A 902548-nucleotide genomic window follows, 5' to 3' on the forward strand; every position below is an offset into this window, starting at 1 on the left:
GCCTTGTCGGGTGTTTTTGGCGGCGCGTGCGTGGGATCGGGGTCCGCAGTCAGGACGCCGACACCGCCGCCAACGGCGGGGTTCACCCGAGGCTCGGGCTTGGGGACGTCGTGACCAGGGTCCTTCCTGCTGCCGGTCAGGTCGCCGATGCCGCTGCTGTGGCCGGCGGCTTTCACACATTGGAAGGTGCGGGCGGCAAAGGCATGGTCCAGCGGATCTCCCGGCGACACCGTCCGCAGCGTGCAACCGGCCTCGATCGTGTCGGTGATGTCGAAATTGATCAGTGTCGCGGTGCGATAGTGGCTGCTGGCGACCTGCTCGGGCTGGAGAACGCCGGAGAAGTTGCCGAGCGCCCCGCAGTCCAGCGAGTAATGGATATTGTCCGCCTTGGGCGCGTCGAACCAGACCAGCGCCTTGGCATCGCGCGGGCACGTGTGGCTCTGGGCGAGCGGGCCGTTGTCGACGAACTGGAAATTGCCCTGGAACGAGGTGATCTTGGGCGTGTTGTCGTCGTCGTCCGTGCCGCTCGGCGATGCCAAGCCGCTACCGCCCGCCCCGGTGCAGTGCAGGGTGGTGTTTTTCCAGCCGGTCTCCTGGTTGAAGGTCTCGTTGACCAGATCCCGCGCGTTGAACTGGACGTTCGTCGTCCCGTCGACCTCGACCCAGCGCTCGTGGACAGCCCTGAAATACCCGCCCTCGTGTTGGGCCTGCGCGTCGATATCCTCGCTCGTGACCTCGCCGTCGTCGCGCTGTTCCCACAGCCTGAAGGACACCGGTCCTTCCTGGTTGGTCTCCATGGTCACCCGCAGCTTTGCCTTCTTGCAGCGGGTGCCGGACGTCGGCTCGGTATAGGCGTTGGAATAGGTGGTCAGCGTCAGGCGGATGTCGTTGACCGTCATCGGGCCCTGGTCGAAGGCGAGGTCCTGGTTGTCCGGGGTCTTGGGCGTATCCGTGCCGCTTGTTCGCGGAATGCCGCCGGAATCGCTCGGGGGCTTTGAATCGGGGGCGGGGGGCTTCGAATTCTGGCCGAGACATTCGATCTTGAGGCCCACGAAGCCGAAGGCGGTGGCCCGGCCGAAGTCGCCATAGCCCTCGTATTCATTCAGATAATAGGGAAAGCGCTTGCGACGGTTCTCCCTGGCATCGGCATGTATGGCCAGCGGCAGCGGGTAGCTGAAGCTGTGCCCTTGCTCGGTTTCGGTCCAGTTGGCATTGCAGCGATTGACGATTGCCTGCTCGTCTGTGGCATTCAGCCTGGTGAATTCGTCGATGAGGATGTTCACCGGGCCGGAAACCGATGTTCTGGAGTCGATGATGGCTTCTATGGGGTTGGGCTGGTTGCCGTAGGCTGTCTTGATGTAGGTCGAGAAGACATCGCGGACCGCTCCATCGGTCAGATTGCGTCCGACGCGATAGAACTCGATATAGCCGCGCGACATCTGGATTGTGACATGGATGGGGATCGTTCGCGGATGGTCGCTGATCCGGGTCCACATGCCGTTTTCTTGTTCGACGAGGATCGTCTCGACATCGAAACCGCCGCCGATCTCGATGTTGTTGAATCTCGGCGCCTCCGCCGTTGCTGGCGTCGCCAGCGCGCCTGCCGCGAACAGGAACAGTGCCGCGGGCGACATCTTCCGGAGTACCTTTGAGGCCAACGGGCTTTCAGCAGACATCGGCTCGTCCTCGCTATCCAGCGTTGCTGCGCGAGGATATTGCGTTGCGAATGCCCGGGCTTGGGGGATGCGGCAGGGGTGAGAGCCGCGCCGCGCGATGTCAGGCGGAGGAGGCTGCCAGTCTGGACCTGCGCACGTCCGACGGCGTCATCTTGTAGCGACGGCGGAAGGCCTGATTGAACCAGGACAGATCGCCAAAGCCGGATTGGTAGGCAATGGCGGTGATGCTGTGGTGGTTGAGGCGAAGGTCGGAAAGCAGTTCGTGGGCTCGCTCCAGCCTTGCCGCGAGCACGTAGTCGGTGAAATTCGCGCCGGAAGCGTAGAACAGGTTGCGAATGCCGCGCGGCGAGAAGCCATGCCGGCCGGCAATCCACTCCAGGGAGAGATCGGGGTGGGAGAGATTTGCCCAGATGTCATCCTTGATGCGGGCCAGCCTTACCGCCCGCGCGCTGTCCTTCGTTGCCTCCACGGCATCCCGGGTGGGGTCGACGGCCAGAATGAACAGATCCGTCAGCGTTTTCCTGGCCTGGAGGAGCGTCTCGCCGTCGAGCGGCCCGATATCGCTGGCGAGCGTCCTTGCATAGCCGCACAGGAGGTCGAGCGCGGCAGACTGCGGCACGCCGTGATCGAGGGCATGGTCGAGACTGCCGACGGCCGCGGCAATCTGTGCGCGGGAGACGCAAATGACCTGGCTATGGCTCGTCAGAGACCAGGCGCTGTATCTCTCGTCGTTGCCCCTGAGATGCGCCGGCCCTCCCGGCCCCACGGTAACTTCATCGCGTCCATGGCGACGGTCGTGCAGTCGCATCTGGATCGGGTGTCCCCCGCGGTGGACCAGCAGGCACAGGTCGTCGTTTCCGTCGAGTGCGACATGGGTTTTCTGGCGCATGTTCGACATGCCGGACATCGTCTGGAAGCTTGCATAGGCGTTCGGCATGATGCGGAGCGAAAAGTCGAACGCCATTCGCTCGTCGTTATGGCGATCCATGAAAAAGCTGATGCTCGGCTCGAGAGCTTCCAGCAGCTTGGCTATTTCGCACGGGCCAGCTTCCGTGAATGACAGTCGATGAAAGTTGCCTTCGGTCAAATCCGCTCACTCCATTTAGAGTGCTGCCATGCTGGCATGGCCGTCACCAGACGAGACGAACCGAGTGAACCGGCGGAGCTTGGTTGCCGTCGACAGCAAGGAGGATGACTTTGTCGCCTCCTGCGCCGCGCGGTGCATGCTTTCCCCTTGCGTCTGCAAGAGCGCCCTCAGGGTAACGCAGGGGCGTCCATCGGGGCAATGCTCGCATGAGTTGCCGGGGCGCGCGGTCATGCGGCCCCGTAACGTCGTTCATCGGGATGGTGAAGATCATCGCCTGCCGTGAGGGCAAGGACACCTGCGATCAGAAGCGTATGTTCAGCTTGAGGCTGGCCGTGTGATCCTGAAGTCCGGAGCCGAAGAGCGCCCCGTAGGCGAGGCCCATTGTGGTGTTTTGCGTGAGGTTCACATCCAGGCCCGTGTCGAACACGAACGTGTCCTGCGCCAGCGGAACGCCCGCGATGACGAAGGGAGCGCCGCCCGAAGCGAAGGTGAACTGCGATGTCGGGGTGTTGCCGAACGCATGCCGCCAGCCCACCGTGCCGCGCAGGGTTGCATCCGTCCCTCCCAGGCTGACATCGGTCTCCGCACGAAGGCCGACCGTGGTGAAGGTCGCATCGACAGCGCTCGAGGCGGCGGTCAGGGCGGCTGCGCCACCGGTTTCGGTGAAGCCGTCGGTAGACAGGTGCGCAAAGGCGAGATTGGCGAAGGGCTCGAAGCGCGCTGCGCCTGCCTCGAAACGGTAGCTCGCCTCGCCCCAGGCTTGCAGGGTTCGCGCGCTGTACGATGCACCGAGATTGTCCGTGAAGCCGGTGAAGGCTACCGAGCGGGACGTGTCGATCTGGTGCCAGCTATGGGCGAGACCGCCGGTCAGCGCGAAGGCGTTCCACTCGCCGCCGCCATACAGTCCGAGCGTGTAGCTATCTGCGGTTGCCGAGGAGGATCGGCCGTCGACGCTGAAGCTCGACCGGGAGTATCCGCCGAGCACACCGAGGCGCACACCGTCCCAGACCTGCGCGTCGCCGCCCATCAGGAACCCGCCGATCGTGCGGTCCATTGTGGCGGCATTCCCGTCGCCGTCCCACTGGCTCCAGGAGCCGAAGCCCTGCCCCCAAAGGCCGAAACTCCCGGAGATGCGATCCTCGATCCGGGCGTTCCTGCCGGAGCCGACACCGCCACGCGCTGAACGCAGGCGGTCCATCGCCGCTTCGCGCGGGAAGCGGCTGTCCTCGAGGAACGCTGTGTGCGCTGAGGCATGCACCTCGCCCGAAAGCAGGTCGAGGGCGATGGGGGCCTCCGCGACGGCCAGTGCCAGGACGGCGTTGAACACGCTGTTTCCCGCACCGAGCGAGTAGGCGCCGCTTCCGGCTGCGCATTGATTGGCGGTCATGCCGGCGAGGCAGAAGCTGGTTGCCGCCGCCGAGGTCAGATAGACGTTGCTTGGATCGTAGGAGAGCGTGAAACCGAGGAAGGCGTAGGTGTCGGTGACGGCGTCGAAAGCGCCGCTGACGCCGGCGCCCGTCGTAAGGATGGTGTAGGTGCCCGGCAGGTAGGTCGAGCCGTCGTCGGTGCCGTTCTCCGGCGTGACATGTACCGTACCGCCATTGATGGTTGCCGCCCCGCTGACATTGAGCACGTCGTTGTTGAGGCCGGCAACGAAGCCGGCATCGTCGAGCTCGATCGCGAAGACCGATCCCGTATCGAAACTGGCAGAGGCGGCGGTCATCACGCCGATGGAGTTGCCTGGTGCCAGGGTGCCGCCGGAATTGACGGTGACGGCGCCTGCCGTGCCGTCGCCGCCGAAGGTGCCCCCGGTGACCAGCACGTCGCCGACCACGCCCATGTTGCGCAGCGTGCCGCTGGAGACGGTCGTGCCTCCGGTATGGCTGTTGATGCCGCGCAGGGTCGTCATGCCGGAGCCGATGTGGTTGACCGCGGCGGAGCCGGTGATGGCGACGTTCGTGCCCGCCACCGTGCCGTCACTGGTGAAGTAATAGTCGGCATCGCTGTGATTGAAATTGATCACCGCCGTGCCGGCCCCGCCATCGACCGTGATGGCGTCGACCACGCCCGCCGCGCCGCCCGTCCCGATGTTGAGCGTGCCGGTGGTGGGAACGGCATTGGCCAGCGACAGCTGGCCGGAGCCGACCACGACCCGCCCGCCATTGGTGAGGGTGAGGGTGCCGTCGCCCTGCCAGCCGATGAAATTCGCACCCGTGGTGGTCCAGCTGGAGCCGGCCCCGTCGATGGTGACCGTGCCGACGCCGCCCGCCGCCGCGGCAACGAAGCCGGCCGCACTGCCGACCGAGCCGCCGCCGGAGATCTCCAGCGTGCCGCTGCCGCGACTGCCGACGCGCAGGTTGCTGGAGTTGTTCCACGTTGCGCCGTTGACGGTGACGGTCCCGACGCCGTCGCTCTCCGAGCCGATCGTGCCCACGGTGCTGTTGACCGTGCCGCCATTGGCGACATGCACTTCGCCGGTGCCGGACTCGCCGACGACCAGGGTGGCGCTGCTCCAGACGGACCCGAGGTCGCTCACGGTGACCACGCCGCTGCTTGTGGCGGCGCTGCCGACATTCGCATTGCCGTTGGTGACCGCGCCGACGCCGGAAATGTCCAGCCGGCCCGTGCCGTCGTTGCCGACATCGAGCGTGTTGGCGATGGTCCAGGTCCCGCGATCCACCGTCACGGTGCCCTCGCCGCCGCCTGAAACCCCGATCACGCCGGTGTTGCTGCTGACCACGCCCTGATTGGTGATGTTCAGGAAGCCCTGCCCGTGATCGCCGACATAGAGGCTGGCCGAATTCGCCCAGGTCGACCCCGCGCCGTCGACATTCACGTTGCCGATGCTGCCCGCGACATCGCCGACACGCGCCGAGCTGTTGCTCACATCGCCGGTGTTGGAGATGTTCAGCGTGGCCTCGCCGCTGCCCCCGACGATCAGGCCTGCGGCATTGACCCAGGCCGCGTTCGCGCCGTTGACGTTGACCACCGCCTCGCTGCCGACCCCGTCGGCCATGTAGGCCGAGCCGTTCTCCACCACGGCGCCATCGGTGATGTTCAGGTTGCCCGCGCCGGCGCTGCCGACATAGAGCGCGGCATTCTGCAGATCCCAGGTCGAGCCGAGGTCATCGACCGTCACGGTGCCGGTGCTGCCATTGCCGATCCGTCCGACGCCGCTGCCAACGCCGCCGCCATTGGTGATGGTCAGCGTGCCCGAGCCGGCCTGGCCGATCGTGAGCGGGGCACCGACGATCCAGGGGTCCGGCCGCGTACCGTCGCCTCCGCCGATGACGGTTTCGCTCGCCCCGCCTTCGATGACCTGCTGCGCATGGGCCGGATGGCTGACAAGGGCGCTCAACGCGGTCGAACCCAGCAGCGCCCCGAGCACCGTTCCCAGCAGCTTTCCGCTTGCGTTGACAAATGAACTTCCACCGATCATCGGCATTCACCCTTGGCATCTTGCTTTGCGACGCGAGGATAAGTGCATCGCGAAGGCAGGTGCTTGGGGAATCAGGCAGGGGCGAGAGCCGTTTTCAGGGTGGCTGACGTCATTTCGGCGGCGGGCTTGCGTATTCCGCCCATGACCTGTGCGCCCTGCTCGCCGTGAGTTGGCCGGGCGAGGCTTTCCCCGCCCGGCCCTCCGCTAGGTCGTGAACTCATAATTCTGGCGAGAAACGGTCTGCGCGAGCCTGTCTGGATACAAGGAGCAAGTCCGCAGGAAACCGTCCGGTTTTCAAGGTCTTGCGACGCTGTTGCCGGCAGGTTCGCCCAGACCCGAAGGGCGTCGGCCCGACTTCGATCTGCGGCGTCGGACCGCTCGGCCGGGGGACCTGCCCCGGCCATCACGCTCCTCCTGGCATATCATTGCCGGGCCAGACGCCGTTTCCGGCACAATTATGAGTCCACGACCTAGCCGATCAGGTGCAGGCGGGCATTTTCGAACGCGTTGCCGTCATCGTCGACGTCGCGGCGCGAGATCTCCTGGAACCCCAGCCGCTTGTAGAAGGCCATTGCCTGTCGATTGGCGGTGTAGACCTCAAGCGTCAGCTCGCCCTTGAGGGCCACGGCGTGGGCAATCAGTCGACGCCCAAGACCGGACCCTTGCCGATCGGGCGACACGAAAATCCCCCCGACAAACGTGCCGAGCAGGCTGATGAAGCCGCAGGGATGACCGCCCATGCAGGCGACCCAGGTCTCGGATTGCGGGAGATATCGGTCTTCGATAAGCGCTCTTTGCCCGCGCAAGCGCTGCTCCCCGATAAACGGGTGGGCCAGCAGCGAGGCTTCGAGCCAGATATGCGACAGTTTTTTCGTATCCGTTGCCGGGTCATAGGGCCGGATGACGACGTCATGGGTTGTCATGACAACTCCGAAGGATGGTTATGCCGAGAGGTACGGCGACTTTTCCAAGTGCCGGCAAGACCGCCGGGAGCGGTTGCGTTGGCTGCCTCTGTGCATAAATCTTCTTCTACTGCTGCGCACCATCGGTCATGTGCGCCGCATTGCCGTCACGCTGCCGCATTGGGCAAATGCGCCGCGGCTGATCCAGGGCATGGATCTCATCCTGACCGTCGCGCGCGTCTCGATGTCCCTCTAGCGTTCAGCCGTTCGACCGCACCGCGCCCCCTGCAACGGGGCGAGCATCAAAAGCGCACGGCGGAAGTCCGGCTCGCTGAGGACCACTTCGCCGGCGCCGAGCGCGCGGGCGTGGCTCAGGGCGCGGGAGGTGAGGCGCTGCGCAAGCTCCACCGCACGTGGCAGGTCCAGCCCGCGCGCCAGCCCCGCGACGACCAATCCGCAAAACAGGTCCCCCGTTCCGGGAAGGGCGATGGGCAGATGTGCCACCGGATGGCGGCTCGGACCTTCGGGACCGAGAACGACGCTCTCGATGTGGCCGGCGGGGCTGTCTTCCAGCGCGCAGCCCGTCGCGATCAGATGGGCGCCAGGCGCCATGCGGAGGCGGGCTTGGGCTGCTTCGAGGTCGGCGAGGCTGGCGATTTTCTGCCCTGTCAGCCAGCTCAGCTCGAACGGGTTCGGCGTTGCGAGGTCGGCCAGCGGCAGCAGGCGGTCGCGCATCACGTCCGCGATGGTTTCCGGCACATAGAGGCCGGGACCGGCATCGCCCATCACCGGGTCGCAGACATATCTGAGGCGAGGATTGATCGCCTTGGCTTCCGCAACGAAATCCGCCGCCATCAGCGCCACATCGAGCGAGCCGATATAGCCGGTCAGGATGAAGTCCGCCCGTTCCGGCAGGCCGCGTTCGCGCGCGCCCTGCAACAGGTCGCAGAAGAAGTCCGGCGGCAAGGCGCGGCCGCGCAGCGTCGGATAGTCGGGCGTGTTGGAGAAGATCACCGTCGGGATCGCCGCCACTTCCAGCCCGGCCGCTTGCATCGGGAACAGGGCTGCGGAATTGCCCACATGGCCGAAGACGACCTGGCTCTGGATCGAGATCACGAAAGGCGGCGGGGTCATGCCGGCAGCTCCTGCAACCACGCCTTGAGCATGGACCGGCCGGCGCGCTTCAGGGAGGGGCCATGCGCCAACGCATCGCGGCGCAGGCCGGCCGGGTCGATCCCGGCCTGAGCCAGTTCCACGCTGTGGCCGATCAGCCAGCGCTCGAAGGCAGGCAGCTCCCCGGCTTCTGGGTGGAATTGCAGCCCCAGAAGCGCAGGGCCCATCGCAAAGGCCTGGGCCGCGCAGGCCGCGGTGCCGGCGAGATTGTCCGCGCCGGCAGGCGTCTCGAAGGCCTCGCCATGCCAGTGCAGCACCGGCACGCCCTCAAGCGCCGAGAGCGGTCCCTCACGTCCGGCGCCCGTCAGCGCCAAGGGAGCAAAGCCGATCTCCTTGCGCGGCATCTTGGCGACTCTGGCGCCAAGGGCCGAGGCCATCAGCTGCGCCCCAAGGCAGATACCGAGCGTCGGCCGGCGTGCGGCAAGCCGCGGGATCAGCCAATCCCGTTCGGCGTCCATGCAAGGATAGGCCTTGCCGTCGTTGACGCCGACCGGGCCGCCGAGCACCATCACGAGATCTGCGCCGAGCGGATCCGGCAACGGATCGATGCCGGCCTCGACAGGGATGAGCCGGTACCCTTCTTCCTCGAGCACGGCGCCGAAGCTGCCGAGATCTTCGAAGGCGAGATGGCGCAGGACCAGGGCGGATTTCGACATGACGGGCCTCTTGCGGTTTTGCGCAGGTCTGGCGAATATCCGGCCTATGTAAAAGAGCCGGTTTTCGAAATCTGGATAGGCCGGATGCAATGATCCTCGACCCGCTGGCGCTGGATATCGAGAAAGACCTGCGCGGCCCGCTGTTCCTGGCGATTGCCGAGGCGATCACTCGCGACATCATGCGGGGCCGCCTGAAACCGGGCGCCCGACTGCCGGGAACGCGCGCGCTGGCGCGAGAACTCGGCGTTCACCGCAACACGGTCGATGCGGCCTATCAGGAATTGTCGACGCAGGGCTGGCTCAAGGCCGAGCCGGCGCGCGGCACCTTCGTCGCGCAGGATTTTCCGGAAGGAATGGCGGAACCGGTTGCCGTCCCCGTTTCTGCAGAGCCGATGGCGCTCCGCCCGGCGCTGGCGTTCAGCGATGGTGCGCCCGATCCCAGGCTGGTGCCGGACAAGGCGCTGGCGCGCGCATTTCGCCGTGCGGTCTTGTCGCCGGCCTTTCGCAGCGGCGCGGATTATGGCGATGCCAGGGGCACGCCCGTCCTGCGCCACGCGCTTGCCGCCTATCTGGCCTCGGACCGGGGCGTGGTGGCGGATCCGGCGCGGCTGCTCATGACGCGCGGCAGCCAGATGGCGCTGTTCCTTGCGGCGAAGGCGGCCTTGAACCCGGGCGAGGTCATGGCCGTGGAAGAGCCCGGCTATCCGCTTGCCTGGGAGGCGTTCCGGGCGGCAGGTGCCGCCGTGCAGGGTGTCCCGGTCGATGCGGGCGGCCTGTCGGTCGCCGCGCTGGAGCATGCGCTGGCCAGCGACCCGCGCATCAGGGCCATCTATGTCACGCCTCACCACCAGTATCCGACCACGGTGACGATGGGGGCGGCGCGGCGGTTGCAGCTGCTGGAGCTGGTCGAGCGGCACGGGCTCACGCTTGTCGAGGACGACTACGACCACGAATACCGTTTCGAGGGCCGCCCGGTCCTGCCGCTTGCAGCCCGCGCTCCTGCGGATCTGCCGCTTATCTATGTCGGTTCGCTGTCCAAGCTGCTCTCGCCGGGTATTCGGCTGGGCTATGCCATGGCCCCGGAACCTCTGCTCGGCCGGATGGCCGCAGCGCGCGCGGCCATCGACCGGCAGGGCGATGCGCCGCTCGAAGCTGCATTGGCGGAACTGATCCGCGACGGAGATCTCGGCCGCCATGCGCGAAAGGCGCGCCGCATCTATCGCGCGCGCCGCGATGTCCTGGCCGCCGCCTTGTCGGAGCATCTGGAGGGGCGGATCGTCTTCGACACACCGGCGGGCGGGCTGGCGCTGTGGCTGCGCTGCGAAGGCGCCTCGGCGGACGCCTGGGCGGTGCGGGCCGGAGAGGCCGGGCTGGCTCTGCTCCCCGGCACCCGCTTCACCCTGGACGGCACGGCGCCGCAAGCCTTTCGTCTCGGCTACGCGGCGCTGGGCGAGGTCCAGATCGCCAGGGCGGTGGAGATCCTAGCCCAAAGCTGGTCCGGCTGACCCTATTCCGCCGCGGCCGGCGGCCGGGATCGGGCCGGCGCGACATGCATGCCGAGCCGCACCAGCAGATCCCGGTCCTTCCAGGCGGCCGGGTTGCCGGTGGTCAGCAACTGGTCGCCGACGAAGATGGAATTCGCCCCGGCAAGGAAGCAGAGCGCCTGCAACTCGTCGCTCATTCCCGTGCGGCCGGCGGACAGGCGCACCACGGAGGCCGGCATCAGGAGGCGCGCCAGCGCCACCAGGCGGACGAGCGCCAACGGGTCGACCGGCCTTGCCGTTGCCTGAACCGGCACGCCCTCGATCTCGTTCCACAGGTTGATCGGCACGCTGTCGGGATGCGCCGGCAATGTCGCCAGCGTCACCAGCATGGCGATGCGGCCCTCCTCCGTCTCGCCCATGCCGACGATGCCGCCGCAACAGACCCTGATCCCGCCCTTGCGGACGTGGCCGACAGTCTCCAGCCGGTCGTCCATCGTCCGCGTCGAGGCGATCTTGCGGTAATGATTCGGCGAGGTGTCGATGTTGTGGTTGTAGAAATCGAGCCCGGCCGCCTTCAGCCGCGCCACCTGGCCGGGCTCCAGCATTCCGAGCGTCATGCAGGTTTCCAGCCCGAGCTCCGACACGCCGCGCACCATGGCGCACAGCTTGTCCATGTCGCGATCCTTCGGGCTGCGCCACGCGGCGCCCATGCAGAAGCGCTGCGCGCCGGAAGCCTTGGCGCGCCGGGCGGCGGCCAGCACCTCGTCGGTCTCCATCAGCTTGGTTGCCTTCACGCCGGTCTCGTGATGGGCCGATTGCGAGCAATAGCCGCAATCCTCCGGACAGCCGCCGGTCTTGATGCTGATGAGGCTCGCCGTCTCGATCGCCGCCGGGTCGAAATGCGCCCGGTGCAGGGTCTGCGCCCGGTATAGCAGGTCCGGAAAGGGCAGGGCGTGGATCGCCCGTGCCTCTTCCAGCGTCCAGTCGGTCCTGATCTCGATCTCGGCGCCGGTCATTCCACGCGCCCTTTCAGCCGGCCGAGGCCTGTCGCCAGGGCTGCCGCCAGCGCGATCTTGACCAGGTCGCCGAGGATGAACGGGGCGAAGCCGGCGGAGATCAGGCCGGATGCCGGTACGAAGAGTGCGAGCCACATCAGGCCGAATGCATAGACCACGGCAAGGCCGGCCAGCATCGCCAGTGCCTGGCCCGTCATGCGGCGCCCTGCGGCCAGCCGGCCGATCGCATAGGTCGCGAGCAGGTAGCCGAGCAGATAGCCGCCGGTCGGTCCCGCCATATAGGCAAGCCCGATCCCGCGCTCCGGCGAGCCGGAAAACACCGGCAGGCCCATCGCTCCGGCGCTCAGATAAGCGGCCATGGCCGCAAAGCCGAGCCGCGGTCCGAGGACGGCTGCCAGGAAAAACACCGCCAGCGTATGCAGCGTCATCGGCACGGGCCAGAACGGGATCTGCACCTTGGCGCCGATCGTGATCAGGGCCGCGCCGCAAAGCGTGACGGCAACACCGCGCCAGAGCGGCAGCGCATGTGTCGAAGAGGGATTGAGCAGTGCCATGAGGCTGTCCTTCGGAGATAGGGAGTGGTTCCTATCTATAATTCCGGAGACGCCTTCGACCGATCAATGCAGATTATAGATAATTATCCAGGAATCTCGTAAGTCTCTCTGGGGTCGGCATTTTTCGATGTCGGCTTGCGCTTGCCAATCCAGCCGACATGGCGTGCCAGCGTCGAGCAGGCGAAGTCGGTCCGCCCCTCCCGGAGGGCATTCAGGATGGTGCGGTGGTCGTGGTCCGTGCGTGCTTCCCAGTCGCTGCGCCACGCGGCGAACAGGAACCTTGCGCTGGCGGCCTGCAGGTCGTCGATCGTTCGCAGCAGGCGCGGCATGCGACACGGCGCGAGGATCAGCCGATGAAACCTGCGATTCGCAGCCTCCCAGTCGCGGACATTGACGGCGCGGTCGCCGTTCCGGGTAACCTCTTCTGCTTCATCGAGAATCGCCCGCGTCAGGTTCGGCGCTGCGTGCCGCAAGGCCAGCGATTCGAGGCTGGCCCGCATCTCGGCAACCTCGCGCAGCTCGGCGACGTCGAACTCGGTGACGCGGAAGCCCCGCCAGGGTTCGCTCTCCGCCAGGCCCTGGGTCTGCAGGGCGCGAAAGGCCTCGCGCACCGGGACATGGCTCGTGCCGAACTCGGTTGCGACATGGTCCTGTCGCAGCCGCACGCCCGGCCGGATCTCGCCCGAGATGATCCGATCCGCAAGGACGCGCGCGATGCGGTCGGAAATGGTTTCGTCTGTCGGTGTCGCCATGGATTATAGATAATCTGCGGCGTGCATCGTGTCGATCCCGATGTCCGCCGCGGGGCGACCCGAGGGGCCGTCTCAGGTGCTGCCGCGGGTGACGAGCTCGTAGCCGACGTCCCGCAGGGGAATGTCCGCATCCGGCTGCAGGATCCTTTGCACGAGCATTTCCGCCGCATTCCAGCCGATCTGGTAGCCGTTCGTGCGGATTGTCGTCAGGCCGGGATGCACTTCCGAGGCGATCTCGAAATCGCCGAAACCCGCCACGGCCATCTGGCCGGGAACAGCGATCCCCTGCCGCTGGCATTCGAAAAGCGCGCCGACGGCCAGAATGTCCGATGCGCACAGGACGGCGTCGATGTCGTATTTGCCCTGAAGCATCTGGAGACCGACGGCGCCGCCCCTGAAACTGGAGGCATCCTGATAGAGGTCCTGCGCCTCGAGCGGCGACACGATCTGGTTGCTCGGCAGTCCGGCGGCCTCGAGCTCGTCCTTCAGGCCGGCGAGGCGCTCGATATAGCGCGTCAGGCCGATTGCCGGATAGTCGATATAGCCGATCTTGCGATAGCCGCGCCCGATCAGATGCGCGGTAATGTCCCGCGCGGCTTCGTAGTTGCGAAACCCGGTCGCCATGTCCAGGAACGGGCCTTTCGTCTCCCACGTCTCGACGACGGGCACGCCGGCCGCCTTCAGCAGGTCGACTGTTTCCTGTCCGTGACGGGTGCCGGTGAGGACGATCCCGTCCGGGCGGCGCTGGATGAAGGCCTTGACGACGGCCGTCTCGTCCTCGAGCGAATAGCCGGTATTGGCGATCATGAAGTGATAGGACGCCTGGCGCAGGTAGTCGGCCATGCCCTGGATGCTCGTGGCGTTGTTCGAGTTCCGCAGCGACGGCACGACGATGCCGATCATGTTGGTCTTTCCGGACGCGAGGTTTCCAGCAACGCTGTTGGGCAGGAAACCGAGGCGCGCGCCCGCCTTGAGCACGTTTTCGCGCGTGCGCGGCGAGACCGATTCCGGCCGCTTGTAAACCCGCGAAACGGTCATGAGGGATACGCCGGCCTCCCTGGCCACATCGGCCATGGTCGCCCAGCCCATCCCTCTGCGGATTGAATTGTCAGCCATTTGGCCTCCGTCGAATCTTCTCGCGCAACCTACTTGACAACGGGATCGGTTTGAAGGGAAATGTGAACGCTAACGTTAGCGCTAACATAACTTCACGAAGAGAGGGGGCGTGATGCAGACGGCGGATGAGCTGGCGCGGCAGGTCGGCGACCGGATCGACCGGGACCGGGACGAGATCGTTGCATTCCTGAGCGAATTCCTGCGGGCCAAATCCCCGAACCCGCCGGGCGACACCCGCGAGGCGAGCGCGTGCGTCGAGCGGTTTCTCGCAGCCGGCGACCTGCCCTATCGGGTTCTGTCCGGTCAGGATCACCTCCCCAACATCGTCGGCACGCTGGACAGTGGCCGGCCGGGCCGGCACCTCGTGCTCAACGGGCACATGGACGTGTTTCCCGCGATCGAAGACATTCCCGGCGAGCGCAGCCAGTGGAGCGGCGAAGTGGTCGACGGCCGTGTCTATGGGCGCGGGGCGGCCGACATGAAGTGCGGAACCACCGCCGCGCTCTTCGCCTATCGGTACGTCTCCCGCCTGCTTGGCCAGCTTTCGGGCCGCCTGACGCTGACCGTCGTGTCGGATGAGGAAACCGGAGGGCGCTGGGGCACGGGATATCTCATGCAGACCATTCCCGACGAGGTTCTCGGCGACTGCTGCCTCGACGGCGAGCCGAGCGGACTTGCCACGCTGCGCTTCGGCGAGAAGGGCGCGCTGCGGGCGGTCCTGACGACGAAAACCCGGGGCGGCCACGGCGCCTATCCCCACATGAGCGACAGCGCCATCAAGATTGCGGCTGAACTGGTGCGCGAGCTGGAAACGTTGGCGGACCTCACGCCGGACCTGCCGGAGCATATCGTCGAGATTCTTTCCCGGCCCGAGATCCAGGCGGCGACCGACAAGAGCCTGGGAACGGGGGCTTCCGGCGTCGTTGGCAAGGCGACGGTGAACATCGGCGTCATTCGCGGCGGCCTCAAGGTCAACATGCTGCCGGACGAATGCGTTCTCGAGGTCGAGATCAGGATGCCTCCGGGATTGCAGCGCTCGCTCGTGGAGCGGGACCTGCTGTCGATCGTCGCGAAATATCCGACGACGACCTGCGAGATCCGAGATCATCACAGCTACGATTCCAGCTGGTGCGACCCGCACCACGAGATGGTCTCGATCCTTCAGCAATCGGCCGAGGCGGTCACCGGTCGCAAGCCTCTGCCCATCATCAGTCTGGGCGGTTCCGATACCCGGTATTGGCGGCATCGCGGCATCCCGGCCTACCTCTACGGACCGTCTCCCAAGACGATGGGCCGTCGAGACGAGCATGTCACCATCGAAGAGCTGATCACTGTGGTGAAGGTCCACGCGATGAGCGCGGTCCGCTACCTCAATCAGGCGCAATAGTCGAAAAAAGAGGGGAACGAAATGAAGAAAATCGGCCTGTTTACACTGGGGTTGACCGCCTCGGTCCTTGCACTGGCGACCGGTGCTCTCGCGGAAAATTCGGTCACGGTGCTCGTCCGCAACGACTCCGTCGGCTTCGACCCTCACAAGGTCACCGGACGAGGTGCTGCGGAAGTCCTGTTCATGATGACCGACACGCTGGTGTCGGTCGAAGACGACCAGAAGACGCTGCACCCGCTGCTGGCGAAGTCGTGGGACGTCTCCGAGGACGGGCTCGAATATACCTTTCACCTGCGCGACGACGTTGCCTTCTGCAACGGCAAGAAGCTGACGGCCGCCGACGTCGTCTATTCCTTCAACCGCCTGCTCGATCCTGCGACGCGGTCTCCGACGGCGTGGCGCCTCGGCGAGGTCAAGGAGATCGTGGCGGCCGACGACCATACGGTGCGCTACACGCTCGAGCGCCCGCACAATGAGCTGCTGCTGCACCTTGCGCAGAGCTTCGGCGCCATCATCGACAAGGACGACGTCGAGAAACTGGGCGCGGACTTCGGCGTCAAGGGCCTGAATGGCACGGGGCCGTTCTGCTGGTCGGCATGGATGCCGCGCGATCACTTCAAGCTGACGCGCCACGATGCCTATACCTGGGGGCCGGAATTCTACGACAATACCGGCCCTGCGCTGGTCGAGTCCGTGATCTGGAAGGTCGTTCCGGAAGAGGGCGCGATCCTGGCGTCCCTGCAGACCGGTGCCGGCGACATCTCCTATGTGATGCCCGAATGGGCCATCGAGCAGTTGCGGGCAGCGCCCAATCTGACGATCGCCGAGCCGCGCGTTTCCAACTACTCCGCCTATCTCGGCTTGCGTCCGTTCCGCGAGATGACCAGCGACCGCCGCGTCCGCCAGGCCATGAACCATGCCGTCGACCGGGACGCGCTGGCGGCCAGCATGTGGTTCGGCCAGGCAACCCCTGCGACAACGCTGATCAGCCCGAAGACGATCGACTATTCGGGCGAGCATCAGGCGTCCTACGATCCCGACAAGGCCCGCGCGCTGCTGGACGAAGCCGGCTGGACACTGGCGGATGACGGCTTCCGCTACAAGGACGGCAAGCGTCTGGCTCCCGGCATTCTTGCGGCCGGAACATCGGGCTGGCGCTCGCGCCTCGAGGCCATCCAGGGCTACATGAAGCAGGTTGGCATCGACCTGCAGCTGCAGCTGGTCGAGCCCGCCGCGGCGATGGCGCAGATCAACAGCTCCCCGGACTTCGACGGATATGCGCTTTTTGCGCCCTACGCGACGGCCGGCGAAGCGCTGATGGTCTTCCAGTCGGACAATATCCCCGCTCCGAACCGGTTCCACTGGGACAGCGCGGAAACCGACGCTCAGCTGGAAAAGGGCCAGACCGCGCTGTCGGCCAAAGAAAAGAGCGCCGCCTATGCGGCCGTCCAGAAGACCATCGTCGAGGAGGCCCTCGTGATCCCGCTGGTTCACGAGAAGCTGTTCCTGTTCTCCACCGACAGGGTCAAGGGCGTCCGGGTGCACGGCATCTACAACAGCGCGCTCTACAAGGGCCTCGACATCGAGGTCGTGAAATGAGCGATGCGCTGTCGGCTGATTTCAAGCCGGAGCCATACTGGTGGGAAGATGTTCCGCGGCACGCTGCCGCGGAACATCCCCTCCCCGACGAAGCAGATGTCGTCGTTGTCGGGTCTGGTTATGCCGGGTTGTCATGCGCCATCGAACTTGCGCGGCAGGGGCGGTCCGTCACCGTCCTGGAGGCGAGAAGTCTCGGCTTCGGCGCCAGCAGCCGCAGCGTGGGCATGATCGGCGGCCGGTTGCGCCAGTCTTTCCCGGTGCTGTCGAAACGGTTCGGATCCGCGAAGGCGCGGGACCTCCTCGAAGAGACGAGCAAGGCCTACGACTGGTTCCTGAACTTCGTTCCCGGCGAAGGCATCCAGTGCGACCTCAGGCAGTCGGGGCGGCTGATCTGCGCCTGGACCGAAAAGGACCTGGCCGGCATTCGCCGGCAGAGCGAAACGCTGGCGACCTTCGACATCCGTTCGCAGGTGCTCGGAAAGGCCGAGCTGCGAGAACATGTCAGGACGCCGCTCTATCACGGCGCGCTTCTTCTGCCCGATGACGGCGGCGTCCACCCGGCCCGGTATCATGAAGGGCTGCTTGCCGCCGCGGCCCGGCATGGCGTGGCGCTGATCGCGCACACGCCGGTCGTCGGCATCGACAGGACGGGTCCCCGCTTCGTCGTGCGCACGGCGCGCGGGCACATCGCGGCCGCGACCGTCGTCCTGGCCACGAACGCCTATACCGACGCGGCCTTCTCCTGGTTTCGCAAGCGGGTGATTCCGGTCGGCAGCCACATGATGTCGACGCAGCCGCTCGAGGCCTCCGTCCTCGATGCCCTGCTGCCGACGGAAAGCCTGGTGAACGATACGCGCAGCCTTGCCTATGCCATCCGCAAGAGCCCCGACGGTCGCCGGCTCCTGGTCGGCGGCAGGGCCCTGTCGAGAAACAGTTTCGATGCACGCCACGTCGCCATGCGGCTGATGGCCATACTCCGCGAGGTCCTGCCCGACCTGCCGCCCCTGCAGGCGAGCCATGCCTGGGAAGGAAACGTCGCCTTCACAATGGACCGCGTCCCGCATATCGGCGTCCACGACGGTGTTCACTACGTCACCGGCTGCAATGGCTCCGGCGTCGTCATGGCCTCCTATCTGGGCACGCGGATTGCGAAACTGGCCAGTGGCGACGACACGCCGAGCGCCTTCAACGGCAACGCCTTCAAGGCCCCTCCCTTCTACCGCGGCAATGCCTGGTTCATGCCCGTGATCGCCACCGCCATGGGTGTCGACGACCGGCTGCGCGCCCTCCTCAACAGATAGACCGACCATACAGGAAGTGACGAAATGACATTTTCTCTCATCGCCCGGGACGAAGCGACAGGCATGTTCGGGATCGGGATCACCACATCCTCGATCGCGGTTGGCAATCGTTGCCCGTGGGCGCGCGCCAGGGTGGGGGCCGTGACGTCCCAGCACCGCAGCGACATCCGGCTCGGGCCGAAGGGGCTCGACCTGCTGGAGCAGGGCCTCAGCGCCGAGGAGACCGTCAAGCGCCTCATCGACGAGAGCGAGTTTCCCGACCAGCGCCAGGTCGCAGCCATCGACAGGAATGGCGGAACGGCGTTCTACTGCGGTCCGAAAATCCCGTCCATCAATTCGGGGTATCAGGGCAGGAACTGCGTCTCGACCGGAAATGTCATCGCCAATGCCGATGTGCCGAAGGCCATGGTGAAAGCCTATGAGGCGTCGCTGGACCTTGAGTTCGCGGAGCGGCTTCTGGCGGCCATCGACGCAGGGCTCGCCGCCGGCGGCGAGACGCAGCCGCTCTATTCGGCAGCGCTTCTCATCGTCGACGAGCAGGACTGGCCGCTGGTCGACCTGCGTGTCGACTACGAGGCGAGCCCTGAAAAGAAGCTGCGCGCGCTGTGGGAGACCTACAAGCCGCAGACCCAGCATTTCATTACTCAGGTGCTGCGGCCGAACGACGTGAAGCCGTCGGTCCGCGCGACCGAGCCGAGCTGAGCGGGCTCCGTCTTCACAGAGTGTCCGGGAGACCAAACGCATGCTGAGATACGCTCTTCAACGCCTGTTGCTGGCTGTCCCGGTCACCCTCGGGGTGTTGGTGATAGGCTTCATATTGCTGAACCTCGTGCCTTCGGACCCTGCGACGGTGCGCGCAGGGCCCGCGGCCAGCGCCGAAGTCATCGCCCAGATCCGTACGGAGATGGGCCTCGACCGCCCCTTGTGGGAGCAATTCCTGCGATATGTCGGCAACGTCCTGACCGGCGACCTCGGCACCTCGCTCGTCAACAACATGTCGGTCGCGGAAGAGCTGTCCAGGGCATTCGGCGCCACGCTCGAACTCGTCGTCCTGTGCCTGGTCTGGGCCTTGCCGACGGCGATCCTGCTCGGCGTTTTCGCGGCCTCGCGGCGCGGAACGATCTGGGACCGGGTGATCATGGGCGGGTCGGTCGCCGGCGTTTCTCTGCCGGTCTTCCTGATCGGCATGATCCTGCTGTGGGTGTTCGGCTACAAGCTGCAGCTGCTGCCGTTCACGGGCCGGGGCGGCCCCCTCTGGACGCTGGACGGGTTCCGCCACGCGGTTCTTCCATCCGTCTGCCTGGGGCTGATCTTCATCGGTCCCGTGGCGCGCATGACCCGCACGTCGATGCTGGAAACGCTGAAAGCCGACCATGTGCGAACGGCCCGCGCCAAGGGCTTGAGCGAACGCGTCGTGACGTTTCGCCATGGCTTGCGCAATGCCCTGATCCCCGTGACGACGCTTGTCGGCCTGCAGATCGGCTATCTGCTCGGGGGCGCCATCGTCACCGAGACGATCTTCTCCTGGCCGGGCGTCGGACGGCTGGCGGTCGGCGCCATCGTCGCCAACGACATACCCGTCGCGCAGGGCGCCATCATTGCGCTCTCCCTCGGCTTCATCGCCATGAACCTTATCGTTGATCTGCTCTACGCAGTGCTCGACCCAAGGGTGCAAGCGAAATGACTTCTCCCATTTCTTCCCCCGCAGAGGCGGGGTTCCCGGGACGCCACCTGATGGTGTCGCTCGGCCGCGACCCGGTATCGTGCATTGCCCTGGCCATGCTGTCGGCGCTGTTCCTGGGTGCGCTTCTGGCGCCGTGGATCGCACCGTACGATCCCCTCGCAATCGACATGATGAAGGTTCTCAAGGCGCCCTCCTTCGAGCACCTCTTCGGGACCGACGGCCAGGGCCGCGACATCTTCAGCCGCAGCCTTTACGGGCTGAGGGTGACGATCCTGCTGGGCTTCTCGGCAGTTTTCGTAGGCGGAACCGTCGGCACGGTGATCGGCCTGGTCGCCGGCTTCTACCCGAAGTCGGATACGATCCTGATGCGCCTGATGGATGTTATCCTCTCGTTTCCGGCAATCCTGTTCGGCCTCGCCATCGCCGCGATCATCGGTTCGGGAACCACTGCCGTCGTCATCGCGCTTTCGGTGTCGACGACGCCGCTGGTCGCGCGCATCGCGCGCGGTGCCGCGCTGATGGCGCTGGCCCACGACTACGTCAGCAGCGGCCGCGCCATCGGGCTGAACGACTGGGCCCTGCTTTGGCGCTACGTGCTGCCGAACTGCATCTCCACCATCGTGGTGTTCCTGACCCTGCGGCTCGGCCAGGCGATCCTGCTGGGCGCATCCTTGAGCTTTCTCGGCCTCGGGACGCAGCCTCCGCAACCGGAGCTCGGCACCATGGCGGCACAGGGCATCGGGTTCTTCTTCTTTGCCCCCCACGTGACGCTGATCCCGAGCTTCGTGATCTTCTTCCTTGTCCTGTCGATGAACATTCTCGGTGATTCATTGCGCGACATCCTCGATCCGCGCCTGCGAAGCTGAGGGACGACCATGACCAACCATGCAGATATCCCCGCAGCCGCGGCCGCGGCAGGCCCCGTTCTCGACATCCGGGATTTCACCATCGAGCTCGCGACGGGCAAGATGATCTCCCCGATCGTCGAAGGGGCCAGCTTTCAGGTCCATGAAGGCAGGACGCTAGGCATCGTGGGCGAGTCCGGCTGCGGCAAAAGCATGCTCTCGCTCGGGATCATGAAGCTTATCCCCACCCCGCCTGCGAAGATCGCCGGGGGGCAGGTCCTGCTCGACGGAAGCGATCTGGTCCCGCTGTCCGACAAGCAGATGGAGCAGGTGCGCGGCAACCGCATCTCGATGATCTTTCAGGAGCCGATGACGAGCCTGAACCCGGTCTACACGGTGGGCTACCAGATCGGCGAAGCGCTGCGGGCCCATTCCTCGCTCGGTTCCGCCGCGGCGCGCCGGAAGGCCGTCGAGCTGCTGCGCAAGGTCGGCATCCCGAACCCGGAGAAGCGGGTCGACGAATATCCCCACAGTCTTTCGGGCGGAATGCGCCAGCGGGTGATGATCGCGATCGCGCTTGCCTGCGAGCCGCGTGTCCTCATCGCCGACGAGCCGACCACCGCGCTCGACGTGACGATCCAGGCCCAGATCCTCGACCTGATGCGCTCGCTGAAGACGGAGTCGGGCACGGCGATCATGCTCATTTCCCATGACCTCGGCGTCATTGCCGAGATGGCCGACGACGTGATCGTCATGTATGCGGGACGCATCATCGAGCAGGCGCCGGTTCACAGCCTGTTTGCCGCGCCGTCCCATCCCTACACGCAGGGGCTTCTTGCATCCATCCCCGCCGTGGAGGGCGAGCAGCACCGCCTCCAGCCGGTTCCCGGCACCGTGCCGCCGCCGCACGACCGGCCGAAAGGATGCGCTTTCCATCCGCGCTGCAGGTTCAGCGACGACAAATGCCGTGCGGAAAGGCCGCCGCTCGAAGAAAAACGGGCCGGCCACAAGGTTGCGTGCTGGAACGCCGGACCGGGAGCGAGCGCATGACCAAACAGAACGAAACGCCCTTGCTTGAAGTTCGCAACCTGACCAAGCATTTCAACGTCGGCGGGCGCGGCCTGTTCCGCCGCGATACGCAGACGGTGAAGGCGCTCGACGATGTCAGCTTCACGGTCGGCAAGGGCAAGACCTTCGCCATCGTCGGCGAAAGCGGCTGCGGGAAATCCACGCTCGGCCGGAGCCTGCTGAGGCTGGAGCAGCCGACCGCGGGCGAGGTCCGGCTCGACGGGTTGGACGTGACGACGGCGTCGGCGGCAACCCTGCGTGCCATGCGACGCAAGATGCAGATCGTCTTCCAGGACCCGTTTTCCTCGCTGCATCCCAAGATGACCGCCGGTCAGCTGGTCGCCGAGCCGATGCTGCTCCACAGGATCGCGACCCGAAAGGACGTGCGCGAGCGCGTTGCGCGGCTGTTCGACCTCGTCGGGCTGGCGCCCTACCAGATGGACCGTTATCCCCACCAGTTCAGCGGCGGACAGCGCCAGCGCATCGCCATTGCCCGCGCGCTGGCCGTGGACCCGAGCCTGATCGTGTGCGACGAGCCGGTTTCGGCGCTCGACGTCTCGATCCAGGCCCAGATCATCAATCTTCTGACGGATCTTCAGGAAAAGCTCGGGGTCAGCTACGTCTTCATCTCCCACGATCTTGGCGTGGTGCGCTACATCAGCCACGAGATCGCGGTGATGTATCTCGGCAGGATCATCGAGCAGGGGCCGAAGGACGAGCTTTTTGCTTCGCCCAAACACCCCTACACGAAAGCGCTCCTGTCCGCCGTTCCCCGGCCCGACCCTTCGTACCGCTCGCGCCGCATCGTGCTGAAGGGCGATCTGCCGAACCCGCTCGACCCGCCGCCGGGCTGCAGCTTTTCCAGCCGCTGCGCCCATGTCCGCGAGATGTGCCGCGAGGTCGGGCCCGAACTGGAGACGGTCTCCCCGCAGCACCGCGCGGCATGCCATTTCTGGCGCGAAGTGTAGTCTATCCCCGCGCGTGGGGCTGTGAGAAATTCGAGACGGATTTTGCAAAATTCCGTCTCGAAATCGCGAAATTTCGAGACGGGCCTCTCAATCCCGGCACATCGCGTCTCTTCGCCCGAAAAGCTCCGGTCCTGTTGCCGGGACCGGAGAAGGGGCCGGAAACAGGACCGGAGAAAACGGGGATAGAGGAGAAACGCCGCGCGCCGCGCGAGCGGGGATAAGCCGGGCTCAGCCCTGCCAGGTCCACGTCGCCCCGGTGCGCGAGGTGCAGGCGCCGCTGCCGCCGCCGCCGAGAGCGGCCATCAACGGCGCCGGAAGCTGCATCGAGAAATGGTTGACCTCGTGCAGCTCGGTCTCCGACACGACGGTCAGCTCAAGGCGCACGTCGATCTGGCCGGTCGGCCCCATCGACTGCCCGACCAGCGTCGCCTGCCAGCTGCCGGGTCCGGTGCGCGACCACCCGACCTGCATCGGCGCATCGGCCATCAGCGGGCCGGGATGGAACGGATCGGAAAAGGTCATCTCGCGGGTGCCCGAGCGACGTTCGAGGCCCGCACCGCGGATCTGCTCGGCGATCATCGCCGGGCAGCCCTCGACGACGGTCCGGCCGAGCGTCACCGTCCAGCGGCCGTTGCGCGGCTGGATATCCCCGCCCCGACTGGAACCTGTCCCCGCGCCGGCACTCGCGCCTGCGCCAGCACTCGCGCCTGCGCCTGCCGCCGAGGCGGTGCTGCGCGGTGCCGCGGACGGATCCGGCGCGGCGCTGGCCGCCGCGATCCGCAGCGAGGAGCGCACCACCTCGAAGGCGCCGAGATAGGCGACGTCGGTGCTGGTCGCCCGGCACAGCTCGCCCGCCGGCGTGTCGGTGCAGGGGCCGCTGGAGGTCATCCACTGGCGCGGGTTCAGCATGATCTGCTGCATGTCGCCGCCAATGGTGCGCGACAGCGTCGCGGAGGGCAGGCCGGCTCTCGCCCCGCCCGCCGTCTCGTAGAAGAAGGGCGGGTCGATGTCCCAGCCCTGCGGCAGGATCAACGCCAGCCCCGTCACCGGGTCGTGATAGGCGCAGCCCGTCGGGCTGCGGCAGGCCATGCCCTGGCTCTCCCCGGCCAGGGTGCTGCCGCCCGAGGAGCCCGCATCGCCGCGCTGTCCGGGCGGGTTCTGCTCAGCCTCGCCGCCGCCGACCAGCGGGATGACGAAGTCGTTGGGCTGCCCCGGCACGATCTCGACCACGCCGCGGAACTCGGTCTCGCCCGGTCCCATGGTCGAGACCTCGTAGCGGCCCGGCTCGAACTCGCCCTCGCCGACCACCATGTCCGACTGCGGCGCCCAGGCTTCCGGGCTCATGTCCGGGTCGAGCGGCACGGCAGACCAGGACAGCGGCGTCGGCGGAAAGCCGTCCGGCAGGCGGAAGGTGGCGGGCACCATCGGCAGCGGGTCCTGTCCAGGCGCGGCCTGCGTCGCGGCCAGGGCGCGTTCCGCCAGCTCCGCGCTGGTCGTCAGATCGGCATCCTCGTAAGGCACCCCGACGCCGAAGGTGCGGGAGAACAGGATCTCCTTGCGGCTGGCCGACAGGTAGCGCAGTTCGTAAAGGCCGGGCTCGGCGGGTGCCCGCAGGCCCATGCGCCCGTTCTTGTGCAGCGCATAGCCCCAGTCGCCTTCATAGGTTCCGGCAGGATCGCCCGGCCGTGCGATGACGACGCGCTGCTCGACCCGGTCCGGCCCGCGCCAGGTGAAGCGGAACCGCTTGCCCGGCTCCACCGAGCCGATGGGGTCGAACCCGTTGGACGAGGACACCACCTCGATCGCCTGGCGGGCGATGACGCCCTGACCCGCGACGGAGAGGATGAGGTCGTAGTCGCCCGGCTCCGGCGGCGCCTGTTTCGTGAACGGGTTGTTGCCGGTTTTGCCGCTGCCGCCGATCACGCCGTAGGACGGGCTGACATCGGGCTCTGCCTCGCCGCGCCGGGTGAAGCCCGCATAGTCGACGGGCCGCGCCGTTCCCTTGTAGGAGATGCGGTAGGTATGGCCGGCCTCGGCCTTCGGCCCGATGTCGAAGAAGTTTTCCTGAACAGTCGGTTCGGGCTCTGGTTCTGGCATCGGCTCGGCCGCCGCGATCTGGTTGAGCGCATCGGTGAGTTCGGCGCCGGACTGCGGGCGCAGCAGCTGGCCGCCGGTCTGGTCGGGCACGCAGGCGAGCGCATTCGCCTGCTGCTCGCTCAGGCCGAAGCCGACCACATGGGCGCGGATCTTGATGCCTTCCTGCGCCAGCTGGGCGGCGACCGCGCAAGGATCCGCATCGCAGGTCTCCAGCCCGTCGGTGACCAGGATGATGTCGGCCTCCTCGGCCGTCGGCGGGATCTCTCGGGCCGCGATCCGCAGGCTCTCGGAAATCGGCGTCATGCCGCGCGGGTTGATGCGGTTGAGCCGCTGCGACAGGGCGCCGGGGTTCTGGCTGCCCGCGCGGGCGATGATCTCGATGTCGGAGCAGTCGCCGCGCCGGTTGTGGCCATAGGCGATGACGCCGAGCGGGATGGTCGCATCGCGCGTGGCGAAGAACTGCCCCATCACCTCGCGCGCCACCTCGATCTTGGTGATGCCGCCGTCGAGCTGGCCCCACATCGAGCCGGAAGCATCGAGAATGAGGATGGCCGCCTTGCCGGATTGCGGCGTTGTCGGCTGTGGGGGCGATGACTGGGCGTTCGCCTGTGCGGCGGCAAACGCGCAGAGCGTTGCGGCGGCGAGCGCCGCCCGGATGCCGGACTGTGTCATGATCTTCCTCCTCATGCGGCCGCTCAGTCGCGGGCGAGCCTCAGGGCCGGACGCAGGACGTTTTCGGCGCGCGGGATGGCGATGCGGGCCGAAAAGGGTACGGCCTCGTCGGTGGGCAGCTGCCGATAGCTGCCCTCGAGGGTGACCGACCCGTCGACGAGAAACCCCTCGCGCAGGTCGAAGGAGACGGAGCCGCTCTCCACCGTGCCGGTGGCCAGGGTGACGGGCACGTCCGCATCGTTGCGCTGCACCAGCTTGAAGACGCCGAGGAAGGCGCCGTCGGGAGCGCTGCCCAGCCCGTCCTCGCCGACGATGGCGCCCGATGTGGCATCGCTGTCGCCGAGGCGGACCAGCACCATGCACAGCATGGTCAGGGCCGGCGCGTCGTCGAACACCATGCCCTGGACGCCGACGACGAGGCCGCCGCCCTCGTCCGTGCCGTAGAGCCCGCCGCCCGCAAAGCCGGCAGCGATCCCGCCGGCAATCTCGCCCCTGGTGACGGGGGCGTCCGGCTTGGTCTCCACAAAGTTGCGGAACTGCGAGATGTCGAAGCCGGGCGGCGGCATTTCGCAGGCAGCCGGCCCGAGCGTGTCGAACACGAAGTCGGCTTGTGGCGCGACCTGGGGGGCGGGCTGTGCCTGGGCGGCGGTCGCCGCAAGCAGGGCGAGGGCTGCGATGCCGCCGCAGGCAAGACGTGATCTGGAAATCATTTCATGGATCCTTCGGGTGGGATGAAGCGCCCCCGTCTGCGGTCCGGTTCCGACAGTTGCGTCCCTGCTTTGCCAACCTAAAAGGCAAATGCCGGATTGAGCCGGACCAAAAGCGATGTTCGATAGCGATTGCCGCGGCGTTCAGGCCTGCTGCTGCGCTCCGGCCTGCGGTGCAGGCTCGGCGGGCGAGGGGGCCGGCGACCACAACCCGCTCCTCTGCTTGATCGTGTCGAACTTCTTCGAGACCTGCGACAGCTTGGCGTCCCAGGCGGGATCGGGCGTCTGGCCGGCAGTGACCTTGAAGAAGACCTGCATCATGCAGGCGATGGCGAAGGGCTCGATCAGCGCTGCCTTGACCGCCCAGGCGAAGATCAGCGCGAAGACGATGCCGCCGGCCGACCAGGCGCCGGGGATCAGGTAGACCACCGCCGCCGCCGGAGCCAGCATGACGAGGAACACCAGGAACGACAGGCCGTAGACGATGAAGGTCAGCACGGCGGCGTTCTTCATCATCCGCCCGGCATTCTGGCCGTAGAGCACCAGGGCGGTGCGGGCCGAGGCCCAGGGATTGTCGCTGCGGGTGCGGATCGCGTGGGCCAGGATCACCTCGTCGACGAGGCCGATGGCGATGCGCAGGAAGGCGCGCACCAGCCCCATGATCTGCTGGACGCCGGGAATGGGCAGGAAGGAGGCGATGCCCTGGATCAGCCCGGTCACGGCGGCGAGCACGCCCTTGATCAGCTGGTCGATGGCGAAGAGCACGCTCGCCTCGGCGAAGCGGGCCGTCACCACCTGCCGGGCATGGGCGATCTGGCCCTTGCCGTCCGGCATCTGCTTGCCGTCGATGAGCTCCACCAGCACGGCGATGTGGCCGGCCTTGACCACATAGAGAATGTATTCGCGCAGCAGGTAGAGGACGCCGGCCGTCAGGCCGAAGCCGGCAATGCCGCCCCACATGGTGGAACTGGCGCGGAAGCCCTCGTCGCCGAAGCCGCCGATGCCCCAGCCGATGCCGGCGCCGGTGCCGGTGACGATCACATAGGCGCAGGCGATGCCGAAATAGACCACCATCCGCAAGACGATGAAGGGGGCGGTCTTCGCCATCAGGCCGAGCGACCGGCCAATACTGAAATCCCACATTCAAGGGTCTCCCGCAGCAGATGTGGTCATGAATCGCGCCATCCCGTGCGGGATGCGAGGCGAGCGTAGTCGCTTCGCAGGTCCCGCTCTTGGGGGCAGCGGTAGCGACTGCGGGCCGGGCGGCACAGATCCGGCCCGCTCGCGGCTTCGTGATCCGCGCGCCGGGCCGGGCGGCCGGGCGCTGCGCTCACTTCGCGGCGAAGGCGGCGGCGAGCGCTGCGGCGCGCACCTCCCTGGGCGTCTTGCCGAAGGCGCGGCGGAAGCTGGCGTTGAACCAGGACAGGTCGCTGAAGCCGGACGACAGCGCGATCTCGCTGATGCCGAGCGCGCTCTCGGCCGGATCGCACAGGCGCCGGTGGGCCAGCAGCAGCCGGCGCTGGGCGACATAGTCGCGAAAGCTCGTCTCCTCGCCGGCGAACAGCGAGCGGATGTAGCGCGGCGAGATGGCATGGCGCGCGGCGATCCACTCGCTGGCGAGCTGCGGCGAGACGAGGTTCTGCTCGATGTCGGCCTTGATCGCCTTGAGCCTTGCGGCGCGCACGCCGCGCCCCTTGGCGATCTCCTCGGCCTCGCGCGAGGCGCCCATCGCCATGATCGTCAGGTCGTGGATGTGGCTGGAGCAGGTGGCGATCTCTTCGGCCGGCAGCAGGGCCAGTTCCTCGTGCAGCGAGCGGGCGTAGCGCAGCAGCAGGCGCCATTGCGGCGTCACCGGCTGCACCTCGCGCAGGGCGCCGTTGAGGCTGGTGCCGGCGGAGGCGAGAAGGGCGCGCGGGATCGACAGGTAGAAGGCGTCGTTGCGCTCGCCGTGGAACTCGGCCGAGCCGGGCATCTCGTTGGGGTCGAGATAGACCGAGCCGGGCGTGCACACGACATTGCTGCCGCCCTGCTGGTACATGGAAAAGCCGCCGGACAGCGGCACATGCACCATGACGTTGTCGCCGGTTTCCGCCGCCAGCGCCCTGGTGCGCACCACGTCGCACCGGGAATGCATGGTCTGGCCGGTCATCAGGCCGGGCAGCAGGCCGATGGTCGTCTCCGACCGGAAGCTGGCGCTGTCGTCGGGAGTGATCTCGAGCCGGCACATGGAGGCGACGGCATCCTGAAAGGCTGCCACCCTGACATCCGGATCGAAATCGCTGGCGGAGAGGGTCAGGACCGTCATGCTCTAGCAATAGTTGTGCCCGGAGGCGCTGTCCAGCGCCGGCCCGACGTCGGGGAGCGTGGGGCGCGGTACGGCGCGGCGGGCACGAAAAAAGGCAGGCGCCCGCGATCTGCAGGCGCCTGCCAGGCCGAGGGAGGCGGCGGGAGGACAGGTGGGAGGCTGCCGCGCCCTCAGTTCATCAGCCGGGGCAGCCAGAGCACGATGTCCGGCCACAGGGTGATCAGCGTCAGCAGCCCCATCAGCAGCAGGAAGAACGGGAAGGTCGCCTTCGCCACGGTGAGGATGTTGGCGCCCGTCACGCTCTGCATCACGAACAGGTTGAAGCCGACCGGCGGGGTGATCTGCGCCGCCTCGATCAGGATCGTGATGAAGATGCCGAACCAGATCAGGTCGACGCCCGCCGTCTGCACCATCGGCAGCATCACCGAGGAGGTGAGCACGATGATCGAGATCCCTTCCAGGAAGCAGCCGAGGACGAGGATCAGCAGGCCGAGCACCGCCAGCAGCGCGTAGGGCGACAGGTTCAGCGCATCGACCCAGCCGGCGAGCTGGCGCGGCAGGTCGACGAAGGCGACGGCGATGGACAGGCACGCGGCGCAGGCGATGATGAAGGAGATCATGCAGGACGTGCGCACGGCCGCCATGACGCCGTCCATGAAGGTCGCCCGCGTCAAGGTGCCGCTCAGCGCCGACAGGGCCAGCGCGCCGATGACGCCGATCACCGCCGCCTCGGTCGGGGTGGCGAAGCCGCCGTAGATCGAGCCGATCACCAGCGCGATCAGGCCGACCGCGGGGGCGAGGTTGCGCAGGCCCGCCAGCTTGGCGCGCCAGCTCGGCGCGGTTTCCGGCTCCGGCATCTTGTCGCGGTTGAGGAGGCTCCAGATCGCCGTGTAGCCCATGAACAGGGCGATCAGCAGCAGGCCGGGCACCACGCCGGCGATGAACAGGCGGCCGATCGACTGTTCCGCCGTCACGCCGTAGACGATCATGATGATCGAGGGCGGGATCAGCAGGCCGAGCGTGCCGGAGCCCGCCAGCGTGCCGATCGTCATGTTGTCGGGATACTTGCGCTCCGACAGTTCCGGCACCGTCATGCGGCCGATGGTGGCGCAGGTGACCGCCGAGGAGCCGGTGATCGCGGCGAGCACGCCGCAGCCCAGGATGTTGACGTGGAGCAGGCCGCCGGGCAGGCGCCCGACCAGCGGCGCCAGGCCGCGGAACATCCTGACCGACAGGTTCGAGCGGAAGAGGATCTCCCCCATCCACACGAACAGCGGCAGCGAGGTCAGCGCCCAGCCCCAGCTGCTGTCCCACAGGGTCGAGGCGATCAGCGAGCCGGTCGGGGCGGAGGTGAACAGCCCCATCATCGCCATGCCGACGGCCAGCAGCGTGACGGACACCCACACGCCGGCGGCCAGCAGCCCGAAGATGAGGACCGCCAGGGTGATGGCGGAGACGAAGATCATGTCCATGAGGGCCTACTCCGCGTGGCTGTCTTCGGGATGGGTATCGCGGTCGTAGCTCGGCTCGCGGCCGAGCAGCACCTGCACCAGGTCGTCGAGGATCGCGACGGCGAAGAGCACGACGCCGACCGAGACGCCGGCCTGCGGGATCCAGAAGGGCATGGCCAAGAGGCCCGGGCTGACGTCGTTGTAGTCGTAGGACTGGAAGGTCAGCTCGATGACGTGCCAGGCGAGAAAGCACACGGCGGCGCCGGCGACGAGACAGTTGAAGATCTCGAAGACCCGCTTCGGCCCGGCGGGCAGGTGGCTGACCACCAGCGTGATGCGCACATGCGCCCCGTGCCGGAACGTATGCGCCAGGCCGAAGAAGGTGGCGGCGGCCAGACACAGTCCGGCCGCCTCGGTGGAATCGACGGTGACCGACAGGGTGCGGGCCACCACCTGCACGACGATCGTCACGCCGATGCCGATCAGGAACAAGGCTGCCAGATAGCCGGCCGCCTCATAGAGGCTGTCGAGGACGCGTCGGATCATGAGCCGATCCCTCCCTCCTTGGCTGTTGCCGGATCAGTCGAGCGATGCCTGGTAGGCCTCGTAGACCGCCTTTTCCGCGTCGGAGGCGCGGGTCATCCAGTCGGCGACCATCTCCTTGCCGATCGCGTCGATGCGGTCGAGCACGTCCTGCGGCGCCTGGTTGATGGTGATGCCGTGCTCCTTGAGGACGTTCTCGCGCTCCTCGCTGGCGGCCTTGGCCAGCTCCCAGCCGCGCGCGGTCGCCGCCTCGCCCTCTTCCAGGACGATCTTGCGGATGTCGTCGGGCAGGGCGCGAAGGGCGCGCTCGTTGACGATCACGGCGTTCTTGTTGTGCATCGTGCCGGTATAGGTGAACACGTCGAGATAGTCCCACACCTGCACGTCGGTGCCCGACTGGGCACTGGTCCACAGCGCCTCGATCATGCCGGTGGCGAAGGCCTGCGGCACTTCGGCGAAGGGCAGGATGATCGCCTGGGTGCCGAGCTTCTCGCCCATGACCTGGGTCTGCTGCGAGTAGATGCGCAGCTTCACGTCCTTCAGGTCGTCGAGCGAGGCGATCGGCGCGGCGGTGAAGAAGCCCTGGCCCGGCCAGGCCACATAGGTGATGACGCGCATGCCGTTGCGGCCGAACCACTCGTCGTAGAAGGGCTTTTGCGCCTCCATCAGCTTCCACGACTTGTCGAAGGTCGGCACGACGCCGGGAATGTTGTCGAGATTGAACATCTCCTGCTCGTTGCCGTAGACGCCCATGCGGATCTCGCCGATCTGCACCTGGCCCGACTGCACGGCGCGCTTGATGTTGTCGAGCTTGATGAGGCTGTCATGGGAGCGCAGGTCGATCTTCAGCTCGCCCTTGGTCCTCTCCTCCACCGCCGCGATGAACTGGCGGATGTTCTTGGTGAAAAAGCTGGTTTCGGGATAGCCCGAGGCCATCGTCCACTGGGTGGCCGCAAGGGCCGGGCCGGCGAAGGCGAGCGTCGCCGAGGCCAGGGCGAACGCGCGAAGCAGGGACTTCAGGGACATTCTTGTTCTCCGTCTGTTGGGTCGATGGGGCGCCGGCGGGTTTCCTGGCGCGTGGGCAATTGGCTTGCCTCTCGCTTTAGGTATGCAGACTGTCATATGTTGTCATATGTGTCAAAACCGTAAAACGCGGTTTCGGCGATTCCGGCAAATTTTGTCGAGGGGGCAGTCGAGCGGGCGCGCGCGGCCGCGCAGCCGGCCGGGAGTGGCCGGATGCCTCACGGGCTGGAGCGATGCGGGCGAAACGGGTGCGTGCTGCCGGCGGGCGCCGGCAGGGGCAGCGTCAGACGGCGGACTGGCGGTAGCGCATCAGGCTGCCCGACAGGTGGCGGCGCATGGCGTCGCGCGCGGCGGCCGGGTCCTCGGCCTCGATCGCGTCGAGGATGGCGCGGTGCTCGTCCTGCAGCTTGTCGTTATAGGCCCCGGTGCGGGCCGTGCCGGCGATGGCATTGACGCGCAGGCGCGGAATGATCTGCGGCCCGAGAAAGGTCAGGAACTTCTCGAAATACGGGTTGTTGGTGGCCCGGGCGATGGCGAGATGGAACTCGAAATCCATCGGCCCGCTCTGGCCGGCGCCTTCCGCCGACAGCCGCTCCAGCGCGGTGCGGATCTCGGCCAGCTGCTTCTTGCTGCGCCGCTCGGCCGCCATGGCCGCGGCCTCCAGCTCGACGCTGAGGCGCAGCTCCAGGATCTGCAGGATCTCCTGCACCGCCGCATCGGGCAGCGGCGAGATCTCGAAGGGCTGCAGGCGCGGGGCGTCGTCGACGAAGACGCCGATGCCCTGGCGCGACTTCAGCACGCCGTCGGCCCGCAGCGAGGCCACCGCCTCGCGCACCACGGTGCGGCTGACGCCGAATTCGGCGCACAGGTCGCTTTCGGAAGGGATGCGCTCGCCGGGAAGATAAACCTTGTCGTCGATCTTCTGCAGGATCTGCTTCTTGAGCTGCGATGAAAGGCTTTCCCGTCTCCCGAGCATTCTTGTTCCTTTTTGCGTCCCGCTGTGCCTGTTGGGCATCATATAACAGACCACATGGTCGTTCCAGAGCGGCAGCCGCGCCCGTGCTGCTACGATAGTCGATGTCGGGACCGGTTTCCCCTCAGTCATCCACCAGCAAAATGGCCTCGACCTCGACGCTCATGTCGTGCGGCAGCGAGGCGACGCCGACCGCGCTGCGCGCATGGCGCCCAGCCTCGCCCAGTACCTGCAGGAAGAGGTCGGAGCAACCGTCGATCACCTTCGGATGGTCGCGGTAGCCGGGAACCGCATTGACCATCCCCAGAAGCTTGACCACGGCGCGGATGCGGCCGAGATCGCCGAGCTCCGCCTGCGCGGCGGCCAGCAGCTGCAGCCCGGCCGAGCGGGCATGGGCCTGCGCCTCGTCCGTCGTCACGCTCTCGCCGACGCGGCCCGAGGCGACCTGCCCGTCGGCGCCTGCCCCGCCCCGTCCCGACAGGAACAGGAGGGGGCCTGCCCGCCGGGTGGGAACATAAGAGCCCGCGGCCCCGCGCACCGGCGGCAGTTCCAGCCCCAGCTCGCGCAGCCGCTCCAGCGGGCTCATGCCGCCTCTCCAAGGGCTGCGACCGCCGCGCGGATGCGCGTGCAGGCGGCGGCGAGCAGGGGACGTGCGGCGGCGAAGGACAGACGCACATAGGGCGACAGGCCGAAGGCGGCGCCCGGCACGGTGGCGACGCCCGCCGCCTCCAGCAGGTACTCGCACACGTCCGCATCGTTGGTCAGCAGGGCGCCGTCCGGCCGGCGCCGGCCGATCAGGCCCTTGCACTCGACGAAGGCGTAGAACGCGCCCTCGGGCTTGCGCAGGCGGAGGCCGGGAATGCCGGACAGCCCCTCCATCACCAGGTCGCGCCGGGCGGTGTATTCGCGGCCCGCCTCGGCCACGAAGTCCTGCGGCCCGTTCAGCGCGGCGATGGCCGCCGCCTGCGCGACCGAGCAGGGGTTGGAGGTGCTCTGCGACTGGATCTTGGCCATCACCTTGATCAGGCCGGCAGGTCCGGCCGCATAGCCGATCCGCCAGCCGGTCATCGCATAGGCCTTGGAGACGCCGTTGACCGTCACCGTGCGGTCGCGCAACTGCGGGCAGGCGGCAAGGAAGGGCGTCGCCTCGACCCCGTCATGCAGGATGTGCTCGTAGATCTCGTCCGACAGGACCAGCACCCGCGGGTGCCGCTCGAGCATCGCTCCCAGCGCTTCGAGCTCGGCGCGGGAGAAGGCGGCGCCCGACGGATTGCCCGGCGAGTTGAGGAACAGCCAGCGCGTTTTCGGGGTGATCGCCGCTTCCAGCTGCTCCGGCGTCGGCTTGAAATCCGCCTCGATCGGGCACTCGACGACCTTCGGCACGCCGCCGAGCAGCACGGCCATGTCCGTATAGGAGACCCAGTAGGGCGTCGGCACCAGCACCTCGTCGCCCGGCTCCAGCGTCGCCATCAGGGCATTGAAGATGACCTGCTTGGCGCCGTTGCCGGCCGAGACCTCCTGGCGCGAGACCTCCAGCCCGTTCTCGCGCGCGAACTTGGCGACGATGGCGTCCTTCAGCTCTGCCGTGCCGTCGGCGGCGGTGTAATGAGTCTCGCCGGCCCGCATCGCCGCCTCGGCCGCGTCCAGCACATGGGCGGGCGTGTCGAAGTCCGGCTCGCCGACGCTGAGGTCGACGATGTCGGCGCCGCCGGCGCGCAATTCGCGCGCCCGCACCGAGATCGCCATGGCCGGCGACAGCTTGATGCGGCTGGCGCGCTCGGCCTCATAGCTCATGGCGACCCCGCTCATTTGGCCACCACATATTCGAAGGCCTCGTCGCGGGCCGCCGCATCCGGGTCCCGCTTGTCCGGGGCGCCGAAGCCGCCGCCGCCGGGAAGCGAGAGGATCAGCCGCCGGTCGGCCGGCACGTGCTGGCGTCCCTTGGAGGCAAGGCGGGTGCCGTCGTCCAGCGTCACCGAGCCGGGCTCGCCGTCATGGCCGCCGTCGCGCCCGCGCGCGGGATGGTCGATGCGGTCGAACATGGCGTTGAAGTGGAACTCGTGGCCGGCCGCCGCGCCGATCTCGACCACCTGGCCGAGGCCGCCGCGATACTGGCCGGCGCCGCCCGACCCGTCGCGCAGCTCCTTGCGCCAGAAGATCACCGGGCCGACATGCTCGGTCGCCTCGATCGACATGGAATGGACGCCGCTGGGGAAGGCGGTGGCGCTGAGGCCGTCGAGGCTCGCCCGCGCACCCGCGCCGCCGCTGTTGAACAGCAGCACCTCGGCCCGCCGGCCGCCGTCGGCCGGAGCCTCGGCGCCCTGCAGCGGACGCGCGCTGACATGCAGGTTCCACAGCGCGCCGGAGCCTTCCGCCGGCACCCGGCCGGGCAGCATCTTGTGCACCGCGCCGAGCACCGCGTCGGGGATGAAATGCCCGAGCACATGGCGCACCGCCACCGGGGCGGGATGCTGCGCGTTGAGAATGCAGCCCGTCGGCGCGGAGAAGTGGAACGGGGCGAGCGAGCCGTGATTGTTGGGAATGTCCGGGGCCAGCGCGCATTTCAGCCCGTAGCAGGCATAGGCCTTGGAATAGATCATCGGCACGTTGATGCCGAGGGGGCTCGGACCGGAGGTGCCGTCGAAATCCGCAAGGATGTGGTCGTCGTGCACGTCGATGCGCACGGCCAGGTCGACCGGGCTGCCATAGCCGTCGACGCGCATGACATTGTCGTAGGAGCCCTTCGGCAGCGCCGCAATCCGCTCCAGCGTCGCGGTGTAGCTGCGCTCGAAGACGAAATCGGCGAGCTCCTCCAGGTCGGCGAGGCCGAACTCGCCCATCATGTCCATCAGCCGCCGGTGGCCGGTCTCGTTGCAGGCCGCCAGCGAGAAGATGTCGCCGACCACCTGGTCCGCCTCGCGCACATTGTGGCGCAGGATGTTGACGAGGTCCCGGTTGACGGTGCCGCGCTCGACGAACTTCATGATCGGGATGAAGATGCCTTCCTCGTAGACCTCGTTGGCGTCGGGGCCGAAGCCGCGGCCGCCCACGTCCACCACATGCGCGGTGCAGGCGAAGAAGCCGACCAGCGCGCCATTGCGGAACGACGGGGTCACCATGGTGATGTCGAGGAGGTGGCCGGTGCCCTTCCACGGATCGTTGGTGATGTAGACGTCGCCTTCGAAGATGTTCTCCCGGCCGATGTCGTTGATGAAATGGCCGACCGCCTCGGCCATCGCGTTGACGTGGCCCGGCGTGCCGGTGACCGCCTGGGCGATCATCTTGCCGCCGCGGTTGAAGACGCCGGCGGACAGGTCGCCGGACTCGCGCACGCTGGTGCTGAAGGCGGTGCGGATGAGCGTGACGGCCTGTTCCTCGACCACCGAGATGAGGCGGTTCCACATGACCTGCATGCGGACGTCGGAGAGCGAATTTCCGGTCATGGCTTGTGTTTCCTTCACGCTTTCGAGCGGACGAGCAGACATCCGTCCGCCTGGAAGACCGCTTCCTGTCCATCCGTGATGATCGTGGTGGTCTCGTTCTCGGTGATGACGGCGGGGCCGGCGATGCAGTCGCCCGGCGCAAGCTCTGAGCGGGCGACGACCGCGGCGGTGACGAAGCCGGCGGTGCGGGCCTCGAACATCTGCCGCGTCGCGGGCGCCTCCAGCCGGCGCTTCGCCTCGACGCGCGGCACGCGCGGGGCCGGATAGGCCTCGGAGCTCGCCCGCAGCGACCAGCTGACGATCTCGATGTCGAGCTTGTCGATCAGCCGGCCGAACAGCTGCTCGTAGACCTCCTCGAAGCCCTTGCGGAAGACGTCGACCTCGCCGGCGGCGTAGTCGCGCACATCCACGGCCACCGGCACTTCCCAGCCCTGGCCGGCATAGCGCATGTAGGCGGTGCATTCGAGGCTCGGCACCGCGTCCGGCGCGCCGGAGCGCACGAAGGCGGTCGCCTCCTCGGCCAGCTCCTTCAGCACGGCGTTGACCTTGCCGGCGTCGAAGGCGCTGAGGCGCAGGAAGGCGCTGCGCACGGATTCGAAGCCGAAGGGCGCGCGCAGGAAGCCGATGGCCGATCCGACGCCCGCGCCCGGCGGCACCAGCAACTCGCTGATGCCGAGCTTCTCGCACAGCCGGCCGGCATGCAGGGGCGCTGCGCCGCCGAAGGCGATCATCGTGTAGTCGGCCAGTTCCATGCCGTTCTCGACGGCGTGCATCCGCGCCGCGTTGCTCATGTTCTCGTCGACGACCTCGCACAGGCCGAAGGCGGCCGTGGTGCCGTCGATGTCGAGCGGGCGGGCGAGATCGCGCTCGATGGCGCCCGTTGCCGCACCCGTGTCCAGCGTCATCGAGCCGCCGGCAAAGCCCTCAGCCGCCAGCTTGCCGAGCAGCAGGTCGGCATCGGTGACCGTCGGCTTGTCGCCGCCGCGGCCGTAGCAGGCGGGGCCCGGCTCGGAACCCGCGCTGTGCGGGCCGACGCGGATCTGGCGCATGGCGTCGACCGCGGCGATGGAGCCGCCGCCGGCGCCGATCTCGACCATCTCGATCACCGGGATCGAGATCGGCATGCCGCTGCCCTTCTTGAAGCGGTAGGTGCGGGCGACCTCGAAGGTCTTGGCGGTCTTCGGCACCTGGTTGTCGATCAGGCAGATCTTGGCGGTGGTGCCGCCCATGTCGTAGGAGAGCACGCGCTCCAGCCCGTGCTGGCGGGCGATGTGCGCTGCGAAGATGGCGCCGCCTGCCGGGCCCGATTCCAGCAGCCGGACGGGGAACTCGATGGCGCTCTCGACGCTGATGATGCCGCCGCCCGAATGGATCATGAAGACCGGGCAGGTGGTGCCGGCGGCCTTCAGGCTGTCGGTCAGCCGGCGCAGGTAGGAGGCCATCAGCGGCTTCACATAGGCATTGGCGCAGACCGTATTGAAGCGCTGGAACTCGCGCATCTGCGGCGAGACTTCGCTCGAGATCGAGACGAAGAGGTCCGGCCGGCGGGCGAGCAGCGCATCGCGGACGCGCCGCTCGTGCGCGCCGTTGACATAGGAGTGGATGAGGCCGACGGCGATGCTCTCGAAGCCGCCCGCCAGCACGGTCTCGACCAGCGCGTCGAGCTCGGCCTCGTCGATCTCCTTCAGCACGTTGCCGTGTGCGTCGATGCGCTCATTGAGGACGAAGCGCTCGTCGCGCGGCACCAGGGGCGCCGGCAGCACGATGTCGAGATCGTACTGCTCGAAGCGGTTCTCGGTCCGCATCTCGATGACGTCCCGGAAGCCCTTGGTGGTGATGAAGGCGGTGCGCGCGCCGCGCCGCTCGATCAGGGCGTTGGTGGCCAGCGTGGTGCCGTGGATGAGCGTGTCGATCTGGTCGAGCGAGACGCCGGCGCGTTCCGCGACCAGCCGCACGCCGTCGACGATGCCCTGCTCGGGCGCCGTGTAGTTGGTCAGCACCTTGGCGGAGTGCATGGCATCGCCAACTTCCATGGCAACATCGGTGAAGGTTCCGCCGATGTCGGCCCCTATCCGGATCTGCTTGCCGTCCTTCGTCATGTTCGCCGCGTCTCCCGCTTGCCTTAAAGCCGCGCCGGCCCCTCCCGGAGCCGGCCATGTCACTTGTATGACAACATACTACATGAAAATGTCAAGACGTCTGATGTGTGATTGCATCAGTTTTGCGCCCCCGCCCGCGCATCCGTCCGCGCATCCTCCGGCAGCAGCTCGGCCGGCATGTTCTGGTAGCAGACCGGGCGCAGGAACCGCCGGATCGCCATCGAGCCGACGCTGGTCGCGCCGAAATTGGTGGAGGCCGGATAGGGCCCGCCATGCACCATCGCGTCGCAGACCTCGACGCCGGTCGGATAGCCGTTGACCAGCAGCCGGCCGGCCTTGCGCTCCAGCACCGGCACCAGGGCGCGCGCCTTGGGCATGTCGCCCGGCTCCAGCTGCAGGGTGCAGGTGAGCTGGCCGGCGAGCCCTTGCGCGACCTGCGCCATTTCCTCGGCCGAGGCGACGGTCACCACCAGCCCGAGCGGGCCGAACACTTCCTCGGCAAGATGCGGTTCAGTGAGGAACCGGGCGCCTTGCGTGCGCAGCAGCACGGGCGAGGCCTCGCGCGAGCCGCAGGACGGCCCGAGATGCACCGGCTTGCCGCCGGCCGCTTCCAGATCGCCCGCACCCTTGCGGAACGAGGCGGCGATCTCGGCCGTCAGCATCGGCTGCGGCGCCACCTGCGACAGGGCCCGCGCCGCCTCGGCGATGAAGGCCTCGGCCGCCTCGCCCGCGCGCAGCACCAGGACGCCGGGATTGGTGCAGAACTGGCCGGCGCCCATCACCAGCGAGGCGGTCCATTCGCGGGCGATGTTCGCCCCGCGGGTCCGCAGCGCCTCGTCCAGCACGAAGACCGGATTGACCGAACCGAGCTCGCCGAAGAACGGGATCGGCTCCGCGCGCTGGGCGCAAAGGTCGAACAGCGCCCGCCCGCCGGCAAGGCTGCCGGTGAAGCCGACCGCCCGGATCAGCGGATGGGTGACGAGGGCCTCTCCGGCCGCCCGGTCGGCGCTCTGCACCAGCGAGAAGGTGCCGGCCGGCAGCTGGCAGGCGATGCGCGCCGCCTCGATGGCCTCCGCGACGATCTCGCCGGTCGCCGGATGGGCGGGATGGCCCTTCACCACCACCGGGCAGCCGGCGGCAAGGGCGGCTGCCGTGTCGCCGCCGGCGGTGGAAAAGGCGAGGGGGAAGTTCGACGCGCCGAACACGGCGACGGGCCCGAGCGGGCGCATGCACAGGCGCAGCTCCGGGCGCGGCGGCGTGCGGCCTGCCAAAGCCTCGTCGACGCACAGGTCGAGATGGCGCCCGGCGCGGATATGGCCGGCGAACATGCGCAACTGGCCGGTGGTGCGGCCGCGCTCGCCCTCGACCCGCGCCTGCGGCAGGCCGGTCTCGGCCATCACCGCCGGGGTGAGATCTTCGGCGCGCGCCTCGATGGCCTCGGCAATGGCCTCCAGGAAGGCTGCGCGCTGTTCGCGCGAGGTGTGGGCGTAGCTCGCGAAGGCGGCTTCCGCGGCGCGCACCGCCGTGTCGATCTCGCCTGCCCCGCCATTGGCGAAGGCATGGGAGGGGCCGCTGACCGGCCGGCTGTCGAAACGGGCGCTGCTGTCGACGCGCGCACCGGCGATGAGATGGGCGCCGTGGGGACGATAGGCCATGTCGGGATGCTCCTTGCCGCATGTGAACGTTCGGTCCGCGCAACCCATCATAAAATAAGACATCATACAACTGTTGACTTTCATCTGATGCTCGGTAGAAGCTCAGGAAACCAGACAAGCCAACGAGGAGCGCTTCCATGGACCCGATCGAACTCAAGGAAAGGCTCGCTTTGAGCCTCCTGTCGTTCCCTGTCACGCATTTCACAGAAGGCGGCGGCTTCAACGCCGAGAGCTATCGCCGGCATGTGGAGTGGCTGTCCGGCTTCGAGGCCGCCGGCCTCTTCGCCGCCGGCGGCACGGGCGAGTTCTTCTCGCTGGCGCCGGACGAGATCCCGCATGTGGTGCGCGCGGCCAAGGAAGCGGCCGGCGACACGCCCATCGTCGCCGGTTGCGGCTACGGCACCGCGCTGGCCGTCTCCATCGCGAAGCAGGCCGAGGCCGCCGGCGCGGACGGCCTGCTGCTGCTGCCGCATTACCTGATCGACGCCTCGCAGGAGGGCCTCTACGCCCATGCCAAGGCCGTGTGCGATGCCGTCGGCATCGGCGTGATGATCTACAATCGCGACAACGCCATCTACAAGGCGGACACGGTCGCCCGCCTGTGCGAAGCCTGCCCCAACATGATCGGCTTCAAGGACGGCAGCGGCGAAATGGGCCTGGTGCGTGAGGTCACGGCAACCGTCGGCGACCGGCTCACCTATCTCGGCGGCATGCCGACGGCCGAGCTCTTCGCCGAGGCCTATCTCGCCGCCGGCTTCACCACCTATTCCTCGGCCGTCTTCAACTTCGTGCCGGGCATGGCGGTGGAGTTCTACAAGGCGCTGCGCGCCGGCGAGACCGCCACCTGCGAGACCCTGCTGAAGGGCTTCTTCTTCCCCTTCATGAAGCTGCGCGCGCGCGCCCCCGGCTATGCCGTGTCGCTGATCAAGGCGGGCGTGCGGCTCAAGGGCTTCGAGGCCGGCCCGGTGCGCACGCCGCTGACCGATCCGACGGCAGAAGAGGAGCGCCTGCTCGGCGAACTGATCTCCTTCGCGGAACGCCGCGCCAGCTGACGCGCTGTCATCGGGCAGCCGGAGAACAAAGGCCCGCGGGAGAGGCTCTCCCGCGGGCCTTTTTCGTGCGCGGTCGCGACGGAGCGCGCGCCCTCCGGTCTCAGTCCTGCGGTTCTGCGCGCTGCAGCCGCTCCACCAGCGAGACCGAGCCGCGCATGATGTGGTCCTTCAGGAAGGCCTGTGCCTCGGCCACATTGCCCTCGCGGCACAGTTTCAGGATGCGGCGGTGCTCGGCATCCATCGCCTCGCTGCCGATGGTGAAGCGCATCGGCACGGGAAAGTGCCGATAGGTGTTGATGTAGAGCTTTTCGAGAATGTCGAGGGTCTGCGGCCGGTCCGCCGCCGTGTAGAGCGCGTGGTGGAACGCCCAGTTCAGCCGCGTCCAGTGGGTCTGGGTGGACTTGTCGAGCATCTGGTCGAGGATCGCCTCGGCCGCGGCGAAGTCGTCCGGCTGCATGGCCGGGATAGCGATTCCGATCAGCCACGGCTCGAGCAGCGCCCGCAGCTCGTACATCTCGCGCAGCGCCTCGATGGAGACGCCGCTGACCACCGCGCCCTTGTGCGCCTCCACCTTCACCAGGCCTTCCGCCTCGAGCTGGTTCAGCGCCTCGCGCACCGGCACCCGGCTCACCCCCAGCCGCGCGGCGAGCTTTTCCTGCTTCAGCTTCTCGCCGCTCGCCAGCTCGCCGGAAAGGATCATCGAGCGTATCCGCTCGGTGACCTGCATGGTGACGGTCTTGCGGGCGATCAGGTGTGTCGCGTCATCCATGAACGGGCTCCAGGCTCTTCTCACCGTTGCACCAATATCCCAAGCCGGGCCGCTTCGCACCAGCTGCAGGCCCTGTCGGGTCGGCTTTCATATGGGACTTTATTTTGTATCCAATATTCATTATACACAAAATCCGGATGTGCCGAAAACCCCGGATCGAAGGGTGCGAGACCTTGTGCACCGTCTTGAGCAACAACGAGGGAGCCTGCGGCATCGAGGCCGCGGCCGAGCTGCTGGCAGGCGGTGCCCTGGCCCTTGATGCGCTGGAGGCCGGCGTGCGCCTGGTCGAGGCGGACCCTTCGGTGTGGACCGTCGGGCGCGGCGGCTGGCCCAATCTCCTCGGTATCGTCGAGCTGGACGCCTCGGTGATGGACGGCGACACGCTGCGCAGCGGCGCGGTCGGGGCCGTCACCGGCTTCCTGCACCCGGTCTCCATCGCCCGCCGCCTGCTGGAGGAGCTGCCGCACGAATTCCTCGTCGGCGAGGGCGCCATGCGGTTTGCCCGCGAGATCGGCGCCGAGCAGGGCGAGCTGCTGGCCGACCATGCCCGCGTCGCCTGGAGTGCCTGGTTCCAGGAAAGCTTGCGGGACGACGAGCGCGCAGCCTGGCCGGGCACGGACCTGCGCAAGCTGTGCTGGCAGTCGATGGACCCGGAGATCGGCAAGGACACCACGGTGTTTCTCGGCCTCGACGGCCGCGGCAGCCTTGCCACCGCCACCAGCACGTCCGGCTGGGGCTGGAAATATCCGGGGCGCCTGGGCGACAGCCCGGTTATCGGCGCCGGCTCCTATGCGGACAGCCGCTTCGGCGCCTGCGCCTGCACCGGCGTCGGCGAGATGACCATCCGCTGCGGCACCGCCCGCGCGGTGGTGCTCTACATGAAGATGGGCATGACCGTCGGAGAGGCGGTGGATGCCGCCGTCGACGACATGCGCGCCCTCAAGGGCGGGCTGATCGGCCGCGTCACCATCCACGCCATCGACAGGACCGGCGAGCATGCGGTCGTCGCCGTCAACGGCGAGCCCGGCAACCATTACTGGCTGTGGCGCGAGGGATTTGCGCGCCCCGAGCGCCGCGAGGCGCGCATCGCAACCCTTCATGCCGATACCGGCTCTGCGGCGACCACGCACGCACGGGCCGAGAGACACGCCCGGGCGGCCGCGGCGGCCCTCAGGGCGCTGGGCGGGACGGCCGCGTCCGCCGACCCGCAATTCTCAGGAGACCCCGAATGACTGTCATCGACCAGGCGCCCGTCAACCCGCTGTTCGCCGAGGATCCGGACGGGATCGCCGGCACCACGCTGGCCGATGTCGGCCGCCTGTTCCCGATCAAGCAGAAGCGCACCTATCTCAACAATGCCTCCATCGGCGCGCTGAGCCTGCCGGTGGTCGCCGCCGTCGAGCGCTTCCTCGGCAATTGCCGGGACAATGGCCGCAACGACTATCCCCGCTGGTGCAGCCATGCGGACGAGATGATCAAGTCGCGGGTGGGCCAGCTCATCGGCGCCCGCCACAGCGAGATCGCCTTCGTCAAGAACACCACGGAAGGCCTCGTCAACGTCGCCAACGGCCTGGCCTGGAAGGAGGGCGACAATGTCGTCCTGCCGGATATCGAATACCCCTCCAACGTCTATTGCTGGATGAAGCTGGCGACCCGGGGCGTCAACATCCGCTGGGTGAAGAACCGCGGCGGGCGCATCCTCGTCGACGACATCCGCGAGGCGATGGATGCCCGCACGCGCCTCGTCTCGCTGAGCTCGGTGCAGTTCTCCAACGGCTTCCGCCAGGACCTGGAGGCGACGGCGACGCTCTGCCGCGAAAAGGGCGTGCTGCTCAACCTCGACGCCATCCAGTGGGTCGGCGCGCTGGAGATGGATGTCGAGCGCTACGGCATCGACTTCATGTCCTTCGGCGGCCACAAATGGATGCTGGCCCCCGTCGGCACCGGCATCTTCTATTGCCGCGACGCGGTGCTCGACCAGCTCGAGCCGACTTCCGTCGGCTACCACACGGTCGACCGCGGCGAGGCGCATATGGACTATGTGCTGGACTATCGTCCCGGCGCCGGCCGCTTCGAGGAGGCCTTGGTCAACTTCCCCGGCATCTGGGGCCTGGATGCGGCGGTGCGCATGCAGCTGGCGCTCACCCCGCGCGCCATCGAGGCGCATATCCTGTCGCTGACCGCCCGCGCCGCCGAAGGCCTGCGCGCCAAGGACTACGAGATCCACAGCCCGTTCGGCGCCGGCGAGCGCTCGGGAAATCTCTCCTTCAGCCATCCGGCCTTCGGGCCGGAAGAGCTCGACAGACGACTGGGCGAGGCCGGTGTCGACCTTGCCCAGCGGGGCGGCCGCCTGCGGATCTCGCCCAGCTACTACAACGACGCCGACGAGATCGACCGTCTCGTCGACGTGTTGCCGTGACCCCATCAAAGATAAAAAGAACCAGCCAGAAGGAAGCCTCATCATGGAAATGACACGTCGCAGCTTCGCCCTGACGGGCCTGACGGCCCTCACGGGTCTCGCCCTCGGCGGCACCTCGCTCAGCGCCTTTGCCGCCGGCAAGGCGGGAACCCTGCGCTACGGCACGGTGACCGAGGTCACCAACATCGACCCGCACATCTATGCCGGCAATTCCTGGAAGGTGCTGATCGGCGTGCTCTATTCGCCCCTCGTCACCTTCGACACCAAGGGCGAGATCGTGCCGGCGGTGGCCGAAAGCTGGGAGCAGCCGGATGCGGCGACCATCGTCTTCCGCCTGCGCGAGGGCGTGACCTTCCATGACGGCAGCGCGCTCACCGCGGACGACGTCGTCTTCTCGCTGGAGCGCATCCGCAATGAGGCGACCGGCGCGACGCTGCGCGGCTACCTGGTCGACTGCACCATCGCCAAGATCGACGAGCGCACGGTGGAGGTGAAGAAGTCGGAGCCCGACGCCTCGCTCCTCTCCGTCCTGGCGCTGCCCGAGGCGGCGATGGTGTCGAAGGCCTGGGTCGAGTCCGGCGTCAACATCAAGTCGCAGGCCAACGGCACCGGTCCCTTCACGCTGGCCGAATACGAGTCCGGCGTGCGCGCGCGCCTCGCCGCCAACCCCTCCTACTTCGTCGAGGGCGAGCCGAAGCTCGAGACGGTCGACTTCCGCATGATCAAGAGCGACGACGCCCGCGTCTCGGCCCTGCGCTCGGGCCAGCTCGACATGATCGACTTCGTGCCGTGGAAGGACATCGACATGCTGGCGCGCATGCCGAACTTCGAGGTGGACTCCGCCTCCGGCGCCTTCATGAGCGTGTGGTTCAACGCCACCCGTGCGCCGTTCGACGATCCGCGGGTGCGCCGGGCGATGGCCTTCGCCGTCGACCGCGAGGCGATTTCGCGCGCCGCCTTCTTCGGCCACGGCACGCCGATCTTCTCGGTGCCGACGCCGCCGGACTCGCCCTATTTCAATGCGGACCTGAAGGGCGCCGTCTCCCTCGACCTCGAAAAGGCCAGGGCGCTTTTGGCCGAGGCCGGCCACGGCGAGGGCCTCGACATGGAGCTGATCGTCTACCAGGGCCTCGGCATCTACACCACGACCGCCCAGATCCTGCAGGCCAATCTCAAGGAGATCGGCGTCAACGTCTCGATCCGCCTGGTGGAATGGTCCGACCTCGTCTCGCGCAAGAACGGCGCGGACTACGACGCGATGATCTACGGCGTCTCCATGAAGCTGAACGACCCGGACGCCTACAGCTACTATCTCGGATCGGAATCCGCCTACTGGGCCAAGCCCATCGGCTACCGCGACGAGGACCTGGAGGCGCTGCTCGACAAGGGCCGGCAGCTCACCGACCAGGCCGAGCGCAAGGCCGTCTATGCCAAGGCGGAGGAGCGGATCCTGGAGACGATGCCGTGGATCTTCATCAACTACCGCGAACAGGCGCAGGCCTATACGCGCAAGGTGAAGGGCTATGTGCATCTCGGCGGCGCGCTGAGCGAGGCGGCCCCGGCCATCTCGCTGCCGAAGATCGCCCTCGACTGAGGAGCGTCCTCGCCTGACCGGCTCGCCCGGCATCGCAGATCCGCCCGCCGCGCCCCCGCCCTTACCCGGCTGTCGCGGCGGGCTCCGTTCAACGGGAGCGTTCCATGCTGAGGTTCCTCGGCCACCGGCTTTCCTCCGCCCTGCTGACGCTGGCCATCGCCGCCGTGGCGGTGTTCCTCGTCGCCCGCATGATCCCCGGCGATCCGGTGATGATCATGCTGGGCGAGGCCACCGGCGGCGATCCGGCGGCGGTTGCGCGCATGCGCAACGAACTGGGCCTCGACCGGTCGCTGTTCGTCCAGTTCGGCAACTGGGCGATGCGCCTGCTGCAGGGCGATTTCGGCGTCTCGATCCGCTCCGGCCAGCCGGTGCTCGACGACCTGCTGCTGCGCATTCCCCGCAGCCTGGAACTCATCGCCGGCGGATTGCTGGTCGCGGTGCTGCTCGGCCTGCCGCTCGGCATCGTCTCGGCGCGCAACCGCGGCCGCCTGTCCGGCGCGATCAGCTCCATCGTCTCGGTGATCGGCTTTTCCGCGCCCGTCTTCGTCTCGGGCGTCATCCTCGTGGTCGTCTTCGGCGTCTGGTTGCAGGTGCTGCCCTCCTCCGGCTACGTGCCCTTCGCCGACGATCCGCTGCTGCACCTGTCCTGCCTCGTCCTGCCCTCGCTGGCCATCGGGCTGAACTTCATGGGCGTCGTCGCCCGCGTCACCCGCGCCAGCCTGATCGACACGATGGACAACGACTATGTGGCGCTCGCCCGCGCCAAGGGCCTGTCGCGGGGGCGGGCGATGATCCGCCATGCGCTGCCCAACGCCATGGTGCCGGTGATCGCCATCGTCGGCATCCGCGCCGGCAACCTGCTCGGCGGCACGGTGATCGTCGAGGCGCTGTTCGACTGGCCGGGCCTCAGCTCGCTGCTGGTCAGCGCCTCCTTCTCGCGCGACTACCCGGTGATCCAGGGCAGCCTGATCGCCATCTTCGCGATCTTCATCCTCATCAGCCTGCTGATCGACCTGGCGCAGAGCTTCTTCGACCCGCGCGTGAGGGCCGCCGCATGACGACCACCTTCCTCTCGACCCTGCTGCGCGAGCTGACGAGCCGGCGGAACCTTGCCGCCTCTGCCGCCTTGCTGTTCCTTCTGGTCGTCGCGGTGCTCTCCGCCGCCGCGCCCCTGCTGCCGATCCAGGACCCGCTGGCCATCGACACGCTGAACATCCTCTCCGGCCCCTCGCAGGCGCACTGGCTGGGCACCGACGAGCTCGGCCGGGACATCCTGTCGCGCATCATCCATGGCGGGCGCGTCTCGCTCGGCGTCGCCCTGTCGGCGGTGCTGCTCGCCGGCGTGCTCGGCACCTTCCTCGGCGTGCTGATCGGCTTTTGCGGTCCCCGCGTCGAGGCGGTCGCCATGCGGCTGATCGACGTCTTCGTGTCGCTGCCGGAGATCTTCGTCGCCCTGATCGCGCTGGCGCTGCTGGGCGGGGGGCTGGGCACGCTGATCGGCACGATCGGGCTGATCTACTGCCCGCAATTCGCCCGCGTCGTCTACAACATGACCCGCTCGATCCGCGCCCGCGAGCATGTGCTGGCGGCCCGCTCGCTCGGCGCCGGCCGGCTCTGGCTGATCCGCCACGAGGCGCTGCCCAACCTTTATTCGATCATCGCCGTGCAGGCCTCGGTCACCTTCTCCTTCGCGCTGCTGATGGAGGCGGGGCTCAGCTTCCTCGGCCTCGGCGTGCAGCCGCCGACCCCGTCCTGGGGCCAGATGGTCGGTATTCTCAAGAACTACATCTACATCAACCCCTGGGCCGCCGTGTTCCCCGGCCTTGCCCTGTTCTTCGTGGTGCTCGCGGTCAATCTCGTCGGCGACCTGCTGCAGGACGTGCTCAATCCGGAGCTGCGCAAATGACCGCCGCCCCGCTTCTGTCCGTCCGCGACCTGTCTGTCCGCTTCGGCGATTTCCTGGCGGTCGACGGCGTCGGCTTCGACGTGGCGCCCGGCGAGGTCGTGTGCATCGTCGGCGAATCGGGCTCGGGCAAGTCGGTCACCGGCCGCGCCATCATGGGCCTGCTCGACGGCTCGGTCCGGCGCGGCGGCGAGATCCTGCTGCGCGGCGAAGCGCTGCAGGAGGCGTCCGAAAAGCGCATGAACGCGGTGCGCGGCAAGGAGATCTCGATGATCTTCCAGGAGCCGATGACCGCGCTCAATCCCGGCATGCGGGTCGGCGCCCAGATCGCCGAGGTCCTGCTGCTGCATTTCCCCGTCACCCGCGCCGAGGCCATGCGCCGGGCGGTGGCGCTGCTGGAGCGGGTCGGCATCCGCGATGCGAAGACGCGCGCCCGCGCCTTCCCGCACGAGCTGTCCGGCGGCATGCGCCAGCGGGTGATGATCGCCATCGCCTGCGCCGCCGATCCGGCGCTGATCATCGCCGACGAGCCCACCACCGCGCTGGACGTCACCGTGCAGGCGCAGGTGCTGGAGCTGCTGTTCGAGATGCAGCGCGAGCTCGGCTCGGCCGTCGTCTTCGTCACCCACGACCTCGGCGTGGTCGCCGGCATCGCCGACCGCGTGGTGGTGCTCTATCGCGGCAAGGTGGTGGAAGAGGGCACGGTCACGGAGATCTTCACCCGGGCGCGGCATCCCTATACCCGCGCGCTGATCGCCGCCGCTCCCGACGTGGAGCTGCCGCGCACGCCGGGCCTGCGCTTTCCCACCGTCGACACGGACGCGATCTTCGGCCGGCCGGGCAGCGCCCCCGCTCCTCAGGCTCCGGCCCCGGTTCCCGCCGCGCCCGCCTCTTTGGCCGGAAGCGAGGACGATGCGGCAGTGCCGGCGCTGGAGCTGCGCAACCTGCGCCGCACCTTCCGCCTCAGTGGCGGCATCCTGCCCTTCGGCGGAAAAGTCCTGCACGCGGTCGACGGCGTCAGCCTGACCATCGCGCCGGGCACCACCACGGCGCTGATCGGCGAATCCGGCTCGGGCAAGAGCACGCTGGGGCGCTGCGTCGCCCGGCTCGACCGGCCGACCTCCGGCGATATCCTCTATCGCGGCCGCGATGTGGTCTCCCTGCGCGGCGACGAGCTGATGGCCTTCCGCCGCCAGGTGCAGACGATCTTCCAGGACCCGTTCGCCTCGCTCAATCCGCGCCGCACCGTCGGCGATGCCGTCACCGACGGGCTCGCCATCCACGGACTTGCCGGCCGCGAGGAGCGGCACGAGCGGGCGCGTGCGCTGCTCGCCCGCGTCGGCCTCGACCCGGATTACGTCTCGCGCTATCCGCACCAGTTCTCCGGCGGCCAGCGCCAGCGCATCGCCATCGCGCGGGCGCTGGCCCTCGACCCGCGCTTCATCGTCGCCGACGAGGCGGTGTCGGCGCTGGACGTCTCCGTGCGGGCGCAGGTGCTGAACCTGCTCTCCGATCTGCAGGACGAGCACCGCCTGTCCTTCCTCTTCATCACCCACGACCTGTCGACCGTGCGCCAGTTCGCCGACCGGGTGGCGATCATGCAGGCCGGGGAAATCGTCGAGGAAGGCGAGACGGAAGCGATCTTCACCGATCCGCAGCACGCCTATACGCGCGCCCTGCTCGCTGCGGTGCCGCGCATCCACCTGGAGAGCGCCCGGCGCCTGCGGCCACTGCCGGCCTGAGCGGGCAGGCGTCTTCCCGCGCGACATTCGGGCGCAAGCCGCAGCGTCGGTCGGCGCTCGACGGGCGGGCCGGCTTGCGCAATGATGCCGGGCATTGGACGACTTGTGCCGCGGGCGTTTTGCCCGCCCTGCCGGGATCTGCGTGTGACCAAGACGAAACGGCCGGCCCGTGCGGGTCTCTGGCGATGGCTGCGGCGCGGGGCGTTGACCCTTGCCGCCGTCCTTGTCCTGTGCGTCGGCCATGCGGTCCTGCTGCAGCTGACGGGCAACCTCCACACGGTCGTCGCCGGCGAGCTCTACCGCTCCGCCCAGCCGTCCGGCGAGGACATCGCCAGTCAGCGCGAGCGTTTCGGCATCCGCACCATCCTCAACCTGCGCGGCGCCAGCCCCGGTGCCCCCTGGTACGAGGGCGAACGCGCGGCGGCCGAGCAGCTCGGCATCGGCCATCTCGACTTCGCCATGTCCGAAAGCCTGGTTCTGTCGCGGAGCGAAGCGGAGCAGCTGGTGACCTTGATGCGCGAGGCGCCCAAGCCGCTGCTCATCCATTGCCGCGCCGGCTCGGACCGCACGGGCCTTGCCGCCTCCCTCTACATGGCCGCCATCGCGGGGGCGGACGAGGAGGAGGCCGAGGCGCAGCTGTCCTTCCGCTTCGGCCACGTGCCGCTGCCCTGGCTGTCGCGGGCCTGGCCGATGGACGAGAGCTTCGAGCAGCTGGAGCACTGGCTGGGCTTCACCGCCTCCTGAGTCGTGCGCCGGCCGCGTTAGCCCGCCTCATCTTCTCCTGACGAAAACTCAGCAGCCGACGGCCTTCGTCCGTGCTCAACTGTCCCCGGCGGTCCGCATCCAGGCGGGCCGCCGACAAGGACGATTGCGCATATGGATCCCACCTCGCTGACGGCGCTTGCCATCTATGCCTTCGTGATGTCGATCACGCCGGGCCCCAACAATCTGATGCTGACCACCTCCGGCCTCGTCTTCGGCATGGCCCGCACCTGGCCGCATATCCTCGGCATTCCCTTCGGCGTCGCGGTGCAGCTGAGCGCGGTCGGTGCCGGCCTCGGCGCCGTTTTCGCGGTGGAGCCGCGGCTGCAGGTGGTGCTGAAGGTCGTGGGCACGCTCTATCTGCTGTGGCTGGCGGCCAAGCTCTGGCGCGCCGGCGAATTGCGCGATGCCTCCATGGTCCGCCCCATCGGCTTCTTCCAGGCCGCCGCCTTCCAGTTCGTCAATCCCAAGGCCTGGCTGATCGCCGGCACGGTGATCGCCGCCTTCGTCGCGCCGGGCGAGGGCTATGCCGGCCGGCTGGCGCTGGTCTGCCTCGTCTTCGCGGTGGTCGGCGTGCCCTGCATGTCGGTCTGGGCCGCCTTCGGGGCGGGGCTGCGGCAAGTGCTCAAGGACCGGCGCAAGCTGCTGCTGGTCAACCGGACGATGGCCGCGCTCGCCGCCCTGACCGCCGTGCTGTTCTGGCTGTGAGACGAGAGAGCCCGATGCCCCGTGAAACCGGAACCGCCGTCGCCGTCGCCGCCGCCATCGCCCTCACCGAGGCGGGCGCCGACAATCTCTACGCCTGGGGCGAGGGGTGCCTCGGCTGGCGCCTGCTGGAGCAGGAGGGCCTGCAACTACGCCAGGAGCTGATGCAGCCTGGCACCAGCGAGACCCCGCATCTGCATCGCCATGCCCGCCAGGTCTTCTATGTGCTGGAGGGCGAGATGACCCTGCGCATGCCGGAGGGAACGCTGCGCGCCCGCCCGCGCCAGGCGATCCACGTTCCGCCCGGCCGGCCGCACTGGGTGCGCAACGACGGGGCCGGCGATCTGGTCTTCGTTCTCGTCTCTTCCCCTTCGACCGCCGGCGACCGCATCGAGGTCGAGACGGACGGCTGGACGCCTCTTACCTCCCGCGATGCAAACGAGAGAGATGACCGATGACCTCCCCGATCGTGCGGCCCCCGATCGTGCGGCCCGACGCCCTGCGGCTCCAGACCCAGCGCCATGGCGAGAGCTTCGAGGCCGGCACCGCGCCGATTGCCGCGCCGCTCGGCGCCCGCCATCTCGGCGCGCGCTATGTGGAGGTGCCGGCCGGCAAGAAGGCCTGGCCGTTCCATTGCCACCACGCCAATGACGAGATGTTCGTGATCCTCGCCGGCTCCGGCCGGCTGCGCTACGGGGGCGATGAACACCCGGTCAGTGCCGGCGATGTCGTCGTCTGCCCGGCCGGCGGCCCGCAGACCGCGCACCAGCTGATCGCCGGGCCGGAGGCGCCGCTGCGCTATCTCGCCATCAGCAGCATGCGCGAGCCGGACGTGATGGAATATCCCGACAGCGGCAAGCTGGCGGTCTTTGCCGGCTCCGCCCCCGGCGGCGACAAGGCGGCGCGGCGGCTGGACCTGGTGCTGCGCGGCGATGCGACCGCCGGTTACTGGGACGGCGAGGACTGAGCCGCCTCGGCCAGCAGCCAGGCGCGCACGTTGCGGATCCGCCGGTCGCGCTCCAGCGCCGGCGGATAGCACAGATAGTAGCCGGCGTCGGCCGGCACCTGGTGGCCGAACAGCGGCTTGAGCCGCCCGGCGGCAATGTCCTGTCCGGCGATCTCGATCCCGGCCAGCGTCACGCCGGCCCCGTCGATGGCGGCCTTGAGGCCGAGCCCGGCGGAATCGACGATGGTCACCGCCGCCGGCTGCAGCGGCCCGCCCGGCAGCGAGGCGTTCCAGCGGGCGAAGTTCTCCCGCCGGTTCTGCGACAGGAAGAGGTTCGTGCGGCCGACAAGGGCGCGCAGCCCATCCTCGCCGCCGGCCGCGACCAGCGACGGCGCGCCGAGCAGCCCGACCGTCTCCTCGAACAATCGCTCCGCGATGACGCCCGGCCACTGGCCGTCGCCATGCCGCACGGCCGCATCCGCCGCCCCGGCCGAAATATCCGCCCGGTCCTGGCCGGTCGAGATCAGCAGCTCGAAGCCGGCCCGGGCGAAAGGATAGCGGCTCAGCCGCGGCGACAGCCAATGCGCGGCGAAGGTCGGCAGCATCGACAGGCGCAAGGGGCCGAGCTTGCGCTCGCTCCTGACCAGCCCCACCGCCCCGGCGATCCGGCCGAAGCCCGCCGTCAGCTCCGGCGACAGCATGCGCCCGGTTTCCGTCAGCTCCAGCCGCGGCCCGACCCGCCGCATCAGCTCCACGCCCAGCACCGTTTCCAGCACGCGCAGCTGGTGGCTCACCGCCGACGGCGTCACGCCGATCTCGCCCGCCGCCTCCTTGATCGACAGATGGCGGGCCGCCGCCTCGAAGGCGCGCAGCGCCGTCAAGGGCACGCCGAGCCGCATGGCGCGGCCGCTCTCCTGCGGCGGCGAGGGGGCGGATGAGGGGGCGGGTGAGAGGCAAGGAGCATGCTGGAGCATCTGGGGTCCGATCCGGTCAGGCAGGACTTTCACGATCCGGGATGCTATTGGCTGTGACACTTTGTTAAAACAGGAAAAGTGTCACGTTACACTTGAGGAGATTTCGCATGCGCCTGCGCTCGCCCTGGCAGCCCCGCCTGGCGGAAGGGTCCGGCCCGCCCGGCGAACGGCTCGCCGCCGCCCTGTCGCAGGACATCCTGTCGGGGGAGCTTGCCGTCGGCGCGCGCCTTCCCGCGCAGCGCGATCTTGCCTGGCGCCTCGGCATCGGCCTTGGCACCGTGACCAAGGCCTATGCGCTGCTGGAGCGGCGCGGGTTGCTGCGCTCGGTGCGCGGCTCGGGCAGCTTCGTCGCCGCGACGGAGGCGCGCAAGGGGCCGCTCGTCGACCTGTCGCGCAACGCCCCGCCCTCCGGCGTCAGCGAGCGGCTGCTTGCCCGCACCCTGGCCGCCGTTTCCCGCAGGCTCGATGCGGATGTGTTCAACACCTACCCGCCGGTCGCCGGCCATGCCCGCTACCGCAACGAGATGGCCCGCTGGTTCCGCCGGCTCGGCATGGAGGCCGATCCCGAATGCCTGCTGCTGGCGGGCGGGGCCCAGCATGCGCTCGCCGTCGCGCTCTCGGTCCTTTGCGGTCCGGGCGGCACGCTGCTGGTCGAGGCGCAGACCTATCCCGGCGTGCTGACGCTCGCCCGGCATATGGGCCTGCGCGTCGTCGGCGTCGCCATGGACGGCGAAGGCATGCTGCCCGATGCCCTGGACAGGACCTTGCACGACCTTCAAGGGCAGTCGGGCGGCATCGCGGTCTACCTGACCCCGACCATGCAGAACCCGACCACCGGCTCGATGGGGCGCGGCCGGCGCGAGGCGATCGTCGCGGTCTGCCGGGCGCGCGACGCAATGCTGGTGGAGGACGACGTCTACACGCTGGCGCCGGAGGCGGAGTTTCCCCCGCTTGCCGGCCTTGCGCCCGAGCGCGTCGTCTACATCAACAGCCTGTCGAAGACCTTGAACCCCTCCTTGCGCGTCGGCGCGCTCGTCGTTCCTCCGGCCCTTGTCGCCCGTACGGAAGCTGCGCTCCATGCCAGCGGGCTGATGATCTCGCCGCTCGGCTGCGTGGTGATGGAGCAATGGGTGCTGGACGGTACGGCCGAGGCCATCGGCACCGCCATCCGCGAGGAGGCGCAGCGACGCCGGGCGCTTGCCGGTGCGATCCTCGGCTCCGCGACGCGCGACGCGCGCCATGTCGGCTATCACGTCTGGTTGCCTCTCCAGGCCGGACAGGCCGCAGCGCTGGAGACCGCTGCCCGGGCGCTGGGCATCCTCGTCACGCCGCCCGCCTCCACCGCCGCTGCGCCCGGCACGCCGGGGGACGATGCCTCTAGCGGCGTGCGGCTTTGCCTCGGTGCCCCCGCCATCGACGAGCTGGAGACGGCCCTTCGCGCCATTGCCGGCCTTGTCGAAAATCTCGGGGTCGGTGCGTCGGCGCCGTCCGTTCTCGCCTGAGGCAGGCGGCTCAGAAATAGGACCAGGTCAGCAGCAGACCGAAGGCGATCACCACCGCCCGCAGCACGGACGGCTTCACCCAGCGCGCCAGCCGCGCGCCGAGATAGCCGCCGGCAATCGCCCCGGCCAGCACGACAAGTCCCGGCAGCCAGGCGATGATGCCGGTGGCGACGAACACGGCGACGGCGACGCTGGTGACCACGGTCGCCAGCGCGTTCTTCAGGGCATTCGCCTCGTTGACGTCGTCGATCCCGATCAAGGTCAGCACCGCCATCAGCAGGATGCCGAGCCCGGCGCCGAAATAGCCGCCATAGACGGCGACCGCGAAATCGATGGCGAGCAGCGCCGCCCTCGGCAGTTCCCCGCCGCGATGCGCGCTCACCCAGGCACGCAGCCACGGCCCGGCGGCGAAGAGCAGCGTTGCCGCCAGCAGCAGCCAGGGGATCAGCTGGCGGAAGATCGCGTTGCCGGTCGCCGCCAGCAGCGCCGCGCCGACGATGCCGCCGAGGATGAAGACCGGGGCGCTGGCCTTCAGCCGCGCCGACTGGCGGCGGAGCTCCTCGCGATATCCCAGCAGGCTGGTGGCATGGCCCGGCCAGATCGAGATCGCGCTGGTGGCATTGGCGGCGACCGGCGGCACGCCGACATGCAGCAGCGCGGGAAAGGTGAAGAAGGTGCCCCCGCCGGCGATGGCGTTGCAGGCGCCGCCGACGAGCCCGGCGGCCAGCAGCAGGAGCAGCTCGGCAAGGCCGATCTCGGCGCCCCCCATTTCAGCCCCGCACCCCGGCGGCGAAGGCGTCGAACAGCCTCCGCCCCTCGCGCCAATCCCCGACGCCGCTCGCCCCGTTGATGTGGCCCCTGGCGCCGATCTCGACGAGCCCGGCTCCCCAGTCCTGCGCCCGCCGCCGGGCATGCTCGCGCGTGCCGTAGGGATCGTCGCTGCTGGCGATGATCAGCGCCGGGAACGGCAGCGCCTGCGCCGGCAGGTCGCGAAAGCTCGCCGCCTCGCCCGGAAAGGCCGGCCCGTCCGGGTCCGGCACCGCCACCAGGAACGCCCCGCGCACGCGGCCCGCAATGCTCTCCGCCGCATGGGCGACCAGCAGGCAGGCGAGGCTGTGGGCGATCAGCAGCGGCGGACGGGAAAAGCCGGCGAGCGCCCGCTCCAGTGCGCCCGTCCACTCGGCAAGATCCGGCCGGTCCCAGTCGGCCGGGGCAAAGCGCGTCAGCCCGGCATCCTCCGCCTCCCACAGGGTCTGCCAATGCGCCTCGCCCGATCCGCCGATGCCGGGAAGAACCAGTCCATAGCTCATTGCGCGCCCCTGTCGTGTTCGCCAGCCCGGCAGGAAGACTACAGGGCGAACCGCCATGGAGGAAACTGAAGCGATCTCAGCCGGCATGGAGCATTTCTCACGCTTCTGGGGCGTCAGTTTTGGCGCGAATTGTCCCTCATCCGTCCGGCCCGCGCATTTCGCTCCTTGGGATCTGCGCTATTTTTCAGATACTGTCCGCCACAAGGAGACGCCTCGAAATGTCCGCAGAGACCGCCCTCATCGTCATCGATGCCCAGGAATCCTTCCGCCACCGGCCCTACTTCCGCGAGGACGGGCTCAGCCTCTATCTGGAGCGCCAGCAGGCGCTGATCGACGGCGCCTCCGCCGCCGGCATCCCGATGGTGCAGATCTTCCATGTGGAAGAGACCGGCCCGTTTTCGGAAGGCTCCGGCTTCGTCGTGCCGCTGTCCCCGCTGCGCCTTGCTGCCGACGCGGTCTTCCGCAAGCGCCGCCACAGCGCGCTGGTCGGCAGCGGCCTCGATGTCTGGCTGACCCAGCGCGGCATCCGCCGGCTGATCGTCTCGGGCATCCGCACCGAGCAGTGCTGCGAGACGACGACGCGCCACGCCTCGGATCTCGGATACGAGGTCGATTTCGTCGGCGAGGCGACGCTGACCTTCCCGATGGTCGATGCGGCGGGGCGCGAGTGGAGCGCCGCGGAAATCCGCGCCCGCAGCGAACTGGTGCTCGCCGGCCGTTTCGCCCGCATCGCCACGGTGGAGGAGGCGCTGGCCGCCGCCAAGGCCGACCGGCTCGCCGCATGAGCGAGGCAGCGCGCGTGCGGATGATACCCGTTTTCGTGCCCGTTTTCGTGGTGGTTCCGCCGCGCGCGCTGCTGCTCGATATCGCCGGCCCGGTCGAGGTGCTGCGCAAGGCCAACATGGAGCAGGCGCAGCTATGCTTCGACGTCGCCTATGTCGGCCCGGCGGCGGATGTCACCAGCTCCGTCGGCCTTGCGGTTACCGGCATCGCGCCGCTGCCCGATACCTTGCCCGACGGGGCGATGGTGGTGGTCTCGGGCGCCGCCGACAGGCCGCTCGGCAGCGAGGTCGACACGCGCAAGGACGACGCGCCGCTGGAAGCGGAGATCGCCGACTGGCTGCGCCGGGTGGTGCGCCCCGGCATCCGGCTGGTGACGATCTGTTCCGGCGCGCTGCTTGCCGCCCGCGCCGGCCTGCTGGAAGGGTGCGAATGCACCACCCATCACGCGGCGATCGAGGACCTGCGCCGCGCCGCGCCCACCGCGCGGGTGCGCGACAACCGCCTGTTCGTCGAGGACGGCGAGCGGCTGACCAGCGCCGGCATCACCGCCGGCATCGACCTCATGCTGGCCATCGTCGCGCGCGAGGCCGGCCACGACGTGGCGCTGGCGGTCGCGCGCTATCTCGTCGTCTACCTGCGGCGCGGCGGCGCCGACCCGCAGCTTTCGCCCTGGCTGGAAGGGCGCAACCACATCCACCCCGCCATCCACCGGGTGCAGGACGCGGTCGCCGGCGATCCGGCGCGCGCCTGGACCGTCACGGCGCTCGCCCGCCTTGCCGCCACCAGCCCGCGCAACCTCTCGCGCCTGTTCAACGAGCATACCGGGCTCAGCGTCACCGATTTCGTCAATCGCATGCGCATCGCGCTGGCGCGCGAGATGGTGCTCGGCTCGCGGCTCGACATGGAGGAGATCGCCGCCAGAGCCGGCTTTTCCTCCGCCCGCCAGTTCCGCCGGGCCTGGAACCGGCTGCATCCTGCCTCGCCGACCAGCCTGCGCGCCGCTGCCTCCTGAGGGCGGAGCGGCCTAGGTCGTGGACTCATAATTGTGCCGGAAACGGCGTCTGGCCCGGCAATGATATGCCAGGAGGAGCGTGATGGCCGGGGCAGGTCCCCCGGCCGAGCGGTCCGACGCCGCAGATCGAAGTCGGGCCGACGCCCTTCGGGTCTGGGCGAACCTGCCGGCAACAGCGTCGCAAGACCTTGAAAACCGGACGGTTTCCTGCGGACTTGCTCCTTGTATCCAGACAGGCTCGCGCAGACCGTTTCTCGCCAGAATTATGAGTCCACGACCTAAAGTGCGTGCGGCCGCCCTTCGGCGATCTCCAGCGCCCTGAGCGCGAAGCGCTCGGCGAGCGGGGCCAGCTTCGCGGCCTCCGGATCGGAGGCATTGCCGAGCCGTGCCCGCTCCGCGATGCCGACGAAGATGACGGCGAAGCGGTAGAGCGCAAAGGCCTTGTGAAAGGGCAGCAGCGGGGGTGCGCCGGGCGCCGCCTGCATGTAGCGGGCGACGAACTCGTCTTCGCGCGGCAGCTGCATCGCGGCAAGGTCGAGGCCCAGCAGCCCGCCATATTCCTCCGGCGCGGTGTGCCAGGGCATGCAGCAGAAGCCGAGATCGGCCAGCGGATGGCCGAGCGTCGACAGCTCCCAGTCGAGGATCGCCACCACCTTGGGCTGGCTCGGGTGGAACATCAGGTTGCCGAGCCGGAAATCGCCATGGCACAGCGACACGCGCCCGTCATCCGCCGGCCGGTTGGCGCTCAGCCAGTCGAACAGCGCCTCGATCGGGGGGATGGGCGCCAGCTCCGACTGGCGATACTGCCGGTCCCAGCGGCTGATCTGCCGCTCGAAATAGGTGCCCGGCTTGCCGTAGTCGCCAAGGCCGACCTCCTCCGGCACGATGGCGTGCATCGCCGCCATCGCCTCGGCCGCCGCCATCCAGATGGCGCGGCGCTCGCCGGCGGGAAGGTCCTCAAGCGAAGTGTCGGTGAAGACGCGCCCCTCGACCCGCTCCATCAGGTAGAACGGCGTGCCGATCACCTCGGCGTCCTCGCAATAGAGCACCGGACGCGGCACCGGCACGCCGGTCGGCGCCAGCGCCTGCAGCACCCGGTATTCCCGGTCGATGGCATGGGCCCCGCGCAGGATCGGCCCGCCCGGCTGCTTGCGCAGCACGTAGCGCTCCGGCCCCCGGTCGAGGAAGAAGGAGGGGTTGGACTGGCCGCCGCCGATCCGCTCCAGCACTATCTCGCCCGTCGTGGCGCCGAGCTCTGCATCGAGCCGCGCGGCAAGCCTCCCTGCGTCGAAGCCGGGCCCGCTCACTCTCCGGTCTCCCAGCCTGCCGTCTCCCAGCGCCAGGCGTCGCGCCCGTCCTTTTCCAGGTGCCGGTAGAGCACCATCTTGTGCACCTCGTCGGCGCCGTCGACCAGCCGCGCCTGGCGGGCGTAGCGGTAGATCCATTCCAGCACGGTGTCCTTGGAATAGCCGCGGGCGCCGTTGATCTGGATCGCCGTGTCGGCCGCCTTGTGCAGCAGGTTGGCGACATGCACCTTGGCCATCGAGACTTCCTTCTGGGCATAGCCGCCCCGGTCGATCTCCCAGGCGGCCTTCATCACCAGCATGCGGCCGATCTCGATCTGCATCGCCAACTCGCCGAGCATCACCTGCACGCTCTCCCGGTCGGCCAGCCGCACGCCGAAGCCCATCCGCTTGGAGGCATATTCGCGGGCGATCTCGACGCAGCGCTTCGACAGGCCGAGCCAGCGCATGCAGTGGGTCAGCCGCGCCGGCCCGAGCCGCGTCTGCGTCGCCTTGAGGCCCCGCCCCTCGCCGATCAGCACGTTCTCCGCCGGGATGCGAAGTCCGTCGAAGCGCAGCTCGCAATGCCCGCCATGCTCTTCCGGTCCCATGATCGGGATGCGCCGGACGATCTCCCAGCCCGGCTGGTCGCGGTGGAACAGGAAGGCGGTGTGGCCGGCGCGCGCATCGTCCGAGGTGCGGGCGATGAGCACGAAATGCGCCGCCTCCTCCGCGCCGGTGATGAACCACTTGTGCCCCGTGACCACATAGTCGTCGCCCTCGCGCACGGCGCGGGTCTGCATCATGCCGGGATCGGAGCCGCCGCCCGGATGCGGCTCGGTCATCACGAAGGCGGAGCGCACCTTGCCCTGCGCGATGGGCGCCAGCCACCGCTCTTTCTGCTCCGGCGTGCCGAGCGCCTCCAGCATCATCATGTTGCCGTCGTCGGGCGCGGCGGAGTTGAAGACGACCGGCCCGAAAATCGAGCGGTTCATCTCCTCGTAGCACACCGCCATGCCCATCTTGCCGACGCCGCGCCCGCCGTTCTCGGGCGACAGCTGCAGGCACCACAGGCCCTGCTCGCGGGCCTTGGCGCGCATCGTCTCCAGCACGCCTGGTGCGATGTTCTCATGCGCGTCGTAGGATGCCGGATCGCTCTCCAGCGGGATCAGGTGCTCCTCGACGAAGGCGGCGATCTCGGCGCGCAGGCCGGCGATCTCGGGGGATAGGGTGAAATCCATGAATGCCCTCACAATCCTGAAACCAGATGTCCGCCGTCCACCGCGATGACCGAGCCCGTCATGTAGGCGGACCGGTCGCTGGCCAGCAGCAGCAGCGGCGCGTCGAGATCGCTTTGCGATCCCAGCCGCCGCTGCGGGATGCGGCCGATCAGCGCCTTGCCCGCCTCGGTGGCGAAGAATTCGGCATTGATCGGCGTTTCTATATAGCCCGGGCACAGCGCGTTGACGCGAATGCCGTAGCGCGCCCATTCCAGCGCCAGCGTCTTGGTCAGCTGCACCAGCCCCGCCTTGGAGGCGGCATAGGCGGCAAGATGGCCGGAAACGCGAAGGCCCAGGATCGAGGCGATGTTGACGATGGAGCCGCCGCCGGCCTCGCGCATGCCGGCCGCTGCCGCCCGCGCCACCGCGAAGGCGCCGGTGAGATTGGTGTCGATGACGCCGGAAAACTCCTCCGCCGTCATGGAAAGCGCGGCGCCCGCCCCGGCAACGCCCGCATTGTTGATGAGGATGTCGAAGGGTGCGCGCCCGGCGAACAGCGCCGCGACGCTGTCCGCATCGGCGACATTCATCTCCGCCGCCTCCGCCTCGTGCCCTGCCGCGCGCAAGGCGGCGGCATTCGCCTCCACCTTGTCGAGACGCCGCGCCGCCAGCGTCACGCTGGCGCCGGCCTCCGCCAGCACCTTGGCGAAATGCTCGCCGAGCCCGCTCGAGGCGCCGGTGACCAGCGCCCGCTTTCCGTCAACCCGCAAATCCATGTCCGCCCCTCACGCCTCGCCGCGCCGCTTGCGCTCGGCATCGTCCCAGGCGGTCAGCGCCTGGTAGTCCGGCACGAAGCCGAGCCCCTTGCGCGCGTCGGAGGAGACCGCGTCTTGCGAGGTCACCACGTCGATCACCGCCGGCGCGTTGGCCAGACCCCGGCGGATGGCGTCTGCCAGGTCGTCCGGGTTCTCCACCCGCTCGCCATGCGCGCCGAGCGCGCGGGCCATCGCCGCATAGTCGGAATGGCGCAGCACCGTGCCGATCACCCGGCCGCCGTAGTTGTACTCCTGGTCGTAGCGCTCGATGTTCCAGGCCGCGTTGTTGGAGACGATGACGACGATCTTCGCCCCGTGCCGCACGGCGGTGTCGATCTCCATGGCGTTGATGCCGTAGGCGCCGTCGCCCGTCACGGCGATCACCTGCCGGTCCGGGCAGGCAAGGGCGGCTGCGACCGCGAAGGGCACGCCGACGCCCAGGCACCCGAAGGCGCCGGCATCGAAATAGGTCGAGGCGGACAGCCCGACGCGGGCGAAGCTCAGGAGGTCGCCGCCGTCGGCAACGGCGATGTAGTCCGGCTCGGCCGCGTCCTTCAGCGCCTCGAAGATCGCCATCGGGTGGATCTTGCCGTCCTTGCCGGTGCGCGGCGCCGGGGTCTTGTCGCCGGCCTCGATCCGGGCGCGGTGCTTGGCGCGCAGGCCGTCCAGCCAGGCGTCGTCGCGGCTGCCCGCGTCATTGCCGAGCGCCTCGCTCAGCGCGTCGAGCGCCAGATCCACCGAGGCGAGCAGCTCCGGATCGCCGCGCCGGTTGTCCAGCAGCTCGCCGTCCGTGTCGGCGATGCGGATGAAGCGGGCGTGCGGGAAGACCGCAGGCGAGCCGAAGCCGAGCTGGTAGTCGAGCTTGCGGCCGAGCGTGATGACGAGGTCGGCCTCGCTCATCGCCGCCGCGCGCACCGCGCCCACCACCGAGGGATGACCGGCCGGCACCAGTCCGCGGCTTTCCTGCGTGTCGAGATAGAGCGCGTCCGCCGCATCGAGGAAGCGCACCAGCGCCTCGCCGGCATCGCGCGCGCCCCGGCCGCTGATCACCAGCGGGCGCCTGGCCGCGCGGATCGCCTCGGCGGCTTGCCTGACGCGCTCGGGATGCGGCACGAGACGGCGCGGGGTAAGCGGGCGCAGCCAGTCGTCCGGCACCAGATTGGCGGCGACGCGGGTGCGCAGCACGTCGGTCGGCACCTCGATATAGGCCGGTCCCGGCTCGCCGGCCGCGCCGAAGGCCCGTGCCATCGCCTCGTCCAGCTCGCGCAGCACCTGGTCGGCGACGCGCGCGGTGCGGGCGTAGCGGGTGACCGGGCGCAGGATGTCGACATGCGGGATGTCCTGCAGCGGGCCCATGTTGGCCTGCGGCCGCGAGGTGCAGCCGCCGATCAGCAGCACCGGCGTGCGCGCCAGCGAGGCATTGGCCATGCCGGTCACGCAATTGGTGACGCCGGGCCCGGCGGTGGCCATCGCCACGCCTAGCCCGCCGGTCAGCTCGGCATGGGCCTGCGCCATGTGGATGGCCGCACCCTCGTCGCGCACGTCGATGATCTCGACGCCGCGCCGGCCGAGGTGATCCCAGATCGGCTGGATATGCCCGCCCTGCAGGCCGAAGACGCGGGCAACGCCGCGCCGTTGCAGCGCCTCCGCGATCCAGGCGGCGACGCTGTCCTCGTCGCGGTTGAGGTCCTGCTGCTGCTCGCTCACTGTCTCTCTCCCTGATCTTGTCGTGTCTTGTCGCGTGTCGCGCCGGCGCCTCCCGCGCCGGCGGCGGTCAGTTGTTGTCCTCGCCCAGCATGTCGCGCAGCACCCGGTGCAGGATCTTGCCCGTCGCCGTGCGCGGCATCTCGTCCTGGTCCAGCACCACGATCTTGCGCGGGCGCTTGTAGCCGGCGAGCTTGCCGCGCGACCATTCGATGATCTCGTCCGGAGTGACGGCAGGATCGCGCAGCACCACCGCGGCGGCGACCCGCTCGCCCCATGTGTCGTCCGGGCAGCCGACCACGGCCACGTCGCTGATCGCCGGATGGCCGGCCAGCACCGCCTCCACCTCGGACGGGTAGACGTTCTCGCCGCCGGAAATGATCATGTTCTTCTTGCGGTCGATCAGGCGGATGTAGCCCTCGGCATCGCGCAGGGCCATGTCGCCGACCGAAAGGTACGGCCCGCGCAGCGCCTCGGCGGTCTTGTCCGGCAGGTTCCAGTAGCCGTCGAAGGCATAAGGCCCGCAGGAGAACAGCTCGCCCGGCTCGCCGTCCGGCACCTCGTTGCCGGTCTCGTCGAGCAGGCGGATCGGCGCGGAGCCGACCACCTCGCGGCCGACGGTGCCCAGATGGTCGAACTGCTCATCCGGGTGCAGCATGGTCACCCAGCCGGCTTCGGTCGAGCCGTAGAGCTCGAACAGCCCGGAATTGGGGAACATCTCCATCACCTGGCGCTTGGTCTCGGCGCGCGCCGGGGCGGAGGAGATCATCAGCTTCTCCACCCGCTCGAAGCCGGCCGTGCCGCGCTGGGCCGCCGGCACCTCCAGCATCAGCGAGAAGTGCGTCGGCACCAGCGAGGTGAAGGTGACACCGGTCTCGCCGATGGTGCGCAGGCACAGCGCCGGGTCGAAGCTCTGGCGCGAGAACACGGTCACCGCCGCGCCGATATAGAGGAAGGAGGTGAAGAAGTTCAGCGAGTTGGCATGGCACATCGGCATGACCAGCAGCGCGTCGTCGCCGCGCTTCAGGCTCAGCTCGATCTGCGTCATCAGCGCCAGCATCGCCATGCCGCGATGGCCGCGGATCGCGCCCTTCGGCTTGCCGGTGGTGCCGGACGTGTACATCAGGCACCAGGGATCGTCGATTTCGGCCGGCGCCTGCGGCTCGTCGGCGGAGGCCGCCGCGATCAGGTCCTCATAGCCGGTCCAGCCGGCCGGCGTCGTTCCGCCGCCCGCCGCGGCGATATGGATGTGCCGGCGCTCTTCCAGCGACAGCGCCTCGCGCATCTCGCCGGCGATACCGATCAAGGCCTCCTCGGCGATCAGCGCCGACACGCCGCTGTCCTGGCAGATATAGAGCGCTTCGGGCGCGGTCAGGCGGAAGTTGATCGGCACGGCGACGAGGCCGGCCTTGGCCACGGCTGCGTAGATCTCCGCCCACTCCACCCGGTTATAGGCCAGCACCGCGACCCGCGCGCCCCTGGCAAGGTCGAGGCCCAGCAGGCCGTTGGCCAGCCGGCAGGCCCGCTCGTTCCATTGGCGAAAGGTCATCGCCCGTTCCAGGTCGCGCGCGCCGATGCGTTCGGGCTGCAACCGCGCCTGGGCGCTCAGCATCTGTCCGACGGTCAGCATGGGATGCATGCCGGTGGTCCTCCCGTTAGGTCGTTTTCGTTCCGATCCCTTCCTTCCGTTCCCGAAAGCCCTTGCCCGCCGTCCTCCCGCGGCGTGCAGCAAGCAGCTCGCCCGGTTACGGTGTCTTCTTGCCCTGCAGCGCCCCGTCCGGGCCCTTGCGCAGGGCAGTCTCCAGCGCCTCGGCCGCGTCGAGGTCGTGGCGCATCATCAGCTCCTCCGCCTGCTCGGGCCGGCCTGCGGTCACGGCCTGGAGGATTTCCGCATGCTGGCGCCAGATCTCGTCCGGCAGCTGGGCATGGCGCAGCACGTCGCCCATCGCCCTTCGCAGGAAGCGCCAATGCGGCTCGGCAGCCCTGTCGAGCAGCGGATTGCCCGAGCCCTCGTATATCAGCCCGTGAAATTCTGCGTCATGGCGCACCTGGTCTCCCACAGCACCATTTCGCACCGCCGTCTCGCCGAGCTTCAGGATCTTCCCCCCGCGCTCCGCAAGCGCGTCCGCCGCTGCCGCATCGTCGCGGCAGCGCAGCGCCGCATTGCGCGCGGCCAGCCCGTCGAGCACGGCGCGGATGTCGTAGTGGTGGCGCATCAGGTCGAGATCGAGCGGGGTGACCTGCAGCCCGCGCCGGCCGATCTCGGCGACCATGCCGTCGGCCTTCAGCAGCGCCATCGCCTGCTGGATCGGCTGGCGCGACACGCCGAAGCGCTCGGCGAGCTGCTCCTGGACGAGATGCGCGCCGGCGGGCAGGGCGCCGTCGAAGATCTCGTTGGCGATCGCGTCGTAGACCTGCTGGGTCAGGCTCGGGCTGGTGCGGATCTGGCTCATCGTTGAACTCCGAATTCTGAATTCAGAATGTAGTGGCGGCGCGGCCCTGTCAAGCGGCAGGCCCCGCGAACCGGGCTGGTGCGGGCACGGGGCCCGCAGGGAAACGCGGCGCAACCGGTATCAAGCTCATGTGGCAAAAACAAAAACGCGCGCGAGCCGGGGGGCTCGCGCGCGTCGTTTTCGCTTCCGGCTCACGCCGGGGATGGTCGTTCAGGCGGCTCAGGTCTCGCTCAGGATCATTGCCTGGATGTCCTCGCGCGTGCCGAAGCCGAGTTCCACGGCGGTCTCGGTGACGCTTCTGTCCCGCGCCAGCGCGGTCTTGGCGATCTTCGCCGCATTGGCATAGCCCAGATGCGGCACCAGCATCGTCGCCAGCACCAGGCTGTTCTCCAGCGCGCCCTCGCATTGCGCCGCGTTGGCCTCGATCCCGGCGACGCAGCGCTCCGCCAGCGTGTCCATCGCCTGCATCAGGATGCGCATCGACTGCAGCACGTTGAGCAGGATGATCGGCTCCATGGCGTTGAGCTGCAGCTGGCCGGCCTCCGCCGCCATGGTCACGGTCAGATCGTTGCCGACCACCTGGAACGCCACCTGGTTGACCACTTCCGGGATCACCGGGTTGATCTTGCCGGGCATGATCGAGGAGCCAGCCTGCACCGGCGGCAGGCGGATCTCGTTGAAGCCCGAGCGCGGGCCCGACGACAGCAGCCGCAGGTCGTTGCAGATCTTCGACAGTTTCACCGCAATGCGCTTCAGCACGCTCGAGAAGGTCACATAGGCGCCGGTGTCGGAGGAGGCCTCGATCAGGTCGATGGCGAGCTTCGCCTGCATGCCGGTGATCCGCGACAGCTCCGCCACCGCCTTTTCCGGATAGCCGGCCGGGGCGTTGACCCTCGTGCCGATGGCGGTGCCGCCGAGATTGACCTCCAGCAGCAGGCGCGACAGCTGGCCGATGATCGCCACGTCCTCGTCGATGGTGGCGGCAAAGCCGGCGAACTCCTGGCCGAGCGTCATCGGCACCGCGTCCTGCAGCTGGGTGCGGCCGATCTTGCGCACCGTTGCGAAGGCCCGCGCCCGCTCGGCGAAGGCGGCGGACAGGCGCCGCTGCGCGTCCTGCAACGGGCTGCACTGGCTGACGATGGCCAGCCGCATGGCGGTCGGGTAGACGTCGTTGGTCGACTGCGAGCGGTTGACGTCGTCGTTGGGATGCAGCCTGGCATACTCGCCGGGCCGATGGCCCATGCGCAGCAGGGCGAGGTTGGCGATCACCTCGTTGGCGTTCATGTTGGTCGAGGTGCCGGCCCCGCCCTGGATCATGTCGACCCGGAAATGCGCCATGTGGTGCCCGGCGACGATCTCCTCGCACACCGCCGCGATGGCCGCATGCTTGCCTTCCGCCAGCACGCCGAGCTCCAGGTTGGCGTTGGCGGCGGCAAGCTTGACCCAGGCGAGCGCCCGCACGAATTCGGGAAAATGCGACAACGGCATCCCCGAGATGGGGAAATTGGCGATGGCACGCTGCGTGTGGATGCCCCACAGGCAATCGTGCGGCAGGTCCATCTGGCCGAGGCTGTCTTCCTCGCGCCGCATCTGCACAGTCATTCCGGTCTCCATTGCGCGGGTCTTGCGCCCGCGTCTTTTTGGGCTCAGTCGAAAAGGAAAACGGGCCGCCTTGCGGCGGCCCGTCGCTCATCTCGTTGCGGCTTACTTCCAGCGCGCGGGGTCCCAGGCCTCTCGGTCGAGATCGAGGTCGGGGAATTTCGCCGGATCGAAGATCGGGCGGGCGACGCCGGCCTTCAGCTGGGCGCGGAAGTCGTTGACCACGCGCATCGCCGTCGGGAACAGCATCAGGATGGCCACCAGGTTGACCAGCGCCAGCACGCCCATCATCGGGTCGGAGAAGAAGAACACGGCCGTCGCGGACGGCGCCGCCGCGCCCATGAAGACGAGGCCGAGGATCAGCAGCCGCAACCCGTTCAGCGCCATCTTGGAGTCGGTCATCGCCGCCAGCGCGTTCTCGCCCAGATAGACGTTGTAGATGATCGAGGAGAAGGCGAAAAGCAGGATCGCCAGCGTCAGCGCATAGCGCGACCACTCGCCGAAATGGCTCGCCAGCGACTGCTGGGTCAGCACCACGCCGTCGATGCCTTCCGCGCCCGGCGTGTAGACGTCGCCGAGCAGGATCAGGAAGGCGGTGCAGGAGCAGATGACGATGGTGTCGATGAACACCGAGAAGGCCTGGGTGACGCCCTGGCTGACCGGGTGGCGCACCAATGCGGTGGCCGCCACGTTCGGGGCCGAGCCGAGGCCGGCCTCGTTGGAGAACAGGCCGCGGCGCAGCCCTTGCGCGATCGCAGCGCCCATGCCGCCGGCAATCGCTTCCTCGTAGCCGAAGGCGCTGGAGACGATGCGGGCGATCACGGACGGGATCTCCTGGATGTTGAGCACGATGGCGACAAGGGCGAGACCCAGATAGCCGACGGCCATGATCGGCACCACCACGTCCGCCGCCTTGGCGATGCGCTTGATGCCGCCGAAGATCACGAAGCCGGTGACGACGGTCAGCAGCGCGCCGGTGATCATCCGATCGATGCCGAGCGAATCCTGCACCGCGCCGGCGACCGTGTTGCCCTGGAAGGCGTTGAAGCCGAGGCCGAAGGCGGCCAGCAGGCAGATGGCGTAGACGATGGCCAGCCAGTTGTACTCGCGGCCGAGGCCCCGGCGGATGTAGTCGGCCGGTCCGCCGCGGAAGGAGTGATCGCCGTCCTTGCGCTTGTAGACCTGGGCCAGCGTGCATTCGACCAGGCTGGTGGCCATGCCGACCAGCGCGATGCACCACATCCAGAACACCGCGCCCGGCCCGCCGAGCGTGATCGCCACGGCGACGCCGGCGATGTTGCCGCCGCCAACGCGCCCGCCGACCGACACCAGCAGCGCCTCGCGGGCGCTGATCGCATTGGGATCGTTGTTCTGGTTGCGGCCCGACAGCACGCGGAACATCCGGCCGAAGAACTCGACCTGGACGAAGCCGGACATGATGGTGATGAACACGCCGAACACGACCAGGATCGGGATCAGCGCCCAGCCCCAGGTCAGCGCGTCAATGTACCCGAACAGCGTATGCAGGAACTCCATGTGACCCTCCCATTCACGACGAGCCCCGCTCGTCTCAAAATTCCCTCAACGTCCGGATCTCCCGTCAAGGATCCGGCGGGCCCTCCCGGCCCGTGCCGCAACAATAGGCTGCAGGCGGATCTGCCCCAATTGCGCGAAATGGATCGGATTGGTGCAATCTGGTGCATTTTGCGCGACATCTTGCGCCTGATGGCCTGAATGCGCGCGCTCCCTCAGTCCGACAGCTCCAGCCACAGCCGCGCCAGCGCCGCCTCCGCCGTTTCCGGGCCGCCGTTCTCCACCCCTGCGCGCCACAGCGCAGCGCCTGCGGCATAGGAGCCGGGCGACAAGCCGCCTTCCTCGCACTGGCTGACCGCGCGGATGCGGCAGCCGCGCTGCACCGCCTGCGCCAGCGCCGTCTCCAGCTCCGGGTCGGCCATCGCCGTGCCGGCGCCGTAGACCCGCAGCACCGCGCCGTCGAGCGCGGCCAGCGCCCCGGCAATCGCGCCGGCCGGCAGGCCCGGCGACAGGGTCAGGATCGCCAGCCGCTTGCCTGCGAAGCGGCGGCGGCGATAGGGGCCGGACAGCGGCGCCTGCGGCACCGAGCGGAAGGCGTCGGCCTCCTGCGAATTGTGCTTCACCAGTCCTGCGGCGGCCATGATCTCGCCGTTGAAGGCGAGCCGCACCCCGGCCGGCCCCTCGCGCACCGCATCCAGCGCCAGCTTCAGGTTGCCTTCCGCGTCGCCCTCGGCGCCGAGCGGCTGCATCGACCCGCACAGCAGGACGGGCAGCGGCAGGCCGGCCAGCGCCTGCGCCAGCGCCGCACCGGTGAAGGCCATCGTGTCGGTGCCGTGGGTGATGATGACGCCGGCCCGCCCCGGCATGTCCGCGCAGCGGGCGGCGAACGTGTCGACCGCCTCCAGCATCGCGTTCCAGTGCTGCGGGCCGATGGCCGAACTGTCGACCAGCGGGTCGAAGACATGCAGCGTCAGCCGGGCGTCGGCCGGGGCCAGCCGGCGCGCTGCCGCCTCGACCAGGCCTTTGGCCGGCGCCAGCCCATTCGGGCCGGGCGCCATGCCGATGGTGCCGCCGGTATGGATCAGCAGGATCTCGGCCATCGTCAGCCCGCCTGCTGCAGGAGGGCCGGCGCCGGCAGCGCCCGCCGCGCCAGCGCGTCGGCGACCAGATCCGTCACGTCGACCAGCTGCTTGTCCGTCTCGATGTCGGCGATCAGCGGCAGCTCGGTGCAGGCCAGCAGCACCGTGTCGGCGTCGAGCCCGGCCACCAGCTCGGCAAGGCGCGGGCGCAGGGCCGCGTCCCGGCTGCCCAGCCGCTTCACGTCCTCGATCAGCCGGTGCAGCGCGGCCGCATCGCCCGGCAGTTCCACCTCGACCAGCTGCGGCAGGTCGCGATAGGCCGACCATGCGTCCATCGCCGTCACCGGCCCGGCGCCGAGCAGCGCCAGCTTGCGCGTGCCGCTGCGGGCGATCCAGTCGGCCAGGACGTCCTGGAACGAGACCAGCTGCGCGGCAAGGCCGAGCTTTTCGATGCGCGGCGCGTACCAGTTCAGCGTGTTGCAGGCGATGGCATAGGCCTCGACCTGCGGCGCCAGGATGTCGAGCGTCTCGCGCATCGCCGCCCACACGGCGGCATCGTTTCCGGCCAGATCCATCGACAGGCCGAGCCGCGGCTCGGACACGACGACGACGCGCGGCGCGTCGAGATCGCCGCGAAACGCCTCGCCCATCAGCTGCTGGTTGCGCGTCAGCACCTTGGCCCACAGGTCGAGCCCGGCCTCCGGTCCCGAGCCGGCGATGATGCCGAGGCTCGCCCGCGCGCGCGCCGGCGGCGCCTCGCTGCTGGCCGTTCGGCCGGTGTCGTTCTGCATCCCTCGTCTCCGCGATGGTTCGGTGCCCAACTTGTCCCGCAAGGTGATTGACCGTGCAGGCCTCCGGCAATTATGCAATTGAGTGAGAACCGGCGCTTTCGGGCGCGAAAAATGCACCAAAGCGCGCCATGCACCCTTTCGGCACCAATCTCCGCCTCTTGTGCGGTTACCGGCCCTCCATCGCCCGCGTGGCGCAGGACCTGAAGATCAATCGCAGCCAGCTCAACCGCTATCTTGCGGGAAGCTCCTTCCCGCGCAACGCCTTGATGCGGAAGATCTGCGATTATTTCGGCGTCGAGCCGCACGAGATGCTGCTGCCGGAGGAGGAGTTCGCCCGACTGGTGAAGCTGCGCGGCCTTGCCTCCGACACGCTGACCCGCACCTTCCGCCAGCATTTCGACCAGATCTTCGCCCATGGCGACCCGCGCATCTTCAACCTGGTCGGCACCTTCTTCGAATATTACTATTCCATGTCCTCGCGCGGCCAGATCGTGCGGGCGCTGGTCTCCTTCTCCATCGAGGGCGAGCACGTCTTCTACCGCCGGCTGGAGCGCATGGGCCCGTTCGACCGGACCTGCCGGCGCCACTACCGCTACCAGGGTTCGGCGCTGCTGACCGGCGACCGGGTGTTCCTCAACGACTACGAATACAGCGCCGGCATCGAGATCACCCAGACCGTGCTCTATCCCGACTACGCCCATCGCTGGACGCGGCTGCACGGGGTCAAGGTCGGCGTCTCGGCCAACCGCGACCACGTGCCCTGCGCCGTGCGCACCTATCTGGAGCGCACCCTGCCGCGCATGCCGCTGGCCGGGGCGCTGCGCCGCTGCGGCCTGTTCGATCCGGACAGCCCGGAAATGCCGGCCTATGTGCTGCCGATGATCGACAATGCCCGCTCCGGCAACCACGTCTTCGAGGCCTATGCCGACGAGCGCGGCTGAGCGCGCCCGGCTCCCGCCCCCTGATCAGGCAAGCAGCGCGTCGAGGCTCTCGCCGAGCAGGCGCACCATCTCGGCCAGCTCCGCGCGCGTCGCCGTATAGGGCGGGGCCAGCAGCACGTGGTCGCCGGCCTCCCCGTCCGCCGTGCCGGCGCCGGGATAGCACAGGAGCCCGCGCGCCTGCGCCTCGCGCTTGATCCTTGCCGCAAGCTGCCGCTCCGGCGCGAACGGCGCCTTGCTCTCGCGGTCGGCGACCAGCTCCAGCGCGAAGAAGAAGCCGCGCCCGCGAATGTCGCCGACATGCGGATGCTGGCCGAAGCGCTCCTCCAGCAGCGCCCGCACCAGCCGCTCCTCGGCATGGACCTTCTCCACCAGCTTCTCGCGGCGGACGATCTTCTGCGTCGCCAGCGCCCCGGCACAGGCGACCGGATGGCCGACGAACGTGTGCCCGTGCTGGAACGCGCCCGAGCCGCCTTCGAAGGCGGCATGGACATGCCCGCCGACCAGCACCGCGCCGAGCGGCAGGAACCCCGCCCCCAGCCCCTTGGCGACCGTCATCAGGTCCGGCGCGATGCCTTCGGCAAGACAGGCATGTGCGTGGCCGGTGCGGCCCATGCCGCACATCACCTCGTCGAGGATCAGCAGCACGCCGTACCGGTCGCAGATCTCGCGGATCCGGCGGAAATAGCCGGGCGCCGGCGGCACGGCGCCGAGCGTTGCCCCCGAGACGGTCTCGGCGATGAAGGCCGAGACGGTCTGCGGCCCCAGCTCCAGGATCTTCGCCTCCAGCTCGTCGGCGGCGCGCAAGCCGTAGTCCTCCTCGCTCTCGCCCTCCTGCCGGCCGCGATAGGCGTGGCAGGGCGAGATGTGATGCATGTCGATCAGGAGATCCGCATAGGCGGCACGGCGCGCCCGGTTGCCGCCGGCCGACAGGGCGCCCAGCGTGTTGCCGTGATAGCTCTGCCAGCGGCTGATAACGTGCCGGCGCGCCGGCTCGCCGCGCTCGCGGTGATACTGGTGCGCCATCTTCAGCGCGGTCTCCACCGCCTCCGAGCCGCTCAGCACGAAATAGACCTTCTCCAGCCCGCCAGGCGCGCCGTCGACCAGCAACTCGGCCAGCTCTTCCGCCGGCTCGCTGGTGAAGAAGCCGGTATGCGCATAGGCGAGCCGCCCGGCCTGCGCCGCGATGGCATCCGCCACTTCCTGCTGACTGTGGCCGAGGCAGGAGACGGCGGCGCCGCCGCAGGCATCGAGATAACGCCGCCCGTCGCTGCAAAGGATGTAGCTGCCCTCGCCGGCGACGGCGAGCGGCGGAGTGGCGCGGGCGGAGCGGTGGAAGACGTGGCTCATCGCGGGACCTTTCGGAAAAAGCAAAGCCGGGCAGGCGGGGAGGGAGGGGGGGGTGAGAAAGAGGAGAGAGAGGAGAGAGCGTGGACAGGTGCGTCGGTCGATTGACAGCGATCCGGGTTCGCTTCTAGGATCATCCGCATAGTGAACACAAATTCGCTGAACGGACAAGTCACGGAAAGGGCGGCCCCCGCGCCCCCTCCCGCCTCGTCCCCGGTGGAGCAGAAAGAGAGCGTGATGCGGCGTCTGGCGATTGCGCGGCTGTGGCACGAGGCCAATGCCTTTTCCCCCGTTCCCACGGGCCTTGAGAGCTTTCGCCGGCGCGAATGGCAGGCGGGACCTCAAGCGCACGAGGCCTATCGCGGCACGGCGACGGAGATGGGCGGGACGGTCGCCTTTCTCGACGCCCGACCCGACTGGCAGGGGGTGTTCCTGCGCTGCACCTCGGCCCCGCCCGGCGGCCTTGTCGAGCAGGCGGCGCTCGATGCCATCCACGACGAGATCGTCGAGGGCCTTGCCCGCGAGGCGAAGGAAGCCCCGTTCGATGCGGTCTATGTCTCCCTGCACGGCGCCATTGCCGGCACGCGGGACCTCGGCCCCGACCGCACGCTGCTTGCCCGCATCCGCGCGGTGCTCGGGCCGCATGTGCCGCTCGCCGTCACGTTCGACATGCACGCCTGCCTCGATCCGCGCATTGCCGAGAGCGCCGACATCCTTGTCGGCTACAAGACCTATCCCCATGTCGACATGGCCGAGACGGCGGAGAAAGCGCTCGGCCTCGTCGAGCGCATGGCGGAGGGGGAGCGTTTCCGCTCGCTGATCCTGCCGGTGCCGATGCTTCCCCCCAGCCATTCCATGCGCACCGACGGCCGGCCGATGGGCGACCTTGTCCGCCTGGCGGGCGAGCGCGAGGCGGAGGCCGGCCTTGCCGACATCACCGTCTTCGGCGGCTTCGCCTATGCCGACACGCCCTGGACCTCAGCCTCCGTCACCGTCTGCCACCGTGACGATGGCAAGGGCGAGGGGGAGGGCGCCCGCGCCCGTGCGGTGGCGGAAGGAATGGCGGACGATCTGCTTCGCAGCCATGGCGCGTTCCTGCCCGATCTGCCGGGAGCGGCCGAAGGCCTGGCGCGCGCCGTCCGCCTGCTGGAGGGCGGCACCCGCTGGCCGGTCGCGGTGCTGGAAAACTCCGACAATCCGCTGTCGGGCGGCGCCGGCGACACGCCGGGCCTCTTCCGCGCCCTTGTCGAGGCGGCCCCGCCCTGGCCGGCCCTGTTCGCCAGCTTCTGCGATCCCGATCTCGTTGCCCGCGCCCATGAGCTGGGCGCCGGTGCCCGGCTGGAGAGCCATCTTGGGGGTCGTCTCGGCACGGCATTCGGCCCGCCGGTGCCGTTCTCGGGCGAGATCGTCCGCCTCACCGACGGGCGTTTCGTCAACACCGGGCCGATGGAGCGCGGCCGGCAGGAGGCGGTCGGCCGCACCGTGCTGCTGCGTGCCGGCGCCCTCTCGGTGGTGATCGCCGAGACCGCGCAGAGCGTCAACGATCCGGCCTGGGCCGCCCTGCACGGCATCGACCTTGGAGAGATCGCCCTGTTCTGCACCAAGGCCAAGAACCATTTCCGCGCCGCCTTCGGCACGTTTTGCGGCGCCATCATCGATGTCGATACGCCCGGCCCGGCCCCGGCCGATCTGACCAGCCTGCCCTATCGCCACGTGCCTGCGAGCTTCCTCCGCCCCGCGCAATAACTCCGCCCCGACGCCCCTCCTGAGTGCTGGACCCTGTCATGAGTGCTTCGTCTTCCTTCGACGCCGTCATCGTCGGCGGCGGCCACAACGGCCTCACCTGCGCCGGGTATCTTGCCCGCGCCGGCCTGCGGGTCGCGGTGGTCGAGCGCCGCTCCATTGTCGGCGGCGCCTGCGTCACCGAGGAGTTCCATCCCGGTTTCCGCAATTCCTCCTGTTCCTATCTGGTCGGCCTGCTGGCGCCGGAGGTGATCGCCGACCTGGAGCTGCACCGGCACGGGCTGGAGATCCTGGAGCGCGAGGGCGGCACCTTGAGCGTGCTGCCCGACGGGCGCTCCATCGAGCTGCTCGGCGACAAGTCGGCGGTGATGGCGCAGCTTGCCGCCGAAAGCCCGTCCGACGCCAAGGCCTATGCGGAACTGTCCGCCTTGCTCGACGTCTCGGCGACGGTGATGCGGGCAATCGCCCGCGAGCGGCCGCCCGAAATGACCGGCGGCTGGGGCGAACTGCTGCAGACCGGCCGGGTCGGCTGGCACCTGCGGCATTTGAGCCGCGACCAGCGCGCCGGCTTCGCCGACCTGATGCTGAAGAGCCTTGCCGATTTCCTGAACGAGCGCTTCGACAACGAGGCGTTCAAGGGCATCTACGGCTTCAAGGGGCTGGTCGGCAACATGGTCAGCCCCTCCGCGCTCGGCTCGGCCTATGTGCTGCTTCACCACGTCTTCGGCGAGGTCAACGGCAAGCGCGGCAAATGGGGCCAGCCGCGCGGCGGCATGGGCGGCATCACGCAGGCGATGCAGGTGTCGCTGGAAGCGCGCGGCGGCGTCGTCCATCTGGGGCGCGGCGTGCGCGAGGTGATCGTCGAGAAGGGCCGCGCCGCCGGCGTCGCGCTGGACGATGGCACCGTGCTGCGCGCGCCCATCATTGCCTCCAGCGTCAATCCGCGGCTGCTGTTCCTGAAGATGCTGGACAGCAGCCTCCTCGACAGCGCCTTCCTGCGCCGGCTGCGCAACTGGCGCTGCCGCTCGGGCACCTTCCGCATGAACGTGGCGCTGTCCGAACTGCCGGACTTCATCGCCCGCCCGGGGCGCGAGATGCAGCGCCATCACGCCGGCACCATCGCCATCGCACCTTCGCTCGGCTATCTGGAGACCGCCTATGACGAGGCCCGCCATCGCGGCTGGTCGCGCAAGCCGGTCGTTTCCATGTGCATCCCGACCGCCGTCGAACCGGAGCTGGCGCCGAAGGGGCAGCACATTGCCGGCCTGTTCTGCCAGCATTTCAGCCCGGACTTGCCCGACGGCGCCTCCTGGGACGATCACCGCGACGAGGTGGCGAAGCTGGTGATCGATACGATCGGCGACTATGCGCCGAACTTTCCCGCCTCGGTGCTTGGCTACAGCGCGCTGACGCCGCTCGACCTGGAGACCGAATACGGCCTTGTCGGCGGCGACATCTTCCACGGCGAGATGCATCTCGACCAGCTGTTCAGCCTGCGCCCGGCCGCCGGCCATGCCGCCTATGGCAGCCCGATCAAGGGCCTGTTCCAGTGCGGCTCCGGCACCCATCCCGGCGGCGGCGTCACCGGCCTGCCCGGGCGCAACGCGGCGCGGGAGATCCTCAAGCGTCGCCGGGAGTTCGTCTAGCGAACACCCGTGCGTCATGGTAACGAGGATCGGACGGGATGATTCTTGGAAAGGGCCGCCATGGCGCAGGACGATGTCGACGACGTTGCGGACGCGCAGGCGGACAACAGCTCCGATTTCGTGCGCTCGCTGGCCCGCGGCCTGGCCGTCATCAAGGCGTTCGACCGCTTCACCCCGGCAATGACCTTGAGCGACGTGGCGCGCAAGACCGGCCTGCCGCGCGCGGCCGCCGGTCGCTTCCTCAAGACGCTGGTCACGCTCGAATATGCCAGCTTCGACGGGCGCGAATACCGCCTGCGGCCGCGGGTGCTGGAGCTGGGCATGGCCTATTTCAGCTCCTTCTCCTTCATCGAGATCGCCAACCCGATCCTCGAGGCGGCGGCCAGGCAGGTCGAGGAGCCGTGCTCCATGGGTGTGCTCGACGGCGCCGAGGTGGTCTATGTCGCCCGCCACACCGCCAACCGGATGATGTCGATCAGCATCGCGCTGGGCAATCGCTACCCGGCCACCTCCACCTCGCTCGGCCGGGTGCTGCTCGGCGGCCTGCCCGATGCGGAGCTCGACGCGCTGCTCGACCGCTCTGAGATCCGCCAGGTCACGCCGCTCACCGTCACCGACCGGCATGCGCTGCGCGAGATGATCCTCAAGGGCCGTTCCGACGGCTATTGCACCGCCGAGGGCCAGCTCGAGGTCGGCATCCGCTCCATCGCCGTGCCGGTGCGCGGGCGCGACGGACGCTTCATCGCGGCGATCAACATGGGCGTTCCGGCGACCCGCCACACCATGGAAAGCCTCGTCTCGCAGCTCCTGCCGGTGTTGCGCTCGGCCGCCTCCGAGATCGAGTTCGCGATTCGCTCGCGGCCCTGAGCCGCCCCTTCCGTCTCCTCGTTGCCTGACGGCGCGCCGGCCCCGGCCGGCGCTTGCCCGCCCTTGCTCATCTGCCTGCATGTGTTCGCCTGCCGCCCGGCTGTCCGGAAGCTTGACAGCTTCCCCGTTCCTTCCTAACGTGTGCGCACAGTGAACGTATGGCCGCTAAGCGAACAAACTGGATCGCAAGGGCGGTCGCATCGGGAGGGGCTGCATGACCGACGGGACGCCGATCGTCGTTGACGACCTGCACAAGCGCTTCAACCAGCTGGAGGTGCTCAAGGGCATTTCGCTGCGGGCGGAAAAGGGCGACGTCATCTCGATCATCGGCTCGAGCGGCTCGGGCAAGAGCACGTTCCTGCGCTGCATCAACCTTTTGGAGCGCTACGACAGCGGCTCGATCCGCGTCTTCGGCGAGGAGCTGAAGGTCGGACGGAAGGGCCGCGTCGACAACCGCCAGGCGGATCGGGTCCGCCGCCGCGTCGGCATGGTGTTCCAGGACTTCAACCTGTGGAGCCACCGCACCATCCTGGAAAACCTCATCGAGGGTCCGGTGCATGTGCTCGGCCGGCCGCGCGCCGAGGCGGTGGAGCAGGCGGAAGCCCTGCTCGACAAGGTCGGCATCCACGACAAGCGCGGCCACTATCCCGCGCATCTGTCCGGCGGCCAGCAGCAGCGGGCGGCCATCGCCCGCGCCCTCGCCATGGATCCGGACGTGCTGCTGTTCGACGAGCCCACCTCGGCGCTCGATCCCGAGCTCGTCGGCGAGGTGCTGCGCGTCATGCGCGCGCTCGCCGAGGAGAACCGGACGATGATCATCGTCACCCACGAGATGCGCTTCGCGCGCGACGTCTCCTCGAAGGTCGTGTTCCTGCACCAGGGCCGCGTCGAGGAGGAGGGAACCCCGGCACAGGTCTTCGGCGATCCCGCCTCCGACCGTTGTCGGCAATTCGTCCGGCAGTCCTTCGAGGCCGCCTGACCTTACATCCACGGCTGCCCATCGACCGACCAACCAGAGGAAGAAAAAGACAATGACAACGCTGCGCATGAAACTCGCCACGCTGCTCGCCGCCTGCGGCCTCGGCCTCGGCCTTGCCTCGGCGGCGCAGGGCGAAACCCTCCGCATCGCCACCGAGGGCGCCTATCCCCCGTTCAACTTCGTCGACGCCAAGGGCGAGCTGCAGGGCTTCGACGTGGAGATCGCCAAGGCGCTCTGCACTGAGATGAAGGTCGAATGCACCATCTCGGCCCAGGCCTGGGACGGCATCATCCCCGGCCTCAATGCCGGCCAGTACGACGCCGTCGTCGCCAGCATGTCGATCACCCCGGCGCGGCTCGAGGCGGTGAACTTCACCAAGCCCTACTACCAGGCTGGTGCCGTGCTGGTCGCGCCGAAGCAGGCCGACCTTGCCCCGACCGCCGAGAGCCTTGCCGGCAAGTCGCTCGGCGTGCAGCGCGCCAGCACCTATGCCGCGCTGATCGCCGCCCGCTTCCCGGATGCGGACGTGCGCCTCTACGACAAGGTCGAGAACCACAATCTCGACCTGGTGACCGGCCGCATCGACGGTGTCGTCGCGCAGCGCATCGCCATGTCGAACTGGCTGAAGTCCGAGGACGGCGCCACCTTCGAGATCAAGGGCGAGGCGATGCTCGACCCTGAAATCCTCGGCCTTGGCGCCGGCATCGCCGTGCGCAAGTCGGACACCGACCTGCTCGCCCGCCTCGATGCGGCGCTCGCCGCCATCAAGCAGAACGGCGTCTATGACGAGATCAACGACCGCTTCTTCCCGTTCAGCATGAAGCCGGCCGACTGATCGCGCCTGCGACGTCGCGGCGCGGCCGGGCCCGGACCCCGGCCGCGTCCATGCTTTCCGCCTCCTTGAGCCAATCGCAGGACCTCGCCTGATGCCCGACTTGCAAGGCTTCGGCCCGATGCTGGCCGAGGGCACGCTGATGACCGTCCAGGTCGCCCTTCTCAGCACGCTCTTCGGCATTCTCATCGGCATCGCCGTCGCCATGATGAAACTGTCGTCGAGCCGCACGGCCCGCATCGCCGGCGACGTCTACACCACCATCGTGCGCGGCGTGCCGGCCCTGGTGCTGATCCTGCTGATCTATTTCGGCGGCGTGCGCGCGGTGAACGGCCTTGCCCGCTGGCTCGGCCATACTGAGCATGTCGACATCAACGCCTTCGTCGCCGGCGTCTTCGCCCTGTCGCTCGCCTTCGGCGCCTATGCGACCGAGGTCTTCCGCGGCGCCTTCCAGTCGATCCCCAAGGGCCAGATCGAGGCAGCGCGCGCGCTCGGCATGGGGCGCCTGCTGACCTTCCGCCGGGTGTCGCTGCCGCAGGTCTGGCGCATCGCGCTGCCGGGTCTCGGCAACATCTTCCTCGTCATCCTCAAGGAGACGGCGCTCGTCTCCGTCATCGGACTGGAGGAGCTGATGCGCAAGACCGAATACGCGGTCGGTTTCACCCGCCAGCCCTTCACCTTCTTTCTTGCCGCCGCCTTCATCTATCTCGCCCTGACCATCGTCAGCATGCTCGCCATCCAGGTGCTGGAGCGCCGGGCCTCGCGCGGCCTCGAACCTGTGGGTGCGGCATGAACCTCCAGGTGATGATCGACAGCTTTCCCGCGCTGCTCAGTGGCGCCGGCCTGACGCTGCAGCTGGTCGGCCTTGCCCTTGTCGCCGGCTTCGTCATGGCGCTCGCCGTCGCGCTTGCCCGCCTGTCGCGCAGCCCGTTCGCGTGGATGCCGGCCTACGGCTTCGTCTTCTTCTTCCGCGGCACGCCGCTCTTGGTGCAGATCTTCCTCGTCTATTACGGCCTGTCGCAATTCGCCGCCGTGCGCGCCAGCCCGTTCTGGGTGATCCTGCGCGAGCCGTTCTGGTGCGCGCTGATCGCCTTCTCGCTGAACACCGCCGCCTACACGGCGGAGATCGTGCGCGGCGCCATCCAGGCGGTGCCGCGCGGCCAGATCGAGGCGGCCAAGGCCATCGGCATGTCGCGGCTGACCCGCATGCGCCGCATCGTGCTGCCGCAGGCGCTGCGCATCGGCCTGCCGGCCTATGGCAACGAGGTGATCCTCCTGATCAAGGCGAGCTCGCTCGCCAGCACCGTCACCTTGCTCGACCTCACCGGCGTTGCCCGCACCATCAGCTCGGTCAACTACATGCCGGTCGAGCTGCTTTCCATGGCCGCGCTGATCTACCTGACGATGACCTTCGTCATCACCCGCGCCTTCAAGCTGGCCGAGCATCTTCTGTCCGGCGACCGCCGCCAGCCGCCCTCCCTCGCGGCCCGCCCCGTTGCCGGTTCCGGCGCCGTCTCCCCTGGTGAAGCGAAATGACCGTGTCCCCCACTCCTGCCCCCGCTCCCGTCCCCGCTCCAGTCAAGGACTGGCACGCCGCCGCCCGCGCCCTGTCGCCGGAGGCGCAGGCCTTCATCGACGGCCGCTATCGCCCGGCGCTGTCCGGCGCCACCTTCGCCACGCTCAACCCGGCGACCGGCCGCACCCTTGCCGATGTCGCCGCCTGCGGCGAGGCCGATGCGGATGCGGCGGTCGCGGCCGCCGCCCGCGCCTTCGAGACGGGCAGCTGGTCACGCGCCGCCCCGGGCGCGCGCAAGGCGGTGCTGCTGCACCTTGCCGATCTCATCGAGGCGGATGCGGACGCCTTCGCCCTCCTCGAGACGCTCGACATGGGCAAGCCGATCCGCGACAGCCTGACGATCGACGTGCCGGCGGCGGTGCGCTGCTTGCGCTGGTTCGCGGAAGCTGCCGACAAGCTCTACGACGAGATCGCCCCCACGAGGGGTGACGTGCTCGCCATGATCCGCCGGGTGCCGGTCGGCGTCGTCGCCGCCATCGTCCCCTGGAACTTCCCGCTGGTCACCGCGATGACCAAGATCGCCCCGGCGCTCGCCGCCGGCAACAGCGTGGTCCTGAAGCCCTCCGAACTGTCGCCGCTCTCGGCCCTGCGGCTCGGCCGGCTCGCCGCCGAGGCGGGGCTTCCCGACGGCGTCTTCAACGTGCTGCCGGGCATCGGCGCGGAGGCCGGACGCGCGCTCGCCCTGCATGACGGCGTCGCCTCGCTCGCCTTCACCGGCTCCACCGCCGTCGGCAAGCTGCTGATGACCTATGCCGGCCAGTCCAACATGAAGAAGGTGGGCCTCGAATGCGGCGGCAAGTCCGCCAACATCGTGCTCGCGGACTGCCCGGACATCGACCGGGCGGTGGAAGCCGCCGCCATGGGCGTCTTCCAGAACCAGGGCCAGATCTGCAATGCCGGCACCCGGCTGATCCTGGAACGTCCCATCCGCGACGAGTTCCTGGAAAAGCTGGTGGCGCTGGTCCGCGACTGGGTACCGGGCGATCCCCTGCTGCCGGAAACCCGTTTCGGCGCGCTGGTCTCGCCCGCCCATGCCGAGCGCGTGCGCGGCCATATCGCCAGGGGGCTTGCGGAAGGCGCGACCCGCCTCACCGGCGAGGGGCCGCCCGCCCCCGGCCTTGCGCCGGAAACCTGCGTCCGCGCCACGATCTTTTCCGGCGTCGACAACAGCATGGCCATCGCCCGCGAGGAGATCTTCGGACCGGTCCTTTCCGTCATCGATGCCGGCAGCCTCGACGAGGCCGTCGCCATCGCCAACGACAGTCCCTACGGGCTGGCGGCGGCGGTGTGGACCGGCAGCCTTGCCCGGGCGCTGGAGGCCGAACGCCGCCTCGACACCGGCTTCGTGTGGATCAACACCCTGCGCGTCGGCGACATCACCGTCCCCTTCGGCGGGGTGAAGGCCTCGGGCAGCGGCCGCGACAAGTCCTTCCACGCCTTCGACAGCGTCACCCATCGCAAGAGCGTCTGGGTCGACCTCTCGGCGAGTTCGTGAGCGCCATGACGAAGCGCGTCCTCGTCGGTGCGATCCTGCACGAGACCAACACGTTCAATGCCGTGCCGACCCGGCTCGCCGATTTCGCCGGCCGCTATCTCGTCTTCGGCGAGGAGCAGGCCCGCGCCCGGCTCGCCGGCACCGGCACGGAAGTCGGCGGCTTCCTGGAGGCCGCCGCCGCCCATGGCTGGGAGATCGTGCTGCCCGTTGCCGCCGCCTGCGGTCCCTCCGGCCCGCTCGCCGCTGCCGACTGGGCCGCCCTCAGACAAGCGATGCTGTCGGCGACGGGTCGCTTCGACGGGGTGCTGCTCGCCCTGCACGGGGCGATGGTCAGCGAAGACTGCCTCGATCCGGAGGGCGAGCTGCTCGCCGCCCTGCGCGCCCGCCACGGCGAGCGGGTGCCCATCGCCGCGACGCTCGACATGCATGCCAATGTCTCGGCCCGCATGGTCGCCGCCGCCGATGCCTTCTTCCCCTATCGCACCTATCCCCATGTCGATCATTTCGACTGCGCGGTCGAGGCCGCCGGCGCGCTGGCGCTGCTGATGCAAGAGGCGGACAGAGACTGGGCCGACAGAGGCGGAACCGGCCGGCTCACCCGCACCGTGCTCGCCCGTCCGCCGATGATCGATGCCGCCGACCATGGCCGCACCGGCCCGCCGGGGCCGATGAACGCGCTGCTCGGCCATGCGGCTGCCCTCGCCGCGCGGCCGGGCGTCGTCTCGGCCGGGCTCACCATCGGCTTTCCCTGGGCCGATGTGCCCGATGTCGGGCCGGCCGCGCTGGTCTCGGTGCTTGCCGCCCCCAGCAGCAGCACCGCCGACCCTCGCGCGCTGGCGCTCGATCTCGGCCGCCGCCTGTGGGAGAGCCGGGCCGAGACCCAGCTCGACTTTGCCGACATCGAGACGGCGATCGCCGCCGCGCGGGCGCCGGGCGCCGATCCCCGCCCGCTGGTTCTGGCCGATTTCGCCGACAATCCGGCCGGCGGCGCCTATGGCGATTCGCCCAACCTGCTGCGCGCCATGCTGGAGGCGGGGCTGGAAAACGCCGCCTTCGCGACGATCTGCGATCCCGCCGCCGTCGCCCTTGCCGGCGAGGCGGGGGAGGGGGCCATGCTCGAGCTGGCGCTGGGCGGCCGCCTTGCGCCGGAGATCACCCCGCCGCTGGCGCTCAGGGCCCGCGTCCTGCGGCTGCATCCCGGCACCTTCCGCTGCGAAGGTCCGGTGCTGCGCGGGCTCGACGTCGACATGGGGCCGATGGCGTTGCTGGAGGCGGCGGGCCTGCGTATCGTCGTGGCCAGCCGGGCGCTCGCCGTCACCGACCTCAACCTGTTCCGCGCGCTCGGCATCGAGCCCGCCACGCTTTCCGTCATCGGCCTGAAGAGCCGCAACCACCTGCGCGCCGCCTTCGCGCCGATTTCCCGCGACATCCTGCTGGTCGATGCCGGCGGCATCGCCACCATGCGCCTGTCGCAGATCCCCTATAGTCGTATCAGGCGGCCGCTCTGGCCGCTCGATCCCCTGGCCGAGACCCCCAACCTGGAACACATCCATGTCTTCGACACCGCATCCGGACCTGAGGAACGATCCCTCCCCGTCGACGGCCACGCTCAAGGCCGCTGACCTTGCCCATCACCTGCATCCCTTCACCGATCACGCCGAACTGGCCGGCGAGGGCGGCGCGCGCGTCATCGCCTCTGCGCAGGGGTGCTACCTGACCGACACCGACGGTGACCGCCTGCTCGACGGCATGGGCGGGCTGTGGTGCGTCAATATCGGCTACGGCCGGCCGGAACTGGCCGACGTGGCGGCGCGGCAGATGCGCGAGCTGCCCTACTACAACACCTTCTTCAAGACGACGACGCCGGTCGTAGCCCTGCTCGCCGAGGACCTGGCCGAGCTCGCGCCCGAGGGGCTCAACCGCGTCTTCTTCTCCGGTTCCGGGTCGGAGGCGAACGACACCAACATCCGCATCGTGCGCAGCTACTGGCAAAAGCGCGGCGAGCCGCAGCGCATGGCCATCATCTCGCGCAAACTCGCCTATCACGGCAGCACCATCGCGGCGGCGAGCCTCACCGGCCTTGCCAGCATGCACGACATTCCCGGCATCCCGATCCCCGACATCCACCATGCGCCGGCCCCCAACTGGTGGGGCGAGGGCGGCGACATGACCCAGGACGAGTTCGGCCTGAAGGCGGCGCGCGGGCTGGAGGAGACGATCCTCGCCGTCGGGCCGGAGCGCGTTGCCGCCTTCATCGGCGAGCCGGTGCAGGGCGCCGGCGGCGTCCTCGTGCCGCCGTCCAGCTACTGGCCGGAAGTCCAGCGGATCTGCCGCAAATACGGCATCCTGCTGATCGCCGACGAGGTGATCTGCGGCTTCGGGCGCACCGGCGAGTGGTTCGGCAGCCAGACCTTCGGCATCGCCCCGGACATCATGACGGTGGCCAAGGGCATGTCCTCCGGCTACCAGCCGATCTCGGCCAGCATCGTCCATGACCGGGTCGCCGAGGTGGTGTTCGACACGCCGGGCCGCTTCCCGCACGGCTACACCTATTCCGGCCATCCGGTCGCCGCCGCCGTTGCCCGCGAGAACCTTGCGATCCTGCGCCGGGAAGGCATCGTTGAGCGGGTCGGCGCCGATATCGGCCCCTATTTCCAGCAGCAGCTTGCCACCCTTCGCGACCATCCGTTGGTCGGCGAGGTGCGCGGCGTCGGCCTGATGGCGGCGGTGGAGCTGACCCGCGACAAGGCCGGCCGGTCGGAGGTCCTGCCGGTCGGATCGATGTCGACGCCGGTGCGCAATGCCTGTTTCGCCAACGGGCTCGTCACCCGCGCGGTGCGCGACTGCCTGGTCTTCTCCCCGCCGCTGGTGATCTCGCATGCCGAGGTCGACGAGCTGGTGGCGATCCTGCGCCGCAGCATCGACGAGGCGCTCGGCTGAGGCGCTGAAGGCGGCTCCGGCCCCCCATCTTCGAAAAATCCACATGAAAAAACCCGCCGGGACGGCCGTCCCGGCGGGTTTTGCGTTTCGTCGCTGCGGGCTCGTATCAGGCCGCGACCAGCTCTTCCAGCTTGCGCTCGGCCTCGCCGATCGAGGCTTCGCGGGCCTCCGGGCCGAAGGCCAGCTTCTCGGCATAGACGAAGCTGATGTCGGTGATGCCGATGAAGCCCAGCATCGTGCGCAGGTGCGGTTCCTGCGAATCCATCGGCTTGGCCGGGCCTTCGCTGTACAGTCCGCCGCGGGTCGCAACGACGATGGCGCGCTTGCCGGTCATCAGGCCTTCCGGGCCTGCCTCGGTGTAGCGGAACGTCACGCCGGCGCGCAGCACGTAGTCGAACCAGGACTTCAGCGTCGAGGGAATGCCGAAATTGTACATCGGCGCGCCGATGACCAGCACGTCGGCGGCCTTGACCTCGGCGATCAGCTCGTCGGACAATTTCTGTGCGGCGGCCTGGGCCGCGTTCGCCGGCTCGCCGCCGCGAATGGCGGTGGCGCCGTCGAGGTCGAGATGCGGCACCTGGCCGGCGCCGAGATCGCGCACGGTCAGCTGCAGGTCGGCGTTGCGGGACTTGAGCTGGTCGATCGTATCGTTGACCAGCTTGTTGGATGCGGACGCATCGCCCAGCGCGCTGCTGGTGATGGCGAGAACCTTCAAAGTCGAGGGCATGCCTCTGTTCCTTCCGATAATGTTGTACCCCACAGGTAGTCGCCATTGTGCGGTGCCAGAATTCCCGAAATCCGCACCACACTGTTGCGCCAGCAGGAACGCCGGATGATCGAACTGGAAGACATGCGCTATTTCGTCGAGGTCGCGGAGAGCGGCGGCTTCAGCCGGGCCGCCGCCCGCCTCGGCGTTTCCAAATCCATCGTCAGCCGGCGAATCGCCCGCATCGAGGAGCATCTGGGCGCGCGCCTGCTCAACCGCACGACGCGCGGCGTCACCGCCAGCGATGCCGGACTGGAGTTCAAGGCGCGGGCCGAACGGCTCCTTGCCGACTACGACGAGGCGCTCGACGCGGTCGCCGTCCATGGCGGCGAGGTGGTCGGCCGGCTGCGCATCTCCGCGCCGCTCTCCTTCGGCATCCACCACCTGGCGCCGGTGCTGGCCGAGCTCGCCGCCGCCCATCCGCGCCTGGAGCTCGACGTCTCGCTCTCCGACCGGCTGGTCGACCTGATCGGCGAGCGGCTCGACGCCGCGATCCGCATCGGCAAGCTGGAAGATTCCAGCCATGTCGCCCGCCGCATCGCGCCGATCCGCTCCCTCGTCGTCGCCAGCCCCGCCTATCTCGCCCGCAAGGGCCGGCCGGCGCGGCCCGAGGACCTTGCCACCGATCACGACTGCCTGATCTACACCGGCAGCCGCTCGTCCGAATGGGTCTTCACCCGCGGCAACGAGACCGTCTCGGTGCGCCCGCGCGGCCGGCTGCGCAGCGACAGCGGCGAGACGCTGGTCGCCTGGGCCCTTGCCGGCCTCGGCATCGTCCAGCTGCCCTCCTTCCTGATCGGCGACACGGTCGACACCGGCGCCCTGGTGCCCCTGCTGCTCGACCATCCGACCCCCGAATTCGGCATGTATGTCGTCCGCCCGCCCGGCCCGCACACGCCCGGCAAGGTCCGGGCGCTGACCGAGGCCCTGCTGCGCCATTTCGGCGGCACCCCGGCCTGGGACCGCTGCGTCCGCCATGTGGCAGAGGCGGATGCCGCCGCACGGCAGGCGAAGAAGGCGGAAGAACGGGGATAGACGGAAAAGGTCGGCGCGCGCGTGGGCGGGGATAACCGCCGGCCCGTGCCGTCAGTCGCGGTTTTTCGCCGGTAAGGGCCGCGATTTGCCGGTTTTGCGCGCGCCGTCTCGAAAATCGCGCTTATTGAGACGGAATTTTGCAAAATCCGTCTCGAAATTTTCCAAGCGGCCTGCGGCGTTTTCTCCCCGCTCGCCTCACGCGTTCATGCGGGCCGGAAAACCGTGCTAACCTTTGGCTCCTGTTGGGCTTTGCGCCATGGCGCGCACGCGTTGGGAAAGAGCTGGATGACCGTTGTACCCAGGCTGACATTTCACGGCGCGGCCGGCGGCGTGACCGGATCGTGCCACCGCCTCGAGACGGCCGGCGGCACCGTCCTGCTCGACTGCGGCATGTTCCAGGGCTCCAAGACCGAGAAGGAGCTGAACTACCGGCCCTTCCCGTTTTCCGTCGGCGACGTCGACGCGGTCGTCCTCAGCCACGCTCACATCGACCATTCCGGCCTGCTCCCGAAGCTTGTCCGCGACGGCTATTCCGGGCCGATCTACGCCACCGGCGCGACGTTCGAGCTGTGCAGCGTCATGCTTCCCGACAGCGCCCACATCCAGGAGTACGAGGTCGAGCAGCTGAACCGCCGCAACCGCCGGCGCCAGCGCCGCGATGCGGTCGAGCCGATCTATACCGGGGCGGACGCGCAGGCGACGCTGGCACTTTTCCACCCCTATGCCTATGGCCACTGGTTCCAGGTCCTGCCCGGCCTGCGCGCGCGGTTCTGGAATGCCGGCCACCTGCTCGGCTCCGCCTCGGTCGAGCTGGAAATCGCCGAACCTCCAATGAAACTGCTGTTTTCCGGCGATATCGGCCCGGACTACAAGCTGATGCATCCGGACCCGGAAGGCCCCAGCGGCATCGACTACCTGATCTGCGAGAGCACCTATGGCGACACCGACCGGGAGGACGCTACCCCCGCCCACCGGCGCGGCCAGCTGCGCGCCGAGGTGAAGGCGGCGATGCATCCGGACGGCGCGCTGCTGATTCCGTCCTTCGCGGTCGAGCGGGCCCAGGAGTTGATCAGCGACCTGTGCCAGCTGATGGCGGAAGGGGCCTTGCCGGAGATCCCGATCTATGTCGATTCGCCGCTGGCGGCGGCCGCGACCCGCGTCTTCGCCCGCCATGCCCGCGAGCTGGAAGGCGGCGAGGTGCTGCTCAAGGGCCTGGCCGCCCGCAACCTGCACATGACCGAGACGGTCGAGCAGAGCAAGGCACTCGACCGGGTCCGCGGTTTCCACATCGTCATCGCGGCCAGCGGCATGTGCGAGGCCGGCCGCATCCGCCACCGGCTGAAAAACTGGCTCTGGCGCGACGAGGGGACGGTCCTCTTGGTCGGCTACCAGGCGACCGGCACGCTCGGCCGCATCCTCCAGGACGGCGCCCCTTCCGTCCGCATCCAGGGCGAAGAGTTCTCCGTGCGCGCCCGCATCCGCTCCATCGACCTGTATTCCGGCCATGCGGACGGCCCGGAGCTGGCGAGCTGGGTCGAAAAGCGCCTGCCGCTGGCGCACGACATCTTCCTCGTCCATGGCGAGCGCGAGGCGATCGACGGTATGGCCGACCGGCTGTCCGGCCTGATCGAGGCCGATCATGTGCTGAAGCCCGGCCTCGACGAGAGTTTCGAGCTGACGCCGGCCGGGGCGGTCCGTCTTGCCGGCGAGGCGCCGCCGCGCCTGCCGCGCGAGGAGGTGGGCCGTCTCGATTGGCACAACGACGTCACCCGCCTGCTGCTCGACATCAGCGACCAGCTTGCGGCGGAAACGGATGAGAAGAGCCGGAACGTCGTGATTCGCCGCCTGCGCCGGGCGCTTGCCGGCGACGAAAACGGTCGTTAGGTCGCTCGCGAACGCAGGTCAGGCTTGCCTCGGCGCCGCGCCTTGGGCACTTTCTCTGGCCTTGCGGACGGCTGACGCGGCGGAACCCTTGCGGGTGTCGGCCGGGAAGCCTTCGCGACCCTGCGAAGCCCGGCGAAGACCGCCGATGACGACCGGTTGACCATGACGAAGGAAGCCCCCGCCGCCCCGCGCCCGCGCAACGCCACCTTGCGCGATGTGGCAAGAGAAGCCGGCGTCGACGTCTCCACGGTCTCGCGGGTTCTGAAGAACGACAAGGACGTGCGCACCAGCGCCGAGACCCGCCAGCGCATCATCGATGCGGCGGAGCGGCTGCAATACCGCGCCAATCCGCTGGCCCGCGCGTTGAAGATGGCGCGCTCGCGCACGCTGCTGATCGTCGTGCCGCAGATCGAGAACCCGGTCTTCGCCTCGGCGATCCTGGGCGCGGAGGCCGAGGCGCGGGCGAAAGGCTACGTGCTGCTCGTCGCCTACGACCAGAACGGCTCGGCCGCCAGCGTGCTGGAACGGGTGTCGCAGTCCAGCCTGATCGAGGGCGTCATCATCGCCAGTTTCGATGAGGACGACAGCCTGCGCCAGAGCATCGCGGCCATCAACCGCCCCTATGTGGTGATCAACCGCGTGTTGCCCGGCGACGTGCACTGCGTTGCCGTCGACACCTGCGCCGCCGCCGCCATCGGCGTCGGCCATCTGATCGCCCTCGGCCACCGGCGCATCGGCCATCTTGCCGGCCGGCTCGGCCGTTTCAACGGCAATGCCCGCCGCCAGGGCTGGCAGCAGGCGATGCGCGCCGCCGGACTGGAGCCGGATCCGGAGCTGGTCGCGGAGGCCGGCTACGATCCGGCGCGGGTGCCGGGCGCCGTCGATGCGCTGCTGGCGCGCGGGGTGACGGCGATCCACGCCGCGACTCTGCTGACCGGGGCGGCGACGATCGCCCATCTGCACAAGCGCGGCCTCGACGTGCCGGGCGACATGTCCGTCGTCACCATGCATGACGACCTGCTGGCGCGGGTGGTGCATCCCGAGATCACCACTGTCGGCCTGCCCACTTCGGAGATGGGCCGCGAGGCGGTGCGCGCGCTGCTGGTGCAGCTCGAGCCGGCACCGGCGGGCGGGGTGGCCGAGGCCTCCCGCGTGTTGCTGCTGCCGCCGGGCGATCTGGTCGTCCGGGGCTCCGCCGCCGCCCCGAAGGCCGGCGTGCCGGCGGCCTGACCCTGCCGCGCCGGAACCGTTCGCCGGTCTGCCGCGTCGGGGCCGGTTGACGGGCGCGCGCATCGGTCCTTATTCTGCCTGTGTCTGAAACAGGTTAGGTTCGGGAAGGTTGGCCCGGCCCCCGCTTCGCGGGTCCTTCCGTCGCCAAGGCGACGGCCCAAGACTGTCGCGGCGTGCGCATGGTGCGGCCGCCGATAGGATGGGTATGGACATGATGAAGCCGCGAATTTCCGTTCTCACGCTTGCCGTCTCCGATCTCGAAAACGCGCTGTCCTTCTATCGCGATGGCCTCGGCTTGCCGACCGAGGGCATCGTCGGGCGCGAATTCGAACATGGCGCGGTCGCCTTCTTCGACCTCTCGGGCGGGCTGAAGCTCGCCATCTGGGCGCAGGACGATCTCGTCCACGACACCGGCCTGCCCAAGACCCCGATTTGTACCACCGCCGCCAGCATCGGGCATAACGTTCTGCGCCGCGAGGATGTCGACGACGTCATGCGCAAGGCATTGAGCGTCGGGGCGAAGCTCGTCAAGGAGCCGCAGGACACGTTCTACGGCGGATATGCGGGCTATTTCACCGATCCCGACGGGCATCTTTGAGAAATCGTCTGGAACCCGGCGATGTTGCCGGACGACTGACGCCGCCTCAGGCTTGCGCCCGTGCCGCGTGGATAACATCCGCCGGCACGGGTTCGCCGGCGCGCAGGGTCAGCACGCAAACGCCGGAGGAGGTGACGGCGACCGTGTGCTCGAACTGGGCGGAGAGCGAACCGTCGCGGGTGACCACGGTCCAGCCGTCGTCTTGCGTGCGCACGCTGCGCCGGCCCCGGTTGAGCATCGGCTCGATGGTGAAGACCATCCCCTCGCGCAGCGCCAGGCCGGTGCCCGGCTTGCCGTAATGCAGGATCTGCGGCTCCTCGTGCATCTCCCGGCCTATGCCGTGGCCGCAATACTCGCGCACCACCGAGTAGCCGTTGCGCTTGGCATGTCGCTCGATCGCCCAGCCGATATCGCCGAGCCTTGCGCCCGGACGCACCGCGCCGATGCCCTTCCACAGGGCCTCGAAGGTGGTGCGCACCAGGCGCCTTGCCGCCGGATTGACCTCGCCGACCAGGTAGGTCTTGCTGCTGTCGGCGATGTAGCCGTTCTTCTCCAGCGTAATGTCGAAATTGACGATGTCGCCTTCGCGCAGCACCGCCTCGCGCGACGGGATGCCGTGGCAGACGACCTCGTTGACCGAGGCGTTCAGCACGAACGCGTAGCCGTACTGGCCCGTGCTGGCCGGCCGCGCGGCAAGGTCGCGGACGATGAAGCGCTCGACCATGTCGTTGACCTCGAGCGTCGACAGGCCGGCAAGCGGGATGCGGTCCAGCATCTCGAAGACGCGCGCCAGCAGCCGGCCGGATTCGGCGAGCAGCGCCAGTTCGCCAGGGTCCTTGGTCATGCGCCCGCCGGCGCCGCGACGGCGTCCGGAGCGGCAACGCCGGCAGCGGCGAGCTCGCGCTGCATGATCTGCGAAAAGCTCAGCGCCGGATTGGTCTCGCATAGCATGCCGATGCGGATCCAGTAGGCGGCCTGCGCGTTGATCGAGCGGTACGAGACCTTGCTCGCCCGCCGCAACTGGTCGTGCAGGTCCTCGTCGATGCTCACGATGCCCATACCGCACCTCCATATGCTTCGTATATGGTTCGTATATATGGCGCAGTGCCCGCTGCCAAGCCCGGAGCAGCGCGGTGCGCAGGGTGCGGAAGTGCGATTCGCTGCTGCGCCTCCATGCCTCGCCCCCGTGCCGGGCCTCGCCGGAGACCTCCGTCGATCAGGCCGCGAGCGCCGGTTTCCGCCGTCCCGGGAGCCCTTCGCGATGGATCGCAAATTTTGCTGTTGACCTCGAAGGGCTCTTCGCGTTCTATCTGAACAAACGTTTGTTCAAACAGGTTGTGCGAACGTTTCGTCAAGGTTTCACCGCAGCCGGCACACAACCAGCAGCCGCGGCGGTCGAACAGGGAGGTTCAGGGTGAGCAGTGAAACGCGGCTAGCGGAATTTGCGGAGATCGTCGGGGCCGGCAACGTCCTGACGGCTGAGGACGATCGCCGGCGATATGCCCATGACAAGCTCCCTTACGCCAATTTCCGGGCCCGGGCCGGCGCGCTGGTCGGTACGCTGCCCGGCGTCGTGGTGCGTCCCGGCACGGCCGACGAGGTGCAGCAGGTGGTGAAGCTGGCGGCCGAGGCCGGCCTGCCCGTCATCCCCTATGGCAGCGGCTCCGGCGTGCTCGGCGGCACCATCCCGCTCAGTGAGGAAGTGCTCATCGACATGCAGCGCATGGACCGGATCCTCAATGTCGATCCGGAGAATGCGCTGGTGACCGTCGAGGCCGGCATGAACGGCGAGCTGTTCGAGGCCGCGCTCAACGACAAGGGCTATACGGTCGGGCACCTGCCGCAGTCGCTCACCATCTCCACCGTCGGCGGCTGGGCCGCCTGCCGCGGCGGCGGCCAGGAATCGAGCCGCTACGGCAAGATCGAGGACATCGTCGTCGGCCTCAAGGCGATCCTGCCCGACGGCCGGATGCTCGAGGTCCGCCCGCTGCCCAAGCGCGCAACCGGCCCCTCGATCCGCGACCTGATCGTCGGCAACGAGGGCACGCTCGCCATCATCACCGAGCTGACGCTGCGCCTGTGGAAGCTGCCGGAGACCGAGGAGGTGCTGGCCTTCGCGCTGCCCGACCGCCCGGCGGCGCTGGGCCTTGCCCGCCGCATCATGCAGGCCGGCCTGCATCCGCGCATCGTCCGCCTCTACGACGAGAAGGAGACGGCCTCGCGCACCGAAGGCATCGATGCCTATCGCGAGCGTCCGGTGATGGCCAATATCGTCCTGTGCGGCGAGCCGGGGGTGGTTGCGGCCGAGGCCGCGCTGGTGCGCGCCTTCGCGGCCGAAGCCGGGGCGGTGGAAACCGAGACGCGGCCGTTCGACGAATGGCGCGCGCACCGCTACAAGTCGATCAGCCAGCAATGGCAGGAGAAGGGCTTCTACAACGACACGATCGAGGTGACGGTCAACTGGTCGCGGGCGGCCGCCCTGTACGATGCGATCCGCGCGGCGGTGCCGGCGATCCATCCCGACGCCCATTTCAGCGCCCACTGGTCGCATGTCTATCCGGAAGGCGTCTGCCAGTACATGACGATCCGCCTGCCGCAGATGCCCCAGGACGAGGCGCTGCCGCTCCATGCAAGGCTCTGGGAACTGCTGGAAGGCGAGACGCTCGCCCATGGCGGCTCCATCGCCCACCATCACGGGACCGGCCTGTTCCGCGGCCCCTGGATGGACGGCGAGCTCGGCGTCGGCATGGACGTGCTGCGGGCCGTGAAGGACGCCCTCGATCCGCAGAACATCTTCAATCCCGGCAAGCTCGGCCTGCCGCCGCGCGCCGGGGCCATCGACCCCTATCGCGACAGGATGGACCATGCCTGATCCGTTGCTGCTGGGCATAGACCTCGGCGCCGGTTCGCTCAAATCGACCGTGATCGACGGGACCGGCAAGGTCCATGGCGCGGCTTCGGCCGCCGTCGAGACCCTGGCGCCGCATCCCGGCTTCAGCGAGCAGGACCCGCTCGGCTGGCGCGCGGCGATGATCGACACCCTGGCGCAGTTGTGGCGCCAGGGCATCGACCCGGCGCGGATCAAGGGCATCGCCTTTACCGCCGGCGCCCATACCCATGTGCTGGAGGAGGCGGATGGCACGATCCTGCGCCCGGCCATCATGTGGAACGACCAGCGCTCGGGCCGCCAGGCGGCGGCGCTGCGCGAGAGCGACGGCGCTCGGATCCTGGAGCTTTCGGGCAATCAGGCGAGCCCCACCTGGACGCTGCCGCAGCTGGTCTGGGTGCGCGAGAACGAGCCGGAGCTGTTCGCCCGCATCCGCCGGATCCGGCCGGCCAAGGACTGGCTGCGCCGCCAGATCGACGGGAGCGATGCCACCGACATCACCGACGCGTGGGGCATGATGCTGGCCGATGCCCGCTCCCCCGAAGGCGCCTGGTCGCACGAGCTCTGCCGCATCGCCGGGATCGATCCTTCCGTGCTGCCGCCGCTCGTCGGCTCATCCGCCGTCACCGGCGCGGTGACGGCGGACGCCGCTGCCGCGACGGGGCTCGTTGCCGGAACGCCGGTCATCTGCGGCACGTCGGACACCAATGCCGAGACCTTTTGCGGCGGCATGACCCGTCCCGGCCTCGGGGCGCTGAAGCTTGCCACCGCCGGCACCGTCTCCTCGCTGACGGCGTCCCCGTCCTTCTCGGCCAAGGTGATCCATTATCCGCATCTGGTGCCCGGCCACTGCTACACGATCCTCGGCACCAACTCCTGCGCCTCCGCCCATCGCTGGCTGCGCGACACGCTGTTCGCCGGGCTCGGCTTCGAGGGCATGGACAAGGCCGCGCAGGCCGTTGCACCCGGCAGCGACGGGCTGCTCTTCCACCCCTATCTCAACGGCGAACGCAGCCCCTACTGGGACCCGGACCTGCGGGCTTCCTATGTCGGCCTCGGCTTTGCCCACGGGCCGGGCCACTTCGTGCGCGCGCTCTACGAGGGCATCGCCTACAGCCTGCGCGACTGCCTGGAGGTGCTGCGCGGGCTCGATATGGGCTTTTCGACGGCGCGCCTCGTCGGCGGCGGCACCCGCAGCGAGCTGTGGCAGCAGATCATCGCCGATGTCACCGGCCTGACGATCGAGATCCCCCGCGAGGGCGACGCCTCCTTCGGCGCCGCGCTCATTGCCGGCATGGGCGCCGGCGTGTTTGCCGACACGAAGGCCGCCGCGGCGGTGATCGGGGTGGCGGCGACCCGGCATCCGGATCGCAAGGCGATGCAGCGCTACGAGGAGGTGTTCGCGCTCTACCGCGACACCAAGGAGGCGCTGACGCCCGTCAATCACCGCATCGTCGCAGCCGGCAGGGGAGGAAACTGATGGCCGAAGTGAGCCTGCGCAAGCTGCGCAAGACCTATGGCGGAGTGGTCGCCGTCGAGGGCGTCAGCCTCGACATCGCCCGCGGCGAGCTGATCGTGCTGCTCGGCCCTTCGGGCTGCGGCAAGTCGACGACGCTGCGCATGGTCGCCGGGCTGGAGAGCATTTCCGGCGGCGAATTGTTCATCGGCGAGCGCAACGTGACCCAGCTGGAGCCGAAGGATCGCGACATCGCGATGGTGTTCCAGAACTATGCGCTCTACCCGCACAAGACCATCCGCGCCAATCTCGGCTTCGGCCTGAAGATGCGCGGCATCGATGCCGCCGAAACGGTGCGGCGGGTGGACGAGGTCGCCGAGATGCTGGCGATCACCCATCTGCTCGAGCGCAAGCCGCGCCAGCTTTCCGGCGGCCAGATGCAGCGCGTCGCGCTCGGCCGGGCGCTGGTGCGCGACCCGGCGGTGTTCTTGCTCGACGAGCCGCTGTCCAATCTCGACGCCAAGCTGCGCGTGCGCATGCGCGAGGAGATCGCCCTGCTGCAGAAGCGCATCGGCAAGGCGATGATCTACGTCACCCACGACCAGACCGAGGCGATGACGCTCGCAGACCGCATCGTGATCATGCGCGACGGCCATGTGCAGCAGATCGGCGCGCCGCTGGAGGTCTACGACCGGCCGCAGAACGTCTTCGTCGCCGGCTTCATCGGCTCGCCGGAGATGAACCTCTTCCCGGCCGAGATCACCAGTGGACGCCTGCGCATGGGCCCGTCCGCCGACATGAGCCTGCCGGCCCCGGCCGGCGCGCCCGATGGTCCGGTGACCGCCGGTCTTCGGCCGGAGGCGATGCATGTGGCGCCGGACGGCCTGCCCTTCGCGGTGCGGGCGGTCGAGCAGCTGGGGTCTCAGACCCTGCTGATCGGCTCCATCGGCAATCTGTCGCTGCGCGTCATGGAGGGGCGGCGCGACGACATTCGGGCGGGCGACACGGTGGCGGTCTCCGCCGACCCGTCGGCCATCCACCTGTTCGACCGGGAGACGGAACAGCGGCTGGCGACAACCGCCTCTGCGGCGCCGGCGCACGCGTGAACTGAACCACCGCGGCAAAGCGCGGGGAACCTTGGGAGGAAACCATGAAGGACACTGGAAAGAACTCGGGAAAGAACTCTGGGCCGTCTCGCCTCATCACCCGTCGCCAGACGCTGCAGGGCGCCGGCGTGCTGGGCCTCGGCCTTGCGCTGTCGGGCCTCGCGGCCCCGGCCATCCGGGCGCAGGGGCGCAAGGAAATCCGCTTCCTGAACTGCGAGACGGGCAAGGACACGCTCGCCTTCTTCGACAGGATCGCGAAAGAGTACCAGGAGAAGACCGGCATCGAGGTGCGGGTGGATTCCGTGCCGCTCGGCGAGGCCTTCACCAAGATCACCAACGGCATCCGCAGCGGCACGCCCTATGACGTCGCCAATGTCGGCTTCATCGGCCATGTGCTGCTGCTGGCCGACCAGGACCTGATCGTGCCGCTGAACGAGCTGACCGACCCGTACGAGTGGGGCAACAACATCCTCTTCCCGATGGATGACAAGGTCTACTGGTACCCGTTCGACTACAACCTCTCGGTGATCTACTACCGCAAGGACCTGTACGAGAAGCTGGGTCTGTCGCTGCCCGACACCTGGGACCAGTTCGTCTCCAACTGCCAGGCCACCATCGAGGGCCGGCGCAAGGGCTGCATTTTCCCGATCGGCTCGAACGGCGCTACCAACTGGATGTCGGTCGCCTTCATGTGGGCGGAAGGGGTGAAGCTCTTCGACGACCAGTGGAACGTGACGCTCGATGCCGAAGGCATGAAGTCGAAGGCGGCGGCCTATCTCGACTTCATGGAGAAGCTCTACCCGACCATGCCCCCGGGGGCGATCCAGGCCGACTACGCGACCGTGCTGTCCAACGTCGTCGGCGGCACCGTGGCGCACGGTCCCTATGCCGGCCGCGTGCTGGAAGCGGCGGAGCGCGACAACCCGCAGGTGGCGGAAAACCTCGGCATCATGCCGTACATGGACAGCGCCGGCAAAGCCAAGGCAGTCAGCCACGGCTATGACGGCTGGGTGGTGCTGAAGACCGACAATACCGGCCCGGCCATGGAGTTCATGCGCTGGATGACGACCGACCGCCTGGTCGACTTCCTGCACACCGCGCCGGTGCATTTCCAGCCGGCCCGCCTCGACATCTACGACAATGACCAGTGGCGCTCGAACCCCTTGATCACGAAGTATGCCGACCAGATCGAGACCATGCGCCAGATGGTCACCGACGACGACCTGCTGGTGACCTCGATCGACACGCAGGGCCCGGCCCCGGACATCCGCCCGGGCAAGGTCTTCGAGGGCTTCGTCATGCCGGAGATGCTGCAGGACAAGCTGATCAAGGGCATGTCCTCGACGGAAGCGGTGGAAAAGGCCGCGGCCCGCATGCGCGAGCTGATCAAGTAGGGCGATCCCGACACCGACAGATCCGGAGGCGGCCATACGGGCCGCCTTCGCCTCGACAGGCCCGCAGGCGGTGCGAAACCCCGCCTGCGGGCTCCCCGACCGGACAAAGGGTGCCAAGAATGACCCGCTGGATGTTGCCCGCCTTCCTTGCCGTGGGCGTGCTCGTGACACTGCTGCTGATCGTCGGCCCGGCCCTTTACGCCGTGTCGCTCAGCTTCTTCGACATGCCGTCCCTGACCTCCGATCCGATCTGGGTCGGCCTTGCGAAATACCAGGCGGTGCTGGCGAGCGCGGAGTTCTGGCGCGCGCTGTGGAACGGCATCGTCTATGCGGGCCTTGCCATCGTTCTGCAGGTGGTGCTCGGCATCGGCTTCGCGCTCATCCTGCACCAGCCCTTCCGCGGCCGCGCCCTGGTGCGCGGGCTCGCCTTCCTGCCCTATCTCCTGCCCACCGTGATCGCCGTGCTGACCTTCAAGTGGATGGTCGACGGGTCGCTCGGCATCGTCACAATCCTGATGGACGAGTGGGGCTTGCCGCCGATCTACTGGTTCGAGACCGAGCAGGCGGCGATGATATCGGTGATCCTGGTCTCGGTCTGGCTGTGGACGCCCTTCGTCACCACCACGTTCCTCGCCGGCCTGCAGACCGTTCCGACCCAGCTTTACGAGGCCGCGCGCGTCGACGGCGCCGGGCCGATCCGCCGCTTCTTCCACATCACCCTGCCGATGCTGCGGCCGATCCTGACCGTCATCATCCTGCTGCGCGGGGTGTGGATGTTCAACAAGTTCGACGTGATCTGGCTGACCACCGGCGGCGGCCCCGTCGGGGCGACGGAACACCTGCCGATCCTCTCCTATCGCACTGCCTTCACGCTCTACGACATCGGCACGGGCGCGGCGATCGCCACGATCTCCTTCCTGTTCCTGTCGCTGGCCGTCTTCCTGTATTTCCGCGTGTTCCCGATGGAGGACGACGCATGACACCCGCAATCCGGCGGCCGGCAGCGCGTGTCGGCCTGTATTTCGCCGCCTTCGCCATCGCGCTCTACAGCGCCTTCCCGATCTACTGGATGGTGTCGTCGTCGCTGCGCCCGACGCAGGAGATGCTGCTCAATCCCTCGCTGATCCCCAGCGAGCTGACGCTGCAATACTATTACAGCCTGCTGGCCCAGACCGACTATCCGCGGCAGTTCCTCAACAGCCTGATCGTTGCCGTCGCCACGGTGGCGCTGACCATGGTCCTGTCGGTGATGATCGCCTATGGCGTCACCCGCCAGCGGATCCGCGGCAAGAAGGCGATCATCGCCGGCATGCTCTATGCCTACATGTTCCCGCCCCTGCTGCTGGCGATCCCGCTCTATGCGATGTTCACGAAAGTCGGCCTCAACGACACGCTGTTCTCGCTGGTGATCTCGCACCTGACCATGACCATGCCGCTCGGCGTCTGGTTCCTGTGGGGCTTCTTCAAGGCGATGCCCTTCGAGCTGGAAGAGGCGGCGATGGTCGACGGCTGCACCCGGCTCGGCGCCTTCCTGCGGGTGGTGCTGCCGCTCTCCGTGCCGGGGCTGGTGACGGTGGCGATCTTCGCCTTCCTGCTGTCCTGGACGGACTACACCTTCGCGCTGGTGATGATCGGCTCCGACGTCAACAAGACCGTGCCGCTCGGCCTTGCCTCGATGATCGGTGCGTTCGACCTGCGCTGGGGCGATGTGATGGCCGGCTCGACGCTGATCGCCCTGCCGCTCTTCGTCGCCTTCATCCTGCTCTCCCGCTATTTCGTGCAAGGCCTGACGGCCGGCGCGGTGAAAGGATAATCGAAGATGGCCCTGCGCATTCTCGGCGCGCCCCAGCGCTACGTCCAGGGACCCGGTGCGATCGACACGCTGGCGGAGGAGGTCGCGCGGCTCGGCGGCGGGCCGGTGGCGGTCGTCATCGACCCGGTCGCCCGCGAGCTGCTGGGCGAGCGGATCGCCCGCGCGCTGCCGGATGCCAGGCTGCTCGCCTTCGGCGGCGAGTGCACCGGTGCCGAGATCGAGGCGCGGGCCGCCGAGATCGGCGAGGCGCGGCTCATCCTCGGCATCGGCGGCGGCAAGGCCATCGACACGGCCAAGGGCGCGGCGATCCTGCGGGACCTGCCGGTCGGCATCGTCCCGACGATCGCCTCCAACGACAGCCCGACCAGCCATATCGCCGTCGTCTACACTGCCGACCATGCGGTCGAGGGCGTGCGCCACATGCGGGCCAATCCCTCGCTGGTTCTTGTCGACACGGCGGTGATCGCCTCGGCGCCGCGCCGGTTCCTGGCCGCCGGCATCGGCGACGCCATGTCCAAGCCCTACGAGCTTGCCGGCGCCCTTGCCGGGGCCCGTTTTTCCGGGGGAGGCCTCAACTTCTTCGGCGGCACGCCGACCGAACTGACCAAGGCCATCGTCGGCCGGGCGCGGGAAATCCTGCTCGCCGATGGCGAGGCAGCGATGACGGCGCGCGAGCCGGATGCCGCCTTCGAGCGGGTGGTGGAGGCCTCGATCCTTCTCAGCGGTCTCGCCTTCGAAAGCGGCGGCCTGTCCATCGCCCATTCCATGGTGCGCGGCTTCTCGGTGATGCCGCAGCTCGCCCACCTGCTGCATGGCGAGATGGTTGCGCTCGGCACGCTGACCCAGCTGGCCGCGGGCCAGGGCAGCGCGCAGGAGATCGCCGAGCTTGCCGGCTTCTTCCGCCGGATCAACCTGCCGGTGTCCTTTGCCGCCTTCGGATTGAGCGAAGAGGCGGACCTCCGGCGGATGGCGGAGGTGTCGCTGACGGCGCCTTACGCGGGCAACTACATGCGCCGGCTGGGGCCGGACGATCTGGTCGAGGCCATGCGCAGCCTCGACCGGATGTGAGGCGAACAGCGCGGCTTCGGGGCAGGATCATGCGCAAGGCGATCGTGACGGGCGGGGGAACCGGGATCGGGCGGGCAACGGCCGAATATCTGGCGCAGCGCGACTGGCAGGTAACGGCGGCCGGGCTGGAGCGCGATGCGGATCTTCCCGCCGACATCGGCTTTGCCGACTGCGACATCACCGATGCAGGCGCGCGGGCCGCGCTGTTTTCGGAGGTGGGAGAGCTGCACGGCCTCGTCAACTGCGCCGGCGTCATCCGCTTCGACGACGAGTGGACCGATGACGGGTTTCGCAAGGTGATGGAGATCAATGTCGGCGGCAGTTTCGCTGTCGCCAATGCCGCCCTGCCGGCGCTGGAACGGGCCGGCGGCGCGGTGGTCAACATCGCCTCCATGTGGAGCTGGTTCGGCAATTCGGCCGCGCCCGCCTATTCGGCGAGCAAGGGCGCGGTGTCCTCCATGACCCGCTCGCTGGCCGTCGCCTGGGGCGGGCGCGGGGTTCGCGTCAACGCGGTCGCGCCGGGCTGGGTCGATACCAGGCTCTCGGCCCGGGCCAAGGCCGATCCGGTGCGCGGCCCGCGCATTGCCGCGCGCATTCCGCTCGCGCGCTGGGCGGACCCGGCCGAGATCGCGGCGGTGATCGCCTTCCTGCTGTCGCCGGAGGCGTCCTATGTGCACGGCGCCATCATTCCGGTTGATGGCGGCTATCTCGCCGCCTGACGCCCGTGCCCGGTCGGAAGGTCAGAAGATCAGCATGAGGATGCCGATCACGACCACGAGGCCGACGAGAAAGATGAAGCCGACGGTTCCGCCAATGAACTTGAGCATGGTGCCTCTCTGTGGCTGGTGTCACGGGTGTTGCCATGTCAACGCGCCAGGGGCCGGATCGTTTCGAAGAAATCCGGCATGGTTCGCCGCTCGCATCAGTGGGCGCTGAAGCCTGAGTTCAATCGCCGGATGTGGACGGGGCTGGAAACCCGGCCAGGGATTGCCGATACTGACCCGGTGCCCAAGGGACGCCGGAACCGCGCATGGACCTTTTCTCGCCGCTTGCCGCCATCGTTGCCGTCAATCTCGCCGCCTGGATCACGCCGGGCCCGAACATGCTTGCGGTGATCGCCGCCTCGCTTGCCGGTGGCCGCGTCCAGGGCATCGCCACCGGTACCGGGCTGGCGGCCGCGGCCACGCTCTGGGCGCTGGCGGCGGTTCTCGGCGTTGCGACGATGTTCGAGCTGTTCCCGCAGGTCGCGGTCGCGCTGAAGCTGGCAGGGGCTGCCTACCTGGTCTGGCTCGGGGCGAGGTCGTTGCGGACCGCCCTCCGGCAGGGCGCGAGCATGGAGACCGCCCGCCTTCCCTCTTCGTCCCTTCTCCGTGCCTTCCGCACCGGCTTTCTCGTCAGCATGACCAATCCGAAGGCGGCGCTGTTCTTCGGCTCGGTGATGACGGCCTTCGTTCCCGTGGCCGCGCCGGGCTGGTTCCTGGTCGCCGTCGTCGCGCTGTGCGGGGTGCTCGCCGTCCTTCTGCACGCGATCACGGCGACGGTCTTTTCCACGGGTGTGGCGCTGCGTGCCTTCGCGCGCGGCAGGCGCTGGATTTCCGGCCTGTTCGGCATCGCCTTCCTTGCCATGGGCGCGATGGTGGCGCATGCGGCGCTGCGCCGGGGCTGAACAGGGCCGCGCTTGCCGCCGGGGGCCAAAGCGGCGATAAGCGGCGTCTTGCCGTCACGCCGCACCGGAAAGGGCCGCTCATGTCCGTGTTTTTCGAGGAACTGGACTATCGCCCGACGGCGATTGGGGCGGTGTCCCTGCGCCGCCGCCGCGACATGCGGCTGGGCGGCGACGTCTACGAGATCAAGCTCGGCGACGAGTTCCTGATGTCGAGCTTCTTCACCGTCTCGGAGATTGCGCTCGCACGGCTCGGCCTCGATGCGGTGTCCGGTGCGCGCCCGGACGTGGTGGTCGGCGGGCTGGGCCTCGGCTACACGGCAAGGACCGTGCTGGAGCGGCCGGAGACGGGCTCGCTCGTCGTCGTCGAGATGCTCGAGCCGGTGATCGACTGGCATCGCGACGGCTTGCTGCCGCTTGGAGCCGGGATCGTCGCCGATCCGCGCTGCCGTCTGGTGCAGGGCGACTTCTTTGCCATGGCCGCCGGCGAGGCGGGTTTCGATCCGCAAGCCCCGGGGCGGCGATTCGACGCGATCCTGCTCGACATCGACCATTCTCCGGAGGCGCTGCTCGACGCGCGCAGCACCAGCTTCTATCGCCCGGAAGGTCTTGAGGCGATGGCACGCTGGCTGAAGCCGGGAGGCATTTTCGGCCTGTGGTCCAACGAGGCGCCCGACGCCGCCTTCACCGCGCGGCTTGCCTCGGTCTTCGCCGAGGCCTGGGCGGAACCCGTCACCTTCGCCAACCCCTTGCAGGACGAGCCGTTCACCCAGACGGTCTATCTCGCCCGGGTCTAGTCGGGCAGCGGGAGATCGGGCAGCGGGAGACGGCGCAGCGGGGCGCCGGAAGGTGGCTGACGCGACGTCGGGGGGTGAGGGGGCTGGTGGTCCGGGGCAGCCTGAATTGATTCACGTTTTTGAATCAATGCGATGGCCGAAAACCGCCTGACAGCCTGCAGACTCATGTTGCGTTTGTTCTTATTTTGTTCTTTCATTCGGGCATGCAATACACGTTGCCGCTCGTTGCCGATACCCGCCTTGCGCGGGTCCACGGACTGTTGCTTGCCCGGTTCGGTCCGGTGCCGGAGTGCTACCGGCTCGACCCGGTGAGCCAGCTCGTCTTCGCGATGCTGAGCGGCCGGACACGGGATGCGGTCGCCATGGAGGTCTTTGCAGCACTGGCCCGCCGGATGGGCGCATGGGAGCGGCTGGCGGAAACGGCGGCGAGCGAGCTGCAAGGCATCATCGCCGGGGTGACCTTCGCCGAGCGCAAGGCGCGGCAGATCCCGGCGGCCTTGCGCGAGATCGCGGCCCGGCGCGGACGGCTGGAGCTGGAGTTCCTGGCCCGGTGGCCGGTGGAGGAGGGGCGGGTCTGGCTGGAAGGCCTGACCGGGGTCGGCCCCAAGACCAGCATGGCGGTGCTCGGCCTCAGCACGCTGAACCGCCGGGTGCTGATGGTCGACACCGCTCACAACCGGGTCGCCTGCCGGCTGGGCCTCGTGCCGGCGCGGGCCGATATTGCCCGCGCCACGCGGCTGCTCAATCGCCAGCTGCCTGCCGCATGGACTGCCAATGATACGGAAACCCACCATTTCCTGATGCAGGGGCTGGGCCGCAGCCATTGCGTCTACAGGGAGCCGCTTTGCCCGGATTGCCCGTTGTGCCGTCTCTGCCGGTCGGTGCCGGAGGGGCGGGCATGAGGACCGGCGAGACGCTGGCGGCGCTGCGCGCCCGCATCAAGGCGGGCGGACTGGACGAGGCCCCGGCCTGGCCGGCGGTCGAACTGGAGGGGGAGGCGGGACCGCAAGGCACGGTGCTGCCCGGCGGGCTGGCGAGCGGGGCGCTGCATGAGCTGCAGCCGGCGACGCCGGCCGATATCGGGGCGGCGACCGGGTTTGCCCTGGGGCTGGCCTCGCGATTGCTGGCGCGCCGTCCCGGCCCGCTCCTGTGGGGGCTGCCGTCGACGCGGGGCTGGCGGGAAGGGCAGCTTTATCCGGTCGGGCTTGGCGCCTTCGGCATCGATCCGGACCGGGTGATCCAGGTCGAGGTGAGGAAGACCGCCGACCTCCTGTGGAGCCTGGAGGAGGCGCTGGACCATCCCTCGCTCGCCGTCGTCGTCGGCCTGCTGCCCGAAGGCGACCGGCTCTACGACTTTACGGCAAGCCGAAGGCTGGCGATGCGCGCCGCCCGCCACGGGGCGACGGTGCTGCTGCTGGGGGCGGCACCGGTCTTCGACATGGCAACGGCCGCCTCTACCCGCTGGTCGCTGGCGGCGCTGGCCAGTCGGCCCGTGCCCCATACCGGTCATGCGGTGCCGGGCCTCGGCCCGCCGCGCTGGCAGGCCCGGCTGGTGAAATCGCGCAAGGGTCTCCTGGATGCCTGGGATCTCGAGTGGAACCATGAAACGCTGTCTTTCCGTCTGGCTGCCCCGCTGGCCGACAGAGCGCCGCTCCGCCGGTCCGGCCGGCTCTCGCGGCGGCCGACTGCCGCCTGACGAGGCCGGACCTCTCGTGCTCTCCGTGCTGGAGCAGAACGGGGCAAGGGTCAGCGCGGTCAACGCGCCCGCCGCTGCGCTCGGCCTTGTGCCGGGCATGCCGCTGGCGGATGCGCGGGCGATCCATCCCGCCCTCGGCGTCGCGCCGGCGGACCCGGACGGCGATGCGCAAGGGCTGCGCCGGCTCGCCCTGTGGTGCCAGCGCTACAGCCCGCTCACCCGCATCGATGCGCCGGACGGGGTGTCCATCGACATTGCCGGCTGCGCCCATCTGTTCGGCGGCGAAGAGGCGCTGATGGCGGATCTCGCCGACCGGCTGCACGGCTTCGGGCTGACCGCCAGGCTTGCCCTCGCGCCGACGCTCGGGGCCGCCTGGGCGCTCTCCCGCTATGGCACGCCGATGGTGCAGGTGGCGCCCGGCGAGGTAGGCGAGGTTCTGGCACCGCTGCCCGTTGCGGCCCTGCGCATCGAGGCGGAGACGGCGCGCGCGCTGACGCGGCTCGGTCTCGACCGGATCGGCCTTCTCGTCGGCAAGCCGCGCGCGCCGCTCGCCGGCCGCTTCGGCCCGCTCCTGGTCCTGCGGCTCGACCAGGCCTTGGGGCGCGAGGGCGAGCGGTTCGATCCCGTCGAGGCCGCGCCCGTCTACCGGATCGCTCGCAACTTCGCCGAGCCGGTCGTCACGCTGGAGGCCATCGGCGAGGTGGCCGCGCGGCTGACCGGAGAGCTTGCCGGGATGCTGCAGGGCCTCGGCAAGGCGGCGCGGCGGCTGGAACTGGCGCTCTATCGCGTCGACGGCTGGCGCGAGGCGCTGGAGCTGCGCATCACCCGGCCGAGCAACGATGCCGCGCATCTTTTGCGCCTGCTCGGCGAGCGGCTCGACCGGCTGCGCGACCATGCCGGCTTCGGCTTCGAGGCAGCCGTGCTCTCCGCCTTCGAGGTGGAGCGCACTGAGGCGGTGCAGGCGGCGCTGTCGGGGCGCGAGCACAGCCCTCCGCCGATGGACGATCTCGACCGGCTGCTCGACCGGCTGGTCAACCGCTTCGGGCCCGAGCGGGTCTCCCGCTTCGCGCCGCGCGAGAGCCATGTGCCGGAGCGTTCCTGCCATCCGGTTTCCGCGCTTGTGCAAGTGGCCCGCCACGACTGGGCCGCCCATGGCCAGGCCCTGCACGGCGGTGTCACGCTGGCCCGCCCGCCGCTGCTGTTCGCCCGGCCTGAGCCGGTGGAGGTGCTGGTGGAGATGCCGGACAAACCGCCGGCGCGCTTCGAGTGGCGGCGCACCGCGCACCGGATCGTGCGGGCGGAAGGGCCGGAGCGGATCGCGCCGGAATGGTGGGCCGGCGGCGAGGCCAACCGGCTGACCCGCGACTATTACCGCGTCGAGGACACGGAAGGGCGACGCTTCTGGCTGTTCCGCGAAGGTCTCTACGACCGATCCGGCGACACGGTGCGCTGGTTCGTGCATGGGCTGTTCGCATGACGGCGGCCTTCGCGGAACTGGTGGCGACCAGCAATTTCAGCTTCCTGCGTGGTGCCTCGCATGCGGCGGAGCTGGTGGAGACGGCAGCCCGGCTGGGGCTCGCCGCCATCGGCATCGCCGACCGCAACACGCTGGCCGGCGTCGTGCGGGCGCATGTGGCCGCGCGCGAGCACGGCGTACGCCTGATCGTCGGGGCGCGGCTGGTGCTGCGCGACGGGTTCCAGCTGGTCGTCCATCCGCAGGACCGGGAGGCCTATGGCCGGCTGAGCCGCCTGCTCACCCTCGGCAACCGGCGAGCGCCGAAGGGGGAATGTCATCTCGATTTCGCCGATCTCGGCGGGCTCGGGGAGGGGCAGCAGCTGATCGTCCTGCCGCCGCGCTGGCCCGGTGCCGCCTTTGCCGCCCGCCTTGAGGAACTGGGGCGCGGTTTCCCCGGCGCCGTCTCGCTGGCCCTGTCGCCCGCCCATCGCGGCGACGACCGGACCCGCTTCGACCGCCTGGCCGGTCTGGCCGAGACCTGTCGCACGCCGCTGGTCGCCACCAACGACGTGCTCTATCACGTGCCCGAGCGCCGCCCCTTGCAGGACGTGCTCACCTGTATCCGCGAGCACGTCACCATCGATGCGGCGGGTTTTCTGCTCGAGCCGAATGCGGAGCGGCACCTGAAGCCGCCGCAGGAAATGGCGCGGCTCCTGTCCGGCTATGAACAGGCGCTGCAGCGCAGCCTGGAGATCGCCGCGCGCTGCCGGTTTAACCTCGACGAACTGAAGCCGCATTATCCGGACGAGCCGGCGGGCGAGAGCGCGACGCCGCAGGAGGAGCTGGAGCGGCTGGCCTGGCTGGGCGCCGACAACCGGTTTCCGCAAGGCATCCCGGGCGATGTACATGCGAATATCGCGCGCGAGCTGCGGCTGATCGGCGAGCTCGGCTACGCCTCCTATTTTCTCACCGTCTACGACATTGTCCGCTTCGCCCGCAGCCAGGATCCGCCGATCCTGTGCCAGGGGCGCGGGTCCTCGGCCAATTCCGTCGTCTGCTATTGCCTCGGCATCACCTCGGTCAATCCGACCGAGATCGACCTGTTGTTCGAGCGCTTCGTGTCGGCGGCGCGGGGCGAGCCGCCGGACATCGACGTCGATTTCGAGCACGAGCGGCGCGAGGAAGTGATCCAGTACATATATGCGCGCTATGGCCGCGAACGCGCCGGCCTTGCCGCCACGGTGATCCGCTACCGCGCCCGCAGCGCCGTCAACGACGTCGGCAAGGCGATGGGCCTGTCGACCGACGTGGTCGGCGCCATGTCCGGCCTGATCTGGGGCTGGTCGGGGAACGCGCCGGCGGAAGGCGAGATCCGCCAGGCCGGGCTCGATGCGCGCGATCCCCGCCTGACGCAGACGGTCCGCCTCGTCCGCCAGCTGATCGACTTCCCGCGGCACCTGTCGCAGCATGTCGGCGGTTTCGTCATCACCCGCGAGCGCCTCGACGAGGTGGTCCCCATCGCCAATGCGGCGATGGAAGACCGCACCGTGGTGGAATGGGACAAGGACGATCTCGACGCGCTCGGCATCCTCAAGGTCGACGTGCTGGCGCTCGGCATGCTGACCTGCCTGCGCAAATGCTTCGATCTGCTGCGCGGCCATTACGGGCGCGATATGGGGCTGGCCAGGGTGCCGCGCGACGATCCGGCGACCTATGCGATGATCCAGAAGGCCGACACGGTCGGCGTCTTCCAGATCGAAAGCCGGGCGCAGATGTCGATGCTGCCGCGCCTCAGGCCTGCAAACTTCTACGATCTCGTCATCCAGATCGCCATCGTCCGGCCCGGCCCGATCCAGGGCAACATGGTCAATCCCTACCTGCAGCGGCGCAAGCACCCGGAGCTGGTCGCCTATCCCTCGCCCGAGCTCGAAACCGTGCTGAAGAAGACGCTGGGCGTGCCGCTGTTCCAGGAACAGGCGATGAAGATCGCCATCGTCGGGGCCGGGTTTTCGCCGGACGATGCCGACCGGCTGCGCCGGGCGATGGCCTCCTTCCGCAACATCGGCACGATCGAGCAGTTCCGCGAGAAGTTCATCGCTGGGATGATCGCGAACAGGTACCAGCCCGATTTCGCCGACCGCTGCTTCGAGCAGATCAAGGGCTTCAGCGATTACGGGTTTCCCGAAAGCCATTCGGCAAGCTTCGCCCTGCTCGCCTATGCCTCGTCCTGGCTCAAGTGCCATTATCCGGAGGTCTTCGCCTGCGCGCTGCTGAACTCGCAGCCGATGGGTTTTTATTCCTCTGCCTCCATCGTGCGGGACCTGCGCGCCCATGGCGGGCGCGTGCTGCCGGTCGATGTCAACCACAGCGACTGGGACCACACGCTGGAGGCCGATGAGCCTCCCGCTCGCAAGAAAGGGAGCGAGGGCGGCAGTGCCTTCGCCCTGCGGCTCGGCCTGCGCCAGGTCGACGGCTTGAGCGAGGAGGCGGGAGAGGCGCTGGTTGCCGCCCGCGGCATGGGCTTTGCGGATCTGGCCGACCTGCATGGCCGGGCCGGCCTCGACAGCCGGGCGCTGGTGGCGCTCGCCAATGCGGATGCCTTCCGCTCGTTCGGCCTCGACCGGCGGCAGGCCTTGTGGGAAATCAAGGGACTGGCCGGCCGGCTCGGGCGCGCGGGCCGTCAGGACGACCTGCCGCTGTTCGGCGGCCGAAAGGGGCTGGCCTCGCTTGCCGCGAGGGAAGAGCAGGTGGAACTGCCGCGCATGCGCCCGGGCGAGCATGTGGTGGAGGACTACGCAAGCCTGCACCTGTCGCTGAAGGCGCATCCCTTCATCTTCCTGCGCGGACGGCTCGATGCCCGCCGCAGCTTGCGCGCGTCCGATCTCGAGACGCAGGGCAACGGCCGGTTCGTGCGGGTCGCCGGCCTCGTGCTGGTGCGCCAGCGCCCGCAGACGGCCAAGAGCGTCACCTTCCTGACGCTGGAGGACGAGACGGGCATCGCCAATATCGTGGTTTGGAGCCGGATCTTCGAGCGCAGCCGCCGCATCGTCATGGGCGCGCGTGCCGTCCTGGTGGATGGCGCGATCCAGAAGGAGGACGGCGTCATCCATGTGGTGGCGCGGCAGCTCACAGACATCACGCCGGAGCTGATGGCCTCGCTGTCGAAGGACGCGCCGTCGCAGGAGGGGCCGAAGCTTTCGGGAGCGAGCCTGTGGCGGCACCCGCGCGACACGAGGGTGCTGCCGAAGGGGAGGAACTTTCACTGAGAACGGAGGCGTTCTGGCCGCCGGCTCAGGCGGCTGCGCGCCGGAGCGTGTAATGCGCGATGCCGTGCTCGCCCGCAGTGACAGTCACGCTGCCGAGGCCGCAGGCCGGAAGATCGAGCCCCTGCAGCAGGTTTTCGCCCTTGCCCATCACCACGGGCGCGACCGCAAGATGCATCTCGTCGATGAGGCCGGCCTCAAGATACTGGCGCAAGGTCGAGACGCCGCCGCCGACCCGCACGTCGCGGCCGCCGGCCGCAGCCCTTGCACGCTCCAGCGCCGCAGGGATGCCGTCGGTGACGAAATGGAACACCGTCCCGCCCTCCATCTCGAAGCTGGCGCGCGGGTGGCGGGTCAGGACGAAAACGTCGCAGTGAAAGGGCGGAGTAGTGCCCCACCACCCTTTCCAGCTGTCGTCCGGCCAGGGGCCGCGCACGGGTCCGAACATGTTCCGTCCGATGATCCAGGCGCCGACAGTCTCGAAGCTGCGGGCGACGAAATCCTCGTTGATGCCCGTCCGGCCGCCGCCTTCGCCCAGCACCCGTCGACGGAAGCTCGGTGTGTCGAACATCCACTGGTGCAGGCCTTCGGCGCCGACGCCGACTGGGGCCTCCGGTCCCTGGTCGGGGCCGGCGCCGTAGCCGTCGAGCGACAGGGTGAAGCAGTTGACGCGAACTTTCGGCATGGCGCCCTCTAAACTGATTGCAAATTGAAACTGGTTGTTTTGTCGCATGACCGATCCTACTTTGCAACCGGTTTTGGTGAGGGATGCATGCAAGGAATCGAGCGACGGTCGGGCTGCCCGATCAATCTGGCGATGGAAGTGCTGGGGGACCGCTGGAGCCTGGTCGTCATCCGCGACATGATGTTCGGCAATCGCCGGCATTTCCGCGAGCTGCTGGCCCGTTCGGAAGAAGGCATCGCCTCCAACATCCTGGCCGCCCGGCTGAAGCGGCTGGTTGCACTCGGTCTCATCACGAAGCGGGAGGATCCGAGCCACAGCCAGAAGGCGATCTACAGCTTGGCCGAACCGGCGATTCAGCTGGTGCCGGTGCTGGCGGTGCTCGGCGCCTGGGGGTGCAGGCACCTGCCGGTCAGCGAGGAGCTGTCGATCCGCGCGCAGCTGCTGGAAGAGGGCCGCGAGCCAATGTGGAACGCCTTCATGGACGACCTGCGCCGTCTGCATGTGAACGATCCCGTCGCCGGTGCGAACGGGGCCATCGTCTCGCCGGTTCTGGTCGCGCTCACCAAGGCCTTTGACGCCGTGCGGGCGCGAACGGCGCCTGCCGGATAGGCTCCTCTCGGGTGCCATCCGTGGGGCTATCCTTGGGCGCCTCGCCGTGGCCCTACCCTCTGCCTGCGATTCCCTCAAGATGTCGGCCGGGCCGATTGCCGGGGCACGAGCCCCTGCAGGAAGGCTGCATATCCGCCTTCGCTCTGCTGCGGGCGGCGGGTCGAACATTTAGCCGGATCTCCTGTCTTTGGCGTTCTTGACAACGTTATCATTCAGATGATAGTGCCGATGATAACGTTGTCATGAAGGCTGAAATCGCCGCTGAAATGAAGGGCGGTGCAGCGTTCAGCCAGGGCTGCAGGCGACAACCGGATCTGGGAGATGCGGCGAAAGCCGTGCGAGGGATGGAATGATGCGGGAAGACGGGATCCAAACAGCAAGCGCTGAACAGGGCGTCGGCAGTCCGGACCTCGGCCTGTCGCCGGAGCGCGGAGAGCTCGCCCTGCCGGTCCTCACCATGGACGAGGCGGCTTTCGACGCGAATGTCGAGGCGATGTTCGATTATGTTGCCAAGGCCGGCGTCTCCATCGCCCCGCATGCCAAGACGCCGATGTCCCCCGAATTGTCGCGGCGCCTGCTGGATCGCGGTGCCTGGGGCCTTTCCGTCGCCAACCTGCAGCAGGCACGCGTCTTCCTCGAGAATGGCGCCCGCCGCCTGCTCGTCGCCAACCAGATCGGCGGCCGCCGCTCGGCCGAGCGGTTCGCCGCGCTCCTGCAGCGCTTTCCCGACGCGGTGCTCGTCTTCTTCGCCGATTCGCCCGAGAGCCTGGAGACGGTCGATCATGTCGGCTGCACCGCCGGCCGAACCGTGCCGGTGTTGGTGGAAGTGGGGGCGGGCCGCGCCGGCGCGCGCAGTCTCGACGCCGCTTGCGCCGTGATCGAGGCCGCATCCCGCCTGTCCCATGTCGAGCTTGCCGGCGTCGCCGCCTATGAGGGGGCTGCCGCAACCGCCGATCCGCAGGAGACGGTCAAGGCGATTTCCGCGCTCAATGCGCTGGCCGGCGAGGTGCATGCCCTGCTGCGTTCCGCCGCGCCGGACCGCCCTCTGATCCTCAGCGCCGGCGGGTCCTCCTTCTTCGATCTCGTCGTCGGCGATCTCAAGCCGCTGGCGAGCCGGGACGGCAACACGGAACTGGTGCTGCGCAGCGGTGCGATCTTCTTTCACGATCACGGTGTCTACGAGCGCTCGCTCGGCGCGATGGATGCGCGCGGCGGCTTTGCGGCGGTGACGGGTGTTGCCGCGCGCGATGCCTTCCGCCCGGCGCTGACCGTCTGGGCCGAGGTGCTGTCGCGGCCCGAGCCGGGGCTCGCGATCTGCGGCATGGGCATGCGCGACGTCTCCTACGACCAGGATCTGCCGGTACCGCTTGCGGCCTGGCGCGATGGCGTGCAAACAGCAAACCGCGATGCCCTGGGCAAGGTGGTGAAGCTCAACGACCAGCACGCCTTCCTGAGGCTGCCGGAGGGCAGCGATCTGGGCGTCGGCGACATCGTCGCCTTCGGCATCTCGCACCCCTGCACCTGTCTCGACCGCTGGCGCGTGATCCTCGGGCGCGGCGCGGACGGGCGCATCGCCGCCGCCTATCCCACCCACTTCAGCTAAGTCGCCGGAAGGCTCATGGTTCAGCTCAACTTCAACCAGCTCTGGCGCTATCAGGACGAGTTCCTGCACGGCGTGTCGCTGACCCTGCTGCTCACCCTCGTGGCGACGGTGGCGGGTCTGGCGATCGGCCTTGTCTGCGCCTCCGCCGCCGGCAGCCGCTTCGCCGCGCTGCGGCTGCTCGTGCGCAGCTATGTCGAGGTGATCCGCAACACCCCGGCGCTGATCCAGCTGTTCCTGATCTTCTTCGTGCTGCCCTATGCGGGTCTGCGCCTGCCGCCGGTCTATGCCGCGGCCACGGCGCTTTCCATCTATATGGGCGCCTATGCGACGGAGATCATCCGCGGCGGTCTCGCCTCGATCCCGCGCAGCCAGATCGAGGCCGGCCAGTGCCTCGGGCTGACCCGCTGGCAGGTGTTCCGCCACGTGATCCTGCCGCCGGCGCTGCGCAACATCTATCCCTCGATCACCAGCCAGATCGTCCTGCTGCTGCTCGGCACCTCGCTCGCCTCGCAGGTCTCCGCGTCGGAACTGTTCCACGCCGCCGCCTTCGTCGAGAGCCGCACGTTCCGCAGCTTCGAGGTCTATGCGGTCGTCTGCGCGATCTACTTCACCCTGGTCCTGGCATTCCGGCTGGCCTTCGCGGGCGTCGGCCGGATCGCCTTCCGCTGGCCGACCGGTCGATAGGAGGCGAGACGATGCGCGGTTTCACGATCTCCGACTTCCTCACCATGCTTGCCGCTGTGCAGTGGACGGCGACGCTGGTGGTCCTGGCGCTGGCTTTCGGCGCGCCGCTGGCGCTGCTGCTCGCCCGCATGTGTACGGGCCGCAGCCTCATCGCGCGGCTCGTCGCCACCGGCATCCTGCAGCTCGTGCAGGGCGTGCCGGTGCTCGGCCTGCTGATGTTCTTCTACTTCGGCATGCCGGTCTTCCTCGGCATCAAGGTCCCGGCGCTGGTCTCGGTAGGCGCGGCCTTCACCATCTTCACCGCGGCCTTTCTCGGCGAGATCTGGCGCGGCGGCATCCAGGCGGTGCATGTGGCGCAAGGCGAGGCCGCAGCCTGCCTCGGCCTGACCCGCTGGCAGACCTTCCGCTATGTGATCGCGCCGCAGGCGTTCCGCATTGCGCTGCCGGCGACGGTCGGCTTCCTGGTCCAGCTCATCAAGAACACGTCGCTCGCCTCGGTGGTCGGCTTCGTCGAGCTGGCCCGTGCCGGGCAGCTCGCCAGCGCGGCGACGTTCCAGCCGCTTCTTTCCTATGCCTGCGTGGCGGCGATCTACTTCGCCCTGTGCTTCCCGCTCACGCTCTGGTCCCGTTCCCTGGAGGACAAGCTCAATGGCGCTCGTTGAGATCAGCAACGTCCACAAGTCCTTCGGCGAGGTGGAGGTCCTGCGCGGCATCGACCTGACCGTCGAGAAGGGCGAGATCGTCACCATCATCGGTCGCAGCGGCTCCGGCAAGTCGACGCTTCTGCGCTGCATCAACGGTCTGGAGCAGATCAACGGCGGCGAGATCAAGGTGGCCGGAGAAGTGGTCCATTCCCGCTCCACCGACCTTCGCAAGCTGCGCGAGCATGTCGGCATCGTCTTCCAGCAGTTCAATCTGTTTCCGCACATGACGGTGGAGCGCAACATCACCCTGGCGCCGGTGCTGACCGGAAAGATCGCCAAGGGCGATGCGGCGCGCGAGCTGGCGCGCAAGGTCCTCGCTCAGGTCGGGCTGGAGGAGAAGATCGACGCCTATCCCGGCCAGCTCTCCGGCGGCCAGCAGCAGCGCGTGGCCATCGCCCGTTGCCTGGCCATGTCGCCCTACCTGATGCTGTTCGACGAGGTCACCTCGGCGCTCGACCCGGAGCTGGTCGGCGAAGTGCTGAAGGTGATGGAAGACCTCGCCACCCAGGGCATGACGATGATCCTCGTCACCCACGAGATGAACTTCGCGCGCAACGTCGCCTCGAAGCTCGTCTTCATGCATGCGGGCATGGTCCATGAAGAAGGCCGGCCCGCAGATCTCTTCGCCAATCCCGCAACGCCGGAACTGGCGAATTTCATAAGCTCGGTCCGCTGACGGCCGGCTTCTTCCAAAGGAAAGGGGAACCCCGATGAATTTCTTCAGGACGGCTCTTGCGGCGGCAGCCATCGCTGCCGTCTCGCTCACCTCCGGCTCGGCCTTCGCCGACAAGCTGCAGGACATCCTCAACGCCGGCAAGGTGCGCATCGGCGTGCTCGCCGACTCCGCCCCCTGGGGCTTCCGCGACGGCGAGGGCAAGCTCACCGGCTTCGACGTGGAACTGGCCAATATCGTTGCCGCTGATCTCGGCGTTGATCTGGAGATCGTCGAGGTGACGGGCGCGGCCCGCCTGCCGAGCCTCCTGTCCGACCAGATCGACGTGCTCGTCGCCGCCGCCGGCGCCACCCCTGAGCGCGCGCAGCAGGTGATGTTCACCTCGCCCTATGTCGCCGTGCAGCTCGGCGTCTACGGCAAGGCCGGCACCCCCGCCTATTCGACGCCCGCCGAGCTTTCCGGCAAGTCGATCGCGGTTGCCCGCGGCACCACGCTCGACGTCTGGCTGACCGACAACGTGCCGGATGCCAACCTCGTCCGCTTCGAGGACGCAGCCAGCGCGCTTGCCGCCTTCTTCGCCGGCCAGACCGAGTACTTCGCCGAGAACAGCGCCATCGCGCTCAACGCGTCCGGCTCTGCCGATGTGGAGCTGAAGTACCTGATCCGCCAGTCGCCGGCCCACGCCGCCGTCCGCCACGGCGAGCACAACCTGCTGCAGTGGCTGAACACGGACCTGTTCTTCAACCGCCTGAACGGCAAGCTCGAGGCTCTGCAGGTCAAGTGGTTCAAGGAAGCGACGCCGCTTCCCAACATGTGAGTTCCTCCCGGACGGGCGGGATCGCGTCCCCAGTGGCGTGGTCTCGTCCGTCCGGGCGTTCCAGCGTTTTCGACAGTCACGGAGTAAAGTCGATGATCAAGCGTTTCCAGGTTGGCCCGCGCATGTCCCAGGCCGTCGTCTCGGGCGGGCATGTCCATATCGCCGGCCAGGTGGCCGACAACCGCAAGGGCAGCCTTCAGGAGCAGACCCGCGAGGTCCTGGCCAAGATCGACGCGCTTCTGGCCGAGGCCGGCAGCGACCGCTCGCGCCTCGTCGCGGTGACCGTCCTGCTGCCGCATATCATCGACTTCGATGCGATGAACGCCGTCTACGACGCCTGGATCGATCCGGCCAATCCGCCGGCACGGGCCTGCTACGAGGCGCGTCTCGCCGATCCGGACCTTCGCGTCGAGATGACCGCGATCGCCGCCCTTTGATCCTTCCCTCCCAGGCCGGGCGACCATGCACACTGGCGTTTTCCACGATCTCGACCTGACGGCGCAGGGCCGGCGGATTGCCCGCCTGTCCGTGCCGTTCTCGATCGACCGCTCGCCCTACTTCCAGGCGAAGATCCCCGTCGTCCGCCTTCGCAACGGCGAGGGACCGCGCATCCTTCTGATGGCCGGCAACCACGGCGATGAGTACGAAGGCGAGATCCTGCTGGCGCGGCTGGCGCGCGAGCTGGCGCCCGAGCGCATGCGCGGCGAGGTCACCATCATTCCTTTCGCCAATGCACCCGCCGTCATGGCGGCGCGGCGGCGCTCGCCGCTCGACGAGGGCAATCTCAACCGCTCCTTTCCGGGCGACCCGCAGGGCACGCCGACGGCCCGCATTGCGCATTTTCTCGAGCACGAGCTGTTCCCCGTCCACGACGTGGTCTTCGACCTGCATTCGGGCGGCACCTCGATGGAGCACCTGCACTGCGCGCTGATCGAGCGCCAGGGACCGCCGGAACGCTTCGCTGCCGCCATGCGGCTGATGCGGGCGACCGGGCTCCCCTACGGCTTCGTCGCGGAGAACGGCGCGGCGGCGCCCACGTCGATGGCGGCGGCCGCGCGGGCAGGGGCCATCGGCCTCAGCGGCGAGTTCGGCGGCGGCGGCACGGTGACGGCCGAGTCCATGCAGGCGACGGCCTGCGCCATCGACAACGTGCTGATCGAGCTGGGCGTCATCGATGCTCCGCTGCTGTCCCGTAAGCCCTTGGCGCGCAAGGAAATGACCGTGCTGGCCCTTGAAAGCCACGCACAGGCGATCTATGCGGTTCGGCGGGGCTGGTTCGAACCTGCGGTGGCGCTCGGAGACAGGGTCGAGGCCGGCGATCTGGCCGGCTGGTACCATGATTTCGAACGGCTCGACCTGCCGGAGGAGGAGCTGCGCTTCGCTCGGCCGGGCATCGTGCTGTCGCGGCGATTGCATTGCGACAGCCAGGCCGGCGATTGTCTCGTGCAGGCGGCGCGTCCCCTGCGGGAGGACGAAGTGACCTGAAGCGCGGGAGAGCGGGGCAGCATGGCGAAAGCGACCGATCTGACGGCACATACCCATGATGCCGTTCTGCGCCTTTCGCCCGACAGGCCGGAGGGCGTTGCCGCCCGCCCGGCCCGCCCGCCGCGCATCGAGGACGTCGCCCGAAAGGCCGGCGTCTCGCCGATCACGGTTTCCCGCGCCCTGCGCACGCCCGACATGGTCTCGCCGAAGACCCGCGACCGCATCCTGCAGGTGGTCGAGGCGACCGGCTACTGGTCCAACCCGCATGCCTCGGCGCTGCGTTCGGGCCGCTCCAGCATCGTCGCGGCCTTCGTGTCCAACCTGCTCAGCCAGCAATATAGCCAGGCGGTGCGCGCCTGCGCCCGGGTGGTGGAGCAGCACGGCTATCAGCTGATGGTCGGGCAGACGTCCTACTCTTATTCGCGCGAACTGAGCGCCATCCAGTCGCTGCGCTCGCTGCGGCCTGCCGCGGTCTTCTTCACCGGTGTCATCGAGCTGGAGGAAAACCGCGACCTGCTGCGCGAGCTCGATATTCCCATCGTCGAAAGCTGGGCCTATCCGCGCGATCCGCTCGACATGCTGGTCGGCTTTTCCAACACCGATGCCGGCCGGCTGGCGGCAAGCCACCTGGTCGAACGCGGCTACCGGCGGCTCGCCTTCATGGGCCGCAGCGGCGGCCGCGGCGCGCTGCGCCTTTCCGGCTTTGCCGAGCGGGCGGCGGAGCTGGGGGCGGAGATCGTCGAGACGATCCGGGTGGAGCAGGTGGACAGCGTCATCGACGGGCGCCGCGCCTACCGGACCCTGCTGGAGGGCGGGCGCAGCTTCGATGCGATCTTCTGCGCCAACGACCTGCTCGGCCTCGGCGCCCTGCTGGAAGCGCGGCAGCAGGGGCGGCGCATTCCCGACGATCTGGCCCTGCTGACCTTCGGCGACAACGATCTTGCCGGAGAGTTGTCGCCGCGCCTGTCGACCATCTCCTTCGACAGCCATGCCATGGGTACCCGGGCGGGCGAGATGATCGTCGACCGGCTGGATCCGCGCAGCGACGGCACCCTCGCCTCCAGCCTCTGTCTCGACCTGGAGCTCATTCCCGGCGAGACGACCTGACCGGAAGTGAAACCTAAACGGTGAGCGTGCCGTCGCGCAGGCGCACGAAATAGTCGTCCTTGCCGATCTGGCCGCCCTTGAGGATCAGTTCGACCCCCGGCTCCCCGTCGGCGCCATGGGCGTTGCAGACCGGCGAGCCCGGGCTGTCGGAGATCGGATGGCGCAGGGTGAGGGCGTGAATGTCGAGCGCCCCGAGCGCATGGCTCGACGTGTCGCCGCCGGCCACCGCCACGCGGGCAAGGCCGTGGCGCGCGAGCAGCGCGGCCAGCAGCCGGCCGAGCGCCTCGCCCACCGCATCGTCGCCGCCCTGGTTCTGGCCGGAGGCCACCACGCTGGACTGGCCGAGCGCGGTGTAGACGAGCGGACTGCCGCCGGAAGACAGCACACCTTCAGCGCGGGCCAGCACCGTCTCGAACGCCGCCTCGCGCCCCTGGCCGGAGGCAAGAGCGGCATAGTCGATCTCGATCCCGGTAAAGCCGGCGCCGAGCGCCGTGCGGATCTGGCGCTCCGTCGTCGGCGAGCAGCTCCCCGAGACGACCGCCATCCGCTCCTGCGGCACCAAGGGTTCGAACCGCATGGGGCGCACTCCGGCCTCGCTCTGCCGCCACGCCTCCAGCAGCGCGTACTCGATGCCGGAGGAGCCGAAGACCAGCGGTCCGTTTTGCCGGGCGGCGTCTTCGAGAGAGGTGCCGGCGGCGGCCTGCGAGGCCTTGTCGAAGACATCGATCAGCACGATGCGGGCTTCGTCCGGCAGCGCCTGTCCCAGAGCCGGATCGGTCGGGCCGACAAGGGCGGACGGCAGAGAGGTCTGGGCGGCGAGATGCAGCAGCAGGTCGGCTTCGCCCATCGGCGTTGCCGGATGGGACGCCATCACCGGGTGCCGGTCGATGCGGTGCAGCGTGTCGCGCCAGGCGGCGAAGAGATGGCCGGCGAAGGTATAGCGGCGTAGCTGCGGCGCGCCGACCACGAGGGCCAGACGGTGCTGGTCGAAGGCGGCAAGGCCGATTTCCATCGCCCGGCCGATGGAGCCGCGATGGGGCGCGCTGTCGAAGGTCGAGCAGACCTTGTAATGGCAAAAGCGCGCGCCGAGCGACTTCAGCCAGGTGAACACCTGCGGCAGCTCGGCATCCATCCAGTCCGGCGACCGGCTGCGGCTGGTGCCGGCAAGGCCCATGGCGCGGCAACCGGCAAAGCGCGCCAGCAGGGCCTCGCCCGGCTTGCGGGTGAACAGCACGGTCTCGACACCGTTGGAGGTCAGCGCCTCCATCACGTCGGTCGAGCCTGTGAAGTCGTCGCCGTAATAGGAGAGCAGCAGATCGCCGGCCATCATCGCTTGTCCTTGAACAGGGAAAGCGCGGCGGCGAGCTCGGGATGGGTCAGCGCGTGGGTGTCGATGTCGATGCCGGCCATCGCCGCATCCGCCGCCTGACGCAGGCTCGCCACGCCGCCGGCAATGCCATGCGGATGGCCCATGATGCCGCCGCCGGCACAGTAGAGAAAGTCGGGCGAGCCAACCGCCGCATGGGTGCCGGCGACCTGTGCCGCCGTCTGCCCGGAGGAAAAGACCGGCAGCGCCTCGAAGCCCGGCAGGCCGGTGCCGAACAGCGGCGTACCGACGGCCTTCGCCGAGGCGATCACGGAGGCGTCGCTCTCGGAGAACTTGTTGGCCAGTCCGTTGACATGCAGATGATCGGCGCCGGCAATGCGCCAGAACTTCTGCCAGGCCTCGTAGGCGATGCCGATGTCGGGCGAGCGGGAGAACAGGCCCCAGCCGTTGCGGTGGCAGTGCAGCGGCAGGCTGGCATGACGGCGAATGGCGCCGAGACCGGCAAGCCCGATCGAGTGCAGGCTGACCATAATGCAGGTGCCGCCGCGCGCTGCCACGTGGTCGGCCCGCCGCTTCATCTCGTCGATCTCGCCGGTGATGTTGAAGGCAACCATCGCCTTGCGGCCGTTGCGCTGCGCATAGTCCTCGACCACCCGCATCACCGCGTCGACGCGTGCCTCGAACGGGCAATGCGGGCCGTCGGCCTGCAACTCGTCGTCCTTGATGAAGTCGATGCCGCCGGCAACCAGCTGTTCGACCATCGCCGCCGTCTCGTCGGGTCCAAGCCCGACGCTTGGCTTGATGATCGTGCCGATCATCGGGCGGCCTGCAACGCCGGCAAGGCGCCGGGTTCCCTCGACGCCGAAGGCCGGGCCCGGATAGGCGGCGGCAAAGCTCGGCGGGAAGGTGATGTCGAGAAGACGCAGCGCCGAGACCTCCGCCAGCTCGAACAGGTTGCCGGCGACCGTCGCCAGCACGTTGGTGAGCGAGGGGCCGAAATTCTCCAGCGGCCAGGACAGCATCATCTCGCCGCGCCGGTAGCGGTCCGAGCGGATCCGACAGGGCAGGGCCGGGGCCGGCGAACTTCCCGTTTCCACGACGCTCTCGATGCGCGCGCCGGAGCGCTCGCGCAGCTCGTCGGTCTCGCCCGGCAGGCGCAAGAAGGTGCCGCAGGACTGCTCTCCGGCGATCACCGCCGCGGCATCCTCCAGCGGCAGCGGGCTCTCCAGTTCGTAGCGTGCGTAAAGCCGTTCCATCTGCCGCGTCCCCTCTTGCATCCCTGCCGTGCGCCGGCATTCGTTGACAGGTTCGATATCATCTCATCATACCAGTTGACAACATGATGTTTGACGGGTTTCATCCCCGCCAAACAGGAGGTCGACTGATGAAGATTGCTTTGCTTGGTGCCGGCGGAAAGATGGGTGTGCGTCTCGCCACCAACCTCAAGGGCTCGCGCTACGAGGTCGCGCATGTGGAAATCGGCGAGGCCGGGCGCGCCCGCCTGCGCGAGACCCTCGGCGTCGACTGCGTCGACATGGATGCCGCCCTTGCCGGGGCCGGTGCCGTCATCCTCGCCGTACCGGACACGGCGATCCAGGCCGTCGCGGCAACCGTCGTGCCGAAGCTCGATCCCGGCACGCTGGTGATGGCGCTGGACGCTGCCGCCCCCTTCGCCGGCCATTTCCCGGAGCGCGCGGACGTCACCTATTTCGTCTCGCATCCCTGCCATCCGCCGATCTTCAACGACGAGACCGAGATGGCCGCCAAGCGCGACTATTTCGGCGGTGTCGCCGCCAAGCAGGCCATCGTCAGCGCCCTGATGCAGGGACCGGAAGAGCACTACGCGATCGGCGAGGAGATCGCCCGCACCATCTACGGTCCGATCCTGCGCTCGCACCGGGTCACGGTGGAGCAGATGGCGCTGCTCGAGCCGGGCCTGTCGGAGACGGTCTGCGCCACGCTGCTCGTCGTCATGAAGGAAGCGATGGACGAGGTCGTCGCGCGCGGCGTCGATCCGGTTGCGGCCCGCGACTTCCTGCTCGGCCATCTCAACATCCTCGGCGCCGTCGTCATGGGCGAGGTGCAGGGCGCGTTCTCCGATGCCTGCAACAAGGCCATCGCCAACGGCAAGCCGCGCCTGATGCGCGACGACTGGCGCGGCGTCTTCGATCCGCAGGAAATCACCGAGAGCATCCGCGCCATCACCTGATGGCGTTCGGGACCACGTTTGCGGCTGCCATATAGGCAGCCGCACTCCCGCATTGCTATAGGAGGTGGATGGCCTGGGCGAGGGAGCTGGAATGCGCAAGCGCGGCACGAAAACGGACGAGGGCGACAAGATCGTCAGGCGGAAGCTGTCGGACCAGGTGCTGGAACGGCTGCTGGAGATGATCACCCGCCGCGAGGTCCTGCCCGGCGAGCTGATGCCGTCCGAACGCGATCTGATGGAGCGCTTCGGCGTCGGCCGGCCGGCGGTGCGCGAGGCGCTGCAGTCCCTCGATACGATGGGCCTGATCAGCATCTCGCACGGCGAGCGGGCCCGCGTCAGCGCGCTCACCGCCGACACGGTGATCCGGCAGATCGACGGGGTGGCGCGGCTGATGCTGTCCGCCTCGCCGGACAATCTGGAACACCTGAAGCAGGCGCGCCGCTTCTTCGAGATGGGCATGGTGCGCCTTGCCGCGGCCAATGCCACGGCGAACGACATCGCCGAGTTGCGCCGGCTCGTCGACCGCCAGCGCGAGGCGCTCGGCGATGCCGAGGCCTTCATCGCCGCCGACATCGCCTTCCACCGCAAGATCGCCTCCTTGTCGGGCAATCCGATCTTCGCCGCCGTCGGCGATGCCATGCTGAGCTGGTTGTTCAACTATCACTCGGAACTGCTGCTGTGGTCCGGCGGCGAGACGAAGACCCTCGCCGAGCATGCGGTGATCGTCGACCGGCTCGCCACCGGCGACGAGGACGGAGCCGCCGCGGCGATGGGCATCCATCTCGACCGCAGCGACCTGCTCTATCAGCATCGCGAGGATGCCTGAGGCGCTTTCGCGGAGTTGTAAACTCAATTGACTCATCTGGCGCTTTGCCTCATGTTCGCCGCCGGAAATAAAGACGTCTCGGGAGGTGCTCCATGGGCAGGAATTACGATATCGCGGTGATTGCGGGCGATGGCATCGGCAAGGAGGTCGTGCCGGAGGGCCAGCGGGTGGTGGAGGCGGCCGCGCGGCGCTTCGGCTTCTCGGTCGCCTGGAAAGAGCATGACTGGAGCTGCGACTACTATGCCCGCCACGGGCGGATGATGCCGGAGGACGGTGTCGAGCAGGTGCGCGGCGCCGATGCGATCTTCCTCGGCGCGGTCGGCTGGCCGAACGTGCCGGACCACATCTCCACCTGGGACCTGATCCTGCGCCTGCGCCGCGAGCTCAACCTCTATGTCGCCCTGCGCCCGGCGCGTCTGCTCAAGGGCATCACCTCGCCGCTCGCCGGCCGCGGCGCCAAGGACATCGACTTCGTCATCGTCCGCGAGAATTCGGAAGGCGAATATTCCTCCGCCGGCGGCATTCTCTATCAGGGCACGCCGGAAGAACTGGTGATCCAGGAATCGGTGTTCTCCCGCCGCGCCACCGACCGGATCCTGCGCTATGCGTTCGAGCTGGCGCGCACCCGCCGCAACAAGGTCTCGCTGGCCACCAAGTCGAACGGCATCAAGATCGCCATGCCTTATTGGGACGAGCGGTTCGCGGCGGTCGCGGCCGAGTATCCCGACGTCGAGGCGAACAAGTTCCACATCGATATCCTGACGGCGCATTTCGTCAACCACCCGGACTGGTTCGACGTCGTCGTCGGCTCCAACCTGTTCGGCGATATTCTCTCCGATCTCGGCCCGGCGGTCGCCGGCAGCATCGGCATCGCGCCGTCCGGCAACATCGATCCGACCCGCACCAATCCCTCGATGTTCGAGCCGGTGCACGGGTCTGCGCCGGACATCGCCGGCCAGGGCATCGCCAATCCCATCGGCCAGATCTGGGCCGGCGCCATGATGCTGGAGCACCTCGGCGAGCTGGAGGCTGCCCGCGCCATCGAGACCGCGATCGAGACGGTGCTCTCGCAGGGCGGTCCGCGCACTCGCGATCTCGGCGGCAGCGCCGGCACCAATGAGGCCGGCAAGGCCATCGCCGACGCGCTCGCCTGAGCTTTCGACCGAACCGGCCGGCGATCTCCGCCGGCCGGCCCATTACCCGTTTCCAGTCACTTTCAGGAGCAAAGAGATGCTCGACAGGACATCCATCACGGCCTTCGGCCACATCATCAACGGCAAGGTCGTCGACCGCGCGGAGAAAGACGGCATCGACGTCGTGGATCCGGCGGACGGCCGGGTCTTCGCCCGCCTGCCGCGCGGCGGCGCGGCCGAGGTCGACCGGGCCGTCGAAGCGGCGCGCGCCGCCTTCGAGGGCGAATGGGGCGCCAAGAGCGCCCTTGAGCGCGGCCGCATCCTCATGCGCTTTGCCGCGCTGATCCTCGATCATGCCGAGGAACTCGCCGAGCTGGAATGCCTCGACACCGGCAAACCGCTGACCCAGGCGCGCAACGACATCACCGCGACGGCCCGCTACTTCGAATATTACGGCTCGGCCGCCGACAAGCATCACGGCGAAACCATCCCCTATTCCAAGGGCATGACCGTTCTGGCGCTGCGCGTGCCCCATGGCGTCACCGGCCACATCATCCCGTGGAATTACCCCTCGCAGATCTTCGGCCGTTCGGTCGGCGGCGCGCTCGCGGCCGGCAATGCCTGCGTGGTCAAGCCGGCCGAAGATGCCTGCCTGACGCCGCTGCGCCTCGGCGAGCTGGCGCTCGAGGCAGGCCTTCCGGCCGGTGCGCTCAACATCGTCTGCGGCTTCGGCATGGAGGCGGGCGCCGCGCTCGCCGGCCATACGGGCATCAACCACATCTCCTTCACCGGCTCGCCCCAGACGGGCACGGCCGTGGCGAAGGCGGCGGCGGAAAACCATGTTCCGGTGACGCTGGAACTCGGCGGAAAGTCGCCGCAGGTCCTGTTCGCCGATGCGAATCTCGACGAGGCGCTGCCGGTCGTCGTCAACGCCATCGTGCAGAATGCCGGCCAGACCTGCGCGGCCGGCAGCCGGGTGCTCATCGAGCGGTCGATCTATCCGGAGGTGATGAAGCGGCTCGCCGAGCGCTTCGCCGCGCTGAAGGTCGGCCCGGGCATCGACGATCCGGACTGCGGTCCCATCGTCAGCGCCCGCCAGTTGCGCCGGGTCACCGAGCTCGTCGAGGCGGCGCTTGCCGACGGCGCGCGCGTTGTCGCTGAGGCGCAGAAGAACCCGGACGCCCCGGAGGGCGGCTACTACTTCCCGCCGATGCTGCTGGACGGTGCGGCGCCCGACAGCCGCCTTGCCTGCGACGAGATCTTCGGTCCCGTCCTGGCGGCCTTCCCGTTCGACGACGAGGCCGAGGCGATCCGCCTTGCCAACGGCACGCCCTACGGGCTGACTGCCTCGGTCTGGACCCAGGATGGCGGCCGGCAGATGCGCTGCGCCCACGCCATCGAGGCGGGCCAGGTCTTCATCAACAACTACGGCGCCGGCGGCGGCATCGAGCTGCCCTTCGGCGGCATGAAGCGCTCGGGCTACGGCCGCGAGAAGGCGTTCGAGGGCATGGTCAGCTTCACCACCATCAAGACGGTGGTTCTCAAGCACGGCTGAGCCGCGGACATCGCAACGAGATCGTGCGGGCGGGACCTTCGGGTTCCGCCCGTTTCGTTTTGCGGGCCGGGTTCGGGCAATCAGAAGAGGGCTAGAAGCCGGGGCGGCTGTTCATCATCCGCGTGCGAGCGTGCTCGATGTGATTGCGCATCGCGCGCTTGGCCTTGGTGGCCGCGCCCGCCTCGATATGGCGGAAAATCTCCTCGTGCTCGGCCTGCACCGCCTCGGCGCGCACGAGCGGCTGGAACTTCACCAGGAAGCGCATCAGGGTCACCGAGCGGGTAACGTCGTATTCCAGCGATTTCAATGTCTTGACGATGCGCGGGTTGCAGGTGGCGATCGCCACCGCCTCGTGGAACGCATAGTCGTGGTAATGCATGATCGCGTTGGTGTGCATCGCCTCGGCAAAGCGGTCCAGCGCTTCGCGCAGCCGCTCGATATCCGCCGGGCCGCGCCGCTTGGCGGCGAGATAGGCCGCCTGCGGCTCGACGATCAGGCGCAGCTCGATGCCGTTGAGCATGTCGCCGATGCGCTCCAGCGCATCCCGGTCGTCGTCGTCCCCCACCGCCCGTTCGCGGCTGGCGCCGAGCGCGTTCTGGACATAGTTGCCGGAGCCGCGCACAGAGGAGATCAGCCCGTCCTCGCGCAGCTTGTCCAGCGCCTCGCGCAGCACGGGCCGCGACACGTCGAACTCGCCGGCGAGCACGTTTTCCGGCGGCAGCTTGGTGCCGGCCGTGATCATGCCGGTGACGATGGCGTGGAACAGGTTCTCGTAGACCCGGTCGGCCAGCCGCTCGGCTTTGCTCTGCTGAAGGTCGGCGAAGGAGAACTCCCCCGACCGCGGTGTCGATGCGGCCTTGTCCATGTCTCGACTTATTGGTCAAACCTGCCGTTTGGTCAACATCGCGGGGTGCCGATGCTCCCATTGCGGCAATTGCCAGGTCCTGCCTTGCTGGTGATCATCATACCAGTTACAGTTAAGTTGTAAAACGTGTTGACTGGATTGCCGATCGCCGCCAAACTCCGCGACCGGTGCAGGAGACACCAGGGAGGATATCGTTATGTTTCGTTTCCGCAGTTTGACAGTCGCGTCCGTGCTCGCCCTTTCGGTGGCGATGGGGGGAACCGCCACGGCGCAGACCGTCCTCAACTTCGCGCATTCCACGGCGCAGAATTCCCACTACAGCATGGGCGTCCAGGCCTTCGGCAAGAAGCTCTCCGAGCTCAGCGGCGGCAAGTTCGAGATCCGCGAGCAGGCCGCCGGCGCGCTCGGCGGTGAGCGCGACGTGATCGAGGGCCTGCAGATCGGCTCGGTCGAGCTGACCGTGTCCTCGACCGGCCCGCTCGGCAACTTCGTGCCCGAGGCGCTCGTGCTCGACCTGCCGTTCCTGTTCAAGGACTATGCGGCCGCTCGCGGCATCCTCGACGGCGAGATCGGCCAGGAACTGCTCGCCAAGGTCAGCGAGAACAACCTCGTGGCGCTCGCCTGGACCGAGAACGGCTTCCGCCATGTCACCAACTCCAACCGTCCGATCAACACTCCGGCCGACCTCGAGGGCCTGAAGATCCGCACCATGGAGAACCCGGTGCACATGGAAGCCTTCCGGGCCGCCGGCGCTTCGCCGACGCCGATGGCCTTCCCGGAGGTCTTCGCCGCGCTCCAGCAGAACGTCATCGACGGCCAGGAAAACCCGATCCCGGTGATCACCGCCTCGAAGTTCTGGGAAGTGCAGAGCAACCTGACCCTGACCGGCCACGTCTACTCGCCGGCCATCATTCTCGCTTCGCCGAGCCTGTGGGACGGCCTCTCAGACGAGGAGAAGGGCTGGTTCCGCGAGGCTGCCAAGGTTGCCGTCGAGGCGACCCGCGCCAAGGTCGAGTCGGATGAAGCCAACGGTGTCGAGCTGCTGCGCAAGAACGGCATGAACGTCGTGGAGAACGTCGACAAGGCCGCCTTCCAGAAGGCCGTCGCCCCCGCCTACGACACCTTCAAGGCGAAGTATGGCGACGAGATGCTGAAGCGCATCCAGGCCGCCCAGCAGTAAGGTCCTCCCAAGGCCTCGCCCTCCGGCGTCCCCGGGGTGGCCGTACGCGGCCGCCCCGGCAGGAGTTCGATCATGCAATGGTTCTTCGCTGCCGAGCGCCGGGTGACCCGCGTCGCTCTAGAGCTGTCCATCGTCGCCCTGGCGGTGATCGTCGCTCTCACCTTCTATCAGGTCGTGACGCGCTTCGTGTTCGGGCATCCTTCCGCGTGGTCGGAAGTGGCGGCCCGCTCGGCGATGATGTGGATGGTCTTCCTCGGTCTTGCCGCCGCGTTCCGCCAGGGCGCGATGATCGCCGTCGATTTCCTGATCGACGTCGGGCCGAAGCCGCTGCGGCAGGTCCTCACCATCGTCATCGCGCTCGCCTCGCTGACGTTTCTCGCCCTGCTGATCTGGTACGGCACGGCCATGGCGTTCCGCGTTCAGCGGCAGAACCTTGCAGGCCTCGAAGTCAGCATCGCCTGGGTCTATGCGGCCTTGCCCGCCGGTGCCTTGCTGGCCGTGCCCGGGGTCATCGCCCGCACCATCGTCAGCCTCACCGGTCAGGACGACCTGCGGTCCGGCGAACTGAAGGATGTGGAGGGCCAGGTATGAACGCGGCTCTGGCCTTTTCGCTGCTGATCCTCTTTGCCGCCGCCGTCCCCATCGGCGTGTCGCTGGTCCTTGCCAGCGCCTTCGGCATCCAGTTCTTCTCGACCGTGCCGCTGCTGCTCGCCGTGCAGCGCATCTTCGCCAGCCTCGACTCCTTCCCGCTGCTCGCCGTCCCGCTGTTCATCCTGTCGGGCAACCTTATGGCGGCCGCGGGCATATCCGAGCGGCTTGTGGAGCTGGCCAAGTCGATGGTCGGCGGCATCCAGGGCGGCCTTGCCTGCACCTGCGTCGTCACCTGCATGATCTTCGCCTCGGTCTCAGGCTCCTCGGTCGCCACGACCTTCGCGATCGGCGTCATTCTCATTCCGGCCATGGTGCGCCATGGCTATCCGGTCGGCACCGCCGCCGCCATCCAGGCCTCCTCGGCAGAGCTCGGCGTGCTGATCCCGCCGTCGATCCCGCTCATTCTCTACGGCGTTGCGACGGAAACCTCCATCGGCCAGCTGTTCCTGGCCGGCATCGGCCCCGGCATCCTGGTCGCCAGCGCCCTGTTCATCTACCTGATCATCCTGTGCCGGGTGAAAGGCTACGGAAAGATGGACGGCGACGGGCGCAAGCCCTTCGTCGAGGCCGTGGTGCATGCACTGTGGGCGCTGCTCATGCCGGTGATCGTGCTCGGCGGCATCTACGGCGGCATCTTCACGCCGACAGAGGCGTCCTCCATCGCGGTCGTCTACGCGCTGTTCGTCGGCCTCTTCGTCTATCGCTCGCTGACCTTCGCCAAGATCTACGCGGCGCTGCGCACCTCGGCGATCTCCAGCACGGTGATCATGGTCATCATCGCCGGCGCAGGGCTGTTCTCCTTCCTCGTGACCCGCTCGGGCCTGCCGGCGATCATCGCCGAATGGGTGCAGCAGGTGTTCACCGACCGCATCAGCTTCCTGATGGCGGTGAACGTCTTCCTCTTCATCGTCGGCATGTTCGTCGAGACCTCGGCGGCCATCCTGGTGCTGGCGCCCCTGCTGGCGCCCATCGCCGTCGCCTATGGCGTCGATCCGGTGCATTTCGGCCTGATCATCGTGGTGAACCTTGCACTCGGCATGTTCACGCCGCCGGTCGGCGTCAATCTCTTCGCCGCCTGCGCGGTGGCGAAGATATCCATCCAGAAGATCATTCCGGCCCTGGTGCCGATGGTGCTGGTGGTGATGGGCTGCGTGCTGCTGGTGACCTACGTGCCGTTCATCTCGCTCGGCCTTGTCGAGCTGTTCTACAGGTAGCGGTGGCGCTGCCTTTTTTCGGGAGACTGCAATGAAACTGAAGGACAAGGTGGCCATCGTCACCGGTGCTGGCGGCGGCTATGGCGAGGGCATTGCCCACTACTTCGCCGAGCAGGGCGCCAAGGTCGTCGTCGCCGACATTCGCGGCGATGCGGCGGAAAAGGTCGCCGGCGACATCGGCGCTGCCGCCGTGGCCTGCACCGCAGACGTCACCAGCAGCGAGTCCACCAAGGCGATGGTGCAGGCCGCGCTCGACGCGTTCGGCAAGCTCGACATCCTCGTCAACAATGCCGGCACCACCCACAAGAACCAGTCGATGCTGCTGGTCGACGAGGCGACTTTCGACAAGGTCTATGCGGTCAACGTCAAGTCGATCTACCACGCGGCGATCCATGCGGTGCCGGTGCTGGAAAAGAACGGCGGCGGCGTCATCATCAACATCGCCTCCACCGCCGGCGTGCGTCCGCGCCCGGGCCTGACCTGGTACAACGGCTCCAAGGGCGCGGCCATTGCCATCACCCGCTCGATGGCCGTGGAACTCGCCGACCGCAAGATCCGCGTCTGCGGCATCAACCCGGTGATGGGCGAGACCGGCCTGACCGGCCAGTTCCTGCCGGGCGACGACACGCCGGAGACCCGTGCGAAGATCGTTGCCGGCATCCCGCTCGGCCGCATGTCGCGTCCGCTCGACATCGCCAAGGCCTGCGGCTTCCTCGCCTCCGACGAGGCCGAGTTCATCACCGGCGTCCTGCTGGAAGTCGACGGCGGCCGCTGCATCTAGGCTCCCATGAACGACACCCGGCGCCGGCCCGTATCGGGTGGGGCGCCGGGTGTCGCGCCCGGCCCCGCCGCCCGCAAGGAGAGAGTGACAATGACGACCTGCCTCATCATCGGTGGCGGCGGCATGCTCGGCCAGGGGCTGGCCGGGGCGCTGACCGCGCGGGGAACCCTCGCCGGTGCCGCCCTTTCGCACCTGACCCTTTTCGATGTCGTCCCGGCCCGCGCGCCGGAGGGCGGCATTCCCGTCTCGGTCGAGACCGGCGACCTGTGCGCGCCCGGCGAGGCGGAGCGGCTCGTCTCCTCCCGCCCCGACGTCATCTACCACCTGGCCGCCATCGTCTCCGGCGAGGCCGAGCGCGACTTCGAGAAGGGCTACCGGATCAATCTCGACGGCACCCGCAACCTGTTCGAGGCGATCCGCGCCGAGAACGGGCGTTCGGGCTACTGCCCCCGTGTCGTGTTCACCTCTTCGCTGGCGGTGTTCGGCATTCCGCTGCCCGATGTGATCGGCGACGACTACGTGGTCACGCCGCTGTCGAGCTACGGCACGCAGAAGGCCATCGGCGAGTTGCTGCTTGCCGACTACAGCCGCCGCGGCTTCTTCGACGGCATCGGCCTGCGCCTGCCGACCATCGTGATCCGGCCGGGCAAGCCCAATGCGGCGGCCTCCGGCTTCTTCTCCTCCATCCTGCGCGAGCCGCTCGCCGGCAAGGAAGCCGTGCTGCCGGTCGGCACCGACGTGCGCCACTGGCTGGCCAGCCCGCGGGCGGCCGTCGGCTATCTCGTCCATGCCGGCGATCTCGACAGTGGCGCCATGGGCGGGCGTCGCAATATCACGCTGCCGGGCGTCTCCGTGACCGTCGGCGAGCAGATCGAGGCGCTGCGCAAGGTGGCGGGCGATGAGGCCGTCGCCCTGATCCGCCACCAGCCTGATCCCGCCATCGAGGCGATCATCTCCACCTGGCCGAAAGCCTTCGACACACGCCGCGCGCTCGATCTCGGCTTTGCCGGCGATGCCTCCATCGAGGCGATCATCACCGCCTATCTCGAGGACCACGCGGGAGCTGCCGCATGAGCGAGACCGGTCCGCTCGTCCTCATCGGCCTCGGCGCCATGGGGCTCGGCATGGCGCGCTCGCTGCTGCGCGCCGGCCTCGATGTCACCGGCATCGACCGGGAGCAGGCGGCCATGGCTGCCTTCGAGGCGGATGGCGGACGCATCGCCGCTGATCGCGCCGCGCGCGATGCCGCGCTTCGCGAGGCCTCGGCCGTCGTGCTCGTCGTCGTCAACGCGGCCCAGACCGAGGCCGTGCTTTTCGGCGAGGACGGCATCGCGCCGCATCTTGCCCCCGGCACCGTGGTCGTCTCCTGCGCCACCTTCGCCCCCGAACATGCCGTGCGTTTCGAGGCGAAGCTCGCCGAAACCGGCCTGCTCTATCTCGATGCGCCGATCTCCGGCGGCGCGGTCCGTGCCGCCGAGGGGCGCCTGTCGATCATGGCCTCGGGCACAGCCGAGGCCTTCTCAGCGGCCCGCCCCGCGCTTGACGCGATGGCCGAGACGGTGTTCGAACTCGGCGACCGCGCCGGTCCGGGTTCGGCCATGAAGGTGGTCAACCAGCTGCTTGCCGGCGTCCACATCGCCGCCACTGCCGAGGCGCTGACCTTCGGCGTTGGTCAGGGCATCGAGGTGGCGCGCATGGTGGAGGTGATCTCCCGCTGCGCCGGCTCGTCCTGGATGTTCGAGAACCGCGGCCCCTTCATCGCCGATGGCGACTATCGCCCGCATTCGGCGGTCGATATCTTCGTCAAGGATCTCGGCATCGTCGCCGAGGCGGCGACGGCCGGTGGGCTCTCCGTTCCGCTGACGGAAACGGCGCTCGCCCGCTTCCGGTCCGCCCATGACGCAGGTCTCGGCCGCGAGGGCGACGTGGCGGTCGCCAAGATCTATGCCCGCGAGGGCAACATCGCCCTGCCGGGCGTCCCGGCACCGGGCGCGGACGTTTTGGGCGGGACTTCCAGCGACAAGGATTGACCATGCTGCTCGGCTGCATCGGCGACGACTTCACCGGCTCCTCGGACCTTGCCAACACGCTCGTCAAGGGCGGCATGGCGGTCACGCAATATTGCGGCCTGCCGGACGGCCCGGCCGCACCCGGCGTCGAGGCCGGCGTCGTTGCGCTGAAGACCCGCAGCGTGCCGGTGGCGGAGGCGGTGGAACAGTCGCTGGCGGCACTCGACTGGCTGCTGGCGCAGGGCTGCCGGCAGATCTTCTTCAAATACTGCTCGACCTTCGATTCGACGCCGCAGGGCAATATCGGCCCGGTGATCGATGCCCTGATGGACCGGCTCGGCGCAAAGACCGCCATCGTCTGTCCGGCCTTTCCCGGCACGGGCCGCACGCTCTACCAGGGGCACCTTTTCGTCGGCGACCGGCTGCTCAGCGAGTCCGGCATGCAGGATCACCCGCTGACGCCGATGACCGACCCGGACATCCGCCGCTGGCTCTCCCTGCAGACGCCGCGCAAGGTCGGCCATGTCGCCCATGCAGACGTCGCCAAGGGCGCCGAAGCCATCGCCAGGGGGCTTGCCCGCGAGCTTGCAGACGGGGCCGGCCCGGTGGTCGTCGATGCGATCGCGGATGCGGATCTTCACGCCATCGGCGCGGCGGCGGAAGGCTTGGTGCTGATCACCGGCGGCTCCGGCGTTGCGCTCGGCCTGCCGGAGAACTTCCGCCGTGCGGGAGGGCTTGCCGGCGGCAGCGACAGCTTTGCCGGGGTCGAGGGGCCGGGCGTCGTGCTGTCGGGCTCCTGCTCGCGCGCAACCCGCGCGCAGGTAGCGCGCTACAAGGCGAACCACCCTGCGCTGGAAGTCACGGCCGACGATGTCATGTCCGGCAAGACCACCGTCGCGACCCTGCGCGCGTTCGTGCTGGAGCACCAGGACGCCGCGCCGCTCGTCTATTCCTCCGCCGATCCGGAGGAGGTGCGCCGCGCTCAGGGCATCTACGGAATGGAGACGCTGGCGGGCGCCATCGAGACGCTGTTCGCCGATCTTGCCGGCGAGCTGGCGCGCTCCGGCATCCGCCGCATCGTGTCGGCCGGCGGCGAGACTTCGGGCGCGGTCGTGCGCGGCCTTGGCTGCGAGGCGCTGCGCATCGGACCCGAGATCGATCCCGGCGTCCCGGCCTTGCGCGTGGAAGGGGCCGAGCTGGCGCTGGCGCTGAAGTCCGGCAATTTCGGCGGCGAGGACTTCTTCGAGCGCGCGCTGGCGATCCTGTCCGAAAAGGGCGCGGCATGAGCGAGGAAGCGAGGCTGCGCGAGCTTCTGTGCACGCTCGCCCGCTCCATGTTCGACCGCGGCCTGACGGGCGGCGCCTCGGGAAACATCTCGCTGCGCCTCTCCGACGGCGGGCTGCTGGTCACGCCCACCGGCACCTCGCTCGGCCGCCTCGACCCCGGCCGCCTGTCGCGCTTCGATGCAGGGGGGCGGCATGTCGACGGCGATGCGCCGACCAAGGAAATGCCGCTGCATTCGGCCTTTTACGAGACGCGCGGTGCCAAGGCCGGGGCCATCGTTCACCTGCATTCCAGCCATTCGGTGGCTCTCTCCATGCTGCCGGAAGTCGATCCGGACAATGTGCTGCCGCCGCTCACGCCCTATTCGATCATGCGGCTCGGCAAGGTGAAGCTGCTGCCCTTTTTCCGTCCGGGCGATGCCGCGATGGGCGAGGCGATCCGCGGGCTTGCCGGTCGCCGCAGCGCGGTGCTGCTGGCCAACCACGGTCCGGTGGTGGCGGCCAAGGACCTGGAGGCGGCGGTCTACGCCATGGAGGAGCTGGAGGAGACCGCCCGTCTCGCCCTCTTGCTGCGCGGGATGAACCCGCGCCTCCTGAGCGAGGGCGAGATCCGCTCGATTGTCGATCACTTCGATGTGGAATGGGACTGAGGCGAGATGACCGTGAACAAGACCTCCCTGCCGCTTTCGGCCAATCTCGGCTTCTTGTGGACCGATCTTGCGCTGCCGCAAGCGGTGCATGCGGCGGCGGCTGCCGGCTTCGGCGCGGTCGAGCTGCACTGGCCCTATGAGGTGCCGGCGGCCGAGCTTGCCGCCGCCCTCAAAGAGACCGGCCTGCCGGTGCTCGGGCTCAACACGGTGCGCGGCGACGTGGCGAAGGGCGAGTTCGGTCTCGCCGCCCTTGCCGGGCGCGAGGACGAGGCGCTCGCCGCCTTCACGCAGGCGCTCGACTATGCGGTGGCCATCGGCGCCGGCAATATCCATGTCATGGCCGGAAAGGCGGACGGGGAGGCCGCGCGCCGCACCTTCGTCGCCAACCTGCGCCGTTTCCGCGACCTCGCTGCCCCCAGGGGCGTGAGCCTGCTGCTGGAGCCGATCAACACCCGCGATGTGCCGGGCTACTTCCTGTCGGACTGCGAGAGCGCCGCTTCGATCATTTCGGAATGCGGCGGCGAGGGCATCCGCATCATGTATGACTGCTACCACATGCAGATCATGCGCGGCGACCTGCTGCGCCAGGCCGAGCGCTGGATGGACTTGATCGGCCACGTCCAGTTCGCCGCCGTCCCCGACCGGGGCGAGCCGGGCCGGGGCGAGGTCGACTATGGCTGGTTGCTGCCGGCCTTGCGCGATGCCGGTTATCGGGGCCATTTCGGCGCGGAATACCGGCCACGCGGCGCGACCGGCGAGGGTCTCGGCTGGATGAAGGCTTTCGCGGGCGCCTGAGGCCCCGCGCCGCTCAGCCGAGCTCCAGCGTCGTCGTCGCAAGCACGCGGGACGCATCGCCCGCCGGTACGCCGTTGCGGTACATGCGCGCGGTGGCGAACCCTTGCGTGAAGCCGGCCTGCTCCAGCCACTCACCGAAGCCGTGCCCCGTATCGGGCACGTCGAGATGCAGCTCCTCGCCGCCCGTTGCCTCACCGAGTGCGGCAAGGAGCGCAGTTCCATCCGCCAATGTGTCCGCAAAGAGCGGGCCGATCTTCCAGCCCTGAAGGCATTTTCGCGCGGTGCCGTAGCCGACGATGCGTTCGCCCCTGACCGCCATGCGCGTGATGCGTGGGCCGGAAACCCAGGCGGAGAGGAAAGCCTCGCGCGGGGCCGGGAAGACTGCCGCATCATAGGCGGCAAGGCCGGCGTCGCCGGGATCGGCCGGGACGATGCGGGTGCCGGCCGACGGAGCCGCCTCCGGCGCGTGCCCCGAAAAGCGCAAGGTGCGATAGGCGACGGCAAAGCCCATGCGGCGGTAATTGTCTTCCTGCGCCGGCACGCCGTCGAGGCCGATGCAGCGCTCGCCGAGCCTTGCCATGCCGGCATCCCAGACCTGGCGCCCCAGCCCCTTGCCGCGCAGATCCGGCCGGCAGATGTAGAGCCCGACGAAGCCGAAGTGCGGCCCATAGGCAACGGCGGAAATCCCTGCCGCCATTTCGGTGCCGAGGAAGAGCCCGAGAAAGCCGCCGGGATCGGCGGCATGGAAGGCCGGGGCGTCGTCGAGGCCGGGATTCCAGCCCTCGCTGGCGGCCCAGTCGATCAGCTGGGGAAGCTCGCCGGGGGCAAGCGCGCGCAGTGTCGGTTCGGTCATTCGGTCCCTGCCGGCATCGGAGCGAAGGAGGCCATCGCGCCGCTGTAGCGCTTGGGCGAGGGGGCAGCATAGGCGCCGCGCTTGGAGGTGAACAGTCCCAGCGCTGCCAGCGCCTCCGCCTGTTTGACCGCGGCGCTCACCCCGTCGATCACCGGCACGCCGAATTCGTCCGAGAGCTGCCGGGCAAGGTCCGCCATGCCGGCGCAGCCGAGCACGATCGCCTCCGCGTGGTCGCAGGTCAGCGCCGCGCGGATCTCAGCTCGCAGCAGTTCGCCGGATCCGGAGGCCGGGTCCTCCAGCGACAGCACGGACATGCCGGCCGCCCGCACCCTCGCCCGGCCCGTCATGCCGTAGCGCGCGACCAGATCCTCGACCGGCACGCGCGCGGCCTCCGCCGTCGTCACCACGGTGAAGCGGCGGGCAACGAAGGCGGCAAGCGACAGCGCCGCCTCGCAGATGCCGAGCACCGGGATGCGCGCCATCGCCCGTGCCGCGTCCAGCCCGGTATCGTCGAAACAGGCGATCACCGCCGCTCTCGCGCCGGCCCGCTCGCCCTCGCGAATTTCGGCGAGCAACCCCGGCACGGAGAGCGCCTCGTCGTAATAGCCCTCGATGGAGGCGGGCCCGGCCTGCGAGGTGGCGGCGACGATCCGCGTACCGGGCGCTGCGACGGCCGTTGCTGCGGCCTCGATGGTGCGGGTCATCGAGGCCGTGCTGTTCGGGTTGACGATCAGGAGGTCCATTGTCTGCCGTCCGTCACGCGGTGCCCTGGCCGCGGGCGCGGCGGCGGCCGAGCCAGAGGATGGCGCCCAGCGTTGCCACGATCACGAGGAAGGAGAACAGTGTCGTCACCGTGCCGAGCGCGTAGAGCACCGGCGTCGTGACATTGGTGGTCATGCCGTAGATCTCCAGCGGCAGGGTGTTGTAGGTGCCCGAGGTCATCAGCGAGCGCGCGAACTCGTCATAGGACAGGGTGAAGCCGAACAGGCCGACGCCGACCAGCATCGGCGCGATCATCGGCAGCAGCACATGCAGGAAGGTCTGCCAGGCGCTGGCGCCAAGGTCCCGGGCCGCCTCCTCGTAGGCAGGCGAGAAGCGGTTGAACACGGCGAACATGATCAGCACGCCGAAGGGCAGCGTCCAGGTCAGGTGCGCGCCGAAGGCGGAGCTGTACCAGGCCGGCCGCAGGCCCACCTGCTGGAACATCACGCCGATGCCGAGCGAGACGATGATCGAGGGCACCACGAGGCTGGCGACCGAGAGATAGAACAGCGGCGTCGCGCCGAGGAAGCGGCGGCGGAAGGCGAGCCCCGCCAGCAGCGACACCACGACGGTGACCAGCATGACGCCGATGCCCAGCGTCAGCGAGCGGCGGAAGCTGCCGCCGAAATCGCCGACCGCCTGGCGCTCCGTCAGGTTGCGGAACCAGTGCAGCGAGGTGCCGTTGAGCGGGAAGGTCAGCCCGCCGTCCGGTCCCTGGAAGGACAGGATGACGATGGCCGACAGCGGCCCATAGAGGAACACCACGAACAGCGCGAAGAACAGCGCCAGGATCCAGAACTCGAGGCCGCGGGTCTCGCTCATCTCACAGCTCCTTGCGGATGTCGACGACGCGCAGGATCGCGGCGACGAGCAGGAGGACGATGGCCAGCAGCACCACCGCATTGGCGGCGGCGGCCGGATATTGCAGCAAGGACATCTGGTTGCGCATCATCAGGGCGACCGAGGCGCTCTGCCCGCCCGACATCACCTGGACGGTGATGAAGTCGGCCATCACCAGCGTCACGACGAAGATCGTGCCGATTGCCATGCCGGGCTTGGCCAGCGGCAGGATCACGTTGGTCAAAACCTGGAAGCTGGAGGCGCCGGCATCGCGTGCCGCCTCCACCAGGGCGCGGTCGATGCGCATCAAGGTGTTGAAGATCGGCGTCACCATGAACAGCGTGTAGAGATGCACCATGGCCAGCACCACGGCGAAGTCGGAATAGAGCAGCCATTCGATCGGGGCCGGCACGATGCCGAGGTCGACGAGCGCCGTGTTGACCAGCCCGTTGCGCCCCAGCACCGGGATCCACGAGATCATGCGGATGATGTTGGAGGTCAGGAACGGCACCGTGCAGACCAGGAACAGCACCATCTGCATGGTCTGGCTGCGCACGTGGAAGGCGAGGAAATAGGCGACCCAGAAGCCGATGACGAGGGTCAGGACCCAGACGATCGCGGCATATTTGAGCGTGTTGAGATAGATCCGCCAGGTCACCGCCGAACCCAGCGTCTCGATGTAGTTGGTCAGCACGAAGTCGGGATAGAGCCGCGCGAAGTCGTAATCCCAGAAGCTCACCGCGACGATCATCGCCAGCGGCGCCAGCAGGAAGGCGCCGAGGATCAGCGCCAGCGGGGCCGCCTGCAGATAGGCGGCGGCAGCCGTGCCGATGCGGGCAAGACGGCGGGCGGGCGGCGTTCCGTCCGGCGCGGCCTCGTGTGCGGCAGGCGGATTGGCGGCGGCGGTCATGCCTCGGCTCCTTGCGGATCTTCAGAAAGGGGCGGGGAACCGCTCTCCCGGGCGACTGGCCTTTCCCGGGAGAGCGGAGCGGCGCGCGTCAGGCGGCGATGAACTCGTTCCAGCGGCGGACCATGTAGCGGTCCTCGTCCATCACCGAGTTCCAGCAGGCGACCTTGCCCATGCGCTCAGTGAAGGAGCCGCCGTCGCGCACGGCGCCGGCCTTTTCCATCACCTTGCCGTCCGGCGACAGGATGTCGCCCGCCGCCGGCTTGCCCTCGACCCAGAAGCCCCACTCGTCCTCGGACATGTGCTGCTTCGCCGTCTCCATGGCGGCGGAGTAGTAGCCCTGGCGGTTGAGATAGGCGCCGACCCAGCCGGACAGGTACCAGTCGATATACTCGTACGCCGCGTCGAGCTTGGCGCCGGAAAGATGCTTGGCAAGGCCGATGCCGCCGCCCCAGGCGCGGTAGCCTTCCTTGAGCGGCTGGTAGACGCAAGGGATGCCGCGCGAACGCACGGCGGCGACCGCCGGCGACCACATCGACTGGATCACCACCTCGCCCGAGGCCATCAGGTTGACGCTCTCGTCGAAGGACTTCCAGAAGGCGCGGAACTGGCCGTCCTTCTTGGCCTTGATGAGGAAATCGATGGTCTTGTCGATCTCCTCCTGGGTCATGTTGCCCTTGTCGGCATATTCGATCTCGCCCAACGCCTCCATGATCATGGCTGCGTCCATGATGCCGATGGAAGGGATGTTGAGGATCGAGGTCTTGCCCTTGAAGGCCGGGTCCATGATGTCGGCCCAGCTGGTGATCTCGCGGCCGACCAGATCCGGGCGGATGCCCAGCGTGTCGGCGTTGTAGATCGTCGGCACCATGGTCAGCCAGTCGGTCGGGGCGCTGGCGAAGGTGGTGGAGTCCTTGCCGTCGACGAAGCCGACCGTGTGCGGTGCCGTGCCTTGCGCGATGACGCTGTCCGGGGCCAGCTTGCCGTCGATGAACAGCGGCACGATCTTGTCGTAATACTTCAGCCGCGAGACCTCCATCGGCTGCATGACGCCGGCCGGGAACACCTTCTTGGCGATCCAGTACTCGATATCGGCAATGTCGTAGCTGTCCGGCTGGGTGACGGCGCGCTGGGCGGCGGCGTCGGAATCGGTCGCCGTCATTTCCAGCGTGATGCCGAGGTCTTCCTTGCACTTCTCGGCGATGGCGTTGAGGTTCGACACGCCGGTGCCGAACTGGCGCAGGGTGATCGGGTTCTGCGCCCAGATGGTCGGAAAGCCGGTGATGGCCCCGCTGCCGGCGGCAAGGCCTGCGGCGGCCGCGCCGGACTTCAGCAGCGTGCGGCGGGAGAGCCCGCCGGTTCCGGCGGCGGTCTTGCTGGTCGGTGTCGTCGTCATTTCAGTTCCCCTCTCTTGTGATGGTCGGCCTTGGTTTTTCAGGAAGCGAGACGGCCGAGGACGATCGCGTCCTCCCGGTCCCACGCGAGCGGCGCCGCATCGCCGACCTTCACGGGCGCGGCGAAGAAGTCGGTGTCGCTGACGATTGCTGTGAAGTCGTCCACCCCGGCTCCGGCGACGGTGAGCTTCACCGACGAGCCGCGATACTCGATGTTCTCGACGACGCCGGTGAAGCCGAGGCCGGGCGCGGAGGCCGGCCCGATCCGCACCCGGTCGGTGCGCACGGCGATGTCGATGGGCGCGTCCGCGTCCTGCGGGGTGCCGATGGCGGAAAACAGCCCGCCGCCGGCCGGGGCGATGCTGACCCCGCGCTCGTCGTGGTCCGCAAGGCGCCCGGAGATCACGTTGTGGTCGCCCATGAAGCGCGCGACGAAGGCGGTGGCGGGCCGCTCGAACACCTCGCGCGGCGCCGCCGCCTGCTCGATCCGCCCGGCATTCATCACCACGATCACGTCGGCGAGCGCCATCGCCTCTTCCTGGGAGTGGGTGACATGCACGAAGGTGATGCCGAGCGAGGCCTGCAGCCGCTTCAACTCGGCGCGCATCTTCACCTTCAGGAACGGGTCGAGCGCCGACAGCGGCTCGTCGAGCAGCAGGGCCTGCGGATCGGTGATCAAGGCGCGGGCGAGCGCCACGCGCTGCTGCTGGCCGCCGGACAGCTGCGCCGGCCGGCGCGCGGCATAGGGCTCCATATGCACCAGCTGCAGCATGTCCAGAGCCCGGCGCCGCCGTTCTTCTCTGGCCACGCCCTTCATCTTCAGGCTGAAGGCGACATTGTCGGTGACGTCGAGATGCGGAAACAGCGCGTAGGACTGGAACATCATCGAGGTGCCGCGCCGCGCCGGCGGCAGGTCGGTCACCACCTGGTTGCCGAGCCGCACATCGCCTCCCGAGATGCTTTCGTGGCCGGCGATCATCCGCAGCGTCGTGCTCTTGCCGCAGCCCGACGGTCCCAGCAGGCAGCAATAGCTCCCGGCCGGGATCTTCAGGCTGATCGCATGCACGGCCGTGGTCGACCCGTAGACCTTGGTGACGGAGGCAATGTCGATGGCGGCAGCCTTGCTCATATGCGTTCCCCTCTGACGTGCATGCTGCAATGCATCATGCGTGCCAGTCGCAGCGCGTGGACGCTCCGTCAGGAATCCCAAGGGGTTCGGCAAAGACCGCAGCAGCCCGCAAAAGCGGCATCGTGCTGCGCTGCACAGTTTCTGTGCGATTGTCTGCAAAGCGTGAAAAGATTGTATGCAATCTATTCAGAGGATCGTGTGCGGTCCCTGTGCGCGGCGCGTGAAACGCGCTACAACGGCGACAGGGAATCATATGCCATGACTGTCCACGATCATGCCGCCGCCGGCGGCCCGCTTTCCGACGACCGTGCCGGTGCCATCCGCGACCGGCTGCGGCTGGCCATTGTCGGCCGCAAGCTGGCACCCGGTACCAAGCTGTCGGAGGCCGAGGTCGGCGCCCTGTTCGAGGTCAGCCGCACGGTCGTGCGCGCGGCGCTGCAGATGCTGGCCTTCGAGGGGCTGGTGCGCAGCGAGCGCAATCGCGGGGCCTTCGTCGCCAATCCCTCGCCCGACGAGGCGCGGCAGATCTTCGCCTCCCGCCGCCTGATCGAGCCGGGCATCGCCCGCGAGGCCTGCGCCCGCGTCGATGCGGCCGCGCTGGAGCGCTTCGCCGCGCTGATCGCCGAGGAGGCGAGCCAGATCGCCGCTGCCGGACCGCAGGCCCGCCAGGCCGAGATCAAGGCGTCCGGCGATTTTCACCTGTTGCTGGCCGAGGTGGCGGGCAACGCCATCCTGCACCGCTTCATGGAGGAGCTGGTGGCCCGCTCCTCGCTGGTCATCGCGCTCTATGGCCGCTCGGATGCCTCCAGCTGCGCCCATGCCGAGCATCGCGGCATTCTCGACGCGCTGGCCGCGGGCGACGCGGACCGGCTTGCCCGGCTGGTCGGCGAGCACATCGACCATATCGAGGCCGACCTCGACCTTGCTCCGCAGGGCCGCGCCCCGGCGCTGAAGGATGCGCTCGGGCTCTAGGACGTCTGCTTGAGCTTCGTCTCGCGCGCCTCGGCCGCCCGCTCCGCCTCGAACATGTAATCCCGGGTGATCGGCACCGTGTCGATCCGCTTTGCCAGCTGCAACTGGAACACCATGTTGGTGCGTCGCCGGAAACCGACCTCGCACAGCGCCAGATAGAACTCCCACATCCTGAGGAAACACGCGTCGTAGATCTTCAGAACCTCGTCGCTGCGGGCCAGGAACCGCTCGCGCCAGTGGCGCAGCGTCTCCGCATAATGCAGCCGCAGGATCTCCAGATCGGTGGCATAAAGCCCGGTCTTCTCCACTTCGGTGAATACTTCCGACATCGCCGGCAGGTCGGCGCCGGGGAAAATATACTTGCGGATGAAGGGGTTGATCGGGGCCGGCACGTCCGAGTAGCCGATGGCGTGGATCAGCGCGACACCGTCCTCGGTGAGGAGTTCACGGAGCTTGGAGAAATATTCCAGGTAATGCCGCTTGCCGACATGCTCGAACATGCCGACCGAGACGATCCGGTCGAACGGGCCCTGCTGCTCGCGGTAGTCCCGCAAGTGGAACGAGACCTGCGCGCCCGCCGGCGAGCGGGCAGCGCGCGCGCTCGCATGGGCATACTGCTCCTCGCTCAGCGTCACGCCGGTCACCTCGGCGCCGTGCTCCTCGGCAAGATAGAGCGCCAGCCCGCCCCAGCCCGAGCCGATGTCGAGGACCTTCAGGCCCGGCCGGTCGAGCATCAGCTTGGCCGCGATATGCCGCTTCTTGTTGAGCTGCGCCTCTTCCAGCGTGTCGTCGGGCGAGCGGAAATAGGCGCAGGAATACTGCCGGTCGCTGTCGAGAAAGAGATCGTAGAGTGCCGGCGACAGGTCGTAGTGATGGGCGACGTTGCGCCGGGCTCGGCCCATCGGATTGGACTGCTTGAGTCGCGCGGTCGCCCGCTCCAGCAGCGACATCCAGGGATGGCCGGCCTCGGTGCCGTAGTTGCGGGCAAGCAGGTCCAGAAACTCGTAAAGCCGTCCATCGTCGACCGTGAGGCTGCCGTCCATATAGGCTTCGCCGATGCCGAGCACCGGGTTGCGGACCAACTGCCAGTCGGAGGCTTGCGGCGACAGGCGGACGGTTGCGACCGGCTTTGAGCCGTCGCCGAGAAGATGGCGGCGGCCGGCCCTGTCGATCACGGCAAGGCTGCCGCGGCGAAGGATGGTACGAAGGATGCGCAGGAAGATCATGGGTGGGGCTCGCGCTCATGTGGGTCCGGTCGGGCCGCCGGGGAGGCGGTCCACATGTACAGGCGAGCGGCGGGAGCACCCGCCGCAGGGCGAGCCTAACACGCTATCGTTGCAGAGCGAAAGGCGGCCTTTGACGCCCTAGAAACTGGGCGGCGTGCAGGCGCTGACCACGATGCAGGGCTCCGGCCCGACGGCGCGAAAGCGGTGCGGCTCGGTGCTGTCGAAGGCATAGGCATCGCCCGGCCCCAGGATCTTGCGCTGGTCGCCGACCGTGACCTCCAGCCGGCCGGAGATGACCACGCCGCCTTCCTCGCCGTCATGCGACAGCGGCGCGCGCCCGGTATCGGCGCCGGGCTCGTAGCGCTCGTGCAGGATCTGTAGCCGCCGGCCGAACAGGTTACCCCCGACCTGGCGATAGGATATCCTCCCCTTACCGATTTCCTTGAGCTCCTCGGCCTGGAAGAACACCTGCCGCTCGGCGCCGGGCTCATAGGCGAAGAAGTCGGTGAGGCTGACCGGGATGCCGTCGAGCACCCGTTTCAGCGCGCCGACGGATGGGTTCATGCGCCCGGACTCGATCAGCGAGATCGTCGCGTTGGTGACGCCGGCCCGCTTGGCCAGGGTGCGCTGGGAAAGCCCGTGCCCGGCGCGCAGCGCTCGCAGCCGGCCGCCGATATCGAGTTCCGCATCGCCGCCGTTAGACATGTTTACGATCCCGAACGTTTTTCTGCTCGGGCTAGTAAAAACAAAGGCTTGCGAAAATCAAGAAACAGACTGTTTCAGGATGGAAAAAGAGCGCAGGCTACAGGCTGATAAAAATCCGCCAGAGAGGCCGCCATGGACATGCTGGACGACACGCCCCGGGGCAAGAGCAATCGCAAGCTCGACGCCTACTGGATGCCCTTTACCGCCAACCGCCAGTTCAAGGCGTCGCCGCGCATGCTGGTCGGTGCCAAGGGGCTGCACTACACCAGCGACGACGGGCGCGAGATCCTCGACGGCACCGCCGGTCTGTGGTGCTGCAATGCCGGCCACGGCCACACCGAGATCGCCGATGCGGTGCATCGCCAGCTGCTCGAGATGGACTACGCGCCGTCCTTCCAGATGGGCCACCCGCTGGCGTTCGAGTTCGCCGAGCGGCTCAAGGACCTGGCGCCGGACGGCTTCGAGCATGTCTTCTTCACCGGTTCGGGTTCCGAATCCGTCGACACGGCGCTGAAGATCGCGCTGGCCTGGCACCGGGCCCGCGGCGAGGGCTCGCGCACCCGCCTGATCGGCCGCGAGCGCGGCTATCATGGCGTCGGCTTCGGCGGCATCTCCGTCGGCGGCCTCGTCAACAACCGCCGCCATTTCGGCACGCTGCTGACCGGCGTCGACCACCTGCCGCACACCCATGCGCCGGAGCACAACGCCTTCTCGCGCGGTCAGCCGGAATGGGGCGCGCATCTCGCCGACGAGCTGGAGCGTCTCGTCGGCCTGCACGGTGCGGAGACCATCGCCGCGGTGATCGTCGAGCCGGTCGCCGGCTCCACCGGCGTGCTGGTGCCGCCGAAGGGCTACCTGCAGCGCCTGCGCGAGATCTGCGACAAGCACGGCATCCTGCTGATCTTCGACGAGGTGATCACCGGGTTCGGCCGTCTCGGCACGCCCTTCGCGTCGCAGTTCTTCGGCGTCATGCCGGATATCTTCACCACCGCCAAGGGCCTGACCAACGGCGCGGTGCCGATGGGCGCGGTCTTCACGACCGACCGCATCCACGATGCCTTCATGAACGGGCCGGAAGGCACGATCGAGCTGTTCCACGGCTACACCTATTCGGGGCACCCGATCGCCTGCGCCGCCGGCCTTGCCACGCTCGACATCTACGAGCGCGACGGCCTGCTGACCCGCGCCGCCTCCATCGCCCCGGTCTGGGAAGAGGCGCTGCACGGGCTGAAGGATGCGCCGCATGTTGTCGACATCCGCAATCTCGGCCTGATCGGCGGCATCGAGCTCGCCTCGCGCCCCGGCGCGCCGGGCGCCCGCGCCTATGACGTGTTCACCGCCTGCTTCCAGGAAGGTTGCATGATCCGCGTCACCGGCGATGTCATCGCCATGTCGCCGCCGCTCTCCATCGGCGAGGCGGAGATCGCCCAGCTGATCGGCACGCTGCGCAAGGTGCTCGAGCGCACGCAGTAAGGCCGGTCGAGGCCTCTCGCTTCGAGGTGCTAGGTCGTGGACTCATAATTGTGCCGGAAACGGCGTCCGGTCGGGCAAAGATATGCCAGGAGGATCGCGAGGGCCGGGGCAGTTCCCCCGTCCGAGCGGTCCGACGCCGCAGATCGCAGCCGGGTCGACGCCGTTCGGGTATGCCGGAACCCGCCGGCAACAGCGTCGCAAGCTCTTGAAAACCTGATGGTTTCCTGCGGTCTTGCTTCTTGTATCCGATCGGGTTCGGGCATACCGTTTCTCGTCAGAATTATGAGTTCACGACCTAAGGCCTGTGGGGATTCATCGTGAGTTGATGACGGCGGCGGTGAGGTAGATCATGGCCTCGAAGCTCTGATCGGTTTTGCAGGCGCGCATGGCGATGCGTTTGAACTCCTTGAGTTTGCAGAAGAAGTTTTCGATCAGATGGCGCCATTTGTACATCTCGACGTCGAGCGGGATGGGCTTGGCGCGGCGTGGGTGCTGCGAGATGACGATCTTCGCGCCGCGTTCATTGAGGTTGGCGACAATGTCGTTGCTATCGAAAGCCTTGTCAGCGAGCAGAGCTCCGAACTCGACGCCGTCGATGAGCGGGGCAACGCCAACGGTGTCGAAGCGGTGGCCGGGCATCAGGCGGAAGCGGACAAGGTTCCCGAGCCCATCAGTCAGGGCCAGAACCTTGGTCGTCATGCCGCCTTTGGAGCGGCCTATGGCCTGGCTCTGAGTCCCCCTTTTGCGCCCTGACCGTGCCGGTGAACCTTGACGATGGTGGCATCAATCATGGCGTATTCCATGTCCGGCTCATCCGACAGAGCATCGAAAATCCGCTTGAAAACGTCGGCTTTGCGCCAGTCGCTGAACCGCCGGAACGCCGTACTCCAGTTGCCGAACATGGCAGGCAGATCACGCCACGGACTACCCGTGCGAGCAATCCACAGCACCGCCTCCATGAACAGTCGGTTGTTACCCCCGCTGCGTCCAGGGTCCGTCGGCTTGCCCAAACAGTGCGGTTCCATCTTCGCCCATTGGGCGTCGGTCAGTACGAAGCGTTCCATCCGGAGTGTGAATCACATCTCCGGCAAAATGGGAATCCTGAATCCCCACAGGCCTTAGAGCAGCGCCTCGAAGCACCGTTCGCCCTCTCGTGTGAAAGCGACGATCCGGGTCTTGCGGTCGGTCCGCGCCCAGCCGAGCGCCTCCATGTGGGCAAGCAGGGCGCGGCCGAGGCTGCCGGCAAGGTGCGAGCGCCGTTCGCTCCAGTCGAGACAGTCGCGACACAGTGCAGCCCGGCCGCTGCGCAAGGCCTGGGTGTCTATGCCGAGGCCCGCGAAGAACGTCTCGCCGTCTGCCGTCAGCTCCAGCGTCTCGCCGTTGCGCGCAAGACGTCCGCGTTCCAGCAGGGCGTCGAGCAGCCGGGTGCCCATCTGTCCGGCGAGATGGTTGTAGCACACGCGTGCCTTGCGCAGCGCGGCGTCCTTCGGCCCCGTGCGGGCGCGCAGGTGGCCGGCCCCGGCGGCGATGCCCATCAATCCCTCCAGCACTGCCGCAACGCTCTCGTCCGCCAGCGCGAAATATCTATGCCGGCCCTGGCGCCGCACAGTGACGAGGCCGCCCTGTTCCAGCTTGGCGAGATGCGAACTCGTGGTCGGCAGGGTCACGCCGGCCTCCTGGGCAAGCTCGGACGCCGTCAGGGCCTTGCCGCTCATCAGGGCGGTCAGCATGTTGGCGCGGGCCGGCTCTCCCATCAGGGCGGCGATCCGGGAAATGTCGGGTCCTTCCTTCATACTTAGATCATGGCCGAAGCATGAAGGGGGCGCAAGAGGCTAGAATGGGTGGGCAACGCACAAGGAGAACCCATGCTCACCTGCATCATCCGCTACCATATCGATCCGGCCAGGAAGGAGCAGTTCGAGCGCTACTGCCGCAACTGGGGGGAGGCAATCCCGCGCTGCGGCGCAGATCTGATCGGCTACTTCGCCCCTCACGAAGGCTCCAGCACCCTGGCCTACGGCATCTACAACATCGAGAGCCTGGCCGCCTACGAGGCCTATCGCGCGCGCCTCGCCGCCGATCCGCTGGGCCGGGAGAACTACGAGTTCGCGCAGAAGGAGCGCTTCCTGTTGCGCGAGGACCGGACCTGGCTGAGGCTTGCCTCGGCTCCGCACGGACGCGCGTCGTGATCGTCGTGATCTTCGAGCTGGAGCCGTTGGAGGGGCGCCAGGACACCTATCTCGACATCGCCGCCGAGTTGCTGCCTCTCGCAGAGCAGGTGGAGGGCTTCGTCTCGGTGGAGCGGTTTCGCAGCCTCAAGCATCCCGAGAAGCTGCTGTCGCTCTCTGTCTTCGAGGACGAGGCGGCGGTGCGACGGTGGCGCACGCTCCTTGCCCACCGGGCCGCGCAGCGTCGCGGCCGGGACGGCATCTTCCGCGACTACCGGCTGCGCGTTGCGAAGGTGCTGCGCGACTACGGGATGCACGCGCGTGACGAGGCGCCCGCCGACAGCCGCGCCGTTCACGACGTATGAGCCGGCCCGGGCGCCTCGTCCGGGCCGCCGGCCTCGGCCCACAGCCGCGCCAGCTTGTCCGGGTTGCGGAGCACGTAGACCGCTTGCACCCGGCCGTCGGCGACCTCCACGGCCGTCGCTTGCCGGGTGCCGTCGGCCTCCAGCGTCAACTCGCCGGGCAGGCCGCCCAGCTGCACCCGGCATCGCCAGGCGGGCGGGCGGCCGAACTTGCGCGCGACGCCGGCAAAGAACCGGGCAACGCGCAGGGCGCCGCTGATCAGGTTGCGCGCGGCGATCTTCTGGCCGCCGCCGTCCGAATGCAGCACGGCGCCCTCGGCCAGCAGCCGGCTCAGCCCCTCCACATCGTTCTGCCGGGCCGCGCTCAGGAAGGCGGACGCCACGGCTTCGTGCTCCTGTTGATCGACGGAAAAACGCGGCCGTGCCTTGCGGATGTTGTCGCGGGCGCGGCTGGCGAGCTGCCGGCAGGCGGCCTCGCTCCGGCCCAGCATTTCGGCGATCTCGCCAAAGCCCATGTCGAAGACGTCGTGCAGCAGGAAAGCCGCCCGTTCCAGCGGCGACAGCCGCTCCAGCGCCAGCATCAGGGCGAAGGAAATGTCGGAGGCGAAGATCTCTTCCGCCGGTTCGGCAGACGCGCCGCCGGCCGCGCCGAGCAGCGGCTCGGGCAGCCAGGGGCCGTCATAGGCCGCCTGTTCGCGCCGGCGCCGGCGCAGCCGGTCGAGGCACAGGCGAGTGACCACGGTGGAGAGGAACGCCTCCGGCTCCTCCACCTTGCTGCGATCCGTGCGTTGCCAGCGCAGCCAGGCGTCCTGGACCGCGTCCTCGGCATCGGCGCGAAGGCCCGTCATCCGGTAGGCGAGGCCGGTCAGCCGGCCCCGCACCTTCTCGAACGTGTCTACCGCGTCGCTCGCGGCGTCATGCTGCATCGGCCTTGCCCGTTCCCTTTTCCGGCGCCTTCGGATGCTCGCTGCGAAAGCCCACCGCCAGCCGGTTCCAGGCGTTGATGGTGCAGATCAGCATCGACAGTTGTACCCGCTCCGCCTCGTCGAAATGCTCGGCGATGCCGGCGTAATCCTCGTCCGGCGCGCCGGTCTGCGCAAGCAGGGTCAGCGCCTCGGTCCAGGCAAGCGCGGCGCGCTCGCGCGGCGAGTAGAGCGAAGATTCGCGCCATGCCGGCAGCAGGTCGAGCCGGGTCTGGTCCATGCCGCCGGCCCGCGCGTCGCGCGAATGCATGTGGAGGCAGTAGGCGCAGCCGTTGATCTGCGAGGCGCGCAGCTTCACCAGCTCGACGAGCTCGCGTTCCAGCGCCCCGCCGCGCACCGCGGCCTCCAGCGCCAGCATCGGCTTCAGCATGTCGGGGGCGATATTGTAATAGTCGAGACGGGCAGTCATGGAGGTCTCCGTTGCGTTGGTGTCACTCCCTAGACGCTCGAGCCTTGCCTGCTGTGACATGGACGCGCAAAAAATCTGTCCCCGCGTGCGGGCGCAGGTTCCCGCCGCTTCCGCGCGCCCTGTCCCCGCCTCTTGCGGTTTGCAGAAATTGAGACGGATTTTGCAAAATTCCGTCTCGAAATCGCGAAATTTCGGCGCGCGCCTCTCGAAATCGCCAAACCATCACCTGCTGGCCGTCGATCCGAATTCGGGCTTGGGCGAGGGCCGGTTCTCGCGTCCGCGCGAGTGCGGCACGGGCCAGGCCATCAAAAAATATGATGTCAGACAAGCGTAGATCTCAGTCGCTCGGGAAGGGAGGCGGGGCCGGACGGGGGAGGCGGGCTTGGCGGGGAGGTGGGGGCGAGATGGTCCGCCGACCTGGAAAGTGGCAGCGGCTCCGTGGAGGGCAGAGAGCCTCTAGAGGGGCGGCGCACTCGTGAAGGGGTGGCGGACTTTGGAGAAGCGAAGAGGAGGCAGCAGACCAGGTGAGGGCAGCGGGCCTGAAGAGGGGCACCTAAGCGCACACCGAGCGGTGATGAGCTTGGCAAGCCGGTGGATGGAGGCGCCGCGTGGGCTGCTGCTTATGTGATGCATCCTTGGAGGGGCACCGCACTCTGACATCAGACGAGACTCTGCCAGCGACCGGCGATGAAAACGCACTGCATGAGCGCGCCTGGCCTCAGAGCAATAAAGCCTCAAAAAAGGCGAAGGACTGCGGAGCGGAATGCTGTGTTTGTGGTGTTGCTTAGCTGTGCGCGCTGATTGACGAGCGTGTCGTCAGGCTGCAATCTCGCAGGATGGCTATACTCGATGAATTTGCCGCCCTCGAAGAAATTCGCACGATACTGGCTTCGACAGATCGCGCGAAACTGGCTGTTGCTTTCTGGGGGGATGGGGCGATCAAACGCTTGGGGCTGGTTGGCTCTGGAGTTCAGCTCCAAATCCTCTGCAACCTAGAATCCGGGGCTTGTAACCCAAATGAGTTGCGCAAGTTGCTTGGCCTATCGAATGTAGTGCTCAAGTCGCACTCAGCACTCCACGCCAAAGTCTGGTGGACGCCGAATGCCGCGGTGCTTGGCTCGTCCAACGCTTCGACCAATGGCCTTGCGCTCGAGCACGAGACCGGAAGCGGTTGGCATGAGGCCAATGTCCGGATCGACGATGCCACAACGCTCAACAGCATTTCCAAGTGGTTCGAGAAACTGTTCAACGAGGGGCACCGCATCGAGGAAGCAGATCTCGCACGGGCGGAAGAGCTTTGGAAGGCGCGTAAGCGCCTTGTTCTCTCTGGTGTGATGTCGGCTAGTACTCTGTTTGCGGCTTTTGAGAAAGCGCCCCAGAATTCAGCATGGAGTCGTGTGAAAATCGCATATTCCAGTGAATATATCAGCAAAAATATAAGTGATTGGCTTAAAAATAAGCAAAAACAAGGCTTTTATTCTGAAGGTATATTTATTTATGAAGGTTGGAATAAGTGTATGTTTCCGGGCGATTTCATATTGGATTATGATTTTTCCAAAAATTTTGCAAAATATGGAGGCATATGGAAGGTCATTGATGAAGACGTTCATCCTGAAGGCGTGCGTCTCGTGGTGAAATTAGAACGGTTGCCAGTCGGTCCGGTTCATCAGTTCGAGGTATCTGCTGAGGAGCAGGCAGAGTTGGCCGGCATCGCCCCTGCAGCAATCAAGCAGTATGGTGAGGATAGTGGCAGTGCTCTGCTCACACTTGCGCAAGCAATGGAACTGATTGGCGCGCGTGCCTCAGTCGCGACCGACAAGGCCTTCCATCGCGCAATGCTCGGCATCTACGAAGAGACCATGAGCTTTGGCTACAAGCCGACGACTTTCAGAAGAATGGTCGCCGATCACGGCGGGGTTGAGGCTGCGCGGCGGTTGATTCGGGGGACGGCTACGAGTGGCTTCGAGAAGCTTTGGGAAAATGGACGCTTAGATATTTCGGTGGAGGCCCTCATTCTGCGCCCGGAATGGCATTCGCTATTCACTGACGAGGATCGTGAAATCGCACGTAAGAGATTGAAGCAATATAATTTTCAGGTTGCAGACTGACGCTGACTAAGCAGCGATAAGGATTACGGGCGGTACGATGGCGGGCTTGCGGAACCCTCTTGTCCCGCCCGGGCCATGTCCGTGCGCATCCGGCTGGAATCGCCCCAGGTCGAAAGCCAGATCATCAGGTCGGTCAGGCCACTGACGAGCGGCAGCAGCAGCGCGTGGGCGAGGCCCCGCCCCTGCTGGCGGCTTTCGGCCTCGCGCAGGTGCGCCAGTTCCTGTTGCTGGATCGAGGCGATGAGGGCGTGCAGCTGCGGATCGCGGTCGGCGAGGAAGGCGAGCTGGTCCTCCAGGTGGCGGTGGACGGCGCTTTCCACGGCCTCGGTGCAGATCCAGACCGTGTTGCGCCCGCCGAGCGCGGTCAGGGCGCCGAGCACATAGCCGCCAAGGCTCCACAGCGACATGATGCGGCAGGGCCGGGCGCCTCTTGCGGGCATCGCCTCGCGGAACAGGCGGCAATGGTCGATCTCGTCGGCGCGCATCTCTTCCAGAACCGGCACGATGTCCGGAAAAAGGTGCCGGGCGACCGTGATCTGGGCACCATAGATCCGGATGGCGCCGAACTCGCCCGCGTGGTTGACCTTGAGAATACGGCGGACGGTGAGCTGCGGGTCACGGCCGCGGGTGTCGGGCGCGGCTGGCGGACTGGTCGTCATCGATGTCGCTCGCCCCTTATCGCCGATACATCCGCAAACCCATACAGAAAGCGCGCGGGCGCGTCATCAAGAGGGGAGGCGCAGGCGTTCGGATGCAAGAGCTCTCTCCCCGCAACAAGACACAACAATACCCGGTATCGCAGGCGGACCTGCGATACCGGGTACCGTAGCGGCGATGGGGCGCCGTGTGCTGGCCTCCCGGTCCGGCATGTGAGCCCCGGCTTCCGGGCGCGGGGGTCTTCCTGCAGGTTTTCGGGCGGCCAGTTTCCTGTTCTGCCTTCCGGACGGCCGGCCTCAGCCGGCTGTCCGGAAAGCCGTTGTTCAGGCCAGCATCTTGGCGATGACGCGCTCGACCTCGGCAGCGATGCGCAGCAGCTGCTCGTCGCTGCCGAAGGCGCCGGCAAGCTGCACGCCGATGGGCAGGCCGGCCGAGTTGACGCCGCAGGGCAGGGTGATCGCCGGCAGGCCGGACTGGTTGAACGGCGTGGTGAAGCGGGTCAGCGCCGGGTGCAGCGGCCGCTCGGCACCGTCGATGATCACGCTGGTCGCGCCGATCGTCGGGGCGGTGGTCGCAATCGTCGGGGTGATCAGCACGTCGACATCGGCGAAGGCGGCCTGCAGCGCATCGCGCTGCACCGTGCGCAGGCGCTGCGCCTTGACATAGTCGACGGCGGCGAGGAACTGCCCGACCTCGAGCCGCACCCGCACGTCCTCGCCGAGCAGCTCGGGATGCTCCGCCAGCGCTTGCCAATAGGCCTGCGAGGCCTCGGCACTGACCGTCTGGACATGGATCGGCAGGCAGTTTTCGACTGCGCTCAAGGGCGTGGGAACGATGGCATGGCCTTCGCCGGCGAGCAGGGTGATCAGGCTCTCCAGGCGGGCAAGGATCTCGCCGTCGACCTCGTCGTAGAAATGGTTGGTCGGCTTGCCGAAGCGCAGGCGTCCGATCTTCAGGTCGGACGGGGGAACGCAGGTTTCCGGCGTGCGCCCGGCCATCACGGCGAAGAGTAGCGCGGCATCGCGCACGTTGCCGGCAATCGGCCCGACATGGTCGAGCGACCAGGCCAGCGGCATCACGCCCTCGCGGCTGATGCTCTCGTAGCTCGGCTTGAAGCCGGTCGCCCCGCACAGCGCGGACGGCAGGCGGATCGAGCCGGACGTGTCGGTGCCGACCGCAACCGGCGCAAGGCCGGCCGCGATCGCGCCGGCCGAGCCGGAACTGGAGCCGCCGATGATGTGGCCGGGATGGCCGGGATTGGCGACGGCGCCGAAATGCGGGTTGATGCCGGTCGCGCCATAGGCGAGCTCGTGCAGGTTGGTCATGCCGCCGATCAGGGCGCCGGCCGCCCGCAGGTTGGCGACGACCGGCGCATCGTCGTGGTCGAGGCTCGCGGGCAACGCCCTGGTGCCGCCGGTGCGCGGATAGCCGCGCACGAACATGTAGTCCTTGACCGGAACCGGCACACCGGCGAGCGGGCCGAGATCCTCGCCCTTCGCCGCACGCTCGTCGAGGGCGCGGGCCTCCTTGCGCACCAGATCGGCGTCGAAGGCGGTGAAGAGGTTCATGTCGGCGGCGGCTTCCGCGCGGGCGATATAGGCCTCGGCGATCTCCGACACGGAGGCCTCGCCCCGCCGCACGCTGGCGGCAATGGCAAGGGCGGTGCCGGGCGCGCCTTCGCTCAAGGGAGCGGCGGCGGGCTTTTCGGCGGCCGCGGGCAGGCCGGCGGCGAACTGCGGCTGGGCCTCCTCATGCGGCAGGGCGGCGAACTGGCGCAGCTCCAGCTCGTTGACGCGCAGGCGCTCCTCCCACTGCGGAATGCGGTCGAGGTGCCCGTAGTCGCGATAGTCGGCGACGGTGCGAAGCAGTTCCGGCAGTTCCTTGCTCTTCCACATGGGCCTGCTCCTATTGACTGGCGGCTGCGATGGGGGAGGTCGCCCGGCCTGCGACCAGGAAGTCGTGCAGGTGGCGATGGTAGAGGTCCGGCTGGGTCTGCGGGCAGAAATGCCCGCCGGTCGGCAGCGTGGTCAGCACCGCGTTCGGAATGTTCTGCGCCAGCTCGTTCCACAGGTATCGCGGGGTGATCGCGTCGTCCTCGGCGCCGATCACCAGGGTGCGCGAGGAGATGCGCGGCAGCTCGGCGCGGGAATCGAAGTCGAGCAGTACGCCGATGCGGCTGGCGATGATCTCCTCGCTGCCGCTTTCGCCGACCGTCGGGGTCAGGGCCTCGGGCTCCTCGCCGAAATACCAGGGCGGATAGCGGAACAGCCGGCCGAACTGCTCGTAGGCCTCGAGCCCGAGCCCCTTGAGGACGGCGAGACGAAGGCCGAACAGGCTGCGGAAATAGGCATCGCCATGCGCCCAGGAGGCGCTGAGCACCAGGTCGTCGACCCGCCCGGGATGGGCGATCGCCAGGGTCTGGGCGATGATGCCGCCGGTCGAGTGGCCGACGAAGGAGGCCCGCTCGATGCCGAGATGGTCCATCAGGGCCAGCACGTCGCCGGCCATCAGCTCGACCGTGTAGTCGCAGGTCTGCGTCTCGCTCTGCCCCGTCCCGCGGTGGTCGTGCAGGACGACGCGAAAGTCGCGCGCCAGACGCTCGGCCTGGGCGCGCCAGAACTCGCCGACGCCGCCGAGACCGGAGACGAGAAACAGGGGGCGTCCCTGCCCGAGCACCTCGTAGTGGAGGCGCCCGTTTTCGATATCTGCAAAGGCCAATACACACTTCCCGGTCTTGAGATGCCGGGAGCAGCCCGGCGCAATGCTTGCAAGGAAAGGCAGCCCGCGGCCGGAGGCCTACCGAAGCAGGTTCGGCAGGAACAGGACGAGCGAGGGGAACAGGATCATCACGGCGATGCGGAGGATGTCGGCGACGATGAACGGCGCGACGCCCTTGTAGATTTCCCAGATGTCGGTGTTCTTCGATATGCCCTTGATGACGAAGACGTTCAGGCCGAAGGGCGGACTGATCATGCCGATCTCGACGGTCATGGTGACGATCACGCCGAACCAGATCGGGTCGAAGCCGAGCTGGGTGATGATCGGATAGACGATCGGCACGGTGAGGATGACGACCGCGGCCGAGTCCATCACGCAGCCCAGCACCAGCATCACGGCAAGGATCACCAGCAGCGTGCCATAGGCGCCGAGATCGGCATCCAGCAGCACCTGCGCCACCTTCTGCGGCGTCTGGGTGATCGTCAGGAAGTAGCCGAACAGCAGGGCGCCGGCGAGGATCGTCAGGATCGCGGCGGCCGTGCGCACGCTCTCGGTCAGCGAGATGAACAGGCGCTCGAAGGAAAAGCGCCGCGAGGCGAAGGCGATGACGATGGCGCCGGTGGCGCCGACGGCGCCCGCCTCTGTCGGCGTGAAGATGCCGCCATAAATGCCGCCGATCACGGTGAGGCAGAGCAGAATGATCGGGCTGAGCCGGGTGAGGCTGACGACGCGCTCGCGCAAGGGCGGCACGATGCCGGCCGGCGCATCCTGGGGGCGGCGCATCAGCCACAGCCGTGCGGTCAGCATGTAGAAGCCGATGGCGATGATGCCCGGCACCACGCCGGCCATGAACAGCAGGCCGATGCTCTGCTGGGTCAGGAGCCCGTAGATGGCGAGCGCGATGGAGGGCGGGATGAGCACGCCGAGCGTGCCGCCGGCGGCGATGACGCCGGTGGCCAGGCGCTCGGAATAGCCGTAGCGGGTCATCTCCGGCAGGGCGAGGCGGGTCATGGTTGCAGCGGTCGCAGCCGACGAGCCGCAGATCGCGGCAAAGCCGCCGCAGGAGGCGATGGTCGCCGCCGCGAGCCCGCCGCGGAAGCCGCCGAACCACAGCTGGGCGGCGCGGAACAGGTCGGCGCTGATGCCCGAGGCGACCGCGACCGCACCCATCAGGATGAACAGCGGGATCAGGCCCATCGTGTAGTCGGAAAAGGTCGAGATGACCGAATGGGAGACCAGGCGGAAGGCGGGCTCGAACCCGGTCAGCAGGCCGAAGCCGAGGATGCCCGAGCTGCCCATGGCAAGGCCGATGGGCACGCGCAGCGCGCACAGCACCAAGGTCAGACCGAACCCGAGGAACATCACGAGGTTGGTGTCCAGCATGTCTTGTCTCTCAGGGTCTGAAGTCGGGGTCTCGAAACGGGGGCGGCAGGTGGGCGCGCGGCAGCCGGATTACAGCGCCGGGTCGATGGGCTGTTCGTCGACGAGATGCGCGGGCGGCCAGATGGTCTGGGCGAGCAGCACGGCGACGGAGGCAAGCGTCCCGAGCCAGGCGGCGAACTGGAACCCCCAGACCGACAGGCCGAGGTCGATGGTCAGCAGGCCGGCCTTCATCGTGTCGAGCACCTTGAAGAGCAGCGCCACCGAATAGATGCCGACGATGACGAGGCTGAGAACGGTGCCGGTGCGCGACAGGATCCTGCGGGCGAGCGGGCCGGCGCGGCCCCAGAACACGTCCAGGCGGATATGGTCGTTGTAGTGGAAGGCGGCGGCCATGCCCCAGCAGACGACGATGCTGAGCAGCATGCGCGAGATCTCGAATTCGTCGGGAACCGGCGTGTTGATCAGGTAGCGCGTCGCGGCCGACACGGAGGTGAGAAGCGCCATGGCGAGCAGCAGAACCGCTGGCACAGCTTCCAGAATGGTCTTCAGAGTTCGCATGGCGCTTCTCGTTTTTCAGGTGCGGCCCCGGAGGGCAGGCATCAGTAGGCGGCGTCGTACTTTTCGAGCAGCGTCTTCAGGTCGCCGAACACCTTCTCGCCGTCGACACCCTTGCCCGCGACATCGGCGGCCCACTTGGCCTGGACGCCCTTGGCAAGCTCCTTCCACTCGCCGAGCTGTTCGTCGGTGAGCTTGTAGACGTCATGCTCCGGCTTGCCGAGCAGGACCTCGCGGCCCTCGTTCTCGAAGTTTGTCCAGGCGACGGGCAGCTTTTCCGACCAGTCGGCGCTGCAATGGCTGTCGATCACGGCCTTCTGCGCATCGGACAGGCGCTCGTAGGAGCCCTTGTTGATCAGGATCGCGGTGGCCAGCGAGTAGAGCGTCGTGTCCATGTGGTAGTGCAGGGTGCGGTCGGCGCCGAGCGCCTGGAGCAGCTTCCACGGGAAGGAGATCGCGTCGACGACGCCGCGCTCTACGGCCTCGGCCGCATCGTTCGCCGACATCTGGATCGGCGAGGCGCCGCCGAGGCGATAGAGCTCGGCCGCCATCACGTTGGGAGAGCGGATCTTCAGGCCGGCGAGATCGGCCGGACGCTCGATCTTCTTCTTGGCGTGGACGGTGCCGCCGCCGTCATAGAAGGTGTTGCAGACCTTGACGTCGGCCATCTCGGTCTCGGCATAGGGCATGTACCATTCGTACAGCGCCCGCGAGCCGCGGTCGTTGGCCGAGACGAGGAACGGGATCTCCGCCGCCGAAACGATGGGGAAACGGCCCGGCTCGATGCCGACCAGGTAGAAGGCGATGTCGACGATGCCGTCGCGCGCCATGTTGTAGTGGTCCTTGGCCGGACCCATCTGCTGCGCCGGGAAAATGTCGATGGCGATCGAGCCGTTCGACGCCTCGCCGATGGACTTCGCCCAGGGCTCCAGCACGCCGTAATGCAGCGCATTGTTGGTCGGCAGGTTGTGCGACAGGCGCAGGCGGACCTGCGCGTCTTCCGCCATGCTCGCCGTCGTCAGGGCGCAGGCCCCCATCAGCGCGACGCCGAGCGCACCGGTGAACTTCTTGAACTTCCTCATAAGACCCACTTCCCTCTGGTTTGTTGGAAAGGCACTCGAACCCTGGTCGTTCCACCCTTTGGTTCCGCTTGGCGGAGGTTCCGTTTGGCGAAACAAGTTCCGTTTAGTGGAACTTTTGTATTGCAATATGGAACAAACTTGTGATGATGACAGTGCGGACGTCAAGCGCTTTTTGAACGGCGCCAAGCGAGGGGGAGAAGCAGGTGTCGGAGAAGACAACCGAAAGTCGCGATCTTCTGGAGCGCCAGCTGCAGCTGCTGGAACTGGTGGCGCGCAATCCCGACGGGCTGGGCTTCAGCGGCTTGCAGACGGCGCTGGACCTGCCGAAGGCCTCCATCCACCGGCTGATCGCCGGGCTGGTCAAGGCCGACTGCATCGCCGTCGGCGGCGCCGATGCGGACGGCGAGCCGGGCGAGGGCACGGGGCGCGGGCGCAAGGTCTACATGCTCGGCAACCGCATCCGCCGGTTGCTCGGCAGCGCCGTCGACCCGCAGCAGATCGTCGCCCTGTCGCAGACGGTGCTGCATCGCCTGGCGGAGGAGTTCAAGGAATCCGCCTTCCTGTCGGTGCTGCGCGGCGACCGCGTCGAGACCGCGGTGCTGGTGACCCCGGCCAAGGACGCGCACGGCTTCGTCAATCCCGGACGGATCATGCCGGCCCATGCCGCCGCCTCCGCCAAGGCGATCTTCGCCTTTCGCGACGAGGCCGAATGGGACCGCATCCTCAAGCAGGAGCTCACCGCCCTGACCGACCTGACGCTGACCTCGCCGGCGGCGGTGAAGAAGGAATACCGGGCGGTGCGCGAGAGCGGCATCGCCTATTGCCGCGAGGAGATCGACCGCGGGCTGATGGGCATCGCCGCCCCGCTGCACCTGCCGCAGATCGGCGTGATCTACGCCGTCTCCATCGTCGGCCCGAGCAACCGCATCCGCGAACACGACGAAAAGCAGCTGGAAGCCTCGCTGATCAAGGCGGCCGGCGAGCTGTCGGAAATTTTCACCGCCAATTTGAGGATCGACAGGGCGTGACGGCAAACATCGCGATCATCGGCTTCGGCAGCATCACCCGGACGCTGCTCGCCTCGCTCGCCGGCAACGGGGCCGTGCGCGTCAAGAACATCGTCGTTCGCCCCGAGCGCATCGGCGCGCCGGACCACAGCTGGCAGGACGCCCGTTTCGTTAGTTCCATCGGGGAGCTGGAAGCGGATGTCGACACGGTGATCGAAGCGGCCGGCCATGCGGCGCTGAGGCAGCATGCCGGCGATGTGGTGGCGAGCGGCCGCCGTCTGGTGCTCGCCTCCTCCGGCGCGCTGGCGGACGATGCGTTCCGAAAGGGGCTGGAGAAGACGGCGCGCGAAACCGGCGCGGAGATCCACGTGGTCAGCGGCGCCATCGGCGCGCTCGATGCGCTGGCGACGGCGCAGATCGCCGGCCGGCAGGCGGTGCACTATACCGGCATCAAGCCGAGCCGCGCCTGGCGCGGCACGCCGGCCGAACACTGCGTCGATCTCGATGCGCTGGAAGCCCCGACGACCTTCTTCACCGGCTCGGCGCGCGAGGTGGCCCGGCTCTACCCGGCCAATGCCAATGTCGCCGCGACCGTCGCCCTGGCCGGCCCCGGCTTCGACGCGACGACCGTCTCGCTGATCGCGGATCCCGATGCGGCGCTCAACCGCCACGTGGTGGAAGCGGACGGCGTGCTCGGCAGCTTCCGCTTCGAGACGACCGCAACCCCCTTGAGCATCAACCCGCGCACCTCCGGCACGACGGTCTTCAGCATCCTGTCGTTCCTGAACAGCGGCTCGAATTCGGTGAGGCTGGTGTAGGGGGGGCTTGCGTCCCCTCTGCCCAACAAGACATCCAGTTCGGCAAAAGGATGGTCAGTTCGCGGAACATCTCGACGGCTGCGCTCGTGAAAGCTCTGCTTTGGCACGACAGGCGGAATGCTCCGCCCGGTGATTACACGCGGGACGTGCCGTCTAAGTCTTCTTTAAGCTAGGTTGAGGTAGGGAGATCTCCGACAACCTTGCCGGGAGAAAGCAATGAAACCACTGGGGCGGCCCTTCCTCCTCTTCGTCTCCATGGCGACAATTACGGTTCACTTCGGCACCGGTCTGCTCGCAAGTTTCACCGAGCAGGTCCCGCCTGCGGTCGCAGCCATGGACACGGTGCTAGGCGTTGGCTTGGTGTCCTGGCTCGGCCATTTCGGCACCTTGGCATTCCTGGCGTTCCTGACAGTTCTCTTGCCGATTTTGGCATATCGTCAGAACCTGCATGAGAAGCGGTTGGCTCAACCTCCGCATCGGATCATCAAGCCGGCGCGTACGCAGCGCATGGTCGGTAAAGCGCCCAAAGCCGGCATCAGCCCGGAAGACAAGAAGTTTGTGTCGGAATTGTTTATGGGCGCGGCTGAAGCAGTTCGGCGCGGCAGGGAGATGGCGGCGGCGAACGAGCGGCCGAGCCTTTTCGTGCGTCTGGTACCACGGGTCCCGATAGTCTCCGGTGTGCCGGCATGCAGTTGGTTGGGTGGCAATCCATCGCTTCCGGCTGGCACGAGCTGGCCGCTCTGTGAGGGGCAGCCGGCGGCATTCTTGGCGCAGATTGACTGTTCCAGTCTTCCTCCCGGCTTGTGGGAAGGCGCTGGACCGCGCACCGGCTGGCTGTCCTTTTTCTTTGGCGTCGAAAACGACCGTATCGTGGCGAAGGTACTCCACACCCTGGATCTCGGTCGTCCGGTGGAGCCGCCCTCGGCGGTTGGCTTTCAGTTTTTCCTCTCCCACCAGACATGGGAAACGGACGTGGATTGGCCGATCCCAAAGGGAACTCCGCAATGGCCTGTCGATGTGGTCCAGGTGTCCAGGCAGGAAGAGGACCCCTGGATCTGGCGGTATGGTGCCTCCGACAAAGACGACAATCCGCGCTCTATTCGCTACCGAACAGGGGCCAGTCTCAATGATCCCGGTTTGAAGCCGTTCGACTGGACGACGACCTTGTTGATGCTCGACACCGCGGCCGCCCACGCGCAGTCGCATGTGAAACGATCGGAAAAAAGCCTCGCCAGCGTACAAAAAGCCCTGGACCACGTTTCTGCTAATCCTGAGCGCTATGGCGATTTAGACGCCGCACGCGCGCGAATAAAATCTCACGCCTTAGGCGACGATCATCGCGCATCCGTCTGGAAGGCATGTGAACTCAAGGTGAGGGCGTTGCGCGCAAGAGTGGCAGAAGATGCGGCGCGTCTTCCGTTTTCGGAGGCGCTGCTTGACGATGTGATCGTCGAGCTCTCAACCATAGAGCTGCAACGGCGCGACGGGGAACCTGCCGCAAGAGCTTTTCGGATGGAGCGTCCGCCAAACTCAGGATTGGGATATTGGCTGTATAGCTGGGAATCGATCGCACAGAGCCATGCAAAGCATCTGTATGTGTCGGACCCTCAAATGTTGCCGCCCGCGTGGCGTGAAAATCTGGAAGCGCAGGCCGCATTTGATGCTCAGCGCGAAATGGGAATAATGTGTGAGGTGCCTTACGGGTATGTGCATGAGTTTACGATCGGTAGAGAAGTGACGCTTTTGGAGCTGCCCACAAGTGATCTTTTGAATTGGAAGTGGGGTGACGTTGATAATCTCGTGCTGACTATTCAGAAATCGGATCTCGTTCGTAATAACTTCAGTAGAATAAACGCTCAAATCACAAATTGATCTATGTTTGATATAGATGATTATATTTTCTGGAGTTTATTGTATTAATTATCGAAATATATTTTATGTATATTGGTTTTCGTTCAAGGTTTTTTGAAAATGCAGCATGTAACCCCCTTTGACCTAGAAATCGATGGTGACCGAGGGCACGTTGCGCTGGGCCTCGCCCTGGTAGACCGCCTCGATATTGTTCCCGTCCGGGTCGAGCAGGAAGGCTGCATAGTAGCCCGGGTGATAGGCCCGCAGGCCGGGGGCGCCGTTGTCGCGGCCGCCATTTTCCAGCCCGGTGCGGTGGAAGGCGTCGACGCTCTCGCGGTCCTTCGCCTGGAGGGCGATGTGGTGCCGCCCGGTCAGGCTGCCCGATGCCGTGACGCTGTCGGGAGAGGAGACGACGAGTTCGTCTGCCATGAAGTAGCCGTTGCCCGTGCTGACGACGGGGATATCCAGCACCGACAGGACCGCCGTGTAGAAGGTCTCGCTCGCCTTCAGATCGCGCACCACAAGCTGGATGTGATCGATCAGGCGGCCGCGATGCAGTCGGGTGGTTTCCATGGGCGTTCCTTCTGTGGCGGTGGGCCGGGCGGTGCTGTGCCCGTCGCCGGATTTCGAGGAAACACCAGAGCGCGGCCCGGACGCAATGGCTCGCAACGTCGCGGGCAGGCCGGATGGGCGCGTCTCTACCCGGCCCTCTGTCCGGCCGCTCAGCGATACGCGGTTGCCAGCTTGCGGACCGCGGTCTCGATCTCGGCCGGCGTGTAGGCGGCAAAGCCCATCAGGACCCCCGTTTCGGGTTTGCCGAGGGCATGCAGGGCGGACAGTCCCAGAAGCTCGATCCCGACATGCCGCGCCGCGTCGATGGCGGCGCGCTCCGACAGGGTGCCGGTCAGGGCGCAGGGCATCTGCAACCCGCCGATGGGAACCCGCGGTTCGACGAAATCCCCCAGATGCGTGCGCACGAGGCGCGCCAGAATGTCGAGCCGCTCGGCATAGATGCCGCGCATGGTGCGGACATGGGCGCCGAAATGCCCGCCTTCCATGAAACGGGCGAGCGTCAGCTGCGGCAGCGGCGCGGAATGCCCGTCGAGCAGCGTGCGCGCCGTCGTCATCGGTTTCACCAGCTGCGGCGGCAGCACCACATAACCGATCCGCAGGCCCGGAAAGAGCGACTTGGTGAAGGTGCCGATATAGATGGTGCGATCATGGGGATCGAGACCCTGCACGCAGGCCGTCGGCTTGCCGGCATAGTGGAACTCGCTGTCGTAATCGTCCTCGATGATCCACGCCTGCTGCCGGGCGGCCCATTCGATCAGCGCCAGGCGGCGATCCAGCGCCAGCGTCGCGCCGGTCGGGAACTGATGCGATGGCGTCAGGTACACGGCCTTGACCTCGCGTGCCTCCGCTGCGATCTGCTCGACGGCAATGCCCTGCCGGTCCACGCGCACGGGCACGCAGTCGAGCCCGGCCGCGTCGAACGCCTTGCGCGCGCCGTAATAGGCGGGGTCCTCGATGAAGATGGGATCGCCGGGATCGAGCAGCATGGTGGCGCACAGCGACATGGCCTGCTGCGAGCTGGTGAGGACCAGCACCCGGTCGGCGGTGGCGCGCGCCCCGCGCTCCAGGTTCACATAGTCGGCGATGGCTCGGCGCAGCGGCTCGGTTCCCTGCGGATCGCCATGAGCCAGCGCCTGGGTACCGACCTCCTTGACGACCTGCCGTTCCAGCCGTTCCCACAGCGCCAGGGGAAAGGTGCGGGTTTCCGGCACGCCGGGCGCGAACGGGCGCGGGTCCAGCATCTCGCGCACCCCGCCGCCGCGGAACACGGCCGCCCCGCGCCGGCTGAGGGCCGGCGCCCGATGGCGTGCGAGCGCGTCGCGGCGGGACTGCCGGTGTCCCGGCGTGAACTCGCTCATCTGCGAGACGAAGCTGCCGCTGCCGACCCGGCGCTCGATGAAGCCCTCCGCATGAAGCTGTCCGTAGGCCGCCTCCACCGTATCGCGAGACACGCTGAGCGATGCGGCAAGCGCCCGCGAGGCCGGCAGCGGCTTGCCCGGCCCCAGCGCGCCATCGACGATCAACTGGCGGATAGCCCGCTGGATCCGCGCATGAAGCGGCATCGCCGCATGGGCGGGATGGGCGATCCACGCCTTCACCGATTCCAGTTGGGAGTGCTTGAACAAATGGTCTGGTCCATTGACGAAAAGTGGAGGGGCGTATCAGGCCATTGGCCGGATACTTGTCAAGCCGGCCAATGGCCGCCCCTCCCAACGTCCGGAGACCATCGCAGATCATGTCGTCCCGCACCTCCCCGTCCTCCCTCCGCCCGAGCGACCTGACGCATCCTGTCGTGGCGGGCCTGATCTCCGTCATCGTCAACTATGGCGGCACCTTCATCCTGGTGTTCCAGGCCGCCAAGGTTGCCGGGCTCAGCCCGGAGCTCACGGCCTCCTGGGTCTGGTCGGTCTCCATCGGCGTCGGGCTGACGGGGCTGTTCCTGAGCTGGCGCTACCGCGAGCCGATCATCACCGCCTGGTCCACGCCGGCAGCGGCGTTCCTGGTCGCGGCACTGACGACGACGCCCTATCCGCAAGCCATCGGCGCCTACATGATCTCGGCGGCGGCATTTGTCGCGCTCGGGCTTTCGGGCTGCTTCGAGAAGGTCATCCGGCTGATCCCGCCGGGCATCGCCTCGGGGCTGCTTGCCGGCATCCTGCTGCAATTCGGCATCGGCGCGTTCGGCGGGGCGAATGTCGATCCGCTGCTGGTGGGTCTGCTGGTCATCGCCTATGTGGTGCTGAAGCGCTTTTCCGCCCGCTATGCGGTCGTCGGCATCCTCGGCCTCGGGCTGGTCTTCCTGCTGACGCAGGACCGGGTCGACCTGTCGGGGCTGACGCTGGAGCTTGCCGCTCCCGTCTTCACCATGCCGGAATTCTCGCTGAACGCGCTGCTTTCCGTCGCGCTGCCGCTGTTCCTCATCACCCTGACCGGCCAGTACATGCCGGGGATGCTGGTGCTGCGCAACGACGGCTTCAAGACCAGCGCCAATCCGATCGTCACCGTGACCGGGCTCGGCTCGCTTCTCATGGCCCCGTTCGGGTCGCATGCCTTCAACATCGCGGCGATCACGGCGGCCATCGCCACCGGCCGGGAAGCGCATGAGGACCCGGCCAAGCGCTGGATCGCCGGTATCGCGGCCGGTTGCTTCTATGTGCTGGTCGGCGTGTTCGGCGTGACGCTCGCCGCCGTCTTCATGGCCTTTCCGGCGAGTTTCATCACGACGCTGGCCGGTCTGGCGCTGCTCGGCACCATCGGCGGCAGCCTGGCCGGCGCGATGGCCGACCCGGCCTCGCGCGAGGCGGCGCTGATCACGTTCCTCGCCTCGGCGGCGAACATCACGCTGCTCGGCATCGGCGGTGCGTTCTGGGGGCTGGTGATCGGCCTTGTCGCCCATCTCGTGCTCAATGGCCGCCTGCCACGCTACAAAACCCGCAGCCGGGTGGTATAAGGCCGGATCTCGCGCAGGTGCGCGGCGGCTCGGCCGACAGGCGCGGGCCGGCGATTCGGGTCGAACATGGTCAATCTCACCGCCTGCCGCTATTTCCTGGAAGTCGTGCATCTGGGGTCGATCCGCCTGGCGGCGGACCGGCTGCACGTCTCGCCCTCGGCGATCAGCCGCCAGATCGCCAAGCTGGAGCGGGAGTTCGGCGAGCCGCTGCTCGACCGGCGGGCGAACGGCGTGCAGCTGACCGAGGCGGGCACGCTGGCGGCCGAGCATTTCGCCTCGATCCTCGGCCAGATCGACCTGATCCGCGGGGAAATGTCCGACCTGCGCAAGCTGAAGTCGGGCAGCGTCTCCATCGCGACGGTCGACGGGGTGACCGATCCCTACCTGTCGGAACAGATCCTGGCGTTCCGCAAGCGGTTTCCGGCGGTCGACTTCCGCATGCGGATCCGGGGGCGCGAGCGCGTGCTGGAGGCGCTGGAAAAGCGCATCTGCCAGGTCGGCTTCGTCTACGACCACTTCTCCCATCCGATGATGGAAATCGTCGGGCAATGGCGCCAGCCGCTGCTCGCCCTCGTCCCGCCCTCGCACCCCTTTGCCGACGGGCGGGCGGTGAAGCTGCCGGACATCGCCGACTGCGACTGCGTGCTGCCGGACGACAGCTACGGCATCCATCACTTGGTCCACAGGGCGTTTCGCAAGTTCGGCGGCAAGCCGAAGGCGATCATGGTCGCGGACCAGCTGCACTTCCTGATCCGCCACGCGATCCGGTCGAACGCGATCGTCTATGTGCCGCTGCAGGCGGCCCTGCGCGAGGTCGAGGCGGGCGAACTCGTGCCGCTCAGCCTCGCCTGCGGCGACTTCGAGCACCGCTTCATCTACGCGATCGTGCGGCGGGACCAGCGGCGATCACCGGCCTGCGACGCGTTCATCGCCATGCTGACGTCGAACTTCCCGAAACACGAGAAGGCCGACGCCGCCATGCTGAAGCGGTTGAGAGCTGCCCAGGCTGAGGGGAAGGCGTGACGCTCAGGCCTGAAGATCAGGCGTGCAGCTCGACCGTCAGGTCGGCCTCGACCGGCGCGTTGAGGCCCAGCTCGTGCTGGGTGAGCGCGGCGCGCGCGTGCTTGCCGCTTTCCTCGCCCCACAGCTCGACGAAGAGATCCGAGGCGCCGTTCAGCACCAGGTGCGGCTCGGTGAAGCCCGGCGCGCAGGTGACGTAGCCGATCATCTTGACGATCCGCTTGACCCGGTCGAGATCGCCCAGCACCGCCTTCATCATGGCCAGGTGGTTGATCGCCATCAGGCGGGCCGAGGCGTAGCCTTCCTCGATGGTGAGATCCGAGCCGACCTTGCCGACATAGGGCAGGACATCGTTGTCGTTCTCGTCGGGCCGGGTGCCCAGCGTGCCGGACGTGAAGAGGAGGTTCCCGACGACGACGCCGGGCAGGTAGTTGCCGATGGGCTTGGGCCTGCGGGGCAGGACGATTCCCATTTCCTTCAGACGTGCTTCGGTCGCATGCGGCATGAACGTGCTCCAGGATTAGGCGTTGACCGATGGCAAACTAGGCAAAACCGGTGCGGCTGCGTGTGCGTTGACGGCAACGCAGTGTTGCCATTTCGGCAACTTATGACCTAGGGTAAGGTTCGGTTTGAGGCTGAATTAATATTATAATACATATATTTAATCGAATGTGCGCCGCCGCGATCCCGCGCGGCGGTGCTGCGTTGCAGCGAAGAGGCGAGTGGTCGCGCATCCGTTTTCTCGTAATGTCCCGGCTTGGGTTTCACACCAGCAGGGGCCAACAGGTGCAGTCTCAATCTCTGGCAGCAATCGCGGCGGACCTTCGCGCCGGCAAGGTGCGGTCTTCGGATCTCGTGGCCCTGGCCGTGGAGCGCCATGCGGCGAGCGAGCCGGTGCTGAAGGCCTACCGGACCTGGGCCGGCGACCGGGCCAAGGCCCAGGCGGCAGCGCTCGACACGCTCATCGCCTCCGGCATCGATCTCGGGCCGCTGATGGGCATTCCCGTCTCGGTCAAGGACCTGTTCGGCGTTCCCGGCCTGCCGACCCATGCGGGCACCAATGCCGCCTTCCCGAAAGAGTGGCAGGCCGCCGGTCCGGTGGTGAAGGCGCTGCTGGCGCAGATGGGCGTGGTGACCGGCAAGACGCATACGGTCGAGTTTGCGTTCGGCGGGCTGGGCACCAACCCGCATGCCGGAACGCCGGTCAATCCGTGGTCGTCGCGCGAGACCCCTCGCGTGCCGGGCGGATCGAGCTCGGGCGCTGGCGTGTCGCTGGCGCAAGGTTCGGCGCTGCTGGCGCTGGGCACCGACACGGCCGGGTCGGTCCGTATCCCCGCCTCCTTCACCGGACAGACGGCGCTGAAGATCACCCATGGCCGCTGGTCGCTGGAGGGCATCGTCCCGCTGTCGCCCTCGCTCGATACGCCCGGCCTGCTGGCCCGCACGGTTGCGGACCTGGCCTATGCCTTCGCCGCGCTGGACCCGGAAGCGGCAGCGCCGGTTGCAGCAAGCGACCTTGCCGGCCTGCGCATCGGCGTCGTCCGCAACACGGTCTGGGACGATATCGAGCCGTCGATTGCCGAGAACACCGGCCAGGCGCTGCGGGTACTGGAAAAGGCCGGCGCGCATGTGAGCGACGTGACGCTGGCCTGCACGGAGGAGGCGCTCGCCATCTTCCGCGCCGGCGGCCTGGCGGCGGCGGAGCTGCGGGCGTTCCTCGAGCGCAATTTCCCCGAGCGGATCGGCCAGCTCGATCCGGCGGTGATGGCGCGCGTCGAAGCCGTCAACGACCTGACCGCGTCCGGCTACCTGCAGCGCGCGGCGAACCTTGCGCAGTACGGCCGGACCGCGGCGCGGGCTTTCGAGACCGTCGACGTGCTGGTCTCGCCGACCATTCCGGTCACCGCGCCGACCATCGCCGAGGTGGCGGATCCCGAAACCTATCGAAAGGCCAACATGCTGGCCCTTCGCAACACCGCGCTCGCCAACCTGTTCGGCTGGTGCGCGGCGACACTGCCGACCGGGCTGGATGCCAACGGCATTCCGTCCGGCCTTCAGATCATGGCGCCGCCGATGGCGGAACGCCGCCTGCTGGCGGCGGCCCTGGCCATCGAGACTGCCATCGGATCCGGGCCCGAAATGCTCGGGAAAGCACCGCTGGCCTGACCCCTGTTTACATTGCCAGCCCCTTGGAGGAGAGACCTATGAAAAACCTGAGCAGAGCGATCATTCTCGCCGTCGGCGCCACGTTCGCCGGCGCGGCCCATGCCGCCGACTTCACCTTCACCTTCGCCCACGTCCTGACCGAGGACACGCCGAACGCCCGCGCGGCGGTGGTCTTCAAGGAAGAGGTCGAGAAGAACTCCAACGGCCGGATCGAGATCAACATCCGCCCGGCCGCGCAGCTCGGCGGCGACGTCGAGATCATCGAGCAGACGCAGATGGGCCTCGTCCACATCGCGATCCCGCCGACCGGCAACCTCGCCAACTTCAACGAGCAGATGTACCTGTTCGACCTGCCGTTCCTGCTGAACGACAACGCCGCGATGATGCGCGTTCTCGACGGCGAGGTCGGCACCGAGCTGCTGGCGACGCTCGACGGCAACAATCTGCACGGCATCGCCATGTGGGGCGCCGGCTTCCGCCACATGACCAACAACATCCGCCCGATCAACGGCCCGGCCGATCTCGCCGGCATCAAGATGCGCACCCTGCAGGCGCCGACCATCCTGTCGACCTACCGCGCCTATGGCGCGAACCCGACCGCGATGGCCTATGTCGAGGTCTATAACGGGTTGCAGCAGGGCGTCATCGAGGGCCAGGAGAACCCGCTCGCCAACATCGCCTCGATGAAGTTCTACGAGGTGCAGAAGTACATGACCCTGACCGGCCATGCCTACCACACCTATGCGGCCGTGATGAACAAGCAGGCCTGGGAAAGCCTGCCGGAAGACCTGCAGACCGTGATCGCGGACGCCATGATCGTCGGTCGCGACGCTGCCCGCCAGTTCACCAACGAGGACGAGGCCAAGACCCTCGACGCGATCAAGGACCAGATCGAGATCCAGTCGCTGTCCGACGAAGGCCGCGCGGCGTTCATCGAGGCTTCCAAGCCGATCTACGACGAGTTCCGCGACAAGGTCACGCCGGCCCTGATGGACAAGGCGATCGCGCTCGCCAAGGGCGAGTAAACCACGAAGAAGAGGGTCGCGGCATGATCACCTGGTTGAACAAGCTGGTTGACGTCATCGAGAACACGCTGGTCAGCGGGTTGATATTGACCGCGACCCTCGTCGCCATCGCGCAGGTCATCGCGCGCTACGTCTTCAACAATTCGCTCTACTGGTCGGAGGAGGTGGTTCTCTACTCCTTCATCACCATGAGCTTCCTGACGATGGGCATGGGCGTGCGCTACGCCTCCCATATCAGCGTCGAGGCGATCTACGCCTTCGTGCCGGAAAAGATGGTCCGGCCGCTGCAGATCGGCGCCGCCTGCCTCGGCCTGATCTTTGCCGGCGTGGTGCTGTGGTACGGCAGCAAGCTGGTCATCAACACCTCGCGCATGGGCCAGCTCTCGCCGGCCCTGCGCATCCCCGTCGGCTACATCTATTCCGTCATCCCCTTTGCGGCGGGACTGATGATCACCCGTTATCTCCTGGTCCTGCAGGAGCTCGTATCCGGGCGCGCCTATACGCCGCCCGCCGTCGACATCAAAACGAGCTGAGGAGCCCCATCCATGGTCGGCGCACTCGTCCCCGTCTTCTTCGGCCTGCTCGTTTTCGGCCTGCCCATCTTTGCCGCCCTGGCGCTGTCGGTGGCAGCCGCGCTCTATTTCTGGGGCGGCCTCGATCCCGTGCTCGTGCCGATGCGCATGTTCTCGGGCATGAACAACTTCTCGCTGATGTCGATCCCGTTCTTCATCCTGGCGGCCGAGCTGATGCGCATCGGCGGCCTGTCGGAACGGCTGATCAACCTGGCGCGCGCCATCGTCGGATGGCTGCCGGGCGGCCTTGCGGCCGCCGCCGTCGTCGCCTGCCTGATGTTCGGATCGATCTCCGGCTCCAGCCCGGCGACGGTGATCGCCATCGGCTCGATCCTCTACCCGGCGATGGTCAAGGCAGGCTACGACAAGTACTTCTCCATCGGCCTGATCACCACCGCCGGCACGCTCGGCCCCATCGTGCCGCCGTCCATCGCGCTGATCATCTACGGCTCGGTCACCGGCACCTCGGTCGGCAAGCTGTTCGCAGCCGGCCTGCTGCCGGCGCTGCTGATCGGCGGCATCCTGATCGCCTATGCCAGCTGGTATTCGGCGCGCAAGGGATACCCGCGCGACGCGATGCCGACCATCGCCAGCATCTGGGCGGCCTTGACGCAGGCGGCCTGGGGCCTCGGCCTGCCGTTCATCCTGCTCGGCGGCATCTATTCGGGCGTCTTCACGCCGACCGAGGCGGCGGCCGCGGCCTGCCTCTACGGCTGGCTGGTCGGCGCGGTGGTCTACCGGACCATCTCGCTCAAGGACACGCTGGTGGTGCTGCGCAACACCGGCCTGATCTCCGGCCCGCTGCTGCTGATCACCGCGGGCGCCTCGGCCTTCTCCTGGCTGCTGGCGAGCTCCGGCACCCCGGCGCAGCTGGCGAGCTTCATCCTCAGCGACACCAGCAATTCCATCGTGGTGATGCTGCTGTTCAACCTGATCCTGCTGGTGGCCGGCTGCTTCCTCGACAGCGCCTCGGCGATCATCATCCTCGGCCCGCTGATGATGCCCATCGCGGCGCAGGTCGGCGTTGACCCGATCCATTTCGGCATCATCATGCTGGTCAACCTGTCGGTCGGCATGCTGACCCCGCCCGTCGGGCTCAACCTGTTCGTCGCCATGGGCGTCGCCAACATGAAGCTGGGTGAGATCTTCCGCGCCGCCCTGCCGACGATCGTCCTGATGCTGGTGGCGCTGGTGATCCTGACCTACGTGCCGTTCTTCAGCATGCTGCTGCCGAACACGTTCTTCTAGGCAGACACGTTTCCAGGCATACCCGCGCGGGCCCGCGCACCGGCGAAGCTACCGCCCCGATCACCGACCAGCGCGCATGGGCTCATGTGCGCTGGTTTTGTTTTTTTTGGGGGGGGGCGAGGGGGCGTGATGGCGCGAGCGAGATGGCTCTCTCTTGGGAGTGCGTGAAACGCAGAGTGACGTCCACGCCATAGCCCTTCTGATTGAGGAAGGAGAGCCGGCCGCGATGGGGTGGGAACCGGAAGGGCAGCTTCTGGGCGGCGAAGCTGGGATAGCGGCCGTTCACGTAGCCGCCGCACTTCGGCGGCAACGCGCCTTCATCTCGGTCGTTCGAGCTCCGCTTCCCTCTCCCTGATAGCTGTCGTTCGCTGCGACCCCGACTAATGACCGGATTCCTCAGAAAGCTGACCGGGCTGCAACAAACAGAATCTGCTTATTTTGCTGCTTTCTTCTGAGCGTGGTCGAACATATCTGCTGTCGAAGGGACGCCAAGTATCATTGCTTTGACCCGATGATCGGCCTTCCCAAGCTGCCGAACAATCACGCCGTGGTAGTCGGCGACCTGTTTCGCAATGTAATCGTCGAGATGCTCGAAGGGTTGACGTTGATTGCAGAAGGAGAAAGATTTTTGCCACCCATAGATGCGCTTACCCAGGGAGTCCAACGTGGCGCTCTGTGAATGCTTGGAGTTCAGGGGAGTGCCCTTCGTTAGAGCTTCCTTGATCGCTGCCTTTGAAGATGCAAGCGTCTCTCGGACGCCTTCCTTCATGTTATCGATGGATTTCGCGCTGGGGACGCATCGCTTCGGCTGAAGAGTACAGCCAAGGAAGTTGATGGACTTGCTACACTCCCCTTGCGCGGCCTTGTCTGGGCCGTCTGCGGGATTGTAGAGGCCAAAGCCAAAGTCTGTCAGGGTTTTCTCAGCATGAGTTTTGGCAGCGTCGATGGATGCTTGGTCGGCACCGACCATGAGAATGTCATCTATGTATCTCACCGCCGTCACGCCCATAGTGTTCAGCTTCTGATCCATGTCGTAAAGCAACACATTCCCCGCGAAGGCCGAGAGAGAAGATCCTTGGGCAACGCCGATGCCGCCCTTAGGAAACAGGTGTGTGTAGCCAACAAGCTCATCTTCATTTCCCAAGTGAACTTCAAGGGCCTTAGAAAACAGTGCAACGAATGCTTCGTCTCCGGTTTCACGCTGAACGAAGCTGACCACCTTGTCTGTGGGTATCTTGGTGAAGAAAGCCCGGATGTCGGACTGAAAGTAGAGGCCTGCGCCACCGTCAATCGCGGTCATGATTGTCTCGATGGCGGGGCGAACACCGCCATGAGGGTAGATCAGCCCACCAACGCCATACTTCGATCGGTTGACGTCGTTGATGCGCCCCAGCCGGTCGTCGCGAACAGTCTCATATCGTGTGTTCGGGTCGCGCAGGTTACGCGCCTGCCGTGGCTGTAGAACCTGTAGGATCGCCCGCTGCACAACACGGTTCTGGATGGTGGATATTGCGATGGGGCGTGGGTCTTTACCTGCTGCAAGACGCTTGCGCTTGTCCTTCAAGACGCCCTCGACAGGATCAAAGGAGAGTTTGCCGGTACGCAGTTGGCCGATAATGCGCCTAAGGTGGCGCTGATGAGCGTGCTCGAACTCGGAGGCTTTGCCGCGAATGTCCGCGTTGCCTGAGGTCAAAGCGCTGCGCTTTACGTGTCGCCAAGCTGAGAAGATGTTTTGTTCGCTTCTGACCTCTTCGAATAGTGTCTTCGCCATGGTCTTCGCTCGGGTCCTCCGCTCATACAAACCCGACCGTTGACGGACACCCATCCTCTGCGCACGGCATGGCCGCTACGACAGACACCTCAGCGGCAACTGCCACCTTGGCGAGGTCTACCTGGCGCACGATCCGCATGGACAGGTCCAGCTTCACGTCGGACGCCATGGCGACCATGAACGCTGCAGCGAGCGCGACCAGAGTTCTGCGCACGCCGGTAAGCCAGCTCAGGCGAGCCGGTTTTTCGGGGCAAGTTCACACATTTCTCCGCCTTCTACCTTAGCAGGTTTTTGGCAATGTCAAGCGCGTTTCGCCCCGGCCACGCCCGCCGCTTTGAATGCTTATCTGCTGCTTGGAGGCCGTCGGAAGACGGTGCATTCACAGCTTCAAAGCCAACGGTCAGGCCTAGCCCATCCTCTGCGCACGGCATGGCCGCTACGACAGACACCTCAGCGGCAACTGCCACCTTGGCGAGGTCTACCTGGCGCACGATCCGCATGTACAGGTCCAGCTTCACGTCGGACGCCATGGCGACCATGGACATGCGTGTTATTGTGGTAACGCGGGGCCACCCGTTCAAGAGGGCAGAAAACACTATTCCCCGAGATTCATGAATGTGGTCGACATCCGAGGTTAGGATCTGCCGTTTACTGCTAGGGTCATCAAAGACTACTAAGGGCCGGAAGCGCCGGTGCATTCAGCACCAACGGATGCCAGCTAACCGCACTCGGAGCACGCTGACCGCAAGTTTCCTTACGCCCCCGATTAAGTCGATAGATGGGTACGCTGGGAACGACAGCTTTCGGGAAGCCGTCAATGATCATGGGATGACAGAGATGGCGTCGAAAGCCACCGCTACCGACCTTCCAGAACTATCGTCCGGAGTTTAGATCCTGCGATGTGGTATGCCAGTCGACGCTCGCCGCTCGCTAGCACTACCGCATTATAGAAAATAGGGGGAAATGGCGGAGAGAGAGGGATTCGAGCCCTCGATACGGTTTTCCGTATACAGGCGTTCCAGGCGTGCGCCTTAAACCGCTCGGCCACCTCTCCGCAGCCGGCCCGTCCAGCTGGCTCCGGGCGTGCCAGCCGTGACGGCGGTCGAGGAGGCCGGTTTCGTCTCCGCGTTTCTTCAGAAGCGCCAATCGCTCATTGCGGCCGGAGCTCACGAGGAAAGGGACCCTGACCCCATCTTCTCGACCAATCTTGGCGTGGGGTCAATTGCGCGCAGCGCCAGCGGCTGCCGGATACTCTCCGGTCTTCAAATCGAGACGAGGCCGGGCCGCGAGCCGCTTTTCAACTCTTTCAGCGGTGAGGAAACGGGATGCTCGCCGCCGCGCTGAGCCAATCGGCGACTGCCAGCCTGATGCTCGCCCGCAAGGCCGGTGAGCTGTTCTTCCGCGAGCCGTGACCGCTTCATTGCCCGCCTCCTTTTTTGAGGAACAGGCAAACCGAAGATCGGGGATATCTCGGGGAGAACGTCATCCTCTACGGCAAGGGCATGCCGCACCTGCGAGTCTCCAAAGACCTGCAGGCGTCTTTATCCGGTGGAACGCGCGGAGGGAGCGCCCTCGGCAGATTTCGCCGCTTGCCGATACTCCTGTTGCAACAGGCGCTTCAGCAGCTTGCCATTGGGCTCGCGTGGCAGACGGAGGCGGAAATCCACCGTTCGCGGGCATTTGATGGGGGACAGCCGCGTCCGGCAAAAGGCGATCAACTCTTCAGCCAGTGCCGGTGACGGCTGCGCTCCATCCACGAGTTCGACGACCGCTTTCACCTCTTCTCCGAAGTCGGCGTTGGGCACGCCGAACACTGCAGCGTCGGCCACCGCCGGATGCGTGACAAGAATGTTCTCGGTCTCCTGAGGATAGATGTTCACGCCGCCGGAGATGATTACAAAGGACTTGCGGTCGGTCAGGTAGAGATAGCCGTCTGCATCGACCCGCCCGATATCGCCCAGCGTCGTCCAGCCCAGACGGTTGCGTGCCTTGCGGGTCTTGTCCGGATCGTTGTGATACTCGAAGGGAACGCCGTTGGCGAAGTAGACCTCGCCTTCGCTGCCGAGCGGCAGTTCTTCCCCTCCGTCATTGCAGATGTGCAGCCTGCCCAGCTTGGCACGACCCACCGACCCGGGATGGGCCAGCCATTCTCCAGTGTCGAGAGCGCAGAAACCGTTGTTCTCCGTACCCGCGTAATATTCCATCAGGATCGGACCCCACCAGTCGATCATCTGCCGCTTGACCTCGATGGGGCAGGGAGCAGCGGCATGGACCGCCATCTGCAGGGAAGACAGATCGTAGCGGCGGCGCACCTCGTCCGACAGCTTCAGCATCCGCACGAACATCGTCGGCACCCACTGGCTGTGCGTGATCCGATGCGCCTCGATGAGAGCCAGGGCTTCTTCCGCGTCGAACTTCGGCATGATGACCGCCGATCCCCCGCGCTTCAGCGTCGTCATGGTGTGCCGCAACGGCGCAGCATGGTAGAGCGGCGCCGGATTGAGATAGCGGGTCTGCGCGCCATACCCGAACAGATCGCACAGGAGCTCGATCAGAAAGGTCATCCGGCCGGGAGGCTGCGCCGGCAGCGGCCATTTCACGCCCTTGGGTCGGCCCGTGGTCCCCGACGAATACAACATGTCGAGCCCCTGCGCCGGATCGGCAATCTCATGCGTGGGCATGTCGCGGCACATATCGTCCCAGCAGGCTGCGCCCGCGCAGGGCTCTCCCACCATGAAGATCGGGACCTCCGGCGGCAGCTGGGCACGCAACATGCCGGCGACCTCGGCAAATCGCCCGGAGGTGATCACCAGCTTCGCGCCGCAATCGCGCGCGATGTAGAGCACTTCGTCTGCGGAAAGCTGGGTGCTGGCCGTCGTGTAGTAGAGCCCCGACCGGTCGGCAGCGAAACAGGTTTCCAGAAACTCGCGGCGGTTCTCCATCAGGATGAGAATGTGGTCGCCGACGACAAGACCTTGCGCGCGCAGAAGATGCGCCCCCTGGTTGGACCGCCGGTCGAGGTCTGCGAAGGTAACGGTCTCTCCCGTGTCCGCCATGACATAGGCGAGCCGGTTCGGGTCGCGCCTGGCAACCTGATCGATGTACAACATGTTCGTGCTTTCGCTGGCTGGAGCCCGTCGGCCGGTCACACCCGGCCGGGATCTTTCTCGATAGACGGAGGCCGCTCGGCGCCCGGACCCGGAGCGCGCCGACTTTTCACTGAACCGCTCTAGAACTCGATGACTGTCTTGCCGAAGCGATCGGCCTGCGCGAAATGGGCCATTGCCTCCTTCAATCCCTCGAAGGGGAAGGAGCTGCCGACGAGCGGACGCACCCGATGCGCTGCCATCGCTCTCAACATGGCCTCGAAGTCGTCGCGATGGCCTACCGTCACCCCCTGAAGGCGGATCTGCCGGGTCACGATCGGACCCAGCGACAGGCTCAGGTCCAGACCACTCAAGACGCCGATCATTGCAATCGTACCGCCGGGCCGGATCGCCCTGAGCGACTGGCCCAGTGTCTGAGCCCCGCCCAGTTCCACGATCGCATCATACCCGCCCCGCTCGGCCACCAGCGCCCGGGTCGCACGGGCCCAGTCGGCGTGCTCCCGGTAATTGACGAGATGGTCCGCGCCCATCTCGCGAACGCGCGCCAGTTTCTCGTCGCTGGAGGACAGCACCGTGACGGTCGCACCGTGCAGCTTGGCGAACTGCAATGCGAAGAGCGCCACCCCGCCCGTACCCTGAAGGAGCACGTGATCGCCGGGGCGCAGCCGGGCTTCTCCGGACACCGCACTCCAGGCGGTCAGTGCCGCGCACGGCAGGCTCGCGGCTTCCGCATCGTCCAGATACTCCGGTACTTTCACCACCCCCTCTTCGGACAGGCACACATATTCGGCCATCACGCCATCCAGAGGCCCGCCCAACGCCGATGCGAAGGCTGCTGCCGAAGGAGACCCGGCCACCCAGTTCTGGAAGAAGGTCGGACAGACCCGGTCGCCCAGCGCCACGCGGGTCACGTCGGCACCGACCTCCACCACCTCTCCCACGCCATCGGACAGCGGGATCAGCGGCAACTCGCCCGTCGCTCGGCCGTATCCACGCTCCGGCACGATCAGATCGCGGGCATTTAACGCGGCACGGCGCATCTTCAGCAGCACCTGCCCCCGCCCGGCTCGCGGCACTTCGCGCTGGCCCGGACGCAGATTGTCCAGCCCCCAGTCATCCCTGATTTCAAATACACGCAAGGTTCATCCCTCCCGAAAAAGCTCGGTTTTCCGGCGCCCGGTCAGCGCCGCCACCCGCTCCAGCAGCATCTCGGTCGAACCGTCCACCAGCCCCACCACCTGGGCCGCTGCCAGATGCGCCTTCATCGGCGTTTGTCCCGACAGTCCCGCCGCTCCCAGCGCATGGAGAAGCTCCGGCATCCAGCGCCCCAGCGCCTGCGTTGCCGCGATTTTCGCCTGGGCCGCCAGAAGCTGGGCCGATGCCGCCTCTTCGGCGACGGCTTCCACCGCCGCCGCAGTCAGAGCCCGCGCCGCGGCAAGCGCAACCTCGCCCTCCGCCACCCGCAAGCGCCAATGCTGATGGGCTTGCAACGGTTGACCGAAGCTCCTGCGTTCGCGACCGAAGCCGTGCGCACTCTCCAGCGCGGCGGCCAACATCCCGCAGCACATGGCCGCCACATAGGCGCGCGCGCCGTTTATCTCGTTCAGGATTGCGCGGAATGCCCCACCCGGCGGCAACAGCATCTCACCCTCGGGCACCCGATAGGCGTCCAGCGTGAAACCACCCGTAGGCGCCGGCACAAAGGCATCGACCGAACACGCCGTGCGGCTCACCGCCGGATCGTCAAGTCTCACGAGGAAGGCTGCGATTCCGTCCCGCTCGCCGACCGTCCCGGTCTGGGCGTAGACAATCGACAGGCCCGCGACCGCGCCATTGGCGATCCACGCCTTCTCGCCGTGGAGGCACCAGCCGTCCGCGGTACGCTGTGCCATCGTGGAAATCGCAAAGAAGTCCGATCCGGCATGAGGCTCGGTCAGCGCGGTGCAGGCATGGTGCCGCCCTGCCAGAAGGTCCGGCAGGAGGCGCGCCGCCAGCTCGGGCGGGGCCGTGACAGCCAGCCTGGCCGCCACGTTGTGCGTATTGACCAGCGACAACGCAAAGCCGAAATCGACGCCTGCCAGGATCTCGCAGGCCTTGGCCTTTTCACGAAAGCCCAATCCAAGCCCGCCGGCTGACCGGGGTACCTCGATGCCGGTCAGCCCCAGATCGGCAGCCCGTCGCAGAAGCTGCGCATTCCTTGCCGCGTCGAGCGGTCCCGCCGCCGCCTGTTCCGCCAGTTCCCCGGCAGCGAAGGCGCGGACCTGATCCAGGAAACCCCGGTCGCACTCCCAGTCGAGGCCGGTCATCGCGCACGCCTCTTCTTCAGGAGGCCGAGCGCATCACTGGCCAACCCGACGATCCCGCGCGGCATGAAGATCGTCGCCAGGATGAGAATCAGGCCATAGATCACCAGGCGGAAGCTGTCGGCAAACCGTAGATATTCCGGCAGGAAAACGATGGCGAAGGCGCCGATGATCGGCCCCGTGATCGTCCCGCTGCCCCCCAGGATCACGGCCAGAACCGCATCCATGGATTGTGCGATGGTGAAGATCTCGGGATTGATGAAGCTCTGGTAGTGGGCATAGAGCGCCCCGGCAAAACCGGCAAACATCGCGCTGACGACAAAGGCAAAGAGCTTGTACTTCCAGGCAGCCAGTCCGGCGGCTCCGACCAGTGTTTCGTTCTGGCGGATCGCGACCAGGACCCGGCCCAGCCGGGAATTGACGATCAGGGCCGTCAGCGCGGTCACGCCCGTCGCTGCGATCAGCACAAAATAATAATAGGTCGTGCGGTCGGCGAAATTGATCGCCCCGTCCTTGCCGGCGCCGGGCTTGGGAATCCCCATCAGGCCGGCCTCGCCATTGGTCAGGTCGGTCAGATTCAGCAAGACGATGAAAATGACCATGTTGAAGGCGAGCGTGACGATGGCGAAATAATGCCCCTTCACACGCAGGCTCGGATACCCCGCGACGAGCGCGAAAAGAGCCGTGATCAGCGGCGCAGACAGGATCGTCAACCAGACAGGAAGGCCGAAGTTCAGCCCCAGAAGGGCCGTTCCATAGGCCCCGATCCCCATGAACCCGGCCTGGGCAATCGATACATAGCCGGTGAAGCCCTGTATCAGGTTCTGCCCCTGCGCAACAATCACCCAGATCAGCGCAAGGACCGACAGGTGGATGTAGTACTTGGTCGAAATAAAGGAGGGAAGGACGATCAGTCCGGCCAGAATTGCCAGATAAAGCAACCCGTTTTTCCTGGTGAGCGTCATTTCGTGCCTCCGAGCAATCCTTGCGGCCGGAACAACAGGACGACAATCATCACGACGAAGGCAATGACGTCCTTGTAGGCTGAGGACAGAAAGCCGGCCGCCAGCGCCTCTGTGACGCCCAGCACGAGGCCGCCGATGATTGCCCCGGGAATAGAGCCGAGCCCCCCCAGGATCAGCACGGCAAAGCCCTTCACGACCATCGCCTCGCCGACGCCCGGCGCGATGGCGAAGAGGGAGCCGACCATGACGCCTGCCGCAACGCCGAGCATGGTGGACATCGCGAAGACAATCAGCGGGATGCTGCGGACATTCACGCCCATCAGGATCGCCGCATCGCGGTTCTGCGCCACCGCCCGGATCGCCTGGCCGGTCTTGGTTCCCTCCACGAAGGCGGTCATGGCGATGACCAGCACCGTCGCGGCCAGGATGACGTAGAGCCGCGTCTCGGGAATGGTCACCCCCGCGATCTCGAACACCCGGTCGAAGCCGGTCGGGATCACCACCTGATCGGCCCCGAAAAGCTGGAGATTGATCCCTTCGACCATCATGGTCAGCCCGAGCGCGATGATGAAAGCATTGATGTGATTGGCGTTTCTGACCGGCCGATAGGCAAGAAACTCAATGAGCCCGCCCACCCCCATGCCCACGACCAACGCGACCGGAATGGCAAGCCAGAGCGAAACGCCCTGGGAAGCCACGAGCACATAGACCAGATACCCGCCGAACATCGACACCGACCCGTGTGCGAAATGCGCGATGCCGAGGATGCCGAACACCGTGGTCAGGCCGAGGGCGATCAGCACATAGACACTGCCGATCGCCACGCCATTCGTGATCTGCTGAACAAGCTCCAGCATGGTCTCAACCGTCGATGGAGCTGAGGAAGCGGGAATAGTCCTCGGCAACCGAAGGCAACTCCTGCACGAACACCCATGCACCGTCCTGCCACTGGAATGCGCCGTTGGTGGTGTAGGCCTGTCCGTTGCCATCGAACATGCGTCCGTCGATGGGGATGTATTGCATCACCGCCTCCTTCGGCACCGGCAGGTCCCGCAGGGCCTTGGCCACGGCCGCGGCATCCTCGACCGTCCCGGCCTTCAGGATCGCATCGCGCAGCGCATAGAGTTGGTCATAGGCATAGGGCGAGCTCGGCGAGGGCTGGACACCAAACCGCGCCGTGAAATTCTCGTGGTAGGCACGGCCGGTCTCCCCCGTCGACTGCAGGGTCAGTTCGGTCGGCCGCAGGTCCCACACGCCTTCCATCTGCTCGGAGGAGGCGACGCGCAGGAACTGTTCCTCGCTGCCGCTGGTAAAGCCGTAGCGCGGCACATCGAGCCCCAGTTCCACCGACTGACGGTAGACGAAGGCCGCTGGCTCGACATACCCGACCACCAGCAACGCATCCGGCTCCAGCGCCCGGATCTTGGTCAGTTGCGGGCTCATGTCGCGATCTTTCAGGCCAAAGGCCTCGCGCGTGACGATCTCACCGCCGCCTTTGACGAACTCGCGCTCGAAAGCGTCGACATACATGGCGTAGAACGAGGTTTCGAGGGCCCCGATCACAGCAACCCGCTTGTGGCCCTTCGAGGCGACGAAGGTTCCGGCTGCCGCCCCCGTGTAGTCGGCGGGCGGGCGGGTGCGCACCAGATTGTCTATCCCGCGCGTGGTGATCGAGCGTTCGGCGGCATTGCCGACCAGCATCACCGCATCTTCATTCTGGATGAAGGAGGCCACCGCGCCGGTCGCACCGGAACAGCAGAAGCCCAGCAGGAACCGCGCGCCATCCCGGTCGATGAGCTTGCGCACGCTGTTCGAGGCCTCGGTCGGATTGGCCTTGTCGTCATAGGACAGGACCGTGATCTTGTAGGTATCCTCGCCGAGGCGGATGCCGCCGGCTGCATTGACCTCTTCCGCGGCCAGTTCCACCGCCCGTGCCTGCGGCACGCCATAAACGGCGGCGGGCCCGGTCAGCGCATCGCTGACGCCGACCACCAGGTCCTTTTCCGCCGCGCTGGCCAGAGACGTGGAGGCTGCGAGCACGGCAGCAGCAAGCCCCGCGCCGATCGTGGATCTGCGTTTCATGAGTTCCTCCCTAGTGTTGTTGTTCACGCCCGGTTCCGCCGGACGATTTCGGTCTCCCGCGCCCTGTTCAATCGCCGAGATAGGCGCGGGCGACGTCCGGGTTCTGCTGCAACGCCTCGCCGGTTCCCTCCAGAACCACCTTGCCGACCTCGAAGAGGTAAGCGCGGTCCGCCAGCTTCAGCGCCATCAGCGAATTCTGTTCGACAAGCAGGATGGTCATGCCCCTCGCCTTGATCCGGGCGATGGTCTCGGCCACTTCCGCGACGATTTTCGGGGCCAGGCCGAGCGACGGCTCATCGAAGATGCACACTTTCGGTCGCGCCATCAGGGCACGGGCAATGGCCAGCATCTCCTGCTCGCCGCCCGACAGGGTGCCCGCGGCCTGACGCGCCCGTTTCCGCAGGATCGGAAACATCTGCATCATTTCATCGAGATCGTCGGCCTGCTCCGCATCGCGGCGGGTATAGGCCCCGAGCTTCAGATTCTGGAGCACCGTCATTTCAGGAAAGACCTGACGCCCCTCCGGACACATGGTGATGCCCGCCCGCACGATCTCGTGTCCGCTCGCTCCGGTGATGTCGCGGCCCTGAAACCGGACCGTTCCGCCGCGCGGCTTTACCAGACCGCAAACGGTTTTCAGCGCCGTGCTCTTTCCCGCGCCATTGGCGCCGATCAGCGCAACGCATTCCCCCTGGTTGACGTGAAAGTCGATGCCGTGCAGCACCTCGATCTGGCCATAGCCAGCCTTCAGTCCGCTGACCTCCAGCATCACGCGGCCTCCCCGAGATAGGCGTCGACGACCCTTTGGTCGGACCGGATTTCCCGCGGCGTCCCTTCGGCGATCTTCTCTCCGAAATTGAGCACGGTGATGCGGTCGCACACTTTCATGATCAGGGACATGTGATGCTCGATCACCAGCACCGCGTGCCCGCGCGCCCCGAGCGCCAGAATGAGATGGCTCAACCGGTCCCGCTCGTGCGAAACCATGCCGGCCGCCGGTTCATCGAGAAGAATGACCGCCGGATCGGCGGCCAGCGCCGTGGCGATCATCAGGAACCTCTGATCAGCGGCAGAGACTTCCTCGATCCGGGTATCGGCGAGATCGGCAAGCCCGGTCAGTTGCAGGATCTCGTCGAGCCGGCCCCGCAATTCCGGTTCCATGCGCGCCCCGGAGCGGAGCATCGACCAGACGCCGCGCCTGGTCCTCGCCGGCTCCGCGCCCAGCAGAACCTGCTCGCGAACCGTGAATTCGGGAAAGACGCTGGCTGTCTGGAAGGTCCGCGTCAGGCCGGCCTGCACCCGGGCATATTCCGGCAGATGGTGCACCGGCTTGCCGCGCAAGCGGATCTCGCCCGAGGTTGCGGGAAACACCCCGGCCAGCGTGTTCACCGTGGTCGACTTGCCGCTGCCATTGGGCCCGATCAGTCCCATCACCTCTCCCCGGGCGATGCCGAAGGACAGGCCGTCGAGCGCCTTCACGCCGCCAAACGTCTTTCCGAGATCGCGAACGTCTAGTGCAAGGTCCACCGCATCCTCCCTGCCTGCGTCTCCTCCACGCAGGCCTCCATCCATCGGCACCTTAGTCAGCCGCCCTCCGGCGCGGAATTTCAAAAAACTGTCAAACTATCCAAAAATTCGATAGCCTGACGAGAAGACGCGGCACCTCAATTCAGAATTGCAGAACGGAAGCCGACACTTGGACCAGATCAGAAACCTGAATTCTCTTCAGATTTTCTTTGCCGTTTCGGAGCTGAAGAGCGTCAGTGCGGCAGCGCGGGCCCTGACGACCAGCCAAAGCGCGGTCAGCTATCATATCAAGAAATTAGAGGATGACCTCGGCGTACCGCTGTTCGACAGGCGCTTCGACGGGCTGGAGCCGACGGCGTTCGGCAGCCTGCTCGCCAGCCATGTCGGCAAGGGATTTGCCGAGATCCGCGCAGGGCTGAAGAACATCGCCAGCCTGCGCAACGGACGCGAGGTCTGCGTGGCCATGGTTCCGATGTTCGCCAGCCGCTGGCTGGCCCCGCGCATTGCCCATTTCTGGGAGGCGCATTCCGATGTCCAGCTGAGCTTCGTTCACCACGGCAACAATTACACCGAGCTGCCGCGCGGCACCCTGAATGCGGACATGGGCGTGCAATGGGGCCTCGGCAGATGGCCGGGTTTTACCGCGCAGGAGATTTTCGCCGACGACCTGGTCGTTGTCTGCAGCCCCGTCTATCTGGAGCGGACCTGCATCCGGACGGAGGCGGACCTTGCCCATTGCCGGCTGCTGCATGTCAACGATCACGACCTGTGGGGCGAATGGTTCGGGGAGGTGCTCGGTTTCCCGCCCGACCCCCGGAACCGGATGCTGCTGGAGGACCGGAGTTTTCAGCTCAGTTCCACTCTCAACGGCGTCGGCGTCTCGCTGATGGTCAAAAGCTTCGTGCAGGACGAACTGGCCGCCGGAACCCTGGTCAACCCGCTGGGCCGCACCTATCCGACGCAGTGCCGCTATTATCTGGTCCAGCCGGAGAATTTCGCCCTGTCCGGGCCGGCCCGGAAATTCCGGTCCTGGCTGTTGCAGGCGACCAAGGGGCAGGCCGGTCGGCCGATCCACGCCATGCCCGGTGCAACGCCGGCACACTAGCCGGCGGCGCTGCGCAGCGCCCCGATCACCCACCAGCGCGCATGGGCTCATGTGCGCTGGTTTTGTTTTGGGGGGGGGCTTGCTGCTGCGGCCTGTCCGACGGCGCGCCCAATCACCGCGATATCGACTGGACCTTGGAACTGCCTTCTGAGAGCCACTGCATGCCTCAGTCTTACAGAGGCTCGAGCTCCCACGCCATAGCCCCCTGATTGAGGAAGGAGAGTGGCGGCGATGGGGAGGGAGGGGAACTGGCACCCCTTGGCGTTGGCGATTGGGATACCGGCCATCGATTGTCTGTATGGTTGGGCAGGAGTTCGTTGGCTGCACCGTCGACGGCATCTAAGGCTTGGAGTTATGCACTAGAGAGGTAATAAGCCGATGCAGCCCGGCACATGGATGAACAGGCGGCTCGCCGCTTACCGAAACCTGACCATCCAGGAGAAGCGTGCCATACGGGATTTTGCGCTGCTATGGAGCTTCTTCGAGGAAATGTGGCTCGGAAATCGGGGAGATGTTCCCCGCATTCGGCTGGAAGTGGAAGCCCGCTTAGCGCCCGATGCCTCGATGGCTGCATTTGAGGGAGCCCTCACCTACTTTAGCAACCGATACGTCCATGCGGGCAATCCCAGCCCGGCGTTTGCTCACCTTCGCGTCAGCGCCAACGACCGCCAGTATGTTCTCGACGTTCTGAGCGGCCAGAACAATGAGCCGAGGCGGGTTTTAGCCGCCCTCCTCATCATTGCTTACCGGCTACGGAACAACTTTTTCCATGGCGAGAAGGCCGCTTACGGCTACCAAGGCCAGCTCGAAAACTTCCGACATGCAAATGCCGTGCTGATGCAAACGATGGACTTGTGATCACATGGCCGAGGATATCTACAACATCTACCTGGTTATGGAGAATGACGTCTGCCGGTCAGCCCGCTACGTCGTTCACAGGTTATCTTTTGATACGGATGACGAGGCTGTTGCGTTTCTTAGAGCGCGCGTTGAAGGCGACCTGGTTGACTCAGTGGTCTTTCCGATCGCCCGTCAGTTTACCCTGTCGGAGTATTACTCTCACATTCGCCTGGGGCAGGGCATGGCGCTATATGACGATCTGCTTCAGGCTTTGAAAGCCTCTGTCTCCCCCCTTTGCGTAACGACGCTGGTGGTCGATGACCGGGTACGCGTTGACCATGCGAGTGAACATGGCGACCCGGACATTTACCTCAACCCGCAGGTCCTAGGGGGCACGAAAATGGATGATTGGCTGTTGAAATATACCAGCGACACAAGCATCGACCTAACCCAGCTCATCCACGATGACTACTTCACCGCCATCAAGCTTACCTACAACGCCAAGCTCTATGTCTCGGCTATGAAGCTGCTCCTGTCCTGCTTGGACAGCGTTTCCTATATCGAGTACGGCGACAAGGGCACGCCGTTCGTCCGGTGGCTGGATGATTTCGCTGATTTGTCACGCTTGGGCGTGACGTCCAAGGAACTGTGGGAGCTGCGAAACGGCTTGCTCCACATGACAAATCTCCAGTCCCGTCAAGTCCGCAACCAGAAAACACGGCGTATTTCGTTCCGCATAGGAGGCAAGCCCGGCGAAGCGGACAGCATCTACTATTTCGTCTTTTCAGATCTAATCGACGCTTACGGGAAGGCTATCGGTCGGTGGCTTGGGAGCTACAATACCGACCGGGCAAAATTCGTAAAGTTTGTTGAGCGGTACGACGAAACCATCTCCGACAGCCGATTTGCAGTATCACCTGCCGTGTCGCCATGACCAAAAATCGGGACCTTGGATATCGCTTGGCCCAATTGTTCTTAGAAGTCACAACCGATGCACGGATTGAGGCCTCATGACTGCAAGCAATCCTAACCACGAACGAACGGACCAAGTGCGCGCATTTTCAGAAATGGCAGTTCTTGAGTTATTGCGCCGACTAAGGACATGATCGCTACACGACGTGCACTTCAATGGCGAATGGCTGCTTTCGGAACTTCGCCAATCGGCCACGAATGTCTTAATGGGGGCCGGAAGCTGCCGTTGCGGCTTCACGATATCATCAGGCTGTAGCGTAAAGCTGGGATTATGCGCGCCAATCGACGTACGACGCTCGGCGGCACTATCGCATTATAGGAAATCGGGGAAAATGGCGGAGAGAGAGGGATTCGAACCCTCGATACGGTTTCCCGTATACACGCGTTCCAGGCGTGCGCCTTAAACCACTCGGCCACCTCTCCGCAGCCGGCCCGTCCGGTGGGCCTGCATGGCAGGCCTTATCGTCGGTCCTCGTGCGGGAAGGCGATGGGTCCGGCAGCGCACCAAGGCGGCGCGAAGCCGGGCCGACCCGGCCCGCAAGTCGCGCAATATACTGACGATGCGGCCAAGTTCAAGCACTCATCCATGCCCTGCGGCGCTTTTCAACACGGGCGCTGAAACACAGCCGGCAACGGGTGAGAAAGCCGGCGGAAACATTGGGTTCCGGTCGGTGAGGCCAGAGGACGGGCGCTTGCGCGGGCGCTTGGCGCACGCAGCTGAGAGGCGCCGGCCTGCGGCCGGAACAGCGGGCGGCGGTCGTCCCGCGTGCTCACGGGTCGCTCCCGTGCTCTCACGCCTCGGGGAGACGCCTTTCGTCCATCTTGCGCTTTTGCGAAAGCAAGCCTATCTGATGCGCCCGGCGAGAGAGGCAAGGCGATGGCGCGCCGTGCCCATTCTCGCCGTTTTCTCGCGTTTTGCTGTCGCCCGGAAGGTCGAGGCGGGCTATGGTCCGGCCCGCGGCCGCCCGCGTATGCAATTTCGAGTGAACGAATTCCGCCGTGCGGAGTTCAGGAAGTTGCAGATGTCTGCCAGCAGACGTCTTGCTGTCGATGTTTGCACTCTGGCGCGGGCCGGCCCGATGCCTTCAGGCTTGGTGTTGGGTGGATCCGGAACGGAACGATGTTCAGACTTGTCCTGCGGCTTCTCGGTCTCTGGTTCGTGGCACTGGCGCTGGTGGCGCTGGTGATCGACGCCACGTCGACGATCGCTGCCGGCAGCTGGTCGACCACATCCTTCGGCCAGTACTGGTTCGACTTCGCACCTGGCAGTCTCGCCGCCGCCCAGGCCTTCGTCCAGGCCGAGGTCAACCCGGTCCTGTGGGATCCGGTCGCCCTCAAGCTCCTGGTGCAGCCGGCTTGGGCGATCGTCGGACCGCTCGGCTTCCTGCTCCTGTGGATCGGCGATCTCGGCCGCGGCCGTCGCCGTCGCAGGCTCGCCGAAACCGTCTGAGTTCCCTGCCCGCCGGCCTCCCCCGGCGCGCATCCCTTTGGAGGCATCCATGTCGTTCATGACCATGCTCAGCAACAAGTTCTCCCTGGTCGACCCGGCCATGGCGCTGCCCGGCCGCAGCGAGCCGATCATGACCCCGGGCATCCACACGGTGCTCGGCCGCCCGCTCGATCTTGCCCCCGGCGCGGGCGAGGAAGAGGTGCTGTTCGGCCTCGGCTGTTTCTGGGGCGCCGAGCGGCTGTTCTGGACCATGCCGGGCGTTCTCGTCACCGCGGTCGGCTATGCCGGCGGCCACACGCCGAACCCGACCTATCACGAGGTCTGCACGGGCCGCACCGGCCATACCGAGGTGGTGCGGGTGGTCTTCGACACCGCGCGCCTGCCGCGCGAGGAGCTGCTCAAGGCGTTCTGGGAAGGCCACGACCCGACGCAAGGCATGCGCCAGGGCAACGACACCGGCACCCAGTACCGCTCGGCGATCTACTTCCACCCGGACAGCGAGATGGCGGCGGCGGTGGAGGCCTCGCGCGCGAGTTATGCGGCAGCGCTGAAGGCGGCCGGCCACTCGCGCACCATCACCACCGAGACCAAGCCGATGGGCGCGTTCTACTTCGCCGAGGACTATCATCAGCAGTATCTCGACAAGAACCCCGGCGGCTATTGCGGCCTCGGCGGCACGGGCGTCGCCTGCCCGGCCGGGCTCGCCGTCTGACGCAAGCACGAAGCACTGACTGAATGAGGCGCGCGGGACGGCGGTTCCGCGCGCCTTTTCGTGCGCGCAGGCGCTGCCGCGCTGCGGCGGTCGAGAATGCCGCAGGTCCGCAGGCCGCCTTGCCGCTTTGCAAGCGGTGCGGCGGCGGCCCATATTCAGGCCATGTATCCTGAAGCCATCAGACCGGCCATCACCATCGATCCCGCCGTGCGCGCCAGATACCGCCGGCGCAACCGGTTGCACACGCTCGTGCTCGCGGCCGGGGCGGTGCTGCTGCTGTCGCTGACCGCGTGGACCCTGGCGGGGCCGCAAGGCGTCTTGTGGGCGGCCGTCGGCGGCTCGCTGTCGGTGATGCTGGCGGCGCGGTTTTCCTCCGCGCTGGTGCTGCAGCTCTACGGCGCGCGCGAGGTGACGCCCGCCGCCTTTCCGCAAGCGCATTCGATCGTGCGGCTGCTGGCGCAGCGCGCCGGCCTGCCGCGCATGCCGAGGCTCTATCTGGTGCCAAGCCGGATGGTGAACGCCTTTTCCACCGGCACCCGCGAGGACAGCGCCGTCTGCATCACCGAGGGGCTGCTCGCCCGCCTGACCCCGCGCGAGTTCGTCGGCGTGATGGCGCACGAGCTCGCCCATGTGGCGCACGGCGACATCCACGTGATGGCGATGGCCGACGTGGTGGCGCGGATGACCGGCATCATGTCGGTGTTCGGCCTGGTGCTGATGATGATCAGCCTGCCGGAGGCGCTGGCCGGCGGGGCCTCGGTGCCCTGGGCCGCGGTGCTGCTGCTGATCGTGGCGCCGACGCTGGGCTCGGCGGTGCAACTGGCCCTGTCGCGCACGCGCGAGTTCGAGGCGGATCTGGGCGCCGCCTCGCTGACCGGCGATCCGGAAGGCCTTGCCAGCGCGCTGATGAAGCTGGAGCGCATCCAGGGGCGCATGTGGGAGGCGGCGCTGCCGCAGGGCGCGCGCATCCCCGACCCGTCCGTGCTGCGCAGCCATCCGCAGACGGGCGAGCGGGTGCGGCGGCTGCGCGCGCTGCGGGCCGCGCCCGAGCACTGGCTGGACACGGCCGCAATGCCGCATGTCGCGGGCCGCTCGCCCGTGCCCGATGCCGGCGCCCCGCGCCGCCGGCTGAGCCGCTTCGGGACCTGGTACTGACGCGCCCTATTCGGGCAGGCCGAGGAAGCGGAAGGGCTCGGCCTCGACGAAGGACGCGGTCGCATTGCCGGAATAGATGTGATCCTGGTCCGGCCCCAGGTCGAGCTTGCGCACCGGCGCGCCCTTCGAGAGGTCGAGCTGGTTCAGGTCCACCCAGAACGTGTTGGGGGTGAGGGCGGATTCGAAGAAATACAGCAGTCGCTGGTGGTCGACGACCGTGCGCCAGCGGGTGGAGGAGATGTTCGGCTGGTCCGGCGTGGTGATGCCGAAGGGCACGGACACGTTGCGGATGACGCTGAAGACGCTGGCGATGGCGCGGTTGGGGTCCTCGGGCCGCGGGATCGCCTCCACATAGAAGCTCGCCCGCGTGAAGCGGTCGGCGGCGCGGTTGGTGCCGGGCAGGAACACGGTGCCGCCGATGCCGCGCCAGTATTCGGCCAGCGCCAGCTGCTCGTCGAAGGTCGGCGAGTTGGTCATCACCGTGAAGCGGCGGTTGTGATGGATGACCTGGCGGCCGCCGATGTATTCGACGATGGCGCTGTCGCCGCTGGCATCGGACATGGACAGGTGCAGCGTCGCCAGCCGGTCCTCGCCGGGCACATTGTCGGTGACGATGGTGAAGGGCTCGGTCTCCAGCGCCGCGACCGCTTCGGCGACGCTGGCGAAATTGTCGAGCACATACTGGCCCCAGGCGGCGATGGTCAGGCCCGGACGGTCGCCTTTCATCTCGGGATATTCGGACTCGGCCAGCCACAGAAGGTTGACGGCAAGGCCCTCCTCGTTGACCCCGTCCGTGGTCGACACGTCATAGCCCGAGGCGATGACGCTGCCGTATTTCGACGTCCATTTCAGCGAGTTCGGCCCGGCCTCGCCGCTGCGCTCCATGCCGCGCGGCATCGCCCACAGGTTGGTGGCGATCTCGGTCCTCCAGTCCATGGAACGGGCGGTGATCACCGTGTCGCCGGCGCCGTGATAGACGAGGCGGGTGCAGGCCTCTGCAAGGGCGACACCGCCGGTGGCGATGAGCGCTGCGAGCGCGATACGCGCGCTCATGCGCGTGCCGAGGCGGCGGGCGCGGGCGGAAAACGGCGTGCGGGGCATCGGGGGACCTTTCGGCGAGCCTTGTGGGGGGCGAATATGCCGCCCGGAAACGGACGGCCGCCGCCATGGTAGATGGCGGCGGCGAAGTCCGGCAAGCCGGTAAAAGCTGCGGCGCGGAAATGGCGCGTCCGTCAGGGGGGCGGTCAGGGGGCAGTCAGGGGGCGACGCAGGTCGCGGTGAGGCCGCCATCCACCACCAGCTCCTGCGCGGTGATGTAGCGCGCTTCGTCCGAGGCGAGGAACAGCGCCGCGTTGGCGGTGTCCCAGGCATCGCCCATGCGGCCCATCGGGCACTGCGCATCGCGCCGGGCGATCATCGCCTCCTCCCCGCCATAGGCGGCGGCGAGCGGCTTGCGGATCATCGGGGTGTTCATCAGCCCCGGCGAGACGCAATTGGCGCGGATGCCGAGCGGCGCATATTGCAGGGCGATGTTGCGGGTGAGCCCGACGATCGCGGCCTTGGAGGCCGAATAGGCGGCATAGGGAAAGCCGATATAGCGGGAGGCGGCGATCGAGGCGACGTTGACGATGGCGCCACTTTTCTGGCGCTCCATCACCGGCAGCACATGCTTGCAGGTGAGGAAGACGCTGGTCTGGTTGATGGCGATCACCCGGTTCCAGCTCTCCTCGGAGGCCTCCACCGGCCCGCCGGTTTCCGAGATGCCGACATTGTTGTGCAGGATGTCGATGCGGCCGAAATGGGAAAGGCAGGCCTCGACCATCGCCGCGACCTCGGCGGAGTTTGCAACGTCGGCCCGCGCCGTCTCGCAGGTGCCGCCCTCGGAGCGGATGATGTCGCGGGTCTCGGCCGCCGCGCGCTCATTGCGGTCGACGGCGAGGATGCGCGCGCCGCTGCGCGCGAAAAGAACCGCCGCCGCCTTGCCGTTGCCCCAGCCTTCTCCCGAGGAGCCGGCGCCGACGACGAGGGCGATCTTGCCGGCCAGTCGGCCCGCTGAAGTCTCTGTCATGTGGGAACTGTCCGTTCTGCTGCCTTGACGTGCAAAGACCGGGACGGGTGGGCCCATCCCGGATCGCAAGGAAGGGCCGGAGCGGACGGGTCGCCCGCTCCGGCCTGCCGCGTTCGGCGGTTACTCGGCCGCTTCGCGCATGGACAGGGCGTAGCGCTGCAGCGCGTCGTCCTCGACCGGCTCGATCGGCGTGAAATCGCGATGGGCGATGTATTCCGGCCGGGTCGGCTTGCGGATCGCGTTGGAGACGGTGGAGAGCGTCAGGTAGACGATCTTGCGCGGGTAGGGCGTGATGTTGCCCGACGAGCCGTGCACCAGGTTGCCGTGGTGGATGAGCAACCCGCCCGCCTTGCCGGTCGGGGCGACGATGCCGCCCTTGGCGGCAAGCTCGGTCACCACCTGGTTGTCGAGCGTCCACAGCCCGTAGCTGGTGGTCGTGGTGTCGTATTCCGACTTGAGCTGGCCGTGGGTGTGCGAGCCGGCGATCAGCATGAGCGGACCGTTGATCGGCAGCACGTCGTCGAGGAACACGGAGATGTTCATCGCCCGCGGCTCGGGCATGCCGTCGTCCTTGTGCCAGGTCGGGAAATCCTGGTGCCACTGCCAGACGTCGCCGGTGAAGGCGGCCTTCGCGTTCACCTTGAACTGGTGCATGTACAGCTCTTCGCCGAAGATCTGGCGCACCGGCTCGATGAGGCGGGGATGGCGGCCGAGCAGGCGGAACGCCTCGTTGTAGGTGTGGCAGGCAAAGGCCGTGCGCGGGGTGCCGTCCTTCTCGCGCCAGATCTCCTTGCGGTCCTCGTCGAAGATGCCGGACGCTGCCTCCCGCAGCACCTCGATCTCTTCCGGCGAGAAGGCCTCGGGCAGGAAGAGATAGCCCTGGCGGTTGAATTCGTCCTGTTGTTCCTGCGTCAGCTTCATGTGGCGTTCCTCCTCTTGGCCACGGCCTTCAGGCCGTGTTCTTCAAAACCTGCATGGCGGTGAGGCGGGCCTCCGTCTCCTTGCCGGCATTTTCCGCGTGGGCCCTGGCGGCGCCTTCCGCGGCTGCGTCGCCGGCCGCGATGAGCCGGGCGATCTCGGTATGGTGGTCCCAGGCGGTTTCGCGAAAACCCCCGATGTCGAGCACCAGCCGCATCGACCGCATCATGTGCGAGAACTGCGGCTCGAGCGTTTCGGCGATCCGGCGGTTGCCGGACATGACGATGACCTGGTTGTGGAAGTCGACGTCGAGCGCGATCCGCTCCGTGACGGGGGTGTCGTCGCCGAAGCTCTCGGCCTGGCGCAGGATCCCGGCGAGCGTCTTCAGCTCCGCCTCCGGCATGCGGCCGCCCGCGACCCGCGCGGCGGCAAGGCCGGCGGCCAGCCCGTCCAGCGCGGCGCGGACCTGGTAGATCTCGCGAAGATGCGCCGGGTCGATCTCGGTGACCTTGAGCCCCTTGCGCCCGGTCTCCTCCACCAGCCCGTCGCGCTTGAGCAGCTGCAGCGCATGGCTGACCGGCTGGCGCGACACGCCGAGGCGGTCGGCAAGCTCGGCCTGGCGGATGCGCTCGCCCGGCGCCAGCTCGGCCAGCGCGATGGCCTGGCGCAGCCGCTCGTAGACGCGGTCCACCAGGATCGGGCTCTGGTCGATGAGTTCCATGGGCATGCCTTGCGTCCTTCCCCTCACGACCCTTACGGACATCGCAACGAAGCGCAGCCGGCGCGAAAGCACCCGGGCCGATCCCGGGGGCTGGGTGTGCGGCCTGTCCGGCGCGATGCCGCGACAAGCTGACGGATCGCGCGCGCCGCCGCAATGCACCGCAGGTATGACATGGGAGGCCTGTCGGCACACCCGGCAGCGCGCGTTCCGGGACGGACCTGTCCCTGACCTGGCCGGGACGGCCAGGTTCTCCGTAACCTCCGCTTGCCGGCTCGGCTCCGCGCCGTCCCGGAATGCCTCCGGCAGGGCGGGCAGCCGGACCGGCCGGCGGTCTGGCGATGGGGCCAACGGAGCCCTGAGTGCCGGTCTCCCGGCGAAACTTCCGGCCGGGTCTTTCCCCGGCGCCTGGTTGCGAAGGCGCTGTCGCCAGCCGTCTTGCAGGGCCGTCCCGCAGGGCGGGCTGCAGGGCGGGGCAGTAGACGACCGGGCCTCAACCTTCAAGGAATTCGGAATTCCAAATTCCAACGAGACTCACCCTGCCCGACGAAACCGGTCCTGTCAACATTTCGGAATTCCGAATTCCAAGAATCTATCCGAGCCGCATCCTCCAGCCGCCACGGCCGCGGCAGTTCCTTTGGCGTCCTCCCGGACGCAGGCGAAGCCGGAGATCCGGGATCGGCGAGCCGAGGGCCTGTCGGATGTGCTCCCGAAGGTCCTCTTGAGCGCGGTGGCTCCCCGGTCCCGGCTCGGCGCGGGCGTGCCGTCCGGGAAGACGCGGGGAGAGGCGGGGAGGGACATGCCGCAATGCGCCGCGTGCGGGGAAGATGATTTGCCGGCTCAATTGCCGGCATGCCGCAGAGGGAGGATTTGGCGCAAGGCGGCAAGGAGTTGCCCGTGCGGGTCGCCGCCAGGGTCCCGGCGCGCAGGGCACGGGAGGAATCTCCCAAGCGTCCTGCAAGTTGCCCATCGGCCTGCTCTGCGACGGCTCGCCTGCGGGTCGGCCGGGACCAGGCGAGAACAGCGGCCCGCCCTGGCCGGGAAGGGGTGGTCCCGCTCTGACTTAAAGGAAACTTCGCCGTCTCAAGGTCTTGACGCGACTGAGAATGTCATCCAGCCTTCACCCAGGACGCCTAACAGACATCCGGTCCAGAACGGATGCGCATCGCGCCCCAGTGGAGGAACGAAAGATGACCATGCACCTGACGAAGCTCGCCGGAGCTGCGAGCATTGCTGCCTTGCTTGCCGGCCTCATCGCCGCAACGCCCGCGCAGGCCGAATTCAAGCTCGACAGCCGCTACACCGATGCCGACGGCGACCTGATCGCCGACATTCCCTCCGATCCGGCGCAGCAGATCGATCCCTCGACGCTGATCTTCGCCTATACCCCGGTCGAGGATCCGGCGGTCTATGCCGAGGCCTGGGCCGACTTCCTGGCCCATATGGAGAGCGTCACCGGCAAGAAGGTGCAGTTCTTCCCGGTCCAGTCGAACGCCGCCCAGATCGAGGCGATGCGTGCCGGCCGCCTGCATATCGCCGGCTTCAACACCGGCTCCAACCCGCTCGCCGTCGCCTGCGCCGGCTTCCGCCCCTTCACGATGATGGCCAAGGCCGACGGCAGCTTCGGCTACGAGATGGAAATCATCACCTATCCGGGCTCGGGCATCGAGAAGCCGGAAGACATCAAGGGCAAGACGCTGGCCTTCACCGCCGAGACGTCGAATTCCGGCTTCAAGGCGCCGTCCGCGCTGCTGAAGGCCGAGTACGGCCTCGTCTCCGGCACCGACTACGAGCCGGCTTTCTCCGGCAAGCACGACAACTCGATCCTCGGCGTCGCCAACAAGGACTACCCGGCGGCCGCCATCGCCAACTCCGTCATGCACCGCATGATCGAGCGCGAGGTGATCAAGCCCGAGCAGGTCGTCAGCATCTACAAGTCGCAAACCTTCCCGACCACCGGCTACGGCGTTGCCTACAACCTGAAGCCGGAGCTGCAGGAGAAGATCAAGGAAGGCTTCGCCACCTTCAAGTGGGAAGGCTCGTCGCTGGAGAAGGAGTTCTCCAAGTCGGGCGAGGCGCAGTTCATCCCGATCACCTTCAAGGACAACTGGTCCGTCATCCGCCAGATCGACCAGGCGAACGACGTTTCCTACAACTGCCAGTAAGGCACGTACGGTAAGACCGCGACCGGCCGGACGGGGCGAGGGGGAGTGTCTCCGCCGCCCCGTCCGTGCCTGTTGCGCGCTGCCCTGACCCGAAAGACCCGGCCGCCCGGCCCTCTCTCCCCGGATCCCCGCATGCTGACAGTCGAAGCGCTTACCAAGACCTACAAGACCGGCGACAAGGCCCTCAGGTCCGTCAGTTTCACCGTGCCGAAGGGGCAGGTCGTCGGCCTGATCGGTCCGTCCGGTGCCGGCAAGTCGACCCTCATCCGCTGCATCAACCGTCTGGTCGAGCCGACCGAGGGCCGGGTGCTGCTGAACGATCTCGACATCACCGGCCTGCCGGCGCGCGAACTGCGCCGCGCCCGCCGCCGCATCGGCATGATCTTCCAGGAATATGCCCTGGTGGAGCGTCTGACGGTGATGGAGAACGTGCTGTCGGGGCGCCTCGGCTATGTCGGTTTCTGGCGCTCCTTCCTGCGCCAGTTTCCCGGCGAGGACGTGGAGAACGCCTTCCGCCTGCTCGACCGGGTCGGCCTGATCGACCATGCGGACAAGCGCGCCGACGCCCTGTCGGGCGGCCAGCGCCAGCGCGTCGGCATCGCCCGTGCCCTTGCCCAGGACCCCGAGCTGCTGCTGATCGACGAGCCGACCGCCTCGCTCGATCCCAAGACCTCGCGCCAGATCATGCGCCTGATCCTGGAGATCTGCGCCGAGCGCGGCCTGCCGGCGATCATCAACATCCACGACGTGGTGCTGGCCCAGCAGTTCACCCAGCGCATCATCGGCCTGCGGGCCGGCGAGGTGGTCTTCGACGGCACGCCGGACCTGCTCGACGAAAGCGTGCTCACCCGCATCTACGGCGAGGAGGACTGGACCGCCATGCGCCGCGCGGCGGAAGAGGACGACCACGCCGAGCGCGACGCGGCCGAACGCATGGCCGGGATGGTCTGAGCCATGAGCGCGACCGCAAAGACCTATCCCCGTCGCTGGCGCCGCCCGGCGACGATGATCCCCGATCCGCGCTGGCGCTACGGGATCTATACCGCCCTTCTCGTCTATCTGGTGCTGGCCGTCGGCTCGGTCGAGGTCAACTGGATGCGCGTGTGGGACGGGCTCGACCGCGGCTGGCGTTTCGTCCAGGGCTTCCTGCAGCCGGACTTCACCAGCCGCTGGAAGGACATCAGCGCCGGCATGATCGAGAGCCTGACCATGACGGTCACGGCGACGGTTGCCGGCGTGCTGATCTCCGTGCCGATCGGCATCGGCGCGGCGCGCAACATCGCCCCGCCCACGGTCTATTACATCTGCCGCGGCATCATCGCGGTGAGCCGGTCGCTGCAGGAAATCATCATCGCCATCCTGCTGGTCGCCATGTTCGGCTTCGGTCCCTTTGCCGGCTTCCTGACCCTGTCCTTCGCCACCATCGGCTTCCTGGCCAAGCTCCTGGCCGAGGACATCGAGGACATCGACGAGGCCCAGGCCGAGGCGGTGCGCGCCACCGGCGCATCCTGGTGGCAGCTGGTCAACTATGCGGTGCAGCCGCAGGTGATGCCGCGCCTGATCGGCCTGACTCTCTACCGCTTCGACATCAATTTCCGTGAAAGCGCGGTGATCGGCATCGTCGGCGCCGGCGGCATCGGCGCGACGCTGAACACCGCCATCGACCGCTACGAATACGACAGCGCCGGGGCGATCCTGCTGATCATCATCGGCGTGGTGATGTTCGCGGAATACTCCTCCAGCTATATCCGCAAGTGGGTGCAGTGACATGCCGGTGATCAAAACCGAAAACGGCCCGGTCTGGCTCCGCCGCACCCCGCGCGCCTCCTTGCGTCTGTGGGCCGCATGGTTCGTCTTCGTCGCCCTCACCGTCTGGTGCTGGCAGGTGATGACGAAGGACACGATCTGGGCCTTCGTCTATGACGCGCCGCAACAGGCGGCCGACATCGGCTCGCGCATGTTCCCGCCGCGGCTGAGCTATATCGAAAAGCTGCTCTGGCCCTTGTGGGACACGATCAACATGGCGACGCTCGGCACCATGCTCGGCGTCGTCATCGCAACGCCCGTCGCCTTCCTGGCCGCGCGCAACACGACGCCGAGCCTGCTGATCGCACGCCCCATCGCGCTGTTCATCATCGTCGCCTCGCGCTCGATCAACTCGCTGATCTGGGCGCTGCTGCTGGTCTCGATCCTCGGCCCGGGCCTGCTCGCCGGCATCATCGCCATCGCGCTGCGCTCCATCGGTTTCGTCGGCAAGCTGCTCTACGAGGCCATCGAGGAAACCGAGCTGACGCAGATCGAGGCGGTGCAGGCGACCGGCGCCAGCGGCGCGCAGCTGCTCAACTACGGCTATTGGCCGCAGATCGCGCCGGCCTTCTGGGGCATCTCGGTGTTCCGCTGGGACATCAACATCCGCGAAAGCGCGGTGCTGGGCCTCGTCGGCGCCGGCGGTCTCGGGCTGCAGCTGCAGGCCTCGCTCAGCGTGCTGGCCTGGCCGCAGGTGACGACGATCCTGCTGGTCATCCTGGCGACCGTCGTGTTCAGCGAATGGGTCTCGGCCAAGGTCCGCCACGCCATCATCTGAGGGCGAGGCGGCAGGGCGGGCTTTCCGGCGGCTCCCCTGCGGGGTTATGGATGGAGGAAGGGGCGGCAACGCCCCGCCCCAACCATTGCCCGGAGGATCGCCCATGGCCGACACGCCCGTTCACATACCCGTCCTGCGGCTCGCCGATCTCGACTGCGTCACCCAGGCGCATGGCGAGAGTTTCGAGGCGCATTTCGCCTCCATCGCCGCGCCGCTCGGCGCGCGCCGGCTCGGGGCCCGCTATGTGGAAGTGCCGGCCGGCAAGAAGGCCTGGCCGTTCCACTGCCACCACGCCAATGACGAGATGTTCGTGATCCTGTCGGGCTCCGGCACGCTGCGCTATGGCGACAAGCGCCATTCCGTTGCCGGCGGCGATGTCGTCGTGTGCCCGGCCGGCGGGCCGGAGACCGCGCACCAGCTGATCGCCGGATCGGACGAGCCGCTGCGCTATCTCGCCGTCAGCACGATGAACGAGCCGGACGTGATGGAATATCCCGACAGCGGCAAGGTCACGGTCTTTGCCGGTGCGGCGCCCGGCGGCGACAAGGCCGCGCGGCGGGTGGCGCTGTCGCTGCGCACCGACAGCGCCGTCGATTACTGGGACGGGGAAGAGTAAGCCGCGCGAGGGCGGCTTAGGTCGTGAACTCATAATTCTGACGAGAAACGGTATGCCCGAACCCGATCGGATACAAGGAGCAAGGCCGCAGGAAACCATCAGGTTTTCAAGGGTTTGCGACGCTGTTGCCGGCGGGTTCCGGCATACCCGAAGGGCGCCGTTCGAGCTTCGATCTGCGGCGTCGGATCGCTCGGCCGGGGGACCTGCCCCGGCCATCGCGCTCCTCCTGGCATATCATTGCCCGAACCGGCGCCGTTTCCGGCACAATTATGAGTCCACGACCTAGCCCCGCCGCTCCAGCGCCAGCCGCAGCCCGAAGCCGATCAGCACCGCGCCGGTCAGCCCGTCCAGCGTGCGGGTGACCGCGGGGCGCTTGAGCAGGCCGGCGACGGGGCGGGTCGCCAGCGTCAGCAGCGCGAACCAGGCGATGCCCATGGTGGCATGGATCGCGGCCAGCCCCACGCTGAAGGCGACGACCGGCACGCCCTCGGCCGTGAACTGCGGCAGGAAGCTGACATAGAAGACGCCGACCTTCGGGTTGAGCAGGTTGGTCAGCAGCCCGCGCCAGAACCAGCCGCGCCCGCTGGTGGTGCTGGCTCCTCTGGCGCTGGCCGCTGCCGCGAGCTTTTGCGCCCGCTCCGCCGACAGGGCCGCGCGCAGCATGCCGAAGCCGAGCCACAGCAGGTAGAGCGCGCCGGCGATGCGCAGCAGCGTATAGGCGGTTTCCGAGACGGCGAGCACCGCGCCGAGGCCGAGCGCGGCCATCAGGCCCCAGGCGAGAACGCCGGTGGAGACCCCGGCGCCGGCCAGCATGGCGCGGCGCGGTCCTTCCACCGCGGCCGTGCGCAGCACCAGCGCGGTGTCGAGGCCGGGCGTCAGGGTGAGCAGCGCGGCGGCTATCGAAAAGGCGAGAACGGCGGAAAGCGGATCCATCGGCAGCATCCTGGCGAAAGCGGCGCGGGAAAGGGCGCGGCATCCGCAAAGGGATGGCACGGCCCGGCCTGCCGGCCAAGCGGTTTCCCTTCACGCGGCGATGAGGTTCTTTCGCGACGGCCGGAGGCGTCGGAGCTCCCCTCAGCAGTTCTGCGTATTGCATGGCCACGGGGCGAGGGCCGATGCTTGCGCACCAACCAGATGCCCGCCTGCGGGCGGGCCTCCCGACACATGAGATCCGCGATGACCGCCACCGGACAGGATGCGCGCAAGGGATCGGCGCATCGTTCCGCCTCCGCTCCGGCCGCTCTCGACCCGGCCGCCCTGTTCACGCCCAAGCTGGTCACGGTCCTGCGCGAGGGCTACGGCCTTGCCGCCCTGCGCGCCGACGCGGTGGCCGGCCTGACGGTCGCCATCGTCGCCCTGCCGCTGTCCATGGCGATTGCCATCGCCTCCGGCGTCACCCCGGCGCAGGGGCTCTACACCGCCATCATCGGCGGCTTTCTCGTCTCGGCCCTGGGCGGCAGCCGCTTCCAGATCGGCGGGCCGGCGGGCGCCTTCATCGTGCTGGTTGCCGCAACGGTGATGCAGCACGGCGTCGACGGGCTGATCCTCGCAACCTTCCTGTCGGGCCTGATCCTGGTCGGCGTCGGCGCCTTGCGGCTCGGCACCTATATCAAGTTCATCCCCTGGCCGGTGACCGTCGGCTTTACCGCCGGCATCGCCGTGATCATTCTCGCCTCGCAGGTGAAGGACCTGCTCGGCCTGACGCTGGACGGACCCGAGCCCGGCCCCTTGCTGGAAAAGCTGCCGGTGCTGTGGCGGGCCGTGCCGGGTCTCGATCCGGCCTCGGCGCTGCTCGCGGCCGGTACCATCGCGGTGATCCTCACCCTCAGGCGCTGGCGGCCGCACTGGCCGGGCCTGCTGATCGCCATCACGCTCGCCTCCCTCGCGACCTGGGCGGCCGGCTTGCCCGTCGCCACCATCGGCTCGCGTTTCGGCGGCATCCCGAGCGGGTTGCCGGTGCCGGCCCTGCCGGATCTGTCGATGGACAAGATCCTCGCGGTGCTGCCGGCGGCCGTCTCCTTCGCGCTGCTCGGGGCCATCGAATCGCTGCTGTCGGCGGTGGTTGCCGACGGCATGAGCGGGCGCCGCCACCGCTCCAATTGCGAGCTGGTCGGCCAGGGCGTCGCCAATATGGGCTCGGCGCTGTTCGGCGGTTTCTGCGTCACCGGCACCATCGCCCGCACCGCCACCAATGTGCGCGCCGGCGCCATCGGCCCGGTCGCCGGCATGCTGCATGCGCTGTTCCTGCTGGCCTTCATGCTGCTGGCCGCGCCGCTCGCCTCATACATCCCGCTGGCGAGCCTTGCCGGATTGCTGGCGGTGGTCGCCTGGAACATGGCCGAGCGCCACGCCATCGCCGTGCTGCTGCGCACCTCGCGCGGCGATGCGCTGGTCTTTGCGGTGACCTTCCTGCTGACGGTGTTCCGCGACCTGACCGAGGCCATCGTCACCGGCTTCGCGCTCGGCTCGGTGCTGTTCATCCACCGCATGTCGCAGATCGCCGGGGTGCGCCGCCTGCCGCTGGTCTCGGAGGACCGGGCGGACACCAGCGCCGATGGCGGGTTGCCCTATGACGGCTCGGCCGCCGATCCGCAGATCATCGTCTATCGCATCACGGGTGTGTTCTTCTTCGGCGCGGCCTCGTCCATCGGCTCGGTACTGGAAAGCATCTCCGATACGCACCGGGCGCTGGTGGTCGATTTCTCGGCCGTGCCCTTCCTCGATTCCACGGCGGCGAACACGGTCGCCGGCCTTGTCGACAAGGCCTCACGCCGGGGTGTCGCGGTGGTGCTGTGCGGTCTGGAGGAGAGCTTGCGCCGCCCGCTGGAGGCGCAGGGCATCACCGAGCCGAAAGTGACCTTCGCCGCCGATGTAGAGGCGGCGCTCGCCATGCTGGGAGCCGGGCCGGACCTTCAGGAGGTGCGGCGGTAGACCCACACGCGCGCGGGCGGCAGGTTCTTGAGGATCCACCCCGAGCGCTGCACGGAGAAAGCCTGCGGATCCGGCGCCACCGGCGGCACCAATGCGTAGGAAAACTGGATGAACGGGGCGCCAGGCTGCAGCAGGTCGAAGGCCTGCATCAGGAGCGCGCGGCGCTCTTCCTTGGGGCGCGAGAACAGCGGCATGGAGGAGACGACGCTCGCCAGCGTGCCCGGCTCGACATCGGCCAGGGTCTCGCGCAGCCGGTAGGCATCGCCCTGGACGATGGTCATGTCGCCATAGCGGCGCGCCAGCAGGCGGCAGAAATCGTCGCTGTATTCCAGCGCGATGACGCGGCTTTGCGGAATGCCGCGCTCCAGGATCGCATGGGTGACGACGCCGGTGCCGGGGCCGATCTCGAGGATCGGGCCGGGCCGCTCGATCTCCACGAAGCTCGCCATGCGGCGGGAGAGGTCGGGACCGGAGGGGCTGACCGCGCCGGTCGTCAGCGGCTTTTCCGCCCAGTTGCGCAGAAAACGGACCTCGTCGGCGAGCTTGGCCGAGAGGCCTTTGACCTTGCGGGCGGAAATGTCGAGCATGCTGAAATCCATCCCTTTTGAAACGTAGAGGCTGGCCTGCAACCTGCTTCGACTGCGAAAGTGGTCCGGCCCCGTGGTTAAATCAAGGCAAGGCCCGGTTGTTCGGCCGGATTTATTCGGGCCCGGTCTTGTCCGGGCGCATGAAAACGAAGGCCAGCTTGTTGCCGGGGCCGCGCGAGCGGTCGCGGAAACAGGCCGGTCCGCCTTGCGGATGCCGGCCTGTCAGGGCCTTTTCCGGCCATTCACTTGCCGAGCGTGTCGAGGAAGTCCTTCACCCTGGAGAAGAAGCCGCTCGATTCGGGATGGGTTTCGCCGGAGGATTCCTGCTCGAACTCGGCCAGCAGCTCGCGCTGGCGGCGGGTCAGGTTGGTCGGCGTCTCCACAGTCACCTGGATATAGGCGTCGCCGAACTGCTGCGAGCGCATGACCGGCATGCCCTTGCCCTTGAGGCGGAACTGCTTGCCGGTCTGGGTGCCCTCCGGAACCTTGACCCGCATGGTCTCGCCGCTGAGCGTCGGCACCTCGAACTGGCCGCCGAGCGCGGCCGTGGTCATCGAGATCGGCACCCGGCAGTAAAGGTCGGCGCCGTCGCGCTGGAAGAAGGCGTGCGGGCGGATCGACAGGAAGATGTAGAGATCGCCGGACGGGCCGCCGCGCACGCCGGCCTCGCCCTCGCCGCCGAGGCGGATGCGGGTGCCGTCCTCGATTCCGGCGGGAATGTTCACCGACAGGGTGCGGTTGACGGTCTTGCGGCCGGCGCCCTGGCAATCGGGGCAGGGATCGGCGATCACCTGGCCGCGGCCCTGGCAGGCGGTGCAGGTGCGCTCCAGCGTGAAGAAGCCCTGGGAGGCACGCACCCGGCCCGAGCCGCCGCACATGCGGCAGATGGTCGGCGAACTGCCGGGCTTGGCGCCGGATCCGGTGCAGGTCTCGCAGGTGATCGAGGTCGGCACCTCGATCTCCACGGTCTTGCCGGCAAAGGCCTCTTCCAGCGAGATCTCGAGATTGTAGCGCAGGTCCGCACCGCGATCGCGCCCGCCGCGCCGCCCGCCGGACATGCCGAAGAACTCGTCGAAAATGTCGGACATGGCCGAGGCGAAGTCGCCGGGCCCGCCGCCGCGTGCGCCGCCGAAGCCGCCGTTTTCGAAGGCGGCATGGCCGAAGCGGTCATAGGCGGCGCGCTTCTGCTCGTCCTTCAGCGTGTCATAGGCTTCGCTGACTTCCTTGAAGCGGTTCTCCGCCTCCGCGTCTCCCGGATTGCGGTCCGGGTGATACTGCATGGCCAGCTTGCGGTAGGCGCTCTTCAGCACCGTGCCGTCCGCGTCGCGGGCAACGCCGAGGACCTCGTAGTAGTCGCGCTTTTCCATCAGGATGTCCCATCACTTCGCCCCGCGCGAAGGCGCAGCAGGGCGTTCAGCCGCGTGCGGCTGGCAAGTTCGTAGCCGTTGTCGAGGCACAGGCGGACGACGGCAGGTAGCTCCTCGCGCTTGCCGGCTTCCACCACGATCATCCGCGGCCACAGGCCGGCGGGAGCCGCCGCGAACATGCCGCGCAGGGCCGCCTCGTCATGGCCCTCCAGATCCACCTTCATCGCGTCGATGCGGACAATGCCGCGCCGGGCGCAGATCTCGTGGATCGGCAGGATCTCGAACGTGTCGGCCTCGCCCTCGCCGGCGGCGCGCACCTGGTGCTCGCCGCGATTGCCCTCATGCGCCAGCATGGCGCCGCGCCCGGCATGCTCGCCGACGGCACAGGCCGCCACCATGACGCTGTCGAGCGCATCGGAGGCCGCGATATTGGCCTCCAGCCGCGACCGCGTGCCGACGTCCGGCTCCACCGCCAGCACCACCACTTCGCGCGACAGCATGCGCGCGACACTGACCATCCACAGGCTGTAGAGGCCGACATTGGCGCCGAGGTCGAGGAAGACGAAGGGGCTCGAGGGGGAGGCGGCGAAGGCCTCGCGCAGGGCCTCGCGCTCGGCCCGGTCGAACAGCTGCGGGCCGGCGACGGCGCGCTTTTCGCAGCGGTTGCCGGCCGGGTAGAGCCGGGCGCGGACATGGGGGAAGACGTCGACGTCGAACGGGCCGGGCTTGCCGCCCGTCACGATCCGGCGCAGCAGCGAGACGCCGATGCGGCCGAGCCGATTGCCCGGCAGCACGCCGGCAAGGCGGCGTGCCGCGGTGCCGAGCGGCGGCAGCGCATGGGTGCCGTAAGGCGGTTCGAGCGTCGGCTGCCTCATGCCCGGATGTCACTCTCCAGCGTCTTGGTCGCGCCGGCAGGCACCGGCGGGGGGAAGGTCCGCCGCACTGGCCGACCGGATCGGAGTCCGTTGAATAACGGCAAGGGCAGCCGGACGAAAGGCCCGCTGCCCTTGCCTGCAGTCCTTGGCGGCCGGGAACCGGGTCCCGGCAGGCCGGCGGCACGCGCGTCCCGCAAAAGGACGCCGCGCCGCCGGTCAGTCAGGTCAGGCGGACTTCTTGTCGTCGTCGTCGCGCACTTCCTCGAAGTCCGCGTCGACCACGTCGTCATCCGCCTTGGAGGCGTCGTCGCCGGACGCGCTCTCGCCGGCTTCCTCGGCCGCCTGGGCCGACTTGTACATCGCCTCGCCGAGCTTCATCGAGGCTTCGGCCAGCGCCTGGGTCTTGGCCTGGATATCCTCCAGGTTCTCGCCCTCCAGCGCCGTCTTGAGGTCGGCAAGAGCCGTCTCGATGGCGCCCTTCTCGTCGGCCGAAACCTTGTCGCCATAGTCCTTCAGCGACTTCTCGGTCGAGTGGACGAGCGCCTCGCCCTGGTTCTTCGCCTCGACGAGCGACTTGCGCTTCTTGTCCTCGTCGGCATGCGCCTCGGCGTCCTTCACCATCTTCTCGATGTCGGCGTCGCTGAGGCCGCCCGAGGCCTGGATGCGGATCTGCTGCTCCTTGCCGGTGCCCTTGTCGCGCGCCGACACGTTGACGATGCCGTTGGCGTCGATGTCGAAGGTCACCTCGACCTGCGGCACGCCGCGCGGCGCCGGCGGAATGCCGACCAGATCGAACTGGCCGAGCATCTTGTTGTCCGCCGCCATCTCGCGCTCGCCCTGGAACACCCGGATCGTCACCGCGGTCTGGTTGTCCTCGGCGGTGGAGAAGGTCTGGCCCTTCTTGGTCGGGATCGTCGTGTTGCGGTCGATCAAGCGGGTGAAGACGCCGCCAAGCGTCTCGATGCCGAGCGACAGCGGGGTCACGTCGAGCAGCAGCACGTCCTTGACGTCGCCCTGCAGCACGCCGGCCTGGATCGCCGCGCCCATGGCCACGACCTCGTCCGGGTTCACGCCCTTGTGCGGCTCCTTGCCGAAGAAGGTGGTCACGACCTCCTGGATCTTCGGCATGCGGGTCATGCCGCCGACGAGGACGACCTCGTCGATCTGGCCCGCAACGATGCCGGCATCCTTGAGCGCGGCCTTGCACGGCTCGATCGTGCGCTGGACGAGATCCTCCACGAGGCTCTCGAACTTGGCGCGGGTCAGCTTCATCGTCAGGTGCTTCGGCCCGGAGGCGTCGGCGGTGATGAAGGGCAGGTTGATCTCGGTCTGCGACGAGGAGGACAGTTCGATCTTGGCCTTCTCGGCCGCCTCCTTGAGGCGCTGAAGCGCGAGCTTGTCGTTCTTCAGGTCGATGCCCTGGTCCTTCTTGAACTCCGAGGCGAAGTAGTCGACGAGGCGCATGTCGAAGTCCTCGCCGCCGAGGAACGTGTCGCCATTGGTCGACTTCACCTCGAAGACGCCGTCGCCGATCTCCAGGATCGACACGTCGAAGGTGCCGCCGCCGAGGTCATAGACCGCGATGGTCTTGCCGTCGTTCTTGTCGAGGCCGTAGGCGAGCGCTGCCGCCGTCGGCTCGTTGATGATGCGCAGCACCTCGAGACCGGCGATCTTGCCGGCATCCTTGGTGGCCTGGCGCTGGGCGTCGTTGAAATAGGCCGGAACGGTGATGACCGCCTGCTCGACCTTCTCGCCGAGATAGCTCTCGGCGGTTTCCTTCATCTTCTGCAGGATGAAGGCGGACACCTGCGAGGGAGAATACTTCTCGCCGCTCGCCTCGACCCAGGCATCGCCGTTGTCGGCGCGCACGATGTTGTAGGGGACGAGCTTCTTGTCCTTCTCGACGGTCGGGTCCTCGTAGCGGCGGCCGATCAGGCGCTTCACCGCGAAGAGCGTGCCGGTCGGGTTCGTGACCGCCTGGCGCTTAGCCGGCTGGCCGACGAGCCGCTCGCCGTCGTCGTTGAAGGCGACCATGGACGGGGTCGTCCGTGCGCCTTCGGAATTCTCGATTACCTTGGGAGTCTTGCCGTCCATGACGGCGATGCACGAATTGGTCGTGCCGAGGTCGATACCGATGACCTTTGCCATATTGCCCTCTCTTTCCAGCAAGCCGGTCGGACCCGTTACGGCATCGGACCGGCCCCTCTTTTCGGTTCATTGTGACGAGCCGCCGCGGGGCGAACCCGCATGTCGGAACACGTCGGCAGAACGTGACCGCTATATATGTTGGGCGCTTGCGCATCGCAAGGCTGGCGCGCCGGGCAGATCCATCGTGCTTTTCGCCGCCTTCCGGCCCCGCCTGCCGCGCGCCGGACCTGCAAATGGCGACGACCGGCCGATGTTGCAATGCAGCGCAAACCTCCGTAAAAGTCCCGCTACGTAGTCCGCCGAAGGGCCGCCTTGCATCCCTTGCGCCCTGCTGCGCCATTTCGCGGATGCCGCCGGACCCTTTTCGACCAGCAAACCATCTGCATGGCCGCGCCTGCCGCGCTGCCCGGCACCAGACCGGATGGCCTGATGTTTTCTTTGTCCGCCTATGCGCAGGACTGGACCGGCAACGTCCGCAAGGACCTGCTGGCCGGCCTCGTCGTCGCGCTCGCCCTCATTCCCGAGGCAATCGCCTTTTCCATCATCGCCGGCGTCGACCCCAAGGTCGGCCTCTATGCGTCCTTCTCCATCGCCGTGATCACCGCCATCGTCGGCGGCCGCCCCGGCATGATCTCGGCCGCAACGGCCGCGACCGCGGTTCTGATGGTGACGCTGGTCAAGGAGCACGGCCTGCAATACCTGCTCGCCGCCACGGTGCTGGCGGGCCTGCTGCAGATCCTCGCCGGCCTGCTGCGGCTCGGCGCGGTGATGCGCTTCGTCTCGCGCTCGGTGATGACAGGCTTCGTCAACGCGCTCGCCATCCTGATCTTCATGGCGCAGCTGCCCGAGCTGATCGGCGTCACCTGGCTGACCTATGTGATGGTCGCAGCCGGCCTTGCCATCATCTACCTGTTCCCGCGCCTGACGACGGCGGTGCCCTCGCCGCTGGTCTGCATCCTGGTGCTGACCGCGCTGACCCTGGCGCTGGGCCTCGATGTGCGCACCGTCGGCGACATGGGCGCGCTGCCCGACACGCTCCCCGTCTTCCTGATCCCCGACATTCCGCTGACCCTCGAGACGCTGCTGATCATCCTGCCCTATTCGGCGGGCGTCGCGGCCGTCGGCCTGCTGGAATCGCTGATGACCGCCTCGATCGTCGACGATCTCACCGACACGCCGAGCGACAAGAACCAGGAATGCATCGGCCAGGGCATCGCCAACACGGCGACCGGCTTCATCGGCGGCATGGCCGGCTGCGCCATGATCGGCCAGTCGATGATCAACGTGAAGTCGGGCGGCCGCGGGCGCCTGTCGACCTTCGCCGCCGGCGTGATCCTGCTGTTCCTCATCGTCGTGCTCGGCGAATGGGTGGGGCGGATCCCGATGCCGGCGCTGGTGGCGATCATGATCATGGTGTCCATCGGCACGTTCAGCTGGTCCTCGATCCGCAACCTCAAGGACCATCCGCGCTCGTCCTCCATCGTCATGCTGGCGACGGTGGCCGGTGTGGTGCTGACCCACAACCTCGCCATCGGCGTGCTGATCGGCGTGCTGCTGTCGGGCATCTTCTTTGCCTGGAAGATCGCGCAGATCTTCCGCATCACCTCCAGCCTGTCGGCGGACGGGCGTACCCGCACCTATGTGGTGGAGGGACAGGTGTTCTTCGCCTCGGCCGAGGCCTTCACCAACGCCTTCGACTTCCGCGAAGTGCTGGAAAAGGTGATCATCGACGTCAGCCGGGCGCATATCTGGGACATCTCGGCGGTGGCCTCGCTCGACATGATCGTGCTGAAGTTCCGCCGCGAGGGGGCCGAGGTCGAGATCGTCGGCATCAACGAGGCGAGCGAGACCATCGTCGACAAGCTCGCCATTCACGACAAGCCGGGCGCGCTCGAACGCCTGATGGGCCATTGAGCCGAGCGGAGGACACCCCATGACCAAACTGATCGCGCTGGTGGACGGCTCCGTCTATTCCCGCAGCGTCTGCGAGCATGCCGCCTGGATTGCGGCGCGCGCCGGCGAGGGGGCACGCGTCGAGCTGCTGCATGTGCTCGGCCGGCGCCAGGCGGAAGGCGGGGCGGCGAACCTCTCGGGCAACATCGCGCTCGGCGCCCGTACGGCGCTGCTCAACGAACTGGCCGAGCTCGACGAGCGGGCGGCGAAGCTTGCCAAGGCCCGCGGCCGGGCGATCCTCGACGATGCGGCCAAGGTGCTGGACGAGGCCGGCGTTGCGGATGTCACGACGCGGCTGCGCTCCGGCGATCTCGTCGAGACGCTGGCGGAGATGGAGGCGGATGCCGATCTCGTCATCGTCGGCAAGCGCGGCGAGGCGGCGGATTTCGCAAAGCTCCATCTCGGCTCCAACCTGGAGCGGATCGCCCGCAGCGCCCGCAAGCCGATCTTCGTGGCGGCCCGCGCCTTTCGCCCGATCAAGCGGCTGCTGATCGCCTATGACGGCGGCGCCAGCGCGCTGAAGGCGGTCGACCATATCGCCCGCGGCTCGATCCTTTCCGGTCTCGACTGCCATCTGCTGATGGTGGGCGAGGAGACGGCGGAAGGCCGCCGCAGCCTGGACGGGGCGGCGGCGATGCTGAAGGGCGGCGGCTTTGCCGTCACCGCCGGGATCCGCTCCGGCCAGGCGGAGACGGTGATCGCGGAAGCGGTGGAACAGGACGGCATCGACCTTCTCGTCATGGGCGCCTACGGCCATTCGCGGATCCGCTCGCTGATCATCGGCTCGACGACGACCGAGATGATCCGCTCCTGCAAGATCCCGGTCCTGCTGTTCCGCTAAGTCAGTTGCATCGCCCTGTTTCGGCGCCCTGCGATGCGCTGTCGCGGGAGGGCCGGCAGGGCTGTTGCGCGACTGGAAAAGCCGCCGGGCTGCGATATAAGGCATCGAGGGTGGGACACATATGTCCCGCCGCCCGACGGGTCCTGACAGGGAGAGGCACGAGGCCATGAGCAGCGAGACAGAGACGGCAGGGCGCGAGGATCTGGACGCGCAGGTCGCGGCGGGCGATCCCTTCGCGCTGTTCGGCGAGTGGCTCGAACTGGCAACGGCGAAGGAGCCGAACGACCCCAACGCCATGGCGCTGGCTACCACCGGCGCCAACGGGTTGCCGGACGTGCGCATGGTCCTGCTCAAGGGCTTCGACGAGCACGGCTTCGTCTTCTACACCAACACCCAGTCGCAAAAGGGCGGCGAGCTGGCCGAGAACATGCAGGCCGCCGGCGTCTTGCACTGGAAGTCGCTGCGCCGCCAGGTCCGCTTCCGCGGCCCGGCCGAGCTGGTGAGCGCCGAGGAGGCCGACGCCTATTTCGCCTCGCGGCCGCGCGACAGCCGCATCGGTGCCTGGGCGAGCCAGCAGTCGCGGCCGCTGGAAAGCCGTTTCGCGCTGGAAAAGGCGGTGGCGAAGCAGGCCGCGCGCTTTGCCATCGGCGAGGTGCCGCGCCCCGACTACTGGACCGGCTTCCGCATCCGCCCGGTCTATATCGAGTTCTGGATGGACCGGCCCTTCCGCCTGCACGACCGCCACGTCTTCCGCCGCGAGCGGCCCGAGGGCGGCTGGTCGACGCAGCGCCTCTACCCGTAGGCGGCAGTTTCTCTCGATCTGCCAAGAAAGCACGGAACCTTTTCCAGGCCCGGCCGTTATCCCGCCAGCAACCCGATGCGGCTGCCGGGATGAGCGGCCGCGCCAAGACTGGAGAGACCCGTGCGCCGCATGATCCGCCTCACCGGAACCGCCCTTCTCACCCTGCTTGTCTCCACCCCGATGGCAGTCGCGCAGGACAGCGCGCCGGGTGTCGAGATCGGCAAGCTCACCTGCGACGTGCAGGGCACCAGCAGCTTCATCATCGGCGGCACCAACGCGCTCACCTGCGCCTATGAGCCGGCCGACGGCGGCCCGGCCACCTTCTATCGCGGCGAAAGCCGGGAGTTCGGCCTCAACATCGGCTCCCTGACCGACGCGACGCTCGTCTGGGGCGTGTTCGCCCCGGCCGCCAATACCGATCCGGGCGCGCTGGCCGGCAGCTATGCCGGCGTGACGGCGGGCGCAAGCCTCGGCGCCGGGATCAAGGCCAACGCGCTGCTCGGCGGCCTCGACGAATCGATCGCCCTCAATCCCCTGAGTGTCGAAACCCAGACCGGCGCGAACCTGACGCTCGGCGTCACCTCGCTGGTTCTCGAACCCGCCGGCTGACCAGGCCGGGGGCTGCCGGCCGAACCGGCACCGATCAGGGCGCGGTGGGCAGCAAATGCCTGCCGCGCCTCTTTTTCGTTTTCCCCGCGCTTGCGCGGGCTGCCTGATTTCTTCCCTGTCGCAAAGCGACTAGGCTCCCCCCATGAGCAAGGATGACCAGACGGTCGGGGTGCGCCTGCGCCTCGTCTTCGAACCCGATGCGGCCCTGGGACCCGGCAAGGCGGATCTGCTGGAAGGCATCGCCGCGACCGGCTCCATCGCCGCCGCCGGCCGGCGCATGGGCATGAGCTACAAGCGCGCCTGGATGCTGGTCGAGCAGATGAACGCCATGTTCGCCGCGCCCCTGGTGGAAAGCTCGCGCGGCGGGGCGAGCGGCGGCGGTGCGCGGCTGACCGAAGGCGGGGAAGCGGTTCTGGAGCTCTACCGCGCGATGGAAGCAAAGGCGCGCGAGGCGGGCGCGGACGAGATCGCCGGCCTGCGGGCGCTGCTGCGCGAGGCACCTGGCAGCTAGGTCGTTTCGATCTTCGATATGTATGGTGGGAAATAACGCTTGCGTGCGTGTCGATGCCGAGCGATATTGCCGCTCGAACATAACGCTTGTTCCTGCCGGAGAGGAAGATCGCCGATGCCTTTCGCGTCTCGTCACAGGGTTTCCCTGCTGCTGCGCCCCGCAGCCCTGCTGCTCGCCGCCACGCTGTCGCTGACGGCCGGACAGGGCGCTGCCCGAGCCGAGGACATCCTGGTCTTCGCCGCCGCCAGCCTGAAGAACGCCATGGACGAGATCGCGCCGGGCTTCGAGGCGGCGACCGGCGACAGGCTGGTGGTGTCGCTGGCCGGCTCCTCGGCGCTGGCGCGCCAGATCCAGGCCGGCGCCCCGGCCGATCTCTTCATCTCCGCCAACAAGAACTGGATGGACACGCTCGAGGCCGACGGCCTCGTGCAGTCCGGGACCCGCGTCGACCTGCTCGCCAACGCAATCGTGCTCATCGCCCACGGCAAGGACACCTCCCCCGTCGAGATCTCCCCCGCTCTCGACCTCGGCGCCCTGGTCGGCGAGGGCAGGCTGGCGATGGCGCTGGTCGACGCGGTGCCCGCGGGCGTCTACGGCAAGGCGGCGCTGGAGAGCCTCGGCCTGTGGGAGAGCGTGTCGCCGAAGGTGGCACAGGCCGACAATGTGCGCGCCGCACTCGCCCTCGTCGCCGCCGGAGAGGCGCCCTACGGCATCGTCTATGCGACCGACGCGGCCGCCGAGGACAATGTGACGGTCGTCGGCACCTTTCCCGCCGACAGCCATCCGCCGATCGTCTATCCTGCGGCCGTGATGGCGCAGAGCGACAAGCCCGCCGCGACCGCTGCCCTTGCCTATCTGCGCGGACCGGATGCCCGGGCCGCCTTCGAGAAGCAGGGCTTCGTCGTTCTGGGCGAGTGAACCGACCGGGGGCGGGGCCGCAGACGCATGGAGTATCTCAGTCCGGAGGAATGGAGCGCTGTCGCGCTGTCCCTGCGCGTCTCCTTCTGGGCAACACTGGTCAGCCTGCCGCTCGGCATCCTCGTCGCCATGCTGCTCGCCCGCGGCAGCTTTCCCGGCAAGCAGCTGCTCAACGGCATCGTCCACCTGCCCCTGATCCTGCCGCCCGTCGTCACCGGGTATCTCCTGCTTGCCACCTTCGGCCGCCGCGCGCCCGTCGGCAGCTTTCTGTATGAGACGTTCGGCCTTGTCTTCGCCTTCCGCTGGACCGGCGCGGCGCTGGCCGCCGGGGTCATGGCCTTCCCGCTGATGGTGCGGGCGATCCGCCTCGCCATCGAGGCGGTCGACCCGAAGCTGGAACAGGCCGCCGGCACGCTCGGCGCCTCGCGGACGATGGTCTTCGCCACGGTCACCCTGCCGCTGATCCTGCCCGGCATCATCGCCGGCTCGGTGCTGGCCTTCGCCAAGGCGATGGGTGAGTTCGGCGCCACCATCACCTTCGTCTCCAACATTCCCGGCGAGACCCAGACCCTGCCCTCCGCGATCTATGCCTTCATGCAGGTGCCCGGCGGCGAGGCCTCCGCCGCCCGCCTCGTGCTGGTCTCGATCACCGTGGCGATGGCCGCCTTGCTGCTGTCGGAATGGGTGAGCCGGCTCGTCGCCCGCAGGATCCGCGGCGCATGAGCCTGTCCGTCGCCCTCCGCCACGCCTTCCCGGGCTTCGCGCTCGACATCGCCTTCGAGGCGCCGGCCGGCGTCACCGCCCTGTTCGGCCGCTCCGGCTCGGGCAAGACCACGGTGGTCAACGCGCTCGCCGGGCTGATTGCGGTCGATGCCGGCCATGCCGGGGTCGACGGCGACACCCTGTTCGACACGCGCCAAGGCGTCTTCGTGCCGCCGCACCTGCGCCGCATCGGCTATGTCTTCCAGGATGCGCGGCTGTTCCCGCACATGACCGTGCGCCAGAATCTCGGCTACGGCCGCTGGTTCGCCCGCCGCCACGGGGCAGAGGTCGCTGAGATGGAAAGCGTCGTGGAGATGCTCGGCATCGGCGCGCTGCTTGCCCGCCGGCCGGGCACCCTGTCGGGCGGCGAGCGCCAGCGCGTCGCCATCGGCCGGGCGCTGCTCAGCGGCCCGCGCCTGCTGCTGATGGACGAGCCGCTCGCCTCGCTCGACGAGGCGCGCAAGACCGAGATCCTGCCCTATCTGGAACGGCTCAGCCGTGAGACGAAGGTGCCGATCCTCTATGTCAGCCATTCGGTCGCCGAGGTCGCGCGCCTGGCGACGACGGTGGTCGCCATCGACGAGGGACGGGTGGTGCGCGCCGGCACGCCGAGCGAGGTGCTGAGCGATCCGCAGGCCGTGCCGACGCTGGGCATCCGCGATGCCGGCGCGGTCGTCGGTGCGACGGTCACCGCCCATCACGCGGACGGGCTGAGCGAACTGGCGATTTCCGGCGGGCGGCTGCTGCTGCCGCGTATCGCGGCGGGGCAAGGGGCGCGGGTGCGCGTGCGCATCCACGCCCATGACATCATGCTGTCGCTGACGCCGCAGGAGGGCATCTCGGCCCTGAACCAGCTGCCCGTGGAGATCGTCTCGCTGCGCCGGGGCGAGGGGCCGGGCGTCGTCGTGCAGCTGCGCTGTGGCAATGACCGGCTGCTCGCCCGCATCACCCGCCGTTCCGCCGAGGCGCTGGGCCTTGCGCCCGGCCTTGCCTGCCATGCCATCCTCAAGTCCGTGGCGGTGGCGCAGGAGGATGTGTGGATCGAGGAGAAGGACGGGCGCTAGAGGAAGGACGGGCGCTAAAGGAAGGCCGCGCGGGTTACCCGCGCAGCTTCGCCTCTTCGATCAGCCGGTCGACCATGTCCTGGACCATGCCGGCGGCGCGCTCGTTGGTCAGCTCGCCATGCTCGTCGAAGGCCGAGCCGCCATTGGGCACGGTCGCCATGTTCGGGATCACCAGCGCGCCGAGACCGATCTCCATGATCGTGCGCAGGCCCATCAGGCCGCGCATGCCGCCGAGCGCGCCGGTGGAGGCGGCGCCGAGCGCGAAGACCCGGTTGCGGAAGGCGGCTGCCGGCGGCTCGCCCTCGTCCGACAGGCGCGAGACCCAGTCGAGCGTGTTCTTCAGCAGGGGCGTCACGGCGGTGTTGTATTCCGGCGAGGCGATGAAGACGCCGTTGTGCTGCTGGAACACCGCCTTCAGCTTGCGCGCGTTCTCCGGCACGCCCTTCTCGGCCTCCAGGTCGCCGTCGTAGATCGGCAGCGGATAGTCGGCGAGGGAGATCTGAGTCACCTTGGCATCGGCCATGGCGGCGTATTTGGCGACCAGCGCGGCGAGCTGCGTGTTGTAGGATCCGGTGCGAATCGAACCGGACAGCACGAGAATGCGGACGTCTTTCATCGGTACCCCTTGGCATGTTTCTTGTGATCGACCCGCGGCGGGCGTCGTGTCCCGCACGCGTGTCATCCTGTCGCCCGAGCATATATGGTTGCAGACGCCGCTGGCCAGTGCGGCCCGGAAAGCGGGAGGCGAGGGATGATGGCATTGAGCCGGGCCGAGTTCGACGAAGCCTGCGCCGCCCTGCCGGCCACGACCCATGTGGAGCAGTGGGGCGGGGCCTCCGTGTGGAAGGTCGGCGGCAAGATCTTCGCGATCTGCTCGTCCTGGGGCGAGGGGGCGAATGACGCCATCGCCTTCAAGTGCTCGGACCTGACCTACCGCATCCTGACCGAACTGCCGGGCGTGGTGCCGGCGCCCTATCTCGCCCGTGCCTCCTGGGTACAGGTGCGCGCCGGCGCCGAACTCGATGGGGAGGACATCCGCGCCCATCTCGCTGAAGCGCACCGGCTGGTCGCCGCGAAACTGACCCGCGCCCTGCGCCGGGACCTGGGACTGGAGTGAGGCCTACCCCGGCAGCACCTGCGAGTGCTTGACCGTGCCGAAGGCGAAGCTCGATTCCAGCGAGGCGATGCAGGGGATCTTGTGGATCCGCCGGCGGATGAAGCTCTCGTAGTCGGCGAGCGAGGCGACCACCACCTTGAGCAGGTAGTCGCGGTCGCCGGCCAGCAGGTAGCAGTCCATGATTTCCTCGATGCCGGCCACCGCCTGCTCGAAGGTCGCCACCGTTTCCTGGGTGTGGGGAGAGAGCTTCACCTGCAGGAACACGGTGACGGGAAGCCCATAGGCCTGCGGGTCGACCACCGCCGCATAGCCGGAAATGATGCCGGCCTTTTCCAGGTTGCGCACCCGCCGCAGGCAGGGCGAGGGCGACAGGCCCACTCTTTCGGAAAGCTGCTGGTTGGTCAGGCGGCCGTCCTTCTGCAACTCGCGCAAGATGCGGCGGTCGATATCGTCCATTTATCGGCTCCATGTTGGCAGGATCTGCCAATCTGATGGGATCTTGCGGCAAACTACGCCAGAAACCGCCTGCCGGGAAACCCTAGACTGCCCTCAGCCGTTCGGGAGAGACGAGGGGGCGATGCCGCCCGCGCTCTCGCCGCCCGCCATCCGGTAGAGGAGCCTTCGCCATGACCCGCAGCAATCGTCCGCTCGGCTTTGCCACCCGCGCCATCCATCACGGCTACGATCCGCTCGCCAATGAGGGCGCGCTGACGCCGCCGGTGCACCTGACCTCGACCTTTGCCTTCGAGACCGCGGAAGCGGGCGGCGAGATGTTCGCCGGCGAGCGGGCGGGCCATGTCTACAGCCGCATCTCCAACCCGACGCTCAGCCTGCTGGAAGAGCGCATGGCGGTGCTGGAAGGCGGCGAGGCGGCCATTGCCTTCGGCTCCGGCATGGGCGCGATCACCGCGGTGATGTGGACCCTGCTGTCGCCGGGCGACGAGATCCTGGTCGACAAGACGCTCTACGGCTGCACCTTCGCCTTCTTCCGCCACGGGCTGGCGAAGTTCGGCATCACCGTCACCCATGTCGACATGCGTGACCCGGAAAACGTCGCGGCCGCGATCTCGTCGCGCACCCGCATCGTCTATTTCGAGACGCCGGCCAATCCGAACATGCGCCTCGTCGACATCGCCGCCGTGTCGCGGATCGCCCGCGCGGCCGGCGCCCGCACCGTGGTCGACAACACCTATGCGACGCCGGTGCTGACCCGGCCGCTGGAACTGGGCGCCGACATCGTCGTCCATTCGGCCACCAAGTATCTCGGCGGCCATGGCGACCTGATCGCCGGCATCGCCGTCGGCTCAGCCGAGGACATGCACCAGGTGCGGCTTGTCGGGCTGAAGGACATGACCGGTGCGGTGATGGCGCCGCTGACCGCGCATCTGATCATGCGCGGGCTGAAGACGCTGGAGCTGCGGATGGAGCGCCACTGCGCCAGCGCGCAGGCTGCTGCGCAGCTGCTGGAGGATCATCCCGCGGTGGCCGCCGTCCACTATCCGGGCCTGGCGAGCTTTGCCCAGCATGGGTTGGCCGCGCGCCAGATGCCAGGCTTCGGCGGCATGATTGCCTTCGAACTGGTCGGCGGCATGCGGTCCGGCATCGCGTTCCTGGATGCGCTGGTGCTCGCCCGCCGCGCCGTGAGCCTCGGCGATGCGGAAACGCTGGTCCAGCACCCAGCCAGCATGACGCACTCGACCTACACGCCGCAGGAACGGCAGGAGCATGGCATTTCCGACGGGCTGATCCGCCTGTCGGTCGGGCTGGAGACGCCGCAGGACATTCTCGCCGACCTTGCCCAGGCGCTCGACAAGGTCTGGCGTGTGGCCGCCTGAGCGGGCGATTCCGACAGGCGAAGCTCCGGCAGGTCGGGCAATTTTTGCATCGATTTTGGCCCGCCGGAGATCAATTTCGGAAAGATTTTGGCGCAGAAAAGAAAAAAGCGAACAAAATTCGCCTGATGCTGCCCTTATGTTGGGCGTACTCCGCGGTACGCAAGCGCAAAGGCAAGGCAGTGATGGACAGCACCCGCAAGGCCGAATTGAAGGCCATCGAGAAGAAACTCCTGTGGCTCGCCTGCTGGACGATCCACAACGCCAACCACCTGAGGGAAAAGGGCGACGGCATGAAGGTCGGCGGCCACCAGGCCTCCTGCGCCTCGATGGTGTCGATCATGACCGCGCTCTATTTCGACTGCCTGCGCCCGCAGGACCGGGTGGCGGTGAAGCCGCATGCCTCGCCCGTCTTCCACGCCATGCAGTATCTGGCCGGCAACCAGACGCGCGAGAAGCTGGAGGCGTTCCGCGCCTATGGCGGCGCGCAGTCCTATCCCAGCCGCACCAAGGACATCGACGACGTCGATTTCTCCACCGGCTCGGTCGGCCTCGGTGTCGCCATAACCGCCTTCTCCTCGATGGTGCAGGACTACCTCGCCGCCAAGCCCTGGGCGGCGAAGCGCCCCGAGGGGCGGATGATCGCGCTGGTCGGCGATGCCGAGCTCGACGAGGGCAATATCTACGAGGCGCTGCAGGAGGGCTGGAAGCACGGCCTGCGCAACACCTGGTGGATCATCGACTACAACCGCCAGAGCCTCGACGGCGTCGTGCGCGAGGGGCTGGCCGGGCGGATCGAGGCGATCTTCGGCGCCTTCGGCTGGGACGTGGTGCGGCTGAAATACGGCGCGCTGCAGAAGGCGGCCTTCGAGGAGCCGGGCGGCGAAGCCCTGCGCAGCTGGATCGACGGCTGCCCGAACGCGCTCTACTCGGCGCTCGCCTTCCAGGGAGGCGCTGCCTGGCGCAAGCGCCTGCTCGACGATATCGGCGACCAGGGCGATGCAACGGCGCTGATCGAGCGGCGGAGCGATGCCGAGCTGCAGGAGCTGATGACCAATCTCGGCGGCCATTGCCTGGAGACGCTGGGCGAGACCTTCGCCGAGCAGGCGCGCCACGACCGCCCGACCGCCTTCGTCGCCTACACGATCAAGGGCTGGAACACCCCGCTCGCCGGCCACAAGGACAACCATGCCGGCCTGATGACGCCCGGCCAGATGGAAGAGTTCCGCGCCACCATGAAGGTGCGCGAGGGGCACGAATGGGACTACGCCGAGGGCCTCGACATCGACGAGGCGGCGCTGCGCGAGGCGGTGCTGTCGACGCCGTTCTTCGCCGCCGGCCGTCGCCGACACCATGCCGAGCCGGTGGCGACCACCGGCCCGGTTGCGCTCGACGACAAGGTGCTGTCGACCCAGGCCGGCTTCGGCAAGATCCTCGACCAGATCGCCCGCTCGGATTCGAAGCTCGCCGAGCGCATCGTCACCACCTCGCCGGACGTGACCGTTTCCACCAATCTCGGCCCCTGGGTGAACCGGCGCGGCCTGTTCGCCCGCGACGCGGTGGCCGACACGTTTCGCGACGAGCGGATCCCGTCCGCGCAGAAATGGGCCTTCTCGCCGGAGGGCCAGCATATCGAGCTGGGCATCGCCGAGATGAACCTGTTCCTGCTCCTGGGTGCGGCCGGCCTGTCGCACTCGCTGTTCGGCGAGCGGCTGATCCCGGTCGGCACGCTCTACGATCCGTTCATCTCGCGCGGCCTCGATGCGCTGAACTATGCCTGTTACCAGGATGCCCGCTTCCTGCTGGTGGCAACGCCCTCGGGCGTGACGCTGGCGCCTGAGGGCGGCGCGCACCAGTCGGTGGCAACGCCGCTGATCGGCATGAGCCAGGACGGGCTCGCCTCGTTCGAGCCGGCCTGGCTGGACGAGCTGTCGACCATCATGGACTGGAGCTTCGACTATCTGCAGCGCGGCGGCGAGGGCGATCCGGACGAGCGCACCTGGCTGCGCGACGAGACCGGCGGCTCGGTCTATCTGCGCCTGTCGACGAGGGCGCTGGAGCAGCCGATGCGCCGGGACGACGAGGCGTTCCGCCGCGGCGTCATCGACGGCGCCTACTGGCTGCGCGAGCCCGGCCCCAATTGCGAGGTGGTGATCGCCTATCAGGGCGCGGTCGGCCCGGAAGCCATCGAGGCGGCAGGCCGCATCGGCGGCGACCGCCGCGACATCGGCGTGCTGGCGGTGACCTCCGCCGACCGGCTCAACGCCGGATGGCACGCGGCGATGCGCATGCGCAAGCGCGGCCATCGCGGCGCCATGAGCCATATCGAGCGGCTGCTGTCGCCGTTGCCGGCGCATTGCACGATGATCACGGTGATCGATGGCCATCCGGCGACGCTCGCCTGGCTCGGCTCGGTCTGCGGCCACCGCACGGCGGCGCTGGGCGTCGAGCATTTCGGCCAGACCGGCACCGTTGCCGACCTTTACCACCACTTCGGCATCGATGCGGATGCCATCGTCGCCGCCGCCTCGGAATTGGCGCCGGGGCGCCCGGTGCGGCTAGTCAATCCGCTCTGAGGCGGGCGCGCCGCCTGCACCGACTTTCCTGTTGCCTGCAAGGCGCCTGTAGCGGGCGGGGGATTTGCATTCCCCGCCCGCCTGCTTACATAGGCAGACCGGAGGGGCGCTCCGGGGCCGGTCCGGCAGGTCCGGCCTTTCGTGCCCCGCGCCCCGAACGACCTGGCAGGAGACGACAGCGCATGCAGGCACAGCACGATCCCACGGGCTGGCACGGCACCACCATCCTCAGCGTCCGCAAGGGCGGCAAGGTGGTGATCGCCGGCGACGGGCAGGTCTCCCTCGGCCAGACCGTGATCAAGCATACGGCGCGCAAGGTGCGTCCGCTCGCCAAGGGCGAGGTGATTGCCGGTTTTGCCGGTGCCACCGCCGACGCCTTCACCTTGTTCGAGCGGCTCGAAGCCAAGCTGGAGCAGTATCCGGGCCAGCTGATGCGCGCCTGCGTCGAGTTGGCCAAGGACTGGCGGACCGACCGCTACCTGCGCCGCCTCGAGGCGATGATGCTGGTGGCCGACAAGTCGGTGTCGCTGGTGCTGACCGGCACCGGCGACGTGCTGGAGCCGGAAGGCGGCGTCATGGGCATCGGCTCGGGCGGCAACTACGCGCTGGCCGCCGCCCGCGCGCTGGCGGACTCGGAGCTCGACGCCGAGACCATCGCCCGCCGGGCCATGGCGATCGCCGCCGAGATCTGCGTCTACACCAACGGCAACCTCACCATCGAGACGCTGGATGCCGATTGATCCGCAGCGCATCGGCGTGACGCCGGTCGCGCGTCTTGCCGGCCCGCTGATCATGGAACATGTCGCAGACGCCGGGGAGGTCCGCCCATGACGGCCAGGCTCGACCCCGCGCGGCTGGAGGCGGCCGTAAGTCTCGGCATCCTGACGCGGCCGCAGGCGGATCGCCTCGCCGACTTCTGGGCGGCACCGCTGCAGCAAGCCGGCGCCCCGACGACGGCGGACATGGCCGCGGACAGTCAGGACGGCATTGCCCATGCGGATGCGGAGGAAGTCCGCTTCGCGCGCGGCTTCCACGACGTCTTCATCTCCATCGGCATCGTCGTGTTCCTGTTCGGCCTCGTCTACGGCCTGCGCAACGAAGGCCCGTCCTATCTGGTGGCCGGTGCCGCCGCGGCGGCGGTCTGGGGCCTGTCGGAAATCTTCGCGAAGCGGTTGCGGCTGGCGCTGCCGTCCTTCCTGCTGACGGTGGCGTTCGCGCCGCTGCTGCTGATCGCCTGCACCGGTTTCGTCACCGGCGACGATCCGCTGTTCGGCCAGCCGATGGCGGAGGCCGACCTGCCGCTCTACATGATCTTCCCGACCCTTCTGGGCATTGCCGGAGGGGCGCTGCACTACTGGCGCTTCCGGGTGCCGGTCGGTATCGCCATCGTCGCCGGTACCGTGCTGTTTCTCGCCGGCCTCACGGTCGAGACGGCCGTGCCCGGCCTGCTGCTGGGGCAGGGGATGGCGTGGTTCTCGCTGGCCATGGGCCTTGCGGTCTTCGCCGTCGCCATGCGCTACGATGCGCGCGATCCGCAGCGGCTGACCGTGGCGAGCGACAAGGCGTTCTGGCTGCACCTGCTGGCGGCACCGCTGGTCGTGCATTCGGTCCTGCTGCTGGCGACCGACGGAGTGGAGACGATGGGATCCGCCGATGCGATCGTTGCGATCTGCCTGTTCGCGGCGCTGGCCTTCGTTGCCGTCGTCGTCGACCGACGGGCGCTGCTGGTCTCCGGGCTCGGCTATTTCGGCATCGCCATCGGCCGGCTGATGAGCGAGGCGCAGGTCTCCGGCGAAACCAGCCTCGCCGTCACTCTGATCCTTCTTGGCTGCTTCATCCTGTTGCTGGGTTCGGCCTGGCGGGCGGTGCGCCGGGCGCTATGTCGCCCCTTGCGCGGCACGGCTTTTGCCCGGATCGTCCCGGCCTTCGACTGAGCTTCATCGAGAGAAAGACACGGCTATGACCACTTTGTCCCCACGCGAGATCGTCTCCGAGCTGGACCGCTACATCGTCGGCCAGAAGGACGCCAAGCGCGCCGTCGCCATCGCCCTGCGCAACCGCTGGCGCCGGCAGCAGCTGGACGACAGCCTCCGCGAGGAGGTGATGCCGAAGAACATCCTGATGATCGGCCCGACCGGCGTCGGCAAGACGGAGATCTCCCGCCGGCTGGCCAAGCTGGCGAACGCGCCCTTCGTCAAGGTCGAGGCGACCAAGTTCACGGAAGTGGGCTATGTCGGCCGCGACGTGGAGCAGATCGTTCGCGACCTGGTCGAGGCGGGCATCGCCCTGGTGCGCGCCGCCAAGCGCAAGGCGGTCGAGGCCAAGGCCCATCTGCAGGCCGAGGAGCGGGTGCTGGAGGCGCTGGTCGGCAAGGGCGCAAGCCCGGCCACCCGGGACAGCTTCCGCAAGAAGCTGCGCGAGGGCGAGCTGGACGACAAGGAAATCGAGATCCAGGTGCGGGCCGCCCCGCAGATGCCGAGCTTCGAGATGCCCGGCATGCCCGGCGGCAGCGTCGGCGTGATGAACCTCTCCGACATGCTGGGCAAGGCGTTCGGCGGCCAGACCAAGCCGCGCCGCGTCTCCGTGCGCGAGAGCTACCAGATCCTGCTGGAGCAGGAGGCCGACGCGCTGCTCGACGAGGACAAGGTGGTCGAGGAAGCCATTCACCTGGTGGAGAATGCCGGCATCGTCTTCCTCGACGAGATCGACAAGATCTGCGCGCGCGGCGAGCGGATGGGCGGCGACGTCTCCCGCGAGGGCGTGCAGCGCGACCTGCTGCCCTTGATCGAGGGCACGGTCGTCGCCACCAAGCACGGGCCGGTCAAGACCGACCACATCCTGTTCATCGCCTCGGGCGCCTTCCATGTCGCCAAGCCCTCCGACCTCCTGCCGGAGCTGCAGGGCCGTCTGCCGATCCGCGTCGAGCTGAAGGCGCTGACCAAGGACGATTTCCGCGCGATCCTGACCGACACGGAAGTGAGCCTGATCAAGCAGTATGTCGCCCTGCTGGCGACGGAAGAGGTGGAGCTGACCTTCACCGACGACTCCATCGAGGAGATCGCCTCCATCGCCGTCGACCTCAACTCCACCATCGAGAACATCGGCGCGCGCCGGCTGCAGACGGTGATGGAGCGCATCCTCGACGAGGTGTCCTTCGCCGCGCCCGACATGACTGATCGCCAGGTGACCATCGACGGGGCCTATGTGCGCGAGAATATCGGCGAGCTCGCCAAGAACGTCGACCTGTCGAGGTTCATCCTGTGATCCGCATCAGGGTTTTTCCCGCGACCGCTTGGCGCTTGCCGCGCTGCGGCGGCAATGGCAGCATGCGCCCATGGTAGCGATCCGCAAGAGTTTCGAGGAAGGCCACAGGCGCAAGTTTCTCGTCGTCGTCGACGAGACGGCCGAGTGCGACCGGGCCATCGTCTATGCCGCCAAGCGCGCAGAGCGCACCGGCGGCGTCGCCACGCTGCTCTATGTGATCGCGCCCGGCGACTTCCAGCACTGGATCGGCGTGGAGGACATCATGCGCGCCGAGGCCCGCGAGGAGGCGGATGCGTGCCTTGCCCGTGCGGCCGACCGGGTGCGCGCCGTCGCCCGCACCACCCCGGAACTGGTGGTGCGCGAGGGCAACCGCTCGGATGAAATCCTGCAGCTGATCGAAGAGGATGCGGACATCGCCATCCTGGTGCTGGCGGCCGGCAGCGGCACGGAAGGGCCGGGCCCGCTCGTCACCGCCATCGCCGGCAAGGGGGCGGGCAGTTTCCCCATTCCGGTGACCATTGTGCCGGGCACGCTGGACGACGAATCGATCGCGGCGCTCGCCTGAGCGCAACAAAAGCAAAGACTGGAACCATTCCAATCTGGAAACGCGGTCCCTGCCGCTGTATATTAGGGTCAAGACCGCAGCTGATGCAGGCCATGGTGGCTCTTGCGGCGCGACGCGAGACCGTATGCAAGACCTGCGGCCGCGCGCTCCTGCAAGGGCCGGGCCGGCAGGGACAGGCCTGCGAGGGCGCGGCCCTGGGCCACGTCCCCTAACAAGGAAGACCGACATGTTCATTCAGACAGAGGCGACGCCGAACCCGGCGACCCTCAAGTTCCTCCCCGGCCGGATCGTCCTGCCGGAAGGCACCATGGACTTCCGCAAGAGCGAGGATGCCGGCACGTCTCCGCTGGCGCAGACCCTGTTCCAGGTGGACGGCGTGGAAGGCATCTTCTTCGGCCACGACTTCATCTCGGTGACCAAGGGCGATGTCGACTGGCAGCACATCAAGCCGGCGATCCTCGGTGCCATCATGGAGCACTTCATGTCCGGTGCGCCGGTCATGGCCAGCGAGATGTCCGACGAAAGCGACGAGGAGTTCTTCGAGGAAGGCGACGAGGAAACCGTCGGCACCATCAAGGAACTGATCGAGACGCGCGTGCGCCCGGCCGTGGCGCAGGACGGCGGCGACATCACCTTCCGCGGTTTCCGCGACGGGATCGTCTACCTGTCGATGCGCGGCGCCTGCTCGGGCTGCCCGTCCTCGACCGCAACGCTGAAGCACGGCATCCAGAACCTGCTCCGGCATTTCGTGCCGGAAGTCGAGGAAGTCCGCGCGATCTGAGCCCGATGGCGTGATCCGAAGGGCGGTCCGGTCGCCAGACGGCCGGGCCGCCCTCGCGTTTCACGGACCGCTTGCGGAGCCGGCACGAGCCGTGCAGGTGTGCCGTCTTAGCCTTTGGTTTTGTCGACTTCTCTTGCGGCCCACGGTTTAGTGATCCCATGCGACTGCTTGCCATCGATACCGCGCTCGACGCCTGTTCGGTCGCCGTCCATGACGGCAGCGGAGAGGTGCTGCGCCTGACCTCGGCCAGCGAGGTGCTGGGCCGCGGCCATGCCGAGCGGCTGATGGGCATGATCGGCGAGGTGATGGTCGAGGCGAGCCTGCCCTTCGCCGCGCTCGACCGGATCGCGGTCACCGTCGGCCCCGGTTCCTTTACCGGCCTCAGGGTCGGCCTGTCCGCCGCCCGTGGCATCGCTCTCGTGGTCGGTGCGCCGGCGGTCGGCGTCGGCACCCTGGAAGCGCTCGCCGCCAGCCTGTCGGCCGGAGAGCCGGTCCACGCGGTGCTGGCCGCCAAGGGCGGGGAGATCTACGCACAAGGATTTGCCGCCGACGGGACGCCGCTCGAGGCGCCGCAGGCCGTCGATGCCGCCACCTATGGCGCGGCCTTGTCTCCGGGCGCAGCGCTCTACGGCAGCGGTGCGGCCAAGCTGGTCGCGGCGAGCGGGCGCGAGGATCTCAGGATCCTCGGCGAGGCCGGCTGGCCGGACATTGCCGCCGTGGCGCGGCTCGGCGCCACCGCCGAAATCGGCAGCCATCCGCCCGAGCCGCTCTATCTGCGCCCGCCCGATGCGGCGCCCGCGCGGCGCGACATGCGGTTGCTGGCATGAATTCCTGGTGGTTCCTGCCCTCGCCGCCGGTGGTGGAGGAGGCGGCGCCCTCCGACCATGCGGTGCTGGCCGAGATCCACGAGCGCTCCTTCCCCAGCGGCTGGGGCGACGACGACCTTTCCGCGCTCGCCCGCCAGCCGGGCGTCACCATCCTGCAGGCCCGCCGCTCCAGCCTGTTCGGCAGCCGCTCCATCCTCGGTTTCGTGATCCTGCGCGTTGCCGCCGACGAGGCGGAGGTGCTGACGATTGCCGTGGATCCGCGTCAGCGCCAGCGCGGCGTCGGGGCGCTGCTGATGCGCCATGCCCTCTCCCGCCTTTATGCCGATCGGGTGGCGTCGCTGTTTCTCGAGGTCGATGCGGCCAACGCTCCGGCGCTGGCGCTTTACCGTCGCCTCGGCTTCCGCAAGGTGGGCGAACGGCGGGGCTATTATCGCGACAGCGCGGGCGATGGCGGTGCGCTTGTCATGCGGGTCGATCTGGCGTAATCGGCTTGGCGGTATCGCGACGGCCTGCAAGCCGGGGGCGTGAGCCGAGGCGCGAGAAGGAGAGGCGAGATGACCGATTCCGGCAGCCGCAAGGACGCCGAGACCGCGGCCGAGCAGCCGGCTGCCTCGCTGGAGGAGCAGTGCGTTGCCAAGGGCATGCGCATGACCGAGCAGCGGCGCATCATCGCGCGGGTCATCGAGGGCGCCAGCGACCACCCGGACGTCGAGGAGCTCTACCGCCGCGCCGTCCAGAACGACCCGCGCATCTCCATTTCCACCGTTTATCGCACGGTGAAGCTGTTCGAGGATGCCGGCATCATCGAGCGCCACGATTTCCGGGACGGGCGTGCCCGCTACGAGACCGTGCCGGAAGAGCATCACGACCACCTGATCGACCTGAAGAGCGGCAACGTCATCGAGTTCCGCAACGAGGAGATCGAGCGGCTGCAGGAGGCCATCGCCCGCAAGCTCGGCTACCGGCTGGTCGATCACCGGCTGGAGCTCTACGGCGTGCCGCTGTCGCCGAACGACCGGGAATGATCCGATGATGCGCCTGCGCGCCGCGACCGTCCTGGCGACCCTGACCGTGGTGACGCTGCCGCTGATCCCGGTGCAATGGCTGGCGCTGCGCCTCAAGGGCGGGCTGAAGCGCTCCCTGCCCGTCGTCTGGCACCGCATCGCCTGCCGCACCGTCGGCATCCGCGTGCGCGAGATCGGCCGGCCGGCCCGCGAGCGCCCGCTGCTGATCGTCGCCAATCACGTGTCCTGGCTCGATATCACCGTGCTCGGCAGCCGCATGCCGCTGTCCTTCGTCGCCAAGACCGAGGTCGCGTCCTGGCCGGTCTTCGGGCTTTTCGCCAAGCTGCAGCGCTCCGTCTTCGTCGACCGCCAGCGGCGCAGCGCGACCGGGCGCACCGCCGAGGAGCTGGGCACCCGCCTTGCCTCGGGCGATGCCATGGTGCTCTTCGCCGAAGGCACGTCGAACAGCGGCAACGAGGTATTGCCGTTCCGCTCGGCGCTGATCGGGGCGGCGCGCCACGCGCTGGCCGGCGAGGACGGGGAGATGTGGATCCAGCCGCTGGCGCTCGCCTACACCCACCTGCACGGGTTGCCGATGGGGCGCCAGTTCCGCCCGCATGTCGCCTGGTACGGCGACATGGAGATGGTGCCGCATTTCATGAATGTGGTCCGCCAGGGGGCGGTCGATGTGGCCGTGGTCTGGGGCGAGTCGATCCGGGTGCGGCCGGACATGGACCGCAAGACCCTGACGCGGCTGCTGGAAGACGAGGTGCGCCGGCTTGCGGGCAATGTGCGCGCCGGCCATCCGCCGGCCGGACCCGACTTGCCGCCCGCCGCCCTGCCGGCTGACGATGACGAGCCCGCTATTCTCAACGCGGCCGAAAACGGCTAAAGCAGGCACGATCGGCGAGCGGCCGGGCGCGCATTGCCTTGCGTGTCGCCGTCATCGCAACCTTGACACAATCCGCCGGCAAGACCTCAGCCATTGGCTGCCGGACGGCATGCGGCGCGGCAGACCCCGCGCGGAGACAGGATGAGCGAAGAGATCACCACCATCCCGGCAGGGGATGGCATCGTCAGCGATCCGGCGACCGGCCTTGCCGCCGGCACGGCGCCTGCGCGCCGGGTCTTCGTCAAGACCTATGGCTGCCAGATGAACGTCTATGACAGCGAGCGGATGACCGACGCGCTGGTGCCGCAGGGCTACAGCGCCACCGAGACGCTCGAAGATGCCGACCTGATCATCCTCAACACCTGCCATATCCGCGAAAAGGCGGCGGAGAAGGTCTATTCGGAGCTCGGCCGGCTGCGCAAGCTGAAGGCCGAGCGCGCCGAGCAGGGGCGCGAGACGATGATCGGTGTCGCCGGCTGCGTCGCCCAGGCGGAAGGCGAGGAGATCGCCCGCCGCGCGCCCGTCGTCGATCTGGTCTTCGGCCCGCAGACCTATCACCGGCTGCCGGAGCTGGTCAGCCGCGCGGCGGCCGGCGAGAGCGTCGTCGTGACCGAGTTCGAGATCGAGGAAAAGTTCCGCCATCTGTCGAAGCCGCAGGCCGAGCCCAAGGCGACGGCAACCGGCCGGCCGCGCAGCTACACCGCCTTCCTGACCGTGCAGGAGGGCTGCGACAAGTTCTGCACCTTCTGCGTGGTGCCCTATACACGCGGCGCCGAGGTGTCCCGCGACGTGGCGCAGATCGTCGCCGAAGCCGAGCGGCTGGCCGCCCGCGGCGTCCGCGAGGTCACGCTTCTGGGGCAGAACGTCAATGCCTGGCACGGCGCCGGGCCGGAGGGCGCCGCCTGGGGCCTCGGCCAGCTGCTGGAGCGGCTGGCGCGCATCGACGGGATCGACCGGCTGCGCTACACGACCAGCCACCCGCGCGACATGGACGATGCGCTGATCGCCGCCCATCGCGACCTGCCGCAGGTGATGCCCTACCTGCATCTGCCGGTGCAGTCGGGCTCGGACCGCATTCTCAAGGCGATGAACCGCAAGCACACGCGGGACGACTATTTCCGCCTGATCGACCGCATCCGCGCGGCCCAGCCGGATCTTGCCCTGTCGTGCGATTTCATCGTCGGCTTTCCGGGCGAGACGGACGCCGATTTCCGCGACACGATGGACCTGATCGAGCAGGTGGGCTTCGCCTCGGCCTTCTCCTTCAAGTACAGCCCCCGCCCCGGCACGCCGGGCGCGACCATGGCCGACCATGTCCCGGAAGAGGTGATGAACGCCCGGCTGCTGGAGCTGCAGGATCTGGTGGCGCGGCAGCAGAAGGCGTTCAACGAAAGCCTGGTCGGGCGCACCTGTGAGGTGCTGGTCGAAAAGCACGGCCGCAACCCCGGACAGCTCAACGGCCGCTCGCCCTGGCTGCAGCCGGTGCAGTTCGATGCGCCTGACAGCCTGATCGGCGAGATCGTGCCGGTGGAAATCGTCGGGACCGGCGCGAATTCCCTGTTCGCGCGTCTCGCGCCGGGGCACAATATCGGCAAGGCTACGCCCTTGCGGGCCCGGGCGTGAGGTCCGCGCAAGGGGTTTCAGGAGGCAGGATGCCAGGAGAAGCTGCTTGACCGGCGCCGGCCGGACACCCGGCCGGGGCGGTTACCGCGCCGCGGTCCCCGCTTCGGACATGACCCATGTGGTCCTGGCCTTCGACGACAACAGGCTCGTCGGCGACCTTTTCGGCCAGTTCGACCAGAATCTCGCGCTTATCGAGCAGCGCCTCGGCGTGGATGCGGTGGCGCGCGGCAATCAGGTGATCATCAAGGGACGCCATTCCGGCTGCGAGCAGGCTCGCCGTGCGCTGGAATCGCTTTATGCGCGCCTGCAGCAGGGCTACGAGCTGCACCCGGGCGACGTGGAAGGGGCATTGCGCATGGCCGCAGCGGAAGAAGCGCAACTCGACCTGCCGACCATCGAGCCGCGCTCGCATCTGACCTATGCGCAGGTCTCGACCCGCCGCAAGACGGTGCTGGCCCGCACCCCGGCGCAGGATGCCTATATCCGAGCCATGGACCGGGCCGACCTCACCTTCGGCGTCGGGCCGGCCGGCACCGGCAAGACCTTCCTCGCCGTCGCCTATGCGGCGGCGCTGCTGGAGCGCGGCGACGTGGCCCGGCTGATCCTGTCGCGCCCGGCTGTCGAGGCGGGCGAGCGGCTCGGCTTCCTGCCCGGCGACATGAAAGAGAAGGTCGATCCCTATCTCCGTCCGCTCTACGACGCGCTCTACGAGATGATGCCGGCGGAAAAGGTCGAGCGCGGGTTGCAGTCCGGCATGATCGAGGTGGCGCCGCTCGCCTTCATGCGCGGACGCACGCTTTCCAACGCGGTCGTGATCCTGGACGAATCCCAGAACACCACGACGATGCAGATGAAGATGTTCCTGACGCGCCTCGGCGAGAACTCGCGGATGATCGTCACCGGCGACCCGAGCCAGGTCGACCTGCCGCCGGGCCAGAAGTCGGGCCTGCGCGAGGCGCTGGGCCTGCTGGAGGGCGTCGAGGGCGTGGCGCAGGTGCGCTTCACCGAGGTCGACGTGGTTCGCCATGAGCTGGTCGCCCGGATCGTGCGCGCCTATGACGATGCGGGCCGCGAGGCGAGTGCCGAGCGCGATGCGGCCGAGGCTGCCGCCGAAGCGGCACGGCGTTCGCCGCGGCGGGGCCCGGCGACATGAGCCAGGGCGAAGGCGTGGTGCCGGAGATCGACGTTGCCGTCGAGGCGGGCGGCTGGCCGGGTGAGGACGAACTCGAAGCGCTCGTCGCGCGGGTCGTCGAGGTGGCGTGCACCGAGGCGGAGCTGGAGCTGGTCGAGGGCTCGGAACTGTCTGTCGTCTTTGCCGACGATGCCCGCGTGCGCGAGCTCAACCGCGACTGGCGCGACAAGGACGCGCCGACCAACGTCCTGTCCTTCCCGGGCGGCGACGAGGAGGAGCCGCCCTTCGGCCCGCTTCTCGGCGATATCATCCTCGCCCGCGAGACGGTGGCGCGCGAGGCCGAGGCGCTGGACATCACCTTTTCCGACCACGTGACGCATCTTGTTGCGCATGGATTCCTTCACCTTTTCGGTTACGATCACCAAATGGAGGACGAAGCCGAGGAGATGGAGGCCCTGGAACGGCGCATTCTGGCCGTTCTGGGTATTGCCGACCCTTACCGGGACCCTCTGGTGTCCGGAACCGAAACGGAGAGCGAGACGCCCGTGTGAGCGGGCGTGAAAACCGATATGAATGATACAGAGGTCCGAAGTACGACCGACACTCCGGCGTCGCAAGATGCGACAGCAGGAGCGGCGGCAGAAGCCGCCCAGACCGACGGCGAACCGCAGCGATCGCTGCGCAGCGTGTGGTCCGATGCCCTGAAACGGCTTGCCGGCCTGCGGCGGCCGGGCAACGGTGCGGGCACGCTGCGCCAGAATCTCCAGGACGAACTGGCCCGCGAGGCCGACGACAGCGCCAGCTTCACGCCCGAAGAGCGCATCCTGCTGTCCAACATCCTGCGCCTGCGCGAGGTGCGGGTGGAGGATGTGATGGTGCCGCGCGCCGATATCGATGCGGTGGAGGATACCGTCACCGTTTCCCGGCTGATGGATGTGTTCCGCGACAGTGGCCATTCGCGCATGCCGGTCTATCACGACGGGCTCGATGATCCGCGCGGCATGGTCCACATAAAGGACCTGATGGCCTATTTTGTCGGCCGAGCGACGCCGGACGAGAAGCGCAACGGCGAGGCTGCGGCGGCGGAGACCGGCGAGGCGCCCGCCAGCAACGAACCGCAACTCTTCGACCTGACCCGTGTCGACCTGTCGCTGCCGCTGGCCGAGGCCAAACTGATCCGCCCGGTTCTCTTCGTTCCGCCGTCCATGCCGGCAACGGACCTGATGGCGAAGATGCAGGCGGACCGCGTGCAGATGGCACTGGTGATCGACGAGTATGGCGGCACCGAAGGCCTTGTCTCGCTGGAAGACATCGTCGAGACCGTGGTCGGCGACATCGAGGACGAGCACGACGAGGACGAGGAGGCGATGATCCAGAAGGTCGCCGATGGCGTCTGGGTCGCCGATCCGCGGGTGCCGGTGGAAGAAGTCGAGGAGGCGCTCGGCACCGACTTCCAACTCGGCGACCTTGCCGAGGAGATCGATACGCTGGGCGGCCTGGTCTTCACGCTGGTCGGGCGGGTGCCGGTGCGCGGCGAGCTGCTCGCCGCCCGCGAGTTCCCCGGCTACGAGTTCGAGGTTCTCGATGCCGACCCGCGGCGCATCAAGCGGCTGCGGATCCGGGCAAGGCGTCCCGAGGCCCGCCTCACGGAAACGCGCCGGCGCCTGCGGCGGCCGGAGTCCGCCAACTAGGGCGCAGCCAGGACCTAACGAGCGCGCGAACACGCAATCGTCTCCTCACCCCTTGCGAGCCGCAGCCATGCCCCGTCCGGTCCATGGCTGCGGCTTCCGCTTTACTTGACCGGCGCCGGGGCGCCGGGAATGGTCCGGTGACGGGCGACTGATTCGCCCTTCCGTTGACGCATCGCCGACGTTTCGCGCATGCGCAAAGCAGGAGCCGATACCGTGCTGCGCCTCGCACAGGTCTTCCTTCTCGCTCACGGCTGGCGGCGCTGGCTGCTGGCCGCCTTCGCCGGTGCCCTTGCCGCGCTTGCCATGCCGCCCTTCGGCCTGTTTCCGGTCCTCGCCCTGTCGATGCCGGCGCTGGTCTGGCTGCTGGACGGCGCGATCTCGGACGAGACGGGCTGGGCGCGGCGCCTGCGGCCGGGGTTCGCGATCGGCTGGTGGTTCGGCTTCGGTTTCCATCTGGCGGGCCTGTGGTGGATCGGCCGGGCATTCCTGGTCGAGGCGGATGTCTTCGCCTGGATGATCCCCTTCGCCGTGGTGCTGCTGCCGGCGGGCCTGTCGCTGTTCACCGGCCTGGCGACCCTCGTTGCCGGTCTTGCCTGGCGCGACGGGCCGGACCGGCTGCTGCTGCTGGCACTGGTCCTGACGCTGGCGGACTGGCTGCGCGGTCATGTGCTGACCGGCTTTCCCTGGAACCTGTGGGGCTACGCCTTCGGCGACTACACGGTCCTGATGCAGCCGGCGGCGCTGGTCGGCATCTATGGGCTGGGTCTTCTCGTGGCGACGATCTTCTGCGGGCTTGCCGGATTTGCCGACGGAACCCGCGGTGGACGGCGCATGGGCACCGCGTCCCTGCTGCTGCTGGCCCTGGTTGCCGGCTATGGTGCCGCGCGCCTTTCACTCGCTCCCGTGTCGCAGGGCGAGGAAATCGCGATCCGGGTGGTACAGCCGTCCATCCCGCAGGAAGAGAAGTGGCAGCCGGAGAACCGGGCGCGGGTGTTCCAGACCTATCTGGAGGCGAGCCGCGCCCCCTGGCAGGGGGCGGAGGCCGATGCCGAACTGCCCCGCCTGGTGATCTGGCCGGAATCCGCGCCGCCCTTCCTGTTGACCGAGGCGCCGGAGGCGCTTGCCGCCATCGCCGACCTGTTGCGCGGCGAGGATACGCTGGTGACCGGGGCGATCCGCGCCAGCGTCGAGGATGCGGGCAACCGGGTGTTCTACAACTCCGTCTTCGTCATCGACGGAGAAGGCGCGGTTCGCGATGCCTACGACAAGGTGCGCCTCGTGCCCTTCGGCGAATACCTGCCGCTTGGCGACCTGCTGGAGAAGATCGGCCTGACCAAGCTGGTGGACCTGCCCGGCACCTTCCGTGCCGGCTTCCGCCCTCGTACGCTGGAGCCGGTGGCCGGACCGTCGTTCCTGCCGTTGATCTGCTACGAGGCGATCTTTCCGCAAGCCGCGACTTCGCGCGACGGCCGGCCCGGTTTCCTGCTCAACGTCACCAACGATGCCTGGTTCGGCGATACGCCGGGACCCCGCCAGCATTTCGTGCAGGCGCGCATGCGTGCGGTCGAGCAGGGGCTTCCGGTTGTGCGCGCCGCCAACACGGGCATATCAGGAGTTGTCGATGCTTATGGCCGCGTGCTGGACATGCGCCCGCTGATGGAGGCCGGAACGATCGATATGCGACTCCCGTCTGCGATTTCCGCAGGGGCATTCGCGCGATACGGGCAAAGTGCCTTGTCAATTTTCCTGATAGTTTTTCTTGGCACCCTTCTGATAACGCGTTACTTAGGTTATGCGCGTAATGATTGACGTGCTGGCAGGCGGCACGGCATCATAACAACCGGGACATCCTGTTGCGTAGAACAGGTTGCAACCCTGTGAACCGGCGTCGGTTCTTCCACGATGTTCTGGTGTTCGGATGCACGCATCCGGCGAAGACGTCTTGGGTCGAGCGAAGAAACGCTGGGTAAAACAAGTATGGTCACAGCATTCGAAAGATCCGGAAAGAAGACGACAATGAGCAGCAAGAAAGCACCGAACCCCATCGACGTGCATGTTGGCAGCCGCGTGCGACTGCGCAGGATGATGCTTGGAATGAGCCAGGAGAAGCTTGGCGAGAGCCTTGGCATCACATTTCAGCAGATTCAGAAGTATGAAAAAGGCACCAACCGCATCGGCGCCAGCCGGCTGCAGCACATCGCCACGATCCTGAAGGTGCCGGTCGCCTTCTTCTTCGAGGATGCGCCGGGCACGCCGGACGATGCGAGCGGCTTCGGCGAGGCCAAGCCGGCATCCTATGTGGTCGATTTCCTGTCTTCCTCGGAAGGCCTGTCGCTGAACAAGGCCTTCGTGCGGATCGAGGATGCCAAGGTGCGGCGCCGTGTCGTCGACCTCGTCCGCGCCCTGGCCGGCGAAGAGGTCTGATACCCGGATTTCATGATGCGGACGGACGGCGAAGGCCTTGCCTTCTCCGCCCGGTCCGCAGGTCCTGCCGGACTGCGGTACAACCGCGCCGTTGCCGGTTGCGGTCCCGCATGGCTTGACGAGCCGTCGTCTTCGCTGGCATGTGTCGTGCGTGGCGGCGGGGGTCCCTGCCGCTTCTTTCTATTCTTCCCAGAAGGACGGTTGAACGTGGCTCGTCAAGATTATCTCTTCACTTCCGAATCCGTGTCGGAAGGCCATCCGGACAAGGTCTGCGACCGCATTTCGGATACGGTCGTCGATGCATTCATCGCCGAGATGCCGGAGGCGCGCGTCGCCTGCGAAACGCTGGCAACCACCAATCGCGTGGTGATTGCGGGCGAGACCCGCGGTCCGGCGACGATCACCAACGAATACATCGCGCATCTGGCGCGCATGGCCATTCGCGACATCGGCTATGAGCAGGAGGGCTTCCACTGGGAGGCCTGCGACATCGCCGTCCACCTGCACGCCCAGTCGGCCCACATCGCCCAGGGCGTCGATGCGGCCGACAACAAGGACGAAGGCGCCGGCGACCAGGGCATCATGTTCGGCTACGCCTGCCGCGAGACGCCGGAGCTGATGCCGGCGCCGATCTACTATTCGCACAAGATCCTCCGCCTGCTGGCCGAAGCCCGCAAGACCGGCAAGGAGCCGGCGCTCGGGCCGGACGCCAAGAGCCAGGTCACCGTGCGCTACGAGAACGGTCTGCCGGTCGGCGTGACCTCGATCGTGCTGTCGACCCAGCACCTCGACCCCAAGCTCACCTCCCATGACATCCGCGCCATCGTCGAGCCCTACATCGTCACGGCGCTGCCGGGCGGCTGGGTCACCAAGGACACCGCGTGGCACGTCAACCCGACGGGCGCCTTCGTGATCGGCGGTCCCGACGGCGATGCCGGCCTGACCGGCCGCAAGATCATCGTCGACACCTATGGCGGTGCTGCCCCGCATGGCGGCGGCGCCTTCTCGGGCAAGGACCCGACCAAGGTCGACCGTTCGGCGGCTTACGCAGCCCGCTATCTCGCCAAGAACGTGGTTGCGGCCAATCTGGCCGACCGCTGCACCATCCAGCTCTCCTACGCCATCGGCGTCGCCGAGCCGCTGTCGGTCTATGTCGACCTGCACGGCACCGGCAAGGTCGACGAGGCGAAGCTGGAAAAGGCCCTGCGCGAGGTGATGAACCTGACCCCGCGCGGCATCCGCCAGCACCTCAGCCTGAACCGGCCGATCTACGCCCGCACGGCCGCCTATGGCCACTTCGGCCGCGAGCCGGAGGAGGACGGTGGTTTCTCCTGGGAGAAGATCGACCTGGTGCACGCGCTGCGCGACGCCGTCGCCTGACATCGTGCCGGGCCGAAAGGCCGCGGCTTGCCATCCCGCCCGGCACCCTGGTGCCGGGCGGACGTCGTTTCCGCTGCCCCGCGACGTGTCGCCCAAGGGCATAGAGTGCCGGACCTGCACGCATATGACCGACCACAGCAAGGGCTCCTTCTTCGGCCGCCGCGTCGGCAAGCCGCTTCGCGCGCAGCGCCGCGAAGTCTTCGAAAGCGCCCTTGAGCGCCTGCAGCCGGACCTGTCGCAGCCGGCGCCGCAAGACGTGCGCGAGCTGTTTGCGGGCAAGGTCGAGACGGTGTGGATGGAGATCGGCTTCGGCGGCGGCGAGCACCTTTTGCACGAGGCAAGGCGGCTGCCGCAGACCGGCTTCATCGGCGTCGAGCCTTTCGTCAGCAGCCTCGCCAAGGCGGTGGTCGAGGTGGAGACGGAGGAGCTCGCCAATGTCCGGGTCTATGGCGACGACGCGATCAAGCTGCTTGACTGGCTGCCGGACGCCTCGCTCGACGGCATCTACCAGCTCTACCCCGACCCCTGGCCCAAGCGCCGGCACTGGAAGCGCCGCTTCGTCAATCCGGTCAATCTGGACCGCATGGCACGCGTGCTGAAGCCCGGTGCGCTCTACCGCTTCGCCAGCGACATCGACACCTATGTCGACTGGACGCTGGCCCGCCTGCTCGCCCATCCCGCCTTCGAATGGACGGCGGAAGCTGCGCCCGACTGGCTGGTTCCCTGGCAGCCCTGGTCGGGCACGCGCTACGAGGCAAAGGCCTATCGCGAGGGCCGCAAGGGCCACTATCTGGAGTTCCGCAAGGTCTGATACGGGGCGGCGGAATCCGGGCAAGCGGCGAATTTTCTTGCGTTTGGCGGCTATCGGCGTATAGTGACGCTACTCAAATTCTCTATCGGCTCGCATGAGCAGTATGAGAGTGGGCCCTCCCGAGGACCCGCTCTTTTTGTTTTGGCGGCCACCCTTCCGCCCCACGGGGAGACAGACTTGCAGGACCAGGAAACGCGGATCGTCCGGGAAAACGGACTCGAAACCCGTATCGCGGCCATGGTCGAGCCGGCGATCGCCGATCTCGGCTTTCGCCTCGTGCGCGTCAAGCTGTCCGGCGTCAACGGACTGACCCTGCAGATCATGGCCGAGCGCCCCGACGGCACGATGACCGTCGATGATTGCGAGGCGGTGAGCCGCGCGGTGACGCCGGTTCTCGATGTCGAGGACCCGATCGACAGCGAATACCATCTGGAGATTTCCTCGCCCGGCATCGACCGGCCGCTGGTGCGCGCCATCGATTTCGAGCGCTGGCGCGGCCATCTGGCCAAGCTGGAGCTTGCCGTGCCGCGCGACGGCCGCAAGCGGTTCCGCGGTGAGATCCGCGCCGTCGAGAACGGCGAACTCGTGCTGCGCCTCGAGGACCTGCCGGACGACGGCGAGCCCGATGTGCGCCTGCCGCTGGCCGACATGGCCGAGGCGCGCCTGATCCTGACCGATGCGCTCGTCGAGGCGTCGCTGAAGGCGGACAAGGCGGCTCGCCGCAAGGCGTCCACCAACGGGGCCGACAAGGCCTGATCCGCTCCCTTTGGGGCGAGAAACGAAATTCCGAGGGAAGCGGCCATGCCCTTCCAGATGACAGGAAGCGCCGGCGAGACCGGCGCGAGAGGAGTGGACTGAGATGGCAATCAGTGCGAACCGGCTGGAGCTGCTGCAGATCGCGGATGCGGTCGCGCGCGAAAAGACGATCGATCGCGGCATCGTGATCGCGGCGATGGAAGACGCGATCCAGAAGGCCGCGCGTTCGCGCTACGGCTCTGAAACCGAAGTGCGCGCCGAGATCAATCCGCGCACCGGCGAGATCAAGCTGCAGCGCCTGCTGCTGGTCGTCGACAGCGTCGAGAATACCTCGACCGAGATCGACAAGGCAGAGGCGCTGCGCCGCAATCCGATGGCGCAGATCGGCGATTACATCGCCGAGCCGCTGCCGCCGCTGGACTTCGGCCGTATCGCCGCCCAGTCGGCCAAGCAGGTGATCGTGCAGAAGGTGCGCGAGGCCGAACGCGACCGCCAGTACGACGAGTTCAAGGACCGCATCGGCGAGATCGTCAACGGCGTGGTCAAGCGCGTCGAGTACGGCAATGTGATCGTCGATCTCGGCCGCGGCGAGGCCATCGTGCGCCGTGACGAACTGATCCCGCGCGAGCTGTTCCGTAATGGCGACCGCATCCGTGCCTATGTCTACGACGTGCGGCGCGAGCAGCGCGGCCCGCAGATCTTCCTGTCGCGCACCCATCCGCAGTTCATGGCGAAGCTGTTCGCCCAGGAAGTGCCGGAAATCTACGACGGCGTGATCGAGATCCGGGCGGTTGCCCGCGATCCGGGCTCGCGCGCCAAGATCGCCGTCATCTCCAAGGACAGCTCCATCGATCCGGTCGGCGCCTGCGTGGGTATGCGCGGCAGCCGTGTCCAGGCGGTTGTCGGCGAGCTCCAGGGCGAGAAGATCGACATCATTCCGTGGAACCCGGATCACGCGACCTTCATCGTCAACGCACTGCAGCCGGCCGAGGTGGCCAAGGTCGTCCTCGACGAGGATGCCGAGCGCATCGAGGTGGTGGTTCCGGACGAGCAGCTGTCGTTGGCCATCGGCCGCCGCGGTCAGAATGTGCGCCTTGCCTCGCAGCTGACCGGCTGGGCGATCGACATCATGACCGAGCATGACGAGTCCGAGCGTCGCCAGAAGGAATTCACCGATCGCACCCAGCTCTTCATGGAAGCGTTGAACGTCGACGAGGTCGTCGGACAGCTTCTCGCCTCCGAAGGATTTGCCTCGGTGGAAGAAGTGGCGTATGTCGAGCGCGAAGAGGTCGCCACGATCGAGGGCTTCGACGAGGAGACCGCCGATGAGATTCAGGCGCGCGCCCGCGAATATCTCGAGGAAATCGAGGCGAAGCTCGACGAGGAGCGTCGTGAACTTGGCGTTTCCGACGACCTCAGGAACATCAATGGCCTGACCACGGCCATGCTGGTCGCGCTCGGCAAGGACGGTGTCAAGTCCGTCGAGGACCTGGCCGGTTGCGCCACCGACGATCTCGTCGGCTGGACCGAGCGCGCCAATGGCGAGGTGACCCGTCATGAAGGTGCGCTGACCGGGTTCGATGTCAGCCGTACCGAGGCCGAGGAAATGATCATGGCCGCGCGCATCGAGGCGGGCTGGATCACCGAGGCGGATCTTGCCGTCGAAGACGAGGCCGCAGAGGCCGAGGGCGAGGCGGACGAAAACGAGGCGGGCATCGTTGCGACCGGCGTGGTGCACGAGGCCTGATCCGGCAGGGTCCGATCCGACAGGGTCGGGCCGACAGGACCGGCGGAGCGATACGGGTGCCGAAACGAAACGAGCCGTTGGAACGAAGCTGCGCGCTGACCCGCGCGGTACGTCCGGTGGATGAACTGATCCGTTTCGTTGCGGGCCCGGACGGCATCATCGTCCCCGACCTGCGGCGCAGGCTGCCGGGCCGGGGCGTCTGGATCACGGCGAGCCGCCAGTCGGTCGCCGAGGCCCAGAAGAAGAAAGTGTTTTCGCGCGCGCTCAAGGATGGGTCCGTGCGGGTGGAGGGCGACCTGACGGATCAGGTCGATGCCCTCATCGAGCGGTCCGCGCTCAACGCGTTGTCGCTGGCCCGCAAGGCCGGCGAGATCGTCAGCGGTTTCTCCAAGGTGGAGGCGGCGGTGCGCGGGCAGGATATCATTGGTCTCGTCCAGGCGCGCGATGGCGGCGACGATGGGGCCAGAAAGCTCGCGGCAATCGCGCGGGCGCGCTTTGCCGATACCGGCGGTTGTCGGATCATCGGCTGTTTTACGTCGGCTCAATTGGATTTGGCATTGGGTCGGTCAAATGTGATACATGCTGCACTGCTTGCAGGCCGGGCAGGCGAGAACGCTCTCGTCCGGGTTGAGGAACTGGAGCGTTTCCGTACCGGTTCCGTCAGTGACCCGGTTGCCGGAACGCTGGACGATCCGGTTGCGAATGACGGTGCGGGCAGTGCGGTGATCCAGGACTGAAGGCGATATGAGCGAAACGAAAAATCCCGGCGACAAGACGATCAGCATGGAGCGCAAGACACTGGGCCTGAAACGCTCCGGCGTGGAACAGGGCACGGTCCGTCAGAGCTTCTCCCATGGCCGCACCAAGGCGGTCGTGGTGGAGAAGAAGAAGCGCCGCGTCGTCCTGCCGGGCGAAGGCGGCAAGCCTGAGGCCGAAGCCGAGGCGCCGCGCGCCCCGGCTCCCCAGCAGCGTCGACCCGACATCGAGTCGCACGTTCCGCAGCGCCGGGCCGAGCCGGCACCGCAGCGCCCGCGCGGCGGCAACATCCTGCGCACGCTTACCGAAGACGAGGCTGCTGCCCGCCAGCAGGCACTCATCGAGGCACAGCGCCGCGACGCCGAGGACAGCAAGCGGCGCGCGGAAGAAGAGCGCCTGCGTGCCATCGAGGAAGAGCGCCGCAAGGTCGAGGAGGCGGAGCGCGCCAAGCAGGAGGCCGAAGAGGCTGCCCGCCGCGCCGCCGAGGAGGCCGAGCGCAAGAAGAGCGACGATGGCCGCGAGAAGGTCTCGGCCTCGGACGCGGCCGACGCGATCGCCGCCGCAGTCGGCGAGGCTGCGCCTGCAGCCTCCGCTCCGGCCGCCCGTGACGAGAGCGCTCGCAAGCCGGCTGCTGCCGCACCTGCAGCCACTCCCGCGCGCCGTGCCGGCGAAGAAGACGACGACGCCCGCAAGGGCGGCGTGAAGGCCGTCAAGCGCGCCAAGGTCGCGCCGGCGCGCCCGCCGGCAAAGACCCCCGGCGCCGACGACCGCCGCCGTTCGAAGCTGACCATCTCCTCCGCCACCGGCGACGACGAGGGGCGCAGCCGTTCGCTCGCCTCGCTGCGCCGCCGCCGCGAGAAGGAGCGTCGGGCCGGCCAGCAGGTGGTGCGCGAGAAGATCTCCCGCGAGGTGATTCTGCCCGAGGCGATCACCATCCAGGAACTCGCAAACCGCATGGCCGAGCGTGCCGTCGACGTGATCAAGCTGCTGATGAAGCAGGGGCAGATGCTCAAGATCAACGACGTGATCGACGCCGATACGGCGGAACTGATCGCCTCCGAGATGGGCCACACGGTCAAGCGCGTGTCGGAATCCGACGTCGAGGAAGGCCTGTTCTCGGCCGCCGACTCGGACGATGTGCTGGAGTCGCGTCCGCCGGTCGTCACGATCATGGGCCATGTCGACCACGGCAAGACGTCGCTGCTGGATGCACTGCGCCGCTCCAACGTGGTGCAGGGCGAGGCCGGTGGCATCACCCAGCATATCGGCGCCTATCAGGTCGATCAGGGCGGTCACAAGATCACCTTCATCGACACGCCGGGCCACGCAGCCTTTACCCAGATGCGTGCCCGCGGCGCCAAGGCCACGGATATCGTCATCCTGGTGGTGGCAGCCGACGACGGCGTGATGCCGCAGACCAAGGAAGCCATCGCCCATGCGAAGGCGGCCGGTGTGCCGATCATCGTGGCCATCAACAAGATGGACAAGCCGTCGGCCGATCCGAGCCGCGTGCGCACCGACCTTCTGCGCGAGGATATCGTGGTGGAGTCGATGGGCGGCGACGTGATCGACGTCGAGGTCTCGGCGCTGAAGGGGCTCAACCTCGACAAGCTGCTGGAGATGATCCTGCTGCAGTCCGAGGTTCTCGAGCTCAAGGCCAACCCGCTCCGCACCGCCGAGGGCATCGTCATCGAGGCGCAGCTCGACAAGGGCCGTGGTCCGGTGGCGACCGTCCTGGTCCAGAAGGGCACGCTGAAGGTCGGCGACATCCTGGTGGCCGGCTCCGAGTGGGGCCGCGTGCGCGCCATGCTCGACGAGAACGGCCAGCAGGTGAAGGAGGCTCCGCCCTCCAAGCCGGTCGAGGTCCTCGGCTTCAACGGCACGCCGGCTGCCGGCGACATGGTCGCCGTCGTCGAGAACGAGGCCCGTGCCCGCGAGATCGTCGACTATCGCCAGCGCCAGAAGCGCGACAAGGCGTCGGTCCTGGCCAGCGGTGCCCGCGGCTCGCTCGAGCAGATGATGAACCGTCTGCAGCAGAGCGGCCACAAGGAGTTCCCGCTGGTCATCAAGGGCGACGTGCAGGGCTCGGTCGAGGCCATTGCCAGTACGCTGGACCAGCTCGGTACCGACGAGGTCAAGGCGCGCATCCTGCATGCAGGCGTCGGCGGCATCACCGAGAGCGACGTGACACTGGCGACCGCCTCCAGCGCGCCGATCATCGGCTTCAACGTCCGCGCCAACAAGCAGGCGCGCGATGCAGCCGAGCGCGAGGGCATCGAGATCCGCTACTACAACATCATCTACAACCTGGTGGATGACGTTAAGGCAGCGATGTCGGGCCTGCTGTCGCCGGAGCGCCGCGAGACCTTCCTCGGCAATGCGGAGATCCTCGAGATCTTCAACATCACCAAGGTCGGCAAGGTGGCCGGTTGCCGCGTGACCGAAGGCGTCGTCGAGCGCGGCGCCCAGGTGCGCCTGATCCGCGACAACGTCGTGATCCACGAAGGCAAGCTCGGTACGCTGAAGCGCTTCAAGGACGAGGTGAAGGAAGTGAATGCCGGCCAGGAATGCGGCATGAACTTCGAAAACTACCAGGATATGCGCCCGGGCGACATCATCGAGTGCTACCGGGTGGAAGAGGTGGCCCGCACCCTCTGACGGGGGCGGCCGCACGGATTACGCGCCGGCGGGACTCTCCCGCCGGCGTTTGTCGTTTGGTCCGGACACAGGGCCGGGCGCGCCGGGAAACCGCCGCCTGTCGACCCTGGTGATCCGGCAAGAGGTGGACCGGTTCCATGGCCCCGAACAACAGACATCCCGTGGGAATGCCGTCGCAGCGTCAGCTGCGTGTCGGCGAGCTGGTGCGCAAGGAAGTCTCCGACATCCTGGCGCGCGGCACGTTGGCCGATCCGGTGCTCGACGGAACGATCATTTCCGTGCCGGAAGTGCGCATGACGCCCGACCTGCGCCTTGCCAGCTGCCTGGTGATGCCGCTCGGCGGCCGCGATGCCGACCGGGTGCTCGAGGCGCTCAACCGCAGCGCCCGCACGATCCGTCGTGAACTGGCGCGCCGGATGACCATGAAGTTCCTGCCCGACCTGCGCTTCGTGCTCGACACCCGCTTCGACGACGACGACCGGATCACCGCGCTTCTGTCCCGCGACGAGGTGCGCCGCGATCTTGACGAGGACGACGACGAGAAGCTCGACGAAGCCCCTGATGTGGCCCCTGATGAGGATGGACGTTAGGGCATGGGGCGACGCAAGAAGGCGAACCGCAACCGCATCGACGGTTGGCTGGTGCTCGACAAGCCCGTCGGCATCACCTCCAACGACGCGTTGACGCGGCTGAAGAAGATCCTTCACCCCGAGAAGGTCGGCCATGCCGGCACGCTCGACCCGCTCGCCTCCGGCCTGCTGCCGGTGGCCTTCGGCGAGGCGACCAAGACCGTCTCCTTCGCGATGGACGGGCGCAAGGTCTACCGTTTCACCGTGCGCTGGGGCGAGGCGACGGAGACGGACGATACGGAAGGCGCGGTGGTCGCCACCAGCGACGCGCGTCCCGCTGCGGACGAGATCGCGGCCGTGCTGCCGGACTTCACCGGCACGATTTTCCAGGTTCCGCCGAAATACTCGGCCATCAAGGTGGACGGCGCGCGCGCCTATGACCTTGCCCGTGGTGGCGAGGAGGTCGAACTGGCCGCGCGCGAAATCGATGTCCATCGGCTCGAGCTGGTGGAGTGCCCGGACCGCGACCACGCGGTTTTCGAGGCGGAATGCGGCAAGGGCACCTATGTGCGCGCGCTCGCCCGCGACATCGCGGAGCGGCTCGGCACCTGCGGCCATGTTGCCGCCTTGCGGCGCCTTGTCGTCGGTCCTTTCGACGAGGAGGACATGATTCCGCTGGAAACTCTTGAGGAGTTGGGGCAATGTGCGCCCGGCATGGGCCTGACCGAGGCCCATGCCGACTTCATTCTGCCTGTAGAGACCGCGCTGGACGACATCCCGGCGCTGGCCGTCAGCCGGCAGGATGCCGCCCGCCTCCGAAGGGGGCAGGGCGTTTTGCTGCGCGGGCGGGATGCCCCGGCGTTTTCGGGCCTCGTGTCAGTGACCACTCAGGGAGAACTGGTGGCGATCGGCGAGATCGAGCGCGGAGAACTCTTGCCGCGGCGCGTGTTCAATCTCGCTCCGGACACGTCCGGGGCGGTTATCGTTGAAAGGACATGACCGATGTCGATTACCGCTGAACGCAAAGCGGAACTGATCAAGGAATACGCGATCAAGGAAGGGGATACGGGCTCTGCCGACGTGCAGGTCGCCATTCTCTCCGAGCGGATCGCCAACCTGACCGAACACTTCAAGAGCCACGGCAAGGACAACCACTCCCGCCGCGGTCTGCTGAAGATGGTGAGCCAGCGCCGGTCTCTTCTCGACTACCTGAAGAAGACCGAAGAAGGCCGCTATCAGGACCTGATCAAGCGCCTCGGCCTGCGCCGTTAACCGGTACGGGCAACGCGGCGTCCGCAAGGGCGCCGCGTTTGCGCATCTGCCGCCCGGACTGGCGGCGAAAGACGGTCATGGGGCAGGATAGCAGGTGGCTTGAACGCACCGGCAGCACGCCGGGCGGGCACGAGCCACCTGCTGTCTTGCCCATGGCGCGTCGCTTGAATGGCGCAGATGGCACGATGCCGCCTCCGCCTGCCCATGGGAGCACCCCGGGCCGCATATGGATGCGGGCCGGGTGACCGAAATAGGATGACACAATGTTCGATATTCATCGCGTGGAAGTGGATTGGGGCGGTCGCCCGCTGATCCTGGAGACGGGCAAGATCGCCCGCCAGGCCGACGGCGCCGTGCTCGCCACCTATGGCGAGACCAAGGTTCTGGCCACGGTGGTTTCCGCCAAGGAGCCGAAGCCCGGCCAGGACTTCTTCCCGCTGACCGTGAACTACCAGGAAAAGGCCTTCGCCGCCGGCAAGATCCCGGGTGGCTACTTCAAGCGCGAAGGCCGTCCGTCCGAGCACGAGACGCTGACCTCGCGTCTGATCGACCGGCCGATCCGCCCGCTCTTCGTCGCCGGCTTCAAGTGCGACACCCAGGTGGTCGCAACCGTCCTGTCGCATGACATGGAGAATGCACCGGACATCGTCGCCATGGTTGCGGCCTCCGCCGCCCTGACGATCTCCGGCGTGCCGTTCATGGGCCCGATCGGCGGCGCCCGCGTCGGCTATGTGAACGGCGAATACGTGCTGAACCCGCTGGTCGACGACATGCCGGAATCGGCGCTCGACCTGATCGTCGCCGGCACCGGCGAAGCGGTTCTGATGGTCGAGTCCGAGGCCAAGGAGCTGGACGAGAACATCATGCTCGGCGCCGTGATGTTCGGCTTCAAGGGCTTCCAGCCGGTGATCGAGGCGATCGTCAAGCTGGCCGAGACCGCCGCCCGCGAGCCGCGCGAGCTCAACCTGCCGGATCACTCCGTGCTTGCCGGCCGCATCAAGGAGCTGGCTGCCGGCGACCTGACGGCCGCTTATGCCATCCGCGAGAAGACCGACCGCCGCAACGCCATCGACGCGGTCAAGGCCAAGACGGTCGAGACGCTGGCCGCCGAGGCCGGTGACGCCGGCATCGACAAGGTCGTCGTCGGCGGCCTGTTCAAGGACCTGGAGGCGGAGATCGTCCGCGGCGCCATCCTCGACAAGGGCGAGCGCATCGACGGCCGCGACCTGAAGACGGTCCGTCCGATCGTCTCCGAGGCCGGCATCCTGCCGCGCACCCACGGTTCGGCCCTGTTTACCCGCGGCGAGACCCAGGCGCTCGTCGTCGCGACGCTCGGCACCAACGAGGACGAGCAGTTCGTCGACGCACTGGAGGGGACCTACAAGTCCACCTTCATGCTGCACTACAACTTCCCGCCCTACTCGGTCGGCGAGACCGGCCGCATGGGTTCGCCCGGCCGCCGCGAGATCGGCCATGGCAAGCTCGCCTGGCGCGCGGTGCACCCGCTCCTGCCGGCGCATCACGAGTTCCCGTACACGCTGCGTGTCGTTTCCGAGGTCACCGAGTCCAACGGCTCCTCGTCGATGGCGACCGTCTGCGGCACCTCGCTGGCCCTGATGGATGCCGGCGTGCCGCTGAAGGCGCCGGTGGCCGGTATCGCCATGGGCCTGATCAAGGAAGACGACCGTTTCGCGGTGCTCTCCGACATCCTCGGCGACGAGGATCACCTCGGCGACATGGACTTCAAGGTGGCGGGCACCACGACCGGCATCACCTCGCTGCAGATGGACATCAAGATCGATGGCATCACCGAGGAGATCATGCGTGTCGCGCTCGACCAGGCGCGTGACGGCCGTATCCACATCCTCGGCGAGATGTCGCAGGCCCTGTCCGAGGCCCGCGCCGAGCTCGGCGAGCATGCCCCGCGCATCGAGGTCCTGAAGATCCCGGTCGACAAGATCCGTGAAGTCATCGGCTCGGGCGGCAAGGTCATCCGCGAGATCGTCGAGAAGACCGGCGCCAAGGTCAACATCGAGGACGACGGCACCGTCAAGGTGGCCTCTTCCGACGGCAAGGCGATCAAGGCCGCGATCAACTGGATCAACTCCATCGCCGCGGAGCCGGAAGTGGGCGTGATCTACGAGGGCCGCGTCGTCAAGACCGTGGACTTCGGCGCTTTCGTCAACTTCTTCGGCGCCAAGGACGGTCTCGTCCACATCTCGCAGCTGGCCCCGCAGAAGGTTGCCAAGACCACCGACGTGGTCAAGGAAGGCGACAAGGTCTGGGTGAAGCTGATGGGCTTCGACGAGCGCGGCAAGGTCCGCCTGTCGATGAAGGTCGTCGACCAGGAGACCGGCCAGGAGATCGCTGCGGAGGCCTGAGGCCTTCCGGCGCACTCCGCCGTTCGACACCGACATGAGGAAACGGGCCGGATTATTCCGGCCCGTTTTCGTTTGCGGAGCAGCGTGGAGCGAGGATCAGTTGGTGGCGGTGCGCCGCGGCCGCGACGAGCCGTCATGGGCCTCGAGATATTCGCGGAACCGGTCGTCCGGCATCGGCCGGCCGAGATAGAAGCCCTGGATGCGGGTGCAGCCGAGCCGGTCGAGCAGCGCGCACTGGCCTTCGGTCTCCACACCCTCGGCGACGACGGTGATGCCGAGGCTGGAGGCCATCGCCACGATCGCCTCGACCAGCGCGCGGTCGTCCCGGTCGGTCTCCAGGTCGCGGATGAACGAACGGTCGATCTTCAGGACATCGATGGGAAACCGCTTCAGGTTGCTCAGCGAGGAAAATCCCGTGCCGAAATCGTCGAGCGACAGGCGGATGCCGAGCCGGCGGATCGCGTTGAGCGTCTCGACAGGGTCGCTGCCGGTCTCGTCGAACATGACGCTCTCGGTAATCTCCAGATGCAGCCGCTCCGGCGGCATGCCGGTACGCTCGACCGTCTCGCGGACGAGCTCGACGAAATTCTCGTCGCGGCACTGGCGCGGCGAGACGTTGACGCTGATGCCTGGCAGGTCGAGCCCCTGTTCGCTGCAGCGTCGATAGAACAGGCAGGCCTCCTCCAGAACGAAGGCGCCCAGCGGCACGATCAGTCCCGTGGTCTCGGCGATGGGAATGAAGTCGGCCGGCGGGATAGGCCCGCGCTCGGGATCGGTCCAGCGGACCAGGGCCTCGCAGCCGGCGATCCGGTTGTGTGCGATATCGATCACCGGCTGATAGTTCAAGGTGAACTGGCGTCGTTCCAGCGCCTTGCGCAGGGCGCTTTCAGTTTCCAGCGCCCGCGCCACCTGTTCGTTCATGTGGGCGGAGAAGAAGCGCAGCTTGTTACCTCCTTCCGCCTTGGCGTGATACATCGCCGTATCGGCCTGGCGCAGAAGGAGTTCGTCATCGCGCCCGTCGCTGGGAAACACGGTGATGCCGATGCTGGTGGTCGCAAACACCTCGACGCCGTCGCCAAGGACCAGCGGGCGGGCCAGGTGGGCGAGCAGGCGGGCTGCCGTCATCTCCACGTCCATCACGCTGCGGACATTGCTGAGAATGACGGCGAATTCGTCGCCGCCCAGACGCGCTACCGTATCGTGATCGTCGAGGACCGCGCCGATGCGGACCGCCGTCTCCTTGATCAACTGGTCGCCGATGCTGTGCCCGAGACTGTCGTTGATGTTCTTGAACCGGTCGAGGTCGAGGAACAGCAGGGCGACGATGTTGCCGTCCCACTGCGCCCGCGACATCGCTTGGACGAGGCGGTCACGGAACAGGGTGCGGTTCGGCAGGCCGGTCAGTCCGTCGAAATTGGCTTGGCGGACGATCAGCTCTTCCTGGCGCTTGCGCTCGGAAATGTCGGTGATGGTGACGTGATAGGCACCGGCGCCGTTCCAGCGGGTCTGACGCAGGTACACTTCCACCCAGACCCGCTCTCCGGTTCGCGACAGGGCCCGCGCCTCGTAGACGTCTGGTGCGGAAGCCCCGGAGGTGCGGGCCCGTGCATAGGATTTCATGCGTTCGTGCTCTTCCGGCGCGAACAGGTCCAGCACCGGCAAGCCGATCACATTGTGCCGATCCTCGCTCTCGCGGCCGAGCAGCTGCAGCAGCGCATCGTTGATGTAGAGAACCCGCTGGTTGGAGTGGATGCACACGCCCTGCAGGGACTCGTCGATGAGTGCCCGGAACTGCGCATCCGACTCCTTGAGGTCGCGAAACGCTTCCTGCAACGCGACACCGACGGCGTTGAACTCGCGGATCTTGCCAGGTCTGTAGGTCAGGTCGGACGTGTCCTGACGGATCCGCGCGGCATACTTGACGAGGCGCTCCAGCGCCGGGCTGGTAAAGCGGTGCAGGATGTAGGCGCCGAGCACGGAGCCGGCCAGAACATAGAGCAGGAACGGCGTGAACAGCGTCTGATAGGTCGCATCGATATTGTCGATGGTCTCGCCCGGCCGATCGCTGACCAGGTAGAGCGGCCGGCTGGCCGGGGCCTCCTCCAGCAGGGAGCGGATCAGCAACCGGTCGTCTGCAAGGACATGGTCGACCTGGCCGAGTTGCTTCAGGGGCGCGCGGCCGCTGCGTACGGCATCCCGCAATTCGCCGCTGGCCGAGATCACCCGCTCGTCGAGAAACAATGCGAGACTTTCCGTGTCGAGAGCCTTGGCCAGATCGTCCAGGAGGTACTTGCTGTCGTTGAAGACGTAGCCGCCGGTCAACTGGCCGACCACGCGGCCGTCGATGTCGTCCACCAGCGGAATGGAGAGGGCTGCAAGCAGCACGGGCGCGGTATTGCCGCTGGCCTCCCCGCCGGTGAACAGATGCCACTGACCGACCGGCATGCGCGAACGCAGGGCCGGGGTGAGGATCTGGTCGAGATCGTAGAGCGAGGCGCCGGCATCCACCCAGTTCGGCGCGTCGGGCTGGTCGATCCTGAGAAGCTCGAACTGCGCCCCGATCGGCTGACGGGCGGCATCGGACAGGATCTGCAGAACGAGCCCTTCGTCGCGGGACCAGACGGCACGCCTGAGTGCGGAATTCTCGGACAGTGCCCGCAGATAGGTGTCGAGCCGGCTGAACGTCTGGTCGAAGACGAGGCGGGCAAGCGTCGCCTCCTTGCGGGCGAAGCGCTTCAGCTCCTGATCTGCGATGGACAGGCTGCCGACATAGCTGATTGCGAAAAGCACGGCCGACGTCGTCAGCAGCGCGACTGCAAACAGGCCGAGCACGAAGCGGTTGAAGCGGAAGTCGGCCCTGCGTGTCATTGCGAGTAGCGGAACGCCCTCCGTTTCAGCTCTTCGATACGCTGCGGCGCGTCTTCCGACGACACGAGGGCGAACGATCCGGAGAAGACGAGGGGAACCTCCTCCGTGCGATCCTGACGGTCGAGCGAGATCGCCTCGGCCATCGCCACGCCGTTGTCGTCGTTGATGCGCATGGCCGTCGCCTCGAGACGGCCCCCGATCAGATAGTCGAGTTCCGCACTGCCGCCGCCCCAGCCGTTGGTGGCGACCCTCCCCGTCAGGCCCGCGGCTTCTATGGCATCGGCAACGCCGAGCGCGATGTCAGTGGAGCAGGAATAGATGAAACCGAGGTCCGGATGTCGCTGCAGCAGCTCAGCGGCCGCCTCGCGGGCCTTCTCCCGATCGAAGCCGACATAATAGGACGCGACCAGTCGTTTCCCCGGCTGCTCCGCCATGGCAAGCCGGAACGGTTCGCCGCGGGCGTGGCTGACATAGCCCTTCAGGCCGTAGAAGATGGCGAAGGACTCCGGCTGCGGCCGCGTTTCCAGGACATGATCAGCCAGCAGGCGCGCACCGGTGGCATGGTCGAAGCCGACATAGAGGAACGGCTGGTCCCGGCCCCAGGCGCGCAGCGGCGTGGTGATGTTCTGAAGGATGACCTTCGGGCGGCCGCGGGCAATGAGGCGCTCCACGAGAACCTTGTGGCGCAGGGCGTCCAGCGTGAAGATCAGATAGTCGGGATCGGACTTCAGCACCTCGACGATCTGCCGGGTCTGTTCGCGGATTTCCTGACCCGGCAGTGTGAACTGGGACGTCACCTCGTAGCGGATGCCGAGCTCGTCCAGCCGGCGCTCCAGCGCCACGATGCTGCGCCGCCAGTAGTCAGAGGCCTGGATGGCGGGATAGACGACGGCGATGCGCGCCTTGCCGAGCGGGGCGCTGGCGGGGACCGCATCACCCTGCACCCGCTGGGTGAACCGTGCGCTCAGTTCGCGCTGCTCAGGGAATTCCTTAAAAAAATCGGGAAGTTCCCAGAATTCGGCGAGAGAGTTGCGGCCGAAGTCGGATCTGGCGATACCGGGCGGGAGCATCGCCAAGAAGAGAAGGAGGAGAACCGGAAAGAGCAGTCGCATTCTTCTCACGGTAGCATTCCGATGCGGCAGCCGTTTCCAGAAGTCTGTCTGATTGGCCAGACACATGCAAGGGATCATCATACGATTGAGAAACCGTGAAAAATCCACTTTGATTGTGTCCGCACATGAGGTGTTTCCACGGCCGTAAGGTGTCGCGCGACCGTGGGCCTTCCACCCCTGCGGACGTTCGGGCGGGCCTGCAGCGTTGCGCGAGCCGGTCAACCTGCTATACCGCGCGCAAGGACCGGATCAGGTTCCGGCAGATCACGAGCGGAGTTGCGGAATGAGCGAAATGCGCCTGACGGTGGTAGGGGCTGCCGGTCGCATGGGCGGAGCGCTGATCCGCGCGATTTCGCAGATGGATGGTGTCCGGTTGTCGGCCGCGGTCGAGCGGGCCGATTCCCCCGCGATCGGGCAGGATTGCGGCGTGCTGGCTGGCCTGCCGGCGAGCGGCATCACCGTAACGGACGACGCGCTCGCAGCCTTTGCGGCAACGGACGGGGTTCTCGATTTCACGGCGCCTGCCGCCTCGCGGCATTTTGCCGAGCTGGCCGCGCAGGCGCGGATCGTCCATGTGATCGGCACGACCGGCCTCGGCGACGAAGATCTTTCCGCGATCCACCCGGCCGCCCGGCACGCCCGCATCGTCCAGTCGGGCAACATGAGCCTTGGCGTCAACCTGCTGGCGGCGCTCGTCCGCCGCGCAGCCGCGGCCCTGGACGAGGATTTCGACATCGAAGTGCTCGAGATGCATCATCGTCACAAAGTCGACGCGCCGTCCGGCACCGCCTATCTCCTGGGCGAAGCTGCGGCGAAAGGCCGAGGCCTCGATCTCGCCGAGCGCAGCGTGCGCAGCCGCGACGGGTTCACCGGCGAGCGTCCGCGCGGCGACATCGGTTTCGCAACCTTGCGCGGCGGTACGGTCATCGGCGATCACAGCGTCGTCTTCGCCGGACCGCTCGAGACGATCACCCTTTCTCACCACGCCCAGGACCGGCAGATCTTTGCCCGGGGCGCGGTGAAGGCGGCCCTGTGGGCCCGCGACAGGAAGCCCGGCTTCTACACGATGGAGGATGTGCTCGGTCTGCGCGACTGAGCCGCATCTTCCGGCATCCGATCTGGAGACAGTCTCGCAATGGAACATCTTCTTGTGCTCGTGCGCCACGGGCAGAGCGAATGGAACCTGAAGAACCTTTTCACCGGCTGGAAGGACCCCGGCCTGACAGAGAAGGGGATCGCCGAGGCGCGCGCTGCCGGCGGCAAGCTGCGCGACCTGAAGCTCGCCTTCGACATCGCCTTCACATCCGATCTCAGTCGTGCCCAGAACACCCTCAAGCTGATCCTGGAGGAACTGGGTCAGGAGGACCTGGAGACGGTGCGCGATCAGGCTCTTAACGAGCGCGACTACGGCGACCTCACGGGGATGAACAAGGACGAGGCGCGCGAGAAGTTCGGCGAGGAGCAGGTGCATGTGTGGCGCCGCTCCTTCGACGTTCCCCCTCCCGGCGGCGAAAGCCTCAAGATGACCGCCGAGCGCGTGCTGCCCTATTACCGGTCCGAGATTCTGCCGCAGGTGATTGCCGGCAAGCGGGTGATCGTCGCCGCCCACGGCAACTCGTTGCGGGCGCTGGTGATGGAGCTGGAAGGCCTGTCGCCCGATGAGATCCTCAAGCGCGAGTTGGCGACCGGCGCGCCGATCGTCTACCGGCTGACGGACGAGGGCAAGGTCGCCTCCGTCCAGGATCTCTCCGACTGAAACGACCTCTTTCGCCGCAGGTCAAAAAGAAACGGCCGCGCCCTTAGGAGCGCGGCCGTTTCTTTTTGACCTGCGGCAGGAAGACGCGTCAGGCGGTCACAGACCGAAGCCCTGCTGCTCCGCCAGCTGCTTCAGCGAGCGCTCCGGGCGGGCGCCGACATGGCCGATGACTTCCGCCGCACACAGGCAGCCGAGCTCGGCCGAGGTGGTGAAGTCGAAACTGCGGGCCTGGCCGAGCAGGAAGCCGGAGGCGAACAGGTCGCCGGCGCCGGTCAGATCAACGACATCGGTCACCGCGGCGGCGGGAACCCGCACGGTCTCCTCGCGCGAAATCGCCATCGCACCATGGGCGCCGAGGGTGAGCGCGGTGGTCGGGCAGTCCCCGCGAACGGCCGCGATCGCCGTATCGAGGTCGGCGGTCTCGTACAGCGCCTTCAACTCGTGCTCGTTGGCGAACAGCAGGTCGATCGTGCCATCGCGCATCATGCCGAGGAACTCGGAGCGGTAGCGGTCGACGCAGAAACTGTCGGAAAGCGTCAGGCTGACCTTACGGCCGTGCGCATGGGCGATCTCGGCAGCCTTGAGGAAGGCCGCCTTGGCCGCGGGCGGATCCCAGAGATAGCCTTCCATATAGGTGATCGCCGAGGCCGCGACCGTGTCCGCATCGATGTCCTTTTCGGACAGCTCGACGCAGGCGCCCAGATAGGTGTTCATGGTCCGCTCGCCATCCGGCGTGATCAGGATCATCGAGCGCGCCGTGGGTGGGCCGTCGACGAGGACCGGCGTTTCGAAATGCACGCCGGTGCCGCGCATGTCATGGCGAAAGGCGCTGCCGAGTTCGTCTTCTGCGACCTTGCCGAAATAGGCGGAGGCCCCGCCGAGCACGGCAACGCCGGCTGCCGTATTTCCGGCGCTGCCGCCGGAAATACGGGTGGTCTGCCCCATCTTCTCGTAAAGGCGCACGGCCTCCTCGGTGTCGATCAGGCGCATCGAGCCCTTCACGAGCTTTTCGTGGACGAGGAAATCCTCCTCCACATGGGCGAAGACGTCGCAAATGGCATTGCCGATGCACAGTGTGTCGAAGCGCTGGCTGGTCATGGGGATGGAAATATCCTTATCTTGTGTCGGGCGAGAGCGGCCGTCAGATGCCGGGCGTCGGACGCAAGGCGCGGTTGGCCTCGGGCTCGCGGATCTTGTCGCGGAACGTGCTGGCCGGATAGATGCCGAGCAGCTTGAACTCGGCGGAGAAGAACTCCAGTTCCTCCAGCGCCAGCGAGACGCTGCGGTCTTCCGGATGGCCTTCGACGTCGGCGTAGAACATGGACGCGAAGAACTGGCCCTCGAGCTGGTAGGATTCCAGCTTGGTCATGTTGACGCCGTTGGTGGCAAAGCCGCCGAGCGCTTTGTAGAGAGCCGCCGGGACGTTGCGCACGCGGAAGATGAACGTGGTGATGACCGGCTGGCCGTTGTTCTCTGCACGCACCCCGTCGCGCGACAGGATGAGGAACCGCGTGGTGTTGTGGGCCTCGTCCTCCACGTCGCGGCGCAGGATCTCCAGCCCATAGGCATCGGCAGCCATCTGCGGCGCCAGCGCGGCTGCACTCGGATCTCCGGCCTCGGCGATCTGGCGTGCGGAGCCGGCGGTATCGGCCCCGACGATGGCACGCAGTCCGAGCTCGCGGATGATCTTGCGGCACTGTCCGAGGGCCATGACATGGCTCTGCACGCTCTTCAGCTGCTCGATCCTGGCGCCGGGCAGCCCCATCAGCTGGAAGCGGATGGGGAGGAAATACTCGCCGATGATCTGCAGCGAAGAGCGGGGCAGCAGGTGATGGATGTCCGCAACACGGCCGGCAACGGAATTCTCGACCGGGATCATGCCGAGATCGGCGTCCCCGTTCTCGAGCGCGGTGAAGCAATCCTCGAAGGTGGCACAGGGCACGGCTTCATAGTCGGGATAGACATTGTGGCAGGCCATGTGCGAGTTGGCCCCGTATTCGCCCTGGAAGACGATGCGCTTCTTGTTCGTCATGTTCGACCGGTTATCAGCTGGGGTTTGAGACGCGGGATGCGAAAATGGCCCGCACGGCTTCGAGATCGCGGGGGGTGTTGACGTCCATCGGCACGCTGTCGATGAGACCGACATCGATGCGCATGCCGGCTTCGAGCGCCCGCAGCTGCTCGAGGCTTTCGCGCTTTTCCAGCGGCGAGGGCGGCAGGGATACGAAACGGTCGAGCGCGGTCCGCCGATAGGCGTAAAGGCCGATATGCTGATAGAGCGGCCCGGGACCGGTCGGGGCGGTCGCCCGCGTGAAATAGAGCGCGCGCAGCCGGCGTTCGCCAACCGGCGTTCCCACCGTCTTGACGAAGCTGGGATCCGTCCTGCCGGCCTCGCTGCGGATTTCCGTTGCGATGGTGCCGATATCGACCGCCGGATCGGACAGGGGATCGAAGGCGGCACGGATCGCTTCCGGGTCGATCAGGGGCACGTCGCCCTGCAGGTTGAGCACGATCTCGTATTCGCGCGCCGGGTCGACCGCCTCGGCGGCGGCCCGGACGCGGTCGGAGCCGCTCGGCAGGTCGGGATCGGTCATCACTGCGGTTCCGCCGGCAGCTTCCACGGCGGCCCTGATGTCCGGATGATCGCAGGCAACGACGACGGGACCGATCTCGGCGGCCATGCCGCGCTCAATCACATGCGCGATCATCGGCTTGCCGGCAATGAGCGCGAGAGGCTTGTCGGGCAGGCGCGTGGATGCCATCCGCGCCGGGATCACCACCAGGGCGGACAGGGGTGCAGGGGTCGTCACGGGCGGCCTTTCGGGCGCCGGAAGGGTGCGGGGCACGCCCGACGGCAACATGCGATGATTTGTATCATGGACTGCCCTTTTAAACCTATGGACACGAGCGTCAAAAACTTTGTAGTTTCCGGCGACTTTTTCACCACGCGCCGCGTTGCGCGGGGCCTTCTCGTATTGGCCTTGCAGCAACCGAGGGAGTTGGAGCCAGCGGGAATGAATTCTGCCAAGCTAAATATGATCGCCGGTGCGATCCTGTCCGTCCTCCTCCTCACGATGGGACTCGGCATCGTGTCGGAAATCATCTTCCACCAGGATACGCCCGAGAAGCCGGGCTACGAGATCGTCGTGGCCGAGGCGGATACCGGTTCGGCACCGGCCGAGGAAGCGCCGCAGGTCGAGCCGATCGCGGTTCGCCTCCAGAGCGCTTCGGCAGAAGACGGCGAGAAGCTGACCCGCGCCTGCGCGTCCTGCCACGACTTCTCCAGCGCCAACACCAACAAGGTTGGTCCGGGCCTGTGGCAGGTGGTCGGTCGCGCGCCGGCGACCCACGAAGGGTTCCGCTATTCGAGCGGCATGCAGGCCTATGCCCAGGAGCATGAGGCCTGGACCTACGAGAACCTCGACCACTTCCTGGCCGGCCCGAAGCAGGAAGTCTCCGGTACCTCGATGGGCTACGCCGGTATGCGCAAGCCCGAGGATCGCGCCAATCTGATCGCCTATCTGCGCACGCTGTCGGAAAATCCGCAGCCGCTGCCGGAAGCGCCCGCTGCCGATGCTCCTGCTGCCGAAGCGCCCGCGACCGAGGCTCCTGCGACGGAGGCTCCTGCTGCTGAAGCGCCTGCGACGGAGGCTCCGGCGACGGAGACTCCCGCGGAAGGCACGCAGGCTCAATAATGCCGGCGCGGTGGCTTTCGCCTCCGACTTGAAGCGAAGTTCGAAAGGCCGGGCGTGAGCCCGGCCTTTTCCTTTTCCAGGCCTCCGCTTCCTTCAGTCGAGCAAGGTCTGAGTTGAAAGTTTCCGCTGCGTTCCGGCTGTGAAGGTGCGCGGCTTTCGGCTATAACCCTTGCGGTTTGCGGGGGTGTCGATGCGTTGACCCTGGGGGGTGGCCGCCATTCGTCTGCAAATACCTCTTTAACCGGGATGTGATACGCAGTTTTATCAGGTATGGAGACGTCGGGCTTGAACGACACGCAAGCGGGTCGGACAAGCATGTCTCCATACGCGTATCGTTGGCAAGCGAGGGGCCATGACGCAGGCGTCCGGCGGCAAGGAATTGGCGCTGATCCGATGGAAGCATCGGACGATCGCCTTTGCCGTCGTTGCATTCATCTGCGTTCTGGGGATTGCTCTCACCGGCTACATCTCGGCGCTGCTGACGGAAAACGCCCAGAAGCGCCTGCAGAACGAAACGCTGTCCCGTCTCTCGGAGGCGAGAGCCCGGCTCGAGGGAACCATCGGCGCGACGCTCTACATTTCGCAAGGGCTCGTCAGCTTCACCGCCATCAACAGCGATCTCACCCAGCGCCAGTTCCGCCGGTTCGCGGAGGAGATCTCCTCGCTCAACAACCATGTGAAGCTCGTTGCCCTCGCTCCGGACAACGTGGTTCGCTACGTCTATCCGCTGCTCGGCAATTTGAGGGCGCTCGGTCTCGACTACAGCAAGAACGAGGAACAGTGGACGGTGGTGAAGCGGGTGATGCAGGAAAGGCGCACCGTGGTCGCCGGTCCGGTCAACCTGGTTCAGGGCGGGCGTGCGCTGATTGCGCGGTCGCCGGTGCTGATTCCCGTCGAGGAGGACGAGACCAGTGCCGAGCGCCGGTACTGGGGGATCGCCTCCGTGGTGATCGACATGGATGCGCTGTTCGAGGATGCCGGCATCCGGCCGGAGATGAACGGCTACCAGTTCGCGATCCGCGGTGCGGATGGTCTCGGACCTGCCGGAGGCATGGTTCTGGGGGATCCCAACCTGTTCGACAGCGGAGCGGTGGTGCTGCCGGTCAATCTGCCGAATGGCACGTGGCAGATGGCGAGCCGGCCGGTCGGCGGCTGGACGACAACCTCCCCGGAGGTGCGCATCGCGCGGATGGTCGGCTTCGGCGTGACATTCGCGATCGCCTTCCTTTCGGCGATGGTGGTGATCGCCCAGCAACGGGCGCGGTCCATGGCGCTGCACGATGCCCTGACCGGGCTGCCCAACCGCCGCCTTCTGGAAGACCGGCTGCAACAGCTGGCTGCCCTCAACGAGCGGACAGGCCTGGGCTTCCAGGTGTTTTTCGTCGATCTCAATGCGTTCAAGCCGATCAACGACACGTTCGGTCACGCGGTGGGCGACATGGTCCTGCGCGAGGTCGGCAAGCGGCTGCGTCAGGAGACGCGGGAATCCGACACGATCGCACGGATCGGCGGCGACGAGTTCGTGGTCGTGGTTCCGGGCATGACCCACCACCAGAGCACCGCCAATATCGCAGAGCGGCTGCGCCAGGCGGTCAGCGAGCCGGTGCGGGCGGGCGACCACGTGATCGGCATTCGAGCCAGTGTCGGCTGGGCGGTCTATCCGGACGACGCGACGACGATCCCTGAGATTCTCGAGCTCGCGGACCAGCGGATGTACCGCGAGAAACTCGCCGCCGCCTGACCCTGGCACGGCCTGCCGGCGCGTTCCGTCACGATTAAACTTTCGTCATGAAGCGTTTCACGTCTGTCGGCGGGCGGTACAACTCCCTAATATGCCTTCAGGGCAACAACGCCGGCGCAGCCGCGTGGCCAAAAGAGGCGCGTGTCGCGGCAAGACAGACGGATCCGTTCAATCGCCATGATGCAGACAGATCGCCAAACCACTTTCCTTCGTTCGTCCGCCAAGGGAGATACGGCCGCCCGGCACCTGCCGGCCGTCCCCTGGTTCGTGGCCTTGCCGCTGGTGGCCTTGTGCCTGTTGCTGGCCGGCCTTTCGGCCGTACGGGCGCAGGACGAACCTGAATGGCGGCATGCGGCGTCGCTGACCGGCGAGCCTCGATATCCCGAGGGCTTCGAGCATTTCGACTATGTCAATCCCGATGCCCCGAAGGGCGGGCGGGTGCGGCTCGCGGCCTCGACGGGCTTTGACTCCCTCAACCCGATCCTGTCGCGCGGCAATCCGGCGCCCGGTCTCGGGCTGATGTACGATTCGCTGCTCGAGCCTTCGCTCGACGAGGTCGACATCAACGCCGACTACGGCATGCTGGCGGAGGCGCTGCGCTATCCGCAGGACTATAGCTGGGCGGAATACCGGCTGGACCCGCGTGCGCGCTGGCATGACGGCGAGCCGGTGACCACCGATGACGTCGTCTGGAGCTTCAACAAGCTCATCGAGGTCAACCCGAGCCAGAGCTTCTACTACCGGCACGTCAAGAGCCTGGAGAAGGTCGGCGAGCGAACCGTGCGCTTCACGTTCGACGCCCCGGGCAACCGGGAGCTGCCCAAGATCGTCGGCCAGCTCCCCGTGCTGCCGAAGCACTGGTGGGAGGGAACGGACGCCAGCGGCGCGCAGCGCGATATCGCGCGCGGCACGCTGGAGCCGCCCCTCGGCTCCGGCCCCTACCGGGTCGGTTCCGTCGATCCTGGCCGCAGCATCGTCTACGAGCGCGTCGACGACTATTGGGCCAAGGATCATCCGGTGCGCGTCGGGTCCTATAATTTCGACGTGGTTCGCTACGATATCTTCCTCGATTCCGCCGTCGAGCTGGAGGCCTTCAAGGGCGACCAGTACGACTTCCGGGATGAGCCGAGCGCCAATGTCTGGTCGAAGGCCTATGATTTCCCCGCCGTGCGCGAGGGGCATGTGGTGCTGGAGGAGTTTCCGAGCCGGGCCTCTGGACGCATGCAGGCTTATGTACCCAACCTGCGCCGCGAGAAATTTCAGGACGCGCGGATCCGCGAAGCGCTGAACTACGCCTATGATTTCGAGACGACCAATGCCGTCGTCTCCGCCGGGCTGCACAAGCGGATCGGCTCTTATTTTGCCGGCACGGAGCTTGCCTCTTCAGGGCTGCCCACCGGCAAGGAGCTGGAAATCCTGGAGACCGTGCGCGACGAGGTGCCGCCCGAAGTGTTCTCCAAGCCCTTTGAGAACCCGGTCGGCGGCAATCCGCAGAACGTGCGCGAGAACCTGCGCCAGGCAGTGAGACTGTTCCGCGAGGCCGGCTACAAGCTCGACGGCGGGCGCATGGTGGATGCGAAGACCGGCGAGCAGTTGAGCATCGAATTCATCTACTACGACCGCTCGGCCGAGCGCGGGCTTCTTCCCTACACGAAGAACCTGGAGAACATCGGCGTCAAGACGGTGCTCCGTCTCATCGACGTGCCGCAATACATCAACCGGGTGCAGAACCGCGACTTCGACGTGGCGACGCTGGTCTGGGGACAATCCCTGTCGCCCGGCAACGAGCAGCGCGACTACTGGGGCTCGGAAGCCGCCGACCGGCCGCAGTCGAAGAACTACGCGGGCATCAAGAACCCGGCCATCGACAAGCTGATCGAGCGGGTCATCTTCGCAAAGGACCGCGAGGAGCTGGTGGCGGCGACCCATGCGCTCGACCGTGTCCTTCTGTGGAACCACTATGTGGTGCCGCAATTCTATTCCGACGTCGACCGCACGGCCCGCTGGGACAGGTTCGCGCATCCTGCAAAACTGCCGGAATTCACCCATGGCTTCCCCTCCATCTGGTGGTGGGATGCTGAAAAGGCCGCGACAATTCGGAAGGGGCAGTGATGACGCAGGATCGCAAGGCGCTGCCCCCTGCTGTCGCTGTCGCGCGGATGGGAGCGGACCGACGGCAGGTGCTCGGCGGCGCTCTGGCCTTTTGCGCGGCAACGCTTTTGCCGCTGGGCGGTCGTCCGGCCCGTGCCGCCACGGACACGCAAGCCGCAAGCGATACGGCTGCGCGACATGGGCTTTCGGTGTTCGGAGATCTGAAATACGCGCCGGATTTCACCCATTTCGACTATGTGGTGCCGGACGCGCCCAAGGATGGGCGGATCGTGTTCTCGGCGCCGTCCTGGGCCTATAACCAGAACCCGCAGACCTTCAACAGCTTCAACACGTTGATCCTGAAGGGCGACGCACCGCCCCGCATGGAGCTGTGTTTCGACACGCTGATGGTGCGGGCGCTGGACGAGCCGGACGCCGTCTACGGTCTTGTCGCCGAGACGGTCGAGGTCTCGCAGGACGGGAATGTCTACACCTTCGTCCTGCGGCCGCAGGCAAGGTTCCATGACGAGAGCCCGCTGACCGCAGAGGACGTTGCCTTCTCGCTGGTCACGCTCAAGGAACTGGGGCACCCCTCGATCCGTCAGGTCCTGCGCGAGCTCTCCGAGGTTCGCGTCGAGGCGCCCCACAGGGTTGCGCTGGTGTTCTCCGGCAAGCAGTCGCGCAAGGTGCCGCTGATTGCGGCCGGCATGCCGATCCTGTCGAAAGCCTATTATTCCCGCTACGACTTCGCCCAGACCACCTTGACCCCGCCGCTGTCGTCCGGCCCTTACAAGGTCGGCCGGCACGAGGTCGGCCGTTTCGTCGAGTACGAACGTGTGAAAAACTGGTGGGCGGCGGACCTGCCCGTAAGCCGTGGCCATTACAATTTCGACCGTGTCCGGCTGGAGTTCTTCCGCGACCGGCAGGTGGATTTCGAGGCGTTCAAGAAGGGCGTGATGACCTTCCGCGAGGAGTTCACCGCCCGGACCTGGGCGACGGAATACAACTTCCCCGCTGTCGAGGACGGCCGGGTGGTCCGCGAGGAGATCCCGGACGGGCGCCCGGCAGGGGCGCAAGGCTGGTTCATGAACCTGCGCCGGGAGAAGTTCTCCGATCCGCGTGTCCGCAGGGCGCTGGGCCTGGTGTTCGATTTCGAGTGGACCAACGCCGTGCTCTTCTTCGATGCCTACAAGCGCACCAGCTCGTTCTTCCAGAATTCGGCCATGCTTGCGCAAGGCGAGCCGGATGCGGCCGAACTGGCACTGCTGGAGCCATGGCGCGGCAAGGTGCCGGACGAGGTCTTCGGGCCGGCGGTCCTGCCGCCGGTGTCGGACGGGTCCGGACAGGATCGCTCCATGCTGCGCGAGGCCGACCGCCTGCTGCGCGAGGCGGGGTGCCGGCGGGACGGGGCGCGCCTGCTCCTGCCGAGCGGCGAACCTCTCGCCTTCGAGTTCCTGTCGAACACCACGACCTTCGAGCGTGTGACCCTGCCCTATATCGGCAACCTGGAACGTCTCGGCATCAAGGCGAATTTCCGCGTGGTCGATCCGGCGCAGTATCAGTCGCGGATCAACGATTACGACTTCGACATCGTCTCTCGGCGCTACGCCTTGGCGCCGACCCTCGGCGAGGAAATCCGCCAGATGTGGGGATCGGAAGCGGCCAGTCAGCCCGGTTCGACCAACCTGGCCGGCATCGCCGATCCGGCGGTGGATGCCATGATCGACAAGATCATCTCCGCCTCCACGCGCGAGGAGATGACCGTTGCAGCCCGTGCTTTGGACCGGATACTGCGGGCCGGCTACTACTGGGTGCCGCAATGGTACAAGGCGATCCATACGGTCGCCATGTGGGATGTATTCGGACATCCCGAGGCACCGCCCACGCATGATTTCGCGCCTGAACTCCATTGGTGGTACGACCGGGAGAGCGCGGAGCGAATCGGCATGCGCTGACATGCGACACATGCTCCAAGGCACCATGCATTGCGGTTGCGGCACGGCGAACGAGCCGGCCGGCGACCGGCAAGAAAGGGATCGTTGACACGATGGGCGCCTACATCCTGCGCCGGCTGCTGCTGATCGTTCCGACTCTCGTCGGCATCATGGCCATCAACTTCGTCATCATCCAGTTCGCCCCCGGCGGACCGGTGGAGCGGGTCATTGCCCAGCTTCAGGGAACGGATGTCTCCGCGACTGCCCGCATCTCGGGCGGGGGCGGCGATTTCGCCGGGAGCGGCGCAGACACGGCCGGAGATGCCTCCTCCGTCGGATCGCAATACCGCGGCGCCCAGGGCCTCGACCCGGAATTCATCAAGGAACTGGAGCGACAGTTCGGCTTCGACAAGCCGCCGCTCGAGCGCTTTGCCGGGATGCTGTGGGACTATGCCCGCTTCGATTTCGGCGAGAGCTATTTCCGCGACATTGCGGTGATCGACCTGATCATCGAGAAGATGCCCGTGTCGATCTCGCTCGGCCTGTGGATGACGTTCATCTCCTATGCGATCTCGATCCCCCTGGGCATCCGCAAGGCGGTGAGGGACGGCTCGCGCTTCGACGTGTGGACTTCCGCTGTGATCGTGGTGGGCTATGCGATCCCCGGGTTCCTCTTCGCGGTGCTCTTGATCGTGCTGTTCGCCGGCGGCTCGTTCCTCGACTGGTTCCCGCTGCGCGGCCTCACGTCCGAGAACTGGGAGCAACTGTCCTGGCCGGCGCGCATCGTCGACTATTTCTGGCATCTCGCTCTGCCGCTGACCGCCATGGTGCTGTCCGCCTTCGCGACAGTGACGCTGCTGACCAAGAACTCGTTCCTCGACGAGATCCGCAAGCAATATGTCCAGACGGCCCGTGCCAAGGGCCTGAACGAGCGGCAGGTGCTCTACGGACACGTTTTCCGCAATGCGATGCTGATCGTGATCGCCGGCTTTCCGGGCGCCTTCATCTCGTCCTTCTTCGCCGGCTCGCTGCTGATCGAGACGATCTTCTCGCTGGACGGTCTCGGCCTGCTCGGCTTCGAGGCGGTGATCAACCGCGATTATGCGGTGGTCTTTGCAACGCTCTACATCTTCTCTCTCATGGGCCTGCTCGTGAATCTCGTCTCCGACCTGACCTACACCTGGATCGATCCGCGGATCGATTTCGAGAGCCGGGAGGTCTGAGCCCATGGACCTGCGGACAGAAACCGCCGGCAATGCCGGAACCGCTACGACCGGTGCGCCGATCGGCCGGCCGAAGGGCTGGCTGTCGCCGATCAACCGGCGCCGGCTGACGAACTTCAGGGCCAACCGGCGCGGCTACTGGTCGTTCTGGATCTTCCTTGTCCTGTTCGGCCTGTCGCTCGTCGCCGAACTTCTTGTCAACGACCGGCCGATCGTCGTCGTCTACAAGGGCGAGGTGCTGGCGCCGATCCTCGTCGACTATCCGGAGGAAAAGTTCGGCGGCTTCCTGGCGGTCACCGATTACCGCGACCCGTATATCCAGGAAGAAATCGGCGCCAATGGCTGGATGCTGTGGCCGCCGATCCGCTACTCCTATCGCACGGTCAACAACGAGATTCCGGTGCCGGCGCCCGCGCCGCCTTCCTGGCTGCTCGACAAGCAGGAGCGCTGCAGCCGCTATCCGCTCGGGGCGGAGGACCCCAACTGCACGCCCGGCAACTGGAACTGGCTCGGCACCGACGACCAGGGCCGCGATGTCGTCGCGCGGCTTGTCTACGGCTTCCGCATCTCGGTGCTGTTCGGGCTGGCCCTGACGATCGCCTCCTCGGTGATCGGCATCGCCGCCGGCGCGGTGCAGGGCTATTACGGCGGGTGGGTCGACCTCCTGTTCCAGCGCTTCATCGAGGTCTGGACGGCGATCCCCACGCTCTACCTGATCTTGATCGTCTCCTCGGTGCTCATACCGGGCTTCTGGACGCTCTTCACCATCCTGCTCGCCTTCTCCTGGGTGGCGTTGGTGGGCGTGGTCCGGGCGGAATTCCTGCGCGCGCGCAATTTCGAATACGTGACGGCGGCCAAGGCACTCGGCGTCGGCAATGCCACGATCATGTGGCGGCACCTTCTGCCCAACGCGATGGTGGCGACGCTGACGTTCATGCCCTTCATCCTGAACGGCTCGATCTCGACGCTGACGGCGCTGGACTTCCTCGGCTTCGGCCTGCCGCCCGGCTCCGCCTCGCTCGGCGAACTGCTGGCACAGGGCAAGAACAACCTGCAGGCGCCCTGGCTCGGCATCACCGGTTTCATCGTCATCTCGACCATGCTCAGCCTGCTGATTTTCATCGGCGAAGCGGTGCGCGACGCGTTCGATCCGCGCAAGAGCTTCGTGTGAGGACCCAATGACGAGCGAACAGACCACACGGCCCCTGCTTTCCGTCCGCGAGCTTTCGGTCGCCTTCACCCAGAACGGCGTCACCCACACGGCCGTCGACCGGATTTCGTTCGACATCGGTCCCGGCGAGACGCTGGCGCTGGTCGGCGAATCCGGGTCCGGCAAGTCGGTCTCCGCGCTGTCGGCGGTGAAGCTGCTGCCCTATCCGTCCGCGTCTCACCCGAGCGGCGAGATCCTGTTCAAGGGCGAGGACGTGCTTAAAGCCGACGAGGCGGCGCTGCGGCGCATTCGCGGCAACGAGATCTCGATGATCTTTCAGGAGCCGATGACCTCGCTCAATCCGCTGCATACGGTGGAAAAACAGATCGCCGAGGTCCTGAAGCTGCATCGCGGCATGGGCGAGACCACGGCACGTGCGCGCGTGGTGCAACTGCTCGACCAGGTCGGCATCCGCGATCCCGAGAGCCGTCTGCAGAGCTATCCGCATCAGCTCTCCGGCGGCCAGCGCCAGCGCGTGATGATCGCCATGGCGCTCGCCAACGAGCCGGACCTGCTGATCGCCGACGAGCCGACCACCGCGCTCGACGTCACCGTGCAGGCGCAGATCCTCAAGCTGCTCAAGGAGCTGCAGCGCGACGTCGGCATGGCCATGCTGTTCATCACCCATGATCTCGGCATCGTCCGCAAGGTCGCCGACCGGGTCTGCGTGATGACGAAAGGCGAGATCGTCGAGAGCGGAACGGTGCGCGAGGTTTTCGAGAACCCGCAACACGAATACACCCGGCACCTGATCGCGGCCGAGCCGAAGGGCAAGCCGCCGGTGACGGACGAGACCCGGCCGGTGGTGGTGGAAGCGCGCGACGTGAAGGTGTGGTTTCCGGTGAGACGCGGTCTGTTGCGCCGGACCGTCGATCACATCAAGGCGGTCGACGGCATCGACGTCACGGTGCGCGAGGGCCAGACGCTCGGCATCGTCGGCGAGAGCGGTTCCGGCAAGACGACGCTCGGCCTTGCCCTGCTGCGGATGATTTCCTCCACCGGCAAGATCCGGTTCGGTACCCGCGAGATCGACACCCTGTCGTGGAAGGACATGCGTCCGCTGCGCCGCGACATGCAGATCGTCTTCCAGGACCCGTTCGGCTCGCTCAGCCCGCGCATGTCGGTGGCGGACATCGTCGGCGAGGGGCTCGCCGTGCATTTCCCCGGCATTACCGCGGACGAGCGGGATGCGAAGGTCGCCGCAGCGCTGGTCGAGGTGGGGCTCGATGCCGAGACCCGCTTCCGCTATCCGCACGAGTTTTCCGGCGGCCAGCGCCAGCGCATTTCCATCGCCCGCGCTATGGTGCTGCAGCCGAAATTCGTCATGCTCGACGAACCGACCTCGGCGCTGGACATGAGCGTGCAGGCCCAGGTGGTCGATCTCCTGCGCGACCTGCAGAAGCGCCACGGCCTCGCCTATCTCTTCATCTCGCACGATCTCAAGGTGGTGCGCGCGCTCGCGAATGAGGTCATCGTCATGCGGGCCGGCAAGGTGGTCGAGGCGGGAGCCGCCGCCGATGTCTTCGACGCGCCGAAGACCGATTACACCAAGGCGCTGATGGCTGCCGCCTTCCATCTGGAGACAGCGGACACCGGCATCGTCAGCGAGTAGCAGCGAGCTCTCCAAAGAGTGCCGTCAGTTGCACCGAGAGAAGCGCACCTCTATGTCAGTATTGAAGATCTGGGCAATCATGACGCCGGGTTCTGGAAAGCGCAGCATGTTCAGGTCGTAGATTGGTGTGGTGAATTCTTTGCCGAAGGTCGGGAAGGTATTGCTGCGCGTTTTGAGTTCTGCCCATTTTTCATCTTCGACGCACTTGTACTGAAAATACTCGCTTGCCTTGAGATCGCGGATATCGCGCCCCGATCTTGTCAGTCCGGCGGACGTGAACTGGAGCAGAAGCGGCCTGCTATCCGCGCTCCATGTCGTCATCCCGGCATCGGGTAGGAAGCCGGAATATGTGCCTGGGTGCAGCTTGGTCAATTTCAGCCGGGTGGTCGAGCGGAGCCCCTGTACAAGGTCGACAGGCACATAGCCACGAGCAACGATCCGCAGACTTTTGGGAACAGGGGTAGTCGGCTTGAGTGAGCCAGTCGAATCGGTTGCGCCGAAGAACACGGGCTTAGCAGTGTCGGTGTAATCCCAAACGGCTGCACCAGCGACGGTTGTTTGGTGGAAATCATCGAGTGTAATCAGTTCCGGCATCATCCATCCTCCTGCTACGGATGACTATTGGAACGGTGCGTTACAGGCTCGTTATTCCTCTTAGCGATCACTCCAGCCAGCAGGTTGCCCGCCGTCCGGCCTTCTCCTGTTCGAGGCCGAGGGTGCGGCGGGTCTTGAAGCCGATCAGCCCGTCGGCGCCGCCGACATCGTGGCCTTTGGCCTCCAGCTCGAGCTGGAGGTCGCGCACGGCGCCGCGCGAGCGCGTCTTCACGTCCTTCCAGCTCTGCACGAAGCCGGTATTGTTGCCGTAGCGGTCCGCCAGATGGCCGACGAAGAGCGCGTAGACGTCGGACTCGTTGTAAGCCTTCAGCACATAGAAATTGTCGGTGGCGATGAAGGCCGGGCCGTTGCGTCCGGCCGGCATCAGGAGGAAGCCCGGTTGCGGCAACTCGTGTTGCGGAAACGGGCGGTCCTTGACGCGGCTGACGCCTTCCCTGACCCAGGCCGAGATCGGCTGGCCCCGGTCGGGGCCCTCGCGCGCGCAGGAGACGGAGGCCGGCACCTCGGCCTCATAGCCCCAGTCGCGCCCTGTCACCCAGCCGTGCCAGGCCAGATAATTGGCGATGGAGGCCAGCGTGTCCGGCACCGAGCGCCAGATGTCGCGCTTGCCGTCGCCGTCGAAATCCACCGCAAGGCGCAGGAAGCTGGAGGGCAGGAATTGCGGCTGGCCGAGCGCGCCGCCCCAGGAACTGCGCAGATCCGCACGGCTGATGTGCCCGTCTGCCAGGATCTGCAGGGCCGCGACGGTCTCCTCTGCGAAGAAATCGCGCCGGGTTCCCATGAAGGCGCGGGTCGCAAGGGTTCTTAGCGCATCATTGGGAATACGGGCGGCGCCATAGCCGGATTCGCGCGCCCAGATCGCCAGGATGATCCGCGAGGGCACGCCGTAGCGCGCCTCGATCCGCGACAGGGTCGCGCGATGCGTCTGTGCAAGACGCCGGCCCTGTGCGGCCAGCGCGTTGAACTGGCTGTCGCGGAAATATCCGGCCGGGGCGCGGAACTCGGACTGATAGTTGACCGAGGGCGGCCGTTCCGGCCCGTCTGGATCGCCGAGACCCGGCAGCGAGGTGTCGGGCGACAGGCCGGAGAGCTCCCGCCGGATCACGTCCTGCGGCACGCCGGCCGCGCGGGCGGCCGGTACGATGCGCGTTTCGAGGAACCGGTCGAACTTCGCCTGCAGGCTCTGCTGGGCGAGGGAGGGAGAGCTGCAGACGGCTGCAAGCAGGACTGCGAGCGAAGCGAGAAGGGCGGGCAGGGCGCGGTGCATGGCGATCCGTTGCAGGTGGCTGGCTGCGCCAAGCCTAGCATGACGCACCGCGCGGGACGACATGCGGGATCAGAAGGACGTGCGGGCCTTCAGCGCCTGAACCAGCGTCCCCTCGTCGAGATAGTCGAGCTCGCCGCCGACCGGCACACCATGGGCGAGGCGCGTCACCTTGACCTCCATGCCGCGCAGGCGGTCGGTGATGTAATGGGCCGTGGTCTGGCCCTCCACCGTCGCATTCACCGCCAGGACGATTTCAGAGACATCGCCGGCGGCGACCCGCTCGATCAGCTTGTCGATGGTCAGGTCGTCCGGGCCGATGCCGTCGAGCGGCGACAAGGTGCCGCCCAGCACGTGGTAGCGGCAGTTCAGCGCTCCGGCACGCTCCAGCGCCCACAGATCGGAGACGTCCTCCACCACGACGATGGTCGCCGTGTCGCGGCGCGGATCGGAGCAGATGGTGCAGGGATCGCAGGTGTCGACGGTGCCGCAGGTCTGGCACACGGTCACGCGGTCCACGGCAACGCCCATGGCCTGCGCCAGCGGGACCAGCAGCTGGTCCTTCTTCTTGATGAGATGCAGCGCCGCGCGCCGGGCCGACCGGGGGCCCAGCCCCGGCAGCTTGGCGAGCAGCTGGATCAGCCGTTCGACCTCGGGTCCGGCGACCGCCCGGTTGGCCATCGGATCAGAACGGCAGCTTGAAGCCGGCGGGCAGGCCGAGACCGCCCATCAGTTCCTGGGTCTTCTGCTGCAGCAGCGCTTCGGCCTTGGCCTTGGCGTCATGGTGAGCCGCAAGGATCAGGTCCTCGAGGATCTCGACCTCGTCGGGCTTGGCCATGGACGGGTCGATGCGGATGGACTTGAGCTCGCCCTTGCCGGTCATGGTCAAGGTGACCATGCCGCCGCCGGCGGTACCCTCCACTGCGACCGCGGCGATCTCCTCCTGCAGCGAGCCCATCTGCTCCTGCATCTGCTTCGCCTGTTTCATCATCTTCAGGAAGTCCATGGGTCTCTCCTTGGGAGCGGTGCGAAAGGGCGCCGGGTCAGTCCCTGCCGGTCGGCAGGTCGGACCGTACCGGCTCCGGCTGTCGCATCATGTGTCGGGGTCGATTTCGTCTTCGACCGGAGCCATGTCAAGGGGCGCGTCCTCGACGGCGGTCATTCTCACGTCGACGACCTTGGCGCCCGGAAAGGCCGAGAGCAGGGCGGCCACGGTAGGCTCGGCGCGCGCGTCGGAAAAGAGCTGGCGCTGGTTGGCCTCGCGCTCCTCGTGCAGCGTCGGCCGTCCTTCCGTGCGGGAGACGGTGACGATCCAGCGGGTGCCGGTCCATTCCGACAGGCGCCGGCCGAGCCGGCCGGCGAGATCGGGATCGGCGCCTTCGACCGGCTGGAATTCGATTCGCCCCGGCTCGAAGCGCACGAGCCGCATCTGCCGCTCGATCTCGACCTTCAGACGAATATCGCGCTTTTCGGCCGCCAGGGCCGAGCAATCGGCCAGCGAGGCAAGGCCGTGGCTGGGTGCCGGCTGACTGTCGGCAGCGGGCTGGGGGCGTGTCGTCTCCGGGGCAAGCCCTCCGGCCAGCGCCTGCAGGCGCGGCGGGGAACTGGGAGCGGCCTGAGCGTGCGGTGCCTCGCCGGGCAGTGCCTGCGCGGAGGTGCGCATCTGCGGCGATACGGCGACCGGCTCCGCGGCCGCCGGGGCGGAGTAGGGGGGGCCGGACGCGGCTGGCGAGGCGGCGGCTTGCGCCGGCTCGCTCGGCGCCTGTCGCGCGGAAGCGTCTCCGCCGGAGGTCTGCGGGCGGGTCGGCGGTGCCGGCAGGCTGGAGCCGAGCGCGGCCGCCTTGCCGTCGCGCAGCATGCGCAGGGCGTCTTCCGGATCGGGAAGGTCGGCGGCATAGGCCAGACGCACCAGGACCATGTCGGCGGCCAGATGCGGCTTGGGGGCGGCCTGCACCTCTTCGATGCCCTTCAGCAGCATCTGCCAGGCGCGCGACAAAAGCCGCAGCGACAGGCGGCCGGCAAGCTCGCGGCCGCGCGCGCGCTCTGTTTCCGTCACCGAGGCATCGTCGCCCGCATCCGGGACGATCTTCAACCGGGTGACGAGATGGGTGAATTCGGCAAGATCGGACAGCACGACCACCGGGTCGGCGCCGACGTCGTATTGCTGGCGGAACTCGGCCATGGCCGCCGCCGCGTCGCCGCGCATCAGGTACTCGAACAGGTCGATGATACGGGCGCGGTCGGCGAGGCCGAGCATCCCGCGCACCGTCTCCGCACCGATCGTGTCGCCGCCGCCCTGGGAGATGCTGCCCTGGGAGATGCTGCCATGAGAGACGCTGCCATGGGCGATGGCCTGGTCGAGCAGCGACAGGGAATCGCGCGCAGAGCCTTCGCCGGCGCGGGCGATCAGCGCCAGCGCTTCGTCGGCAACAGCGATGCCCTCTGCCTGCGAAATGCGGCGCAGCAGACCGACGAGCTTGTCGGCATCGATGCGGCGCAGGTCGAAGCGCTGGCAGCGCGACAGGACCGTCACCGGCACCTTGCGGATCTCGGTGGTGGCGAAGATGAACTTCACATGCTCGGGCGGCTCCTCGAGCGTCTTCAGCAGGCCGTTGAAAGCCGACTTCGACAGCATGTGCACTTCGTCGATGATGTAGACCTTGTAGCGGGCGGATGCCGGCCGGTAGCGCGCCGCGTCCGTGATCTCGCGAATGTCGTCGATGCCGGTATGCGAGGCGGCGTCCATCTCGATCACGTCGACATGGCGGCCGTCCATGATTGCTTCGCAATGCACGCCGAGCTTGTCGAGGTTCACCGTCGGCCGGTCCACCTCGCCGGGGACCTCGTAGTTGAGCCCGCGCGCGAGAATGCGCGCCGTCGTGGTCTTGCCGACGCCGCGCACGCCGGTCAGCATCCAGGCCTGGGCAATGCGCCCGGTCTCGAAGGCGTTGCGCAGAGTCTGGACCATCGGCTCCTGGCCGACCAGGTCGTCGAAGCTGCGGGGGCGATACTTGCGCGCGAGCACACGATACGCGGCGTTGCCGCTGCCCGCGCCGGGAGTGTCGTCGGAAGAGGTGGGGATGAGACCGTCCATGGGCACAAGCTTAACGGCGCGACCGCCGGATGTTGAGGCCTATTCGGTGCGCCTTGCAGGATTTCCCCGCCGCCGCTGGCCAGAGCGCGCATTCCTGCGCCCTCGCACTGCCGCGATTGCGTCACGATACGCAGGCCGTACCGGATCGAGACCTTGAGGGGAAAGGGTGGGAGGCTGGCACGGTGACCCGTGCCGCGACTCGTTGGGGCTGCTTCCTTCCGGACCTGACCCGGTTGGCGAGTGGCTCGTCCACCACCAACCTCCCGCGCCCTATATCGTGATTTTATCCCGCCGATGCAAGGGGAAATCCCGCAAGGATCACCGGCGGTCCCCGCTCTCCCCGGTCTCGGCGACCGCCTGGGCGCGCAGGTCCTTACGGATGATCTTGCCGGTCGTCGTCATCGGCAGGGCATCCACGAAGGCGATCTCGCGCGGATATTCGTGCGCGGCGAGCCGCGACTTGACGAAGTCCTGCAGCTCGCGGGCCAGTGCCTGCGACGGAGCATGTCCCTCCGCCAGCACCACATAGGCCTTGACGATCTCGGTGCGCGCCGGGTCCGGCTTGCCGACGACGCCTGCCATGGCGACGGCCGGATGCCCGATCAGGCAATCCTCGATCTCGCCCGGGCCGATGCGATAACCGGCCGAGGTGATGACGTCGTCGTCCCGTCCGACGAAGCGCAGCCAGCCGTCGGCATCGCGCACGCCCATGTCGCCGGTCAGCAGGTACTCGCCGGCGAATTTCGCCTGCGTCGCCTCGGGATTGTTCCAGTAGCCGAGAAACATCACCGGGTCCGGGCGCCGGACGCCGATATTGCCTTGCTGCCCGTCGGGGAGCGGCGTGCCCGTGGCATCGACGATGGCAAGCTCGTGGCCGGGCACCGCGCGGCCCATGATGCCCGGCCGCGCCGGCATCAGCCGGGCGCAGGACGAGACGATCATGTTGCACTCGGTCTGGCCGTAGAACTCGTTGATGGTGACGCCGAATACCCGCCGACCCCATTCCACGAGTTCCGCGCCCAGCGTCTCGCCGCCGCTGGCGACCGTCCGCATGTCGAGGTGCAGGCCCGCCGGCGGCTCGCCATGGGCCCGCATCATCTTCAAGGCCGTGGGCGGCAGGAAGGCATTGCGGATCTTCTCGCGGGCGATGAGATCGAAGGCGGCTTCCGCCGTGAACTTGCGGAAGCGGCAGGCGACGACGGTGATGCCGTGATGCAGCGCCGGCATCAGCACGTCGAGCAGCCCGCCGATCCAGGCCCAGTCGGCGGGGGTCCAGATCCGGTCTCCCGGCTCGGGGAACAGGTCGTGGCTCATCTCGACGCCGGGCAGGTGGCCGAGCAGCACCCGCTGGGCATGCAGTGCGCCCTTGGGCTGGCCGGTGGTGCCGGAGGTGTAGATGATGATGGCCGGATCGTCGGCCAGGGTATCGACCGGCGTGAAGGCGGTGGACTGGCTCGCCAGTTGCGCATGCAGATCGATGGTGCCCGGCGCCGCGCCATCGATCATGTAGATGACCTGTAGATCGGGAAGCTGATCGCGGATCCGGGCGAGCTTGGCTGCGCCGTCCGCATTGGTGACGACCGCGCGCGTGCCGGAATTGCCGAGCCGGTAGGCCAGCGCCTCGTCGCCGAACAGCATGAACAGCGGAATGGTGATCGCGCCCATCTTGAGCGCGGCGATGTGGGTCGCGGCCGTCTCGACGGCCTGCGGCAGGAGGACGGCGACCCGGTCGCCCGGGCGGATGCCGTCGCGAACGAGAAGGTTCGCGATGCGGTTGGACAGCGCCTTCAGGTCGGCGAAGCTGACGACATCGCGGCGGCCGTCTTCGGAAATGGCGATGATCGCAGTGCGCTCGGGATCCGCGTCTGCCCACTTGTCGCAGATGTCGACGCCGATGTTGTAGCGCTCCGGCACCTGCCAGACGAAGCGTGCGGCAAGATCTTCATAGCTTGTTGCCTCAGGCAGCATCCGCGTCCTCCCCGATGTCGTGCCCCGTCCCGGTGGTCTCGGTCTCGTCGTGTTCCTTGTCTGGCATGCCCTCCGGCGGGGAAGGCCGTCAACGGGAAATGGTGGGGTGAAGTGCAAGGGGGAGGGGCTGGCGCTTGCATGCGCTCCCGTTATAGTGCGGCTTCCTGTCCCTCCCCGCCTTTGACGGAGCCTCCATGTCGTCCTTCAGTCTCGACCCGCGGCTTGCGGCCGACAGCCTGGCCGTCGCCGATCTGCCGCTGTCGTGCCTGCGCCTGATGCGCGACAGCCGGTTTGCCTGGCTGATGCTGGTCCCGCGCAAGCCGGAGCTGGTCGAGCTGCTCGATCTGGCGGAGGAGGATCGCACGCAGCTGATGCGCGAGATCGCCCTTGTGGGCGAAGTGCTGAAGGCGGAGACGGGTTGCGACAAGCTGAATGTCGGGGCGCTCGGCAACATCGTCGCGCAGCTCCATGTGCATGTGATCGCGCGCTTTGCCGGCGATGCGGCCTGGCCCGGCCCCGTCTGGGGCTCAGGCGCAGCCGTGCCCTATCCCGCAGGCGAGGCCGAAGCCCTTGCGCTGAGGATCGCAGGCCGCCTTGTTCCGATAACCTGATTTATTGCCCGCCAGATGCGGCAACCAGACGAGGACCGCTCCAGCATGACCAACACGCCCGATACCGCCTTCGGGTTTTCCTATCACGGCAATCCGCTGGACCGGCTTTCCGAGTATCGCGGAGATGCGGACTGGCTGGCCGCACACCGGGCAGCGCCGGCGGCGCGCTTCGTCTTCCTGTGCGAGGGCAAGCCTCTGGTCGACACGTCCGGTTCGCAGCTGTCGATCCTGTGGGAAGAGAAGACGGGTGCTGCGCTCGCGCCCATAGGGGATGAAATCGTCCTGCTCGGTTTCCAGCCGGAGACCGAGGCGCCGGTCTTTGCCGCAGCTCTTGCCGTCGATCCGGAGCGGGCCGAGAGCGACGGGCGCAAGCTGATCGACCTGCGGTCTCTTGCCCTGCAAGGCGTCCTGCCGCCGGGCCACATGGGCCTGCTGGCGCAGGCCAGTTCCCTGCTCCACTGGCATGTCAGCCATCGCTTCTGCTCCAGGTGCGGCTCGCCCAGCACGATGACGCAGGGCGGCTACCGCCGCGACTGTCCGTCCTGCGGCGGGCTGCATTTCCCGCGCACGGATCCGGTGGCGATCATGCTGGTGACGGATGGCGATGCCTGCCTGATGGGCCGGCCGCCGCGCCTGCCCGAAGGCGTGTTCTCCACCCTTGCCGGCTTCATCGAGCCGGGCGAGACCATCGAGGAGGCGGTCCGCCGCGAAGTGTTCGAGGAATCGGGCATCCGCGTCGGCGATGTCGGCTACATGGCGAGCCAGCCCTGGCCGTTTCCGGCCTCGCTCATGATCGGCTGCCACGGCACGGCGATCAGCCGCGACATCACCATGGACGAGGCCGAGCTCGAGGCCTGTCGCTGGTTCTCCCGCGAGGAGGTGACGGCGATGCTGGCGGACACCCATCCGGACGGGCTCAAGGTGCCGCCGCCGCTTTCCATCGCCCATTGGCTGATTCGCAGCTGGGTCGAGGGGCGGAGCTGACCATGGGCCTCGCGCCTGCCGACTGCTTCTATCTCACGCATCCGCAGGTGCGCGTCGACCCGGCCGTTCCCGTGCCGCAATGGAGCTTGTCGGAGGACGGTGCGCGGCGCGCGCGGACAGGCGCCGGGCGGGTCGACTTCGCGTCCCTGACCCATCTCGTCTCCAGCGCCGAGACAAAAGCGGTCGAGACGGCGGAAATTATCGCGGCGCATCTCGGTCTTGCGGTGACCGTGGACGAGTTGATGCACGAGAACGACCGGTCGGCGACCGGCTTCCTGCCGCCGGAGGAGTTCGAGCGCGTCGCCGATGCCTTTTTTGCGCAGCCGGAGATCAGCGTGCGCGGCTGGGAGCGGGCATGCGATGCCCAGGTGCGGATTGTCGGGCGGGTGGCGGCGCATCTGGAGCGCATCCCGCAGGACGCGCGGGTGCTTTTCGTCGGACACGGCGCGGTCGGCACCCTGCTCAAGTGCCATCTGGGTGGTTGGGCGATCGATCGGCGGTACGACCAGCCGGCCGGAGGGGGCTTCTGGTACGGCTTTGCGCGGGCTGCGCTGCGAGACAGAAACGCCACAGGCATGGCGTGGCAACCGGTGGACGGCTGAGCCGGGCCGGCTTGTGGTCGGCCTGCTGGCTTCCTAAGTGAGGCTCGAAGCATACGGCGACAAGGACCGCGTTCCCGACATGATTTCTTCCGCTTTGCGCGCGCTTTCCCAGATCTTCGAGCCCCCCTTGCGGGCGATCTTCTGGAAGACGCTGGGCTACACGCTGGTGCTGCTGTTTCTCGTCTGGCTTGGCCTGAACGGTGCGGTCGCAGCCTTCGTCAGCCTGCCCTATCCCTGGCTGGAAACGGTCCTGTCGCTGCTGACCGGCATCGGCGCGATCTTCCTGCTCGGCTTCCTCGTCGCGCCGGTCACCGCGATCATCGCCGGCCTGCTGCAGGACGACATCGCCGAGGTGGTGGAGAGCCGCGACTATCCGGCGGATCCTCCGGGCAAGGCGCTGCCCCTGTCGGTGGCACTGCCCCAGGCGCTCAAGTTCACCGGCATCGTCATCGCCGGCAACCTGCTGGCGCTCCTTCTGCTCCTCGTTCCTGGCGTCAATCTGATCGCCTTCTTCGTGGTCAATGGATACCTGCTCGGCCGCGAGTTTTTCGAGTTTGCCGCCAGCCGCTTCCGCTCTCCGACCGAGGCGCGTGCTCTGCGCCGGGCCCATTCCGGCACGGTGTTTCTTGCCGGCCTCGCGATCGCCGGCTTTCTTGCCGTGCCGCTGCTCAACCTGCTGACGCCGATCTTCGCGACCGTGATGATGGTGCATCTGCACAAGCGGTTAACGTATAGGTAAGCATCCCGCGTCGTTCTTTGCCGGCCAAGCGGCAGCATGGCTGGCGTTCGCCTTTGGAGCGGTGACAAAACCCGCTTTCCGTCTTATCCGACAGGATATTTTGACGTACCCGTCCGATGGAGTTAGAAGGCGGGTATACAAGGCCCTGATTTAGCTAACGTTTACGTAAGCGTAAGCCGATGAGGGAGACGGGAGAACAATCCATGTCGGACGTCGGGACGAGAAACAGCCGGCCGCTTTCGCCGCATCTCCAGATCTACAAACCCATCTTCACCATGGTCATGTCGATCGTGCACCGCATCACCGGCTGCGCACTGTATTTCGGCACGATCCTGATGGTGTGGTGGCTGGTGGCCGCAGCGGCGGGCCCGGACTATTTCAACTTCGTCAACGATCTTTACGGCTCGATCCTCGGGCGGCTCGTGCTGTTCGGGTTCACCTGGGCGCTGCTCCACCACATGCTGGGCGGGATGCGGCACTTCATCTGGGACATGGGGCACGGCTTTGGGCCGCAGGCGCGCGAGTGGCTCGCACGCGCCACGCTGGTCGGTTCGGTGTCCCTGACGATCCTGCTGTGGGTCGTCGGATACGCGGTTCGCTGAGGGAGGCTGGATCCATGACTGACATGCGCACTCCGCTCGGACGTGTTCGCGGCCTCGGCTCGGCCCGGGACGGCACGACCCATTTCTGGCGCCAGCGGGTGACCGCCGTTGCCAACGTCTTTCTCATCACCTTCTTCGTGATCCTGGTGATCGCCCTGCAGGGCGGCGACTACGAAACGGTCACGGCGGCTCTCGCCAATCCCTTGGTGGCGATCGTCATGCTGATGGTGGTGATCTCCGGCGTCTATCACATGAAGCTCGGCATGCAGATCGTCATCGAGGACTACATCCACGACGAGCTGCCGAAGTTCCTGACGTTGATGGCGAACACCTTCTTCTCGGCATTCATCGGCCTCGCGTCGATCTTTGCTGTCCTCAAGATCAGCTTCGGAGGCTGAACACCATGGCAGGACAAGCCTATTCCTTCGTCGACCACCGCTACGACGTGGTGGTGGTGGGAGCCGGCGGCGCCGGCCTGCGGGCGACCCTCGGCATGGCCGAGCAGGGCCTCAGGACCGCCTGTATCTCCAAGGTCTTCCCGACCCGCTCGCACACGGTCGCGGCGCAGGGCGGCATCGCCGCCTCGCTCCAGAACATGACGCCCGACTGCTGGCAGTGGCACATGTACGACACGGTGAAGGGCTCCGACTGGCTCGGCGACACCGACGCCATGGAGTATCTGGCCCGCGAGGCGCCCAAGGCGGTCTACGAGCTGGAGCACTACGGCGTGCCCTTCTCGCGGACCGAGGACGGCCGCATCTACCAGCGCCCGTTCGGCGGCCACATGCAGAACTACGGCGACGGTCCTCCGGTGCAGCGCACCTGCGCGGCCGCCGACCGGACCGGCCACGCGATCCTGCACACGCTCTACGGCCAGTCGCTGCGCAACAATGCCGAGTTCTTCATCGAGTATTTCGCGCTCGACCTGATCATGTCCGAGGATGGCGTCTGCCAGGGCGTCATCGCCTGGAACCTCGACGACGGCACCATCCACCGTTTCGCCGCCAAGATGGTCGTACTGGCCACCGGCGGCTACGGCCGCGCCTATTTCTCGGCGACCTCCGCCCATACCTGCACCGGTGACGGCGGCGGCATGGTGGCGCGTGCCGGCCTGCCGCTGCAGGACATGGAGTTCGTGCAGTTCCACCCGACCGGCATCTACGGCGCGGGCTGCCTGATCACGGAAGGCGCCCGCGGCGAGGGCGGCTACCTGGTCAATTCCGAGGGCGAGCGCTTCATGGAGCGCTATGCTCCTTCGGCCAAGGATCTCGCCTCGCGCGACGTCGTCTCGCGCTGCATGACCATGGAGATCCGCGAAGGCCGCGGTGTGGGCAAGAACAAGGACCACATCTTCCTGCATCTCGACCATCTCGATCCGGACATTCTCGGCGAACGTCTGCCGGGCATCTCCGAATCGGCGAAGATCTTCGCCGGCGTCGACGTGACCAAGGAGCCGATCCCGGTTCTGCCGACCGTCCACTACAACATGGGCGGCATTCCCACGAACTACTGGGGCGAAGTGCTGAACCCGACGGCGGACGACCCGCATGCGATCCAGCCGGGCCTGATGGCTGTCGGCGAGGCGGGCTGCGCCTCGGTGCACGGCGCCAACCGTCTCGGCTCCAACTCGCTGATCGACCTCGTCGTCTTCGGACGCGCGGCGGCGATCAAGGCGGGCGAAGTGATCGACCGCAAGTCGGCCGTTCCGACGCCGAACGAAGCCTCCTGCGACCGGATCATGGGTCATTTCGACCGCATCCGTCACGCCGATGGCGGCACGCCGACCGCGCAGCTGCGCGAGAAGATGCAGCGGGCCATGCAGGAAGACGCAGCCGTCTTCCGCACCCAGGAAAGCCTGGAGCAGGGCTGCCAGCGCCTGACGCAGATCTGGGGCGAGATGGCCGACCTCAAGGTCACCGACCGCTCGATGATCTGGAACTCCGACCTGGTGGAGACGCTGGAGCTGGAGAACCTGATGGCCAACGCCATCACCACGGTCTACGGCGCCGAGGCGCGCAAGGAGAGCCGTGGCGCCCATGCCCGCGAGGACTACAAGGACGGTCCGATGGGCGGTCGCGACGACGAGAACTGGCGCAAGCACACGCTTGCCTGGGTCGACGAGGCCGGCAAGGTGACGCTCGATTATCGTCCGGTGATCACCGAGCCGCTGACCACCTACGAGGAAGGCGGCATCGACCCGAAGAAGATCGCGCCGAAGGCGCGCGTCTACTGATGGAGACCGCGCACCGGCACGGCCCTCGAGGCCCTGCCGGTGCGCCTGGAGCCTTGCGGACATGACGGCGACAGCCACGCTCCTTGACACGACCTCTCCCTTCGGGACCTACCGGACCCGGGGACTGGCGCGTTTCGCGTGGCGGCTCGCCGACTGGCACGATCTCGCTCCGGCCCTGCGCAAGAAGCTTCGGGCGGTCGTCGCCCGCCTCTTCGCCGGACCGTTCGATACCGAGGTCGAGGGGCTGCGTTTCCGGCTCTATCCCGGCTCCAACTACGACGATCGCAAGATCCTGGCGCATCAGCGCCTGCCCGAGCGGGCAGAGCGGCGCTTCCTCGCCGCCCACCTGCGCCAGGGCACGGTCTTCGTCGACGTCGGCGCCAATGTCGGCAGCTACAGCCTTGCCGCCGCGCGTTGCGGCGCCACTGTTCTGGCGGTGGAGGCCAATCCCGATACGGCAGGACGCCTTGCGTTCAACATCGCCGCGAACGGGTTGGCGGACATCGATGTGGCGACGGTGGCAGTCGGGGAAAGCTGCGGCACCATGGATCTGTGGAGCGAGCCGAGCAATTGCGGTTTCGCGACCCTGGTACCGGAACTGACGGAAGAGTGGCAGGGGGACTGGCGTGCGCGCCAGGTCCGCGTGCAGCCGCTGGCGGAGATCCTGGCGGGCTACGGCGTGACGCGCGTCGACGTTCTGAAGGTCGATGTCGAGGGATACGAGGACCGGGTCCTGCTGCCCTATATCAGGGCAACGGACCCGAGCGGCCATCCCGGCGCGATCCTGCTGGAAACCAACTGCCGCGAGCACTGGCAGGAAGACTGCCTCGCCGTGCTCGCCACCTTCGGCTATCTCGCCGAAGGCGAAACGGAAGACAATGTGCTGCTGAGGCGGTTCGCCTGAGCGGCTGGAAACTTGAACGGAATGGATGGCCGGCCCGATCCGGCCGACCGAAACGCGGAGCGACGAGACATGGTACAGCTGACGCTTCCCAAGAACTCCCAGGTGACCCAGGGCAAGGTCTGGGACAAGCCGGCCGGCGCCACCAACCTGCGGGAATACCGCATCTATCGCTGGAACCCGGATGACGGCCGCAACCCGCGCGTCGATACCTATTTCGTCGACCTCGACGATTGCGGACCGATGGTTCTGGATGGGCTCATCTACATCAAGAACAACATCGATCCGACGCTGACCTTCCGCCGGTCCTGCCGCGAGGGCATCTGCGGGTCCTGCGCGATGAACATCGACGGGACCAACACGCTGGCCTGTACCCGCGGCATGGAGGAGATCGGCGACGGCCCGGTGAAGATCTATCCGCTGCCGCACATGCCGGTGGTGAAGGATCTGGTGCCGGACCTGACGCGCTTCTACGCCCAGCACCGCTCCATCGAGCCTTGGCTGCAGACGACGACGCCGGCGCCGGAGAAGGAGTGGCGCCAGAGCCACGAGGACCGCGCCAAGCTCGACGGCCTCTACGAGTGCATCCTGTGCGCCTGCTGCTCGACCTCGTGCCCGAGCTACTGGTGGAACGGCGACCGCTATCTCGGCCCGGCCGTGCTGCTGCAGGCCTATCGCTGGCTGATCGACAGCCGCGACGAGGCCACCGGCGAGCGCCTCGACAATCTCGAGGACCCGTTCCGCCTCTATCGCTGCCACACGATCATGAACTGCTCGCAGGCCTGCCCGAAGGGGTTGAACCCAGCCAAGGCGATTGCAGAGATCAAGAAGATGATGGTCGAGCGCCGCGTCTGACGCGCTCGCCCTTCAGATCTTGCCGCGTTTCGACGGCCGTCCGGAGCGATCCGGGCGGCCTTTTGCATCTCTCAGCTCCAGACCGGGCTGGTGAAGATCGCGATGCTGGACAGGAAGCCGACGGCCCAGGCGAGCGAGCGGGGCGTTGCCCTGTCGGTCCAGTAGCAGAAGATGAAGATCAGCCGCGCACCGATGAACAGGCCGGCCAGGCGGTCGATCCACTCGGCATCCCCGCCCTGCCAAAGGCCGACGATGACCGCGGCGGCAAACAGCGGCAGGGCTTCGAAGCCGTTCGCCTGGGCGGCGGCGGCGCGGGCGCGGAAACCCTCCTTCCAGTAGTCCGGATCCCTGGGGCGGGCGTTGTCGAAGTCCTTCGACAACTTGCCTGGGAAGGCGGAGAAGATCGGCAGCACGGCGGCGGCAAGAATGCACCAGATGGCGAAGGGCATGGGCGGCGGTCCGGTTTGTTGAGCTTTGGCAAGAGGTGACCGGATGCGGCCGGAGGGTCAAGCGGGAAGCGCCGAACGGTTGATCCAGCGCAAGGAGGCGAAGTTCGTATCCCGCTAGTTTCGCCCCACTGAAATCAGCATGGGATCTCGCATCATGGCCGTGAGCGACTGGAGTGCCTTTCTCGAACAGACGGATCGCCGGATGGGCGACCTGCGCAGCGGAATGCCGGGCGTTGCAAAGGGGTTCCACGAGATCGCGAAAGCGGCGATCGGACCGGGAGCGCTCGATTCCAAGACCAAGGAACTGATCGCGCTTGCGATCGGCATTGCAGCACGCTGCGACGGGTGTCTTGCCTATCACGCCAAGGCGGCCGCGAAATATGGCGCGACCCGCGAGGAAGTGATCGAGGCGATCGGCGTTGCCGTCTATATGGGCGGCGGGCCCTCGATGATCTACGGAGCCGAGGCGCTGGCGGCATTCGACGCCCTTGCGTGATTTTCGGGGGTTGCGCGGAGGGAGGCTGTACGCCTTCCGATTGCCGTGATTTCGCCCTGTACTGTCTCCCTGCCCGTCATATTCGCGTTTCCGATCTTCCGTATCACCTGCCCGGGGGCGGAAACGCGATTCGCTTTCACCATCGAGCCATGGGCCAGGTGGTGGAAACCGGTGTGCGCAATTCCCATCTGCGGTTGCGGGTGGGGCTTGCGTGCAGCAAGGAGTGACGATGACTGTGAATGTCCTGTTCCTGTGCGACGACAACGCCAGGCTCGGTCCGATGGCCGAGGCCTATCTCAATGCGGATGACGGACGCAGTATTCGGGCATTTTCCGCAGGCCTGTCTCCGGCTCCGCGCCTTGCCGAGGGCGTGGAGCGTGTTCTGGCTGCGCACGGGCTGGCGAGCGAGGGCCTGCAGCCGAAAAGCTGGCAGCTCTTCGTGCTGCCTCACGCGCCGATTCCCGATGTCGTCGTCGGCCTTAGTGCGGCGGCGCTGGGCGCGACGCGCCGGGTCTGGCCGACCCACGCCCGGCTGCTCGACTGGCATGTCGGCCCGCATACTTCGCGGCTGGTCGGCCGCGATGCGCTGCGCGATGCCTTTCACGAGCTGCGGCGACGCATCAACCTCGCCCTTGAGGAGGGGCTGTTTCGGCCGGTCGCCTTGCGCCGCATCGCCTGATCGCTGAGGCCGGCTGTATGCCGGTCTCAGCCTCCCAGCGGCCTGCGCGGGCCGTCCGTCAACGCGCCGATCAATCCGAACATGTCTGCAAGCCCTTCGCGCACGAGACTGAAGGCGGAAAAGCTGCGCGGCTCGATCCGGCCGACGATGTCGCCCATTTCGAAGGTCAGGTCTGCGGTGAACTTGCGGGCGAGTTGCTGCATGGCCCGGTTGGTCGCCAGGCAGTTCATGTAGATGTGCTTGCAGCCGCGGTTGCGCGCGGCGATCAGCGTCAGCTCCATCAGCCGCGTGCCGATGCCGGCCTGCTGGCAGTTCTGCTCGACGGAGAAGGCAGCCTCGGCATTGACGCCATCGTCGAACGGACGCAGTTCCGCGACCGCGCGCAAGAGGCCCTCGGCGAAGTAGCCGTGGATGACCGTGCCCAGGGTGAAGCTGGTATCGGCATAGCACCGCAGGAAGGCGTCGCTCGCCGGCATGGCGAAGCGGGCCCGGCGGGCGGTCGGATCGAGACGGAGGAGATGATCGCGAAACTGCGCGATATCGTTATAGGTCAGCTTTCTGTAATAGCCGGCTGCCGGCTTCTCGGTTTGAGACGACATGCGATGCTCCTGATGAGGACAGCACCGCTCCTCGGGTCTCCCCAGACCTTGTGATTTTTATAGAGAGGGTTCGAGGCGAATTCGTGACCGCCGCGATCATGGCCGATCACGCTGGTCGGGCCATGATTTGGACCAATTGCCCGCCCATTGAAGGCGCGTCAACCATTTGGTCACCAAAACCGACAAGAATCGGGCGGGCCTGCGATAGTCGGTTGCGTCGAGGGATCGTCGCGCCGCGACAGGAGTTGTGATGTCCAGGCAGGGCGCGGATGCGCGACCCGCCTGTCGCATCGCGCAGCTGAGAACCGACCGTCCAAAGCATAGAACGAGCAAGGACAGACACATCATGACCCGTTCCTCCCGGTATGGCGCGCCTCTGATCGTTGCGCTCAGTCTGACCGTGGCACTCGCTGGCTGTCAGCGCCTGGGATACGGAAGCCGGAGCGCTCCGCTTCCGGCCACCCCGACCGCACCCGTCGCGAGCCAGTCCCTCGAGCCGCTGCAGCCGATGTCGCCGACGCTCGGCCCGGACGGCCAGCCGATTCAGGGCGCTCCGCTCGATGGAACGCAGACCAACGTCGCTGCAGTAGACCCGTCCGCCGGCACCGCCCCGAGCGGCCCGCCCGCCGGTGCGCGCGAGATCGGCCGCAGCGACATGCTCGGCGGCTGGTCCATTGCGTCGGGCGCCGACAACTGCAAGCTCTTCATGACGCTGACCACGTGGAGCGGCGGCTATCGCGCCAACTCCCGCGGCTGTGCCTCGCCGCAGATGCAGACCATCTCGGCCTGGGACCTGCAGGGCAAGCAGGTGCTGCTGAAGGATGCCAGCGGCGCGACCGTCGCCGAACTCTATGCGACCGGCGCCGAGAACTTCGCGGGCCGTACGACCGCCGGTGCGCCGATCCAGGTCTATCGGTAAGGGCCTGACACCTGCGGGCGCAGGCCGGCGAGCAGAAGGGGGGCGAGGCGATGTCGGTGTGGCCGATCCTGGAAGACAGTGAACTTTCTCCCCGCGCTGCCGCGGTGATCGCGGATATCCGCGCCACCCGGAACACGGACTTCATCAACAATTTCTGGCGTGTCCTGGCCAATGATCCGGCGCTGCTGGAGCGGACCTGGGCCAGCCTGAAGGACGTGATGGCGCCGGGCGCTCTCGATCCGCTCGTCAAGGAAATGCTCTACGTGGCGGTCTCGATCGCCAATGGCTGCGAATACTGCATCCGCTCGCATACGACCGCAGCCCGTGCCAAGGGCATAAGCGAGGCGCAACTCGGCGAACTGCTGGCGGTCGTCGGCATGGCCAGCGAGACCAACCGTCTGGCGACCGGCCTGCAGGTGCCGGTGGACGACGCCTTCCTCCCCAAAAAGTAGGCTTGCCTCGGCGAGCGGGATCCTCGGCGCTTGCTCTTGCCCGCATGCTCGGGCTATCCAGCGAGGCGGAGGCAACCTGCGGGCAACGGTTGCATTTTCCGGGACCCGGCCCCGGGAACCCGGTTCTTTCAAGGGCTTGATGATGGCTGCGACGCACCCGGCAGAACGGACGATCCCGATCGCGCATACGGTCACCGGGCGCTACGACGCGCTGGTCGAGGCCGGCGAAATCGAAAGGGATCCGGCCCAGACCGAGGTCGCGGCCCTGCTCGACCGTCTCAACACGGTTCTCGCCGAGACCGGCCCCGCCTCCAAGAAGAGCGCGCTTGGCTGGCTCTTCGGCAAGCGCGGCGCTGCCAGGGAACCGGTCAAGGGGCTTTACGTCTGGGGCAAGGTCGGCCGCGGCAAGACCATGCTGATGGACCTGTTCTTCGACATCGCGGTGATGAAGAAGAAGCGGCGGGTGCATTTCCACGAATTCATGGCCGATGTGCACGAGCGCGTGCATGCGGTGCGTGCCGCGATCCGCGACGGCAGCATCGCCGGAGACGATCCGATCCCGCCGGTTGCGGCGGACCTGGCCGCCGAAACCCGCCTTCTGTGCTTCGACGAGTTCGCCGTGACCGACATCGCCGATGCGATGATCCTCGGCCGGTTGTTCACGCGCCTGTTCGAGCTGGGCGTCGTCGTGGTGGCGACCTCGAACGTGGCGCCGGACGACCTGTATCGCGACGGGCTCAACCGCGGCCATTTCCTCGGTTTCGTCGACCTGCTCAAGACGCGGGTCGACGTGGTGTGCCTCGACGCGCGCACGGACTACCGTCTGGAAAAGCTCGCAGGCGCCCCTCTCTACCTGTCGCCGCTCGGGCCCGACGCGGACCGTGCGGTCGACGATCTCTGGCGCAAGCTCACCCACGGTCTGCCCGCGCATGAAGAGGTGCTGGAGATGAAGGGGCGCAAGATCCCGGTCTCGCGCACGGCCGCCGGCGTCGCCCGCTTCACGTTTGCGGAACTGTGCGAGAAGCCGCTGGGTGCGGCGGACTATCAGCGCCTGGCGCTCTCCTACCACACCTTCGTCGTGGAAGGCGTGCCGGTGATGGACCTGCCCCAGCGCAATGCGGCCAAGCGTTTCATCAATCTGGTGGATACGCTCTACAACAACCGCAACAAGCTGATCGTGTCCGCCGAGGCGGAGCCGGACGGCCTCTACATTGCCACGTCGGGGACGGAATCCTTCGAGTTCCAGCGCACGGTCTCGCGCCTTGTCGAGATGCGGTCGCAGGCCTGGCTGAGCGATCCGGCCTGAGGAAAACCGGAGCCGCATCCGGGCCCGCCCGCGCGCCTCTATTCCTTCGATTAGCTTGCACCCTCGCGCCAAAGGGTTTAGTGCCATGCGCGACCGTTGAGAACGGCCAATGCTCCATTTTACGTAAAGGGAAGCAACAGGATATGGCTCGGAACAAGATCGCTCTGATCGGCTCGGGACAGATTGGCGGCACGCTCGCCCACCTCGCCGGCCTGAAGGAACTCGGCGACATCGTCCTCTTCGACATCGCCGAAGGTACCCCCCAGGGCAAGGCGCTCGACCTTGCCGAATCCTCCCCGGTTGACGGCTTCGATGCCAAGCTCTCGGGCGCCAACTCCTACGAGGCGATCGCCGGTGCCGACGTGGTCATCGTCACCGCCGGCGTGCCGCGCAAGCCCGGCATGAGCCGCGACGACCTGCTCGAGATCAACCTGAAGGTGATGGAGCAGGTGGGCGCAGGCATCAAGGCGCATGCCCCGGACGCTTTCGTCATCTGCATCACCAACCCGCTCGACGCGATGGTCTGGGCCCTGCAGAAGTTCTCCGGTCTTCCGGCGAACAAGGTCGTCGGCATGGCCGGCGTGCTGGACTCCGCCCGCTTCCGCTACTTCCTTGCCGAGGAGTTCAACGTCTCCGTCGAGGACGTGACCGCCTTCGTGCTGGGCGGCCACGGCGACACGATGGTGCCGCTGACCCGCTACTCGACCGTCGCCGGTATCCCGCTTCCGGACCTCGTCAAGATGGGCTGGTGCACCGCCGAGCGTCTCGAGGAGATCGTCCAGCGCACCCGTGACGGCGGCGCAGAGATCGTTGGCCTGCTGAAGACCGGCTCGGCCTTCTACGCTCCGGCCTCCTCGGCCATTGCCATGGCCGAGAGCTACCTCAAGGACAAGAAGCGCGTGCTGCCCTGCGCCGCGCATCTGACCGGCCAGTACGGCCTCAACGACACTTATGTGGGCGTTCCGGTCGTGATCGGCGCCGACGGTGTCGAGCGTATCATCGAGATCTCTCTCGAGGGCGAGGAAAAGGCCAATTTCGACAAGTCCGTCGCGTCTGTCGACGGCCTGGTCGAGGCCTGCAAGAAGATCCAGCCGGCGCTTGCCTGAGGACAGTTTCACGGGAGGCCGCTGGCCTCCCGTCTCGCATTGGGCGAGCTCTGTCAAAACCATCCGGGGATAGACACATGAACATCCACGAATACCAGGCCAAAGAGGTTCTCAAGGCCTACGGCGCGCCGGTGGCCAATGGCGTGGCCATCTTCTCGGCCGACGAGGCCGAGGCCGCCGCCAAGCAGCTTCCCGGCCCGCTCTGGGTCGTGAAGTCCCAGATCCATGCCGGCGGTCGCGGCAAGGGCAAGTTCAAGGAACTCGGCCCCGACGCAAAGGGCGGCGTTCGTCTCGCCTTCTCGCTGGACGAGGTGAAGTCGCACGCGGCCGAAATGCTCGGCAACACGCTGGTGACCAAGCAGACCGGCGCGGCCGGCAAGGTCGTCAACCGCCTCTATATCGAGGACGGCGCCGATATCGAGCGTGAGCTCTATCTCTCCATCCTCGTCGACCGCACCGTCGGCCGTCCGGCCTTCGTCGTCTCGACCGAGGGCGGCATGGACATCGAGGCCGTCGCCGAGGAGACGCCGGAGAAGATCCACACCCTGCCGATCGATCCGGAGGCGGGCGTGACCGAGGCCGATGCGGCCAAGCTCTGCGATGCGCTGGAGCTGACCGGTGCGGCGCGCGAAGACGGCATGAAGCTGTTCCCGATCCTGCACAAGGCCTTCGTCGAGAAGGACATGAGCCTGCTCGAGGTCAACCCGCTGATCGTCATGAAGGACGGCCGCCTGCGCGTTCTCGACGCCAAGGTCTCCTTCGACGGCAACGCTCTCTTCCGCCACCCGGAGATCGTCGAACTGCGCGACATCACCGAGGAGGACGAGAAGGAAATCGAGGCCTCCAAGTACGACCTCGCCTATGTGGCCCTCGACGGCGACATCGGCTGCATGGTCAATGGCGCCGGCCTCGCCATGGCGACCATGGACATCATCAAGCTCTACGGCGCCGAGCCGGCGAACTTCCTCGATGTCGGCGGTGGCGCCTCTAAGGAGAAGGTCACGGCCGCGTTCAAGATCATCACCTCCGATCCGAACGTGAAGGGCATCCTGGTCAACATCTTCGGCGGCATCATGCGCTGCGACGTGATCGCGGAAGGCGTGATCGCGGCCGTGCAGGAAGTCGGCCTCCAGGTGCCGCTCGTCGTCCGCCTCGAGGGTACCAATGTCGAACTCGGCAAGAAGATCATCAATGAAAGCGGTCTCAACGTGATCGCCGCCGATGATCTCGACGACGCCGCGCAGAAGATCGTCAAGGCCGTGAAGGAGGCCGCGTGATGTCCATTCTCGTCAACAAAGACACCAAGGTCATCGTCCAGGGCCTGACCGGCAAGACCGGTACGTTCCACACGGAGCAGGCCCTGGCCTATTACGGCACCAAGATGGTCGCCGGCGTGCATCCCAAGAAGGGCGGCGAAAGCTGGACTTCGGGGGTTGATGCGGCCGCTTCGCTGCCGATCTTCGCCACCGTCGGCGAAGCCCGGGAGGCGACCGGCGCCGATGCGTCGGTGATCTACGTTCCGCCGGCAGGTGCGGGCGCCGCTATCATCGAGGCGATCGAGGCGGAAGTGCCGCTCATCGTCTGCATCACCGAAGGCATCCCGGTCGCCGACATGGTCAAGGTCAAGGCCCGGCTGGAGAAGTCCAAGTCGCGTCTGCTTGGCCCGAACTGCCCGGGCGTCCTGACGCCGGAAGAGTGCAAGATCGGCATCATGCCGGGCTCCATCTTCAAGAAGGGCTCGGTCGGCGTCGTCTCGCGCTCCGGCACGCTGACCTATGAGGCGGTGTTCCAGACCTCGAACGCGGGCCTCGGCCAGACCACGGCCGTCGGCATCGGCGGCGATCCGGTCAAGGGCACCGAGTTCATCGACATCCTGGAGATGTTCCTCGCCGACGACGCGACCAAGTCGATCATCATGATCGGCGAGATCGGCGGTTCGGCCGAGGAAGAGGCTGCCCAGTTCCTCAAGGACGAGGCCAAGAAGGGCCGCAGCAAGCCGATGGCCGGCTTCATCGCGGGCCGTACGGCGCCTCCGGGTCGCACCATGGGCCATGCCGGCGCCGTCATCTCCGGCGGCAAGGGCGGAGCCGAGGACAAGATCGCGGCGATGGAAGAGGCGGGCATCCGCGTTTCCCCGTCGCCGGCCAAGCTCGGTGAGACCCTTCTCGAGGTTCTCAAGGGCTGATTTTTCCGCGATTACCGGTTTATTTACCGAGTTCGCAGCCACATATGGGGCACGGGAGCTTCCCTCAAGGAAGTTTCCCGTGTACCGCTTTGAACAGGAGCGGCGCGGGACACGCATCGCGCTGCTTCATCCCACATCCGTTTACCGGGGCGCTGCGTGAAAGGGCTCCCCTCAAGAGGCGGGCGGGGGCAACCTCGCTATAGTGATGGCTCGGCAGGACGCGAACAATGCCTTCGCGATGACGTCGTTTCTCTACGGCGGCAACGCAGCGTATATCGAAGATCTCTACGCGCGATACAAGGAAGACCCCGGCTCTCTCGACGAGACCTGGCGCGACTTCTTCTCCAATCTGGCTGACGAAAAAGCCGATGTGCTGAAGGAGGCGCGCGGCGCCTCCTGGAAGCGTGCCGACTGGCCGCTTACGGCGAACGGCGATCTGGTCAATGCCTTCGACGGCAACTGGGCGCCGGTGGAGAAGGCAATCGGCGACAAGCTGAAGGCAAAGGCGGAGGCAAAGGGCGCGACCCTGACCGATGCCGACGTCCAGCAGCAGACGCGCGACTCGGTTCGCGCGCTGATGATGATCCGCGCCTATCGCATGCGCGGTCATCTGCATGCCGACCTCGATCCGCTGAACCTGAAGGAGCAGGTGGATCACGAGGAGCTGCATCCCTCCTCCTACGGGTTCACCGAGGCCGATTGGGATCGCAAGATCTTCATCGACTACATGCTGGGCCTCGAGTTCGCGACGCTTCGCGAAATGCTCGACATCCTCAAGCGCACCTACTGCTCGACGCTCGGCGTCGAGTTCATGCACATCTCCAATCCGGCGGAGAAGGCGTGGATCCAGGAGCGCATCGAGGGTCCGGACAAGGAGATCGAGTTCACCCCCCGGGGCAAGAAGGCGATCCTCAACAAGCTGATCGAGGCTGAGGGCTTCGAGAAGTTCCTCGACGTCAAGTACACGGGCACGAAGCGCTTCGGTCTCGACGGCGGCGAGGCGCTGCTGCCCGCACTCGAGCAGATCATCAAGCGCGGCGGTGCGCTCGGCGTGCAGGAGATCGTCTTCGGCATGGCCCATCGCGGCCGCCTCAACGTGCTGTCCCAGGTCATGGGCAAGCCGCTGCGCGCGATCTTCCACGAGTTCAAGGGCGGGTCGTTCACCCCCGACGACGTGGAAGGTTCGGGCGACGTCAAGTATCACCTCGGCGCCTCCTCCGACCGTGAGTTCGACGGCAACAAGGTCCACCTGTCGCTGACCGCCAACCCCTCGCACCTGGAGATCGTCGATCCGGTGGTGCTCGGCAAGGCGCGCGCCAAGCAGGACCAGCTGTCGGCCGTCAACGGCCGCTGGGTCGAGACGACCGAAGTCGACCGGTCCAAGGTCCTGCCGCTGCTGCTGCACGGCGATGCCGCCTTTGCCGGCCAGGGCGTGGTCGCCGAGTGCTTCGGCCTGTCCGCGCTGCGCGGTCACCGGACCGGCGGTTCGATCCACTTCATCATCAACAACCAGATCGGCTTCACGACGAACCCGCGCTTCTCGCGTTCCTCGCCGTACCCGTCCGATGTGGCGAAGATGATCGAGTCGCCGATCTTCCACGTGAACGGCGACGATCCGGAAGCGGTGGTCTATGCGGCCAAGGTGGCGACGGAGTTCCGTCAGCTCTTCGGCAAGCCGGTGGTGATCGACATGATCTGCTACCGCCGCTTCGGCCATAACGAGTCCGACGAGCCGGCGTTCACGCAGCCGATCATGTATCGCAAGATCCGCAGCCATCCGACGACGCTGCAGATCTATGCCGAGAAGCTGATCAAGGAAGGCGTCATCACCTCCGACGAGCTCGAGGGGATGCGTACCGAGATGCGTGCCCGTCTCGACCAGGAGTTCGACGCGGGGCAGGCCTACAAGCCGAACAAGGCCGACTGGCTCGACGGCAAGTGGTCGGGCCTGAAGCAGGCGCAGGATCTCGACGATCCCCGCCGGGGCCAGACGGCGATGCCGATGGAGGACCTGAAGCTTGTCGGCAAGGCCCTGACGGGCGTGCCGGACGGCTTCAACGTCCACCGCACGATCCGCCGCTTCCTCGACAACCGCGAGAAGATGTTCGAGACCGGCGAGGGGATCGACTGGGCAACGGCAGAGGCGCTTGCCTTCGGCACGCTGCTGCTGGAAGGCCATGCCGTCCGCCTGTCGGGCCAGGACTGCGAGCGCGGCACGTTCTCGCAGCGCCACTCGGTCCTCTACGACCAGGAAGACGAGCAGCGCTACATCCCGCTCAACAACCTGCGCAAGGATCAGGCCCGTTACGAGGTCATCAACTCGATGCTCTCGGAAGAGGCCGTGCTCGGCTTCGAATACGGCTACACGCTGACCGAGCCGAACGCCCTGACGCTCTGGGAAGCCCAGTTCGGCGACTTCGCCAACGGCGCGCAGGTGGTCTTCGACCAGTTCCTGTCGTCGGGCGAGCGCAAGTGGCTTCGCATGTCGGGCCTCGTCTGCCTGCTGCCGCACGGCTATGAGGGCCAGGGGCCGGAGCACTCCTCCGCCCGCCTGGAGCGCTTCCTGCAGATGTGCGCGGAAGACAACATGCAGGTCGCCAACTGCACGACGCCGGCGAACTACTTCCATATCCTGCGCCGGCAGCTGAAGCGCGACTTCCGCAAGCCGCTGATCCTGATGACGCCGAAGTCGTTGCTGCGCCACAAGCGCGTGGTCAGCCGCCTCGATGAGTTCTCGGACGGCTCGGCGTTCCACCGGCTTCTGTGGGACGACGCGCAGCTGGAAGGCTACAGCGACATCAAGCTGAAGCCGGACGACAAGATCCGCCGCGTGGTGCTGTGTTCGGGCAAGGTCTATTACGACCTGTTCGAGGAGCGCGAGAAGCGCGGGATCGACGACGTCTATCTCCTGCGCGTGGAGCAGCTCTATCCGTTCCCGACCAAGGCGCTCGTCTCCGAACTGGCGCGGTTCAAGGATGCGGATTTCGTCTGGTGCCAGGAAGAGCCGAAGAACATGGGCTCCTGGTTCTTCGTGCAATCCTACCTCGAGTGGGTGCTGAGCCAGATCGACGCCAAGCATCCGCGGCCGCGCTATGTCGGCCGTGCCGCATCCGCTGCAACGGCCACCGGCCTGATGTCGAAGCACATGGCGCAGCTGCAGGCGTTCCTCGACGAGGCCTTCGCCGACTAGCCTTTGCGGCTCCCGGACAAGGGTCCGGGAGCCGGCCTATTCCCGGCTCCTCGCGTGCCGGAAACGCAAGACTCCATCGCTAGCGCGGGGAACCGAAGGCGGTTCCGTGCAGCCACCGGATGAAAGAGATTTTGATCATGGCGACCGAAATTCGAGTGCCCACCCTCGGAGAATCCGTGACCGAGGCGACCATCGCCCAGTGGTTCAAGAAGCCCGGCGACAAGGTGAACGCGGACGAGCCCATCGTCGAGCTGGAGACGGACAAGGTGACCGTCGAGGTTCCGGCCCCGGCCTCCGGTACGCTGACCGACATCCTGGTCAAGGAAGGCGACACCGTCGAGGTCGGCGCCCTGCTGGGACAGATCTCCGAAGGCGCCGGCGCGGCTGCTGCCTCGCCCGCCAAGGCCTCCGCGCCGAAGGCGGAGAGCGCCAAGTCCGCTCCTGCCGCCGCCGCCTCCTCTTCGGCCGAGACCGTCGACGTGGTGGTGCCGTCGGCCGGCGAGAGCGTCACGGAAGCCGATGTCGGCGAGTGGTTCGTCAAGGTCGGCGACCAGGTCAAGGCCGACGACGTGCTCGTCGAGCTGGAGACCGACAAGGCCGCCCAGGAGATCCCGGCGCCGGTGTCCGGCACCGTGGTGGAGATTTCCGCCAAGACCGGCGACACGGTCACTCCCGGCCAGTTGCTGCTGAAGATCGCCGTTGGCGCGGGTGCTGCCGCCCCGGCCAAGGCGCCTGCTGCCGAGACGCCGGCCCCGGCCGCAGCGGCCGGCACCGACATGCCGCCGGCGCCCTCTGCTGCCAAGATGATGGCGGAGAAGGGCGTTGCCGCCGACCAGGTCGCCGGCTCCGGAAAGCGTGGCCAGGTGTTGAAGGGCGACGTTATCGCCGCCGTCGCCACCGGCATGACGCAGCAGTCTTCCGCCTCTGCAGCCCCGGTCGCCGCCCGTGCGCCGTCCGGTGCCGAGGATGCGTCTCGCGAGGAGCGGGTGCGCATGACCAAGCTGCGCCAGACCATCGCCCGCCGTCTGAAGGATGCGCAGAACACCGCCGCCATGCTGACCACCTACAACGAGGTGGACATGGGGCCGGTGATGGAGCTGCGCTCCAGCTACAAGGACCTGTTCGAGAAGAAGCACGGCGTGAAGCTGGGCTTCATGGGCTTCTTCACCAAGGCGGTCTGCCATGCGCTGAAGGAGATCCCGGCGGTCAATGCCGAGATCGACGGCACCGACATCATCTACAAGAACTACTGCCATGTCGGCGTCGCCGTCGGCACCGACAAGGGTCTGGTGGTTCCGGTCGTGCGCGATGCCGACCAGATGTCGATCGCCGAGATCGAGAAGAAGATCGCCGAACTCGGCCGCAAGGCGCGTGACGGCAAGCTCGGCATGGACGAGATGCAGGGCGGTACCTTCACCATCTCCAACGGCGGCGTCTACGGCTCGCTGATGTCCTCGCCGATCCTCAATGCACCGCAGTCGGGCATTCTCGGCATGCACAAGATCCAGGAGCGGCCGATGGTCGTGAACGGTCAGATCGTGGCGCGGCCGATGATGTATCTGGCCCTGTCCTACGATCACCGGATTGTCGACGGCAAGGAAGCGGTGACCTTCCTCGTCCGCGTCAAGGAGAGCCTCGAGGACATTCAGCGTCTCGTCCTCGACCTCTGACGTCAGGAATGCGGTGCCGGGCGGATGTCTGCCTGGCACCGGTTTCTCCGCCGTCGCGGCACCGGCCGCAGGCGGCGTTTCGGCGAGCCGGTCCTTTGCGTCCCGAGGCCGGGGCGGGGGCGCGGCGAGGTCCAGCGGAGGCGGAGGATGAGCGGCACGATCCGGCGGTTGCAGGAAAACTGGGTCTATGGCGGCGCGCTGTCGGGCGTGGTGCTGCTGGCCCTCGCTCCCTTGCTGACGGCCGGCTGGACATTGGGCGAGCGCCTCGTGTTTCTCGCACTTCCCGTCTACATGCTGCACCAGCTCGAAGAGCATGACGGCGACCGGTTTCGCGCCTTCGTCAACGAGGTGATCGGCAAGGGCCGCGAGGTGCTGAGCGTGCCGACCGTCTTCATCGTCAACGTCGCCGGTGTGTGGGGTGTGATGGTGCTGGCGATCTGGCTCATGCGGGGCATCGCCAGCGGCTGGGGGCTCATCGGCGTCTACCTGCTGCTCGTCAACGCCGTGCTGCATGTCGTCCAGGGGGTGGCCCTGCGCAGGAGCAACCCCGGCCTGTGGACTGCGGTCCTGCTGTTCCTGCCGCTCGGGATATGGGCTTTCGCGCAGATCGCTGCGACTGCGGGGGCTGTCCATCACGCCGTGTCCCTTGTTGTCGTTCTGGCGCTGCATGGCGCCATCGTCGCCACTGTCCGGCGCCGCCTCGCAGCCAGTTGAGGGAGATTTCCATGGGACTGGACTTCCTGCTCACCGCTCTCGTCGTCGTTCTCGTTCCCGGAACCGGCGTGGTCTACACGGTGGCGACCGGCCTGGCGCGCGGGCGGGTTCCCGGCATCGTCGCGGCCTTCGGCTGCACGCTCGGCATTTTGCCGGCGCTGATTGCGGCAACCTTCGGCCTTGCCGCGCTGCTGCATGCGAGCGCACTGGCCTTCCAGGTGCTGAAATATGCCGGCGCCGCCTATCTCTTCTATCTGGCCTGGCAGGCCTTCCGCGAGGCCGGACCGCTGGCCTTCGACCGGCAGTCGGCGCCCGCCGATCTCGTTGCGGTGGCCCGGACCGGGTTCCTGATCAACGTGCTGAACCCGAAGCTGTCGCTGTTCTTCCTTGCCTTCCTGCCGCAGTTCATCGTGCCGGGCGAGGGAGCCGTATCCCTGCAGATCCTGTCCATGGGCAGCGTGTTCATGGGCCTGACGCTGGTCGTGTTCATCGGCTACGGCGTCTTTGCCGCTGCGCTCGGCGCTCGCATCCTGCGCAGCCGGCAGGTCATGACCTGGATGAGCCGAACGGTCGCGCTCGCCTTCGCCGGCTTCGGCGCCAGGCTCGCCCTCGCCGATCGTTGATCCGTGCCGCAGTCGTCCTCAACGGAGAAACCATGACCGAACCCCGGACCGAAAACGTCGTGATCGTGACAGGCGGCAGCCGCGGCATCGGCGCGGCGGCGGCGCTGCGCCTCGCGCAGCCGGACACGACGGTCCTTGTGACCTATGTGTCGAGCCCGGAGCGTGCAGGGGAGGTCGTCTCGCAGATCGAGGCCGGGGGCGGCCGTGCGGTGGCGCTGCAGGCGGATGTCGCGAGCGAAGACGATTGCCTGCGGACCTTTGCCGAGGCCGACCGGATCGGCCGCCTGACCGGCCTTGTGAACAATGCCGGCGTGGTCGACGTTGCCGCACGGCTGACGGACATGTCCGTCGAGCGGCTGCGGCGGATCTTCGACATCAACGTTCTCGGCACGATCCTGTGCGCCCGCGAGGCCGTGCGCCGCATGTCGACGGCCCACGGCGGCCAGGGCGGGGCCATCGTCAACGTGTCGTCGGCCTCGGCCAAGATCGGCTCGCCGGCGCAGTACATCGACTATGCCGCGGCCAAGGGGGCGGTCGACACGTTCACCGTCGGTCTTGCCAAGGAAGTCGCGGCCGAGGGCGTGCGGGTCAATGCCATACGTCCCGGCATCATCGATACGGAAATTCACGCGTCGGGAGGCGATCCCGACCGGGCGCGGCGGGTGGCGGCCGAGCTGCCGATGCTGCGCGCCGGGCGGGCCGAGGAATGTGCCGAGGCGATTGCCTGGCTCTTGTCCGACGCCGCCAGCTACACGACCGGCGCAATTCTCGACGTGTCCGGCGGGCGCTCGATCCTGCCCTGACACTGGAACATGGCGGCACGTCCGCCCGAACGAATGAAACAAGAGGCGAATGCTATGTCACAGTTTGATCTCGTCGTCATCGGCACCGGCCCCGGCGGCTATGTCTGCGCCATCAAGGCGGCCCAGCTCGGCCTCAAGGTGGCCGTTGTCGAGAAGCGCGCCACCCATGGCGGCACCTGCCTGAACATCGGCTGCATCCCCTCCAAGGCGATGCTGCACACGTCCGAGCTGTTCGAGGAGGCGGCCGAGCATTTCGAGGACTTCGGCATCAAGGTCGGCAAGCCGAAGCTCGATCTCAAGGCGATGATGGGCCACAAGCAGAAGACCATCGACGGCAATGTCAGCGGCATCGAATTCCTGTTCAAGAAGAACAAGGTGACGCCGTTCCACGGCACGGGCCGCATCCTTGCGGCCGGCCGCGTCGAGGTGACCGCCGAGGACGGCTCGAAGCAGGAGATCGAGGCGAAGTCCATCGTCATCGCCACCGGCTCCGACGTGGCCCCGCTGCCCGGCGTCGAGATCGACGAGAAGCAGATCGTCTCCTCCACCGGCGCGCTGGAGCTCGACAAGGTCCCGGGCAAGCTGGTTGTCGTCGGTGCCGGCGTGATCGGCCTGGAGCTCGGCTCCGTCTGGCGCCGTCTCGGCGCCGAGGTCACGGTCGTCGAGTTCATGGACAAGATCCTCGGGCCGATGGATGCGGACATTTCCCGCAACTTCCAGCGCATCCTCAAGAAGCAGGGCGTCGAGTTCCACTTGTCCTCCAAGGTCACGGCCGTGGAGAAGACGGGCAAGCAGCTCGTCGTCACGGTCGAGCCGGCCGGCGGCGGCGAGGCGGCTGCCAAGACGCTCGAGGCCGATGTGGTGCTCGTGGCCATCGGCCGCCGACCCTACACCTCGGGCCTCGGCCTCGAAGAGGTCGGCGTTGCGCTCGACGAGCGCGGCCGGGTCAAGACCGACGGCCACTACCAGACCAACGTGCCGGGCATCTATGCCATCGGCGACGTGATCGCCGGCCCGATGCTGGCCCACAAGGCCGAGGACGAGGGCGTTGCCCTTGCCGAAATGCTCGCGGGCCAGGCCGGCCATGTGAACTACGGCGTCATTCCGGGCGTCGTCTATACCAGCCCCGAGGTCGCCGATGTCGGCAAGACCGAAGAGGCGCTGAAAGCCGAGGGCGTGTCCTACAAGGTCGGCAAGTTCGCCTTCATCGCCAATGGCCGCGCCAAGGCGACCAACCACACGGAAGGCTTCGTCAAGGTTCTCGCCGATGCGGAGACCGACAAGGTCCTCGGCGTTCACATCATCGGCCACGGCGCCGGCGAGATGATCCACGAGGCTGCCGTCCTGATGGAGTTCGGCGGCTCGGCCGAGGATCTGGCGCGCACCTGCCATGCTCACCCGACGATGAGCGAGGCCGTGAAGGAGGCTGCGATGGCCGCCTTCGCCAAGCCGATCCACGCCTGACGAGTACCTGGCCTGGCGCGCTCACGCCGGAGCGGAAGATGACAAAAGGCCCGCGCCGGTTGCCGGTGCGGGCCTTTTGCGTGATCGCGGGGGAGCGGCAAACCGTGCCGCTGACGCGCGGCTGGTTATTCCGCGGTCTGGGTTGCGGTCTGCGTGGTCGTGTTGCCGGCAACGACCAGAGTGCCGCTGGTCGCGGTGGAGCTCTGCGGAGCCTCGGCGGTCGTCGTCGTCGGCGTCGTCTGCGACATCTTGGACCAGTTGCACTCGGCCATGGCCGGCGTGGCGGAGAAGGCGATGAGGGCGGCAACCCCCGTCAGTCCTGCGAGAATGCGCATTCTACTCTCCCTTGCTGGCGGCATGTCGGGACGACACGCCTCGGTCCCCTCTGGCGGGCTTTGTAGGGCTGATGTCGACTGCCGCAAGGGAGACGCTACGGAAAGTCTAGTGCGAAACAGGCAACGCGACCAGTTCCGCCGCGTTGAAACTGATTGAGGTTAGTCGCGCTCGAGGATCGCTGCGTGGAAGCCGTCCTGCACGCCGGCCGTATGCGACTGGATTTTCACCAAGGCCTCGATGCGGTGGTTCATCGGGATGATCTCCACCTCACGGGCGCCGAAAAGGCCGGGAAATCGTGCGAGCAGCCGACCGTTGGTCAGGCGGATGGCGTCGGTCCAGCCCCACTTGCAGTCTCGCGGCGCACAGCGTGTGAAAACACGCATCCGGGAGACGATGCGTCCGCCGCTGCAATGGCTTTCGATCTCGATGATACGAACCTGCTGCGTTGCCGCGCGAGGATTGTACCAGCGCCCCGCCTCGGGAATGCGGCAGCGATTTTCGGCCGCGACGGCAATGGGAGCGGTGAGAATCACCGTCAGGGTGACGACGAAGGGAATCAGAAGGCTCCACATGCCGGATTCTTGTCCGCGGTGGGCGCTGCCGCAAGGAAATTCGATGCTGCAATGCGTCGCGGCAAACGGCGTGCGGCAAAGGGTTCACGCGGGCTTGCGGCTGCGCGGATGGGCGCGGTCGTAGGCGTCCAGCAGCCGCGCCGCATCGACTTCCGTGTAGATCTGCGTGGTCGACAGGCTGGCGTGGCCGAGCAGCTCCTGGATGGTTCTCAGGTCGCCGCCGCCGGCCAGCAGATGCGTTGCGAAGGAGTGGCGCAGCGCGTGGGGCGTCGCGCTTTCGGGCAGGCCGAGCGCGCGGCGCAGCTTCGCCATCGCCAGCTGGACGATTCGCGGTCCGAGCGGTCCGCCGCGCACGCCGAGAAACAGCGGGCCTTCCGGCTGCGGCACGTAGGGGCACAGGCGCAGGTAATCTTCCACGGCATCGCAGACGATCGGCAGAACAGGCACCACGCGCTCACGTCCGCCCTTGCCGACGACCCGCAGGCTCCTGGTGCCGCGGCGCGGTGCCGTTCGGCCGGTCAGCGACAGCGCCTCGGAAATGCGCAATCCGCAGCCATAGAGCAGGGTCAGCACGGCGGCATTGCGCGCCGCGACCCAGGGCTCCGCATCGTCGGCCGCATCCGCCCCGACCAGCGTCATCGCATCGCCGGCCGAAACGGGCTTGGGCAGCGAGCGCTTCTGCCGCGGCGGGCGGATCGCGGCGCTGGCGGCGGCATTCACCTCGCCGCGCGTTTCGAGATAGCGCAGGAAGGAGCGGATGCCGGCAAGGCCGCGCGCCAGCGTCCGGCTTTCCGCCCCCGTCTGCCGGCGCGAGGCGAGAAAGCCGCGAAAATCGGCCGGACGCAGCTCTTTCAGGGCGTCCAGCCCCGGCGGCTCGGCAAGGTGGTTTGTGAGGAAGCGCAGGAACTGGCGAACGTCGCGCTCGTAGGCGACCAGCGTCCGGTCGGCGAGCCGCCGCTCCGAACCGAGATGGTCGAGCCAGTCTCCGACGGCGGCATTCACGTCGGCTCGTGCCGACACCAGCAGGGAATCAGGGGCGCTCATGGGCCGCTATCTTATCATGCCTGCGGGCAGATCGAGCGGACCGGCCGGGGTGCCGGCCGGTCCTCAGACACAAAGATCAGGGCAGAATATCAGAGGATGCTCTGTCCGGTCTTGGCCCAGTCGGCCAGGAACTGCTCGAGGCCCTTGTCGGTCAGCGGGTGCTTGACCAGGCCCTTGAGCACGGACGGCGGAACGGTCGCGACATCCGCGCCGACCAGCGCGCATTCGCGCACATGATTGGCGGTGCGGATCGAGGCGGCCAGGATCTCGGTCTCGAAGCCGTAATTGTCGTAGATGATCCGCATCTCGCGGATCAGGTCCATGCCGTCGATGTTGATGTCGTCCAGCCGGCCGATGAACGGCGAGACGAAGGTCGCGCCGGCCTTGGCGGCGAGCAGCGCCTGGTTGGACGAAAAGCACAGGGTGACGTTCACCATGTGGCCGGCATCGGTCAGGGTGCGGCAGGCCTTCAGGCCGTCGAGCGTCAGCGGCAGCTTCACCGCGATGTTGTCGGCGATCTCGGCCAGCGCACGGCCCTCGGCGATCATCGCATCGGCCTCGGTCGCGGTGACCTCGGCGGAGACGGGGCCCTCGACGATGTCGCAAATCTCTGCAATGACGTCCTTCATCGGGCGTCCGGACTTGAGGATCAGCGACGGATTGGTGGTGACGCCATCGAGCAGGCCGGTCGCGGCGAGATCCCGGATCTCCCCGGTGTCTGCGGTGTCGACGAAGAACTTCATGGCGGCTCTGGCTCCTTATCGGAAACGGACTTTTGCGGAGTTTCGGGTCGGCGGGGCATCTGCCTCGCCCGGGCCTGACTGCATACCTTAGGATGGCGCGTGGCGACAGCCCCGATTCGCCCGCAGCCGGCCGGCATGCGGGCGCCGATCTTGGGCAACTGGCAGCAACCGAGCAGGAACGAGGACGCGGGTGAGCGATCTGTTTGGCAATACCGGCGAGGTGCGACCGGCGACGGTCGCCAGGGTTCTGCTGCCGGTCGCCATCGGCATGGCCTACAGCTACCGCGTGCCGGCAGGGATGAGCGTAGAGCCCGGATCCATCGTCCGCGTGCCGCTCGGCCCGCGCGAGGTGGTGGGCGCCGTGTGGTCGCTGGAATCGGAAGGCGGTTCCGCCGCCGGCAATGTGGCTCCGTCCCGCCTCAAGAACATCCTGCATGTCTACGAGGATGCCCCGCCGCTCGACGACGAGCTGCGCGCCCTGGTCGACTGGGTGGCGAACTGGACGCTCGCCGCACCCGGCATGGTGCTGCGCATGGTCCTGCGCTCGGAAGAGGCTCTGGAGGGCGAGCCGCCGCTCGCCGGTGTCCGCCTGTCGTCCTCCGGCACGCGGCCCGAGCGCATGACCCCGGCGCGCCAGCGGGTGCTGGAGGTCCTTCAGGACGGCACCGGCTTCACCCGCAGCGGTCTTGCCCATGCGGCCGGCGTCAGCTCCTCCGTGGTCGACGGGCTGCTCGCCCATGGTGCGCTGGAAAGCGTCGAGCTGCCGGCCGTTCCGCCGCTGCCGCGGCCCGATCCGGACTGGTCGCCGCCCCGGCTGACGCCCGCGCAGGCACGTGCCTCGAAAGAACTGGTCGCTGCCGTGGGGCAGGGGTTCCGCACCTTCCTCATCGACGGCGTGACCGGATCGGGCAAGACGGAAGTCTATTTCGAGGCGGTGGCCGAGGCGCTGCGGCAGGGGCGGCAGGCGCTGGTCCTGATCCCAGAAATCGCCCTCACCAGCGCCTTCCTGCAGCGGTTCGAGCGCCGGTTCGCGGTGCTTCCGGCCGAGTGGCACTCGGAGATCGCGACCCGCCAGCGTGCGCGGGTCTGGCGCGGGGTCGCCAGCGGCGATGTGCGTGTGGTGGTGGGCGCCCGTTCGGCGCTGTTCCTGCCGTTCCGCGAGCTCGGTCTTGTAGTGGTCGACGAGGAGCATGACGGGGCCTACAAGCAGGACGACCGGGTGCCCTACAACGCCCGCGACATGGCGGTCGTGCGCGGTCACATCTCGCGTTTTCCCGTGGTCCTCGCCTCCGCCACTCCGTCGGTGGAAAGCCGGGTCAATGCCGACCAGGGCCGCTATGTCCGGCTGGAACTGCCCGAGCGTGCCACCGGCGCACCGATGCCGGAAATCTCGATCATCGACATGCGCCAGGACGGTCCGGAGCGCGGGCAGTGGCTGGCGCCCACGCTTCGCCATGCGATCGGCGAGACACTCGCAGGCGGCGGACAGGCGCTGCTCTTCCTCAACCGGCGCGGCTATGCGCCGCTGACCCTGTGCCGCTCCTGCGGCCATCGCTTCCAGTGCCCCAACTGCTCCACGTGGCTGGTCGAGCACCGTTTCCGCGGCCGGCTGTCCTGCCACCATTGCGGCCACGAGGAGCCGAGCCCCGACCATTGCCCGGCCTGCGGCGACACTCAGTCGCTGGTCGCCTGCGGCCCCGGCGTCGAGCGGATCGCGGAAGAGGCGGCCGACCTGTTTCCTCAGTCGCGGGTGCTGGTCCTTTCGTCGGACCTGCAAGGTGGACCGGATCGCCTGCGCCGGGAAATGCGCATCATCGAGGAGGGCGGTGCCGATATCGTCGTCGGCACGCAGCTCGTCGCCAAGGGGCACAACTTTCCGCTGATGCGCCTCGTCGGGGTGGTCGATGCCGATCTCGGCCTTGCCAATGGCGACCCGCGGGCGGCGGAGCGGACCTTCCAGCTGCTGGCGCAGGTGACGGGCCGCGCCGGGCGCATCGGCGGCGGCGGGCGCGGCCTGCTGCAGACCTACGCGCCGGAACACCCGGTCATCCGGGCTCTGGCATCGGGAGACAGCACCGCCTTCTACGAGGCGGAAATCGCCGCGCGCAAGGCCGCCGGCCTGCCGCCGTTCGGCCGCCTCGCCGCGCTCATCGTCTCGGCGCCCGACAGGGCGAGGGCCCAAGACTACGCCCGGCAGGTGGCGCGGCTGTCGCCGGCGAGCCCCGGCCTCACGGTTCTCGGCCCGGCAGAGGCGGCGCTGGCGCTGGTGCGCGGCCGCTACCGGTTCCGCCTGCTGGCGATGGCGCCGCGCAGTGTCGACCTGCAGGCCCTCATGCGGTCGTGGATCGCCCGTCTGCCGAAGCCCTCGGGGGGCGTCCGCCTGCAGGTGGACATCGATCCCCAGAGCTTCTTCTGAGCAGGGTAAAGAGCCCGGCCGGGGGACGATTGCGGGCCGATCAGGCCCGCTTCGACCTTTTTCGGGCCGAATTGCGGCATTTGGACCCCGTGGCGATGTTGCCCCGCCTTGAAGCCTGTGCTAATCGAAGCGCGGCTTTCCGGGGCAGATGCGACCAAGCGCACTCCGGCGCCAAAGAAAGTTCAGATTTTCCAAAGCCTTGCGATCAGCCCAGCTGGGAGCATCGGCTCAAACCTGCCTAAGAGAGCACGGACCCTGTGACCGACAACGTATCTCTCATTTCAGGTGTGGCGCACCGTTACGCGACGGCACTGCTCGACTTGTCAGAGGAGCAGGGCTCCGTGGCGGACGTCGAGAAGGCGCTGGAAGCGTTCGACAAGCTGCTCCAGGACAGCGCAGACCTGCGCCGCCTCGTGGAAAGCCCGGTGTTTTCCGCCGATGAACAGCTCAAGGCCCTGACGGCGGTTCTGGACAAGGCCGGCGTTACGGGGCTGGCCGCCAACTTCCTGAAGCTCGCCGCAAAGAATCGGCGTCTCTTCGCCGTTCCGGGCATGATCGCCGCGTTCCGCGTGGGTCTTGCCCGTCGCCGCGGCGAAGTGCCGGCCGATGTCGTCTCCGCGGCGCCGCTGTCGGATGCGCAGCTCTCCGCCCTCGCCGACGCGCTCAATGCGACGACCGGCAAGAAGGTGGTGATTTCTTCGAAGGTCGATCCTTCTCTGATCGGTGGCCTGGTGGTCAAGGTCGGCAGCCGGATGATCGACACTTCGCTCAAGACAAAACTCAACTCCCTCAAGTTCGCGATGAAAGAGGTCGGCTGATGGATATTCGGGCAGCGGAAATCTCCGCCATCCTCAAGGACCAGATCAAGAATTTCGGCCAGGAAGCCGAAGTTACCGAAGTCGGTCAGGTTCTTTCGGTAGGTGACGGTATCGCGCGCGTCTATGGCCTCGACAAGGTCCAGGCGGGCGAGATGGTCGAGTTCCCCGGCGGTATCCGGGGCATGGCGCTGAACCTCGAGACCGACAATGTCGGCGTCGTGCTCTTCGGCTCCGACCGTGACATCAAGGAAGGCGACACGGTCAAGCGGACCGGCGCCATCGTCGAGATCCCGGTCGGCAAGGGCCTGCTCGGCCGCGTCGTCGACCCGCTCGGCAACCCGCTCGACGGCAAGGGCCCGATCGAGGGTTCCGAGATGCGCCGCGTCGACGTCAAGGCGCCGGGCATCCTGCCGCGCAAGGGCGTTCACGAGCCGATGTCGACGGGCCTCAAGGCCATCGACGCCCTGATCCCGGTCGGCCGCGGCCAGCGCGAGCTGGTCATCGGCGACCGTCAGACCGGCAAGACGGCGATCATTCTGGACACGTTCCTGAACCAGAAGCCGATGCATGCGACGGACAATGAGGGCGAGAAGCTCTATTGCATCTATGTCGCCGTCGGCCAGAAGCGTTCGACCGTTGCCCAGTTCGTCAAGCAGCTCGAGGAATCGGGCGCTCTCGAGTACTCGGTGATCGTCGCCGCGACGGCGTCCGACCCGGCGCCGCTGCAGTTCCTGGCGCCGTTCTCCGGCACCGCCATCGGCGAGTTCTTCCGCGATAACGGCATGCACGCCGTGATCGGCTACGACGATCTGACCAAGCAGGCCGTGGCCTATCGCCAGATGTCCCTGCTGCTCCGTCGTCCGCCGGGACGTGAAGCTTTCCCGGGCGATGTGTTCTATCTCCACTCTCGCCTGCTCGAGCGTTCGGCCAAGCTCAACGAGGCCAACGGCTCCGGTTCGCTGACCGCCCTTCCGGTCATCGAGACCCAGGGCAACGACGTGTCGGCCTTCATTCCGACCAACGTGATCTCGATCACCGACGGCCAGATCTTCCTCGAGACGGATCTGTTCTTCCAGGGCATCCGCCCGGCGGTGAACGTCGGTCTGTCGGTGTCGCGCGTGGGCTCCTCGGCCCAGATCAAGGCGATGAAGCAGGTTGCCGGCAAGATCAAGGGCGAGCTCGCCCAGTACCGCGAGATGGCTGCTTTCGCCCAGTTCGGTTCGGATCTCGACGCCACGACCCAGCGCCTGCTGAACCGTGGTGCGCGCCTGACCGAGCTTCTGAAGCAGGGCCAGTTCCAGCCGCTGAAGACCCAGGAGCAGGTCGCCGTCATCTATGCCGGCGTCAATGGCTACCTGGACAAGCTGCCGGTCAACAAGGTCCGGGACTTTGAAGAGGGCCTGCTTCTGAACCTGCGCGGCGAACATGCGGATCTCCTGGACGGCATCTGGGAGAAGAAGGCGCTCGACGCTGACCTTGAGGCTCGCCTCAAGGCGGCCATCGAGGCCTTCGCCAAGAACTTCGCCTGACGCGACTGACGGCATCCAGGACAAGGGGCGGCCATGCCGAGCCTGAAGGACTTACGAAACCGGATCGCCTCCGTTAAGGCGACGCAGAAGATCACCAAGGCCATGCAGATGGTGGCCGCGGCGAAGCTGCGCCGCGCCCAGGAGGCGGCCGAGGCCGCGCGGCCCTATGCGGAACGCATGGAGGCCGTCCTCGCCAACCTCGCCAGCGCCTTCGAGGGCCGGGACGATGCTCCGCGCCTCCTCGCCGGCACCGGCAAGGATGACGTGCATCTCCTGCTGGTCGCGACCGCGGAGCGCGGCCTGTGCGGCGGCTTCAACTCCTCGATCGCCAAGCTGGCGCGCGAGCGGGCGAAGTCGCTGATCGCGCAGGGCAAGACGGTGAAGATCGTCTGCGTCGGCAAGAAGGGCTTCGATGCCCTGAAGCGTGATCTCGGCTCGCATATCGTCAAGACGATCGAGCTGCGGCACGTCAAGCGCGTCGCGTTCGAGAATGCCGAGGAGATCGGCACTCTGATCCGCGGGATGTTCGACGCGGGCGAGTTCGACGTCTGCACCCTGTTCTATGCGCGGTTCCAGTCGGTGATCAGCCAGGTCCCGACCGCCCAGCAGCTCATTCCGGCGACCTTCGGCGAGGCGGCGAAGTCCGCCCAGACCGACGCGGTCTACGAATACGAGCCGGACGAGGGCGAGATCCTGGCGGATCTGCTGCCGCGCAACATTTCGGTGCAGATCTTCCGCGGGCTTCTGGAAAATGCGGCGTCCGAGCAGGGTGCGCGCATGTCCGCGATGGACAACGCCACGCGCAACGCCGGTGACATGATCAACAAGCTGACGCTCAACTACAACCGTCAGCGGCAGGCTCAGATCACCAAGGAGCTGATCGAAATCATTTCGGGCGCCGAGGCGCTCTGACCGGATCGAGACGAGGATAGCAAAATGGCTGACAAAGCAGTCGGGCGGATCACTCAGGTCATCGGCGCCGTCGTCGACGTTCAGTTCGACGATCACCTGCCGGCGATTCTGAACGCCCTTGAAACCGACAACAACGGCAACCGTCTGGTTCTCGAGGTTGCCCAGCACCTCGGCGAGAACACCGTTCGCACCATCGCCATGGATGCGACCGAGGGTCTCGTTCGCGGCCAGAAGGTCGTCGACATGGACGAGCCGATCTCGGTTCCCGTCGGTGCCGGCACGCTCGGCCGCATCATGAACGTCATCGGCGAGCCGGTCGACGAGGCTGGCCCGATCGTTCATGAGACGAAGCGCGGCATCCACCAGGAAGCCCCGAGCTTCACCGAGCAGTCCACCGAGGCCGAGATCCTCGTGACGGGCATCAAGGTCGTGGACCTGCTGGCTCCCTACGCGAAGGGCGGCAAGATCGGCCTGTTCGGCGGCGCCGGCGTCGGCAAGACCGTGCTGATCATGGAGCTGATCAACAACATCGCCAAGGCGCACGGCGGCTACTCCGTCTTCGCCGGCGTTGGTGAGCGTACCCGTGAGGGCAACGATCTCTACTGGGAGATGATCGAGTCCAACGTGAACCGCGATCCCAAGGAGCACGGCGGTTCGACCGAGGGTTCCAAGTGCGCGCTGGTCTACGGCCAGATGAACGAGCCCCCCGGAGCCCGTGCCCGCGTGGCGCTGACCGGCCTCACCGTCGCCGAGCATTTCCGTGACGAAGGCCAGGACGTGCTGTTCTTCGTCGACAATATCTTCCGCTTCACGCAGGCGGGTTCGGAAGTGTCGGCGCTGCTCGGCCGTATTCCTTCGGCCGTGGGCTACCAGCCGACGCTCGGCACCGACATGGGTGCGATGCAGGAACGCATCACCACCACGACCAAGGGGTCGATCACCTCGGTGCAGGCCGTGTACGTGCCGGCCGACGACCTTACCGATCCGGCGCCGGCCTCAACCTTCGCCCACCTCGACGCGACGACGGTGCTCAACCGCTCGATCGCCGAGAAGGGCATCTACCCGGCCGTGGATCCGCTCGACTCGACCTCGCGTATCCTTGATCCGCGCATCATCGGCGACGAGCATTACGAGACGGCTCGTGCCGTGCAGGCGACCCTGCAGCGCTACAAGGCGCTCCAGGACATCATCGCCATTCTCGGCATGGACGAGCTCTCGGAAGAGGACAAGCTCACCGTGGCGCGCGCCCGCAAGATCGAGCGCTTCCTGTCGCAGCCGTTCTTCGTCGCCGAGATCTTCACCGGCTCGCCGGGCAAGCTCGTCGCGCTCGAGGACACCATCAAGGGCTTCCAGGGCCTGGTGAACGGCGACTACGACCACCTGCCCGAGGCCGCGTTCTACATGGTCGGCTCGATCGACGAGGCGGTCGAGAAGGCGCAGCGCCTGGCCGCCGAAGCGGCCTAAGCACGGGAAGGATCGAGGAACGACATGGCGGGAGCATTCCAGTTCGAGCTCGTTTCCCCGGAGCGGCTTCTTCTCTCGGAAGAAGTCACGATGGTGGTGGTGCCGGGCTCCGAGGGCGAGTTCGGCGTCATGGCCGGACATGCCCCGATGATGTCGACCCTGCGTCCGGGCCTTCTGCGCGTGTCGCGTGAGGCCGGTGCGGATCAGGTCTACTTCGTCCGTGGCGGCTTTGCCGAGGCGGGGCCGAAGGGCCTGACGGTGCTGGCCGAGCACGCGACGTCGCTGAACGATCTCAAGGCGGAAGACATCGCCGGCCAGATCAAGGATGCGGAAGAAGACCTTTCGGACGCGTCCGACGACGAGGGGCGCGCACGGGCAGCGGCAACGCTGTCCCACCTGCGCGAGGTCCAGGCCGCCCTCAAGGCGGCGTGACGCCCGCGTCCGAGCCCGGCTCCGGCCGGCATCATCGCGAAGATTGAAAAAGGGCGCTTTCGGGCGCCCTTTTTGCGTTTGCGGTTCACATGACGGTCGAGGTCGTCGCTTCCGGGTGGACAGCACCGGCCGTCAGCGGCGAGACTTCGGGCATGCAGGACGATCAGTCACAGGACACCGAGAGCAGGCCGGCGGCGGCACCGGCGGGGTTCCGCCTGCTGCCGGGACGGCTCGGCCGCGAGGCGCAGCAGGCGCTGCTCGACGAGATTCGCGCCGTCGTGGCGGCCGCACCCCTCTTCACGCCGGTCATGCCGCGCACGGGCACGCCCTTCTCGGTGCGTATGACCAATTGCGGCCCCCTCGGCTGGGTCTCGGACAGGGCCGGCTATCGCTATCAGCCCCTGCATCCGGTGACGGGAGAGCCTTGGCCGGCGATGCCGCAGCAGCTTTTGGATCTCTGGCGCGAGCTCGCTCCGGATGCGCCGCCGCCGGAGGCATGTCTCGTCAACTTCTACGGACCGAAGGCGCGCATGGGCCTGCATCAGGACAAGGACGAGGCGACGTTCGAGGCGCCAGTGGTGTCCGTCTCGCTGGGGGCGACGGCGCTTTTCCGCCTCGGCGGCAGGAGCCGGAAGGAGCCGACCCGCTCCTTTCGCCTTGCCTCGGGCGATGTGCTGGTGCTGGGCGGCGAGGCGCGCCTTGCCCATCACGGGGTCGACCGGCTGCTGCCCGGCACGTCGACCCTCGTGCGCGACGACGGGCGCATCAACCTGACCCTGAGGCGGGTGACGCCAGGCTGAGCTTGCGCCCGGAGAGCCTGAGGTTCAGGTGAAGACGGCGATGGCGAGCAGCGCGGCGATGACCCACAGCGCGATACGGCCCGAGCGGGTGTGCCGGGCCTCCGCGCGGCCGATGGCCTCCGCGGTTTCCGCGTCGAATCGCAGGCCCTTTTCCGCCATCGTCTCCAGTTCGCCGGACAGCCGGCCGGCGCGTTCGGCGAGAATCGGCAGGTCGGCGGCAAGCTTGCCGAGGGCGGCAAGGCCGCCGGCGGCATCCTGCAGGCGCCCGGCGGGGCCGAGATTGCGCTCGATCCAGGTGCGCACCACCGGTTCGGCGGTCCGCCACATGTCGAGATGCGGATCCAGCGTCCGGGCGACACCCTCGACCACGACCATGGTCTTCTGCAGCATGATCAGCTGGGTCTGGGTGCGCATGTTGAACAGCTCGGTCACCTCCAGCAGCTGCGTCAGCAGCCGCGCCATGGAGATCTCCGAAGCATCATGCCCGTGGATCGGCTCGCCGATGGCGCGGATCGCCTGGGCGAAAACATCGACATCCTGGTCCGCAGGAACGTAGCCGGCCTCGAAATGCACCTCCGCCACCCGGCGATAGTCGCGGGTGATGAAGCCGAACAGGATTTCGGCGAGGAACCGCCGCTCTGCCTTGCCGAGCCGGCCGGTGATGCCGAAGTCGACGGCGACCAGGTTGCCGTCCTCGTCGAGGAACAGGTTGCCCTGGTGCATGTCGGCATGGAAGAAGCCGTCCCGCACCGCGTGGCGCAGGAACGACTGGATCACCAGCGCGCCGATGGCCGGCAGGTCGTGGCCGTCCGCCTCGATGCCGGCGACATCGGACAGCTTGCGCCCGGAGATCCACTCCATCGTCAGCACGGCCTTGGCCGTGCGCGTCCAGTTGACCTCCGGCACCCGGAAGCCCGGATCGTCGCGGGTGTTCTCCGCCATCTCGGAGAGGGCCGCCGCCTCCAGGCGGAAATCCATCTCCAGCTCGACCGAGCGGGCCAGCGTGTCGACCACCGCGACGGGGCGCAGCCGCCGCGAGGGCGGATGGAACCGCTCCATCAGCCGGGCCATCAGATAGTAGCTCTTGAGGTCGCGGCGGAACCGCTCGGCAACGCCGGGCCGCAGCACCTTCACCGCCATCTTGCGGCGCGTGCCGTCGGCCTCCTCGATCTCCGCGGGATGCACCTGCGCGATCGATGCGGCCGCCACCGGCTCGCCGAAACTTGCGAACAGCTGCTCGACCGGCCGGCCGAAATGGCTTTCGATCACCCGCTTGGCCTCCTCCATGCCGAAGGAGGGGATCTGGTCCTGCAGCGCGGTGAGGTCGGTGGCGATCTCGCGGCCGACGACATCGGGCCGGGTCGCCAGGAACTGGCCGAGTTTCACATAGGAGGGGCCGAGCCGGGTCAGCGCGTCGGACAGGCGTTTGTCGGCCGCCTTGCCGCGCACCGAGCGCCGCTCCAGCAGGCGGATCGCACGCAGGGCGAGCCGCTGGGCCGGCGGCAGGTCGGGCAGGTCGACGACGCCGAAGACGCCCTCGCGCGCCATGACGAAGCCGGCGCGCGCCAGCCGGAAGAGGGATGCTATCGGCATGGATGCCTCAGATCGCCCAGCCGGAATGCAGGCAGGCGATGCCGCCCGAATAGTTCCGATAGCTGACGCGGGAGAACCCGGCCTCGCGGATCATGTCGGCGAAGCGCTCCTGGTTCGGGAACTTGCGGATCGATTCCACCAGGTAGCGGTAAGGCTCGCCGTCGCCGGTCACCATCCGCCCCATGACCGGGATCGCATTGAAGGAGAAGAGATCGTAGACCTTGTCGAGGCCGGCGACATCCACCTGGCTGAATTCGAGGCACATGAAGCGCCCGCCGCGCTTGAGCACGCGCCGCGCCTCGCTCAAGGCCTTGTCGATGCGCGGCACGTTGCGGATGCCGAAAGCGATCGTATAGGCGTCGAACGAGCGATCGGGGAAGGGCAGGTCCTCCGCATTGCCTTCGACGAAGCTCAGCCGGTCGCCGAGCCCCGCCTTGGCGGCGCGCGCCTTGCCGACCTCCAGCATCGAGCCGTTGATATCGCAGACCACGGCACTGGTCGCCTTGCCGCCGCGCTCGACGATGCGCGTCGCGACGTCGCCCGTGCCGCCGGCCACGTCGAGCACGCGAAAGGCGCGCCGGTCGGCTCGAGGCGGCGCCAGCGACGACACCATCGCGTCCTTCCACAGCCGGTGCAGGCCGCCCGACATCAGGTCGTTCATGAGGTCGTAGCGATCCGCGACCTGATGGAACACCTCGTTGACGAGGGGCTGCTTCTCGCCGCTGGCGACCTTGCGAAAGCCGAAGCTCGTCGCCATTTCCGGGCCGCTCGTCCGTCCCCGGTCGCTGTCCATGCTGGCCGCCATGAGGCTCTCCATGCGCCTGTGTTTGTGCTGATCGAGGCTTGGCTTACAGCATTTTGGCCAAGAGGTCACGGCTGCTTGCTGCCGCCATCCGCCGCATGTGCAGGCCGCTTGCGTGTCCCAGAGGCCCGGTCACTGGAGCATTGACGGGGGCGCCGTCTTCTTTATGCAGGAAAGCGCGACCGTGTCCGTTGCGCACCCTGCCCCTTGCGGAGAGATCCATGCCGGAATTGCCCGAAGTCGAGACGGTCCGCCGCGGCCTTTCCCCTGTCTTCGACGGTGCGATGATCCGCAAGGTCACGCTCAACCGGGGCGACCTGCGCTTCCCCCTGCCGGCCGACTTTCGCGACCGGCTCGGCGGGCAGCGGATGATCGCGCTCGGCCGGCGGGCCAAGTATCTGCTGGGCGATCTGGAGGACGGCACCGTCCTCGTCATGCATCTGGGCATGTCCGGCTCCTTCCGCATCGAGGAGGTGGGGGAGGCGCGCCAGCAGCCCGTTGCGGCCGAGGCGTTCCATTATCCGCGCTCGGTCGACCGGGCGCATGATCATGTCATCTTCCATCTTGAGCATGAGGGCGCGGAGCGCCTGCGCATCGTCTACAACGATCCGCGGCGGTTCGGCTTCATGAGCCTCGTCGCCCGTGCCGAGATCGAGCACCATCCCTGGTTCGCGGCGCTCGGCCCCGAGCCGACCGGAAACGCGCTGGATGCCGACCATCTGGCAAGGGTTGCGGCAGGCCGGGCAACGCCGCTCAAGGCGCTGCTGCTCGACCAGCGCGCCATTGCCGGGCTCGGCAACATTTATGTCTGCGAGGCGCTGCACCGGGCAAAGCTCAGCCCGCTGCGCAGCGCCGGCACGCTCGCCACGGCGACCGGTGCGCCGACGGCCGGGGCAAAGCGCCTGGTCGCCGCCATTCGCGAGGTCATCGCCGAGGCCATCGTCGCCGGCGGCTCCACCTTGCGCGACCATCGCCAGGCCGACGGCGAGCTCGGTTATTTTCAGCATTCCTTCGCCGTTTACGGGCGGGAGGGCGAGCCGTGCCCGCGCGCCGGGTGCGGCGGCACGGTCGAGCGTATCGTGCAGTCGGGCCGTTCGACTTTCCATTGCCCCCGCTGTCAGCGGTAGAAAGGGGCGGCGGCCGGGCCTGGTCGGGGCTCGTCTCGCCAGAAACTGCAAGGTTGCGGCGGCGGGGGGCTTCGGATACCCCTTGAGCCGCGAAGGCGGCGCTGGCTGACGACGCGCCGTCCCATTCCGGGAGGTCCCATGGGATACGAGAATATTCGGGTCGAGAAGCGCGGGCGGGTCGCCCTCGTCACCTTGAACCGTCCGAAGGCGCTGAACGCCCTCAATTCCGAACTGATCGCCGAGCTCAACGCCGCGCTGGCGCTGTTCGAGAGCGACGACAAAATCGGCTGTGTCGTCCTCACCGGATCGGAAAAGGCCTTTGCGGCCGGCGCCGACATCAAGGAGATGTCTTCGCTCTCCTTCGTCGAGGCCTACAAGACCGACTTCATCACCTCCTGGGACCAGGTTTCGCGCTTCCGCAAGCCGATCCTTGCAGCGGTGGCCGGCTATGCGCTCGGCGGCGGCTGCGAGCTGGCGATGATGTGCGACTTCATCCTGGCGGCCGACAATGCCAAGTTCGGCCAGCCCGAGATCACGCTCGGCGTGATGCCCGGTGCCGGCGGCACCCAGCGCCTGACCCGGTTCGTCGGCAAGTCGAAGGCCATGGAAATGTGCCTGACCGGCCGGATGATGGACGCGGCCGAGGCAGAGCGTTCCGGCCTTGTCAGCCGGGTCGTGCCGCTCGATGAGCTGCTCGAGGAGGCGCTGCGCGTGGCCGAGAAGATCGCCGACTTCTCCCTGCCCATCGCCATGATGACCAAGGAAAGCGTCAACCGCGCCTACGAGACGACCCTTGCCGAGGGCGTGCGGTTCGAACGCCGGGTGTTCCACTCGATGTTCGCCACCGACGACCAGACGGAAGGCATGAATGCCTTCGTCGAAAAGCGCGCGCCGCAGTTCAAGAACACGTAAAGAGCCCCCTGCCGGTCGCCAGCGCGGGAGTTTTGCGAGTTTTCGCGACTTTCGCGTTGACGACGGGCAGGTGGCCGCCTATAACGCGGTCGACCGGTGGCGGCCCGTTCCGCCGCCGCTTTCGTTTGACACAGGTGGCTTTGACGCCTTGGTCTGAACGAGTCGGATTGTTCACGTAACGCATCAGGACAGAACATGGCCAACACCCCTTCGGCCAAGAAGGCGGCGCGCAAGATCGAGCGTCGCACGGCCATCAACAAGGCCCGCCGCAGCCGGGTGCGCACTCAGCTGCGCAAGGTTGAGGAGGCGATCGCCTCCGGCGACAAGGCGGCAGCGACGGACGCCCTCAAGGTAGCCCAGCCCGAACTCATGCGGGCGGTCACCAAGGGTGTCTACCACCGCAACACGGCGTCGCGGAAGATCTCCCGCCTGAGCTCCCGCATCAAGGTGCTGGGCGCCTGAGCGTTGCGATCATCGCTAAAGACTTCGAACCCGGCCTTTTGGTCGGGTTTTTCTTTTGCCGGCATCGCGGTGCGGAGCCGCTAACCGCCTAATCATGATAGCCGATTCGGACGCTCCCGAAGGCTTCCGGCGTGGCATGAAAACCATTTGTTAATCAACATGTTAAGATCATGTTGAGGAATGTCCCGGTCGGCTCCCGCCGTTTCCGGCCTGTCAAGATTGGGGTTGAGAATTTTTTTTTAGTGCACAGCAAAATGGGTTCCGGCGGGGCTTTTGCGTCGAAAACGCATTGAGTCAAAACGCATTCCAAATGACATCTGCCGCCTCTCCCTTCGGGCATCGCTGACCCCCTGCGCACTGCGCTATCGAAATGGCTGGCGAGTCTGTTGCGGCCCCTGTGGGGGCTGTGTATGGTCTTGGTTATCGGGCGCTCGCCCGGGCAAAATCGCAAAACTAAGAAGACAGAGGCCTCCAGGAGAGCAATGTTATATTTGTGTGAAAAATATACATTGAACGGTAGTCGCGCGTTCTCCTGGCGGCATTCCAGTAGTGTACCGGACCTGCGGCTGGCGTATCTGAAGTCGTAGGTCGGAAGGACTATCTCCCCCTGCAAGAGCTGGATGTTTTTGACTTGCCGTGTCCTTCGGCAGGCCGGGATTTCTGTGTCTTGCGCGGTGCCGTTTGCGGAAACGGCAAGAGGGCGGCGCCTGCCGTGAGCGACCAGTGTGGTCTGCCTGCGACGGTTGCGCCCAGGGAAGTCGAAGACTGGAAAGAGGGGCTTGACGATGACTGCACAATCTACTTTCTGTGCCGCTCCGGCGTGGCTGCCATCGAACGGCGTCACGCCCTGATCCATCCCTGCGAGCCGTCGAGCGCGCAAGCGCCGCACGGCCACATCGCATCTAGCGACCCGCCCGCAACCGGGGCCGATCCATCGCCCACGCGACCTGCAGGAGGTTGAGGCAACGGGAAGCCCCAAGGGGCAGAAGAGATTTCAAGCCGGGCGGGCAGCGCTCATCCGGTGAGGATACCTGTCGCTCTTGCGACACCTGGCGGGCCGATGACGGCCCACGACAAGACCGCGCCGAAACGGCGAAAAACACAACAAGTGCAACGGGTTCTGCGGCGGCGGAGCATCTCGTTGACCATTTGGAGGCGATCACGATGAACTTGCAGGAACTGCCGGCATCCGAGACCGCAGGAATTGACCATTGGACGCGCGTCAAGAAGCGCCTGCGGGCCGAGCTTGGCGAGGACGTCTTCACCAGCTGGTTTGCGCGTGTCGATCTGGAGGATCACTCCGACGGCACCGTGCGGCTCTCCGTGCCCACCCGGTTCCTCAAGCAGTGGATCCAGTCCCACTACCGAGAGCGCCTGATGGGCCTTTGGAAGCACGAGTGCGACGACGTCCATCGCATCGAGCTGACCGTGCGCGGCGCGGTGCGTGCCCGCCCCGTCGTCGGCGGCGTCGCGCGTCCCGTACCGGCGGCCCCGCGGACTGCCCAGCAGATCAAGCTCGTCGAAAACTCCGCTTCAGCCAGGGCCGAGACCGTCTCGTCCGGCGTGGCGCGGCCTGCGGCTGCGACCCCGCGCGAGGGCTCCGATGGCCTGGAAGGGGCTTCGCTCGATCCGAAATACACGTTCGAGTCCTTCGTTGAGGGCGAGTCCAACGCGCTGGCGCTGGCCGCCGCGCGTCAGGTCGCGACCGCTGCGGCGGTGACCTTCAACCCGCTCTACATCCATGCCTCGGTCGGCCTCGGCAAGACCCACCTGATGCAGGCTGTCGCCTCGGCGGCGCAGGCCTCTGGCCGCCGCGTGCTCTATCTCACGGCCGAGCATTTCATGTACCGCTTCGTCGCGGCGCTGAAGGCCCAGTCCGCCCTTGCCTTCAAGGACACGCTGCGCGCCATCGACCTGCTGCTGATCGACGACATGCAGTTCCTGCACGGCAAGCAGGTTCAGCAGGAGTTCTGCCACACGCTCAACGCCCTGATCGACGGTGCCCGCCAGGTGGTGGTCGCTGCCGACCGTCCGCCCGCGGACCTTGAGACGCTCGACGACCGCATGCGCTCGCGTCTGGCCGGCGGCCTCGTCGTCTCGATCTCCGAGCCCGATTTCGGCCTGCGCCGCGCCATTTTGACCAACCGCATCGATTGCGTGCGCCGTTCGCATGCCACCTTCGCCGTGCCGGAGGCCGTGCTCGACTACGTCGCCCGCCATGTCGGCAATTCGGGCCGCGACCTCGAGGGCGCGCTGAACCGCCTGATCGCCCACAACCAGCTCACCAACCAGCCGGTGACGCAGGAAATGGCCGAGGCGACCTTGCGCGACCTGGTGCGCAATACAGAGCCGCGCCGGGTCAAGATCGAGGACATCCAGCGCATCGTCTCCAAGCACTACAACGTGTCCAAGGCCGACCTCCTGTCGGCCCGCCGCACCCGCACCATCGTGCGTCCGCGGCAGATCGCCATGTATCTTGCCAAGGCCCTGACCCCGCGCTCGCTGCCCGAGATCGGCCGCCGCTTCGGCAACCGCGACCACACAACCGTGCTCCACGCAGTTCGCAAGATCGAGGACCTCGCGCGATCCGACACCGCGCTCGCGCAGGAGCTCGACCTCCTGAAGCGGATGCTGGACGCCTGATCCTTCATCCGGCAGGCATCGCGGGTGGCATCCCCTTGTCGGGGAGGGCCGCCCGCTTGCGGTTTTCGCAAGGCATTTGCCAAGGATCGCCGGCACTTGCTTTTCGCAGCGCAAAAGGGCAGTGTCTTCGCCCATTTGACCGTCGCGGTTCCCACGATTTTCGACAATGGACGATACAATGAAAGTGACCCTCGAGCGGACCGATCTTCTGAAGTCCCTGACCCATGTTCATCGTGTCGTCGAGCGCCGAAACACCATCCCGATCCTGTCGAACGTGTTGCTGCGCGCCGACGGCGGCCAACTGCTGCTGAAGGCGACCGACCTCGATCTGGAAATCTCGGAGAAGGTCGCGGCGCTGGTCGAACAGCCCGGCGCGACCACCGTTCCGGCGCACATGATCTACGACATCGTCCGCAAGCTGCCCGAGGGCGCGCAGGTGGCGCTGGAGACCTCGTCGGACAATGCGACGCTGGAGATCCGGGCCGGCCGCTCGCGCTTTGCGCTGCAGATGCTGCCCGAGACCGACTTCCCGGACATCACGGCCGGTGAGTTCACACACCGCTTCACGCTACCCTCACGCGATCTGCGCTCGCTGATCGATGCCACCCAGTTCGCAATCTCCACCGAGGAGACCCGCTACTACCTGAACGGCATCTACATGCATTCGGTGGCGACCGACGGCGGCGACCGGCTGCGCGCGGTGGCGACCGACGGTCACCGGCTGGCGCGCGCCGAAATCCCGGCGCCGAACGGCTCCGTCGGGATGCCGGGCATCATCGTGCCGCGCAAGACGGTCGGCGAGATCCAGAAGCTGCTGGAAGCGCCGGACGCGGAGGCGGCCATCGAGATCTCCGAGACGAAGATCCGCATCACCACCGGCGATGTGATCCTGACCTCGAAGCTGATCGACGGCACCTTCCCGGACTACGGCCGGGTGATCCCGCAGAACAACGACAAGGAAATGCTGGTCGAGCGCGACGAGTTCAAGGCCGCCGTCGACCGCGTGTCCACCATCTCCTCCGAGCGCGGTCGCGCCGTGAAGCTGGCGATCTCCGAAGGCCGTATGATCCTGACGGTGGTCAATCCGGACAGCGGTTCGGCGACCGAGGAACTGGCCATCGACTACGACAGCGATCCGCTGGAGATCGGCTTCAACTCCCGCTATCTGCTGGAGATCACCAGCCAGCTGCGTGGCGATACCGCCTGCTTCCGCCTGGCCGATGCCGGCGCGCCGACGCTGATCCAGGACAAGGGCGTGGAAGACGCGCTCTATGTCCTGATGCCGATGCGCGTCTAGCAGCCAGGCTTTGCCCGCGATCGGCAGCCGCGCTGCGGGCGCGGTGCGCCTTGACGGGGCCGGCAGGCGAAGCGCAGGCAAGCGACCCGTAATGGAGGCCGGATGGGCGAGCCGGTCCAGGTTGCCATCGGCAGTCTGACACTCACCGATTTCAGGAACTACGAGCAGGCGAGCGTCGCATTCGGCGCCCGCCTTGTGGCGTTGGTCGGCGACAACGGCTCCGGCAAGACCAACCTGCTGGAGGCGGTCTCGCTGCTGACCGCCGGGCGCGGTCTGCGCCGGGCCCAACTCGACGACATCCGCCGGCAGGGGGCGCCCGCCGGCTGGAGCGTTGCCGCCCGTGTCGAGGGCGTGGCCGGGGAGACCCGCATCGGCGTCGGCCATGCGCCCGGCGAGACCGGCCGGCGTGTGCGCATCGACGGCGCGGATGCCCGCTCTTCCGAACAGTTGCTCGACTATCTGCGCGTGCTCTGGCTGCTGCCGGCGATGGACGGGCTGTTCACCGGCGCGGCCGGCGACCGCCGCCGCTTCCTCGACCGCCTGGTGCTGGCGATCGACCCAGGCCATGGCCGCCGCGTCGCCGATCTGGAAAAGACCCTGCGCGCCCGCAATCGCCTGCTGGAGGAGGGCGGCTCTGCCGCCTTTCTCGATGCGGTGGAGGCGCAGCTCGCCCCGCTTGCGGTTGCCGTCGGCTTTGCCCGGCGCGAGACCGTCGCCCTGTTGCAGGCCCGCATCCGCCAGCAGGGCGACCTCGGTCTGCCCTTCCCGCTGGCCGGGGTGGAGCTTGCCGGCGAGTTCGAGCGCGACTGCGAAGGCATTGCGGCCTACGACATCGAGGACCGCTACCGCGATCAGCTCGCCGCGACCCGCATGCGCGACCGCGCCGCCGGGCGGACCCTTTACGGGCCGCATCGCAGCGATCTGGCGGTGCGCCATCTGGCCAAGGACATGCCGGCGGCCCTTGCCTCCACCGGCGAGCAGAAGGCGCTGCTGATCGGTCTTGTGCTGGCCCATGCGGAAGTGACCTCGCAGACCGCCGGCATGACCCCGGTGCTGCTGCTGGACGAGGTCGCCGCCCATCTCGACCCGGGCCGGCGCAGGGCGTTGTTCTCGCGCCTGGCGGAACTGGGGCTGCAGGTGCTGATGACCGGCACCGACAGCCAGCTTTTCGTCGATCTTCCCGAAGGCAGCCAGATACTGAAGGTCGCACAATCGACCATTTCGCCTTATATGAAGGACTGACCGGCCGCGTGCGGGCGCCCTTGGCCGGCGCCCCTTCGGCCCCTTGCAGGATCACGCTTTCCATGGATGTTTCCGCGCTGCTCGTCTTCGCTGCGGCCCTGTTCGTCGCGGCCGTCATTCCCGGACCCGGCATCGCCGCCATCGTCGCGCGCGTGCTGGCGCGCGGGCGCGAGGGGGCCTTCGCCTTCTGCTTCGGCATCGCGCTCGGCGACGTGATCTGGCTGGGCTTTGCGGTCGCCGGCCTTGCCGTGCTGGCCAAGACCTTCGGCACGGTGTTCCTGGTGCTGAAATATGCCGGCGCGCTCTATCTCGCCTATCTGGCCTACAAGATGTGGACCGCACCGGCCGATGGCGGCCTGGCAGCGCTCGGCCCCGTGCGCAAGGAGAGCCCTTTCGCCCTGGCCTTGGGCGGGCTGGCCGTCACCATGGGCAACCCCAAGGTGATGGTCTTCTATCTGGCGCTCCTGCCCAACATCATCGCGCTGGAGACGGTGACCGTGCTCGGATATGCCGAGCTGTCGCTGATCACCTTCGCGGTGCTGGCCGTGGTGCTGGGCGGCTATTGCCTGCTTGCCGAGCGGGCACGGAAGATGCTGGCCAGCCCCAGGGCGGTGCGACTTCTCAACAGGGTCGCTGGCTCCGTCATGGCGGGGGCTGCGGTCGCCGTTGCCACGCGGTGACGGGAAGGTCTCGAAGTATGCGGGTAACGCATTGACTTGAAACGGGAAAACAGGCGCGCATCCGGTTCCTTGGGATCAAGGGCCGCACGTCCCGTGTCGGGATGGCGCGCAAGGGGCCGAAACCGGCCGGAAAGCTTGGCGACAGCCGGTTGAACCCCTGTTGCAAGCCCGTATAACTGAACGACACACAAGATCCAGCGAGCGTTTGATTCGAATGAGCGACACTCCGACGGGCAGCGAAAGCGAACCGCAAGCCACCAACGGCGCAGACGACTACGGCGCCGACTCGATCAAGGTCCTCAAGGGCCTCGATGCGGTGCGCAAGCGCCCGGGCATGTATATCGGCGACACCGACGACGGTTCCGGCCTCCACCACATGGTGTACGAGGTGGTCGACAACGCCATCGACGAGGCCCTGGCCGGCCACGCGGACCGCGTCACCGTGACGCTGAACGCCGAAGGCTCGGTCACCGTGACCGACAACGGCCGCGGCATTCCCACCGACGTGCACTCCGAGGAAGGCGTGTCCGCCGCCGAGGTCATCATGACCCAGCTGCATGCCGGCGGTAAGTTCGACCAGAACTCCTACAAGGTGTCGGGCGGCCTGCACGGCGTCGGCGTCTCGGTGGTGAACGCCCTGTCGACCTGGCTCGACCTGCGCATCTGGCGCAGCGGCAAAGAGCACCGCATGCGCTTCCGCAACGGCGAGGCCGAGGCCCCGTTGGCCGTCGTCGGCCCGGCGGAAGGGCGCAAGGGCACCGAGGTGACCTTCATGCCCTCGCCCGAGACCTTCACCCGCATCGAATTCGACTTCGGCACGCTGGAGCACCGGCTGCGCGAGCTGGCCTTCCTGAACTCCGGCGTGCGCATTCTCCTGACCGACCGCCGCGGCGTCGAGGAGAAGGCGGTCGAGCTGTTCTACGAAGGCGGCCTGGAGGCCTTCGTGCGCTATCTCGACCGGGCCAAGCACCCGCTCATCGAGGCGCCGATCGTCATGCGGACCGAGAAGGACGGCATCACGGTCGAGGCGGCCATGTGGTGGAACGACAGCTACCACGAGCAGGTTCTGTGCTTCACCAACAACATCCCGCAGCGCGACGGCGGCACGCATCTGGCCGGCTTCCGCGGCGCGCTGACCCGGCAGATGACCGGCTATGCGGAGCAGTCGGGCATCCTCAAGAAGGAGAAGGTCTCGCTCACCGGCGACGACTGCCGCGAGGGACTGACCTGCGTGCTCTCGGTCAAGGTGCCGGACCCGAAATTCTCGTCCCAGACCAAGGACAAGCTGGTTTCGTCCGAGGTTCGCCCGGTGGTCGAGAACGCCATCAGCGCCGCGCTCGCCGAGTGGCTGGAAGAAAACCCGGCCCCCGCGCGCGTGCTCGTCTCCAAGATCGTCGAGGCGGCCTCGGCGCGCGAGGCGGCGCGCAAGGCGCGCGAGCTGACCCGGCGCAAGGGCGCGCTGGACGTCGCCTCGCTGCCCGGCAAGCTGGCCGACTGCCAGGAACGCGACCCGGCCAAGTCCGAGCTCTTCCTGGTGGAGGGCGATTCGGCCGGCGGCTCCGCGAAGCAGGGCCGCAGCCGCGAGAATCAGGCGATCCTGCCGCTGCGCGGCAAGATCCTCAATGTCGAGCGGGCGCGCTTCGACAAGATGCTGTCGTCGAACGAGATCGGCACGCTGATCACAGCGCTCGGCACCGGCATCGGCAAGGAAGAGTTCAACCTCGCCAAGCTGCGCTACCACAAGATCATCATCATGACGGACGCCGACGTCGACGGCGCCCACATCCGCACGCTGCTGCTGACTTTCTTCTTCCGGCAGATGCCGGACCTGATCGAGCAGGGCCACATCTATATCGCCCAGCCGCCGCTCTACAAGGTCAAGCGCGGCAACTCCGAGCAGTACCTTAAGGACCAGGAAGCGCTGGAGAACTACCTGATCGATACGGGCCTGGAAGACTGCACGCTGACCCTGGCCGGCGGCGAGGTGCGCAGCGGACACGACCTGCGCGACGTGGTCGAGAAGGCGCGGGCGGTTGCCGGCATTCTCGACGGCCTGCATTCGCGCTACGACCGCGACGTGGTCGAGCAGGCGGCGATTGCCGGCGCGCTGAACCCCGACGTGCATGACGATCCCGTGCGTGCGGCGGAGGCGGCAGCCTATATCGCCCGCCGGCTGGACATTCTGGCCGACGAGTTCGAGCGCGGCTGGGAAGGCAAGGTGCTCGACAATGGCGACCTCGTCTTCGAGCGGACCGTGCGCGGCGTGAAGGAGGTGGCGACCATCGATGCGGCGCTGCTCGGCTCGGCCGATGCCCGCAAGCTGGACGCCCGCACCCAGAACCTGCAGGAGGTCTACGTCAAGGCCGCGACGCTGGCCCGCAAGGGCAGCGACACGGCCATTCGCGGGCCGCGGGCGCTGCTCGACGCGGTGTTCGTGCAAGGGCGCAAGGGCATCGCGATGCAGCGCTACAAGGGTCTCGGCGAGATGAACGCCGAGCAGCTCTGGGAAACCACGCTCGATCCGAACGTGCGCTCCCTGCTGCAGGTGAAGGTGCGCGAGGCGGATGCCGCCGACGACATCTTCACCAAGCTGATGGGCGACGACGTCGACCCGCGGCGCGCCTTCATCCAGGAGAACGCCCTCGCGGTCGCCAATCTGGACGTCTGACGCTCTCCGGCCCGCCGGCCGGATTGCCGGATGCGCGAAAGCCGGATGCCGGAATCGCGCAGCAGGCAATCCGACGCGGCGGAAAACGCCGGGAAGCGGGATTCTTCCTTTGACAAAGCGGGCCGCCCCCCCTATACGAGGCGGCCAAGACATTCCTCAAAAACAAGCTGCAAACAACCTATGCCGACAATCAACCAGTTGGTTCGCCTGAACCGTAAGCCGACCGTCAAGAAGTCCAAGACCCCCGCGCTGGGCGGTAACCCGCAGAAGCGCGCGGTTTGCACCCGCGTCTACACCACGACGCCGCGCAAGCCGAACTCGGCTCTTCGTAAGGTCGCGCGTGTTCGCATGACCAATGGCAATGAAGTCACCGCCTACATTCCGGGCGAGGGCCACAACCTGCAGGAGCACTCCGTGGTGCTCGTGCGTGGCGGCGGCCCGAACGATCTTCCGGGCGTGCGCTACCGCGTGATCCGCGGCGTGCTCGACACCCAGGGCGTCAAGGACCGTAAGAAGCGCCGTTCGCTCTACGGCTCCAAGCGTCCGAAGTAAGCTTCCAGCCGGGTCCCGCCCGGCAGGGAATTGTCTTGTCGAGGCCTTCCGGACACCCGTCCGGGAGGCCTTGATGTTTTTGGGCGAGGCTCTTGCGACGCAGGGCGCCTAGAGCGTGCCGGCTTCGAGCCGTTTCAGGCTGCGCGCGGCGGCTTTGAGGTAGTCCTTGCGGGTCTCCGCCGACATGCGGTCCCAGGTCCGGTAGGGCTGGGCAAGACGCGGATTGGCGCCGAGCCTTTCCCGGTTGCGGATCAGGAAGTCCCAGTACAACGCATTGAACGGGCAGGCGTTTTCGCCGGTGCGGTCCTTCACGTCGTAGCCGCAGTTGCGGCAGTGGTCCGACATCTTGTTGATGTAGTTGCCGCTCGCCGCATAGGGTTTGGAGGCGAGCAGCCCGCCATCGGCGAACTGGCTCATGCCGACCGTGTTCGGCAACTCCACCCATTCGAAGGCGTCCGCATAGACCGCGAGATACCACTCGTGCACCTGGTGCGGGTCGATGCCGGCGATCAGCGCGAAATTGCCGGTCACTATCAGCCGCTGGATGTGATGCGCGTAGGCCTCGTCGCGGGTCTGGCCGACGACCTCGCACAGGCAGGCCATTTTCGTCTCCGCGCTCCAGTAGAATTCCGGCAGCGGCCGGTTCGCGCCGAAATGATTGGCGCCGGCATAGCCCGGCATCTTCAGCCAGTAGATGCCGCGCACATATTCCCGCCAGCCGATGATCTGGCGGATGAACCCCTCGGCCGAGTTGAGCGGCACGGCACCGTCGAGAAACGCTTGCTCCGCCTTGCGGCAGACCTGCAAGGGATCGAGCAGGCCGGCATTGATGTAGGGCGACAGGACCGAGTGGTAGAGGTACTTTTCCCCGGTCAGCATGGCGTCCTGATAGTCGCCGAAGCAGGGCAGGGCCTCCTTGATGAAGCGCTCCAGCGCCGCCTCGGCGTCCTCGGTGGTGACGGCGAAGCGGAACGGGGTGAGCCTGCCGAACCCGCCCGGAAACCGCGCCTCGACCAGGTCCAGCACCGCCCGCGTCGTCGTGTCCGGCTCGAAGTCCAGCGGGCGCGGCATGAAGAGGTCGGTGTCCGCCGGCTTGCGGTTCTCCGCATCGAAGTTCCAGCGACCTCCGACGGGCTCGTCGCCCTCCATCAGCAGTCCGGTCTTGCGCCGCATCTCGCGGTAGAAATACTCCATCCGCAGCTGCTTGCGGCCGTCCGCCCAGGCAGCGAACTCCTTGGCGCTGCACAGGAAACGGCTGTCGGGCAGGATGTCGACCGGCAGGTTGTGCGCGCTCTCTAGCCCGCGCAGGATCTCCAGCACCCGCCACTCGCCGGGCTCGGTCGCCCGGATCCGCAAGGGATCGTGCCGCGCCACCGCCCGGCCGATCTCGCCCGCAAAGCTGCCGGTATTGTCCGGATCATTGAGCTCGACATAATCGACCTGCCAGCCGGCCCGGCGCAGGGCGGCGGCGTGATGGCGCATGGCGGCCAGGATGAAGGCGATCTTCTTGCGATGGTGCGGGACGTAGGTCGTCTCCTGCGCGACCTCCATCATCAGCAGTCGTGCGGCGCTCTTGTCGACGTCCTGCAGCGCCGAGAGGCCGAAGGAGAGCTGGTCGCCGAGGATCGGAATGAGGATGGGTCTGGTCATGCCTTGCGGGGATGCGCTGGATCGGAAGGATGGTCCTTCCGGTTACGCAGCCCGGCTTTGTGCGGATCTCGGCCCGGCGCGCGCAAGGGCGGGACGGGGACAGGCCGCGCTGCGGGCAGGGCCCGACGGCGGCCAAAACGAACAACGCCCGGTCGGTTTCCCGCCGGGCGTCTCGATGAGACAGGCATGCTCGAAATTCGAGACGGATTTTGCAAAATCCCGTCTCAATTTTAGTGTTTTTTGCGACAGCGCTCGCAATCTCGCTCCGCGCGGAGCGGGGACAAGTGCCGGCGTCGGTATCAGGCGGCGATGCGGCGCTGCGCCTTGAAGGCGACCGGGGTGTTCTCGCGGTTGCGGCGACGCTCCTCGGGGGAGATATACACCAGTGCGTGATGCTCGCTGCAGTAGGAAATCCCCGCCTCGACGCGGTTGCGGCACGGGAAGGTGTAGTTGCCGCCGGTGCCTTCGGCCCACTTGCACTGGCCGGCACGCGGCAAACGGAGTTCGGTCATCGTCCTGTCCTTCAGTCTGGTGACGCCTTTCACTCCGAAGCGCGATCCGCGGGGCTTGCCGCGGCACCGGTGTCAGGAGCGCCTGCCAGCGGCTGCGCGTCAAAAAAGCCGGGCCAAGGCCCGGCATCGATCCGATGACTGTAATATAGGTGTCACATTGCAAAAGGCCAAACGCATCTCCGACATGGGAGCCATGCCTATATTGCAGTGCAGCGATGTGGTTAACGCCGAGCGGTTGCAGTCTTACTTCAACGCTCGCGTTCTTCGCGGAGGTTGGTGACCACCCGGCGGTTCTGCGCCTTGCATTCTTCTTCGGCGCAATCGCGCACCTTGCGCTCCGTTCCGTAGCCCTTGGCCCACAGGCGGTTCGGCGCGACGCCCTTGCCGACCAGATAGGCCATCACCGCGTTCGCCCGGCGCGTCGAAAGCGCCGTGTTGTCGCCGGTGCTGCCCGGATCGTCCGAAAAGCCCTGGATCTTGGCGTACCAGGTCCGGTGGGACATCAGCCACTCGGCCTGCTTGTCGAGCGTCATGCGGGCGGTCTCGTCGATCTCCGCCGAGCCGGGCGTGAAATAGGTCCGCCGGCCGACATTGAGCATGAAGGCCTCCTCGCTGCCCGGCTCCATGTTGGCGAAGCCGAGCACCGGCGCGTTGGTGACGTCCGGCGAGGCGACATTCTCGACCGTGTTGCAGCCGGCGAGAAGCGCGCAGGCGGCAAGCCCGGCCAGCAGCAGGGGCGAAAACGAGAGGCGCGGCCGCAAGGCGCGGCCGGTTGCGGGCGTCGAAAAGGCGGTCACGTGCGCTCCTGATCCTGCGGTGTGCCGGCGCCCAGATGCTCCAGAACCGACACGCGGGTTCCGACCGGGCAGCGCTGGTAGAGGTCGATGATGTCTTCGGGGAACATGCGGATGCAGCCCGACGAGACGTCGCTGCCGATGCTCCACGGCTCCAGCGTGCCATGCAGCCGGTAGCCGGTGTCGGCGCCGCTGTCGTGGTGCAGGTAGAGCGCGCGGGGGCCCAGCGGGTTGTTCGGCGCGCCGCCCTCGACCAGTTTCGGCAGGTCGGGCTGGCGCTTGCGCATGTCGGGGGGCGGCACCCAGCGCGGCCACAGCGCCTTGCGGCGGACCTGCGCGCGGCCGAACCACTGGAAGCCTTCGCGCCCGACGCCGACGCCGTAACGCAGCGCGGTGTTGTTCTCCCAGATCCAGTAGAGGAAGTGGTTGCGCGTGTCGACGACCACCGTGCCCGGCGATTCTTGCGAGAAATACTTGACCATCTGCCGGCGCCAATGCGGCTTGATCACCGAGAAATTGGTGCGGCGGTACTCGAAGCCATTGTCCGCAGCGGCCCCGTCGAACCATTTCGAGGACGCGAATGCCGGTATGGGCAGCGAGATGTTCGCCGCCATCGCGCCGGCGCCGACCAGCAGCGCGCGCCGTGTCATGGATGCCGTCATTCCGTCTCCTCCTCCTGACGGGCAGCCGCGTCCGCCCCGCGCTCGGCAGTATCTGCGAGCGCGGAACGGTCCTATTACTGTCCATTGCGGAGAAAACGTCAATCCTTCGAAGTTTTTCAGTTCGATGACGGTGCCGGCGATGGGGGCCGCGAAGGCGCCTCGCCGAAGTCCGCCCCGGCCGCCGACAGCGCCTCGCGCGTGTCGAGATCGAGGCGCGCGGCCTCGCCGATCTCAACCTCGCGCATGGCCGAGGCGTTCTGCCCGATCAGGTGGCGGGCGCCCGTGTCGCCCTCCAGCCGCGCCAGCGCGTCGAAATGGCTGCGGTCCCACAGCACCGGGTTGCCCCGCTTGCCATGGGTGGTGGCGAGCACCAGCGTGACGCCCGCGTCCGGCCGGTAGGCCTCGATCAGCCGGTCGAGAACGGGGCCGTCGATGCCCGGCATGTCGGCAAGCAGGATCATCGCGGCATCCGCGTCCGCCCCCAGCGCCTTGACGCCGGTGCGGATCGAGCCGGCCATGCCGTCCGCATAGTCGGGATTGTGCACCAGCACGACGTCGAGCCCGGCCAGCGCGGCGGCGACGTCCTTCGCCATGTGGCCGGTCACCACGGTCAGCCGGGACAGCCCGCTCGCCAGCGCGGCTTTGGCCGCGATGCGCACCAGCGGCTCGCCGTCGATCCGCGCCAGCAGCTTGTTGACGCCGCCCGCCCGCCGCGACTGGCCGGCGGCGAGCAGGATGCCCTCGATCCGCCGCCCGCGCGGTGCCGCCTGCGGCGCGTCCTGTCTCGTCTCCTGTGCGGTTTCGCGCGCTGCCTCGCGCGGCTGCGGCCGCGTGCCGATCTCCATCAACAGGCCCCCGACTCCCATGCCGGTGATCTCATGGGGAGTGACGGGCAGGTCCGCCATCAGCCGGTCCAGCACCCAGTCGAAGCCGTTTTCCTTGGGGCTGCGGGCGCAGCCCGGTGCGCCGAGCACCGGCACTCCGCCGACCTCGCCGACGAGCAGCAGATTGCCCGGATCGACCGGCATGCCGAAATGCGTGACCGTGCCGCCGGCCTGCCGGATCGCGGACGGGATGACGTCGTCCCGGTCGACGATGGCCGAGGCGCCGAAGACCAGGACCAGTTCCGCTCCGTCCGCGATCAGCGCGGCGATGGCCGCCGCCGTCTCGCCGGCCGCATGGGCAACGCGGATCTCGCGGGCAAGCTGCGACCCGTAGACGGCAAGGCGGCTTTCGGTGATGCGGCGGGTCTTGTCGAGGGTGGCGGGCTTGAGATGGGCAAGCTGCGTTGCGACCAGCCCGACGGGGCGGGCACGGAACGGGGCGACGCGCACGGCGCCGCGCACCGCCTCGCAGGCGGCCTCCACATCGGCGCGCGGCGCGGCGAAGGGAATGATCTTGGCGGTCGCCACCATGCGGCCGCGGGTGACGCGGGCGAAGGCGGGCAGGGTCGCCAGCGTGATCGCCGGATCGATGCGGTTGGTCCGGTCGACCGCGTCCTTGTCGACCACCAGCAACCCGTCGGCATCGGCATGGAAGTTGACCCGGCCGGTGAAGGGCGGCTCCAGCGTCATGCCGCCACCGGAGGCGGCCTCGGCAATGCGGCGCGCCGCCTCGTCCTCGTGGCAATCGTCCGGGCCGAGCCGGGCGGCAACGACCTCCGCGATGCCCGCATCCGCGATCCGTGCGATGTCGCCGGCGGTGAGCCGGCGGCCCTTCTTCAGCGCGCCGTCGGCAAGCCGCAGCGTATGGGCGAGCAGGGCGCCTTCCGCGTCTTTCGTGGCGAGCGGGCCGAACTTCACGGCCGGCCTCCCTCTCCCTTGAGTCCCTCTTCCTTGGGGTCGGGGCTCTTGCGAAGCGCGGCGATGATGTTGGCGAGCACCGCAACGGCGATCTCGGCCGGCGAGGCGGCGCCGATATCGGCGCCGATCGGCGCGTCGATGCTGTCGAAGGCGTCCGGTGTCACGCCGGCTTCCAGCAGCCGCTCGCGGCGCTTGCCATGGGTCTTGCGGCTGCCGAGCGCGCCGACATAGAAGCACCCGGCCGCCAGCGCGGCGGCAAGCGGCACGTCGTCGATCTTCGGGTCGTGGGTGAGCGCGGCGAGCGCGGTGTAGGGATCGAGCGAGAGCTGCTCCAGCACGTCGGCCGGCCACTCGGCGAGCAGCGTGCCGTCCGGAAACCGCTCGGGCGTCGCAAAGGCGGTGCGCGGGTCGACGACGGTCACGTCGAAGCCGGCGATCTGCGCCATCGGCACCAAGGCCTGGCTGATATGGACGGCGCCGATCAGCACGATGCGCGGCGGCGGCACGCTGACGGTCAGGAAGGCCTGGCCGCCGCCTGCAAGCTCGACCAGCCCGGACTTGCCGGACCTCAGCCTTGCGCGCAACTCCGCCGCCAGCGGATCGGCATCCGTGATGTCGCCTGGGGCAACGAGGCGCTGGGCGCCGCTGCCGGTCTCGGTGACGAGGATCGCGGGCTTGCGGCCGCTGCGGGCGGCGTTGAAGCGGGCGAGGAGCTGAAGGTCCATGGGAAGCGGTCCTGAAAATCGGGGCGGCGCCGGCATGCGGCGGCGTGAGGCAGGCGAGACGGGCTGCAGAGGCGGCCCGGCCGCGCAGGATCAGGCGGAGCGGGCGACCGGCTCCACATAGACGCGGATGCGCCCGCCGCAGGACAGGCCGACGCGCCAGGCGGTCTCGTCGGCGACGCCGAATTCCAGCATGGTCGGCTTGCCGGTCTCGATCACCTCGGCGGCCTCGGCCACGACCGCGCCCTCGACGCAGCCGCCCGACACCGAGCCCTCGAAATTTCCCTCCGCATCGATGACGAGATGCGCGCCGACCGGGCGCGGCGCCGAGCCCCAGGTCTCGACAACGGTGGCAAGGGCGACACGGCGCCCGTCGCGGCTCCAGCTTTCGGCCAGAACCAGCGGATCGATCTCCGTCCGGATTGCATCCTGTTGCATGTCCGTCTCCTTCGTTGCCCCGAATATAGGCTCACCCCGGCGCCCTGCACAGGCGTCCCGTCGCTGGCCTTTGGTCGGAAGGGGGATGGGAGAGGCGGAAGAGGCGGCAGGTTGGGCGGGAGGAGCGGCGGAAACGAGACGCCGATGCGCCCCTCTCGCTCGGCTGTCGTCCCGGTTTCGGCAAAGCCGAAGACCGGGAACCAGTAACCACGGCGGTCGCGACCCTTGCCGTCGCGCGCCACCGGAAGGCCGGGGGCTGCTGCCGTCGCATACCCACCCGCCCCGGCGGATACTGGATACCTGCCTTCGCAGGTATGACAGCCGTGGAGTTGGGTGAAGGCCTTCCCGCCTGGCCAAGGCCCGCCCCAAACGACAAAGGGCGCCGCAAGCCTGCGGCGCCCTTCAGTCGGTCAGCGGTGCGGCACGGAGTTATCCGGCCGCGCCCCAAAATCCAGTCCGCTGCGGCGTTATTCGGCCGCGGCGCGGAAGGACGGGGCGGCGGCGAGGATGGCGCCGTCCACATGGCTTTCGAACTTGGCGAAGTTGGTGACGAACATGTCCACCAGCTTGGCGGCCTGCGCGTCGTAGGCGTCCTTGTCGGCCCAGGTCGAGCGCGGGTCGAGGATCGCCGCGTCGACGCCCGGAACCTCGACCGGAACGGCGAAGCCGAAATTCGCGTCCGTGCGGCAGGCGACATCGCGCAGCGAACCGTCGAGCGCGGCGGCGAGCAGCGTGCGGGTGGCGCGGATCGGCATGCGGTTGCCGGTGCCGTAGGCCCCGCCCGTCCAGCCGGTGTTGACCAGCCAGCAGTCGACCTCATGGGCGGCGATCAGCGAGCGCAGCAGGTTGCCGTATTCGGACGGATGACGCGACATGAACGGTGCGCCGAAGCAGGTGGAGAACGTCGCCTGCGGCTCCGTCACGCCCTTCTCGGTGCCGGCGACCTTCGCCGTGTAGCCCGACAGGAAGTGATACATCGCCTGGGCCGGGGTCAGCCGGGCGATGGGAGGCAGCACGCCGAAGGCATCGGCCGTCAGCATGATGATGTTCTTGGGGTGCGGCGCGCGGCCCGTCGGGCTGGCATTGGAGATGAAGTCGATCGGATAGGCGCAGCGGGTGTTCTCGGTCTTCGAGCCGTCGTCGAAGTCGGGAACGCGGGTCTGCGGATCGAGCACGACGTTCTCCAGCACGGTGCCGAAGCGCTGGGTCGTGGCGTAGATCTCCGGCTCCGCCTCGGCCGACAGCTTGATCGTCTTGGCGTAGCAGCCGCCCTCGAAATTGAAGATGCCGTCCGGGCCCCAGCCGTGCTCGTCGTCGCCGACCAGCGTGCGGGTCGGGTCGGCCGACAGGGTGGTCTTGCCGGTGCCGGACAGGCCGAAGAAGACGGCCGTGTCGCCCTCGTCGCCGACATTGGCCGAGCAGTGCATCGGCATCACCCGGCTGGCCGGCAGCAGGAAGTTCAGCATCGAGAAGACGGACTTCTTCATCTCGCCGGCATAGGAGGTGCCGCCGATCAGGACGATGCGGTTGGTGAAGTCGCAGGCGATGACCGTCTCGGTGCGGCAGCCGTGGCGCGCGGGATCGGCGCGGAAGCTCGGCAGGTCGATGATCGTCATTTCGGGCGCGAAATCGGCCAGCTCGGACGGCTCGGGACGGATCAGCAGGTTGCGGATGAACAGGGAGTGCCAGGCGTATTCGGTGAAGACGCGCACCTTGATGCGGTGGGCCGGATCGGCGCCGCCATGCAGGTCCTGCGCGTAGAGCGACATGCCCTTGGCATGGGCGACCATGTCGGCATGGAGCACGGCGAACTGCTCGGGGCTGATGGAATTGGAATTGTCCCACCACACGGTGTCGCGGGTGGTGTCGTCGACGACGATGAACTTGTCCTTCGGCGAGCGGCCCGTGTGAACGCCGGTGTCGGCGACGAGCGCACCGCCGTCGGCGACGACGGCCTCCTCGCGGCGCAGCGCATGCTCATAGAGCGCCGGTGCCGTGAGGTTGCGATGAAGTCCGCCGAGCTCCTTCAAGCCGCACATGCCAGCGTCTTTCGAAGAAAGCTCTACGCCCTGATCCGCCATGTTTCCGAGATCCCTGTATCGTGTTTGGTTCGCCGGTCCTTGCTGGACCGCTGAGACTGCCGGATGCCGCGATGTTCGTCCTGTCGCGATTTCGCAATATGAGTCCGGTAGCGTGTGAACTGCCGGCGGCCCTGGTGCCGGCGCACGGAACGGCCGTCGACCCCGTGTCGGGTCCGGCCCTGCTGTCTTTTTCGCTTTTGGCAGAGCGAACCTAGTGGATGGCCCCCAAATCAACAAGCGCAACGAAGGTGGCAGCCCTGGGGTTAAATCGATTTAATTCACCGTTTCTGCAGTTATAATTATTTTTTAACGAAAAATAATACGTGTTCCGCCGCGCCGCCCGGTGGAATACTCGTTTCATATCAGTTCATTCGTGGATCATCCGTTCGGAATCGCACGAAGCTGCCCCAAAAACCGGCCCAAAAACCGGCCCAAAAACCGGCCCGCGGCACGGAACCGCGGTGCCGGAGTCGCTGCGGCTGACCGGCCCGCCGGTTTCGGCTATGGTCGGGCTCCATTGCCCGGTGCGATGCGCTGTCCGCGTCCGCCGCCCGCCCCGTTTCCTTCATCCGTCAGGCCGAGATGTCGACACTTCGCAGTACCTCTCCCGCTTCCGCGGGACATCATTTTCGCGCCACCGTGGCGCTGGCGCTGCCGATCATCGTCTCGCGCGCGGCGCTGGTGATCATGTTCACCGTCGACACGGTGATGGTGGGCCGGGCGAGTGCCGCCGACCTTGCCTATTTCGGCCTCGGCGTCGCGCCGCAGCTGACCTTGATGATGGTCGCCGTCGGCGCGCTGCAGGCGACCGCCGTGTTGGCCTCGCAGGCGCTGGGCGCGGGCGATGGTCCGCGCGCCGGGGCGGTGCTGCGCGCCTCGCTCGCCCATGCGCTGGCGCTGGGCCTCATCTGTCTGTTCCTGTCGATGCTGGCCGAGCCGTTCTTCCTGGCGACCGGGCAGGACCCGGACCTTGCGGGCGGGGCTGCGCGCGTGTCGCATGCCTTCGGCGTCGGCATGCCGGGCATCCTGCTCTTCGTCGCCTGCAACCTGTTTATGGAGGCGACGGGCCGGCCGAAGACCGGCATGGCGATCATGCTCGCCGCCAACCTCGTCAACGTGCCGCTGAACGCCGTCTTCGGCTATGGCTGGGGCGGCCTGGTGGAGGCCGGCGGGGCGGAAGGCATCATGCTGGCCAGCACCATCGCCCGCACGCTGGCCGGCCTGACCATCCTGACCATCCTGGCGCTGCAGGCCAGGCGCGACGACACGTTCCGCATCCTGCCGCGCCGCAGCGCCGGGGCGGCCGCGCTCGGCCTGTGGACGGATCCGGACGCGCGCCAGCTGCGCCGGCTCGGCCTGCCGATGGGCCTTGCCCAGGGCGTGGAAAGCGCCGCCTTCGCCACCGTCGTGATGATGGCCGGCTGGCTCGGCACGGCGCAGCTCGCCGCCTACCAGACGACGATGAGCCTCGTGACGCTGACCTTCATGATGGCCATCGGCACCGGCGGGGCGACGGCGATCCGGGTGGGCCGGGCCTTCGGCGAGGGCGACATGGCCAATGTCGGGCGCGCCGGCTGGACGGGCATCGCGCTCGGCGCGGTGTGGCCGCTGCCCGTGGCGCTGCTGTTCCTGGTCTCGCCGGAAACCGCGGCGCGGGCGGTGACCTCCGACCCGCGCACGGTCGAGGCGGCCGCGCAGGCGCTGTTCATCGCCGGCTTCATGCTGTCCATCGACGCGGCGATGGCGGTGACCATCGGCGCGCTGCGCGGCCTTGGCGACGTATGGTGGCCGACCCTGTGGCAGATCGGGGCGTTCTGGCTGATCGCCATTCCGGTCGCCTATGTGATGGCGATCGTGCTGGCGGTCGGCGCGGGCGGGCTGATCGGCGGGCTGATCGCCGGCATCCTCGTCTCCTTTGCCGGCCTGTCGTGGCGCTTCGCCCGCCAGAGCGCGATGCGGCGCCTGTCGCCGGTGGTTCCGCTGTAGCGGTTGGCGATTGGCTCCGGCCATCGCCATAATTTATGCGCATTTGCACCCGCAAGGCTGATAAACCAAGACGAGCGAACAAGAAGAACGGGTTCAGGGCTTTCGACCATGCCGACGATCGCACTCGTAGACGACGACCGTAACATCCTGACCTCGGTCTCCATTGCACTGGAGAGCGAAGGATACAGGGTCCATACCTATACGGATGGCTCCTCGGCCCTCGACCGGCTGATCACCGATCCGCCGGATCTTGCCATCTTCGATATCAAGATGCCGCGGATGGACGGCATGGAGCTGCTGCGCCGGCTGCGCCAGAAGTCGGACCTGCCGGTGATCTTCCTGACCAGCAAGGACGACGAGATCGACGAGCTGTTCGGCCTGAAGATGGGCGCCGACGACTTCATCCGCAAACCGTTCTCGCAGCGCCTGCTGGTGGAGCGCGTCAAGGCGGTGCTGCGCCGCGTGCAGCCGCGCGACCCGGCGACGAGCAAGCAGGAAAGCGACAAGCTGCTGGAGCGCGGCGACCTGATCATGGACCAGGAGCGCCACACCTCCATGTGGAAGGGCCAGCCGGTGACGCTGACGGTCACCGAATTCCTGATCCTGTATGCGCTCGCCCATCGCCCGGGCGTGGTCAAGAGCCGCAACGCCTTGATGGATGCGGCCTATGACGACCAGGTCTATGTGGACGACCGCACCATCGATAGCCATATCAAGCGGCTGCGGAAGAAGTTCAAGCTGGTCGACGACAGCTTCGACATGATCGAGACGCTGTACGGCGTCGGCTACCGCTTCCGCGAGGGCTGACGGCAGCGCCGCGCCCGCGCCATCCTGCCGGCCCAGACGGGAGGGCAGGACGGGCGGTTGCGCATGCCTGCAAGGCGTGGCCGGAAACTCCGGCCGGGAAAGATGGATGGCGATTGAGGTGGACACGAGCGGGCGGCCCGAACGTGAGGCCGACCGGCGGCCGTCTCCTCCGGCCGAGGCCGGGGGCGCACCGTCGGCTGCCCGCGGTTCCTCGGGCCAGCGGCGATACCGCCGGCGCATCCTGTCGCGCATCGCCGGCTCGATCTCGCCCTATCTCACCTCCTCGCTGACCCGCCGCATCCTGGTGCTGAACCTTGCCGGCCTGTGCGCGCTGGTCGGCGGCATTCTCTATCTCAACCAGTTCCGCGCCGGGCTGATCGACGCCCGCGTCCAGAGCCTTCTGACCCAGGGCGAGATCATCGCCGGCGCCATCGCCGCCTCGGCGACGGTGGAGACCGACGGGCTGATGGTCGATCCCGAACAGCTGCTGCAGCTGCAGGCGGGCGAGAGCGTCTCGCCGACCGACGGCTCGCGGCTGACCGACTTTCCGATCAACCCGGAGCGCGTCGCCCCGGTGCTGCGCCGGCTGATCTCGCCGACCCGCACAAGGGCGCGGATCTACGATCCCGAAGGCATCCTGATCCTCGATTCCCGGCATCTTTATGCGCGCGGCCAGATCCTGCGCTTCGACCTGCCGCCGCCGACCACCGAGGAACCCGGCCTGTGGGACCAGATCTGGGCCGACGTGAAACTGTGGTTCCGCCGCGGCGACCTGCCGCTCTACGAGGAGATCGGCGCGGGCAACGGCCGGGCCTATCCGGAAGTGGAGGCAGCGCTCGCCGGCTCGCCCGCCAGCGTCGTGCGCGTGTCCTCGCGCGGCGAGCTGATCGTCTCGGTGGCGGTGCCGGTGCAGCGCTTCCGCGCCGTGCTGGGCTCGCTGCTGCTGTCGACGCAGGGCGGCGACATCGACGCCATCGTGCGGGCCGAGCGCATCGGCATCGTGCGCGTGTTCCTGGTCGCCGCGACGGTGACCATGGTGCTGTCGATCCTGCTGGCCGGCACCATCGCCGGCCCGGTGCGGCGGCTGGCGGCGGCGGCCGAACGGGTGCGCCGGGGCATCAAGTCGCGCGAGGAGATCCCGCAATTCTCGGAGCGGCGCGACGAGATCGGCCACCTGGCGAGCGCGCTGCGCGACATGACCAACGCGCTCTACAACCGCATGGACGCGATCGAGACCTTCGCCGCGGACGTGGCGCACGAGCTGAAGAACCCGCTGACCTCGCTGCGCAGCGCGGTCGAGACGCTGCCGCTGGCCAAGCAGCCCCAGGCGCGCGAGCGGCTGATGGAGGTGATCCAGCACGACGTGCGCCGGCTCGACCGGCTGATCACCGACATTTCCGACGCCTCGCGGCTGGATGCGGAACTCGCCCGCGCCGATGCCGAGCCCATCGACATCTCGACGCTGCTGCTGGGCGTGTGCGATCTGGCCAACGAGCGGGCGGCGGCGGGCGAGGCGCGCGTCGAGGTGCACATCAATTCCTCGCGCCGCGACCATCCCTACCGGGTGCTCGGCCATGACAGCCGCCTCGGCCAGGTGGTCAACAACCTGATCGACAATGCCCGCTCCTTCTCGCCCCCCGGCGGCACGGTGCGGGTAACGGCGAACCGCACCGCCGACATGGTCGAGATCATGGTGGATGACGACGGGCCGGGTGTGCGCCCGGAGCTGCGCGAGCGCATCTTCGAGCGCTTCTACACCGACCGGCCGGAATCCGAAGGCTTCGGCAACAATTCCGGCCTCGGCCTGTCGATCTCGCGCCAGATCGTCGAGGCCCATCGCGGCACCATCTCGGTCGCCAACCGCGAGACCACCGACGCCAAGACCGGCGAGACCCGCATCGAGGGCGCCCGCTTCACCGTTCGCCTGCCGGCCGAGAGCCGGGGATGAGCGGCGGCGACACGGTCCATGCCTCCTGCATCCTGGTCGGCAGCGCCGGCATCCTGATCCGCGGCCGCTCGGGCGCGGGCAAGTCGCGCCTCGGCGAGCGGATCCTCAGCGAGGCGCGCCTGCGCGGGTTGCTGGCGCTGGCGGTCGCCGACGACCGGGTGGCGCTTGCCGCCCGCTCGGGCCGGCTGGTCGCGAGCTGTCCGCCGCAGCTTTCCGGCCTGTGGGAGCGCCGCGGCGAGGGGATCGTGCAGGTTGCGGCCGAGCCGCGCGCGGTGGTGCGGCTGGTCGTCGACCTGGTGCCCGAGGGCGAGCTGGAGCGCATGCCGGAGCCCGGCGCCATGCGGGTGCAGCTGTGCGGGGTCGAGATTGCGCGCCTTGCCGTGCCGTGCGGGCGCGAGGGCGCCGCGGCGCTCGACGTGCTGGCCGTGCTGGCGGGCAGGGCATCCGGCGCGGCCTGATCGGCGGCTTTGCGCTGCGCCTGCTGCCGGATGTCGCAGGCGCCCTTGCGAAAAAGCCGGGGGCCGGGTCCGATTTCTCTTGCGCTGCAGCGTCACCTTGCCGACATTGGGCGCCCGGCATCGAACGACCGGGGGCGGGGAGCGTTCCGTCGCGTGCGGCCCTCGGGCCGCAGCGGTGCAACACCGCAAGGGGCTAAGGTATCGGCACCGGTCGTTGGGCCGGCGGATACCGGCAGGAACGCCCGTTGCGGCATGCGCCATGCCGGCCGCCGAAGGCGGACCGGACGGACGGACAAACGACGGACAGGGCATGATCGGTCTCGTACTTGTTACGCACGGACGATTGGCGGAAGAATTCAAGTCGGCGCTGGAGCATGTCGTCGGCCCGCAGGAGCGGGTGGAGACGATCTGCATCGGCCCGGACGACGACATGGAGCAGCGCCGGCAGGACATCCTGACGGCCGTGGAGAGCGTCAACGACGGCTCCGGCGTGGTGCTGCTGACGGACATGTTCGGCGGCACCCCGTCGAACCTTGCCATCTCCGTGATGGACGGCACCAGCATCGAGGTGATCGCCGGCGTCAACCTGCCCATGCTGATCAAGCTGGCCAGCGTGCGCGGCGAAAGCGCCATCGCCGAGGCGGTGGACGAGGCCCGCAAGGCCGGCCAGAAATACATCTCCGTTGCCAGCCAGGTTCTGTCGGGCCAGGGGTGACGGGATGATGGACCAGATGCAAGCGGCCGGGCTGACCCGCGACCTGAAGATCGTCAACCGTCGCGGACTGCATGCCCGGGCCTCGGCCAAGCTGGTGAAGCTGGTCGAGACCTTCGACGCCGAGGTCGTGGTGATGAAGGACGGCCAGTCGGTCGGCGGCAACTCCATCATGGGCCTGATGATGCTGGCGGCCAGCCCCGGCTGCTCGATCCGCGTCTCCGTCACCGGCGCGGAAGCGGAAGGCGCGCTCGCCGCCATCGCCGAGCTGGTTGAAAACGGCTTCGGCGAGACCGACTGACGCGCCGATAGCTCGGCTGTCAGCGCTGCAGACGCCTCGCGATGTCTGGGTGTCCATCGCGGATTTTTTTGCCTCAATGCGACAGACCGGACCTTACACTACGTGCGGAAGCATGAGCTGCCTGCTTGTGAAAGAAAGGACGGTCGGTCTCTGCACGGCAAGCGATTTATTTTTCAGAGGACCGGGTGAACCGTGGGACAGGCCCCGATATGTCCTGTGAGTTTGCATCGTTCGTTCTAATCCTGCTCGTCCTAAATAGCTATGCGTCCTGCTTTGGGTGAGCCTAGAGGCACCCGCCCGGCGAACCTGTGTTCAGGGGGCGGGTGAACCTTAGTTCGTGGTCGGGTGTACCCATGTGCACCCCATATACCCTTGAAAGCCCTGAAAAATAGGGCAATATGACTTCCATCAAATCGATCGCGAGGCGTCCTCAAATGTCAATCACGGGCGAAAAAGGTAAGGCAGATGTCCAAACCCTAAAGACGAACGAGAAGAAGTGGACCAAGGCAGTGATGGCGGCGGGGTGGAACGTCATCCCCAACATCATCATCGAGAAGCAGGAGGCCCTCGGGCTCGATGCGATTGACATGAATATCGTGGTTCATCTCTCTCATTATTGGTGGCATCCGGAAAACCTGCCTCATCCGTCCGTTGCCACCATCGCTAAGGCGATCGGTGTAAAGTCGCGTACTGTGCAAAAGCACATCAAGAGGCTCGAGGATGCAGGTCTAGTGAAGCGCAAGGAACGCCGGCACACAAAGACCGGGAGCGCGACCAACCTCTACGACTTGAGTGGTCTGATCAAAGCGGCAAAGCCTTTTGCCGAAGAAAAAGTGAAAGAGATTGAGGACGCTAAGGCTGCCAAAGAAGCACGTCTTGCGAGGAAGAGGCCCCGTCTCGTGGTTCATAACGAAGAGAAGTAGCAGTTTCGCGGCGTAGCTCAGTTGGAAAGAGCACCTTGCTTTCGACGCGCATTTGGATGTCACAGTCACAATGTACGGGCAAGGAGGTCGCGGGTTCAAGTCCCGCCGCCGCGCACACCAGCGCTAGGGATGATGCGCCTTTATCGCTTCCTTAACACCAAGTCGCCGTCTTCGCGTTTCTACTCTTTAAGAGCCTTGCTGTCCCGCAGGTGGCCCCGCGCGAACGGCGGCACAGCATGCCCTTCGATTCTTGCCCTTGCGGATGGTGCCTGTATCTGGAATGAAAGGGACATAAAGAAATCTTTATATCCTTATTGCTTTGTATCGATTTCCGGCCTATAAACCGGGTCATCCGCCGGGTGCCCGCATCCGGCGCAAACCGTTATCCGCGCCGGACGGAGCCGCAAGGCCCGCACCCGGCGCCAGACATGACCGTAGAGGGTCGGTCCGGGGCGACCCCAGGGCATCCCCGGACATGGGCCCGGACACGGGCGATGCCGGACACCGCCGGCGGCCCTTTCGCGAAATTCCTGTCCCGGATGTCTGTTCCGGGCAGGCAGATGCTGTTCCAAACGAAAAGCGAGCGGACGATACGCATGACCACCGCAACCGATTACTACGTCAAGGATCTCTCCCAGGCCGACTACGGCCGCAAGGAGATCGACATCGCCGAGACCGAGATGCCGGGCCTGATGGCCTGCCGCGAGGAGTTCGGCGAGAAGAAGCCGCTCAAGGGCGCGCGCATCGCCGGCTCGCTGCACATGACCATCCAGACCGCCGTGCTGATCGAGACGCTGGTCGCGCTCGGCGCCGAGGTCCGCTGGGCGTCGTGCAACATCTTCTCGACCCAGGACCATGCCGCTGCCGCCATCGCCGCCGCCGGCATCCCGGTCTTTGCCGAGAAGGGCGAGACCCTCGAGGAATATTGGGATTATTGCGACCGCATCTTCTTCTTCCCGGAAGGCACGGCCAACATGATCCTCGATGATGGCGGCGACGCCACCATGTACATCCTGCTCGGCGCCCGCGCCGAGGCCGGCGAGGACGTGCTCTCCAATCCGGGTTCGGAGGAGGAGAAGGTCCTCTTCGCCCAGATCCGCAAGCGCATGGCCGCCAGCCCCGGCTGGTTCACCAAGCAGCGCGACGAGATCCGCGGCGTCTCCGAAGAGACGACGACGGGCGTCAACCGCCTGTACCAGCTGAAGGCCAAGGGCCTGCTGCCGTTCCCGGCGATCAACGTCAACGACAGCGTCACCAAGTCGAAGTTCGACAACAAGTACGGCTGCAAGGAGAGCCTCGTCGACGGCATCCGTCGCGGCACCGACGTGATGATGGCCGGCAAGACCGCCGTCGTCTGCGGCTACGGCGACGTCGGCAAGGGCTCGGCCGCCAGCCTTCGCGGCGCCGGCGCCCGCGTCAAGGTGACCGAGGTCGACCCGATCTGCGCCCTGCAGGCCGCCATGGACGGCTTCGAGGTCGTCACCCTGGAGACGGCCGCCCCGACCGCCGACATCGTGATCACCACCACCGGCAACAAGGACGTGGTGACCATCGAGCACATGCGGTCGCTGAAGGACATGGCGATCGTCGGCAACATCGGCCACTTCGACAACGAGATCCAGGTCGAGGCGCTGCGCAACTTCAAGTGGACCAACATCAAGCCGCAGGTCGACATGATCGAGTTCCCGGGCGGCAACCGGATGATCCTGCTGTCGGAAGGCCGCCTGCTGAACCTCGGCAACGCCACCGGTCACCCGAGCTTCGTGATGTCGGCCAGCTTCACCAACCAGGTGCTGGCGCAGATCGAGCTGTGGACCCGTCCGGACGCCTACGACAAGGACGTCTACGTCCTGCCGAAGCATCTCGACGAGCGCGTCGCCCGTCTGCACCTGGCCAAGCTCGGCGTCGAGCTGACCGAGCTGTCGCCGGCGCAGGCCGACTATATCGGCGTGAAGACCACCGGCCCGTACAAGCCGGAACACTACCGCTACTGATCGGTCCCGCCGGTCCCCGGCGCATCCGGCAGGCATGGGTCCTGCCGGAGAGCCGCGGAAAACGGCGCCGGAACGATCCGCCGGCGATCCCTGAACGATCCTCGAACGGGGGCTGTGGATGACACGGCCCCCGTTTACTTTTCGGTAACCGACACTTCTTCGCGATTCGCGTTTGCGTTATGGTCTTTGCGAATCAGGCGGGTCGTGAGGCAGAACTGCCTAAAGGTCCGCACATTGCGGGCGGGCCCGATGCGGCAGCCTGAGGCGGGTGCCTAGATGCGGGTGCCTCGACAGGGCGACAGGGGAACGAGCGGATGCCGGCGGACGGCTGGGAACATGGGCGCGACCGCGCCGCATGGCGGAGAGTGAGTCGCAAGGCTCGGCTGGGTCTGTCGACCGCGCCGCTGGCCTGGGCCGCCTCCACCGGCCTGTGCCTTGCCCAGGATGCCGCAGCAAACGCCCATCCGCTGTTTTCCGGTTCCTTCACGCCCGAAAAGGTCGTCTGGATCGCCGCCGTCGGCGGTGCCGTGACCTTCGCCGTGACGGCCGCCGTCACCCTCATCCGCAACATGCGCGCAAGCTCCGGCACGCTGAACACCGCGACCGAGACCAGCGCCCGGCTGGCCGCGCGGCTCGACCGGCTGGAGAGCCTCGTCGCCTCCGACGACCAGCGCATCGTCATGTGGCAGCCCGGCGAGGACGAGCCCTTCGTCGCCGGCATGCTGGAGGAAAGCTCCGGCGTGCCGCGCTCGCCCGCCCGGATGCTGGCCTTCGGCACCTGGCTGGATGCGCGCACGGCCAGCGCCCTGGAACAGGCGGTAGACCGGCTGCGCCAGCATGGCGAAGCCTTCCGCATGACGCTGCCGACCCGCACCGGCGGCATGGTCGAGATCTGCGGCCGGGTGACCGCCAGCGCGCCGGTGCTGCGCCTGCGCGACCTCACCGGCGAGCGCAAGTCGCAGGCGCTGACGGCCGAGCGCAACAGCGCCATGACCCGCGAACTGCAGACCCTGCGCGCGCTGCTCGACGGCGTGCCCTCGCCCGCCTGGCTGCGCGACGAGAGCGGCGCGCTGGTCTGGGTCAACGCCGCCTATGCGCGGGCGGTGGAAACCGACAGCGGCAAGGCGGCGATCGAGGCCAGGGTCGAGTTCCTCGACGCCAAGGGCCGTGGCCAGATGGAGCGCGGCCGCGACGAGGCCGGCCAGTCGCGCGCCCGCCTGCCGGCGGTGGCGGCCGGTGCCCGGCGCATCTTCGACGTCACCCAGATCGCGGTGGAGTCCGGCTCCGGCGGCATCGCCATCGATGTCAGCGAGCTGGAAAACGTGCGCCAGGAACTGGGCCGCACCATCGACTTCCACGCCCGCACGCTCGACCAGCTGGCGACCGCCGTGACGATCTTCGGCGCCGACCGGCGGCTGCAGTTCTACAATGCCGCCTTCCGCTCCCTGTGGGATCTCGATGCGAGCTTCCTGGAAAGCAACCCGACGGATGCGGCCCTGCTCGATGCCCTGCGCGCCGCGCGCAAGCTGCCCGAGCAGGCGGACTATCGCGGCTGGCGCAACAAGCTGCTGGAAACCTACACCTCGCTGGATGCGCGCGAATTCTGGTGGCACCTGCCGGACGGACGGACGCTGCGCGTCATCGCCAACCCGCATCCGCAGGGCGGCGTCACCTATATCTACGAGAACGTCACCGAGCGGCTGGACCTGGAAAGCCGCTACAACTCGCTGATCCGCGTCCAGGGCGAGACGCTGGACAACCTGTCCGAGGCGGTGGCGGTGTTCGGCTCCGACGGGCGTCTGCGCCTTTGGAACCCGGCCTTCGAGAGCATGTGGGACCTTTCCGACGACCGGCTCGGCGACAGTCCGCACATCACCCGCGTCGTCGACATGGAGATGCTGGAGCCGGAAGAGACGGCGATCTGGCGTCAGCTGGTGACGGCGGTGACCAGCCTTGCCGACAACCGCGAGCCGGTGTCCGGGCGGCTGGAGCGCGAGAGCGGCGAGGCGATCGACTACGCCACCGTGCCGCTGCCCGACGGCGGCACGCTGGTGACCTTCGTCAACGTGACGGATTCGGTGAATGTCGAGCGCGCGCTGCTCGACAAGAACGAGGCGCTCGAACAGGCCGACCAGCTCAAGAACGCCTTCATCCAGCACGTCTCCTACGAGCTGCGCTCGCCGCTGACCAACATCATCGGCTTCGCCCAGCTGCTGTCCGATCCGAAATTCGGGCCGCTGACCGACAAGCAGGGGGAGTATGTCGACTACATCCTCTCCTCCTCCTCGGCGCTGCTGGCGATCATCAACGACATTCTCGACCTCGCCACCATCGATGCCGGCATCATGGAGCTCGACATTTCCTCCGTGGATGTGGCGAGGACCGTGCAGGCGGCGGTGGAAGGGCTGAAGGACCGGCTCTCCGACAGCGGCATCGCGCTGAAGCTGACCGTCGCCGACGATGTCGGCGTGATCCAGGCCGATGAGCGACGCCTGCGCCAGGTGCTGTTCAACCTGATCTCCAACGCGCTGCGCTTCTCCGATGTCGGCGGCACCATCGATGTCGGCTGCCTGCGCACCTCGGATGCCATCGAGTTCCATGTGCGCGACCACGGCTGCGGCATCCCCGAGGACATGCTCGACCAGGTCTTCGCCCGCTTCGTCGGCCGCGATGCCGGCCAGCGCCGCCGCGGCGCCGGGCTTGGTCTTTCCATCGTCAAGAGCTTCGTCGAGCTGCATGGCGGCACGGTCTCCATCGAGTCGGAAGAGGGGGTCGGCACATATGTCGTCTGCCGATTTCCCTTCGCACCCGACGCCCTCCAGCACGCCGCCGAGTGATCGGCTCCTCGCATGAGCGACACCCGTCCTGCATCGCCGTTCCGCGATGATGCGGAGCCCTTTGCCGGCGCAATTTCGCTCGCCTGTCCCGATGAGGCGGCGACCGTCCGCCTTGCCGAGGACATCGCCGTGGTGCTCCGGCCCGGCGACTGCCTCTGCCTCGTCGGCGATCTGGGCGCCGGCAAGTCGACCTTCGCACGGGCCCTGCTGCGCGCGCTCGCCGACGATCCCGCGCTCGAGGTGCCGAGCCCGACCTTCACCCTCGTCCAGTCCTATCCGCTCGAGCCGCTGCCGGTCGCCCATTTCGACCTCTACCGGCTGGAGGACGAGGAGGAGCTCGACGAGCTCGGCCTCGACGAGATCCTGGAGAGCGGCGCGGCGCTGATCGAATGGCCGGAGCGCGGCGCCTCGCGGCTGCCGGAAAACCGCCTCGTCCTGCGCATTGCCGCCGGCGACACGCCGCAGGCGCGCAAGATCGCCCTGCTGCCGCCCGACGAGGCGTGGCGCGGACGCCTTGAGCGCACGCTGGCGATCCGCCGCCTGATCGAGGAAACGGAGCTTGCCGGTGCGCTCCGCCGCCGCTTCCAGGGCGATGCCTCGGCCCGCCGCTTCGAGACGGTGCGCGCATCGGGCACGGATGCGGTGCTGATCGATTCGGTGCCGCCGCCGCAGCATCAGCCGGTGCTGCGCGACGGGCTGACCTATCGCCAGCTGGTGCATCTGGCCGACGGGGTCGATGCGGTGGTCGCCGTCACCGAGGCCTTGCGCGCGCGCGGCATCTGCGCCCCGCGCACCTATGGCGCCGATATCGCGGGTGGGCTGGTGCTGCAGGAGGATCTGGGACGCGGCAAGGTGCTGGAGGCCGGCCGGCCGGTGGCCGAGCGCTATCTTGTCGCCGCCGGCGTGCTGGCGCGGCTGCACGGCGCGCCGCCGCAGGCGGACCTGCCGCTGCCCGCGAGCTGCGGCGGCGGCAGCTACCGGCTCTCGCTCTTCGATCCGCGGGCGATGCTGGTGGAGGCGGAATTGTTCCTCCACTGGTATCTGCCGCATATGGGGGTGGAGGTCTCGGACGGGCTGGTGGAGACGTTCGCCGCCTGCTGGCAGCCGCTGTTCGAGTGCGCCGCGCAGGATCGCAACTGGGTGCTGCGCGACTACCATTCGCCGAACCTGATCTGGCGCCAGGACGAGAGCGGCGATAATCGCATCGCCCTGGTCGACACCCAGGACGCGATGATCGGCCCGGCCGCCTATGACGTCGCCTCGCTGGCGATGGATGCGCGCGTGGATGTGCCGCAGGAGTTGGAGCGGCAGCTGGTCGAGCACTACATCGCCCGGCGTCACGAGACCTCGCCCGGCTTCGACGAGGCGGCGTTCCGCCGCGACTACGCAATCATGGGCGCGCAGCGGGCGACCAAGATCCTCGGCATCTTCACCCGGCTCGCGGTGCGGGACGAAAAGCCCGGCTACCTTGTGCATCTGCCGCGCGTGCGCGAGTATCTGGCCCGCGCCCTGCGCCACCCGGAGCTCGCCGAACTGGCCGGCTGGTTCGACGGCCGTCTCGGCGAAACCGGCTGAGCGGGCCGGGGCCCCAAGGCGGGGCGGGCATCCCATCCAACGGCCAATCAACGGAAAGAGGCGGACTTGCAGGCAGGACCAGAAACGGGAAACGGGGCAGGGGTACAGGCGGGCGTGCGGGGGCCGAAGCGGGCCATCGTGCTGTCGGCCGGCATGGGCAAGCGCATGCGCCCGATCACCGCGACGACGCCCAAGCCCCTGATCTCCGTCGCCGGGCGGGCGCTGCTCGACCGGGCCTTCGACAAGCTGGTGGTCGCCGGCGTCGAGACCGTCGTCGTCAACGTGCATTACCTTGCCGATCTCGTCGAGGTGCATGCCCTGCGCTGGCCGGCGCCGCCCAAGGTGCTGATCTCGGACGAGCGCGCGGAGCTGCTGGAAACCGGCGGCGGCATCGTCAAGGCGCTGCCGCTGCTGGGCGAGGAGCCGTTCTACCTGCTCAATTCCGACAGCACCTGGATCGAGGGCGTGAGGCCAAATCTGGAGCACCTAGCGCGCGCTTTCGACCCGGAGAAGATGGACGCCTTGCTGCTGCTCTCCGGTCTTGTCACCGCCGTCGGCTATGACGGCAAGGGCGATTTCGTGATGGATGGGGACGGGCGCCTTGCCCGCAGGGCCGAGCGCGAGGTCTCGCCCTTCGCCTATGTCGGCGGCGCGATCCTGCATCCGCGGCTGTTCGACGGCGCGCCCGAAGGCGCCTTCTCGCTCAACCGCCTGTTCGACGCGGCTATCGAGCGCGGCACCCTGTTCGGGGTGCTGATGGAAGGGATCTGGCTGCATGTCGGTACGCCCGAGGCGATCGATGCGGCCGAGCGGGCCATCCGCGACAGCGCCGCCTGAGGGCGCGCAGTCCGGCGGCAAAAGGGGAGGCGGAGGCTGATGACAAGCCAGGCCAAGACGAGCCAGGCAAGGCCGCGTGTCCATACGATCCCGCCATCCGCGCCTTTCCTGCGGACGCTGGTCGATGCCCTGTTCGACGGGCGGCTGGTGCCGGGCTTCGACCCGGCCGCCGATCCGCTGGCGCTGGCCGATCTCACGCTCTACCTGCCGACCCGCCGTGCCGCCCGCTCCATCGCGCCGCTGATCCGCGAAAAGCTGGGCGGGGCGCCCGTGCTGCTGCCCTCGATCCGCCCGCTCGGCGATGTCGAGGAGGACCTGCAGCTGCTGCAGGTCGAGGCCTGGGCGGACGGGCTGCCGCCGGCCCTGCCGGAGATGGAGCGGCGCTTTGCCATGACCCGGCTGGTGCAGGCCTGGGAGGGCGCGCTGCGCCGCGAGGTGCTGGGCCTGCCGGCCGGCGCGGTGCTGCGCTCGCCCGCCTCCGCCGCCGATGCCGCGTGGCTGGCCGGCGACCTGCTGGCCTTGATGGACGAGATGGCGACGGAGGAGATCCCGTGGACGGGGCTGGCCGGCCTCGTGCCGGAGGACCACGCCCGCTACTGGCAGATCACGCTGGACTTCCTGAAGATCGCCATGGAGCACTGGCCGGCCTATCTGGCAAGCCGCGAGGCGAGCGACCCGAAGGCGCGGCGCGCCGCGCTGCTGCGCCGCGAGGCCGAGCGGCTGCGCAAGAGCCCGCCGCGCGGCCCGGTGATCGCGGCCGGCGCCACCGGCTCCATCCCCGCGATTGCCGAGCTGCTGGCGGTGATCGCCGGGCTGGAGCGCGGCGCGGTGGTGCTGCCGGGCTTCGATGCGGGGATGGACGAGCGCAGCTGGCAGGCGATCCTTGGCGGCGAGGGCGTTTCGGGGAGCCCCAGCCATCCGCAATACGGCATGGCGCGGCTCGCCGGTGCGCTGAAGATCTCCCGCGACGAGGTGATGCCGCTGGCGGACGGCGCGAGCGAGACCCTGCGGCTGCGCGACAGGCTGGTCGCGGAGGCCCTGCGTCCGGCCGAGACGACGGATGTCTGGCCGCAGGTCGTCGCCGAGGTGCCGGAAGAGGCACGCGCCCATGCCTTTGCCGATGTGGCGATGATGGTCGCGCGCAACGAGGCGGAGGAGGCGCTGACTGTTGCCACCGCCCTGCGCTCGGCTATCGAGGAGGGCAAGACGGCGGCGCTGGTGACGCCGGACAGGACGCTCGCCCGCCGTGTCGCCGTCGAGCTGTCGCGCTGGGGCCTGCAATCGGACGACAGTGCGGGGCGCCCGCTCGACCAGACCGCGCCCGGCGTGCTGGCCCGCCTTTCCGCCCGGCTGGCGCTGGAAGGGCTGGAGCCGGTGGCCCTGCTGGCGCTGCTGAAACACCCGCTGACGCGGCTTGGTTTGCCGTCTAATAAGATACGTGCCGCCGCCCGCGCGCTGGAGCGCGCCGTGCTGCGCGGACCGCGCGCAAGGGCCGGCACGCAGGGCCTGCGCGAGGCGGTTGCCGCCGCGCGGCATCTGGCGACCGAGAGCGAGACCCCGCCGCGCCTGCCGCGCTGGCAAAAGCTGCATGAGGACGACTGGGACGATGTCGCCGACCTCGTCGACAGGTTGGCCGAGGCGCTGGCGCCGCTGGAGCGCCATGCGGAGACGCGCGAGCCGGTGGACGTGGTGCAGCTCGTCGCCGATCACGAGGCGGTGCTGCTGAACCTGGCGCGGGACGAGGAGGGACGCTCCGACGAACTCTATGCCGGCGAGGCCGGCGAGGGGCTGGCCGCCGCCTTTGCCGAGATGATCGCCGCCGGCCCTTCGGGCCTGCAGGCGCCGCCCGCCGACTGGCCGGACATGTTCATCGCGCTCGTCTCCGGCATCAATGTCCGCCGCCGCCTGCCGGGCGATCCGCGCATCGCCATCTTCGGACCGATGGAAGCCCGGCTGCAGGATTTCGACATCCTGGTGCTCGGCGCGCTCAACGAGGGCAACTGGCCGCAGGCGACGCGCAACGACCCCTGGCTCAACCGGCCGATGAAGGGCGGGCTCGGCCTCGACCCGCCGGAGCGGCGCATCGGCGCGGCCGCCCACGATTTCTCGCAGGCGCTGGGCGCGGCCCGAGTGATCCTGTCGCGGGCCGAGCGCTCGGGCGGCGCGCCGGCCGTCGCCTCGCGCTGGCTGCTGCGGCTGACGACGCTGCTGGGCGAGGGTGTCACCGCCGCGATGCAGGCGCGGGGGCAGGCCCTGCTGGCGCTCACCGCCCATCTCGACCGGGTCGAGACGGGGGCGGCGCCCGTTGCAAGGCCGGAACCGGCGCCGCCCGTTGCCGCCCGCCCGCGCCGGATCTCGGTAACCGAGGTGGAGCTGCTGATCCGCGACCCTTATGCGCTCTATGCCCGCAAGGTGCTGGTGCTGGACCCGGTCGAGCCGATCGGCGGCGATCCGGGCGCGGCGGAAAAGGGCACGCTGATCCACGATTGCCTCGCCGAGTTCCTGGACAGCTGGAGCGGCCCGTTCGATGAGGCGGCGCTGGCGCATCTGATCGCCATCGGCCGGGCGCAGTTCGCCCCGCTCGATGCCTTCCCGGCGATCCGCGCCGTGTGGTGGCTGCGCTTCGAGCGGATCGCCGCCGCCTTCATCCGCCACGAGGCAGGCCGCGCCGATCTGATCGCCGGTCGCCATTTGGAGATCCCCGGGGCGCTGGAGCTCGATCTTGCCCCCGGCGGGCGCGTCACCCTGTCGGCGCGGGCCGACCGCATAGACAGGATGGCCGACGGGAGCCTCGCGGTGATCGACTACAAGACCGGGCAGGCGCCGAGCGACAAGGAAGTCGCCGCGCTGCTGGCGCCGCAATTGCCGCTGGAAGTGGCGATGATCGGCAAGGGCGCCTTCGGCGAGGTCGACCGCGCGGCCCCCGTCGCAACGCTCGCCTATATGCGCCTGACCGGCGGGCGGACGCCGCTGGAATGGCAGGACAGGACGCCGAAGAATACCAGCGTCGATGAACTCGCCGACGAGGCGCTGGCCCGTACGGTGAAACTCTTTGCCGGCTATGAAAATCCGCAAAAGGGCTATCTGTCGCGCGCCAGGGTGCGCAAGGAGGCGGAGATGTCCGGCCCTTACGACCATCTGGCGCGGGTGCGCGAATGGGCGCTCAGCGGAGGGGAGGAGGAATGAGCACCTTCGAGATCCCGCTGGCGACGCGCGAGAGGCAGGCGTTGGCCGCCGACCCGCGCCGCTCGGCCTGGGTCAGCGCCAATGCCGGCTCCGGCAAGACCTTCGTGCTGGCGCGGCGGGTGATCCGCCTGCTGCTCGCCGGCACCGCGCCCTCGCGCATCCTCTGCCTGACCTTCACCAAGGCGGCGGCCTCCGAAATGGCGACCCGCGTCTTCGAGACGCTGGGCTCGTGGATCGCGCTGACCGACGAGGCGCTGGCACGCGAACTGGAAGCGATCGAGGGACGGCGGCCGGATGCGCGCGGACTGGCGCGGGCGCGCCATCTCTTCGCCGTGGCGCTGGAAACGCCGGGCGGGCTGAAGATCCAGACGATCCACGCCTTCTGCGAGGCGATCCTGCACCAGTTTCCGCTGGAGGCGAATGTCGCCGGCCATTTCCAGGTGCTGGACGACCGGCAGGCGGCGGACCTGCTCGCCGGCGCCCGTTCGCGCGTGCTGGCGCTGGCCGAGCGCGAGCCGGAGAGCCCGCTGGGCCGGGCGCTGGTGCATCTGGTCTCCGAGCTGCCCGACAAGACGGTGGAGGCGGCGCTTGCCGACCTGATCGCCCGCCGCGACACGCTGCGCCGCTGGCTGCGGGACGCCGGCTCGCTGGATGCGGCGCTGGTACAACTGACCCGTGCCTTCGGCCTTTCGGAGGGCGAAACGCTCGCCCGTCTCGATGCGGCGCTGCGCGAGGAGGTCTCGATCTCGCCGCAGGAGGCGCTGGCCTATGCCGAGGCGCTGGCGAGCGGCGGATCGCGCGACAACGAGCGGGCCGAGCGTCTGCGCATGGCGGCCCGGCTCGCCGGCAGCAGGCCGGACGAGTGGTGGGAGGTCTGGCACCGGGTCTTCCTCAACAAGGACCTGGCGCCGACCAAGGCGCTGGCGACCAAGAAGGTGGAAGAAAACTTCCCGCAAGTGGTCGAGCGGCTCTTTGCCGAGCAGGAGCGGCTTTTGGCGCTGCTCGAGCGGCGGCGGATCGCCTATGCGCTGGCCGGCACGGAAGCCGCGCTGCGGCTCGCCGATGCCATGCTCGACATCTACGAGCGCGAGAAGACCCGGCGCGGGCTGATGGACTTCGAGGACCTGATCGTGCGCACGGCGAGCCTGCTGTCGCGCGCGGATGCGGCCTTGTGGGTGCAGTACAAGCTCGACCAGGGGCTCGACCACATCCTGGTCGACGAGGCGCAGGACACCAGCCCGCACCAGTGGCGCGTCGTCCAGGCACTCGCAGAGGAATTCTTCGCCGGAGCCTCGGCGAACGAGCGCATCCGCACGCTCTTTGCCGTCGGCGACGAGAAGCAGTCGATCTATTCGTTCCAGGGCGCGGTGCCGGCCTATTTCGCCGACATGCGCCGCTATTTCGAGCGGCGGGCGAAGGATGCCGAGGCGGCGTTCGAGCGTGTCGAGCTGACGCTCTCCTTCCGCTCGCGGCCCGATGTGCTCTCGGCCGTCGACACGGTGTTCGAGGCCCCCGACATGCATGCGGGCCTGTCGCAGGAGGCAGGCGCGCCGATCCATGAGGCGGTGCGGCGCAACGACCCCGGCATGGTCGAGATCTGGCCGCCGGAGGAGCCGGTGGAGCAGGAGGTGCCGGACGACTGGACCGCGCCGGTCGACCGCATCGGTGCGGACAGTCCGATGCTGCGGCTGGCCGACCGGCTGGCGCGCTCGGTGCGGAGCTGGTGGAAGAGCGGCGAGGCGGCGCCCGGCGACGTGCTGGTGCTTGTGCGCAAGCGCGGGCCCTTCGTCGATGCGCTGACGCGGGCCCTGAAGCGCGAGGGCGTGCCGGTGGCCGGCAGCGACCGGCTGGTGCTGAACCAGCATATTGCGGTGGAGGATCTGCTGGCGCTCGGCCGCTTCCTGCTGCTGCCCGAGGACGACCTGTCGCTTGCCTGCCTGCTGAAGAGCCCGCTGCTCGGCCTCGACGACGACGCGCTGTTCCGCCTCGCCCGGCCGGACGGAGCTTCCTTGCGCTCCGGCACGCTGTGGCAGTCGCTGCGCCGGCAGGCGGACAGCGATCCGGCGTTCGAGCGGGCACGCGAGCGGATCGAGACCTGGCGCGCGCGCGCCGACTTCATGCCGCCCTTCGAGTTCTTCTCGCGGCTGCTGGGCGCCGACGGGGGACGTCGCGCTTTCCGCGCCCGCCTCGGCTCGGAAGTCGACGACGTGCTCGACGAGTTCCTGGCGGTGACGCTTGCGTTCGAGCAGACCGGCGTGCCGGGGTTGGAGGGCTTCCTCGCCTGGTTCGCGGCCGCGCCGACGGAGGTGAAGCGCGAGCTCAATGCGGCGCGCGGCGTGGTGCGGATCATGACCGTGCACGGGGCGAAGGGGCTGGAGGCGCCGCTCGTCGTGCTGGTCGACGGCGGCGCGGCACCGGTCAGCGCCCATCACGACCCGGTCTTCATCGAGCGGGCGATGCCCGGCAATCTCGGCGAGGTCACGGGCCTTGTCTGGAACCCGGTCAAGGCCGAGCGCAGCCCCTGGCACGGCGAGCGGCTGGACGCCCTGCGCCAGGCGGCGGCCGACGAATACCGCCGCCTGCTCTATGTGGCTATGACGCGCGCCCGCGACCGGCTGATCGTCTGCGGCTGGATGCCGGCGCGCGGCCAGTCGGAGGAGTGCTGGCACGCGCTGGTGGCACGCGCGCTGGAGCCGGGTGCCCGCGACGGCGAGGCGGGAGACGGCGGCCCCTGCCGCATCTGGCAGCGCCCCGGCACCACCGCGCCGGCGCCGCTGCTGGCGCGAGGGACAGAGGCTGCGGAGGAAGGATCGTCGCCGCCGGCCCCTGCCTGGTTGTTCGCGCCGGTAGCAGCGCCCGAGCGCCCGCGCCGCCTGCGCCCGTCCGAGGCCTTCGACGAGATGGAGGCGAAGGAGGGGGCCGAACCGGTGCCGGCGACCGACCGGCTGGCGGAAGCGCGGGCAGCTCCCGACTTCGCGCTGGAGCGCGGCCGCCACCTGCACCGGCTGCTGCAGCTGCTGCCCGAGCTGCCGCCGGCAGAGCGCCGCGCCGCAGGCGGGCGCTATCTCGCCCATGCCTTGAGCCCGCTCTTTGCCGCAAGGGCGGAGCAGCTCTTGAACGAGGCGCTCGGCGTGCTGGAGCATCCCGGCTTTGCCGCCGTCTTCTCGGCCGATGCGCGCGCGGAAGTGCCCCTGGCCGGAACGCTGCGCCTTGCCGACGGCTCGGCCTATGAGGTGTCGGGCCAGATCGACCGGCTGCGCGTCGACGAGGACGCGGTGTGGATCCTCGACTTCAAGACCGACCGGCGGGTGCCGGAGGGGCCGCACGAGATCGGCGAGGCCTATGTGGTGCAGCTTGCGGTCTATCGCCGGCTGCTCGCCGACATCTGGCCGGGGCGGGCCGTGCGGGCCGCGCTGGTCTATACGGCCGGGCCGAAGCTGGTGGAACTGCCGGGCGAGGCGATGGACGCGGCGGTGGCGGCGCTGGCGCCGGCCTGAGACCGCCGCGACACGGGTGCGACCCAACGCTTGCTTGACGCGGGCGGGTCGCCTTCCTACGTTCGGGGCAACGAAAGGATGCGTCGCATCCGCGAGCTTTTGGAAAGGGCATGAGATGGCCACTTCAGTCGTGACCGATGAGAGCTTCGAAACCGACGTCCTGCAGGCGTCCGGCACCGTCGTGGTGGACTTCTGGGCCGAATGGTGCGGTCCGTGCAAGATGATCGCACCGGCGCTGGAGGAAATCTCCGAAGAGATGAGCGGGCAGGTGAAGATCACCAAGCTCAACATCGACGAGAACCAGAACATGGCGATGAAGTACGGGGTGCGTTCCATCCCCACGCTCATCCTGTTCAAGGACGGCCAGCCGGTCTCCACGCAGATCGGCGCGGCACCGAAGAACAAGCTGGCCGCCTGGATCCAGACTGCGATCTGACGCAGTCCGGTCTAGGGCGAACCCTGAACCGAATCACGCCGGTCCGGCTTGCCTTTGAAGGCTTGCCGGATCGGTGCGTCTTGCGTGGGATGCGGGCAGGCCGAAGGGCCGGTCGGCAGTTCCGCGCATCGGCGAGAGCCCGGATTTCCCCTGGCCGCTGATGGCCGGGCGAGAGGCGGGGGCGCCGGTCGGACCAGACCTTTTTCTGAAGACGCCGAGCATTGCCGGGAAGACCATGAACGACAGCAACGACAAGACCAATATCAACCCCGAGGATGCCGTTTCCGGTCATGAGGCCGAGAACGGCGGCGAGGCGCAGGCCGCGCTCGATCCGACCGAGGCGCTGCTGGCGGAAAACGCCGAGCTGAAGGATCGCATGCTCCGCACCATGGCGGAGATGGAGAACCTGCGCCGGCGGACCGAGAAGGAAATCCGCGACAGCAAGCAATACGCCGCGGCCAGCTTCGCCCGCGACATGCTGGGCGTCGGCGACAACCTGCGCCGGGCGCTGGAGGCGATCTCCGCCGAGGCCCGCGATGCGGCCAACGAGAGCATGCGCGCCCTGATCGAGGGCGTCGAGATGACCGAGCGCGAGATGCTCAACCAGCTCGACAAGCACGGCGTGCGCCGCATCGACCCGGCCGGCGAGAAATTCGATCCGAATTTCCACCAGGCGATGTTCGAGGTGCCGAACACCGAGGTGCCGAACAACACTGTCGTGCAGGTGATGCAGGCCGGCTACGTGATCGGCGACCGCGTGCTGCGTCCGGCGCTTGTCGGCGTGTCGAAGGGCGGGCCGAAGGAGCGCAAGCCGGAGGGCGAGGCCCCGGCGGCCGAGCCCGGCTCGACGGTCGACCGCACCGCCTGAGTATGTTTGCGGGCCTCCGATGAGGTCCGATCTTACGCTTTGCGAGAAAGGCGCGCCCATGGCGCGCCTTTTTTGCTGTTGTCCGCTGGCAGCCGGCGTCAGTCGAAGCGGCTGAAGACCAGCGCGGCGTTCACCCCGCCGAAGCCGAAGGCGTTGGAGAGGACATGGTCGACCGGCGCCGACCGGGCGCCTTGCGAGATCAGGTCGAACCCTTCGGCCTCCGCCATCGGCCGGGCGATGTTCAGGCTGGGCGGCAGGGTCCTGTCGCGGATGGCAAGGACCGAGAACACGGCCTCGATGGCCCCTGCTGCCCCCAGCATGTGACCGGTTGCCGACTTCGTGGAGCTGATCGGCACGCGGCCGCGCGCAGCGCCCAGGACCCGCTCCAGGGCGGCGAGCTCCGCCGCATCGCCGACGGGCGTCGAGGTGGCATGCGCGTTGACATAGCCGATATCCGCAGCCTCGAGCCCGGCCATCGCGATGGCGATCTCCATCGCCCGCGCGGCCTCGCGGCCGTCCGGCCAGCCGGCGGTGACGTGGTGGGCGTCCGTCGTGGTGCCGTAGCCCGACAGGACGGCCAGGGGGCGAGCGCCCCGGCGCTCGGCATGGTCCAGCCGCTCGATGACCAGCATTGCCGCGCCTTCGGAGAGAACGAACCCGTCATGGTCCGCGTCGAACGGACGGGAGGCGCGCTGCGGGTCGTCATTGTAGCCGAAGGACAGCGCCTTGGCCGCCGTGAAGCCGCCGATGGCGACGGGATCGACGCAGCCTTCCGCGCCGCCGCACAGGGCGATATCGGCTTCGCCCGAGCGGATCAGGCGCATGGCATCGCCGATGGCCTGGGCGGAGGCGGCGCAGGCCGTGGTGGGCGAGCCGGCCGGCCCGTTGAAGCCGAAGCGGATCGACACCTGGCCTGCCGCGAGATTGGGCAGGAACGAGGGAACGACGAAGGGAGACAGCCGGCGCGGCCCTTCCGTGCGGACCAGTTCGCTCGCCGCGGTGATCGCCGGGACGCCGCCGACCCCGGTGCCGATCTGCGTTGCGGTGCGCGCCCGCTGCCCGGGCTCCTCCGGGTGCCAGCCGGCCTGGTCGAGCGCCTCGATGGCTGCGGCCATGGCGTATTGGATGAACAGGTCGTTCCGGCGCCGGTCGCGGGCATCCATACAGCGCTCGGGGTCGAATCCCTCGGCATCCTCCGCGATGGAGGGGACCAGCCCGGCGATCCCGCATTTCCAGCCGGTCGTGTCGAAGCGGGTGTTGGCGACGATGCCGCTCTGCCCCGCGATCAGCCGGCGCCAGTTCGCCTCGATGCCGGCGCCCAGCGGGGACACGGCGCCCAAACCCGTGACGACAATCGGAACCGACATGCTAGCCTCCTTGGTAGGGTTTTGACGTGCATATACACATAGAGAGGCGAGCACAAGGGCCCGATCCGGGTTTCACGGCGCCGCCAGCCGGCGGGCGACGCTGAGATAGATCGCCGCTTCCTCTTCCGTGATGTCCTTCATCACCGACGCATAGGCGTCCGGCCATACCGCCAGAAGCGGCTCGAGAACGGCATCGCCCTCCGGCGTCAACTCGCAGACACGCTGGTTTCCGGGCAGTCCGGCAACGCGCCGGACCAGTCCCTTCCTGGCAAGGAGGTCGAGATTGCGCGTCAGGCTGGTCCGGTCGAGGGCGATGCGCCCGGCGAGCACCATGACCGGCTGCCCGGGCAGGTAGCGAATCGCCGCCAGCAGAAAGAACTGCTGGACGGTGACGCCGTAGGGCTTGAGCCTTGCGTCCCAGCGCTTGAGCAGCGCCCGCGAGGTCGCCACGGTGTTCATGATCAGGCAGTCGGCAAGGGCTTTGGGCAAGGTCATGCCCTCATTGGAAAGCAGCACCTGGCGAAGTCAAGACCTGGCGCGGCGCTCGCCGCCTCCGGGCGAAGTAACACGGGGGACAGCGCGCGTGCGCCTCACTTCGCCCGTTGCGGATGCGCCGGGTTACGGCCTAGCATCGCCGCATGGCGACCATGCTCCAGATCCTCGATTTTCTCGGCGTTGCCGTCTTCGCGGTGACAGGGGCCATCGTCGCCTCGCGCCTGCGGCTCGACTGTCTCGCCTTCGTCTTCTTCGCCGTGTTCACCGGCGTCGGCGGCGGCACGCTGCGCGACCTGCTGCTCGATGCGCCGGTTTTCTGGGTCGAGAACGAGATCTATCTCGTCGTCTGCATTTCCATCGGCGCGCTGATGTGGTTCGCAACGCCGGTGGTGGAACGGATGAGCAAGCCGCTGCGCTGGGCCGACGCGATGGGCCTTGCCGCCTATTCGGTGATGGGAGCGGCGAAGACGCTGGCGCTCGGCCACCCGCCGACGGTTGCGGTGCTGATGGGGGTGGCGACCGCCACCTTCGGCGGCATCATCCGCGACACGATCGCCGACCAGCCCTCGGCGCTGGTCAATCCGGAGCTCTATCTGACGCCGGCCTTTGTCGGCGCGGGCGTCTATGTCGGCCTGTTTTCCTTCGGCGTCGAGGCCTGGCCGGCGGCGATCGCCGGGGTCGTGGCGGCCCTGGTGCTGCGCGGCGGGGCGATCATCTGGGGCTGGAGCCTGCCGGCCTATACGCCGCCGGACGACAAGCCTTCCGGCAATCCCTGACGGCTGCCCCCGAAGACTGCCTGAAACGCATTCGGCCCGCGCGGACCTTGTGGCGCGGCGGGCCGAAATCAGACTATCGAACCGTTGCTGCGGGTCAGGCCGCGGAGCGGGAGGTAATGGCCTTGCCGCCATCGCCCTGCTGCTGGGCCTTCAGCCGGTCGGCTTCCGAGTGCCAGCGGTCGGCCTCGCGCCGCTTGACGCGGGCTTCCTTGCGCCACTTACCCTGGGCTGCCCAGGAGGCGACGCCGCCGATGAAGACGCCGAAGGCGACGGCCGCGAACAGGATCCAGAACAGCGGCGCATCGACGCTCACGGCCGGATCGGCCCGGTTGAACGGGTCGAGCGACAGCGTCACGACATGCCGGTTGGCGACCGCCAGCGCGATCAGCACGACGGCGATCGGCACCAGCACGAGGTTCTTCAGAAAGCGCGTCAATTCCTGTCTCCTGTACGCGATCTCCCGCGCGGCCGGTCGCCTGCGGTCCCGGCACCCGGCCCGCATTCGGGCCGCCTGCGGCCCGGGCTCCGATCAGGGCCGCTCAATCGTCGTCGGGGTCTTCCGAACCGTCCCCGTCGTTGAGACGCTCGCGCATCTCCTTGCCGGTCTTGAAGAAGGGAACGAACTTCTCCTCCACATCGACCTTTTGCCCCGTGCGCGGATTGCGCCCGGTGCGGGCCGGCCGGTTCTTCACCGAGAAGGCCCCGAAGCCCCGAAGCTCGACCCGGTTGCCGCTGCGCAGGGCATCGGTGATCTCGTCGAGGATCGCGTTGACGATGTTCTCAACATCCCGCTGGTAAAGATGCGGATTCTGTTCGGCGATCCGTTGCACCAGTTCCGACTTGATCATTCGCGTCCCCCTGTTCGGTCGAGACTTTCCGCCGCGTTGCGAGCGTGCCAAACGGACACAAGACCGTCAAGCGCAAGCCCTTCCGGGATGATGGCGCCGGCACCTGCCACCGCCTCGAGGGCACCGCTGGCGACCCCGGAGCCGAACCAGTGCGCCATCCGGCCGACGAAGGGCAGTCCGCCCTCCCTCTCGCGCGCGACCCGCCAGGTGACGACCGGCAGGTCGGCGGCGATGCCGCGTTCGGTTTCCAGCCACTTGAGGCTGGCTTCCTCGCCGCCGAGATCGTCGATCAGCCCGAGATCGCGCGCCGCCTCGCCGGAATAGACGCCGCCCTGCGCGACCGCGCGCACCGCGTCCACATCCAGCCCGCGGCGCTCGGCCACCCGGGCGACGAACCATTCGTAGCTGTCGTCGATCAAGGCCTGCAGATTGTCGCGCACGGCCGGAGGCGTCTGGGAATGGAAATTCGGCTCCGCCTTGAGCGGGCCGGAGCGCACCACGTCGAACTTGACGCCCAGCGTGTCGAGCAGGCCGCCGAAATTGCCGTACTGGATGTAGACGCCGATGGAGCCGGTGATCGAGGTGTGCCGTGCAACGATATGGTCGGTGGCGATGGCGGTCATGTAGCCGGCCGAGGCGGCCAGCGTGCCGACCTGCGCGACCACGGGCTTTTTCTCCGCCAGCTCGCGCAGCGCCATGTAGAGCGTCTCGCCGCCGACGGTGGTGCCGCCGGGCGAGTTCAGGTCGACGATCACCGCCTTCACCCGCTCGTTCTTGGCGAGCTCCTTGATCAGCTTGACCCGGTCCCGGTCGTCGACGATCAGTCCGCCGACCGGAAGCCGTGCGATGTGGGCTCCGCGCCGGTCGAGCGAGCCGAAGGCGCCGCTCCAGGCGAGCATCCCGCCGATCGCCACGATCGCGAGCAGGAAGGCAAAGGCCCTCCAGAACATCACTTTCCGGCGCAGTCGCCGTCGGTCGACCAGCGCGTCCGCATCAAGGGCCATGGGCCAAACCTTTCGCTCTTCCCGCTTCCAGGGAGGCTTATCGCTACATGGCTGAGCTGCCGTTGAAAAGCCCGAACTGGAAGAAACGGCCCGCAGGCGCGCAGCAGCATGCTTGCCGGACGCCGCGTCCTCTGGCACTCAGGCGCTCGCCACGTTTTGTTGCGGTGCACGATAACAGGTCGGGGAGGGCCTTACGAACCATGGCGCAAATCACCCTTAACACGCTGGACGCGCGCAAGGCGGACGGCCGCCGCTTCGCGATGGTCACCGCCTATGACGCCGGTTTTGCCCAAGCCGCCGCCGGCGCCGGCATCGAGACCCTGCTCGTTGGCGACAGTCTCGGCATGGTGGTGCAGGGACGCGGCTCGACCGTTCCCGTGACCATGGACGACATGGCCTATCACACGGCCTGCGTCCGCCGCGGCGTGGAGCGGGGCGAACACCGTCCGCTGATCCTCGCCGACATGCCGTTCGGCGCGGCCAATGCTCCCGATCAGGCGGCGGCCAATGCCGCCCGGCTGATGCAGGCCGGGGCCAATGCGGTGAAGATCGAGGGCGGCGCCTGGGTGGCCGAGACGATCCGCCATCTGACCGAGCGCGGCATGCCGGTCTGCGCCCATCTCGGTCTGACGCCGCAAACGGCCGACATGCTGGGCGGCTTCCGCCTGCAGGGCCGCAATGAGGCGGCCGCCGCGCGCATCCGCGAGGAGGCTCGCATGCTGGAGGAGGCCGGCGCCCGGCTGCTGCTGCTGGAATGCGTGCCCGATGCGCTCGGCAAGGCGGTGAGCGAGGCCGCAACGGTGCCGGTGGTCGGCATCGGTGCGGGGCCTGCGACCGATGCGCAGGTGCTGGTCCTGCACGACATGCTGGGCCTGGGCGAGGGGCGCAAGGCGCGCTTCGTGAAGGATTACCTTGCCGGGCGCGGCAGCATTACCGAGGCGCTGCGCGCCTTCGGCGAGGAGGTGCGCTCCGGCGCCTATCCCGCGCCCGAGCACTGCTACGGCTGAACCGCTCGGGGCGCGTGCCGTTCGCATCTTCCGGGCACGGGACCGGATGTGCCATCCTTTGCGCAGGCCACGGCAAGGGAGCGAAAGATGAGCGTTCGGATCGTGCGGCTTGGAACGCAGCGCAGCGAGGGCGAGGGGCCCCGGCTCGGCACGGTGCGCCGGCCGCCGCGCGGTGTGCGCAAGGAAGACTACGCGACCGGCAACTGGTACGACACCTGGCTGCCCGAGCTGTCGCCGAGTGCGGAGCTGGTGGCGAGCGCGCGGGCCGCGCAGTCGGAGGCGGACTGGGCGGCCTTCGTCAAGGCGTTCCGCAAGGAGATGGCAGCGCCTGGCCCCGCGCGCCTGCTCGACATGCTCGCAGCGCTGTCGCATTCGGGGGCCTTCTCGCTCGGCTGCTATTGCGAGGACGAGGCCCGCTGCCACCGCTCCGTGCTGCGCGAGCTGCTGACGGAGCGCGGCGCCGACATCGCCTGAAACGTGCCGCGAACCCGGCCCGGAACGAAAGAACCCCGGCCTTGCGGCCCCCCCGAAACGAAAGAACCCCGGCCGCGAGGCCCCCCAAACGAAAGAACCCCGGCCGCGAGGCCCCCCAAACGAAAGAACCCCGGCCGCGAGGCCGGGGTTCTGTTTTTTCGTAAGGTCGCGTGTTGCGATCAGTCGTCGGTCTCGCGGGCCTTGAGGGCCGCGCCGAGAATGTCGCCGAGCGAAGCGCCCGAGTCCGACGAACCGTACTGCGCAACGGCTTCCTTCTCCTCGGCGATTTCCAGCGCCTTGATGGAGACCGACACGCGGCGGGTCTTCTTGTCGAACTGGGTGACGCGGGCGTCGAACTTCTCGCCGACCGAGAAACGCTCGGGGCGCTGCTCGGCGCGGTCGCGGGACAGGTCGGCACGACGCACGAAGGTGGTCAGGTCGGTGTCGACGATCTTGGCCTCGAGGCCGCCGTCCTTCACTTCGACCACTTCGCAGGTGATGATGACGCCCTTGCGCAGCTCGCCGGCCGCAGCAGTGTCGAACGGATCGCCGCCGAGCTGCTTGATGCCGAGCGAAATACGCTCCTTCTCCATGTCGACGTCGAGCACGACGGCGCGAACCATGTCGCCCTTCTTGTACTCTTCGATGACCTGCTCGCCCGGACGGTTCCAGTCGAGGTCGGAGAGGTGGACCATGCCGTCGACGTCGCCGTCGAGACCGATGAACAGACCGAACTCGGTCTTGTTCTTGACCTCGCCCTCGACCTCGGTACCGGTCGGGAACTTGTCGGCGAAGGCCTCCCACGGGTTCTGCAGGGTCTGCTTGAGACCGAGCGAGATACGACGCTTGACCGGATCGACCTCCAGGATCATCACCTCAACCTCCTGCGAGGTGGAGACGATCTTGCCCGGATGGACGTTCTTCTTGGTCCAGGACATCTCGGAGACGTGGATCAGGCCTTCGATGCCCGGCTCCAGCTCGACGAACGCACCGTAGTCGGTGATGTTGGTCACGCGGCCCGTGAACTTGGCATCGACCGGGTACTTGGCCTCGATGCCGTCCCACGGATCGGCCTCGAGCTGCTTCATGCCCAGCGAGATGCGGTGCGTGTCCTGGTTGACGCGGATGATCTGGACCTTGACGGTCTGACCGATCGACAGGACCTCGCTCGGATGGTTGATGCGGCGCCACGCGATGTCGGTGACGTGCAGCAGGCCATCGATGCCGCCCAGGTCGACGAACGCACCGTAGTCGGTGATGTTCTTGACCACGCCTTCCATGACCTGGCCTTCCTCGAGGCTCTGGACCAGCTCCGAGCGCTGCTCGGCACGGGTCTCCTCGAGGACGACACGGCGCGACACGACGATGTTGCCGCGGCGCTTGTCCATCTTCAGGATCTGGAACGGCTGCGGGGTGTGCATCAAGGGCGCGACGTCGCGCACCGGACGGATGTCCACCTGCGAACGCGGCAGGAAGGCCACGGCGCCGTCGAGGTCGACGGTGAAGCCGCCCTTAACCTGGTTGAAGATCTGGCCGGTGACCTTCTCGTTCGCCTCGAAAGCGACCTCGAGACGGACCCAGCTCTCTTCGCGGCGAGCCTTGTCGCGCGACAGGACGGCCTCGCCGAGCGCGTTCTCGACGCGCTCCAGATAGACCTCGACCTTGTCGCCGACCGAGACGCCGGCATCGTCGCCGTCACGTCCCTTGACGCCAAATTCCTTCAGCGCGATGCGGCCTTCGACCTTCAGGCCGACGTCGATCACCGCGAGATCCTTCTCGATGGCGATCACGGTGCCGGTGACGACGGAACCTTCGTACAGCTCCTGCTGCTCGAAGCTTTCCTCGAGAAGGGCGGCAAATTCATCGCGGGTAGGGTTCAAACTGCTCATCGAAACTCCTGGCAGCCAAGTCTGGCTCGTCGCCGGCGGGTTTGTGTTGTTCCAGGCGGTTCCTCCGTCCGGCAGCGCCCGTTTCGGGTGCTGCTTCCGCGCCGTCCCCGGCCATTCGGCAACGGGACTGCGCAGGCCGGCGAGGCGGAAGGCGAAACCGCACGCTCAGTCATGTCTTGCGGGGAATGCGCGGCCGTCCTTCACCGTAAAGGGAACAACATGTCGCGATCCGCCAGTCTTCGCCCGGCCGGTCCCGGGCGAGCCGGACCATGAGGCCGATGGGCGCGGAAACCTGCGCGAGGGCAGATCCTCCGGCTCGGGGCGAGCGATGCGAAAAAGCGCCGATCTCGTGACCGCTACCTTGCGTGCACGCTATCGACGATATCCACAGCCGCCTTGAACGCGGTTTCTATATCCATTTCCGACGTATCGAGCAAGTCCGCATCGTCCGCCGGTTTCAACGGGGCGACGCTGCGGCCGGCATCGCGCTGGTCGCGCCGCTCCAGATCCGCCAGCACTCGTGCATAGTCGGCCTCCTGCCCCTTCGACAGGAGCTCCTGGGTGCGCCGCCGCGCACGCTCGGCCGCGCTCGCCACCACATAGAGCTTCACATCCGCATCCGGGCACACCACCGTGCCGATGTCGCGCCCGTCCAGGACGGCGCCCGGCGGCTCCTGCGCAAAGCGACGCTGCGCCCGCACCAGCTCCTCGCGCAGGCCCGGCAGCACCGCGATCCGCGAGGCCGCCTCGCCGATCTCGTGCGCCGACAGCACGTCGCGGTCGAGGCGGGAGAGATCGAGATTGCGCGCCGTCGCCACCGCCACCGCCTCGTCGCCGAGCGGCAGCCCGCGGGCCAGTAGCGCGGCCGCAACCGCGCGATAGGTAAGGCCGGTGTCGAGATGGCGCAGGCCGTAATGGTCCGCCAGCCGGCGCGCCAGGGTGCCCTTGCCCGAGGCCGCAGGTCCGTCGATGGCGATGATCATGCGGCCTGCTCTCCCGTCTCGCGGATGTCGCCGCCGAGCTCTGCGAACAACGCCTCGAAACTCGGGAAGCTGGTGGCGATCACGGCGCCGTCGTCGACCGTGACCGGCCGGTCGGCGGCAAGGCCCAGCACCAGGAAGGTCATGGCGATGCGGTGGTCGAGATGGGTGACGACGGTGCCGCCGCCGATCGGGCCCTTGCGCCCGTGCACCCGCAAGGTGCTCTCGCCTTCCTCGCACTCGACGCCGTTGGCGCGAAGGCCGGCGGCGACCGCCGCAAGACGGTCCGATTCCTTCACCTTGAGCTCTTCCACCCCGAGCATGGTCGTCGTGCCTTCCGCAAAGGCGGCGGCGACGGCCAGCACCGGATATTCGTCGATCATCGAGGGCGCGCGGCTCGCCGGCACCTCGACGCCCTTCAGCTTCGAATGGCGCACGCGCACATCGCCCAGCCGCTCGCCGCCGGTCTCGCGGACATTGGTGATCTCCAGATCCGCGCCCATCTCCTGCAGCGTGGTCAGGAGGCCGGTGCGGTGCTCGTTGAGCAGCACGTCGGCGACCGTCACATCCGAGCCCGGCACGATCAGGCCTGCGACGATGGGGAAGGCGGCCGAGGAGGGATCGGCCGGCACGGTGACGTCCTGCGGCTGCAGCTCGCCCTGGCCGGTGACGGTGATCACCCGGCCGCCGGCGTCGTCATGGTCGACCTGGATGGTCGCGCCGAAGCCGGCGAGCATGCGCTCGGTGTGGTCGCGGGTGGGGATCGGCTCGATCACCGTGGTCTGGCCCGGCGCGTTGAGGCCGGCCAGCAGCACCGCCGACTTCACCTGCGCTGACGGCACGGGCACCCGGTAGCTGATCGGCGCCGGGGTGCCGGGGCCGTGCACCGACAGCGGCAGCCGGTCGCCGGAGCGCGAGATCACCCGCGTTCCCATCATCCGCAAGGGCTCCAGCACGCGGCCCATCGGCCGCTTCACCAGCGAGGCGTCGCCCGTGAACGTGGCCGCAATGGGATGGGTACCGGCGATGCCCATGGCAAGGCGCACGCCGGTGCCGGCATTGCCGTAGTCGATCACCGTCTCCGGCTCGACGAGGCTGCCGAGCCCGGCGCCGTCGACGCTCCACAGGCCCGATGCATCGCGCTGGATGCGGGCGCCGAAGGCGCGCATGGCGGCGGCGGTGTTGAGCACGTCCTCCGATTCCAGCAGGCCGGACACCGTGGTCCGGCCGATGGCCAGTGCGCCCAGCATCAGGGCCCGGTGGGAAATGGACTTGTCGCCGGGCACGGTGACCCGGCCCTTGAGCGAGGCGCCGGAGCGGGCCGTCAGCGGCCTTGCGGCGGTGGATTGGGACATGCTGGATTCCGAAAGCTTGAAGCCGACTGTTGCGTTGCCCCTCGTATCATGCTGGAACCGATACGTCACCGTGGGTGTTGCCCCTCGAGCGTCCGGTGACGGCCCCTTCCGACACGCTTGCGGGAACGCATCGGGGAACGCATCGGGAGATGCCCCGGGGAGTGTGTGGGGGAGTGCCCTGGGGAGTGCGGTGGGGCGGGTCCATAAAGCGTTTGACGAAGCAGGGCGGATTAGGCTTTGACAGGAAGCCGGGTAGCCTTTAAGCGAACGCCCGATTATCTGCAGACAAGGGTTGGAAACGTGGCAAAACCCGATCTTGGCACCAAGCGGCTGTGCGGCGGTTGCGGCACGAAATATTACGACCTCAATCGCGATCCGATCACCTGCCCCAAGTGCGGCACGGTGTTCATCGTGGCCCAGGCGATGCGGGCGAAGACCGCTGCCAAGGCTGCGGCCGTGGTCGAGGAGGACGAGGACGACGTCGAGCTGGAAGACGAGGGTGCCGAGATGGTCAGCCTCGAGGAAGCCGATGCGGAGGCCGAAGGCGATACCGCCGTCGCCATCGACGATGACGAGGTCGACGAGGACATCGCCGACGACGATGCCGACGACGTCTTCATCGACGACGAGGACGAGGAAGACGACGACGTGCCGGGCATCGTGCTCGAGCGCGACGACGAGGACACCGACCGCTGAAATCGGCGTTGTCCACAGGCCCTGAAAGTTTTCCTCAGGGCCTGTTCGGGAAAGCGGATTATTCCGCTTGACTTGAGGGGCGGAAGACGTATTTTCCGCCCGCACCGGCAAGACGAACCCAAGCGTCGCCGGACAGTTTGAAGCAGGAAGGTCCCGGAGGTTTCCGGCCAAGGGCTTCGGACAAGACACTGGAAGACGGGGCCATAGCTCAGTTGGGAGAGCGCTTGAATGGCATTCAAGAGGTCAGCGGTTCGATCCCGCTTGGCTCCACCAGTCTTCCCCCTCGATCTGAAAATCCGATAAAATCGCACGATCAGAGCAGGCGCTTGTTCGCCTGCTTGTGCCGTTTGCGTCGCCGGATCCCGCGGATCCCGGTCGGTCGCGCGAGCGATGCAGCGCCGTTTTCCGTCCGGCAGCTCCGCCCTCCCTCCGCCGGCGTTCGGGGCGCGTCACGGCGCGCGCCCGGCCCCCTGTTCAGCCGAGCCACTCCTGCGGGTTGTCGGCGGAATAGTCGACGGGATCGCCCATCGTGCCCTCCTCGCGCAGCGTCCAGTAGGCGGCGTGCAGCCGTGTGGTGAAGCTGCCCGGCGCGCCGTTGGCGACCGCCTTGCCGTCCGCCGACGTGAGCGGAACGCCGCCGCCGGCGGTCGTCGTCAGGACGGCGCAGGCCGAAAGCCATGCCGGCGACACCCCATCAGAGGAACACGCTGCGGCAGGTCGCTGCCGGGCGCCGGCGGGTGGCCCGATATCGCGTGAGGTGTGGGGTTCGGAATACAAGATATTGACCGCAAGGCGCTGGGCATGCCTAGATCGTGTTGTCATGGTGTCCGCGATTCGGCGCGGATGAAAAGGGAAGCCGGTGCAAGTCCGGCGCTGCCCCCGCAACTGTAAGCGGCGAGCCGACGTCCACGCATGTCACTGGGACCACCGGGTCCCGGGAAGACGGACCAAGGCAACGACCCGCGAGCCAGGAGACCTGCCAGGACCTTGTAACGAACCCGGTCGGTGGGCCCGGAGGCGTCGTACGGTCGTGGCCTCGCCGCGACTGTTCGCGTCCCTGTCCCTGCCGCCCGCATCAGGCAGAGATCGAGGGACTCCCGATGAGCATCACCGTCTATTCCAAACCCGCCTGCGTCCAGTGCACCGCGACGACCCGTGCCCTTTCGGCCAAGGGGCTGGCGTTCGACCTTGTCGACCTTACCCTGGACGAGCAGGCCATGGCCCGCGTGAGCGAGCTCGGCTATCGCCAGGTGCCGGTCGTCATGGCGGGCGACGAGCACTGGGCCGGCTTCCGGCCAGACAAGATCGCCGCGCTCGCCTGAGCAAGCCCATGGGCGGGCTGATCTATTTCTCGTCGCGGTCGGGCAATACGGACCGGTTCGTCCGTGCCCTGGGACTTGCGGCCGAGCGCATCCCCGTGTCGCCGGCCGATCCCATGCCCATGCCGGACGCGCCGTTCGTCCTGGTCACCCCGACCTATGCCGACGGCGAGGGGCGCGGCGCCGTCCACAAGCAGGTGATCCGCTTCCTCAACGACGCGGACGCCCGCGGGCATCTTCGCGGCGTCATCGCGTCGGGCAACCGCAACTTCGGCGCGCTCTACGCGCTGGCCGGTGACGTGATCGCCCGCAAGTGCGGCGTGCCGTTGCTCTATCGCTTCGAATTGGCCGGAACGGCGAGCGATCTCGACCGGGTCAGGGAAGGACTGGACAGGTTTTGGAAAACGCAACTCTCGACCGCGACGTGAGCGACGCCGCTCCCGCGAAGGCCGTGCCCGCCGAATGGCAGGGGCTCGACTATCACGCCCTGAACGCGATGCTGAACCTCTACGACGAGCAGGGACGCATCCGGTTCGATGCCGACCGCATGGCCGCGCGCCAGTATTTTCTCCAGCACGTCAACCAGAACACCGTGTTCTTCCACTCGCTGGAGGAGAAGCTGCGCTATCTGGTCGAGGAGGGCTATTACGAGGCCCATGTCCTCGACGGCTACGAGCCTGCATTCCTGCGCCGGATCTGGGACGAGGCCTATGCGGTCAGGTTCCGCTTCCCGACCTTCCTCGGCGCCTTCAAGTACTACACCAGCTACACGTTGAAGACCCGCGACGGAAAGCGATATCTCGAGCGTCTCGAGGACCGTGTCGTGATGGTGGCGCTGACCCTGGCGCGCGGTGACGAGGCGCTCGCCGTGCGGTTGATGCACGAGATCCTTGCCGGGCGCTTCCAGCCGGCGACACCCACCTTCCTCAACGCGGGCAAGGCGCAGCGGGGCGAGTTGATCTCCTGCTTCCTGCTGCGCATCGAGGACAACATGGAGTCCATCGGGCGCGGCATCAACTCGGCGCTGCAGCTGAGCAAGCGCGGCGGCGGCGTCGCCTTGATGCTGACCAACATCCGCGAGCACGGCGCGGCCATCAAGGGCATCGAGAACCAGTCGTCCGGCGTCATCCCCGTGATGAAGCTGCTGGAAGACAGTTTTTCCTACGCCAACCAGCTCGGCGCCCGGCAGGGCGCAGGCGCGGTCTACCTGCATGCCCATCATCCCGACATCCTGCGCTTCCTTGACACCAAGCGCGAGAACGCCGACGAGAAGATCCGCATCAAGACCCTGTCGCTGGGCGTGGTCGTTCCCGACATCACCTTCGAACTCGCGAAGAAGAACGAGGAGATGTATCTCTTCTCGCCGCACGATGTTCAGCGGGTGTACGGCCGGCCCTTCTCGGAGATCTCGGTGACCGAGACCTATCACGAGATGGTCGACGATCCGCGCATCCGCAAGAAGAAGATCAATGCGCGCCAGTTCTTCCAGACGCTGGCCGAGATCCAGTTCGAGAGCGGCTATCCCTACATCATGTTCGAGGACACGGTGAACCGGGCCAACCCGGTGGCCGGGCGGATCTCCATGTCCAACCTGTGTTCGGAGATCCTGCAGGTCAACGAGGCGTCGACCTACAACGACGACCTCAGCTATCGCCACCTTGGAACGGACATTTCCTGCAATCTGGGATCTCTCAACATCGCCAGGGCGATGGATGGCGGCGATCTCGGCGCCACGGTGGAAACCGCGGTGCGCGCGCTGAACGCCGTGTCGGAAATGTCGGCGATCGAATCCGTACCCTCGGTCCGGCGCGGCAACGACGAAAGCCACGCCATCGGCCTTGGCCAGATGAACCTGCACGGCTTCCTGGCGCGCGAGCGCATTCACTACGGCAGCCCCGAAGGGCTGGACTTCACCAATGTGTATTTCGCGGTCGTGCTTTTCCATTGCCTGCGCGCCTCCAGCGCGCTGGCGCGCGAGCGCGGCAGAAGCTTTGCCGGCTTCGAGGCCTCGCGCTATGCGGACGGCTCGTTCTTCGACAAGTATGTCGACCGGGTCTGGCTGCCCGAGACCGAGACCGTGCGCGAGCTCTTCGCCCGGTTCGGCGTCGAGGTGCCGGGGCGCGAGGACTGGGTCCGCCTGAGGGAGACGGTGATCCGGGACGGGCTCTACAACCGGAACCTCCAGGCCGTCCCGCCCACGGGATCGATCAGCTACATCAACAATGCCACCTCCTCGATCCACCCGATCACCTCCAAGATCGAGATCCGCAAGGAGGGCAAGATCGGCCGCGTCTACTACCCGGCGCCCTACATGACGAACGAGAATCTTGAATACTACCGGGATGCCTACGAGATCGGTGCCGAGGCGATCATCGACACCTATGCGGTCGCGACCCAGCATGTCGACCAGGGCCTGTCCCTGACGTTGTTCTTCAAGGACACGGCGACGACGCGGGATATCAACCGCGCCCAGATCCATGCGTGGAAGAAGGGCATCAAGACCATCTACTACATCCGCCTGCGCCAGATGGCCCTCGAGGGAACCGAGGTCCAGGGCTGTGTTTCTTGTTCGCTGTGAGGAAGACATGAACGCCATCATCCCCCGGCGCGCAGTGCCGCGCGCGGTCAACTGGAACCGCCTGCAGGACGACAAGGACCTGGAAATCTGGAACCGGCTGACGGTCAATTTCTGGCTGCCCGAAAAGGTGCCGCTGTCCAACGACATCCAGTCCTGGTCCCAGCTGACGGACGCCGAGCGGCTGCTGACCATCCGTGTGTTCACCGGCCTCACGCTTCTCGACACGATCCAGAACACGGTCGGGGCGCCTGCGCTCATGGCCGATGCGATCACCCCGCACGAGGAGGCGGTACTGACCAACATCGCCTTCATGGAGGCGGTTCACGCGCGCAGCTACTCGTCGATCTTCTCGACCCTGTGCTCGACGCCGGAAGTCGATGAGGCGTTCCGCTGGTCGCAGGAAAACGCCCACCTGCAGCAGAAGTCGCGATTGATCCTCGATGAATACGACGCGACCGCGAACCCGCTGCGCAAGAAGGTGGCGAGCGTCTTCCTGGAGAGCTTCCTGTTCTATTCCGGCTTCTACCTGCCGATGCACTGGTCCAGCCGGGCACGGCTGACCAACACCGCCGACCTGATCCGGCTGATCATTCGCGACGAGGCGGTGCACGGCTATTATATCGGCTACAAGTTCCAGCGCGGTCTGGAGCGGCTCGACGAGGCCGGGCGGCAGGAGCTGAAGGACTTCGCCTTCTCTCTCATCTTCGATCTCTACGAGATCGAGAGCCGGTACACCGAAAGCCTCTACGATCCGCTGGGCCTGACCGAGGACGTGAAGCAGTTCCTGCATTACAACGCCAACAAGGCGCTGCAGAACCTGGGCTTCGAGGCCCTGTTCCCCGACGACCTGTGCAAGGTGAACCCGGCGATCATGGCGGCCTTGTCGCCCAACGCGGACGAGAACCACGACTTCTTCTCCGGGTCGGGGTCGTCCTATGTCATCGGCAAGGCGGTCGCGACGGAAGACGACGACTGGGATTTCTGAGAAGGCCGGGACTTTTGAGAAGGCCGGGATTTCTGAAATGCCCGGCTGCACCGGGCTGCAAGCCGTGCCACCATGCGGGCCGGAAACGGAGCGATACCATGACATACCTGACTGCTGCCGAACTGCCGCTCGAAAGCGCCGGCGAGCGTTTCCGCGCGCTGGTGGAGCAGGGCGGCATCGCCCGGTTGCCGGGCGCGCATAACGGCATGGCGGCGCTGCAGGCGAAGGCCGCCGGCTTCAAGGGGCTGTATCTGTCCGGCGCGGCGATGACCGCCTCGATGGGCATTCCCGATCTCGGCATCATCACTGTGGACGAGGTCGCCGTCTTCATCCGCCAGATCACCCGCGCGGCCGGTCTCCCGCTCCTGGTCGACGGCGACACCGGCTATGGCGAGGCGCTCAACGTCATGCACATGGTGCGCACGTTCGAGGATGCCGGTGCGGGCGCCGTGCATCTGGAGGACCAGCTGCTGCCGAAGAAATGCGGGCATCTCAACGACAAGAAGCTCGCCGACGCGAGAGACATGGCGGCGAAGGTCGCGGCGGCCGCAAGGGCACGGCGGCATCTCTACATCGTCGCGCGCACGGATGCAGCAGCCAGCGAGGGCCTCGACGGCGCGGTCGCACGGGCCAGGCTCTACATGGAGGCCGGCGCCGATGCGATCTTCCCCGAGGCGCTGACGACCGCGGAGATGTTCCGCGAGTTCGCCGCACGCATGCCCGGCGTGCCGCTGCTCGCCAACATGACCGAATTCGGCCGCACGCCCTTCTTCACGGCGAGCGAGTTCGAGGAAATGGGCTACCGGATGGTGATCTGGCCGGTGTCCTCGCTGCGCGTCGCCAACAAGGCACAGGAGAAGCTCTACGCGGCGCTGGCGCGCGACGGCTCGACCAAGGCGATGCTCGGCGAGATGCAGACCCGGGCCGAGCTCTACGAGACCATCGGGCTTGGCCAGTACGAGGCGCTCGATGCGTCCATCGTCGCAACGGTGCTGCCGGAGTAAGCTCGCCGGAGATGGCAGAGGCAGGGAAGCGGCCGGGCTGATTGCTCCGGCGTGCCGCGGGCGCCACTTGTAAAGGCGAAACAAGACGAGACAAGGCCACGGCGTTCCGGCGCCGTGGCCTTGTCGGTTGTCGCGTGCGATGAGGGCCTTGCCGCGGGCCCGGGCGGAAGCGGGCTCAGTAGTCGGCCCGTCCCCCCGACATGTCGAACACCGCGCCGGTGGAGAAGGAAGCCTTGCGGGAGGCGACGAAGGCGACGATCTCCGCCAGCTCCTCCGGCGTGCCGAAGCGGTTCATCGGGATCTTGGCGAGAAGCTCCTGGACGTAGCTTTCCGGCCAGCCATCGAAGATGCGGGTGCGGATGGCGCCGGGCGCAACGCAGTTGACCGTGACGCCGGTGGTGGCGAGTTCGCGCCCCAGCGTCTTGGTCAGCGAGATCACCGCCGCCTTGCTCGCCGCATAGGCGGCGATGCGCGGGCCCGGCTCCTTGCCGGCGACCGAGCCGATGGTGACGATGCGGCCGTAGCCGCGCGCCACCATGTCCGGGATCACCGCCTGGCAGCACAGCAGCGTGCCGGTGACGTTCACCTCCATCACCCGTGCCCAGTCGGTGGCGGCCAGTTCCGCCGCCGGCACGTTGGGGCCGGGAATGGCGGCGTTGCACACGAGGATCGAGATCTCGCCGAGCATCTTGCGGGTGGCGGCCAGCGCGGTCGCCACCTCGCCCGGAGAGGTGATGTCGACGGCGCAGGAATGGGCCGGGCCGATATCGGACAGCTGCTCGGCGCAGTCCTGTGCCGCCTCGCCGTCCTGGTCCCAGATCGCCACGCGCGCGCCTTCCTCCAGCAGCTTGCGGGCGATCGCCTGGCCGAGCCCGCGGGCTGCGCCCGTGACGATGGCAGAGCGCCCCTTCATCGGTTGCCCTCCTGCCTGGTTTCGGTGCCGGCTTCGGCGGCGGATCCCTTGCGGGCGCGCATCTTCTCGATCCAGGCGCCGATCTCGCCGACGAAGCCCTTGCGGAAGGCGAGGATGCAGGTGAGGAACACGACGCCGATGATCACCGACAGCCATTCGCCCACCTTGTCGGCGAGGAAGTTCTGCAGAAGGATCACGAAGAAGGCGCCGGCCACCGGCCCGCCCAGCGTACCGAGGCCGCCGAGGATGCACATCATCACCACCTCGCCGCTCAGCGCCCAGTGCAGGTCGTTGAGCGACTCGTAGGACAGCGCCAGCGCCTTCAGCGCCCCGGCAAGGCCGGACAGCGCACCCGACAGGGTGAAGGCCAGCACCTTGTAGCGGTCGACGTCGTAGCCGAGCGAGATGGCGCGCGGTTCGTTCTCGCGGATCGCGGTCAGCACCTGGCCGAAGGGCGAGGTGACGATGCGGTGGACCGCGAACAGTGCCAGCAGGAAGCAGGCGGCGACCAGGCCGTAAAGGGCCATGTCGTCCTGCAGGTCGATGATGCCGAACAGCGTGCCGCGCGGGATGCCGTGGAAGCCGTCGTCGCGCCCCGTCCACTCCATCTGCATGGCGACGAAGTAGATCAGCTGCGAGATAGCCAGCGTGATCATGGCGAAGTAGATGCCCTGGCGGCGGATCGCCACCGATCCGGCGAGGAAGCCGATCAGGGCCGCCACCGCGACGCCGGCAAGGATGCCGAGTTCCGGCGGCCAGCCGAGATGCTTCATCGTCACGCCGAGCGCATAGCCGGCCGAGCCGAAGAACATCGCATGGCCGAAGGACAGCAGCCCCGTATAGCCGAGCATCAGGTTGAAGGCCGAGGCGAAGATGGCGAAGCACAGGAGCTTCACGATCAGCATCGGGTAGATGAAGGCCGGGGCGACGGCGAGCGCCGCGATGGCCAGCGCGATCATGAGGGTGCGGGTGTTGAGCATGGCCTGTCCTCACTGCTTTCCGAACAGGCCGTGCGGGCGAACCAGCAGGACCAGGATCATCAGGACGAAGATCGCGGTGGACGAGGCCTCCGGATAATAGACCTTCGCCAGCCCCTCGATCAGGCCGAGGCCGAGACCGGTGAGGATGGAGCCGAGGATCGAGCCCATGCCGCCGATCACCACCACGCCGAAGACGGTGATGATGATGGAATGGCCGATCTGCGGGGTGAGCTGCATCAGGGGCGCGGCGAGCACGCCGGCAAAGGCGGCAAGACCGACGCCCCAGCCGAAGACCAGGGTGACCAGCAGCGGCACGTTGACGCCGAAGGCCTGCACCAGGCTCGGATTCTCCGTGCCGGCGCGCAAGGTGGCGCCGAGGCGGGTCCGTTCGATCACCAGCCAGGTAATGAGGCACAGGCCGAGGGCCGCGACGATCACCCAGATGCGATAGATCGGCAGCCGCATGAAGCCGAGATCGACCATGCCCTGCAGCGAGGAGGGCACCGCGTAGCGCAGGCCCGAGACGCCGAAATAGACCCGCACGAAGCCCTCGATCACCATGGTCAGGCCGAAGGTGACGAGCAGGCCGTAGATGTGGTCGAGCTTGTAGATGCGCTTGAGGATCGTCCGCTCGATGACGATGCCGAGACCGGCCGCCAGCAACGGCACCAGAAGAATGGCCCACCAGTAGCCGAGCCCGAGCGGCTCCAGCAGCAGATAGGCGAGGAACGCGCCCAGCATGTACATCGTGCCATGGGCGAAGTTGACGATGTTCAGCAGGCCGAAGATCAGCGACAGGCCGAGCGACAGCAGCGCATAGAAGCTGCCGTTGACGAGGCCCAGCAGCAGCTGGCCGTAGAGCACGGGGGCGGGAACGCCGAAGATCTCGGTCATGGTCACACTCCCAGATACGTGCGGATGTCGTCGGCACGGGCGGCGAGATCGGCTTGCGCGATCTCCTCGACCACACGGCCGTGCTCGATGATGAAGAAGCGGTCGGCGAGCGGTGCCGCGAAGCGGAAGTTCTGCTCGACCATGATGATGGTGAAGCCGCGGGCCTTGAGATCCTGGATCACCCGGGAGAGCGTCTGCACGATCACCGGGGCGAGCCCTTCGGAGATCTCGTCCAGCAGCAGGATGTCCGCGCCGGTGCGCAGGATGCGGGCGATCGCCAGCATCTGCTGCTCGCCGCCGGACAGGCGGGTGCCGGGGCTGTGCGCGCGTTCCTTCAGGTTGGGGAACATCGCGTAGATCTCGTCGAGCGACATGGCCATGCCGCCGTCGGTGCGCGTCACCGGGGGCAGGAGCAGGTTCTCCTCGCAGCTCAGCGAGGCGAAGATGCCGCGTTCCTCCGGACAGTAGCCGAGCCCGGCCTTGGCGATGCGGTAGGCCGGTGTCGTGCTCATGTCCTTGCCGCGGATCTCAAGCCGGCCCTCGCGCCGGTCGAGCAGGCCCATGATGGCGCGCAGGATCGTCGTGCGGCCGGCGCCGTTGCGGCCGATCAGGCTGACCACCTCGCCGCGGCGGACGTCGAGGTCGACGCCGTGCAGCACGTGGCTTTCGCCGTACCAGCCGTTCACTCCCTTCAGGGACAGGACGGTCTCGCCCATCAGTGCGCCCCCTCCAGCTCGGTCTCGCTGCCCATGTAGGCCTCCAGGACCCGCGGGTCGGCGGAGACCTCGGCATAGGTCCCTTCGGCGAGCAGCGCGCCGCGCTGCAGCACCGAGATGCGGTCGCAGATGCCGGCGACGACCTTCATGTTGTGTTCCACCATCAGGATCGTGCGTCCTGACGAGACCCGCTTGATGAGCTGGGTGACACGCTCCACGTCCTCGTGGCCCATGCCCTGGGTCGGCTCGTCGAGCAGCATCAGCCGCGGCTCCATCGCCAGGGTCGTTGCGATCTCTACCGAGCGCTTGCGCCCGTAGGGAAGGTCGGCCGCCTTGGCGTGGGCGAAGTCCTGCATGTCGACCTGCTCCAGCAGGTCCATGGCCCTGGCGTCGAGGCGCGAGAGCACGCTCCCGGGCAGCCAGAACGCATAGGTCGGCGCGTGGCGCCGCTGCAGCGCCACGCGCACGTTTTCCAGCACCGTCAGGTGGGGGAAGGTGGCCGAGATCTGGAAACTGCGCACCATGCCCTGGCGGGCGAGGGCGGCGGGTTTCTCGCGGGTAATGTCCCGGCCATCGAACACGATCCTGCCCGCGCTCGGCGACAGGAACTTCGTCAGCAGGTTGAAGACGGTCGTCTTGCCGGCCCCGTTGGGCCCGATGAGGGCGTGGATATCGCCCTCCCGGACCCGCAGGGAGACATCATCGACCGCCCGGAACCCGCGGAACTCCTTGCAGAGTCCAACCGTTTCCAGGATGTGGGTCATGGACTGTATGCTCAGCCCTTGTTGACCAGGGGGCACTTGCTCTGGTCGAGCGGCAGGAAGGCTTCCGCCGCCGGAATGGTCTCGAGCACCTTCAGGTAGTCCCAGTCGTACTGCGACTCTTCCGGCGTCTTGACCTGCACCAGATACATGTCGTGCACCATCATGCCGTCTTCGCGGATCTGCCCGTTCTCGGCGAACATGTCGTTGATCGGCATTTCGCGCATCTTGGCGAGCACCGTCTTGGCATCCGTGGTGCCGGCCGCCTCGACCGCGCGCAGGTAGTGCAGCGTGCCGGAATAGTCGCCGGCATTGACCATGTTCGGCATCTTGCCGACGCGCTCATAGAAGCGCTTCGACCACTCGCGGGTCTGCTCGGTGCGATCCCAGTAGAAGCCGTCGGCGAAGAGCAGGCCGGACGCCTGGTCGAGGCCGAGGCCGTGGATCTCGTTGATCAGCAGGGTGAAGGCCACCATCTGCTGGTCGCCGCCGAGGCCGAATTCCTTCAGCGCGCGGATGCTGTTGGTGGTGTCGGACGAGGAGTTGGAGAGGCCGATCGCCTTAGCGCCGGACGAGATCGCCTGCAGGGCGTAGGACGAGAAGTCGCTGGCCATGAAGGCGGGATGCTTGACGCTGCCGGAAAGCGTGCCGCCGGCCGTCTCGATGGCACCGGTCACCGCCGCCTCGACCGACAGGCCGTAGGCGAAGTCGGAGACGATCAGGTACCAGTCGTCGACGCCCTTCGCCGCCAGCGCCTTCACCGGCGAGTTGGCGAGCGAGTAGGAGTTGAAGGCGAAGTGGACGGCGTTGGGCGAGCAGGCATCGCCCGTGATGCGGTCGGAGCCGGCACCGGTCACCACGACCACCTTGTCCTTGGACTGGGCGATCTCCATCACGCCGAGCGCGGCGGCCGAGTTCGACAGGTTGATCACCATGTCGGTGCCGCTGTCGAACGCCTCGCGCGCCTTGGTGACGGCAATGTCCGGCTTGTTCTGGTGGTCGATGAAGTCGGCATGGATCGGCTTGCCGTTCAGCGTACCGCCGAAGTCCTCGATCGCCATCTTCACCGCTTCGATGGCGCCCTGGCCGCCATAGTCGGCGGTCGCGCCGGCCAGATCGGTCATCAGGGCGATCTTGACCTGGTCCTCGTCCGCGAGGGCAGGCATCGTCAGCACGGTGCTCGCCATCAGGGCGAGCATGCGGCCATAAACCTTATTCATCGTGTTTCCTCCCGTTTCAGGCTCGCGAGCATGCAGGCGCATCCACGGGGCCGGCGGGAAGTCCTCGTCTTCCTGCCGCCTTGAGCGGAATGCCGTCCTGTGTCGCGAGAGGGTGCGCAGATGCTCCCGAAACTTGCGCTTTGGCTTGGGCGGGGAGCCGCGGATGCGGCCCGTGCCGTTGCCCGACGAACGCTAGGCAGGTGCAAGGCATGTGTAAAATAGATAATTGACATGCAAACCATAATTAAAAGACATTTCAGCCTGGCGGCGCGCGGGGGAGGAAAAACGATGAAAATCCGGCAGCTCGAATATTTCATGCATGTGGTGAACACGCTGAACATCACCCATGCGGCGGAGCGGGCGAACGTCTCGCAGCCCGCCCTCAGCCGCCAGGTGCAGCTGCTGGAGGAGGAGCTCGGCACGCGGCTGGTCGACCGCCGGCCGCGCGGCGTGGCGCTGACCCCTGCCGGCCAGCGGCTGGCCGATCATGTGCGCGCCCTGATGCAGAATGTCGAGCTGATCAAGGAGGACATCATCGCGGCCGAGACCATGCCGGCCGGCTCCTTGCGCATTTCCTCCGCCTATTCCCTGCGCGGGCTGCTGATCGCCGACGTGGTGGCCGAGTTCCACCGTCTCTATCCCCAGGTCAATCTGGAAATCCACGAGGGCGTGTCGATCAATGTCCGAGAGGAGCTGGTCACCCGTCATGTCGACCTGGCGATCTATTCCGACCACGGTGCCTCGCGCGGGCTGAACCGCCAGGCCCTGTGCTCCGAGGGGCTGGTGCTGCTCGCCTCGCCGGCGGCGGGCCTGCGCATGGATACGCCTGTTCCCAGCGCCTCGCTGGTCGGCCTCGACCTGGTGCTGACACCCTCGCCCAACGGGTTGCGGCGGGTGGTGGAGGACCTGCTGCCGCCGTCCGCCACCTTGCGCAATCCGCCGGTGATCGTGGAGACCAACTCGATCATCGTCGATCTGGTCTCGCGCGGCGGCCTGCATAGCATCCTGCCCTACAGCGCCTGCCACCAGGCCTATACGCGGGGCGAGATCTCCATCGCGCCGGTCGCCGGCGTCACCTGGCCCTGGGTCATCGCCACATCGCGCGACCGGCCGCGCACCGCCGCCATGCGGGTGTTCACCGAGCTGCTGCTCGGTCATGCCCGGCAGCTGGCGGCGGACGGCGTCTGGATTACCGCCGAGTTGCCGCCCGAGGACTGAATGCGCGCCAGACGCGAGGATTCCTGAGGCCTGACCCCGCGTCCGCCGCCATTCGGCATAGATTAAACTGATCTTGAATTCACAGACATAACATCAGGTTATTCCAGACATATGCGCATTGATTTTGTCCTGTGCGCGCGAACATGCTTGCTTTCCCCGGAAATGGCCGCATCCCGCGGGTGCCGGCCTGTTACTCCCGGGAGGAAACATCCGTGGCAAGAAACGCCCGTTCGGCTGCCGGCGGCAGCCTGACCCTGCCTGTCGGCAAGAACACGCCCAAGCGCCTCAACCGCAACGTCCCCGAGCCGACCCGCGACGACATGCTGGCGCTCGCCCGCACGATGCTGCGGATCCGCCGCTTCGAGACGCGCACCGAGGAACTGTTCAAGGCCGGCGTCATCAAAGGCACGGCGCATTCCTCGGCCGGACAGGAGGCGATTGCCGCCGGTGCCTGCCTGCCGCTGCGCCGCAGCGACTTCATCACCACCCATCACCGCGGCCACGGCCACTGCATCGCCAAGGGCGCCGACATCGACGGCATGATGGCGGAGCTGTGCGGCAAGCTCGGCGGCATCTGCGGCGGCATCGGCGGATCGATGCATGTCGCCGACGTGGAGCTGAACATCCTCGGCGCCAACGGCATCGTCGGCGCCTCGATGGGGCTCGGCGTCGGTGCGGCGCTCGCCGCCAAGCAGCGCGGCTCGGACGATGCGGGCATCGCCTTCTTCGGCGACGGCGGCTCGAACGAGGGCATCTTCCACGAAGCGCTCAATCTGGCGGCCCTTTGGAAGCTGCCCATCGTCTTCTTCTGCGAGAACAATCTCTACGGCATGTCGACCCCGTTCGAGCAGGCGACGGCCGGCGGATCGGTGGCGGGGCGCGCCGCGGCCTACGGCATTCCCGGCGAACGGATCGACGGCAACGACCCGGTCGAGGTCTATGCGGCCGTCTCCGAGGCGCTGGCCCGGGCGCGCGCCGGCGAGGGGCCGACGCTGATCGAGGGCCTGACCTATCGCCACGGCGACCACTCGGTGCGCGGCAATCTGCTCGGCTACCGGACCGACGACGAGATCCGCAAGTGGTTGGACGAAGACCCGCTGACCCGGATCGCCCGGCGCCTCGCCGAGGACTGGGACGTCGATGCGCAGGAATTCGCCGCGCTCGAGGCCGAGGCGTCCGAGGAGATCGAAACGGCGATCACAAAGGCCGAGACCCTGCCCGAGCCCGAACTGCCGATGCTGTTCGACAAGGTTCTGGCGCCGCGCCGCACCCCGCCGGCACCGCCCGCGCCGGGTTCGCGCGCGATCACCTATACCGAGGCGGTGCGCGAAGCGATCTCTCAGTCCATCGAGGGCGACGACACCGTGTTCCTGATGGGCGAGGACGTCGGCCCGGTCGGCGGCACCTTCGGCGTCACCCGCGGCCTGTTCGACAAGTTCGGCCCCGACCGCATCATGAACACGCCGATTTCGGAAGGCGTCATTTCGGGCGCGGCCGTCGGCGCGGCGCTGTCCGGCCGCCGGCCCATCGCCGAGATCCAGATCTTCGACTTCGTCACCTTCATGATGGACCCCATCGTCAACCAGGCCGCCAAGCTGCGCTTCATGCTCGGCGGCAAGGCCTCGGTGCCGGTGGTGTTCCGCGGTCCCCAGGGCGGCGGCATCCGTCTTGCGGCCCAGCACTCGCAGTCGCTGGAAGCCTGGTTCGCCCATATTCCCGGCCTGACCGTGCTGGCGCCGTCCACGCCCTATGATGCCAAGGGCCTCCTGATGGCGGCGATCCGCGACGACAACCCGGTCGTCTTCCTGGAGCACAAGCTGCTTTATCTCGGCGGCGCGGCACCGGTGCCGGAAGCGCCTTACGAGATCGAGATCGGCAAGGCCGACATCAAGCGCGAGGGCACGGACGTGACCGTGATCGCGACGCTGGCGATGGTCGAGCGCGCCCTGACGGCGGCCGAGACCCTGGCCCGCGAGGGCATCAGCGTCGAGGTCATCGACCCGCGCAGCCTGCGGCCGCTCGACATGGACTGCTTCGTTCGCTCGGTGAAGAAGACCAGCCGCTGCCTCGTCGTGCACGAGGCCTGGCGCACCGGCGGCCTCGGCGCGGAAATCGCCGCCCAGATCACCGAGGAGGCCTTCGACTGGCTCGACGCGCCGGTGGAGCGCATGGGCTCGGCCGAGGTGCCGATGCCCTATAACGACCGGCTCGAGCGCGAGGTGATGCCGAGCGCCGCCGGCATCGCCGAAACGGTGCGCCGCATGTGCCACCGCGATCTGGCGGGGGCCTGAGCCATGAGCGTCAACATCCTGATGCCGGCCATCTCGCCGTCGATGACGTCGGGCAAGCTGGTGCGCTGGCATGTCGAACCCGGCACCCGGGTGCGGCAGGGCGATATTCTCGCCGAGCTGGAGACCGACAAGGCGGCGATGGACATCGAGGCCCCGGCCGACGGCGTGCTGGAGACGATCCTGGTGCCGGGCGGCACCGCCGACGTGCCGGTCGAGACCCCGATCGGGATCCTGGCGAGCGGCGCGGCCGAGCCGGCAGTCGAACCAGCCTCTGCGCCCGCGCCCGTTGCTGCCCCTGCGCCTGCAGCCGGTGCGGAGCCCGTTCCCGCTCCGGCACCGGTCGCGGTTTCCGCACCGGCCGTCGATCCGGACGCGCCGCCCCGGCGGATCTCTCCGCTGGCGCGCCGTCTGGCGCGCGAGATGGGCGTGGAGACGGAGGGTCTGCGCGGCACCGGCCCGAAGGGCAGGATCCTCGCCGCCGACATCCGCGAGGCGGCCGAGCGGCCGGCCCCTGCACCGGCATCGCCTCCTGCTCCTGCACCTGTCTCGCCTGCTGCCGCACCCGCGCCGCAGGCAGCCCCGGCCGGCGAAGTGGAGCCGCACACGGCGATGCGCCGGACCATCGCCCAGCGGCTGGTCGAGGCCAAACAGACCGTCCCGCACTTCTATCTGGAGGTCCGCTGCGAGGCCGATGCCCTGCTGGCGCTGAGGAAGGACCTCAATGCTGCGCTGGCGGCCTCCGGTTCGGACGCGAAGCTGACGGTCAACGACCTGGTGATGAAGGCCTATGCGCTCGCCATCGCCCGCACGCCCGATGCCATGGTGACCTGGAGCGAGGCGGGCCTGGTGCGTCATCGCAGCGTCGACATCGGCCTTGCCGTGGCGCTCGAGGGGGGGCTGATCACGCCGATCCTGCGCGATGCGGCGCGGCTGTCGCCGGGCGCCCTGTCGCAGGCCGCGCGCGATGCCATCGCCCGCGCCCGCGCCGGCCGGCTGATGCCGGAGGAGTATTCCGGCGGCCTTGCCGGCCTCTCCAACCTCGGCATGTACGGCGTCAGCGCCTTCTCGGCGATCATCAACCCGCCGCAGAGCATGAACCTTGCGGTCGGCACCACCGAGACCGAGCTGGCGCTGCGCGGCGGCCAGGCGGTCGAGGTGCAGCGCTTGCGGTTGACCCTGTCGGTCGACCACCGGGCCATCGACGGGGCGGTGGGCGCGCAGCTCTTGCGGCAGCTCAAGACCCTGATCGAAACGCCGCTGCTGCTGGCCTCGTGAGATGGCCATGCTGGAGGAGCTGTTCGACCTTGCCGGCCGCGTCGCGCTGATCACCGGCGGGGCGCGCGGCATCGGGCTGGAAAGCGCCCGGCTGCTCGCCGAGGCGGGCGCCGCGGTGGCGCTCGTCGACCGGGACGGGGAGGCGCTGGGCGAAGCCGTCGCCGATCTTCAGGCAGGCGGCGCCAGCTGCCTTGCCGTTGCCGCCGACATTGCCGAGCCGGGGCGGCTTTCGGCCGTCGTCGAGGAGATTGCGGACTGGGCCGGCGCGCCGGATATCCTGGTCAACAACGCCGCCCTGGTGCAGCGCGTGCCGGCGACCGAGCTGACGCCCGACCTGTGGCGCCAGGCGATGGCGGTCAACCTGGATGCGGCGTTCGAGCTGAGCCGCCTCGTCCAGCCCGGCATGGTGGCGAAGGGGGGAGGGGCCATCGTCAACATCGCCTCGATCATGGCGCTGTCGGGCGGGGGCTTCTATCCCATCGCCTCCTATCACGCGTCCAAGGGGGCGATGGTCAACCTGACGCGCGGGCTGGCGATGGAGTGGGGGCCGCTCGGCATCCGCGTCAATGCGGTCGCGCCGACGTGGATCCGCACCGACTTCAACCGCGCGTTCCTCGACCAGCCGGGTGTTTCCGAACCGCTGCTCGCGTCCATGCCGCTCGGCCGTTTCGCCGCCCTGCGTGACGCGGCCGCAGCCGTGCTCTATCTGTGCGCCCCGGCGGCGGCCATGGTCACCGGCCATGTGCTGCCCGTCGACGGCGGCTATCTCGCTCACTGACGACACCACGGGAGGCTTCATGTCCGTCACGCAAAACCACACCGGCATCACGGTGGCCGATCTCGACCGCTCCGAGGCGATGTTCCGCGATCTCTTCGGCTTCGAGACGATCTCGCGCGCGCCGCGCGACCCAGGCACCATCTCGCGGGTGATCGGCGTCGACGGCTGCGAGGTCGAGATCGCCTATATGCGCAACGGCACCGCGACGGTGGAGCTGCTGTGCTACGCAGCGCCGAAGGAGCGCGGCGACTTCCGCCCGCGGCCCTGCGACCTCGGCTCCCTTCATCTCGGTTTCGATGTCGACGACATGGACGAGATGCTGAAGCGCTGCGCCGAGTGGTCGCTGGATCTGCTCGGCGACGTGGTGGTGGTCAGCGCCGGCCCGAACAAGGGCAAGCGCATCGCCTATCTGCGCAATCCCGGAGACGGTGTCGTGCTGGAACTGATCGAGCGGTAACGCCGCTGCCGTTTCCGGCCTGGATCGTGCTGCAGCCGGTGCCCGGCCGGCCGCAGGACGCACGAACGCCCGCGAGGATCCTCCTCGCGGGCGTTCTGTGTTTTTGTTCCGGCGTGCCTGGTCAGGCGGCGCGGATGGTGCCGAGGAACTCGTTCATCGCTGCCTGCATCCGGGTGGAGCGGTCGTGCAGGTCGCCGATCGACTCGCGCATCTCGTTGCTGAGCGTGCCGGTCTGGTTCGCCTGCTCGCTGACCTCGACGATCGAGCCGCTGACGCTGCGCGTGCCCTGGGCCGCCTCGGCGACATTGCGGGCGATCTCGTTGGTGGCCGCGTTCTGCTGCTCCGTCGCGGCCGCCATCGCCGAGGTGCGCTGACGGATGGTCTGGACCATCTCGGCGACGGAACCGGTGGCGACGATGGAATCGTCCGCCGCGTGGCGCATCTCGGAGATCTGCGCGTCGATCTCCTCGGTCGCCTTGGCGGTCTGCTCGGCGAGCGCCTTGACCTCGGAGGCGACGACCGCGAAACCGCGTCCCGCCTCGCCGGCACGAGCGGCCTCGATGGTGGCATTGAGCGCCAGCAGGTTGGTCTGCTCGGCGATGTCGGTGATCAGCTTCGTCACGTCGCCGATCCGCGCCACCACCTGCTGCAGCTTGCTGACGGCCTGGTTGGAGCGCTCGACCTCGGTGGAGGCCTGGGTCACCACCTTGGAGGAGGCATGCACCTGCTCGTTGATCTCGGCGATGGAGGCGGACAGCTCCTCGGTGGCGCTGGCGACGGTGTTGACGTTCTCGGTCGCCTGCTGCGAGGCGGAGGAGACCGACAGCGCCTGGCGCGTCGTGCCCTCGGCGATGTCGGCCAGCGCACCGGCCGTGCCGTTCAGCGCCTCCAGCCCGCCGATCATCTCGCGGGTGATGGTCATCACCGTGTCCTCGAAGTTCGCCGCCACGCGCTCCATCTCGATGCGTCGGCGCTCGGCCGCGTCGAGGCGCGCCTGCTCGGTCTCCGCCTCCAGCTCGCGGGTGCGGATCAGGTTTGCGCGGAACACGCCGAGCGCATTGCCCATGCGGCCGATCTCGTCGGCGCGGTTGCCGAGGTCGATCTCCTCGTTCGTGTCGCCGTCGGCGAGCTTGCGCACCACGTCGGCGAGCCTTGCGAGCGGCCGCGAGACGATGGCGAAGTTCAGGTAGCCGAGAATGGCGGCGAAGAGCGTGATGAGAACGCCGCTGCCGAGCGCGATCATCTGGGCGGAGGCAAGCTCTGCCCGCTGCTGGGCCAGCAGCGCGTTTTCGCGTGCCTGCAAGGTGGCCTGAAGCTCGGTCACACCGTCGAACGTGGCATTGAGCAGGCCGGCGCCGGTCGGCGTCAGCTCCATGGCGCGGGCGAGGTCGACCGTCTCCGGCACCCGCATCAGGCGGATCTGCTCGCCGGCGAAATCGGTGTGCCAGCCGTTCCAGGCAGAGCGGATCGTGTCGGCCTGGCCGGCCAGCGTGCCGTCGAGCAAGGCAAGGCTGGCTTTCAGTTCGTCGATCCGCCCGGAAATGGCCGTGGTCTGGCTCTCGACCTTGCCGACCCAGTCGCGGTTGCCGGTCAGCAGGAAGTTCTTGACCCACAGCGCCTGCTCGAGAACGGACTCGCGCAGTTCGTCGGCCTCGCGCGAGATCGCCGTCACCCGCTCGGCCTGGGTGACCGCGTCGGCGGCGGAAATGGTCTTGGACCAGGTAATGGCGCCGCCGACGGCGCCGATCAGCGCCAGACACGAGAAGGCGATTGCGCCCTTGGTGGAAACCGAAAGCTTGGCGAACATGATATCCGTCCCGGACTTAGCTGGCGGGAGCTGCGCGGCGCGCGAGCTCGGTAAGGTTGATCTCGACGGTCGCGGCCCCGATCGGCTTGGCGGTGTCGTCGGCGATCGTCAGGTTGAGCTGGGCGATCCAGATCCGGCGGTCGCCGTCCCACTCCGGCTCGTCGAGGAAGACGGCATTGGCGCCGTTGGGGAAGGTCTTCTGGAACTTCGCCTCGTCGCCCTGCCAGTAGTCGCCGGTGATCGAGCTCTGGCCGACATTGAGGCCGTGCGCATCCATCACGAAGATCTCGGTGTAGAGCCCCAGCGTCTTGGCCTGGACCCGCAGCAGGTAGATGGAGAGCGGCGCGGACAGCGTGGCCGAGATCAGCGGCTTGTCGTTGCTCTCGCGCTCCGCGACCCATTGCTGGTCCAGCGCGTCGATCTCCGCCTGGCCGAGGTCGCCGCGCAGTTCGTTCTGCGCGTTGATCGAGAGCTGCACGATCGGATTGGCAAGCCATTCCCGGGTCTGGGCGATGAAGGCATCGTCGACGAGCGCCTTGATATCGGGTGCCGGTGGCTCGGCGGCCGCCTGTCCGCTCAAGGCGAGGGACGACAACAAGAAAATTCCCGCAAGGCGTCGCATTCGAAAGCTCCTGTCCACAATAGGATCATGCAAGGCTTCCGCTCTGCGGGTTAAGGGAACCTTTAGGTGGATCATTATTATTTTTATATAAGTGAAACAATGGCTTGCTGGGTTGCTTCCGAGAGGTCTTGCACTTTCCAAGTTGCATTGATTCGCAAGATCTGACCTTGCGACAGTTGCCAAGTCGTCCACAGGGCCGTGACTTGGCGGCAGGAGGCCCCGGCCTGCCGCTTCGTGCGCGGGGTCCCGATGGGCTGCGATCGGGTCGCCGAAGCGCTTTCTTGAACTCGCCGGCCGGTCTCGCCATATATGACGAGACGGAACCAGGTGTGTTCCGGCCGGATGCCGTCAGGGTCCGGCGTGTTGGACGTTTCGGTCGCGCCGGTCAGCCGGCGGACGGATCGTTTGGAATTGGGCCGCTTTGAAAAAGGGCTTGAAGCATATGACGCGCATGTCTGCGTTTTCCTCTCCCCTGCTTCTCGGCTTCGAGGATCTGGAACGGATGCTCGACAGGGTCAGCAAGGGCTCGAACGACGGCTATCCGCCGTACAATATCGAGCGGCTGCCCAAGACCGAGACGCGCGGCGAGATCATCCGCATCACCCTGGCGGTCGCCGGTTTCACCCGCGACCAGCTCGACGTCAGCGTCGAGGAGAGCCAACTCGTGATCCGCGGACGCCAGGAAGACGACAAGACGCGGCAGTTCCTGCATCGCGGCATCGCGGCCCGGCAGTTTCAAAGGGCCTTCGTTCTGGCGGAAGGGATCGAGATCCTCGGCGCGGAACTGAAGGACGGCCTGCTTTCCATCGATCTCATCCGCCCGGAACCCGAGCGTATCGTGCGCCGCATCGAGATCGACGCGCGGGACTGACCCCGCATTCGGCCTTGGGCGCACGGACCGGAGCGGTGGTGCGGCGACCTGCCGGCCACGCGAAAGGAGCGATGCCATGACGTGTGATGAACAGACTTTCACCATGAAGCCCGGCGAATTCCAGGCGCTCGGCACAGGGCAGATCGCCTATGTGAAGCCGATGACCTCGGACGACCTGACGACGCTGTTTCCGCAGGCGCCGCGCATGCGCCCGGGGTTGAACCTGTGGGTTCTGCTCAACGCGGACGGAACGCCGATCATGCTGTCCGACAGCCGCGAGACGGCGCTGGCCAATGCGGCCGAGCATCAGCTCGATACCGTGGCGCTGCACTGACGCGTCGAACGGTGCCATCCGCGCGCCGCGGTAGGGTGCAGGCCCTGCCCGGGCCCGTCTTCTGATCCCATGATGCGAAAGGCCCCGGTTCCGCCAAGGAACCGGGGCCTTTTCATATCCGGGCGACAGGCGCTTTCCCGGCCTCAGTTCCCGGCCTCAGGCCGCGTTGGAGGCGGCCGGCTGCGTCAGGATGGAATAGAGCGCATCGGCGTCGCTGGTGGCGCGCAGCTTGGCGACCGTTCCCGGATCGCGCATGCGCCGGGCGATGCGGGCGAGTGCCTTGAGGTGATCGGCGCCGGCGCCTTCCGGCGCGAGCAGGACGAACACCAGGTCGACCGGCTGGTCGTCCAGCGCATCGAAATCGATGGGACGCTCCAGACGGGCAAACAGGCCGACAAGCTTGTCCAGACGGACCAGCTTGCCATGCGGAATGGCGATGCCGTTGCCCACCCCGGTCGAGCCGAGGCGTTCGCGCTGCAACAGCGTGTCGAACACATCCCGTTCGGGCAGGCCGGTGACGGCCGCGGCCTTGGCGGCGAGTTCCTGGAGCGCTTGCTTCTTGCTGTTCGCTTTCAGGCTCGGAACGATCGCTTTCGATGTGATGAGATCGTTGAGATCCATAAGGCGACTCTTGGTTCGAGAAACGAAAAAGGCAACCGGCGCGCCGCCGCATTCCGCTCGGGGAACGCGGCGGGCCGGATTGCGTCGATGGTCTATCGGGCTGCGTTGTCCGGGTCGATCCACCCGTAATTGCCGTCAGGGCGGCGGTAGACGACGTTCACCGTCCCGCTGCCGGCATTGCGGAACACCACCACGGGCGCTTCCGCGAGATCGAGCTGCATGACCGCCATGCCGACGGTCATGGTCTTCACCTTGGCGGTGGTCTCTGCGACCACCAGCGGGGTGAAGTCTGCCGGGACCTCCTCGTCCTCCTCCATGGAAGCAAGGACGTAGGAAGTCGCCTCGAACACCTCGCGCCCGTTGGCGGCGCCATTGGCGTGATGATCCTTGAGCTTGCGCTTGTAGCGGCGCAGCCGCTTCTCGATCCGCTCTGCGGCGGCATCGAAGGCCTGGCGCGGATCCTGGCTGTCGCCCGACACCTGCAGGTCGATGCCGGTGTCGAGGTGGAGCAGGCATTCGGAGCGGAAACCGGATCCTTCGCGCCCGACCGTCACGTGGCCGGTATAGCCGCCGTCGAAATATTTCGAGATGGCTTCAGCGACGCGATCCTCGATATGCGTCCGCAAAGCATCGCCGACATCGACGTTCTTTCCCGATATCCGCAGTGTCATGAGAACCTCTTCTTGTTCTGGTCGTACCGACCCATGCCTGAATATGGCGTGATTCTCGCCAGTTTCATCATGGGCGACCCCACTGTGACAAACCGGGCTCCGAATTGATATCCGCAACCCGACCTATTGCATCCCGGTTCGGGGTCTTGCCTGCAGCACGGCGCCTTGCGGCGGTTCGTCTGCCGGCCGCCTCTCGCGCCCGGATCGCGTCCAAGACGCTGTCCTTGCGCGCGATACGACCATACGTGCCGTTCCCGGCACGCATGAGCGCGGGTCTATAAGCGTGCGGCTGCGTTAAGTCAAATGGAGTCCGGCTGGCGGTGCGGCGGCAGCGGTCGGAGCGAAGGCCTGCGGCCTCGCCAAGTGCCTGAAGAAACAAGGGTTTCATTGCCACCTTGCCTTTCCCTGCCGCCCCGGCCCGACGCCGCGTCTGCGGCGTGCGCGCTGGTTTCAGCCCCGGCTTGCCTTCTTCTCCCGCCGTCTCTGGACAGAGGAGCCGATGCGCAGGGACTCCCGGTATTTTGCAACCGTTCGGCGGGCAATGTCGATCCCCTCCTCCTTCAACATTTTGACGAGCGTGTCGTCGGAGAGGATGTCGTCCGGGCTTTCCGCGTCGATCAGCACCTTGATGCGGTGGCGCACCGCCTCGGCAGAATGGGCATCGCCCCCGCCGGCGGAGGCGATGGCGGCGGAAAAGAAGTATTTCAGCTCGAAGATGCCGCGCGGCGTCGCCATGTACTTGTTCGAGGTGACGCGGCTGACGGTGGACTCGTGCATCGAGATCGCCTCGGCGATGGTCCGCAGGTTCAGCGGCCGCAGATGCTGGACGCCGTGCACCAGGAAGGCGTCCTGCTGGCGGACGATCTCGCTCGCCACCTTGAGGATCGTGCGTGCCCGCTGGTCGAGGCTCTTGGCCAGCCAGTTGGCGGTCTGCAGGCATTCGGTGAGGAAGGTCTTCTCCGCCTCGTCGCGCGCCTGGCGGCTGATATGGGCGTAGTAGGTCTGGTTGACCAGCACCTTGGGCAGCGTGTCGGTGTTCAGCTCGACCGACCAGCCGCCGTCGCGCGCCCGGCGCACGATCACGTCCGGAACCACCGGCTGGATCAGCGTCTCGCCGAAGGAGCTGCCCGGCTTGGGGTCGAGCGCCTTCAGCTCGGCGATCATTTCCTTGAGGTCCTCGTCGTCGACGCCGCAGGTCTGGCGCAGCGCCGGATAGTCGTGGCGCGCCAGCAGGTCGATGTTCTCGATCAGCTTTTCCATCGCCGGATCGAAGCGGTTCTTCTCGATCAGCTGCAGTGCCAGGCATTCGGCGAGCGAGCGGGCGAAGACGCCGGTCGGCTCCAGCGTCTGCAGCACGGCGAGGATGCCGTCGAGGCGCTCACGGGCAATGCCCATCTGCTCGGCCGTGTCGTCGAGGTCGAGGCGCAGGTAGCCGGCATCGTCGAGATTGTCGATCAGCACCTGGGCGACGAGACGGTCCACCGGATCGGCGACGGCCAGCACCATCTGGTCGCCGAGATGCTGCTGCAGCGACACGTCGGAGGCGACGAAGGCCTCCAGATTGTAATCCTCCGAGGCGCCGCCGGAACCTGTGCGCGTCGTCAGGCCGGTCTGCCAGGGGTCGCGCTGCTGCGCATCGCCCGCGCCCGCCTCCGCCCGGCCGGTGCCGGGATCGTCGGGATAGATGTTGCTGAGATCGGTGTCGAGGCGCTGGGCGATGTCGCGCGAACTGTCGGACAGCTCCGAGCTCAGCCAGACATCGCCGTCGCCCTCGCCGCTGCGCTCGCTGCCGCCCTCGCTGCCGGAAGAGGGGGCCTCGCCCGCCTCCCGCTCGCCCGCTCCCTCGCTCTCGCCGCCGCCTTCGCCGCCGCCGCCCTCGTTGGAGCCGCCCTCGCCGTCGGCGCGCTCCAGCAGCGGGTTGCGCTCCATCTCCGCCTCGACATAGCTCGTCAGGTCGAGCGACGACATCTGCAGCAGCTTGATCGCCTGCATCAGCTGCGGCGTCATGATCAGGGTCTGGCCCTGGCGGATCTCGAGCTTCGGCGACAGCGCCATGAAGGTTCCCGGACTGCTGCGGGGCGTTTCGATGCAAGGGGTCTGCGGCCGTTGCAGGCACACGCCTGCACGGATGCGGCTCGCGGACATGCCCCGTCGTCCGCCGACTCCCCGGACCTGCCTTGCCGCGCGCGCGGTGCCTGCTGCGCATGCGGGAACGCGCCGCACCTGCCCCCGGCGCGATTGGTCCGCTTCTTGCTTTGTAGCCTAAGGGAGTTTTCGCATCAAAGCGTAAACTGCTCGCCGAGATAGAGCCGGCGCACATCCGGGTTGGCGACGATCTCGAAGGGCGAGCCTTCCGTCAGCACTTCGCCGGCGGCGATGATATAGGCCCGGTCGATGAGGCCGAGCGTTTCGCGCACGTTGTGATCGGTGATCAGGACGCCGATGCCGCGATGGGTGAGGTGGCGCACCAGCTGCTGGATGTCGCCGACGGCGATCGGGTCGATGCCCGCGAAGGGCTCGTCGAGCAGCATGAAGGTCGGGCGGCTGGCCAGCGCCCGGGCGATCTCGACGCGCCGCCGCTCGCCGCCCGACAGAGCGATGGCGGGGGAGTCGCGCAGATGCGTGACGCCGAATTCCTCCAGCAGCGATTCCAGGTCGTGCTGGCGCTGCTTGCGGTCCGGCTCCACCACTTCCAGCACGGCGCGGATATTGTCCTCCACCGACAGGCCGCGGAAGATCGAGGCCTCCTGCGGCAGGTAGCCGATGCCGAGCCTTGCGCGCCGGTACATCGGCAGGCGGGTGATGTCGAAGCCGTCGAGGCGGATGGTGCCGTGGTCGGGCTGGATCAGCCCGGTGATCATGTAGAAGCAGGTGGTCTTGCCCGCGCCGTTGGGGCCGAGCAGGCCGACCGCCTCGCCCCGCTGGACCATAAGGCTGACATTGCGGACCACCTGGCGCCGCTTGTAGCTCTTGCCGATGCCGTCGACGACGAGCAGACCGTCCTCGCTCGCCGGATCGTACGGCTGTGCGGCCTCGTCGGTCCGGTCCTGCGTGCCCTGGCGGAAGATGGAGAAGATTTTCAAGGGGTCGGTCCAGATCTGCGGAGGGCGCGGACCCTTGCGGACCGCCTCGTCATTCTCGTCGTGCTGCTGCCTATTTGCATGAAAGGCGGCCGCCGTTCAATCCGGTGCGAGCGGACGGCGCGCCGTCCCGGCCTCAGTTCTGCGGCGTGCCCTGGCGCACCGAGTTCGGCTGGATCAGCACCTTCACCCGGCCGGTGTTCTTCGCTTCCAGGTCGGCCTTGCCGGTCTTCAGGTTGACCGTCAGCTTGTTGCCGACCACCACGTTCGGCCCCTGCGACAGCACCACCTCGCCGCCGGTCATCACCATCAGCTGCTGGTTCATGTCGAAGGTGGCGCGCTCGCCGGTCGCGGTCTGGTCCTTCGAGGAGATGTAGACGCGCCCGCTCGCCTCCAGCCTGGAGATCCGCTGGTTGACGCCGCCGGCGGCCGAGCCGTCGTAATGCACGACGAGGCGCTGGGTCTTCAGCACCGCATCGCCCTGGGTGACGACCACGTCGCCGCTGAACACCGCGCTCTGGCTCTTGTCCTGCACCTGCAGCTCGCGCGCCTCGATCTGGATCGGTTCGCGTTCGTTGGAGCCGAAGCCGGCAAAGGCGTCGGAAAAGGTCTGTGCCCCGGCCGTGCCGGCGGCAAGCGCCAAACCGAGAAAGGCGCTGCCGGCGGCAAGCGCGAGGCCGAGCAGGGCGGCACCCGCAGCGGCGGCAAGTCGGGCGGAAAGGGCGGGCAGGGCGTGCCGCGATGGGATCATGGAGCTTTCTCCGCATTCGGCGGCATCACCGTCATGGAGATGCCGTCGGTGAAGGTCAGTGTACCCGCGTCCTGGTCGAAACGCATCCGTCCGGCGGTCAGCGAGCCGAAGGAGGAGGTGAGCAGCGTCTTTTCCTCGCTGCGCAGATGCCCCGTCTTCAGGTTGGCGTCGAGCGTACCGAAGCGCGCCGTCTCGCCGCCATTGGTGGTGACATCGACGCCGTCGGCGAGCTTCAGGGTTTCCTCGGCACTGTTATACGTGCCGCGTGCGGCGACAATGCGGACCTGCTGGTCCGCCGAAAGGCGAAGGTCGGCGACGATCCGTTCCAGGTCGATGATGCGCGGATCGCTGATGCGTTGGATCGCCCGACTGGCCGAGACCTTGTAGGAGCGCTCGCCGTCATGGCCCGACAATTCGGGACTGTCCATCACCAGCCCGTCGGCGGTGATCGTCACCGTGCCGAAGCCGAGGCCCGAGAGATAGTTGCTGACGCCGATCATCGCGACGATGGCAAGGAGCATCAGGGCGCCGAGCCCGGGCACCAGCAGGCGCAGGCCGCGCACCCGGCGGCTGTGCCGGCGCGCGGCCTTGCGGGCGGCCTCGCGGCGCACCGCCTCGCGTGCAGGATCGTACGCGCCCGCATCTTCGGGCCCGTCGAAATCCTGCCCGTCGAAGGCGGGCTGCAGTCTGTAGGCCTCCTGGTCCAAGCCGTGTCCGTCCGTCGGATCCTGTCAGGCCGGTTCGCCCCCTTGGCGAAACCGGCAAGGCGCGCCTGTCGCCGCACCCCTCATGCGGCCCCAAACTCGTCCTGCCTCTATATAGGCATGCGCAAGGGCGCTGTCTTCCTCCTGCCGAGATGGCAACGCCCGGCGGTCCCGCCCTTTCGCGAGGGCGCAGGCCTCAGCTGTGGGCGAAGATGTCCGTATCGTCCCAGCCGGCAAGGTCGAGCGCGGCGCGGGTCGGCAGGAACTGGAAGCAGGCCTCGGCGATCTGCGTGCGCCCCTCGCGCTCCAGCCGCTCGGCGAGCTTGTCCTTCAGCGCATGCAGGTACAGCACGTCGGAAGCGGCATAGGCGAGCTGCGCGTCGGTGAGGGTTTCGGCTGCCCAGTCCGAGCTCTGCTGCTGCTTGGATATCTCCACGCCGATCAGCTCGCGGGCGAGATCCTTCAGGCCGTGCCGGTCGGTATAGGTGCGCACCAGCCGCGAGGCGATCTTGGTGCACCAGACCGGCGCGCAGTCGATGCCGAGCCCGTGCGACAGCACGGCGACGTCGAAGCGGGCGAAGTGGAACAGCTTGGTCTTGGCCGGATCGCCCAGGAGCTTTGCGAGATTCGGCGCGCTGGTCTGGCCGTTCGCGATCTGCACCACGTCGGCGCTGCCGTCGCCGGGCGAGAGCTGCACCACGCAGAGCCGGTCGCGATGCGGCTTGAGGCCGAGCGTCTCGGTGTCGATCGCCACGGCGCCGGCCGTCCGGTAGGCGGCCATTTCGGGCGAAGCGAGGTCGGGCAGGTCGCCGCGATGCAGGCGGATGGTCATGAAAGGGTGCCTCCGGGCGGGATGCGTGTCTGTGCCTTGGTGAAAGTGCCGCCCTTGATATCGGCGTTTTCCGGCCGCGTCCATCTTGCGAACGGCGATGCGCCCCGCGGTTTGGCGGCGCAAACGCGCGCCATGTGACGTTGCGTCCGCAAGGTCGGGCAGACCAAGGCCCGCCGAAACGAAAAAAGGCCCGGCGAACCGGACCTTTTTCGTGTGCCTCGGACCTATTGGCATGTCCGAGACGAATTTGGTGCCCAGGAGAGGACTCGAACCTCCACGCCCTTTCGAGCGCTAGCACCTGAAGCTAGTGCGTCTACCAATTCCGCCACCTGGGCTGTGAGGCGGGCTTGTAAGGAACGCTTGCCGGCTTGTCAACGGGGGTTTTTGAAACCGTCTGCGTATGTGCAAAACCGGCCTTCACAGACGCCGGTGCAAGGGCTATTGAGACCGGGCAGGCGGGTTTTTCGCAAACCTCTTGCCGTACGGCGCCGCGAATCGGTGCGTCGCCGGCAGGATGCGGCCCCGCCTCGAAAGATTCGCAATCCGGTGGTGCGACGGACAGCGTAGACGCTGTACGGGGGCAAGGCATCCAACCGACATCGGGGGCTTGCGCCACCGATACACAGATGGTCACAGAGGGAGCGACAGTCATGTCCGCGGCATCCGGTTCGAAGGCCCTGAACGGCAAGCTCGTCACCGTGTTCGGCGGGTCCGGCTTCATCGGGCGCCATGTGGTCCGGGCGCTGGCCCGGCGCGGCTATCGTGTCCGCGTCGCGGTGCGTCGCCCCGATCTGGCCGAGCATGTGCAGCCGCTCGGCGCCGTCGGCCAGATCATGCCGGTGCAGGCGAACCTGCGCCATCGCTGGTCGGTCGACCGGGCGGTGGTCGGCGCCGATGCGGTGGTCAATCTCGTCGGCATTCTCTACGAGGCCGGCGCCCAGACCTTCGACGCGGTGCAGACCTTCGGCCCGCGTGCGGTCGCCGAGGCGGCGCGCGCCGCCGGTATTGACCGTGTGGTGCATCTGTCGGCCATCGGCGCCGATGCCGCATCGCCCGCCGCCTATGCCCGGTCCAAGGCGGCCGGCGAGCAGGCGGTGCTGGAAACGACGCCTCAGGCGGTCATCCTGCGCCCCTCCATCGTCTTCGGTCCCGAGGACGACTTCTTCAACCGCTTCGCCTCGATGGCGCGCATGTCGCCGGTGCTGCCGCTGGTCGGCGGCGGCGTGACGAAGTTCCAGCCGGTCTTCGTCGGCGACGTCGCCGAGATGGTGGCGCGCGCCGTCGACGGCGAGCTGACGCCCGGCGGCATCTACGAGCTTGGCGGGCCGGAGGTTCTCTCCTTCCGCGAGTGCCTGGAGACGATGCTCAAGGTGATTCGCCGCAACCGCGTGCTGGTGCCGCTGCCCTTCGGCCTTGCCCGCATCCAGGCGCGGTTCCTGCAGATGCTGCCCAAGCCCCTGCTGACGGTCGACCAGGTCGAGATGCTGAAGGTCGACAACGTGGTCTCGGTCGAGGCCGAAGCGGAAGGGCGCACGCTCAAGGCGCTGGGCATCGAGCCGCGCACGCTGGCGACGATCCTGCCGACCTATCTGGAGCGCTATCGCGAGCACGGCCAGTACGATGCCAACCGCATGACGGCCGGCCCGGAAGTCTGATTTCTTGTGACGGAAACGCCCGCGAGCCGGAGCGGCAGGCCGCCGCTCCGGCTCGTTGTGTTTTTACCGTAGCCCGCATCAATCGAGCCCGTGCCGCCACAGGCCGAAATCCGAACCGAGCCGGCGGATCCGCTGCCGCTCGCGGCGGCTGAGCCCGTCGTCCGGCTCGTAGCCGAAATAGCCGCGCGACAGGCCGATGTCGCGCAACCCCGCCTCGTCCAGCCGCTCCAGCGCCGCCTGGGTGCGCCGCGCCGAGCGCCAGCGCCGCCAGCGGGCAGCGAGGGCCCGCGCCGCCCGTGCGAGCAGCAGTGCCGGCAGGAAGCGCGGGGGCGTGGGAAAGTCGTAGGGGTCTGCCGCCGCGCGGCCGCTCTTCGGCGTTGCCGTCCCGGTAGGGCGGGTCTCGAGCGAAGCGGTTCTGATGGCCCCCATTCTGTTCACGCGCATGTCGGTCATGGCTGGCTCTCCTGTTGCCGGGCCGCGTTTCCGGTGAGGCCCGTGATGGGCGCTGCGTTGTGGAAAGCGGCGATGCGAAGCAGGATGGCAGGGCATACCTGACACCAGCGCGTCAGGTATGTTTTGGCAGTGTCGCGGCAGGTGATTTTTTCGGGAGAAGAGAGCGATGAACGCCATCGAACGGGCGCTCGGCATCCTGCTGCTGCTGACCGGCGGCCAGCGCAGCGCGGTCGAGCTGGCGGAGCGATTCGGCGTCTCCGTGCGCACCATCTACCGCGATGTCGACCGGCTGCTGGCGCTCGGCATTCCGGTGGAGGCCGAGCGCGGGGCGGAGGGCGGCTACCGGCTGGCGCGCGACTACCTGCAGCCGCCGGTGGCGCTGACCCGCGGCGAGACGGCGGCCCTGCTGGTGGCGCTGGCCCTGGTGCGGGGCCTGCGCGCGACGCCGCTCCTGTCGGAGCTGGATGCGGCCGAGGCGAAGCTGCTGGCCTCCCTGCCGCGCGCGGCGCGCGAGCTCTTCGCGCAGGGCGAGCGCATCGTCGGCATCGAGTGCCCGCCGGCCGACATCTTCCACCCGGAGCCCGACGGCACCGGCGAGGGCGATACGCAGCTTGCCGTCGACCGCTTCATGCAGGGGTTGCTGGCCTCAAGGCGCGTGCGCCTGACCCACGAGAACCCCTATCGCGGCCGCAGCGCCGACTACGACATGGAGCCGCACGGCATCCTGTTCGACCGCGACCGCTGGTATCTGTTCGGCCACGACGTCGACCTGGGCTCGGAGCGGCTGATCCGCGCCGACCGGGTGCAGGAGATCGAGGTGTCCGGCCTCGCCTTCCGCCCGCGCGCCGCGCTCTCCGTGCAGAGCCAGATCGGCCGCGCCTGGCTGTCGCGGGCCATGCGCCGCTGGGAGGGGGAGGGCCGGGTCAGCCGGCTTCTCGTCACGCGCGAGCAGGCGGCGCGCCTGCAGCGCGACTGGTACTACCGCCACGCGATCTTCGGGGCGCAGCACGAGGAGACCGCGCAAGGGGCGGGGCACTGCCTGCTGGAGGTGCGCATCCCCAGCACGGAGGCCGAGGTGATCCTGCCGCTGGTGCGCTGGCTCGGGCCGGGGGCGCGATTGCTCTCCCCGGACGAGCTGCGCCGCCAACTCGCGCACGAGCTGGCGGCGATGGCGGCCGAGGCCTCAGCCGAAGAGATATAGGCCGGCGAAACCGGCAAGGCCGACGCCGATGCGCCACCAGGCGAAGGGCGCGAAACCGTGCCGGGTGACGAAGTCGAGCAGGCCGCGTACCACGAAGACGGCGGTGACGAAGGCGGCGACGAAGCCGACCGCGATGATGGTCACGTCGTCGACCGACAGGATGTTGCGGTTCTTGTAGAGGTCGTAGGCGAAGGCGCCGGCCATGGTCGGCATCGCCAGGAAGAACGAGAACTCGGCCGCCGAGCGCTTGTCGGTGCCCAGCAGCAGGGCGCCGGCAATGGTCGAGCCGGAGCGCGAGACGCCCGGCACCATCGCCAGCGTCTGGAAGAAGCCGATGGCCAGGCACAGCCACAGCGGATAGCTCATCGCGTCGTCGTAGCGCGGCACCCGCTTCATCCGGTCGACGGCCAGCAGCGCGATGCCGCCGGCTACCAGCGTGGTGCAGATCAGCGCCGGCGATTCGAACAGCACCGTCTTGATGAAGCCGTGGGCGAATACGCCGATCACCGCGGCCGGCAGGAAGGCGAGCAGGATGCCGGCGACGAAGCGCCGCGCTTGCGCCTCGTGCGGCAGCGCCATCGCGATGCCCCACAGGCGGTGGAAATAGACGGACAGGATGGCGAGGATGGCGCCGAGCTGGATCAGCACCTCGAAGGTCTTGCCGGTGCTCTCGAATCCGATGAAATGTCCGAGCAGCAGGATATGCCCCGTCGAGGAAACGGGAATGAACTCGGTCAGGCCCTCGACGAGGCCGAGGATCAGCGCTCCGACGAGCGTCTCCGATTGCATGGGCTGGACTCTCCGGTTCCTTGCGGGGGTTCCTTGCGGGAATTGCCGCGTTGTACGACGGCGTGGTGCGGCGTATACGGGGCCCCTGGCAACGGTGCCGCCCGCATCCTGCACCGTTTGATTAACCGTAACCGGTTACGATCCTCTTATGCTGACGTTGTATCGCCATCCGTTCTCGCCCCAGTCGCGTTTCGTGCAGCTTGTGCTGGCCGAATACGGCGCCAAGGTGGAGTTCGTCACCGAGCGCCCCTGGGAGCGCCGTCGCGAGTTCCTGATGCTCAATCCGGCCGGATCCCTGCCGGTGCTGCGGGAAAACGACGGCCCGCCCGTGTGCGGGGCCTTCGCCATCATGGAATATCTCGACGAGACGCGCGGCTATGCGGTCGGCGACCGCCGGCTGATGCCCGACCACCCGGACGCGCGCGCCGAGACCCGGCGGCTGGTCGACTGGGCGGTGAACAAGCTCGACACCGAGGTGATCGGCCCCTTCGTGCGCGAGCGGATCTACAAGCAGGACATGCCGTCCTCGCAGGGCGGGGGATCGCCGGATTCGGCCATCCTGCGCGCCGCGCGCTCCAATATCGGCCACCATCTGCGCTATTTCGGCTATCTTGCCGCCTCGCGCAACTGGCTGGCGGGCGAGCGGCTGACCTTCGCCGATTTCGCCGTGGCGGCGGAGTTGTCCTGCGCCGACTACCTGGGTGAGGTGCCATGGGCGGAGGAGGAAAACGTCAAGGCGTGGTACGCTCGGATGAAGTCGCGTCCGAGCTTCCGTCCGCTGCTGGCGGAGAAGATGCTGGGCATGCCGCCGGCGTCAGTCTACGCCGACCTGGACTTCTGAGCCCGCAGCAGGCGGCCCGGCTGAAGGCCTCGCTCGCCGACAAGGCGCGGGCGCTGGGCTTCGACGACATGCGCGTCGCCCTTGCCGATGCACCGCCCCGGACATCCGAACATCTCGCAGGGTTCATTGCCGCCGGCCACCACGGCTCGATGGAGTGGATGGCCGAGACGGCGGAGCGCCGTGCAGCGCCCCAGGCCCTGTGGCCGGATGCGCGCCGGGTGATCAGCCTGGCGCTCTCCTACGCGCCGGACGGCGATCCGCTGGCGAGCCTCAGTGCGCGCGAGCAGGCGACCATCTCCGTCTATGCCCGCAACCGCGACTATCACGACATCATCAAGGGCCGGCTCAAGGAGCTGGCGCAGCACCTTCTGGCCCAGGCCCGGCGCATGGGGCTGGGCGAGGGCGAGGTGAAGGTCTTCGTCGACACCGCCCCGGTGATGGAAAAGCCGCTGGCCCAGCAGGCGGGCCTCGGCTGGCAGGGCAAGCACACCAATCTCGTCTCGCGCCGCCTCGGCTCCTGGTTCTTCCTCGCCGAGATCTTCACCGACCTGGAGCTGCCGGTGGACGAGGCCGAGGTCGACCATTGCGGCTCCTGCCGCGCCTGTCTGGAGGTCTGCCCGACGGACGCCTTTCCCGCGCCCTACCGGCTCGATGCGCGCCGCTGCATCTCCTATCTCACCATCGAGAACAAGGGGCCGATCCCGCGCGCCTTCCGCGCTGCCATGGGCAACCGCATCTATGGTTGCGACGACTGCCTTGCCGCCTGTCCCTGGAACAAGTTCGCGGTCGAGGCGCACGAGGCACGGCTCGTCGCCCGCGACGAGCTGCGCGCGCCCGCGCTCGCCGACCTGCTGCAGCTGGACGATGCGGCGTTCCGCACGCTCTTTTCCGGCTCGCCGATCAAGCGCATAGGCCGCGACCGCTTCCTGCGCAACGTGCTGGTCGCCGCCGGCAATTCCGGCTCGCCCTCGCTTGCCGCCCGTGTCGAGCCGCTGCTCGCCGACGACAGCCCGCTGGTGCGCGGCGCCGCCGTCTGGGCGGCCTCGCGCCTGCTGCCGCAGGCACGCTTCGCCGCCCTTGCTTCTGCCGCGCTGGCAGGGGAGCAGGACGAGGAGGTGCGCGGGGAGTGGCAGGCGGCCCTTGCCGCCGACGACGATGGTCCGGCCCGGCCGGATTGAGGTCGGCCGGACCGAGATCAGGCCAGCATGTGGCCGCCGTCGACCGGGATCGCCGCGCCGGTCATGAAGCGCGAGGCATCGCTCGCCAGCAGCAGGAAAGGCCCGTCGAGATCCTCGTAATGGCCGATGCGGCGCATCGGCACCTGCCGGATCATCGCCTTGCCGGCTTCGGTGTCGAAATAGCCCTGGTTGATCTCGGTCTCGAAATAGCCCGGCTCCAGCGCGTTGACGCGCACGTTCAGCCGCGCGAATTCCAGCGCCAGCGCCCGCGTCATCTGCACGACGCCGGCCTTGGAGACCGCATAGCAGGCGGTTCCCATGCTCACCCGCTCGCCCAGGATCGAGGCGATGTTGACGATGTTGCCGGGCGTTCCCGTCTCGCGCCAGTGGCGGGCGGCGGAGATCGCCATCAGCCAGACGCCGCGCAGGTTGACCGACATCACCGCATCGAAATCCTCCGCCGTCTGGTCGACCGCAAGCCCGGCCCGGGCGATGCCGGCATTATTGACGAGAATGTCGAGCCCGCCGAGCTTCGAGACCGCATCGGCAAGGCAGGCATGGATTGCCGCTCCGTCGCCGACATCGAGCGCCAGCGCCGCCGCCTTTGGTGCGCCGAGCCCGAGCAGTTCCTCCACCAAGGCCTCGAGCCGGTCCTGGCGTCGCGCCGCCACCACGATGGAGGCGCCGGCCCGCGCCGCGACCCGCGCGAAATGCGAGCCGAGCCCGCTCGAGGCGCCGGTGATCAGCATCCGTTTGCCGGACAGGTCCGCTGAAAGTGTCATGATGTCCCCCGTGAGCGTGTTGCGCCGGAGCGGGGCATGCCTCCTGGAAAGGAGGCGCCGGTCCGGCAGGGTCGCGCGGGGCAGCAAGGGCGCGGCCCGCAGGCGCGGATGCGCGATCATGGCAGGCGGGGGCGCCGGGCGCCATGGCCGATTGGCCGGCCTGTGGGAAGCGGCTGGCCTGCGGAGCGGGCCGCAGCTTGCCGTTTAGCGGGTGAAGGCGGAAAAGGCCTGCACCACGCCTTCGTAGACGGCGCGCTTGAACGGGATGACGAGGCCGGGCAGTTCCTCCGCCCGCTGCCAGCGCCACTCGCTGAATTCCGGCTTGTGACCGTCGGGCGGCGTCAGGATGTCGATCTCGCTCTCGTCGCCCTCGAAGCGGAAGGCGAACCACTTCTGCGTCTGGCCCTTGTAGCGCGCCTTGTGGCGCAGCGGCACGATGTCGGCCGGATAGTCGTAGGAGAACCAGGACGGCGCCTCGGCGATCAGCGTGATCGAGCGGATCGCCGTCTCCTCGTAGAGCTCGCGGCGGGCAGCCGGCAGCGGGTCCTCGCCGGCATCGATGCCGCCCTGCGGCATCTGCCAGCAATAGTCGGGATCGACCCCGCCCTCCGGCGCGCGCTTGCCGGTCCACACCAGGCCGTCGGCATTGAGCAGCATCACGCCCACGCAGGGGCGATAGTCGGGCAGGGCGGCGGGGCTGAGCACGCGGCAGGTCTCCTGAAGGCAAGTTGGCCGGAAAGGCCGGGCAGGGGTAGGGACAGGGCGGGGGCGGCTATTGGCCGGCGCGGTCGATGGAGGCGCTGATCGGGATGAGCTGCAGCCCGCGCTCTTCCAGGTCGCGCGACCACCGTGCCAGTTCCTCGATGGTCACGGGAAGCGCGCTGGCAACGCCGACGGCGATGCCGCGTGCCCGCGCCGTGCCTTCCAGCTGCAGCAGCCGGGCGGTGATGTCCTTGGGCCGCGGCACGTCGTCGATGACGAGATCCGCGTGGGAGAACGGGGTGCGCAGTCCGCTCGCCGTCGCCGTTGCGATGCTGCGCGAGGACGAACCGTCGTCCACATACATCAGGCCGCGCTGGGTGACCTCGCCGAGCAGTTGCTGCAGCGAGCTTTCCGAGGCGGTGAAGCGGGCGCCCATGTAGTTCATCACGCCGACATAGTTGGTGATTCGGCTGAGCAGCCACGACAGGCGGTCGCGCAGCTCCACCGGTGTGTTGCTGACCAGGAGCGTGTGCGGGCCCGGATCGTTATCGGGATAGTCGAACGGCTCCATCGGCAGCTGCAGCAGCAGCTCGTGGCCGGCGCGGCGGGCCTGCTGCATCCAGCGGTCGATGCTGGAGCCGTAGGGCGCGAAGGCGAGGGTGATGTCGGGGGGCAGCCGGTCGATTGCCGCCTGGGTGCTGGTCTGCGACAGGCCGAGGCCGCCGACGATGATCGCGATCTTGGGGACGGAGGCGAACGACTGACTGACAGGACGGGCATAGATGTCGAGCGGCCGCAACCCGTTGTCGGAGACTGTCGGCAGCCGGCCGTGCGGCCCGCTTTCGCTCACCCTTGCATCGGGGCGCTCGGACAGTCCCTGGCCGCTTGCCAGCGACGGCATGTCGTCTTCGGGCTGCGCGGCAAGGTCCTGCTCGCCGGCCGGCTTGGGCTCGAAACGCGGACCCAGCGTCTCGTCGCGGCCGCCATCGGCCTGCGATCCCGGCTCGCCCTGCTCCGGCAGGGTCGGGCGGATTTCCACCACGCCGAAATCGCGGGCGGTCAGGCCGTCGAGGGAGCGCTCCAGGGGGATCGAGGCGGTGGGCTCGCCGCCCAGCGGATCGTCGACCACGCCGATCCACACCAGCGCGGTCAGCGCCAGCAGGGTGATCATGCCTGCGCCGATCAGCCCGAGCGGCAGGTTGAGATATTTCTTCTTGTTGCTCAGCCCGAGGGGAGTCGAGAGGTCATTTCCCGCCATGGTGCCTCATCCGCTTTCAAGACGGGCGGCTGCGGGCTCCCCTCCCCAGGGCGCCCGCGGCCGGTCGTTGGTCAGTTCGGAATGGCGGCCTTCTGGTCGCCGACCGGCGGGAAGGCGCTGTTCACCTGGACGCCGTTGAGCAGGTCGAGCGCCAGCTTCAGCTGGGCATCGTCCTTGGGATCCGGCGGCACATAGGCCTGGCTGCCGGACTGCTCCTCGCCATCGCCCTGCAGGTGGCCGCGCAGGCCCGCCTCGCCCTTGGTCTCCGCGCCGCTGGCGCGCAGTTCCTCGGGCAGTTCCTGCAGCACCTCGATGTCCGGGGTGATGCCCTTGGCCTGGATCGAGACGCCCGACGGGGTGTAGTAGCGCGCCGTCGTCAGCCGGATCGCACCGTTGGCGCCGAGCGGGACGATGGTCTGCACCGAGCCCTTGCCGAAGGACCGGGTGCCGAGCACGGTGGCGCGGCGGTGGTCCTGCAGGGCGCCGGCGACGATCTCCGAGGCCGAGGCCGAGCCGCCGTTGATCAGCACGATCACCGGCTTGCCGTTGGCCAGGTCGCCGGAACGGGCGTTGTAGCGCTGGGTCTCGTCGGCGTTGCGGCCACGGGTCGAGACGATCTCGCCGCGCTGCAGGAAGGCGTCGGAGACGGCAATCGCCTGGTCGAGCAGGCCGCCGGGATTGTTGCGCAGGTCGAGCACGAAGCCCTTCAGCTTGTCGGAGCCGATCTGCTTGGCGACCTCGTCCATGCCGTCCTTCAGGCCGTCATAGGTCTGCTCGTTGAACTGGGTCACGCGCAGGTAGCCGACATCGCCTTCCTCGCGGAAGCGCACCGACTTGATGCGGATGATGTCGCGGGTGATCGTCAGCTTGACCGGCTCGGCCACGTTCTCGCGGCGCAAGGTCAGCTCGATGCCCGTGTTGATCGGTCCGCGCATCTTGTCGACGGCTTCCGACAGGGTCAGGCCCTGGATCTGCTCGCCGTCGAGATGGGTGATCAGGTCGCCGGCCATCACGCCGGCCTTGAAGGCGGGCGTGTCGTCGATCGGGGTGACGACCTTGACCAGGCCGTCCTCCATGGTGACCTCGATGCCGAGGCCGCCGAACTCGCCGCGCGTCTGCACCTGCATGTCGCGGAAGTGCTTGGGCGACAGGTAGCTCGAATGCGGGTCGAGCGAGCTCAGCATGCCGTTGATGGCCGACTCGATCAGTGCCGCATCGTCGGGAACCTCGACATAGTCGGAGCGGACCCGCTCGAACACGTCGCCGAAGAGGTTGAGCTGCCGGTAGGTGTCGGAGGCGGCGGCATTCGCCACGCCGCTGACACGCACGGGCATCTGCGAGAGGGCGGTGATTGTCGCGCCACCGATGAGCGCACCGACCAGCAACAGGGAAGCTTTCCGAATCATCCGCGAGCCTTTTCTTCTTCGGGTCGAACCCACCAAGGTGTGGGATCGATCGAAACGCCGTCTTTCCTAAATTCAACATAGAGCACGGGTTGCGGTGCCGCGAGATCGAGAGTCGCCGCGCTTGCGACGCGCGTCTCTCCCATCGTCGCGACGGGCTCCCCTGCCAGCACGAACTGCCCCTGCTCGACATTCGTCCGGTCCATGCCGGCAAGCAGGATATGATATCCATCGCCGGCGTTCAGGATCAAGACCTGGCCGTAGGAACGGAAGGGTCCGGCATAGACCACCCATCCGTCAACCGGGGCCACCACCTGGGCATTGGTGCGGGTGGCGATGGAGCGGCCCTGCGTGGTGCCGCCGAAACCGTCCTGCGCCCCGAAATCCCTCAGCACCGTTCCGGCCACGGGCGCGCCGATGCGCCCCTTCGCCTGGGCAAAGGCGATGGCCGGGGCCAGCCGTCCCGGATCGCTGAACGGATCGGACGGGGGCGGTGCGTTGCGCCTGGCCTCGTCGGCCTTGCGAGCGGCTTCCGCCGCATTCCGCGCGCTGGCGATGTCCCGCTCCAGCGTCGCGATCAATTCCTTGAGAGTGCCCGCGTCCTCGGCGAGCTGGCGGGAGCGGTCGCGCTCCTGCGCCAGTTCCGCCTCGCTTCTCTCGCGGTCGCGCTTCTTCGAGGCGACCAGCAGTTCCACGCGGGTGCGCTCCTCGGCAAGGCGCTGGCCGTCGGCGACCAGCCGGTCGCGTTCGGCCGCGCTCGACACCTTGAGCTGGCGCAGCGAGGCGAGGTCGCTCGCCAGCGCCTGCGCTTCCACATGCAGCTCCGGCATCACCGCGTTGAGCAGCAGGGCGCTGCGCACGGCGCCGAGCGCATCGCGCGGGCGCACCGCAAGCGGCGGCGGCGGATGCCGGCCGATGCGCTGCAGGGCCGAGAGCACCTCGGCCAGCACGTCCTGTCGTTTGACCAGGGATGCGCGCACTGCGTCCTCGTTCTCTCCCAGGCGCCGCAGACGGGATTCCGTCGACGCCAGTTGTTCCTCGAGCCGGGTGACCCTTTGCGCCGTGCGCAAAAGATCGGCATTGAGCGCTTCCCGGTCGCGCTCGATGGCACGGATTTCCCGCGCCAGCGCTGCCTGCCGGTCGGCCGACAGCGACAGGTCGCGGGTCAGCGTCGACAGTTCTTCTTCGCGGCGGGCCTTGCGGTCGGCCAGGCTCTCCGGTTCGGAGGCCGGGCCGGTCGACGGGCCGGCAGCGGCGGACGGCTCCTGCGCCGTCTCGATCTGTTCCTCGCTTGCCAGGCCCTGTCCGGGCCCTTGCGGCAACACGCCTGTCGCAAGCGCGACGGCGAGAGGAAGGATCAGCAGCAGATGACCTGTCCGCATGGCTCTCGGCAGTTGGTCGTGCGTTCACCGTTCGCCCTGCGACCCGCCAGCGGCCTTGCCGAAGCGGTCTCATGGGACACGGGGAGCCCGGGACGGGCCGACTAAGGATGACCAGCTTGCCCCAGGGACGTTAAAGAAACGTCAACCCTAACGAATGGTAAACCCTTCACTCCTGCCTGCGGAAAGAAGGCCTAGACGAGAAATAGGGCGGAATACGGGCAGTCCGCTGCGTCACGCCTGCTCCCGTTCATGCACCCCGATGATAGGGGTGGCCCGAAAGAATGGTCACGGCCCGGTAGAGCTGTTCGGCGGCGAGCGCCCGCACGATCTGGTGCGGCCAGGTCATGCGGCCGAAGGCGAGCTTGATCCGCGCCGCCTCCAGCAGCGGCTCGCCGTGGCCGTCCGGGCCGCCGATGGCCAGCGCCAGGTCGGCGGTTCCCGCATCGCGGATCTTTTCCAGCTCGGCGGCGAAGGCTTCGCTTGTCATCTCGCGCCCGGTCTCGTCGAGACAGACGATCGCCGCGCCCGCCGGCAGGGCGGCCAGCAGCGCGCGGGCCTCTTCCGCCTTGCGGTCCTGGGCGCGGGGGCTGCGCGATTCGGGCAGCTCCGTCACTGACAGCGGGCCGAGCGAGACCCCCCGTCCGGCCTTGTCGATGCGCGAGCCGTAGCGCTCGAACAGCTCGCGCTCGGGGCCGGCCTTCATGCGTCCGATGCAGGCGATGTGAAGGCGCATGGGCGAGCAGGGGCTTTCCGCGTTCGGATCGGCGTCGGGGGCCGGGTTCGGGGCCGCGTTCGGATCGGCGTCGACGGTGCGGCAGGCGGCACAAAGCCTCTGTCCCGCCGGCGCGAGGCCCGGCGGGATCCGGTCCTGTCCGTCCCGTCACCTGTGGCCGGCGTCAGCCGGCGTAGTGTACCGGCGCGCTCACGTCGTCCACGGACCACAGCTTCTCGATATTGTAGAAGGCGCGGACCTCTGGGCGGAACACATGGACGATCACGTCGCCCGCGTCGATGAGCACCCAGTCGCACTGGGGCGCGCCCTCGATCTGGGCATTGCCGTGGCCGGCATCCTTCAGGTCGCGCAGCAGGTGATCGGCGATGGCGCCGACATGCCGGTGCGAACGGCCCGAGGCGACGATGACCTGGTCGGCCATCGGCGACTTGCCGGTGATGTCGATGGTGACGATGTCCTCGGCCTTGGAATCGGCCAGCGAGGCGAGGACGCTATCGAGCAGGCCCGCACGCTGCTGCGTGGCGGCTGCTGCGGGACGAGGGGCGGTGGAAGCCGGCGCCTCGGTTTCGAAGGTCATACTCAGACGGATTGCCTTTCATCCGGTTCGTCCGGCCGCGTGCCGTGGCTGCACCGCAAGGTGCATCCGCTTGGGCAGCGGCCCGATGGATAGGGACGTCCTGCCTTCGGCAGATCGTCCGTTATCCGGCCTTGTACGCCGAAACGCGGTACGGCGCGACTCTTCCGGCGCAAGTAAAAGAGTGGCCCTCGTTGGTGGCGTTTTCAAGACATCTCCGGCAACGTGCCGAACGGTTCCTTATCGCCCTGCTTTCGCACTGGCACGGATCCGGGTGGAAGAAGACGCATCGCGCGGCCCGGTCAGGAATGTCCAGGCCGGCGGCGCCATGCCCGGCAACAGCCGTGCATCCGTCTCGTCGAGGCGACAGGCGGCAAAGCTCTGCGCCGCCGGCGAGGCGAGCGCGGGCAGCGTCGCGCCCGGCCGGTCGACCACGGCGATGGGCACGCGGGCGAAGATGCCGCGCCAGTCCTGCCAGCGGTGGAAGCCGGCGAGATTGTCCGCCCCCATCACCCAGACGAACTTGAGCCGCGGGCGCAGCTGCGTCAGCCGGGCCAGCGTGCGCGCGCTATAGGCGGTGCCGAGCTGCGTCTCCAGCGCGGTCACCACCATGCGCGGATGCCGGGCGATCGCCTCCACCGCATCCAGCCGCCGGGCCAGCGGCGCCAGCTCCGAATGGTCCTTCAGCGGGTTGCCCGGCGTCACCAGCCACCACAGCTGGTCGAGCCCGAGCCGCGCCAGCGCGATGTCGGCGACCAGCCGGTGGCCGGAATGCGGCGGATTGAACGAGCCGCCGAACAGGCCGATGCGATTGCCCGGCTCGGCATGCGGAATGGCGAGCCGAGGGTCCATTCAGGGGCGCACCTGCCCGGTGCCGTGGACCCGGTACTTGAAGCTCGTCAGCTGCTCCACGCCCACCGGCCCGCGCGCATGCATGCGCCCGGTGGCGATGCCGATCTCCGCGCCCATGCCGAACTCGCCGCCATCGGCGAACTGGGTCGAGGCATTGTGCGTCAGGATCGCCGAATCCACCTCGGCGAAGAACCGCGCCACCGCCTGCGGGTCCTCGGCGATGATGCCGTCGGTGTGATGCGAGCCGTAACTCTCGATATGCTCGATGGCCGCCTCCAGCCCGTCGACGACGCGCACGGCAAGGATCGCGTCGAGATATTCGGTGCGCCAGTCGTCCTCGGTCGCCGCGCGCGCCTGCGGCACGGCAGCGCAAACGTCCGCGTCGCCCCGGACCTCGCAGCCCGCCTCGATCAGCGCGGTACAGATCGGCACCATGAGCGTGTCCGCCACGGCCCGGTCGATCAGCAGCGTTTCCATCGCCCCGCAGATGCCGGTGCGGCGCATCTTGGCGTTGACCGCGATCTTCAGCGCCATCTCGGGATCGGCGCTGCGGTCGATGAAGATGTGGCAGAGGCCTTCCAGATGCGCGAACACCGGCACGCGCGCTTCCTGCTGCACGCGGGCGACGAGGCTCTTGCCGCCGCGCGGCACGATCACGTCGACGGTGCCCTCCAGGCCGGCCAGCATCTCGCCAACGGCGGCCCGGTCGGTCACCGGCACCACCTGGATCGCCGCTTCCGGCAGGCCGGCACGGGCGAGCCCGCGCGCCAGCGCGGCATGGATGGCGAGGTTGGAGCGGATCGTATCGGAGCCGCCGCGCAGGATCACCGCATTGCCGGCCTTCAGGCACAGCGCGCCGGCATCCGCCGTCACGTTGGGCCGGCTCTCGTAGATCACGCCGATGACGCCGAGCGGCGTGCGCACGCGCTCGATATGCAGCCCGTTCGGCCGGTCCCAGGCGGCGATCACCGCACCCACCGGATCGTCCAGCGCCGCCACCGCCTCGATGCCGGCGGCAATCGCCTCGACGCGGTCCTCTGTCAGCGTGCCGCGGTCGAGATAGGCGGCGGTCTGGCCGCCTTCCGTCATCGCGGCGATGTCCTGCGCATTCGCGGCGAGGATCTCGGCGGTGGCTGCGCGCACCTCTTCGGCCATCGCCGCAAGGGCTGCGTTCTTCGTTGCCGCATCGGCCGTTGCCAGCCGGCGCGACGCCGCGCGGGCCTCGCGGCCCATCTGCCGCATCAGTCCCGCGATGTCGGTCTTCGCCACCCGTTCAAGCATCGCTGCCGCCTCCCGTTGCCGTCTCTCCAGTCTGCCCGCTTAGCACGAGATCGTCCCGGTGCACCATCTCCGCCCGGCCCGCATAGCCGAGGATCGTCTCGATCTCGCGGCTGTTGCGCCCGAGGATCAGTCCCGCCTCCGGGTGGTCGTAGGCAACCAGCCCGCGGCCGATGTCGCGCCCGTCCGGGGCCACCAGCCGCACCGCGTCGCCGCGGTTGAAGTCGCCTTCCACCCGGCGGATGCCGGCCGGCAGCAGGCTGCGGCCCGATTCCACCGCGCGGATCGCGCCCGCGTCCAGATGCAGCGCGCCGCGCGGCTCCAGATGGCCGCCGATCCACGCCTTGCGGGCGGTGGCGGGTGTCGACCTTGCGAGAAACCACGTCGCCCGGCCGCCTGCTTCCAGATGCGCCAGCGGGTTCATCCGCTTGCCGCTGGCAATCGCCATGGTCGTGCCGGCGGAGGTGGCGATCTTGGCCGCGTCGATCTTGGTGCGCATGCCGCCGCGCGACAGCTCGGAGCCGGCAGCGCCCGCCATGGACTCGATCTCGCCGGTGATCGCCGCGACCTCGGGCAGGAACACCGCATCCGGATTGCTGGCGGGCGGCGCGGTATAGAGCCCGTCCACATCCGACAAGAGCACCAGGCAGTCGGCGCTGGCCATGGTGGCGACGCGCGCCGCCAGCCGGTCGTTGTCGCCGTAGCGGATCTCGGAGGTGGCGACCGTGTCGTTCTCGTTGACGATGGGAACGGCGCCGAGCTTCAGCAGCGTGCCCAGCGTCTCGCGGGCGTTGAGGTAGCGTCGCCGCTCCTCGGTGTCGCCGAGCGTCAGCAGCACCTGGCCGGCGGTCAGCCCGCGCGCGCCGAGCGCTTCGGCATAGGCCTGGGCCAGCGCCACCTGGCCGACCGAGGCGGCGGCCTGCGCCTGTTCGAGCTTGAGCGGTCCGCGCGGCAGCTTGAGGACGCCGCGCCCCAGCGCGATGGCGCCGGAGGAGACGACGATGAGCTCCGTGCCGGCCCGCGCCAGCATCGCGAGGTCGTCGGCCATCGCGTCGAGCCAGTCGCGCTTGAGCCTGCCGTCCTCGACGAGCAGGGCCGAGCCGATCTTGACGACGAGGCGGCGGTGGGAGGAGAGGCGGCCGGCAGCTTTTGCGGTGCCGGCCTTGCTGTCGCTGTCCGTCAGGGCGGACAGCGAATCGGAGAGGGGGGTGGACATCGGGTGTGGTCCGTCAGTTCGGGTGCGCGGCCCGTTGCAGGCGCGCGCGGAAGACAGGGGAGGGTGGGGCGGGACGCCCTCGCGCGCCCGCCAAGGCGCTCCCGGTCATGGTCGGCCCATCACGGCCCCTCCGTTGCGGCCCGTCTTCATCGCGGGCCTGGTTTCCTGTCTTCGGCGGGCTGTCGCCATCGCCTTGCGTCCTGTCGCGTCGTGTCCGCTTCCCGTGCCTGGCGCCTTACGACGGGCGCCAGGGCTCGCTCGGCATCTGCGGCACGGAGTTCGCTTCCTGCTCGCGGTCGCGGTCGATGGCGCGGCGGATCATCCGCAGGCCCCGGTCGACATTCTCGCCGCTCGCCGAGGACAAGAGCAGCGGCTTCTGGCCGCAGGCTTCCTCCAGGATCGCGGCCCGCTCCGCGCGGGTCTCCTCGTCCAGCGCGTCGACCTTCGACAGTGCCACCACTTCCGGCTTCTCGTCGAGCCCGGCGCCATAGGCGGCCAGCTCCCCGCGCACCACGCGGTAAGCCTCGCCCGGGTCTTCCTGGGTGCCGTCGACCAGATGCAGCAGCGCGCGCGTGCGCTCCACATGGCCGAGGAACCGGTCGCCGAGGCCGATGCCCTCGTGCGCGCCCTCGATCAGGCCGGGAATGTCGGCGAGCACGAAGCCGTTGCCGTCGATCTCGACCACGCCCAGATTGGGATGCAGCGTGGTGAAGGGATAGTCGGCGATCTTCGGCCGGGCCGCCGAGACGGCGGCGAGGAAGGTCGACTTGCCGGCATTCGGCATGCCGACGAGGCCGGCATCGGCGATCAGCTTCAGCCGCAGCCAGATCCACTTCTCCTCGCCTTCGAGGCCGGGATTGGCATGGCGCGGCGCCTGGTTGGTGGACGACTTGAAATGCGCGTTGCCGAAGCCGCCATTGCCGCCCTTGAGCAGCAGCAGCCGCTCGCCGACGCGGGTCATGTCGGCCAGCACCGTCTCGTTGTCCTCTTCCAGGATCTCCGTGCCCACCGGCACCCGCAGCACCACGTCGTCGCCCTTGGCGCCGGTGCGGTTGCGGCCCATGCCGTGCATGCCGGTCTTGGCCTTGAAATGCTGGGCGAAGCGGAAGTCGATCAGCGTGTTCAGCCCGTCGACGCATTCGACGAAGACATCGCCGCCGCGCCCGCCATCGCCCCCGTCGGGGCCGCCGAACTCGATATACTTCTCCCGCCGGAACGACACGGCACCCGCGCCGCCGTCGCCGGAACGGACATAGATCTTGGCCTGGTCGAGGAACTTCATGCGTCGCGTCTTTCTGCTGGCCCGTCGGGCCGGTCGTCAGGCCTTGCCCGGGGCATGTCCCCGGTTCCGGTTCTCGTATGTCGTGCGGTCGAGCCGGTAGCGCCGCGCCGGCCGGCTTGTCCCGCAGGCCAGGCTCGCGCAGTCCGTCTCGCCGATATCGCGGAAGCCGAGCTTTGTCAGCACGTTCCGCGAGGCGGTATTCTCTGTCATCGCGCGGGCTTCCACGGCCTGCGCGCTTCCTGCGCCGAAAATCCGGGTCTCCCCGAAAATCCAGGCAAGCGCGGTGCCGGCAGCCTCGCTCATGTAGCCGTGCCCCCAATAGGGCCGGCCAAGCCAATAGCCGATCACCGGCGTTTCGTCCAATCCGCGCAGCGACAGGCCTCCGATGAACCCGCTGCCGTCGTCGATGGCGAATTCGAGTTTTGCCGGATCACCACCGATGCCGGCAAGCCAGGCCTCGCCGTCCGCGCGCGAATAGGGATGCGGCATGCGCTCCAGCATCCGCGCGATATCGGCATCGTTCGCCAGCTTTGCAAGCCGGTCGAGATCACTGGCGACGGGCGCGCGCAGGGTCAGCCGCGCGCTCCTCAGCACGGGATGGACGAGCGCGCTCATACCGCCGCCGCCTCCATCCGCGCACCGGCGCCGGCCTCGCCGCCGCGCCAATCCTTGCGTTCCAGCCGCAGCACCACGTTCTCCACCTCGCGCCCCAGCGCCAGCGAGAACCGCATCATCCGCCCCGTCTCGCGAAAGCCGAGGCGGTGCAGCACCTTGAGCGAGGCGGTATTGTCGGCGAAGGCCCGCGCCGCCATCGCCTTGCAGTCATGGGCGGCAAAGCCCCAGCCGAGCGCGGCCGCTGCGGCCTCGCCGGCATAGCCGAAGCCCTGGAACGGCCGGCCGATCCAGTAGCCGAGCGAGGGGCAGTCCGGATGGTCTGCCAGATCCCCCGGCGCCTTGACGGCGACGAGGCCGATCAGGACGCCGCCGAGCGTGACGGCGAAGGCCGCCTCGCCGCGCAGCGGGTCGGCGTCGATCGCGGCGGCGACGAACTCCGCCGCCGCCCCGTCCTTCGGCGGCCAGGGCATGCCGGTCAGCCAGCGCACCACGTCGTGGTCGCGGCTGCACAGCCTGTCGATGGCCTCCGCGTCCGCCGTCTCCAGCGGCCGCAGCACCAGCCGCCGGGTGGCGATGCGCTCGTTCAGGCGCCCCTTGTTCAGGCGCTCGTTCAGGCGGAGCTCAGGCATGTCATCCGCCCCCACTGCTTGAGGGCGCGCCAGGTGCTGCGGTCGATGGCGAAGCGGTCGACCGAGACCGCGCCGCCGGCGCCGCGGGAATGGATCATCCCCTGCTCGACGAACTGGAAGCCGCACTTGACCAGCACCCGCCGCGAGGCGGGGTTGGTGACGCGCGCCGCCGCCGTCAGCCGGTCGGCGCCCTGCACCGCGAAGACATGATCGACGACCGAGTGCGCCGCCTCGGTCGCGTAGCCCTGGCCCCAGAACGGCTCGCCGACCCAGTAGCCCAGATGCAGCGGCTCGCCCTCGTCGGGCGCGCCATAGCCGATGACGCCGATGACGCGGCCCGTCGACTTCAGGCGAATGGCGAAATTGGCTCGCGTCGTCGTTCGGCTCGCCGAAAGGGCGATGAGGTTTCGCCCGTCCGCCAATGTGAAGGGATGGGGCATCGACGCCACCATCGTGGCGATGCGGCGGTTGTTGGCGAGGAAGACGATGTCGGCGAGGTCGTCGGGACGCAGCGCGTCCAGCCTCAGCCGCTCGGTTTCCTGCGGGCCGACAACCGCGGCCAGACTATCTTCTTCCAGGCCCTCTTCGAGATCCGCAACCATGGTGTCCTCCGGCATTGCGACGAAAAGAAAAAGGGGAGATGGCGGCCCATCTCCCCTGATCCGTCGCGATCATGCCGGTTTTGTTCAAACCGCCGGGTCGATGAGACGCCGGCGGTTCGAACCAAACACGTCGGCTTTACTCTGCTGCGTCTACGAGTGGCATCACGTTGATATACGTGCGTTTGTTGGCCTTGGCCTGGAACGTCACCGTACCCTCGACGACGGCGAAGATCGTGTGATCCTTGCCCATGCCAACACCCGTACCCGGATGCCACTTCGTGCCGCGCTGGCGCGCGATAATATTGCCCGGGACGACTGCCTCGCCGCCGAACTTCTTGATGCCCAGACGTCGGCCCGCGGAATCGCGGCCGTTACGGGACGAGCCACCTGCCTTTTTGTGTGCCATGACGAAACTCCTCGTCGAAAACCTTCAGTCAGCCTTGAATGGCGGCAATCACTTGCCGGCCAGATCCGAAGCCTGCTGGACCCAGTTGTCGCGCTCGATGCGGCCCTTGAAGGAAAGGGCCTCGTCGACGCGGGCGATGTCTTCCGCGGTGAAGGCGGCGACCTGGGCGTAGGTCGTGATGCCCATCGCGTTCAGCTTCTTCTCCAGCACGGGGCCGACACCGGAGATCTTCTTCAGATCGTCGGCGGGCGCATCCGGTGCGGTGAACAGGACCGGCAGATCGCCCTCGGCGCCTGCGTCCTCGGCCTTCTCCGCCTTCGGAGCAGCAGCCTTCTTCTTGGTCGCCGGCTTGGCGCCACCGGTCAGGATGTCGGTGATCTTGACCAGGGTGAAGCTCTGGCGGTGGCCGTTGCGGCGACGCGAGTTCTGCCGACGGCGCTTCTTGAAGATGACGATCTTGCGGTGGCGGGCCTGGTCGACGACTTCGCCGACGACGCTCGCACCCTCGACCAGGGGAGCGCCGATCATGGTGTCGGTCTCGCCGCCCACCATCAGCACTTCCGCGAAAGTCACGGTCTCGCCTGCTTCTGCCGAGATCTTCTCGACCTTGAGCAGGTCATCCTGGGCGACGCGGTACTGCTTGCCGCCCGTCTTGATCACTGCGAACATGTCTCGCACGTCCTTCTTTTCGTTTTGCTCGCCGGCCGGCCTTTGTGGCCTGCCGGGCTTCGCCTCCTGCCCTTCGGCGTCCCTTGCGGGAACTTGAAGAGGACATTGCCTCTCTTGAAACCGTCCTGCCGGCGCGTCGGGCGGGGCCCTTCAAAGCCTGGCGAGATGGTCTGCCGGTCACCGGAAAAGCCGCAGTCAGGCCCCGTTTTCAAGGGCGTTGGCTGTGGGTTGCGGGGAACGGCGGAGAGCCTCGGGCAACGGATGGGCCTTTTCGGACCCTTTGCGAAGCAGCGCGACTATACGGATCGGCGATGCAAAGTCAACGCTTGCAAGGGCGGTTTTGTGCGCTTTGCCGCGCGCGCCGGCGCTTTTGTGACACGCATGCCACCGTGGCGTCCGTCATGCGCTGGTGCCGGCGCTTTCGTGCCGCATCGGCCCGTTGTGCTGCGGCAATCTGCAGGACCGGGGAAAAGTTGCAAGACGCCTCTTGTGCGACCCCGCGCACTTCGCTATGTACCGTCGCACTTTGAGACCACGACATCTCATATAGCGGAGAGGTGCCGGAGTGGTTGAACGGGGCGGTCTCGAAAACCGTTGAGCGCGCAAGCGTTCCGAGGGTTCGAATCCCTCTCTCTCCGCCATTCACCGCCGACAGGCGCACAGATTTCCCATCCCTCTCTTTGATTCTCGGTCGGATAGCGGATTTGGCCGCTATGCGCGGTTCTCGCATGCTCGGCCAAGCTGGACAGTCTTGTCGGAATGGCCGCCGAGCACACGCTGCAGCACCTTGGGAACAACCGGATTGGGCTGTTGCCGATCCGGCAGGCTTCGGCGGCGAAGCTGGCAGCAGGCCGGCATGGATGCCTTTGAGCGAAGGTTCGGAGGAGCTCGGTCCGAAGCCTCCCGGGACTTATCTTGGTCGTTTCACGCGGTGGCGACAACCCCTTCCGCCTGCAGCAACTCCTCCAGCCAATCCATGAACGCCCTGAGCCCAGGGGCGAGATGACGCCTGCGCGCATAGAGGACCGAAATCGGCACGGCGGAGGGTCGGTACTCGGGCAACACCTCGACCAGTCGCCCCGCCGCGATGTCGTCGGCGACGTCGTAGACGGGGACCTGGATCAGCCCGTGCCCGTGCAGCGCACCGGCAACGTAGCTTTCCGCGTTGTCGACACAAAGGTGGCTTTGCATGGCGACGACGATCTCGCGCCCGCTCTCAAGACCATCCCATTCCGATGAGACAGCGGGCATGCGGAGTGCATAATTGACAAGATGATGATCCGCGAGGTCGGCAGGGGTCAGCGGCGTACCATACCGCGCCAGATAGTCCGCCCCGGCGCAGGTCAGCATCGGCACGTCGCCGATCTTGCGGCAGATCAGCTCGCTGTCTTCCAGAACGGCCAGGCGCACCACCGCGTCGATCCCTTCCGAGACCAGATCGATCATCCGGTCGGTGGCGCTGATCTCCAGCGTAACCCCCGGATAGCGCGCCCGAAATGCCTGCAAATGCGGGATGACCAGTCGCCGTGCGATCCGGCTGGGCATATCGATGCGCAGGCGCCCCGAGATGTCGTCGGGCCGCAGCCGGAACTGCCCTTCGGCCCGTGCAACCGCATCCACCAGATCGCGGGCGGTGTCGGCGAATTGCAGTCCTTCCTGCGTCGGCCGTACCACCCGGGTGGTGCGTTGAAGAAGCTGGACGCCCAGTCTGTCCTCCAGGGTCTGTACCGAGCTGGACACGGTCGAGCGCGGAATCCCAAGGGCTTCGGCGGCGCGCGTGAAATTCCCGCTTTCCACGACTTGAATGAACACCTGCATCTGTTGAATTCGATCCATGCTTATTGTTCGTCATTTCTGTCGAATGATGTCAAGACAGACCCAATTATCCAGGTCGATAAACATGCCATCTTCTCCGCAAGCCGCCGTTTCAAACGGCGCACGCAAAGCGGAAAGGAAATGGCATGTCGAGAAACAGCATTGAAGGGAAAGTGGTTCTGATCGCCGGCGGCGCGAAAAACCTGGGAGGGTTGCTGGCGCGCGAATTCGCCAGATCCGGCGCGAAGGCCGTCGCCATCCACTACAACAGCGACGCCACCAAGGCGGCTGCCGAAGAAACCGTTGCGGCGATCAAATCCGCAGGCGCCGAAGCGGTGGCCTTTCAGGCGGACCTGACCTCGGCAGCGGCGATGGAGAAACTGTTCGCGGACACCGTCGCGACGGTGGGGCGTCCCGACATCGCGATCAACACCGTCGGCATGGTGGTGAAGAAGCCGATGGCCGAGGTGACCGAAGAGATGTTCGACCAATCCTGCGCGGTCAACGTCAAGTCCGCCTTCTTCTTCCTGAAAGAAGCCGGCACGCACCTCAATGACAACGGCAAGATCTGCACCATCGTGACCTCGCTCTTGGGGGCCTACACGCCCTTCTACGCCGCTTATGAGGGTCTCAAGGCGCCGGTCGAACACTTCACGCGTGCCGCCTCGAAGGAACTGGGTGCGCGCGGCATCTCTGTGACCGCAATCGGGCCGGGTCCGATGGATACCTCCTTCTTCTACCCGGCGGAGGAAAAGGAGGCGGTTGAATATCACAAGAACGCCGCCGCGCTTTCGCCCTTCTCGAAGACCGGCCTGACCGACATCGAAGACATCGCGCCCTGGATCACCTTCATGGTTTCCGGCGGATGGTGGATGACCGGCCAGACGATTCTCGTGAATGGCGGTTACACGACCAAATAATACCGGTGGACGCGGCCGGGGCACCGGTCCCGCCGCCTCTTCCGATCCGGAGGTTTCATATGCACACTCTTCTCGTGATCCTTGGTGGGCTTGCCCTGATGGCAGTCGTCTATGGCATTGCCCTTTGGCGCGGCGTGTCCCTGCACCGCGCTTTTCCCGTCTATGCGGGGCTTTTGGCGATGGCCTCGGCGATCAATCTCTGGGTCGGCGTGACCCAGGCGGGATACAGCGTGGCCGAAGAACTGCCCATCTTCGCCGTGATCTTCGGCGTTCCGTGCCTGCTCGCCTGGTTTCTTGCACGGCGGTCGGCATGACAATCGCCCGGATCTTGGAAGTGATCACATGGTGGCAAGGCAATGCGGGGAACTGGTTCTCCCAGTCGCCCGCGTTCGACGCTGCCTTTCGCACACGCTTCGCGCTCCTGCATGAGGCGGCCATGGCGGGCGATCTTGCGGAATGGCAAGACACGCCCGAGGGCTGCCTGGCGCTGCTGATCCTGCTCGATCAGTATCCACGCAATGCGTTCCGGGGCACCAGGGAAATGTACCGCGCAGACCCGCAGGCCCTGTCGTTGGCGCGTCATGCCCGGCAGCAGGGCTTCATCGGCCGGTTGCCGCCGGACCTCCGCCTTTTCATGCTTTTGCCTTTCGCGCATTCCGAGGTGCTGGAGGATCAGGACCAATCGGTCGCGCTGCATCGCCGCTATCTGCCCTCGGGACTTCACCGGGCCAGGCGCCATCGTGACATCATCGCGCGTTTCGGGCGTTTCCCCCACAGGCAACCGATCTTCAAACGCAGGCTGACCCCCGAAGAAAGCCAGTATTTGAATGCAGGCGGGTTTCAGGGATAATCGAGAAGACACAACAGGTAGTATTCATGTCCAACCTATTGCACCGCCTTGTCCCGACACACGCCTTGCGTAACCTCGACCCCAAAGACACGCCCCGCGTCACGACGATGGAGCTGTTCTTTGATCTCGTTTATGTTTTCACCATCATCCAACTCTCCCATTACCTCCTCGAACATGCGAGTTGGCTTGGTGCCTTGGAATATGTGACGCTCTTTGCTGCCGTCTGGTGGGCCTGGAACTACACGGCCTGGGCGGCAAACTGGGTCAACCCGGATCATCCCAGCGGGCGCGGGTTGATGATCGTCCTGATGGGCTGTGCGCTTTTGATGGCGGTGGCGGCGCCGCAGGCTTTCGGCGAACGCGCGGCACTGTTCGCCGTCGCCTATGTGGCGATGGCGCTGATCCGGGCGAGCTATATGGCCATCGTGTTTCGCGGTCAGGCCATGGGGCGGAACTATGCCCAGCTTGGCGCATGGAGCGCGATTTCCGGCATCTTCTGGATATTGGGGGCCTTCATCGCGCCCGCGCGTCTGGAGCTTTGGATCCTCGCCGTGCTGATCGACTATGCCGCGCCTTATCTGGGATACTGGCTGCCTGGCAAGGGCTCGACCCCGATGTCGAGCTGGCCGTTGAAAGGGCTGCATCTGTTCGAGCGCAACCAGCTGATCTTCATCATCGCGCTTGGGGAATCCATTCTCCTGCTGGGCGGCTATCTGGTCAGCCACGAGATCCATCTGGACACGGGCGTCGCCGCACTGATCGGTTTCCTGCTGATCGTGACACTGTGGTGGATTTACTTCGTCGATCTCTCAGAACCGGGCGAGCATCGGTTCGAACATGAGACGGATCACACCAGTCTCGCCCGCGCGGGTCTGGCCTACGCGCATGGGGTCGCGGTCTGCGGCGCCATCGTGACCGCCGTCGCCATCGAGATGATCGTGGCCCATCCTCACGACGCGATCCATGCCGAGACCGCGATCATCGCCTTCGCCGGGCCGTCGCTTTTCCTTTTCGGCTGCACGATTTTTCATCGCGTCGCTGCGGAGCGCTTGCGCGCGTCCTACCTTCTGGCCGTGGCGGGCGTTGCGGTCTGGGGCTGGCTGGCTTTGAGCCTGCACCTGAACGGGTTGTGGCTCGGCGCGGGCGTCCTGTCGATCATGGTGGCGATGGCGGCACTCGGCCACCGGAAGGCGGCCTGAGATGCTGACACTGCCCACTGCGCGCAACAAAGTTACCGCCAATGCCGGCTTTCTGGCCGCGATCCTGATCCACAACCTGACTTACCCGCTGTCGGCCGCGGGGGGGATTTGGCCCGCGCTGTTCTATGGCTTCTACGCGGCAATCTTCGTGGTGGCGACCTGGGCGCTCACGGACCACCGCCCCTTGCGCGTGGTGGTCGCAAGCACCGGACTTGCCGTGTTCCTGGCGGGTCTTCTGAATTCCTACGCCCCCTCGAATGGGGCGGCCCTGGCCGTTTATCTGACCTCCATTGCCTATCATCTCGGCATGGTCGTGGTGCTGGCACGCTACACCTTCGGGGCCAGGACCGTGATGACCGACGTGCTGATCTCCGCGACCTCGCTCTACCTCGTGATCGGGTCGGGCTTCGCCGCCGTGCTGGCCCTCATCGAATGGTGTGTGCCGGGATCCTTCGTGGCGAGTTCCGGCGCGGCGGTCGACTGGCAGCAGATGGTCTATTTCAGCTACGTCACCCTGACCACGCTGGGCTATGGCGACATCACGCCGGTCGGCTCCTATGCCCAGTCCTTCGTCGCCTTCGAAGCCATTGGCGGCACGCTCTACACAGTGATGTTGCTGTCCCGGTTGGTCGGGCTGCACGCCAGTCGGGAATAGGCCTGTCTTGGAGGGGTGTAGAGGGCTGTCGGGCAGACACGGGTCTCATCGCTATCCCTGACGCCCCGCCATTGGCTCAGCTCCCGCCTGGCACGCGTCGCCTCTTGTCGTCCCCTTCCGGACAAATCTGCCGTGCGCACGAGTGTACGCACGGCATCGATGTCCGCCCGCGTCCGTGCCGACGCCCTTCGGGTCTGCACGAATTGCGAATTCACCACACTAGGCCGGGGTTTCTCGGACCGGCAGGCCGTCCAGATAGGCCGCGACCTCGTCGACGGGAATGACGTCGGCATACTTGCAGTTGAGGTCGAACAGGTTGATGGCGTGGCTGGCCTCGAACCTGTCGAAGGCGGTCTCTTCCGGTATGACGACCTTGAAGTTGAACGAGTAGGCGTCGACGGTGGTCGCCCGCAGGCATCCCGACGTCGTGCAGCCGGTCATGATCAGCGTGTCGACATCCAGGAAGTTGAGGTGGCTCATGAACAGCGTGCCGAAGAAGGCCGACGGCTTGCGCTTGCCGATCAGGATGTCCTGCGGCTCGGGCTTGAGCGGCGCCACCGTCTGGGTCGCATGGGTGCCTTCGGTGCTGGTCTTCTCATGGCCGCGATGGCTCTTGCCGAGCTGGACGCCGCTGTCGATCATGTCGGGCCGGCGCTCCGACTGGGTATAGAAGACCGGCAGGTTCTTCTGCCGCGCGAGCTTCAGCAGCCGCTCGATATGCGGCACGGCCTTCCATCCGGCCTCGCCGCAATGGGTGCGGTACTTGCCGAGGCCCTCCTCCTGGTCCTCGCCGGGTTCGTCGCCGCAGAAATTGTACTGCACGTCGATGATGAAGAGGGCCGGCCGCGTTCCGAAGCCTCCCCGCTTGCCGTAACCCGCGAGCTGGTAGATCCGCTTGTCCTTGTCCGTCAGAAAGCGGTCCCAGATGCGTTCGCTCATGTCGTTTCCTTTCCGGCGTTGCGCTGGATGTATCGTCCGGTCGTGCCTGGTACGGGTGCCGGCCTGCCGTCCTCGACCAGAATGTTGCCGCGCAGCACCGTGTGGGTGATCGCGCCGCGGCAGCGCTTGCCCTGATAGGGCGAGTAGTCGGAATGCGAGGGCAGGGCCGCGTGGTCGACCAGCGTCTCGCCGTCGGGATCGACGATCGCGAAATCCGCGTCGTAGCCCGGCGCGATGCAGCCCTTGCCGTCGAGATTGTAGAGCCGCGCCACGTTGCGGCTGGTGGCGGCGGCAAGCGTCTGCAACGGGATGCCGCGCTTGTGGTGGCCTTCCTCCAGCAGCACCGGCAGGATCTGCGCGATCCCGGGAAAGCCGGCGCTTGCCCGCCACAGGTCCGGCCCCTTGGTGGCCGCCTTGCGCGGCACATGGTCGGAGCCGATCGTGGAGATGTCGCCCTCGCGCACGCCCTCCCAGAGCCCGTCGATGTCCGCCTGGGTCCGCAGGGGCGGGTTGACCTTGCCATGCAGGCCGATGGGCGCGTTCTCCGACAGGGACAGGTAGTGGATGCAGGTCTCCACGTGAATCGGCGGACGCGCGGGATGGCGCATGCGCCGCACCAGGTCGAGGCTTTCCAGCGCCGACATGTGCACGATGTTGACCGGGCATCCGGCCTTGGCGCCGAAAAAGGCGACGCGGAAGACGTTCTCCGTCTCCAGGAAGTCGGGCGACTGCGCGTTCCAGGCCGGCAGGTCGTTACGCCCCGCCTCCTTCAGCGGCGCCCGGAAGACCGGGATCACCTCGGTGTTCTCGCAATGCACGCCGACGACGCCGCCGGGGATGCGCGCGCCCACCTGCAGCGCCCGGAACAGCAGGGCATCGTCGACCTCGGTGAAGCCCTTGGCCGCGCCCGTCTCGCCCTTGTACATGAGATACACCTTGATCGAGGTGACCCCGTGGGTGCGCGCGGCGTGCGGCAGTTCCTCGATATGGCTTTGCGAGGTGATGCCGAAATGCAGGCCGAAGTCGATGCGCGAGCGCGCCAGCCCCTCCTCGCGCCAGGGGCCGGCGGACTCCGTCAGGCTTTCCGCCCGCCAGAAGCTCATCAGCCCGGTGACGCCGCCGAGCATCGCCGTCTGCGTCTCGCTCGCCCAGTCGTTGGCCTTGTCGCCGAAGCCGATATGGGTGTGCGGATCGATCACGCCCGGAAACACCCACTTGCCGGTGCAGTCGATCACCCGCGTCGCCCGGACCGTCTCGCCGGCCTCGATCAGCGCGGCGATACGGCCATCGCGGATGCCGATCGACATCCGGCGCAAACCTTCGCCGGGGACCACCACCTCGCCGTTGTGCAGGCACAGATCGTAGGTCATCGCGCGGCTCCGGCTCCGGCCGTTTCACCGATCCCGGCCCGGGCAAGGCGCCGCTCGCCGGCGTCGTTCCACACCTCCTGGCGGACGATGCGGCCGTTCTCGAACTCGAACCGGTCGGCGAAGCGGATGCCGTCGAACGCCTCGCCGTCTGCCCAGCGCCCGTACAGCGTTCCGGTGACCAGCACGGCGATCCGGGTGCCGGCGTGCCAGCTCTCGCTGCGCTCGACCGTCTTGCGCACCTCGGCGTAGCGGCCGCCGGAGCTCGCGGCGATCTCCTCGACGCTGGCAAACGTCCGCCCGCCGGGGAAGATCATGCTCACCCCGGGGCCGACATGGCGCCGCGCATCGTCGAGACGCCGGTCCTCCATGGCTGACAGATAGTCGAGCGCCGCCGTTCGGGCGCTGGCAAGGTCGGCGGTAGCGGTCATCGGTTGCTCCGTTGGGTGTTGCCGTGAAGGGGATCCGCCTGCTGGCCGAGCAGCATCGAGAACAGCCCACCCCGTTGCAGGAGGTCGCGTTCGAACGTGCCGGCGGTGGCCACCTGTGCCGTGAAGGAGACGATGGTCCCGTCTTCCTTTTCCGCTGTCGCGCAAACGGGCGCGCCGCAGGCGACCGCCTCGTGCAGGTTGGCGAACCGGTAGGTCTCGAACCCGTCGAGGCCGAGCGTCTCGGCCGATTGTTCCGGCGCGAAGCGGAGGGGGATGATGCCCATGCCGATGAGGTTCGAGCGGTGGATGCGTTCATAGGAGCGGGCGAGGACGGCGACGACGCCCAGGAGCCTTGGCCCCTTTGCCGCCCAGTCGCGGCTCGACCCCATGCCGTAGTCCCGGCCCGCGATGACGATCGCCGGACGACCCTGCTCGCGGAGCTGGCGCGCCGCGTCGTACACCGCCGTCACCGGCCCGTCCGCGGACAGCCGGGTCAGCCCGCCCTCCGCGCGCCCGGCCAGATGGTTCTTCAGGCGCGGGTTGTCGAAGGTGATGCGGGCCATGAACTCGTGGTTCCCGCGCCGCTGGGTCACCGCGTTGAAGTCCTGCGGCGCGACGCCGGCGTCCAGCAGATAGCGCCCCGCGACGCTGTCGGGCAGGATCTCGCCGCTTGGCGTGATGTGATCGGTGGTGAGGGAATCGCCGCATTTCACCAGGACCCGCGCGCCCTCGATGGCATCGGGCAGCGGGGTGGCCGCCATCTCGAAGAAGGGCGGGCGCTTGATATAGGTCGACGTTTCGTCCCACGCGAAGAGCGGGCCCGTCTTGCTTTCGAGGCCGCGCCACAGGTCCGATCCCGCGTAAAGGCCGGCATAGCTGGCGCGGAACCGCTGCGGGTTCTGGCTCGCGCCGACGAGCGCTGCGATCTCCTGCGGGTCGGGCCAGATGTCGCGGAGGAAGATCTCGCGCCCCTGCGGAGTGATGCCGAGGGGCTCGCTTCCGAAATCGATGTCGACCCGGCCGGCGAGCGCATAGGCCACCACCAGCGGCGGCGAGGCGAGGAAGTTCGCCCGGCAGGTCTTGTGGATGCGTCCCTCGAAGTTCCGGTTGCCCGACAGCACGGCGGCGGCGACCAGGTTCGCATCGCGCAAGCCCGCTTCCAGGTCCGGATGGATCGGCCCGGACTTTCCCGAACAGGTGGTGCAGCCATAGCCGACGATGTGGAAGCCCAGCTGCTCCAGCGGATCCAGCAGGCCGGCATCCGACAGGTAGTCGCCGACGAGGCGGGAGCCGGGCGCCAGCGAGGTCTTGACCCATGCCGGCACCGACAGGCCGAGCGCCCGTGCGTTGCGGGCCAGCAGGCCGGCGCCGATCATCACGGTCGGGTTGGACGTGTTGGTGCAGGACGTGATCGCCGCCACCAGGATGCTGCCGTTGCGCAAGGTGACCGGCTGGCCGTCGAGCTCGACCTCGACGGTGGCGGAGCGCTCGGCGTCGGACAGGCCGTAGCCTCCCTCGGCGACCGGGGCGGCGAGCCCCCGCCGGAACGCGGAGGCCACGTCGGTGAGCGGGATCAAGTCCTGCGGCCGTTTCGGGCCCGCGACGCTGGCGCAGATGCTGCCGAGGTCGATCTCGACCACCGCCGAATAGTCCGCCTCGGCCGCGCCGGGCTCGCGGTAGAGGCCGGACGCCTTCGCATAGGCCTCCACCAGCGCGATCTGCTCCGGCATGCGCCCCGACTGGGCGAGATAGTCGATCGTCTGGCGGTCGATCGGGAAGAAGCCGACGGTCGCCCCGTATTCCGGCGCCATGTTGGCGATGGTGGCGCGGTCGGCGACCGCAAGCCGGTCGAGGCCGTCTCCGAAGAACTCGACGAACGCTCCGACCACCCCGTGCTCGCGCAGGCGCCTGGTGATCGTCAGGACCAGGTCGGTCGGCGTCGTGCCGGCCGGCAGGTCGCCGAGGAGGCGAACGCCGACGACTTCCGGGATGCGCAGCGTATGGGGATGGCCCAGAGCGGCCATCTCGCCGTCGATCCCGCCGACGCCCCAGCCCAGCACACCGATGCCGTTGATCATCGTCGTGTGGGAATCGCAGCCGAGGACCAGTTCCGGAAACGCCAGGCTCCGGCCGTCGCCGAGCGGCTGCGAGGCAACCACGGCGGCGAGCTTCTCGAGATGGACCTGGTGGATGATGCCCGCGCCCGGCGGCACGATCCTCAGGTTCTCGAACGCCTGTTCGGCCCACTTGAAGAAGGCGTAGCGTTCGCCGTTGCGGGCGTATTCCCGGCGGGCATTGAGCTGTTCCGCGTCCGGCCGCCCGGCGAAGTCGACGATCAGGGAATGGTCGATGACGAGCGTCACCGGCACCGCCGGCTCGATCCGGGCGGGGTCGCCGCCCGAGCGGGAAACCGCATCGCGCGCGGCGGCGAGGTCCATCAGCGCCGGCAGGCCGCTGGAATCGGGGAGGATCACCCGCGTCACGCTCACCGGCACGATCAGCTCCGGTGCGCCGGGCGTCCAGTCCGCGACCGCCGCAATGTCCGTCGCAAGGTCCGCCGCAACGTCGCCGGCGGTCCGCGCCTGCCGGCACAGGTTGTCGAGGACGACCATCAGCGACTTCGGCAGCGGGCGGTCGCGCCGGGCCAGCATCGCCCGCAGGTCGACGCATTGGGTGTCGGCGGCAACGGCTCCGGACAGTCGGGTGAGGGGGATCGGATCCGGTGACAAGGGCATTCTCCTCATGCAGGGAGGGATAGGCCGCACCCGAAAAAGTGTCAACACTTTTGTGGGGGCGGAAGGCAGGAAAGGGGTGCTCGATTGATGCCCTTGGGGTTATCAACTAGTCTCCTGCAACCCTCGACATCTGGAAGCTTCGACCGCGTGGAACAAAGACAGGCAAAGACGATCGTTGACGGGGTCTTCGAGCGCATTCTCGGCAAGGTTATCGGGGGGGAAATCCCGCCCGGCGGTGCGGTCAACGAGCTCGCGCTGGCCGCCGAATTCAATGTCAGCCGCGGCCCCGTGCGCGAGGCGGTGAAGCGGCTGCAGGGAACCGGGCTGATCACCAAGGAGCCCTTCCTGAAGGCGAGGGTGATCAATCTCACCGTCTCCGACATGATCCAGATCTTCCAGCTGCGCGAGGCGGTCGAGGCCATGTCGGTCAGGCTGGCCACGATGACCATGTCCAGCGCGGAGATCGACGACCTGCTGCTCGCCTTCAGCAGCGGCAAGAACGGGTCCGAGATGCCGGTGCTCGACATTCATGTGCGGATCGCGGAAGGCAGCGGCAACGAGAGGATCCGCGCCTTGTTGTGCGAGGAACTCTACTATCTGCTGCGGCTCTACCGGGTGCAGTCCGGGCGCATGCCCGGGCGGCGCGAGACGGCCTATTCCGAGCACTGGCAGATCCTGCGGGCCATGAAGGCGCGCGATCCGGACCTGGCCGAGTCGCTGATGCGGGCGCATATCGCGCGGGCCACCCAGACGCTGCAGAACCTGCTGGTCGAGCAGGGCGCCGAGCAGGGAGCCGCGCCGGGCACCGGGCCGGGCACTGGGCCGGGAACTGGGCCGGAGCCGCGCCCCGGCCGCTCTCGCGGCAAGGGCTGACTGGCACCTGAGCTGACTGGCACCTGAAGGGGAGGGGCCCCGTCCTTTCGGAAAGGGCCCCTCCGGCAGTGGCTGGCCGGCTGTTACTGCGAGAAGTCGATGCTCGACAGCAGCTCCTTGTAGAAGGCGTCCTCGGCGACGAGCGCCTCGCCGAACGCCGTCGGCCCGGCATAGTCCAGTTCCGTCAGCGTCTGCGCGGCATAGTTCGTCATGGTCTGTCCCTCGATGGCCTTGCGCACCGCGTCCGAGAATGCCTCGACCACCTCGTCCGGCGTTCCGGCGGGCGCCCAGAAACCGATATTGGCGGGAAGCGCCAGGTCGACGCCGCCCTCGATGAGCGTCGGCAGGTCCGGTGCCAGCTTGGCCCGGGTCGCACCGAGCTGGGCCAGGGCCACCAGCTTGCCGCCCTCGACCTGCGGCAGGATCGCTGCGGCGAAGCCGAGCACCAGGTCGACCTCCCCGGCAACGGCGGAGGCAACGGCAGGCGTCACGCCCTTGAAGGGGATGTGGAACAGGTCGATGCCGGCGGCCCGGGCAACGGCTTCCGCCGCGATATGGGTCGCCCCGCCGGTGCCGGCGCTGCCGTAGCTGACCTTGTCGGGATTTGCCTTGGCGTAGGCGACCATCTCTTCCAGGGTCGCGAACGGCGCGCCGACGCGGGCGGCCATGACATTGGGTCCGACCGCGACGCGGGCGACCGCGCGCAGCGCATCGAAGCCATAGGGAAGCTCGCGCTGATGCGGCGCGACGGTCTGCACCGAGCTGACCGCGAACAGCAGCGTATAGCCGTCCGGATCGGCATTGGCGACGAAGGCCCCGCCGATGGTGCCGCCCGCGCCGGGCTTGGTTTCCACGACCACGGGCTGGCCGAGGTTTTCGGAAACGTCCCTGGCAAGGGTGCGGGCGAGCGTGTCCGTGCCCCCCGGCGAATACGGCACGATGACGGTGATCGGGCGCGTCGGATAGTCCGCGGCAAGGGCCGCAGCGCCTCCCGCGATGATGGCCAATCCGCTCAGTAGTCCTGTCAGCAGCTTCCTCATGACATCCTCCCTTGGTTGAACAATATGCCGTGATCTAGTGGGATTTCTGGTACTTCGCTTCGAACGCCTCGAGCGTCAGCAATTGCGCCTCGAGCTTTCGGGCGCTGTCGTAGTCCATCAGCGACATGATCTCGTCGATGCCCACAAGCAGGTCGGGCCGGTCGATCGGCTCGCCGGTTGCGACGACCTGCTGCATCAGTTCCAGCGCAGTGCGCATGCCCATGATTGCGGCGGCCGGCAGCATGCGCGGCAGGCTGATGCGGCGCACGCCGAGCTGCTTCAGCCGCGGCAGCGGGATCAGGGGGGTGGTCGGGCGGCTGCGAATGCCGAAGCCCATGTTCACCGAGACCGGGACGGCGGATGCGGCCACGACCCGGCCGATGGTCTCCTCGGAATTCACCGCATCGACGAAGATCACGTCGGCGCCGGCCTCGACATAGGCGCGCACGCGCCGCTCGACGCCTTCGATGCCCTCGACCGCGAGCGCGTCGGTGCGGGCGATGATGACGAAGTCGTCGTCGCTTCGCGCAAGGCACGCCGCCTCGATCTTCTTCTGCATCTCCGCCGTGCCGACGACTTCCTTGCCCGGCATGTGGCCGCATCGCTTCGGACTGACCTGGTCCTCGATGTTGATGCCGACGGCGCCGATCGCCTCGAATTCCCGCACGGTATGGAAGACATTGACGGGATTGCCGTAGCCCGTGTCGGCGTCGCAGGTCACCGGGACCGACACGGCCCGCACGATGGCCCGGCACTGGTCGAGGTTCTCGCTCAGGCCCATGATGCCCATGTCGGCGATGCCCATCCGCGAGTTGGAAATCGCCGCCCCGCTCGTCGCCACGGTCTTGTAGCCGGCAGCTTCGGCCAGCCGCGCGCTGTATCCGTCATAGGCGCCGGGACTGACGATCAGGTCGTCTCCCGCCAGCATCTCCCTGTAGATCCGAGCCTTTGTCTTTGTCATGTGGTCCGCCCGTTTGGCCCGCGCCCGGAAGCGCGGACGCTCGTTCCTAAAAGTGTCAACACTATTGCTTCGCCGAAATCGACTGTCAACAGTCTGTTTCAGGCCTCCGGCGCCTTGGTCCGTGGCGCGTCGGAACGGTATGCGCAGGCTGCCTCCCGAAAAATCACGGATAGCCAGCAAAATCGGGGGTTTGACCCGATCTCTGCGGAGTGCTCCCAGGCCGCAAGATCCGGACGATCTTTCGGAGTTCATGACAAACTGTTGACAGTTTTGCGGGTGGATGCGAGACATGTCCGCATCGTGCTACCGGGAGGGGCAGACGGGCGATCTCAGGAAGGATCGCCGTCGGAGCACTCGAAGCCGCTGGGAGGCAAGACGTCCGATGGGTCTTGGAAAGCCGCAGGTCATTGCAGCACTTCTGTTTTCGCTCGTGGGCGCGGGGGCTCTGGCGCTCGCTGCGTCCTATCCCATGGGCACGCTGACGCGCATGGAAGCCGGGTTCTTTCCGGTGATGCTGAGTCTTTCGCTGATCGTGCTGGCGCTGGTCGCCGCGATCCAGGACCGCAACGCAAGCGCCGAGCCGGTCGGCATCCGCCTCTGGCCCTTCGTCTGCATCATGGGCGGCATCGCCTTGTGGGCCCTGCTGATCGAGCGGGCCGGTTTCTTCGCCGCCACGTTCCTGCTCACCGTGTGCACGGCCGCTGCCGAGGTCGAGAACACGATCCTGCGCGGCATCGTTCTCGCCGCCTGCGTCTCGCTGGGCGGCTATGCGCTGTTCGTGCTCGGTCTCGGCATCCCGCTCACCCCGTTCGGAAGATAACCCATGGATCTCGTCTCCGGGCTTTCTCTCGGTGTCCAGACGGCCGTCACCTTCGACGGCTTGCTGTTCTGCTTCGTCGGCGTCTCGATCGGCATGTTCATCGGCGTGCTTCCGGGCATCGGTCCGCTCGCCGCCGTCGCGATGGTCCTGCCGATCACCTACCATCTCGAGCCGCTCAGCGCGTTGATCATGCTGGCCGGCATCTTCTACGGCGCCCAGTACGGCGGATCGACCGCCTCGATCCTGCTCAACCTGCCCGGCACCTCGACCACGGCGGTGACCGCGCTGGACGGCTACCCGATGACCCGGCAGGGCCGGGCCGGCGTCGCGCTGTTCATCACCACGATCACCTCCTTCGCAGGCGGGTGTTTCGCCATCGTCCTGCTGATGAGCTTCGCCCCGGCGCTCGGCCGGATGGCGCTCGAGTTCTCCTCGGCCGAGTATTTCTCCATCATGCTGCTGGGCCTGGTGGCCGCGGCGACCATGGCCATCGGCTCGCCGTTGAAGGGCATGGTCTCGGTGACCGCCGGGCTGCTGCTGGCGATGGTCGGGATCGACAGCACCTCGGGCGATGTGCGCTACACGTTCGGGATTCTCGAGTTGCAGGACGGCCTCAATCTCGTCGCCATGGCGATGGGCCTGTTCGGTGTGGCCGAGATCCTGAAGAATGCCGGCCTGCCGGAACGTGCGGCAAAGGACATCGCCAAGGTTCGGGTCCGCGACCTGCTGCCCACCCGCGCGGACATGGCCCTGACCTGGAAGCCGACCCTGCGCGGGTCGGTCATCGGCTCCTTCATCGGGGTGTTGCCCGGCGCCGGGCCGACGCTGGCCGCCTTTCTCGCCTATGCGGTGGAGAAGCGGGTGTCGAAGACGCCCGAGCGGTTCGGACACGGCGCGATCGAGGGGATCTCCTCGCCCGAGGCCGCCAACAATGCCTCGACCCAGGCGGCGTTCATCCCGACCCTTGCGCTCGGCATTCCCGGCGACGCCACCATGGCCGTGCTGATGGGAGCGATGATGATCCACGGCATCGTGCCGCGGCCGGAGTTCTTCACCACCAATGCGGATCTGTTCTGGGGGCTCGTCGTCAGCTTCTGGATCGGCAACCTGATGCTGCTTGTTCTCAACATTCCGCTGATCGGCCTCTGGGTCCGGATGCTGACCATTCCCAAGCGCATCCTGTTCCCCGCCGTCATCTTCTTCATCTGCGTCGGTGTCTACAGCGTCAACAACAACCCGTTCGACGTCCTGATGGTGATGGTGTTCGGCGTCATCGGCTATTTCATGAACCTCTACCAGTACCCGACGGCGCCGCTGCTGATGGGCTTCATCCTGGGGCCCCTGATCGAGCAGCATTTCCGCCGGGCGCTGCTGTTCTCGCGCGGCGACCTGACCACCTTTGTCGACAGGCCGATCAGCGCCGCCTTCCTGGCGGTGACGGCCCTGCTGCTGATATCGCTGGTCGTGCCGGCCCTGCGCAAGCGCCGGGAGCCGGTGGGCAGCGCCAGCGAGGCGGAGTAGCCGCCTCGCAGCGCCCGCCGTGGGGCGATTGCCGGCCGCAGCCCGCAAAAGGGTCGGTGGCCGGCAGTGCCTGCCCCGGTCCTGCCCCGATCGTATCGGGCACGTCGGTTTGGGAACGGTGAATTAAGGAAAGCGTAGGTGTTTTACCCGATCCTTGGGGCCATCTCTCGAGGATTTTCCCGTGCGCTTTTTCATTTGCCTCTTTACGGAGCACGATCTCCGGCTGGTTGCCCTGGCTGCGGTGATCTGCGTTCTCGGCGCATGGATCTCGGTGCGCCTGTTCTTGCGCACCCGCGCGGCCGAGCGCGAGGCCCGGCCCTTCTGGGTCTTTCTCGGCTCCGTCGCCGCCGGCTCCACCATCTGGTGCACCCATTTCGTCGCCATGCTCGCCTACCGGCCGGGCGTTCCCGTCTCCTACGATCCGGCGCTGACCGGCGTGTCGCTGCTGATCGCGGTCGTCTCCGCCTCGCTCGCCCTGGTGGTCGCCTCCGGCCGCGGCCGCTTCGCGCCGGTGATCGGCGGCGGCCTGTTCGGGGCCGGCGTCGCCGTCATGCACTACACGGGCATGGCCGCCTTCAGCATCGACGGCGCGATCGTCTGGGACGCGACCTATGTGGCCGTCTCGCTCGTGCTGTCGCTGGCGCTGGGCGCGGCGGCCTTTTTCGCCGTCACCCGCGAGCACGCCGACCCGCACTCGCGCGAGCTGCTCGGCACCGCGCTGCTGACGGCCTCCATCGTCGCGCTGCATTTCACCGGCATGGCGGCGGTCGGCATCGTTCCGGCCGTGCCGGTCCCGGGCGGCGCCACCAGCGAAGATGCCTATGGCGCGCTGGCGGTGGCGGTTGCCGGCGTCGGCCTGCTGGTGCTCGGCACCGGCCTTGCCAGCCAGCTGCTCGACCGCCAGGCGACCCTTCGCGCCAGGGCCCGCACCAAGCACATCCTGGAAAGCTCCGTCGACGGCATCGTCATCGAGACGGCCGGGCGCATCGTCGATTGCAACGAGGCCTTCATCCTGCTCAGCGGCCTGGAGCGCGAAGCGGTGGTCGGGCGCACCTTCGCCGAGCTGGTGCCGCGCGCGCCGGCCGCCGTCGACCAGCTGGTGCGCGCGACGCTGATCACCGCGTCCGGCGCGACCCTTCCCGTGGAGGTCGCGGCGCGCGACGACCGCTACGACCGCGACGAGTTCGGCGCCACCCGTTTCTACTCGGTGCGCGACCTGCGCCAGCGCCTGGCGCAGGAAGAGAAGATCACCTATCTCGCCAGCTTCGACAATCTGACCGGCCTGCCGAACCGCTCCTCCTTCCTGGAGCATCTCGACGGCCAGATCGAGACGCGCCCGGCCAGTTCCCGCATCGCGCTCTTCGCCATCGACCTCGACCGCTTCAAGGAAGTCAACGACGTGCACGGCCATGCGGCCGGCGACCATGTGCTGCGGGTGCTGTCGGAGCGCATGCGCTCCGCGGTCGGCAAGGAGGCCTTCGTCGCCCGGCTCGGCGGCGACGAGTTCGTCGCCACCGCCCTGGTTCAGGACCGCGAGCAGGCGCTCGGCATCGCCTCGCGGCTGGAGCGCGAGCTCTTCGCCACCGTGCCTTACGACCATGCGGATCTGATCTGCGGCGCTTCCATCGGCATCTCGATCTTCCCCGACGATGCGGCGAGCCCGGCGACCCTCATGAACAATGCCGACCTTGCCATGTACCGGGCCAAGGGCTCGCACGGCGAGGCGATCTGCTTCTACGAGGAGGAGATGGACGAGCGCGTGCGCGAGCGCCGCGCCATGGCGCTGCAGCTGCGCACCGCACTGGCGGAAGGGCAGTTCTTCCTGGTCTTCCAGCCGCAGGTCTCGATCAGCGACAACGCGGTGACCGGCTACGAGGCCTTGCTGCGCTGGCGCCATCCGGAGCGCGGCGTGGTCCAGCCGATGGAGTTCATCCCCATCGCCGAGGACACCGGCCTGATCCTGCCCATCGGCGAGTGGGTGCTGCGCACCGCCTGCCGCGAGGCCGCCTCCTGGGACACTCCGCTGAAGGTTGCGGTGAACGTCTCGGCGCTGCAGGTCGGCAGCATCGACATGCCCGACATCATCCATGGCATCCTGATGGAGACCGGCCTGCCGCCCCAGCGCCTGGAGGTGGAGATCACCGAGACCTCCCTGATCCAGGATGCGGAGCGCACCTTGCACATCCTGCGAAGGATCAAGGCGATGGGCGTGTCGATCTCGATGGACGATTTCGGCATCGGCTATTCGTCCCTGTCGACCCTGCGCTCGTTCCCCTTCGACAAGATCAAGCTCGACAAGTCCTTCATGCAAGACCTCGACCGCGGGCCGCAGGCCTCGGCGATGATCCGTGCCGTGCTGGCCCTGGGCGAAAGCCTCGACATCCCGATCCTCGCGGAAGGGGTGGAGACCAGCGCCCAGCGCGATTTCCTGGCGCAGGAGGGCTGCAGCCAGATCCAGGGCTATCTCGTCGGATATCCCGCCGAAAGCACCGGCGAGACCGGCGCCGTGCCGACGAGCGAGGCCGCGGCACTGGCGCGCCTCCGGGGGTCCCGCACCGGCGACTGACGCCGCCGGCCGGCCCCCTTCGGCGGCGCGTCAGCCCCTTGCGGTGCGGCCCGGCCAGCGCTCGATGGCATAGCCCGCCTGCTTCGGCCACAGCGCCCGCGTTTCCGTGCCGAGCCGCCGCGCCGCATGCAGCGGCCAGTTCGGATCGTCCAGCGCCGCCCGGCCGAGGCCGACGAGATCGGCGCGGCCGTCGGCCACCGCTGCCGCCGCCAGCTCCGCCTCGCCCATCAGTCCCACCGCCATCACCGGCAGGCCGGCATCCTCGCGGATCTGCGTCGCCCAGGGCAGGTACATGCCCGGCCCGATCGCAAAGCGCGAGCCGGTGAAGCCGCCGGCCGACACGTCGATGACGTCGACGCCGCGCTCGCGCACTTCGCGGGCAAAGGCGACGCTGTCCTCGATGGTGCGGCCGCCCTCCAGCCCGTCGACGGCCGACAGGCGCAGGAACAGCGGCATGTCGTCCGGCATCGCCGCGCGCACCGCCTCCACCACCTTGAGCGGGAAGCGCATGCGGTTCTCGGCCGTGCCGCCATAGGCGTCCTCGCGCCGGTTGGACAGCGGCGACAGGAACTGGTTGAGCAGGTAGCCGTGCGCGGCGTGGATCTCGATCAGCTGGAAGCCGGCTTCGACCGCGCGCCGTGTGGCCGCGGCCCAGGCCTCGACCTCCGCCGCGATATCGTCTTCGCTCAGGGCACGCGGCATCGGCGCGTCCTCGGCATGGGGCAGGGCGGAGGGCGCCACCGGCTGCCAGTGCTCGGCATCGGCCTCGCGCTCGTCGGTGCCCATCAGCCAGGGCGGGATCGACGAGGCCTTGCGGCCGGCGTGGGCCAGCTGGATGCCGGCCACCGCCCCTTGCGCGCGCAGCAGCGCGGTGATCCGCGCCATGCCGGCGATCTGGGCGTCGTCCCACAGGCCCGGGCAGCCATAGGTGATGCGCCCGTCGGCCGTCACGGCGGTCGCCTCGACGATCACCGTGCCGAAGCCGCCCAGTGCGAAGCGGCCGAGATGCACGAGGTGATAGTCGCCGACAAGGCCGCCGCGCGCCGAATACTGGCACATCGGCGAGACGACGAAGCGGTTGGGCAGGGTCAGCCCGCGCAAGGCGAGGGGCGACAAGAGATCGGTCATCGAATGTCCTTCCTGGCGATCCGGACCGCACGGGCCGTCGCCCCGCACCATCCCCGCCGCGCCGGGCGGCATCGCGGGGGATGCGGGCGCGCGTCGCCTCGAAAGGGCAAGACCATGGGGGAGGGAGAGGGGATGGGCCGGCGGATCGGTTTCGCGTTTCGTTTCGCGTTTCGTTTTCCGGCCGAGTAGATGACGACCGGCCCCCGCTTGTCCAGTGGGCAGCGGTTGCGGGGGGGGGGGGCGTCAGCGCCCGCGGCAGATCCGTATGCCGGGGTCCTCGCCGTCCTGCGTCTCCCAGTCCTGCAACTGCAGGGCGATGGGCGCGAAGGAGATCTTGCGCTCGTTCACCACCCCGCGCCCGGTCAGGAGATTGAGGTCGCAGCTCAGCGGCTCCTCCTCCTGCAGCGTGTCGTAGGAATTGAAGGTCAGCCCGGCAACGACGAATCGTCCGTCGCGATGGGCGAGCGAGATCGTGTGCTCCCACCGGTTTCGGCCGATGGCGGAGTTCTGCGTGGTGATGGCGATGGAGCCGTTGGCAAGCGCCTTGATCGAGGGCTCCTGGCCGAAGGCGGCCGTGTCGCCGCCGCGCCCGCCCCAGATCTTGTCCGGAACGGCGAGTACCAAGGTCAGCAGGCTGCCGTTCGTCGCCTCCTCGCGCACATAGACATAAAGCCCGACCTGCATGTCGTCGCCGGGCGTCACGGCGAGCAGGGCAATATCCTCGCGCCCGTCCTTGTTCCAGTCGCCGACGGCGGCATCGAGCACGTCCTGCGGGCTGATGTCGCCCGCTTGGCCTGCTTGTGCACCCGTCTGCGCACTGGCCGGCCCGGCGAAGGGTACGGCCATCGCCGCGAGCAGCAGGAGGGTCGTCAGTCGCATAGTCGCTCGCACTGTTCCGCGCATTGCCAATCGCATCGGGCGTCCTTTCGCTGCCGGGCCGCCGGCCAAGGCCATATCAGCGCGTTCTGCGGCAAAAGTCAGCCGCTTGATGCCGATCAAGGCGCATATGCGCGATACCGCATAAGCAGGGGCATGCAAGCCGTTCTCTCCGCCCTCTGCGATCCGACGCGCCGCGCCTGCCTGGCGCTCCTCCTGGATGGGGGCGAGCACTGCGTGTGCGAGCTGATGGCCCGTCTCGGCGCAAGCCAGAGCCGGATGTCGCGGCACATGAAGGTGCTGCGCGAGGCCGGGATCGTCCTGGACCGGCGCGATGCGCAATGGGTGCGCTATCGCCGCAACCCGCACCTGTCGCCGGACCTGGCGGCGGTGGTCGACGCGGTGCTCGTGGCCGAAAGACACGTGCAAAGGAAAGTCGCATGACCGTCGACAGCCATCACGCCGCCAGCACGCGGCAGGCGTCCGACCGGATCTGGTATGCGGGGGTGATCCTTGCCGCCATCGCCTGGTGGGGCGCCTACAGCCAGTTGATCCCGTTCTCGGAATGGGTGACATCGCTGCTGCCGATCGACCGGGACAGCCACACGGGCGCAGCCGTCGCCTTCTTCGTCTACGACGTTCCCAAGGTCCTGCTCCTGCTGACCGCGATCGTCTTCGTCACCGGCGTGCTGCGAAGCTGGTTCAGCCCGGAAAAGACGCGGGCGATCCTGGCGGGCAAGCGCGAGGCCTGGGGCTATCCGCTGGCCGCGCTTCTCGGCGTGCTGACCCCCTTCTGCTCCTGCTCGTCGGTGCCGCTGTTCATCGGCTTCGTCTCGGCGGGCATCCCGCTCGGGGTCACGTTTTCCTTCCTGATCGCAGGGCCGATGGTCGGCCCGGTGGGGCTCGGCCTGCTGTACGGCCTGGTCGGCTGGCAGGTCGCGACGATCTATCTCGTCTTCGGCTTCACCATCGCCACGGTGGCCGGCTGGGTGCTCGGCCGCATGCGGCTGGAGCGCCATCTGCAGGACTGGGTGCGCGAGTTGAACGCCGGCCCGATCAGCGACCTGCCGGCCGAGCGCCTCACCCTTGCCGACCGGCTGAAGATCGGGCTCGAACAGGTGCGCGAGATCGTCGGCAAGGTCTGGCCCTGGGTGTTGATCGGCATCGGCATCGGCGCGTTGATCCATGGCTATGTGCCCGAGGCGATGATGCTGCGGATCATGGGCGGCGAGGCGTGGTGGTCGGTTCCCGCGGCCGTGGCCGTGGGCGTGCCGATGTACACCAACGCCGCCGGGGTCATCCCGATCGTCGAGGCGCTGCTCGGCAAGGGGGCGGCGCTCGGCACGACGCTGGCCTTCATGATGTCGGTCATCGCGCTGTCCCTGCCCGAGATGATCATCCTCAAGCAGGTGCTGACCCTTCGGCTGATCGCGATCTTCATCGCCGTCGTCGCGGCGGGCATCCTCGCCACCGGCTTTCTCTTCAACGCAATCCTTTGAAAGGACAGTTCGATGAAAACCGTCAAGGTCTACGGCCCCGGCTGCAAGCGCTGCGAAGCGACCGAGGCCATGGTGAAGGACGCCGCCGCCAGGCTCGGCATCGAGGTGGAAGTCGAAAAGGTGTCCGACCCCAGGTCCATCGCCATGGCCGGTGTCATGTCGACGCCCGGCATCTCGGTCGACGGCAGGCTGGTTCATGCCGGCGGACTGCCCGACGCGGACAAGCTGGACAGCTGGCTTTCCGGCTGAACGGAATGCACCCCGGCCGCCGGGTCGGGGGCATCTGCCGGGCGGGCGTCCTGCCGCCTCAGCCCTCCGCCGGCTCCAGCCGCACCAGGAGGCGGCCGGCCTCCACCGTGTCGCGTTCCTTTGCCGCGATCTCGGCCACCGTGCCGTCGGCCGCCGCCTTCAGCTCCATCAGGAGCTTCATCGATTCCATCACCACCAGCGTGTCGCCCTTCGCGACCCTGTCGCCCGCCGCAACGCGGATCTCGACGACGAGGCCCGGCATCGGCGCGGCGATGCGCTCGGGCGAGGCGCCGTCGCCCGCCGCCCTGTCCTGGCCGAGATCGCCGAGCGGCAGCACCGCGCAGGCGATCTCCGTGCCCGGTCCGCACAGCCAGACACGGCCGTCGTCGATCACGGCGGCAAAGCTCTCCGCCACACCCTCGCGGGCGATGCGCACCCGGTCCGGCCCCGTCCACTGTGCGGCGATCTCCTGCGTCTCGCCGTCCGTGCCGATGGTTTGCCAGCATCCGGGCCCGCGCGCTTCCAGCACGACGCGGCTCTCGGGTGCGGCCGCATCCACATAGGTCACCCGCGCCGGGCAGCCGGCCTGCGCGAGCAGGCGAAACCCGGACAGCGCCTGCCAGGGCGTTGCCGCCGCGCGCGGCCGGCTCGCAAGCGCCGCCGCCGCAAGGGTCAGATTGTCTGTCGCCGATGCCCTCCAGCCGTCCGGCCAGTTGAGGGCGATGAAATCCGTGGTGACCTTGCCGCTGGCGAAATCCGGCGAGGCCAGTGCGTCGCGCAGGAACAGCCGCGTGGTGGCGAGCCCCGCCACCTCCAGCCGGTCGAGGCCGGAGAGCAGCTTGCGCCGCGCCGCGTCCCGGTCGGGCCCGTGGGCGATCAGCTTGGCGATCATGGAATCGTACGCCGCGCCGATCTCCGCCCCCGGCTCGATGCCGGCATCGCAGCGCAGTTCCGCAGGCGGCGACCACAACAGCACCTTGCCGGTGTCCGGGCGAAAGCCGGCGCTGGCGTCCTCCGCCGTCAGCCGCGCCTGGATCGCGTGGCCGTTGCAGGCGATGTCGTCCTGTGTGAGGGCCAGCTTCTCGCCGGCCGCCGCGCGCAGCTGCAGCTCCACAAGGTCGAGCCCGGTGATCTCCTCGGTCACCGTATGCTCCACCTGCAGCCGCGTGTTCATCTCCAGGAAGTGGACCTCCTGCGTGACCGCATCCATCACGAACTCGACCGTGCCGGCGCTGTCGTAGCCGATGGCCCGGCCGAGCCTGAGCGCTGCCTCGAACAGCCGCTCGCGGGTCTGGGGCAGGAGGCCCGGCGCGGGTGCTTCCTCGATCAGCTTCTGGTGGTTGCGCTGCACCGAGCAGTCGCGCTCGAACAGGTGCAGCAAGGTGCCGTGCCTGTCGCCGATCAGCTGCACTTCCACATGGCGCGGATTGCGCACCAGCTTTTCGATGAGCAGCCGCCCGTCGCCGAAGGCCCGCTCGGCCTCCGTGCGGGCAGCGCCGATGGCAGCTAGGAGCCCCGCCTCGTCGTGGACGGCGCGCATGCCTTTGCCGCCGCCGCCCGCCGACGCCTTGACCATCACCGGCAGGCCGATCTCGCGCGCGGCCCGCGCAAGGTTGTCTGTCGATTGGTCTTCGTCGCCAGTTCCGGGGCCGCTAGTGCCGGGAATGCAGGGCACGCCGGCGTCTTCGGCCAGGCGCTTCGCCTCGATCTTGGCGCCCATCGCCGTGATCGCCCGCGCATTCGGCCCGACGAAGGCGATGCCGTTTTCCTCGCAGGCCCGCGCCAGTTCCGGCCGCTCGGACAGGAAGCCGTAGCCGGGGTGGATCGCGCCGGCCCCGGTGGCCTTGGCCGCCGCCATGATCCGGTCGAGGCGCAGGTAGCTGTCGCTTGCCGCCGCCCCGCCGATGGCGATTGCCCGGTCGGCCATCTTCACATGCAGCGCGTCCCGGTCGGCATCGGAATGCACGGCGATGGTGGCGAGCCCCATGCGCCGCGCGGTGCGGATGATGCGGCAGGCGATCTCGCCGCGATTGGCAATCAGCAGGCTGTCGAACATGGTGCGCCTCACATCCTGTAGACCGGCCGCGGGCCGGTGTCCTTGTCGCCGCCCGCGCCCAGCGCCAGGCACAGGCCCAGCACGTCGCGGGTCTGGTCGGGTTCGATCAACCCGTCGTCCCACAGCCGCGCGGTGGCGTAATAGGGATCGCTCTGCTCCTCGAACTGGGCGCGGGTGCGCCGGTCGAGCTCGGCGATCTCCGCTTCGTTCGCTTGCGATTTCAGGCTGGCCCGGCGCAGCTCCGTCACCACGGTCGCGGCGACATCCGGGCTCATCGTCGCGATGCGGGCATTGGGCCAGGAGAACAGGAAGCGCGGGCGGAAGCCGCGTCCGCACATGCCGTAATTGCCGGCGCCGTACGAGCCGCCGACGATCACCGTGTATTTCGGCACGCGCGCATTGGAGACGGCATAGACGAGCTTGGCCGAATGCTTGGCGATGCCGCCGCGCTCGGCCTCGGTGCCGACCATGAAGCCGGTGATGTTCTGCAGGAACAGCAGCGGGATCTGGCGCTGGTCGCACAGCTCGATGAAATGCGCACCCTTCAGCGCGCTTTCGGAAAACAGCGCCCCGTCATTGGCCAGGATCCCGACCGGGTAGCCATGGATATGGGCAAAGCCGGTGATCAGCGTCGCGCCATAGTCGGGCTTGAATTCGGCGAGCTGCGATCCGTCGACCATCGAGCGGATCAGCGCGCGCATGTCGGCCGGGCGCTTCAGGTCCACCGGCGCATGCTCGGACGGGCGCCCGGCGGCGACGAGCGGCGCCAAGGCCTCGCGCGGCGGCGGCGTCACCTTGCGGCCCTCGCCCAGATTGGCGACGATCTCGCGCAGCATGCGCATGGCGCTTTCCTCGTCGGGCGCGACGTGGTCGCTGACGCCGGAGACGGTGGTGTGCATGTCGGCGCCGCCCAGCGTCTCGCCGTCGACGATCTCGTTGATCGCCGCCTTGACGATGGGCGGGCCGCCGAGATGAATGCGGCCCGTGCCGCGCACCATGATCACCTGGTCGCTCAGCGCCGGGATATAGGCGCCGCCCGCGGTGCAGCCGCCGAAGACGACGGAGATCTGCGGCAGGCCGGCCGCCGACATCTGGCACTGGCGCCAGAACGCCCCGCCGAAATGGTCCTTGTCGGGAAACACCCGGTCCTGCTCGGGCAGGAAGGCGCCGCCGCAATCGACGAGGTAGATGCAGGGGAGGGCATGTTCCTCCGCGATCTCCTGGGCGCGCGAATGCTTGCGCACCGTTTCGGCGAAGAACGAGCCGCCCTTCACCGTGGCATCGTTGGCGATCAGCATGCAGGGCCGGTCGTGGATCAGGCCGATGCCGGTGACTAGCCCCGCCCCCGGCACCTCGCCGCCATAGAGCCCGTGCGCGGCCAGCGGCGACAGTTCCAGGAAGGCGGTGCCGGGATCGAGCGCCAGCTCGATGCGCTCGCGCACGAAGATCTTGCCGCGCTCCGCGTGGCGGGCGCGGAATTTCTCGCCGCCGCCTTGCGCCGCCGCCGCCTGCACCTGTCTCAGTGCGGCCACCAGGTCGTCCATGCCTGCCACGAGCTGCTCCTCCCGTTTGCATCGCCTCGCCCGGTTCAGGGGGCGGCCGGTTCAGGGGCCGGCCGGTTTCCCGTCTGTCGCCGGTCCCGGTCAAGCGATTGACAATCTACCTAACGGCCGTTAGAAAATATGTCAACTGGACGGGAGCCGGCGCGGTCGCCGCCCACCACGGCCAGGCAATCGTGAGGGGAGGGATCGAATGACAGCTTCCGGTTTCGATGTGACGAGCGCCAGCGACGTCTTCTTCGAGGAAGAACACAAGATGCTGCGCGATCAGGTGCGCCGCTTCGTCGAGGAGGAGATCAAACCGCATGCCGACCAGTGGGAGGCGGACGGCGCCACCCCGCGCGAGCTGCTGCGCAAGATGGGCGCGCTCGGCTTCTTCGGCATCCGCTATCCGCAAGCCTATGGCGGCAGCGCCATGGACGAGCGCGCCACCGTCGTCCTGTCGGAGGAGCTCGGCCGCTCGACCTATGCCGGCGTTGCCATCACCGCGCTGGTCCACACGGACATGGCCTCGGTCCATCTCTTCAACGCCGGCAACGACGCCCAGAAGGCGAAATACATGCCCGGCATCGTCAGCGGCGAGATCATCACCGCCATCGGCGTCACCGAGCCGGACGCCGGCTCCGACGTCAAGGGCATCCGCACCACCGCCCGCCGCGAGGGCGACCATTACGTGCTGAACGGCACCAAGACCTTCATCACCAACGGCGTGCTGGCCGATGTCTACTGCATCGCCGCCAAGACCGGCGGCGACGGGCCGGCCAGCAAGGCGGTGACCATGTTCATCATTGAGAAGGGCATGGCCGGCTTCACCGTCTCGCGCGCCCTCGACAAGCACGGCTGGCGCAGCTCCGACACCGCCGAGCTCTCCTTCGTCGATGTCCGCGTGCCGGCCGAGAACGTGCTCGGCGAGGAGGGGCGCGGCTTCTACGAGATCATGAAGAACTTCCAGAACGAGCGCCTGGTGCTCGGCGCCATGGCGATGGGCGAGGCCCAGGCCGCCATCGAGCTGACGGTTGCCTATGTCCGCGACCGCAAGGCCTTCGGCGCCCCGCTCTGGGAAAAGCAGGCGATCCGCCAGCGCCTCGCCATGCTGTCGGCGCGGGTCGAGGCGGCCCGGCAGATGGTCTACGCCACCGCCGTCCGCAGCGCCCGCGGCGAGCAGCTGGTGCGCGAGGTCTCGATGATCAAGGCGCTGTGCGGCGAGCTGGTCAACGAGGTCATGTATGCCTGCGTCCAGTTCCACGGCGGCATGGGCTTCATGCGCGAGAGCACCATCGAGCGCATGTCGCGCGATGCCCGCGTCCAGTCGATCGGCGGCGGTGCGACCGAGGTGATGCTGGAGGAAGTCGCCAAGCGCATGTGACGTTGATGCGCGCCTTGGTGCCGGACACCGGCTTCGGCCGTCCGCACCCTTGCAAAGGGCGAGCACTTGCGAAACATATGCCTCTCGCTCTCGCAGGACCCGCCCCGTTGACCGCCTCCCGTGCCCAGCCGCAGAAGAAGACGAAGAAGGCGCTCGAGGCGCGCCAGGTCATCATGGCCGCCGCTGCCCGGATGATGCGCGAACGCGGCTATGCCGATACCTCCTTGCGCGACCTGGCGGCGGAGGTCGGCATGAAGGCCGGCAGCCTCTACTACCATTTCGCCTCCAAGGACGAGCTGGCCATCGAGGTCATGCGGCTCGGCGTGCAGCTCGTGTGCGATGCGGTCGACGAGGCGCTGGCGAAGCGGCCCGATGCCGGCCCGCGCGAGCGGATCGTCATTGCGCTCACAGTCCATCTGGAGACGCTGCTGTCGGCGAGCGACTTCGCCTCGGCCCATATCCGCTGCTACCCCTTCGTGCCGGAGGCGGTGCAGCAGGAGCTGCTGGCGACGCGCCGCAACTACGACAAGGTCTGGAGCGCGATCATCCGCGATTATCTCGGGCCGCAGGCCGACGGCCTGCGCGTCCGCTACCTGCGCCACGCCCTGATCGGTGCGCTCAACTGGTCGCTGGAATGGTTCGATCCCGCCCGCGACACCGTGCCGGGCTACGTTGCCGCGCTGGAGCGGCTGCTGCCACCAGAAACGAAAGCCTGAGGCGCGCTCAGCGCTGCGAGGCGGCGACCATCGCGCCGACGCCGATGAAGGCGCCGCCCGTCACCCGGTTGAACACCTGCCCCCAGCGCGTCAGCCAGGGCGCCAGCCGTCCGGCCGCCCCCGCCAGCACCACCTCGTAGGCGAATTCCACCGCCGCGTAGGTGCCCGCGAAGATCGCGAACTGCAGCCAGAGCGAGGTGCCCGGCTGCATGAACTGCGGCAGGAAGGTCGAAAAGAAGATCAGCGCCTTGGGGTTCGACAGCGCCACCAGCAGCCCTTGCGTGAAGGCGCGCCGGCGGCTGATCGGACGCGCCGCCGGGCCGCCCTCGCTCGCCGCCTGGATGCCGGCGGTGAAGGCCGGCGCCCGCCACAGCCGGATGCCGAGCCACACCAGATAGGCCGCGCCCACCCACTTCACGACGCTGAACAGCATCTCGGAGGTCAGCATCAGCGCGCCGAGGCCGGCCAGCGAGGCGCCGATCAGCAGTGTCATGCCGGTGATGCAGCCGAGCGCGGTGAACACCGTGCGGCCGAGCCCGTAGCGGACCCCGTGATTGAGGCAGAGAAGACCGTTCGGCCCCGGCGTCAGCGACAGGGCGAGCGAGGCCAGCAGGTAGACCAACCAAAGATCGAAGCTCATGCCGGCACTCCACAAGGGCGGGCGGGGATAACGGGCGCCGGGCGCGAAAAGGGTGCGCAGCCGAGCGGCGGACTCTAACACGCGCCGCGCCGTTGGAAAGGGGCTGCGCGCGGCTTGGCGATTTTGCGACGATTGAGACGGGTTTGGTCGATTTCGAGACGGAATTTTGCAAAATCCGTCTCAATTTTCCCGCGCCGCCTTATCCCCGTGCGGCTCCTCGGCGAGGGCGCTCCGCTGCAGGCCTGTGGCCGGCGAAAAGCGAGGGAAAGAGCCGGTCTGCGACCTTTGCGCAAAGCTGCCTGCCGGCACCGCGCGGGATCTGTCCTCGTTCGCATCGCGCGAAAGCGGCCGTTTGCAGCGAAATTTCGGGAAGGGTCGTCAGACCGCGTCGCCGCACTTGTCCCCGTGGCGGGGCCGGCGTGCGAGGGCTTCGGCAGGTGCCGCGCGCTGCGGGTTATCCCCGCAGCGCGCGATGTCGGTTCGGCGGGCCGTTATTCGGCCGGCGTCCGGTCCGCGGCGGGGGACTTGTCCCCGGCCGCCGGCGCGGGATGCTCGTCGTCCTCGTGCTTGGGCAGGTGGCCGTCGATCGGGATGCGGCGGAACATCCGCATCACGAAGACGAAGAACACCGGCACGAAGAAGATCGCCAGGATCGTGCCGGAGATCATGCCGCCCATCACGCCGGTGCCGATGGCGTTCTGGCTGCCGGCGCTGGCGCCGGAGGCGATGGCCAGCGGCGTCACGCCCAGGGTGAAGGCCAGCGACGTCATCAGGATCGGCCGGAAGCGCAGATGCGCCGCCTCGATGGTGGCGTCGATCAGCGAGTACCCCTCTGCCATCAGGTCCTTGGCGAACTCGATGATCAGAATGGCGTTTTTCGCCGACAGGCCGACGATGGCGATCAGGCCGACGGTGAAGTAGACGTCGTTCGGCATGCCGCGCAGCGTCACCGCGGCGACCGAGCCGATCACGCCGAGCGGCACGACGAGCATCACCGCGAACGGGATCGACCAGCTCTCGTAGAGCGCGGCCAGCAGCAGGAACACGAACAGGATGCTGAGGCCGATCAGGAACGGCGCCTGCGAACCCGACGCGATCTCCTGCAGCGACTGGCCCGTCCATTCGTAGCCGAAGCCGGCCGGCAGTTCGCCGGCAAGCCGCTCCATCTCGGCAATGGCATCGCCCGACGAGTAGCCGGGCGCCGCCTCGCCGGAGATGCGGATCGACGGGTAGCCGTTGTAACCGACGATCTGCGAAGGTCCCTTGCGCCATTCCACGCTGGCGAAAGCCGAAAGCGGCACCATTCCGCCGTTGTTGTTGCGGACGTTCAGGCGCAGCAGGTCGCTGGTCTGCATGCGGGCGTCCTGGTCGGCCTGCACCGTCACGCGCTGCATGCGTCCCGAGTTCGGGAAGTCGTTGACATAGGTCGAGCCGAGATTGGCCGAGATGGTCGCGTTGATGTCGGCGAAGGCGACGCCGAACGCATTGGCCTTCTCGCGGTCGATGATGAGGTCGACCTGGGCCGCGTCGGGAAGGCCGTCGATGCGCAGGCCGGCCAGGATCGGGCTCTGCGAGGCCGCCCCCATCAGCTGGTCTCGTGCGGCGCCCAGCGCCTCGGTGCCGCGTCCGCCGCGGTCCTGCAGGCGGAAGCTGAAGCCGTTCGAGGTGCCGAGGCCCTGGATCGCCGGCGGCGACAGGGCGAAGGAGATCGCGTCCTTGATGCCGAAGAGCTGGCCGTTGGCGCGGCCCGCAATGGCGCCGGCTGCATCCTCGGGTCCGCGTTCGGACCAGTCCTTCAGCGTCACGAAGGCAAGGCCGGCATTCTGTCCGGTGCCGGAGAAGCTGAAGCCGAGAATGCCGACGATGCGCGAGACGGCGCTTTCCTTGCCGAAGATCGCCTCGACCTGCTCGATGACCTCCAGCGTGCGGTTGGCGCTCGCCTCGGGCGGAGCCTGGACGTTGACCAGCAGGTAGCCCTGGTCCTCGTTCGGCAGGAACGAGGACGGCAGGCGCATGAAGCCCCAGCCGAGGCCGACCAGCAGGGCGAGATAGATGATCATTATCCGCCCCGCGCGGCGCGAGATCCAGCCGGCGACCGAGCTGTAGCCGTTGGTCGTGCGGGCGAAGCCGCGGTTGAACCAGCCGAAGAAGCCCTTCTTCTCGTGGTGGCCCTGCGGGATCGGCTTCAGCATGCTGGCGCACAGCGCCGGCGTGAAGGACAGCGCCAGGAAGCCGGAGAACAGGATCGACACGACCATGGTCAGGCTGAACTGCTGGTAGATGACGCCGACCGCACCGGGAAAGAACGCCATCGGCACGAACACCGCTGTCAGCACCAATGTGATGCCGATGATGGCGCCGGAAATCTGCGACATCGCCTTGCGCGTCGCCGCGCGCGGCGACAGGCCTTCCTCGGCCATGATGCGCTCGACGTTTTCCACCACGACGATGGCGTCATCGACGAGAATGCCGATGGCCAGCACCATGGCGAACATGGTCAGCACGTTGATCGAGAATCCGGCCGCCAGCATGACGGCGCAGGTGCCCAGCAGCGCCACCGGCACCACCAGCGTCGGGATGACGGTGTAGCGGAAGCTCTGCAGGAACAGGAACATCACCACGAAGACGAGGGCGACGGCCTCCAGCAGCGTGTGGATCACCTTCTCGATCGACGCCTCGACGAAGGGCGAGGTGTCGTAGGGGATCTCGTAGGCGATGCCTTGCGGGAAGAACTGCGCCAGTTCCTCCATCTTGGCGCGCACCGCCTCCGATGCCGCCATGGCGTTGCCGGTCGAGGAGAGCTGCACGCCGATGGCCGCGCTCGGCTGGCCGTTCAGGCGTGTGGAGAAGTTGTAGTCCTCGCCGCCGATCTCGAGGCGCGCGACATCGGAGAGGCGGACCGTGGAGCCGTCCGGATTGGCTCGCAGCACCACCTGGCCGAACTCGTCGAGGGACGACAGCTGCCCCTTGACCAGCACGCTGGCCGAGATCTGCTGGGTGATCGGGTTGGGCAGCGCACCGATGCGGCCGGCCGCGACCTGGGCGTTCTGCGCCCGGATCGCATTGATGATGTCGTCGGACGTCAGGTTGAGGCCCAGCATCTTGTCCGGGTCCAGCCAGACGCGCATGGACCGCTGGGTGGCGAAGAGCTGGGCGCTGCCGACGCCGTCGATGCGGCGGATCTCGCCGAGCACGTTGCGGCTGAGATAGTCGCCGAGATCGACCACGTTGTAGGAGCCGTCGGTCGAGGTGACCGACACCACCATCAGGAAGCCGGCGCCGGCCTGCTCGACGCGGATGCCCTGCTGGGAGACGATGCCGGGCAGTCGCGGCTCGACGCGGCGCACCGCGTTCTGCACGTCGACCGAGGCCTGCGACACGTCGGTGCCGGGCTGGAACGTGGCGGTGATCGAGATCCGGCCCGACGTTTCGGAGGTGGATTCGAAATAGATCAGCCCGTCGACGCCGTTCAGCTCTTCCTCGATCGGGCGGGTGACGCTGAGATAGGCGTCTTCAGGCGCCACGCCCGGATAGTTGGTCGAGATGGAGATCTGCGGCGGGGCGACGTTGGGATACTGGGCAACCGGCATGAAGGGGATCGCGATCACGCCGGCAAGCGTGATGAAAATGGCGATGACCCATGCGAAGACCGGCCGGTTGATGAAAAAGGACGGCATCAGATCGGATCCTGTGAGACCGGCCCGCAGGCGGCGCGGGAGGGCGCCGGCGGCCGTGGGCGGGCCGTTGAGTCAGGACGGGGCGGGCGCGCCCGTTTGCGCAGGGCGCGCCCGTCCCGACAGGTTAGTTGGCCGCGACGGCGGCCGTCTTGCTTGCATCTTCCCAGGGGGTCGCCGCGACCGGCGCGCCGGGGCGCAGCTTCTGGAAGCCCTCGACGATCACCTTGTCGCCGGCGGAAAGGCCCTTGCTGATCACCCAGCGGGTGCCGACGATGCGGCCGGTTTCGACGGAGCGCAGCTCCGCCTTGTCGTCGGCGCCGACCACATAGACCTGCGCCTGGCCGCCGGCATTGCGCTGCACCGCCTGCTGCGGCACGGCAAGGGCGTTTTCCTCGATGCCCTGCTCGATCAGGACCCGGACATACATCCCCGGCAACAGGTCGCCGTCCGGGTTCGGGAACTCCCCGCGCAGCGTGATCTGCCCGGTCGTGGCGTCGACCGCCGCCTCGGAAAACAGCAGCCGGCCCTTGTGCGGATACTCTTGTCCATCATCCATCTTGAGCTGTACGGCGGCCTCGCCGGCGCTCGGACCCGTCAGCGAGCCGACCTGCAGCGAGCGGCGCAGGCTTAGCAACTGATTGGCGGACTGAGTGAAATCCGCGTAGACCGGATCGAGCTGCTGGATCGTCGCCAGCACGCCGCTGGAGGAATCCACCAGCGCGCCCTCGGTCAGCAATGCCCGTCCGATGCGCCCCGAGATCGGCGCCCGCACTTCCGAGAAATGCAGGTTCAGCTCGGCCGCGTCGAGGCCTGCCTGGGCGATCGCGACATCGGCGTCGGCCTGGGCGAGCGAGGCGATGGCATTGTCGCGCGACTGCACGCTGGTCACCCGGCGCTCGTGCAGCTCCTTCTGCCGGTCCGCCTCCTGGCGCGCCTGCAGCTGCACCGCCTGGGCGCGCTGCAGCGTCGCGCGGGCGCTTGCCACCTGGACGCGGAACGGTTCGGGATCGATGCGGTAGAGCACGTCGCCTTCCTGGACGATGCTGCCCTGCTCGAACACCCGTTCGACCAGGATGCCCGAGACGCGCGGGCGCACCTCGGCGATCCGGGTCGGGGCGATGCGGCCCGGCAGCTCGTTGGTGATCGGCAGCGTCTCGGCCTTGAGCTCGACGAAGCTCACGCCGGTCGGCGGCATGGCGGGCGCGCCGCCCGCCTCGTTCTTGCTGGCGACCTCGTTGCAGCCGGCAAGCAGCGCGGCGGCGAGGATCACGGACGTCAGTCTGAATTTCATCGGGTCGACCTCTCGGGGGAAGAGGAAAGTGCGGAAGCGGGCGCGGATTCCGGTGCGGGCACCTGGTCAACGAGCCAGCCGATTTCGGCAATGATGCGGGCGCGGTCTTCCGGCGCCCAGTCGTGCAGTCCGAGCCACTCGAGCGACATCAGTCCCTCGGTGGCAAGAAAGGCGAGCAGGGCGCCGCGCGGGTTGCGCGAGGTCTCGGTGACCTGGGCGATCCGCTGGCCATAGGTGCGGGCGATCGGCTCGCGCAGGTCGGCGTCCTGGGCAAGCGAGGCAAGCAGGCCGAGCGCCACCGCCCGGTCCTCCTCGGTAAGCAGGTGCGAGGCAACCTCTATGCGGGTGCGGATCGCCGCGTTCGGGTCGCCCGAAAAGCTCGCCGCGACCTCCTGCTCGCAGGTCGCATGCGCGGCCAGCCGGCGCTCGACGACCGCTTTGATCAGGGCCTGCTTGGTCTTGTAGTCGTAAAGGACGCTGGCCTTGCTGATGCCGGCCTCGCAGGCCACCGCATCCAGCGTCAGGCGCGCAGCACCATCCCGCATCACGACCTGCTCGGCCGCGTCCAGTACCGTGTCGCGCTTGATTGTCCGCTTGCGTCCCATGCCGCTCCCGTTTTTCCAACCGGATGGATATATATCCTCCCCGGTCGGATGCAACAGGTTTTTTGCAGCGCAACACGAAGTTTTGAAACGGTCGCCGGGGGCGTCAATCGCCGCCGCGGACCTGCACGGACCGACGCCGCGAGGGATGCGGCGCGCGCGAGGTCAGGGTGTCGCGCATGCGTCCGGCCGTGCTGCGCAGGGCGGGCACGGCGGCGCGTTCGGCATCGTTCTCCTCGGGCGCGGCGCAGCGCATGGCAACCAGCAGGGCAACGGTCGCCGGATCGAGCCGGGTCTGCAGTTCGGGCAGCGGGGCCGGCCGGCCGATCAGGTAGCCCTGCACTTCGTTGCAGCCTTCTTCTGCCAGCACCCGCAACTCGTCCGCCTCCTCCACGCCTTCGGCCACCACGCTCATGCCGAGGGCGTCGCCGAGCCGGACGATGGTCTCGACGATGGAGCGCGCGCTCGGCGTCTTGCGCATGGCGCGGATGAAGGAGCGGTCGATCTTGATCACGTCGAAGGGGTAGCGCGACAGGTAGCCGAGCGAAGAATAGCCGGTGCCGAAGTCGTCCAGCGCAATGCGCACGCCGAGCGACTTGAGCGCCGTGAGGATCTGCAGCGCCCGCCGGTCGTCGTCGATCAGCACGTTCTCGGTGACTTCCAGCTCCAGCCGCCCGGCGGCGAGGCCCGTCGTCTCCAGCACGTCGCGCACGGTCTCGATGAAATGCTTGTCGCGGAACTGCAGCGGGCTGACATTGACACTTATCCGCGGGATTTCGGGATGCGCCTGGACGATGGCGCAGGCACGGCGCAGGACCCATTCGCCGATGGCGATTATCCTCCCCGACTGCTCGGCCACCGGAATGAAGTCGCTCGGGCTGATCATCCCCTTTTCCGGGTGATGCCAGCGGATCAGCGCCTCGTAACTCCCTATCCCGCTGCTGCGCAGGTCGAGCCGCGGCTGAAGGTAGAGCTCGAACTCCTCCTGCTCGATGGCCTGCACCAGGTCGGCCTCCAGCAGTCGCCGCTTGCGCAGCGCGGCATCCATGCCCTCCTCGAACAGGCAGTAGGTGTTGCGGCCGAGATTCTTGGCCTTGTAGAGCGCCGTATCGGCGCGCGAGACGATGATCTCCGTATCCTCGCCGTGCAGCGGGCTGACCGCGATGCCGATGCTGGCGCCGCTGCGTAGCGTCAAGCCGTTGCCGCAGTCGATGGGCTGCGACAGGGCATGGACCAGCCGGTGTGCAAGGTCCGCCGCCTGGTTGGCGAAGGCGATCTGGTGCTGGATGATCGCGAACTCATCCCCGCCCAGACGGGAGATCGTGTCGCTCGCCGGCACGAGGGCGCGCAGCCGGTCGGCGGTCGCGCGGATCACCTGGTCGCCGGCCAGGTGGCCGTGGACGTCGTTGATCTCCTTGAACCGGTCGAGGTCGATCATCAGCACGGCAGCGGAGCCGCCACGCCGCCGGGCATCGGCGAGGACGGCCGCCAGCCGGTTGGAGAACACTGTGCGATTGGGCAGGTCGGTGAGCGGATCGTGCTCGGCCAGGTGCCGGATATGCTGCTCGGCCTTCTTGCGGTCGCGCAGGTCGACCATTGCCGACACCCGGGTCCGCTCGCCGCGATACAGCACCTCGCGGGCGCGCACCTCCACCGGGATGCGAGTCCCGTCGGCATGGATGACATGCAACTCGTAGGGGCCGCTTTCCTTCTGGGACAGCTGTTCGCGCACCCTCTCGCGGTCTTCCTCGGCGATATGGCCCAGCATGCCCGTGCCCTTGAGCGCGTCGAGCGGGCGGCCCGTCAGTTGCTCCAGCGCGTGATTGCCGTCGATGATCCGCCCCTGCACGGAGATGACGATCGCCTCGAACGTGGCATTGGCGAGCGCGGTCAGTCGCTCGGCCTCCTCCTCTGCCCGCCGCAGCTCCGCCTTCCGGCCGCGGGCAAGCTCCTCGTTCTGGATCGAATCCATCAGCCGGTTGAACAGCCGGGTCATGCGTTCGGCCTCGTCGCCGGGCTCCACCGGAAGACGCAGGCTGAGATCGGCATGCCCCTCCACGAGCCGCCCGACGGCGTCTTCCACATGGCCGATGCCCAGCCGGGTGCCGTGTTCGGCCTCGTTCAGCCCGCGGATCTCGCCCTCGCGGTCGACCCGCAGGGCGATGACGCGCTTCAAGGCGAGGAAGAAGGCAAGGCCGAGCCCGAAGGCGAAGGCGAAATTGAGCGCCGCACCGCCCGCCTGGACTGCGAACTGCGCGAGCCGTCCGCCCGCAGGCAGGTTTTCCACCGGCGCCAGCAGCGCCAGCCCCAGCGTGCCGACCACGCCGGCGATGCCGTGCACGCCGATGGCGCCGACCGCATCGTCGATGCGCAACTCCCGTTCCAGCACCGAGATGCCGACGACGGCGGCAAGGCCGCCGGCAAGGCCGATGGCAAGGGCGCCCGGAGGAGTGAGCACCATGCAGCCGGCGGTGACCGCGACCAGCCCGCCGAGCATGCCTGAAAACGCCTTCTCGGGCAGCAGCACGCCCTCGCGCGCCCAGGCGATGATATAGCCGCCGCAGGTGCCGGCGGCGGCGGCCAGCACGGTGTTGGCGATCACATGGGCAATGTCGGGCGAGGCCTTCAGGGTCGAGCCGCCATTGAAGCCGATCCACCCGACGAAGAGCAGCAGGGCGCCGGCCGTCGCCAGGACCGGGCTGTGGCCCTGGAAGCGCAAGGGACGCCCGTCCGCATCGAAGCGGCCGATGCGCGGGCCGATGACCAGGCAGGCGGCAAGCGCGATCCAGGCGCCGGTGCCGTGCACCACGGTGGAACCGGCGAAGTCGACGAAGCCGGCATTCGCCAGAAAGGCGCCGGAATTCTGACCAAGCGCATTGCCCCAGGCCCAGTGCACGAAGACCGGATAGACCAGGCCGGCGATGAAGACGGAGCAGGCGACATAGGCGGCAAGCGGCATGCGCTCCGCGACCGCACCCGAGACGATGGTCGCCGCCGTGCCGCAGAACATCACCTGGAAGACGAAGAAGGCAAGACCCCAGGAATCCAGCCCGCCGAGCACGAGAAACGCCGGATCGTAGCCGATCCCGAAGCCGGACCCGGCGCCGAAGGCGAACATGAAGCCGATCCCGGCGAACACCAGCACGGAAAAGGTGAAATCGAGAAGGTTCTTCTGCGCGACGTTGATGGAGTTCTTCGACCGCACCATGCCCGCTTCCATCAGCAGGAAGCCGACCTGCATGAGCAGCACGAGCCCGGCGGCGAGCAGAACCCAGACGAAGTCCAGAGTGCGGTGCAGCGAAACGAGGGTCGATGGATCCTCGGCGGCGGCGGTGCCGGTGGTTGCAGCAAGCACGACCGAGGCGGCAAAGCCGATCATTGCCAGGTGCCGAACCGATGAATCTTGTGCCGCCATATCCCCGCCTGGTCCCCGTCCGCCCTTTATTTGCCAGAGCTTAGGAACCAGCAGTTAAAAACTGATTGAGGTGTTGCATGCCCGCAATGAGCGTCCTGATTGCAGGTTGCCGTTGCGGCTCTTTCGGATTCTGAAGGCCTGCTATTCATGGTGCGTTGCAGCGATAAACTTGCCCTTACGGCAGTTTAGGCGTGCCGACAGACCCGGCGCCAATGGCGATGGGGGCCTTGAGAGCCGCCGGACGGGCTTCACATTCGCTCGCGATGCTTTAGGATCGCGCACCGATTGCAATCGCCCGTTCAGCGGGCCGCTCCAGTTGATGGAAAATCCGCACATGCGCCTTGATGTTCGACATGCTCTTTCCGCATCCCGCCTTGCCGTGTTTGCCGGCTTGTTTGTGACCGCGAGCCTGGGCGCGGCTGCAGCACAGGACGCGGCGCCCAAGCCGGCGGACGGCGCCGCAACCCCCAACTGGATCGTGCAATGCTCGGAGGCTACCGACAAGGCGCCCAAGCGTTGCCGCGCGCTGCAGAACATCGTCATGCAGGAAGGCGGCCAGCGGTTGCTGACCGTCGTGGTCGAGCCGCGCGAGGGCGCGCCGAACCACGCGCTGGTGCTGGCATTGCCGCATGGCGTGTTCCTGCCGGCCGGCACCCAGATCCGCGTCGATGAGGGCGAGCCGGTGCCGATGGCGATCCAGACCAGCGATGCCAACGGCGCCTATGCCGGCACGGCGATCAGCGACGACCTGCTCGCCTCGCTGAAGAAGGGCCAGCGCCTCATCGTCGCCTTCAAGACCGCGCAGCAGCAGGATCTGGCGATCCCGGTGACGCTGATCGGCTTTACCTCCGCCTACGGCCAGCTCGGCGGCTGACGGAACCGCAAACGAAGAAATCAAAAGGGCAGGTCTGCGAGGACCTGCCCTTTTTCGTCTGGTTGCGGGAAACGTATCGCGTCTCAGCCATCCGCCGTGCGGCGAACCAGGTCGGCCCAGTTCCGCATCGACCACAGATGCGCATAGATCACGGGCAGGGCGCCGGCCTTGCGCAGGTCGAGGAAGGCCTCGTCGGAGAGACCGTTCACACGCGCCTCGTCGATGATGCTGAAGTCGTTGACGTTGAGCACCTCGCCGTCCGGCAGGGTGAAGCGCCCCGCATTCGGTGCGAACAGGTCGTGCTCGGCGATCTTGCGCATCAAGGCTTCGCTCTCACGGGTTTCCCGCTGGAACGCGGCGCAAAAGTCGAGCGCCTTGCGCACGGCGTCGGTCGGCTCCACGCCCTCGAAGAAGCGCGTCTCGCCCTCGGCGCGCACCTTGTCGCTTGCCCGGTCGACGCACAGGGCGAACTCGCTCGCCTCGTCGTTGCGCGCCAGGATGAACGGGTAGCGGCGCACATAGGAGGGGACGTAGGTGTCGGCCGCCCAGGCCCCGTCTGCATCGACGAAGAGGTTGCGGTCCTGCCGCAGGCCAAGCACCGCAACGGCGGCCGGCGGGGTGGTGCCGGCGGCAAAGACGATCGGATAATGGCGCGCGGCGATGCCGAACTCGATGGCATTGAGCGGCACCGCATGGGTCTTGGCGGCGAAGCGATAGTCCGGAGCAAGGTCGATGCCGAGTTCGCCGTGGCGATCGGCGCGCAACGCTTCCGGCCTGCTGTAGAACAGCGGCAGAGTGGACGGGCCGCCCGGCGCCGGGCGCGGGGTGTCCGTGTCGGCCTGAGTGCTGGTCATGCTGGTCCGTCCTCGATTATGCATTGTGGTGAATGGCAACCGCCATCAAAACGATCGGGCGGCGAATTTCTTGTACAAGTCCAACGGCTGGTTGCCTAGAGCATCCTGCCTTCAATAAGGTTGGGCAAGGGTGGCTTGTACATCCAGGACGCGAGACCGGAGCCGGACGGAGTGCGCATGGCGGCAGATGGCGAAAGCCATACGGGCATCAGCTTCAGCGGCGAGGACATTCGTCTCGACGGGGCCGTCTATCGCGCCTGCGTCTTCCGCGACTGCCGGATGCTGTATCAGGGCGGACCACTGCCGGTGCTGGAGGGCTGCCAGTTCATCGACTGCGGCTGGAACTTCGACGGCGCCGCAGCCAATACGCTGATGATGCTCGGCGCGCTGAACCAGGGCGGGCTTGCCCCGCTGGTCGAGGCGACGCTGGCTGCAATCCGCAATGGCGGCGTGCTGGCGCAGCCGGCCGAAGGGCCGGCACGCACGCCAGGGGCACGGGTGATCGATCTCGGCTTCGGCCGCTTCCCCGTCCCTCGGCTGCGCCGTCAGCCGCGCGCGAGCGTGACCGACAAACATGAGGGAGAAGCATGAGCGGCGTGACGGATCTTGCGAAGGTGACGCAGGCGGATTTCGAGACGGTGCGGGACGAGCCGGTGCTGCTGGTGGCCGCCAACGGGTCGCTGGCGCTGTCGATCGACGAGATCCGGCAGATGGGCAGCGGTACGGGCGTACGGGACGGAGGCGCCTTCGCGGTCCTCTTGCGTGGTCCGCAGACCCCGTTCATCGAGCAGGGAACCTACCGGCTGGAGATCGGGGCGGCCGATGCCGCGAACCGGGTCGAGCTGGAGCTGTTTCTCGTGCCGGTCGGTAACGATGCGAACGGATGCCTCTACGAGGCCGTCTTCACCTGAACCGCATCCGGGCGGGTGCCGGCGCTGCGCGCAGGCACCCATTTTCCGGTAATCGCATGCTTTGTCGCGCCCGTCAGCATCACTGCGGGCCAGGTGGATCCCAGCGCATCAGGTGATAGACGCCGGTCTCGCCGCATGTGACGAAGCCGAGGCGCTGGTAGAGGCGCATCGCCGGATTGAACTGCTCTACATGGATGCCGACGCCGCGCCCTCCGCGCTCGGCCAGAGCCAGGACATCTTCCAGGATCGCACGTCCCGATCCCCGGCCGCGCTGCGCCGGCATGAGGGCAATGTCGATGATGCGCAGCTCGGTTTCCCGCGTGTCGAGATAGAGCCGGCCGACGGGCTGGCTGTCGAACTCGATGACCAGCCACTCCGCCTGCGGAAAATGCTGCATGTAGTGGCTGTGCTGCGCCTGGAACTGCTGCGCCAGGAAGCTCGCCTTCTGCTCCGCGCTCCAGGGAACCGGCGCGAGCTCCTCCTCCCGCGTGGATGCGTAAAGGCGAAACAGGAACGGCAGGTCTGCCTCCGGCTGCATGTAGCGGAAGACAAGCCCCAGCGCCTCGGCACGAGGCAGGGAGGGAAGCGCCCCTCTTGTCGGTATCGAAGGATCCGGGCGGTCGACGCCGTCCGGATCCCGGCTTTTCTCGGTCATGGCCTGCAGTCCGGCAGCGGTGCCGCGCGCATTCTCATGGACGCGGCGGGAAGATGCCCTGCAGCGCGATGATGAAGGTCAGCGTCAGATAGGGCTGCATGTTGTTGTGCGCCTGACTGCCGCCGGTCATTCCGACCGACAGGGGCGCCATCATCTGCGGAACCAGATTCGGCGTGTACTGGTTGCCGGTGCGCGGAGAGGCCAGCAGGTTGCCTTCGACGGAGTTGGTGTTGCCGACGGTGAACTGGCTGCGCGTCACGGCCTGAACCCTGTGCGTATGCTGCGGCATCTCGGTCTGCAGCAGCGTCACAGTCTCGGTCCCGCTCATCTCGCCGAGCTGTCGGAAGCTCAAGCCGGGGCCCTGGCCGTGCTGCATGGGCGAGCGGCCCTGCAGGTCGGGCAGCGCGAAGGTCGACTTGCCGTCGCCGCCATAGGTGGTGCCCAGCAGCGAGAACAGGGCGGTGTTCTGCGAGATCGGCAGGAGCTGCCCATCGCAGAACGCCCAGCCCTTGGGGGCGAAATTGCCAGCGAATATACGGATTTCCGCAACGAAAGGATCGGACATTGTGAGCCCCTCAGGTCGGCGAAGGATAGATGCCGTAGAGCGAGATGATGAAGCTGACGGCGAGATACGGCGCCATGTTGTTGTGCGGCTGACTGCCGCCGGCAACCTGCACCGCATTCGGGCCCAGCTCGGTAAAGGGCGGCAGGGTCTGCGAGGAGAAGTAGGGATCTCCAGCCGCCGCCGAGGCCAGCACGTTGTTCTGCGGGGACGCTTCCGTGCCCGTTGCCTTGTTGGCGATCAACGGGTGCGAGTGGCTCGGGATCTGTTGCTGGGTCAGTGTGACCTCTTCGGATCCTCCGGATTCCGCCATCACATAGGTCGGCTGGCCGGGTCCTTGTCCGAAATGCAGCGGCAGACGGCCGCGCAGGTCGGGCAGGGCGAACGTGGTCTGCCCGTCGCCGCCATAGGTGGTGCCGATCAGGTTGAAGAGCGTGTCGTTCTCGGCGATCGACAGCAACTGGCCGTTGCAGAACTCCCAGCCGAGCGGCGCGAAATTGCCGCCGAACATACGGATTTCGCCGATATAGGGCGTGGACATGAGGGCCTCCCTCGCTTTTCAGGAAAAGGTGCAGCTCAATTGGGCGACGGGAAGATCCCCTGCAGCGCAATGCAGAAGTTCAGCGTCAGGAATGGCTGCATGTTCTGGTGCGGCTGGCTGCCCCCGACATTCGAGAGGCTGCTCGGCGACATCGTGACCGAGTTGGCAAGCGGGCCATAGAGCAGACCGAGATTGTTGCCGAGATAGTTGTTGGTCGGAGTGTTGGTGTCGACCGCCGTTCCAGAAGCCATGGGCAGGTGGTTGTGCTCGGGCATCTCGGGCGTCGTCAGCGTATGGGTCGTCTCGCCGGCGCGCTGGCCGAGGGTGAACCCGCTTCCCACATGCACCGGAACTCTGCCTCGAAGGTCGGGCAGAGCAAAATTGGTCGTCCCGTTGCCGCCATAGGTCGTCCCGAGCAGGGCGAACAGAGCCTGGTTCTGGTTGATCGGCAGAAGCTGACCGTTGCAGAAGGCCCATCCCTTTGGCGGGAAGTTGAAACTCATGATCCTGATTTCCGCAAGAAACGGTTCTGACATTCCGCCCTCCCAGGCGCTTTCGGGTGTCGCGAGCCGTGACCGGGAATAACTAGTCTTGAAAACACCCGGCCAAAATGAATGCGCCTGGATCCTGTGACAATTTCCAGTCGATATCAAGCGCAAAGAGCACGACTATATTGCGAAAAATATTTACTTAATCGCGAATTATACAACCTTTGATCAGGAAATGCCTCTCCTGGATTGTGCTCCGGAAAGCGCAAGAGAACAGGTGCCGCGGCGAGGAGACCGAGGCTGCCGGAGCGTGGCGGGCGGCCCCAAAAAGCAAACCGCCGCCCCTTTCGGAGCGGCGGTGATGCGGCCGATGCTTACGGAGCGGTCGGCGTGTTGCAGGTTCCGGTGCCAAAGGTGGAGGACGCCGAGAACGGATTGATGAAGGTGCCTGTCGTCACCGAAGTCTGCTGGCCGGACAGGAAGATCTCGACCGTCTGCGTATCCGGGTTGAAATCCGCCGCCTCGCTGAAGGTTCCGCCAAGCCCCTGGACCAGGAAGGTGCCGGAGGTCGAGTTCTCGATGACGATGTCGCCATTGCCGGCGGGGGCTGTCGAGATCGTGTTGTTCTGGACCTGGTAGCAGACCGTCTGGCCGGCCGTGCCCTGGTTGCGCAGGTCGATACCGGTATTGGCGATGTCGGTTCCGTTCACGTTGATCGTGTTGTTCAGGACCTGGACATCGAGGCGGCCGGTGCCGGCATCGCGCCCGCTGGCGAAGATGCCGAAGCCGTCATTGATGGTGATGTTGTTGTTCTGGATGGTGACGGCATTGTTGCCGCTGCCCGAGTTGGTGACGACGATGCCGTCGATCGGCGTTCCTGCCGCTGTCGTCGTCGTCAGCGTGTTGCTGCTGATCGTGCCCTGCAGGCTGCCAGTGCCGTTGGCGTTGAGCGCGATGATCGCCGGGCCCGTGCCGGCGGTGCCGGCCTGGGTGATGGTATTGCCGGTGATGTTGAAGAACAGCTGGCCGCTACCGGTCGCCGTGCCCGCCACACCGACGAACTGCGTACCGCCACCGCCGGGGACAAGCTGGTTGAGACCGGTCATGTTGAGCTGCAGACTGCCGTTGTTGGCATTCGCAGCGACGCCGCGCGAGGGGTTGTTGGTCAGCGTCGAACCGGACATGTCGATGCGCAGGTTGGCCGACACAGCGTCGGTTACGGCCAGGATGCCGACGACGCCCGAGTTGGAGATCGTCGAATTGACGATCGTCAGCAGGTCCGGGTTGGATGTGTTGCCCGAGGCCGTTGCCGTACTGTTGGCGATATCGATACCGGCATCCGCGGCGCCGGTGATGGTGACGCTGTCGAAGCGGCTGTCCAGCCCGCCTGCCGCTGTCCCGAGAAGGTTCTGCAGGAAGATGCCGTTCTCGTTCGCCGCGTTGCCGGCACCGGTGATACGGACGCGTGTCAGGTCGAGATTGCTGACGGTGGACCCGTGGATGCCGTGGATCCCGGTCGTGGTGATGTCGAGATTGGTCAGCGATACGTTGTGAGCATTGCTCAGCACGATGCCGCTGCCGGTGGAGTTCTGGATCGTGCCGCCGGAGCCCTGCGTCGAACCCGAGCCGGTGATCACAAAGCCACCCGTGGTGCCCGTGCTGTCCAGAACGATGCCGTTGACGGCGCCGTTGGTGCTGACCGACTGGAAGGTCATGCCGGCCGCACCGAAGCTGGTATTCTGGACCTGGACTGCGGTGCCCGTCCCGGTATCCACGGTGTTGCCGGTGCCGGTGACCGCGATGGTGCCGCCGCCGGTTGCCAGGAAGCCGGTGCCGGACGTGGTGTCGATGTCGAGGCCGCCATTGGTGAAACTGATGGTCGAGCCCGTGTTGCTGGCGAGCGAAATGGCAGTATTGGCGCCGCTGTTGATGGTGGCGCTGGTGCCTGCGAACGTGACGGATGTCCCTGCGACGAGGTTCGAAATGTCGATCGTCGCGCCCGTGCCGCCCGTATTGGACAGGTTCAGGTTCCCTGTCGTCACGGAGCCGGAAGCAGCGTTGAGACGGATGCCCGAACCTGTGCTGCCGAAGGCATTGACGTTGCCGAGTGTCAGGTTGAGGGCGGTGTTGGTGATGTCGAGCGCGGCGCGGTTGTTGGCTGTGATCCCGACCGCGGAAACCGTCCCGACCGACACGGTGCCTGCATTGTTAGCGTAGATGCCGTAGCCATTTCGTGTCGAGAATGCGGTGGCCGCCTCGACAGTGAAGCTGCCGGTATTGTTCTCAAGATAGATGCCGCCGCCGCTCTCGCCCAAATCGTCGTTGTCTATGGACACAGAGTTGAGCGTGACGTTTGTCGTGGTGTTGCGGATGTCGATCGAAGCGACACCGGCGCCGAGCGCGTTGTTGGTGTTTATGCCGCCGCCGAGGATGGTGAGGATGCCGCCGGAGTCGGCATCGATGCCCTGGCCGCTGGCGGTGACGGTGCCCCCTCCGGTGTTCCTCTGGAAGTCCGTATGGACGAACCTGGTGAATGTGGTTTGGGAGGCCGCATTGTTGTTCTGCAGGAGAAGGCCGGCGCCACCTGCCGTGTAGGCAACGTTGTCGCGATTGGAGACTTCCATCTGGCCCTGGAAATCGGCGACGAAGGAAGCCTGGGCGTTGGTGATGCGGATGCCGGCCGTCTGGGCGTAGTAGATGATGTTCGACGCCGTCGTGGTGAAGGATCCCGAATTGCCGTCGAGGTCGATGCCGTAGGTCATCGAACCCGGCGTGCTGCTATTGCCGAGCGTGATCGCGTTGAAAATGAAGTCCGCCGAGGAACTGGCGATCCGGATGCCGGTCCCGGTGACGTCGGAAGCAGTTGTGTCGGCGACGCGGAAGGTTCCGCCGGAGACGTTCTGCAGGTCGACGAAGTTGCCGCTGGACAGGCCGGAGGCGGCGACGGTGTCGAAGAAGACGCCGCCCGCGCCGACCGCGACCGTGTTCATGATGATGCCGCGGCCGGTCGCTGTGTTGATCGCCTGCGTTCCGCTGCTTGCCACATTCAGCGTCAGCAGCGTTCCGCCCGAGCCGTTTGCGTCGAAGCCGGTGCCGGCACCCGTATCGATGTCGAGCGCGCCGGTGAAGTTGACCGTGGTCGTGTTGCCCGCGCCGAGGTCGATGTCGACGCCCGCGCCGGCCGATCCGGCATTGTTGATGGTGGTCGCGCCGAGGTTGAACGTGCCGGTCGAACTGGTGATCCTGAGGCCGGCCCCGGCCGAACCGGTGACGTTCAGCGTACCGATGGTCAGCGCATTGTTGCCGGCCGCCGTGGCGTTGCCGCCCTCGACATAGACGCCCGAGCCGGCCGCGTTGGTGGAATTCACCGTTCCGAAGCTGAGGTTCATCGTCAGCGGGTCGAGGAACAGCGCCGTGCCGTTGGTGGTATCGACTGTGCCGGAGCCGCCGCCATTCAGCGCAAAGACGGTGTTGAAGCCGTTGGTCTTGGTGTCGACCTCAAGGCCGGTGCCGTTGTTGTTGAAGATGTTGAGCGTGGTGAAGCCGATTTCGCCGGTCGTGTCGATGAACGAAACACCGTCGCCAGCCACGCGATTGCCGGTGCCCTGGCCGACATTCAGCGTGCCGCCGGCGACTGCGCCACCCGCGCCATCGCTGTCGAAGTCGACCGCCTGGAACAGGATCCCGCCGGCGCTGCCGTTGCCGATCACAGTGTTGCCTGAGAACGAGCGGATGCCGATCGAGCTTTCGGTGGTCGAGACGTTCTGGCCGGTGATTTCCACGCTGGGTACGCCGGACGCCGCGCTCTCGAAGGTCGTGTTGTCGATGGAGAGCAGCAGGTTGTTGGCGGTTCCAGCTCCGACTTCCTCGACATCGAGCGCTTGGCCGGTGGAGCGGATGGTGTTGGTGCCGGTCAGGTTGAGGGTCAGGACGCCGGTTCCGACCGAGGCGATGCGGATGCCGATGCCGGCAATATCGCCGGTATCGCCATTGCCACCTGTGCCCATCACGATGTCGGACAGCGTCACGGTGCTCGAGATTGCACTGGTCTGGTTGATGCGGATGCCATCACCGGTGATGTCGTCCCCCGCGCCGGTCGCGGAGGCGCCGAGCGTCAGACCGGAGATCGAGGCATTGATGTCCTGGATAAAGACGCCGTTGCCGCCGGTCGCATCGATCGTGTTGGTGCCGGCCAGCGTGAACGAGCCGACCGCATCATTGTCGACGAGTTGGATGCCGTTGGAGAACGTGTTCGTGCCGGTGCCGTTGATGTCGATGTTCGTGACCGTAACCGTGGCATCGGAGGTCTGGTAACCGATGCCGTAGACCACCGAACTGCCCGCATTGACGGCGATCGTGGATGTCGCACCCGCATGGCCGACCTGGAACGTGCCGGTGCTGTTGTTGTTGAACGAGATCGCTGAGCCGCGACTGGAGATCTGCACGCCCGCTCCCGCCGTGCCGATGTTCACCGTGCCGTGCGAGCCGTTGAACAGCAGGCCGAAAAGGGTGTCGTCGATGGTCACGCCGTTCGCGCCGGTACCGATGTTGATCGTCGAGGTACTGGTGCCCGTCGTCTGCACACCGGCGATGTTCTGCGTGTTGGTGGAATCTATGTCCAGGTTGGCGATCGTCAGCGCACCGGTCATGGTCAGATCGGTCAGGGCAACGACGTCGGTCGTGGTGGTGCCGGACCGATTGAAGCTCGCGTTCTGGATGGTGATGCCGCCGGTGCCCGAGATCCCGTCGAGAGACATGCCGGCCGTGTCGCCGGTCGAGGTGATCTGGTTGAAGGTGATGCCGCCGATGTCGGCGATGACGGTGTCGAGAGCCAGTGCCGCCGTCTGGGAACTGGTGATCGCGTTGGTTCCGACTGCAGAGGCCGTCAATGTGCCGCCGGCCGAGCCGTCGAGGCGAAGCCCGCCGTTCAGCGTTACCCCGTCGAGGATCGCAACCGAGTTGCCCGCCGTGGTCGCGACATCGACCGCGTATGCGCCTGTGCCTCCGCCGATCGTGCTCGAGCGGATCATGAAGTTCGAGTCTGCGCCGTAGCTCGCCACGAGGCCGGCGCCGCCGCCGGTATTGGCGATGAAGACGTTCTGGATCGTTGCCGTGCCGGCAAGGATCACCGTGCCGCTGCCCGACGAGGAGGTCAGGATGGGAACCACCGTGTCGAACGTGCCCGGAGCGGTGATGATCGAGCTGGAACTGATGCCGGTGAGCAGAAGGCTCGCCGGCACGCCGCCGGCGGAAATGCCGAGCGTCGTGACGTCGACGCTGTCGCCGCCGGCCATGCCGAGCAGAGCCCGGTTCGCCCCGAGATTGAAGCTCGAGCCGCCGAGGTCGATGATCTGCTGCACGCCGCCGGTCGTCGCGTCGACCAGCACGATCACGTCGGCGCCCGAGGCTTGCGCCTGGGCAACCGTGCCGGGATCGGAGAACGTGCCGGCGCCGGACGTGGCGTTGGTATCGACGACGAAGAAGTTGGCGCCTTGCAGGTTCGAGATGTCGCTCAACCCGAAACTCACGTCCTCGAAGTCATACTCGCCTGTTGCGGTCACGCCGGTTGTGACGAGGGCGAGGTTGCCGAGAACCACCGAGGTGTCGATGGCGCTGGCCGCCGGCGCCGAACCATCGCCGAACTGGAACCGCACTCCGTCGGCAATGTTGGCATTGGTCATGTCGATGCCGAACTGCACGCCCGTGATCGCGCTGGACCCGGTGGTCACCACGTTCTGGCTGTTGGTGTAGCCGGTCAGGTCGATGCCGCGCGATCCGGAAACGCCGGTGCCGGTGATGTTGAGCGTCGCGAGGGTGATCGCTCCGTCGAAAGAGCCGCCCGACAGGTTCAGGCCCGTCGCCGAGGCGCCGACATCTGTGATCAGGACATTGCCGAAGGTCATGGCACCGTTGGTACCGGTGGCGCGGATGCCGTTGCCGCCGGTGCCCATGTCGATGGTCATGTTGTCGGTCGTCAGCGTGCCGGAATTGTTGTCGAGCAGCAGTCCGTCGCCGCTGCTGAGCGTCAGGTCGACCGTGCCCAAGTTGACGTTCGCCGCGACATTGGCGAGCGACACGGCCGAACCGGTGGTGCCTGAAACCGTGGTCGTGCCGGAGACGGTGAAGGCGCCGCCGGTGAGGTTATTCAGCCCGATGCCAGCCGCGCTCGCGACATTGGTATTGGACAGCGATGTCAGGTTGATGCCGCCGGCGGTGATCGCCGTGTTGGAAAGGTTGATGCCCTGGCCGGCGTTGGCGGCGACCGTGCCGGCGGCGATGCCGAGCGAGCCGCCCTGCTGGAAGACCACGCCGAAGGCGCTTTCGACGTTGATGTTGAGATTGGTGAAGCTGAACGTGCCCGCCTGGCCGTTGTTGTCGATGAACAGGCCGTCGCCGCCCATCGCCGTGGTCGAGCCGAAATCCACCGTGCCGGTGAAGGACACGGAATGGGCGCCCGTCGCATTGAAAGACGAGATGCCGTTGCTGCTCGCGCCGTTGGCGACCACGGTGCCGGCATGGGTGAAGCTTCCGCCGCCCATCTGGACCATGGCGAGCACGCTGCCCGACGTGATGTTGATCGAACTGGTGGCGTCGAAGTTGAAATCAGCGGTGCTGCCGGTGATGGCGATCGCGTTGGTGCTGGTCCCGGCGACATCGACATTGGTGGCGTTGATGGTGCCGCCGGCAGTGTTGAAGGTCAGCCCCCGCACACCCGACGTGATGGAGATGTTCTCCAGCGTGGTGGTGCCGGTGGTGTTGTTGAGGGTGATCGAACCGTTCGCGCCCGAGCCGGTGGACGTGATGTTGCGAAGGGTCGAATCCGCAGCGTTGAGGAGGACGTCGCCGGTATTGCCGGAGAAGGTGACGCCGTCGATGGTGGTGTTGGTCGAGGGCGTGATCTCGATGCCGTAGGTCGAGAAATTGCTGATCAGCGATCGCTCGATCAGGGTGTTGCTGGCGCCGCCGGCATCGTGGATGCCGCGCGAGGCGGTGCCGTTGCCTTCGAGAATGAGACCGGACAGTCGGTTGCCGGTGGAGCCGAGCGTGACAACATCGTTGCCGGCGGAGGTGGTCAGCGTCGCCGCTCCGTTCCCCGTCGGATCGTTGATCACGATGCCGGCTGCAGACAGCAGGAAGGTCGGAGGCGCCGTGATGTTCACCGCGACGGTCTGGCTGCCGCCGGCACCGTCGCCGAAGCTGAGCAGCTGCACATTGTCGAGCAGGTTCAGCGTGTCGTTGGCATTGGTGGCGGCCGCGGTGATCACGTCCCCGTTGTTGATCAGGACGATGATGTCGCCCGCGGCGATAGCCGCTTCGGCCGCTGCCAGCGTCATCGGGTTAGAGGCGTCGGAACCGGAGCCGTCGCCGCCGCCGACCGCACCGTCGGCATCCACGAAGTAGATCCGGCCGACGCTGAAGCCGTTGCCCGGGCTGGTCGCGAACGCAACGTCCCGGAAATTGTACGTCCCGGCGACCGGCGCGCTGGTCGCATCGATGGCGACGGTGGCCGAAATCGTCGATCCGGTGTCGACGGCATCTTCGCCGTCGCCATAGGTGAAATCGAGATTGGTGCTGCTGTTGACGAAGATACCGGTCTCGACACCGGCGATGCTGGCATCGGCACCTCCAGCCACCGCATCGCCGAGTTGCACCGTGCCGCCGCCGAGCGCTCCGCGCAGGTCGACCGCAATCGTGCCGGCCGAGGAATTGCCGGTTACGTCGAAATCACCGGCTGTCACGGACGCGTTCAATGTGGCGCCGGTCATCTCGATGCCGGTGGAATTGGCAGAGTTCAGCGCGATGTCTAGATCTGCGAAGGAGATATCGCCGGTGATCGTGCCGGAAATGTCGATGGCTGCGCTGCGCGCCTCGATTGACGGGACGGGGGTGCCTGTCGGCAGCGGCGTTGCGTGCGGATTGCTGATCACCGTCCGGCCGAAAGAGATCGCTCCGCTGGTATTGGTGATGCGGATCGCATCTTCCACCGTGTCGGAGATGGTTGTCGTGCCCGTGACGGTGAACGTGCCGCTGTTGCCGGACAGATCGATGCCGACAGTGGAGCCGCCGGTTGTCAGGTTGGCTCCCGGTGTCGACGCCACTGTCAGCGTGTTGAAGTTGAAGGCACCCGAGGACGCGGTTACTTGGATGCCGGTGGCAGGGGTGCGGGAATAGGCTGGACCGGTGAAGTTGACTCGATCCGGAGCGTTGATGGTTGTGGTCCCGGTGACAGTGAACGAGCCGGCGAACTGGTCCGCGTAAAGCTGGCCGGTCGTTGTCCCGCCCAGCGTCAGGCTCGACAGGGTGATGTCGCCATTCGCCAGGCCGAAACCGGTTCCCAGGAACATCTGGCCGCCCGTGACCTCGCCATCGGCAATCCCGACCGTCAGGCCGGGGTTGCCCGACCCCAACGTGAGCGCCTGGTTCACCGCGTTGACGTTGTAGTTGGTGAAGTCGATCCGGCCGATATTTGGGTTGGCCGTGCTGTCGAAGAAAACGGCGCTTCTGACGGCGAGACCCGGAGTGCCGGCGGTAAAGGTCCCGCCGTTGACGGCCTGCAGGCCTGCGGTGGACAGGTCGGAATCGAACGTGACGCCCTGGAAGCTCACTCCATTGCCGAAGAGGCTCGGATCGAAGGCTGTCGCGGAACCCAGCAGCGTGTTGTTGGCGAAGTCGGTGAGGGTTATCAGCCCGTTGTTGCCGATGATGCGGACGCCGCTGTCTTCGGTCTGGAACGTCGAGTTGGAAATCGAGACGACAGCGCTGTCGTCGCCGCTGGTGGTGACGACGATGCCATGCTCGCTCGGCGTCACCGTGGCGCCGGACGCATCGTGGATGATGGTCAGATTATCGACGGCAAGCGACAGTGCGCGGGTTGCGCCGGCATCGTTCTGGATGACGTTGAAGCTGTTGAACGAGCTGCCGCTGGCAACGGTGGAGAGCGTGCCGCCATTGACCGCGAACGAGCCGTCGAGATTCTGCAGCAGCACCGACGTCATGTTGGAGTTGGTGGCATTCACCTCGTCCAGCGTGATGTCGACCGCCATGTCCGAGATATCGATCGCGGTCGCATCGGTGATCGAAATCGATCCACTGTCAATTCGAAGGGTACCGCCGTTCCGCGCGAAAATGCCGTTGTCGAGATACGATATGACATCAAGCCCGCCCGTGAAGGCGACGGTCGAATTCGTCCCGTTGTTGTTGATGTTGACGCGATTCCCGACAGTCAGGACCGAATTGGACCCAATCGTGACCTGGCCTCCAAACGTCACGTCATTGGCGGTCGTCGCGCCCGTAATCGAGATGCCGAAAGCAGAAGCTCCAATTGAAGTGATGTCACCCGAATAGCTGAAGGTTCCGCCCGAACGGTTCTGGAGCTGAACGGCGACACCGGCGGTATTGTTGATCGAACTGTCGGCATCGAAGGTGATCGCGGCATTGCCGCCGTAAACATACAGCGAGCTCAGACCGTTGATATCGACATCGGTACCGGTGACGGTGCCGGAGGCATTTTCCAGGTACAACGCTGCACCGTTCGTGTTGGAAATCGCCAGGTTGGTGAGCGTGACCGCGCCGGTGGCGCTGGTCAGGTCGATGCCTGCGGTCGCGGTGACGCCGCTGATGGTGACGCCGGCGATGCCGGAGCCCGAGACCGCGTTGCCGGCCGAGCTGCCGACGATGATGTTGCGGATGGCATTGCCATTGGCGAGTGCGAGCGTTGCGCCGCCGCCGCCGGAATTGGTCAGCGTTGCCGCGCCCAGTCCCGTCGGGTCGGTGACGGTGATGCCGCCCGCCGGCAGGTTGGTGCCGGTGATGTTCAGCGGGATGATGAAGCCGGATTCGGCAAAAGTCCGGCCGCCGCCGAACGTGTCGATGGTCTGGCCGTCGTCCAGCGTGAAGGTCAGGCCCGATGTATCGATGGCCGAACCGTCGTTGATCAGCACGAAATTGACCGTGCCGAGCGTCGAGGCCATCGCGATGGCGGTGGCGATCGAGGCGCGGTTGTCGGTCGAGGAGCCGTCGCCGGTGCCGGTCGCCGTCGCCGCGACATAGTAGTTGTTCGAGAGGCTGACGGCGAAGTTGAACCCGCCGGTGAAGGCGGTGGAGCCGAAGGCGTAGGTGCCGTCGCCTGCATTCACGCCGATGCCGTCGAGGGCATAGTTGCTGCCCGAGATGCTGCCGCCGCCGAAGGTAAAGTTGGCGCTGGGAGCCGCACCTGCCGCGCCATTGGTGCCGAGCACCACGCCGGTCGCGACAGCGGAGATGTTGCCGCCATTGGTAATGGTGACCGTCCGGCCGTTTTGCGTGCCGGAAATGTCGATGCCGCGCGAACCGGCGGTACCGGTGCCGGTAACGTCGAGGCTCGACATGGTGAGCGTGGCATCGCCGCCGGCAAGGTTGAGGCCGGCACCTGCGTCGAGACCGGTGACGTCGACGTCGCCGAAACTGAAGCTGCCGCCGGTCGAGCCGGACAGGTCGATGCCGTCGCCGCCCATTCCGGACAAGGTGGTGGTGCCGGTGACGGTAAAGCTGCTGCCCGCACCGAGCGCCAGCGACAGTGCATCGCCGGTCGCCCCGCTGCTGGCGATGCTGGAGAATGTCGCGTCGGTGGCGATGCCGCCGATCGTGGCCGCGCTTCCGCCGGTTGCCGAGAGCGATCCGCCGGTGACCTGCAACGAGCCGCCGCCGGTTGCCGACAGCGCATCGAAGCCGGCCGTAACGATGTCGAGCCCGCCGGTGAAGGCGATGGCCGAGGACTGGCCGTTGTTGTCGAGGCTGAGGCCGCTGCCGCCGCCGAGTGCGGTGGTTGTGCCGAGCGAGACGAGGCCGCCGAAGGTGACGTTGCTTGCCGCCGTGGCGCCGGCGATGGTGATGCCGGAGGCGGTGCCGCCGTTCGACGAGATCGAGCCGAAATGGCTGAAGCTGCCGCCGATGCGCCCGGTGATCTCCACCGCTGCCCCGCCGGTATTGGCGACCGAACTGTCGGCATCGAAGGTGATTGCGGCATTGCCGCCGGACACCGCGAGCGAGTTCACGCCGGCAATGTCTACATTGGTGCCGGTGACCGTGCCGGTGTTGCCCGCGAGAGAGAGACCGGTGCCGCTGCCATTGTTCACCGAGACATCGGTCAGGATCACCGAGCCGGACGTGTTGGCGAGCGAAATGCCGGCGGTCGAGGTGACGCCGCTGATGGTGACGCCGGCGATGCCGGAGCCGGAAATGGCGTTGCCGGCGGAGTTGCCGACCGTGATGTTGCGCACCGCATTGCCGTTGGCGAGCGACAGGGTCGCGACGCCGCCGGACGAGTTGGTCAGCGTCGCCGCGCCCAGGCCCGTCGGATCGGTGATGGTGACGCCGCCGGTCGGCAGGTTGTCGCCGGTGATGTTCAGCGGAATGAGGTAGCCGGCCTCGGTGAAGCTGCGGCCGTCGCCGAACGTGTCGATGCTCTGGCCGTTGGCGAGCGTGAAGGTGAGGCCCGACGTGTCGATGGCGGAGCCGTCGTTGATCAGGATGAAGTTGACGGCGCCGAGGCTGCCGGCCTGCGCGATCGCGGTCGCGATCGAGGCGGCGTTGCTGGTCGAGGAGCCGTCGCCGGTGCCGCCGGCGGACACGTAGAAGTTCTGCGTGCTGCTGATGTCGAAGTTGAAGGCGCCGGTAAAGGCCGTGGTGCCAAAACCGTAGCTGCCGGTGCCCGACAGGATGCCGATGCCGTCCAGCGCGAACACGTTGCCGGCGACCGTGCCGCCGCCGAAGGTGAAGATCGCATCGGCTGCCGTACCGGCCGCACCATTGGTGCCGAGCACGATGCCGGTAGCGACGCCGGAAATGTTGCCGCCATTGGTGATGGTGACCGTCCGGCCGTTCTGGGTGCCGGAAATGTCGATGCCGCGCGATCCGGCGACATTGGTGCCGGTCACGTCGAGGCTCGCCATGGTGAGCGTGGCATCGCCGCCGGCAAGGTTCAGACCGGTGCCGCCGCCAAGGCCGGTAACGTCGACATTGCCTGCGGTAATGGTGGCGCCGGTCGTGCCGGAAAGATCGAAGCCGTCGCTGGATGCGCCCGCGCCGAGGCCGTCGATCGTGGTCGTGCCGGTGAAGTTGAACGTGCCGCCGCCGGTGATGACGACGCCGTCGTCGCCGGTGTTGGTGGCCGTCAGGTTGGCGACATTGATGATCCCGCCATTGTTGGCGAAGGACAGGGCATCCCCGGTCACGTTGGAGATGTTGATCGTCGAGAGATTCGTGGTGCCGGTATTGTTGGCGATCGAGATGCCGTTGGTGCCGCCGTCGATGGTGATGTTCGAAAGGGTCGCGGCTTCGTTGTTCAGGAAGATCGACGTGCCGGTGATGCCGCTGAAGGTGAGGCCGTTCAGCGTGGCGTTGGTCGCAGCGGTGATGCGGACGCCGTCCGTGGCGTTCTGGATCGACAGGTTCGACAGCGTCACGTTCGAGACGTTGTTGCCGCCGATCACGGTGGCACCGCCCTGCAGGGTGAGCCCGCGGATGAGGACGTCGTCGGCCAGGGTCACGGTGGTGACGCCGGGATCGCCGTCGATGGTGCCGGCGGTGCCCGATGTCAGGAAGTTGGTGGTCAGCCCGCTTGACAGGCGCACGGCGATGTTCTCGCCGCCGCCGACCAGGACCTGGCCGGACTGCATGGTGACGCCGGTCGTGGTAACCGTGCCGTCGTCGCCCAGCACGACGACGATGCCGTCGGTGCCGGCGCTGGTGATGGCTGCCGAAAGGCTTGTCGGATCGATGAAGCTGCCGCCGCCGCCGCCGGTCCGGTTGGCATAGTAGATGCCGCCATAGACCCGGCCGGTGGTCGGGTTGACGACCGGAATGTTGGCGAGAGCGTTGGACCTTGCACGGGTGGCGGAGCGGATGCCCTTGTCGCGGCGGATCCCTTCGGCCATGCGCTCGCGGATCGGCGACAGGCGCGAGCGGGTCTCGTCGCCGTCTGCGGTCTGGCCGGCATAGAGCGGCATGCGGAAGCGCGCGGACGCGATCGCGTCGAGCTCGTCGTCCTTGTCGTAGACGAGCTCGGCCCCCAGCGTCAGGCGCGAGCCGGACAGGCCGAGAGCGTCGTTGATCTGGTATTCCAGGCCAAGACGGGCGCCGGTCTCCATCTTGTAGCCGCCGCGGTCGTAGACATAGCCGCCGACATAGGTGCGCAGTTTCTGGCTGTCGGAGAAGGGAGAATCGAAGAGGGCGCCGAGCTCGCCGGTCAGGCCGTAGAGGAGGCCTTCGGTACGTTCGATCTGGGCACGCTGCTCCACCAGCTGGTTGTTGACGACGTTGACGCCGGTGGTCACGGTCCGGCTGTCGAGCACCTTCTTGCCGCCCAGCGGGATATGGGCGTTCAGGCGCAGGTCGAAGATGGAGGTGAAGGCCTCGAGACCGACGGTGGCGCCGAGATGGTATTCGTTGTTTTCGGTGCGAACGACATCGACAAAGGCGTTGGCGCCGATCACCAGGTTGTCGGACACCAGCTCGCGCGCGCCGAAACCGACCGACATGGAGCCGCGCGCGTTCTCGCCGTAGTCGAGGCGCAGGTCGAGGAAGACCAGGCTGTCGCCGTCCTGTCCGACGGGCATGAACCCTTCGAGGAAGGCGGCGGCTTCGGTTCCCGCCTGGGCGCCGAGTTCACCCCATGCTCCCCAGTAGCGCTCGACCTGTGAGGTTGCGTCCTGGGCAGCGGCCGTGCCGGTACCTGCGATGAGAGCGGCCACGCAGGACGTGGACAGCAACTCGCGACCAGAAACCGCGCGGAAGCGGCCATGGGGGAAACGGTATGAAATGACACCCTCCCAAGGTGTGCATGAAGGTATGCAAACAAATTCGGCACGCGCAAAGGTGGTAGCGTGCTGACACGTACTTTCACCAAGCTGCCGCCGCTTGCAATCGCAACGTGCGTGAAAGAGGTGGGCTTGTAAGGAATCGTTAAGGCCTGTTGCTCCGATGTGACACTTGCAATCACCACCGTTACGGCTGCGTTATCGCCTTGAATTTGCTACCAAGGGCGCGAGGAGCCCAAATGGCCGCGCCTCGCCGCATTTGCCAGGAGAAGAGCTTGAGCCACGTGCTGATGCCTGAACCGCTGACCCGGGAGGCCTTTGCTCCCTTCGGCGAGGTTGTCGACGCCCGCCATGAGGCGAGCCACCTCATCAACGAAGGGCGCACCCGCAGGTTCCATGCGCTTGCCGAGGCCGACCCCGGCCCCGAGGGCACGCCGATCCTCTCGATTTTTCGGGGCACGCCGTGGCCCAGCCCCATCACCATACGCATGCTGGAGCGCCATCCGCTCGGCAGCCAGGCTTTCGTTCCGATGCAGCAGCATGCGTGGCTGGTGGTCGTCGCAAGCGAGGCGCGCCCCGGCGATTGCCGCTGTTTTCTTGCGCGCGGCGACCAGGGTGTCCAGATCGCCCGCGGCGTCTGGCATCACCCGCTGCTGGTGCTTCAGCCCATGCAGGACTTCCTGGTCGTCGACCGCAGCGGGCCGGGCGTCAACCTCGAGGAAGTGTTCTTCCCCGAGGGTGAGGGCGCGGTGATCGCGCCGGTCTGAACCTGCAAGGGTCTCGCGATCAGAAGATCAGGCCGGGCAGGGTGGTCGCGATCTGCGGCAGCAGCCAGATCAGGCCGATGCCGGCGATCTGCAACGCGATGAAGGGAATGACGCCCTGGTAGATCTGCCCGGTCGTCACTTCCGGGGGAGCCGCACCGCGCAGGTAGAACAGCGAGAATCCGAAGGGCGGGGTCAGGAACGAGGTCTGCAGGTTGACCGCGATCAGGATCGACAGCCAGACCGGGTCGTGGCCCATCAGGATCAGCACCGGCGCCACCAGCGGCAGCAGGATGACCGAGATCTCGACGAAATCGAGGAAGAAGCCGAGCAGGAAGACCAGCGCCATGACGAAGAGCAGGGCAGCGTCCGGGCCGCCGGGCATGTTGGTCAGGAACTCCTCGATCCGGTGATCGCCGCCAAGCCCGCGGAAGACGAGGGAGAAGATGCTGGCAGTGAGGATGGTGGCGAAGATCATCGCCGTCACCGACAGGGTCGAGTTCATCACCGGCTTCAGCACCTGGGCGTGGAAGGTGCGGGCAAGCGCCTGCAGGATCGCGGCGGCCGAGACGATGACAAGCAGCGTTGCGAGAGCGCCGGCCGCCCAGTCGAGCGGGCCGACGTCGCTGCGCTGCAGGCGAACGGGATGGACCGAGATCAGCACCGCGAGCAGGGCAAGGCTCGCCGCGCCGGCGACCACCAGCTTGCGGTTGCCGTTGCCGTAGCGGGCGGAGGCCATCAGCAGCGCACCGATGGCGCCGACGGCTGCGGCCTCGCCCGGCGTCGCGATGCCGCCGAGGATCGAGCCGAGCACGGCGATGATGAGCAGCACCGGCGGCAGGATGGCCCCGGAAATCTCCCGCGCCGACGGGCGCGCACCCTCGTGCTGCATGGCCGGGGCGGAGGCAGGCGACAGCCAGGCCTTGACGAGCAGGTAGACGATGTAGATCGCGACCAGCATCAGGCCCGGCAGCAAGGCGGCTGCGAAGACCTGGCCGACCGAGATGGTCTCGATGGTGAACTTGCCCTGCCGGAACTGCGCCTGCTGATAGGCGTTCGACATCACGTCGGAGAGGATGATCAGCAGGGTGGAGGGCGGAATGATCTGGCCGAGCGTGCCGGAGGTGCAGACGATGCCGGACGCCAGCCGCGCGTCGTAGCCGTTGCGCAGCATGGTCGGCAGCGCAATGAGGCCCATCGCCACGACGGTGGCGCCGACAATGCCGGTGGAGGCGGCAAGCAAGGCGCCGACCAGCACGACGGAGATGCCGAGCCCGCCGCGCAGCGTCCCGAACAGCCGGCCGGCGGTCTCCAGCAGGTCCTCGGCGATGCGGCTTTTCTCCAGCACCACGCCCATGAAGACGAAGAGCGGGATGGCGATCAGCACGTCGTTGGTCATCACGCCGAAGACGCGCTGGCCGAGCGCGCCGAGCAGGCTCATGTCGAACTGGCCGGTGAAATGGCCGAGAATGGCAAAGAGTGTCGCGATGCCCGCGAGGATGAAGGACACCGGATAGCCGATGAGGATCGCAATGATCAGCGCGGCGAACATCAGGAGGTCGAGCGGCAGCATCAGGCGCGGGTCCCATTGTCGGAAGCGGCGGTGGCATCCTGCGGCGCCAGAAGGCGCGAGACGTCACGCAGCAGGCAGGCGATGCCTTGAATGGCCAGCAGCACGCAGAAGGCGGGCACCAGCGACTTGAGCAGGAAGGAGGCCGGAATGCCGCCGACCGAGATGGCGCCTTCCATGACGGCCCAGGAATTGCGGACCGACGGCCAGGACCACCACAGGAGGATCGCCAGCGAGGGCAGCAGGAAGATCACGGCACCCAGGGCGTCGATCGCTGCGCGGCCGCGCGTCCCGAGTTTCGCGTAGAAGATGTCGACGCGCACATGGCCGTCGACGAGCAGCGTGTAGCCCGCGCCGAGCATGAACAGGGCGGCATGCATGTAGAGCACGCCCTCGTTCAGGAAGATGAAGCTGACGCCGTAGACGTAGCGCAGCACCACCACGCCGAACTGCAGCAACACCATGAAGAGCGCGAGCCAGCGCACCAGGGCGCCGACGGAGCGGTTGATCAGGTCGAGCCTGTCTGCAAGGCGGGCAAGCACGGGCCTTGTCCTCTCGTGCGGGCGATCAGGGAGGGGATCGCGAGCCGGCGACCGGCCCGCGACCTTTGGGACAGCGGGTGCCGGGGTCCGGAACCGCTGCCCGGACCCTAGCAGGTTTTAGCGAGGCCCGCTCAGTACTTGTAGTCCATCGCGCGGGCGTTCATCTGCCCGTTGTCGGCGTAGACCATGTAGTCGGCGACCGAGGCGCGATAGGCGAGGAAGCTCTCGACGATCCGGCGCACCAGCTCGTCGTCGTTCTCGCGCAGCTCGGCGATGACCTCGCCGGCGGCATTGCCCATGGCGACGATGACGTCGTCTGGCAGCTTCTTCACCTGCACGCCCTGCTCGGCGACGAGCTGCTGAAGGGCCATCGCGTGCTTGGTCGTGTACTCGGTCCAGACCGGGTTGTAGAGCGACTCGCACGCCAGCGTGACGGCCTGCTGCAGGTCCTCCGGCAGCGCATCATAGGCCGCCTTGTTGACCGCGCATTCCTCGGCCGAGGACGGCTCGCCGACGCCCGGCCAGTAGTAGTTCTTGGCGACCTGCTGGAAGCCGAGGGCGGAATCGGACCAGGGGCCGATGAACTCGCCCGCGTCGAGCGCGCCCGACTGCAGCGCCTGGAACATGTCGCGCCCGCCCATCGCCTGCACGGCCATGCCGAGCTTGGCGCACATTTCCGAGGCGAGGCCGGTGGTGCGGAAGCGCAGGCCCTTGAGGTCGTCGACCGAGTTGATCTCGTTGCGGAACCAGCCGGCCCACTGCGGACCGGAATTGCCGCACAGGAACGGCTTCAGGCCGAAGCGGCCGTAGATCTCGTCGTAGAGCGCCTGGCCGCCGCCATGGGCGAGCCAGCCGAACTGCTCGTCGGCGCGCAGGCCGAACGGCTGCGAGCCGAACAGCAGGATGCCCTTGGACTTGGAGCCCCAGTAGGCCGGAACCGCGTGATAGAGCTCGGCGGTGCCTTCCGCTACGGCGTCGAACACGCCATTGCCCGGCACCAGCTCGCCGGCGGCATAGAGCTGCACCTCGATGCGGCCGCCCGACAGGGCGGTGATGCGGTCGGCAAGCATCTGCGCGGCAACACCCGGTCCCGGCAGATTCTTCGGCCAGGCGGTGACCATCTTCCAGCGCTTCACGTCCTGGGCGATGGCCGGGGCCGCGAGGGCTCCGGTGGCGGCGGTGGCGACGGCGCCGACACCGGCGGTCTTGAGGAAATCACGTCTCTTCATGGCAGCACAGTCCTCTGGTTGGTTTTCCTTCACAGCATCATGGGGCCTTGCCGGCCCTTTGAACGTCCCGCGGGCCCGCTCCTCAGTTTCCGAGGATGGCGGGCAGGCGCAGGCCGTGTTCCCTGGCGCAGTCGAGCGCAATGTCATAGCCGGCATCGGCGTGGCGCATCACGCCGGTCGCCGGATCGTTCCACAGCACCCGCTCGATGCGGCGGTCGGCATCTTCGCTGCCGTCGCAGCAGATCACCATGCCCGAATGCTGCGAAAAGCCCATGCCGACGCCGCCGCCATGGTGCAGGCTGACCCAGGTCGCCCCGCTCGCGCAATTGAGAAGCGCGTTGAGCAGCGGCCAGTCGGACACGGCGTCCGAGCCGTCCTGCATGGCCTCCGTTTCGCGGTTGGGCGAGGCAACGGAGCCGGAATCGAGGTGGTCGCGGCCGATGACGATCGGCGCCTTGAGCTCGCCGTTGCGCACCATCTCGTTGAAGGCGAGGCCCAGCCGGTGGCGGTCGCCCAGACCCACCCAGCAGATGCGCGCCGGCAGGCCCTGGAACGAGATGCGCTCGCGCGCCATGTCGAGCCAGCGGTGCAGATGCGTGTTGTCGGGCAGCAGCTCGCGCACCTTGGCATCGGTCTTGTAGATGTCTTCCGGATCGCCCGACAGGGCGGCCCAGCGGAACGGACCGACGCCGCGGCAGAACAGCGGGCGGATATAGGCGGGCACGAAGCCGGGGAAGGCGAAGGCGTTTTCCAGCCCTTCCTCCAGCGCGACCTGGCGGATGTTGTTGCCGTAGTCGAGCGTCGGAACGCCCATGTTCCAGAAGTCGACCATGGCGGCGACATGCTCGCGCATGGAGGCGCGCGCGGCCTTCTCGACCGCCTTCGGATCGCTCTCGCGCTTGGCCGCCCATTCGGCCATGGTCCAGCCCTTCGGCAGGTAGCCGTTGATCGGATCGTGGGCCGAGGTCTGGTCGGTGACGATGTCCGGCTTCACCCCGCGCCGCACCAGCTCGGGGAAGATCTCAGCCGCATTGCCGAGCAGGCCGACGGACTTGGCCTCGCCGGCCTTCGTCCAGCGCTCGATCATCTCCAGCGCCTCGTCCAGCGTTTCCGCCTTCTCGTCGACATAGCGGGTGCGCAGGCGGAAATCGATGGACTCCGGATTGCACTCCACCGCAAGGCAGCAGGCGCCGGCCATCACTGCGGCGAGCGGCTGGGCGCCGCCCATGCCGCCGAGGCCGCCGGTGAGGATCCACTTGCCCTTGAGCGACCCGCCATAGTGCTGGCGGCCGGCTTCGACGAAGGTCTCATAGGTGCCCTGCACGATGCCCTGGCTGCCGATATAGATCCACGAGCCGGCGGTCATCTGGCCGTACATCATCAGCCCGGCCTTATCGAGCTTGTTGAAGTGGTCCCAGTTGGCCCAGTGCGGAACGAGGTTTGAATTGGCGATCAGCACCCGCGGCGCGTCCTTGTGGGTGCGGAAGACGCCGACCGGCTTGCCCGACTGGACGACCAGCGTCTCGTTTTCCTCAAGGTCGCGCAAGGTGGCGACGATGCGGTCGAAATCGTCCCAGGTGCGCGCCGCCCGGCCGATGCCGCCATAGACGACGAGCTCGTTCGGCTTTTCCGCGACATCTGGATCGAGATTGTTCATGAGCATCCGCAAGGGAGCTTCGGTCAGCCAGGACTTCGCGGTGATCTCGGTGCCGGTGGCCGCCCGCACGGTGCGGGTGTTGTGGCGCGGGTTGGTCATGTGTTTCCTCCAGAGACAAGCGACCCGTCGAGCGCGAGGCGTTCCAGACGGGCGAGAAGGGTTTTGAGATGGACGCGCAGGGCGCCCGCCTTCGCCTCGTCATAGGCGAAGGGTGCGCTTTCGCTCGCCAGATGGGTCGACTGGGCGAGCTCCATCTGGATGGCGTGGACATTGTCCGCAGGCCGGCCGTAGTGGCGGGTGGTCCAGCCGCCCTTGAACCGGCCGTTGAGGACGCTGGAATAGCCTTGTGCGCTGCCGCAGACTTCGACGGTCGCCTGCTCGATCAGGGGGTGGCAGGTCGCGCCGCCATTGGTGCCGATGTTGAAGTCCGGCAGCGTGCCCTCGAACAGGAAGGGGATGTGCGAGCGGATCGAGTGGCAGTCGTAGAGGATGGCAACGCCGTGCATGGCCTTCACCCGCTCGATCTCGGCGGCGAGCGCCGCATGATAGGGCGTATGGAACGCCTCGCGCCGGGCGCCTAAGTCGGCTTCGGTCGGGGCCTCGCCGTCCTTCCAGATCGGCACGCCGTCGAAATCCGTCTCCGGCACGAGGCCGGTGGTGTTCTGGCCCGGATAAAGGCTCGCGCCGGCAGGGTCCCGGTTGGCGTCGACCACATAGCGGTGGAAGGTCGCGCGCACCGTGGTGGCATCGTCCAGCAGCCCGTCATAGAGCAGGTGGATGTGCCAGTCCGTGTCGGCGAGTGCCAAACCGCGCGCGTTGAGCCTTGCGGCGATCGCCTCGGGCACATGGGTGCCGGTGTGCGGCAGGCCGAGGACGATCGGGCTCGTGCCCTTGCGGATCTCGACCGGCGTCATGCGGCCTCTCCCAGCGACAGCAGGGCCGTTTCGCTCGCCGCCGCGACGACCTCGCGGCTGGCGACGAGGCGGGCTGCGACCTGAAGATCGGGCGCCATGTAGCGGTCGGCCTCGAGCGGGGGCACATGCTGGCGCAACCGGGCGACGGCGGCGGCCAGCGGCGCGCTGGTGGCGAGCGGGGCACGATGCTCGATGCCTTCGGCCGCGCACAGCATCTCGACGCCGAGAATGACGGCGAGATTGGCGTTCATCCGCTCCAGCCGCCGGGCGCCATGGGCGGCCATGGAGACATGGTCTTCCTGGTTGGCGCTGGTCGGAGTGGAATCGATGGAACAGGGATGGGCGAGGTGCTTGTTCTCGCTCATCAAGGCTGCCGTCGTTACCTCGGCGATCATCATGCCGGAGTTGAGGCCGGGGTCGCGGGCAAGGAAGGGCGGCAGGTCGAAGGACAGGGTCGGGTCGACCATCAGCGCCACCCGGCGCTGGGCGATGGCGCCGAGTTCGGCAATCGCCAGCGCGATCTGGTCGGCGGCGAAGGCGACCGGCTCGGCGTGGAAGTTGCCGCCCGAGACGATGCGTCCCTCGTCGATCAGCACCAGCGGGTTGTCGGTCGCCGCATTCGCCTCGATCTCCAGCGTGCGGCCGGCCATGCGCAGCAGGTCGACGCAGGCGCCGGCGACCTGAGGCTGGCAGCGGATGCAATAGGGGTCTTGCACGCGGCTGTCGCCGGTGCGGTGGCTTTCGCGGATCTGCGACCCTTCCATCAACCCGCGCATGGCGGCCGCGACCTCGATCTGGCCGCGATGGCCGCGAAGCGCGTGGATTTCCGGCAGCAGCGGGGCGGTCGAGCCCATGATCGCGTCGGTGGACAGGCTCGCGGTGAGCAGCGTCGCTTCCGCCAGCCGCCAGGCGGTGAACAGGCCCGTGAGCGCGCAGGCGGTGGAGAACTGGGTGCCGTTGATGAGGCCGAGCCCTTCCTTGGGGCCGAGCACCACCGGAGAAAGGCCGGCCTTGTCCAGCGCGGCGCGGCCCGGCATGCGCGTGCCCTGGTACTCCGCCTCGCCTTCGCCGATCAGCACGGCGGTCATGTGGGCGAGCGGGGCAAGGTCGCCGGAGGCGCCGACCGACCCCTGCGAGGGAACGCAAGGGGTGATGCCGGCGGCAAGGCAGTCCTCGATGAGCTTCAGCACCTCAAAGCGCACGCCCGAGGCACCGCGGCCGAGCGACAGCAGCTTCAGCACCATCATCAGGCGTGTCGTCGCGCCGTCCAGCAGCTCGCCGACGCCGCAGCAATGGGAGAGGATCAGGTTGCGCTGGAGCGTCGCCGTATCGCTGCTCGCGATCTTGACGCTGGCGAGCTTGCCGAAGCCGGTGTTGACGCCGTAGACGGCTTCCTCGCCCATGGCGGCCGCTGCGACCCGCTCGGCGGCGCGCTCGATGGCAGGCTGCGCGGCACGGTCGATGCGGGCGGCGAGCTCTTCTCGATAGATGCGTTCGAGCTGGGCGAGCGTGACGCTGCCCGGCGTGAGGGTCATGACGCTCATTGTGCGCCTCCGAAAATGCGTTCGTGCAGCGGGTTGAAGCCGATGCGGTAGGTCAGCTCGGCCGGCTCGGCGATGTCCCAAACGGCAAGGTCTGCACGCTTGCCGGCCTCGATGGTGCCGATCTCGCCGGCCAGCCCGAGCGCACGGGCCGCCTCGCGGGTCGCGCCGGCAAGGCACTCTTCCGGCGTGAGGCGGAACAGGGTCGCGCCCATGTTCATGGCGAGCAGCAGCGAGGTCAGCGGCGAGGAGCCGGGATTGCAGTCGGTGGCAAGGGCGATGGGGACACCGGCTGCGCGCAGGGCAGCGACCGGCGGCGCCTGCGTCTCGCGCAGCGTGTAGAAGGCGCCGGGCAGCAGCACGGCGACCGTGCCGGAGGCCGCCATGGCATCGACCCCGTCCTGGCCGAGATATTCGAGGTGATCGGCCGAGAGCGCGCCGTAGTGCGCGGCGAGCTTTGCCCCGCCCAGATCGGACAGCTGCTCGGCATGCAGCTTGATCGGCAGGCCGAGCGCCTTTGCCCGGTCGAAGACCTGCGCCATTTCGGCCGGAGAAAAGGCGATGCCCTCGCAGAACCCGTCGACGGCGTCGACAAGGCCTGCGGCATGCGCCGCCTCGAGGCCCGGCAGCGCCACCTCGTCGAGATAGGCCTGCGAACGTCCCTTGTATTCGGCCGGCACCGCATGGGCGGCGAGCCAGGACGTGACGACGCGCACGCCGCGTTCCTGCCCCAGGCGCCGGGCGGCCGCGAGCATGCGCATCTCGTCGGCAATCGTCAGGCCGTAGCCCGACTTGATCTCGATGGTGGTGACGCCTTCGCCGATCAGCGTGTCGAGCCGGGGCAAGGCGGAGGCGACGAGATCGTCCTCGCTCGCTGCACGCGTCGCCGCGACGGTGGAGACGATGCCGCCGCCGGCGCGGGCGATCTCTTCATAGCTCGCGCCCTCGAGCCGCAGCTCGAACTCGCGGGCCCGGTTGCCGCCGTGGACGATATGGGTGTGACAGTCGACGAGGCCGGGAGTGACGAGGCGCCCACCCAGGGACCGGGACGGCCAGGACGCGAATTGTGCGGGCAGATCGGCTGCGCTGCCGCACCAGGCGATGCGACCATCGGCGCCGATTGCGACGGCGCCGTTCTCGACGAGGCCATGGGGGACGGTGCTTGCGACCATGGTCGCAAGGCGCAGGGCGGTCAGGACCTCGCCGACGGCGGATCCGGGCGCAGTTTCTGGCATGACCCCTCCCAGGGAAACCGGTCGATAGCTCTTCCGGCAGGCTGCAATATGTGTTTGTTTAATTACGATATGTATGTACATAATTGTCAATCGCAAAAATGAGGCGGACGGAATGCGGATCTTTGCGGAGACGGCCTTGCTGGCCACGGGGTGGGCGCGCGACGTGGTGGTTGACATCGCTGCGGACGGGCGGATCGGCGAGGTATTGCAAGGTGTTGGACGATCTGAGGCCGCAGCGGACCGCGCGGTCGGGATCCTGCTGCCGGCGCCGGCCAACCTGCACAGCCATGCCTTCCAGAGGGCGATGGCGGGTCTGAGCGAGTTCCGCGGTGCGGCCGAGCACGACACGTTCTGGACCTGGCGCGAAATCATGTACCGCTTCCTCGGCGCCTTCACGCCGGAGACGGTGGAGGCCGTGGCCGCCTTCGTGCAGATGGAGATGCTGGAGGCCGGCTATGCCGCCTCCGCCGAGTTCCACTATGTGCACAACCAGGCCGACGGCACGCCCTATGACGACCGGGCGGAGCTCTCCCGCCGCATCGCGGCCGCATCGCAGACCTCCGGCATCGGCCTGACGCTGCTGCCGGTCTATTACACGACGGGCGGGCTCGACCGCCGCCCGCTGGCCGGTGGCCAGCGCCGCTTCGGCTCCGATCTCGACGGCTTTGCGCGGATCGTCGAGGGCGCGGAGGATGCGGTGGCAGCGCTTGCCCCCGACGCGCGGATCGGCATCGCACCGCATTCGCTGCGCGCGGTGCCGGCGGAGGACCTTGCCAAGGTCGCAGGTTTGCGCCCCGCCGATCCCCTGCACATGCACATTGCCGAGCAGACCGGCGAGGTGGAGGAGGTGCTGGCCGCCCTTGGCCGCCGTCCGGTCGAATGGCTGTTCGACACTCACGCGGTCGACGAGCGCTGGTGCCTGATCCACTGCACCCACCTGACCGACGGCGAACGCAAGGCGATTGCGACGAGCGGCGCGGTCGCGGGCCTGTGCCCGATCACCGAATCGAGCCTCGGCGACGGCATCTTCGACGGCGCGCGCTATCTTGGCGAAGGTGGGACGCTGGGCATCGGCTCCGATTCCAACATCCGCATCGCGCTGTCGGAAGAGCTGCGCACGCTGGAATATTCCCAGCGCCTGCGCGACCGGCACCGCGCGGTGCTGGCGACGAACGAGCGCTCCTGCGGCCGCCGGCTCTTTGACGAGGCGCTGAAAGGCGGTGCGCGGGCGCTCGGTCGCGACAGCGGTGCGATTCGCGAAGGCGCCTGGGCCGATCTCGTTGCCCTCGACGCAGCCTCGCTGCATCTGGAAGGGCTTGCCGGCGACACGCTGCTCGATGCATGGATTTTCGCCGGCGACGACAGGCTTGTGCGTGACGTTTGGGCAGCCGGGCGCCATATGGTACGCGACGGCAGCCATGTCGACCGCGAGCGGATCGAGGCCGGCTACCGCAACGCGATGCGCACCCTGAAGCGGAGCATGTGATGTCACCACCCGTCGTGCCTGCGAAGGACGGCGATCCGGTGCCGGCCGGCATCCGGGTGCCGAATTCCTTCCGGGCCATCAAGGCGGAAATCCTCAAGCGCATCAGCGAGCGGGTCTGGCTGCCCGGCGAGCTGATCCCGGGCGAGGAGGATCTGGCGCGCGAGTTCGGCTGCGCCCGCGTCACCGTCAACCGCGCGCTCAGGGAACTTGCCGAGATCGGGCTGGTGGAGCGCAAGCGCCGCGCCGGCACCCGCATCGCGGAGCATCCCTTGCGCGAGGCGCGGCTGGAGATCCCGGTTGTACGCAGCGAAGTCGAGGCGCGCGGCGCGCAATATCGCTTCTCGATCCTCAGCCGCGAGCGGCTGGAGGCGCCGGAGGGAATGCGGGCCCGGCTCGACCTGCCGGCCGGCACGCCGATGCTGCATGTGCGCTGCCTGCATTTCGCCGACAACCGGCCGTGGCAATACGAGGACCGCTGGATCCACATCGCCGCCGTTCCCGACATCGCCCACGTGCCGTTCGAGCGCATGAGCCCGAACGAGTGGCTGGTGAAGTTCGCTCCCTTTTCGGAAATGGAGATCGGCCTCAGCGCTGCAGCGGCGAGCCGCGAGGAAGCGACGCTGCTGGCCATCGAGCCGGGCGCGCCGGTCTTCTTGTTCGAGCGCACCACCTGGCTGATCGATCAGCCGATCACCCATGTGCGCATGCTGCATCCCCAGTCCTACCGGATGGTCTCGCGCTTCTGAGGCGCGTATCGGCGATTGATCGCCGGCCCGTTGACGGGCATAATCGTTTACATAATAAACGATCTGGATGCGGTCCGCCGGGAGGAGCCGGGGTGGTCGCGTCCGCATGGGCTTGGCCCGGACCGGCGACAGCCGGCAGGGCAGGCGACGGTCGGCGCGGCGCGCCGGGGCCGTGCGAGGTAACCTGGGAGGACACCGAATGCTTCGACTGAAATCGCTCGCCGTTGCCGCGACGGCGCTGGCCTGTGCCGGCATCTCTCCGGCATTGGCGCAGGACGTGACCCTGCGCGTGCACCACTTCCTGCCGGCTCCCGCGCCGGTTCCCAAGAACTTCATCACGCCCTGGGCCGAGAAGGTGATGGCCGAGTCCAACGGTCGCATCAAGGTCGAGGTCTTCCCGGCGATGCAGCTCGGCGGCACGCCGCCCGCGCTCTATGATCAGGCGCGCGATGGCGTCGTCGACATCGTCTGGACCCTGCCGGGCTACACGCCGGGCCGTTTCCCGGGCACCGAGGCATTCGAGCTGCCCTTCATGGCCGCCAAGGCCGAGCCGACCAGCCAGGCGTTCTGGGACTTCTACGAGAAGTACCTGAAGGACGAGTTCAAGGACGTCCATCCGATCGCGGTGCATGTGCACGGCCCCGGCCTGCTGCATGTCAAGGGCGACGGCGTGACCAAGCTGGAGGACATGAACGGCCTCAAGCTGCGCGGTCCGACCCGCCAGACCAACGCCCTGCTCGGCGCGCTCGGCGCGACCCCGGTCGGCATGCCGGTTCCGGCGATGCCCGAGGCGCTGTCCAAGGGCGTGATCGACGGCACCGTCGTGCCGTGGGAAGTCACCACGCCGCTGAAGGTCGCCGAACTCGTCGACAGCCATACCGATTTCGAGGGCTCGCGCGGGCTCTACACCGCGACGTTCGTCTTCGCGATGAACAAGGCGAAGTATGACAGCCTGCCGGCCGACCTGAAGGCGATCATCGACGCCAACAGCGGCCGCGAAGTGTCCAAGTGGGTCGGCCGCGTCATGGACGAGGGCGACCTGCCGGGCATTGCCGCCGCCGAGAAGGCCGGCAACACGATCCGCAAGCTGCCGCCGGAAGAGGTCGAGCGCTGGAAGGCCGCGGCCGAGCCGGTCGTCGCTGCCTGGGTCGAGGAAGTCTCCGGCAAGGGCTATGACGGCGCTGCCATGGTCGAAGACGCCCGGGCGCTGATCACGCAGTACGCCGGCGAGTAACCGGCTGTCCCCGCCGGCCGTTCGCGGCCGGCGGGGCGTCTTTCCGGCGCAAGGATTTCCGTCATGACCGTTCTCGTTGCCGGCGCTGGCATCGCCGGCCTGACGCTCGCCCTCAGCCTGCATCGGATCGGCGTGCCCGTCCGTCTCTTCGAGGCGGTGCGGGAGATCCGCCCGCTCGGCGTCGGCATCAACCTGCAGCCGCATGCGGTGCGCGAGCTCGATGAGCTCGGCCTGCTCGACCGGCTCGACGCCATCGGTCTGAGGACGCAGGAAGTCGCCTATTTTTCCAGCCACGGCCAGCCGATCTGGTCGGAACCGCGCGGACGTTCCGCCGGCTATGACTGGCCGCAATTTTCCATCCATCGCGGACATCTGCAGATGATGCTGCTCGACGCCGTGCGCGAGCGGCTCGGCCCCGATGCGGTGACCTGCGGGGTTTCTGTCGCCGGATGGCGCGAGAGCGAGGGCGGCGTCGAGATCGATCTCGTCGACCGCGAGACCGGCGCGCCGGCCAGCAGCGCCAGGGGCGCCGTCTACATCGCCGCCGACGGCATTCACTCGACAGCCCGTGCGGGGCTTTATCCGGACGAGGGCCTGCCCGTGTGGGGCGGCATCGTCATGTGGCGCGGCGTCACCCGCGCCCCGCATTTTCTCACCCGTCGCTCGATGGCGATGACCGGCTGCAAGCCGCGCAAGTTCGTCTGCTATCCGATTGAGGACATCACGCTCGACGATGGCAGGCCCGGTGCGGTGATCAACTGGATCGCCGACCTCAGGATGCCGGCGGATCACATCTGGCGGCGCGAGGACTGGAACCGGCCGGGCAATCCGGACGATTTCCTGCCGCGGTTCGACACCTGGCGGTTCGACTGGCTCGACATCCCCGCGCTCATCCGCAATGCCGAGCACATCTTCGAATATCCGATGGTGGACCGGGACCCGCTGCCGCGCTGGACCCATGGGCCGATGACGCTGATGGGCGATGCCGCGCACCCGATGTATCCGATCGGCTCGAACGGGGCGAGCCAGGCGATCCTCGACGCCCGCGTGCTGACCCGCGAGATCCTGCGCCATGGCGCGGTGCCGGCAGCGCTTGCCGCCTATGAGGAGGAGCGGCGTCCGGCCACGGCGCGCATCGTGCTCGCCAACCGCGCCGACGGCCCCGACAAGGTGCTCGACGTGGTCGAGGAGCGAGCCCCGGACGGGTTCGGGCGGATCGAGGACGTGCTGTCGCGCGAGGAGTTGCTGGAAACGGCCGCCGGCTACAAGCGGATCGCCGGCTTCGACGTGGAAGCCTTGAATCAACGCCCGCCGATCGTCCCGGCTGCGTGACCATGAGCGCGCGCGCAGGCTCGGGCGAAGTCCCGCCGAGTGCGTCTCTCGACTATGGCCTTCTCAACGAGTTGGTCGGCCACCTGCTGCGCCATGCCTTCCTGCGCGGCCATCAGGTCTTCGGCGACGTCTTCGCCGGCGAAGCCCTGACGCCGTTGCAGTTCATGGTCCTGGAACTCGTCGACCGCAATCCGGGCATCACCCATCGCGATGTCGCGGCCGCTATGTCCAGCGCGCCCTCGGTGCTGACGACGGCACTCAAGCCGCTCGTCACGACCCGGATGCTGGAACAGGTTCGCGTTGCAGGCGACGGTCGCCGGGTCGCCTATCGCCTGAGCCGCGAAGGGCGGGAGCGGTTCCGCGCGGTGCGGCCGCGGATCGCCGAGGCGGAGCGGCGTCTGCTCGGCGATCTGGATGAAGTCGAGGCCGAGGCCTTGCGAGGATTTTTGCGCCGGATCACCGGGCGGTTTTCCGGGTAAGGGAAAATCCGGATAGGGATCCGTTAAGGTCTTTCAAGGATATTGCAATTAGTTGCAGGTATGGGCGCCGCAGGGGCCTCATAACTGGATCAGTTCCATTGTGCGTGCGAACCGTCGAAGGATGGCCGACACGTCCTTCATGGTGGGCCGTTCGTGCTCGACGTCATCGCCTGCATCACGATAGATCACAACCCGGCGCTCGTCGCGCTGGCGGCCGGCATGTGCGTGGTCGGAGCGTGGATCAGCTTTCGCCTGTTTCAGCGCGCCCGAGACACCGAAGGCTGGACGCGCGCGGGCTGGCTCTTTCTCAATGGCATGGCCACCGGCTCCTCGATCTGGTGCACGCATTTCATCGCGATGCTCGCCTATGAGACGCAGGCGGAGGTCTACTTCAACGCGACGCTGACGATCCTCTCGTTGTTTCTCGCCATTGTCGGTTCGGCACTCGGTTTCGCGCTGGCGTGCAGCGGGCTGTTCCGCTTCGCGCCCGAGGCCGGCGGCATCGTCATCGGCGCATCGGTCGCCTCGATGCACTACCTCGGCATGGCCGGATACCGGGTCGAAGGCATCATCAACTGGAACCGGGACTATGTTGTCGCCTCGGTGATCGCGAGCCTCGTGTTCGGGGCGCTGGCGCTCAACCGCTTCATGCGCCCGACCACCCGCTGGTGCCGGCACGGCGCCATGACGGCGCTGGTCCTTGGCATCGTCCTCCTGCATTTCACCGGCATGACGGCGATGACCGTGACGCCGCTGCGCCCGCTCTTTTCGCCGAATGTGGACCAGTTCTGGGCGCTTGCCCTTGCGGTTGCCGGCGTCGGGTCGATGGTGATCGGCATGGGTGTCGTCACGGCCCTGCTTGACCTGAAGACCCGCAGCACGGCCGATGCCGACCTGCAGCGCATTTCCGATTTCGATCCGCTGACCGGCCTTGGCAACAGGTCGCTGTTCTCCCGCCGCCTCGACGAGGAATGCGTGTGGGCCGACAGCAACGACAGCCGCCTGTGCCTGGTGCTGGTCAATCTCGACGATTTCCGTGCGATCAACGACCTGCGTGGCCATACAGCCGGCGATGCCCTGTTGGCGGCACTCGGCGCCCGCATCCAGAACGGGCTGAAGGATGGCGAAGTCGCCATGCGCATCGGCGGCGACGAGTTTGCGGTGATGCGCCGTCTGTCTGCCTCCGAAAAGGTCGATGGCTTCCTGGAGCGGTTGGACGCCCTGTTCCGCCGTCCGCTGAAGGCGTCCGGCATGGTGCTCCCCTGTGCATCCGGCATGGGCGTTGCGATCTATCCCGATCATGGGCTGTCCGCCTCCGATCTGCTGGCCAATGCCGGGCTTGCGCTCGCGCGTGCCAAGATCGACACCATCGAGCGCACCTGTTTTTGCGACAGCGTCATGGACCAGGCCGAGCGTCGTCGCCGCGAGCTCTCGGTGGCCCTGCGCGGCGCGGTCGAGCGGGGCGAGTTTTCCCTCTTCTTCCAGCCGCAGATGGATCTGGAGACCGGCGCGTTTTCCGGTGCCGAAGCCCTGGTGCGCTGGACGCATCCCGAATACGGCTCGGTGTCGCCGGCGGTGTTCATCCCGATCGCCGAGGAAAACGGGCAGATCATCCCGATTGGCGACTGGGTGCTGGAACAGTCCTGCCGCCAGGCCGTGACCTGGGCCAGGCCGGTGAAGGTGGCGGTCAATCTCTCCGCCATCCAGCTGCGCCAGCGGGGCCTGCCAGAGCGAATCGGCGAGGTCCTGCGCGAGACCGGGCTCGATCCGGCCCGGCTGGAGATCGAGGTTACCGAATCCTCGTTCATGGCGGATCTCGATCTCAGCCTGCAGATGCTGCGGGAGATCCAGGCGCTTGGCGTCTCGGTTGCCCTCGACGATTTCGGCACGGGCTATTCGGCTCTTGCCAGCTTGCGGGTCTATCCCTTCAACCGGATCAAGCTGGACCGCGGGTTCACCTCCGATCTTGCAGTGTCCGGCGAAGCGCGCGCCATCGTGCATTCGGTGCTCATGCTGGGCCAGTCGCTCGGCACGCCGGTGCTGGCCGAGGGCGTGGAGACGGACGAGCAGCTTGCGTTCCTGCGCGCTGCCGGCTGCCGCGCGATCCAGGGCTTCCTCTATTCGCGCCCGGTTCCGGCCGGCGATCTGCAGCGCCTGATGCTCGCCCCGCCCGCCCCGGGCCTTCTGGGGGCCGCCCGCCGCATCGTTCCCGACAGTTTGCCGCAGGTTGCAAACGGCTGAGCGCGCGCGCTCTTCTGCGAGACGAACATCCCTGTTTTGCAAGCAAGAATCCGCTCCGGCCCGCGATGGACTGCGGGCCGTTTTAGTTTAGAATTCTTCTAATATATTGATTTTATTGGAATATTATCTTGACTGCAAAACTCATAATAGCGTTAGTTCAGCCGTGCCCGGCCAGCCGGGCCCTTTGATGTCGGGGCCTTTACCCCCGGTGATTGGAGGCTGACGTGACTGGAAGATTGCAAGACCGCTCGCCCGCTTCTGCGCCTGGCGACGAGGTCGAGACGCTTGTTGTCGAGGGGCTGCGGCGCTGGCTTGCCGGGTATCAGACGGGCAGCATCGAATGCTGGGAAATGGCCTGGACGTTCTATGCGGGGCGGCTGGGCGTGAGCCGGGCCCGCCACGCGGTGACCGGGCTGTCCTGTTTTGCTCGCGCGCTCAATGGCTGGGCCAAGTGCGGCCTGTCGCTCATGCCCTACGACTGTCCGCATCGCTGCGCCCACGAATGCCTTGCAGTCGCGCTGGTGGCGTCCTGGCAGCGCGGCGACCGGGAGGCAGCCGCGAACATCGCCGAGGAGCTGGTGATTTCCGGTGGACTGCCTTTCACCCTGGAGGCGGCAGCGAATTTTGCCGACACGCTCCGCCGCCTCGATCTGGTCCTGCCGGATCCCGCCTGCCTTGCCTGCCGCCGGCCTGTGCCGATGGCAACGCACGGGGCAGCCGAGACCCGGCACTGAATCCCTGCCGCATGTCGGCTCGCAAGAAACTCGAATGGAAGGATCGCCCAAGATGAAGAAGACCCTGTTGCTGGCGACGACGCTTGCAGGCATTGCCCTGCTGCCGGCTGGCCTGGCACGGGCGGCGGACGCCGCCGCCGTACTCGACACCTATGGTGACATTGCCGAGGCCGCCTATGCCGAATCCGTGGCAACCGCCGAGGACCTGTCCGCCGCCGTCGATGCGCTGATCGCCAAGCCGTCCGACGAGACGCTGGCCGCCGCCCGCAAGGCGTGGCTTGCCGCTCGCCGGCCCTACCAGCAGACCGAGGTCTACCGTTTCGGCAATGCGATCGTCGACGACTGGGAAGGCAAGGTGAATGCCTGGCCGCTGGACGAGGGCCTCATCGACTATGTCGACGCCGGTTATGGCAGCGACAATCCGGAGAACGCCTTCTACACCGCCAATGTCATCGCCAACCCGAAGATCACGGCGGGCGGCCGCGAGATCGACGCGACCGAGATCACTCCGGCGCTGCTGTCGGAAGAGCTGCAGGAAGCCGGCGAGATCGAGGCCAATGTGGCGACCGGTTACCATGCGGTTGAGTTCCTGCTCTGGGGGCAGGACCTGAACGGCACGGACAAGGGCGCGGGCAACCGTCCGGCGACCGACTTCGACGCGGCCAACTGCACCGGCGGCAATTGCGAGCGTCGCGCCGCCTATCTGAAGGCTGCGACCGAGCTGCTGCTGTCCGATCTCAAGGAAATGGCCGATGCCTGGAAAGACGGCGGGGCCGCCCGCGCCGAGCTGGCGGAGAAGGGCGAGGCCGGCGGTCTTGCCACGATCCTGACCGGCATGGGCTCGCTGTCCTATGGCGAGCTGGCGGGCGAGCGCATGAAGCTCGGCCTCATGCTGCACGATCCGGAGGAAGAGCACGACTGCTTCTCCGACAACACCCACATGTCGCACTACGACGACGTGATGGGCATCCGCAACGTGTGGTTCGGCCGCTATGAGGGCTTTGCCGGCAAGTCGGTCGAAGGCGCTTCGCTGCGCGATCTGGTCGCGGCCAAGGATGCGGCCGTTGCCGAGGAAGTGACGGCCAAGCTCGACGCGACGCTGGCGGCCTTCGAGGCGCTGCGCAAGCGTGCCGAGACGGTCGAGGCCTACGATCAGATGATCGGCGAGGGCAACGACGAGGGCAATGCGGTGGTGCAGGCTGCCGTGGATTCGCTCATCGACCAGACCCGGTCCATCGAGCGTGCCGTCGCGACGCTCGGTCTCGACGAGATCGCCTTTGAGGGCTCCGACAGCCTCGACAATCCGGGCGCTGTCTTCCAGTAAGCGCCAGGCAGAAGAACCGGCCGCGGCGGGGGACACGGGTCCGCCGCGGCTTTTCCACCCATGTGCCGGCGGCCGGGGCGCCGGGCACTCAGGCAATGCGAACGTTCCATGCCGTCAGCCTATCTGAATGCCGCCGCCAGCCTGTGTGTGGCTGCGAGCCTTGCCTTGCCCGCGGCCGCGGGAGAAGCCGCACTTCCTCATCGGGACGATCTCAGCCCGCGGGATCGCGCAAGAGTCGCAAGGGTCATCGCCGACCCGGCCGATTTCTCTGCTGCCGAGGCCTTCGAGGCGATGCCCGGCGGGGCTGCGACCTACATCAAGCGCATCAACGTCAACGCCTTCTCGTTCCCGTCCGCCAACATCTCCTTCGAGGACCAGCAGCGCTTCGCGCTCGGCAACGGGCTGTTCCGCAAGCTGTGGGTGTCTTCGCCGTCCTCGACCAACGCCTCCGACGGGCTGGGCCCCTTGTTCAACGCCCGCTCCTGCCAGGGCTGTCACCTCAAGGATGGGCGCGGCCACCCGCCGCGCGAAGGCGAGGAGCCGGTCGCCCTTTTCCTGCGCCTGTCGGTGCCGGGCGAACCGGAAGCCGGCAAGCTGCTGCGGCCGGAGCCGACCTACGGCACCCAGTTCCAGACCTATGCGGTGCCTGGTCTGAAATCCGAGGGCCGGCTGGAGGTCCGTTACACCGAGCGGTCGGTGACGCTCGGCGACGGCACGCTGGTCAGTCTGCGCGTTCCGGACTACCGGATGACCGATCTCGGTTACGGCCCCATGTCGCCGGACGTGCTCACCTCCCCGCGCGTCGCTCCGCAGATGATCGGTCTTGGCCTTCTGGAGGCGATCCACCCGGGCGATATCCTCGCAGATGCCGATCCGCACGACAGCGACGGGGACGGCATTTCCGGCCGTCCGAGCTGGCTGGCGGACCCTGCGACCGGCGGCAAGGTGCTGGGCCGTTTCGGCTGGAAGGGCGAGGCGCCGACGGTGCGCGCGCAGTCGGCCGGCGCATTCGCCGGCGATATCGGCATCTCGACGCCGGACGAGCCGCATCCCCATGGCGACTGCATGCCGGCACAGACCGAATGCCTCGCCATGCCGACCGGCGAACAGGACAATCTGGGGCCGACCGAAGGCCCGGATCCGGTGCTGGAGCTCGTGGACTTCTATTCGCGCAACCTCGCCGTGCCGCGGCGCCGCGATGTCGACGATCCACAGGTTCTTGCCGGCAAGGCGCAGTTTCATGCGCTGGGCTGCGCCAGCTGTCACCGGCCGAAATACGTGACGTCTCGCAAGGCGGACCTGGAGGCGCACCGCTTCCAGCTGATCTGGCCCTATTCGGACATGCTGCTGCACGACATGGGCGAGGGGCTTGCAGACAATCGGCCGCTGGCGAATGCCTCCGGACGGGAATGGCGCACTGCGCCGCTATGGGGTATCGGACTGACTGAGCTCGTGTCGGGGCAGGAAAGCTACCTGCATGACGGGCGCGCCCGCACGCTGGAGGAAGCGATTCTCTGGCACGGCGGCGAAGGTCAGGCGGCGCGTGACGGTTATGCGGCCCTCGACCGCGCGGACCGTGAGGCGCTGCTGCGGTTCCTCAAGTCGCTCTGACGAACGGCAAAGTGAAAAGACCGAGAACGGGAGCACGACCATGACGGATGCACAACGCGAAGCGCGGCAGGGGAGCGACGTGCGTGCGCCCGGCCACCGGCTGGCGCACTTTGCCGCATCGATGGTGCTGACCGGTCTCATCGTGGCGGCAGGAAGTGTGGCGATGTCGAAGCCGGCGGCGGCCGACGTCGACTATTCCCGTTTTTGGCCGGCCACCGTCTCCGGGTTTGCCCTGCCTGCCAGCGATGCGCTCGTGGAGGCGGTCCCGGCGCTTGCTTCCGGTATCGAGACGGCCTGCACGGGTGGGTCGGGCGAGCCGTTCTCGGCCGCCTTTACTGAGGCCGTCGAGGCGGTCGCGCGCCTTACCATGCTGCGCGTCGGCGCGCTCGCCGACGAGAACCGGCTGGAGCGCATCGCCTTCATTCCGGACGGGCGCGGCGTGGTCCGCCGGCAGGTGACGCGCCTGATCGCGGATCGCGACGAGACGGCTCTGGATGCGGCCCGGCTGCGCGACAAGAGCGTCGCCCTGCAAGGGCTGACGGCGCTCGAATGGGTGGCCTTCGACAAGGACGGCGAGGTCCTGCTCGCGGACGCCGGCGAGGAGGGCGCCTATCGTTGCGCCTATGCGGCGGCCCTGGCCTCCCGTCTCGGCGAGACCGCCGAAGAGGTTCGCGGCGCCTTTGCCGCGCCGACCGGCCAGACCGGGCTGCTCTTGGCTCCCGGGCCGGAGAACGGTCTTGCCAGGACCCACAAGGAAGCGGCGGGCTTCGTCTTCAACGCGCTGATGACCTCGCTCGAACTGATCCGCGACCAGATGCTGGTGCCGCTGGTCGGCGAAGGGCCGGCGGCCTCCCGGGCCGCGCGCGTGCCTTTCTCCCGCTCGCACAACGGCACCGCCTACCTGGCCGGCGCGATCGACGGGCTGTCGCAGGCCTTCCTGGCAGCCGGTTTTGCCCAGGCCTCCGAAGACGGTGCGTGGATCGGCGATACGCTGGCCTTCGAGCGCGGCAACGCGCTGAGGGCGTTGGGGGCGGTTCCGGCCGATCTGCAAGCCGCGCTCGCCGACCAGCAGGCAAGCGACCGGCTGGGCTATATCCTGACGGTGCTGACGGGACTGCGCACGACGCTCGGCGGTGAGCTTGCCGGCTATCTCGACTTCCGGGGAGGGTTCAATGCTCTGGACGGCGATTGACCGGCGGTCCCTGCTCGTCGGAGGCGGCGCTGCCCTGGCGGCGCTGGCGCTTGGCCTGGACGGGGTGCGGGCGAGCGCAGCGGGCCTGTCCGACGATCCGCTCTTTGCCGCCGCCCGGCGTGAGCCGGACGGCAGCCACAGCATCGTGGTGACCGGGCTCGATGGCATCGACCGCCAGGTGATTCCGCTCCCGGGCCGGGGGCATGACGTTGCGGTCTGTCCTCTCAGCGGGCGCTGTCTCGCCTTCGCCCGTCGCCCCGGCACCTTTGCCGTCAGCTTCGATACGGCCGGCGCCCGCCCTCCGGTCGTGTTCGAGGCAGTGCCCGGCCGGCACTTCTACGGCCATGGCGCCTTTTCGCCCGATGGCCGGCTGGCCTATGCGACGGAGAACGACTACGTCGCCAACCGCGGGGTGATCGGCGTCTATGATCTCAGCGGCGAGCGGCCGCAGCGCGTCGGCGAGTTCTGGTCCGGCGGCATCGGGCCGCACGACATCCTGCCGCTGCCCGACGGGCGCAGCCTCGTCGTTGCCAATGGCGGCATCGAGACGCATCCGGACAAGGGGCGCGAGAAACTCAACATCGAGACGATGCAGCCGAACGTGACCGTGATCGACCGCGACACCGGCACGGTGCGCGGCGTCGCGGACCTGCCTCCCGGCCTGCACAAGCTGTCGCTCCGCCATATGGCGGTCGCCGGCGGCGGCAAGGTGTGGATCGGCGGCCAGTACGAGGGCAGCCTTCAGGAGACGCCGCCGCTGATGGCCTCGCTCGACACCGAAGACGGGCGTCTGCGCCTTCACGACGTGCCGGACGAGCTGCGCGGGCGTCTCGCCAACTATGTCGGGTCCGTCACCACGAGCCGCGACGGCGAGGTGGTCGCTGCGTCCTGCCCGCGCGCCGGCCGCATCCTCTATTTTTCGGCCCTGGACGGGACCTTCCTGTCCAGCCAGCAGCGGGCCGATGCCTGCGGCGTCGCACCGCTCGACGAGAGCGGGTTCCTGATCTCGGACGGGCAGGGTTCCCTCAGCGAGAGCGGCGACCGCAGGGGCGCGCCGATGCTGCTGGCATCCGGCGCCGGCATTTCCTGGGACAATCACATGGTGGCGATCGATCCGGCCTGAGCGGATGCGCGGCCCGTTCAGACCGTGTCGCTGAAGTCGATCTCGGCCATCAGATCGCCGGCCAGGGTCTCGAGCGCGGCCGAAAGATCCCCGGCGGACAGGTCTACCGGCAGGACAACGTCCACTTGCGCGCGGAACATCCGTTCGCCGCTCATCGAGCCGGCGGAAACCTCCGTCTCCAGCTCGGTGATGCTGACGCCCTTGGCCGCCAGCACGGCGGCCACCGCATGCACGATGCCCGGATGATCCTGGCAAATGACGGTCATCCGCGCGACCTGCCCGTGGGTCTCGTGGCTCGCCTCGCTGCGCTTCAGCGTGGTGGCGATGCCGTCGGCCGACAGCTGCGACAGGGCGGTTTCCAGCGCCTCGACACGCTCCTGCGGCACCTCGACCCGGACGAGACCGGCAAAGGTGCCGGCAAGCCGCGACATCGAGCTTTCGATCCAGTTGCCGTCATGGGCGGCGATCACGTCGGACAGCCGCTCGACAAGGCCCGGGCGATCATCGGCGATTGCCGTCAGAACCAGCGAAATCATGGACATGGGCGTGAGCCTCCCGGATGTTTTCCGGCAGGCTAGACCATAGCGCAGGCCATGGAAACCGGAACGAGCCTTGCGGCCGCCTGCGCTCAGGAGGCGCGGCGCCGTTTCTCCGGGGGAACGCCGAAGGCTGCGGTGTAGAGCCGGGCCTTGATTCGCGACAGGCGGGCATAGATTCGCAGCGGCAGGCGCGCCAGCGGCGGCACGACGTCGTGGCAGAACGCCACCTTGCGCACATAGCCGTGCACCTGCCATTCGAACCAGGTGAAGGCGGGGAAATAGGCGGTATCGCCGGCCGTGAGCGTGCGGACCTCGCCGTCCGGCCCGGTGACCGTCACCGACCCTTCGAGAATGTAGACCGCCTCGTCGCAGCCGAAATACCAGCTGAAGCGACCGTCCGTGCAGTCCCAGACCGACATGTTGGCATAGCGGTCCTGCCCGCTTGCCAGTTGTACCGCGCGTGCCTGCGGAGTGCCTTCCAGTACCCAGTCCGGATTGATCGGCGCGGGCTGGAGTTGCAGTCCCTCAAGGCGCGCGAGCGTCAGGCCGGCCGGCGTGCGGTCGGCCACGGCCATGGCGGCTCCAAGCGCGCTGGCGGACGCGGTGTCGGTCATGGTCGGTCATCTCCCTTTTTGTCTTTGTTCCGCTTTACCACCAAGCGGTGAAGAACCGGTTTCCGGAACGGCCGCGTTTTGCCCGCCGCGTTGCCGACAGCAGCTGCCGCATTTGGCCCTTGCGGGGGGCGCAAGGCTCCACTAGCGTGCCCGGCCAATGACGGCGTCCCTGGAGGGACTGAAAGCAAGTCCGGTGGCGACCGACCCAAATCGGGGGTCCAGTCCGGAGCTGTCCGAGCGGTATTCGGTCCGGTGCGACGGCTGGTCGTGCGGGGACCCTGTCCTGTATCCGGCCGCTTTCACTCCCTCCCGGCGGCGCTGCGCCGGATCCGTCCGGCTTCTCACGCGGGCGCGTGGCCAAGAGGGAGTTTTTGAGATGAAAGCAGAATTTGTCTTCGCCGCCGTTTTGGCCGAGCGTCCCGTCCGGTGCGACCGGGGAGGGGCATGATGGCCGACGTGATGACTGAGACGGGCGAGAAACTGGGCCTGATGATCTGCGGCCATGGCAGCCGCAACCGCGGGGCGGTGCGCGAGTTCGCGCAACTTGCCGAGCGGCTGAAGACCCGCTTTCCCGGCTGGCCGGTGGAATACGGCTATCTCGAATTCGCCAATCCGGTGATCAAGGACGGCCTCGACCGGCTGCGCGAGCAGGGCTGCACCCGCATTCTCGCTGTGCCGGGCATGCTGTTCGCCGCCGGTCATGCCAAGAACGACATTCCCTCCGTGCTCAACACCTATCAGGCACAGCACGAAGGCCTGACGATCACCTATGGGCGCGAGCTTGCCGTCGACACCAGGATGATCCGGGCTGCCGGCGAGCGCATCCGCGAGGCGCTGGAAAAGGCCGGCGACGACGTGCCGCTGCACGAGACCTTGCTGATGGTCGTGGGGCGCGGCGCGTCCGACCCCGACGCCAATTCCAACGTCGCCAAGATCACCCGGATGCTGTGGGAAGGCTTCGGCTTCGGCTGGGCCGAGACGTGCTATTCCGGCGTCACCTTCCCGCTGGTCGAGCCCGGCCTTGAACACGCGGCCAGGCTCGGCTATCGCCGCATCGTCGTCTTCCCGTATTTCCTGTTCTCCGGCGTCCTGGTCAGCCGCATCTACAACAACACCGACGAGGTCGCGGAGCGCCATCCGGACATCGAGTTCGTCAAGGCCGGCTATCTCAACGACCATCCCCAGGTGATCGACACCATGGCGGACCGGGTCACCGAGATCCTGCAGGGCGCCAACCTGATGAACTGCCAGATGTGCAAGTACCGGGAGCAGGTGCTCGGCTTCGAGGCCGATGTCGGTCGGCCGCAGGAAAGCCACCACCACCACGTCGAGGGGCTCGGCGCCGACGCCGAGTGCAAGCTTTGCGAAGACGTGTGCACCGGAGCCTGCGAGGCGCAGGCGACAGGTCACCACCACCATGACCATGGCCATTCGCACGGCCACCACCACCATCACGATCATGACCATGACCACGGGCACAGTCATGACCATGACCACGGGCACCATCACCACGGTCACAGTCACGGCCATGATCACAGCCATGATCACGGGCACGACCATCACCATCCGCCCTATCCGCATGCCGATCACCCGCTGGGGCCGAAGTCGATGAAGAAGCGGACCACATGAGGTGTGGGACGTGAGCGGCGGGCGTTACGACTACGAGCGCGATCCCGCGCAGATCTATCGCCGCTCCTTTTCGATTGTGCGCGAAGAGGCCGATCTCTCGGCCCTGCCCGAGACGCTGCACCCGGCCGCGATCCGCATCGTTCATGCCTGCGGCATGCCCGAGGTCGTGGCCGACCTCGCCTGGCGAGGCGATGTCGCGGCAGCGGTCGGTGGCGCCCTGGCCGCCGGCGCGCCGGTCTTCGCCGATGTGCGCATGGTCTGCGAGGGCGTCATCCGCGCCCGCCTGCCGGCCTGCAACGACCTCGTCTGCACGCTGAACGAGCCGCCGGTGCCCGGCCTTGCCCGGCGCCTCGGCACCACCCGCTCGGCCGCGGCCGTCGATCTGTGGCGCGACCGGTTGGAGGGTTCCGTCGTGGTCGTCGGCAACGCCCCGACCGCGCTCTTTCATCTGCTGGAGCGGATCGGCGAGGGCTTTCCGCGCCCTGCCGCGATCCTCGGCTTTCCGGTCGGTTTCGTCGGCGCGGCGGAATCGAAGGAGGCGCTGCTGGAGAGCCCGCTCGATATCCCGTGCCTGGTGCTGCGCGGCCGTCGCGGCGGCTCCGCCATCGCTGCCGCCGCGATCAACGCACTTGCCGCCGGCGTGCCGGAGGAGGGAGACGCGTGAGCACTGACGACACGGCACGACCCGCCCCCTGGCTGACCGTGATCGGCATCGGCGAGGAGGGCGTCGACGGGCTGTCCCCGATTGCGCGGCAGGCGTTGGCCGATGCAAGGCGCGTCTTCGGCGGCGCCCGTCACGGCGAGCTCGTTGCCCCGCTCGGGATCAAGGTCGAGACCTGGCCGAGCCCGTTCCACGAGGGGTTGGAAGCGCTGCTGGCCGAGCGCGGCAAGCCCGTCGCGGTGCTGGCGAGCGGCGATCCCATGTGGTTCGGCATCGGCTCGACGCTCGCGCGCTCCGTGCCGCATGACGAAATGCTTGTCCTGCCGGCCCCATCGTCCCTGTCGCTCGCCGCCGCCAGGCTCGGCTGGCCCTTGCAGGAGGTGGAGACCCTGTCGCTGCATGGCCGCCCGCTCGATCTGCTGCGCGCCGTTCTCTATCCCGGCGCCAGGGTCCTCTGTCTCACCTCGGGCGCCCGTGCAGCGGAAGAGATCGCCGATCTGCTGGTCGACGAAGGCTATGGCGCCAGCCGGCTGACCGTGCTGGAGCATCTCGGCGGCCCGGCCGAGCGGGTCCTGACGGGCAGCGCCGAAGGCTGGCGCGGCGAGGTGGCCGCCCTTAACGTCGTGGCGGTCGAGGCGGTCGCGGTGCGCGACACGCCGCTGCGCCCGCGCCTGCCCGGCCTGCCGGACGATGCGTTTCGCCATGACGGCAAGATCACCAAGCGCGAGGTGCGGTCGGTCACGCTCGCCCGTCTGATGCCCATGCCAGGTGCGCTGTTGTGGGATATCGGCGCGGGCTCGGGTGCTGTCGCCATCGAGTGGCTGCGCGCCGCCCCCCGCAGCCGGGCCATCGCGCTGGAGCCGGACGACACTCGCCGCGCCACGGCGCGGGCGAATGCGGCGGCCCTCGGCGTGCCGCATCTCGACCTTCGCCCCGATGCCGCTCCGCAAGGCCTTTCAGGACTGCCGGCGCCCGACGCGATCTTCCTCGGCGGCGGCCTGACCGCACCCGGCACGCTGGAGGCGGCGCTCGCAGCGCTGCGGCCCGGCGGCCGGCTTGTCGCCAATGCGGTGACGCTGGAAAGCGAGGCGATCCTTCTGGCTGCCCATGCCCGCCATGGCGGCGAGCTGGTGCGCATCGCGGTGTCGCGGGCCGGTGCCGTCGGCGGCATGACCGGATGGCGTCCGCTGATGGCGGTGACCCAGTGGAGCCTGATCGTCCCATGACTGCTGGAACCCTCTCCGGAACCCTCTCCGGAACCCTCTACGGCGTCGGCCTCGGCCCCGGCGACCCGGATCTGATGACCGTGAAGGCGCACCGGCTGATCTCGGGCGCGCAGGTCGTCGCCTATCCGGCGCCCGACGACGGCGAGAGCTTCGCCCGCTCCATCGCAGCGGCGATCATCCCGCCGTCCGCCCGGGAAATCCCGATCATCGTGCCGATGCGCGTCGAGCGCTTCCCGGCGCAGGCCGTCTATACCCGCGCGGCCGAGGAGATCGGCGAAGTCCTCGCCTCCGGCACGGATGTGGTCACCCTGTGCGAGGGCGACCCGTTCTTCTACGGCTCCTTCATGTATCTGTTCGAGCGGCTGTCGGGGCGCTTTCCTTGCGAGATCGTGCCGGGCGTGACTTCGCTCACCGCCTGCGCCGCCCGCCTTGCCCGGCCGCTCACCGCGCGCAACGATGTCCTCACCGTCATTCCCGGACCGCTGCCGGACGAGGAGATCGCCGCGCGGATCGAGGCGGCGGGTGCCATCGCCATCATGAAGGTCGGGCGCCACCTGCCGCGCCTGCGCCGGTTGATCGAGGGGCTGGGCCTCATCGATCATGCAGGCTATGTGGAGCGGGCGACGCTGCCGGCGGAAAAGGCCATGCCTCTTGCCGATGTGACGGAAGCTGCCGCCCCCTATTTCTCGATGATCCTGATCTACAAGGGAGACGAAGCGTGGATGCTACCGCCGCAATCCTCGTCCTGACGCCGGCGGCGGAGCCTGTCGCGCGCCGCATCGCGGCCGCCTTGCCGGGAGCCACGCTGCACGGGCTCGCCCACCGGGTGCCCGGCCTCGACGTGTCCTTCGCCGAGACGCTGAACCATATCCGTGCGCTCTATCAGGCCGGCACGCCCATCGTCGGCGTCTGCGCCTCCGGCATCCTGATCCGCGCGCTGGCCGCCGTGATCGAGGACAAGCGCTCCGAGCCGCCGGTTCTCGCCGTGTCCGAGGACGGGGCAAGCGTCGTGCCGCTGCTCGGCGGCCATCGCGGCGCCAACTCGCTCGCCCGCCAGGTGGCCGAGGCGCTGGACGGCCACGCCGCGGTGACGACGCAGGGGGATACGGCGCTGGGCGTTGCGCTCGATTCGCCGCCCAAGGGCTGGTGGCTCGCCAATCCGCAGGACGCCAAGGGCGTCATGGCCCGCCTGCTGGCCGGGGAGCCTGTCCGTCTCAAGGGCGATGCCCCCTGGATCACCCGCTCGCGCCTGCCGCTGGCGGACACGGCGGAGATGGAAATCGTCGCCAGCGTCGAGGCGATTGAGCCGGGCGCCGACCGGCTCGTCTATCACCCGCGCCGCCTCGTCGTCGGTGTCGGCTGTGCCAGGGGCTGCCCGGCGGAAGAGCTCGCCGCGCTGGTGCGCGAGACGCTTGCCGGCGCCGGCCTTGCGGAAGGAGCGGTGGCGCTTGTCGCGACCCTCGACCTGAAGGCGGACGAGGCCGCCGTTAACGCGCTCGCCGGCCAGCTCGGCGTGCCGCTGCGCGTCTTTCCCGCCGCCCGGCTGGAGCAGGAGGCGCCGCGTCTTGCCAATCCGTCGGACGTCGTCTTCGCCGAGGTCGGCTGCCACGGCGTGTCCGAAGGCGCGGCGCTGGCCGCGACCGGGGCGGACGGCATGCTGCTGGTTGAGAAGCGCAAGACCGCCAATGCCACGGTTGCCGTCGCGCTGGCGCCCGAGCCGGTCGATCCGGCCGGGGCGGGGCGCCCGCGCGGCCGTCTCTCGGTGATCGGCATCGGGCCGGGCCGCGACGACTGGCGCACGCCGGAAGCCTCGCGCCTGCTTGCCGATGCGGACGAGGCCGTCGGCTATTCGCTCTATCTCGACATCGTCGCACCGCTCATTCAGGGCAAGCAGCGCCACGCCTTCCCGCTCGGCGCGGAGGAGGAGCGCGTCCGCTTCGCGCTGGAACGCGCCGGCGAGGGGCGTTCGGTGGCGCTGGTCTCCTCCGGCGATGCCGGCATCTACGCCATGGGCGCGCTGGTCTACGAGCTTTTGCACCGTGACACCGCCGAGGGTGGTGTTTCGGATGCGGCAAAGCGCGTCGAGGTGGTCAACGCCCCCGGCATCTCGGCCTTGCAGGCGGCGTCCGCGCGCATCGGCGCGGTGCTCGGCCACGACTTCTGCACCATCTCCCTGTCGGACCTCTTGACCCCGTGGGAGGCGATCGAGCAGCGGCTGAGAGCCGCGGCCGACGGCGATTTCGTCGTTGCCTTCTACAATCCCGTATCCAAGCGCCGCCGCACCCAGTTGGCGGCCGCACGCGAGATCCTGCTTGCCGCCCGCCCGGCCGATACGCCGGTGGTGCTCGGCTACAATCTCGGCCGCGAGGGCGAGACGCTGACCGTGACGACGCTCGGCGAGTTGCGCGTCGACGATGTCGACATGCTGACCACCGTGCTTGTCGGTTCGTCCGCCTCGCGCGCGGTCATGACCGGCTCGGGCAGGCCCTTCGTCTACACCCCCCGCGGCTACGCCAAGCGCATCGAGGAAAAGCTGTGACCGTTCATTTCATCGGCGCCGGGCCCGGCGATCCCGACCTCATCACCGTTCGCGGGTTGAAGCTGATCGAGGCTTGCCCCGTGTGTCTTTACGCCGGCTCGCTGGTGCCCGAGGCGATCGTCGCGGCGGCGCCCGAAGGCGCGCGCGTCGTCGACACCGCGCCGATGACCCTCGACGAGATCATGGCGGAGATCGAGGCGGCGCATGCGCGCGGCGAGGATGTGGCGCGCGTCCATTCCGGCGACCCCTCGCTCTACGGCGCGATTGCCGAGCAGATCCGCCGGCTGAAGGAGAAGGACATTCCCTTCGACGTGACGCCCGGCGTGCCGGCTTTTGCCGCTGCAGCCGCCGCGCTCGGCCAGGAGCTGACCGTGCCGGAGATCGCCCAGACGGTGATTCTCACCCGCACGACGATGAAATCCTCCGACATGCCGAAGGGCGAGGACCTTGAAACGCTCGGCAGGAGCGGCGCGACGTTGGCGATCCACCTGTCCATCCGGAACCTGCGCGAGATCGAGCGCCAGCTCGTCCCGCTTTACGGTGCCGATTGCCCGGTCGTCGTCGCCTACCGGGTCGGCTGGCCGGACCAGAGCTTCATCCACGGCACGCTTACCGACATTCGCGAGAAGGTGCGCGAGGCGAAGATCACCCGCACCGCGCTCATCTTCGTCGGCCGGGCGCTGCAGCCGCAGGCGGATTTCCGCGACAGCGCCCTCTACCATGCCGACCATGTCCATGTGCTGCGGCCGAAAAAAAAGAAAACGGCTAAAACCGGGGCCTGAAGCAGCACGCCGGGCCGCGATTTGCATCTCGCGGCGCCTCTCCTTAGGCTTGGGCCATCCCAACAGCCAAAGGAGAGACCCGCCATGGAGACGGACAACCCGCTCTTGCAACGTGCCTACGCCCTGGATGGCGACAGGGAGCGTATCCGCGATCTCTATGCCGACTGGGCGCAAAGCTACGACGACGACACGGTCGGCGGCATGGGCTATGTCGCCCCGGCGCTCGCCGCCGAGGCGCTGGCGAGCGAGATCGGGGACAGCGCCGGCGCGGTGCTCGATGCCGGGTGCGGCACCGGCCTTGTCGGCCTGGAACTGAGCCGGCGTACGAAGGCTGAGATCGACGGCGTCGACCTCAGCCCCGGCATGCTGGACCAGGCCTCGGAAAAGGGCGTCTACCGCCGGCTTGCCGAGGCGGACCTGACCCGTCCGCTGGACCTGCCCGATAACGCTTATGACGGGGTTGTGAGCGTCGGCGTCTTCACCAGCGGCCATGTCGGGCCGCAGGCCATCGACGAGCTCGCGCGTGTCGCGCGTCCCGGCGCGCCGCTTGTCGTGACCGTGCATGAGAAGGTCTGGGAGAGCGACGGCTATCCGGCGCATCTCAAGACGATGGAGGACAGGGGCATCGCCCGCATCCGCGCCATCCGCGACACCGCCTATCACGAAAAGGAAGGCTATCGCTGCAAGCTCTGCCTGCTCGAGGCCGCCTGATCAGTGTCTGATCGGCCGGGGTCACACCCGGTCGATCAGGTGGATAAACGAGCCCGACACGCGGCCGACGCGCAGTCCGACATCGCCGAACGGCGCTCCAAGCGCGTCCCTTGCCTCGAACAATCGCTCAGCCTGCCCCTCGTGCACGATGGTCGCGTAGTGGAATTCGTGACCCGTCAGCTCGCCCTGCCAGGGCGCACCGGGAAGGGCCTTGAGCCGCCGGTAGCCGAGATGCCGCTTGCGGGTCGCAAAGCTCGTTTCCAGCGGCAGCAGCCCGAGCATCGCATGCCGCGTTCCCTCGGCGTCCGTCAGGTGCTCGCCGAGCACCATGTAGCCGCCGCATTCGCCGTAGATCAGGGCACCGCGCGCCGCCGCCGCCTGCATGCCCTGCCGGAACCGGCCGGCCGCCGCGATTCGTTCCGCATGCAGTTCCGGATAGCCGCCGGGCAGATAGACAGCATCGCTCTCCGCATCCGGCGCCTCGTCGGCAAGGGGCGAGAAGAACGAGAGTTCGGCCCCCTGCGCCTGCCAACCTGTCAGAAGATGCGGATAGGCAAAGGCGAAGGCAGTATCGCGGGCGATTGCGACGCGCTGGCCGGGCGGTGGCAGCGTCGCACTCGTGGCCGATCCGCTGGGCGCAAGCGGACGTGCCAGTGCGCGGAGCGCACTGAGGTCGCAGCTCTCGGCGACGCGCGCGGCCGCATGCTCCAGGAACCCTGCGAGATCGCCGTGTTCTCCCGCCTGCACCAGTCCGAGATGGCGTTCCGGCAGGTCGAGCCCGGCATCGCGTGGCACCGCGCCGAGGGTCGGCATGGCGATGCCGGCAAGCGCTGCACGCAGCATCTCTTCGTGGCGCGGACTGCCGACCCGGTTGAGGATCACGCCGGCGACGGTCACATCCGCGCGGTGATCGCGAAAGCCCCGCACCAGCGCGGCGACCGACTGCGACTGCTTTCCCGCATCCACCACCAGAACGACCGGCAGCTCCAGCCGTGCGGCCAGGTCTGCGGTCGAGCCGCTGCCGTCGGCGGCGCCGTCGAAAAGGCCCATGACGCCTTCGACCAGCAGCAGGTCGGCGCGCTCAGCCTGGGCCGAGGCCAGCTTGTCGATGAGCGCGCCGCGCATGGCGAAGGGATCGAGATTGACGCAATCCGTGCCGCTCGCCGCCGCATGGAAGGCCGGGTCGATATAGTCCGGCCCGGTCTTGGCGCTGGCGACCTTGGTCCCTGCCTTGCGGAAGGCGGCAAGCAGGGCGAGCGTCAGCGTGGTCTTGCCGCTGCCGGATGCCGGTGCGGCGATGACGAGGCCGCTGGCCGGCCCGGATCTGGTGTTCATGTCAACCGCTGCTCGCCGGCCGTGCAGCGGTGCCCTCGCGCAGATCCAGTGGATCCGGGTCGAGCTTCCGCCCGGCCAGTGCGCCGAGCCAGTCCAGCCCTGCACGCAGGCGCACCACTTCGCCCACGACCACGATGGCCGGCGGTTCCAGCCCGGCGGCCTCCGCATCGGCGGAGGCATGCGCCAGCGTCGTCTCCAGCACCTTCTGGTCGGGCAGGGAGGCATTGCAGACGATGGCGACGGGCTCCTCGCCCCGGCGCCCGCCGGCCAGCAGCTTGGAGACGATCAGGTCGAGATGCTTCATCGCCATGTACATGACGATGACGGGAGAGCCGCGCGCCACTGCGTCCCAGTCGATGGCCGAAGGCGTCAGGCCGGTCTGGTCGTGGCCGGTCAGGAAGGTCACGGCCTGGTTGGTGTCGCGATGGGTCGCGGGAATGCCGGCATAGGCGAGGCCGCCGATACCGGCGGTCACGCCGGGAATGATGCGGAACGGCACGCCGTGCGAGACCAGCGTCAGGGCCTCCTCGCCGCCGCGGCCGAAGACGAACGGGTCGCCGCCCTTCAGCCGCAGCACCCGCTTGCCGGCCCGCGCATAGTCCACGAGCTTCAGCGAGATGTCGCGCTGCTTCGGGCTCGGCTTGCCGCCGCGCTTGCCGGCATAGTCGATGATCGCGTCCGGCCGCGCGAGGCCGAGGATCGAGGCATCGACCAGCGCGTCGTGCACGATGACATCGGCCTGGGCGAGGCCGTTGAGGACATGCAGCGTCAACAGGCCGGGGTCGCCCGGTCCTGCGCCGGCCAGCCACACCCAGCCGGGCAGGAAGTCCGGCAGCGGAAAGCCGCGTCGGGCCAGCCCGTCGAGCGCCTCGCCGACGACGGTACAGGAACCGGATGCCGCCGGTGCGGCGGGCTGATCTGGGTGTTTCGCGTTTGACATCCTGATTGTTTCTACGCCGCTCCGCCCGCCGCGCCAAGGTCGGTTGGCGTCGGCTTCCATAGCAATTGCGACCTAGCCGTGCCCGCCCCTATAGTCCGGCGCATGAACCGCAAGGAAACATCCGCGCTTCGCCGGGGCTGGACCACCGGCACCTGTGCGACCGCCGCAGCCAAGGCGGCCTATCAGGCCTTGCTGACGGGCGTGTTTCCCGATCCCGTCGAGGTGACCCTGCCGAAGGGCGAGCGGCCCGCCTTCGCCCTTGCGCTGGAGGAACTGGGGCAGGGCTTTGCCCGCGCCGGCATCGTCAAGGATGCGGGCGACGATCCCGACGTGACCCATGGCGCGACGGTGATCGCCAGTGTGCGCCTCGCGCCGGCCGGCTCGGGCGTCCTGTTCCGTGCCGGCGAGGGCGTCGGCACGGTGACGCGCGCCGGCCTGCCGATCCCGCCGGGCGAGCCGGCAATCAATCCGGTGCCGCGCGAGATGATCCGCGGCGTCATTGCCGAGGTGGCGGCGCGCTTCGGCGCGAGCGGCGATGTCGAGGTGGAGATCTCGATCCCCGGCGGCGAGGCGCTGGCGCAGCGGACCATGAACCCGCGCCTCGGCATCCTCGGGGGATTGTCGGTGCTCGGCACGACGGGCATCGTCCGCCCGTTCTCCTGCGCCGCCTGGATCGCCTCGATCCATCGCGGCGTCGATGTGGCGCGCGCCGCCGGTCTGCCGCATGTGGTCGGCGCCACCGGCTCGACCTCGGAGGATGCGGTGAAGGCGCGCTACGATCTTCCCGAGATGGCCTATCTCGACATGGGCGATTTCGCCGGCGGGCTGCTCAAGTATCTGCGTGCCCATCCCGTGCCGAAGCTGACGCTGGCCGGCGGCTTTGCCAAGTTCGTCAAGCTGGCGCAGGGCGCGCTCGACCTGCATTCGGCGCGCAGCCAGGTGGATTTCGCAGCGCTTGCCCTGCTGCTGGAGCGCTCCGGTGCCCCGGCGGAGATCGTCGAGGCGGCGAGGGGCGCCAACACCGCCAAGGAGGTGCTCGACCGCGCCGAAGCCGCCGGCATCGATGTCGCCGCCGAAGTGGCGCGCGGCGCCCATGCCGCCGCCCGCGCCGTGCTGCGCGATGCGCCGGTCGATATCGAGGTGCTGGTGGTCGACCGGGCCGGCGCCGTCGTCGCGCACCGTCCGTTCGATGCGGAAGACCTCGCGTGAGCGTCCCGCTCCCGGTCCTGCTGCTGGCCGGCACCGGCGAGGCAAGGGCCCTTGCCGGCCGGCTTGCCGGCAATCCGCGTTTCGCGGTCACCGCGTCGCTGGCCGGCATCGTCGAACGGCCCGAAGCCTATCCGGTTCGCGTGCGGATCGGCGGCTTCGGCGGGGCGCAAGGGCTGGGCGCGTGGCTGCGGGGCGAGGGCATCGCGGCGGTGATCGATGCCACCCATCCCTTTGCCGCGCGCATCTCCGCCAATGCCGTTCTCGCCTCGCTGGCAACCGGCATTCCCCTGTTGCGGCTGGAGCGTCCGGCCTGGCAGGCCGCACCGGGCGATGACTGGCACGAGGTCGTGGATCTCGACGAGGCTTCTGCCAGGCTTCCGCAGGGCGCACGTCCCTTCCTCGCCGTCGGCCGCAAGGAAATCTCGCGCTTTTCGCAGCGCCGCGATCTCGACTGTTTGATGCGGATGATCGACCCGCCGGAGCCGAAGACCTTGCTGCCGCCCGGCCGTCTGGTACTCGCACGGCCCTCCAGGGACGTGGATGCGGAAGTGGCCTTGCTGGAGCAGCACGGCGCGACCCATCTGGTCACGAAGAACAGCGGCGGCCCATGGGGCGAGGCGAAGCTGCTCGCCGCCCGCCGTCTCGGCCTGCCGGTCATCATCGTGCGCCGGCCGGACCTTGCCGGCGGCGAGGTGGTTGCGGACGTCCCGGCTGCGCTCGCCTGGCTGGAAGCGCGGCTTTGATGCCTCAGGCGCGGGCGGACTTTCCCGACAGCTTCAGGCGCAGGATCTTCCACAGATAGCGGAGGATGCCGGTCGTATAGCGCTGGCCGAGCCGCTTGGGCTCCTGGCCCAGCCGGTAGACCCATTCCAGCCCGTTGCTCCGCATCAGGGAGGGTGCCCGCGTCACCTCGCCGGCGGTGAAGTCGAACAGTGCGCCGACGCCAAGGGCCAGCGGCACGTCAAGATCGTCCCAGAGCCGGTCGATGAGGAGTTCCTGCCGCGGATTTCCCATCGCCACCAGCAGGATGTCGGGACGGGCGGCATTGATGCCGGCAACGATCTGCGGAAGCTCGTCTTCGCCGAAATATCCGCTGCGCCAGCCGCAGACGGCGATGGCGGGATGGCGGGCCGCGAACAGGCCGGCGGCTTTCTCCACCACTTCGGGTCGGGCGCCGAACAGATAGACGCGCGTGCCTACGGGCGCTGCGTCCAGCAGCGCCGGCACGAAGTCGGTGCCGTTGAGATTGTCCTCAAAGCCCGTGCCGGACAGCAGCCGCGCACCGATTTCCGCACCGATCCCGTCGTTCAGCACGAGGAAGCGGGAGAGCGCGTCGGCGAAGGCCGGGTCGTCCATCGCCAGCAGCAGGCCGTGCGCATTGGCGAAGGCGACGGCAAGGCGGCTGCCGGACCCCGGCACGGCGAGCAGACGGCGGATGGCCGCCTCGCGGCTGAGGCGCGCGACGGCCACCGGGCCGATCTGCACGCTCTCCAGGTCTGTCGTGGCGATCTCTCGCGTCATCCGCTTCCGTCCGTTGCCTTTGCCCGGCACTGTCACAGGTATGGGGTGTACCGATCAACAGCAGTCTAACGATACTCCGCAGGATTCGGGCGAGCATGAACACCCGGTTAACCGCGAGGTCGGGCTCGCCGTTTGCAGCGGTCCTTTGGGGAAATGTTAACCATGACGGAAGAGACTGGCGAGTGTGCCGGCCCTGGGGCGTGGCGGTGAGCCGGGCTCCCGGCGCGTGAGAACAGCGATGGCTTTCCGAGCATGATCGATATCTACCAGATCCCCGGCATTCTGAAGAAGCGCATGATCTGGCTGATCATCCTGCCGTTGCTCTTCATGACGCTCGCTCTCGTCTATCTGACCATGCGCACCCCGAACTACCGCGCGGTGGTCGAAATGCTGATCGAGCCGCAGGCTCTCCAGATCGTCGGCAACGAAATCGTGTCGCGCCAGGGCGGGGACAGCGTCCAGCGTCTCGCCATCGACAGCCAGACCTATGTGATTCTCTCCAATTCCGCGCTCAACGAGGTCGTCGACAAGCTCGACCTGGAGAACGATCCGGCGATCCTGCCGAAATCCGGCGGGCTGCTGTCGAAGCTGCTGGGCGGCGGCAAGGAGCCGTCGGCACAGGATCGGCGCGCCGCGGCGATCAGCAACCTGCGCGAACGCCTGCAGGTGATGCGGATCGAGAATTCCTTCGTCTTCAACATCTTCATGCAGCACCCCGACCGCTTCAAGGCGGCCGAGATCGCCAACGAGGCCGCCCGCATCTATCTCGACGAACAGCGCACGCGGCGCACCGAGTCCACCTTGCGCGCCTCCGTCGAGCTGCAGGCCCAGGCGGACGGCATGCGCAAGCGCGTCGAGGACGCCGAGGCGAAGGTCGAGGCCTTCCGGGCCGAGAACGGTCTGATCCGCACCAGCGAACGCGGGCTTGTCGTGGGCCAGCAGTTGCAGGAGCTGAACTCCCAGCTGACCCAGGCGCGTGTCGAGCTGGAGGGCGCGCGCGCCAATGCCGATCTGCTCGCAGGCCTCACCGCCGATGCCATCGAGAGCGGCTCCCTGCCCGTCAGGCTGCAGACATCGACCCTCGGCTCCCTGCGCGTCCAGTACGCCCGCATCGCCGAGCGGGAAGCACAAGCGGCGACGACGCTCGGCACCAATCATCCGCAGCTGCGTGAGCTGCGCTCCCAGCTGGCCAACACGCGCGAGATGATCGACGACGAACTCAGTCGCGTGCGTCGCTCCGCCAATGCCGACCTGCAGCGCGCGGAGGCCAATGTCGCGGCGTTGGAAACCCAGCTTCAGGGCGTGACCTCCACCAGCGTCGACCAGAGCAGGGCCGAGATCCAGCTGCGCCAGCTCGAGAACGAGGCGGACTCGCTCGCCACCGTCTACCGGGCCTTCCTGAGCCGGGCAAAGGAACTCGACGAGCAGAGCAGCATCGACACCAGCAATTCCCGCATCATCTCGCCGGCGGTGGCGCCGCTTCGCTCGATGGGCCCCTCCGGCCTGATCGTCCTGCTGGCGGCCGGTGTCTTCGGCACCATCATGGCGGCAGGCTCCGCCGTCGGCTGGGAGATTCTCAACGGCAAGCTCGGCTCCGAGCGCGAGCTGGTGGACATTACCGGCGTGCCGCTCATCGCCAGCCTGACGGTGCCCGGCGGCCGCCGCGGCCTGCGCAAGCGCTCCGACGACGGCGTGGCCGAGCGCCAGCTTGCGGTCACGCGCATCGCCTTCGCGCTGCGCCACGCGTTCGAGAACGAACGCCCCGCTCATGTGCTTGTGCTCGCAACGGGCAGCGGGACCGATATCGCGCCGCTGTCCCGTGCGATCGCGGCCAGCCTCTACGACATGGGCGAGGACGTGCTGCTTGCCCGTCCCGGCGACGGGACGGCGCGCCTCGCAGCCCCGGCCGGCGGGACCGCCGTTGCCGAGGCGGGAGGGCGCTCGCGCCTGTCCGCCCGTCGCCGCCAGGCCGAGACCGCGGCACCGGCGCCGGTGCCGGCCGCGCCCTTCACCGTCGAGCGGCTGGACGGGCGTGCCAGCCAGGCGGGCGTCGACGCGTTCGACACGACGGGGGCCGAGTTCCTGATCATCGACGGCGGGTCGGCGCTGTCCAACCCCCACCTCCCGATGCTTCTCGACTACAGCGATGCGATCCTGCTGGTCACCCGGGTCGGCGACACGGCCCGGTCCGACCTCGACCGCACGCTCGCCCTGCTCAAGCCCTGGGAAGAGCGGATGATCGGCAATGTCGCGCTGGCGGCCTGAAACGTCGGGCGCGCCCGTCTGGAGCAGGCTTCCTGCAGCGCGTCCGACCGCCGTTCGCCGGCCGGATACCTACGATCTGTGGATCCGGGCCGCCGGGCTGCTGGTCATCGGCACCATCGTCTTCAACTTCTTCCTGGCGTTCCTGAACACCCGCGTGATGGGGGTGTCGCAGAACATCGTGATGCTGGCGGAGCTTGTGCTGATCGCCGGCGCCATGATCCTGGCTGCCGACCGGCGCGCCGGGCTCTATGCGCTGCTGGCCGTCTACCTCGCCTATGTGGCGCTGATCCTGGCGCTGCGGCCCGAGCTCGACCTGAAGGCGATCCGCGACGGACTGATCCCCATCGCGTTCTATTTCCTGGGGCGCCGGGTCCGCGACATCGAGAGCGTCGACCGTATCGTGCTGCTGTCGGCAGGCATCGTCGTGGCCATCGGCTTCTTCGAGTACTTCCTGCTCGACCTGTTCGTCGCCAACGTCAATGTGCTGAAATACTACATCTCCCGCGGTACACTGGAGGTCGGCGACAACCTCGTCGAGGATTCCTCGCTCTTCATCAGCGGCACCCGCATGCAGGGCCGCAACCTGCTGCCGTTCCTCGGCACCCACCGGGTGTCGTCGGTCTTTCTCGAGCCGGTGGCGATGGGCAATTACGGCGCCTTCCTGGTGCTGTGGGCGGTCTTCCGAAAGGACATGACCCATCGCTGGCTGCTTCTGGCGGCGGCCTGCGTCGTCATCGTCCTCGGCGATGCGCGCTTCGGCATGATGGTCTGCTTTGCCCTGATCGCGGTGATCATGGTCTATCGCCTTGTGCCCCGGCTGATCTGGGTGCTGGTGCCGGCCTTCATCACGCTGGCCATGGCGGTCTACGGCATGTCGACCGATGCGCTGCGCTGGGAGGACGATCTGGGCGGGCGCTGGCTGCATGCCTCCTGGCTGCTGCTCAAGCTCGACACCCAGGGCGTGTTCGGCATTTCCAGTTATGGCGGCTTTCTGGAGGATAACGGCTATGCCTATTCGCTCCATCAGCTTGGCCTCATCGGCATTGCCGGCCTGTGGTCGCTCTACATCTTCGCGCCGGTGCGCTCGCCCGACGCCTGGCGGTTCCGCGCCCCGCTCGTGACCTATATCTGCCTGCTGATGGTGGTCTCGGCCTCGTTCTACTCGATCAAGACCGCCGGACTTCTGTGGTTCTGCGCCGGTGCCGTCGACGTCTGGCGCGGCTTTGCAGCCAGCCGTCAGCGCACCGAAGACCCGAGCGCCTCGCGGTAGAACTCCGCGTAGCGTTCGGCCGTGCTCTCCCAGGAATAGGTCTGGGCTACCGCAATCGCCGCCGCGCGCGCGCCTTGCGGGTTTCCGCAGAGCCTTGCATGGGCTGCGGCAAGCGCGTTGGCCGCCTGCTCGGCATTGCCGAAGTCCGCCAGCGCGATCTCGGCGTGCTTGCGCGCAAAGGCGGAAAAGGCGGCATTCGGCTCCACGACCGGCACCAGGCCCGCGCTCATTGCCTCGATCAGGGCAATGCCGAAGCCCTCATAGACGGAGGCGCTGGCAAACAGGCTCGCGCGGCCGACGATCTCGCGCATCGCTGCATCGTCCGGGCCGACATGGAGCCGCGCCCGGCCAGCGAGCCCGCGTTCGCCGATCATCGCCTCCACGTCCTTGCCGCTCCAGTCGAACGGCGTGCCGACGATGTCGAGGGTCCAGTCCGGATCGCGCCGGGCGAGGACCGCGAAGGCGTCGAGCACCCGGTCGATGCGCTTGTTGTGCGACAGCCGGCCGATGCTGACGATGCCCTTCGCCGGGCTTTTCGCGCCCGCATCGCCGAGCTTGGAGAGATCGACGCCGTTTTCGATCAAGCGCACCTTGCTGGGGGCGATGGTGGCGAAGCGCTCGTAGTCGCTCTGGCTGCAGCAGGCGATGCCGCGATAGGCGGTCGCCGACAGCCGCGTCAGGGTGTTGAACCAGACGGTCTTCAGCCCGCCTGCCGTGCCGGAGTGGAAGAAACCGCCATGGGTGGTGGCAACGAGCGGCCTGCGGTGAAACGGGGCGGCAAGGGCGAGCGCGTCGAAGAAAAAGTCGATGGCGTGGACATGCACGAGCCCCGCGCCGGCGATCGCCCGGAAGATCCCCGGCGTGACGGGATAGCGCGTCGAGCCGTGCCAGGGCAGGCGGATCACCTCGATGCCGTCGATGATCTCCCGCGCGGGCAGGCGCTCTCCCGTGCCGCCGCGAAAGACGCGGTCGCAGGTGACGATCCTGACGCTGGCGAAGCGGTCCTTCTGCCGGGCGGCGAGGCTTGCGACGAAGTCCTCCAGCCCGCCGACGCTCGGCCTGTACTGGCGCACCACATGCACCAGGTGCAACTGGTCGTCCGGCGGGATCATGCGGCAGGGGCCGTCACCCCGGCCAGCGGATTGCCGCCGCGGGTGGCAAGCGCCCGGAACAGTCCGTCGATGCCGCATTCGGTATAGGAGGCGGAATCCGCCGTGAACTCGGCATTCTGCCGCGGCAGGGTGAACATGTGGCCGGCATGGGCCGGGAACAGGCAGCCCGGCGTGGTGGTCACCGCGGTGCGAAAGCCCGCCTCGCGCACGACCCTCGGCTCGCGCTCGCCCGACAGCGACGGCGGCCCGTAAGGGTAGGCGAAATGCGGCACCTCGCGGCCCAGCAGCGCTTCCAGATAGGCCTTGTTGTCGGCGATGTCGGCACGCAATTGGTCTTCGCCCAGCAGGGCGAGGGCGCGGTGCGTCGTGGTATGGGCGCCGATCTCGATCAGGGGGTGCCGGTCGGCGGCTTTCACGCCGGCATCGTCCAGCGTGTAGCGGGCGACGATGTCGGCGACGCAGACGCCGTGCGCCGTGAACGTCGGACCGAGCATCTCTGCCCGGTGGAAGTCCTCCCAGATCCAGGCGACCGCCCGCCGCAGGCCGGCGATCTTGCTGTTGGTATCAGGGCAGGTGAAGCGTTGTCCCATCGGCTCGATCTCGATTCTCTCGCGCGAGCGGAAGAGTTCGGTCAGGCCCAGCCACCAGGCATTGATGGTGCGGGTCATCATCTCGGTCGGGACATAGATCGTTGCCGGAGCGGCGTATTTCTCCAGGAGCGGCAGCGCGAGGTCGATATTGGAGCGATAGCCGTCGTCGAAGGTCAGCACGGCGAAGGGGCGCGGATCGTTCTGGGCGATGCGGCGCGTTGCCTCGTCGAGCGTCACCACCTGCCGGCCGCGCTGCTTCAGTCCGGCCAGGATGCGGCCGAAATCGTCGATCAGGCATCCCTGGTCGAGATGCGCGCGGGTGTTCCGGGTGAAGTGGTGGAACATCAGGATGACGCCGGAGCCGCCATAGCGATAGCCGATCAGGCGGGTGAGGCGGCTCTTCGCCAGCATCCGCAGCCCGAACGTCTTGATCCGCCGGCGCGTGCGCTCGCCGGTCGTCAGCTGCGGCGTAACGGTCGGTACGGCTTGCAGCAGGCTGTGGGTTCTTGCCGTCATCTTATAGCCATCCTGTCATGCAGGAAGTCTTCCGTTTTCGTGTCCCGTCTGCTCGAAGCTAGCGGCAGACCGTGAACGCCGGGTTGCAGGCGGCCTGCCTGTGCCGCGTTTCGATTGCCATGGTAAAGCAAAATTGAAGACCGGCGCCGATCCAGGCCTTTCCTATTGCGGCAAGCTCCGGTTAACGCCATTGACCGGAAGCTTCTCCCGGATGCGCCGGAAATCGCTGCGAACACGGCCGATTAACATGTTTCGGCTAGTCAGGTGGTGAGTTGAAACCCGCAGGCACCAGACCCACGGAAACGCCCAGGCCGATGCGAATCTTGATGGCTTGCGCCGCCTTTCCTCCCTTCATGGACGGCGGGGGGCCCATTTCAGCCCTGATGCTGGCCCGCATGCTTGCGGGCGAGGGACATGTGCTGCGCGTCGTCAATGTCGCGGACGAGGAAGCGCTGGAGCAGGCCGACGGTTTCGAGATCCGGCGCATCCGCCCGCCCAATGTCTACTGGAACTACCGCCGGCCGCGCCCGACCTGGAAGAAGATCGCCTGGCATCTGCTGGAAAACGGCAATCCCCGCGCCTTCACGGCGATGCGCCGCGAGATCGCCGACTTCCGTCCCGACGTCCTGCTCACCGACAGCATCGAGAACATCAACGTGGCGTCCTGGGCGGCTGCCCGTTCCCTGGGTGTGCCGGTCGCCCACACGCTGCGCAGCGCCTTCCTGCTGTGCTGGCGCGGCGTCATGCAGAAGGCCGACGGGAGCAATTGCGACGGCCAGTGCGCCAGCTGCTGGCTCACCTCGCTCGGCAAGCGGCATTTCACCCGCTATGTCGACGCGGTCTGCGGCGAAAGCCGGGAGGTCATCGCGCGGCATCTGTCGGCCGGCTATTTCCCCAATGCGGCGACCCGGCGCATTCCCGGCGCCATCGATCCGGTGCCCGGTGCGACCGCGCGGCGCTTTCCGCAAGACAGGCCGCTGCGCATCGGCTTCCTCAGCGTCCATACCGCTTTCAAGGGGCTGCAGGTTCTGGCACAGGCGGCCGCCTTGGGCGTCGCGTCTCGCTCTGTGGACTACGTCATCGCCGGCACCTCGCCCGACGGCAGCGATGCTGCGGCACTGACGAAAGGTTTCCCGGCGGACAGGACCCGCTTCGTCGGCTGGGCCGATCCGGCGGCCTTCTTCCCGCAGGTCGACGTCCTGGTCTTCCCGTCCATCGGCCGCGAGGCGTTCGGCCGGGTCGCCATCGAGGCCTTCGCCCATGGCGTGCCGGTGCTCGGTTCCGATCTTGGCGGCATTGCCGAAACCGTCGTTCCGGACCATAACGGCTTCCTGTTCCCGGCCGGCGATGCGGCATCGCTTGCCGGGCTGATCGAGCGGATCGCCGGCGACGGCGCCCTCTTCGAACGTCTGTCGCAGGGGGCGCTCGCCTCGGCGGAGCCCTATTATCGGCCGCATGTGGCGGCCGCCTATACCCAGTTTCTGGAGACAGCAGTGGAACATGCGGCAGCGCGCGCCGGCGGTGTGCGGGAGCAGGTGGCCTCATGATAGAGCGGATCCGCGCGATCGCCGCCGGCAAGGGCTTTCGGAAGATCTTCTGGTCCCTCGTCAGCCGAGGCAGCAGCACGGTGCTGAGCTTCGCCCTGCTGTTCGTGGCGAGCCATGTGCTCGATACGGACGAGTACGGCCTCTACATCTTTCTCTTCTCGGTTGGTTCGTCGCTGGGGCTGATCGCGGTCTTCGGCCAGCAGGTGCTGCTGATGAAGCACTTTCGGCTGGCCAGCCATGCCCGCGGGGAAACCAACCAGTCGCTCCTCTACTACAATGCGCTGTGGCTCGGCATCGGCTGCGGCGGTCAGCTGCTGGCCGCTTTCGTCATCTGGCTGTTTTCCGACCGGCTTCCCTACCCTTACGACCACCTGCCCATCGCCTTGCTGTTCGGCGCGATCTTCACGCTCAGCGAGTACATGCAGAGCTACTTCATCGTCCATGCGCGCATCGTGCTGGCCCTGGTGCCGCGCGAAAATCTCTGGCGCCTGCTGTCGTGCCTGGCTCTGGCCGGCCTTGCCTGGGCCGGCCTGCTGCACACGGGCTCGGCCGCCATCGAGATCGTCACCGGCCTGCTCGCGCTGATGGTCGGCTACCAGTTCGTCCGTTTCGTCGCCCATGAGGGGCTCGGCTTCCTGCGCGCGTCCGGCGCGCGGGCCGAGGTTCCCTCGCGCGAGTGGCGGCGCGAGACGCTGACCTTCTCGGCCAACGGCTTCTTCTCCTCGGCCGCGCTCTATTTCGAGACGATCCTGATCGGCATTGCCATCGGTCTCGATGTGGCGGCCTTCTATTTCGTCGCCACCCGCATCGCCTCCCTGCTGATCCTGCCCGTGCTGGCGATCGACACGGTCGGCGTGCCGCTGATTTCCGCCCGCTTCCAGGAGCGGGACCATGCCGGCGCGCAGAAGCTGGTCTCGATGCTCTCGGCCGGCAGCTTCGTCCTGGCCGCCATCGGCGGCGTCGTGCTGTTCGTGGTCGGCCCCTTCGTGCTGCATCTCTTCAATCCGGCCTTTGTCGAGCATTTCCCGGTGCTGGTGCTGCTGTCCATCGGCGCGATCGCCCATGCCTTCTTCGGCCCCGGCACCTGGCTGATGATGATCGGCGGCGGCGAGGCCTATCTGCTCAAGGCGCGCAGCGTTGTCTTCGTCGTCTATCTCGGCATGCTCTTCGTGCTGGCCAGCCAGTTCGGGCCGGAGGGCGTTGCCATGGCCGGCGTGCTCGAGCTGGTGACCCTGCATCTGATCTCGCGGCGCTGGGTCCTGCGCCACTGGCAGGTCGACAATGCCGCCACGTCCTTCCTCATGTTGCGGTGGCGCGAGAGGCGGGCGGCGGCCGGAAAGGTCCGGGACGGGGCACTGGAGGCAGGCGACAATGGTCGTCCGTAGGACCATTGCCGGCAGCGTTCTCGTCTCGCTGCTGTTTGGCGCGCTTCCTGCTTCCGCGGCCGAGTGCCTGCGCGGCGCCAATGCGGCCGGCGCCGAGTTCGGCGAGGTCCTGCCGGGCGAGTTCGGCCGCCACTACATCTACCCTTCCGCCGAGACCCTGCGCTACCTGCGCTCCAAGGGCATGAACGTCATCCGCCTGCCGTTCCGCTGGGAGCGGCTGCAGAAAAAGCAGTTCGCCGAGTTCGACAAGGTCGAGCTCAAGCGCTTGCAGGAGACGGTCGCCACCGCCACCGGCCTCGGCATGACGGTGGTGCTCGATCCCAGCAACTTCGCCATGTATTACCAGAAGAACATCGGCAGCGAGGATGTGCCCATCGAGGCCTTCGCCGATTTCTGGCGCCGGCTCGCGCCGCTCTTTTCGGGGCGCGACGACATCATCTACCTGATCATGAACGAGCCGGCCTTCGTCACGGCGCAGCAATGGCTGCCGGCGGCGAACGCAGCCATCGCCGAGGTGCGCAAGGCGGGGGCGGACAACTTCGTCCTCGTGCCCGGCACCATCTGGACGGCCGCCGTGCACTGGTACGCCGACCAGGAGGGCGGCTCCAACGCGCAGGTGATGCGCGGTGTGGTCGACCCGATGAACCACTACGGCTTCGACATCCACCAGTATCTCGACGACGACTATTCCGGCACCAAGACCGCCTGCAACAAGGTGGACGAGGCGATTGCCGGCCTGGAGCGCGTCACCGCCTGGATGGAGGAAACCGGCAACCGCGCCTTCCTCGGCGAGTTCGGCGGCCATGCCCGCCCCGACTGCTATCGCGGCCTTGCCCGTGTCGTCAGCCTGCTGAACTCGCGCCCCGACATCTGGACCGGCTGGACGATCTGGGCCGCCGGCGACTGGTGGGGCGACTACCCGCTTTCGGTGCAGCCGCTGGAGGACGGTCTCGACCGGCCGCAGATGGTGGCGATCGAGCCGTTCATCGCCCGCAAGACACCGGAGGAGCGCTCGTGCGAGGCGCTGCGCCGCCGATGACAGGTTCGGCCCTCGCCCCGCGCATGCCGGTGGCCTTCGCCGAGACGGTCGGCCTGCTGGATCTGGCCGGCGGCGATGTCGGCGTGGTGATCTGCGAGCCTTGGGGCTACGAGGCGCAATGCGCCCGCCGCGCCCTGCGCGTCCTCTCCGACCGGCTGTCGGCGCTGGGCTGCCCGGTGCTGCGCTACGACCAGCCGGGCTCTGGCGATGCGCTGGCCGCCGGTGCCGATATCGACGGGCTGGCTCCGTTCGAGGTAGCGCTTGCGGCGGCCTGCGAGACGCTGCTGCGGGGCACCCGCGCCACCCGTGTCGTGCTCGTCGGGCTCGGCCTCGGTGCGGCCCTGTGCCTGCGCCATGCCGTCTCCCATCCGCAGACCGTGTCCGGCCTCGTGCTTCTGGCGCCCCCGGCCAAGGGGCGCGTCTGGCTGCGCGAGTTGCAGGCCCGCGCCGTGATGATCGGCGAGGTCACCGGTTCTGCTCCCGCGCCCGGCCCCGGCGAGGCGCTGCGCATCGCCGGCCTGCCCATGTCGAAGGCGCTGGCGGACGAGCTGCGCGCCCTCGACCTGACCGCACCAGACGGCCTGCCCGCCTGCCCGGTCCTGGCGCTCGCCCGCGAAGGACGCGCCGCGGAAGGTGCCCTTTGCGAGGCGCTTGCCGCCGCCACCGGCGGCGAGGCCGGCATCATGTCCGGCTACGACGAGCTGATGACCGATCCGACCGGCTCCCTCGTGCCGGAAGCGGATTTCGCCCGTGTCCTGTCCTGGGTCCAGCGCCTGCTGCCGCGGGCCGATGCCGCTCCCGCCGGCGATGGCGCGGCAACGCCCCCTGCCGCCCGGCTTGCCGGCCCGTCCTTCACGGAGACGTTGTGCCTCTTCGGCCCGCAGGAGACGCTGGTCGGCGTCTGGTGCGCGCCGTCCCGGCCCGATCCGCAGGCCCTGCCGGTGATCCTGCTCAATGCCGGCGGCAATCCGCGTGCCGGCTGGGCGCGCGGCGGGGTGGAGCTCGCCCGCTCGCTCGCAGTGTCCGGCGTGCCCTCCTTCCGGTTCGACATCGCCGATATCGGCGACAGCCGTCCGCTCCCCGGTGGTCCGCAGGTGGTCCACTATCACGCAGGCCTGCCGGCGCAGCTGTCGGCGGCCATCGACCTGTGCCAGGCGATGGGCGGCGGCGACCGCGTCGTGGTGACGGGCAATTGCGGCGGCGCCTATCTCGCGCTCAACGGTGCGCTGGCCGACACGCGCATCGCCCATGTGGTCGCGGTCAACCTTCAGCGTTTCCTGTGGGACCCGCGCGACGACGTTGCCGAGGTGCTCCGCTTCGGCCACAGCTCGGCGAGCGAGTACGGCCGCAAGCTGTTCGATCTTGGCAAGTGGAAGCGGGTGCTGGCCGGAAAGTCCGATCCGCTCGGCATCCTGCGCAGCCTTGCCGTGCGGGCCTGGCGGCAGGGCGAGCGGCGCTTGGCGCCCTGGCTGTTCGGGCTGGCGCCGTTCTCGCGGCTTTACCATCAGGTACATGCCAACCTTGCGGCGCTGGCCTTGCGCGGCGTTGCCATCGTCCTCGTCTTCAGCGAGGGCGATCCGGGGCTTGCGCAGCTGGACACGTTCTTCGGCGACGGCTGGAAGCGGCTTGCCGCCTATCCGAATGTCGAGATCGCGATGATCCCGGATGCGGACCACAATCTCACGCCGGACGCGGCGCGTCTGGCTCTGCGCGAGCAGGTGATCGGCGCGGCCATGGCCGAGGCCGCGCGTGAAGCAGCGGGCGCTCAGCCCGCCGCGTAGGGCACCGGCTGGCCGCCGAGCGGCAGAACCTGCCCCTGAGGTTTGGCATCGCCCGGCGTACCCGGTCGCCGGCGCAGCGCCACCGTCTTCACATGCCCCGGTGCCAGGTGGAACCAGTTGTCGAGCGCCAGGAACGCCTCGTCGCGGATCGACACGCTCTGCGCCACCCTGTCGCTCGAAAGCCTCAGGCACCAGCCGCCATCCGCTGTCGCGAATGCCTCAGCGGAGATCTTCGCCCCGCGCGCCGACGCCTTGCGCCCGAGCGGGAAATGGAAGGCCTCGTCCAGCACCGCATCGGTGTCGGGATCGAGCACCCGCACATGCACGCAGTCATGCGAGGGCGGGCCGAAGCGGAAGGCGTAGGTCGTGTCGAAGAAGGCGCCGATCAGCCGGGTCGCCGGCAGGGTGAGGCTGCCATGCGCAGGCATCTCCACCACTTCGCCGCCGCTCGCCACCGCCATATGCCCCTCGCGCAGGCACGCGATCTCGACCCGCAGCGCCCGCGCAGCGGGCGTATCGTTCTGCAGATGGATGTCGAGCCCGTTGGTGCCCTCGTCGGTCACGGTGAGCCGCAGCGGGGCGAAGGCGCGGCGCAGGCCGTGCCAGGCGGATTTCGGCGTGCCGTCGCAGCCGACCACGCCCCAGCCGGCCCCCGGCATCAGGTCCTGGAAGGTCCACACCAGCGCGCCGCCGCAGCTCGATCCCTTGCGCCGCCATTCGGCGAAGGTCGTCTCCATCACCTCGGCGACGGCCGCGCGGCCGTGGTCCAGATAGGAAGCCGGATCGCCGTAGCGCAGGTCGAGCGGATCGACGCCGTAGAGCTCACGCACATAGTGGTCGCGCACGTCCTCGAAGTCCCAGCCGACATCCCGGTCGCGCGGCACGCCGCGTTTCCAGTCCGGATGGTGACAAGGCGCCGTCTCCGAGACCGCGCCGGGCTCCGGCACGTTGGAAAAGGCGAGGCATTCGCCGGCAAAGCGCACATGCGCCCGCCTGGCATCCTCCAGCGGCCGGCGATAGGCGCCGACACCGTAGTAATGGGCAATGCCTGCATTGGGCGAAAACGGCATGGCCCCGCCGCTCGGCGAGTTCGGCACATAGGGCACGTCGGGCCGCGCGCTCGCCGCCGCACCCGGCAGGATCTCCTCGGTCAGCGCCCCGCGCCAGCGCTCCTCGGCAAGGCCCATCATCGCGCCCTGCTGGTGCATTTCGCTGCCGCCGCAGATGACCGCCAGCGACGGCGAGGCGCTTGTCCCGCCGAGCAGATCCGACGTTTCCCGGGCGACTTTCGCCGCGAAATCCGGGTCGCTCGCCGGATAGTCGAAATTGGCGAAGGGCAGGTCCTGCCACACGAGAATGCCGAGCGCGTCGCACAGCTCGAAGAAGGCGGAGCTTTCCGGCGCCATCGTTCCGCCGATGCGCAGCATGTTCATATGCGCGTCGCGCGCCAGTTCCAGCCAGGGGCGATAGGCGTCAGCGGTGCCGGGCAGGGCGCAGATGTCGGCGCTGGTCCACACTGCGCCGCGGCAGAACACCGGCACGCCGTTGACGAGGAGGGCGAAGCCGTTGCCGTCCGGCCCCCGGTCCACCTCGATCCGCCGGAAGCCGGTGCGTGCCAGCAGCACCCCGCGCCCTTCGCCGACGAGCCGGACCTCGTGCAGTCGCGGCGTTCCGTGGGTGTGCGGCCACCAGGGTTCGATGCCGGGAAGCTCCAGCGTGGCGGCAAGCTTGCCGTCCGCCTGCCGTTGCAGCGGCGCCTCGATGCCGGCACAGGCAATGCGCGCGGGGCCCGCAAACCCGTCGCCGGGCCGTAGCGAAACGCTCAGCTGCCCGGTGCCGTCCTCGTGCAAGGCGGAGCGGATCGAAAGATCGTGCAGCAGCACATCGGAGCGCGCGGCGAGCGTCATCGCCCGCCAGGGGCCGACCGCATGCACGCTCGGGCACCAGCCCGGCATATGGCCGAGCAGGGTGCTACGGACCATCCTCAGGCCCGGCTCGTCGGCAAGGCGCGTGCGCCAGCGTGCGCGCGGACCCTTGCGGGCGAAATGCGGCGTCAGCGCGCGAAAGCAGAAGACGAGCTCCGCCGGGCGCTCGAGATCGAATTCGACCTGGAGCGGTTGATACATGCTGTCGCAGGTCAGCAGCGGCGCACCGTCGATCCAGGCTTCGCAGACCGTCGCCAGCCCGTCGCAGCGAAAGACATGTGTCCCGGGCTTGCTCGGAGCGACGCTGCAGCGATACCAGACGTCCTTGTCGTGCAGCGGCGTCGGTGCCTCGCGGGAAAAGCGGCCTGCCGCCTCCAGCGCGGCCGCCGCCGTTCCCGGCACCTTGGCCGGCACCCAGTCTGCATCGGCCTTCAGGTCGGCAGGCGTCGTCCAGGTATTGGCAGGCGTCACGCAGAGCTGCCAGTCGGCTTCGGCAAGACGGTTCGCGGCCTCGGGCAGGGTGGCAAGGTCGATCATCTGGCTCCCCGGTATCGGGTCGGGCCGCGCGGCGAAGGCGTCACGCCGCGCGCGTGCGCAGGCGGGAGGGAAGTTTCTCTTCCAGCCCCGTCATCAGCGTGTTCCAGGCCGCAGCCGCAGGGTTCAGGGCCTCGCCGAGCCCGGCAAAGCGCTTGCGCGCCAGCGCCCTCGCCAGCTGGAACTGCAGCGTCTTGCAGCACTCGGAGATGGCGCGTGCAGCCTCCGCCTCCGCCGCAAGACTGCCGTCCTCGGCGAGCCAGTCGAGATGGCTGGCCGCCAGCTCGAAATTGGCGCCCGCCTGGCGCAGCGTGTTGAACGCGTATTTGTGGAAGGCCTCGAAGGGACGCTCCGACAGGGCCTCGATCTCGGCTGCGAAGCCAGATGCATAGGCGGCAAAGGGATTGTCCTTCGGCCGCCGCGCCAGATGCCCGGCGAGCAGCTTCCAGGCGATCTCGCGCAGGTTTCCGGCCGGGGCGGTGTCGGGCGCCGCCTCGGGGAATTTCGCGAATTCGGTATAGGGCAGGAAGGGCAGGGGCTGGGCGTGTTCGCCGCGCTGGAACACGCCGTCGAAGTCCTCGCCTTCCAGCTCGAAGAAGCCGGCATTGTGGAAGTAGCGCAGGCGCTTGGCATCTTCGTCCAGCGCGGTGATCGCCACCGTCGTCTTGCCGTGCTCGATGCGGTAGCTGACGCCCTGCGTGTCGGGCAGGAAATAGCTGTCCACCTCGACGAGGCACAGCCGGCCGCGGGCGATCTGCGTCGCCACATGCCGCTCGACCGGCTCGTAGACGGCCAGTTCCGTCGCGCGGATGCCGTAGAGCGCCTCGAGATCCTCCAGCGGCACCTTGAAGAAGGTGAACTGGTCGCCCTCGAAATCCTGCGTCAGGGCAAAGCCGAGCATCGCCTCCACCGGCAGGCCGAGCGCATGCAGCACCTCGATCCACAGATCGACATAGCAGTTGGTCTCCGGCCACATCCGCCCTGCGTCATGCAGGGAATGCGGCCGGTAGCCGTCGGCCCGAAGGGCGGCGAGCCTGTCGAATGCGGGCATGGTCAGCCCCACAGCGCCTTGCGCACGTCCGCCGGCCAGTCGGCCGTCTCCAGCCCGTGGCGGGCAAAGAGCGCGAGCGCGATCCGCTCCAGGCCGAAGCCGACGCAGGCCGTGTGGGCCGTTTCGCCGTCGGCGGTCGTGAGGCCCCAGGTCGTGCCGAAATGGTCCTGGTGATAGTTGAAGCTGAGGCAGGCGGTCTTGTTGGCCGACGAGGTCACCGGGATCAGCAGCTCGAACTTCAGCTTCTGCTCGCGCTGGCTGTTGCCCATCATCTTGCCGGCGCGGCCGAAGAACGGATCGTTCGCCGTGTCCAGCTCGACATCGAGGCCGACGGCGGAGATCAGCTTCTGCCCGCGCTCCATCCAGTCCTCGCGGAACTCCATCACCTGGTCCGGCGTGCCCATACGCACGAACTCGCGCATGCGGAACAGCTGCATGCGGGCCGGGTCCTTGGAGGGCTCGTGGCGGAAGCAGTAGGACTGCAGGTCGAACAGCCCGCCGCCGGCCGGCAGCGGTCCGCGCTTGGCCACCACCGGATAGAGCGGGTAGCAGGCGGCCGGCGTCAGCACCACGTCGGTGGCCTTCTGCCCTTCCGTCCAGTCGCCGCCCTCGGCGATGCACTGCAAGAGGTTCATGTGGTCGAGCTCGCAGCCGCAGAAGCTGTGCACCGTGCCGGCCAGCTGCGGGAAGCTCTTCATGTAGCCGGAGCCTTCGAAATGCTTGCGGTTCATGCCCGGCGGAAAGCGGATCACCTCCGGCCGCGCGTCGGCCGGCGCGTGGGCGTCGATCAGCTTCTCGAAGCGTGCGATCACGTCCTCGAACGTGCCGCTGCGGCCGTAGAGGCCGTCGATGCCGGTGTCGATCAGCAGGCCGGCGTCGAGCAGCCGGTCGAGCAGCGAGCTCTGCATGTCCATGGGTCCCTCCCGATCAGCCGTAAAGGCTGGTGTCCTGCTTGTGCACGAGCAGCATGGTCGACGTGTTGCCGAGAATGCGGTCGTTGGAAATCATCAGCTGGGCCGAATGCGCATCGCGCAGGTGCCGGCCGAGGCTGTAGGGCGTGCCGTTCTTGTAGGCGAGGATGCCGCAGATCAGCATGCAGTGATTGATGATCGACAGGATCGTCTGCGAGCTGGCGATCTTCAGGTTGTTCATCGCCACGGCAAAGCTCATCGCCGAGAGCTTGTCCTCGTCCAGCCGCGCCGCGTCGTATTTCTCGATGGCGGCCACGATGCTGGCCTTGACGCCCTGCAGCAGGGCCGAGGCCTCGGCGACGCGCAAGGCGCCGGGCGGCGCCTGGTCGGGGCTGCGGCGGGCGGCGGCGCGCACGAAGGCCTGCGCCTTGGCGAAGGCATCGGCGGCGATGCCGTACCACACCGCGCTCCACAGGATGTGCGAATGGGCGAGCATCGACTGGGCCGCGATCTCGGCGAAGGGCCGGGGCAGGATCTGCTTTGCCGGCGCCTCGCCCTTGAACAGGAAGCCGTCGGAGCAGGTGCCGCGCATGCCCAGCGTGTCCCACACATGGGTGCGCTCGAGCGTGTACTGGTCCTTCAGGAAGACGGTCATCACCTGGTCGCTGGAGGCGGCTTGCGGATGCGCGCGCGAGGTGATCAGGATGGCGTCGGCTTCCGTGCCGTAGGAGATGACGGTGGCGTCCTTCTGCAGTCGGCAGGTGTCGCCGTCCACCTCGATCGCGCAGATCGAGTTGCGCAGGTTGCCGCCGATGCCCCCTTCCGTCGTTGCCGAGGCGAGCAGCAGCTGCTCGGCCGCGACGCGGACCATGAAGCCGCGGTGCCAGTCGTCCTCCTCGCCGTGGCTGACCAGGCTCGAGACCTTGATCTGGTGCATGGCGAAGACCATCGCGGCCGCGGCGCAGGCCTGACCGAGAATGGCGCAAAGCTCGGAAATCTCCGCGACCGACGCCCCGTCGCCGCCCAGCTCTGCCGGGATCTGGCATCCCAGCAGCCGTTCGTGCCGCATCGCATCGACCGCCTCGCGCGGGAAGCGCGCCGCGTTGTCGACCGCATTCGCATGGGTGGCGGCGATCGCTGCCACCCGCCGCATGCGCTCGCACAGCGTCATGGCCTTTGCGGAGCCGAGCATGGTCATCACGCCACCTGCTCGTCCGGTGCGAGCTCGGCCACTGCCGAGGAGATCGCGCCGATGCTGGAGAAGGTCTTGCGGTTGAGCATGGTCTCGGGGAATTCGATGTCGAACCGCTCCTCCAGCGCCAGCATCAGCTGCACGGAGGCGAAGGACGACAGGCCCGCGGCATACAGGTCCGCGTCGTCGGCAAGCGTGGCGACATCCCCCGGCAGCTTCCCATGGCTGGCGATGATCTTGCGCACATCTTCGATGATCGACATTGTGAAACTCCTGTAAATGTGACGCCTGGATGCTTTTACGCCTGAAACGACGCTGTTTCACGTGGTATCTCATGCCCGCATTGAAAATATCTAAATGTAAATACATCCATGATCGCGAAAATGATTAAGGTTAATGCGAAATTGCGACAAGCAGTGAGCAGGCAAGTCTGAAAGTTTTCAGCGGGCCCCGAGCGGCGCCCCGCCTGTCGGTGGCGAGACCGGCGCATGCAGCCGCATGTCCGGTCTGGCATCGGGGCGAGCGGGTCTCCGCAGGGCTCCCGTCCTGCACCGCTGTTTTAATTGACCGTCCGGTCGATCAATTATTATATGCCGACGAGGGGCGTTGACGCCCGCCTGCGGGGCGGGGAAAAAGACGCCGGCAATAACGGTCCGGGCGGACCAGGGAGGTCTTTGATGCGCAATGCCTATATCGTCGACTATGTCCGCACGCCGATCGGCCGCTTCGGCGGTGCGTTGTCTTCGGTGCGGGCGGACGATCTCGGTGCCGTGCCGATCCGCGCCCTGGTCGCGCGCAATGGCGGCGTCGACTGGGCGCGCGTCGACGACGTGATCTACGGCTGCGCCAACCAGGCGGGCGAGGACAACCGCAATGTTGCGCGCATGGCAGCGCTTCTTGCCGGCCTGCCGGTCGAGGTGCCCGGCACCACGGTCAACCGCCTGTGCGGCTCGGGCATGGATGCGGTGATCATGGCCGCGCGCGCCATCCGCACCGGCGAGGCCGATCTGATGATCGCCGGCGGCGTGGAGAGCATGTCCCGCGCGCCCTTCGTCCTGCCCAAGGCCGACAGCGCCTTTTCCCGACATGCCGAGATCCACGACACCACCATCGGCTGGCGCTTCGTCAATCCCGTGATGAAGGCGCAATACGGCATCGATTCCATGCCCGAGACGGCGGAAAACGTCGCCACGGACTACAACATCGTGCGCGCCGACCAGGATGCCTTCGCCGCCCGCTCGCAGGACCGCGCCGTCGCGGCCCAGGAGAACGGCCGTCTTGGCCGCGAAATCGTCCCGGTCACCATTCCGCAGCGCAAGGGCGATCCCGTCGTCGTCGAGCGCGACGAGCATCCGCGCGCCGGCACCACCGCCGAGAAGCTCGCCAAGCTGCCGACCCCGTTCCGCCAGGGTGGGTCGGTGACGGCCGGCAATGCCTCCGGCGTCAATGACGGCGCCGCCGCGCTGCTGATCGCCTCCGAAGAGGCGGTGAAGGCCTATGGCCTGACGCCGATCGCCCGCATCATTGGCGGTGCGGCGGCGGGCGTGCCGCCGCGCGTCATGGGCATCGGTCCGGTGCCGGCGACGCGCAAGCTGATGGCGCTGCTCGGCCTGTCGATTGCGGATTTCGACGTCGTCGAGCTGAACGAGGCCTTCGCGGCCCAGGGGCTGGCGGTGATGCGCGAGCTGGGACTGGCGGACGATGCTGCCCACGTCAATCCGAATGGCGGGGCCATCGCGCTCGGCCATCCGCTCGGCATGTCGGGCGCGCGCATCGTCGGCACGGCCGCGCTGGAGCTGGTCGAGCGCGGCAAGGCTCGCGCGCTTGCCACCATGTGCATCGGCGTCGGTCAGGGCATCGCCTGCGCCATCGAGCGCGCCTGACGCCGCCCGTTACGCCCTGCAGGGGCGAAAATGGCGCGGGAAAAGTTTCCCGAGATCTCTTGACGTTCGGTGGTCCGCAGGCGGACAACCGCAGCGTGGTTCCGGAACTGGGGCAGACTGCGGCGCCTTTCGCCGCAGCCGGAATGTGGAGATCGATATGGCAGAGGGCGAGGACGAGGCCCGGCGCAGCAGCCGGGTCAGGACTCTCAAGCAGGGGCGACTCGTTCTGGAGGGCAAGGGCGGTTTCGGCATCGACTGCCGGATCGTCAATCTTTCCGCCCATGGCGCCCGGCTGAAGCTGGAAACGCCGCTGACCCGCAGCGAGGCCGTCGACCTCATCTTCCTTCCCGAGAACATCCGCACCCCGGTCAAGGTCATCTGGCAGGACGGCAACCTCATGGGGGTGGAGTTTTCCGAGCCCCTGACCTGGCTGAAGAACCTGACCTGATCCTGGCTGGTCCCTAGCTGGCGGGGAGGGCGGCGAGGTCGAAATGGCCGACCCGGGTCACCAGTTCGCCTGAGCGGATCTGCTCCAGCCGCAGCGAAAGCCACGCCTCCACGTCTGCCGCATCCGCGCCGGTCTCGCGTGCCGCCTGCGCCCAGCCCTCCACCAGCATCGTCTGAAAGGCGCTCTCGCCGGCCAGGGCTTCCCAGTCGGCCGCCCCCTCCTCGACATGCAGGCCCGCCTTGCGGAAGGCCGCCGCCGCATGGGCATGCGCCTTCGGTCCGAGCGCCGGGCCGAAGCCCTTGTCGCTGCCCTGATGTGCCAGCATCCCGCCGCGCACCGTCTCGTCGAACGGATGCGCCGGCTCCAGCGACTGCCGTCCGTCATAGGTCAGCATGGCAAGGAACGGCAGGCCGCGCCCGGCCAGCGTCTCGGCCAACCCGTCGATCCAGCCCGCCGAGACGAGGTCGAGAAACGCGGAGGTCGTCACCGCATCGATCCCGGACAGCAGCTCGGCCGGGAGCCCCGGCGCAAGGTCCGCGGCGACGATCTCGGCCGCCAGCCCGTCGCGTTCGGCCATCTCGCGGGCCAGCGCCATCAGCGCCGGGTCGTGCTCGGCCAGCCGCCAGCTGGTGGCAAAGCGCAAATGCGGGTGCAGCGCGCGCATGGTCGCGCCGGTTCCCGCGCCAAGGTCGAGGATTACCAGCGCGTCGCCCTTCTTGCGGGCGCGTGCCTCGAGGTGATCGAGAAAGGCCTCGCGCACGGCCGCGTTGCGCGCCCGCAGGTCCGCCGGTTCGCGCGCCGAAAGCCAGTCGCCGGAAAAGCCGCTCATCGTCCAATCTCCGCAATCAGGGCGGCGAGCCGCCGGGCCTGGTCCTGCCAGCCCGGCAGGCCCTGCGCATGGGCGCGTGCCGCCTGTGCCATGGTTTTGGTGCGCTGCGGATCGTCCGCCAGCTGCCGCATCGCCGCGCCCACGGCCGCCGCATCGCCGGCCTCGCACAGGATGCCGGCAGCGCTAGGAACGGTGTCGCGTACCGCGCCGGCTCCGGTCGCAATGAGGGGAAGGCCATGCGCCATCGCCTCGACGAAGGCCATGCCGTAGCCCTCGTAGAGCGTCGTCAGCGCGAAAGCATCCGCCTCGGCGTAGAGCGCCTCGAGCGCCGCCTTCGGCAGCGCCCCGTGCAGGCGCACCTGCCGCGACAGGCCGAGCCGGTCGATCTCCGCACGCACACGGCTCGCGTGAGCCGCGTCGAGCTTGTCGCTGCCGGCGATGTCCAGCGTGATCCGCGTGTCGCGCAGGCCGGCAAGCGCCGCCAGCAGCGTCGGGTGATCCTTGCGCGGCACCAGCGAGCCGACGCACAACAGGCGGAACGGATCGCCCGCCTGCCGGTTGCGCCGCGTGTGCGGCGGCGGCAGGACGAGGCCGGGCTCCAGCACGCTCACGCGCTCGCGGGCCATGCCGAATTCGGCGGCGACGGCGGCCGCGGTTGCCTGGCTCGTCGTCACCACATGGCGCGCCAGCGCCAGCGCGCGGCGCTCGCTGACATGCAGTTCCGCCGCCCGGTCTGCGGGAATGTCGCTCTCGTGGGCCAGGGGATGGTGCACCAGCGCGATCAGCCGCAGCCGCTGAGCATGCGGGGCGGCGATCGCGTCCATCACGCCGAAGGCCAGCCCGTCGATCATCACGACCTCGCCGTCGGCAAGGCCGGAGAGCAGGCGTTCGCCGGCTTCAAGCGTGGCCGGCGAGGGCGCAGGGTAGCCCTCGCCGAGCGTCAGCGCGGTCGCCTCGACGCCGATGGCGGCCAGGGCCGCAAGCAGCTCGCGGTCATAGACATAGCCGCCGGTCGGCGTCTCCAGCCGGCCCGGATACAGAAAGGTGAGCCGGGCTGCGGCCGTCATCAGATCTTGCCTTCGTACCAGGCCCGTGCGGCATGGGACTCGTGCAGCGTCACGCGGATCGAGGCGAGCTCGCTGCCCGGACGCCCGAGCCGGTTCTCGCGCGCGGCCCGTGCCAGCGCGTCGAAGATGTGGCGGCTCAGGAACTCGGTGGTGGTGTTCTTGCCCTTGAACTCCGGCACGTCGTCGAGATTGCGGTAGTTCAGCGGCGTCAACGTCTCCTTGAGCACCTCATGGGCGCGGCCGATGTCGATGACGATGCCGTTCTCGTCGAGCTCCTGCGAAAAGAACGCGGCATCGACGACGAAGGTCGCACCGTGCAGCTGCTGCGCGGGGCCGAAGACGTCGCCCTTGAACGAATGGGCGATCATGATGTGGTCGCGGACTTCGACGGCGTGCATGTGTCGGGATCTCCTGTTGGAACCGGGCGGAGGCGGGAGGGCTGGTGTCGATACGCAAGACGGCCGCGTCCGGGTCGGTGCGGCGCGCATGTGACGTCAAATTGCGCCGACATCAGGGCGCAGCGGCCGTCTCGCCGTTGTTTTTCACGTCGTTTTCCGCCCCGTGGCGGATCGGCTGCGCCAGCACCGGAACCCGGCCGGCAAAGATCTCCGGCAGCCGGACGGGCGCCTCCTCGATGGAAATCGGCGGCGAGATCAGCACGTCGAGCGCCGGGTCACGCAGAAGTGACAGGGCCGTCTCCATGCGCCGGCGATAGGTCCAGCGCGCCTGCCGGTCCGGCGGCAAGCTGCCGACCTGGCTGGAACGCAGCGTCAGCCGCCGGCTGTGGAAGCTGCCGCCCAGATGCGCGGTGACGGGCTTGGCGCCGTACCAGCTCATCTCCACCACCTTCGCCTCGCGTCCGGCCAGGGAAAGTGCGGTGTCGAGGCCGGAGGGGTGGCCGCTGGTGTGGAAGACGAGATCCTGGTCGGGCGGCGCTTCGCCGGGCAGTGCGAACCCCGCGCCGAGCGCGCGGGCGCAGGTTTCCTTCGCCGGATCCGTGTCGACGACCGTCACCCGTGTGCCGGGCAGTCGGGCGGCCAGATAGGCGACCAGCAGCCCGACGACCCCGCCGCCGACCACGGCAACGTGATCTCCCGGTGAGGCGCCGCCGTCCCATAACCCGTTGAGCGCGGTCTCTATGTTGGCCGCCAGGATCGCCCGCAGCGCGGGCACGCCGTCAGGAATCGGCACGGCGGCGGAACCGGAAACGGCGAAGCGAGTTTGATGAGGATGAAGAACGAAAACGGTTTCGCCGGTTCGCGCCGGATCGCCCTCGACGATTTCGCCGACACAGGCGTAGCCATACTTCACCGGGAAGGGGAAATCCCCCTCCTGGAACGGCGCGCGCATGCGCTGCCATTCGCTTTCCGGCACCGCTCCGGTGAACACAAGCCGCTCGGTTCCAAGGCTCACGCCGCTCCACAAGGTGCGCACCAGCACCTCGTCTTCAGCCGGCCTCCGTACTTCCTGCAGGCGCAGTTCCAGCGTCTCCGGACCCGTGGTCCAGAGTGCTTGTGCGTTGCAAGAAAATTTATTCGGCATGCTGCGCTGCGTCACAAATCCTCCTTAGTCCGGGGCAACGTATAGCGCAACAGACGGGGCTGGGCATCCGCTATCGCCGACCATCTGTTTACGAGGTTGTGTTTCATGTTTCAGAGCAGGTTGCCGACTTACCTCACACCGGATTCCTCCGGCAACGGCGTCGTTGCGCCGTCCCCGGACCTTCACCAGGCCGCGCCCGCAGATGCCGCAAGGCTCGCGCGTCGGCGCGCCGTTTTCGCCACCCTCGTGCTTGCCACCATGGCCGGTTTGACCGCGCTGCTGGGCCTCGCCTTTTCCGGCGACGGCGGCATCACATGGGCCGAGTGGCTGATGATCGCCTGCTTCCTGCTGACCTTGCCGTGGACGGCAATCGGCTTCTGGAATGCGGTGATCGGCCTGTCGGTCATGCGCCTGTCGCGCGACCCGCTCGCCGCCGTCTCGACCCTGCGTCCGGGCGATGCCGCCCGCGACAGCGCGTCGTCGACCGCCATCCTCTCCTGCATCCGCAACGAGGATGTGGACGGTGTCGCCGCCTCGCTCGATGCGATGGCGGCGGACCTGGTGCGCTCGGGCCGCTCCGCCGGCTTCACGCTCTATGTCCTCAGCGACACCAATGTCGAGGAGATCGCCGACCGCGAGGAGCGCGCCTTTGCCGAACTGGCCGCGCGCTGGGAGGGCCGCCTGCCGGTGCTCTACCGTCGCCGGTCGGAGAACCCCGGCTTCAAGGCCGGCAACATCCGCGACTTCCTCGACCGCTGGGGCGCCGCGCATGACTATGCCATCGTGCTCGATGCCGACAGCTTCATGTCGGCCAACACGATGCTCGACATGGTCGCGCGCATGGACGCAAACCCGCGCGTCGGCATTCTGCAGACGCTGGTCGTCGGCATGCCGACCACCAGCGCCTTTGCCCGCATCTTCCAGTTCGGCATGCGCCTCGGCATGCGCTCCTACACGCTGGGCAGCGCCTGGTGGCAGGGCGATTGCGGTCCCTATTGGGGCCACAACGCGATCCTCCGGGTGGCACCCTTCGCGGAGCACTGTCATCTGCCGAAGCTGCCGGGCAAGGGCCCGCTCTCCGGCTGGGTGCTGAGCCACGACCAGGTCGAGGCCGTCCTGATGCGCCGCGCCGGCTACGAGGTGCGCGTGCTTCCCGTCGAGGGCGAGAGCTTCGAGGAGAACCCGCCCAACATGCTGGAGTTCATCCGCCGCGAGCTGCGCTGGTGCCAGGGCAATCTCCAGTACATCAAGCTGCTCGGCCTGCCGGACCTCAAGCCGGTCAGCCGCATCCAGCTGTTCCTGGCGATCCTGATGTTCGTGTCCGCCCCGGCCTGGCTGACCTTCATGGCGACCGGCGCGGTTCTGGTGGCCTTGGGCAGCGGCGAGCTGATCCGTTTCGACCTGACGGCGGGCTTCGCGCTTTTCGTCATCGTCATGACGATGATCTTCGCGCCGAAGATCTCCACCTTCTTCGACATCCTTGCCGACAGCAAGCTGCGCGCCGCTTTCGGCGGGGGCCTGCGCGTTACGGCAAGCTGGGTGACCGAGCTGGTCTTCTCCATGCTGATGGCGCCGATCATCGCGGTTGCCGTCACGCTCTTCGTCGCCGGCCTGCCCTTCGGCAAGGCCATCGGCTGGGGTGCGCAGATCCGCGACAACCGCACCCTGCCGCTCGGCCTGTGCGCCTCCAAGCTGTGGCCGCAGACCCTGTTCGGCCTGGCCGGCTTCGTGTGGGCCTTCGCCTTCACCCCGGACCTGATCTGGCCGCTGCTGCCGGTCATTCTCGGCCCGGCTCTCGCCGTTCCGCTGGCCCGCCTGAGTTCGGGCGAGGCCGCCGGCCGTCTGGCGCTTGCCTCGCATCTGTGGCGTCTGCCGGAGGAGGTCGTGCCGGCCGAGTGCCTGCTGCCGCTGCGGCTTCCCGCCCATGCCTCGCTCGGCGTCTCCTTCGGCGGAGCGCATGGCGGCATGGCGCCGGATCTCGCCCGCGCCGACGGCTGAGCCTGGCTTTCGCGTCCCCGGCGGATCACTCCGGCCTCGCGCCGCGGTGATCCGCCGTGCACGCCCTGTCGCGGGCCGTTGATTTGAGCGGATCGGGCCTTTGCGGCACCTTGGTCCTCGCCGCCGGGCGCATCGTCCGGCCACGGGAGACAGATGTCATGCAATCTCATGCCGCTCCGGCCGCCGCCGCTGCCAGCTTCTTTCCGCCGCTCACCCTGGCGACCCTTGTCACCGCTCTCATCGCCGGCGTGCTCGCCGACGGTACCTGGGAGTTCTGGGCGCGGGTGATCACGCCGCTGTGGGTCGGCGGTCCGCTGCAGCCGGCAGCGCTCGTCCAGTCGGTCTTCGGCTTCAGCAGCTTCGCCCTTGCCGAGGCGATCCACCTCGTCGTCGGCGTGGTCTTCTACCCGCTCGGCTATCTCTTCATCGCAAAGCCCATCGCCGACCGGTTCCTGCCGTTCCTGCCCTGGCCCGTCGTGGCGCTGGGCTATGGCGTCGGCCTGTGGATCTTCGCGCTCTACATCATGGCGCATCTCTTCGCCGGCCTGCCGCCCTTCCTGAACTTCATCACCTTGACCTGGGCCTCGCTCATCGGTCACCTGCTGTTCGGGCTGGTCGTCGGTATCGTGGTGCGCTGGCGGATGCCGGCATGAGCCGCCGCCGTTCCGGTCACCCGCTAGTCTGTCACGAGGTGAAATGACGTCGTCCGATACCGCTTCTGCTTCTGCCGCACCGCGCCCGGGCGGCAGGGGGCCGCTTGCCGGGGTGAAGGTGCTCGACCTGTCGCGCATCCTTGCCGGCCCCACCGCCACCCAGCTGCTCGGCGATCTCGGCGCCGACGTCGTCAAGATCGAGCGGCCCGACAGCGGCGACGACACCCGCGGCTGGGGGCCGCCCTTCCTGCGCGATGCGGACGGCAACGAGACCCGCGAGAGCGCCTATTACCTCTCTTCCAACCGCAACAAGCGCTCGCTCGCCGTCGATCTGTCGAGCGAGGAGGGCATTGCCCTGGTGCGCCGGCTGGCGCGCTGCGCCGATGTGCTGGTGGAGAATTTCAAGGTCGGCGACCTTGCCCGCCGCGGCCTCGGCTACGAGGCGCTGTCGGCGGAAAATCCCGGCCTCGTCTATTGCTCGATCTCCGGCTTCGGCCAGGACGGGCCCTATGCCCACCGGGCCGGCTACGACTTTCTCATCCAGGGCATGGGCGGGCTGATGTCGCTCACCGGCCGGCCGGATGCGGAGGGCGGCGAGCAGACCAAGGCCGGCGTCGGCATCGCCGACGTCATGTGCGGCATGTATGCCTCCAGCGCCATTCTCGCCGCGCTGCATCACCGCAGCGCCACCGGCGAGGGCCAGCATCTCGACATCGCGCTGTTCGACACGCAGGTCGCCTGGCTGATCAACCAGGGCGTCGCCTGCCTCACCGACGGCAACGTGCCGCCGCGCCGGGGCAATGCCCATCCCACCATCGTGCCCTACAACGCCTATCCGGCGCGCGACGGCTCCTTCATCCTCGCCGTCGGCAACGATGCGCAATTCGCCCGCTTCTGCGAGGTGGCAGGCCGGCCGGAGCTTGCCAGCGACCCGCGCTTTGCCCGCAATGCCGACCGGGTGCGCAACCGGCTGGAGCTGGAGCCCGAGATCGAGCGGCTGACGGCAACGCGCGACCGCGCCGACTGGATCGCCGCGCTGGAGGCGGTCGGCGTGCCCTGCGGCCCGATCAACGATGTCGGCGAGGTCTTCGCCGATCCGCAGGTCGTCCATCGCGGCATGCGCATCGAGATGGAGCACCCCTTGGGTCGCGACGGACACGTGTCGCTGATCGGCAACCCGCTGAAGCTCTCGCGCACCCCGGTCACCTATCGCCATGCCCCGCCGCGCCTCGGCGAGGGCGGCGTCGAGGCGCTGGCCGAATGGCTCGGCGAGGACGACACTGGCATCCGGGCGCTGGCGGCACGCGGCGCCATCGCACTGGCGGAGACGGAATGAGCGGGACGGGAGCGGATTTCATCGCCGCCAAGCTGCGGCAGGCCGGCTGCACCCACGCCTTCGGCATGCCGGGCGGCGAGGTGCTGGCCTTGATGGGCGCGCTGGAGGCGGCGGGCATCGCCTTCCAGCTGGTCAAGCACGAGAATGCCGGCGGCTTCATGGGCGAGGGTGTCTGGCATGCGCAGGCCCGCGCCGGACGCGAGGCGCCCGCCGTCCTGCTCGCCACGCTCGGTCCCGGCGTTGCCAATGCGGTCAATGTGGTCGCCAACGCGCTGCAGGACCGGGTGCCGCTCGTCTTCCTGACCGGCTGCGTCGATGCCCGCGAGGCGGAAACCTACACCCACCAGGTTTTCGATCATGGCGCCTTGCTGCGCCCGGTGGTCAAGGCGAGCTTCCGCGCCGCCCCCGGCGCGCTGGGCGCGATGATGGACAAGGCGATCCTCACCGCCCTGGACGGCCAGCCCGGCCCGGTCCATGTCGACGTGCCCATCGGCATCGCGGAAGGCGCCTGCGAGGAGGGGCTGCACCCTCTGCCGCAGCGCGTCTCGCCGCGCGATCTTGCTCCGGCCGGCCCTTCGCTGGAGGCGGCCCGCGCGCTGCTGGCAGGTGCCGAGCGGCCCATCGCCATCGCCGGCGTCGATGCGGTCAACGAGGATGCGGGCGCGGCCGTCGCCGCCTTCTGCCGGGCCCATAACGTGCCGCTCATTACCAGCTACAAGGCCAAGGGCCTGCTCGACGAGGCCGACCTGCTGGCTCTCGGCGGTGCGGGTCTGTCGCCGCGTGCCGACGCGCAGCTGCTGCCGTTGCTTGCGGCCTCCGACTGCGTCCTGCTCCTCGGCTACGATCCGATCGAGATGCGCATCAACTGGCGAAACCCGTGGCCAGCCGATGCGCCGGTGGTGGAAGTCGCTGCGAGCCCGCGCCGGCACGGCATGCATGCCGTCCGCCATATTCTGCCCTGCGGCGTTGCGCCGGCGCTTGCCGCCTTGGGCGAGGGGCTCGCCCCGCGTGCCACCTGGCCGGACGGGGAGATTGCGGCCGCGCGCACAGCGCTCGCCGCCCAGTTCGCGCCCGAGCCCTCCGGCTGGGGGCCGGCCGCCGTCTTCCATACCCTGCGCGATGTCCTGCCGGCCGAGACGGTGGCGACCGCCGACAGCGGCGCCCATCGCATCCTCGTTTCGCAGATCTGGCGCGCCGGCTTTCCGCGCGCCATGTTGCAGTCCTCGGCCCTGTGCACCATGGCCTGCGCCCTGCCGCTCGGCATCGGCCACGCCATCGCCGAGCCGGAGCGTCCGGTCGTCGTCTTCGTCGGCGATGCGGGGCTGGAGATGGGGCTCGGCGAGCTTGCCACCTTGCGCGACCTCGGTCTACCGGTTCTGGTCTGCGTTCTGGTCGACGAGAGCCTCGCCCTCATCGAGCTGAAGCAGCGCGCCAGCCAGCGCCCCAATGTCGGCGTCGACTTTGCCGGCACCGATTTCCCCGCGCTTGCCCGCGCGCTCGGCGGCCATGGCGTGTGGGTGGACGATGCGGCAACGCTCGCCCGCGAGGCGGCCGCCGCGCTCTCCCGCAACACCTACACCCTGCTTGCCTGCCGCATCGGCCGGCGCGCCTATGACGGCAAGTTCTGAACCGCTCCGGGAGAGGCGGTCTTGAAAATGTAAAGCGTGCTTGACATTCTTGGGTGCGGCGACGAATGTAAAGCACGCTTTACAAAAGGAACCGTCATGGACAAGCGAAACGCGTCTCTCACTCTTCGCCGCGCGATCCCCTGTTTCGTGGCCTTTGCCGCCTATGTGATCGTTCTTGTCGTTTCGCTGCGCCTGCTCGCGCATGGTGTCGAGGGGCGGGCAGCCGAGCTTGCCGTATCGCTCAGCCCGGTCATTCCCGTCATCGCCTTGTGCTTTTGTATCGTCCGGCTCATCCGCGGCATGGACGAGATGCATCGGGCCATCCAGCTCGAGGCTCTCTCCATGTCCGTCGCCGCGACAGCGCTGGCGACCTTCAGCTACGGGTTCCTGGAGAATGTCGGGTTTCCGAAAGTGTCGCTCTTCGTGGTCCTGCCGCTGATGTGCGGCTTCTGGGCGGCCGGGACCTTCCTTGCCCAGTGGCGCTACCGATGAAGAACTGCATCCAGGAGCTGCGGGCCGCGCGCAAATGGTCCCAGGCGGACCTTGCCGAGCAGCTGGATGTCTCGCGCCAGACGGTGAACGCCCTGGAGCGCGGCCGTTACGACCCCAGCCTGCCGCTCGCCTTCCGCATCGCCCGCCTGTTCGGCGTCGCCATCGAGGATGTCTTCCAGCCCTGATGCCTGCCCCCGATGTCAGGGACCGGCCTTGCCTGAAACGCAAACAGCCGGGATGCGTTTCCGCGTCCCGGCCCTTGTGTCGATGTTGTCCCGCCCGTCTCAGCCCATGCCGAGCTTCAGGCGCAGGCGGGTGCCGACCAGGCTTCCCATGAAGCCGAAGACCAGCCACAGCCAGCCGTGCAGCGAGCCGGAGGCGATGCCGCCGAGATAGGCGCCGATGTTGCAGCCATAGGCGAGCCTTGCGCCGTAGCCCATCAACAGGCCGCCGAGGATCGCGGTCGCAAGGTCGCGGCCCGACAGCTTCCACACCGGCGCATATTTGCTGGCGAGCGCTGCTGCCGCCATCGCGCCGAACAGGATGCCGAAATTCATCACCGAGGTCGCGTCGGCGAAGACCGAGGCCTCCAGCGCGCCCTTCTGCCACTGCCAGTACGGCCAGTCGGTGACGGTCACGCCGAGGCCCTGCAGGATCTTGGCGCCCCACAGCGCGAAGCCCGATGTGATGCCCCAGGGGCGGCCGAGCACGATGAAGGTGGCGATGCCGACCAGCGCGATGGCGACGGCGCCGGCCACCAGCGACCAGGGGCCGGTCAGGTAGGACACCGTGGCGCGCGGCTCGGCAAGGCTGCCATGGGCGCGCTTTTCCATCCGCACGCTCCACAGCGCGATCAGCGCCAGCACCGCGGCGGTCGCGGCATAGGCGCCGAGCGGGCCGAACTCGCTCACCAGCGAGACCGCCGGCAGCTTCGGCAACTGGCCCCACAGGTGCATGTGCGGAGTCGCGGCGACCGATCCGGCGATGAAGGCGGCCAGCGTCACCATCATGCGGGTCGAGCCGCCGCCTGCGGTGAACAGCGTGCCGGAGGCGCAGCCGCCGCCGAGCTGCATGCCGACGCCGAAGGCGAAGGCGCCGATGGCAGCCGCAATGCCGAAGGGAAACACGAAGCCGCCGGTCGGCATGCCGAAGGCGGCGCCCCAGGCGATCAGCGGGAAGGAGACGGCCGAGGTCAGCAGGATCAGCAGGAACTGCGCGCGCAATCCGCCGCCGCGCTTTTCCGTCACCAGCCGGCGCCAGGCCGCGGTGAAGCCGAAGCTGGCGTGATAGAGCGCAAGACCGGCGAAGCCGCCGATCACGACGGCGGCACCGAGCCGCCAGCCGCTGGTATTGGCGGCGAGGACCGCGACGGTTGCAAGGCCGGCGAGCGAAATCGCCAGCACGTTGCGGTTGGGGCCTGAGAGGGTTTGGGCAAGGCTTGTCATGGTCACTCATCTAGCGCGGGAGCGGCCTGTTGCGAAAGGTACCGCGTTCCTCGGCAGGGCGCCTGCGCGCAAATCCGGTTTCGCGGTTTCGCCTTCTTTGGAAGATACATCCCTTGATCGGGGAGCGGAGTACACGCCGGCCGCAAGCTTTTGTGTTTTGCTTGTCATCGGAGCCGGCGGGAAACTTCAGGGGCTGACAGGACCCATGTCCGCTGCCCGGCTCCTCTTCGCCGGTCCGCGGCAGGCGGCTGCAAGGCCGCCGGCAGGATGCGACGAGATGACGATTACCGACGCCTATGGCTACCCGCTCACCCTTTCCGATGCCGGCGCATTGCAGCCCTGGCGCGGGGCGGTGCGCGCCTTTCTCGCCCATGGCCGGGCAACGCCGGACCTCGTTGCCGAGACGCTGCGCCTTGCGCCCGACTTCGCGCTCTGCCACGCCGTCCACGGCCTTTTCTGCATGCTGCTCGGCCGGCGCGAAATGGTCGCCGTCGCCGCCGAGGACCTGGAGCGGGCACGCACCGCCTCCGCCGCCGTCGGGGTGAGCCCGCGCGAGGCGGCCGTGGTCAATGCGCTGGGGGACTGGCTTGCCGGCCATCCCGCCCGCGCGGGTGCCCGGCTGGATGCGGCCCTTGCCGACCATCCGGCCGATCCGCTGCTGATGAAGCTCGTTCATGCCATCCGCTTCGTGCTGGGCGATGCCGCCGGCATGCGCCGCTCGCTGGCCGGCGTCGAGCATGCCTTCGCGCCCGATCATCCCGAGCGCGGCTATTTTCTCGGCTGCCAGGCTTTCGCGCTGGAGGAGACGGGCGACTATGCGCTGGCCGAGCGTGTCGGCCGCGAGGCCGTCGCCCTTGCGCCGGACGATGCCTGGGGCCTGCATGCGGTCGCCCATGTCTACGACATGACCGCGCGGGTGGAGGACGGGCGCGCCTGGCTGGAGGCCAACACGGCCGCCTTCTCCCACTGCAACAATTTCCGCTTTCACGTCTGGTGGCATCTGGCGCTGATGTATCTGGAGCGCGGCGACGTCTCCCGCGTGCTGGAACTCTACGATGAGGAGATCCGTGCCGAGCGCACCGACGATTATCGCGACATCTCCAATGCCGCCTCGCTCCTGGTGCGGCTGGAGATCGAGGGCGTCAATGTCGGCGGCCGCTGGGACGAGCTCGCCCGCCTTGCCGAGGCGCGGGTCGACGACCGCTGCAACATCTTCGCCGATCTTCATTACATGCTGTCGCTGGAAGGCGGCGACCGGCGCGATGCCGCCGATGCGCTGATCGCCTCCATGGGCGCCCATGCCGGCGAGGAGACCGACATGGGCCGCATCGCCGCCGCCGCCGGCATGCCCGCCGTGCTCGGCCTGGAGGCCTGGGCGCGCGGCAACTACTTCTCCGCCTTCCGCCATCTCGACCGCGCCCGCCCGCAGCTTTTCCGCATCGGCGGCAGCCACGCGCAGCGCGATGTGTTCGAGCGGCTGGCCATCGAGGCGGCCTTGCGCGCGGGCCTGTGCCTGGAGGCGGAACGATTGCTGCGCGAGCGCGTTACCCTTCGCGGCGGGCTCGACCGTTTCGCGGAAGTTCGCTTCGAGCGGGCCGAGCGGATGCGCCTGGCCACCCGGCTCATGCAGGACGAGGCCTTGCGGGCCATTCCGGCCTGAACGGCACGGCAAGACCCGCGCGAATTCGGTGCAGGCAGGCATGCCTGGGGGAGGTCTGCCCTCATTGGGCCATGATCGGCGGGTGAAAGAACCGCCCCGCAGGCAGGCTCGCCGGCGGCATCAAGAGGATCGTCTGCTCGTGAACATGCATGTCTCGCCGGCCCTCAGCCCTCCGCGTCCGCGCGATCCAAGGCTCGATTTCTTTCGCGGCCTCGGCATGTTCATCATCTTCGTCGCGCATCTGCCGGAAAACACCTGGACGCTATGGATCCCGGCCCGGTTCGGCTTTTCCGATGCGACGGAGATCTTCGTCTTCTGCTCGGGCATGGCCTCGGCGCTCGCCTTCGGCAAGGTCTTCGACCAGCACGGCTGGCTGATGGGCGTCGCGCGCACCGGCCACCGGATCTGGCAGGTTTATTTCGCCCATGTCTGCCAGTTCCTGGTCATCGCCGCCGGTCTCGTGTGGATCCAGCAAAGCGGCTATCTGGCCGAGTGCTGCGGCCTGACGCAGGATTATGTCGCCTCGCTCAACCTGTGGCCCTTCTTCGAACAGACGCAGGACACGCTGCCCGGCCTGCTGACGCTCACCTATGTGCCGAACTATTTCGACATCCTGCCGATGTATATCGTCATCCTCGCCCTGATGCCGGTGATGCTGGCCGCCTCGCGCCTGTCGAGATGGGCCGTCTTCGCGCTGATGGCGGGGCTTTGGCTGGCCGCCGGACAGGGCCTCTTCGACCTGCCGGCCGAGCCCTGGTCGGACCGGGCCTGGTTCTTCAATCCCTTCGCCTGGCAGCTCGTCTTCTTCACCGGCTTCGCCTTCATGCGCGGCTGGATCCCGGCCCCGCCGGTCTCGGCCGCGCTGATCGGCTTGTCGGCGGCCGTCTTGCTGGCCTCCGTGCCCTTTGCCTGGCACGTCGCCTACAACGAGGTGCCGGCGCTGCTCGCCGCCCGCGATGCGATCACGCCGCTTTGGGACAAGAGCACCTTCGGCGCCTTCCGCTATCTGCATTTCCTGGCGCTCGCCTATCTTGCCTGGGTGGCGGTGGGCGCGGGCGGGTCGCGGCTGCTTGCGGAAAATCTCTGGGGCCGCGTCGTCAACGTGGTGCAGAAGGTCGGCCAGCAGTCGCTCGCCGTCTTCCTCGCCAGCCTCGTGCTGGCCCAGGCCATCGGCATCTTGCGCGACATGGCCTGGGGCCGCGGCGATCCGCTGGCCGAGTTCCTGGCCAATATCGCCGGCTTTGCCGGCCTGATCGCCGTCGCCTATCTGGTGTCCTGGTACAAGAAGCAGCCCTGGCGGCGCCCGCCTGCCGGAAAGTCCGGTCCGGGTCCTAAGTCCTCCGACGGCGGCTCGGCCAGGAGCGAGCGCAGCCCGGCCGCGCGCGCCGTGCAACCGGCAGCGACCACGAGCTGAGATCGGGCCGGTTGGGGCGGCGCGGACGCTCCGCCTCAGCCGGGCCAGCCGCGCCGCTGCGCGATCAGCTGCCAGCCCTGTTCCACCCATTCGGCGCGGATGCTGTGCCCACCCGCATGCAGGCACACTTCCAGCAGGCCGGGGCCGTCGCGTGCCTCCTGCAGCTGGCAGGAGAGCCCTTGCGCCGGCGCGCCTTGCGGAAATTTGGCCGCAAGCCCCGCCTGCCGCTGCCACAGGGCAAGGCTCTTGGCGACGTCCGACTGGCGCCAGTGCTCGCCGATGGCCCGTCCCTCCAGCGGCACCGTCCGGTCCGCCGTGCCGTGCACATGCACCAGCATCGGCAGGGGCGAGGGGCAGGCCTGCGGTACCGGGTCCCAGAAGGCGCCGGCCACCGCCACATAGCCGGCGAAGAGCTCGCCCTCGCGGCAGGCGACGTTCCACGCCATCGATCCGCCCATCGAAAAGCCGGTCAGCACGGTCTTCTCGCCGGCAATGCCGAAGCGGGTCTTCAGATCGGCGGCCAGAGCCCGGAAGAAGGCGAATTCGTCGCGCAGCTGCCGCGGCGCGCCGGGATAGGACCAGGTTCCGCCTTCCCCTTGCGGAGCGACGAAGGCAACGCCCAGCCGTTCGGCAAGCCGCGCCCAGGCTCCGTTGCGCATCTCCGCCTCGGCCGAGCCGCGCCATCCGTGCAGGAAGACGATCGCCCCCTTCGGCGGCGCTCCTTGCGGCAGGAGGATGCGATATTCGCCCCCTTCGATGGCGCAGGGCGTGTCGCTGCCGCAGCCGGGCGCACTGCCGGCGGCAAGGGCCGGGGACGACGCCAGCCACAGGCCGGCGAGCATGGCGGCGGCGAGCGAGGGCAAGGCAGGGGCGAAAGAGGTGGGACAGGACATCGGCAGCTCCCGGGAAAACGGAATGCATGACGGATCAGGGATCCAGCATGGGCCCGTCCCGCGGTTCCCGGCAAGCGTGTCCTGCGCGGTTCCCCTCACGCTTCGGTGAAGGTCGCCGCCCGACCTGCTGCGGCGAGTTTCGAATATGTCTCACCCGGCAGCGTAAGAGCGACTAGAGGATCGCCCAGCGGATGATGCTGGCGATCACGAACAGCGTCGCGACGCCCGCCAGCCACAGCCCGGCGAACCAGGCGAGCCGCTGGTAGAGCGGCCGCTCGGACCCGTCCCGCGTCATCAGTGATAGCCCTCGTCGGGCCGCACCTTGCCGCGGAACACCCAGTAGGCATAGGCGGTATAGGCCAGGATCATCGGGATCAGCACCACCGCCCCGGCAAGCAGGAACAGGAGCGAGCTGTCGGGCGCGGCCGCCTGCCAGATGGTGATCGAGGTCGGCACCACATAGGGGAACAGGCTGACGCCGAGCCCGGCGAAGGTGACGAGGAAGAGCCCGAGGCTCGCCAGGAACGGCAACCCGTCGCGGGTCGAGCGCAGGCTGGAGAACAGCAGCACGGCCAGCCCCAGCACCAGCAGCGGCACCGGCGCGGTGTAGAAGATCTGCGGGAACTCGAACCAGCGCGCGGCGAATTGCGGGTGCAGCGCCGGCGTCCACAGGCTGACCACCGCGATCATCGCCAGCAGAAGTCCGCCGAGCACCTTCGCCTTGTCGCGGAAATGCTCCTGCATCGGCCCTTCGCATTTCCACACCAGCCAGGTGGCGCCGAGCAGCGCATAGCCGATCACGACGGCAAGGCCGGTCATCAGGGAGAACGGCGTCAGCCAGTCGAGCCAGCCGCCGGCATAGGCGCGTCCTTCCACGTCGATGCCCTGGATGATGGCGCCGAGCGCGATGCCCTGCGCCAGCGCCGCCGTCAGCGAGCCGAGGAAGAAGGCGACATCCCACACCCATTGCCGCTCGGGGCGCGCCTTGAAGCGGAATTCGAAGACGACGCCGCGGAAGATCAGGCCGAACAGCATCGCCATGATCGGCACGTAGAGGGCGGGCATCAGCACCGCATAGGCCAGCGGGAAGACCGCATAGAGCCCGCCGCCGCCCAGCACCAGCCAGGTCTCGTTGCCGTCCCATACCGGCGCGACGGAGTTCATCATCACGTCGCGCTCGGTCTTGGAGCGGGCGGTGGGGAACAGGATGCCGAGGCCGAGGTCGAAGCCGTCCAGCACCACGTACAGGAACACGGCGGTGGCGATCAGCAGGGCCCAGATGAGGGCGAGGTCGAAGATCATGGCTCTACTCCGCCGGCTTGGGTTCGTCTGCATAGGCAGGGGCGGGCGTCACGCCGGCCGCGCGGGTCGGCTCGCCCTTTTGCGGCCCTTGCGCATCCCCGCCAGGCCGCATGCCCATGGCTTTCAGGATGTAGCCGGTGCCGATGCCGAAGACGATGAAATAGACCACGATGAACACCAGCAGCGAGGTCGCCACCGCCGGCGCATCGACCGGCGAGATGCTGTCGCTGGTGCGCAGCAATCCGTAGACTGTATAGGGCTGGCGGCCGACCTCGGTGGTAATCCAGCCCGCCAGCACCGCGATGAAGCCGGTCGGCCCCATCAGCAGGACCGCGCGGTGGAACAGCGGCGTGTCGGCCAGCCGTCCGCGCCAGCGCAGGTAGAGGCTCCACATGCCGATGCCCAGCATCAGGAAGCCGATGCCGACCATCACGCGGAAGGAGAAGAAGACGATCGTGGCATTCGGCCAGTCCTCGCGCGGGAAGTCCTTCAGCCCCGGCACCCGCCCGTCGAGCGAATGGGTGAGGATCAGGCTGCCGAGCTTGGGCACCTCGACCCGGTAATGCGTCTCCGCCGCCTCCATGTCGGGAATGCCGAACAGGATCAGCGGCGCGCCGGCCTCGCCCTCGAAATGGCCTTCCATCGCGGCGATCTTGGCCGGCTGGTGCTCCAGCGTGTTCAGCCCGTGCATGTCGCCGGCCATGATCTGCACCGGCGTCACCAGCGCCGCCATCCACATCGCCATGGACAGCATCACCTTCGCGCCCTCGTTGCCGCGTTCCTTGAGCAGGTGCCAGGCACCGACCGCGCCGACGACGAAGGCGGTGGTCAGATAGGCGGCCAGCATCATGTGGACGAAGCGATAGGGGAAGGAGGGGTTGAAGACGATCTCGAACCAGTTTTCGGGGATGAACTGGCCGGCCTCGTTGATCGCATGGCCGGCCGGCGTCTGCATCCAGCTGTTCACCGACAGGATCCAGAAGCCCGACAGCGCCGTGCCGAAGGCGACCATCGCGGTTGCCATGAAATGCAGCCGCGGCCCCACCCGGTTGAGCCCGAACAGCATGATGCCGAGGAAGCCGGCCTCCAGGAAGAAGGCGGACAGCACCTCGTAGCCCATCAGCGGGCCCAGAACCGGCCCGGTCTTGTCGGAGAACACCGACCAGTTGGTGCCGAACTGGTAGGTCATCACGATGCCCGAGACGACGCCCATGCCGAAGGCGACGGCGAAGATCTTCAGCCAGTACTTGAAGAGCTGGAGATAGACCTCCCGCCGCGTCGCCAGCCACAGGCCCTCCAGCACCATCAGGTAACTGGCAAGGCCGATGGTGAAGGAGGGGAAGATGATGTGGAACGACACGGTGAAGGCGAACTGGAAGCGCGCCAGGTCGATTGCGGAAAAGTCCATCATGCTGGCTCCTTCGCGGGTCTGGCCGGGCCGCCGCGACCCTTGCTCGTTCCGCTGGTATGCGCCCCGGCAGGTGCGGGCGGGCGGATCCCTTGCGGGGGAAAGTTGCGCGTCCGCCGAGGCTTGGCCATGCGACCGATTGAAGCCCGAGCCTTGCGCGCTGGCAACCCCCGGCGCGGGAAATGACCGTTTTCCGGCTGTTTCAGCGCCAGTCGCCCTCTGTCGGGATGTTGAGCGAAATGCCGCAGTGCTTGCAGTGGACGGCGTCCGGATCGTGCCGGTTCAGGCCGCATTCGGGGCATTTGTGGGCGACCTTGAGCGGCCGGAAGATCGTCTGGACCAGCCGCAGGAACAGCCCGACGCCGACGATCATGATGAGGATGGTCAGCAGCCGTCCGTACGCGTCGGTCATGATGATGTCGCCGAACCCGGTCGTCGTCAGCGTCGTCACCGTGAAGTAGAGCGCGTCGAGAAACGTGTTGATGCCCGGGTTGCGGCCCTTTTCCAGCACATGCACCGCGGCCGAGACCACGAAGATGAACACCGTCAGGTTGACCAAGGCCTGGATCACCTGCTCGTTGCGGCGGAAGAAGGGCATGTGCCCCTGCAGCTCGCGGATCAGGTGGTAGGAGCGCAGCAGCCGCAGCATGCGCAGGACCAGCAGCATCGCCAGCCCTTCCACCACGGCACTGGCGAACAGCGAGACGATCACCACCGCATCGGCCAGCGCCATGAAGCTGCCCATGGCGCGCAGCGGCCGGTTTGCGGCGGCCAGCCGCAGCAGGTAGTCCGCCAGCATCACCGCGCCGATGATGTAGTCGAGCCGGTGGTCCGTTCCGTTGAGGCCGAACAGGATCGAGGCGAAGAAATAGGAGATGGCGAGAAAGTCGAAGACCAGCAGCCCCATCCGCCAGCGCCGGGAGCGGGCCGAACTGCCGAAATAGAGCCGGCGCACGGCGGAGCGGAAACGGGTGAACGGCGGGTCCTGCGGCTCTGCGTCGGGGCGTGTCTCGGCGGTCATGGCGCGATCATGCGCAGCGGTTCCCGGCGCGGTCAATCGGGCCCGGCCGCGCCCGGCCGTCCTGCGCCCATCGCGTGTGCGGACGGGTCTCGGGGGCGCTTGCATCCCCCGCCGATATTCGGGCTTTGGACTCCAATGCGAATCGGAGCAAGATTTCGTTAACCATTTCAGCAGCGGCCGGCTCGACCTGCCGCAAGGTTTTTTCCGGGGAGCGTCATGTCCGCCTTTGTCCAGTCCCTGCCGACCTTGAACGACAGCCTGCGCTTTGCCGAGCAGCATGTCGGCGACATCCTGCACACGCCGAAGTCTCCGGACGGTGCCGCCTATCGTTTCATCGTGCGCGGGACCGGACGCTTCGGCAACGGTGCGCGCAGCGGCAGCCCGTGCGAGGTGCTGGCCGCCACCCGCCGCGAGGCGGAACTGCGCCGCCTGCATGCGGTCGCCACCAGCATCGCGCAATATCTGGAAGAGCGGATCGCCGCCGAAAGCCCGCTCGCCGCCGAGTGAGCGCCGCCCCTCAGTTCCAGGTCCGCTCCAGCACCGACAGCCAGTTCTTCCAGGCGATCTTCTCGATCAGCTCCTCGCCGTAGCCCGCCTCGCGGAAGGCCTGCAGCAGCACCGGCAGGCCGGCCACGTCGCCGATGGCGCGCGGCACCATGCAGCCGTCGAAATCCGAGCCGAGCGCCACCCCATCCTCGCCGAGCCGCGACAGCAGGTGGTCGGTGTGCCGCACCATCACCTCCAGCGGCGTGTCGGAGATGTTGGCCCCGTCCGGCCGCAGGAAGGCGACATGGAAGTTGAGCCCGGCCAGGCCGCCGCTTTCCGCGATGGCGTCGAGCTGCCGGTCGGTCAGGTTGCGCGCCGAAGGGCACACCGCATGGGCGTTGGAATGGGAGGCGACCAGCGGCCGGTCGGTGATCGCGGCAACGTCCCAGAAGCCCTTTTCGGTCAGGTGCGACAGGTCGACCATGATCTTCAGCCGGTTGCAGGCCCGCACCAGCTCCTTGCCCGCATCCGTCAGGCCCGGCCCCGTGTCGGGGGAGGAGGGGCAGGCCATCGGCACGCCGTCGCCGAAGATGTTCGGCCGGCTCCACACCGGCCCGAGCGAGCGCAGGCCGGCGGCGTGCAGCACCTCCAGCGCGGTCATGTCGGCGTCGATCGCCTCGGCGCCTTCCACATGCATGACCATGGCGAGCTGGCCTGCCGCCATCGCCGCGCGGATCTCGGCGGCATTGCGGCAGATCGCCACCTCGCCGGCGCTCTCGCGCTCCAGGCGCAGCGCGCGGGCGAACATGCGCAGCGTGAAGGCGAGCGCGTCCGGCTGAGCGACCTCGGCAAAGTTCGCCGGATCGTCCGGGTCGTAGCGCACCTTCAGCGCGTCGCCCAGCTGCGAGGGCACGTAGATGGCGAACAGCCCGCCGGCGAAGCGCCCCTTGCGGGCGCGCGGCAGGTCGATGTGATCGCGCGCGGCGCGGTCGAAGAACGAGCGCTCGCGGGCGGTGCCGGCGCCGAGCTCCAGCTTGAGCAGCGTGTCGTTATGGCCGTCGAAGACGGGGATCTGGCTCATTCGGATGCGTGTCCTGGGCGGTGAGGCGGGAACGGGCGGGCAGGCGCGCGAGTGTCGCCGCCCGGCCGCCGCAACGCAAGGGGGCGCCGCGCGGGCCGTTCCGCGCCCTGGGATCAGGAGGCGGCGCGGCGCTCCGGGAAGAGGCTCGCGAGCCCGTCGGCGCTCGCCGCGCAGATGCCGCGCTCGGTGATCAGGCTGGTGACCAGCCGCGCCGGCGTCACGTCGAAAGCAGGGTTCGTCGCCTCCGTCGTCGGCGGGGTGATGGCGATGGTCTCGCTGCGCCCGTCCTCCGTCAGACCGGTCAGATGCGTCACCTCGCGGCCCGAGCGCTCCTCGATCGGGATCTCGCGCAACCCGTCGCTGACGGTCCAGTCGATGGTCGAGGAGGGCAGGGCGACATGGAACGGCACGCCGTTGTCATGGGCGGCGAGCGCCTTCAGATAGGTGCCGATCTTGTTGCACACATCGCCCGTCGCCGTGGTGCGGTCGGTGCCGACGATCACCATGTCGACCAGCCCGTGCTGCATCAGGTGGCCGCCGGCATTGTCGACCACCAGCCGGTGCGACACCCCGTGTCGGCCCAGCTCCCAGGCGGTCAGCCCGGCGCCCTGGTTGCGCGGCCGCGTCTCGTCGACCCACACATGCACGGGAATGCCGGCGTCGTGCGCCTGATAGATCGGCGAGGTCGCCGTGCCCCAGTCGACGGTGGCCAGCCAGCCGGCATTGCAATGGGTCAGGATGTTGACCGGCTCGCCCCCACCCTTGCCCCCACCCTTGCCTTGGTTCTTGCGCGCGGCGATCTCGCGGATGAGCGTCAGCCCGTGCCGGCCGATGGCGTGGTTGACCTCGACATCCTCGTCGCAGATCTCGCCGGCCTTGGCCCAGGCGGCGGCGGCGCGCGCGCTCTCGGGCAGCGGCGCCACGCTGGCGGTCACCGCATCGAGCGCCCATCGCAGGTTGATCGCGGTCGGCCGGGTCGCCGCCAGCTGTGCTGCAGCCTGCGCCAGGCCGGCGTCGGACGGGTCGCGCGCCAGCGCCATCGCCAGGCCATAGGCGGCGGTGGCGCCGATCAGCGGCGCACCGCGCACCCACATGTCGCGGATCGCCGTCGCGGCCGCCTCGGGCGTTGTCAGTTCCGTGGTGACGAAGCGGTGCGGCAGCTGCGTCTGGTCGATGATGTGCACCGACCGGCCATGCTCTGCCGGCCAGATGGAGCGGTGGGCAACGCCGTCGATCTTCATGACATCTCCGTATCGATGGGCCAGACCGGGCAGAGCAGGCAGGGCAGGGACCGCCCGCCGTCCGGTCGTCTCTCTTGCGGCGACCTAAAGCACTTTTCGCACCGCTTTGCCACCCGCAGCAAGGCGAAGCGGCGCGGCGAGGAGAGGGGAAAACGAAACGGGGCAGGCTCCTTGCGGAACCTGCCCCGAACAGACCTCACGGCTCGCGCCTGCGAACCGTCCTCGTCAGGCCTTCTCGGCCAGTATCGTCTCGAAGCCCTCGAATTCCGGATGGCCGAGATAGAGCGGCTTGTTGTCGCCCGCGCCCTTGTGGGCGTCGCGGAAGGCCTGGCTCTTGGTCCAGGCGAGGAAGGCATCCTTGTCCCGCCAGATCGTGTGCGAGGCATAGAGCGTGTGGTCCTCGTGGTCCGGCCCTTTCAGCAGGTGGAACTCGACGAAGCCGTCCATCGTGCCCAGATGCCGGTCGCGGTTGCGCCACACCTCCTCGAAGGCCTCCTCGTTGCCGGACTTCACGCGAAAGCGGTTCATGGCAATGTACATCAGGCAGTCTCTCCCTCTTCTGGCAACGGCCCCTGCAGGGCAAACTGTGCCGCCGACCGCTCGCCGACAAGGTCCTGCAGGGCCTTGCGGAAGGCGGTCTGGCCTGTGCTGCGCAGCGGCACGAAAGGCTTGTTGAGCTTCTGGCAGATCTTCTTGGCCCGCAGGCACGCATCATGGCTGACGCAACTGACCGGGCAGAAGACGCAGTCGACGGACGGCAGCAGATGGTCGAGGCGCTGCGGTGCGTCCTCCACGCCGCCGTCGTGATGGACGAATGTGGTGTTGAAGGCTTCCGCGATGCCGCGCAGCCGGTCGCGGTGGCCGTGCATGCCGCCGACATAGAGGATCGCCTTCGGCCGTGCGGCCGCATCGGCCTGTGCAGCGCCGGTGCCAACGACGGCGACCGGTGATGGCCCTGCGGCGATGGCCGCGATCCGCGCGCCCTGCCGGGGCATCTGCTGCGGCGCGGGGCGCCGCGTCTCCTCGCCGATCTCGCGCAGCCGCGCTTCCGCCTGCCGCGCCCGCACCCGTGCCGATTGCAGGGCCCGTCCGGCCTTGTCGAGCCGGCGGCGCAGCGAGGCTGCATCCGGTGCCGCCTCCGCCGTCTCCGGCACGCGCGCCTCGTCCGCCGCGCGTCCCGCCTTGAGCCTTGCCAGCGTCGCGCGCAGCTCGATCAGCTCCCGGTCGCGCTGGGTCAGCGCCTCGCGCAGGCCCGCCTCCACGCGCCGCGCCCGGTCCTCGGCCTCCTGCAGCTGGTCGCGCAGGGTCGCCGCCTCCTCGTTCTTCTGGCGGAACGAGGCGCCGGCCAGATGCGACCACATGTGCACCTCGCCGAAGATGCGTGCGCGCAAGGGACCCGGCACATGCTGGTGGGTCATGAAGGCCCAGTAGGCCGGACCGACCTGGCCCCGGTCGCACATGTCGCGCCACAGGGCTTCCAGCTCGGCTACGCCGCGCGCCCGCCCGACCCGGCGCAGCGCGCCTTCGAAGCGGCCGTCGAGCAGTTTCTGGAAGGCGCGGGAGAAGGCGCAATCGGTGGTCGACAGGCGCACGAAATGGCCGTGGACGTCGTAGTCGGGCGTGTCGGGGGAAACCTCGATGCCCACCTTGCGGGCGGTGCGGCGCAGGTCGGCGACGCTGGCGCAGGTGCCGACGATGGAACAGTGGACGCTGTCGGCCTGCTCCCACAGCGCGATGCGCCTGCGTGCGGCCTGGCCGTCGCTGCCGATCTCCTCGCAGGCGAGCGGAGCGCGCCCCGAATGCGCGGCGACCGCATCCTCGATCGCCTTTCGCAGCTTGTCATCCCTGGCGCACATGGAGCCGTGCCCCTCCTGAAACAGGTTGAAAACGCTTGGTCACGATTTGGCTGGTCAAGAGCGTGGCTTGCTGGCCGTCGAGGGAGTGGACGGGGTGCTGGCTGGCGCTTGGATCTCCGTTTGCCGTCTCCGGGCACAGCGAGAGGCGAAACGGACATTGCCTTTCCTATAAAACATGAGTATTTCAGTCAAGAATATTCTTGCGAACGGTTCGCAAGTTTAGAGTTATTCCAAACCACGGACGGAGGAACCGGAGTTTCCGGCCATTTCGTCCAGGGCCCAAGCGATCGAAGGAGCAAGTCGATCATGTCCCAGTCTGCGACCCCCGCCAACCAGGCCCCCCATCAGGCTCAGGCCGCCGCCTATCGGCGGCCGCGCACCCAGCAGCGCACCCTGACCCTGCCGAAAACGGCGAAAGTCGCGCAGGAACCGCTGGAACTGGACAGTTCGGCCCTGTTCCAGGGTTCCCGCGAGGTTCATATCCGCCACAAGGACATGGTCTACCGGCTGTCGATCACCCGGTTCGAAAAACTGCTCCTGACCAAATAAACCTGCAGGCGGGGCCCGGCCCCGCCCTTCGTCTCCTGCCGCAGGCCTCCCCCGCGAGAGCTGCTGGAGCCGGTGCCGGAAGCGTGCCTTGGCGCGCTTCCGGCGCTTGCCTTCCGCCCGCCGATCTGCGAAGGAAAGAGCCTTCGAACGGCAACCCGGCAGGACCAGACGTGGCTCTCGGTGACACTCCGGCCGCCCTTTCCGCGGCATCGACGTTCCGGCCCTCATCGGCCGGCCTCGCCCTGCTGCCCGGCGGGCGTCGTCCTGCCCCGCGTTCGCGCCTCCTGCAGCCCCGCCCGATGCATCAGGGCCCGGCCTGCGGTCGATTTAGGCAGTTGCCGCACTGAGCCTTCTCTGCCGCCGGTCTTCGTCCTGCCGCTGGAAAGCGGCGGAAAGTCTGGTAAAAGACCCCCCGAACTCCCTTCTCACGTGCCGCGCCGGCATGCCGGCCGCGCGCTGCCAGTCACGACGGTGCCATGTCCGAATTGCAATCCCTTGAAACTGCGATCCTCGCCGCCATCGCCGCCGCGTCGAACGAGGCCGAGCTGGAAGAGGTGCGCATCGCCGCCCTCGGCAAGAAAGGGTCCGTGTCCGAGAAGCTGAAGACCCTGGGCTCCCTGTCGCCGGACGAGCGGCGCGAGATGGGTCCGGCGATCAACGGCCTCAAGACCCGGGTCACCGATGCGCTCGCCGCCCGCCGCGAGCTGCTGCAGGACGCGGCCCTCGACGCACGCCTCCAGCGCGAGCGTGTCGACGTGACCCTGCCGCTGCGTCCCGCTCCCGCCGAGACCGGCCGCATCCACCCGGTCAGCCAGGTGATCGACGAGCTCACCGCGATCTTCGCCGACATGGGCTTTTCCATCGCCGAAGGCCCGGACATCGAGACCGACCACCTCAACTTCACCCAGCTGAACTTCCCGCCCGACCATCCGGCGCGCGAGATGCACGACACGTTCTTCCTGCCCGAAAAGGCGGATGGCGAGCGCATGCTGCTGCGCACCCACACCTCGCCGGTGCAGATCCGCACGATGATGTCGCAGGAGCCGCCGATCCGGGTGATCATCCCGGGCCGCACCTATCGCTGCGACAGCGACCAGACCCACACGCCGATGTTCCACCAGGTCGAAGGCCTCGTCATCGACAAGAGCAGCCATATCGGCCACCTGAAATGGGTGCTGGAGGAGTTCTGCAAGGCCTTCTTCGAGGTCGACGAGGTGCGCATGCGCTTCCGTCCGTCCTACTTCCCCTTCACCGAGCCGTCGATGGAGGTCGACATCGGCTGCGACCGCTCGGGCAACGAGGTGAAGATCGGCGAGGGCAACGACTGGCTGGAAATCCTCGGCTGCGGCATGGTCCATCCCAATGTCATCCGCAATTGCGGCCTCGACCCGGACGTCTACCAGGGCTTCGCCTGGGGCATGGGCATCGACCGCATCGCCATGCTGAAATACGGCATGCCGGACCTGCGCGCCTTCTTCGACGCGGATGTCCGCTGGATCGAGCATTACGGCTTCCGCCCGCTCGACCTGCCGACCCTGTTCGGAGGCCTGTCGCGATGACCGCCCGTTCTTCTCTTCCCTCCCGCCTGCGCGCGGTGCTTCTGCCGCTGCTGGCGCTCGCCGTGCTGGTCCAGGGGCTTCTCGCCCCCGTGCCTGCCGAGGCCCAGCCGGCGCAGCCCGTCTCCTTCGTCGAGGCCTGCGCCGACAAGTCCGAGGAGCGCGGCCGGCTGCGCTATTGCGATGCCTATTTCCGCGAGGGGCTCGGCCCCCAGGCCGACACGGTGCTCTATCTGCGCGACCGCATCACCACCCTGCGCGCCAGCCAGGAAGTGAATGCGGAGAGCAATTACGAGAGCTTCCTGACGGCGGTTGCCATCGTCGCCTTCCTGTCGATCGCGACCATGGTGCTGGTCACCTCCGAGCGCCGCATCTCCGGCATCGCCAAGTGGTCGTCGGTCGCCTCGGCCGCCGCCGTGCTGGTGATGGTGGCGATCCTGACCCTCGGCTGGCTCGACAAGTACCGGGCCGAGGATGCGGCGATGCTCGAACTCGGCCTCTTGCGCGACCAGGTGGAGGTCGAGGCGTCCCACGCCATCGCCTCGGGCCGCAAGCTGGACGAGGCGACGATCCGCCGCTGGACCGACCGCCTGCACGAGATCGGCATCCGCTTCGCCAGCAATTACGGCGCCGCGTCCATCGTCCCGGACCTCGACCGCTTCACGCCGCAGAACTGACGCAGCCGCACCGGCGCGCGGAGCCCCGCCGCGCCGGTCCCGTCACGACACCTGAAGAGACCCAAGCTCATGAAGTTCACCCTGTCCTGGCTGAAGGAACATCTGGAGACCGACGCCACCCTCGACGAGATCGTCGAGGCGCTGACCCGCGTCGGCCTGGAGGTCGAGGATGTCGCCAACCCGGCCGACCGCCTCAAGCCCTTCACCATCGCCAAGGTGCTGGAGGCCCGCCAGCACCCCAATGCGGATCGCCTGCGTGTGCTCACCGTCGATGCCGGCGACGGCAAGGAGCCGCTGCAGATCGTCTGCGGCGCGCCCAATGCCCGCACCGGCCTCGTCGGCGTGCTCGCCCGTCCGGGCGACTATGTGCCCGGCATCGACGTCACCCTGTCCGTCGGCAAGATCCGCGACGTCGAAAGCTTCGGCATGATGTGCTCGGAGCGCGAGCTGGAGCTGTCGGAGGCCCATGACGGCATCATCGACCTTCCCGACGACGCGCCGGTCGGCATGTCCTACGCCGCCTATGTCGGGCTCGACGATCCGGTCATCGAGATCGGCCTGACGCCGAATCGTCCCGATTGCACCGGCGTCTCCGGCATCGCCCGCGACCTTGCCGCCGTCGGCCTCGGCAAGCTGAAGGAAAACCGCCCGGCCCAGATCCCGGGCGAGGGCCCGTGCCCGGTCGATGTGCGGCTGGAATTCGGCGACACGCCCTCGCTCTGCCCGGCCTTCGGCCTGCGCCTGGTGCGCGGCGTCAAGAACGGCCCCTCGCCGGAGTGGATGCAGAAGCGCCTGCGCGCCATCGGCCTGCGCCCGATCAACGCGCTGGTCGACATCACCAACTACATCACCTTCGACCGGGGCCGCCCGCTGCATGTCTTCGACGCGGCCAAGGTCAAGGGCGATCTCGTCGTGCGGCGCGGCCGCGACGGCGAGGAGCTGCTGGCGCTCGACGGGCGCACCTACAAGGTGGACGACAGCATCTGCGTCATCGCCGACGACAACGGCCTGGAATCCCTGGCCGGCATCATGGGCGGCGAGCTGTCCGGTTGCACCGACGAGACCACCGACGTGCTGATCGAATCGGCCCTGTGGGACGAGGCCAACATCGCCCGCACCGGCCGCCGGCTCGGCATCAACACCGATGCCCGCTACCGCTTCGAGCGCGGTGCCGATCCCGCCTTCTGCCTGCCGGGCCTCGAGCTCGCCACCCGCATGGTCATGGACCTGTGCGGCGGCACGCCGAGCAAGGTGACGCTCGCCGGCGCCGTGCCGGAGACCGACCGCAGCATCGAGTTCCCTTATGCCGAGGTGAAGCGCCTGTCCGGCCTCAAGCTTTCCGAGGCCGAGATCAAGGGCGTGCTCACCCGCCTCGGCTTCTGGGTCACCGGCACCGGCGACACCGTGCGCGTCGCCCCGCCGTCCTGGCGCCCGGACATCCATGGCAAGGCGGATCTCGTCGAGGAAGTGGTGCGCATCGTCGGCCTCGATTCGGTCGCCTCGACGCCGCTGCCGCGCGGGGCCACCGTCGCCCGCCAGATGCTCACCCCGGCGCAGGTCCGCCGCTCGCAGGCGCGCCGCGCGCTCGCCGTGCGCGGCATGAAGGAGGCCGTTACCTGGTCCTTCATCCCGCAGGACCAGGCCGAGGCCTTCGGCGGCGGCTCGCCGGTCCTGCGCCTTGCCAACCCGATTTCCGCCGACATGTCGGACATGCGCCCCAGCCTGGTGCCGGGCCTTGCCACGGCGGCGCAGCGCAATGCCGACCGCGGCTATCCGGACGTCGCCCTGTTCGAGGTCGGCCAGGTCTTCACTGATGACACGCCGCAGGGCCAGTCGATGGTCGCCGCCGGCCTGCGCCGCGGCACCGCGGTGATGACCGGCGCCGACCGCCACTGGGCCGGCAATGCGCCCGAGGTCGGCGTGTTCGACGCCCGCGCCGATGCCGAGGCGGTCCTGGCCGCCATCGGCGCGCCGGTCGACAAGCTGATGGTCTTTTCCGAAAGCGCGCCCTGGCTGCATCCGGGCCGCTCCGGCGAGCTGCGCCTCGGCCCCAAGACGGTGCTGGCCCGCTTCGGCGAGCTGCATCCGCGCATCGCGAGGGCGTTCGATCTCGACGGCCGGCTCGCCGTCTTCGAGGTCTATCTCGATGCGGTGCCGCTGCCCAAGGGCAAGGCCGGCCGCTCCAAGGGCGCCTTCGCCGCTTCCGACCTGATGCCGGTGCGCCGCGACTTCGCCTTCGTCGTCGAGGAGGCGGTCACCGCCGACCGGCTGCTCAAGGCCGCGCGCGCTGCCGAGAAGACCTTGATCAGCGATGTCACGCTGTTCGACGTCTATCGCGGTGCCGGCGTTGCCGAGGGTCACAAGTCGCTGGCCATCGACGTCACGCTGCAGCCGCGCGAGCGCACCCTCACCGAGGAGGAGATCGACGCGGTCGGCGCCAAGATCCGCGCCGCGGTGGAAAAGGCGACCGGCGGCACCCTGCGCGGCTGACGGCCAAGATTGAGTCTTGTGCTGCCGCCCCGCATCGGGTGGCGGCCCGTCACGGGACTTGCGCCGCGCGGGCGTGCCCTTCATCCTTGCGGGCAAGGGGGCGACGCGCGGTATTGCCTGCGCGCATCACGAAAGGGTCATGCGATGAAGCCGGCGCAAGCCGTGCCTCCCGCCCTTGGCCAGGGCCTTGCCTTCGGGCGCACCACGCTGGGCGATCCCTCGCTGACGGGCGAGGACGACCGCAGGCGCGTGCTGGAACTGATCCTGCGCACCGATCCGGTGGTGATGCGCGTGCTGCGGATCGCCCGCGGTCTTGCCCTGCCGGACTGGCGGCTGGCCAGCGGTGCCATCTACCAGACCGTCTGGAACGCGCTGACCGGCCGCCCCGCCGGCCATGGCATCCGCGATTTCGACCTGCTCTATTTCGACGGCGCCGATACCAGCTACGAGGCCGAGGACCGGGTGATCACCCGCGCCCGCCCGCGCTTTTCGTCCCTGCCGGCGCCGGTGGAAATCCGCAACCAGGCGCGCGTGCCCCTGTGGTTTCGGCAAAAGCACGGCATCGACTATCCGCCGCTCTCCTGCACCGACGAGGCGCTGGTCAACTACGCCGCGCGCACCCATTCGGTCGCCGTGCGGCTGGAGGCGGACGGTCGCCTGTCGCTCGCCGCGCCGTTCGGTCTGGCCGATATCTTCGCCATGCGGCTGGTGCCGAACCCGGTGCTCGACAATTCCTCGACCTATCTGGACAAGGCGCTGCGGATGAAGGCCGCCTGGCCGGAGCTGGAGATCCTGCCCTGGCCGTCGCCTGGGCTTGCCGGCGTCGCTCCGCCGAAAATCCAGCCCGAACACCCCTCCTCGCGCCCCGCTGAGGTGCCGTCTCCCGAGCCGGCCAACGAGGACGAGCCGGGCGAGGACCCGCCCGCCGTCCCGCACATACTCTCGCACCGCGAGGACCTGCTGCGGCAGAGCCCGTTCCGCCGCCATCTTGCCGGCGACCGCTATGCGCGTCTGGTGGGCGGCGATCTCGGCGCGAAGGCCGTAGCGGACGAGCCTGCGGGCGAGAGCGCAGCCGCAGCGCCTGCCGGCCCTGCGCCCTCCGATCCTGGGGCTGCGGATCAGCCGGCGGCGAGCGTTGCCCGCGACTGGATCCGCGTCTCCACCAGCCCACGGAGCGAATTTCCCAGATAGATCTTCTCGGCCCGGGCCAGATCCTCGGGCCGCAGGTCCGCCTCCGCCGCCCGCCCGCTTTCCAGCAGCGCCTGCCGCAGCGTGCCCGGCAGCAGCCCGTGCCGCAGCGCCGGCGTCAGCAGCCGGCCGCCGCGCGCGACGAAGAGGTTGGTGAAGCTCCCTTCCGTCAGATAACCCTCGGCATTGGCGAAGATCACCTCGTCGCAGCCGGTCGAAGCACAAAGCCGCGCCCGCGTGCCGTCGTAGATCTCGCGCCGCGTCGTCTTGTGCAGCAACAACGGATCGCCGGCCGCCATCGTCACGTCGGCGAGAGCGGCCGTCCAGTGCGAAACAGCCGGCGGCAGGTCGCGGTCTTCCAGCGACAGTTTTCCGCTGCCGGCCAGCTCCAGCCGCACCCGGCGCGGGCCCTGGAAAGCCGCTGCCCGGCCTGCCAGCAGAGCTCGCGCAGCCTCCACATCCAGCGGAAAGCCGAGCTGCGCGGCACTGTTGGTGAGCCGGCTAATATGCCGTTCGAGCAGCAGGTATCCGGCCAGCGGCTCTCCCGTCTCCGCCGGGTGCCAGGCCATGGTCTCGAACAGCGAGAAGTCGGGCGCCTTGCGCTCCAGGAAGGCGAGCTTCAGCCGGCATTCGTCGTATTCCGGCGTGCTGGCGGAATCGAACACCAGTCCCGATCCCGCGCCCGCCTCGAACCGGCCGTCCTCGTCCACCACCAGCGTGCGGATCGCCACGTTGAAGCGGAAGTCGCCGGAGGGCTCCAGATGGCCGATGCCGCCGGTATAGATGCCGCGCGGTCCGCTCTCTAGGCTGTGGATGATCTGCATTGCCGAGAGCTTCGGCGCCCCGGTGATCGAGCCGCAGGGAAACAGCTCGCGCATGCAGGCGGCAAAGCCGGTCTCGCTAGGGACCTCGCCTTCCACGGTCGAGGTCATCTGGAACAGCGTCGCATAGGGCTCGACCTCGAACAGGCGCGGCACTTTCACGCTGCCCGTTGCCGCGATGCGCGACAGGTCGTTGCGCATCAGGTCGACGATCATCACGTTCTCGGCCCGTGACTTCGGGTCGCTCGCGAGCGCCCGCGCGATCCGCCGGTCCTCCTCGGCCGCCCGCCCGCGCGGGGCCGTGCCCTTCATCGGCCGCGTGGCGATGCGCGTGCCGCGCCGCTCCAGGAACAGCTCGGGCGACAGCGACAGCACGGTGTGCGTTTCCGTGCGCAGGAAAGCGGCATGGCCGACCGGCTGCGACAGCAGCAGGCGGGCGAACAGCCGCGCCGGGTCGCCGGCGATCCGCCCGCGCGCCCGCATGGTCAGGTTGGCCTGGTAGATGTCGCCCTTGGCAAGATGGTCGCGCACGGCGGCAAAGGCCGCCTCATACGCCTCGCGCGTCAGCTCGAAACCGTCGACCCTGGCCTCGACCCCGCCGCAGCCCTCTTGCGCGATGTCGCCGGCGCCGATCCGCGCCAGCGCCTCGCTCAATGTCAGCTGCTCGGTCGCGTCATAGACGCCGAAGCGCACCAGTGGCAGCGCCGGGTCGCTCGGCGCGAGGCTTCGCAGCTTCTCTTCGAAGGCAAAGCCCGCCTCGTAGGCGATGTATCCGGCGACATGAAAGCCCGCGCGTGCTGCCGCCTCGGCCTCGGCGAGCGCCGCCTCGACCGCGCCGACCTCATGGCAGGCGATGACCCGCCGCGGCCCGGCGAACAGCAGCGCCGTTCCCGCTCCCGCGTCGAAAAGCACCAGCACGTCGGCGGGTATTTCGGGAGCCGCCGCCGTTCCCGTGTCGCCGCTCTCGCCCATCTGCTGCCGGCCTCGTCCTGTCAGCCCGTCCCCGCCGGCCCTCTTAAGCCGGTTGCCCCGCGTTGCATAGCCGTCGGCGCGACATGGGCCCGCCCGTTTGCGCCGTGACGCTTCACACGGCGACGATCGCGCAGGTCATCAAGGCGCCGTAGGTGTCGCACATGCGCGCATGCACCTTGTCGAGGATGCGGCGCGGCGAGCCCATCAGCCGGCCCATCAGGTGGTCGCGCGGGTAGCGGTAGAGCTTGCCGAGGAAGCGGGTGATGCCACGCTTGCCGGTCACATGCGCCACGCCCGCATGCTCCGCCGTCAGCGTCTTCCACAGCATCTCGTAGTTCGCCGGTATCGGCCGCGGCATGTCGCAGAACGCCGCCCCCGTCTTGCGGGCGATCAGCGTCGTGCTGCCGCTGCTTTCGGGCAGGATCTCGAAGCCCGCCTTCAGCACCATCGCCTTCAACGTCTCGTGGCTGAAATTGTAGACATGGGCGTAGTGGAAGCGGGTCCAGGGCGCGTGACTGGCATGGCCGATGTCGGGCACGGCGACGCACAGGATGCCGTCCGGCCGCAGCAGGGTGTTGAGGAAGCGCAGCGAGGCGAGCGGGTCCGGCAGGTGCTCCAGCACATGGCTGAGGTTCAGAATGTCGAAATGCTCCTTCGGCAGGTCCGCCTGCTCGAACGTGCAGTTCTGCACCGGCAGGCCGAGCTCCTCGCGGCTATAGTCGGCATAGCCGGTGTTCGGCTCGACACCCGCCACCTCGAAGCCCGCCTTGCGCGCCATGTAGAGGATCTCGCCGCTGCCCGAGCCGATGTCGAGAAAGCGGCGCCGCTCGGGCCCGACCAGCGCGGCCAGCTGCGCCACCCGCAGATACGCGCCCGGCGCGTAGCGGTAGACATGCTTGAGCTTCGGCTTGTGGGTGCCCTTGTAGGCCTTGCGGTAGTCGTCGGCATAGAACCGCTGCAACTCCTCGGGCGAAGGGATCGGGTGGCTGTGCACCAGCCCGCAGCCGGTGCAGATCACGGTGGTCAGCTTCTGGAACCCGCGCCCCACCAGCGAGACCACCTGTCGTTCGCGCGTGCCGCAGATCGCGCAGTCGCATCCGGCCTCCAGCTTCTGGCCGGTCTTCATCGTATCGCTCACCCTGCCTCCCGAACGGTTGTTTCCCGGACGTTACGCAAGCCCCGCCGGCCCGGATCCATTCGAGATCGAACCTAGTAATTTTGCCAGGGTTTGCAACCCGACATGCCGTTGCGTCGTTACTTCTTACGTTTTCCTTCGCCGCGCGACCGGCTAGAGAATCGCGCTGGAGCAATTTCGGAGCACTGCATGACCGGCGACCAGATCGCGATCCTTGCCATCCTCGCCCTGGCGATGGCGGCCTTCCTGTCCGGCCGCCTGCGGCACGACATGGTGGCGATGGGCGCGCTGATCGCCTGCGTCGCCGCCGGCCTCGTGCCTTCCGAGGAGGCCTTTGCCGGCTTCGGCCATCCGGCGGTGATCACAGTCGCCTGCGTGCTGGTGCTCAGCCGCGGCCTGCAGACCTCCGGCGCCGTCGACGTGCTGGCCCGCACCGTGCTGCCGGACAATGCCGGGCGCACCCTGAGCCTTGCCGCGCTGACCGGCCTCGGCGCGGCGCTCTCCGGCTTCATGAACAATGTCGGCGCCATGGCGCTCCTGATGCCGGTGGCGCTGCAGCTCGCCCGCCGCCTCGACATGACGCCGGGGCGGATGCTGATGCCGCTCGCCTTCGGCACCATTCTCGGCGGCATGACCACGCTGATCGGCACGCCGCCCAACCTGATCGTCTCCGGCTTCCGCGCCTCCGCCGGCAGCGGCGGTTTTTCCATGTTCGACTTCGCGCCCGTCGGCCTTGCCGTGGCGCTGGCTGGCCTTGCCTTCATCGTCGCCGTCGGCTGGCGGCTGGTGCCGATCACCCGCGCCGCGGCCGGCGAGGCCTTCGAGGTCGGCTCGTATCTGACGGAAGTGCGGGTGGGCGAGAAGGGCAAGGCCGACGGCATGAGCCTGCACGAGATCGAGGCCGAGCTCGACAAGGCCGATGCCCAGGTCGTCGGCCTGGTGCGCGGCGGCCTGCGCGTCAGCGCCCCGCGCGGCAACCGCCGCGTCCAGGGCGGCGACGTCCTGGTGCTTGAGGCGGATGTCGAGGGCATCGCCGAGGCGCTCTCCAAGCTCGACCTCAAGCTGGAGGAGCAGGCCAAGGCCCGCGACGAGGAGCGCGAGAAGAAGGAGCGCGTGCGCGAGCAGGCGGCCCGCCGCGACGAGGACGAGCAACGCCGCCGCGAGATCGACGAGGCGGCCAGCCTCGGCGACGTGGCGCTTGCGCCCGAACCGAAGCTCGATCCGGAGCCGGAACCGGCGCCGCAGGAGAGCGAGACGAAGAAGGCGCAGGCAAAACCCGGCGAGGGCGGCGAGGGCGAGGCCCGCGAGGCCCGCCGCGACACGGAAGCGGAAGAGGTGGTGCTGCGCGAGCTGGTGGTGCGGCCCGAATCGCAGCTGGTCGGCCGCTCGGCCCGCGACCTCGCCCTGCGCAGCCGCTTCGGCGTCAACCTGCTCGGCGTCTCGCGCGACGGGCGCCGCTCGACCTCGCGCCTGCGCACCCTGCGGCTGCAATCGGGCGACCTGCTGTTGATGCAGGGACCGGCCGACGTGCTGGCCGAGTTCGCCTCGGAGACCGGCTGCGTGCCGCTGGCCGAGCGCGAATTGCGCATTCCCGACAAGCGCAAGGCGCTGCTGGCGGCCGGCATTCTCGGCCTGTCGATCCTGGTCACGGTCGTCGGCCTGCTGCCGGCTGCCGTCGCCTTCGCCGCCGGCGTGCTCGCCTCCATGGTTCTGCGCACCGTGCCGCTGCGCTCCGTCTACACCGCCGTCGACTGGCCGGTGGTGGTGCTGCTCGCCGCCCTCATTCCCGTCGCCGGGGCGATGGAGGCGACCGGCACGGCCGAGCTCATCGCCACCTTCCTGGTCGGCACCCTGGCGCAGGGCCATCCGGTGGCGGCGCTGGCGATGGTGCTGGTCGTCACCATGTTCCTGTCGGACGTCATGAACAACGCGGCGACGGCGGCCGTCATGTGCCCCATCGCCATCGGCATCGCGGCGACGCTCGGCGTCAACCCGGATGCCTTCCTGATGTCGGTGGCCATCGGCGCCTCCTGCGCCTTCCTCACCCCCATCGGCCACCAGAACAACACGCTGATCCTGGGGCCGGGCGGCTTCGGCTTCGGCGACTACTGGCGCCTCGGCCTGCCGCTGGAGCTGGTGGTGGCCTCGGTGGCCGTGCCGATGCTGCTCCTCGTCTGGCCTCTGTAAGGTCGCCGAGGAGCAGGACGGGACGGATTGCGGGTATCAGGCGCGCTTGCGCCCCGTGAACATCGCCGTAACCAGGTTTTCCTTGTGTTCGAAGCTGGCCAGCAGCACGCCCGCCACATGCAGGAAGATCAGCGCCAGCGTGCCGTTCGCCAGCACCTCGTGCAGCTCTTCCAGCCACTTTGCGTCGCGATAGGCCAGCGTCTCCATCATGTAGCCGGTGACGCAGATGCCGGCGGTGGCCGCGATCAGCGCCAGCACCATGGCCCCGCCCGCCGGATTGTGGCCGAGATGCCGCCGCGCCTTCAGCCGCAGGCTGTCGGCCAGGAACCGCAGCACCTCGCCCGGCGGCCGCACGAAGTCGGCAAAGCGCGCATGCTGCGGGCCGACGAAGCCCCAGACGATGCGCAGGGCCAGCAGCGCGGCGATGGTGTAGCCGGCGATCTCGTGCACCTGCTGCACCTCTTCCGCCGTCGCATAGGCGAGGGCGAAGGCACCCACCAGCGACCAGTGGAACAGGCGCACCAACGGGTCCCAGACCCGCACGGTGCCCGATACGTCCGCACCCGCACCGGCCCCCGCCGGCGTGGCGGACGGCATCACGCCGTCCGCATCCGCCTGGTTCGGCGAGCCGTTCATCCCCGCTTGCCGCGCGTGTCGTCCCGGCGCAGGATCTCGCCGGTCACCGGATGCACGTCGGCCTCGATCCGCACGCCGTTGGCGTCGCGGCCCTCGACCTCGTAGACGCCGTCGTCGATCTCGATCTCGCGGATCGTGTAGCCGGCGGCCTCCATCTTGGCCGTGACGTCGGCAAGGCTCATCCACTGGTCGCGCGGCGCGTCGATGCCCCAGCGGTTGCGGCCGTCGTCGTCGCCGGCCATGGCAAGGCTCGGGCTGGCGGCGAGGGCGAGGAGGGCGATGGCAAGGGTCTTGTTCATGATGGGTCTTCCTGTTTCTGCGTTGCCGCGGCTCGCTTTCGAACCGCGAATGTCGCCATCATGGACGAGCCCCCCTGACGCCGCGCCGATGCGCCTCGTCAGGCAATTGTCAGGATCGATGCCTTATGGAAACGAGGTCATGACCGCACATCCCACACGCCGCCGTTTCCTCCTTGCCCTTGCCGCAGCGCTGCCCGTCCTGGCCGCCGGCGCATGGCCGCTCGCCGTGCGCGCCGACGACGACGATCACGAGCGCGCCCGCCGCCTGCTGCGCTCCGGCGAGATCCGCCCCCTGTCGGAGATCCTGTCGAACGTCGAGCGCAGCGTCGGCGGCCGGGTGCTGGATGTTGACTTCGAGCGCGACGACGGCCGCTATGTCTACGAGCTCAAGATGGTGATGCCGTCCGGGCGCGTGCGCGAGGTCACCGTCGACGCCGCCACCGCACGCATCATCAAGATCGAGGACGATTGATGCGGCTTCTGTTGGTGGAGGATGACGAGCGCATCGCCCGCGATGTCGCCGCCGGGCTGACCGCCGCCGGCTATGTGGTGGAGCGGGCTGCCGACGGCGAGGACGCCTGGTTCCTCGGCGACACGGAAGACTTCGACCTCGTGGTGCTCGACCTCGGCCTTCCCGTTCTCGACGGCCTGTCGGTGCTCAAGCGCTGGCGCGCCGCCGGGCGCACCATGCCGGTGCTGGTGCTGACCGCCCGCGGCGCCTGGGCCGAGCGGGTCGAGGGCATCGATGCCGGCGCCGACGATTATCTTGCCAAGCCCTTCCGCATGGAGGAGCTGGTCGCCCGCACCCGCGCGCTGATCCGCCGCTCCGTCGGCGTCGCCACCCCCGCCATCGCCGCCGGGCACTTGATGCTCGACACCCGCCAGATGCGCGTTTCGCGCGAGGGCGTGCCGCTCGCCCTGTCGCCGCTCGAATATCGCCTCACCGCCTATCTCATGCATCACAAGGGCCGGGTCGTGCCGCCGGGCGAGCTGCTGGAGCATCTTTACGGCGACGACGATGCCCGCGACGTCAACGCGCTGGAAGCGGTGGTCGCACGGTTGCGCCGCAAGCTCGGGCCGCACGCCATCGAGACCCGGCGCGGCTTCGGCTACCTCGTTGCGGACGCGCCCGCGTGACGCCCCACGCTGTCCCGGCCGCCCGGCGGCGCGGCTCGCTTCGCCTGCGCCTCATCCTGGCCGGTGCCGTCTCGGTGCTCGCCGCGCTGGCGCTCGCCGCCGCCGGTCTGCTGGTGCTGTTCGAGCGCCATGTCGAGCGGCGCATCGACCAGGAGCTTTCCGTCCATCTCGACCAGCTCGTTGCCGGTCTCGACCGCACTGCCGGCGGCGCGCTGGTGCTCCTGCGTCCGCCCGGCGATCCGCGTTTCGCCGTGCCGCTCTCCGGCCTCTACTGGCAGTACGAGGGCCGGAACGCCGTTCAGCGCTCGCGCTCGCTCTGGGATTTCGAGCTGGCCCTGCCGGCGGAGGAAAACGGCGATCCGCTGCCCCATCGCCACACTCTGGCCGGCCCCGGCGACACGCAGCTTCTGCTGCTGGAGCGGGTGGTCGAGCTGCGCGGCGCGCCCGTCCGCGTCGCCGTTGCCCTCGACCGGCGCGAGATCGACACGGCGACGCGCGCCTTCGGCCTCGACCTTGCGCCCTATCTTGCCGTGCTCGCCCTGTTCCTGATGGCCGCGGCGGTGGCGCAGGTCACCATCGGCCTGCGGCCGCTCACGGCGGTGCGCGACGGGCTCGCCGCCATCCGATCGGGCCGCCGTACCCGGCTCGGCGACGATTTTCCCGACGAGATCCGCCCGCTCGCTGGCGAGCTCGACGGCTTGCTCGCCGCCCGCGAGGCGCAGGTGGAGAGCGCCCGCGCCCGGGCCGGCGATCTTGCCCATGGCCTGCGCACGCCGCTGCAGGTGCTGGCCGGCGATGTCGAGCGGCTGCAGGCGCGCGGCGAGACCGAGATCGCCGCCGAGATCGAGACCGTCGCGCTGTCGATGCGCCGCCATGTGGAGCGGGAGCTTGCCCGCGCCCGCCTTGCCTCCGGGCGCGGCACGGCAACGGCCGCCCCTGCCGCCGTGGCACGGGCCGTCGTCGCCGTCGTCTCGCGCACGCCGGCCGGCTCCCGGCTCGACTGGCAGGTGGAGATTGCGGAGGGCGCGCGCCTTGCCATCGATCCGGATGACCTTGCCGAGGCGCTCGGCAATTTGGCCGAAAACGCCGCCCGTCACGCGGTCGCCCGGGTCCGCTTCACTCTGGATGAGGCACCCGGCGAGGAAGCCGGCGAAACGCCGCGCCTCGTCCGGCTTGCCGTGCGCGACGACGGGCCGGGCATTCCGCAAGACCTGATCGGCACGCTCACCGCACGCGGCGGCCGGCTCGATATGGCCGGCGGCAGCGGCGCCGGGCTCGGCCTTGCCATCGTCTCCGACATTGCCGAGGCCTGGGGCGGCCGCCTCCTCGTCGAGAACCGCGGGCCCGGCCTTGAAGCGGCCTTGTGCCTGCGCCCCGCGCCCTCCGGCACCTGAGGGCTGCAGGTCTCAGACCTGATGCGCGTCAGGCCGGCGGCGGCAGGATGGTCATGCCGGTCGCGCCGGCCACCTGCATCACCTTCGCCACGTCCGGCGGCCCGTCCATCGGCGCAGGCGCGCTCGTCTCGTCGGCGACCGGCTTGCCCAGCTCGGTGAAGAACCGCTCGTGCATGTGGCCCGGCGCATTCAGGATCAGCACCCGGGCCGGTGCCGGGCCGCGTGCCGTGAAGGCATGCACCGCCCCGTCGGGAATCGCCACATGGCTGCCCGGTCCGGCGATGCGCGTTTCGCCCGCCACCATGAACTCGATCTCGCCCTCCAGCACGTAGAAGGCTTCCGTCTCGCCGGCATGATGGTTGGGCGGGGCGCCCAGTCCCGGCGGCACGACGGCCTCCACCAGACAGTACTTGCCCAGCGTGTCGCCGGGAAAGGCATGGAATTTCATCAGGATACCGAGTGTTTCGTAGGTTCTTGCGCGACTGTCCGCCACGGCCGGGCTCCACTTGTGAGAGAGATGGAATGGACTTATGATACACAAGTCTTTTTATGAGACAAGTGTCTTATTATGAGGAAGCCGAGTGACAACCCGCGAACGCACGTCCCAGAAGAACCGCACCCGCGAGGCGATCCTTGCCGGCGCCCGTGCCCTGATCGAGCGCGGCGAGCCGGTGACCGTCACCGCCGCGGCGGCCGAGAGCGGCATCTCCAAGGCGACGGCCTATCGCTATTTCTCCGATCCAGCGGTGCTGACGGCGGAGGCAGGCCTTGCGGTCGAGGTGCGCGACTATGCGGAGATCGTGCAGGGCTGCGACACGCCGCGCGACAAGGTGCTGGCCGTCAGCCTCTACATGTTCGACCTGGCGCTGGCGCATGAGGGCGCCTTTCGCCAGTTCCTGGCGCGCAATCTCGACTGCTGGCTGGCCGAAGCGGGAGGGGAGGTGCCGCGCCGCGGCGCCCGCCGCGTTGCCATGTTCCGCCAGGCGCTCGGCGATGTCCGGCCGGCCCTGCCGGCGGACCGGCTCGCCCTGCTGGTCGGCGCCCTGTCGGCGGCAACCGGCACCGAGGCGATGATCGCGCTCACCGACATTGCCCGCCTGACGCCGCAGGCGGCCCGGCTGGCCGTGCGCGAAATGACCGAGGCGATTCTCGACCGGTTCCTCGGCGCTGCGTGAGAGGGGCGGCGGCCTCAGATCTTCTGCGCTACCAGGAACCGCGCCCTGCGCGCGGCCGGGTGCAGCTCGGCCTCCAGGATCCGGAAACCGGCGCTCACGATCGTCTCGTCCAGCTCGGGGATGCTGAAGAAGCCGACATGCGGTGCCTTGCCGACAAGCTGCATCGCGGTGATCAGGGGGCGCATGTACCAGCCCCAGCTTTTCAGGCAGACCGTCTTGGAGATCAGCAGCCCGCCCGGCTTCAGCCGCGCGCGCAGCGCGGAAAGCGCGCCCGGCAGGTCCTCCGCCATGTGCAGCATGTTGAAGGCCAGCACCGCGTCGAAGGGCGGGGCGCCGGCGTCCAGCTCCTCCTGCCCTGCCTCCATCACCGAAGCCTTGCGGAAGGCGACGTTGCCGGTCCCGGTAGCCAGGGCCTTCTCGTTTGCGATGGCGATCATCTGCGCCGAAATGTCGGTGCCGAGATAGCGGCCCGCATGCCCGGCCAGCTGCAAGGCCGTCGTGCCGGTGCCGCAGCCGACCTCCAGCACCCGGTCCTGCGCCGTCAGCCGCGCGGCCGTCGCCTCCAGCGTCCGCCGGTAGGACGCCTCGTCCTTGATCGGGTCGGCGGCATATTTGCGGGCTGCCTTGTCCCAGAATTCGTCCTGCCTGCGCATGGGTGTCGGCTCCGTCCTGCCATCTCGTGCTGGCCTTCGGCTTAGCGCGGGCGCAAGACGAAGAAAATTGCATAAAAACGCAGCATCTATATACGTTTTTGCATGAAACAACGCGCCCGCGCCACGTTCGACTGGAACCGTCTGCGCGCCTTCCTCGTCACCGCCGAGGAAGGCTCGCTGTCGGCCGCCGCCCGCGCCCTCGGCCTCGCCCAGCCGACGCTCGGCCGCCAGGTCGCCGCGCTGGAGGAGGAGCTCGGCGTTGCCCTGTTCGAGCGCGTCGGCCGCTCGCTCAGCCTCACCCGCTCCGGGTTGGAGTTGCTCGAGCACGCCCGCGCCATGGGCGAGGCGGCGGGCCGCGTTTCGCTTGCCGCCTCCGGCCGGGTCGAGGCGGTGGCGGGCGAGGTTACCGTCACCGCCAGCGACGTCATCTCCGCCTGGCTGCTGCCGCCGGTGCTGGAGCGGCTGCGCCAGGCCGCGCCCGGCCTGTCGCTGGAGATCGTCGCCACCAACAGCCTGCGCGACATCCGCCGCCGCGAGGCCGACATCGCCATCCGCCATGTCGAGCCGCAGGACGGCGAGCTGATCGCCCGGCGGATGCCCGACATGCAGGCCCGGCTCTACGCCTCGCGCGATCTCATTGCCCGCCGGGGCGGGCCGCCGCACGATGCCGCCGCGCTCTCGGCCTGGCCCTTCGTCGGCTTCGAGCGATCCGACCGCTTTCGTCTGGCGCTCAACGCCCTGGGCCTGTCGCTGACGCAAGGCAGCTTCCCGCTCGCCAGCGAGAACGGCGTCGTCGCCTGGCACTACGTCCGGGCCGGACTTGGTGTCGGCGCCATGATCGAGGAGGTCGCGCGCCTTTCGCCGGAGGTCGAGTGCGTGCTGCCGGAGCTTCCTGCCATTCCCGTGCCGGTCTTCCTGGTCACCCATCGCGAGCTGCGCACCAGCCGGCGCATCCGGATCGTTTTCGACCATATCACGGCGCTGCTGGCCGGGGATTAACTGCGCAGCGGGCGGGGATAAGCGTGGGCGAGGGGCGCTGTGGCGGTCCGCGCGCCGGGCTGCGCTCTCTCGCACTTGTCCCCGCTGTTATCCCCACCTTGTTCCCGTCCGGGGCATTCGGCGCGAATTGGCGAATTTGCGACGATTGAGACGTGAAAGGCCGATATTGAGACGGAATTTTGCAAAATCCGTCTCGAAATTTCTCGAAATCCGGCAAGCCGCCCGGGCATGCAAAAAGGGCGCGCCCTTGGCAGGCGCGCCCTTCGGATTCATGCAGGTCTGCCGGGCAGACGGGCTCTCGCGCCTCAGGCTGCGAGCGCGCCCTTCGCCTTCTCGGTCAACTCCTTGAACGCATCCGGCTCGCGGATGGCGATGTCGGAGAGGACCTTGCGGTCGATCTCGATGCCGGCCTTGTTGAGGCCGTCGATGAAGCGCCCGTAGGTCAGGCCGTGCTCGCGGACAGCGGCGTTGATGCGCTGGATCCAGAGCGAACGGAAGTTCCGCTTGCGAACCTTGCGGTCGCGATAGGCGTACTGGCCGGCCTTCTCGACGGCCTGCTTGGCAACGCGGATCGTGTTCTTGCGACGACCGTAGTAGCCCTTGGCGGCCTTGAGGACCTTCTTGTGCTTTGCGTGGGCGGTGACGCCCCTTTTGACACGCGACATGGGATGTAACTCCTTGAAAAGTCTAGAACGCCGTCAGGCTCAGCCGTAGGGCAGGAACTTCTTGACGATGCGGGCATCGGGCTCGGCCAGGGTGGTCGTGCCGCGTGCGTTGCGGATGAACTTGGTCGAACGCTTGATCATTCCGTGACGCTTGCCCGCCTGAGCGGTCTTGACCTTGCCGGTCGCAGTCAGTTTGAAGCGCTTCTTGGCGCCGGACTTCGTCTTCAGCTTGGGCATTTTGCATCCTTTCTCGACCCGGCAGTGCTGATCCGCCGGTTGTTGTTGGAAGCCGTTTTATGAGCCGCCACGGCATGCCCTTTTGTCGCGGGCTCCGGCCGAAACACGGCCGGTCCCGTGAAGCCGGGCGGCTCGGGACACGGGCTTATAGGCAAAGCGGCCGGGAAACGCAAGCGCTCCGGCGGCTTTGCCGGGCCTCGTGCCGCCCTTTTGTCGGCTTGCGCCCAAAACTGCGAAACCCGGCCCCTTTCGAGGCCGGGTTTCGCGAAAAACCGCCGCGTGTCGCGGCCGTATCGGATGGCAGGCGTCAGCGCGTGATCGGCGCCAGCACCATCACCATCTGGCGGCCTTCCAGCCGCGGGTGGGATTCGACCTTGGCGAATTCCGCCGTCTCGTCCCGCACCTTGTTGAGCAGCGCGATACCCAGGTCCTGGTGCGCCATTTCGCGTCCGCGGAACCGCAGGGTGACCTTGACCTTGTCGCCCTCGTCGAAGAAACGCTTCATGTTCCGCATCTTCACCTCATAGTCATGGGTGTCGATGTTCGGACGCATCTTGATTTCTTTGACCTCGACGATCTTCTGACTCTTTCGCGCCTCTGCGGCTTTCTTCTGGCTCAGGTACTTGTACCTGCCGTAATCCAGAATCTTGCAGACGGGGGGCGAAGAGTTCGGAGAAATCTCGACAAGGTCCAGACCGGCCTCTTCGGCCATCCTCAAGGCGTCTTCCGTGGGCGTGACACCGAGGTTCTGTCCATCCTGGTCGATGAGCTGGACTTCTCGAACGCGGATCTCTTGGTTGGTGCGCGGGCCTTCCTTGGTCGGCGGCGGTGCGCGGTATGGACGGCGAATGGTCGCAATCTCCTCTAACGTTTCAACGACTTGGCGAAACCGGCCCTCAGCCGGAGGTTCTGCCTTGCAACGCAAATACCCCGAACGCCATGCGCCGGGGAGGCTTCGCACGCCGCAAGGCGCCAGACCCCGAAAATCGAGCGAAAACGGCGCCGAGTCAACCGGTTTCGCGCAAGGCCCGCAGCTGGAGGGGCACATCCCGGTTGTTGTCGCCTCCGGTCGAGTCGCCTGTTTTCGAATATCTCCGGGATAAATTTATCCAATATTGAATTTCTCAAGTAATAAAATCAGAAGTTGTGTTGGAAGTCAGTATTAACTTCGTGTTCAATTCTGTCTGCAATGAAGGTCGGGGAGGGGCAGAAATACTGGCCGGGCGACTGCTTGCAGGCGCGCGCCACGGCCGGTCGTCCGTCGTTTCAGGAGAGTTTTGCTGTGTCCCTCCCGTTCTTCCGCTCCGGCGTGCCCATGGCCGCCCGGGTCGGCGTGCTCGCGGCCATTGCCGTGATCGCCGTCGCCGTCCTGTCGCTCACCCATTATCTCGGCGACCGGGGCATGAGCGCTGCTCTCGACCGGCTTTCGGACAACCGCGCCCTCCAGTCGCTGGCCGCCAGCGTCGCCAACGAGACGCTGCAGATGCGCCGCCGCGAGAAGGACTTCCTGCTGCGCCGCGACGAGGCGGAAGCGCAGCGCTACGGCGCCGCGGTCGCAACGGTATTGGCGGAGCTCGGCGCCATGGCCGATCTCGACGCGGCCGCGCCCGTGCGCGCCCGCATCGATACGGTCAGGAGCGAGGTCGCGGCCCATCGCGACCAGTTCGCCAAGGTCGTCGAGTCCTACCGCGTCATGGGCTTCGACGAGAAGAGCGGCCTTCAGGGCGAGCTGCGTGCCGCCGTCCATGCGGTCGAGACCCGGCTGAAGGCCGCCGATCTGGACGCGCTGACGGTCAAGATGCTGATGATGCGCCGGCATGAGAAGGACCTCATGCTGCGCGGCGACATGAAATATGTCGGCGAAGTCGACGCCCGCCGCGCCGAATTCGACGCGCTGCTTGCCGCCTCGCCCCTCGGTGCCGCCGAACAGGCCGAGATCGCCAGGCTGATGGATGCCTATGTCGGCGGCTTCAAGGGCTACGCGACGATCGACGCCACCATCGATGCCGAAACCGGCGTCCTGAGCGACATCTTCGGGCGGCTGACCCCGGAGGTGGAGGCCGTCGAGCAGGCCGCGGAGGCCGGACTTGCGGCGGCCGAGGCCGACCTTGCGGCAACCCGCAGCACGGTCTCCACGGTCTTCGTGGCGAGCGCGGTTGCCACGCTGGTCATCGCTCTCGGCCTTGCCTGGGTTCTCGGCCGCGGCATCACCCGCCCGGTCATCGGCCTCACCGGCGCAATGCGCTCGCTCGCCGACGGCGACACCTCGGTCGAGATTCCCGATGCCTCGCGGCACCTCGAAATCGGCGCGATGGCCAGTGCGGTCGAAGTGTTCCGCGCCAATGCGATCCGCAACCGCGAGCTGGAGGCGCAGCAGGCCGAAAACGAGAAGCGTGCCGCGGCCGAAAAGCGCGCTGCGATGGAGCAGCTCGCCCGCGAGTTCGACGACAGCGTCGGCCGCATCGTCGGCATGATCACGCAGGCCTCGCACGACCTGTCGAGCGCCTCGCAAACCATGGCCACGCTTTCGGAAGACGTCGACACGCGCTCGGCCAGCGTCGCGGCCGCCTCCGAACAGACCGCCGCCAATGTCCACACGGTCGCTGCAGCGACCGAGGAGATGAACGCCTCGATCTCGGAGATCAGCGCCCAGATCCTGCGCACGTCGACCTCGACCCAGCAGGCGGCAGACGAGATCCTGCGCACCAGCAGCCAGATGGAAGCGCTCACCTCCGTCGCCAACCGCATCGGCGAGGTCGTGTCGCTGATTTCCGGCATTGCCGCCCAGACCAACCTCCTGGCGCTCAATGCCAGCATCGAGTCGGCCCGCGCCGGCGAGGCGGGCAAGGGCTTTGCCGTGGTGGCGGGCGAGGTCAAGGCCCTGGCCGGCGAGACCGCCAAGGCGACCGACGGCATTTCCGGGCTCGTCGCCGAGATCCAGGCCGAGACCCGCAACGCGGTTGCCGCGATCGACGGGATCGGCCGCCTGGTCTCCGACATCAACGGCACCGCCACGGCAATCGCCGCGGCCATGGAAGAGCAGGGCGCGGCCACCCGCGAGGTTTCGCGCAATGTGGTCGAGGCCGCCTCGGGCAGCCGTGCCGTCTCCGACGGTATTTCGGGGGTGAGCATCGCCTCGCGCGAGAACCGCAATGCCGTGACGACGGTGACGGCTGCTGCCGAGACCTTGTCGGGCCAGTCGGACGAGATGCGCCGCGAGGTCGAGCGTTTCCTGGCCCATATCCGAAACGCCGCCTGACGCAGGCACTCTCCCGCTGGCGCTTGCGCGTCAGCGGGTCTTGGCCAGCCTGTCGTAGACGGCCAGCGTCGCCGCGCACATCGCCTCGACGGTGAAGTCGCGGCGCACATGGGCGAGCGCCCGTGCGGCCAGCGCCGCGCGGTCCTGCGGCGTGAGCGCGAGCATTTCGGCCAGCGCCAGCGCCAGCGCAGGGGCATCGCTCGCCGGCACGCGCCAGCCGGTGCGCTCATCGTCTGCGACATCGGGCGGCGCCAGCACCGTCTCGGGCACGGCGCCGAGGTTCGTCGCGACCACCGGCACGCCGGCGGCCTGCGCCTCGACGGCGGCCCGGCCGAAGGCTTCCGGCTCGATCGAGGCGACCACCGCGACATCGGCAAGGGCGAGGGCGGCGGCGACATCGGCGCAGTGGCCGACCAGCTGCACCCGGTCCGAAAGGCCGGCATTGGCGATGCGCGTCTTCAGTTCCGTCGCATAGGTCTCCCGCCCCTGGGCATCGCCTGCCAGGATCGCCGTCCAGCCGGTCGGCGCATGGCCGTGAGCCGACAGCCGGTTCAGGGCATCGATCAGCACCGTCTGGCCCTTCCAGTGGGTGAGGCGGGCAAGGTTGAGGATCACCCGCTCGCCGCCCTGAAGGCCCCAGGCGTCGGCGAGGGCCTGCCGGCGCTCGGGCGAAACGGACGCCGGGTCGAGCGCGGCAAGGTCGGAGCCGCGATGGATGACGGTGATGCGGTCCTTTGCGAAAGGGTGCCGCTCGGCGATCAGCGCGGCCGTGTAGCGGGAATTGGCGATCACCGCATCGCCGCGCGCCATCACCGAATTGTAGAGCCCTTTCAAGGCATTGGTCTGATTGTAGATGCCGTGATAGGTGGTGACGAAGGGCAGGCCGAGCCGCCGTGCGGCGATCAGCGCCGACCAGGCCGGCGCCCGCGAGCGGGCATGGATCAGGTCCACCCCTTCCTTGCGGGCAAGGCGCGTCAGCGCGCCGGCATTGCGCCAGATACCCAGCGGCGACTTTCGTCCCACCGGCAGCGTCACATGCTCGCCGCCGACAGCCTCCAGTTCCGCCACCAGACGGCCGCCGCGGCTTGCCACGATGGCCCGGTGCCCGGCCGCCACCAGCGCCCGCGCCACGTCGACGGTGGTACGCTCGGCGCCGCCCGTCTGAAGGTCCGGAATGACTTGCAGCACGGTTCGGCGGGTCACGAGGGCTCCTGTCGGATGGGGCAAGCGAAAGCCCGGCGCGGACTTTTCAAGGCTCGCGACCTGTGCCACATCGGGCGGCAATCAGGCAAGATGAACGGGCAAGGAAGCGGAGGCAGCGATGGACGGGCAGGCTCAGGATCAGGTGCGCCATATCGAGGTCAGTGCCGACAGGCGGCGCATCGCCGTGCTGCGAGAGGAGGGCGCGCCGGGGCGCTGCGGCGTGCTGTGGCTGTCCGGCTTCAAGTCCGACATGGCCGGCACCAAGGCGGAGGAGCTTGCCGCCTGGGCGCGCGCCACCGGCCGCGCCATGACGCGTCTCGACTATTCCGGCCACGGCATCTCGGACGGCGCGTTCGAGGACGGCACCATCTCGCGCTGGGCGGAGGAGGCGCTGGCCGTCCATGCCGCCTTCTGCCGCGAGCCGACCATCGTCGTCGGCTCGTCGATGGGCGGCTGGATCGCGCTGCTGCTGGCCCGCGCGCTTGCCGCCCGGCCGGTTGCGTCCGCGCCGCTCGCCGGCATGGTGCTGATCGCGCCGGCGCCGGACTTCACCGAAGAGCTGATGTGGAAGCACGAGTTCACCGACGAGATCCGCGAGACGATCCTGCGCGAGGGCCGGTTCGAGCGTCCGTCCGAATATGACGACAGCCCCTATGTGATCACCCGCGCCCTGATCGAGGACGGCCGCGACAACCTGCTGCTCGCCGGCCTGATCGAGACCGGCTGCCCGGTCACCATCCTGCAGGGCCAGCGCGACGACGCCGTGCCCTGGCGCCATGCGCTGCGGCTGACCGAGTGCCTGGCGCTGGACGATGTGGTGCTGACCCTGATCAAGGACGGCGACCACCGGCTGTCGCGGCCGCAGGACATCGAGCGGCTGATTGCCGCCGTCGAGGTCCGCGCGACCGAGGCCGAAGCGGAAGCCGGCTGATCCGGCAGGGCAGCGCCTGCGTCCTTCTGCCCGTTCTTTTTGCAGGGCGGGTCATCGGTTTGTCTTATTTCGCGCAAAGGCTTGGGCAGGCATGATCGGACCTGCGCAGCCGGCCGGGGAGCGTCCCCGCGGGCGAACGCGCGCGCGGACAGCAAGCGGAGGCAAGCAATCCATGACGGCAGCACGCAGGCGTTTCATCCTGGCGATCGACGGAGGCGGTATTCGGGGGCTGATCCCGCTGCGAATCCTCGAGACGCTGGAGGCGCGGCTGCGCGTGCTCGGCAAGACCCAGCCCCTCCATCGCTATTTCGACATGATCGGCGGCAGTTCCACCGGCGGGCTGATTGCCGCCGGCCTGGCCGCCCCGCGCCCCGACGACACCAGCGGCGCACCGGCGGCCGGCACTTCCGAGTTGCGCCGCTTCTTCGAGGTGGAGGCGCGCGAGGTCTTCCGCCGCAAGAGCCTGTTCGAGCGCTTCGTCGCCAACCCGCGGGCGGTGTTCGACGAGCGCTACGACGAGCGGCCGCTGGAGCGCATCCTCAAGGAACAGCTCGGCTGGACTTCGCTGCAGTCGGCGCTGACCCGCGTGGTGCTGACGGCCTATGACCTCGGCCGCCGCGAGGCGGTGTTTATGACCAACGGGCGCCAGAGCGACGGCAGCCGGCCGGACGACTACTATTTCTGGCAGGCGGTGCGCGCGACGACGGCGGCGCCGGCCTATTTCGAGCCGATGCGCACGGAAAACCTGACCCATGGCGACGAACGGGTGCTGATCGACGGCGGCGTCGTCATGAACAACCCGGTTTTGGCGGTCTGGCTGGAGGCGATGAAGATGGGCTGGAAGCCGGAGGAGATCACCATCGTGTCGCTCGGCACCGGTGCCGACATCCGCCGCACCTGGACTTTCCGCGAGGCCGCGTCCTGGGGGCCGCTCGGCTGGCTGCTGCCGGCAAACGGCGTGCCGCTCCTTTCCGTCCTTGCCCATGGCCAGTCGACCACCGCCGCTTATCAGGCCGAGCGCCTGTTGCCGGCCGCCGGTATCGGCGAGGTGGTGCGCCTCGACGGCGACCTGCCGGCCGGGGCGGAGGCGATCGACAACACCCGTCCGGGCAACATCATCGAGCTGAACGGCGTGGCCGATCGCATCATCCGCGACAACACCCGGCTGCTCGACCGTCTCGCGCAGGAGATGAGCGAGTGGCCCGAATAGCGAGCGCCGTCTGACGCCGCGCCTTTTTCGATTTATGGTTAACCGTCCGTAAACGCTCCGGCGCGACACTGGGTGTGACCCTCGGCGCACTGCGTCGGCGGGAAGGGCCAGCGCGGAACGAAAGGAGCCGGCCATGTCGCGAATGCGTGCCTCAGCCATGTCCCCGAGCGGCCGATCCCGCGGCGCCGTGCCGTGCCGCGAACGGCGCCCGCTTCTGCTTGCTCTCCTGGCCACTGCCTGCATTGCCGGCCTTGCCGTCATGGCGCCCGCGTCCGCGGGCGCTGCGCCGCTGCCGCGCGAGAAGCCGGCGAGCCTGATCGCCGCCGAGGCGATGTCGCGCCTGGAGGAGCGGCGCGTGACCACGACGCGCGTCCTGCCGTCGACCGATATCGGCGATCTCGTCGACGCGCGGGGCGAGGTCGCGGCAGCGCCTTCCGGCGAGGTCTATTCCAGCTTCGCTGCTGCGCCCCTGCCGCGTCCGGCCCCGGCGGAGCGCCCCGTTATCGTGGCCGCCGTACCCGTCGAGCTGGCCTCCGCTCCCTCCGGGCTTTCACCGTCCGCCGTGCGGCCGAATGCGGTCGCCAAGGATCTTTTCGGCGCCATGCGGTCGCCTGCACCGCTCGCCGCCCGGTCCATCGGCTCCTATGCCAAGGGCTGCCTTGCCGGGGCGACGGCGCTCGCCGTCGACGGGCCGGCCTGGCAGGTCATGCGCCTGTCGCGCAACCGCAACTGGGGTCATCCGCAGCTTGTCGACACGTTGCAGCGCCTGGCCAGTGACGCGCCCGCGCTCGGCTGGAACGGCTTGCTCGTCGGCGATCTCGCCCAGCCGCGCGGCGGGCCGATGACCTCCGGCCATTCCAGCCACCAGGTCGGTCTCGATGCCGATATCTGGCTGACGCCGATGCCGGACCGCACGCTGTCGCGCGAGGAGCGCGAGACCATGTCGGCGATCTCGATGCTGAAGGGCTCGTCCGAGCTGCCGGGTGCCGACCGCGGCGTCGATCCGGCGAAATGGAGCGCATCGCGCGCCCGGCTGATCCGCCGTGCCGCCCAGGACCCGCGCGTTTCGCGCATCTTCGTCCATCCCGGCATCAAGCAGGCGCTGTGCCGCTTCGAGACCGGCGAGCGCGGCTGGCTGCGCAAGGTCCGGCCCTGGTGGGGCCACCACTACCACTTCCATGTGCGCATCGCCTGTCCTGAGGGGAGCGTCGGCTGCAAGGACCAGGACGCACCGCCGCCGGGCGACGGCTGCGGCCAGGAACTGGCCTGGTGGCTGTCCGACGAGCCCTGGGTGCCGAAAAAGCCGAAGAAGACCGACAAGCCGGCAGCGCCCGCGAAGAAGAAGCAGATGACGCTGGCGGCCCTGCCTCAGGCCTGCACCGAGGTTCTGGTGGCGCGGTAGGAGGTCCCGCGTGCCGCTCCTCGGCATCTTGTCCGTCGCGGTGGGGAGTGGTTCCCGTCTTTTTCGATGATGCGCCGCGCAATCCGCTTTGCCGTCGCATCCGGCGATGGTAAATGGGCGCGCATGAGCACGCAGAAAATCTCCGACATCCGCAACTTTTCCATCGTGGCGCATATCGACCACGGCAAGTCGACGCTGGCCGACCGTCTGATCCAGATGACGGGCACGCTGACCGTGCGCGAGATGAAGGAGCAGGTGCTCGATTCGATGGACATCGAGCGCGAGCGCGGCATTACCATCAAGGCGCAGACCGTGCGCCTGATCTACAACGCCAAGGACGGCAAGCAGTACAAGCTGAACCTCATCGACACGCCGGGTCACGTCGACTTCGCCTATGAGGTCTCGCGTTCGCTGGCCGCCTGCGAGGGATCGCTGCTCGTCGTCGACGCCAGCCAGGGCGTCGAGGCGCAGACGCTTGCCAACGTCTACCAGGCCATCGACAACGATCACGAGATCGTGCCGGTGCTCAACAAGGTCGACCTGCCGGCGGCCGAGCCCGAGCGCGTCAAGGAGCAGATCGAGGACGTGATCGGTCTCGACGCGTCCGACGCGGTTATGATCTCGGCCAAGACGGGCCTTGGCGTCGAGAACGTGCTGGAGGCGATCGTCAACCGCCTGCCGGCCCCGGAGGGAGATCCCGGCGCTCCGCTGAAGGCGCTGCTGGTCGACAGCTGGTACGACGCCTATCTCGGCGTCATGGTGCTGGTGCGCATCATCGACGGCTCGATGAAGAAGGGCCAGAAGGTCAAGATGATGGGCACGGGCGCGGCCTACGAGATCGACCGGGTCGGCGTCATGACGCCGAAGTTCCTGTCGGTCGAGGGTCTCGGCCCCGGCGAGATCGGCGTCATCACCGCCTCGATCAAGGAAGTGGCGGACACGCGCGTCGGCGATACGATCACCGACGACCGCAAGCCCTGCGCGCAGGCCCTGCCCGGCTTCAAGCCGGCCCAGCCGGTGGTGTTCTGCGGTCTCTTCCCGGTCGATGCCAACGACTTCGAGGACCTGCGCGCGGCAATGGGCAAGCTGCGGCTGAACGATGCCAGCTTCTCCTTTGAGATGGAGACCTCGGCGGCGCTCGGCTTCGGCTTTCGCTGCGGCTTCCTCGGCCTCTTGCATCTGGAAATCGTCCAGGAGCGCCTCGAGCGCGAGTTCGATCTCGACCTGATCGCCACCGCGCCTTCGGTCGTCTACCGCATGCACCTGACCGACGGCACGCTGAAGGAGCTGCACAACCCGGCCGACATGCCGGATCCGGTGAAGATCGACATCATCGAGGAGCCGTGGATCCGTGCCACGATCATGACGCCGGACGAGTATCTCGGCGCGATCCTGACGCTCTGCCAGGAGCGGCGCGGCGTGCAGGTCGACCTCAACTATGTCGGCAGCCGTGCCATGGTCACCTACGACCTGCCGCTGAACGAGGTGGTGTTCGACTTCTACGATCGGCTGAAGTCGATCTCCAAGGGCTACGCCTCCTTCGACTACCAGATCACCGACTACCGCGAGGGCGACCTCGTGCGCATGTCGATCCTGGTCAATGCCGAGCCGGTCGACGCGCTTTCGACGCTGGTTCACCGCTCGCAGGCCGAGCGGCGCGGCCGCGCCATGTGCGAGAAGCTCAAGGACCTGATCCCGCGGCACATGTTCAAGATCCCGATCCAGGCGGCCATCGGCGCCCGGGTCATCGCCCGCGAGACCATCGCGGCCCTTCGCAAGGACGTGACCGCCAAGTGCTATGGCGGCGACGCGACGCGCAAGCGCAAGCTTCTGGAAAAGCAGAAGGAAGGCAAGAAGCGCATGCGTCAGTTCGGCAAGGTGGAGATCCCGCAGGAAGCCTTCATCAAGGCCCTGAAGATGGATTCCTGATCCGGGCTTTGTCGCCGCCTACTCTGCGGCGACGAGGGCCGGGGGCTGCCAGTTTCCGGCTTCGATCTCGGCGATCTGCGTGTCGATGCGTTGCAGAACGAAGCGCGAGAACGGGCCGAGGTGCACGTAGAGCGCCACCATGTGCAGCATCGGATTGAGCGCCCGTGGATTGTGCCGCAGCGTGAAGGCGATCATGCGCCACAGGTGGCCGCGATGCTCGGGCTTGTGCCGGGTTATCGACCAGACGAGCCGGCCCAGCTTCTTCACGTCGCTCGAAAGCCGCGCGTTGAGCACGTCGCCGTTGGGCCCGTTCATGTCGAGCAGCGAGACCATCTTGCGCAGCCGGTCGAAATAGGCCTCGGGTGAGTAGATCCGCTCGATCACGGTCCGGTAGTCGGCAAGGATCCGCGCGCGCGGGCGCAGCGTCTCGAAATTGAGCCCGGCCGTGCACTGGTCGCCCTGTTCATGATCGGGATCGGCCATGTCGAACTCGGCATGCAGCCGGCCCTGCGCCGCAAGCCGCCGGGTGAGCTGGGTGTTGGGCAGGGCGTAGAGCAGGCCCGTCATCGCAACGGGAATGGCGGCCTCTTCGATGAGGTTGGCTATCTCATCCGCCACGCGGTCGCTCTCTTCGTCGAAGCCGACGATGAACCCGCCGATGACGAAGATGCCTGCCTCGTAGATCTTGTGCACGCTGGCTGCGATGTCGCGCCGGGTGTTCTGCTTCTTGCGGGTGGCGACCAGCACGTCCGGGTCCGGGCTCTCGATGCCGACGAAGACGACGAAGAACCCGGCCTGGCGCATCATCTCCAGCAGGTCGGTATCGTCCGCCAGGTTGAGCGAGGCCTCGGTGGACAGCTCGAAGGGGCGCCCATGGGCCTTCTGCCAGGCGATGAGGTCCGGCAGGAACGCCTTCACCGCCTTCTTGTTGCCGATCAGGTTGTCGTCGACGAAATCGACATGGCCGCGATAGCCGAGATCGTAGAGAGCCTGCAGCTCGGCCAGGATCTGCGCGCTGCCCTTGGTGCGCGGCTTGCGGCCGTAGAGCTCGATGATGTCGCAGAATTCGCAGGTGAAGGGGCATCCGCGCGAGAACTGCACGTTGACCTGCGCATAGTCGGAAAAGTTCAGCAGGTCGAAGCGCGGGACCGGCGTGGTGGTGACGTCGGCCTTGAACTTCTCGGCCTCGAAGGTGCCGCGCCGCTCGCCGCGCTCGAACGCCTCGAGGAAGGCGCCGAAGATGCCCTCGGCCTCGCCGATGACCCGGAAGTCCGCCTGCGCGTAATGCTCCGGGCTCGAGGTCACGTCCGGGCCGCCGACCACGGCGGGAATGCCCGCGTCCTGGCACAGGGCGATGATCGCCAGCGTATCGGACTGCTGCGGCAGCATGCCGCCGGTGAAGACGACGTCGGCCCAGGCCAGTTCCTCGTCCCGCAGCTCGGTCGTATTGCGGTCGATCAGCCGTGGCTCCCAGCCCTCCGGCAACATCGCCGCGACGGTGATCAGGCCGAGGGGCGGTGCCGGGTATTTGGCGCCGATCAGGGCGCAGGTTTCCTGATAGTTCCAGAAAGAACCGGCCTGAAAGCGCGGGTAGAGCAGCAGGACGTTGACGGTCGAATGCAGCATCACAGGCCTTTCGGCGGATCGAGGAGCCAGCGTGCGATGATGGTAGCAGACTTGGCGCATTTGGGGGCGGCTGGTTGCAAGCCGCTGCAGGGTTCAACTCTGACTTCCCCTCCCCGGGCAGGGCGCCGGCTGCAGGCCCCTTGCAAAATAGAATTCGCTCACCATTTGTTAACAGTGCCTGTTCATGATTGATTGACGATCACGCGCGCCGAACGGTGTCGCAAGCCTGTCACCCTCTCATTGCATAAGGAGGGTAGGGCGTTTTCGAAAAACGACCCGAAACGACTTTGGCGCAATTCGTCATGCGTCGGTGCGATACGTTCCGCACCGCGATGAACCTTTCGCAGCCCGGCACTTCGCGATGGCGAATGCGAGCGCGAGGCACGGCACCTGACGGTGCAAAGAAAACAAGAACGATAAGAAAGAGACTGACTATGGAACTTGGTAATGTGAAGTGGTTCGACATCAAGGCCGGTATCGGCGAGATCGAGCCGAACGACGGCGACTACGTCCACGTGGACATGGCGACGCTGCGCAAGTCGGGCGTTCCGAGCCTGAGCGAAGGCCAGCTGGTGGTCTACGACCTCGCCTATCTGCGCGGCCACACGGTCGCCGAAAACCTGCGCGTCCTGTAACGCGCCGGCCGGGACGACCCGGCCGAAGCCGACCTTTCACGCAAGGCTTGCGTGATGCGCGAAGCGCCGATGCCCGGACAAGGCACGGCGCTTTTTGCGTTTCCCGGGCATGTGCGTTTCCCAGGCAAGGGATGCTGCCTCAGGCCCCGGTACGGCGCGACAGACGCCACAGCCGCGCCATGGCGATGAGGCCTGCGGCGGGACCGAGCGCCAGCAGGGCCAGCAGCACCGGCCAGCCGGCCAGTTCTGCGACGACCGGGGCGGCCTGCACCGTAACGAAGGTCAGTGCGAAACCGATGGCCGTCTGCAGCGTCATCAGGCTGCCGGCCTGCTCCGGCGGGGCAAAGTCGGCGACGAGCGCCGAAAACTGCGGCGAGTCCGGCACGATCGAGGCGCCCCACAGCAGGAAGATCGCGGCCAGCAGCCAGACCGGACCACCGAAGCACAGGGCTGCGGCAATTGCGCTGGCGAAACTGACCGCGAGCGCGATGATCGCCACCGTGTCCTTGCCGATGCGGTCGGCGAACCAGCCGCCGGCGATGCAGCCGAGCCCTCCGAGCGCGATGGCGGCGAAGGTGACGATGCGGGCAAGCGCCAGACCCTCGCTTTCGCCCAGGACCGGCACGAAGGCGGCGGCCATGGCCACCCCGGCCCAGGTCCACATGGCGTAGAGCTCCCACATGTGGCCGAAATAGCCGGCATAGGCGAGGCGGATGCGCCGGTCGGTCCAGGCGCGGCGGATCACCGCCGGATCGAAGCGCGGCGAACTTGCGTGATACGGCCCGAGGCGGACGGCGAGCGCAAGGATGGCGGCAATGAGCGAGGCGGCGGAGGCGATGAGCACGGTCGCCCGCCAGTCGGCGCCGCCGCCGAGCGCGATCACATGCGGCAGGGCCGAGCCGAGCGTCACCGCGCCGACCAGCAGGCCGACGAGAAATCCGCGATCCCTCAAGCCCCAGCCGACCGCGATCTTCATGCCGACCGGATAGACGCCGGCAAGCAGGGCGCCGGTTGCGACCCGCACCAGGATCGCTCCCGTGCCGCCGATGGGCAGGATCAACAGTGCCGCGTTGACCAGGGCCGCAAGCGCGGCACAGGCGGCGAAGAGCCGGCCGGGATGCAGCCGGTCCGGCAGGCCGAGAATGGCGGAGGCGAGAGCGCCGATCACGAACCCGATCTGGACGGCGCTCGACAGCAGCGCCTGGCGCACCGGGGTGATCGGCCGCTCGGCCAGCATTTCGGGGAGGATCGCGGCGGAGACGAACCACAGCGACAGCGCGGCGATGACGGCAAGGGCCAGCAGGGAAAGCGAGCGGGTCTTGGGCGCAGGGAGCATGGCGGAGCGGCGGCCGGTCGGGAGGCTTGCCGGCGATCCGGCGGGAAGGCAGTCTGGCGAGAGTATCAGCGGCCAATGCCGGCGTCGATTCTCTCCGATTGCTTGCGCGCTTGCGAGCGCGCCCGAAAAGCCTCTGTTCAATCGTCTGGTTTTTTGTTTCGTTTGAGTGTGGATTTGGGCAATAAGGAAAGAAAGCGAATATTCGGAGGAAACGGGTGAGCGGCGCATACATACTCGCGATCGACCAGGGCACCACATCGAGCCGGGCGATTGTCTTCGATGGCGCATTCCGGTCGGTTGCCGTCGGGCAGCAGGAATTCGCCCAGCATTTCCCTCATTCCGGCTGGGTCGAGCACGAGCCGGAGGACCTTTGGACATCGACGCTTGCCGTCTGCCGCGAGGCGCTGGCCGGCATCGAGGGCGGCGCATCGTCCATCGCCGGCATCGGCATCACCAACCAGCGCGAGACGACGCTGGTGTGGAGCCGCAAGACGGGCGAGGCGGTGTGCCGCGCCATTGTCTGGCAGGATCGCCGTACGGCGGACTTCTGCGCCGCGCTGAAGCGCGAGGGGCACGAGGACCTGTTCACCCGCAAGACCGGCCTGCTGCTCGATCCCTATTTCTCCGGCACCAAGCTCGCCTGGATCCTCGACAATGTGGAGGGCGCGCGGGAGCGGGCGGAAAGCGGCGAGCTGCTGTTCGGCACGGTCGACAGCTGGCTGATCTGGAAGCTCACCGGCGGCCGGGCGCATGTGACGGACGCCACCAACGCGTCGCGCACGCTGCTCTACAACATCGACGAGAACCGCTGGGACGAGGAGCTTTGCGGCCTGCTCGGCGTGCCGATGTCGATGCTGCCGGAGGTGAAGGACAGCGCCGACGCGTTCGGAACGGTCGACCCGGAGCATTTCGGCGCGCAGCTGCCGATCCTCGGCGTTGCCGGCGACCAGCAGGCGGCAACCGTCGGCCAGGCCTGCTTCAGCCCCGGCATGGTGAAGTCGACCTACGGCACGGGTTGCTTCGCGCTGCTCAACACCGGCGAGACCCGCGTCGCCTCGCAGAACCGGCTGCTGTCGACCATCGCCTATCGCCTCGACGGGCGGACAACCTATGCGCTGGAAGGCTCGATCTTCGTCGCCGGCAGCGCCGTGCAGTGGCTGCGCGACGGGCTCGGCATCATCGGCACGGCGGCCGAAAGCCAAAAGCTCGCCGAAGCCTCCGACCCGGAAAACCGTCTCTACCTCGTGCCGGCCTTTGTCGGCCTGGGCGCGCCGTACTGGGATCCGGATGCGCGCGGGGCGATCTTCGGCCTGACCCGGGCGAGCGGACCGGCCGACTTCTGCCGCGCGGCGCTGGAAAGCGTCGGTTACCAGACCCTCGACCTGATCGAGGCGATGCGGGCCGATGCGGCGGACATGGACACCGACGACATCGTGCTGCGCGTCGACGGCGGCATGACGGCCTCGGACTGGACGATGCAGTTCCTCTCCGATCTGCTTGCCGCGCCGGTCGACCGGCCGCAGGTGCTGGAGACGACCGCCCTCGGCGCGGCCTGGCTCGCCGGCTACAAGGCGGGCGTGTGGCCCGGCATGGACGAGTTCTCCGGCTCCTGGCACCTCGATCGTCGCTTCGAGCCGCACATGGCGGAGAGCGAGCGGGCAGCACTTTACGCCGGATGGCAGGACGCGGTTCGCAGGACCCGCAGCGCCTGACGGGCCCGAAGGCGGCTCAGCCGTTCAGGGCGATGTGAAAGGAGAGCGCGATCCCGAAAAGGGGCCGCGCTCTTTTCGTTTTGGCCAGGTCCATCCTCGTCATTTCCGTTGACGTCATCGGCAGGCAAGATATCTTGACGAAAGCAACATGGTCAGGAGATCGGCAACATGCCGGGATCGTCGGTGCATGACGAGGACGTTGCCGCCGTCCGTCAGTTCAATCGCTTCCACACACGGCTGGTCGGTGCGCTGAACGAGCGCATGCTTGCCACCGACTATACGCTCGCCCAGGTGCGCATTCTCTACGAGCTCGCCAACGCCCGGCCCGATGCACCGCCGTCGGCACGAGACCTCGGCGACGTGCTGCAGATGGATGCCGGCTATCTCAGCCGGCTGCTGTCGGGCCTGGAAAGCGACGGGCTTCTGGTCCGCACGCCGTCACCGGAAAACGCCAAGCGGCTGGCGCTGGCCCTGAGCGAGCGGGGCCGGGAGGTCTTCGCCGGGCTGAACGAGGCTTCGGCACGCGAGGTCGCCGCGCTGCTGGCGCCGCTGTCGCAGGACGAGCGCAGCCAGCTCACCGGGGCCATGACGCGCATTCGCCGGCTTCTCGGCGACACGCCCGACACGCGCACCTTCATCCTGCGGGACCCGCGCCCGGGCGATCTCGGCTGGGTGATCCACCGTCAGGCGGCGCTCTACGCACAGGAGTACGGCTTCGACTGGACCTTCGAGGGGCTGGTTGCAGAGATCGCCGGCAAGTTCGTCGCTGAGTTCGATCCGGCGCGCGAGCGCTGCTGGATCGCCGAGATGGAGGGCGAGGTCGTCGGCTCCGTCTTCGTCGTGCGCCAGGACGACGAGGTCGCCAAGCTGCGCATGCTCTATGTCGATCCGGCTGCGCGCGGGCGCGGGCTCGGCCGCGCGCTCGTCGACGAGTGCCTGCGCTTTGCCCGTGGCGCCGGCTACCGGCGCATGGTGTTGTGGACCAACGACATTCTCGTCTCCGCCCGGCGTATCTACGAGGCGGCAGGGTTCGAGCTGCTGGAAGAGGAGCGCCACCGCAGCTTCGGCCAGGACCTTGTCGGCCAGATCTGGGGACGCAACCTGTGAACGGGCCGGTCCTGGCCTCGATCTTCACCGGCCTGCAGGTCGGCGCGACCCTGGTGGCGAGCGAGGCGGTGGTCGCGGAGGTCGGGGCGGGGCGGCTGGGTTTCCTGCGCTACGCCGTCGCGCTGCTGATCCTCGTGCCGGTCGCGGTCCTCTCGTCCGGCACGCCGGTCTCGCGGCGCGACATGCTCCCCGTCGCCCTGATCGGCATCGGCCAGTTCGGCGTGCTGGTCGCGCTGCTCAATGTCGCCGTGCTGCATACAGGCTCGCCGCGCGTTGCGCTGGTCTTCGCGACGTTGCCCATCGTCACGCTGGCGCTCGGCCTGCGCTTTGCAGCCGGACGTGTCTCGCCGCTGGAACTTGCCTCCATCGTGCTGTCGGTCGTCGGCGTCGTCTTCCTGCTGGCGGGTGAGGCTCTGACCGGGCGCATGTCCGCCTCCGACTGGATCGGCGTCGGCTGCGCGGTGCTGGCGACGCTCACCGGCGCGCTGTGCTCCCATCTCTACCGGCCGTATCTGCAGCGCTGCGGTGTCGCCAAGGTCAGCGTCATCGCCATGCTTGCCTCGCTGCTGCCGCTCGGTGTCATGGCTCTTGTCGAGGGGCAGGGCCTGCCGATGGCCGCCTGGTCGCGGCAGACGCTGGTGCTGGTCGGCTTCGTCGGCCTGTCGAGCGGTGTCGGTTTCCTGCTCTGGCTCTATGCGCTGAGCCGGCTGCAGGCCGCGGTGGTGACGGCTTTCCTCGGGCTCAGCCCGGTGACGGCGGTGATCCTGTCGGTGCTGTTCCTGGGCACGGCGCCGACAGTGACGCTGGCCGTGGCGATGGTGCTGGTCATCGGCAGCCTCGCCGCGACCGCCTTCGCGCAGCGTCGCGGGCGCAAGATGTCGCCGCTGCCGGCGGGAGGCGGAGGCGGGTAAGGATGCCCCTATAAAGTGCATTACGTAGAGTTTTTTCTCCATAAGATTGCAAAATAGTCCAGATAGGGTTTGAATACATTCCGGCCATGCCGCGTGCAGAGGCCTAAAGTGTTTAATCATATGTATTTTCTGGAGACGATCCATGTCCGCAATCAGCCATTCCTTGCCGTTGATGCCTCTTCCGTATGTTGGACTTCCCTATGTCGACGATGTCGAGCGCTTCGACGAGATGGGCGATGCGCCGCTGTTCTCGGCTATCGCCGACACCCTGATAGAAACCGGCTTCGACGACACGTTCGGCGTCTGCCTGTTGCACGTCCACTTCACGCTTGGGTCCGGCGAAGTGGTCTGGGAGAGCTACGACCGGCGCGCCAACACGCTGTCGACCGGTGTCTGTTCGCAGGCCTCTGTGGCGGCCCGCGGCGGGTTGCCCACGTCCTGGCGGTTCCTGGACGGCCGCTGGTTGCCGCTTTCCTTCGCCGGCCACGGGCTCAGCGAGGCGGACCTGTCGCGGGCTGCCACCGTGATGGAGAGGATCGGGCGATTGCTGGAAGACGCGGGGCAGGCAGGGCGCTTCGGCCTCTGCCTTGCGCAGGGCGGGTTGCGCTCCTGGCCGTTGCGGATCCACGTTGAGCGCACCGACGAGGCCGATCGCCGCCAGATTCTGGCACCCGAATGGCTACCTCTGCGCGACCGCGGTCAGGATCTCGATACGTCCTGGACCTTCCGCCCATCGCTGCTGGCGCGCGCCGGGATCGTCAGAAACTCCGGCAAGCGCTGCCGCACCAAGTGCAAGACGACCTGCCTTGTCGGGAGCGTCCACGGTCCCTGGCATGAGGGAAAGACGCACGAATCCGGTGCGTGACCTTGGGGGCAAGGAGGCTTCTGCGGGCTGGCGATGCCGGCACTGGCTGCTGGCGGGATTGTGAAGGCCTGCCGTTTGTTTGGTCTTTCGGCCCGGTTGCCGGCCGTGCTTGACTGGAGGTCCCGGACGTTCAGGAGACACGGCCATGCGCGCATTCGCCTGCCTTGCCCTTTCCCTCCTCGTGGCGCTTGCCGCGCCGGTGCGCCAGGCGGGGGCCGAGGAGCTCGACCTGGAACTGGTGCTTCTCGCCGATTCCACCGGCTCCATCGACGACGCGGAAATCCGCTTCCAGCGGCAGGGCTATGCCGACGCGATCACCGACCCGATGGTGCTTTCCGCGATCCTCGACAATGCCTACGGCAAGATCGCCGTGACCTATGTCGAATGGGGCAGCGACGTTTCGCAGGACGTGGTGGTCGACTGGATGGTCATCGACGGACCTCAGGCGGCGCAGGACTTCGCGCAGAAGCTGATGGCAGCGCCCCGCCGCGCCTTCGGCCGCAATGCCATCGGCTCGGCCCTGCTCAAGGGCAAGCAGATGATCGAGGGCAACGACTACACCGGCCTGCGCCGGGTGATCGACGTCTCCGCCGACAGCGCCAACAGCTGGAACGGGCCGCCGCTGGAAACGGCGCGGGCCGAGGTCGTCGCCTCCGGCATCGTCATCAACGGTCTCGCCGTTCTCTGCCGCCACTGCTCGGGCCGGCCGGTCTATTACGACCTGGAAGCAGCCTTCGCCGAACGGATCATCGGCGGTCCGGGCTCCTTCGTCGTCTCTGCCGATTCCACCGCAACCTTCGCCGATGCGGTTCGCAAGAAGCTCATTCTGGAAATCGCGGCGATCCCGCCGCAGCGCAATCTCGCGGCGCTCGAGGGCCCGAGCGTGCGCTTCGGCGCGGCAGGCGGGACGGCGGTCGACTGACGCTGCGGCTTCAGCGCCAGCCGTCGCGGTGGAGCGTGGTCAGCGCGGTCCGGTAGTCGGGATAGCGGAACGTGTAGCCGAGCTCCCGCTTCACCCGTTCGTTGGAGACCCGCTTGTTCTCGCCGTAGAAGGAGCGCGCCATCGGCGACAGCTCCGCCGTCTCGAAATCCTGCTCCGGCGGCGGCGCAACGCCCAGCAGCTCCGCCGCATAGGCGACCACGTCCTGCGGCGGCGCCGGCTCGTCGTCGGTGACGTTGAAGATCCGTGTCGTCGGACCAGCGCCGATTGCCGCTTCCAGCGTGCCGGCGATGTCTTCGACATGGATCCGGTTGAACACCTGGCCCGGTTTGATCAGCCGCCGGGCGGTGCCCTTCTCGAAATTCATGAAGGTGTTGCGGCCCGGCCCGTAGATGCCTGACAGGCGGAAGATCTGCACCGGAATGCCGTGCCTTGCTGCAAAGGCGAGCCAGGCCTCTTCCGCCTCGACCCGCTGGCGCGAGCGCCGCGATACGGGCCGGCAGGGCGTTTCCTCGTCGACCCAGCCCCCGTCGTGATTGCCGTAGACGCCGACGGTGGAGAGGTAGCCGATCCAGCTTGGGCGCGCGGCGGCAAGGTCGGCGGCGTGATGGGCAAGCACCGGGTCGCCGGTCTCGCCGGGCGCGATGGAGACGAGCACATGGGTGGCATCGGCAAGCGCCGCGCGCACCCCGTCGCTGGGCGCGGTGCCGTCGAAAAGAACAGGCGTAATGCCCCGCTCGGCAAGCCGTGCGGCCTTCTCCGCGCTGCGGGTGGTCGCCGTGATCTTTTCGCACCGGCTGGAGATGCGCCGGACGAAGGCGTCCGCCGAATAGCCGAGACCGAAGACGAAAAGGCGCATGGGGCTTGCTCCTGAAAGGATCTGGTCAGGTGAGCGACAGGTCGCCGCGGCGGATCTCGTAGAGCATCACCGCGGTCGCGACGGCCAGGTTGAGGCTGTCGGCCTGGCCCGCCTGCGGGATGCGGGCGAGGGCGCTGCAGGCCTCCGCCATCTCCTGCGGCAGGCCGGACTGCTCGTTGCCCATCAGCAGCAGCGCCGGGCGGCGATAGTCGATGGTGCGATAGTCGGACGAGCCCTTGAGATGGGTGCCGACGACCGTGCCCGGCCAGCGGGCAGCGAGCTCGCGAAAGCCCTCGCGGGTGAGACGGGCCAGCGGCACATGGAACAGCGAGCCCATGGTGGCGCGCACCGCCTCCACCGCAAAGGGATCAGTGGTGTCGCCGACCAGAAGAACGCCCGACGCACCGACCGCGTCGGCGGTTCGGATGATCGTGCCGAGATTGCCCGGATCGCGCACCTGGTCGAGCGCCACCCACACGCCCTGCGGCGCGGCAACGAAGGCCTTCTCCAGCGCGGAAGCGGAGAGCAGGCGCTGTCCGTAGACGCCGACGACCATCTGCGGATTGTCGCGCCGGGTCATCGCGGCCAGCACGGCGGTGGAGACCTCCAGGATCGTGGCGCCGCGCGCCCGTGCGGTCGCCGCGACCTCGCGCGCCGGGGCGCTGTCGCGCGCCTCCGGGCCGAGCACCAACATGTCGACCTCCCAGCCGGCGGCCAGCGCGTCGGTGGCAAGCTTCAGCCCCTCGGCGACGAAGCGCCCGCTCTTCTGCCGGTGCTTGCGCTGGGCGATCAGCGCCTTGATGTCCTTGACCAGCGGGTTGGAGAAGGACGTGACCTGCTTGACCTGTCCGGGGCGCGGGATGTTCGTGCTCATGAGGCGCTCCAGCGGCTGTAGAGCGAGGTGGAGAGCGCGCGGCTGCCGCCCTCCTCGCGCAGCACCAGCTCGCCGGAGGCGAGCACGCCGCCGCGCCGCGAGAGGGTTTCGGCCATCAGCTCGTGCAGCGACAGGAAGCTCGCCCGGATCGCATAGGCGGTCAGCACCAGGAAGTCGGCCTCCGGTGACAGGATCTCCTCGATCATCGGCATCAATGCCGGCAGGCTCTCGTAGAGGTCCCATACTTCGCCCTTCGGGCCGCGGCCGTATTTCGGCGGGTCGAGCAGGATGCCGTCGTAGCGGTTGCCGCGCTTGACCTCGCGGGCGACGAACTTGACCGCGTCCTCGCAGATCCAGCGCACCGGCAGATCGTCGAGCCCGGACATTGCCTGGTTCTCGCGCGCCCAGCCGATCGCCTTCTTGGAGGCATCGATATGGGTGACCTCGGCCCCGGCCGCGGCCGGCACCAAGGAGGCAAGGCCGGTATAGCCGAACAGGTTGAGGATGCGCATCGGCTTGCCGCCGGCGGCCTTGCGTGCCGCCACCCGCTCGGCCATCCACTGCCAGTGGGCCGCCTGCTCGGGAAACACGCCGACATGGCGGAACGACATGAAGCGGCCGAGGAAGTGGACGTCGTGAAACCGCATCGGCCAGGTCTCGGGCAGATCTCGGTTCAGCCGCCAGCGGCCCGGCCCGTCGTCCTCGTCATTGCCGGTGAAGACGGCATCGGCGGACAGCCAGCGCTTTTCCGGCAGGCGGGGCGCGCCCATCGCCTGGGGCTCCGGCCGGTCGACGACGATGCGGCCGTAGCGCTCCAGCTTGCGGCCGTGCCCGAAGTCGAGCAGCGCGTAGTCGTCCCAGCCGCGTGTTTCCAGGATCAGCGGCCAGCATGCGGCCGGCGGCTTGCCGGCAGGGGCGGGAGTGGGATCGGAGCCGGGCATGGCGGGACGAACGGACACGGGAACGGGCTGCCTTTTCGAACGGCCCGGCGCCGGGCTGGGCAAGATCTGGCGGCGACCGTCGGGCGGATCGCCGTTTCCGTTGGCCTTAGGGCGGTTCATGGCGCGGGTCAATCTCCTCGCGCGGCCCATGCGCTGCTGCGCTGCACCAAAGAGAAGTTTGTAGCTGATTTTCTTTCAAGCACTTGAAAGGTGTGACCGGCTTGGCCAAGCTTAGGGAAAGGGTCGGCGTTCCGCAGGGCGCGCGCCGAAGAGAGGGATTGGCGTTTCCATGGATTTGGTTGGCGAGTATCGGATTTTGGCTGGTCGCGGTGCGGTTTGGGCAGCGCTGAACGATGCGGATGTGTTGCGTCGGTGCATTCCTGGCTGCGAGGAGCTTGAGAAGGTTTCGGACCGGGAGATGACGGCGACGGTCGTTGCGAAGATCGGTCCTGTGAAGGCGACGTTCAAGGGCGCGGTGACGCTGGAGAACCTGAACCCGCCGGAGAGCTACACGATCGTCGGCGAGGGCAAGGGCGGGGTTGCCGGCTTTGCCAAGGGGGCGGCGGACGTGTCGCTGGCCGAGGACGGGGCGGAGACGGTTCTGAGCTACACGGTGAAGGCGCAGGTCGGCGGCAAGCTGGCGCAGCTTGGCAGCCGGCTGATCGTGTCGACGTCGCGCAAGATGGCGGACGAGTTCTTCGGCAAGTTCAAGGAGATCGTGGAGGGCGGCGCGGCTGAGGCTGGTGCTGCTGGTGCTGCGGCTGCGGGCTCTGCTGGTCTTGACGAGCCGGACGCTGGTGAGATCGAGGCGGCGAAGAGCGCGGCGCTGTCGCGGCTTCCCGAAGAGGTCGGCGAGGCAGTCTCGGGTGCGGTGTTTGAGGCGGAAGAGCGTGTGACGAAGGCGGCGCGCGAGGTGGAGAGCGAGGTCGAGACGGCGGCTGGCCGGGGCTTTCTCGGCGGGCCGATGGTGTGGGGTCTTGCCGCGCTTGCGGTTGTGATCGTGATCCTGGCGCTGATGCGTTGAAGTTGGCGCGCCGAGCTTGGCGCGCTGAGGTTTGAGCAACAGGTTTGAAGATGGCCGGCCTGCCCTGAAGGGGCGTTGGAACAGGCCTTTTGGAACGAGGGAGGATTTGCATGGCCGAAGTGAACATGGTCGTGAACGGTCGGACGGTGACGCGGGTGGTCGAGGACCGGACGCTTCTCGTTGAGTTCCTGCGCGAGGGGCTCGGCCTGACGGGCACGCATGTGGGCTGCGACACGTCGCAATGCGGGGCGTGCGTGGTGCATGTGGACGGCAAGGCGGTGAAGTCCTGCACGATGCTGGCGGCGCAGGCCTCGGGCTGCGACGTGACGACGATCGAGGGTCTGGCGTCCGGGGGCGAGTTGCACCCGGTGCAGGCGGCGTTCAAGGAGCATCACGGTCTGCAATGCGGCTTCTGCACGCCGGGGATGATCATGGCGGCGGTGGACATGATCGCGCGCCATGGCGGGGGTCCGCTGGACGAGGCGACGATCCGGGCCGAGCTGGAAGGCAACATCTGTCGCTGCACGGGCTACCACAACATCGTCAAGGCGATCGCGGCCGCGAGCGAGACGATGGCCGGGATGAAGACGGCGGCCGAATAGGGCGCCGAACAGGGGACCGGAGGGGGCGTCGCACGGGGTTTGAGGCGCCGCCGCCCAGGCCGCCCAGGCTGCCCAGGCCGCCCAGGCAAGGGGCCTGCCGCCGTTCGGGGGATGGCGATGCGGCGGGCCTGCCGGGAGACTGTTCGAAGCGAACTGTTCGAAGCGATTGGCACGTCGAAGCTATCGACATGAGGAACGCATGCAGGGCGGGTGCCGGGCGGGAGGATGCCGGGCATCGCGGCCCTTGCGAGGGAGGACGAGATGGCAGGTTCGGTTGAAGGTATCGGCGCACGGGTTCAGCGCCGCGAGGACAAGCGGTTCATCACCGGCAAGGGCCGCTACACGGACGACATGACGGTGGCGGGGATGGCGCATGCGGTGTTCGTGCGCTCGCCCCATGCCCATGCGAAGGTGGTGTCGATCGACGCGGATGCGGCGCGGGCCATGCCGGGCGTGATCGCGGTGCTGAGCGGGCAGGAACTGGTTGCGGACGGGGTCGGCAACCTGATCTGCGGCTGGATGATCCACTCGAAGGACGGCAGCCCGATGAAGATGGGCGCCTGGCGGGCGCTGGAGAGCGAGCATGTGCGCCATGTCGGCCAGGCGGTGGCGGTGGTGATCGCCGAGACGCGGGCGCAGGCGCGCGACGCCGCCGATACGGTGGAGGTGGAGTACGAGCCCTTGCCCGCCGTGGTCGATGCGCTGGACGCGCTGAAGGAGGGGGCGCCGCAGCTGCACGAGGAAGCGCCGGGCAACCTGATCTACGACTGGGAGATCGGCGATGCAGCGGCGACCGAGGCGGCCTTCGCCTCGGCGGCGCGGGTGACGCGGATGGAGATCCGCAACAACCGCCTGGTGCCGAACCCGATGGAGCCGCGTGCAGCGCTTGCCCAGTACGACGAGGCGGACGAGCACTACACGCTGTGGACGACCTCGCAGAACCCGCATGTGGCGCGGCTGGTGCTGTCGGCCTTCTACAACATCGCGCCGGAGCACAAGCTCAGGGTGATCGCGCCGGATGTGGGCGGCGGCTTCGGGTCGAAGATCTACATCTATCCGGAAGAGATGGTGTGCCTGTGGGCGTCGAAGAAGACGGGCGTCCCGGTGAAGTGGACGTGCGAGCGCACGGAGGCGTTCCTGACGGACGCGCATGGCCGCGATCACTATTCGGAAGCGGAGATGGCGCTGGACGCGGAGAACCGGATCCTTGGGCTTCGGGTGAAGACGGTGGCGAACCTTGGCGCCTACATGTCGCTGTTCTCCTCGTCGGTGCCGACCTATCTCTACGCGACGCTCCTGTCCGGCCAGTATGCGATCCCGGCGATCCACTGCAACGTGAAGACGGTCTACACCAACACGGTGCCGGTGGATGCGTATCGCGGGGCGGGGCGGCCGGAGGCGACCTACCTGCTTGAGCGGATGATGGAGACGGCGGCGCGCGAGGTGGGGATGGACCCGGCCGAGTTCCGGCGCAAGAACTTCATCCGCTCGTTCCCGCACCAGACGCCGGTGATCATGTGCTACGACGCGGGCGACTACGATGCCTCGCTGGAGGCGGCGCTGTCGGCGATCGACTATGCGGGCTTTGCGGCGCGCAAGGCGGAGGCGGCGCGGCGGGGCAAGCTGCGCGGCATCGGCCTGTCCTGCTACATCGAGGCGTGCGGCATTGCGCCGAGCCAGGCGGTCGGCTCGCTGGGAGCGGGCGTCGGCTTGTGGGAATCGGCGGAAGTCAGGGTGAACCCGGTCGGCACGATCGAGGTGCTGACGGGCTCGCACAGCCATGGCCAGGGGCACGAGACGACCTTCGCGCAGCTGGTTGCGGAGCGGTTCGGGGTGGGCCTCGACACGGTCGCGATCGTGCATGGCGACACGGACAAGGTGCAGTTCGGCATGGGCACCTACGGCTCGCGCTCGGGCGCGGTCGGCATGTCGGCGATCGTCAAGGCGCTGGACAAGGTGGAGGCGAAGGCGAAGCGGATCGCGGCGCACCTGCTGGAAGCCTCGGAAGGGGACATCGCGCTGGAGGGCGGCACGTTCAAGGTGGCCGGCACGGACAAGGAGCTGCCGTTCTTCCAGGTGGCGCTTGCCGCCTATACGGCGCACAACCTGCCCGCCGGCATGGAGCCGGGGCTGAAGGAGGGGGCGTTCTACGACCCGACCAACTTCACGTTCCCGTCCGGCACCTATGTGTGCGAGGTGGAGGTTGATCCGGAGACGGGCAAGGTCGAGATCGTCGACTTCGTTGCGGCGGACGACTTCGGGACGATCATCAACCCGATGATCGTGGAAGGGCAGGTGCATGGCGGTCTGACGCAGGGCATCGGCCAGGCGCTGCTGGAGAATGCGTCCTATGACGCGGACGGCCAGCTGCTGTCGGCGTCCTACATGGACTACACGATGCCGCGGGCGGACGACGTGCCGTCCTACCGGTTGATGACGACGGTGACGGTGTGTCCGGGCAATCCGCTGGGGATGAAGGGCTGCGGCGAGGCCGGGGCGATCGGCTCGCCGCCGGCGGTGATGAACGCGATCACCGACGCGATCGGGACCAACGCGCTGGAGATGCCGGCAACGCCGCAGGCGGTGTGGGCGGCGCTGCAGGCGGCCCGGCCGGCAGAAGCAGCGGAGTGATCTGCGCTGCGCCGGCAACAAGCAGCGGAGTGATCTGCGCTGCGCCGGCAACAAGCGGCCGAGTGGGGCCGCGGAGCAGGCCGCGCAATCCTTGAGGACGGTGCTCCCGGACGGCCCTTGGCCCCCGGGGCGCCTCACCAGACGAGCAAGAGGCCCGGTCGGATGCCGGGCGAGGGAGAACCGGGATGTACGAGACGACCTATCACCGGGCGACGAGCGTCGCCGATGCGGCGGCGAAGATCGCCGCTTGCGAGGACGGCAAGATCCTGTCTGGCGGCATGACCCTGCTGCCGACGATGAAGCAGCGGCTTGCCGCGCCGTCCGATCTTGTCGACGTGACGCATGTCGCCGACCTGAAGGGCATCACTGAAACGGGTGGGGGCTTGCGGATCGGGGCGGCGACGACCCATGCGGAGGTTGCCGGCTCACCGAGCGTGCGGCGGCTGGCGCCGGGTCTTGCCGAGCTTGCCGGCCATATCGGCGATCCGCATGTGCGCCATCGCGGGACGATCGGCGGGTCGATCGCCAACAACGACCCGGCGGCGGACTATCCCTCGGCAATGCTGGCCTTGGGGGCGACCATCGTCACCGACCGGCGGCGGCTTGCGGCGGCAGAGTTCTTCACCGGCCTGTTCGAGACGGCGCTGGAGGAAGGGGAGATCGTGACTGCGGTCGAGATCCCCGCCTGCGCGGCCTGCGCCTATGCCAAGTATCCGAACCCGGCCTCGCGCTATGCGATGGCCGGCGTGTTCGTTGCGCGCACCGACGGCGGCGTGCGGGTCGCGGTGACGGGGGCGGGCGCGGGCGGCGTCTTCCGCCACGAGGGGCTGGAACAGGCGCTGTCGCAGAGCTTCACGCCGGAGGCCGCAGCCGCCGTCACGACCGATGCGGACGACCTCATCTCCGACATCCACGGCTCGGCCGAGTACCGCGCCAACCTCGTCGCCGTCATGGCCAAGCGCGCCGTACAAAAACTCAACGGCTGAGGCAAGGCTGCCATAAGCAAACAGCCCGGATGGAAAAACCATCCGGGCTGTTTTTTGTTCTCAAGCCGCTATCGGCTGACTGGGATCAGGCGGCCGCGACGTCGTTCAGGAAACGGTCGATCTGGGCGCGCAGCTGGCGGGTCTTGTCGCCAACATCGCTGGAGGCGACGAGAACCATATCGGCCGAAGCGTTGGTCTCGGCGACCGCATTGGCCAGCTCGCCCATGTTGCTGGTCACCGACGTCGTGCCCTCGGCCGCGTTCTGGACGTTGCGCGAGATCTCGTTGGTGGCCGCCCCCTGCTGCTCGACGGCAGCGGCGATGGCGGAGGTGTAGTTGTCGACCTCCTGCATCGTCTGGGTGATCGCGGCAATCGCCTCGACAGCCCCCCTGGTCTCGCCCTGGATCGCGGCGATCTGGGCGCCGATCTCCTCGGTGGCCTTGGAGGTCTGGTTGGCCAGCTCCTTGACCTCGGCGGCGACGACGGCAAAGCCCTTGCCGGCTTCGCCCGCCCGCGCCGCCTCGATGGTGGCGTTGAGGGCCAGCAGGTTGGTCTGCTCGGCGATCGCCTGGATCAGGGTCACCACCTCGCCGATCTTCTGCGCAGCGGCCGCAAGACCGGAGATCTTCTCGTTGGTCTGGCGTGTGCCGTGGCTCGCCTGGTTGACCACCTCGGTGGTCTGGCCGACCTGGCGGGCGATCTCGGCGATGGACGCGGCGAGTTCCTCGGCCGCAGTGGCGACGCTTTCCACATTGTGGGTGGCCGCGCCGCTCGCCCGGGTGGTCTCCTCGGCGCGTCCGGCGCTCTCGCCGGCAATGCGGGTCAGGTCGCGGGCGGTCGCCTCCATGCCGGCAGCGGTGTCGCCGACCGACGACAGCAGCTCCTGGACCTGCGCGCGGAAGGAGCCGATCAGCTCGTCGACGCGCGCCTGACGGGCGGCCGCTGCCTGCTGCTCGAGCTCCTGTTCCTCCCGCATGCGGGCACGCTCGCGGGCATTGTCGCGGAACACCTCGACGGTCCGACTCATCGCGCCGATCTCGTCGCCGCGCTCCGTGCCGTCGATCTCCACATCGGTATCGCCTTCGGCCAGGCGGCCCATGATCTCCGTCAGGCGGCGCGTCGGGCGGGTGATGGCAAGCGACAGGACGATGGCGACGGCGATGCCGAGACCGACGACGCTGGCCAGGGTGACCGCGATGGTCCAGAAGCTGGCAGCGCCCGAACTGGCGGCCCGCTCGGCCTGCTCGCTGGCGAGCGAGGTGATCTGGCGGCGCATGTCGGCGGTGACACCGGCAAGCTGCTGCGAGGAAGCGCGGACGGCCTCAAGGCTCTTCAGCATGTTCTCGAAGGACGTGCGGTAGCCGTCGATCTCGGTCTGGGCCAGTTGAACCTTCTCTGCGACCTCCGGGAACTGGCTTGCCGAGGCAGCGAGGGTGCCGGCGACGAAGCTGAGTTCGGAAATGTCGCGCATCACGCCCTCGGCATCGGTGTCGCCGAAGCCGGAGAGAAAACCGAGCGTCGTTGACTTCACCGCGAGGGCCTGCCGCGACAGGTCGCTGGCATTGGCCGAGACCAGGTCGACCTTGATCAAAGCGATGTCGCGGGACTGCACGTCCTGCTGGATCGCGTCGATGGCCTTGTAGGCCGAGGTCTGGACGTCCTTGGCCGCGGCGACGATGTCTTCGAGCGTCTTGTTGACCTGGCCGCGCAGCTTGTGGACGTCGGCGAAGGAGGTGGTCGCGGCAAGCTGGGTGAACTGCTCCTGCAGCTCTCCGGAGCGGTTGGCCAGCAATTCGACGCTCGCCTGGTCGACGCCGTCGACGCGGGCATTGGTCAGCGCGCGTGCATTGTCGCCGAGCTTCTGGGCTTCGGCCATCGCTTCTTCCAGCAGCCCGTCGGCGGTCGACGTGGTCGAGCGCAGGAACATGTACTGGGTGCGCAGCGCCTCTTCGCGCAGCGCCACGACGAAGCGGATGATGTCGTCCGCCTTGCGCCGGGTGGCGGCGGCCCGCAGGCTCTCGCGCTTGGCATCGCGGCGGACGATCTGCATGTCGCCGTTGATCTGCTTGGAGAGTTCGCCGAGACGGGCGATGGATGCGGCCAGTTCGCCGTTCAGCTCCTGCTGGCGGCCGGTCTCGGAACTGACGTCCGCAAAGTTGCTGCGCATGACCGAGACGGCCTCGATGGCAGCGGAAACCTCGCGGCTGGCGGTCGCATCGGTTGCGACGGAAGCTTTCAGCGCCTCGAGTTCCTTCGCGAGATCGCTCACCGCGGCTTCGGTCTTCTCGGCGTCTTCCGCCTTGCGGCTCTGGAGGAAGCTCTCGCGTACGGCGGAGACCTCCTGCAGGCTTGCGACGACGCCGGTCGCGATTCTCGACGTGTCCATCTGGCTGGTCAGGCCACCGATGGCCATGGTGCCGACACCGCCGAGGACGGCTGCAAGAAGCAGCACGATTGCAAAGCCGCCACCGATCTTGGCGGCAAATCCGAGATTGCCAATCAGGCCCAACAGCCGGGACATAAATGATCCTCCACACCCGTTCGTTGTGGAACCCTAGGCGGACGTCCGTGAATCTTCGGTAAAATCCGGGGAAATTTTCTCCAGAAAACAACTTAAGCGATTCCAAGGGCTTGAAAAGAAGCGGCGCGCCCCGGGCAGGGCGCGCCGCATGTCGTCGGATATAATCGGCGGTTGTTGCGATCGGCGCGGGCAAGCCGCTCGGGCAAGCGACTCAGGCAGCCGCCACGCGGGCCAGGAACCTGTCGATCTCGCCGCGCAGGGCGTCGGTGTTGCGAGCCATGGCGCCGGAGGCGTCGAGGACGTTGTCGGCGGCAGCCGATGTGCTGTCGACGGTATGGGCGAGCATCTCCATGTTGCGGGTGACGGCGCCGGTGCCTTCTGCCGCCTGCTGCACCGAGCGCGAGATGTCGCTGGTGGCGGCTCCCTGCTGCTCGACGGCCGAGGCGATGGAGGCGGTGTAGCCGTTCACTTCCTGCATGATCTGGGCGATCTCGCCGATGGCGGCGACCGCCTCGCCGGTCGAGCCCTGGATCGCGGCGATCTGGGCGCCGATTTCCTCGGTGGCCTTGGAGGTCTGGGTGGCCAGCTCCTTGACCTCGGCGGCAACGACGGCAAAGCCCTTGCCGGCCTCGCCGGCGCGCGCCGCCTCGATGGTGGCGTTCAGCGCCAGCAGGTTGGTCTGCTCGGCGATCGCCTGGATCAGTGAGACGACCTCGCCGATCTTGTTGGCGGCGGCGGCAAGGCCGGCGACCTTCTCGTTGGTGGAGTGGGTGCCCTGGGTGGCCTGGTCGACGACCTGGGTGGTCTGGCCGACCTGGCGGGAGATCTCGGCGATGGAGGCGGAGAGCTCCTCGGCGGCGCTGGCCACGGTCTGGACGCTGCCGGTGGCGGCGGAGCTGGCCTGGGAGGTCTCGCTGGCGCGCTCGGCGCTTTCCTGGGCCGAGGCGGAGAGGGTACGGGCGGTCTCGTCGAGCCCGTTCGCCGTCTCGCTCACCGTGCCGATCAGCGCCTGGACCTTGTCGCGGAAGTCCGCGACGAGCCCGTCGACTTCGCTCTGGCGGCGTCGGCTTTCGCCAACGGAAACCTCGCGATCGGCTGCCAGCTTCTGCCGGTCGAGCGCGCGCGCCTTCAGCACGTCGATGGCCGAGCCGAGCTGACCGATCTCGTCCTTGCGGGACGTGTAGGGCACCTCAACGGCCAGATCGTCGTCGGCGATGCGATGGGCGACCTCGGCGAGCTGGGGGATCGGCTTCAGCAGCCGGCGCGTCAGCAGTGCCATGCCGCCGACGGCGACGACGAGGATCGGCAGGAAGGCAAGAACCAGCTTGCTGGTGACCGCATCCATCAGGGCGTTGATCGTCGACTTGCGCACGCCGGCATAAAGAATGCCAGAGATCTCGCCGGAGGGTGCAAAGATCGGCGCATAGATCGTATAGTAGGGCGTGCCGAGGATCACCGCTTCGCCGCGATAGGTGTCGCCCTTGGTGACCACCGGATAGACAGCGCCCTTCTGGCCGAGCGGCGTGCCGACGGCACGGTTGCCGTCCGGCTTGATGATGTTGGTGGTCTTGCGCCAGAAGTCGCGGCTTTCTTGATCCCACTTGAAGACCGTGACGGTTTCTCCGGTCATGCGTCCGATCTTGTCGATCATCGTGTGATCGGAAATCTCGTCGGGAATGCTTTCCATGACCACGCGATCGACATTGCCGTCCGATCTCCAGGTGATGGTCGTGCCGGGCATCTCGCCGCCCACGATGGTCGCGGCGACGCGCAAGCTTGTGTCCTGACGGGTGACGGCGTCGTGCATGATGCGGTCCGAGATCACCATGTACATGACCGTGCCGACCGTACCGAGAGCGAGCACGATCATAAGCGCCGCGGCCATGGATACGATGGAAACCAGATTGAGACGCGAAAGCAGGCCCATGACCGTTCTTCCCTTCCTTGCAGGATCGTTCGCAATTTCGCTAGGGAAAGATTTATGATCAGGAAGTGTAAAATTGTAGTTATTGGATCATGTGCTGGATTGGATTGGGGGAACGCATCTGAAGGCAAGGATGTTTCGGGAAGGCGAATGTATCCTGGCGTGATCATGGCTGGAAATCCTGCCGTCTGAGGTGGAGAACTCGGCTGGAGGCAGGTGCGGTATTACCCTGACCCTACGCGAGGCTTTGCACCTCTCGCTGAGGATGCCGGCAAGGCGCGAGACGAAAGCCGGCTGCTGCTGCCGGTTGAGCTGAAATGCAGGCGCCCGCGCTTTGTCCTGGATCGGTATCAAGTCATTGATGTTAATTGAAGAAAATGTGCGTTGCGGCGGCGTCGGGGCAAAAGATGCGGTGACATCGGCCCTGCGGCGGGACATCGTGTTGCGAGATACGCAAGGCAACGGGTTTGCATCGCGCCGGAGCGTCCCATATGTAGTGTCGAAAGTTCAACTTTATAAAGAGGGCCAGCCGATGAGGCCGGCCGGGATCCAACGTGATCGTCTGTTCCTGCAATGTCCTGACGGACAAGGAGTTGCGCAAGGCCGCGCGCGAACTGCAATCGGGTCCCGACCGGGTGGTCGTGACGCCGGGCGCGGTGTTTCGCGCGCTCGGCAAGCGCCCGCGCTGCGGCAGCTGCTTCAGCACCGTCATACCGATCATTCACGAGGAAGCACCGGCGGACAAGGGCACGTCGCCGGCTGCGGGGGAGAGCACCGATGAAGGGTGATGCCAGGGTAATCGAGTATCTCAACAAGGCTCTCCGGCACGAGCTGACCGCCGTCAACCAGTACTGGCTGCATCACCGCATGCTGGACGACTGGGGCTACGGCAAGCTGGCCGCGAAGGAGCTGGAGGAGTCGATGGAGGAGCGGGCGCATGCCGACCGGCTGATCGACCGCATTCTGTTCCTCGGCGGCTTTCCGAACATGCAGAGCCTCGATCCGCTGCGCATCGGCCAATCGCTGAAGGACGTGATGGAGGCGGATCTCGCCGGCGAGTATTCCGCCCGCGCCCTCTACAAGGAGGCACGCGAGGTGACGCTCGCGGCCGGCGATTACGTCTCGAAGCTCCTCTTCGAGGAACTTCTGGCCGACGAGGAAGCCCATATCGACTATCTGGAGACCCAGCTGCAGCTGATCGAGCAGATCGGCATCGAGCGCTATGGCCTGCTCCAGTCGCAGCCTGCCGACGCGGCGGGGTGAGGGAAGGCTGGTTTCAGCCGTAGTCGACGACCGGACCGCCGGCGGCCTCCGCGTCCGCCCGGTCATGGGTGACGAGAAGTACGGGCAGGCCGCGTTCGCGTGCCTTGGCGAAGACGAGCTGGCGGATCTGGTCGCGCAGCGCGGCGTCCAGCCGGGAAAACGGTTCGTCGAGCAGCAGCGCCCGAGGCTGCGATTCCAGCACGCGCATCAGGGCGACACGCGCCTTCTGCCCGCCTGACAGGGTGGCCGGGTCGCGGGCCTCGAAGCCGGCCAGCTCGACATCGGCGAGTGCCGCCGCCACGGCCTGCCGACGTCTTGCGCGCCCGTGCAGCTCGGGCGGCAGCGCGAAGGCGATGTTCTCGCCGACGCTCATATGCGGAAACAGCAGCGGATCCTGAAACAGCAGCCCCAGCCGGCGCTGGTGCGGCGGCAGGCCGGTAAGCTCGGTCTCCCCGGACAACACCCGGCCGCGGGCCGCGAAGGCCGGATCCAGGAACCCTGCTGCATGGGCGAGCAGCGTCGACTTGCCGATGCCGCTCGGTCCCATCACCGTCAGCACCTCGCCGGGCGCAATCGCGCGGTCGAGCGAGATGAGATCGCGCCCCGCGAGCGTGATCACGACCTTGTCGAAGATGAGGGCGTCGGTCATGCGGTGGCCTCGTTCTCCGGGCGGCGGCGATGGGCGATGCCGGGGACTGCCGCCGCCAGCAGGAAGGCAGCGAAGGGAAGCAGCATCTGCAAAAGCGCATAGATGCCGACGAGTTGCCGGTTGCCGCCTGCGGCCAGCGCCACGGCCTCGGTCGTGACGGTGGAGATGCGTCCTCCGCCGATCAGCAGCGTCGGCAGATATTGCGCGACGGAGACGGCAAAGCCGAGCGCGGCGGCCGTTGCCACCGCCTTGCGCGCGAGCGGCAGGCGGACACGCCAGAAGGTGCGGGCTGGCGAAGCGCCGAGGGCCCCGGCCATGTGGCCGTAGCGCGGATCGATCGCGCGCCAGGGGTCGGAGAGCGCCAGGAAGACATAAGGCAGCACGAAGACCATATGGCCGAGCGCGACGGCAAGGAGGGTGTCGTGCAATCCTGCCATCAGGAACAGCACCTGCAGGCCGAAGACGAAGGCGATCTGCGGCACGATCAATGGCAGGTAGAGCAGCGGCAGCGACCGGTGACGGATGGTGCGGCCGTCGCGCGTCTCGCCCTCCAGGCATGCGAGCGCGAGCGCGATCGCCACGATGACCACCGGCAGCGCGATGGCGATGGTGACGGCGATCGCATCTCCTGCCGCATGTGCGTGCATCGTCCATGCACGCAGTGTCAGGTGATGGGGCAGGGGATCGGGAAACCGCCAGGGGCCGGCCACCGACCACAGCGCCAGGAGCGCAAGACCGGCAAGCATCGCGCCTGCAAGTGCCACCATCGCGGTCCCCGAAAGGGCGGCGGCGAGCGGTTCTGCGGCACTGCGCCGGCCGCTCTCGATCCAGCGGCGGCCGAGTTTCGCGGCGAGCCTTTCGCCGATCATCCACACAAGGATGGCGAGGAGGCTGAGGCCGAGCTGCGCCAGCGCGCCGGCCGACGCCATGAAGCGCAGCGACAGGTCGGGATCGTTCATCCATCCAGTCAACCGCACGGCGAGCGGCGGCGGCGTGGTCGGCCCGAGGATCAGCGCCACGTCGACGACGGAAGTGGCATAGGCGAGCACGGCGAAGACCGGCAGGCGGATCTGCGGATAGACGCGCGGCAATACGGTGGTCAGCCAGGCCGCGACCGGAGCATAGCCGAGGCTCGCCGCCACCCGGCGGCTGCGCAGGGCGTCGGCCTGCGGCAGGGCCGCAAGGAGCATCAGGAAGAGGAACGGGATTTCCTTCGCCATCAGCCCGAGCGTCATCGTCAGCCCCAAGGGATCGCCGACGATCAGTAGGTCGGGCGGGCGCTGGAAACCGGTTGCCCAGGGCGACAGCAACCGCATGGCGAAGCCGGATGGGGCGATGAGGAAGGCAAGACCGAAGGCGGCGGCCGCATGCGGCACGGCCATCAGGGGCGACAGCAGCCGGCGCAGCGCGCGAAAGAAGCGGGTGCCCTCGAAGGCGGCGGTGAACAGGATCACGGCCGCGAACGCTCCGAACGTGGCAACGAGCCCGGTGCCGAGCGACAGCGCAGCGGACATTCCGATGCCGGGTTGGGTCAGCAGCATGCGCAAAGGTTCGAGCGACACTGCGGTGCCGCCGAGCACCGGCACATAGCCGGCAGCCGGCAGCAACGTGCCGAGGAGCCCGGCCGCCACCGGCCCCAGCATCAAGGCCAGCGCGAGGACCGGTGCCAGTCTCAGCATGGTCGGACGGGCCTTGGATACAGCGTGTTCACTGCGAGGCGTAGCGAGCGGTCCAGGCGCGCTCCAGCTCCACCATCCAGCTCGCATGCGGCTCCTCGATCACCGGCCCGAGCTCCTCCGGCGACAGGGTGGCGATGCCGAGGTCGAGCGCGGCGAAGCGTTCGCGGTCGGCCGCCTCCAGCCGCTCCACCGCGAGCACGGTCGGGTCGCCCCAGATCGGCGGGTCCTGCTTGCGCGCCTGGGCTTCCGGCGACAGAAGAAAGTCGGCGAGAACGAGCGCGCCGGCCTTGGCATTGGCGTTGAACGGAATGGCCACGAAATGCGCATTGCCGATGGTGCCCCCGTCCAGCACGAAGGTGCGCACCGTGTCGGGAAGTTCCCCGGCCGCAATCGCCGCGGAGGCGCCGGCCGGATTGAAGGTGAAGGCAATGTCGATCTCGCCGTCGGCCAGCAACTGGCGCAGCGCCGGCTGGTTCTGCGGGAAAGCGCGGCCCTGCCGCCACATGTTCGGATGAAGCGCGTCGAGATAGGCAAAGAGCGGCGCGACATCCGCCTCGAAACTCGCCGGGTCGGCGGGGCGCGACAGCTTCGCCCGGTCGGCGATGGTGGTGGCGAGCACCTGCTTCAGGAAGGTCGAGCCGTGGAAGTTGGGCGGCTGCGGATAGGTGAAGCGACCCGGATTGGCCTTCACATGCTCGGCAAGCGCGGCAAGCGTCTTCGGCGGCTCCGCCAGTGTTCCCGTGTCGTGCATGAAGACGAGCTTGGCCATGCCCCACGGGCTTTCCTGGCCGTCGGTCGGCTCGGTGAAGTCGGTGACGACCGCCGGCTTGTTCTCCACATCGACCAGCGGCCAGTTCGGCAGCTTTGTCGCCCAGCCCGGCGACATCAGCAGGCCGGCCTTCTTCAGCGAAACGAAGTTCTCGCCGTTGATCCAGACGAGATCGACGGCGCCGCCGCTCTCCTTGCCGGCAGCCTTCTCGGCGACGATGCGCGCGACCACATTGGCCGTGTCGTCCACCTTCACCTGCTCCACGGCGATGCCGTGGCGTTGCTGCAGCTGTTTGCCCGCCCAGGCGATATAGGCGTTGATGCGCGGCTCTCCGCCCCAGGCGTGAAAGTAGACGGTCTGCCCCTTCGCCTTTGCCAGCACATCGGTCCAGGCGGCCGGATCCACCGCCTCTTCGGCGCGGCTGGCGAGAGGCGCGATCGGCAGGCTCAGCGCTGCAGCCAGCAGGGCGCCGCGTACAGGTCGCGACAGCAGGCGGATGATGGTCATCTGGAGTTCCCCTTCCCGTTTCGCATGGTGTCGCAAGCGCTTGCGGTGACGGTCAACACACGGCTTCGTGACGCTGCCGTGCCCGGCATCGGCGCGGCGGGCGGCTACAGGGGCAGCACGTGCGTGTCCTTGATCTCTTCCATCACCGCATAGGTATGCGTTTCGCGGACGCCCGGAAGGTCCAGTACCGCATCCGCCAGCAGCTTGCGATAGGCGGCCATGTCGGAGACCCGCGCCTTCACCAGATAGTCGAAGCCGCCCGCCACCATGTGGCATTCGAGCACCTGCGGCACGCGCTTCACGGCCCGCGCGAAGGCGTCGAACACGTCCGGGGTCGTCCGGTCGAGCTTCACCTGCAGGAACACCAGGAGCCCCTGGCCGAGGCGCAACGGGTCGAGCTCGGCGGAAAAGCGCAGGATGTACCCGTCGCGCATCAACCGCTTCATCCGCTCGGCCGTGGCGGTCGGGGAAAGGTTCACCTTCGCGGCAAGGTCCGTGGTGGTGATGCGCCCGTCCACCTGCAGCACTTCGAGGATGCGGCGGTCGATGCGATCCAGATCCGTGGATTGCGCGGCCGTTTCGGATTTCACAGGTTATATTCCATTATGAATGCCAATCTTTGACGGAATTAACGGCATATACGGCAGTATAATGGGATAAATCCCCGAAGAGCGAGACTTTCTTCGGGGGATGAGGCGGCCGGACGGATCGTCCGCCGCGAGCGTGTCCTCCTTTGTCCTGGAGCCGTCATGAGCCTTGCCCCGGAACGCGCGCCCGCCGCGCTGTCGCAGACCGATCTTTCCCCCTTCCGCGCCACCTTTGCGCCCTCCGACGACAGTGCCGTTCGCAGCCTGCTCGGCAAGGTCGTCTTCGACGAGACGACCGAGGCGCGGGTCGACGACATCGCCTCCGGCTACATCCAGTCGATCCGCTCGGCCATCGGCGGTCTCGGCGGCGTCGAGGACTTCCTGCGCGAATACGGCCTGTCGACCCGCGAGGGCCTGGCGCTGATGGTGCTGGCCGAGGCGTTGCTGCGCGTGCCCGACGCGGCGACCGCGGACAAGCTGATCGAGGACAAGCTGGCCGCCGCCCGTTTCGACGAGTCCGAGGGCGGCCCATCCGACACCTGGCTGGTTTCCGCCTCGTCCTGGGCGCTGGGCGTCACCTCGCGCCTGCTGCATCCGGGCGAGCAGCCCAACACGATCCTCGCCTCGCTGGTCAAGCGCATGGGCATGCCGGCGGTGCGTGCGGCGACGCGTCAGGCGATGCGCATCCTCGGGCATCAGTTCGTGCTCGGCGAGACCATCAAGGGCGCCCTGTCGCGGGCGAAGGGGCAGGAAGCCAAGGGCTACCGCTATTCCTACGACATGCTGGGCGAGGGCGCCCGCACGGCCGGCGATGCCGAGCGCTACTTCCGCTCCTACGCGGATGCGATCGAGGCCATCGGCGCGGCCGCCGGAAAGGGCGAGTTGCCCGCCCGTCCCGGCATCTCGGTCAAGCTCTCCGCGCTGCATCCGCGCTACGAGGCGGTCAAGGGCACCCGGGTGCGCGATGAGTTGGTGCCGCAGTTGCTCAAGCTCGCCCAGGCGGCCAAGCGCCACAATCTGAACTTTACCGTCGATGCGGAAGAGGCCGACCGGCTGGAGATCTCGCTCGACATCTTCGCGGCCGTCGCGGCCGATCCCTTGCTCGCCGGCTGGGACGGGTTCGGCCTCGCCATCCAGGCCTATCAGAAGCGGGCGCTGGAAGTGGTCAACTGGATCATTTCCCTGGCCGAGCGGCTGGATCGCCGCTTCATGGTGCGTCTCGTCAAGGGCGCCTATTGGGACACCGAGATCAAGCGCGCCCAGGAGCGCGGCCTGGAGGATTTCCCGGTCTTCACCCGCAAGGCGGCAACGGACCTCTCCTATCTCGCCTGTGCCCGGGCGATGCTCGGCGCGCGGCCCCGCATCTACCCGCAATTCGCCACCCACAACGCGCTCTCGGTCGCGCAGATCATCGCCATGGCCGGCAACGAGGGCGGCTTCGAGTTCCAGCGCCTGCACGGCATGGGCGAGAGCCTGTACAAGGCCGTGACCGAGCGTGACGGGCACCCCTGCCGCATCTACGCGCCCGTCGGCGGCCACCGCGACCTGCTCGCCTATCTGGTCCGCCGCCTGCTGGAAAACGGCGCCAACTCATCCTTCGTCTCGGCGGTGGGCGATGCCTCCGTGCCGATCTCGCGGCTGCTCGCCCGCCCGCACGACCTCTTGGCCGGCGGCACCCGTGCCCGCAACCCGCGGATCCCGATGCCGGCCGCGCTCTACGGCGAGAGCCGCAACAACTCCAGGGGCCTGGAGTTCGGCCTTGCCCGCGACCGCACCCGGCTGGTCGAGGACATGGCCAAGGCTCCGCGTGTGGTCGAGGGCGCAGGGCCGCTCTATCCGGGTGCGAAGGCACGCGGCAACGAACGCTCGGTCCTGTCGCCCGTCGATGGTGCGTCCCGTGTCGGCACCGTGCGCGAGGCGACGGCCGACGAAGTGCCGGCGATGTTCGATGCAGGGCTCAAGGGCTTTGCCCGCTGGTCGCGCACACCGGTCGACCAGCGCGCCGCGGCCATTGCTCGCCTCGGCGACATGCTGGAGGCGGAGACACCGCGGCTGATGGCGCTGCTCGCCCGCGAGGCCGGCAAGACCCTGCCCGACGGCCTTGCCGAGGTGCGCGAGGCGGTCGATTTCTGCCGCTACTACGCGGCCGAGGCGGTGAAGCAGTTCGGCGAAGGCACCTTGATGCCCGGACCGACCGGCGAGGAAAACCGCTACCGCCTGCGCGGCCGCGGCGTCTTCGTCTGCGTGTCGCCGTGGAACTTCCCGCTGGCGATCTTCCTCGGCCAGATCACCGCAGCGCTGCTGGCTGGCAATACGGTGATCGCCAAGCCGGCCGAGCAGACCCCGCTGATCGCCTTCGAAGCGGCGAAGCTGATCCATGCCGCCGGCGTGCCGGAGGATGTGTTCCTGCTGGCTCCCGGTGGGCGCGAGTTGGGCGCGGCGCTGGTGGCCGAGCCGCGCGTTGCCGGCGTTGCCTTCACCGGCTCGACCGAGACCGCCTGGGCGATCAACCGGTCACTTGCGGCCAAGCGCGGCCCCATCGTGCCGCTGATCGCCGAGACCGGCGGCATCAACGCCATGCTGGTCGATGCGACGGCGCTGCCCGAGCAGGTCTGCGACGACGTGATGATGTCGGCCTTCCGTTCCGCCGGCCAGCGCTGCTCGGCGCTGCGCCTGCTGTATCTGCAGGAGGACGTCGCGGACAAGCAGCTGGAAATGCTGAAGGGCGCGGCGAGCGAACTGTCGCTCGGAGATCCGATGGATCCGGCGACCGACATCGGCCCGGTGATCGATCTCGAGGCCCGCGACCGCTTGCTCGCCCATGTCGAGGAGATGCGCCGGAGCCAGAAGGTCCTCTACGCTGGCGAGGCGCCCGGCGGCACGCTGGCGCGCGGCACCTGGGTGGCCCCGCATATCGTCGAGCTGGACCGGCCCGACGCGCTGACCAGGGAGACCTTCGGCCCGATCCTGCATGTGGTGCGCTACAAGGCGTCCGACCTGCCGAAGATGCTGGAGACCATCGCGGCGACGGGCTACGGCCTGACGCTCGGCGTGCACAGCCGCATCGATGCGACGGTGGCGGCCGTCGTCGACCGCCTGTCGGTCGGCAATGTCTATGTCAATCGCAACACCATCGGCGCTGTGGTCGGCACCCAGCCCTTCGGCGGATCCGGCCTGTCCGGCACCGGCCCGAAGGCCGGCGGCCCGGCCTATCTCGGCCGCTTCGCGCTGGAGCAGGTCGTCTCGATCAACACGGCGGCGGCCGGCGGCAATGCCAGCCTGATCGCCATGGCCGAGGAAGACTGAAAGACGCCGGCCGGGTCAGGCTCGCGCTACTTGCGCGGTTTGGCTCGGTTGGTCGCGGCCGCCGACAGCGGGTCGTCCGGCCAGGGGTGCTTGGGGTAGCGGCCTTTCATCTCCGCCTTCACCGCCGCCCAGGACCCGCGCCAGAAGCCGGGCAGGTCGCGGGTGATCTGGATCGGCCGATGGGCCGGCGACAGCAGTTCCAGGATCAGCGGCACGCTGCCCCCCGCAATCGCCGGATGCCGGTCGAGGCCGAAGAGCTCCTGCACCCGCACGGGCAGAGTCGGCCCTTCCTCGCGGTCGTAGTCTATCGGAACATGCGATCCCGAGGGCGCGGAGAAATGGCTCGGCAACAGCCGGTCGAGTTCACCCAGCCGGTGTTGCGGCAGCAGGGCCGCGAGCGCATTGCCGAGAAGCTCCGCATCGAGCGCGGATGCGCTGCGCACCCCTGCGAGATAGGGGCCGAGCCACGCGTCCATGGTTTCGCTCAAGGCGTCGTCGCGAAGATCCGGCCAGGCCTCGGCTTCGGCCGGAGGCAGCAGTCCGCGCAAGGTCACGACGCGGGCGCGCAGGGCCGCCTGGGCCTTGCTCCAGGGCAGGGCACGTGCGCCGCGCGCCTTGAGAAAGGCGAGAAGGGCGGCGGCGACGGCATCCGGATCGGGATTGGGCTCGACCGCCTCGCGCAGCACCAGCCGGCGATAGCGGCGCAACCGCCGCGCCCTGACAGAGCCGGAGGCCTCGCAGGCGACCTGCACCTCGTCCTCGATCTCGCCGGCAAAAAGCTGTTCGATCTCCTCGCGCGAGATCGGCGCGGCGAGCAGGATGCGTCCGCGCGCGGCGTTGCCCTGCAGGTCGGCGACGACGAGAAACGGCTCGCGGGCCAGCGGGTCGGCCTCGTCGACGCGGCCGCCGCGGCCATTGGCCATGCGGAAGCCGCCGCGCCCGTCCTGCGCCTGCGCCACCCGGTCGGGATAGGCGAGCGCCAGCAGCCTGCCTGCCGCCTCCGCGTCGCCGGCTGCCGATGATGCCGCCTTCGGCCCCCTTTCGATCAGCGATTGCCAGCGCTGGGCCATGCCGCGAGCGGCGGTGCTGCGCGGGTCGCGGGCGCGGCGAAAATCGACAAGGCGGTGGCGAAGATCCGCCGAGCGCCCGCCGAGCCCTTGTTCGGACAAAAGGGCCGCGATCTCGCAAGCAAGCCGGCCCTCTCCCGTTTCCGCCGCCCGCACGAGCATATGCGCAAGCCGAGGCGCAAGGGGCAGGGCGCGCATGCGCTCGCCCTCCGCCGTCAGCCGGCCCGTGTCGTCGAGCGCCTCCAGCCGCTGCAACAGGCCGACCGCCTCGCTCCAGGCGGCGGCCGGCGGCTGGTCGGGAAAACGCAGGGCCACCGGATCGCTCACGCCCCATGCGGCAAGGTCGAGCGCCAGGCTGGAAAGGTCCGCCTCCAGGATCTCCGGCCGGTCGTCGGCGGGCAGGGACGCGGTCTGTGCCTCGTCCCAGAGCCGATAGCAGATGCCCGGCTCCATGCGCCCGGCACGGCCGCGCCGCTGGTCGGCAGCGGCGCGCGAGGCCCGCACGGTCGCGAGCCTTGTCAGACCGGTTGCCGGCTCATGGACCGGCACGCGGGCAAGGCCGCTGTCGATGACGACGCGCACGCCTTCGATGGTCAGCGAGGTCTGGGCGATGGAGGTCGCGAGCACCACCTTGCGCCGGCTGCTCGCCGCCGGGCGAATGGCGGCACTCTGCTCGGCTCCGGTGAGGGCGCCGTAGAGCGGAGCAAGATCGGTATCTGCCGGCAGTTGGGAGGCGAGCATGTCGGCGGCACGACGGATCTCGCCCTGCCCGGGCAGGAAGGCGAGGATCGAGCCGGTCTCCTCCGCCAGCGCCTTGCGCACCGCAGATGCCACTTGAGCCGCGATGTCGCGGTCGCCATCGCGCCCGAGATAGCGGGTCTCGACCGGAAAGCTGCGCCCCTTGCAGTGGATCACCGGCGCGCCGCCGAGATGGCGGGCGACGCCTGCCGCATCGATGGTCGCCGACATCGGCACGATCCGCAGGTCCTCGCGCAGCGCTCCTTGCGCATCGAGCGCAAGGGCAAGGCCGAGATCGCCGTCCAGCGAGCGCTCGTGGAACTCGTCGAAGAGAATGCAGGCAATGCCCGTAAGCTCGGGGTCCTCCAGGATCATTCGGGTGAAGACACCCTCGGTGACCACTTCGATGCGGGTGCGGGCCGAGACTTTCGTCTCCAGCCGCACCCTGAGGCCGACCCGTCCGCCGACCTCCTCGCCGAGCAGCGAAGCCATGCGGGCGGCGGCAGCGCGGGCCGCGAGACGTCGCGGCTCCAGCACGATGATGCGCCCGTCGCCGCGCCATGTCGCATTGAGCAGGGCCAGCGGCACGACCGTGGTCTTGCCGGCGCCGGGCTCGGCCACCAGGACGCAGGCAGTATGCGTCTCCAGCGCTGTGAGCAGGTCCGGCAGCACCGCATCGATGGGAAGCGGCGGGCGCATTGCGGCAGTCTTGCTCATTCCGGGGGCGTGGCAGTGCCTGTTGCGCCGCCAAGGCTCCAGTGCCGGCCTTCAAGCTCCACCGCAAAGAGCGTCGGAGTGCGGGCGAAGCTCGCAAGGCCCTCCAGCGCCGGATTGCTGTGGCGGATCAGGAAGGTCGGGATCGTGGCGAGAAGCGCCGAATGCGGGGCCTTTGCCTCGAAGGAGGCGCGGAAGGCGGGATGGGCCAGATAGGTGTCGATGCGGCCGGGAATGCCGCCGCCGAGAAAGACGCCGCCGCGCGCCAGGAAGGTGAGGGCGAAGTCGCCGGCCACCCGGCCGAGCGCCCGCACGAAGATGTCCATCGTGCGCAGGGCGATCTCGTCGCCGGCATCGGCTGCCTCGGTCACGTCGCGCGGGCGCTCAAAGGCGCGCTCGGTCCCTGCCTCCGCCGCCACGGCCCGCGACAGCCGCAACAGGCCGGACCCGCTGATGATGCGCTCGGCACCGATCCGCCCTTCCTGCCGTTCGATATGCGGCCAGACCCGGTAGTCCGCCTCGGAGACGGGGCCGAGTTCCATGTGGCCGCCCTCGCCGGGGATCGGGATCCAGGTGCCGGCCGTGTGGATCATCGCCGCGGCACCAAGACCGGTGCCCGGTCCAAGAACCACCTTGGCTCCGTTCGCCTGTGCCGTCCCGCCGCCGATCCGGCGGATGTCGTCGCCTTCCAGCCCCGGCAGCGCCAGCGCCTGCGCCTCGAAGTCGTTGAGCACCACGACGCTTTCCAGGCCGAGCCGGCGGATCAGTTCCAGCGGTTCGATCACCCAGTCGGCATTGGTCATGGGGATGCGGTCGCCGGTGACCGGGCCCGCCACGGCGAGCACTGCAGTGCGCGGCATCACCGAGGTGTGGTCCAGCACCGTGGCGATGGCAGCCTCGGCAAGGCCGGGAAAGCCGGCCGTCGGCACCGAGCCGTAGACCCTGGTCGCCGCATGGGTGTCGGTGACCATCGCGAAACGCGCATTGGTTCCGCCGATATCGGCGACCAGCACGGGAAAGCGAAAACCGCGAAGGCTGGGCGGGGAAAGGGTCATCACGCCTGGGGTATGATCTCGGGAGTTGTCGAGGTGGTGGGGAGGCCGGCAAGGCGCGCCGAGCGCAGCAGGATATCGGCCGTCGCCCGGTTCAGCGCCATCGGGATGTTGTAGACGAGGGCAAGACGCATCAACGCCTTGACGTCGACATCGTGCGGCATGGGCGACAGCGGGTCGACAAGGAAGATCAGCCCCTGCAGGCGGCCTTCCGCGATCATCGCGCCGATCTGCTGGTCGCCGCCGAGCGGGCCGCTTTTCAGCCGTTCGATGGTCAGGCTGGGACAGGCATCGAGAATGCGCCCGCCGGTCGTTCCGGTCGCCACCAGGCGGAAGGAGCCGAGCTTGTCCTCGTGCACCCGGGCAAAGGCAACCATCTCGTCCTTGCGCGCGTCATGGGCGACCAGCGCCAGCGCGGGCTTGGCGGGACGGGTCTCGGGCAAGGGGCTCGCGGGTCCGGTCAAGGCGATCCTGTTCGGTCTTCAAGGTCAGTGCGTAAGCGGATATGTATCCTTTCCAAGGATGTACCCGCTTACGCGCCAGGTTGAAAGCCGGTCCTTGTCCAACTTCTCTTGCTGGCCCGTCCGCAAGCCGTCGTGCTTGCCGACGCCGGCAGGGCCGGAAAAGACTCAATCATACAGCCCGCAATTCACCGGCTTGCGCCCGCTCGCCCTGTACAGCACTGGCGTTTCGGGCGTCAGTCCGGCGATTTCCAGGACCAGCTTCATGCGGATGGCGTCGGCAAACTGCTCGCGAGAGCGAACCGGAATGAAGAAATGGCCGGGGCCGCCGATCACGCAGTCCTCATAGTAGTTGTCGACATTCAGCAGGGACTGCCAGGCATCGCGCTCCGACTTCATCATCAGCGGAAGCCCGTTGATGGTGATGCCGGCGGCGATGGCCTGGTCGCGGAACAGCGCGACCTTGCCGCCCTGGTTGTTCGGCCCATCGCCGGAGATGTCGATGACCTTGCGCAGGCCCTCGAACCGGTTGGCGGCGACCATGGCGGTTGCCTGCGACAGGGCCGAGGCGATGGAGGTGCGCTGGCGCTGGCGCAGCGGGGCCTCGGCGATCTTTGCGGCGAAGGCTGCGGCGGAAGGGGCGTCGGTGATCACCGACCAGTCGGCGACGATGAACTGCTCGCCCGCGCCGCCCCATTCCATGTAGGTCACCGCGATCCGGCCGGTCGGGCCGTAGCGGATCGCGTCGATCACCTGAGGCGAGGTAAGGGCGGCAACATAGCCGGCGCGCTGGACCTCCTGCTCTTCCCTGTCCATCGACTGGGAGATGTCGACGGCCAGCACCAGCTCGACATCGACCTCGCGCTCCGGGTCGTAGCCATAGCCGAGCAGCGGGGTGTTGCCGGCAGCGCCGGCGGGAATTGAGGAAAGTCCCGCAATCACGAGGGTGGAAAAGAGCCAGCCGGCGAATGCAAGAAAGGGGCTGGCGATGCGGTCCGGCAGGGCGGCCCCTGCCATTAGGGAGAGACGTGGCACGCACATGGTCGAAACTCCTTCAACCGGTGAAGGGCTCCCGCCTTGTCCGACGCTCCTCGTTGCGTGCCTTATCTTGCGTCCGTTCCCTCTCCCGACCGCACCCCCTGCGGCCTCCTTCCGGCGCTCTGGCGACAGGGAGAGATCAGCAAGAGCCGTGCCAGACGCTACGGAAACCGCGCGCGTCCTGCGGCGGGCGAGCCGCGTGCACTGCAGAAGCCGAGTCGCACCCTGTGCGCCTGCCGATTGCCCATGGCGATCAGCCGGTTAAGAAACCGTCCCGGCGGTTCCCGCCCGCTTTCCGCAACGTCTTCCGTGAGAGGGGCGTGCCTGCGTTTTCGGCAAATTACGGCGATCTGCAACACGCCTGGGCAGATCCTGCCGGCCACCCGGCAAATTTTGCCGACCAGGACCTGCCCCCAGCCGGTTCTTCCGCGAACGTGCTTGACGTTGAGCGAGGGCTCATGCAGTCTGATTGAAAGAAAACTCAAGAGCTGAAGAAATTTTCAGCCACAGGCGAGGGGTCCGGCATCTCACTCCGACGCGGCAGGCAGCCGCGCGGAAGGCCGTCCCTGTTGATGCGGGACGACGGGCACGGGCATGCAGGCAGGCGACTGGACAACAGACATGGCGATCCGCGCCGCGTGGATGTCCTTCGTCGGCGGCGCGACGCAGGGCGAGATCGCCACGCGCCTCGGCATCTCCACGGCCCGCGTGCATCGGCTCATCGCCCATGCCCAGAAGACCGGCCTCGTCCGCTTTCAGATCGCCGATCGCCCCTCCGACTGCCTGGAGATCGAGGCAGTGCTGGTGGACGCCCATGGCCTGTCCTCCTGCCTGATCGCGCCCGATATCGGCGGCGGTGACGATGCGTCGGCGATCCGGGCCATCGCCGAGGTGGCCGGTCCGCATCTCGCCAGTCTGCTCGGCAATCCCTCGCTCGTCCAGCTTGGCGTCGGCATGGGCCGCACGCTGAAGGCTGCGGTGGAGATGATGCCCCGCATCCAGCGCCCGGATCTCAGCATCGTTTCGATTTCCGGCTCGCTGACGCGCAAGCTCTCCGCCAACCCGTTCGACGTCGTCCAGCAGTTGGCTGAGCGCACGGGCGGCGAGGGCTACTATCTGCCGGTGCCTTACCTGGCCGAGAGCGTTGCCGAGCGCGACACGTTCCTCGGCCAGCGCAGCGTCCAGGCGCTGCTCGACCGTGCGCGCGCTTCCGGTCTCTTCGTCATCGGCATCGGCTCGGTGGAAGACGACGGCCATCTCATCAGTCGCGACCTGATCTCGCGCGAGGAGCAGCGCGACCTGATCGCGACGGGTGCGGTCTGCGACCTGATGGGCCGCTTCATCGGCCGCGACGGACGGCTGGTGCCGGCCAAGCTCGGCGACAAGGCGGTCGGACTGCCCTTCGAGGCCGTTCGCGGCGCGCGCATCGTCGCGTTGGCCGGCGGGCTCGGCAAGCTTGAGGCCACGCGTGCAGCGCTGCGCGCGGGGCTGATCACGGACCTGATCGTCGACGAGAGCCTGGGCCGGGCCCTGGCCGTCGCGGAAGGAACCAGACAAGCCCGCTCGGCATGACGCCGGCGGGAGAACAGGTGGAGGTAAGTCATGGTGATGAAAAGCGTGATCCTCGGGGCTGCTGCGGCGGTCCTGCTCGCCGGAACGGCGCTGGCTCAGGACATCCAGCCGGCGGTCGTCTATGATCTTGGCGGCAAGAACGACAAGTCCTTCAACGAGGCGGCCTTCATCGGCGCCGAGAAATTCAAGGCCGACACCGGCATCGACTATCGCGATTTCGAGATCCAGAACGACAGCCAGCGCGAGCAGGCGCTGCGCAACTTTGCGCGCCGCGGCGCCAACCCGGTGATCGCCATCGGCTTTCTTCATGCCAATGCGCTGACGAAGGTCGCCAAGGAATTCCCGGACACCCAGTTCGCCATTGTCGATGAAAAGGTCGATCTGCCGAACGTTCGCTCGATCGTCTTCAAGGAGCATGAAGGCTCCTACATCGTCGGCAAGCTCGCCGCGATGGCCTCGCAGAGCGGCAAGGTCGGCTTTGTCGGCGGCATGGACATCCAGCTGATCCGCAAGTTCGCTTGCGGCTACAAGCAGGGCGTCAAGGAAACCAACGCTGACATCGAGATCCTCGAGAACATGACCGGTTCGACCGGCGCTGCCTTCAACGATCCGGTCAAGGGCGGCGAGCTCGCCAAGTCGCAGATCGACCGCGGTGCGGACGTGATCTACCACGCTGCCGGCGCCACGGGTCTGGGCGTCCTGCAGGCCGCCGCGGATGCCGGCAAGCTCGGCATCGGCGTCGACAGCAACCAGAACGCCGTGCATCCGGGCAAGGTGCTGACCTCGATGCTGAAGCGCGTCGACGTTGCGGTCGAGAAGGCCTTCACCGATGCCAAGGACGGCAAGTGGACCTCGGGCGTCTATTCGCTCGGTCTTGCCGAGGATGGCGTCGACTGGGCGCTCGACGACAACAACAAGGCGCTGATCACCGAGGAGATGAAGTCCGCGGTCGACCAGGCCAAGGCCGACATCATTTCCGGCAAGATCGCCGTCCATGACTACATGGCGACCGAGAGCTGCCCGTTCTGACGGGAGAAGGCGCGCTGCGGGCCTTGCCCGCAGCGCGCGCTGCCTCGCATCGCGGGGCGAGCGACGCGGAACAGCGGTGATGACGCCTATCCTGAAAACCGTTGCGGTTCTCGCCCTTGCGGCTGGCCTTGTCGCGACACCCGCCATGGGTGAACCGGCCCTGGTCTATTCCGTCGGCGGCAAGTTCGACGGCTCGTTCAACGAGGCGGCCTTTCGGGGCGCCGAGCGGTACGCTGCCGAGACCGGCGCCCCCTATCGGGATTTCGAGATCGCGCGCGATGCCGACAGCCTGCAGGCGTTGCGCGGCTTTGCCGCGCGCGGCGCGGAACCGGTCGTTGCCATCGGCTACAATCAGGCTGCTGCCGTCGCGGCCGCGGCGAAGGACTTCCCGCAGACGGATTTCTCCATCGTCGACATGGTGGTCGAGGCCCCCAATGTGCGCTCGGTCGTCTTCCGCGAGCATGAAGGCTCGTATATCGCCGGCCTGCTGGCGGCGATGGCCTCGAAAACCGGGACCATCGGTTTCGTCGGCGGCATGGACATTCCGATCATCCGCCGGTTTCTCTGCGGCTACCGGCAGGGGGCGGCATCCGTTTCGCCCGACATCCGCGTTCTCTTCAACATGACCGGCGACACGCCGGCGGCCTTTGCCGATCCGGCCCGCGGCGCGGAGCTTGCGCGCGGCCAGATCAACCGCGGCGCCGATGTGATCATCCAGGCAGCCGGCGGCACCGGCATCGGGGTCCTTCAGGCCGTGGCCGATGCCGGCGTTCTCGGCATCGGCACCGACAGCAACCAGAACGGCCTCCATCCGGGCCGCATCCTCACCTCGATCCGCAAGCGCGTGGATGTCGCCGTCTACCGCAATTTCGCCGACGCGCAGGCGGGCACGTGGAGCGCGGGCATCGAGGTGCTCGGCCTTGCGGAGGGCGGCATGGACTGGGTGATCGACGACAACAACCGCGCGCTCGTCACCGCGCAGATGGAGGCGGCGGCCGGCGAGGCAGCCGCGCGGATCGCCGGCGGCACGATCACCGTGCACGACGCGGCCAGCGACGGGGAGTGCCCGCTGTGAGCGACCAGCTTGCCATCGAACTCGTCGGCGTCGACAAGCGCTTCGGACAGGTCCACGCCAACAAGGACATCCACCTGAAGGTCCGCAAGGGCTCCATCCACGGCATCGTCGGCGAGAACGGCGCCGGCAAGTCGACGCTGATGTCGATCCTCTACGGCTTCTATCACGCCGATTCCGGCGAGATCCGCGTCGATGGCAGTAAGGTCTCGATCCCCTCCAGCCAGGCGGCGATCGCGCTGGGCATCGGCATGGTCCATCAGCATTTCATGCTGGTGGAGAACTTCACCGTGCTGGAGAACATCATTCTGGGCGCCGAGGGCGGTGCGCTTCTTGCCGGCGGTGTGTCGAAGGCGCGAGCGGAGCTGAAGCGCCTTGCCGACGACTATGACCTCAAGGTCGATCCCGACGCGCTGATCGAGGACCTTCCCGTCGGCCTGCAACAGCGGGTGGAAATCCTCAAGGCGCTGTTCCGCAGCGCCGACATCCTGATCCTGGACGAGCCGACCGGCGTTCTGACCCCGGCGGAGGCCGATCATCTCTTCCGCATCCTTCGCGTGCTGCGCGACGAGGGGAAGACGGTGCTGCTGATCACCCACAAGCTGCGCGAGATCATGGCGGTGACGGACGAGGTCTCCGTGATGCGGCGCGGCGAGATCGTCGCCACCCGCCAGACGTCGAAGACCTCGATGGGCGAGCTTGCCGAGTTGATGGTCGGCCGCCGTGTCCTGCTGGAAGTGGAGAAAGGTCCGGCCGCGCCCGGCCGTCCGGTGCTGACCGTCGAGAACCTGACGGTGCGCGATGCGCGCGGCGTCGATGTCGTGCGCAATGTCTCGCTGGAGGTGCGGGCCGGCGAGATCGTCGGCATTGCCGGCGTTTCCGGCAACGGCCAGTCCGAGCTGCTGGAGGCGATTGCCGGCATCCGTGCGGTGACGTCGGGCATCGTCACGGTCGACGGGACGCGGGTGGATCTTGCGCAGGGCGGCACAGACCCTGCCGCCATGCGTGCACTCGGGCTCGCGCATGTGCCCGAAGACCGCCACCGCATGGGGCTGGTGACGCGCTTTCCCGAATGCGAGAATGCCATTCTCGGCTATCACCGCGACCCGGCCTATGGGCGCGGGCCATTCCTCGATTTCGACCGCATCCGCGCGGTGGCGAAGGTCGAGATCGAAAAATACGACATCCGCCCGGCCGACTGCATGCTGAAGACCGCCAACTTCTCCGGCGGCAACCAGCAGAAGATCGTGCTGGCGCGCGAGATCGAGCGCGATCCGGTCATCCTGCTCGTCGGCCAGCCGACGCGCGGCGTCGACATCGGCGCCATCGAGTTCATTCACAAGCGCATCGTCGCCCTGCGCGATGCGGGCAAGGGCGTCCTGCTGGTCTCGGTGGAGCTCGACGAGATCCGGGCACTGGCCGACCGGGTGCTCGTCATGTTCGACGGTCAGGTGGTCGGAGAGCGCGCGCCGGAAACGGCGGAAAGCGAGCTGGGCCTGCTGATGGCGGGCGCCAGCGGACAGGAGGCGGCGGAATGACGGCGGGACAGCTTCCGCGCTGGGTCGACTACGGATTGATGCCGGCGCTCAATGTCGCGGCAGCCTTCCTTGTCTCGGGCCTGGTGGTGCTCTTGATTGGCGAGAACCCGGTCGAGGCGGTCAAGGTTCTGGTCTGGGGCTCGCTCGGCTGGAACGAGGGCATCGGCTTCACCCTGTTCTACGCGACCAATTTCATCTTCACCGGCCTTGCGGTGGCCATCGCCTTCCATGCGGGCCTCTTCAACATCGGCGGCGAGGGCCAGGCGTATCTGGGCGGCCTCGGCGTCGCCCTGGCGTGTCTGGCGCTCGACCGATATGTGCCCTGGTGGGTGACGCTTCCCTTCGCGGTACTGGGAGCTGCCGCCTTCGGCGCGGCCTGGGCCTTCATCCCGGCGCTCCTTCAGGCCAAGCGCGGCAGCCATGTCGTGATCACCACGATCATGTTCAACTTCATCGCCGCCTCGCTGATGGTCTACCTGCTGGTCAACCTCCTGTCGAAGCGCGGGTCGATGCAGCCGGAAACCCGGACCTTCGAGAGCGGCGGCCGCCTGCCGCTGCTGCAGGACGTGCTGCCCGGCACCGATTTCGGATCCGCGCCGGTGAATTTCTCCTTCCTGCTCGCGCTCGCCGCCTGCCTTCTGGTGTGGATCGTCGTCTGGCGCACCCGGCTCGGCTACGAGATCCGCACCTTCGGCGCCAATCCCGTCGCCGCCGTCTATGCCGGCATTTCGCCGCTGCGCATTACCGTCGTCACCATGCTGATGTCCGGCGGTCTCGCGGGCATGATGGCGATCAACGAGATCATGGGTTCGCAGCACCGGCTGCTGATCGAGTTCGTGTCCGGCTACGGCTTCGTCGGCATCGCGGTCGCGTTGATGGGACGTGCGCATCCGGTCGGCATCGTCTTCGCCGCAGTCCTGTTCGGCATGCTCTACCAGGGCGGTGCGGAACTGGCCTTCGAGATGCCGACGATCACCCGCGACATGATCGTCGTCATCCAGGGGCTGGTGATCCTGTTCGCCGGTGCGCTGGAGCATATGTTCCGCCCGGTATTGCTGCGCATCTTCGGGGTGCTGGCCGCCCGGCCGGCTCCGGCAGCGTGAGGGGAGGGGAAAGATGTTCGAAACCCTGATCTTCGTGCTCGACAGCACCGCACGCCTGTCCACACCGCTGCTGCTGGCAGCCCTTGCCGGGCTCTATTCCGAGCGCTCCGGCATTTTCGACATCGGGCTGGAAGGCAAGATGCTGGGCGCAGCCTTTGCCGCCGGCACGGCGGCAGTGCTCAGCGGCTCTGCCTGGATCGGCCTTGCCGCCGGCATTCTCGTCTCGGTGGCGCTGGCGCTGGTGCACGGTTTTGCCTGCATCACCAATCGCGGCAACCAGATCGTCTCCGGCGTCGCCATCAACTTCCTGGCACTGGGCCTGACGGCGCTGCTCGGCCAGGCCTGGTTCGGCCAGGGCGGACGCACGCCGTCGGTAACGGGAGACGGCCGCTTCGGAGATGTCACATGGCCCTTCGCCGCGGAGCTGCGCGACGTCCCGGTGATCGGCGGGCTCTATTCGGAGCTCCTGTCCGGCCACAACATCCTCGTCTACGCCGCCTTCCTTGCCGTGCCCTTCTCGTGGTGGGTGCTGTATCGCACACGCTTCGGCCTGCGCCTGCGCGCAGTCGGCGAGAATCCTGGCGCGGTCGATACGGCCGGCATCTCCGTCACCTGGCTGCGCTATCGCGCGGTGATCTGCACGGGCATCCTGTGCGGCTTTGCCGGCACGTATCTCTCCATCGGCCAGTCGGCGAGCTTCATCGCCAACATGACGGCCGGCAAGGGTTTCATCGCCCTCGCGGCGCTGATCTTCGCCAAGTGGAAGCCGGTGCCGGTGATGTTCGCCTGCCTGCTCTTCGGGTTCCTCGATGCGGTGGCGATCCGCCTGCAGGGCCAGCAGGTGCCGGGCATCGGCGAGGTTCCGGTGCAGGCCATCCAGGCCCTTCCCTACATTCTGACCGTGGTGCTGCTTGCCGGGTTCATCGGCAAGGCGGTCCCGCCGCGCGCCGGCGGCACCGCCTATGTCAAGGAACGCAGCTGAGCGCAACGGCAACGAGGACGACATGAGCCGCTTCGACGAGTTGTTTGCCGCCGCCAGTGCGGCCCGCGAAAATGCGCATGCGAAATATTCCGGCTTTCGCGTCGGGGCTGCCCTTGTCACACGCGACGGGCGCATCTTCGCCGGCTGCAATGTGGAAAATGCCAGCTTTCCCGAAGGCTGGTGCGCCGAGACCAGCGCGCTGGGCGCGATGGTGTCCGCGGGCGGCCGGCCGGGCGACGTGGTCGAGGTGCTGGTCACCGCGAAGGCGGCGCTGTGCACCCCTTGCGGCGGTTGCCGCCAGAGACTTGCCGAATTCGCCGGCGACGATGTGCCGGTTCACATCTGCGACGACACCGGGCTGCGCCGCACGCTGACCATGGCGGACCTGCTGCCGGCCCGGTTCGTTCTCAATGACGAGGAGAGGGACATATGAGCGGCTACGGGCCGGAATGCGCGGAGATGGTCCGCGCCGCAAGACCCGGCGACTACCGCGTCGGAATGGTGCTGGGCTCGGGCCTCGGCCAGTTGGCCGACGAGGTCGAGGATGCCGTGCGCATTCCCTATTCCAAGCTGACGGGCTTTCCCGTTTCCTCGGTCTCCTCCCATGGCAGCGAGCTGATTGCCGGCCGCCTCGGCGACGTGCCGGTGGTGGTCCTGTCCGGCCGCGCCCACTACTACGAGGGGGGCGGCGCCGATGTCATGCGCACGCCGCTGGAAACGCTGAAGGCGCTCGGCTGCGACACGCTGCTGCTGACCAATGCGGCCGGGTCCCTGCGCCAGGAGTTCGCGCCGGGCACGCCGATGCTGATCAGCGACCACATCAACTGGTCCGGCCTCAACCCCTTGATCGGCGAGGAAAGCGACCGCCGCTTTCTCGACATGAGCGCCGCCTACGATCCCGACTTCCGTGCCCGTCTGCGGGCGCTTGCCAAGGACGAGGAGATTGCGCTGGGCGAAGGCGTCTACATGTGGTTTTCCGGCCCCTCCTTCGAGACGCCGGCGGAAATCCGCATGGCGAAACTGCTGGGAGCGGATGCAGTCGGCATGTCGACGGTGCCGGAAGTGATCCTCGCCCGCTATCTCGGCCTGCGCGTTGCCGCGATCTCGACCATCACCAACTATGGCGCCGGCCTGCAGGCGCACGGCCTGTCGCACGAGGAAACCAAGTCGACCGCACTGATGGCCGTCGACGCGCTGAAGCGGCTGATCCGCCGCTTCGTCAAGGATCTTGGAAATGCCTGACATGACACCTGCCGAGCTGGCGCAGCGCGCGCTGCCGCTGGTCGACCTGACCAATCTGGATGAGGCCTGCACCACCGCCGACATCGACGCGCTCTGCGCCCGGGCGGCCACGCCCCATGGCCCAGTCGCGGCGGTCTGCATCTGGCCGCGTTTCGTTGTCCAGGCCGCAAGCCTGCTCGCCGGCTCCGGCGTTCGCACCGCCACCGTCGTCAACTTCCCGCAAGGCGGCGACGACACGCTGGCCGTCCTGGCCGAGACCCGCCAGGCGATTGCCGACGGCGCCGACGAGATCGACCTCGTCATGCCCTATCGCGCCTTTCTGGACGGTCGGCGCGGTTTTGCCGAGACCCAGATCCGCAAGGTGCGCGAGGCCTGCGGCGACCGGCTGCTGAAGGTCATCCTGGAGACCGGCGAGATCGGCGACCCGCTGCTCATCCACGCTGCCTCGCTGCTGGCGATCTCGGCCGGTGCCGACTTCATCAAGACCTCGACCGGCAAGGTGAAGGTCAACGCCACGCTGGAGGCGGCGGAGATCATGCTCACCGTCATCGAGGAGATCCGCCGCGAGGGCGGCCCGGAAATCGGCTTCAAGCCGGCCGGCGGCATCCGGACGCTCGCGGACGCGGGCGCGTATATCGCGATCGCCGACCGCATTCTCGGGGCCAACTGGGTGGCCGCCTCGCATTTCCGCTTCGGCGCGAGCGGCCTGCTCGATGCCCTGCTTGCCGCGCTCGACGGGCGCGAGCCGACCACCGCCAAAGGATATTGACCGCATGCTGGCGCAGGAACTGATCCGCAAGAAGCGCGACGGCGGCACGCTTGCCCCGGAAGAGATCGCCTTCTTCGTCAAGGGGCTGACCGACGACAGCGTCTCGGAAGGGCAGGTGGCGGCGCTTGCCATGGCCGTGTTCTTCCGCGGGCTGTCGCTGGACGAACGTGTCGCGCTGACGCTGGCGATGCGCGACAGCGGCACCGTGCTCGACTGGTCCGACATCGACGCGCCGATCCTCGACAAGCATTCGACCGGCGGCGTCGGCGACAATGTCTCCCTGATGCTGGCCCCCGCGCTGGCCGCCTGCGGCGCGGCCGTGCCGATGATCTCCGGCCGCGGCCTTGGCCATACCGGCGGCACGCTCGACAAGTTCGATGCTATCCCCGGCTACAAGACGCAGCCCGACAACGCGCTGTTCCGCAAGGTGGTGCGCGAGGTCGGCTGTGCGGTGATCGGCCAGACGCCGGATCTCGCGCCGGCCGACAAGCGCTTCTATGGCATCCGCGACGTGACGGGCACGGTCGAAAGCCTCGACCTCATCACTGCCTCGATCCTGTCGAAGAAGCTCGCCGCCGGCCTGCAGGGCCTCGTCCTCGACGTGAAATGGGGGACTGGCGCGTTCATGGCGACGCTGGATCAGGCCAAGGCGCTCGCCGAAAGCCTCGTGACCGTCGCCAATGGCGCCGGCTGCCGCACCAGCGCGCTGCTCACCGACATGAACGAGCCGCTGGCTTCCGCCGCCGGCAACGCGGTCGAGATGCGCAATGCCGTCGATTTCCTGACCGGTCGGGCGGTCGACAATCGTCTGTTCGACGTCACGGTGGCGCTCGGCGCCGAAGCGCTCGTCCTCGGCGGGATCTGCGCCGATGCCGGGGAGGGGGCGGAGAAGATGCGCGGCGCCTTCGCCAGCGGTGCGGCGGCCGAGCGCTTTGCGAAGATGGTTTCGGCCCTCGGCGGCCCGGCGGACTTCGTGGAAAAGGCGGAAGCCTATCTGGCGTCCGCCCCGGTTGAGCTGCCGGTCTATCCGCAGGAGCCCGGCACCGTCGTCGGCGTCGACGCGCGTGCCATCGGCGTTGCCGTCGTCGAGCTCGGCGGCGGGCGCCGCCGGGCCAGCGACGTGATCGATCCGGCGGTAGGGCTGGTGCACCTTGCCGGCATCGGCCATTCCGCCGACAGCGACGCCCCGCTTGCCATCGTCCACGCCGCCGACGAGGCGTCGGCGCGAAGGGCGGCGGAGGCGGTGCGCGCCGCCTATCGGCTCGGCTCGCCGCGCGACGTGGAGGATCGGCCCGTCGTCGTGGAGCGTATCGCGCCGTCTCTCTGACGGCGGCCCGGATCGGGAACCGGGTTTTCGGAACTGCAATGGGGCGGGGCACAACCGCCCGGCAACGACAAACGGGGAAACCTCATGGCACGCGCGATCCTGTGCGTCTTGGACAGTTTCGGTATCGGCGGGGCGCCGGATGCCGCCCGCTTCGGCGACGAAGGCTCCGATACGCTCGGCCACATCGCGAGCGCCTGCATGCGGAGCGAGGGCGACCGCGAGGGGCTGCGCTCCGGTCCGCTTGCCCTGCCCAACATGACCGCGCTCGGCCTTGCCCGCGCGGCGCAGCTTGCGACCGGCAAGGTGCCGGCGGGCATGGACGGGGCCGCCGAGCTGGTCGGCATCTTCGGCACCGCGAGCGAGACCTCGCACGGCAAGGACACGCCGTCCGGCCACTGGGAGATCGCCGGTGTGCCGGTCGCCTTCGACTGGGGCTATTTCCCGGATACGGTGCCGACCTTCCCTTCGGAACTGACGCAGGCGATCATCCGCGAGGCGGGCCTGCCCGGCATCCTCGGCGACACTCACGCCTCCGGCACGGTGATCATCGCAGAGCTCGGCGAGGAGCATGTGCGGACCGGCAAGCCGATCTGCTACACCAGCGCCGATTCCGTGTTCCAGATCGCCGCGCACGAGGAGCATTTCGGCCTGGAGCGGCTCTATCGTCTCTGCGAGACCGTTCGCCGTCTGGTCGATCCCTACAATATCGGCCGGGTGATCGCGCGGCCCTTCATCGGCGATGCCGTCTCCGGGTTCGAGCGCACCGCCAACCGGCGCGACTATTCGGTGCTGCCGCCGGAGCCGACCCTGCTCGACCGTGCCGTTGCCGCAGGGCGCCGGACGCTGACCATCGGCAAGATCTCCGACATCTTCGCCCATCAGGGCGTATCGGAGGTGCTGAAGGCGGCTGGCAACGATGCCCTGTTCGACCGCACGCTGGAGGCGATGGACAAGGCCGGCGAGGGCGATCTGATCTTCGCCAACTATATCGATTTCGACAGCCTTTACGGCCATCGCCGCGACGTGCCTGGCTATGCAGCTGCGCTCGAGGCGCTGGACCGCCGGTTGCCGGAACTGCTGGAGCGACTGCGGCCGGGCGACCTGCTGATTCTCACCGCCGATCACGGCTGCGATCCGACCTGGCGCGGCACCGACCACACCCGCGAGCGGGTGCCGGTGATCGGCCTTCTCAAGGGGAGCGCGCCGAAGGAAATCGGCATTCGCGACACGTTCGCCGATATCGGCGAGACCATCGCGGCCCATCTGGGGCTGGCGCCGGGGCGGCACGGCACCTCCTTCCTCTGATATCGGGCTCGCCGAACTGGAGCCCGTCCGGTCCTCCCGCTAGACTGTGCGGCATCGATCCGCACGAACGGTATCCCCAACGGAGACGCGCATGATCGCACGGTCCTTTTCCGCACCGCGGGACGGAGTTCTGACGCCGGAGATGCAGGAGGCCTATGCCCAGGACGGCTTCCTGGTGCTGACCGGCTACAAGTCGGCGGCGGACTGCGACGCGCTGAAGGCCCGCATGTCCGAGTTGATCGACGCCTTCGATCCGCACGAGCATGCCTCCGTCTTCGAAACCGGTGCCCAGAGCCATGCCCGCGACCGCTATTTCCGCGAGAGCGGCGACAAGATCCGCTTCTTCTTCGAGGAGGAGGCGTTCGACGAGGACGGCCGGTTGCAGCGCGACAAGCATATGGCGCTGAACAAGGTCGGCCACGCGCTGCACGACCTCGACCCGGTGTTCGAGCGCTTCTCGCGCGATCACCGGCTTGCCCGCACGGCGGAGAGCCTCGGCCTTACCGCGCCGCTGCTGGCCCAGTCCATGTATATCTTCAAGCCGCCGGAGATCGGCGGCGAGGTCAACTGCCACCAGGATTCCACCTTCCTGCACACCGAGCCGCTGTCCTGCACCGGATTCTGGTTCGCGCTGGAAGACGCCGACGAGACCAATGGCGGCCTGCTCGGCGGGCCGGGCGGGCATCTGGCGCCCCTGCGCCAGCGCTTCCACTATGACGGCGAGGCGCTGGTGATGGAGCCGCTGGACGACACGCCACTTGCCGGCGACGTGCCGCTGGTCGCCCCCAAGGGGACGCTGGTGGTGCTGCACGGTCTGGTGCCGCATCGCTCGGCGCCGAACCGCTCGCCGCGCTCGCGCCATGCCTATGCGTTGCATCTGGTCGACGGGACCGCCCGCTGGTCGCCCGACAACTGGCTGGTGCGCGCACCGGAAAACCCGATGCGCGGGTTCTGACGCATGCCGGCAAGCGCCAGCACGCGGGCAATGCTTCCCAAGGCGGAACTGCATGTGCATATCGAGGGGGCGGCGCCGGCCGATCTCGTGCAGCGCCTTGCCAAACGCCACGGCCAGGACGTCGAAGGCCTCTTCGACGAGCGCGGCCGCTACCTCTGGAACGACTTCTCCGAATTCCTCGCGGCCTATGACAGGGCGAGCCGGGTGTTCCGCACGCCGGAGGACTACGCGCTGCTCTCCGGAACCTATCTGCGCATGCTGGCGGCGGAGGGGGCGATCTATGCCGAACTGACGATCTCGCCCGATCACGCCGCCGGCGCCGGTCTGTCCTATCGCGACTATGTCGCCGGCCTTGCCGCCGGCATCGAGCAGGCACGCGCCGACACCGGCATCGAGGCGCGGATGATCGCCATCGGCGTGCGCCATTTCGGGGCCCGCGCGGTCGAGCAGGTGGTGGCGCAGGTCATCGCTGCGCCGCATCCGCTGGTCACCGGCTTCGGCCTTGCCGGCGACGAGCGCGAGGGTCATCCGGCGAACTTTGCCCGCGCCTTTCGCACCGCCGGAGAGGCGGGGCTCGGCCTGACTGCCCATGCGGGCGAGGTTTGCGGCCCCGAAAGCGTCACGGCTGCGCTCGACTTCCTGCGCGTGCGGCGCATCGGCCACGGCGTGCGGGCCATCGAGGACCGGGCCGTCGTCGAGCGGATCGCGGAAGAAGGCATCGTGCTGGAAGTCTGCCCCGGCTCCAATCTGGCGCTCGGGTTCTACTCCAACCTGCGCTTTCATCCAGTGAACCTGCTGCGCCGCGCCGGTTGCCGCATCACGCTCAATTCCGACGATCCGCCCTTCTTCGGCACGACGCTCGGTCATGAATATCGCAGCTGTGCCGAGACCTTCGGCTGGCCGGAGGACGAGCTGCTGGCGATCACCCGCAATGCCATCGCCGCCGCCTTCTGCGACGAGGACACGCGGCGGCGGCTGGTCGTCCGCCTGTCGGATCATGCGGCGCTGCGCGGCGGCGGGGTCTGAGAGGGGAAGTCGGTGGACGGGAGGGCGAGGTCGTGCTGCGCCTGTTCCGCTTGTTCGCCGGTTGATCTATGACAGGAAGGAAGCCGGTTGGGGCTTCGGGAGGCGTCGGCCTCCAGACAGAGCGAGCGGAGAGGCGCGAGATGACCGGAGCAACCGTAGTCGATCACCCGATGGTGCAGCACAAGCTGACGCACATGCGGATGAAGGAGACCTCGACCCAGGGTTTTCGCAGGCTCCTGCGGGAAATTTCCGTGCTGCTCACCTATGAGGTGACCCGCGACCTGCCGATCACCACCGTCGAGATCGAAACGCCGCTGCAGACCATGTCCGCGCCGGTCATCGAGGGCAAGAAGCTGGTCTTCGCCTCGGTTCTGCGCGCCGGCAACGGACTGCTGGAGGGCATGCTGGAGCTGGTCCCGGCCGCCCGCGTCGCCCATATCGGCCTCTACCGTGATCCCAAGACGCTGCAGCCCGTCGAATACTATTTCAAGGCGCCGGAAGATCTCGCCGAGCGTCTCGTGATCGTCGTCGACCCGATGCTGGCCACCGCCAACTCGGCGATTGCTGCCGTCCAGCGGCTGAAGGAACGCGGCGCCACCCAGCTGCGTTTCCTGTGCCTGCTGGCCGCGCCCGAAGGCATCGCCAAGTTCAACGCCGCCCATCCGGATGTGCCGATCTTCACCGCTGCCATCGACGAGCGGCTGAACGAGAAGGGCTATATCGTGCCCGGTCTCGGCGATGCCGGCGACCGCATGTACGGCACGAAGTAACGCCGTATCCCTGCGACGCCGTCGCCGTGAAGACCGGGAGGAGCGACATGACAGCCGAGGCGATCTATCCGGACCTGAAGGGCAGAACCGTATTGGTCACCGGCGGCGGCGGCGGCATCGGTGCCGAGATCGTTCGCCGGTTTGCCGCGCAAGGGGCCTTGGTCGGTTTCATCGACCTCAGTGAGGAGCCCTCCCGCCGCCTCGTTGCGGAACTGGAAGGCAAGGGGGCGAAGGTCCGCTTCGCCCGTGCCGATCTCACGGATATCGAGGCGACCCGTGCGGCAATCGCCGAGCTGCGCGAAGCGCTCGGCTCCGTCTCTATCCTGGTCAACAACGCCGCCCATGACGAGCGTCACCGGCTGGAAGAGGTGACGCCCGAATACTGGGACAGCCGCATGGCGGTGAACCTCAAGCACCAGTTCTTCTGCACCCAGGCGGTGGTGGGCGACATGCGCGCGCTCGGCGGCGGTGCCATCGTCAACATGGGGTCGATCTCCTGGATGATCGGGCAGGGCGGCATGGCCGGCTACACAGCGGCCAAGTCCGCCGTGATCGGCCTGACGCGCTCGCTCGCCCGCGACCTTGGTCCGGACAACATTCGCGTCAACTGTATCGCTCCGGGGTGGATCATGACCGAGCGCCAGATCGCCCTGTGGCTCGACGAGGCCGGCGAGCGCGAGATCATGGAGCGGCAATGCCTCAAGCGGAAGCTGGTGCCGGCGGATGTCGCCCGTGTGGTGCTGTTCTTCTGCTCGGATGCGGCCGCCGCATGCACCAACCAGACCTATATCGTCGACGGTGGCTGGATCTGATCTCGTCCGCCAAACTGCAGGAGCAGGCACCGTGATCACCGTATTCGGCTCCATCAATCTCGACCTCGTCGTTGCCCTGCCGCGTCTTCCGGCGCCCGGCGAAACGGTGGTCGGCCCCGACCACCAGATCTTTCCCGGCGGCAAGGGCGCCAACCAGGCGCTGGCGGCAGCGCGTGCAGGGGCGAGGGTCCGGATGATCGGTGCTGTCGGCCGCGACGCCCATGCCGAGGCCGCGCTTGCCAATCTGGAGCGTGCGGGGGTCGACCTTTCCGGCGTCCGCCATCTCGACGGGACCACCGGCATTGCCATGATCGGCGTCGACGCCAAGGGCGAGAACCTCATCATGTGCGCCAGCGGCGTCAATGCCCGCGTCGTGGCGGAGTGGCTGGATGGCCGGCTGGCGCGGGGCGACCTGCTGGTGCTCCAGCGCGAGCTGAGCCCGCGGCCGATTGCCGATGCCATCGCCCGCGCGCGGCTGTGCGGCGCGCGCGTGTTGCTGAACGCCGCGCCGTCCGGCGACGCGGAGCTCGCCCGCCTGGTGCCGGATGTCGACGTCGTCGTCGCCAATTCCGTGGAGGCGGCGGAACTTGCCGCCGCACTCGGCACGGGCGAGACGCCGGTGCCGGAGGCCCATTGCGCGGCGCTTTCCGGCGCGGATCGCCTTGCCGTCGTCACCCTGGGCGCTCGCGGGCTGATCGCCCAGAAGGGCAAGACCCGCTGGCGGGTTGCCGCGCCCGAAGTCGACGTGGTCGACACGACCGGCGCGGGCGATGCCTTTGTCGGGGCTCTTGCCGCCGCGCTCGACCGGGGGGCGGAGATCGGCCGTGCCTTGCTGGAGGGCACCGCCGCCGGCGCTCTTGCCTGCACGGCGAACGGGGCGCAGTCCTCCTCGCCGGAGGCGGCGGTCATCGCGAAGCTCGCCGACACGCTGACCTGCGAGACGCTGGAGGCGTGAGCCTCGCCGGTCTTTCAAATTTTATCTTTCCTGTTAAGGGCCCGGATACCGCGTTCACATCCCCCGCGCGTGCCTTCACCCCTTGCTAAGCGGTCTCGTGGGACCCTTGCCGTCTGTTCTTGAATGGCTGAGGGTAGGGGGAGCGGAGCCATGGCACGCTATCTGATGATCGCCGCAATCGTCGTCGTGGCCGCGGCCTTGGCGCCCGATTTTCTGCGCGATTATCTCAAGGAGGTGCCGGTCGTCGCAGCGGCGCGCCAGGAGGCGCCCGCGCCCGAGACTTCGTCCGGACCGCGCACGCTCGTCCTGAAGGCCGGGCGAAACGGCCATTACGAGGTCAGCGCCCATATCAATGGCCGTCCGGTGCACTCCCTGATCGACACCGGCGCGTCGACGCTTGCCCTGCCGTCCGAGGTTGCGGCCCTTTCCGGTGTCCGTCCGGCCCGCTCCGACTATGTCGTCAAGGTGCGCACGGCCAACGGCATCGCGCTGGCTGCCCCCGTCACCCTGCGTGAGCTGCGCCTGGGAAGCATCCGCCTCAGCAATGTCGAGGCGCTGGTCATGCCGGAGGGCGCGCTGGAACTGCCGCTGATCGGCATGTCGGTGCTCGGCCGTCTTGCCAAGGTCGACATCCGCTCCGGCACGATGCGGTTGATACAGTAACCCTGCCGGGTGATTTCGCTGTCCGTCCCGCTATAGTGTTCCCGCCCGCGCGTTGCGCGCCGGGCCTGCCACGGATCGCGGGAACCACCTGAAATGAGCGTCAGTCAGTTCGGCCAGCTTGCCGATGGAACGCCTGTCGAGCGCGTCGCCATCGCGGGGGGCGGGCTGTCGGCCAGCATCATGACGCTGGGCGCTGCCATCACCGACCTGCGCGTTGGCGGGCGCGGCGTGGTGCTCGGCTTTGCCGATCTTGCCTCCTATCTCGCCCATTCCCCCTATTTTGGCGTGATCGCCGGCCGCCATGCCAATCGCATTGCCGGCGGCCGGTTCCGGCTCGATGGCAGCGACGTCCAGCTCGAATGCAACGAGGGCGGTCGCAACCACCTTCATGGCGGCGCAAGGGGCTTTGCCCGGCGGCTGTGGTCGCTGCGAGAGGCCGGACCCGCCCATGCGATGCTGGCGCTGGTCTCCGAAGATGGCGATGCGGGCTATCCCGGCCGCGTCGAGGCGAGCGTGCGCTACGAGATCCCGGACGCCGGGGACCGGCTCCGCATCGTGCTGGAAGCGGTGACCGACCGGCCGACGCTGGTGAACCTTGCGACCCACAGCTATTTCAACCTCGACGGATCGCCCGACATCGGCGGCCATCTGCTGCAGATCGAGGCCGATGCCTATCTGCCCGTCGACGGCGAGGCGATTCCGACCGGCGAGGTGCGCCCCGTTGCGGGAACGCCGTTCGACTTCCGCCGCCTGCGCCGGATCGATGCGCATGGGGGCGATGTCGCCCATGACCATAATTTCTGCCTGTCAGCCGTGCCAACCTGCGAACCGCGCCTCGTCGCGCGCGTTATCGGACAGGAGAGCGGCCTTGCCATGGACGTGCTGACGAGCGAGCCCGGCCTCCAGTTCTACGACGGCTACAAGCTTGCCGTGCCCTGTCCGGGACTGGACGGGCGCAGCTACGGGCCGCGTGCGGGCCTCTGCCTGGAGCCGCAGCGCTGGCCGGACAGTCCCAATCACCGGCACTTCGCCGGGGCCGTCCTGCGACCGGGCGAGCTCTACCGGCAAGTGACAGAGTATCGATTTTCCCAGATCGGGCATGAGGACCTGACGCCATGAAGACCGTGTTTTCCGCCGGACAGCTGGCCCACGACCCCAAGCAGGAGATCTCCGACGGCATGCTGAAGCCGGCGGTGGAGATCCCCTCCCGTGCCGAGATGGTTCGCGAGGCCGTGCTCGCACGCGGTCTCGGCGAGCTGCTGGAGCCGGACGATTTCGGGATGGATCCGCTGGCCCGCATCCATGACGCCGGCTATCTCGCGTTCCTGGAGAGCTTCTGGGACCGCTGGACCACTGCCGGACGCAGCGGCGAGGCCTTCCCCTTCGTCTGGCCGGTGCGCGGGCTCAACATCGATCCGGTGCCCGATCACATCGACGGGTTGCTCGGCCGCTATTCCTTTGACGCCGGCACGCCGCTCGGCGAACACACCTTCGCCGCCGCGCGCGCCAGCGCCAATTCCGCCCTGACCGGCGCCCGCCTGGTTGCCGGCGGCGAGCGCGCCGCCTTCGCCCTGTGCCGTCCGCCCGGACACCACGCGGCGGCCGACTATTATGGCGGCTATTGCTTCCTCAACAATGCGGCCATCGCTGCGCAGTGGCTGCGCGATGCCGGCGCCGAACGCGTCGCGGTGCTTGATGTCGACTATCACCACGGCAACGGCACCCAGTCGATCTTCTACGAGCGCTCCGACGTGCTGTTCCTGTCGATCCATGCCGACCCGCGCGAGGAATATCCCTATTTTCTCGGCCACGCGGCAGAGACCGGGGCGGGCAAGGGCGAGGGGTTCAACGCCAATTATCCGCTGGAGCTCGGCGCCGACTGGGATGTGTGGTCGCAGGCGCTTGCCGCCTCGCTCGCGCGCATCGCGGCCTTCCGGCCGGACACGCTGGTCGTCTCGCTCGGCCTCGATGCTTACGAGAAGGACCCGATCTCCCGCTTCCGCCTCGTCCACGAGGACTTCACGCGAATGGGCGCAGCGCTCGCCGCGGCCGGCCTTCCGACCCTCTTCGTCATGGAAGGCGGCTATGCGGTCGATGCGCTCGGCACCAACTGCGTCAACGTTCTGTCCGGCTTCGAGGCCGGCTGAGCTAAAGCGGGAAGCCGTGGTCCGTCAACGCGGCCTTCAGCGCCGGAGCATCGGTGAAGTGGATGGCATGCATGCCCACGGACTTCGCCGCCTCGACATTGGCCGGGCTGTCGTCGATGAACACGGTGGTCTCTGGCGCCAGGTCGTTGCGCGAGAACAGCACGTGGTAGATGCGCGGGTCCGGCTTCACCAGCCGTTCATGCGCGGACACGACCACATCGATGAAGCTGTCGGCAAGAAAGGGGAAGCGGCGCTCGCATTCGGCGAACTTCTCGGACGAGAAATTGGTGATCGCATAGAGCGGCACGCCCGCCGTCTTCAGTGCGGTGAGGATCGCGACGCTGCCCGGCACTTCGCCCGGTACCATTTCATGCCAGCGCGTGTCCCAGGCGAGGATCTCCTCCCGGTGGTCGGGCCGCCGGGCGAGAGCCTCGGCGATGCCCTCGGCAAAGCTGCGGCCCCGGTCCTGCTCCAGGTTCCACTCCGGCGGCAGCACCTCGGCGAGAAACCGGTCGGCGTCGGCCTCGGTCTCGAAGATGCTGCGATAAAGAAGGCGCGGATCCCACTGGATGAGGACGTTGCCGATGTCGAAGACCACGGTATCGGGACGGCGTGTCATCGAAGCTCCCGGATTGCGGGCGCTGCGGCCCTGGCACACACTGGCGGAATGAGGAGACTGGCGCGGCGATACGGTTCGGGGCAAGAGGCAATCGGCGGGGGGCAGCGCCTGTCCCGCGTCTTTTCGCGCGCCCTGGCTGTCCTGCTGCTGGCCGAATTGATGCTCGGCGTATCCGGCGGGCGGCTACTGGCCCAGGGGGACATGCTGCAGCAGCCGGACGATCCCGCCTTCCTGCCCTGGCAGGAGGAGGTCGGTCCTGTCGACGACGATGCCGGACAGTCCGGGCCCGAAACGCCCTTCGATCCCGAGCGCCTCGCCCTGATGGCGGAGCTTCGCGTCGGCATCGTCATGGACCCGGCGGCCGGCGACTTCGGCCGCGCGGCCCCGTTCCGCGAACTGCTGGAGGAGGGTCTGCGCATTCCGGTCCTGCTGATCGCCTATCGCGACCTGTCGCAGCTGCAGCGGGCGCTGGTCGGGGGCGAAGTCCACTACGCGCCGCTGTCGGCCTCCGCCTATGCGGCGGCGCAAGGCGAGTGCAGCTGCCTGGAGCCGCTGGTCGCCCCGCGCCCGCCGGACGGCGAGGCGGGGTGGCATGCCATCGCGCTGGCTCGGGCCGGCGAGGCGATCGAAGCGCCTGCGGATATGGCCGGACGGCGCATCGCCACCGGCCCGCGCGATGCGGTCGGAAGCCGCCTCGTCCAGCTTGCCGGGATTGCGGACGCAGGCATGGATCTGGAGCAGAAGGCCGCCTCGCTCATTGCCCATGACGATCCGCTGGCGGCCGCACTTGCGCTCGTCCGGGGCGATGCCGACGTCGCCTTCGCCTGGTCGTCGCTGCAGGGAGAGGCCGCGGCCGGCTACTCGCGCGGCACCTTGCGGGATCTGGCGGAGAGGGGGGCCGAGATTGCCGGGCTGAAGGTCGTCTGGGCGTCCGGGGCCATTGCCGGTGCCCCGCATGTGGTCCGGCAGGACGTGCCGCGGGAGATCCGCAACCTGCTCTTGGAGGTCATGACCGGGCAAGGTGCGGCGGAGGCGGTCTCGGATGACGGCTTCGTTGCCGTGGGCGCGCAGGATTATGCGCCCGTGCTGGCCGCATTTCCGCCGGAGGCGGGCGTGTCGCGCGGCCGTCTCCGGCCGCTCGGCGGCGGCGACTAGCGGGGGATCAGTTGCAGCACTCGACGCTCGTGCTGACGCGCGGGCGCATGTAGTAGGTGTCGCTGAGCGTGATCGTGGCGCTGTTGAACACATCCTTCAGCACCGCCGCGAAGGTGGGCCGATGCTCGTATTCGGCACGGGCGACGATCAGATAGGTGTCCTTCTGCCGGGTCAATTCTTCCGGAAGATCGATCGGAGGGGCGGAGTTGGCGCCCCACTGGGCGGTGTTCATCGCCCGGCTCCACACGACGCGCGGCTGGTTCACTTCCTTCATCCACACGCTGGCGACGACCACTTTCAGAGGGGCTTCCGGATACGGGTCGAGCACGGCGCGTGACAGCTTCAGCAGGTCGTTGACCTCGGAGGACTTGAGCTTGTCGGCCTGAGCCACCAGGTCGGCGATGGAACTGGCGGCCTGGCTGACCTTGCGGTCGAGGGTGAGTGCCGAGTTCAATTCGGTCACGCCGAGGAACAGAGCCAGCATGAAGGGCAGAACCAGCGCGAACTCGACCGCTGCGACGCCGCGCCGGTCCCGCATCAGGCCGCTTGCGATCCGCGCTGCGGCCTTCCGGACGATGCGCTGCGGTTCCTGTTGCCGCTCTTGCCGCTTGGGGCTGCTCATGGTCACTTGCTCGCCTGCTGCGTGGTCCAGGGGAAGGGCTCGTTGCGGAACACCGCGGTGGCGACCAGCAGGCGGTCGCCGGAACTCAGATCGCCATAGGCGGTCTTCATCATCGACGACAGCATCGGCCAGCGATAAAGGGCCCGCACCACGATGATCTGGCCGGCCTCGCCATGGTTGTAGCCGGTGTCGGCGACCAGTTCGCCGTCCTGGATGAGCGGCTTGGGCGTGAAGGAGGAGAAGTCGTCGATCCGCTCGACGTCGAGGGTCAGCCGGTCCGAACTGATGGGGAAGCCGGCAAGACGCTCCAGCATCGCCTCCTTGAACTTGTCGGCATCGAAGCCCTGGGCATGGGCCTGGCCGGTGCGGATCATCCGCGCCGCGTCCATGGTTGCGTTGCTGAGCACCTGGTTGGCGAAGAAAGCCAGACCGATCTCGATCACCCCGAGCAGAAGCATGAAGAACGGGATCGCCACGAAGGCGAATTCGATCGCCGTCGTGCCTTCGCGGTCCCGCACCACTGCGCGCAGCGGGCGCAGGCGAGCGAAGCGAGGGAGGAGGCGATCTCTCAGCATCTGGCAAATACTCGTTGTCGGGAGGCAGTTACGGCCGGTTCATCGTGGGTCAGTTGGAAACGCCCGCGGCCTTTTCGGACATGTCGTTGCGCTGGTTGGACTGCTTGCTCAGCAGTTCGTAGCCGGCATCGCCGTCGCCCACGCGCATCACCGGCTCGCAATTGGGTGCGCAGGAATAGCTGTAGCGCTCTCCCTTGCGCTGCACCGTGACCGTGTCGCCGGCGGCGGAGGAAACCGTGATCACCTCGTCGATGATCGGCTCGCCGTTGCGGTCGAGGATCACGAGGTTGGTCGTGCCGTAGAGCTTGCCGGTCACCACCACCGTCTGGCGGTCGTACATGGTGACGTCGGCGATCGCCGGGTTGCCGACGATGACGGTGTCGGCGGGCGCGTCGATGCGGAAGACCTTGGCCCGGTCGGTCATCACGTGGACGCCGCTCTCCTGGGCATGTGCGCCCGCCACGGCAAAGGCGGCCAGCAGGGCCGCAGCCGTGATCGACGCAAAAAAAGCCTCGCGAAAATGCGACATGGGCAAGCTCCTCAGCGAAAATTCCTACGTGAGAATGAAGGATATTGGTGAAGGAAGGGCTAACGCCCAGTCCGGTCCGAAGCGTTCTGCGAGCATCGTTAATGTCCGGCGCTTTCGCCCGCCCGCCCTGCAGGGGGCGGTGACTTCGGCAGGCTGCCGTCCTTTGCGGCAGGGTGGCGGGGGAGATGGCAGGACGTGTTTGGTTAAAATGCAGGAGAATGTATTTTTGAAGAATTAACTATAAGGTTGCTCGGTGCGAACTTGTCCGGCGGCGGCGATGAATTTAACCTTGTGGCAAGGTGTGGTTCCTATAGTGGCAACATCTTCGAGCGACCGAAATAACAACAAGGTCGACGAGGTGGTGCAGACAAACAAGTGAAGTGTAGGAGCCAACCATGCAGAAGTTTCTCGCTCGTTTCGCCAAGGATGAGTCCGGTGCGACCGCCATCGAATACGGCCTGATCGCCGGCCTGATCGGCGTCGCCATCATCACCGCGGTCGGCCTGGCCGGCGACTCGATCACCGCGATGTTCACCCGCGTGTCGACCGAGCTGAACGCCGCCGCCACGCAGTAAGCACGGCAAGGCACGGCACCTCGGGTCCCGGCAGGTGTTGCCGGGACACGGAGGAATGCCATCGATGCGGGCGGCCTTGGCCGCCCGTTTTCGTTCCCGGTCCTGGAACCGCGCTTTTTGAAAGAGGGGGCCGGGCGCCGGCGCGTCAACCGGCGCTTAAGCGTTGCGGCGACATGATGCGAAAGCCGAAAGACCCGGCAATCGAGGGAGCGGTGGAATGTTCGAAGCTGCGATCATGGTCGTGTTTCCCTGCCTGGTGGCCTTTGCCGCGGCGTCCGACCTGTTCACGATGAAGATCCCCAACAGCGTCTCGCTGATGCTGATTGCCGGGTTCGCGATTATCGCGCCCTTCGCCGGCATCGGCCTTGCGGATATCGGCTGGCACCTGCTTGCCGCCGGTCTGGCGCTTGCCGCCTGCCTCGTCTTCTTCGGCTTCGGCTGGATGGGCGGGGGCGATGCCAAGCTCATCACCGCTCTGGCGCTGTGGTTCGGCATGTCGCAGGATTTCCTGCAGTTCCTCGCCCTTGCCGGCATCTATGGAGCGGCTCTGACGCTGCTTATCGTCGGCTTCCGCCGGATCGTGCTGCTGCCCGGTATCGCCGGGCGCACCGAGTGGCTTTTGCGCCTGCACGATACCAACCGCGGCATTCCCTATGGCGTGACGCTGGCCATCGCCGCACTTCACGTCTATCCGCATTCCGCCTGGTTCAGCCTGCTGGTGTGACGGGCGCGCCGAGCCGTTTCAAATATTAACGATTCCTGAACGCAGCAAATCGGCCGATTTCATTTTGCAAAACATTAAGCATACGTTCAGCAACATTGATCACGTCTGATTAACCATGTCTTGACCATTTGCCCGCCACAGTAGTCGCACGATGACCGAAGGCGCATCCGCGTCCGGTCCGCTACGATCCATGCGGGTATTGGCAATGAAGATCGCACGTTTCGCCATTCTGGGCATTTCACTCGCCGCCGGCGTACTGGTGGCGCGGATGGTGATGAGCACCAATCCCGAGCCGCCGGCCGCTCCGACGGTGGTGACCGAGACGGTGGAGAAGGACGAGGTCCTCACCGTGGCCAAGGACATTGCCCTTGGCGAGCAGCTCTCGGCGGGCGACCTGTCCTGGACGAGCTGGCCTCGCGACCTGGCGCCAGCAACGGCGGTCCTGCGCTCCCAGCGGCCCGATGCCATCACCGAGATCGCCGGCCGTATCGCCAAGGCGCCCGTCTATCAGGGCGAACCGGTGCGCGAAGAGCGCCTGATCAGCAGCGATCGCGGCTTCATGTCGACCATCCTGCCCAAGGGCAAGCGGGCCATCGCCGTCTCGGTCGAGGCGCTCACCGCTGCCGGCGGCTTCATCCTGCCCGGCGACAAGGTCGACGTGATCCTGACGCGCCAGTCGTCAGGCCGGTCCGGCAATTCCTTCACCAGCGAGACGATCCTGCAGAACGTGCGGGTGCTGGCCATCGACACCACCACGGCCGGCGAGCGGGACGAGAAGGCGCTGCCGCCTGGACAGACCGCCACGCTCGAGCTCGAGCCGGCCGAGGCCGAGGTCGTCGCGCAGGCCTCGCAGCTCGGCACGATCGCCCTTGTCCTGCGTTCGGCCCAGGATTCTGCGGACGACGCCGATCCCGGCCTCGTCGGCGGCGGTGTGAATTTTGTGAAGTTCGGCGTTGCCAGCCAGGCCCGGACCCAGCGGTAAGCGGGAGCGGGCGCGGTGATGACGGCAAGGAGTACTCGGATGTTGGCTCAACGTTTCTTCCGGATCGGCACGGCGATCTGCCTTGTCCTGACCGGCCTGGCCGGGATGGATGCAGCCCGTGCCGACGGCTATCCAAAGGCGGTCACCATCCAGGCCGGCGAACGGGTGGCCGGACGGCTGCTCAAGGTCGGGCTCGGCCGCTCCGTGGTGATCAACCTCGGCGAGGAAGTGAGCGACGTCATCGTCTCCAACCCGGAGGTGGCCGACGCCGTGGTGCGCTCCTCGCGCCGGGTCTTCATTCTCGGCAACAAGGCCGGCCAGGCGAGCCTCTTCCTGTTCGGCCGCGCCGGCAACCAGATCGCCAGCTTCGATCTGGCCGTCGAGAACGACACGACCGATCTCAACATGATGATCCGCCGCGCCCTTCCGGGCGCCGACATCACGGCCGAGTCGGTCAACGGCAATATCGTCCTGAGCGGCACCGCCTCCAGCACCGTCGAAGCCCAGCAGGCCGCCGACCTTGCGGCGCGTTTCTCGAAGGTCGAGGGCAACGCCCTGCCGGTCCTCAACATGGTCTCGGTGAGCGGCAAGGATCAGGTCCATCTGAAGGTGACTGTGGCCGAGGTCGAGCGCTCGATCATCAAGCAGCTCGGCGTCAACCTGTCCGGCACAATCGGCATCGGCAATTACAGCGCCAGCTTCAACAGCTCCCCCGGCTATTCGGTCAACTCGAACATCATCGGCCGCCCGAGTGTCGGCGGCGGGTTCCTTGATGGCGGCACCAAGCTCAACGCGGACCTGCAGGCGCTGCAGCGCGACGGCGTGATCCGCACCCTGGCCGAGCCGACGCTGACCGCGATTTCCGGCGAGAATGCCAGCTTCCTGGCCGGCGGCGAGTTCCCGATCCCGATCGCCGAGGACAACAACAAGCTCACGGTCCAGTTCAAGAAATTCGGCGTCGGTCTCGACTTCACGCCGGTGGTCCTGAGCGGGGGGCGCATTTCCCTGCGCATCAAGACCGAGGTCAGCGAGATCACCCAGGAGGGCGCCGTCTCGATCGGCTCTCTGGTCATTCCCGCGCTCAAGGTGCGCCGGGCCGAGTCCACCGTCGAGCTGCCCTCCGGCGGCACGCTGGTCATGGCCGGCCTGCTGAAGGAATCCTACAAGCAGGACCTCAACGGCGTTCCCGGCCTGATGCAGGTGCCGATCCTCGGCGCCCTGTTCAAGAGCCGCGACTTCCTGCGCCAGGAGACCGAACTCGCCGTCTTCGTGACGCCCTACACCGTCAGGCCGACGGCCCGCTCGGAGCTTGTCGAGCCGACCCGCAACCTGGCGCCGGCGACCGATGGCGAAACGATTTTCCTGAACCGTCTCAACCGCATGTACCGGGTATCCGGCGATCCTGGACAGGGCGCCTACCACGGTCAGGTCGGCTATATCTACGAGTGAGGACCGGTCCCATGCAGTCTGCATCCGCAAAGCGCCTCGTCGCTTCCGCAACCCGGGTCCGCGCGCTCACGCCGACCCTTGCCGTCCTCGCCGCGCTGCTGGCGGCCGGCTGCCAGACCCAGCAGCCCACGGTCGAGGCGCTGGCCACCAACGATTACCGCCTGCGCCATCCGATCGTGGTGAGCGAAGGGGTGAAGACGCTCGACCTGCCGGTCGGCAGCGACATGCGCCGCCTGTCGCCGCAGCTCTCTGCCGTCATCTCCAGCTTTGCCGCCGAGGCCCGCTCGCGCGGCGGCGGCGCGATGGAGATCATCGTGCCGTCGGGCGCCTATAACGAGGCCGCCGTTCACGCGGTGCTGCCTCAGATCCGCAAGGCGCTGGTGCAGGGCGGCGTCTCGCCCAAGCGTCTCGCCACCCGCGGCTACCCGGTCCAGGATCCCGGCATTTCTGCGCCGGTGCGCCTGGCCTATTCGGGGCTGCAGGCCAAGGCCGGTCCCTGCGGCCAGTGGCCCGACAACATCACGGGCGGCGGCGACGGGATGCGCCACAACCCGCATCTCAACAACACGCAGTACTACAATTTCGGCTGCGCCGCGCAGTCCAACCTTGCCGCCATGGTCGACAATCCGACGGACCTGCTCTACCCGCGCGCCTCGACGCCGGCCGATCAGCTCCGTCGCGCCACGGTCTACGGCAAGTATCGCGCCGGCGAGCAGACGGCGACCGACTACAAGGAAGGCGACGGTTCGCGCGTTTCCGACGCAACGAACTGATCCGGAGGAGCTGGACGGATGAACACCCTCGCTTACGACAGTCCGCTCGACGAGGACGGGTATCCGCATGAGCCTGCGATGGGCGACCACCACGCCATCGCCGCGCCTGCCGATACGCTGGACATCAAGGCGGTGCCGCGCATCGCGATCCAGGCCTTTTGCGAAAGCGAAGACGTTGCCCGGATGATCGAGAGCGCGGCCCAGGACCGGCGCATGGCCAAGGCCCATGTGAAGGTGCACAAGGGCGGGCTCGCCGCGGCCGTCGACTTCTACGGCTCGGCGCCGACGCCGAACCTGATCCTGCTGGAGACCCGCGTGGAATCCTCCAGGCTGATCCAGGGGCTGGAGCAGCTGGCGGAAGTCTGCGATGCCGGCACCAAGGTGATGATCATCGGCCACGTCAACGACGTGAAGCTCTATCGCGACCTGATCCATCGCGGCATCAGCGATTACCTCGTCGCGCCGATCAACCTGTTCCAGCTGATCGCTGCCATCGGCGAGCTCTACGTCAATCCCGACGCCGAGCCGCTGGGGCGGACCATTGCCTTCGTCGGCGCCAAGGGCGGCGTCGGCTCGTCCACCGTGGCGCACAATGTCGCCTGGTCGATCGCCCGCGTCTACGAGAGCGACGTGGTGCTGGCCGACCTCGACCTTGCCTTCGGCACGGCCGGTCTCGACTTCAACCAGGACCCGCTGCAGGGCGTGTTCGAGGCGGTCTCCTCGCCTGAGCGGCTCGACGAGACCATGCTCGACCGCTTGCTGTCGAAATGCGCCGACCGTCTCAGCCTCCTTGCCGCACCGGCCTCGCTGGAGCGGACCTACGACCATGGCGAGACCAGCTTCGACGGCCTGCTCGACATCATGAAGCAGGGCGCACCGGCGATCGTCTTGGACCTGCCGCATGTGTGGTCCGGCTGGGTTCGCCGGATGTTGGCCGCCGCCGACGAAGTGGTGATCGTTGCCGAGCCGGATCTCGCCAACCTGCGCAATGCCAAGAACATGATCGACACGCTGCGGCAGCTGCGCCCCAACGATGCGCCGCCGCGCCTGGTGCTGAACCGGGTCAACGTGCCGAAACGGCCGGAGATCAAGGCGGCGGAATTCGCCGACGCGCTCGAGCTTACCGCCGCTGCGGTGGTGCCTTTCGAGCCGATGCTGTTCGGCACGGCCGCCAACAACGGCCAGATGATCGGCGAGCAGGACGAAAAGCACCCGACGTCGGAAATCTTCAGCGAGATCTCGCAGCTGGTCACCGGTCGCGGCGAGGTGGCGAAGCCCAAGGGCCTGGCGCTCGGCTCGCTGGTCTCCCGCTTCCTGAAGAAGGGCAAGGCCGCCGGCTGACCGGCGGCCCGGCAGGTTTCTTCGAGACGATTGAAAGCAGGTAACGATGTTCGGTCGACGTGGCGCTTCCTCAGGTCCCCAGACGTCCCGCCCCGCGGCGCCGCCCATCCAGGGCGAGCCGCAGGCCGCGCCGGCTGCACCGCCGCCCGTCGCGGCCGAGCCCGCGCGTTCCCCTGCCGCGGCACAGCCCGCCGTTGCCGCCAAGCCGGCGCCGACCCCGCCGCCGGCTGCCGAGACGCGGGCGCCGCAGCGCTCGGAGGGCTATTACGCGACCAAGTCCTCGATCTTCAACGCGCTGGTCGAGGCGATCGACCTGTCGATGCTGACCCGCCTCAGCGCCGAGGACGCGCGCGAGGAGATCCGCGACGTCGTCAACGACATTATCGCGCTGAAGAACGTGGTGATGTCGATTTCCGAGCAGGAAGACCTGCTCGAGGACATCTGCAACGACGTCCTGGGCTATGGCCCGCTGGAGCCTCTGCTGGCGCGCGACGACATCGCCGACATCATGGTCAACGGTGCCAGCACGGTCTACATCGAGACCCAGGGCCGGATGCAGCAGACCAACGTGCGCTTCCGCGACAACAAGCAGTTGATGAACATCTGCCAGCGGATCGTCAGCCAGGTCGGCCGCCGCGTCGACGAATCCAGCCCGATCTGCGACGCCCGCCTTGCCGACGGCTCGCGCGTCAACGTGATCGCCCCGCCGCTGGCCATCGACGGTCCGACGCTCACCATTCGTAAGTTCAAGAAGGACAAGCTGACCCTCAAGCAGCTCGTCCAGTACGGCTCGATCTCGCCCGAGGGCGCGACGGTGCTGGAGATCATCGGCCGCAGCCGCTGCAACGTGCTGATTTCCGGCGGTACCGGCTCGGGCAAGACGACGCTGCTCAACTGCCTGACGGCTTTCATCGATTCCACCGAGCGCATTATCACCTGCGAGGACGCGGCCGAGCTGCAGCTGCAGCAGCCGCATGTGGTGCGCCTCGAGACCCGTCCGCCGAACCTGGAAGGCGAGGGCGAGGTGACCATGCGCGACCTCGTCAAGAACTGCCTGCGTATGCGCCCCGAGCGGATCATCGTCGGCGAGGTGCGCGGACCCGAGGCCTTCGACCTGCTGCAGGCGATGAACACCGGCCACGACGGGTCCATGGGCACGCTGCACGCCAACAGCCCGCGCGAGGCGCTGTCGCGCCTGGAATCGATGATCACCATGGGCGGCTTCTCGCTGCCCTCAAAGACCCTGCGCGAGATGATCGTCTCATCCATCGACGTGATCGTCCAGGCGCAGCGCCTGCGCGACGGTTCGCGCCGCATCACCCACGTTTCCGAGGTGATGGGCATGGAAGGCGACGTGGTCATCACCCAGGACGTGTTCCTCTACGACATCCTCGGCGAGGACGCGAACGGCAAGCTGGTCGGCCGTCACCGCTCCACCGGCATCGGTCGCCCGAAGTTCTGGGAAAAGGCCCGCTATTTCGGCGAGGAACATCGCCTTGCCGCCGCCCTCGACGCCGCCGAAGCCCCGGAGCCCGGACATGGCTGACCTGCAGTCCTTCCTCTCGCCGCAAGTGACGATGGTCGCCATCGCCCTGCTGGCGACGTTTTCCATCGGCGGCATCATCTACGCTTTGTTCGAGCCGCAGCTGAGCGGGCGTGCGGCACGCGAGAAGCGGATGAAGTCGGTGTCGGCCCGCAGCAACGCCGCCGTCGATGCCACCCGCCGGGCGGTGCGCGACGGCGACCGTCGGCGCAAGTCGGTGCAGGACCAGCTCAAGGAATTCGAGGCGCGCGAGAAGAAGAAGCAGCAACGCGCCGCGCGCCTGTCGCTCGACGAGCGCATCGACCAGGCCGGCCTGTCGTGGTCGAAGCGCGGCTTCTTCGGCTTTTCGGCGATCTGTGGGCTGGTGCTCGGCCTCGTCGGCCTGCTCGCCTCCGGCTCGCTGATCGTCACCCTGGGCCTGATGTTCGTCGGCGCCTTCGGCGTGCCGCGCTTCTATCTCGGGCGCCGCCGCAAGAAGCGGATCGCCGCCTTCCTGAACGAGTTGCCGAATGCCGTCGACGTCATCGTGCGAGGCACCAAGGCCGGCCTGCCGCTCGGCGAGTGCGTCCAGATCGTCGCCGCCGAGGCGCGCGAGCCGATCAAGACCGAGTTCCGCCGCATCGTCGAGGCGCAGACCATGGGCATCACCCTGGCCGAGGCGATCTCGAAGCTGCCGAGCCGCATGCCGGTCGCGGAGGCGAACTTCCTCGCCATCGTCGTGATGATCCAGGCGCAGTCGGGCGGCTCGCTGTCCGAGGCGCTGGGCAACCTGTCCAAGGTGCTGCGCGAGCGCAAGGCGATGAAGGGCAAGATCGTCGCCATGAGCCAGGAGGCCAAGTCCTCCGCCGCGATCATCGGTTCGCTGCCCTTTCTGGTGGTCGGCGTGCTGTCGCTGACCAGCCCGTCCTACATGATGCTGCTGTTCACCGAGCCTGTCGGCAACATCATCGTCGTAGGCAGCGGCATCTGGATGCTGACCGGCATCCTCATCATGAAGAAGATGATCGCCTTCGACTTCTGATCTGCCGCTTTCGGGCAGGAACGACGGACACGGAAAGAGACCATGGGACTGGATTTCTCCAATCTTCTCTCCCAGCAGGCGATGATCGCCATCCTGACCATGGTCGCGATCGCCGGCACGCTGTTTTCGCTCGTCGTGCCGCTGCTGGAAGGCGACAAGCTCAAGAGCCGGATGAAGTCCGTGGCGCTGGAGCGCGAGCAGATGCGCGCGCGCGAGCGAGCCCGCCTGGCCGACGACAAGGCGAATGCGCGTGTTTCCCTGCGCAACAAGCCGAAGAAGAACATGCAGAGGATCGTCGACCGGCTGAACCTGAAGAACCTTCTGTCGGACGACGAGACCAAGCTGCGGCTGATGCGTGCCGGCTATCGCGGCGTGCGTCCGCTCTACACCTATCTGTTCGCGCGCCTCGTGATGCCGGTGATCCTGTTCGTGCTGGCGCTGTTCTATACGTTCGTGGTGCTCCAGATCGACCAGCCGGCGATGGTCAAGCTGTTCATCTCCTGCCTCGTGGCGTTCGTCGGCTTCTACGCGCCCGACCTTTATCTGAAGAACAAGATCCAGAACCGCCAGCTGTCGATCAACCGCGCCTGGCCGGATGCGCTCGATCTGATGCTGATCTGCGTGGAATCGGGCATGTCGATCGAGGTCGCCTTCCGCAAGGTGTCGGAGGAGATCGGCATCCAGTCGATCCCGCTGGCCGAGGAACTGACGCTGACCAATGCCGAGCTCTCCTATCTCGGCGACCGGCGCATGGCCTACGAGAACCTTGCCAATCGCACCGGCCTGGAAGGCGTCAAGAACGTCTCGCTGGCGCTGATCCAGGCCGAGCGCTACGGCACGCCGGTCTCCACCGCGCTGCGCGTGATGGCCGACGAGAACCGGCTGCAGCGCATGCAGGCGGCGGAAAAGAAAGCGGCCGCCCTGCCGCCCAAGCTGACCGTCCCGATGATCGTGTTCTTCCTGCCCGTGCTGCTGGCCGTCATTATCGGTCCGGCGATCATCCAGGCCGTCGCCACCTTCTGAAGGACTGGGCCGGGCGCCGTCGGAGCCAAGGTTCGAGCACAAAAAAAGCCACCCGCGAGGGTGGCTTTTGCCGTTTCCGGGAATGCGGGTTCGCGCCGGATCAGCCGCCGGACTTTTTCTTCTTCTTGTCCTGCGCGGCGATTTCGGCCCAGGAATTGCGCTGCGACAGCATCGACTTCAGATAGGCGATGTTGTGGGCCGCCTGGGCCGGGTCGATCTCGGCGGTGGCGACCTGCTCGGCCTCCTGGAAGCGGCCCTGCAGGCCGATCGCCAGCGCCAGGTTCTGGCGGATGCGGCTGTCGGCCTTGGGGCTGGCGGTAGCGCGGCGGAGCACGCCTTCCGCCTCCTTGGCTTCGCCCTGCAGGAGATAGGACATGGCGAGGTTGTTGAGCAGGCTCGGCTCGTCGGGAGCGATCTTGAGCGCCTGGTTGTAGAGTTCGCGCGCCTGCTGGGTGTTGCCCATCTGGTCGTGGATCGCGGCCGCTGCCGACATCAGCCGCCAGTCGGGCCGGGTCGGGGTCTGCGCGCCGTTGATCACCTGCAGCGCTTCCGGCAAGCGGCCGTTCATCGCCAGCACCTTGCCATAGGCGGCGGCGATGTCGCGGTCGCTCTGATGTGCGATGATCGCCTGGCGCAGCACCGCCTCGGCCTGGTCCACCTGGCCGTTGCGGCGCAGGGCGGCGGCATAATTGAGGATGTTTTCTCGGTCCTTCGGCGAGCGCTGGTAGGCCTGGCCCCAATAGCCGACCGCCTGCAGCGCAGCGCTCGATCCGGGGGCGGCATAGCCTTGCGGCGCGCCCGAATGGGTGCCGACGGCGCGCTTCGACGAGGCGCAGCCTGTCAGCGCGACCAGGGCCACCATCGAGGCCGCAAGCATCAGGCGCGGCGCGGCGGCAGGGCGGGAAAGGGCGTGGCGCGTGGATGGCATGGTGCCTGGCTCCTGGACACGGACGGACGGTTGAACTTGCAGAATGCGCAAGCTCATCAATACGTCGTTAACCCTAATGCTTCGTTAAACGGCGGCCCGGCGCCGGCCGCAGGCACGCCGGCGGGCGATTGCCGCTGCCGGCCCTTCGTGCTTAAAACGGGGCTCCGACCGTCTTCTCCCGCCAGACAAGGACCCCGCCCGTGCGCGCCTCCCTGACCGCCCATTCCGCCGATGCTGCCGCCGTTCCCGTTCACGCCGTCGACCGCGATGGGGCACCGGCAACGCTTCAGAGCCTGGGTGCAAGGGCCGAGGCCTTCGCCGCGGCGAGCGGCTTCGACGGCGCGGCCGGCCAGTTGCTGCTGGTGCCAGGTGCGGAAGGCGCGCTCGAGGCCGTGCTGTTCGGCGTTGTCAACGCCGCTGAGCCCGGCTTTGCCGTCGGCGATCTGGCCCGCAAACTGCCGGGCGGCGACTTCCGCCTGGAGATCGCTGCCGAGGCGCAGGAGGAAGCCGCGCTCGCCTTCGCGCTCGGCTCCTACCGGTTCGAGCGCTATCGCAAGCCGCCGGCCCGTCCCGCGCCGCGGCTGATGGTGGGGGAGGGCGTCGACCTGGAGCGGGTCGGCCTGATCCTCGACGGCATGGCGCTCGCACGCGATCTGGTCAACACGCCGGCGAGCGATCTCGGTCCTGCCGAGCTGTGCGATGCGGCCCTGCGTCTCTTCGCCGATCACGGCGGGCGTGTGCGCGTGGTCGAGGGCGAGGCGCTGCTCGCCGAGGGCTTCCCGATGGTGCATGCGGTCGGCCGGGCGAGCGACCGCGCGCCGCGGCTTCTCGATGCGACCTGGGGCGAGGAGGATCACCCGCGCGTCACCCTGGTCGGCAAGGGCGTCGTCTTCGACACCGGCGGCCTCGACATCAAGCCGTCCAGCGCCATGGCGTTGATGAAGAAGGACATGGGCGGCGCCGCCGCGGTGCTGGCGCTGGCCTCGATGATCATGGCGGCCGGCCTGCCGGTGCGCCTGCGCGTCATCGTCCCGGCGGTCGAGAACGCGATTTCCGGCGCATCCTTCCGCCCCGGCGACGTGCTGGCGAGCCGCAAGGGCCTCACCGTCGAGATCGGCAACACCGACGCGGAAGGCCGGCTGATCCTGGCCGATGCACTGGCGCTCGCCGACGAGGAGGAGCCGGAGATCCTGATCGACATGGCGACGCTGACCGGCGCCGCGCGTGTCGCCCTCGGCCCGGACCTGCCGCCCTTCTACACCGACGACGAGGCCTTCGCGGCCGAGCTTGCCGACCACGCGAGCGCGGTGCGCGATCCGCTGTGGCGGCTGCCGCTGTGGCGCCCCTACGAAAGCTATCTGGAAAGCCGCATCGCCGACATCAACCACATCAACACCAGCGGCGCGGGCTTTGCCGGCTCGATCACCGCGGCCCTGTTTCTCTCGCGTTTCGTGGAAAAGGCGCGGGTCTGGGCGCATTTCGACATCTATGGCTGGAACCCGGCCGACCGTCCGGGCCGGCCGCTGGGCGGCGAGGCGCAGGCCGCGCGCGCCCTGTTTTCGCTGCTTGCCGCCCGCTACCCGCGAAGCTGAGACCGCACGCTTTCCTGCCTCGTTTCGCCGTTTGTATAACGGAACCGAAACGAATTGCCTGTCACTATGGGGCAAGGCCGGCAACGGCGCATGAGGCATGGGTGAGGGATGGGTATCGACTTGCGACCGTCGCAGGCGCTGCGGCTCTGGCACGATGTGACGATGTCGCTGGTCACCGACGGCGACAAGGACCTCACCTCGCGCCAGATGGCGATCCTGATGACGGTCTACCTGGAGCCGCCCCCGCACACGGTGCGCGGGCTAGCGGCGCGTCTCGACGTCACCAAGCCGGTGATCACCCGCGCGCTCGACACCCTGGGCGCGATGAAGCTGCTGTCGCGCCGCCGCGACGAGGCCGACCGGCGCAACGTGGTGGTGACCCGCACGGTTGCCGGAGCGCTCTATCTGGAGCACATTGCCGATACGATCGTTGCCCGCGCCGCCGAGCTGTCCCGCTGAGCTGAAGCGGCGCGCGGGCGGCCGAACGTCCGAAAACGCCTGAAAAAGCCTGAAAAAGTCTGGACAGCCGCATGACCAGCGAACCCGCCGCCCCCTCCCTCGACCGCCGCATCCACCCCGTCCGCGCCGACCTGGCTGCAAGCCGCTATCGCGGCAGGGTCGCGGCGGAGCGTTTCGTGGACCCGCTGGCAACGCGCATCACGGCCGCCTCGGCGCCGCTGCGCCCCGCGCCGGATGCGGACCGCTCCATCGATACGGAGGCGCTGTACGGCGAGACCTTCGATCTCTACGAGATCCGCGACGACGGCTGGGCCTGGGGCCAGCTGGCGAGCGACGGCTATGTCGGCTACCTGCCGGCCGGAGCCCTCGGCGAGGCCGGGCTGCCGGCCACCCACCGGGTCTGCGTGCCGCGCAGCTACCGCTATCCGGAGGCCGAGCTGAAGCGGCCGCCGCTCTCGCTCCTGTCGCTCGGCGCGCGCGTGCGCGTCGTCGGCGCAGCAGTGACGCGGGGCCTCGACTACGCGCTGCTGGACGACGGCAGCGCCATGGTCGCCCGCCACCTGAGGCCGCTGGGCGAGACCGTCGCCGACTGGGTGGCGGTGGCCGAAGGCCTGCTCGGCACGCCCTACCTGTGGGGCGGTCGGACGTCGCTGGGGCTCGATTGCTCGGCGTTGGTGCAACTGGCGGCGGCGGAAGGCGGCCATGTGCTGCCGCGCGACAGCGACATGCAGGAGGCCGGGGCCGGCGAAGCGCTCGACATCTCCGGCGGCCTGCCGGAACTGGCGCGGGGCGACCTGCTGTTCTGGAAGGGCCATGTCGGAATCTTGCGCGATCCGGCCACCTTGCTGCATGCCAACGGCCACACGATGAGCGTTGCCTGCGAGCCGCTGGAAGCGGCGCTTGCCCGCATTTCCGCGACGGAATGGGGCGCACTGACCGCCTGCCGGCGTCTGTGACAGGGCGCGCAGCCGGCGCCGTTGCTTGGCGCTGCAAGCGTGAGGTTTTTCGGTTGTTCGTATTTCCAAGTTGTTTCGGAAATTTGCTTGCTTCGCCTTAAAAGGAAAAGCCGAAAATCGGCCCGTTTCCCTAGCGGAGCAGCTATGCAGGGAATGCAGTTGTGACGACTCGCTGACTTAACTATATCAGCGTCGACGTTGCGCGACGGATTTTCGCGCCATTGAGACGGACAGCGAAGTCATCCAACGGGTCAAGCCGAACCGCAAGTCCGCACAGATCAATCATGTTGGACGTTTCGCCTGACATCCGGAAGGTTGTCGGTTCGAACGTCTTTGCACGTGTTTCTACGGACAATCGGTCAACCATGCTTCATGTCTTGCCGCATGCGGTTTTTCTTCACGTTGAAGACAACGTGAACGATGCCCTCGCATTCCGTCTGGCGCTCGAAAGCGCAACGGGAAACATTCGTGTCCGCCGCGTCGGCTCCGTGGAGACGGCGCTCGAGCTGCTGTCGACGCCGGATGCCGCCGGCCCGCCCTTCGATTGCGTCGTCGCCTCGCTGGACCTGCCCGGCGGCCGTGCCGGCGAACTGGCCCGGCGCGTGCGCCAGCGCCACGACAGCGCGACGCTGCCGCTGGTCGGCCTGACGCGCGGTGCCGTGCCTGTCGCAGCCGACGGCGACTGGTTCGACGCCGTTCACGAGAAGCCCGCGACCCCTCGCGAACTCAAGCGCATCGCGCGCGAGATCGTCGAGCTGTGGTTCTCGCGCGCCCGCCGCTTCCACTGCTAATTACTTGAAATAAAGAGACTGTCGGCGATCCGACCTCAGTAGCCGGTCGCCCGGTCGACGGTGTTGCGCAAGGCCTCGCCGGCCTCGAAGGCAAGGATCTGCTCGGCCACATAGGTCGAGATCGCCTCCGGGTCGCTGTCGGCGGCGACATGCGGCGTGATCACCACATTCTCCAGCTTCCACAGCGGACTGTGCGAGGGCAGCGGCTCGGTCTCGAACACGTCGAGGCTGGCGCCCCTCAGCGTGCCGTCGGTGAGCGCGCGGACGAGATCCGCCTCGACCTGGCTGCCGCCGCGCCCGGCATTGATGAAGACCGGCCCGCCGAGCGCCCCGTCCCGTGCCAGCTGCGACACGAGAGCGTAATCGACGAAGCCGTGCGTCTCCGGCGTCAGGGGCAGCAGGTTCACCAGAATGTCGGTGCGGGCGAGGAAGTCGCCGAGCTGAGCCTCGCCGGCATGGCAGGCGACCCCGTCGATCTGCTTGGGCCCGCGCGCCCAGCCGGCAACGTCAAAGCCCAATCGCACCAATACCTTGGCGGCTTCCGCGCCGAGCACGCCGAGGCCCAGAAGGCCGACCCGCACATGCCGCGCGGCCGGCTGTTCCAGGTCGCGCCACACGCCCTCGCGCTGCTGCGCGGCGTAGGCGAGATGCTGGCGATGGTGCAGCAGGACCTGGAGCGCCACCCACTCGGCCATGCGCGCGGTCAGGTCCGGATCGACGACGCGCACCACCGGAACGTCCGGCAGTCCGGGCTGGGCCAGCAAATGGTCGACGCCGGCGCCGAGCGAAAAGATCACCTCGAGATTGGGGCAGGCGGCCAGGACCTCGGCCGGGGCCTTCCAGGCCAGCGCGTAGCGGATGTCGGCCGGGTCGCCGACGGCATCCGGCCAGGACCGGATCTCGTGTTCCGGCAGGTGCCGGGCAAGGCGCAGGGCCCAGGCGGCAGGGTTCCAGCCCTTGACGGCGATCAGCAAGCTCATGGCGGTCCTCCAAAGGGGTGTTTCCCTCCCTTAGAGCATCTTCCGCCGGCCTGTGCAGCACCTGGATCGAAAAAAGCGTCGCAAAGCCAAGCCTCTGGCGGCAAAGGCGCGGTGGTTGTCCGCATGGCTCCGAACCGCAATTCGCATCGACGATGCGGTGCGCAGCGAAACCGAATTTTGAGAGAAATTTTGCAAAATTCCGCGCTGAAATCGGAAAAATTTGATTTTCTTGTCGCAAACGCACTTTTCCGGGGGGAGAGGATAAATGGATATCGGAGACGTCAAGGAGGTGGTCGCCTGGGTCGACCTGATGCCGGGGCCGGGTCGCACGCCGACCCTGCATGTGACCGGCACGGTGACCGTCCCGACACCCGGCCACGAAGTGATGGCCGAGTTCGCCGGGATCGAGACGTCGGAGCCGCCGGTCTACCTCATCGAGGTGACGCCGCGCGAGGGCGCCGGCCCCTGCCCGCAGGTGCCGACCGACATCAAGTTCCACTATATCGAACGGAGCTACGCCGGGGCGGCGAGGACGGTGCGGGTGTTTTCCGGCAGCGACAGCGAGACGGCGAAGATCGGCGAGGCGCACTGACGCGGGGCCGACTTGTCCCCGCTCGCCGCCGGCCTCTATCCCCGCCCTATCCCCGGTGCCGTGCCCGCTCCGGACCGGGGTGGGCGGGCGTCGTTATCCCCGCAGGGTGCCGGCTGGCGTATGATATGTGGAGTTGGCCTTCAGTCGGCGGCGTAGGGGTCGTGCAGGCCCGGCAGGGGCAGGGGGCGTGCCGGCTCGTCGCGGCGGCCACGCGGCTCGGCCGCCGGCGTGCCGCCAACAGGGCCCGGCCGGTCGGCGGTGCCGTCTGAAGCCTGCTCGCCGCGCGGCGGGGCAAGGTCGAGATCGCCGATGGTGCGGCCGCGCTTGCCGATCTTGTCGGTCGAAATGAGGATCTGCTCGATGTCGCGTCCGGCCTGGCCGAAATGCTGCTGCAGCTTGCGGACCCGCTCGTCCAGCCGGTCGACATCGGCGACGAGATGGGCAACCTCGGCCTGGATCCGGTGCGCCTCCTCGCGCAGCCGCGCATCGCGCAGCACCGACTGGACCACCTGGATCGACAGCAGCAGGAGCGAGGGCGAGACGATCACCACCCGGACTCGGTGCGCCTTCTGGACGATGTCGGCGAACTGCTCGTGGATCTCGGCGAAGATGCTTTCGGACGGCACGAACATGAAGGCCGTGTCCTGGGTTTCGCCGGGAATGAGGTAGCGCTCGGCGATGTCCGTCAGGTGCTTGCCGATGTCGCGGCGGAACCGGGCGCGCGCCTGCTTCAGCGATTCCGCTCCTTCCGCCTGCTTCAGCTCGTTATAGGCCTCGAGCGGAAACTTGGCGTCGATGACGAGGGGCGGCGCGCCGTTCGGCAGATGGATCAGGCAGTCGGGCCGCACCCGGGTCGACAGGGTCGCCTGGAAACTGTAGCCGCCCGGCGCCAGCGCATCCTGGACGATGGCTTCCATCCGGCCCTGGCCGAAGGCGCCGCGCGCCTGCTTGTTGTCGAGGATCGACTGCAGCGCCCCGACCTGGCCGGAGAGGTCGCGGATCGTCGCCTGCGCCCGGTCGATGACTGCGAGGCGCTCGTGCAGGTGGCGCAACCCGTCATGGGTGCGCCGCGTCGTCTCGGCCATCGACTGGCCGAGCTTGTGGCTCATGCCGTCGAGCCGCTCGTTGACCGCGCGCATCAGGTCGCCCTGCCGGGAGCCGAAGACCTCGGCCATGGTCTGCATCCGGCCGGTCATTTCGGACTGGACCTTGAGCAGGTCGGCGATCCGCGCCTCGAGCTCGCGCGCGTGTTCGGCGGCCCGCCATTCGGCATCGCGGGCCCGGCCCGCCTGCCGAGAGACAGAGACGAGCGTCAGCACCGCGGCTGCGAGCAGCAGCAGCGCCGCACCGACCAGCGCCTCGCCGAGCGACACCGGCCGGCCGAGCAGAGTGAAGAGAATCGTCTCCATGGAAACAAAGATAGAACATTTGCCGCTGCCGCGAAACGGCGCAAGCGTGCAGGGCGGCAACCGGGCACCGTGGGCGGGCCGAGGGGCGCCCGGCGCGCGCACGACGCCGGCAGCTCCCTCGCGTGGGGCCGTAAACCGCGGAAATCGTGCGTTCCGGGCGCATCCGCGCGTTGACGCGGGCGGCCTTCTCCCATATTTCAGCACCATGACGAAACGAGACATCATCATCCTGCCGGATCCCAAGCTGCGCCTGGTCAGCGAGCCGGTCGCCAGCGTCGACGACGCCGTGCGCCAGCTGGCCGACGACATGCTGGAAACCATGTACGACGCGCCGGGCATCGGGCTGGCCGCGATCCAGATCGGCGTGCCGACGCGCATGCTGGTGCTGGACGTGGCGCGCGAGGGCGAGACGCCCGCGCCGATGGTGGTGATCAACCCCGAGATCGTCTGGGAATCCGACGAGCACTCCGTCTATCAGGAGGGCTGCCTGTCGATCCCCGAATATTACGAGGACGTGGAGCGGCCGGAGCGCATCGGCCTGCGCTTCCTCGACCGCGAGGGCGCGCAGCGCGAGATCGAGGCCGACGGCCTGCTCGCCACCTGCCTGCAGCACGAGATCGACCACCTGAACGGCGTGCTGTTCATCGACCACATTTCCAAGCTGAAGCGCGACCGCGTCGTGAAGAAGTTCCAGAAGCAGGCCCGGCTGACCGAAAAGGCCTGAGCCGCGCCGGAGACTGAACCTGCGACCCGGGAGCCGGACGCATGGACATCGCCTTCTTCCTCAAGGTCTTCGCGGCGCTTTTCGCGATCATGAACCCGGTCGCCAACCTGCCGGTGTTCCTGGCGCTGACCGGCGACCGCGATGCGGCGGGAAAGCGCGCCGTCGCGCTGACCGCAACGCTCGGCCTGATTGCCGGCTCGGTCGTCGTCTTCTTCGGCGGCGAGGCGATCCTGTCGCTCTTCGGCATCAGTATCGACGGCTTCCGCCTTGCCGGCGGGCTGCTGATCCTGCTGATCGCCCTCTCCATGCTGCATGGCGGCGAAAGCAGCGCGCAGGCCGGCACGGACGCAGAGAAAGAGCATCACCGGAGCGTCGACAATCCGGGCATCTACCCCTTGACCGTGCCGATGCTGCTCGGACCCGGCTCGATCTCGACCATCGTCATCTTCCGCGAGCAGGCGAGCGGGACGGGGCAGGAGATCGCCCTGGTGGCGGCGCTGGCTGCCATGGTCGCCGTGCTCTCGGCGACCTTTCTCGCCGCGCCGCTGCTGACGCGGGTGCTGGGCCGCACCGCGATCAGCATCATGAGCCGGCTGATGGGCATGATCCTTGCCGCCATCGCCATGGAGATGATGGTGGCGAGCCTCAAGGCCCTGTTGCCCGGTCTTGCATGAAGCGCCTCGCATGACGCGCCTTGCCTGATACGTTCAAACCCCTGAAAGCCGAGCCCTGCTCGACCCTTCGAAGGAGAAATCATGACCTTGCGCATCGTCTTCATGGGAACGCCGGAGTTTTCCGTTCCGACCTTGATGGAGATCGTCGGCCAGGGTCACGATGTCGTCGCCTGCTACACCCAGCCGCCGCGAAAAGCGGGCCGGGGCATGGAAGAGCGCAAGTCGGCGGTGCACCAGGCGGCGGAGACGCTGGGCATTCCGGTGCGCTGCCCGCAGTCGCTGAAGAGCGAGGAGGAGCGCGCCGCCCTTGCCGAGCTCGCGCCCGACGCGGCCGTCGTCGTCGCCTACGGGTTGCTGCTGCCGCGCGCGGTGCTCGACATTCCGGTGCATGGCTGCCTCAACCTGCATGCCTCGCTGCTGCCGCGCTGGCGCGGCGCGGCGCCGATCAACCGGGCGATCATGGCCGGCGACACGGAAACCGGCGTCGAAGTGATGCGCATGGAAGCCGGGCTCGACACCGGGCCGGTCTACATGGCCGAGAAGCTGGCGATCGGGCAGGACATGACGGCCGGCGAGCTGCACGACCGCCTGTCGGTGCTGGGCGCCGACCTGATGGTGCGCGCGCTTGCCGCCCTGCCGCGCGGCGCCCTGGTGCCGACGCCGCAAGTGGAGGAGGGCGTCACCTACGCCCGCAAGATCGACAAGGCCGAGACCCGCATCGACTGGACCCGGCCGGCCCGCGAGGTGCACGACCATGTGCGCGGGCTCTCGCCCTTTCCAGGGGCCTGGTGCGAGGTGGAGATCGCCGGGCGCTCCGAGCGGGTGAAGGTGCTGCGCAGCACGCTGGACGAAAGCGCCACGGGCGAGCCGGGCACGCTGCTGTCCGCCGGCGACGAGTTGCTGGTCGCTTGCGGCAGCGGTGCGGTGCGTCTGGTGCAGCTGCAGCGCGCGGGCAAGAAGCCGATGCCGGCGGCCGAGTTCCAGCGCGGGGCGCAGCTCAGCCCTGGTGCGCGCCTGTCTTGACCCTGCCTGTCCATCCATCGCCAAGCGGACGCGCGGCAGGCTATGATGCCCGCCAGCAAACCCGGCAGCCGCCGGTGCCAAATCGCCAAACGGATCCCAGACGATGACCCATCCCGCGCTTGAACCCGAGATCCGCCCTGCCACCCCTGCCGACGAGGCCGATATCTCGATGGTCATCGCCACGGCCTTCGGCGACGAGGCCGAGGCGCGGCTGGTCGACGAGCTGCGCTCCTGCGGCGCGCTGGTGCTGGAGCAGGTCGCGGTCGACCGGGACGGGCGCGTCGTCGGCCATATCGCCTTTTCGCGGGTGACCGGGTCGGGCGCCGGCCACCGCCTTGCCATCTCCTGCCTGGCGCCGATTTCCGTCAGTCCCGACCGCCAGCGCGGCGGCATCGGCTCGGCGCTGATCCGCGCCGGGATCGCAGCCCTGCGCGAGGGCGGCGAGGATCTCGTCCTGGTGCTGGGCCATCCCGGCTATTACCCGCGCTTCGGCTTCGATCCGGAGCTTGCGAAAAAGGTCGCCGGCCCCTATGCGGGACCTGCCTTCCAGGCGCTGGCGCTGAGCGAGGCCGCCCGTGCGGCCCTGCCGATCGAGGTCACCTTCGCCACGCCCTTCGAGGCCTTCGAGTAACCCCGCGCGACAACCGGCGAGCCGATCCCGTTCCATGCCCCGATACAAGCTGACAGTCGACTATGACGGCCGCCCTTTCGTGGGCTGGCAGCGGCAGGACAACGGTCCGTCCGTGCAGGGTGTGATCGAGCGGGCGGTGAAGGCGTTTTCCGGCGAGACGGTGACCATCGGCGGGGCGGGGCGCACCGATTCCGGCGTGCATGCGACCGGGCAGGTCGCGCATCTCGATCTGGAGAAGGACTGGCCGGCGGCAACCGTGCTCGGCGCGCTCAACTTCCACTGCCTGCCCGATCCGGTGGCGATCCTCGCATGCGAGAAAATGCATGAGGGGTTCGATGCGCGGTTCTCTGCGATCCGCCGCCACTACCGCTATCGCATCGCCAACCGGCTGGCGCCGCTGACCCACGATCTGGGGCTGGCCTGGCACGTGAAGAAGCCGCTGGACGCAGAAGCGATGCACGAGGCCGCGCAGGTCTTCGTCGGCCATCACGACTTCACCACCTTCCGCCATTCGCGCTGCCAGGCGAAGAGCCCTTGGAAGACGCTGGAGACCTTCAGCGTGCGCCGGGAGGGCGAGAGCATCATCGCCGAATGTTCTTCGCGTTCCTTCCTGCACAACCAGGTGCGCTCGATGGTCGGCACGCTGCGGCTGGTCGGCGAAGGGCGCTGGGGGCCGGAGGATGTCGCAAAGGCGCTGGCGGCGCGGAGCCGCGAGGCCTGCGGCCCGGTGGCGCCGCCCGACGGGCTGTATCTGACGCAGGTCGACTATCGCCCGGCGGAAGAGGATGCGGCCTCGCTCGCCGCCTATCGCGCCGGGCTTGCCGCCGGGGCGGATGAGGACGACGAGGCGGTCGGGGACGTGGTCTCGGGCGACTGAAGGCCGGCCTCGTCCTCCTGCGGGGCGGGCGGCACCAGCTTGCGATAGAGATGCCAGGTGGTGTGGCCGAGCACCGGCAGGGCGACGAGCAGCCCGGCGAACAGCGGCAGCATCGACACGATCAGCGTTGCGGTGACGACCAGCGCCCAGCCGATCATCGGCTTCGGGCTGGTGACGACCGCGCGCACGCTGGTGATCATCGCGGTGATGAAGTCGACGTCCCGGTCGAGCAGCATCGGGAAGGACACGACGGTCAGCGAGAACAGGATGACCGACAGCACCGCGCCGATGGCATTGCCGATGACCAGGAACATCAGGCCTTCGGGCGTCGTCACCACCACCTCGACGAAGGCGCCGAAGGACGAGAACGATTTGAAGCCGAGGAACAGGGCGAGCAGCAGCCGCACCTGATACATCCACATGATCTGGACGAAGAGCACGACGAAGGCCATCCAGGCGATCTCGCGCTTGCGCTGCGCCCAGACGACGCCGAGGACGCCCGGCCAGTCGAGCGGCTCGCCCGTCTCCAGCCGGCGGCTGACCTCGTAGAGGCCGACGGCGATGAACGGGCCGATCAGCCCGAAGCCGATGGCCAGCGGATAGCTGAGATAGCTCATGTGCAGGGCGGAGGCGGTGAGCAGCACCAAGATGCCGCCAAGGGCATAGACGGCGCCGAAGAACAGGCCGAAGCGCGGCGCCTTGCGGAAGTCGCGCATGCCCGCGCCGAGCGCGTCGACGATGGCGTCGAAGCCGATGGCGTTGACCCGCGTCGGATCGGGCCGCCGCACGGGCTGCCCCTCGCTCGCGCTGCTGCCGTGTTCGCCCGTCATTGCCTGCCTCCCCTGACGCTCTTGTTTCCCGATACTGCAACAAGCAGCTTTACTGAAACAAGAATGCCGCCGCCCGTCATCTTCGCAAAGATACGTGCAAGGCGGGCGCCCGGATCCGGGCGGGGGGCAAGTCCGCCTGTTAGCCGGCGAAATAGCTGTCGAGGAAGCGGCGATAGATGGCGGTCAGGCCGTCGAGCTCGGCGAGCGGCACGCGCTCGTCGACCTGGTGCATGGTCTGGCCGACGAGACCGAACTCGACCACCGGGCAGTAATTCTTGATGAAGCGGGCATCCGAGGTGCCGCCGCCCGTCGACAGCTCCGGCCGGCGGCCGGTCTCCGCCTCGACCGCATCCGCCAGCGCGTCGATCAGCTCCGCATCGTGGGTGAGGAAACTGTCGCTGGAATCGCTGGTGAAATCGAGCTGCCAGTCGCAGGTGAGCCCTTCGACGCCGGCAAGCTCGGCACGCAGATGCGCCTTCAGGCTGTCCACCGACCAGGTGTCGTTGAAGCGGATGTTGAAATTGGCGACCGCCTTGCGCGGGATGACGTTGAAGGCGGTGTTGCCGACATCGACGGTGGTGATCTCCAGGTTCGACGGCTGGAAGCGCTCGTTGCCGGCATCGAGCACGAGAGCGTCGAGGCGGGCGAGCAGCACCAGCATGTCGGAGACCGGGTTCTTCGCCAGATGCGGATAGGCGACATGGCCCTGCACGCCGGTGACCGTGACGATGCCCGACAGCGAGCCGCGCCGGCCGACCTTGATCGCATCGCCGAGATGGTCGGGATTGGTCGGCTCGCCGACGATGCAGGCGTCGAACCGGTGGCCGCGCTCTGCCGCCCATTCCAGCAGCTTGACCGTGCCGTTGATCGCCGGGCCTTCCTCGTCGCCGGTGATCAGGAAGGAGATGCGCCCCGGCAAGTCCTCGCCCTTCTCCGCGACATAGGCGATGGCGGCGGCAGCGAAGGCGGCGATGCCGCCCTTCATGTCGACCGCGCCGCGCCCGTGCAGGATGCCGTCCTCGACCGTGCCGTCGAACGGGCCGTGCCGCCAGGCGCCCGCATCGCCCGCCGGCACCACGTCCGTATGGCCGGCAAAGGCAAGGTTCGGACCCCGCGTGCCGATGGTGGCGAAGAGGTTCTCCACGTCCGGCGTGCCGTGGTCCGAGAACACCATGCGCTCGACCGTGAAGCCGGCCGCCTTCAGCCGCTCGTCCAGCAGCGCGAGCGCCCCGCCCTCGGCCGGCGTCACGGACGGACAGCGGAGCAGGTCGCGGGCAAGGGTGGCGGCGGGGGAAAGGGGCTGGTGGGTCACGGGCAGGCGGCTTTCGGATGGAAGGGCAGGAACGAAAAGACGGGCGTCAGGACGGTTTCGCCCAGCGGCTGTTGGGGCGCGGGCCATAGGCATTGGGGCCGGGCTCGCCGGGCATCAGGCCGAGGCCGATGACGAAGAAGAAATTGATCACCGGCACGAAGATCAGCACGGCGAGGAAGCCGGAGAGGTTTCGGTCCTGCAGCCGCTTGATGGCGAGCGCGAGAACCACCCAGTGGCTGGCGAACAGCATGTAGGGCAGCAGCGGATGCGAGTTGACGAAATCCTCCATCGACACCACTGCGGTCTGGTCGCCGGGGATTTCCAGGGTCTGGACCCAGAGGCTGACGGGGATCGCGAAGACCGCCCACAGGAAGCCGAGCGCCAGCATGTAAGGCTCGCGCGAGACGCGCCCGATCGGGCTGAAGAACAGCCAGAACGGCCCCAGCGGGCCCGGATATGCTTGCGGCTGCGACATGGAACTTCCTGGACGGGACACTGTCTGCTGCCTCCGAAGTAGGCCGCCGGCGAGAGACAATCAAGCCGCTTGCCCGGATTGTCCCGCCCCGCGCGGCGTTTTGCCCGCCCGTTAATCGGCGGTTATGGGAATGCTGCTACGCAAAAGACCGTGGTCGGACGCCTGCCCGCACCGCCGACGACGCCACAACCGCCGGGAGAGTATCCGTGTTCAGCCTTTCGCCCGCCTCCTCCAGCAATGTCTTCCGCAAGCGACGGGTCCAGCGCCTCAAGGCGATGGTCGCCGATCATGTCGCGGCGAAGGGCCGTTGCCGCATCGTCGATCTCGGCGGCACGCCGGAATTCTGGCACGTGTGGCGCGACGAGATGAATTTCGACGGCGTCACCATCACCTGCATCAATCTCGGCTTCACGGCGGGGACGGACGGCAGCCTGCCGATCGAGCTGGTGCATGGCAGCGCCTGCGACCTGCCCGAGCATGCGGACAATTCCTTCGACGTCGCCTTTTCCAATTCGGTGATCGAGCATGTCGGCAGCTGGGCCAACAAGTCGGCCTTCGCCCGCGAGGCGCGGCGGCTGGCACCGAGCCACATGATCCAGACGCCGAGCTTCTGGTTCCCGATCGAGCCGCATGCGCGCTTCCCGCTGCTGCACTGGCTGCCCGATCCGCTGGTCTACCGGATCCACTTGGCCATGCGCACGGGCTTCTACCCGCGTGCGGCCAATCTCGACGAGGCGATGGTGTCGCTGGAGGATGCGCGCCTGCTGGACGGCCGGCAGATGCGCTATCTCTTCCCGGACTCCGAGCTGGTGACCGAACGGTTCATCGGCCTGCCGAAGTCGCTGATGGCGGTCCGCCACGCCGTCTCCTGACGGCGCGGCGACACGCGAAAGCCAGCTGCGGTCATGGCCGCGATCAGGCGCGCAGCAACTCGTTGATCGAGGTCTTGGAGCGGGTCTTCTCGTCGACGCGCTTGACGATCACCGCGCAGTAAAGGCTCGGGCCCGGCTCGCCGCTGGGCAGCGGCTTGCCCGGCATGGTGCCGGCGACCACCACCGAATAGGCCGGCACCTCGCCGTAGAACACCTCGCCGGTGGCGCGGTCGACGATCTTGGTCGACTGGCCGATGAACACGCCCATGCCGAGCACCGCGCCCTCGCGGACGATGCAGCCCTCGACGACTTCCGAGCGGGCGCCGATGAAGCAATTGTCCTCGATGATCACCGGGCCGGCCTGAAGCGGCTCGAGCACGCCGCCGATGCCGACGCCGCCCGACAGGTGGACGTTGCGGCCGATCTGGGCGCAGGAGCCGACGGTCGCCCAGGTGTCGACCATGGTGCCTTCGCCGACATGGGCGCCGAGATTGACGAAGGACGGCATCAGGACAACGTTCTTGGCGATATGGGCCGAGCGGCGGACGATGGCGCCCGGCACCGCGCGAAAGCCCGCTTCCTCGAAGTCGACGCCGCGCCAGCCGTCGAACTTGGACGGCACCTTGTCCCACCAGGTGGCATCGCCCGGACCGCCCTTGATGATCTCCATCGGGTTGAGGCGGAAGGACAGCAGCACCGCCTTCTTCAGCCACTGGTTCACGGCCCAGTCGCCGGCCTCGGCCTTTTCCGCCACCCGCGCATGACCGCGGTCCATCAGATCGAGCGCAGCGTTCACCGCCTCGCGCACTTCGCCCGTGGTCTGGGCGTTGATCGTGTCGCGGTCCTCGAAGGCGGCGTCGATGATGGCGGCGAGCTTCGCCTTGTCGGTGTTGGCAGTGGTCATGCGCGCGTGTCTCCGGAAAATGTGCCTGGGAAAGCGTCTGAATTCGTCGCGCGGACCTAAGCGCCGCTCCCGCGCGAAGTCAAGGCCGGGACGCCTGCGGGTCGGGCCTGTGCCTTCGCATTTTTGCCTGTCGCGCGCAGGCTGGTTCCTGTATGTGGCAGCGCATGGACTTGTGGATCCCCATCACGGTTTTCGCCGCCTTCTGCCAGAACGCCCGATCCGCCCTGCAACGCCACTTCACGGCGCGGCTCGGCACGACCGGCGCCACCTTCGTGCGCTTCGGCTACGGCGTTCCCTTCGCGCTGCTCTACCTTGCCGGGCTGCATTTCGTCGGCGGCATGCCGCTGCCGGAGCCGAACGTCTCCTTCGCGATCTTCGGCATGATCGGCGGCATCGCGCAGATCCTTGCGACCTTCCTGCTGGTCTACCTGTTCTCGCTGCGGAACTTCGTCGCCGGCACGGCCTATTCCAAGACCGAGCCGGTGCAGGCGGCGATCTTCGGCCTGGTGCTGCTGGGCGAGACGATCACGCCGCTGGCCGGCGTCGCCATCGCCGTCGGCGTGGTCGGGGTGATCTTCGTGTCGCTGGCCGGAAAGCCGGTGAGCGCGGGCGCGCTGCTGACGGCCCTGACCGGGCGTCCGGCGCAGATCGGCCTTGCCTCGGCGGCGATGTTCGGCATCTCGGCCGTGTGCTACCGCGCCGCCTCGCTGGCGCTGGGCGGTCCCGGCTTCCTGATGCAGGCCGGCTTCACGCTGGCCTTCGTCACCGCATTCCAGACGCTGGCCATGGTCGCCTGGATGGCCCTGCGCGAGCCGGACCAGCTGCGCGCCAGCCTGACCCATTGGCGCGGCGCCGTCTGGGTGGGGCTGGTCGGCGTTGCCGGCTCGGCCGGCTGGTTCACCGCCATGACGCTGGAAAAGGTCGCCTATGTGCGCGCGCTCGGGCAGGTGGAGCTGATCTTCACCTTCATCGTCTCGTGGTGGTTCTTCCGCGAGAAGCTGCAGCCGGGCGAAATCGTCGGCACGGTGCTGATCGCCGGCGGCATCGTGCTGCTGCTGCTGGGCACCTGAGGGCGCTCAGGCCTTCTTCACGAACTGGCAGAGGATGACGATCCGCTGGCCCTCGACCTTGCCTTCCAGATGGTTGGCATTGTCGGGGACGAGGGCGATCTTGCGCACCGCCGTGCCGCGCTTGGCGGTGAAGCCCGCGCCCTTGACCGGCAGGTCCTTGATCAACGTGACGGTGTCGCCGGACGCCAGCACCGTGCCGTTGCAGTCGACATGGACGATGGCGTCCTCGCCGCTCGAAGCGCCGCTGCCTTCCTCGGCCCAGGCCAGAACCTCCGGCTCCAGCCAGGCGATCTCCAGCGCCTCGCGCGCCCAGGGCGCTTCCGGCAGGCCCTTCAGCAGGCGCCAGGCGAGGACCTGCACCGCCGGCTCGGGGCTCCAGATCGCCTCGGTGAGACACCGCCAGTGCGGCCCGTCCTGCGGTCCTTCCTCGACGCCCGCCCGGCAGACGGGGCACAGCGGCACGCTGTCCTCGCGCGGGGACACGGCAAAGGCGGAGGCGCCTTCGGCATTGCAAAGGGCACAAGATGTCATGGGATGTCCTGTCGGCGGAGCATGGAAGTGAGGTCACGGGTGGCATAGGCCACCGGCGCCTCCGCGTCCAGCCGCACGAGCAGCGACACTTTTTCAGGTTCAGCGTTTCCCGTTCATCAGGACTTCGCGGCCGGCGCCGGCAAATCCGGCAACCGGCCCGTCCGTTCCGGGCTAGCCGGCGAACCCTTCCACGACGATCTTGCCGCGCGCCGTGCCCGTCTCGATGCGCCGGTGCGCCTCGCGCAGGGTGCCGGCGTTGATCGGCGAGAGCGTTTCGGCGAGCGTGGTGCGCAGCCGGCCCGCGTCGATTTCTCCGGCGACGAAATCCAGCAGCCGGTGCTGCTCGATCATGTCGGGCGTTGTGAACATCGCGCGGGTGAACATCAGCTCCCAGTGCAGGCTCGCCGCCTTGGTCTTCATCTGCTCCATCGGCATGGGCAGATGCGTGTCGTCGATGGTGACGATGGAGCCCTGCGGCCGGATCAGCTCGACCGCATCAAGCCAGTGACGCATGTCGTTGAAGATCGCCACATGGTCGACACGCTCGATCCCGAGCGCCCGCACCTGCGGCACCAGCGGCTCGCGGTGGCTGACGACATGGTCCGCGCCGAGCTCGCGCACCCATGCGACGGTTTCCGGGCGCGAGGCGGTGGCGATCACCGTCAGCCCGGCGCGCTTGGCCAGCTGGATGCCGATGGAGCCGACGCCGCCGGCCCCGCCGATGATCAGGATCGACCGCCCCGCATCCGCCCCGTCCCGGTCGATGCGCAGCCGGTGGAACAGGGATTCGTAGGCGGTGATGGTGGTGAGCGGCAGGGCCGCCGCCTCGGCGAAGGACAGGCTCGACGGCTTGCGGCCGACGATGCGCTCGTCCACCAGATGGAACTCCTGGTTCGTGCCGGGACGGGTGATGTCACCGGCGTAGTAGACCTCGTCGCCGGGGCGGAACAGCGTGACGTCGGGGCCGACCGCCTCGACCACGCCGCTGGCGTCGTAGCCGATGACGCGCGGGGCGTCTTCCACCTTGTCCTTGGGCGAGCGCACCTTGGTGTCGACGGGATTGACGGCAACGGCGCGCACGGCGACGAGAATGTCGCGCCCCTGCGGCGCGGGCTTGGGCAGGTCGAGATCGATCAGCGACTGCGGATCGTCGATGGGCAGATAGCGGGTGAAGCCGACGGCTTTCATGCAGGTCCTCATGGCGTGTCTGGGGAATTCGGGTGTCTGGTGTCGGGTGCGGAGCCGGTCAGGCCGCAGCACTCCAGGCCGGATAGGTCGAGTAGCCCTGCGCATCGCCGCCGAACAGCGTGGCCGGGTCGAACTGCGCCAGCGGCAGGTTCTCGCGCAAGCGCCGCGGCAGGTCGGGATTGGCGATGAACGGGCGGCCGAAGCCGACGAGATCGGCATGGCCGGCGGCAAGGATCGCCTGCGCGCGGGCCAGGTCGTAGCGGCCGGCGACGACGATGCGGCCCGAATAGGCCTCGCGCAGCGCGATGCGGAAGCTGTCCGGCGTCTCGGGCGCATCGTCCCAGTCTGCCTCCGCCAGATGGACATAGGCAAGGCCGATCCGGTCGATCTCGCGCGCGGCCATCAGCATGGTCGGCATGATCTCGTCGTCGGCCATGCCGCGCTGGGTGATGACCGGCGACAGGCGAAGACCGGTGCGGGCAGGGCCGATGGCGCCGGCCACAGCCTCCGCGACCTCGACGAGGAAGCGGATGCGGTTCTGCTGCGAGCCGCCGTAGCGGTCGGTGCGCAGGTTCGACGAGCGCCGCAGGAACTGGTCGATCAGGTAGCCGTTGGCACCGTGGATCTCGACGCCGTCGAAGCCGGCGGCCACCGCGTTTTCCGCAGCGCGCGCATAGTCGGCGACGATGCCGGCGATCTCGTCGCTCTCCAGCGCCCGCGGCACCGGGCTCTCGGGCATGCCGGCCTCGCCGGTGGCCGGATCGACGATCCAGACCTTCGCATCGGGCGCCAGCGCGGACGGGGCGACCGGCTTGCCGTCGGCATGGAAGATCGCGTGGCTCATCCGCCCGACATGCCAGAGCTGCAGGAAGATGCGCCCGCCAGCCGCATGGACGGCATCGGTCACCAGCCGCCAGCCGGCGATCTGCTCGGGAGAGTGGATGCCGGGGGTGAAGGAATAGCCCTGGCCTTGGGGCGAGATCTGGGTGGCCTCGCTGACGATCAGCGCCGCGCCGGCGCGCTGGGCGTAGTAGTCGGCCATCATCGCATTCGGCACGTTGCCGGGCTGGGTGGTGCGGGCGCGGGTCATCGGCGCCAGGGCGATGCGGTGCGGCAGCGACAGCTCGCCGAGGGTCAGGGGATCGAACAGGTTGGATGTCACGGCAAGGTGTCTCCTGGACGTCGGGAAAGGATGCGGGAAGGTCCCGCAGGGTTCGTCCCGGATCTAGTCCTTGCGGGGATTTCGGATAATCGGCTAGCTTCCGAAATTATAATTCGGGAAGGCCGAAGAAATATGCTCGACAACCTGGCATTGTTCCTGAGGATCGTCGAAAAGGGCGGCCTTGCCGCCGGCGGCCGCGATCTGGGCCTGTCGCCGGCCACCGTCTCCGAGCGGCTGGCTTCGCTGGAGCGGCAATACGGCGCGACGCTGCTGCTGCGCACCACGCGGCGGATCGCCCTGACCGACGAGGGGGCGGTGCTGGTGGAGGGCGCGCGGCGGTTGCTGGCCGAGGCGGAGGAACTGCAGGACCGCATCCGCCACGGGGCGGAGCGGATTTCCGGCCCGATCCGCATGAGCGCACCGGAGGATCTCGGCCGCCGGCGTATCGTGCCGATCCTCGACGCGTTTCTCGAGGAACATCCGGACGTGAGCGTCGATCTCGACCTGACCGACGGTTATGTCGATCTCGTCGGCCGGGGGATCGACCTGGCGGTGCGCCATGGCACGCTCGCCGACAGCACGCTGCGCGCGCGCTCGCTCGGCGGTAACCGGCGAGCGGTCTGCGCCTCGCCCGCCTATCTGGCGGCGCACGGGGCGCCGGAGCATCCGCAGGATCTCGCCCGGCACGACTGCATCCTGATGCGCTTCGGCGGCAATCTCGACCGGGAATGGCCGTTCTTCATCGACGGCGAGGTCCGCAGGATCGTGGTAGGCGGCCGGCGCGTCGCCAATGACGGCGGCCTCGTGCGGGAATGGTGCCGGCAGGGGCGGGGGATCGCGCTGAAGTCGATCCGCGACGTCGACGAGGACCTGGCGAGCGGGGCGCTGGTGGAACTGCTGGAAGGCTATGCGGCCGGCGGCACGGCGCTGCAGATCGTCTATCCGCAAGGCACGGTGCAGCCGCGCCGGGTGCGCGTGCTGATCGACCGGCTGGCGAGCGACTTGTCGGTGTTTACCGATCCGCGGCCGCAGGCTCCCGGCGTGGGCGGTTGACCAGCGACACCAGCACGAAGGAGATGATCATCAAAAGCACCCAGGCGTTCAGCTTGGCGAGCGAGACCAGCGTCCAGCCGTCGGCCTGGTCGGGATAGCGCCAGGCGCGGGCGAAGGTGCCGATATTTTCCGCCAGCCAGATGAACAGCGCGACCAGGAAGAAGCCGAGCACCAGGGGCATGCGGTGGCGGTAGCGATAGACCGAATAGTGCACCCAGGTCCGCCCGTAGAGCAGGAACAGGGCGGCGAACAGGCCGAGCCGGATGTCGATCGTGTAGTGGTGGGTGAAGAAGTTCACATAGATCGCCAGCGCGAACAGCCAGGTGGTCCACAGCGGCGGATAGTGCGAATAGGCGAAGTCGAAGATCCGCGACACGCGCGCGAGATAGCTGCCGACCGCCGCATACATGAAACCGGAAAACAGCGGCACGCCCTCGATGCGGAAGAAGCTCTCCTCCGGATAGACCCAGGAGCCGGCCGCCGTCTTGAACACTTCCATCGCCGTGCCGACGACGTGGAAGATCAGGATGACCTTGGCCTCGTCGAGGGTCTCGAACCGGGCGGCCAGCAGCCAGACCTGGATCGCCAGCGCGGCGAGGAAGAGAAAGTCGTAGCGCGCCAGCGCGGCCCCGTCCGGATACCAGAAGCGGGTGGCGAGGATCAGCGCCAGCAGCAGCGCGCCATAGATGCAGGCATAGGCCTGCTTGACGCCGAAGGCGAGGAACTCGACTGCAGCGCGCGCCAGCACGCCGCCGCCGAGGCGCCGGTAGACGAAAGGGAGCGTCCGGTGCAGGGCCCGCTCCGTGCGGGAGGCCGCATTGGCCGGCCGCGCGAGCCGGCGCACGAGATCAAGTCGCATCGCCCGTCTCCGCGCTCAGGCGCGCATCGCCCCATGCACCGCGTTGAGGAAGCCGGTCAGGTCGTCGGTGACGAAGTCGACATGGGGGGCGTTCTGCCCCTCCATCTCCCACTCCTCGCGGAAGACGTCGCGCGTGCCCTCGGGCACCAGGAGCACCGAGCGCATCCCCAGCTTGTGCGGCACCTGCAGGTTGCGGGCGAGATCCTCGAACATGGCGGCCCGCGCCGGCGAGACGCCGGTCTTTTCCAGGAACCGGTTGTAGGTCTCCAGGTTCGGCTTGGGCAGCAGGCCGGCGGCGACGATGTCGAAGATGTCGTCGAAATGCTCGGAAATGCCGAGCCGGGCCGCGGTGCGCTCCGCATGCGGCCGGTCGCCGTTGGTGAAGATGTACTTCCTGCCCGGGAGCCGCGCGATCGCCTGGCCCAGCTGCGGATTGGGCTGCACCGGCGAATAGTCGATGTCGTGGACATATTCCAGGAAGGCGTCCGGCTCGATCTGGTGCTCGATCATCAGCCCGCGCAAGGTGGTGCCGTAGTCGCGGTAGAACGCCTTCTGCTTCGCCCGCGCCTCGTCCGCCGCCAGCCCGAGGTGACGCGCGATATAGTCGGAGATGCGCGCATCGATCTGCGAGAACAGATCGGAGCTCGGCGGATAGAGCGTGTTGTCCAGGTCGAAGACCCAGGCCTCCACGCCCGTGAAGACCCGCAGGTCCTGCTCGTGCGCGTGGCGGCCTTCGCGTTCGCTGACGGTCATGGGCGCAGCAAGGTCCCGGCGCCCTGGTCGGTGAACAGTTCCAGCAGAACCGCGTGCGGCACCTTGCCGTTGAGGATGACGACGCCCTCGACGCCGCGCTCCAGCGCCTCGATGCAGGTCTCGACCTTCGGGATCATGCCGCCGGAGATCGTGCCGTCCTCGATCAGCGCACGGGCCTGCGAGACGGTGAGCTCCTTGATCAGCTTGCCGTTGGCGTCGAGCACGCCCGGAACGTCCGTGAGGAACAGCAGCCGCTTGGCATCGAGCGCGCCGGCGATGGCGCCGGCGAAGGTGTCCGCATTGATGTTGTAGGTCTCGCCGTCGATGCCGGGGGCGACGGGGGCGACCACCGGGATCAGCTCTTCCTTCATGACCAGGCGCAGCACGGTCGGATTGACCTCCGCCGGCTCGCCGACGAAGCCGAGGTCGAGGATCTGCTCGATCGCCGAATTGGGATCGCGCACCCGCCGCTGCAGCTTCTCGGCCGTGACCATGTTGCCGTCCTTGCCGCACAGGCCGACCGCCTTGCCGCCCTCGGCATTGATCAGGTGGACGATCTCCTTGTTGATCGAGCCGGCGAGAACCATCTCGACGATCTCGACCGTCGCCTTGTCGGTGACGCGCAGGCCGTTGCGGAACTCACTCTTGATGCCGAGCCGGTCGAGCATCGTGCCGATCTGCGGGCCGCCGCCATGCACCACCACCGGCAGCACGCCGGCAAGGCGCAGCAGGGTGATGTCGCGGGCGAAGGCATTGCCGAGGGCCGGATCGCCCATGGCGTGGCCGCCGTATTTCACCACCACGACCTGGTCGTCGTAGCGCAGCATGTGCGGCAGGGCGGTGGAGATGATCTTGGCGGGGTTGATCGGGGCGGTTTCGGTCATGGACGCAGTGGCACCTCGGCTGGACATGAGGACGGCGGACGAGCATCCGCGCATCGACGAAGGTCTATAGCTGCTTTCGGATATGGGCTCAATTGCGGCCCGGCAAGGACGGGCGGCGCGAAAGAGGTGGGAATACGGTCAGGCGACGCTCGCCTTGAGCCCCGAGGAGGCGGCGGCAACCGCCGCGGCCTGCATTGCCGAGGCCGGCGCCTGCGCCGCGCCGACCAGGTCGGCGATGCGCTCGGCGGCGACGGGGCGGGAGAAATGGAAGCCCTGCAGGTCGTTGCAGCCGATCAGCGCGAGGAAGCTCTTCTGTTCCTCGGTCTCGATGCCTTCCGCCGTCACCTTCAGCCCGAGATCGACGGCCAGCTTCACCACCGCATGGGTGACGGTGTTGTAGTCGACCTTCTCGCCGAGCCCGCGCACGAACTGCCGGTCGACCTTGATCCGGTCGATGGGGAACTGCAGCAGGTGGTTCAGCGAGCCGTAGCCGGTGCCGAAATCGTCGAGCACGATGGCGACGCCGAGCAGCTTCAGCTTCTGCAGCGTTTCGGCGAGATCGCCGCCCGGCGCCAGCAGGATGTTCTCCGTGACCTCCAGGTCGAGATTGCGCCCGTCGAAGCCGGTGCGCTCCAGGATCGAGCGGACCCGGTTGACCAGCCGCGGATCGCGCAGCTGACCGGAGAACAGGTTGACCGACAGGCGGAAGCCGTGCGGCGCGGTCAGCGCCCAGGGGCGGGCGGTGCGGCAGGCCTCCTCCAGCACCCAGTAGCCGACATCGGCCGCCTGGCGGCTGCCGTCGAGCGCGGCGATGAAGGCGCCGGGCGGCAGCGTGCCGCGGGTGGGGTGGTTCCAGCGCATCAGGGCCTCGGCGCCGATGACGGCCTCGTCGGCGATGCGCACCACCGGCTGGTAGAGCAGGTGGAACTGCTGCTGCTCGACCGCCTCGACGAGCTCGCGCGCCAGCGTGTTGCGCTCGTCCGCCTCGCGCCGCATGGGCGCGTCGAACACCATGAAGCGCCCGCGGCCCTTGGTCTTGGCCTCGTAAAGGGCAAGGTCCGCATTGCCCATCAACTGGCTGAACGAGCCGCCATGGTCCGGCAGCACGGCAATGCCCATGCTGCAGCCGCATTCCACGCCCTCGTGCTCGTCCGTTCCCGCGACCGGGACGGAGATGGCCTGGGCAAGGCCGGCGGCATATTCGGCGATCGCCCCGTCGCGGGCGAGCGAGGGCTCGAGAATGGCGAATTCGTCGCCGCCGAGCCGGGCAACGGTCGCCTGCGGCCCGGCATGGGCGCGCAGGCGCTGCGCCGTCTCCATCAGCAGCCGGTCGCCGCTGGAATGGCCGAACGTGTCGTTGACCAGCTTGAAATGGTCGAGGTCGAGCAGGAACAGCGTCGCTTCCTCGCCGGTCTCCTGCCAGCGGCGGAAGGCATCGGTGACGCGCGTCTCGAAGGTTGCGCGGTTGGCGAGCCCGGTCAACGGATCGTGGCGGGCGAGATGCTCCAGCTCCCGGTTGACCATCTCGATGTCGGTGATGTCGCGCGCCGTGCCGCGATAGCCGAGAAAGGATCCGTCGGCGCCGAAGACCGGGCGGCCGCTGATCGAGTGGAACCGCTCCTTGCCGTCCCGGTGGCAGCGGAAGCGCACATCGCGGAAGGGCAGGTGGGCCTCCAGCATCCGGCGGTGCTCGGCCCAGAACTCGGGGCACTCGCCATTGCCGGACGGGGCCTCCCAGCGGGTCTTGCCGATGAACTTCTCCACCTGGAGCAGATACCGGTCGGCGCTGGGCGAGAGATAGGTGAAGCGGAACTCGGCGTCCTGCTCCCAGATCCAGTCGGAGGCGATCTCCAGATAGTTGGAGAAGCGCGCATCGCGCCGGCGGCCCTCCAGCAGGCGCACGGTGAGGTCGGTGAGATGAACGAGGCTGGCCAGCTCGTCGTCGCTCAGCCCTTGCGGACGGATCCTGTCGTCGATGACGCAGAGCGTGCCGATGGGAAAGCCGTTTTCCAGCCGCACGGGACAGCCGGCGTAAAAGCGGTTGCCGCCTTCCATCTCGACATAGGGAAAGTGCTTGAAGCGCGGATCGGCGGTCAGGTCGGGAACGATGAGCGGCTGGTCGGCCATGTAGGCGACGCCGCAGACCGAGGTGGCGGCCGGAACCTGCGTCGCATCGCTCCCCGTGCCGGCCAGAACGAAGACTTCGGCGTCATGCACGAAGGTGACGAAGGCCTTGCGGCAGCGGGTGATGCGGGCGGCGAGGCGGACGATCTCGTCCAGCGCCGGATCGGGTGAATGGCCGACGAGCTGCAAGCTGGCGATCTCGGCGCGCAGCCGGGCATCGCCGGGCCGTCGTGTCGCCGTCGCGTCCGTGCCATTCTCGCGTTCGACTTGCCCGCGTTCGACTTGCATGCGGTTGTCCCCTCGATTCCGCAGGCATAGCGTATGTAACTTTACGCAGCGTTAAAAATGGAAGGATTCGCAACCCCTGTCGATGCTGCCCCCGCAACGGGGCAACAGCATCCCTATTTTTCGCAGGTCGGCAAGAGCCGTCTGCAGCTCGCCTTCTCAGCCTGCGGAAAGCTTGAGGATTTCTGCCCGGATTTCGGCAAGGCCGGTCGATTTTTCGGAGGAGGTGACGATGATCTGCGGATGCGCTGCGGGGCGCTTGCGGATCTTTTCGGCCGTGTCGTCCTCGACCCGCTTCAGCTGCCCCGGCTTGATCTTGTCGATCTTGGTCAGCACCACCTGGTAGTTGACCGCGGCCTTGTCGAGCAGGCCCATCACCTCCAGGTCGTTCGCCTTCAGCCCGTGCCGGCTGTCGATCAGCACGAAGACGCGGCGCAGCCTTGCGCGGCCCTGCAGGTAGGTGAAGACCAGCTCCGTCCAGGCATCGACCAGCGACTTCGGCGCCTGGGCATAGCCGTAGCCGGGCATGTCGACCAGGGTCACCGCGCTTTCCGGCGCGGCGAAGAAGTTGAGCATCTGCGTGCGGCCGGGCGTGTTGGACGTACGCGCCAGCCCGTTGACGCCGGTGATGGCGTTGATCAGGCTCGACTTGCCGACATTCGAGCGCCCGGCGAAGGCGACCTCGATCTCGCCTTCGGGCGGCAGCTGCTCCAGATGCGCGACGCTGGTGACGAAGGCCCAGGGGCGGCGGAACAGCAGGCGGCCGGCCTCGATGTCCTCCGGGCTGTGGGGACTGTCTGCGTCGGAGCGGTCGTCCGGCTGGCTCATGGCGGCGTCTGTCTCGGCTTGCGTGCGGTGGCGGCGCTGGATGCGCGGACCGGGCAACAATATGCTGCCCGGTCCGATGCTCTAGACGGCCCGCTCCAGCTTGTCGAGGTCCGCGCCGCGGATCGCGTCGAGATTCCGGGAGATCTTGTCCGCCGGCCAGTCCCACCAGGCGAGCGCGAGCAGCCGCTCGATCACCTCCTCTGGAAAGCGCAGGCGGATGATGCGCGCCGGATTGCCGACGGCGATGGCGTAAGGGGGCACGTCCGAGGCGACCACCGCACCGGCCCCGATCACCGCCCCGTCGCAGATCGTCACGCCGGGGAGGATCATCGCCTCGCGGCCGATCCACACGTCGTTGCCGACGATGGTGTCGCCGCGATAGCCGACGCCCAGCTCCGCCATGTCGAAGCTGTCCGACCAGCCCTCGCCGAAGATCGCGAAGGGATAGGTCGAGAAGCCGTGCATGGGGTGGTTGGCGCCGTTCATGACGAAACGGGCGCCGGTGGCCAGCGCGCAGAAGCGGCCGATCACCAGCCGGTCGCCGATGAAATCGAAGTGGTAGAGCACGTTGCGGGTCTCGAACTCCGCCGCATGGTCCTCGTCGTGATAGTAGGTGTAGTCGCCGACCTGGATGGTCGGACGGGTGATCACCGTATTGAGAAAGACGGTGTGGGCCTCCCCGGACAGGGGATGGCGCGTGCGCGGGTTCGGTCCGTGCATGGGAATGTCTCCGGGGTCAGATCAGGTATCGCATGGTGCCTGCACCGCATCCCGCCGGTCCTGGAAGATGAGGACCCGGTAGAGCGTCTCGGCAATGTCCGGGCGCGGGGCGGCCGTCGTTGCAGCCACCGCTCGCGCCATCTTCAGGCGATCCTGTTCATCGGCCCTCTCCCCGAATTGACCTCGCTTTAATGGGTTGCCTTCGGCCCGCCCGCAACCCCGGGAAGGGGAGGGCACGAAAAAAGGCCCCGGAGGGTTGCTCCGGGGCCACACTGTGCGTTTCGCGATGTCGGACGGCGGCTTACTTCGCCTTGGGCTTGTCGGCCTTGGCCTTGTCCGCCGCGGGCTTTTCCGCCGGCTCTTCCGCCTTCTTTCGGCTGAAGGAGCCTCGCAGATTGTCCCAGAGCTCCACCTTGACGCCCTGACGGCGCATGATGATCCACTGCTGGGTGATCGACAGTGAGTTGTTCCAGGCCCAGTAGATCACCAGACCGGCCGGGAACGAGGCCAGCATGAAGGTGAACAGGACCGGCATCCAGGTGAAGATCATCTGCTGGGTCGGGTCCGGCGGGGCCGGATTCATCTTCATCTGGACGAACATGGTGACGCCCATGATCAGCGGCCAGATGCCGAGCATCAGCATCTGCGGCGGATCCCAGGGGATCAGGCCGAACAGGTTGAACAGCGAGGTCGGATCGGGCGCCGACAGGTCCTGGATCCAGCCGAAGAAAGGCGCGTGCCGCATCTCGATGGTGACGAACAGCACCTTGTAGAGCGCGAAGAAGACCGGGATCTGGACCAGCACCGGCAGACAGCCGGCGAGCGGGTTGATCTTCTCCTTCTTGTACAGCTCCATCAGGGCCTGCTGCTGCTTCTGCTTGTCGTCCTTGTAGCGGTCGCGGATCTCGACCATCTGCGGCTGCACGAGCTTCATCTTGCTCATGGAGACGTAGGACTTGTTGGCAAGCGGGAAGAAGATCGCCTTGATGACGACGGTCACCAGGAGGATCGCCACGCCGAAGTTGCCGACCAGGCGGAACAGGTAGTCGATGAAGAAGAACAGCGGCTTGGTCAGGAAGTAGAACCAGCCCCAGTCGATCAGCAGCTCGAACTGCTTGATGCCGAGGTTCTCCTCGTAGGCGTCGAGCTTGGCCGTCTCCTTGGCGCCGGCGAACAGGCGCGTGGTGGCACTCGCCGTCGCGCCCGGCTCGACGCGCACGGCCGCGCCCAGATAGTCGGCCTGGAAATTGTCGGTCGCCTGGGCATAGGAGAACTGCGGCTGGAAATCGCCGTCGCCCGTGGGAACGAGCGCGGCCGCCCAGTACTTGTCGGTGATGCCGAGCCAGCCCTGGTTGACGGCGGCCGGACGGATGCGGCCGCTTTCCTGCAGGTCGTCGTAGTCGACTTCCGAGAGGCCGGCATCGCCGAACACGCCGATCAGGCCTTCATGGAGAATGTAGAAGCCGGCGGTCGGCGGCGTGCCGTTGCGCACGATCATGCCGTAGGGATAGACCTGCACCGCCTCGGCGCCCTCGTTGCGCACGCGCTGCTCGACGGTGAACATGTAGTCCGCATCGATGGAGATGACCCGCTCGAAGACGAGGCCCGCGCCATTGTCGAAGGTCAGCGTCACCGGGGTCTGCGGCGTCAGCTTCGCGCCCTCGGGAGCCTGCCACACGGTGGCGGCGTCCGGCAGGGCGACCGAGGCGCCCGGATCGGCGGTGAGGCCGAAGTCGGCATAGTAGGGATTGGGCGCGCCCTTGGGCGAGAACAACACGATGGTCGGGCTGTCGGGATCGACGGTCTCGCGATAGTCCTTCAGGCGGATATCGTCGATGCGGCCGCCGACCAGATTGATCGAGCCGCCGACGCGCGGAGTGTCGATGGCAACGCGCGAACCGGCCTCAAGCGCCTGCTCGCGGGTCAGCCCCGTGGCGGCCGGGCCGGTGCTGCCGGGAACGCTCGCGCCGCCCTGGCCGGCGGCGGGAGCCGCGCCGGGGGTCTGCGGGGCCGGGGTTCCGTCGGCCGTGGCCTGCTCGCTCTGGGCCGCCTGCTGCTGGGCAAGCTCGCGCTGCCTGTCGAGCTGCGGCTGGGCGACGAAATACTGCCAGCCCAGCAGGACGATCAGCGACAGGACGATAGCCAGGATCGTGTTACGGTTTTCGGCCATTGTCGGCGTTCACCTTCGTTATTCGCTGGAAGTTTCGCTGCGGCGGTCGCTGCCGCCACGGTGCTGTTCTGGGCGCTGTTCGGGATGTCCGGGGGCGGGGCGCTTGCGGTGGCGCGGCCGGGCCGCATCTCCGCCCGAAAGCGGTGCGCGGGCCAGGCACTGCCCGATCTCCCGCACCAGGTCGCCGAACCCGACGGACAAGGCTCCGCGCCGGCCGACCAGAACATAGTCGACCTCGCCGCGCGCCTGCTCGGCGGCGGCGCGCACGGCCGCACGAAAACGGCGGCGGATGCGATTGCGCTCCACCGCGTTGCCGGTCTTCTTTGTGACCGTGTAGCCGACGCGCGGGCCGTCCTCGCTGGCGGCGGCCTGCATGACAAAAGCACGCCGAGAGGTCCGGCCGCCCTTGGCGACGGCCAGAAACTCGGCGCGCTTCTTCAGCGTCGGCAATGTCGTGCGCGGCGGGGGCTGGATCACCGAAACGACTCCTTTGCCCGCCCGCCGAGGCCTGCTTTACGCGCTCAGCCGCTTGCGGCCCTTGGCGCGGCGGCGGGCGAGAACCTGGCGGCCGTTCTTCGTGGCCATGCGGCTGCGGAAGCCGTGGCGGCGCTTGCGGACGAGGCGGCTCGGCTGATAGGTGCGCTTCATTGTCTTCTTCCCGCGCGCTGAGGGGCGCGCGGCCCTGGTTATCGAATTTTCTGGTGGTCGACCCCCGCCGGCCAAGGTCCTCAAGACCGTTCGCACGGAGGCGTCGTGGGCGCCGCGTAAGTCAGCACGACCCGATTGCCGGGCTTATACGGGCCGAACCGGATGAAGTCAACGACAAGAGCTGCGTCTGGACAGCGCAGGAAGCGCAGGTTTTCCCCTCTTTGCGCGAAGTTTCCGCTTCGTCGGCGGCACAATCGGGTTCGTGCCCGGCTCATGATCGCCTCACGCGGCCCTCACGCGCCCTGCCTGCAGGTTCACTTCCCGGTGAGAGCAACCGATTCTGCGACCTCTTGCCCCCATATCGGCGTTAGAACGACAGCAAGGCCGAGGGGAGAGCGCGATGGCGTGGAGGCGAAGGATCGGGAAGACGCAGGCGGACGCTGCGAACGATGCGGGCGCCGCGCCCCTGTCTCCCCGCCCCCTGTCGCGCCGCATGGTGATCGCCGGGATCGGTGCTGCGGCCCTTGCCGGCACGCGCCGTGCCGAGGCGGCCGCACCCTCGCACGAGGCCTTCACCGAGCTGCTGCAGCGCTACGTGGTCGCTGGCGGCGACGGGCTCAACCGGGTGCGCTACGCCCGCTTTCGCGAGGAGGGACGCGCCGCGCTGGGTCGCTATATCGAAAGCCTGGCCGGTGTCGCCGCCTCACGCCTGCCGCGCGAGGCGGCCTTCGCCTACTGGGTCAATCTCTACAATGCGGTCACGCTGCAGGTGGTGCTCGCCCATTATCCCGTCGCCTCGATCCGCGACATCGATCTAGGCGGAGGATTCTTCTCCCGCGGTCCCTGGCGCAAGGAACTGGTGCGCGTGGAGGGACGGGACCTGTCGCTCGACGACATCGAGCACGAGATCCTGCGAAAGCGCTGGCGCGAGCCGCGGGTGCATTATGCCGTCAACTGCGCCTCCATCGGCTGCCCCAACCTTGCACGGCGCGCCTATCGCGCCGGCGACCTGGAGCGGATGCTGGACGAGGGAGCGCGGGCCTTCATCAACCACCCGCGCGGGGTGGAGGCGGGCGAGGGGGGCTTGCGCGTGTCGCGGATCTACAGCTGGTTCGACGAGGATTTCGGCAGCGAGCGCGAGTTGCGCCGCCACTGGCGCAGCCATGCGGATGCCGGCCTTGCCGCAAGGCTCGACGCTAACCCGCCGGTTATCGGTTACGACTACGACTGGAGGCTGAACGATGCGCGCTGAAGGAAAGCAGGCTGCGGTCGGGCAGGATGGGGGAGACGGGCTGATGGACAGCGGCGAGGGCCGGACAGGGAAGGCGAGCGGGCCGGCTCCGCGCCGCTCCTCTGTGCGCCGGTTCCTGCCGCTGGCGGTCATCCTGGCGGCCATGGCGCTCGGCTATGCCTTCGGCCTGCACGAGCACCTGAGCCTCTCCGAACTGATCCGCCGCCGCACGGAGCTCGCCGGGATCGTCTCGGACAACCTGTGGCTCGCCCTTGCCGGCTTTGCCGCCGTCTATGTGGCGGCGGTGGCGCTGTCCTTTCCCGGCGCCTCGCTGCTGACCGTGCTCGGCGGCTTCCTCTTCGGCTGGGCGCTCGGCGGCACGGTGGTCGCCTTCGCCGCGACGATCGGCGCCGGGCTGATCTTCCTTGCCGCGCGCATGTCGCTCGGCGAGACGCTGGCGGCACGGGCCGGGCCGTTCCTGTCGCGCCTCGCGGAAGGGTTTCGCGAGGACGCGTTCCACTATCTCCTGTTCCTGCGCCTTGCCCCGGTCTTTCCGTTCTGGCTGGTCAATGTCGCCCCGGCGGCCTTCGGCATGCGGCTGAGGCCCTATCTGGTCGCGACCTTCGTCGGCATCCTGCCGGGCACCTATGCCTATGCCTTCATCGGCGCCGGGCTCGACAGCGTGATCGCGGCGCAGGAGGCGGCCTCGCCCGGCTGCGCGGCGGCCGGCACCTGCCGCATCGAGCTTTCCGCGCTGGTGACGCCGCAGCTGCTGCTGGCCTTTGCCGCGCTGGGGCTGGTCGCGCTCATTCCCGTCGCGGTGAGAAAATGGCGCGGCCGCAAGCCGCCCGGCACCTGACGCGAGGACGTGTCGTTTTCGCTCGATCGCCCGCCCGGTTTCCGTTTCCTCTCCTGTTGCAAGGGATCACCCGATGTCCCGTAGTCTCACTCCCGATATCTGCGTCATTGGCGCCGGCAGCGGCGGGCTCTCCGTCGCGGCGGCCGCTGCCGCCTTCGGCGTCGACACCGTGCTGATCGAAAAGGGAGAAATGGGCGGCGACTGCCTGAACTATGGCTGCGTGCCGTCCAAGGCGCTGATCGCCGCCGGCAAGGCAGCGCGCCACGCGCAGGAGGCGGAGCGCTTCGGCGTCACCGTGCCGCGCATCGATGTCGACTTCGCCGCGGTCAACGACCATGTCCGCAAGGTCATCGCCGCCATTGCCCCGCATGATTCGCAGGAGCGTTTCGAAGGGCTGGGCGTCACGGTGATCCGCGCGCCGGCGCGCTTCCGCGACCCCGCCACGGTGGTGGCTGGCGACACGGAGATCCGCGCCCGCCGCTTCGTCGTCGCCACCGGCTCCTCGCCTCTGGTGCCGCCGATCCCCGGCCTCGACACCGTGCCCTGGCACACCAACGAGACGATCTTCACCCTGCGCGAATGCCCGCAGCATCTCCTGGTGATCGGCGGCGGGCCGATCGGCCTGGAGCTGGCGCAGGCCCATCGCCGGCTCGGTGCCCGCGTCACCGTCGTCGAGGCGGCCCGCGCCATGCCGCGCGAGGATCCGGAACTGGCCGCCATCGTGCTGCAGCGGCTGCGGGCCGAGGGGATCGAGCTGATCGAGGGCGCGAGCGTCACTGCCGTGTCCGGCACGCCCGGCGCCATCCGGCTGACCGTCGGAGAGGGCGACACGGCGCGCGAGATCGAAGGCACGCATCTGCTGCTGGCGGCCGGCCGCAGGGCTAATGTCGAGGGGCTTGGCCTGGAGGAGGCGGGCGTCGCCTTCGACCGGCGCGGCATCACCGTGGGGCCGGACCTGCGCAGCACCAACCGCCGGGTCTATGCCATCGGCGATGTCGCCGGCGGCCTGCAGTTCACCCATGTCGCGGGCTACCACGCAGGTGTGGTCATCCGGGCGCTGCTGTTCCGCCTGCCGGCGAAGGAAAACCGCGAGATCATCCCACGCGTGACCTTCACCGATCCGCAGATCGGCCATGTCGGCCTTGACCCGGACGAGGCACGGACCCGCTTCGGAACGGCGCGGGTGCGGGTGCTGGAGGCGGCCTTCGCCGGCAACGACCGGGCGCAGGCGGAAGCGCGCACGGACGGGCTGGTGCGGCTGGTCGCCGGGCGCGGCGGGCGCATCCTCGGGGCGAGCGTCGTCGGGGCGCAGGCGGGCGAGATCACCAACCTCCTGTCGCTGGTCGTTGCCCGCAAGCTGAGCGTGCGCGATCTCGCCGGTTTCGTCTCTCCTTATCCTTCCCTATCGGAAGCGGTTCGCCGCGCGGCGATTTCCTATTATGCTGACAGTGCGCGCAACCCGTGGATTCGCCGCCTCATCCGCTTCCTCGCCCGGTTCGGCTGAGGCGGAGGGGCGGCCTGGCGGGCCTTGCGCCGACAAACGGGGCGAACCGTTTCGGCCCGTCCGGCAGGCAGGCCGGACGGCAGAGCAGCGACAGGGTGGCCTTTGAGCGCACCGCATCACGACGAGACGTCCCGCCGGGGCGCAGCGACGCAGGCTGATGCCGCGCCGGCGGCGGGCCTGCGCGCGGCCCCGCATGGCGTTGAGGCCCCGCAAGGGGGGCGGCGCCGGCGCCGCCGCTGGGGCGGGTTGTCGGGCAAGCTGCTGATCCTGACCGTGCTCTTCGTGATGCTGAGCGAGGTACTGATCTTCGTGCCGTCCGTCGCCAATTTCCGCAATACCTGGCTCACCGACAAGCTGACCATCGCCGGCGTTGCCGCCAGCGTGCTGGTGGAGACCGACATGGTCTCCCCGGCGGTGCAGGCCGAGCTGCTGCGCGCCACCGGCGCGCTGGCCGTCGCCCTCGACGAGGGCGAGCGCCGCCGGCTCATCGCCATGGTCGAGACGCCCGGCGAGGTCGACCGCACGGTCGACATGGGCAAGGCCGATGCGATGACATCGGTGCTGGAGAGCTTCGCCATCCTGCTGTCTTCGGGCGATGGGCAGATGCGCGTGATCGGCCCCACCCAGATGGGCATCGGCGGGCGGGTCGACATCGTCATGCCGGAAGCCAAGCTGCGCAACGCGATGCTGGCCTTTTCCGTGCGTATCCTGGCGCTGTCGCTGGTGATTTCGGCGATCACCGCGGCGCTGGTCTACCTGTCGCTGCGCTGGCTCCTGGTGCGGCCGATGCAGCGGCTGACGCGCTCCATGGCCCGCTTCCAGGCCTCGCCCGAGGACACCGGCCTGATCATCGAGCCCTCGCGCCGCGACGACGAGGTGGGCGATGCCGAGCACAGCCTGGCCGCCATGCAGGCGACGCTGACGGAGACGCTGCAGAGCCGGCGCCAGCTTGCCGATCTCGGCCTTGCCGTCTCCAAGATCAACCACGACCTGCGCAACTTGCTTGCCTCCGCGCAGCTGTTTTCCGAGCGCCTGGAGCAGGTCGCCGACCCGACCGTGCAGCGGCTGGCGCCGAAGATCCTGGCGACGCTGGACCGTGCCGTCGGCTACACCAGCTCGGTGCTGGCCTATGGCAGCGCCCGCGAGGCGCCGCTGCGCCGGCGGCTGGTGCGGCTCGACCTCCTGGTGCGCGATGTCGGCGAGGTGCTGGGTCTTTCGGCGGACGGGGCGGTTGCCTTCGAGAACCGGGTGGAGGAGGGGGCCGAGGTCGAGGCCGATCCCGAGCAGCTGTTCCGTGTCTTGATGAACCTGTGCCGCAACGCGGTCCAGGCGCTGGAGCAGTCGGGCTCGGACATGCTGGTGCGCCGGGTGATCGTCGAAGCCGAATGCCGCGCCGGGCAGGTCGTGGTCAGGGTGCGCGACACGGGGCCCGGCGTGCCGCCGGCCCTGCGCGAGAAGCTTTTCCGCCCGTTCCAGTCTGCCGCCCGGCGCGGCGGCACCGGCCTGGGGCTGGCGATCGCGGCCGAGCTGGTGCGCGCCCATGGCGGCGAGATCAGCCTGGTGGAGCGGGCGGGGCCGGGCGCCGAGTTCGAGATCCGCCTGCCGCGGGTGACGCCGGACGATCCTCGCGAGGAGCCGGGCAAGGACCGCGAATTGGCGGAAACCGGGCCGATTTCCGCTTCGCTCGACCGCAGCGGCTGAGCCTGTCCCGGCAGCTTATCAACAGGCTGTGGGGGCGCGCAAAAAAGTCGGAGAAAAAACGCGCGCCCTCGCTTGCAATCCTCAAAAGACCAGAGTAGAGATTGCGCCCTGTCCGGAGGCGATGCCACGGACGGACCGCCTCGCCTCGTGTCTGACAGTTGTGTCTGGTACGGCGGCATGATGGCCTAAGCACCGGTAGCTCAGCTGGATAGAGCACCAGACTACGAATCTGGGGGTCGGGAGTTCGAATCTTCCCCGGTGCGCCATTTCCCTCTACATCGATGAACGCCGACCGCCGCCGACAGACTGTCGCATCTTCGAATGCACGTCGCTCTTGAAGATGCCCGCGGTCTGTTCTCCAGACGGGCAATCGCCTGGTCGGCCAGCCGCTCGCCTCAACAGGGGCCTGCCGGAACTTCGAGGTGCGAGGAACTGCGTCTTGCCGGCCGCGAGGCCCATAGCGAACGCGCCAAAAGCCAAAGGCCCCTGAAACAGCAGAAGAAAACCCAGCGTCGCGGGCCATTCGTTCAGCCGTGCGAGAGTTGCCTCCATGAAACTGCCGCCGAGATCGGGATCGTGGATGGGGGCGGGCAGTCCGGCCGGCACCAGGGCAAGCCCCAGAAGACAGAGCACCGCCAAGGGTATCATGGCACAGGCCAGGCGCTCTTGCGCCGGTTCGGGCTCAGACCGACGACCAGCCCCAGTCGTCGGCGCTGATTTTGGAAGCCGCGTAGGGATTGGGCCGGCCAAGTTGATGTCTTTGTCCGCCGCAGTTCTGCAAAAGGTTCGTCCTCGGCGAGACAGGAAATTAAGGGTTAATTAAGCATCATTTTCGCAACATCGGGCGTTCTTGTTAATTTTCAGCCTGGTAATGATGAAAAAAACCTGTTTCCTCAAACGTATGCGGCCCTCCCGCCAGTGCCTGCTCACATCGATCGCGCCGCTCGCCGTGGCGCTGGCGACGCTCTCGCCGGCATCGGCACAAGTGTGGATCGGCGGAGACAGCACTCCATCGGACCCTGCGCTCATCGATGGCAGCGTCGATCTGGATATCGGTTTCAACTCTCTCGGCACCCTGACCATCCTCAATGGCAGCGTATTGACGAACAATACGGGTTATGTGGGCGGCGATGTGGGGGGCATCGGCGTCGTCATGGTTTCTGGCCAAGCTTCGCGATGGGAGAATCTGGGCGATCTCGTCATCGGGCAATATGGCGATGGAGCGCTCGATATTCTTGCCGGCGGGCTCGTCACAGGCGAGAACGGATATATCGGCGCCCGCCCGGGCGGTGTCGGCGAGGTGACGGTTTCGGGCGCGGATGGCTCGGGCAATGCGTCCACCTGGTCCCTTCGGCAGGGGCTGGACATCGGACTGGAGGGGGCGGGTACGCTGAACGTCACCCAGGGGGGCCATGTCGCCACCGATGGGCGGGTCGGCGTCGGCTCCTGGGGGCAAGGCACGATTGAGCTTTCCGACGGCGCTACAATGTCGAGCTATGATGCCATCATTGGTATCACCGGCCGCGGAGAGGCGAGCCTGACATCGGGCGCATCCTGGACCGTGGCGGACCAGTTTACGGTGGGGCTGTTCGCCCAAGGCGATCTGCGCATCGAAGACGGTGCCAGCCTGACCAGCAGACAGGGCTATGTGGGCGCCAATGCGGGTGGCGACGGGAATGTCACCGTGACCGGGGGCGCAAGCTGGGAAATAACCAGATTCAATCTTAGCCTGGGCAATTACGGAACAGGCGCGATGACCATCGAAGATGGCGGGCGGGTTTATGCGAATGGCGGCGTCCATCTCGGCATATCGGACGCGGCAGCCAGCGGCACGTTGACCGTGCTGGGTACGCCGGGTTCCCGCGGAGTTCTGGAGACCAGCGGTTTCCGGGGCGGCAGCGGTGTCGCAAATGTCACCCTGGACGGCGGTGTCATTCGGGCCATTCGCGACAATACGAATTTCTTCAGCAATTACGGCACTCAGCAGGTTGCTCTCGGCGTCGGCGGCGGCATCATCGATACAGACGGCTACGATATCGGCATCGCCCCCGTCATGGCCGGGGCGGGCGGCCTGACCAAGGAAGGCCTGGGCACGCTCACCCTGACCGGCGCCAACACTTACGGCGGCGGCACGACGATCGCGGCCGGCGTCTTGCAGTTGGGCAATGGCGGCACGAGTGGCAGCATCCTGGGCAATGTCGCCAATAGCGGCGTCCTGGCTTTCAATCGCTCGGACGCGGTGATCTTCGGCGGGACGGTCGGCGGGACGGGTGGCGTTTGGCAGGTCGGCACCGGGCAGACCACGCTCGGCGCCGATAGTTCAGCCCTGTCGGGCGTCTCCAGGGTCTATGACGGCATTCTTTCGGTCGATGGCACGCTTGGCGGATCGTTTGAGGCCATAGGCGGACGATTGCAGGGCATCGGCCAGGTGGGGGCGACGACGAATTTTGCAGGCGGTACCATCGCTCCAGGCAATTCGATCGGTACACTGACCGTGGCCGGCAATTATCTCGGCAATGGGGGAACGCTGGAAATCGAAACAGTGCTGGGCGACGACACTTCGGCCACGGACCTGCTGGTGGTGACCGGCGATACGGCCGGCAGCACCAATGTTCGTGTCGTCAATCTCGGCGGCGTCGGCGCGCAGACTACCGAAGGCATCAGGATCGTCGATGTCGGCGGTGTGTCGGGCGGCGATTTCACGCTCCTGGGACACTACACCTTCGAGGGAGCGCCCGCCGTGGTCGCCGGCGCCTATGCCTATCGTCTCCAACAGGGGGCCACCAGCACGCCCGCCGATGGCGACTGGTATCTCCGGTCGGCCTTGATCAATGGGACTAATCCAACCGGGCCGCTTTTTCAGGCCGGCGCGCCGCTCTACGAGGCCTATGCAACAATCCTGCAGAGTTTCAATGAGCTCGAAACTTTGCAGCAGCGTGTCGGCAATCGCACCTGGACGGCCGGCGCGGCCGAAACGGGCACCGTGCCCGAAGCAGCCGGCGCCGACAGCGGCGTCTGGGGCCGCGTGGTCGGCCGCCACGCCAGTCTCGATTCCCGGTTCTCCACGACCGGCACGGATTTCGATGTCGACATCTGGCAATTGCAGGCCGGGGTCGACCTGCCGCTGTTTTCGGGCGAGCAAGGTAGTCTTGTCGGCGGACTTTCAGCGCGATACGGCACCATTGCGGGCGACGTCACCTCGATGTTCGGCAACGGTTCGATCAGCAGCGCTGGCTATGGTCTGGGAGGATCTCTGACCTGGTATGGTTCCGGCGGCTTCTACCTCGATGCCCAGGCGAACGCGACCTGGTATGACAGCGACATCTCGTCCTCGACTGCTGCGATCAGCCTGATATCGGGCAATAGCGGCTTTGGGTATGCCCTCGGGATCGAGGCCGGCCAGCGGATCGCGCTGGCTCCGAACTGGTCGGTCACGCCGCAGGCGCAGATAACCTATTCCGATGTCAGCTATGATGACTTTACCGACGCCTATGGCGCCGCCGTTTCGCTGGCCGAAGGCAATGATCTCACGATCCGGCTGGGCCTTTCGGCCGATTATCGGGATAGCTGGACCGATGCGACCGGCGAGACCAGCCGTATCCACGCCTATGGCATTGCCGATCTCTACCACGACGCCATGCCCGACAGCAGGACCGAGGTTGCCGGGGTGGAACTCGTCAACACCCAGGACAATCTCTGGGGCGGCCTCGGGATCGGCGGCACCTATGCCTGGGGCGACGATAAATATGCCGTCCATGGCCAGGTCGGCGTCAATACAAGCCTCATCGATTTCGGCAACAGCTTCGGCCTTACCGGCACGGTCGGGCTCACCGTAAGGTTTTAAGGCGGTCCGGGCGCGGCAGCCGGATCTCGACGGCAAGGCCGGGCTTGCGGGAGGAAAGGACCAGCGCGCTGCCGCCATGGGCCTGCGCGATCGCCTTGACGATGGGCAGGCCCAGTCCGGAGCCGCCGCCGCTGCGCCCTCGCGACTCGTCCGCGCGCCAGAACCGCTCGAAGGCGCGGGCGCGGCCTTCGTCGGGGAGCCCGGGACCGGTGTCGGTGCACCGGAAGAAGACGTGCTCCCCGGCCACGCCGGTCTCGACATGCACCGTGGTTTGCGGCGCGTAGCGGCAGCAATTTTCGAGAAGCGCGACGAAGGCCTGCCGCACCCGCGAGCGGTCGGCGCTGGTGACGGCGCTATTGAGCGCCAGGGTCGTGGTGATCCCCGCCTTGCCGAGTTGATCCTCGAGCGAGGTCAGCGCCGCCTCGGCCTCCGCCGCCAGGTCGAGCCGCGAGTATTGCAGATCGAGCTGCCCCGCATTGCTCAGCGCCAGCGTGCGCAATTCCTCCACGATCGCCGACAGATCGTCCACATGATCGATGAGCCGGCCATAGAGCTCGGCGCTGGGGGTGAAGGCGCCGTCCAGCAGGCCCTGCAGCCGCCCGCGCAAAATGGTCAGGGGGGTGCGCAGTTCATGCGCGATGGCCGAGTTCGAGTATTGCAACTCGGCCTCGGCGCGCTGCAGCCGCTCTGCCATCAGGTTGAAGTCGGCGACCAGATCGCTGGCCTCGCCGAAATTGCCGCGGCGCAAGGCAGCGCGCGCCGAAAAATCCCCTTCCGCGACCCGCCGGGCAGCCCCGGCAACCGATTTCAACGGATCCACGATCCGCCGCGCAAGGACCCAGCCGAGCAACGAGGCGGTCGCGATGCCTATGCCCAGGAGGAGCCCCAGCGTCACGACGTCGCCGGTGCGCAGGAAGTCGTCCTCGGTGAACTCCGGATAGAGCCATTCGTAGATGAAGAAGAAATACGCGATCAATCCGAAGTAGACGACGGCGAAGGCAAGCAGGGTCAGCGCGATCATCGCCCGGACGATCTGGGAATTCAGGTTTCTAGCCATGGACGTCGTCCAGCCGGTAGCCGACGCCGCGGACGCCGGTGAGCAATCCGTCGGCCCCGACGCCCGCCAACTTGCGACGCAGATTGCTGACATGGCTGTCCACCGTCCGGTCGAGGGCCTCGCTTTCCGGCAGGCAGGCATCGACCAGTTCCGAGCGCTCGAACACCTTGCCCGGGCTCGCGGCCATATGGGCCAGGATGCGGAACTCGGTCCGCGTAAGGTCGAGCGTCACCGGGCCTGCCGCGCTGTCGACCGCCACCCTGTAGGCCTGCGGATCTATGGTCAGGGCCCCGACGCGCAGCATCTGCCCGCTGCCGCGCCCCATGGTCCGCCGCAGGACGGCCTTGACGCGGGCGACGATCTCGAGCGGGTTGAACGGCTTGACGACATAGTCGTCGGCACCGATGCGCAGCGCCTGCAACTTGTCGAGATCCTCCGCCAGCGCGGTGACCATGATGACCGGCGTTTCGCCGCGCCGGCGGATCGCCGCCAGAACATCATAGCCGTCCTGCCCCGGCAGCTTGATGTCCAGCACCACCAGATCGGGCCGCAAGCGCAGGTGATGCGCCAGCCCGACGGTCCCGTCACCTGCGGTGATGGTCCGGAAGCCCTCGCGCGACAAGTAGGTTCCGATGATCTCGGCAATCTCGGGCTCGTCTTCGATGATAAGGATCAGAGCATTGTTCATGGTCGTGTCTTCAGTCTTCGACGTGTCGTCTGCGAATGTTCATTTTGCCGGGATCGTGGTTTCCGCCGGTCTCTTCTCCCGTGATTTCAGTGCCGTCAATCGACTGACGGCAACGTAAAGCACCGGCACGAAGAAAACCGCCAGAATTGTCGCGGACAGCATCCCGCCGAACACGCCGGTGCCGATGGCATTCTGGATCTCAGAGCCGGCGCCGCGGGCGACCATCAGCGGTACGACGCCCAGGATGAAGGCGAGCGAGGTCATCAGGATCGGCCGAAGCCGCGACCGGGAGGCCTGAAGCACCGCCCGGTAGAGGCCCATTCCTTCCTGCTGCAGGTGCCGGGCATATTCGACCAGCAGAATGGCGTTCTTGGCGGAAAGCCCGATGATGGTGATGAGACCCACCTTGAAGAACACGTCGTTCTCCATCCCGCGCGCCAGCACCGCAAGAACAGCGCCGAGCACCCCAAGCGGCACGATCAACATGACCGCCAGCGGGATCGACCAGCTTTCGTAGAGTGCGGCGAGCACGAGGAAGACAACCAGCATCGAGGCGGCCAGCAGCATCGGAGCCTGCGCCGCGGATTGCCGTTCCTGCAGGGACTGGCCGGTCCACTCCAGCGCAAAGCCCTTTGGCAGCTGTTGCGCCAGGCGCTCCATCTCGGCCATTGCCGCACCGCTGGACACGCCCGGCGCGGCCGAGCCAGAGATGCGCGCGGCAGGATAGCCGTTGTAGCGCGCCAGCTGCATGGGCGTGTTTTCCCAGATCGGCTGGACGACTTCCGACAAGGGAACCATGTCGCCGTCGATGTTGCGCACCTGCAGGCGCAGGACATCCTCGACATGCATCCGGGCAGGGGCGTCGGCCTGCACCACAACCTGCTGGAGCCGGCCCCTGTTCGGAAAGTCGTTGACGTAGCTCGATCCGATCGCCGTCGAAATCATGTCGCTGATCGCCGAAAAGGAGACCCCGAGCGCCAGCGCCTTCTGGCGATCGATCTTGAGGGCGATGCTCTGCCCGTCCGGCAGGCCCTCCGTCATCACTCCGGCAAGCAACGCGCTTTGCGATGCCAGGGCGATCAGCCGGGTCTCGGCCGCCTTCAGCGCTGCCGGACCGGAATTGCTCCGGTCCTCCAGCCGCAGCGCAAAGCCCGACGTGGTGCCGAGCGCCTCGATGGCGGGGGGCTTCATGATCATTGCCGTGCCTTCGGGAATATCCGCCATCGCGGCCTCGGCTGCGGCGATCTCGTCGTTCACCGTCGTTCGGCGGTCGCTCCAGTCCTTCAGGCTGGTGAAGGCTTGCGCGGCATTGGGGCCCGAGCCGGAAAAGCCGAAGCCCAGAATGACGGTGCTCTCGACGATGTCGGGCCGGGACGCCGTATGCGCTTCATATCTCGCGACGATCTCGCGGGTCCGTTCGGCGGTGGCGCCCGCCGGCAGCTCGAACATGGCCATGAAGTTCCCTTGATCCTCTTCCGGAACGAAGGACGTGGCCACGCGCGAATAGCCGAGGCCCAGGGCCACCAGCAGCAAGGCATAGATGACCAGCATCCGCCCGCCGCGACGCAACGCCCAGCCGACGATGCCGGTGTAGCGCGCGGTCAAGGCGTCGAACTTTCCGTTGAACCACGTGAAGAAGCGATTCTTGCCGTGACCGTCCGCGGGTTTCAGGATCGTGGCGCAGAGAGCGGGCGTCAGCGTCAGCGCGAGGAGGGCGGAGAACAGGATCGAGACCGCCATCGACATGGTGAACTGGCGATAGATCGCGCCGACGGACCCGCCGGCCATGCCCATCGGAATGAAGACGGCGGCCAGCACCAGCGTGATGCCGACGATGGCGCCGGAAATCTCGCCCATGGCCTGGCGGGTGGCGTCCCTCGGCGACAGGCCCTGCCGGGACATGATCCGCTCGACATTTTCGACGACGACGATGGCATCGTCGACGATGATGCCGATAGCCAGAACCATGCCGAACATGGTCAGCACGTTGATCGAATACCCCGCAGCCATCATCACCGCGAAGGTGCCCAGAAGCGCGATCGGCGCGACAATGGTCGGGATCAGCGTGTAGCGGATATTCTGCAGGAACAGCAGGATGACCAGGAAGACCAGCACCATCGCCTCGATCAGCGTCTGGACGACCTTGGTGATCGACACCTTCACGAACGGCGCGGTGTTGTAGGAGATCGCGACGGCCATGTCCTTCGGCATCGCGGCCTGCAACTCGGCCAGACGCTTTTCGATTGCGGCGGCGGTGCTCACCGCGTTGGCGCCGGGCGTCATCTGGATCGCGGCCGCCGCCGCGGGCTTTCCATTGCTGCTGACGCTGAAAGCGAGGGTTTGTGCGCCGAGCTCCACCCGCGCGACATCCGCCAGGAGAAGACGCGAGCCGTCGGCCTGCGCTCGCAACGGTATCGCGGCGAACTCCTCCGGTGTGTTCAATTGGCCATGCACGGTCAGCGGCGTCGAGATCCTGGTCCCCGGAACTGTCGGTTCGTCCCCGACCCGGCCAGGCGAAACCTGGGCGTTCTCGCGCGTGATGGCACCGGTCACGTCGGCCATGGTGAGGTTGTAGGCGGCCAGTTTCGACGGATCCACCCACACACGCATGGCGCGCTCGGAACCGAATTGCTGGACGCGGCCGACGCCCGGCACGCGCTTCAACTCCTCGCTGATGTTGCGGGTCAGATAATCGCCGAGGGCCAGTTCCTCGGTCTTCCCGCTGAGCGACTTCAGCGTGATGACCATCAGAAACCCCGACTCGGCAGCTTCCACACTGACGCCGCTGCGCCGGACGGCCTCGGGCAGACGCTGTTCGGCGTTCTTGAGGCGGTTCTGCACATCCACCTGTGCCAGCTCCGGATCGGTTCCGGGGGTGAACGTCACCATGATGTTGGCACCGCCGGTCGAGTCGACGGTGGACTCGTAATAGAGCACGTTCTTGACGCTCAAGAGTTCCTTCTCGATGGGGGTGACCACGCTGTCATTGACGGTTTCCACCGTGGCGCCGGTATACATCGCGTAGATGCCGATGCTCGGCGGCGCGATCACGGGAAACCGCGCCACGGGAAGCTGTGGAATGGCGACAATGCCAGCCAGCGCTATGAAGATCGCAACCACCCAGGCGAAGACCGGGCGGTCGATGAAGAACTGTGGCATGACGATCTGACCTTTAAAGCGTGCCGGCCGCGGCTGCGGCATCTTGCGATCCGGCGACCGGGATCACGCTCGTCCCGTCCTGCACGCGGTCCTGTCCGCGAATGACGATGACCTCGCCCGCCGCCAGGCCCGAGGTCACGACGAGGCGCCTGCCTACAGCGTCGCCCAGGACCACGTCGCGGCGTTCGGATCGTCCGTCGCCGGTCACGACCACGACCTGCGCGCCGCCGGCACCGTTGCGAACGACTGCATCTTCGGGAACCAGCAAGGCAGCGGAAAGGAGGCCGCGCGGCAGTCGCGCGCGGACGTACATTCCCGGCAGAAGCCGCAATTCGGGGTTTTCCACCTCGATCCGGACCGTCGCGTTGCCGGTTCCCGTATCCACCGTGACGTCCGACACCACCAGCGTGCCCGGGCGGGGATGCGGCTTGCCGTCCGCGCCCAGGATCTCGACCGGACCCAATCCTTGCTCGGCGGCAGACTGCAATCCATCGAGCTTCGTCGCGGGCAAGCGCAGATCCACGTAAACGCGGTCCAGTTCCTGAACCACAGCAAGTTCCGTCTGACCGGACGTGGATGCGAGAGCGCCCTCGTCGGCCAGCGTGCGTCCGACATAGCCCTTGATCGGCGACCTTATCGTCGCGAAATCGAGATCGAGCTGGCGCCGATGAAAGACCGCACGGGCCTCTGCAAGGTTGGCCTGCGCCATGGTCAGGTCATTGCGGGCGTCTTCGTAGTTCTTGCGGCTCGTCACTTTGCTGGCAACAAGCGCTTCCGCACGCGCCAACCCTTGTTGCGCGTGGTCCACCGCTCCCTGGGCCCGGGTCACGCCCGCCCGGGCGGTTTCGAGGTCGGCTGCAAGCACGGCCGGGTCTATCTCGAACAGGATATCGCCGGCCTCGACCTGCGTTCCGCCTTCTGCAAACCGCTTCTTGATCGTGCCGCCGACCTGAGGCCGTATCTCGACCCTGCGAAAGGCGGCCACGCGCCCGGGAAGCTCGTCGATCAGGACGACGCGTTCCGGAGCAAGCGTGAGGGCGACGACCCGCGTTGGGGCTTGCGCATCGGAGGAAACGCTCTCCGGCTCCGAAACCGCGCCACCGCGGAAAAACAGCAGCAGCGAGAGGACAGATGCGCAAGCAACGAAGGCGATGATCGAAAAGCGAAGCGACATGGGGCGTGTCCGGACCGAGGAATTCAGCCGCTCACTGCCATGTGCCCTTCGATGCCAGGTCGAGAAATGGTGGAGATTTGGTGGAGACGAGGACGGCGGGGATCCGATCCCGCTCCGCCGTGACGCCGCTCAGCCGGCGTATGCGACCCAGCCGCGAAACGAGAAGGCGGCATAGAACAGCGCCGGCGCGCAAAAGCCGGCCTCCCGCAAAAGCGCTTCTTCCTCGGCCGGGGAGAGCAGCGGCAGGCGTTCGGCCATCGCCCTTGCTAAGGCGAGGGGCTTCGCCGGATCGGCATCGTCCCGCCCGGCAAAGACGGCCGAGCGGGCCAGCCAGCGCTCCGGCTCGCCGTCCGGCGCGGTGTGATGCGCGGTGACGAGCGCAGCGCCCGGCGCCAGGCGGCGGCGGATTTCCCGCAGGCTGTGCAGCCGTTCGGCCCTGTCCAGGAAGTGCAGCACCAGCAGGCATGTCGCGCCGCCGAACGGGCCGGCCGGCGCGCGGTCGGCGGTGCCCTCCAGAAGCGCGATCCGGGCGGCATGGGCGGCGGTCGTGCGCCGCGCGATGTCGAGCATCGCCGGGGAGGGGTCGACGCCGGTGAACCGCCAGCCGGGCCGTGCCTCGGCCATCGCCTGCAGCTCCAGCCCGCCGCCGGCACCGACCACGAGGATGTCGGCGGTGCTTTCCGCGCGCTCGCCGAGAAGAAGCGTCGTCATCCGGTGCAGGGCGGCCAGTCCCGGCACCCTGGCCGGGGTGTCTTGCGTGTAGGACGCAACGGCCGCCGGATCCGTGAACGGTGCGGGTGCGGCGCTCATCAGGCGGTCTCGAAGACCAGGGAGCGGTGCATCGCCACGGCCGCCATGACGCCATCGGCGCAGGCGAAGGTGACATTGTGCGCCGTGCGGGTGATGTCGCCGGCTGCGAAGACGTTCGCCGCGCTGGTCATCCGCATCTCGTCCACCTTGATCGTCGACCCGAGCGGCCCGGCCTCGATCGCGCAGCCGATCTGCTCGGCGATGGCGCTGTTGAGGCGGTTGCGCGGGGCGATGAACAGTGCTTCGAGCGGACAGGACCGGCCATCGGCCAGATGGATATGCGACAGGCTCCGGCCTTCGCCGGTCAGGCGGTCGACGGCGGCAGGCTCGATCCGGATGCCGCGCCGGGCAAGCGCGTCGCGGTGCTCCGTCTCCAGGTCGCCGCCGTCGAGATAGAGCGTGGTCGGGCCCCACTCGCTGATCATCATGGCCTGGTGATGCGAGAGCGGCGAAGTGTTCAGCACGCCGAGCGGCCGGCCGCTGAACTCGTAGCCGTGACAATAGGGGCAATGGAGGACGGACGTGCCCCAGCGCTCCGCCAGCCCCGGCGTCTCCGGCATCACGTCGGAAATGCCGAAGGCCAGAAGCAGGCGCTTGCCGGTGACGAGCGCGCCGCTGCGCAGCGCGACCTGGAACACGCCGTCGTCCTCGCGCGCTTCGACGGCCGTATCCGTGAGGAAACCGACGGTCGGATAGGCGGCGACCTGTCGGCGCATGGTCTGGAGCATGGCCTGCGGATCGCTGCCGTCCTGGGCGAAGAAGCCGTGGGAGGTGGCGGCGAAACGGTTTCGCGGCGCGCCCGCATCCACGACGCAGACGCTCTTGCGGGCGCGCGCCAGATAAAGGGCTGCGGACAGTCCGGCAAAGCTGCCGCCGATGATGAGGGCGTCATGGTGCATGGAGAAACCTCGCTGGATCAGACGTCCGCCAACCTTGGGAGATCAGCCTTCGGAAGACCGGGCTTGAGGGGAGGGGCGTCTGCGCTGGACATGGGGTGGCGTGGAACGTATCAGTTGAAGTTACATAACAGGCGACGGGTCACGTATCAACATCTGTTACATGAAATTCGTGCGTGGCCCGAGGGGCGCCATGCTGCGCGCGCTGGAGCGGAAGACGACATGAACAAGGACACACGGCTGTCGGACGTGCTGCATGTGCTGCTGCACATGGGGCAGCTCCACGAGCCCTTGACCTCCGATGTGCTGGCCAGAAGCATGGGCACGAACCCGGCGGTGTTTCGCAGGATGATGGCGGGCCTGCGGGACGCAGGTTACGTCACCTCGGGAAAGGGCCATGGCGGGGGATGGCAACTGGCGCGCCCGCTCAGCGAGATCACCCTGCTCTCGGTCTATGAGGCTCTCGGGCGCCCGACCCTGTTCGCGATCGGCAATCGCAGCGACACTCCCGCCTGCCTGGTGCAGAAGAACGTCAACGCCGCGCTGGCGGACACGATGGTGCAGGCCGAGGCGCTGTTCCTTGCGCGTTTCGGCGAGGTGACGCTGGACACCCTGATGCCCGATGCGCCCGTGCCGCTGACGGTGCATGGCGGCGGGCCGGGCTGACCGGACCGCGCCGGCGCCGGCGCACCACGCTCGTGTCGCCTAGGGTGCGCCGGAGTTTCCTGCCGGCGCGGGGGAGTTTCGACGCAATCTGTGTGAGTGACGATATAACATTCTTGACGAACGTAATAACATAACATAGTCGGTCTGAGGGCGCCGCACGGCGCCTCCCCCCAGGCAGTTAGCAGATGGCCGGTTCCGCAAACGGCCAGCCACTGAATGGGGTGTCACTCAAGGAGACACGACATGTTGCGACGACTAGGCTTCACCACGGGCATTGCGCTCATACTGACGGGCGGCGCCCTGGCCCAGGATGCCGAAGACGTGACGCTCTACCGCGTCTTCGTGGGCGATCATGCGGCCCCGAAGGTGACGGCCTTCGACCTTGGCAGGGCCGAGAACCGCTGGACGTTCGAGACGAGCGGGCAGAACAAGCTCTACGGCGTGAACAACGGGGCGGCCGTGGTCGCCGTCCAGTCCGACAGCGATGTGGTACATTTCTTCAAGAGCGGCATCACGCTCGACTCCCACGGCGACCACTCGGACATCGAGATCGCCGATCCGGCGGCCCTCGACGAGACCTTGAGCGGACCGCGCCCGTTCCACCTGATCGACCATCACGGCAAGCTGGCGATCAATTTCGACCGTGGCGGCTATGCCGAGATCGTCGTGGCCAACGAACTGTCGCACGGCGAACTGGAGAGCCGCCGCATTCCGCAGGCGCGCGCCCATCACGGCTTTGTCGCGCCTCTCGGCAAGGGATGGGTGACGACGGTCGCCTCCGATGCGCCGGTCGAAGGGGACGCTGCGCCGAAGCGGGTCGGCCTGCAGGCGATTGCGGCGGACGGGACGCCTGTCGGCGAGGTCGCGACCTGCACCGGCATTCACGGTGAGGCCTTTTCCGGTGCCTATCTGGCGGCCGGCTGCCAGGAAGGCGTCCTGACGGTGACGCCGGGCCGCGACGGGCTCAAGATCGAGATGCTGGGCTATCCGGCCGACCTGCCGGCCGGCAAGACCACCGGCACTCTGCTCGGTGCCAGGAGCATGCAGGCGTTCCTCGGCAACTACGGCGCGGACGGGCTTGTTGTGGTCGATCCGGTCGACGAGCCGCATTTCCGCCATGTCGCCCTGCCGTTCCGCCGCATCGACTTCGCGCTCGATCCGGCCGATGCCCGCTTCGGCTACGTGCTGACGGAGGACGGGACGCTGCACCGGCTGGACATGCTGGACGCAGCTCTCGCCGAGAGCGCCAAGGTCACCGAGCCCTATTCCATGGACGGTCACTGGAACGATCCCCGCCCGCGCATCGCCATGGCTGGCGACGAGATCGTCATGAGCGACCCCAAGGCCGGGCTGGTGCGCCGGATCTCCAAGGAAACGCTTGAAGAGATCGGTACGGTCGCGGTCGAGGGCATGCCCTACAACATCGCGGTCGTCGGCGGCAGCGGCAAGGCGCATGACAAGGCCCATGACAAGGCCCATGACAAAGGTGGCGACGACCACGCCCATGCGCACGGCCACAGCCATGGCGACGAGCAGATCTACAAGGGCTATTTCGAGGACAGCCAAATCGCGGATCGCCCGCTGTCCGACTATGCCGGCGACTGGCAGTCGGTCTATCCCTACCTGCAGGACGGGACGCTCGATCCCGTCATGGCGCACAAGGCCGAAAGCGGCGACAAGAGCGCCGAGGAGTACAAGGCCTATTACGAGATCGGCTACCGCACCGACGTCGAGCGGATCGTCATCGAAGGCGACACCGTGACGTTCTACAAGGACGGCAAGCCGACCTTGGCCCGCTATGCCAGCGACGGCTACGAGGTGCTGACCTACAAGAAGGGGAACCGCGGCGTGCGCTTCATCTTCAGGAAGAGCGAAGGCGACGAGGCCGCGCCGGGCTACATCCAGTTCAGCGACCACCGGATCGCGCCGGCGAAGACCGATCACTATCACCTCTACTGGGGCGATGATCGCGCCGCTCTGCTGGAGGAGGTGACGAACTGGCCGACCTACTACCCGTCCGAGCTTTCGGCCGGGGAGATCGTCAGGGAGATGACCGCGCACTGATCGCGGCGCGCCTCACGTCTCTTGCGCCCGGCCGGCAACGGCCGGGCGTTTTCGTTCACGACCTAGCGTCCCGCGCGGGCAAGGCCGTGCTCGACGAGCCGGTCGATCAGCTCGGCGTAAGGCACGCCGCTGGCCGCCATCACCTTGGAATACATGCTGATATCGGTGAAGCCGGGGATGGTGTTGAGCTCGTTGACGAGGATGCGCAGGTCCGCGGTGACGAAGAAGTCCGCACGCGCCATGCCGTCGCAGCCAAGCGCCCGGAAGGCGCGCGCCGCCATGTCCAGCATCTCCGCCTCGACCGGTTCGGGAAGTTCCGTCGGCACCATCAGGGCGGCGCCGTCCGCGTCGATATACTTGGCGTCGTAGCTGTAGAAGCCGTGGCTTTCGGCCGGCACGATCTCGCCCGGACGGGAGACGAACAGCGTGCCGTCGGGCCGCTCCAGCACGGCGCACTCGATCTCGCGGCCCTGGATGAACTCCTCGGCAAGCAGCTTGCGGTCGTGCCGGAAGCCTTCCTCGAGCGCCGCCGCGTAGCCTTCGGCGCTGGTGACCTTGCTGACGCCGACGGACGAGCCCTGGCGGGCCGGCTTGATGAAGACCGGCAGGCCGAGCGTGCCGGTGAGCTCTTCGAAAGAGGGCACTGCGCCGGGATGCAGGGTCAGCGAACGGGCGGCGGAAAGCCCGGCATCGCGGAACAGCCGCTTGGCGATATCCTTGTCGAGCGCGGTGGCCGAGCCGAGAATGCCGCAGCCGGCCAGCGGCACGCCGGCGACTTCGGCAAGGCCCTGCACCGAGCCGTCCTCGCCGTGCAGCCCGTGCAGCACCGGGAACAGGATGTCGATGGGGGGCAGGTCGGCGGCAGACCCTTCCGCGGAAAGCGCGAGCACGCGGCCGTTGCCGCCGGGAACGAGCAAGAGCTGCGTGCCGGTTTCGGGGCGGGCGAGCTTTCCGTCCTCGAAGCGGCTCAGCAGCCATTCTCCCGCGCGGGAGACGTAGACCGGAACGGCATCGTATTTCGCGGGATCCAGCGCGCCCATCACATTGGTCGCGGACAGGATGGAGACGTCATGTTCGGCAGAACGGCCGCCGAAGAGCACGGCGATGCGCAGCTTGCTTGAAGAAGATCCCACGTATGGCTCCAGGAAATCGGTGAGGAGGAAGGGCAGGGGTTGCGATTTCGTCCAGCCTGTCCGCCGATAAGGTCAAATGCAAGGCACGGACACAGCGTATTCGTGTCGGTGCCCGTTCACTCGGCCCTTGCCGGTGGAAAGTCAACGCCGGTCCTGCGCGCACAGATGTTCGGCGAGGCGCCGCGCCGCATCGGGAAGCCGGCTCGTGGCGCTGATGCAGATGGCGAGGTCGCGCCGGGCCCAGCTGTCGGCGAGCGGTATCGTCGCGATGTCGGCGGTGGCGCCGTGCCGGCGGGCGGCGGCCTCGGGCAGGATGGCGATGCCTGCACCCGCGCCGACCATCTGGCACATGGCGTCGAAGCTGGTGACGCGGGCGCGTACCTTCAGCGTCCGGCCGATGCGTGCCGCCTGGCTGGCGATGTGCCGCTGCAGGGCGCTGCCGCGCGCCAGGCAGATGAAGGGGCGCTCGACGATGTCGGCAAAGGCGAGCGGGGCGCCCTCTCGCGCCTCGGCCCTCGGCACGGCGACGACCAGCCGGTCCTCGCGAAAGGGGAGCTTTTCCAGGGCTTCGGGAAGCTCGGATGCCGAGGCGATGCCGATATCCGCGTCGCCTGCGGAAATCGCAGCGCCGATGGCCGCGCTCTCCATCTCCTCCACCTCGATGCTGATCGACGGATTGGCGCGCAGGAAACCGGCAAGCAGCTCCGGCAGGTGCTCGCTCAGGGCGGCGGTGTTGGAGACGAGCCGCAGCGTGCCGGTCAGCCCGCGGGCGAAGGGGGCGAGCTCGCTGCGCATCGCCTCCGCCTGGCGCAGGATCAGCCGCGCATGCCCGGCAAGGCACTCGCCGGCCGGCGCCGGGATCACGCCGTGGCGCTGGCGGACGAGCAGCGGCGCGCCGAGCGTTTCCTCCATGGCGCGGATGCGGGCGCTGGCCGAGCCGACCGTCAGGTTCGACAGTTCGGCGCCATGGGTGATGCTGCCGGCGGCAACCACATTGAGGAACAGGCGAAGGTCGACCAGATCGAACCGCATGGGTCATCCCCAGCTTATGGATTTGCCAAAGCCTAACTTTGAAACCTCCGCATTGCGAGCCTGTCGCGTTTGGCGCAGGTTCGCCCCATGACAGTCTCGCTTCTCCTGCTTGTGGCCGCCGCCTTTGCGCTTGCCGGCTTTGCCAAGGGCGTCGTCGGCTTCGGCCTGCCGACGATCTCCATCGGGTTGCTGGCAATGGTGATGCCGCCCACCCAGGCGGCCGCGATCATGCTGCTGCCGTCCTTCGTCACCAATATCTGGCAGATGCTGCAGGGCGGGGCGCTGCGGGAACTGGCGAAGAAGCTGTGGCCGATGCTGATCGGCCTGTGCATCGGCACCTGGTCGGGCATGGGCTGGATGGAAGGGGCGGCGGGGCGCTACGGCACCTCGGTGCTCGGCGTGGTCGTCTGCCTGTACGCGCTGGTGACGCTGGCCTCGGTGAAGCTGACGGTGCCGCGCCGGCACGAGCGGGTCACCAGCCTCGTGGTCGGGATCCTCACGGGCCTGCTCAATGCGACGACCGGCGTCTTCGTCATTCCCGCCGTGCCCTACATGCAGGCGCTCGGGCTGGAAAAGACCCGCCTGGTGCAGGCGCTGGGCCTGTTCTTCGTCGTCTCGACGGCAGCGCTTGCAGTTAACATCGCCGCGAGCGGCGTGGTCTCGAGCGCGATGATGCCGCTTGCGCCGCTGGCGCTGGTCGCGGCCTGCACCGGCATGTATCTCGGCCAGGCCGCACGCCGGCGCATGCCGGTGGCCACCTTCCGCAGGGCCTTTCTCGGCGGCCTGTTCGTGCTCGGCGTCTGGCTGACCTTCCAGCCGCTGCTCGTCTGACGCGTCGTCCGGGGGCGGGGAGGGACGGGATGGCGGATATCCTGATCGAAACCCGGCGAGGCTGGCTCGGGACGGATCGCGCGACCTTTCTCGACAGCGTGCATGGTGCGGTCTCGGCCGTCCTGCCGCCGGGAGCAGCAGGGCCGGTGATCCGGCTTCTGGAATATGACGAGGACTGCTTTGCCTCGCCCGCGCCCGGCCGCTCCGCCTTTACCCGGATCGAGATCGCCTGTGCGGCCGGCGGGCGGGAGGCGGAGGAGGCCGAGCTTCGCCGCGCCGTGCTGGCCGCCGTCGAGGGGTTCGGCCTGACGGCCACGGACGTGCGGATCGTGCTGCTGCCCTTGCAGGGGCAAAGCGCCGGGTGAGATCAGCGCGCCTCGGCCAGGAAAGCGCGCAGGCGCGGCGTCATGAAGTCGAGAAAGGCGCGCAGGCGGTGGGGCAGCCGGTCGCCGCCGAGGAACAGGGCGTGGATGTCCTCCGTGTCGCCTTCCACCGCATCGGCCAGAACCTCGACCAGCGCCCCGGACTTCAGGTCCTCGCGCACATGGAACTCGCCCATCCGCCCCAGGCCGACGCCGGCAAGCGCCATCCGGCGGACGGTCTCGCCATTGTTGACCAGCAAGGTGCCGGCAACGCTCCGCTCGACCATGCGCCCGCCCTCGCGTAGCGGCCAGACCGGCGCCGAGCGGCGGAAGTTGAAGCCGATGCAATTGTGCCGGGCAAGATCCTCGATGGTCCTCGGCACGCCATGGCGCGCCAGATAGGCGGGCGAGGCGATGATCTTGCGCGGCGCGGTGCCGAGCTTGCGGGCGGTCAGGCTGGAACTGGCCAGCGCGCCGACGCGGAAGGCGACGTCGGTGCGGTCGAGATAAAGGTCGACGATCTCGTCCGACAGGGAGAGGTCGACCACCACATTGGGATATTCCGCCCAGAAGGCCGGCAGCAAAGGCTCCAGCGCAACGATGCCGAAGCCGACCGACGCGCTGACCCGAATGGTGCCGCCGGGACTTGCCGAGCCCTGCGTCAGCTCGCGCTCGATCTCCTCCAGGTCCGCCAGCAGCGCCTGGCTGCGCTCGTAATAGGCGCGCCCTTCCGCCGTCAGCGACAGATGCCGGGTCGAGCGTTCCAGCAGGCGCACGCCGAGCCGCGCCTCGATGCGGCCGATCAGCTTGGAAACCGTCGACGGGGTCATCTGCATCTGCCGGGCGGCGGCGGAGAAGCTGCCGTTCTCCACCACCCGCAGGAAGACCTGCATTTCGCCGACGCGATTGTCCATGGCGGCCTCATCTGTGAAAAAAGTTCACGGATCATGTGCCATTCGGGCCGATTATCAAGCGCTTTCGAGCGCCGTATGTCTTCGCCCATGAAAACGAGGAACGGATCGGGTCGGCTTTGCTGCCGCGATCCCGGCCGAGCGCATGCCCTGGGTGGCGGTGCCGGCCGCTTCCCGCATGAGGACAGGACAATGACCGCACTTCCCGACCAGCGCAGCTCGCGCTGGCCGTTGCTGGCGCTGGCGATCGGCGCCTTCGGCATCGGTACGACCGAATTTTCTCCCATGGGCCTGCTGCCGGTGATCGCCGACGGGGTGGATGTCTCCATTCCCACCGCCGGCCTGCTGGTGAGCGCCTATGCCATCGGCGTGATGGCCGGCGCGCCGGTGATGACGCTGCTGTTCGCCCGCTTCGGCAAGCGCACGGCGCTGATGTGCCTGATGGCCATCTTCACGCTCGGCAACGTCCTGTCGGCGCTGTCGCCCGACTACTGGACGCTGCTGGCCTCGCGCGTGGTCACCAGCCTCAACCATGGCGCCTTCTTCGGCCTCGGTGCGGTGGTGGCGGCCAGCGTCGTGCCGCGCGAGCGCCAGGCAAGCGCCGTCGCGACGATGTTCATGGGCCTGACGATCGCCAATGTCGGCGGCGTGCCGCTGGCGACCTGGATCGGCCAGCAGATCGGCTGGCGGGAGGCCTTTGCGGGCACCGCTGTCCTCGGCCTCGTCACCATCGCCGCGCTGTGGCTCGCCCTGCCGAAGGGGGCGCCGGGCCAGCGTCCCGATGTGGCGCGCGAGGCGCGGGTACTGGTGCAGCCGCCGGTGCTGATTGCGCTGCTGACCACCGTGCTCGGCTCCAGCGCCATGTTCACGCTCTATACTTACGTTGCGCCGCTGCTCGATGTGCTGACCGGGGCCTCGGCCACCTTCCTGACCCTTGCCCTGGTGCTGGTCGGGCTCGGCTTCACCATCGGCAACTGGCTGGGCGGGCGCGTCGCCGACTGGTCGCTGGACGGGGCGACGGCGATCTTCCTCGGTGCGCTGGCCGCGATCATGCTGGCAATGCCGGTTCTGCTCGGCAGCCAGAGCGTGGCGGCGGTCACCTTGCTGGCCTGGGGTGCGGCGGCCTTCGCCATCGTGCCGCCGGTGCAGATGCGGGTGATGCAGGCCGCAGCCGATGCGCCGGGCCTTGCCTCGTCGATCAATATCGGTGCGTTCAATCTCGGCAATGCCATCGGCGCAGCCGTCGGCGGGGCGGTGATCAGCCTCGATCTCGGCTATGCCGCCGTGCCGGTTGCCGGCGGGCTGCTGGCAGCCTCGGCGCTGGGGCTGGTCTGGGTCGGCAGGCGCCGGACGGCCGCGCTCGCCTGCGCCGCCTGAAGATGACGAGGCGCGCGGCCGGGCCGGGTGTTCCGGTCCGGCCGCGGCCTGTCCGCGCTCAGCGCACCGAGACGGGTTCGGGCTTGATTTCCGCGGTGCCTGGATCGGGGAACATCCAGTCCTGCTTGCGCGGCGCCGCTTCAGGCGTGTCGGCGCTGATCCGGCGATAGGTGGCGCGCGAGGACAGAAGATGGGCGCGCATCGCAGCTTCCGCCCATTCCGCATCGGCCGCCGACAGCGCTTCCACCAGATCGCCGTGCTGGCGGTTGCTGCGCATCAGCTCGGCCCGCGTCCAGCTGTTGAAGGTCGGACTGACCACCGGCTTGCGGGCCACCAGGTTGACCAGTTCGGCGAAGAAGGCATTGCCGCCCTGCGCCCAGATCACCCGGTGGAACCGGGCATTGAGGTCGCGGTAGAGCCGCCGGTCCGGCTCGCTCTCGTGGATCGCCTCGTCCATCGCCTCGTGAAGCTCCCGCAACTCCTTCAGGAAGGCGTCGTCGCTGTGGCGCGCGGCCATGCCGACGGCGATCGGCTCCAGCGAGGCGCGGGCGGTGAAGATGTGGATGACCTCGTTGGGGTCGACATCGACGACCACGGCACGGCGATAGGCCTCGCGCCGGATCACGCCCTCCGCCTGCAGGCGGCGCATTGCTTCGCGTATCGGCGTGCGGCTGACGCCGAGGCGAGCGGCGAGCTCGCTTTCGGGCAGGACATCGCCGCCGAGATAGGCCCCGGAGGCGATCAGCGCCCTGATCCTGTCGTAGATATCGCCCGCCATGGCCGTTCCGATCCGGTTGAGACTAGTCGTAACCTCGCGTCTTCAGCCATTCCGACACGATGCCAGCTGCGCTGGCAAGCCTTTCGGGCTGATTGACGAAGTAATGATTGGCGCCCTCGACGAGCCTCATCTCGCGGTCGGCGGAGCCGACGGCGGAAAAGACCGCAGCCGTGTGCGGCTGCGGCACGGCATCGTCCGCGCCGCATTCGATGGCAAGGAACGGCACGCTGACATCGCGCGCGGTGATCAGCGAGTTGGCGCGCGAATGGGCGGGCGACCACTGCGACAGCCAGCTGCGCAGGGTGGAGAACCGGCCGAGGCCCGCCGGGCCGCTGTTGACCGTTTCCGGATGGCCGAGATAGCTCCAGCCCGGCTTGCGGCCGTTCGGCTCCAGCGTCGGATCGAGGAAGCGCGGGTCGGCCATGGTGCGGTAGGTGACGAAGGCGCGCTCCATCTCCTTGCCGCCGCGCCGGCGCAGATCCTCCAGCCGCTCCAGCACGCCGTTGGTGATGCGCTCCATGCGCGCGGCCTGGGCGGCCCGGAAGCGGGCGACGAACTGCGGCGAATAGGGCTCGGTCCGTGCCTCGTAGCCGGGCCGGTAGAGATCGAGCTCCGGGTCGCGGTCGTCGGGATCGGCCTCGTTGCGCATCGACGGGTCGAGCCATTCCTGCAGCAGCACCGCGCGCGAGGCATGGGCGGCAAGGCTGAGCACCGCATCGGCCGGGATCAGTCCGGCGCCGGCCACATCGACCGGATCGCCGGCGGGCGTCTGGGTGATGGTCGGCCGCTCGGCCTGCGACTGGTAGAGCATGGTCAGCGACCCGCCGCCGCTCCATCCGCACAGGACGATGCGCTCATAGCCCCAGTCCTCCCTGGCCGCGCGGATATAGGCGCCGAGGTCGAGCAGCACGTTCTCCATGATCAGCGCGGTGTCGTTGCGCTGGTAGCGGCTGCCGGCGCACAGGACATGGTAGCCGAGTTCGGCCATCGCCCGCGGCAGCGGCAGCAGCTGCAAGGTGGAGGAGGGGTGCATGAAGACCAGCAACGTCCGCGAGGGGCGGCCTGCCGGGCGGATCAGCACGCCTTCCAGATGGGTCATGCCCTGCGAGCCGTTGAAGCCGTAGGTCTCCGTGAAGGCCTGTTTCGCCGTGAAGGCGATGTGTTTCCAGTCGAAGACGAGGTCGCTCATCGGATCGTGTCCTGTCGCTCAGCCGGCGGTCTGCGCCAGCAGTCCGGCATCTTCCGTTTCGGTGATGCGGCCGGCCTGCGGGCGCTCCAGCTCCGGCCTTGCCCTGGCGGCGCTGTCGTCGTGGATATGGCAGCGCACCCGCTGGCCGCCCGGCTGGTCGGTGAGATCCGGCTCCACCGCACGGCACAGCTCGGTCGCATAGGGGCAGCGGGAGGAGAAGCGGCAGCCCGGCGGCACGTTCATCGGCGAGGGCACGTCGCCGCGCAGCTCCACGCGCTCGGGCGCCTCGGCGGGGTCCATGCGCGGGATCGCCGCCATCAGCCGCTGGGTATAGGGGTGCAGCGGCTGGGCCAGGATGTCCTCGGCCCGGCCTTCCTCGACGATGCGGCCGAGATACATCACCGCCACATGCTTGCAGATGTAGCCGACGGTGGCGATGTCGTGGGAGATGTAGAGCACGGCAAGGCCGAGTTCGCGCGACAACTCGTCGAGCAGTTCCAGCACGCTCGCCTGGATCGACACGTCCAGCATCGACACCGGCTCGTCGGCGACGATGAAGCGCGGTTCCAGCACCAGCGCGCGGGCGATGGCGATGCGCTGGCGCTGGCCGCCCGACAGATCGCTGGGGAAGCGGTGGATGTTTTCCGCTGCCGGGATGCGCACCAGATCGAGCGCCCGCTCGACCTTGGCGCGGCGTTCCGCCGCCGAGCCGATGCCGTGGATGACGAGCGGCTCCTCGATGATCTGGCCGATGGTCAGGCGCGGATTGAGCGAGCTGTAGGGATCCTGGAAGATGATCTGCGCCTGTCGGCGGTAGTCCTTCAGCTTGCGCCCCTCGACATGGGTGATGTCGTCATCGCGGAAGGTGATGCTGCCGGAGGTCGGCTGGTACATGCGCACCAGGGACATGCCGAGCGTGGACTTGCCGCAGCCCGATTCACCGACCAGGCCGACGATCTCCTTCTCACGGATGGAAATGTCGACGCCGTCGAGGGCGCGGGCGACCGGCGGCGTGACGCCGGCCAGCGCGGTGAAGATGCCGGTGCGACCCTGGAAATGGGTCTTGAGATCGCGGGCCTCGATGACCGGGCGAGTGGCGGTGGTGTCGGTCATGCGCCTACCCTCATGTTGCGCCAGGTTTCGGGCCGGGCGGCCGCCGCGCGGAACTCGTCCGCGCGCTCGGTGTAGTGGCAGGCCGCCGACTGGGCGCCGACGGTGCGGACCTCAGGCACCGTGGTGCGGCAGAGGTCGGTCGCGAAGGGGCAGCGGCTGGCGAAGCGGCAACCCGAGGGCGGCAGCAGCAGGTTCGGCACGGTGCCGGGGATCGAGATCAGCGGCTGGCGCGGCTGGCCGCGCACCGGCAGGCGCGGAAAGGCGTTCTGCAGGCCCATCGTGTAGGGGTGCAAGGGGCGCTCCAGCACATCGGCCGTCGGCCCGCTCTCCGCGACCTTGCCCGCGTACATCACCACCACCGTCTCGCAGGTCTCCGCCACCACGGCGATGTCGTGGGTGACGAGGATCATCGAGCGGCGCATGTGCTCGTGGATGCCGCGGATGCGCGACATGATCTGCGACTGCATGATCGGGTCGAGCGCGGTGGTCGGCTCGTCGGCCAGCAGCATGCCGGCGTTGAGCGCCAGCGCCATGGCGATGACCGCGCGCTGGCGCATGCCGCCGGAGAACTGGTGCGGGAACTCGTAGAGCCGCTCCGCCGGCAGGCCGACCAGGGCGAACATCTCCTCCGCCCGCGCCCAGGCGACCGCCTTGCCGACCTTCTCATGCGCGAGGATCGCCTCGCAGATCTGGTCGCCGATGCAATAGACGGGATCGAGCGAGTTCATCGCGCTCTGGGTGATGAGCGAGATGCGGTTCCAGCGGATCGGCTCGAGCTGCGCGTCCGACAGGCCGAGGATGTTCTCGCCGTCGAGCAGCGCCTCGCCGGAAATGCCGGTGAACTCGGGCAGCAGGCCCATCAGTGCCTTGACCACGGTGCTCTTGCCGCAGCCGCTCTCGCCGACCAGGCCGAGATTGGTGCCGGCGCGCACCTCGAAGCTGACGTCCTCGACCGCGTGGAAGCGTCCGCGCAGGGTCGAGTAGCCGATGGACAGGCCGTCGACCTTCAGATGGGCGGCCGGCTTTGCCGACAGCCGCTCGTCGAGCCGGGCGAGATCCCGCGCAAGGGCGGGGGAGCGTGTTCTGGCGGGTGCCATCAGCGCCTCCTCAGTCGCGGGTTGGTCTGTTCCTCATAGGCGCGGCCGATGAGGTAGAGCGAGGAGACGAGCAGCACCAGCGCCAGCGAGGGCGGGACCACCCACCACCAGGCGGTGCGCAGGTTGCCGCTGCTGAAGGCGGTGTTCAGCATCTGGCCCCAGCTCACCACGGTCGGGTCGCCGAGGCCGAGAAAGGAGAGGCTCGCCTCCGTCAGGATCGCGAAGGCGACCGACATCGTCACCCACAGGAAGACGATGCGCACGATGTTCGGCAGGATGTGCCGCATGATGATGTGGAAGTGCGAGGCGCCGGCGGCGCGTGCCCATTTCACGTAGACGCGCTCGCGCTCCGTCAGGACGGCGGAGCGGATGATGCGCGCGCCGTTGCGCCAGAACAGGATGGTGATGACCAGGATGATGTTCTCGATGCTCGGCCCCAGCAACGCCACCGCGACGATGGCGAAGGGCAGGGTCGGGATCGACAGCGCGATGTCGGTGAGGCGCATCAGGAAGTCGTCGACATAGCCGCCGAAATAGCCCGACAGCACGCCGAAGACCGTAGAGATGAAGCCGACGGCGACGGCCGCGACCAGGCCGACGATCAGCGCCACCCGGAAGCCGTGCAGGAACTGGCTGAGCACATCGTTGCCGAAGGCGGTGGTGCCGAGCAGATGGGTTGCGTTGGGCGGCGACAGGCGGTTGAGCCGTCCGGTCTCCGTCATCATCGCCTTGAACGGCTCGTAAGGGGCGAGCCAGGGGCCGATGATGGCCAGCAGGATGAAGATCGCGAGGATCGCCACGCCCACGACCGCGAAATTGTCTTCCATCAGCAGGCGGAACGAGTCGCGCACTGAACTGAAGAGGCTGCGCCCTCGAATGGCGCCCTGATCGGGAACTTGCGTCATTTGTAGACAACCCTGGGATCGAGCTTGCCGTAGACGAGGTCGGCGGCGAGGTTGGCCAGCACGATCATCACGGCGAGAAGGAAGAAGGCCGCCTGCGCAAGCGGGTAGTCCTGGCGGGTCACGGCGAGCACCAGCTCGCGGCCGACGCCCGGCCAGGAGAAGACGATCTCGATCACCACGATGCCGGCGATGGTCTCGGCCAGTGCCGGGAACAGCCAGGTGATCAGCGGCAGCATCGAGTTGCGCGCGGCATGCCAGGCGACGCGGCGCTGCGGCACGCCCTTGGCGCGGACCAGCTCGATATAGTCCTCCGTCCGGTTCTCCACGACGCCCGAGCGCATCAACAGCAGGTTCTCGGGCATGAAGTAGATGATGACCGCGATCAGCGGCAGCGCCAGATGGTGCAGGAAGTCGAGTGTGAGGTAGCGGGCAAAGCCCGTCGTCTCGCCCGGATCGCCCATGCCGAAGCCGGGAAACCAGCCGAGCGTCGAGGAAAACACGGTCAGCAGCGCGATGCCGATGACGAAGTTCGGCACGCCGCGGATGACCGTGGCAAGGAAGATGCCGGAGCGCTCCAGCTTGCCGCCGCGCCGGGCCCAGCCGACGGCCGTGCCGATGGCGGCGCCGATGGCCGCGCCCAGCAGCAGACCGGGGACGGCGATCCACAGCGTGTTGACGATCAGCGGCCACAGCACCTCCCATACCGGCTTGCGGTAGAAGAAGGAGGAGCCGAAATCGCCCTGGATGAGGTTGCCGAGATAGGCCAGATACTGGTCCCACATGGAGCCGGTCAGGCCCCATTGTTCCAGCAGCGCCTGGCGCGCCTCGTCGGTCAGACCGCGTTCAAGCAGGATCGCGGTCGGGTCGGCGGGCATCACGCGGAACATGAAGAACATGATCGTCGTGACGGCCCATACGACGAGCACGCTCTGGGCGAGACGTCGAAGGATATAGGCGCGCATGGCTCACTCGGGCTGGCTTGTGCGGGACCGCTCCCCGCCGCGACGATGCGCGGCGGGGTGGTCAGGTCCGTCGGGGAGCCGGGGCGCGGAACGCCCCGGTCCGGGATGGCTTACTTCTTGGGGAAGTGCAGGCGGCCCTGTCCGTCCCAGCCGTAGCCCGCCTCTTCGAGGATCTTGCGGGCGGCGTCGACGTCGAAGGGAACCTGCGGCAGCTCGGAGTTGTGCCACATGCCGAGCTGGACCGGCACCGGGCCCTCGCCGGCCGGGACGGCGAAGCCGAGCCAGCCTTCGATCGCGGCCCGCTGCTTGGCGGTGGCCGCGCGCAGCGCCTTGCGGAACGCAGGGTCGGTGAACGGAGCCTTCTGGTTGTTCAGCCAGACGAGCATGGAGCCGTGCGAGGGGATCTCGAGGAAGTCGAGATGGTCGTTCTGCGCGGCAAGGTCGCTCATCGCGGCAACCGGCAGCACCATGCTGGCGATGTCGCCGGTGCCGGACAGCATGGCCGAGCGGATCGCGTCCGCCTGGCCGAGCGCCAGACGGCGCACGCCGTCATATTCGGCGGCATGGAAGTGCTCGGTGTTCGTCTCGAGCTCATGCGTCTCGTTGACGCGCCAGCTCTTGAACTTGAAGGGGCCGGACCCGATCACCGCACCGTCGGCGACGACGTCGCGGGCGACCTTGTCGCCGTCATAGTTCGCCCAGTGATGCTCGGGCAGGATGAACAGGTAGGTGAGGACGGTCGTCACGAAGGACGCGTCCGGAGCCTTCAGCTTCACGTTGAAGGTGAGGTCGTCGACCTTCTCCGCACCGGCCAGGTTGGCGATGCGCGAGGACATTGCCGGCGGCTGCAGCTCGACCACGGTGTTGATCGTGAAGACGGCATCGTCCGCGGTGACGGCTTCGCCGTCGTGGAACTTCATGCCTTCGCGCAAGGTGACCTTCACCGTCTGCGGATCGGTGAATTCCCATGCGGCCGCGGCCCACGGCACGGTCTCGCCCTTGGAGTTGTTCTTGGCGAACGTGTCGAAGATGAAGCGCACCCAGCCCACGGCACCTTCTTCGGCCATCGGGTTGTAGGTGGTGACGTCCTCGTAATGCGCCCAGTCGAGGATGCGGTCGTCGGTCTTCGGCTTGGCCGAAAGCCACGGGTCGACAAGTCCCTCATGCGCGGCGACCGGCGCCGGGCTGGTGACGTTGTCCCATTTGTCGCTGTTCCACAGGATGCCGTAGACGGTGTTCGTCGCCGGCCACCACGGCGCGACGTCGTGGAAATACTTCTGCGCCTCATGCACCAGCTGCAGGCGCTCGTCCTGCTTGACCAGTTCGCGCTGCTTCTTGACCATCTCGGTATAGGCTTCGTCGCACCACTTGGCGCCGTTGCGCCGGGCACCGCAGGCGCCGAGGTCGTGAAGCCAGTAGGTCGGATCCACGCGGTCCGGGTCCGCGCCGACGGTGAAGACGGCCATGTCCTCGAGGCCGCCGCCGACCATGATGTTGGAGATGAAGCTGCTGAACTGGACCGGCTGCATCTGGAAGGACAGGCCGAGCTTGGCCCATTCCTCGCTCAGGACGCGAGCGGACTGTTCGTACATCGGGCCCATGTCGGCCGCGTAATAGGCGATCTGGAGCTGGGGAACCGGCTCTCCGAGATCCTGGGCCATGGCGGGTGCGCAAAGCGCAGCAATACCGGTCGACAGCGACAGCGTCGCGGCCAACCGCCTGATCTTGGCAGTCATAGCGTTGTTTCCTCCCACGCACCTTGCCTTGTTTCCTCCTCGGGACCGGAACGATGCGGCTTTGCCGCGCGCTTCGGACCCCTCGTGTCGGTAGGTGCCGATCAAAAGTGTATACGAAAATGCCGACTGTCAATGATTTCCATCTTGATTTCCGGCCGACAATGTCAAAAGTGAATGCAATACAACGTTGCCAGCCGGCGCAAGCCGGAGGACGGACAGGGGGTGAACACCCTTTGGGCGGCGTTTCTGGGAGGAAAAAATGCAATCTTCATGGGTACCTGGGGCCAACTCGCCCTCGGGAGACTTTCCCTTGGCAAATCTGCCGTACGGGGTGTTTTCGCGCGGCGGCGACGCTCCGCGCTGCGGTGTCGCCATCGGCGATCATGTGGTCGACCTTGCCGCGCTGGCGGCATCCGGGCTGCTCGGCGAGGCGGCCGGCGGCTGGGGTCTGGACGAGCCGGGCATCAATTCCTTCATGGCGGCCGGCCCCGAGGCCTGGGCCGTGCTGCGCGCCCGCCTGACCGACCTGCTCGCCGAGGACGGCTCTGCGGAACTTCGCGACAATGCCGCGCTTCGCGCCTCGGCCCTTGTGCCGATGGGCGAGGTGCGCATGCACCTGCCGTTCCGCGTCACCGGCTACACGGATTTCTATGCCGGCCGCCAGCACGCCTTCAACTCGGGCTCGATCCTGCGCGGTCCCCAGAACGCGCTGACCCCGAACTGGCCGCATATGCCCATCGGCTACAACGGCCGGGTGTCCACCGTCGTCGTCTCGGGCACGCCGGTGCGCCGGCCGCTCGGCCAGGTGCGGAACGAAGGCGCCGAGATGCCCGAACTGACCGCCTGCCGCCGGCTGGACATCGAGGTCGAGTTCGGTGCCGTCGTGGCCCTGCCGACGCAGATGGGCGAGACCCTGTCGGTCGCCGAGGCGTGGGAGCACCTGTTCGGCTTCGTGCTGCTCAACGACTGGTCGGCCCGCGACATCCAGCGCTGGGAGGGCCAGCCGCTCGGGCCGTTCCAGTCCAAGGCCTTCGCCACCTCGATCAGCCCCTGGGTCGTGACCCGTGCGGCGCTCGAGCCGTTCCGCTGCGGCCCGCCGGAGCGCGACACTCCGCTGCTGCCCTATCTGCAGGAGCCGGAGGACTATTTCTTCGACCTGACGCTGGAGGCGCATCTGACGCCCGAGGGCGGGGCGCCGAGCCGCATCGTGCGCACCAACACGAAGCACCTCTACTATTGCGCGCCGCAGCTCCTGACCCATCACGCCCTGTGCGGCTGCCGGATGCAGACCGGCGACCTGCTCGGATCCGGCACCATCTCCGGTCCCGAGCGGGAGGCCTTCGGCTGCCTGATGGAGCAGACCTGGGGCGGCCGCGATTCCGTGGAGCTGTCCGCCGGCGGCTCGCGGGTCTTCCTGGAGGACGGCGACAGCGTGACGCTGACCGGCTGGGGCGAGGTGAACGGCCAGCGGATCGGATTCGGACGGTGCGAGGGAACGATCCTGCCCGCGCCGCAAAAGGTCGGGAGGACCGGACAATGAAACTGTGCCGTTTTGGAGAAAACCGTCTTGGCGTGGTGCGCGGGAACGGCGTGCATGACGTCTCCGCCGTGCTGGACGACCTGCCGGCCCACACCTATCCGCTGCCCGATCATGATCCGCTGATCGCCGCGCTCGATGAGCTGCGCCCCAAGATGGAGGCGCTGGCCGACGAGACCCCGGCCGTGCCGCTTTCCAGCGTGAGCCTGCTACCGCCGGTCGCCTCGCCGCGCAAGATCATCGGAGCGCCAGTGAACTACCGCCTGCATCTCGACGAGGCGCTGGAAGACCCGAACATCCACCACGGCACCAACATCATGCCGATCGACAAGGCGGGCCTCTTCCTCAAGGCGACGAGTTCGCTGATCGGGGCGAGCGAGCCGGTGACGATCCGTTTCCCGGAGGTCCGCAACGACCATGAGGTCGAGCTGGTGGCGGTGATCGGCCGCAAGGCCGACCGGGTGTCGCGGGAGACCGCGCTGGACCATGTCGCCGGCTATGCGATCGGGCTGGACATGACCGTGCGCGGCACGCAGGAGCGCAGCATGCGCAAGTCCTGCGACAGCTATTCGGTGCTCGGCCCCTGGATGGTGACGGCGGACGAGATCCCCGACCCGTCCGCGCTGGAACTCGAGCTGCATGTGAACGGGGTGACGCGGCAGAAGGCCCGCACGTCCGACCTCATCCGCGACCTGGCAACGCTGATCGAGCGTGCCTCGTCCTTCTACACCCTGATGCCGGGCGACCTGCTGTTCACCGGCACGCCGGAAGGCGTCAGCGAGGTGAAGGCCGGCGACGAAATGCGCGCGAGCATCAGCAGCATCGGAACCATGACGGTCGCGGTCCGCTGACCGCGACGACGAGGGAAGGAAAGACCATGGATTACATCTTCGAGCCGACGCCGGTCAGCAGCCTGCCGGTCGCCGGCGAGACTGGGCGGTTTCCGGTACGCCGGATCTTCTGCGTCGGCCGCAACTACGCCGACCACATTCGCGAGATGGGCTTCCAGCCGGAGCGCGAGCCGCCGTTTTTCTTCACCAAGCCGGCCGATGCGCTGGTGCAGGACGGCGAGACGGTCGCCTATCCGCCGCTGACCGAGAACTTCCACCACGAGGCCGAGTTGGTGATCGCCATCGGCAAGGAAGGCGCGGACATTCCGGTCGAGCGCGCGCTGGAGCACGTCTACGGCTATGCGACCGGCAACGACCTGACGCGCCGCGACATCCAGATCGCGCTGCGCGACCGCGGCCGTCCGTGGGACTGGAGCAAGGCCTTCGACCGTTCCGCCGTCTGCGGCGAGATCACCGCGATGCCGGGCAAGGCGCTGCCGGACGAGACCCGCGTGCTGCTCACGGTCAACGGCGAGACCCGCCAGGATGCGACGCTCGACCTGCTGATCTGGTCGGTGTCGGAGATCATCGCGGCGCTGTCCTCGTCCGTGACCATCCGCCCCGGCGATCTCGTCTATACCGGCACGCCGGCCGGCGTCGGCGCGATGGTGCCGGGCGATGTCTGCCGTGTTGAGATTTCCGGCCTGGCGCCGGTGACCACGACAATCGGACCGCGCGGCTGATCGCCCGGACAGCTTGCGCGCAACGGCTGCGGCCTGCCTCGGCAACGGGGCAGGCCGCAGTCATTTCAGGGACTTGTCGATGAGCTCAGGGCTCCAGCCCCGCGGCCGTGTGGCCGACGATATAGCCGAAGGTGAGGGCCGGGCCGAGGGTGATGCCGGCGCCCGGATAGCTGCCGGCCATGATCGAGTTCATGTCGTTGCCGCAGGTATAGAGGCCGGGGATCGGCGTGCCGTCGGTGGCGAGGACCTCGCCGCGCCCGTTCGCCGACAGGCCGATGCTGGTGCCGATGTCGCCGGGGAAGATCTCGATGGCATAGAGGGGCGCCTGGTCGAGCGGTCGCAGGCAGGGATTGGGAGCGTTTTCCGCATCGCCCAGATAGGTCTGGTAGGCGGTCGATCCCTTGCCGAACGCACGGTCGGTGCCCTCGGCCGCATCCGTGTTGAAGCCGGCGATGGTCTGCGCAAGCGCTGCCTCCGGCACCTTCATCGCACGGGCGAGCTCCGCCGCATCGCGGCCGCGCTTCAGGTAGCCTGAGCGCAGGTGATGGCCGAACGGCGCGGGGAACGGGCGCACCGCGCCCATGCCGTAGCGCCGCAGCGCACGGTGATCGCAGACCAGCCAGGCCGAGGTATTGCCGCTCGACAGCATCGCCTGGACGAAGTCGTGATAGGACATCGCCTCGTTGGCAAAGCGCCGGCCGTCGGGGCCGACCGCGATGACGCCGGGCTTTGCCCGGTCGAGAAAGAGGTGCGGGAAGGGGCGCGGGCCGCCCTTGCCCGGCAGCAGCGAGACCGGCGTCCAGAACGCGGCGTTGCTGTTGCCTTCGGTGATTGCCGCGCCGATCCTGGTCGCAAGGTCCAGCGTGTCGCCGGTGCTGTCCGTCGGCGACATGGAATAGTGCGGGGCGCCGGCCGCGACATGCGGCATCACCTCCTTGCGCCGGGCCGCATTCTGCGGAAATCCGCCGGCTGCCAGTACGACGCCGCGCCGTGCAGCGAGCGTGCGCGTCGCGCCGCCATGGGTGACCTCCACCCCATCGACCCGGCCGTCGCTGCGGCGGATGCCGGCAAGCGGCGTCTCCAGGAAGATCGGGATGTCGAGCGCCAGCACGCTTTCGGCGAGGCGGCCGGCGACGGCCTGCCCGAGCACCAGACGGGTGCCGCGCGGATGGGTCAGCCGGTCGCGCAGGTGTCGGGCCATCACACGCGCCGCATACATCGCGGAGGGGAGCGAGCGCGTCATCTTCATGAAGTGACCGATGTCGAACCGGTTCAGCAGCAGCCCGCCGAAGACGGTGAAATCGGCGATGGGAGGACGCAGCTTCGAGAACCAGCGGCCGAGCCGGCGGCCGTCGTAATCCTTGGCATCGAGCACGCGGCCGCCGAGCGCCGCGCCCGGCGTGTCGGGGTGATAGTCGGGCGAATAGGCCCGGTAGTCGAACTGCAGCGCAGTGTGCTTCTCGAAGAAGTCGACCATGCGCGGGCCGTTGTCGAGAAAGGCGTGTACGACATCGGCATTGAGCCGGTTGCCGGTCTCCGCCTCGATGTAGCGGAAGGCCTCCTGCCTGTCGTCGCTCATGCCGCCGGCGCGCATCTTCGGATTGTCGGGGATCCAGATCGCCCCGCCGGAGACCGCCGTCGAGCCGCCGAAATGGGCGGACTTTTCGAGGATCGCCACGTCGAGGCCTGCAAGCCGGGCGGCGATGGCGGCGGCCATGCCGGCGGCGCCCGAGCCGACGACGATCAGGTCGTACGCATCCTTCAGGACCGGATCCTTGCGTGTCATGCGGCGTCTCCCGGGCGCGGATAGCGGCCGACGGCCCAGCCGCCGTCGACGCGAAGCGTCGCGCCCGTGATGAAGGCGGCCTCGTCGCTGGCAAGGAAGGCGACGGCATCGGCAACCTCGCCAGGCGTCCCGACCCGGCGCAGCGGCGCCTGCTCGATGAAGACATGCTTGCGCCAGGTCTCCGTGCGGATCCGCTCGGCGGTCAGCGGCGTCTCGATCAGTCCGGGGGCGACGGCGTTGACGCGGATGTTCTCCGGCCCGAAGTCGGTCGCCATCTGGCGGGTCATGCCGTCGACGGCAGCCTTGCTGGTGCTGTAGCCGGCGCTGCCGGTCGCCCCGACGATGGCGTAGATCGAGGCGATGTTGACGATGGCACCGCCGCCTGCGCGGCGCATCTCGCCGACCGCGAACTTGCTGAGCATGAACACCGGCAGCACGTTGATCTCGAAATAGCGCCGCACGTCCTCGGCGCTGGTCTCGTCGGCGCGCCCGCCGCCGCCCACCCCGGCATTGTTGACGAGGATGGCGAGCGGGCGCCCGGCAAGCGCTGCGGACAGCGTCTCGGGCAGCGCCGGATCGGTGACGTCGGCCATCACCGTCTCGATGCCCTGCGGCAGCCGGGCCAGACCCTCCGCATCGCGGTCGACGGCGATGACCGTGGCCCCTTGCGCGGCGAGGCGCTCGGCGATGGCGAAGCCGATGCCGGAAGCGGCACCGGTGACGATGGCCAGACGGCCGGTGAAGCGATTGGTGTCCATGATCCCGTCCTCGGGTCGAGGGATGGTCAGAAGCTCGTGGTGCCGCCGAGCGAGCGCCCGCCGTCGACGAGCAGCACCTGGCCCGTGATGAAGCCGGCCTGCGGCGAGCCGAGGAAGGCCACGGCATGGGCGATGTCGTCCGGCGCGCCGAGCTGGCCCATCGGCTGCTGCGCCCGCAGACCGTCCAGATCGGTGTCCGAGCGGGCCTTCAGCATGTCGGTCTCGATCACGCCGGGGGCGACCGCGTTGACGCGGATCTTGCGCTCGGCCAGATCCAGCGCCATGGCGCGGGTGAGGCCGGCGACGGCCGCCTTGGAGGCGACGTAATGGGCGTAGTGGCGCGCGCCGAGCATGGCGCGCGAGGCGATGTTGACGATGGCGCCGCCGGGCTGCATGCGCGCGGCGATCTTCTGGGACAGGTCGAACAGGGCGACGAGGTTGACCTCGTACATTTTTCGGAAGTCGTCGGGCGCCAGCTCGAAGAAGCCCTTCACGTTGAAGATGCCGGCATTGTTGACGAGCAGGCGCACGTCCCCGGCCTCCTCGGCAAGGCGGGCGACGGCAGCCGCATCCGTGACGTCGAGCGCATGGGCGCGGGCGCTGCCGCCGTTTGCGCAGATGGCGGAGGCGACGGCTTCCGCGTTGTCGGCGGCAAGATCGGCGACGATGACCTGATGGCCGTTCTCGGCAAGGACACGGGAAATGGCCGCGCCAATTCCCGCGCCGCCGCCGGTCACGATGGCGATGGGGTTCTGTGTCATTGGCAATGATCCGTCAGGTCGAAAGGGGAGGCGGGGAGGCAGCGGGCGCCGTGGGGAGAGGTCCGGCGCCCGCCGCTGCGTCGTCAGTTCATGCCGAAGCTGTTCTCGTCGATCTTCGAGTACAGGTTGTCCTGGAGGATCTTGGCCAGCGCATCCGCATCGGTGCGGTCGACGCCCTCAAGCAGTCCCTTCCACTTCGTCTGAAGCGCCTGGAACTCCTCGATGAGGTCGGTCGGATCCTCGACCTTGCGGTCATCCATGGACTTCTTCGGCAGGCCTGCGACGAAGTTGGTCTGGAACTCCTTGAGCTTGGAGGTCAGGTCCTCGGACGGCTCGATGATCTCGAGGCCGCGCTCCTTGGAGCCCTCCATCGCCGCCGCGACGCCGACGTGATAGGCGACCTGCGCGCGGGCATTGCCGACGGCCATGTTGTCGAGCAGCACGCGGCGCTGTTCGGGGGCGAGCCCCTGCCAGAAGCCCGGGTTGATGACGTAGTTGGCGCCGAGCACCACGCCCATCGGCAGGGTGGTCACGGACTTCGCGACTTCCCAGAACTTGTTGCCCTTGTCGAGGTTGGTCGGGTCCGACATGGTGCAGTCGATGGAGCCGCGGCTGAGGCCCGAGTAGACGTCGCCGATCGGCACGGAGACCGGCACGCCGCCGAGGTTTTCGACCCAGGAGGTCTGGGCGCCGCCCGCGGTGCGGATCTTCAGGCCCTTGGCGTCGGCTGCCGCGCGGATCGGCTTGACGCAGATGAAGTTGTAGACCGGGGTGGAGTAGCCGCCGGCGAAGATGCCGCCGTTCTTCTTCCACTCGCCGACGATGCGCTCGTTGGTCATGCCCATTTCGGTATAGGCGAAGGCGGAGGCGATATCGTCGTCGGAGACGAAGACGAGATCGTTGAGCACGTTGTTGAGCGGCAGTTCCGAGGGGGTGTAGCCCGGATAGACGATGCCGAGCTGGGCGACGCCGTCGCGGATCGCCTGCATGGTCGACTTGGCCGGCACCAGCGCGCCGCTGGAATAGACCTCGAAGGTGATGGCGCTGTCGGTCGCGGCCGCAACGTCCTTGGAGAACTTCTGGTAGGTCTCCTCGTTGAGGATGTGGACCGGCGCCATCCAGTTGGTGGCCTGGTACACGTCCGCATAGGCGGCCGAGCCCATCAGGCCGGCAGTCAGGGTCGCAAGGGCGAGCAGTTTCTTCATGTCTTCCTCCCATGTTCCGGCGCCTCTTGTCGGGCGCCGATCGGATCAGGCGAACGAGGTTTTCGGGGGTCAGTTCGCCATGATTGCGGGCAGCCACAGGCTGATGGCCGGGAAGGCGATCAGCAGGGCCAGCGTGATGAAGTCGGCCAGGATGAACCAGCTGACGCCGGCAAAGATCTGGCCGAGAGGTATGGTGCTGCCGAGACTGGATCGGATGACGTAGACATTCATTCCGACCGGAGGCGTGACGAGGCCGATCTCCAGCAGCTTGACGGTCAGGATGCCGAACCAGATCAGGTCGACGCCCAGCAGCGCCAGCATCGGCGCCAGCACCGGCAGGGTCAGCAGCATGATCGAGATGCTTTCCAGGAAGCAGCCGAGCACGAGATAGAGCGCGCCGATCATCAGGATCACGGTGATCGCGCTGTAGCCGTCGAAGAAGTTGGTGACCCAGACCGGCACCGTCGACAGGGCGATGAAGCGGGCGAACAGGGCCGCGCCGACGACGATGATGAAGATCGCGGCGGTGCCGAGCGCCGTGTCGATCAGCGCGCAGCGCATCACCCGGATGTCGAGCTGGCGACGGGCGGCGGCGATGATGCAGGCGAGGAACGCGCCGATGGCACCGGCCTCGGTGGCCGTGAAGATGCCGGTGAAGATGCCGCCGAGCACGCCGGCGATCAGCACCGGCAGCGGCCACACGTCCTTGATCAGCTCGATCTTCTCGGCCCAGCTGTAGACCTCGTCGCTCTTCGGCGCCAGCTCGGGCTTGAGCATGGTGCGCAGCGAGATCATGCCGACGAACATCACGGCCGACAGCAGGCCGGGGATGAGGCCGGCGATGAACAGCTCGCTGATCGACACGTCCATCATCAGGCCGAAGACGATCAGCAGGACGCTCGGCGGGATCAGCGAGCCGAGCGTGCCGGCAGCTGCGACCGAGCCGGCCGCGAGCGAGGGGGCATAGCCGGCCTTCAGCATTTCCGGGATGGCGATGCGCGAGAAGGCGGCGGCGGTTGCAACGCTCGAGCCGCTGGCCGAGGCGAACAGCGCGCTGGAGGCGACCGTCGCGGAGGCAAGCCCGCCCGGCACCCGGTTGAGGAACACGCGGGCGGCGGCGAACAGGCCCTTGGTCAGGCCGGCGCCGGACGCGATATAGCCCATCAGCAGGAACATCGGCACGGCCGACAGGTTCCAGTCGCCGACGAGATCGTAGGGAACGGCCTTGACGATGCCGATGGCCGGCATCGCGCCGAGCATGGCGAAGATGCCGCCGACGGCGACCGCGCCCATGGCGACGCCGATGGGAACGCGCAGGCCGATGAGGACGAGCGTCAGGACGATGCCGACGAAACCGATTTCGAGACGGTCCATGATCGGGGCCTCAGACTGGATCTGCGTGCTGGGGCTGATCGTTCGCCGGCAGGACGTCGCGGCCGGACAGGATCAGCACGAGGCGGGTGAACTGGGCAAGGCAGGCAAGGCCGAGGCCGAGCGGCAGCAGGAACTTGGTCGGCCAGACGACGACCTTCCATGCGCCCTCGACGATCTCGCCGATTTCCCAGGCATGCACGGCCGGCTGCCACGAGAGCCAGGCGATCAGCCCGTAGACGGCAAGCGACAGCAGAGTGCCGAGCAGCAGCATGGCGCGCCGGGCCACGGGGTTCGCCATGTCGAAGAACAGCTCCACCACGATCGGGCCGTTCTTCACCTCCAGCCAGGCCAGCGGCAGGAACACGACCGAGATCATGTAGTAGCTGGCCACGACCTCGGCGGTGCCCGGGATCGGCGCATTCAGGAAGTACTTGCCGGCGACGTCCGCCGTCACGTGCAGCATCATCGCCAGCAGGGCGAGGGCCGCCAGCCCGGCGAGCAGGGCGGCGATCTGGTTGAGGGCGCGCTCCAGCATGATCATTGCATCCGGTAGCCGCCGTTGATGTCCAGCGTGGCGCCGGTCACATAGGCACCGTCCGGACCGGCGAGATAGGACACGGCTCCGGCGACGTCGTCCGGCGTGCCGATCCGGCCCATCGGGATGTTGCGGGAAATCTCCGCATCCTGGGACGGGTCGAGCGACAGGCGCAGCATCGGCGCGTCGATCAGGCCGGGAGCGACCGCGTTGACGGTCACGCCAAGTGAAGCCGCTTCGCGGGCGCCGGCCTTGATGAGGCCGAGGATCGCGCTCTTGCTGGCGATGTAGGCCGAGCTCGAGCGGTAGCCGCCGAGCTGGGCCGCAACGGAGGAAAAGCCGACGAAACGGGCATGACCGAGCGGCGCGCGGGTGCGGTGGCGCAGGTACTCGCGCAGCAGCAGGAACGTGCCCGTGCTGTTGATCGTCTGCGTCTTGTCCCATTCCTCGAAGCTGGTCTCGGTGAGGGGGCGGCGCTGGCCGGTCTCGTCGAGGATCAGGATGCCGGCCGCGGCCACGAGCACATTGATCGGGGCGATGCCGCTCTCGACCTCGCGAAGACAGGCGATCACCGCCTCTTCGCTGCTGACGTCGAGCGCAAGGCCGACATGGCCGGTGCCCGGCAGCGAGGCGGCAACCTCGCGGGCCCGTTCCGCGTCCATGTCGGTGGCAATGATCGAGAAACCGTCCGCGGCAAGCCGCTGTGCGACGGCGCGGCCTATTCCGCCTGCCGCGCCGGTGACGAACGCTGTGAGCGCCATCCGTACCCTCCCTTATTTGCCCTCAGGATTGGATACATTATGGCGCCTGTCAATCGAATTTGTGAGGTTTTTGGATTGTTTTGGATAAATTCGACGTTTGGCGAACTTGCCAGAGGGCATGAAACAGGTCATTTTGGATCCATGACACCACTCGATCAGGCTCTGGCGTCCACAGCCGACGTCACCAGCGCGGATGCTGCGGCAACCGCCATTCGCGAGATGATCCTGGAAGGCAGGTTCGCTCCCGGCGAACGGCTGCATCAGGACCAGCTTGCGGAAATCCTTGGCGTTTCGCGCACGCCCCTGCGCACCGCGCTGGCGCGGCTCGCCCAGGACGGGCTGATCGACTACGAGCCCAATCGCGGCTATCGAATCCGCCGCTTCATGGTCTCCGACATCCGGCAGGCTTTTACCGTGCGGGCGAACCTGGAAGGGCTCGCCTGCCGGCTGGCGGCGGAGGCGGGGCTCAGCCAGGGGCAGCTGGCGCGCATGGAGGCGCTGGTCGACGAGGGCGATGCGATCCTGTCGGCCGGCCGCCTCGACCCGGAGCAACTGCCGGCCTATCGGCGAATGAATGTCGAGTTCCACGAGACCATCATCGGCGCCGCCGGGAACCACTGGATCGGCCGTTTCGTGCACCAGTCGCACAACGTGCCGCTCGTCTCCGACCGCGTGATCCTGTGGGACGACTTCGAAGTCATCCACCGCTCGCATGACGACCACCGCCGGATTTTGAAGGCACTGGGCGACAGGGACGGCACGCGGGCGCAGAACCTGATGAGCGAACATGTCATATTCGCCGGCCAGCTGCTCGCCGACCGGCTGGAGGCCGATCCCCAAGCCGCGCTGCGCCAGGCGAGCCAGGCGCAGGCCGGACATTTCTGAAAACCCACTGGAGAGTGTTGATGAAGCTCTATTTTTCCCCCGCCTCGCCCTATGTGCGCAAGGTGATGGTCGTTGCCCATGAAAAGGGCGTGGCCGACCGGATCGAACTTCTCGGTTCGGCGGCAAACCCGGTCAACCGCGACAAGACCATCGTCGCCAGCAACCCGTCCGGCAAGGTGCCGACCATGCTGCTGGACGACGGATCCGCTCTCTATGACAGCCGGGTGATCTGCGCCTATGTCGACGCGCAGGCCGCCTCGCCGGTCCTGGTGCCGGCCGAGGGCAACCAGCGCTTTGCGGTGATGACGCTGGAGGCGCTCGCCGACGCGATCCTCGATGCAGCGCTTCTCGCGCGCTACGAGAAGATCATGCGGCCCGAAGCGCTCTACTGGGACGACTGGCATCGCGGCCAGATGGAGAAGATCGACAGCGGCCTCGATGCGCTCGAGACGGTCTGGCTGTCGCATCTGGGGGGACCGCTGTCGATGGGATCGATCGCCGCTGCCTGTACCCTCGGCTATCTCGACTTCCGCTTCCCCGACAAGGACTGGCGCAGCGCCCATCCGGGCATCGCGGCGTGGTTCGAGACGGTTTCGAAGCGTCCGTCCATGCAGGCGACCATGCCGAAGGGCTGACCCGCCGCCGGCTGCGGGTATGCCGCCGGTCTCGACAGGCGAAGGGGTGCGGATCGTGGCGATCCGCACCCCTTTTTCGTTGTCGCGCGGACCGCGATGCAGACTGTGTTCTCCCCGAGGTCAGGTCTTCAGGCTGTCGAGGATCAGCCACAGGCCCGACAGGCCGTAGACGGCCGCCAGCGCATAGCGGAAGCCGGTCGAATTGGCGACCTCCTCGCGCTTCAGCACGCGCGAGGAGAACAGCAGCACATAGGCCGAGAAGATGCACAGCCCCAGGGCGAGGCAGCCCAGCACGATCACCAGCGGCGCATACCAGGGCGAGTCCGGCCGCACGCCGGCGGTGATGATCAGGATCCAGCCGACGCTTGCCTTGGGGTTGAGGATCTGGATCAGGAAGCCCCGGCGGAAATGGCCGGAAAGCCCTGTTGCCGTGCCGGTCTGCCCTGCCTCCGGTCCGCCGGCCGGCCCCAGCGACGGTTTCCACTGGCGAAAGGTCTTCCAGGCCAGCCAGACGAGATAGGTCCCGCCGGCGAGGCCGACCGCCATCATCGCCGCCGGCATGGCAACCAGCACCGACGACAGGCCGAAGGCGGCGAGCAGGGCCCAGGTCTGCCCTGCGGCCATCACGCCGGCCATCACGGCAAAGCCGGACGGACGCCCCTCACGGATTGCGGTCGTTGCGATCGTCATGTTGCCGAGGCCCGGACTGGCTGCCCCAACGATATAGATGAGAAACGCCGAGATCATGTTGGCGTCGTCGTAGGTCATGATCGGCAAGGGCTCTCAGGAAGGAGGGGGCGGGTCGCGGCGCTTCCTTTACAGGGGCGCCAACAGGTGATGCAAGTCTTGATTGCATGAGCTCACTTGCTCGCGTTTCGCGTAGCCTTGCCGTCTTCTCCCCTTCTCGCGAGATCCGCGCGCGTGTCTCGTCGGTTGACGCGTGAAACACTTCTTCGCGGGGAAGAAGAAATCAATATCGTAATTAATGACGATATTGATAAATTTACGCAAGGAATTATCCCTTTAATTCTTGGTTTGGCTCTTCATATTTGAAGTGACTCACATGATATATTTAAAGAATTTCGGCAAAAACAGTCGCGCTGCTAGCGTGATCAAGTGATAAATAGAGATTTCCCGACAAAATACGATGTATTTACGCGATAAATACTTCGCGTGCACAGGTCATCCGACGGTCCGTTCCGGCGACTTGCGGGCTGCGATTGGAGGAAGAGTCATGCTGAACAGAGGCGATCAGATCGCTCATCAGATGTTCCAGGAGGTGCAACTGCCAGGGCAGCCGCGCCAGAAGGTTATCGACAGTCCGCACCTGCACAAGATGCAGAGAATGCACTTTTTCCTGTTCGACGTGTTGCCGATCCTCGGCACCGCCTGCGCGATCGTGTTGCTGTTCTTCCACCCGATCACGTCTCTCGACCTGACGCTCTTCCTCGTCTTCTGGACGTTGAGCGGTCTGGGGATCTCGATCGGCTATCACCGTCTCTTCACCCATCGCAGCTTCAAGGCCTCCGCGCCGGTTCGCGCGGCTCTCGGCATCTTCGGCTCGATGGCGGGGCAGGGCGGGGTGATCTCCTGGACGGCGATGCACCGCAGGCACCACGAGCTCGGCGACCAGGAAGGCGACCTCCACTCGCCGAACCTGCATGGCAGCGGACTCAAGGGCAAGCTCAAGGGCTTCGTCCACGCGCATTTCACCTGGATGGTGGCGCATCCCTATCCCAACGTCGTCCATTACGCGCCGGACCTGCTCAGGGACCGGGTGATGATCTGGGTGAACCGCCACTACTACACCTGGATCGTGCTCGGCCTGCTGATCCCGACCGCCATCGGCGGGCTCGTGAGCCAGTCCTGGATGGGCGCGCTGACGGGCTTCCTGTGGGGCGGCATGGTGCGCATGTTCGTGGTCGAGCAGGGCATCTTCGCGCTCAACTCGCTTTGCCACCTGATCGGCCGCCGCCGCTTCGTCACCGACGACCAGAGCACCAACATCAGCTGGCTCGCCCCCTTCATCTTCGGCGAGTCCTGGCACCACAACCACCACGCCTTCCCCGGTTCCGCGTCCTTCGGGCTCGCCTGGTACCGCATCGATCCCGGTTACTGGGTCATCCGCTTGCTCGCTCTTTTCGGTCAGGCCTGGGACATCAAGGTCCCGTCGGACGAGCAGATCAAGCGCCGGGAAATTCGCAGCGCCTGACCCGACGCACGCATTTGCAGGAAGAGGAGGAGTTCCCATGGATCACGTTCAGATTGCGGAAAAGGTCGACGAGGCCGCCGTGTTTGCCTGGCTCAAGACCTACATCTCCAATGTGCTGGGCATGGACCAGGCGTCCATCAAGGGCAGCGACGGGCTCGATTCCCTCGGTCTCGACTCCGCCCTGACCACGGCGCTGGCGATGGATCTGGAGACCTGGCTCGGCGTGGAGATCCCGCTGGCGATCCTGTTCGAGGCGGAAACGCTCGACAACATCGCCACCGGCGTCGCCCGTGAGGCCGAGCGCCAGCACGCCACGGCAGGATGAAGGCAGAGACCATGAAGACGGAACAGCCCGACTACGGCGGCTCGATGGCCGCGGTCCAGTACCACTACGATGTCAGCCGCGACTTCTACCGCCTGTGGCTCGACGAGTCGCTCACCTACTCCAGCGCCCTGTGGGAGGGCGAGGACGACACGCTGGCCGCCGCCCAGCAGCGCAAGATCGACCATCACCTGCGCGAGGCCCGGGCGGAGAAGGCGGAATCCCTGCTCGACGTCGGCTGCGGCTGGGGCGCGCTGGTGCGCAAGGCCAGCAGCCATTCCGGCCTGAAGCGGATCGTCGGCCTGACGCTCAGCGAGGACCAGGCGGACAACGTGCGCAGCTTCGGCATTCCGCAGATCGAGGTGCGCCTGGAAAGCTGGACCCAGCACAAGCCGGACCGGCCCTATGACAGCATCATCTCCGTCGGTGCCTTCGAGCATTTCGCCAAGCCCGAGGACAGCCGCGAGGTGAAGATCGAGACCTATCGCGACTTCTTCGCCACCTGTGCCTCGTGGCTGACGCCGGGCGGGCGCATGTCGCTGCAGACCTTCGTCTACGGCACCATGCGCAACGAGGAAGCCAGCCAGTTCATCAACGAGGAGATCTTCCCGGCCGCCGACCTTCCGCGGCTGGACGAGATCGCCGCGGCGGCGGACGGGGTGATGGAGGTGACCTACCTGGTCAACCACCGCCTGCACTACGCCCGCACCTATGACGCGTGGGCGCGCAACCTGCGCCGGCGGCGCGACGAGGCGGTGGCACTGGTCGGCGAGACCGTCACCGAGCGTTACGAGCGCTATCTCAAGCAGACCTCCATCGGCTTCTACACGGGCAAGATCGGGCTGCTGCGCATCTCGCTGCGCCCGACCGATCGCCCCGTCTCCGAACTGTCGAGGATGTGAGTGGAGCCGGGCCGGCGTCCTTCGCCGGCCCGCCGCACGCGTCGAACACAACCGGCGGCGCGAGCCGTGCCGCCGGACGCCCCCGCCTTGTCTCCGTCTTGCCCGCGTCCAGCAACAGGGAACCGTGCCATGACCGTCACCGCCCCAGCAGCACAAACCCAGCCAGGCAGCGCTGCTGCTCGCGTGCCGGCCGGCCAGGACATCGTCTTCAACCCGCTCGATCCCGCGTTCCGCGCCGATCCCTATCCGGTCTATGCGCGCCTGCGCCGCGAGGCGCCGGTCCTGCGCACCAAGGGCACGCTGATCCTGTCGCGCTACGAAGACGTGCTCGCGGTCATGCGCAGCCGCAAGTTCAGCGTCCGCCTGATCCCCGACACGGTGGTCAAGCAGGCTGCCCGTCTGCGGTTCGAGGACTACGGCCAGATGCTGCGCTTCCTGCAGACCTCCATCGTCTTCACCGACAATCCGGAGCACATGCGCCTGCGCCGGCTGGTCAACCAGGCCTATTCCAACGAGGCGATCACCGCTCTCCTGCCGGTGCTGACCGACCGGATCGAGCGCCTGCTCGCCGCTCATGCCGCCCGCGGCGGCTGCGACATCATGGCGGACATCGCCGTGCCGCTGCCCATCGACATCCTGTGCGACTGGATGGCGGTGGATGACGAGGCCCGCCCCGGCATCGCCGAGAAGGTCCATGCCGTCCGCTACCTGCTCGACCCGGGCATGATGAACCGCTCCGCCTTCCAGAAGGCGGCGAGCAGCATGCGCGAGCTGACCAGCTATTTCGGCGAGCACGCCGCCCGCATCCGCAAGTCGGGCAAGGACACGATCATCGCCCGCCTGTGCGAGGCGCAGGTCGACGGCGCCGGCCTGACGGAGGAGGAGATCGCCTTCGCCTGCGTCATGTCCTTCGTCGCCGGCACCGAGACGACCCAGTGCCTCATCGGCAATCTCGTCGATGCGATCCTCGATCACCGCGAGAAGTTCGAGGCGCTGGGCGACGACGGGGCCTCGATCCGCGCCGCGATCGAGGAAGTCACGCGCTACGAGACGCCGCTGCAGTTCACCAAGCGCCTTGCGGTGGAGGATTGCACCGTCGGCGGCATCGACATTTCCGCCGGCGAGCAGATCCTGCTCTGCCTCGGCTCGGCCAATCGCGACGGCGAGGTCTTCGAGGCCCCCGACGAACTGCGCTTCGACCGCAAGGGCACTGCCCATATCGGCTTCGGCTTCGGCATGCATTCCTGCCTCGGCGCGCTGCTCGCCCGCGTCCAGGGCGATGCCTTCCTCAAGGCGCTGCTGGGCGGCTACGGCGATTTCGAGCGGGTCGACCCGGAGCGGCGCTGGCAGGCCAACAGCCTGATCCTGCGCGGTCCGGAGCGGCTCGACATCCGCTTCTCCAGGCAACGGGGGACGGCGTGAGCGCGCGGGCCGAAATCTTTGCCAGCGATCGCGCGCGGGCAGCGGTCGACCTCTACGTCTTCCACCATGCCGGTGGCAGCCGCCACTCCTTTGCGGCCTGGCAGTCGAAGTTTCCCGCGGAGGTCGCTCTGCACCGGGTGCAGCTTCCCGGCCGCACGGCGGAGACCTGCAATGTCCTGCCGAAATGGGCCGGCGCGCTGGTTCCCGGCCTCGTCCGCAACTTCCTGACGTCCCGCGCCGGATCCCGGCGGCCTTTCGTCTTCTACGGCCACAGCTTGGGAGCGCTGATCGCCTTCGAGCTGACCCGCTTCCTGCGGCTGATCGGCGAGGAGATGCCCGCCGGCCTCGTGGTCGCCAGCCGGCGCGCGCCCCATTGCGAGCTCAGCCACGGCGAGCTGTTCAGCCTGCCCGACGACGAGCTGGTTGCCGCGCTCCATCGCCTCGGCGGCGTGCCGGCGCATATGCGCGGCAAGGAGGACTGGTTGCGCCAGGTGCTGCCCGTCATTCGCGCCGACCTGCAGCTGTCCGACATCTATCGCTACGCCGGCCAGCCGCCGCTCGACTGCCCCATGCTGGCGGTGAAGGGCTCCGACGACCCGATCATGTCGCTGCGCGAGCTCATCGAGTGGTCGGCCCATACCACCGGCAATTTCACCTGCGGCGAGCTGCCGGGCGCGCATTTCTTCGATGCCGAAGGCACGCGCCGCCTGGAGACGATCCTTGTCAGGACCCTGGCCCGCTGGGCCGGGTTCGACCCCACCGGCATGCCCGCCCGTCCCATCACCGTTCCGGAGGTAAGACCATGCTCGACAAGAGCCGCGATCTGAGCAGCGTCAGCGTTCCCACCCTGTGGGGGCTTCTCGACACCTATGCGGCCGCGCGGCCCGACGACCGGGCCTTCCTCTATCTCGGCCCGGAGAATGTCGAACAGGAGGCGCTGACCTATGCCGAGCTGCATCGGCTGGCGCGCATCTATGGCCAGCGGCTGCGGCAGCACACACGCCCCGGCGACCGGGCGATCCTGATGTTCCCGACCGGCCTTGCCTTCGTCGTCGCCTTCTTCGCCTGCCATTTCGCCGGCGTCGTGCCGGTGCCGATGGTGCCGCTGAAGGGCGCGCGCCTGCGCAACACGGTGCATGCCATCGCCGAAAACGCGGCCGCTGCCGTCGTGTTCAGCAATCTCGACCAGGCTTCGCTCGTTCACGCCCAGCTGAGCCCGCTGCCGAGCTACCGCAACGCCACCTTCATCGCCATCGATCTCGACGAAGGCGGGCCTGCGCCCACCGCCGACCCGCATGAGGCGCTGCCGCACGAGCTCGCCTTCATCCAGTACACGTCCGGCTCCACCTCGGTGCCGCGCGGCGTGATGGTCAGCCATGCCAATCTGGCCGCCAACCTGGAGATGATGGCCGAGGCTTTCGGCAACGACGACAATCCGACCTATGTCGGCTGGGCGCCGCTCTATCACGACATGGGGCTGATCGCGAACGTGCTGGAGCCGTTCTATCTCGGCACGTTCTGCATCCTGATGTCGCCCAACCTCTTCGCCCACCGGCCCTGGCTGTGGCCGAAGGCGATCAGCGACTATCGCGCGGTGGTCAGCGGCGGGCCGAACTACGCCTACGACCTGTGCATCGAGCGCCGCGACCTGATCATCGATGCAGGCCTCGACCTGTCGTCGTGGAAGCTCGCCTTCAACAGCGCCGAGCCGGTGCGTGCCGGCACCCTGCAGCGCTTCACCGAGGCCTTTGCCGGCATCGGCTTCCGCCCTGAGACCTTCTACCCGTGCTTCGGCATGGCGGAGGCAACGCTGCTGATCACCGGCGGCAGCCGCAGCGAGGTTCCGATCCTGCGCCCGGTCAGCCGCGTCGGTCTTGCGCGGGGGGCGGCCGTTGCGCCGACCGAGGAGAAGGACGAGACGCAGGCGATCGGCTGCGGCCGTGCGCTGCGCGACGAGACGCTGCGCATCGTCGATCCGGAGACCTTCGCCGCCATGCCCGACGGCGAGATCGGCGAGATCTGGGTCGCCGGCCCGCATGTGCCGCTCGGGTATTTCGACAATGAAGAGGTCTCGCAGCGCACCTTCCACGCCCGCATCGAAGGGGAGGCAGACGGCGAGCGCTACCTGCGCACCGGCGATCTCGGCTTCGTGCTGGACGGCGAGCTCTATGTCACGGGCCGCCACAAGGACCTGATCATCGTCCGCGGCCACAACGTCTATCCGCAGGACATCGAATATGTGGCGGAGCGCGCCTGGCCGGGGCTGAAGACCAATTCCGGCGCCGCCTTCGCGGTGGAGGATCCCGACAGCGGCATCCAGACGCTGGTGCTCGCCCAGGAAGTGCGGATGGGCAACCGCCAGTCGATCGACATCGACGCGGCAACGCGGGCGATCCGCCAGGAGATCCTGCGCGAGGCCGACGTCACCTTCCACAAGATCGTCCTGCTGGAGCCGGGCTCCATCCCCAAGACGTCGAGCGGCAAGATCCGCCGGGCCGAGACCCGCAAGCGCTACCTCGACGAGACGCTCGCGATCCTTGCCCGCCGGCCGTCCCAGGCTTCTGACGTCGAGCCCGCCAGGGCGGCGAGCGGCGACGACTGACAGGCGAACGCGGAACCGGGCAGCCCTGGCCCGCCCGTTCTGCGGACTTGCAACGCTGACGAGGTGAATGAAGGACCATGTCCGAGGAAAAGCAGCCGGTTCTTTCGCGCGACGAGATCGGAGCGGTGATCGGCAAGACGCCTTTCGCTGTGTGGGTCGGGGCGAGCCTCGACACCTATCGCCACGGCGAGGTGGAAATCAGCATCCCGATGCGCCGCGAGCTGACCCAGCATCACGGCTTCGGCCATGGCGCGATCATCGGGTTCCTGGCGGACAGCGCCTGCGCCTGGGCGGCCGCCTCCGTCGCCGGCGATGTCGTGACCTCCGAATACAAGCTGAACATGTTCGCCCCTGCCGTCGGCCAGACCCTCGTCGGCCATGGCCAGGTGCTCAACCACGGCGGCCGCCATGCCGTCTGCCGCGCCGATGTCTACGCCCTTGCCGGCGCGCGCAAGAAGCTGGTGGCGACGGCGCTCGCCACGATCTTCCAGGTCAAGCCCTAGGGCGACCTTCCGACCCACCCCAACCAGGAGTTCGCGTCATGCAGCACGTTGAAAGCACTCTCGGTCCCGACGTTCCGATCATCGTCTGGTCGCCGCGCGACGGCGCCCGTTTCAGCCTCGACGAGCTCGCCGCCTACCTTGCCGAGGTCAAGGACCGGATTTCCGCCCAGCTCGACGAGAATGGCGGCGTCCTGCTGCGCGGGTTCGATTGCGTCCACACCTCCGGCGACTATCAGAAGGTGCTCGACGTGGTCGCGCCCGATCTGATGGACTATGTCGGCGGCACCTCGCCGCGCAAGGTCGTCAACGGCCGCATCATGACGGCGACCGAGATCCCCGGCTCCTACTCGATCCCGCTGCACCAGGAGATGTCCTACACGGACAATTCGCCCGACCGCATCTCCTTCTTCTGCGAGCGCCCGCCCGAGGAGGGCGGCCAGACCACCATCGGCGACATGCGCGCCATCACCCGCGCCATCGACCCGAAGGTCCGCGAGCGCTTCGAGACCCATGGCGGCGTGCAACTCTGCCGCAACCTGCCGCTGCCGGAGAAGGTCGCCTCCCGGCCGGGCGTGCCCAAGACCTGGCACGAGGTCTTCGCCACCGACCGGCGCGAGGAGGCCGAGAAGGTCGCCGCCAAGTCCGGCTGGCGCTACGAGTGGCTGGACGACGGGTCGATGCAGCTCTGGCAGGAGGTGCGCCCGACCACCCGGCAGCATCCGCGCTCCGGCGACGATGTCTGGTTCAACCAGGTGCACATCTTCTCGCCCGTCTCCGCGCTGAAATGGGCCCGGCTGGACGGCCGCACCGAGGCCGCCGACCGGTTGGCGCGGGCGCTGGAGGAGGCGCCGCAGCTTCTCGACCACATGCGCTATGGCGACGGCACCGAGATCTCGGCCGAGGATGTGCTGCACATCTACGATGTGCTGCTGGAAAACGAGACGCCGGTGCAGTGGCAGAAGGGCGACGTGCTCGTCCTCGACAACATCCTCGTCGCCCATGGCCGCAAGCGCTTCTCCGGCGACCGCAGCGTGCTCACCGCACTGATCCAGCACGCCCACTGACACTCGTGCCAAGGCCCGGCGGCGTGTTCGCCGGACCCGACCCCATCCGAACGGGAGACAGCCATGCTGAAGACGGTTTCCAGCACAAAGTCCGGCGAGGCGCGGGACGAGATGGCCGCCGAGGAGCGGCGCATGCGCGTCCAGCTTGCCGAGTTCTACCATCTCGTCGCCTATCTCGGCTGGACCGAGATGATCTTCAACCACATCTCGCTGCGCGTGCCCGGTCCCGACCGCCACTACCTCGTCAATCCCTTCGGGCTGCACTACGAGGAGATCACGCCGGATAACCTGGTGAAGGTCGACGTCGAGGGCAATCTGGTCGAGCCGTCGGACTATCCGGCCAACCGGACGGGCTTTGCCCTGCACGGGGCGATCCACGAGGCGCGCGACGACATCCATTGCATCGCCCACACGCACACGACGCCGATCTCCGCCATCGCGCTGAAGGAAGGCGGTTTCACCTATGACGACTTCTACGGGGCGCAGCTCTTCGGCCGGGTCGGCTATCACGCCTTCGAGGGGGTGACGGTCTTTGCCGACGAGCGCCCGCGCATGGTCGCGAGCCTTGGCGACAAGAGCGTCCTGGTGCTGCGCAACCACGGCATCGCGGTCGGCGAGCGCGACGTGCCGCGCACCTTCTGGCTGCTCTACAACGCGCAGCGCGCGGCCGAAATCCAGTGCCAGGCGGGCATGCTGCCCGGCGCCAATACCCCGCTCACCGACGAAGTGCGTCTGCGCAGCGCGGCAGCGGCCGAGGAGCTCGTCGCGGGCGATGCGTTCGCCGCCAAGCTCTTCGACGCGATGGTGCGCAAGGTACGCCGTGACCGCGGCCCGCTCTGGGCCAGGGATACGGGAACCGACCGGCTCGAATAGGCGGCGTCCCGCCGGCCTGCCGACCCCGAAATCGCGGAGGATCATGTCCCGTGACACTGCAAGAGAGAAACCGGCCCCGGTCCGGGCCAGGGATGGCGTCCCACCGGGAGCGGGCGACAGGCTGGGCGAGCACCCACCGGGTCCATCTCGGCATGCCGCATCTGGCCTTCAGCGGGCTTTCGGAGGCCTGGCTGCTGAAGGAACTGGGCCACCGCCACTGGATCCAGCTCGCACGCATGGCGGAATACGACTTTCCCGACTTCTACGACGAGGCGGGACACATGGTCTATGCCGCGTTCCGCTCGGTGCGGATCGAGGGCGCGCGCTTCGATATGGCCAAGGAAAACGACACGCTGGTGATCCGCTCCAGCCTGTTCCGCCTGTCGCGCACCCAGGTGCAGAGCGAGCACCGTCTGAGCATCGGCGGGGCGATGCTCGGCATCGTGCGCATGGTCTCGGTCTTCGTGCACCGCAACGGCCAGACCTCGAACCGCTCGGTGGTCCGCGTCGAGATCCAGGGTCTGCCGCCGGTCTCCGAAGCCGGCAAGTCGGATCTGTCGGGCCTCGACGGCACTTTGTGGGCCTGGGACGAGGGAACGATCGTTGCCGCCGACCACCGGCCGCAGCTGTTCTTTCCCTGCCCCTCGCAGGACTTCAACGGGGCGGGCTTTCTCTACTTCGCCAACGTCCCGGCTTTCGTCGACCGGGCCGAATGGAACGTCGACCCGGACTTCGCGCGCAATGCGATCACCCGCTGGCGCAGCGTCGCCTATCACGCCAACATCGATCCCGGCGAGGCGATCTCCATCGAACTCGTCGACTTCGAACGGGGTGATCTCCTCTGGCGGCACCGTTGCCGGGTGACCCGGGCTACCGACGGCAAGCATATGGCCGACGTCCTGAGCGTGCGCAGCCGGGTCGAGGTTGCCGGATCGCGGCGGGTTGCGGCCCGGCAGGAGATCGGCTGTAGCGACCGGCCGGACTGTTGACCATCTGATCGGACCATGGACAACCGGGCGATGCGCGCCCGGCAAGGGTCCCTTGCGCCCGCCCAAGGGTTGCATATCCTGAAATACGGAGTGTGGATACCGGTTGGTGATACGGATATTTTACATCGCCACGTTGTCGTGATACCCCTCTTCAGATCCTGCAAAAGTGCGGAACATCTGTAATCTCAAGTAGTTTCAAGAAAAAATCCGTTCAGGACGCCAAGAGGCCGATCTGATGCCGTTTTGCATCGAGCTTTCTCTCGTTCTGGCGAAGGGTTGGTTGCGGCCATCGGGAGGCGGGCATGACATATTCGGTGTTGCGGCGGATCGAGGAACTCGCCTTCGATCATGGCGACCGCGTCGCGATGGAGGAGGGGCCGCGCCGGCTGACCTATGCCGGTCTCTACGAGGCGATCCGCAGGGCCGGCCGCCAGGGCCTCTCCCGTCCCGCACCCGGACTTGTCGGGATCAACGGACGCCCCTCGATAGAGGCCGGCGTCGGCATTCTCGGCGCAATGGCCTCGGGCGATGTCGCCGTTCCGGTCGACGGGCGCCTGCCGCTCGCCCGCCAGCAGGCGCTTCTCGCTTGGTGCGACACCTTGAGCGACCAGCGCGACATCGCCGGGATCGTCGCCGATCTCGACGGCAAGGTGCCGCAGCCCGATCCCGCGGGCTGCATCGCGCCGCGCCTCCCGCGTCAGGCCGCCTATATCGCCTTCACCTCCGGCACCACCGGCGAGCCCAAGGCCATCGAAGGCACGATGGAGGGCCTCGACCATTTCATGGCCTGGCAGTCGGGCCTCGTCGGCAGCTTCTGCGAGGCGCCGCGCGTCTCCTGGCTGACGCCGCTGTCCTTCGACGTGATGTATCGCGATCTGCTGCTGCCGCTGGTGACCGGCGGCACGCTGGTCATTCCCGATGCCGAGGCCGGGTTCAACATCGCTTCGGGCTGGCAGTGGCTGACGGCAGAGCGGATCGACATCGCCCATGTCGTGCCCTCCATCGTCTCGGCCTGGCTCGCCTCCGGCGATCTGCCGCACCTGGACGTCCGCGCTCTGTTCTTTGCCGGCGAACCTTTGACGGTGCCGCTCGTCGCGGCCCTGCGCTGCCGCTATGCCGGGCGCGTCTACAATCTCTATGGCCCCTCCGAGGGCACGATGGCGAAGTTCTGCCGCCGGATCGACGACGACTGCCCGACGCGCGGCGCGCTCTATCCCGTGGGCCGTCCCGTCGGCGACGACGTGACGTTCGAGCTTGCCGAAAATGGCGAGATCGTGCTGGCCTCGCCCTACCTGACCAACGGCTACCGGCGCCGCGACGGTGGCGCCGATCCGTTTCCGCAGGTCCGGCCCGGCTGGTATGCCTATCGCACGGGAGACCGGGGCGAGGTCGTCGGCGGGGATCTCTTCCTGCTCGGCCGCCTCGACACCCAGATGAAGATCAACGGCATCCGCATCGAGGCCGGCGAGGTGGAACGCCTTGCCGAGGCCTGCGAGGGCGTCACGCGCGCGGTTGCCGTCAAGCTGTCGCCGCCCGAGGCGCCGGGCGAGACGCTTGCCCTGTTCTGGCAGGGCGCGCCGGACCGGGAGCCGGCCTTGCGCGAGCAGCTGTCCGATGCCCTGCACCCGGCGGTGATGCCCTCGCTCTACACGCATCGTGCCAGCTTTCCGGTGACCCTCAACGGCAAGGTGGACCGCAAGGCCCTTGCTGCGGATGCGGCAGCCTTGCTTGCCGAAGGGCAGGCGGATCCTGGCGAGGCCCTTCACGGCGATCCGGCAGAGCGGCATGTCCAGCAGGTGATCTCGCAGGTGCTGCGCCGGCCCTGCGGCCTCGATACGGATTTCATCGGCCTGGGCGGCAATTCGCTGATGTTCGGCCTGATCGCCTTGCAGCTGGAGACGGCCTTCGGCATCGCCATTCCCCAGCCGCGCTTCTACGAGGCCGGCACGCCGCGCGCCATCGCGGCCTGGTTCCTCGCCAATGGCGGACGCCTGCGCCGGACGGGGGCAAACGCGGACAAGGGCGGCGCCCCCGCCTCGCCGGAAGCGGCGGAAGGGACCTACCGGCCGCTCACCAGCCGCCAGCAGACGATCTTCGACATCTTCTGCAAGGACATCTTCGGCGCCGCCATCAACATGATCCTGCAGATGCCGTTCCGCGCGGCCGAGGCCGAGCGGCTGAAGCGCGTGTTGCTGCGGCTGATCGAACTCAACGACTGCTTCCACCTGCGCTTCCGCCGCGAGGGCGACACGCTGCTCCAGGCTCTGGTGTCCGGAGGCTTCGGCCCCGGGGACTTCGAGGAAATCGAGGCGGACGATGCCGAGTTCGACCGGCGGTCCACCCTTTTCGGCGAGCGGACCTTCGATCTCGACGGCGAGCGTCCCTTCCGGATCCTGCTGCTGACCAGCCCGTCGGGCGCCGGCCGCCTCATTCTGTCCATGCATCACCTCATCAGCGACGGCATGTCGCGCGAATATATCCGCCGCGACATCGAGGATGCGCTGGCCGGTGCGCCGGTGCCGGTGCGCGGGCCGTTCCGCTCGGCCATCGCCGCCGAGACCGGCGAGAGCCGTGCCCGCGCCGCCGCCTTCTGGCATGCGCATATCGCGGGCGCGCCGCCGATGCCGCGCTTCGTCTCCGGACCCGACCGGAAGAACCTGTCGGCGCGCATGCTCACCGTGCCGCTCGGCGTCGATCACGACGCGCTGCTGGCCCATGCCCGCGCGCTCAACGCCAGCGTCTTTCCCTATCTGATGGCGCATTTCTACCGGGCGATGGCGGCCCATTCCGGCGCATCGGACCTGATCATCCGGGTCACCATCCACGGGCGCTACCGCCCGGAACTGCTCGACACGCTGGGCCTGCTGTTCAGCGCCGTGCCGCTGCGCATCGACGGGGCGGGGCAGGGCACTCCGGCCATCGTCGCCGGCCTGTCGCGCATGCTGGAGGCCGCCCGCGAGCACCAGGACGTGTGCTTCCGCGATCTTGCGCGACTGGTCGGCGAGCCGGACGACGAGCATGTCCACCCGGTCACGGGCGTCAGCTTCGCGCTCGACGGCTACGATGTCAGCGAGGCGATGCCGGCCGGCCTGTCCCTCGACGCGATTCCGCAGGTCGTCCGGGCCTCGCTGCCGCATGAGGCGCTGGTCTTCGCCCGCACCTATAGCGATGGCTGCGTGCTGCGGTTCCTCTACCGCTCGAAGGCCTTTTCCGACGCCGATATCCGCGCCATCGCCGCGCATATGCGCGAAACGATCCTGCAGGAACTGGCGGAGGGCGCCCGGGAGACCTTTGCGGCAGCGGAGATCGGCCGCCGTGCGCTGCAGTGTTCCTAGGTCAGTGGCCAAAAAATAAGCCCGTCCGCAGCGAGAAAGTGCTAGTTTTCCGGCAGCTAGCGTGGCATGCGACCACGATGTCGGGTGCGGCAGATATGCGGACTGGGACGGGATCTTGCGCAAGGACAAGTCGATGACGCAGGCGCCGGCAGGCGCCACGGTGGTGGACCGGGTTTTCCGTGCAGTGCGCTCCGCGCTTTTCGGCGTGGCGCTGGTCAGCCTCTTGGTCAACCTCCTGATGCTGACCGGTCCGGTCTACATGCTGCAGGTCTATGACCGGGTCCTGGCCAGCGGCTCCGTCCCGACCCTCCTGGTGATCAGCGCCTTCGCCCTTCTCCTCTATGCCGTCTTCGGCCTCCTGGAGGGCCTGCGCTCGCGCATTCTCTCGCGGATCGGCCAGCGCATCGATGCACAGCTGTCCGGTCTTGCTTTCGCCATCTCGTCCCGGCTGCCGCTGCGCATGGGCGCTGGAGCAGCGAAACTGCGCCCGGTGCAGGATCTCGATGCCGTCCGCACCTTCATGTCCGGCCCCGGCCCGGCGGCGATCTTCGACCTGCCGTGGATGCCGGTCTATTTCGCCCTGCTCTTCCTGTTTCATCCGCTGCTCGGCTGGCTCGCCATCGGCGGTGCGGTGCTGATCTGCATCCTGATCGGCCTCAACGAGGCGACCTCCCGCAAGCCGGCGGCGGAAGCTGCCCGCGCCGCCAGCCGGCGGGCGTCGGTGGAAGAGGCCGGCCGCCGCAATGCCGAGGCGCTGGGCGCCATGGCGATGGACGGTCCCCTGGTGCAGCGCTGGGAGCGCGAGAACGAGGCCTTCCTCGACGTGCAGCGCCGGGCGCAGGACTGGTCCGGCTTCTTCGCCACGGGGATCAAGACCGTCCGCTTCCTGCTGCAGTCGGCGGTGCTGGGCCTTGGGGCCTGGCTCGCCATTCTGGGCGAGGTCACGCCCGGCGTCGTCATCGCCGGATCCATTCTCACCTCCCGCGCGCTGGCCCCGGTGGAGCAGGCGGTCGCCCAGTGGCGCCCCTTTGCGGCCGCCCGTCTCGGTCGCCGGCGTCTGCGCGAGGTGTTCGCCCAGCTGTCGGAGCCGGACGTCGAGCGCCTGGAGTTGCCGTTGCCGCAGCGCTCCCTGACGGTCGAGCAGCTGGCCTGCGGCCCGGCCGGCGTGCCGCGCCCGGTGGTGCAGGGCGTTGCGCTGGAGCTTTCCGCCGGCGACGGGCTCGGCATCATCGGCCCGTCCGGATCGGGCAAGTCGACGCTGGCCCGCGCCCTTGTCGGCCTGGTGCCGCCGCTGCACGGCTCGGTCCGTCTCGACGGGGCGGAGCTGTCGCAATGGGCGCCCGCCCGCCGTGGCCGGATCATCGGTTACCTGCCGCAGGACGTGCAGCTGTTCGACGGCACGGTGGCGGAAAACATCGCCCGCTTCGACCCGGATGCGGAGGCGGAAGCGGTGATCGAGGCGGCTCGCATGGCCGATATCCACGATTTCGCAACTGGCCTGCCGGACGGCTACAACACGCTGATCGGGTCGGAAGGCATGGTCCTGTCGGGCGGGCAGCAGCAGCGCATCGCCCTTGCCCGCGCCCTGTTCCGCAAGCCGTTCCTGGTGGTGCTGGACGAGCCCAACTCGAACCTCGATTCCGACGGCGAGGCCGCGTTGACGCGGGCGATCCGCGAAATGCGCAATGCGGGCTGCATCGTCGTGGTCATCGCGCATCGGCCGAGCGCCATCTCCGCCGTCGACAAGGTGCTGTGCCTGCGCGACGGGCGCATGGCGGCCTTCGGTCCGAAGGACGAGGTGCTGAAGCGCGTGGTCGCGCCGGTGCCGCAGTCGGGAGTGGCGTGACATGACCCGCCGCGAAGCCGACGGGCGCCGCGCCGCGCCCTCCATCGACCGTCAGCTGACCCGAAGCGTCCGCCGCCACCTGCTCGCCTCGCTGCTGGTTGCGGTGCTGCTGCTCGGCGGCTTCGGCGGCTGGGCGGCGATGGCGCGCATTTCCGGCGCGGTCGTCGCACCCGCCACCGTGGTGGTGGAAAGCAACGTGCGCCGCATCCAGCACCAGGAAGGCGGCATCGTCCGCGAGATCGCCGTGCAGAACGGCGACCGCGTGGCCGCCGGCGACCTTCTCGTGCGCCTGGACGACACGGTGACCCGTGCCAACCTGGCCGTCGTGACGCGCCAGCTCGTCGATCTCTACGCCCAGGAAGCGCGCCTCGTCGCCGAGCGCGACGAGAGCGAGGAGATCGCCTTCAACGACCGCGCCCGCGAGCTTGTCGATACCGAGCAGCTGGCACTGGTCGAGGACAGCCAGAAAAGCCTGATGGACGCGCGGCGCAAGTCCGTCTCCGGCCGCAAGGACCAGCTGGGCGAGCAGATCGTCCAGTATCGCCGGCAGATCGAGGGGCTGGACGCGCAGCTTTCCGCCAAGGGCGAGGAGATCGCCCTGATCGAGGACGAGCTGAAGGACCTCACCGCGCTTCTCGAAAAGCGGCTCGTGTCGCGCGGCCGCGTCACCGCCCTGCAGCGGGACCGCACCCGGCTCAAGGGCGAGCATGGCGGTCTCCTGGCCAAGATCGCCGAGGTCAACGAGGCGATCAGCGAGCGGCGGATTCTGATGCTGCAGATCGACGAGCAGTCCCGCGCCGAGGTTCTGGAGCAGTTGCAGGACACCCGCGCCCGCATCGCCCGGCTGGAGGAGCAGAAGATCGCCGCCGAGGACCAGCTGCGCCGTGTCGAGGTGCGCAGTCCGCAGGCCGGCACGGTCCACCAGCTTGCCGTGCACACCATCGGCGGCGTGGTCGGTCAGGGCGAGACCTTGATGCTGATCGTGCCGCAGGGCGACCTGCTGGTGATCGAGGCGCAGGTGCAACCGCGCGACATCTCGCAGATCGTGCCGGGGCAGGAGGCGCGCGTGCGCTTCCCCGGTTTCGACCAGCGCACGACGCCGGAGCTTGCCGCCCGCGTACAGACCATCTCGGCCGACCTTGCTCGGGACAACGTGACCGGCGCCCGTTATTTCGTCGTCCGTCTCGTCATTCCGAACGAGGAACTGTCGCGCCTCGACGGCGAGCTCCTGGTGCCCGGCATGCCGGCGGAAGCCTTCATCACCACTGAAGACCGTACGGTGCTCTCCTATCTGGTTCGCCCGGTCACCGACCAGATCGCCCACGCCCTGCGCGAGCGGTAAGTCTCACCTCCGCTTGACGTTCCCTCCCGACCCTCCTATCGTGCCGCAAAATTCGTTGGGGTGCCTTCACCGGCTGAGAGACGCGACACGCGTCAACCCACTGAACCTGATCCGGGTCATGCCGGCGTAGGGAACGAATGCAAGCCCGAACGGCCGCAAGGCCGGGCTCTGCCGCAACACTGACGCGGCCATCCGTCTCCCCGAAACCGCAGTCCGGATCGTGCCTTTCACGCAGCGCGTCACCTTCTTGCCGAAGGCGCGCCCGGCAGGAGCGGGGATACCGTGGCCAGGGACACGAAACCGGACTACGCCGCGGGCGGAACGGCCAGATCGGGCAGATCGGGCAGGGGCCCGGCCATCGCGCTGACCATCGCCGGCTCGGACAGCAGCGGCGGTGCCGGCATTCAGGCGGATCTCAAGACCTTTTCCGCGCTCGGCGTCTACGGCGCCAGCGCGATCACGGCGATCACGGCGCAGAATACCCGCGCGGTGACGCATATCCACGACATCCCGCTCGACGTGGTCGCAGGCCAGATCGCCGCCGTTCTCGATGATCTCGATGTCGGCGCGGTGAAGATCGGCATGCTGTCCTCGCCGGAGATCGTCGCCTGCGTCGCCGCCGCACTGGCCGATTATTCGGGTCCGGTGGTGGTCGATCCGGTCATCGTCGCCAAGTCCGGCGCCAAGCTGCTGCGCGAGGAGGCCATCGCCGCGCTGAAGGAGCAGCTGCTGCCGCGCGCGGCGCTGATCACGCCCAACCTGCCGGAAGCCGCGAGCCTGCTCGGCGAGGCGCCGGTGCGCGAGGTGGTGGAGGCGGAAAGGCAGGGGCGCGCGCTGCTGGCGCTCGGCTCCGGCGCGGTCTTGATGAAGGGCGGGCACGGCGAAGGGGCGCAGTGCACCGACCTGCTGCTCGTCGCCGGCGAGCCGCCGCTCGCCTTCACCTCGCCGCGGATCGAGACACGCAACACCCACGGCACCGGCTGCACGCTCTCCTCGGCCATCGCCGCGGGTCTTGCCAGGGGGCTGCCGCTCGCGGCGGCCGTCGCCGAGGCGCATGACTGGCTGCATGCGGCGATTTCCGCCGCCGACACGCTGCGCGTCGGCTCCGGGCATGGTCCGGTGCACCACTTCCACGCCCTGTGGCGGGAGGAGGCACGATGAAGATCTCCGTCATCGGCGGCGGCGTCGTCGGTCTTTGCGTTGCCACCGTGCTTGCCGAGCGCGGACAGGAGGTGACGCTGTTCGAACGTGCCGAGGCGCCGGGCCCGGCCTCCTGCTCCTGGTGGGCGGGCGGCATGCTCGCCCCCTGGTGCGAGGGCGAGAGCGCCGAGGAGCCGGTGGTGCGGCTCGGCCGCGACGCCATCTCCTGGTGGTCGCAGCGCGTCGGCGGTGTCGTGCTCAACGGCAGCCTCGTCGTCGCCCCGCCGCGCGACACGGCGGACCTGCGCCGCTTCGCCCGCATGACTGAGTGCCACGAGGCGGTCGACGGCGAGCGCATCGCCGAGCTGGAGCCGGACCTTGCGGGGCGCTTCCGCCAAGGCCTGTTCTTTGCCGGCGAAGGACATCTCGATCCGCGCCGGGCGCTGGCCGATCTCGTCGCCCGGCTGCAGGGGCTGGGCGCCGACCTGCGCTTTGGCACGGACATGCTGCCGCAGGATGCGCCGGGCGACCGGGTGGTCGACTGCCGCGGGCTCGGGGCTGCGGCCGACGTGCCGGAGCTGCGCGGCGTCAAGGGCGAGATGCTGGTGCTGCACGCGCCGGACGTCGCGCTGTCCCGGCCTGTGCGCCTGCTGCATCCGCGCATTCCGCTCTATGTGGTGCCGCGCGGCGAGGGCGTCTTCATGGTCGGTGCCACCATGATCGAAAGCGGCGAACGCTGGCGCATCACCGCCCGCTCGATGATGGAGCTGCTCGGCTCCGCCTACACGCTCAACCCCGCCTTCGCCGAGGCCGAGATCCTGGAAACCGGCGTCGATGCGCGCCCGGCCTTCCCCGACAACCTGCCGAGGCTCCTGCGCGACGGCCGCATCCTGCGGGCCAACGGCACCTATCGGCACGGCTACCTGCTTTCGCCCGCGCTGGCGCAGCAGGCGGCCGATCTGCTTCTCCATCCTGAAACCGAACCGGAGTTCTTCCATGGCCATAACCGTCAACGGCGCTCCGCTTGAGCTTGCGCCGGGGTCGCTGGCCGCGATCCTCGAGGCGCTCGACTATGGCGACGCCATCGTCGCCACCGCCCTCAACGGCGATTTCGTCCCCGCAGAGGAGCGCGCCGACACGCAGGTGCGCGACGGCGACCGGGTCGAGATCCTCGCCCCCATGCAGGGAGGCTGACCCATGCCCGTCTTCTACGGCGAAACCGTCGAAAGCCCGCTGCTGCTCGGCACCGCGCTCTATCCCTCCCCGGCGATCATGGCCGAGGCGGTGCGGGCCAGCGGCTGCGACATCGTTACCGTGTCGCTGCGGCGCGAGTCCGGGTCGGCCCGCGCGGGCCAGGACTTCTGGGGCTTCATCCGCGACCTCGGCATCCGCGTGCTGCCCAACACCGCCGGCTGCCATTCGGTGCGCGAGGCGGTGACCACGGCGAAGATGGCGCGCGAGGTCTTCGGCACGCCCTGGATCAAGCTCGAGGTCATCCACGACGCCGAGACGCTGGCCCCCGACGTGTTCGGCCTGGTCGAGGCAGCGCGCATCCTCTCGGGCGAGGGGTTCCAGGTGTTCCCCTACTGCACCGAGGATCTCGGCGTCGCCGAGCGGCTGGTCGAGGCCGGCTGCGAGGTCCTGATGCCCTGGGGGGCGCCCATCGGCTCGGCCCGCGGGCTCAACAATGTCTACGGCCTGCGCTCGCTGCGCGCGCATTTCCCCAATATTCCGCTGGTGGTCGATGCCGGCCTCGGCGTGCCCTCCCATGCCGCGGCCGCCATGGAACTCGGCTACGACGCGGTGCTGCTCAACACGGCGGTCGCCAAGGCCGGCGATCCGGTCGCCATGGCGAGCGCCTTCGCCAAGGCCGTGGATGCCGGCCGCCTCGCCTTCACGGCCGGGGCGATGGAGCCGCGCGACATGGCCGCCCCGTCCACGCCGGTTCTCGGAAAGGCTTTTCTCGAATGACCGCCCTCGACCGCTTCTATCCCATCGTCGACAGCGCCGCCTGGATCGACCGCATCGTGCCGCTTGGCGTGCGTCTCGTGCAATTGCGGATCAAGGATCGCAGCACGGCGGAACTCCGGGCTGAGATCCGCGCCGCCGAGGCGACCTGCCTTGCGCATGACTGCCTGCTGGTGGTCAACGACTACTGGCAGCTCGCCATCGACGAGGGCTGCCGCTTCGTTCATCTCGGCCAGGAGGATCTTGCCGATGCCGATGTCGGCGCGATCCGCCGCGCCGGTCTCGGCCTTGGCCTCTCCAGCCACGATGGCGAGGAGCTCGAGACCGCGCTGGCCGTTGCGCCGGACTACATCGCGCTCGGGCCGGTCTATCCGACCATCCTGAAGCAGATGAAATGGGCGCCGCAGGGGCTGGAAAAGCTCGGCGACTGGAAGCGCCGGATCGGCGACATCCCGCTGGTCGCCATCGGCGGCATGAGCGTGGAGCGTGCGCCCGGCGCCTTTGCCGCCGGGGCCGACATCGTCTCCGCCGTCACCGACATCACCCTCAACCAGGATCCCGAGGACCGGGTCCGGCAATGGCTCGCGGCAACGCGCGCCTGATCTTGCCCACCCGACCTTGCCCCCCTTCGCACGAGGCTCGTCACCAATGCGTATCCTGACTTTCGTTCTCGCCCTCCTCGTCGCCCTGCCGGCCGTTGCCGCCGACAAGATGACGCTGCTGCTCGACTGGTACGTGAACCCCGATCACGGGCCGATCATCATCGCCAAGGAGAAGGGCTTCTTCGCCGACGAAGGCCTCGACGTGGAGATCGTCGCCCCGGCCGACCCGTCCGCCCCGCCGAAGCTGGTCGCCGCCGGCAAGGCGGACCTTGCGGTCTCCTACCAGCCGCAGATCCATCTGCAGGTCGCCGAAGGCCTGCCGCTCAAGCGCGTCGGCACGCTGATCGCCTCGCCGCTCAACTGCCTGATGGTCAAGGACGACGGCCCGGTGAAGACCATCGCCGACCTCAAGGGCCGCAAGGTCGGCTACTCCGTCGCCGGCGTCGAGGAGGCGCAGATGCGCGCCGTTCTCTCCCGTCACGGGCTGACGATGGACGACATCGAGATGGTCAACGTCAACTGGTCGCTCGCCCCGTCCGTCATGTCCGGGCAGGTCGATGCGGTCATCGGCGCCTATCGCAATGTCGAGCTGCACCAGATGGAGATCGAGGGCGTGAAGGGCCGCTGCTTCTTCATCGAGGAAGAGGGCATGCCCTCCTATGACGAGCTGATCTACGTCGCGAATCCGGAGCTGATGGACAGGGCGAAGGTCGCCCGCTTCCTGGCCGCGACAGAGCGCGCCACCCAGTACATCGTCAACCATCCGCAGGAGAGCTTCGAGATCTATGCCGGCACCGCGCCGGAGCTGAACGACGAGCTCAACAAGCGCTCCTGGGCCGATACGATCCGCCGGTTCGCCCTGCGTCCGGCCGCGCTCGACCATGGCCGCTACGCCCGCTTCGAGGAATTCCTCAAGGAGAACGGCCTGATCGAGACGATCCGCCCGGTGTCCGACCTCGCCATCGACGTGAACGTCCAATGAGCGGCGCGGAGAGGATCGTGGAGGCGGCCTACGGCTCGCCGGTCTACGGCGCCTGGCGTCAGGAGGCGGCCGGCGACTGGCAGGCCTACACGCACCATGCCTTCGTCGAGCAGCTCGGCGCCGGCACGCTGCCGCGGGAGATCTTCCTGCATTACCTGACGCAGGACTACATCTTCCTGTTCCACTTCGCCCGCGCCTGGGCGCTGGCGGTGGTGAAGTCCGAGACGATTGCCGAGGCGCGCTTTGCCTCCTCCATCGTCGACGGGTTGATGAACACCGAGATGAGCCTGCATGTCGACATCTGCGGCAAGGCCGGCATTTCGGAGGCGACCCTCCTGGCCGCCGCCGAGGAGCGGGAAAATCTCGCCTATACGCGCTTCGTGCTGGATGCCGGCATGTCGGGCGATTTTCTCGACCTCGTCGCCGCGCTGGCGCCCTGCGTCATGGGCTATGGCGAGATCGGCGCCCGGCTTGCCCGCGAGGGCGCGGCCGACACGCCCTACCGCCAGTGGGTCGACACCTATGCAGGCGACGACTACCAGGGCCTTTGCGCCAGCGTCGGCGAGCTGATCGAGACCTCCGTGCGCGGACGCCTCGGCGATGCGCCGGCCGCCCTGCCGCGCTGGGCCAGCCTGTCGAAGCGCTTCCGCACCGCCACGCGGCTGGAGATCGGCTTCTGGGAAATGGGCCTGCGCGGCCCGACCGTTGCCCCGGACCTGACGTGAGCAAGGTAGCGGCCCCGGCGCTGCGGTTGACCGGCGACTTCCATCACGCCGGCCGGCCGCTGTTCTCCGGCCTCGACCTTGCCATCGCGGCCGGCGGTTGGACCTGCCTGCTCGGGCCGTCCGGCGTCGGCAAGTCGACGGTGTTGCGCTTGTTTGCCGGGCTCGACACCGGCGGCACGTTCGAGGGGGAGATCTCGGCCAGCGATGGCGTGCCGGTCGCAACCCGCATCGCCTTCATGGCCCAGTCCGATCTTCTGGCGCCCTGGCTTGACGTCGTCGGCAATGTGACGCTCGGCGCGCGGCTGCGCGGGGAGGCGCCCGACCTCGCCCGCGCCCGCGCCCTGATCGAGCGCGTCGGCCTTGCCGGTCATGTCGACAAGCGCCCGGCCAGCCTGTCCGGCGGCATGCGCCAGCGGGTGGCGCTCGCCCGCGTGCTGATGGAGGACCGTCCCATCGTGCTGCTGGACGAGCCTTTCGCCGCGCTCGACGCCCGCACGCGGGCGGAGATGCAGGAACTTGCCTTCGAGGTTCTGGAAGGACGCACCGTGCTGCTGGTCACCCACGATCCGGCCGAGGCCGTCCGCCTCGGCCATCATCTCTTCATCCTGTCGGAGGATGGGCTGGCGCGGGTCGATGTGCCCGCCTCGCCGCCGATCCGCGAGGTCGACGCACCGGAGACGATGGAGATGCAGGCGCGCCTGTTCCATGCGCTGCGGGGGAGGCCGGCATGACGGGCTCGAGCCGCCTGACGCCGCTGCAGCGGCTGCGCGACGCGCTCGTCGCGGTTGCGGTGGCCCTGTCGCTGTGGCAGGCCATCGTCTGGATGAGCGGCGTGCCGCCCTTCATCCTGCCGGGGCCCTGGCGGGTGGCTGTGACGCTCGTCGACAATATCGGCCTGATTGCCGACCATGCCCTGATCACCATTGCCGAAGTGCTGATCGGCCTCGTCTTCGGCGCCCTGCTCGGCGCCGCCACGGCGCTGCATCTGATGGTCTCGCCGGCCGCGCGCCGCATCGCCCTGCCGATCATGGTGTTCAGCCAGGCCGTGCCTGTCTTCGCGCTGGCGCCGCTGCTGACCCTGTGGCTCGGCTACGGCATGGCCTCGAAGATCGCCATGGCGTTGCTGATCATCTATTTCCCGGTGGTCTCCACCTTCTATGACGGGTTGCGGCGGACCGATCCCGGCCTGCTCGACCTGGCCCGCACCATGGGCGCAACGCCCTTGCGCACCCTGCTGCATATCCGCCTGCCGGCGGGCCTGCCGGCCTTCGGCTCGGGGCTCAGGCTCGCGGCCGTCTATGCGCCCATCGGCGCGGTGATCGGCGAATGGGTGGGGGCGTCCAACGGCCTCGGCTACCTGATGCTCTTGGCCAACGGGCGCGCCAAGACCGACCTGATGTTCGCCAGCCTCTTCGTGCTGGCGGCCTTCGCGGTGGCGCTCTACGCGCTGGTCTCGTGGGCAACGCGGCGGATGACGTCCTGGTCGCGCGAAAGCCTCGACACGCTCTAAAGGGTGCCGAAATGCGGCCGGGCGAGCAGCACCGCATTGCCGCGCCCGAGCCCGACCCGCAATCCCTCGCTTCCCGCCACGCGGTTGGAGAGGGTCAGGGACGAGCCCATCGGCACGTCGCGTTCGGTCAGCGGCCACTCGACGCCGCGCAGGGTCAGGCCGGCAAGGTCCGACAGCGCCAGCACGGAAAACAGCGAGCCGGCGGGCAGGTCGATCTCCTGCTCGCCCGGCAGCAGCGGCCAGCCTTCCTCGTCGCCGCTGGTCATCAGCACGGGAATGCCGCGGGCTCTCAGCGCTGCCCCCTGCAGCAGGTTGCCCATCGCATGGTCCGAGCGCGCGCCGCCGAAGACGCCGGCGAGGACGAGACCGCTGGCGCCGCGGGCGATGGCCTCCGCCGCCGCCAGCTCGCCGTCGGTCATGTCCTTTGCCGGCGGGTGGCTCTGGCGCGGCACGTCGCGCCACGCGGCCGCCATGTCGCTGCCGCTGGAGTCGAAGTCGCCGACCCACAGCTCCGGGCGAACGCCCAGCGGTCCCGCGTGGCGGATGCCGCCGTCGGCGGCGATGGTGCGCGCGCCGGCGATCTGCCGCAGAAGCCGCGGCGTCGGGTCGAGATCCCCGCCGAGCAGGATCAGGAACGGCATCGTTCCGATCATCGGTCAAGCCTCCTGTCCGATATGACTTATTGCGAAATCAGCCTTGTAATATCGGTTTTTTCCCGCTCATGCTCGCGCAAAAGGGAGGACTTCATGAATCTGTCCAACATGCTTGCCCATCGCGCGGAGACGGGCCGTCCGGTGCGCGTTGCGCTGATCGGTGCGGGAAAATTCGGCTCCATGTACCTGACCCAGGCGCGCCTGACGGTCGGCGTCCATGTCACGGCCATCGTCGATCTCGATCCTGCGCGCGCGCGCCGCACGCTGGCGACCTGCGGCTGGCCGGACGAGCAGGCGCGGGCGATGTCGCTGGACGATGCCTGCGCTAGCGGTGCGACCTTCGTCACCGACGATCTGGCCGCCGTGCTCGCCGACGAGCGGATCGAGGTGGTGATCGAGGCGACGGGCGATCCGTCGGTCGGCATCCGCCATGCGCTGGCGGTGATCGAGGCCGGCAAGCATGTGGTGATGGTCAATGTCGAGGCCGACGTGCTGGCCGGTCCGCTGCTCGCCCGCCGGGCCGAGCAGGCCGGCGTCGTCTATTCGCTGGCCTGGGGCGACCAGCCGGCGCTGATCTGCGAGCATGTCGACTGGGCGCGCGCCTGCGGCTTCAAGGTCGTGTGCGCGGGCAAGGGCACGCGCTACCTCCCGACCTATCATCAGCTGACGCCGGAGACGGTCTGGGACGTTCTGGTCCAGTATCTCGGCATCACCGACCGCAGCCTGATCAATCCGAAGATGTTCAACTCGTTCCTCGACGGCACCAAGTCGGGCATCGAGATGACGGCGGTGTGCAACGCCACCGGCCTGCTGCCCCAGCCGGACGGGTTGTCCTTCCCGCCGGCGAGCCGCTTCGAGCTGTCCACCGTGCTGCGGCCGAAGGAGGCCGGCGGCACCCTGCCGTTCACCGGCACCACCGAGGTCGTCTCCTCGCTGACGCGCGACGGCGCCGACGTGCCGCATCACCTGGCCATGGGCACCTTCGTGGTGATCGAGGGCGAGACGGACTACGCCCGCCAGTGCTTCCGCGAGTATCACATGCTGGAAGACGAGACCGGCCGCTATGCCGCGCTCTATCGCCCGACCCACATGATCGGCATGGAGCTCGGCCTGTCGGTCGCCTCCGCCGTGCTGCGCAAGGAGCCGACCGGCATGCCGCGCGGCTTCGTCGCCGACGTGGTGGCGACCGCCAAGCGCAACCTCAAGGCCGGCGAGATGCTGGACGGCGAGGGCGGCGCCACCGTGTGGGGCAAGCAGCAGCCGGCCTCCGTGTCGCTGGAGCGCGGCCTGCTGCCGCTCGGCCTTGCCGCCCATGTCAAGCTGGTGCGCGACATCGCCGAAGGCGAGATGCTGCGCTGGGACGATGTCGCCATCGACATGGACCAGACCGCCGTGCGCATCCGCCGCGAGATGGAAGCCGCCTTCAGCGCCGGCTGAGGCACCGGCCCTCAGCAGGCCACGACATTGACCGCAAGTCCGCCTTTCGAGGTTTCCTTGTACTTGTCGGTCATGTCGAGGCCGGTCTGGCGCATCGTCTCGATGCAGCTGTCCAGCGGCACGAAATGCGCGCCGTCGCCCCTCAGCGACAGGGAGGCGGCGGTCACCGCCTTGACCGCGCCGAAGGCATTGCGCTCGATGCAGGGCACCTGCACCAGCCCGCCGATGGGGTCGCAGGTCATGCCGAGATGGTGCTCCAGCGCGATCTCGGCCGCGTTCTCCACCTGCTCGTTGGTGCCGCCGAGCGCGGCGCACAGGCCCGCCGCCGCCATCGCCGAGGCCGATCCCACCTCGCCCTGGCAGCCGACCTCCGCGCCGGAGATCGAGGCATTCGCCTTGATGATGCCGCCGATTGCGGCCGCCACCAGCAGGAACGAGCGGATGCCCTCCTGGGTGCAGTCCGGGCAGTGGTCGAGATAGTAGCGCAGCACCGCCGGCACCACGCCGGCCGCCCCGTTGGTCGGTGCGGTGACCAGCGTGCCGCCGGCCGCGTTCTCCTCGTTCACCGCCATCGCGTAGACGCCGAGCCAGTCCATCACCGTGTGCTGGAAGGGGCGGTTCTGCCCGGCTTCGCCGATCAGCTTGGCGTGGATCTGGTGGGCCCGCCGCTTGACGTTGAGCCCGCCCGGCAGGGTGCCGTCGCGCGACAGCCCGCGCTCCAGACAGGCATTCATCACGCTCCAGATGCGGTCGAGCCCGGCGTCCAGGTCGCCGTCGGGGGTTCGCGCCACCTCGTTGCGCCGCTTCATCTCGGCGATGGGCAACCCGCTGTCGCGGCCCATTTGCAGCATTTCCGCCGCGCTCTTGAAGGGGAAGGGGACACCCGTCTCTACCGTGCCGGCCATCGGCTCGTTCTGCGCGGCAAGCTCCGTCTCGCTGACGACGAAGCCGCCGCCGACCGAATAGAGCGTTTCCTCCGCCAGCACGGCGCCGCCTGCGTCGAAGGCGCGGAAGATCATGCCGTTGGCATGGCCCGGCAGCGGCGGGCCATAGTCGAAGACGAGATCGGTGGCCGGATCGAAATCCATGTGGCCGACGCCTTCGACCGCCAGGCGCTTGTCGCGCGTGAGGTTCGCAATCTCCTCCTCCACGCAATCGGGATCGATGGTCGCCGGATCGTGGCCGAGCAGGCCGAGGCAGATCGCCCGGTCGCTGGCGTGGCCCTTGCCGGTGAAGGCGAGCGAGCCGTGCAGCGACACGGCAAGGCGCGCCGGCTTCAAGCTCTGTTGGCGCAGCAGATCGAGGAAGCGCGCCGCCGCCACCATCGGCCCCATCGTGTGCGAGGACGATGGGCCGATCCCGATCTTGAAGATGTCGAAGACGCTGATGAACACGTGATCCTCCCGAAACCACCGGCGTGCCGCCGGTGCGCTCGGGGGTCTCCCGTCCCCGTCGCGCGGCCGCGATCATGCGTCGGGAATCGCCGCGTGTCACCCGCTGCCGGTTCTGGTGACGGTTGGGGGAAAATCGCTGTCGCTTTCGAAAGGCGCCAGGGCGGCGTCACGCGTCCCCCTCAGGCGTCCTCCCTCAGGCGTCTTCAGGCCACAGGAAGGCGTAGACCGCGAGCGAAAAGCCGATGTGCTCGACGAGCAGCGCGACCGCGCGGGCGCTGTCGCGGGCGAGCGCCGCGTCCATCAGCTCCGTGTGATGGGCAAGGCCGAGCGTACGCTCGACGAGGGCCCGGAAGTCGCCCTTCGCCTCCTGCGACAAGCCATGGCGGGCCTGCGGATCGAACAGCATGTGCCGGTGGTGGCGCTGCAACTGCTCGGTGATCTGCTGCTGGAAGCGCGACAGGCTCTCGGAGCGCCCGGCCGACAGAAGCGCGGCGTGGAAGGCATCGTGCCGCTCTTCCCACAGCGACATGCCGGCATCGTCGATGCCGGGCTCGGGGGCGGGTGTCAGAGACAGGCGGTGATGGGCGGCGACGATGCGCGCCTCCCAGTCGGCATCGCCCGCCTCGATGGAGCGCACCAGCAGCGTTTCCTCCACCGTGCGCCGTGCGAGCTGCAGGTCGCGGATCGCCGCGGCGGAGACCGGCGCGACGCGGTAGCCGCGATTGCGCTCGGAGATCACCAGCCCTTCCGCCTCCAGCCGCGACAGCGCCTCGCGCAGCGGCGTCCAGCCGAGGCCGTAGCGCGCCTTCAGGCCGGCGACGACCAGCGGCGCGCCGGGCGCAAAGCGGCTGCGCAGCAGGTCGGCCTTCAGCCGCTCATAGGCTTCCTCGGTCTTGGCCATGGGCTCCCGGGCTCTGTCGCCGCTTCCGCTTGGAAACGGCATTTTGATATAATCAGATCGATTATATATAATTCTTGGCACCTGTCGTCCACACTGTTAGGATCGCCCGCGTCACGACAGGAGATGGACATGCTGACTGGCCATGGCGCGGCCGGCGGAGCCTCGAACGGGGCGCCCGACATTGCCGCACTCGACCGCAATGACCCGCTCAAGGACAAGCGCGCGCTTTTCTCGATCCCTGACGGCGTGCTCTATCTCGACGGAAATTCGCTGGGCGTGCTGCCGAGGGCCGTGCCCGCCCGCCTCGCCGAGGCGGTCACGAAGGAATGGGGCGAAAGCCTCATCCGCGCCTGGAACGAGCATGGCTGGATCGACCTGCCGCAGCGTGTCGGCGACCGTATCGCCCGCATCGTTGGTGCTGCGCCCGGCCAGGTGACGGCCTGCGACAGCACCTCGGTCAACGTGTTCAAGGTTCTGGCCGCCGCCCTGGCGCTGCGCCCGGACCGCAAGGTGATCCTCTCCGACAGCGGTAATTTCCCGACTGATCTCTACATGGCGCAGGGCCTGCGCGACCTGCTCGGCCAGGGCCACGAACTGAAGATCGTCGCGCCGGAGGAGGTCGAGGCGGCCATCGGCGAGGATGTCGCGGTCGTGATGCTGACCCAGGTCGACTATCGCACCGGCCGTCTGCACGACATGGCGGCGATCACCGCGTTGGCGCATGCCGCCGGCGCGCTGACCATCTGGGATCTTGCCCACTCGGCCGGCGCGCTGCCGGTGGAGCTGGACGCGGCCGGCGCGGATTTCGCCGTCGGCTGCGGCTACAAATATCTGAACGGCGGCCCCGGCGCCCCGGCCTTCCTCTATGTCGCGCAGCGTCATCTCGATCATGTCGCGCCGCCGTTGACCGGCTGGATGGGCCATGCCGCGCCCTTCGCCTTCGATCTCGACTACCGTGCCGATACCGGCGTCGGCCGCATGCGCGTCGGCACGCCGCCGATCCTGTCGCTGGTGGCGCTGGAGGCGGCGCTTGCCGCCTTCGACGGCGTCGACATGGGCGTGCTGCGCGCCAAGTCGATCTCGCTGTCCGAGTTGTTCCGCGCCGAGGTCGAGCGCCGCTGCCCGGATCTGGAGCTCGCCAGCCCGCGCGATCCGCAGGCGCGCGGCAGCCAGGTCTCGTTCCGCTTCGAGCACGGCTATGCCCTGATGCAGGCGCTGATCGCCCGCGGCGTCATCGGCGATTTCCGCGCGCCGGATGTCGTCCGCTTCGGCTTCACCCCGCTCTACCTCTCCCATGCCGATGTGATGGCCGCCTGCGACATCCTTCAGGAGATCATGGCAACGCGCGCCTGGGACCGGCCGGAATTCCACAAGCGGGCCAAGGTCACATGAGCGGCAAGGGGGGAGAGATGGACACGGGCAGCCCATACGCCAGCGGGCCTTTCGATCCGGCCGAGGACGGCGCCGAGATGGAATTCGACGGCCGCATGTCCTATGGCGACTATCTCAACCTCAGCCGCATCCTGACGGCGCAGAACCCGTTGTCCGAAGCCCATGACGAGATGCTGTTCATCATCCAGCATCAGACTTCGGAACTGTGGATGAAGCTCGCCATCCACGAGCTGGTCGCGGCCAAGAGGCGCATCGCCGCCGACGACCTGCAGCCGGCCTTCAAGATGCTGACGCGCGTGTCGCGGATCTTCGAGCAGCTGACCGGCGCCTGGCAGGTCCTGCGCACCATGACGCCCTCGGAATACACCATGTTCCGCGGCGATCTCGGCCAGTCCTCCGGCTTCCAGTCGCACCAGTATCGGGCCATCGAGTTTCTCGCCGGCAACAAGAACGCGGCGATGATGCGACCGCATGCCCATGTGCCGCGCGTGCATCACTGGCTCGACCAGATCCGCCGGGACACTAGCATCTACGACGAGGCGCTCCGCCTGCTTGCCCGCTCGGGCCTGCCGATCGACGAGGCGCATCTGGCCCGCGACATCTCGCAGCCCTATGAGCGCAACGACAGCGTCCGCCTCGCCTGGCTGGAGGTCTATCGCGACCCGCATCGCTACTGGTCGCTCTACGACCTCGCCGAGAAGCTGGTCGACTTCGAGGATTATTTCCGCCGCTGGCGCTTCAACCACGTCACCACGGTGGAGCGCATCATCGGCTTCAAGCGCGGCACCGGCGGCACCTCCGGCGTCATGTATCTGCGCCGCATGCTGGAAGTGGTGCTGTTTCCCGAATTGTGGGAGATCCGCGCCGACATGTGAGCACGGCGCGCTATATGCCGGGAACGGGACGGTCCTGGGAGGGGCCGGTCGGGAATGGGCGCGGGTAAGGGGTTCATGGGGAGGGCTTCATGCCGACGGGACTGATCGACATCACGCCGCCGCTGCGCCCTGGCGCTGCGGTGTTTCCGGGCGATGCGCCCTACCGGGTGGAGAGAACCTTCGCCATCGGCCCCGGCTGCCCGGTCAACGTCACCTCCGTTTCGCTCTCCACCCATTGCGGCGCCCATGCCGATGCGCCCTTGCATTACGATGCCGACGGCGCTCCCATCGACGCCCTGCCGCTGGAGGACTTCATCGGCCCCGCGCGGGTGATCGATGCGCGCGGGGACGGCCCGCTCTGCCTGCCGGGAGAGATCGAGGGATATCTGGACGGCGCGCCGCCGCGCGTGCTGCTGCGTCTTGCCGAGGCGCTCGATCCGCAGGTCTGGCCCGAGGGCTTTCGCGCGCTCAGCCCCGAGACGGTGGAGCTGCTCGCCTCCCGCGGCGTGCGCCTCGTCGGCGTCGATGTCCCGTCCGTCGATCCCGACACGTCGAAGGACCTGCCCGCCCATATGGCATTTCGGCGTCACGACATGCGGATTCTGGAGAATCTCGCCCTCGCCCACGTCGAAACCGGGGATTATGAGTTGATCGCCCTGCCATTGAAGCTAGAAGGGCTGGACGCGGCGCCGGTGCGCGCCCTGTTGCGGCGCCTTTAGGGCGCGCGAAAAATGCCACCGGCAGGGAGAGCGGCCGGCAAGGCCGCCACATCGGACCGGGGAGGTCCTGGCGAGGGGACGATGAGCGGACAGGACATGATGCTTGAGGTCGAGGACCTCGTGATGACCTATGGCGGCTTCCGCGCCGTCGACGGGTGCAGTTTCTCCGTGCGCGAGGGAACGATCACCGGCTTGATCGGACCCAACGGCGCCGGCAAGACGACGACGTTCAACATGGTGGCCGGCGCCATTCCGCCGACATCCGGGCGCATCCGCTATCTCGGGCGCGACGTCACCGATCTTTCCACCGACAAGCGGTTCCATCTCGGCCTGGTGCGCACCTTCCAGATCCCGCACGAATTTCACCGGCTGACGGCGCTGGAAAACCTGATGATGGTGCCGCCGCGCCAGTCGGGCGAGGGGCTTTTGGCCAACTGGCTGTCGCCGGGCCGGGTGCGCGCCGACGAGGAGCGCGTGCGTGCCCGCGCGGTCGAGACGCTCGCCTTCCTGGAGCTGTCCCACGTGGCGGACGAGCGCGCCGGCAACCTGTCGGGCGGCCAGAAGAAGCTGCTGGAGCTCGGCCGCACCATGATGACGGACGCCAAGCTGGTGCTGCTCGACGAGCCCGCCGCCGGCGTCAACCGCACGCTGCTGCGCAAGCTGGAGGAGAAGATCGCCATTCTCAACCGCGAGCGCGGCTACACCTTCGTCCTCATCGAGCACGACATGGAGATGATCGAGAAGCTCTGCGATCCGGTCATCTGCATGGCCGAGGGCCGCGTGCTGATCCAGGGCGACTTCGCCGCCGTGCGCTCCGACCCGCGGGTGCTCGAAGCCTATCTCGGCGAGACCGTGGGAGACGCCGCATGAGCGACATTCTCGACATGCGCGACGTCGTCGGCGGCTATGGCGAGGCCGACATCCTGCAGGGCGTGACCCTGCGCGCGGCCCCGTCGGAAATCGTCGTCATCGTCGGCCCGAACGGGGCCGGCAAGTCGACGGCGATGAAGGCGATCTTCGGCCTGCTGCATGTGCGCGGCGGCACGATCCGCGTCGACGGGGCCGACGTCACCGGCCTTCAGCCCAACCGCATCGTCGAGGCCGGCGTGTGCTACGTGCCGCAAGTCAACAACGTCTTCCGCGAGATGACGGTGCACGAGAACCTGGAGATGGGCGCCTTCCTGCGCTCCGGCGACCTGTCGGCCGCCTATGACCGGGTCTATGCCCTGTTCCCCGACCTCAAGGAGCGGCGCAAGGCGCTCGCCGGCAACCTGTCCGGCGGCCAGCGCCAGATGGTCGCCATGGGCCGGGCGCTCATGCTGGAGCCCAAGCTGCTGCTGCTCGACGAGCCGACGGCCGGGCTTTCGCCGAAATACATGGAGCAGATCTTCCAGATCTGCCGCGACGTGCGCGACACCGGCGTCACCATTTTGCTGGTCGAGCAGCACGCCAAGCAGGCGCTGGCCTTCGCCGACCGCGGCTATGTGCTCGCCTCCGGCGCCAACCGTCACGAGGGGACGGGCGCCGAGCTCCTCGCCGACGAGGATGTCGCCGCCATGTTCCTGGGAGGCTGACCGACATGGACGCGATGGAACTGATCAACTTCTACCTGGTGCCGGGCATCGTCGTCGGCTCGATCTATGCGCTCGGCGCGGTCGGCATCACGCTCGTCTTCGCGATCCTGCGCTATGCGCATCTCGCCCATGGCGACCTTGCGACGCTGGGTGCCTTCCTTGCGCTGGGCGTGGTCACGCTGGGCGGCGTCTCGCCTTACGTGGCGCTACCGGTCGCGATGGTGGTGACCGCGGCGGTGGCTGTGGGCATCGACAAGGCGTTCTACGCCTATCTGCGCGAGCGGCCGAAGATCGTCACGGTGATGGCCTCGCTCGGCGTCGCCCTGATGGTGCGCGCGGTGGTGCAGATCGTGTGGGGCGTCGATTCCCAGACCTATACCCGCGGCATCGTGCGCCCCGAGAACTGGTTCGGCATCCGCGTGCGCGACCGCGAGATCGTCACCGTGCTGGCGATGATCGCCCTCGTCGTCGCCTTGCAGCTCTTCCTCAAGCACAGCAAGTGGGGCAAGGCGATGCGCGCCATGTCCGACAACCCGGACCTTGCGCTCCTGTCGGGCGTCGACAACCGCAAGGTCGTGCTGCTCACCTGGGTGATCGTCGGCGGCCTGTGCGCGGCGGCCGGCGTGTTCCTCGGCCTCAACTACGAGCTCAAGGCGATGATGGGCTGGACCATGTTGCTGCCGATGTTCGCCGCGGCGATCCTCGGCGGCGTCGGCCGGATCGAGGGCGCGGTGCTCGGCGGTCTGATCGTCGGCATCGCCGAGGAGATGTCGACCCTGTTCCTGCCGACCGAGTACAAGGCGGCCACCGCCTTCGCCATCCTGCTGTTGATGCTCCTTGTGCGGCCGACCGGCCTGCTCAAGGGCAAGGTCCTGTAAGGAGGCGCGCGCGATGGAATGGCTCGGCTTCGTAAACTACGCCGTCTTCATGGCGATCTTCATCGGCATCTATGCGCTGCTGGCGCTGGGGCTGAACATCCAGTGGGGCTATACCGGCCTCTTCAACGCGGGCATCGCCGGCTTCTTCGCCGTCGGCGCCTACACCTCGGCGATCCTCACCTCGCCCTTCGCGGAAGGGCGCGTCGGCGGCTTCGACCTGCCGGTGCCCGTCGGCTGGCTCGGGGCAATGGTGGCGGCCGGGCTGATCGCCTGGCCGATCGGCAAGATCTGCCTGCGCCTGCGCTCCGATTATCTGGCCATCGCCACCATCGGCGTTGCCGAGATCATCCGCCTCGTCGTCAAGTCGGAAGGCTGGCTGACCAATGCCGCGCGCGGCATCACCGACATCCCGCGCCCCTTCGGCGATCTCGCCTACACCATGTCGCAGCTGGCCTATCTTGCCATCGTCGCCGGCGTGCTGCTGGTCGCCTATCTGCTGGTCGAGCGGCAGTTCGCCTCGCCCTGGGGCCGGATGATGCGCGCCATCCGCGACAACGAGGACGCGGCCCGCGCCATGGGCAAGGACGTGCCCTACCGGCGGCTCGAGGCCTTCATCTTCGGATCGGCGCTGATGGGGCTGGGCGGCGCGCTCTTCGCCCATTTCAACCGCACGATCACGCCGGAGGCGATCGACCCGATGGTCGCGACCTTCCTGGTCTGGATCATGCTGATCCTCGGCGGGTCGGGCAACAATCGCGGCGCCATTCTCGGCGTCGCCGTGGTCTGGATCATCTGGTCCATGTCGGAGATCGTCACCGACCGGCTGCCGCACGAATATGCCGTGAAGGCCAAGTACCTGCGCGTCTTCCTGATCGGCCTGATGCTGCAGGTGGTGCTGCGCTTCCGGCCCGAGGGGCTTTTGCCCGAACCGCAGGGGAGAGGCCGCAAGCCGGACCCTGCGGCAAGCGGTGCACGCCCGCCGGCGGCGTCCGATTGAGGCTTGTGAGGGCGGCGCGTTTCGGTTGAAACTGCCGCCACCAGGGCAGCCGGGCATCCGGCTGCCGCAAGCGCGAAGGCGCCGTTCCGGGACGGGCAGGATGGCCCGAGGGGAGCGCCTCCGCGAGACAGCAAACGGCCGGGGAGATTTCGTGCCGGCCGGATAACCATAAGGTGGAGGTTTATCATGAGGACGTTCCGTATCGCCGCGGTTGCGGCTCTCCTGGGTGCGACGGCGCTGGCGGCGCCCGCCCATGCGGACGTGAAGATCGGTCTGCTCGGCGGCGTTTCCGGTCCGATCGCGGCGATGGCGCCGGCGATGATCGACAGCGCCAATCTCGCCATCAAGCAGGTCAACGACGCTGGCGGCATTCTCGACGGCCAGCAGCTGGTCGGCGTGGTCGGCGACAGCGCCTGCAACCCGCAGAACGCCACCGACGCGGCCACCAAGGCGGTCAACATCGAGGGCGTCGTCGCCATCGTCGGCCCCCATTGCTCGGGCGCCGTGCTTGCGGCCGCCAATTCGGTGACCATCCCCGCCGGTATCGCCATCGTCACTCCGTCGGGCACCTCGCCGGAGATCTCTTCGCTCAAGGACAACGACACCGTGTTCCGCACCGTGCCGTCCGACGACTACCAGGGCCGGGCGCTTGCCCGTACGCTGCTGGAGCGCGGCACCAAGAAGGTGGCGGTCGCCTATCTCAACAACGACTACGGCAAGGGCTTGGCCGAGTCGTTCCGCGCCGAGTTCGAGGCGCAGGGCGGCGAGATCGCCGGCTATGCCGCGCATGAGGGCGAGAAGGCCTCCTACCGCTCCAACCTTGCGGACCTTGCGTCCGGCGGCGCCGACACGCTGGTCATCCTCGACTACGGCGACGGCTCGGGCCTGACCATGCTGCGCCAGGCGCTGGAGAACGGCTTCTTCGAGAACTTCGTCGGCGCCGACGGCATGAAGTCCGACGCCCCGATCAAGGAGCTCGGTGCGGAGAACCTGGAGACCTTCCTCGCCTCCGCGCCGGTCGGCGAGCAGTCCACGGCGCTGGATGCGTTCAGCAAGGCCTTCTCCGATATCGGCGGCGACCCGAGCGCGATCTTCGTGACCACGTCCTACGACGCGGCCTTCATGCTGGCGCTCGCCATCGAGAAGGCCGGCGGCGACAAGGCCAAGGTGGCCGCTTCCTTGCGCGAGATTTCCAACGGCGAGGGCGAGCCGATCCTGCCGGGCGAGTGGGCCAAGGCCAAGGAGCTGATCGCGGCCGGCACGGCCATCGACTACAAGGGCGCGGCCGGCGAGCACAATTTCAACGAGGCCGGCGACGTTCCGGGTGCCTATGCCCTGTTCAGGGTCTCGGGCAACGGCTTCGAGGTCGTCTCCGAGATGAAGTGAGCCTTCGTCCGGCCGGGGCGCTCGCGTCCCGGCCGGATCCTCGCCTTGGCGGGGAGCTGAAACGCGAAACGGCGGCCCTGCGAGGGGCCGCCGTTTTCGTGTCGCGGTCGGGAAACCTGAACTCTGCCTGTACGCCTCAGGCCCGGTAAGCCTCGGGCCCGGTAGCCTCAGGCCCTGTACGCCTTACGCGCCGGCGCCCTGCAGGCTCGCCATCTTGCCCGAGGTGGGGATCTCGCCATCCATCTTCAGCAGGAAGCGGATCTCGGTGCGGTCCTCGGCCAGCTCGGCGATGGTGTGGGAATCGAGCACCATCATGAAGGCCTCGAGCGCCTCGTGCAGCAATCCGTTGAAGCCGCAGGAGGTGATCAGCGGGCAGTCCTTGCGGCCGGATTCGAAACACTCGGCGAGCAGGAAGCTTTCTTCCGCTGCACGCACCACCTCGCCGACGGAAATCTCCGCCGCCGGGCGCGCGAGCAGGATGCCGCCATTGCGGCCGCGCAAGGTGCGCACGAAGCCACCGTCGACAAGAACCTTGAGGATCTTGAAGAGATGCGTCTCCGACATCTCGAAGCTGGCCGCGATATCCGCGACACGGCTCGGAGATCCGGGATTTGCCGCACAGTAGATGAGGGTGCGGACGGCGTAGTTGGTCTGCTGGGTCAGGCGCATGTGCATAGATATGCGGTGCTGGGGCGGGAACGTCAACGGCTTTGATGGAAAAACATGACGCTGAAAGTCAGCTTTTGCCGCGCCTTTATGCCGCTACGTCGGATCGGGGTGGAGCGGGGGCGGATCGGGGTTGTCCGCCTCATGGGGGTGACCTGGGCCGGGATGACAGCCTGAGGGGGAGGCGCCGCCGTCGCCCCTCCTCTGCTGTCATCAACTCATATCGTTGAGGTGGTCTCTCATTCTTGCGTTGAGGATGACGACGATCTTTCTCATGAGCGCGGTTAGGGCGACGATGGGCTTCTTTCCGTTTGCGATGAGCCTCTGGAAGACGGGTCGCAGCGGCCCTTTGCAGCGTGCGGCGCTGAGGGCGGCCATGAAGAGGATGGAACGGATCTGCGGGCGTCCGCCGCGGGTCTTGCGGTAGCCCTTCAAGGTTCCGCTGTCGTTGGGGTGTGGGGCAAGGCCCGCCAGGGATGCGGCCTGCTTTCCGGTCATGGTGCCGAGCTCGGGCATGGCGGCGGCCAGGGAGATGGCGGTCCTTGGCCCCACGCCCGGCAGCGAGCGGTAGAGGGCGATACGCCTTGCGAGCAGGGTGCATTGCGCGCAAAGGCCTGCGATGGCCGTGTCGATGGTCTCGATCTGGCGGTCGAGCGTTCTGACGAGGCTCCTGCAGGAGGCGACGACCAGGGTGCATCCGGGCGACTTGGCGCGGTTGAGTTCGGCGCCGCGAATGGCCATGAGGTCGTGCCTGCGGGCGACGAGCGCGGCGAGTTGCGCCTGGGTGCGATCGGCCGGGCGGTGGAGCGGCAGGTGGCGCCACCGCTCCTGGCCATAGGCGGCCAGCAGTGCGGCATCGATGGCATCGGTCTTGGCCAGTCGCCCGAAGGAACGGGCGAAGGCCCTGGCCTTGAGGGTGTCGGCGCGGTGGCAGGCGATGCCTGCGGCCGCGAGCTCTGCCAGCAGCAGGGCTTCGTGGCCGCCGGTCGGCTCGCAGACGATGAGCGTCCCGGAGGGCAGGCCGGCGACCAGCTTGCGGATCGCCCGGGCCGTGTTGGCCACGGTGCTGGCCCCGGTGCTGGCCACGGTGCAGGCGGCGGTGCCCGGCGCCGGACAGACGGCAAGGGTCAGCTTCGACACGTCGATGCCGACGACGTGGGACGGGGCATGTTCCAGAAAGGCCATGGCGGTGGTATCCTGATCGTGCTTCGGATTGTTCGCGGGCGTGGTGTCAGCCAGAGGCCCAATCAACTCTCCAAGCGGGAAAAGGAAGCGGCAGGGACCATGATGACGACGGGCGAAAGCCCAATCACGGTCCGGTCGCCTGCCACTGGTCTCCCGGCGGTTCAGGCCGGGAGGCCACCCAAACTCTACCATCTCTCCAGACGAACAACCCCGGGCAAGCGTAGCGGGACCCGGGATCCATTGGCGCCCTCAGCGGATGTTTGTGCCCCACCCTCTCTCCTCGTCATTCCGGGCAAGGCGAAGCCGCGACCCGGGATCGGAGAGCCGCCAAGCTTGTCGCACCTCATTGCGGGGCTTCCACAACCGCGGCCGGCGCGCCCCCTTGCCGGGGCGCTTCCGCAACCGCCCTCCGGCTCCCCTCTCTCCGCTCCCCTTGCTTTGCGCTTGAAACTCGCCCGCAGAACATGAATAGTGATTCATAATTCATATTACCCGGGGGGAGGACGTCGTGGGCGAAGCGGAAACGGGCAGAGGCGCGGGGCGGGCCGCAACCCGCGGCACGGCTGCGCGCGGGCGCAAGGCTCCTGCAAAGACGGGGGCCGGCAAGCCGCGCGCGCCCAAGAATGACGCAACGGGAGCCGGTCCGGCAAGTGCTGTCGCGCCGGCCGGCGAGGATGCCGCCTCCGGCATGCCGAAAACCGCGCGCGGCGCGGCCACCCGGCGGGCGATCCTCGAGGCGGCCGAGCGTGTCATTGGCCGCCAGGGCTTCAACGAGGCTTCCATCGGCTCCATCACCCGCGAGGCCGGCGTCGCGCAAGGGACCTTCTACATCTACTTCGCCAGCAAGGACGAGGTCTTCTCCGAGCTCGTCGCCGAAATGGGCCGCATGCTGCGCCACGCGATCAGCGAGGCGACGTCCGGCTACACCGACCGCCTGCAGGCCGAGCGCGAGGGCCTGCGCGCCTTCCTCGCCTTCGTCTCCGCCCATCCCGAGCTATACCGCATCGTCCAGGAGGCGCAGTTCGTCGACCGAGAGGCCTATCTCGCCTACTTCCGCACCTTCGCCGAAGGCTACCGCGAGGGGCTGGCGCGCGCCGCAAGCGCCGGCACCATCCGCCCCGGCGATGCCGAGATCCGCGCCTGGACGCTGATGGGCATCGCCCGCTCGCTCGGCGAGTTCCAGGTGGTGTTCGGCGGCGCGGTCCCGGTCGACACCATGGTCGAGGTCGCCCACGATCTCATCGAGAACGGCCTCAAGGTCGGCAGCGGCAAGGGGGCGGGCGAATGAGCGCCGCCGCCAGCCACCTCGTGCATCTCGACTGGCGGGAGGGCGCCGCATGGCTGACGCTCGACCGTCCGGGGCGCGGCAATGCCCTGGTGCCGGAACTGCTCGCCGCCTTGCGCGCGCGGATCGACGAGGCGCGGCAGGCGGGCGCCGGCGCCCTGGTGCTGACCGGGCGCGGCCGCGCCTTTTCCGCCGGCGGCGACGTCGCCCGCTTTGCCGCGCTCTCCGGGGACAGCAGCGACCTGCTCGATTGGTCGCGCGAGATCGTCGGCGCGCTCAACGCGGCGATCCTCGATCTTCTTGCCTTCCCGATGCCGGTGATCGCCGCGCTCAACGGTCCCGTCACCGGCGGCGCGGCCGGCCTCATGCTCGCCGCCGACATGGTGGTGATGAGCGAGGAGGCGTTTCTCCAGCCCTATTATGCGCAGATGGGCTTTGCGCCGGACGGCGGCTGGACGGCGCTGCTGCCCTCGCGCATCGGCACCGCGCGGGCGCTGGAGGTGCAATATCTCAACCAGCGCCTGAGTGCGGCCGACTGCCTGCGCCTTGGTCTGGCGAGCGAGACCTGCCCGCCGGCCCAGCTGGAGGCCCGCGTGCGCGCGCGGCTCGCGACCCTTGCGGAGATGGATGCCGGTACCCTTGCCGTGACCCGCGCCAATGTCTGGAACGAGGAACGCCGAGCCGCCGTCGCCAGGGATCTCGAGCGCGAGCTTCACGGCTTTCTCGCCTTGATCGCCCGGCCGCAAACGCGCGAGCGGATGCAGGCCTTTCTGGCCCCGCTTGCGGCCGGGGAGGGGCGGCGATGATGTCCTGGGTCACCGACATGGCGGCCAAGCGCGCCGAGCTGACGCCCGCGCGCATCGCCTTCACCGACCACGAGACCGGCGCGCAGCTGACCTTCGCCGACGTCGAGGCCAGGGCCAACCGCACCGCCCGCGCCCTGCTGGCGCGGGGCGTTGCCGCCGGCGAGTGCGTCGCCGTCCTGTGCCACAATCACGCGGAGTTCTTCGTCCTGCTCTTCGCCGCCCAGAAGACCGGCATCGTGCTGCTGCCGCTCAACTGGCGCCAGCCGCCCGCCGAACTCGCACCGGTCGTCGCCGCCTCCGGCGCGCGGCTGCTGCTGCATGACGGTGCAACAGTGGCAACCGCGCAGGCGCTTGCCGGTGATCTCGGGCTGGATCTTGTCGGTTTCGCCAATGCGCCCCTCGGCGGCGAGGCGCCCCATCTTGATCGGCTCGCCGCAGACCTCTCGTCCGCCCCGCTTGGCGAGAGCTGCGTCGAGGCCGGCCGGCCCTGGTATCTGCTGGCCACTTCCGGCACCACCGGCACCCCGAAACTGGTGATCCAGACGGCGGAAATGGCCTGGGCCAACGCGGTCAACTACACCCAGGCGACCGGCCTTGCAGGCACCGACCGCGCGGTCAACTTCCTGCCGCTGTTCCATACCGCCGGCATCAACCTGATGACCCTGCCGCTGTTCCTTGCCGGCGGCGAGAGCATCGTCTTGCGCAAGTTCGATGCCCCGGCGGTGCTGCGGCTGATCGGCGCCGGCCGGCTCACCGCCTTCTTCGGCGTGCCGGCGATCTACCAGGCGATCGCGCTGGAGCCCGGCTTTTCAGAGACGGACTTTTCCGCCCTGCGCTCGCTCGGCTGCGGCGGTGCGCCGATGCCCGCGCCCCTGCTTGAGACCTATCTGTCGCGCGGCGTCACCGTGTGCAACGGCATGGGCATGACCGAGACCGGGCCGACCGTCTTCCTCGCCGACCCGCACGATGCGCCGCGCAAGATCGGCTCCGTCGGCAAGGCGCAGATCCTCGCCGAGGTGCGCCTGGTCTCGGTGACGGGCGAGGTGGTGGAGGGCGAAGGCGAGGGCGAATTGCAGATCCGCGGCCCCGGCGTCACGCCCGGCTATTTCGGCAATCCGCAGGCGAGCCGGGCTGCCTTCGCGCCGGGCGGCTGGCTGCTGTCGGGCGATGTCGCCCGCCGAGATGCCGACGGCTGCTACTACATCGTCGACCGCATCAAGGACATGTACATCTCCGGCGGCGAGAACGTCTATCCGGCCGAGGTCGAGCGGGTGCTGGTCGCCCATGAGGACGTGCTTGACGCGGTGGTGATCGGCGTGCCGGACGACAAGTGGGGCGAGGTCGGCGCTGCGTGGCTGATCGCCCGCCCCGGCGCGGTGATCGACGTCGCCGCGCTGATCCGTTGGTGTCGCGAGCGGCTCGCCGGCTACAAGGTGCCGCGCAGCTTCCGCATCGTCGACGAGTTGCCGCGCACCGCCGCCGGCAAGGTGCAGAAACACATCCTGAGAACACGACATGGGGAGAGCGGTCGGTGACGACGGCAACGGAGGAGTTTTCGGCACGCTGGGTGCCGACACAGGCGGATTTCGACGCCTTCGCGGAACTGTCGGGCGACGACAACCCGATCCATGTCGATGCGGAGTTTTCGGCGCGCACCCGCTTCGGGCGCACCGTCTCGCACGGCATGCTGCTCTATTCGCGCCTCTGGGCCCTGCTGCGGCAGCGCTATCCGGAGCATCGCCACGCGGTGCAGGCCTTGATGTTCCCCAATCCCGCCTATGCGGAGGAGGAGCTGGAGCTCGCCTTTTCGCCGGCAGATACCGGCGAGGCCGGGCTGGTAGCGATCACCATTTCGCGGGTCGCCGACGGGGCGCCCGTGCTTGTCGGGCAGTGCAGGCTGGAGGCGGGACGATGAAGCTGGACGTGGGACAGAGCGCCGAGGTGAGCCGCCGCTTTCCGGCATCGGATGCGGCCGTCTTTGCCGGTCTTGCCGGGCTGGACCGCCTGCCGGAGGCGGTGCCGCAGCCGCTGATCGGCGGGCTGTTTTCCTATCTGCTCGGCGTCCGGCTGCCGGGCTTCGGCACCAACTACCTGAAGCAGGAAATGTCCTTCCTGTCCGAGGCGCGGTTCGGCGAGATGCTGAGCGCGCGGGTGACGATCACGCGCCTGCGCCCGGAAAAGCATCTCGTCGACCTTGAGACCGTGTGTCTCGGCGAGGACGGGCGGCGCATCTGCGAGGGCCGGGCGCTGGTCTATGTCGAGGACGCCGTCGCCGCCTGAGGGGCCCGACAACGGAAAACGCCGCCGGCGGGGCCGGCGGCGTCAGAACCTGGGTTCCTTGCGGAACGGCTCGGTCTGCTCAGGCGAGCTCGAGCTGGGCGGCCTGCAGGCCACGACCGCGACGGTCTTCCTCGGTCACGAAGGTCAGCGTGGTGCCCTCGGCCGGAACGGCGAGGCCCGAACGCTCGAAAGCCGTGATGTGAACGAACACGTCCTTGCCGCCCTCGGCCGGGGTCACGAAGCCGAAGCCACGATCATGGTTGAAGAACTTCAGGGTGCCGGTCTGGCGCATGGGAAAACTCCTGTCCCGTGTCGATAGTTAAGCGCAAGTAAGCGCGCTTGCTTGCGCGAGCGTGGCATTCAGAAACGGGAAAGGCAGTTCTGTTCGACAGAACCGGTCGTTTTGGACCAGGAAGCGCCGCATACCGAAACTTTCTTAACCGGGTTCGAATTTTCAAGCCCGCTGAGGCCGGTCCGAAAACCGACCGGGCGAAGTGTATGCGAAAACCCTGGGACCGGCAAGCGTCGCCGCAGCGTCCGCGGCGCTTCCTCACGCAGGTTCGGCGCCTTGCAGGGTTCCGTGCCGCCGCAGCAGCCCGGCCAGCATGTCATTGAAGCTGCTGGATTCCTCCAGATGCGGCGAGTGGCCCGACCGGGCGAAGGTCTCGATGCGGGCACGGGGCAGGTGCGCCGCCTGCCACTCGGCGGCCGCGAGGCCGTAGAGCTGGCTGCGCGCACCCCGCGCCAGCACCACGGGCACGTCGATGCGCGGCGTCAGGGGGCGAAAATCCTGGATCGTCAGCGAGCGCCACATGGCGGCGAGCAGCCGCGGGTTCGCGCGGCGCATCTCCCGTTCGGCGAAGTCGACCAGCTCCTTGCGCGCGCCGGGGGCGAAGCTCCGCCGGGCGGTTGCTGGCGCCAGCAGCGGCCACTGGCCCTCGATGGCCTTGAGGAACACCGCGTTGCGCGGCCCGTCGAGGCCGTTCAGCGTGCCCAGCGTCCAGTCCGGCCCGTTGATCACCCGCGGCGCCATGTCCTCCACCACCAGCGCGGCGATCCGGCCGCTGCCGTGGCGCTCGATCATCGACCAGGCAACGAGCGCGCCCATCGACCAGCCGACCAGCACGGCCTGCGCGATGTCCTCTTCCTGCATCAATGCGGCCAGCGCGTCCGCGCCCGCCTCGATGCTCGGCGTCACCGTGTCGCCGGTCTTGCCATGGCCCGGCAGGTCGGGGGCGATCACCTCGGTGAGGTCGCTGAGGGCCTCCAGCTGCGGCGCAAAGAAGCCGCCATGGCAGGACCAGCCGTGCAGCAGGATCAGGACCGGCACGCCCGGTCGCCGCCGGCCGGCCCGGTGCAGATGCAGCCTGCTCATCCACGGTTCCTCAGCCGGCCGACGATGCCGTCCGGGAAGAAATAGACCGACAGGATGAACAGCGTGCCGAGCCACAGCAGCCAGCGCTCGGGCGCCACCAGGTCGGGCAGCAGCGGCATGCCGCGCGTTGCCGCCTCGGCGCTGGCCATCAGGCTCTGCAGATAGGTCTGAGCGAGAATGAACAGGCTCGCGCCGATCACCGCCCCGTACATGGTGCCCATGCCGCCGATCACCACCATCAGGAGGATGTCGATCATGATCTCCATGGACAGGGTCGTCGCCGGTCCCGTGTAGCGGATCCAGATGGCGAGCAGCGCACCGGCAAGGCTCGCCATGGCGGCGGACAGCACCGTCGCCGTGGTGCGATAGAGCACCACCCGGTAGCCGATCGCCTCGGCGCGGAAGGCATTGTCGCGCACCGCCTTCAGCGTCGTGCCGAAGGGCGAGTTGACGATGCGCAGCATGATCAGAAACAGCACCAGGGCGCTGAAGAAGACGAGGTAATAGGCAAGCAGCCTCCCGTCGATCCGCACGTCGAAGAGGCGCATGTCGGTCAGGCGGAAGGCCGGCGTCAGCTCGCGCGGGATCCGGTAGGTCAGCCCGTCCTCGCCGCCGGTGATCGAGGAGAGCTGCGAGACCAGCACGGCGAAGGCGCTCGCCACCGCCAGCGTCACCATGGCGAAGAAGATCGCCTTCACCCGCAACGAGAACAGGCCGATGGCGAGCGCCAGCGCGCAGGACACCGCCGTGCCGGCCAGCACGCCGACGAGGATCGCCAGGAACGAGGCGCCCAGGCTCCCGAGTGCCAGCGCCACGCCATAGGCGCCGATGCCGAAGAACATCGTATGGGCGAAGGAGACGATGCCGGTATAGCCGAGCAGCAGGTCGTAGCTCGCCACCAGCACGATGAAGATGCAGATGCGCGCGGCCGTATCGAGCGGCTTGGTGCCGGGAAACAGGAACGGCGCGAAGGCAAGGCAGAGGCCGATCGCGATCAGCAGCAGCGCGAGCGGCCGGCTGTGCGGGCGGTCGCCGGAAAGGAGGGTGTCGATCATCTTGCGCCTACTTTGCCTTGACCACGGGATAGAGGCCCTGCGGCCGCCACATCAGCACGCCCACCATCAGCGCGATGGTGGAGACCAGCGCCACCTTGGGCGCCATGAACGCCATGTAGTTGGACAGGAGGCCGACCAGCAGCGCGCCGATGAAACAGCCCTCGATGGAGCCGAGCCCGCCGATGATCACCACGACGAAGACCAGCACCATGATCTCCGAGCCCATATGCGCGGTGATCGTCTCCTGATAGAGGCCCCACATGATGCCGCCGAGACCGGCGAGCGCCGATCCTGCCATGAACACCAGCAGGAACAGCCGGTTGATCCGGTAGCCGAGCGCCTCGACCATCTCGCCGTTCTCCACTCCGGCGCGCACCAGCAGGCCGAGCTTGGTCGCCCGCAGCACGTGGCGCATGGCGACGAACAGCACCAGCCCGATGGCCACCGCCAGCATGCGGTATTTCTCGATGGCCGCCTCGCCGATGATGAACGAGCCCTGCAGCGAGGGCGGGCGGGCGACATGGATCGCGTCCGGCCCCCAGACCACGTGGATCAGCTGCTGGGCGACGATCAGCCCGCCCATGGTGACGAGGATCTGCTTCAGGTGATGGCCGTAGACCGGCTTGACGATCACCCGCTCGAAGGCGAGCCCGAGCGCGCCGGTCACCGCCATGGAGGCGAGGATCGCCAGGAACACGGCGGCAAGGTTCAGTACCACGGCCGGGTTCTGCGTCCAGCCGGACAGCCAGGCGAGCACGGTGAAGCCGACGAAGGCGCCGACCGAGACGAAGGCGCCATGGCCGAAATTGATCACGTCCATCAGGCCGAAGACGACCGTGAGCCCCGAGGCCATGATGAAGATCATCAGTCCCATGGCGAGCCCGGCGACCGTCAGCGTCAGCCACACGGACGGATCGCCGACGGCGACAAGCCCGACGAGCGCCAGCACCGGCGCCAGCAGCAGCGGCGCCGCCTTGCCGAGCCGTTCCATCGCCGTCGGTCCGACCAGGCGGGGGCGGATCGCGGTTTCGCTCACTGGTGCACCTCCAGGCTGAGGCCCATCAGCTTCTCCTGCAGCGACGCGTCGGCGGCAAGTTCCGCCATCGCGCCCGCATGGACGATGCGCCCGTCATCCATCACCGCCACCGTGTCGCCGAGCGCCGAGGCCATGGCGAAATTCTGCTCCACCAGGAGGATGGTGGTGTCGGTGTCCTTGAGTTGCTTCAGAGCCGCCGTCATCGCGGCGATGATCGCCGGGGCCAGGCCCTTGCTCGGCTCGTCGATCAGGATCAACCGGCGCGGCTCGATGATCGCGCGGGCGACCGACAGCATCTGCTTCTGTCCGCCCGACAGCGTGCCGGCGGCCTTGTCCCAGAACGTGCCGATAGGCGGGAACAGCTCCTTGATCCATGCGAGGCGCCTCTCGTCGAACGGCCCGCTCGTGGCGGCAAGGCGCATGTTCTCCGCCACCGTCAGGTCGGCGAAGATGCCCATGTTCTCCGGCACATAGGCAATGCCCGCCCGGGCGATGTCCGGCGTTGCCAGCGACTGGATCGGCCGCCCGTCGAAGGTGATGGTGCCCCGGCTCGCCTTCCACAGGCCCATGATGGTGCGCAGCGTCGTCGACTTGCCGGCGCCGTTGCGCCCCAGCAGCATGGTCACCCCGCCGCGCGGCACGGCAAAGCTCACCTCATGCAGGATGTGATAGGGGCCGATATGGGTGTGGACGCCCTCCAGCGTCAGCAGCGCGTCAGCCATGGGCGGTCTCCGTTGCAGCGGCACCCGGTGTCGCGGCATCCGGGGCCTTGCCGAGATAGGCTTCCTGCACGATGGCCGAGCGCATCACTTCGCCCGGCTCGCCGTCGGCGACCAGCGCGCCGTTGTGCAGCACGACGATGCGGTCGGCCAGGGTGCGGATCACGTCCATCTTGTGCTCGACCAAGAGGATCGTGCGGTCCTTGTCGGCCTTCAGCTCGCGGATCAGGTCGAGGATCACCGGCACCTCGTCGACGCTCATGCCGGCGGTCGGCTCGTCGAACATCAGCACCTGCGCGCCGAGCGCGATCATCAGCGCGACCTCCAGCTTGCGCTGGTCGCCATGCGGCAGGGCGGAGACGGTGACGTCGCGCTTGTCGGCGAGCCGCACCTCGGAGAGCACATGTTCGGCCCGCTCGATCAGCTCCACATGCGAACTTGCCCGCGAGAACAGGTCGAAGCCGCGCCGCGCGCGCGATTGCGCCACCAGCCGCACGTTCTCGCGCACGCTGAGGCTGGGAAACAGGTTGGTCAGCTGGAACGCTCGGCCGATGCCGCGCTCGCAGCGGTCGGCAACACCAAGGCGGGTGATGTCCTCGCCGTTGAGGCGCACCGTGCCGGCGCTGGCCTTCAGCTGGCCCGAGACGAGATTGAAATAGGTGGTCTTGCCGGCGCCGTTCGGTCCGACGATGGCAGTCAGCGTGCCGCGCTCGAAGGCGCAGGTCACCGCGTCGACCGCGACATGGCCGCCGAAGCGGATCGTCAGGTCCTCGGTCGCAAGAACGGGCGGTTCGCGCATGAGGGCTCGGCTCCGGGAAAGGGCACGGGAAAGGCACGGTGTCGGAAAGTTCGGGCGGCCCGGCCGCGGCGAAAGGGCCGGGCCGCCTCGCGTGGCGGAAATTGAAACACGCTTTGGGAGTGCCGCCGAGACGACGCGTGTTCCAAGCTCACCACGACAGAGCGTCAGCGCGTGTTGCGGATCGGGATGTTCATGTCCTCGATCTTCAGCTCGCGCACCAGTTCCGGAATGCCCCACTCGACCTCCGGATCGACCCGGATCTTGAAGTGGTACATGGACTGCAGCGCCTGGTGATCCTCCGCGCGGAAGGTCATCGTGCCCTTCGGCGTTTCGAAGGACATGCCCTCCATCGCCGCGATCAGCTCTTCCGTGTCGGTCGAGCCGGCCTTGCGGATGCCCTCGACGACGGCGATGGCGGCCGACATGCCGCCGGCGGTGAAGAAGTCCGGCGGCGAGCCGTGGCGCTTCTCGTGCTCGGAGACCAGCCAGTCGTTCGCCGCGTTCTTCGGGATGTCGTGGTAATAATAGGTGGCGCCTTCCATGCCCGGCAGCGCCTTGTAGGCCTTCATCGCCGCCAGGATGTTGCCGCCGGTGGCGATCTCGATGCCGAAGCGCTCCGGCTCCATCGCCTTGATCTTGCCGATCGGGTTGTTGGCGCCGGCCCAGATCACGAACAGGAACTTGCGGCCCTCGATGTCCTTCATCGCGTCGAAGATGCGCTGGGCGCTGGCGGTGAAGTCCTGGGTGTCGGTGGGGGCGTATTCCTCGAAGGCGAGCTTGGCGCCCGTGCCGGCCAGCGCCTCGCGGAAGGCGGCGACGCCGTCGCGGCCGAAGGCGTAGTCCTGCGCCAGCGTGGCGATGGTGACGCCGTCCTTGCCGAGCGCCACCGCGTTGGCGATGGCGTCCTGCGAGGAGTTGCGCCCCGTGCGGAAGACGTAGCGGTTCCAGTTCTCGCCGGTGATGGAATCGGCCACCGCCGGCTCGACCAGGAGCAGCTTGCCGTATTCCTCGGCGACCGGCAGCATCGCCAGCGCGACGCCCGAGGACACCGGCCCGACGGCAAGGTGCACGTCGTCGTCGCCATAGGCTTCGGCCAGCGCGGCGCGGCCGATATCCGGCTTCAGCTGGGTGTCCTTCTCGATGACGACGATCTTGCGGCCGTCGATCTCCATCGTGCCGTCCGTCGCGTATTCCAGCCCCATCATGAAGCCGATATGCGACTGCTTGGCATAGGCCTCCAGCGCGCCGGTCTTGCCGTAGACATGGGCAATGCGGATGTCCTCGGCCTTGGCCCCGGCGCCCATCGGCGCGGCGGCAAGGGCTGCGGCAAGCAGCGCGGCCGCGGTGGCATGTCTGATCATGGTGTCCTCCCTGTGGCGCGGGTCGCGGGCCGCTCCTCCAGCCCGCCGCTCCGTATCGCCGCCGTTATATGACGCATGATTCATGTTTCATGTCAATTCGGACGCGCGCACGCCCTCGCCGCCTCCCGGAGGGGCAGTCCCGCGGGATGCGCCATCTCGTGATAGCGATCACAGTTGTCTTGGCAAAAGCGTCTTATCTTCTGATCATGGACGCAGGGAAAAGCGGCGTCACGAAGATGAGAAATAAGCATCAAGCAGAGGGAATGAAGTCATGTTCAAGAAGATCGCAGTCACGAGTCTTGCAGTCGCCCTGACCGCCGGTGCGGTTCTGGCATCCGGCACCACCGGCGCCGAGGCCAAGAAGGGCTGGCACCACAACAACGGCTGGGCCGCCGCCGGCGGGTTCGTCGCCGGTGCCGTGATCGGCTCCGCCCTGTCGCAGCCGCGCTATTACGAGCCGGCCCCGCAGTACGCTCCGGCCCCGGTCTATTACGGCCGCCCGGCCCCGTGGACGCCGGAATGGTACCGCTACTGCTCGTCGAAGTACCGCTCGTTCAATCCGGACACCGGCTACTTCCGCACCTATTCGGGTCGCTACCAGTTCTGCAACTGAGCGGAACTCCCCTCCCGGGGACCAGAAGAGGGCCGGCCTTTGCCGGCCTTTTTCCGTTGTGGCGGGGGGAGGGGGTCAGCGACCGGCCAGCGCCCGGGCGATGCCGTCGGCAGCCGCAACGCCGCTGGCGAAGGACGCCTGCAGCAGGTAGCCGCCCGTCGGGGCTTCCCAGTCGATCATCTCGCCGGCGACATGGACGCCGGGCAGCTTGCGCAGGCCGAAATCGGCGTCGATCTCGCCCCAGGCGATGCCGCCCGCCGTCGAGATCGCCCGGTCCATGCCGGAAAACCCCGTCGCCGTCAGCGCCAGCCCCTTGATGCGGCGGGCCAGCTCGAGCGGGTCGCTGGTGCGCTCGCCCGTTTCCCACAGCAGCGCGATGGCGCTTGGGGGCAGGCCGGCAACCTTTCGCAGGTGATTGGAGAGCGACTGCTTGCCGCGCGGGCGCGCAAGCCGCGCTGCCAGATCCGCCTCGCCGAGATCCGGGCGCAGGTCGAGCAGCAGCTCCGCCGTCCCTTTTTCCTCAAAGGCCGCGCGCAGCTCGGCCGACAGCGCATAGACCGCGCCGCCCTCCAGCCCGCTTGCGGTGATCATCGCCTCGCCGGCAACGCGCTTGCCGCCGACGCTTGCCGCGATTCGCTTCAGCGGCGTTCCGGCAAAGCGCGCCTTCAGCAGTTCCGACCAGCCGACGAGAACGCCCGCATTCGCTGGCGTCAGCGGCGTCACCGTCACGCCGTGCCGTTCGAGCGTCGGCACCCAGCCGCCGTCGCTGCCGAGCCGCGGCCAGCTCGCGCCGCCGAGCGCCAGCAGTACCGCATCCGCCTCGATGTCTTTTGTCCCCTCCGGCGTTTCGAAGGAGAGGCGCCAGCGCGCCGGCGCTTCCGTGCTCCGCTCCAGTCCCGTCCAGCTCCAGCGGGTGTTGAGGCGCACGCCGCGCGCGGCCAGCCGGCCCAGCAGCGCCCGCACCAGGGGCGAGGCCTTCATCTGGACCGGAAACACCCGGCCGCTCGAGCCGATGAAGGTCTCGATGCCGAGCTCCGCGCACCAGGCCCTGAGCGCTGCCGGATCGAAGGCGGCGATCGCCGGCGCCAGCTGCGTTTCCGCCTCCCGGTAGCGGGAAAGAAACGCCGGCATCTCTTCGCCATGGGTGAGGTTCAGCCCGCCGCGCCCGGCCATCAGCAGCTTGCGCGCCGGCGAGGGCATGCGCTCGATGATGGTCACGGCAAGGCCCGCTGCCGACAGCCGGTCGGCGGCGATCAGCCCGGCCGGCCCGGCGCCGACGACGACCACCTGCGGGACCGCCCGCGTGCCGTTCTCGCTCATTGTTGTGTGTCCCGTTTCGGCCCTCGCGCGCTCAGCGCAGCGGCGCCCGGCCCTTGGAGAACAGGAAGCCGCGCTTGGCTTCGAACAGCCACAGGCCGAGCCTTGCCAGCAGGGCCACGTCGCCGGCCGGCAGCAGCGACTTGCGCCCGACGCGGGTGAGATTGAAGCCGCGGAAGGTCTCGAACACCCGGCGCGTCATGCCGAAGGTCTTGTGGAAGCGCGGGTGCCCGCCGGCCGCAAAGCGCGGATGGAACGAGACGTAGCAGTCGACCCGCTCGCGCTGCAGTAGCGGCGCCAGCAGCGGCGCCACCTCGTATTCCGCACCCTCGATGTCCATCTTGATGAACAGCTTGTCGTTCGGCCCGATCATCGCTGCGATCTCCTCGATGGAAATGCAGTCGACATCGAAGGTCACGCTCGCGTCCTTGTGCACGAAGGACGACATCGAATCGCCCGGCGCGGTCTTGGCGGCCATCTTGCGGCTGCCGCTCTGCGTCCACACCGCCTTGCGGATCACCGTGACCTTGTCCTTGAAGGCCGGGTTGAGCGCGAGATTGGCCTCCAGCTCGTCGGCCGCGGTCGGGTCCGGCTCGAAGGCGATGACCTTGCGCCCGCGCTGCGCCTCGTAGAGCACGGTCGGGCCGACCCAGGCGCCGAAGTCGAGGCAGACGGTATCCTCGTCGACGCAGGCATCGAGAATGTCGTAGGTCGGCTTTTCCCAGTTGCCGTTTTCCGCCTGCCGCCAGAAGCCGGGGCGCGCATCGTTCACCTGGAAGGAAATGTCGCGGATCGTCACGCTGTGCATCTGGAGGGTACCGGCTCTCTTTATCTATATGTCTCTTGCGAAGCGTTTGGCGAAGGGCGGGCTTCAGCGCCTGCGGCGCTTGTCGGCCTGCTCGCACAGGTCCTGCTCGTAGGCCTTCGCAAGCCGCAGGAACCTCGTATAGGCGAAATTGACGGAGATCACGATCCCCCACCAGCCATAGAGCGCATAGCGGCGCACCGCATAGGCCTTCAGGAAGGCGAGGGGAAACTCGGTGGCGATGCGCCAGCGGGCGATCCGGCGCCCGCGCGCGGCCATGTCCTCAGCCTGCATCGTTGAGTAACGGTTCATCTTCTCGACATGGAAGGCGACGGAGCGGATCGAGCGGTGCTCCATCGCGCCCTTCAGCCGGGCCGGCCTTGCCTCGGCCGGCGGACGCACCGTGTCGTGCACGGGCGAATCGGAAAAGCGGCCCGCGCGCCGGTCGTAAAGGCGAATCTGGATATAGCCGTAGGCCCAGGGGGCCGGGCCGTCCTCATGAGCGAAGACATCCTTGATCGCCACCTCCCAGAAAGACGCAGCAGTCAGCGCGCCGGAGGCGGCCAGCTGCGCGATCTCGCGTGCCAGCGCGGGCGTCGCCGCCTCGTCCGCATCGAGGTTGAAGATCCAGTCGTTGCGGCACTGGTCCTCGGCGAAGCGCTTCTGCGGCCCGTAGCCCGGCCAGGCGTTCTCTATGACCCGCGCGCCGTGCGCGCGCGCGATCTCCTGCGTCCCGTCGGTCGAGCCGCTGTCGACGACGACGACCTCGTCCGCGAATCCCGCGACGCTGTCGATGGCGCGGGCGATGCGGTCCGCCTCGTCATGGGCGATGATGAAGACCGATATGGCGACGGGCGTCCCGCCCGTTGTCGTCTGCATCCGTTCCCATCCCCGTTTCCGGCCGTTCAGGCCGCTTGACTGCTGCGAATCGAGGCAGCGGCCGCCTGCGAAAGCGGCTTCCGGCCGTGTTCGGGCTCTCTTTACGGCCCGCGGCGGCCGGCTTCAAGGCTCTCGCGGCGCAGCATCCTGCGGAAGCCCGTAAACGCGTCTCAGGGCCCGAAAACGGCAGAACCGCAGGAAACCTAGGCCATTTGCTAACAGAGGTTTAACGGGGTGTCACCGCAAAGACACACTGTGTCCGTCGAGTGCCGCTTTCGGGCATTTGCCGGTTGCGAGCCGCCGACGGCCTCGCTTAGAAAAGGATCGAGCTCGCGGGGAAGCTTGCTCAACTCTTCATCTCCCGTTGGCCACTAGGTCACACAGGGAATAACGACGAGGTCAGGAAATGAACATCAAGAGCATCCTGCTCGGCGCTTCCGCTGCCGCCCTGGCGGCCACGGGCGCTCAGGCCGCCGATCTCCCGGTGGCTCCGGAGCCGGTCGACTACGTTCGCGTTTGCGACGCTTTCGGCACCGGCTTCTTCTACATCCCGGGCACCGAGACCTGCCTGAAGATCGGCGGCAGCGTTCGCGCTGAATTCCGCGTTAATGATCTGCTCGACAAGGGCGGCTCTCGCTGGGGCGGCGCTACACGCAATACACTTCCGCTCGCCGATTCCACCACGATGCGTGCTCGCGGCTACTTCAACTTCGACAGCCGCACCAACACCGAGTACGGCCTGCTGCGCACCTACGTGTCGGTCTGGATTACCGCCGACAACTCCGCTCCGGTCGCGACCGAGCTCGATGAGGCGTTCATTCAGCTGGGTGGTTTCGTCGCTGGTCGTACCTCGTCGTATTTCGACTTCTACACCGGCAACAACTGGGGTGCGGTCCTGAGCCAGGGCTTCTCGGATTACGGCGAGACCAACCTGTTCGCGTACACCGCCCAGTTCGGCAACGGCTTCTCGGCCTCGATCTCGGCTGAAGCTGGCGATAAGAAGCGCGCTGAGATTTGGGACGCTACGCTTCCGGCAGGTGTGCTGAGTGCTGATTTCTACTCTGGCAACAAGGTTCCGGACTTCGTCGCCAACCTGCGCGTCGACCAGGGCTGGGGTTCGGCCCAGATCATGGGTGCCCTGCATCACGTGTATGGTCGTAGCGTTGCCGGTCTGACCGGTGGCGAGAGTGCGGCCGGCTGGGCGATCGGTGCTGGCGCCACGTTCAATCTGCCGATGATCGCTCCGGGCGATAATTTCTCGATCCAGGCGTCTTACGCTCAGGGTGCGATCGGTTATGTCAACTCGAACTGGGCGGGCTCGTCTCGCTTCGCTGGTGCCGCCTACAATGCTGCTGGCCAGTTGAAGCTGTCGACCGCTTGGGGCATCGGTGCTGGCTTCACTCACTTCTGGACCCCGGCGATCTCGACCTCGATCACTGGTTCGTACAGCGCACTTGACCAGGCGACTGCTCGGTTTGCGGACATCCGTGAGGTGAACGTCCAGGGTAACCTGGTGTGGCGTCCGGTTTCCGGTCTGCAGGTTGGTGCCGAGCTCGAGTATCAGCATCGTGATCGTGACTTCCTGGCGAACACCAGCGACTTGGTCGGTGTGTTCCGCGTCCAGCGTACGTTCTAATCTGGTCCTTTAGGATTGGATTGAGAGGCCCGGCAGGCAACTGTCGGGCCTTTTTCTTTGCGCGTTGGGCCAGGCGGCGTGCTGCGCAGGGCCTGCCGAGTCGACGATTGCCGTTGCGTCCCGCTCCCCTCTTCTGTCACCTCAAAGACACACTTGCTGCACTGCGTGCGTGCGCGGGCCTTTTGGCGATTGCGGCGCTGCAGCACCGTCGATTACAAAAAGGACAAGAGCTAGGGGGGAACTATTCCTTCTTTTCCCGCGGCTAGCTCCTGCGGGACTAACGACGAGGTCAGGACATGAACATCAAGAGCATCCTGCTCGGCGCTTCCGCTGCCGCCCTGGCGGCCACGGGCGCTCAGGCCGCCGATCTCCCGGTGGCTCCGGAGCCGGTCGACTACGTTCGCGTTTGCGACGCTTTCGGCACCGGCTTCTTCTACATCCCGGGCACCGAGACCTGCCTGAAGATCGGTGGCAGCGTCCGCGCTGAACTCCGTATTAATGATTTGCTGGACAATGGTGGTTCCGCTTGGGGCGGCGCTACACGCAATACGCTTCCGCTCGCCGATTCCACCACAATGCGTGCTCGCGGCTACTTCAACTTCGACAGTCGCACCAATACCGAGTACGGCCTGTTGCGCACCTACGTGTCGGTCTGGATTACTGCCGACAACTCCGCTCCGGTCACGACCGAGCTCGATGAGGCGTTCATTCAGCTGGGTGGTTTCGTTGCTGGTCGTACGGGTTCGTACTTCGACTTCTACACCGGCGACAACTGGGGTTCCGTCCTCGACCAGGGCTTCTCGGATTACGGCGAGACCAACCTGTTCGCGTACACCGCCCAGTTCGGTAACGGCTTCTCGGCTTCGCTGTCGGCTGAAGTCGCCAACAAGCGTGGCACGATCGCCGGTCCGGTTGTCGGCACCGACTACTACTCTGGCCACAAGGTGCCGGACTTCGTCGCCAACTTGCGCGTCGACCAGGGCTGGGGTTCGGCCCAGATCATGGGTGCCCTGCACCACGTGTATGGTCGCAGCGTTGGCGGCCTGACTGGCGGTAAGAGCAAGCTCGGCTGGGCGATCGGCGCTGGCGCCACCATGAACCTCGACATGATCGCTCCGGGCGACAGCTTCTCGCTGCAGGCGACCTACTCGCAGGGCGCGATCGGTTACGTCAGCTCGGCTTGGGCGGGGGCCTTCTCTGACGCGGCTTACAACGGTGCCGGTCAGCTGAAGATGTCGACCGCTTGGGGCATCGGCGGTGGCTTTACCCACTTCTGGACCCCGGCGATCTCGACCTCGATCACCGCTGCCTACAACAGCCTGGATCAGGCTGCCAGCGCCGGTCTGGCCGATATCCGCGACCTGAACGTACAGGGTAACGTCGTGTGGCGCCCCGTTTCCGGTCTGCAGATTGGTACGGAGCTCGAGTACCGCAACCGCGACATCAAGGGCGTTGCTGGCAACGACGACGCTCTGGTCGGCGTGTTCCGCGTCCAGCGCACGTTCTAATTCGATCCTTTAGGATTGGATTGAGAGGCCCGGCAGGCAACTGCCGGGCCTTTTTCTTTGCCTGCATCCGGGCCGGCGAGCCCATCCCGGCAACTTGATGGCTTTTACATATTCATCTAAGTCGATATAAATAAATATGAAATCGAGATGTATTGACGTTTCCGTAAATAAGCCGCTTGCAAGCTAGCCTGCGAAGTGGAATCTTCCCCTCCATCGAAAGAAACGGCCCGGGATCCGGACAGGTCCGCCCGCAGGGGCGCAGCCGGCGATCCGCCTCAGGGCATTTCGCGGAGGTAGTCATGACTGCAGCAATTGTCGGCTGGGCCCATACCCCCTTTGGCAAGCATTCCGACGAGACGGTCGAGAGCCTGATCGTCCAGGTGGCGCGCGATGCCATCGCCGATGCCGGTTTCGAGCCGGCGGATATCGACGAGATCGTGCTCGGCCATTTCAACGCGGGCTTCTCGGCCCAGGACTTCACCGCCTCGCTCGTGCTGCAGGCCGACCCGGCTTTGCGCTTCAAGCGCGCGACCCGCGTCGAGAATGCCTGCGCCACCGGCTCTGCCGCCGTGCATCAGGGCGTGCGGGCCATCGCCGCGCGGGAGGCCCGGGTGGTGCTGGTCGTCGGCGTCGAGCAGATGACCACGACCCCGGGGCCGGAGATCGGCCGCAATCTTCTCAAGGCCTCCTACCTGCCCGAGGACGGCGATACGCCGGCCGGTTTTGCCGGTGTCTTCGGCAAGATCGCGCAGGCCTATTTCCAGAAATACGGCGACCGCTCCGATGCGCTGGCCGCCATCGCCGCCAAGAATCACAAGAACGGCGTCGGCAATCCCTATGCGCAGATGCGCAAGGATCTCGGCTTCGACTTCTGCCGCGCCGAGAGCGAGAAGAACCCCTTCGTTGCCGGCCCGCTCAAGCGCACCGACTGCTCGCTCGTCTCGGACGGCGCTGCTGCGCTGGTGCTGACCGATATCGAGACCGCGCTTGGCCGCAAGAAGGCGGTCGCCTTCCGCGGGCTTGCCCATGCCCAGGACTTCCTGCCCATGTCGAAGCGCGACATCCTCGCCTTCGAGGGCTGCGGCGAGGCTTGGCGCCGGGCGCTGGGGGCCGCGGGCCTGTCCATCGGCGACCTCTCCTTCGTCGAGACCCATGACTGCTTCACCATCGCCGAGCTCATCGAATACGAGGCGATGGGCCTGGCGGCGCCGGGTGAGGGGCATCGCGCCATCCTCGAGGGCTGGACCCAGATGGACGGCCGCCTGCCGGTCAATCCGTCCGGCGGTCTCAAGGCCAAGGGCCACCCGATCGGCGCCACCGGCGTGTCGATGCACGTTCTGTCGTCGATGCAGCTCACCGGCACGGCCGGCGACATCCAGGTGAAGAATGCCGAGCTCGGCGGCGTCTTCAACATGGGCGGCGCCGCGGTTGCCAACTACGTTTCGGTGCTGCAGCCGCTGCGCTGAGGCTGCGCCATACGCATGAAAGCGGCGCGGGGGCTCGGCTCCCGCGCCTTTTGTTTGCCGGCGTCGATTTCGTCGGTCCGCTCAAAAGACGGCCGATTCCATGTAGCGGGCAAGATCGAGCAGGTCGAAGGCGACGATGTCCCAGCTGTCGCGCGGGGCGAGATCGTTGCGCTGTTCGGCGCCGAACTCCTTCGGCCTGGCGAAGAAGGCGGTCTTCAGCCCCGCCGCCCGCGCGGCGGCTAGGTCCGCATTGTGGGCGGAGGCGTACATCACCTCGGACGGTTGCAGCTCCAGCGTCGCCGCCGCCTTGAGGAACAGGCTGCCGTCATGCGCCCACCCGTCCAGAAGGTCCGATCCGAGCACCAGGTCCCACGGCAGGCCGGCATGTTTGGCAAGCCACGTCATCGGCGCCGTCGGCAGGTCGGTGCACGAGGCGATGACATATTCCCGTCGCAGCGCGCGCAAGCCCGGCACGCTGTCCGGCCAGGCGGGAAAGCGCTGCCAGCAGGCCATGAGCATCTCCTGCTCGCGGCTGCCGGCAGGCGCTTCGAGATCCGCTTCCGCCAGCACTTGTGCAAGGCTGTCTGCCAGGTGTTCCTGCGCCTGGATCGCACCGCCGCCGGAGGCCAGCCGAGCACGATAGGTCCTGTACCATGCAGTTGCCAGGGTACTTGCCGTAATGTCCTTGCCGCTTTTTGCGAAGGCCCGGTCGAAACCGCCGGTTAGCCCCCTGTTCCAATCGACAATGGTGCCCAATACATCAAAGAAAATAGCTTTTACCACGGGTTTTCACTCGATACCGATATGTCTGAAACGCTTCTGGAATGACCAGTATTAGTTGCTTGACTGGGGGAATCAACCAAGAGTCTTCCTTGTCGGCCGCACAGTAACACCCCCTATCCTGATTTTCTGAAGAAAGCAGAATTATGGATAAGGAGCAAAAATCAAAAAGAAATCGCGGGAAGTCTCGCCGTGTCTGAACAAAAATCGATAATTTTTTGAAATTAAGGCAAGCTGGTTGCAAAGCCTCGCAACAGCGCGCCAAAGACTATGGTTCTGAATTCCGCAGACCGAAAACCTCCCTCATTGGTTGCAATCGGACGGCGGACCGCCTTTTCGTCTTGCGCCGGCAAACCGTCGCCGTCTCCGTCAAGCATTTCGCCTCCCGTTTCCGCCCCGGCCTGGACGTCCTGCCGAGCGTTTCGGCCGGGCAAACGCGTCGGACGGCCGATCCGTAGCATGATTTTTCCCTGTCGCTTCCCTCGATTGAAACGCCATGCCCGGCGCAAGGGCGAGCGAGGCTTTATCTCTAGGGCTGTTTCAGGATCGTCCGGAGATCGCGCCAGATGGCACGCCACGCACAGGCATCGGATCGCAAGCTCGCCGTCTTCCCGGCCTTTCACAAGGTCGAGGGCAGGCGCATCGTCGTCGTGGGCGGCGGCGACGAGGCGGCCGCCAAGGTTCGCCTCCTCGCCGAGACGCTTGCCGACATCGTGGTGATCGCGCCGCAGGCCGAGGGCGTCCTGCGGGACGCGGTCGCCCGCGCCGGCGGCACCATTATCGCTGAAGCCTTCGCTCCCGCCCATCTCGACGGCGCGGCCCTCGTCTTCGCCGCCAGCGGCGAGGAGGCGGAGGACACCGCGGTCGTCGCTGCTGCGCGCGCCCTCGGCATTCCGGCCAATGCGGTGGACCGGCCGGAGATCTGCGACTTCTATGTCGGCGCGCTGGTCAACCGCGCGCCGGTCGCCGTTGCCATCACCTCCACCGGCGTCGGTCCGGTGCTCGCCCGCCACATCCGTGCGCGCATCGAGGCGATGCTGCCGCGCGAGACGGGCGACCTCGCCCGACTTGCCGAGAGTTTCCGCGACACGGTCGTGCGCGTGATTTCCAGCGGTGTCGAGCGTCGGCGCTTCTGGGCCCGCTTCTTCTCCGGCCCGGTCGCTGCCCATCTGCAGTCCGGGCGGCCGGATGCGGCGCGCGCCGAGGCGCAGCGCCTGCTCAACACCCGCAACGCGGAAGCCGGCTTCGTCTGGCTCGTCGGTGCCGGTCCCGGTGCCGAGGACCTCCTGACCCTGCGCGCGCAGCGCCTGCTGCAGGAGGCCGACGTCATCGTGCATGACGCGCTGGTGCCCGAGGCGGTCGTCGCCATGGGCCGGCGCGATGCGGAGCGGATTTCCGTCGGCAAGCGCAAGGGCCGCCATTCGGTCTCGCAAGCCGAGATCAATGCCATCCTGGTGCGCGAGGCCTCGCACGGCCGCCGCGTCGTCCGGCTGAAGGCGGGCGATCCGCTGGTCTTCGGCCGTGCCGGCGAGGAGATCGCCGCCCTGCGCGCCGCCGGCATCGCCCATGACGTGGTGCCCGGCGTGACGGCTGCCCTTGCCGCTGCCGCCAGCACCCGCATTCCGCTCACCCTGCGCGGTGTCGCCTCCGACCTCGTCTTCGCCACCGGCCACGACCGCGACGGCGAGACGCTTCCCGGATGGGGCGCGCTGGCGCTGCAGGGCGCGACCGTCGCCGTCTACATGGGCCGCACCGTCGCCGTCCGCGTCGCCGCCCGCCTGCTCGAGGCCGGCCTGTCGCCCGCCATCCCCGTTGCGGTGGTGGAGAACGCGGCGCAGCGCAACGAGCGCTTTTTCGCCGGCGTTCTCGCCGACCTGCCGGCGCTCGAGGGCCGTCACGAGATCGACGGCCCGACCCTGATCATCATCGGCGAGGCCGCCGGCCATGCCGACCTCGCAAACAGCCAGCCCCTGCGCGTCGCGCCGGCCGAAAGGGCCGTGGTCGCCGCATAGCCCCTCAAGGAGCGATTGCATGAAGGCTTTGACAGCCAACCGACTGATCGATGGCGAAGTGGTGTGGCTCGGCCGCTCCGGCCAGTGGGTCGAGACCCTGGGGAGCGCGTGGCTGCTGGAAACGCCGGAGGCCGTCGCCGAGGCGCAGGCCGCGGGCGCCGAGGCCGAGGCGGCCCGGCTGATCGTCGAGCCCTATCTCATCGATCTGACGCGCCAGGACGGCGAGATCCTGCCCGTCCGCTTCCGCGAGAAGATCCGCGCCAAGGGACCGACCGTGCGCCTCGACCTTGGCAAGCAGGCCCGGCGCGAGGTGTCGGCGGCCTGACCCGGCCGCGACGCCCTGCCAGACGAAGACCCAGAACCGGGACGCGACACGCGATCCGCCGTTCCAGGAGTTGCAAGCATGTACCGCTATGACGAGTTCGATGCGCATTTCGTGTCCGCCCGCGTGGACCAGTTCCGCGACCAGGTGCAGCGCCGCCTTGCCGGCGACCTGACGGAAGACCAGTTCAAGCCGCTGCGGCTGATGAACGGCGTCTACCTGCAGCTCCATGCCTACATGCTGCGCATCGCCATTCCCTACGGCACGCTGAACGCCCGCCAGATGCGGCGCCTTGCCCATGTCGCGCGCACCTACGACCGCGGCTACGGCCACTTCACCACGCGCCAGAACATCCAGTTCAACTGGCCGCGGCTGAAGGACATTCCCGACATCCTGTCGCAGCTCGCGGAAGTCGAGATGCACGCGATCCAGACCTCGGGCAACTGCATCCGCAATGTCACGGCCGACCATTTCTCGGGCGCTGCCGCCGACGAGATCCTCGACCCGCGGCCCTATGCCGAGATCCTGCGCCAGTGGTCCTCGCTGCATCCGGAGTTCTCGTACCTGCCGCGCAAGTTCAAGATCGCGGTCACCGGCGCCCCGCACGACCGCGCGGCGGTGCAGGTGCACGATATCGGCCTGCAGGCGGTGCGCGATGCGGACGGCAATGTCGGCTTCCGCGTCTTCGTCGGCGGCGGCCTCGGGCGCACGCCGATGGTCGGCCGGCTGGTGCGCGAGTTCCTGCCCGAGGCGGACCTGCTCGCCTACAGCGAGGCGATCCTGCGCGTCTACAACCGCTACGGCCGCCGCGACAACAAGTACAAGGCCCGCATCAAGATCCTCGTCCACGAGACCGGCCTGGAGGAGCTGAAGGCCGATATCGAGGCCGAGTTCGCCGAGATCCGCGATGGTGTCCTGACACTGCCGGCCTCGGAGATCGAGCGCATCACCACCTATTTCACGCCGCCGGCCTTCGAGGTCGCCGCCGGCGACGAGGCGGTGCTGGAGGCGGCGATCGCCGCCGATCCGCAGCTGGAGGCGTTTGCCGCGCGCAACGTCCATCCGCACCGCGCGCCCGGCTATGCCAGCCTCATCATCTCGCTGAAGCCCATCGGCAAGGCGCCGGGCGATGCCACGGCCGAGCAGATGGAGGTGGTCGCCGACCTGGCCGAGCGCTACGGCCATGACGAGATCCGCGTCAGCCACGAGCAGAACCTGGTGCTGCCGCATGTGCGCCGCCGCGACATCCCGGCGATCCATGCAGCGCTCGCAAAGGCGGGGCTCGCCGAGGCCAATGCGGGCCTCGTGACGGACATCATCGCCTGCCCGGGGCTCGACTACTGCGCCCTTGCCACGGCCCGCTCGATCCCGGTCGCGCAGCGCATTTCCGAGCGTTTCGCCTCGCCCGAGCGCCAGCGCGAGATCGGTGATCTCAAGATCAAGATCTCCGGCTGCATCAATGCCTGCGGCCACCATCATGTCGGCCATATCGGCATTCTCGGCGTCGAGAAGAAGGGCGAGGAATACTACCAGATCACCCTTGGCGGCTCGGCCGACGAGAACACCTCGGTCGGCGAGATCATCGGCCGCGGCTTCTCCTATGACGAGGTCGTCGATGCGATCGAGAAGGTCGTCGACACCTATGTCGGCCTGCGCGAGACCCCGCAGGAAGACTTCCTCGCCGCCTATCGCCGCGTCGGCGATCAACCGTTCAAGGAGGCGCTCTATGGCACTGCGTGAGGCCTATGCGGTCCGGCAGGACCCGCCGACGCCCGCCCTCGATGCGGCCTGGCTTGCCGAGCGCTTCGTCTCGGCCTCCGCGGAGGCGGTGATCGCGGCCGCGCGCGGCCGTTTCGGCGACCGGTTGGCGATGGTGTCCTCCTTCGGCGCGGAAGCGGCGGTGCTGCTGCATCTCGTCTCGCGCGTCGACCGGACCATCCCCGTCCTGTTCATCGACACCGGCAAGCTGTTTCCCGACACGCTGCGCTACCGCGACCTGCTGGTCGAGCAGTTCGGCCTTTCGGACGTGCGCACCCTTGCGCCCGATCCGGCGGACCTTGAGGCCGTCGATCCGGCCGGCATGCTGTGGATGAGCGACACCGACGCCTGCTGCGAGATCCGCAAGGTCCGCCCGCTGGCGCGCGCGCTCAAGGGCTTCGATGCCTGGATTTCCGGGCGCAAGCGCTTCCAGGCGAGCACCCGCTCCGACATTCCGGTCTTCGAGGCCGACGGCGAGCGCATCAAGGTCAACCCGCTGGCCGACTGGGACCCGTCGGATCTGCGCGCCTATGCGCAGGCGCAGGACCTGCCCAGCCACCCGCTGGTCGCCAGGGGCTACCCCTCCATCGGCTGCATGCCCTGCACCAGCCCGGTGGCCGAGGGCGAGGACCCGCGCGCCGGACGCTGGCGCGGGCGCGACAAGACCGAATGCGGCATTCATCTGGCCCTGCCGATGGAGAACGAACAGGGAGCCGGGATCTGACCATGACGGCAAGACTTTACCGTAACGGCGGCTTCGTCGCCGACACGTGGACCCATCTGGACGACGAGGCGGAGCTGCCGGCGGAAGGCGCGGTGATCGTGCCGCTCGCCCGCTTCCTGGAGCAGGCGGCGGATCTACCGCAGGGCCTCAGGCTTGCGCCGCTGGTCAAGGCGGGCGACGATCCGGCGAGCCTTGCCGGCCATCTTGCGGCGCTGGAGCTGGTGGTGGTGGACTTCGCCAAGTTCTCGGACGGGCGCGGCTACTCGACCGCCCGCCTGCTGCGCCAGCGCTACGGCTTTGCCGGCGAGGTCCGGGCGAGCGGCGATGTGCTGCTCGACCAGATCCCGTTGATGCGGCGGGTCGGGTTCGACGCCTTCGCCGTTGTCAACGAGCCGACGATCCGGGCGCTGGAGGCTGGTCACGACGTCGACGTGCCACTATACCTCCAGCCTGCGGAGCGGGCCGGCGAAGTGCCCGCGGGTGCGCGTTACTGGGCCCGGCGCCCGGCGGATGCGCAGCTTTCCTGATGTTTGCGGCGCAGCTCTTGGCTATGCTGCCGCTGGACATTCGGATACACGTATTGTTCGACATGTAGTGAGGATGCAACGCATGAATGTGGTCAATCTTGCCGGCGATCTTGCCGACGCCGTTCCTGCAGGCGCCACTGCCGAGACGGTGACCGAGGTTCAGCACTACACGGACGACCTGTTCCGCTTCCGCATGACGCGCCCGGCGAGCTTCCGCTTCCGCTCCGGCGAGTTCGTGATGATCGGCCTGATGGTCGGCGAAAAGCCGGTCTTCCGCGCCTATTCCATCGCCTCTCCGTCCTGGGACGAGGAGCTGGAATTCTTCTCGATCAAGGTTCCCGACGGCCCGCTGACCCAGCATCTGCAGAAGATCAAGGTCGGCGACAAGGTCCTGATGAAGAAGAAGCCGACCGGCACGCTCGTCAACGACGCGCTGATCGCCGGCAAGCGTCTCTACATGTTCTCCACCGGCACCGGCTTTGCGCCCTTCGCCAGCCTGATCCGCGATCCGGAGACCTACGAGAAGTTCGAGGAGGTGATCGTCACCCACTCGTGCCGCTTCGTGGCCGAGCTCGCCTATTCGCAGCAGACGGTCGCCGCCACGCGCGAGGATCCGCTGATCGGCGAGCTCGCCGCCAGCCAGCTGCGCCTGTTCACCTCGACCACCCGCGAGCCGCACGAGCATACCGGCCGCATCACCACATTGATCGAGAACGGCGATCTGTTCCGCGCGCTCGGCGTGCCGCCGCTCGATCCGGCCACCGACCGGGCGATGATCTGCGGCTCCATGGCGATGCTCAAGGACACCAAGGCGCTGCTCGAGGCGGCAGGCCTCACGGAGGGCGCCAACAACCGTCCGGCCGAGTTCGTCATCGAGCGGGCCTTCGTCGGCTAACGACTTTCGCCCCCCTTGCGCCCATCGTCTTCGGCTGACATGAGTGAGACGCCGCGTTGCGGTGCATCGGGAGTGTTTATGCAAAAAGAAGACAGGCAGGACCCGGCCGAACGGGATGGGGAAGAGGCTGTGCGCGTGATTTCCGAGCGCAGCCTCTATGAGGGCTTCGGCACCTACCGAGAGATGGTTGTCGAACAGCCGCTGGCCTCCGGCGGCACTATCGAGATTTCACGCGAATTCCAGGCACGGCGCGATGTCGTCGCCGTTCTTCCCTACGATCCGGTACGCCGGGTCGCGTTGCTTGCCCGCCAGCTCCGCGTGCCGCTCTTTGCTCGCGGCGATCACGACGGTTACCTGGAGGAAGCTCCGGCCGGCTACATCGACGAGGGCGAGATCGCCGTCGAGGCCGCCCGCCGCGAGGCCGCCGAGGAAGTCGGCGTCAAGGTCGGCGAGCTGGAGCATGTCGGCGACATTTATCCCTCGCCCGGCTCTTCTACCGAACGCCTCAGCCTTTATCTTGCGCGCTACGGCGCCGGCGATGTCGTCTCCAGCGGCGGCGGCCTTGCCGAGGAGGGCGAGGAGATCGAGGTGCTGGAATGGTCCATCGCCCGCCTCGGCGAAGCGGTGCAGGAGGGCAGCCTCGCAGACGCCAAGACCCTGATCCTCGTCCAGGCCCTGATGTTGCGCGCGCCCGAGCTTTTCTCGTAGCCTTGTCGCCATCTTCGTCTTCAACACGCGAAAAGGGACCGCCATGCCGATGAACCGTGTCGTGCGTCTGGTCAAGCGTCCGGCCCCGGGCCTTGTCACGCCGGATTGTTTCGAGATCCGCGACGAGCCGCTGCCGGAGCCGGGGGAGGGCGAGTTCCGCGTCCGCATCAGCCATGTCTCGCTGGACCCGGCGATGCGCGGCTGGGTCAATGACGGCAAGTCCTATGTGGCGCCGGTCGGCATCGGCGATGTCATGCGCTCCTTTTCCGCCGGCATCGTCGAGGCCTCGCGCCATCCCGACTTCCAGGACGGCGAGGCGGTCGTTGGCCTGTTCGGCGTGCAGACCCATGCCGTGTCGGACGGCAAGGGTGTGCAGCGCGCCGACACCTCCATCGCGCCGCTGCAAAGCTGGATCGGCGGGCTCGGCATGCCGGGCCTCACCGCCTATTTCGGCCTGCTGCGCGTTGCCGAGGCCAGGGAAGGCGACACGGTGGTCGTCTCCGCTGCCTCCGGCGCGGTCGGCTCCATCGTCGGCCAGATCGCCAGGATCAAGGGCTGCCGCGCCGTCGGCATCGCCGGCGGGCCGGCAAAGTGCCGGGCGCTCATCGAGGAAGACGGCTTCGACGCGGCCGTCGACCACAAGGCCGGCAATCTCGCCGCCGACCTTGCCGCCGCCTGTCCGGACGGCATCGACGTCAATTTCGAGAATGTCGGCGGCGAGATCCTCGACGCGGTGCTGGCGCAGATGAACACGTTCGGGCGCATCGCCGTCTGCGGTGGGATTTCGGCCTACAACGCGACGACGCCGCAGCCGGGCCCCGCCAACCTGCGCTTCCTGCTGACCCAGCGGCTGCGCATGCAGGGCTTCATCGTCTTCGACTTCGCCCGCGAAAACCCCATCGCCCTTGCCGACCTGTCGCAATGGGTCTCGCAAGGGCGGCTGAAGTTCCGCGAGGATGTGCGCGAGGGCGGGGTGGACGCCTTCCCGCAGGTGCTGAACCTGCTCTACACGGGCGGAAATTTCGGCAAGCTTTCGCTGAGAGTCTGACCTCTCCGCCATCCTGCTGACAAGATGTCGCGGCCTCATGAACGCCGTCTTTTTCGGGCGGCGGGAGTGCGGGAATGCGGCGGATCGGGCTGGGGTCGATTGCAGGATGGGTGCGCCCTCGGGCCGGGCTCGCAAAGGTGCGCGGCGCCGCGCTGCTGCTGGCCGCCCCTATGCTGGCCCTGTCGCTGCCGCTCGGTACCGTGCCCGCTGCCGCCGCACTGGAAGGCTGCCTGCCGCAGATGCGCGCCCAGGCCGTCAAGGCCGGCGTCAGCCAGCGCACGGTGGATGCCGCGCTTGCCGATGTCGCCTATGACGAGAAGGCGGTGCGCTTTTCCACCAGCCAGCCGGAATACAAGACGCCGATCTGGGACTACCTCGCCTTCCTCGTCGATGCCGAGCGCATCGCCGACGGGCGCAAGATGCTGGACCGCCATGCCCGTGTGCTTGCCCAGGTCGAAAAGACCTACGGCATCGACCGCCACATCGTCGTCGCCGTCTGGGGCGTGGAGAGCGATTACGGCCAGTTCCGCGGCGATTTCCACGTGCCCCATGCGCTGGCCAATGTCGGCTGCTCGGGCCGGCGGGCCAAGTATTTCCGCTCCGAGCTGATCGAGATCCTCAAGATCGTCGACCGCGGCGACGTGCGCCTTGCCGACCTGCAGGGCTCCTGGGCCGGTGCCTTCGGCCAGACCCAGTTCATGCCCTCGACCTATCGCCGCCTTGCCGTCGACTTCGACCGCGACGGGCGCAAGGATCTGGTCAATTCGGTGCCGGACGCGCTCGCCTCCACCGCCAATTACCTCAAGAACGCCGGCTGGGTCACCGGCATGCCCTGGGGCTACGAGGTCAAGGTGCCGGCCGGCTATCGCGGCCCCTCGGGCCGCAAGTCGAAGGTCTCGGTCAGCGAGTGGGGCAAGCGCGGCATCCGCCATCTCGATGGCGCCGAGCTGACCGGTTCGGCCAGGGCCGGCCTGCTGCTGCCCGCCGGCGCGGAAGGGCCCGCCTTCCTCGTCTTCAGCAATTTCGATGCGATCTACACCTACAATGTCGCGGAAAGCTACGCGCTGGCGATCTCGCATCTGGCCGACCGGCTGCGCGGCGCCGGGCCGTTCCAGGTCGCCTGGCCGACCAGCGATCCCGGCCTGTCGCGCAAGGAACGGCTGGAACTGCAAAAGCTCTTGCTGCGCGCCGGCTACGATATCGGCGAGGCCGACGGGCGGGTGGGTGCGGCGACCCGCGCCGGCATCAGCAAGGCGGAGGCGCGGCTCGGCCTGCCGGTCACCGGGCGGCCGGGCCAGCGCATCTACAAGGCGCTCGGCGGCCGCTGAGCCGCCGGCCGGCTCGCTTTCAGCAGGATCTGGAGATCAGGACGCGACCGTGCGGTTGCGCCCGCCATGCTTGGCCTCGTAAAGCCGCATGTCGGCGATCCGCATGGCCGACTGCAGGTTCGGCTCGGTGCCGTTCGACAGGCCGACGCTGATCGTCACATTGCCGAGGGAGCGCAGCGGCCCCTCGCGGCCGGTCAGCTCGGCCAGCCCCTTGCGCACCTTGTCGATGAAGGCGATGCCCTCGACGGGCCGCAGGCCCGGCAGCAGCACGCAGAACTCGTCGCCGCCCAGCCGCGCCGGAAAGGCGCGCTGCGGGCAGTGCTCGCGCAGCAGCATTCCGAACAGGCGGATCAGCTCGTCGCCCTGCTCGTGGCCGAACCGGTCGTTGACCGACTTGAACGTGTCGATGTCGATGGCCGCCACGGTCACGTCCTCGCCGGCGCGGCGGGCGCGTTCGAACATCGCGTTGCCTTCGGCGAACAGGTGCCGGCGGTTCGACAACCCGCTCAAGGCATCGCCATGCGCCATGCCCGACAGGGTCTGGATCCGGTCCAGCATGTCGAGGTTCTGCGAGATCCGCAGCATGAACTCTTCCGGCGTGCAGGACTTCGGCAGGAAGTCGTTGGCGCCCGATTTCAGGAAGCGGGCGATCACCTCCGGGCCGGCCTTGCCCGACAGGCCGATCACCGCCAGCTCGTTCATGGTGAAGCGCCCGCGCACCGCCCGCAAGACCTCGAACCCGTCGACCCGCGGCATCACGTAGTCCAGCACCACCAGCCGCAGGTTCTCGAACGTGTCAAGCATGTCGATGGCGGTCTGATGGTCCTGCGCCGTATGCACCCGCAGCTGGTAGAGCGCCAGGCGCCGGGCGATCACCTCCGTGTCGACCCGGCTGTCGTCGATCACCAACGCATCGATATGGCGGTTGGCATGGACCCGCTGCACCAGCGTCGTCAGGTAGGTCAGGCTCGCCGGACTGTCCTTCAGGATGTAGTCGACGACGCCCTTGTTCAGCAGCGTGTGCCGCAGCTTTTCGTCGAAGCGTCCGGAAAACACGATGGTCGGCAAATGCGCGTTCAGCGTCACGTCGACGATCTCGCCGTCGGGCGCGTCCGGCAGGGTCAGGTCGACCAGCGCCACCACCGGTTTGAAGTCCGGCCGCGCCAGCAAGGCCTCGGCCTCCGCCCGCGTCGTCGCGGAAACGACCTCCAGCCCATGCAGCTCGCTCAACTGACGGCGAATGACCCGCTCGAAGAACGAGGCATCCTCTACAAGCAGAACTTGTCCCATCTCGCCTGACCCGACTCTCTCCCAGGGACCTCGACCATTGTCCTCCATCGGTGAAGGAAACGTTTACCGAATCGTATTTCTGCCGACGGCGCGGAAAGCGCCCGCTGCCGAAATCGGCCTGAAATCGGATGCTTGGCGCAAGGAGGGGATAAGCCGGGTGCCCGGCGGGGATAACGCGCGAAAGGCGCTGCGTCGCCCTGTCGAGGGGAAGCTTGCATCCGTTCCGGCGTCTGTGCGGGGATAAGTCGCTGCGGCCGGGCGGCCGGCCTGCATCTCCAGATTGCCGAGTATGCGCGCGAAATCGCAATTTCGGCGATTATTGAGACGGGATTTTGCAAAATCCCTCTCAATTTTTCTCGAAATTCGCACCGCGCCTGCGCCTGGCCGGCGGCCGCCGGGCTGCACTCTCGGCCCAAACAAAAAGGCGGACGGGAGGTCCCGTCCGCCTTCGCTGTTCTTGCAGAGATCCGGCCGATCAGGCCCGGATCATTGCCGGTTCATCAGGCCGGAATGGTCAGCTTGGCCGCAGTGCTGGCCTTGACCTCGTCCGCGGTCACGTCCTTGGCCAGTTCCACCAAGACCAGGCCGTCCTCGGTCACGTCGAAGACGCCCAGGTTGGTGATGATCCGGTGCACGCAGTGGACGCCGGTCAGCGGCAGGGTGCACTCGGGCAGCAGCTTCGGGTCGCCCGACTTCGACGTGTGGTCCATGATCACCACGACGCGCTTGACGCCGGCGACCAGGTCCATGGCGCCGCCCATGCCCTTGACCATCTTGCCAGGGATCATCCAGTTGGCGAGATCGCCCTTTTCGGACACTTCCATGGCGCCCAGGATCGACAGGTCGATATGGCCGCCGCGGATCATGCCGAAGCTGTCGGCGGACGAGAAGTAGCTCGTCTGCGGCAGCTCGGTGATCGTCTGCTTGCCGGCATTGATCAGGTCCGCATCCACCTCGTTCTCCGTCGGGAACGGGCCCATGCCGAGCATGCCGTTCTCCGACTGGAGCGTCACGTGAACGCCTTCGGGAATGTAGTTCGAGACCAGCGTCGGGATGCCGATGCCGAGATTGACGTAGAAGCCGTCCTCCAGCTCCTGCGCGGCCCGCTGGGCCATTTCGTCGCGAGTCCAGGCCATTGTTCTTCTCCTTGTCCTCAGGCGGCGCGGGTGGTGCGCTTCTCGATCCGCTTCTCGTGCTGGCCGAGAATGATGCGGTCGACGAAGATGCCGGGCGTGTGGATGGTGTCGGGATCGAGCTCGCCGAGCCCGACGATCTCCTCCACCTCGACAAGGGTCGTCTTGCCGGCGGTCGCCATCATCGGATTGAAGTTGCGGGCGGTCTTCCGGTAGATCAGGTTGCCTTCCGGATCGGCCTTCCAGGCCTTCACCAGCGACACATCGGCGACCAGTCCGGTCTCCATGATGTAGGTCTCGCCGTTGAAGTCCTTGTGCTCCTTGCCTTCCGCGATCAGCGTGCCGACGCCGGTCTTGGTGTAGAAGCCCGGAATGCCGGCGCCGCCGGCGCGGATGCGCTCGGCCAGGGTGCCCTGCGGGTTGAACTCCAGCTCCAGTTCGCCGTTGAGGTACTGACGCTCGAAGGTAGCATTCTCGCCGACATACGAGGAGATCATTTTGCTGATCTGGCGCGTCTGCAGCAGCAGGCCGAGGCCGAAATCGTCGACACCGGCATTGTTGGAAATCGCCGTGATGTTCTTCGTACCGCTGTCGCGCAGCGCCGCGATCAGGTTCTCCGGGATGCCGCAAAGACCGAATCCGCCGGCCATCACGGTCATGCCGTCAAACGTCAGTCCCTCAAGCGCGGCGGCCGCGTTGGGGTATACCTTATTCATCTGGCGTCTCCTCGCATCAGCGTCTCCTCGCAACGGGTCCTGCGGACGGGGCAGGGGCGCGCAGCGCCGCCCGTCCAACATGAACCTTTCGTCAGGCGCCCTGTGATACCTTCCCTCACCGGTGATCTCAAGCGCCATCCATTCGGCCCGGGATTTCCGGCGGTTTCGTCTTGAACCGCGTGCCCCGAACTCCTATCCCGGTGCAGGATGCGACGCGCTGCGTCGCTGCGAACACATCGAAGACGACGCGCCAGAGGGCGCCGGCCGGATTTTGTCATGAAGCGCCTTGTGGCGATCCTCCTTGCAGCACTTGTCCTCGTCGCGGTCGCCGCCGTGTCCGGCTATCTGCTGGTCGCGCGCGAGGTCTCGCGAGAGCGCGTCGAGGCGAGCCTGTCGGCCCGGCTCGGCGGCACGCTGCGCCTTGCCGGGGCGCCCGCCGTCTCGCTCGCGCAAGGCCCGGCCCTGGTGCTCGGCGGCGTCCGCTGGCAGGGCCCGGACGGCCGCTGGACGCTGGCCGCCGAGCGCATGATTGCGGGGATAGATCCCGCCGGCCTCTTCCTCGGCGAGGTGCGCCTGTCGTCCTTCCAGCTCGACGGCGCGCGCCTGCACCTGGCCGGCGCCGTTGCGGCGGACGGTGTGCTGGCAGGCCTTGGCCGCGATCTGTCGCAGGTCATGGGGGCGCCGGTCACGGTTTCGGGCGACGGCATCAGCTGGGGCGCGTCCGAAACGCCGCGGCTCGGCGCCTTCGCCTTTCGTCTTTCGCCGTCGGGCGAGGGCGGCACGCTTCGCGGGTCGGTGGCGGCCGGCGACCAGACGGTCGAGTTCAGCGCCTCTCTCGGGCACCGCGGCATCCTGACCGGCACGGCCAGCGGACCGGTCGCCGTTTCCGTGGTCTCGCCGCTTGCCAGTTTCCGCATGAGCGGGGCCCTGCGCAATCCCGAAGCTGCCCGGATCGAGGGAAGTTTCGATTTCAATACCAGCGACTTGCGCGGCCTTGCGGTCCGCTTCGGCAAGACGCTGGTCGGCGAGGCGAGCTTCGGCGCGCTGCGGATCGCCGGCGATGGCGCGGTCGATTTCTCCCGCCTGGAGCTCGACACGGCCCGGCTGGAGCTGGACGGCAATGTCGGCGAAGGCCGCCTCGGCTTCGAGCTTGGCCGCCTGCGTCCGCGCCTTGAAGGAACGCTCGCCTTCGAGAAATTCGACCTCTCCGCCTATCTCGGCGAACTCGGCAGCCTCGTCGGCGTCGAGGATGACACGCCGCAGGGCGACAGCCTGCGCGACCGGCCCCTGTCGGGCCTGCTGCAGGCGGCCGACATCGACCTGCGCCTGTCGGCGACCCGCTTCATTGCCGGGCCGCTGTCGGGCGGGCCGAGCGCCATCGCGCTGCTGCTGCGCGACGGCGACCTGTCGCTCGACCTCAGCGAAACCGACGTTTCCGGCGGCACGCTGGAGGCGACCGCCCGGCTGAAGCCGGCGGGCGGCGACACGTTCGACCTCGCGGCGGACGCCATCGCCGACAAGCTGGATGTGCGCCAGCTTCCCCCGCTCGACGTGGTGACGATGCCGCAATCCGGGCAGCTGACCTTCCGGCTCGGGCGCACCGGCAAGGGACCGACCCTTGCCGCGATCCTCGGGAATGCCGGCGGCGAATTGCAGCTGCTGCTTGAAAACGCCGCCTATCCGGCCGGCGGCGAGGCGCTGGCCCGGCTCGCGGCCTCGGCAGGGGAGGCAGGCTCGTCCGCCGCCTCGCTGGTGCTGGAACGCCTGTCGGGACACGGCGCCATGGCAGGGCAGGAGATGCGGCTCAGCGACGTCGAGGCGCTTGCCGGCAAGCACCTGTTGCAGCTCGCCGGCCGTCTGTCGCTCGCCGATTTTTCGCTGTCGCTGCGCGGCAGCCTGCTGCCGCGCCCGGTCGCGGCGCCGTCTGCGACGGAAGGGTCGGCAGCACCGGCTTCCGCTCCTTCGCAGACTGCTGCCGAAGGCATCCCGGTGCTGGTGCGCGGTACGCTTGCCCGGCCCAGCCTCCTGCCGGACATGACCGGGCTCGGCGCCCCGTAAACCCGCGGACTGCTTCGGGTCAGCCCTGCGCTTCCGCCTGCCGCATGTCCTGCGCGCGCCGCACTTCGCGTCGCTTGGTCAGCAGCGAGGTGAAGACCACCACCACCGTCACCACGCCGACCAGGATCGTGCAGATCGCGTTGATCTCCGGCGTCACGCCGAGGCGCACCTGCGAGTAGATTTTCATCGGCAGGGTCGTGGCTTCCGGCCCGGTGGTGAAGCTGGCGATGACCAGGTCGTCCAGCGACAGGGTGAAGGCCAGCATCCAGCCGGCGACGACGCCGGGCAGGATGATCGGCAGGGTGATCGAAAGGAAGGTGCGCGCCGGCGGGCAGCCGAGATCCTGCGCCGCTTCCTCCAGCGATCGGTCGAAACCGGCAAGGCGTGACTGCACCACCACTGCCACGTAGCACATGGCGAAGGTCGTATGCGCGATCATGATGGTCCAGAAGCCGCGGGCCTGGTCGATGGCGACGAACAGCAGCAGCAAGGACAGGCCCAGGATCACCTCCGGCATCACCAGCGGCGCGTAGACCATGCCGGAAAACAGGCTGCGGCCGGCGAACCGGCCCGAGCGCACCAGCACCAGCGCGGCCAGCGTGCCCAGCACCGTGGCGATGCTGGCCGAGGCGAAGGCGACCCGCACGGTCACCCAGGCGGCATCGAGGAGCTGCTGGTTGTCGAGAAGCGACGCGTACCATCTCGTCGAGAAGCCGCCCCACACGGTGACGAGCCGCGAGTCGTTGAACGAGTAGATCACCAGCAGCACGATCGGCAGGTACAGGAACGAAAATCCCAGCACCAGCGAGGTGACGTTGAACCAGCTCGGCCCCTGTCTCATCGTGCCGTCCTTTCGCGCGCGCCGGCCGCGTCCGGCCCTGTCGGTCGGGTGTTCACAGGCCTCTCTCCGCGGCTTTCTGCTGCTGGTTCTGGAACAGCACGATCGGCACCACCAGGATGAGCAGGAGAATGACGGCAACCGCCGAGGAGACCGGCCAGTCGCGGTTTGTGAAGAACTCCATCCATAGCGTCTTGCCGATCATCAGCGTCTCCGATCCGCCCAGGAGGTCCGGAATGACGAACTCGCCGACGGCCGGAATGAAGACCAGGAAACAGCCGGCGATGACGCCCGGGATCGCCAGCGGCACGGTGATCGTCCAGAAGCTGCGCCATGGCGGGCAGCCGAGATCCGCGGCCGCTTCCAGCAGGCTGGTGTCGAGCTTTTCGAGGTTGGCGTAGAGCGGCAGCACCAGGAAGGGCAGGTACGAGTAGACGATGCCGATATAGACCGCGATGTTGGTGTTGAGGATCGTCAGCGGCTGGTCGATCAGCCCCAGCCACAGCAGGAACTGGTTGAGCAGGCCCTCGTTCTTCAGGATGCCGATCCAGGCGTAGACGCGGATCAGGAAGCTGGTCCAGAACGGCAGGATCACCAGCATCAGCAGCGTCGTGCGCCATTCCTTCGGCGCGCGCGCCATGCCGTAGGCGATCGGGAAGCCGACCAGCAGCGTGATCAGCGTCGAGATGCCTGCGATCGAGACGCTGGACATGTAGGACTTCCAGTAAAGGTCGTCCTGGGTCAGCCAGACGTAATTGCTGAAGGACAGCCCGCTGACCAGCTCGACGAGCCCGTTCCAGCCGTCCGCCGGGTCGAAGGTCGGCATGTAGGGCGGGATCGCGACGGCGATCTCCGACAGCGAGATCTTGAAGACGATGAAGAACGGCGCCAGGAAGAAGAACAGCAGCCACGCATAGGGCACGGCGATCAGCAGCCAGCCGCCGAGGCTGCGTCTGGGTCTCGTGCTCACCTGCTCGGGCATCGTGTCATCTCCCCGTTGAGGTCCGGCGGCATCGCGTCCCGCCGGACGGCACTATTTCGTCAGAACGATCCCGGCATCCGCGTCCCAGGACAGCCAGACCTTGTCGTCCCAGCCGACCGGCCGTTCCACGACGCGCGACCGGTTTGCGACGGTCGCCCGCACGGTCTGCTCGTTGGCGATATGCGTGTGGTAGATCGAGACGTCGCCGAGATAGGCGATGTCCCAGACCTCGCCGGTCACCGCGTTGACCTTGCTCGCCGGCTCGTCGAAGGAGATGCGCACCTTCTCGGGCCGGATCGCGAACCACACCGTCTCGCCGATGCCGGCCTCGACCGGATGCATCACCGCGATCTCGCAGCCGAACTCGACCGACGTCATGCGGCAGATGTCGCCCTCCTTGGCGGTCACCTTGCATTCCATCAGGTTGATATCGCCGATGAAATCGGCCACGAAGCGCGAGTTCGGCAGCTCGTAGATCTCCGCCGGCGTCGCGATCTGGATGATCCGCCCGCGGTCCATCACGGCGATGCGGTCGGCCATGGTCATGGCCTCTTCCTGGTCGTGGGTGACGATCAGGAAGGTCATGCCGAGCTCGTATTGCAGGTCGGTCAGCTCGAACTGGGTTTCCTCGCGCAGCTTGCGGTCGAGGGCGCCGAGCGGCTCGTCGAGCAGCAGCACCTTGGGCTTTTTGGCGAGCGAACGGGCCAGCGCGACGCGCTGCCTCTGGCCGCCGGACAGCTGGTGCGGCTTGCGCTTGGCAAAATCCTGCAGCTTCACCAGCTTCAGCATTTCCTCCACGCGCGCGGCGATCTGGTCCTTCGGCATGCCTTCCTGCTTGAGGCCGAAGGCGACATTCGCCTCCACGCTCATGTGCGGGAACAGCGCGTAGGACTGGAACATCATGTTGACCGGGCGCTTGTAGGGCGGCACGCCGGCCAGGTTCTGCCCGTCGAGAAAGATCTCGCCCGCATTCGGCGTCTCGAAGCCGGCGAGCATGCGCATCATCGTCGTCTTGCCGCAGCCGGAGCCGCCGAGCAGGGCGAAGAATTCGCGCTCGTAGATCTTGAGCGAAAGGTTGTCGACGGCGGTGAAGTCGCCGAAGGTCTTGGTAACGTTCCTGAATTCGATATACGGCTTCGCCTGCGGGTCGTCCCAGGGTGCGAAGTCGCGGCGCACCGGCCCGATCGGTTTCTTGGCCAAGTCAGCCCCCTCGTCGACGGGAGGAAAGGGCCCGGCCGCCGGTCGGCGGCCGGACGAGCGTCCGCCTTACTGGCCGGTCTTGACCCGGGTCCACTCGCGGGTGCGCGACCGCATGGCCTGGGGCGACTTGGTGGTGGTGGTGAACAGCTTCTCGACGGTCTCCGCGCTCGGATAGATCGCCGGGTCGTTCAGCACTTCCTTGTCGACGAACTCCTGGCTCGCCTTGTTGCCGTTGGCGTAGAAGACGTAGTTGGTCGCCTTGGCGACGACGTCCGGCTTCATGATGAAGTTGAGGAAGGCGTGGGCCTCTTCCACATGCGGCGCGTCGGCCGGGATCGCCATGTTGTCGAACCACATCATCGCACCTTCCTTGGGGATGACGTATTCGACCGTGACGCCGTTATTGGCCTCGGCCGCGCGGTCGCGCGCCTGCAGCACGTCGCCGGACCAGCCCACGGCCAGGCAGATGTCGCCATTGGCCAGCGCGTTGATGTACTCCGACGAATGGAACTTCTGGATGTAGGGGCGGATCTTCATCAGAAGCTCGCCGGCCTTTTTGAAGTCTTCCGGATCGCCGCTGTCGGGATCGAGCCCGAGATAGTTCAGCGCTGCCGGAAAGATCTCGTCGGCAGTGTCGAGCAGGTGCACGCCGCAATCGGCGAACTTGGAGATCACTTCCGGCTTGAAGATCATGTCCCAGCTGTCGAGCGGGGCGTCGGGCATGCGCTCCTTGATCTTTTCGACATTGTATCCGAAGCCGGTGGTGCCCCACATGTAGTTGATGGCGTGCTCGTTGCCCGGATCGAACTTCTCGATGCGGCTGGAGATCTGCGGCCACATGTTCTCCAGGTTCGGCAGCTTCGACTTGTCGAGCTTCTGGAACACGCCGGCCTGGATCTGGCGGCCGAGGAAGGTTCCGGTCGGCACCACGACGTCGTAGCCGGTTCCGCCGGCCAGAAGCTTGGTCTCCAGCATCTCGTTGCTGTCGAACACGTCGTAGACGACCTTGATGCCCGTCTCCTTGGTGAACTCCTCGAGCACGGACTCGTCGATATAGTCCGACCAGTTGTAGACGCGCACTTCCCGGTCCTGGGCGGATGCCGCGGTGGCGGCGATCACGCCGAGCATTGCGACGCTGGTGAACAGCAGCTTCTTCATCAGTCCCTCCGTCTGGCCTGCGCCGGCGCGGCTCGCACCCCGGCCCCCTGTCGTTTCCGGTTACGGACGCTGGGTCCCGTCCCGGATCGTGTCTTTCGTTCGGCCGCGTGCGGCCCCTCTGACCCGCAGCCTAGAAGCGATGCGGTCCGTCCTCAAGAGAGCATCCGCACCAATCTCCACGAACTGCCTTTGCGGACAGGCATTTCCCCAGCCGCGCGCGCGTCACAGGTAGGTCTGCCGTTCCAGCGAAGAAATCTCGCGCCCGAACGCGAAGAGTTCATGACGCTTGATGTCGACCAGCACCTTGTGCATCTCCTCGCCGACCGCGTCCTTCATCCGCTGCGAGGCGGCGAAGGCGTCGATCGCCTCGTCCATCCACGGCGTCAGGCGCGGGGCGGTCTTCTCGTAGGCATTGCCGTCGACGGCCGGCGGCGGCGGCAATTCGCCGAGCACGCCCTGCATCATCCCTGCCAGCACCCCGGTCAGCACCAGGTACGGATTGGCGTCGGCCCCGGCGATCCGGTGCTCGATGCGTGCGGAGGCCGGCGTGCCGGCCGGCACGCGCAAGGCCACCGAGCGGTTGTCGTAGCCCCAGCAGATCGAGGTCGGCGCATAGGAGCCCGGCTGCATGCGGCGGAAGCCGTTGAAGGTGGAGACGAACAGAAGATGCGCCTCCGGCATCGTGTCGAGCAGCCCGCGGATCGCGTAGCCGAGCCTCGCCTCGCCGGTCTCCGGGTCGGAGAAGATGTTGCCGGTTCCGTCCTCCATCGAGACATGCACATGCATGCCGCTGCCCGGCCACTCGACGAAGGGCTTGGCCATGAACGAGGCCTTGAGATTGTGCTTGCGGGCAACGCCCGCGACCAGCCGGCGCAGCAGCACCGCATCGTCGGCGGCGCGCAAGGGATCGCGCTGGTAGTGAAGGTTGAGCTCGAACTGCCCGGGGGCAGCCTCCGAAACGGCGGCATCGGCCGGAATGTCCTGCGCATCGGCCGAGCGGCGGATCTCGTCGACCAGCGGCATCAACGCCTCCAGGTCGGACAGCGCATACATGTTCTGCCGGGCCGGGCCGAGATGGGTGGAGAAGACCGGCGTCGGCGCGCTGCTCCAGTCGCCGTCGTCCTTGTCCTCGAACAGGTAGAATTCCAGCTCGAAGGCTGCCGTCGCCGTCAGACCGTGCTCGCCGAGCCGGTTCGCCTTGCGCGCCAGCACGTGGCGCGGATCGCACATGAAGGCGCTGCCGTCGCGGTCGTGCATCGACAGCAGCACCTGCGCCGTCGGGCGCTCGGCCCAGGGCACGGCACGCAGCGAGCCGGGCACCGGCCAGCACACGCCGTCCTTGTCGCCGGTCTCGATATGCATGCCGGTCTCTTCGACCTCGCGGCCCCATACATCGAGACCGAACAGCGAGAAGGGCAGGGCGACGCCGTTTTCGAACACCTTGCGCAGCGCGCTGCCGGGCAGCCACTTGCCGCGCAGAACCCCGTTGCTGTCGGGCAGGATCACCTCCAGCGTGTCGAGGTCGGGATATTCCGCCTCGAAGCGGGCCACTTCTTCCTGCCAGTCGACGCCGCCGGCCGGGCGCTGCCAGGCCGTGCGATGGGTCTGCAACATCAGATCCTCCAGGGCGCGAACCTGTCGTCCGCGCGAATTGCCGTTTACGCAAAAATGTGATCACGTAGCGGCAAGGCTGTCAAGCAAGGCCGGGAGGGAACGAGGCAAATGGCTGGCCAAAGCCGACCGCAACAGGCGAAAGACCTGCAGGAACCGCCTGCGCCCGGCCGGCATTCGCTGCGCGATACGGTCGAGGAGGCGCTGCGCGAGGCGCTGCTGACCGGGCGCTTCGTGCCGGGGCGCGCCGTCACGCTGCGCGGCCTGGCGCAGGAGCTCAAGGTCAGCCCGATGCCGGTGCGCGAGGCGGTGCGGGCGATGGCGGCCGGCCATGCGCTCGAAATCCGCGCCAACGGCCGCATTCAGGTTCCGACCATGACGCCGTCGCGCCTGGCCGAGATCGTCAAGGCGCGCCTCCTGCTGGAGCCGGAACTGGCGCAGGCCGCGGCGTCGTCTCTCGGGCCGCGCGATGCAGCACGCCTCGCCGCCATCGACGACCGGATCGACGCCAGTCTCGATGGCGGGGATGCGGAGACCTATATGCGGCTCAACCATTCCTTTCACTTCCTGATCTACCGTGCGGCAGGCTCGCAGGTGCTGCTGCCGCTGGTCGAAAGTCTGTGGTTGCAGTTCGCCCCGTTCATGCGCACCGTCTATGGGCGGGTGGGGACCTTTGCCCTCGTCGACCACCACAAGGAGGCGATCGAGGCCGTGCGGGCCCGCGATGCTGCGGCACTGCGCGAGGCGGTGGCGGCGGACATCCGCTGCGGAATGGATCTGCTCGACACCGGGCTTCCCGACACAGGGCTTGCCGATGCCGGGCCGTCGGTCGCCGAATGATCGCCGGCGATTGACTCGATGAAAATGTGATCACAAAATGCAGCACGCGTGGTGAGGAGGCAGGCTGGTGCCCGCTGCCCCGCGCGCCCTGCGCCCGAAAGGCGAGACCCGTGAGCAAGAAGAAGAAATCCGCACCGAAGATGACCAGCCGCCGGGGCGTCGCGTCCTTCGACGACGCGCAGCAGTGGCTGTCCGAGCGCGGGATCGAGGACATCGAGTGCATCGTGCCCGACCTTGCCGGCGTGGCGCGCGGCAAGATGATGCCGACGGAGAAGTTCTTCTCCGGTCCGGTCATGACGATGCCCGCCTCGATCTTCGCCCAGACCATTTCCGGCGACTATCCGCCGGACGACGAGCGCTTCCAGCACAATTCGACCGACGGCGACCTGTTCTTCCGCGCCGACTACTCGACGCTGACCACCGTACCCTGGGAGAGCGACCCGACCGCCCAGCTGATCCACGACGCCTATACTCGCGAGGGCATTCCGGTGGAGACGGCGCCGCGCAACGTGCTCAAGCGGGTGCTGCAGCTCTACGAGGACGAGGGCTGGACGCCGCTGGTCGCCCCGGAAATGGAGTTCTATCTCGTCCGCCCGAACACCGATCCGGACTATCCCCTGGAGCCGCCGACCGGCCGCTCGGGCCGGCCGGAAGTCGGCCGCCAGTCCTATTCGATCTCCGCGCTCAACGAGTTCGACGACCTGATCGACGATATCTACGACCTGTCGGAGGCGCAGGGCCTGGAGATCGACACCCTGATCCACGAGGAAGGCGCCGCGCAGATGGAGATCAATCTCCGGCACGGCCATCCGCTGGAGCTTGCCGACCAGGTGTTCCTGTTCAAGCGCACGATCCGCGAGGCGGCGCTGCGCCACGACATGTACGCGACCTTCATGGCCAAGCCGATGTCGAACCAGCCCGGCTCGTCCATGCACATCCACCAGTCGGTGATGGACGCGGAGAAGGGCACCAACATCTTCTCGCGCGACGACGGCGAGCCGACGAGCGAGTTCCTCTCCTTCATCGCCGGCCACCAGGCTTTCCTGCCGGCGGTGACCTGTATTCTGGCGCCTTACGTGAACTCCTACCGCCGCTTCACCCGCGGCACCACGGCGCCGGTCAACGTGCACTGGGGCTACGACAACCGGACGGTGGGCCTGCGCGTGCCGAACTCCAAGCCCGTCGCCCGCCGGCTGGAGAACCGCGTGCCGTCCTCCGACGCCAACCCCTATCTCGCCATCGCCGCCTCGCTCGCCTGCGGCTATCTCGGCATCAAGCAGCGCCTGACGCCGGACGAGCCGCGCAGCGGCAACTTCAGCGAGGACATGCACGCCCTGCCGCGCGGCCTGCTGGAGGCGGTCGCGCTGTTCGGTGAGTGCGAGGAACTGATCGACGTGTTCGGCGAGAAGTTCGTCGCCACCTACCGCGCCATCAAGCAGGAAGAATTCGAGACCTTCATGAAGGTCATCAGCCCATGGGAGCGGGAATACCTGCTGCTCAACGTCTGACGCACGTCGGGCGGGGCAAAGAGATCGACAACCAGAAAACCGGGAGACGCCACCATGACCGGTGCCTCGAACCTTTACCCGACCGCAGACCTGCGCGCCCGCGACGCGGCGCATCATTTTCACCCCTTCACCGATACGGGGGCGCTGAACCGTGAGGGCGTGCGCGTCATCACCTCGGCCAAGGGCGTGTGGCTGACCGACAGCGATGGCAACCGCTATCTCGACGGCATGGCCGGCCTGTGGTGCTGCCAGGTCGGGCACGGCCGCGACGAGATCGTCGATGCGGTCGAGAAGCAGATGCGCGAGCTCGACTATTACAACACCTTCTTCAAGACCAGCCATCCGCCGGTCATCGCCCTGTCCGAGCGTCTGGCGCAGCTCAGCCCGCCGCAGTTCAACCGCGTCTTCTTCACCTCCTCCGGCTCCGAGGCGAACGACACGGTGTTCCGCATGGTCCGCACTTATTGGGACCTGATGGGCAAGCCGGAGAAGAAGACGATCATCGGCCGCTGGAACGGCTATCACGGCTCCACGCTCGCCGGCACCAGCCTCGGCGGCATGACCGGCATGCATGCGCAGGGCGACCTGCCGGTGCCCGGCGTCCATCACATTCCCCAGCCCTACTGGTTCGGCGAGGGCGGCGCGATGTCGTCGGACGAATTCGGCCTGTGGGCGGCGCGCGAGCTGGAGCGGGCCATCGATGTCCTTGGCGAGGGCAAGGTGGCGGCCTTCATCGCCGAGCCGATCCAGGGTGCCGGCGGCGTCATCATTCCGCCGGACAGCTACTGGCCGGAGGTCTCCCGCATCTGTCGCGAGCGCGACATCCTCTTGGTCGCCGACGAGGTGATCTGCGGCTTCGGGCGCCTGGGCAGCTGGTTCGGCTCGCAGCATTACGGCATCGAGCCCGACCTGATGCCCATCGCCAAGGGCCTGTCCTCCGGCTACCTGCCGATCGGCGGCGTGATGATCGCCGACCGGGTCGCCGACGCCTTCATCGACAAGGGCGGCGAGTTCTACCACGGCTACACCTATTCCGGTCATCCGGCCTGCTGCGCCGCGGCGCTCGCCAATCTCGACATCATGGTGCGCGAGCGGTTGGTCGAGCGGGTGGCGGACGATATCGGTCCCTATCTGCAGCAGCGCTGGAAGGCCCTGGGCGACCATCCGCTGGTCGGCGAGGCGCGCATGGTCGGTCTCGTCGGCGCGCTGGAGCTGGTGCCGGCCAAGGGCGACCGCTCGCGCAAGTTCGCACCCGTCGGCGAGGTCGGCACGCTCTGCCGCGACATCTCCTTAGGCAACGGGCTGGTCATGCGCGCCGTGCGCGACAGCATGATCATCTCGCCGCCGCTGGTGCTGACCCACGAGGAAGCGGACGAGCTGGTCGCACGCGCCGAGCGCACCCTCGATGAGACCTATGCGGCGCTCAAGAAGGACGGCCGACTGGCGGCCTGAGACGAGCCCGAGCCCGGTTCGCGGCCAACCCGCGACCGACCCGCCCGCGACCGACCCGAAGGGAGGCAGATGTGACCGAGATCGCCAGCGCCCATGCCCCCTCCTACTACGCGGCGAGCGTCGACGACCGCCCGGCCCGGCCTGCCCTGGCCGGCGCGGTGCGGGCGGACGTTGCCATCGTCGGCGGCGGGTTCACCGGGCTCAATGCGGCGATCACCCTGGCCGAGGCGGGCCGCTCGGTCGTCCTGATCGAGCAGAACCGCATCGGCTGGGGCGCCAGCGGGCGCAATGGCGGCCAGCTGCACAGCGGCCAGCGGCGCGACCAGGTGCATCTGGAAAAGCAGTACGGCCTCGACACCGCCCGCCGGCTGTGGACCTTCGCCGAGGAGGCGAAGGCCCTGTTGCACGAGCGGGTGCAGCGCTTCGGCATTGACTGCGACTGGACGGAAGGCCTCATCCACGCCGCCCACAAGGAGCGGTTCGTCGCTGAGGAGTGGGACTATGCCGAAAAGCTCGCCCGCGACTACGGCTATGACGCGGTCACGCGGCTCGACCGCGCGCAGCTGGCGGCCGCCATCGGCACCAAGCGCTATTTCGGCGGCACGCGCGACGGCGGGGCAGGGCACCTGCATCCGCTGAAACTGGCCCAGGGGCTCGCCGATGCGGCTGAGGCGGCCGGTGCCGTCCTGCACGAGGCGACCCATGCCGTCTCGCTGCGGCATGCGGGCGGGCGGGTGCTGGTCGAGACGGGCCAGGGCGAGATCGACGCCGGCAGCGTGCTGCTGGCCGGCAACGGTTATCTTGCCGGGCTCGACCGCGACAGCGACGCCCGCGTCATGCCGATCAACAATTACGTCCTGACCACCGAGCCGCTGTCGCGCGAGGCGGCAGATCACCTGATTCCCGGCCGCGAGGCGGTCTCCGACAGCCGCTTCGTCGTCTATTACTGGCGCCTGACCCGCGACCTGCGGCTGCTGTTCGGCGGCGGCGAGACCTATCGGCGCGGCTTCCCGCCGGACCTGCGCGCTTTCGTGCGCTCGCATCTGAACAACGTCTATCCGCAGCTCGCCACGGCTCCCGTCTCCCATGTCTGGGGCGGCACGCTCGGCGTCACCACCTCGCGCATGCCCTGCCTGCGGCGCACGGCGCCCGGCGTCTATGTGGCGGCGGGCTTTTCCGGCCACGGCGTCGCGATGGCCGGCTTTTGCGGCCATGCGGCGGCCTGCGCCATGCTGGGCGACGCGGAGCGGTTCGATGTGTTCGCGCAGCTTTCGCCGCCGAAATTTCCGGGCGGGCGGGCCTTCCGCTGGCCGATCCTGGTGCTGGCGATGAGCTGGTTCGCCCTGCGCGACCGGCTGTGGTAGCCGCCCGGCCGGCCCGTCAGAACCGCGTGCTGGCCTTGTCGCGGAAGCTGCGGGCAGAGGTGCGCGCCAGCAGGACCGACGGCACCAGCCCCACCAGCACGATCAGCAGCGCCGGCAGCGCGCCTTCGCCGAAGGCCTCGCGCGAGGCGGCGTTGTAGACCGTCGTCGCCAGCGTCTCGAAATTGAACGGACGCAGCAGGATCGTCGCCGGCAGTTCCTTCATGCAGTCGACGAAGGCAAGCAGCAGGGCGGTCAAGAGCACCGGACGCAGCATCGGCAGGTGCACCTCGAAGAGGATGCGGCCGGAGCTGCGCCCCAGAGTGCGCGCGGCCATGTCGAGATGCGGCGTCACCTTGCCGAAACCGCCCTCGATCTGGCCGTAGGACACTGCCAGGAAGCGGACCATATAGGCGTAGACCAGCGCCGTGCCCGAGCCGATCAGCAGCAAGCCGGTGGAAAAGCCGAAGGTCGAGCGGGCGACGCCGTCGAGAAAATTGTCGAAATTGGCGAGCGGGATCAGGATGCCGACGGCGAGCACCGTGCCGGGAATGGCGTAGCCGATGGAGGCGATGCGGCCGAACAGCAGCGTCAGCCGGCTGGCCTGGACCCGGTGCGCATAGGTCAGCACCACGCCGATCACCACGGTCAGCAGCGCGGCGGAGACCGACAGGACCAGGGTGTTCTGGATCGCCGAGAGCAGGCGCGGGTCGAACAGGTCGTCGAGGCGCCGGCTGGCATAATCGGCCAGCAGGGCGGCCGGGAAGACGAAGCCGATCAGGACGGGCAGGGCGCAGGCGGCGGTGGCGAGCCAGGCCCGCGGCCCGCTCAGCCGGTAGCTCGGCAGCGTCTTGTAGCTGGCGGACGGGGTGTGGAAGCGCTGGCCCTTGCGGGCGCGCCGCTCCATCCACAAAAGCGCGAAGACCAGCGCCAGCATGGCGCAGGCGATCTGCGCCGCCCCGGCCAGGCTCGAGCGGTTCACCCAGGTGTCGTAGACCGAGAAGCTGAGCGTGTGGACGCCGAAGAAGGTGACCGCGCCGATGTCGTTGAGGCATTCCATCAGGGCGAGCGAGATCCCGACGACGATGGCCGGGCGGGCGAGCGGCAGCGCCACGCGGAAGAACAGGCGCGTGGGGCCGGCGCCGAGCGTGCGCGACACGTCCAGCGTGGAGGCCGACTGCAGCAGCAGGGCGGCGCGCGTCGTCAGGTAGACGTAAGGGTAGAGCACGAAGCCCATCACGAAGATCGCCCCGCCCAGCGAGCGAACCTCCGGGAACCAGTAGTCCCGCGAGGTGCGGAAGCCGAAGATCTCGCGGACGAGGCTCTGCACCGGCCCGGTGAAGGTCAGGATCTCCACATAGGTATAGGCGATGATGTAGGTCGGCACCGCCAGCGGCAGCAAGAGCGCCCAGTCGAACAGGGCGCGGCCGGGAAAGCGGCACATGGTGACGAGCCACGCGGTGCCCGTGCCGATGATGAAGGTGATCAGGCCGACGCCCAGCAGCAGCAGGAAGGTGGTCTGGAGCGAGCGAGGCAGCACCGTGCCGATCAGGTGGCTCCAGACATCGCCCGTCGGCTGGGCGGCCAGGACGACGAGCGCGCCGATCGGCAGCAGGGTCAGGCCGGCGACGATGAGGCCGGCGACGAGCCACAGCCGGTCGGCGAGGCTGCGCGAGGCGCGCGGGGCGACCGGGATCGCGGTCATGTCGTCGAGGCGGGCAGTATCGCTCATGGTGCTTCCGACGGGGCTCGATCAGCGGAACCCGGTCTGACGGGGCCGGATCTGGCTGGTCTGGAGGCCGTTTCCGGCGATGTCCGGCAACGGCGAACGGCGCCCCGTTCACAAGAACAGGGCGCCGCGAGTTTCAGTCTTCGCTTGCGAGGTCGGGCCTCAGCTCTGCGGGCCGTCGTTGAAGCCGACCTTGTCGACCAGCTCGCTGGCGGTCTTGCGGTTCTTGGCGATCTCGTCGAGCGACAGGGTGTCGGCCTTGAAGTCGCCCCACGAGGCGACCATCTCGGAAATCTCGACGCCCGGCTTCACCGGGTACTCGTTGTTGGCCTCGGCATAGATGTGCTGGGCCTCCTCGGAGGACAGGAACTCGATCAGCTTGACGGCGGCTTCCGGATTCGGAGCGTTCTTGGCCATCACGACGCCCGAGATGTTGACGTGGGTGCCGCGGTCGTCGCTGTTCGGGAACAGGATCTTGACCGAGTTGGCCCAGTCCTTCTGCTCCGGCTCCTTCTCGTTGGTCAGCATCGCGCCCATGTAATAGGTGTTGCCGAGCGAGATGTCGCACTCGCCGGCGAAGATCGCCTGCACCTGGCCGCGGTCGTTGCCGGTCGGCTTGCGGGCAAGGTTGTCACGCACACCGGCGAGCCACGTCTCGGCTTCCTCGGCGCCCTTGTGGGCGACGATCGAGGCGAACAGGGCGACGTTGTAGACGTGCTGGCCCGAGCGGGTGCAGATCTTGCCCTTCCACTTCGGGTCGGCCAGCTCCTCATAGGTGATGCTGTCCTGCGCCACGCGCTCCTTCGAGGCGTAGACGATGCGCGCGCGGGTGGTCAGGCCGATCCAGTGGCCCTCCGGATCGCGGAACTCGGCCGGAACGTTCTCGTTGACGACGTCGGACGTCACCGGCTGGGTGATGCCGAGCTCCTTGGCGCCGTCGAGGCGGCCGATGTCGACCGTCAGCAGCACGTCGGCCGGCGAATTCGCGCCCTCGGCCTGGATGCGTTCGGCGAGGCCGTCGGAGGCGAAGATGACGTTGGTCTTGATCCCGGTTTCCTTGGTGAAGGCCTCGAGCAGCGGCTCGATCAGGAACGGCTGGCGATAGGAGTAGATGTTGACCTCGCCCTCGGCAGCGGCCGGCGCAGCGATCGCGGCGGATGCGAGAAGCGCGGCCGACAGGAGGCCGGTGCGCAGAGCGGAAACCTTGTGGAACATGGAATTCTCCCAGCGATCAGGGGACAAGGCCCTGATGTCGGTTGCGTTGGCCCTTCGGGCTGCCGTTGCGGCAACTTTCTCCCAGGCGCTCGCATCCTATAAACAGGAGTTCTGGTGTCAAGAATAATCGCCTGAAAAATCAATAGTTTAGAATTATTCTAAGTTAAGCTGAGTGTGCTGGCCAACTTTTCCCAGGCGGCAGAAAGTCGGGCCGGATCTTTTACGGAGCCGGGGTGCCGCCCGACAGGATCTCGGCCATCCAGGCGGTGTCGATGTTCTGCCCGCTCAGCACGATGCCGGCGACCTCGCCGCGCCTTTGGTCCTGCAGCAAGGCGGCAAGGGCGGCCGCGCCCGAACCTTCGGCAACGCTGTGGGTGGTGCGGTAGAGCAGGCGCACGGCCTCGGCGATCGCCGCGTCGCTGACGCGCAGGATGTCGTCGACGCCGGCGCGGATGACCGCCAGCGCGGTCTCGTCCGGCCCGCGCACCGCCATGCCGTCGGCGAAGGTGGCGGCGCTCGCCGTCTCGACCCGCTGGCCGCTTTCCAGCGACAGCGCATAGGCGTCGGCCTTGTCGGAGACGACACCGACGATGCGCGTGCGCCGGCCCAGCAGATTGCGCGCCGAAATCATGCCGCAGATGCCGGAGCCGAGGCCGATCGGCACATAGACGACGTCGAGATCCTCGGCCGCCCGGAAGAACTCCATCGCGTAGGTGGCAACGCCGCGCACCAGGTCCTGGTGGAAGCTCGGCACCATCAGCAGGCCGCGCTCGTCCGCCAGCGCCATCGCATGCTGCTTGGCCTCGTCGAAGTCGCTGCCTGCCTCCACCAGCTCGGCGCCGAAGGCGCGCATCGCAGCATTCTTCTCGGCCGAATTGCCATGCGGCACGACGATGGTGCAGGCCAGCCCGTTGCGCGCCGAGGCGAAGGCAAGGCTCTGGCCGTGATTGCCGCGGGTGGCGGAGATGATGCCGGTGCCGGCGGGGGAGTTGCGGGCGATGCCGCTGGCGATCACCAACCCGCCGCGCACCTTGAAGGCGCCGGTCGGCGTGTGGTTCTCGTGCTTGACCCAGACCTTCCGTCCGACCGCGTCCGCCAGCAGCGGCCAGGCATATTGCGGGGTCGGGCGCATCGACCGGTAGACGGTCTCGGCGGCATCCTCGATGGCGGCAAGGGTCAGCATGGCATATCCGGAAAGCGACGGCGGGCCGCTGTGCCGGACCCGCCCTTGGGAGAGACCGCTACAGTGGCGCCTGGGGCAGGGCGGGTCAATCCCCGCCCATCCCGCACGTAGAGCCTTCGCGAAAGGCCCCGATTACTCGGCCAGCACGCGCTGCGGCGGGAAGGTCACTTCCACCAGGGTGCCGTGGTTGACTTCCGAGTCGATGCGGAAGCTCGCCCGGTTCGCCTCCACCAGCGCCTTGGTCAGCGGCAGGCCGAGCCCGGTGCCCCCGCCATGGCGGGCGGTGTGCAGCTGGCGGAACGGCTCCATCGCCGCGGCGAGGTCCTGATGGCTCATGCCCATCCCCGTGTCGCGCACCCGCAGGATCACCTCGCCGGTGTCCTCCAGCGCCGTCGACACGATCACCTGGCCGCCCGGCTGGTTGAACTTGATGGCGTTGGACAGAAGGTTCAGCACGATCTGGCGCACCGAGCGGCCGTCGGCGACGATCTTCGGCACCGAGGTCGGCAGGCTGGCGCGGATGATCACCCGCTCGCGGTTGGCCTGCGGCTGCATCAGGGCGACGCATTCGCGGATGATGTCGTTGGCCGACACCGCCTCGAAGGTCAGGTCCAGCTTGCCCGCCTCGATCTTCGACAGGTCGAGCAGGTCGTTGATCAGGCTCATGATATGCGAGCCGGAATTGTGGATGTCGCGCAGGTAGCCCTTGTAGCGGTCGTTGCCGACCGGGCCGAAGCGCTCCTCCATCATCACTTCCGAAAAGCCGATGATCGCGTTGAGCGGCGTGCGGATCTCGTGGCTGATCTTGGCCAGGAAGTCCGACTTTTGCGAGCTGGCGTTTTCCGCCTGCCGCTTGGCGTCGGTCAGTTCCTCCTCGGCCGTCTTCCACTGGGTGATGTCGCGCAGCACCGTGCAGAAGCGCGGCCCTTCCGAGCCGTGCCCGACCCGGCCGATGGTCATGAACAGCGGGATCAGCCCGCCGGAGCGCAGCTGGCCGATCACCTCGCGCCCGTCGTTCAGCACGCTGGCGACGCCGTTGCGGGCGAGCCCGTCCAGATAGTCGTTGGCGTCCCGGTGGCTCTCCGGGGCCAGGAAGTCGGTCAGCGGCGCGCCGACCATCTCCTCGCGGGCGCCGTCGAACAGCGCCTCGGCCGAGCGGTTCACCTTCACGATGCGGCCGCCCTCGTCGAGGATCAGCACCCCGTCCGTCGCGGTTTCCAGCACCGCATCCATCTCGGCCAGGTGCTCCTCGGCCAGCCCCAGTGCCGACTGCGCCTCGTGCAGACGGTCGAGCGCGGCTTCCTGCGCCGGGTCGTGCCGGTCGAGCAGCGACATCATCAGCGCCGTGCCCTCCTTCCACGGCACGGTGTGCAGCCGCGCCTTCACCGGCTTGGTGCCGCCGTCGGAGAGCCGGATGCGCATGGTCCGCTCGGTCATCGCGCCGGGCAGGGCGCTCGGCCAGTCCTCCGGCTCGGCGAAGACCGCGTCCAGCCCGCCGACGGATTTCAGCGTGTCGAGATCGGCATAGCCGAGCAGGTCGAGCAGCGTCGCGTTGGCATAGTCGACATCCTCGCCGGCGATGATCGCGACGCCGACCGGCAGCTTGTCGAGCAGGCTGGTGCGGGCCGCGCGCGGGGCGGGTGCCTGCACCCGCGGGATGATACCGAGGCTGGCGACATTGGAGGCCTCGCGCCCGCCGACAGTGTCGGCAGTCTGCGGCGAGACGGGCTCCGCCGGTTCGGACCCTGCGGGTTGCGTGCCTGTTGCCGCGTCCGTCGCGGGCGTGTCCGCTGCCGGAGCGATGGTGTGGGTCGGCGCGGCAGAGGCCTCCTCGTCCAGCTCGCTGCGCGCGCCGAGCGCCTCGGCGATCTTGCGGAAGGCCTCGCGCTCGGGCTTGGACAGGCGCGAGGTGTCGAGCTCCTCGTCGCGGCGCGGAGCCGGAGCCTCCTGCGCGGGCGTGCGGGTGTCGGGCGTGTGCACCGGCGCCTGCGGTTCGATCAGCGGCAGCAGGCCGGCTTGCGGCGGTGCGGCGGGGGCGTCGTCGGACTTCGCCTCGTGCGCGGCAGGCTCTGCCTCGACCGCCTCGGGTTCCGTCCCGGCCTCGTCGTCCGCGTCGAGATCGCCCCCGTCCAGACCCTCTGCGCCCGTATCGTCGTCCCCGGCCGGCGAGGGGCCGGCCTCGGCCAGGGCCTCCGGCGGCGCATCGGCCTTGGCGGCGGGCACCTCCTCTGCGCTCGCCTCAATGCCGTCCTGTGCGCTCTCGCTCGCAGTGTCGCTTTCGGCCAGCGAGGCGGCGTCCTCTTCCTCGGCCTCTTTTGCTTCCGCGTCTGCCGCGTCGGCGGCAAAGATGTCGTCGATCTCCCGCGCGCCCGGCAGATCCAGCAGGTCGGCGACGTCGGCGGTCAGTTCCCGCGGCGCCGGCTCGGCGGCCTGGTCTTCCGGATCCGAGCCCAGCATGGCGGCAAGGGCCGGCGTGTCGTCTGCGCCCGTGCCTGCGCCTGCGCCTGCGCCCGTGCCCAGGGTCTCGCCGGCGTCCGCAGCCTCTGTCGCAATCTCTGCATCCGTCTCCGGCGCTGTCTCCGGTGCGGGGGTGCCGGCATCGTCGGCAGGGCCTTGCGCGGCCGCGATGTCCTCCGGCTCTGCGGCCGCGTCCTCGCGCAGCACCAGCGCCAGGCCGGTCGCCGCCGCATCCTCGGACGCCTCGCCGGTCCGGCACACGCCGAACCCGCGGAAGCCCTCGAACACCCGCTGGCGGTCGAAGGCCGGCAGCGCCGCCATGTCGACAGGCACGCGCAGGGCCGCGCCGGAGACCGGCCAGTCGACGGTGCGCCCGCTCCAGGTGTCGCGCCGGCGCAGGGCCGCCGCAACGCGGCCATCTCGGTCGAGATCGAACCGTTCGGCCACCTCTTCCCAGCTGAGGCCGACCACATCGGCCGCCTGCGGGCCGAGCGCCTCGGCGAACTCGGGCGAAATGAAGGTGAAGCGCCGCTCGACATCCATCTTCCAGGCAAAGCGGACGGGCCGCTCGCGCGCCTCGAAGGCAAAGCCCGATGCACCGGCGACGGGCGTCTCATCGGAGCGCGCTTCGTCGGCAGTCTCGCCCGCGTCTTCGCCGAAGGTATCGGCCTCAGTCGCCACCTCGGCTTCCGCCTCGGCACTCGCCGCATCCTCTGCAGCGGTCTCCACGGCAGGCGAGGGCAGGGCGTCCGCATCCGTACCGGTCGCCTCCGTACCGGCTGCCTCCGGGGCGGCCTCGGTAAGGGTCTCTTCCGGCGCCGCGTCGGTGATCGCAACCGCTTCCGCTGCTGCGACCAGCGTCTCGGTCGTCTCGAGCGCCCCGATTTCCTCTTCGCGGATTTCCTCGTCGCCGGTCTCGCCAGCGGGCGCCTCGTCTTCGGCCGCCAGGATCTCTGGGGTCGCCAGGATCTCTGGGGTCTCCAGGATCTCGGGCGCCGTCACGGCCGGCCGGTCGGCCTCATGGAGGTCGTCGGCGATGTCGTCATGCGCAAGCAGGTCCTCGGTGCTGGGCGCTGTGTCCTGCGGTGCGGCGGCATCTGTGCGTGAGATCAGCGCAGCCGGCTCTGCGGCCTCGGTCGTCCGGCCTGCCGAAAGAAACCGCGTGCCGCTGGCAAAGGCGTAGAGGCCGCCCATGCTGAGGCGGCTGCGCGGAGGCATTGCTGCGGGCGCCGGCGTCGCGGTATCGGCATCCGGGCTCACAGGGTCCGAAACGGGGGCCGCAATGCCTGCCGGCTCCGCGGCCTCGCCCGGATCGGGAGCGGTTGCCGGATCGATGACTGGCGCGATTTCCGGAGCAACTACCGGGGCAGCGTCCTCGACGAGCGGGCGTCCGCTGGCCTCTGCGACCATCAGCACCGAGCCGCTGTCCAGCGTCAGCACCGCCGCCTCGTGCAGCTGCTCGCCGAAGGCGAAGGCACGGCGCAGCGGCGCATGCTTGGCCTGGCGCAGGGCCGCGCGCACGCTGTCGCCGTCGGGCAGGTCGAGGTCGCTGCCGCTGGTCCTGAGGCTTCCGTCCCGCTGGTAGAGCACGGCGACACGGTCCTCGCCGGCCAGGAAGTCGACAAGCGCGATCTCCTCGCCGTCGCCCGGATTGGCCGGGGCGTCCAGTGCGACGATGAGCGCGCCGCTGGACCCGTTCGGCAGGTCGAGCCGCCGGCAGGTGCAGGTCAGCAGCATCACCCGGAGGCCGCGATAGAAGCGCAGGCGGTCGATCGTGTCGCGCTCGGTCGAGCCGCTGGCGGCCACCCGCGCGATATGCGGGCGCGCCGGGGCACGTCCGAGGCCGGAGAGTTCGGACAGCGCCGCAAGGGTGCCGACGCCGAAGAAGGCCGCGCCCGCCGGGTTCGCCCACAGCAGCGTCTTGCCGTCCTCGGCCCAGATCCAGGCCGGGCGCGCATCCGTCAGATGGCTGCTGGCGGTCGCCAGGCCGCTCAACGCCATGAAGGTGCTCAACTGGCTGTTCATGGGCATGCTCACTCCGCCATTGCAGCCTTCCCGGCTTCTCGACCGCCGCATCCGGGCCTCCGGGTCGGGGAGGCGCCGGCAAGGTCCTGTTTCTACGGGCCTTTGTCGACAGACACTCGAGACTACGCCGAGCTTTCGAAATCCGACGCGGTAAACAAACAGTAAATATCGTTTCGCATCCGAGTCGTCCACGTCAGCCACTGTAAATGGCCGGTTTCTCTTGAACTGTGGTTAATCCGGATGTGGGGCGTCGATATGACTTTGAAAGGCCTCGTTCGTGCCCGGGACTCCCATTCGGCCCGATTTCCTCTAGGATCGCATGCGTTGCAGGCATTGCGGGTTTCGCGTGCCGGCAGCGGGCCGGGCCCCCTCGGGCCTTTGGGGTCGGATCAGCGTCAATCAGATCAGTGTGAAGGAGAGGCATCGTGACGAAAAGCGACAAGACAGGCTTTGAAATCCCCGAGCAGATGCGCGACTTCGCCGACCAGAGCGTCGATCAGGCCCGCAAGGCCTTCGACGAATACATGTCGGCGACCCGCAAGGCGGTGGGCAGCGCGGAAGAAACCGCCCAGACCGTCAAGGCCAGGGCCAACGACATGGGCCGCACCGCGCTCGAATATACCGAGGAGCACGTCTCCGCGGCCTTCGATCTCGCCCAGAAGATGGTCCGCGCCAAGGACCCGCAGGAGATGATGCAGCTGCAGAGCGAGTATCTGAAGAAGCAGATGGAAGCGCTCGGCGAGCAGGTCCGCGAGCTCGGCGACAAGGCCGCCCGCACCGCACAGGACGTCGCGCGCAAGACCCGCGACTGAGGCATCGGCCGGCGCCCGGCACCGGTTGGTGATCGGTCGGGCGCCGGTTTCCTTCGCCCGCCTGTTTCCTTCGCCCGCTTGGGGGGCGAAAGGATCGGATCGCGGCCCTTCGCGGAGAGGGCGCGCGGCCGGCTGGTTCCCGTCTGGGGCTGCTGATCGGGGCCGCCAATCTGGTATTTCATTGTGCAGCGCAATATTAATGTTGCAATGCACAATAATCCTTGCTATATAGAAACCTGTAGATGGCGACCAGCGCATCTGGCGTTCAGGTCGCAGGCTTTCCCCGCAAGGCAGGCCCGCCCCAGGGCGAGCGAACTGCCAAAGGAGCATACCATGACCGAGACCAAGACCGCAGCTGCTGCGCCGAAGACGGCGCCGCGTGCCAAGACTGCCAAGGCCGCCGACGCGACCGTTTCCGCTTTCCCGAATTTCGAGGCTTTCAACATGCCGAAGATGGAAATTCCTGCCGTGACCCGCGAGATGGCCGAGAAGAGCATCGAGCAGGCCCGCGAGGCCTATTCCAAGCTCAAGACCGCTGCCGAGGACGCGACCGATCTCCTCGAGGATGGTTTCGAGACCACCCGCCGCAGCGTGCTGGACTTCAACCACAAGGCTGTCGACGCGGCCCGCACCAACACCGACGCCACGTTCCAGTTCGTCAAGGACCTGTTCGAGGTCAAGACCCTGGCCGAGGCGATCGAGCTGCAGACCTCCTTCGCCCGCTCGCAGTTCGATGCGTTCGGCGCCCAGGCCAAGGACATGCAGGAGCTGTCCACCAAGCTGGCCGGCGAGATGAACGAGACGTTCAAGGGTGCCGTCGAGAAGGCGTCCAGGGACTTCAAGGCGGCCTGATCCGCCTCCGGTCGCGAACCGGACAGATATCGAGCCCGGGCCGCAAAGGCCCGGGCTCTTTGCGTCGTAACAGGGCTGTTGCCCGGCGCGATGCAGGCCTGTGGACGAACGGGCGGAAAGGCGGTTTGCACCTCTTGCAATCACCGTCGTTTCAAACTAGGTTCCGCCACCGAATTGACGTGCAGACGTAGCTCAGTTGGTTAGAGCGTCGGATTGTGGCTCCGAAGGTCGTTGGTTCAACTCCAACCGTCTGTACCATTCGCCTCTCCCCCTCGTTTCATTCTTGCATCCCTTGCCAGTGACGGGTCGGCCCTGCCGCCGCCGCGCATCGCGATCACGCGCGCCCCATCGCGCGCTCCCCATCACGCGCACCTTCGAGCATGTCCGACTTTTCTTGCCTCCCTCCTGCATCTTGAGGCACCCTGCCATGGGAGCCGCCGGAACAATCAGATATGCAGGCGGATTGGGGGAAATGGCAGAGGACAGCGGACCGACCGGTCGTGCCGGCGATGCAACCGCCTATCGGATGCGCCGGCTGCTCGAGACCTATTACGACCTGACGCTGCAGATCAGCGAGCGTCTCGACGTGCAGGACATGTCAGATGTGCTGATGCTGGTGCTCGTTGCGATCGCCGACCTGCGCGGCGCGCCGATGGATGCCGAACTCCTCGCCGAGAAACTCGAGTCCTCGCGCTCGACCATCGAGCGCCGTCTCAAGCCCTATCTGGACAACGGCCGCATCGCCAAGGAACGGCGAGGCAAGTCAGTAGTTTACCTATGGTCGGCCGAGGTCGGCGAGCGCGACGGAGCGCCGCCGGACATGAGCGTCGACATGGTCAGGGCCGTCATGGCGATGGTTTTCGACATCTCCAACGATTGAACCGGCGCAAGGCCTTTGTGGTTAAAATTTGTGGAAAATCTGACGAGCTGCACAAATTACCCAGGGGATTGGCGGCTGCGTTCGCGCCTTGCCTCTTGAACTGCCGGGAATCGCCGCTGCAAACGGGCCAGTTTCGTCAAAATGACGAATGAGCAATACAGGGAGGAGCTTCATGTCGCGTCAGGATGATGAACTCCCGACTCAGGCCCACCGGATTCTCCGTCTCTACGAGATGTTTTTCAGCCTCATGTTCCGGTTCATGGAGGAGTATGAAGTAAAAGACCTCGGGAATCTGATGATCATTACCACGATATCCATCGCGAATGCGAACCGCATCGACGCGGATATTGAAACTATCTCTGAGGAAACGGACATTCCATACTCGACAGTACGTCGAAAGATCGAGAAAATGTGCGCCGACGGCATCCTGGAAATGCGAAAAGAAAACCAGAAGCTTGTTTTTTCTATCTCTGATCAGATGAACTTTGCTCACCCAGGTCAGGATAAAGAGGAGATAAGCAGAAAATTCCAGAAAGATGTAATTGATATTGTTGTTAAGTCGATAAATGCAATAATACTTGAGAATAAAAAGTAAAATCCAGAATGGAAATCTCATTCAATTGACGCGTTAAGGTATCGTTAACTATACAATACGCATACTCGTTGACAGGTTCATCGAGTGGTAGGGCCGCGGGGCGGGAACGCTCGGAAAGCTCGTCGCGGCGGTGAGAGTCGCTACCGGAAAATCAGGATGTTGGCAGCCGTCGGTGCCCGAAAGGGGCTCCGACGGGACAGGAAACCTGCGTGTCCGCACCAGGTTTGCTGAAGACAGGAAAGCGGGGCTGAACATGGCTTGGACACAGGAACGCGAAGATCTGCTCAGGAAGCTCTGGCTGCAGGGCCTCAGCGCCAGCCAGATCGCCTATGTGATGGCAGGCATCACCCGCAATGCGGTGATCGGCAAGGCGCATCGCATGGGGCTTCCCAAGCGTTCGCCCGCCACCAGCCATCGCCCCAAGCAGCGGGTCCAGCGCGGCAAGCCCTCGCTCGCCCTGGTCGGTGCCAAGCCGGCCCCGCGCGAAAGCATCATGGAGAAGCAGTTCCAGCGCGGCCTGGGCCTTGGCTTCGACGCCGCCCTCCAGGCGCAGCAGGGCGACCGCGTCACGCTGATGACGCTGACCAGCCGCACCTGCAAGTGGCCGATCGGCGATCCGGCGGATGCCGACTTCCACTTCTGCAGCCATGAGGCCGACAACGGCCGCTCCTATTGCGAGTTCCACCACAGCCTCGCCTATCAGGGCGTCCGCCGCCGTCGCCAGACGGCCGAGCGCCATGCCGCTCCGGTCGAGGCTGTGCCGCTTCGGGCCATCGCGGTCTGACAGGCATCGGTCAGGGTTCGACGCGGGGGCCTTCCCCCTCCCAGGCACCTCGCGTTTGACCCCGGGCGGGGCCGGCAACGGCCCCGCCCCTTTTGTCTCAGGGGATACGGGGCCGGCAACGGCCCCGCCCCTTTTGTCTCAGGGGATACGGGGCCGGCAACGGCCCCGCCCCTTTTGTCTCAGGGGATACGGGGCCGGCAACGGCCCCGCTTTTTTTCCTCCGAGCAGCTGTTCCTGTTTCCGACGGCCGGCGTGATCCTGCTCCCAGCTTGATCCTGCTCATTGTCGCAAGTCTCCATTCGGGCAAACTGGAGGCGAAACGACAACACCAGCCGGCACGCGGTGCCGGCGCAACGGGAGCAAGCCCAGATGACCGCCCACACCGGTTTGAAGAAGATCCGGCTCAATCTCGCCCGCACCCACGATTTTCCAGGCGGCTCGGCCCGCCACGGCTACGAGTTCGTCGCGCCTCTGGGGGAGGACGGCCATATCGACGCGGCGCAGTGGAAGGCGCATCGCGACGCCTGCCGCGTGCGCCGCTTCTGGGCGGACGAGGAGGAGGACATCGGCCATCTCCTGCACCGGCCGGGCGGCTCCTGGGCCTTCCGCTACGACATCGGCGGCGACGAGGACGACGAGTCCGGCTATCGCTTCGCCGCCCATGCCTTCGTGCCCGGCGAATACGTCTCCATCCGCGACGAGGACGGCGACCTGCACACCTTCCAGGTGGTGACCGTCCAGGACGTGTGAGCCTTCCCTTCGGAGGAAGACTCATTCCGCTTCGGAATGAGGTGCCGACACTCGTGCCTTTGCACCCGGTCCCGCCGGCAGGTATACCGGCAGGCAGCAACACATTGATCGGGATGGAACCACATGCACGGGAACGAGGCGCGCCGGATCTCCGGTACGGGCGGATTTTTGCTGGTCAAGGCGCTGGAGCAGCTCGGCGCGGGCCGCGTCTTCTGCGTGCCGGGCGAGAGCTACCTGCCGGTGCTCGACGCGCTGCACGATGCCTCCATTCCCGTCACTGTGTGCCGCCAGGAAGGCGGCGCCGCGATGATGGCCGAGGCCTGGGGCAAGCTGACCGGCCGGCCCGGCATCTGCATGGTCACCCGCGGCCCCGGCGCCACCAATGCCGCCGCCGGCCTGCATGTCGCCCAGCAGGATTCCACGCCGATGATTCTCTTCGTCGGCCAGATCGAGACCGGCATGCGCGGCCGCGACGCCTTCCAGGAAGTCGACTACCGCCAGATGTTCGGCGGTATCGCCAAGTGGGTGGCCGAGATCGAGGACCCGGCCCGCATCCCGGAGATGCTCTCTCGCGCCTATCATGTGGCCACGTCCGGGCGCCCCGGCCCGGTGGTCCTCGCCCTGCCGGAGGACACGCTTGCCCGCACCGCCGAGGTGGCGGAGCTGCCGCCCTTCCGCCCGGTCGAGACGCATCCCTCGCTCGCCCAGATGGCGGAGCTGCAAAAGCGCCTGTGGGCGGCCCGCCGGCCGCTCGCCATTCTCGGCGGCAGCCGCTGGAACGACGCCGCGCGCGCGGCCTTCGCCCGCTTCGCCGAGCGCTTCCGCCTGCCGGTCGCCTGCTCCTTCCGCCGGCAGATGTTGTTCGACAACCTGCATCCCAACTATGCCGGCGATGTCGGCATCGGCATCAACCCGGCGCTGGCCGAGCGGGTGAGGGAGGCGGACCTCCTGCTCCTCGTCGGCGGGCGCATGTCGGAGATGCCGAGCCAGTCCTATGAGCTGCTCGACATTCCCTCGCCGCGCCAGGCGCTGGTGCATGTGCATGCCGGCGCCGAGGAACTCGGCCGGGTCTATCTCCCCGATCTGGCGATCCATGCGACCCCGATCGGCTTTGCCGCCGCGCTGGAGGGGCTGCAGCCGCCGAACGAGATCGCCTGGTCGGGCAGCGCGGACGAGGCCCACAAGTCCTATCTCGCCTGGTCGGGCGCGCGGCCCAAGGTGCCGGGCGCCCTGCAGATGGCGCAGGTGATGGACTGGCTGGAGGAAAACCTGCCGGACGATGCGGTGCTGACCAATGGCGCGGGCAACTACGCCACCTGGGTGCACCGCTTCCACCGCTTCCGCCGCAACAACACCCAGCTCGCCCCGACCAGCGGCTCGATGGGCTACGGCCTTCCGGCTGCCGTCGCCGCCGGGCTGCATTCGCCCGGCCGCCGCGTCGTCTGCTTTGCCGGCGACGGCTGCCTGCAGATGACCATGCAGGAGTTCGGCACGGCGGTGCAGGATGGATCGGCGATCATCGTCGTCGTCGTCGACAACGGCATGTACGGCACCATCCGCATGCACCAGGAGCGGGATTTCCCGGGCCGCGTCTCGGCGACGACCCTCGTCAATCCGGACTTCGCCGCCCTTGCCCGCGCCTATGGAGCCCATGCGGAGACGGTGCTGACGGCGGACGAGTTCGGCCCCGCCTTCAAGCGGGCGGCGGCCTCCGGCGGGCCGGCCCTGCTGCATCTCAAGCTCGATCCGGAGGCGATCACCCCGGTGCGCAGCTTGAGCCAGATCCGCGCCGGCTGACCCGGCCCGGCCCGCCTCAGGCGGGCCCTGCGCCTTTCTCGCCGGCGGCTGCGACCGGCAGCGTCACCTTGGCGATGGCGTCGTCGTCGACGGACGACGTCACGGTGAAGCCGAGCGCGGTGCACATCGCCAGCATGGTGGTGTTTTCCTTCAGCACCTCGCCGGTGATCGTCTCGATGCCGTCCGAGCGCGCATAGTCGATGATCAGCTGCATCAAGGCCCAGCCGAGGCCGCGGCCCTTCAGGTCCGACTGGACGATGATCGCGTATTCGCCGGTCCGGTGGTCCGGATCGGCATGCAGGCGCACGACGCCGAGGATCTCGTCCGTGCCCGGCGTGGTTGCGGCAAAGGCCATGGCCCGCGAATAGTCGAGCTGCACCAGCCGCTGCATGAAGGCGTGGTTGAACTCCTTGACCGGCGCGAAGAAGCGCAGCCGCAGGTCGTGCGGCGACACTTTCTCGAAGAAGCGGCGATAGCGCTCCTCGTCCTCCGGCCGCACCGGACGGATGTCGACGGTGCTGCCGTCCTTGAGCTGCAGCTGCGTCTCCCACTCCTTCGGATAGGGGGCGATGGCGAGCCGCGAGGTCGGGTGGCGTCCGCGATGCACTTCCGGCTCGCGCAGGGCGATCCGCGCGTCCAGCGCGATGACGCCGTCGGCATCGGCGACCAGCGGGTTGAGATCGAGCTCGTGCACCTCCGGCAGGTCGACGGCGATCTGCGCCACCTTGACGAGGGTCAGCGCGATGGCGTCGAGATCGGCCGCCGGCCGGTTGCGGAAGCCGGCGAGCAGCCGGCTCACCCGCGTCTGGCGGATCAGCGCATGGGCAAGATTGAGATCGAGCGGCGGCAGCGCCAGCGCCACGTCGCCCATCACCTCGACGCCCGTGCCGCCGTGGCCGAACAGCAGCACCGGCCCGAAGCCCGGATCGTCGGCAAGGCCGATGAAGATCTCCGTGCCGCTGGCCGAGCGCACCATCGGCTGCAGCAGGATGCCGGTGATCTCGGCTGCCGGATGCGCCGTGCCGATCCGCTCCAGCAGCGTCGCGGCGGCGATCCGTACCGCCTCCGGCGAGGCAAGGTCGAGCACCACGCCGCCCACATCCGACTTGAACGGCAGCTGCGGCGAGACGAGTTTCAGCGCCAGCCGCTCGGCCTGCATCAACAGGTCGCGCGCCAGGATCTCGGCCTCCTGCGGCGAGGCGGCGAGGCGGCCGGGCGCCTGCTTGATGCCATAGCAGGCCAGCAGCTCGGCGATCTCGCCGGGATCGAGCCAGGTTCGCCCGCTGTCGAGCGCGCCGCGCACCAGGCGGCGTGCCGTCTCGCTGTCGGTGGTGAAGCCGGCCGGCAGGCTGGGCGGGGCCGCCATCAGCATCTCGCGGGCATCGGCGTAGCGCACCAGATGCATGAACGAGCGCACCGCCTCCGAGGCGCTGCCGTGGCAGGGGATACGCGCGGCATCCAGCGGCTGGCGCGGCAGCGGCGGCCCGGCCGTCAGCGCCACCAGCAGCGGCTTGCGCCGGCCGTAGCCCGATTGCGTCTCGCCATGGGCCTTGGCCAGCTCGCCGGCGATGCCTTCCAGGTCCACGAAGGCGGAGGGGGCGGCCACTGCCAGCACCGCATCGACATTGGGGGCCTTCAGCAGCGCCTTGGCGACCTCGCCATAGCGCGCCGGCGGCGAGGTCTCGTGCAGGGTCAGCGGGTTGGCCCGGCTCTGCCCCTTTCGGCGCAGCGGCGCGAGCTGCTCTGCCGTGGCGCCGTCGAGCTCGGCCAGCTGCCCGCCCTGCCGCTCCAGCTGGTCGGCGGCCAGCGTTGCCAGGCTGCCGCCGGTCGCCATGATGGCAAGGCGCCGCCCGGCCACCGGCTTCACCCGGCTCACCGTTTCCACCGCCTCGAACATCTCGTCGATATCGCCGACACGCAGCACGCCGGCGCGCGCTAGCGCCGCATCGTAGACCGCGTCCTGCACGGCGATCCGCCCGGCATGGGTGACGCGCTCGCCGATCCGCTCGCGGCTGGCGCCCGAGCGCAGCACGACGACCGGCTTGGACCGGGCGGCGACGCGGGCGGCCGACAGGAACTTGCGCGGATTGGCGATGGTTTCCAGATGCACCAGGATCGCCCGGGTGCGGTAGTCGAGCGCGAACCAGTCGAGCAGGTCCGACACGTCGACATCCGTGCGCTGGCCGAGCGAGGCAATGGCGGAAAAGCCGATGCCGTTGGCCTTCGCCCAGGACAGCGTGGCATTCACCACCGTGCCCGAGCGGGCGATGAAGGCAAGGTCGCCCTTGCCGGCCTCGCAGACGCCCAGATGCGCCGCGAGCCCGGTCGCAGGGGCCGCGATGCCGAGGCTTCCGGGGCCGAGCAGGCGCAGCGTGTGGGGGCGGGCGGCCTGCAGCGTCGCGGTGACGGTGGCCTCGTCCCAGCGGTCGTAGCCGGGCGACAGGGCGGCAACGGCGCGCGTTCCGGCAGCGCCGAGGGCCGCGACTGCGGCCGGTGCGTCCTCGGGAGCGCCCAGATAGAGCGCAAGGTCGGGGGCAAACGGCAGCTCGGCGATGGTGGCGACCGCGCGCATGCGCCCGCCGCCCGTGTCCCGCGGACAGGCGACTGTTGCCATGTCTCCGGCAAAGCCGCCGCCTGCAAGGCGCGACAGCAGCAGCTCGGGCACCTCATCGCCGAAGCGGTCGGGTCCGACCACGGCCAGCGAGGCCGGGCGGAACAGCGCTTCGAGGTTGCGGATCGTCATCGGCAATCACCCGGGTTGGTCGGCGGCGCGGCCGGTCCTGCCGGAGAGTGTGGCGCGAAAGACGGGGAAGTCAAAGGCAGTAAATATATGAAGGCGCCGCCACTTCCCCCGATGTGGCGGCGCCTCGCTTTCGGGCGTCAGGCCTGGGGCCGCGCTCGAAAGCAACTCGTGGCCGGCAGACATTCTCTGCCCGGCGGGTCAGTGCGCCATCAGCACCGGTACGGTCATCGAGGCGAGGATCTCGCGCGTTGCGCCGCCGAACAGGAATTCGCGCATGCGCGAATGGCCGTAGCCGCCCATCGCGATCATATCGACGTCGTGGTCGGAGACGTAGTTGAGGATCGCATCGGCAACGCCGGAGCCGGGCCGCGGCACCACGTCGACGGTGACCGACAGGCCGTGCCGGGCGAGATAGGTGGCGATGTCGGAGCCGGGCTCGCCGCCGGTGCTGCGGCGTCCGGTCTCCACGATCATCACGGTGACCTTCTTGGCCATCTGTAGCATCGGCATGGCCGCATGGACGGCGCGGCTGGCCGTCGGGCTGCCGTCCCAGGCCACCATGACGTTCTTCATCTTCAGGCTGCCGCCGATATAGGGCACCACCAGCACCGGCACGCCGGCCTCGAACAGCACCGTCTCGATCAGCAATTCGCGCATGGGCTCCGGCGCGTCCGGATTGTCCTGGCCGATGACGACCAGGTCGGTCAGCCGGCAATGGGCCAGCACCGCTTCTGCGGAGCCGCCGGTGATGACTTCGGCGGTGCGCAGCTCGGCCGCGACACCCGCCTTGCGGGCCATCTCGCTGAAGGTCTCGCCGGCGCTCTGCGCCGCCTTCAGCGCCTGGTTGCGGGCGATCTCGATATAGTCCGCCGGCATCGGCCCGGCGATGAAGCCGGGGACGACCGGCTCGAAGGCGACCGTCAGTCCGGTTGCATGCGCACCGGTGCGGGTTGCCAGGTCGAGTGCCGCCTGCGCCGCGTGCTGTTTGCCGGCCAGGTCGACCAGCGTGAGGATGTCCTTGATAGCCATGGATCGTGTCCCTCCATCTCACACCGTGCCGCTGCAGCCGGAAAGGCCGCCGCGGGGGTTGTGCCGAAACTAGGACGTCCGATCCGCCCGATCCTTGACCGGGATCAATCTTCGGGCGTGGAACGGACATGCGCGCGTGTCCCGGACTGGGCGCGCGGTTACGCATCGTTGCACGGGATGGATCAGATTTAAATCCTCGACGATTTTATCCGGTCAGTATTTCATCCGATGCGCCGCGCCTGCGTAAGAACAATAGGACCCTGCCGCATGAGATGTGCGTCAGTATCCCGATAAATGACAACGGAGGCAATCATGCGCAAGTACTTCATCGGTGCGGCTCTCGCGACGGCTCTGGCCACTGCCGGCACCGCGAATGCGGCAAATATCGTCGAGACGGCCCAGCAGGCCGGCACGTTCAACACGCTGATCGCGGCCGCACAGGCCGCCGGTCTCGTCGAGGCCCTGTCCGCCCCTGGCCCGATCACGGTCTTCGCGCCGACCGACGAGGCCTTCGCAGCGCTTCCCGCAGGCACGGTCGACAACCTCCTGAAGCCGGAGAACAAGGCCCAGCTGGCCGCGATCCTCAGCTACCACGTGGTCGGCCAGGAGATCACCTCCGACCAGATCCCGGCCGCCTCGACCGAGGTCGAGACGCTGAAGGGCGAGGGCGACCGCACGATCACCGTGGTGAAGTCCGACAGCGGTGTCACCGTCGACGGGGCCAATGTGATCACCGCCGACATCAAGGCCGACAACGGCGTCATCCATGTCATCGACAAGGTGATCCTGCCGTCCGACTGACCTTGCCGCACATGGTGCATGGAAAGGCCGGCGCTCCTCGCCGGCCTTTTCGTTTGGCGATGGACCGCCCTCGGCCTTACTGGTCGCGCAGCGCCTCGCGGGCGATGATCAGCCGCTGGATCTCCGAGGTGCCCTCGTAGATCGTGGTGATGCGGGCATCGCGCGCCAGCCGCTCCAGCGGATATTCGCGAATATAGCCCGCCCCGCCATGCAGCTGCAGCGCCGCATAGGTAGCGCGCTGGGCCGCTTCCGAGGCGAAGAGCTTGGCCATCGAGGCCTCGCGGGCGAAGGGCTTGCCCTCGTCCTTCAGCGCGGCGGCCTGCAGGATCAGCAGCCGCGCCGCCTCCAGCTCGGTCTCCCGGTCGGCGATCATCCACTGCACGCCCTGCATGTCGGAGATCGCCTTGCCGAACTGCCGGCGCTCCTTCACATAGGCCTTGGCCCGCTCCATCGCCGCGCGGGCGATGCCCAGCGACAGGGCGGCGATGCCGATGCGCCCGCCGGCCAGCTCGCCCACCGCGATGCGGAAGCCGTCGTTCTCCCGGCCCAGCAGGGCGCTTGCCGGCACCCGGCAATTCTCGAAATGCACCTCGTTGGTCGCCGATCCGGTCTGGCCCATCTTCTTCTCGGCCTTGCCGATGACGAGGCCCGGCGTGCCCGCCTCCACCAGGAAGCAGCTGATGCCCTTGCCCTTCGGCGCCTCCTTGTCGGTGACCGCCCACACCACGAAGACGCCGGCATATTCGGCCGAGGTGATGTAGAGCTTGGAGCCGTTCAGCACGTAGTCGTCGCCGTCGCGCTCGGCGCGCGTGCGCATCGAGGCCGGGTCGGAGCCCGCGCCCGTTTCCGTCAGGCAGAAGGCGCCGGCGGCATAGGTGCCGTCGGTCAGCAGCGGCAGGTAGCGGGCGCGCTGGTCGTCGTTGCCCACCGCCTGGATGACTTCCGCCACCATGTTGGAGACCGAGACGGTGACGCCGGTGGAGGCGCAGGCCCTGCCGATCTCCTCCACCGCGATGGCGAAGGCGACGCTGCCTGCGCCGGTGCCGCCATGGTCGGGCGAGACGTTGAGGCCCATGAAGCCGTTTTCGGCAAGCAGCTTCAGATTGGCGAGAAAGGCCTCTCGCCCGCCGCCCTGGTCCAGTTCCTCGGCCAGCGGTGCGATCCTGTCCTCGGCGAGCTTTCGCGCCGTGTCCTGGATGAGATACTCTTCCTCGCTCAACGAAAACTGCATCGGCGTTCCTCCCAGAACAATGATGTCGCCATAGGGTTGGATCAGGACCGCAAGAACCGGCCATGACAGATGCAAAGACATACGGCCCGGCGGCCCCGCTGTCCACGCCCGGGGAAGGGGAGGGCGGCGCGCACAGGTTGCAGGACCCCGTCCGGCGCACGCCGCCTTGGGGCCCGTGGCGGCTGCCGGCGCGCCTGCGGCGGCCGCTTTTGTTCCTCCCGCCCGTTCTGGTGCTGCTGCTTGCGGTTCTCGCCGCCGACTGGGCCGAGGTGCAATCGGGCCTGCGCAGCGATGCGGCGGCGCGCGAGCGACTGACCCTTTACCGCGAGACCATCCTGCGCGAGCTCGAGAAGCACCGCTATCTCCCCTATATCGTCGCCCGCGATCCGCGCGCCGTCGGCGTGCTGGCGGACCCGGCAGCAGCCCCCTCGGCCAACCGTTTCCTTAAGGACCTTGCAGCGACCACCGGCGCGGACGCGCTCTATGTGATGGATGCGGACGGGCTCACGGTCGCGGCCAGCAACTTCGATACGGCCGGGTCCTTCGTCGGCAACAACTATTCCTTCCGTCCCTATTTCCAGGAAGCGAAGGACGGCGGGGAAGGGCGCTTCTTCGCGGTCGGCGCCACCACCGGCGAGCCCGGCTTCTTCTTCGCCCGGTCGACGCCTGCCGGCGCGCCGGTGCAGGGCGTGGTGGTGGTCAAGGTCGACATGGAACGGCTGGAGAACAACTGGCGCGAGGCCGGCGAGACCGTGATGGTCACCGACGTGCACGGCGTCGTCTTTCTCGGCACCCGCGACGACTGGCGCTATTCCTCCATCGCCCCGCTCGACGACATGGTCGTCGCCGCGATCCGCTCCGACCGGCAATACGGCAATGCCCGGCTCGCCAGTCTGCAGCAGGGGGCGCTGGACCAGACCCGCCTCGTCATCGGCGGCACGGCCTGGCGGCAGGCCCGGCTCAGGGTCGGCATGCTCGACTGGACCATCCACTACCTGACGCCGATGAGCGAGGTGCGGGCGCCCCGCGGCCTCGTCTGGGCCGGCGCCTTCACCCTCATCCTGCTCTATGCCATCTGGCTGCTGGTGCTGCGCAGCCGCAGGCTCGGTCGCGTCACCGCGGGCCTGCGCCAGGACGCGGCGACCTTGCGCGATCTCAACCGCCGTCTCGTCGACGAGATCGAGGAGCGCCGCCGGGTCGAGCAGGAGTTGCGCGACACCCAGGCCGACCTTGCCCGCGCCGGGCGCCTTGCCGCCGTCGGCGAAATGTCCGCCGCCGTCGCCCATGAGCTCAACCAGCCGCTGGCCGCGCTCGGCATGTTCGTCTCCGGCGCCCGGCTCTACCAGCAGCGCGGCGAGACCGCGGCGGTGACGGAGAATCTCGACGAGATCGACGCCCTGCGCCACCGCATGGCGACGCTGACCCAGGAGCTGAAGCGCTTCGCCCGCCCCGGCGAATCGCGCATCGAGACGGTGGACCTGCGCGACTGCCTGAAGACCAGCGCCAAGCTGGTGCGCCCGCGCATCGAGGAAAGCGGTGTCGCCCTGCAGCTGCATCTCCCCTCGCAGCCGATGACCGCCAACACCGCGCCGCTGCGCGTCGAGCAGGTGCTGGTCAACCTGCTGCGCAACGCCATCGACGCCTGCCAGGGCGTGGAGGCGCCCGTCGTCGAGGCCCGCGCGCGGATCGAGGAGGGGCGTGCCGTCATCGAGATCCTCGACAATGGCGAGGGCATTCCCGAGCCGCTGCGCGAGCGCATCTTCCAGCCCTTTTTCACCACCAAGCCGGCGGCGACCGGCCTCGGCCTCGGGCTTGCGATCTCCGCAAGGATCGTGGAAGACCTCGGCGGCGCCCTGAAGACGCGGCCGCGCCGCACGTCCGATGGCGCCTGCTTCATCCTGTCCCTGCCGCTGGCAGCGGAGCGGGACGGGGCGGAGCGAGGCGGGGAGGAGGCGCGCGCGCCCTCGCACCAGCTCGACGAGGCCGGTGCGCAGTGAGGGCGGCAGGCGCACGAGGCGTGGGGAGCAGGACAGCATGACCATCGACAGCGATCCGCAAGCTGCAGCGGGCAAGCGCACGCCGGTGCTCGTCGTCGACGACGATCCCTCGATGCGCGCCGGGCTGCGCCAGTGGATGCGGCTTGCCGATTTCGATCCGGTCGAGGCGGTGGATGCGGAGACCGCGCTCTCGCGCCTCGGCCCGGACTTTCCCGGCTGCGTCATCTCCGACGTGCTGCTGCCCGGCGCCAGCGGCCTGGAACTGCTGCGGCGGGTCAAGCAGATCGACCCGGACCTGCCGGTGATCCTGATGACCGGCCATGGCGACGTGCCGATGGCGGTGGAGGCGATGCGCCAGGGCGCCGCCGATTTCATCGAAAAGCCCTTCGATCCGGACATGCTGGCGGCGATGGTCCGCCGCGCCACCGGCCACCGCCGGCTGGTGCTGGAAAACCGCGCGCTCAGCCGCCGGCTCAGCGACATGAGCGGTCTCTCCGCCCGCCTCATCGGCGAATCCGCCGCCATGGTCCGCCTGCGCGAGCAGATCGGCCATTTCGCCCGCACCGACGCCTCGGTGATGATCATCGGCGAGACCGGCACCGGCAAGGAGGTGGTGGCGCGCGCCCTCCACGACCTGTCGCCGCGCGCCGATGCGCCCTTCGTCGCGCTCAACTGCGCCGCACTCCCCGAGACCATGGTCGAGGCGGAGCTCTTCGGCCATGAGGCCGGCGCCTTCACCGGCGCCGACCGCAGCCGCATCGGCCGGATCGAGCAGGCTGACCGCGGCGTGCTGTTCCTCGACGAGGTGCCCTCCATGCCGCTCGCCTTGCAGCCCAAGCTCTTGCGGGTGCTGCAGGAGCGGGAGGTCGACCGTATCGGCGGGCGCTCGGCGGTGCCCGTCGACATCCGCATCATCAGCGCGGCCAATGTCGACCCGCGTCAGGCGGTGGCGGAGAACCTGATGCGCCAGGATCTTGTCTACCGGCTCAACGCGGTGGAGATCCGCATCCCGCCGCTGCGCGAGCGCGGCGGCGACATCCGCCTGCTGTTCGACAGTTTCGTCAACCGCTTCATGGCCGAATACGGCATCGACGGCGTCGCCCTGTCGCCGGACGACGCCGGCTTCCTGGCGGCGCACGAGTGGCCGGGCAATGTCCGCGAGCTGCGCAACGCCGCCGAGCGTTTCGTGCTCAACGCGCCGATGGGCGCGCCCTCGCTGCGCGATCTCGTCACCGGCGCGGCCCCTGGCGCGGAAGGGGCGCCGCGCGGGCGCCTGCGCGACCTGATGGAGGACTATGAGCGGCGCGTCATCGTCGATGCGCTGCGCCGCCACGACGGGCGCATCGCCCCGGTGCTGGACGAGCTCGACCTGCCCCGTCGCACCCTCAACGAGAAGATGGCGCGCCTCGGCCTCAGCCGCACCGGCGAGGGGGTGAGTGAGGGCTGATCCTCGCCATCGGCAAGATCTTGCCGATGGCTGGTAACCTTTCGGCAAGGTTTTGCCGGTCGGCGCCGTTCCTGCTGCAGTGCAATGCGCTGCGCCCTGCCTTTTTCTGTCCCGATTCCTGCCCTCTCGGGGCGATTGCGGCCGATCTGGCACGCCGCGTGCTTAGCTGATGCCAATCGCCTGTCAGGGAGGATGGGCGAGGATAGCGAGATGGCCGCGGCGCAAGGTCGGCGCCCGGCCCAAACTGGCATCTGGCCGGCCACCGGCCGGATCTTGGGAGGACTGACATGACCCTTTCCCGCAAGCTCGCCGTGCTTGGCACGACGACGATCCTCGGTCTCGGCTTCGCGACCGAGACGATGGCGCTCGAGTGGAACGTCTCCGTCTGGGGCAAGCGCCGCGCCTTCACCGAACATATCGAGAAGCTCGCCGAGCTGGTCAGCGAGAAGACCAACGGCGAATTCACGCTGAACATCGCCTATGGCGAGGCCCTGTCGAAGTCGCGCGAGAATCTCGACGGCATCTCCATCGGCGCCTTCGAGATGGCGCAGATCTGCGCCGGCTACCACGAGGACAAGAACCCGACCCTGACGGTCATCGAGCTGCCGTTCCTCGGCGTGCCGGACCTGCCGACCCAGATCGAGCTGGAAAACACGATCTACCAGCACCCGGCGGTCGCCAAGGACCTGATGCGCTGGGACGCCAGGCTGCTGATGTCCTCGCCGATGCCGCAGTACAATTTCGTCGGCAAGGGCGAGGCGCCGACCAAGGTGTCCGACTTCGAGGGCATGCGCGTGCGCGCGCTGGGCGGCATCGGCCAGGCGATGACCACCATCGGCGCCGTGCCGACCACCGTCACCGCCTCGGAGACCTTCCAGGCCATCGATTCCGGCACGGTCCGCGCGGCGTCCTTCGCCCCGCACGCCCACCTGTCGTTCCGCACCATCGACGCGGGCAACTGGTGGACCAACAACCTGAACCCGGGCACGGTCAGCTGCCCGGTCGTGGTCAGCGCCGCCGCCTATGATGCCCTGCCGGACAATTTCCGCGAGGCGCTGGACAGCTCCGTCGCGGGCGCGATGGAGCATTATCTCGCCGAGTACGACAAGGTGTACCAGAAGTGGTACCCGACGCTGGAAGAGATGAAGATCGAGCAGGTCGAGTTCCCCAAGGAAGAGCTGCAGGCCTTCAAGGAGCGGGCCGGCAAGCCGATCTGGGACGCCTGGGTGCAGAAGATGAATGCCCAGGGGCTTCCGGGCCAGGAGCTGCTGGACCTCGCCCTGTCCAAGCTCGACTGACGCGGACATAGCGGATGCGCGCCGGCTGTCTCGCTCGAGGCGGCCGGCGCCTTTCCCGTGCACCCTCGGGCCCTCGCCCTCATGTGGGGCCCGCCGCCCCTGATCGCCCCATGGACCCCATGAGCTGGCGCAGCGCCTGCGGCCGAAGGCTGAGCCCTTCCGCCTGCGCGCCGGCCGGCCGGAGCTTGTCATGACATCGCCAACCGCCCACAGCGGCCCGCCCGGCACCTATATCCGCTTCGACGGATGGCTGCGCGTGGTCGAGAACGCCTTCAACATGATCGCCGCCGTCAGCATCCTCGCCCTGATGCTGCTCGCCGTCCTCCAGATCGTCGGCCGCAATGCCTTCAACTGGCCGGTGCCCGGCTTCATCGACATTACCGAGCAGGCGATGGCGGTCTTCGCCTTCATGGGCATCGCCTATTGCCAGCGCGTCGGCGGCCATATCCGCATGGAGCTGTTCCTCGGCAAGCTGAGCGGCCGGGCCATGTGGATCGCCGAGGTCATCGGCATCCTCGGCATCTGGATCGTCGTTGCCGCGCTGATCTACGGCTCCTGGTTCCATTTCGAGCGCTCCTGGACCATCGGCGACAGCTCCATCGACATCGGCCTGCCCACCTGGCCGTCGAAGCTCGTCATCCCCGTCGCCCTGTCCCTCTTGCTGCTGCGCCTGACGCTGCAGCTCTACGGCTACTGGCGCCTGGTGCGCGATCCGTCCGCCGAGCCGGTCGCCGTGCCGGTCCTGGCCGACGTCGAATCCGTCGCCCGTCATGAAATCGAGGAAGCGCTCGGCGACGACGACGCCTCCGGCAAGGGGCAGGAGACGCCGCGATGACCCCGTTCGAAATCGGACTGATCATGACCGGCCTGCTGCTGGTCCTCGTCGTGCTGGGCATGCGTGTCGCCTTCGCCGCCGCCCTGGTCGGCACGCTCGGCCTCATCGCCATCTTCAGCATGCGCCTTGGCTTCGAGCGCGGTGTCGTTACGGCCCTCAAGATGGCCGGCACCATCCCGCATTCCAAGTCGGTGACCTATTCGCTGTCGGTGCTGCCGACCTTCATCCTCATCGGCTTCCTCGCCTTCTATGCCGGCTTCACCCGGCAGCTGTTCGAGGCGGCCAAGCGCTGGCTCGGCTGGCTGCCCGGCGGCATGGCGGTCGGCACGGTCTTCGCCACCGCCGGCTTTGCCGCCGTCTCCGGCGCCTCGGTCGCAACGGCCGCGGTCTTCGCCCGCGTCGCCATTCCGGAAATGCTGCAGGTCGGTTATTCCAAGCGCCTGTCGGCGGCGGTCGTTGCGGCCGGCGGCACGCTCGCCTCGCTGATCCCGCCCTCCGCGATCCTGGTGATCTACGCCATCCTGGTGGAGCAGTCGGTCGCCAAGCTGCTGCTCGCCGGCTTCCTGCCGGGCATCTTCTCGGCGGCTGTCTACGTCGCCATCATCATCGGCATGGCCATGTGGAAGGGCGACGCCCCGCCCGTGCGCGGCTTCACCTGGGGCCAGCGCCTCGCCTCCGTGCCGGGAACGCTGCCGATCATCGCCGTCGTCGCGATCATCTTCGGCTCGCTCTACTACGGCTATGCCACGCCGACGGAAGCCGGCGCGCTCGGCGCCTTCGTCGTGCTGGTCTCGGCCTTCGTCAACGGCATGCGCGGCAAGCAGCTGTGGCAGGCCCTGCACGAGACGGCGAAGCTGACGGTGATGATCTTCACGCTGATCTGGGGCGTGCTGGTCTATGTCCGCTTCCTCGGCTTTGCCGGCCTGCCGGAAGCCTTCGAGCAGTTCATCGTCTCGCTGCACATGTCGCCGTGGCTGATCCTCATCCTCATCCTGTGCGTCTATGCGGTGCTCGGCATGTTCATGGACGCCATCGGCATGCTGATCCTCACGCTGCCGGTGGTCTATCCGGCGGTGATGGCGCTCAATGGCGGCGAGACCGTCTCGGCCGCCGACAGCGCCTTCGGCCTGTCGGGAGAAATGTGCGCGATCTGGTTCGGCATCCTGGTGGTGAAGATGGCGGAGCTCTGCCTGATCACCCCGCCCATCGGGCTGAACTGCTTCGTGGTGGCGGGCGTGCGCGACGACATCCCGGTGCAGGAAGTCTTCCGCGGTTGTGTGCCGTTCTTCGTTGCCGACATCCTGACCATCGGCGGCCTGGTGGCGTTCCCCGCCATCATCACCTTCCTGCCCTCGATCATGTGAGGGAGGGCATCGGCCCGAAGACAGGAAAGGGGCGCCCGCCGGGCGCCCCTTTTGTTTGCAACGCTTCGGCCTCCGAGGGAGGGCCGCCTTATATTCTCTCCGCCTTCACCCCATCCTCCGAGGTCACCCCGGCCAAGCGCAGCGCAGAGCCGGGGCCTATTCATTCCCAGAGCGGTTGCGGGAGACACGCCGACGCGCGCTCCCACTCACTGCGTGTCGTCCCGGTTTCGGCGAAGCCGAAGACCGGGATCCAGTAACCCCCGATCGTGCGGCCGGAGCCGCGACGTTACCGCGAGTAACCCTCGCCGAGGCTGGGGGTGCCGCTTTCGCAAACCTGCCCGCTCCGGCGGATACTGGATACCTGCCTTCGCAGGTATGACAGCCGAGAGCGTGGTGAGCGTCTTCCGCCTCACACCTGCCGAGGGTGCCAATGGTTCCCGGCTCTGCACTTGCGCGCGGCCGGGATGACGGCCTGAGAAGATTGCGCGGCCTCACCCCATCCCCTCGGCCGTCACCCCGGCCAAGCGCAGCGCAGAGCCGGGGCCTATTCGTTCCCAGAGCGGTTGCGGGAGACACGCCGACGCGCGCTCCCACTCACTGCGTGTCGTCCCGGTTTCGGCGAAGCCGAAGACCGGGAACCAGTAACCCCGAACGGTTCGAGTCGAGCCGGAGCGCAGCCACCGAAATGTCGGCGGCTGCCTTCGCGCCACCATCTGCCCCGGCGGATACTGGATACCTGCCTTCGCAGGTATGACAGCCGAGAGTGGGGTGAGCGTCCTCCGCCTCACATCTGCCGAGGGTGCCAATGGTTCCCGGGTCGCGGCTGCGTCTTGCCCGGGAGGACGGCCTGAGAAGATTGCGCGGCCTCACCCCATCCTCCGAAGTCACCCCGGCCAAGCGCAAGCGCAGAGCCGGGGCCTATTCATTCCCAGAGCGGTTGCGGGAGTCTGCTGACCTCTCCTTGCGTCATCCCGCACGCAGCGAAGCGGAGATGCGGGATCGGCGAGCCGAGGGCCTATCGGAAGTGCTTCCGAAAGACACGACAACCGCCGTGCCTCCCCGGTCCCGGGTCGCACTTCGCTTGCCCGGGAGGACGCCAGGGAGGCCGAAGCCTCGCAGCCCCTCAGAACAGCGAGCCCTGTCCGCTCTCGCGCGGCTTGGCGGCCGGGCGCGGCTTGGCACGCGGTGCCGGCGCCGGCTGTGCCGGTTCGCGTCCTCCGCTGCTGGCTCCGCTGCCCACATCGGGTTCGCCGTCGCCGGCTGCGGTCGCAGCAAGCCGGCTCTCGTCGCCGAACTCGATGGTGAGCGCATCGCCCGGCCGGACGCCATGGGCCGAGCGCAGCGGCTGGCCGTCCGCATCGCGTACAAGCGCATAGCCGCGCGACAGCACATTCTTGTAGGAGAGGCTCTCCAAAAGCTTGGAGACGCCGTCGAGCCGCGCCCGGTCGCGGGCCAGCTGCTGGCGATGTGCCCTGAGCGCCCGCGCCTCCAGCCCGCCGAGCCGCTCGCGCGCGATCAGCACCGTGCGCGCCAGCGTGTGCGGCGACAGCCGACCGGCGGCCATCATCTGCCGGCCGCGCTTGTCGCGAAGGCCGGCGCGCAGCGCCGGGGCCAGCCGTTCCGCATAGGTGTCGAGCCTTTGGCGCGGCAGCGCCAGCAGGTCGCGCGGCAAGGGCAGGGCGGCGGAGGCCGCCCGCAATTCCGTCCGCCGCCCGGCGATCAGCCGCAGCAGTCCGGAGATCTGCCGCCGCGCCAGCCCGTCGACGCTCGCCATCAACTCGCCGCGCACCGGCACGGCGATCTCGGCCGCGCCCGTCGGCGTCGGCGCCCTCAGGTCCGCCGCATGGTCGATCAGGGTCCAGTCGGTCTCGTGGCCGACCGCGGAAATCAGCGGGATCTCGGACGCCGCCGCAGCCCGCACGACGATCTCGTCGTTGAAGCCCCACAGGTCCTCGATGGAGCCGCCGCCGCGCGCCACGATGATCACGTCCGGGCGCGGGATCGCGCCGCCCGGCAGCATGCGGTTGAAGCCCTCGATGCCGTTCGCCACCTCGCGCGCGGAAGTCTCGCCCTGCACCCGCACCGGCCAGACCAGCACATGCAGCGGAAACCGGTCGGAGATGCGGTGGAGAATGTCGCGGATCACAGCGCCGGTCGGCGAGGTGACGACGCCGATCACCTTGGGCAGGAAGGGCAGGCGCCGCTTGCGCTCCTCGGCGAACAGGCCCTCGGCGAGAAGCTTGCGCCGCCGCTCCTCCAGCAGCGCCATCAGCGCGCCGACGCCCGCCGGCTCCAGCGAATCGATCACCATCTGGTATTTCGACTGGCCGGGAAAGGTGGTGATCTTGCCGGTGGCGATCACCTCCAGCCCCTGTTCGGGCTGGATCTTCAGCCGGCCCGCCTGGCCGCGCCAGATGACGCCGGACAGCACCGACTGCGCGTCCTTGAGGTCCAGATAGATATGCCCCGAACCGGGGCGCGAGATGCGCCCGAGCTCGCCGCGCACGCGCACATAGCCGAAGGCGTCTTCCATCGTGCGCTTGATCGCGCCGGAAATCTCTGACACCGAGTATTCGGAAAGGTTGTCGCTGTCTGCCAAGGCGGGATCCGGTTGGTGCTGTGTGTCCCGCGAGGGGACCGCACCTTGGTCCCCCCGTCAAGACCGCGCGCCCGCCGGTCCACGGCTCTCCTGTTCACGCGTCCCGGAAAATCCCGCCATGCCCCGTTACGAATTCCGATTGCCGCGCCTCCATGTCGAAGACGGCCTTGCCGCCGGCGCGGCGATCGCGCTCGACCGGGCCCAGTCCAACTATCTGCTCAACGTCCTGCGGATGAAGGACGGCGACGAGGTGCTGCTGTTCAACGGCCGCGACGGCGAGTGGCGCGCGGCGCTGCGCCAGGAGGGGCGCAAGCAGGCCTCGCTGGTGGCAGGCAGCATGACCCGCCCGCAAGCCCCGCTCCCCGACCTTCACTACCTCTTCGCCCCGCTCAAGCATGCCCGCCTCGACTACATGGTGCAGAAGGCGGTGGAGATGGGCGCCGGCGCCCTGCGCCCCGTCCTCACCCGCTACACCCAGTCCGGCCGCGTCAACCTGGAGCGCATGCGTTCCAACGCCGTCGAGGCCTGCGAGCAATGCGGCGTCCTCGCCGTTCCAGCCATCGACGAGCCGGTGGCGCTGGAGGCGCTGCTCGCCGGCTGGCAGGCGAGCGAGGGCGCGCGGATCCTTGTCTTCTGCGACGAGGGCGAGGCGAGCCAGAACCCGCTTGCCGCCCTCGAGAACCTGTCGCCGGGCGTGCCGCTGGCGGTTCTGGTTGGGCCGGAAGGGGGCTTTTCGGAAGAGGAGCGCGCCCTCTTGCGGGCGCTGCCCTTCGTGGTGCCGATGCCGCTCGGCCCGCGCGTGCTGCGCGCCGACACGGCGGCCGTCGCCGCGCTTGCGGTGGTTCAGGCGCGGCTCGGCGACTGGGTCTGAGGCCGGGACTGCGGCTGGAGCAGGGGGCGTTTTCGCAGCTTTCCGCCACTGGACTGGATCACGAAAAATCTCATTTGTTTTGGCCGGGGCGGCTGAGTATGGTGCGCGCCGACCACGCGAAGGGATACCCCATGGCCCGCGATACCATTGATTCCACCCCGGTCGCGGGGGTGGCCGACCTCGCTGCGACGCTTGAGGCCGGCTGCAAGCCGACGGATGCGTTCCGCATCGGCACGGAACACGAGAAGTTCGCCTTCCGCCTCGCCGACAATTCTCCGGTGCCCTACGAGGGCCCGGCCGGCATCGAAACCCTGCTGACGGGCATGGAAGGCCTGCTCGGCTGGGAGCGGATCGAAGACAACGGCCGCGTCATCGGCCTTGCCGATCCGGTCGGCGGCGGCGCGATCTCCATCGAGCCCGGCGGCCAGTTCGAGCTGTCCGGCGCGCCGCTGGACAACCTGCACCAGACCTGCCGCGAGACCAATGCGCATCTGGCGCAGCTGCGCCAGATCGCCGAGCCGCTCGGCATCGGCTTCCTCGGCCTCGGCATGACGCCGGACTGGCGCCGCGAGGACGTGCCGGTGATGCCGAAGTCGCGCTACGAGATCATGACGCGCTACATGCCCAAGGTCGGCAGCCTCGGCCTCGACATGATGTACCGCACCTCGACCATCCAGGTGAATCTCGACTTCGCCTCGGAGGCCGACATGCGGGCCAAGATGCGCGTCGGCCTGGCGCTGCAGCCGGTCGCCACCGCGATCTTCGCCAATTCGCCCTTCACCGACGGCCAGCCGAACGGCTTCCGCTCGTTCCGCGCCGAGATCTGGAAGGACACGGACAACGACCGCTCCGGTCCGCTGCCCATCGCCTTTGAGGACGGCTTCGGCTTCGAGAGCTACGTCGAGTGGGCGCTCGACGTGCCGATGTATTTCGTCAAGCGCGGCGGCACCTATTACGATGTCACCGGCACCACCTTCCGCGCCTTCATGGACGGCGCGCTGGAAGGCGTCGTGCCGGATGCCCGGCCGACCATCGGCGACTGGAACAACCACCTGTCGACCCTGTTCCCGGACGTGCGGCTGAAGAAGTACCTGGAGATGCGCGGCGCCGACGGCGGTCCGTGGCGGCGCATCTGCGCCCTGCCGGCGCTCTGGGTGGGCCTGCTCTACGACGAGGGCATCCTCGACCAGGCCGGCGAGATGATCCGCGACTGGAGCGAAGAAGAGCGCGTTGCCCTTCGCAACGACGTGCCGCGCCTCGGCCTTCAGGCGCCGTTCCGCGGCGGCACGGTGCTGGATCTCGCCCGCGAGATGGTCGGCCTCTCCCGCGAGGGCCTGAAGCGCCGCGCCCGCCTCAACGATGGCGGCCAGGACGAGCGCGTGCATCTTGCCGCCGTCGAGGAAACGGTGGCGAGCGGCATGTCGCCGGCCGACGTCATGCTGCGCCGCTACAACGGCGACTGGCAGGGCGATCTCTCCAGGGCCTACACCGCCTACGCCTACTGAGAGTACGCGGCGGCGCAAGTCATTTGACCGCGCCGCCGCGACAGCGGAAGATGCCTGCTCCTGACAGTGGAAAAGGCATGCGATGACCGAGAGCTTTCCTGCCCTGGGCGCCTTCGATCCGGCAGCGGTCGGCGAGGCGATGCGCCGCCAGTTCGGCTGGGGCGAGAGCGATGTCGCCCGCGCTGCCGAGGCGTTGATGCCGGCCGCGCTCGCCGGCATGCGCCGCTACGCTGCCTCTCCTTCCGCGCTCGAGGGCCTGCTCGCCCTGATGCCCGGTCCCGGCCGCGCCGCGGCGCTGCCCGACCCGTCCGCCCTGGTGGGCGAGCCGCTCGCCCTCATCTTCGGCCCGTCCGAGGTGCAGCGCTCCATCGCCGAATATGTCGCCCAGCAGACCGGGCTGGAGCTTCCCGGCGTCGAGACCATGATGCCGGTCGTCGCCACGCTGGCGCTCGGCCAGGCGGCCCGGCGCTTCACCGTCGGCCCGGCGCGCGAGCTGCTCGATGCCTTCCTTGCCGGCTATGCCCGCGGCCGGCCGAAGCCGGTGCCCAACCCGATGCGGGTGATGGCGCCCTACACGGAGGCGATGCGCTCGTTCTGGGACGGCTATCTCGGCCTTGTCGGCGCCGCCACCGCGACCGGCGCCGCCGCGCAGGAGCAGGAGCAGGAGGAGCCGCCGGCACCCGAGCCTGCACCTGAACCCGAACCCGTCGATGAACCAGCCGCAGAGAGCGCTGCCGATGCCGGGTCGGCATTCGTCGACAGTTGGCTCTCGCTCGGCCGCGACATCCAGGAGCGGCAGATCCGCAGCTTCGAGACCCTGTTCGAACAGGCCTCGTCGGCGAAGAAAGACTGAGACAGGGAGCGCCTCAGTCTTGCGGGAATTCGATGCGGAAGGCCGCCCCGCTGCCGTCCGCTGCCGGCTCCAGCACGATGCGCCCGCCATGGGCGCGCAGCAGGCTGGCGACGATATGCAGTCCCATGCCGGTGCCGCCGCTCTCGCGCCGGGTGGTGAAGAACGGCTCGAAGATCCGCTCGCGATTGCCGCTCGACACGCCGCGCCCGTCGTCGCGCACGGTGACGGCGAGCAGCTCCGCCTCCTGCCGCGCGTCGACGCTCACCGTCTTCGCCCCGTGCCCGGCCGCATTGCCGAACAGATGCGAGAACACGATCTCCGCCCCCTCCATCGCCAGCGGCAGCACGGCCTCCTCGCCGCGGGCGACGATCCGCAGGCCGGGGTGGCGCGGCGCCAGCCCTTTGATCAGCTCAGACAGCCTCGTGCGGCCGCGATAGTCCGTCTCGCGCGCCGCCGCCACCTGGCGCAGCGCCTCCATCTGCCGGTCGAGCTGCTGTCCGGCGCCGCGGATCTGCGCCACCAGATGCCGGTCGGCCGGCGACAGCTCGGCGCTGTCCTCCAGCAGTTCGGTCGCCGCCCGCAGGGTCGAGATCGGCGTGCGCAGTTCGTGCGTCACATGATTGGTGAAGCTGCGCACGGTGGTCTCGCGGTTGCTCAGCGTCGCGGCCATGTCGATGACGCTGAGGCCCATGTCGTGCAGTTCGCGCGTGCCGAAATGCTCCGGCGGGGCGACCGCCTCGCGGCTTGGTGCGCGCATTGCGGCGGCATAGGCGGCAAGGGCCGTGACCGGCCGCAGCAGCACGCGCAGCAGCATCAGCCACAGCACGGCGGTCAGCAGGCCGATGATCGTCGCCAGCAGGATCGCCGCATGACGGAAGCCGATTTCCGGGCCGAGATAGCGCAGCGTCACGATGCCGGCGAGCGACAGCGCCAGCGTGCCGGCCAGTGCACCGCCCAGCACCAGCCACAGCGAGGGGCGCCATTTGCGAGTCACGGCGTGCAGGCCCCCATGCGGATGCCGACGCCATGCACCGTTTCCAGCGCCTCGGCGCCGCCGGCCGCGGCGAGTTTCTGGCGCAGGTTCCGCACATGGCTGTCGAGCGTGCGGTCGGAGACCTGGCTCGCCGGCCCCCAGACGATGTCGACGATCCGTTGTCGCGACAGGGTGCGACCCGGATCCTGCATCAGGGCGGCAAGGATGCGCATCTCGGTCGAGGTGAGGGCGACGGCGGTGCCGTTCAGCCGGCAGTCATGCGCCTGCGGGTCGAGTTCCAGCATCCCGTGCCGCATCACGCGCGCAGTTGTTGCTCCCTGGCCGCGCTTGAGGATCGCCCGGACCCGCGCGACCAGCTCGCGCGGGCTGAACGGCTTGGTGACGTAGTCGTCGGCGCCCAGCTCCAGCCCGACCACCCGGTCGATCTCCTCGTCCCGGGCGGTCAGGAACAGCACCGGCACTTCGGACCTCGTCCGCAGCCTGCGGCAGACCTCGAATCCGTCGATCTCCGGCAGGCCCACGTCGAGCACGATCAGGTCCGGCCGCTCGCGTGCTGCATGGGTGAGGGCGATCTGTCCGTCGGACGCGCTCAGCACGTCGAAGCCGGAGCGTTGCAGCGTGATCGACAGCAGGTCCCGCAGATGCGGGTCGTCATCGACGACCAGGATTTTCATTCATCCGCCTCCGGACCTTTTGTGCCTCCAGATAGCCGATGGTTCTCCAGGTGCGAAAGTCCCAATCGCGCCAGCCGGCGATTAGCGGCCGGGTGGTCCTGCACCAGGCATCGGAGGGAGCATGGCTCGGCGCCACCGGATAGCCGGCCTCGCAAACCGGCTCGCCGGGGCCCTTCAGCCGGGCGATGTTGTGGCTGGCGACGATGTGCCCGAAATTGACGAAGGAGCAGAGATAGAGCGTTGCCAGTCCCAGCACCGCGAGCCGGGCGAGCAGCCACCCGCTCGAGCGGTCGCGCCGGATCTGCCAGGCGATCAGGACAAGGCCGAGGCCGACCAGCATCGTCCAGATCGCTGCGTGGATGCGCAGGCTGGTCAGCCCGTAGGCCTCGACATAGATCCACAGCCGGTAGCCGGCCGCGCCCGTCAGCGCCAGGTTCTGCGCGAGCCACAGATACATCAGGCCGCGCAGCCCCGGCCGCTCGCCCAGATACGGGCGCGCCAGCACGGCAAAACCGCCGGCCAGCACGGCCGTGGCCATCAGCGCGAAGGCGCCGCGCCGGGCATAGGCCGAATAGGTGAGCCCCTCGGGCAGTTCGCCGCCGGCGAGCAGATAGCGGACATCCGTGCCGACCTGCACCAGCAGCATCGCATTGAAGAGGACCAGAGCCAGCGTCACCGAGCCGGCATTGAGGCCGAGCCACCGGCCGGCCGGCGCGCCGGCATCGAGTGCCCGCAGCGGCGGTAGCACGCCCGACCACGCCAGGAACGGCCAGACCAGCGATGCGACGACAGACAGGAAAACCACCCGCCACAGCAACGCCGCAAGATGGATGTCCAGGGTGAGCAGTCGGTCGAGCCAGCCCTCGATCACCGGATTGGCCACCGCCAGCAGCACCAGCAGCGCCGTTGCACCCAGCAGCGGGAAGGCGAGGCGGCTTGCCGCTTTCTGTGCCGTCGTTCCGCTGCCCTCGCCCCGGTTTGCCGCCTGCACCGCGAGTGAGGCGAAACAGAGCGCCCGGAACGGCTGCTTCACCGACGACAGCAACAGCAGCGCGGCCTTGAGGGCGACCTGCGCCGCGCCCGGTCTTGCCGCAGCGCGCGCCCAGACGAGGCTGACGGCAAGGCCGCCGACGGCGAAGGCGACGGCAAGCAGCTGCTGATACTCGATCAGCGGCAGCTGGCTCGCCACCAGCAGCAAGGCCGGTCCGCGCGGGATCCTGCGGCCGGGCAGGGTGGCGACAGTGGCGAGGAAGACGGCGACGGCGAACGGCACGAAGGCGAGCCCCGGCCAGCGGTGATAGAGCAGCAGGTTCGCGGCGACGACGCAGGCAAGCAGCGCGGCCAGCTGCGCGTTCGGCGGCCAGCGGAAGTGCTCGTCCGGCGGCCCCTGCCGTTCGGCCGGAGCGGCCTGCGGCGCGGGTGCGTCGTCCGCCCCGGCTTCGGGCTCCGCGGCTGGTCTGGCCGGTGCGGCGGCGGCACTCAGCCACCATGCCTCCCGTTGCAGCGGGCGCGGCAGGCTGCGGTCCAGCGTAGCGGCAAGCGTCATGGTCTTCCTCCTTCGGACGGGCTCTGCTTGCCGATCCGGAAAGATCGGCTGGCAGTCCCGTGCCATGGCGCTTGCGGAGCTGGCCTGAAGGAGTTCTGCAGATTTCGTGCAGATGCCGTTGGTGCACAAAAAAAACCCGCCTCGGGGGGAGGCGGGCAAGGTGAGTCGGCGAGGGGCCGACAGGGCCTCGGCACCGGGCGAAGGGAGAGGGTCTCGAGTGCCGCCCGGCGCTAAGTCTGTGTCTCAGGCGCCGCGCTTGCGGCGCCCGGAAAGGGTCGAGATGCGCCGCTCGTTCCGCAGGCGCGAGAGCTGTGCGCTCGGGTCGAGATGCTCGGTCGCGTAGAGCGAGGCGGCGACGTCGGAGCGCGTCACGCCGATATCGGCGAGCATGTAGTCCTCGAGATCGAGCAGGCCGGAGATCGCCTTGCGGTTCTGCCGGCGGCGCCATGCCGCGGCGGTGAGCGTCAGAAGCGAGGTCGCGGCGGTGCCGAGCGTTGCGAGAAGGGAAACGCGCGCCGGCCCGGCGATCGGGGTATTGCATGCCTGCGTCATGGCAAGACTCTCCTTTCCGGCGCCCCAGGGTGGCGCGCCTGGTATGTGCTGTGGCGGCGCTGCCGCCTCCATCCGTTTCGTATGACAAGAGAATATGAAGCGCGGATCGATTTAACAAACGAATGTTTTCGATGGATATCGATCTTGATCCGTGATGTATTGGGATCAGGACACAGTCAGCGCGGAACGCGGCCGTTTGGCGCGCTGCGCAAGCCGGAGGCGACAGCCATGGCCCATGCTCTCGATATCGACCAGTTGCGCACCTTCCTCGCCATCGCCGAGCTCGGCAGTTTCACCAAGGCGGCGGACGCGGTGAACAAGACCCAGTCGGCGGTCTCCATGCAGATGAAACGGCTGGAGGACCGGCTGGAGCGGCCGATCTTCGTCAAGGACGGGCGCCAGTCGCGCCTCACCGAGGACGGCCATCGCCTCATCGAGTTCGCCCAGAGGATGATCCGTCTCAACGACGAGACGGTGACGGCCTTTTCCGCCCCCTCCATCGTCGGCCGCGTCCGTCTCGGCCTGCCGGACGACTATGCCGAGCGGTTGCTGCCGCAGGTGCTGGCCGCCTTCGCCCGCCTCAACCCGGCCATCGAGATCGCCGTGCAATGCCAGGGCTCGATCTTCACCGGCGAGATGATCGAGCGCGGCGAGCTCGACCTTGCCATCGTCACGTCCGGCGATTGCGTCAAGGTTCAGGGCGAGGTGATCCGCCGCGAGCCGCTGCACTGGGTGGCGCCGGCCAACCAGTGCCTGCATTGCGAGGACGTGCTGCGCCTGGCGCTCGGCCCCACCACCTGTTCCTGGCGCACTCAGGCGGTCTCCCTGCTCGACCGCATGAACCGCGCCCATTGCATCGCCTACACCTCCTCCAGCGCCGCAGCGCTGATCGGCGCCGTCCAGGCCGGCCTTGCCATTGCGGTGCTGCCCGAAAGCGCGGTGCGCGCCGGCATGCGCATTCTCGGCGAGAGCGACGGCTTCCCGATGCTGCCACCCTGCGACATCACCATGGTCCGCGCCGCCGCGGCCACCGACCCGGTGCATGACGCGCTCTGCGCCCATATCCGCGCGGCCATCGGCAATGTCAGTTCCGAGATGCTGGTCGCCGCCGAATAGGCGCGGGTCCGTCAGCTTCTGGCGCGGCCCGAGCGCAGCACCAGGAGGTTGCCGGCGAGCACGCAGACGAGGCCGGCGATGGCGTCCGGACCCCAGTGGAAGCTCTCCAGCACGGTCGAGACGAGCAGCGCGACGACCGGGAACATCACCGTCGAGTAGCCGGCCCGGGCCGAGCCGATGCGCGCCAGCAGCGTCAGGTAGCTGGCAAAGGCGACGACCGAGGCGATCACCGCCAGGTAGACCATCGCGCCGAGATAGGTCGGCGTCCATTCGATGGCGAAGGACGCCCCGCGGAAGGCCGCGAACAGGCCGAGCAGCACCGTGCCGTAGACCATGCCCCAGGCGCTGGCCGAGACCAGCGGGATGCCGCTCTTCTGGTTGGCGGTCGACACCATGTTGCCGAGGCAGAAGGACAGCGTGCCGGCAACGCACAGGCCAAGGCCCAGCAGCGCCGTCGCGTCGAGCCCGCTGTCTGCCGCGCCCATGATCTGCGGCCGGAACAGCAGCGCCACGCCGGCAAAGCCGAGCAGCGCGCCCAGCATCACCCGCCGGCTGATGCGCTGGCCGAAGATCGCAAAGCCCAGGATCATGTTGAACACCGAGGCGAGCGAGAACACCACCGACAGCAGGCCCGACGGCACGTACTGGCCGCCATAATAGAACAGCGTGAAATTGGTCGAGAAGAGGAAGAGGCCGAGCCCGGCAAAGCGCAGATGCGTGCGCAGCGGAAAGGAGAGCCGCGCGCCGCGCGCCATCGCCCAGCCCATCATGATCGCCGAGGCCAGCACGAAGCGCCAGAACACCGAGACTTCCGGCGGCACCACGCCGAGCTGCAGCTTCAGCGCATACCAGGAAAAGCCCCAGGCAAGCACGGTGAGGCCGTAGAGCCCCATGTCGAGCGGGGAAAGGGCAGGGTCGTCGCGCAGGGCGGCGCCGGGAGCGAGCGTGGTCATGGGACGGCTTCTGTGAGGGGAGAGGGTGAGGCGATCATGCCCCATCCCGCTCCCCGCGACCAATCAGGATTGTTGACCTGATCGATGCATCCTGTTGATGGTTCGCGCGCGCCGCCACAACCTTTATGAGCGCCGCGTGCGCCAGCGGGCACGCAGGCCTTCCGAGGTCAGGTAGACGAGGCCGAAGAGATAGAGCCCCGTCATCGTCAGCATGGTGACGATCAGCACCGGATAGCCGTACCAGGCGACCGCCAGCAGCCACAGCGCCACGATGTTGAAGAAGAAGGCGAATCGCTCGGCCTGGCCGCCGCGGCGCGCGCTGCGCAGCAGGGAGCCGAACACGGGGATGTAGTCCAGAAGGCGGATGAGCCTGCTTGCCATGGGAAACCGTCCTGTTGTCGCAGCGCCCGAACGGCCCCCTCGGGCCGCCCTCCTTGAGGGCGCGTCACGGCAACAGATGGGCCAGCCTCGCGCGGCTGAAAATGCGGCGAGACGTCCCTGCGACAATCGGGACCTGCGACAGTCAGGACCCCTCGGCGCTGTCCGCGCTGTGGTGCCAGAGCGGGCGGAAGCCGGCGGCCAGCACCGCAACGCTTGCCGGCGGCGTCAGCAGCTCTGCCGGACTGTCGGGCCAGCAGGTGAGGGCGTCCGGCGCGGCCGGGCGGTATCCCGTAAAGCTCCAGGCGAGCCACCGCCCCTCGCGCCGCGTCAGGATCGTCTCGCCGAGCCGCACCATCGCCCCGTCGGGCAGCGTCTCCAGGTCGCCGGGGGCAAGGCGTGTCCGCTCTCCCGTACGCTCGCCATGCAGCTGCCGGTCCATCTCCGGCGCGCTCGGCGGGGCGGGCAGCCCTTGCGCCCGCTGCCAGGCCTCGCGATAGCGCAGCGCATCCGCGCGCCGGCACTCGAAGCAGGGCCGGTGGCCGGCGGCCATTGCGGTCGCTTCGTCGAGGAAGAACAGCTCGGTATAGCCCTCGCCCATCACCTTTCGCCTGCGGCCGCGAAACTCCAGCACGCAGCAGATCCAGGCGCGCGAGCGCCAGCGCGCCCGCCCGAGCGTCTGCGTCTGCGGATCGTGCAGCCGGCCGCCGCGATTGCCCATCATCGTGCCGCGGGCGGCGAGCGAATGCAGGCCGCCGTCGGCGGACACCCGGTTGGTCAGCGGCATGGCATCCTCAGCTCAAGCGCCAGTCTTCCGTCTCCACGCCCTTGTCGCGCAGCTGGTTGACCCGGTCGTTGGCGTAGCGCTGGAAGCCTTCGCTCTGATAGGCGCCGCTGCGCACCCATTCGAAGAAATGGTAGAAATAGAAAGGCGGCAGGTAGCCTTGGATGCGGGCGATCTCCGCCTCGCGGCCGGTCTTGCCGGCAACGGCGTCGGCATTAGGCGGGAAGAACAGGATCGTCGGGGTGAAGTTGACCAGCCAGCGCCGGCCGAGCGCGCGCTCCTCCATCGCCTCGCCGTCGAAGTCCGTCGTCTCGCGCGCGCCGAACAGGTCGAGCTGCACGATCGCGAAATTCTCCTTCATCCAGGGCAGGTAGTCCTCGCGCTCAAGGTTCACCTCGTGGGTCTTGCGGCAGAACGGGCAGCCGCCCTGTTCGAACATCACCACGAAATGCTTGCCGGCCGCCTGCGCCTCGGCCAGGTCGTCGCCAAGGTCGAGGAAGCTCTCGACGAACCAGTCCTGCTTGTAGAGCCCGTCGTCGCCCAGCGTCGCCGCGCTTGCGGCGCGCGGCAGGGCAAGCGGCAGGCTTGCACCGGCCGCCAGTGCGGCCAGCGAAAAATCGCGTCTCGTGATCATGCTGTCTCCTCCCGACACATTCCTTTCTCGGAATGTATCAGGTCGCAGCAACGGTTGCATCCGCAATGGTGAGCAATCACACGGGCGTGAGAGCGGAGCGGCCGGAAAGGCCCGGCCGCCTCAGGCTCCTCAGGCCTCGCCTACCACCACGACATGCAGCGCCCGCGGACCGTGTGCGCCGAGCAGCAATGTCTGCTCGATATCGGCCGAACGCGAGGGGCCGGTGATCATGTTCACCGTGCGCGGCATGGTGCCCTTGCCGTGGATCCCGCGGATCCGCTCCCACAGGCTCTCGTAGTCGCCGGCGATATCGGCCGCCGACAGCACGACGATGTGGTGCTCGGGCAGGAAGTTCAGCGTCGTCGGATTGTCCGGGCCCGAGGTCAGCATCAACGTGCCGGTCTCGGCGATGCCGCCGAAGGCATGCGATACGGTGGCAAGATCCGCATTCTCGGCCCGCCCGCGGTCGATCTCCAGGTTCGCCTGCGCCGCCCAGGGCATGGCGGCAAGCCGCCCGTCCTCGCCGAAGCGCACCCGCGCCGGCAGGTTCTTCGACTTCAGATAGTCGGTCACCGCCTGCGGCACCTCGGCCGGGCTCGCCACCCGGGCGATGCTCGCCTGCACCCGTTCCGCCATCTCGCAGAACAGCGCTAACCGCGCCGCCGGGTCCAGCTGGCCGCGCGCCGGGATCAACCCCTTCGGCGCGCGCTGCAGCCGGTCGGCCACCGCCGCGCGGCGGGCCGTGTCGTCGCCCTTGCGCCCCATGGCGGAGCGCATCTTGGCGAGGATCGAGGCTTTTGCGTCGCTCATGCCGAAGCCCTTCCGCTTGCGCTCTTGTTCCGCGCGTCCTTTGCCTTGGCCCACTGCGCCTGGAACGTGCCGCCCTCAGGTGCCGGCAGGTCGCGGTGCCGCGTCCAGCCGCCGGCCAGCGGGAGGAAGGAGAACCGCCCGCGCGCCCGCCCCATCAGGCCGAGCGTCGTCATGGCGACGCGCGTCGCCATCTGGTACAGCGCCGGCCGCTTGGCGAAGAAGGCCCACATCGCCAGTCCGTAGCGGGCGCCGGCCGGGTTGAGGTTTCGCGAGAACTCGCGCTCGCGCCAGTGGCGCATCATCTTCGGCAGCGGGATGCGCATCGGGCACACGCTCTCGCAGCGCCCGCAGAAGGTCGAGGCGTTGGGCAGGTGGCCCGACTGGTCGACGCCGATCAGCGAAGGCGTCAGCACCGCGCCCATCGGGCCGGGATAGACCCAGCCATAGGCGTGGCCGCCGACCGCGTGATAGACCGGGCAGTGGTTCATGCAGGCGCCGCAGCGGATGCAGCGCAGCATGTCCTGGAACTCGGTGCCCAGCATCGACGAGCGGCCGTTGTCGAGCAGCACCACGTGGTACTCCTCCGGCCCGTCGGGATCGCCCGACCGCTTCGGCCCGGTCGACACGGTCGTGTAGACCGACATGTCCTGCCCCGTCGCCGAGCGCGCCAGCACGCGCAGGATCTGCGACACGTCCTCCAGCGTCGGCACGATCTTCTCGATCGAGGCGACCACCACATGCGTCTTCGGCAGGATCTGCGTCAGGTCGCCATTGCCCTCGTTGGTGACGATGATCGAGCTACCGGTCTCCGCCACCAGGAAGTTGGCGCCGGTGATGCCGATATCCGCCTGGAAATACTTGTCGCGCAGCACCGCGCGCGCCTCGCTGAGCAGCGTCGTCGGCTCTTCCAGGTTGCGGTCCGGGTCGAGATGGGTATGCACCCGGCGGAAATCCGCCTCGACCTGGTCCTTGTTCACATGCACCGCCGGGGCGATGATGTGGCTCGGGTGCTCGCCGCGCAGCTGGATGATGTATTCGCCCAGATCCGTTTCCACCGGCGCGACCGAATGCTCCTCGAGGAAGGCGTTGAGGCCGATCTCCTCGGTGATCATCGACTTGCCCTTGGTCACCGTCCGGGCGCCGCGCTTGCGGCAGATGTCGAGGATGATGCGGCGCGCGTCCTCGGCCGTCTCGGCCCAGTGCACGTGGCCGCCGGCCGCCTCCACCTTCTCGGCATAGGCTTCCAGGTACAGGTCCAGATGGGCCAGCACGTGGTCCTTGATGTCGCGCGCATTGTCGCGCAGCTGGTCGAATTCCGGCAGCGCCGCGGCCGCCGTCGCGCGCTTGGCGATGAAGCCGGAGCGCACATGGCCGAGCGCGCGCTGCAGCGGCGCATCGTCCAGCGCGTGGCGCGCATTGCTCTTGAACTGTGGCGAGGTGATCTGCATGTGAGGCTGGCTCCCGTGCGCTTGCCCGTGCCCGTGACTGTGACCGGAGGCGGTCAGCGCTTCCGCTTTTCGCCGATGGCCGGCTGGTCGGTCATGCCCGCCAGCACCTCGGCGACGTGGCGGACCTCGATGGCCGACCCCTCGCGCTTGAGCTTTCCGGCCATGTTCATCAGGCAGCCGAGGTCGCCGGCAAGCAGCATCCCCGCGCCGCTCTCGCGGATGGTCTTGGTCTTTTCCTCGACGATCTTGTTGGAGATGTCGGGATATTTGACGCAGAACGTGCCGCCGAAGCCGCAGCACACGTCCGGATCGCGCATTTCCTTCAGCTCCAGCCCCTCGACGGAGGCGAGAAGCTTGCGCGGCTGGCGCGCGATGCCCAGTTCCCGCAGGCCCGAGCAGCTGTCGTGATAGGTGGCGCTGCCGTTGAAGCGCGCCTCGACGCTGGCGATGCCCAGCACGTCGGTGAGGAAGCTGACCAGCTCGAACACCTTGGCGGAAAAGGCCGAGGCCCGCTCCTGCGCGGCCGCATCGCCCTCGAACAGCTCCTCGTAGTGCTTCTTCAGCATGCCGGCGCAGGAGCCGGACGGCGCGACCACATAGTCGAAGCCCTCGAAGGCGCGAATCACCTGCTCGGCGATGGCACGCGCGTCCGCCCGGTCGCCGGAGTTGAAGGCCGGCTGGCCGCAGCAGGTCTGCGCCGCCGGTACCCCGACGAGGCAGCCCGCGTCCTCCATCAGCTTCACCGCGGCGAAGCCGACGCTCGGGCGGAACAGGTCGACGAGGCATGTCACGAAAAGACCGACGCGCGGGGCGGTTTTCGGCGCCTGCGGTGTCTCGGTTGGCTGCGCGCCAGCGTGCGCGGTGGCTGTCATTGCGTCCCTGCTTCTTCTGTCGGGCGGCGGGGAGCCCGCCGTCGCTTGCTGTCGTCCTGCTCGCTCTCCAGGCGTTGCGCCAGCCGCAGCGCGGAGACGATACTCCAGCTGCCCGAGCGTGCCATGGCGTAGGCGACCTGCTCGACAAAGTCGATATGCGAACTGGCCGCATCGCCTGCCCGTCCCGCATCGCCCGCCATTACGGCCTCGTAGATTTCCCTGTGCTGCTCCAGCAGTTTCTCCCGCGATCCGGGATAGCGATAGAGCTGGACGCGGCTGTAGAACACCCCGTCGGCGAGCAGCCGGTAGCACGAGCGCAGCGTGTGCAGCAGCACGATATTGTGCGCGCTCTCGCCGATCGCCTGGTGGAACTCCACGTCGAGCTCGGCTTCCCGCCCGAAGTCCTCGCCGTTATGGGCGGCCTCCATGGCGCGGAAGATCCGGGTGATGATCTCGCGGTCCGCATCGGTCGCCCTCTGCGCCGCCAGCCGGGCGGTGGTCCGCTCGATCTCGCGGCGATATTCCAGGTAGTCGGCAATCGCCGGCGGGTGGCGCCGCACCAGCTCGACGATGGCCTCGGAGAACACGGTTCCGATCACGTCGGCGATGAAAGTGCCGCCGCCGTGACGGGTCACCAGCAGGCCCCGTTCCTCGAGAGTCTTGATGGCATCGCGCAGGATGGGGCGCGAGACGTCAACTTTCTTTGCCAGATCACGTTCGGCCGGCAGCCGGTCGCCGGGGCGCAGAACCCCCTGCAGGATCAGTTCCTCCACCTGATCGACAACGGAATCTGCCGTCCGGTTGTGATGGATCTTCTGGAATACCATCGTCCCGATCTTGTTTATTGCAACGCAGCGGAAATTCATCGCAATGCGATAAATTTCTTGGCGTTGAAGTAGCTTGGGGCAATTTATTCCGTATTGCGTTGAGTGGTCAATATTGTTATCCAATTAGCGCGGGTCGGTTTTCTCCGGTTGGGAGGCCGGTTTCCGACCCGCGGGAGATGGGCGTGGATGTTGCCCGGCCAGGTTGTGCGGCGACAATCTGCCGGCAAAGGCAGGCATCCGTGTCCGTCCTGTTGCGCGATGGGGAGCGCTCGACGTCGGGGCATTGCTGGGCATTGCGTCCGCTGTGTTGTCGTCGGTGTCCGGTCCCTGGAGCGCACAATGTTCCTAGGGAGGACCTGAACGTGAAATCTTTCATTTCTGCAGTTGCCGTAACAGCGTCTCTTGCGATCGGTGCGACATCGCCGGCCGTCGCGCTGGACAAGCTGGACTGGGATCTTCAGTCGACCTATCCGGGCTCGCTGACGCAGCTCGGCACGCTCGGCAAGCTCGTGTCCGAGCGCCTTGCCGCGGTTTCCGGCGGTGAGATCAACCTCAAGTTCCAGGAGCCGGGTGCCATCGTTCCGGCGCTGGAGGCCTTCGACGCCGTGGCGTCGGGTGCCGTGCAGGCGGCCTGGTCGACCCCGGGCTACTGGACCGGCAAGGACACCTCGCTCGCGCTCTTCGCGGCCGTGCCGTTCGGTCCGAGCGCTCCGGAATATGTCGCGTGGCTGAAGTTCGGCGGCGGCCAGGAGCTGCTCGACGAGATCTACGGCTCCTACGGCATCAAGTCGCTGGTCTGTGCGGTCATCGCGCCCGAGGCGGCTGGCTGGTTCCGCAAGGAGATCAACACCGTCGACGATCTCAAGGGCCTGAAGATGCGCTTCTTCGGCCTCGGCGCCAAGGTCATGCAGAAGCTCGGCGTGTCGACGCAGCTGCTCGCCGGCGGCGACATCTTCCCGGCGCTCGAGCTCGGCACCATCGACGGCACCGAGTTCTCCATGCCGGCGATCGACCTGAAGCTCGGCTTCTACCAGGTGGCGAAGTACTACTACTTCCCGGGCTGGCACCAGCAGTCGACCTTCTTCGACCTGATGATGAACAAGGCCGAGTGGGACGCGCTGGACGACCAGACCAAGGCCATCTTCGAGACCGTCTGCGAAGCCAACATGATCTACGGCATTGCCGAGGGCGAGGCCATCCAGTCTGCGGCGCTCGCCGAGCTGGAGAAGCAGGGCGTCAACCTCAAGACGTTCGACCCGGCGATCCTGGAGTCTCTCGAGGCTGCCTGGAACGAAGTCGTCGAGGAAGAGAAGGCTGCGAACCCGAACTTCGTGAAGGCTTGGGAGTCGCTCTCCAAGTTCCGCAAGGAATACGAGACCTGGTCCAACATCGGTTACCTCAAGAAGTAACCCGGATCGCCTGACAGGGCGGGTCCGCACCGCCTGAACCGGTGGTGCGGACCCGTCGTTTGCGCGAGTGGCCGGCAAGGTCGCCGCGCCCGACGGCGAGCCGGACGCCGACCGCGCAGCCGTACGGTCCACCGATTACCCGGTCGGGGAGAGAGTTCCCATGTCAACGCTGATCAGCCTTGCCGGCATCGCGGCTTCACTCGTCGCGGCGTTCGAGCTTGGCATTCCTGCCTATATCCTGTGCGCTGCGGGCTTCGTGCTCGGCATCCTCGGCGGCTTCCTCGGGGGGCGCGTGTCGCTCGCCGTCGCCGCCATGGTCCTGGCCGCCTTCGTCTTTGCGGTCACCGACGGCGGCATGACGGCCGTCCTCACCTCGCTGGACGTCAATCCGCGCAATTTCTTCCGCGCCTATGACGGCCTGTCGGGCGTGATCGGGTCGCTGGCGATCCTGTTGATCACCCTGCTTATCATGCGCACGCGGGCGCCGCGGGCCTACGAGACCATGCTCGACACGTCCGACGACTTCGACCGCGTGGTCAATGGCATGGGCAAGCTGGCCTCCTGGCTCTTCGTGCCCCTGATGCTGATCATCTTCTACGATGTCAGCCAGCGTAAGTGGCTCGACTTCGACACGTCGATCATGGACACGCCGTTCTATGTCGACAGCACCAAGCTGCAGGAAATGGAGTGGCATCTGCATGCCGTGCTCTTCCTGCTCTGCCTCGGCTTCGCCTACAGGGCCGACGGGCATGTGCGCATCGAGCTGATCCGCGACCGGCTGTCCCAGCGCGCAAGGGTGTGGATGGAACTGGCGGGCATCCTCCTGTTCCTGCTCACCTACTGCTACCTGATCGTCGAGTTCGGCTGGATGTATGCCAGCAAGTCCTTCGAGATCGGCGAGGTCTCGGCCGCCCAGACGGGCCTGAGCCATCGCTGGATCATCAAGGGCATGCTGCCCGTCGGCTTCGCATTGCTGTTCACCGCCGGCGTCTCCGCTGCGCTGCGTTGCGTCGTCTATCTCTTCGGCCCGTCCTACCTGAACGAGCGCTCCGGCGACTATGCCGGCACGCATCACGCGGACCTGCCGAAGGATGTGGCCACCAACGGGCCGATTACGGACTGATCGGAGAGCTCGAAACATGACTTTCGTGGAACTTTTGCCGATCTACATGTTCGTGGCGCTCGCGCTGCTGCTGTTCACCGGCTTTCCCGTCGCCTTCATCCTCGGTGGTGTCGGCCTCGGCTTCGCATTCCTGGCCCAGGAACTGGGCGCCTTCAACGTCGCCCGCCTGGTCATCCTGCCCAGCCGCATCTTCGGCAGCACCATGGAAAACCCGGTGCTGGTGGCCATTCCCATGTTCACCTTCATGGGCACGATGCTGGAAAAATCCGGCGTCGCGAAGGACCTGCTGCAATGCCTGCAGGTGCTGACGCGGCGGGTGCCGGGCGGCCTTGCCCTGTCGGTGACGCTGATGGGCACGATCATGGCCGCGACGACGGGCATCATCGGCGCCTCGGTGGTGATGATCACCCTGCTGGCGCTTCCCGTCATGCTGGAGCGCAACTACCACATCCCGCTGGCGACCGGCACGATCGCCGCCTCCGGCACCCTCGGCATCCTGATCCCGCCGTCGATCATGCTGGTGATCATGTCGGACCTGATGTCGATCCCGGTCGGCACCGTGTTCGTCGCGGCCATCGTTCCGGGCCTGCTGCTGTCGGCGCTCTACACGATCTACATCATCGTGCTGTGCCGCATCCGGCCGCAGCTGGCCCCGCCGCTGCCCGACGACATCGGCCCCTCCACCCGCGGCGAATTCTGGCTGATGATCCTCAAGAGCTTCATCCCGCCGGTCTTCCTGATCGTGGTGGTGCTCGGCTCGATCTTCGCCGGTCTCGCCACGCCGACGGAAGCGGCCGGCGTCGGTGCCCTCGGCTCCACGCTGCTCGCCTTCCTCAACCGCCAGCTCACCTTCCAGGTGATGAAGGATGTCTGCTACCGCTCGGCGCTCACCGGCGCCATGCTGTTCGGCATCTTCCTCGGCGCCACCTGCTTCTCGCTGGTGTTCCGCTGGCTCGGCGGCGATGCGCTGATCGACGAGTTCATCGCCTGGGCGGGCGTCGGTCCCTGGGGCATCCTCTTCGTGCTGATGGGGATGGTGTTCTTCCTCGGCTTCTTCTTCGACTGGGTCGAGATCACCCTGATCGTGCTGCCGGTCTTCGGACCGATCGTCGCCGGCCTCGATTTCGGCGACCATCTGGCCGGGTTCGAGGGCGTCGGCGAGGTGGCGCTGATCTGGTTCACGATCCTTGTATCGACGAACCTGCAGACATCGTTCCTGACGCCACCCTTCGGCTTCGCGCTCTTCTACATGAAGGGCGTGGCGCCTCCGGGCGTGACGATCCAGCACATCTACAAGGGCATCATTCCCTTCGTGATGCTGCAGCTGATGGGGCTTGCGCTGTGCATCCTCTTCCCGGGCATCGTCCTGTGGCTACCTAACGCATTGCTCGGCAACTGACGTCTGTGGCCTAATGCTGCCCCGTCCGCGCGTTCACCCGCGCGGGCGGGGCATTTTCTTGCCCGTCTTCAGCACGGGCGGGATTTCGGCGATCGGGGAGGGGCTGGGCATGGCGGACAGCGACAGCGACAGCGCGGGGGCGCCGCAGCCGCAGGGCAGCGAGCCGCATCTTCCCGGCTTCCCGCCCCATCCCGCCCGCGACCTCGTCCTCGGCGAGCTGCATGCCCGCCCGTTCCGCCCGCTCATTGGGCCGCGGGTCTTCCTGCGCTACGGCTTCACCGTCGACGATGCGGGCGTGGAGGCGGACCGCGACTGGTTCGCCGGCTATTGCCGCTCCCTCGGCCTGCAGGGGCCGGGCGAGGCCGAGCGGCACCACCTGGTGGAGATCGGCGAGGGCGTGCTGCGGCGCGAGCGGCACGGCGAGTTCCTCACCTATACCTGGGACGGGCCGCTCGATGCCGCCGCCCCGGCCGAGGCGGCGCCCGCCGGCCATCCCTTCGGCGCCCGCTTCCGCGCGCCTGGGCCGATGATGGTCGCCGTGCGCTGCGACGTGGTGCCGGCGGACGGGGCGGCCTTTTCCCGGCGCTTCGCCCTGTTCGACCGCACCAGCCTCTGCGTCTCGCAGACCGATGGCGGCGCCTCGGTCATCGCCACCGACTTCCGCCAGGACCGCGACGGCCTCACCCGCATCCTCGTCGGCGACCGCTCGCTCTCGCCCGTGCAGGCCGGCGCCCAGTGCCAGCGGCTGCTGGAGCTGGAGACGTACCGCCTCTTCGCCATGCTCGGCCTTGCCGAGGCGCAGCGCCAGATGCCGCGCGTCTCGGCCATCGAGGATGCGCTGCTGGCGCTGGCCGAGCGCATGCGCACCAGCGACGGGCTGGAGGCCAACCGCGCCCTGCTCGGCGAGCTCATGCGCCTTGCCGCCGATCTTGAGGCGAGCGCGGCCGAGAGCGCCTATCGCTTCGGCGCCAGCCGGGCCTATTACGGCATCGTTCGCCAGCGGCTGGAAACCTTCGGCGAAGACCAGCAGGACGGCTATTTCACCTTCACCCAGTTCCTGTCGCGGCGGCTGGCGCCGGCCATGCGCACCTGCGAGACGCTGGAGGAGCGCCAGGTCAAGCTGTCGGAAAAGCTCGCCCGCGCCGCCACCTTGCTGCGCACCCGCGTCGACGTCGAGCTGCAGGAGCACAACCGCTCGCAGCTCGCCGCCATGAACCGCCGCGCCCGGCTGCAGCTGCGCCTGCAGCAGACGGTCGAGGGCCTGTCGGTCGCCGCCGTCAGCTATTACGTGGTCGGGCTGATCGCCTATCTCGCCAAGGGCGCCAAGACCGGGCCGCTGGCAGCCGTGCTGCCCTCGCCGGAGCTGATGACCGGTCTTGCCGTTCCGGTGGTGCTGGCCGGCGTCTTCCTCACCGTCCGCCGCATCCGCCGCCACCACAGCGAGGAAGACCACGGCGAGGGGTGAGGAGGAGGGGGCGCCACCTCCACGGCCGTCATCCCGGCCGCGCGCAAGCGCAGAGCCGGGAACCATTGGCACCCTCGGCAAGCATGAGACGGCAGCGCATCGCCACCTCCACCGCTGTCATACCTGCGACAAGCAGGTATCCAGTATCCGCTGGGGCGGATGGTGGCGCGAAGGCAGCCGCCACCGGCGTTCCGGAGCGCTACCACAAGCGCCCTCGGCTCTCCGGTCCCGGGTCGCGCTTTACTTGCCCGGGAGGACGCCAGAGAGAGGGGTGGCCCCCCGCAAACGAAAAAGGGAGCCGCTCGGGGGAACGGCTCCCTTCAAACTCTCATGTCGCAGCTGATGCGTCATGCGCTCCCGCCCGCGGCGGGGCGGGTCACTTCTTGCTGCCGTCGGCGGCGAACTGCGCCAGATAGGCGATCACGTCGGCGCGCTCGTCTTCCTTCTTCAGGCCGGCAAACGCCATCTTGCCCTTCGGGATGACCTTCTTCGGCGCCTCGAGATAGGCCGACAGCGTCTCGGCATCCCAGGTCTTGCCGGCTTCCTTGCCTTCCAGCAGGGCCGGCGAGAACTTGTAGTCCTCGACATGGCCCCAGGGCGCGTCGACGACGCCGTTCAGCCGCGGGCCGACCTTGTTCTTGGCGCCCTCGCCGACGGCATGGCAGGCCATGCACTTGCGGAACACCTTCTCACCTGCGGCGGCATCGCCGTCGGCCTGGGCGCTCGCGGAGAATGCAAGCACGGCGGCGCCGGCCAGCAACACAAGACGTTTCATAGGCTTTCTCCCAAGACTTCTCTCTTCGAACGGTCGGACGCTGGTCCGTCTTTCGCCTGGCTTGCAGACGGCGGGAAGACTAGCACGATACCGCCGTGCGTCATCCTGCCCCTGCCGAGGCAACATGTCGCATTTTTCGAAACTATGGGTATTTTTCTGCTTCCGCCAGAGCCGGACAAAAAAACGGCCGGCGCGGGGAGGCGCGCCGGCCGCAGTTGCAGCGGCTGCCGATGGGCGCCGCCGCGTGTTGTCGTCCGTCTCAGCCGTCGACCAGCACCGCTGCCACGCTTTTCTCCGGCTGGGCCAGCCACTGGTCCAGCCCCTCGTCCCAATAGGGGGAGGGGCCGTAGAGCTTCGCCATGAAGTCGATGAACACCCGCACCTTGGCCGGCAGGAAGCGGCGGCTGGGATAGACCGCGTGCAGGCCGACATTCTTGGAGGCGCGATACTGCGGCAGCACGATGCGCAGCTTGCCCTCGCGCAGCTCCGGACCGATATCCCAGGTCGAGCGCAGCGCGATGCCGAGCCCGGCCAGCAGCGCCTCGCGCACCACCTCGCTGGAATTGGTGCGGATCGGCCCGCCCGTGCGCACGATCTCGATGCCCTGTGGTCCGGCCAGCCGCCAGATTTCCTGCTGGGTGGTGGAGATGCAGGCATGGCTGTTCTGCAGCTGCTCGATGGTCTGCGGCGCGCCGCAGCGCTCCAGATAGGACGGGGCGGCGCACAGCACCCGGTGCACCGGCGCCAGCCGACGTGCGACGAGGCTGGAATCCTCCAGCTCGGCGATGCGGATGGCCAGGTCATAGCCTTCCCCGACGATGTCGATGAACTCGTCGGAGAGGTCGAGGTTGAACGAAAGGTCCGGATTGTCGGCCAGGAACGCGCCCAGATGCGGGGCGATATGCATCCGGCCGAAGGCGGTCGGCGCACTGACCTTCAGCGTGCCGCGCGCCAGCGCCGAGCGGCGGGTGACGAAGGTTTCGGCCTCCTCGATGGAGGCGAGGATCGCCACCACCCGCTTGTAATAGCCCTGTCCCGCCTCCGTCAGCGCCAGCTGGCGGGTCGTGCGTTGCAGCAGCCGTGTGCCGAGCCGGTCTTCCAGCCGGCGCAGCCGTTTCGAGACCACGGCGGGGGACAGGCCCATTTCGCGCCCGGCCGCGGACATGCTGCCGGCGGCCACCACCCTGGCAAAGATTTCCATGTCGGGAAAATCGGTCATTTTCAACGCACCGGACTTGGTTCTTGTAAATCTTCAACGCTTTATAACGGACAAGCCGTCTGGCATGTTTCGCGGGTTGCCGTCGCCGTCCGGCATCGCAAATCTGTCTTATCCTTGATATTACGCGGGAGGACACCCGCCGGATCTTAAAAGCGGCGCGATTGTGTCGAGGGAGGAAACGACATGAGCGGCATTGCCATGCCACGGCCGGACGAGGCCGTCCTGTCGCGTCGCGACGAGATCGTGCGCGCGCTGAAGGAGATGGTGCCGGGCGAGGGCGTCATCGACACCGACATCGGCATGCGGGTCTACGAGACCGACGGATTCAACGCCTATCGCCAGATGCCGATGGTCGTGGTCCTGCCGGAAACCGTCGCTCAGGTCTCGGCAGTGCTGCGCTATTGCCACGAGAACGGGGTGAAGGTGGTGCCGCGCGGCGCCGGCACCTCGCTGTCGGGCGGCGCCCTGCCGCTCGGCGACGGCGTGCTCATGTCGATGATGAAGTTCAACAAGGTGCTGGACATCGATGCGGCCAACCGCGCCGTCGTCGCCCAGCCCGGCGTCACCAATCTGGGCATCACCCGCGCGGTCGAGCATCTCGGCTTCTACTACGCGCCCGATCCCTCCTCGCAGATCGCCTGCTCCATCGGCGGCAACATCGCCGAAAATTCCGGCGGCGTGCACTCGCTGAAATACGGGCTCACCACCAACAACGTGCTCGGCCTCGAGATGGTGCTGATCACCGGCGAGGTGATCCGCCTCGGCGGCAAGCATCTCGATTCGGAAGGCTACGACCTGCTCGCCCTGATGACCGGGTCGGAAGGCCTGCTCGGCGTCGTCACCGAGGTCACCGTCCGCATCCTGCAGAAGCCGGAGACGGCGCGTGCAGCGCTCGTCGGCTTTCCCTCCAGCGAGGCCGGCGGCCAGTGCGTCGCCGAGATCATCGGCGCCGGCATCATTCCCGGCGGCATGGAGATGATGGACGAACTCGCCATCAACTTCGCCGAGGACTTCGTCAATGTCGGCTATCCGCGCGAGGCCGGCGCGCTGCTCATTGTCGAGCTCGACGGGCCGGAGGCCGAGGTCGACCACCTGCTTTCCGAGGTCGAGGCGATTGCCCGGCGCAACGGCGCCAGTTCCTTGCGCGTCTCCACCTCGGAGGAGGAGCGTCTCGCCTTCTGGGCCGGGCGCAAGTCGGCCTTCCCGGCAGTCGGGCGCATCTCGCCCGACTATCTGTGCATGGACGGCACCATTCCGCGCCGCGCCCTGCCGCAGGTCCTCGCCCGCATGCGCGAGCTCTCCGAAAAGCACGGGCTGCGCTGCGCCAATGTCTTCCATGCCGGCGACGGCAACCTGCATCCGCTGATCCTCTACGATGCCAACAAGCCGGGCGAGCTGGAGCGGGCGGAGGATTTCGGCGCCGACATCCTGCGGCTGTGCGTCGAGGTCGGCGGCGTGCTGACCGGCGAGCACGGCGTCGGCATCGAGAAGCGCGACCTGATGCCGGTGATGTTCTCCGAGGACGACCTCAAGCAGCAGCAGCGGGTCAAGTGCGCCTTCGACCCCAAGCAGCTGCTCAATCCGGGCAAGGTGTTCCCGGAGCTACACCGCTGCGCGGAGCTCGGGCGCATGCATGTCAGCAAGGGCCAGCTGCCCTTCCCGGACATTCCACGCTTCTGACGGTGCGCGCGCCTGACGCGCGCCCGCTTCGCCCCAACACGTCTCGAACCCGCCAATCTCGAACCCTCAAGCCAGGACGAGAAGATCAAGATGCCCGACACGTTCAAGCCGCGCACGGCGGAGGAGGCCCGCGACGTCGTCCGCTGGGCGATGGCGGAGCACGAGCCGCTGGAAATCGTCGGCCAGGCCTCCAAGCGCGCCCTCGGGCGCCCGGTCCAGGCCGGCCACGTGCTCGATATGTCCGGCCTTGCCGGCATCGAGCTCTACGAGCCGGAGGAGCTGGTCCTCACCGCGCTGCCCGGCACGCCGATCGCCGAGATCGAGGCAGCGCTTGCGGCAAAGAACCAGGAGCTTGCCTTCGATCCGCTGGACTACGGGCCGCTGCTCGGCAATCCGGCGGGGCAGGGCACGCTCGGCGGCGTCATCGCCGCCAATCTTGCCGGCTCCAAGCGGCTGAAGCACGGGGCGGCGCGCGATCATGTGCTCGGCATGGACGCGGTCTCCGGGCGCGGCGAGATCTTCAAGTCCGGCGGCCGCGTGGTGAAGAACGTCACCGGCTACGACCTGCCGCGCGCCCTCACCGGTTCCTGGGGCACGCTGGCGGTCGCCACCCGCATCACGCTGAAGGTGCTGCCGCGGGCGCAGACCGAGGCGACCTTCCTGCTCGCCGGCCTTGGCGATGACGAGGCTGCCACGGCGATGACCGCCGCCATGGGCTCCTCGGCAGAGGTCTCGGCCGCCGCCCATCTTCCCGCAGCGGCGGCGCAGGATCTTGCGGCGCGCGGCCATGCGCTCTCCGGTCCCTCGACCCTGTTGCGGCTGGAAGGCTTCGGCCCCTCCGTCGACTACCGCTTCGAGCAGCTGCGCGTCCTGCTCGGTGCCGGCCGGCCGGTCGTGCGGGTGGAGGCGGACGCCTCCCGCTCCCTGTGGCGCGCGGTGCGCGATGCGGAGGCCTATGCCGGCACCGACGATCTCGTCTGGCGGCTGTCCGTTGCCCCGACCGCCGGCGCCGCCGTCGTCGCGCAGCTTTTGGGCCAGTTCGCCTGCAAGGCCTTCTACGACTGGTCGGGCGGCCTCGTCTGGCTCGCGGTGCCGGGCGTCGACGCCCGTGTCGAGGCGATCCGCGCCGCCATCGCCGCCTGCGGCGGCGGCCATGCGACCCTGGTGCGCGCGCCCGCGCCGCTGCGCTCTTCCATCCCCGTGTTCCAGCCCCAGCCCGGCCCGCTTGCCGCCCTTTCGGCCCGGCTCAAGGAGCAGTTCGACCCACACGGCATCCTCAACCCGGGCCGCATGACGGCGGGACACTGACATGCAGACCAGTTTCTCCATCCATCAGCTTGCCGACCCGCATATGGCGGAGTCGGAGAAGATCCTGCGCAAGTGCGTCCATTGCGGCTTCTGCACGGCCACCTGCCCGACCTTCGCCCTGCTCGGCGACGAACTCGACAGCCCGCGCGGCCGCATCTACCTGATCAAGGAGATGCTGGAGAACGACCGGCCGGCCGATGCGCGCACCGTGCGCCATATCGACCGCTGCCTCTCCTGCCTCTCCTGCATGACGACCTGCCCCTCGGGCGTGCACTACATGCACCTCGTCGACCATGCCCGCGCCCATATCGAGAAGACCTATCGCCGCCCGCTCGGCAACCGGATGGTGCGTTCGCTGCTGGCCTTCGTGCTGCCGCATCCCGGCCGTTTCCGCCTGTCGCTGGCCGCCGCCTTCTACGCCCGGCCCTTCGCCGGCCTGCTGCGTGCGATGGGAGGCCCGTTCAAGTCGCTCGGCGCCATGCTTTCGCTGGCGCCGCTCAAGGCGCCGTCGCCCTCCTCGCTGAAGCCGGGCAGCGCCTATCCGGCCCTTGCTGCTGCCGCGCGCAAGGGCCGCGTCGCGCTTCTGACCGGCTGCGCCCAGCCGGTGCTGGCGCCGGAGATCAACGAGGCGACCGTCCGCCTGCTCAACCGCGCCGGTGTCGAGGTGGTGCTGCCGAAGGGCGAGGGCTGCTGCGGCGCGCTCGTCCATCACATGGGCCGCGAGGACGCGGCGCTCACCGATGCCCGCCGCAATGTCGACGCCTGGACGCGCGAGATCGAGGGCGAGGGGCTCGATGCCATCCTGATCACTGCGTCCGGCTGCGGCACGACGATCAAGGATTACGGCTTCATGCTGAAGGACGATCCCGCCTATGCGGAAAAGGCCGCCAGGGTCTCCGCGCTGGCGAAGGACGTCACCGAGTACCTGACCGGCCTCGACCTCGGCGCGCCGGTGCGCGCCACCGGTCTGACGGTCGCCTACCACTCGGCCTGCTCCATGCAGCACGGGCAGAAGATCACCCGCCAGCCGAAGCAGTTGCTCACCGCCGCCGGCTTTGCCGTGCGCGACGTGCCGGAGGGGCATCTGTGCTGCGGCTCGGCCGGCACCTACAACATCCTGCAGCCGGACATCGCCCGGCGCCTGCGCGACCGCAAGGTCGCCAATATCGAGAAGACTGCGCCCGATCTCGTTGCCACCGGCAATGTCGGCTGCATCACCCAGATCGGCAGCGGGACGCAGCTTCCGGTGATGCACACGGTGCTGCTGCTCGACTGGGCCTATGGCGGCCCCGAGCCGGCGCTCCTCGCCGAACGGGGTCTTGCCGCCACGGCCTGAGCCAACGAAAAACCCCCGGGCGGCCAGGCCGTCCGGGGGTTTTGCTTGCGGGGAACTTGCAGGCAAAGTCGTTAGAGAACGTGCACCTTGGCGCCGACCGGCACCCGGTTGTAGAGCTCGATCACGTCCTCGTTGCGCATGCGGATGCAGCCCGAGGAGACCGCCCGGCCGATGGTCCAGGGCTCGTTCGAGCCGTGGATGCGGTAGAGCGTCGAGCCGAGATAGAGCGCGCGCGCGCCCAGCGGGTTCTTCGGACCGCCGGCCATGTGCACCGGCAGGCCCGGCTGGCGCTTGCGCATTTCCGCCGGCGGGCGCCAGTCCGGCCACTCGGCCTTGCGCGTCACCTTGTGCGTGCCGGCCCATTCGAAGCCGGGACGGCCGACGCCGACGCCATAGCGGCGGGCAAAGCCGCCCTTCTCGATGAGGTAGAGATAGCGCGCCTCGGTATCGATCACGATGTCGCCGGGCTTGTGCCTGCCGTCATAGGCGACGGTGGTCGGCAGGAAGCGCGGGTCGACCTGGCGCTGCACCTGGCGTTGCGGCGCGGCCGCGCCGGGGGCGACGCCCATGTGGCGCACCCGCTCCATGCGCTGCGGCTGGCGCATCACCGGGCGGGTGGTCACCTGCGCCCGCATCTGCCGGCGATGGGGCTGCAGCTGCAGCACCCAGGGCTCGGTCAGGTCGGGGCTGAGGAGAAGCGGCGGCGCGCCGGCGCCGCTGCGATAGTCGGCCTTGGCAGGGGACAGCGCCATCGCGCCGGCCAGCATCGCCGCGGCAAGTAGAAATCCTGTTCGCTGCATCGACGTACTCGCAACCTCTTCGTCGCACCACGGGCACCGCCCGGGCGGCAGGGCACGGGCGGTTCGTTCGAAAGTAGCGGCTGCGCGGCAGTCAATCGTAAACCTTGCGGCGAGACGGGCCGCTTTCTCTCCGCTTGGTTAGCGCACCGTTGAGGGACATGGTCAACGCAGCGTGAATCTGGGGCGCTTGCCGGTTAACGCCGGCCTCGCCTCAATTCACCAGATGCCTTCAGTTCACCAGCGGGCGCACCTGGCGCACGATCGCCGGCAGCAGGGGCTGGACCTGCTCCAGGCTCATGCCCGGCTTGATGCTGGGATGGTAGAGCATGTTGAGCAGCAGCCGGTCGAACGTGGTGAAGCGGCTGTGGCGCGAGCGGTCGTTGAACACCGAATGCGACAGCGAGGTGTCGTCGTTCATCGGCCCCAGGCCCTGCAGCAGTTCCTCCACCAGGCAGCGGCGGAACAGGAAGTCGCCCTCGTCGGAGACGATCACCGCCGCCGATTGCGAGATGCCGCGCCGGTCGGAGACGACCCGCACCAGGCAGCGGCCCGGCACGTCGGCGGTCGGGTCCTTGTAGATGTGCCGGCGGACCACGTCGCGATACTGGCTCCGGTCGACCACATAGACGTGGAAATTCGCTTCCGCCGGCGTCGGCACGACGATCGTCGACAGGCCGCGGATGCCTGAGCCCATCTGCTCGATGAAGCGGTAGACCATCGGCTTGCGGTTCTTGGCCGCCATGTTGTGCACGTAGAAGCGCACCGGCCCGGCATATTTCTTGACGAGATAGGGCTGCCAGCTCCACGAGCGGTATTCCAGACCGAAGACCGTCTTGATGAAGCCGTCGATCAGTTCCTCGGTGGAGAAGGTGTGCGGCGCGGCCGACGACGATGCCGTGCTGCCGGAAAATGCCGGAAGGGCAAGGCAGAGCAGCAGGATCAGTCTCGACAGCGGTCGGCGCAAGATCGCGATTCCGGTACGGCATTTCAGGTCAGGCGTCGGCCGCCGGGGTCGAGCATACAGAACCGGGCAGGGGATCGGAACGCAAAATCGCGTCGCCGCCGGTAAATGCCGTTGCGGCAGACGCGCCGGAACAATTCCTTAAATCTCTACGGCTATACGTTATTTCCAATGCCCCCCGGTACAGCCTGCCTTGGAAGACGTGGAGACAAGCCCGACCATGATGGCCACGAGAAGAGCCTTTAGAGCCGAGAGCCTCTTGCAGCAGCCGAGCGCTGGCGGAGGGTCCGGGCAGGGGTCGGATGTCCAATACCGGACCCTGATGGCCGAGATTTCCGCGATCAAGGCGATGATTCGCCCGGCCGAAGAGGTCGGCGACCAGTTCATGGAGAAGTTCAAGCAGGAGCTGGGCGAGGCGTTCAAGCTCAAGGCCGAGCTCGATTCGATCTACGAGGCGATCGCCAAGACCAAGCACGAGATCGCCACCCTGCACCACACGACCGGGCAGGACAGCCACGAGATGAGCCGGGTCACCAACGAGCTCGACGCGGTGGTCAGCGGCACGGAAGGGGCGACCGAGGGCATCCTGTCGGCGGCCGAGTTCATCGACGAGACCGCCAACACGCTGGCAGCCCGCCTGCGCGGCCAGGACGCGGATCTCGCCCACGACATCCAGGAGAAGGTCGTCCAGATCTTCGAATCCTGCAACTTCCAGGACCTCACCGGCCAGCGCATCACCAAGGTCATCAACACGCTGCGCTTCATCGAGGATCGGATCATCCGCATGATGGAGATCTGGGGCGGCATCGAGAGCTTCAAGGCGATCTCGCCGGAAGAGCAGCCGACCCGCGAGGGCGACGCGGCCCTGCTCAACGGCCCGGCTCTGGAAACCGACGAAGGCCTCGCCAGCCAGGACGACATCGACGCGCTCTTCGCCTGAGCGCGTCCGCGCTCCCCGCCATCCCGTGCCTCCGTCGCCATCGCGACGGCGGGCTTCGGACGGTGGAGGCGCGCCGAAACAAGGCCGCGACCGCGGCCCGGGCTTTCGCCCGCCCCCGCGGAGCCAGCGAACGTAGTGAGCCCGGCGCGAGCGAAAACCGTGGAGGCGAGCGGAGAACCCGCGCGCCGAAGCAAGGCCGCGACCGCGGCCCGGGCTTTCGCCCGCCCCCGCGGAGCCGGCGAACATAGTGAGCCTGGCGTGAGCGAAAACCGTGGAGGCGAGCGGAGAACCCGCGCGCCGAAGCAAGGCCGCGACCGCGGCCCGGGCTTTCGCCCGCCCCCGCGGAGCCGGCGAACGCAGAGAGCCCGGCGTGAGCGAAAACCGTGGAGGCGAGCGGAGAACCCGCGCGCCGAAACAAGGCCGCGACCGCGGCCCGGGCTTTCGCCCGCCCCCGCGGAGCCGGCGAACGCAGAGAGCCCGGCGTGAGCGAAAACCGTGGAGGCGAGCGGAGAACCCGCGCGCCGAAGCAAGGCCGCGACCGCGGCCCGGGCTTTCGCCCGCCCCCGCGGAGCCGGCGAACAGAGTGAGCCTGGCGTGAGCGAAAAAACGCCATCGCTTCACAAGCCTTTCCATTCCTGCTATCTCGAACAAAGAGTGAACGATCTGGCGTGCGGGCGCGCCGAAAGGAGAGACGATGGGCGAGGCGGTGGACGGCATGGGCGGCGGGACCGAAGCGCAGGACGACCTGCCGCCGGGCCTGCTGCGCGGCGAGGACGGCCGGCACCGCTGCTGGTGGCACGGCAACAAGCCCGACTATCTCGTCTATCACGATCATGAATGGGGCCGCCCGGTCACCGACGACCGGCGCCTGTTCGAGAAGATCTGCCTGGAGGGTTTCCAGTCGGGCCTCTCCTGGCTGACGATCCTGCGCAAGCGCGAGAGCTTCCGCGCGGGGTTTGCCGGCTTCGACTTCGAGGCGGTGGCGCGTTTCGGCGATGCCGATGTCGAGCGGCTGCTGCAGGACGCCGGTATCGTCCGCCATCGCGGCAAGATCGTCTCGACCATCAACAATGCCCGCCGCGCCTGCGACCTTGCGGCCGAGCGCGGCTCGCTCGCCGCCTATTTCTGGAGCTTCGAGCCCGGCCCGCAGGACCGGCCGGACTATTGCGACCACGCGTCGGTGTCGGTTCTTGCCCAGACGCCGGCCTCCCGCGCCCTGTCGAAGGACCTGAAGAAGCGCGGCTGGAGCTTCGTCGGCCCCACCACCGTCTATGCCTTCATGCAGGCCATGGGGCTGGTCAACGACCATCTCGAGGGCTGCTGCGTGCGCGAGGACGCGGAGCGCGCGCGCCGCGCGCTGGTCCGCCCGACGTAGGGCGGGGCCTTTCCTCCTTCTCGGACGTCATCCCGGCCGCAGGCGAAGCCGGAGAGCCGGGATCCATTGGCACCCTCAGCCGGCGTGAGGCGGAATACGGGGCGCCCCTTGCTCGCCGCCGTCCCTCCGCTCCACCCTTCTCGGCTGTCATCCCGGTTTCGGCAAAGCCGAAGACCGGTGTCCAGTAACCCCGAACGGTCGGGGAAGGCCTCATGCGCTGGCACCGGGAGACCGATGGCTGCTGCCGTCTTGCCGGCTCCACCCTCTTCTTGCGTCTTCCCGGGCAAGGCGCAGCCGCGACCCGGGACCGGAGAGCCACGACGGTCGTGGCATGTTTCCGGAGCGCACCCCATACGCCCCCGGCTCTCCGATCCCGCATCTGCGTTCACGCTCCCTGCGGGATGGTGCCGGCCCGGCGCCGCCGTTCCCTCCGCTGCCCCCGCGGTTTCTCACAAGTTCAGTTGCGCCGGCAGGCACATGGAGGTTGCGCGCCCCCCTCGCTTGGGCTTAGCTGCCATGGCATTTGCCACAAGGGGTTGCCATGGAGCGACCGGGGCGGCCCCAGCGGTTGTCTCTCCCGTCCGTTCCGCAGCCGGATCCCTTGTCGGAACGACAGGCGCCGGGAAACGGCGTCGCTTGGGGCGCGCAACGCGCTGCCCATGGGAGGACTGACATGACATTCGCGCGCTATGCCATCGGCCTTGCCGCCGGCCTTGCGATGACCGCATCCGCGGCCTTCGCCGACACCACCACCTTGCGCATCACGCTGCAGCTGCCGCTCAAGAGCCATCTCGGCGAGAACGTCAGCCTGTTCAAGCAGAAGGTCGAGGAGATCTCCGGCGGCGACGTCAAGGTCGAGATCTACGACTCGGCCCAGCTCTACAAGGACAACGAAGTGCCGCAGGCGGTGGGCTCCGGCGCCATCGAGATGGGCGTCGCCTCGCTGACCCGCTATGTCGGCGACGTGCCGGCGGTCGACGTCTTCTACATGCCGTTCCTGCTCAACAGCGAGGAGTTGGTGCGCAAGGCCGTCGCCCAGGGCAGCCCGGTTCGCGGTCCGCTCGACGAGGCGATTCTCGGCACCGGTTCGCGCGTCCTGTGGTGGCAGGCCTATGGCGGCTCCGTGCTGCTGTCGAAGGGCGAGCCGATCCGCACCCCGGCCGACCTGAAGGGCAAGAAGGTCCGCGTGTTCGGCAAGACGCTCGGCGAGTGGATCAAGGCCGCCGGCGGCGCGCCGACCATGGTCTCCGGCTCGGAGCAGTACATCGCCTACCAGCGCGGCACCGTCGATGTCGGCATGACCGGCGTCTCGGCCGTCGACAGCCGCCGCCTGTGGGAGGTCATGGACACCATTACCGTGACCAACAACGCCGACATCGAGTTCATCGTCGTGGTCAACGAGCAGTTCTGGCAGGGCCTGCCGGAGCAGCACCGCGCCTGGATCAACGAGGCGGCCCTGTTCGCCGAGAAGGACGTGCGCGACCGCATGTCCGGCATCGAAGCCGCCTCCTACCAGGCCGGCCGCGACAACGGCATGACCGTCTACGAGCTCAGCGACGAGGAAGTGGCCGCCTGGGAAGCTGCCGCGCAGCCGGTCTACGACCAGTTCCTCGCCGACGCGGGCGAACTCGGCGCCAAGGTCCTCGAGGCCGCCCGCGCCCTCAAGAACTGACCCTTTGCCGGTGCGATGCCGGGGCGGTGCGTTCCGTCCCGGTATCGCGTCGGTATCTCCCGAAAAAACCTGGGGTTGACGCTGATGTTGCGTGTGATCGACGCCGTTTCCCGAACTGTCGGGACGGTGGCGGGCTGGGCCTATTTCGCCACCGCCCTGATGCTCGGCTACGAGGTGGTGATGCGTTATGTCTTCATCGCCCCGACGATCTGGGCCGAGGAACTGGCGCGCATGCTGCTCGTCTGGGCCACCTTCGGCGGCGCGGCGATCCTGCTGCACCGGCGCCAGCACATCACCATCACCCTCTTGACCGACCACCTGTCGCCGCGCGTGCGGCAGGTACAGGAAGTGTTCGTCCTGCTGTTCATCGTCGCGCTCGCCGCGCTCATCGTCCATGACGGCACCGGCATCGCCTACGATTCCTTCCATCGCGGCCGCACCACCGGCTCCATGCTCGACCTGCCGGCCTGGTGGTCGCAGGCCTCCCTGCCGGTCTGCTTCGCATTGCTCGGCCTGCAGGCGCTCGCAGAGGCGCTGCGCGTCGCCATCGGCGGGACCGACAATCTTCCCCGCGGTTCGGTGGAGCACTAGATGACCACCATCATCATTCTCCTGGCGCTTTTCGCCCTGCTGCTGGTCGGTGTGCCGGTCGCCTTTACCCTGACCGGTCTCGGCTTCGGCCTGCTCTATTTCGGCGGCTTCTCGCCGTTGATGGTGCCGCAGGGCCTGCTGTCTGCCGCCGACAGCTTCGTGCTGATCGCCGTGCCGCTGTTCCTCTTGATGTCCAACGTGCTGCTGAAGGGCGGCGTCGGGCGCGATCTCTTCGCCGCCGTGCAGGCCTGGGTCGGCCACTGGCCGGGCGGCCTTGCCATCGCCACCATCCTGTCCTGCGGCATCTTCGCGGCGATCTCCGGCTCCTCCGTCGCCACGGCCGCGACCATCGGCACCGTGGCGATCCCGGAAATGACCTCGCGCGGCTACCCGCGCCGCTTCGTGCTCGGCCTTCTGGCCGCCGGCGGCACGCTCGGCATCCTCATTCCGCCCTCGATCCCGATGATCGTCTACGGCGTCATCACCGAGGAATCGATCATCGCCCTGTTCCTGGCCGGCGTCGGTCCGGGCCTGCTGCTGATGGTGCTGTTCATCGCCTGGTCGGTGCTCTATGCGAGCTTCGCCGCCGACTACCAGCCGAGCCCGCGCGCCACCTGGGACGAGCGCCGGCGCACCGCCATCCGCGCCTTCCCGACCGTACTGCTCGCCGCCTTCGTCATTTCCGGCATTTACATGGGCATCTTCACGCCCACCGAGGCGGCGGCCATCGGCTTCCTCGGTTCTCTGATCGTCGTCGGCCCGGTGCTGCGTACCCTCGATTGGCCGAAGTTCCGCGATGCGGTCGCCGAGGCCATGACCACCACGGTGGCGATCCTGCTGATCGTCGCCGGTGCCAAGGTCTTCGGCAAGGCGATCACCCTCTACCGAATTCCCCAGGACATCTCGCTGTTCCTGTCCGAACACATCTCGACCGCCGGCATGTTCGTGCTGGTCGTCGCCCTCGTCCTGCTGGTGATGGGCCTGTTCCTGGAATCGCTGTCGATGATCCTGATCATGGTCCCGGTGCTGTCCGGCGCGCTGATGGCGCTCGGCATCGATCCGATCTGGTTCGGCGTCTTCTTCGTCATCATGATCGAATGCGCCCTGATCACCCCGCCTGTCGGTCTCAATCTCTATGTGATACAGGCGGTCGGCAAGGCGAGCATGGGCGAGGTCGCCACCGGCGTCCTGCCGTTCCTCGTGATCATGCTGGCCAGCGCCGCCATCATCTTCTGGTGGCCCGCCGTCGCGCTCTACATTCCCTTCCGATTGTAGTTGGCCCTTCCGATTGTAGGCGCCGCCGGGCGCCCGGTTTCCGACTGAAAGGCACGTCCATGTCCTCTCCCGCCGCGCGTCTTCGCGCCCATCTCGCCGCGACCCCGCTCACGGTCATGCCCTGCTGCTTCGACGGCCTGTCGGCCAAGCTGATCGGCGATGCGGGCTTTCCCGTCACCTTCATGTCGGGCTTTGCCGTCTCCGCCGCCCGCATCGGCGCGCCCGACACCGGCCTCATCTCCTATGGCGAGATGGTCGACACCGGCCGCAACGTCTGCGCGGCGACCGGCGCGCTGGTCATCGGCGACGGCGACACCGGCTACGGCAACGCCCTCAACGTCAAGCGCACCGTGCGCGGCTACGCCCAGGCCGGCTTTGCCGCGATCATGATCGAGGACCAGGTCGCGCCCAAGCGCTGCGGCCACACCCGCGGCAAGCTGGTCGTCGACCGCGTCGAGGCCGTCAACCGCATCAAGGCGGCGGTCGATGCCCGCGAGGAGGGCGCCGACATTCTCATCCTCGCCCGCACCGACGCCCGCCACGGCCACGGCCTCGACGAGGCGCTGGAGCGTGCGGCCGCCTTCCGCGATGCCGGCGCCGACCTGCTCTTCGTCGAGGCGCCGCAGTCCGTCGAGGAGATGGAGCGGATCTGCCGCGAGGTGCCCGGCATCCACATGGCCAATCTCGTCGAGGGCGGCGCCACGCCGCAGCTGCCCCATGCCGAGCTGCAGCGCATCGGCTACCGGCTCGCCGCCTATCCCCTGACCCTGCTCTCCGCCGTGACGCGCGCCATGCAGGAGGCGCTGCAGGTGATCAAGGCAGGCAACCATCCGAACGAGGCGCTGCTCGACTTCCCCTCCCTGCGCAAGGCGGTCGGCTTCGACGCCTATTACGAGGAAGAGGCGAACTACGCCGACCGTCGCGATTGAGAGTATTGCATGCGGGGCGGCAGGCGGGGATAAGCCGTTTGCCGTCCGCGCCGCGCTGCGGGGATAAGTCGTCGCTGCGGGCCGAAATCCGCGCCGCACCCCGATTTCGAGAAAATTGAGACGGGTCTGGATCGGGAAACGCAAAATTTCTCGAAATTTTGCAAAATCCGTCTCGAAAATTCTCGAAATTGATTTCTTTTTATAATCAGCATCTTGAGCGAGACCGCATGGCGAAATCGTTGCGTGGTGATCCGCTTTCCGACGGCCCGCGTAAATTTGCCGAGATCCGAAGTACGACCGGCTTTCCCGATCCGCCGCTCGACCAACGCTTTCGGTCTCAGCCGGAACGCCTACCCGATCGGCTTCCCGGCCAGGAGGCCGCTCTCCCCCGGAGCGGCCTCCTTTTTCGTTCAAAGCGCCGGCTTGCGCGCCAGCCAGTCGGTCGCCTGCTCATAGGCCTTCGCGACCCTCAGGACGCCGAGATCGTCGCGCGGCCGGCCGATGATCTGGATGCCGGCCGGCAGTCCGGCCGCCGAGAAACCGGCCGGGACCGCGACCACCGGCAGGCCCAGAAGGCTTGCCGGAACAACGACTTCCATCCAGCGATGGTAGGTGTCCATCGTCCGTCCGCCGACCTCCTTGGGCCAGTCGAGATCGACGTCGAAGGGAAACACCTGCGCCGTCGGCAGGATCAGGATGTCGACCTTTTCGAACAGCCGCAGCACCGCCCGGTAGAAGGCGCTGCGCACCACGCTCGCCTCTTCCAGCCGCGCCGGCGTCAGCACGCGGCCGCGCTCGATTTCCCAGATTGCCGCCGGTTTCAGCTTGTCGCGGGTCGCAGCGGCCTCATAAAGACCGCCGAGCTTTCCGGCAACCCGCCAGCTCCGCAGATCCGCCCAGGCCTGGAACACCCGCTCCGCATCGAAGCCCGGAGCCGGCTCCTCGACCCGGCAGCCTAGACCGGCGAAGACGTCGACCGCCGCCCGGCACAGGTCCAGCATTCCCGGTTCGAACGGCAGATGTCCGCCCAGATCGCCGAGCCAGCCGACCCGAAGGCCGGCGATGTCGGAGCGGATCGGCGGCACGAACTCGGCCCCGTCGCCCGGCAGCGATTGCGGCGCGCGCGCGTCGTATCCGGCCTGCACCGACAGCAGCAGCGCCAGGTCGTCGACGCTGCGCGCCATCGGCCCTTCCGTCGCCATGCCGTCGAAGAAGCTCTCCGGGCCCGGCCCCGACGGCACCCGGCCGTAGCTCGGCCGCATGCCCAGCACGTTGCAGAAACCGGCCGGATTGCGCAGCGAGCCCATCATGTCGCTGCCGTCCGCCACCACCAGCATGCGCGCGGCCAGCGCCGCCGCCGCGCCGCCGCTGGAGCCACCGGCGCTGCGCGTCGTGTCGTACGGATTGCGCGTCGGCCCGAACAGCGGGTTGTAGGTATGCGAGCCGAGGCCGAATTCCGGCACGTTGGTTTTGCCGATGAAGAGGCCCCCGGCCGCCCGGATCCGCGCCACCTGGATGCCGTCTTCCTCCGGCACCTGGCGGGCGAAGACCGGCGAGCCCATGGTCGTCGGGATGCCGGCGGTCATCGCCAGGTCCTTGATCGCCTGCGGAATTCCGTGCAGCGGCCCGCGCGAGCGGCCCTCGCTGAGCTCTTCGTCCGCCGCGTCCGCCTCGGCCAGCAGCGCATCGCCGTCGCGCAGCGAGACGATGGCGTTGAGTGCCGGATTGACGGCCTCGATCCGCGCGAGCGTCGCCTCCATCACCTCGCGGGCCGACGCCTCGCGGCCATGGATCTTGCGCGAAAGCTCAATGACGGACAGCTCGAGCAGTTCTTGTGACGACATCGGCAGGACCCTTCGGGCTGGAGCTGCCGGCTGTGCGGGCGCGAAAGGCCGGCCGGCGGCAAACGGGGCGGGCAAGCGCGCGGGAGACAAGAGCCTCCCTCGCGCCAGTGACTTGAAATGTCACATGTTCCGCAGCGAATGCCAAGGGTGGGTCGGCTGAAAGGGGCCAGCTCCTACAGCGCCGAGGCGCGGCGCAGCCAGTCCGGATTTTCCAGGCAGTAGTAGCCGGAGATGCGGCTGATCGTGCCTGCGCGCTTCCAGTCGTTGAGGACGCGGCTGACATTCTCGCGCGCCGCCCCGGCCATGTTGGCGATGTCGGCCTGCGACAGCTTGTAGTGGATCAGGATGCGGCCCTTGTCGACCGGCTTGCCGAACGTGTCGGCGAGCTGCAGCAGGGTCTGGGCGACACGGCCGGGCAGGGGCAGGAACGAGCGCGCCGCCAATACGTCGTTGGCCTGGCGGAGCCGCTGGCCGACGATGTAGAGCATGTGGCGGTAGAGCGCCGGGTTCTCGTCTGCGAACCGCTCGAACGCGTGCTTTTCGATGAAGGCGAGGCGGGTCGGCTTCAGCGCGGTGACGGTGGCCGAGCGCGCCCGCCCGTCGAGCAGCGCCAGCTCGCCGACGATGGCGCCGGGGCCGAGCACGGCCAGCAGCTGCTCGTCGCCCTCGACGCTGACGATCGAGACTTTCAGCGAGCCTTCGAGGATCGCATAGCAGCCGTTGCCGGGATCGCCGGCCTCGAACAGGATGGCGCCCGGCTTCACCGACATCGGCCGCGCCAGCGCCGCCAGGCCGGAGGCCAGGCTGCAGTCCAGCCCCTCCATGGAGAAGCTGTTCTCGAGGAAGTTCCTCAGTTCCACCATGTACCCTGCCTCGATTCTTCGCCCCCTGGGACGCGCATTCTCGGGGCCGGCGCATGAATGCCGCATGAACTGGAAGGATGCGCCGGCACGACTGCCCCGTCGCGCCGGGCCGGATTGGCCCCGTCCGGCCATATTACGGCGGTTTCGCTCTCAGCAAAGCGGATTGTGTGACCGTCGTCACTGTAACCGGACGTGGCTGCCCCTATATCAAGGACAACAGGCGCTGCTCTCCTGACCTCGCAGCGCCCCTCCCGAAAAACCGGTCCCCCATCCCCGCGGGGGGCCGGTTTTCGCGTTTTCGGCCGCTGTAACCTGCTGTCAGTACAGGAAAATATCCTTCTCCATCAGCAGCAGCGGAAAGGTATCCCCGCGGAAGAAGGCGAGCTGGGCGCTGCGCATATCGAGGCGCGTGCGCGGCTCGACCCGCCGCAGCCGGTCGTCGATTTCGCCGGGCTGGCAGAAGACGACGGTGCGGTCGGCCAGTCCGTCGAGCCCCCGCCGCAGGTGCTGGACATGGGTCGCCTCGTCGATGGCCTCGGGAAAGTCGGGTCCGCGCTCCAGCACCTTGACGCCGAAATTCTGCGCCATTCGGGCGAAGCGGGCCGCCGCGCGCGGGCTGAGCTGCGGCATCACGATGCGCGGCGGCCAGCGGCGCAAGCCCGCCTGCTTCAGCACCACACGGGCGAGCGCCGGCACGGCCAGCAGCTCGTCCGCCACATGCACGAAGTCGGCCGGGCGCTGATAGAACTCCTCGAAACAGGTGATCTGCGCCTCCACCTCCTCGGCCAGCATCTCGTCGGGCAGCAGGCGCAGCGCGCCGCGCAGGCGCCACCAGCGCGCCTTGGGAAAGCCGTTGCCGAACTGGCCGCGCGCCCGCACCGACAGCGGCGCGAAGGGCCGGGTCAGCGTCAGCGTCAGCCCGACCAGGGTACGATGGCGGACATTGTCGACCGTATCGCGCAGCGGCAGGTACTCGCGCGACCACAGGTCGGAGACGACGAGGCACCCGACGGCAGACAGCGCACCGGCCGAGATCAGCTCGCGCAGGGCCCGGTCGACGCCGAAGGCCAGGCCGTAATCCGCTGACGTGAGGAGGATGCGTTTCATGCCGGAATTCTATGCAGGGACCGGCGCGTCGGCGCCAGTGTCAATTTTCTCTGCCGAATTTGTCTGGCCGAGCCCTGGCGAGGTTACGGCAGCGGGTAGACCGGGTCGAGAGGTCCACCCGCATGCGGTCCGGCGACCCGGTAGACGACGAGGTTCTCGATCGGCGTCCCGCGCGAGCTTCGGGTCAGCACGGCGACGCGCTCCACCTCGGCAAAGCGGGCCGAGAGGCGCTCAAGGCCGGGATCGCGCCGCTCCTCGGCGACGAACAGGGCGGGCTGCGCCAGCGTGCCTGCGTCCGGCTCGGGCCGCATTGCGTAGCGGATGCGCTGGTCGACCTGCTCCACCGGCATTGCCTTGTCGAGCTGCCAGGCAAGCTGGGCGTTGAGGCTGTAGGCGTTGGTGGCGATCCACGCCGCGCCCTGCTCGCGCGCAAGGGTTTGCAGCGCCGTGCCGATCTCGTCCCAGCCGCGGGTCTGGTGCGTCGGGTCCTTGCGCGCGAAGGCCCCGGTCAACGGCGCCACCGCATGGACATAGACGACCAGCGACACGGCGAGCCCGAGCGCCACGGCAGCGGCGGAGAACCGCTGCCAGAACCTTGGGCCCGGCCGCAGCGGCGGGTTCGCCGCGACCAGTGCAGCGGCAAGGGCGATGGCCGGAAACAGCGGCGCCGGCCAGTTGCCCTGCACGCGCGAATGCAGCGAATGCGCCAGCAGGTAGACCAGGAAGGGCAGGCTGGTCCACAGCAGCAGGCCGCCCGCCGCCTCGCCCCGCAGGGCGGCACGGGCGATGCGCACCACGCCGATGCCGGCAAGCACCGCGACCAGCGGATTGGCAAGGCCGACGAGCGCGCCCAGGAACTCTGGCAGGTAGCGCGTGCTCCAGCCCTCCGGCACGGCGCGGCCGAACTGCTTGGTGAAGGAGGCCCATTCGTGCGCCGCGTTCCAGCCGATGACCGGCAGCACCAGAAGGGCGGCGAGCAGCCCGCCGGCCCAGAGCTGCCAGGCAGCCCACCAGCGGCGCGCCTGCGGCACGAAGACGAGATAGAGCACGATGCCGGCACCGAGAAACAGCACTGAATACTTGGCGTTGAGCCCCAGCCCGGCGAACAGGCCGACCGCCAGCCACCACCAGGGGTTCTCGCTCGCCGTCAACTCCGCCAGCGCCCAGATGGCAAGGCCCCAGAACAGCACGGACGGCGCATCGGGCGTTGCCAGCAAGCTGCCGACGCCGATCAGCAGGCTGGCGTTGAGGAAGAGGACCGCAAGGCCGGCGACGCGCGCACCGTAGAGCAGCTGCCCGGTGCGCCACAGTGCGGCCGAGCCGATGGCGGCCGACAGCACCGACATGAACCGCAGGCCGAGCGCGGTGTCGCCGAACAGCGATTGCCCGAGATGGGCGAACCAGGCGACCATCGGCGGGTGGTCGTAATAGCCGGTGGCGGGAGAAAGGCCCCAGAGCCTGTAATAGGCCTCGTCCTCCGCAAGGCCGGCCTTGGCGGCGACCAGCAGCCGCAGCACGGCGAGGGCCGCAACGAGCAGCGCGAGGGGGAGGGGCCGCAGCCAAAGGGTCAGGGCCTCCGTTACCGTGCCGCCCGGCTGTTGCGCCTCGTTGTTGGGAACGTCGCCCGCCATCTCGTCGTCCTTGTCGCGCCGCTAAGGCCTGCTGAGGCCTCAGGCCTTGCGCCAGGTCAGCACCGAGCTTGCGGCATAGTTCCACACCGCGCCCATGACCGCACCGGCAAGGCCGGCAAGCCCGATCAGGATGCGACCGGCATCCTCCTGGTAGACCAGCGAGGCGACGCCGACATTGGCGACGACACCGACGCTGCACACCACGTAGAAGGTGAAGAGGCCGCGCAGGGCCGCGAAGCCGCGCAGCCGGCGGTCGCGATAGGTCAGGCGGTTGTTGAGCCAGAAATTGGTGGTCATGGCGACGAAGGTCGCCGCCGTCTGCGCCACCGGGAAGGACAGGCCGCCCGCCTCCATCATGGCAAACAGCGCCGCCATGTGGACGATCACGCCGGACGCGCCGACCAGCATGAACATCAGGAAGCGGATCGAGACCAGGTCTCCGACGAGCTTGGACAAGATGAGCCCCAGGAAGTCGAGCGCCACCAGCGTGTCGAGCTTGCTCTCGCCATGCAGGCGCTCGCGGAAGACGAAGGGAAGCTCGACGATACGCAAGGAGCCGCGCGCGGTGGCGACGATGTCGAGCAGGATCTTGAAGCCCTGCGAGGAGAGGCCGGGCGCCAGCCGCTCGACCTCGGAGCGGCGGATCATGAAGAAGCCGCTCATCGGGTCGGACAGGGTCACCTTCAGCAGCACCCGCGCCAGCCGGTTGGCAAGGCCGGAGCCGGAGGCGCGCACGCCCGAAAGGCCGGTGCCGACGTCGCCGCCTTCCACGTGGCGGCTGGCCACCGCAAGGTCGGCCGCGCCGTTGGACAGGGCCGCCAGCATCTTCGGCAGCAGGGTCTCGTCGTGCTGCAGGTCGGCATCCATCACCGCCACATAGTCGGCGGAGGAGGCCAGCATGCCCTCGACGCAGGCGCCCGACAGGCCGCGCCGCCCGACACGGCGGATGACGCGCACCCGCGGGTCGCGCGCGGCGATGGCGCGGGCGACATCCGCGGTGCCGTCGGGCGAATTGTCGTCGACGACGATCGCCTCCCAGGCGATGCCGGCAAGCGCCGCGTCGAGCCGGTCGATCAGGACGGGCAGGTTGTCGCGTTCGTTATAGGTCGGCAGCACGACGGAGAGCCGTGCTGCGGCAAGCGGCGCCGTGCCGTCGGCCTCGCCCGTATGCTGCGTGCCGTCGCCCGGCATGGGAACTCCGAACATCAAGGGGATCCGGTCTGTCTTGACCGCCCGCGACCCGATGGCCTGCAAGGCGGAACCGCGCGGGACCATAGTCGGAACGCCCCCGATTGCAAGCGCCGATCCGCCGCAGCGTCCCGCGCGCCCCGGCGGCACCTCTCCCCGGCGTCCTTGCCCGCGCGGGCCGTTTCGTCTAGGAAACCGGCAACTGCAAGAACGCGCGCGTCTTTTGTGCCTTGTGCGAAAAGGGCGCGCGCCCGCGATGGATTCCGATACGCCGATGGCCAAGAACAAACCGTCCAAGCTGAAGGCCCGCCTGCCGCGGGGCTTCGTCGACCGCTCGGCCGCCGACATCCGCGCCACCGAGGCGATGCTGGCGAAGATCCGCGAGGTCTACGAGCGCTACGGCTTCGATCCGGTCGAGACGCCGGCCTTCGAATATACCGACTGCCTCGGCAAGTTCCTGCCGGACACCGACCGGCCGAATGCCGGCGTCTTCTCGGTGCAGGACGACGACGAGCAGTGGATGAGCCTGCGTTACGATCTCACCGCACCGCTCGCCCGCCATGTGGCGGAGAACATCAACGAGATCCAGCTTCCGTTCCGCAGCTACCGCGCCGGCTGGGTGTTCCGCAACGAGAAGCCGGGACCGGGCCGGTTCCGCCAGTTCATGCAGTTCGATGCCGACAGCGTCGGCGCGCCGGGCGTCCAGGCGGATGCCGAGATGTGCATGATGATGGCCGACACGATGGAGGCCCTCGGCATTCCGCGCGGGTCCTATGTCATCCGCGTCAACAACCGCAAGGTGCTCGACGGCGTGATGGAGGCCATTGGCCTTGGCGGCGAAGAGAATGCCGAGCGCCGGCTGACCGTGCTGCGCGCCATCGACAAGCTCGACAAGTTCGGCATCGAAGGCGTGCGCCTGCTGCTGGGCGAGGGCCGCAAGGACGAGAGCGGCGACTTCACCAAGGGCGCGGGGTTGGAGAGCGATTCAATCGATCTCGTCATTCAGTACATGGAAGTTCGCCTGGAGTCGGGTGGAGCAGGTTCACCCGCTCTGACAAGCTATCTGGATTTGCTGGGAAATACCGAGAGTGGAGCTGCTGGTCTTCAAGAACTTGAGGAAATGGCACAGCTGTTTTCGGCCGCCAAATATGAAAGGGACCGCATCCGCATCGACCCCTCCGTCGTTCGCGGTCTCGAATACTATACTGGCCCGGTCTACGAGGCCGAGCTGCTGTTCGACGTCACCAACGAGAAGGGCGAGGTCGTGCAGTTCGGCTCCGTCGGCGGCGGCGGGCGTTATGACGGGCTCATCAAGCGCTTCACCGGTCGCGACGTGCCGGCGACCGGCTTTTCCATCGGCGTCTCGCGCCTGATGACGGCGCTGAAGAACCTCAAGAAGCTGAAGGCCGACGAGATCGTGGCCCCCGTTCTGGTCACGGTGATGGACGGCGATACGGCGAGCCTTGCCCGTTACCAGAAGATGACGCAGGACCTGCGCGCCGCGGGCATCCGCGCCGAGATGTACCAGGGCAACTGGAAGAAGTTCGGCAACCAGCTGAAATATGCCGACCGCCGCGGCTGCCCGCTTGCGATCATCCAGGGCGGCGACGAGCGGGCCGAGGGCGCCGTCCAGATCAAGGACCTGATCGAGGGCGCCCGCCTTGCCGGCGAGATCGAGGACAATGTGACCTGGCGCGAGAGCCGCCCGGCGCAGGTCAGCATCCCCGAGGCCGACATCGTTGCCACCGTGCGGCGGATGCTGGCCGAGCAGGCCGAGGACCGCGCCCGGCAGGACGGTGAAGCGGGGGCGACCCAGTGAGCCCGGCCAAGAGCCCCACCCGCCCGCAGGCCGCGCGCTACGCGGCCCTGACCGCGCTGTTCGAGGCCGCCGGTTTTCCCGCCGTGGAACCGGCGATCCTGCAGCCGACCAGCCTGTTTCTCGACCTGATCGGCGAAGACATCCGCGGCCGCATGTACCTGACGTCCGATGCGGCCGGCGAGGAGCTGTGCCTGCGTCCGGACTACACGATCCCGGTCTGCCGCGCCCATCTCGACGGGCCCGGCGCGACGACCCCGGCGCGCTACTCCTATTGCGGCCCGGTGTTCCGCCAGCGCCGCGAGGGCGCGGGCGAGTTCATGCAGGCCGGCGTCGAGTGCTTCGGCCGGCCGGACGAGGCCGAGGCCGACGCGCATGTGCTGGCGCTGGCGTTGGAGAGCCTTGCAACGCTCGGCGTCGACGATGCGACGATTCAGATCGGCGACGAGGCGCTGTTCCGCGCCGTGCTCGACGGGCTCGACCTTGCGCCCGTGTGGCACCGCCGTCTCGGCGAGCTGTTCGGCGAACGCGACCGGCTGGACGCGGCCATCGCCGCCATGACCGGCGGCGTGCCGGAGGGGGCGATGCCGGCCCCCGCCTTGATGCGGGCGCTCGACGGCGTCGATCCCGCGACCGCGCAGGAGGCTGTGGCCGAGCTGCTGCGGCTGTCGGGCCTGCGCCCGGTCGCCGGCCGCAGCGCTGCCGACATTGCCGGCCGGCTGCTGGAACAGGCGGCGCTCGCCACCCATGACAGCGGCACCGACCGGGCGGCCGAGCTGCTGTCCGCGTTCCTGTCGATCCGCGGGCGTCCGCGCGAGGCGGTGACGGCGATGGAGAGCTTTGCCGCCCGCTCCGGGCTGGATCTGGCTGCCGCGCTTGCCGGCTTCACCGCCCGGCTGGATGCGCTGGAGGCGGCCGGCGTCGAGGTGGGGAACCTGGAATTCTCCGCCGATTTCGGCCGCCGGCTCGACTATTACACCGGCTTCGTCTTCGAGATCCATTCGGCCTCGCGCAAGGATGCGGGCCAGATCGTCGGCGGCGGCCGCTACGACCGCCTGCTCGCCCTGCTCGGCGCCGAGACCCACATCCCGGCGACCGGCTTTTCCATCTGGCTCGACCGGATCTGAGGCGCATTGTCATGACCCACTCGCCGGAAACCGCTGCCCAGCCGCTGATCATCGCGGTGCCCTCCAAGGGACGGCTGCAGGACAACACCCACGACTTCTTCGCCCGCGCCGGCCTGCCGGTTGGCCGTCCGGGCGGGGCACGCAACTATCGCGGCCGGCTCGGCCGCTTTGCCGCCTCCGAGGTCGAGATCGCCTTCCTGTCGGCTTCCGAGATCGCCCGCGAGCTCAGCACCGGGCAGGCGCATCTGGGCGTCACGGGCCTCGATCTCGTGCACGAGACGATCTCGCAACCCGAGGAACTGGTGCATGTGGTGACGCCGCTCGGCTTCGGCTTCGCCGATGTGGTCGTGGCCGCGCCCGATGCCTGGATCGACGTGTCGACCATGGCCGATCTTGTCGATGTCGCCTCGCATTTCCGTGCCCGCAATGGCGGGCGGCTGCGCGTCGCCACCAAGTATGTGGCGCTGACGCGGACCTTCTTCGCGCAGCACGGCCTGTCCGACTACCGCATCGTCGAAAGCGCCGGCGCGACCGAGGGCGCCCCGGCCGCCGGCACGGCGGAACTGGTCGTCGACATCACCACCACCGGCTCGACGCTCGCGGCCAACAATCTGAAGGTGCTGGACGACGGCGTCATCCTGAAGAGCCAGGCCCATCTCGTCGCTTCGCTGAAGGCCGAGTGGACGCCGGCGCAGCTCGCCGCCGCGCGGGTCATCCTCGACCGGATCGCGGCGGAGGAGCGGGCCCGCTCGCATCGCGAGATCCGTGCGCTGGTGCAGGCGCCGGAACTGACGGCACGCACTGCGGCCGAGCAGTTCGGCGCGGTCGCGCCCTTCGGCACCCAGGTCGGCCAGCCCCTGCTGCTGCACTGCCCGGCGGATCGCGCGGCCGACTGCGCGACGCTGCTGCGCGACCATGGCGCCCCGCATGTCAGCATCACCACGCTGGATTATGTCTTCGGCACGCAGAACCCGCTCTACGAGCCCCTCGCGGCCCGCGTCGGCGCGTGAGCCGGCGCGCCCCACAACCGGCTCAGTAATGCGGCGGCTTGGTCACCGGCACGCTGCCGGCGGCCGCGTCTTCCAGTTCCTCGACATGCTCGACCAGGGCCGCCAGACGGCGGTTCAGCATGTCGATCTGGTCGGCCTGGCGGGTGACCACCTCGTTCAGGTCCTCGACGGTGCGCGTCTGGAAGGCGAGCTGCTCTTCCAGCCGCTCGATGCGGGCTAGCGTTTCGCGGTCCATTGCACTTTTCCTCAGGTCTTCTCGTAGGTTCTCTCTCGCCGGCCTTTCCGGGCGGCTCTCCGGCCTCGCCATACCCTTTGCCCGCGCGGCTGTCCATGCGGGTGAGGTTGTGAGGCGGTGCCACCCACCCAGGCTGTCACGCCGGGCAAGGCGAAGCCGCGACCCGGTGCCCATTGGCACCCCGGCCGGCGTGAGGCGGGAAGGCATTCGTCACCTTCTCGGCTGTCATGCCTGCGACAGGCAGGCATCCAGTATCCGCCGGGCGCGGTTGTGGCGCTCACGCCGCAGCTCCGACGCCGCGACCTGAGTCGTATCTCCTGTGGTTACTGGTTCCCGGTCTCCAGCTTCGCTGGAACCGGGAGGACACCCCTTGCACGCAAAATCGGGTGAGGTGCTTTTAACTCCCCTCGTGCGAAAGATCGGGGCCGTCTTCAAGACGGGAATGAGGGACCAACTCGCCGACATGAGCTGATGACGGCTGTGGGACGCAGCCCCCATAAACGCAAATGGGCGGCCCGAGGGCCGCCCATTCGTTGTTTCTGGCTTTATGGACTTCTTAGAAGTCCATGCCGCCCATACCGCCGCCCGGCATGGCCGGAGCCGGAGCGTCCTTCTTCGGAAGCTCGGCGACCATCGCCTCGGTGGTGATCAGCAGGCCGGCGATCGAAGCCGCGTCCTGGAGGGCCGTGCGCACGACCTTGGTCGGGTCGATGATGCCGGTCTCCACCATGTTGACGTACTTCTCCGTCTGGGCGTTGAAGCCGAACGTCTCGTCGTTGTTCTCCAGGATCTTGCCGACCACGATCGAACCCTCGACGCCCGCGTTCTGGGCGATCTGGCGGATCGGAGCCTCAAGAGCGCGCAGGACGATCTTGATGCCGGCCATGATGTCCGGATTGTCGGAGGTCAGGGCCTCGACGGCCTTCTTGGCACGCAGCAGGGCAACACCGCCGCCCGGGACGATGCCTTCCTCAACGGCCGCACGGGTCGCGTTGAGGGCGTCGTCGACGCGGTCCTTCTTCTCCTTCACCTCGACCTCGGTCGCACCGCCGACGCGGATCACCGCGACGCCGCCGGCGAGCTTGGCAAGACGCTCCTGCAGCTTCTCGCGGTCGTAGTCGGAGGTGGTCTCCTCGATCTGCGCCTTGATCTGCGCAACGCGGCCCTCGATGTCGGCCTTGTCGCCGGCGCCGTCGACGATGGTGGTGTTCTCCTTGGTGATGGAGACCTTCTCGGCGGTGCCGAGCATGTCGAGCGTGACGTTCTCGAGCTTGATGCCGAGATCCTCGGAGATCACCGTGCCGCCGGTCAGGACGGCGATGTCCTCGAGCATGGCCTTGCGGCGGTCACCGAAGCCCGGAGCCTTGACGGCGGCGATCTTCAGGCCGCCACGCAGCTTGTTGACCACGAGCGTGGCGAGAGCCTCGCCCTCGACGTCCTCGGCGATGATCAGCAGCGGACGGCTGGACTGGACGACGGCCTCGAGGATCGGCAGCATGGCCTGCAGGTTCGAGAGCTTCTTCTCGTGCAGCAGGATGTACGGCTTCTCCAACTCGGCGACCATCTTCTCGGCATTGGTCACGAAGTAGGGCGACAGGTAGCCGCGGTCGAACTGCATGCCCTCGACGACCTCGAGCTCGGTCTCAAGCGACTTGGCCTCCTCGACGGTGATCACGCCCTCGTTGCCGACGCGCTGCATCGCGCTGGCGATGTCCTCGCCGATCTGGGTGTCGCCGTTGGCCGAGATCGTGCCGACCTGCGCCACTTCGGCGGAGGTGGAGATCTTCTTGGAGCGGGCCTCGAGGTCCTTGACGGCGGTCTGGGCAGCCAGGTCGACGCCGCGCTTCAGGTCCATCGGGTTCATGCCGGCGGCAACGGCCTTGACGCCCTCGCGGACGATGGCCTGGGCCAGGACGGTCGCGGTGGTCGTGCCGTCGCCGGCGATGTCGTTGGTCTTCGACGCGACTTCGCGCACCATCTGCGCGCCCATGTTCTCGAACTTGTCCTCAAGCTCGATTTCCTTGGCGACGGAGACGCCGTCCTTGGTGATGCGCGGGGCGCCGAAGGCCTTGTCGATGACGACGTTGCGGCCCTTCGGGCCGAGCGTCACCTTGACGGCGTTGGCGAGGATGTCCACGCCGCGCAGCATGCGGTCGCGGGCGTCGGAAGAGAACTTGACGTCTTTGGCAGCCATTTTCAGGTCTCCATGTGGTTTGGGTCGTCGCGGTATCGCGCCTGCGGCCTTGAAGAGGGCCTGCGGCTGGCGACCGCGAAAAGGACAGGAAAAGCGCGGTGCGGCTTAGCCGACCACGCCCATGATGTCGCTTTCCTTCATGATCAGAAGGTCTTCGCCGTCGATCTTGACTTCGGTGCCCGACCACTTGCCGAACAGCACGCGATCGCCAGCCTTGACGTCGAGGGCGATCAGATCGCCATTGTCCTTGCGGCCACCGGGGCCGACGGCGACGACTTCGCCTTCCTGCGGCTTTTCCTTGGCGGTGTCCGGAATGATGATGCCACCGGCGGTCTTCGCTTCGGAGTCGACGCGGCGAACGACGACGCGATCATGCAGAGGACGGAACTTCATGTCGTGCTCTTTCCTTTTGGGGCCAGCGTGGTACTTGTCGCGCCTGCGCCCCTCCGTCGGGGTCGCCCGGATCGCCGACCACGTTGGCACTCTGTGAATGAGAGTGCTAACAGCGAGCTTGATGTAGGCGCCTCACCCCCACCTGTCAATGGTCTGCCGACGCGCTTTTTTCACCTCGCCGCAGCCGTGCCGTCGGCCCTTCGGACAGGTCATGCCGTTCGAGCGGAAAGTTAAGGTTTTCGAGCCGTTAACGATCTTCGAAAAGAGTTTGGCAAGGGCTGACGACTAGGGTGCTGCCATGATCAGGATCCAGCACCTCGCCAGACGTTTCGTCTCCGACCGCCGCGGCAGCATCGTCGTGCCGCTCGCGATCTGCACCGGCGTCTGCCTTATGGTGACGGGCGCGGCGATCGACTACACGCGGGCCTTCAACGCCAAGGTCGACCTGCAGGCTGCCGTGGATGCGACCGCCTTGGCCGCCAACTACGACAGCCAGGGCCTGTCGGAGGACAAGGTCAAGGCCAACGCCGAAGGCTACTTCAAGGCGATCTATCCGGGCGACATCGACGAAGTCGAGCTCGACGTCTCGGTGGTGAAGGGGACGGTGACGGTGACTGCCGGCAAGCCGGTCAACACCGTGCTCGGCAGCCTCATGAACAAGCCGCAGATCGACGTGCGCGTCATGTCGCAGACGGTGGTCGGCAAGGCGACCTTCGATGTGGTCATGGTGCTCGACAATTCCGGATCCATGGCCGGCAGCCGCATGTCGACGCTGAAGAAGGCCGCCAAGGACCTCACCGAGACGCTGTTCAAGATCAACGAGGACGGCGACAGGAAGGACCGGGTGCAGATCGGCCTCGTGCCCTTCACCTCCTTCGTCAATGTCGGTGCCGACAAGGCCACCGCATCCTGGATGGACCAGGAGGGCGCCTCGCCGATCCACTGGAAGAACTTCGAGACCCGCTCGAACGGAACGCCGGATCCCGCGGAGTTCGACAGCAAGCTTCTGACCAACGGCAAGCCGAGCCGCTTCACGCTGTTCAAGCAGCTGAAGCACACGGACTGGCTGGGCTGCGTCGAGGCGCGGCCGATGCCCTACGACGTCGACGACACGCCGGCGTCGAGCTCCAATCCGGCCACGCTCTTCGTGCCGCAATTCGCCCCCGACGAGCCGTCGAACGCCAACAAGAAATGGGGCGACAGCTACTACAACAACTATCTGGACGACGACCGTGGCGCCTGCCGGACCTCTTCGAAGAAGGCCGCCCGCTCCTCGGGCATGGACCGCTGGGAATATGCCCAGAAGCGCCTGTGCAAGTACAAGGACCAGCCGCGGTCGCTCGGCAACACGACCGTCAACGGGCCGAACTACTGGTGCAAGACCCAGCCGATCACCGATCTGACCAACGACAAGTCGCAGGTGCTGCGCGACATCCAGACGATGAACGCGGATGGTCACACCAACATTCACCAGGGTGCGGTCTGGGGATGGCGGGTCCTGTCGCCCTCCGAGCCGTTCACCAAGGGGCGCGAGCCGAAGAAGGACGAGGAAGAAGAGCATGTACGGGTGATGATCGTCATGACCGATGGCGAGAACACCTACCAAGGCCAGAACTCGTTCAACAAGACGCGCATCAACGCCTATGGCTACGGCACCGAAGAGCGGCTGGGTAACGGCGTCGACACCTACTGGGAAATCCAGGACAAGATGGACGACCGGCTGCTGCAGACCTGTTCCAACGCCAAGAAGGGCGGCGTGCAGGTCTATACGGTGGCCTTCCAGATCTCCAGCAGCAGCACCATCAACATGATGAAGAACTGTGCGACGACGCCGGCCATGGCCTTCGATGCGAAGTCCAACAGCGCGCTGGTCGATGCGTTCGAGCGCATCGCCGAAGAGATCACCAAGCTGCGGCTGCAGATGTGAGGCGGCAACGCCGCCCCGTTTGCTGCCGTCAGTCCGAGGCGCGGATCGTGAAGGGAAGCTCGCCGGAGGCCGTCTTTCCGCTCACCGTGTCGGTGAGCGTCGTCACCAGGCGGTAGTCGCCGGGCCGCAGGCCTTCGAAGGCGAAGCTGAGCGTTGCATGAAACTCGCGCAAGCGATTGCGGCTGTCGGCGCGCAGGTCGGCAAAGCCGGTCTGCTCGGCCAGCACCTGGCCGGACGTGTTCAGCAGCTCGAACCCGGCTGTCAGCCGCACGCCGTATCCCTCGGCCGTCTCTTCATGGCCGAAACCGACCGGCTCGGCATAGACGGTCAGCGTGTCGCCGGCGGCAAAGACCGCATCTGCCCGCGGGGTGTAGCGGCCATAGCCGGTCGCAGCCCCGTCGGTGAAGGCAAGGGCGGCGAAGGAGAGGGGAGCCTGCTGCCAGGCGGCATCCAGCGCCTGATAGGCGCTGGAAAGACCCTCGGGGAGCGAAGCCTGCTGAGCGAGTGCCGCAGCGGGAAGCACCGCAAGACCTGCGGCGAGCGACACAGCCCTTGCAAGGGAAGCGGGACGCGCCGCGCGCGACCCGAAACCGACAGCTAGCGCCTGCCCGACAAAAGTGCCGAAGCGACCCGACTTGCCCCTGATCATCCAAGCCCCGCCCTGTTAAAGCCCCGCAATGCGTATTTTGCGGCGCACCGTATAGAACGGGGCGCGGAAAACAACAAGATTATCCGGCAAAACCGGTGAACAGCGCGCTGTCGCTGCCCTCGATCCGGTCGCTCCACGACTGGCGTTTGCGATAGATCGTCGAGGGGCTGATTTCCAGCGCCGCCGCCGCCTTGGCGATGTTGCCGTCGAAGGCGTCGAGCGCGTCCTCGATGATCCGCTTTTCCTGAGCCCACAAGGGTTCGATCTCGCCGCCACGGCGGCGAGCGCCGAAGGGCGCGGCCGAACCGCGCACCGGCTCGTGACGGAGCGAAAGGCCGCCCTCGCCGATCAGGAAGGCCGGCAGCATCTGCGCCGTCAGGGCATCGCCCTCGTGCAGCACCACCGCCTGGCGGACCGCGTTTTCCAGCTGGCGGACATTGCCCGGCCAGTCGTAGGTCAGCAGCTTCTCGCCGGCGCAAGGGGCGACGCCGGCAAAGGCGCGGCCCTCCTCGCGTGCATAGCGGGTCAGGAAGGCCTGGGCGAGCGGCAGGATGTCCTCGCGGCGGTCGCGCAGCGCCGGCAGGCGGATCGGCAGCACGTGCAGGCGATAGAACAGGTCCTCGCGGAAGCGCCCTGCGGCGATTTCCGCATGCGGGTCGCGGTTGGTGGCGCACAGGATCCGTACATCGACGGGCCGCGGCCGGGTATCGCCGACGCGCTGCACCGTGCCCGTCTGCACGAAGCGCAGGAGCTTCGATTGCAGGGCGAGGTCCATCTCGCCGATCTCGTCGAGGAACAGCGTGCCTCCGTCGGCCGCTTCCGCAGCGCCTGCGCGGCTCTCCGAGGCGCCGGTAAAGGCGCCGCGCACATGGCCGAAGATCTCGCTTTCCATCAGCTCGCCGGGAATGGCGGCGCAATTGATGATGATGAAGGGGGCCTCGGCCCGGGGCGAGCGGGCATGGATGGCGGCGGCCGCCAGCTCCTTGCCGCTGCCGGACTCGCCGGTAATGAAGACCGGAGCGGAGGAGGGCGCGATGCGGCGGATCTGGTCGTAGACCTCGCGCATGCGGGCCGAGCCGCCGACAAAGCTCTCGAAACGGAAGGGGTCGCGGGTCGCGGTCAGGTCGCGGGGCTCGCCCGCCCCCTGCGCTGCCTGCCGGCGCAGGCCTTCGCCGCGCGGCGTGCGGGTGTTCTGGATCAGGAAACGGTCGATGCGCTCGGCCACTGCGACGGGATCGATCGGCAGGCTGATCACGTCATGCGCGCCGGCTTCCATCGCCGCCAGGCTGCGGCTCAGCGATTCCCTCGGGCTGATTGCCATCAGCATCGCCTGCGGCTGCGCCGCAGCGAGACGGGACAGGTGTCCGTCCTGGCCGAGGGTTTCGAGGTCGACGATCATGACGTCGGGGCGCACCTGGGTGCTCGCGGCGTAGAACGGCTCGAAACTGTGATAGGCGACCGGCGTCGCGCAGGGATGATCCATCGCCCGAGCGATCGAACCGGCTAGCTCGCGGGTCGTTCCGTCTCCGTCGAGAACGGCCAACCGAATTTTCCCCGCAGCGCCATGCATGGACTCCATGCTTTGGCGACCCCCTTCTTGCTTCCGCCCCACCGGCGGCATCGATTTGATTTGCCGTCAGATTCTGATCGGACATGGTAAACAAACTGTTTCCGACCCCGGCCCGTGAAACAGGTGGCGCAGCCGGCCGCCCGCAATCCACAGCCGAGCAGCCGTGCTGCGGCGGATGGACCCACGAATTTCTGCGGATAGGTCGGGCCCGGTGCGGGTGATAGGGTCGCCGGGACGCGGTCGCAGACCGCAAGACGCCGGCAAGGACCAGCCGCATGAAACGTATCGTGATCCTGCTTGCGATCCTGGCAGCCGCTGCCGTCGCCTGGGGCGGCTTCGTCTGGTGGCGGGACCGGCCGGTGCCCGTCACCGTCGTCACGCCGCATATGGGACGGGCGGCCGACGTGGTCTATGCCACCGGCGTGGTCGAGCCGGTACGCTGGGCGAAGGTCACCAGCGTGCTGCGGGAACGCATCGTCGAGCTGTGCAGCTGCGAGGGCGAGACCGTGGAGGCGGGGCAGGTGATCGGCCGGCTCGATTCCACGGCGGCCCGTGCGACGCTTGCAGAGCTGGAGGCCCGTGCCCGCCTGTCGGAACAGGAACTGGAGCGGGCCGCAGGGCTGATCGAGCGCCGCGTCGTCTCCCAGCAGGCCTTCGAAAAGGCCGAGAACGACCATTCCCGCAATGTCGCTCTGGTCGCCGCGCAGGCGGCAAGGCTCGGCGACTACGAGCTGCGCGCGCCGATGGACGGCCAGGTGCTGCGCCGCGACGGCGAGGTCGGCGAGGTGGCCGAGCCCGGTGCCGTGCTCTTCTGGGTCGGGCAGGACCGGCCCCTGCAGATCGTTGCCGACGTCAACGAGGAAGACATCCCGCTGGTGCGCCGCGGTCAGACGGCAGTGGTACGCGCCGACGCCTTTCCCGACAGCAGCTTTAAGGCCCGGGTCGAGCGGATCACCCCCAAGGGCGACCCGGTGCTCAAGACCTACCGGGTCTATCTCGCCTTTCCGCAGGAAACCCCGCTGATGATCGGCATGACCAGCGACGTCAACATCGTTGTGCGCGAGGTCGAGAACGCCATGTTGATCCCGCTCGCCGCCCTCGATGAAGACCGGGTTCTGGTGCTGGGGGAGAACGGCCGGCTGACGGCGCGGCGGATCTCCGTCGGCATTCGCGGCATCGAGGAGGTGGAGGTGCTGGACGGGCTCGAAATCGGCGAGCGTGTGGTTTCGCCCTGGGCGGAGGGGCTTGCTTCCGGCATGGCGGCAACGCCGACAGCCGCTGCGAGCGGCGGAGACTGAGGCCGTGCCCCTCATCCTGTCCATCGCCCTGACCCATGTGAAGGGACGTCTGCGCCAGAGCATCGTCTCGGTGCTGGGCGTGATGCTCGGCGTCGGGTTCTCCATCGCCATGGCGGCCCTGATGCAGGGCTCGCAGGAAGATTTCATCGCCACGCTGGTCGATGCGATGCCGCATGTGGAGGTGAGCGACGAGGTGCGCGATCCCGCGCCGCCGCCGGCCGCGGGCTTCTTCGGTGCGGTCAACGTGATCGGCGCGCGCCCCGACGACGACACGCGCGGCCTGCGCAATCCGACGAGGCTGCGGGCGATGCTGGACAGCTGGCTGCCGGGCAGGATGACCATGACGCTGGCGGGCCAGGCGGTGCTGCGCTACGGCGGGCGCGACGTGGCCGTGTCGCTGACCGGTGTCGACCCGGCCGGCTATCTCCGGGTTTCGACCATCGGCGACGACATGCGTGGGGGCTCCTTCGAGGAGCTTGCCGCCAATCTCAACGGCATCGTCGTCGGCGATGGGGTGGCGGAAAAGCTCGGCGCCCGGCTCGGCGACACGATCGCGGTGTCCACGTCCGCCGGGGCCGTGCGGCGGCTGAAGATCGTCGGCCTGTACCACACCGGCGTCACTCAGGCGGACGACGCCACGGCCTATGCGATGCTGAAGACGGCGCAGGTGCTGTTCGCCCGGCCCGATGTGGTCAACCGGATCTCGGTGAAACTGGACGACATCAACGCGGCGCGGTCGGTTGCGGCCCGCATCGAGCGCATGACCGGCTACCGCGCCACCTCCTGGCAGGAGGCGAACGAGAGCCTGATGGAGGTGCTCGTGGTGCGCAACGTCATCATGTACACGGTGGTCGGCGCCATCCTGCTGGTCGCCGGCTTCGGCATCTTCACCATCGTCTCGACCATCGTCCACGAAAAGGCCCGCGACATCGCCATCCTCAAGTCGCTCGGCTTTGGGCAAGGCGACATCCGACGCATCTTCCTGATCGAAGGGCTGGTGATCGGTGCCGCCGGCTCGGTGCTGGGTTCGGTGCTCGGCTACCTGATCACGCTGGGGCTCGATTCGGTGACGTTCGAGGTGCGGACGAATGTCGAGATGACCTCGCTGCCGCTGACCTACAGCCCGTTGCACTATCTCATTGCCAGCGGTTTTGCGCTGCTGTCGGCCGGCGTCGCCGGCTACATGCCGGCGCGGCGCGCTGCCAAGCTCAATCCGGTCGAGATCATCCGGGGGGCATCGTGAGCCCAACCGCGAAAGAGGGGGCCGACGCCGTCGTCGGATCGGGTGCCCCGCCTTTGATCGAGGCGCGGCGCCTGACCCGCGTGCTGCCCGGCACGGTGCCGGTGACCTTGGTGCGCGAGATCGACCTGACGATCCGCGCCGGCGAGTTCGTGGCGATCACCGGGCCGTCCGGCTCGGGCAAGTCGTCGCTGCTCTATCTGCTGGGCCTGCTCGACAGCCCGACCGAGGGCGAAGTACTGATCGAGGGCGAGCCGACGCATCTCCTGTCGGAACGCCGGCGGGCGGCGATCCGCCTGTCGACGCTGGGCTTCGTCTTCCAGTTCCATTTCCTGCTGCCGGAATTCTCCGTCACCGACAACGTGATGATCCCCATGCGCAAGCGCGCCCTGTTGCCCGCGCGCGAGATGCGCGAGCGGGCAAGGGGGCTTTTGGCCGATCTCGGCCTCGGCGATCATCTGGACAAGCGGCCGGACCAGCTGTCCGGCGGCCAGCGCCAGCGGGTGGCGGTGGCGCGCGCACTGGCCAACGAGCCGCCCGCGATCCTGGCCGACGAGCCGACCGGCAGCCTCGACAGCCGCTCGTCGGACCAGGTCTTCGATATCCTGCGGGCGCTGGTCGACGACCACGGCAAGACGGTCGTCGCCGTCACCCACGACCTCGACATGGCCGCGCGCATGGACCGCCGGCTGCACCTGGTGGACGGGATGCTTGCCGACCCGTGAGGGCGAAGGGGGAGGCGAAGGAGGCTCAGCCGGCGACGACGTCGTAACCTGCCGCCTCGATCGTCTCGACGATCCGCTCGCGGGGCAGTTGCGTCTGGATACGGGCCGTGCCGCTGGCAAGGTCGATCTCGGCGCTGGCCGCCGGGTCCGCAGCCGCGAGCGCCTTCTTCACCGAGGCGACGCAGCCGTTGCAGGTCATGCCGTCTATCTTCACTTCGATCATGGTCGTGCGCTTTCCTTCCTGCCGCCGATGGCGGGCGTGACTGTCATTCCCTGAAAGAATGGGGCTTCCAGCAAGGGGAAGGTCAAGGGGGAGGTTGCCGGCCGAAAGCTGCCTGGCCGCGACACTTTCCTCGCTCCTCCGGGGGCTTGGGGCTGGAGACTCGGAAGAATCGTCGTATTCAGTTGCTATTCGAGGTAGGTTTGATTCGGCTTCGGCGGAAGCACGGACTTGGCCGGACGAGCATGGCACGCGCGACAAGCATTTTCATTTTCCTCTGTATGGGGGTGATCGCGGCCTCCGTCGCTGCGATCATGATGTTCCAGTTCGCCCGCCCTGCGGGCGAGGCGGTGACGCTCGGCCTGTCGCTCCTGTGCACCATGATCGTCGTTCATCTGGTCTTCGCCCGTCAGCGCGACCGCGGCGACATCGCCGAGAAGGTCGCCGCGCTCGAGGAGCGCGTGCTCGAGGTCGACGAGGACGTCAGCAACATCGAGGGCCGGCTGACCGGCATGGAGACCAACCTGCCGCGCCGCACCCGTGAGGAGATCGATCCGCTCTTCGCCGAGGTGGAGGTGCTGGGCAGCCTCATCAAGCAGATGGCCGAGGCCATGGCCGGCATGGAAGACCGCATCGACGAGCAGGACGCGCGCCAGATCGCGCCGCCCCCGCCGCAGGAGCGCTTCGCCGCCTACGAGGAGCCGCGCGCGCTCGGCTACAGCCAGCCGACCGGCGCCGGGTATCCGGCACAGCCGGGCCCGGCATATGCGGCTCAGGCTCCCGATCGCGCCCCCGCTTACGGCCATGCACAACCAGCCCAGGCACCGCACGGCTATGCGCAGCCGCAGCACGGCGGCGACGCCCCGGCGGTGCGCGGCCCCGCGCCCGGCGAGGGGCCGCACGGCAGCCGCGCTCAGGAGAGCCAGCGTTCGCCGGCCATGGCGCGCGCGCGGGAGGACGCAAGGCCCGATCCCGAGCTGCGCCGGGTCATCCAGGACGCGCTCGACAACAACCGGGTCGATCTGTTCCTGCAGCCCATCGTGACGCTGCCGCAGCGCCAGGTCCGCGACTACGAGGCGCTGACCCGCATTCGCGATGCGCAGAACAACTATCTCGAGCCGGTCGATTTCATCGCCGAGGCGACGCGCGCGCGGATGATGCCGGCCATCGACAACCTGATGCTGTTCCGCGCCATCCAGGTGCTGCGCCGCCTGTCGAGCCGCAATCGCCGCTCCGGTCTCTTCGTCAACCTGTCGATCCAGACGCTGGTGGACGAGCGTTTCTTCCCCGGCTTCCTCGACTTCCTGCGCGCCAACGAGGGGTTTTCGGGCCTCCTGACCTTCGAGTTCACCCAGAGCGACGTCAACGAGATGGGCGCGCTGGAGCTGGAGAGCCTCGCCGCGCTGCACGAGCTCGGCTACCGCTTCTCCATGGACCGGGTTCGCGACCTGAAGATGGACTTCAAGGTCCTGTCGGATCGCGGCTTCCGCTACATGAAGCTGCATGCCAGCCGCCTGATCGGCAACGAGCACATGCCGGCCAGCCACATTCACCCGGCCGATCTCGGCGACCTGCTGCGCCGCTACGCGATGGAGCTGATCGTCGACCACGTCGAGACCGAGGCCCAGGTGCTGGAGGTGCTCGACTACGACGCCCGCATCGGCCAGGGCTATCTGTTCTCGCCGCCGCGCCCGGTCCGTCCGGAAGTGCTGCAGGCGCGCCCGCCGCAACGCGGCCTGCGCCGCGCCGCCGAGTAGGTCGGCTCTCTCTTCGCACCGTCGAAAAGCAAAGGCCCCGCCGGAACCGATCCGGCGGGGCCTTTTCATGTCTTGCGAAGGGAGGACGAGAGTGCTGTCTCAGCTCTTCTCCGGTCCCACCGTGACCACCAGCGGGTCGACACCCTTGAGCATGCGTGCGGCGACGGCGCGCACCTGCTCCAGCGTCACCGCCTCGATCAGGGTGTTGCGCTCATCGATATAGTCGCGACCGAGGCCTTCGACCTGCAGGCCCAGCAACTGGTCGGCGATCTTGTCCGAGGTATCGAAGCGCAGCGCATAGGAGCCGGTGAGATAGGCCTTGGCCTTGGCCAGTTCCTCCGCGCTCGGTCCCTTGTCGGCCATTCGCGCCATCTGCGCGCGGATCACCTCGACGGACTCGTCGGCGCGGTCGGAGCGGGTTCCGGTCACGGCCATCCACATGCCGGCATGCTGGTAGGGCACCAGGTAGGAGCCGACGGAATAGGCAAGGCCGCGCTTCTCGCGCACTTCCTCGAACAGCCAGGACGAAAACACGCCGCCACCGAGGATGTGGTTCATCACGAAGGCCGGGATGAAGTCCGGGTCGTCGCGCTTCAACCCCGGCAGGCCGATGCGGATGGCGGTCTGCGGCACGTCGAGCGCCACATGCTCCATCTTGCCGGTCGCCATGGTGACATCGGACACCTGGGTCAGCGTTCCGGTCTCCGGCAGCGTGCCGAAGACGCTGTCGAGCAGCGGCGCCAGGCGTTCGGCGTTGATCGCGCCGACGACGGCGATCTTCAGTCCCTTGCGGGCGAAGATGTTGCCATGCAGCTGCTTCAGGTCCTGCGGCGAAAGCGCGGCAACGCTCTCCTCCGTGCCGCGCGCGGCCCGGCCATAGGTGTGGTCCGGATAGGCGAGCTCGGCCCAGCGGCGCCCGGCGATGGCATCGGGGTCCTTGGCCTCGCTGCGCAGGCCGGCGATGATCTGCCGCTTCATCCGCGCCACGGGCTCATCGTCGAAGCGCGGGGAGGAGACCGCAAGACGCAGCAGTTCGAAGGCATCGTCGACATTCGGCGTCAGCGTGCGCATCGAGCCATAGAAATTGTCGCGGCCGGCATCGAAGCCCATGCGCACCGAAAGGTCCTCCAGACGGGTCTGGAAGGCTTGCGAATCCAGCTCGCCCGCACCTTCGTCAAGGGTGGAGGAGAGCAGGTTGGCCAGCCCCTCCTGCCCCTTGGGGTCCTGCGAGGCGCCGCCTTCGAAGGCGAACTTGATGGCGACGATCGGCACCGTGTCGTCTTCCACCAGCCAGGCGGTCAGCCCGCCGGGCGTGGTGATCTCCTGGATCTCCATCGCAGCGAGCGGACGCGGGGTGGCGGCAACGGCGGAGACGACGAGGGCGAAGGCGAGAAGCCCGCGGCCGAGGGCGGTGAGAAGGGTCAAGGGCGAGGTTCCGTGCGAAGATGCGGGAGCGGCGGCGAGACGGCGGCTCATTGCTGGACCTCCTGCGCAGCTGCCGGCTCCTGCGGGGCGCTGTCGGCGGGTGCGGCTGCAGCCTGCTGGGGCCCTCGCAGATAGGCGGTCACGGGCAGGGAGGCCAGATGCGCGGCGGCCGCCGCCTTCACGTCGTCTGCCGTGATCGCGGCGATGGTCGAGGGCCAGTTGCGGATTTCCTCGATGGTACCGCCGGTGGTCAGCGAGGCACCGAAGATCCGCGCCAGCGTCGACTGGCTGTCCTGTGCATAGAGCGCGGAGGACAGGAGGCTCTTCTTCGCCCGCTCCAGCTCTTCGGCGGTGATGCCGTCGCTCGCCACGCGCTGCAGCACGTCGAGCGAGGCCTTGCCCAGATCCTCCAGGCCGGTGCCGTCCGCCGGCACTGCGTAGATCATGAAAGTGCTGTCGTCGAGCGCGCCGGAATTGTACCAGCTGCCGGCCGAGGAGGCGACGCCCCGGTCGATCACCAGCTCCCGGTAAAGGCGGCTCGTGCTGCCGCCGCCGAGCACTTCCGACAGGAGCTGCAGTGCGGCAGCCCCATTGCCATCGGCGGTGTTGTAGCTCGGCACGACCCAGGCCTTGCGCATGTTCGGCTGGTTGACGCGCGGGTCCGAATAGGAGACCTCGCGCGAGCCGGGCAGGACCTGCGCCTTGGCGCGCTCGCGTGCACCCGGCTCGGCGCGCCGCGGCACCTTGCCGTAGGTCTCCTCGGCAAGCTTGCGCACCTCGTCGGCGGTCACGTCGCCGGCAACGACCAGGATGGCGTTGTTCGGCGTGTAGAAGCGGTCGTAGAAGGCGATGGCGTCCTGGCGGTCGAGCGCCGAGATCTCGTCCGGCCAGCCGATCACAGGCGTGCCGTAGGGGTGGTTGACGAACAGCATGCTGTCCAGCGTCTCGCTGAGCATCGAGCCGGGGTCGCTGTCGACGCGCTGGCGGCGCTCCTCCAGCACGACGTCGCGCTCCGGCAGAACCACCTCGTCGCTGAGCACGAGATTCTGCATGCGGTCGGCTTCCATCTCCATCATCTCGCCGAGATGCTCGCGCGCCACGCGCTGGAAATAGGCGGTGTAGTCCTGCGAGGTGAAGGCGTTCTCCTGGCCGCCGATCTCGGCAATGCGCTGGGAGAAGGTGTTGCCCGGATGCGCCTTGGTGCCCTTGAACATCAGATGCTCGAGGAAATGGGCAATGCCGGACATGCCTTCCGGCTCGTCGGCCGCACCCACCTTGTACCAGACCATATGGGTGACGACAGGCGCGCGGCGATCCGGGATCACCACCACTTCCAGCCCGTTGTCGAGGGTGAAGGCGCTCATGTCGCCGCCAATGCGGATGTCGGCGAAGGCGGCGGCATCGGCGGCCTGCGTGGCCTCGGCCCGGGCGCTGCTGCCGGCAAGCGGGCCGACAGCGAGGACGGCGGCGATGGCAAGCGTGCCGGCACACAGCGAGACGCCGCGCAGCAGGCGGCGTGCCAGCGGGGTGTCTTGCAGGATGTGGCGGGTTTGTCCTGAGAGAGGCGACAAGGTTCGATCTCCGGAAAAGGTTTCTCCCTGCCGATCACTTATAGGCAGGCCGGCCGCAAAGGACCCGTGAACTTTTCGTAAGGTCCGCCAAAGGCGACGGGGCCAGAGATAGCGCATGCGCGTGCGGCGACAACAAGGCCGCCTTCCGGTGCAGGCAGCAAAAAGGCCGGAGCATTGCCCCGGCCTTGCAAAACCTGTCGTCGTCGTCGCCTGGGGATCAGCGCAGCGTACGCGCCGACTGGCCGCTCATCAGGCGCTCCATGTCGGAAACTTTCGGCTGGTCGTCGACCTTGCCGACCTGCGGCAGCGGCGCGCCGGCGGCCGGGGTCGAATAAGCCACCGGCGGTTCGATCAGGTAGCGGCGCACCGGATTGCCGTTCTCGTCGAGCACGGCGGTCTCCTTGCGGGCGACGCCGACGCGCTGGTTCAGCTCGTTCGGCTTCATGCGCGCGTCCTCGAGCCGGTTCTCCAACTGGATTTCCTGCTGGATGTCGCGGTTCTGGCCGCCGGTGGCGAGCTCCTTGATGCCGCGCGACTGGTAGATGTCGCTGCGACCCTGCCGGTCGATGTCGCGCGTGTCGCGATAGGCCTGCTGGATGCGCTGGAGATCGGTCTCGCCCTGCTCGGGCCAGTTGGCGATCTCTTTCTTCTCTTCCGGCTGCGGCAGCTCGGTCATCTTGGTCGGCATGGCCAGAGGCGCGCGCGGGGCGTACTCGATCTTCTGCTCCGAGCGGGCGTCGACCGCGCCGAGGCCTTCCATCAGCTTGCGGACCATCGCGACATCGGGCGCCTCGTCGTTGCTCGAGCCGTCGTTGAAGCCGTCGGCGCCGTGCTGGCAGCCGGCAAGCACGAGGGCCGCGGCGCTGGCGAGCAGCAGGGCACGGCCGCGGCGGCCGGCATGACGAAGGGTGGTTGCGGTCAAGGGTCGACGCGACACGTCAGCTATCCTTCAAGGCTCTTGCGCGGAAAACCCGCGTCCCGGGGGGCAAACGCCTCGCCGGCAGTTCGGACCCGGACTGTCCGGGTGGGACTGGCCGGGTCGGGCGGTCTTGCCGGTGCGGTCGTCCTTGGAACAACCTGCATCGGCTTTGGTCCGGGCAAGCCGGCGCATCAGATGCTGCGGCTACTCAGACGGGTTTTTTGCGGCATCATTAGGGCCACCGACGAAACTGTCATACAGCAGAGCCGCCACCCCGGCAACGATCCAGACATCGGCGAGGTTGAACACGTACCAGGAGAAGTCGCCGACATGGAAGTGGAAGAAGTCGGCAACGGCGCCGTAGGCGATGCGGTCGATGCCGTTTCCGACCGCCCCGGCGATCACCAGCGCGAAGCCCGCCGCCTGCAGCCGGCGCGTCGCCTGGGCTCCCCAGATCCAGAACACGACGGTGATGACGAGCGTGAGGCCCACCAGAAGCCACCGGCCGAGACCGGCTTCCTGCTGCAGCAACCCGTAGGAAATGCCGTAGTTCCACACCATCACCAGGTCGAGGAACGGGGTGAGGGCGACACGGCCGCGCGCGGCAATGTCGAAGCCGAAGAGCATCCACAGCTTGAAACCCTGGTCGAGCGCCATGCCGATGGCGGCAATGGCGAGAATCTGGGCGCTGGAGGGGCCCCATAGGCGGCGTTTTGTCATCTGGCTCTCGTCTTGCTCAGTCTGGCGGGCCGGTACGGTTGATGCGGGCGGCCAGTTCCTCCTGGCTGCGGCGGTTCTCGCGATGGGCGATATAGATGCCGCTGCCGACGATCAGGGCAATGCCGATCCAGGTCGGCCCGTCGGGAAAATCGCCGAAGACCAGATAGCCGAACACGGTCGCGCTGACGATCTCCAGGTAATTGAACGGCGCCAGGACGGAGGCGGGCGCGGCCGCGAAGGCCTGGACGATCAGCCCATGCGCGAAGAAGGACAGCGCACCGACCAGGGCGAGCAGGCCCCAGCCGGGCAGGTCGGGCATCACCGCCTCGGCGGGCTCGTAGCCCGCGATATTGGCGGCAACGAACAGGGTGCCTAGCAGCATCACCCCGCCGAGCCCGGCGGTGAACTGGACGCAGAGCATGCCGCCCTCGCCGGACAGCTTGCGGGTGATCACGAGATACAGCGCAAAGAGCAGGGCGGCGCCAAGCGGCAGCAGCGCAGTAAGACCGAAAGTCTCGAAGCCCGGGCGGATGATGATCGCCGCCCCGGCAAGGCCGACGAGCACGGCCATCCAGCGGCGCGGGCCGACCTGTTCCTTCAGCACCAGCGCCGACAGGACGGTCAGGATCATCGGCTCGACGAAAAAGATCGCGATGGCGTCGGCCACCGGCATCGTCGCGACCGCGGTGAAAAAGCAGACCGTCGCACCGGAGAGGAAGAAGCCGCGCAGCAGATGCGGCCACAGGCGCCGGGCCCGCAGCACCGAAAGACCGGGGCCGATGGCGGCGGTCAGCAACGCGAACACCATCTGGAAGGCGAAGCGGGCAAGCGCGATCTGCAGCGGCGGCTGGGTCTCCGTCAGATACTTGGCCGTGACGTCCATCATCGGCACCAGCAGCATGGCGACGCTCATCAGGCCGATGCCGCGCATGACCTCGGCGGCCGGCACGCTGCCCGCGCTGTCGCTCATCCGGGCGGGCCGTTCACGGCCAAATCGATAGCGCCGAGCGGGGCAAGGCTGGCCAGCACGGCCCGTGCCTCGGCGCTGTCCCGGTCCATCTGCGCGATCAGCGCCTCGATACTGTCGAAGCGCTCCTCGGCGCGCAGCCGCGCGGCGAGCATCACCTGAAGTCTCTGCCCGTAAAGATCGCCGGAAAAGTCGAAGAGGAAGACCTCCAGCAGCGGCGCGCCATTGTCGAAGGTCGGCCGGCGGCCGAAGCTGGCGACGCCGTCGATCCACTCGCCGCCATTGGCGCGCGCACGCACCGCATAGATGCCGTGGGCCAGCTCGGTCTCGGCCGGCAGTGCCAGGTTTGCCGTCGGATACCCGAGGTCGCGGCCGCGTTTCTCGCCATGGCGCACCTCTGCCTCCACCGACCAGCGGTAGCCGAGCAGGGCGTTGGCCAGCACCACGTCGCCGGCAGCAAGGGCTGCGCGCACGCGGCTGGAGGACACGGCCTCGCCCGCCTCGTCGGTTGCGGCGGTGACGATGGTGACGCCGAAACCGTCGGAGCTGCCGGCAGCGCGCAGGAAGTCCGGTGTGCCGCGCCGGCCCCGTCCGAAATGGAAGTCGTATCCGGTCACCGCGTGCCGGATATGCAGCTTGTCCCGCAGGATCTCGTGGACGAAGGCCTCTGCCTCGAGCCCGGCAAACGCGCGGGTGAAGGGCAGGCTGACCATGCCGTCGAGCCCGGTCGCCGCCATCACACGGGCCTTCATGGGCTCCGGCGTCAGGCGGAAGACCGGCTTGTCCGGATTGAACACGGTGCGCGGATGCGGCTCGAAGGTCAGCGCGAAGGCCGGCACCGACTGGGCGCGCGCGATGTCCAGCGCCTCGCCGAGCACGGCCTGGTGACCGCGATGCACGCCGTCGAAATTGCCGATCGCCACGACGCCGTCGGCAAGGGCGGCCGGGAACTCCGCCAGATCGCTGACGACGGGAAAGGCTTCGGAAACGAGATCTGTCATCGGCGTCGAGGGCTTGCCGGACACGCTGGACGGCGCGCGGCCTGTGGCTGAACGGGCGTGCCGCCTTCAAGGCGGCACGAAACTGCCGGCGGACCCTGCCCATTCGCCCGAAAAAGGTCAAGCGCTGCGAGCGCGCTGTCAGGTCGTGGCGGGAGGCGTGTCGGCTCAGGCGCGCGGGTCGCCGGCCTCCTGCTCAGCCCGGCTCGGCACCTTGACCACAGCCTCGCCCTCCAGGACCACCGTGTCGCCGACGGCGCAGCGGCAGTCGAGCCGGGCCCGGTTGCCCTTCTCCATCAGCTCGCTGACGGTGACCGTTACCGTCACCTCGTCGCCGATTCGCACCGGAGCGCGGAAATTCAGCGTCTGCGAGAGGTAGATCGCCCCAGGCCCGGGCAGCCGCGTCCCCAGCACTGCCGAGATCAGGCTGGCGGTGTACAGGCCATGGGCGATGCGGGTGCGGAACGGCGTGCGTGCGGCGAAATGCTCCGACAGGTGGATCGGATTTCGGTCGCCGGAAACCTCCGCGAAGCCAATGACATCAGAAGAACTGACAGTCTTCGTCAGGGTCTCGCTGAGCCCCGGCGCGAGATCTTCGTAATAGAGCGTCTGCAACGCCAGCATCGGTCTCCTCCGTCCTTGTTCCTTCGGCCGCAGGGGACGCTAGACGCTCGCGGTGCGCACGGCAATTAAGCTTTCGTGTCAGATGTAGCAATGCGCATTAACGGAGTTTTCAGGGGAGCCGGGTAGTGTGGCAAGGCGTGGGGAGGCGGGGACACAGCCAAGTGTCTTCCTCCTGGAGATTTGAAGCAGCATCAGACGCCCGCTCAAGCGGGTCGGGCAGATTGACAGTATGGAGTAGACAATGGCCCTGGATGTTCAGATGCCGGTCCTCGTGGTGGACGATTACAAGACGATGATCCGCATCATCCGCAACCTGCTCAAGCAGCTCGGCTTCGAAGATATCGACGACGCGGCTGACGGCACCGAAGCGCTGGAAAAGATGAAGCAGCGCCGTTACGGACTGGTGATCTCCGATTGGAACATGGAGCCGATGACCGGCTACGAGCTGCTGAAGCAGGTGCGTGCCGATGCCGGCCTCTGCAAGACGCCGTTCATCATGGTGACCGCCGAGTCCAAGACCGAGAACGTCATCGCCGCCAAGAAGGCCGGCGTGAACAACTACATCGTCAAGCCGTTCAACGCGCAGACGCTGAAGGGCAAGATCGAGGCGGTCTTCTCCGACTGATCCGGATACTTCCGGCAAAACCGGGCTCTGCAGGGAGCTGGCGGCATCGCCGCCGGAGAGCAGGAGAGCTGCGTCCGCGTTTCGGGCGCGGATGGATGATGCGCGGCCGCAGGAGGCCGCGCCAAAAGGAAAAGATCCTATGGGCGCTTTGGAAAAGAAGGATCTCGCGCAGCTCATCACATTCCTGGAGCAGAACAGGGACCGCCAGGGTGATGTGACGCTGAACGATGTGATCGACCTCGCCGAGGTCATGACGGGCTCGATGCGCGAGTTCCTCGGCGCAATACAGCCGACGATCACGGCCGAGCTGACGGCGATCGCCGACGAGATCTCGCGGCTGAAGGTCGAGATCGTCAACCTGCGCCCCAACGACATGAAGAACAACCAGATCCCGGAAGCGGGCCGGGAGCTGGATGCCATCGTCGAGTCGACCGAGTCCGCCACCCATACGATCATGGAAGCGGCCGAGACCATCATGGCCGCCGACGACATGGACCACGACGCCTACCAGGCGCTGGTCAACGACAAGATGATCGAGATTTTCGAGGCCTGCGCCTTCCAGGACATCACCGGCCAGCGAATCTCGAAGGTGGTCAGTGCCCTCAATGCCATCGACAGCCGTGTGTCGGCCTTCGTCGAGCGGCTGCGCATTGCCGAGAGCGATGATGCGCCGCAGGAAGAGACCGACGAGGAGCGCCGCCGCCGCGACCTGATCCTGCACGGACCCCAGCATGCGGGCGAGGGCGTGTCGCAGGCCGATGTCGACAGCATGCTGTCGGGCGCCCAGGACGAGATCGACCGCCTGTTCGGCTGATGCCGGGCGGCAAGAATACCAAGGACAAAACGGGAGGGGAGCACCCGTTTCGCGCGTCCGCAAAGAGACGCGATCCTGCCTGGCCGGCGCCCCCCGCGAGCGGCCGGAAACTGAAAGAAAGGCCGGATCGGTTGATCCGGCCTTTTTTCATGTCCGCCTTTTCACGCAACTCGACTTTTCATGCCGGGCAGCTTTCCGGTGCCGCCGGTTACTGCTGCGGCTGCGTGCCGGTCTCTGCCGTCACCACCACGGCTGCCGGCGGCGTGGTGGTGGGAGCTGCGGGCGCTGCCGGAGCCGCGTTCATGTAGAAGCGCTGGCCGTTGATCTCGACGAACTGGTTGCCGCTCGCATCCGTCTGGATGATCGGCTGGGCCTGCGAGGGAGCCGCCTGCAGGGCGGGCGAGGGCGCCGGCTCCGGCTGCTGCGACTGGGCCGGAGCGGCTGCTGCCGGCGTCGGTTCCTGTGCGGCACTGTCGCCTGCGCTCGCTCCTGGGGCCGCGCCGCTGACCAGCGGGAAGGCCGCGGTCAGGGGAAATGCCGCCGAGCCTGATGTTGCGGCCACATCTGACGAGGGCGATGGCATTGGAGCGGCAGGCGTTGCCTGCTGCGGGGCGGGCGAGGGCGCCGGCTGCTGCAACCGGGCCGGAGCCGCTGCCGGCATCGCCTCCTGCCCGCCAGGACCGGCAAGCGGCGGGAAACTGCCGGCCGGCTGGGTGCCGGCTCCCGAGACTGCGCCGTTGACCAGCGGGAAGGATGCCGAGCCGGCGGTCGCGGCGGCCGTTGTTCCGGGCTGCTGTGTCGGCGCGGGGAAGGCGGCCTGCTGGCCCTGCTGCGGGAAGCCGCCTTGCTGCGGAGTGGGGAAGGCGGCCTGCTGGCCTTGCTGCGGGAAGCCGCCTTGTTGCGGAGCCGGGAAGGCAGCCTGCTGTTGCTGCCCCCCCTGCGGGACGGGCTGCTGCATGGGCGGGAAGCCCTGCTGGGCAGGGTAGCCGCCGACCGGCATGCCGTAGGCCGGCTGTGGCTGCTGCTGATAGGCCGGCTGCTGCTGATAGGCCGGCATCGTGCCGGGCTGCATGTAGGGCGCCGGCTGGCCGGGGGCCGTTGCCATGCTGCCGCCGGAATTGACGCGCGCGAACAGGAGGCCGGCCTGATCGGATGTCAGCTTGCCGTCCGGCACCGCGTTGATGCTCATCTGGAACTGGGTCACCGCGGAGCGCGTCTTGCGCCCCGGCGCACCATCCACCGGCCCGGCATCGAAGCCCAGCCGGTTGAGCGAAGCCTGCACGTTCATCCAGTATTCGCGCTCGGCCGCACTGCGGCGCGGGCGCTGCGGCGCCGTGCGGTAGACGCGCCGCTCGCGCGGGCGGTTCATCTGGCTGCCGATGATGGCGCCGGCGGCAAATCCGATGATGCCGGCGGCAACACCTTCTCCGCCCGCGTGGGCCGGCTCGGGCGCTGCGACGGGGACGAGGGCGAGGCTGGCCGCCGCCATGAGGAGACTAGTTTTTCTGAACATTGCTCTGCAGGGCTCCTTGCTTGAGAGTGACGAGCCATTGGGCGGTCGACATGTCCTGCTCGGCTGCGAAAAGACTGATCATGCGGTCGAGTTCGGAACTGCTGAGAGCCATCGCTCCGATCATCGAAACACAGCTTTGCGGAAAGACTTCATAGTAGAACGTGCCGTAGCGGCGGCTGCTGGCTTTCTCCGTGCGGCCGATATTGGCGCCGCGAAACTCCTGCACATTGCGCAGCAGGAAGGAAAAATGGTCGAAGGTCGGGGGCATCTGGCCCGCGACGAACATGATGTAGCGGCACAGGAAATCCTGATTGGCGCTGCGCTCGTGACCGTTCTGCCGCCGGCTGGTCAGGGTCATCGACAGCGCGTCGAGAAAGTTGAAGGGCTGGCTGTCGAGCCGCGCCTCGGGGATCTTGTAGGCGTCGTCGAGGTCGAGCTCGTAATAGGCCTGAAGCCTGGTGAAATGCGACAGCGGGAAGGTTTCGGAGCCGAGCTGCAGCCCGTTCTGGGAGAACCAGTTGAGATCCTCCATCGAGTAGCGGCTACCGAGATTGGCGATCAGCGCCAGCGCCGGAGAGGCGACTTCCTCGGGCCGGGCGGCAAGGTCGAGGCCGCGCTGCAGGTAGAAGGAGATCGCCTGCGGCGACACGCCCTGCGCCAGCATCGTTGTCGCCAGTCCGCACCAGCGTTCGGTGATGCGCGTGTTGTAATTCCAGCACCGCTCGCGCCCGTTCATGTCGACCGGGGCCAACACTGAGAGATAGTCGTGCAGGCGCGCCACCTGCTCGATATTGGCAAAGTCGAGAGGGCGCGTGTCCGAGCCGCGGGTATTGTTCGCAAAGAGCGCCTTGAGGAACAGATCGCCCGTGTCGATCTCCGCGGCGGTGACCAGCCCGTTCTGCAGGAAGAACTGTGCGTTGGTCAGGTCGTTGTTGACGACGTAGGTCTGGAACGTCTGCAGCGGCGTCGTGCCGTCCTGGGCAGCGGCCGGGCCGGCAAGGCCTGCGGCCACGACCAGCATCGCCGCACGGGGTGCCGCACGTCGCAAGGTCGACAGCAAGTCTGCAAGAAATCGCATGAAGCCCCCCAGCCTCGCGTCTCGCCAAATCCGTCGGGGAGCCGATAAAACCTTTCCCCTCCGTCAGCATATCCCGCCGGTTGCGGCATGCAAACAGGAGATGTGCCTGAATTGGCGGTTTCTCGCGATCCGGCGTTGGGTAGGGGGCGAGGCAGAAGAGGGGCAGGCCTGGAGCGTTACCAGCGCAGGTGCGGCACCGCCGCGCGTGCCTCCAGGCCTTCCTCGGCAAGGCGGCGGCGGACCAGGGCCTCGTCGGGGGCGTCGACCGGGCCGAAGTCGGCGCCGTGGATGCCGCCGGTGATGAACAGCACGTCGATCTCGTTGGCGACCGCGCCGCGAATGTCGGTCGGCAACCCGTCGCCGATGGCGAGGATCTGCTCGCGCGCCACCGCTTCGCCGGCGATCTTCGCCACCCGCGCCACCGCTTCCTCGTAGATCGGCGCATGCGGCTTGCCGAGAATGGTCACGGCGCCGCCGATATCCTCGTAAAGACGCGCGATGGCGCCGGCGCACCAGACCAGCCGGTTGCCGCGTTCCACCACGATGTCCGGATTGGCGCACAGGAAGGGCAGGCCGCGTGCCGCCAGTCGCTCGAGCATCGGACGATAGTCTTCCGGCATCTCGTTTTCGTCGTCGTGGAAACCGGTGCACACCACCTGCTCGGCCTCTTCCTCGCCGACGAGGCGGATGTCGAGGCTCTCGAACAGGGTGAGATCGCGCGCCGGGCCGATGTGGAAGACCGGCTGCTCGCGGGTTGCGGCCAGAAGGCCGCGGGTCACGTCTCCAGAGGTCACCACGTCGTCGAAGACGTCGAGCGGCACGCCGAGCCCCTGAAGTTGCTTGAGCACGGAGCTCGTCGGACGCGGCGCATTGGTGATCAGCACCGCGATCCCCCCGGCTTCGCGGCGGAACCGCGCCAGCGCCTCGCAGGCCTCGGGAAAGGCCGCGACACCGTTGTGCAGCACGCCCCACACGTCGCACAGGACGGCACGGTAGGACGGCGCCAGGGCGGAAAGCCCGGGGACGAGAAGCGGTGCGGGCTGGGTCATCGGTGTCTCTTTTCGGCAGACGGAACGGACGCGGCGCAAGACGCTGTGCCGGCGGACCATAGGCGATCCCCGGCAAAAAGGACAAGACGCCAACGCCGGAGGACCGCCTTGCTGCAGAAAAGTCGCGGAATTGAGCGAATTGCCGCTGCGTCAAACGTTTGCGCTTAAGACATTGTTCAGCATGTGTTGCTCAACCTCAGGTTCAGACTCGGTCACCTATGAATATTCAAATTTGTGCAAATTGATGGCTTTTCTTTCCAACTCCCTGCCGACCGGTCGACCGGAGGATCAAGGATGAAGACGATACGAGCGCGCATGATGCTGGTGACGATCGCACTGGCATTGCTTGGCGCGGTTTCCGCTTTTGCCATTTCGCAATGGGTGGCCGGCACCCTGACAGATACCGCTTTGCAGCGGGAGGTGGCCGGCGCCAAGCGCCAGCTGCAGGCACTGGTCGAGGCGGAAAGCCGCCAGGCCTTGCTGCTCGCCAGGGTGGTGGCCGGGCAGACGTCGGTGCAGCAGCGCTTCGCCGCCGGTGACCGCGAGGGCCTGGCGGGCGAATTCGTCCCGGCCTTCGAGGCGCTCAAGGAGCAGTTCGGCATCCGGCAGTTCCAGTTCCATCTGCCGCCCGCGACGTCGTTCCTGCGGGTCCACAAGCCGGAGAAATTCGGCGACGACCTGTCGTCGTTCCGCGCCACCGTGGTGGAGACCAACGGCGGGGTGAAGGACATTTCCGGCCTGGAGAAGGGGGTTGCCGGCATCGGCAATCGCGGCGTCGTGCCCATCGTCGTCGACGGCCAGCACAAGGGGTCGGTCGAGTTCGGCCTCGAGTTCCACGAAATGTTCGTCGCCGATTTCACCGAAAAGACCGGCTATCCGCTGGCGGTCCTGCGGTTCGGTGCCGAGGGGAGCGATGCGCTGGAAGTGATCGGCAACCGCCTGCCGGCCGACATGGATCCGCTGGCGCTTGCCGCGCAGACGGCCGGCGGCGGCCTCGTCTCGGCATCGGGCGATTTCTATGTCGATCAGGTCAATGTCGGCGACTATTCGGGCAATCCCATCGCCGTCGCGGTGATCGCGGTGGACCGCACCGCCTATGTGGCGATTGCCGACATGGCGCGCGCGGCCGGCATCGGCGTCGGCCTGCTGCTGCTGGCGATCGCCGCCGGTGCGGTCGTCTTCGCGGTGCGCTCGATCTGCAATCCGCTGCGCACCGTCACCGGCCAGATCATGGAACTGGCGGCCGGCGAGACCGGCTTCAAGGTCGCGGGCCGCGACCGGTCGGACGAGATCGGCGATATCGCCCGCGCCATCGAGGTTTGCCGCGACAACCGCATCGAGCAGGAGCGGCTGGAGCGCGAGCAGCATGGCGACCGGCAGGCGCGCGACGCGCACCAGCGGCAGGTCGATGCCTTGATCAAGGGGTTCCAGTCGACCGCGCAGGAGGTGCTGACCGCCGTCGACCACGCCAATGCGAGCCTGGAGGCGACCGCGCGCACGCTGGAGACGGTCGCCGCTTCCAGCGCGGAGCAAGCGGAGGGCGCGTCCTCGGCCTCGCGCGAGGCCTCCGGCAACGTGCAGTCCGTTGCGGGCGCGGCGGAGGAGCTGTCCTCCTCGATCCGCGAGATTTCGGAACAGGTCGAGCGCACCACCACGGTCGTCACCCGCGCAACCGACAACACGCGGGCGACCAACCAGAAAGTCTCGGGCCTTGCCGCTGCCGCCGGCAAGATCGGCGAGGTGGTGACCCTGATCCAGGCGATCGCCGAGCAGACCAATCTGCTGGCGCTGAATGCTACCATCGAGGCGGCGCGCGCCGGCGAGGCCGGCAAGGGCTTTGCCGTCGTTGCAGCCGAGGTGAAGCAGCTCGCCGACCAGACCTCGCGCGCCACCGGCGAGATCTCGGGCCAGATCGTCGCGATCCAGTCGGCCACCGCGGAGACGGCAAAGGCGATTGCCGAGATCGCCACCACCATGGACGAGGTCAACGACCACACCAGCGCTATTGCCGCGGCGGTGGTGCAGCAGGGGGCTGCGACGACGGAGATCAGCTCCAACATCCAGCTCGCCGCCTCCCGTACGCGCTCGGTTGTCGACAGCATCGGCGAGCTCGACACGGCGGTGGAGGAGACCAACCGCTCGGCCCAGCAGGTGCTGGGCGCGACCGGCGAGGCGGCGCGCCACACCCA

The 902548-nt window shown here is 67.8% G+C and carries 810 protein-coding genes, 8 tRNA genes, 1 other RNA gene and 2 riboswitches (2 of these 821 only partly in view); of the genes, 461 read left to right on the plus strand and 358 right to left on the minus strand.

Translation table 11 applies throughout. The features are described from left to right. The 4 genes from GH266_RS14130 to GH266_RS14145 all read right to left on the minus strand — a co-directional run. Positions 1-1676, minus strand: partial view of a hypothetical protein gene (locus GH266_RS14130; RefSeq protein ID WP_158194391.1) — the 5' portion only. The gene continues 499 nt to the left of window position 1, outside the view; 1676 of the gene's 2175 nt are visible here — the first part of the coding sequence; its start codon is at positions 1674-1676; its stop codon lies off the left edge, out of view. Between the two features lie 100 nt (positions 1677-1776). After that, positions 1777-2763 (minus strand): helix-turn-helix transcriptional regulator, encoded by a 987-nt coding sequence (locus tag GH266_RS14135; RefSeq protein ID WP_158194392.1) that lies wholly within the window; start codon positions 2761-2763, stop codon positions 1777-1779. 301 nt (positions 2764-3064) lie between these two features. Beyond that, positions 3065-6208: an autotransporter domain-containing protein gene (locus GH266_RS14140; protein ID WP_158194393.1), complete on the minus strand. Its 3144-nt coding sequence runs from the start codon at positions 6206-6208 to the stop codon at positions 3065-3067. A gap of 464 nt (positions 6209-6672) precedes the next feature. Next, positions 6673-7125, minus strand: coding sequence for a GNAT family N-acetyltransferase (locus GH266_RS14145; RefSeq protein ID WP_158194394.1), 453 nt, complete (start codon positions 7123-7125; stop codon positions 6673-6675). Positions 7126-7198: 73 nt separating this feature from the next. Here GH266_RS14145 and GH266_RS14150 point away from each other — a divergent pair, with 73 nt between their 5' ends. Next, positions 7199-7360, plus strand: coding sequence for a hypothetical protein (locus GH266_RS14150; protein ID WP_158194395.1), 162 nt, complete (start codon positions 7199-7201; stop codon positions 7358-7360). Here GH266_RS14150 and pdxY read toward each other — a convergent pair. Together pdxY and GH266_RS14160 are read right to left on the minus strand one after the other, a co-directional pair. Next, complete coding sequence (gene pdxY / locus GH266_RS14155) at positions 7357-8238, minus strand: pyridoxal kinase (protein ID WP_158194396.1); 882 nt, start codon at positions 8236-8238, stop codon at positions 7357-7359. The two genes, GH266_RS14150 and pdxY, sit on opposite strands and share 4 nt — an antisense overlap. Continuing rightward, positions 8235-8933, minus strand: a complete 699-nt coding sequence (locus GH266_RS14160; protein WP_158194397.1) for a glutamine amidotransferase — start codon at positions 8931-8933, stop codon at positions 8235-8237. Before GH266_RS14160 ends, pdxY begins: the two co-directional genes overlap by 4 nt. Before the next feature lie 89 nt (positions 8934-9022). On the opposite strand from GH266_RS14160, the gene pdxR (GH266_RS14165) reads away from it, so the two are divergent. Next, complete coding sequence (pdxR, locus tag GH266_RS14165; protein WP_209001459.1) at positions 9023-10438, plus strand: MocR-like pyridoxine biosynthesis transcription factor PdxR; 1416 nt, start codon at positions 9023-9025, stop codon at positions 10436-10438. Positions 10439-10440: 2 nt separating this feature from the next. Here the strand turns inward: pdxR (GH266_RS14165) and bioB are convergent, their stop codons facing one another. The 4 genes from bioB to GH266_RS14185 all read right to left on the minus strand — a co-directional run bounded on the left by bioB (position 10441) and on the right by GH266_RS14185 (position 13855). Beyond that, positions 10441-11433: a biotin synthase BioB gene (gene bioB / locus GH266_RS14170; RefSeq protein WP_158194398.1), complete on the minus strand. Its 993-nt coding sequence runs from the start codon at positions 11431-11433 to the stop codon at positions 10441-10443. Further along, complete coding sequence (locus GH266_RS14175) at positions 11430-11987, minus strand: biotin transporter BioY (protein WP_158194399.1); 558 nt, start codon at positions 11985-11987, stop codon at positions 11430-11432. The genes bioB and GH266_RS14175 overlap by 4 nt, the downstream gene beginning before the upstream one ends. A gap of 83 nt (positions 11988-12070) precedes the next feature. After that, positions 12071-12739, minus strand: a complete 669-nt coding sequence (locus GH266_RS14180) for a GntR family transcriptional regulator (RefSeq protein WP_158194400.1) — start codon at positions 12737-12739, stop codon at positions 12071-12073. A gap of 72 nt (positions 12740-12811) precedes the next feature. Then, positions 12812-13855: a LacI family DNA-binding transcriptional regulator gene (locus GH266_RS14185; RefSeq protein ID WP_158194401.1), complete on the minus strand. Its 1044-nt coding sequence runs from the start codon at positions 13853-13855 to the stop codon at positions 12812-12814. Between the two features lie 112 nt (positions 13856-13967). Between GH266_RS14185 and GH266_RS14190 the strand changes: the two genes are divergently transcribed. From GH266_RS14190 to GH266_RS14225, 8 genes are read left to right on the plus strand one after another with little or no spacing between them, the layout of a single operon-like run. Further along, a complete protein-coding gene (locus GH266_RS14190) occupies positions 13968-15242 on the plus strand; it encodes a M20/M25/M40 family metallo-hydrolase (protein ID WP_158194402.1) in 1275 nt (424 codons plus the stop codon). A 21-nt stretch (positions 15243-15263) separates the two neighbouring features. Beyond that, a complete protein-coding gene (locus tag GH266_RS14195; protein ID WP_158194403.1) occupies positions 15264-16841 on the plus strand; it encodes an ABC transporter substrate-binding protein in 1578 nt (525 codons plus the stop codon). Next, complete coding sequence (locus tag GH266_RS14200; RefSeq protein WP_280524803.1) at positions 16838-18142, plus strand: NAD(P)/FAD-dependent oxidoreductase; 1305 nt, start codon at positions 16838-16840, stop codon at positions 18140-18142. Before GH266_RS14195 ends, GH266_RS14200 begins: the two co-directional genes overlap by 4 nt. A gap of 24 nt (positions 18143-18166) precedes the next feature. Then, positions 18167-18844, plus strand: a complete 678-nt coding sequence (locus GH266_RS14205) for a DUF1028 domain-containing protein (protein WP_158194405.1) — start codon at positions 18167-18169, stop codon at positions 18842-18844. A gap of 40 nt (positions 18845-18884) precedes the next feature. Next, the gene (locus GH266_RS14210) at positions 18885-19826 is read left to right on the plus strand and encodes an ABC transporter permease (protein ID WP_158194406.1); all 942 of its coding nucleotides are present in this window, start codon (positions 18885-18887) and stop codon (positions 19824-19826) included. A gap of 50 nt (positions 19827-19876) precedes the next feature. Next, entirely contained in the window at positions 19877-20692 is an 816-nt protein-coding gene (locus tag GH266_RS14215; RefSeq protein WP_199270328.1) for an ABC transporter permease, read from the plus strand. Positions 20693-20701: 9 nt separating this feature from the next. After that, on the plus strand, positions 20702-21721 hold the full coding sequence (locus GH266_RS14220) for an ABC transporter ATP-binding protein (RefSeq protein ID WP_199270329.1): 1020 nt from the start codon (positions 20702-20704) through the stop codon (positions 21719-21721). After that, entirely contained in the window at positions 21718-22707 is a 990-nt protein-coding gene (locus tag GH266_RS14225) for an ABC transporter ATP-binding protein (RefSeq protein ID WP_158194409.1), read from the plus strand. The genes GH266_RS14220 and GH266_RS14225 overlap by 4 nt, the downstream gene beginning before the upstream one ends. Positions 22708-22935: 228 nt before the next feature. Here GH266_RS14225 and GH266_RS14230 read toward each other — a convergent pair whose 3' ends face one another. From GH266_RS14230 to GH266_RS14290, 13 genes are all read right to left on the minus strand, one after another. Further along, positions 22936-25476 (minus strand): vWA domain-containing protein, encoded by a 2541-nt coding sequence (locus tag GH266_RS14230; protein WP_158194410.1) that lies wholly within the window; start codon positions 25474-25476, stop codon positions 22936-22938. Between the two features lie 23 nt (positions 25477-25499). Beyond that, on the minus strand, positions 25500-26186 hold the full coding sequence (locus GH266_RS14235; protein WP_158194411.1) for a hypothetical protein: 687 nt from the start codon (positions 26184-26186) through the stop codon (positions 25500-25502). A gap of 141 nt (positions 26187-26327) precedes the next feature. After that, complete coding sequence (locus GH266_RS14240; protein WP_158194412.1) at positions 26328-27326, minus strand: hypothetical protein; 999 nt, start codon at positions 27324-27326, stop codon at positions 26328-26330. A 187-nt stretch (positions 27327-27513) separates the two neighbouring features. Further along, entirely contained in the window at positions 27514-28488 is a 975-nt protein-coding gene (locus GH266_RS14245) for an AraC family transcriptional regulator (protein WP_158194413.1), read from the minus strand. 170 nt (positions 28489-28658) lie between these two features. Beyond that, positions 28659-29960, minus strand: a complete 1302-nt coding sequence (locus GH266_RS14250; RefSeq protein ID WP_158194414.1) for a TRAP transporter large permease — start codon at positions 29958-29960, stop codon at positions 28659-28661. A 6-nt stretch (positions 29961-29966) separates the two neighbouring features. After that, positions 29967-30485: a TRAP transporter small permease gene (locus tag GH266_RS14255; RefSeq protein WP_158194415.1), complete on the minus strand. Its 519-nt coding sequence runs from the start codon at positions 30483-30485 to the stop codon at positions 29967-29969. 33 nt (positions 30486-30518) lie between these two features. Continuing rightward, positions 30519-31508 carry a TRAP transporter substrate-binding protein gene (locus tag GH266_RS14260; RefSeq protein WP_158194416.1) on the minus strand — a complete coding sequence of 330 codons (990 nt, stop codon included), beginning with the start codon at positions 31506-31508 and terminating at the stop codon, positions 30519-30521. 280 nt (positions 31509-31788) lie between these two features. Next, a complete protein-coding gene (locus GH266_RS14265) occupies positions 31789-32481 on the minus strand; it encodes a FadR/GntR family transcriptional regulator (protein WP_158194417.1) in 693 nt (230 codons plus the stop codon). A 121-nt stretch (positions 32482-32602) separates the two neighbouring features. Then, a complete protein-coding gene (locus GH266_RS14270; RefSeq protein WP_158194418.1) occupies positions 32603-33064 on the minus strand; it encodes a RidA family protein in 462 nt (153 codons plus the stop codon). Then, on the minus strand, positions 33061-34272 hold the full coding sequence (locus GH266_RS14275; protein ID WP_158194419.1) for a pyridoxal phosphate-dependent aminotransferase: 1212 nt from the start codon (positions 34270-34272) through the stop codon (positions 33061-33063). Before GH266_RS14275 ends, GH266_RS14270 begins: the two co-directional genes overlap by 4 nt. Before the next feature lie 11 nt (positions 34273-34283). After that, the gene (locus GH266_RS14280) at positions 34284-35921 is read right to left on the minus strand and encodes a hydantoinase B/oxoprolinase family protein (RefSeq protein WP_158194420.1); all 1638 of its coding nucleotides are present in this window, start codon (positions 35919-35921) and stop codon (positions 34284-34286) included. Positions 35922-35935: 14 nt separating this feature from the next. Beyond that, a complete protein-coding gene (locus tag GH266_RS14285) occupies positions 35936-38020 on the minus strand; it encodes a hydantoinase/oxoprolinase family protein (RefSeq protein ID WP_158194421.1) in 2085 nt (694 codons plus the stop codon). 116 nt (positions 38021-38136) lie between these two features. Further along, positions 38137-39675 carry an aldehyde dehydrogenase (NADP(+)) gene (locus GH266_RS14290; RefSeq protein ID WP_158194422.1) on the minus strand — a complete coding sequence of 513 codons (1539 nt, stop codon included), beginning with the start codon at positions 39673-39675 and terminating at the stop codon, positions 38137-38139. Between the two features lie 137 nt (positions 39676-39812). Here GH266_RS14290 and kdgD point away from each other — a divergent pair, with 137 nt between their 5' ends. Further along, positions 39813-40727: a 5-dehydro-4-deoxyglucarate dehydratase gene (gene kdgD, locus GH266_RS14295; protein WP_158194423.1), complete on the plus strand. Its 915-nt coding sequence runs from the start codon at positions 39813-39815 to the stop codon at positions 40725-40727. A 100-nt stretch (positions 40728-40827) separates the two neighbouring features. Here the strand turns inward: kdgD and GH266_RS14300 are convergent, their stop codons facing one another. After that, entirely contained in the window at positions 40828-41496 is a 669-nt protein-coding gene (locus tag GH266_RS14300) for a GntR family transcriptional regulator (RefSeq protein ID WP_158194424.1), read from the minus strand. Positions 41497-41681: 185 nt separating this feature from the next. Between GH266_RS14300 and GH266_RS14305 the strand changes: the two genes are divergently transcribed. From GH266_RS14305 to GH266_RS14350, 10 genes are all read left to right on the plus strand, one after another. Then, on the plus strand, positions 41682-42728 hold the full coding sequence (locus GH266_RS14305; protein WP_209001460.1) for an isoaspartyl peptidase/L-asparaginase: 1047 nt from the start codon (positions 41682-41684) through the stop codon (positions 42726-42728). After that, positions 42725-43915 (plus strand): aminotransferase class V-fold PLP-dependent enzyme, encoded by a 1191-nt coding sequence (locus tag GH266_RS14310; protein WP_158194426.1) that lies wholly within the window; start codon positions 42725-42727, stop codon positions 43913-43915. The genes GH266_RS14305 and GH266_RS14310 overlap by 4 nt, the downstream gene beginning before the upstream one ends. A 43-nt stretch (positions 43916-43958) precedes the next feature. After that, positions 43959-45509, plus strand: a complete 1551-nt coding sequence (locus tag GH266_RS14315) for an ABC transporter substrate-binding protein (protein ID WP_158194427.1) — start codon at positions 43959-43961, stop codon at positions 45507-45509. 104 nt (positions 45510-45613) lie between these two features. After that, on the plus strand, positions 45614-46567 hold the full coding sequence (locus GH266_RS14320) for an ABC transporter permease (RefSeq protein ID WP_158194428.1): 954 nt from the start codon (positions 45614-45616) through the stop codon (positions 46565-46567). Next, on the plus strand, positions 46564-47415 hold the full coding sequence (locus GH266_RS14325; RefSeq protein ID WP_158194429.1) for an ABC transporter permease: 852 nt from the start codon (positions 46564-46566) through the stop codon (positions 47413-47415). The genes GH266_RS14320 and GH266_RS14325 overlap by 4 nt, the downstream gene beginning before the upstream one ends. Further along, positions 47412-49154: an ABC transporter ATP-binding protein gene (locus GH266_RS14330; protein ID WP_158194430.1), complete on the plus strand. Its 1743-nt coding sequence runs from the start codon at positions 47412-47414 to the stop codon at positions 49152-49154. Before GH266_RS14325 ends, GH266_RS14330 begins: the two co-directional genes overlap by 4 nt. A 144-nt stretch (positions 49155-49298) precedes the next feature. After that, positions 49299-49898, plus strand: a complete 600-nt coding sequence (locus GH266_RS14335; RefSeq protein WP_244953693.1) for a tyrosine-protein phosphatase — start codon at positions 49299-49301, stop codon at positions 49896-49898. Between the two features lie 132 nt (positions 49899-50030). After that, positions 50031-50624: a LysE family translocator gene (locus tag GH266_RS14340; RefSeq protein ID WP_158194431.1), complete on the plus strand. Its 594-nt coding sequence runs from the start codon at positions 50031-50033 to the stop codon at positions 50622-50624. A 14-nt stretch (positions 50625-50638) separates the two neighbouring features. Continuing rightward, complete coding sequence (locus GH266_RS14345; RefSeq protein WP_158194432.1) at positions 50639-51079, plus strand: cupin domain-containing protein; 441 nt, start codon at positions 50639-50641, stop codon at positions 51077-51079. Beyond that, positions 51076-51588, plus strand: a complete 513-nt coding sequence (locus GH266_RS14350; RefSeq protein ID WP_158194433.1) for a cupin domain-containing protein — start codon at positions 51076-51078, stop codon at positions 51586-51588. The genes GH266_RS14345 and GH266_RS14350 overlap by 4 nt, the downstream gene beginning before the upstream one ends. Here the strand turns inward: GH266_RS14350 and GH266_RS14355 are convergent. Then, entirely contained in the window at positions 51567-52466 is a 900-nt protein-coding gene (locus GH266_RS14355; protein ID WP_158194434.1) for a LysR substrate-binding domain-containing protein, read from the minus strand. The two genes, GH266_RS14350 and GH266_RS14355, sit on opposite strands and share 22 nt — an antisense overlap. 182 nt (positions 52467-52648) lie before the next feature. Here GH266_RS14355 and GH266_RS14360 point away from each other — a divergent pair, with 182 nt between their 5' ends. Beyond that, positions 52649-54043, plus strand: coding sequence for an aminotransferase-like domain-containing protein (locus GH266_RS14360; RefSeq protein WP_158194435.1), 1395 nt, complete (start codon positions 52649-52651; stop codon positions 54041-54043). 10 nt (positions 54044-54053) lie between these two features. Here the strand turns inward: GH266_RS14360 and GH266_RS14365 are convergent, their stop codons facing one another. Then, positions 54054-54812 (minus strand): sulfite exporter TauE/SafE family protein, encoded by a 759-nt coding sequence (locus GH266_RS14365; RefSeq protein WP_158194436.1) that lies wholly within the window; start codon positions 54810-54812, stop codon positions 54054-54056. A 1-nt stretch (position 54813) separates the two neighbouring features. After that, entirely contained in the window at positions 54814-55353 is a 540-nt protein-coding gene (locus tag GH266_RS14370; protein ID WP_158194437.1) for an RBBP9/YdeN family alpha/beta hydrolase, read from the minus strand. A 218-nt stretch (positions 55354-55571) separates the two neighbouring features. On the opposite strand from GH266_RS14370, the gene GH266_RS14375 reads away from it, so the two are divergent. After that, positions 55572-56138 carry an isochorismatase family protein gene (locus GH266_RS14375; RefSeq protein ID WP_158194438.1) on the plus strand — a complete coding sequence of 189 codons (567 nt, stop codon included), beginning with the start codon at positions 55572-55574 and terminating at the stop codon, positions 56136-56138. Then, entirely contained in the window at positions 56135-57148 is a 1014-nt protein-coding gene (locus GH266_RS14380) for a GlxA family transcriptional regulator (RefSeq protein ID WP_158194439.1), read from the plus strand. The genes GH266_RS14375 and GH266_RS14380 overlap by 4 nt, the downstream gene beginning before the upstream one ends. A 278-nt stretch (positions 57149-57426) precedes the next feature. Here GH266_RS14380 and GH266_RS14385 read toward each other — a convergent pair whose 3' ends face one another. From GH266_RS14385 to GH266_RS14430, 10 genes are all read right to left on the minus strand, one after another. Then, the gene (locus tag GH266_RS14385) at positions 57427-58455 is read right to left on the minus strand and encodes a phosphotransferase family protein (protein WP_199270660.1); all 1029 of its coding nucleotides are present in this window, start codon (positions 58453-58455) and stop codon (positions 57427-57429) included. Then, entirely contained in the window at positions 58452-59672 is a 1221-nt protein-coding gene (locus GH266_RS14390) for an acyl-CoA dehydrogenase family protein (protein WP_158194441.1), read from the minus strand. The genes GH266_RS14385 and GH266_RS14390 overlap by 4 nt, the downstream gene beginning before the upstream one ends. A gap of 8 nt (positions 59673-59680) precedes the next feature. Continuing rightward, positions 59681-60427: an SDR family NAD(P)-dependent oxidoreductase gene (locus GH266_RS14395; RefSeq protein WP_158194442.1), complete on the minus strand. Its 747-nt coding sequence runs from the start codon at positions 60425-60427 to the stop codon at positions 59681-59683. 9 nt (positions 60428-60436) lie between these two features. Continuing rightward, positions 60437-62173, minus strand: coding sequence for a thiamine pyrophosphate-binding protein (locus GH266_RS14400; protein ID WP_158194443.1), 1737 nt, complete (start codon positions 62171-62173; stop codon positions 60437-60439). Positions 62174-62240: 67 nt separating this feature from the next. Then, entirely contained in the window at positions 62241-63809 is a 1569-nt protein-coding gene (locus GH266_RS14405; protein ID WP_158194444.1) for a class I adenylate-forming enzyme family protein, read from the minus strand. A gap of 106 nt (positions 63810-63915) precedes the next feature. Next, complete coding sequence (locus GH266_RS14410) at positions 63916-64623, minus strand: GntR family transcriptional regulator (RefSeq protein ID WP_158194445.1); 708 nt, start codon at positions 64621-64623, stop codon at positions 63916-63918. A 219-nt stretch (positions 64624-64842) separates the two neighbouring features. Beyond that, a complete protein-coding gene (locus tag GH266_RS14415) occupies positions 64843-66225 on the minus strand; it encodes an aspartate ammonia-lyase (protein ID WP_158194446.1) in 1383 nt (460 codons plus the stop codon). A gap of 102 nt (positions 66226-66327) precedes the next feature. Then, positions 66328-67758, minus strand: a complete 1431-nt coding sequence (locus GH266_RS14420) for an alanine/glycine:cation symporter family protein (protein ID WP_158194447.1) — start codon at positions 67756-67758, stop codon at positions 66328-66330. Between the two features lie 212 nt (positions 67759-67970). Next, on the minus strand, positions 67971-68855 hold the full coding sequence (locus GH266_RS14425; RefSeq protein ID WP_158194448.1) for an asparaginase domain-containing protein: 885 nt from the start codon (positions 68853-68855) through the stop codon (positions 67971-67973). A 2-nt stretch (positions 68856-68857) separates the two neighbouring features. Further along, entirely contained in the window at positions 68858-69625 is a 768-nt protein-coding gene (locus tag GH266_RS14430) for an aspartate/glutamate racemase family protein (RefSeq protein ID WP_158194449.1), read from the minus strand. Between the two features lie 128 nt (positions 69626-69753). On the opposite strand from GH266_RS14430, the gene GH266_RS14435 reads away from it, so the two are divergent. Continuing rightward, complete coding sequence (locus GH266_RS14435; RefSeq protein ID WP_158194450.1) at positions 69754-70566, plus strand: helix-turn-helix domain-containing protein; 813 nt, start codon at positions 69754-69756, stop codon at positions 70564-70566. A gap of 24 nt (positions 70567-70590) precedes the next feature. Here GH266_RS14435 and GH266_RS14440 read toward each other — a convergent pair whose 3' ends face one another. Continuing rightward, positions 70591-71913 (minus strand): aspartate aminotransferase family protein, encoded by a 1323-nt coding sequence (locus GH266_RS14440; RefSeq protein ID WP_158194451.1) that lies wholly within the window; start codon positions 71911-71913, stop codon positions 70591-70593. Positions 71914-72147: 234 nt separating this feature from the next. On the opposite strand from GH266_RS14440, the gene GH266_RS14445 reads away from it, so the two are divergent. The 10 genes from GH266_RS14445 to GH266_RS14490 all read left to right on the plus strand — a co-directional run bounded on the left by GH266_RS14445 (position 72148) and on the right by GH266_RS14490 (position 83988). Continuing rightward, the gene (locus GH266_RS14445; RefSeq protein WP_158194452.1) at positions 72148-73656 is read left to right on the plus strand and encodes a M81 family metallopeptidase; all 1509 of its coding nucleotides are present in this window, start codon (positions 72148-72150) and stop codon (positions 73654-73656) included. A gap of 38 nt (positions 73657-73694) precedes the next feature. Continuing rightward, positions 73695-75299 carry a phytoene desaturase family protein gene (locus GH266_RS14450; protein WP_158194453.1) on the plus strand — a complete coding sequence of 535 codons (1605 nt, stop codon included), beginning with the start codon at positions 73695-73697 and terminating at the stop codon, positions 75297-75299. Between the two features lie 60 nt (positions 75300-75359). Further along, positions 75360-76166, plus strand: a complete 807-nt coding sequence (locus GH266_RS14455; RefSeq protein ID WP_158194454.1) for an IclR family transcriptional regulator domain-containing protein — start codon at positions 75360-75362, stop codon at positions 76164-76166. A 214-nt stretch (positions 76167-76380) separates the two neighbouring features. Beyond that, complete coding sequence (locus GH266_RS14460; RefSeq protein WP_158194455.1) at positions 76381-77145, plus strand: ABC transporter ATP-binding protein; 765 nt, start codon at positions 76381-76383, stop codon at positions 77143-77145. A 52-nt stretch (positions 77146-77197) separates the two neighbouring features. Next, positions 77198-77980 carry a transporter substrate-binding domain-containing protein gene (locus GH266_RS14465; protein WP_199270330.1) on the plus strand — a complete coding sequence of 261 codons (783 nt, stop codon included), beginning with the start codon at positions 77198-77200 and terminating at the stop codon, positions 77978-77980. A gap of 91 nt (positions 77981-78071) precedes the next feature. Further along, positions 78072-78770, plus strand: coding sequence for an ABC transporter permease (locus tag GH266_RS14470; protein WP_199270331.1), 699 nt, complete (start codon positions 78072-78074; stop codon positions 78768-78770). Next, entirely contained in the window at positions 78767-79513 is a 747-nt protein-coding gene (locus GH266_RS14475) for an ABC transporter permease (protein ID WP_158194456.1), read from the plus strand. Before GH266_RS14470 ends, GH266_RS14475 begins: the two co-directional genes overlap by 4 nt. Continuing rightward, a complete protein-coding gene (locus GH266_RS14480) occupies positions 79510-81048 on the plus strand; it encodes an aldehyde dehydrogenase family protein (protein WP_158194457.1) in 1539 nt (512 codons plus the stop codon). Before GH266_RS14475 ends, GH266_RS14480 begins: the two co-directional genes overlap by 4 nt. A gap of 5 nt (positions 81049-81053) precedes the next feature. Next, positions 81054-82670: a M81 family metallopeptidase gene (locus GH266_RS14485; protein ID WP_158194458.1), complete on the plus strand. Its 1617-nt coding sequence runs from the start codon at positions 81054-81056 to the stop codon at positions 82668-82670. Further along, on the plus strand, positions 82600-83988 hold the full coding sequence (locus GH266_RS14490) for an aspartate aminotransferase family protein (RefSeq protein ID WP_158194459.1): 1389 nt from the start codon (positions 82600-82602) through the stop codon (positions 83986-83988). The genes GH266_RS14485 and GH266_RS14490 overlap by 71 nt, the downstream gene beginning before the upstream one ends. 106 nt (positions 83989-84094) lie before the next feature. Here GH266_RS14490 and GH266_RS14495 read toward each other — a convergent pair whose 3' ends face one another. Further along, the gene (locus GH266_RS14495) at positions 84095-84715 is read right to left on the minus strand and encodes an FMN-dependent NADH-azoreductase (RefSeq protein WP_158194460.1); all 621 of its coding nucleotides are present in this window, start codon (positions 84713-84715) and stop codon (positions 84095-84097) included. 105 nt (positions 84716-84820) lie between these two features. Between GH266_RS14495 and GH266_RS14500 the strand changes: the two genes are divergently transcribed. From GH266_RS14500 to GH266_RS14515, 4 genes are all read left to right on the plus strand, one after another. Then, positions 84821-85789 carry a LysR family transcriptional regulator gene (locus GH266_RS14500; protein WP_158194461.1) on the plus strand — a complete coding sequence of 323 codons (969 nt, stop codon included), beginning with the start codon at positions 84821-84823 and terminating at the stop codon, positions 85787-85789. A gap of 285 nt (positions 85790-86074) precedes the next feature. Then, positions 86075-87673, plus strand: a complete 1599-nt coding sequence (locus GH266_RS14505; RefSeq protein ID WP_158194462.1) for an MBL fold metallo-hydrolase RNA specificity domain-containing protein — start codon at positions 86075-86077, stop codon at positions 87671-87673. A 162-nt stretch (positions 87674-87835) separates the two neighbouring features. After that, the gene (locus tag GH266_RS14510; RefSeq protein WP_158194463.1) at positions 87836-88903 is read left to right on the plus strand and encodes a LacI family DNA-binding transcriptional regulator; all 1068 of its coding nucleotides are present in this window, start codon (positions 87836-87838) and stop codon (positions 88901-88903) included. 214 nt (positions 88904-89117) lie between these two features. Beyond that, a complete protein-coding gene (locus GH266_RS14515) occupies positions 89118-89501 on the plus strand; it encodes a VOC family protein (protein ID WP_158196222.1) in 384 nt (127 codons plus the stop codon). 46 nt (positions 89502-89547) lie between these two features. Here the strand turns inward: GH266_RS14515 and map are convergent, their stop codons facing one another. Then, on the minus strand, positions 89548-90345 hold the full coding sequence (gene map, locus GH266_RS14520) for a type I methionyl aminopeptidase (RefSeq protein WP_158194464.1): 798 nt from the start codon (positions 90343-90345) through the stop codon (positions 89548-89550). Continuing rightward, entirely contained in the window at positions 90342-90560 is a 219-nt protein-coding gene (locus GH266_RS14525) for a ParD-like family protein (RefSeq protein ID WP_158194465.1), read from the minus strand. Before GH266_RS14525 ends, map begins: the two co-directional genes overlap by 4 nt. A 355-nt stretch (positions 90561-90915) precedes the next feature. On the opposite strand from GH266_RS14525, the gene GH266_RS14530 reads away from it, so the two are divergent. The 8 genes from GH266_RS14530 to GH266_RS14565 all read left to right on the plus strand — a co-directional run bounded on the left by GH266_RS14530 (position 90916) and on the right by GH266_RS14565 (position 99944). Further along, a complete protein-coding gene (locus tag GH266_RS14530) occupies positions 90916-92373 on the plus strand; it encodes an FAD-binding oxidoreductase (protein WP_158194466.1) in 1458 nt (485 codons plus the stop codon). Next, the gene (locus GH266_RS14535) at positions 92366-93868 is read left to right on the plus strand and encodes a xylulokinase (RefSeq protein WP_158194467.1); all 1503 of its coding nucleotides are present in this window, start codon (positions 92366-92368) and stop codon (positions 93866-93868) included. The genes GH266_RS14530 and GH266_RS14535 overlap by 8 nt, the downstream gene beginning before the upstream one ends. Then, complete coding sequence (locus GH266_RS14540; protein ID WP_158194468.1) at positions 93868-94950, plus strand: ABC transporter ATP-binding protein; 1083 nt, start codon at positions 93868-93870, stop codon at positions 94948-94950. The genes GH266_RS14535 and GH266_RS14540 overlap by 1 nt, the downstream gene beginning before the upstream one ends. 44 nt (positions 94951-94994) lie before the next feature. Beyond that, a complete protein-coding gene (locus GH266_RS14545; RefSeq protein WP_158194469.1) occupies positions 94995-96344 on the plus strand; it encodes an ABC transporter substrate-binding protein in 1350 nt (449 codons plus the stop codon). A 119-nt stretch (positions 96345-96463) separates the two neighbouring features. Then, entirely contained in the window at positions 96464-97324 is an 861-nt protein-coding gene (locus GH266_RS14550; protein ID WP_158194470.1) for a carbohydrate ABC transporter permease, read from the plus strand. Beyond that, the gene (locus GH266_RS14555) at positions 97321-98157 is read left to right on the plus strand and encodes a carbohydrate ABC transporter permease (protein WP_158194471.1); all 837 of its coding nucleotides are present in this window, start codon (positions 97321-97323) and stop codon (positions 98155-98157) included. The genes GH266_RS14550 and GH266_RS14555 overlap by 4 nt, the downstream gene beginning before the upstream one ends. A 6-nt stretch (positions 98158-98163) precedes the next feature. After that, positions 98164-99225 carry a glycerol dehydrogenase gene (locus GH266_RS14560; RefSeq protein WP_158194472.1) on the plus strand — a complete coding sequence of 354 codons (1062 nt, stop codon included), beginning with the start codon at positions 98164-98166 and terminating at the stop codon, positions 99223-99225. A 29-nt stretch (positions 99226-99254) separates the two neighbouring features. Further along, positions 99255-99944: an SDR family NAD(P)-dependent oxidoreductase gene (locus tag GH266_RS14565; RefSeq protein WP_158194473.1), complete on the plus strand. Its 690-nt coding sequence runs from the start codon at positions 99255-99257 to the stop codon at positions 99942-99944. A 21-nt stretch (positions 99945-99965) separates the two neighbouring features. On the opposite strand, the gene GH266_RS23720 is transcribed toward GH266_RS14565, so the two are convergent. After that, positions 99966-100052 (minus strand): small membrane protein YohP, encoded by an 87-nt coding sequence (locus GH266_RS23720; RefSeq protein WP_158196223.1) that lies wholly within the window; start codon positions 100050-100052, stop codon positions 99966-99968. Positions 100053-100255: 203 nt separating this feature from the next. On the opposite strand from GH266_RS23720, the gene GH266_RS14575 reads away from it, so the two are divergent. The 6 genes from GH266_RS14575 to GH266_RS14600 all read left to right on the plus strand — a co-directional run bounded on the left by GH266_RS14575 (position 100256) and on the right by GH266_RS14600 (position 108103). Then, positions 100256-100891 carry a LysE family translocator gene (locus tag GH266_RS14575; protein ID WP_158194474.1) on the plus strand — a complete coding sequence of 212 codons (636 nt, stop codon included), beginning with the start codon at positions 100256-100258 and terminating at the stop codon, positions 100889-100891. An 80-nt stretch (positions 100892-100971) separates the two neighbouring features. After that, a complete protein-coding gene (locus GH266_RS14580) occupies positions 100972-101685 on the plus strand; it encodes a spermine/spermidine synthase domain-containing protein (protein WP_158194475.1) in 714 nt (237 codons plus the stop codon). A gap of 203 nt (positions 101686-101888) precedes the next feature. Then, entirely contained in the window at positions 101889-102587 is a 699-nt protein-coding gene (locus GH266_RS14585; RefSeq protein WP_158194476.1) for an endonuclease III domain-containing protein, read from the plus strand. Next, positions 102584-103381: an ImuA family protein gene (locus tag GH266_RS14590; RefSeq protein ID WP_158194477.1), complete on the plus strand. Its 798-nt coding sequence runs from the start codon at positions 102584-102586 to the stop codon at positions 103379-103381. Before GH266_RS14585 ends, GH266_RS14590 begins: the two co-directional genes overlap by 4 nt. Beyond that, on the plus strand, positions 103287-104858 hold the full coding sequence (locus tag GH266_RS14595) for a Y-family DNA polymerase (protein ID WP_158194478.1): 1572 nt from the start codon (positions 103287-103289) through the stop codon (positions 104856-104858). The genes GH266_RS14590 and GH266_RS14595 overlap by 95 nt, the downstream gene beginning before the upstream one ends. Further along, positions 104855-108103 (plus strand): error-prone DNA polymerase, encoded by a 3249-nt coding sequence (locus tag GH266_RS14600; protein ID WP_158194479.1) that lies wholly within the window; start codon positions 104855-104857, stop codon positions 108101-108103. The genes GH266_RS14595 and GH266_RS14600 overlap by 4 nt, the downstream gene beginning before the upstream one ends. Before the next feature lie 25 nt (positions 108104-108128). On the opposite strand, the gene GH266_RS14605 is transcribed toward GH266_RS14600, so the two are convergent. Then, complete coding sequence (locus GH266_RS14605) at positions 108129-108785, minus strand: dihydrofolate reductase family protein (RefSeq protein ID WP_158194480.1); 657 nt, start codon at positions 108783-108785, stop codon at positions 108129-108131. An 87-nt stretch (positions 108786-108872) separates the two neighbouring features. Here GH266_RS14605 and GH266_RS14610 point away from each other — a divergent pair, with 87 nt between their 5' ends. The 9 genes from GH266_RS14610 (at position 108873) to GH266_RS14650 (ending at position 116467) form a co-directional block, all read left to right on the plus strand. After that, a complete protein-coding gene (locus GH266_RS14610; protein ID WP_158194481.1) occupies positions 108873-109394 on the plus strand; it encodes a winged helix-turn-helix transcriptional regulator in 522 nt (173 codons plus the stop codon). 352 nt (positions 109395-109746) lie between these two features. Continuing rightward, positions 109747-110997: an alanine racemase gene (locus GH266_RS14615; protein ID WP_199270332.1), complete on the plus strand. Its 1251-nt coding sequence runs from the start codon at positions 109747-109749 to the stop codon at positions 110995-110997. A 15-nt stretch (positions 110998-111012) separates the two neighbouring features. Beyond that, positions 111013-111681, plus strand: coding sequence for an amino acid ABC transporter permease (locus GH266_RS14620; protein WP_158194483.1), 669 nt, complete (start codon positions 111013-111015; stop codon positions 111679-111681). A gap of 11 nt (positions 111682-111692) precedes the next feature. After that, the gene (locus tag GH266_RS14625) at positions 111693-112343 is read left to right on the plus strand and encodes an amino acid ABC transporter permease (RefSeq protein ID WP_158194484.1); all 651 of its coding nucleotides are present in this window, start codon (positions 111693-111695) and stop codon (positions 112341-112343) included. Beyond that, complete coding sequence (locus GH266_RS14630; RefSeq protein ID WP_158194485.1) at positions 112330-113061, plus strand: amino acid ABC transporter ATP-binding protein; 732 nt, start codon at positions 112330-112332, stop codon at positions 113059-113061. Before GH266_RS14625 ends, GH266_RS14630 begins: the two co-directional genes overlap by 14 nt. A gap of 34 nt (positions 113062-113095) precedes the next feature. Then, positions 113096-113875 carry a transporter substrate-binding domain-containing protein gene (locus GH266_RS14635; RefSeq protein WP_158194486.1) on the plus strand — a complete coding sequence of 260 codons (780 nt, stop codon included), beginning with the start codon at positions 113096-113098 and terminating at the stop codon, positions 113873-113875. A 92-nt stretch (positions 113876-113967) separates the two neighbouring features. After that, positions 113968-114312: a RidA family protein gene (locus GH266_RS14640; RefSeq protein WP_158194487.1), complete on the plus strand. Its 345-nt coding sequence runs from the start codon at positions 113968-113970 to the stop codon at positions 114310-114312. Between the two features lie 25 nt (positions 114313-114337). Continuing rightward, positions 114338-115360, plus strand: a complete 1023-nt coding sequence (locus tag GH266_RS14645) for a M14 family metallopeptidase (protein WP_158194488.1) — start codon at positions 114338-114340, stop codon at positions 115358-115360. A gap of 21 nt (positions 115361-115381) precedes the next feature. Then, positions 115382-116467 carry a LacI family DNA-binding transcriptional regulator gene (locus GH266_RS14650; RefSeq protein WP_158194489.1) on the plus strand — a complete coding sequence of 362 codons (1086 nt, stop codon included), beginning with the start codon at positions 115382-115384 and terminating at the stop codon, positions 116465-116467. 13 nt (positions 116468-116480) lie between these two features. On the opposite strand, the gene GH266_RS14655 is transcribed toward GH266_RS14650, so the two are convergent. Continuing rightward, positions 116481-117794, minus strand: coding sequence for a four-carbon acid sugar kinase family protein (locus GH266_RS14655; RefSeq protein WP_158194490.1), 1314 nt, complete (start codon positions 117792-117794; stop codon positions 116481-116483). After that, on the minus strand, positions 117794-119050 hold the full coding sequence (locus GH266_RS14660) for a ribulose-bisphosphate carboxylase large subunit family protein (protein WP_158194491.1): 1257 nt from the start codon (positions 119048-119050) through the stop codon (positions 117794-117796). The genes GH266_RS14655 and GH266_RS14660 overlap by 1 nt, the downstream gene beginning before the upstream one ends. A gap of 125 nt (positions 119051-119175) precedes the next feature. On the opposite strand from GH266_RS14660, the gene GH266_RS14665 reads away from it, so the two are divergent. From GH266_RS14665 to GH266_RS14680, 4 genes are all read left to right on the plus strand, one after another. Continuing rightward, complete coding sequence (locus GH266_RS14665) at positions 119176-120003, plus strand: phosphogluconate dehydrogenase C-terminal domain-containing protein (protein ID WP_158196224.1); 828 nt, start codon at positions 119176-119178, stop codon at positions 120001-120003. A 91-nt stretch (positions 120004-120094) separates the two neighbouring features. Further along, the gene (locus GH266_RS14670; protein WP_158194492.1) at positions 120095-120829 is read left to right on the plus strand and encodes a transcriptional regulator NanR; all 735 of its coding nucleotides are present in this window, start codon (positions 120095-120097) and stop codon (positions 120827-120829) included. A gap of 92 nt (positions 120830-120921) precedes the next feature. Next, the gene (locus GH266_RS14675; protein ID WP_158194493.1) at positions 120922-121983 is read left to right on the plus strand and encodes a tartrate dehydrogenase; all 1062 of its coding nucleotides are present in this window, start codon (positions 120922-120924) and stop codon (positions 121981-121983) included. Positions 121984-122059: 76 nt separating this feature from the next. Beyond that, a complete protein-coding gene (locus tag GH266_RS14680; RefSeq protein ID WP_158194494.1) occupies positions 122060-123517 on the plus strand; it encodes an aldehyde dehydrogenase family protein in 1458 nt (485 codons plus the stop codon). A 91-nt stretch (positions 123518-123608) separates the two neighbouring features. On the opposite strand, the gene GH266_RS14685 is transcribed toward GH266_RS14680, so the two are convergent. Next, positions 123609-124382, minus strand: coding sequence for a FadR/GntR family transcriptional regulator (locus tag GH266_RS14685; RefSeq protein ID WP_158194495.1), 774 nt, complete (start codon positions 124380-124382; stop codon positions 123609-123611). A 229-nt stretch (positions 124383-124611) separates the two neighbouring features. On the opposite strand from GH266_RS14685, the gene GH266_RS14690 reads away from it, so the two are divergent. From GH266_RS14690 to GH266_RS14730, 9 genes are all read left to right on the plus strand, one after another. Beyond that, positions 124612-125562 (plus strand): TRAP transporter substrate-binding protein, encoded by a 951-nt coding sequence (locus GH266_RS14690; protein WP_209001462.1) that lies wholly within the window; start codon positions 124612-124614, stop codon positions 125560-125562. Positions 125563-125634: 72 nt separating this feature from the next. Next, a complete protein-coding gene (locus GH266_RS14695; RefSeq protein WP_158194496.1) occupies positions 125635-126153 on the plus strand; it encodes a TRAP transporter small permease in 519 nt (172 codons plus the stop codon). Beyond that, entirely contained in the window at positions 126150-127427 is a 1278-nt protein-coding gene (locus GH266_RS14700) for a TRAP transporter large permease (protein ID WP_158194497.1), read from the plus strand. Before GH266_RS14695 ends, GH266_RS14700 begins: the two co-directional genes overlap by 4 nt. A 31-nt stretch (positions 127428-127458) precedes the next feature. After that, positions 127459-128208, plus strand: coding sequence for a glucose 1-dehydrogenase (locus GH266_RS14705; RefSeq protein ID WP_158194498.1), 750 nt, complete (start codon positions 127459-127461; stop codon positions 128206-128208). A 90-nt stretch (positions 128209-128298) separates the two neighbouring features. After that, on the plus strand, positions 128299-129282 hold the full coding sequence (gene denD, locus GH266_RS14710) for a D-erythronate dehydrogenase (RefSeq protein WP_158194499.1): 984 nt from the start codon (positions 128299-128301) through the stop codon (positions 129280-129282). Further along, positions 129279-130238: an L-threonate dehydrogenase gene (gene ltnD / locus GH266_RS14715; protein WP_158194500.1), complete on the plus strand. Its 960-nt coding sequence runs from the start codon at positions 129279-129281 to the stop codon at positions 130236-130238. The genes denD and ltnD overlap by 4 nt, the downstream gene beginning before the upstream one ends. A gap of 2 nt (positions 130239-130240) precedes the next feature. Continuing rightward, entirely contained in the window at positions 130241-131503 is a 1263-nt protein-coding gene (gene otnK, locus GH266_RS14720; RefSeq protein ID WP_158194501.1) for a 3-oxo-tetronate kinase, read from the plus strand. Next, positions 131500-132150 (plus strand): 3-oxo-tetronate 4-phosphate decarboxylase, encoded by a 651-nt coding sequence (gene otnC / locus GH266_RS14725; RefSeq protein WP_158194502.1) that lies wholly within the window; start codon positions 131500-131502, stop codon positions 132148-132150. Before otnK ends, otnC begins: the two co-directional genes overlap by 4 nt. Before the next feature lie 6 nt (positions 132151-132156). Continuing rightward, positions 132157-132945 (plus strand): hydroxypyruvate isomerase family protein, encoded by a 789-nt coding sequence (locus GH266_RS14730; protein ID WP_158194503.1) that lies wholly within the window; start codon positions 132157-132159, stop codon positions 132943-132945. Between the two features lie 13 nt (positions 132946-132958). Here the strand turns inward: GH266_RS14730 and GH266_RS14735 are convergent, their stop codons facing one another. From GH266_RS14735 to GH266_RS14760, 6 genes are all read right to left on the minus strand, one after another. Beyond that, positions 132959-133798, minus strand: coding sequence for a GNAT family N-acetyltransferase (locus GH266_RS14735; RefSeq protein ID WP_158194504.1), 840 nt, complete (start codon positions 133796-133798; stop codon positions 132959-132961). Further along, positions 133795-134541 carry an aspartate/glutamate racemase family protein gene (locus tag GH266_RS14740; protein WP_158194505.1) on the minus strand — a complete coding sequence of 249 codons (747 nt, stop codon included), beginning with the start codon at positions 134539-134541 and terminating at the stop codon, positions 133795-133797. Before GH266_RS14740 ends, GH266_RS14735 begins: the two co-directional genes overlap by 4 nt. Positions 134542-134554: 13 nt before the next feature. Next, positions 134555-135382 carry an ABC transporter permease gene (locus tag GH266_RS14745; protein ID WP_158194506.1) on the minus strand — a complete coding sequence of 276 codons (828 nt, stop codon included), beginning with the start codon at positions 135380-135382 and terminating at the stop codon, positions 134555-134557. 1 nt (position 135383) lies between these two features. Continuing rightward, the gene (locus tag GH266_RS14750; RefSeq protein ID WP_158194507.1) at positions 135384-136310 is read right to left on the minus strand and encodes an ABC transporter permease; all 927 of its coding nucleotides are present in this window, start codon (positions 136308-136310) and stop codon (positions 135384-135386) included. Positions 136311-136398: 88 nt separating this feature from the next. Beyond that, on the minus strand, positions 136399-137703 hold the full coding sequence (locus GH266_RS14755; protein WP_158194508.1) for an ABC transporter substrate-binding protein: 1305 nt from the start codon (positions 137701-137703) through the stop codon (positions 136399-136401). A gap of 38 nt (positions 137704-137741) precedes the next feature. Beyond that, positions 137742-138830, minus strand: a complete 1089-nt coding sequence (locus GH266_RS14760; RefSeq protein ID WP_158194509.1) for an ABC transporter ATP-binding protein — start codon at positions 138828-138830, stop codon at positions 137742-137744. Positions 138831-139088: 258 nt separating this feature from the next. On the opposite strand from GH266_RS14760, the gene GH266_RS14765 reads away from it, so the two are divergent. Beyond that, entirely contained in the window at positions 139089-139802 is a 714-nt protein-coding gene (locus tag GH266_RS14765) for a GntR family transcriptional regulator (protein WP_199270335.1), read from the plus strand. Here the strand turns inward: GH266_RS14765 and GH266_RS14770 are convergent. Next, the gene (locus GH266_RS14770) at positions 139799-141028 is read right to left on the minus strand and encodes an SAM-dependent methyltransferase (protein WP_158194511.1); all 1230 of its coding nucleotides are present in this window, start codon (positions 141026-141028) and stop codon (positions 139799-139801) included. The genes GH266_RS14765 and GH266_RS14770 overlap by 4 nt on opposite strands. Before the next feature lie 138 nt (positions 141029-141166). Then, the gene (locus tag GH266_RS14775; protein WP_158194512.1) at positions 141167-141733 is read right to left on the minus strand and encodes a cupin domain-containing protein; all 567 of its coding nucleotides are present in this window, start codon (positions 141731-141733) and stop codon (positions 141167-141169) included. Positions 141734-141871: 138 nt separating this feature from the next. Between GH266_RS14775 and aptA the strand changes: the two genes are divergently transcribed. Next, on the plus strand, positions 141872-143206 hold the full coding sequence (gene aptA / locus GH266_RS14780; protein ID WP_209001651.1) for an omega-aminotransferase AptA: 1335 nt from the start codon (positions 141872-141874) through the stop codon (positions 143204-143206). Between the two features lie 312 nt (positions 143207-143518). Here the strand turns inward: aptA and GH266_RS14785 are convergent. Both GH266_RS14785 and GH266_RS14790 read right to left on the minus strand, forming a co-directional pair. Further along, positions 143519-144270 (minus strand): IS5 family transposase gene (locus GH266_RS14785; protein ID WP_158192679.1). Its coding sequence is split into 2 segments (ribosomal slippage): positions 143519-143940 and positions 143940-144270, totalling 753 coding nucleotides; the frame shifts between segments, so codons are not numbered across the junction. A 54-nt stretch (positions 144271-144324) separates the two neighbouring features. Next, the gene (locus tag GH266_RS14790) at positions 144325-144999 is read right to left on the minus strand and encodes an ArsR/SmtB family transcription factor (RefSeq protein ID WP_158194514.1); all 675 of its coding nucleotides are present in this window, start codon (positions 144997-144999) and stop codon (positions 144325-144327) included. Positions 145000-145071: 72 nt separating this feature from the next. On the opposite strand from GH266_RS14790, the gene GH266_RS14795 reads away from it, so the two are divergent. Beyond that, on the plus strand, positions 145072-145395 hold the full coding sequence (locus tag GH266_RS14795; RefSeq protein WP_158194515.1) for an NIPSNAP family protein: 324 nt from the start codon (positions 145072-145074) through the stop codon (positions 145393-145395). After that, positions 145392-145739: an antibiotic biosynthesis monooxygenase family protein gene (locus GH266_RS14800; RefSeq protein ID WP_158194516.1), complete on the plus strand. Its 348-nt coding sequence runs from the start codon at positions 145392-145394 to the stop codon at positions 145737-145739. The genes GH266_RS14795 and GH266_RS14800 overlap by 4 nt, the downstream gene beginning before the upstream one ends. On the opposite strand, the gene sigJ is transcribed toward GH266_RS14800, so the two are convergent. Together sigJ and GH266_RS14810 are read right to left on the minus strand one after the other, a co-directional pair. Next, a complete protein-coding gene (sigJ, locus tag GH266_RS14805; protein WP_158194517.1) occupies positions 145727-146662 on the minus strand; it encodes an RNA polymerase sigma factor SigJ in 936 nt (311 codons plus the stop codon). The two genes, GH266_RS14800 and sigJ, sit on opposite strands and share 13 nt — an antisense overlap. Continuing rightward, positions 146652-147128 (minus strand): carboxymuconolactone decarboxylase family protein, encoded by a 477-nt coding sequence (locus GH266_RS14810; RefSeq protein WP_158194518.1) that lies wholly within the window; start codon positions 147126-147128, stop codon positions 146652-146654. The genes sigJ and GH266_RS14810 overlap by 11 nt, the downstream gene beginning before the upstream one ends. A gap of 836 nt (positions 147129-147964) precedes the next feature. Here GH266_RS14810 and GH266_RS14815 point away from each other — a divergent pair. After that, on the plus strand, positions 147965-149236 hold the full coding sequence (locus GH266_RS14815) for a phospholipase D family protein (RefSeq protein WP_158194519.1): 1272 nt from the start codon (positions 147965-147967) through the stop codon (positions 149234-149236). Between the two features lie 23 nt (positions 149237-149259). On the opposite strand, the gene GH266_RS14820 is transcribed toward GH266_RS14815, so the two are convergent. The 6 genes from GH266_RS14820 to GH266_RS14845 form a co-directional block, all read right to left on the minus strand. Next, positions 149260-149895: a demethoxyubiquinone hydroxylase family protein gene (locus tag GH266_RS14820; RefSeq protein WP_158194520.1), complete on the minus strand. Its 636-nt coding sequence runs from the start codon at positions 149893-149895 to the stop codon at positions 149260-149262. Positions 149896-150216: 321 nt separating this feature from the next. Beyond that, positions 150217-151788 carry an amidase gene (locus GH266_RS14825; protein ID WP_158194521.1) on the minus strand — a complete coding sequence of 524 codons (1572 nt, stop codon included), beginning with the start codon at positions 151786-151788 and terminating at the stop codon, positions 150217-150219. A gap of 10 nt (positions 151789-151798) precedes the next feature. Then, a complete protein-coding gene (locus GH266_RS14830; RefSeq protein WP_158194522.1) occupies positions 151799-152611 on the minus strand; it encodes an alpha/beta fold hydrolase in 813 nt (270 codons plus the stop codon). A 78-nt stretch (positions 152612-152689) separates the two neighbouring features. Then, the gene (locus GH266_RS14835; protein WP_425329571.1) at positions 152690-153991 is read right to left on the minus strand and encodes a TRAP transporter large permease; all 1302 of its coding nucleotides are present in this window, start codon (positions 153989-153991) and stop codon (positions 152690-152692) included. Between the two features lie 72 nt (positions 153992-154063). Beyond that, complete coding sequence (locus GH266_RS14840; protein ID WP_199270336.1) at positions 154064-154552, minus strand: TRAP transporter small permease; 489 nt, start codon at positions 154550-154552, stop codon at positions 154064-154066. A gap of 41 nt (positions 154553-154593) precedes the next feature. Next, positions 154594-155631, minus strand: a complete 1038-nt coding sequence (locus tag GH266_RS14845) for a TRAP transporter substrate-binding protein (protein WP_158194524.1) — start codon at positions 155629-155631, stop codon at positions 154594-154596. A 203-nt stretch (positions 155632-155834) separates the two neighbouring features. On the opposite strand from GH266_RS14845, the gene GH266_RS14850 reads away from it, so the two are divergent. The 3 genes from GH266_RS14850 to GH266_RS14860 all read left to right on the plus strand — a co-directional run bounded on the left by GH266_RS14850 (position 155835) and on the right by GH266_RS14860 (position 159328). After that, positions 155835-156659, plus strand: coding sequence for an IclR family transcriptional regulator (locus tag GH266_RS14850; RefSeq protein WP_158194525.1), 825 nt, complete (start codon positions 155835-155837; stop codon positions 156657-156659). Further along, positions 156656-157456 (plus strand): aspartate dehydrogenase, encoded by an 801-nt coding sequence (locus GH266_RS14855; protein ID WP_158194526.1) that lies wholly within the window; start codon positions 156656-156658, stop codon positions 157454-157456. The genes GH266_RS14850 and GH266_RS14855 overlap by 4 nt, the downstream gene beginning before the upstream one ends. A 216-nt stretch (positions 157457-157672) precedes the next feature. Further along, the gene (locus tag GH266_RS14860; protein WP_158194527.1) at positions 157673-159328 is read left to right on the plus strand and encodes a DUF1963 domain-containing protein; all 1656 of its coding nucleotides are present in this window, start codon (positions 157673-157675) and stop codon (positions 159326-159328) included. A 123-nt stretch (positions 159329-159451) separates the two neighbouring features. Here GH266_RS14860 and GH266_RS14865 read toward each other — a convergent pair whose 3' ends face one another. Further along, the gene (locus GH266_RS14865; protein WP_158194528.1) at positions 159452-159880 is read right to left on the minus strand and encodes a VOC family protein; all 429 of its coding nucleotides are present in this window, start codon (positions 159878-159880) and stop codon (positions 159452-159454) included. 149 nt (positions 159881-160029) lie between these two features. Next, a complete protein-coding gene (pdxR, locus tag GH266_RS14870; RefSeq protein WP_158194529.1) occupies positions 160030-161505 on the minus strand; it encodes a MocR-like pyridoxine biosynthesis transcription factor PdxR in 1476 nt (491 codons plus the stop codon). Between the two features lie 110 nt (positions 161506-161615). Between pdxR (GH266_RS14870) and GH266_RS14875 the strand changes: the two genes are divergently transcribed. Continuing rightward, positions 161616-162830 carry a benzoate/H(+) symporter BenE family transporter gene (locus GH266_RS14875; protein ID WP_158194530.1) on the plus strand — a complete coding sequence of 405 codons (1215 nt, stop codon included), beginning with the start codon at positions 161616-161618 and terminating at the stop codon, positions 162828-162830. 66 nt (positions 162831-162896) lie between these two features. After that, positions 162897-163853, plus strand: a complete 957-nt coding sequence (locus GH266_RS14880) for a LysR family transcriptional regulator (RefSeq protein ID WP_158194531.1) — start codon at positions 162897-162899, stop codon at positions 163851-163853. Between the two features lie 16 nt (positions 163854-163869). On the opposite strand, the gene GH266_RS14885 is transcribed toward GH266_RS14880, so the two are convergent. After that, on the minus strand, positions 163870-164355 hold the full coding sequence (locus tag GH266_RS14885; RefSeq protein ID WP_067223083.1) for a RidA family protein: 486 nt from the start codon (positions 164353-164355) through the stop codon (positions 163870-163872). 281 nt (positions 164356-164636) lie between these two features. On the opposite strand from GH266_RS14885, the gene GH266_RS14890 reads away from it, so the two are divergent. The 4 genes from GH266_RS14890 to GH266_RS14905 are packed head-to-tail and all read left to right on the plus strand — an operon-like array spanning position 164637 to position 168861. Beyond that, positions 164637-166016, plus strand: a complete 1380-nt coding sequence (locus GH266_RS14890; RefSeq protein ID WP_199270337.1) for an amidase — start codon at positions 164637-164639, stop codon at positions 166014-166016. Between the two features lie 38 nt (positions 166017-166054). Beyond that, positions 166055-167041: a TRAP transporter substrate-binding protein gene (locus GH266_RS14895; protein WP_067223088.1), complete on the plus strand. Its 987-nt coding sequence runs from the start codon at positions 166055-166057 to the stop codon at positions 167039-167041. A gap of 23 nt (positions 167042-167064) precedes the next feature. Next, a complete protein-coding gene (locus tag GH266_RS14900) occupies positions 167065-167574 on the plus strand; it encodes a TRAP transporter small permease (RefSeq protein ID WP_158194533.1) in 510 nt (169 codons plus the stop codon). 12 nt (positions 167575-167586) lie between these two features. Further along, a complete protein-coding gene (locus GH266_RS14905; protein ID WP_158194534.1) occupies positions 167587-168861 on the plus strand; it encodes a TRAP transporter large permease in 1275 nt (424 codons plus the stop codon). 433 nt (positions 168862-169294) lie between these two features. Here GH266_RS14905 and GH266_RS14910 read toward each other — a convergent pair whose 3' ends face one another. From GH266_RS14910 to GH266_RS14960, 11 genes are all read right to left on the minus strand, one after another. Next, positions 169295-170632, minus strand: coding sequence for a reverse transcriptase domain-containing protein (locus GH266_RS14910; RefSeq protein ID WP_158194535.1), 1338 nt, complete (start codon positions 170630-170632; stop codon positions 169295-169297). A gap of 964 nt (positions 170633-171596) precedes the next feature. Beyond that, positions 171597-171686, minus strand: a tRNA-Ser gene (locus GH266_RS14915). Positions 171687-171894: 208 nt separating this feature from the next. Next, positions 171895-172053 carry a hypothetical protein gene (locus tag GH266_RS14920; RefSeq protein WP_158194536.1) on the minus strand — a complete coding sequence of 53 codons (159 nt, stop codon included), beginning with the start codon at positions 172051-172053 and terminating at the stop codon, positions 171895-171897. 120 nt (positions 172054-172173) lie between these two features. Continuing rightward, entirely contained in the window at positions 172174-173742 is a 1569-nt protein-coding gene (locus GH266_RS14925; RefSeq protein ID WP_158194537.1) for an acyl-CoA synthetase, read from the minus strand. A gap of 119 nt (positions 173743-173861) precedes the next feature. Further along, positions 173862-174878, minus strand: coding sequence for a zinc-dependent alcohol dehydrogenase family protein (locus GH266_RS14930; RefSeq protein WP_158194538.1), 1017 nt, complete (start codon positions 174876-174878; stop codon positions 173862-173864). A 3-nt stretch (positions 174879-174881) separates the two neighbouring features. Further along, the gene (locus tag GH266_RS14935) at positions 174882-176045 is read right to left on the minus strand and encodes an acyl-CoA dehydrogenase family protein (RefSeq protein ID WP_158194539.1); all 1164 of its coding nucleotides are present in this window, start codon (positions 176043-176045) and stop codon (positions 174882-174884) included. Then, entirely contained in the window at positions 176042-177007 is a 966-nt protein-coding gene (locus GH266_RS14940) for a branched-chain amino acid ABC transporter permease (RefSeq protein WP_067217507.1), read from the minus strand. Before GH266_RS14940 ends, GH266_RS14935 begins: the two co-directional genes overlap by 4 nt. Continuing rightward, the gene (locus GH266_RS14945; protein ID WP_158194540.1) at positions 177004-177864 is read right to left on the minus strand and encodes a branched-chain amino acid ABC transporter permease; all 861 of its coding nucleotides are present in this window, start codon (positions 177862-177864) and stop codon (positions 177004-177006) included. The genes GH266_RS14940 and GH266_RS14945 overlap by 4 nt, the downstream gene beginning before the upstream one ends. 4 nt (positions 177865-177868) lie before the next feature. Then, entirely contained in the window at positions 177869-179089 is a 1221-nt protein-coding gene (locus GH266_RS14950) for an ABC transporter substrate-binding protein (RefSeq protein WP_158194541.1), read from the minus strand. A gap of 67 nt (positions 179090-179156) precedes the next feature. Next, a complete protein-coding gene (locus GH266_RS14955; RefSeq protein ID WP_158194542.1) occupies positions 179157-179858 on the minus strand; it encodes an ABC transporter ATP-binding protein in 702 nt (233 codons plus the stop codon). Continuing rightward, entirely contained in the window at positions 179858-180616 is a 759-nt protein-coding gene (locus GH266_RS14960) for an ABC transporter ATP-binding protein (protein ID WP_244953695.1), read from the minus strand. The genes GH266_RS14955 and GH266_RS14960 overlap by 1 nt, the downstream gene beginning before the upstream one ends. 169 nt (positions 180617-180785) lie before the next feature. Between GH266_RS14960 and GH266_RS14965 the strand changes: the two genes are divergently transcribed. The 3 genes from GH266_RS14965 (at position 180786) to GH266_RS14975 (ending at position 183495) form a co-directional block, all read left to right on the plus strand. After that, positions 180786-181721, plus strand: coding sequence for a LysR substrate-binding domain-containing protein (locus GH266_RS14965; protein WP_158194543.1), 936 nt, complete (start codon positions 180786-180788; stop codon positions 181719-181721). A 378-nt stretch (positions 181722-182099) separates the two neighbouring features. Then, positions 182100-182579: a hypothetical protein gene (locus GH266_RS14970; protein ID WP_158194544.1), complete on the plus strand. Its 480-nt coding sequence runs from the start codon at positions 182100-182102 to the stop codon at positions 182577-182579. Between the two features lie 4 nt (positions 182580-182583). Beyond that, positions 182584-183495 carry a hypothetical protein gene (locus GH266_RS14975; RefSeq protein ID WP_158194545.1) on the plus strand — a complete coding sequence of 304 codons (912 nt, stop codon included), beginning with the start codon at positions 182584-182586 and terminating at the stop codon, positions 183493-183495. Between the two features lie 371 nt (positions 183496-183866). Here GH266_RS14975 and GH266_RS14980 read toward each other — a convergent pair. Then, positions 183867-183956: transfer RNA gene (locus GH266_RS14980), tRNA-Ser, on the minus strand. A 697-nt stretch (positions 183957-184653) separates the two neighbouring features. Here GH266_RS14980 and GH266_RS14985 point away from each other — a divergent pair. The 3 genes from GH266_RS14985 (at position 184654) to GH266_RS14995 (ending at position 186850) form a co-directional block, all read left to right on the plus strand. Further along, positions 184654-184983 carry a hypothetical protein gene (locus GH266_RS14985; protein ID WP_158194546.1) on the plus strand — a complete coding sequence of 110 codons (330 nt, stop codon included), beginning with the start codon at positions 184654-184656 and terminating at the stop codon, positions 184981-184983. 49 nt (positions 184984-185032) lie between these two features. After that, positions 185033-185695, plus strand: coding sequence for a peptide-methionine (S)-S-oxide reductase MsrA (gene msrA, locus GH266_RS14990; protein ID WP_158194547.1), 663 nt, complete (start codon positions 185033-185035; stop codon positions 185693-185695). Between the two features lie 162 nt (positions 185696-185857). Beyond that, entirely contained in the window at positions 185858-186850 is a 993-nt protein-coding gene (locus tag GH266_RS14995; RefSeq protein WP_158194548.1) for a zinc metalloprotease HtpX, read from the plus strand. Positions 186851-186856: 6 nt separating this feature from the next. On the opposite strand, the gene GH266_RS15000 is transcribed toward GH266_RS14995, so the two are convergent. The 4 genes from GH266_RS15000 to GH266_RS15015 form a co-directional block, all read right to left on the minus strand. Continuing rightward, positions 186857-187903 (minus strand): linear amide C-N hydrolase, encoded by a 1047-nt coding sequence (locus GH266_RS15000; RefSeq protein ID WP_158196227.1) that lies wholly within the window; start codon positions 187901-187903, stop codon positions 186857-186859. Positions 187904-188105: 202 nt separating this feature from the next. Further along, on the minus strand, positions 188106-188918 hold the full coding sequence (locus tag GH266_RS15005; RefSeq protein ID WP_158194549.1) for an SDR family NAD(P)-dependent oxidoreductase: 813 nt from the start codon (positions 188916-188918) through the stop codon (positions 188106-188108). A gap of 120 nt (positions 188919-189038) precedes the next feature. Beyond that, a complete protein-coding gene (locus tag GH266_RS15010; protein WP_158194550.1) occupies positions 189039-189839 on the minus strand; it encodes a phytanoyl-CoA dioxygenase family protein in 801 nt (266 codons plus the stop codon). Between the two features lie 28 nt (positions 189840-189867). Next, positions 189868-190563 carry a GntR family transcriptional regulator gene (locus GH266_RS15015; protein ID WP_199270338.1) on the minus strand — a complete coding sequence of 232 codons (696 nt, stop codon included), beginning with the start codon at positions 190561-190563 and terminating at the stop codon, positions 189868-189870. Between the two features lie 1187 nt (positions 190564-191750). Between GH266_RS15015 and phnD the strand changes: the two genes are divergently transcribed. From phnD to GH266_RS15040, 5 genes are all read left to right on the plus strand, one after another. Beyond that, entirely contained in the window at positions 191751-192719 is a 969-nt protein-coding gene (phnD, locus tag GH266_RS15020; RefSeq protein ID WP_158196229.1) for a phosphate/phosphite/phosphonate ABC transporter substrate-binding protein, read from the plus strand. Positions 192720-192851: 132 nt separating this feature from the next. After that, positions 192852-193670: a phosphonate ABC transporter ATP-binding protein gene (gene phnC, locus GH266_RS15025; RefSeq protein WP_158194551.1), complete on the plus strand. Its 819-nt coding sequence runs from the start codon at positions 192852-192854 to the stop codon at positions 193668-193670. Between the two features lie 3 nt (positions 193671-193673). Continuing rightward, positions 193674-194486 (plus strand): phosphonate ABC transporter, permease protein PhnE, encoded by an 813-nt coding sequence (phnE, locus tag GH266_RS15030; RefSeq protein WP_158194552.1) that lies wholly within the window; start codon positions 193674-193676, stop codon positions 194484-194486. Between the two features lies 1 nt (position 194487). Next, positions 194488-195303 carry a phosphonate ABC transporter, permease protein PhnE gene (gene phnE / locus GH266_RS15035; protein ID WP_158194553.1) on the plus strand — a complete coding sequence of 272 codons (816 nt, stop codon included), beginning with the start codon at positions 194488-194490 and terminating at the stop codon, positions 195301-195303. Positions 195304-195406: 103 nt separating this feature from the next. After that, on the plus strand, positions 195407-195919 hold the full coding sequence (locus GH266_RS15040; RefSeq protein WP_158194554.1) for a cupin domain-containing protein: 513 nt from the start codon (positions 195407-195409) through the stop codon (positions 195917-195919). A 282-nt stretch (positions 195920-196201) separates the two neighbouring features. Here the strand turns inward: GH266_RS15040 and GH266_RS15045 are convergent, their stop codons facing one another. After that, positions 196202-196852 carry a LysE family translocator gene (locus GH266_RS15045; RefSeq protein ID WP_158194555.1) on the minus strand — a complete coding sequence of 217 codons (651 nt, stop codon included), beginning with the start codon at positions 196850-196852 and terminating at the stop codon, positions 196202-196204. A 243-nt stretch (positions 196853-197095) separates the two neighbouring features. On the opposite strand from GH266_RS15045, the gene GH266_RS15050 reads away from it, so the two are divergent. Continuing rightward, the gene (locus GH266_RS15050; protein WP_158194556.1) at positions 197096-198850 is read left to right on the plus strand and encodes a SulP family inorganic anion transporter; all 1755 of its coding nucleotides are present in this window, start codon (positions 197096-197098) and stop codon (positions 198848-198850) included. Here GH266_RS15050 and GH266_RS15055 read toward each other — a convergent pair. The 4 genes from GH266_RS15055 to dnaK all read right to left on the minus strand — a co-directional run bounded on the left by GH266_RS15055 (position 198832) and on the right by dnaK (position 203827). Further along, positions 198832-199437 carry a class I SAM-dependent methyltransferase gene (locus GH266_RS15055; protein ID WP_158194557.1) on the minus strand — a complete coding sequence of 202 codons (606 nt, stop codon included), beginning with the start codon at positions 199435-199437 and terminating at the stop codon, positions 198832-198834. The two genes, GH266_RS15050 and GH266_RS15055, sit on opposite strands and share 19 nt — an antisense overlap. Before the next feature lie 242 nt (positions 199438-199679). After that, complete coding sequence (gene dnaJ, locus GH266_RS15060; protein WP_158194558.1) at positions 199680-200804, minus strand: molecular chaperone DnaJ; 1125 nt, start codon at positions 200802-200804, stop codon at positions 199680-199682. Next, positions 200804-201679, minus strand: coding sequence for an FkbM family methyltransferase (locus GH266_RS15065; protein WP_158194559.1), 876 nt, complete (start codon positions 201677-201679; stop codon positions 200804-200806). Before GH266_RS15065 ends, dnaJ begins: the two co-directional genes overlap by 1 nt. Positions 201680-201904: 225 nt before the next feature. Further along, on the minus strand, positions 201905-203827 hold the full coding sequence (gene dnaK, locus GH266_RS15070) for a molecular chaperone DnaK (RefSeq protein WP_158194560.1): 1923 nt from the start codon (positions 203825-203827) through the stop codon (positions 201905-201907). 429 nt (positions 203828-204256) lie between these two features. Between dnaK and GH266_RS15075 the strand changes: the two genes are divergently transcribed. The 8 genes from GH266_RS15075 to modC all read left to right on the plus strand — a co-directional run bounded on the left by GH266_RS15075 (position 204257) and on the right by modC (position 211287). Continuing rightward, the gene (locus GH266_RS15075) at positions 204257-205741 is read left to right on the plus strand and encodes a SulP family inorganic anion transporter (protein ID WP_158194561.1); all 1485 of its coding nucleotides are present in this window, start codon (positions 204257-204259) and stop codon (positions 205739-205741) included. A 19-nt stretch (positions 205742-205760) separates the two neighbouring features. Beyond that, the gene (locus GH266_RS15080) at positions 205761-206621 is read left to right on the plus strand and encodes a universal stress protein (protein WP_158194562.1); all 861 of its coding nucleotides are present in this window, start codon (positions 205761-205763) and stop codon (positions 206619-206621) included. A gap of 166 nt (positions 206622-206787) precedes the next feature. Further along, a complete protein-coding gene (pdxH, locus tag GH266_RS15085) occupies positions 206788-207423 on the plus strand; it encodes a pyridoxamine 5'-phosphate oxidase (RefSeq protein WP_158194563.1) in 636 nt (211 codons plus the stop codon). A 129-nt stretch (positions 207424-207552) separates the two neighbouring features. Next, positions 207553-208032, plus strand: coding sequence for a DUF992 domain-containing protein (locus GH266_RS15090; protein ID WP_158196230.1), 480 nt, complete (start codon positions 207553-207555; stop codon positions 208030-208032). Between the two features lie 142 nt (positions 208033-208174). Further along, a complete protein-coding gene (locus GH266_RS15095) occupies positions 208175-208543 on the plus strand; it encodes a winged helix-turn-helix domain-containing protein (RefSeq protein ID WP_158194564.1) in 369 nt (122 codons plus the stop codon). Between the two features lie 114 nt (positions 208544-208657). Further along, on the plus strand, positions 208658-209461 hold the full coding sequence (gene modA / locus GH266_RS15100; RefSeq protein WP_158194565.1) for a molybdate ABC transporter substrate-binding protein: 804 nt from the start codon (positions 208658-208660) through the stop codon (positions 209459-209461). Positions 209462-209488: 27 nt separating this feature from the next. Then, positions 209489-210184, plus strand: a complete 696-nt coding sequence (gene modB, locus GH266_RS15105; protein ID WP_158194566.1) for a molybdate ABC transporter permease subunit — start codon at positions 209489-209491, stop codon at positions 210182-210184. Further along, complete coding sequence (gene modC / locus GH266_RS15110) at positions 210181-211287, plus strand: molybdenum ABC transporter ATP-binding protein (protein ID WP_158194567.1); 1107 nt, start codon at positions 210181-210183, stop codon at positions 211285-211287. The genes modB and modC overlap by 4 nt, the downstream gene beginning before the upstream one ends. A gap of 34 nt (positions 211288-211321) precedes the next feature. Here the strand turns inward: modC and GH266_RS15115 are convergent, their stop codons facing one another. After that, a complete protein-coding gene (locus GH266_RS15115) occupies positions 211322-211903 on the minus strand; it encodes an NADPH-dependent FMN reductase (RefSeq protein ID WP_158194568.1) in 582 nt (193 codons plus the stop codon). A gap of 135 nt (positions 211904-212038) precedes the next feature. Here GH266_RS15115 and GH266_RS15120 point away from each other — a divergent pair, with 135 nt between their 5' ends. Then, positions 212039-212404, plus strand: a complete 366-nt coding sequence (locus tag GH266_RS15120) for an MmcQ/YjbR family DNA-binding protein (RefSeq protein ID WP_342354275.1) — start codon at positions 212039-212041, stop codon at positions 212402-212404. A gap of 3 nt (positions 212405-212407) precedes the next feature. Here GH266_RS15120 and GH266_RS15125 read toward each other — a convergent pair whose 3' ends face one another. Continuing rightward, entirely contained in the window at positions 212408-212860 is a 453-nt protein-coding gene (locus GH266_RS15125) for an Lrp/AsnC family transcriptional regulator (RefSeq protein WP_158194569.1), read from the minus strand. A gap of 170 nt (positions 212861-213030) precedes the next feature. On the opposite strand from GH266_RS15125, the gene GH266_RS15130 reads away from it, so the two are divergent. The 27 genes from GH266_RS15130 to pnp all read left to right on the plus strand — a co-directional run bounded on the left by GH266_RS15130 (position 213031) and on the right by pnp (position 243345). After that, the gene (locus GH266_RS15130; RefSeq protein WP_158194570.1) at positions 213031-214239 is read left to right on the plus strand and encodes a methionine gamma-lyase; all 1209 of its coding nucleotides are present in this window, start codon (positions 213031-213033) and stop codon (positions 214237-214239) included. Between the two features lie 182 nt (positions 214240-214421). Then, the gene (locus GH266_RS15135; RefSeq protein ID WP_158194571.1) at positions 214422-216812 is read left to right on the plus strand and encodes a 1-deoxy-D-xylulose-5-phosphate synthase N-terminal domain-containing protein; all 2391 of its coding nucleotides are present in this window, start codon (positions 214422-214424) and stop codon (positions 216810-216812) included. A 182-nt stretch (positions 216813-216994) separates the two neighbouring features. Next, positions 216995-217552, plus strand: coding sequence for an ATP-dependent protease subunit HslV (gene hslV / locus GH266_RS15140; protein WP_158194572.1), 558 nt, complete (start codon positions 216995-216997; stop codon positions 217550-217552). Between the two features lie 87 nt (positions 217553-217639). Then, complete coding sequence (locus tag GH266_RS15145) at positions 217640-218746, plus strand: hypothetical protein (RefSeq protein ID WP_158194573.1); 1107 nt, start codon at positions 217640-217642, stop codon at positions 218744-218746. A 25-nt stretch (positions 218747-218771) separates the two neighbouring features. Further along, complete coding sequence (gene hslU / locus GH266_RS15150; RefSeq protein WP_158194574.1) at positions 218772-220076, plus strand: ATP-dependent protease ATPase subunit HslU; 1305 nt, start codon at positions 218772-218774, stop codon at positions 220074-220076. A gap of 70 nt (positions 220077-220146) precedes the next feature. After that, a complete protein-coding gene (locus GH266_RS15155; RefSeq protein WP_158194575.1) occupies positions 220147-220641 on the plus strand; it encodes a universal stress protein in 495 nt (164 codons plus the stop codon). A gap of 226 nt (positions 220642-220867) precedes the next feature. Continuing rightward, positions 220868-221422, plus strand: coding sequence for a NifU family protein (locus GH266_RS15160; protein WP_158194576.1), 555 nt, complete (start codon positions 220868-220870; stop codon positions 221420-221422). A gap of 158 nt (positions 221423-221580) precedes the next feature. Further along, positions 221581-222249, plus strand: coding sequence for a tRNA (adenosine(37)-N6)-threonylcarbamoyltransferase complex dimerization subunit type 1 TsaB (gene tsaB / locus GH266_RS15165; RefSeq protein ID WP_158194577.1), 669 nt, complete (start codon positions 221581-221583; stop codon positions 222247-222249). Beyond that, on the plus strand, positions 222246-222734 hold the full coding sequence (gene rimI, locus GH266_RS15170; RefSeq protein WP_158194578.1) for a ribosomal protein S18-alanine N-acetyltransferase: 489 nt from the start codon (positions 222246-222248) through the stop codon (positions 222732-222734). Before tsaB ends, rimI begins: the two co-directional genes overlap by 4 nt. 69 nt (positions 222735-222803) lie before the next feature. Further along, positions 222804-223274 carry a Fur family transcriptional regulator gene (locus GH266_RS15175; RefSeq protein ID WP_158194579.1) on the plus strand — a complete coding sequence of 157 codons (471 nt, stop codon included), beginning with the start codon at positions 222804-222806 and terminating at the stop codon, positions 223272-223274. A 4-nt stretch (positions 223275-223278) separates the two neighbouring features. Continuing rightward, the gene (gene olsA, locus GH266_RS15180) at positions 223279-224145 is read left to right on the plus strand and encodes a lyso-ornithine lipid O-acyltransferase (RefSeq protein ID WP_199270339.1); all 867 of its coding nucleotides are present in this window, start codon (positions 223279-223281) and stop codon (positions 224143-224145) included. Between the two features lie 141 nt (positions 224146-224286). Then, on the plus strand, positions 224287-225768 hold the full coding sequence (miaB, locus tag GH266_RS15185) for a tRNA (N6-isopentenyl adenosine(37)-C2)-methylthiotransferase MiaB (RefSeq protein WP_158194580.1): 1482 nt from the start codon (positions 224287-224289) through the stop codon (positions 225766-225768). A gap of 109 nt (positions 225769-225877) precedes the next feature. Beyond that, positions 225878-226921 (plus strand): PhoH family protein, encoded by a 1044-nt coding sequence (locus tag GH266_RS15190; RefSeq protein ID WP_067223980.1) that lies wholly within the window; start codon positions 225878-225880, stop codon positions 226919-226921. Further along, positions 226918-227451, plus strand: coding sequence for an rRNA maturation RNase YbeY (ybeY, locus tag GH266_RS15195; RefSeq protein ID WP_158194581.1), 534 nt, complete (start codon positions 226918-226920; stop codon positions 227449-227451). Before GH266_RS15190 ends, ybeY begins: the two co-directional genes overlap by 4 nt. Positions 227452-227586: 135 nt before the next feature. Further along, the gene (locus GH266_RS15200; RefSeq protein ID WP_244953696.1) at positions 227587-228591 is read left to right on the plus strand and encodes a hemolysin family protein; all 1005 of its coding nucleotides are present in this window, start codon (positions 227587-227589) and stop codon (positions 228589-228591) included. Between the two features lie 189 nt (positions 228592-228780). Next, positions 228781-230400, plus strand: a complete 1620-nt coding sequence (gene lnt, locus GH266_RS15205; RefSeq protein WP_158194582.1) for an apolipoprotein N-acyltransferase — start codon at positions 228781-228783, stop codon at positions 230398-230400. Between the two features lie 207 nt (positions 230401-230607). Further along, the gene (locus tag GH266_RS15210) at positions 230608-231015 is read left to right on the plus strand and encodes a helix-turn-helix domain-containing protein (RefSeq protein ID WP_158194583.1); all 408 of its coding nucleotides are present in this window, start codon (positions 230608-230610) and stop codon (positions 231013-231015) included. Between the two features lie 207 nt (positions 231016-231222). Further along, on the plus strand, positions 231223-232395 hold the full coding sequence (gene metK, locus GH266_RS15215) for a methionine adenosyltransferase (protein WP_158194584.1): 1173 nt from the start codon (positions 231223-231225) through the stop codon (positions 232393-232395). 124 nt (positions 232396-232519) lie between these two features. Next, entirely contained in the window at positions 232520-233206 is a 687-nt protein-coding gene (gene trmB, locus GH266_RS15220; RefSeq protein ID WP_158194585.1) for a tRNA (guanine(46)-N(7))-methyltransferase TrmB, read from the plus strand. Positions 233207-233383: 177 nt separating this feature from the next. After that, positions 233384-233962, plus strand: coding sequence for a ribosome maturation factor RimP (gene rimP / locus GH266_RS15225; protein WP_158194586.1), 579 nt, complete (start codon positions 233384-233386; stop codon positions 233960-233962). 103 nt (positions 233963-234065) lie between these two features. Continuing rightward, positions 234066-235709: a transcription termination factor NusA gene (gene nusA / locus GH266_RS15230; protein ID WP_158194587.1), complete on the plus strand. Its 1644-nt coding sequence runs from the start codon at positions 234066-234068 to the stop codon at positions 235707-235709. A gap of 56 nt (positions 235710-235765) precedes the next feature. Next, positions 235766-236446, plus strand: coding sequence for an RNA-binding protein (locus tag GH266_RS15235; RefSeq protein WP_158194588.1), 681 nt, complete (start codon positions 235766-235768; stop codon positions 236444-236446). 7 nt (positions 236447-236453) lie between these two features. Continuing rightward, positions 236454-239123 (plus strand): translation initiation factor IF-2, encoded by a 2670-nt coding sequence (gene infB / locus GH266_RS15240; protein ID WP_158194589.1) that lies wholly within the window; start codon positions 236454-236456, stop codon positions 239121-239123. Positions 239124-239260: 137 nt separating this feature from the next. Further along, a complete protein-coding gene (gene rbfA, locus GH266_RS15245; protein WP_158194590.1) occupies positions 239261-239713 on the plus strand; it encodes a 30S ribosome-binding factor RbfA in 453 nt (150 codons plus the stop codon). A 3-nt stretch (positions 239714-239716) separates the two neighbouring features. Beyond that, positions 239717-240691: a tRNA pseudouridine(55) synthase TruB gene (truB, locus tag GH266_RS15250; RefSeq protein WP_158194591.1), complete on the plus strand. Its 975-nt coding sequence runs from the start codon at positions 239717-239719 to the stop codon at positions 240689-240691. 3 nt (positions 240692-240694) lie between these two features. Then, positions 240695-240964 (plus strand): 30S ribosomal protein S15, encoded by a 270-nt coding sequence (gene rpsO / locus GH266_RS15255; RefSeq protein ID WP_120270553.1) that lies wholly within the window; start codon positions 240695-240697, stop codon positions 240962-240964. Positions 240965-241227: 263 nt separating this feature from the next. After that, positions 241228-243345, plus strand: coding sequence for a polyribonucleotide nucleotidyltransferase (gene pnp, locus GH266_RS15260; RefSeq protein WP_158194592.1), 2118 nt, complete (start codon positions 241228-241230; stop codon positions 243343-243345). Between the two features lie 96 nt (positions 243346-243441). Here pnp and GH266_RS15265 read toward each other — a convergent pair whose 3' ends face one another. Beyond that, positions 243442-246213 (minus strand): EAL domain-containing protein, encoded by a 2772-nt coding sequence (locus tag GH266_RS15265; protein WP_158194593.1) that lies wholly within the window; start codon positions 246211-246213, stop codon positions 243442-243444. Beyond that, complete coding sequence (locus tag GH266_RS15270) at positions 246210-247325, minus strand: autoinducer 2-binding periplasmic protein LuxP (RefSeq protein WP_158194594.1); 1116 nt, start codon at positions 247323-247325, stop codon at positions 246210-246212. Before GH266_RS15270 ends, GH266_RS15265 begins: the two co-directional genes overlap by 4 nt. A 292-nt stretch (positions 247326-247617) precedes the next feature. Here GH266_RS15270 and dapB point away from each other — a divergent pair, with 292 nt between their 5' ends. After that, the gene (gene dapB / locus GH266_RS15275) at positions 247618-248421 is read left to right on the plus strand and encodes a 4-hydroxy-tetrahydrodipicolinate reductase (RefSeq protein ID WP_158196234.1); all 804 of its coding nucleotides are present in this window, start codon (positions 247618-247620) and stop codon (positions 248419-248421) included. Between the two features lie 39 nt (positions 248422-248460). Continuing rightward, positions 248461-249081: a 2,3-bisphosphoglycerate-dependent phosphoglycerate mutase gene (locus GH266_RS15280; RefSeq protein WP_158194595.1), complete on the plus strand. Its 621-nt coding sequence runs from the start codon at positions 248461-248463 to the stop codon at positions 249079-249081. 96 nt (positions 249082-249177) lie between these two features. Here GH266_RS15280 and GH266_RS15285 read toward each other — a convergent pair whose 3' ends face one another. The 3 genes from GH266_RS15285 to GH266_RS15295 are packed head-to-tail and all read right to left on the minus strand — an operon-like array spanning position 249178 to position 251891. Next, entirely contained in the window at positions 249178-250179 is a 1002-nt protein-coding gene (locus tag GH266_RS15285) for an adenosine kinase (RefSeq protein WP_158194596.1), read from the minus strand. Between the two features lie 43 nt (positions 250180-250222). Then, entirely contained in the window at positions 250223-251113 is an 891-nt protein-coding gene (locus GH266_RS15290) for a prephenate dehydratase (protein WP_158194597.1), read from the minus strand. Between the two features lie 13 nt (positions 251114-251126). Continuing rightward, on the minus strand, positions 251127-251891 hold the full coding sequence (locus tag GH266_RS15295) for a 3-deoxy-manno-octulosonate cytidylyltransferase (RefSeq protein WP_244953699.1): 765 nt from the start codon (positions 251889-251891) through the stop codon (positions 251127-251129). A gap of 204 nt (positions 251892-252095) precedes the next feature. Here GH266_RS15295 and GH266_RS15300 point away from each other — a divergent pair, with 204 nt between their 5' ends. The 7 genes from GH266_RS15300 to GH266_RS15330 all read left to right on the plus strand — a co-directional run bounded on the left by GH266_RS15300 (position 252096) and on the right by GH266_RS15330 (position 262587). Beyond that, on the plus strand, positions 252096-252776 hold the full coding sequence (locus GH266_RS15300) for a c-type cytochrome (protein WP_158194599.1): 681 nt from the start codon (positions 252096-252098) through the stop codon (positions 252774-252776). A gap of 352 nt (positions 252777-253128) precedes the next feature. Beyond that, positions 253129-254517 (plus strand): diguanylate cyclase domain-containing protein, encoded by a 1389-nt coding sequence (locus tag GH266_RS15305; RefSeq protein ID WP_158194600.1) that lies wholly within the window; start codon positions 253129-253131, stop codon positions 254515-254517. Between the two features lie 177 nt (positions 254518-254694). Continuing rightward, positions 254695-256629, plus strand: a complete 1935-nt coding sequence (locus GH266_RS15310; protein WP_199270341.1) for an extracellular solute-binding protein — start codon at positions 254695-254697, stop codon at positions 256627-256629. Continuing rightward, the gene (locus GH266_RS15315; RefSeq protein ID WP_244953700.1) at positions 256629-258563 is read left to right on the plus strand and encodes an extracellular solute-binding protein; all 1935 of its coding nucleotides are present in this window, start codon (positions 256629-256631) and stop codon (positions 258561-258563) included. Before GH266_RS15310 ends, GH266_RS15315 begins: the two co-directional genes overlap by 1 nt. A gap of 92 nt (positions 258564-258655) precedes the next feature. Beyond that, on the plus strand, positions 258656-259765 hold the full coding sequence (locus tag GH266_RS15320; protein WP_158194601.1) for a microcin C ABC transporter permease YejB: 1110 nt from the start codon (positions 258656-258658) through the stop codon (positions 259763-259765). Positions 259766-259769: 4 nt separating this feature from the next. Next, entirely contained in the window at positions 259770-260936 is a 1167-nt protein-coding gene (locus GH266_RS15325; RefSeq protein WP_158194602.1) for an ABC transporter permease, read from the plus strand. A 7-nt stretch (positions 260937-260943) separates the two neighbouring features. Continuing rightward, complete coding sequence (locus GH266_RS15330) at positions 260944-262587, plus strand: ABC transporter ATP-binding protein (protein ID WP_158194603.1); 1644 nt, start codon at positions 260944-260946, stop codon at positions 262585-262587. A 24-nt stretch (positions 262588-262611) separates the two neighbouring features. Here GH266_RS15330 and GH266_RS15335 read toward each other — a convergent pair whose 3' ends face one another. From GH266_RS15335 to GH266_RS15365, 7 genes are all read right to left on the minus strand, one after another. Beyond that, positions 262612-263181 carry a hypothetical protein gene (locus GH266_RS15335; protein WP_158194604.1) on the minus strand — a complete coding sequence of 190 codons (570 nt, stop codon included), beginning with the start codon at positions 263179-263181 and terminating at the stop codon, positions 262612-262614. 67 nt (positions 263182-263248) lie between these two features. Further along, positions 263249-264532, minus strand: a complete 1284-nt coding sequence (locus GH266_RS15340; RefSeq protein WP_342354276.1) for a lytic murein transglycosylase — start codon at positions 264530-264532, stop codon at positions 263249-263251. Positions 264533-264538: 6 nt separating this feature from the next. After that, a complete protein-coding gene (gene recR, locus GH266_RS15345; protein WP_158194605.1) occupies positions 264539-265147 on the minus strand; it encodes a recombination mediator RecR in 609 nt (202 codons plus the stop codon). 4 nt (positions 265148-265151) lie between these two features. Beyond that, complete coding sequence (locus GH266_RS15350) at positions 265152-265472, minus strand: YbaB/EbfC family nucleoid-associated protein (RefSeq protein WP_158194606.1); 321 nt, start codon at positions 265470-265472, stop codon at positions 265152-265154. 87 nt (positions 265473-265559) lie between these two features. Then, positions 265560-267560, minus strand: coding sequence for a DNA polymerase III subunit gamma/tau (locus GH266_RS15355; protein WP_158194607.1), 2001 nt, complete (start codon positions 267558-267560; stop codon positions 265560-265562). A 166-nt stretch (positions 267561-267726) separates the two neighbouring features. Beyond that, positions 267727-267824: signal recognition particle sRNA small type (gene ffs, locus GH266_RS15360), an RNA gene on the minus strand. A 54-nt stretch (positions 267825-267878) separates the two neighbouring features. Next, the gene (locus tag GH266_RS15365; RefSeq protein WP_158194608.1) at positions 267879-269528 is read right to left on the minus strand and encodes an acyl-CoA synthetase; all 1650 of its coding nucleotides are present in this window, start codon (positions 269526-269528) and stop codon (positions 267879-267881) included. Between the two features lie 194 nt (positions 269529-269722). On the opposite strand from GH266_RS15365, the gene GH266_RS15370 reads away from it, so the two are divergent. The 9 genes from GH266_RS15370 to GH266_RS15410 all read left to right on the plus strand — a co-directional run bounded on the left by GH266_RS15370 (position 269723) and on the right by GH266_RS15410 (position 277055). Then, entirely contained in the window at positions 269723-270139 is a 417-nt protein-coding gene (locus GH266_RS15370; protein ID WP_158194609.1) for an HIT domain-containing protein, read from the plus strand. Between the two features lie 45 nt (positions 270140-270184). Continuing rightward, positions 270185-271123, plus strand: a complete 939-nt coding sequence (gene nudC, locus GH266_RS15375) for an NAD(+) diphosphatase (protein ID WP_158194610.1) — start codon at positions 270185-270187, stop codon at positions 271121-271123. 2 nt (positions 271124-271125) lie between these two features. After that, entirely contained in the window at positions 271126-271725 is a 600-nt protein-coding gene (locus GH266_RS15380) for a histidine phosphatase family protein (RefSeq protein ID WP_158194611.1), read from the plus strand. Positions 271726-271804: 79 nt separating this feature from the next. After that, complete coding sequence (locus GH266_RS15385) at positions 271805-272464, plus strand: sulfate transporter family protein (protein ID WP_158194612.1); 660 nt, start codon at positions 271805-271807, stop codon at positions 272462-272464. Between the two features lie 203 nt (positions 272465-272667). Beyond that, entirely contained in the window at positions 272668-273066 is a 399-nt protein-coding gene (gene sdhC, locus GH266_RS15390; protein WP_158194613.1) for a succinate dehydrogenase, cytochrome b556 subunit, read from the plus strand. Between the two features lie 14 nt (positions 273067-273080). Continuing rightward, on the plus strand, positions 273081-273464 hold the full coding sequence (gene sdhD, locus GH266_RS15395) for a succinate dehydrogenase, hydrophobic membrane anchor protein (RefSeq protein WP_158194614.1): 384 nt from the start codon (positions 273081-273083) through the stop codon (positions 273462-273464). Between the two features lie 5 nt (positions 273465-273469). Next, a complete protein-coding gene (sdhA, locus tag GH266_RS15400) occupies positions 273470-275299 on the plus strand; it encodes a succinate dehydrogenase flavoprotein subunit (protein WP_158194615.1) in 1830 nt (609 codons plus the stop codon). 61 nt (positions 275300-275360) lie between these two features. Further along, positions 275361-276203: an FkbM family methyltransferase gene (locus GH266_RS15405; RefSeq protein ID WP_158194616.1), complete on the plus strand. Its 843-nt coding sequence runs from the start codon at positions 275361-275363 to the stop codon at positions 276201-276203. A gap of 69 nt (positions 276204-276272) precedes the next feature. Further along, a complete protein-coding gene (locus GH266_RS15410; RefSeq protein WP_158194617.1) occupies positions 276273-277055 on the plus strand; it encodes a succinate dehydrogenase iron-sulfur subunit in 783 nt (260 codons plus the stop codon). A 71-nt stretch (positions 277056-277126) separates the two neighbouring features. On the opposite strand, the gene GH266_RS15415 is transcribed toward GH266_RS15410, so the two are convergent. Beyond that, entirely contained in the window at positions 277127-277504 is a 378-nt protein-coding gene (locus GH266_RS15415; protein ID WP_158194618.1) for an MAPEG family protein, read from the minus strand. 154 nt (positions 277505-277658) lie between these two features. On the opposite strand from GH266_RS15415, the gene GH266_RS15420 reads away from it, so the two are divergent. Together GH266_RS15420 and GH266_RS15425 are read left to right on the plus strand one after the other, a co-directional pair. Then, positions 277659-278000 (plus strand): carboxymuconolactone decarboxylase family protein, encoded by a 342-nt coding sequence (locus GH266_RS15420; protein WP_158196238.1) that lies wholly within the window; start codon positions 277659-277661, stop codon positions 277998-278000. Between the two features lie 229 nt (positions 278001-278229). After that, positions 278230-278679, plus strand: a complete 450-nt coding sequence (locus GH266_RS15425; RefSeq protein ID WP_158194619.1) for an arsenate-mycothiol transferase ArsC — start codon at positions 278230-278232, stop codon at positions 278677-278679. A 26-nt stretch (positions 278680-278705) separates the two neighbouring features. On the opposite strand, the gene GH266_RS15430 is transcribed toward GH266_RS15425, so the two are convergent. Further along, positions 278706-279278 (minus strand): GNAT family N-acetyltransferase, encoded by a 573-nt coding sequence (locus tag GH266_RS15430; protein WP_158194620.1) that lies wholly within the window; start codon positions 279276-279278, stop codon positions 278706-278708. 346 nt (positions 279279-279624) lie between these two features. Here GH266_RS15430 and GH266_RS15435 point away from each other — a divergent pair, with 346 nt between their 5' ends. From GH266_RS15435 to lpdA, 12 genes are all read left to right on the plus strand, one after another. Then, entirely contained in the window at positions 279625-280197 is a 573-nt protein-coding gene (locus tag GH266_RS15435; protein ID WP_158194621.1) for an AprI/Inh family metalloprotease inhibitor, read from the plus strand. A 50-nt stretch (positions 280198-280247) separates the two neighbouring features. Next, complete coding sequence (locus GH266_RS15440; RefSeq protein ID WP_158194622.1) at positions 280248-280649, plus strand: carboxymuconolactone decarboxylase family protein; 402 nt, start codon at positions 280248-280250, stop codon at positions 280647-280649. Between the two features lie 142 nt (positions 280650-280791). Then, entirely contained in the window at positions 280792-281955 is a 1164-nt protein-coding gene (gene zapE / locus GH266_RS15445) for a cell division protein ZapE (RefSeq protein ID WP_158194623.1), read from the plus strand. 143 nt (positions 281956-282098) lie between these two features. Continuing rightward, a complete protein-coding gene (gene mdh / locus GH266_RS15450; protein ID WP_067223361.1) occupies positions 282099-283061 on the plus strand; it encodes a malate dehydrogenase in 963 nt (320 codons plus the stop codon). A 77-nt stretch (positions 283062-283138) separates the two neighbouring features. After that, entirely contained in the window at positions 283139-284338 is a 1200-nt protein-coding gene (gene sucC, locus GH266_RS15455) for an ADP-forming succinate--CoA ligase subunit beta (RefSeq protein ID WP_158194624.1), read from the plus strand. Beyond that, positions 284338-285246 carry a succinate--CoA ligase subunit alpha gene (gene sucD / locus GH266_RS15460; protein ID WP_158194625.1) on the plus strand — a complete coding sequence of 303 codons (909 nt, stop codon included), beginning with the start codon at positions 284338-284340 and terminating at the stop codon, positions 285244-285246. The genes sucC and sucD overlap by 1 nt, the downstream gene beginning before the upstream one ends. A 205-nt stretch (positions 285247-285451) precedes the next feature. Further along, a complete protein-coding gene (locus GH266_RS15465; RefSeq protein WP_158194626.1) occupies positions 285452-288436 on the plus strand; it encodes a 2-oxoglutarate dehydrogenase E1 component in 2985 nt (994 codons plus the stop codon). Between the two features lie 137 nt (positions 288437-288573). Then, positions 288574-290106 carry a 2-oxoglutarate dehydrogenase complex dihydrolipoyllysine-residue succinyltransferase gene (gene odhB, locus GH266_RS15470; protein ID WP_158194627.1) on the plus strand — a complete coding sequence of 511 codons (1533 nt, stop codon included), beginning with the start codon at positions 288574-288576 and terminating at the stop codon, positions 290104-290106. Between the two features lie 147 nt (positions 290107-290253). Further along, entirely contained in the window at positions 290254-290820 is a 567-nt protein-coding gene (locus GH266_RS15475) for an HXXEE domain-containing protein (RefSeq protein WP_158194628.1), read from the plus strand. Positions 290821-290831: 11 nt separating this feature from the next. Beyond that, positions 290832-291443 carry a LysE family translocator gene (locus GH266_RS15480; RefSeq protein ID WP_158194629.1) on the plus strand — a complete coding sequence of 204 codons (612 nt, stop codon included), beginning with the start codon at positions 290832-290834 and terminating at the stop codon, positions 291441-291443. A 32-nt stretch (positions 291444-291475) separates the two neighbouring features. Then, positions 291476-292246: an SDR family oxidoreductase gene (locus tag GH266_RS15485; protein ID WP_158194630.1), complete on the plus strand. Its 771-nt coding sequence runs from the start codon at positions 291476-291478 to the stop codon at positions 292244-292246. A gap of 54 nt (positions 292247-292300) precedes the next feature. Next, a complete protein-coding gene (gene lpdA, locus GH266_RS15490) occupies positions 292301-293710 on the plus strand; it encodes a dihydrolipoyl dehydrogenase (protein WP_158194631.1) in 1410 nt (469 codons plus the stop codon). A 125-nt stretch (positions 293711-293835) separates the two neighbouring features. Here the strand turns inward: lpdA and GH266_RS15495 are convergent, their stop codons facing one another. The 4 genes from GH266_RS15495 to fsa form a co-directional block, all read right to left on the minus strand. Continuing rightward, positions 293836-294045, minus strand: a complete 210-nt coding sequence (locus tag GH266_RS15495) for a hypothetical protein (protein WP_158194632.1) — start codon at positions 294043-294045, stop codon at positions 293836-293838. Positions 294046-294204: 159 nt separating this feature from the next. Then, positions 294205-294618 (minus strand): hypothetical protein, encoded by a 414-nt coding sequence (locus tag GH266_RS15500; protein ID WP_158194633.1) that lies wholly within the window; start codon positions 294616-294618, stop codon positions 294205-294207. Between the two features lie 84 nt (positions 294619-294702). Further along, positions 294703-295662, minus strand: coding sequence for a tyrosine recombinase XerC (locus tag GH266_RS15505; protein WP_158194634.1), 960 nt, complete (start codon positions 295660-295662; stop codon positions 294703-294705). An 89-nt stretch (positions 295663-295751) separates the two neighbouring features. Further along, positions 295752-296405, minus strand: a complete 654-nt coding sequence (gene fsa / locus GH266_RS15510; RefSeq protein ID WP_158194635.1) for a fructose-6-phosphate aldolase — start codon at positions 296403-296405, stop codon at positions 295752-295754. Between the two features lie 190 nt (positions 296406-296595). Here fsa and GH266_RS15515 point away from each other — a divergent pair, with 190 nt between their 5' ends. The 7 genes from GH266_RS15515 (at position 296596) to GH266_RS15545 (ending at position 304776) form a co-directional block, all read left to right on the plus strand. Next, positions 296596-298821, plus strand: coding sequence for a primosomal protein N' (locus GH266_RS15515; RefSeq protein WP_280524806.1), 2226 nt, complete (start codon positions 296596-296598; stop codon positions 298819-298821). A gap of 257 nt (positions 298822-299078) precedes the next feature. After that, positions 299079-299639: a F0F1 ATP synthase subunit delta gene (locus tag GH266_RS15520; protein WP_158194636.1), complete on the plus strand. Its 561-nt coding sequence runs from the start codon at positions 299079-299081 to the stop codon at positions 299637-299639. Then, positions 299639-301168 (plus strand): F0F1 ATP synthase subunit alpha, encoded by a 1530-nt coding sequence (gene atpA, locus GH266_RS15525; protein WP_158194637.1) that lies wholly within the window; start codon positions 299639-299641, stop codon positions 301166-301168. The genes GH266_RS15520 and atpA overlap by 1 nt, the downstream gene beginning before the upstream one ends. Positions 301169-301201: 33 nt before the next feature. Beyond that, complete coding sequence (locus GH266_RS15530; RefSeq protein WP_158194638.1) at positions 301202-302080, plus strand: F0F1 ATP synthase subunit gamma; 879 nt, start codon at positions 301202-301204, stop codon at positions 302078-302080. Positions 302081-302104: 24 nt separating this feature from the next. Beyond that, positions 302105-303544 (plus strand): F0F1 ATP synthase subunit beta, encoded by a 1440-nt coding sequence (gene atpD / locus GH266_RS15535; RefSeq protein ID WP_158194639.1) that lies wholly within the window; start codon positions 302105-302107, stop codon positions 303542-303544. Positions 303545-303568: 24 nt separating this feature from the next. Continuing rightward, on the plus strand, positions 303569-303976 hold the full coding sequence (locus GH266_RS15540) for a F0F1 ATP synthase subunit epsilon (protein ID WP_158194640.1): 408 nt from the start codon (positions 303569-303571) through the stop codon (positions 303974-303976). A gap of 152 nt (positions 303977-304128) precedes the next feature. Further along, positions 304129-304776: an alpha-ketoglutarate-dependent dioxygenase AlkB family protein gene (locus GH266_RS15545; RefSeq protein ID WP_158194641.1), complete on the plus strand. Its 648-nt coding sequence runs from the start codon at positions 304129-304131 to the stop codon at positions 304774-304776. A 24-nt stretch (positions 304777-304800) separates the two neighbouring features. Here GH266_RS15545 and ubiB read toward each other — a convergent pair whose 3' ends face one another. Beyond that, entirely contained in the window at positions 304801-306369 is a 1569-nt protein-coding gene (gene ubiB, locus GH266_RS15550) for a 2-polyprenylphenol 6-hydroxylase (protein ID WP_158194642.1), read from the minus strand. Between the two features lie 7 nt (positions 306370-306376). Further along, the gene (gene ubiE / locus GH266_RS15555; RefSeq protein ID WP_199270342.1) at positions 306377-307174 is read right to left on the minus strand and encodes a bifunctional demethylmenaquinone methyltransferase/2-methoxy-6-polyprenyl-1,4-benzoquinol methylase UbiE; all 798 of its coding nucleotides are present in this window, start codon (positions 307172-307174) and stop codon (positions 306377-306379) included. A gap of 218 nt (positions 307175-307392) precedes the next feature. Between ubiE and mutM the strand changes: the two genes are divergently transcribed. The 9 genes from mutM (at position 307393) to rpsL (ending at position 318754) form a co-directional block, all read left to right on the plus strand. Next, complete coding sequence (gene mutM, locus GH266_RS15560; protein WP_158194643.1) at positions 307393-308298, plus strand: bifunctional DNA-formamidopyrimidine glycosylase/DNA-(apurinic or apyrimidinic site) lyase; 906 nt, start codon at positions 307393-307395, stop codon at positions 308296-308298. Between the two features lie 138 nt (positions 308299-308436). Beyond that, positions 308437-309210 (plus strand): enoyl-CoA hydratase, encoded by a 774-nt coding sequence (locus tag GH266_RS15565; RefSeq protein ID WP_158194644.1) that lies wholly within the window; start codon positions 308437-308439, stop codon positions 309208-309210. A 195-nt stretch (positions 309211-309405) separates the two neighbouring features. Further along, complete coding sequence (gene rpsT / locus GH266_RS15570) at positions 309406-309672, plus strand: 30S ribosomal protein S20 (RefSeq protein ID WP_158194645.1); 267 nt, start codon at positions 309406-309408, stop codon at positions 309670-309672. Between the two features lie 1164 nt (positions 309673-310836). Beyond that, complete coding sequence (gene dnaA, locus GH266_RS15575) at positions 310837-312315, plus strand: chromosomal replication initiator protein DnaA (protein ID WP_158194646.1); 1479 nt, start codon at positions 310837-310839, stop codon at positions 312313-312315. A 178-nt stretch (positions 312316-312493) separates the two neighbouring features. Next, on the plus strand, positions 312494-313612 hold the full coding sequence (gene dnaN / locus GH266_RS15580) for a DNA polymerase III subunit beta (protein ID WP_158194647.1): 1119 nt from the start codon (positions 312494-312496) through the stop codon (positions 313610-313612). Positions 313613-313714: 102 nt separating this feature from the next. After that, the gene (recF, locus tag GH266_RS15585; RefSeq protein ID WP_158194648.1) at positions 313715-314854 is read left to right on the plus strand and encodes a DNA replication/repair protein RecF; all 1140 of its coding nucleotides are present in this window, start codon (positions 313715-313717) and stop codon (positions 314852-314854) included. Positions 314855-314916: 62 nt separating this feature from the next. After that, positions 314917-315534, plus strand: coding sequence for a LysE family translocator (locus tag GH266_RS15590; RefSeq protein WP_158194649.1), 618 nt, complete (start codon positions 314917-314919; stop codon positions 315532-315534). Between the two features lie 214 nt (positions 315535-315748). After that, complete coding sequence (gyrB, locus tag GH266_RS15595; RefSeq protein ID WP_158194650.1) at positions 315749-318202, plus strand: DNA topoisomerase (ATP-hydrolyzing) subunit B; 2454 nt, start codon at positions 315749-315751, stop codon at positions 318200-318202. A 180-nt stretch (positions 318203-318382) separates the two neighbouring features. Next, the gene (gene rpsL, locus GH266_RS15600) at positions 318383-318754 is read left to right on the plus strand and encodes a 30S ribosomal protein S12 (protein ID WP_067223430.1); all 372 of its coding nucleotides are present in this window, start codon (positions 318383-318385) and stop codon (positions 318752-318754) included. Between the two features lie 108 nt (positions 318755-318862). Here rpsL and GH266_RS15605 read toward each other — a convergent pair whose 3' ends face one another. The 8 genes from GH266_RS15605 to GH266_RS15640 all read right to left on the minus strand — a co-directional run bounded on the left by GH266_RS15605 (position 318863) and on the right by GH266_RS15640 (position 327415). Continuing rightward, positions 318863-320404 (minus strand): cryptochrome/photolyase family protein, encoded by a 1542-nt coding sequence (locus GH266_RS15605; RefSeq protein ID WP_158194651.1) that lies wholly within the window; start codon positions 320402-320404, stop codon positions 318863-318865. A gap of 299 nt (positions 320405-320703) precedes the next feature. Then, positions 320704-320916, minus strand: coding sequence for a hypothetical protein (locus tag GH266_RS15610; protein ID WP_158194652.1), 213 nt, complete (start codon positions 320914-320916; stop codon positions 320704-320706). A gap of 248 nt (positions 320917-321164) precedes the next feature. Next, the gene (locus tag GH266_RS15615; protein ID WP_244953701.1) at positions 321165-321713 is read right to left on the minus strand and encodes an OmpA family protein; all 549 of its coding nucleotides are present in this window, start codon (positions 321711-321713) and stop codon (positions 321165-321167) included. Beyond that, entirely contained in the window at positions 321710-322372 is a 663-nt protein-coding gene (locus GH266_RS15620) for a L,D-transpeptidase (protein WP_209001464.1), read from the minus strand. The genes GH266_RS15615 and GH266_RS15620 overlap by 4 nt, the downstream gene beginning before the upstream one ends. Positions 322373-322488: 116 nt before the next feature. After that, on the minus strand, positions 322489-324174 hold the full coding sequence (locus GH266_RS15625) for an NTP transferase domain-containing protein (protein ID WP_158194653.1): 1686 nt from the start codon (positions 324172-324174) through the stop codon (positions 322489-322491). Next, positions 324171-324899 carry an XdhC family protein gene (locus GH266_RS15630; protein ID WP_158194654.1) on the minus strand — a complete coding sequence of 243 codons (729 nt, stop codon included), beginning with the start codon at positions 324897-324899 and terminating at the stop codon, positions 324171-324173. Before GH266_RS15630 ends, GH266_RS15625 begins: the two co-directional genes overlap by 4 nt. Before the next feature lie 90 nt (positions 324900-324989). Beyond that, entirely contained in the window at positions 324990-325334 is a 345-nt protein-coding gene (locus GH266_RS15635; RefSeq protein WP_158194655.1) for an XdhC family protein, read from the minus strand. A 467-nt stretch (positions 325335-325801) separates the two neighbouring features. Then, positions 325802-327415 carry a phosphoenolpyruvate carboxykinase gene (locus tag GH266_RS15640; protein ID WP_158194656.1) on the minus strand — a complete coding sequence of 538 codons (1614 nt, stop codon included), beginning with the start codon at positions 327413-327415 and terminating at the stop codon, positions 325802-325804. 582 nt (positions 327416-327997) lie between these two features. On the opposite strand from GH266_RS15640, the gene GH266_RS15645 reads away from it, so the two are divergent. The 16 genes from GH266_RS15645 to grpE all read left to right on the plus strand — a co-directional run bounded on the left by GH266_RS15645 (position 327998) and on the right by grpE (position 349780). Further along, positions 327998-329401: an MATE family efflux transporter gene (locus GH266_RS15645; RefSeq protein ID WP_158194657.1), complete on the plus strand. Its 1404-nt coding sequence runs from the start codon at positions 327998-328000 to the stop codon at positions 329399-329401. A 108-nt stretch (positions 329402-329509) separates the two neighbouring features. Further along, the gene (locus GH266_RS15650; RefSeq protein ID WP_067223449.1) at positions 329510-330208 is read left to right on the plus strand and encodes a response regulator transcription factor; all 699 of its coding nucleotides are present in this window, start codon (positions 329510-329512) and stop codon (positions 330206-330208) included. A 106-nt stretch (positions 330209-330314) separates the two neighbouring features. After that, the gene (locus tag GH266_RS15655) at positions 330315-332156 is read left to right on the plus strand and encodes a sensor histidine kinase (RefSeq protein WP_158194658.1); all 1842 of its coding nucleotides are present in this window, start codon (positions 330315-330317) and stop codon (positions 332154-332156) included. Further along, on the plus strand, positions 332153-332614 hold the full coding sequence (locus GH266_RS15660; RefSeq protein WP_158194659.1) for an HPr kinase/phosphorylase: 462 nt from the start codon (positions 332153-332155) through the stop codon (positions 332612-332614). Before GH266_RS15655 ends, GH266_RS15660 begins: the two co-directional genes overlap by 4 nt. A gap of 310 nt (positions 332615-332924) precedes the next feature. Next, the gene (locus GH266_RS15665) at positions 332925-333329 is read left to right on the plus strand and encodes a PTS sugar transporter subunit IIA (RefSeq protein WP_158194660.1); all 405 of its coding nucleotides are present in this window, start codon (positions 332925-332927) and stop codon (positions 333327-333329) included. A 4-nt stretch (positions 333330-333333) separates the two neighbouring features. Then, positions 333334-333627 (plus strand): HPr family phosphocarrier protein, encoded by a 294-nt coding sequence (locus GH266_RS15670; RefSeq protein WP_158194661.1) that lies wholly within the window; start codon positions 333334-333336, stop codon positions 333625-333627. Between the two features lie 434 nt (positions 333628-334061). Beyond that, positions 334062-334550 (plus strand): helix-turn-helix domain-containing protein, encoded by a 489-nt coding sequence (locus GH266_RS15675; protein WP_158194662.1) that lies wholly within the window; start codon positions 334062-334064, stop codon positions 334548-334550. Positions 334551-334556: 6 nt separating this feature from the next. Continuing rightward, positions 334557-334664: transfer RNA gene (locus tag GH266_RS15680), tRNA-OTHER, on the plus strand. A gap of 482 nt (positions 334665-335146) precedes the next feature. Beyond that, positions 335147-336544 (plus strand): adenosylhomocysteinase, encoded by a 1398-nt coding sequence (gene ahcY / locus GH266_RS15685; protein WP_158194663.1) that lies wholly within the window; start codon positions 335147-335149, stop codon positions 336542-336544. Positions 336545-336909: 365 nt separating this feature from the next. Further along, positions 336910-339381 carry a PAS domain-containing sensor histidine kinase gene (locus tag GH266_RS15690; protein ID WP_209001466.1) on the plus strand — a complete coding sequence of 824 codons (2472 nt, stop codon included), beginning with the start codon at positions 336910-336912 and terminating at the stop codon, positions 339379-339381. 12 nt (positions 339382-339393) lie between these two features. Beyond that, entirely contained in the window at positions 339394-340956 is a 1563-nt protein-coding gene (gene tsaE, locus GH266_RS15695) for a tRNA (adenosine(37)-N6)-threonylcarbamoyltransferase complex ATPase subunit type 1 TsaE (protein ID WP_158194665.1), read from the plus strand. 135 nt (positions 340957-341091) lie between these two features. Beyond that, positions 341092-341793: a nucleotidyltransferase family protein gene (locus tag GH266_RS15700; RefSeq protein WP_425329572.1), complete on the plus strand. Its 702-nt coding sequence runs from the start codon at positions 341092-341094 to the stop codon at positions 341791-341793. Positions 341794-341832: 39 nt separating this feature from the next. After that, entirely contained in the window at positions 341833-344979 is a 3147-nt protein-coding gene (addB, locus tag GH266_RS15705) for a double-strand break repair protein AddB (RefSeq protein WP_158194666.1), read from the plus strand. Then, positions 344976-348476, plus strand: coding sequence for a double-strand break repair helicase AddA (addA, locus tag GH266_RS15710; protein WP_158194667.1), 3501 nt, complete (start codon positions 344976-344978; stop codon positions 348474-348476). Before addB ends, addA begins: the two co-directional genes overlap by 4 nt. A gap of 115 nt (positions 348477-348591) precedes the next feature. After that, on the plus strand, positions 348592-348912 hold the full coding sequence (gene trxA, locus GH266_RS15715; protein WP_158194668.1) for a thioredoxin: 321 nt from the start codon (positions 348592-348594) through the stop codon (positions 348910-348912). A 235-nt stretch (positions 348913-349147) separates the two neighbouring features. Next, a complete protein-coding gene (grpE, locus tag GH266_RS15720) occupies positions 349148-349780 on the plus strand; it encodes a nucleotide exchange factor GrpE (RefSeq protein ID WP_158194669.1) in 633 nt (210 codons plus the stop codon). A gap of 98 nt (positions 349781-349878) precedes the next feature. Here grpE and fabF read toward each other — a convergent pair whose 3' ends face one another. Next, positions 349879-351147, minus strand: a complete 1269-nt coding sequence (gene fabF, locus GH266_RS15725; RefSeq protein WP_158194670.1) for a beta-ketoacyl-ACP synthase II — start codon at positions 351145-351147, stop codon at positions 349879-349881. Between the two features lie 72 nt (positions 351148-351219). Beyond that, positions 351220-351642, minus strand: coding sequence for a MarR family winged helix-turn-helix transcriptional regulator (locus tag GH266_RS15730; RefSeq protein ID WP_158194671.1), 423 nt, complete (start codon positions 351640-351642; stop codon positions 351220-351222). 143 nt (positions 351643-351785) lie between these two features. Between GH266_RS15730 and GH266_RS15735 the strand changes: the two genes are divergently transcribed. Further along, positions 351786-352418, plus strand: a complete 633-nt coding sequence (locus GH266_RS15735; RefSeq protein WP_158194672.1) for a trimeric intracellular cation channel family protein — start codon at positions 351786-351788, stop codon at positions 352416-352418. A 94-nt stretch (positions 352419-352512) separates the two neighbouring features. Here the strand turns inward: GH266_RS15735 and GH266_RS15740 are convergent, their stop codons facing one another. From GH266_RS15740 to sppA, 3 genes are all read right to left on the minus strand, one after another. Further along, positions 352513-352854: a LapA family protein gene (locus GH266_RS15740; RefSeq protein ID WP_158194673.1), complete on the minus strand. Its 342-nt coding sequence runs from the start codon at positions 352852-352854 to the stop codon at positions 352513-352515. A gap of 103 nt (positions 352855-352957) precedes the next feature. Then, positions 352958-353266: an integration host factor subunit beta gene (locus tag GH266_RS15745; protein ID WP_120270482.1), complete on the minus strand. Its 309-nt coding sequence runs from the start codon at positions 353264-353266 to the stop codon at positions 352958-352960. Continuing rightward, the gene (sppA, locus tag GH266_RS15750; RefSeq protein ID WP_158194674.1) at positions 353263-354270 is read right to left on the minus strand and encodes a signal peptide peptidase SppA; all 1008 of its coding nucleotides are present in this window, start codon (positions 354268-354270) and stop codon (positions 353263-353265) included. The genes GH266_RS15745 and sppA overlap by 4 nt, the downstream gene beginning before the upstream one ends. Positions 354271-354470: 200 nt before the next feature. On the opposite strand from sppA, the gene panB reads away from it, so the two are divergent. Together panB and GH266_RS15760 are read left to right on the plus strand one after the other, a co-directional pair. Continuing rightward, positions 354471-355277 (plus strand): 3-methyl-2-oxobutanoate hydroxymethyltransferase, encoded by an 807-nt coding sequence (panB, locus tag GH266_RS15755; RefSeq protein ID WP_158194675.1) that lies wholly within the window; start codon positions 354471-354473, stop codon positions 355275-355277. Positions 355278-355364: 87 nt separating this feature from the next. After that, positions 355365-355751 carry a DUF488 domain-containing protein gene (locus GH266_RS15760; RefSeq protein ID WP_158194676.1) on the plus strand — a complete coding sequence of 129 codons (387 nt, stop codon included), beginning with the start codon at positions 355365-355367 and terminating at the stop codon, positions 355749-355751. Positions 355752-355930: 179 nt separating this feature from the next. Here GH266_RS15760 and rpsA read toward each other — a convergent pair whose 3' ends face one another. From rpsA to aroA, 3 genes are all read right to left on the minus strand, one after another. After that, entirely contained in the window at positions 355931-357640 is a 1710-nt protein-coding gene (gene rpsA / locus GH266_RS15765; RefSeq protein WP_158194677.1) for a 30S ribosomal protein S1, read from the minus strand. 356 nt (positions 357641-357996) lie between these two features. Continuing rightward, entirely contained in the window at positions 357997-358623 is a 627-nt protein-coding gene (gene cmk / locus GH266_RS15770; RefSeq protein WP_158194678.1) for a (d)CMP kinase, read from the minus strand. Then, a complete protein-coding gene (gene aroA / locus GH266_RS15775; RefSeq protein ID WP_158194679.1) occupies positions 358620-359975 on the minus strand; it encodes a 3-phosphoshikimate 1-carboxyvinyltransferase in 1356 nt (451 codons plus the stop codon). The genes cmk and aroA overlap by 4 nt, the downstream gene beginning before the upstream one ends. A 300-nt stretch (positions 359976-360275) precedes the next feature. Here aroA and GH266_RS15780 point away from each other — a divergent pair, with 300 nt between their 5' ends. Continuing rightward, positions 360276-360671 (plus strand): TIGR02300 family protein, encoded by a 396-nt coding sequence (locus GH266_RS15780; protein WP_158194680.1) that lies wholly within the window; start codon positions 360276-360278, stop codon positions 360669-360671. A 197-nt stretch (positions 360672-360868) separates the two neighbouring features. Then, positions 360869-360944, plus strand: a tRNA-Ala gene (locus GH266_RS15785). A 201-nt stretch (positions 360945-361145) separates the two neighbouring features. Here GH266_RS15785 and GH266_RS15790 read toward each other — a convergent pair. Further along, the gene (locus tag GH266_RS15790) at positions 361146-361361 is read right to left on the minus strand and encodes a hypothetical protein (protein WP_158194681.1); all 216 of its coding nucleotides are present in this window, start codon (positions 361359-361361) and stop codon (positions 361146-361148) included. 114 nt (positions 361362-361475) lie between these two features. Next, positions 361476-361669, plus strand: a riboswitch (cobalamin riboswitch). Positions 361670-361771: 102 nt separating this feature from the next. Here GH266_RS15790 and nrdH point away from each other — a divergent pair. The 5 genes from nrdH to prpB all read left to right on the plus strand — a co-directional run bounded on the left by nrdH (position 361772) and on the right by prpB (position 366557). Next, positions 361772-361993 (plus strand): glutaredoxin-like protein NrdH, encoded by a 222-nt coding sequence (gene nrdH / locus GH266_RS15795; protein ID WP_158194682.1) that lies wholly within the window; start codon positions 361772-361774, stop codon positions 361991-361993. Positions 361994-362001: 8 nt separating this feature from the next. Beyond that, the gene (gene nrdI, locus GH266_RS15800) at positions 362002-362418 is read left to right on the plus strand and encodes a class Ib ribonucleoside-diphosphate reductase assembly flavoprotein NrdI (protein ID WP_158194683.1); all 417 of its coding nucleotides are present in this window, start codon (positions 362002-362004) and stop codon (positions 362416-362418) included. Continuing rightward, complete coding sequence (nrdE, locus tag GH266_RS15805) at positions 362415-364568, plus strand: class 1b ribonucleoside-diphosphate reductase subunit alpha (RefSeq protein ID WP_280524831.1); 2154 nt, start codon at positions 362415-362417, stop codon at positions 364566-364568. Before nrdI ends, nrdE begins: the two co-directional genes overlap by 4 nt. Positions 364569-364575: 7 nt before the next feature. After that, positions 364576-365553, plus strand: a complete 978-nt coding sequence (gene nrdF / locus GH266_RS15810; RefSeq protein WP_158194685.1) for a class 1b ribonucleoside-diphosphate reductase subunit beta — start codon at positions 364576-364578, stop codon at positions 365551-365553. A 98-nt stretch (positions 365554-365651) separates the two neighbouring features. Continuing rightward, the gene (prpB, locus tag GH266_RS15815; protein ID WP_158194686.1) at positions 365652-366557 is read left to right on the plus strand and encodes a methylisocitrate lyase; all 906 of its coding nucleotides are present in this window, start codon (positions 365652-365654) and stop codon (positions 366555-366557) included. A 175-nt stretch (positions 366558-366732) separates the two neighbouring features. On the opposite strand, the gene GH266_RS15820 is transcribed toward prpB, so the two are convergent. The 6 genes from GH266_RS15820 to GH266_RS15845 are packed head-to-tail and all read right to left on the minus strand — an operon-like array spanning position 366733 to position 372041. Then, positions 366733-367470, minus strand: a complete 738-nt coding sequence (locus GH266_RS15820) for an SDR family NAD(P)-dependent oxidoreductase (RefSeq protein ID WP_158194687.1) — start codon at positions 367468-367470, stop codon at positions 366733-366735. After that, the gene (locus GH266_RS15825) at positions 367467-368450 is read right to left on the minus strand and encodes a branched-chain amino acid ABC transporter permease (protein WP_158194688.1); all 984 of its coding nucleotides are present in this window, start codon (positions 368448-368450) and stop codon (positions 367467-367469) included. The genes GH266_RS15820 and GH266_RS15825 overlap by 4 nt, the downstream gene beginning before the upstream one ends. A 9-nt stretch (positions 368451-368459) precedes the next feature. Continuing rightward, complete coding sequence (locus tag GH266_RS15830; RefSeq protein ID WP_158194689.1) at positions 368460-369344, minus strand: branched-chain amino acid ABC transporter permease; 885 nt, start codon at positions 369342-369344, stop codon at positions 368460-368462. Between the two features lie 2 nt (positions 369345-369346). Beyond that, the gene (locus GH266_RS15835; protein WP_158194690.1) at positions 369347-370060 is read right to left on the minus strand and encodes an ABC transporter ATP-binding protein; all 714 of its coding nucleotides are present in this window, start codon (positions 370058-370060) and stop codon (positions 369347-369349) included. Further along, positions 370060-370824, minus strand: a complete 765-nt coding sequence (locus tag GH266_RS15840; protein WP_158194691.1) for an ABC transporter ATP-binding protein — start codon at positions 370822-370824, stop codon at positions 370060-370062. The genes GH266_RS15835 and GH266_RS15840 overlap by 1 nt, the downstream gene beginning before the upstream one ends. An 11-nt stretch (positions 370825-370835) precedes the next feature. Next, on the minus strand, positions 370836-372041 hold the full coding sequence (locus tag GH266_RS15845; RefSeq protein ID WP_158194692.1) for an ABC transporter substrate-binding protein: 1206 nt from the start codon (positions 372039-372041) through the stop codon (positions 370836-370838). A gap of 288 nt (positions 372042-372329) precedes the next feature. Here GH266_RS15845 and GH266_RS15850 point away from each other — a divergent pair, with 288 nt between their 5' ends. The 5 genes from GH266_RS15850 (at position 372330) to GH266_RS15870 (ending at position 378060) form a co-directional block, all read left to right on the plus strand. Next, the gene (locus GH266_RS15850; protein WP_158194693.1) at positions 372330-373259 is read left to right on the plus strand and encodes a LysR family transcriptional regulator; all 930 of its coding nucleotides are present in this window, start codon (positions 372330-372332) and stop codon (positions 373257-373259) included. A 212-nt stretch (positions 373260-373471) separates the two neighbouring features. Beyond that, on the plus strand, positions 373472-375550 hold the full coding sequence (locus tag GH266_RS23610; protein WP_280524807.1) for an alpha-ketoacid dehydrogenase subunit alpha/beta: 2079 nt from the start codon (positions 373472-373474) through the stop codon (positions 375548-375550). A 3-nt stretch (positions 375551-375553) separates the two neighbouring features. Beyond that, complete coding sequence (locus tag GH266_RS15860) at positions 375554-376825, plus strand: dihydrolipoamide acetyltransferase family protein (RefSeq protein WP_158194694.1); 1272 nt, start codon at positions 375554-375556, stop codon at positions 376823-376825. 7 nt (positions 376826-376832) lie between these two features. Next, positions 376833-377603, plus strand: coding sequence for an SDR family NAD(P)-dependent oxidoreductase (locus GH266_RS15865; RefSeq protein ID WP_158194695.1), 771 nt, complete (start codon positions 376833-376835; stop codon positions 377601-377603). Between the two features lie 19 nt (positions 377604-377622). Beyond that, positions 377623-378060, plus strand: a complete 438-nt coding sequence (locus GH266_RS15870; protein WP_158194696.1) for a VOC family protein — start codon at positions 377623-377625, stop codon at positions 378058-378060. A gap of 121 nt (positions 378061-378181) precedes the next feature. Here GH266_RS15870 and GH266_RS15875 read toward each other — a convergent pair whose 3' ends face one another. Together GH266_RS15875 and GH266_RS15880 are read right to left on the minus strand one after the other, a co-directional pair. Continuing rightward, positions 378182-379867 carry a methyl-accepting chemotaxis protein gene (locus tag GH266_RS15875; RefSeq protein ID WP_158194697.1) on the minus strand — a complete coding sequence of 562 codons (1686 nt, stop codon included), beginning with the start codon at positions 379865-379867 and terminating at the stop codon, positions 378182-378184. A gap of 16 nt (positions 379868-379883) precedes the next feature. Then, positions 379884-380465, minus strand: a complete 582-nt coding sequence (locus GH266_RS15880) for a hypothetical protein (RefSeq protein ID WP_244953703.1) — start codon at positions 380463-380465, stop codon at positions 379884-379886. Positions 380466-380931: 466 nt separating this feature from the next. On the opposite strand from GH266_RS15880, the gene GH266_RS15885 reads away from it, so the two are divergent. Together GH266_RS15885 and GH266_RS15890 are read left to right on the plus strand one after the other, a co-directional pair. Next, positions 380932-381360 (plus strand): Hsp20 family protein, encoded by a 429-nt coding sequence (locus GH266_RS15885; protein ID WP_067223553.1) that lies wholly within the window; start codon positions 380932-380934, stop codon positions 381358-381360. A 76-nt stretch (positions 381361-381436) separates the two neighbouring features. Continuing rightward, the gene (locus GH266_RS15890; protein WP_158194699.1) at positions 381437-381694 is read left to right on the plus strand and encodes a BQ00720 family protein; all 258 of its coding nucleotides are present in this window, start codon (positions 381437-381439) and stop codon (positions 381692-381694) included. A gap of 156 nt (positions 381695-381850) precedes the next feature. Here the strand turns inward: GH266_RS15890 and ptsN are convergent, their stop codons facing one another. The 8 genes from ptsN to GH266_RS15930 form a co-directional block, all read right to left on the minus strand. Continuing rightward, positions 381851-382315 (minus strand): PTS IIA-like nitrogen regulatory protein PtsN, encoded by a 465-nt coding sequence (gene ptsN / locus GH266_RS15895; protein ID WP_158196245.1) that lies wholly within the window; start codon positions 382313-382315, stop codon positions 381851-381853. A gap of 92 nt (positions 382316-382407) precedes the next feature. Next, positions 382408-382986 (minus strand): ribosome hibernation-promoting factor, HPF/YfiA family, encoded by a 579-nt coding sequence (hpf, locus tag GH266_RS15900; protein ID WP_158194700.1) that lies wholly within the window; start codon positions 382984-382986, stop codon positions 382408-382410. 450 nt (positions 382987-383436) lie between these two features. Further along, on the minus strand, positions 383437-385041 hold the full coding sequence (rpoN, locus tag GH266_RS15905) for an RNA polymerase factor sigma-54 (protein WP_158194701.1): 1605 nt from the start codon (positions 385039-385041) through the stop codon (positions 383437-383439). A gap of 224 nt (positions 385042-385265) precedes the next feature. Further along, positions 385266-386054 (minus strand): LPS export ABC transporter ATP-binding protein, encoded by a 789-nt coding sequence (lptB, locus tag GH266_RS15910; RefSeq protein ID WP_158196246.1) that lies wholly within the window; start codon positions 386052-386054, stop codon positions 385266-385268. A 148-nt stretch (positions 386055-386202) separates the two neighbouring features. Then, positions 386203-386817, minus strand: coding sequence for a lipopolysaccharide transport periplasmic protein LptA (lptA, locus tag GH266_RS15915; protein ID WP_158194702.1), 615 nt, complete (start codon positions 386815-386817; stop codon positions 386203-386205). Next, positions 386814-387524 (minus strand): LPS export ABC transporter periplasmic protein LptC, encoded by a 711-nt coding sequence (lptC, locus tag GH266_RS15920; RefSeq protein WP_199270344.1) that lies wholly within the window; start codon positions 387522-387524, stop codon positions 386814-386816. The genes lptA and lptC overlap by 4 nt, the downstream gene beginning before the upstream one ends. A gap of 193 nt (positions 387525-387717) precedes the next feature. Further along, the gene (locus GH266_RS15925) at positions 387718-388353 is read right to left on the minus strand and encodes a ribonuclease D (protein WP_158194703.1); all 636 of its coding nucleotides are present in this window, start codon (positions 388351-388353) and stop codon (positions 387718-387720) included. A 248-nt stretch (positions 388354-388601) separates the two neighbouring features. Continuing rightward, positions 388602-388688 (minus strand) — tRNA-Leu (locus tag GH266_RS15930). Between the two features lie 315 nt (positions 388689-389003). On the opposite strand from GH266_RS15930, the gene GH266_RS15935 reads away from it, so the two are divergent. Beyond that, the gene (locus GH266_RS15935; protein WP_158194704.1) at positions 389004-390008 is read left to right on the plus strand and encodes a complex I NDUFA9 subunit family protein; all 1005 of its coding nucleotides are present in this window, start codon (positions 389004-389006) and stop codon (positions 390006-390008) included. A 78-nt stretch (positions 390009-390086) separates the two neighbouring features. Here GH266_RS15935 and GH266_RS15940 read toward each other — a convergent pair whose 3' ends face one another. Continuing rightward, positions 390087-390461 (minus strand): YjiS-like domain-containing protein, encoded by a 375-nt coding sequence (locus GH266_RS15940; protein ID WP_158194705.1) that lies wholly within the window; start codon positions 390459-390461, stop codon positions 390087-390089. A gap of 166 nt (positions 390462-390627) precedes the next feature. Here GH266_RS15940 and GH266_RS15945 point away from each other — a divergent pair, with 166 nt between their 5' ends. Further along, on the plus strand, positions 390628-391662 hold the full coding sequence (locus GH266_RS15945) for a helix-turn-helix transcriptional regulator (protein WP_158194706.1): 1035 nt from the start codon (positions 390628-390630) through the stop codon (positions 391660-391662). On the opposite strand, the gene GH266_RS15950 is transcribed toward GH266_RS15945, so the two are convergent. Further along, on the minus strand, positions 391645-392451 hold the full coding sequence (locus GH266_RS15950; RefSeq protein WP_158194707.1) for an undecaprenyl-diphosphate phosphatase: 807 nt from the start codon (positions 392449-392451) through the stop codon (positions 391645-391647). The two genes, GH266_RS15945 and GH266_RS15950, sit on opposite strands and share 18 nt — an antisense overlap. Before the next feature lie 148 nt (positions 392452-392599). Between GH266_RS15950 and GH266_RS15955 the strand changes: the two genes are divergently transcribed. Further along, entirely contained in the window at positions 392600-393292 is a 693-nt protein-coding gene (locus GH266_RS15955; protein WP_158194708.1) for a glutathione S-transferase family protein, read from the plus strand. Continuing rightward, the gene (gene queG, locus GH266_RS15960; RefSeq protein ID WP_158196248.1) at positions 393289-394470 is read left to right on the plus strand and encodes a tRNA epoxyqueuosine(34) reductase QueG; all 1182 of its coding nucleotides are present in this window, start codon (positions 393289-393291) and stop codon (positions 394468-394470) included. The genes GH266_RS15955 and queG overlap by 4 nt, the downstream gene beginning before the upstream one ends. Before the next feature lie 17 nt (positions 394471-394487). Here queG and GH266_RS15965 read toward each other — a convergent pair whose 3' ends face one another. The 16 genes from GH266_RS15965 to GH266_RS16040 form a co-directional block, all read right to left on the minus strand. Beyond that, positions 394488-395252 (minus strand): SDR family NAD(P)-dependent oxidoreductase, encoded by a 765-nt coding sequence (locus GH266_RS15965; protein WP_158194709.1) that lies wholly within the window; start codon positions 395250-395252, stop codon positions 394488-394490. Between the two features lie 204 nt (positions 395253-395456). Continuing rightward, positions 395457-395957, minus strand: coding sequence for an RNA pyrophosphohydrolase (locus GH266_RS15970; RefSeq protein WP_158194710.1), 501 nt, complete (start codon positions 395955-395957; stop codon positions 395457-395459). Between the two features lie 67 nt (positions 395958-396024). Continuing rightward, positions 396025-397212, minus strand: coding sequence for a divergent polysaccharide deacetylase family protein (locus tag GH266_RS15975; protein ID WP_158194711.1), 1188 nt, complete (start codon positions 397210-397212; stop codon positions 396025-396027). A 71-nt stretch (positions 397213-397283) separates the two neighbouring features. Further along, a complete protein-coding gene (locus GH266_RS15980; protein WP_158194712.1) occupies positions 397284-398618 on the minus strand; it encodes a S41 family peptidase in 1335 nt (444 codons plus the stop codon). After that, complete coding sequence (locus tag GH266_RS15985) at positions 398615-399997, minus strand: murein hydrolase activator EnvC family protein (RefSeq protein WP_158194713.1); 1383 nt, start codon at positions 399995-399997, stop codon at positions 398615-398617. The genes GH266_RS15980 and GH266_RS15985 overlap by 4 nt, the downstream gene beginning before the upstream one ends. Before the next feature lie 247 nt (positions 399998-400244). Then, positions 400245-400730, minus strand: a complete 486-nt coding sequence (gene rlmH, locus GH266_RS15990) for a 23S rRNA (pseudouridine(1915)-N(3))-methyltransferase RlmH (RefSeq protein ID WP_158194714.1) — start codon at positions 400728-400730, stop codon at positions 400245-400247. 163 nt (positions 400731-400893) lie between these two features. Further along, the gene (rsfS, locus tag GH266_RS15995; protein ID WP_158194715.1) at positions 400894-401307 is read right to left on the minus strand and encodes a ribosome silencing factor; all 414 of its coding nucleotides are present in this window, start codon (positions 401305-401307) and stop codon (positions 400894-400896) included. A gap of 237 nt (positions 401308-401544) precedes the next feature. Next, entirely contained in the window at positions 401545-402156 is a 612-nt protein-coding gene (locus tag GH266_RS16000) for a nicotinate-nucleotide adenylyltransferase (protein WP_158194716.1), read from the minus strand. Beyond that, positions 402157-403437, minus strand: a complete 1281-nt coding sequence (locus GH266_RS16005) for a glutamate-5-semialdehyde dehydrogenase (RefSeq protein ID WP_158194717.1) — start codon at positions 403435-403437, stop codon at positions 402157-402159. Continuing rightward, a complete protein-coding gene (gene proB / locus GH266_RS16010) occupies positions 403430-404650 on the minus strand; it encodes a glutamate 5-kinase (protein ID WP_158194718.1) in 1221 nt (406 codons plus the stop codon). The genes GH266_RS16005 and proB overlap by 8 nt, the downstream gene beginning before the upstream one ends. Positions 404651-404885: 235 nt before the next feature. Then, positions 404886-405932, minus strand: coding sequence for a GTPase ObgE (gene obgE / locus GH266_RS16015; protein WP_120270418.1), 1047 nt, complete (start codon positions 405930-405932; stop codon positions 404886-404888). A gap of 36 nt (positions 405933-405968) precedes the next feature. Then, a complete protein-coding gene (locus tag GH266_RS16020; protein WP_158194719.1) occupies positions 405969-406547 on the minus strand; it encodes a GNAT family N-acetyltransferase in 579 nt (192 codons plus the stop codon). Then, a complete protein-coding gene (locus tag GH266_RS16025; RefSeq protein WP_158194720.1) occupies positions 406544-407176 on the minus strand; it encodes a GNAT family N-acetyltransferase in 633 nt (210 codons plus the stop codon). Before GH266_RS16025 ends, GH266_RS16020 begins: the two co-directional genes overlap by 4 nt. Beyond that, positions 407158-407778, minus strand: coding sequence for a GNAT family N-acetyltransferase (locus GH266_RS16030; RefSeq protein WP_158194721.1), 621 nt, complete (start codon positions 407776-407778; stop codon positions 407158-407160). Before GH266_RS16030 ends, GH266_RS16025 begins: the two co-directional genes overlap by 19 nt. Before the next feature lie 136 nt (positions 407779-407914). Further along, positions 407915-408184 (minus strand): 50S ribosomal protein L27, encoded by a 270-nt coding sequence (gene rpmA / locus GH266_RS16035; protein ID WP_120270412.1) that lies wholly within the window; start codon positions 408182-408184, stop codon positions 407915-407917. A 48-nt stretch (positions 408185-408232) separates the two neighbouring features. Then, complete coding sequence (locus GH266_RS16040) at positions 408233-408853, minus strand: 50S ribosomal protein L21 (RefSeq protein ID WP_158194722.1); 621 nt, start codon at positions 408851-408853, stop codon at positions 408233-408235. A gap of 551 nt (positions 408854-409404) precedes the next feature. On the opposite strand from GH266_RS16040, the gene GH266_RS16045 reads away from it, so the two are divergent. After that, positions 409405-409494, plus strand: a tRNA-Ser gene (locus tag GH266_RS16045). 283 nt (positions 409495-409777) lie between these two features. Here GH266_RS16045 and GH266_RS16050 read toward each other — a convergent pair. Beyond that, positions 409778-410689 (minus strand): LysR family transcriptional regulator, encoded by a 912-nt coding sequence (locus GH266_RS16050; protein ID WP_158194723.1) that lies wholly within the window; start codon positions 410687-410689, stop codon positions 409778-409780. Positions 410690-410814: 125 nt separating this feature from the next. Here GH266_RS16050 and GH266_RS16055 point away from each other — a divergent pair, with 125 nt between their 5' ends. Genes GH266_RS16055 through GH266_RS16075 form a run of 5 tightly spaced genes read left to right on the plus strand, consistent with a single transcriptional unit; the run spans position 410815 to position 414292 of the window. Then, positions 410815-411588, plus strand: a complete 774-nt coding sequence (locus tag GH266_RS16055; protein WP_158194724.1) for an SDR family oxidoreductase — start codon at positions 410815-410817, stop codon at positions 411586-411588. A 59-nt stretch (positions 411589-411647) separates the two neighbouring features. Next, entirely contained in the window at positions 411648-411902 is a 255-nt protein-coding gene (locus GH266_RS16060; RefSeq protein WP_158194725.1) for a hypothetical protein, read from the plus strand. After that, a complete protein-coding gene (locus tag GH266_RS16065) occupies positions 411899-412438 on the plus strand; it encodes a DUF924 family protein (protein WP_158194726.1) in 540 nt (179 codons plus the stop codon). Before GH266_RS16060 ends, GH266_RS16065 begins: the two co-directional genes overlap by 4 nt. Positions 412439-412464: 26 nt before the next feature. Next, the gene (locus tag GH266_RS16070) at positions 412465-413637 is read left to right on the plus strand and encodes a low temperature requirement protein A (RefSeq protein ID WP_158194727.1); all 1173 of its coding nucleotides are present in this window, start codon (positions 412465-412467) and stop codon (positions 413635-413637) included. Position 413638: 1 nt separating this feature from the next. After that, on the plus strand, positions 413639-414292 hold the full coding sequence (locus GH266_RS16075) for a potassium channel family protein (RefSeq protein ID WP_158194728.1): 654 nt from the start codon (positions 413639-413641) through the stop codon (positions 414290-414292). A gap of 219 nt (positions 414293-414511) precedes the next feature. On the opposite strand, the gene GH266_RS16080 is transcribed toward GH266_RS16075, so the two are convergent. Genes GH266_RS16080 through acnA form a run of 4 tightly spaced genes read right to left on the minus strand, consistent with a single transcriptional unit; the run spans position 414512 to position 419758 of the window. Then, complete coding sequence (locus GH266_RS16080; protein WP_158194729.1) at positions 414512-415231, minus strand: isochorismatase family protein; 720 nt, start codon at positions 415229-415231, stop codon at positions 414512-414514. Continuing rightward, entirely contained in the window at positions 415228-416601 is a 1374-nt protein-coding gene (locus GH266_RS16085) for a dihydroorotase (protein ID WP_158194730.1), read from the minus strand. Before GH266_RS16085 ends, GH266_RS16080 begins: the two co-directional genes overlap by 4 nt. After that, positions 416598-417029, minus strand: coding sequence for a nuclear transport factor 2 family protein (locus GH266_RS16090; protein ID WP_158194731.1), 432 nt, complete (start codon positions 417027-417029; stop codon positions 416598-416600). Before GH266_RS16090 ends, GH266_RS16085 begins: the two co-directional genes overlap by 4 nt. Continuing rightward, positions 417026-419758 (minus strand): aconitate hydratase AcnA, encoded by a 2733-nt coding sequence (gene acnA, locus GH266_RS16095; protein WP_158194732.1) that lies wholly within the window; start codon positions 419756-419758, stop codon positions 417026-417028. Before acnA ends, GH266_RS16090 begins: the two co-directional genes overlap by 4 nt. Positions 419759-419911: 153 nt before the next feature. Here acnA and GH266_RS16100 point away from each other — a divergent pair, with 153 nt between their 5' ends. After that, on the plus strand, positions 419912-420637 hold the full coding sequence (locus GH266_RS16100) for a GntR family transcriptional regulator (RefSeq protein ID WP_199270345.1): 726 nt from the start codon (positions 419912-419914) through the stop codon (positions 420635-420637). An 83-nt stretch (positions 420638-420720) separates the two neighbouring features. On the opposite strand, the gene GH266_RS16105 is transcribed toward GH266_RS16100, so the two are convergent. Next, positions 420721-421677: a tripartite tricarboxylate transporter substrate binding protein gene (locus GH266_RS16105; RefSeq protein WP_158194733.1), complete on the minus strand. Its 957-nt coding sequence runs from the start codon at positions 421675-421677 to the stop codon at positions 420721-420723. 34 nt (positions 421678-421711) lie between these two features. Continuing rightward, the gene (locus tag GH266_RS16110) at positions 421712-422638 is read right to left on the minus strand and encodes an isocitrate lyase/PEP mutase family protein (protein WP_158194734.1); all 927 of its coding nucleotides are present in this window, start codon (positions 422636-422638) and stop codon (positions 421712-421714) included. Between the two features lie 382 nt (positions 422639-423020). Here GH266_RS16110 and GH266_RS16115 point away from each other — a divergent pair, with 382 nt between their 5' ends. From GH266_RS16115 to GH266_RS16125, 3 genes are all read left to right on the plus strand, one after another. After that, entirely contained in the window at positions 423021-423458 is a 438-nt protein-coding gene (locus GH266_RS16115; protein WP_158194735.1) for a tripartite tricarboxylate transporter TctB family protein, read from the plus strand. A gap of 3 nt (positions 423459-423461) precedes the next feature. Further along, positions 423462-424979 carry a tripartite tricarboxylate transporter permease gene (locus GH266_RS16120; RefSeq protein ID WP_158194736.1) on the plus strand — a complete coding sequence of 506 codons (1518 nt, stop codon included), beginning with the start codon at positions 423462-423464 and terminating at the stop codon, positions 424977-424979. A 181-nt stretch (positions 424980-425160) separates the two neighbouring features. Then, the gene (locus GH266_RS16125) at positions 425161-427545 is read left to right on the plus strand and encodes a bifunctional diguanylate cyclase/phosphodiesterase (RefSeq protein WP_158194737.1); all 2385 of its coding nucleotides are present in this window, start codon (positions 425161-425163) and stop codon (positions 427543-427545) included. Positions 427546-427575: 30 nt separating this feature from the next. Here the strand turns inward: GH266_RS16125 and GH266_RS16130 are convergent, their stop codons facing one another. Together GH266_RS16130 and GH266_RS16135 are read right to left on the minus strand one after the other, a co-directional pair. After that, positions 427576-428673, minus strand: a complete 1098-nt coding sequence (locus GH266_RS16130) for an NADH:flavin oxidoreductase/NADH oxidase (RefSeq protein ID WP_158194738.1) — start codon at positions 428671-428673, stop codon at positions 427576-427578. A 243-nt stretch (positions 428674-428916) separates the two neighbouring features. Beyond that, positions 428917-429552: a hypothetical protein gene (locus GH266_RS16135; protein ID WP_158194739.1), complete on the minus strand. Its 636-nt coding sequence runs from the start codon at positions 429550-429552 to the stop codon at positions 428917-428919. 153 nt (positions 429553-429705) lie between these two features. Here GH266_RS16135 and GH266_RS16140 point away from each other — a divergent pair, with 153 nt between their 5' ends. From GH266_RS16140 to GH266_RS16150, 3 genes are read left to right on the plus strand one after another with little or no spacing between them, the layout of a single operon-like run. Next, the gene (locus GH266_RS16140; RefSeq protein WP_158194740.1) at positions 429706-429993 is read left to right on the plus strand and encodes an ArsR/SmtB family transcription factor; all 288 of its coding nucleotides are present in this window, start codon (positions 429706-429708) and stop codon (positions 429991-429993) included. Further along, positions 429990-431048, plus strand: coding sequence for a permease (locus tag GH266_RS16145; RefSeq protein ID WP_158194741.1), 1059 nt, complete (start codon positions 429990-429992; stop codon positions 431046-431048). The genes GH266_RS16140 and GH266_RS16145 overlap by 4 nt, the downstream gene beginning before the upstream one ends. 12 nt (positions 431049-431060) lie before the next feature. Next, positions 431061-431297, plus strand: a complete 237-nt coding sequence (locus GH266_RS16150; RefSeq protein WP_158194742.1) for a thioredoxin family protein — start codon at positions 431061-431063, stop codon at positions 431295-431297. 58 nt (positions 431298-431355) lie between these two features. Here GH266_RS16150 and GH266_RS16155 read toward each other — a convergent pair whose 3' ends face one another. Beyond that, positions 431356-433353 (minus strand): acetyl/propionyl/methylcrotonyl-CoA carboxylase subunit alpha, encoded by a 1998-nt coding sequence (locus tag GH266_RS16155; RefSeq protein WP_158194743.1) that lies wholly within the window; start codon positions 433351-433353, stop codon positions 431356-431358. An 8-nt stretch (positions 433354-433361) separates the two neighbouring features. After that, complete coding sequence (locus GH266_RS16160; RefSeq protein ID WP_158196250.1) at positions 433362-434897, minus strand: acyl-CoA carboxylase subunit beta; 1536 nt, start codon at positions 434895-434897, stop codon at positions 433362-433364. A gap of 208 nt (positions 434898-435105) precedes the next feature. Here GH266_RS16160 and GH266_RS16165 point away from each other — a divergent pair, with 208 nt between their 5' ends. Both GH266_RS16165 and GH266_RS16170 read left to right on the plus strand, forming a co-directional pair. Then, on the plus strand, positions 435106-436278 hold the full coding sequence (locus GH266_RS16165) for an acyl-CoA dehydrogenase family protein (RefSeq protein WP_158194744.1): 1173 nt from the start codon (positions 435106-435108) through the stop codon (positions 436276-436278). A gap of 107 nt (positions 436279-436385) precedes the next feature. Continuing rightward, positions 436386-436994, plus strand: a complete 609-nt coding sequence (locus GH266_RS16170; protein ID WP_158194745.1) for a TetR/AcrR family transcriptional regulator — start codon at positions 436386-436388, stop codon at positions 436992-436994. Positions 436995-437001: 7 nt separating this feature from the next. On the opposite strand, the gene GH266_RS16175 is transcribed toward GH266_RS16170, so the two are convergent. From GH266_RS16175 to amt, 5 genes are all read right to left on the minus strand, one after another. Further along, a complete protein-coding gene (locus GH266_RS16175) occupies positions 437002-437634 on the minus strand; it encodes a LysE family translocator (RefSeq protein WP_158194746.1) in 633 nt (210 codons plus the stop codon). A gap of 491 nt (positions 437635-438125) precedes the next feature. Further along, a complete protein-coding gene (locus GH266_RS16180) occupies positions 438126-441311 on the minus strand; it encodes an efflux RND transporter permease subunit (protein ID WP_158194747.1) in 3186 nt (1061 codons plus the stop codon). A gap of 124 nt (positions 441312-441435) precedes the next feature. Then, positions 441436-442602 (minus strand): efflux RND transporter periplasmic adaptor subunit, encoded by a 1167-nt coding sequence (locus GH266_RS16185; protein ID WP_158194748.1) that lies wholly within the window; start codon positions 442600-442602, stop codon positions 441436-441438. Then, positions 442599-443207 carry a TetR/AcrR family transcriptional regulator gene (locus tag GH266_RS16190; RefSeq protein WP_158194749.1) on the minus strand — a complete coding sequence of 203 codons (609 nt, stop codon included), beginning with the start codon at positions 443205-443207 and terminating at the stop codon, positions 442599-442601. Before GH266_RS16190 ends, GH266_RS16185 begins: the two co-directional genes overlap by 4 nt. Before the next feature lie 103 nt (positions 443208-443310). Next, positions 443311-446583 carry an ammonium transporter gene (gene amt, locus GH266_RS16195; RefSeq protein ID WP_199270346.1) on the minus strand — a complete coding sequence of 1091 codons (3273 nt, stop codon included), beginning with the start codon at positions 446581-446583 and terminating at the stop codon, positions 443311-443313. Positions 446584-447016: 433 nt separating this feature from the next. Between amt and GH266_RS16200 the strand changes: the two genes are divergently transcribed. Further along, positions 447017-447493 carry an invasion associated locus B family protein gene (locus GH266_RS16200; RefSeq protein ID WP_158194750.1) on the plus strand — a complete coding sequence of 159 codons (477 nt, stop codon included), beginning with the start codon at positions 447017-447019 and terminating at the stop codon, positions 447491-447493. Positions 447494-447576: 83 nt separating this feature from the next. Here the strand turns inward: GH266_RS16200 and GH266_RS16205 are convergent, their stop codons facing one another. Then, on the minus strand, positions 447577-448347 hold the full coding sequence (locus GH266_RS16205; RefSeq protein WP_158194751.1) for a SapC family protein: 771 nt from the start codon (positions 448345-448347) through the stop codon (positions 447577-447579). A gap of 177 nt (positions 448348-448524) precedes the next feature. Between GH266_RS16205 and GH266_RS16210 the strand changes: the two genes are divergently transcribed. Then, complete coding sequence (locus GH266_RS16210; protein WP_158194752.1) at positions 448525-448938, plus strand: hypothetical protein; 414 nt, start codon at positions 448525-448527, stop codon at positions 448936-448938. Then, entirely contained in the window at positions 448935-449258 is a 324-nt protein-coding gene (locus tag GH266_RS16215; protein WP_199270347.1) for a DUF6916 family protein, read from the plus strand. Before GH266_RS16210 ends, GH266_RS16215 begins: the two co-directional genes overlap by 4 nt. Positions 449259-449337: 79 nt before the next feature. On the opposite strand, the gene GH266_RS16220 is transcribed toward GH266_RS16215, so the two are convergent. The 5 genes from GH266_RS16220 to GH266_RS16240 all read right to left on the minus strand — a co-directional run bounded on the left by GH266_RS16220 (position 449338) and on the right by GH266_RS16240 (position 465234). Next, positions 449338-449913: a GNAT family N-acetyltransferase gene (locus GH266_RS16220; RefSeq protein WP_158194753.1), complete on the minus strand. Its 576-nt coding sequence runs from the start codon at positions 449911-449913 to the stop codon at positions 449338-449340. Between the two features lie 34 nt (positions 449914-449947). Further along, a complete protein-coding gene (locus tag GH266_RS16225; protein WP_158194754.1) occupies positions 449948-450478 on the minus strand; it encodes a phage tail protein in 531 nt (176 codons plus the stop codon). Between the two features lie 10 nt (positions 450479-450488). Next, positions 450489-451016 carry a phage tail protein gene (locus tag GH266_RS16230; RefSeq protein ID WP_158194755.1) on the minus strand — a complete coding sequence of 176 codons (528 nt, stop codon included), beginning with the start codon at positions 451014-451016 and terminating at the stop codon, positions 450489-450491. Positions 451017-451051: 35 nt separating this feature from the next. After that, positions 451052-451552 carry a phage tail protein gene (locus GH266_RS16235; RefSeq protein ID WP_158194756.1) on the minus strand — a complete coding sequence of 167 codons (501 nt, stop codon included), beginning with the start codon at positions 451550-451552 and terminating at the stop codon, positions 451052-451054. 326 nt (positions 451553-451878) lie between these two features. Further along, positions 451879-465234, minus strand: a complete 13356-nt coding sequence (locus GH266_RS16240; protein ID WP_158194757.1) for a hypothetical protein — start codon at positions 465232-465234, stop codon at positions 451879-451881. 341 nt (positions 465235-465575) lie between these two features. Between GH266_RS16240 and GH266_RS16245 the strand changes: the two genes are divergently transcribed. Further along, complete coding sequence (locus GH266_RS16245) at positions 465576-466067, plus strand: ureidoglycolate lyase (protein ID WP_209001468.1); 492 nt, start codon at positions 465576-465578, stop codon at positions 466065-466067. 19 nt (positions 466068-466086) lie between these two features. On the opposite strand, the gene GH266_RS16250 is transcribed toward GH266_RS16245, so the two are convergent. The 7 genes from GH266_RS16250 to hutI all read right to left on the minus strand — a co-directional run bounded on the left by GH266_RS16250 (position 466087) and on the right by hutI (position 474752). Continuing rightward, complete coding sequence (locus GH266_RS16250; RefSeq protein ID WP_158194758.1) at positions 466087-467637, minus strand: TRAP transporter large permease; 1551 nt, start codon at positions 467635-467637, stop codon at positions 466087-466089. After that, positions 467637-468176, minus strand: a complete 540-nt coding sequence (locus tag GH266_RS16255; protein ID WP_244953704.1) for a TRAP transporter small permease subunit — start codon at positions 468174-468176, stop codon at positions 467637-467639. The genes GH266_RS16250 and GH266_RS16255 overlap by 1 nt, the downstream gene beginning before the upstream one ends. Positions 468177-468307: 131 nt before the next feature. Continuing rightward, positions 468308-469405 carry a TRAP transporter substrate-binding protein gene (locus GH266_RS16260; protein WP_158194759.1) on the minus strand — a complete coding sequence of 366 codons (1098 nt, stop codon included), beginning with the start codon at positions 469403-469405 and terminating at the stop codon, positions 468308-468310. Between the two features lie 82 nt (positions 469406-469487). Beyond that, complete coding sequence (gene hutU / locus GH266_RS16265) at positions 469488-471161, minus strand: urocanate hydratase (RefSeq protein ID WP_097175863.1); 1674 nt, start codon at positions 471159-471161, stop codon at positions 469488-469490. After that, on the minus strand, positions 471158-471976 hold the full coding sequence (gene hutG, locus GH266_RS16270) for an N-formylglutamate deformylase (protein ID WP_158194760.1): 819 nt from the start codon (positions 471974-471976) through the stop codon (positions 471158-471160). Before hutG ends, hutU begins: the two co-directional genes overlap by 4 nt. Further along, positions 471973-473520: a histidine ammonia-lyase gene (gene hutH, locus GH266_RS16275; protein ID WP_158194761.1), complete on the minus strand. Its 1548-nt coding sequence runs from the start codon at positions 473518-473520 to the stop codon at positions 471973-471975. Before hutH ends, hutG begins: the two co-directional genes overlap by 4 nt. Further along, complete coding sequence (gene hutI / locus GH266_RS16280) at positions 473517-474752, minus strand: imidazolonepropionase (protein ID WP_158194762.1); 1236 nt, start codon at positions 474750-474752, stop codon at positions 473517-473519. Before hutI ends, hutH begins: the two co-directional genes overlap by 4 nt. A 112-nt stretch (positions 474753-474864) precedes the next feature. Between hutI and GH266_RS16285 the strand changes: the two genes are divergently transcribed. The 11 genes from GH266_RS16285 to GH266_RS16335 all read left to right on the plus strand — a co-directional run bounded on the left by GH266_RS16285 (position 474865) and on the right by GH266_RS16335 (position 488254). Continuing rightward, on the plus strand, positions 474865-476238 hold the full coding sequence (locus GH266_RS16285; RefSeq protein WP_158194763.1) for a formimidoylglutamate deiminase: 1374 nt from the start codon (positions 474865-474867) through the stop codon (positions 476236-476238). Beyond that, positions 476238-476984 carry a histidine utilization transcriptional repressor HutC gene (locus GH266_RS16290; RefSeq protein WP_158194764.1) on the plus strand — a complete coding sequence of 249 codons (747 nt, stop codon included), beginning with the start codon at positions 476238-476240 and terminating at the stop codon, positions 476982-476984. The genes GH266_RS16285 and GH266_RS16290 overlap by 1 nt, the downstream gene beginning before the upstream one ends. A gap of 199 nt (positions 476985-477183) precedes the next feature. Beyond that, positions 477184-478218 carry a TRAP transporter substrate-binding protein gene (locus GH266_RS16295; protein WP_158194765.1) on the plus strand — a complete coding sequence of 345 codons (1035 nt, stop codon included), beginning with the start codon at positions 477184-477186 and terminating at the stop codon, positions 478216-478218. Between the two features lie 63 nt (positions 478219-478281). Continuing rightward, positions 478282-479550, plus strand: a complete 1269-nt coding sequence (locus tag GH266_RS16300; RefSeq protein ID WP_158194766.1) for a flavin-dependent oxidoreductase — start codon at positions 478282-478284, stop codon at positions 479548-479550. A 2-nt stretch (positions 479551-479552) separates the two neighbouring features. Beyond that, the gene (locus tag GH266_RS16305) at positions 479553-480029 is read left to right on the plus strand and encodes a MarR family winged helix-turn-helix transcriptional regulator (protein ID WP_158194767.1); all 477 of its coding nucleotides are present in this window, start codon (positions 479553-479555) and stop codon (positions 480027-480029) included. Between the two features lie 153 nt (positions 480030-480182). Next, a complete protein-coding gene (locus GH266_RS16310) occupies positions 480183-482270 on the plus strand; it encodes a putative bifunctional diguanylate cyclase/phosphodiesterase (protein WP_158194768.1) in 2088 nt (695 codons plus the stop codon). Positions 482271-482494: 224 nt separating this feature from the next. Beyond that, the gene (locus tag GH266_RS16315) at positions 482495-483004 is read left to right on the plus strand and encodes a hypothetical protein (RefSeq protein WP_158194769.1); all 510 of its coding nucleotides are present in this window, start codon (positions 482495-482497) and stop codon (positions 483002-483004) included. 52 nt (positions 483005-483056) lie between these two features. Beyond that, positions 483057-484328, plus strand: a complete 1272-nt coding sequence (locus GH266_RS16320) for an imelysin family protein (protein ID WP_158194770.1) — start codon at positions 483057-483059, stop codon at positions 484326-484328. A 108-nt stretch (positions 484329-484436) separates the two neighbouring features. Then, a complete protein-coding gene (locus GH266_RS16325; RefSeq protein WP_158194771.1) occupies positions 484437-485939 on the plus strand; it encodes a di-heme oxidoreductase family protein in 1503 nt (500 codons plus the stop codon). A gap of 40 nt (positions 485940-485979) precedes the next feature. Next, complete coding sequence (locus GH266_RS16330) at positions 485980-487131, plus strand: imelysin family protein (RefSeq protein ID WP_158194772.1); 1152 nt, start codon at positions 485980-485982, stop codon at positions 487129-487131. Continuing rightward, positions 487112-488254, plus strand: coding sequence for a DUF1513 domain-containing protein (locus GH266_RS16335; RefSeq protein ID WP_158194773.1), 1143 nt, complete (start codon positions 487112-487114; stop codon positions 488252-488254). The genes GH266_RS16330 and GH266_RS16335 overlap by 20 nt, the downstream gene beginning before the upstream one ends. Positions 488255-488271: 17 nt before the next feature. On the opposite strand, the gene GH266_RS16340 is transcribed toward GH266_RS16335, so the two are convergent. Then, on the minus strand, positions 488272-488796 hold the full coding sequence (locus tag GH266_RS16340) for a glycine cleavage system transcriptional repressor (RefSeq protein WP_209001469.1): 525 nt from the start codon (positions 488794-488796) through the stop codon (positions 488272-488274). Between the two features lie 86 nt (positions 488797-488882). After that, the gene (locus tag GH266_RS16345) at positions 488883-489407 is read right to left on the minus strand and encodes a cupin domain-containing protein (RefSeq protein ID WP_158194774.1); all 525 of its coding nucleotides are present in this window, start codon (positions 489405-489407) and stop codon (positions 488883-488885) included. A gap of 447 nt (positions 489408-489854) precedes the next feature. Between GH266_RS16345 and GH266_RS16350 the strand changes: the two genes are divergently transcribed. The 7 genes from GH266_RS16350 (at position 489855) to GH266_RS16380 (ending at position 496955) form a co-directional block, all read left to right on the plus strand. After that, positions 489855-491036, plus strand: coding sequence for a sirohydrochlorin chelatase (locus GH266_RS16350; protein WP_199270349.1), 1182 nt, complete (start codon positions 489855-489857; stop codon positions 491034-491036). A gap of 10 nt (positions 491037-491046) precedes the next feature. Then, positions 491047-491700 (plus strand): precorrin-8X methylmutase, encoded by a 654-nt coding sequence (locus GH266_RS16355; protein ID WP_199270350.1) that lies wholly within the window; start codon positions 491047-491049, stop codon positions 491698-491700. After that, the gene (gene cbiE, locus GH266_RS16360) at positions 491697-492923 is read left to right on the plus strand and encodes a precorrin-6y C5,15-methyltransferase (decarboxylating) subunit CbiE (protein WP_158194776.1); all 1227 of its coding nucleotides are present in this window, start codon (positions 491697-491699) and stop codon (positions 492921-492923) included. Before GH266_RS16355 ends, cbiE begins: the two co-directional genes overlap by 4 nt. Next, complete coding sequence (gene cobI / locus GH266_RS16365; RefSeq protein ID WP_158194777.1) at positions 492920-493672, plus strand: precorrin-2 C(20)-methyltransferase; 753 nt, start codon at positions 492920-492922, stop codon at positions 493670-493672. The genes cbiE and cobI overlap by 4 nt, the downstream gene beginning before the upstream one ends. Further along, on the plus strand, positions 493642-495462 hold the full coding sequence (gene cobJ / locus GH266_RS16370) for a precorrin-3B C(17)-methyltransferase (RefSeq protein ID WP_158194778.1): 1821 nt from the start codon (positions 493642-493644) through the stop codon (positions 495460-495462). Before cobI ends, cobJ begins: the two co-directional genes overlap by 31 nt. After that, a complete protein-coding gene (gene cobM, locus GH266_RS16375) occupies positions 495459-496244 on the plus strand; it encodes a precorrin-4 C(11)-methyltransferase (RefSeq protein WP_158194779.1) in 786 nt (261 codons plus the stop codon). Before cobJ ends, cobM begins: the two co-directional genes overlap by 4 nt. Positions 496245-496328: 84 nt before the next feature. Further along, positions 496329-496955, plus strand: a complete 627-nt coding sequence (locus GH266_RS16380) for a class I SAM-dependent DNA methyltransferase (RefSeq protein WP_158194780.1) — start codon at positions 496329-496331, stop codon at positions 496953-496955. Between the two features lie 21 nt (positions 496956-496976). On the opposite strand, the gene GH266_RS16385 is transcribed toward GH266_RS16380, so the two are convergent. Both GH266_RS16385 and cobA read right to left on the minus strand, forming a co-directional pair. Then, positions 496977-498290 carry a cobyrinic acid a,c-diamide synthase CobB gene (locus tag GH266_RS16385; protein ID WP_158194781.1) on the minus strand — a complete coding sequence of 438 codons (1314 nt, stop codon included), beginning with the start codon at positions 498288-498290 and terminating at the stop codon, positions 496977-496979. A 1-nt stretch (position 498291) separates the two neighbouring features. After that, positions 498292-499230, minus strand: a complete 939-nt coding sequence (gene cobA / locus GH266_RS16390) for a uroporphyrinogen-III C-methyltransferase (RefSeq protein WP_158194782.1) — start codon at positions 499228-499230, stop codon at positions 498292-498294. Between the two features lie 102 nt (positions 499231-499332). Between cobA and GH266_RS16395 the strand changes: the two genes are divergently transcribed. Together GH266_RS16395 and GH266_RS16400 are read left to right on the plus strand one after the other, a co-directional pair. Then, on the plus strand, positions 499333-500439 hold the full coding sequence (locus tag GH266_RS16395; protein ID WP_158194783.1) for a cobalt-precorrin-5B (C(1))-methyltransferase: 1107 nt from the start codon (positions 499333-499335) through the stop codon (positions 500437-500439). After that, on the plus strand, positions 500436-501182 hold the full coding sequence (locus GH266_RS16400) for a cobalt-precorrin-6A reductase (RefSeq protein ID WP_158194784.1): 747 nt from the start codon (positions 500436-500438) through the stop codon (positions 501180-501182). Before GH266_RS16395 ends, GH266_RS16400 begins: the two co-directional genes overlap by 4 nt. Positions 501183-501186: 4 nt before the next feature. Here GH266_RS16400 and GH266_RS16405 read toward each other — a convergent pair whose 3' ends face one another. Continuing rightward, complete coding sequence (locus tag GH266_RS16405) at positions 501187-501960, minus strand: WecB/TagA/CpsF family glycosyltransferase (RefSeq protein ID WP_158194785.1); 774 nt, start codon at positions 501958-501960, stop codon at positions 501187-501189. Between the two features lie 252 nt (positions 501961-502212). On the opposite strand from GH266_RS16405, the gene GH266_RS16410 reads away from it, so the two are divergent. After that, positions 502213-504225, plus strand: a complete 2013-nt coding sequence (locus tag GH266_RS16410) for a GumC family protein (protein WP_158194786.1) — start codon at positions 502213-502215, stop codon at positions 504223-504225. Then, positions 504206-505495, plus strand: coding sequence for a UDP-phosphate alpha N-acetylglucosaminyltransferase (locus tag GH266_RS16415; RefSeq protein ID WP_158194787.1), 1290 nt, complete (start codon positions 504206-504208; stop codon positions 505493-505495). Before GH266_RS16410 ends, GH266_RS16415 begins: the two co-directional genes overlap by 20 nt. Here the strand turns inward: GH266_RS16415 and GH266_RS16420 are convergent. Both GH266_RS16420 and GH266_RS16425 read right to left on the minus strand, forming a co-directional pair. Then, positions 505462-506607, minus strand: coding sequence for a glycosyltransferase family 4 protein (locus GH266_RS16420; protein WP_158194788.1), 1146 nt, complete (start codon positions 506605-506607; stop codon positions 505462-505464). The two genes, GH266_RS16415 and GH266_RS16420, sit on opposite strands and share 34 nt — an antisense overlap. After that, the gene (locus GH266_RS16425) at positions 506604-507713 is read right to left on the minus strand and encodes a polysaccharide deacetylase family protein (protein WP_158194789.1); all 1110 of its coding nucleotides are present in this window, start codon (positions 507711-507713) and stop codon (positions 506604-506606) included. Before GH266_RS16425 ends, GH266_RS16420 begins: the two co-directional genes overlap by 4 nt. A 314-nt stretch (positions 507714-508027) precedes the next feature. Here GH266_RS16425 and GH266_RS16430 point away from each other — a divergent pair, with 314 nt between their 5' ends. Genes GH266_RS16430 through GH266_RS16445 form a run of 4 tightly spaced genes read left to right on the plus strand, consistent with a single transcriptional unit; the run spans position 508028 to position 513465 of the window. Then, positions 508028-509260: a glycosyltransferase gene (locus tag GH266_RS16430; RefSeq protein ID WP_158194790.1), complete on the plus strand. Its 1233-nt coding sequence runs from the start codon at positions 508028-508030 to the stop codon at positions 509258-509260. Continuing rightward, positions 509257-510645, plus strand: coding sequence for a lipopolysaccharide biosynthesis protein (locus GH266_RS16435; RefSeq protein WP_158194791.1), 1389 nt, complete (start codon positions 509257-509259; stop codon positions 510643-510645). The genes GH266_RS16430 and GH266_RS16435 overlap by 4 nt, the downstream gene beginning before the upstream one ends. Further along, positions 510632-511684 (plus strand): glycoside hydrolase family 5 protein, encoded by a 1053-nt coding sequence (locus GH266_RS16440; RefSeq protein ID WP_158194792.1) that lies wholly within the window; start codon positions 510632-510634, stop codon positions 511682-511684. Before GH266_RS16435 ends, GH266_RS16440 begins: the two co-directional genes overlap by 14 nt. Continuing rightward, entirely contained in the window at positions 511681-513465 is a 1785-nt protein-coding gene (locus GH266_RS16445) for an alpha/beta hydrolase (protein WP_158194793.1), read from the plus strand. Before GH266_RS16440 ends, GH266_RS16445 begins: the two co-directional genes overlap by 4 nt. On the opposite strand, the gene GH266_RS16450 is transcribed toward GH266_RS16445, so the two are convergent. Genes GH266_RS16450 through GH266_RS16470 form a run of 5 tightly spaced genes read right to left on the minus strand, consistent with a single transcriptional unit; the run spans position 513450 to position 519341 of the window. Continuing rightward, entirely contained in the window at positions 513450-515927 is a 2478-nt protein-coding gene (locus GH266_RS16450) for a glycosyl hydrolase 2 galactose-binding domain-containing protein (RefSeq protein ID WP_158194794.1), read from the minus strand. The two genes, GH266_RS16445 and GH266_RS16450, sit on opposite strands and share 16 nt — an antisense overlap. Positions 515928-515967: 40 nt before the next feature. Further along, on the minus strand, positions 515968-516975 hold the full coding sequence (locus GH266_RS16455) for a DUF1839 family protein (protein WP_158194795.1): 1008 nt from the start codon (positions 516973-516975) through the stop codon (positions 515968-515970). A 2-nt stretch (positions 516976-516977) separates the two neighbouring features. Beyond that, positions 516978-517889 (minus strand): amino acid--[acyl-carrier-protein] ligase, encoded by a 912-nt coding sequence (locus tag GH266_RS16460; protein WP_158194796.1) that lies wholly within the window; start codon positions 517887-517889, stop codon positions 516978-516980. A 13-nt stretch (positions 517890-517902) separates the two neighbouring features. Next, complete coding sequence (locus GH266_RS16465) at positions 517903-519084, minus strand: acyl-CoA dehydrogenase family protein (RefSeq protein WP_158194797.1); 1182 nt, start codon at positions 519082-519084, stop codon at positions 517903-517905. Next, positions 519084-519341: an acyl carrier protein gene (locus GH266_RS16470; RefSeq protein WP_425329545.1), complete on the minus strand. Its 258-nt coding sequence runs from the start codon at positions 519339-519341 to the stop codon at positions 519084-519086. Before GH266_RS16470 ends, GH266_RS16465 begins: the two co-directional genes overlap by 1 nt. Before the next feature lie 414 nt (positions 519342-519755). Here GH266_RS16470 and pcaF point away from each other — a divergent pair, with 414 nt between their 5' ends. Then, positions 519756-520961 carry a 3-oxoadipyl-CoA thiolase gene (gene pcaF / locus GH266_RS16475; RefSeq protein WP_158194798.1) on the plus strand — a complete coding sequence of 402 codons (1206 nt, stop codon included), beginning with the start codon at positions 519756-519758 and terminating at the stop codon, positions 520959-520961. A 157-nt stretch (positions 520962-521118) separates the two neighbouring features. Then, positions 521119-521409 (plus strand): PilZ domain-containing protein, encoded by a 291-nt coding sequence (locus GH266_RS16480; protein WP_158194799.1) that lies wholly within the window; start codon positions 521119-521121, stop codon positions 521407-521409. A 13-nt stretch (positions 521410-521422) separates the two neighbouring features. On the opposite strand, the gene GH266_RS16485 is transcribed toward GH266_RS16480, so the two are convergent. The 4 genes from GH266_RS16485 to GH266_RS16500 form a co-directional block, all read right to left on the minus strand. Beyond that, positions 521423-522238: a small ribosomal subunit Rsm22 family protein gene (locus GH266_RS16485; RefSeq protein ID WP_158194800.1), complete on the minus strand. Its 816-nt coding sequence runs from the start codon at positions 522236-522238 to the stop codon at positions 521423-521425. Further along, positions 522235-523305 carry a glycosyltransferase family 4 protein gene (locus tag GH266_RS16490; RefSeq protein ID WP_158194801.1) on the minus strand — a complete coding sequence of 357 codons (1071 nt, stop codon included), beginning with the start codon at positions 523303-523305 and terminating at the stop codon, positions 522235-522237. Before GH266_RS16490 ends, GH266_RS16485 begins: the two co-directional genes overlap by 4 nt. Continuing rightward, positions 523305-523703, minus strand: a complete 399-nt coding sequence (locus GH266_RS16495) for a 6-pyruvoyl trahydropterin synthase family protein (RefSeq protein ID WP_158194802.1) — start codon at positions 523701-523703, stop codon at positions 523305-523307. The genes GH266_RS16490 and GH266_RS16495 overlap by 1 nt, the downstream gene beginning before the upstream one ends. A 112-nt stretch (positions 523704-523815) precedes the next feature. Next, on the minus strand, positions 523816-524862 hold the full coding sequence (locus GH266_RS16500) for a zinc-dependent alcohol dehydrogenase (protein ID WP_209001470.1): 1047 nt from the start codon (positions 524860-524862) through the stop codon (positions 523816-523818). Between the two features lie 90 nt (positions 524863-524952). Between GH266_RS16500 and mdoH the strand changes: the two genes are divergently transcribed. The 6 genes from mdoH to GH266_RS16530 all read left to right on the plus strand — a co-directional run bounded on the left by mdoH (position 524953) and on the right by GH266_RS16530 (position 531139). Further along, on the plus strand, positions 524953-526845 hold the full coding sequence (mdoH, locus tag GH266_RS16505; protein WP_158194803.1) for a glucans biosynthesis glucosyltransferase MdoH: 1893 nt from the start codon (positions 524953-524955) through the stop codon (positions 526843-526845). A 158-nt stretch (positions 526846-527003) separates the two neighbouring features. After that, positions 527004-527498 (plus strand): hypothetical protein, encoded by a 495-nt coding sequence (locus GH266_RS16510; RefSeq protein WP_158194804.1) that lies wholly within the window; start codon positions 527004-527006, stop codon positions 527496-527498. Positions 527499-527541: 43 nt separating this feature from the next. Further along, complete coding sequence (locus tag GH266_RS16515) at positions 527542-528834, plus strand: CaiB/BaiF CoA transferase family protein (RefSeq protein ID WP_158194805.1); 1293 nt, start codon at positions 527542-527544, stop codon at positions 528832-528834. Beyond that, a complete protein-coding gene (locus tag GH266_RS16520; RefSeq protein ID WP_158194806.1) occupies positions 528831-530462 on the plus strand; it encodes a thiamine pyrophosphate-binding protein in 1632 nt (543 codons plus the stop codon). The genes GH266_RS16515 and GH266_RS16520 overlap by 4 nt, the downstream gene beginning before the upstream one ends. Before the next feature lie 96 nt (positions 530463-530558). Next, positions 530559-530954: a hypothetical protein gene (locus tag GH266_RS16525; RefSeq protein WP_158194807.1), complete on the plus strand. Its 396-nt coding sequence runs from the start codon at positions 530559-530561 to the stop codon at positions 530952-530954. Continuing rightward, on the plus strand, positions 530951-531139 hold the full coding sequence (locus tag GH266_RS16530) for a helix-turn-helix transcriptional regulator (RefSeq protein WP_067223784.1): 189 nt from the start codon (positions 530951-530953) through the stop codon (positions 531137-531139). The genes GH266_RS16525 and GH266_RS16530 overlap by 4 nt, the downstream gene beginning before the upstream one ends. A 99-nt stretch (positions 531140-531238) precedes the next feature. Here GH266_RS16530 and GH266_RS16535 read toward each other — a convergent pair whose 3' ends face one another. Next, the gene (locus GH266_RS16535; RefSeq protein ID WP_158194808.1) at positions 531239-532399 is read right to left on the minus strand and encodes a YeeE/YedE family protein; all 1161 of its coding nucleotides are present in this window, start codon (positions 532397-532399) and stop codon (positions 531239-531241) included. Positions 532400-532676: 277 nt separating this feature from the next. On the opposite strand from GH266_RS16535, the gene GH266_RS16540 reads away from it, so the two are divergent. Together GH266_RS16540 and GH266_RS16545 are read left to right on the plus strand one after the other, a co-directional pair. Continuing rightward, positions 532677-534059 carry a tetratricopeptide repeat protein gene (locus GH266_RS16540; protein ID WP_158194809.1) on the plus strand — a complete coding sequence of 461 codons (1383 nt, stop codon included), beginning with the start codon at positions 532677-532679 and terminating at the stop codon, positions 534057-534059. A gap of 145 nt (positions 534060-534204) precedes the next feature. Further along, positions 534205-535473, plus strand: a complete 1269-nt coding sequence (locus GH266_RS16545; protein WP_158196258.1) for an OpgC family protein — start codon at positions 534205-534207, stop codon at positions 535471-535473. 35 nt (positions 535474-535508) lie between these two features. On the opposite strand, the gene GH266_RS16550 is transcribed toward GH266_RS16545, so the two are convergent. From GH266_RS16550 to GH266_RS16570, 5 genes are all read right to left on the minus strand, one after another. After that, entirely contained in the window at positions 535509-536366 is an 858-nt protein-coding gene (locus GH266_RS16550) for a CE1 family esterase (protein WP_209001471.1), read from the minus strand. 172 nt (positions 536367-536538) lie between these two features. Continuing rightward, entirely contained in the window at positions 536539-536661 is a 123-nt protein-coding gene (locus tag GH266_RS16555) for a DUF2474 family protein (protein ID WP_158194810.1), read from the minus strand. Then, positions 536661-537668 carry a cytochrome d ubiquinol oxidase subunit II gene (cydB, locus tag GH266_RS16560; protein WP_158194811.1) on the minus strand — a complete coding sequence of 336 codons (1008 nt, stop codon included), beginning with the start codon at positions 537666-537668 and terminating at the stop codon, positions 536661-536663. The genes GH266_RS16555 and cydB overlap by 1 nt, the downstream gene beginning before the upstream one ends. A gap of 4 nt (positions 537669-537672) precedes the next feature. Beyond that, positions 537673-539079, minus strand: a complete 1407-nt coding sequence (locus GH266_RS16565; RefSeq protein WP_158194812.1) for a cytochrome ubiquinol oxidase subunit I — start codon at positions 539077-539079, stop codon at positions 537673-537675. A gap of 199 nt (positions 539080-539278) precedes the next feature. Next, positions 539279-540097: a potassium channel family protein gene (locus tag GH266_RS16570; RefSeq protein ID WP_158194813.1), complete on the minus strand. Its 819-nt coding sequence runs from the start codon at positions 540095-540097 to the stop codon at positions 539279-539281. A 216-nt stretch (positions 540098-540313) separates the two neighbouring features. Between GH266_RS16570 and GH266_RS16575 the strand changes: the two genes are divergently transcribed. Then, positions 540314-540604: a hypothetical protein gene (locus tag GH266_RS16575; RefSeq protein ID WP_067223802.1), complete on the plus strand. Its 291-nt coding sequence runs from the start codon at positions 540314-540316 to the stop codon at positions 540602-540604. A 10-nt stretch (positions 540605-540614) separates the two neighbouring features. Here the strand turns inward: GH266_RS16575 and GH266_RS16580 are convergent, their stop codons facing one another. The 4 genes from GH266_RS16580 to GH266_RS16595 form a co-directional block, all read right to left on the minus strand. Continuing rightward, positions 540615-541664: a dipeptidase gene (locus tag GH266_RS16580; protein WP_158194814.1), complete on the minus strand. Its 1050-nt coding sequence runs from the start codon at positions 541662-541664 to the stop codon at positions 540615-540617. Between the two features lie 113 nt (positions 541665-541777). Beyond that, complete coding sequence (gene mtnA, locus GH266_RS16585; protein ID WP_158194815.1) at positions 541778-542905, minus strand: S-methyl-5-thioribose-1-phosphate isomerase; 1128 nt, start codon at positions 542903-542905, stop codon at positions 541778-541780. 225 nt (positions 542906-543130) lie between these two features. Next, a complete protein-coding gene (gene hmuQ / locus GH266_RS16590) occupies positions 543131-543445 on the minus strand; it encodes a heme-degrading protein HmuQ (protein WP_158194816.1) in 315 nt (104 codons plus the stop codon). Then, positions 543445-544761 (minus strand): DUF2325 domain-containing protein, encoded by a 1317-nt coding sequence (locus GH266_RS16595; protein ID WP_158194817.1) that lies wholly within the window; start codon positions 544759-544761, stop codon positions 543445-543447. Before GH266_RS16595 ends, hmuQ begins: the two co-directional genes overlap by 1 nt. A gap of 306 nt (positions 544762-545067) precedes the next feature. On the opposite strand from GH266_RS16595, the gene hemP reads away from it, so the two are divergent. The 5 genes from hemP (at position 545068) to GH266_RS23660 (ending at position 551224) form a co-directional block, all read left to right on the plus strand. Further along, the gene (hemP, locus tag GH266_RS16600) at positions 545068-545310 is read left to right on the plus strand and encodes a hemin uptake protein HemP (RefSeq protein ID WP_158194818.1); all 243 of its coding nucleotides are present in this window, start codon (positions 545068-545070) and stop codon (positions 545308-545310) included. 476 nt (positions 545311-545786) lie between these two features. Further along, on the plus strand, positions 545787-546869 hold the full coding sequence (gene pheS / locus GH266_RS16605; protein WP_158194819.1) for a phenylalanine--tRNA ligase subunit alpha: 1083 nt from the start codon (positions 545787-545789) through the stop codon (positions 546867-546869). Next, entirely contained in the window at positions 546866-547543 is a 678-nt protein-coding gene (locus GH266_RS16610) for a phenylalanyl-tRNA synthetase subunit alpha (protein ID WP_158194820.1), read from the plus strand. The genes pheS and GH266_RS16610 overlap by 4 nt, the downstream gene beginning before the upstream one ends. Positions 547544-547612: 69 nt before the next feature. Further along, positions 547613-550033: a phenylalanine--tRNA ligase subunit beta gene (gene pheT / locus GH266_RS16615; protein WP_158194821.1), complete on the plus strand. Its 2421-nt coding sequence runs from the start codon at positions 547613-547615 to the stop codon at positions 550031-550033. A gap of 144 nt (positions 550034-550177) precedes the next feature. After that, a complete protein-coding gene (locus tag GH266_RS23660) occupies positions 550178-551224 on the plus strand; it encodes a nucleotidyltransferase family protein (RefSeq protein WP_199270351.1) in 1047 nt (348 codons plus the stop codon). Here the strand turns inward: GH266_RS23660 and pabB are convergent. Then, positions 551152-553014: an aminodeoxychorismate synthase component I gene (gene pabB, locus GH266_RS16625; protein WP_158194822.1), complete on the minus strand. Its 1863-nt coding sequence runs from the start codon at positions 553012-553014 to the stop codon at positions 551152-551154. The genes GH266_RS23660 and pabB overlap by 73 nt on opposite strands. Positions 553015-553126: 112 nt before the next feature. Further along, complete coding sequence (locus GH266_RS16630; protein WP_158194823.1) at positions 553127-554152, minus strand: class I SAM-dependent methyltransferase; 1026 nt, start codon at positions 554150-554152, stop codon at positions 553127-553129. Positions 554153-554338: 186 nt separating this feature from the next. On the opposite strand from GH266_RS16630, the gene GH266_RS16635 reads away from it, so the two are divergent. Next, the gene (locus tag GH266_RS16635) at positions 554339-556336 is read left to right on the plus strand and encodes an SLC13 family permease (protein ID WP_158194824.1); all 1998 of its coding nucleotides are present in this window, start codon (positions 554339-554341) and stop codon (positions 556334-556336) included. Between the two features lie 36 nt (positions 556337-556372). Here GH266_RS16635 and GH266_RS16640 read toward each other — a convergent pair whose 3' ends face one another. Together GH266_RS16640 and GH266_RS16645 are read right to left on the minus strand one after the other, a co-directional pair. Further along, on the minus strand, positions 556373-556933 hold the full coding sequence (locus tag GH266_RS16640; RefSeq protein WP_158196260.1) for a cytochrome b/b6 domain-containing protein: 561 nt from the start codon (positions 556931-556933) through the stop codon (positions 556373-556375). A gap of 35 nt (positions 556934-556968) precedes the next feature. After that, on the minus strand, positions 556969-557271 hold the full coding sequence (locus GH266_RS16645) for a PepSY domain-containing protein (protein WP_158194825.1): 303 nt from the start codon (positions 557269-557271) through the stop codon (positions 556969-556971). A 139-nt stretch (positions 557272-557410) separates the two neighbouring features. On the opposite strand from GH266_RS16645, the gene GH266_RS16650 reads away from it, so the two are divergent. Genes GH266_RS16650 through GH266_RS16660 form a run of 3 tightly spaced genes read left to right on the plus strand, consistent with a single transcriptional unit; the run spans position 557411 to position 559802 of the window. Beyond that, positions 557411-557743 (plus strand): PepSY domain-containing protein, encoded by a 333-nt coding sequence (locus tag GH266_RS16650; protein WP_199270352.1) that lies wholly within the window; start codon positions 557411-557413, stop codon positions 557741-557743. After that, the gene (locus GH266_RS16655) at positions 557743-558408 is read left to right on the plus strand and encodes a response regulator transcription factor (RefSeq protein ID WP_158194827.1); all 666 of its coding nucleotides are present in this window, start codon (positions 557743-557745) and stop codon (positions 558406-558408) included. Before GH266_RS16650 ends, GH266_RS16655 begins: the two co-directional genes overlap by 1 nt. After that, a complete protein-coding gene (locus tag GH266_RS16660) occupies positions 558405-559802 on the plus strand; it encodes a sensor histidine kinase (RefSeq protein WP_158194828.1) in 1398 nt (465 codons plus the stop codon). The genes GH266_RS16655 and GH266_RS16660 overlap by 4 nt, the downstream gene beginning before the upstream one ends. Positions 559803-559830: 28 nt before the next feature. On the opposite strand, the gene GH266_RS16665 is transcribed toward GH266_RS16660, so the two are convergent. After that, positions 559831-560295 carry a cupin domain-containing protein gene (locus GH266_RS16665; protein ID WP_209001472.1) on the minus strand — a complete coding sequence of 155 codons (465 nt, stop codon included), beginning with the start codon at positions 560293-560295 and terminating at the stop codon, positions 559831-559833. An 88-nt stretch (positions 560296-560383) separates the two neighbouring features. On the opposite strand from GH266_RS16665, the gene GH266_RS16670 reads away from it, so the two are divergent. After that, on the plus strand, positions 560384-560977 hold the full coding sequence (locus GH266_RS16670) for a TetR/AcrR family transcriptional regulator (RefSeq protein ID WP_158194829.1): 594 nt from the start codon (positions 560384-560386) through the stop codon (positions 560975-560977). Positions 560978-560991: 14 nt separating this feature from the next. Here the strand turns inward: GH266_RS16670 and GH266_RS16675 are convergent, their stop codons facing one another. Further along, positions 560992-561630, minus strand: coding sequence for a class I SAM-dependent methyltransferase (locus GH266_RS16675; protein WP_158194830.1), 639 nt, complete (start codon positions 561628-561630; stop codon positions 560992-560994). A 102-nt stretch (positions 561631-561732) separates the two neighbouring features. Here GH266_RS16675 and GH266_RS16680 point away from each other — a divergent pair, with 102 nt between their 5' ends. Next, a complete protein-coding gene (locus GH266_RS16680; protein ID WP_158194831.1) occupies positions 561733-562629 on the plus strand; it encodes a LysR family transcriptional regulator in 897 nt (298 codons plus the stop codon). A 305-nt stretch (positions 562630-562934) separates the two neighbouring features. Here GH266_RS16680 and rplT read toward each other — a convergent pair whose 3' ends face one another. The 3 genes from rplT to infC form a co-directional block, all read right to left on the minus strand. Then, a complete protein-coding gene (rplT, locus tag GH266_RS16685) occupies positions 562935-563294 on the minus strand; it encodes a 50S ribosomal protein L20 (protein WP_120270266.1) in 360 nt (119 codons plus the stop codon). A 39-nt stretch (positions 563295-563333) separates the two neighbouring features. After that, the gene (gene rpmI, locus GH266_RS16690; protein ID WP_120270265.1) at positions 563334-563531 is read right to left on the minus strand and encodes a 50S ribosomal protein L35; all 198 of its coding nucleotides are present in this window, start codon (positions 563529-563531) and stop codon (positions 563334-563336) included. A 307-nt stretch (positions 563532-563838) separates the two neighbouring features. Then, positions 563839-564381, minus strand: a complete 543-nt coding sequence (gene infC, locus GH266_RS16695; protein ID WP_158196262.1) for a translation initiation factor IF-3 — start codon at positions 564379-564381, stop codon at positions 563839-563841. A gap of 432 nt (positions 564382-564813) precedes the next feature. On the opposite strand from infC, the gene GH266_RS16700 reads away from it, so the two are divergent. Then, positions 564814-566790, plus strand: coding sequence for a methyl-accepting chemotaxis protein (locus tag GH266_RS16700; protein ID WP_158194832.1), 1977 nt, complete (start codon positions 564814-564816; stop codon positions 566788-566790). Positions 566791-566820: 30 nt separating this feature from the next. Here GH266_RS16700 and GH266_RS16705 read toward each other — a convergent pair whose 3' ends face one another. Further along, positions 566821-567993, minus strand: a complete 1173-nt coding sequence (locus GH266_RS16705) for a glycosyltransferase family 4 protein (RefSeq protein WP_158194833.1) — start codon at positions 567991-567993, stop codon at positions 566821-566823. Between the two features lie 118 nt (positions 567994-568111). Here GH266_RS16705 and GH266_RS16710 point away from each other — a divergent pair, with 118 nt between their 5' ends. The 4 genes from GH266_RS16710 (at position 568112) to lepA (ending at position 573465) form a co-directional block, all read left to right on the plus strand. Next, positions 568112-568924, plus strand: a complete 813-nt coding sequence (locus GH266_RS16710; RefSeq protein ID WP_158194834.1) for an alpha/beta hydrolase — start codon at positions 568112-568114, stop codon at positions 568922-568924. 172 nt (positions 568925-569096) lie between these two features. Beyond that, positions 569097-570134, plus strand: coding sequence for a patatin-like phospholipase family protein (locus tag GH266_RS16715; protein WP_158194835.1), 1038 nt, complete (start codon positions 569097-569099; stop codon positions 570132-570134). A gap of 259 nt (positions 570135-570393) precedes the next feature. Further along, positions 570394-571536 (plus strand): penicillin-insensitive murein endopeptidase, encoded by a 1143-nt coding sequence (gene mepA, locus GH266_RS16720; protein WP_342354277.1) that lies wholly within the window; start codon positions 570394-570396, stop codon positions 571534-571536. A gap of 123 nt (positions 571537-571659) precedes the next feature. After that, positions 571660-573465 carry a translation elongation factor 4 gene (gene lepA / locus GH266_RS16725; RefSeq protein ID WP_158194836.1) on the plus strand — a complete coding sequence of 602 codons (1806 nt, stop codon included), beginning with the start codon at positions 571660-571662 and terminating at the stop codon, positions 573463-573465. A gap of 18 nt (positions 573466-573483) precedes the next feature. On the opposite strand, the gene GH266_RS16730 is transcribed toward lepA, so the two are convergent. Further along, positions 573484-575091 (minus strand): B12-binding domain-containing radical SAM protein, encoded by a 1608-nt coding sequence (locus GH266_RS16730; RefSeq protein ID WP_158194837.1) that lies wholly within the window; start codon positions 575089-575091, stop codon positions 573484-573486. A gap of 434 nt (positions 575092-575525) precedes the next feature. Between GH266_RS16730 and GH266_RS16735 the strand changes: the two genes are divergently transcribed. Next, entirely contained in the window at positions 575526-575726 is a 201-nt protein-coding gene (locus GH266_RS16735) for a cold-shock protein (protein ID WP_158194838.1), read from the plus strand. A gap of 139 nt (positions 575727-575865) precedes the next feature. On the opposite strand, the gene GH266_RS16740 is transcribed toward GH266_RS16735, so the two are convergent. Next, positions 575866-577062 (minus strand): MFS transporter, encoded by a 1197-nt coding sequence (locus tag GH266_RS16740; RefSeq protein WP_158194839.1) that lies wholly within the window; start codon positions 577060-577062, stop codon positions 575866-575868. Positions 577063-577277: 215 nt separating this feature from the next. Here GH266_RS16740 and glpK point away from each other — a divergent pair, with 215 nt between their 5' ends. The 5 genes from glpK (at position 577278) to GH266_RS16765 (ending at position 582579) form a co-directional block, all read left to right on the plus strand. Next, positions 577278-578774 carry a glycerol kinase GlpK gene (gene glpK, locus GH266_RS16745; RefSeq protein ID WP_158194840.1) on the plus strand — a complete coding sequence of 499 codons (1497 nt, stop codon included), beginning with the start codon at positions 577278-577280 and terminating at the stop codon, positions 578772-578774. Between the two features lie 168 nt (positions 578775-578942). Beyond that, positions 578943-579881: a bifunctional helix-turn-helix transcriptional regulator/GNAT family N-acetyltransferase gene (locus tag GH266_RS16750; protein ID WP_158194841.1), complete on the plus strand. Its 939-nt coding sequence runs from the start codon at positions 578943-578945 to the stop codon at positions 579879-579881. Continuing rightward, the gene (locus GH266_RS16755) at positions 579878-580792 is read left to right on the plus strand and encodes a DMT family transporter (protein ID WP_158194842.1); all 915 of its coding nucleotides are present in this window, start codon (positions 579878-579880) and stop codon (positions 580790-580792) included. Before GH266_RS16750 ends, GH266_RS16755 begins: the two co-directional genes overlap by 4 nt. 142 nt (positions 580793-580934) lie before the next feature. Then, complete coding sequence (locus GH266_RS16760) at positions 580935-581657, plus strand: hypothetical protein (RefSeq protein WP_158194843.1); 723 nt, start codon at positions 580935-580937, stop codon at positions 581655-581657. Positions 581658-581802: 145 nt separating this feature from the next. Further along, positions 581803-582579 carry a DUF1194 domain-containing protein gene (locus GH266_RS16765; protein WP_158194844.1) on the plus strand — a complete coding sequence of 259 codons (777 nt, stop codon included), beginning with the start codon at positions 581803-581805 and terminating at the stop codon, positions 582577-582579. Between the two features lie 10 nt (positions 582580-582589). Here the strand turns inward: GH266_RS16765 and GH266_RS16770 are convergent, their stop codons facing one another. From GH266_RS16770 to GH266_RS16780, 3 genes are read right to left on the minus strand one after another with little or no spacing between them, the layout of a single operon-like run. Then, entirely contained in the window at positions 582590-583456 is an 867-nt protein-coding gene (locus GH266_RS16770; protein WP_158194845.1) for an SDR family oxidoreductase, read from the minus strand. A 25-nt stretch (positions 583457-583481) separates the two neighbouring features. Beyond that, positions 583482-584330: a TrmH family RNA methyltransferase gene (locus GH266_RS16775; protein ID WP_158194846.1), complete on the minus strand. Its 849-nt coding sequence runs from the start codon at positions 584328-584330 to the stop codon at positions 583482-583484. Beyond that, a complete protein-coding gene (locus GH266_RS16780; RefSeq protein ID WP_158194847.1) occupies positions 584327-585391 on the minus strand; it encodes a class I SAM-dependent methyltransferase in 1065 nt (354 codons plus the stop codon). Before GH266_RS16780 ends, GH266_RS16775 begins: the two co-directional genes overlap by 4 nt. Positions 585392-585560: 169 nt before the next feature. On the opposite strand from GH266_RS16780, the gene GH266_RS16785 reads away from it, so the two are divergent. The 4 genes from GH266_RS16785 to GH266_RS16800 all read left to right on the plus strand — a co-directional run bounded on the left by GH266_RS16785 (position 585561) and on the right by GH266_RS16800 (position 590514). Then, positions 585561-586295: an SRPBCC family protein gene (locus GH266_RS16785; RefSeq protein WP_158193429.1), complete on the plus strand. Its 735-nt coding sequence runs from the start codon at positions 585561-585563 to the stop codon at positions 586293-586295. 110 nt (positions 586296-586405) lie between these two features. Further along, positions 586406-586897: a (2Fe-2S)-binding protein gene (locus GH266_RS16790; RefSeq protein WP_158193428.1), complete on the plus strand. Its 492-nt coding sequence runs from the start codon at positions 586406-586408 to the stop codon at positions 586895-586897. 261 nt (positions 586898-587158) lie between these two features. Then, a complete protein-coding gene (locus GH266_RS16795) occupies positions 587159-589528 on the plus strand; it encodes a xanthine dehydrogenase family protein molybdopterin-binding subunit (RefSeq protein WP_158194848.1) in 2370 nt (789 codons plus the stop codon). Positions 589529-589713: 185 nt separating this feature from the next. Continuing rightward, complete coding sequence (locus GH266_RS16800; RefSeq protein ID WP_158194849.1) at positions 589714-590514, plus strand: FAD binding domain-containing protein; 801 nt, start codon at positions 589714-589716, stop codon at positions 590512-590514. A gap of 85 nt (positions 590515-590599) precedes the next feature. Here GH266_RS16800 and GH266_RS16805 read toward each other — a convergent pair whose 3' ends face one another. Next, positions 590600-593035 carry a methyl-accepting chemotaxis protein gene (locus GH266_RS16805; protein WP_158194850.1) on the minus strand — a complete coding sequence of 812 codons (2436 nt, stop codon included), beginning with the start codon at positions 593033-593035 and terminating at the stop codon, positions 590600-590602. Positions 593036-593246: 211 nt separating this feature from the next. Next, the gene (locus GH266_RS16810) at positions 593247-594962 is read right to left on the minus strand and encodes a methyl-accepting chemotaxis protein (RefSeq protein ID WP_158194851.1); all 1716 of its coding nucleotides are present in this window, start codon (positions 594960-594962) and stop codon (positions 593247-593249) included. A 551-nt stretch (positions 594963-595513) separates the two neighbouring features. Here GH266_RS16810 and GH266_RS16815 point away from each other — a divergent pair. Further along, positions 595514-595747 (plus strand): (2Fe-2S)-binding protein, encoded by a 234-nt coding sequence (locus GH266_RS16815; protein WP_158194852.1) that lies wholly within the window; start codon positions 595514-595516, stop codon positions 595745-595747. Further along, positions 595737-596222 carry a bacterioferritin gene (gene bfr, locus GH266_RS16820; RefSeq protein ID WP_158194853.1) on the plus strand — a complete coding sequence of 162 codons (486 nt, stop codon included), beginning with the start codon at positions 595737-595739 and terminating at the stop codon, positions 596220-596222. Before GH266_RS16815 ends, bfr begins: the two co-directional genes overlap by 11 nt. 13 nt (positions 596223-596235) lie before the next feature. Here bfr and GH266_RS16825 read toward each other — a convergent pair whose 3' ends face one another. From GH266_RS16825 to GH266_RS16840, 4 genes are all read right to left on the minus strand, one after another. Continuing rightward, positions 596236-596871 (minus strand): ATP-binding cassette domain-containing protein, encoded by a 636-nt coding sequence (locus tag GH266_RS16825; RefSeq protein ID WP_158194854.1) that lies wholly within the window; start codon positions 596869-596871, stop codon positions 596236-596238. Further along, complete coding sequence (locus GH266_RS16830; protein WP_158194855.1) at positions 596868-598550, minus strand: ABC transporter permease; 1683 nt, start codon at positions 598548-598550, stop codon at positions 596868-596870. Before GH266_RS16830 ends, GH266_RS16825 begins: the two co-directional genes overlap by 4 nt. A 28-nt stretch (positions 598551-598578) precedes the next feature. Then, positions 598579-599826, minus strand: coding sequence for an ABC transporter substrate-binding protein (locus GH266_RS16835; RefSeq protein WP_158194856.1), 1248 nt, complete (start codon positions 599824-599826; stop codon positions 598579-598581). A gap of 104 nt (positions 599827-599930) precedes the next feature. Beyond that, complete coding sequence (locus GH266_RS16840; protein ID WP_199270354.1) at positions 599931-600416, minus strand: Lrp/AsnC ligand binding domain-containing protein; 486 nt, start codon at positions 600414-600416, stop codon at positions 599931-599933. 159 nt (positions 600417-600575) lie between these two features. Between GH266_RS16840 and putA the strand changes: the two genes are divergently transcribed. After that, a complete protein-coding gene (gene putA, locus GH266_RS16845; protein ID WP_158194857.1) occupies positions 600576-603719 on the plus strand; it encodes a bifunctional proline dehydrogenase/L-glutamate gamma-semialdehyde dehydrogenase PutA in 3144 nt (1047 codons plus the stop codon). Between the two features lie 26 nt (positions 603720-603745). Here the strand turns inward: putA and hrpB are convergent, their stop codons facing one another. From hrpB to GH266_RS16865, 4 genes are all read right to left on the minus strand, one after another. Continuing rightward, positions 603746-606241, minus strand: a complete 2496-nt coding sequence (gene hrpB / locus GH266_RS16850) for an ATP-dependent helicase HrpB (RefSeq protein WP_158194858.1) — start codon at positions 606239-606241, stop codon at positions 603746-603748. Continuing rightward, complete coding sequence (gene glk / locus GH266_RS16855) at positions 606238-607293, minus strand: glucokinase (protein ID WP_158194859.1); 1056 nt, start codon at positions 607291-607293, stop codon at positions 606238-606240. The genes hrpB and glk overlap by 4 nt, the downstream gene beginning before the upstream one ends. After that, on the minus strand, positions 607293-607703 hold the full coding sequence (locus GH266_RS16860) for a methylglyoxal synthase (protein WP_280524832.1): 411 nt from the start codon (positions 607701-607703) through the stop codon (positions 607293-607295). The genes glk and GH266_RS16860 overlap by 1 nt, the downstream gene beginning before the upstream one ends. Positions 607704-607919: 216 nt before the next feature. Then, positions 607920-608792: a DUF1194 domain-containing protein gene (locus GH266_RS16865; protein WP_158194860.1), complete on the minus strand. Its 873-nt coding sequence runs from the start codon at positions 608790-608792 to the stop codon at positions 607920-607922. A 618-nt stretch (positions 608793-609410) separates the two neighbouring features. Between GH266_RS16865 and GH266_RS16870 the strand changes: the two genes are divergently transcribed. The 19 genes from GH266_RS16870 (at position 609411) to GH266_RS16960 (ending at position 628056) form a co-directional block, all read left to right on the plus strand. Then, positions 609411-610361 (plus strand): sugar-binding transcriptional regulator, encoded by a 951-nt coding sequence (locus GH266_RS16870; RefSeq protein ID WP_158194861.1) that lies wholly within the window; start codon positions 609411-609413, stop codon positions 610359-610361. A 36-nt stretch (positions 610362-610397) separates the two neighbouring features. Next, positions 610398-611390, plus strand: coding sequence for a BMP family lipoprotein (locus GH266_RS16875; protein ID WP_158196266.1), 993 nt, complete (start codon positions 610398-610400; stop codon positions 611388-611390). A 79-nt stretch (positions 611391-611469) separates the two neighbouring features. Continuing rightward, a complete protein-coding gene (locus tag GH266_RS16880; protein ID WP_158194862.1) occupies positions 611470-612465 on the plus strand; it encodes a BMP family lipoprotein in 996 nt (331 codons plus the stop codon). Beyond that, complete coding sequence (locus GH266_RS16885; protein WP_158194863.1) at positions 612462-614000, plus strand: ABC transporter ATP-binding protein; 1539 nt, start codon at positions 612462-612464, stop codon at positions 613998-614000. Before GH266_RS16880 ends, GH266_RS16885 begins: the two co-directional genes overlap by 4 nt. Continuing rightward, positions 613997-615103 carry an ABC transporter permease gene (locus tag GH266_RS16890; RefSeq protein WP_158194864.1) on the plus strand — a complete coding sequence of 369 codons (1107 nt, stop codon included), beginning with the start codon at positions 613997-613999 and terminating at the stop codon, positions 615101-615103. Before GH266_RS16885 ends, GH266_RS16890 begins: the two co-directional genes overlap by 4 nt. 13 nt (positions 615104-615116) lie before the next feature. After that, on the plus strand, positions 615117-616085 hold the full coding sequence (locus GH266_RS16895; protein ID WP_158194865.1) for an ABC transporter permease: 969 nt from the start codon (positions 615117-615119) through the stop codon (positions 616083-616085). Between the two features lie 22 nt (positions 616086-616107). Further along, on the plus strand, positions 616108-616518 hold the full coding sequence (gene cdd, locus GH266_RS16900; RefSeq protein WP_158194866.1) for a cytidine deaminase: 411 nt from the start codon (positions 616108-616110) through the stop codon (positions 616516-616518). Beyond that, positions 616515-617327 (plus strand): purine-nucleoside phosphorylase, encoded by an 813-nt coding sequence (locus tag GH266_RS16905; RefSeq protein ID WP_158194867.1) that lies wholly within the window; start codon positions 616515-616517, stop codon positions 617325-617327. Before cdd ends, GH266_RS16905 begins: the two co-directional genes overlap by 4 nt. Then, entirely contained in the window at positions 617320-618096 is a 777-nt protein-coding gene (gene deoC, locus GH266_RS16910) for a deoxyribose-phosphate aldolase (RefSeq protein ID WP_158194868.1), read from the plus strand. Before GH266_RS16905 ends, deoC begins: the two co-directional genes overlap by 8 nt. Before the next feature lie 4 nt (positions 618097-618100). Then, positions 618101-619423 carry a thymidine phosphorylase gene (deoA, locus tag GH266_RS16915; RefSeq protein ID WP_158194869.1) on the plus strand — a complete coding sequence of 441 codons (1323 nt, stop codon included), beginning with the start codon at positions 618101-618103 and terminating at the stop codon, positions 619421-619423. Positions 619424-619507: 84 nt separating this feature from the next. Continuing rightward, positions 619508-620728 carry a phosphopentomutase gene (locus tag GH266_RS16920; protein ID WP_158194870.1) on the plus strand — a complete coding sequence of 407 codons (1221 nt, stop codon included), beginning with the start codon at positions 619508-619510 and terminating at the stop codon, positions 620726-620728. Between the two features lie 91 nt (positions 620729-620819). Beyond that, on the plus strand, positions 620820-621683 hold the full coding sequence (locus GH266_RS16925) for a phytanoyl-CoA dioxygenase family protein (protein ID WP_158194871.1): 864 nt from the start codon (positions 620820-620822) through the stop codon (positions 621681-621683). A gap of 30 nt (positions 621684-621713) precedes the next feature. Then, positions 621714-622709, plus strand: coding sequence for an adenosine deaminase (locus GH266_RS16930; RefSeq protein WP_158194872.1), 996 nt, complete (start codon positions 621714-621716; stop codon positions 622707-622709). 140 nt (positions 622710-622849) lie between these two features. After that, positions 622850-623479, plus strand: coding sequence for a uracil phosphoribosyltransferase (gene upp, locus GH266_RS16935; protein ID WP_158194873.1), 630 nt, complete (start codon positions 622850-622852; stop codon positions 623477-623479). 47 nt (positions 623480-623526) lie between these two features. Beyond that, the gene (locus GH266_RS16940) at positions 623527-624291 is read left to right on the plus strand and encodes an SDR family NAD(P)-dependent oxidoreductase (RefSeq protein ID WP_158194874.1); all 765 of its coding nucleotides are present in this window, start codon (positions 623527-623529) and stop codon (positions 624289-624291) included. A 31-nt stretch (positions 624292-624322) separates the two neighbouring features. Beyond that, a complete protein-coding gene (locus GH266_RS16945) occupies positions 624323-625246 on the plus strand; it encodes a ribokinase (RefSeq protein WP_158194875.1) in 924 nt (307 codons plus the stop codon). 150 nt (positions 625247-625396) lie between these two features. Next, positions 625397-625909: a retropepsin-like aspartic protease family protein gene (locus tag GH266_RS16950; RefSeq protein WP_158194876.1), complete on the plus strand. Its 513-nt coding sequence runs from the start codon at positions 625397-625399 to the stop codon at positions 625907-625909. Between the two features lie 93 nt (positions 625910-626002). After that, the gene (locus GH266_RS16955; RefSeq protein WP_158194877.1) at positions 626003-627028 is read left to right on the plus strand and encodes an aldose epimerase family protein; all 1026 of its coding nucleotides are present in this window, start codon (positions 626003-626005) and stop codon (positions 627026-627028) included. Further along, positions 627025-628056 (plus strand): histone deacetylase family protein, encoded by a 1032-nt coding sequence (locus GH266_RS16960; protein WP_158194878.1) that lies wholly within the window; start codon positions 627025-627027, stop codon positions 628054-628056. The genes GH266_RS16955 and GH266_RS16960 overlap by 4 nt, the downstream gene beginning before the upstream one ends. Position 628057: 1 nt before the next feature. Here GH266_RS16960 and GH266_RS16965 read toward each other — a convergent pair whose 3' ends face one another. Beyond that, positions 628058-628675, minus strand: coding sequence for an HAD family hydrolase (locus tag GH266_RS16965; RefSeq protein ID WP_158194879.1), 618 nt, complete (start codon positions 628673-628675; stop codon positions 628058-628060). A 48-nt stretch (positions 628676-628723) separates the two neighbouring features. Between GH266_RS16965 and GH266_RS16970 the strand changes: the two genes are divergently transcribed. After that, entirely contained in the window at positions 628724-629830 is a 1107-nt protein-coding gene (locus tag GH266_RS16970; protein WP_158194880.1) for a phosphate/phosphite/phosphonate ABC transporter substrate-binding protein, read from the plus strand. Between the two features lie 7 nt (positions 629831-629837). Here GH266_RS16970 and GH266_RS16975 read toward each other — a convergent pair whose 3' ends face one another. Genes GH266_RS16975 through GH266_RS16985 form a run of 3 tightly spaced genes read right to left on the minus strand, consistent with a single transcriptional unit; the run spans position 629838 to position 631556 of the window. Then, positions 629838-630452: a TadE/TadG family type IV pilus assembly protein gene (locus tag GH266_RS16975; protein ID WP_158194881.1), complete on the minus strand. Its 615-nt coding sequence runs from the start codon at positions 630450-630452 to the stop codon at positions 629838-629840. Between the two features lie 2 nt (positions 630453-630454). Then, complete coding sequence (locus tag GH266_RS16980) at positions 630455-631027, minus strand: TadE/TadG family type IV pilus assembly protein (protein WP_158194882.1); 573 nt, start codon at positions 631025-631027, stop codon at positions 630455-630457. A gap of 49 nt (positions 631028-631076) precedes the next feature. Then, a complete protein-coding gene (locus GH266_RS16985; protein WP_158194883.1) occupies positions 631077-631556 on the minus strand; it encodes a pilus assembly protein N-terminal domain-containing protein in 480 nt (159 codons plus the stop codon). Between the two features lie 395 nt (positions 631557-631951). On the opposite strand from GH266_RS16985, the gene GH266_RS16990 reads away from it, so the two are divergent. From GH266_RS16990 to GH266_RS17030, 9 genes are all read left to right on the plus strand, one after another. Then, a complete protein-coding gene (locus GH266_RS16990) occupies positions 631952-632131 on the plus strand; it encodes a Flp family type IVb pilin (RefSeq protein WP_067339852.1) in 180 nt (59 codons plus the stop codon). A gap of 217 nt (positions 632132-632348) precedes the next feature. Continuing rightward, the gene (locus GH266_RS16995; protein ID WP_158194884.1) at positions 632349-632855 is read left to right on the plus strand and encodes an A24 family peptidase; all 507 of its coding nucleotides are present in this window, start codon (positions 632349-632351) and stop codon (positions 632853-632855) included. Between the two features lie 205 nt (positions 632856-633060). Then, a complete protein-coding gene (gene cpaB / locus GH266_RS17000; protein WP_158194885.1) occupies positions 633061-633837 on the plus strand; it encodes a Flp pilus assembly protein CpaB in 777 nt (258 codons plus the stop codon). Between the two features lie 39 nt (positions 633838-633876). Continuing rightward, the gene (locus tag GH266_RS17005) at positions 633877-635286 is read left to right on the plus strand and encodes a type II and III secretion system protein family protein (protein WP_158194886.1); all 1410 of its coding nucleotides are present in this window, start codon (positions 633877-633879) and stop codon (positions 635284-635286) included. A gap of 11 nt (positions 635287-635297) precedes the next feature. Beyond that, on the plus strand, positions 635298-636059 hold the full coding sequence (locus GH266_RS17010; RefSeq protein ID WP_158194887.1) for a CpaD family pilus assembly protein: 762 nt from the start codon (positions 635298-635300) through the stop codon (positions 636057-636059). A gap of 18 nt (positions 636060-636077) precedes the next feature. After that, on the plus strand, positions 636078-637400 hold the full coding sequence (locus GH266_RS17015; RefSeq protein WP_158194888.1) for a CpaE/TadZ family protein: 1323 nt from the start codon (positions 636078-636080) through the stop codon (positions 637398-637400). 46 nt (positions 637401-637446) lie between these two features. Next, positions 637447-638946 carry a TadA family conjugal transfer-associated ATPase gene (locus GH266_RS17020; protein WP_158194889.1) on the plus strand — a complete coding sequence of 500 codons (1500 nt, stop codon included), beginning with the start codon at positions 637447-637449 and terminating at the stop codon, positions 638944-638946. Continuing rightward, positions 638939-639964: a type II secretion system F family protein gene (locus tag GH266_RS17025; protein ID WP_158194890.1), complete on the plus strand. Its 1026-nt coding sequence runs from the start codon at positions 638939-638941 to the stop codon at positions 639962-639964. The genes GH266_RS17020 and GH266_RS17025 overlap by 8 nt, the downstream gene beginning before the upstream one ends. A 42-nt stretch (positions 639965-640006) precedes the next feature. Beyond that, on the plus strand, positions 640007-640987 hold the full coding sequence (locus tag GH266_RS17030; RefSeq protein ID WP_158194891.1) for a type II secretion system F family protein: 981 nt from the start codon (positions 640007-640009) through the stop codon (positions 640985-640987). Positions 640988-641087: 100 nt separating this feature from the next. Here GH266_RS17030 and GH266_RS17035 read toward each other — a convergent pair whose 3' ends face one another. Continuing rightward, positions 641088-641915 carry a tetratricopeptide repeat protein gene (locus tag GH266_RS17035; RefSeq protein WP_158194892.1) on the minus strand — a complete coding sequence of 276 codons (828 nt, stop codon included), beginning with the start codon at positions 641913-641915 and terminating at the stop codon, positions 641088-641090. Between the two features lie 200 nt (positions 641916-642115). Here GH266_RS17035 and GH266_RS17040 point away from each other — a divergent pair, with 200 nt between their 5' ends. The 4 genes from GH266_RS17040 (at position 642116) to GH266_RS17055 (ending at position 645713) form a co-directional block, all read left to right on the plus strand. Next, entirely contained in the window at positions 642116-643507 is a 1392-nt protein-coding gene (locus tag GH266_RS17040) for a leucyl aminopeptidase family protein (RefSeq protein WP_199270356.1), read from the plus strand. A gap of 108 nt (positions 643508-643615) precedes the next feature. After that, positions 643616-643966: a MarR family winged helix-turn-helix transcriptional regulator gene (locus GH266_RS17045; protein ID WP_158194893.1), complete on the plus strand. Its 351-nt coding sequence runs from the start codon at positions 643616-643618 to the stop codon at positions 643964-643966. 71 nt (positions 643967-644037) lie between these two features. Beyond that, the gene (locus GH266_RS17050) at positions 644038-644922 is read left to right on the plus strand and encodes a C40 family peptidase (RefSeq protein WP_158194894.1); all 885 of its coding nucleotides are present in this window, start codon (positions 644038-644040) and stop codon (positions 644920-644922) included. A 413-nt stretch (positions 644923-645335) separates the two neighbouring features. Next, complete coding sequence (locus GH266_RS17055; protein ID WP_158194895.1) at positions 645336-645713, plus strand: response regulator; 378 nt, start codon at positions 645336-645338, stop codon at positions 645711-645713. Positions 645714-645748: 35 nt separating this feature from the next. Here the strand turns inward: GH266_RS17055 and GH266_RS17060 are convergent, their stop codons facing one another. Then, positions 645749-646693, minus strand: a complete 945-nt coding sequence (locus tag GH266_RS17060; protein ID WP_158194896.1) for a 2-hydroxyacid dehydrogenase — start codon at positions 646691-646693, stop codon at positions 645749-645751. A gap of 265 nt (positions 646694-646958) precedes the next feature. On the opposite strand from GH266_RS17060, the gene GH266_RS17065 reads away from it, so the two are divergent. Continuing rightward, positions 646959-647285 (plus strand): hypothetical protein, encoded by a 327-nt coding sequence (locus tag GH266_RS17065; protein WP_158194897.1) that lies wholly within the window; start codon positions 646959-646961, stop codon positions 647283-647285. 140 nt (positions 647286-647425) lie between these two features. Here GH266_RS17065 and GH266_RS17070 read toward each other — a convergent pair whose 3' ends face one another. After that, complete coding sequence (locus GH266_RS17070; protein WP_158194898.1) at positions 647426-648694, minus strand: DNA recombination protein RmuC; 1269 nt, start codon at positions 648692-648694, stop codon at positions 647426-647428. A 205-nt stretch (positions 648695-648899) separates the two neighbouring features. On the opposite strand from GH266_RS17070, the gene def reads away from it, so the two are divergent. The 5 genes from def to truA all read left to right on the plus strand — a co-directional run bounded on the left by def (position 648900) and on the right by truA (position 652623). Beyond that, positions 648900-649418, plus strand: coding sequence for a peptide deformylase (gene def, locus GH266_RS17075; protein WP_158194899.1), 519 nt, complete (start codon positions 648900-648902; stop codon positions 649416-649418). A 41-nt stretch (positions 649419-649459) separates the two neighbouring features. Beyond that, positions 649460-650092 (plus strand): MarC family protein, encoded by a 633-nt coding sequence (locus GH266_RS17080; protein WP_158194900.1) that lies wholly within the window; start codon positions 649460-649462, stop codon positions 650090-650092. A gap of 87 nt (positions 650093-650179) precedes the next feature. Next, the gene (fmt, locus tag GH266_RS17085; RefSeq protein ID WP_158196268.1) at positions 650180-651115 is read left to right on the plus strand and encodes a methionyl-tRNA formyltransferase; all 936 of its coding nucleotides are present in this window, start codon (positions 650180-650182) and stop codon (positions 651113-651115) included. Positions 651116-651218: 103 nt separating this feature from the next. Continuing rightward, the gene (locus GH266_RS17090; protein ID WP_158194901.1) at positions 651219-651746 is read left to right on the plus strand and encodes a GNAT family N-acetyltransferase; all 528 of its coding nucleotides are present in this window, start codon (positions 651219-651221) and stop codon (positions 651744-651746) included. A gap of 34 nt (positions 651747-651780) precedes the next feature. Then, positions 651781-652623 carry a tRNA pseudouridine(38-40) synthase TruA gene (gene truA, locus GH266_RS17095; protein ID WP_158194902.1) on the plus strand — a complete coding sequence of 281 codons (843 nt, stop codon included), beginning with the start codon at positions 651781-651783 and terminating at the stop codon, positions 652621-652623. On the opposite strand, the gene GH266_RS17100 is transcribed toward truA, so the two are convergent. The 3 genes from GH266_RS17100 to GH266_RS17110 form a co-directional block, all read right to left on the minus strand. Beyond that, positions 652551-653453 (minus strand): DUF2189 domain-containing protein, encoded by a 903-nt coding sequence (locus GH266_RS17100; protein ID WP_158194903.1) that lies wholly within the window; start codon positions 653451-653453, stop codon positions 652551-652553. The two genes, truA and GH266_RS17100, sit on opposite strands and share 73 nt — an antisense overlap. A 139-nt stretch (positions 653454-653592) precedes the next feature. Next, on the minus strand, positions 653593-654771 hold the full coding sequence (dapE, locus tag GH266_RS17105; protein ID WP_425329573.1) for a succinyl-diaminopimelate desuccinylase: 1179 nt from the start codon (positions 654769-654771) through the stop codon (positions 653593-653595). Between the two features lie 40 nt (positions 654772-654811). Next, on the minus strand, positions 654812-655240 hold the full coding sequence (locus GH266_RS17110) for a DUF805 domain-containing protein (protein WP_158194905.1): 429 nt from the start codon (positions 655238-655240) through the stop codon (positions 654812-654814). A gap of 206 nt (positions 655241-655446) precedes the next feature. On the opposite strand from GH266_RS17110, the gene GH266_RS17115 reads away from it, so the two are divergent. After that, positions 655447-656112 carry a class I SAM-dependent methyltransferase gene (locus GH266_RS17115; RefSeq protein ID WP_199270358.1) on the plus strand — a complete coding sequence of 222 codons (666 nt, stop codon included), beginning with the start codon at positions 655447-655449 and terminating at the stop codon, positions 656110-656112. A 43-nt stretch (positions 656113-656155) separates the two neighbouring features. Here GH266_RS17115 and dapD read toward each other — a convergent pair whose 3' ends face one another. Next, on the minus strand, positions 656156-657016 hold the full coding sequence (gene dapD, locus GH266_RS17120; RefSeq protein ID WP_158194906.1) for a 2,3,4,5-tetrahydropyridine-2,6-dicarboxylate N-succinyltransferase: 861 nt from the start codon (positions 657014-657016) through the stop codon (positions 656156-656158). A 164-nt stretch (positions 657017-657180) separates the two neighbouring features. Here dapD and GH266_RS17125 point away from each other — a divergent pair, with 164 nt between their 5' ends. After that, positions 657181-658086, plus strand: coding sequence for an EamA family transporter (locus tag GH266_RS17125; protein ID WP_158194907.1), 906 nt, complete (start codon positions 657181-657183; stop codon positions 658084-658086). 6 nt (positions 658087-658092) lie between these two features. Here the strand turns inward: GH266_RS17125 and GH266_RS17130 are convergent, their stop codons facing one another. From GH266_RS17130 to GH266_RS17140, 3 genes are all read right to left on the minus strand, one after another. After that, a complete protein-coding gene (locus GH266_RS17130; RefSeq protein WP_158194908.1) occupies positions 658093-658617 on the minus strand; it encodes an alkylphosphonate utilization protein in 525 nt (174 codons plus the stop codon). 171 nt (positions 658618-658788) lie between these two features. After that, positions 658789-659805, minus strand: coding sequence for a zinc-binding alcohol dehydrogenase family protein (locus GH266_RS17135; protein ID WP_158194909.1), 1017 nt, complete (start codon positions 659803-659805; stop codon positions 658789-658791). A 58-nt stretch (positions 659806-659863) separates the two neighbouring features. After that, positions 659864-660967 carry an alkene reductase gene (locus GH266_RS17140; protein ID WP_158194910.1) on the minus strand — a complete coding sequence of 368 codons (1104 nt, stop codon included), beginning with the start codon at positions 660965-660967 and terminating at the stop codon, positions 659864-659866. 132 nt (positions 660968-661099) lie between these two features. Here GH266_RS17140 and GH266_RS17145 point away from each other — a divergent pair, with 132 nt between their 5' ends. Continuing rightward, positions 661100-662020 carry a LysR family transcriptional regulator gene (locus tag GH266_RS17145; protein WP_158194911.1) on the plus strand — a complete coding sequence of 307 codons (921 nt, stop codon included), beginning with the start codon at positions 661100-661102 and terminating at the stop codon, positions 662018-662020. Here GH266_RS17145 and GH266_RS17150 read toward each other — a convergent pair. The 9 genes from GH266_RS17150 to rpmH form a co-directional block, all read right to left on the minus strand. Then, positions 661980-662879 (minus strand): DUF817 domain-containing protein, encoded by a 900-nt coding sequence (locus tag GH266_RS17150; protein ID WP_158194912.1) that lies wholly within the window; start codon positions 662877-662879, stop codon positions 661980-661982. The two genes, GH266_RS17145 and GH266_RS17150, sit on opposite strands and share 41 nt — an antisense overlap. A 15-nt stretch (positions 662880-662894) precedes the next feature. Next, positions 662895-663632 (minus strand): pyrimidine 5'-nucleotidase, encoded by a 738-nt coding sequence (locus GH266_RS17155; RefSeq protein WP_158194913.1) that lies wholly within the window; start codon positions 663630-663632, stop codon positions 662895-662897. Continuing rightward, positions 663629-664543, minus strand: a complete 915-nt coding sequence (argB, locus tag GH266_RS17160; protein ID WP_425329546.1) for an acetylglutamate kinase — start codon at positions 664541-664543, stop codon at positions 663629-663631. The genes GH266_RS17155 and argB overlap by 4 nt, the downstream gene beginning before the upstream one ends. A 111-nt stretch (positions 664544-664654) precedes the next feature. Beyond that, a complete protein-coding gene (locus GH266_RS17165; protein ID WP_158194914.1) occupies positions 664655-666928 on the minus strand; it encodes a sensor domain-containing phosphodiesterase in 2274 nt (757 codons plus the stop codon). A 156-nt stretch (positions 666929-667084) separates the two neighbouring features. Further along, positions 667085-667795: a ribosome biogenesis GTP-binding protein YihA/YsxC gene (gene yihA, locus GH266_RS17170; RefSeq protein ID WP_425329574.1), complete on the minus strand. Its 711-nt coding sequence runs from the start codon at positions 667793-667795 to the stop codon at positions 667085-667087. A 39-nt stretch (positions 667796-667834) separates the two neighbouring features. Further along, on the minus strand, positions 667835-668473 hold the full coding sequence (locus GH266_RS17175) for a CatB-related O-acetyltransferase (RefSeq protein WP_158194916.1): 639 nt from the start codon (positions 668471-668473) through the stop codon (positions 667835-667837). Positions 668474-668774: 301 nt separating this feature from the next. Next, on the minus strand, positions 668775-670643 hold the full coding sequence (gene yidC / locus GH266_RS17180) for a membrane protein insertase YidC (protein WP_158194917.1): 1869 nt from the start codon (positions 670641-670643) through the stop codon (positions 668775-668777). Between the two features lie 18 nt (positions 670644-670661). Next, positions 670662-671120: a ribonuclease P protein component gene (rnpA, locus tag GH266_RS17185; RefSeq protein ID WP_244953707.1), complete on the minus strand. Its 459-nt coding sequence runs from the start codon at positions 671118-671120 to the stop codon at positions 670662-670664. Positions 671121-671156: 36 nt separating this feature from the next. After that, a complete protein-coding gene (rpmH, locus tag GH266_RS17190; protein ID WP_067220180.1) occupies positions 671157-671291 on the minus strand; it encodes a 50S ribosomal protein L34 in 135 nt (44 codons plus the stop codon). Between the two features lie 400 nt (positions 671292-671691). Here rpmH and GH266_RS17195 point away from each other — a divergent pair, with 400 nt between their 5' ends. The 5 genes from GH266_RS17195 to GH266_RS17215 all read left to right on the plus strand — a co-directional run bounded on the left by GH266_RS17195 (position 671692) and on the right by GH266_RS17215 (position 676852). Further along, positions 671692-672543: a DUF547 domain-containing protein gene (locus GH266_RS17195; protein ID WP_209001476.1), complete on the plus strand. Its 852-nt coding sequence runs from the start codon at positions 671692-671694 to the stop codon at positions 672541-672543. Further along, positions 672533-673381, plus strand: coding sequence for a TVP38/TMEM64 family protein (locus GH266_RS17200; protein WP_342354278.1), 849 nt, complete (start codon positions 672533-672535; stop codon positions 673379-673381). The genes GH266_RS17195 and GH266_RS17200 overlap by 11 nt, the downstream gene beginning before the upstream one ends. A 73-nt stretch (positions 673382-673454) precedes the next feature. Further along, on the plus strand, positions 673455-674885 hold the full coding sequence (locus GH266_RS17205; protein WP_158194918.1) for a dihydrolipoyl dehydrogenase family protein: 1431 nt from the start codon (positions 673455-673457) through the stop codon (positions 674883-674885). Positions 674886-674987: 102 nt separating this feature from the next. Further along, complete coding sequence (locus GH266_RS17210; RefSeq protein ID WP_209001477.1) at positions 674988-676586, plus strand: sensor histidine kinase; 1599 nt, start codon at positions 674988-674990, stop codon at positions 676584-676586. Positions 676587-676775: 189 nt separating this feature from the next. Then, a tRNA-Arg gene (locus GH266_RS17215) sits at positions 676776-676852 on the plus strand. Between the two features lie 7 nt (positions 676853-676859). On the opposite strand, the gene GH266_RS17220 is transcribed toward GH266_RS17215, so the two are convergent. Continuing rightward, positions 676860-677225, minus strand: coding sequence for a hypothetical protein (locus GH266_RS17220; protein ID WP_158194919.1), 366 nt, complete (start codon positions 677223-677225; stop codon positions 676860-676862). 232 nt (positions 677226-677457) lie between these two features. On the opposite strand from GH266_RS17220, the gene GH266_RS17225 reads away from it, so the two are divergent. After that, entirely contained in the window at positions 677458-680430 is a 2973-nt protein-coding gene (locus GH266_RS17225) for an autotransporter family protein (protein WP_199270359.1), read from the plus strand. Here the strand turns inward: GH266_RS17225 and GH266_RS17230 are convergent. The 6 genes from GH266_RS17230 to GH266_RS17255 form a co-directional block, all read right to left on the minus strand. Further along, the gene (locus GH266_RS17230) at positions 680414-681451 is read right to left on the minus strand and encodes an ATP-binding protein (protein WP_158194920.1); all 1038 of its coding nucleotides are present in this window, start codon (positions 681449-681451) and stop codon (positions 680414-680416) included. The genes GH266_RS17225 and GH266_RS17230 overlap by 17 nt on opposite strands. Positions 681452-681479: 28 nt before the next feature. Beyond that, positions 681480-682175 (minus strand): response regulator, encoded by a 696-nt coding sequence (locus tag GH266_RS17235; RefSeq protein ID WP_158194921.1) that lies wholly within the window; start codon positions 682173-682175, stop codon positions 681480-681482. A 39-nt stretch (positions 682176-682214) separates the two neighbouring features. Next, positions 682215-685334 (minus strand): multidrug efflux RND transporter permease subunit, encoded by a 3120-nt coding sequence (locus tag GH266_RS17240; protein WP_158196276.1) that lies wholly within the window; start codon positions 685332-685334, stop codon positions 682215-682217. Between the two features lie 13 nt (positions 685335-685347). Continuing rightward, the gene (locus GH266_RS17245; RefSeq protein WP_158194922.1) at positions 685348-686508 is read right to left on the minus strand and encodes an efflux RND transporter periplasmic adaptor subunit; all 1161 of its coding nucleotides are present in this window, start codon (positions 686506-686508) and stop codon (positions 685348-685350) included. Positions 686509-686637: 129 nt separating this feature from the next. Then, positions 686638-687318, minus strand: coding sequence for a class I SAM-dependent methyltransferase (locus tag GH266_RS17250; protein WP_158194923.1), 681 nt, complete (start codon positions 687316-687318; stop codon positions 686638-686640). After that, a complete protein-coding gene (locus GH266_RS17255) occupies positions 687318-688217 on the minus strand; it encodes an NAD(P)/FAD-dependent oxidoreductase (protein ID WP_158194924.1) in 900 nt (299 codons plus the stop codon). The genes GH266_RS17250 and GH266_RS17255 overlap by 1 nt, the downstream gene beginning before the upstream one ends. Positions 688218-688436: 219 nt before the next feature. On the opposite strand from GH266_RS17255, the gene GH266_RS17260 reads away from it, so the two are divergent. Next, positions 688437-688880, plus strand: a complete 444-nt coding sequence (locus GH266_RS17260; protein WP_158194925.1) for an Rrf2 family transcriptional regulator — start codon at positions 688437-688439, stop codon at positions 688878-688880. A gap of 1362 nt (positions 688881-690242) precedes the next feature. Then, positions 690243-690944, plus strand: a complete 702-nt coding sequence (locus GH266_RS23665) for a ZinT family metal-binding protein (RefSeq protein WP_425329575.1) — start codon at positions 690243-690245, stop codon at positions 690942-690944. Between the two features lie 62 nt (positions 690945-691006). Here the strand turns inward: GH266_RS23665 and GH266_RS17270 are convergent, their stop codons facing one another. Both GH266_RS17270 and GH266_RS17275 read right to left on the minus strand, forming a co-directional pair. Continuing rightward, entirely contained in the window at positions 691007-692077 is a 1071-nt protein-coding gene (locus GH266_RS17270; protein ID WP_158194927.1) for a D-alanine--D-alanine ligase family protein, read from the minus strand. A 141-nt stretch (positions 692078-692218) separates the two neighbouring features. Continuing rightward, positions 692219-693109 (minus strand): LysR family transcriptional regulator, encoded by an 891-nt coding sequence (locus tag GH266_RS17275; RefSeq protein ID WP_158194928.1) that lies wholly within the window; start codon positions 693107-693109, stop codon positions 692219-692221. Between the two features lie 87 nt (positions 693110-693196). Here GH266_RS17275 and GH266_RS17280 point away from each other — a divergent pair, with 87 nt between their 5' ends. Further along, entirely contained in the window at positions 693197-693940 is a 744-nt protein-coding gene (locus GH266_RS17280; RefSeq protein WP_158194929.1) for a sulfite exporter TauE/SafE family protein, read from the plus strand. A gap of 29 nt (positions 693941-693969) precedes the next feature. After that, positions 693970-694305, plus strand: a complete 336-nt coding sequence (locus GH266_RS17285) for a hypothetical protein (RefSeq protein WP_158194930.1) — start codon at positions 693970-693972, stop codon at positions 694303-694305. A gap of 2 nt (positions 694306-694307) precedes the next feature. Here GH266_RS17285 and GH266_RS17290 read toward each other — a convergent pair whose 3' ends face one another. Next, complete coding sequence (locus GH266_RS17290; RefSeq protein WP_158194931.1) at positions 694308-695216, minus strand: LysR family transcriptional regulator; 909 nt, start codon at positions 695214-695216, stop codon at positions 694308-694310. Between the two features lie 189 nt (positions 695217-695405). Between GH266_RS17290 and GH266_RS17295 the strand changes: the two genes are divergently transcribed. After that, positions 695406-696590, plus strand: coding sequence for an MFS transporter (locus GH266_RS17295; protein WP_158194932.1), 1185 nt, complete (start codon positions 695406-695408; stop codon positions 696588-696590). 58 nt (positions 696591-696648) lie between these two features. On the opposite strand, the gene GH266_RS17300 is transcribed toward GH266_RS17295, so the two are convergent. The 7 genes from GH266_RS17300 to GH266_RS17330 form a co-directional block, all read right to left on the minus strand. Continuing rightward, the gene (locus GH266_RS17300; RefSeq protein WP_158194933.1) at positions 696649-697368 is read right to left on the minus strand and encodes a GntR family transcriptional regulator; all 720 of its coding nucleotides are present in this window, start codon (positions 697366-697368) and stop codon (positions 696649-696651) included. Positions 697369-697390: 22 nt separating this feature from the next. After that, positions 697391-698557: an alpha/beta hydrolase gene (locus tag GH266_RS17305; RefSeq protein ID WP_158194934.1), complete on the minus strand. Its 1167-nt coding sequence runs from the start codon at positions 698555-698557 to the stop codon at positions 697391-697393. A gap of 18 nt (positions 698558-698575) precedes the next feature. Beyond that, positions 698576-699670, minus strand: coding sequence for an ABC transporter ATP-binding protein (locus tag GH266_RS17310; protein WP_158194935.1), 1095 nt, complete (start codon positions 699668-699670; stop codon positions 698576-698578). Further along, positions 699667-700767, minus strand: a complete 1101-nt coding sequence (locus GH266_RS17315) for an ABC transporter ATP-binding protein (protein ID WP_158194936.1) — start codon at positions 700765-700767, stop codon at positions 699667-699669. The genes GH266_RS17310 and GH266_RS17315 overlap by 4 nt, the downstream gene beginning before the upstream one ends. Further along, the gene (locus GH266_RS17320) at positions 700767-701672 is read right to left on the minus strand and encodes an ABC transporter permease (protein ID WP_158194937.1); all 906 of its coding nucleotides are present in this window, start codon (positions 701670-701672) and stop codon (positions 700767-700769) included. The genes GH266_RS17315 and GH266_RS17320 overlap by 1 nt, the downstream gene beginning before the upstream one ends. After that, positions 701669-702634: an ABC transporter permease gene (locus tag GH266_RS17325; protein WP_158194938.1), complete on the minus strand. Its 966-nt coding sequence runs from the start codon at positions 702632-702634 to the stop codon at positions 701669-701671. Before GH266_RS17325 ends, GH266_RS17320 begins: the two co-directional genes overlap by 4 nt. Positions 702635-702744: 110 nt before the next feature. Beyond that, positions 702745-704370 carry an ABC transporter substrate-binding protein gene (locus GH266_RS17330; RefSeq protein ID WP_158194939.1) on the minus strand — a complete coding sequence of 542 codons (1626 nt, stop codon included), beginning with the start codon at positions 704368-704370 and terminating at the stop codon, positions 702745-702747. A 259-nt stretch (positions 704371-704629) separates the two neighbouring features. On the opposite strand from GH266_RS17330, the gene fahA reads away from it, so the two are divergent. From fahA to GH266_RS17345, 3 genes are read left to right on the plus strand one after another with little or no spacing between them, the layout of a single operon-like run. Next, positions 704630-705910: a fumarylacetoacetase gene (fahA, locus tag GH266_RS17335; protein ID WP_158194940.1), complete on the plus strand. Its 1281-nt coding sequence runs from the start codon at positions 704630-704632 to the stop codon at positions 705908-705910. Next, the gene (locus GH266_RS17340) at positions 705907-706758 is read left to right on the plus strand and encodes a fumarylacetoacetate hydrolase family protein (protein ID WP_158194941.1); all 852 of its coding nucleotides are present in this window, start codon (positions 705907-705909) and stop codon (positions 706756-706758) included. The genes fahA and GH266_RS17340 overlap by 4 nt, the downstream gene beginning before the upstream one ends. A 26-nt stretch (positions 706759-706784) precedes the next feature. Further along, positions 706785-707480 (plus strand): fumarylacetoacetate hydrolase family protein, encoded by a 696-nt coding sequence (locus GH266_RS17345; RefSeq protein WP_158194942.1) that lies wholly within the window; start codon positions 706785-706787, stop codon positions 707478-707480. An 85-nt stretch (positions 707481-707565) separates the two neighbouring features. Here GH266_RS17345 and GH266_RS17350 read toward each other — a convergent pair whose 3' ends face one another. The 7 genes from GH266_RS17350 to GH266_RS17380 all read right to left on the minus strand — a co-directional run bounded on the left by GH266_RS17350 (position 707566) and on the right by GH266_RS17380 (position 714660). After that, positions 707566-709266 carry an FAD-dependent oxidoreductase gene (locus GH266_RS17350; protein WP_158194943.1) on the minus strand — a complete coding sequence of 567 codons (1701 nt, stop codon included), beginning with the start codon at positions 709264-709266 and terminating at the stop codon, positions 707566-707568. Continuing rightward, complete coding sequence (locus GH266_RS17355) at positions 709263-710024, minus strand: SDR family NAD(P)-dependent oxidoreductase (RefSeq protein WP_158194944.1); 762 nt, start codon at positions 710022-710024, stop codon at positions 709263-709265. Before GH266_RS17355 ends, GH266_RS17350 begins: the two co-directional genes overlap by 4 nt. Before the next feature lie 26 nt (positions 710025-710050). Then, the gene (locus GH266_RS17360; RefSeq protein WP_158194945.1) at positions 710051-710785 is read right to left on the minus strand and encodes an SDR family NAD(P)-dependent oxidoreductase; all 735 of its coding nucleotides are present in this window, start codon (positions 710783-710785) and stop codon (positions 710051-710053) included. Positions 710786-710868: 83 nt separating this feature from the next. Further along, entirely contained in the window at positions 710869-711990 is a 1122-nt protein-coding gene (locus GH266_RS17365) for a C4-dicarboxylate TRAP transporter substrate-binding protein (protein WP_158194946.1), read from the minus strand. Positions 711991-712059: 69 nt separating this feature from the next. Further along, the gene (locus tag GH266_RS17370; RefSeq protein WP_158194947.1) at positions 712060-713364 is read right to left on the minus strand and encodes a TRAP transporter large permease; all 1305 of its coding nucleotides are present in this window, start codon (positions 713362-713364) and stop codon (positions 712060-712062) included. A 10-nt stretch (positions 713365-713374) separates the two neighbouring features. Continuing rightward, positions 713375-713899, minus strand: coding sequence for a TRAP transporter small permease subunit (locus GH266_RS17375; protein WP_209001478.1), 525 nt, complete (start codon positions 713897-713899; stop codon positions 713375-713377). 2 nt (positions 713900-713901) lie between these two features. Continuing rightward, positions 713902-714660, minus strand: coding sequence for an SDR family NAD(P)-dependent oxidoreductase (locus GH266_RS17380; protein WP_158194949.1), 759 nt, complete (start codon positions 714658-714660; stop codon positions 713902-713904). 141 nt (positions 714661-714801) lie between these two features. On the opposite strand from GH266_RS17380, the gene GH266_RS17385 reads away from it, so the two are divergent. Then, positions 714802-715545 (plus strand): GntR family transcriptional regulator, encoded by a 744-nt coding sequence (locus GH266_RS17385; protein WP_158194950.1) that lies wholly within the window; start codon positions 714802-714804, stop codon positions 715543-715545. A gap of 20 nt (positions 715546-715565) precedes the next feature. Beyond that, positions 715566-716180 (plus strand): glutathione S-transferase family protein, encoded by a 615-nt coding sequence (locus tag GH266_RS17390; RefSeq protein ID WP_158194951.1) that lies wholly within the window; start codon positions 715566-715568, stop codon positions 716178-716180. A 120-nt stretch (positions 716181-716300) separates the two neighbouring features. Here the strand turns inward: GH266_RS17390 and GH266_RS17395 are convergent, their stop codons facing one another. Beyond that, entirely contained in the window at positions 716301-716948 is a 648-nt protein-coding gene (locus tag GH266_RS17395) for a LysE family translocator (RefSeq protein ID WP_158194952.1), read from the minus strand. Positions 716949-717525: 577 nt separating this feature from the next. Between GH266_RS17395 and GH266_RS17400 the strand changes: the two genes are divergently transcribed. From GH266_RS17400 to GH266_RS17505, 22 genes are all read left to right on the plus strand, one after another. Then, entirely contained in the window at positions 717526-718392 is an 867-nt protein-coding gene (locus tag GH266_RS17400; protein ID WP_199270361.1) for an acyl-CoA desaturase, read from the plus strand. A gap of 37 nt (positions 718393-718429) precedes the next feature. Next, the gene (locus GH266_RS17405; protein WP_067220260.1) at positions 718430-718717 is read left to right on the plus strand and encodes an acyl carrier protein; all 288 of its coding nucleotides are present in this window, start codon (positions 718430-718432) and stop codon (positions 718715-718717) included. A gap of 11 nt (positions 718718-718728) precedes the next feature. Then, entirely contained in the window at positions 718729-719616 is an 888-nt protein-coding gene (locus tag GH266_RS17410; RefSeq protein ID WP_158194953.1) for an SAM-dependent methyltransferase, read from the plus strand. Positions 719617-719745: 129 nt separating this feature from the next. After that, positions 719746-721038 (plus strand): cytochrome P450, encoded by a 1293-nt coding sequence (locus GH266_RS17415; protein ID WP_158194954.1) that lies wholly within the window; start codon positions 719746-719748, stop codon positions 721036-721038. Next, on the plus strand, positions 721035-721865 hold the full coding sequence (locus tag GH266_RS17420) for a thioesterase II family protein (protein ID WP_158194955.1): 831 nt from the start codon (positions 721035-721037) through the stop codon (positions 721863-721865). Before GH266_RS17415 ends, GH266_RS17420 begins: the two co-directional genes overlap by 4 nt. Then, positions 721841-723640 (plus strand): fatty acyl-AMP ligase, encoded by a 1800-nt coding sequence (locus tag GH266_RS17425; protein ID WP_158194956.1) that lies wholly within the window; start codon positions 721841-721843, stop codon positions 723638-723640. Before GH266_RS17420 ends, GH266_RS17425 begins: the two co-directional genes overlap by 25 nt. A gap of 77 nt (positions 723641-723717) precedes the next feature. Continuing rightward, a complete protein-coding gene (locus tag GH266_RS17430; RefSeq protein ID WP_158194957.1) occupies positions 723718-724143 on the plus strand; it encodes a PaaI family thioesterase in 426 nt (141 codons plus the stop codon). A 38-nt stretch (positions 724144-724181) separates the two neighbouring features. Further along, positions 724182-725207 (plus strand): TauD/TfdA family dioxygenase, encoded by a 1026-nt coding sequence (locus GH266_RS17435; protein ID WP_158194958.1) that lies wholly within the window; start codon positions 724182-724184, stop codon positions 725205-725207. 63 nt (positions 725208-725270) lie between these two features. After that, positions 725271-726080 (plus strand): class II aldolase/adducin family protein, encoded by an 810-nt coding sequence (locus GH266_RS17440; RefSeq protein WP_158194959.1) that lies wholly within the window; start codon positions 725271-725273, stop codon positions 726078-726080. 92 nt (positions 726081-726172) lie between these two features. Beyond that, on the plus strand, positions 726173-727069 hold the full coding sequence (locus tag GH266_RS17445) for a Pnap_2097 family protein (protein WP_158194960.1): 897 nt from the start codon (positions 726173-726175) through the stop codon (positions 727067-727069). Positions 727070-727371: 302 nt separating this feature from the next. Further along, on the plus strand, positions 727372-730404 hold the full coding sequence (locus tag GH266_RS17450) for an AMP-binding protein (RefSeq protein WP_158194961.1): 3033 nt from the start codon (positions 727372-727374) through the stop codon (positions 730402-730404). Between the two features lie 115 nt (positions 730405-730519). Further along, positions 730520-732250, plus strand: coding sequence for a type I secretion system permease/ATPase (locus GH266_RS17455; protein WP_342354279.1), 1731 nt, complete (start codon positions 730520-730522; stop codon positions 732248-732250). 1 nt (position 732251) lies between these two features. After that, positions 732252-733592, plus strand: coding sequence for an HlyD family type I secretion periplasmic adaptor subunit (locus tag GH266_RS17460; RefSeq protein ID WP_158194962.1), 1341 nt, complete (start codon positions 732252-732254; stop codon positions 733590-733592). 46 nt (positions 733593-733638) lie between these two features. Further along, positions 733639-733742, plus strand: a riboswitch (TPP riboswitch). Between the two features lie 207 nt (positions 733743-733949). After that, positions 733950-734753 carry a bifunctional hydroxymethylpyrimidine kinase/phosphomethylpyrimidine kinase gene (thiD, locus tag GH266_RS17465; protein ID WP_158196279.1) on the plus strand — a complete coding sequence of 268 codons (804 nt, stop codon included), beginning with the start codon at positions 733950-733952 and terminating at the stop codon, positions 734751-734753. Next, complete coding sequence (gene thiO, locus GH266_RS17470) at positions 734750-735760, plus strand: glycine oxidase ThiO (protein ID WP_158194963.1); 1011 nt, start codon at positions 734750-734752, stop codon at positions 735758-735760. The genes thiD and thiO overlap by 4 nt, the downstream gene beginning before the upstream one ends. Next, on the plus strand, positions 735729-735926 hold the full coding sequence (gene thiS, locus GH266_RS17475; RefSeq protein ID WP_097175695.1) for a sulfur carrier protein ThiS: 198 nt from the start codon (positions 735729-735731) through the stop codon (positions 735924-735926). The genes thiO and thiS overlap by 32 nt, the downstream gene beginning before the upstream one ends. Before the next feature lie 3 nt (positions 735927-735929). Beyond that, positions 735930-736703 carry a thiazole synthase gene (locus GH266_RS17480; RefSeq protein WP_158194964.1) on the plus strand — a complete coding sequence of 258 codons (774 nt, stop codon included), beginning with the start codon at positions 735930-735932 and terminating at the stop codon, positions 736701-736703. Beyond that, on the plus strand, positions 736700-737302 hold the full coding sequence (locus GH266_RS17485) for a thiamine phosphate synthase (protein ID WP_158194965.1): 603 nt from the start codon (positions 736700-736702) through the stop codon (positions 737300-737302). Before GH266_RS17480 ends, GH266_RS17485 begins: the two co-directional genes overlap by 4 nt. 46 nt (positions 737303-737348) lie before the next feature. Continuing rightward, positions 737349-738284 carry an ABC transporter substrate-binding protein gene (locus GH266_RS17490; RefSeq protein ID WP_158194966.1) on the plus strand — a complete coding sequence of 312 codons (936 nt, stop codon included), beginning with the start codon at positions 737349-737351 and terminating at the stop codon, positions 738282-738284. Next, a complete protein-coding gene (locus GH266_RS17495) occupies positions 738281-739009 on the plus strand; it encodes a TenA family protein (protein WP_158194967.1) in 729 nt (242 codons plus the stop codon). The genes GH266_RS17490 and GH266_RS17495 overlap by 4 nt, the downstream gene beginning before the upstream one ends. After that, on the plus strand, positions 739006-739740 hold the full coding sequence (locus GH266_RS17500) for an ABC transporter ATP-binding protein (protein WP_199270362.1): 735 nt from the start codon (positions 739006-739008) through the stop codon (positions 739738-739740). Before GH266_RS17495 ends, GH266_RS17500 begins: the two co-directional genes overlap by 4 nt. After that, entirely contained in the window at positions 739737-740519 is a 783-nt protein-coding gene (locus tag GH266_RS17505) for an ABC transporter permease (protein WP_158194968.1), read from the plus strand. The genes GH266_RS17500 and GH266_RS17505 overlap by 4 nt, the downstream gene beginning before the upstream one ends. Here GH266_RS17505 and GH266_RS17510 read toward each other — a convergent pair. After that, positions 740516-741172 carry a thiamine diphosphokinase gene (locus GH266_RS17510; RefSeq protein ID WP_158194969.1) on the minus strand — a complete coding sequence of 219 codons (657 nt, stop codon included), beginning with the start codon at positions 741170-741172 and terminating at the stop codon, positions 740516-740518. The genes GH266_RS17505 and GH266_RS17510 overlap by 4 nt on opposite strands. Before the next feature lie 93 nt (positions 741173-741265). Between GH266_RS17510 and GH266_RS17515 the strand changes: the two genes are divergently transcribed. After that, positions 741266-742609 (plus strand): NAD(P)H-dependent oxidoreductase, encoded by a 1344-nt coding sequence (locus GH266_RS17515; protein ID WP_158194970.1) that lies wholly within the window; start codon positions 741266-741268, stop codon positions 742607-742609. 11 nt (positions 742610-742620) lie between these two features. Here the strand turns inward: GH266_RS17515 and GH266_RS17520 are convergent, their stop codons facing one another. Next, positions 742621-744003, minus strand: coding sequence for an L-serine ammonia-lyase (locus GH266_RS17520; protein ID WP_158194971.1), 1383 nt, complete (start codon positions 744001-744003; stop codon positions 742621-742623). A gap of 193 nt (positions 744004-744196) precedes the next feature. Further along, a complete protein-coding gene (locus tag GH266_RS17525; RefSeq protein WP_158194972.1) occupies positions 744197-744904 on the minus strand; it encodes a GntR family transcriptional regulator in 708 nt (235 codons plus the stop codon). Between the two features lie 129 nt (positions 744905-745033). On the opposite strand from GH266_RS17525, the gene kynU reads away from it, so the two are divergent. The 8 genes from kynU to GH266_RS17565 all read left to right on the plus strand — a co-directional run bounded on the left by kynU (position 745034) and on the right by GH266_RS17565 (position 752725). Next, positions 745034-746296, plus strand: coding sequence for a kynureninase (gene kynU / locus GH266_RS17530; RefSeq protein WP_158194973.1), 1263 nt, complete (start codon positions 745034-745036; stop codon positions 746294-746296). Next, positions 746293-747171, plus strand: coding sequence for a tryptophan 2,3-dioxygenase (gene kynA / locus GH266_RS17535; RefSeq protein ID WP_158194974.1), 879 nt, complete (start codon positions 746293-746295; stop codon positions 747169-747171). Before kynU ends, kynA begins: the two co-directional genes overlap by 4 nt. 89 nt (positions 747172-747260) lie before the next feature. Continuing rightward, positions 747261-747890: an arylformamidase gene (kynB, locus tag GH266_RS17540; RefSeq protein ID WP_158194975.1), complete on the plus strand. Its 630-nt coding sequence runs from the start codon at positions 747261-747263 to the stop codon at positions 747888-747890. A 99-nt stretch (positions 747891-747989) separates the two neighbouring features. Further along, positions 747990-748760 carry an ABC transporter ATP-binding protein gene (locus GH266_RS17545; RefSeq protein ID WP_158196281.1) on the plus strand — a complete coding sequence of 257 codons (771 nt, stop codon included), beginning with the start codon at positions 747990-747992 and terminating at the stop codon, positions 748758-748760. Next, a complete protein-coding gene (locus GH266_RS17550; protein WP_158194976.1) occupies positions 748757-749464 on the plus strand; it encodes an ABC transporter ATP-binding protein in 708 nt (235 codons plus the stop codon). The genes GH266_RS17545 and GH266_RS17550 overlap by 4 nt, the downstream gene beginning before the upstream one ends. 5 nt (positions 749465-749469) lie before the next feature. After that, positions 749470-750342: a branched-chain amino acid ABC transporter permease gene (locus GH266_RS17555; RefSeq protein WP_158194977.1), complete on the plus strand. Its 873-nt coding sequence runs from the start codon at positions 749470-749472 to the stop codon at positions 750340-750342. 13 nt (positions 750343-750355) lie between these two features. After that, the gene (locus GH266_RS17560) at positions 750356-751339 is read left to right on the plus strand and encodes a branched-chain amino acid ABC transporter permease (RefSeq protein WP_158194978.1); all 984 of its coding nucleotides are present in this window, start codon (positions 750356-750358) and stop codon (positions 751337-751339) included. Between the two features lie 186 nt (positions 751340-751525). Continuing rightward, a complete protein-coding gene (locus GH266_RS17565) occupies positions 751526-752725 on the plus strand; it encodes an ABC transporter substrate-binding protein (protein WP_158194979.1) in 1200 nt (399 codons plus the stop codon). Positions 752726-752908: 183 nt separating this feature from the next. Here the strand turns inward: GH266_RS17565 and GH266_RS17570 are convergent, their stop codons facing one another. Together GH266_RS17570 and GH266_RS17575 are read right to left on the minus strand one after the other, a co-directional pair. Further along, a complete protein-coding gene (locus tag GH266_RS17570; RefSeq protein WP_158194980.1) occupies positions 752909-753394 on the minus strand; it encodes an Rrf2 family transcriptional regulator in 486 nt (161 codons plus the stop codon). A gap of 210 nt (positions 753395-753604) precedes the next feature. Then, complete coding sequence (locus tag GH266_RS17575; protein WP_158194981.1) at positions 753605-754576, minus strand: IS110 family RNA-guided transposase; 972 nt, start codon at positions 754574-754576, stop codon at positions 753605-753607. A 688-nt stretch (positions 754577-755264) separates the two neighbouring features. On the opposite strand from GH266_RS17575, the gene GH266_RS17580 reads away from it, so the two are divergent. From GH266_RS17580 to GH266_RS17600, 5 genes are read left to right on the plus strand one after another with little or no spacing between them, the layout of a single operon-like run. After that, positions 755265-755864 (plus strand): TetR/AcrR family transcriptional regulator, encoded by a 600-nt coding sequence (locus tag GH266_RS17580; RefSeq protein ID WP_158194982.1) that lies wholly within the window; start codon positions 755265-755267, stop codon positions 755862-755864. Continuing rightward, the gene (locus GH266_RS17585; RefSeq protein ID WP_158194983.1) at positions 755861-756667 is read left to right on the plus strand and encodes an enoyl-CoA hydratase/isomerase family protein; all 807 of its coding nucleotides are present in this window, start codon (positions 755861-755863) and stop codon (positions 756665-756667) included. The genes GH266_RS17580 and GH266_RS17585 overlap by 4 nt, the downstream gene beginning before the upstream one ends. Next, positions 756664-758202, plus strand: a complete 1539-nt coding sequence (locus GH266_RS17590; RefSeq protein WP_199270363.1) for an AMP-binding protein — start codon at positions 756664-756666, stop codon at positions 758200-758202. The genes GH266_RS17585 and GH266_RS17590 overlap by 4 nt, the downstream gene beginning before the upstream one ends. After that, positions 758199-758582, plus strand: coding sequence for a MaoC family dehydratase (locus GH266_RS17595; protein ID WP_158194984.1), 384 nt, complete (start codon positions 758199-758201; stop codon positions 758580-758582). Before GH266_RS17590 ends, GH266_RS17595 begins: the two co-directional genes overlap by 4 nt. After that, positions 758579-758947 carry a hotdog family protein gene (locus GH266_RS17600; protein ID WP_158194985.1) on the plus strand — a complete coding sequence of 123 codons (369 nt, stop codon included), beginning with the start codon at positions 758579-758581 and terminating at the stop codon, positions 758945-758947. Before GH266_RS17595 ends, GH266_RS17600 begins: the two co-directional genes overlap by 4 nt. Before the next feature lie 79 nt (positions 758948-759026). On the opposite strand, the gene GH266_RS17605 is transcribed toward GH266_RS17600, so the two are convergent. From GH266_RS17605 to GH266_RS17635, 7 genes are all read right to left on the minus strand, one after another. After that, complete coding sequence (locus tag GH266_RS17605; protein ID WP_067220344.1) at positions 759027-759239, minus strand: cold-shock protein; 213 nt, start codon at positions 759237-759239, stop codon at positions 759027-759029. A gap of 258 nt (positions 759240-759497) precedes the next feature. Further along, positions 759498-760322 (minus strand): alpha/beta fold hydrolase, encoded by an 825-nt coding sequence (locus GH266_RS17610; RefSeq protein WP_158194986.1) that lies wholly within the window; start codon positions 760320-760322, stop codon positions 759498-759500. Then, complete coding sequence (locus GH266_RS17615) at positions 760319-761377, minus strand: branched-chain amino acid ABC transporter permease (RefSeq protein WP_158194987.1); 1059 nt, start codon at positions 761375-761377, stop codon at positions 760319-760321. Before GH266_RS17615 ends, GH266_RS17610 begins: the two co-directional genes overlap by 4 nt. A gap of 7 nt (positions 761378-761384) precedes the next feature. Next, a complete protein-coding gene (locus GH266_RS17620; protein WP_199270625.1) occupies positions 761385-762368 on the minus strand; it encodes a branched-chain amino acid ABC transporter permease in 984 nt (327 codons plus the stop codon). A 41-nt stretch (positions 762369-762409) separates the two neighbouring features. After that, positions 762410-763135 (minus strand): ABC transporter ATP-binding protein, encoded by a 726-nt coding sequence (locus tag GH266_RS17625; protein WP_158194989.1) that lies wholly within the window; start codon positions 763133-763135, stop codon positions 762410-762412. After that, the gene (locus tag GH266_RS17630) at positions 763128-763931 is read right to left on the minus strand and encodes an ABC transporter ATP-binding protein (protein WP_158194990.1); all 804 of its coding nucleotides are present in this window, start codon (positions 763929-763931) and stop codon (positions 763128-763130) included. The genes GH266_RS17625 and GH266_RS17630 overlap by 8 nt, the downstream gene beginning before the upstream one ends. A 164-nt stretch (positions 763932-764095) precedes the next feature. Then, on the minus strand, positions 764096-765292 hold the full coding sequence (locus GH266_RS17635) for a substrate-binding domain-containing protein (RefSeq protein ID WP_158194991.1): 1197 nt from the start codon (positions 765290-765292) through the stop codon (positions 764096-764098). 271 nt (positions 765293-765563) lie between these two features. Here GH266_RS17635 and GH266_RS17640 point away from each other — a divergent pair, with 271 nt between their 5' ends. Continuing rightward, positions 765564-765905 (plus strand): BA14K family protein, encoded by a 342-nt coding sequence (locus tag GH266_RS17640; protein ID WP_158194992.1) that lies wholly within the window; start codon positions 765564-765566, stop codon positions 765903-765905. Positions 765906-765980: 75 nt separating this feature from the next. Here the strand turns inward: GH266_RS17640 and GH266_RS17645 are convergent, their stop codons facing one another. The 3 genes from GH266_RS17645 to GH266_RS17655 all read right to left on the minus strand — a co-directional run bounded on the left by GH266_RS17645 (position 765981) and on the right by GH266_RS17655 (position 768906). Then, positions 765981-767225, minus strand: a complete 1245-nt coding sequence (locus GH266_RS17645; protein ID WP_158194993.1) for a BaiN/RdsA family NAD(P)/FAD-dependent oxidoreductase — start codon at positions 767223-767225, stop codon at positions 765981-765983. A 31-nt stretch (positions 767226-767256) separates the two neighbouring features. Further along, entirely contained in the window at positions 767257-768030 is a 774-nt protein-coding gene (locus tag GH266_RS17650) for an FkbM family methyltransferase (RefSeq protein ID WP_158194994.1), read from the minus strand. 63 nt (positions 768031-768093) lie between these two features. Further along, the gene (locus GH266_RS17655; protein WP_158194995.1) at positions 768094-768906 is read right to left on the minus strand and encodes a glycosyltransferase family 2 protein; all 813 of its coding nucleotides are present in this window, start codon (positions 768904-768906) and stop codon (positions 768094-768096) included. A gap of 406 nt (positions 768907-769312) precedes the next feature. Between GH266_RS17655 and GH266_RS17660 the strand changes: the two genes are divergently transcribed. From GH266_RS17660 to GH266_RS17670, 3 genes are all read left to right on the plus strand, one after another. Then, positions 769313-770542: a porin gene (locus GH266_RS17660; RefSeq protein WP_158194996.1), complete on the plus strand. Its 1230-nt coding sequence runs from the start codon at positions 769313-769315 to the stop codon at positions 770540-770542. Positions 770543-770838: 296 nt separating this feature from the next. Then, entirely contained in the window at positions 770839-772050 is a 1212-nt protein-coding gene (locus GH266_RS17665; RefSeq protein WP_158194997.1) for a porin, read from the plus strand. 299 nt (positions 772051-772349) lie between these two features. Next, on the plus strand, positions 772350-773516 hold the full coding sequence (locus GH266_RS17670; protein WP_158194998.1) for an acetyl-CoA acetyltransferase: 1167 nt from the start codon (positions 772350-772352) through the stop codon (positions 773514-773516). Between the two features lie 81 nt (positions 773517-773597). Here GH266_RS17670 and GH266_RS23670 read toward each other — a convergent pair whose 3' ends face one another. After that, entirely contained in the window at positions 773598-774299 is a 702-nt protein-coding gene (locus GH266_RS23670; RefSeq protein WP_342354280.1) for an HAD family hydrolase, read from the minus strand. A gap of 563 nt (positions 774300-774862) precedes the next feature. On the opposite strand from GH266_RS23670, the gene cysG reads away from it, so the two are divergent. The 9 genes from cysG (at position 774863) to GH266_RS17720 (ending at position 783618) form a co-directional block, all read left to right on the plus strand. Continuing rightward, complete coding sequence (gene cysG / locus GH266_RS17680) at positions 774863-776308, plus strand: siroheme synthase CysG (protein WP_158195000.1); 1446 nt, start codon at positions 774863-774865, stop codon at positions 776306-776308. Positions 776309-776327: 19 nt separating this feature from the next. Continuing rightward, complete coding sequence (locus GH266_RS17685) at positions 776328-776633, plus strand: DUF2849 domain-containing protein (RefSeq protein WP_158195001.1); 306 nt, start codon at positions 776328-776330, stop codon at positions 776631-776633. Between the two features lie 78 nt (positions 776634-776711). Next, the gene (locus GH266_RS17690) at positions 776712-778370 is read left to right on the plus strand and encodes a nitrite/sulfite reductase (protein ID WP_158195002.1); all 1659 of its coding nucleotides are present in this window, start codon (positions 776712-776714) and stop codon (positions 778368-778370) included. Next, complete coding sequence (locus GH266_RS17695) at positions 778357-779112, plus strand: phosphoadenylyl-sulfate reductase (protein WP_158195003.1); 756 nt, start codon at positions 778357-778359, stop codon at positions 779110-779112. Before GH266_RS17690 ends, GH266_RS17695 begins: the two co-directional genes overlap by 14 nt. A 2-nt stretch (positions 779113-779114) precedes the next feature. Continuing rightward, positions 779115-779639: a DUF934 domain-containing protein gene (locus GH266_RS17700; protein ID WP_158195004.1), complete on the plus strand. Its 525-nt coding sequence runs from the start codon at positions 779115-779117 to the stop codon at positions 779637-779639. A 73-nt stretch (positions 779640-779712) separates the two neighbouring features. Beyond that, complete coding sequence (locus tag GH266_RS17705; protein ID WP_425329547.1) at positions 779713-780534, plus strand: ferredoxin--NADP reductase; 822 nt, start codon at positions 779713-779715, stop codon at positions 780532-780534. Positions 780535-780612: 78 nt separating this feature from the next. Continuing rightward, positions 780613-781242 carry an NUDIX domain-containing protein gene (locus GH266_RS17710; RefSeq protein WP_158195006.1) on the plus strand — a complete coding sequence of 210 codons (630 nt, stop codon included), beginning with the start codon at positions 780613-780615 and terminating at the stop codon, positions 781240-781242. A 43-nt stretch (positions 781243-781285) separates the two neighbouring features. Continuing rightward, positions 781286-782290 (plus strand): NADP-dependent oxidoreductase, encoded by a 1005-nt coding sequence (locus tag GH266_RS17715; protein WP_158195007.1) that lies wholly within the window; start codon positions 781286-781288, stop codon positions 782288-782290. 170 nt (positions 782291-782460) lie between these two features. Next, complete coding sequence (locus tag GH266_RS17720) at positions 782461-783618, plus strand: lytic murein transglycosylase (protein ID WP_199270626.1); 1158 nt, start codon at positions 782461-782463, stop codon at positions 783616-783618. Positions 783619-783654: 36 nt separating this feature from the next. Here GH266_RS17720 and GH266_RS17725 read toward each other — a convergent pair whose 3' ends face one another. The 3 genes from GH266_RS17725 to GH266_RS17735 form a co-directional block, all read right to left on the minus strand. Then, complete coding sequence (locus GH266_RS17725) at positions 783655-784908, minus strand: diguanylate cyclase (RefSeq protein ID WP_158195009.1); 1254 nt, start codon at positions 784906-784908, stop codon at positions 783655-783657. A gap of 500 nt (positions 784909-785408) precedes the next feature. Further along, complete coding sequence (locus GH266_RS17730) at positions 785409-786044, minus strand: CoA transferase subunit B (RefSeq protein ID WP_158195010.1); 636 nt, start codon at positions 786042-786044, stop codon at positions 785409-785411. 17 nt (positions 786045-786061) lie between these two features. Continuing rightward, a complete protein-coding gene (locus GH266_RS17735; protein ID WP_067220397.1) occupies positions 786062-786757 on the minus strand; it encodes a CoA transferase subunit A in 696 nt (231 codons plus the stop codon). 276 nt (positions 786758-787033) lie between these two features. Between GH266_RS17735 and GH266_RS17740 the strand changes: the two genes are divergently transcribed. Further along, the gene (locus GH266_RS17740) at positions 787034-788815 is read left to right on the plus strand and encodes an AsmA family protein (RefSeq protein WP_158195011.1); all 1782 of its coding nucleotides are present in this window, start codon (positions 787034-787036) and stop codon (positions 788813-788815) included. Positions 788816-788834: 19 nt separating this feature from the next. Here GH266_RS17740 and GH266_RS17745 read toward each other — a convergent pair whose 3' ends face one another. From GH266_RS17745 to GH266_RS17765, 5 genes are all read right to left on the minus strand, one after another. Beyond that, complete coding sequence (locus GH266_RS17745; protein ID WP_158195012.1) at positions 788835-789656, minus strand: ABC transporter permease; 822 nt, start codon at positions 789654-789656, stop codon at positions 788835-788837. Between the two features lie 52 nt (positions 789657-789708). Further along, entirely contained in the window at positions 789709-790635 is a 927-nt protein-coding gene (locus tag GH266_RS17750) for an ABC transporter permease subunit (protein ID WP_158195013.1), read from the minus strand. A gap of 51 nt (positions 790636-790686) precedes the next feature. Then, positions 790687-791835 (minus strand): ABC transporter ATP-binding protein, encoded by a 1149-nt coding sequence (locus GH266_RS17755; protein ID WP_158195014.1) that lies wholly within the window; start codon positions 791833-791835, stop codon positions 790687-790689. A 66-nt stretch (positions 791836-791901) separates the two neighbouring features. Further along, on the minus strand, positions 791902-792993 hold the full coding sequence (locus GH266_RS17760) for a polyamine ABC transporter substrate-binding protein (protein WP_158195015.1): 1092 nt from the start codon (positions 792991-792993) through the stop codon (positions 791902-791904). A gap of 222 nt (positions 792994-793215) precedes the next feature. Then, a complete protein-coding gene (locus GH266_RS17765) occupies positions 793216-794607 on the minus strand; it encodes a glutamine synthetase family protein (protein ID WP_158195016.1) in 1392 nt (463 codons plus the stop codon). Positions 794608-794715: 108 nt separating this feature from the next. On the opposite strand from GH266_RS17765, the gene GH266_RS17770 reads away from it, so the two are divergent. The 4 genes from GH266_RS17770 to GH266_RS17785 all read left to right on the plus strand — a co-directional run bounded on the left by GH266_RS17770 (position 794716) and on the right by GH266_RS17785 (position 799768). Then, positions 794716-795444 (plus strand): GntR family transcriptional regulator, encoded by a 729-nt coding sequence (locus GH266_RS17770; protein ID WP_158195017.1) that lies wholly within the window; start codon positions 794716-794718, stop codon positions 795442-795444. 140 nt (positions 795445-795584) lie between these two features. Then, the gene (locus tag GH266_RS17775) at positions 795585-796952 is read left to right on the plus strand and encodes a glutamine synthetase family protein (RefSeq protein ID WP_158196283.1); all 1368 of its coding nucleotides are present in this window, start codon (positions 795585-795587) and stop codon (positions 796950-796952) included. A 54-nt stretch (positions 796953-797006) separates the two neighbouring features. Further along, on the plus strand, positions 797007-798404 hold the full coding sequence (locus GH266_RS17780; RefSeq protein WP_158195018.1) for an aspartate aminotransferase family protein: 1398 nt from the start codon (positions 797007-797009) through the stop codon (positions 798402-798404). Positions 798405-798475: 71 nt separating this feature from the next. Further along, positions 798476-799768, plus strand: coding sequence for an NAD(P)/FAD-dependent oxidoreductase (locus GH266_RS17785; RefSeq protein WP_244953708.1), 1293 nt, complete (start codon positions 798476-798478; stop codon positions 799766-799768). Positions 799769-799784: 16 nt separating this feature from the next. On the opposite strand, the gene GH266_RS17790 is transcribed toward GH266_RS17785, so the two are convergent. The 4 genes from GH266_RS17790 to GH266_RS17805 form a co-directional block, all read right to left on the minus strand. Next, positions 799785-801497, minus strand: coding sequence for an ABC transporter permease (locus tag GH266_RS17790; protein WP_244953709.1), 1713 nt, complete (start codon positions 801495-801497; stop codon positions 799785-799787). A 159-nt stretch (positions 801498-801656) separates the two neighbouring features. Further along, positions 801657-802709 (minus strand): Fe(3+) ABC transporter substrate-binding protein, encoded by a 1053-nt coding sequence (locus GH266_RS17795; RefSeq protein WP_158195019.1) that lies wholly within the window; start codon positions 802707-802709, stop codon positions 801657-801659. Positions 802710-802929: 220 nt separating this feature from the next. Beyond that, entirely contained in the window at positions 802930-803892 is a 963-nt protein-coding gene (locus tag GH266_RS17800; RefSeq protein WP_158195020.1) for a threonine dehydratase, read from the minus strand. 132 nt (positions 803893-804024) lie between these two features. Further along, positions 804025-808380, minus strand: a complete 4356-nt coding sequence (locus GH266_RS17805) for an ATP-binding protein (RefSeq protein WP_209001480.1) — start codon at positions 808378-808380, stop codon at positions 804025-804027. A 419-nt stretch (positions 808381-808799) separates the two neighbouring features. On the opposite strand from GH266_RS17805, the gene GH266_RS17810 reads away from it, so the two are divergent. The 8 genes from GH266_RS17810 (at position 808800) to GH266_RS17845 (ending at position 814844) form a co-directional block, all read left to right on the plus strand. Further along, positions 808800-809186: a phasin gene (locus GH266_RS17810; protein WP_244953710.1), complete on the plus strand. Its 387-nt coding sequence runs from the start codon at positions 808800-808802 to the stop codon at positions 809184-809186. Between the two features lie 333 nt (positions 809187-809519). Next, positions 809520-810038 (plus strand): phasin, encoded by a 519-nt coding sequence (locus GH266_RS17815; protein ID WP_158195021.1) that lies wholly within the window; start codon positions 809520-809522, stop codon positions 810036-810038. A 181-nt stretch (positions 810039-810219) separates the two neighbouring features. Then, positions 810220-810296, plus strand: a tRNA-His gene (locus GH266_RS17820). A 214-nt stretch (positions 810297-810510) separates the two neighbouring features. Further along, a complete protein-coding gene (locus GH266_RS17825) occupies positions 810511-810918 on the plus strand; it encodes a helix-turn-helix domain-containing protein (RefSeq protein WP_158195022.1) in 408 nt (135 codons plus the stop codon). 172 nt (positions 810919-811090) lie between these two features. Continuing rightward, the gene (locus GH266_RS17830) at positions 811091-811513 is read left to right on the plus strand and encodes a helix-turn-helix domain-containing protein (protein WP_158195023.1); all 423 of its coding nucleotides are present in this window, start codon (positions 811091-811093) and stop codon (positions 811511-811513) included. A gap of 253 nt (positions 811514-811766) precedes the next feature. After that, on the plus strand, positions 811767-812297 hold the full coding sequence (locus tag GH266_RS17835) for a GcrA family cell cycle regulator (RefSeq protein ID WP_158195024.1): 531 nt from the start codon (positions 811767-811769) through the stop codon (positions 812295-812297). 369 nt (positions 812298-812666) lie between these two features. Next, positions 812667-813047: a hypothetical protein gene (locus GH266_RS17840; RefSeq protein WP_158195025.1), complete on the plus strand. Its 381-nt coding sequence runs from the start codon at positions 812667-812669 to the stop codon at positions 813045-813047. A 123-nt stretch (positions 813048-813170) separates the two neighbouring features. Beyond that, a complete protein-coding gene (locus tag GH266_RS17845) occupies positions 813171-814844 on the plus strand; it encodes a thiamine pyrophosphate-binding protein (protein ID WP_158195026.1) in 1674 nt (557 codons plus the stop codon). A 16-nt stretch (positions 814845-814860) separates the two neighbouring features. On the opposite strand, the gene GH266_RS17850 is transcribed toward GH266_RS17845, so the two are convergent. Then, positions 814861-817587 carry a bifunctional acetate--CoA ligase family protein/GNAT family N-acetyltransferase gene (locus GH266_RS17850; RefSeq protein WP_158195027.1) on the minus strand — a complete coding sequence of 909 codons (2727 nt, stop codon included), beginning with the start codon at positions 817585-817587 and terminating at the stop codon, positions 814861-814863. Positions 817588-817785: 198 nt separating this feature from the next. Next, positions 817786-818616, minus strand: coding sequence for a universal stress protein (locus GH266_RS17855; protein WP_158195028.1), 831 nt, complete (start codon positions 818614-818616; stop codon positions 817786-817788). Positions 818617-818928: 312 nt separating this feature from the next. Between GH266_RS17855 and GH266_RS17860 the strand changes: the two genes are divergently transcribed. Beyond that, positions 818929-819417 (plus strand): fasciclin domain-containing protein, encoded by a 489-nt coding sequence (locus GH266_RS17860; protein WP_158195029.1) that lies wholly within the window; start codon positions 818929-818931, stop codon positions 819415-819417. A gap of 76 nt (positions 819418-819493) precedes the next feature. On the opposite strand, the gene GH266_RS17865 is transcribed toward GH266_RS17860, so the two are convergent. After that, positions 819494-820648, minus strand: a complete 1155-nt coding sequence (locus GH266_RS17865) for an acyl-CoA dehydrogenase family protein (protein ID WP_158195030.1) — start codon at positions 820646-820648, stop codon at positions 819494-819496. A gap of 209 nt (positions 820649-820857) precedes the next feature. Here GH266_RS17865 and GH266_RS17870 point away from each other — a divergent pair, with 209 nt between their 5' ends. The 5 genes from GH266_RS17870 to GH266_RS17890 all read left to right on the plus strand — a co-directional run bounded on the left by GH266_RS17870 (position 820858) and on the right by GH266_RS17890 (position 827589). Beyond that, a complete protein-coding gene (locus tag GH266_RS17870; RefSeq protein ID WP_158195031.1) occupies positions 820858-822645 on the plus strand; it encodes an ATP-binding protein in 1788 nt (595 codons plus the stop codon). Between the two features lie 37 nt (positions 822646-822682). After that, on the plus strand, positions 822683-824092 hold the full coding sequence (locus GH266_RS17875) for a sigma-54-dependent transcriptional regulator (protein WP_158195032.1): 1410 nt from the start codon (positions 822683-822685) through the stop codon (positions 824090-824092). A gap of 287 nt (positions 824093-824379) precedes the next feature. Then, on the plus strand, positions 824380-825390 hold the full coding sequence (dctP, locus tag GH266_RS17880; protein ID WP_158195033.1) for a TRAP transporter substrate-binding protein DctP: 1011 nt from the start codon (positions 824380-824382) through the stop codon (positions 825388-825390). Positions 825391-825580: 190 nt separating this feature from the next. Further along, positions 825581-826225, plus strand: a complete 645-nt coding sequence (locus GH266_RS17885; protein WP_158195034.1) for a TRAP transporter small permease subunit — start codon at positions 825581-825583, stop codon at positions 826223-826225. After that, positions 826222-827589, plus strand: a complete 1368-nt coding sequence (locus GH266_RS17890) for a TRAP transporter large permease (RefSeq protein WP_158195035.1) — start codon at positions 826222-826224, stop codon at positions 827587-827589. Before GH266_RS17885 ends, GH266_RS17890 begins: the two co-directional genes overlap by 4 nt. 1123 nt (positions 827590-828712) lie before the next feature. Here GH266_RS17890 and xseA read toward each other — a convergent pair. After that, positions 828713-830188, minus strand: coding sequence for an exodeoxyribonuclease VII large subunit (gene xseA, locus GH266_RS17895; protein ID WP_158195036.1), 1476 nt, complete (start codon positions 830186-830188; stop codon positions 828713-828715). Between the two features lie 118 nt (positions 830189-830306). On the opposite strand from xseA, the gene GH266_RS17900 reads away from it, so the two are divergent. The 3 genes from GH266_RS17900 to GH266_RS17910 all read left to right on the plus strand — a co-directional run bounded on the left by GH266_RS17900 (position 830307) and on the right by GH266_RS17910 (position 833417). Next, a complete protein-coding gene (locus GH266_RS17900) occupies positions 830307-831059 on the plus strand; it encodes a 16S rRNA (uracil(1498)-N(3))-methyltransferase (protein ID WP_158195037.1) in 753 nt (250 codons plus the stop codon). 131 nt (positions 831060-831190) lie between these two features. Further along, on the plus strand, positions 831191-832564 hold the full coding sequence (locus tag GH266_RS17905; protein WP_158195038.1) for a glutamate--cysteine ligase: 1374 nt from the start codon (positions 831191-831193) through the stop codon (positions 832562-832564). A gap of 82 nt (positions 832565-832646) precedes the next feature. Next, the gene (locus tag GH266_RS17910; RefSeq protein WP_158195039.1) at positions 832647-833417 is read left to right on the plus strand and encodes a DUF937 domain-containing protein; all 771 of its coding nucleotides are present in this window, start codon (positions 832647-832649) and stop codon (positions 833415-833417) included. Between the two features lie 13 nt (positions 833418-833430). Here the strand turns inward: GH266_RS17910 and GH266_RS17915 are convergent, their stop codons facing one another. From GH266_RS17915 to GH266_RS17930, 4 genes are all read right to left on the minus strand, one after another. Further along, complete coding sequence (locus GH266_RS17915) at positions 833431-834411, minus strand: sensor histidine kinase (RefSeq protein ID WP_209001481.1); 981 nt, start codon at positions 834409-834411, stop codon at positions 833431-833433. Continuing rightward, positions 834408-835085 carry a response regulator transcription factor gene (locus GH266_RS17920; RefSeq protein WP_158195040.1) on the minus strand — a complete coding sequence of 226 codons (678 nt, stop codon included), beginning with the start codon at positions 835083-835085 and terminating at the stop codon, positions 834408-834410. Before GH266_RS17920 ends, GH266_RS17915 begins: the two co-directional genes overlap by 4 nt. Then, the gene (locus tag GH266_RS17925; protein WP_158195041.1) at positions 835063-836631 is read right to left on the minus strand and encodes a DUF4153 domain-containing protein; all 1569 of its coding nucleotides are present in this window, start codon (positions 836629-836631) and stop codon (positions 835063-835065) included. The genes GH266_RS17920 and GH266_RS17925 overlap by 23 nt, the downstream gene beginning before the upstream one ends. A gap of 243 nt (positions 836632-836874) precedes the next feature. Further along, positions 836875-837183 (minus strand): YjiS-like domain-containing protein, encoded by a 309-nt coding sequence (locus GH266_RS17930; protein WP_158195042.1) that lies wholly within the window; start codon positions 837181-837183, stop codon positions 836875-836877. Positions 837184-837411: 228 nt separating this feature from the next. On the opposite strand from GH266_RS17930, the gene GH266_RS17935 reads away from it, so the two are divergent. Beyond that, positions 837412-838299 carry a LysR substrate-binding domain-containing protein gene (locus tag GH266_RS17935; RefSeq protein ID WP_158195043.1) on the plus strand — a complete coding sequence of 296 codons (888 nt, stop codon included), beginning with the start codon at positions 837412-837414 and terminating at the stop codon, positions 838297-838299. 11 nt (positions 838300-838310) lie between these two features. Here GH266_RS17935 and GH266_RS17940 read toward each other — a convergent pair whose 3' ends face one another. The 8 genes from GH266_RS17940 to GH266_RS17975 all read right to left on the minus strand — a co-directional run bounded on the left by GH266_RS17940 (position 838311) and on the right by GH266_RS17975 (position 845005). Continuing rightward, positions 838311-839252, minus strand: coding sequence for a DMT family transporter (locus tag GH266_RS17940; RefSeq protein WP_158195044.1), 942 nt, complete (start codon positions 839250-839252; stop codon positions 838311-838313). A gap of 123 nt (positions 839253-839375) precedes the next feature. Next, complete coding sequence (locus GH266_RS17945) at positions 839376-839633, minus strand: hypothetical protein (protein WP_158195045.1); 258 nt, start codon at positions 839631-839633, stop codon at positions 839376-839378. A 142-nt stretch (positions 839634-839775) separates the two neighbouring features. Beyond that, positions 839776-840417 (minus strand): hypothetical protein, encoded by a 642-nt coding sequence (locus tag GH266_RS17950; RefSeq protein ID WP_158195046.1) that lies wholly within the window; start codon positions 840415-840417, stop codon positions 839776-839778. Positions 840418-840424: 7 nt separating this feature from the next. Next, entirely contained in the window at positions 840425-841048 is a 624-nt protein-coding gene (locus GH266_RS17955) for a thioredoxin family protein (RefSeq protein WP_158195047.1), read from the minus strand. A gap of 129 nt (positions 841049-841177) precedes the next feature. After that, complete coding sequence (locus GH266_RS17960) at positions 841178-841858, minus strand: LutC/YkgG family protein (protein ID WP_158195048.1); 681 nt, start codon at positions 841856-841858, stop codon at positions 841178-841180. Continuing rightward, entirely contained in the window at positions 841855-843306 is a 1452-nt protein-coding gene (locus tag GH266_RS17965; RefSeq protein ID WP_158195049.1) for a LutB/LldF family L-lactate oxidation iron-sulfur protein, read from the minus strand. Before GH266_RS17965 ends, GH266_RS17960 begins: the two co-directional genes overlap by 4 nt. Before the next feature lie 53 nt (positions 843307-843359). Next, complete coding sequence (locus GH266_RS17970; RefSeq protein ID WP_158195050.1) at positions 843360-844178, minus strand: (Fe-S)-binding protein; 819 nt, start codon at positions 844176-844178, stop codon at positions 843360-843362. Continuing rightward, a complete protein-coding gene (locus GH266_RS17975) occupies positions 844175-845005 on the minus strand; it encodes a FadR/GntR family transcriptional regulator (RefSeq protein ID WP_158195051.1) in 831 nt (276 codons plus the stop codon). Before GH266_RS17975 ends, GH266_RS17970 begins: the two co-directional genes overlap by 4 nt. Before the next feature lie 362 nt (positions 845006-845367). On the opposite strand from GH266_RS17975, the gene GH266_RS17980 reads away from it, so the two are divergent. The 4 genes from GH266_RS17980 to GH266_RS17995 all read left to right on the plus strand — a co-directional run bounded on the left by GH266_RS17980 (position 845368) and on the right by GH266_RS17995 (position 850401). Then, entirely contained in the window at positions 845368-846414 is a 1047-nt protein-coding gene (locus GH266_RS17980) for a TRAP transporter substrate-binding protein (RefSeq protein ID WP_199270364.1), read from the plus strand. A 160-nt stretch (positions 846415-846574) separates the two neighbouring features. Next, positions 846575-847537 (plus strand): TRAP transporter small permease subunit, encoded by a 963-nt coding sequence (locus GH266_RS17985; protein ID WP_199270365.1) that lies wholly within the window; start codon positions 846575-846577, stop codon positions 847535-847537. Positions 847538-847553: 16 nt separating this feature from the next. After that, the gene (locus tag GH266_RS17990; RefSeq protein ID WP_158195053.1) at positions 847554-848936 is read left to right on the plus strand and encodes a TRAP transporter large permease; all 1383 of its coding nucleotides are present in this window, start codon (positions 847554-847556) and stop codon (positions 848934-848936) included. Between the two features lie 109 nt (positions 848937-849045). Next, a complete protein-coding gene (locus tag GH266_RS17995) occupies positions 849046-850401 on the plus strand; it encodes a DUF3422 family protein (protein ID WP_158195054.1) in 1356 nt (451 codons plus the stop codon). A gap of 376 nt (positions 850402-850777) precedes the next feature. Here the strand turns inward: GH266_RS17995 and GH266_RS18000 are convergent, their stop codons facing one another. Next, entirely contained in the window at positions 850778-851176 is a 399-nt protein-coding gene (locus GH266_RS18000) for a c-type cytochrome (protein WP_158195055.1), read from the minus strand. 259 nt (positions 851177-851435) lie between these two features. Then, positions 851436-852395: a LysR family transcriptional regulator gene (locus tag GH266_RS18005; protein ID WP_158195056.1), complete on the minus strand. Its 960-nt coding sequence runs from the start codon at positions 852393-852395 to the stop codon at positions 851436-851438. 183 nt (positions 852396-852578) lie between these two features. Here GH266_RS18005 and GH266_RS18010 point away from each other — a divergent pair, with 183 nt between their 5' ends. The 3 genes from GH266_RS18010 to glcF all read left to right on the plus strand — a co-directional run bounded on the left by GH266_RS18010 (position 852579) and on the right by glcF (position 856719). Then, positions 852579-854075, plus strand: a complete 1497-nt coding sequence (locus GH266_RS18010) for an FAD-linked oxidase C-terminal domain-containing protein (protein WP_158195057.1) — start codon at positions 852579-852581, stop codon at positions 854073-854075. Positions 854076-854165: 90 nt separating this feature from the next. After that, entirely contained in the window at positions 854166-855383 is a 1218-nt protein-coding gene (locus GH266_RS18015; RefSeq protein WP_158195058.1) for an FAD-binding protein, read from the plus strand. A 1-nt stretch (position 855384) separates the two neighbouring features. Then, a complete protein-coding gene (glcF, locus tag GH266_RS18020; RefSeq protein ID WP_158195059.1) occupies positions 855385-856719 on the plus strand; it encodes a glycolate oxidase subunit GlcF in 1335 nt (444 codons plus the stop codon). Positions 856720-856790: 71 nt separating this feature from the next. Here glcF and GH266_RS18025 read toward each other — a convergent pair whose 3' ends face one another. Next, the gene (locus GH266_RS18025; RefSeq protein ID WP_158195060.1) at positions 856791-857519 is read right to left on the minus strand and encodes a L,D-transpeptidase; all 729 of its coding nucleotides are present in this window, start codon (positions 857517-857519) and stop codon (positions 856791-856793) included. 229 nt (positions 857520-857748) lie between these two features. After that, entirely contained in the window at positions 857749-858483 is a 735-nt protein-coding gene (locus GH266_RS18030) for a DUF2927 domain-containing protein (protein WP_209001482.1), read from the minus strand. A gap of 319 nt (positions 858484-858802) precedes the next feature. On the opposite strand from GH266_RS18030, the gene GH266_RS18035 reads away from it, so the two are divergent. The 6 genes from GH266_RS18035 to GH266_RS18060 all read left to right on the plus strand — a co-directional run bounded on the left by GH266_RS18035 (position 858803) and on the right by GH266_RS18060 (position 865262). After that, on the plus strand, positions 858803-859420 hold the full coding sequence (locus GH266_RS18035; protein WP_244953711.1) for a protein phosphatase CheZ: 618 nt from the start codon (positions 858803-858805) through the stop codon (positions 859418-859420). Between the two features lie 694 nt (positions 859421-860114). After that, positions 860115-860795, plus strand: coding sequence for a DNA-3-methyladenine glycosylase I (locus GH266_RS18040; protein ID WP_244953712.1), 681 nt, complete (start codon positions 860115-860117; stop codon positions 860793-860795). A gap of 673 nt (positions 860796-861468) precedes the next feature. Continuing rightward, a complete protein-coding gene (locus tag GH266_RS18045; RefSeq protein ID WP_158195062.1) occupies positions 861469-862467 on the plus strand; it encodes a TRAP transporter substrate-binding protein in 999 nt (332 codons plus the stop codon). Positions 862468-862551: 84 nt separating this feature from the next. Beyond that, positions 862552-863058, plus strand: coding sequence for a TRAP transporter small permease (locus GH266_RS18050; RefSeq protein WP_158195063.1), 507 nt, complete (start codon positions 862552-862554; stop codon positions 863056-863058). Beyond that, positions 863059-864333, plus strand: a complete 1275-nt coding sequence (locus tag GH266_RS18055; protein WP_158195064.1) for a TRAP transporter large permease — start codon at positions 863059-863061, stop codon at positions 864331-864333. A 59-nt stretch (positions 864334-864392) separates the two neighbouring features. Continuing rightward, positions 864393-865262 carry an isocitrate lyase/PEP mutase family protein gene (locus GH266_RS18060; protein WP_158195065.1) on the plus strand — a complete coding sequence of 290 codons (870 nt, stop codon included), beginning with the start codon at positions 864393-864395 and terminating at the stop codon, positions 865260-865262. 410 nt (positions 865263-865672) lie between these two features. Here GH266_RS18060 and GH266_RS18065 read toward each other — a convergent pair whose 3' ends face one another. The 5 genes from GH266_RS18065 to GH266_RS18085 form a co-directional block, all read right to left on the minus strand. Next, entirely contained in the window at positions 865673-867106 is a 1434-nt protein-coding gene (locus GH266_RS18065; RefSeq protein WP_158195066.1) for an amidase, read from the minus strand. 173 nt (positions 867107-867279) lie between these two features. Further along, a complete protein-coding gene (locus tag GH266_RS18070; protein WP_158195067.1) occupies positions 867280-867969 on the minus strand; it encodes a Crp/Fnr family transcriptional regulator in 690 nt (229 codons plus the stop codon). 318 nt (positions 867970-868287) lie between these two features. Continuing rightward, positions 868288-869076 (minus strand): ChbG/HpnK family deacetylase, encoded by a 789-nt coding sequence (locus GH266_RS18075; protein ID WP_158195068.1) that lies wholly within the window; start codon positions 869074-869076, stop codon positions 868288-868290. 83 nt (positions 869077-869159) lie between these two features. Then, positions 869160-870707, minus strand: a complete 1548-nt coding sequence (locus tag GH266_RS18080; RefSeq protein WP_158195069.1) for a glycosyltransferase family 39 protein — start codon at positions 870705-870707, stop codon at positions 869160-869162. Positions 870708-870746: 39 nt separating this feature from the next. Then, complete coding sequence (locus GH266_RS18085) at positions 870747-871898, minus strand: glycosyltransferase family 2 protein (protein ID WP_209001664.1); 1152 nt, start codon at positions 871896-871898, stop codon at positions 870747-870749. Positions 871899-872169: 271 nt separating this feature from the next. Here GH266_RS18085 and hisS point away from each other — a divergent pair, with 271 nt between their 5' ends. Genes hisS through hisG form a run of 3 tightly spaced genes read left to right on the plus strand, consistent with a single transcriptional unit; the run spans position 872170 to position 875848 of the window. Next, on the plus strand, positions 872170-873714 hold the full coding sequence (gene hisS / locus GH266_RS18090) for a histidine--tRNA ligase (protein ID WP_158195071.1): 1545 nt from the start codon (positions 872170-872172) through the stop codon (positions 873712-873714). Beyond that, positions 873711-874838 (plus strand): ATP phosphoribosyltransferase regulatory subunit, encoded by a 1128-nt coding sequence (locus GH266_RS18095; protein ID WP_158195072.1) that lies wholly within the window; start codon positions 873711-873713, stop codon positions 874836-874838. Before hisS ends, GH266_RS18095 begins: the two co-directional genes overlap by 4 nt. An 11-nt stretch (positions 874839-874849) precedes the next feature. Further along, the gene (hisG, locus tag GH266_RS18100) at positions 874850-875848 is read left to right on the plus strand and encodes an ATP phosphoribosyltransferase (protein ID WP_158195073.1); all 999 of its coding nucleotides are present in this window, start codon (positions 874850-874852) and stop codon (positions 875846-875848) included. A 22-nt stretch (positions 875849-875870) separates the two neighbouring features. Here the strand turns inward: hisG and GH266_RS18105 are convergent, their stop codons facing one another. From GH266_RS18105 to groES, 3 genes are all read right to left on the minus strand, one after another. Beyond that, the gene (locus GH266_RS18105; RefSeq protein ID WP_158195074.1) at positions 875871-876083 is read right to left on the minus strand and encodes a SlyX family protein; all 213 of its coding nucleotides are present in this window, start codon (positions 876081-876083) and stop codon (positions 875871-875873) included. A 556-nt stretch (positions 876084-876639) separates the two neighbouring features. Further along, complete coding sequence (groL, locus tag GH266_RS18110; RefSeq protein WP_158195075.1) at positions 876640-878277, minus strand: chaperonin GroEL; 1638 nt, start codon at positions 878275-878277, stop codon at positions 876640-876642. A 105-nt stretch (positions 878278-878382) separates the two neighbouring features. Then, positions 878383-878670: a co-chaperone GroES gene (gene groES / locus GH266_RS18115; RefSeq protein WP_067220552.1), complete on the minus strand. Its 288-nt coding sequence runs from the start codon at positions 878668-878670 to the stop codon at positions 878383-878385. Positions 878671-878968: 298 nt separating this feature from the next. Between groES and GH266_RS18120 the strand changes: the two genes are divergently transcribed. Continuing rightward, positions 878969-880597: a TadE/TadG family type IV pilus assembly protein gene (locus tag GH266_RS18120; RefSeq protein WP_158195076.1), complete on the plus strand. Its 1629-nt coding sequence runs from the start codon at positions 878969-878971 to the stop codon at positions 880595-880597. A 28-nt stretch (positions 880598-880625) separates the two neighbouring features. Here GH266_RS18120 and GH266_RS18125 read toward each other — a convergent pair whose 3' ends face one another. Beyond that, a complete protein-coding gene (locus GH266_RS18125; protein ID WP_158195077.1) occupies positions 880626-881246 on the minus strand; it encodes a hypothetical protein in 621 nt (206 codons plus the stop codon). Positions 881247-881325: 79 nt separating this feature from the next. Beyond that, positions 881326-882789, minus strand: coding sequence for a sigma-54 dependent transcriptional regulator (locus GH266_RS18130; RefSeq protein ID WP_199270366.1), 1464 nt, complete (start codon positions 882787-882789; stop codon positions 881326-881328). 302 nt (positions 882790-883091) lie between these two features. On the opposite strand from GH266_RS18130, the gene GH266_RS18135 reads away from it, so the two are divergent. The 3 genes from GH266_RS18135 to GH266_RS18145 are packed head-to-tail and all read left to right on the plus strand — an operon-like array spanning position 883092 to position 886079. Continuing rightward, positions 883092-884114, plus strand: coding sequence for an efflux RND transporter periplasmic adaptor subunit (locus tag GH266_RS18135; protein WP_158195078.1), 1023 nt, complete (start codon positions 883092-883094; stop codon positions 884112-884114). A gap of 4 nt (positions 884115-884118) precedes the next feature. Then, positions 884119-885357 carry an ABC transporter permease gene (locus GH266_RS18140; protein WP_158195079.1) on the plus strand — a complete coding sequence of 413 codons (1239 nt, stop codon included), beginning with the start codon at positions 884119-884121 and terminating at the stop codon, positions 885355-885357. Next, complete coding sequence (locus GH266_RS18145; protein WP_158195080.1) at positions 885354-886079, plus strand: ABC transporter ATP-binding protein; 726 nt, start codon at positions 885354-885356, stop codon at positions 886077-886079. Before GH266_RS18140 ends, GH266_RS18145 begins: the two co-directional genes overlap by 4 nt. A gap of 25 nt (positions 886080-886104) precedes the next feature. Here GH266_RS18145 and GH266_RS18150 read toward each other — a convergent pair whose 3' ends face one another. Next, on the minus strand, positions 886105-886302 hold the full coding sequence (locus tag GH266_RS18150) for a heavy-metal-associated domain-containing protein (RefSeq protein WP_158195081.1): 198 nt from the start codon (positions 886300-886302) through the stop codon (positions 886105-886107). Between the two features lie 242 nt (positions 886303-886544). Here GH266_RS18150 and GH266_RS18155 point away from each other — a divergent pair, with 242 nt between their 5' ends. After that, positions 886545-888056: an EAL domain-containing protein gene (locus tag GH266_RS18155; protein WP_158195082.1), complete on the plus strand. Its 1512-nt coding sequence runs from the start codon at positions 886545-886547 to the stop codon at positions 888054-888056. 99 nt (positions 888057-888155) lie between these two features. Here GH266_RS18155 and GH266_RS18160 read toward each other — a convergent pair whose 3' ends face one another. The 7 genes from GH266_RS18160 to GH266_RS18190 all read right to left on the minus strand — a co-directional run bounded on the left by GH266_RS18160 (position 888156) and on the right by GH266_RS18190 (position 895280). Further along, entirely contained in the window at positions 888156-889532 is a 1377-nt protein-coding gene (locus GH266_RS18160; protein ID WP_158195083.1) for a M16 family metallopeptidase, read from the minus strand. Further along, positions 889529-891052 carry a M16 family metallopeptidase gene (locus tag GH266_RS18165; RefSeq protein ID WP_244953713.1) on the minus strand — a complete coding sequence of 508 codons (1524 nt, stop codon included), beginning with the start codon at positions 891050-891052 and terminating at the stop codon, positions 889529-889531. The genes GH266_RS18160 and GH266_RS18165 overlap by 4 nt, the downstream gene beginning before the upstream one ends. Before the next feature lie 217 nt (positions 891053-891269). Then, positions 891270-891989, minus strand: a complete 720-nt coding sequence (locus tag GH266_RS18170) for a hypothetical protein (RefSeq protein WP_158195085.1) — start codon at positions 891987-891989, stop codon at positions 891270-891272. A 186-nt stretch (positions 891990-892175) separates the two neighbouring features. Beyond that, on the minus strand, positions 892176-892691 hold the full coding sequence (gene lspA, locus GH266_RS18175) for a signal peptidase II (protein ID WP_158195086.1): 516 nt from the start codon (positions 892689-892691) through the stop codon (positions 892176-892178). Positions 892692-892707: 16 nt separating this feature from the next. After that, positions 892708-893661, minus strand: a complete 954-nt coding sequence (locus GH266_RS18180; RefSeq protein WP_158195087.1) for a DMT family transporter — start codon at positions 893659-893661, stop codon at positions 892708-892710. Further along, the gene (locus GH266_RS18185) at positions 893658-894659 is read right to left on the minus strand and encodes a bifunctional riboflavin kinase/FAD synthetase (RefSeq protein WP_158195088.1); all 1002 of its coding nucleotides are present in this window, start codon (positions 894657-894659) and stop codon (positions 893658-893660) included. The genes GH266_RS18180 and GH266_RS18185 overlap by 4 nt, the downstream gene beginning before the upstream one ends. Before the next feature lie 165 nt (positions 894660-894824). Next, positions 894825-895280 (minus strand): MaoC family dehydratase, encoded by a 456-nt coding sequence (locus GH266_RS18190; RefSeq protein ID WP_158195089.1) that lies wholly within the window; start codon positions 895278-895280, stop codon positions 894825-894827. Between the two features lie 241 nt (positions 895281-895521). Here GH266_RS18190 and GH266_RS18195 point away from each other — a divergent pair, with 241 nt between their 5' ends. Further along, positions 895522-895905, plus strand: a complete 384-nt coding sequence (locus tag GH266_RS18195; protein WP_067220588.1) for a response regulator — start codon at positions 895522-895524, stop codon at positions 895903-895905. A 139-nt stretch (positions 895906-896044) separates the two neighbouring features. Beyond that, positions 896045-896719 (plus strand): protein phosphatase CheZ, encoded by a 675-nt coding sequence (locus GH266_RS18200; RefSeq protein ID WP_199270367.1) that lies wholly within the window; start codon positions 896045-896047, stop codon positions 896717-896719. Positions 896720-896927: 208 nt separating this feature from the next. Here the strand turns inward: GH266_RS18200 and GH266_RS18205 are convergent, their stop codons facing one another. The 3 genes from GH266_RS18205 to GH266_RS18215 all read right to left on the minus strand — a co-directional run bounded on the left by GH266_RS18205 (position 896928) and on the right by GH266_RS18215 (position 900359). Then, positions 896928-898232, minus strand: coding sequence for a peptidoglycan-binding domain-containing protein (locus GH266_RS18205; protein ID WP_158195090.1), 1305 nt, complete (start codon positions 898230-898232; stop codon positions 896928-896930). Continuing rightward, positions 898216-899310, minus strand: coding sequence for a hypothetical protein (locus GH266_RS18210; protein ID WP_158195091.1), 1095 nt, complete (start codon positions 899308-899310; stop codon positions 898216-898218). Before GH266_RS18210 ends, GH266_RS18205 begins: the two co-directional genes overlap by 17 nt. A 176-nt stretch (positions 899311-899486) precedes the next feature. Then, complete coding sequence (locus GH266_RS18215) at positions 899487-900359, minus strand: TIGR01459 family HAD-type hydrolase (protein ID WP_158195092.1); 873 nt, start codon at positions 900357-900359, stop codon at positions 899487-899489. A 294-nt stretch (positions 900360-900653) separates the two neighbouring features. On the opposite strand from GH266_RS18215, the gene GH266_RS18220 reads away from it, so the two are divergent. Beyond that, positions 900654-902548: the 5' portion of a methyl-accepting chemotaxis protein gene (locus tag GH266_RS18220; RefSeq protein WP_158195093.1), read on the plus strand. The gene runs 52 nt beyond the window's last position; 1895 of the gene's 1947 nt are visible here — the first part of the coding sequence; its start codon is at positions 900654-900656; its stop codon lies beyond the right edge, outside the window.

Origin of the sequence: Stappia indica, from assembly GCF_009789575.1 — a bacterium.
Classification (GTDB): Bacteria; Pseudomonadota; Alphaproteobacteria; order Rhizobiales; family Stappiaceae; genus Stappia; species Stappia indica_A.

Excerpts from the sequence above, each read along its gene's own strand:
- GH266_RS14140 (WP_158194393.1), bottom strand. The coding sequence starts at position 6,208 with ATGCCGATGATCGGTGGAAGTTCATTTGTCAACGCAAGCGGAAAGCTG.
- GH266_RS14145 (WP_158194394.1), bottom strand. The coding sequence starts at position 7,125 with ATGACAACCCATGACGTCGTCATCCGGCCCTATGACCCGGCAACGGAT.
- pdxY (WP_158194396.1), bottom strand. The coding sequence starts at position 8,238 with ATGACCCCGCCGCCTTTCGTGATCTCGATCCAGAGCCAGGTCGTCTTC.
- GH266_RS14160 (WP_158194397.1), bottom strand. The coding sequence starts at position 8,933 with ATGTCGAAATCCGCCCTGGTCCTGCGCCATCTCGCCTTCGAAGATCTC.
- pdxR (WP_209001459.1), top strand. The coding sequence starts at position 9,023 with ATGATCCTCGACCCGCTGGCGCTGGATATCGAGAAAGACCTGCGCGGC.
- bioB (WP_158194398.1), bottom strand. The coding sequence starts at position 11,433 with ATGACCGGCGCCGAGATCGAGATCAGGACCGACTGGACGCTGGAAGAG.
- GH266_RS14175 (WP_158194399.1), bottom strand. The coding sequence starts at position 11,987 with ATGGCACTGCTCAATCCCTCTTCGACACATGCGCTGCCGCTCTGGCGC.
- GH266_RS14180 (WP_158194400.1), bottom strand. The coding sequence starts at position 12,739 with ATGGCGACACCGACAGACGAAACCATTTCCGACCGCATCGCGCGCGTC.
- GH266_RS14185 (WP_158194401.1), bottom strand. The coding sequence starts at position 13,855 with ATGGCTGACAATTCAATCCGCAGAGGGATGGGCTGGGCGACCATGGCC.
- GH266_RS14190 (WP_158194402.1), top strand. The coding sequence starts at position 13,968 with ATGCAGACGGCGGATGAGCTGGCGCGGCAGGTCGGCGACCGGATCGAC.
- GH266_RS14195 (WP_158194403.1), top strand. The coding sequence starts at position 15,264 with ATGAAGAAAATCGGCCTGTTTACACTGGGGTTGACCGCCTCGGTCCTT.
- GH266_RS14200 (WP_280524803.1), top strand. The coding sequence starts at position 16,838 with ATGAGCGATGCGCTGTCGGCTGATTTCAAGCCGGAGCCATACTGGTGG.
- GH266_RS14205 (WP_158194405.1), top strand. The coding sequence starts at position 18,167 with ATGACATTTTCTCTCATCGCCCGGGACGAAGCGACAGGCATGTTCGGG.
- GH266_RS14210 (WP_158194406.1), top strand. The coding sequence starts at position 18,885 with ATGCTGAGATACGCTCTTCAACGCCTGTTGCTGGCTGTCCCGGTCACC.
- GH266_RS14215 (WP_199270328.1), top strand. The coding sequence starts at position 19,877 with ATGGTGTCGCTCGGCCGCGACCCGGTATCGTGCATTGCCCTGGCCATG.
- GH266_RS14220 (WP_199270329.1), top strand. The coding sequence starts at position 20,702 with ATGACCAACCATGCAGATATCCCCGCAGCCGCGGCCGCGGCAGGCCCC.
- GH266_RS14225 (WP_158194409.1), top strand. The coding sequence starts at position 21,718 with ATGACCAAACAGAACGAAACGCCCTTGCTTGAAGTTCGCAACCTGACC.
- GH266_RS14230 (WP_158194410.1), bottom strand. The coding sequence starts at position 25,476 with ATGACACAGTCCGGCATCCGGGCGGCGCTCGCCGCCGCAACGCTCTGC.
- GH266_RS14235 (WP_158194411.1), bottom strand. The coding sequence starts at position 26,186 with ATGATTTCCAGATCACGTCTTGCCTGCGGCGGCATCGCAGCCCTCGCC.
- GH266_RS14240 (WP_158194412.1), bottom strand. The coding sequence starts at position 27,326 with ATGTGGGATTTCAGTATTGGCCGGTCGCTCGGCCTGATGGCGAAGACC.
- GH266_RS14245 (WP_158194413.1), bottom strand. The coding sequence starts at position 28,488 with ATGACGGTCCTGACCCTCTCCGCCAGCGATTTCGATCCGGATGTCAGG.
- GH266_RS14250 (WP_158194414.1), bottom strand. The coding sequence starts at position 29,960 with ATGGACATGATCTTCGTCTCCGCCATCACCCTGGCGGTCCTCATCTTC.
- GH266_RS14255 (WP_158194415.1), bottom strand. The coding sequence starts at position 30,485 with ATGATCCGACGCGTCCTCGACAGCCTCTATGAGGCGGCCGGCTATCTG.
- GH266_RS14260 (WP_158194416.1), bottom strand. The coding sequence starts at position 31,508 with ATGTCCCTGAAGTCCCTGCTTCGCGCGTTCGCCCTGGCCTCGGCGACG.
- GH266_RS14265 (WP_158194417.1), bottom strand. The coding sequence starts at position 32,481 with ATGCTCGGGAGACGGGAAAGCCTTTCATCGCAGCTCAAGAAGCAGATC.
- GH266_RS14270 (WP_158194418.1), bottom strand. The coding sequence starts at position 33,064 with ATGAGCCCGCTGGAGCGGCTGCGCGAGCTGGGGCTGGAACTGCCGCCG.
- GH266_RS14275 (WP_158194419.1), bottom strand. The coding sequence starts at position 34,272 with ATGAGCTATGAGGCCGAGCGCGCCAGCCGCATCAAGCTGTCGCCGGCC.
- GH266_RS14280 (WP_158194420.1), bottom strand. The coding sequence starts at position 35,921 with ATGACCGGAAATTCGCTCTCCGACGTCCGCATGCAGGTCATGTGGAAC.
- GH266_RS14285 (WP_158194421.1), bottom strand. The coding sequence starts at position 38,020 with ATGACGAAGGACGGCAAGCAGATCCGGATAGGGGCCGACATCGGCGGA.
- GH266_RS14290 (WP_158194422.1), bottom strand. The coding sequence starts at position 39,675 with ATGGCCTATCGTCCCCACGGCGCCCATCTCATCGCCGGTGCGCGCGTC.
- kdgD (WP_158194423.1), top strand. The coding sequence starts at position 39,813 with ATGGACCCGATCGAACTCAAGGAAAGGCTCGCTTTGAGCCTCCTGTCG.
- GH266_RS14300 (WP_158194424.1), bottom strand. The coding sequence starts at position 41,496 with ATGGATGACGCGACACACCTGATCGCCCGCAAGACCGTCACCATGCAG.
- GH266_RS14310 (WP_158194426.1), top strand. The coding sequence starts at position 42,725 with ATGACTGTCATCGACCAGGCGCCCGTCAACCCGCTGTTCGCCGAGGAT.
- GH266_RS14315 (WP_158194427.1), top strand. The coding sequence starts at position 43,959 with ATGGAAATGACACGTCGCAGCTTCGCCCTGACGGGCCTGACGGCCCTC.
- GH266_RS14320 (WP_158194428.1), top strand. The coding sequence starts at position 45,614 with ATGCTGAGGTTCCTCGGCCACCGGCTTTCCTCCGCCCTGCTGACGCTG.
- GH266_RS14325 (WP_158194429.1), top strand. The coding sequence starts at position 46,564 with ATGACGACCACCTTCCTCTCGACCCTGCTGCGCGAGCTGACGAGCCGG.
- GH266_RS14330 (WP_158194430.1), top strand. The coding sequence starts at position 47,412 with ATGACCGCCGCCCCGCTTCTGTCCGTCCGCGACCTGTCTGTCCGCTTC.
- GH266_RS14340 (WP_158194431.1), top strand. The coding sequence starts at position 50,031 with ATGGATCCCACCTCGCTGACGGCGCTTGCCATCTATGCCTTCGTGATG.
- GH266_RS14345 (WP_158194432.1), top strand. The coding sequence starts at position 50,639 with ATGCCCCGTGAAACCGGAACCGCCGTCGCCGTCGCCGCCGCCATCGCC.
- GH266_RS14350 (WP_158194433.1), top strand. The coding sequence starts at position 51,076 with ATGACCTCCCCGATCGTGCGGCCCCCGATCGTGCGGCCCGACGCCCTG.
- GH266_RS14355 (WP_158194434.1), bottom strand. The coding sequence starts at position 52,466 with ATGCGGCTCGGCGTGCCCTTGACGGCGCTGCGCGCCTTCGAGGCGGCG.
- GH266_RS14360 (WP_158194435.1), top strand. The coding sequence starts at position 52,649 with ATGCGCCTGCGCTCGCCCTGGCAGCCCCGCCTGGCGGAAGGGTCCGGC.
- GH266_RS14365 (WP_158194436.1), bottom strand. The coding sequence starts at position 54,812 with ATGGGGGGCGCCGAGATCGGCCTTGCCGAGCTGCTCCTGCTGCTGGCC.
- GH266_RS14370 (WP_158194437.1), bottom strand. The coding sequence starts at position 55,353 with ATGAGCTATGGACTGGTTCTTCCCGGCATCGGCGGATCGGGCGAGGCG.
- GH266_RS14375 (WP_158194438.1), top strand. The coding sequence starts at position 55,572 with ATGTCCGCAGAGACCGCCCTCATCGTCATCGATGCCCAGGAATCCTTC.
- GH266_RS14380 (WP_158194439.1), top strand. The coding sequence starts at position 56,135 with ATGAGCGAGGCAGCGCGCGTGCGGATGATACCCGTTTTCGTGCCCGTT.
- GH266_RS14390 (WP_158194441.1), bottom strand. The coding sequence starts at position 59,672 with ATGGATTTCACCCTATCCCCCGAGATCGCCGGCCTGCGCGCCGAGATC.
- GH266_RS14395 (WP_158194442.1), bottom strand. The coding sequence starts at position 60,427 with ATGGATTTGCGGGTTGACGGAAAGCGGGCGCTGGTCACCGGCGCCTCG.
- GH266_RS14405 (WP_158194444.1), bottom strand. The coding sequence starts at position 63,809 with ATGCATCCCATGCTGACCGTCGGACAGATGCTGAGCGCCCAGGCGCGG.
- GH266_RS14410 (WP_158194445.1), bottom strand. The coding sequence starts at position 64,623 with ATGAGCCAGATCCGCACCAGCCCGAGCCTGACCCAGCAGGTCTACGAC.
- GH266_RS14415 (WP_158194446.1), bottom strand. The coding sequence starts at position 66,225 with ATGACTGTGCAGATGCGGCGCGAGGAAGACAGCCTCGGCCAGATGGAC.
- GH266_RS14420 (WP_158194447.1), bottom strand. The coding sequence starts at position 67,758 with ATGGAGTTCCTGCATACGCTGTTCGGGTACATTGACGCGCTGACCTGG.
- GH266_RS14425 (WP_158194448.1), bottom strand. The coding sequence starts at position 68,855 with ATGGCCGAGATCCTGCTGATCCATACCGGCGGCACCATCGGCATGGCG.
- GH266_RS14430 (WP_158194449.1), bottom strand. The coding sequence starts at position 69,625 with ATGCAGAACGACACCGGCCGAACGGCCAGCAGCGAGGCGCCGCCGGCG.
- GH266_RS14435 (WP_158194450.1), top strand. The coding sequence starts at position 69,754 with ATGCACCCTTTCGGCACCAATCTCCGCCTCTTGTGCGGTTACCGGCCC.
- GH266_RS14440 (WP_158194451.1), bottom strand. The coding sequence starts at position 71,913 with ATGAGCCACGTCTTCCACCGCTCCGCCCGCGCCACTCCGCCGCTCGCC.
- GH266_RS14445 (WP_158194452.1), top strand. The coding sequence starts at position 72,148 with ATGCGGCGTCTGGCGATTGCGCGGCTGTGGCACGAGGCCAATGCCTTT.
- GH266_RS14450 (WP_158194453.1), top strand. The coding sequence starts at position 73,695 with ATGAGTGCTTCGTCTTCCTTCGACGCCGTCATCGTCGGCGGCGGCCAC.
- GH266_RS14455 (WP_158194454.1), top strand. The coding sequence starts at position 75,360 with ATGGCGCAGGACGATGTCGACGACGTTGCGGACGCGCAGGCGGACAAC.
- GH266_RS14460 (WP_158194455.1), top strand. The coding sequence starts at position 76,381 with ATGACCGACGGGACGCCGATCGTCGTTGACGACCTGCACAAGCGCTTC.
- GH266_RS14465 (WP_199270330.1), top strand. The coding sequence starts at position 77,198 with ATGACAACGCTGCGCATGAAACTCGCCACGCTGCTCGCCGCCTGCGGC.
- GH266_RS14470 (WP_199270331.1), top strand. The coding sequence starts at position 78,072 with ATGCCCGACTTGCAAGGCTTCGGCCCGATGCTGGCCGAGGGCACGCTG.
- GH266_RS14475 (WP_158194456.1), top strand. The coding sequence starts at position 78,767 with ATGAACCTCCAGGTGATGATCGACAGCTTTCCCGCGCTGCTCAGTGGC.
- GH266_RS14480 (WP_158194457.1), top strand. The coding sequence starts at position 79,510 with ATGACCGTGTCCCCCACTCCTGCCCCCGCTCCCGTCCCCGCTCCAGTC.
- GH266_RS14485 (WP_158194458.1), top strand. The coding sequence starts at position 81,054 with ATGACGAAGCGCGTCCTCGTCGGTGCGATCCTGCACGAGACCAACACG.
- GH266_RS14490 (WP_158194459.1), top strand. The coding sequence starts at position 82,600 with ATGTCTTCGACACCGCATCCGGACCTGAGGAACGATCCCTCCCCGTCG.
- GH266_RS14495 (WP_158194460.1), bottom strand. The coding sequence starts at position 84,715 with ATGCCCTCGACTTTGAAGGTTCTCGCCATCACCAGCAGCGCGCTGGGC.
- GH266_RS14500 (WP_158194461.1), top strand. The coding sequence starts at position 84,821 with ATGATCGAACTGGAAGACATGCGCTATTTCGTCGAGGTCGCGGAGAGC.
- GH266_RS14505 (WP_158194462.1), top strand. The coding sequence starts at position 86,075 with ATGACCGTTGTACCCAGGCTGACATTTCACGGCGCGGCCGGCGGCGTG.
- GH266_RS14510 (WP_158194463.1), top strand. The coding sequence starts at position 87,836 with ATGACGAAGGAAGCCCCCGCCGCCCCGCGCCCGCGCAACGCCACCTTG.
- GH266_RS14515 (WP_158196222.1), top strand. The coding sequence starts at position 89,118 with ATGAAGCCGCGAATTTCCGTTCTCACGCTTGCCGTCTCCGATCTCGAA.
- map (WP_158194464.1), bottom strand. The coding sequence starts at position 90,345 with ATGACCAAGGACCCTGGCGAACTGGCGCTGCTCGCCGAATCCGGCCGG.
- GH266_RS14525 (WP_158194465.1), bottom strand. The coding sequence starts at position 90,560 with ATGGGCATCGTGAGCATCGACGAGGACCTGCACGACCAGTTGCGGCGG.
- GH266_RS14535 (WP_158194467.1), top strand. The coding sequence starts at position 92,366 with ATGCCTGATCCGTTGCTGCTGGGCATAGACCTCGGCGCCGGTTCGCTC.
- GH266_RS14540 (WP_158194468.1), top strand. The coding sequence starts at position 93,868 with ATGGCCGAAGTGAGCCTGCGCAAGCTGCGCAAGACCTATGGCGGAGTG.
- GH266_RS14545 (WP_158194469.1), top strand. The coding sequence starts at position 94,995 with ATGAAGGACACTGGAAAGAACTCGGGAAAGAACTCTGGGCCGTCTCGC.
- GH266_RS14550 (WP_158194470.1), top strand. The coding sequence starts at position 96,464 with ATGACCCGCTGGATGTTGCCCGCCTTCCTTGCCGTGGGCGTGCTCGTG.
- GH266_RS14555 (WP_158194471.1), top strand. The coding sequence starts at position 97,321 with ATGACACCCGCAATCCGGCGGCCGGCAGCGCGTGTCGGCCTGTATTTC.
- GH266_RS14560 (WP_158194472.1), top strand. The coding sequence starts at position 98,164 with ATGGCCCTGCGCATTCTCGGCGCGCCCCAGCGCTACGTCCAGGGACCC.
- GH266_RS14565 (WP_158194473.1), top strand. The coding sequence starts at position 99,255 with ATGCGCAAGGCGATCGTGACGGGCGGGGGAACCGGGATCGGGCGGGCA.
- GH266_RS23720 (WP_158196223.1), bottom strand. The coding sequence starts at position 100,052 with ATGCTCAAGTTCATTGGCGGAACCGTCGGCTTCATCTTTCTCGTCGGC.
- GH266_RS14575 (WP_158194474.1), top strand. The coding sequence starts at position 100,256 with ATGGACCTTTTCTCGCCGCTTGCCGCCATCGTTGCCGTCAATCTCGCC.
- GH266_RS14580 (WP_158194475.1), top strand. The coding sequence starts at position 100,972 with ATGTCCGTGTTTTTCGAGGAACTGGACTATCGCCCGACGGCGATTGGG.
- GH266_RS14585 (WP_158194476.1), top strand. The coding sequence starts at position 101,889 with ATGCAATACACGTTGCCGCTCGTTGCCGATACCCGCCTTGCGCGGGTC.
- GH266_RS14590 (WP_158194477.1), top strand. The coding sequence starts at position 102,584 with ATGAGGACCGGCGAGACGCTGGCGGCGCTGCGCGCCCGCATCAAGGCG.
- GH266_RS14595 (WP_158194478.1), top strand. The coding sequence starts at position 103,287 with ATGAAACGCTGTCTTTCCGTCTGGCTGCCCCGCTGGCCGACAGAGCGC.
- GH266_RS14600 (WP_158194479.1), top strand. The coding sequence starts at position 104,855 with ATGACGGCGGCCTTCGCGGAACTGGTGGCGACCAGCAATTTCAGCTTC.
- GH266_RS14605 (WP_158194480.1), bottom strand. The coding sequence starts at position 108,785 with ATGCCGAAAGTTCGCGTCAACTGCTTCACCCTGTCGCTCGACGGCTAC.
- GH266_RS14610 (WP_158194481.1), top strand. The coding sequence starts at position 108,873 with ATGCAAGGAATCGAGCGACGGTCGGGCTGCCCGATCAATCTGGCGATG.
- GH266_RS14615 (WP_199270332.1), top strand. The coding sequence starts at position 109,747 with ATGCGGGAAGACGGGATCCAAACAGCAAGCGCTGAACAGGGCGTCGGC.
- GH266_RS14620 (WP_158194483.1), top strand. The coding sequence starts at position 111,013 with ATGGTTCAGCTCAACTTCAACCAGCTCTGGCGCTATCAGGACGAGTTC.
- GH266_RS14625 (WP_158194484.1), top strand. The coding sequence starts at position 111,693 with ATGCGCGGTTTCACGATCTCCGACTTCCTCACCATGCTTGCCGCTGTG.
- GH266_RS14630 (WP_158194485.1), top strand. The coding sequence starts at position 112,330 with ATGGCGCTCGTTGAGATCAGCAACGTCCACAAGTCCTTCGGCGAGGTG.
- GH266_RS14635 (WP_158194486.1), top strand. The coding sequence starts at position 113,096 with ATGAATTTCTTCAGGACGGCTCTTGCGGCGGCAGCCATCGCTGCCGTC.
- GH266_RS14640 (WP_158194487.1), top strand. The coding sequence starts at position 113,968 with ATGATCAAGCGTTTCCAGGTTGGCCCGCGCATGTCCCAGGCCGTCGTC.
- GH266_RS14645 (WP_158194488.1), top strand. The coding sequence starts at position 114,338 with ATGCACACTGGCGTTTTCCACGATCTCGACCTGACGGCGCAGGGCCGG.
- GH266_RS14650 (WP_158194489.1), top strand. The coding sequence starts at position 115,382 with ATGGCGAAAGCGACCGATCTGACGGCACATACCCATGATGCCGTTCTG.
- GH266_RS14655 (WP_158194490.1), bottom strand. The coding sequence starts at position 117,794 with ATGGCCGGCGATCTGCTGCTCTCCTATTACGGCGACGACTTCACAGGC.
- GH266_RS14660 (WP_158194491.1), bottom strand. The coding sequence starts at position 119,050 with ATGGAACGGCTTTACGCACGCTACGAACTGGAGAGCCCGCTGCCGCTG.
- GH266_RS14670 (WP_158194492.1), top strand. The coding sequence starts at position 120,095 with ATGCGCAAGCGCGGCACGAAAACGGACGAGGGCGACAAGATCGTCAGG.
- GH266_RS14675 (WP_158194493.1), top strand. The coding sequence starts at position 120,922 with ATGGGCAGGAATTACGATATCGCGGTGATTGCGGGCGATGGCATCGGC.
- GH266_RS14680 (WP_158194494.1), top strand. The coding sequence starts at position 122,060 with ATGCTCGACAGGACATCCATCACGGCCTTCGGCCACATCATCAACGGC.
- GH266_RS14685 (WP_158194495.1), bottom strand. The coding sequence starts at position 124,382 with ATGGACAAGGCCGCATCGACACCGCGGTCGGGGGAGTTCTCCTTCGCC.
- GH266_RS14695 (WP_158194496.1), top strand. The coding sequence starts at position 125,635 with ATGCAATGGTTCTTCGCTGCCGAGCGCCGGGTGACCCGCGTCGCTCTA.
- GH266_RS14700 (WP_158194497.1), top strand. The coding sequence starts at position 126,150 with ATGAACGCGGCTCTGGCCTTTTCGCTGCTGATCCTCTTTGCCGCCGCC.
- GH266_RS14705 (WP_158194498.1), top strand. The coding sequence starts at position 127,459 with ATGAAACTGAAGGACAAGGTGGCCATCGTCACCGGTGCTGGCGGCGGC.
- denD (WP_158194499.1), top strand. The coding sequence starts at position 128,299 with ATGACGACCTGCCTCATCATCGGTGGCGGCGGCATGCTCGGCCAGGGG.
- ltnD (WP_158194500.1), top strand. The coding sequence starts at position 129,279 with ATGAGCGAGACCGGTCCGCTCGTCCTCATCGGCCTCGGCGCCATGGGG.
- otnK (WP_158194501.1), top strand. The coding sequence starts at position 130,241 with ATGCTGCTCGGCTGCATCGGCGACGACTTCACCGGCTCCTCGGACCTT.
- otnC (WP_158194502.1), top strand. The coding sequence starts at position 131,500 with ATGAGCGAGGAAGCGAGGCTGCGCGAGCTTCTGTGCACGCTCGCCCGC.
- GH266_RS14730 (WP_158194503.1), top strand. The coding sequence starts at position 132,157 with ATGACCGTGAACAAGACCTCCCTGCCGCTTTCGGCCAATCTCGGCTTC.
- GH266_RS14735 (WP_158194504.1), bottom strand. The coding sequence starts at position 133,798 with ATGACCGAACCGACACTGCGCGCGCTTGCCCCCGGCGAGCTTCCCCAG.
- GH266_RS14740 (WP_158194505.1), bottom strand. The coding sequence starts at position 134,541 with ATGGACCTCCTGATCGTCAACCCGAACAGCACGGCCTCGATGACCCGC.
- GH266_RS14745 (WP_158194506.1), bottom strand. The coding sequence starts at position 135,382 with ATGAGCGAGACCCGCGGCCTCGAGTTCTGGATCCTGGCGCTGTTCTTC.
- GH266_RS14750 (WP_158194507.1), bottom strand. The coding sequence starts at position 136,310 with ATGACCGCCGCCGCCAATCCGCCTGCCGCACACGAGGCCGCGCCGGAC.
- GH266_RS14755 (WP_158194508.1), bottom strand. The coding sequence starts at position 137,703 with ATGACGACGACACCGACCAGCAAGACCGCCGCCGGAACCGGCGGGCTC.
- GH266_RS14760 (WP_158194509.1), bottom strand. The coding sequence starts at position 138,830 with ATGAGCAAGGCTGCCGCCATCGACATTGCCTCCGTCACCAAGGTCTAC.
- GH266_RS14765 (WP_199270335.1), top strand. The coding sequence starts at position 139,089 with ATGACTGTCCACGATCATGCCGCCGCCGGCGGCCCGCTTTCCGACGAC.
- GH266_RS14770 (WP_158194511.1), bottom strand. The coding sequence starts at position 141,028 with ATGATCTTCCTGCGCATCCTTCGTACCATCCTTCGCCGCGGCAGCCTT.
- GH266_RS14775 (WP_158194512.1), bottom strand. The coding sequence starts at position 141,733 with ATGTCTAACGGCGGCGATGCGGAACTCGATATCGGCGGCCGGCTGCGA.
- aptA (WP_209001651.1), top strand. The coding sequence starts at position 141,872 with ATGCTGGACGACACGCCCCGGGGCAAGAGCAATCGCAAGCTCGACGCC.
- GH266_RS14790 (WP_158194514.1), bottom strand. The coding sequence starts at position 144,999 with ATGAAGGAAGGACCCGACATTTCCCGGATCGCCGCCCTGATGGGAGAG.
- GH266_RS14795 (WP_158194515.1), top strand. The coding sequence starts at position 145,072 with ATGCTCACCTGCATCATCCGCTACCATATCGATCCGGCCAGGAAGGAG.
- sigJ (WP_158194517.1), bottom strand. The coding sequence starts at position 146,662 with ATGCAGCATGACGCCGCGAGCGACGCGGTAGACACGTTCGAGAAGGTG.
- GH266_RS14810 (WP_158194518.1), bottom strand. The coding sequence starts at position 147,128 with ATGACTGCCCGTCTCGACTATTACAATATCGCCCCCGACATGCTGAAG.
- GH266_RS14815 (WP_158194519.1), top strand. The coding sequence starts at position 147,965 with ATGGCTATACTCGATGAATTTGCCGCCCTCGAAGAAATTCGCACGATA.
- GH266_RS14820 (WP_158194520.1), bottom strand. The coding sequence starts at position 149,895 with ATGACGACCAGTCCGCCAGCCGCGCCCGACACCCGCGGCCGTGACCCG.
- GH266_RS14825 (WP_158194521.1), bottom strand. The coding sequence starts at position 151,788 with ATGTGGAAGAGCAAGGAACTGCCGGAACTGCTTCGCACCGTCGCCGAC.
- GH266_RS14840 (WP_199270336.1), bottom strand. The coding sequence starts at position 154,552 with ATGCGAACTCTGAAGACCATTCTGGAAGCTGTGCCAGCGGTTCTGCTG.
- GH266_RS14845 (WP_158194524.1), bottom strand. The coding sequence starts at position 155,631 with ATGAGGAAGTTCAAGAAGTTCACCGGTGCGCTCGGCGTCGCGCTGATG.
- GH266_RS14860 (WP_158194527.1), top strand. The coding sequence starts at position 157,673 with ATGAAACCACTGGGGCGGCCCTTCCTCCTCTTCGTCTCCATGGCGACA.
- GH266_RS14865 (WP_158194528.1), bottom strand. The coding sequence starts at position 159,880 with ATGGAAACCACCCGACTGCATCGCGGCCGCCTGATCGATCACATCCAG.
- GH266_RS14875 (WP_158194530.1), top strand. The coding sequence starts at position 161,616 with ATGTCGTCCCGCACCTCCCCGTCCTCCCTCCGCCCGAGCGACCTGACG.
- GH266_RS14880 (WP_158194531.1), top strand. The coding sequence starts at position 162,897 with ATGGTCAATCTCACCGCCTGCCGCTATTTCCTGGAAGTCGTGCATCTG.
- GH266_RS14885 (WP_067223083.1), bottom strand. The coding sequence starts at position 164,355 with ATGCCGCATGCGACCGAAGCACGTCTGAAGGAAATGGGAATCGTCCTG.
- GH266_RS14895 (WP_067223088.1), top strand. The coding sequence starts at position 166,055 with ATGAAAAACCTGAGCAGAGCGATCATTCTCGCCGTCGGCGCCACGTTC.
- GH266_RS14900 (WP_158194533.1), top strand. The coding sequence starts at position 167,065 with ATGATCACCTGGTTGAACAAGCTGGTTGACGTCATCGAGAACACGCTG.
- GH266_RS14905 (WP_158194534.1), top strand. The coding sequence starts at position 167,587 with ATGGTCGGCGCACTCGTCCCCGTCTTCTTCGGCCTGCTCGTTTTCGGC.
- GH266_RS14910 (WP_158194535.1), bottom strand. The coding sequence starts at position 170,632 with ATGGCGAAGACACTATTCGAAGAGGTCAGAAGCGAACAAAACATCTTC.
- GH266_RS14920 (WP_158194536.1), bottom strand. The coding sequence starts at position 172,053 with ATGAAGCGGTCACGGCTCGCGGAAGAACAGCTCACCGGCCTTGCGGGC.
- GH266_RS14925 (WP_158194537.1), bottom strand. The coding sequence starts at position 173,742 with ATGTTGTACATCGATCAGGTTGCCAGGCGCGACCCGAACCGGCTCGCC.
- GH266_RS14935 (WP_158194539.1), bottom strand. The coding sequence starts at position 176,045 with ATGACCGGCCTCGACTGGGAGTGCGACCGGGGTTTCCTGGATCAGGTC.
- GH266_RS14940 (WP_067217507.1), bottom strand. The coding sequence starts at position 177,007 with ATGACGCTCACCAGGAAAAACGGGTTGCTTTATCTGGCAATTCTGGCC.
- GH266_RS14945 (WP_158194540.1), bottom strand. The coding sequence starts at position 177,864 with ATGCTGGAGCTTGTTCAGCAGATCACGAATGGCGTGGCGATCGGCAGT.
- GH266_RS14950 (WP_158194541.1), bottom strand. The coding sequence starts at position 179,089 with ATGAAACGCAGATCCACGATCGGCGCGGGGCTTGCTGCTGCCGTGCTC.
- GH266_RS14955 (WP_158194542.1), bottom strand. The coding sequence starts at position 179,858 with ATGCTGGAGGTCAGCGGACTGAAGGCTGGCTATGGCCAGATCGAGGTG.
- GH266_RS14970 (WP_158194544.1), top strand. The coding sequence starts at position 182,100 with ATGCAGCCCGGCACATGGATGAACAGGCGGCTCGCCGCTTACCGAAAC.
- GH266_RS14975 (WP_158194545.1), top strand. The coding sequence starts at position 182,584 with ATGGCCGAGGATATCTACAACATCTACCTGGTTATGGAGAATGACGTC.
- GH266_RS14985 (WP_158194546.1), top strand. The coding sequence starts at position 184,654 with ATGTTCAGACTTGTCCTGCGGCTTCTCGGTCTCTGGTTCGTGGCACTG.
- msrA (WP_158194547.1), top strand. The coding sequence starts at position 185,033 with ATGTCGTTCATGACCATGCTCAGCAACAAGTTCTCCCTGGTCGACCCG.
- GH266_RS14995 (WP_158194548.1), top strand. The coding sequence starts at position 185,858 with ATGTATCCTGAAGCCATCAGACCGGCCATCACCATCGATCCCGCCGTG.
- GH266_RS15000 (WP_158196227.1), bottom strand. The coding sequence starts at position 187,903 with ATGAGCGCGCGTATCGCGCTCGCAGCGCTCATCGCCACCGGCGGTGTC.
- GH266_RS15005 (WP_158194549.1), bottom strand. The coding sequence starts at position 188,918 with ATGACAGAGACTTCAGCGGGCCGACTGGCCGGCAAGATCGCCCTCGTC.
- GH266_RS15010 (WP_158194550.1), bottom strand. The coding sequence starts at position 189,839 with ATGAAGCTGACGCAGGAACAACAGGACGAATTCAACCGCCAGGGCTAT.
- GH266_RS15015 (WP_199270338.1), bottom strand. The coding sequence starts at position 190,563 with ATGCCCATGGAACTCATCGACCAGAGCCCGATCCTGGTGGACCGCGTC.
- phnD (WP_158196229.1), top strand. The coding sequence starts at position 191,751 with ATGCACCTGACGAAGCTCGCCGGAGCTGCGAGCATTGCTGCCTTGCTT.
- phnC (WP_158194551.1), top strand. The coding sequence starts at position 192,852 with ATGCTGACAGTCGAAGCGCTTACCAAGACCTACAAGACCGGCGACAAG.
- phnE (WP_158194552.1), top strand. The coding sequence starts at position 193,674 with ATGAGCGCGACCGCAAAGACCTATCCCCGTCGCTGGCGCCGCCCGGCG.
- phnE (WP_158194553.1), top strand. The coding sequence starts at position 194,488 with ATGCCGGTGATCAAAACCGAAAACGGCCCGGTCTGGCTCCGCCGCACC.
- GH266_RS15040 (WP_158194554.1), top strand. The coding sequence starts at position 195,407 with ATGGCCGACACGCCCGTTCACATACCCGTCCTGCGGCTCGCCGATCTC.
- GH266_RS15045 (WP_158194555.1), bottom strand. The coding sequence starts at position 196,852 with ATGGATCCGCTTTCCGCCGTTCTCGCCTTTTCGATAGCCGCCGCGCTG.
- GH266_RS15050 (WP_158194556.1), top strand. The coding sequence starts at position 197,096 with ATGACCGCCACCGGACAGGATGCGCGCAAGGGATCGGCGCATCGTTCC.
- GH266_RS15055 (WP_158194557.1), bottom strand. The coding sequence starts at position 199,437 with ATGCTCGACATTTCCGCCCGCAAGGTCAAAGGCCTCTCGGCCAAGCTC.
- dnaJ (WP_158194558.1), bottom strand. The coding sequence starts at position 200,804 with ATGGAAAAGCGCGACTACTACGAGGTCCTCGGCGTTGCCCGCGACGCG.
- GH266_RS15065 (WP_158194559.1), bottom strand. The coding sequence starts at position 201,679 with ATGAGGCAGCCGACGCTCGAACCGCCTTACGGCACCCATGCGCTGCCG.
- dnaK (WP_158194560.1), bottom strand. The coding sequence starts at position 203,827 with ATGGCAAAGGTCATCGGTATCGACCTCGGCACGACCAATTCGTGCATC.
- GH266_RS15075 (WP_158194561.1), top strand. The coding sequence starts at position 204,257 with ATGTTTTCTTTGTCCGCCTATGCGCAGGACTGGACCGGCAACGTCCGC.
- GH266_RS15080 (WP_158194562.1), top strand. The coding sequence starts at position 205,761 with ATGACCAAACTGATCGCGCTGGTGGACGGCTCCGTCTATTCCCGCAGC.
- pdxH (WP_158194563.1), top strand. The coding sequence starts at position 206,788 with ATGAGCAGCGAGACAGAGACGGCAGGGCGCGAGGATCTGGACGCGCAG.
- GH266_RS15090 (WP_158196230.1), top strand. The coding sequence starts at position 207,553 with ATGATCCGCCTCACCGGAACCGCCCTTCTCACCCTGCTTGTCTCCACC.
- GH266_RS15095 (WP_158194564.1), top strand. The coding sequence starts at position 208,175 with ATGAGCAAGGATGACCAGACGGTCGGGGTGCGCCTGCGCCTCGTCTTC.
- modA (WP_158194565.1), top strand. The coding sequence starts at position 208,658 with ATGCCTTTCGCGTCTCGTCACAGGGTTTCCCTGCTGCTGCGCCCCGCA.
- modB (WP_158194566.1), top strand. The coding sequence starts at position 209,489 with ATGGAGTATCTCAGTCCGGAGGAATGGAGCGCTGTCGCGCTGTCCCTG.
- modC (WP_158194567.1), top strand. The coding sequence starts at position 210,181 with ATGAGCCTGTCCGTCGCCCTCCGCCACGCCTTCCCGGGCTTCGCGCTC.
- GH266_RS15115 (WP_158194568.1), bottom strand. The coding sequence starts at position 211,903 with ATGAAAGACGTCCGCATTCTCGTGCTGTCCGGTTCGATTCGCACCGGA.
- GH266_RS15120 (WP_342354275.1), top strand. The coding sequence starts at position 212,039 with ATGATGGCATTGAGCCGGGCCGAGTTCGACGAAGCCTGCGCCGCCCTG.
- GH266_RS15125 (WP_158194569.1), bottom strand. The coding sequence starts at position 212,860 with ATGGACGATATCGACCGCCGCATCTTGCGCGAGTTGCAGAAGGACGGC.
- GH266_RS15130 (WP_158194570.1), top strand. The coding sequence starts at position 213,031 with ATGACCCGCAGCAATCGTCCGCTCGGCTTTGCCACCCGCGCCATCCAT.
- GH266_RS15135 (WP_158194571.1), top strand. The coding sequence starts at position 214,422 with ATGGACAGCACCCGCAAGGCCGAATTGAAGGCCATCGAGAAGAAACTC.
- hslV (WP_158194572.1), top strand. The coding sequence starts at position 216,995 with ATGCAGGCACAGCACGATCCCACGGGCTGGCACGGCACCACCATCCTC.
- GH266_RS15145 (WP_158194573.1), top strand. The coding sequence starts at position 217,640 with ATGACGGCCAGGCTCGACCCCGCGCGGCTGGAGGCGGCCGTAAGTCTC.
- hslU (WP_158194574.1), top strand. The coding sequence starts at position 218,772 with ATGACCACTTTGTCCCCACGCGAGATCGTCTCCGAGCTGGACCGCTAC.
- GH266_RS15155 (WP_158194575.1), top strand. The coding sequence starts at position 220,147 with ATGGTAGCGATCCGCAAGAGTTTCGAGGAAGGCCACAGGCGCAAGTTT.
- GH266_RS15160 (WP_158194576.1), top strand. The coding sequence starts at position 220,868 with ATGTTCATTCAGACAGAGGCGACGCCGAACCCGGCGACCCTCAAGTTC.
- tsaB (WP_158194577.1), top strand. The coding sequence starts at position 221,581 with ATGCGACTGCTTGCCATCGATACCGCGCTCGACGCCTGTTCGGTCGCC.
- rimI (WP_158194578.1), top strand. The coding sequence starts at position 222,246 with ATGAATTCCTGGTGGTTCCTGCCCTCGCCGCCGGTGGTGGAGGAGGCG.
- GH266_RS15175 (WP_158194579.1), top strand. The coding sequence starts at position 222,804 with ATGACCGATTCCGGCAGCCGCAAGGACGCCGAGACCGCGGCCGAGCAG.
- olsA (WP_199270339.1), top strand. The coding sequence starts at position 223,279 with ATGATGCGCCTGCGCGCCGCGACCGTCCTGGCGACCCTGACCGTGGTG.
- miaB (WP_158194580.1), top strand. The coding sequence starts at position 224,287 with ATGAGCGAAGAGATCACCACCATCCCGGCAGGGGATGGCATCGTCAGC.
- GH266_RS15190 (WP_067223980.1), top strand. The coding sequence starts at position 225,878 with ATGACCCATGTGGTCCTGGCCTTCGACGACAACAGGCTCGTCGGCGAC.
- ybeY (WP_158194581.1), top strand. The coding sequence starts at position 226,918 with ATGAGCCAGGGCGAAGGCGTGGTGCCGGAGATCGACGTTGCCGTCGAG.
- lnt (WP_158194582.1), top strand. The coding sequence starts at position 228,781 with ATGCGCAAAGCAGGAGCCGATACCGTGCTGCGCCTCGCACAGGTCTTC.
- GH266_RS15210 (WP_158194583.1), top strand. The coding sequence starts at position 230,608 with ATGAGCAGCAAGAAAGCACCGAACCCCATCGACGTGCATGTTGGCAGC.
- trmB (WP_158194585.1), top strand. The coding sequence starts at position 232,520 with ATGACCGACCACAGCAAGGGCTCCTTCTTCGGCCGCCGCGTCGGCAAG.
- nusA (WP_158194587.1), top strand. The coding sequence starts at position 234,066 with ATGGCAATCAGTGCGAACCGGCTGGAGCTGCTGCAGATCGCGGATGCG.
- infB (WP_158194589.1), top strand. The coding sequence starts at position 236,454 with ATGAGCGAAACGAAAAATCCCGGCGACAAGACGATCAGCATGGAGCGC.
- rbfA (WP_158194590.1), top strand. The coding sequence starts at position 239,261 with ATGGCCCCGAACAACAGACATCCCGTGGGAATGCCGTCGCAGCGTCAG.
- truB (WP_158194591.1), top strand. The coding sequence starts at position 239,717 with ATGGGGCGACGCAAGAAGGCGAACCGCAACCGCATCGACGGTTGGCTG.
- rpsO (WP_120270553.1), top strand. The coding sequence starts at position 240,695 with ATGTCGATTACCGCTGAACGCAAAGCGGAACTGATCAAGGAATACGCG.
- pnp (WP_158194592.1), top strand. The coding sequence starts at position 241,228 with ATGTTCGATATTCATCGCGTGGAAGTGGATTGGGGCGGTCGCCCGCTG.
- GH266_RS15265 (WP_158194593.1), bottom strand. The coding sequence starts at position 246,213 with ATGACACGCAGGGCCGACTTCCGCTTCAACCGCTTCGTGCTCGGCCTG.
- GH266_RS15270 (WP_158194594.1), bottom strand. The coding sequence starts at position 247,325 with ATGCGACTGCTCTTTCCGGTTCTCCTCCTTCTCTTCTTGGCGATGCTC.
- dapB (WP_158196234.1), top strand. The coding sequence starts at position 247,618 with ATGCGCCTGACGGTGGTAGGGGCTGCCGGTCGCATGGGCGGAGCGCTG.
- GH266_RS15280 (WP_158194595.1), top strand. The coding sequence starts at position 248,461 with ATGGAACATCTTCTTGTGCTCGTGCGCCACGGGCAGAGCGAATGGAAC.
- GH266_RS15285 (WP_158194596.1), bottom strand. The coding sequence starts at position 250,179 with ATGACCAGCCAGCGCTTCGACACACTGTGCATCGGCAATGCCATTTGC.
- GH266_RS15290 (WP_158194597.1), bottom strand. The coding sequence starts at position 251,113 with ATGACGAACAAGAAGCGCATCGTCTTCCAGGGCGAATACGGGGCCAAC.
- GH266_RS15300 (WP_158194599.1), top strand. The coding sequence starts at position 252,096 with ATGAATTCTGCCAAGCTAAATATGATCGCCGGTGCGATCCTGTCCGTC.
- GH266_RS15305 (WP_158194600.1), top strand. The coding sequence starts at position 253,129 with ATGACGCAGGCGTCCGGCGGCAAGGAATTGGCGCTGATCCGATGGAAG.
- GH266_RS15310 (WP_199270341.1), top strand. The coding sequence starts at position 254,695 with ATGATGCAGACAGATCGCCAAACCACTTTCCTTCGTTCGTCCGCCAAG.
- GH266_RS15315 (WP_244953700.1), top strand. The coding sequence starts at position 256,629 with ATGACGCAGGATCGCAAGGCGCTGCCCCCTGCTGTCGCTGTCGCGCGG.
- GH266_RS15320 (WP_158194601.1), top strand. The coding sequence starts at position 258,656 with ATGGGCGCCTACATCCTGCGCCGGCTGCTGCTGATCGTTCCGACTCTC.
- GH266_RS15325 (WP_158194602.1), top strand. The coding sequence starts at position 259,770 with ATGGACCTGCGGACAGAAACCGCCGGCAATGCCGGAACCGCTACGACC.
- GH266_RS15330 (WP_158194603.1), top strand. The coding sequence starts at position 260,944 with ATGACGAGCGAACAGACCACACGGCCCCTGCTTTCCGTCCGCGAGCTT.
- GH266_RS15335 (WP_158194604.1), bottom strand. The coding sequence starts at position 263,181 with ATGCCGGAACTGATTACACTCGATGATTTCCACCAAACAACCGTCGCT.
- GH266_RS15340 (WP_342354276.1), bottom strand. The coding sequence starts at position 264,532 with ATGTCGTCCCGCGCGGTGCGTCATGCTAGGCTTGGCGCAGCCAGCCAC.
- recR (WP_158194605.1), bottom strand. The coding sequence starts at position 265,147 with ATGGCCAACCGGGCGGTCGCCGGACCCGAGGTCGAACGGCTGATCCAG.
- GH266_RS15350 (WP_158194606.1), bottom strand. The coding sequence starts at position 265,472 with ATGGACTTCCTGAAGATGATGAAACAGGCGAAGCAGATGCAGGAGCAG.
- GH266_RS15355 (WP_158194607.1), bottom strand. The coding sequence starts at position 267,560 with ATGGACGGTCTCATCCCCACCTCTTCCGACGACACTCCCGGCGCGGGC.
- GH266_RS15365 (WP_158194608.1), bottom strand. The coding sequence starts at position 269,528 with ATGCTGCCTGAGGCAACAAGCTATGAAGATCTTGCCGCACGCTTCGTC.
- GH266_RS15370 (WP_158194609.1), top strand. The coding sequence starts at position 269,723 with ATGTCGTCCTTCAGTCTCGACCCGCGGCTTGCGGCCGACAGCCTGGCC.
- nudC (WP_158194610.1), top strand. The coding sequence starts at position 270,185 with ATGACCAACACGCCCGATACCGCCTTCGGGTTTTCCTATCACGGCAAT.
- GH266_RS15380 (WP_158194611.1), top strand. The coding sequence starts at position 271,126 with ATGGGCCTCGCGCCTGCCGACTGCTTCTATCTCACGCATCCGCAGGTG.
- GH266_RS15385 (WP_158194612.1), top strand. The coding sequence starts at position 271,805 with ATGATTTCTTCCGCTTTGCGCGCGCTTTCCCAGATCTTCGAGCCCCCC.
- sdhC (WP_158194613.1), top strand. The coding sequence starts at position 272,668 with ATGTCGGACGTCGGGACGAGAAACAGCCGGCCGCTTTCGCCGCATCTC.
- sdhD (WP_158194614.1), top strand. The coding sequence starts at position 273,081 with ATGACTGACATGCGCACTCCGCTCGGACGTGTTCGCGGCCTCGGCTCG.
- sdhA (WP_158194615.1), top strand. The coding sequence starts at position 273,470 with ATGGCAGGACAAGCCTATTCCTTCGTCGACCACCGCTACGACGTGGTG.
- GH266_RS15405 (WP_158194616.1), top strand. The coding sequence starts at position 275,361 with ATGACGGCGACAGCCACGCTCCTTGACACGACCTCTCCCTTCGGGACC.
- GH266_RS15410 (WP_158194617.1), top strand. The coding sequence starts at position 276,273 with ATGGTACAGCTGACGCTTCCCAAGAACTCCCAGGTGACCCAGGGCAAG.
- GH266_RS15415 (WP_158194618.1), bottom strand. The coding sequence starts at position 277,504 with ATGCCCTTCGCCATCTGGTGCATTCTTGCCGCCGCCGTGCTGCCGATC.
- GH266_RS15420 (WP_158196238.1), top strand. The coding sequence starts at position 277,659 with ATGGCCGTGAGCGACTGGAGTGCCTTTCTCGAACAGACGGATCGCCGG.
- GH266_RS15425 (WP_158194619.1), top strand. The coding sequence starts at position 278,230 with ATGACTGTGAATGTCCTGTTCCTGTGCGACGACAACGCCAGGCTCGGT.
- GH266_RS15430 (WP_158194620.1), bottom strand. The coding sequence starts at position 279,278 with ATGTCGTCTCAAACCGAGAAGCCGGCAGCCGGCTATTACAGAAAGCTG.
- GH266_RS15435 (WP_158194621.1), top strand. The coding sequence starts at position 279,625 with ATGACCCGTTCCTCCCGGTATGGCGCGCCTCTGATCGTTGCGCTCAGT.
- GH266_RS15440 (WP_158194622.1), top strand. The coding sequence starts at position 280,248 with ATGTCGGTGTGGCCGATCCTGGAAGACAGTGAACTTTCTCCCCGCGCT.
- zapE (WP_158194623.1), top strand. The coding sequence starts at position 280,792 with ATGGCTGCGACGCACCCGGCAGAACGGACGATCCCGATCGCGCATACG.
- mdh (WP_067223361.1), top strand. The coding sequence starts at position 282,099 with ATGGCTCGGAACAAGATCGCTCTGATCGGCTCGGGACAGATTGGCGGC.
- sucC (WP_158194624.1), top strand. The coding sequence starts at position 283,139 with ATGAACATCCACGAATACCAGGCCAAAGAGGTTCTCAAGGCCTACGGC.
- sucD (WP_158194625.1), top strand. The coding sequence starts at position 284,338 with ATGTCCATTCTCGTCAACAAAGACACCAAGGTCATCGTCCAGGGCCTG.
- GH266_RS15465 (WP_158194626.1), top strand. The coding sequence starts at position 285,452 with ATGGCTCGGCAGGACGCGAACAATGCCTTCGCGATGACGTCGTTTCTC.
- odhB (WP_158194627.1), top strand. The coding sequence starts at position 288,574 with ATGGCGACCGAAATTCGAGTGCCCACCCTCGGAGAATCCGTGACCGAG.
- GH266_RS15475 (WP_158194628.1), top strand. The coding sequence starts at position 290,254 with ATGAGCGGCACGATCCGGCGGTTGCAGGAAAACTGGGTCTATGGCGGC.
- GH266_RS15480 (WP_158194629.1), top strand. The coding sequence starts at position 290,832 with ATGGGACTGGACTTCCTGCTCACCGCTCTCGTCGTCGTTCTCGTTCCC.
- GH266_RS15485 (WP_158194630.1), top strand. The coding sequence starts at position 291,476 with ATGACCGAACCCCGGACCGAAAACGTCGTGATCGTGACAGGCGGCAGC.
- lpdA (WP_158194631.1), top strand. The coding sequence starts at position 292,301 with ATGTCACAGTTTGATCTCGTCGTCATCGGCACCGGCCCCGGCGGCTAT.
- GH266_RS15495 (WP_158194632.1), bottom strand. The coding sequence starts at position 294,045 with ATGCGCATTCTCGCAGGACTGACGGGGGTTGCCGCCCTCATCGCCTTC.
- GH266_RS15500 (WP_158194633.1), bottom strand. The coding sequence starts at position 294,618 with ATGTGGAGCCTTCTGATTCCCTTCGTCGTCACCCTGACGGTGATTCTC.
- GH266_RS15505 (WP_158194634.1), bottom strand. The coding sequence starts at position 295,662 with ATGAGCGCCCCTGATTCCCTGCTGGTGTCGGCACGAGCCGACGTGAAT.
- fsa (WP_158194635.1), bottom strand. The coding sequence starts at position 296,405 with ATGAAGTTCTTCGTCGACACCGCAGACACCGGGGAGATCCGGGATCTC.
- atpA (WP_158194637.1), top strand. The coding sequence starts at position 299,639 with ATGGATATTCGGGCAGCGGAAATCTCCGCCATCCTCAAGGACCAGATC.
- GH266_RS15530 (WP_158194638.1), top strand. The coding sequence starts at position 301,202 with ATGCCGAGCCTGAAGGACTTACGAAACCGGATCGCCTCCGTTAAGGCG.
- atpD (WP_158194639.1), top strand. The coding sequence starts at position 302,105 with ATGGCTGACAAAGCAGTCGGGCGGATCACTCAGGTCATCGGCGCCGTC.
- GH266_RS15540 (WP_158194640.1), top strand. The coding sequence starts at position 303,569 with ATGGCGGGAGCATTCCAGTTCGAGCTCGTTTCCCCGGAGCGGCTTCTT.
- GH266_RS15545 (WP_158194641.1), top strand. The coding sequence starts at position 304,129 with ATGCAGGACGATCAGTCACAGGACACCGAGAGCAGGCCGGCGGCGGCA.
- ubiB (WP_158194642.1), bottom strand. The coding sequence starts at position 306,369 with ATGCCGATAGCATCCCTCTTCCGGCTGGCGCGCGCCGGCTTCGTCATG.
- ubiE (WP_199270342.1), bottom strand. The coding sequence starts at position 307,174 with ATGGCGGCCAGCATGGACAGCGACCGGGGACGGACGAGCGGCCCGGAA.
- mutM (WP_158194643.1), top strand. The coding sequence starts at position 307,393 with ATGCCGGAATTGCCCGAAGTCGAGACGGTCCGCCGCGGCCTTTCCCCT.
- GH266_RS15565 (WP_158194644.1), top strand. The coding sequence starts at position 308,437 with ATGGGATACGAGAATATTCGGGTCGAGAAGCGCGGGCGGGTCGCCCTC.
- rpsT (WP_158194645.1), top strand. The coding sequence starts at position 309,406 with ATGGCCAACACCCCTTCGGCCAAGAAGGCGGCGCGCAAGATCGAGCGT.
- dnaA (WP_158194646.1), top strand. The coding sequence starts at position 310,837 with ATGAACTTGCAGGAACTGCCGGCATCCGAGACCGCAGGAATTGACCAT.
- dnaN (WP_158194647.1), top strand. The coding sequence starts at position 312,494 with ATGAAAGTGACCCTCGAGCGGACCGATCTTCTGAAGTCCCTGACCCAT.
- recF (WP_158194648.1), top strand. The coding sequence starts at position 313,715 with ATGGGCGAGCCGGTCCAGGTTGCCATCGGCAGTCTGACACTCACCGAT.
- GH266_RS15590 (WP_158194649.1), top strand. The coding sequence starts at position 314,917 with ATGGATGTTTCCGCGCTGCTCGTCTTCGCTGCGGCCCTGTTCGTCGCG.
- gyrB (WP_158194650.1), top strand. The coding sequence starts at position 315,749 with ATGAGCGACACTCCGACGGGCAGCGAAAGCGAACCGCAAGCCACCAAC.
- rpsL (WP_067223430.1), top strand. The coding sequence starts at position 318,383 with ATGCCGACAATCAACCAGTTGGTTCGCCTGAACCGTAAGCCGACCGTC.
- GH266_RS15605 (WP_158194651.1), bottom strand. The coding sequence starts at position 320,404 with ATGACCAGACCCATCCTCATTCCGATCCTCGGCGACCAGCTCTCCTTC.
- GH266_RS15610 (WP_158194652.1), bottom strand. The coding sequence starts at position 320,916 with ATGACCGAACTCCGTTTGCCGCGTGCCGGCCAGTGCAAGTGGGCCGAA.
- GH266_RS15620 (WP_209001464.1), bottom strand. The coding sequence starts at position 322,372 with ATGACGGCATCCATGACACGGCGCGCGCTGCTGGTCGGCGCCGGCGCG.
- GH266_RS15630 (WP_158194654.1), bottom strand. The coding sequence starts at position 324,899 with ATGGACCTTCAGCTCCTCGCCCGCTTCAACGCCGCCCGCAGCGGCCGC.
- GH266_RS15635 (WP_158194655.1), bottom strand. The coding sequence starts at position 325,334 with ATGCAACAGGATGCAATCCGGACGGAGATCGATCCGCTGGTTCTGGCC.
- GH266_RS15640 (WP_158194656.1), bottom strand. The coding sequence starts at position 327,415 with ATGGCGGATCAGGGCGTAGAGCTTTCTTCGAAAGACGCTGGCATGTGC.
- GH266_RS15645 (WP_158194657.1), top strand. The coding sequence starts at position 327,998 with ATGTCGACACTTCGCAGTACCTCTCCCGCTTCCGCGGGACATCATTTT.
- GH266_RS15650 (WP_067223449.1), top strand. The coding sequence starts at position 329,510 with ATGCCGACGATCGCACTCGTAGACGACGACCGTAACATCCTGACCTCG.
- GH266_RS15655 (WP_158194658.1), top strand. The coding sequence starts at position 330,315 with ATGGCGATTGAGGTGGACACGAGCGGGCGGCCCGAACGTGAGGCCGAC.
- GH266_RS15660 (WP_158194659.1), top strand. The coding sequence starts at position 332,153 with ATGAGCGGCGGCGACACGGTCCATGCCTCCTGCATCCTGGTCGGCAGC.
- GH266_RS15665 (WP_158194660.1), top strand. The coding sequence starts at position 332,925 with ATGATCGGTCTCGTACTTGTTACGCACGGACGATTGGCGGAAGAATTC.
- GH266_RS15670 (WP_158194661.1), top strand. The coding sequence starts at position 333,334 with ATGATGGACCAGATGCAAGCGGCCGGGCTGACCCGCGACCTGAAGATC.
- GH266_RS15675 (WP_158194662.1), top strand. The coding sequence starts at position 334,062 with ATGTCAATCACGGGCGAAAAAGGTAAGGCAGATGTCCAAACCCTAAAG.
- ahcY (WP_158194663.1), top strand. The coding sequence starts at position 335,147 with ATGACCACCGCAACCGATTACTACGTCAAGGATCTCTCCCAGGCCGAC.
- tsaE (WP_158194665.1), top strand. The coding sequence starts at position 339,394 with ATGAGCGACACCCGTCCTGCATCGCCGTTCCGCGATGATGCGGAGCCC.
- addB (WP_158194666.1), top strand. The coding sequence starts at position 341,833 with ATGACAAGCCAGGCCAAGACGAGCCAGGCAAGGCCGCGTGTCCATACG.
- addA (WP_158194667.1), top strand. The coding sequence starts at position 344,976 with ATGAGCACCTTCGAGATCCCGCTGGCGACGCGCGAGAGGCAGGCGTTG.
- trxA (WP_158194668.1), top strand. The coding sequence starts at position 348,592 with ATGGCCACTTCAGTCGTGACCGATGAGAGCTTCGAAACCGACGTCCTG.
- grpE (WP_158194669.1), top strand. The coding sequence starts at position 349,148 with ATGAACGACAGCAACGACAAGACCAATATCAACCCCGAGGATGCCGTT.
- fabF (WP_158194670.1), bottom strand. The coding sequence starts at position 351,147 with ATGTCGGTTCCGATTGTCGTCACGGGTTTGGGCGCCGTGTCCCCGCTG.
- GH266_RS15730 (WP_158194671.1), bottom strand. The coding sequence starts at position 351,642 with ATGACCTTGCCCAAAGCCCTTGCCGACTGCCTGATCATGAACACCGTG.
- GH266_RS15735 (WP_158194672.1), top strand. The coding sequence starts at position 351,786 with ATGGCGACCATGCTCCAGATCCTCGATTTTCTCGGCGTTGCCGTCTTC.
- GH266_RS15745 (WP_120270482.1), bottom strand. The coding sequence starts at position 353,266 with ATGATCAAGTCGGAACTGGTGCAACGGATCGCCGAACAGAATCCGCAT.
- sppA (WP_158194674.1), bottom strand. The coding sequence starts at position 354,270 with ATGGCCCTTGATGCGGACGCGCTGGTCGACCGACGGCGACTGCGCCGG.
- panB (WP_158194675.1), top strand. The coding sequence starts at position 354,471 with ATGGCGCAAATCACCCTTAACACGCTGGACGCGCGCAAGGCGGACGGC.
- GH266_RS15760 (WP_158194676.1), top strand. The coding sequence starts at position 355,365 with ATGAGCGTTCGGATCGTGCGGCTTGGAACGCAGCGCAGCGAGGGCGAG.
- rpsA (WP_158194677.1), bottom strand. The coding sequence starts at position 357,640 with ATGAGCAGTTTGAACCCTACCCGCGATGAATTTGCCGCCCTTCTCGAG.
- cmk (WP_158194678.1), bottom strand. The coding sequence starts at position 358,623 with ATGATCATCGCCATCGACGGACCTGCGGCCTCGGGCAAGGGCACCCTG.
- aroA (WP_158194679.1), bottom strand. The coding sequence starts at position 359,975 with ATGTCCCAATCCACCGCCGCAAGGCCGCTGACGGCCCGCTCCGGCGCC.
- nrdH (WP_158194682.1), top strand. The coding sequence starts at position 361,772 with ATGAGCATCACCGTCTATTCCAAACCCGCCTGCGTCCAGTGCACCGCG.
- nrdI (WP_158194683.1), top strand. The coding sequence starts at position 362,002 with ATGGGCGGGCTGATCTATTTCTCGTCGCGGTCGGGCAATACGGACCGG.
- nrdF (WP_158194685.1), top strand. The coding sequence starts at position 364,576 with ATGAACGCCATCATCCCCCGGCGCGCAGTGCCGCGCGCGGTCAACTGG.
- prpB (WP_158194686.1), top strand. The coding sequence starts at position 365,652 with ATGACATACCTGACTGCTGCCGAACTGCCGCTCGAAAGCGCCGGCGAG.
- GH266_RS15820 (WP_158194687.1), bottom strand. The coding sequence starts at position 367,470 with ATGAAGGGGCGCTCTGCCATCGTCACGGGCGCAGCCCGCGGGCTCGGC.
- GH266_RS15825 (WP_158194688.1), bottom strand. The coding sequence starts at position 368,450 with ATGCTCAACACCCGCACCCTCATGATCGCGCTGGCCATCGCGGCGCTC.
- GH266_RS15830 (WP_158194689.1), bottom strand. The coding sequence starts at position 369,344 with ATGACCGAGATCTTCGGCGTTCCCGCCCCCGTGCTCTACGGCCAGCTG.
- GH266_RS15835 (WP_158194690.1), bottom strand. The coding sequence starts at position 370,060 with ATGGGCGAGACCGTCCTGTCCCTGAAGGGAGTGAACGGCTGGTACGGC.
- GH266_RS15840 (WP_158194691.1), bottom strand. The coding sequence starts at position 370,824 with ATGACCCACATCCTGGAAACGGTTGGACTCTGCAAGGAGTTCCGCGGG.
- GH266_RS15845 (WP_158194692.1), bottom strand. The coding sequence starts at position 372,041 with ATGAATAAGGTTTATGGCCGCATGCTCGCCCTGATGGCGAGCACCGTG.
- GH266_RS15850 (WP_158194693.1), top strand. The coding sequence starts at position 372,330 with ATGAAAATCCGGCAGCTCGAATATTTCATGCATGTGGTGAACACGCTG.
- GH266_RS15860 (WP_158194694.1), top strand. The coding sequence starts at position 375,554 with ATGAGCGTCAACATCCTGATGCCGGCCATCTCGCCGTCGATGACGTCG.
- GH266_RS15865 (WP_158194695.1), top strand. The coding sequence starts at position 376,833 with ATGCTGGAGGAGCTGTTCGACCTTGCCGGCCGCGTCGCGCTGATCACC.
- GH266_RS15870 (WP_158194696.1), top strand. The coding sequence starts at position 377,623 with ATGTCCGTCACGCAAAACCACACCGGCATCACGGTGGCCGATCTCGAC.
- GH266_RS15875 (WP_158194697.1), bottom strand. The coding sequence starts at position 379,867 with ATGTTCGCCAAGCTTTCGGTTTCCACCAAGGGCGCAATCGCCTTCTCG.
- GH266_RS15885 (WP_067223553.1), top strand. The coding sequence starts at position 380,932 with ATGACGCGCATGTCTGCGTTTTCCTCTCCCCTGCTTCTCGGCTTCGAG.
- GH266_RS15890 (WP_158194699.1), top strand. The coding sequence starts at position 381,437 with ATGACGTGTGATGAACAGACTTTCACCATGAAGCCCGGCGAATTCCAG.
- ptsN (WP_158196245.1), bottom strand. The coding sequence starts at position 382,315 with ATGGATCTCAACGATCTCATCACATCGAAAGCGATCGTTCCGAGCCTG.
- hpf (WP_158194700.1), bottom strand. The coding sequence starts at position 382,986 with ATGACACTGCGGATATCGGGAAAGAACGTCGATGTCGGCGATGCTTTG.
- rpoN (WP_158194701.1), bottom strand. The coding sequence starts at position 385,041 with ATGGCGCTGTCGCCGAAGCTCGAGATCCGCCAGGGCCAGACCCTGATC.
- lptA (WP_158194702.1), bottom strand. The coding sequence starts at position 386,817 with ATGATCCCATCGCGGCACGCCCTGCCCGCCCTTTCCGCCCGACTTGCC.
- GH266_RS15925 (WP_158194703.1), bottom strand. The coding sequence starts at position 388,353 with ATGACCATCCGCCTGCATCGCGGCGACCTGCCCGACCTCGCTTCGCCC.
- GH266_RS15935 (WP_158194704.1), top strand. The coding sequence starts at position 389,004 with ATGTCCGCGGCATCCGGTTCGAAGGCCCTGAACGGCAAGCTCGTCACC.
- GH266_RS15940 (WP_158194705.1), bottom strand. The coding sequence starts at position 390,461 with ATGACCGACATGCGCGTGAACAGAATGGGGGCCATCAGAACCGCTTCG.
- GH266_RS15945 (WP_158194706.1), top strand. The coding sequence starts at position 390,628 with ATGAACGCCATCGAACGGGCGCTCGGCATCCTGCTGCTGCTGACCGGC.
- GH266_RS15950 (WP_158194707.1), bottom strand. The coding sequence starts at position 392,451 with ATGCAATCGGAGACGCTCGTCGGAGCGCTGATCCTCGGCCTCGTCGAG.
- GH266_RS15955 (WP_158194708.1), top strand. The coding sequence starts at position 392,600 with ATGCTGACGTTGTATCGCCATCCGTTCTCGCCCCAGTCGCGTTTCGTG.
- GH266_RS15965 (WP_158194709.1), bottom strand. The coding sequence starts at position 395,252 with ATGACACTTTCAGCGGACCTGTCCGGCAAACGGATGCTGATCACCGGC.
- GH266_RS15975 (WP_158194711.1), bottom strand. The coding sequence starts at position 397,212 with ATGGCGGGAAATGACCTCTCGACTCCCCTCGGGCTGAGCAACAAGAAG.
- GH266_RS15980 (WP_158194712.1), bottom strand. The coding sequence starts at position 398,618 with ATGATTCGGAAAGCTTCCCTGTTGCTGGTCGGTGCGCTCATCGGTGGC.
- GH266_RS15985 (WP_158194713.1), bottom strand. The coding sequence starts at position 399,997 with ATGCGGACAGGTCATCTGCTGCTGATCCTTCCTCTCGCCGTCGCGCTT.
- rlmH (WP_158194714.1), bottom strand. The coding sequence starts at position 400,730 with ATGCGCCTTCACATCGCCTGCATCGGACGCATGAAGGCCGGCCCCGAG.
- rsfS (WP_158194715.1), bottom strand. The coding sequence starts at position 401,307 with ATGACCTTCGAAACCGAGGCGCCGGCTTCCACCGCCCCTCGTCCCGCA.
- GH266_RS16000 (WP_158194716.1), bottom strand. The coding sequence starts at position 402,156 with ATGGACCCTCGGCTCGCCATTCCGCATGCCGAGCCGGGCAATCGCATC.
- GH266_RS16005 (WP_158194717.1), bottom strand. The coding sequence starts at position 403,437 with ATGCTTGAACGGGTGGCGAAGACCGACATCGCGGGACTGATGCGGCAG.
- proB (WP_158194718.1), bottom strand. The coding sequence starts at position 404,650 with ATGTCCACCCCCCTCTCCGATTCGCTGTCCGCCCTGACGGACAGCGAC.
- obgE (WP_120270418.1), bottom strand. The coding sequence starts at position 405,932 with ATGAAGTTCCTCGACCAGGCCAAGATCTATGTCCGTTCCGGCGACGGC.
- GH266_RS16020 (WP_158194719.1), bottom strand. The coding sequence starts at position 406,547 with ATGAGCGCGCTCGTCCATCCCGTGCTGAGGAGCGCGCGGCTGACCCTG.
- GH266_RS16025 (WP_158194720.1), bottom strand. The coding sequence starts at position 407,176 with ATGCCTGAGCTCCGCCTGAACGAGCGCCTGAACAAGGGGCGCCTGAAC.
- GH266_RS16030 (WP_158194721.1), bottom strand. The coding sequence starts at position 407,778 with ATGGTTGCGGATCTCGAAGAGGGCCTGGAAGAAGATAGTCTGGCCGCG.
- rpmA (WP_120270412.1), bottom strand. The coding sequence starts at position 408,184 with ATGGCACACAAAAAGGCAGGTGGCTCGTCCCGTAACGGCCGCGATTCC.
- GH266_RS16040 (WP_158194722.1), bottom strand. The coding sequence starts at position 408,853 with ATGTTCGCAGTGATCAAGACGGGCGGCAAGCAGTACCGCGTCGCCCAG.
- GH266_RS16050 (WP_158194723.1), bottom strand. The coding sequence starts at position 410,689 with ATGGATCGAATTCAACAGATGCAGGTGTTCATTCAAGTCGTGGAAAGC.
- GH266_RS16055 (WP_158194724.1), top strand. The coding sequence starts at position 410,815 with ATGTCGAGAAACAGCATTGAAGGGAAAGTGGTTCTGATCGCCGGCGGC.
- GH266_RS16060 (WP_158194725.1), top strand. The coding sequence starts at position 411,648 with ATGCACACTCTTCTCGTGATCCTTGGTGGGCTTGCCCTGATGGCAGTC.
- GH266_RS16065 (WP_158194726.1), top strand. The coding sequence starts at position 411,899 with ATGACAATCGCCCGGATCTTGGAAGTGATCACATGGTGGCAAGGCAAT.
- GH266_RS16070 (WP_158194727.1), top strand. The coding sequence starts at position 412,465 with ATGTCCAACCTATTGCACCGCCTTGTCCCGACACACGCCTTGCGTAAC.
- GH266_RS16075 (WP_158194728.1), top strand. The coding sequence starts at position 413,639 with ATGCTGACACTGCCCACTGCGCGCAACAAAGTTACCGCCAATGCCGGC.
- GH266_RS16080 (WP_158194729.1), bottom strand. The coding sequence starts at position 415,231 with ATGAGCGAACGCATCTGGGACCGCTTTCTGACGGACAAGGACAAGCGG.
- GH266_RS16085 (WP_158194730.1), bottom strand. The coding sequence starts at position 416,601 with ATGACCTACGATCTGTGCCTGCACAACGGCGAGGTGGTGGTCCCCGGC.
- GH266_RS16090 (WP_158194731.1), bottom strand. The coding sequence starts at position 417,029 with ATGACCGCTACCGCCGACCTTGCCAGCGCCCGAACGGCGGCGCTCGAC.
- GH266_RS16105 (WP_158194733.1), bottom strand. The coding sequence starts at position 421,677 with ATGAGGAAGCTGCTGACAGGACTACTGAGCGGATTGGCCATCATCGCG.
- GH266_RS16110 (WP_158194734.1), bottom strand. The coding sequence starts at position 422,638 with ATGACAAAGACAAAGGCTCGGATCTACAGGGAGATGCTGGCGGGAGAC.
- GH266_RS16115 (WP_158194735.1), top strand. The coding sequence starts at position 423,021 with ATGGGTCTTGGAAAGCCGCAGGTCATTGCAGCACTTCTGTTTTCGCTC.
- GH266_RS16120 (WP_158194736.1), top strand. The coding sequence starts at position 423,462 with ATGGATCTCGTCTCCGGGCTTTCTCTCGGTGTCCAGACGGCCGTCACC.
- GH266_RS16130 (WP_158194738.1), bottom strand. The coding sequence starts at position 428,673 with ATGACCGATCTCTTGTCGCCCCTCGCCTTGCGCGGGCTGACCCTGCCC.
- GH266_RS16135 (WP_158194739.1), bottom strand. The coding sequence starts at position 429,552 with ATGCGACTGACGACCCTCCTGCTGCTCGCGGCGATGGCCGTACCCTTC.
- GH266_RS16140 (WP_158194740.1), top strand. The coding sequence starts at position 429,706 with ATGCAAGCCGTTCTCTCCGCCCTCTGCGATCCGACGCGCCGCGCCTGC.
- GH266_RS16145 (WP_158194741.1), top strand. The coding sequence starts at position 429,990 with ATGACCGTCGACAGCCATCACGCCGCCAGCACGCGGCAGGCGTCCGAC.
- GH266_RS16150 (WP_158194742.1), top strand. The coding sequence starts at position 431,061 with ATGAAAACCGTCAAGGTCTACGGCCCCGGCTGCAAGCGCTGCGAAGCG.
- GH266_RS16155 (WP_158194743.1), bottom strand. The coding sequence starts at position 433,353 with ATGTTCGACAGCCTGCTGATTGCCAATCGCGGCGAGATCGCCTGCCGC.
- GH266_RS16160 (WP_158196250.1), bottom strand. The coding sequence starts at position 434,897 with ATGGACGACCTGGTGGCCGCACTGAGACAGGTGCAGGCGGCGGCGGCG.
- GH266_RS16165 (WP_158194744.1), top strand. The coding sequence starts at position 435,106 with ATGACAGCTTCCGGTTTCGATGTGACGAGCGCCAGCGACGTCTTCTTC.
- GH266_RS16175 (WP_158194746.1), bottom strand. The coding sequence starts at position 437,634 with ATGAGCTTCGATCTTTGGTTGGTCTACCTGCTGGCCTCGCTCGCCCTG.
- GH266_RS16180 (WP_158194747.1), bottom strand. The coding sequence starts at position 441,311 with ATGCCGTCCTTTTTCATCAACCGGCCGGTCTTCGCATGGGTCATCGCC.
- GH266_RS16185 (WP_158194748.1), bottom strand. The coding sequence starts at position 442,602 with ATGAAATTCAGACTGACGTCCGTGATCCTCGCCGCCGCGCTGCTTGCC.
- GH266_RS16190 (WP_158194749.1), bottom strand. The coding sequence starts at position 443,207 with ATGGGACGCAAGCGGACAATCAAGCGCGACACGGTACTGGACGCGGCC.
- amt (WP_199270346.1), bottom strand. The coding sequence starts at position 446,583 with ATGATCGGCTTTGCCGCCTCGGTCGTGCTTGCTGCAACCACCGGCACC.
- GH266_RS16205 (WP_158194751.1), bottom strand. The coding sequence starts at position 448,347 with ATGACCAGCACTCAGGCCGACACGGACACCCCGCGCCCGGCGCCGGGC.
- GH266_RS16210 (WP_158194752.1), top strand. The coding sequence starts at position 448,525 with ATGGCGGCAGATGGCGAAAGCCATACGGGCATCAGCTTCAGCGGCGAG.
- GH266_RS16215 (WP_199270347.1), top strand. The coding sequence starts at position 448,935 with ATGAGCGGCGTGACGGATCTTGCGAAGGTGACGCAGGCGGATTTCGAG.
- GH266_RS16220 (WP_158194753.1), bottom strand. The coding sequence starts at position 449,913 with ATGACCGAGAAAAGCCGGGATCCGGACGGCGTCGACCGCCCGGATCCT.
- GH266_RS16225 (WP_158194754.1), bottom strand. The coding sequence starts at position 450,478 with ATGTCCGATCCTTTCGTTGCGGAAATCCGTATATTCGCTGGCAATTTC.
- GH266_RS16230 (WP_158194755.1), bottom strand. The coding sequence starts at position 451,016 with ATGTCCACGCCCTATATCGGCGAAATCCGTATGTTCGGCGGCAATTTC.
- GH266_RS16235 (WP_158194756.1), bottom strand. The coding sequence starts at position 451,552 with ATGTCAGAACCGTTTCTTGCGGAAATCAGGATCATGAGTTTCAACTTC.
- GH266_RS16250 (WP_158194758.1), bottom strand. The coding sequence starts at position 467,637 with ATGCTGCCGCTCGACCTCCTGATGTTCGCCGCGCTGATCATTGCGATC.
- GH266_RS16260 (WP_158194759.1), bottom strand. The coding sequence starts at position 469,405 with ATGAAGAGACGTGATTTCCTCAAGACCGCCGGTGTCGGCGCCGTCGCC.
- hutU (WP_097175863.1), bottom strand. The coding sequence starts at position 471,161 with ATGACCAACCCGCGCCACAACACCCGCACCGTGCGGGCGGCCACCGGC.
- hutG (WP_158194760.1), bottom strand. The coding sequence starts at position 471,976 with ATGACGCCGGTCGAGATCCGCAAGGGCACGAGCCCGATCGTCCTCGGC.
- hutH (WP_158194761.1), bottom strand. The coding sequence starts at position 473,520 with ATGAGCGTCATGACCCTCACGCCGGGCAGCGTCACGCTCGCCCAGCTC.
- hutI (WP_158194762.1), bottom strand. The coding sequence starts at position 474,752 with ATGCCAGAAACTGCGCCCGGATCCGCCGTCGGCGAGGTCCTGACCGCC.
- GH266_RS16285 (WP_158194763.1), top strand. The coding sequence starts at position 474,865 with ATGCGGATCTTTGCGGAGACGGCCTTGCTGGCCACGGGGTGGGCGCGC.
- GH266_RS16290 (WP_158194764.1), top strand. The coding sequence starts at position 476,238 with ATGTCACCACCCGTCGTGCCTGCGAAGGACGGCGATCCGGTGCCGGCC.
- GH266_RS16295 (WP_158194765.1), top strand. The coding sequence starts at position 477,184 with ATGCTTCGACTGAAATCGCTCGCCGTTGCCGCGACGGCGCTGGCCTGT.
- GH266_RS16300 (WP_158194766.1), top strand. The coding sequence starts at position 478,282 with ATGACCGTTCTCGTTGCCGGCGCTGGCATCGCCGGCCTGACGCTCGCC.
- GH266_RS16305 (WP_158194767.1), top strand. The coding sequence starts at position 479,553 with ATGAGCGCGCGCGCAGGCTCGGGCGAAGTCCCGCCGAGTGCGTCTCTC.
- GH266_RS16320 (WP_158194770.1), top strand. The coding sequence starts at position 483,057 with ATGAAGAAGACCCTGTTGCTGGCGACGACGCTTGCAGGCATTGCCCTG.
- GH266_RS16325 (WP_158194771.1), top strand. The coding sequence starts at position 484,437 with ATGCCGTCAGCCTATCTGAATGCCGCCGCCAGCCTGTGTGTGGCTGCG.
- GH266_RS16330 (WP_158194772.1), top strand. The coding sequence starts at position 485,980 with ATGACGGATGCACAACGCGAAGCGCGGCAGGGGAGCGACGTGCGTGCG.
- GH266_RS16335 (WP_158194773.1), top strand. The coding sequence starts at position 487,112 with ATGCTCTGGACGGCGATTGACCGGCGGTCCCTGCTCGTCGGAGGCGGC.
- GH266_RS16340 (WP_209001469.1), bottom strand. The coding sequence starts at position 488,796 with ATGTCCATGATTTCGCTGGTTCTGACGGCAATCGCCGATGATCGCCCG.
- GH266_RS16345 (WP_158194774.1), bottom strand. The coding sequence starts at position 489,407 with ATGACCGACACCGCGTCCGCCAGCGCGCTTGGAGCCGCCATGGCCGTG.
- GH266_RS16350 (WP_199270349.1), top strand. The coding sequence starts at position 489,855 with ATGGCCGACGTGATGACTGAGACGGGCGAGAAACTGGGCCTGATGATC.
- cobI (WP_158194777.1), top strand. The coding sequence starts at position 492,920 with ATGACTGCTGGAACCCTCTCCGGAACCCTCTCCGGAACCCTCTACGGC.
- GH266_RS16380 (WP_158194780.1), top strand. The coding sequence starts at position 496,329 with ATGGAGACGGACAACCCGCTCTTGCAACGTGCCTACGCCCTGGATGGC.
- GH266_RS16385 (WP_158194781.1), bottom strand. The coding sequence starts at position 498,290 with ATGAACACCAGATCCGGGCCGGCCAGCGGCCTCGTCATCGCCGCACCG.
- cobA (WP_158194782.1), bottom strand. The coding sequence starts at position 499,230 with ATGTCAAACGCGAAACACCCAGATCAGCCCGCCGCACCGGCGGCATCC.
- GH266_RS16395 (WP_158194783.1), top strand. The coding sequence starts at position 499,333 with ATGAACCGCAAGGAAACATCCGCGCTTCGCCGGGGCTGGACCACCGGC.
- GH266_RS16405 (WP_158194785.1), bottom strand. The coding sequence starts at position 501,960 with ATGACGCGAGAGATCGCCACGACAGACCTGGAGAGCGTGCAGATCGGC.
- GH266_RS16410 (WP_158194786.1), top strand. The coding sequence starts at position 502,213 with ATGATCGATATCTACCAGATCCCCGGCATTCTGAAGAAGCGCATGATC.
- GH266_RS16415 (WP_158194787.1), top strand. The coding sequence starts at position 504,206 with ATGTCGCGCTGGCGGCCTGAAACGTCGGGCGCGCCCGTCTGGAGCAGG.
- GH266_RS16420 (WP_158194788.1), bottom strand. The coding sequence starts at position 506,607 with ATGATCCCGCCGGACGACCAGTTGCACCTGGTGCATGTGGTGCGCCAG.
- GH266_RS16425 (WP_158194789.1), bottom strand. The coding sequence starts at position 507,713 with ATGACGGCAAGAACCCACAGCCTGCTGCAAGCCGTACCGACCGTTACG.
- GH266_RS16430 (WP_158194790.1), top strand. The coding sequence starts at position 508,028 with ATGCGAATCTTGATGGCTTGCGCCGCCTTTCCTCCCTTCATGGACGGC.
- GH266_RS16435 (WP_158194791.1), top strand. The coding sequence starts at position 509,257 with ATGATAGAGCGGATCCGCGCGATCGCCGCCGGCAAGGGCTTTCGGAAG.
- GH266_RS16440 (WP_158194792.1), top strand. The coding sequence starts at position 510,632 with ATGGTCGTCCGTAGGACCATTGCCGGCAGCGTTCTCGTCTCGCTGCTG.
- GH266_RS16445 (WP_158194793.1), top strand. The coding sequence starts at position 511,681 with ATGACAGGTTCGGCCCTCGCCCCGCGCATGCCGGTGGCCTTCGCCGAG.
- GH266_RS16450 (WP_158194794.1), bottom strand. The coding sequence starts at position 515,927 with ATGATCGACCTTGCCACCCTGCCCGAGGCCGCGAACCGTCTTGCCGAA.
- GH266_RS16455 (WP_158194795.1), bottom strand. The coding sequence starts at position 516,975 with ATGCCCGCATTCGACAGGCTCGCCGCCCTTCGGGCCGACGGCTACCGG.
- GH266_RS16460 (WP_158194796.1), bottom strand. The coding sequence starts at position 517,889 with ATGGACATGCAGAGCTCGCTGCTCGACCGGCTGCTCGACGCCGGCCTG.
- GH266_RS16465 (WP_158194797.1), bottom strand. The coding sequence starts at position 519,084 with ATGACCATGCTCGGCTCCGCAAAGGCCATGACGCTGTGCGAGCGCATG.
- GH266_RS16470 (WP_425329545.1), bottom strand. The coding sequence starts at position 519,341 with ATGTCGATCATCGAAGATGTGCGCAAGATCATCGCCAGCCATGGGAAG.
- pcaF (WP_158194798.1), top strand. The coding sequence starts at position 519,756 with ATGCGCAATGCCTATATCGTCGACTATGTCCGCACGCCGATCGGCCGC.
- GH266_RS16480 (WP_158194799.1), top strand. The coding sequence starts at position 521,119 with ATGGCAGAGGGCGAGGACGAGGCCCGGCGCAGCAGCCGGGTCAGGACT.
- GH266_RS16485 (WP_158194800.1), bottom strand. The coding sequence starts at position 522,238 with ATGAGCGGCTTTTCCGGCGACTGGCTTTCGGCGCGCGAACCGGCGGAC.
- GH266_RS16490 (WP_158194801.1), bottom strand. The coding sequence starts at position 523,305 with ATGACGGCCGCAGCCCGGCTCACCTTTCTGTATCCGGGCCGGCTGGAG.
- GH266_RS16495 (WP_158194802.1), bottom strand. The coding sequence starts at position 523,703 with ATGCACGCCGTCGAAGTCCGCGACCACATCATGATCGCCCATTCGTTC.
- mdoH (WP_158194803.1), top strand. The coding sequence starts at position 524,953 with ATGTTTCAGAGCAGGTTGCCGACTTACCTCACACCGGATTCCTCCGGC.
- GH266_RS16510 (WP_158194804.1), top strand. The coding sequence starts at position 527,004 with ATGCAATCTCATGCCGCTCCGGCCGCCGCCGCTGCCAGCTTCTTTCCG.
- GH266_RS16515 (WP_158194805.1), top strand. The coding sequence starts at position 527,542 with ATGACGTCGTCCGATACCGCTTCTGCTTCTGCCGCACCGCGCCCGGGC.
- GH266_RS16520 (WP_158194806.1), top strand. The coding sequence starts at position 528,831 with ATGAGCGGGACGGGAGCGGATTTCATCGCCGCCAAGCTGCGGCAGGCC.
- GH266_RS16525 (WP_158194807.1), top strand. The coding sequence starts at position 530,559 with ATGGACAAGCGAAACGCGTCTCTCACTCTTCGCCGCGCGATCCCCTGT.
- GH266_RS16530 (WP_067223784.1), top strand. The coding sequence starts at position 530,951 with ATGAAGAACTGCATCCAGGAGCTGCGGGCCGCGCGCAAATGGTCCCAG.
- GH266_RS16535 (WP_158194808.1), bottom strand. The coding sequence starts at position 532,399 with ATGACAAGCCTTGCCCAAACCCTCTCAGGCCCCAACCGCAACGTGCTG.
- GH266_RS16540 (WP_158194809.1), top strand. The coding sequence starts at position 532,677 with ATGACGATTACCGACGCCTATGGCTACCCGCTCACCCTTTCCGATGCC.
- GH266_RS16545 (WP_158196258.1), top strand. The coding sequence starts at position 534,205 with ATGCATGTCTCGCCGGCCCTCAGCCCTCCGCGTCCGCGCGATCCAAGG.
- GH266_RS16550 (WP_209001471.1), bottom strand. The coding sequence starts at position 536,366 with ATGTCCTGTCCCACCTCTTTCGCCCCTGCCTTGCCCTCGCTCGCCGCC.
- GH266_RS16555 (WP_158194810.1), bottom strand. The coding sequence starts at position 536,661 with ATGACGCGGGACGGGTCCGAGCGGCCGCTCTACCAGCGGCTCGCCTGG.
- cydB (WP_158194811.1), bottom strand. The coding sequence starts at position 537,668 with ATGATCTTCGACCTCGCCCTCATCTGGGCCCTGCTGATCGCCACCGCC.
- GH266_RS16565 (WP_158194812.1), bottom strand. The coding sequence starts at position 539,079 with ATGATGGACTTTTCCGCAATCGACCTGGCGCGCTTCCAGTTCGCCTTC.
- GH266_RS16570 (WP_158194813.1), bottom strand. The coding sequence starts at position 540,097 with ATGACCGCCGAGACACGCCCCGACGCAGAGCCGCAGGACCCGCCGTTC.
- GH266_RS16575 (WP_067223802.1), top strand. The coding sequence starts at position 540,314 with ATGTCCGCCTTTGTCCAGTCCCTGCCGACCTTGAACGACAGCCTGCGC.
- GH266_RS16580 (WP_158194814.1), bottom strand. The coding sequence starts at position 541,664 with ATGAGCCAGATCCCCGTCTTCGACGGCCATAACGACACGCTGCTCAAG.
- mtnA (WP_158194815.1), bottom strand. The coding sequence starts at position 542,905 with ATGAAGATCGACGGCGTTGCCCACCGCTCCATCTGGCCGGCAGAGCAT.
- hmuQ (WP_158194816.1), bottom strand. The coding sequence starts at position 543,445 with ATGTACATTGCCATGAACCGCTTTCGCGTGAAGTCCGGCAACGAGGAG.
- GH266_RS16595 (WP_158194817.1), bottom strand. The coding sequence starts at position 544,761 with ATGTGCGCCAGGGATGACAAGCTGCGAAAGGCGATCGAGGATGCGGTC.
- hemP (WP_158194818.1), top strand. The coding sequence starts at position 545,068 with ATGTCCCAGTCTGCGACCCCCGCCAACCAGGCCCCCCATCAGGCTCAG.
- pheS (WP_158194819.1), top strand. The coding sequence starts at position 545,787 with ATGTCCGAATTGCAATCCCTTGAAACTGCGATCCTCGCCGCCATCGCC.
- GH266_RS16610 (WP_158194820.1), top strand. The coding sequence starts at position 546,866 with ATGACCGCCCGTTCTTCTCTTCCCTCCCGCCTGCGCGCGGTGCTTCTG.
- pheT (WP_158194821.1), top strand. The coding sequence starts at position 547,613 with ATGAAGTTCACCCTGTCCTGGCTGAAGGAACATCTGGAGACCGACGCC.
- GH266_RS23660 (WP_199270351.1), top strand. The coding sequence starts at position 550,178 with ATGAAGCCGGCGCAAGCCGTGCCTCCCGCCCTTGGCCAGGGCCTTGCC.
- pabB (WP_158194822.1), bottom strand. The coding sequence starts at position 553,014 with ATGGGCGAGAGCGGCGACACGGGAACGGCGGCGGCTCCCGAAATACCC.
- GH266_RS16635 (WP_158194824.1), top strand. The coding sequence starts at position 554,339 with ATGACCGGCGACCAGATCGCGATCCTTGCCATCCTCGCCCTGGCGATG.
- GH266_RS16640 (WP_158196260.1), bottom strand. The coding sequence starts at position 556,933 with ATGCCGTCCGCCACGCCGGCGGGGGCCGGTGCGGGTGCGGACGTATCG.
- GH266_RS16645 (WP_158194825.1), bottom strand. The coding sequence starts at position 557,271 with ATGAACAAGACCCTTGCCATCGCCCTCCTCGCCCTCGCCGCCAGCCCG.
- GH266_RS16650 (WP_199270352.1), top strand. The coding sequence starts at position 557,411 with ATGACCGCACATCCCACACGCCGCCGTTTCCTCCTTGCCCTTGCCGCA.
- GH266_RS16655 (WP_158194827.1), top strand. The coding sequence starts at position 557,743 with ATGCGGCTTCTGTTGGTGGAGGATGACGAGCGCATCGCCCGCGATGTC.
- GH266_RS16675 (WP_158194830.1), bottom strand. The coding sequence starts at position 561,630 with ATGCGCAGGCAGGACGAATTCTGGGACAAGGCAGCCCGCAAATATGCC.
- GH266_RS16680 (WP_158194831.1), top strand. The coding sequence starts at position 561,733 with ATGAAACAACGCGCCCGCGCCACGTTCGACTGGAACCGTCTGCGCGCC.
- rplT (WP_120270266.1), bottom strand. The coding sequence starts at position 563,294 with ATGTCGCGTGTCAAAAGGGGCGTCACCGCCCACGCAAAGCACAAGAAG.
- rpmI (WP_120270265.1), bottom strand. The coding sequence starts at position 563,531 with ATGCCCAAGCTGAAGACGAAGTCCGGCGCCAAGAAGCGCTTCAAACTG.
- GH266_RS16710 (WP_158194834.1), top strand. The coding sequence starts at position 568,112 with ATGGACGGGCAGGCTCAGGATCAGGTGCGCCATATCGAGGTCAGTGCC.
- GH266_RS16715 (WP_158194835.1), top strand. The coding sequence starts at position 569,097 with ATGACGGCAGCACGCAGGCGTTTCATCCTGGCGATCGACGGAGGCGGT.
- mepA (WP_342354277.1), top strand. The coding sequence starts at position 570,394 with ATGGCGCCCGCGTCCGCGGGCGCTGCGCCGCTGCCGCGCGAGAAGCCG.
- lepA (WP_158194836.1), top strand. The coding sequence starts at position 571,660 with ATGAGCACGCAGAAAATCTCCGACATCCGCAACTTTTCCATCGTGGCG.
- GH266_RS16730 (WP_158194837.1), bottom strand. The coding sequence starts at position 575,091 with ATGCTGCATTCGACCGTCAACGTCCTGCTGCTCTACCCGCGCTTTCAG.
- GH266_RS16735 (WP_158194838.1), top strand. The coding sequence starts at position 575,526 with ATGGAACTTGGTAATGTGAAGTGGTTCGACATCAAGGCCGGTATCGGC.
- GH266_RS16740 (WP_158194839.1), bottom strand. The coding sequence starts at position 577,062 with ATGCTCCCTGCGCCCAAGACCCGCTCGCTTTCCCTGCTGGCCCTTGCC.
- GH266_RS16750 (WP_158194841.1), top strand. The coding sequence starts at position 578,943 with ATGCCGGGATCGTCGGTGCATGACGAGGACGTTGCCGCCGTCCGTCAG.
- GH266_RS16760 (WP_158194843.1), top strand. The coding sequence starts at position 580,935 with ATGTCCGCAATCAGCCATTCCTTGCCGTTGATGCCTCTTCCGTATGTT.
- GH266_RS16765 (WP_158194844.1), top strand. The coding sequence starts at position 581,803 with ATGCGCGCATTCGCCTGCCTTGCCCTTTCCCTCCTCGTGGCGCTTGCC.
- GH266_RS16770 (WP_158194845.1), bottom strand. The coding sequence starts at position 583,456 with ATGCGCCTTTTCGTCTTCGGTCTCGGCTATTCGGCGGACGCCTTCGTC.
- GH266_RS16775 (WP_158194846.1), bottom strand. The coding sequence starts at position 584,330 with ATGAGCACGAACATCCCGCGCCCCGGACAGGTCAAGCAGGTCACGTCC.
- GH266_RS16780 (WP_158194847.1), bottom strand. The coding sequence starts at position 585,391 with ATGAACCGCCCTAAGGCCAACGGAAACGGCGATCCGCCCGACGGTCGC.
- GH266_RS16785 (WP_158193429.1), top strand. The coding sequence starts at position 585,561 with ATGGATTTGGTTGGCGAGTATCGGATTTTGGCTGGTCGCGGTGCGGTT.
- GH266_RS16790 (WP_158193428.1), top strand. The coding sequence starts at position 586,406 with ATGGCCGAAGTGAACATGGTCGTGAACGGTCGGACGGTGACGCGGGTG.
- GH266_RS16795 (WP_158194848.1), top strand. The coding sequence starts at position 587,159 with ATGGCAGGTTCGGTTGAAGGTATCGGCGCACGGGTTCAGCGCCGCGAG.
- GH266_RS16800 (WP_158194849.1), top strand. The coding sequence starts at position 589,714 with ATGTACGAGACGACCTATCACCGGGCGACGAGCGTCGCCGATGCGGCG.
- GH266_RS16805 (WP_158194850.1), bottom strand. The coding sequence starts at position 593,035 with ATGTCCCGGCTGTTGGGCCTGATTGGCAATCTCGGATTTGCCGCCAAG.
- GH266_RS16810 (WP_158194851.1), bottom strand. The coding sequence starts at position 594,962 with ATGGGCCTGCTTTCGCGTCTCAATCTGGTTTCCATCGTATCCATGGCC.
- bfr (WP_158194853.1), top strand. The coding sequence starts at position 595,737 with ATGAAGGGTGATGCCAGGGTAATCGAGTATCTCAACAAGGCTCTCCGG.
- GH266_RS16825 (WP_158194854.1), bottom strand. The coding sequence starts at position 596,871 with ATGACCGACGCCCTCATCTTCGACAAGGTCGTGATCACGCTCGCGGGG.
- GH266_RS16830 (WP_158194855.1), bottom strand. The coding sequence starts at position 598,550 with ATGCTGAGACTGGCACCGGTCCTCGCGCTGGCCTTGATGCTGGGGCCG.
- GH266_RS16835 (WP_158194856.1), bottom strand. The coding sequence starts at position 599,826 with ATGACCATCATCCGCCTGCTGTCGCGACCTGTACGCGGCGCCCTGCTG.
- putA (WP_158194857.1), top strand. The coding sequence starts at position 600,576 with ATGAGCCTTGCCCCGGAACGCGCGCCCGCCGCGCTGTCGCAGACCGAT.
- hrpB (WP_158194858.1), bottom strand. The coding sequence starts at position 606,241 with ATGAGCAAGACTGCCGCAATGCGCCCGCCGCTTCCCATCGATGCGGTG.
- glk (WP_158194859.1), bottom strand. The coding sequence starts at position 607,293 with ATGACCCTTTCCCCGCCCAGCCTTCGCGGTTTTCGCTTTCCCGTGCTG.
- GH266_RS16865 (WP_158194860.1), bottom strand. The coding sequence starts at position 608,792 with ATGTGCGTGCCACGTCTCTCCCTAATGGCAGGGGCCGCCCTGCCGGAC.
- GH266_RS16870 (WP_158194861.1), top strand. The coding sequence starts at position 609,411 with ATGGCGATCCGCGCCGCGTGGATGTCCTTCGTCGGCGGCGCGACGCAG.
- GH266_RS16875 (WP_158196266.1), top strand. The coding sequence starts at position 610,398 with ATGAAAAGCGTGATCCTCGGGGCTGCTGCGGCGGTCCTGCTCGCCGGA.
- GH266_RS16880 (WP_158194862.1), top strand. The coding sequence starts at position 611,470 with ATGACGCCTATCCTGAAAACCGTTGCGGTTCTCGCCCTTGCGGCTGGC.
- GH266_RS16890 (WP_158194864.1), top strand. The coding sequence starts at position 613,997 with ATGACGGCGGGACAGCTTCCGCGCTGGGTCGACTACGGATTGATGCCG.
- GH266_RS16895 (WP_158194865.1), top strand. The coding sequence starts at position 615,117 with ATGTTCGAAACCCTGATCTTCGTGCTCGACAGCACCGCACGCCTGTCC.
- cdd (WP_158194866.1), top strand. The coding sequence starts at position 616,108 with ATGAGCCGCTTCGACGAGTTGTTTGCCGCCGCCAGTGCGGCCCGCGAA.
- GH266_RS16905 (WP_158194867.1), top strand. The coding sequence starts at position 616,515 with ATGAGCGGCTACGGGCCGGAATGCGCGGAGATGGTCCGCGCCGCAAGA.
- deoC (WP_158194868.1), top strand. The coding sequence starts at position 617,320 with ATGCCTGACATGACACCTGCCGAGCTGGCGCAGCGCGCGCTGCCGCTG.
- deoA (WP_158194869.1), top strand. The coding sequence starts at position 618,101 with ATGCTGGCGCAGGAACTGATCCGCAAGAAGCGCGACGGCGGCACGCTT.
- GH266_RS16920 (WP_158194870.1), top strand. The coding sequence starts at position 619,508 with ATGGCACGCGCGATCCTGTGCGTCTTGGACAGTTTCGGTATCGGCGGG.
- GH266_RS16925 (WP_158194871.1), top strand. The coding sequence starts at position 620,820 with ATGATCGCACGGTCCTTTTCCGCACCGCGGGACGGAGTTCTGACGCCG.
- GH266_RS16930 (WP_158194872.1), top strand. The coding sequence starts at position 621,714 with ATGCTTCCCAAGGCGGAACTGCATGTGCATATCGAGGGGGCGGCGCCG.
- upp (WP_158194873.1), top strand. The coding sequence starts at position 622,850 with ATGACCGGAGCAACCGTAGTCGATCACCCGATGGTGCAGCACAAGCTG.
- GH266_RS16940 (WP_158194874.1), top strand. The coding sequence starts at position 623,527 with ATGACAGCCGAGGCGATCTATCCGGACCTGAAGGGCAGAACCGTATTG.
- GH266_RS16950 (WP_158194876.1), top strand. The coding sequence starts at position 625,397 with ATGGCACGCTATCTGATGATCGCCGCAATCGTCGTCGTGGCCGCGGCC.
- GH266_RS16955 (WP_158194877.1), top strand. The coding sequence starts at position 626,003 with ATGAGCGTCAGTCAGTTCGGCCAGCTTGCCGATGGAACGCCTGTCGAG.
- GH266_RS16960 (WP_158194878.1), top strand. The coding sequence starts at position 627,025 with ATGAAGACCGTGTTTTCCGCCGGACAGCTGGCCCACGACCCCAAGCAG.
- GH266_RS16965 (WP_158194879.1), bottom strand. The coding sequence starts at position 628,675 with ATGACACGCCGTCCCGATACCGTGGTCTTCGACATCGGCAACGTCCTC.
- GH266_RS16970 (WP_158194880.1), top strand. The coding sequence starts at position 628,724 with ATGAGGAGACTGGCGCGGCGATACGGTTCGGGGCAAGAGGCAATCGGC.
- GH266_RS16975 (WP_158194881.1), bottom strand. The coding sequence starts at position 630,452 with ATGAGCAGCCCCAAGCGGCAAGAGCGGCAACAGGAACCGCAGCGCATC.
- GH266_RS16980 (WP_158194882.1), bottom strand. The coding sequence starts at position 631,027 with ATGCTGAGAGATCGCCTCCTCCCTCGCTTCGCTCGCCTGCGCCCGCTG.
- GH266_RS16985 (WP_158194883.1), bottom strand. The coding sequence starts at position 631,556 with ATGTCGCATTTTCGCGAGGCTTTTTTTGCGTCGATCACGGCTGCGGCC.
- GH266_RS16990 (WP_067339852.1), top strand. The coding sequence starts at position 631,952 with ATGCAGAAGTTTCTCGCTCGTTTCGCCAAGGATGAGTCCGGTGCGACC.
- GH266_RS16995 (WP_158194884.1), top strand. The coding sequence starts at position 632,349 with ATGTTCGAAGCTGCGATCATGGTCGTGTTTCCCTGCCTGGTGGCCTTT.
- cpaB (WP_158194885.1), top strand. The coding sequence starts at position 633,061 with ATGAAGATCGCACGTTTCGCCATTCTGGGCATTTCACTCGCCGCCGGC.
- GH266_RS17005 (WP_158194886.1), top strand. The coding sequence starts at position 633,877 with ATGTTGGCTCAACGTTTCTTCCGGATCGGCACGGCGATCTGCCTTGTC.
- GH266_RS17010 (WP_158194887.1), top strand. The coding sequence starts at position 635,298 with ATGCAGTCTGCATCCGCAAAGCGCCTCGTCGCTTCCGCAACCCGGGTC.
- GH266_RS17015 (WP_158194888.1), top strand. The coding sequence starts at position 636,078 with ATGAACACCCTCGCTTACGACAGTCCGCTCGACGAGGACGGGTATCCG.
- GH266_RS17020 (WP_158194889.1), top strand. The coding sequence starts at position 637,447 with ATGTTCGGTCGACGTGGCGCTTCCTCAGGTCCCCAGACGTCCCGCCCC.
- GH266_RS17025 (WP_158194890.1), top strand. The coding sequence starts at position 638,939 with ATGGCTGACCTGCAGTCCTTCCTCTCGCCGCAAGTGACGATGGTCGCC.
- GH266_RS17030 (WP_158194891.1), top strand. The coding sequence starts at position 640,007 with ATGGGACTGGATTTCTCCAATCTTCTCTCCCAGCAGGCGATGATCGCC.
- GH266_RS17035 (WP_158194892.1), bottom strand. The coding sequence starts at position 641,915 with ATGCCATCCACGCGCCACGCCCTTTCCCGCCCTGCCGCCGCGCCGCGC.
- GH266_RS17045 (WP_158194893.1), top strand. The coding sequence starts at position 643,616 with ATGGGTATCGACTTGCGACCGTCGCAGGCGCTGCGGCTCTGGCACGAT.
- GH266_RS17050 (WP_158194894.1), top strand. The coding sequence starts at position 644,038 with ATGACCAGCGAACCCGCCGCCCCCTCCCTCGACCGCCGCATCCACCCC.
- GH266_RS17060 (WP_158194896.1), bottom strand. The coding sequence starts at position 646,693 with ATGAGCTTGCTGATCGCCGTCAAGGGCTGGAACCCTGCCGCCTGGGCC.
- GH266_RS17065 (WP_158194897.1), top strand. The coding sequence starts at position 646,959 with ATGGATATCGGAGACGTCAAGGAGGTGGTCGCCTGGGTCGACCTGATG.
- GH266_RS17070 (WP_158194898.1), bottom strand. The coding sequence starts at position 648,694 with ATGGAGACGATTCTCTTCACTCTGCTCGGCCGGCCGGTGTCGCTCGGC.
- def (WP_158194899.1), top strand. The coding sequence starts at position 648,900 with ATGACGAAACGAGACATCATCATCCTGCCGGATCCCAAGCTGCGCCTG.
- GH266_RS17080 (WP_158194900.1), top strand. The coding sequence starts at position 649,460 with ATGGACATCGCCTTCTTCCTCAAGGTCTTCGCGGCGCTTTTCGCGATC.
- GH266_RS17090 (WP_158194901.1), top strand. The coding sequence starts at position 651,219 with ATGACCCATCCCGCGCTTGAACCCGAGATCCGCCCTGCCACCCCTGCC.
- truA (WP_158194902.1), top strand. The coding sequence starts at position 651,781 with ATGCCCCGATACAAGCTGACAGTCGACTATGACGGCCGCCCTTTCGTG.
- GH266_RS17100 (WP_158194903.1), bottom strand. The coding sequence starts at position 653,453 with ATGACGGGCGAACACGGCAGCAGCGCGAGCGAGGGGCAGCCCGTGCGG.
- GH266_RS17110 (WP_158194905.1), bottom strand. The coding sequence starts at position 655,240 with ATGTCGCAGCCGCAAGCATATCCGGGCCCGCTGGGGCCGTTCTGGCTG.
- dapD (WP_158194906.1), bottom strand. The coding sequence starts at position 657,016 with ATGACCACTGCCAACACCGACAAGGCGAAGCTCGCCGCCATCATCGAC.
- GH266_RS17125 (WP_158194907.1), top strand. The coding sequence starts at position 657,181 with ATGGACTTGTGGATCCCCATCACGGTTTTCGCCGCCTTCTGCCAGAAC.
- GH266_RS17130 (WP_158194908.1), bottom strand. The coding sequence starts at position 658,617 with ATGACATCTTGTGCCCTTTGCAATGCCGAAGGCGCCTCCGCCTTTGCC.
- GH266_RS17135 (WP_158194909.1), bottom strand. The coding sequence starts at position 659,805 with ATGAAAGCCGTCGGCTTCACCCGCTATCTGCCCATCGACGATCCGCAG.
- GH266_RS17145 (WP_158194911.1), top strand. The coding sequence starts at position 661,100 with ATGCTCGACAACCTGGCATTGTTCCTGAGGATCGTCGAAAAGGGCGGC.
- GH266_RS17150 (WP_158194912.1), bottom strand. The coding sequence starts at position 662,879 with ATGCGACTTGATCTCGTGCGCCGGCTCGCGCGGCCGGCCAATGCGGCC.
- GH266_RS17155 (WP_158194913.1), bottom strand. The coding sequence starts at position 663,632 with ATGACCGTCAGCGAACGCGAAGGCCGCCACGCGCACGAGCAGGACCTG.
- argB (WP_425329546.1), bottom strand. The coding sequence starts at position 664,543 with ATGTCCAGCCGAGGTGCCACTGCGTCCATGACCGAAACCGCCCCGATC.
- GH266_RS17165 (WP_158194914.1), bottom strand. The coding sequence starts at position 666,928 with ATGCAAGTCGAACGCGGGCAAGTCGAACGCGAGAATGGCACGGACGCG.
- GH266_RS17175 (WP_158194916.1), bottom strand. The coding sequence starts at position 668,473 with ATGCACGGACCGAACCCGCGCACGCGCCATCCCCTGTCCGGGGAGGCC.
- yidC (WP_158194917.1), bottom strand. The coding sequence starts at position 670,643 with ATGGCCGAAAACCGTAACACGATCCTGGCTATCGTCCTGTCGCTGATC.
- rpmH (WP_067220180.1), bottom strand. The coding sequence starts at position 671,291 with ATGAAGCGCACCTATCAGCCGAGCCGCCTCGTCCGCAAGCGCCGCCAC.
- GH266_RS17195 (WP_209001476.1), top strand. The coding sequence starts at position 671,692 with ATGGCGTGGAGGCGAAGGATCGGGAAGACGCAGGCGGACGCTGCGAAC.
- GH266_RS17200 (WP_342354278.1), top strand. The coding sequence starts at position 672,533 with ATGCGCGCTGAAGGAAAGCAGGCTGCGGTCGGGCAGGATGGGGGAGAC.
- GH266_RS17205 (WP_158194918.1), top strand. The coding sequence starts at position 673,455 with ATGTCCCGTAGTCTCACTCCCGATATCTGCGTCATTGGCGCCGGCAGC.
- GH266_RS17225 (WP_199270359.1), top strand. The coding sequence starts at position 677,458 with ATGATGAAAAAAACCTGTTTCCTCAAACGTATGCGGCCCTCCCGCCAG.
- GH266_RS17230 (WP_158194920.1), bottom strand. The coding sequence starts at position 681,451 with ATGATCGCGCTGACCCTGCTTGCCTTCGCCGTCGTCTACTTCGGATTG.
- GH266_RS17235 (WP_158194921.1), bottom strand. The coding sequence starts at position 682,175 with ATGAACAATGCTCTGATCCTTATCATCGAAGACGAGCCCGAGATTGCC.
- GH266_RS17240 (WP_158196276.1), bottom strand. The coding sequence starts at position 685,334 with ATGCCACAGTTCTTCATCGACCGCCCGGTCTTCGCCTGGGTGGTTGCG.
- GH266_RS17245 (WP_158194922.1), bottom strand. The coding sequence starts at position 686,508 with ATGTCGCTTCGCTTTTCGATCATCGCCTTCGTTGCTTGCGCATCTGTC.
- GH266_RS17250 (WP_158194923.1), bottom strand. The coding sequence starts at position 687,318 with ATGAGCGCCGCACCCGCACCGTTCACGGATCCGGCGGCCGTTGCGTCC.
- GH266_RS17255 (WP_158194924.1), bottom strand. The coding sequence starts at position 688,217 with ATGCACCATGACGCCCTCATCATCGGCGGCAGCTTTGCCGGACTGTCC.
- GH266_RS17260 (WP_158194925.1), top strand. The coding sequence starts at position 688,437 with ATGAACAAGGACACACGGCTGTCGGACGTGCTGCATGTGCTGCTGCAC.
- GH266_RS17275 (WP_158194928.1), bottom strand. The coding sequence starts at position 693,109 with ATGCGGTTCGATCTGGTCGACCTTCGCCTGTTCCTCAATGTGGTTGCC.
- GH266_RS17280 (WP_158194929.1), top strand. The coding sequence starts at position 693,197 with ATGACAGTCTCGCTTCTCCTGCTTGTGGCCGCCGCCTTTGCGCTTGCC.
- GH266_RS17285 (WP_158194930.1), top strand. The coding sequence starts at position 693,970 with ATGGCGGATATCCTGATCGAAACCCGGCGAGGCTGGCTCGGGACGGAT.
- GH266_RS17290 (WP_158194931.1), bottom strand. The coding sequence starts at position 695,216 with ATGGACAATCGCGTCGGCGAAATGCAGGTCTTCCTGCGGGTGGTGGAG.
- GH266_RS17295 (WP_158194932.1), top strand. The coding sequence starts at position 695,406 with ATGACCGCACTTCCCGACCAGCGCAGCTCGCGCTGGCCGTTGCTGGCG.
- GH266_RS17300 (WP_158194933.1), bottom strand. The coding sequence starts at position 697,368 with ATGGCGGGCGATATCTACGACAGGATCAGGGCGCTGATCGCCTCCGGG.
- GH266_RS17305 (WP_158194934.1), bottom strand. The coding sequence starts at position 698,557 with ATGAGCGACCTCGTCTTCGACTGGAAACACATCGCCTTCACGGCGAAA.
- GH266_RS17310 (WP_158194935.1), bottom strand. The coding sequence starts at position 699,670 with ATGACCGACACCACCGCCACTCGCCCGGTCATCGAGGCCCGCGATCTC.
- GH266_RS17315 (WP_158194936.1), bottom strand. The coding sequence starts at position 700,767 with ATGGCACCCGCCAGAACACGCTCCCCCGCCCTTGCGCGGGATCTCGCC.
- GH266_RS17320 (WP_158194937.1), bottom strand. The coding sequence starts at position 701,672 with ATGACGCAAGTTCCCGATCAGGGCGCCATTCGAGGGCGCAGCCTCTTC.
- GH266_RS17325 (WP_158194938.1), bottom strand. The coding sequence starts at position 702,634 with ATGCGCGCCTATATCCTTCGACGTCTCGCCCAGAGCGTGCTCGTCGTA.
- GH266_RS17330 (WP_158194939.1), bottom strand. The coding sequence starts at position 704,370 with ATGACTGCCAAGATCAGGCGGTTGGCCGCGACGCTGTCGCTGTCGACC.
- fahA (WP_158194940.1), top strand. The coding sequence starts at position 704,630 with ATGCAATCTTCATGGGTACCTGGGGCCAACTCGCCCTCGGGAGACTTT.
- GH266_RS17340 (WP_158194941.1), top strand. The coding sequence starts at position 705,907 with ATGAAACTGTGCCGTTTTGGAGAAAACCGTCTTGGCGTGGTGCGCGGG.
- GH266_RS17345 (WP_158194942.1), top strand. The coding sequence starts at position 706,785 with ATGGATTACATCTTCGAGCCGACGCCGGTCAGCAGCCTGCCGGTCGCC.
- GH266_RS17350 (WP_158194943.1), bottom strand. The coding sequence starts at position 709,266 with ATGACACGCAAGGATCCGGTCCTGAAGGATGCGTACGACCTGATCGTC.
- GH266_RS17355 (WP_158194944.1), bottom strand. The coding sequence starts at position 710,024 with ATGGACACCAATCGCTTCACCGGCCGTCTGGCCATCGTCACCGGTGCC.
- GH266_RS17360 (WP_158194945.1), bottom strand. The coding sequence starts at position 710,785 with ATGACACAGAACCCCATCGCCATCGTGACCGGCGGCGGCGCGGGAATT.
- GH266_RS17365 (WP_158194946.1), bottom strand. The coding sequence starts at position 711,990 with ATGAAGAAACTGCTCGCCCTTGCGACCCTGACTGCCGGCCTGATGGGC.
- GH266_RS17370 (WP_158194947.1), bottom strand. The coding sequence starts at position 713,364 with ATGGACCGTCTCGAAATCGGTTTCGTCGGCATCGTCCTGACGCTCGTC.
- GH266_RS17375 (WP_209001478.1), bottom strand. The coding sequence starts at position 713,899 with ATGCTGGAGCGCGCCCTCAACCAGATCGCCGCCCTGCTCGCCGGGCTG.
- GH266_RS17380 (WP_158194949.1), bottom strand. The coding sequence starts at position 714,660 with ATGGCGCTCACAGCGTTCGTCACCGGCGCGGCAGGCGGAATAGGCCGC.
- GH266_RS17385 (WP_158194950.1), top strand. The coding sequence starts at position 714,802 with ATGACACCACTCGATCAGGCTCTGGCGTCCACAGCCGACGTCACCAGC.
- GH266_RS17390 (WP_158194951.1), top strand. The coding sequence starts at position 715,566 with ATGAAGCTCTATTTTTCCCCCGCCTCGCCCTATGTGCGCAAGGTGATG.
- GH266_RS17395 (WP_158194952.1), bottom strand. The coding sequence starts at position 716,948 with ATGACCTACGACGACGCCAACATGATCTCGGCGTTTCTCATCTATATC.
- GH266_RS17400 (WP_199270361.1), top strand. The coding sequence starts at position 717,526 with ATGCACTTTTTCCTGTTCGACGTGTTGCCGATCCTCGGCACCGCCTGC.
- GH266_RS17405 (WP_067220260.1), top strand. The coding sequence starts at position 718,430 with ATGGATCACGTTCAGATTGCGGAAAAGGTCGACGAGGCCGCCGTGTTT.
- GH266_RS17410 (WP_158194953.1), top strand. The coding sequence starts at position 718,729 with ATGAAGACGGAACAGCCCGACTACGGCGGCTCGATGGCCGCGGTCCAG.
- GH266_RS17415 (WP_158194954.1), top strand. The coding sequence starts at position 719,746 with ATGACCGTCACCGCCCCAGCAGCACAAACCCAGCCAGGCAGCGCTGCT.
- GH266_RS17425 (WP_158194956.1), top strand. The coding sequence starts at position 721,841 with ATGCTCGACAAGAGCCGCGATCTGAGCAGCGTCAGCGTTCCCACCCTG.
- GH266_RS17430 (WP_158194957.1), top strand. The coding sequence starts at position 723,718 with ATGTCCGAGGAAAAGCAGCCGGTTCTTTCGCGCGACGAGATCGGAGCG.
- GH266_RS17435 (WP_158194958.1), top strand. The coding sequence starts at position 724,182 with ATGCAGCACGTTGAAAGCACTCTCGGTCCCGACGTTCCGATCATCGTC.
- GH266_RS17440 (WP_158194959.1), top strand. The coding sequence starts at position 725,271 with ATGCTGAAGACGGTTTCCAGCACAAAGTCCGGCGAGGCGCGGGACGAG.
- GH266_RS17445 (WP_158194960.1), top strand. The coding sequence starts at position 726,173 with ATGGCGTCCCACCGGGAGCGGGCGACAGGCTGGGCGAGCACCCACCGG.
- GH266_RS17450 (WP_158194961.1), top strand. The coding sequence starts at position 727,372 with ATGACATATTCGGTGTTGCGGCGGATCGAGGAACTCGCCTTCGATCAT.
- GH266_RS17460 (WP_158194962.1), top strand. The coding sequence starts at position 732,252 with ATGACCCGCCGCGAAGCCGACGGGCGCCGCGCCGCGCCCTCCATCGAC.
- thiO (WP_158194963.1), top strand. The coding sequence starts at position 734,750 with ATGAAGATCTCCGTCATCGGCGGCGGCGTCGTCGGTCTTTGCGTTGCC.
- thiS (WP_097175695.1), top strand. The coding sequence starts at position 735,729 with ATGGCCATAACCGTCAACGGCGCTCCGCTTGAGCTTGCGCCGGGGTCG.
- GH266_RS17480 (WP_158194964.1), top strand. The coding sequence starts at position 735,930 with ATGCCCGTCTTCTACGGCGAAACCGTCGAAAGCCCGCTGCTGCTCGGC.
- GH266_RS17485 (WP_158194965.1), top strand. The coding sequence starts at position 736,700 with ATGACCGCCCTCGACCGCTTCTATCCCATCGTCGACAGCGCCGCCTGG.
- GH266_RS17490 (WP_158194966.1), top strand. The coding sequence starts at position 737,349 with ATGCGTATCCTGACTTTCGTTCTCGCCCTCCTCGTCGCCCTGCCGGCC.
- GH266_RS17495 (WP_158194967.1), top strand. The coding sequence starts at position 738,281 with ATGAGCGGCGCGGAGAGGATCGTGGAGGCGGCCTACGGCTCGCCGGTC.
- GH266_RS17505 (WP_158194968.1), top strand. The coding sequence starts at position 739,737 with ATGACGGGCTCGAGCCGCCTGACGCCGCTGCAGCGGCTGCGCGACGCG.
- GH266_RS17510 (WP_158194969.1), bottom strand. The coding sequence starts at position 741,172 with ATGATCGGAACGATGCCGTTCCTGATCCTGCTCGGCGGGGATCTCGAC.
- GH266_RS17515 (WP_158194970.1), top strand. The coding sequence starts at position 741,266 with ATGAATCTGTCCAACATGCTTGCCCATCGCGCGGAGACGGGCCGTCCG.
- GH266_RS17525 (WP_158194972.1), bottom strand. The coding sequence starts at position 744,904 with ATGGCCAAGACCGAGGAAGCCTATGAGCGGCTGAAGGCCGACCTGCTG.
- kynU (WP_158194973.1), top strand. The coding sequence starts at position 745,034 with ATGCTGACTGGCCATGGCGCGGCCGGCGGAGCCTCGAACGGGGCGCCC.
- kynA (WP_158194974.1), top strand. The coding sequence starts at position 746,293 with ATGAGCGGCAAGGGGGGAGAGATGGACACGGGCAGCCCATACGCCAGC.
- kynB (WP_158194975.1), top strand. The coding sequence starts at position 747,261 with ATGCCGACGGGACTGATCGACATCACGCCGCCGCTGCGCCCTGGCGCT.
- GH266_RS17545 (WP_158196281.1), top strand. The coding sequence starts at position 747,990 with ATGCTTGAGGTCGAGGACCTCGTGATGACCTATGGCGGCTTCCGCGCC.
- GH266_RS17550 (WP_158194976.1), top strand. The coding sequence starts at position 748,757 with ATGAGCGACATTCTCGACATGCGCGACGTCGTCGGCGGCTATGGCGAG.
- GH266_RS17555 (WP_158194977.1), top strand. The coding sequence starts at position 749,470 with ATGGACGCGATGGAACTGATCAACTTCTACCTGGTGCCGGGCATCGTC.
- GH266_RS17560 (WP_158194978.1), top strand. The coding sequence starts at position 750,356 with ATGGAATGGCTCGGCTTCGTAAACTACGCCGTCTTCATGGCGATCTTC.
- GH266_RS17565 (WP_158194979.1), top strand. The coding sequence starts at position 751,526 with ATGAGGACGTTCCGTATCGCCGCGGTTGCGGCTCTCCTGGGTGCGACG.
- GH266_RS17570 (WP_158194980.1), bottom strand. The coding sequence starts at position 753,394 with ATGCGCCTGACCCAGCAGACCAACTACGCCGTCCGCACCCTCATCTAC.
- GH266_RS17575 (WP_158194981.1), bottom strand. The coding sequence starts at position 754,576 with ATGGCCTTTCTGGAACATGCCCCGTCCCACGTCGTCGGCATCGACGTG.
- GH266_RS17580 (WP_158194982.1), top strand. The coding sequence starts at position 755,265 with ATGCCGAAAACCGCGCGCGGCGCGGCCACCCGGCGGGCGATCCTCGAG.
- GH266_RS17585 (WP_158194983.1), top strand. The coding sequence starts at position 755,861 with ATGAGCGCCGCCGCCAGCCACCTCGTGCATCTCGACTGGCGGGAGGGC.
- GH266_RS17590 (WP_199270363.1), top strand. The coding sequence starts at position 756,664 with ATGATGTCCTGGGTCACCGACATGGCGGCCAAGCGCGCCGAGCTGACG.
- GH266_RS17600 (WP_158194985.1), top strand. The coding sequence starts at position 758,579 with ATGAAGCTGGACGTGGGACAGAGCGCCGAGGTGAGCCGCCGCTTTCCG.
- GH266_RS17605 (WP_067220344.1), bottom strand. The coding sequence starts at position 759,239 with ATGCGCCAGACCGGCACCCTGAAGTTCTTCAACCATGATCGTGGCTTC.
- GH266_RS17610 (WP_158194986.1), bottom strand. The coding sequence starts at position 760,322 with ATGAGCAGGCTGCATCTGCACCGGGCCGGCCGGCGGCGACCGGGCGTG.
- GH266_RS17615 (WP_158194987.1), bottom strand. The coding sequence starts at position 761,377 with ATGATCGACACCCTCCTTTCCGGCGACCGCCCGCACAGCCGGCCGCTC.
- GH266_RS17620 (WP_199270625.1), bottom strand. The coding sequence starts at position 762,368 with ATGGAACGGCTCGGCAAGGCGGCGCCGCTGCTGCTGGCGCCGGTGCTG.
- GH266_RS17625 (WP_158194989.1), bottom strand. The coding sequence starts at position 763,135 with ATGGCTGACGCGCTGCTGACGCTGGAGGGCGTCCACACCCATATCGGC.
- GH266_RS17630 (WP_158194990.1), bottom strand. The coding sequence starts at position 763,931 with ATGCGCGAACCGCCCGTTCTTGCGACCGAGGACCTGACGATCCGCTTC.
- GH266_RS17635 (WP_158194991.1), bottom strand. The coding sequence starts at position 765,292 with ATGATCAGACATGCCACCGCGGCCGCGCTGCTTGCCGCAGCCCTTGCC.
- GH266_RS17640 (WP_158194992.1), top strand. The coding sequence starts at position 765,564 with ATGTTCAAGAAGATCGCAGTCACGAGTCTTGCAGTCGCCCTGACCGCC.
- GH266_RS17645 (WP_158194993.1), bottom strand. The coding sequence starts at position 767,225 with ATGAGCGAGAACGGCACGCGGGCGGTCCCGCAGGTGGTCGTCGTCGGC.
- GH266_RS17650 (WP_158194994.1), bottom strand. The coding sequence starts at position 768,030 with ATGCACAGCGTGACGATCCGCGACATTTCCTTCCAGGTGAACGATGCG.
- GH266_RS17655 (WP_158194995.1), bottom strand. The coding sequence starts at position 768,906 with ATGCAGACGACAACGGGCGGGACGCCCGTCGCCATATCGGTCTTCATC.
- GH266_RS17660 (WP_158194996.1), top strand. The coding sequence starts at position 769,313 with ATGAACATCAAGAGCATCCTGCTCGGCGCTTCCGCTGCCGCCCTGGCG.
- GH266_RS17665 (WP_158194997.1), top strand. The coding sequence starts at position 770,839 with ATGAACATCAAGAGCATCCTGCTCGGCGCTTCCGCTGCCGCCCTGGCG.
- GH266_RS17670 (WP_158194998.1), top strand. The coding sequence starts at position 772,350 with ATGACTGCAGCAATTGTCGGCTGGGCCCATACCCCCTTTGGCAAGCAT.
- cysG (WP_158195000.1), top strand. The coding sequence starts at position 774,863 with ATGGCACGCCACGCACAGGCATCGGATCGCAAGCTCGCCGTCTTCCCG.
- GH266_RS17685 (WP_158195001.1), top strand. The coding sequence starts at position 776,328 with ATGAAGGCTTTGACAGCCAACCGACTGATCGATGGCGAAGTGGTGTGG.
- GH266_RS17690 (WP_158195002.1), top strand. The coding sequence starts at position 776,712 with ATGTACCGCTATGACGAGTTCGATGCGCATTTCGTGTCCGCCCGCGTG.
- GH266_RS17695 (WP_158195003.1), top strand. The coding sequence starts at position 778,357 with ATGGCACTGCGTGAGGCCTATGCGGTCCGGCAGGACCCGCCGACGCCC.
- GH266_RS17700 (WP_158195004.1), top strand. The coding sequence starts at position 779,115 with ATGACGGCAAGACTTTACCGTAACGGCGGCTTCGTCGCCGACACGTGG.
- GH266_RS17705 (WP_425329547.1), top strand. The coding sequence starts at position 779,713 with ATGCAACGCATGAATGTGGTCAATCTTGCCGGCGATCTTGCCGACGCC.
- GH266_RS17710 (WP_158195006.1), top strand. The coding sequence starts at position 780,613 with ATGCAAAAAGAAGACAGGCAGGACCCGGCCGAACGGGATGGGGAAGAG.
- GH266_RS17715 (WP_158195007.1), top strand. The coding sequence starts at position 781,286 with ATGCCGATGAACCGTGTCGTGCGTCTGGTCAAGCGTCCGGCCCCGGGC.
- GH266_RS17720 (WP_199270626.1), top strand. The coding sequence starts at position 782,461 with ATGCTGGCCCTGTCGCTGCCGCTCGGTACCGTGCCCGCTGCCGCCGCA.
- GH266_RS17725 (WP_158195009.1), bottom strand. The coding sequence starts at position 784,908 with ATGGGACAAGTTCTGCTTGTAGAGGATGCCTCGTTCTTCGAGCGGGTC.
- GH266_RS17730 (WP_158195010.1), bottom strand. The coding sequence starts at position 786,044 with ATGGCCTGGACTCGCGACGAAATGGCCCAGCGGGCCGCGCAGGAGCTG.
- GH266_RS17735 (WP_067220397.1), bottom strand. The coding sequence starts at position 786,757 with ATGAATAAGGTATACCCCAACGCGGCCGCCGCGCTTGAGGGACTGACG.
- GH266_RS17740 (WP_158195011.1), top strand. The coding sequence starts at position 787,034 with ATGAAGCGCCTTGTGGCGATCCTCCTTGCAGCACTTGTCCTCGTCGCG.
- GH266_RS17745 (WP_158195012.1), bottom strand. The coding sequence starts at position 789,656 with ATGAGACAGGGGCCGAGCTGGTTCAACGTCACCTCGCTGGTGCTGGGA.
- GH266_RS17750 (WP_158195013.1), bottom strand. The coding sequence starts at position 790,635 with ATGCCCGAGCAGGTGAGCACGAGACCCAGACGCAGCCTCGGCGGCTGG.
- GH266_RS17760 (WP_158195015.1), bottom strand. The coding sequence starts at position 792,993 with ATGAAGAAGCTGCTGTTCACCAGCGTCGCAATGCTCGGCGTGATCGCC.
- GH266_RS17765 (WP_158195016.1), bottom strand. The coding sequence starts at position 794,607 with ATGTTGCAGACCCATCGCACGGCCTGGCAGCGCCCGGCCGGCGGCGTC.
- GH266_RS17770 (WP_158195017.1), top strand. The coding sequence starts at position 794,716 with ATGGCTGGCCAAAGCCGACCGCAACAGGCGAAAGACCTGCAGGAACCG.
- GH266_RS17775 (WP_158196283.1), top strand. The coding sequence starts at position 795,585 with ATGACCAGCCGCCGGGGCGTCGCGTCCTTCGACGACGCGCAGCAGTGG.
- GH266_RS17780 (WP_158195018.1), top strand. The coding sequence starts at position 797,007 with ATGACCGGTGCCTCGAACCTTTACCCGACCGCAGACCTGCGCGCCCGC.
- GH266_RS17790 (WP_244953709.1), bottom strand. The coding sequence starts at position 801,497 with ATGAGCGATACTGCCCGCCTCGACGACATGACCGCGATCCCGGTCGCC.
- GH266_RS17795 (WP_158195019.1), bottom strand. The coding sequence starts at position 802,709 with ATGTTCCACAAGGTTTCCGCTCTGCGCACCGGCCTCCTGTCGGCCGCG.
- GH266_RS17800 (WP_158195020.1), bottom strand. The coding sequence starts at position 803,892 with ATGCTGACCCTTGCCGCCATCGAGGATGCCGCCGAGACCGTCTACCGG.
- GH266_RS17805 (WP_209001480.1), bottom strand. The coding sequence starts at position 808,380 with ATGCCCATGAACAGCCAGTTGAGCACCTTCATGGCGTTGAGCGGCCTG.
- GH266_RS17815 (WP_158195021.1), top strand. The coding sequence starts at position 809,520 with ATGACCGAGACCAAGACCGCAGCTGCTGCGCCGAAGACGGCGCCGCGT.
- GH266_RS17825 (WP_158195022.1), top strand. The coding sequence starts at position 810,511 with ATGGCAGAGGACAGCGGACCGACCGGTCGTGCCGGCGATGCAACCGCC.
- GH266_RS17830 (WP_158195023.1), top strand. The coding sequence starts at position 811,091 with ATGTCGCGTCAGGATGATGAACTCCCGACTCAGGCCCACCGGATTCTC.
- GH266_RS17835 (WP_158195024.1), top strand. The coding sequence starts at position 811,767 with ATGGCTTGGACACAGGAACGCGAAGATCTGCTCAGGAAGCTCTGGCTG.
- GH266_RS17840 (WP_158195025.1), top strand. The coding sequence starts at position 812,667 with ATGACCGCCCACACCGGTTTGAAGAAGATCCGGCTCAATCTCGCCCGC.
- GH266_RS17845 (WP_158195026.1), top strand. The coding sequence starts at position 813,171 with ATGCACGGGAACGAGGCGCGCCGGATCTCCGGTACGGGCGGATTTTTG.
- GH266_RS17850 (WP_158195027.1), bottom strand. The coding sequence starts at position 817,587 with ATGACGATCCGCAACCTCGAAGCGCTGTTCCGCCCGGCCTCGCTGGCC.
- GH266_RS17855 (WP_158195028.1), bottom strand. The coding sequence starts at position 818,616 with ATGGCTATCAAGGACATCCTCACGCTGGTCGACCTGGCCGGCAAACAG.
- GH266_RS17860 (WP_158195029.1), top strand. The coding sequence starts at position 818,929 with ATGCGCAAGTACTTCATCGGTGCGGCTCTCGCGACGGCTCTGGCCACT.
- GH266_RS17865 (WP_158195030.1), bottom strand. The coding sequence starts at position 820,648 with ATGCAGTTTTCGTTGAGCGAGGAAGAGTATCTCATCCAGGACACGGCG.
- GH266_RS17875 (WP_158195032.1), top strand. The coding sequence starts at position 822,683 with ATGACCATCGACAGCGATCCGCAAGCTGCAGCGGGCAAGCGCACGCCG.
- dctP (WP_158195033.1), top strand. The coding sequence starts at position 824,380 with ATGACCCTTTCCCGCAAGCTCGCCGTGCTTGGCACGACGACGATCCTC.
- GH266_RS17885 (WP_158195034.1), top strand. The coding sequence starts at position 825,581 with ATGACATCGCCAACCGCCCACAGCGGCCCGCCCGGCACCTATATCCGC.
- GH266_RS17890 (WP_158195035.1), top strand. The coding sequence starts at position 826,222 with ATGACCCCGTTCGAAATCGGACTGATCATGACCGGCCTGCTGCTGGTC.
- GH266_RS17900 (WP_158195037.1), top strand. The coding sequence starts at position 830,307 with ATGCCCCGTTACGAATTCCGATTGCCGCGCCTCCATGTCGAAGACGGC.
- GH266_RS17905 (WP_158195038.1), top strand. The coding sequence starts at position 831,191 with ATGGCCCGCGATACCATTGATTCCACCCCGGTCGCGGGGGTGGCCGAC.
- GH266_RS17910 (WP_158195039.1), top strand. The coding sequence starts at position 832,647 with ATGACCGAGAGCTTTCCTGCCCTGGGCGCCTTCGATCCGGCAGCGGTC.
- GH266_RS17920 (WP_158195040.1), bottom strand. The coding sequence starts at position 835,085 with ATGAAAATCCTGGTCGTCGATGACGACCCGCATCTGCGGGACCTGCTG.
- GH266_RS17925 (WP_158195041.1), bottom strand. The coding sequence starts at position 836,631 with ATGACGCTTGCCGCTACGCTGGACCGCAGCCTGCCGCGCCCGCTGCAA.
- GH266_RS17930 (WP_158195042.1), bottom strand. The coding sequence starts at position 837,183 with ATGACGCAGGCATGCAATACCCCGATCGCCGGGCCGGCGCGCGTTTCC.
- GH266_RS17935 (WP_158195043.1), top strand. The coding sequence starts at position 837,412 with ATGGCCCATGCTCTCGATATCGACCAGTTGCGCACCTTCCTCGCCATC.
- GH266_RS17940 (WP_158195044.1), bottom strand. The coding sequence starts at position 839,252 with ATGACCACGCTCGCTCCCGGCGCCGCCCTGCGCGACGACCCTGCCCTT.
- GH266_RS17945 (WP_158195045.1), bottom strand. The coding sequence starts at position 839,633 with ATGGCAAGCAGGCTCATCCGCCTTCTGGACTACATCCCCGTGTTCGGC.
- GH266_RS17950 (WP_158195046.1), bottom strand. The coding sequence starts at position 840,417 with ATGCCGCTGACCAACCGGGTGTCCGCCGACGGCGGCCTGCATTCGCTC.
- GH266_RS17955 (WP_158195047.1), bottom strand. The coding sequence starts at position 841,048 with ATGATCACGAGACGCGATTTTTCGCTGGCCGCACTGGCGGCCGGTGCA.
- GH266_RS17960 (WP_158195048.1), bottom strand. The coding sequence starts at position 841,858 with ATGAGCGACGCAAAAGCCTCGATCCTCGCCAAGATGCGCTCCGCCATG.
- GH266_RS17965 (WP_158195049.1), bottom strand. The coding sequence starts at position 843,306 with ATGCAGATCACCTCGCCACAGTTCAAGAGCAATGCGCGCCACGCGCTG.
- GH266_RS17970 (WP_158195050.1), bottom strand. The coding sequence starts at position 844,178 with ATGACAGCCACCGCGCACGCTGGCGCGCAGCCAACCGAGACACCGCAG.
- GH266_RS17975 (WP_158195051.1), bottom strand. The coding sequence starts at position 845,005 with ATGGTATTCCAGAAGATCCATCACAACCGGACGGCAGATTCCGTTGTC.
- GH266_RS17985 (WP_199270365.1), top strand. The coding sequence starts at position 846,575 with ATGTCAACGCTGATCAGCCTTGCCGGCATCGCGGCTTCACTCGTCGCG.
- GH266_RS17990 (WP_158195053.1), top strand. The coding sequence starts at position 847,554 with ATGACTTTCGTGGAACTTTTGCCGATCTACATGTTCGTGGCGCTCGCG.
- GH266_RS17995 (WP_158195054.1), top strand. The coding sequence starts at position 849,046 with ATGGCGGACAGCGACAGCGACAGCGCGGGGGCGCCGCAGCCGCAGGGC.
- GH266_RS18000 (WP_158195055.1), bottom strand. The coding sequence starts at position 851,176 with ATGAAACGTCTTGTGTTGCTGGCCGGCGCCGCCGTGCTTGCATTCTCC.
- GH266_RS18005 (WP_158195056.1), bottom strand. The coding sequence starts at position 852,395 with ATGACCGATTTTCCCGACATGGAAATCTTTGCCAGGGTGGTGGCCGCC.
- GH266_RS18010 (WP_158195057.1), top strand. The coding sequence starts at position 852,579 with ATGAGCGGCATTGCCATGCCACGGCCGGACGAGGCCGTCCTGTCGCGT.
- GH266_RS18015 (WP_158195058.1), top strand. The coding sequence starts at position 854,166 with ATGCCCGACACGTTCAAGCCGCGCACGGCGGAGGAGGCCCGCGACGTC.
- glcF (WP_158195059.1), top strand. The coding sequence starts at position 855,385 with ATGCAGACCAGTTTCTCCATCCATCAGCTTGCCGACCCGCATATGGCG.
- GH266_RS18025 (WP_158195060.1), bottom strand. The coding sequence starts at position 857,519 with ATGCAGCGAACAGGATTTCTACTTGCCGCGGCGATGCTGGCCGGCGCG.
- GH266_RS18035 (WP_244953711.1), top strand. The coding sequence starts at position 858,803 with ATGGCCGAGATTTCCGCGATCAAGGCGATGATTCGCCCGGCCGAAGAG.
- GH266_RS18040 (WP_244953712.1), top strand. The coding sequence starts at position 860,115 with ATGGGCGAGGCGGTGGACGGCATGGGCGGCGGGACCGAAGCGCAGGAC.
- GH266_RS18045 (WP_158195062.1), top strand. The coding sequence starts at position 861,469 with ATGACATTCGCGCGCTATGCCATCGGCCTTGCCGCCGGCCTTGCGATG.
- GH266_RS18050 (WP_158195063.1), top strand. The coding sequence starts at position 862,552 with ATGTTGCGTGTGATCGACGCCGTTTCCCGAACTGTCGGGACGGTGGCG.
- GH266_RS18055 (WP_158195064.1), top strand. The coding sequence starts at position 863,059 with ATGACCACCATCATCATTCTCCTGGCGCTTTTCGCCCTGCTGCTGGTC.
- GH266_RS18060 (WP_158195065.1), top strand. The coding sequence starts at position 864,393 with ATGTCCTCTCCCGCCGCGCGTCTTCGCGCCCATCTCGCCGCGACCCCG.
- GH266_RS18065 (WP_158195066.1), bottom strand. The coding sequence starts at position 867,106 with ATGTCGTCACAAGAACTGCTCGAGCTGTCCGTCATTGAGCTTTCGCGC.
- GH266_RS18070 (WP_158195067.1), bottom strand. The coding sequence starts at position 867,969 with ATGGTGGAACTGAGGAACTTCCTCGAGAACAGCTTCTCCATGGAGGGG.
- GH266_RS18075 (WP_158195068.1), bottom strand. The coding sequence starts at position 869,076 with ATGAAACGCATCCTCCTCACGTCAGCGGATTACGGCCTGGCCTTCGGC.
- GH266_RS18080 (WP_158195069.1), bottom strand. The coding sequence starts at position 870,707 with ATGGCGGGCGACGTTCCCAACAACGAGGCGCAACAGCCGGGCGGCACG.
- GH266_RS18085 (WP_209001664.1), bottom strand. The coding sequence starts at position 871,898 with ATGCCGGGCGACGGCACGCAGCATACGGGCGAGGCCGACGGCACGGCG.
- hisS (WP_158195071.1), top strand. The coding sequence starts at position 872,170 with ATGGCCAAGAACAAACCGTCCAAGCTGAAGGCCCGCCTGCCGCGGGGC.
- hisG (WP_158195073.1), top strand. The coding sequence starts at position 874,850 with ATGACCCACTCGCCGGAAACCGCTGCCCAGCCGCTGATCATCGCGGTG.
- GH266_RS18105 (WP_158195074.1), bottom strand. The coding sequence starts at position 876,083 with ATGGACCGCGAAACGCTAGCCCGCATCGAGCGGCTGGAAGAGCAGCTC.
- groL (WP_158195075.1), bottom strand. The coding sequence starts at position 878,277 with ATGGCTGCCAAAGACGTCAAGTTCTCTTCCGACGCCCGCGACCGCATG.
- groES (WP_067220552.1), bottom strand. The coding sequence starts at position 878,670 with ATGAAGTTCCGTCCTCTGCATGATCGCGTCGTCGTTCGCCGCGTCGAC.
- GH266_RS18120 (WP_158195076.1), top strand. The coding sequence starts at position 878,969 with ATGATCAGGATCCAGCACCTCGCCAGACGTTTCGTCTCCGACCGCCGC.
- GH266_RS18125 (WP_158195077.1), bottom strand. The coding sequence starts at position 881,246 with ATGATCAGGGGCAAGTCGGGTCGCTTCGGCACTTTTGTCGGGCAGGCG.
- GH266_RS18135 (WP_158195078.1), top strand. The coding sequence starts at position 883,092 with ATGAAACGTATCGTGATCCTGCTTGCGATCCTGGCAGCCGCTGCCGTC.
- GH266_RS18150 (WP_158195081.1), bottom strand. The coding sequence starts at position 886,302 with ATGATCGAAGTGAAGATAGACGGCATGACCTGCAACGGCTGCGTCGCC.
- GH266_RS18155 (WP_158195082.1), top strand. The coding sequence starts at position 886,545 with ATGGCACGCGCGACAAGCATTTTCATTTTCCTCTGTATGGGGGTGATC.
- GH266_RS18160 (WP_158195083.1), bottom strand. The coding sequence starts at position 889,532 with ATGAGCCGCCGTCTCGCCGCCGCTCCCGCATCTTCGCACGGAACCTCG.
- lspA (WP_158195086.1), bottom strand. The coding sequence starts at position 892,691 with ATGACAAAACGCCGCCTATGGGGCCCCTCCAGCGCCCAGATTCTCGCC.
- GH266_RS18180 (WP_158195087.1), bottom strand. The coding sequence starts at position 893,661 with ATGAGCGACAGCGCGGGCAGCGTGCCGGCCGCCGAGGTCATGCGCGGC.
- GH266_RS18185 (WP_158195088.1), bottom strand. The coding sequence starts at position 894,659 with ATGACAGATCTCGTTTCCGAAGCCTTTCCCGTCGTCAGCGATCTGGCG.
- GH266_RS18190 (WP_158195089.1), bottom strand. The coding sequence starts at position 895,280 with ATGCTGGCGTTGCAGACGCTCTATTACGAAGATCTCGCGCCGGGGCTC.
- GH266_RS18195 (WP_067220588.1), top strand. The coding sequence starts at position 895,522 with ATGGCCCTGGATGTTCAGATGCCGGTCCTCGTGGTGGACGATTACAAG.
- GH266_RS18200 (WP_199270367.1), top strand. The coding sequence starts at position 896,045 with ATGGGCGCTTTGGAAAAGAAGGATCTCGCGCAGCTCATCACATTCCTG.
- GH266_RS18205 (WP_158195090.1), bottom strand. The coding sequence starts at position 898,232 with ATGTTCAGAAAAACTAGTCTCCTCATGGCGGCGGCCAGCCTCGCCCTC.
- GH266_RS18210 (WP_158195091.1), bottom strand. The coding sequence starts at position 899,310 with ATGCGATTTCTTGCAGACTTGCTGTCGACCTTGCGACGTGCGGCACCC.
- GH266_RS18215 (WP_158195092.1), bottom strand. The coding sequence starts at position 900,359 with ATGACCCAGCCCGCACCGCTTCTCGTCCCCGGGCTTTCCGCCCTGGCG.